This is a genomic window from Pseudonocardia sp. WMMC193 (assembly GCF_021728735.1).
Taxonomy (GTDB): Bacteria; Actinomycetota; Actinomycetes; order Mycobacteriales; family Pseudonocardiaceae; genus Pseudonocardia; species Pseudonocardia oroxyli.
The window spans coordinates 337976-1252531 of the sequence record NZ_JAKKDO010000003.1 but is presented as its reverse complement, the minus strand read 5'-3'; the positions used below and the strand labels follow the sequence as shown (position 1 = coordinate 1252531).

Sequence of the window (914556 nt, the reverse complement as noted above, 5' to 3'; positions counted from 1 at the left end):
GAAGCGTGGACCCGTGGTAGACCCCGATCATCGCGTCGAGCTCGCCGGGCAGGTCGTCGAGCCGCTCCCGGAAGTACCGCAGGTCTCCCCCGACGCAGAACGCCGAGCCCTCCGCGGCGAGCAACACGGCCCGGGCCGTGTGCTCCGTGACCGCCTTCTCGACGAGACCGACGGCCTCGTCCAGCGCCTCGACCATCGCGCGGTCGATCGCGTTGCCCGCGTCGGGCCGGGAAAGCCGCAGGTGCGCAACACCCTCGTCGACGCGCAGCGCCACCCGGTCCGCGCGCACGCCTCAGCCCACCGGGTTGGCGCCGGGGACCGCGCCGTCCAGGTCGACGATCTCGGCCCAGCGGTCCCCCACCTCGGCGATCGTCGGCACGTCCGCGAAGGTCACGCCCTTGGTCTGGAACTGCCGGACCCGATGCACCTGGCCACCCCCGGCGACGAGGACGCTGCCGGTCTCCGTGCACTCGTCGCTCAGCAGGTGGCCGACGACCGGTGCGACGTGCGCGGGGTCCAGCTTGGCGAGCACCTCCGGCGGCGCGATGTCCTCGGTCATCCGTGTGGCCGCCATGGGGGCGATGGCGTTGGCCAGCACGTTGGCCTTGCGTCCCTCGATGGCCAGGGTGTTGATCAGCCCGATCAACCCGCCCTTGGCCGCGCCGTAGTTCGCCTGCCCGAAGTTGCCGTAGATGCCCGACGTCGAGGTCGCGACCACGACCCGGCCGTGCCCCTGCTCGCGGAAGTGCGGCCACGCGGCGTGCACGACGTAGAAGCCTCCGTAGAGGTGGACCTGGGCGACGGCGTCCCAGTCCGCCGCCGACATCTTGTGGAAGGCCCTGTCCCGCAGGATCCCCGCGTTGGAGACGACGCCGTCGATGCGGCCGAAGGTGTCCACCGCCGTGGCGACGATCGACCGTCCGCCCTCCTCGGAGGCGACGCTGTCGTAGTTCGCGACCGCCTCGCCACCCGCCGCCTCGATCTCGGCCACGACGGCGTCCGCCGCGGCCGACCCGCCGCCGCTGCCGTCCCGTGCCCCACCCAGGTCGTTCACCACGACCTTGGCGCCACCCGCGGCCAGCACCGTGGCGTACTGCCGACCCAGGCCGTTTCCGGCCCCGGTCACCACGATCATGCGCCCTTCGACTCCAGCCATGCCTGCGACAACTCCTCTTCGACTGTCGGATCTGCGGACTCGGTGGTCAGGCGTACAGCCGCCCGACGCTCTCGATGACGCACGCGGGGCGCTCGGCCCCCTCGATCTCGATCACCGAGCTCACCGTGCTCTCCACGAAGCCCTCGCCCTCGCGGATGTCGGCCAGGGTGGCCGTGATCCGGACCCGGGAGCCGACCGGGACGGGGGAGGTGAAGCGCACCCTGTTGAGGCCGTAGTTGATGCCCATCCGCACGTTCTCCACGGTGTAGAGCGAGTTCAGCAGGACGGGCAGCAACGAGAGCGTGAGGAACCCGTGCGCGATCGTGCGCCCGAAGGGGCCGTCGGCGGCGCGCTCGGGGTCGACGTGGATCCACTGGTGGTCCCCGGTCGCCTCGGCGAAGCGGTCGATGCGCGTCTGGTCGACCTCGACCCACTCCGACGGACCGAAGGACTCGCCCTTCGCCTGGGCGAACTCCTCGATGGATCCGAACGTCCTCATCAGCACACCTCACCGGCCACGTTTTTAACCTGTGTTAACAGATTGGAGGAGGACACCACGGAGGTTCTGAGGCTGTCAAGTCGACCCCCGCTGCGCGACGCGCCCGGACTGCTTACCTATTCTCCATTAGAAAAGAAGGGCGGTAGTCACCGTGGAGACCTCAGCGGGGACAGAGACCGAGGCGGTCGCGCTCGCGCGCAGGCTGTACGCCGCGCTGGCCGCAGGCGACACCGACCTGCTCGGCGACCTGCTGGCTCCGGACTTCACCGGCCGACTGGCGGAAGGCATGCCGGCCGGGGTCGGCGGCACGCACGAGGGGCCGCAGCAGATGTGGCGGGACGGCTGGGGCGGCATCGGTCGCGCCTTCGCCGCCCGCGCCGAGCCGGACCGGTTCCTCGCCGTGGACGGCGGGCGACTGCTCGTGACGGGACGCTACCGCGGAGCGGGCCGCCGGGGCGGCGGCCCGCTCGACGCCGAGTTCGCCCACCTGATCACGGTCGTCGACGGACGCATCACCGCCCTCGACCAGTACACCGACACCGCGCTGTGGCGAGACGCGCAGCCGCCCTACCGCACGCTCCGGGTCGGGGTGTCCGACGGCGTCGCGCGGATCCAGCTCGACCGGCCCGCGCAGCACAACGCGCTGAACGACGTCATGGGCGACGACCTCCGCCGGGCGACCGCGTTGCTGGCGAGCGACCCGGCCGTCCGCGCCGTGCTCCTGAGCGGGGCGGGCGGCACGTTCAGCGCGGGCGGAGACATCGGCCTGTTCCACGAGACACCGGACGACGCGCTGCCCGCCCGGCTCGGCGGGATGGTCGACGCGCTGGCCGCCGCCGTCGAGACCCTCGCGGGGCTCGACGCCCCGGTGGTCGCCGCGGTGCAGGGCGCCGCCGCCGGAGCGGGCCTCGCGCTGGTCTGCGTGGCCGACCTGGTGGTCGCCGCGGAGGACGCGGTCTTCACCATCGGGTACGGCGGGATCGGGCTGACCGCAGACGGCGGGCTGTCGTGGACGCTGCCCCGGCTCGTCGGCGCCCGCCGGGCCCGGGAGCTCTTCCTCACCGGCCGCAGACTCACCGCGGCCGAGGCGCAGGACTGGGGTCTGGTCACCCGGGTCGTCCCCGCGGACGAGGTGCCCGCCGAGGCCGAGCGGCTCGCCGCCCGCGTGGCGGCCGGGCCGACCTCGGCGTTCGGCGCGGTCCGCAGGCTCCTGCGGGACAGCTACGACACGCCGTTGCACGCCCAGCTGCGGGCCGAGCAGGAGGCGGTGGTCGCCGCGGGCGGCTCCGCCGACCTGCGCGAGGGCGTGACGGCGTTCCTCGAGCGGCGCCGCCCCGCATTCATCGGCCGCTGACCCGGCCCCTCGTCGAAGGAGACCCCGATGACCACCTCCGCCATCGTCGCCGACACCGAGGAGCGCGCCGCCCTGCGGGACGCCGTCGCGACCCTCGTCGCCAAGTACGGGCACGAGTACTTCATGCGCAAGGCCGCCGCGCACGAGGAGCCCACGGAGCTCTGGTCCGACCTGGGTGCCGCGGGCTTCCTCGGCGTCCACCTGTCCGAGGAGTACGGCGGCGGGGGCGGCGGGCTCACCGACATGGCCGTCGTCGTCGAGGAGGCCTCGGCGCAGGGCTGCCCCCTGCTGATGATGGTCATCTCCCCCGCGATCTGCGGCTCGATCATCGACCGGCACGGCAGCCACGAGCTCAAGAGCCGGTGGCTGCCCGGGATCGCCGACGGCTCGCTGAAGATGGCGTTCGCGATCACCGAGCCGGATGCGGGTTCCAACAGCCACGAGATCACCACGACCGCTCACCCCGACGGCGACGGCTGGCGGCTGACCGGGACGAAGTACTGGACCTCCGGGATCGACGAGGCGGACGCCGTGCTCGTCGTGACCCGGGCCCCGCAGCCGGGGCCGAGCGGGCGGCACCCGCTGTCGCTGTTCGTCGTGCCGACGGACACGCCGGGCCTGAGCTGGCAGCCGATCCCCGCCGCGCTCCAACAGCCCGAACACCAGTTCACCGTGTTCTTCGACGAGGCCCGAGTGGGTCGGGAAGCCCTCATCGGCGAGGAGGGCAACGGCCTGCGCCAGGTCTTCGCGGGCCTGAACCCGGAGCGGATCACCGCGGCCTGCATCAGCAACGGGATCGCCCGCTACGCGCTGGACAAGGCCGCGCAGTACGCCCGGGACCGCCAGGTCTGGAAGGTGCCGATCGGCTCGCACCAGGGCATCGCGCACCCGCTGGCCGAGTGCTACGTCGGCACCCAGCTCTCCCGTCTGATGGCCTACCGGGCGGCCGAGCTGTTCGACGCGGGCGCCGACGCGGCGGAGGCCTCCAACATCGCCAAGTTCGCGGCCGCGGACTCCTCGCTGCGCACCCTGGACCAGGCCATGCAGACCCACGGCGGCAACGGGATGGCCCTGGAGTACGGCCTGGCCGACCTCTGGTTCGTGGCCAGGATGCTCAAGACGGCGCCGCTGAGCCGCGAGATGATCCTCAACTTCGTCGCCCAGCGCAGCCTCGGGCTGCCCGCCTCGTACTGATCGTGGCGAGTCCCGGTCGGGCCGGGCTCGGGGCCGACGCCGCCGAGCCCGGACCGCGGCGGCGCCCCGCGTCGGGGGGCAAGTCCGCCAGGACCCGACAGCGCATCCTGGACGCCACGGCGACCGTCCTCGCGGAGCGGGGGTACGCGGGGACGCGGCTGAGCGACGTGGCGGCGCTCGCCGAGCTGCGCGCGCCCGCGGTGTACTACTACTTCGACTCCCGCGAGCAGCTCGTCGAGGAGGTGGTCACCACGGGGATGGTGCGCAACCTCGACCACGTGCGCACCGCGCTCGCGGGCATGCCCGCCGAGGCCTCCGGACTCGAGCGGATCGCCCGCGCGGTGGAGGCGCACCTGCAGGCCGTGCTGCGGCTCTCCGACTACACGCGGGCGGCGATCCGGTCGTCCTCGCAGCTGCCGCCCGCGATGCGCGAGCGGCACCTGCGCGCGCAACAACGCTACGTCGACGTGTGGCGGGACCTGCTGGGAGCGGCTCGCGAGTCCGGGGAGATCGCGTCCGACCTCGACGTCGGCGCAGCCCGGATGCTGCTCCTGGGGGCCCTCAACTGGTCGACCGAGTGGTGGAACCCGAGACAGGGCTCGTTGCGCGCGATCGTGCGCACCGCGCAGCACGTGATCTGCGCCGGGCTGGCGGGACCCGGCGCGGGCGGGCCGTCCGCGGACCTCCCGGCGCTGCTGCCGCCGGTCCCCGCCGAGCCTGCGGACCCGGGCACCCGCGAGCGCATCCTCGACGCCGCGGCGGTGGTCCTGAACCGCCGGGGCTACGCGGGTACCCGGCTCGCCGACATCGGTGCGGTCGCGGGCCTGCAGGCGCCCGCGATCTACTACTACTTCGGGTCCCGGGACGACGTGATCGAGGAGGTCGTCCAGGTCGGGCTCCGCCGCACCATGGCCCACGTCACCGGTTCGCTGGACGCGCTGGGCGCGGGCGCCCCTCCCGCCGCCCGGATCGCCACCGCGGTCCGTGCCCACCTGGAGATCGTCGTGCGGGACTCGGGGTACGCGGCCGCCGCCATCCGGAACGCCGGGCAGCTTCCGCCGGACATCCGCCGCGTCCAGCTGCTGGACCAGCACCGCTACGCGGCGGTGTGGCGCGCGCTGCTCGAGTCGGCGTCGGCGGCGGGCGTGCTCGCCGACGGGATCGACACCCGCGCGGCCCGGATGCTCGTCATCGGCGCGTTGAACGGGGCGCCGGACTGGTGGCGTGCGGGTCGCGGCTCGCTGTCGGACACCGTGGAGACCGCGCAACGCCTCGTGTGCCGCGGCCTGCTCTCCGGCAGTGCCACACGGTCGGCCGCACCCTGAGCCTCCTCGCGGTACCCCTGGGGGGCTCATCCCAGCCTGCGAGCTCGCACGTGGCTACCGGCGAGCAGCACGGCGGACAGAGCAACGGCGATCGCCGCTTGGATGGCCTGAAGCGGCCAGAAGTTCGAGCCGGGCTGGTACTGCAGCTCGACGGTGACGATGCCGGTGCGCTCCAGGCAGGCGGCGTAGTCCTCGCTCGGCTCGCAGTCCACCCCGACGGTGCGCAGCGGGACCTCCGCGCCCGCCGCGTCGCGGAACACGAAGGCGCCGGGCATCCCGTCGACGTCCACGACACCACCACCGGCGTACTCCTGGACCGGGACCGCGAGCACCGCCGGTGGGAGCAGGTCGTAACGGGTGTACAGCAGGGCCGCGCCGACCACGACCCAGCCGATCACCGTCACCACGACGACCGCGAGGCTGCTGCGCAGCAGCGTCCCCGCGAGCACGGCGATGGCGAACGACACGAGGGCCGAGGCGAAAGGCCAGATCCCCTGGAGGTCGTAGACGAGCGGCTCCACGCGACTCTGCTGATGGAGCACGGCGAAGGGCGCGAGCGCCCACGCCGCCGCCAGGGTCACGACCACCACCCCGGCCATGGCCGCGACAACGGTCGCGGCCACGTTCGCGGTCCACCAGCGTGCCCGGGTGGTCGACTGGGTCAGGGCGAACACGACGGTGCGCTCCTCGGTCTCGCGCGCGAACAGGGTCGCGGAGACGACCAGCCCGATCAACGGCGCAACGGCCCACGTCCAGAACCGCAGCAACCCACCCGGCCAGCGCCACGCGTTGCGCAGGTCGGTGACCGCAAGCCCGGACACGCAGTCCGGGCCCGGGTCGACGAGGCAGCCGCTCACACCGAGCCCGGCCGCCTGCGCCGTCAGAACCAGCCGCGCGACGACGAGCGCGACCACGGTGACCACGACCAACCCCGCGGCGACGGCGAGGGCGCTGCGCTGTCGCCGCCACACCAGCCAGGTCACGACGTGACCCGCTCTGCGGACGGTTGCAGGTAGGCGATGACCAGATCGTCCAGGCTCGGTGGATCCCCTCCGTCCGCCGATCCCTCGACCACCGTCACCGCGTGACGTCCGCTCGTGGTGCGGTTCACGATGCGTCCCGCCGGGGCCTCCGCGGCGGGCCCGGAGAGCACGCGATGGCGCGCGCGCAGGTCCTCGATCGCGCCGTCGAGCACCACCCCGCCATCGCGCAGGACGACGAGATGGTCACACGAGTCCTCGATGTCGGCGACGACGTGAGACGACAGCAGCACCGTCATCCCGCTGTCGGCGACCGCGGCCAGGACCGTGCCCATCACCTCACGGCGAGCCACGGGATCGAGCTCGGCCAGCGGCTCGTCGAGCAGCAGCAGGCGAGGGCGGCGGCCCAGGGCCAACGCGATCGCCACCCGGGCCCGCTGGCCCGCGGACAGCTCCGCGATCCGCCTGGACACATCGACACCCGCGGCGGTGATCAGCGCGGCGGCATGGGCCCCGTCCCACCGACCACCGGGGTTGAGCGCCGCCGCCGCCCGCAGCATCTCACCGACCCGGAAGCGCCGGTAGAGCGGTTTGTCCTGGGCGACGAAGCTCGTCCCCGGGGGCATGCCGACCTCGGACGGGTCCGCACCGAGCACCTCGATCCGCCCGGCCGTCGGCCGCGCGAGACCGACCGCCATCCGCAACAGCGTCGTCTTGCCCGCACCGTTGGGACCCACGAGCGCGGCCACCCGGCCCTGCGGCAACGCGAACGAACACCCCCGCAACGCCTCATGACGGCCGAACCGCTTCCCCACCCCGGCGACACGCAGCACCGCCCCGTCGTCCCGGTCATCCATCCGTTCGTCCCCCCTCGTAAGTGCGGTCGATCGCCTCGGCGACCAGCGCCTTCACGTCCTCGACCCCCAACCCCGCCGCTGCCGCCTCCGCCATCCACTCCCGCAACCGCTCACGCAACGCCCGGTCCACCGGGGAATCCGGGCGCGCCAGGGTCCGCAGCACGAACGTCCCCGCCCCCGGTCGCGCCTCGACCAGCCCTTCGCGTTCCAGCTCCCGGTACGCCTTCAGCACCGTGTTCGGATTGATGGCGGTCGCCTCCACCACGGCCTTGGCCGTCGGAAGCCGATCACCGGTCTCGAGCGCCCCGGTACGCAGCGCCTGCCGCACCTGCGCGACCAACTGCAGATACGTCGGCACCCCCGACCGCCGCTCGACCCGGAACTCCACGACCACCCCAAACAACTAAGATGTTAGTGGAATAGTGCATCACCGAGCGGGGCCGGTCAAACCCGGGAGGTGAGTCACCGCAGCGGATACGCTGATGACCTGCAGTTCGCAGCTGGATCGGAGCCCGCCGCCGCAACCCGTCGCGCATCCCCGCAGCCTGGTGCGGGATCTACGGCTACAAGCCCACCTCCGGACCCGGCACTACCCGGCGCCCCGGCTCGCGACCCCGCCCTCCTGCGCGCCTGGGCCGACGCGGCGCTCGACCCGCTCCCGGCCGCGAGTCCCCTCAGGACGGCGGCCTGGTCGACCGACCTCGGCTACGCCACACCCCGGCTCGACGACGAGGTCGTCGCCATCGCCCACGCCCGGGCCCGACAGCTCCCCGTCGCCCTGCACACCACGACGAGCCCACAGCTGCGCGACCCGCAGGTCGCGTGGTCGACCGCGCGCAACCCGGGCGCCTCGGCGGCCGAGCTCGCCGCGGCGGAGGGGAGCACGAGGTGGAATCGGGCCGAGCTCGCCGACCTGTTCGCCGAGGTCGACCTTCTCCTCACCCCCACCACCCCCGGTCGCCCACACGGACACCGCGGCCCGGGTGAGCACCTGGGCGTCGCGCTGACCTGGGCGTTCAACCTCATCGGTCACCCCGCCGCCTCCATCCCGGCCGAGTTCACCCGCGACGGCGCACCCGTCGGGCTGCAGCTGATCGCCCGACCACACGCCGACACCGCCCTACCGGAGTTCCTCGCCCGCCACTGTCCACCTGCACGAACTGCACGAATTCGGTCGACGCTCCTGAGGAGATCCGGTAGATCCGGACTCGTGCAGGCATTCCACTTCGTCCGCCAGTCGGATGGGCTCGTCTACCGGTTCGAGCGAGAGGCTGCCGACGTGAACGGTCGACCTTCGTACCGGCGGACAGACGGCGTTGCAACTTGCCGATGGCTCGAGGGGGAAGGGTGGTGTGTCGTCGACAACGAGGGCCGTCCGAACGGATGGCCGGTTGACAGTCCGTCGGACTCCGACACCCCTCCAGCGAGGTCTTGGCGTAGCGCGAAGGCCTGCCGCAGCCATCTCTACGAGTTGCATCCTCTGCAGGATGGGGAGTGAGTGAAGGGGTCGGCGTATCCCCCACCGCCCGGCCGGCTCGATGAGCCTGCGGGGTTCGACACTCGTGGCCGCGAGACCGGATCCAGCGAAGTCGGGGCGCACCAGAAGAAGGAGCGACTGATCGGTGACAGTCGATCCTCACTGAGCCCGCTGGTCACGACGCATCCTCGGCCGGGCGGCGGAGGTGTGGGCCGTTCGGTTGCGCGCGAGGAGATCGGATTCATGCCAGCCGCGTTCGTCACGAACTCGACCGAGTGTGCTGCCGAGTCTCAGGCGGGGGCGGCGACGGGTCCGGGCACAGGGAACCCGCCGAAGGTCTCCTCGTAGGCGTGGGCTGCACGCAGGACCGTCGCGTCGTCGAACCGGCGGCCGACCAGCATCATCCCGACCGGGAGACCCCCGGACAGTCCTGCCGGCACCGAGCAGGCAGGGTGGCCGGTGGAGTTGAAGGGTGAGGTGTTGGCGAGCATCCCCAGCGCGGAGCCCAGCCGCGTGGACAGGTCCGCCGAGCGGTCGGGTCGCACGCCGGCGCGGAAGGGCAGGGTCGGCATGACCAGCACGTCGACCTCCTGCAGCGCGGCATCGTAGGCTGCGGTGAGGGTCGGCAGGAGGTTCTGCGTCATCGCGTAGTACTTCCCGTGGCCGACGTCGAGGCCATACCGGCCGGCGAGGATCAGCAGGCCGAGGGTGAAGCCCATACGGCTGCCGTCGTCTCTCCAGCGCTGCCCGTAGTGCGCCATGAGGTCGGGGTCGTAGCGTCCCTTCCAGTTGAGTCCGTAGCCCGACAAGTCGATCATCTGCGACGCAGCGCCTTCGGTGGACGCGACGTTCCACAGGGCCGCTCCGTGCCGGTGCCACGGGATCGAGACCTCGCTGACGACCATCCCGGCGTCGGAGAGCGCGGCGATCGCGGAGCGGACAGTCTCGTCGGTCTCCGGTTCGGACTCGGGATGTCCGAAGCCTTCGGCCACCACGCCGACTCGCAGTCCCTTTCCACCCTGATCGAGGGCGGCGAGATAGTCGACGGTCTCGATGGAGGAGGGCTGGCGGGGGTCCTTGCCGTCGGTGCCCGCCAGGACCGACAGCATCAGCGCGGCGTCGCTGACCGTGCGCGTGATGGGACCGAGGTGATCGATCGTGGTCTCGATCGGGAACGCCCCGGTGTACGGGACCAGCCCCCAGGTCGGCTTATGTCCGACGAGCCCACAGTTGCTTGCCGGAATGCGCACCGAGCCGCCCTGGTCACCGCCGACAGCGAGGTCCACCACCCCGCCGGCCACCAGGGCCGCGCTGCCGCTGGACGAACCGCCCGCACTCCGCTCAGGCGCCCACGGGTTCTCCACGTCGCCGGTGCTGGCGGTGATGGAGGCCCCCGAGTAACAGAGGTCCTCGCACACGGCCTTGCCCGCGATCGTGGCCCCGGCATCGAGCAGTCGGCGCACGACGGTCGCGTCCTCGCTCGGAATGTAGCCCTCGATGGTGGCCGAGCCGTTGGTCATCGGCACACCGGCGACCGCGGTGTTGTCCTTGATCGCCACCGTTCGCCCGGCGAGTGGGCCGGTCGCACTCTCGGTGATGGAAGTGGTGACGTACCAGGCGTTGTACGGATTCTCCGCCGCGTCGGGACGCGTCCACGCCCGCTCCGGTGCGGTGGGACGCTCAGCCTCGTACAGCTCCTCGATCACGTCCCAGGACCCGAGGAGCAACTCGACGATCGGGGCGTACGCCTCGATGTCGGACGACGAGTGCGCCAAGCCGTACTGGCCTGCAATCGCTGCCAGAGCATCATGATCTGGAACAGGGATGGACATCTGGGGACTCCCGGCGGGCAGGGCCGAGCACGATGAGCGACGGCCGGTGTGGCGGCCACGATAAGGAGGCCCACTTGTTCGCGTCAACAAGTCATGACATGTTGACTCTATTCGTCACCTGACGATCCGGACTGCGGCGCTGGGGAGATGAAGTCCGTGTTGGTGCAGACGAATCCCGCTGCGGACCCCGGTCCGCAGCGCCCAGCCGGTCCAGCGTGTACCCCACCTGACCTTACCCCCGGTTTCCGGCCCAGCCCCCTGCCGCTCTCCCGAGGAGGAACCTGATCACCATGGTGCTGAGCGTGAGGTTCGACGACGGGCCGGCGGCCGGCCGGGAGAAGCGCTACCCCCGGCTCGACGTCGCGTTGCCCAGCCTCGCCTGGACCGGGGAGGACGGCCGGGTCCAGGCCGTCTACCGCCGCGCTGCGGACGGTCCCGACCTCGAGGGGTTCTGGCACTACCAGCGTCTCGACGTCTCAGGGCTCCACGTTGCGCATGCCGACCAAGGCGGTGGCACACAGGCGTTCGGTGTGGCCGTCGCGGGCGAGGATGTCGGCCGCGGCGACCGTGCTGCCGCGCCCCGCCTTCAGCACCCGCCCGCGGGCGACGACCGTGTCGCCGCGCGCCGGCCCGAGTAGCTTGACCGTGTAGTCCTGGGTGAGGGTCACCCACCCGACCGGCAACGGCGTGCCCGCCGCGGAACCGCCGGCGAAGTCGGCCAGGGCACCGATCACGCTCCCGGCGACGACGCCGTCGTGCTGGAGGTGCTCGGGCCGCACCGCGAGGTGGATCTCGGCCGTACCCGGTGCGAGGTGGCCGAAGGTGACGCCGAGATGGGCGGCGGCGGGCATGGTCAGGACCGCGGCTTGGACGGCGGCGGCGAAGTCGGGGTTCGGTGCGTCGATCATGGTCCGGTCTCCCAGGGTTCGAATCCGTCTCCGGCGTGGATCGCGGCCGCGGCGGCGCGGCGGACCTTGCCGCTGCTGGTCTTCGGTACCCGCCCCGGCAAGGTCACGACGAGGTCGGCGGACAGGCCGTGCTCGCGGGCCAGTGCCGCGCGCACGGCACCGGTGACCTCGCGCGGGTCACCGGTGCGGCGGTGGTCGCGCCGTACCTCCTGCACCACGACGAGCCGGTCGTCGACGGTGAATGCGGCCCCTGCTCCGGGCTGTAGCGCCGGGTGAGCCGCGGCGACGGTGTGCTCCAGGTCGGACGGGTGGTGGTTCCGTCCGCGGATGATCGCGACGTCCTTGATCCTTCCGACCACGTACAGCTCGCCGTCGACGAAGGCACCGAGGTCTCCGGTCCGAAGGAACCCGTCCTGAAGGTGCGGCGGCCGCCCCCAGTAGCGCCGGGCGACGGCGGGCCCGGCCACCGCGATCTCGCCGACCCCGCCCTCTGGGCGGGGCGCGCCGGTCTCGGGGTCGACGATCTTGACGGTCTCCCGCGGCAGCACCGCTCCCGATCCCACGAGCTCCTTCGCGCCGGGTGTCAGGAGGTTGCGCGCGAGGTCGGCGGGGTCCACCGCCACGGTGCGGGGTCCGCGCATCCGACCGGTGCCGGTGACGATCAGGGTCGCCTCCGCGAGCCCGTAGCAGGGGTGCATCGCCGCGGCGTCGAAGCCGTGCGGCGCGAAGGTCTCGGCGAAGGCGCGGACGGTCTCCGGGCGCACCGGTTCGGCGCCGTTGAAGGCGACCTTCCAGCAGCTCAGGTCCATCGTGGGGACGGGGCCGCGGGCAGCGGCCGCCACGCAGGCGTCGAAGGCGAAGTTCGGGCCGCCGCTGGTGTGGGCACGGTGGCGCGAGACGAGCTCGAGCCACAGCAGCGGCCTGCGAACGAAGGCCATGGGCGACATCATGATTCCTCTGGCGCCGACCCAGATCGGTTGCAGCAGGTTGCCGATCAGTCCCTGGTCGTGGAAGAAGGGTGCCCAGCCGACGACCGTGGACTCCTCGTCGTGGCCGAAGGCGGCGGCGATCATCTCCTCGTTCGCCGCGAGGTTGGCGTGCGTGACCATCACACCCTTGGGGTCCCCCGTCGAGCCCGAGGTGTACTGCAGGAAGGCGAGGTCCCTCGGGCGGGGCGATCCGGTGCCGGCCCCGAGCCGGTCGACGTCGAGACGGGGCAGGTCCGCGACGTCCGGTCCCGTGGACAGCCCGAGGACGACGGCGGGGGCACAGTCCGCGATCACCGCGGCGGTCGCGTCCTGCACCCGTCCGCGACGCGGCGGACTCACCGGGACCGCGACGACTCCGGCGTAGAGGCAGCCGAGGAACGCGATCGCGAACTCGGCACACTGCGGGAACACCAGCAGCGCCCGCTCCCCCGCTGGGCAGGGCAGGGCCGCCGCGACACCGAGGGCGAGAGCGTGCAGCTCGGCGTAGGTGAGGGTCCGAGTCGGCTCGCCACGTTCGTCGACGAAGACGTAGGCGGTCCGGTGCGGGGTCTCGTGGGCGCGGCGGGCGAGGATCTCGGGGAGGGTCATCCGAGGGCCTTCCCGATGAGGTCCGCGATCTCGACGCGGCGTGGCTGGTGGAAGAGGTGTTCGCCCTCGAACAGGTGCAGTGCGAACTCGCGGGTGACCGCGGCCCACGCCTCGACCTCGTCGAGCGCGACGAGGGGGTCTTGGGCGCCGTGGAAGGCGGTGACCGGGCAGGGCAGTCGCTCAGCGCTTCCGGCGTACTCCTCGGACAGGGTGAGGTCGGCGCGGGTGAGCGTGAGCGCATAGCGGAGGAACCGCGGCGGCCCGATGACGGCGCTGCCCAGCGCCTCGGCGAACTCGTCGTCGGGCAGGCGGTGGACGCCGCTGTGCCGGCCCCGGAGGTGCGGTGCGCGGCGGCCGGAGACGAACAGGTGCACAGGGGGCCGCCCGTCCGCGGTCAGCGCCCTGGCCAGCTCGTAGGCGATGACCGCACCCATGCTGTGCCCGTACAGCGCCACCGGCGGCAGCGCGGCGACCTCCGGGTACAGCAGGTCGACGGCGTCGGCGACCCGGGACAGCGGGGGTTCGGTGACACGGTCCTCCCGCCCCGGGAGCTGCGCGCGCAGCACCCCGATCGGCGGGTCGAACAGCCGCGGCCAGCGGGCGAAGGACGCCGCCCCTGCCCCGGCGTGCGGGAGGCAGACCAGCGGAAGGTCACCCGGCTCCCCCTTCAGCCGGGTCATCGCGCACTCACCACGGCCGTGAGCCGCAGGGCAACGGGGGCTCGGACGATCAGGCTCTCGGTCTGCCACCGCACCTCCCCGACGGGCGCGAGACGCGCCGCGACCACCTCGTCGAGGACGGCACGCGCCTGCATCTCGGCCAGCGCTCCGCCGAGGCAGCCGTGCATGCCGAACCCGAAGCCCAGGTGCGGGCCGGGGTCGCGCGTGGGATCGAAGACGTCCGGTTCGGGGAAGACCGCGGGGTCACGGTTGGCGCCGGCGAGGCACAGCAGGACGTGGTCGCCCGCGGCGATCGGCGCACCGCCGATCTCGACGTCCCGGGTGGAGATCCGCTTGGTCATCTGGAGTGGGGCGTCGAAGCGCAGCGTCTCGCGGACGGCCGCCGGCACCAGCGAGGGCGCGACCCCGTGCGCGTGCAGCACGGCGTTCGCGATCAGGGCCGCGCTCGTCTCGGTGCCCGCGACGAAGCACATGACCCCGAGGAGGGCGATCTCCTCCTCCGTGAGCCGGTCGCCACCGGAGGTCTGCACGAGCGTGAGCTCGCGCAGCAGCCCCGGCGCCCGGACCTCGGACAGGGCTGCGGCGAACACCTCCACGACCGCGGCGACCCGGGCGACGTCGTCGCCCCGCAGGGACCCGGGCTCGAGCAGCCGCCGCACCTCGTGCGTCCAGCCCGCCACGCGCGGGTGCAGCTCGGCGGGAAGGCCCAGCCACTCGCACAGCACCAGGACCGGCAGCGGGCCCGCGACCTCGGCGACCAGGTCCTGTGGGCCGGCGCCGATGAGCGAGCGGGCCAGGCGCCGGACCAGGGGTTCCAGCTCGGCGACCGCGGCAGGGGTGAACGCGCGGTTGACCAGGGCGCGCAGGCGGGCGTGGGCGGGGTTGTCGGTGAAGACCAGCGACGCCCGGCCCAGGCGCAGGATCCGGTCCGTCGCCCCGGCGTGCCGAGCGACCAGATCGGGGATGAGCTCGGCGCTGAAACTCCTGTCCCGCAGCACCGCCACGACGTCGGCGTGCCGGGTCAGCACCCACATGCCCAGGCTGCGCACCGGTGGCTCGGCGCGCAAGGCCGCGTACACCGGGTACGGGTTCTGCCGGAACGCGGGCGCGTACGGGTTGAACCTCATCCGCCCCACCGAGATCCGTACGGGCGCAGCGTGATCCGGTACAGCGCCAGCTTGCCCATCCGGAACCCGAGCGAGGACAGGGTGAGGTAGCGCTCGTACCGGCGCACCACGTCGTCGCCCACCAGCTCGCGTGCCTGCGCCCGGGCCGACTTCAGGCGGCGAGCCCACTGCCCGCAGGTCCACGCGTAGTCGAGCCTGCCGTTGGACAGTGCGGTGATCTCCAGGACGCCCTCGGCGGCGGCAGCGATCTCGGCGAGGGTCGGCAGCTCGGCGTCGGGGAAGATCTCCTGTTGCATGAACCTGCTGGCCTCGGTGGGGTCCATGTCCGCGTAGGCGATCGTCTGCAGTGACAGGGCTCCGCCGGAGAGCCAGTCCCGGCAGCGGCCGAAGAACTCCCGGTAGATCGCCACCTTGTCCGCACCCGGCGCCGCGAAGTGCTCGAAGGCCCCGACGGAGATGATCCCGTCGTAGGACTCCGTCGGCGAGTGGTCCCGCCAGTCCTGGACCCTCGCGTCGAGCCCGCGGTCGCAGGCGTACGCGGCCTGTTGCTCGGAGAGCGTCAGCCCGACGGCGGGGACGCCCGCGCGCGCGAGGATCGCCCCCCATCCGCAGCCGACGTCGAGGAGCCGGGTCCGGGCCCCGGCCGCCGCGAGGTGGTGCGCTAGCTTGCGTTCCTGGGCCGCCTCGAGCGAGTCCCGCCCCCAGGCGCAGGAGTAGCTCAGGGTGGGGTCGAGCCAGAGCCGGTAGAACTCGTTGCCGACGTCGTAGTGCCGGCGGATCGCCTCGACCGACGTCATCGCAGCCGCTCGTGCACGTAGCCGGCCACGGCGGCGACCGTCGGGTTCTCGAAAAGCTCCTCAGGCTCGATGTCGACGCCGTAGCGCTCCTCGACCTCGATGAGCAGCGACACCGCCAATGCGGAGTCGACGCCGAGGCGGTCGAAGTCCGCCTCCGGGTCGACCTCGGCGACGGGCAGGTCCAGCAGGTCGGCGAGGTAGCCGCGGCACCACTCGGTGATGGTGGGGACGGTCACGGCGCTGGTCACGAGGTGCTCCTGATCCGCCGGGACTCCCGGCGCTCGTCGGACGGGACCTTGAGGTCCCAGGCCCAGCCGATCCGGTGGAGGGCGGTGATCAGCCAGAACCCGGGGTCGAGGCGGTACCAGTCGAGCCCGAAGCTGGGCGACTCGGGAAAGGCGTGGTGGTTGTTGTGCCAGGACTCGCCCAGGCTGACGAGCGCGAAGATCCCGCCGTTGCGGCTGTTCTCGCGGGACTCGTAGGGCTTGGTGCCGTAGAGGTGGAGGAAGGAGTTGATCGCCCAGACGATGTGCTCCAGCACGAAGATCCGCACGAGCCCGCCCCAGAGCAGCCCCGACACCGCGCCCTGCCAGGACAGGTCGACCAGCCCGCCGATCACCGTCGGGACGGCGAGGCCGAGCAGGACCCACCAGTAGTAGCCGCGGGCGACCTTCACCACTGCCTTGTTCCTGATCAGGTCCGGCGCGTAGTGCACGACGTTGGGGTACTCGTGGCGGCGCATCCACAGGAAGTGCGAGTGGACCAGGCCCGCCAGGACGCTCTCGGAGAGGTTGGGCGAGTGCGGGTCGCCCTCCCGGTCGGAGTACTCGTGGTGGCGCCGGTGCAGCGCCACCCACGAGATCACCGGGCCCTGCCCCGCCATCGAGCCGAGGACGGCGAGCACGGCCTGCACCGCGGGCGTCGTCTTGAAGGTGCGGTGGGTGAAGAGCCGGTGGTAACCGACGGTCACGCCCAGCCCAGTCAGCAGCCAGCCGCCGAACAGCAACGCCCCCTCGGTCCAGCCGAACGGATGCACCCAGAGGAACGCCGCCGCGGCGGCGGTGCCGGCGATCGGGGCGATGTCGAAGAGCAGGAAGTGCCTGCGCTGGAGCTTGTGGATGTAGGGGCTGGAGATCGTCTTGCGCCGGGGCTCCGGTCGCTCGATCACGGCGTCGGTCATGCGGGCACTCCTCCTGTCGCGCGGTCCTTCATGCGGTCCAGCAGACCGGTGTCGTGGCGGCCGGCGCGGAAGTCCGGCTCGGCGAGGACGCCGCGCAGGAAGGGCGCGGTGGTCGCGATCCGGGGGCCTTCGATCCGGGTCTCGGCCAGGGCCCGGTCCATACGACGCAGCGCGGTGTCCCGGTCGGCGCCCCAGGTGATCACCTTGGCCAGCAGCGAGTCGTACTCCGGCGGGATACGGCGGCCCGCCGCGACGTGTGTGTCCACCCGCACGAACGGACCGCCGGGCAGCTCGACGGCGTCGAGCAGTCCGGGCGTCGGGGCGAAGTCCTTCGCCGGGTCCTCGGCGTTGATCCGACATTCGACGGCGACCCCGTCGAACCGGATCTCGTGCTGTGCGAACCGCAGCGGCTCCCCCATCGCGACGCGCAGTTGCTCGGCGACCAGGTCGATGCCGGTGACCGCCTCGGTCACCGGGTGCTCGACCTGCAGCCGGCAGTTGACCTCCATGAAGTAGTGGGCGCCGTCGGCGTCGACGAGGAACTCGACGGTCCCCGCCCCCTCGTAGCCCACCGCCAGCACCGCCCGGACCGCCGCCTGCCCGATCGCGTGCTGGGCCTCGGCGGACAGGCCCGGCGCCGGCGTCTCCTCCACGAGTTTTTGGTGGCGGCGCTGCACCGAGCAGTCCCGTGCGCCGAGGTGCACCCCGTCGCCGTGCGCGTCGCACAGCACCTGGATCTCCACGTGCCGGGCGGAGTCGAGGTAGCGCTCCACGTAGACGCGGCCGTCGCCGAACACGGCGGCCGCCCCGGCCCGGGTCCGCCGGTAGGCGTCCACGAAGGAGCCCGCCTCACGCACGACGGCCATCCCCCGGCCGCCGCCACCGGCGACGGCCTTGATGATCACCGGGTAGCCGATCTCGTCCGCGAGCGCCTTGGCCGCGGCGGGGTCGTCGATCGAGTCGGTGCTGCCGGGCAGCAGCGGCAGGCCCGCTTCGACCATCGCCGCACGAGCCGAGGCCTTGTCGCCCAGGCGCTCCATCACCGACGGCGGCGGACCGACGAAGGTGATGCCCTCGGTGGCGCAGACCTCGGCGAAGTCCGGGTTCTCGGACAGGAAGCCGTAGCCGGGGTGGATCGCGTCCGCCCCCGTCATCCGAGCGGCCTCGATCACGGCCGGTATGTGGTTGTAGCTGCGGCGCGCGGGCCCCGGACCGATCCGGACGGCCTCGTCCGCCTCTCGGACCACGGCGGAGCCCTCGTCGGCCGTGGAGTAGACCGCGACCGTGCGCAGCCCCATCTCCCGACACGTGCGCAGCACCCGAAGGGCGATCTCGCCGCGGTTGGCGATCAGAACGGTGTGCACGCCACTCACTCCTCGGCGAGGGCGAACAGCGGTGCGCCGAACTCGACGGCGGTCGCGTCGGCGCACAGCACCTCGACGACCCGCCCGCCGCGGTCCGCCTCGACCGGGATCATCAGCTTCATCGCCTCGACGATCCCGACCTGCTGACCGGGGCTGACCAGGTCACCGGTGTCTACGAAGGGCGCGGCCCCCGGCTCGGAGGACCGGTAGAACACCCCGACGGTCGGCGCGGTCAGGGTGTGCTGGACGGTCACGGTCGCCGCCGGAGCAGCAGGACCAGCGGTGGCGGGACCCGCCCCGCCGCTGCCGTCGAACGGCGCCTGTCCAGCGCCCCGAACGGCACCGTGGGGACGGGGCCCGTCCCCACGGTCCCGTTCGGGCATCAGGGTCGGCAGCAGGTCCCATTCGAGGGTCACGCCGTCGACGCCCAGCTTGATCCGCGCGGGCGGACGCGGGTCGGCGGCCATGGCGGTCGCGGTGCGGTGCAGGCTCGCGAGGACGGCCTCCAGCCCGCTCGGGGCCGCGGGTTCAGGCGTGGACACATTCATGCGATGTCTCCGATCGGGGCGGGCGCACCGAAGGCGCGGAAGCGCTGGTGTCGGCGAGCGAGGCGGCTCGCGTTGTCCATCCGCGAGAGCCCCACCAGGCTCCCGACCAGCGCGGATCCGAGATTCTCGGCGGCGGCCAGGTGGTCGCCGTGCGCGGCCTCCGGCACCACACCGTCGACGACACCGAGGCCGAGCAGCGAGCGGGCGTCGACCTGCAGCGCCTCCGCCGCACGCGGGGCGGAGCCCGCGTCCTTCCAGAGGATCGAGGCGCAACCCTCCGGGGTGATCACCGAGTAGACGGCGTTCCCGCACATCAGTACCTCGTCCGCCAGGGCGAGGGCGAGGGCGCCACCGCTGCCGCCCTCGCCCGTCACCACCGCGACCACCGGTACCGGGAGGCCGGACAGCAGTCGCAGGTTCTCGGCGATGGCCACGGCCTGGCCCTGTTCCTCGGCGGCGACGCCGGGGAAGGCGCCGGAGGTGTCGACCAGGCTGACCACCGGCAGGCCCAGCTTCCCGGCCAGTCGCATCGCCCGCGCCGCCTTGCGGTAACCGGCGGGGGTGGGCATGCCGTAGTTGCGCCGGGGCAGCTCGGCCGGGGTCCGCCCCTTCTGCGTGCCGACCAGCACGACCGGCATCCCGGCGAGTCGCCCCAGGCCGCAGATCATCGCGCTGCAGTCCGCCGCCATCCGGTCGCCGTGCAGCTCGGTGAAGTCCTGCAGGAGCAGGTGGGCGTAGTCCAGCGTGGTCGGCCGACCGAACCGGCGGGCCGCACGGACCGCCTCCCACGGATGCCGCTCGGGCAGCTGCCCCGCGTCCCTGACCAGGACGTCGACCGGCTCTCCCACCAGTGCCGGGTCCTCCGCCACGGAGAGCAGCCGGGCCAGGGCGCCGCGCAGCTCGCCCCGTGGCGCGATCAGGTCGATGATCCCGTGCTCGAGGAGGTACTCGGCGGTCTGGAAGCCTGCGGGCAGGGTCTCGCCGATGGTCTGGGCGATGACCCGCGGGCCTGCAAAGCCGAGCCGGGCGCCCGGCTCGGCCACGATCACGTCGCACAGGGTGGCGAAGCTGGCGGCGACGCCGCCGTAGGTCGGGTCGGTGATCAGCGAGATCGTGAGCACTCCAGCGTCGTCGAGCCTGCGCAGCGCCTGGCTCGTCTTGGCCATCTGCATCAGAGCGAGGATGCCCTCCTGCATCCGAGCCCCACCCGAGGCGCTGACCAGCAGCAACGGCGTCCGCGTCCGCTCCGCCGTCTCGGCGGCGAGCGTGATGGCCTCACCGACGGCCGCGCCGAGAGATCCCCCGAGGAACCGGAAGTCCATCGCCGCCACGACGACGGCGTGGCCGCCGATCCGGCCCCGCGCGCAGAGGACGGCCTCGTCGAGGCCGGTCGCGCGGCGAGCGTCCCGGAGGCGGTCGGGGTAGGGCTTGGAGTCGACGAAGCCGAGGACATCGGTATCGGGAACCGCGGTCGGCAGCACGTCCCAGCCGAGGTCGAGCAGCTGCGCGAGACGCTCGGGCGCGGTGAGCGGGTGGTGATGGCCGCACTCGGGGCACACGGAGTCGCTGCGGCGCAGGCGCTTCGCATAGACCATGGCGTCGCAGGCCCGGCAGAGTACCCAGGCCAGATCTCGGTCGGGACGGGGTTCCCGCGGGATGGGGACGGGCGCGGGCAGGGTCTCGGTCATCGCAGGATCTCCGGTCGGTGGGCGGCGCACCCGGCGGGCAGGGTCACGCCCGCCTGGCGCAGGGCGGTGACGCGGCTGTGGAACGCCGCACCCCGCATGAGGTTCTCGGCGAGCCCGCTCACCGTGCGGGCGCCGACGGGTTCGAGCGGTGTGCCGGCGAGCCAGCTGTTGCAGGCGCCCATCGCGGCGCCGCACCAGATCTGGAAGTCGGCGGTGCGGTCGGCGACCCCGGCCGCCGCCCAGTTCGACGACAGGCCGAGGTACCAGCGGAACACCAACGCCATGCGGCGCTTGGGGTTCTCGGCGGCGCGGGTGATCTGGTCGGGGTCGCGGCGGCTGAAGTAGTCGACCGTGTCGGCCCACACGTCGTCGAGGGGGCGGCGGAAGACGGTGCGCTCCAGCGATTCCCGCTCGGCAGCGGGGATGTCGTCGAGCCCGTCGTGGCGCCGGTACAGATCGTAGAGACGACGTGCGCGAGCGGGGAACATCGTGCCGCGGCGCAGCACCTGGACGTCGACCCCGAGCTCGAACATGTCGCTCGACGGCGCCATCTCGCAGTCGGTCACCGAGGCCTGCCCGAGCAGCTCCTTGGCCTGCGGGGACTGCCCGGACTCGACGCAGGCCTGGTTGATCGAGCCGGTGACCACGTAGTCCGCGCCCTGTGCGAACGCTGCGGAGACGGCATCGGGGCTGCCGATACCGCCCCCGGCGCCGATGCGGACGGGGCGGTCCCCGCGCAGGCGCAGGAGTTCCCCGAGCAGGACCGGCAGCGGGCGGCGGTCGGTGTGGCCGCCCGAGTCCGCCTCGGCGGTGATGTCGTCCGCCATCGGGACCGTCCGCGCGAGCTCCTTCTGCTCGGCACTGATCCGGCCCTCCTCCACCAACCTGCGCAGGATCGGCTCCGGGGCGGGGGCGAGGAACAGCTCCGCGACCTCGGTGCGGGAGACCTTGGCGATCACGTGGTGCGCGATTCCGTTGCGGGACAGACCGAGTGCGCGATATCGGACGATCTCGGGCGTCAGCTCCATGAAGGCAGACGCCTCAACCGTCGTCACGCCGTGCTTCAGGCAGAGGTCCACCGTGGACCGCTCCATGGCGAGCTCGCTGGGGCTGTGGATCAGGTTGCAGGCGAAGGACCGCCCGGCGGCGTCTCGGGTGATCGCGGCGAGGCCGGCGTCGACCTTCTCCGCGACCAGCCCGGCCGCGCCGAAGCTGGCGAGCACTCCTGCTCGGGCCAGCGCCGTCACCAACTCGGCGGAGGCGATCCCGTGCGCCATGGCGCCGGCGTGGTAGGCGAGCCGGACGCCGTGGGTGCGGCGGAAGGACGCGGCGCCGAGCCGGGCCGGGGGCAGCGGGCCGGTCGAGGCGAGCACCTGCCCGCTGGGTGCGTGAGCCACGGCGACGCCGCGCTCGTCCCGAATCACGTAGACGGGGCGTTCGAGGTCGGCGAGGACCCGGTAGATCGCGTCGGGCGTGCGCGCGAGCCCACTCCCCAGGGCGTCGAGGTCTCGTTCGGTCAGGGTCGTGGTCACCATGCCGGCGCCCCCTTCTCCCGCGCCTCGGCGGCGACGTCGGTCAGCTCGTAGATGCGCAGGCCGGGCTTCCAGACGGAGGCGTCGCCGACGACGCGCACCCGGCCCGGACGCCGCTCGACCCGCTTGACGTGCACCTCGAGGGTCATCTCGCCGTCGTGGGCGAGGATCTGGCCGCGGTAGCGCCAGGCCAGCTCCACACCTGCGGGGACGACGAACTCGGGCTCGGTCAGCTCGGCCGTCGCGCCCGAGTCGAGGAGCCACTCCTGCAGCGCCTGGATCACCGCCTCCACGCCGAGCGAGCCGGGCATGACCGGGTCGAGGTGGAAGTGCCGGGCGAAGAACCAGTCGGAGGACTCGACGACCCGCCGGCCCCGGATGTACCCGGCGCCGTGGAGCCCGCCGCCGTCGACGACCTCCAGGTTCCGCACCAGGTCCAGCTCACCGGTGGCGCCGGTCCGTCCGCCCTCGACGCTCCTGGTCTGCTGCGGGTGCTGCTCCAGCCAGGTCGGGACGAAGGTGCCGTTGTCGAGGCCGGTCTGGTTGGCCAGGGCGGTGGCGTTGAAGAAGCCGAACAGCGAGGTTCCGGAGTAGAAGGGCTGCGTCGTCGCGCGGTCCTCGCCGTCGAGCCACAGCTGGTAGGAGAAGCTCTGCAGCACCGCGCCGGACAGGACGGTGGTGGCGAGCAGCTCGGAGCGCTGGACGATCGTGCGCCCGCGGAGGTCCACCTCGCGGTGGAGCGTGGCGCTGCCGTCGAGGTTGCGGAGGCTGTAGTCCTCGGTGGGGTCGGTCAGGGTGGCACCGAGGTGGTAGCCCAACAGGAGCGCCGACTGCAGCGAGGTCTCCATCAGGATGACGTTCGAGACGGTGGGGCTGGGGGCGGCGCCGTAGTACCAGGCGTCGGCGGCGGAGTCGTACTCCGTCTCCCCGGTTCCGGTCGTGAGATCCCCACGGGTGCCGTTGACCTCCATGACGCGTCCGACCAGCCGGAGCCCACCGGCGGGCGGACGGGTGGCGCGGACCTCGGCGTAGCGGGCGAACTCCGGGCCGAGGGCCATCTGGAGGTCGCCGACCGACGCGGTGGCCAGGGCCAGCTCGTCGACCACCGCGAGCCTGCCGGTCACGCCTCGGCGCACCGGGAGCGCGGGCGGGTTGCCGCCGCGGCGGGTGCCGAGCGGGGTGCCCGGCTCCTCACAGACCGCGACGGTGAGGCCGTCGACGGTTCCGGCCGCGCACTCCAGGTCGAGTCGTACCCAGGGTCGAGGCAGGAGATCGGCGGCCGTGACCTCGGCGAGGACCTCGACGTCGCCGGCGGGGAGGGCACGGAAGACGACGCTCGGCCCACCTCGCGTGTCGGTGGGAGCGGCATCGAGTCCGGCGACGAAGCGGGCCGCGGGGACGACGGTGGCCAGGCCGAGCCAGCCTGCGATCACCTCGCCGACCTGGGTTGCGAGGGCACGCAGCTCCTCGGCGTCGGCGGGGGCGGGCGCGGTGCCGCGCAGGACGGCGACGCCGACGGGGCCGCCGGGACGAAGCTCGGTAACGCTCCGCAGCGGGCCGGTGCTCAGGGTGGGGCCGGGCTCGCCGCGCTCGTGGCGCGGACCGAACACTCCGGCCAGATCGCCGCGCCGGAGCCTGTCCAGAGCGGTGCCGTCCAGGCTCTCGACGAGCGCCGGCGCCAGGGGTTCGAGTCCGCCCTCGGGGCGGTACCCGGCCGCGCTCAGGGCGAGCCGGTTCGGGGCGGGGAGCAGGGCGGGCCGTCCCGTCTCGGCCGCACCCACCGCCTGATCCGTACTGGGGGCGGACGGAGGTCGATACCCGACCGGTCCGCTTCCCGTATGTGGATCACGACCTTCGCGGAGGGCACTCAGCGCCGCCCCCTGCCATGCGGCCTGAGCCTCGATCGCCGAGCGATGGGCGGCCACGAGGCCTGCCCGCAGCTCGTCGACCAGCTCCGCTGCGACGGCCGCCCCAGAGGAATGATCCACATCTTGGGAGGGAGCGGGTCGCTTCTCGACGGTGCCGCTCCCCGGTCGTGGATCACGGTCGCCGGTCGGGGCGAGTGCGGCCCGTGCCGCTCCGACGTCCGGGACGGGGGTGAGCGCGTCGAAGGGTTCGCCCTCGAAGGTGATCTCGTCGAGCGACATCTCAGGCCTCCTCGTTCCACGACCGGACGGCCTCGGCGAACTTGGCGGCCATGTCCGGCGTGCTCACCACACCGATGTCCGCCCACCGCTGCAGAACCCGCCCGTCGGGGTCGGTGACCGTGGCGTTCACGGTCGCGCCGCCGCTCGTGGGGCGGAGGTCGTGGGCAGTGACCCGGAAGGGGGTGTCCGCCGGGATCGGGGAGTAGAGATCGACTACTCCGACGGACAGCGGCAGGCACCCGGCCCGCAACGACCAGACCCCGAGGACCGACGCGACCTGCAGCACCACGTCCCCGAGGACCGGGCTGTGCAGCTCGGCGGCCCACCCGCCACCGGCGAGCGGGGTGTCGGTCAGCCGGCACTCGGCGACCAGGCGGGTCTCGGAACGTTCGATGACCCTGCGCAGACCCTGCAGGAGCGGGCCGTGGAAGAGGTCGGCGTCGCGGTAGACCTGCAGGCCGTCGTCGCCGGTGGCCGGCTCCCAGGTCTCGGCGGCGGGCGCGACGCCGGGTCCGGCGGCGAGGAGCAGCGTGGCGCCGAAGTGCGGCTGGTCGGAGGCGATCCGTGCGTGGACGGTCAGCAGACCGCCCTGGACGGTGCCGCGGTCCAGTGCCAGCTCGAGCTCGCCCGGCTCGGTGCCGTCGAGCACGATCCCGCGGTGCACCCCGACGTCCCGCAGCCCGACGACCCGCAGGTCGCGATGCGTCCGCTCGGCCGTGCGCATCATCCAGCCGATGGCGGCGGAGAGCGGCAGCACGGGGGCGGCACCGATCCGGTGGTCGGCGACGACGGGGTCCTGCGTCAGCGGGTGGGTGTCGCGGCGGACCCTGACCTCCCGGACCGTCTCCGGCGCGACGGGCGCGAGCGCGCCACCGGGTGCGACCAGCACGGACCGCTCCCCGTTGCCGATCTCCTCGACGAACGCGGCGGCGCCGACGGCCGGGTCGATCAGCGCCACCCCGCGGGCCGCGAACAGCTCCTTGAGCTCCGGTGTGACCATTCCGCCGTCCCACGCTCCCCAGTGGATAGCGGTGCCGTCGAGCGTGGCTGCGGCGCGGTCGAGCGCCTCGTTGGCCGCGGCGTAGTCCGCCTGGCCGGGGTTGCCGAGGACCCCGGCGACCGATCCGAAGACCACGACCCGGGGCGAGGTCTGCACGGCGTCGAGCACCGTACGCAGCCCGGCGATCTTCGGCCCGACCACCCGGTCGACGGCCTCGGCCGTCTTGTCCGGCAGGGCCGCGTCGGCCAGGGCGCCCGCGCCGTGGACCAGCGTGGTGACCCGTCCCGCGTCGTCGCCGAGCGCGGACCGGACCCCGTCGACGTCCGTGACGTCGGCGCTCAGGTACCGCACCCGGGCGCCTGCCGCGCGGACGGCGTCCAGGGTCGCGCGGATCTCCCGGCGGGCCTTCAGGGTGGCGACCTCGCGCTCGACCTCCTTCGGGCCGAAGCCGCCCGTGCCGTTGCGCAGGTCGGTGATCAGGGCGGCCTTGAGCCCGTCGTCGGGGACTCCGACCGCCCACTCGGGCTCGGTCTCGTCGACACCGGTGGTCCGGCCCAGCAGCAGGAACTCCGCCGGCACACGCTCGGCGAGGGCGATCACGCAGGCGGCGGTCACCCCGCGACCGCCGCCGGTGACCAGCACGACGTCGTCAAAGGTCAGTCCCGGCGCGCCGGGCGTCTCACCGGCGAGGCCCCGGTCGGTCCGGACGGTGGTCCAGCGGGCGCGGTCGATGTCGACGCCGACCTCCGCCACGAGGTCGGGATCGTGCAGCTCGGCCAGCACGACGTCCGCGAGCGCGGTGTCGTCCAGCCCGGGCGCGACGTCGACGGCGCGGGCGAACACGCTGGGCGCTTCTCGGGCGAGGGTCTTGGCGAGCCCGGTGAGCCCGCCCTGCAGCGCGAGGTTCAGCTCGGCGGTGCCGCGGTGACCGAGCCCGCCGTCGATCCGGGTGATGGTCACGAACGCGGCGCGCGAGGTCTCCGCGGTGCGGCGCAGCGCCTCGACGGTCGCGCCCGCGGTCAGCGCCCCGCCGGTGAGCAGCTGCTCTGCCGGGACGTGCGGACCTGCCAGGAGAAGGACCGCGTCGAGCTGCTCGGGCTGCTCGGTGGTCAGGGTCCAGCCGCGTCCACGCAGGGCGTCGACCAGGGCCGCGGGCGCGGTCGTGCCGTGCTCGACGAGCCACGCCACCGGCTGCTCCGCGTACGGGCTGATCGAACGGTCGACCGGCGGCAGCGGGGCGAGCTCGATGGTGAATCGGCGGGGGCGGACGTCGGCGGAGCCGGGGCGTGCGATGTCGACCGTCTCCTCGGCCCGCTCGGGCTCGACGGCGGCGACCGGCTCGGCCGCGCCACCCCCTCCGGCGAGCACTCCGACGATGTCGTCCACCGAGCGCAACTCGGCGAGCTGCTCCGGGCCGACAGCGGTGACACCGGGCACGCGTTCGGCGAGCGCGCCGAGGATCTGAACCCGCTTGATCGAGTCGATCCCCAGGTCGGTCTCCAGGTCCATGCCCGGCTCGACCATCTCCACCGGGTAGCCGGTCTTCTCGGAGACGACGGCGAGCAGCGCCGCCCGGACCGCATCCGGGTCCACACCGGACAGGGCCGGCGCGACCGGAGTGGCCGGTGCGGCGGCGAGGACGCCGACGATGTCGTCGACCGACCGCAGCTCGGCGAGCTGCTCGGGCCCGACGGGCGGGAGCCCCGGGATGCGCTCGGCGACGGCGCCCAGGATCTGCACCCGCTTGATCGAGTCGATCCCCAGATCGGCCTCCAGGTCCATGCCCGGCTCGACCATCTCCACCGGGTAGCCGGTCTTCTCCGACACGACCGCCAGCAACGCGGCCCGCACGGACCCCGTATCGACGCCGGCGGGTGCGGACACGTTCCCCGACGCAGAACCCGCAGAGGTCGGCGCCGCCGCGAGGACGGCGACGATGTCGTTCACGCTGCGCAGCTCCGCGAGCTGCTCCGGCCCGACCGGAGGGAGTCCGGGGATGCGCTCGGCGACGGCGCCGAGGATCTGCACCCGCTTGATCGAGTCGATCCCCAGATCGGCCTCCAGGTCCATGCCCGGCTCCACCATGTCCACCGGATAGCCGGTCTTCTCCGACACGACCGCCAGCAACGCCGAGCGCACGGCATCGGGGGCCGGGCCGGTCGCCGTCGGTGCCGCGACGGCCGAGGGTGACGATCCGTCGGACTCGGTGGCTCCCCGGATGGAGGCGCCACGGTCCGCTGGGCTGGTGACGGATCCGCCACCCACCGGGCCCGTCGTGGACCCGCCGGGCGGGGTGCCGGTCGGCGCGAGGGTCGGGCCGCCGTTCCGGGCGGGGATGCCGGTCAGGGTGCCGCCGTGGGCGAGGGCGGACGGGCGTGGGAGGAAGGCAGGCGCATCGGCGAGCATCGCAGCGCCCCGGCTTGCGCCGTCCCCGCCGGTCGAAAGGCCGCCCACGAGGCCGGACATCCGGGAGAGCACCTCGTTGGCGTGGGTGTGGCCGCGGCTGATCGCGAGTGCGGAGTCGGCGACGGCCCGGACGCCGGCGTGGACCTGCGGGTCGAGCTGTCCGCCCTGCGCTCGCAGGACGTCCACCAGGCCCTCGGTGATCCGAAGCTGGCTGTCGAGGTAGCGGGAATGCAGGTCGACGTGCTCGGCGAGCGCGTCGCTCGTCGGTACGGTCACGGCGGGTCCTTCCGCGGGCGGGAGGGGTGCGGACGCACCGGAGAGGGCGACCGCCGCGGCGGCGTCGGTCGGCGCGGCGGCGCCGCCGGCGGGCTCCACACCTGGCACGCCGGCGGGCGGCTCGGCGGAGGGGACGGGCGCAGGGGCAGGGGCGATCCTGTACCCGCTGGTCAGGGCTTCACGATAGGCCTCGGTGCGGGACTCGGGGCGGTGGGTCATGCCGGTGAGCGGGATGGTCATGCCCTTCGGCTCGACCTCCGCGAAAGGCTCGGCGAGGTAGCGGTCGAGGCCGGTGAGCGAGGCGCCCAGGACCACGAGCTGGACCGCGGCGCCCAGCAGCGAGACCGCGGAGTCCCCGGACGGTCCGGCGTCCGTGGCGATCGCGACCGCGCGCTCCCCCAGCGTCCGCTCGACCAGCCCGGTCAGGACCTTCTTGGGTCCGAACTCGACGAACACCGTGGCTCCCGCCTCGGCGAGCTGCTCCAACCCGGCTACGAACTCGACGGGCTTGCGCAGTTGCTCGGCGAGCACCGTCCGGTTGTCGTCCACGTCGGAGCCGTAGGAGGCGCCGGTCGAGTTCGCGACGAGCAGGCCCGACGGAGCGGAGATCTCGACGGTGGAGACGGCGGTGCGGAAGGCCTCGACCGCGTGGTCGACGTGCGAGGTGTGGAAGGCGGCCGCGACCGGCAGCCGCGTCGCCGAGATCCCGCGGGCGGAGAACGCCTCCACGGCGGCCGACACGGCGGCGCCCGACCCGCCGATCACCACCTGCGCGGGAGCGTTGTGGTTGCACACCACTGCGCCGTCGAGCCCGGCGAGCACCTCCTCCACGGCCTCGCGGGAGGCCGAGACCGCGGCCATCGTGCCCGGGTCGTAGTCCGGGTCGGTGGGCGGTGCCATCGCCCGACCGCGGGCCCGGGACAGGGCGTGGAAGTCGGTGTCGGACAACGACCCGGCGGCCCACAAGGCGGTCAGCTCGCCGTAGCTGTGTCCGAGGAAGCCGAGGGGCGCGAGCCCGAAGGAGCGCAGGACGTCGTACTGCCCGGCGGCCAGCGCACCGATCGCGGGCTGCGCGTACTCGGTGCGGCGCAGCGCCTCCTCGCGCTCCGCGGCCACGTCCACGAAGGACGGCGGCGGGAACACGGCGGCGGCGAGGGTGTCCGCCCCCGCGTCGGCGAACCCGGCGTTGGCGGCGTCGAACGCGGCCCCGACCGGCGGGAGGTCGATCGCGGCCCGACGGCCCATGTCGACGTACTGGCTGCCCTGTCCGGCGAACAGCGCGGCGATCCGGACGGCCGGCAGCGCGGCCGACCGGAACCACACCCCGCGCGGGTGCGACCGGACGTCGCCGGTTCCGGACTCCACGAGCGATCGGGCCTCGCCGAGCAGGACGTCGAAGTCCTCCTCGGACCGGGACACGAACCCGACCCGGGCGTGCCCGGCGGGGATCTCCCCGCTCTCGGACGCCGGCCCGTCGAGTGCCGCGAGCAGGTCGGCGGGAGTCGCGGCGTGCCACACGTGGGCCCGCGGCCCGCGGTGCGCGGTGGGCGGGCGCTCCGCCGATGCCTCGCGGAGCACCACGTGGAAGTTGGTGCCGCCGAAGCCCATCGCCGACGCCGCGGCCCGGCGGACCGGGCGACGCGGGTCCCGGATCCAGGGCCGGGTCTCGGTGCTCGGGTAGAGCGCGCTGTCGGCCAGGGCGCTGTTCGGCGTCGAGATGTTGATGGTCGGAGGCAGCACCTTGTGCCGCAACGACAGGGCCAGCTTCATCAGCGACGCGGTGCCCGCGGCGCCCTTGGTGTGCCCGATCTGCGACTTCACGCTGCCGATCGCGGCGTAGCCCTTCTCGCCGGAGGCCTCGCTGAGGACGGCGCCCAACGCGGTGAGCTCGGTCCGGTCACCCACCGCGGTGCCGGTGGCGTGTCCCTCGAACAGCTCGACCGACGCCGGGGAGACACCCGCGTCGGTGTAGGCGCGGCGCAGGGCCAGCTCCTGGCCCGACGCGCGCGGCGCGTAGATGCTGCCGAACCGACCGTCGGAGGAGGACCCGACGCCCTCGACGACCGCGTAGACCCGGTCGCCGTCGCGCTCGGCGTCCGCGAGTCGCTTGAGCGCGATCAGTCCGATGCCCTCTCCGACCAATGTGCCGTCGGCGGTGTCGTCGAACGGTTTGATCGTCCCGCTCTTCGACAGCGCCTGGGTGCGCGAGAAGCACATGTAGCCGAAGACCGTGTTCTCGGTGTCGCAGCCGCCGGTGATCATGAGGTCGGCACGGCCCTCGGCCAGCTCGGCGCACGCCATGCGGAGCGCGGACAGCGAGGACGCGCACGCGGCGTCGACCGCGCAGTTCATGCCGCCCAGGTCGAAGCGGTTCGCGATGCGGCCTGCGGTGACGTTGCCCAGGAGGCCGGGGAAGGTGTTCTCCTCCCACGGCGGGAAGGCCAGCAGGTACTTCTGCGCGATCGCCTCGGCGTCCGCGTCGGACAGCCCGCAGCTGCGCACGACCTCCTTGAGTACCGGCGTCTCCAGCCGAGCGGCCATCGGGTGGGTCAGGGGCATCGGGCCGGTGACGCCGAGCGTCACGCCGGTACGGGCGGGGTCGTACCACGACGAGTTCCCCTCGTCGGTGATCGCGCCTGCGTCCCGCAGGAGGTCACGGGCCACCACGAGCGAGAGCAACTGGACGGTGGTGGTCACCTCGAGCTGGTTGGGCGGGAGCCCGAACTCCCCCGGCGAGAACCGCGTCTCGGGCACGAACCCGCCGCGGGTGCAGTAGGTCGTGTCCGGGTGCGACGGATCGGTCGACGGCGTCGGGTCGAAGTAGTCCTCCGGGCGCCAGTGGGTCTCGGGGACCTCGGAGGTGCAGTCGACGGCGTCGAGGATGTTCTGCCAGTAGTCGCGGTAGTTCCGGGCCATCGGGAACAGCCCGGCCATGCCGATGATCGCAATGGGTTCGTCCGCCGTGCGGCGGCCGATTCGAGCTGGGGAGTCGGACACGAGTCCTCTTTTCAGCGTCAGTTCGCACCCGATTCGGCACACCGGATCGGGAAAGCCTGAGAAATCGTCAGGAAAGCAGCGTGGCGATCTCGTCCGCGATGGTGCGGTGGCCGAGGGCGGAGGGATGGATGCCGTCCGGGTACCACATGTCCGGGTCCGCGCAGAGCGGCGCGGTGGACAGGGCGTAGCGGACGACGCCGCGCTCGGCGCAGAGCGCGGCCAGGAAGTCGTTGGCCTCGGCGAAGCGGGCGCGCAGCGCGTCCCGGTGCTCGGGCGGGAGGCCGGGGAGCTTGCCGGGGATGTCCGGGTAGTCGTGGGTGAAGACGCGGCGCCCGGGCGCGGCGACGGCGTCGAAGATCGTCGTCAGGTTGCGCCGGAACCCGTCGTGGTCGTAGGCGCGGACCAGGTCGTTGCCGCCGACCGCGACCCCGAGTTCGTCGGTGTCGACGTCCGCGATCTTGGCGAGCTGCCGCTCGACGACGTCCGTGGTGGTGGCGCCGTACTCGCCCAGGTTGAGCACGTCGGAGAGGCCCAGTCGGTGCGCCACCCGGGGCACCCAGCCGGTGAAGCCGCCGTTGCCGTCGGGGTCGCCGCGGCCCTCGGCGAAGCTGTCACCGATCACGACCAGGTCGTACCTCATGCGACGGCGCCCATGATCCGGCCGACGTTGGCGGGGGCGAAGAACTCCTCGCCGCTGATCCCGCCGCCGACCATCGAGAGGAACTGGCGGGTCGCGGGCTCGTTGCCCGAGACCGCGCGGAACAGGGCCTGCAGTTCCGGCGAGAGGTCGAGGTCGGAGATCTGGGTGGTGAAGGCGTAGGCGCCCTTCGTCGTCGCGTCGCGCTCCGCGACGTACTCGGCGAGCACGTCGCCCATCGGACGGCCGTCGAACCCCTCGGCGATCTTTCCGGCGAGCAGCTCGGCATGGGTGAAGGCGTCGGAGATGCCCTTCCCGGTGAACGGGTCCTTGTGGTATCCGGCGTCACCGACCAGGGCCCAGCCGGGACCTGCGGACTCGCGGTAGAAGTTGTCGGGGTAGCGGATGCCGATCATCCGCTCGACCTGCTCGCCACCGGCGACCTGCTCGGCGAGGTCCGGCACCACCTGCTCGAGGACCTCGGTGAAGTTCTTGTCGACGTCGCGGCGGAACTCGGCGTACCGGTCGCGGGTGCGCATCACGGCGACCAGCGTCCGGCCGTCGTTGGTCGGCCAGAGTCCGACCTGCTGGCGGCCCAGCCCGATTCGGCTGTGGAAGCCGGTGTCCGGGATGCCCGTCCAGTAGCTGTAGTAGATGAAGCACGCAGGCTCGACGACGTCGTAGCTGCCGGCGCCGACGGCCTCGGCGACCCGGGACCGTGCCCCGTCCGCCCCGACCACGATCCGGGCGCGCTCCTCGACCAGGTCGCCGTCGGCGGTCTGCAGACGGACGCCGCGCACCACGCCGTCCTCGACGATCAGGTCCCGCACCGTGACGCCCAGCCGAACCTCCGCGCCGGCCGCCTCGGCGGCGCGCAGCAGCACCGGGTCGAGTGCAGTGCGCCGTGGCGCCAGGGTCGCGGTGATGCCGTCGATGGGGTCGGCGAACCCGGAGATGACGGCGTCGTCGTAGGAGATCGTCATGCGGGTGATCGGGGTGACGCCGGTGGCGAGGACCTCGTCGAGCAGGCCCCAGGACTGCAGCCGGGCCAGGCCGTACTGCTGCAGGTAGTGGGTCGACACGGTGTCGGCGGGCAGGGCGGTGCGGTCGACGACCAGCACGCGGTACCCGCGGCGGGCCAGCAGCATCGCGACGGGCGACCCGGCGCAGCGGGCGCCGACCACGATCGCGTCGTAGGGCTCGTTCATCTCACTCCCCGAGGTGACGGCCGATCCTGGAACGGTCCGGGTTGGGTCCGTCGCCGTCGACGGGGCAGGAACGGCACAGGCACGAACAGACTCTGTACGGGAAATGTGTCTACGGGCGCGCAGAATGGAAGTCAACGAGCCCTCTCGCACGATGGCGCCGCACTATCGAGTCATGCACCACCCCGATCACGCTGCGATTTCGCCGTGTCGCCCCCGCACGTTCGTCGCCATTCAGGACAGTATTGTTCACCTGCCGTCCACACGTTCCGGCGGTAATGGACGGCATGACTGCCACCACCAATCCGCTGACCGCCGTCGTAGCCGAGCTCGCCGCGGCGGGCGGACCGATCGACCTCGAGCGGCTCCGCGCGACGGTCGACACGATGGTCCCCTTCTGCAACCACGTCGGCGTCCGGGTGACCGAACTCGCGCCCGACCACGGGCAGGCCGAGCTGCCCGCGCGCCCCGAGCTGGAGAACCACTTCGGCACGGTCCACGCGGGTGCGCTGTTCCTGGCCGCCGAGGTGGCGGGCGCCGCGGCCTTCGCGGGCGCGATGGCGCCGCGGATCACCCGCCTGCAGGGCTTCGTGCTGCGCTCCTCGAAGATCGCGTTCCTCAAGCCCGCCACGGGGCACGTCCGCGCCCGCGCCACTCTCGATCGACAGGCGGTCGACGCCGTCCTGGCCGGCGGGGGCGGCCGGTTCGAGCTGGCGGGCCTGGCCCTCCTGCACGACGACGCCGACGTCCTCCTCGGCCGCGTCGAGCTCGACTACGTCGCCTGGCTGGGCTCAGCCTGACCCCTCATCCCAGGACCTTCTTCAAGAGAGCGGCGAGGGTCGCCCGCTCCGCGGCAGTCAGATGCTCGAACGGAACGTCACCCGCCGCGGTGACCACCGGGTAGGCCCGCGAGAGCAGCCCCCGCCCCTTGTCCGTCAGCCGTAGGACGGCCGCCTTCCCCGGGCCACCGTCGTCCCGCGAAATCAGCCCGGAGGCAACGAGCCCGCGCAGCGACTCGCTCATGCTCTGCGGGGTGACCAGCACCCGCCTGGCGAGCTCGCCCTGACTCATGTCCGGTTCTCGAGCGAGCAGCGCAAGGGTGCTGAACTGGCGCGGGTTGATCCCGTGCTCGCGCAGAGCCGCCTGCCAGGGCCGGGCGACATGGTCGGCGGCCCGGACCATCAGGTATCCCAGCTGCCCGTCGGGATCGAGGGGTACGAACGAATCCGGCATCACTGCCATGGTGACACCATCAGGACCCTGATGCTACTATCAGGTCCCTGATGGTGTCCGCGCGAGGAGCCGATCGTGTCGCCTGTCCTGCAACGTCGACTCACGGGCGCCGCGGTCGTCGGCCTTGCCTGGTGGTTCTTCGGCAATCTCTACGAGGCCGTTGTGCTCTCACCGAACTGGGCTATCGACACCGCGGACCGCATGCAGGACTTCTACGATTTCACAGTCCGGACCGGTCCCACCCTCTACTTCGTTCCGATCACCCAGCTCGCCGTCGCGCTGCTCTGGGTGCTCGTGGTCCTCAACCGAGTGCCACAGGCACGCGGCGCATACCTTCTGGCAGGCCTTCTCGCCCTTCTGGCTACGGCGGTGAACGTGGTGATCGTGGCGACCGTCGTTCCCGAGCTGTTCGGCGATCCGACCGCCGTCGCACCGGATCGACTCGCCGACCTCGCACTGCGGTGGAACGTGCTGAACGTGGTCCGGCTACTGCTCACCGGCGCAGCGGCGTTCGTCGCGCACAAGGCGTACCGGTGCGTCGACCGGGCCGGCGTGCCGACCGGTCAGCTGTAGATCCGGGCTATGTCCTCGGCGTAGCGCTCGGCGATCACGGCGCGGCGGAGCTTCAGGCTCGGGGTCAGTGTTCCGTCGGCGATGCTCAGCGCTCCCTCGACGACCGTCCACCGTCGGATCGACTCCGCCCGGCTGACCAGGGAGTTCGCGTCGTCGATCGCCGCCTGGACGTCCGCCTCGCCATCGGTGAAGACCAGCGCTGTGACGTGGGAGCGGCCCTCCCCCACCACGACCGCGTGGGCGATGCCGGGGTGCAGCCGGATGCGGTCCTCGAGGGGCTCCGGCGCGACGTTCTTGCCGCCGCTGGTCACGATGATCTCCTTGCGGCGGCCGGTGATCGCCAGGTAGCCGTCCTCGTCGAGCTCGCCGAGGTCGCCCGTGGCGAGCCAGTCCGCACCGGCCGGCTCCGGCCAGTACCCCGGCGACACGTTCTCGCCGCGGACCAGGATCTCGCCGTCGTCGGCGATCCGGACCGCGCAGCCCGGCAACGCGCGCCCGACCCGACCCGCCCTGACCGCGCCCGGAGCGCTCATCGTGACCACGGTCGTCGACTCGGTCAGCCCGTACGCCCCGAGCACCACGACGCCCAATGCCTCGGTGAAGGCCGCCGTCGTCGGGTCCAGCGAGGCACCGCCGCAGATCACGTGGGCGAGTCTGCCCCCGAGCGCTGCCCGCATCGCGTCCGCCGCCGGTCCGTTCCAGGACGATGCGGCGGCGACGGCGGCGGCCTCCTGCTCCGGGGTCAGGACCGCGCGCGCCCCCTTCCGCAGCTTCTCCAGCGCGTACGGCACCAGGACCAGGAACGACGGGCGGAACCGCGACAGCTCGGCGGTCAGCTCGCTCGCCGAGACCAGCAGCCCGGTCCGCACGCCCGCCCACAGACACCCGAGCGCGCTGACCCGCCCGAAGACGTGGGAGAGCGGCAGGAACAGCAGGGTCGAGGCGTCCGCGGCGGCGAAGAGCTCGGGTAGGAACGACACGACGTTCCCGGCCGCGGCGAACAGGTTGCGATGGGTGAGCACGCAGCCCTTGGGCAGGCCGGTGGTGCCGCTGGTGTAGACGATCGTGGCGATGTCGTCCGGGGCGATCGGGGTCTGCTCCACCGGGGCCGCGGTCCGGACGGCGGCGAAGGGCTCACCGCCGGACAGCGCAACCTGCGCGGGAGTTTCGGCGAAGACCCGCACAGCCCCGGAGTCGGCCAGCACGTGCTCGACCTGCGTCCGGGACGCCGTCGGATAGATCGGGACCGTGATCGCCCCCACGAGCAGGATCGCCAGGTCGAGGACGACCCACTCCGGGGTGTTGCCGCCGAACACGGCGATCCGGTCGCCGGGCCGGACACCGTCGGCGACCAGCCCGCCCGCCAGGCCCCGGACACGGTCGGCGAGGGCACGGCCGGAGATGTCGACCCACCCGTCGCCCGACGGGGCGGCGAGCACGGGACGGGAGCCGCAGGCGTCGAGCCTGGCGAGGATCTCGGCGGCGACCCCGCCGCGCTCGGGCAGGGTGACGAGGGACGGGACGAGAGCGGCGGTCACGAGGGGCCTCCCACAGGTGCGGAGGCCTGGGCGTCAGCCCCTGCTGGCCGGCGCCGCTGCCGGGCGGGTGTCGACGCGCAGGCCAGGTTCGGCGATGCGGATCGGCCCGGCGAAGGCGGCGGCCGCGTCGTCGCGGCGCTCCGCCAGCCAGGCGGGGTCGGAGCTGACGAAATGGGTGAGCACGAGCTCACCGACGCCGCCGTCGGCGGCGGCCCGGCCTGCGTCGGCGCCGGAGAGGTGGCCGTGCGGACCGGTGTCGGTGACGGCCAGGGTCGCTTCGGCGAGCAGCAGGTCGACACCCTCGGCGAGCGGGCGCAGGCCGGGAGTCATCCCGGTGTCGCCGGTGTAGGCCAGCGAGGACGACGGGGTGTCGACGCGGACGCCGCAGTTGGCGGCCACGTGCCGCAGCGGGTGCAGTGAGAGGCGGGCGTCGCCGATCTCGACCTCGTCCCCGGCGGCGTACTCGACGACCTCGAAGGCCAGGTCGAACACCCGGTCCAGCAGCGGCATCGTGGTCACCGGGAAGAGCGAGGCGAGCCGATCCAGCACCGCGCGCCCGCCCTGGGGCACGTACAGCGGGAGCCGGGGTCCGCCCAGGTCGAGGTGCTGCGCGGCGGTCACGGGATCACCGGCGCGCTCCCCGATCACGGCCTGCAGCCGCTTGTAGAGCAGCGCCTTGCCGAGGGGCAACAGGTCGTAGCAGTGATCGGAGTGCAGGTGGCTGATCACCACGGCGTCGAGCGCCGAGTCCGCGGCGGAGAGCACGGTTGCGATCCCCGGTCCACAGTCGAGCAACAGGCGCGTCCGCTCCCGCGTCTCGACCAGGTAACCCGAGCTGGCCTGTCCCTCGGCCGGCATCCCCGACCGGCATCCGAGCACCGTCAGCTGCACGGGCACCTCCCCACGTTCGACGTTCGTCGCCACGGTGGCCGACGACGGCGAGGCCGGGCAAGGAGCGAACGTCAACCGTGCGATGCGCGAGGCCTATCGGGCCAGGTGAACGTGAACGGCCCGGCCGCCTCCAGCGCGCTCAGCAGCGCGTCGACCAACGGCGTCCGGTCCTCGGACCGCCAGACGACGTGCAACGCGAGGGTCGGCGCCGGAGCGGTCAGCGGCACCGCGACGATCCCCTGCGCGGGCGCCCGCGCGGCTCGGGACGCCGACGCGAACCCGATCACCTGTCGGGCCGAGACGAGCACGCCGGTCGCCACCGGGTCGTCCACCTCGGCCGTGATGGTGAGCTTGATCCCCGCGCGGTCGGCAGCCCCCATGATCGCGTCGTGCATCGCAGGACTCTGCTCTCGGCGGAAGAGCAGGCACGGTTGGCGGTCCAGCATCCGCATCGGCATCGCCTCGCGTCCGGCCCACGGGTGTCGCTCCCCCACGATGGCGACGATCGGGACCGTCATCAGCTCGGTCGACGACAGGTGTGGGCTGACCGGCCTGCCGTAGACGAAGGCGACGTCGAGCTCCCCGGAGAGCACTCCCTCCATCTGTGGCCCGGTCCGGCGCTCCCAGAGCTGGGTCTGCACGCGGGGGTGCTCGGTATTCAGCGCGGCGAGGGTCGCGGGGAGCACGTCCTGCCCTGCCGGGAAGTTGAAGCCGATGTTCAGCGTGCCCGCGCGGCCGGAGGCGACGGCGTGCGCCGCCGCGATGGCCCGGTCGACCTGGTCGAGCAGTTTGCGGGCCTCCTCCCGGAACGCCTCCCCGGCCGGGGTCAGCCGCACCTCGTGCGAGCTGCGGCGGACCAGCTCCACGCCGACGTCGCGTTCCAGGCGCTGGAGCTGCTGCGACAGGGACGGCTGGGCGAGGTGCAGACGCTGAGCCGCGCGGCCGAAGTGCAGCTCCTCGGCGATCGCCAGGAAGGAACGCAGATACCGGAACTCCATGTGTGACCCCCTCCCCGACGGGTGCGTGGCGACGGTAGGCCGCGCGAACCGTCACCAGACGACGCGGAGACGAACGTTGCGTGACGGCGCGCATCACGATCGGGTGTCCGTGCAGCTCAGACGGCCTACAGCGCACCCAGCCGAACCGATCACATGATTGCCGTCGGCATTCGCCGGCCACGCAGGCCCACCCCCGACCTAGCGTCTGCGGACGTGCTGTGTGAGATCTCCTCCCGCCGGACGGTCGCCGAGGACGTCGTGGAGCTCGAGCTGTCCGGCCCGCCCGTGAGCTGGACCCCCGGCTCCCACATCGACCTGCACCTCGCCCCCGGGCTCGTCCGCCAGTACTCGCTGGTCGGCCCCGGCGACGGAGAGGGAGGGCGTCTACAGATCGCCGTACTCCGCGAGCCCGCGGGCCGCGGCGGCTCCGCCTTCGTCCACGACCGGCTCCGGGTCGGTGACCGGGTCGAGGTCGGCGGCCCGCGCAACCACTTCCCTCTGGTCCCCGCACGGCGGTACCACTTCGTGGCCGGCGGCATCGGGATCACACCGATCCTGCCGATGATCGCCGCCGCCCACGCCGCCGGCGCCGACTGGCGGCTGCTCTACGGCGGCCGGTCCCGCAGCTCGATGGCCTACCTCGACCGGCTCGACGATCCGCGGGTGACCGTGCAGGCGGGCGGACTGCTCGAACTGCGCGCCGGCGTGGACCCGGAGGCGGAGGTGTACGGCTGCGGCCCCGCCCCGATGCTCGATGCGCTGGTCGCGGCCTTCCCCCGCGCGCACGTCGAGCGCTTCACCCCCGTCGAGGTCGACCTGCCCGAACGCCCTTTCGAGGCCGTCCTGCAGCGCACCGGGATCACCGTGCAGGTCCCGGCGGGCCGCAGCCTGCTCGCCGCCGTCGAGGCCGCCGGCGTAGAGGTACTGCAGTCGTGCCGGGAGGGCACGTGCGGCACCTGCGAGGCGGCCGTGCTCGAGGGCGAGCCCGAACACCGCGACTCCGTGCTCGACGAGGTCGACCGCGAGGCGGGTGGCGTCATGATGATCTGCGTGTCGCGCGCTCGCGGCGACCGGCTCGTGCTCGACCTCTGATCGCTCCACAGGCGAGTCCGATCGTCCCAGATCAGACGGCGTGCGCGCGCCTGCCCGGTGGTGACGCGACGGGCGGTCGTTCACCTCGGGGCCATCCCGCGCTGCTGACATCCGCGCCAGCCACTACCGAAGGAGTACCGCGGTGAGCCGCATCCAGATCGAGGGTCTGACCCGCCGCTTCGGGGACGTCACGGCCGTCGACGGCATCTCGCTCGACGTGGCCGACGGCGAGTTCCTCGTCCTGCTCGGTCCGTCCGGCTGCGGGAAGTCGACCCTGCTGCGCATGGTCGCCGGGCTGACCCCGCCGACGGGCGGCCGGATCCTGCTCGACGGCCGCGACATCACCTCGGCCGCGCCCCGCGAGCGGGACCTCGCGATGGTCTTCCAGAGCTATGCGCTCTACCCCCACCTGACGGTCGCGAAGAACATCGGCTTCCCGCTGCGGACCCGACGTCGTCGCGACCCTCGGATCGATGCGGACGCCAAGGTGGCCGAGGTCGCCTCGGTGCTCGGGCTGGAGGACCTGCTCGACCGCCGTCCGAAGGCGCTCTCCGGCGGGCAGCGCCAGCGCGTCGCTCTCGGCCGCGCCCTCGTCCGCGACCCCGGCGCCTTCCTGCTCGACGAGCCGCTGTCCAATCTGGACGCCACCCTGCGCACCGCCACCCGCGCCGAGCTGACCGACCTGCACCGCAGGCTGCGCTCCACGTTCGTCTACGTCACCCACGACCAGGTCGAGGCGATGACGATGGCGACCCGCATCGCCGTGCTCAACGGCGGACGGCTCGAGCAGGTCGGGACACCCGAGGAGGTCTACGACGCCCCCGCGTCCACCTTCGTCGCCGGGTTCATCGGCTCCCCCGCCATCGGTCTCCTGCCCGCCCGACTCTCGAGTGTGGACGGTGCGCTGCGCGCGGTCGGCGACGGCGTCGAGGTGCCCCTGGGTGCGGGCGAGGACCACGGCCGGGACGTCCTCGTCGGCGTCCGGCCCGAGCACCTGCGACTCGGTGCAGGCGACGTGCAGTTCCGCGGCACGGTCCGGCACGTCGAGAACCTCGGCGGCGAGGAGGTCGCCCACTTGGACGTGGGTGCCGGGCGGATCGCGCTGCGCGGGCCGCGCCCGCTCGACCTGGCCGTCGGCGATCCCGTGGCGCTCACCTGCGACCCCGCCCGCGTCCACCTGTTCTCCGCCACCGGCGGCCGCCGTCTCGTGCGGACCCCCTCCCGCGACACTGTCGCGGCCTGACACTCCTAGGAGTCGACGTGCGTTCCCTCCGTCTCGCCACCGCGGTCGCCGCGGCCGCTCTGCTCGCAGGCTGTGGGGTGGGCGGATCCGCCGACCCCGCGGCGGGCACCGCCGAGCGTGCTCCCGAACTGGCCCCCGACCAGCAGGTCTCGATCACCTTCGAGTCCTACAACTTCGGCCAGGCCGGTCCCTGGACCGACACCTTCAACGGGCTGCTCGAGCGGTTCCGCGCCGAGCACCCGAACATCACGGTGACCGCGCAGAAGCCGCAGGGCACGAGCCCGAACCCGGCTGCCGACACCATCTCCAGCGTGCAGACCCAGGCCGCGACCGGCAACGCCCCGGACGTGGTCCAGATCGGATTCTCCGACATGGGATTCCTGGTGGACCAACTCGGCGCCAAGTCGCTCGACGACCTCGTCGGCGCCGACGCCGTGCAGCAGAACTTCGGCGGCACGCACCCCTTCGCCCCGGCGACGACGACGCTCGGGCAGCTGGACGGCAAGACCTACGGCGTGCCGTTCGTACTGTCCACCCCGGTGCTCTACTACAACGCCTCGCTGTTCACCGCGGCCGGCCTGGACCCGGCGAAGGCCCCCACCACCTGGGCCGAGGTCGCCGACGCCGCCACGCGGATCAAAGCCGCCACCGGGAAGGAGGGCGCCTACGCGGACTGCGTGACCACGACCGCGAAGGACTGGTGTCTGCAGAGCATCGTCAGGTCCAATGGCGGGCGGGTGCTCTCCGAGGACCGGACCACGCTCGAGTACGCAGGTCCGCAGTCGGTGCAGGCGGTCTCCACGCTCGCCGACATGGTCCGCTCCGGCGCCAGCCCGAAGTTCAGCCAGCAGCAGGCCGTCGAGGCCTTCGCCCGCGGTGACCTGGGCATGATTCTGGAGTCGTCGTCCCTGCAGGGCACGTTCGGCAAGGGCGCCAAGGGGGCGGGCTGGGAGCTGCGCGGGGCCGCCGCACCGTCGTTCGGCACGTCGCCGGCCGTCCCGACCAACTCCGGCGCCGCGCTCTACATCCTGTCGAACGACCCGGCGAAGCAGCGCGCGTCGTGGGAGCTGATCACGTTCCTCACCAGCGACGAGGCCTACACCCAGATCGCGAAGAACATCGGCTACCTGCCGCTGCGCACCGGGCTGATGGACTCCACGCTCAAGGACTGGGCCGCCGCCAACCCGACGACCGGGATCAACGTCGAGCAGCTGAACCGGATGGAGCCGTGGGTCTCGTTCCCCGGCAGCGACTACCTGCAGATCCGGGACGGAATGATCGACGCCGTCGAGCAGGTCGTGCTGCAGGGGGCGGACCCGCAGGCCACTCTCTCCGCCGCCCAGGAGCGCGGCCAAGCCCTGCTGGAGGCCCGATGACGTGGCTCGCCGTCGTCTCCGACACGCATCTGACCGCCGACCCGACGTCGACGTCGACACTGCGCACGGCACTCGCCCGGATCGAGGCCGGGACGCGACCGGACGCGCTGATCCTGCCCGGTGACCTCGCCGCCGACGGCGAGCCCGGGGCCTACGCCCGGCTCGGCGAGCTGCTCGACCAGGTCTCGATGCCCACCGTTCCGGTGATGGGGAACCACGACGAGCTCGGCGCTTTCACCGCCGCCTTCGGCAACCCGGACCGCGTCGTCCGGGCCGCGGGCACGCGGATCATCGCGCTGGACAGCACCATCGCGGGCCACCACCACGGGCGGGTCGAGGCGGCGCAGCTGGACTGGCTCGCGGCCGAGCTCGCGGAGCCGGCGCCGGAGGGCACGGTGCTGGTCCTTCACCATCCGCCGCTGCCCTCGCCGGTCCCGTCGGTGGATCTGCTGCGGCTACGCGAGCCCGAGAAGCTCGCCGAGGTCCTGGCGGGCTCGGACGTCCGCATGATCGTGTGCGGGCACGCCCACCACGCCGGAGCCGGGGTGCTCGGCGGCGTCCCGGTGTGGGTGGCACCCGCGCTGATCTACCAGGTCGACGCCTTCCCACCTACCGGGCGGCTGCGCGGTGTCTCGGGCGCGTCGATCAGCCGGATCGACCTGTTCACCGACGCCGCCGTCGCCACCGCGGTACCTCTCGACGGCGGCCCGGTCTACGACGTCGACGCGGCCGAGCGGATCGCGTGGATGAGCGAGCGGATCCCGCGGTGACGCTGCTCACCGATCGACCCGCGGAGTCGTTCGTCGAGGTCGCCGCACCGGAACGGGCCGGCGTGCCCGTTCCGGTGCGGGTCCGGTGGACGACCCGGATCGCCCGCGCGGCCCCGCCCTACCTGTTCCTGCTGCCCGGCCTGGCGCTGCTCGTCGTCTGGGTCTACCGACCGCTGGTCACGACCGTGCAGCTGTCGTTCTTCTCCTGGAACCTGCTGCCGACGAGCCCGGCCGAGTTCGTCGGGTTCGCCAACTACGAGCGCCTCTTCGCCCTGCCGGACTTCCCGGCGGCGCTGGGACGCACCGCGGTCCTGATCCTGGGGCTGCTGCCGTTCACACTCGTCGTGCCGACGGTCGTCGGCCTGCTGGCGCGGCGGGTGCACGGCCGGGCCGCCACGGTCTACCAGGCGCTGGTCTTCGCGCCGATGCTCGTGGCGCCGGTCGCGGGCGCGGCGGTGTGGCAGTGGATGCTCGACCCGCGGGGCGGGCTGGTCAACCGACTGCTCGGCACGTCCACCAACTGGCTGCAGGAGCCGGGCTGGGCGCCAGTGGTGATCATCGTCGTCACCGGCTGGCACGTGCTCGGCTTCGCGACGCTCGTCGTGGCGGCCGGGCTCGCCGGCATCGACTCGGAGTACTCCGCGGCGGCCTCGCTCGACGGCGCCACCCGCTGGCAGACCACCCGCTGGATCACCCTGCCGCTGCTGTCCCCGACACTGGCGTTCCTGCTGCTCATGACCCTGCTGCTGGCCGCGCAATGGAGCTTCCCGCTGGTCAACACGCTCACGAACGGCGGACCGTCCGGCGCGACCACGAACGTCTACTACCTGTTGTGGGACTACGCCTTCGGCTCGTTCGACGCCGGACTGGGCGCGGCCGCAGGAATGATCTTCTTCCTGGGCTTCGGACTCCTCGCGCTCGGGCTGGTCCGCCTCACGGAACGGTTGTCCTTCCATGACTCTTGAAGCCGTCGAAGGCCCGGTACACACGCCGTCCGACGGAGCGGCGGCCCCCCGCGCCCGAGGACTGATCGGTCACCTCGTCCTCGGCCTGCTCGGCCTCGCATGCGTCGTGCCGGTCTACTGGCTGTACGCGACCTCGCTGCGCGCGCCCGAGGACGTCTACTCACTCAACCCGTTCCCCTGGCCGCTGTCCGGCGCGTCCTACGTCGAGGCCTGGGGCGCGGTGGACATGCCGCGGCTCCTGCTCAACACCTTCGTCATGGCGGCGATGATCGCGCTCGGGCAGCTGCTCACCGGTCTGCTGGCCGGATACGCCTTCGCGGCCTGGCGGTTCCGGTTCCAGAACGCGCTCTACCTGGTATTCGTCGCGACCTGGCTCGTGCCCTTCCAGGTCACGATGCTGCCGAACTACGTGCTGCTCAACCAGCTCGGCACGCTCAACACCGTGGCCGGAGTGATCATCCCGAACCTGTGCTCGGCACTCGCGGTGATCATGCTCCGCTCGCACGTCCGCTCGGTCCCGTTCGAGCTCCTGGAAGCCGCCCGGATGGACGGCCGCAACGCCTGGTCGACGCTCTGGACGGTCGTCGTGCCCAACCTCGGCCCCGCCCTCGCCGCCCTCGGCGTGCTGCTGTTCGTCAACGCCTGGAACGAGTACTTCTGGCCCGCCCTGGTGATGCAGCGCACGAACGCCGTCCTGCAGCTGGGCCTGCGCAGTTTCATGGGCACCGAGGGCAACGACTGGGGCCCGTTGATGGCGACCGCAGGTCTGGCGTGTCTGCCGGTGCTGGTGCTCTATCTGGTGTTGCAGCGGAGAATCGTGGACGGATTCGTGAGATCCGGCCTCAAATAGCGCATCATGGATCCACAACTGTCGATTCGGAATTCCCGAACGACAGTGAACGCTTTCCAACCTGCCTGAGGGCGGCTGTCAGGTGGTCGGGCAGGGCGAGAGCGGGGCATCTCATCTGATATCGGCCGATCACCTCTTACCATCGTGACTTCTCCGAAGCGACGAGAGGGACGGTGGACGTGCACCACAATGCGCTGCAGACCGTGGTGGTCGGCCTGCGACGACGCCTCCTGGCCGACGGTCTCGACCACCACGCCGAGCTGCTCGACACGCTCGCCCCGCCCGATCCCGGCCGGCCTGGGCTCGCCCTCCCCGTGCTGTCCCACCTGGACAGGGCCGCCACCCTGGCCGCCAGGGGCGCGGCCCACGACCTCGCCGGCGCCGCTCGCCTGCTCGGGTCCAGCGCGGCGTGGACGCAGACAGCCTCCTACGTCAATGACCCGCCGAACCCGACGTTCCTCGACGGGTACGCCCACGCCACCCTCGCCGGCCGGCCCGACGACACCGGCCCCGGGCCGGACGGCGCCGTCGCACTCGGGCTCGTCCTGCTCGGCCCCCACGTCCACTACCCGCCCCACCACCACCCGGCCGATGAGGTCTACCTCCCCCTCACTGACGCGACCTGGCTCGACGACGACGGCGGTTACACCACCCGGCCTGCCGGGACACTCCTGCACCACCGTCCGTGGCAGCCCCACGGCATGCACACAGGCGACGCCCCGCTGCTAGCCGTCTATCTCTGGACCGGTGACGTCAGCAGTCCCTCGCAGTTCTGCTGACGCGCCGAGGACCCCGAGACCGGCAGGCGGCGCACGCTCTCCCGCAACCAGCGCGACGTGAACTCCGCGCACGCCCGTCGGCGCGGGCCGGGCGAGCGCGCCAACGCCGTACTGAAGGCCCGGCGCGTCCTACGCAAGATCCGCTGCTGCCCACGACGAACGACCGATCTGGTCAAGACCGTGCTGGTCCTCAGCCTCCCCGGCTGAAGCCGAGGGGACTGTCCGACAAACGGTGTAACTGGTCCGACACGCCGAGCTGTGCTCGGGGGAAGGATCAACGATGACCGAGACGATCGAGCCTGTGCCGGATCGGATTGATCAGCAACAGCTCGCTCAGCAGCTGGTGGAGGCGGCCCGTGCCGAGGGCGTGGAGCTCGTCGGCCCGGGCGGGCTACTCACCGGCCTGACGAAGACGGTGCTCGAGACCGCCCTGGAGGCGGAGATGACCGAGCACCTGGGCTATGACCGCCACGACCCCGCCGGGCGGGAGAACCCCAACTCCCGCAACGGGACGCGGGTCAAGACGGTGCTCACCGAGATCGGCCCGGTGCAGATCGAGGTGCCCCGCGACCGGGACGCGAGCTTCGACCCGGTGATCGTCCGCAAGCGCCAACGCCGCCTGGACGGCATCGATGAGATCGTGCTGTCGCTGACCGCCCGCGGCCTGACCACCGGTGAGGTCGCGGCGCATTTCGACGAGGTCTACGGGGCGAAGGTCTCCAAGGACACCATCTCAAGGATCACCGACAAGGTCCTCGACGAGATGACCGAGTGGGCCCAGCGCCCGCTCGACGCGGTCTACCCGGTGCTGTTCATCGATGCCATCCACATCAAGGTCCGCGACGGCCAGGTCACCAACCGGCCCTTCTACGTCGTCATCGGCGTGACCGTCGACGGACACCGCGACATCCTCGGGATCTGGGCCGGCGAGGGCGGAGAGGGCGCGAAGTACTGGCTCCACGTCCTGACCGAGATCAAGAACCGCGGCGTCACCGACGCCTGCATCGTGGTCTGCGACGGCCTGAAGGGCCTCCCGGAGTCGATCACCACCGTCTGGCCGCAAGCGCTGGTTCAGGCCTGTGTGCTGCACCTGATCCGCAACACCTTCCGCTATGCCTCCCGCAAGTACTGGGAGCAGATGGCGAAGGACCTGCGTCCGGTCTACACCGCGGCCACCGAGGCGGCCGCCCAAGCCCGGTTCGACGAGTTCGCCGCGACCTGGGGCGGGCAGTACCCGGCGGTCCTCGTGCTCTGGCGCTCGGCGTGGTCGGAGTTCGTGCCGTTCCTCGACTACGACGTCGAGATCCGCAAGGTCATCTGCTCGACCAACGCCATCGAGTCGATCAATGCCCGCTACCGCCGTGCAGTCAAGGCTCGCGGCCACTTCCCGACCGAGCAGGCCGCGCTCAAGTGCCTCTACCTGGTCACCCGATCACTTGACCCCACCGGGAAGGGCCGGGCCCGGTGGGCGATGCGCTGGAAACCAGCCCTGAACGCCTTCGCGATCACCTTCGCCGGCCGTATCGTTCCCAGCAACGGAAGCTAGCCATCACAACCGGTTACACCGTTCATCTGACACTCCCAAGCCGAGTGGAAAGGACTCGGTGGTGGCTCCACGATGCCTCAGGTGAGGGTGAGGGGGAGTTCGCGCAGGCCCCGGATGAGCAGGTTCGGGCGATAGACGAGGTCGCCCGCCTGGTCGATCGTCCGCACTCGCTGCGCCAGCTGCTCGAAGAGGATGTCGCCCTCCAGCCTCGCCAGGGCTGCGCCCATGCAGTAGTGGATGCCCAGCGCGAATCCGAGGTGTCGGGGGGTGGCGGCGGAGCTCGCGTAGCGGGTCACGTCGAACGCGTCGGGGTCCTCGAAGGCCCGCGGGTCACGGTTCGCCGAGCCGACGAGCACGCACACGTTGTGCCCTTCGGCGAAGGTCCTGTCCCCCACGACGAGATCCTGCTTGGCCGTGCGGGTGGTCATGTGGACGGGCGAGTCGTAGCGGAGCACCTCGTCGACCGCCGGTCCGGACAACTCGGGGTTGGCGCGGACCAGCGCCAGCTGCTCGGGGTTGCGGAGAAACGCCAGCAGCCCGTTGCCGACCATGTTCACCGTGGTCTCGTGGCCCGCGATCAACATCGTCACGCAGGTCGCCAGCATCTCGTCCTCGGTGAGGACGTCGCCCGAGTCGTACACCTGTGTCAGGCCGCTGACCAGGTCGTTCTTCGGCTCCCTGCGACGGAGTGCAATCAGCTCGCGGAAGTGCTGCAGGATGTCGCGCGAGGCCTGGTCCCGGTTCGTGCACTCCTCGGGCGAGAGCACGAAGTCCGGGTCGAATCCGCGGGCCAGGTGCGGCCCGACGCGGTGGACGAGCTCGGTGTCCTCGACGCCCAGGAGCTCGCAGATCACGATCAACGGCAGCGGGTAGGCGATCGCCTCGATGGCCTCGACCGTCCCCTTCTCGAGTGCCGCGTCGAGCAGCTCCCCCACCAGTGCGGTGATCCGCGGCCGCAGGTCCGTCACGCTCTTCGGGGTGAAGGCCTTGCTCACCAGGCGGCGCAGGCGGGTGTGGTCCGGCGGGTCCATCCACAGGAACGACGTCGGCAGGTCGACCTTGGCCGCGTCCGGGTGGAACAGCTCGGCCTCGTCCCGGTGGCTCCACAGCGTCTCGGACAGGATCTGGGTGCACTCGGCGTGGCGGGTCACGAACTCCACGCCGAATCCGCTGTCGAGGAAGGGCGTGGCCTCGCGGACGAGGGCGTAGCGGGAGTAGGGATCGGGGCGGTGCTGCAGCGCGAAAGCGTCGAACACGGGTGGGGACAGTTCGGTGGTCATCACCCGAGAACACTCGCCCGAGATGACCTGGAAATGAACCGGCCGTGGCCGATGGGCGCCGATCGCCGTTTCTGATGGCGCGATTCCGGACGCTTTCCACGGATTGACCGGACCGGTGCGAATTGGTGGTCTGGGAGCCATGAGCGCCGCCACCACCCACCGCACCGAGCTGACCGTGCGGGGCTACGAGATCGACGCCCTCGGCCACGTCCGACACACCGTCTACCTCGACTACGCCGAGCACGCCCGGTGGGAGTGCCTGCGGGCGGCCGGGCTGTCGGCGCAGACGCTGCTCACCCACGGCGTCATGCCGATCATGCTCGAGACCACGATCTCCTACCGCCGCGAGCTGCGCTACGACGACCGGTTCACCGTCGGCTGCGAGTTCGAGTGGGGCACCGGCAAGACCGCCCGGATCACCCAGCCTCTCACCCGGCTCGACGACGGGGATGCCGCCGCCGAGGTCCGCAGCGTCTCCGGGCTGCTCGACCTCGCCGCCCGCAAGCTCGTCGCCGACCCAATCGAGCGTCTGCGCACCCTCGCCACCGACCCGTCCGCCCTGGGGCTGTAGATGCGCTCCGTGGTGATCGGGGGCGGGTTCGCCGGGCTGCTCGCCGCGCGCGTGCTCGCAGAGCGGGGGCCGGTGGTGATCGTCGAGCGCGACCCCGGCACCGGAGTCCGCCGCGGGGTCCCGCAGGGCCGTCACCTGCACGGACTGCTGGACCGGGGTCGGCAAATCGTCGAGCAGCTGCACCCCGGCTTCACCGACGACCTCGTGGCGGCTGGGGCCTCGACCGCGGAGCCGCTGGTGCGGACCCGCTGGTTCCTCCACGGACGCAGGCTGCACCCCACGGCGACCGGAATGCGCTCGGTCCTGGCCACCCGCCCGCTGATCGAGGACGTGCTGCGCTCCCGCACGCTCGTCGAGACGGTGGCAGGCTCGGCCGCCGGTCTCAAGCTCGATGCAGGTCGAGTGCGCGCGGTGCGGACGGCCGACGGCAGCGAGCTGGCTGCCGACCTGGTCGTGGACGCGTCCGGGATGGCCTCCCGGCTGCCCGTGTGGCTGGCCGAGTCGGGTCTGCGGTCGCCGCGGGAGGACCGCGTCGACGTGGACCTGGGCTACGCCACCCGCACCTATCGTCGCCGTCCCGACGATCTGGGTGGCGACCTGAACGCCCTGGTCTCGACGATCCCGCGCTCTCGCGGGGGCGGCGCGATGGCCGTCGAGGGCGACCGCTGGCTGGTCACCCTCGCCGGGTTGCTCGGTGACCATCCTCCGCTGGACGACGCCGGCTTCCGCGCCTTCGCCGCGACCCTCCCGGCCGGCCCGATCGGCGACCTCGTGGCGCGCGCCGAGCCCCTCGACGACCCGGTCCCCCACCGCTTCCGCGGCTCCCGGCACCGCCGCTACGACCTGCAGTCCTGCCTGCCGGAGGGGCTGGTGGTCGTCGGGGATGCGGTCTGCAGCCTCAACCCGCTCTATGCGCAGGGCATGACGCTCGCCGCTGCGCAGGTCGCCGCCCTGCAGTCCTGGGACGGATCGCAGACGCGATCGCTCAACCGCACCATCGGCAGGCTCTGCCGCGCGGCATGGGACATCGCGACGCGCGCCGACCTCGCCCTGCCGGAGGTCGAGGGCTCCCGGCCGCTGCCCGCCCGGATCCTCGACGCGTATGTGGGCCGGGTCCAGCGTGTCGCGCACCATGACCCGGTGGTCTCACGTGCCCTGATCCGGGTCGCGAACCTCGCCGACCCCTCGTCGTCCCTGCTCACGCCGGAGGTGCTGGTGCGGGTGCTGCGCCCTGGCACGGGCCGCCCGGTGGACCAGGACACCCGGATCGAGGTCTCGGTATGAGTGGGCGCCCCCGGTGAGCGCGCGTCCGACCGTCCCGCGGGCCGCGCCGCGAAGCGAGCCGACACTGCACGAGCGACTCGACGCCGTCGCACGCGATCGTGCCGACCAGGTCGTGTGCTTCCACTCCGAGCAGGCGACGCTGTCCTACGCGGAGCTGGTCGAGACGTCGGCTCGGATGGCGGCGGGCCTCGCGCGGCATGGAGCCGGACCCGGAGACGCGATCGGGATCCTCGCCCCGAACGGGCCCGAGTTCCTGCAGACCGTGTTCGCCGCCTCCAGGCTCGGTGCCGCCGTCTGCCCGCTGCCGCTACCCGCAGGCCTGCGCGATCTCGCCGAGTACGGCGGCCGCACCGCGGGGATCGTCACCGCGGCGGGCGTGCGCCACCTGGTCCTGTCGACCCGGCTGCGACGCGTACTGGGCGCGCGGGCCACCGAGTGGAACGCGACGGTCCTCGACTCGACGGAGCTGACGGCCGCCCGGCCCCTCCCGACCCGCCAGGTCGATCCCGACACCCCCGCCGTCCTTCAGTTCACCTCCGGCAGCACCTCGGCGCCGAAGGGAGTCGTGCTCACCCACACCAACGTCCTGGCCTGCGCGGAGTCGATCATCGAAGCGATCGGCCTCGGTCCCCGGGACGCCCACGCGTCCTGGCTGCCGCTGTTCCACGACATGGGGTTGTTCGGCACGCTCACTGGCCTGTTCGTCGGGATCCCGGTCCACCTCTGGAACCCGACGGCCTTCGTCAAAGACCCCGGACGCTGGCTCGCCGAGTTCGCGGCGACCCGCTCGACGATCTCGACCATGCCGAACTTCGCGTTCGACGCACTCGTGCAGACCGCGGAGCAGGATCTCGACCTGAGTGCCTGGCGGGTCTGCTTCAACGGAGCGGAGATCATCCGCCCGGAGTCGGTCTCCGCGTTCACCGCACGGTTCGGCCGCGCCGGATTCCGCGCCGAGGCCATGACGCCCGGCTACGGGATGGCCGAGGCCACGCTCGTCGCGACGCTGCCGCCAGTCGGCCGCGCCCCCGTCGTCGACTCGGTCGACAGGGACGCCCTGGCCCAGGGGCGGCGCGAGCCCGGTGACAAGGAGATCGTGGGACTGGGCCGGGCGGTGCCGGGGATGGAGCTGCGGATCGCCGACGGTCCGGTCGGGGAGATCCAGCTCCGCGGCCCGGCCGTGACCAGCGGATACCTGACCGGAGCGCAACCCTTCACCGGCGACGGCTGGCTGCGCACCGGCGACCTCGGCTACCTCCGCGACGGGGAGCTGTTCTTCGCCGGGCGCGCCAAGGAGCTGATCACCGTCAACGGGGTGAACACCTACCCGGCGGACGTCGAGGCCGAGGCCGCCGCCGTCCCCGGAGTCCGACGTGGGCGGTGCGTCGCACTGGCCCGCCTCGACCCGCACGAGCACATCGCGGTCGTCGCCGAGACGGCCCTGCCCGAGGCGGAGCACGAGCGGCTCCGCCACGCCATCGCCGCGCGGGTCCGCCGCGCGCTCGGCCTGTCAGCGCTGACGGTCCACCTCACCGCACCCGACACCCTGCCCCGCACCACCAGTGGCAAGCTGCGCCGGCTGGCGACGGCCGCGCTCATCGAGAGGTAGCCATGACCGTCATCCCGGGGATGGACGCGATGCACTCGCTCGACGTCTTCCGCCACTACGACCGCAGCCACTGGAAGCTCGACCAGCTCGACCTCAGCGGCATCGACCGCAGCCTGGTCAGGCCCGAGCACGTCACCCTGGTGAAGAGCGCCGTCATGGGCGAGTCCAACGTGATCGCCGCCGTGCACGGCTTCCTCAACGAGTTCGCCGACGACTACGACTTCTCCGCCTTCGCGGTCATCTGGGGCTACCAGGAGGTGCAGCACCACTACGCGTTCACCTCGTGGCTGCAGGCCGTGGGGGAGGACGTGGACGCCCGCGCCGTCGCTGCCATGCGCGCGCCCTACGAACCGGGGTCGACACCGTCGGCCACCCTGGCGACCAACATCATCTCCGAGCTGACGGTCAACCACGTCTACCGGGCCGTCTCGCACTGGGTGCAGGAGCCGGTGCTCGCCGACCTCCTGCTGCGCGCGAGCCGGGACGAGGCCGGGCACGCCCGCGAGTTCCGACACTTCGCGGCGCAGCGCCTCGAGCAGCATCCCGAGGAGCTGGCCAGCGTGCTGGAGACGCTGTACTTCTACACCTCCGACAACACGATCAAGCACCCCGTGAGCGTCTTCAAGTCCGGCCTGGACGCCCTCGACGGCCACGAGACCATCGACACCGGCTTCCAGCTGTTCCTCGACCAGCTCGCGGGCACCGGCGAGCTCGACGAGCTGCAGAACAAGATCCGCAGGACGTTCGGCTCGCTCACCGACCGCGACCTCTCCAGCAACGGGAAGGTCCGCAGGGCTCTCGCCGAGGCACTCGGATGACCCTCGCCCTGCCCTGGACGGACCACGACTGTTTCGGGTGCGCGCCGGGCAACCCGCACGGCCTCGGGCTCGTGTTCGCGCGCGAGGGCGCCGGTCTGACCACCGACTTCGACCTCGGTCACCACTACGAGTCCTATCCCGGCGTGGTGCACGGCGGGATCGTCGCGCTGATCTGCGACGAGACGATGGGTAACCTGATCATGCTCGACGGCGGCCCGCTCGCCGTCACGACCAGCATGCGGATGCGCTACGTCGGCACCGTCCACGTCGGGCTCCCCCACCGCGTCACCGCCCACCTCATCACCGTGGGGCCGGACCTCGTGAAAGCGACCGCCGACGTCTCCGACGCCCGCGGCGACCTCGTCGCGAGCGCCACCGCCACCTACCACAGGAGCACGCCATGACCGCCTCGCTCGACTCCCTGACCGAGACCGTCCGCGCCATCGTCGGCGAGGTGCTGTCCGTGCCGGCCGCCGACCTGCCCACCGACACCGACCTGCGCGAGGTCGAGGGCGCAGACTCCATCAAGGTGCTGCGGCTGATCGCCCGCATCGAGCGCGAGTACGACGTCGAGCTGGAGGACGAGGACGTGTTCGGCGTCAGCAGCATCGCCGAGATCGCCGACGTGGTCCGGAAAGCCCTGGAGACGCGGTGAGCGTCACCAACCAGCACTACGACCTCGACCCGCGGATCTTCGGGCTGTTCCTCGACTCCTCGCGCAAGTACAGCTCCGGCTGGTACGAGACCTTCGACGAACCACTGGACCTCGCCCAGCGGCAGAAGTGCGCGCTGGTCGCGGACCTCGTCCACGCCGGACCGGGCTCCCGTGTGCTCGACCTCGGCTCCGGTTGGGGCGCGCTCGCGCTGTACCTGGCCCGCGAACGCGGCTGCGACGTGACCGGGATCAGCCCGGCGCCGCGACAGCGCGAGTACGTCGAGTCGCAGGCCGGCGATCTCCCCGTCCGGATCGTGACCAGCCCGTTCGAGACGGCCGACGGACTCCCGACCGGGCTCGACGCCGTCACCGCGCTCGGGTCCGTGGTGCACATGCCCGACCTGCCCGCCGTGTTCGCCAAGGCCCGCAGTCTGCTGCGGCGCGACGGCCGGATGTACGTCTCCGAGTCCTGCTTCCGCAACCAGGCGATCCGCGACCGGTTCGACCGCGTCGACGGCACCGACTTCGTCCGGGAGACGATCTTCGGCAACGGCGAGCTCCGCCCCCTGTCCGAGCTGGTCGCCGCCGCGGAGGACGCCGGGTTCTCGATCGAGACCAGCCTGGACCTGACTCGGCACTACCACCGCACCATCGCTCAGTGGATCGAGAACGTGCAGCTCAACGCCGCGGAGTTGAACCGGATCCAGCCGGGCATCGCCGAGCGACTCGAGCACTACCTCGACGTCTCCAACGCCGGCTGGGGCTACACCACCAAGCACTACGCGCTCGTCCTGCGGAACTCCCGATGACGCGGCAGCTGCTCACCGCAGCCCAGCTCAGCCCGGCCGTCGACACCTACCTGGCAGCGACCCCACCGGAGCGCCGGTGGGACGCCGAACACTCCTTCGCCTGGGCCGCGGCGGACGCCGACCGGCTCACCGACGGGCAGCGCTCGGCCGTGCAGTTCGTGACGGTGATCGAAGACCACCTCCCCGGCTACTTCGACGTGTACCACCGACACTTCCCGGTCGACGACACCGTCGACCCGGAGGTGTTCGCGCACAACCGCGAGCTGTACCACTTCACCGTGCGCTGGGCGTCCGAAGAAGACACCCACGCCCGCGCGCTCACCCGCTACCAGACTGCGGCGGGCCTCGGGGATCCCGGCCCGGCGATACTGCCGCGCTTCGAGCTGCCCTACGAGCACCCCGTCCAGTTCTTCGCCTACGCCCTGGTGCAGGAGAAGGCCACCCAGATCTACTACCAGCAGCTCCGGGCCGTGGTCGACGACCCGGTACTGCGGGACGTGCTGACCAGACTGTCCCGGGACGAGGCGCGGCACTTCACGTTCATGGCGGACGTGGTCACCCGGTACCTGCAACACCACGGGGACGCCGTGGTCGAGCCGATCCGGGACGTGGTCGCCGGCTTCCGGATGCCCTTGGCCGGCACGATGCGCGGCTACTGGCGGTGGGCGCTCAAGATCGCCGACACCGCCCGCTACGACCACACCGACGCCTACGACAGCCTCATCAAGGTGCTCGACCGCGCCGTGTCCACCCGCAGCGACCGCCTCGACGGGGACTGTTTCAAGATCGGTGTTTTCGGCCCGACACGCCGGGCTGGGTTCCGGCGGGATGGGCACTGTGAGTGATGACATCGGATCTTGTGAGTCCACGCAAGGTTGAGTCCAAGCCGCCGAGGGAGCTCTCCCCGGAGCAGGCCGCTGCGGCGGCGATGGTGGCCGAGGCGAAGGCCCGCGGGCTGGCGTTGACCGGCCCGGATGGCTTGCTGAAGCTGTTCACGAAGAATGTGCTGGAAACCGCGTTGAACGAGGAGATGACCGAGCACCTCGGGCACGCCAAGAATCAAGCGGTCCCGGAACGGGATTCCACGAACGTGCGGAACGGGTCACGGTCGAAGACGGTGCTCTCGGACGCGGCCGGCGAAGTCGAGATCGACGTGCCGCGGGATCGGGAGAGCACCTTCGAGCCCCAGATCGTGAAGAAGCGCCAACGGCGCCTCACTGATGTGGATGAGATCGTGCTCTCGCTGTACGCGAAGGGGATGACCACCGGGGAGATCTCCGCGCATTTCGCCGACATCTACGGGGCGTCGGTGTCGAAAGAGACGATCTCACGGATCACCGACAAAGTCGTCGCCGAGATGAACGACTGGGCCGGCCGCCCGCTCGACGCGGTGTACGCGGCAGTGTTCATCGACGCCATCCACGTGAAGGTCCGGGACGGGCAGGTCGCCAACCGGCCGGTCTACGCCGCCATCGGGGTCACCGTGGACGGCTGCAAAGACGTGCTGGGTCTGTGGATGGGCGTGGGCGGCGAGGGCGCGAAGTTCTGGATGAGTGTGCTCGTGGACCTGAAGAACCGCGGTGTGCGCGACGTGCTGTTCCTGGTCTGCGACGGCCTCAAAGGCCTCCCGGAGGTCGTGGCGAACGTGTGGCCGCAGACCATCGTCCAGACATGTGTCGTGCACCTGGTCCGGAACACTTTCCGTCTGGTCGGCCGCCAGGACTGGGATGCGGTCAAACGGGACATCAAACTGATCTATGCGGCACCCGGCCCGAACGCCGCGCTCGTCGCCCTGGATGAACTCGAGAAGAAATGGGGTCGGAAGTACGGGGCGATGATCCGGCTCTGGCGCAACGCCTGGGAGGAGTTCATTCCGTTCCTGGACTACGACGTCGAGATCCGGAAGGTGATCTGCTCGACGAACGCGATCGAATCGCTCAACGCCCGCTACCGGCGGGCCGTCCGAGCACGAGGCCACTTTCCGACAGAGCAGGCCGCGATGAAGTGCCTGTATCTTGTGACCCGCAGCCTGGACCCGACCGGGACAGGCCGTGCCCGATGGACGATGCGCTGGAAGCCTGTGATCAACGCCTTCGCCATCACGTTCGGTGACCGCTGGCCGGGAGCCGAGACCTACTGAACACGACGCCGGAAACACCGATCACGAGACAGACCCCCTCGACGAACTCGTCGCCTTCGTCGCCGCCGCGAGGACCGTCGCCTAGGTGTGATGTCCGGGGAGGGGGCCTGCCCAGGGTCTGGTTGACCCGTGTCGGGTAGGTGTTCAGGCCGCGTGAGCGGCCGAGGCGAGTATCTCGAACTCGACTGGGGTGAGCCTGCCGAGGCTGTCCTGGCGTCTTCGGCGGTGGTAGGTGCGCTCGATCCAGGTCACCATCGCGAGCCGGAGCTCCGCCCTGGTCGACCAGCGGCGCCGATTGAGCACGTTCTTCTGCAGCAGGCTGAAGAAGGACTCCATGGCGGCGTTGTCCGCGCACGTTCCGACCCGTCCCATCGACCCGCGTAGCTGCGGTTCCCCCATGATCGGGGAGGCATCAGCTATAAGGGGTAGCGATGCCAGAGGTACGGAAGCGATACGACCGGGAGTTCCGTGACGGGGCGGTCCGGATCGTCGAGGAGACGGGCAAGCCGATCGCCCAGGTCGCCCGCGACCTGGGGGTCAACGAGGGCACATTGGGCAACTGGGTGGCCCGCGCCCGCGAGGCCCGCGAGGACACCGAGGGCCTGTCCCGCGGCGACATCGAGGAGCTCAAGCGGCTGCGCGCGGAGAACGCCGAGCTGCGGATGGAGCGTGATGTCCTCAAGCGATCCGTGGTCCTGTGGGTCAAGGAGGCGACGAAGTGAGCGTGGCACGTTTCATCGCCGACCAGAGGACCTCCTACCGGGTGCCGCACACGGTCTGTTGCGCTCTGCTCGGGGTGTCGATCTCCTGGCTGTACAAGTGGCTCGGCCGGGCCAACGGCTCGAACGGTGGCACGACCGCGACCGAGCGGCGCCGGACCCAACTGGACGCCGCTGTCGCGGCGGCGTTCGACGATGCCCAGCGGTTGCACGGCTCGCCCCGGTTGCACGCCGATCTGCGCGAGGCCGGGTGGCGGGTGTCGGAGAAGACCGTGGCGGACTCGATGCGCCGCCAGGGCCTGGTCGCCCGCCGCATCCGTCGCCGTAACGGGCTGACCCGCCAGGACAAGGCGGCGCCGAAGTTCCCCGACCTGCTGCGCCGGGACTTCACCGCGGCCGAGCCGAACCGCAGATGGGTCGGGGACATGACCGAGATCCCCACCGCGGCCGGGAAGTTGTATCTGGCCACCGTGATCGACCTGTACTCGCGGCGGCTGCTCGGCGCGGCCACCGGACTGCACCCGAACGCCGAGCTGGCCTGTGAGGCGATCCGGATGGCGGTGGCGGCCCGGGGCGGCGCGGAGCAGATCCGAGGGGTGATCTTTCACACCGACCGCGGGTCGACCTACACCGCGGCCGCGTTCACGACGCTGTGCCGGCGGCTGGAGATCCGCCAGTCCATGGGCCGGGTCGGGTCGTGCTTCGACAACGCCGCAGCGGAGGCGTTCTTCTCCAGTCTGGAGTGGGAAGTACTGTCCCGCAACATCTTCGACACCACCAGCAGGGCGCGTGCAGTGGTCATCGACTGGTGCTACGGCTTCTACAACCACCGGCGACGACACAGCGCCGCAGCCGGGCTCTCACCGATCAACTACGAGAACACCGCCATCACCCGAGACGCGGCATAGGGAACCCTCCACGATTTCGGGGGAACCACATAGCTGCGCCTCGCGGAGAACGCGCTGGTAGGCATGCGATCGGAACTGGGCGGGTTCAACCGGTCGATGCAACACCGGGCTGCGGGAGCGAGCGTAGTTGCTCTTCGAAGACCTCGGCAGGGGTCTTCCATCCGAGGACCTTGCGGGGTCGGTTGTTCAGTGCGTGAGCGACGGCCTCGAGTTCCTCGGCGGACCAGCGCGATAGGTCGGTTCCTTTGGGGAAGTATTGGCGCAGTAGGCCGTTGGTGTTCTCGTTCGTCGGGCGTTGCCATGGTGAGTGGGGGTCGGCGAAGAAGACCCGCGTCCCGGTCTCGACTGCGAACAGCGCGTGCCCCGAGAGCTCCTTGCCGCGATCCCAGGTCAGCGTCTTGCGTAGCTGTTCGGGCAGCTTCGTCATCGACGCGGTCAGCGCGGCGTTCATCGCGACGGCCCCGTAGCCGCCCAGCGACGGCCCGTTCTTGACATACGGCTTCTCGCCCCAGCCTTGCTCCCGCGGCAGGTGCACCAACAGCGTCGAGCGGCTACTGCGCTCGACGAGCGTGCCGATCGCCGACCTCCCGGTGCCGATGATCAGGTCGCCCTCCCAGTGCCCGGGAACGGCGCGATCCTCGGCTTCAGCGGGACGCTCGCGCAGGACGACATCGGCGGTCACGTGACCCTGCGCCTTGTTCCGGGATCGCGCCCGCGGCTCCCGCAGCGCACGCCCTGTCCGCAGGCACGCGACCAGCTCACGCTTGAGCGCACCGCGGCCCTCGATGAACAGCGATTGGTAGATCGCCTCGTGGCTGATGCGCATGGACTCATCATCGGGGAAGTCCACCTTCAGGCGCTGCGCGATCTGTTCGGGGCTCCACGCCAGCGACCATCTACGGTCTGCCCGGTGCGGCTTGTTGAGCCCCTTCCAGACCGGCGGTGTCGGACCCGCGACGATCGTGCCGTCAGGTCTACGGACGTTGCCCGCGAGCCGGTCTTGGACGTACTCGCGCAGCCGCGGGTTCTCGACCAGCTTCGCGGTCTTCGGGCGTTTCGCAGCCTGCTGGGCCTTCCACTGCGCCACCCCGGCGCGGTACTCCACCTTCCCGCTACGGGTGGCGGCGTTGCGGCGTAGTTCGCGTGAGACCGTCCCGGGGTCCCGCCCGATCGCCCTGCCGATCTCACGGACTCCCTTGCCCTTGGCGCGCAAGATCGCGATCTCCTCGCGTTCGTCGAAACTCAGGCAGCGACCCGACGGCTCGGTCAGCAAGATCGGCGGCATGCCGCCAGCGTGGCGAAACCAGCGGGCACCGACCGGCCACGACACGCCGACAGCCAACGACGCCTCCACCGTCGTGACACCCGTGGCGATCAGCCGCCAGAACTGTCGCTGCACCACCCGCGACGGCTCTGGCCGCCCAGGGGAACGCATCGGCGGCCGCAGCGCCCGATCAGCACGCCACTGCCGGCGAAGCCCCTCGGGCATATCGCCGGTCCTCCTGCTCCAGTCCTTCGTCGCCATCCCTGGACTCCTCCGTGATCAGGGTGTTGCGACGACCGTTTGAATCCGCCCTGGCTGCCGCGGTCGGAGTGCACGATCGCCGTCGTCTCGGGATCACGGACGGCGAGGGCGTTGCGCAGTGCCTCGACGGCCAGCTGTGAGGTCATGCGGGCGTCGATGGAGTAGCCCACGATCCGCTTCGAGCAGGCGTCCTTGACCGCGCAGAGGTAGAGCTTGCCCTCGGCGGTGGGGTGCTCGGTGATGTCGGTGAACCACAACAGGTTCGGCCGTTCTGCGGTGAACTCGCGGCTCACGAGGTCGTCGTGCACCGGCGGGCCCGGACGACGGCAGGAGCCGCGTCGGCGGGCGTGGACCGACCAGAGCTTCTGCATCGTGCACAACCGGTTCACGCGGTTACGCGACGCCGTCCACCCGGCGTTGGTGAGCTCGTCGGTGATGAAGCGGTAGCCGAACTCGGGGTCGTCGTGGTGCACGTCGACGGCGGCGTTGATCACGTGCGCGTCGTCGTAGTCGCGGTCGGAGACGGGCTTGGCGCGCCATTTGTAGAAGGCCTGCTTGGAGAAGCCCAGCACCCGGCAGGTCACCGCGACGGGGATCTTGTCGGCGGCGAGGTCGAGGACCAGCGGGTACATCATTTTGGGAGCACGTCGCGGGCGAAGTAGGCGGTGGCGCGGCGCAGGATCTCGTTCTCCTGCTCAAGCTGCTTGGCCCTCCTCCGCAGCTCCCGGTTCTCCGCCTCCAGATCACTCTCGCTCGCCGGCTTGGCCGGCATGCCGGAGGAGTCCGAGCTGATGCCGTCCTCGCGGTCGGCGATCTTGAGCCAGCGTGACAGGCAGGACTCCGAGATCCCGAAGTTCCGCGCGACCGAGGCGATGGACTGGTCGCCCTGGCGGGCGACAGCGATCACGTCGCGGCGGAACTCCTTCGGGAACGGCTTGGGCACGATGTCGATCCTTCCAGCGAGGAGCACGTCCTCACAGCCAGGAGTCAACCGAACCCTGGGCAGTCCCCGACCCACCCTCGTCCCGCCAGGCCGCTCCTGCTCGAGCGAGCGCTCGCAATGGACGACGCGACTGGGGCATCCTCGTCTGGCTCCGACCAGACCTTCGTCTACTCCGGGCTCAAGACCTCGGACCACTCCCAGCCCTAGTCCCCCAACGCCGTCACCCAGCGATACGAGGGCATGGCCGAACGAGCAGGAATCGACACCCACATCCACGCCCTGCGCCACTGCTCCGCCACCGAACTGCTGACCGCAGGCGTCGAAGGTCTCCGCAGCATGGGTCGCGGCCTCCGACCGCATGCACCACAACGGCGCGTGCACTCGACGACGAACCGAGCAGCCGCTACACCACGATGTTCGGGGCTCAGATCGCCCGAGCTGCACACCTCGCTCTGCGAGGGGACGATTTCAGCCGTCCTTTCACCCTCGGTAGGAGCGGACGATGGCGCGCAGGCCCAGGACCGAGGCGACCATGAGCAGCAGATAACCGAGCAGGCCGTTGAGGGCGAGGCCCGGTCCGACCTCGGGGCCGGTCGGAGCGGCCAGCAGCAGCGCCGCCATGAGCCCGGTCGCCGCGGCGAGCGCGCTGGTCACGAGTTGGCCGACAGCGGCGGTCGCCGGACGGGCGAGGTGGCCGGTCCGGGGGTCCACCCGGACGGTGAGGGTGCCGGCCTCCAGGGCACCGACGATCCGGTCGACGCGGCGCGGGAGTCGGCGCAGGGTCGGCAGCAGCAGGAGGGCCTCGGTGGTCAGCCGTCGTCGGAGGTCGTCGGGATCGACACCGGCGGTCAGCTGGTTCGTGGCGTACCTGCGGGCCTCGGTGACGAGGTCGAACCCCGGGTCGAGCGCGGTGAGGGTGCCGTCGAGGGTGCCGATCGACCGGAACACGGCCGCCAGCTCGGGCGGGGCGGACATTCCGTTGTCGGCGAGGATCCGGACGAGATCGACGAACACGGCGGGGTCGGTTCCGCCTCCGGCGGCGGTGAACCGGGCGAGGAACCGGCCCAGGTCACGGTCTAGACGGCGCTCGTCCAGGGTTTCGGGGGCCTCGGCGATCTCCAGCAGGACGTCCCGCACGTCGGAGGCGGCGCCGCCGTCGACGGCGACGAGCAGCCGGACCAGGGACGCTCGGAGCCCGGCGTCGAGCACGCCGACCGAGCCGAGGTCGAGCCAGACCAACTGGCCGGTTCCGTCGGGGGTGTCGGTGTAGAGGATGTTGCCCGGGTGCGGGTCGGCGTGGAAGCGCCCGCCGACCGTGATCTGGGTGAGCAGCGCCTCCAGCAACGTGTGCGCGAACCCGGGACGCAACTCCGGCGGCGCCTCGGTGACCGGTAGGCCGTGGATCCGTTCGAGGACCAGCATGCGCGCCGTGCTGTAGGGGCCGTACACCGCGGGCGTGCGGACCTGTGCGGTCGGTCCCGGGTCGAGCGCGGCGAGGTTGCGGCGCTCGATCCGGAAGTCCAGCTCCTCGCGCAGGGACGCCGCGAAGCCCTCGACCAGAGCGACGACGCCGAGCCGTGCCGCCCACGACGCACGCCGCTCCAAGCGGCGGGCGAGCCGCGCCAGGATCTCCATGTCGTCGGTGACGACAGGCCCGATCCCCGGCCGCTGCACCTTGAGGACGACGTCGCCGCCGTCGAGCAGCGTCGCCGCGTGCACCTGGGCGATGGACGCCGTCGCGAGTGGCTCGGGATCGATGTGGGAGAACACGGTCGCGGGGCCGGCACCCAGCTCGGCCCGGATCACGGCCTCCACCGCGCTCCACGGCACCGGGCGCGCGCGTGACTGGAGATGGGTGAGCTCCTCGATGAATTCGGGCGGGAGCAGGTCCGGCCGGGTAGCGAGGATCTGACCTAGCTTCACGAAGGACACCCCCGCGTCCTCCAGTGCTGCACGGACAGACCGGGCCAGCCGGGTCCGGCCCTCCGCGGTGGCGAGGTCGGGACGCTGGCGGGTGAACACGTACGCGGCCAGGCCACGCCGAAGCAGGATCCGAGTGATCGCCGCGAAGCGCGCGGCCCGGGAGCGACGGGCAGGGAGGCTGCGGACCAGCGCGATCGGCCCCGGCAGTGAACCGCTGGGCACCAGCACCTCGGCCAACACCAGCAGCACCATGGCCAGCAACGTCGCCAGCATGCTGCCGAGGAGCATGAACCACAGCACTGGGAACGGCGCGGGGGTCGCGATGGCCGCGGCCGGGGTGATCGCCTCCATGATCGGCAGGGCGGTCCCGAATGCGACGGCGCCCGCCGCGAGGCGACGCGACATCGAGAAGTCGAGCTGCAGGGGGCGGCTCACGACGATGCTGAGCAGCAGCGTCCCGAGTACGGCGGTGATCGCGCTTCCCAACCAGTGCACGCCCGAAGCATCCACGGAGGAGGGTCGCCGGGGATCCGGGACACCCCGGGGATCACCCGGACACGTGATCCCGGGGAGACGGCCGGGTGCGGCCGGCGAACGTCCTGGGCGAGAACGGGGTCGCTCTCGAACCCGGCCACCTGATCATGACGGGCGCGCTGCACGCGGCTGTCCCGATGACCCCGGGCGACGTGTTCCGGGCCGAGTTCGACCGCCTCGGCGCGGCGACCGTGAGGGTGGGCGCATGACCGTGAACGCGAGCGAACTGGCTGCCCGACTGAGCAAGGCCGCCGCCGACCGCAACGCTGCCGGGCCTCGCCGTCACCCTGAACCAGTTGCGCGAGCCTGAGTCTCTCCATGGCGCTACCCCGGCCCGCGTGCAAACGCCGGAACCGGCGGGCACATCGAGACCCCTCCGCGCGCTGATGGATCACAGGACGGCTGGCGCCGCTCGCGCCAGCCCCGTGCATCGCGGCGCTCGCGGGTCACGACTCGGGCCAGGTGACACGCAGCAGGTCGACCCGCTGGAGATCCTCGACGATGAGGAACACGACCTGTGCGGGTAGCTCTGGAGGCCCGAACACCAGGGTCCGCATGGAGCCGTCGGGCTTGGCGTCGTTGTATGGCTCGGAGTTCCACGGGACGAGCTCGAGCACGTCCAGCAGGTACAGGAAGTGCGGGATGAGGGCGGCGGGCAATGCGGCGACTTGGTCGTGGACCTCGTCGTCGACGTCGATCCGGTACATCAGATCTGCGGAGACCGCCCCTGCCCGTGCTGCTGCCGCGCGGTGAGCATGGTGCGCAGGTCGTCCCCGCTGAACGTGCCTACTTCTTCGCCACTCTGGATGCGGTCGACCTTCTTCAGCATTCGGCGGTGTGCGGCCGGGTCGGCCTGGGTCATCGTCGCGATCCGACGCCAGCGCTCGAGCACCCGATACACCTCGCCGAGGTCGAGGGACTCGGCCGAGCGCGACATCGCGGCGCGCCACTCGCGGTCGAACTGCCCGACCTCCTCCGCCAGCAGGTGTTGACGGATCTCCCGGGGCGCACCGGCCGGCGCCGGCGTCTCGTGGACGGGTCCGTGGACGGGCTGGGCACTCACATCGACCACGGTAGCGGCTCCAGGCCCGATTCGGGCCGGTCATGCACGCGGGCGCGGCCGCAGCTCAGCTACCCGGTTCATCGCCACGATGGAGCGCCCTGTTCTCGCAGGGCACCGGCACAAATGCGCCATGATCGCCGCATGAGTGGCCGCCGAGCCCACGCCCACGGTGTCTGTCGAGATCACCGCGCGATCGTGGGCGCTCACGACTCGCTGATGGACAACGCCGGGAGCAGCGCCCGTCAGAGCGGTGTCCACGACGGCACCTCCGCTGAGACATCGACAATCCGTCAGGCCGGCTGGGATCAGGTCCCGTGGATCAACGGTCAGTGGCCGCCGATGGACCAAGTCCTGACGATCCGACTGTCCGGGGCGAGGTGGCGCTTCGCCCTGTGGCACGTCACCGAGTGGCTCGAGAAGTACGCGGACGAGGACGAGCTGGAGACAGGCGTCCTGCAGCTCACCTCGCCGCACGGCGACGTGATGGCCACCTGAGCACTCGAATGGGGAGCGTCGACCGGCGGGTGCAGGCTGGCAAGGTCAGCTGGCTGGCCCGTTGGCGCGACCCGGACGGACACCAGCGCAAGAAGTCCTTCGCCCGTCGGGTCGACGCTGGCCGCTTCCTCGCAACGATCAGCGCGGACGTCGTTCGGCGTTTCCGCAGGTCAGAGGTTTGGGGCGGACGAGCAGGCCTGTAAGCCGGGTTCTGTTCCCGGGTGTCTCGCGACACCCGTTCGGCGACCATCCATCTAGGCCTGCCGTCACCGGCAGGCTCGAGCGGCCTACCCGCAGGCTCGGACGGGCCGTCCTCGAACACCTGCGCAGTGCTCCCTGGGGAGCACCTTTTGGCCTTGCTCCGGGTGGGGTTTACCGAGCCACCCCGGTCACCCGGGGTGCTGGTGGTCTCTTACACCACCGTTTCACCCTTACCGCCCGGCCCGGAGGCCGGGTGGCGGTCTGTTCTCTGTGGCACTGTCCCGCGGGTCACCCCGGGTTGCCGTTAGCGAACCACCCTGCCCTGCGGAGCCCGGACTTTCCTCGGCTCCCCGCCGCCGCGAACGACGAGGGGGAGACGCGGCCGCCCGGCCTGCTCGTCCGCGTCGGCGACTCTACCGGTCGAGGCGGACTCCGCGGCCGCGGGCTCGCGCGGTTAGGGTTTCGCCGTGCATGCGACGCCGGGTCAGCTCGTCTTCCTCGTGGTGGCGGGGCTGGTGGCGGGGGCGGTGAACGCCGTGGCGGGCGGCGGGTCCCTGCTGGTCTTCCCCGCGCTGTTGGCCGTGGGGCTGAACCCGCTCGCCGCGAACGTCACCAACTCGGTGGCGCAGTGGCCGGGGTACGCCGGGATCGTGCTGGGCAACCGCCGGGAGCTGCAGGGGCAGCGGCGGCGCATCGTGTCGACGAGCATCGCGGCGGCGCTCGGGTCGGTGGTCGGATGCGTCCTGCTCCTGACCCTGCCGGCGAGCGTGTTCGACGCCGTCGTCCCCGTCCTGGTGATCGCGGCGAGCGTGCTGATGGCACTCGGCCCGCGGATCAAGCGGTGGATCGGGGCGCCCGGCGACGGCGCCGCGGAGCCGCGCGACCGGATCTGGCTGCTCCCGGTGATGTTCCTGGCCGGGATCTACGGCGGCTACTTCGGCGGGGCGTTGGGCGTCATCCTGATCTCCACGCTCTCCCTGCTCACGCACGACCGCCTGGTCCGGCTCAACGCGCTCAAGGGCGTGCTCTCGCTGGTCGCCGCGACCGTCACCGTGGTGATCTTCAGCCTGGGGGCGCCGGTCGACTGGACCGCCGTGGCGGTGGTGGCCCCCACGACCTTGATCGGCGGGTATGTCGGGGCCCGCGTCGCGCGTCGGCTGCCGGAGACGGTGCTGCGCTGGTGCGTGGTGGCGCTCGGGCTGGCCGTGGGCGTGTACCTGCTGGTCACATGACCGTCCTGGCCGTCGCGCTGCTCGCGGTCGTCCTCGTCGTCGCCGTGCTCCGACCGGTGCCGGAGGCGGTGGTCGCCGTCCCGGCCGCCGCGCTGACCGTGCTGCTCGGCGTGCTGCCCTGGGACGCGGCCCGGGCCGAGGTCGCCGAACTCGGCCCGACCGTCGGGTTCCTCGCCGCGATCCTGCTGCTGGGCAGGCTCGCGGAGGCCGAGGGGGTGTTCGCCTGGCTCGGCGCCCGGCTCGCGCACACCTCGCACGGACGGGCGCGGCGGCTGTTCACCCTGGTCTTCCTCGCCGCCACGGGCGTGACGACGGTGCTCAGCCTGGACGCGACCGTCGTCCTGCTGACCCCCGTCGTGCTGGCGACCACCGCCCGGCTGCGCGTCCCGAACCGCCCGCACGCCTACGCCTGCGTGCACCTGTCGAACGCGGGTTCGCTGCTCCTGCCGGTCTCGAACCTCACCAACCTGCTGGTGTTCGAGGCCTCCGGGCTCACGTTCGTCGGGTTCGCGGCGCTCATGGCGCTGCCCTGGCTGGTCACGCTGGCGATCGAGTACGGCGTGCTGCGGTGGTTCTTCCGCCGCGACCTGCCGGACGCCGAGACCCCCACCCCGCCGGACCTGCCGACCCCGCGGTTCGCGCTGGTCGTGCTCGGGCTGACCCTCGCCGGGTTCGGGGTGTCGGGGTACCTGGGCGTCGAACCGGTGTGGATCGCGAGCGCGGGCGCCCTGGTCCTCGCGGTCCGGGCTCTGGTCCGCCGCGAGACGACCGTGCGCGGGCTCGTGGCCGGGACGTCCCCGTTGTTCTGCCTGTTCGTCCTCGCCCTGGGCGTGGTGGTGGCCGGGGTCAGCGCCCACGGCCTCTCCGACGCCCTCGCCGGGCTCCTCCCGACGACGACGGGTCTGGTCGAGCTGCTGACGGTGGCCGGGCTCGCCGCGGTCCTGGCGAACCTGGTCAACAACCTGCCCGCGACCCTCGTCCTGCTCGCCGCGCTGGGGCCCGCGCCCGCCCCGGCGCTGGTCCTGGCCCTGCTGCTCGGGGTGAACATCGGGCCGAACCTGACCTACGTGGGGTCGCTGGCCACCCTGCTGTGGCGCCGGATCCTCCCGACGCCCCCGCGCCTGGCCACCTTCACCGTGCTCGGCCTGCTGACCGTGCCGGCCTGCCTGGCCGCCTCGACCGTGGCGCTGTGGCTGGTCACCTGAGCCGCGGGGAGTCCGGGCCGCCCAGGTGCGAGGTGTCGTTGACCAGCCGGACGGTGGCGTTGCCGTCGGCGAAGAAGTCCGCCACCGAGAGCGACGCCAGGTCCAGGTGCAGCCGGTAGAGGATCGACTCGCCGACGCCCAGCGCGGTCTGCAGGATCAGCTTGATCGGCGTGACGTGGCTGACCAGCAGCACCGTCCGCCCGCCGAACTCCGCGACGATCTCGGTGAGGGCCGCGTCCACCCGGGCACCCGCGGTCTCGAAGCTCTCGCCCCCGGGCGGCGCCACGTCCGCGCTGCCCAGCCACCGCCCGAAGAGCTCCGGATCGCGCTCGCGGGCCTCGAGGAACGTCAGCCCCTCCCAGGAGCCGAAGTCCGTCTCGATCAGGCCCGCCCGCACCTCGACCGGCACGTCGATCGCCTTGGACACGGCCTCGGCGGTCTGCCGGGCGCGCAGCAGCGGCGAGCAGAGGATCGCGTCGATGCCGCCGCGGGCCGCCATCCGCTCGGCGGCGGCGTCCGCCTGGGCGAGCCCGAGATCGGTCAGCGCGGGATCACCCAGCCCCGAGTAGCGCTTCTCCACCGAGAGTGGGGTCTGGCCGTGGCGCAGCAGCAACAGCCTGCTGACGGCACCGCGCTGGCCGCTCCACGCCGCCGAGCCGGAGGGCGCACTCACAATCCCGACTCCCCCGTGCGGACCAGGATGGCGCCGCACTCCTCGCAGTGCACCACGTCCTCCGGAGCCGCGGCCTTCAGCCTGCCGAGGAAGGTCCGGTCCAGCTCCAGCCGACAGGCCCCGCAGCGCCGCTCCCGCAGCAGCCCGGCCCCGACCTTGCCCTGCGCGTGCCGGGCCTCGTACTCGGCGAGCAGGTCCGCGGGCAGGTCCGGCAGGATCGCGGCCCGGTCCCGGGTCCGGCCCGCCTCGGCGGCGTCGAGATCGGCGAGCGCGGTGTCCCGCCGCACGGTGACGGCGGCCAGCGCCTCCTCGGACTCCGCCAGCACCCGGCGGGCGTGGTCGAGGTTGCCGCCCAACGCCTCCCGCTGCTCCATGACCTCGAGCTGCTCGTCCTCCAGGGTGGACTGGCGGCGGGCGAGGGTCTCCAGCTCGTGCTGCAGGTCCTGCGCCTGCTTGGCCCCGATGCCGCCCGCGAGCAGGGTCTTGTCCCGGTCGGTCCGGGCCCGGACGCCGTCGATGTCCCGTTCCAGCCGCGTGATGTCCCGGTCCAGGTCCCCGGCCGCCGTCTCGGCCTCGACCAGGGCGTCCTTGGCCGCCCGGACGGCACCCTCGGCCGCGGTCAGCTCGGCGTGCTCGGGCAGCGCCCGACGGCGGTGGGCGAGCCGGGTCAGCTCGGCGTCGACCCCGGCCAGGTCGAGCAGCCGCTTCTGCGCGGCGGGTGCGGCCTTCACGCGTTCCTCCCGAGGGTCCAGGGATCGGTCCGGATCGTCGAGACCCGCGTGTCGACGCTACCCCCCAGCTCCTTGTCGATCACCGCCGCCGCCTGCGCGCACCACGGCCACTCCGACGCCCAGTGCGCCACGTCCACCAGTGCGGGGCCGCCCGCGAGCAGGTGCTCCGACGCGGGATGGTGGCGCAGGTCCGCGGTCACGTAGGCGTCCACACCGGCCGCGACCGCCGCGGACAGCGCCGAGTCCCCCGCGCCGCCGCACACCGCCACCCGCTCGACGACCCGGTCCGGGTCCCCCGCCGCCCGCACCCCCCACGCCGTCTCCGGCAGCGCCGCGGCCACCCGGGAGGTGAAGGCGGACAACGGTTCCGGCGCGATCGTGCCGACCCGCCCGAGACCCCGGCGGCTCGGCAGCTCGGCCAGCTCCAGGACGTCGAACGCCGGTTCCTCGTAGGGGTGGCTCGCGCGCAGCGCCTCGACGACGGCCCGCCTGCGGTGGCGCGGCAACACCATCTCCAAGCGCGTCTCGGCGACCCGCTCCAGCCGCCCCACCTCGCCGATCGCCGGGTTCGCCCCGGCGTGCGGGAGGAACTGGCCGGTCCCGGCGGTGGCGAAGGAGCAGTGCGAGTAGTCGCCGATCTCACCCGCGCCCGCCGCCGAGAGCGCCTCGTGGACCGCCCGGATCGCCGCACCGGTGGGCACGAACGCGACGATCTTGTCGAGCGGGTCGGCGGGCTTGGGCTGCAGCGGGCCCGTCACGGTGAGCCCGAGCGCCTCGGCGAGGGCGTCGTTGACGCCCGGGTCGGCCGAGTCGGCGTTGGTGTGGGCGGTGTAGAGCCCGACGCCGTTGCGGATCAGCCGGTGCAGCAGCGCCCCCTTGGGGGTGTCGGCCCCGACGCCGTGCACGCCGCGCAACAGCAGCGGATGGTGGGTGACCAGGAGCTGGGCCCCGGTCCCGATCGCCTCGTCGACGGTCTCGGGCACCGCGTCGACGGCGAACAGGACCGACGAGACCGGCTCGGCGGGGTCGCCACAGACCAGGCCGACCGCGTCCCAGCCCTCGGCGAGGGCGGGCGGGTAGGCGGCCTCCAGGACGGCGGTGATCTCCGCCAACGTGGTCATGCTGCTACACCTACCAGCACCGCCCGCAGTGCCTCGACCAGGACCGCCACCCGCGCGGGTTCGCGGACCGCCACCCGGACGTACTCGGGTCCCAGGCCCGGGAAGGTGTCCCCCCGCCGGACCGCGATCCCTCTGTCCCGCAAGCGCTCCCGGGTGCCGACCGGGACGCGCAGGAGCAGGTAGGGCGCCACCCCGGGCAGCACCTCGACGCCGGGCAGCGCGGCGAGCGCCGCGGCCTGGTGCGCGCGGTGGGCCGCCAGCGTGCCCGCCAGCGCGGCCGCCTCGGCGACGGCGGTGGGCTCGGAGCAGGCGATCACCGCCTCCAGCGCGAGCGTGCCGACCGGCCACTGTGGGCGCGGCGCGGCGAGCCGGGCGAGCAGATCGGGGGCGCCGAGGGCGTAGCCCGCGCGCAGCCCCGCGAGCGCCCAGGTCTTGGTGAGCGACCGGAACACGAGGAAGCCCGGCTCGCCCGCCATCGACCCCGGCTCCCCCGGGATCGCGTCCAGGAACGCCTCGTCCACCAGGACGGTCCGACCGGGGCGGCGGAGCGCGCGCAGGTTCGCGTGGAGCACCCCGGTGGGGTTCGTCGGGTTCCCGACGACGACGAGGTCGGCCTCCTCCGGCACGGCCGCCGGGTCCAGCCGATGGTCACCGGTGGTGAGCACGTGCACGACCGGCACCCCCGCCGTCCGCAGGGCGGCCTCCGGCTCGGTGAACCCGGGGTGCACGATCGCCGCGAGCCGCGGACGCAGGGCCGGGAGCAGCGCGAACCCCTCGGCGCTGCCCGCCAGGACCAGCACCTCGGCGGGGTCGCGGCCGTGCCGCGCGGCCACGGCCTCGCGGGCACGGCGGTCGTGGTCGGCGGAGGGGTAGCGGGCGAGGTCGTCGAGCGCGGCGGCCAGCCGGTCCCGCAGCCACCGCGGCGGGGCCGCGCCCTGGACGTTCACCGCGAAGTCGACCAGCCCCGATGACGCTTCGACGTCACCATGGTGACGGAGCGTATCGACGGGTGAATCGGACTCCGTGGGATGAGTCTCCTTCGGTCCATCCGTCACACCCGTCATACCCCGGCACCTTACGGTTGCGGGGTGCATGTCAGTTTCGTCTGAACCGACATTCACGCTAGCATCTTTCGCGTGGACCACAAGGGCGGCCTCTACCTCCGCATCTCACAGGACCGCGTCGGAGCCGGGCTCGGCGTCGAGCGCCAAGAGCAGGACGGCCGCCAGCTCGCCGAACGACTCGGCATCCCGATCGTCGACGTCTACGTCGACAACGACACCTCGGCCTACAGCGGCAAGACCCGACCCGAGTACGAGCGCCTCATCGCCGACATCGAGTCCGGCTACGTCACCGCCGTCCTGGCCTGGCACGCCGACCGCCTCCACCGCTCCCCCGTCGAGCTCGAGCGCTACATCGCCGTCTGCGAGCAACACGACGTCCCGACCCACACCGTCCGGGCCGGGGTGCTCGACCTGTCCACAGCGGCAGGCAGGATGACCGCGCGGATCACAGGCGCCGTCGCGCGCCACGAGAGCGAGCAGAAGGGCGAGCGGGTGGCGCGACAGAAGCAGCAGGCACAGGCGGCCGGGAAGTGGCTCGGCGGTCGACGACCGTTCGGCTTCCAGGCAGACGGGGTGACCCCGCACCCCGAGGAAGCCGCGGCCATCGTCGACGCCACCCGGCGGGCGCTGGCCGGCGAGACCATGCGCTCGATCTTCACCGAGTGGAACTCCCTCGGGAGGACCACGACGACCGGACGGCCGTGGACCGGGTCGCAGCTGCGACAGATGCTGCTCCGCCCCCGCAACGCCGGGCTCGTCGGCAACCTGGAGCGGATCGTCGGGGAAGCCGAGTGGGCCCCGCTGGTCGACCGCGAGGCATGGGAGGCACTACGCGCTCTGCTGACCGACAGCGCCCGGGTCACGCACTCGGGGAACACCTCGCGGAAGCTGATCGGGTCGTTCCTGTACCGCTGCGACTGCGGCGAGGTCGTCATGTCCGGCGGTCAGCGCTCGGACGGCGGCGGCCGGTACGCCTGCCGAACCATGCACATGCGGCGGGCCGCCGCGCCGATCGACGACCTCGTCCTCCGGGTCGTGGCCGCGAAGCTGGACGCCGAGGGCATCGAGCTGATGCCCGCCTCGGTGGACCTCGCCCCCCTGCAACAGCGTCGGGACACCCTGCGGGTCCGCTCCGAGGAGATCGCAGCCATGTTCGCCGACCCGTCGTCGGGGATGACCGGGGACCAGTTCCGCACCGCCAACGCCCGCGTGCAGCACGACCTCCGGGAGGCGGAGGCCGCGCTCGGGCGGGCATCGTCCGGGTCGGCTCTGGCGGGCATCGCCGACGTGCCGAAGCCTGGCGAGGCGTTTCTGCGTGCGGGGATCGACCGTCAGCGACTCGTCATCGACACCTTGCTGACGGTCGTCATCCGCCGGGTGGCCTCGGGTCGCCGAGCGGACGGAAGTTACTTCGACCCCGAAAGCGTGGAGTTTCGCTGGAGGTAGTAGTCCCACTAGGCCATTCGAGTGCTACGGTCTCTAGCGGATGGCAATGACGCCCCCGTAGACAGCCAGAATCCGATCTCCTGGTATCCCCCGGATCAACTCGATCGACAGGCCGCGGCGAGCACCACAGAAGCGCCGCGGATCTAGTCGGTACGCCGGACGGACCTTGAGATACGGGCTGCCGGAGCCGGACACTCGCATGGGCCGTGCACGTCTACGAGACCCGCCCCCGTGGCTACGCCGGCCGAGGGCAGAACCCGAGCTCCTGGAGTTCTGCCATGCCAGACCCTGTCCTGAGCGCGCGCAGTCGGTTCAACGCGATCCGCCAGCACCGTGGCGACGCCGACCCCGCAACCCTCGACGCTCGCCGCGATCTCGTCGCCGCACGCCTCGCTGCGTTCGTCGAGCAGGTGGTCGCCGACTCACCGCCCCTCCGCCCCGATCAGGTCCAGCGGATCTCGGCGCTCCTCGCCCCTTCTCGGACGGAGGCGGCAGCAGGATGAGCCAGACATGCGACAGCCCCGGAGAGGCGAACTCCGGGGCCGTCGGAAGTAAGTCCAGCTGGGCCGCGGGACGCAACGAGGATAGCGCGACGGTCCGGCTCGACGAAGCCACCGACCGCGAGACGTACATCGAGAACCTCGTCGCCGCCGAGCTGGACCTCGGGAACGGCTTCGTCGCATCGATCGAAGTCCACCCCACCACGGGAAGCTGGTGGCCCTGGCTGGTCCTGGTCTCCGGCGGGCACACCTGCCGCCTCGAGCACGGGTGCTACTGCCGCGACTGCGCGCCCCACGAGCAACGCGGCCGGCTACCACGCAACATTCTCGATCGGTTCCGGCGATGCACCGCGCAGGCGACCAGCACCGGCGAGCGGTGCCGCAACCGGGTTCACCCGTCTCGGGATCGCTGCGTCTGGCACGCGACATGAGGAGCAGGCGGTGACGGCGACCGAGGCGGCGGGGCAGCCGCCACACGACCTGCACGCCGAGGCGAACCTGCTCGGCTCGATGCTGCTCGGCGACCACCACGCGCAGACCGCACTGACCCTGGTCACCCCCGATCGGCTCTACGACGATCGGCACCGCGCGGTGTTCGACGCGATCGCCTGCGCGGTCGACGAGCTCGGATCCGCCGATCCGGTCGCGGTCGCCACCGAGCTCGACCGACGGACGGAGCTCCGCCTGCCGTCCGGGATCAACAACTGGGCCACGTACCTCGGCCAGCTCATCGACAGCGTGGCCAGCGTGCCCCGGGTCGAGGTCTACGCGGAGCAGGTGACCGAGGTCGCCCACCGCCGGCGGCTGCTGCAGCTCGGCCAGCTCACCCAGCAGCTCGCCGTGCAGAGCCTCGACGACCCGGCGGACCTGCTGGCCCGGATCCGGGTAGAGCTGGCCGACATCGAGGACCGCGTCGGCCGCGCCGGGCTCACCCCGGACGAGCGACGTCAGGCGAAGCTGGTCGAGGCAGCGCTGGAGCGCAAGCGCGCCGATCTCGCGGCGGCCGAGCAGCTCGCCGCTGAGGCCCAGGCCGAGACGACGAACTCGTGGGCCCCGGTCGACCTCGGCCCGTACCTACGCGGCGAGGTCGAGCGCGCGGAGCCGTCTCTCGGGCTCTCCCGGACCGACGGGATCCGGCTGCTCTACCCCGGCAAGGAACACGCCGTCGTGGGCGAGATGGAGGCCGGGAAGTCGTGGCTCTGCCTCGCGTCCGTCGCAGCCGAGCTGATGGCCGGTGAGCACGTCGTCTACATCCACTTCGAGGAGGGCGACCCAGGCGACAGCATCGAGCGGCTGCGACTGCTCGGCGTCCCTACGGATCTGATCCTGACGCGCTTCCGGTTCGTCGGGCCCGAGCGGATGGTCAGTCGCGACGCGCTCGATGCCCTGCTCTCCCCCGCCCCGTCCCTGGTCGTGCTGGACGGGGTGAACGAGGGCATGGCGCTTCACAGCCTCGCGATCCGCGACGAGGACGGCGCGGCGGCGTTCCGGCGGCTGCTCGTGAAGCCCTGCACCCGCGTCGGCGCCGCGGTGCTCTCCGCGGACCACGTCGTGAAGGATCCCGAGCGGCGCGGCCGGTACGGGCTCGGCTCCGTGCACAAGGGCAACGGTCTGTCCGGGGCGCTGATCATGATGGAGAACGCGGAGCCGTTCGGCCGGAGCCAGCGCGGACGATCCCGCGTGTTCATCACGAAGGACCGCCCCGGCAGCCTCCGGCAGCACGGGCGCCCGGACAAGCAGGTGCAGGGCAAGACGTACATGGGTGAGCTGGTCGTCGACGACAGCCAGACCTATGGCCCCGACCTGACCCTGCGGTTCTTCGCTCCGCCCCCGGACGAGCCCGTGACCGACGGGAAGACCGACGGGCAGCTGTCGCTCTTGCACGAGCTGATCCTCGGGGTGTTCGAGCAGGCCGACGGGAAGGCCTTCGACTCGCAGCGGTCGCTGCTCGGCGCGGTTCGCACGACGGGCGGAAAGCACCGCCGCCAGGGCCTCACGGACGCGCTCGACGACCTCGTGGCGCGCGGCTTGATCGCGACCAGGCCGGGCCGCGGACCGGCCACCGGATACGTCCTCGTCGAGGCCGATCCGAATGTGTCCCAAGATCACGACGGGACGCATTCGGGACACACTCCGGGACACATTCCGGACGGGGCAGCTCGGTGACCGGCGGGACGCACTTCGGGACACATTGTCTGACCGGGCCCACCCAGTGCCTGACCTGCGCATACCTCCCCTGCGGGCTACTCGCCCGCCCCTATGTGTCCCATGCGTCCCGGTGTGTCCGGGACTCACGGGTCGAGCCAATGCGTCCCGCCGCGCTCCCCTCTATGGGAGCGGGGGCGGGACGCACTCGACGGCACATCAGGAAGAAGGAGCCCCGCATGAGACCTGTCGACCTCGCACCCAAGATCCACCCGCTCGCTGCCGCGGTGGCCGAGCTGCTCGGCCCGGAGCTGAACGGCGCCGCGTGCGCCGGCCTCGCCCCAGCGTTCGACAGCGACATCGACGGCGAGAGTCAGGCCGACCGCGCCGCCCGTCTCGTAGAAGCGCGCCGTATCTGCCGAACCTGCGCCGTCCGGCCGACCTGCGACCAGGCAGCGACCGAGGGGCCGATGAACACCTCCGGTGTCTGGGGCGGACGCGTGTGGATCGCCACCGGCCGAGCCAAGTCGAGGCTCAGCCTCGAAGACCAGCGCACGCGCGAAGGAGAAGCAGCATGACCACCCTCCAGCAGCCCGCCGAGCTTGACCTCACGACGCCCGCGCCCACCGGGAAGCCGCCGAAGCCCGCACCGACGGTGCAGCAGCGGCTCGCCGCGATCGGCGTCGCCCGCCTCCCGCACGGCATCCGCGGCGACCGACAGCTCCAGGCCCTCGTCGAGTGGGCGGAGAGCTGGAGCCTCACCCTCGACCCAGCTGGTGCCTGCACACACTGGCTCCTCAACCACGGCCGCTGCTCCTTCGGCTGCAACCAGCCCGACCACACCCGCCCCCTCTGGGCCCAGCGCGTCACCGCCTGGACCCACCACGGGCAGCCTGTCCTGCTCGTCGCCCGCCCCGACCGGCTCACCGGCCCGAGCATCAGCCAACTCGCCTCCGCCGCGCGCACCGCCGACATCGAAGTCGCCGGGATCGGGTGGGGCGGAGTCGCCGAGGTGTTCGTCCAGATCTGGCGACCCGGCGCCGAGGTCGAGATCCGCGGGCACCTCGGCAGGACGGAGGGCACCGCATGAGCACCCCGCGCAAGGAACCCGCACAGCCCGACATCCACGCCACCCTCGGCCTGGTCGCCCACCTCAACCGCGGCGACCTGGTCGCCGCACTCGCCGTCCTCGAGGATCCCGACGTCGACGCCGAGCTCGTCGCCATCGTCCTCGCCATCGCGCTCATCGGCGGACTACGCGCCACCGGCGTCGACCCCGCCGAGTGGGTCCTCGGCAGCCAGCTCCAGCACCCAGGCTGGACAGGAGAGGGCCCGGCATGACTACCACCCTCGACCGTCGAGGCCGATCCCCGTACAAGCGCAGGCGCGCCGCGCTGTGGGCCGCGCACACCGACGGCGACACCTGCCCCCGCTGCCTCGGCCCCATGTACCGAGCCCAAGGGCTGCAGGCAGACCACGTCGAGACCATGGCCATGGTCGACCCCAAGGCCCTACCCGACAGCCTCAGCCACATGGTGTGCAACACCAGGCACGGGCAGGCCGTGGGCGCCGCCACCCGCAAGCTCGACGAGCGGTTCCCCGATCCCGAACAGCGCGAGGTCGAGAAGCTCCGCATCGTCGCCGAGGTCACCGCCCGAGTGCACGCCGAGCTTCGAGCCCATCGAGCACCGCGCACCACCCGAACCTCAAGGACCTGGTGACACAGCGTGAACAGAAACCGCAGGTCAACGCAGCAGCGACCCGGAAACTCTCAACGAGTCGACCTCCGACCGGGGGTCCAGGGCCGGGGTGGAGCCCGCTCTCTCTCGCGCTCTCGTTTTCGCGAATCGAAATCTGCGTCTCGCGCGCGTAGGAGGTCACGGTGAGTAGCGACCCAGGGCAGGTCCTGGAGGCTGTTCTGGCCGAGCTGGAGGCCATGCCGGAGCGGGTTCAGGCCTCGCCGGAGGCGGTGATGGCGCGTCTGCTGGCCCAGGAGGTCGACGGCGGCGGCTGGAAGCACGCCGGGAGCCTTCGGGTGGCGCTGGTGAACGCCCGGAAGCGCGACGCTGAGGTGCGGGCGCAGATCCGGGCTGAGGAGCGGGCCCGGAACCTGGCTGCGCAGTGGATCGGGTCCGAGTGAGGGCCCCAGGTAGCCGGCGGCTGCCGGTGTTCGCGCTGCTGGACGTCGTGGGTCTGTGCCTGGTGTGTCTGGGCCTCGGGATCGGGGTCGGAGCGCTGGTGTCGGTCGCGGTCGGGATCGCGACCGGGATGGTCGTCGGCGGGGCGGCGTGCCTGGTGATGGCGCGGGCGGTGGAGCAGTGAACGGGAACGAGGTCTGGCCAGTGGTTGGTCGGCGGGATGGGGAGATCATGGGTACGAAGCAGGGCCGGTGCGGTGTGTACGCCGCGGCGGGCACCTCCGAGTTGTGGTTGATGGACGAGGTCGGCGCGTACGGCGTGACGGCGAAGCAGTTCCTCGCCGATCTGAAGCTCGCCGGGTCCGGTCCGCTGGACGTTCACGTCAGCTCGCCGGGCGGGGATGTCTGGGACGGCCTCGCGATGTTCGAGGCGCTGCGGTCGCACGTCGGGAAGGTCACGGTGTACGTCGACTCGCTCGCCGCGTCGATCGCCTCGGTGATCGCGATGGCCGCCGACGAGGTGGTGATGGCGCCGGGCGCGATGATGATGATCCACGAGGCTGCGACGGCGACGTGGGGCGACGAACGGGACCATCTCGCATCGGCTGCGCTCCTGGGGCAGATCTCGACCCTGCTGTCGGAGATCTACGCGGCCCGCGCCGGCGGTAGGCCGTCGCAGTGGCGGGCGACGATGCGTGAGGAGACCTGGTACTCCGCCTCGGAGGCAGTCGCTGCGGGGTTGGCGGACCGGGTCGCGGAGCCGCCGACGCTGAGGGCGCCACTGGCCCGCCTGGAGCGGTCTGTGGGTGCGGCCGCGGCGCGGCCGCACCGGAACATGTCCGCCTCGATGAGGGAGGCGTTCCGGGCGAACGGGTCGGCTGTGCGGGGAGTGGTCCTGGCCCGCGCTGGCGGTGCGGCCCGACGCCCTGCGAACCGTCGAGCGACGCCGTCCGCGGACTGGCTGCTGAAGGTCGCGGCCGCGGTGCAGCGGGCGGCGCGGTGACCGATCGACGGGACCTGCCGGCGGTGCCGGAACAGGTCTTCCGGGTGTCCGACGGCTCCTCGGCCGTCGTGTCGCCGGAGGAGGTAGCCGTCTTGGCCGCGAAGCGCGGTCTGACGGTGCAGGAGTACCAGATGTGGCTGCGGCGGCGCACCGAGGCGCTGACCGCGGCCAACCAGATGGGGCTGGCGGTCGGCGACATCGCCGAGCTGCTGGTGAAGACCGAGATGACCGATGGAGAGGCTGAGGGATCGTGACGATCACAGACAAGATCAAGCAGGCGGTGGCGGAGCTCGCGGGCCTGCGAGCGGCCCGGCCGGACCTGGACCTGCCCGACGAGGTGCTCGAGGCGGCGTCGCGGTTCGCCGGGAACCGGCAGATCGAGGAGCGCACCCGGGAGCTGCGCGCAGCACAGGAGAAGGTGCGAGCGCTGGAGGCGGCGAAGGTCGACGCGGACGCGGCGGTCACCGCTCACGAGCAGGCCTACAAGGCTCACCGCGGGTCGGTGACGGCGTCGGCGAAGGCACTCGGGGCGTCCCGCGATGCGGTGGCGGCGAAGCTGTCGACGGCGATCGTGGCGTTGCAGGAGCTGCACACGGCGGCGACCGATCACCGGGCGCTGACAGAGGAGACCGCGGCGACGCTGCGCGCGGCCGGGCTGATCTGCCGGTACGAGGACGAGTACTCGACCGTGGACTTCGAGGACGCGGGGGCGGAGCCGCGCGGCTCGGCACTGGTGTTGGGCGGCAAGTGGTGGAAGCCGATCGACCCGGCCGCGGTGATCGACGTCGCCCTGTACGGGGTGTGGCGGGGTGTGGCGGGCGAGTTCGAGGCGGTGACGAGCCGGCCCCGGCGGCGAGCTCGTGAGGTCCTCGACTACGGCGGTGAGCTGCTGGCCGCGGTGAAGCTGCCGGAGCCGTTCGTGCGGCAGCTCAGCGCCGAGCAGAAGGCGTACACCGAGTCGCAGCGGGCGTTCCGCGAGCTGCTCCGCGGGCCGGGGCCGTCGAAGGCCCAGCTCGAGGAGCACCGGCGGGAGCAGGAGCTGGAGGCCGCGCGGCGGGCGAGCCAGCACCGGATGGCGGAGCGCCAGTACGCGCACCGGCGCTACCTGCTGGTGAGGGAGAAGGGCGAGGAGTACGTCCGCGGTCTCGAGGAGCAGCACTTCAACGGGGAGCCGCTCGGCCACGACGCCCAGTGGTGGGCGAAGCAGCAGATCAACGAGGAGCAGGCCGAGCGAATCGCCGCCGGCCAGGCTCTCTGAGGAGGACGACATGCCGAGCAAGACCGAGCGAATGCGGATCGATGACCTGCGAGAGGTGGTGCGGATGAACCGCGCCGGCACCTCGAGCGTGATGATCGCGAAAGCGCTCAACGACATGGGGATCAACGTGCCGCGCGCCGCGCACTGGCGCGACGGAGGCCCGCCGCCGCTCCCTGGCGCACAGCAGGTCGCCTACAACATGCCCACGGACCACGGGAGGTGGAACGCGCAGACGGTTGACGCGGTCGTGGCCTCGACGGAGGTCGCTGCGGCGATCGCGGGGATCGCGAACCCTTCGACGATGTGGTCGACGGCGCAGGCGACGTCTGGGCTGACCGATCCCTTCGAGCTGGCGAAGGTCAGGACCACAACCCTGACGATCGCCTGACCCCTTGATCGGCGCGGCCCGCGCCCGCACCCGCCTCGGTGGGCGCGGGGCGCGCCACCCCCGGCCGTCGCTTCCCGGCGGCCGTCCGACCAGCGAGAGGCAGCACAGTGGCCAACGGCTCGAACGAAGTGGAAATCCTCGTCAAGGCGACGGACCAGACGGCGAAAGGGTTCGGCGACACCAAGAAGGGCGCGAACGAGCTCAAGGGCGAGATCTCGAAGCTCGAAGCCGAGCTCCGCGCAATCGGCAAGATCCGCAGCAAGGCGGAGATCGACGCCGACACCAAGGTGGCGGAGACGAAGATCGCGGCGACGGAGGCGCGCCTCGAGGAGCTCCGCGCGAAGCCGACGAGCCCGAAGATCGAGGCGGACATCGCCGTCGCCGAGCGGAACCTCGGCCGCTTGCAGACGCAGCTGGAGGGCCTGCGCGGTGAGGCGGCCGCGCAGATCAACGCGAAGGCAGACACCGCCGCGGCGGAGTCCAGGCTCGCTGGGCTGAAGGCGCAGGCCCGGGAGCTCGACGGGATGAGCCCGGAGATCAAGCCGGAGGTCGACACCAGCGACGTCCAGTCCGGCATGTCGAAGATCGGCGAGATGGTGAAGGCCCCGGCGCTCGCCGCCGGCGCGGTCGGGGGCGCGACCCTCGGCGTCGGCTTCGCGAACAGCCTGGACTTCGGGGCGGCAGACGCGAAGATGCGCGCAAGCCTCAACCTGTCGAAGGAGGAGGCGGCGAAGGCCGGTGCGGCCGCGTCGATCGTGTTCGCCAGGGGCTACACCGACAACATGTCCGAGGTCACCGACGCGATCGGCGCGATCGGCACCTCCATGGTCGACCTCGGCACGATCTCCCAGCCCGAGCTGGAGGCGCTCGCCAGGAAGGCGCTGAAGCTCGCCGACGTGTTCGACGTCGACGTCACCGAGGCCACGCGCGCCGCCGGACGGCTCATGAAGTCCGGTCTCGCAGCGGACGCCGACGAGGCCTTCGACCTGATCACCGCCGGGATGTCGCAGGTCGGGGACGCCTCCGGCGACATGCTCGACACGATGAACGAGTACTCCCCGTTCCTGCAGCGGCTGGGCATCGACGGTGAGTCCGCGTTCGGGTCGCTCGCCGCGGCGCAGAAGCTCGGGATCCGCGACACCGACGCGTGGGGCGACGCGATCAAGGAGTTCTCGCTCCGGGCGATCGACACCGCGGACTCGACGACGGACGCCTACAAGTCGCTGCGGCTCGACGCCGACAAGACTCGCGACGCCATCGCCAAGGGCGGCCCGGAGGCCGAGAAGGCGATGTCGCAGGTAGTGCAGGCCCTGATGAAGGTCCAGGACCCGGTCGAGCGCAACCGGATCGGCGTCGAGCTGTTCGGCACCCAGTGGGAGGACACGGCGCGGGACATCCTGCCCGCGCTGGACCCGCTGGCGAACAAGATGGGCGACGTCGAGGGCGCCACCGACCGCATGGTCGACCAGGCCACCACGGCGAAGGACAAGGTTCAGGGCCTGAAGAACAGCTTCGACGAGTGGACCGCGTCCCTCGTCGAGACCGACGGCCCACTCGGAGACGTCGCCACCGGCCTCATGGCGTTCGGCCCGCAGGCCCTCGACGTCGTCGGGGACCTGGCCCCCATGCTCGCCGCCCTGAAGATGTCCGGCATCGCCGACGCCATCAAGTCCGGGCCGGTCAAGGCCGTCGACGAGATCGGCGACGCCGCCGACCGGAGCGCGACGAAGGTCGGGAAGGGCGGCAAGGGCGGGCTCGTCGGGGCGCTCGGCTCAATCGCCGCCTTCACCGCCGCGGGGGCCCTCGCCGCGAACGGCGTCAACGAGATGAACAAGGCCTTCGCCGACGACGAAGGGCTCACCGGCTGGGCCTCCGCGCTGGACTTCGGCACCCAGAACCTCAACGACCTGCTCAGCGGGGACTTCGACGGCTTCGCCAACCGGCTCGAAGGTGCCTGGGCCCAGGTGGAACGGGCGATGTCCGGGAAGAACCTGTTCGAGTTCGACGTGAACCTCGGCCCGGCGCAGGAGCAGGTCTCCGGCTTCATGGACTCGCTGCGGGGGCAGGTCGGGACGGTCGAGATCAACGGCCGCACCGACGACGCCGTCCAAGCCCTCGCCGACATCACGCAGAAGATCAAGCAGGGCGGCGGCGAGGTCACGATCAACGGCCAGACCATGGACGCGGAGAAGGCCCTCGACCTCGTCGTGAAGCAGATCAACGCCTCGGGCGGCATGGTCTCGGTCAACGGGAACATGGTCCCGGCCGGCGACGCGCTGAAGATGTTCCTCGGCGACGTGCAGCGCACCGTCGCTGCCCTGGTCATCGACGGGAACACCGACCCGGCGTCGGGGAAGGTGACCGCCGTCCTGGACTACGCCAACGGCTCGACCGGAACCGTGACCTTGGAGGGCGACCCGTACCTGGCCAACGGCAAGGTCGAGCAGATCGTGCAGTTCGCGAACGGCTCACAGGGCACCGTCATCATCGAGGGCAACCCGGACCCGGCGACGGGGAAGGTGCAGGCCACGGTCCGGTACGCCGACGGTTCGACGGGCCGGATCCTCGTCGACGCCCGCACCGGGCAGGCCGAGGAGGCAATCAACCACGCCGCCCGGAACCGGACGGCGACGATCACCGTGAACTGGGCGGGGCTCGACCGCAACATCGACCCCCGCTACGGCGGCGGCCGCATCACCGGCGCCGCGACCGGCGGCATCCGGAGCGGCCCGACCCTCGTCGGTGAGCGCGGCCCGGAGCTCGTCCGCGCCTACGCGGACGGCGGGATCTTCAGCGGCCGCACCGGGTGGGTCGGGGAGAACGGGCCCGAGCTGGTCAACCTGCCCGCCGGGTCGACCGTCTACCCGACAGGCCAGTCACAGCAGATGGCCGCGGCTGGCGGCGGCGGGGGCGCGATGCGGATCGACGTCCACTTCACCGGCAACACCGACAGCGCCATGTCCACCGCGATCATGCACCTCATCCGCACTGGCCAGATCCAGATCAAGGGAGTGAACATCTGATGCGCGACCTCACCCCCGACGGCCTCTCTCAGGCCCTCGCCCTCGTCGAGTTCCACCTCGACGGCGACACCGCATCCGCGGACCAGCTGCTCCAGCACGTCCACCCGGGCGACATCATCCGGGCGCTCGTCGAGCTCGTCGACGCCGCGATCGGCAACCACGACGGCGACACCCGGCAGTGGATCGCCGGGTTCCGGCAGCAGTGGACTGCCGGGCAGGTGGTGCTGCGCGAGGGGATGACGGTGGACGAGTTCCTCGAGGCGCTGCGGCGGCTTCAGCACGGGGACTGACCGACCTCGGCGTCAACCTCACCGCCCCGGCGCTTGGTCACCAGCCGGAGCGGATGGAAGGTCGGGGAGGCGTCCATCCTCTGATCGGGGCGCCGCTGGCACCCGGCCTGCGCCGACACCCGCACCGCCCCGGCCGCCGTGTGGCGGCCGGGGCGGTGCCGCGTCAGTCGACGATCCGGAAGGGCGCCATGCTGCTCAACGCGCCGTTGGCCTCGGTGGCGAACGCGTAGTTCCCCGCGGGCAACGTCTGATCGACGAAGTTGAACGCGGCGAAGAACCGGAAGCCGCCGAGTGGGCCGAGCTCCGGGGACACCGCGACATCCTTTGCGTCTCCAAGGATCGTCACGAACTGGTCGCCCTCGCCCTCGGCCGCCAGCTCGAACGCGGTCAGCTTCACCCTGTCCATCCCCTTGCCGCCGTCGTGGACCGCGCCGACGGAGATCCGAATCTCGGGCGTCGTCCCGAGGTCGTCGGGCGCGAGGTCGACGACGACCGCGACCGCGAAAGTCAGTAGCCCGCCACGGACTCCAAGCTGTAGCTCGGCGGGGCCGGCCATCTCGAGGTCGAGCAGTCCACCGGAGACGGCAGCTCGTCGGCAGACGATGGTGGTAGTCGTGATCACGATGTCTCACGCTCCGCGAGAGCGTCGTCGCCCAGCAGCAGCACGCGTTCGGCCGAGCGGTACGACCACGCTGCTCCACTGTCGAGTTCCCGCTTGTGCGAGACGCACAGCGCCAACTCGATGCGCCGCCCGCTGTACTCGATCGCCCCGACGTCACCGACCGCAGAGCCGCAGCGCAGGACTCGGCACTCGATGTGCTTGAGCGCGTCCTCCACCTCCTCAAGATCCATGACGAGGTGAGCGGGCGGGTCGAGGACCCGCGTGCCGCCGCGGCTCATCACCACGTATCCGTCGTCGGCGATCAGCCGCCACCCCGTGATCCGCTGATTGGTAGGAAGCGTGACGTCGTAGGGCAGCAGCGTCCAGCCCTTCGCCGTCGCCTGTTCTCGGAGCAGCTGCTCGCGGTTGCTCATCGATCCCCCCATCCCGGCCCGCACCGCGCGGGCGAATGACAGAAGTGTGAGACCAGACCACCACGCTTCTCCCCGAATCTGAGAGGTCGGCCACCACGGTGGCGGTGACCGGCGAAGACGCCGAGACCAACCACCGACACAGGCGCCGCCGTGCGACTATTCGGCCTACTCACATTCTCAGGTTTCGAGACGAGCGGAACGTGAACGCCGTCGAGCGGCCATCGTCCGCCGTACGCTGCCCCCGCCGGGCGCGAAGCGTCGCCCGCAGGCCTCGCTGAGCAAGCGGCGCCGCTCGGCCCCGGACGCGACTTGTCTCGCCGCCGGGGCCGAGCTCCGTCTCACACCGCGCGGAGCTGCGTCCGGTCGACGAACGCGGCCGCGGCCTCCAGCGCCGCCGCCAGGTCCCGCGCGTTCCCCGCGGTGAGCTCGTTCAGGTCGACGACGCCCACCATCGCCACCCCGGCGGGGAGCCGCTCGATCCGGCCGTCGGACTCCACCACCTCGAGCTGCGACACGATCACGTGCACGGTCCTGTTGCGCGGGCCGCAGGCGAGCAGCGGCACGACCTGGACGAGGTGCTCGTGCCCGCGCATCAGGTCACCCTCGAAGAGCGAGTCCCAGTCGTGGCCGGGCCGGTCGTCGCACCACGGCGGGCACGACGGCCGGTCGACGTCGAGATTGCTCACCCGGCGACCGCCACGACCGCCGCGACCGCGCACCGCGCCGGCCCGTCGGCGGCCACGGCCGCGGTCGCGCCGCCGCCGGCCCGCGCGTCGGCCACGAGGCCGAGCACCGCGACCGCCGCCGCGGTGAACGCGCCCACCGCGAGCGCGCCGAGCACCGACCGGACCCGCGCCGTGCTCACTGCGTGCCCCCGCGGCCGAGTCGCCGCTGGGTGAGCTCCTCGACGTGGCGGGCCGCCTCCGCCGGGGACACCGCGGTGTAGCGGGCCGTGGTGACCACCGAGGCGTGCCCCATGAGCTTCGCCTGCCGGAACAGGTCCGGATCCAGCTCGTGATAGTCGGTGCCCCAGCGGTGCCGCAGCTGGTGCGCGGTCGCCGGGATCCGCAGCTCGGCCAGGAACCCGTTCACCTTCGTCGACACCCGGCCCGGGGTGTGCGGGCCACCGTCGGACGGGCGCGGGAACACCGGCCCGGCCCCGGCCCGGTCGACGAACGGCGCGAGGACCCGCATGAGGTGCTTGCCCGCGGGGACCGTGCGCTTCTTCCCGCCCTTGCCCTCGATGTGCAGCAGCGCGCCACCCCCGGGAATGGGCTCGACGTCGGTGCCGCGGAACCACGCGATCTCGCAGCAGCGGAACCCGCAGCAGCCCATCAACCCGAGCCAGGCGTACATGACCGGGTCCGAGACCGCGCACGCCAGCGCGAGGTCGAACTGGTCCGAGGCGATCGGCCGAGGCGTCGCCTCCGGCACCCTCGGTCGGTCGAGGATGACCGTGGGATCGTCGAGCCGCAGCCGAGGCCGAGCCTTCGTGGACATCCACCGGAACAGAACCTTGATCGCCGACACGTACGACGACAACGTCTCCGGCTTCCCGTCGAGCCGCTCGGCCCACGCGAGGACGTCCTCCTCGGTCGCGGAGGTGAACGGGGCGCCGAGCTCGCGGGAGATCTTCGTGAGCTGCGCGTGGCGGACTCGTCGGGTCTCCGGGCGCCAGCCCCGCACGTTCGGGGACCCGAAGTAGCGTGCAATGACCTCCTGGTCGCCGAGCTCGGCGCGCAGCGCGGTCGCGCCCGTCGTGGGTGCGGTGCTGCCCGTGATCGTGGCGGCGAGCTGCCCGAGCGCCTGGAGCTGCTCGACGGTGATCTGCCCGGCGGCGACGGCCGCGGTGAGCGCGGCGAGCGGATCCGCCGGCGCGGGAGGGGCGGGCGGGACGGAGCGGAGCGGGCGGGTCATCGGGGGTCCTCCGGCTGCTGCTGGTGCGGGTCGATGCGTGGCTGCTCGCCGCCTGGCGGTGGGGCGTGTCGGTGCAGGCCGGCGCGACGGCCGCGCAGGACCACCCCGGACTGCACGGCGCGCCGGAGCCGGCGGCGGCACCGCCACTCCGCGATGCCGAGCCCGATCAGGCTCGGCCCGACCAGCAGCACCACGCAGGCGACGGCGTGGAGGACCGTGCCGGGCTCGACGACCGCCCGCAGGGTCGGCAGCAGCAGGAACACAGCCAGGTGCTCGACGGGGGTCACGGTGCGACCTCCCCGGCGAGGACGTCGTCGAGCCGGTCCCGCACCGCAGCGGCCTGCTCGAGCGAGCACGCCACGGTGAGCTCACCGAGGCGGACCAGCACGCTGGTGCCCTTCCGGTCGACCTCGACCGGGGCGTCGTGGGCGATGGACACGGCGACGTGGGTGCTCACGAGGCACCACCGGAGAACTCGACGGGCGGCACGGCGGGCGCCGCCGGTCGAGCGGGTTCGGCCTGCGGCTGGTCGGACTCCGACTCGCCCGCGGCGGGCGGCTCGACGGGGACCAGGACGTCGTCGACGAGCGCGTGCAGCTCGATCAGGATCCCGACGAGCTGCCGGGACATCGCCATCGTCAGGCGGGTGTCACCGATCGCGATCCGCGGGGCCCGACGGCGCGCGGTGATCGTGCGGCCCTCCTCGCGGACGACGTCCTCGACGAACAGGTACACCTCGACGGGCCGCGGCACGGGCGGCGTGCGGTCGATCGCGACCCGGCCGCCCTTCCGGCGGTGCTCAAGGTTGCCGTACGGAGTGCTGCAGGTTCGGTTCGCCCAGGACGGGCGGGGCCATTCGGCCACGGTGATGGGACGATCTCGCACGGGTCAGCCTCCTGGGGCTGATCAAGGGCCTGGCCGGTGGGTGAGATCACCGAGCCGGGCCCGACTGATTTCGGGCAGATCGGCCAGACTGGGCGGCGTGAGCCGACAACGAATGGGGCCACACGTGGCTTTCGTCTGTACCGGGAACATCTGCCGCTCCCCCATGGCCGAGAAGGTGTTCCGCGCCGCGCTCGACGAGGCGGGGCTCGGAGACGCCGTCACGGTGACCAGCGCGGGCACCGGCGGCTGGCACGCGGGCGAGCCGATGGACCCGCGGGCCGCCGACGAGCTCGCCGCGCAGGGCTACGACACCGCGCACACCGCGCGCCAGGTCGACTCGCACGTGCTGTCGGCGGACGTGCTCGTCGCGCTGGACGCGGGGCACCGCCGGGCGCTGCGGGACTCCGTGCCCGAGCCCGGACGCGTCGTCCTGCTGCGGTCCTTCGACCCCGCCGCCTCGGACGACGCCGAGGTCCCCGATCCCTACTACGGCGGCCCCGACGGGTTCGGCGAGGTGCTGCGGATGATCGAGGCCGCCACCCCCGGCCTGCTGGAGCGGGTCCGCAAGGAACTGTGAGCCCGCTCGGGTTCGACCCCGCGGCGGCGCCGCCCGGGGTGAGCCGAGCGGTGCTGCCCGACGGGCGCCCCGTCGTCGTGAAGCGGGACGTCGGCGCCGCGGCGGAGGCGGCGGGCCTGCGGTGGCTGCGGGTCCCCGGCGGGCCCGCGGTGCCCGAGGTGCTCGCCGCGGAGGCGGACTGGCTGGTCGAGGCCGAGGTCCCCGCGGGCGCCCCGACGCGGGCGGCGGCCGAGGAGTTCGGACGCCGGCTGGCCGCCCTGCACGCCGCGGGCGCCCCGGCGTTCGGGTCGCCGCCGCCGGGTGGCCCCGTGGACGCCCGCATCGGCGGCACCGCGATGCGCAACGAGCCCGGCCCGACCTGGCCCACCTGGTTCGTCGAGCACCGGATCCGCCCGTACCTGCACGCCGTGCCCGACCCGGGGCCCGTCGAGGACGTGTGCGCCCGGATCGAGGAGCTCGCAGGCCCGCCCGAACCCCCGGCCCGGCTGCACGGCGACCTCTGGTCGGGCAACGTCCTGTGGTCCCCGTCGGGGGTGTGGCTGATCGACCCGGCGGCGCACGGCGGGCACCGCGAGACCGACCTGGCGATGCTCGCCCTGTTCGGCCTGCCGCACCTGGACACCGTGCTCGCCGCCTACGACGAGGTGGCACCGCTCGCCGACGGCCGGGCCGCCCGCGTCCCGCTGCACCAGCTCTTCCCGCTCCTGGTCCACGCCGTGCTCTTCGGCGGCGGCTACGCCCACCAGGCCGTCGAGGCCGCCCGCCAGGCCCTGCGCGCCCGCTGAGGCCCTGCTCAGGGCTCGTGAGCGGCGATGGTCGCCAGGGCGACCATCGCCGCGCACGGGTCTCTCAGGCGGCGGGGGCCTCCTTGAGCTCGGCGAGCGAGTCGTTGACGGCCTCGGCCAACACGTCGACGTCCGGCAGGGCGTCCCGGTCCGCGTCGAGGCCGTAGCAGACGGTGCCGTCGTAGCTGGTCACGCCGATCGCGACGGCCTGGCCGTGGGCCAGCGGGACCACCGGGTACATGTCCCGCATCCGCGCCCCCATCGCATAGAGCGGGCGCGGCGGGCCGGGCACGTGCGTGACGACGACGTTGAACAGGCGCGACGACAGCCTCGACGACAGCCGGGCCCCCATCTCGTGCATGACGGGGGTGGCCAGGGACGCCAGGCCGACCACCGCGGTCGTGCCCGCCGAGCGGCCGAACCGCTTGCGCGCCTCCATCTGCCGCGCGATCGACTGCAGCCTGCGGACCGGGTCCGGGTCCCCCACCGGCAGCTCGACGAACACCGCGGAGATCCGGTTGCCGCCGTCGGACCCGGGGCCGCGGCCGCGCACGCTGACCGGCACCATCGCGCGCACCACGGAGTCCGGGAAGATCGGCTCGCCGCGGGCGATCAGCCAGCGCCGCAACGCACCCGCCACCACGGCGAGCACCACGTCGTTCACCGTGCCGCCGCCCGCCCCGTGCCTGCGCCGGATCATCCGGTGCTCGAACAGCGAGGTCCGCGCCATGCCGAACCGGCGCTGGGTGCCGATCGGGGCGTTGAGCGCCCAGACCGAGCGGCCGTGGTTGGCGGTGCGCACCGCGTCCGCGACGCCGCCCAGGGTCCGGCGCACCGCGGAGGCGACCTCCCGGACGTCTCGCGCGGAGCGGGTCAGCGCGTCGACCGCGGACCGCGGCCGCAGCATGTTCTCCAGCACGGCCTGCGTGGCCAGCTCCAGCCCGGACGGCGACGGCCGCGGCGACCACCCGGGCTCCCCGCCCGCCTCCGCGGGCCGCGGCCGCGCCGCGGTGTCGAGCAGCAGGCTGCCGACGGCCATCGAGCCGATGCCGTCGACCATCGCGTGGTGGATCTTGGTCAGGATGGCGACCCGGTACTCCTCGAAGCCCTCGATCACGTAGATCTCCCACAGCGGGCGGGACCGGTCGAGCTGGCGGGACAGCAGCCGCCCCACCAGCTCGCGCAGGTCCGCGTCCGTGCCAGGCGCGGGCAGCGCCGAGCGCCGCACGTGGAAGCTCAGGTCGAAGTCCGGGTCGTCCACCCACACCGGCAGGCCGAGCCGCCCCGGCACCTCCCGGACCTTCTGGCGGTACCGGGGCACGAGGTCGAGCCGGGAGTCGATCAGGTCGACGAACGCGTCGACGTCGAAGAAGCCGTCCTCCGGTTCGAAGGTCATGACCGCGCCCAGGGTCATGGCGGTCGTGCGTTCCTCCATGAAGAGGAACGACGCGTCGAGCGGGCTCAGACGGTCGGGCCTGCGGTCGGGCACAGCGCCTTCTCTACCAGAGCCGCGGCTACCAGACCCCTTCGGCGCGCCACCCGCGCAGCGGCATGCCGGAGCGGCCGTGGTCGCCGAGCTTCACCCCGAGCATCTGGTGGAGCTGGATGTTGTCCAGGTCGAAGCCCAGCCGGCACGCCGCCATGTACAGCCGCCACACCCGGGCGCGCCCGATGCCCACCTCGGCCACCGCCTCGTCCCAGTGCTCCTCGAGGTTGGCGCCCCAGTCCCGCAGCGTCATCGCGTAGTGCTCGCGCAGGTTCTCCTCGTGGCGGATCTCGAAGCCCGCGTCGTTCATCTCGGTCATCAGCAGGCCCGGCGACTCGAGCTGCCCGTCCGGGAAGACGTACCGGTCGATGAACGGGTCGACGCGGCGCAGGTGGCTCACGGTCCGCGGCTGGGTGATGCAGTGGTTGAGCAGCCTGCCCTCGGGCCGCAGCTTGCCGTACAGGAACCCGAAGTAGGACGACAGCTGCCGTTTGCCGATGTGCTCGGTGAGCCCGATGGAGCTGACGGCGTCGAAGCCGGACTCCGCGACGTCCCGGTAGTCCGAGTGCCGGACCTCGGCGAACTCCTCCAGCCCCTCGCGCCGGATCGCCTCCTGCGCCCACTCGGCCTGGTTGCGCGACAGCGTGACGCCCAGCGCCTTCACTCCCATCCGGGCGGCGTGGCGGACCATGCCGCCCCACCCGCACCCGACGTCCAGCAGGCGCATCCCCGGCTCCAGCGCGAGCTTGCGCGCGACCAGGTCGTACTTGGTCTCCTGCGCCTCCTCGAGCGTGGCACCCGGGTGCGGGTACGCCGCGCAGGTGTAGGTCATCGACGGCCCGAGCACCCACTCGTAGAAGGTGTTGGACACGTCGTAGTGGTGCGAGATGGCCTGGCTGTCCCGGAACTTCGAGTGCAGCCGCCCGCGCGGGCGCGCCTCCAGCTCCGGCGGCGCGGGCCGGTACTTCAGCCAGATCGGGCCCACGGTCCGCAGCAGCCTGCCGAAGTCCAGCGTCGACACCCCGTGCAGCGTGATGTCCGACAGGGACGACAGCGCCGTGTAGAGGTCTCCCTCCACATCGATCTCACCCGTCACGTACGCGCGCGCCAGGCCCAGCGTGCCGGGCGCCGAGGCGAGCCGGGCCAGCGCCCGCGGGGACTCGATGCGCAGCGCGATCTCGGCGTCGTCCGGACCGGACTTGCTGCCGTCGTAGGCGACCAGCCGGATCGGCGCGTCCCGCCCGATGACGTGTCCGAAGACCTCAGCGACCCTCATGCTCCCCCTCCGACCTTCCTGAACAGGTCCGGTACCCGCCCCTGCGGGTCGTACCGCTCCTTCACGGGGCGGTACGCCGCACCGTTGTACCGCTCCCAGAACTCCGCCTCGCCGTAGTGGACGGTGGAGTAGAGGCTCTTGTGGCCGTCCAGCCGGGCGACCAGGTCCTCGACGAACCGGTTGTGCTGCCACTTGTCCCCGGTGACGGGGACGGACGACCAGAACCCGACGTTGACGTACGGAGTGTGCGGCTTCATCGGGTAGAGCGGCCAGGTCCGGTCGCCGCGCAGCTGCAGCGGGCAGAGCCAGACCGGCGCGATGCCGACGTGGGCGTGGAACTCGGCCAGGAACTCCGGCAGCCGCGGGGTGGGGATCTCGACGTCCTGGATCACCATCTCCTCCTCGGGGTGCCCGAGGCGGCGGCGCACGGCGTTCGACGCCTGGTAGCGCTGGTCGAGCGCGACCAGCCTGCGGTAGACGTCCGACCGGCGGTAGCGCCGGGGCCAGAGCCTGCGGACCGCCGGGTTCTGCACCCCGAAGGCGCGCGAGCACCAGAACCAGTCGGTGTCCCAGCGCCACAGGTAGTCGTGGGTGGTGAGGTGGTCGACCGGGCGGGTCTGCAGCGAGCGGTAGAACACCTCCATGCCCGTGTAGTCGCTGACCCGGGCGCCGGGCGTCGGCTCGTCGACGAACTCGCCGACCGTGACGTAGTGCTCGGTCGGGGAGAACACGGTGCCGTCGAGGAAGTCGATGTCCGTGGCCGCCAGCTCGCCCAGCGCGGCGGTGGCCTCCTCCGCGGTGCCGAAGCGGTGGTGGCGCAGCCGCACGTACCGGGAGACCGGCTGCAGCTCGATCCGGATCCGCAGCGCGTAGCCGAGGGTGCCGTAGGAGTTGGCGAAGGCGGCGTAGAGGTCCGCGTGCGCGCCGGTGGGGGCCGCGGTGACCAGCTCGCCGGAGGGGACCAGCACGTCCATCTCGAGCACCGACTCGTGCGGCAGGCCGTGCCGGAAGCTGGTCGACTCGATGCCCAGGCCGGTGACCGCGCCGCCGAGGGTGATCGTCTTGAGCTGCGGGACGACCAGCGGCATGAGCCCGTGCGGCAGGGTCGCGGCGACGAGGTCCTCGTAGGTGCACATCCCCTGCACGTCCGCGGTGCGGGCCGCCGCGTCGACCTCGATCACCCCGGTCAGTCCGGAGGTGTCCAGGTGGACGGTGTCGCCCGCGGTGCCTGCCCCGAAGCGGAAGAGGTTCGACGTGCGTTTGCCGAGCCGCACCGGGGTGCCGGGAGGGACCGCCCGGTAGGCCCGCACCAGGCCCGCCACGACGGCGTCGTGCTCCCGCCGTGCGGCGGACAGGGGCCCCCGGGTGTCCACGGTGCTGCTCACGCCGCAACGCTAACTCCGCGAAGCCCCGTTCGTCAGGATGTGAGCGATGGTCGAATGTCACTCACCTGCGCGACGAAACCCGACTAACCACGCCTACGGGACGCGACGAGCTTCGGGATCGCCGGGATCCCGACGAGCGGCTGGTAGGCCTCGGCCGCCGCGGTGAGGCCCCGGTACTCCTCGTCGGACAGGCGCAGGTCCGCCGCGGCCACATTGCTCTCCAGCTGGGCCACACTGGACGCCCCCGGGATCGCGACGACGTGGGGCTGGTGCACCACCCACGCGAGCGCGACCTGGGCGGGGGTCGCGTCGTGGCCGGACGCGACGTCTCGCAGGGTGTCCAGCAGCGGCTTCGCGGCGTCCAGGTTCTCAGGCAGGAACATCGCGTTGGCGGCGCGCACCCCGTTGGCCGGGCGGTGGTCGGCGTCGTAGCGGCCGGAGAGCAGCCCCTGCGCCAGCGGGCTGTACGCGATCACGACGTGTCCGGTGCGCTGCGCCCAGGGCAGCATCTCGGCCAGCGGGCCGCGGTGTACCAGGTTGAGCTGCACCTGGTTGGACAGCACCGGCGCGCCGAAGCGCACCTCCGCCGACCGCCAGCGCTTCAGCGGGTAGTTCGACACCCCGACCTGGTCGACGACGCCGACGTCCCGCAGCGCCCGCATGCCGCGCATGGTCGTGGCGTCGGAGACCACCGGGTTGGGCTGGTGCACCTGGTAGAGGTCGAGCGTGCGCACCCCGAGCCGCTGCGCGCTGGCCACCCCGCGCTGCTGCACGACCGCGGCGGTGGGCAGCACGGGGAAGATCTTCGTGGCGACCACGACGTCCTCGGTGCCGCCGGAGTCCGCCAGCGCCCGGCCCAGGATCCGCTCCGAGCGCCCGAACCCGTAGACCTCCGCGGTGTCGAACACCGTGACCCCGAGCTCGCGGGCGCGGGTGACGATCCGCCGGGCCTCCGCGGCGAAGTCCTCGCCGTAGCCCCACTCCCGCGACCCGAACTGCCAGGTGCCCAGCCCGATCACCGAGTAGGGCTTGACCGTGTCGATCCCCTCGACGTGACGCATGCCGCTCATTGTGGCCCGTACGCGTCGGGTCCCGCCCGGGACGTCAGGTCCGGCCCAGGAAGTCGTCGAGGATCGGCCAGGTGGTGGTGCGGGCCCGCCGTCCGGTCAGGACGCCGAGGTGCCCGCCCGGCGCGGTCTCGAACCGGACCTGCGGGGCTCCGGTGAGCAGCGGGACCACGCCGCGGACCGCGCCGAGCGGGGCGATGACGTCGTCCAGGCCCGCCACGACCAGGACGGGCACCCGGACGTCCGCCAGGTCCACCGTGCGCCCGCCGATCTCCAGCCTGCCGGTGGCCAGGTCGTTGGCGCGCAGCAGCAGGTGGAAGAGCTGGCCGAAGGCGCGCCCGGGATAGCCGTGCATGTGGTTCATCAGGTAGTCGACGGCCTCCATGTGCGCGAGGGTGTCCTTGTCCCCCAGCCTGCTCAGCACCGCCAGCGGCTTCGTGACCAGCCGGTCCACCGCCGTCAGGTGGAAGATGCCGCTGACCACCGGGGCGGGGAGGCTGCCCACCGCGCGGTAGATCGCCGAGACCGCCCGCCCGCCCGCGACCTGCGCCAGCGGCCGCAGCGGCGCCACCAGCGGCACCGCCGCGATGTCGACCGGACTGGCGATGGCGCTGACCGAGCGCACCGGCAGCGGTTCCCCGAGCCGCTCGGCCGCGGCGAGCGCGAGCAGGCAGAACAGCCCGCCCAGCGACCATCCGACCAGGTGCACCGGCTCCCCGATCCGGCGGGTCACCTGCGGGACCACCTCGTCCACCCAGTGCTCCACACCGAGGGCGCGGTGACCGAAGGACAGGGGCCCGTAGTCGACGAGGTACACCGGGCGGCCCCGGTCGAGGAGGTGCTCGACGAGCGAGCCGCCGCGGCGCAGGTCGTAGGCGAAGTCCGGGGCGCCCAGCGGCGGGACCAGCAGCACCGGCGGGCCGGACTGCGGCGCCGTCGGGTCGTAGCGGTGCAGGACCCAGCCCCGTGCGGACCCCGTGTGCTCGGTCTCCGCCGCGACCTCGCGCCGGTGACACCGCCGCAGGTCGGCCACCCCACCTGCGACGACCTTGTCCCAGATGTTCGCCCCGACGCCCATCGGCGGAGCGTACGGGCCGGCGACGGCCCGCGTGGTTACCCGCGGGTATGGGAGGCTGCGTGTCATGCAGCGCGACATCTTCGACGCCGAACACGACGCGTTCCGGGACCTCGTCCGGACCTTCCTCGCCAAGGAGGTCCTCCCCCACCACGCCGAGTGGGAGAAGCAGGGCCAGGTCGACCGCGAGGTCTGGCGCACCGCGGGCCGGGCGGGCCTGCTGGGCACCGATGTGCCCGAGCAGTTCGGCGGCGGGGGCACGCCGGACTTCCGGTACAACGCCGTCGCGCTCGAGGAGATCACCGCGGCCGGTGCGAGCGGGCTCGGCTTCCCGCTGCACAACGACGTCGTCGCGCCCTACCTGCTGCGCCTGTGCACGGACGAGCAGAAGCAGCGCTGGCTGCCCGGGTTCTGCTCCGGCGACCTCATCACCGCGATCGCGATGACGGAGCCGGGCACGGGCTCGGACCTGCAGGGCATCGCGACCCACGCGCGCCGGGACGGCGACGACTGGATCCTCAACGGCGCCAAGACGTTCATCACCAACGGGATCCTCGCCGACCTCGTGATCGTCGTCGCGAAGACCGACCCGGACGCGGGCGCGCGCGGCTTCTCCCTGCTCGTGGTGGAGCGCGGCATGCCCGGCTTCGAGCGCGGCCGCAGGCTGGAGAAGGTCGGGATGAAGGCCCAGGACACCGCCGAGCTCTCGTTCACCGACGTGCGGGTGCCCGCGGCCAACGTCCTCGGCGAGGTGGGCCAGGGCTTCATCTACCTGATGCAGAACCTGGCCCAGGAGCGGCTGTCCATCGCGCTCGGCGCCACCGCGGGCGCGGCGGCCGCCCTGGCGATGACGCTGGAGTACACGAAGGAGCGCAAGGCCTTCGGCAAGCCGGTCGCCCACTTCCAGAACACCCGGTTCGAGCTGGCCGAGATGGACACCGAGGTGGACGTCACACGCGCGTACGTCGACCGCTGCCTGGCCCGGCACGTCGAGTCCGAGCTGCCGGTCGCGGACGCCGCGAAGGCCAAGTGGTGGGCCACTGACGTGCAGCGACGGGTCGTGGACCGCTGCGTGCAGCTGCACGGCGGGTACGGCTACATGCTCGAGTACCCGATCGCCAAGGCTTTCGTGGACTCCCGGGTGCAGTCGATCTACGGCGGCACCAACGAGATCATGAAGGAGATCATCGGCCGGACCCTCATCGGCTGACCGAAGAGTCCGGAACGGGGCCCGCCCACGACCGGCCCGAGATGAACAGGTAGAAAACCCGTCATGGCCTTCCGGTTGACGCCACAGGAACGCGGCTTCTACCCGCTGTTCACCCGCGCCGCGGAGAACATCGTGGTCGCAGCCGACGAGCTCGCCGCGATGGTCGACGCCGTCCCCGCGGACCGCCCCGCCATCGCCAAACGGGTGAAGGAGGCGGAGAACGCGGGCGACGACGTGACGCACGAGATCATGGTCAAGCTCAACTCGGTCTTCGTCACCCCGTTCGACCGCGAGGACATCTACCGGCTCGCCTCCTCCCTCGACGACGTCGTGGACGCCATCGAGGAGGCGGCGGACCGGATCGTGCTCTACCGGCTGGACCGGCTGCCCGCGGGCATCACCATGCAGGTGGACGTGCTGCGCCGAGCGGCGCTGGCCACCGCGGAGGCCATGCCCCGGCTGGAGAAGATGTCCGCGCTGCAGGACTACTGGATCCACGTGAACTCGCTCGAGGACGAGGCGGACGAGGCGTACCACGCCGTGCTCGCCGGGCTGCTGTCCCCGGCCGAGGCCCCGACCGACACCGCGGCCCTCCTGGAGATCATCAAGCTCAAGGAGGTCGTGGACACGCTGGAAGAGGCGGCGGACGCCTTCGAGACCGTGGCGAACACGGTCGAGAGCATCGCCGTGAAGGAAGCCTAGTGCTGCTCACGACCATCGTCGTCGTCATCGCGGTGGCCCTGGTATTCGACTACACCAACGGCTTCCACGACGCCGCGAACGCCATCGCGACCTCCGTCGCCACGCGCGCGCTCTCCCCGCGGGTGGCCTTGGCCATGGCGGCGGTGATGAACCTCGTCGGCGCCTTCCTCGGGACCGAGGTGGCCTCGACCGTCGGCAGCGGGATCATCGAGGCGCCCCAGGGCATGGAGGGGCTGTCGGTGGTGCTGGCCGCGCTGCTGGGCGCCATCGTGTGGAACCTGGTGACCTGGTGGTTCGGGCTGCCCAGCTCGTCCTCGCACGCGCTGATCGGCGGGCTGGTGGGCGCGGCCACGGCCTCCGCGGGCACCGTCAAGTGGAGCGGGGTGCTGGAGAAGGTCCTGGTCCCGATGGTGCTGTCCCCGGTCGTCGGGTTCGTGCTCGCCGGACTGGTGATGATCGCGCTGCTGTGGATCTTCCGGCGGGGCAACCCGGCCCGGCTGACCCGCGGGTTCCGCGTGGCGCAGACCGTGTCGGCCGCCGCGATGGCGCTCGGCCACGGCCTGCAGGACGCCCAGAAGACGATGGGCGTCATCGTCCTCGCGCTGATCGTCGGGGGCTACCACCAGGGCACCGACATCCCCTGGTGGGTCGTGCTGATCTCCGCAGGCGCGCTGTCCCTGGGCACCTACGCGGGCGGCTGGCGCATCATGCGGACCCTCGGGCGGCGGATCATCGACCTCGACCCGCCGCGCGGGTTCGCCGCCGAGCTCACGGCGTCCGCCGTGCTCTACACGACCGCGTTCGTGTTCGCGGCGCCCATCTCGACCACGCAGACCATCACGTCGTCCATCCTCGGGGTGGGCGCCACGAAGCGGCTGTCCGCGGTCCGGTGGAACGTCGCGGGCAACATCGCGGTGGCCTGGGTGGTCACCCTGCCCGCCGCCGCGCTGTCCGCGGCGCTGGCGTTCTGGGCGATCCACCCCCTGCTCACCTGAGCGAGGCCCGCACCAGCGCCCGCTGCTCCTCGACGTCGAAGTCCGGCGGCGGGAACACCGGCGCCATGTCCTCCAGGGTCTCGGCCAGGATCGCCGCGACGGCCCAGTTCCGGTACCACTTGCGGTCGCTGGGGATGACGTACCAGGGCGCGGCGTCGGCGTCGCAGCGCTCCAGTGCGGCCTCGTAGGCCTCCTGGTAGGCGGGCCACTTCGCCCGGGTGTCGAGGTCGCCGGGGTTGTACTTCCAGCGCTTGGTGGGATCGTCCAGCCGGGCGAGCAGCCGCTCGGCCTGCTCCTGCGGCGAGATGTGCAGCATGCACTTGACGACGGTCACGCCCCGACCGGTGAGCTCCTGTTCGAACGCGGTGATCTGCGCGTACCGGGCCTGCCAGACCTCCTCCGGCACGAGCGAGTCGACCCGCGCCACGAGCACGTCCTCGTAGTGGGAGCGGTCGAAGACGCCGATCCGGCCGGGCACCGGCACCTGCTTGCGGATGCGCCAGAGGAAGTCGTGCGCGAGCTCCTCGGCGGTGGGGCGCTTGAACGAGGCGATCTGCACCCCCTGCGGGTTCACCAGCCCCACCGCGTGGTGGATCACCCCGCCCTTGCCGGAGGTGTCCATGCCCTGCAGGACGAGCAGCACGGCGCGGGTCCCGCCGCCGGTGCCCTCGGCGTAGAGCGCCTCCTGCAGCGTGTCCAGCCGGACGCCGAGGTCGGCCATCTCGTCCGCGGCCGCCGCCTTGCGCGTCGGACCGACGGGGGTGCCTCGGGGATCGATCTCCTCGAGGTCGACGGGGCCCTTCGGCACCCGCAGGGTCTCGCGCACGCTCGCCATGGCGAGACCCTAGTGCCCCGTGCCCGGCGGGGTCAGAAGCGCGTGCGCTCGTCCGGGTCGGCGCCGAAGGCGAGGTCGCGCCGGTCGAGGGTGTGCACGACGACCTCCCGCAGCGACTCCAGCACCCGCAGGGACGAGGCGTCCGCGAGCCCGTAGAACACCGACGGGCCTTCGCGGCGCACGGTGACGAGATCCGCGTGGCGCAGGACCGCGAGGTGCGAGGACAGCGTCGACGCCACCTGCCCGGTGCGCGAGCGCAGGTCGGCGACTGACCGCTCCCCGTCGGCCAGCAGCTGGAGGATCCAGATGCGGTCGGGGTGGGCGAGTGCCTTCGCGACGTCCGCGAGCACCTGTCTCGAGTGCCCGGACGACTCGGAGCCGAGATCAGGGACCGATCCAGCCTGTGGGCGCACGCGCGTCACCTCGAATGTGAGACCGGTCGCGGTCGAGTGGGGTGTTCCCGATCACATCCGGTTTCCGTATCAACGAATTCGGTAGGTCCGCCTCCGCTTTCTCGACGGCAGTCCCATTCATCCCCCCTGGCCCGCCGAGTCTATAACGAGGGCGCGTTGCGGATTCAACCGGTCACGCTGTGGCACATCGGCTCGGGACTTCTCGAAACGGCGAACGTCTGATTTACCGCCACCGTCTCGGGCAATGGGATTGCCGACATCCACCGCGCGCGAGCGCATTATTCAGGCGCGCGACGCGCGCGCCGTCCCGATCGGGACCACCATCGGAGTACCCGCGACGGGATCCGGAACCACCTTCGCCTCGAGCCCGAACACCTCGCGCAGCAGCGGCTCGGTGAGCACGTCCGCCGGCGCGCCCTGGGCCATGATCCGGCCGTCCTTCATGGCGACGAGCCGGCCGGCGTAGCGGGCGGCGAGGTTGAGGTCGTGCAGCACCATGACGACCGTGCGGCCGCGCTCGCTGTGCAGACGGTCCACCAGCTCCAACACCTCGACCTGGTGGGACAGGTCCAGGAACGTGGTGGGCTCGTCGAGCAGCAGGAGCTCGGTGCCCTGGGCGAGCGCCATCGAGATCCAGGCGCGCTGGCGCTGGCCGCCGGAGAGCTCGTCGAGCGGGCGCTCGGCGAGGTCCGCGATGCCGGTCCAGGCCAACGCCTCCGCCACGGCGGCCTCGTCGTCCCCGGACCACTGCCGGTACCAGGCCTGGTGCGGGTGCCTGCCCCGCGCCACGAGGTCGCCCACGGTGAGCCCCTCCGGCGCGGTGGGCGCCTGCGGGAGCAGCCCCAGGACGGTGGCGACCTCCTTGGTGGGGGTCCGGTCGATCCGCCGCCCGTCGAGCAGGACGTGACCCGCCGTCGGGGCCAGGAGCCGACCCAACGCCCGGAGCAGGGTGGACTTGCCGCAGCCGTTCGGCCCGATCACGGCGGTGACGGTGCCGTGCAGGATCTCGAGGTCCAGGTCCTCGACGATCGTCCGGGCGCCGTAGCCGAGCCGGACACCCTCGGCGGCGAGCCGGACCCGGGCCGCCGGGGCCTCGTCCGTCGCGGGCGCGTCCAGGTCGATCGGGGCGTCGATCGGAGCGTCGAGCGGAGCCTCGATCGCAGCGTCGGGGCGCGTGGTCATGCGCGGGCCTCCCGGCCTTGTCTGATGAGCAGGTAGAGCAGATAGGGGGCGCCGAGCACGGCCGTGACGACCCCGACCGGGAGCTCGACGGACCCGAACGCGGTGCGCGCGATGATGTCCGAGATGACCGTGAGCGCGGCCCCGACCAGCAGCGACGCGCCGATCGGCGGTCGGGACGAGCCGACGAGCCGCTGGGCGATCTGGGGCGCCACGAGCGCCACGAAGGCGATCGGCCCCGCCCCTGCGGTGGCCACGGCGGCGAGCCCGACGGCGACCAGCAGCAACAGGCTCCGCGCGGTGTTGACCCGCACACCGAGGCCCTTGGCCGTGTCGTCTCCGTACTGCAGGGCGCCCATGACGAACGCCAGCACCAGCGCGGCGGGCACCAGGACCAGCAGCGCGATCCCGACCGGGACCACGTGCTCCCACCCCCGGGCGTTCAGGCTGCCGTTCAGCCACACCTGCGCCCGCGCGGCCTCGTAGACCTGGGCGATGATGAGCAGCCAGTTCACCAGCGCGGCCAGCATCGCGTTGACGCCGATGCCGACCAACACCAGCCGGAAGCCCTGGATGCCCTTGCGCCACGCCAGCGTGTAGATCAGGACGGCGGTCACGAGGCCGCCGACCAGGGCCGCGATCGGCAGCCCCACGGCGGCGAGCCCGCCGACCAGGCCGGAGCCGCCGAGCACGATCAGGGTGACCGCCGCGGCCGAGGCGCCCCACGTGATCCCGATGATGTCCGGGCTGGCCAGCGGGTTGCGGGCGATCGACTGCATGATCGCACCGGACACGGCCAGCGCCCCGCCCACGAGCGCACCGGTCAGCGACCGCGGCAGCCGCAGCTCCAGGACGATGAACTGCTGCCCGGCGTCCCCGCCGCCGACGAGAACGGCCAGCACCTCGGGGATGGAGATGGGGAACTCGCCGCGGCCGATGTTCACCGCCAGCGCCAGCACCAGGACGACCGCGGCCACGACCAGGACGGTGACGTTCCGGGGGCGCCAGACCCCCGAGAACGGGCCGCGCCGCAGCGGGGTGCGGCCGGGGACGAGCGTGCTCGTCATCAGATCGCCATCATCCTGCGGCGGCGGACCAGGGCGATGAAGAACGGCGCCCCGATCAGCGCGAGCACGATGCCGACCTGCAGCTCGCCGGGGCGGGCGACGAGCCTGCCCACGATGTCCGCCATCAGCAGCAGCACCGCGCCCATCAGCCCGGAGGCGGGCAGCAACCAGCGGTAGTCCGGCCCGGTGAAGGCCCGCACCACGTGCGGCACGACGAGTCCGACGAACCCGATCGGCCCGCACGCGGCCGTGGCGCCCCCCGCCAGCAGGGTGATCGCCACGACGCCCAGGAACCGGGTGCGGCGCACGGACTGCCCGAGCGAGCGGGCGACGTCCTCCCCCAGCGACAGCGCGTTGAGCGCGGGGGCGCTCGCCAGCCCGATCAGCGCGCCCAGGACCAGGAACGGCGCGACCTGCCCGGCGATGGAGGCGTCCCGGCCCGCGAGCGAGCCGACGTTCCAGAAGCGGTAGGCGTCCAGGGTGTCGGTGTCGATCAGGATGATCGCCGAGACCAGGCCGCTGAGCAGGAAGGTCAGGGCGGCGCCCGCCAACGCGAGCGTCACCGGGGTGGGGCTGCCGCGCCCACTCGCCGCACCGAGCGCGAACACCGCCGCGCTGGCGACCATCGCGCCCGCGAACGCGAACCAGACGTAGCCGAACAGCGTGGTCACGCCGAACACGTAGATCCCGACGACCACGAAGAACGCCGCGCCCATGTTCACCCCGAGCAGGCCCGGATCGGCCAGCGGGTTGCGCGTGTGGCCCTGGATCAGCGCGCCCGCGAGACCGAGGGCGGCGCCGACGGCGACGCCGAGGATCGTGCGCGGGATCCGCAGCGAGCGGATGACGATGTCGTCCTCGGTGCCGGTGGGCGCCCAGAGCGCGCTCCACACGTGCGCGAACGGGATGACCTTGGTGCCGAGCGCGATGCTCGCGAACACCACCAGCACCAGGAGCGCGACCAGCAGGCCCAGCCCGGTCAGCCGCCGGGTGCGCAGCGACCGGCGGGGCCGGGCCCGGCCGGTCGCTGCGCTCCCGGCCCCCGGAACCTGCGTCGTTCCCGCCGCCACGTGTCACCCCGTCCGTACATGAGGGGACCCTGCCCTCCGGTGTGGTCCCCCTCGGTCGAAGTGAGGCTAGCCTCAGCACCGGCGGGCCGAAACCCCCGATGGATCACAGGACGTGCTGGGATGTGCGGGTGCGCAGCCTGCTACCCCCCGGATCCGACCCCGACCTCACGCAGACCTATGCCTACCCGGCGGATCTGAGCCGGCCCTGGGTCCGGGTCAACTTCGTGTCCAGTCTCGACGGCGCGGTCTCGGTCGACGGCGTCTCCTCCGGTCTCGGCTCCCCCGCGGACAAGGCCGTGTTCGGCGTCCTGCGCAGGCTCGCCGACGTGATCCTCGTCGGGTCCGGCACGGCGCGCGCCGAGCGCTACCGCGGCGCCCGCACGCCGACGATCGGGCGGGACACTCCCCCGCCGATCGCCGTCGTCACGGGGTCGGCGTCCCTGGAGACCGACCTCGGGCTGTTCACCGACACCGCCGTCCCCACGATCGTGCTCACCACCGCCGAGGCCCCGGCGGACCGGCGCGCCGCCCTGCGGGAGGCGGGCGGGGACGTCGTCGAGCTGCCGGACCTGCGGGTCCCCACCCTCCTCGGCGAGCTCGACCGCCGCGGGCTGCGCCGCGTGCTCTGCGAGGGCGGACCCGGCCTGCACGGCGACCTGGTCGCCGCCGGGGCCGTGGACGAGCTGTGCCTCACCCTCTCCCCGCTGCTGGCGGCGGGCGAGGCGGGCCGGATCGCCCGGTCCGCCGCGGGGGTCGAGCCCGAGGACATGACCCTCCACTCCGTACTGGAGGAGGACTCGACCCTGCTCCTGCGCTATCACATCCGCCATTCGAGTGAACATCTGTGAGGGCGGACGGGGAACCCACGTCAGAAGATGTGGAAGCGCACCACAGCACGGGAGGAATACCCATGACCACCAGCACCCCCGCCACCACCGCGCCCTCGACGGCGAACCCGGCAGGCACCGCGGGCAGCCCGAGCCGCCTCGCCGAGGACACCTCGCAGGGCAAGACCACCATCGCGGCCTCCGTGGTCCAGAAGATCGCCGGCATCGCCGCGCGGGAGATCTCCGGCGTCCACTCCATGGGCGGCGGGCTGTCTCGCACCTTCGGCGCCCTGCGCGAGCGCATCCCCGGCGGCGGCACCGGCGCCTCGAACATCGCGGGTGTGCAGGTCGAGGTCGGCGAGAAGCAGGCCGCGATCGACCTGGACATCGTCGTGGAGTACGGCGCGTCCATCGTGGAGCTCGCGCGCGCCGTGCGACGCAACGTGATCACCGCGGTCGAGCGGATGACCGGCCTCGAGGTCATCGAGGTCAACATCGCCGTGAACGACATCCACCTGCCCGACGAGGACGACGACTCGGCGCCCACGCCGGTCCCGGCCACCCCGGCGACCTCGCGCGTCGAGTGACCACGTCCGCCGCCGAGACCGACGCGCTCGCGCGGGCGGTCGCCGACGCCGTGACCGCGGATCCCGCGGTCGCGCGGCTCGACGGCGGTGTCTACGGCGCGGTGCTGACCTACCTGCCCGGCGAGAAGCTGGTCGGGGTGCGGGTCGCGGACCGCGTCGAGGTCGCCGTCGTGCTCCACCTCGGCCCGCCGATCCCGGCGGTCGTCGAGCGGCTGCGGGCCCGCGTGGCCCGCATCGTCGGCGACCGTCCGGTGGACCTGACCGTGTCCGACGTCGTCCCCGCGCAGGTCGGCCTGCTGTGACACCGGAGGAGCGGGCGTTCGTCAAGGCCCACCACCCCGACCGGGGCGGTGATCCCGAGGCCTTCGTCGCCGGGTTGGCGGCGTTGCGCGCGCGGGCCGAGCCCGCGGACGCGCCGCCGCCGGACCCCCGGTTCGACCGGCCCGTCGAGTTCGTCGCCACTCCTCCCCTCCCCGTCCGGATCGTCATCGCGGCGATCCGGACGGCCCGTCGCCGGGCCCGGTCCCGGCTCTCCGAAGACCAGGAAGACCAGGAGCACTCATGAACGCCACCCAGACCGGCCTGCTGGCCGGGCTCCTACTCGGCCTCGCCGCCGCCTTCGGCGGTTTCGTCGCCTTCATCATCGTGCTGGTCCTGGGCGCGCTCGGGCTCGCCGTCGGCCGGTTCCTCGACGGCGAGCTGGACCTGTCCGGCGTGCTCGGCCGGGCCCGGGACAAGTGACCGTGTCCACCGTGCCCGCCCCCGGGTCCCGGGCGCCCGCGGCGGTCGCGCTGCCCGCCGGGGCCCCGGACGCCGACGAGCGCGGCGGACTCGACATCGACCCCGTCGTGCTCCGCAAGATCGTCGAGTACGTGACCGACCGGACCCCGGGCACGCTGCACCGCGAGCGCCGGGTCGCCGGCCTCGAGGTCGGCGACGCCGGGCCCCGCGCGCGGGTGAGCGCCGTCGGCGACTCCGTGGACGTCCGCCTCGAGCTCACCTGCGTCTACCCGACCCCGGTGCGCACCACGGTCCACACCGTGCGCGAACGGATCACCGCCGAGCTGGCCCGGCTCACCGGGCACCACGTCCGTTCGGTCGCCGTGACCGTCTCCGGGTTGCGCCCGCCCGCGGGCCCCCGCGCACCCAAGATCCAGTAAGGAGGCCGCCGTGCGCGTGCTGCTCCGCACCCTCGCCCCGCTGCTGGGGCTCGCCCTGGCGGCGGTCGGGGTGCTGCTCGTGATCGAGGTCGTGGCGGCCTGGGTCCGCCCCGGCTCGACCACCGGGATCGTCGTGCCCTGGCAGGCCTGGCAGGCGACCCTGCGCGACACCACCTGGTCCGACGGCCCGGTGCTCGTCGTCTCCGTGTGCGTCGGCGTGATCGGGCTGCTCCTGCTGCTCGTGGCGCTGCTCGCCCGCCGCCACGACGTCCCGCTGACCTCGCCGACCCCCGCCATGACCGTGTCGACCTCCCCGCGGGTGCTCGCCCGGCTGGTCGGCCGGACCGTCCGGGCGTCCGACGACGTCGCCGCCGCCACCGTGTCCGCCTCCGCCCGCCGGGTGGTCGTGCGGGCCGAGGGATGGCCGGAGGACGAGGGCTCGCTCAAGGAGACCGTCCGGGCCCGGACGGACGCGCTGCTCGACGACCTGCCGCTCGCCCGGCGACCCTCGGTCGCCGTCACCACCCGCAGCCGGAAGGAGCCGCGATGACCACGGTGGACATGCCGAAGGGGGTCGTGCGCCGCTCCCGCCGCGCCGTCGCCCGGTCGGCGGGCGGGGACCGCACCCGCCTGGCGCTGCTCGGGCTGGTCCTGCTGCTCGCGGGCACCGGCGCGGCGCTGCTGGGCTGGGGGGTGTTCGGCCGCGGCCGGGCGGGCAGGCCGCTGCTCGACCCGATGATCGTGGACGCGCTGCGCGCCCAGCCGCTGCTCTGGCGGTGGGTGGCGATCGCCGCCGGGGTGCTGCTGCTGGTCGTCGGGCTGTGGTGGGCGGTGCGCTCGCTGCGCCCCGAACGCCGCCCCGACCTGCTCCTGGAGTCCGACGCCGAGACCAGGCTGCTGGTCACCGCCGGGGCCGCCGCGGACGCCGTGGCCGAACGGGCCGCCGGGCTCCGCGGGGTCTCGCGCACCCGGGGCCGGATGGTCGGCAAGCCCGGGAGCCCCGCGCTGCGGCTCACCGTCTGGCTGGACGACGAGGCGGACGTCGCCGAGATCTGCAGGCGGCTCGACGCGGAGATCGTCACCGAGGCCCGGGACGCGCTCGGGATCGCCCACCTCCCCGTCGCCGTCCGCCTGGAGCTGGACACCGCGAAGTCCACGCCGCGGGTGGCGTGAGCAGGTCGACACGCTCCGCGGCCCGATCCCGCCCTAGGCTCCTCCCATGACGCTCTCCGGCAAGAAGGCCCTGGTCACCGGCGCGGCGAGCGGGATCGGGGCCGCCATGGCCCACCGGCTGGCCGCGGACGGCGCGCACGTCTACGCCGTCGACCTGGTGGCGGTGCCCGCCGCGGAGGGGATCGAGCCGCTGGTCTGCGACCTCACCGACCTGGACGCGGTCGACGCGCTGCCCGCCGACGTGGACGTGCTGGTCAACAACGCGGGCCGCCAGCACGTCTCACCGATCGAGGACTTCGACCCGGCCCTGTTCCACGCGATCCTGACGATCATGCTCGAGGCCCCGTTCCGGCTGGTCCGGCGGGTGCTGCCGCACATGTACGCGCAGGGCTGGGGGCGGGTGGTCAACGTGTCCAGCGCGCACGGGCTGCGCGCCTCGCCGTTCAAGTCGGCCTACGTGGCGGCCAAGCACGGCCTCGAAGGGCTGTCGAAGGTCACGGCGCTGGAGGGCGCGCCGCACGGGGTGACCAGCAACTGCGTCAACCCGGCGTACGTGCGGACCCCGCTCGTGGAGAAGCAGATCGCCGACCAGGCCCGGGCCCACGGCATCCCCGAGGACCAGGTCGTCGAGCAGATCATGCTCACCCCGGTGGCGGTGAAGCGGCTGATCGACCCGGCCGAGGTCGCCGAGTTCGCGAGCGTGCTCTGGGGCCCCGCCTCGGCGTCGATCACAGGGGTGTCGCTGGTGCAGGACGGCGGCTGGACGGCGCACTGACACCCGGTTCACGGCGGGTCGGTCAGACTGGTGGGGTGGGGGCTCGTGTGCGGTGGCTGGTGCTCGCGCTGGTCGGCGCCCTCGTCCTCGCAGGCTGTGCCCTCGGACCCTCGCAGCGCCCGCCCGTCGCCGTCCGCGGCGAGCGGACCGGCGGCCCGCCGACCAGCGCAGAGGCTCCGCCCGCCGACCCGAACGCGCTCCCGACACCCGAGCCGCTCGACACGCTGATCGACTACTCGGACTGCACCGCGGACACCCTGGAGGCGGTCGCGGCGGCGGGCTACCCGGTCCCCGCCGGGCGCGCGCTCTCCGCGAGCTGCGGGCAGCTCGAGGTCGACACCGACCCCCAGCGGCGCGGCGCCGACACCACCCGGGTCGGGGTGCTGCGCGTCTCGCGGGCGGACGCGCCGCGCAACCGGCCCGCGCTCGTCGTGGTCGGGGACAGCGCGGCGGGCGGGTCCGCCCGGCTCGCCGCCCGAATGGCCACGCTCGTGTCCGATCCCGTGCTCGCCACCTACCAGCTCGTCGGGATCGACCGCCGCGGCACCGGTGGTGACCTGCTGGACTGCGCCCCGCCCGACGCGCGGGCCGCCCTCACCGACGTGCCCCCGGTCCCGGGGGACGCCGGGCTGGCGGGACTGCTGGAGGACGCCCGCGCGGTCGTGCAGGACTGCTACCTGTTGCTGGACAGCGACATCGGCTCCTACCGGACCGCCGCCACGGCCGCGGACCTGGAGATCCTGCGCACGCAGCTGCGGACCGCGCACCTGAACGTGCTGGGCCTCGGCGACGGGGCCACCGCCGCGGCGGCCTGGGCCTTCGCCCACCCCCGGTCCGTCGGACGGCTGGTGCTCGACTCCCCCGTCGACCTCGCCACGCCCGAACCGGACCGGACCGAGGCGCGCACCGCCGCCACCGAGGCGGCCTTCGACGCCTTCGCCGCGGCCTGCGTCGCACGGGGGAACTGCCCGCTGGGGCCGGACCCGCGGGCCGCGGTGGCCGGCGTCGTCGGCGGGCTCGGACAGCAACCGCTCGCCTCCGCCGACGGTGACCGGCTCACCGCGGGCGGCACGCTCGCCGCGCTGCGCGCCGGGTTGCCCGACCCGGCGCGGTGGCCCGCGCTGGCCGCCGGGCTGGCCGCCGCGGGCGCCGGGGACCCGTCCGGGCTCTTCGCCTTCCTCGCCCCGGTGCTCGGGGACGGCGGCACGTTCGACGCCGCGCTCGCCACCGCCTGCAACGACTCCACCCAGCGGCTCGCCCCGCCCCAGGTCGCGCAGCTCGCCGACCGGTGGGGCACCCGGTACCCGCTGTTCGGGGTGGCGGCGGCCCAGGGGCTGCTGGCGTGCGGCCCGTGGCCGACCGCGCCGGGCGCGCCCGAGGTCGGCACCCTGCCGCCCGAGGCCGCCCCGGTCCTGGTGCTGGGCACCGCGGCCGACGCCCGGGCCCCCCTCGCCGGCTCCCAACACGTCGCGCAGTCGTTGGGCCGCAGCGCCTTCGTCGGATGGCAGGGGGCCGGCCAGGGCGCCTACCCGCGCAACGCCTGCGTGACCGCCCTGGTCGAACAGACCCTGCTGGCGGGCGTCCTCCCCCGCGACGGCACGGTCTGCCCCGCCTGACTCCCGCATTGTGGAGCCACAACTGTCGTTTCCGGGGCCGGAAACGACAGTTGTGGCTCCACAATGTCGTGGGTGGCGAGGGATGTCAGGCGGTGTCGGGGCCGATGAAGCCCTTCGCGATCATCCAGTCCCTCGCGACGGTGGCGGCGTCCTCGCCGTCGACGTCCACCTTCTTGCCGAGCTCGATCATCTCGTCGTTCGTCAGGGCCTGGGCGATGGGCGCCATGACGTCCGCGATCTGCGGGTGCTGCTGCAGGAACTCGGTCCGCAGGACGGGGCTGATGTTGTACTGCGGGAAGAACTTCTTGTCGTCCTCCAGCACCCGCAGGTTCAGGCCCGCGATCCGGCCGTCCGTCGTGAAGATCTCACCGAAGTTGCACGTGCCGTTGGCGATGCCCGCGTAGATCGCGCCGGTGCCGAAGGTCTTGACCTCCGCCGGGCGGAACCCGTACGCCGCCTGCACCCCGGGCAGCCCGTCCTGGCGGCTGGCGAACTCGGTCTCCACACAGAACACGCCCTCGGCCGGGTTCTGCTGCAGGAAGGCCGTCATGTCCGACGTCGTGACCAGGTCGTGCTGCTGCGCATAGGCCTCGGTCACGCCGAAGGCGTAGGTGTTGTTGAGCTCCGAGTACGGCAGCCAGGTGATGCCGTTCTGCGCGGCGTCCTCGTCCCGGACCGCCTCGTACTGGGCCTTCTCGTCCGGGATCGGGTCCGTGTGCCCCAGGTAGTTGATCCACCCGGTGCCGGAGTACTCCCAGGTCAGGTCGATGTCCCCGGTGCGAAGCGCCAGCCGGGAGTTGGACGAGCCCTGGATGTTGGTGAGGTCCACCGGGGTGGCCCCCGCCGCGGCCAGCGCCAGCTCCGACATGTACCCGACGAGGATCTGCTCGGTGAAGTCCTTGGACCCGACGACGACGGTGACGCCCTCGAGCTCCGGGACGGGCTTGATCGACCCCGGGGTCACGGTGAACGGGACCGCGGTGTTCTGGGACAGCCCGCAGCCGGCCAGGATCGAGGTCAGCGCGACCAGCAGGACGACGAGCCGCCTCACTGCTCCGCCCCCTTCGGCGCCAGCCAGAGCTCGGCCATGCCGCCCAACCAGTCCACGAGCAGCGCCAACCCGATCGCGAGCACCGCGCCGACGTACATCACCGAGTTCAGCTGCAGCTTGTACCCGGTGTCGATCAGCTCGCCCAGCCCGCCGCCGTTGACGAAGAACGCCAGGGTGGCCGTGCCGACCGCCAGCACCAACGCCGTGCGCAGGCCCGCCAGGATCAGCGGCACCGCCAGCGGCAGCTCGACCCGGAGCAGCACGCCCGAGGCGGACATGCCGATGCCGCGGCCCGCGTCGATCAGCGACCGGTCCACCTGCTGGATGCCGACCATCGTGTTCCGCAGCACCGGCAGCAGCGTGTAGAAGATCAGCGGGATCGCGACGGCCCACAGCCCCTCGATGCCCGACCACAGGAAGAACAGCACGATCACGCCGAGCGCGGGCGCGGCCTGGCCGATGTTCGCGACGGCCAGGAACACCGGGCTCAGCCACTTCAGCGCGGGCCGGGTCAGCGCGACACCCAACGGCACCGCGATGACCACCACCAGCACGCTCACCACCAGCGTGATCAGGATGTGCTGGCCGGTGAGTTCCAGGATGGTCGGCAGGTTCAGCGTCTCGCGCTCGTTGGCGTTCAGGTCGCTGCTCAGCGCCCAGATCACCACCGCCGCCACCAGCACCACGACGGCGACGGGCTGGATGAACAGCCGCAGCCGGTCCGAGCGGGAGGCGACGCTCGCACGCGGCGGGACGGACCGGGTCTCGCTGACCCCGGCGAGGCCTTCGGCGACGGCGGTCACGATGTCGCCTCCGCGGGACCGAGTACGTCGGCGGTCATGATGTCGCCTCCGCGGGACCGAGTACGTCGGCGGTCACTCGCTCACCCCGTGTTCCTCGCGGTTGGTGGCGATCACGCTGGTCACGGTGTCGATGTCGATCGTGCCCAGCAGCTCGCCGCGCTGCCCGGTGACGACCGCGCGGCCGCCCTCGGTGAGGATCGCCTCCAGGGCGTCCTGCAGGGTGGAGGCGGGCGAGACCGAGTCGCCGACCGGCTTCCCGACCGTCGAGAGGTCGTGGCGGCCCGCCAGCTCGCGGACGTGCACCCAGCGCTGGGGTCGCCTGCGGGCGTCGAGCACGAGGGCGTAGGTCCGGCCGGTCTGCGCCAGCTTCTCGGCGACGGCCGCGGGGCGCTCGTGGTCGCCGACGGCCAGCACCGCGTCCGTGTCGTAGGCGACGTCCCGCACCCGGGTCAGCGTCAGCTGCTTCAGCGACGCACCCGCGCCCACGAAGCCCGCCACGGTGTCGTTGGCCGGGTTGGCGAGGATGGCCTCGGGCGTGTCGTACTGCTGGATCGAGGACCGGTCGCCCAGCACGGCGATCTTGTCCCCGAGCTTGACGGCCTCGTCGAAGTCGTGGGTGACGAACACGATCGTCTTGCCCAGGTCCGCCTGCAGCCGCAGCAGCTCGTCCTGCAGGTTGCCGCGGGTGATCGGGTCGACGGCGCCGAACGGCTCGTCCATGAGCAGCACCGGGGGGTCCGCGGCGAGCGCGCGGGCCACCCCGACGCGCTGCTGCTGGCCGCCGGAGAGCTGGCGGGGCAGCCGTTGGGCGAACGTGCCCGGGTCCAGACCGACCAGGTCCATCATCTCCTCGACGCGGTTCTGGATCCGCTGCTTGTCCCACTTGAGCAGGCCCGGCACGACGGCGATGTTCTGCGCCACCGTGTAGTGCGGGAACAGCCCGGCCTGCTGGATGGCGTAGCCGATGCCGCGGCGGAGCTCGTCGGCGTCGAGCTTGAGCGCGTCCTCGCCGCCGATGGTGATCACGCCCGAGGTGGGCTCCACCATGCGGTTGATCATGCGCATCGTGGTGGTCTTGCCGCAGCCGGACGGGCCGACGAACACGACGATCTTCCCGGCCGGGATCGTCATCGTGAACTCCTCGACCGCGGGGGCCTTGGTGTTCGGGTACCGCTTGGTGACCTTCTCCAGGCGGATCTCCGCGCCGGAGACGCCCTGTGCGAGCGGCTGGTCGAGAGTCTCAGTCACGGATCCCCCTGGGAGTGGTGAAGCGGGCGATGAGCACGAAGATCCCGTCCAGGATCAGGGCCAGGACGACGACGCCGAGCGTCCCGGCGAGCGCCTGGTTCAGCGAGTTCGCCGATCCGGCGCGGGTCAGTCCGGAGAACACCTCCGACCCCAGGCCGAAGCCCTTCGCGTAGGCCGCGATGACCGCGATGCCCATCAGCATCTGGGCCGAGACGCGCATGCCGGTCAGGATCGCGGGCCAGGCCAGCCGCAGCTCGACGCGGGTGAGGACACCGACCCGGCTCATCCCGACACCCTTCGCGGCATCGGACACGGCGGGGTCGACGCCGGCCAGGCCGACGATCGTGTTGCGCACGATCGGGAGCAGCCCGTACAGCGTCAACGCGATGACGCTCGGCGTGACACCGAGTCCCACGATCGGGATCAGCAGACCGAGCAGCGCGAACGACGGGATCGTCAGGATCGTGCTGGACAGGGCCGTGGCGATCGCGGAGCCCGCGGAGCTGCGGTAGACCAGGACGCCCACCACCACACCGATGATCGCGGCGAGGACCACGCACTGCACGACCCCGCTGACGTGCAGCCAGGCCTGCAGCGACAGCCGGTCCCACCGCTCGGCGACGTACTGCCAGAGGCTCACTCGCCACCTCCTCTCGTCACCGTGCGCAGCCGCGGATCGGCCGGGCGAGTGGGTGAACCCTACGGGCATCATCCGTGCCGCGCTGGGTATGGGAGCGCCGGACGGGTCTGTCCGACACGGCCGTTCGCGTTCGGGCGAGGGGCTGTTCGGGCCCTCCTCCCTCATCCTGATGAAAGCCCTCCCCACCCCGACACACCGGCGGCGGGCGGCGCGACAGACCCCGTGGAAGTCACGTCCAGACCCGTCGGGGGTTCTCGCTCATGCTCGCTCTGCTGTCGGCCCGGTTCACGTCCCGGATGCCGAGGTCCGCTCCGGTCGCCGGGGTCTCCGGGGACGGCGCGGCGTCGTGTCGCTGCGGCCACGACCTGGGCCACCACGACCACTGGCGGTCCGGCACCGACTGCGTCGCCTGCGGCTGCGGCCGCTACCGCTCCGCCCGGCGCGGCGCCCGTCAGTCCTTCTGACGCGCCCGGCTGGGCTGGACCCGCATCGGCTCGCCGGGCATCTTCGGATACTCCGGCGGGTAGGGCATCTCCCCCAGCCCGTCCGCCTCGTACCACTCCAGGGCGAGCTCGCAGCCGCCGCGCTCGCGCCCCATGTCGGCGTGCGGGTCGCCGCGCTCGGCCAGCAGGCCGGGGACCGTGCGCAGGGTGAAGTCGTCCGGCTCGGCGTCCGGCAGGTCGTCCCAGCTCAGCGGCATCGACACGGTGGCGCGCGGCAGCCCCCGCACCGACCAGGCGCTCGCGATCGTGCGGTCCCGGGCGGCCTGGTTGAAGTCGAGGAACACCCGTTCGCCGCGTTCCTCCTTCCACCACGCGACGGTCGCCTTCTCCGGGATCCGGTCGGCGACCCGGCGGGCGAGGGTGATCACGGCGCGGCGGACCTCGATGAAGTCCCACTCCGGGCGGATCGGCGCGAAGACGTGCAGGCCGCGCCCGCCGGAGGTCTTGGGCCAGCCGGTCAGTCCCGCCTCGTGCAGCACCTCGCGCAGGACGGCGGCGACCTCCACCGCGTCCGCGAAGTCGGTGCCGGGCTGCGGGTCGAGGTCGATGCGCAGCTCGTCGGGGTGGTCGGTGTCGGGACGCCGCACGGGCCACGGGTGGAAGTCCAGCGTGCCCATGTTCGCGGCCCAGGCGATCGAGGCGGGCTCGGTGGGGCAGAACGTGTCCGCCGTCCGGCCGCTGGGGAAGGTGACCCTGGCGGTCTCGATGTAGTCGGGCGCCCCCTTGGGCAGGCGCTTGGCGAAGAACGGCTCGCCGTCCACACCGTCCGGGTAGCGCTTCAGGTTCGTGGGCCGGTCCCGCAGCACCGCCAGCATCGGCTCCGCGACCGCCACGTAGTACTCCATGACCTCGCGCTTGGTGATCCCGAGGTCCGGGAAGACCACCTTGTCCGCGCTGGTCAGACGCACCTCGCGGCCGCCGACGTCGAGCAGGATGACCGACTTCGCCGCCATGGTCGCGAAACCTACTACCCTGCTGCTCATGGCGGAGAGCTGGACACGTCGCTTCGACGACGATCTCGCCGGTCTGGACCCCACGGACCCGGAGGCGCGCGCCTTCGCCGAGCACCTCGACCGGATGCAGCGCGACCGCCCGTCCTACACCGTGGAGGGCTACCTCGACGGGGTGCGGGACTTCGCCGAGTCGACCAACCGGGCGCAGGGCGCCCGGTACTGGGCGGCGGTCGCGGTGGTGGTGTTGCTGCTGGTCGGCGTGGTGTGGGTGGTCGCGAACGCGCTGGTGAGCATGCTCGGGGCATGGGTGTAGGGCGCCGCGCGTTGCACCCCACGGCAACCGTTGCCGGGAAGGGTTAGCGTGAACGCATGACTTCTGGAGTGGAGCCCGCCGCCAAGATCGTCAAGACGGACGAGGAGTGGCGCGCGCAGCTGTCTCCGGCGGAGTACCAGGTCCTGCGGCAGGCGGGGACCGAGCGGCCGTTCGTCGGGGAGTACACCGACACCACGACGGTCGGGGTCTACCACTGCCGCGCGTGTGGAGCCGAGCTGTTCCGGAGCGAGACGAAGTTCGCGTCGCACTGCGGCTGGCCGTCGTTCTACGCGCCGGAGAACGCCGCGGTGATCGAGAAGGTGGACACCTCGCTCGGGATGCGCCGGGTCGAGGTGCTGTGCGCGAACTGCCACAGCCACCTGGGCCACGTCTTCGAGGGTGAGGGCTACCCCACCCCCACCGACCTGCGCTACTGCATCAACTCGATCTCGATGACGCTGGAGCCCGCCGAGTAGGCCGCGGTCGGCGGCTACGGGAGGGTGGTCACCAGCGCACCGACCTCGACGCGGGGGCCGGTGTAGAAGGGGATCTCCTCGCGGACGTGCAGGCGGGCCTCGGTCCCGCGCAGGTGCCGCATGAGGTCGACGATGCGGTGCAGCTCGTCCGCCTCGAACGCGAGGATCCACTCGTAGTCGCCGAGCGCGAAGGCGGGGACGGTGTTGGCCCGGACGTCCGGGAAGTCCCGGGCCTCCCTGCCGTGGTCGGCGAGCATCTTCCGACGCTCGTCGTCCGGCAGGAGGTACCACTCGTAGCTGCGGACGAAGGGGTACACGCAGACGTAGCGCTTGGGGTCCTCGCCCGCCAGGAACGCCGGGATGTGGCTCTTGTTGAACTCGGCCGGGCGGTGCAGCGCGACCTGGCTCCAGACGGGCACCGAGGCGCGGCCGAGGGAGGTCTCGCGACGCAGGTCGGCGTACGCGGCCTGCAGGGCCTCCAGGTTGTCCGCGTGCCACCACACCATGTAGTCCGCGTCCGCCCGCACGCCCGCGAGGTCGTACACCCCGCGCACCACGACGCCCTTGCCCTGCAACGCCTCGACGAACTCGGTGGCCTGCGTCGCCGCGGCGGCGCGGTCCTCCCCGAGCCGGCCGGGTTCCACCCGGAAGACCGACCACATGGTGTAGCGGATCGTCGCGTTGAGCTCGGCGTAGTCCAGGCGGGCCATGGGTGACATGCTGCCACGCCCACCCGCCCTCCGACCCCACACCCGCCGGTCACGCCCCTCACACCGCGACTCCGCCGGGGCGCGGCCGGACCGTCAGGCCGAGAGGGTGCCGGCGATCCGCTCGGCCGCGGCGCGGGCGGTGGCGACGCACGCGGCGACGCCGACCCCGTGCAGTGCCGCACCCACGACCTCGAGCCCGGGCTGTCGGGCGGCCTCGATCGCCGCGACCCGCTCGTCGTGCCCCACGGCGTACTGCGGCAGCCCGCCACCCCACCGCTGCACGTGCGTCGCGACCGGGTGGGCGGTGAGGCCGTGCAGGGTGGCGAGGTCGCGGCGGGCCCGGGCGACCAGCTCGTCGTCCGGCACGCGGAGGGTCGTGGCCTCGCCGAACCGACCCATCGAGACGCGCAGCCGGAGGAGGCCGTCCGGGGAGACGTGCGCCCACTTGCGCGACGAGTGCGTGGCGGCCTTGATCGCCAGGGGCTCGTCCGCCGCGACCAGCACGCCCGAGGTCTCCGGCCCCTCGATCCCGTCGTAGGCGAGCGCGACCACGGCGGAGGACGCCAGCTCGATCTCGCCCAGCGGCCGGGCGGCGGGTGTCCCGGCCAGCAGGCGTGCCGCCGCGGGGGCGGGGACCGCGAGGACCACGGCGTCGACGTCGAGATGCTCGGGCGACGTGGTCGGACCGAGGGTCACCCGCCAGCCGCCCGGGGTCCGGGCCAGCTCACGCACCGTGGTGCCGAGCCGGAGCTCGGGCTTCGCCGCCTCCACGAGGGCGTCGAGCAGGGTGCCGTAGCCGCCGGTCAGCGCACCGAACACCGGACCCGCCTGCGGCCCCGCCACCCGCGGGCCACCGGACTCCGGGGCTCGCTCCGGAGAACTCGCGGGGCCGTTGTGAGGGACTCGCGGGGCCGGAGCGGGGGACTCGCGGGGTGGGGCGGGCGTCACGGCGGTGGTGGCCGCGTCGGTCAGGGAGGGGGCGCCCCGGTCCAGGGCCTTCGCCAGCTGCGGGATGGTGGCGCGCAGGCCCAGGGAGTCGACGCGGCCCGCGTAGACGCCGCCCAGCAGGGGCTCCACCAGGCGCTCGGCGACCTCGTCGCCGAGGCGGTCCCGCAGCACGGCGCCGAGGCTCGCGTCCTGCCCGGGACGCCAGGTCAGCGGGCGGGTCCGCTCGGCCGCCACCTCCGCCCGGGCGGCGGGTGAGAGGACCGCGGAGAGGTCGGAGGTCGCCGTCGGGACCCCCATCAGGGTGCCGGTGGGCATCCCGACCGTGCGCCCGCCCGCGCGGATGGTCGGCGAGGCACCCGTGGGGTGCACGACGCGGTCGGTCAGGCCCAGCTCGGCGACCAGCGCCGGGACCTCCGGCCTGCGGGCGAGGAAGGCCTCGGCCCCGACGTCGAACGGCACGCCCGCCAGGTCGACGGTGTGCAGCACGCCGCCGACGCGGTCCCGCTGCTCCAGCACGACGATCTCGGCCGCGGACCCCAGCAGGGTGCGCAGCCGCTGCGCCGCCGCCAGGCCCGAGACCCCGGCGCCGACGATCGCGATCCGACCCGTCATCCGCGGGCCCCGACGTGCGGGTTCAGAGCGAGTGCACCAGGTCGACCGTGCGGGTGATCATGTCCGGGTCGGTGCCCGGCAGCACCCCGTGTCCGAGGTTGAACACGTGGGACGGCGCCCGCCTGCCCTCGGCCACGATCCGGCGGGTCTCCTCGGCGACCGAGTCGACGTCCGCGAACAGCACGGCCGGATCCAGGTTGCCCTGGACCGGGAGGCCGCCCGCGCGCTGCGACCCGACGTCCAGCGGGGTGCGCCAGTCGACCCCGATGACGTCCGCCCCCGCCTCGGCCATGGCCCCGAGCAGCGACCCGGTCCCCACGCCGAAGTGGAAGCGCGGCACGTCCCGGATCCGGTCCAGGACCGACGCCGAGTGCGGCAGCACGAACCGCCGGTAGTCCCGCTCCGACAGCGCGCCCGCCCAGGAGTCGAACAGCTGGACCGCGTCCACACCCGCCGCGACCTGCGCCTCGAGGAAGGTCGCCGTCAGCTGGGCGAGGTGGGCCATCAGGGCGTGCCAGACCTCGGGCGCGGAGTACATGAGCGCCTTCGTGCGCTCGTGGTTGCGCGAGGGCCCGCCCTCCACCAGGTACGAGGCGAGGGTGAACGGGGCCCCGGCGAACCCGATCAGCGGGGTCTCCCCCAGCTCGCGCAGCAGCAGGGCCACGGCGTCCGTCACCGGCGCGACCTGGGCGGCGGCGAGCATCGGCAGGTTCTCGACGTCCGCGGCCGTGCGCACCGGGGACGCCACGACGGGCCCCGTGCCGGGCACGATGTCCACGCCGATCCCCGCCGCGTACAGGGGCACCACGATGTCCGAGAACAGGATCGCGGCGTCCACCCCGTGCCGCCGGACGGGCTGCAGGGTGATCTCGCAGGTCATCTCGGGGTCGAGGCAGGCCTGCATCATCGAGGTGTCCGCGCGCAGCGCGCGGTACTCCGGCAGCGACCGGCCCGCCTGGCGCATGAACCACACCGGCAGGCGCTCCGGGCGCTCACCACGGGCCGCGGCCAGGAACGGCGAGGCCGACAACGTCCGACGCGGGGAGGTCACCGAGGTGTTCATCGCCGCTCATCGTCCCACACCACCGGTGACGACCCGATCGGAGAGCGGCGCGCCTGCCACCGGCGCCGACGCCGCCCACCTACAGTCCCCGCTCGTGCCCGATCCGACCGCCTCCCCTCCGGCCGCGTTCGTCCGCGCGGTCGCCTCGCTGGACGGCCTGCGTCCCCGCCGAGAGCTGGTGGTCCGACCGCTCAAGGCGCCGCCGAAGATGGCGCCGTTCGGCTGGGCGTGCACGGTCGAGGCGGACATCGTCCACCGCGGCGACGGCACCGACGACCTCGACGAGCCCGACACCTCGGGCCGGCTGATCCTGTTGCACGACCCCGCGGGCCAGGACGCCTGGGAGGGCACCTTCCGGCTCGTCTGCTTCGTGCAGGCGCGGCTCGAGCGCGAACAGCTGGGGGACGAGATGCTCCCCGTGATCGCGTGGTCCTGGCTGACCGAGGCGCTCGCCGAGCTCGGCGCGGGCCACCGCGCCCTGGGCGGCACCGTGACCCAGACGTCGTCGGTCCGGTTCGGCGACATCGCGGGCCCGAACCGGGACGACGACGTCGAGCTGCGGGCCTCCTGGACCCCCACCGCACGGGACGGGGACCTTGCCGCGCACGGCGAGGCCTTCCACCGGCTGGTCGCCACGGCGGCCGGGCTGCCGCCGGTCGGGGTACGGACGCTTGCGGAGCGAAGTTGTTGAGCGCCGAACGGTCGCAGAGAGTTGACGACCCGAACGCGCTGGTCACGAGCCGGATACGCAGCGTGGATCACCCGGTTGGGCGCATCATCTTCGACAACGCTGTAACTTTCACCCGGAGAAGTTCGATCGGATACACGACGTTAGACCGCTTGGGGGGCTACAGTTCCTCCACGACACCTCCTCGGGCGGTCGGGGACACACTCTCCGTCCGTCACCGGGGTCCCGGTGTTGGTCGGGGGGCAACGACCGACTCCAGGGAGGTAGTGACGTGGCCGTAGTAGGCCAGGGCACACCCTTGCGCGGCACTCCCGGTGCCGTGCTCCAACCCGCGATGGTTCCTCATCCGCGGGAAGAGCAGTTCTCCGTGTTGGTCGTCGACGACCACCCGCTCCTGCGGGAGGCGATCGCCGCGCGCCTGCGCTCGATGGGCGCCGGCACGGTCCACGAGGCGGCCTCGGTCGCCGAGGCCAGGGCGCGTGCACAGGCCAACGGCCCGTGCGACCTCGCGATCCTCGACCTCGGCCTGCCGGACGGCAGCGGGCTGGACCTCGTCACGGAGCTGCGCCAGCTCGGCTGGAACCGCCTCGTGGTCCTCGCCAGCTCCGACGACCCGTACGCGGTCCGGTCGGCCTTCCAGGCGGGCGCCCAGGCGTACCTCCTGAAGTCCGCCTCCCCCGCCGTGGTGACCGACGGTGTCAAGCGGGTGCTCGACGGTGGCGTCTACGCCGACCCGACGGTCGCCCCGCTGCTCGCCACCGGCACCCGGGTGCCGGGCACCGACAACACCCCGCGGGAGCTCTCGGCCCGCGAGGTCGAGGTGCTGCAGCTCGTGGCGGACGGGCAGTCGAACAAGGAGATCGGCGAGGCGCTGAACCTCTCCGCGCTCACGGTGAAGAGTCACCTGTCCCGGATCGGGCGCAAGCTCGGCACCGGCGACCGGGCGCAGATGGTCGCGCTCGCCATGCGAGCGGGAGTCATCCGCTAGGTGACGCCACAGCACGACCAGGGGGGCGGGCCGGCTCCGCACGAGAACGACGCGGAGACCGGTCCCTCCGCCGTGCCCCTGCTCCGGCCCGCCGACGGGATCCCCGACGTCGTGCGGGACGCATCGGCGCTGGCCAGGACGGCGCAGGCGATCGAGGCGGGCTCCGGTCCGATCGCCGTGGACGCCGAGCGCGCCTCCGGATTCCGCTACTCCCAGCGGGCCTACCTGGTGCAGCTGCGCCGGGCGGGCTCCGGGTCGGCGCTCGTCGACCCGATCCCGCTGGGCGGCGACCTCACCGCGCTCGCGCCCGCCATGGACGGGCCCGAGTGGGTGCTGCACGCCGCCTCCCAGGACCTCCCCTGCCTGGCCGAGGCCGGGCTGCGGCCCGCCGCGCTGTTCGACACCGAGCTCGCGGGCCGGCTCGCCGGGCTCCCCCGCGTCGGGCTCGGGCCGCTGACCGAACGCATGCTCGGGCTCGCCCTCGAGAAGGGCCACGGCGCAGCCGACTGGTCCCGGCGGCCGCTGCCCGAGGACTGGCTGAACTACGCGGCGCTCGACGTCGAGGTGCTCGTCGAGCTGCGTGACGTCCTGGCCGACCTGCTCCGCGAGCAGGGCAAGCTGGACTGGGCGTACGAGGAGTTCGAGGCCGTGCGCACCGCCGGACCGCCGCCGCCGCGCACCGATCCGTGGCGGCGGACGTCCGGGATCCACAAGGTCCGCAAGCCCCGCGCACTCGCCGCCGTGCGATCGCTGTGGGAGGCGCGGGACACGCTCGCTGCGGAACGGGACGTCGCGCCCGGACGGGTGCTGCCGGACTCCGCGATCATCGAGGCCGCGGTCGCCAACCCGCCGGACGCCCGGGCGCTGTCGCAGCTCCCGGTGTTCCGGGGCCGGGCGCAGCGGCGGCTGGAGTCGTACTGGTTCGGAGCCCTGCGCGCCGCACAGGCCCTGCCGGACGCGGAGCTACCGCGCTCCTCGGCGCCCACCGACGGCCCGCCGCCGGTCTCGCGCTGGGGCGACCGCGATCCCGCCGCCGCGGCCCGGCTGGCCGCCGCGCGCACCGGGCTGGCCGAGCTCTCCGAACACTGGTCGATCCCGGTCGAGAACCTGCTCCAGCCCGACCTGATGCGCAGGCTGTGCTGGTCCCCGCCCGAGGACGGGGACGTACCCGCCTTCCTGCGCGCCGGTGGGGCGCGGAACTGGCAGGTGGAGCTGACGGCGCCGGTTCTGGAGAAAGCGCTGGCGGCGCGGCCGAGCTGAGGCTGGGCCCGTGGCTTGGGCCGTGACGCTTGGGCGTCCCAAGCGTCGCTGAGCGGTGCTTGGGCGTCCCAAGCGTCACCACACGCCCCAGCCCACCGACGCTTGGGCGTCCCAAGCGTCACTCAGCGGCGCTTGGGCGTCCCAAGCGTCACCACACGCCCCAGCCGCCCGCGCCTCACCCCACCCGCTCCCGCTTCGCGGCTCGTGCGGTGCGGCGCAGCGTGGTCATGCCCTGCCGGACCTTGCGCAGCGGTTCGAACTGCGTCGCCCGGTGCAGCTGGAAGCGCCAGGCCTCGGGGTGGTCACCCCGGCGGTCGAGCAGCGTGTAGGCGAAGCGGACGGGGTCCTGCTCGTCCAGGTGGCGCCCGACGTCTTCGAACCAGTGCATGTTCCGCAGCGCCTGCGCCTGCACCCGGCCCACTTCGGCGCGCCGCAGGGCGTCGTAGGCGGCGAGCCCGCCCGCGAGGTCGTCGGGGAACAGGCGCAGCGACTCGGCCAGCCGCACCGCGTCCTGCACGGCGAGGACGGTCCCGGACCCGATGCCGAAGTGCGTGGTGTGCGCGGCGTCCCCCGCCAGCACGACGTTCCCCGAGACCCACGAGCGGGTCCGCAGGTGGCGGAACCGCAGCCACGGCTCGGCCGTGCCCGTGCTCCCCACCGCGCCGGGCGGCCGGAGCAGCGCCGCCCCGCCCAGCGGCCCGGCGAAGATCTCCTCCAGGCGCCGGAGGTCGGCGTCGACGTCCGAGCCCAGGCCGAGGCCCTCGAACACCTCCGGGGAGCATTCGACGATGCACGTGCTCGTGCCGCCGGTGGACGGGTAGGCGTAGAACCAGATCCAGCCCGACCCCGTCGCCCAGGTGACGCGCTCGAAGGCGAACGTGAACCGGGGCAGGTAGCGCTCGGTGCCGAGCCAGATGTAGCGGTTGCGGCCCGTCTCGATGGCGATGTCGAAGCCGTGCCGATGGTCGACTCCGGCTCCGTACGCCGCCCGGACCCGGCTCCCGGCCCCGTCCGCGGCGAGGACGAGGTCCGCCTCCTCGCCGACGCCCTCCGGCTCGACCGGGGTGTCCCAGACGACCTTCACGCCGGCGTCCTCCGCGCGGCGCACCAGGATGTCCAGCAGCGCGGCGCGCCCCATCGAGAAGCCGTACTTGCCGCCGATGTGCACGGGCGCCCGCCCGCCGATCCGGACGACCTGGTCGCGCCAGAGGATCGCGGCGGCCCGGACGGCCCGGCCGCCGTCCGGGTCGAGCCGGTGCAGGTCGTCGAGCAGGTCCTCGCCGAACGTGATGCCCCAGCCGTGGGTCGCCCCGGGCGCGTGCCGTTCCCGGACCTCGACCTCCAGGGTCGGGTCGTCCCGCTTGAGCAGCATGGCCGCGGCCAGTCCGGCGGGGCCGCCGCCGATGCAGAGAACCTTGCGCATCCTCACACCCTCTCGAAACGACCGAGTGAGCGTAATGACACGGGTGACAGTCACCGCCGCCGGGCCGCCCGAGCCTCCCGCCGGACCCGCGTCATGCCCTGCCGGACCCGACGCAGCGAGGGGACCTGGGTGGCCAGGTGCACCTGGTAGCGCCAGGACTCCGAGTGGTCGCCGCGCCTGTCCAGCAGCTCGTAGCCGAACCGGACGGGGTCCGCGCCCTCCACGCGGTCGGGCAGCTCCTCGAACCAGGCCATGCTGCGCGCGGCGTCGACCTGGATGCGGTCGACCTCCAGGCTGCGGACGGCGTCGTACGCGGCGAGGGCGCCCGCCGGGTCGTCGTGGAACAACGCGCGGGCCTCGTTGAACCGGATCGCGTCCTGGATCGCGAGGGTGGTGCCGGAGCCGATGGCGAAGTGCGTGGTGTGGGCGGCGTCGCCCGCCAGCGCGACGTTCCCGTCGACCCACGACGCGGTGCGGACGTGCCGGAAGCTCTGCCACGTCGTGGTGCCCGGGGGCGTGCGCAGCGGGCGTCCGCCGAGGTGGCGGGCGAAGATCCGGCCGAGGATGTCGAGGAAGTCCGAGCTGTCCCTGCCCTCCCCGCCGTCCAGGCCCAGCCCCGTCCACACCTCTGGCGTGCACTCGACGATGCAGGTGCTGGTCCCGCCGCTGGACGGGTAGCCGTGGAACCAGATCCAGCCGGCGTCCGTCCGCTCGAACGCGAAGGTGAACGCGTCGAAGGTGTGGTCGGTGCCGAGCCACGCGTAGCGGTTGCGGCCGGGGGTGATCCGCGTGTCGAAGCCTCCCGCGGCCCGCATCCGGCTGCCCGCCCCGTCCGCCGCGACCACGACGTCGGCCTCGTCGCGGACGCTCGCCGGGTCGGCGTCCACCCCCCAGCGGATGCGGACGCCGACCTCCTCGGCCCGCGCGGCCAGCAGCTCCAGCAGCCGGGTGCGGCCCATGCTGAAGCCGTACCGCCCGCCCAGGTGCACCGGCTCGGCCACGCCGACCCGCACCTCCTGCCGCGCCCACACGGTCGCCGCCTCGCGCAGCCGCCTGCCGCCCTCGGGATCGTGGCGGTGCAGGTCGTCGAGCAGGTTCTCGCCGAACACCACGCCCCAGCCGTGGGTGTCGGCGGGCGCGCTGCGCTCCAGCACCTCCACCTCGGTGCTCGGATCACTCAGCCTGGCCAGGATGCCCGTGTACAGACCCGCGGGCCCTCCGCCCACGCACAGCACCTTCACGACCCCGCTCCTCCGCCTCGGCTCACCCCGTCGACTACCCGTTCGTCCGGGAGTTATGTCCGGTTCGGCAAACTCCCGATATCGATCGGATGACCTGCGGGCGGCGACCGTCCGACGTCCGCCCGACGTCCGGGGCGCCCTGCGGACCCCCCGAGGGCTGGGCTAGCGTCGGCCCGGTCGGATGGCGGACCAGAACGCAGGGGGCAGGGTGTTCGCACGCACGATCGCCGTGGTCGGAACCGGGTACGTCGGACTCACCACGGGGGCGTGCCTCGCCTCCCTGGGGCACCGCGTGGTCTGCGCGGACATCGACGAGCAGAAGGTCGCCGCCCTGTCCCGCGGCGAGATCTCCATCCGCGAGCCGGGGTTGGCGGAGCTGGTCGGCGAGGGGCTCGCGGCCGGGCGGCTGTCGTTCGTCGTGGGTGCGGGACAGGCGCTCAAGGAGCTCGAGACCGAGGGCAAGCCGGTCGAGGTGCTGTTCCTGTGCGTCCCGACGCCGATGGGCGTGGGCGGGGTGGCGGACCTGTCGGCCGTCGAGGCGGTGGTCGAGGAGGTGCGGGACGCCATGCCCGCGGGCTGCGTGGTGGTCAACAAGTCCACCGTGCCCGTCGGGACCGCGGACCGGACCGCCGAGCTGCTCGCCCGGCCGGACGTGCAGGTCGCGAGCAACCCGGAGTTCCTCCGCGAGGGCTCCGCCGTGCACGACTTCCTGAACCCGGACCGGATCGTCGTCGGCTCGAACTCCTCTCCGGACGCCGCGGAGCGGGTCGCGGCCCTCTACGCCCGCCTCGGGGCACCGACCGTGCTCACCGACGCCGCCAGCGCCGAGATGATCAAGTACGCGGCGAACTGCTTCCTCGCCATGAAGCTCTCCTACGTCAACGCCCTCGCCGAGCTCTGCGAGCGGGTGGACGCGGACGTCGCGGACGTCACCGAGGGCATGGGCTACGACCGGCGCATCGGCCAGGCGTTCCTGTCCCCCGGCCCCGGCTGGGGCGGCTCCTGCCTGCCCAAGGACACCCATGCGCTGTTGCAGGTCGCGGACTCGGCGGACTTCGAGTTCCGCCTGGTCCGGGCCAGCATCGACACCAACACCCGGCAGTTCCGGCGGATGGTGGACAAGGTCCGCCTGGCCGTCACCGGCAGCCGCAACGGCTCGCTGTCGCGGGTGCGCCTGGCGTTGTTCGGCCTGACGTTCAAGGCCGGGACGGACGACCTGCGGGACTCCCCCGCGCTCGGGGTGGCCGCGCTGCTGCGGCAGGCGGGCGCCGAGCTGGTCGGCTACGACCCGGGGCTCGTGGACTCCCCCGCCGTCGCGGGGCTGGACCCGCGGCTGGTCACCCTCGCCGACGACCCCTACCAGGCCGCCGAGGGCGCCCAGGCCGTCGTCGTGCTCACCGAGTGGCCCGAGTTCCGGTCCCTGGACTGGTCGCGGGTCGCGGCCGCCGCCGACGGGGCCACGGTCGTCGACACCCGCAACCTGCTCGACCCCGCCGTGGTCCGGCGCGCGGGGCTGACCTGGACCGGTGTCGGGCGGCCGACGATCGAGGCCGCCACCACGTGACCGAACCGCCCCGTCCGACCTCCGGGGCGCCGACCCGGGGGCGGACCGGACCGGGACACGCCCTGGCCGCGCTGCGCCGGGAGCTGTCCGTCCCGCTGTTCCGCAACACCTACGCGTTGATGCTGAACACGGTCGTCAACTCCGGGTTCGGGCTGCTCTACTGGGTCGTCGCCGCACGCACGTACCCGGAGACCGAGGTGGGCCGCGGCAACGCGCTGACCTCGCTGATGCTGCTGGTCTCGATCCTCACCCAGCTCAACGTCGGGCAGGCACTCGTCCGGTTCCTGCCGCGCGCGGGGTCCGGGTCGGCCCGGCTGATCGGCTCGGCCTACGGGCTCTCCGCGGGCGTGGGGGTGCTGGGCGCGGCCGGGGTCGCGGTGTACTGCCACCTCCTGCGACCGGAGGGCGACCCGCTGCACATGTCCGCGGCCTTCGGGGCGTGGTTCGTGCTCTCGACGGTGCTGTGGTCGCTGTTCACGGTGCAGGACTCCGTGCTCACCGGGCTGCGCGAGTCGATCTGGATCCCGCTGGAGAACGGGCTCTACGGCGTGGTCAAGCTCGTGGTGCTCGTCGTCGTGGCCCAGACGTCGATCTCGGACGGGGTGTTCACCTCGTGGACGCTGCCGGTGGTCGGCCTGATCGTCCCCGTCGCCCTACTCGTCTTCCGACGGCTGCTCCCCCGCCACGTCGCCGCCACCCGCGCCGTCGAGGAGCCCCTCGACCGGCGCGCCATCGTGCGGTACATGGGCGGGGACTACGCGGGCCAGGTCTTCAGCCAGGCGGGCTCGTCGTTCCTGCCCGTGCTGGTGGTCGCGTTGCTCGGGTCGGCGAGCGGGGCGTACTTCCTGCCCGCGCAGACCGTCTTCGTGGCCATCAACATGCTCACGCTGAGCATCACCTCCTCGCTCGTCGCCGAGGCGGCGCGGGACCCGGACCGAGCGCACCTGCACGCGCGGGCGGTGGTGCGCAGGCTCACGCTGACCGTACTGCCCGCCGCCGTGGCGATGGCGGTGGCGGCACCGTGGGTCCTGCACCTCTACGGCGCGCAGTACGCCGCGAACGCCACGCTGCTGCTGCAGCTGTTCATGGCGTCGGTCCTGCCGCGCGTGGTGGTCGCCCTGTTCATGACGCTCAACCGGCTGCGCAACCGCACCTGGGTGCTCGCCGTGCTGCAGGGGGTGCAGGCCGCCGCGCTGATCGGCGGGGTCGTGGCGCTGCACGGCCCGCTCGGGCTGGACGCGGTGGGCTGGGTGACGCTCGGGGTGGAGCTGCTCCTCGCCCTCGCCGTGCTGCCCGCGGTCATCCGCTGGCTGCGGGGCACACCCCGGTGAGGCTCACCGCACGAAACGCTCCGGAACCGGGGCGCCGGTCCGCCACATCTCGCCCAGCGCGAGATCGAACTCGCGGGGCTGCAGCCGGACCAGTCCACCACCCGGGTTGTGCGTGATCTCGCCGAAGTGGATCTTTCCGTCCACGTTGTACAGATCGATTCGGACGAACGCGAATTCGCTGCTCAATGCGCGGGCGACGTCGAGCATCTCGGCATAGTTCGCGGGCTGCTCGGGCAACCGCTCGGCGAAGGCGAAACGACCGCTCACCGCAAATTCACGCCATTCGGGCGTGAGCATCGTGGAGGTGTGGCCGGTGAAGCGGTCCTGGTCGACGACGACCATCCCCGGCTCGCCGTGGAACATGAAGAACTTGTAGTCGGTGGGGGCCGTGCCCGCCTCGCCGATGAACTGCTCGACCACCGCCCGGCGCGGGAGCCCGCGGTAGGGGGACTCGCGCCAGCCGTGGGTGTAGAAGTCCGTCCGCAGCCATCGCCGGACGGTCTCGCGGATCGCCGCCCGGTCCGCCCGCGTGGGGTCCGGGAGCAGGATCGTCATGTCGCAGCCGTGCGTCCCCTTGATCACACACGGCCCGGGCAACGCGTCGAAGTCCAGGTCAGCGGCGTCCGTGAGCAGGGCGAACAGCGGGATGAGGTACTTCTCCCCCGCCTTCTCCGCCACGTAGGAGCGCACCTCGTACTTGTCCGACGTCCGGTGCACGAGCTCGCTCTGTTCCTCGAGGTTCTTCGCGGCGAGCAGCTGCGACCACGTCCGGGGGCGGCGCAGCGTGGTCAGCTCACCCTGGAAGATCGCATGCTTGGCGAGGGCGAACTGCCGGTCGGGGAGGAAACGGAGCCTCCGCGCCAGGAGCACCCGGGCGTCGATCGTCATCTGCCGACGATAGCGGGGCGCCCGATCCGCGCCGCCGGCGGCCGAACCGTGCCGCGGGGTTACGATGATTCACGATCAATTCACCCACAAAAGCGATTCGGCCGGATTTGCGCGAGTCCGGCGGGCGGCTCCCGGAAGGCATTGCTAGGGTCGTGGAGTGGCCAGGGAATCCGCCGTCGTGTCCGTCGTGACGCCGGCGTACAACGTTGCAGCGTGGATCGGCGAGGCGGTCGACTCCGTCCGCGCGCAGACGGAGGGCCGTTTCGAGTACGTCGTGGTGGACGACGGCTCGACCGACGACACCGCCGAGATCGTCCGGGCCCGCGCGGCGCTGGACCCGCGGATCCGCCTGATCCGCTCGCAGAACGCGGGCTCGGGCGCCGCGCGCAACCTCGGGATCACCGACACCACCGCCCCGTTCGTCGCCTTCCTCGACGGTGACGACCGCTGGCACCCGGACTTCCTGCGGCGCCTGCTGCACGTGTTCGACACCGGGCCCGCGCAGGTCGGCGCCGCGTTCTGCCACACCCGCGTGATGCTGGAGAGCGGCCGCGTCGTCGGCCCCCGGTGGCAGCCCGCGGGCGCCTGCGACATGGACCGGTTCCTCGCCGAGAACAACCCCACGCACAACGGCAGCTCGCTGGTGATCCGGCGCAGCTGCTTCGACGAGGTGGGCGGCTTCGACACGACCATCACCAGCGCCGTCGACCTCGAGATGTGGCTGCGGATCGGCGCCTGGTCCTCGACCCCGCTGTTCTGGGGGGTGCGGCGCTATCTCGTCGACATGCGGCTCATGCGCACCGGCAGCATCAGCTCGAACCGGAGTGCCCGCTACGAGTCGCTGGACAAGCTGCTCACCGAGTACGCCCCGATGATGACCCGGCTGCCCGCGGGCCTCGCCTACGTGCAGCCCGCGGTGTTCGCCTACCGGGACGGGCACGACGAGATCGCCGACCGCTGGGCGGGCACGGCCCTGACCGCGGGGCGGGCCCGGCTGGCGGGCTCCCGCTGGGGCCAGGCCCTCCTGACCTGGCACCGCGCCGGTCCGGAGACCCGCGCCCGGCTCCGGGCGGCGCGGGACACCACGCGCTCCGGGGTCTACAACGGGCTGGCCAAGGTCCTCTCCGTCGCCTGACCAGCGCATTATGGAACCATAATGCGCCCATAACGGCGTTATCAACGCATTAGGGTTCCATAGTGCAGAGGGGTAGGCGGACCTCCACGGTCAGGCCGCCGCCCGGGACCGGGCTCGCGCGCACCTCGCCCTGGTGGGCGTGCACGATCGCGCGCACGATGCTCAGGCCGAGGCCCGAGCCCTGCGCGGTCGCGGTGCGGGCGACGGGGCCGCGGCGGAAGGGCTCGAAGAGCTGCTCCACCTGGACCGGGTCGATCTCCGCGCCCGACGACGACACCCGCAGCTCCCCCGGGGCCGTCGAGACCTCGATCCAGCCGCCGTCCACGTTGTGCCGCACGGCGTTCTCCAGCAGGTTGCCCGCGATCCGCTCCACCAGCACCGGGTCGCCCGACACCGGGGCGGGGCCGCCGGTGACCCGCACGCGCAGCCCCCGCCCGGCGGCCTCGGCGGCGGTGGTCCGGACGGCGTGTGCGGCGGCGTCCCGCAGGTCGACGCGGGTCGCGGCGAGCTCGCCGAGGCTCTCGGTGCGCGCGAGCAGCAGCAGGCCCCCGACCAGGTCGTCGGCGCGCCGGGTCGCGTCCCGGACCACCACACCCATGCGCCGCAGCTCCTCGACGTCCGCGGTCGGGTCGGCCAGGGTCACGTCGACCTCGGTGCGCAGCACCGCCAACGGGGTGCGCAGCTCGTGGCTGGCGTTGGCCACGAACCGGCGCTGCTGGGCGAAGGCACCTTCGAGGCGGTCGAGCATCCCGTCGAACACCGAGGCCAGCTCGGCCAGCTCGCCGCGCGCCCCACGCAGGTCCAGGCGCTGGTCGAGCGACTCGGCCGACAGCCTGCGCGCGGTCGCGGTCACCGAGTGCAGGGGCGCCAGTACCCGCCCCACCAACACCCACGACACCAGGCCCGCGGCCAGCACCACGAGCGGGAACGCGAGCGCGCCCGCCCGCAGCAGCTCCGCCCGGGCCGCGTCGCGGACCGCCGCCGTGACCTGGGAGGCAGGCACCCGGACCTCCCCGACCTGCACCATCGTGCCCGGCGGCAACCCGGGCACCGCGCCCGCGACCCCGCCGACCAGCAGCCATCCCAGCCACAGCAACAGGGCACTGACCAGGGCGACCAGCGCGGTCCCCAGCAGGGTCAGCTGCCACCGCAGCGAGAGCCGGCGCACTAGCCCGCCGCAGGCACCCGGTACCCCGCCCCGACGACGGTCTCGATCACCCCGGGCTCGCCGAGCTTCTTGCGCAGGGTCATCACCGTGACCCGCACGGTCGTGGTGAAGGGGTCCGCGTTCTCGTCCCAGACCCGTTCGAGCAGCTCCTCGCTGGACACGACGGCCCCGCCCGCGCCCAGCAGGACCTCGAGCACGCCGAACTCCTTGCGGGTCAGCTCCACGGGCGCGTCCGCCCGCGACACGGTCCGCCGCGAGGGGTCCAGCGACACGTCCCCGGCCCGCAGCAGCGGCGGCAGCGCCGGTGCGGCGCGCCTGCCCAGGGCCCGGACCCGGGCGACCAGCTCCGGGAAGTCGAAGGGCTTGGCCAGGTAGTCGTCCGCGCCCTGGGAGAGCCCGTCGACCTTGTCCTCGAGGGTGCCGCTGGCGGTGAGCATGATGATCCGGGTCGGGGCGTCCGAGGCCACGATCTCGGCGCACAGCGCGTCCCCGGTCATGCCGGGCAGGTCCCGGTCGAGCACCACCACGTCGTACCGGGTGATCGAGGACTTCTCGTGGCCCGAGAGCCCGTCGAGCGCGACGTCGACGGCCATGCCCTCGCGCCGCAGCCCGCGCGCGACCGCCTCGGCCAGCGCCTGCTCGTCCTCGACGACCAGGACCCTCACGTGGTGACCTGCTCCGATGCCACGGTGGTGAGCCGCGCGGTCCACTCGGTCACCCGGCGCGCCACGTCCTGCGCGGTGAGCCCGACGGCGGCCAGCACGTCCGACCGCGACCCGTGCTCGAGGAACTCCTGCGGCAGCGCGACGTCTCGCTGCGGCACGTCCACCTCCGCCGCCCGCAGCGTGTCGGCCAGCGCCGACCCGAAGCCGCCGTGGCGCCCGGAGTCCGCCACGGTGACGACCAGCTGGTGCCGCCGGGCCAGGTCGACCAGCGCCGAGGGCACCGGGAGCACCCACCGCGGGTCCACCACGGTGACCGCGACGCCCTGCTGCGCCAGCCGGGCGGCCGCCTCCAGGCCGAGCTCGCCGAAGGCGCCCACGCACACCAGCAGCACCGTCGCGTTGCGGTCCTCGCGCAGGAGATCCACCCCCTGGACGCGGCGCACCGCGGGCACCGACTCGATCACCGGCCCCTTGGGGAAGCGCAGCGCGGTCGGTCCGTCGTCCACGGCGACGGCCTCGGCGAGCTCCTCGCGCAGGGTGGCGGCGTCCCGCGGCGCGGCGACCCGGATGCCGGGCACGATGCCGAGCACCGACAGGTCCCACATGCCGTTGTGCGAGGGCCCGTCGTTGCCGGTGACGCCGGCCCGGTCGAGGACGACCGTGACGGCCTCGCGGTGCAGCGCCACGTCCATCAGCAGCTGGTCGAAGGCCCGGTTGAGGAACGTCGAGTAGACCGCGACGACCGGGTGCATGCCGCCGCGGGCGAGCCCGGCCGCCGAGGCGAAGGCGTGCTGCTCGGCGATCCCGACGTCGACACAGCGCTCGGGGAACTCGGCCTGGAACTTCGCGAGCCCGGTCGGCCCGAGCATGGCGGCGGTGATCGCCACGACGTCCGGCCGCTCGGCCCCGATCCGCACGAGCTCGTCGGCGAACACGCTGGTCCAGCCGGTGGTCTTGGGGCCGGTGGGCAGCCCGGTGGCCGGGTCGAAGGCCGAGGGGCTGTGCATCTGCTCGGCCTCGTCGTTCTCCGCCGGGGCGTAGCCGTTCCCCTTGCGCGTGACGGCGTGCACCACGACCGGGCCGCCGAAGTGGCGGGCGCGGCGCAGCGCGGACTCCATCGCCGCGACGTCGTGCCCGTCGACCGGCCCGAAGTACTTGAGCCCCAGGTCGGCGAACAGCTCCTGTGGGCTGATCGCGTCCTTGATCCCGGCCTTCAGCGCGTGCAGCCCCGCGTACACCGCGGGCCCGACGACCGGCGTGCCGCGCAGCGTGGACTTCCCGGCCTCCAGCAGCCGCTCGTAGCCGGGCTGCAGCCGCAGCGTGGCCAGCCGGTCCGCGAGCCCGCCGATGGTGGGGGCGTAGCTGCGGCCGTTGTCGTTCACCACGATCACCACGTTGCGGTCCTTGGCCGCCGCGATGTTGTTCAGCGCCTCCCAGGCCATGCCGCCGGTGAGCGCACCGTCGCCGATCACGGCCACGACGTGGCACTGCCGCCCGGTCAGCGAGTAGGCCCGCGCGATCCCGTCCGCCCAGCTCAGCGAGGACGACGCGTGCGACGACTCGACGTGGTCGTGCACCGACTCCGACCGCGACGGGTACCCCGACAGCCCGCCGGTCTTCTTGAGGTTCTCCCAGCCGGACTGCCTGCCCGTCAGCAGCTTGTGCACGTAGGCCTGGTGCCCGGTGTCCCAGATCACGGTGTCCCGCGGCGAGTCGAACACGCGGTGCAGGGCGATCGTCAGCTCGATGACGCCCAGGTTGGGTCCGAGGTGTCCCCCGGTGCGGGACACCGACCGCACGAGGAACTCGCGGATCTCCGTGGCCAGGGCGGCCAGCGCGTCGGGGCCGAGGCGTTTGAGGTCCGCGGGTCCCCGGACCGACGACAAGATGTTGACCGGCTGCACGTCCCTCACTGTACGAGTGCGGGACCCGCTCGGCGTTCAGGACACCGGGACGTCACGTCGCCGACACGACTAGAGCAGGTCGGCGACGTGCCCGATCTCGTTCACCGTGCGGGGCTTGCGCACCCCGTCGCGGCGGGCGACGACCCGGGTCACGCCCGCGTAGTCCAGCGGGAACGGCAGCGGCCGGGTGATGCCGAGCAGGTGGCCGAGGAAGACGTTGACGACCCCGGCGTGCGCGAACACCACGGCGGTGCCCCGCCCGGGGTGGGCCGCGACGATCTCGTCGAGCGCGGCGAGGACCCGCGCGGTGAACGCGGGGACGTCGACGTGCTCGGGCAGGTGCCCCTCGACCATCCGCTGCCACTCCTGCGGGTTCTCCCGGGCGAGCTCGTGGACGGGCAGGTAGCGGGGCTGGTCGGCGTCGAACTCGCGCAGGTCGTGGCGCTGCACGATCTCCAGGCCCCGCGCCGACGCCAGCGGCGCGGCCGTCTGGACCGCCCGCGTCATGGTGCTGGCGTAGATCGCGTCGACGGGCTCCCCGGCCAGCGCGTGCACCACCCGCTCGGCCTGCCGGTGGCCCAGCTGGGTCAGCGCGGGATCGGCCTTCTCCCCGTCGCCGTCGGTGACCCGTTCCGGCAGGCCGTGCCGGACGAGCACGAGCCTCACGCGGAGGGGACGTGCTCGCCGTGACCCGCCTCACGCAGCCGCGCGCGCAGCCGCTCGGCGATCTCGTCCTGCTCCGTCGGGTCGATCTCCTTCGCCGCGTTGGCGAAGTCGAACGCGGCCATGTCCCAGGCCGGGTACACGTGCAGGTGCAGGTGCGGCACCTCGAAACCCGCGATCATGAAGGCGACCCGCGGCGGGGACCAGACGGCCTGCACCGCCTTCGCGATGTCGTGCGACACCGCTGTGAGGTGCGCCAACAGGTCCGGGGCGGCGTCGACCCAGTGGTCGACCTCCTCCCGCGGGACGACCAGGGTGTGGCCGGGGCCGAGGGGGTTGATCGAGAGGAACCCGACGCAGCGCTCGTCCGACCAGACGAACCGGGCCGGGATCTCGCCGTCGATGATCTTCGTGAACAGGGTGCTCATCACTGCGGAACAGTACTGACCGAGCACGCACGACGGGCGCGGGCGCCCTAAGGTGCAACGGGTTCGGACCGAGGAAATGGGGAATCAGCATGCGGCCGTGGCCGGGCAGCGCCTACCCGCTGGGCGCCAGCTACGACGGGGCGGGCACCAACTTCGCCCTCTTCTCCGAGGCGGCGGAGAAGGTGGAGCTGTGCCTGTTCGGCCCGAAGGGCAAGGAGACCCGCTACGCCCTGACCGAGGTCGACGGGTTCGTGTGGCATTGCTACCTCCCGGGGGTCGAGCCGGGCCAGCGCTACGGCTACCGGGTGCACGGGCCCTACGACCCGGCGACCGGGCAGCGGTGCAACCCGAACAAGCTCCTCGTCGACCCCTACGCGAAGGCCGTCGACGGGCCGGTGAAGTGGGACGAGGCGGTCTTCGGCTACAACTTCGGCGACCCGCTCTCGCGCAACGACCGCGACTCGGCGCCGTTCGTGCCCAAGTCCGTGGTGGTCAACCCCTACTTCGACTGGGGCTCCGACCGCCCGCCGAAGATCCCGTACCACGAGTCCGTGATCTACGAGGCGCACGTCCGCGGCCTCACGATCGCGCACCCGGACATCCCCGAGGAGCTGCGCGGCACCTACGCGGGGCTCGCGCACCCGGTGATGATCGAGCACCTGCAGCGGCTCGGGATCACCGCGGTGGAGCTCATGCCGGTGCACGAGTTCCTCAACGACCACCACCTGCAGGAGAAGGGCCTGTCGAACTACTGGGGCTACAACACCCTGGCGTTCCTCGCCCCACACCACGGGTACACGATGCGCGGGTCGCGCCCGGGCTCGCAGGTCCACGAGTTCAAGGCGATGGTCCGGGACCTGCACGAGGCGGGCATCGAGGTGATCCTCGACGTCGTCTACAACCACACCGCCGAGGGCTCCGACATGGGCCCCACGCTGTCCATGCGCGGCATCGACAACCACGCCTACTACCGGCTCGTCGAGGACGACCCGCGCTACTACATGGACTACACGGGCACCGGGAACTCGCTCAACGTCCGCAACCCGCACACCCTGCAGCTGATCATGGACTCGCTGCGCTACTGGGTGACCGAGATGCACGTCGACGGGTTCCGGTTCGACCTCGCCTCCACCCTGGCCCGGGAGTTCTACGACGTCGACCGGCTGTCGGTGTTCTTCGACCTCGTGCAGCAGGACCCGGTGATCTCGCAGGTCAAGCTCATCGCGGAGCCGTGGGACGTCGGTCCCGGCGGCTACCAGGTCGGGAACTTCCCGCCCCTGTGGACGGAGTGGAACGGCAAGTACCGGGACACCGTGCGGGACTTCTGGCGCGGCGAGCCCGGCACGCTCGGTGAGTTCGCCTCTCGGCTGACCGGGTCCAGCGACCTCTACCAGGAGGACGGACGCAGGCCGTACGCGTCGATCAACTTCTTCACCGCGCACGACGGGTTCACCCTCGCCGACCTGGTGTCCTACAACGAGAAGCACAACGACGCCAACGGCGAGGGCGGCAACGACGGCGAGAGCCACAACCGCTCCTGGAACTGCGGCGTCGAGGGCCCCACGGACGACGCGGCGGTGCTGGAGCTGCGGGCCCGCCAGCAGCGCAACTTCATCACCACCCTGATGCTCAGCCAGGGCGTGCCGATGCTGCTGCACGGCGACGAGCTGGGGCGCACCCAGCGCGGCAACAACAACGTCTACTGCCAGGACAACGACCTGGCCTGGATGGACTGGTCGCTGCTCGGCAAGAACGCCGGGCTGGTCGGGTTCACCGGCGGCGTCGCCGCGCTGCGGCACGCCCACCCGGTCTTCCGCCGCCGCCGCTTCTTCCAGGGCAGACCGATCGCGCCCCGCCGCCGGGACTCCCTGGCCGACATCGCCTGGTTCCAGCCGGACGGCCGGGAGATGACCGAGGGCGACTGGGACTCCGGCTTCGGCAAGTGCGTGGTCGCGTTCCTCAACGGGGACGGCATCTCCGAGCAGGACCCCCGCGGCGAGCGGGTCCGGGACGACTCCTTCCTGATGGCGTTCAACGCCCACTGGGAGGACATCGAGGTGACCCTGCCGCCGCTGGAGTACGGCAAGGAGTGGGCGATCGTGGTCGACACCGCCGCGGGCGAGGTCACCACCCTCGCCCCGGCGCCCGGGGTGGCCGCGGCCGACCCGCAGATCGTCGCGGGCGGCGGGACCCACACCGTGCCCGCCCGGTCGCTCCTCGTCCTGCAGCGGACCGCGTGATGGTCACCTACCGGCTGCAGTTCTCGAAGGACCAGACCTTCCAGACGGGCGCCGAACTCGTCCCCTACCTGGAGCAGCTCGGCATCGCCACGCTGTACTCCTCCCCCCTGCTGGAGTCCGGCGCGGGCTCCAACCACGGGTACGACGTCGTCAACCCCGGCTGGATCTCCGTCGAGCGCGGCGGGATCGAGGGGCTGGACCACCTGCTGCGCACCCTGCGCGAGGCGGGCATGACGATGCTGATCGACATCGTGCCCAACCACGTGGGTGTCGAGGTCCCGAAGGCCAACCCCTGGTGGTGGGACGTCCTGACCCACGGGCGGGCGTCTCGCTGGGCGGGGCACTTCGACATCGACTGGGCCGCGGGTCCGATCCTGCTCCCGATCCTCGACGCCGACGAGGCGGGCGCGCTCGCGCAGCTCACCGTCCAGGACGGCGAGCTCCGGTACTACGAGCACGCGTTCCCGCTGGCCCCGGGCACGGGGTCCGGGACCCCGCAGGAGGTCCACGAGCGGCAGCACTACCGGCTCGTCTCGTGGAAGCGCGGGGCCGCCGAGCTGACCTACCGGCGGTTCTTCGACGTCTCCACGCTCGCCGCCGTCCGCGTCGAGATCCCCGAGGTGTTCGAGGACGCGCACCGCGAGGTGCTGCGGTGGGTGCGGGCGCACCCGGAGATCGTCGGGCTGCGGGTGGACCACCCGGACGGCCTGTCCGATCCCGGCGCGTACGTGCGGCGGCTGCGGGCGGCGCTGGGCCCGGACAAGTGGCTGCTCGTCGAGAAGATCACGCACCTCGGCGAGGAGCTGCCCGCCTCGTGGCCGGTGGACGGGACGTCCGGCTACGAGGCCCTGGCGGACGTCCAGGGCGTGTTCGTCGACCCGGACGGGGCCGGGCTGCTCACCCAGTTCGCCGCCGAGCACACCGGGGTGAGGCAGTCGATCCGGGAGGCCGAGTACGACGGGCGCCGGGAGGTGGCCGACACCATCCTGGCCGCGGAGGTCCGGCGGATCGCCGCGCTCGTCCCCGGCGAGTCCCCCGACACCGTGCGGGACGCGGTGGCGGAGTTCCTCTGCGGCTTCCCCGTCTACCGCTCCTACCTGCCCGAGGGCCGGGACTCGCTCGACACGGCGCTCTCCGTCGCCCGCACCCGCAGGCCGGATCTGAAGGTCGAGCTGGACACGATCTACTCCGCGATGCTCGCGGAGCCGCACGGCGAGCTGGCCACCCGCGTGCAGCAGACCTCCGGCATGGTCATGGCCAAGGGCGTGGAGGACACGGCCTTCTACCGCTGGAACCGGTTCGTCGCGCTGAACGAGGTCGGCGGGGACCCGGGCCGCTTCGGCCTGTCCCCCGCCGGGTTCCACGCGGCGCTCGCGGCGCGCGAGGCGGGGTCGCCGCGCACGATGACGACGCTGTCGACCCACGACACGAAGCGGTCCGAGGACGTCCGGGCGCGGCTGGCCGTGCTCGCCGAGATCCCCGGCGAGTGGACCGCGCGGCTGCGGGACTGGTCCGCGCGGTACCCGCTGCCGGACCGCTCGCTGGAGCTGCTGGCCTGGCAGTGCCTGGTCGGCGCGTGGCCGATCTCGGCGGAGCGGCTCGCGAGCTACCTGGGCAAGGCCTCGAAGGAGGCCAAGCTCGTCACCTCGCACGTCGACGCCGTGCCCGAGGTGGACGAGGCGATCGCCGCGTGGCCGGCGCAGGTCCTCGGGGACGCCGCGCTGGTGGCGGAGATCCAGGCCTTCGTCGAGCGCATCGCGGGCCCCGGCTGGTCGAACTCGCTGGGGCAGAAGCTCCTGCAGCTCGCGGGCCCCGGGATCCCGGACGTCTACCAGGGCACCGAGGTGTTCGAGTACTCCCTGGTCGACCCGGACAACCGACGGCCGGTGGACTTCGCCGCCCGGCGGGCGCTGCTCGCCCGGCTCGACGAGGGCTGGCTGCCGGAGATCGACTCCGAGGGAGCAGCGAAGCTGCTGGTCACGGCCACCGCGGCCCGCCTGCGTCGGTTCCGGCCCGAGCTGTTCCAGCACTACCGCGCGGTCCCGGCGGACGGTGTCGCGGCCGAGCACGCCGTGGCGTTCGCCCGCACGGACCGGCTCGTCGCCGTCGCCACACGGCTCCCCGTGGGCCTCGCGGCGAAGGGCGGCTGGGGCGACACGGTCCTGCCGCTGCCCGGCGGCGCGGACGACTGGCACGACATGATCACCGACACGCCGGTCGACGGGGCGACCCCCGCCCTGGGCACGCTCCTGTCGCGCTACCCGGTGGCGCTCCTCGTCCGCCCCGCCTGACCCCGCCCGACCCCCGGCGAACGGCGCGTTCGCTCATCCCCGGTGAGCGAGCGCGCCGTTCGCCGCGTCACGGCCTCGCTCAGCCGACCTCGCCGGGTGACCGACCGGTGACCCGGCGGAAGGCCTCGGCGAAGGCGCCGGGTTTGCGGTAGCCCACGGCGCGCGCCGTCACGGCGACCGGGGTGCCGTCCGCGAGCAGGGTCAACGCGGCCCGGATGCGGCACCGTGTGCGCCACTGCGCGAAGGTCATGCCCGTCTCGGCCTGGAACAACCGGGTCAGCGTGCGGACGCTCGTGGCGGCGTGGTCGGCCCACGCGGCGAGGTCGCGATCGTCCGCAGGGTTCCGGGCGAGGACGTCGGTGATGTCGCGCAACCGGGGATCGGTCGGGACCGGGAGGGTGAAGGTGGTGCTCGGCACGGGTTCGAGGAGCTCGACGAGCAGTGCCTCGGCCCGGGCCCGCGCGCGGCCCGGGTCGGCGTTGAGGTGCAGGATCAGCTCCCGCACCAGGGGGGTGGCCAGCACGCCCGTCGGTTCGCTCCACGGCGTCTCCCCGGTCAGGGCCACGCCGTGCCCGAGCCCACCGCGGACGACGGCGACGGCGTGGGGCACCCCGGCCGGCATCCACAGCGCGTGGGTGGGCGGCACGAGCCAGTCGCGGTCCGCGGTGTGGTGGGTGACCGTCGCGGTCTCCGACCAGCTCAGGAGGTGGAAGTCGTGCTGGTGGAGGTCGACGGAGAACCCGCGGTCGAAGTCCGTCCGCAGGGTCGCGATCACCGTTCCCGACATCGGCTCCCCCGGTCTGGCCATCTCACGGCCATGATTGGCCACCGACCGCCGAACAGACACCCTACCGTCGGCGGCATGCAGCTGATGACCACCGTCGAGGAGCTCGAGGCCCGCATCGGCACCCCGCCGCGGCCGGTGCTCCTCAAGTCGACCGCGGTGCTCGACGACGGGTGCCGCGCGATCTTCGCCGCCGCGCCCGTCGTGGCCGTCGGTACCCGGAGTGGCACGGTGCTCGTGGGCGGGGAGCCCGGCGTCGCCCACGCCGAATCCGACACCCGGCTGTCCCTGCCCCTGCCCCTGCCCGAGCCGCCGGCGCCCGGGACGGGGGTGTCGATGCTGTTCCTGCTCCCCGGCCGCGGCGAGACCTTCCGGTGCAACGGGATCGCCGGTGCGGTCCGCGGCGGGCGGCTCCCGATCGAGGTCACCGAGGCCTACGTCCACTGCGCCCGCTGCGTGCTGCGCGCGAAGCTCTGGACGACGCCCTCGGCGCCGCCCGATCCGGCCCTCACGGCGGTCCCCGAGTCGGGGCCGCTGTCCGCGCCGGGTGTCGCCGGTGTCCTCGCGGCCTCACCGTTCGCCGTGGTGACCTCGCGAGACGCCGACGGGAACGCCGACACCAGCCCCCGGGGTGACGGCCCGGGTGTGCTCCGCATGCTCGACGGGCACACCGTCGCGTTCGCCGAGCGGCGGGGCAACAAACGGGCGGACACCCTGCACAACCTGATGAGCTGCCCGGACGTCTCGCTGCTCGCCGTGGTCCCGGGTCGGGGCGAGGTCGTGCGGCTGCGCGGCACGGCCCGGGTCCGCGTCGATCCCGGCCTGCTCGCCTCGATGGCGTTGCGGGACCAGGCGCCCGCGGCCGCGGTCGTCGTCCGCGTCGAGGACGCCGAGCTCGCGCCGAGTCGGGCCGTCGAGGCGCTCTGGGCGCCCTCGCCCGCCCCACTGCCGGACCTGAACGCGATCGCCGCCGCCCACGTCGCCGCCCGGGGCGGACGCACCACCAAGGCCCTGGCGCGCGGCGTGGCGGGCGCCGCGAGCGGGCTCACTCGCCGGGCCCTGGACGCGAGCTACCGCTCCGCGCTGCGGAAGGAGGGCTACGACTAGGCACGCGCCGCTTACCGCGTCACGGCCTCCCGGAAGGCCCGGCGGCACTCGGCGTAGACCTCGAGCAGGTCTGCGGGGGCGCCGGACTCGACGGTCCGGACCCACTCCTCCAGCGTGAGCCGCACCATGGCGGCGAACGCCTCCAGCGCCGCGCGCGCCCGCAGCGGCGTCCGGCCCGTGCTCGCGACGAGCGTGGCGACGCGGCGGTCGGTCCGTTCCGCGTCGAGGCGCAGGCTGGTCGCCAGGACCGTCGGCTCGTGCAGGACCAGGCGCCGCACCCGGAGGAAGCGGGCGCCGCTCGACGGGTCCCGGTCCAGCCTGGCCAGGGTGTCCCCCCAGTACCGCTCGAGCGCGGCGTAGGCGTCGTCGCCGTCGGTCAGTGCGCCGAGGACGGCCAGCAGGTCGTCCTCCAGCTCGCCGTCGCCGAGCATCACGGCCTGCTCCTTGGTGGCACAGAACCGGAAGAACGTGCGGGTCGAGATGCCCGCGGCGCGCGCGATGTCCTCCGCCGTCGTGGCGGCGACCCCCTGCCGTTCGAACAGGTCGAGCGCCGCCGCGGAGATCTCGGCCTCGGTCTGGCGACGACGTCGTTCGCGCAGGCTCGGCGGCGCGTGCTCCGTGCTCATGGCGGGAGTCTAACGCTCTGTGCCAAGATGGCATTCACTGCCAAATCAGCGCAGAGTGTCAATCGAGGAGGACCGTGTCGTGAGCACGCTCGAATCGTCCGTGCCGCCCCCGCCGCCCCCGCCGCCCACGCCGTCCGTCCGAACCGGACCGGTGATCGCGCTCCTGGTCGCCTCGGCGTTCGTGGTGATCCTCAACGAGACGATCATGGGCGTGGCGCTGCCCGCCCTGATGGTGGACCTGGACATCACCGCGAGCAGCGCCCAGTGGCTCACCACCGGGTTCATGCTGACCATGGCCGTCGTCATCCCGACGACCGGGCTGCTGTTGCAGCGGTTCAGCGTGCGCACGGTCTTCTTCCTCGCGATGGGCCTGTTCACGGCGGGCACGGCGATCGCCGCCGCGGCCCCCGGCTTCGAGCTGCTCCTGGTCGGGCGGATCGTGCAGGCCTCGGGCACCGCGGTGATGCTGCCGCTGCTGTTCACCACGGTGATGACGGTCGTCGAGCCCGAGCGGCGCGGCCGGATGACCGGCGTCATCACCATCGTGATCGCGGTGGCCCCCGCCATCGGCCCCACGATCTCCGGCCTGGTGCTGGCCTCGCTGCACTGGCGCTGGATGTTCCTGGTGGTCCTGCCGATCGCCCTGCTGTCGATGGCGCTGGGCGCCCTGTGGGTCCGCAACGTCACCGAGACCCGCCCCGTGCAGGTGGACGTCCTGTCGATCGTCCTGTCGGCGCTCGGCTTCGGCGCACTCGTCTACGGCCTGGCCGGGATCGGCGAGGCCGCCGAGGGACACGCACCCGTCCCGCTGTGGATCCCGCTGACCGTCGGCACGGTCTCGCTGGTCGCGTTCGTGCTGCGCCAGATCGCCCTGCGCGAGACGCCGCGCGTCCTGCTCGACCTGCGCGCCTTCCGCAGCCCGGCGTTCTCGCTGGCCGTCGCGATGGTCGTGGTCAGCTTCACCGCGCTGTTCGGCACCCTGATCCTGCTGCCGATCTACCTGCAGTCCGTGCTCGGCCTCTCCACGCTCGACGCCGGCCTGGCCCTGCTGCCGGGCGGCGCCCTGATGGGTGTGCTCGCACCGATCGTCGGCGGACTGTTCGACCGCTTCGGCCCGCGACCGCTCGTCCTGCCGGGCGCGATCGTCGCGAGCGCGGCGCTCTGGTGGATGACCACGCTGGACGCCACCAGCCCGGTCGGCCTGGTCATCGCGATGCACCTGACGCTCACCGCCGGACTGGGGTTCCTGCTCACCCCGCTGATGACCTCGGCCTTGGGCTCGCTGCCGGTGCACCTGTACTCGCACGGCAGCGCGATCGTCACCACGCTGCAGCAGGTCGCGGGAGCCGCGGGCACCGCCCTGTTCGTCACGCTGATGTCGGTCGGGACCGCCGGTGCGGCGAGCACGGGTGCCGACGGCGTCTCGGCCCTCGCGACGGGCGTGCACACCGCCTTCCTCGTCGGCGCCGCGATCTCCGTGGTCGCGATCCTGCTCGCGATGTTCGTCCGGCGCGCACCGGAGGGCTCGCGCACACCCACACCCACGCCGCACTGATCTTCACATCGCATCGCGCAACACGGTGCGCATGACGCTGCTCACGGTCGGAACCTCTCGGTAACCCGAGACGTTTGACAGAGCGGATATCTCGACGATCGAACCAAAGATCATCGAGTCCGCCCCCCGCGATCCGGGGAACGACGAAGGAGCACAGTGAACGGTGGCGCGGACGGACGCGTGGACGGAGCGCTCGCAGAACGACTGAGGGACCTGGTGGCCGCCTCGGACGCCTACCGGCAGACGGCGGCCCGCCTGCTGCGGCTCGGGGTCCCGGAGACCACGATCCTGGTGACCCTGCTGCACGACGGGCCGCAGCGCCCGACGGCGTTGGCCCGCCGGGTCGGCGTCACCCCGGCGACGGTGACGGCCCAGCTGGACCGGCTCGAGCTGGCGGGCCACGTGGTCCGCCAGGCCAACCCGCGGGACCGGCGCAGCGTCCTCGTGGCGCTCACCCCGCAGGGGCGCGCGCTCGTCGGGAGGCTGTCCGCGGTGTTCGCCCGGGACGTCGCCACAGGGTCCGCGGGCTACGACCCGGCGACCGGCGCGGCGGTGGACCGCATTCTCGGCGGCGTGGCGCGACAATTGCAGGACCGCGCCCGGGACGAGCACGGCATGGGTCACGACCTGGGACTCAGCCCCGCGAAGTAGTTCGGGAAACGTAATACTTCGGCTGCGGGAAATCTGTGAGGAAATACGGCTGAACGGCCGATTACGAAGGCCCGCAGGCTTTCTACAGTCGAGGCCGCAACGCGCAAGGACCGGGTATCCCCCCACCCTCCGGTACCTCGTTGCCGGGACCACCGGCCGACTCCGTGCCCCCCGACCGGCCGGTGGTCCCGACCCTCGCGCATCCGGACCCGCCCCGTGACGTGACGTGACCGCCCCGGGCGGGCGTGTCGGCGTCGGATTCGGCAGGATTCCCCCGTGGCTGAGTACGCGGTGTGGGCGCCGGAGAAGGACACGGTCCGGGTCGTGGTCGACGGGGACACGTACCCGATGCGGCGCGCGGCGGGCGGGTGGTGGCACGCGGACGTCCAGGACAACGGCCCCGGGTCGGCCTACGCGTTCCTCGTCGGCGACGATCCCACCCCGCTCCCGGACCCCCGCTCCCTGTGGCAGCCCGGCGGTGTCCATGCCGCCTCGCGGCGCTACGACCAGGCCGCCTTCTGGTGGACCGACCAGGCCTGGACGGGCCGGACGCTCGCCGGGAGCGTGCTCTACGAGTGCCACATCGGCACCTTCACCGACGAGGGCACGTTCGACTCGGCGATCGAGAAGCTGGACCACCTCGTCGCGCTCGGGATCGACATGGTCGAGCTGCTGCCGCTCAACGCCGTCGACGGGCCCCGGAACTGGGGGTACGACGGCGTCGGCTGGTACGCGGTCACGGAGAACTACGGCGGCCCGGACGGGTTCAAGCGGTTCGTCGACGCCGCGCACGCGCGCGGGCTCGGGGTGGTCCTCGACGTCGTCTACAACCACCTCGGCCCCTCGGGCGCCTACCTCGACCGGTTCGGCCCCTACTTCGCGGGCTCCAACATCTGGGGCCCGTCGCTGAACCTCGACGGCCCGTGGTCGGACGAGGTGCGCCGGTTCGCCATCGACAACGCCCTGATGTGGCTGCGGGACTTCCACGTCGACGGGCTGCGGATCGACGCCGTCCACGCGCTGCGGGACACCCGCGCCGTGCACGTCCTCGAACAGCTCGCCACCGAGGTGACCGCGCTGGAGGCGCACGTCGGGCGCCCGCTGTCGCTGATCGCGGAGTCGGACCTCAACGACCCGCGCATGATCACCTCGCGGGACGGCGGCGGCTACGGCATGACCGGCCAGTGGGCGGACGACATCCACCACAGCCTCCACACCGTGCTGACCGGTGAGTCCCAGGGCTACTACAGCGACTTCGCCGAGGCCGATCTCGCCGGGCTCGCCCACGTCCTGACCAGGGGCTTCCTCCACGAGGGCACCTGGTCGAGCTTCCGGAAGCGGACGCACGGCGCGCCCGTCGACACCGTGCGCATCCCCGGGCACCGCTTCGTCACCTACCTGCAGAACCACGACCAGATCGGCAACCGCGCCACCGGCGACCGGCTCACGCAGGTGGTCTCCCCCGGCATCCTGGCCTGCGGCGCGGCGATCCTGTTCACCTCCCCGTTCACCCCGATGCTGTTCATGGGTGAGGAGTGGGGCGCCCGCACGCCGTGGCAGTTCTTCTCGTACTTCCCCGACCCCGGCCTGCGCGAGGCCGTGCGCACGGGTCGGACCAGCGAGTTCGCCGAACACGGCTGGGGGGACGTCGAGGTTCCCGACCCCAACGCCGAGTCCACCTTCCTCGACTCGAAGCTGGACTGGACCGAGCAGGAGCAGGAGCCCCACTCGACCCTGCTCGCGATGTACAAGGAGCTCATCGCGCTGCGCAAGGCGTGGCCGGAGCTCTCCGACCCGTGGCTCGACGAGGTCGCGGTCGACGTCCACCCCGAGGCGCGCACCCTGGTGATCCACCGCGGGCGGCTGCGGGTCCTGGTCAACCTCGGCTCCGAGGAGGTGGCCCTGGACCTGGCGGCCACCGTCACCCGGATCCTGCTGGCCAGCGAGCCCACGAGCTCCGAGGGCGCGGAGATCACCCTGCCCGGCGAGTCCTTCGCCATCGCGGTCCTGGAGGAGTAGGACCCGACACACGAACGGCGCGTTCGCTCACCAGATGTGAGCGAACGCGCCGTTCGTTGCGAGTGGGCCCCGCTCGTGCGACCCCCGTTCGGGGTGTCGACGTCCGGTGATCACCGGACGGTCATCTGGGCTTGTCAGAGTCCGGACGGCCGCGGATCCGCGGCCGTCCCCGGTCTCTCTCTGCGAGGTCAGCCCTGTTGACGACGCTCGGTGCGCCCCCCGAGGCCCCACCACCGGTCGCCCGGCGCCGGCGCCGCTTCGGCGGCCGTGAGCGGCGGGACGCCCTGGTCTTCCTCGCCCTGGCGCTCCCGAACCTGGCGCTGATCGGGCTGTTCACCTACTGGCCGCTCGTCGCCAACCTCCAGTACTCGACGCTCGACTGGACCCTCGGCTCCCCGACGGCCCGGTCGGTGGGACTGGACAACTACGTCCGGTTCTTCACCTCGCCCGGGTCCTGGGAGATCCTGCGCACCACCCTGGTGTTCACCGTCGTCACGGTGGGCGGGTCGATGCTGCTCGGCCTGCTGATCGCCCTCGCGTTGGACCGGCGGGTCCGCGGGGCGGGGCCGGCCAGGGCCGCGGTGTTCGCGCCGTACGTGCTCTCCGGGGTGGGCGTCGGGCTGGTGTGGCTGTTCATCTTCGACCCGACGATCGGCGTGCTGGGCGCCGTGGTGCGCGCCCTCGGCGGGAGCTCGCCGGACTGGTTCAACGACCCCACGCTCAGCCTGGTGATGCTCTGCATCGTCTCCATCTGGAAGAACATGGGCTACGCGGCGGTGATCTACCTCGCGGGCCTGCAGACCGTCCCCCGGGACCTCCTGGAGGCCGCCGCGCTCGACGGCGCGGGCCCGTGGTGCACGTTCCGCAGCGTCGTGCTGCCGCTGCTCTCCCCCACGACGTTCTTCCTGTTCATCACGAGCGTGCTGAACACCCTGCAGGCGTTCGACCTCATCCGGATCATGACCCCGCTCGGCCGGGGCACCACGACCCTGATCTACGAGGCCTACCTGCAGGCCTTCGGCGGCTACAACCGGGCGGGATACTCCGCGGCCGTCTCGACCGTCCTGTTCGTGCTGCTGGTGCTGTTCACGGTCCTGCAGCTGCGGTTCCTCGAGCGGAAGGTGCACTACCGGTGAGACGCGCCGGCGCCGCGTACGTCCCGATCGTGCTCGCCACGCTCGTCGTGGTCTTCCCGCTGCTCTGGATGCTGCTGACCTCGATCAAACCGGACTCCGAGATCATCACCCAGGCGCCCGCGCTGCTGCCGGCGAGCCCGACGCTGGAGCACTACCGCGAGGCCGCCGAGCGGGTGCCGTTCGGCAGGCTGTTCGTGAACTCCGCGATCGTCACCGCGATCGGCGCCGGGCTGAAGGTGCTGCTCGCCATCGCCACCGCCTACGCGCTGGTGTTCGTGCGCGTCCCCGGCCGGAACGTCGTGTTCGTGCTGCTCCTGGTCACGCTCATGGTGCCGCCGCAGGTCTCGCTGCTGCCCAACTACCTCCTGGTCAACCAGTGGGGCGGTACGGACACCTACTGGGGCATCATCCTGCCCGGCCTCGGCACGGCGTTCGGCACGTTCCTGCTGCGCCAGCACTTCCGCACGTTGCCCGCGAGCATCCTCGAGGCCGCCGAGATCGACGGCGCAGGCCACTGGCGGCGGCTCGTGCGGATCGTGGTGCCGATCTCGGCGCCGACCATCGCGACCGTCGCACTCGTGAACATCGTCTACGAGTGGAACGACTACCTCTGGCCGCTGGTCATCGTCTCGAACCCGGACCGGATGACGCTCCCGGTCGGTCTCACCCTGCTCGCCAACGTGGACAACAGGGCCGCCGCCTACGGCCAGCTCATGGCCGGCTCCGTCGCGGTCGTCGTCCCCGTGCTCCTCGTCTTCGTCGCACTGCAGCGGCACATCATCGCCGGCCTGACCCAGGGCGCGGTCAAGGACTGAAAGGGAACACCCATGAACCCACTCGACCGACGCGGCTTCCTGGCGATCGCGTCCGCCGCGGGAGTGGCCGCCGCGCTCGCCGCCTGCGCCGGGCCCGCCACCAGCGGCGGCGGGAGCGCCGCAGTGGAGGCCGTGGACTACACCGGGGTGACGCCGGCACCGGAGATCACGTGGTGGTCGTCGAACCCGGGCGGCTCCGAGCCCGTCTCGAAGGAGATCATCGAGGCGTTCCACCGGTCGCAGAGCGCGATCCGGGTCAACCTCGTGACCGCGGGCGCGAACTACGAGGAGATCGCCCAGCGCTTCCAGACCGCGCAGGCGGGCGGCGCGGCGAACCTGCCGGACGTCGTCCTGCTGTCGGACGTGTGGTGGTTCCGCTACTACATGCAGCGGTCCATCGTGGACCTCACGCCACTGACCGAGGCGCTGGACTGGGACCTCTCCGACTACCGCCAGGGCCTCCTCGACGACTACCGCTACGAGGGCGGCCTCTGGGCGATCCCGTGGGCGCGCTCGACCCCGCTCTTCTACTACAACAAGGCCCACTGGTCCGCCGCGGGCCTGCCCGACCGGGCGCCCGAGTCCTGGGCCGAGTTCGCCGAGTGGGGCCCGCGGCTGCAGTCCGCGGGCACGGGCGTGCAGAAGGCCTTCCAGAACCCGGCGCTGGCGGACTACGCGGGCTGGACCTTCCAGAACAACCTCTGGGGCGAGGGCGGCGGCTGGAGCCGGGACTGGGACATCACCACCGACGCGCCGGGCACGATCACCGCGCTGCAGTACCTGCAGGACGCGGTCTACACCGGCGGCTGGGCGGGCGTCGCGGGCACCGACGGCATCACCGACCTGGGCGCAGGCGCGGTCAGCTCCACCCTCGGCTCGACGGGCAGCCTGGTCACCCTGCTGAAGTCCGCGACGTTCGAGGTCGGGGCGGGCTTCCTGCCCCGGGGCCCGGTGGCCGGGCCGGTCTGCCCGACCGGTGGGGCCGGCGTCGGCATCCCGGCGGCCATCACCCCCGAGCGGCAGCTCGCGGCCGCCACCTTCATCCGGTTCCTGACGACACCGGAGAACACCGTCCGGATGTCCGAGGCCACCGGCTACATGCCCGTGCGGACCTCGGCGGACATCTCCTCGCTGGTCGCCACCGCGCCGCAGCGCCGGATCGCGATCGACCAGCTCGCAGTCACCCGGGTGCAGGACCGGGCCCGGGTGTTCCTGCCGGGTGCCGACCAGGAGATCGCCAAGGCCGCCGCGAACATCCTGACCCGGCGCGCGGACGTCGCGGCGGAGATGGCGACCCTGAAGACCACGCTGCAGGGCATCTACACCGACGACGTGCGGCCGAACATCTGATGGCCGCGGTCACCTTCGCCGGAGCCACCCGGGTCTACCCCGGTGCCGACCGGCCCGCGGTCGACGCGCTCGACCTGGAGGTCGGCGACGGCGAGTTCCTCGTGCTCGTCGGGCCGTCGGGCTGCGGGAAGTCGACGTCGCTGCGGATGCTGGCCGGGCTCGAGGACGTCGACGGGGGCCGCATCCGGATCGGCGACCGGGACGTCACCGACGTGCGGCCGAAGGACCGGGACATCGCCATGGTGTTCCAGAACTACGCGCTCTACCCGCACATGACGGTCGCCGAGAACATGGGCTTCGCCCTCACCATCGCGAAGCGCTCCAAGGCCGAGATCGCCACGCGCATCGCCGAGGCCGCGCGGATCCTGGACCTCACCGAGTACCTGGACCGGAAGCCGCGCGCCCTGTCCGGCGGACAGCGCCAGCGGGTCGCGATGGGCCGCGCGATCGTGCGCGAGCCCAGCGTCTTCTGCATGGACGAGCCGCTGTCCAACCTCGACGCGAAGCTGCGGGTCTCGACCCGCACGCAGATCGCCTCGCTGCAGCGGCGGCTCGCGGTGACCACGGTGTACGTCACCCACGACCAGGTCGAGGCGATGACCATGGGCGACCGGGTGGCGGTGCTCGACAAGGGCGTGCTGCAGCAGGTGGCCGCCCCGCGCGAGCTCTACGACCGACCCGCCAACGCCTTCGTGGCCGGCTTCATCGGCAGCCCCGCGATGAACCTCGCCGAGCTGCCGGTGGTGGACGGCTCGGTGGCCTTCGGCGCGCCCAGGACGATCCCCGGGATCCCGGCGCCGGGGCCGTCGGTGCTGGTGGGGGTCCGCCCGGAGGACCTGCGGGCGGTCCCCGCCGGCACGGGGCTGGCGGTGCGGGTGGAGGTCGTCGAGGAGCTGGGCTCCGACGCGTACCTCTACGGCACCGCCGAGGGCCGCACGATCGTGGCCAGGACCGACCCGCGCGACCCGCCCGCCCGCGGCGACGTGGTGCACCTGGCACCCGACCTCGACCGGGTGCACCTGTTCGATCCCGAGACCGGTGCGCGCCTCTGAACCGTGAGTGGCGATGGTCGCCATGGCGACCATCGCCACTCACGGGGGCTCAGATCAGGCCGAGGCCCTTGACCGCCTCGCGCTCCTCGACCAGCTCGGCGACGGAGGCGTCGATCTTCTCGCGGGAGAAGGCGTCGATCTCCAGGCCCTGGACGATCTCGTACTTGCCGTCCTTGGTGGTGACCGGGAAGGAGGAGATGATCCCCTCGGCCACGCCGTAGCTGCCGTCCGACGGGACGGCCATCGAGGTCCAGTCGCCCTCGGCGGTGCCGTTGACCCAGGTGTACACGTGGTCGATGGCGGCCGAGGCGGCCGACGCGGCGCTCGACGCGCCCCGCGCCTCGATGATCGCGGCGCCGCGCTTGGCGACGGTCGGGATGAAGGTGTCCTTCAGCCAGGACTCCTCGACCTGCTCGGCGGCGATCTTGCCGCCGACCTCGGCGTGGAAGAGGTCGGGGTACTGGGTGGCGGAGTGGTTGCCCCAGATCGTGAGCTTCTTGATCTCCGACACCGGCACGCCCAGCTTCTGCGACAGCTGCGCGAGGGCGCGGTTGTGGTCGAGGCGGGTCATCGCGGTGAAGCGCTCGGCCGGGACGTCCGGCGCGGCGGACTGGGCGATCAGGGCGTTGGTGTTGGCCGGGTTGCCGACGACGAGGACCTTGACGTCGTCCGCGGCGCCCGCGTTGATCGCCTTGCCCTGCGGGGCGAAGATCCCGCCGTTGGCCTCGAGCAGGTCGCCGCGCTCCATGCCCTTGGTGCGCGGGCGCGCGCCGACGAGCAGGGCGACGTTGACGCCGTCGAAGGCCTTGGTCGCGTCGTCGAAGATCTCGACGCCCGCGAGCAGCGGGAACGCCCCGTCGCTCAGCTCCATCGCGGTGCCCTCGGCCGCCTTGACGGCCTGGGGGATCTCCAGCAGGTTCAGCTTCACCGGGGTGTCGGACCCCAGGAGCTGCCCGGAGGCGATCCGGAAGAGCAACGCGTAACCGATCTGGCCAGCGGCTCCGGTGACAGTGACGGTGACAGGAGTGGACACGCCGTGAGGCTAGTCCCCGCGCCCCGACCTCGTTCGCTGAGGTGGCGGAGGTCTCGCGCCGTAGGGTCCGGGGTCGTGAGTACTCCGTCGGCCGCGCGGGCGATCGCACCCGATCTCGCCCGCGGGGCGATGCTGCTGCTCATCGCGCTCGCGAACGTGCACCTGTTCCTGCTCGGGCCCGCCGGGGTACGCGGGTACCCGGCCGGGCTCGCGGGGGTGGACGGGGTCGTCGCGTTCCTGCAGATGGTCCTGGTCGACGGGCGGGCCTATCCGCTGTTCGCGCTGCTCGTCGGGTACGGGGCGACCCAGTCCGCCCGGCGGTGGGAGCCCGCGGCCGCGGTGTCGCTGCTCCGGCGCCGCGGCGGCTGGATGATCGCGATCGGGGCGGTCCACGGGGTCCTGCTGTTCCCGGGGGACATCGTCGCGGCGTACGGGCTGCTCCTGGTCGCACTGGCCGGGGTCGTGGTGCGCGGGACCGACGTCACGCTCGGGACGATCGCGGTGCTCGGCTGCGTGTTCACCGCCCTGACCAGCGCGTTCTCCGGGTTCTCGACGGGTGTGGCGGTCCTGCCGAGCATCGCGGCGCCGGACGTGGGCAGCGCGCTCGTCCTGCACCTCGGGGAGTGGTCGGTGGGCACGGTGAACTCCGCGCTCGTCACCGCGGGGATGGTCGCGCTCGGCGCGCTGCTGGGGCGGCGGCGACTGCTCGAGGAGCCCGAACGGCACCGCCGGGTGCTGGGGTGGGCCGCGGTCCTCGGGCTCGCCGTGGCGGTGGCCGCCGGGGTTCCATTGGCGCTCGTGGCGGCGGGCTGGTGGGCCCCGGCCGGCGTGGCGACGCTGCTCGCGGGGGTGCTGCACGGGCTGGGCGGGCTCGCGGGCGGGCTCGGGTACGCGGCGGTGTTCGCGCTGGTCGCGACCCGATGGGCACCCCGCCCGCTGCTCGCGGCCGGGCGTCGGTCGCTGTCCTGCTACCTCGGGCAGTCCGTGGTGTGGGTGGCGCTCCTGCCTGCATGGACGCTCGGGTTCGGGGCGGACCTGAGCGTGGCGCAGGCGGCGCTGCTCGCCGTCGGGGTCTGGGGGGCGGGGCTCGCGGTGGGCATCGCCCTGGACCGAGTGGACCGCCGCGGGCCTGCGGAGGTCCTGCTCCGCCGGCTGACGTACGGGCCCGCCCCGATACGCTGAGCGACGTGGAGAAAGAGGCACCCGCCGTCGCGATCCCGTACTACCGCGCGCTGTTCGGCGCGCTCGGCTGGGGCGTCGTCGCGTTCGCGCTGCAGGTCGTCATCGCCCCCGGCGACTCGACCTTCCTCCTGCTCCACACCGGGTGGATCCTGATCTGCTGTGTCCTCGCCGCGTGGCCGACCTGGAAGGCGGCCCAGCGGCGCGGGTGGCCGGAGCTGTGGAAGCTGTTCCTGCTGGCCGCGCCCGCGTTCTGGGTGCTGCGGCTGCTCACCCTCGTGCTGCAGCGACTGCTGTTCGGCTAGGCCGTTCTAGACCCGGCGGCGTGAGCTGATCACGCCGGTGTCGAAGCCCGCGAGGTGCAGGCCGCCCGCGAACCGGGCGTGCTCGACCTTCAGGCACTTGTCCATCACGACGGTGATCCCCGCGGCCTCCGCGCGGGCGGCCAGCTGCTCGTCCCAGAGGCCGAACTGGAGCCACCAGGTCTTGACGCCCTCGAGCGCCAGGACCTCGTCGAGCACGCCGGGCAGGTCCTGCGGACGCCGGAAGGTGTCGACGAGGTCCGGCACGCCGGGCAGGTCGGCGAGGCTCGGGTAGACCGGCCTGCCGAGGATCTCGGTCGCGTTCGGGTTCACGAACCACAGCTCGTAGTCACTCGCGTCGAGCAGGTAGGTCGCCACGAAGTTCGACGCCCGCGCGGCGTTCGGCGAGGCGCCGACCATCGCGACCGTGCGGGTCTCGTCGAGGATCCGCTTCCGCTCGACGGCGGTCGGGTTCTGCCAGCTCACCGGGTTGCTCCCTGTGCCGATCCGAGGGCCTGGTCGAGGTCCCAGAGGATGTCGTCGACGTCCTCCAGGCCCACGCTGATCCGAATCAAGTCCTCCGGGACCCCCGCGTGTTCCAGCTGGGCCGGGGTGAGCTGTTGGTGGGTCGTCGACGCCGGGTGCAGGACGAGCGTGCGCGCGTCCCCGACGTTCGCGAGGTGGCTGCACAGCTGCACCGACTCGATGAACCGCGCGCCCGCCGCCCGGCCGCCCCGCACCCCGAACGCGAACACCGCCCCGGGCCCCTCCGGGAGGTACCGCCGGGCCCGGTCGTGGTGCGGGTGGTCCGGCAGACCCGCGTAGCGGACGTAGGACACCCGCGGGTCCGCGGCCAGCCACTCCGCCACCCGCTGCGCGTTCGCGACGTGCGCGGCCATCCGGAACGGCAGCGTCTCCACGCCCTGGAGCAGCAGGAACGCCGAGTGCGGCGACAGGGTGGGCCCGACGTCGCGCAGTTGCTCGGCGCGCAGCTTGGTGAGGAACCCGAACTCGCCGAAGTTCCCCCACCAGGTCAGCCCGCCATACGAGGGCACCGGCTCGGTCATCGTGGGGAAGCGCCCGTTGCCCCAGTCGAACCGTCCCGACTCGACGATCACGCCGCCGAGCGTGGTCCCGTGCCCGCCGAGGAACTTCGTCGCGGAGTGGATCACGATGTCCGCGCCGTGCTCGATCGGGCGGCACAGGTAGGGCGTGGCCAGCGTGGCGTCGACGACCAGCGGGACGCCTGCGGCGTGCGCGACCTCCGCCAGCCCCGCCAGGTCGGCCACCTCGCCGCCCGGGTTGGACACGACCTCGGTGAACACGAACCGCGTCCGGTCGGTGATCGCCTTCGCGTAGTCCTCGGGGTCGGTCCCCGGCACGAACGTGGTGTCCACCCCGAACCGGCGCAGCGTCACGTCGAGCTGGGTGACCGTGCCGCCGTACAGCGCGGCCGACGCGACGCCGTGGTCCCCCGCCCCGGTCAGCGCGGCGAAGGTGAGGAACTCGGCGGACTGGCCCGACGCCGTCGCCACCGCGCCCAGCCCGCCGTCCAGGCTGGCGATCCGCTCCTCGAGCACCGCGACCGTCGGGTTGCCGATCCGGCTGTAGATCAGCCCGTACTTCTGCAGGGCGAACAGCGTCGCGGCGTCCTGGGTGTCCTCGAAGACGAAGCTCGTGGACTGGTAGATCGGGGTGGCACGGGCACCGTGGGCCGCGTCGGGAACCGCCCCGGCGTGCACCGCGCGCGTCCGGAAGCCCCAGGATCGATCACCCATGGCACCACCTTAGGCGTGGTCCTCCTCGCCGAGGCGGTGGACGCGGATCAGGTTCGTGGAGCCCACGGTCGAGGGCGGCGAGCCCGCGACGATCACCACGAGGTCGCCGGGCTGGAAGCGGCCGATGGACAGCATGGCGTGGTCGACCTGGCGCACCATGGCGTCGGTGGAGTCCACGGCCTCGACCAGGAAGGTCTCGACGCCCCAGGTCATCGCGAGCTGGTTGCGCACCTCGACGGCCGGGGTGAAGGCCAGCAGCGGCAGCCGGGTGTGCAGGCGGGCGAGCCTGCGGACCGTGTCGCCGGACTGCGAGAACGCGACCAGGGCCCGGGCCGAGAGGCGCTCCCCGATGTCCCGCGCCGCGTAGGAGAGCACACCGCGCTTGGTCCGCGGGACGTGGTTGAGCGGGGGCACGGTCGTCGGGCCCGCCTCGACGGCCTCGACGATCGAGGCCATCGTGCGGACCGTCTTGATCGGGTACTTGCCCACGCCGGTCTCGCCGGAGAGCATCACCGCGTCCGACCCGTCGAGCACGGCGTTCGCGACGTCGGAGACCTCGGCGCGGGTGGGCCGCGAGTTGGTGATCATGGAGTCGAGCATCTGCGTGGCCACGATGACCGGCTTCGCGTTCTCCCGGGCGATCTGGATCGCCCGCTTCTGCACCAGCGGCACGTTCTCCAGCGGCAGCTCGACGCCGAGGTCGCCGCGAGCGACCATCACCCCGTCGAAGGCCAGCACGATCGCCTCGAGGTTGTCGACGGCCTCGGGCTTCTCCAACTTGGCGACGACCGGGAGCTTGACCCCGACCTTCTCCATGATCCGGTGCACGCCGTCGATGTCCGCCGGGCTGCGCACGAAGCTCAGCGCGATCACGTCCACGCCCAGCGTGAGCGCGAACTCCAGGTCCGCGATGTCCTTCTCGCTCAGCGCGGGCACCGACACGTTCATGCCGGGCAGCGAGATGCCCTTGTTGTTGCTGACCGGACCGCCCTCGGTGACCTTGCAGACCACGTCGGAGCCGTCGACGTCGATGACGCGCAGGCCGACCTTGCCGTCGTCGACGAGGAGCCGGTCACCGGCGCGGGCGTCCTGCGCCAGGCCCTTGTAGGTGGTGGAGACCCGGTCGTGGGTGCCGGCACAGTCGTCGACCGTGATCCGGACCTCCTCACCCGTGTGCCACTCGGTGGGGCCGTCCGCGAACGTGCCGAGGCGGATCTTGGGGCCCTGGAGGTCGGCGAGGATGCCGACCGCGCGGCCCTCGGCCGCGGCGGCGTCCCGGACCATCTGGAACACGCGCTTGTGGTCATCACGCGTGCCGTGGCTGAAGTTGAGCCGCGCGACGTCCATGCCGGCCACGACCAGCTCCCGGATACGGTCGGGCGTCGCGGTGGCCGGGCCGATGGTGCAGACGATCTTGGTGCGACGAGTCACGGCGACAAGCGTAGCGCGCTCTCTGTAACGATCAGGTAGGAGGAAGGCGAACAGTGGGACGTCTGTCGTTCGCCCTCGCGGTGCTGGTCAGTCTGGTGGTGCTGTTCCTTCCGGCATCCGGGGTACCGACGGCCGCACCGGGCGTGGACAAGCTGGTCCATCTGGGGGTGTTCGCCCTGTTGGGTGCCACCGGACGGTGGGCGCGGATCCCGCCCCTGCCCCTGGTCCTCGGCCTGAGCGGGTACGCCGTGCTCTCGGAGGTCCTCCAGGACGTGCTGCCCATCGGGCGAGACGCCGAGATCCTCGACGTCGTCGCCGACTGCGTCGGCGTGTCGGTGGGTGTGGCGGTGCACGCGCTGGTGACCCGGCGGCGGTGACTCAGCGCCCGTGATTCAGCGGCGGGGCTGCTCGCTCGGGCCCACGTGGTCGGCGAGCCACTCCGCCAGGGGCGTGCCCGCGCGCCAGACGGTGCGGACGCGGGTGAGGCAGGTGCGCTCGTGCAGCGCGTCGTCCGGGGCCCAGCGGCGCGAGACCATCAGGCCCTTGCGGCGGAGGAGGTCCAGCCGCGGGTGGTCGGGGTCGGTCCCCTTGGGGCGGGTCTTGAGCTGCTCGCCCCCGACCGTCAGGCCCGCCTCCTCCGCGGCGGCGAGGATCTTCTCCAGCGCGGTGCCGCGGCGGGCGTCGTCGACCGCGGTGCGGAAGCGGGCGAGCTGGTCGGGCGCCATCCCGTAGTACCCGGCCGCGGCCAGCAGGCCCTCCGGCCCGACCTGGACGTAGTACGGGTGCGCGTAGCCGCCGCAATGGGTCTTGTAGGGCGTCTTGTCCTTCGAGAAGCGCACGTCCCGGTACGGGCGGAAGATCTTGCCCGCGCCGAACTCGACCTCGAGCTCGGCGAGCAGCGCCTGCATCGGACCCTTCACGTGCTCCTCGTAGAGCTCGCGCTGGTCGGTCCAGTAGGCCTTGCTGTTGTCGGCGAGCAGGCCGTCGTAGAACTCGACGGCGCCGTCGCCGAAACCGGCGAAGGTCACGGGGACCGGTCCGTGTCGGCCGTCTCCCCCACCGTCTCGTCGACCGGTGTGTCGGTCGGCTCGGCCGCCCCCGGCCGCTCCACGCCCGCCATGGCGAACGCCTCGTCGGGGATCGTCTCGCGCGGCCCCCGACGCAGGACGAAGTACACGACCGCCAGCGCGAACACGACGACGGACACGACGACGTTGATCCGGATGTCGCCGAACACCCGCGTCGCCGGGTCGGTGCGCATGATCTCGATGAAGAACCGGCCGAGCGTGTAGCCGGCCACGTACAGCGCGAAGACGCGCCCGCGGCCGAGCCGGAAGCGCCGGTCCGCCCACACGATCACGGCCGCGACCAGCAGGTTCCAGAGCAGCTCGTACAAGAACGTGGGGTGCACGATCGCGATCGGGTTCGCCGTGTCGATCGCGACGCCCCCGAGCGGGTCCGACGCCCCCGTGGCCGGGTCCACCCGCTCGTAGATCTCCAGGCCCCACGGCAGCGTGGTCGGGCCGCCGTAGAGCTCCTGGTTGAAGTAGTTGCCCAGCCGCCCGATCGCCTGCGCGACGATGATCCCGGGCGCGACGGCGTCGGCGAAGAACGGCAGCGGGATCCTGCGCCTGCGGCACCCGATCCACGCGCCGACCGCACCGAGGGCGATGGCGCCCCAGATGCCGAGGCCGCCCTCCCAGATCTTGAGCGCCGCGACGGGGTCCCCGCCGGGGCCGAAGTAGGTGCGCCAGTCCGTGGCGAGGTGGTAGAGCCTGCCGCCCACCAGGCCGAACGGCACCGCCCACACCGCGACGTCCACCACGGTGCCCGCGGGCCCGCCGCGCGCCACGAACCGCTTCTCGCCCCACCAGATCGCCACGACGATCCCGGCGATGATGCAGAGCGCGTACGCCCGCAGCGGGATCGGCCCGAGGTGCCAGACCCCCCGGTCGGGGCTCGGAAGGTACGCGAGCACGCTGGTCGTCAGCACGAGGCCCACCGTAGCGCGGGGTGGTGGGGTCCCGGTCGGACGACCCCACCCTCGCTGCCCCTTTGCAGTGTCAGCGGATCCGCACGGCGGCGGCGGTGCTGCGGATCCGCAGGCACTGCAAAGCACCCGCCCGCACCACCGCTCCGGCCGGCCCGTGCGCATCCGCCGACACTGCAAAGCACCCGCCCGCACCACCGCTCCGACCGGCCCGTGCGGATCCGCCGACACTGCAACCGCAGGTGCGCATCCGCCGACACTGCACAGGCGTGCGAGAGGATCAGGCCGGCTGGGCCCGACCCACGCTCGCCACGCCCGTCGCCAGCTCCCGCGCCAGCGCGCGCACCGCGTCCGCGCCGCCCTGCTCGGCCGCGGTCACGAAGGCCGAGCCCACGATCACCGCGTCCGCGAAGGCCGCGATCTCCGCCGCCTGCTCCCCGTTGCGCACCCCGAGCCCGACGCCGATCGGCAGCGCGGTGTGCGGGCGGGTGCGGCCCACGATCTCCCCGGCGGCGGAGTTCACGGAGTCCCGCGCGCCCGTCACCCCCATCACCGAGGTGGCGTAGACGAAGCCGCTCGAGGCCGCCGTGGTCGACGCGATCCGCTCCTCGGTGGAGCTCGGCGCGACCAGGAAGGTGCGCGAGAGCCCGTGCTTCTCGGACGCGACGAGCCACTCGTCGGCCTCGTCCGGGATGAGGTCGGGGGTGATCATGCCCAGTCCCCCGGCGGCCGCGAGGTCCGCGGCGAACCGCTCCACGCCGTACCGCAGCACCGGGTTGAAGTACGTCATGACCACGCAGTTCCCACCCGCCGTGGTCACCCGCTCGACGGTGGTGAACACGTCCCGCAGCCGGAACCCGTTGGCCAGCGCCGTGTCGGCGGCGGCCTGGATGGTCGGCCCGTCCATCACCGGGTCCGAGTACGGCACGCCGATCTCGAGCAGGTCGCAGCCGCCCTCGCTCATCGCGGTGAGCAGCTCCACCCCCCCGTCCACGGTCGGGTAGCCGGCGGGCAGGTACCCCACCAGCGCGGCGCGCCCCTCGGCCCGGCACGCGGCGAACACGTCGGCGACACTCACGCCTGGATCCCCTCGGTCTCGCTCCCGGCGTCCGCGAACGACCCGGCAGGCTCCTGCACGACGCCCTCGGCGATCGCCGTCCCGTCCGCCGACTCGGCGGACTCGTCCGAGCCGATCATGCCGAACCACTTCGCGGCGGTGTCGACGTCCTTGTCCCCGCGACCGGACAGGTTGACGAGGATGACCGCGTCCGGCCCGAGCTCCTGACCCAGCCGCAGCGCGCCGGCCACGGCGTGCGCGGACTCGATCGCCGGGATGATCCCCTCGGTGCGGCAGAGCAGCGCGAACGCCTCCATCGCCTCGGCGTCGGTGACCGGCTGGTACTCGGCCCGTCCGATGTCCTTGAGCAGCGCGTGCTCGGGCCCGACGCCCGGGTAGTCCAGCCCCGCGGAGATCGAGTACGACTCGGCGGTCTGCCCGTCCTCGTCCTGCAGGAGGTAGCTCATCGCGCCGTGCAACGCACCCGGCGCCCCCTCGGACAGGGTGGCGCCGTGCCTGCCGGTCTCGACGCCGTCACCACCCGGCTCGAAGCCCACGAGCCGGACGCCGGGGTCGTCGAGGAAGGCGTGGAAGATGCCGATCGCGTTCGACCCGCCGCCGACGCAGGCGGCCACGGCGGTGGGCAGCCTGCCGCACCGCTCGAGCATCTGGGCGCGCGCCTCCAGGCCGATGATGCGGTGGAAGTCCCGCACCATCTGCGGGAACGGGTGCGGCCCGGCGACCGTGCCGAGCACGTAGTGCGTCTCGGAGACGTTCGTGACCCAGTCCCGCAACGCCTCGTTGATGGCGTCCTTGAGCGTGCGCGAGCCGGTCTTGACCGGGACCACGGTGGCGCCCAGCAGCCGCATGCGGGCCACGTTCAGCGCCTGCCTGCGGGTGTCGACCTCGCCCATGTAGACGACGCACTCCAGGTCCAGCAGCGCGCACGCGGTGGCCGTCGCGACGCCGTGCTGGCCGGCACCCGTCTCGGCGATGACCCGCTTCTTGCCCATGCGCTTGGTGAGCAGTGCCTGGCCCAGCACATTGTTGATCTTGTGCGAGCCGGTGTGGTTGAGGTCCTCGCGCTTGAGCAGGATCCGCGCCCCGCCCGCGTACTGCGAGAGCTTCGGCACGTCCGTCAGCGGCGAGGGCCTGCCGACGTAGTCCCGCTGCAGCCGGTCCAGCTCGGTGAGGAACTCCGGGTCGTGGCGGGCCTTCTCGTAGGCCGCCTCCAGCTCGTCGAGGGCTGCGACCAGCGCCTCGGGCACCCACCGACCCCCGTACCGGCCGAAATGGCCGCGCTCGTCGGGTTCATGTCCCGAGGGGGTCTCGATGCCCGCAGATGCCTGAACAGTCACCGCACCATTCTGGAACACGACGGATGGAAGCCCGCAGCCACCAGGGCCCGCACCGCCGCGCCGGGGTCCCCGCTGGTCACCAGACCCTCGCCGACCAGCACCGCGTCCGCTCCCCAGCCCGCGTAGGTCAGCAGGTCGCCGGGGCCGCGGACGCCGGACTCGGCGACCCGCAGGACGTCGTTGGGCAGGCCGGGGGCCATCCGCCCGAACACGCCGCGGTCCACCTCGAGGGTGTGCAGGTTGCGCGCGTTGACCCCGATGAGCTTCGCGCCCGCCTCCAGCGCGCGGTCCGCCTCCTCCTCGGTGTGCACCTCGACCAGCGCGGTCATCCCGAGGGACTCCACCCGGTCGAGCAGCGACTCCAGGACGGGCTGCTCCAGCGCCGCCACGATCAGCAGGACGAGGTCGGCGCCGTACGCGCGGGCCTCGTGCACCTGGTAGGGCGTGACGATGAAGTCCTTGCGCAGCACGCAGACGTCCACGGCGGCGCGGACGGCGGCCAGGTCGTCCAGCGAGCCACCGAAGCGGCGCTGCTCGGTCAGCACGGAGATCACTCGCGCACCGTTGTCCGCGTAGGCCTTCGCGAGCACGGCGGGATCCGGGATGGTCGCCAACGCGCCCTTCGACGGGCTGCGCCGCTTTACCTCCGCGATCACCCCGACGCCCGGCTCCTTCATGGCGGCCATGACGTCCTTGGGCGGGGCCGCCGCGGCGGCGCGACGCTTGATCTCCGCGAAGTCGACCGCGGCCTCACGGACCGCGAGATCCTCGCGCACACCGTCCACGATGGAGTCGAGCACACTCACCGGTCGGCTCCCCTCCGAGTCCGTGCCTGTCGGGCGTTGCTGAGGCACTCTAATCAGCCCGGTCCGAGCGGGAGAACGCACCCTCGGTGGTCGGGTCCACGCCGGAGTCCAGCTCGTCCCACGCGGTGCGTTCGGGATCGACCGGGCGACTCGTCCCCGGGGCGTCGTACCGGGCCCCCATTCGCGGCAACCTCTTGTCCGCCAGGAGGAGCAGTACCCCGCCGGCGACGACGAGGAGGCCCCCCGCGACCGCGAGCAGGGGTGCCGCGGTGGTCGCCACGGTGGCCCCGGGCGCCGCGGCGGCACCACCCGCGGCGCTGCCGACGAGCCGGGGGATCTCGTCCGCGCTCGGCGGGTCCACCCACGCCGACACGGCGAGCACCACCCCGCCCACGCCCGCCGCGGCGACGATCACCCCGAGGACCCGGCGCGCGATGCCGGACAGCGCGATCGCCGCCGCCACGCCGGCCACCGCGACCACGGCGAGCCCGACGAGCACCGGCGCGACCTGCGCCCCGGTCACGGCCAACGGGACGTCCCCCACCGCGCCGTGCCCGGTGACCTGCACCGTGGTGGACGCCCAGTCCAGCCTCGTGGAGCCCCACAACCCGCCCGCGCCGAGCAGCAGCGCGAGCGCGACCAGCCCGAACAGCCTGCCCCGGGTCACGGTGTCGGCGAGGTCGCGTCGGCGGGCCGGCGGAGGGTCACGGCGGTGGCCACCGCGGACAGCACCGCGCGGGCCTTGTTCAGGCACTCGTCGTCCTCGGCCTGCGGATCGCTGTCGGCGACGATCCCGCCGCCCGCCTGCACGTACGCCCGCCCCTCGCGGACCAGCGCGGTCCGGATGGCGATGGCGGTGTCGGCGTTGCCCGCGAAGTCCAGGTACCCGACGATCCCGCCGTAGAGGCCGCGACGGGTGGGCTCCAGCTCGTCGATCACCTGCATGGCGCGCACCTTGGGGGCACCGGACAGGGTCCCCGCCGGGAAGCAGGACAGCACCGCGTCGACGGCGTTGCAGTCGGCGCGCAGCCTCCCGGTCACGGTCGACACCAGATGCATCACGTGGCTGTAGCGCTCGACGGAGAAGAAGTTCCGCACCTTCACCGTGCCCGGCTCGCAGACCCGTCCGAGGTCGTTGCGCCCCAGGTCCACGAGCATCACGTGCTCGGAGCGCTCCTTCTCGTCGTGGCGCAGGTCCTTCTCGAGGAGCTCGTCCTCCTCCTCGGTCGCGCCGCGCCAGCGGGTGCCCGCGATGGGATGTGTGGTCGCTTGCCCGTCGACCACCGTGACCAGCGCCTCGGGGCTCGACCCGACGATGGTGAAGGGTGCCCCGCCGGACGCGTCGGACAGGCTGAGCAGGTACATGTACGGGCTCGGGTTGGTGGTCCGGAGCACGCGGTAGACGTCGAGCGGGTCGGCCGGGCAGTCCATCTCGAACCGCTGGGACACCACGATCTGGAAGGCCTCGCCCGCCCGGATCTGCTCCTTGGCGACCTCGACGGCGGCGAAGTGCTCGGCCTGGGTCCGCTTGCGCACGAAGTCGGGCGCGGCCGAGCTGAACACCGCGACCGTGGACGGCGCGGGCGCCGCCAGCTCGGCGGTCATGCGGTCCAGCCGGGCGACGGCGTCGTCGTAGGCCTCGTCGACCCGCTCGTCGGTGGCGTCCCAGTTGATCGCGTTGGCGATCAGCGTGATCGTGCCCTCGTGGTGGTCCACGGCGGCCAGGTCCGTGGCCAGCAGCAGGACGAGCTCGGGCAGCGCCAGGTCGTCCACCGGCGGGTTCTCGGCCGAGCCGATCCGCTCGATCCGCCGGACGACGTCGTACCCCAGGTAGCCGACCAGCCCGCCGGTGAGCGGCGGCATGCCGGGCAGCTGCTCGCTGCGCAGCTCCTCGACGATCTCGCGGACGGCGTCGAGCACGTCTCCGTCGGTGGGCAGGTGCTCGGGCACCTCGCCCGTCCAGTGGATCTCCCCGTCGACCGTGGTGAGGCTCGCGGCCGAGCGCGCCCCCACGAACGACCACCGCGACCAGGAGCGCCCGTTCTCCGCCGACTCGAAGAGGAAGGTGCCGGAGCGGCCCCCCGCGAGCTTGCGGTACACCCCGACCGGGGTCTCGTCGTCGGCGAGCAGCCGGCGCGTCACCGGGATGACCCGGTGGTTCGCGGCGAGGGCACGGAACTCGTCGCGGGTCGGGGAGACCGCTCCCAGTGCGGACTGCGCAGGCGCGGTGCTGGTCATGCGCCCCATTCTCGCGCGCCCCGCGCCGCGGGAGAAGATGGGGCCGTGACCACTCGCCGGCGGGGCAGGCGCACGTCGGGCGAGGACACCCGGGCGGCGCTGCTGGAGGCCGCCCGCCTCGAGTTCAACGAGAAGGGCTACGACGGCGCGACGGTCCGGCGCATCGCCGAACGCGCGGGCGTGGACGCCGCCATGGTCAACCACTGGTTCGGCGGCAAGGGCGCGCTGTTCACGGCGTCCCTGGAGGTCCCCGTCGACCCGTCGGCACTGATCGCGGCGGTCGTGGCGGGTGGTCCCGACGGCGTGGGCGAGCGGCTGGTCGCCACGTTCCTGCGGGTCTGGGACCTGGCCTCGGGCGGACCGCTGATCACCTTGCTGCGCAGCGTCGCCTCGCACCCGGCCGCGGCGCGGATGATGCGGGAGTTCGTGGCCTCGACGATCCTCGGGCCCGTGGTGCGGGCCGTCTCGCCGGACCGGCACGACGAGCGGATGGCGCTCGTCGCGGCGCAGATGATCGGGATCGGACTGGTCCGGTACGTCGTCGAGCTCGAGCCGCTGGCGACCGGCGGGCACGGGCCGATCGTCGCCGCCGTCGGGCCGACGGTGCAGGGGTACCTGACCGGCCCCCTGGGCGGGCCTGTGGACGACCCGGGCAGTCCGCCGGGAAGTGTCGGCAGACCGGGCTAGCGTCGCTCGCGAGGTCGATCCGTGGGAGGTGGCGCATGGAGCACGTGCTGGTCGAGGGCCTGGTCCTGGACACGATCGAGGAGGTCGTGGGTCCCGTGCGCGCCGCGGCGGGGCGCACGGTCGCGGGCACCGTCCTGGAGGCGGTGTGGGACGAGGCGGAGTTCACCGTGCACGGGCGCGTGCGCGATCGCGCGGGCACCTGGCGGGTCACCGTGTACCTGATGCGTCGGCCCGGTGGTGGCGCGGCGTACGACTTCGGGCCTGCGACTGCTACACGGCGCCGAACTGCCTGCACGCCGCCGCGCTGGCCTACCACGTGGCGGGCGGGCCCGAGCGGGCCTCCCCGCCGTCGTGGGAGCGGGACCTGCACGCCCTCGTCGGCTCGGGGGACCCCGCCGAGGGCGTCCCGCTGGCGCTCGAGCTCGGGGTGGGCCCACCGCCGCCGGGCAGGCGGGCGGAGCGGCAGCTGCTCGCGCGGCTGCGGCGGCCGGGGCGTTCCGGGTGGGTCGCGGGCGGGCTGACCTGGACGAGACTGGACAGCGCCGCCCACCTCGGGTGGGACCACCGCGTCGACCAGGTGCGGCTGCTGCAGGAGCTCTCCGCGCTCGCCCGGGTGGCCGCCCGCGGCGGTGCCTCGTACTACGCGGTGCAGGACAAGACGATCGATCTCGCGGTCGTCGGGCCGCGACTGTGGACCCTGCTCGACGAGGCGGAGGCCGTGGGGATCCCGCTGCTGCAGTCCCGGAAGGCACTCGGCCGGGTGGACGCCCACCGGGAGGGCGCCCTGGAGCTCGATGCGACCGCGCAGGGGGCGGGCCTGTCGCTGCGGCCGGTCCTGCGCGGCGTCGAGGACGCGGTGCCGGTGCTGTTCCTGGGCCGGGAGGGGCACGGGGTCGTGTGCACCGACCCGGTGTCCGCGCGGTCGGCCGCGCCCGCGGACTGGCCGGTGCAGCTCGTCCGGCTGGCCCGGCCCGCACCGTCGACCCTGCGGGGCCTGGTCCTGCAGCGGCGCACGCTGGAGGTCCCGGCCGCGGACCGGGAGCGGTTCACGGCGGAGTTCTACCCGCGGCTGCGCGCGATCGCCGAGGTCGGCTCGTCGGACGGCGCGTTCGTGCCGCCCGCGATCTCCGGGCCCACCCTGGTGGTCCGCGCCGACTACGGCGCCGCGCACGCGCTCGCGGTGGACTGGGAGTGGGCGTACACGATCGACGGTGCCGAGGTCCGCACCCCGCTCGGCGCCCGCCCCGAGCACGGCTTCCGGGACGCGGCGGCCGAGGCGGCGGCGCTGGCGGCGCTCGCCGACCGGGACCTGGTGCCCCGCGCGGAGCACCGCGCCGGGCTCGACACCATGCGGTTCACCACCGAGACCCTCCCGCTGCTGGAGGGGCTCGACGGGCTGGTGGTCGAGCGCAGCGGGGAGGCCGTCGGGTACCGGGAGGCCGGGGACTCGCTGCGGATCGCGGTCGGCACCGCGGACCGGCCCGGGGAGACCGACTGGTTCGACCTCGGCGTCACGATCACCGTCGAGGGCCGCGAGGTGCCCTTCGAGTCGGTGTTCTCGGCGCTGTCGGTGGGCCAGACCCACCTCCTGCTGCCGGACGGTGCGTACTTCGCCCTGGACAAGCCCGAGCTCGCCGCGCTCCGCGCGCTGATCGAGGAGGCGCGCTCGCTGCAGGACCGCCCCGGGCCGCTGCGGATCAGCCGCTTCCACGCCGGTCTGTGGGCCGAGTTCGCCGCGCTCGGGGTGGTCGAGCAGCAGTCGGCGGCGTGGCAGCGCCAGGTGGGCGGGCTGCTGGCCGCGGGCGGTGTGCAGCCGGTCCCGCCGCCCGCGGGCCTGCGCGCGGAGCTGCGGCCCTACCAGCGGGAGGGGTTCGCCTGGCTGGCCTTCCTGTGGCGCCACGGGCTCGGCGGGATCCTGGCGGACGACATGGGGCTGGGGAAGACGCTCCAGTCGCTCGCGGTGGTCTGCCACGCGCGCGAAGCGGAGCCGCACGCGCCGCCGTTCCTCATCGTGGCGCCGAGCAGCGTGGTGCCGAACTGGGCCGCCGAGGCCGCGCGGTTCGCCCCCGGGCTGCACGTCGTCGCGGTGACCGACACCCTTCGGGGCCGGTCGCTGGAGGAGGTGGTGCACGGCGCGGACCTGGTGGTCACCTCGGCCACCCTGTTCCGGCTCGACACCGAGGCCTACGCCGGGCGCGAGTGGTCCGGTCTGCTGCTCGACGAGGCGCAGTTCGCCAAGAACCACCAGTCCAAGGTGTACCAGTGCGCCCGCCGGACCCCGGCCCGGTTCCGGCTGGCGATCACCGGGACGCCGATGGAGAACACCCTGATGGAGCTCTGGTCGCTGCTCTCGATCACCGCTCCGGGGCTGTTCCCGAGCCCCACCCGCTTCCGCGAGGACTGGGTCCGGCCCATCGAGCGGTCCGCCGCCCCGCCGGACGGGCCGAGCGGTGCCGAGCTGCTCGCCCGGCTCCGCCGCCGGGTCCGCCCGCTGATGCTGCGCCGCACCAAGGAGCTGGTGGCCGCGGAGCTGCCGGAGAAGTCCGAGCAGACGGTGTGGGTGGACCTGGACCCGGCCCACCGCAGGCTCTACCAGCGGCACCTGCAGCGGGAGCGGCAGAAGGTGCTGGGTCTGGTCGCCGACGTGGACCGGCACCGGTTCACGATCCTGCGCTCGCTCACCCTGCTGCGCAGGCTCAGCCTGCACCCCGGCCTGGTCGACCCGGAGCACGAGTCCGCCGGGGCGGCGAAGCTCGAGGTGCTCGTCGAGGAGCTGCGCGAGGTGGTCGCGGGCGGCCACCGGGCGCTGGTGTTCAGCCAGTTCACCGGGTTCCTCGCGCACGTCCGGGATCGGCTCGAGCGGGCCGGCATCGGGTACGCGTACCTGGACGGGAGCACCCGCGACCGGGGACGGGTGGTGCGCGGGTTCACCGAGGGCACCGACCCGGTGTTCCTGATCAGCCTCAAGGCGGGCGGCACGGGGCTCAACCTCACCGAGGCGGACTACTGCTTCCTGCTCGACCCGTGGTGGAACCCCGCCGTCGAGGCCCAGGCGATCGACCGGGCCCACCGCATCGGGCAGACCCGGCCGGTGATCGTGCGCAGGCTCATCGCCCGGGACACCATCGAGGAGAAGGTCCGAGCCCTGGCCGAGCGCAAGGCGGGGCTGTTCCGCGGGGTGATGGACGAGGGCGCCCTGTTCGGGTCGGCGCTGAGCGCGGAGGACATCAGGGGGTTGCTGGAGTAGCCGGGCGCCGCAGGACGAGTGGCCGGGGTGCGGGGGCCCGCGCATCATGGGGGTGTGGTGGTGCGAGAGCAGGTCGCGGCGTTGCGGGCCCGGCTGGGCGCGGACGTCTTCCAGAAGGTGGCCGGGGACGAGGGGCCCTCGCGGCGGGAGCGGATCCATGACGCTCCGGGGCCGCGCTGGTTCGCCGAGGACCGGCCGATCCGGCGGGTGCACGGGGACGCGTCGATGTTCGTCGGCGGGCTCCGCGCGCTGCTGCTGCAGTCGCTGCACCCGCTGGCCATGGCCGGGGTGGCGGGCCACTCCGGGTACCGCGGGGACCCGTGGGGGCGGCTCGCGCGCACCAGCTACTTCCTGGCGTCCACCACGTTCGGGCCGGACGCCGAGGCCCGCGAGACGATCGAGCGGATCAAGTCCGTCCACGCCGTCGTCCGGGGCACCGCGCCGGACGGGCGGCCCTACTCCGCGGGTGACCCGCACCTGCTGGAGTGGGTGCACGTCGCGGAGATCGACAGCTTCCTGCGCGCGCACCAGCGGTACGGCTCACGGCCGCTGGACCAGGCGGAGCGGGACGGGTACGTCGCCGACACCGCCCGCGTGGCCCGGGAGCTCGGCGTGCTCGACCCACCGGAGACCGAGGCCGCGCTCGCGGAGCGCCTGGAGCGGTTCCGCCCGGAGCTGGAGGGCACGGCGGAGGCCCGGTCCGCGGCGCGGTTCCTGCTGCTCCACCCGCCGCTCGCCCTCGCCGCCCGCGCCCCGTACGCCCTGCTCGCGGCGGCCGCGGTGGGGCTGCTGCCGAGGTGGGCGAGACTCCCCCTGCGCCTGCCCTACCTCCCGCTGGCCGAGGCCACGGTCGTCCGCGGCGCGGGCACCGCGATCACCGCGGGCATCCGCTGGGTCATGTCCCCCTGAAGCGCATTATGGAACCTTACTGCGAAATTGAAGCGCTTCATTTCGCAGTAAGGTTCCATAATGCAGGTCAGAAGAGGGAGTCCGCGTCGAAGCAGGTGCGATCGCCGGTGTGGCAGGCGGCGCCCTCCTGGTCGACCAGGACCAGCAGGGTGTCCCCGTCGCAGTCGAGCCGCACGTCGTGGACGTACTGGGTGTGCCCGGACGTCTCGCCCTTGACCCAGTAGTCCTCGCGGCTGCGCGACCAGTACGTGCCCTTGCGGGTGGTCAGCGTGCGGTGGAGCGCCTCGTCGTCCATCCAGGCGACCATCAGGACGTCCTTGGTCTCCGCGTCCTGCACCACGGCACAGACCAGCCCGTCGGCGTTCCGCTTGAGCATGGCCGCGATCGCCGGGTCCAACGCCGAGCTCTCGACCCGGTTCACCTGACCTCCACGTGGTCCGCGCGCAGCACGTCCTTGACCTCACCGATCCGCAGCTGTCCGAAGTGGAACACGCTCGCCGCGAGCACCGCGTCCGCCCCCGCGCGGATCGCGGGTGGGAAGTGCTCGAGCGCCCCCGCCCCGCCCGACGCGATCACCGGCACGTCCACGACCCGGCGCACCTTCTCGATCAGCTCGAGGTCGAAGCCCGCGCGGGTGCCGTCGGCGTCCATCGAGTTGAGCAGGATCTCCCCCACGCCCAGCTCCTGGCCCCGCGCCGCCCACTCCACGGCGTCGATCCCGGTGCCCGTGCGACCGCCGTGGGTGGTGACCTCGAAGGTCGACGGAGTCGGCGCGCCGTCCTTCACCCGGCGCGCGTCCACGGACAGCACGATGCACTGCGAGCCGAACCGGCGCGCCATCTCGCCCAGCAGCTCCGGCCGGGCGATGGCCGCGGTGTTGACGGAGACCTTGTCGGCGCCGGCGCGCAGCATCCGGTCGACGTCCTCCGGGGTGCGGATGCCGCCGCCGACGGTCAGCGGGATGAAGACCTGCTCGGCCGTGCGGCGCACCACGTCGATCATGGTCGCCCGCTCCCCCGACGACGCCGTGACGTCCAGGAACGTGAGCTCGTCCGCGCCCTCGGCGTCGTAGACGGCGGCCATCTCGACCGGGTCGCCCGCGTCTCGCAGCTCCTGGAAGTTGACGCCCTTCACGACCCGGCCTGCGTCGACGTCCAGGCAGGGGATCACGCGGACCGCGACGCCCACTAGCGCACCGCCGCGAGCGCCTCGGGCAGGGTGAACCGGCCCGCGTAGAGCGCCTTGCCGACGATCGAGCCCTCGATCACGCCGGTCTCGGCGAGTGCGGTGAGGTCCTCGAGCTCGGAGATCCCGCCGGACGCGATGACCGGCGCCGGGGTCTTCGCCGCGACCTGCGTGAGCAGCTCGACGTTCGGGCCGGTCAGCGTGCCGTCCCGGGAGACGTCGGTGACGATGTAGCGGCTGACCCCGTCGCGGTCCATGCGCGCCAGGGTCTCCCAGAGGTCGCCCCCGTCCTGGGTCCAGCCGCGGGCGGCGAGCCGGTGCTCGCCGCCGGAGATCTTCACGTCCAGCCCGACGGCGATCTTCTCGCCGTGCTCGGCGCACACCTTGGCACACCAGGCGGGGTCCTCCAGCGCGGCGGTGCCGAGGTTCACCCGGGCGCAGCCGGTGGACAGGGCGCGGGCCAGCGACTCGTCGTCCCGGATGCCGCCGGAGAGCTCGACCTTCACGTCCAGCTCGCCGATGACGTCCGCGAGGAGGGCGGCGTTGGAGCCCTTGCCGAACGCGGCGTCGAGGTCGACGAGATGGATCCACTCCGCGCCGTCGCGCTGCCACTGGAGCGCGGCGTCCCGCGGCGCTCCGTACGAGGTCTCGGTACCGGCCTCGCCCTGGACCAGGCGCACGGCCTGACCGTCGGCGACGTCCACAGCGGGAAGCAGCGTGAAACTCACCGGTCGAGCCTACCTGCGCGGCCTCTACGATCCGCGCGTGCCCAGCTCCCGCACCCGCGCGCGTGACGCCGACCGCGACGCCCTGTGCCGCGCCCTCGACAAGGCCTTCGAGGAGGGCCAGCTCGACGGCACCGAGCACCGCGACCGGACGGCGGCCGCGCTGCGGGCCCGCACCCTCGGAGAGCTGCGCGAGCTGGTCGACGACCTGCAGCTCACCGATCCCCCGAGGCTCAGCGAGCCCGCACCGCCCCGTCCCCCGCGCGCACGGGCGCGCTGGGTGGGCCTGGCCGTGACCCTCGTCGTGCTCGGTGCCGGGTTCGGGATCGGGCGGGCCACCGCACCGTCCGGCCCGGTCGCGACGGACGAGCGGGTGGCGGCCCAGGGCGGCCCGGTCGCGGCCGTCGCGCCGCGGGTGGTGCAGCTGGAGGGTCTGCACACCCCGCAGGGCTGGGCCCGGTTCGTGTCGGACGTCCGGGAGCAGATCGGCACCACCGTCGTCTCCGACGCGGTCGTCTACCCCGGGTACGCGGTGCTGACCACCCCCGTCGCCGGCAACCCGGCGCGCGGGCAGCGGTGGCACTACCAGGGTGGGCTCGACGGGCCGGACGAGCCCGAGTCCCGGAAGGCGGACCAGCCGCTGATCGACCTGGCCGCCTTCAGCCCGGAGATCCTGATGCCGCTCATCGCCGGGGCGCCCGAGACGCTGCGGGTCGCCGAAGCCGACACGGTGTACGTGAACCTGGAGGCGGAGGAGAACGGTCCGGTGGCCCGGATCTACGCGAACAACCGGTTCAGCGAGTCCGGGTACCTCGAAGCCCGCCCGGACGGCACGCTCGTCTCGGTGCGACCGCACGAGGCGAGCTGACCGCAGGTCACTCGGAGGGCGGATCCTGCGGCTCGGCGGCGCGGGCCCGGGCCTTCGCCACGAGGTAGCCCACGATCGCCACGGCGACGACCACCGCGAGCAACACCCAGCCCCACCAGGGCAGGTCGGCGAGGGCGGCGACGAGGATCGCGGCGAGCGCGGTGCCCACGGCCGCGCCCGCGGTGCTCGCGGTGGAGGCGCGCTTGCGGCTGCTCGCCCGCTTCCGCGTCCGCGGCTTCGCGGCCGGCTTCTTCCGCGCCGCGGGCTTGCGCTTCGCGGCGGGCTTGCGGGCCGCGGGCTGGATCGGGTCGGTCACCCGACGACGTCCCGCAGCCAGTTCTGCAGCAGCTGCGCCCCGGCGTCCCCGGACTTCTCGGGGTGGAACTGCGTGGCCGACAACGCCCCGTTCTCGACGCCCGCGACGAAGTCCTCGCCGTGGTGCGCCCAGGTGACCAGCGGCGGCCGGATCGCGTGGGACTCCTCGAGCTCCCAGCGCCGCACGCCGAAGGAGTGCACGAAGTAGAAGCGGGTGTCCGCGTCCAGCCCGGCGAACAGGGTGCTGCCCGACGGGGCGCGCACGGTGTTCCAGCCCATGTGCGGCAACACGTCCGCCTTGATCCGCTCGACCGTGCCGGGCCACTCGCCGCAGCCGTCCGCCTCGACGCCGAACTCGACGCCGCGCTCGAACAGCACCTGCATCCCGACGCAGATCCCGAGCACCGGACGCCCCCCGGCCAGCCTGCGGCCGATGATCTGCGGTCCGCGGACGGCGTTCAGCCCCTCCATGCAGTGCGCGAACGCACCGACACCGGGGACGACCAGCCCGTCCGCCTCGCACGCCGCATCGAAGTCCGAGGTGACGGTGACGTCCGCCCCCACCCGGCGCAGCGCGCGCTCGGCCGAGCGGAGGTTCCCCGACCCGTAGTCCAACACGACGATCCGCGACACACCCCCAGCCTAAACCAGCCCGCCCCACCGATTCCGAACCACGACCCACACGCGAACGGCGCGCCCGCTCACACCTGGTGAGCCGACGCGCCGTTCGCGGGGAGGGGGTGGGTCAGAGTGCGCCCTTGGTGCTCGGGATGCCGGTGATGCGGGTGTCCGGTTCGGTGGCGGCGCGCAGGGCGCGGGCGATCGCCTTGAACTCGGCCTCGGTGATGTGGTGCGGGTCCCGACCGTCGAGGACCCGGACGTGCAGCGCGAGGTGGCCGTGGAAGGCCAGGGACTCGAAGACGTGCCGGTTCAGCACCGTCGGGTAGTGCCCGCCGACGACGAACCCCTGCATCACCTCGGGTTCCCCGGTGTGCACCGTGTACGGGCGGCCCGAGACGTCCACCACGGCCTGGGCCAGTGCCTCGTCCATCGGGATCCAGGCATCGCCGAAGCGGCGGATGCCCTTCTTGTCCCCCAGCGCCTGGCGCAGCGCCTGGCCCAGCACGATCGCGGTGTCCTCGACGGTGTGGTGCGCGTCGAGGTGGACGTCACCCTCGGCCTGCACGGTGAGGTCGAAGGCGCCGTGCTTGCCGAACGCGTCCAGCATGTGGTCGAAGAACGGGACGCCGGTGGACACCGACACCTGCCCGGTGCCGTCCAGGTCGATCTCGACCAGGACCTTGGACTCCTTGGTGACGCGCTCGACGCGCCCGACCCTGCTCATGCCAGTTCTCCTTGTGCGACGACCGCCGCGGCGGCGGCCAGGAACGCGTCGTTCTCCTCGGGCGTGCCGATCGTGACCCGCAGGAAGCCGGGGATCCCGACGTCCCGGATCAGCACCCCCTGCTCCAGGTAGGCGCGCCAGGCCCGCGGCGCGTCGGCGAAGCGGCCGTACAGCACGAAGTTCGCATCGCTCGTGACGCAGGTGTGGCCCTGTGCCTGCAGCGCGGGCACGACCCGGTCCCGTTCCGCGGCCAGGAGGGCGACCGAGCCGAGGGTGGCCTCGGCGTGGCGCAGCGCGGCGCGCGCGGCGGCCTGGGTGAGGACCGACAGGTGGTAGGGCAGCCGGACGAGCTGCAGCGCGTCCACCACCGCGGGCGCCGCCGCCAGGTAGCCGAGCCGCCCGCCCGCGAAAGCGAACGCCTTGCTCATCGTGCGCGACACGATCAGCTTGTGCCCGTGCGTGGCCAGCAACGTGGTCGCGGACGGGTGCGCGGAGAACTCGGCGTACGCCTCGTCCACCACGACGATCCCCGGCGCCGCCTCGATCAGCAGCGCCAGGTCCGCGGGCTCGATCGACTGGCCGGTGGGGTTGTTGGGGCTGGTCAGGAACGTGACGTCCGGCGCGCGCTCCTTGAGCACGAGCTGCGCCGCCTCGACGTCGATCGAGAAGTCCGCCCGGCGCGGCATCTCCAGCCAGTCCGTCTGCGTGCCCGAGCTGATGATCGGGTGCATGGAGTAGCTCGGCACGAAGCCCAGCGCGGTGCGCCCCGGACCGCCGAAGGCCTGCAGCACCTGCTGCAGGATCTCGTTCGACCCGTTCGCCGCCCACAGGTTCGCCACCCCGAGGGGCACCCCGGTCTGGCGCGTCAGGTACTCCGCCAGGTCGGTGCGCAGCGCCACCGCGTCCCGGTCCGGGTAGCGGTGCAGCTCCCGCGCGGCCTCCTCGCACGCCGCCGCGACGTCCGCGACCAGCTCCGGAGGCGGCGGGTACGGGTTCTCGTTGGTGTTCAGCCGGACCGGCACGTCCAGCTGCGGGGCGCCGTAGGGCGACTTGCCCCGCAACGACTCCCGCAGCGGGAGGTCCTCGAGTCGCACGTTCACCGCCTCGCTCCCGCCCACCCGAACCTCGCCGTGACCGCCTGGCCGTGCGCGGGCAGGTCCTCCGCCGTGGCGAGGGTGACCACCTGGTCCGCCACCTCGCGCAGCGCCTCCTCGGTGTACTCCACGACGTGCACACCCCGCAGGAACGTGCTGGTGGAGAGCCCGCCGGAGTGCCGGGCGCAGCCGCCGGTGGGCAGCACGTGGTTCGACCCGGCGCAGTAGTCGCCGAGCGAGACCGGGGCGTACGGACCGATGAAGATCGCCCCGGCGTTGCGCACCCGGGCCCCGACCGCGCGCGCGTCCGCCGTCTGGATCTCCAGGTGCTCGGCGGCGTAGGCGTCCACCACCGCGACGCCCTCGACCACGTCCCGCACCAGGATCGTGGCCGACTGCGGCCCGGACAGCGCGGTGCGCACCCGCTCGGTGTGCTTCGTCGCCGCGACCTGGCGCTCCAGCTCGGCGTCCACCGCGTCCGCCAGCGCATCCGAGTCCGTGACCAGCACCGACGCCGCGTTCGGATCGTGCTCGGCCTGCGAGATGAGGTCCGCGGCGACGTGCACCGGGTCCGCCCCGCCGTCCGCCAGCACGGCGATCTCGGTGGTGCCCGCCTCGGCGTCGATCCCGATCAGGCCGCGCAGCATGCGCTTGGCCGCGGTGAGGTAGATGTTGCCGGGACCGGTGACCATGTCGACCGGCTCGAGCTCGCCACCCTCGACATCCGTGCCGCCGTAGGCCAGCAGCGCGACGCACTGGGCGCCGCCGACCGCCCACACCTCGTCCACCCCGAGCAGCGCGGCCGCCGCGAGGATCGTGGGGTGCGGGAGGCCCCCGAACTCGGCCTGCGGCGGGGAGGCGACGACGAGCGACTCGACCCCCGCGGCCTGCGCGGGCACCACGTTCATGATCACTGACGACGGGTACACGGCCAGGCCGCCGGGGGCGTAGAGCCCGACCCGGCGCACGGGCACGAACCGCTCGGTGACCGTGCCCCCCGGCACCACCTGCGTGACGACGTCCGCCCGGCGCTGCTCCTCGTGGACCTTCCGCGCCCGGGCGATCGAGGTCTCCAACGCCCGGCGGACCGCCGGGTCGAGCTCCGCGAGCGCCTTCTCCAGCTCGACGGCGGGCACCCGCACCGTGGCCGGGCGGACCTTGTCGAACCGCTCGGTCGCCTCCAGCGCCGCCTCGACGCCCCGGTCCCGGACCGCATGGACGATCGGCCGCACGGCCTCCAGCGCCGCGTCGACGTCCACCTCCGCGCGCGGCAGCATGCCGCGCAGGACGGCGGGGCGCGGCAGGGGTTCGGAGCGCAGGTCGAGTCGCCTCAGGATCCGGCTGGACATGGCCCTCAGACTACGTGCCGCCCCGACCCCGACCGCACCGTGGCGGCCCCGACGGCCCGAGTTGTCCACAGGTGCGCCCGGGCCGGACCGCACCGCTGCCCGCCTGAGACGATCGCCCCGTGCTCCCGATCGACGCCGCGCAGCGGCGGGCCCGGCTCACGGCGCGGCACCGGCTGAGCCCCGCGGCGCGGACCGACGACCTGTCCGCGCTGGTCGACGACCTGGTGTGCCTGCACTCGACCGACCCCGTCAGCGTCTACCTCAGCGCCGCGGCCCGCATGGCCACCCCTGCCCTGGACCCGGTCGACCGGGCGCTCTACGAGGACCGCACCCTGCTGCGCCACCACGCCATGCGCCGCACGCTCTGGGTGTTCGGGCCCACCCACGCACGGCTGGCGCACCATGCGGCGACGGTGGACGTCGCGGCCGTGCAGCACCGGAACCTGGCCGCCCAGCTCGCCGCGGGCGGCTATCCCGCGGACACCTACGCGCGGGCGCGCGGCGAGATCCACGACCTGCTGGCGGCCGAGGGGCCGCTGCCCGCCCGGGAGGTGGGCCTGCGGCTGCCCCACCTCACCACCCCGGTGCCGATCGGGCCCGGCGAGTCCCCCCTGCACAGCCGGGTGCTGCTCGTCATGGGGTTCGACGGCGAGGTCCTGCGGGCGCGCCCGACCGGCACCTGGATCAACGGGCAGTACCGGTGGGCCGCAGCGGACTCCTGGATCGCGGGCGGTGTGGGCGAGCCGCTGCCCAAGCGCACCGCGGCGGCCGGGCTCGCGCGGGCCTACCTGCGCGCGTTCGGGCCCGCCACCCGGGACGACCTGAGGTGGTGGGCGGGCTGGACGGTGGCGACCACGACCGCCGCGCTCACCGACGTGGACGCCGTCGAGACCACCGCCGGGTACGTGCTCCCCGACGACACCGAACCCGTTGCGCCGCAGCCCTCCGTCGCCCTGCTCCCCGGCCTCGACCCCACGACGATGGGCTGGAGGCGGCGCGACCACTACCTCGCCGACGAGCTCGTCCCCCACCTCTTCGACCGCAACGGCAACGGCGGCCCGACGATCTGGGTGGACGGGGCCGTCGTCGGCGGGTGGGCCCAGCGCCGGGACGGGACGATCGCCACCCGGCTGCTGACCGACGTCGGATCCGAAGCGGCACACGAGGTCGAGTCCGCCGCCGGACGGCTTGAGGCCCTGCTCGGCGACGTCCGGTTCACCGTCCGCTTCCCCGCCCCGATGCAGAAGGAGCTCCTGGCATGAGTGACTGGTTCCTGGCCGCCGAGGACGCGGCGGAGGGCATCGCCGCGGGCGAGTTCGACGACCTCCCGCACCTCTCGATCCCCTTGCGCCGCACCGAGCTGGCCGCGCTGTACGCCGCGCTGACCGACACCGAGCCGGACGACCCGAGGGCCCCCGCCGGGCTCCTCGCCGTCGAGGCGGACGCCGGCGTGATCGTCACCCGGGTGCCCGCGGAGGCACTCGAGGTCCTGGCGGAGATGACGCCCCGCACCGCACCGCCGATCATGGCCCGCTGGTCGGCGGCCATCGGCCACGGCGAACCGGACGCCCTGGGCGAGCAGCTCTCCGAGCTCGCCGCCTTCGCCCGCGACGCCGCGGTGTCGGGACGCCCCGTCCTCCAGCTCGCGCCCTACTGAGGCCTCGTGACGAGAGGAACCCCACCGCGGTCGATCCTGCTCCGCAGGGGGCCGAGGCTCACCTCGGCGCTCACCTCGGCGCTCACCTCGGCGCAGTCACCTGGGCGGCGAACGCGGCCGCCCGCTCCCGCAGACCCGCGCGCCGCTCCTCCACCGACAGGCCCGGCGCCGGGCGCAGCGCCGCCGTGGCCTTCTGGACCGTGATGTGCCGCGCGCAGCCCAGGTCGCTGCAGACGTAGGTGCCGACGCTGTCCCCGCCGCGCCCGCGGGGCGCGCTGAACAGCGAGGTGCCGCCGGGGCCGTGGGTGGTGCGGCACAAGGCGCACATCGCCGTGGCCCCCACCGGGTTGGCCGCCGCCCGCAGGGCGATCCCGACCGGCTCCTCGTCCCCGGGGACGAGGAGCACGGCCTTGTCCGGGGCCTTCGCGTCCCGCCACCCGACGACGTCCGCGAGCGTGTCGAGGTCCAGGGCCCGGATCTCCGCGGGCAGGACCATCCGGGTCGCCTCACCCTTGGTGCAGTTGGCCATGGCCGCACGGATCCGCTTGTCGGTGCTCACGGGTGTCCACCGTACGACGACGGCGCCACCGGTTTAGAGATCGAGCCCGAGGTCCAGGGCCGTGACCGAATGGGTCAGGGCCCCCACCGAGAGGAAGTCCACGCCCGTCTCCGCGTACTCCCGCGCGTTCGCCAGGACGAGCCCGCCGCTGGACTCCAGCAGCGTGGCCGCGGATCCCCTGCGCCGCACCGCCTCCGCGGTCTGCGCCGGGGTGAGGTTGTCCAGCAGGACGAGCTCGGCGCCCAGCGCGAGCACCTCGTCGAGCTGCTCCAGGGAGTCCACCTCGACCTCGCAGGGCAGCTCCGGCGCGTGCCGGCGCGCGGCCTCCAGGGCGGCGCCGACCGAGCCCGCGGCCGCGACGTGGTTGTCCTTGATCAGGATGGCGTCCCCGAGGCCGAGCCGGTGGTTCACCCCGCCCCCGCAGCGCACCGCGTACTTCTCGAGCAGCCGCAGCCCGGGCAGGGTCTTGCGGGTGTCCCGGATGCGCGCCCGCGTGCCCGCCACCGCGTCCACCCACTGCGCGGTCGCGGTCGCGACGCCGGACAGGTGACACAGCAGGTTCAGCGCCGTGCGCTCGGCGGTGAGCAGCGCCCGCACCGGCGCCTCGACGACGAGCGCCGGCTCCCCCGGGACCAGCCGCGACCCGTCGGACAGCTCACTGACCAGCGTGTACTCCGGCACCACGAGATCCAGGACGGCCCGGGCCACCGGGATCCCCGCGAGCACCCCTGCCGCGCGCGGGGTGAAGGACCCCACGGCGACGGCGTCCGCGGGCACGGTCGCCGCCGTCGTCGCGTCGGGGCCGTAGCGCAGGTCCTCGTCGAGCGCGGTCCGCACCACGCGGGCCAGGTCCTCGGGGTCCGGCACGCCGATCTCGGTCGCGCCGCCCACCCCGGCGGCGAGCGCGGTCATGCCGCCACCGCCTCGGTCGCCACGACGGGGCGACCCGCCGCGTCCAATCTGATCTCCAGGGAGGCTCGCTGGTAGACGTCGTCCCGAGCGGGGAAGTCGGTGCGCACGTGGCAGCCCCGGCTCTCCCGGCGCGTGCCGGCCGCCGCGAGGACCGCCTGCGCGAGCAGGGTCAGCGCCGCGTCCTCCACGCCCGTCCGGTCGAGCGGGGTGGCGAGCAGCGTGGCCCGCTCCACCACGTCCGACGCCGTGGCCAGGCCCCCCGCGTCCCGCCCGATGGCGGCGAACGCGCTCATCGCGCGCTGCACCACCCCCCGGTCCGCGACCCCCACCGCGGGCGCGGCCCCGACGAGCGCGCCACCCCGCGGCAGGTCCCGGTCCGCCAGCACCGCACGGACCACCCGCTCGCCGACGACCAGGCCCTCCAGCAGCGAGTTCGACGCCAGCCGGTTCGCCCCGTGCAGCCCGGTCCGAGCCACCTCGCCCGCCGCGTACAGCCCGCGGACCGCGGTCCGGCCGTCGACACCGGCGACCACGCCGCCGCAGGCGTAGTGCGCCGCGGGGGTGACCGGGATCGGCTCCCGCAGCGGGTCGACGCCCGCCTCGAGGCAGGACGCGTACACCGTCGGGAAGCGGCTCGCGAAGCCGCTCAGCTCGGTGGCGTCGAGGTACATGCAGTCCGCACCGGTCTCGGCCATCCGCCGGGTGATGGCGGCGGCCACGACGTCCCGCGGGGCCAGGTCGGCCAGCGGGTGCTGCCCCACCATGAACCGGGTGCCGGTCCGGTCGCGCAGGACCGCACCCTCCCCGCGGACCGCCTCGGTGACCAGCGGGCGGCGACCGACGGCCGGGCCCGTGTAGAGCACGGTCGGGTGGAACTGCACGAACTCCAGGTCGGCGGCGGCCGCACCGGCCCGCAGCGCCAGCGCCACCCCGTCCCCGGTGCTGGTCGCGGGGTTGGTCGTGCTGGCGTAGAGCTGTCCGTACCCACCGGTGGCGAGCAGGACGGCGGGCGCGCGGAGCAGGCCGGGCCTGCCCGCGTCGTCGAGCACGTGCAGGCCGGCGACCGCGCCCGAGGTGTCCTTGGCGGCGTCGACGGCGACGTGCCCGGTGAGGATGGTCGGGCCGCCCCGCTCGCGGCGGGCCGCCGCGACGAGCGCCCGCTCGATCTCGGCGCCGGTCGCGTCCCCGCCCGCGTGGACCACGCGGAAGGCCGAGTGTCCGCCCTCCCGGGTGCGGTCCAGCTGTGCACCGCGGGCGTCGAACCGGGCGCCGCGCGCCCGCAGGCGTTGCACCGCAGCGGGTCCGGCGCTGACGATCTCCCGGACGGCGGCCTCGTCGTTCAGCCCGCCGCCCGCGGCCAGGGTGTCGGCGACGTGCGCCTCCACGGTGTCGCCCGCGATGTCACCGAGCACCACCGCGACGCCGCCCTGCGCCCAGCGGGTGCTGCCCTCGGACACCGCGTCCTTAGTCACGACGACCACGCGCAGCCCGGCCTCGGCGGCGTCGAGCGCGGCGGTGAGCCCCGCGACACCGCTGCCGACCACGACGAGGTCGGCCGACGCCTCCCAGGTGCTCACTCCCCACCCCCGGGCTGCCCGATCGCGATCATCCGCTCGACGGCGGCCCGGCCGCGCGCGGCCAGCTCCGGGTCCACGTGCACCTCGTCGGTGCCGTGGCGGACGCTGCGCAGCAACGCCTCCGGCGTGATCATCTTCATGTAGCCGCAGCTCGCCCGGTCGTTGACCGCCTGGAAGTCGATCTCCGGCGCGGCCCGGCGGAGCTGGTGCAGCATGCCGACCTCGGTCGCCACCAGAACCTGCTTCGCCTTCGTGGCACGCGCGGCGTCGATCATGCCGCCGGTCGAGAGGATCTTGACCTTGTCCGCCGCGACGGCGCCCGAGCCCGCCAGGTAGAGCGCGGAGGTCGCGCAGCCGCACTCCGGGTGCACGAACAGGTCCGCGTCGGGGTGGGTCTCGGCCTGCCGGGTCAGCTCGGCGCCGTTGATCCCGGCGTGGACGTGGCACTCCCCCGCCCACACGTGCATGTTCTTCCGGTCCAGCGTCCGGCGGACGTGCGCGCCGAGGAACTGATCCGGCAGGAACAGCACCTCCCGGTCCTCCGGGATGGACGCCACGACCTCGACCGCGTTCGACGAGGTGCAGCAGATGTCCGTCTCGGCCTTGACCGCGGCGGTGGTGTTGACGTAGCTGACCACGACGGCGTCCGGGTGCTCGGCCTTCCACTCCCGCAGCTGCTCGACGGTGATCGAGTCGGCCAGCGAGCAGCCGGCGCGGGCGTCCGGGATCAGCACCGTCTTCTCGGGCGAGAGGATCTTGGCGGTCTCGGCCATGAAGTGGACGCCGCAGAACACGATGGTGTCCGCCTCGACCTCGGCGGCGATCCGGGACAGGGCGAGCGAGTCCCCCACGAAGTCCGCGACGTCCTGGATCGCCGGGAGCTGGTAGTTGTGCGCCAGCAGCACGGCACCGCGCTTCTTCGCCAGCGCGCGCACCTCGTCGGCCCATCCGGGGAACGGCACGTCCGCGCCGCTCCCTGCCCCCTGCTGCACGTCCGCCGTCACCGTCATGATGGCTCGTCCTCTGTCCGGGTGTTTTCGCCTGTTGGTCGAAAACAGGGGGATCGTAGCACCGGCACGGCCACCACGACACCGTTCACGTGACCTGGAACTCACCTGTTCGTAACCTCGAGGCCGCGTCGGGGACCGTCGGCACCCGCACCCCTACGATGCGGCCCATGCCCGCCGCCACAGGTCACGAGGTGCTCGCGGCCGTGCTGCAGGTCCGGGCGGACGAGCTGCAGGTGCTGCTCTGGCAGCGCGGCATGGACCCCGACCGCGGCCGCTGGGCGCTGCCCGGCGGGGCGTTGGGCGCCGACGAGGACGTCGAGGAGTCGGTCCGCCGTCAGCTGGCCGAGAAGGTCGACGTCCGCGGTGTCACCCACGTCGAGCAGCTCGGCGTGTTCAGTGCGCCGCACCGGGTCCCGGGTGTGCGGCTGGTCGCGACCGCGTTCCTCGGCCTCGTCCCGTCCGACGTCGATCCCGCCGTGCCCCCGGACACCGCCTGGCATCCCGTCGACCGGCTCCCCGCGACCGCGTTCGACCACGCGGAGATCGTCGACGACGCCCGGGAACGCCTGCGCGCCAAGCTCTCCTACACCAACCTCGGGTTCGCGCTCGCGCCCCGCGAGTTCACCGTCTCGGCGCTGCGCGACCTCTACGTGGCCGCGCTCGGGCACCCGGTGTCGGCCACCAACCTGCAGCGCGTGCTGACCCGCCGCGGCGTCCTGGCCGCCACCGGGGAGACGGCCGCGCCCGGTCCGGCGGGCGGCCGACCGGCGGCGGTGTTCCGGTTCACCGAGCGCGCCCTGCGCGTCACGGACGCGTCGGCGGTGCTGCGCCCCCCGGGCGTGCGGGATTCGGCAGGCGAGTAGCGGCGGCGGGCCGTACGGTGACCGCGTGACCGCGCCGAGCAGAGAGACTCTCCCGCTCTTCCCGCTCGGGACGGTGCTCATGCCCGGCGCGCCGCTGCCCCTGCACATCTTCGAACCGCGCTACCGGCAGCTCACGGTCGACCTCGTGACGGGTGCGGTGCCGAACAAGGAGTTCGGCGTCGTCGCCGTCCGGGAGGGGTTCGACACCGACCGCCACGGCATCGACGCGCTGGCCACCGTCGGGTGCTCGGCCCGACTGCTCGACGTCCGCAGGCTCCCCGACGGCCGCTACGACGTGGTCACCGAGGGACGCCGCCGCTTCCGCCTGCTCGACCTCGACGACGGCAGCCGCGCCTACCTCTGCGGCACGGTCGAATGGCTGCCGGACACGGCCGAGGCGTCGGAGTCCGACGACCTCACCCGGATGCTGATGGCCTCCGCGCGGCGGGCGCACAAGGCCTACTGCACGGACGCCTGGAAGTCCGAGGACTGGGTGGAGCCGCGGGCGGTCGGCCCCGCCGAGCTGCCCCACGTCCTCGCCGCCGACTGCCTGCTCCCGCTCACCGACCGCCAGGCGATGCTGGAGGAGCTGGACCCATTGGAGCGCCTGCGCCTGGTGCGCCGCCTGCTCGCCCGCGAGCGCGGCCTGCTCCGGGACCTGCGCGCGATCCCGGCCCCGACGACGACCTTCGCCACCGACTCCAGCCCCAACTGACCGACCCGCGGGTCGGTCAGTGCCAGCCGAAGCGGGTGCGCAGCTCGTGGGCGACCCGGTCGAAGCGGCGCTGGTCGAGGACGGCGCCCTCGCGGCGGATGTCGTGCTCGCCGACCTCCAGGACCCGGTCCAGCCGGATGAAGGACTCGCGCCCCTCCCGGTCCCACTCCCCCGACCCGATGGCCACCCAGTCCGGGTCGCCGTCCCGCTTGTGCTGGGAGGACAGCATGAGCCCCAACAGGTCGCCGCCGCCGCGCCCCACCACCAGCAGGGGGCGGTCCTTGCCCTGGGACGGGTCCTCCTCGAACGGCACCCACGTCCAGACGATCTCGCCGGGGTCCGCGGCACCGTCGAGCTCGGGGGCGTAGACGATCTCCCGCGAGCGGTCCGCGGTGGGCGCGGTCCGCACCCCGCCGTGGTTCGCGGGCGCGGGCCGCGCGGGCTGGTCGTCGGACTGCGCGAGCAGCTTCATCCCGACGTCGACGGCCTGTGACAGCAGCTTTCCCCAGTCCATGCGGGCCAGCATCGCAGAAGGCCCGGCCACCCCACCGGGCGACCGGGCCGTCACGAGAGCTGCCTCACGAGCGCAGTGTCACGAGCGCAGTGTCACGAGCGCGGCGTCAGGCCTGCTCGGCCTGCTCCTGCTGCTTCGCCACCTCGGCGCGCACCTGGTCCATGTCCACGTCCCGCACCTGGCCGATCAGGTCCTCGAGCGCGGCGGCGGGCAGCGCGCCCGGCTGGGCGTAGAGGACCACGCCCTCCCGCACGGCCATCAGGGTCGGGATCGAGGAGATCCCGAACGCCTGCGCCAGCTGCTGCTGCGCCTCGGTGTCGACCTTGCCGAACGTGATGTCCTCGTGCTTCTCCGCCGCGGCGTCGAACACGGGGGCGAACTGGCGACACGGGCCGCACCACGACGCCCAGAAGTCCACCAGGACGGTCCCGCCGCTCCCGACCACCTCGTTGAAGTTCTCCGTCGTCAGTTCCACCGTTGCGCTGTTCGAGTCGGCCATGTGGGAGTCAACCCGGCCCGGCTCCGAGATGTTCCGTCACCGCAGCGCGGCCGGGAGCTGCGCGAACGCACGCTCGTGGGAGTGGAAGACCCGGGTCCGAGCGTCGTACACGAGCACGCCCGCCGACTTGATGTCGTAGAACAGACCCATCAGCTCGGCCCGCACGCCCATGTCCCGCAGGCGGTCCAGCTGCAGCGCGACGTTCACCATGGCCAGGCTGTCCGCCTGCCCGAAGCCGTCCCGTTGGGCCGCACGGCCCGCCGGGTGGCCCTCCACCCACGCCTGCGCGACGGGTTCGCCGTTGCGCAGCCAGTCGTCCAGCGCGCCCCGGGGTCGGTCCCCGCCGAGCACCGCGTTCATCGCGCCGCAGCCGGAGTGCCCGCAGACCGCGATCAGCGGCACCCGCAGCACCTCCTCGGCGTACTGGACCGCGGCGAGCGTGGACGTGCCGGACACGAAGTTGCCGACGTTCTGCACCGTGAACAGGTCCCCCGGCCCGCTCTGGGTGATCATGCTGGGCAGCACCCGGGAGTCCGCGCAGGTCAACAGCAGCCCGGACGGGTTCTGGCCCGCGGCGAGGCCCTCCATCGTGGGGCGGACCCGCTCGGCGGTGTTCTGCTGGTAGGCCAGCAGACCCGCCCGCATCCGCGCGCCGCCCGCGAGGTTCTCGGCGCGCCACTGCGACCACGTGGCGAACCGGCCGTGCGGTGCGTCCTGGCGCGCCTTGGCCTGCTCCGGCTCGACGACCTCGACGAACCCGCCCGTGGCGCGGTGGCGCCGGGACCAGCCCTGGATGTGGTCGAACGCCGTGTGGTCCAGGTAGTCGACGACGAGGTCGACCCGCACCGGCTCCCCCTCCGGCACCGCCTGCAGCACCCGCGACAGCGCGGGCACGGACAGGAAGCTCAGCGTGCCCTCGACGACGACCCGCCGAGGCGTGGTGCGGTCCGGCTCCTCGACCCGCACCCGGGCCCGTGCGGCCCGCCAGATCATCAGGACCGCGGCGAGGACCAGCCCGAGCGCGACCCCCTCGAGCAGGTTGAGGAAGACCACGCCGAGGGTGGTGACGACGTAGAGCGCCAGCTCGCCGTGGCTGCGGGCGGTGCGGATGTCCGCGGGCTTGACCAGCGCCAACCCGACCACGACGAGCAGCCCGGACAACCCGGCCAGCGGGATCATCTCGATGACGGAGATCAGCACGATGCCGAACAGGGCGATCCAGCAGCCGTGCAGGATCGTGGAGAGGCGGGTCTTGGCCCCCGCCCGGACGTTGGCCGAGCTGCGGACGATCACGCCGGTGATCGGCAGGCCGCCGAGCAGGCCGGACACGGCGTTGCCCGCGCCCTGGCCCATCAGCTCGCGGTCGGCGTCCGTGCGGACGCCGTCGCCGTCCCGCTCCTGGGCCATCCGGTCGGTCGCGACGGCCGAGAGCAGGCTCTCGACGCTCGCGACCAGCGCCACCGTGAGCATCCCGCCGAGGACGCCCACCCAGAGGCCGGACTCGGGCAGGACCGGCAGCGCGATCGACTCGATCAGGTTGCCGGGCAGGTCGACCCGCGTGACGTCCGGCCACAGCAGCGCCAGGGCGGTGGCGGCACCGACCGCGACGAGCGCACCCGGGACCGCCTTCTGCGGTCCGGGGATCCGCGGCCAGGCCAGCATGATCGCGATGGCCACCAGGCCGACGACGAACGCGTGCCCGTGCAGGTTCGCGACCTGCTGCGGGAACTGCAGGATGTTGTCGAGGGCGGCGGTCTGCGACTCGCCACCCAACACGATGTGCATCTGGGCCAGCGCGATCGTGATGCCGATGCCCGCGAGCATGCCGTGGGTGATGGCGGGCGGGATGGCCTGGGTGAACCGGCTCAGCCGGGTCAGCCCGAACAGGACCTGCAACAGGCCCGCGCCGACCGTGATGAGGCAGGTGACCTGCCAGCCGAACTGGTCCACCAGCCCGGCGACGATCACGGTCAGGCCGGCGGCGGGGCCGCTGACCTGCAGGGGTGAGCCGCCGAGGATGCCGGCGACCACGCCGCCGACGACGGCGGCGATGAGCCCGGCCATGATCGGGGCGTTCGAGGCGAGGGCGATGCCGAGGGAGAGCGGCACCGCGACCAGGAACACCACCAGCGAGGCGCCGAGGTCGGCGCGCAGGTGGCGTGGGTCGAGTCGGCGGGGCGGGCTCGAGGTCGTATCCGGCACGGGTGTCCTCCGGTCAGGTTCTGGCTGGGGGGCGACGCACGTGCGGCTATGCGGCCGTGCGGAGTAGCTGACCCCCAGCAAACCGGACGGGCGCGTGCCCGGTTCCCGCGCGCTCGTCCCGATACGTCCGGTTCTGCTGAATCGATCACTCTGGGTGCATCCGCGACATCGGACGCGTCCGTCGTCACGCGGACGAACCCCTGCGTTCGGGTGAACCGGGTGCGACGGGTGCCCGGCGTGTCGACCCACCCCGGGCGATCGTTGCCTCAATCGAGTGGATCATGGTGGTCGGGACCACACGGCCCACGATCGGGTGATCCGCGTGTGAACGCCCTGTTACAGCGGCCGAGGACGGGCGCGTGCGGCCGCGGTGACTATCCTGGCCCGACCATGACGGCGGAACTCTCGGGAGTCGGTGGCTTCGACCCGGACGGGGCGGGTGGCGTGCACCCTGCGCTCTCCCGCCGGCGCGGGCTCGGGCAGACCAGCGCCCGGTCGCTGCTGCTCACCCTGCTCGGCGAGTTCGTCCTCCCGCGCGCCGAGCCCGTCTGGACCCAGGTGCTCATCGACGTCCTCGCCGGGCTGGGCGTGGAGCCCAAGTCCGCGCGCCAGGCGTTGGCCCGCACCGCCGCCGAGGGGCTCGTGACCTCGGACCGGGCGGGGCGCCGGGTCCGCTGGCGACTCACCGACGCCGGGAGCAGGCTGCTCTCCGACGGCGCCGCACGCATCTACGGCTTCGGCGGGCCCGCCCGGGAGTGGGACGGCCGGTGGCTGGTGCTGCTGGTGTCGGTGCCCGAGACCCGACGCAGGCTGCGGCACCGGCTGCGCACGCGGCTGGCCTGGGCCGGGCTCGGCTCCCCCGCCCCCGGCGTCTGGCTCAGCCCGGACCCGGGCAAGGAGGCCCAGGTCGCGGACGTCGTCGCCGATCTCGACCTCGATGCCGTGACCAGCTCCTTCATCGGCCCGTTCGGCACCATCGGGGAGCAGGCCGAGGTGGTGCGCCAGGCCTGGGACCTCGACGGGGTGGAGCACGAGTACGAGGAGTTCCTCGCGGAGTTCGCGGACGCCGACCCGCGCACCCCCGCGGACGTCCTGTCCCACCAGGTCCTGCTGGTGCACGCGTGGCGCCGCTTCCCGTTCCTCGATCCGGAGCTGCCGCGGGAGCTGCTTCCCGAGCACTGGGCGGGCACCCGCGCCGCCGCCCGCTTCACCGAGCTGCACGCCCGCTGGGCGGGGCCTGCGGGCGCCCACTGGACGAGCCTGGTGGCCCGCTCGGAGTGAGTGCCCCGCCGGCACCGTCAGAACTCCCGCAGCGTCTCGCGCAGGGTCCCGCCGCCGTACTCGGTCCGCGTCAGCCCCCGTCGCTGCAGGGCCGGGACGAGGCCCTCGGTGATCTCGTCGACGAAGCGCCGGGTGATGCTGCCGGTGATGAGGAAGCCGTCGCCGCCGACCTCCGCCATGACCTCGCCCATCTGCGCGGCCACCGAGTCCGGTGAGCCGACGAACCGGACGTTCTTCATCGACCAGCCCAGGGCCGCCTCCCGGGGCGTCCGGCCCGCCCGCATGAAGTCCGCCAACGTCGAACGGTGCCCGTTCGTGGTGAGCTCGCCGAACTCCTCGTCGAGGCCCCAGCTCGACAGGTCGTTCTCGGTGAGCGCGGAGATGTGGCCCAGGCTGGACTCGATGCGGGCGTCGATCCCGGCGAGCATGCGCCGTCGCTTGGCCTCGGCGAGCGCGTCGGTCTCGGCCAGGACCGGCTGCGTGATGAACATGATCGTGAGCTCGTCGGGGTCCCGCCCGTAGGCGGCCGTGCGCGCCCGGATGTCGTCGCGGAAGGCCTTCATCGCCGCCACCGAGTGCGTCTCCGCCGACAGCAGCGTGTCGGCGTAGCGGGCGGCGAAGTCCCGGCCCGCGGGCGAGCCGCCCGCCTGGCAGAGCACCGGGTGCCGCTGCGGCGAGGCGAGCATGTTCATCGGGCCGCGGGAGCGGTGGAACCGGCCCTCGAAGTCGATCCGGTGCACCTTGGTGTGGTCGACGTAGGTCCCCGTCTCCGGGTCCATGACCAGCGCGTCGGGCTCCCAGGAGTCCCACAGCCCGCGCGCGAGCTCGACGAACTCCGCCGCGGTCTCGTAGCGCAGGTCGTGCTCGGGGAGCTCGTCCATGCCGTGGTTCTGCGCCGCCCGGTCCTCGCTGGAGGTGACCATGTTCCAGCCGATCCGCCCGTGCGAGAGGTGGTCGAGGGTCTGGAACCGGCGCGCGAGCAGCCAGGGCGGGGTGAAGGTCGTGGAGCAGGTGGCGATGATCCCGATGTGGGACGTGGCGTCGGTGAGGACGGGCGCGAGCATCAGCGGGTCGTGCTTGGGCGCGTAGAGGCCGTACTTGAGGTCCACCCGCGAGGAGCCCTCGTAGGCGTCGGACACCATCAGGGAGTCCTCGAGCATGACGTAGTCGAAGCACGCGCGCTCCAGCGACCGCGCGAACTCGACGTGGGCGTCCCCGGTCGGCCAGTCGGCCCCCTCGGTGCTCGACCACGGAGTGGCCCAGGGCGGGTTGGAGAAGTTGCAGAACCAGCCGAGATGGAACATGGCGGCGCCCTTTCAGAAGGCCAGGAGGTTGTCCCGCAGGTGCGGGGCGGAGTAGTGGTCGCGGACGTGGCCCCGGCGCTGGAGCTCGGGGACGAGGCCGTCGCAGATCTCGGTGACGTAGCGCCGGGTCAGCTGGCCGGAGCCGCTGTAGATCAGGTAGCCGTCGCCCCCGACCTCGGCCATGACCTCGGCCATCTGCGCGGCGACGGCCTCCGGTGTGCCGACGAGCTCGAGGGACTCGGTCTGGTCGGCCACGGCCGCCTCGCGCAGGGTCTTGCCGCGGGAGCGGTCGAGGAAGGTCTGCAGGATGCTGCGGCTGCCGTGGGTGTGCTCCACCGCGATCTCGGGCAGCGGCTCGTCGAGCGGGAACCGGGAGAAGTCGATCTCCCCGCCGGACATCAGCAACAGCCGCTTCGCCAGCCGCTCGGACTCCAGCCCGTAGAGCCGGTCCCGCCTGGCCAGCGCCTCCTCGTGGGTCTCGGCCACGATCGGCGAGACGATGAAGAACACCTTGAGCGTCGACGGGTCGCGGCCCGCCTCGGTCGCCAGCCGGGTCAGGTCCGCCCGGTAGGCCTTCATCGCCTCGACGCCCTTGGGGATCGCGACGACCGCGTCGGCGTGGCGGGCCGCGAACGCGCGCCCGACCGGCGAGCCGCCCGCCTGCAGCATCACCGGCCTGCCCTGGGGGCCGGGCAGCGTGTTGAGCGGCCCGCGGCTGGCGAAGTACGCGCCCTGGAAGTCGACGCGGTGCACCTTGGTGTGGTCGATGTAGGTGTCCGTGTCGTGGTCGACGAGCAGCGCGTCGGGCTCCCAGGAGTCCCACAGCTGCTCGACGAGCGAGGCGAACTCCTCGGCGACGGCGTAGCGCTCGTCGTGCGGGGGCAGGTCGTCCATGCCGAAGTTCTGCGCCGCGGCCGACCCGGCCGAGGTGACGATGTTCCAGCCGGCCCGCCCGTTCGTCAGATGGTCCAGCGTGGACATCGTCCGGGCCAGCAGGTAGGGCGGGTAGAAGGACGTCGAGCAGGTCGCGACCACCCCGAGGCCCCGGGTGACGTGGGCCAGCAGCGGGACCAACGGCACGGGGTCGTGCTTGGGCGCGCGGACCAGCTGCCGCAGCTCCGCCTCGAACGTGCCGCCGAAGGTGTCCGAGAGCGCGGTGGAGTCCTCCAGCATCACGAAGTCGAACCCGGCCCGGTCGAGCTGGCGGGCCATGTCGAGGTAGAAGTCGCCGTTCGCCCAGCTGCGACCGGCGTTCCCGGCCCACGGCTTGTTCCAGGCGGGCGGCATGTAGTTGGTGAACCAGCCGAGATGGAACATCAGGCCTCCTCCGGGAGGGGAGCCCGCCCGCGCAGGGCGGAGACGCCCACCGCGACCAGGGACAGCACGGCGAGCGCCCCGACGGCCACCGGGAAGGCGGTCGCGAAGGCCGCGAGCTCGTCCGCCGTGAAGCCGCCGGTGGCTCCCGCCAGCGCGTCCGCCCGGGCCGCGTGCGGCAGCCAGGCCGTGACGAGCACCAGCGCCGCCGCCGAGCCCAGCAGCGCGGCCGAGTTGTCGATCATGACGCGGAAGCCGTTGGCCATGCCCCGCTCCCACGGCCGGACCCCGATGTTGATCACCGATGCGTTGGTGGTCTGGAAGAGGCCGTTGCCCAGCCCGACGACGAACAGCGCCCCCGCGACCGGCAGCCCGGAGCCGCCGAGGGCGAACACCAGCGCCAGCAGCGCCGCGCCGGTCACCGCGAGGGCCGCGCCCGCGGTGGCCAGCACTCGGGCCTCCGTGGTCGCCGCCCACCGCCCGGCGAACGGCCCGACGAGGATGTTCCCGCAGGCCTGCGCGGTGATGCACAGCCCGGCGGCCAGCGCGGTGAGCCCGTGCAGGCTCTGCAGGTACAGCGACACCAGCAGCGGCCCGGCGGCCAGGCCGAGGTTGAGCAGCGCGGTGGCCGCGTAGGCGCTGCCCCGGAACCGGACGAGCACCAGCCGCAGGTCGAGGATGGGGTTCGACACCCGGCGCTCGACGAGCACGAAGAGCACCAGGCCGAGCACGGCCGCGAGGAGCGGCACCAGGAAGGCCGCGGTCCCCACGCCGTCGCCCACCCGGTTGACCGCCAGCACGATGCCGCCGACGGCGAGGACGGACAGCACGGTCCCCCAGGGATCCGCCCGGATCCGGCCCCGGGTGATCGGCCGGGTGCGGCGCAGCGCGACCGCCGCCCAGACCGTGCCCAGCAGCGCCAGCGGCGCGGACAGCGCGAACACCCCGCGCCACCCGAACGACTCGGTGAGCAGCCCGCCGAGCAGCGGCCCCAGCGCCACCGCCGTGGACATGATCGTGATGTTCCAGCCGATGCCCCGCGACACGTGCCCGGCCGGGAACGCGTCCACGAGCAGCGCCGTGGTGTTGGTGATCACCGCCGCGGCGCCGACGCCCTGCAGCCCGCGGAGCACCACGACCCACTCCGGGGAGCCTGCGAGGCAGATCGCCAGGGTGGAGCCGGTGACCAGCGCCAGCCCGCTGACGTACACGGTGCGTCTGCCCAGCACGTCGGACAGCCGGCCCAGCGGCAGCATGAGCACCGCCGTGACCAGCTGGTAGGCCAGGACGAACCAGTTCGCCTGGGCGGGCCCGGCGCCGAGGTCCCCGACCATGTCCGGCAGCGCCACGGGCACCATGCTGACGCTGGAGAAGGTCACCCACATCCCGAGCCCGGTGACCGAGAGGACCCGCCAGGCGTACCGGAGCTCGGCGGCCGGGGTCTCCGCGAGCACCATCAGGACTCGAGGAGGTTCTCGCGCAGCGTCGACCCGGAGTACCCGTCCCGGGTCAGCCCGCGGCGGCGCAGGGCCGCACCCAGGCCGTCGGCGATCTCGCTGACGTAGCGGCGGTGCAGCGAGCCGGAGATGAGGAACCCGTCCCCGCCCACCTCCTGCATGATCTCGTCCATCCGCCCGGCGACGGTGTCCGGCGTGCCGACGAGGTCGACCGTCCTGCGGGTGTCCGAGTTGACGAACTCCCGCAGCGTCTTGCCCGCCGCGAGCTTCTTGAACAGGGCGAGCGAGCTCTGCGTGGCGTTGGTCTCGATGTCCGGGAACGGCGCGTCGAGGTCGTACTTCGCGAAGTCCTCCCCCGTCGCGTAGGACAGCGACGCGAGGTTGTGCTCGGTCGCCGCGGACACCGCGAGACGCGCCCGCTCGGCCCGGTCCCGCGCCTCGGCGTCCGTCTCGCCGAGCACCGGGGTGACGATGAAGAGGACCTTGCACTCCTTCGGGTCCCGGCCCGCGGCGATCATGTGCTCGGAGACCTCGTCGCGGTAGGCCTTCATGTCCTCGACGCCGTTGACCTGCGCGATGATCGTGTCCGCGTTCCGCGCACCGAACGCCCGCCCGGCCCGGGAACCGCCCGCCTGACACAGCGCGGGGCGACCCTGCGGCGGCCGGGTCGTGTTCAGCGGGCCGCGGCTGCGGTAGAACTCGCCCGCGAAGTCGACCGGCCGGACCTTCGCCCCGTCGGCGAACACGCCGCGGTCCTCGTCGAGCACCACCGCGTCGGAGTCCCAGGTGTCCCAGAGCCTGCGGCACAGCTCGATCCACTCGTCCGCCATGCGGTAGCGCTCGTCGTGGTCGAAGAGGGTGTCGTGGCCGAAGTTCTGCGCGGTGCGGACGTTGTGGCTGGTCACGAGGTTGAGCCCGAACCGGCCGTCGGTGAGGTGGTCGATCGTCGCCGCGGTCCGGGCCGCCATGAAGGGCGGATGGAAGGAGGTGGTGACGGTCGCGAAGAAGCCGATGTGCCGCGTGTGCTCGGCGAGCATCGGGATCAGCGGGAGCGGGTCCTGCTTCGGCACCGACCGGGCCGCGGCGAGCCACCAGTCGTGGCTGCCGCCGTAGGAGTCCGGGACGAACGAGCCGTCCTCGAACATCAGGTAGTCGAAGCCCGCCCGCTCCAGGGAGCGCGCCGCGTCGATGTAGAGCTGCGGCTTGTTCCACTCGCGGCCGCCGTCGCCGGACCACATCTGGTTCCAGGACTGCACCTGGAAGGACAGGAACCATCCGAGGTGCAGCATCAGAAGGCCAGGAGGTTGTCGCGGAGCAGCCGGTGCTCGAAGTGGTCCCGGATGAGGCCGCGGCGGCGCAGGGCCGGCGAGAGCCCGTCGGTCACCTCGGCGACGTAGCGGCGGTGCATCGGCGTGCCGACGATGAGGAACCCGTCCCCGCCGACCTCGGCCATGATCTCGTCCATCTGCGCCGCCACGGTGGCCGGCGTGCCGCAGAGGTGGACGGCGTCCGTGGCGCTGTGGGCGAGGATCCGCTCGCGCAGCGTCTGGGTCCCGTCGCCCTTGAAGTTCGCGAAGCTGCTGCGGTGCCCGTTCGAGACCAGGTCGTCCGGCAGCGGCTCGTCGAGCGGGAACTGCGAGAGGTCGATGCTCGCCAGGTGCGAGCGCCCGGCGAGCAGACCCTCGATGTTGTCCTTCTTGGCCCGGTCGCGGCGGGCCAGCTTCTCCTCGGCCTCCGCGTCGGTCTCGCCGAAGACCGGGGAGACCAGGTACATCACCTTGATCGTGTCCGGGTCCCGGCCGTGCTCGACGGCCCGGCGGCGGATGTCCTCGCGGTAGGCCTTCATCTTCTCGACGCCGGGCGGGTTGGCGATGATCGCCTCGACGTACTTCGCCGCCAGGTCCTTGCCCGCCTCGGACCCGCCCGCCTGCAGGAACACCGGCCGTCCCTGCGGCGAGGGGGTGGTGTTGAGCGGTCCGCGGGAGGAGTAGAACTTGCCCTCGAAGTCCACCGTGTGGACCTTGGTGTGGTCGGCGTAGACCCCCCGCTCGACGTCCGCGAGGACCGCGTCCGGCTCCCAGGAGTCCCAGAGCCTGCAGGCCAGCTCGACGAACTCGTCCGCCATCTCGTAGCGCAGGTCGTGCTCGGGCATGTCGAAGCCGAAGTTCTTGGCGGCGGAGGTGCTCGAGCCGGTGACGATGTTCCAGCCGATCCGACCCCGCGACACGTGGTCCAGGGTGGACATCATCCGGGCCACCGTGAACGGGTGGTAGAAGGTCGTGGTCAGGGTCGCCACGATGCCGACCTTCTGGGTGAACTGGGACAGGATCCCGGCCAGCACGGCCGGGTCCTGCTTCGGCGCGGCGCTCGCCGTGCGCAGGTAGTACTCGCTGGACCCCTGGTAGGCGTTCGGGATCTGGACCGAGTCCTCCATCATGAGGAAGTCGAACCCGCCGCGCTCGATCGAGCGGGCCAGGTCGACGTACTGGTCCGGCATCATCCAGTCGGTGGCGCCGGTCCCGGCCCACTCGGAGTTCCAGGCCTGGACGCCGAACCCGTTGCCCAGGAACCAGCCGAGGTGGAACATCTTCGCGCTCATCTCACGAACTCCTAGAACTCACGCAGGTGATCGCGCAGGTGCGCCCCCGCGTACTCGGTGCGGACCAGGCCACGGCGCTGCAGCTCGGGGACCAGGCCGTCGGTGATCGCGTGGACGTAGCGGCGGTTGGTCGGCCCCATGACCAGGAAGCCGTCCCCACCGGTGAACTCCATCGCCTCCGCCAGGGTGTCCGCCGCGGTCGCCGGGCTCCCGACGACCTCGATCGCCTCGGTCCGGTAGGCGGTGAACGCCTCCCGCAGGGTCCGGCCGTTCGCGAACCTCCGGAACGTGGCCAGCGTGCTCTGGTGGCCGTTGGTGCTCGCGTCCTCCGGCAGCGGCTCGTCCAGGTCGAACCGGGAGAAGTCGATCTCCATGGTGGCCGACCAGTTGACCATCTGCGCCTTGATCTTCGCGTCGACGTCCGCGTTCATCATCGCTTGCAGCTCGCGTGCCTCCTCGTCGGTGTCGGCGAGGATCGGCGAGATGATGAACAGGACCTTGATGTCGTCTGGGTCCCGGCCCGCCTGCTCCGCCAGCTCCCGGATGTCGTCGCGGTAGCGCTTCATGTCCGGCAGGCCCTTGGGCAGGGACAGCAGCACGTCCGCGTGCGCCGCCGCGAACGCCTTGCCCGCGGGCGAACCGCCCGCCTGGCAGATGACCGGGCGGCCCTGCGGCGGGCGCATCAGGTTCAGCGGCCCGCGGCTGCGGTGCCAGCGGCCCTCGAAGTGGATCGGGTGGACCTTCGTGTGGTCGACGTAGGTGCCGGTCTCCTCATCCATGACGAGGGCGTCCGGTTCCCACGAGTCCCACAGCCGCGTGACGAGGTCGACGTACTCCGCGGCCCGCTCGTAGCGCTCGTCGTGCGGCGGCAGGGCGTCCATGCCGAAGTTCTGCGCCGCCCGGTTCTCGCTGGAGGTCACGCAGTTCCAGCCGAACCGCCCGCCGGAGAGGTGGTCGATCGTCGCCGACGTGCGGGCCAGCAGCCAGGGCGGCACGAACGTCGAGGACATCGTGGCGATCACACCGATCCGGCTGGTCTCGCTGAGCAGCATCGACGCCAGCAGCGCCGGGTCGCCCTTGGGGGCGTACCCGCCCTGGGCTAGCGAGGCCTCCGCGGTGCCCGCGTAGGTGTCGGACACCATCAGCGAGTCCTCGAGCATCAGGAAGTCGAACCGCGCCCGCTCGAGTGCCTGCAGGAAGTCGACGTGCGAGTCGCCCGTCATCCAGTCCCGCTCCTCCGGACCGCTCCACGTCGAGCGCCAGTCGTGCGGGGTGAAGCTCTTGAACCACGCCAGGTGGAACATCAGAACTCCAGCAGGTTGTCGCGGAAGTGCTCGTGCCCGTACCCGGTGCGCATCAGCCCGCGCCGCTGCAGCGCGGGCACCAGGCCGTCCGCGATCTCCCCGATGTAGCGGCGGTTGTGCGGCTGGTTCCAGATGAGGAACCCGTCGCCGCCGACCTCCTGCATGACCTCGTCCATCTGCGCGGCGACCTCGTCCGGCGTGCCGAGCAGCTCGACGGACTCGGTGCGGTAGGCCACGCACGCCTCGCGCAACGTGCGCCCGTTCGCCCACTTGCGGAAGTTCGCGAGCGTGCTCTGGTGGCCGTTGGTCTGCACGTCGTCGGGCAGCGGCTGGTCGAGGTCGAACTGCGAGAAGTCGATCTCCATGCTGCCCGACCAGCCGATCAGCTGGCCCTCGGGGTGGGCCCGCACCGCGGCGTCCTTGCGGGCCGCCCGGTCCAGCGCGTGCTGGTGGGTCTCCCCCAGCGTCGGGCACACGACGAACATGACCTTCACCGAGTCCGGGTCGCGACCCTCGGCGGCGGCCCGGGCCCGGATGTCGGCGCGGTACTCCTTCATCGCCTCGACGCCCTTCGGCAGCGCCATCACCAGGTCCGCGTAGCGGGAGGCGAACTGCCGCCCCGCGGGGCTGCCCCCGGCCTGGGTGAGGACCGGGCGGCCCTGCGGCGGACGCAGCGTGTTGAGCGGTCCGCGGGACTTGTAGTACTTGCCCACGAAGTCGATCGGGCGGACCTTCGTGTGGTCGACGTAGACCCCGCGCTCGCGGTCCATCACCAGCGCGTCGGCGTCCCAGGAGTCCCACAGCTGCGTGACCAGGTCGACGAACTCGTCGGCGCGGGCGTAGCGCTCGTCGTGCGGGGGGAGGGTGTCCATGCCGAAGTTCTTCGCCGCCAGGTCCTCCGACGACGTCACGATGTTCCAGCCGATCCGGCCGCGGGACATGTGGTCCAGCGTCGCCATGGACCGCGCCAGCATCCAGGGCGGGTAGAAGGACGTCGAGGCGGTGATCGAGATGCCGATCCGCTCGGTCGCCCTGGCCAGGATCGGAGCCAGCGCCATCGGGTCGCCCTTGGGCGCCCACCCGCCCCGCTTCAGGGTGGCCTCCGCGCTGCCCCCGTAGATGTCGGACACCATCGAGGAGTCCTCGAAGAGGATGAGGTCGAAGCAGGCCCGCTCCAGGGTGCGGACCTTGTCGACGTAGAAGGAGCCGTCCATCCACCGGGCGGCGTCGGTGCCGTCCCACCCGGTCTGCCAGGTCGTCGGGATGAAGCTGCCGAACCACCCGAGGTGGAACATGTCGGCGGTCATTCGAGGTCCTCTCAGCCCGCGGTCAGCACGGAGTAGTCGATGCGCCGGTCGGTGCGCTGGGCGTAGCCCTTGACGTCGGCGCGCATGCTGTAGGGCGACATGACGCGGGCCAGGAAGAGGGTGCCGCCGTCGCGCAGCATCATCGCCTCGGCCTCGCTCCACAGCGGACCGGAGACCGGCCCGATGGCGTCCTCGCCCGCGAGTCCCTGCTTCAGCACGGACGCGAAGGCGTCGTAGGTCGGGCCGGACCAGAACGAGGTGTTGGCGCCGCCGCCGGGCTGGGTCACCAGCTGCAGCTGGTAGGGCGGGGACATGGTGACCGCGGACCCGGTCGCCATCGAGGCCTGGAGCTTGCCCGCCAGGCCGTCGGAGCTCATCTGCGCGGCGGGCACCTCGTTGATCGTGACCTCGAAGCCCGCCTCCTTCGCCGCGGCGGCGAACAGCACGGCCGAGTCCTGCACCGAGGGCGTCGCGTTGCTGACCGTCAGGGTGAAGGGCACCGGCGCGGTCACCCCGGCCGCGGCGAGCAGCTCCTTGGCCTTGGCCGGGTCGAAGGTGTAGTCCGGCAGCTGCGAACCGTCGTAGTACGGGGCCTTGTCGTCGAGCAGGTGCCGGTAGCTGTAGGCGCGGCCGCGGTAGACCTCGTCGACGATCTGGTCGTAGGGGATCGCGTAGGCCAGCGCCTGGCGGACCTCCTGCTTGTCGAAGGGCGCCTTCGTGGTGTTCATCGTCAGCGACTGGTACAGGTTCGAGGTCGCCTTGGGGGTGAACACGTCGGGGTTCGACGCCAGGTCCGCCTGGTCCGCCGGACGGAGGTCCAGCGCGATGTCGGCGTCACCGTTCGCCACCATGTTGGCGCGGGTCGCCGCGTCGGGGACGACCCGACGGATGATCGTCTGGATCGGCAGGGGCCCGAACACGTAGTTCGGGTTCGCCACCATCACGATCTCCTGGTTCGGCGTGACGCTCTGCAGCATGTACGGCCCGAATCCGACGTTGCCGTTGAGCATGTCGGACACGCCCCACTGGACCGCGTACGGGTCCTCGGGGGTGGCATGCCGGCGCAGGTAGGTGCTGTCGTAGATCGAGCCGATGTTCTCGGCGAGGTTGCCCAGCAGGGTGAACCCGTAGCCGGGCTGGTCGATCGTGAAGGTCACGGTGTACCGGTCGACGGCCTGCAGCTGCCTGCCCAGGTCGGTGAGCATCGGCGCGTAGTACCCGGGCATGCCGCCGCCCTTGGTCGCGAACTTGCGCTGGAAGGACCAGAGCACGTCCTCGGAGGTCAGCTCGTTGCCCTGCTGGCTGAGCAGGCCGTGGCGCAGGTGGAAGGTGAAGACCTTGCCGTCGGGACTGACGTCGTAGCTCTCGGCCAGGAGCGGCTCGAAGGTGTAGAGGTCCTGGACCTTCACGTTCGCGCCCTGCTCGTCGATGTAGGGCTTGCGGATGAGCTGGGCGTGGAGGCTGTTGGTCACCTCCTGGTTGTCCTGGCCGTTGGTGAAGCCGAAGTCGCGGACCACGTTGGACGCCTGGTCGGCGGTCACCACGACGACCGTGTCGCGGGGTCCCGCGTCGGACGCCGCCCCGCCGGTGTCGGCGCACGCCGAGACCAGCAGGCCGAGCGTGAGGACGGAGACGACCGCGCGGACCAGCGCGGACGTGCGGCGGCGGGCGCCGGGCGGAGTGGGCATGGCGGTTCCCTCGGAGTGTGTCGGAAGGCTGGGAGGACGGGGACGGGTCGGGGGTGTCACGTGGTGCGGAGGACGGCGAAGCGGCGGGTGAGGACGGAGGCCGTGGCGACGGTGACGCACAGCGCGACGGCGGGGAACGCGGCGGACCACCACTTGCCGACGGCGGCGTCCCCCGCACCGCGGGCGATCATGGATCCCCACTCGGGGGTGGGCGGGGGCAGCCCGACGCCGAGGAAGCCGAGTGCGGCGGTGAGCACGATGCTGATCCCGAGGATCACCGAGGCGTTCAGCAGGGCGGGCCGCACGGAGTTCGGCAGCACGTGCCGCACGATCACCCGCAGCTCGTGCTGCCCGGCCTGCCGGGCGGCGTCGAGGTAGGCGTCCCCGCGGACCCGGAGCACCTCGCTGCGCGTCAGCCTCGCCTGGATCGGCATCAGGATGACGGCCAGCGCGATGATCATCGTCAGCGCGTTCGTCCCGAAGAACGACACCACCACCAGGCCGATGATCACCACCGGCACGGCTTCGAGCAGGTCGAGGAACCGCGAGCCCGCGCGGGCCAGCACGCCGACCGGGCCCCGGCGGGCCTCGTTCATCCCGACCGCCAGCCCGACGGCGATCCCGAACGCCGTCGCCAGCACCGCGGACGTCACCGCGATGAGCACGTCGATCCGGGTGCCGGCGACCGTCCGGGAGAACACGTCCATGCCGGTCGCGTCGGTGCCGCCCCAGTGCGCGGCGGACGGCGGCTGCGAGGGCGGCCCGACGATGCCCGTGGGGTCGTACGGAGCCAGCCAGGGGCCGAACACCGCCGTCAGCAGGATCAGCCCGAGCACGGCGACCGCGGTCCACCCGCCGGCGCCGGTCCCCCGGCGCGGGCCCCGTCGCGGGGCCTGCGGGGTCGGCGGGGACGGTGGGGTCTGCGGGGGCGCGGTGGTGGTCGCAGTCATGATCCACTCCCCTGGGCTCCGGGCCTGCGGCGCGCATCGAGCAGCATGGTGGTGAGGTCCACCAGCAGGTAGACGATCATCGAGATGGCGGCGACGAGCACCAGCGTGCCCTGCAGCGCGGTGAGGTCGAGGCCGTCGACGGCGTCGACGGCGTAGCTGCCGAGCCCGCCGAGGCCGAACAGCTGCTCGAGGATGACGGCCCCGCCGAGCAGCGTGCCGAAGATCGTGCCGAACACCGCGATGGTGGGCGGCAGGGCCCGGCGGTAGATGCTCGCCAGCACCATCCGGCGGGGTGCCCCGGTCGCGACCCGGAACAGCGTCGAGCGGTCCTCGGCGGAGGGGCCGAGCGCGCCGAGCAGCTGCTTGAGCAGCAGCGGGGCGAGCGACACCACGAGCACCGCGATCGGCAGCAGGTAGTGCGACAGGATCGAGGACGTCACCTCGAACCGGCCCGAGAGCGCGGAGTCCAGCAGCGGGAACCGGGTGATCGGGTCGGGTTCGCGCAGGCCGGGTCGGGTGCGCCCGTTCGGGGCGGGCACGAGCCGCAGCGTGGCGTAGAACAGGAAGATCCCGATGACGCCGACCACGAAGTCCGGCAGCGCGCCCGCGGCCTGCGAGTAGCCGGACACGATCCGGGCGCCGAGACCGCCGGGGCGCAGCACCACGACCACCGACAGCAGCAGGCTCACGAGCACCAGCGCCACGAAGGCCAGCACCGCCAGCTCCACGGTGCCGGGCAACCGGGCCATGATCTCCGTGAAGACCGGCCGGCCGGTCGTGATCGAGGAGCCCAGGTCCAGCCGCAGCAGGTCGGCGAGATAGGCGCCCAGCTGCGACCAGATGCTCCCGTCGAGCCCGAGCTGCTCGCGCACGGCCAGGTAGGTCTCCGGCGTCGCGTCGGGGCCCGCGATCTGGCGGGCGGGATCCCCCGGGATCAGTCGGACCAGGAAGAACGCGAGCAGCGCGAACACGAGCATGTGGATCGGCAGCACCGCCACCCGCAGCATCCACCACCGGTTGCGGCGGAGCACGGCGCCGACACCGACGCGGTCGGTGCGCGCGTCGAGGTCCGGGACGGTCGCGGCCGCGGTCACGACGCCACCGACCCGATCCGGGCGCTCCCACGCGCCGCGCCCACCAGGAACCGGGTGTACTCGTGCTCGGGACGCTCCACGACGTCGTCGGTCGGGCCGCGCTCGACGATCCGACCGCCTTGCATCACGATGAGCTCGTCGACCAGGAACGCCGTGGCCGGGATCCCGTGCGAGACGAAGAACAGGCCCGCCCCGGTCTCGGTGACGTAGTCCTTGAGCAGGTTGAGCACGGATCCCTGGACGGAGACGTCCAGCGCCGAGACCACCTCGTCGCACAGCAGGACCCGCGGCCGGACGACCAGGGCCCGGGCGATCGCGAACCGCTGCCGCTGGCCGCCGGAGACCTCGTGCGGGCGCCGGTCCGCCAGCGCCGGGTCGACGCGCAGCGTCTCGAGCACCTCGTCGACCCGTTCGTCCGCGGCGGGGACGTCCAGGCCGCAGAGGATCTGCGCGGGCGTGCGCACCGCGTCCCGCAGGGTGCGCAACGGGTCGAACGACGAGCTGACGTCCTGGCTGATCATCTGGACGGCGCGCCGGAAGTCGTGCCGCCCGGTCCGCGACCGCAGGTGGGAGGACAGCGCGATGCCGTTGTAGTGCAGGCCACCGCCGTCCGCGGTCTCCAGCCCCGCGAGCATCCGGGCGAGCGTCGACTTGCCCGAGCCCGACTCGCCGATCACCCCGACCGACCGCCCGGACCCGATGGTGACGTCCACCGACGCGACCGCGCGGTGGCGGGTGCGGTCCACCGTGAACGTCTTCTCGATCCCCTCCCCGACGATCTGCACCAGGCCGCGCTCCCCCACCGGCTCCACCGGGGTCGCGCGCCCGAGCAGGCGCATCCGTGGGCCGGTCATGCCACGCTCGTCCCGGCCAGGGCCGCGTCCGCCGCGCGCAGGGCGTCGAGGGTGGGCAGCCGGTCGAGGTGGCGGGCCTCGAGATCGGGGACGCACCGCAGCAGGCCGTGGGTGTAGGGATGGCGCGCGGTCTCGGCCAGCGACCGCGACCGGCCCTCGTCCACGATCTCGCCGCGGTACATCACGAGCATCCGGTCGGAGAACTCCTGGCAGAGCCCGATGTCGTGGGACACGACCAGCAGGGACGTGCCGGACGCCGCGGTCAGGTCGCGCAGCAGTTCCATGACCGTGCGGGACAGGGACGCGTCGAGCGCGCTGGTCGGCTCGTCCGCGATGAGCAGCCGGGGCGCACCGGCGAGGGCGAGGGCGAGCATCGCCCGCTGCCGCATGCCGCCGGAGAGCTCGTAGGGCCTGCTGCGCAGGACGCGGCGGGTGTCGGTCAGGCCGACCCGCACCAGCCAGTCACGGGCGGCCCCCACGGCCTCCGCCCGACCACACCGCCGCGCGGACCGGATCACCGTGACGAGCTGGCTGCCGACCGTCCACACCGGGTCCAGGGAGGTCATCGCGTCCTGGAAGACGACCGTCATGCCCGGGGTGCGGCGCGGCACCCCGGCGCGGACGGTGCGGTCGAGATCCGCGCCGTCGAACCGCAGCGCGTCCGCCTCCACGACGGCGCCGCCGCCGAGGAACCCCGCGACGGCCATGGCCAGCGACGTCTTGCCCGACCCGGACTCGCCGACCAGGGCGACCTGCTCCCCCGCGGCGATGCTCACCGAGGCGCCCCGGACCGCCGCGGCGTGGGAGCCGTAGCGGACCGAGAGGCCGCGGACCTCGAGGAGGGCGGCCGCGGGTTCGCGGGCCGGTGCCGGATGTTCTGTCACGCTGCTCGTCCTTCGCGCCGGGGGCAGGGCGGGGGGTGTGGCCGCGCCCCGTCGTCATTGCGTGGGCGGGTGCCGAAAAGGTTGCGGATTCGACGTCACCGGCCAACGCTTTTGCCGTTACCGCTGGATTGCGCCGAACCGCATTCAGATGTCGTCGCAGGTCACGGGCTCAGAACGGGTCTGGGAAGGCACCGGCGGGCCGATAAACGCCAGGTGGGACACATCACATCGGAAATCGGGAAAGGATGCGGCTAACCTTCCCCCGGGCGGTAGTCCCTGATTCCCGTGGCGCGGCGGGGCCGCGTCCGCGCCCACCGGCCTCGCTCCCCGATCGGTTCGAGGAGTGCGCGTGACCCACCCGACCGCCCCACCGCGCGGCGACGACCAGGAGTCCCGACGGGCCTACCGGGTCGCGCGGCGCCGGCCCCAGCCCGCGGACAGCTCACCGCGCCGGATCTACGAGCTGCTGCGGGCGAGCATCCGCGACGGTTCCATCGGCGCGGGCGAGCAGCTGGACGAGCACAGCCTGGTCAAGACCTACAACGCCAGCCGCAACTCGGTGCGCAAGGCCCTCCGGTCCCTCGCCGAGGAGGGCCTGCTGGACCGCGGCAGGCGGGTGGGCACCAGCCTGTCCCGCACCATCGTGCCCATCGCCCCGACCGACGTCGGGCCGCGGGTGTACCGCGGCACCACCCGCGAGGGCAGGCTGGCCGTCGAGACACTCGAGTGCACCCGGGTCGTCGCCGGGCACGCGGTCGGCCGCAGGCTGCGGATCGACCCCGGCGCCGAGGTCGTCCGGCTCGACCAGCTCGCCCGGTTCGACGGCGAGCCGCTGTACCTGCGCACCGCCTACCTCGTCACCGACCGCTCCGCCGCGGAGCAGCTCGCCCTGCTCGCGCAGATCCACGAGGACTACCCGCCGATGCCGGTGGTCTTCCACCGCGTGTTCGGGCGCGCCTACGGCGCCAGCATCTACGCGGTCGAGGCGATCGCGCTGGAGGAGCGCATCGCGGACATGCTCGACGAGGCCCCCGGCACCCCCACCCTGCTGCGCGAGCTCACCACGACGGACGTCGAGGGCAGGCCCTTCGAGCTGAGCTTCACCTACTTCCGCACGGGCCGGGCCGCACTGTCCGGCATCGGCACGTTCACCGAGTCCGGCTACGGGGTGCTCTGACCCGCGGGGACCCCGGTCAGCCCGGTCAGCCCAGGCAGCCGGGGCCCAGGAGGGCCTTCAGGTCGCCCATCAGGGCCGAGGTGTTGGTGACCTTCAGCGAGTCGTCCAGGCGCAGCAGGGTGGTCTTGGTGCCGTAGAGCAGCTTCAGGTGCACCTCGGAGGTGCCCGGGTGGTGGGTGAGCACCTCCTTGAGCTGCGCGACCCGCTCCGGGGTGACCATCTCGGTGCGCATGCTCACCCGGATCGGCAGGCCCGCCTCGCCTGCGGCCTGCAACTCGGGCACCGCGAGGTCGTTCGCGATCAGGGACACCCGGTCGTCACGCTTGTTGACCCGGGCCTTGACCAGCACGATCGCGTCCTCCGCCACGTCCACGCCCACCACCTGGTAGGCCCGCGGGAAGAACAGCACCTCGATACCGCCTGCGAGGTCCTCGATCTGGGCGCTGGCCCAGGGCTCGCCGTTCTTGTTCACCCGCCGGTTGACGTTGGTGAGGATCCCGCCGACCGTGACCTGCGCGCCCTCGCCGACGGTGCCTTCGAGGATGGCCGGGATCGGGGTGTCCGACTTGGCGGCCAGCGCCTGCTCCATGCCGTCGAGCGGGTGGCCGGAGACGTAGAGGCCCAGCATCTCCCGCTCCACGGCGAGCTTGTGCTTGGTGTCCCACTCGTCCTCGGGCACCTTGACGTCGAAGATGCCGCCGAGCCCGGAGTCCTCGTCGCTCGTGGCGTCCAGCGAGCCGAACAGGTCGAACTGGCCCATCGACGCGGCCTTCTTGCTGCTCATGATCGCGTCGATCGCGTCCGCGTGGACGAGCAGCAGACCCTTGCGCGAGTGGCCGAGCGAGTCGAAGGCACCGGCCTTGATCAGCGACTCGATGACCTTCTTGTTGCAGACGACGGCGTCCACCTTGCGCAGGAAGTCCGAGAAGTCGGTGAAGTCCCCCTTCTCCTTGCGCGCGGCGACGATGGCGTCGACGACGTTGAACCCGACGTTGCGGATCGCGCCCAGGCCGAACCGGATGTCGTCCCCGACGGGGGCGAAGTTGCGGACCGACTCGTTGACGTCCGGCGCCAGGACCTTGATCCCGAGCCTGCGGCACTCGCCGAGATAGACGGCGGCCTTGTCCTTGTCGTCCCGCACGGAGGTGAGCACGGCGGCCATGTACTCGGCCGGGTAGTTCGCCTTGAGGTAGGCGGTCCAGTACGACACCACGCCGTACGCGGCGGAGTGGGCGCGGTTGAAGGCGTAGTCGGAGAAGGGGAGCAGGATGTCCCAGAGCGTCTTGACCGCGGCCTCGGAGTAGCCGTTGTCCTTCATGCCCTGGGCGAAGCCGGCGTACTCCTTGTCCAGGATCTCCTTCTTCTTCTTGCCCATCGCGCGGCGGAGCAGGTCCGCCTTGCCGAGCGAGTAGCCGGCCAGCTTCTGGGCGATCGCCATGACCTGTTCCTGGTAGACGATCAGGCCGTACGTCTCGCCCAGGATGTCCTTGAGGGGCTCCGCCAGCTCCGGGTGGATCGGCGTGACCTCTTGCCTGCCGTTCTTGCGGTCCGCGTAGTCGTTGTGCGCGTTCGCGCCCATCGGACCGGGCCGGTACAGCGCGCCGACGGCCGAGATGTCGTCGAACTCGGTGGGGGCCATGCGGCGCAGCAGGTCCCGCATCGGCCCGCCGTCGAGCTGGAACACCCCGAGCGTGTCGCCGCGGGCGAGCAGGTCGTAGGTGTTCTGGTCGTCCAGCTCCACCTCCTCGATGACGAGCTTCGGCTTGCCGTTGAGCTCGATGTTCTCGAGCGCGTCGTCGATGATCGTGAGGTTGCGCAGGCCCAGGAAGTCCATCTTCAGCAGCCCGAGCGTCTCGCAGACGCCCATGTCGAACTGCGTGATGATCGCGCCGTCCGACTCGCGGCGCTGGATCGGGATGACGTCGATCAGCGGCTTGCTCGACATGATCACGCCGGCGGCGTGCACGCCCCACTGCCGCTTCAGCCCCTCCAGGCCGCGGCCGGTGTCGATGATCTCGCGGACCTGCGCGTCCGACTCGTAGAGGGCCCGGACCTCGGTGGCCTCGGCGTACCGCTTGTGCGACGGGTCGAAGATCCCGGACAGCGGGATGTCCTTGCCCATGACGGCCGGGGGCATGGCCTTGGTGATCCGGTCCGCCACCGAGTAGCCGGGCTGGCCGAACAGCACGCGCGCCGAGTCCTTGATCGCGGCCTTGGCCTTGATCGTGGAGTAGGTGATGATCTGCGCGATCCGGTCCTCGCCGTACTTCTCCGTGGTGTAGCGGATCATCTCGCCACGCCGACGCTCGTCGAAGTCCATGTCGATGTCCGGCATGGAGATGCGCTCGGGGTTGAGGAACCGCTCGAAGATCAGCTTGTGCCGGATGGGGTCCAGGTCGGTGATCTCCAGCGCGTACGCGATGAGCGAGCCCGCCGCCGAGCCGCGGCCGGGGCCGCACCGGATGCCGACGGACTTGGCGTGCTGGATGAGGTCCGCGGTGACCAGGAAGTACCCGGGGAAGCCCATCTGGATGATCACGCCGAGCTCGTACTCCGCCTGGCGGCGGTACTTCTCGGTGACGCCGCCCGGGAAGCGCTTGCGCAGCCCCCGCTCGACCTCCTTGATCAGCCAGGACTCCTCGGTCTCCCCCTCGGGGACCGGGGCGCGCGGCATGAGCTCCTGGTGGGCGAAGCTCACGTCCACCCGCTCGGCCACCAGCAGCGTGTTGTCGCAGGCCTCGGGGTGGATCGGGTCCCACTGGGCGCGCATCTCGGCGGCGGACTTGAGGTAGAAGTCCTGCGCGTCGAACTTGAAGCGGTTCGGGTCCGCGAGGGTCTTCCCGGTCTGCACGCACAGCAGCACCTCGTGCGGCTTCGTGTCGTCCGGGTAGGTGTAGTGCAGGTCGTTCGTGGCGAGGCCGGGCAGGTCCAGCTTCTTCTTCAGCGCGAAGAGGTCCTCCTGGACCCGCTTCTCGATGTCGATGCCGTGGTCCATCAGCTCGCAGAAGAAGTTGTCCTTGCCGAAGATGTCCCGGTAGTCGCTCGCGGCCTGGCAGGCGGCGTCGAAGTCGTCCTGCTGGAGCAGGCGCGCCACCTCGCCCGACGGGCAGCCGGTGGTCGCGATGATCCCCTTGCCGTACTTCTCCAGCAGCTCGCGGTCCATACGCGGCTTGTAGTAGTAGCCCTCGAGGCTGGCGAGGCTGGAGAGGCGGAAGAGGTTGTGCATCCCCTCGTTGTTCTCCGCCAGCAGCGTCATGTGCGTGTACATCAGGTCGGGGTTGTCGCTCGCCGCCCCGTTCGCGCCGATGGCGACGCGCTTGCGCTCGTGCCTGCTGCCGGGCGCGAGGTAGGCCTCCATGCCGATGATCGGCTTGACGCCCGCCGCGTTGGCCTTCTTCCAGAACTCGTAGGCCCCGTAGACGTTCCCGTGGTCCGTCATCGCCAGCGCGGGCATCCCCATCCGCGCGGCTTCGGAGAACAGGTCGTCGAGGCGCGCCGCACCGTCGAGCATCGAGAACTCGGTGTGCGTGTGGAGGTGGACGAAGGAATCCTTGGAGTTCCCGCTGGTCGGGGCCATGAGGCTGGTGGACTCCCTTCACGCGCCGAGGCGCGGTGGCGGCGGTGGTACGACCCCGGCGCACGGTCCCGGCGACCGCTCCGCACGAGCCGGGACGGTGCCGACGTCTCCGAGCCCGTCGGGGGCCGGGGGTGCGGTCAGACTAGCCCCGGCCCCCGACGGTTCCGCGCGCGGTCGGACGGCGTTCGGCGAACCCCCAGCTCACCGGCGCGCCCGCGTGTCGCGGGGTCCGGGTGTCGCGCGATCCCGGGCGTGTCGCGCCTGCGGCGCTCGTGCGCGGTAAGTGGTGCCAGAGCACCACTTACCGCGCACGGGCGCCGAAGGCGCGGATCGCGGTCCGAACGTGGGCGACCCGGGTGTAGAGGTCCTCGAAGGCGTCCAGGGTGGCGTCGAGGGTGTGGCCCGCCACGATCTCGCGGCTCGCGGCGCCCATCCGGCGGCGGGTCCCGGCATCGGCGAGGAGCGCGGCGAGACGGACGGCGAGGGCCTCGACGTCCCCGGGGGCGAAGAGCCAGCCGTTGCGGCCGGGCCGGACGAGGTGCGGCAGCGCCATCGCGTCGGCCGCGACGACCGGCTTGCCCGCCGCCATCGCCTCGAGCGTCACCAGGCTCTGCAGCTCCGCGATCCCCGGCATGCAGAAGACCGCGCAGCGCCGGTAGGCCGCGACGAGGTCCGCCTCGCTGACGAAGCCGTGCCAGACGACCCGGTCGGCGATGCCGAGCTCGGCGGCGAGCCGGTGCCAGGCCGCCCGTTCGGTGCCGTCCCCGACCACCTCGAGCCGGGCCCCGGGCACCCGCGCGACGGCCCGCAGCAGCTCGTCGACCCGCTTCTCCTGGTCCAGCCGCCCGACGAACAGCACCGTGTCCGGGCGCTCGTCCCCGCCCGCGTACCGGGCCGCGTCGATCCCGCACGAGACCGCGCTCGCCGCCAGCCCGGTCGCGCCCGTCAGCAGCGCGACGGCGCGCGGGGTCGGGGCGGTGACCGCGTCGGCCCGGCCGAAGACGGCCCGGACGTCCCGCCAGGCCCACCGGGCCGCCGCGGACCGCAGGAACCCCGGGACCCGGGCGTGCGCGAACAGGTTCTCGGGCATGAAGTGGTTGGTCGCGACCAGCGGGGTCGCCGAGGCGGCCGCGGCCGCCGCCAGCCCGCGCCCGACGACGAAGTGCGCCTGCACGTGCACGACGTCCGGTCGGACCCGGCGCAGGATCTCCGCCGTCGCGGGGCCCGCCTCCCAGGGCAGGCAGACCCGGAAGCTCTCGTGCCACGGGTAGCGGTGCGAGCGGACGCGGTGCACCGCCACGTCACCGAACCGTCCGACGCCCGCGGCGCCGGTCGGCGAGGGCGCGGCGACGTGCACCTCGTGGCCGCGCCCGGCGAGTCCGGCGGCGAGCCGCTCGGCGAAGCGGGCGGCGCCGTTGACGTCGGGCGCGAACGTGTCCGCGCCCAGCAGAACCTTCACAGCAGGATCCTCACGTCAGAACCTCTTCTCTCGGGGCCGGACGCGTGGTCGCGTCCGGGTGGAACCGGGCGAGCAGGGCGACACCCGCGGCCGCGGCGGCGCCCGCGGCCACCAGCAGGCCGACGCCGGCGGCGCCCAGCTCGGCGGCCTCGCCGAGGACCAGAGCGCCGAACCCGACGGCGACCACCGGGTCGACGACGGTCAGCACCGCCACCACGACCGCGGGCTGCCCCGCCGCCATCGCCTGTTGGACCAGCCAGCCGCCGACCGCGAGCGCGACGGCGATCCCCGCCGCCGCGCCCAGCACCGATGCCGGGGTCGCCGCACCGGCGGCGACCTGCACGGACACGTCGCGGAGCACCGCGGAGACGACCCCGAACGCGATCGCCCCGCCCGCGGCGCAGGCCAGGCAGCGCAGCCGCCCGGTCGCGCGCGCGGCGGCCGAGGCGAGCACCAGGACCGCGACCGCCGCGCCCGCCGCGGCGAGGACCATCGATCCGGAGGGATCGCCGGGGGCGGCCGCCGCCGTCGTCCGGACGACGAGGGCGACGCCGGCGGCGCACAGCCCGATCCCACCCGCGACCCGCCATCCCGGCCACCGACCGCGCAGCGCGATCCCCACGGCGATCGGGACGGCGAGCACCCCGACCGGCTGCACCACGCTGACCGGGGCGAGCACCAGGGCCAGGGCGTGCAGCCCGGCGCCCGCCGCGGCCAGCCCGGCACCCGCCAACCAGCGGGGGCGGCTCAGCAGGGCGCGCAGGCCTGCGAGATCGAGCCGGGGCGCGGTCATCGCCCCGTGCTGCAGGACCGCCGCACCGGCGAAGCAGGCGGCCCCGACGACCGCGAGGACCAGCGCGAGCACGGTCATGTCCGCAGCCCGCGGGCGGTCACGACGAGGAGGGCGATCACCACGCCGTACAGAACCCGCTCCACCCCACCCAACAGGGGGAATGCGGGTGAACCCAGGACGACGATCGGGAGATGAGCAAGGAGGAACCCGGCCGCGAGCACCCCGGCGAGCACGGCGAGCACCCGGACCGCGCGGCGCGCGGACTCCCGGACGGCGGGCCCGCGGGCGAGCAGCAGGGCCGCGACCGGCAGCGCGGCGAACACCCACGCGCCCGCGTAGCGGTGCACGGCGGCGACGACGTCCGGCGGCGCGTCCGGCAGGTTCGTCGGGAAGATCCCGGCGAGCGCCATCGCGACGGCCCAGCTGCCGAGCAGCGCGACGGCGGACCGCCCCGCACCGCCGCGGTGGGCGGCGACGGCGAGGACCGCGCCCGCGACCGCCATGGCCCCCGCCGCGACCCCCAGCACGAGCTGCCCGCCGGGCAGCGCGACGTAGTCGGAGACGGTGTGGCGCACCGGGTCCACCGCACCGGAGAGCGCGGCGACGTGCAGGACCACCACGCCCCACACCGCGATGCCCGCCGCCGCGGTGACCAGGGCGCCGGTCGACGGCGCCGCCCGCATGCCCGCACCGGGTGCCACCGCCGCACCCGGTCCGCCCTGTTCGGGGTCCGCCTCGGCGACCCCGTCCCCCCGTGTGTCCATGCCCTCACGCTGGCAGCGCGCGCAGTCCGCCGGAATCCGGCGATCCCCCCACGCGGGGCGGGGGTGACCCCGAGCCCCCTCAGGGACGCCCCTGACCCGCCCCCGGAGCGGGGCGCCGGAGCAGGGTCAGACGGGGCCGTCGTCCGGGAGGGGGTCGGCGCTCTCGGTCTGCTCCGGGAGCAGCGGGGCGAGGGCCAGCTCGGGTGCGGTCACGCCCGTCGGCGCCGCCTCGACCGCCCGCACGCCGGGGGTGGCGGCGAGCCGGTCCAGCGCGGCCCGCTCCCCCTCCACGACCAGCGCGATCACGCACGCGCAGGGCTGTGCGTACCCTTGCGCCTCCGCCCGCGCGACGGCGGCGGGGCGGCCGGTGAGCCGGGCGGCGTCCGCCTCGGCGGCGTACCCGGCGCGCTGTCGGGCGGTGTCGAGCGCGGCGGCGAGCGGGGCCCCGGCCGGGATCGGCTCGAACCGCAGGGCGGTCTGCACGCGGGGGATCGGCAGCCGCAACACCGCCTGCTGGACCGGGAGCGGGCCCGCGAGCGTCGCCGCGTCCGTGGTGGTCAGCGCCGCGTCCAGCTGGACCAGCGCGAGCGCGGGGGCACCCGGGGCGGGCAGGGTCTGCGCCGCGCGGGCCAGGTAGTCCGCCACCCGCTCCCCCGACTCCGGTCCGAGCCGCACCTGCCCGGTCGCGACCGGCGGCGCCGCGGTCGGCGCGGACAGTGCGGACAGTGCGCGCACCCCCGCGACCACCAGCAACATCAGCACCAGGACGACCGCGCCCCACCCGAGCACCCGCCGCCCACGCGGCCCGAACAGACCGTCGGGCGCCCGGTCCTCGCGGTCCTCCTGGTCCTGCTGGTCCTGCCTGGTCACCGGACCCTCAGTCGCGCAGCTTCTCGAGCGCGGACTCCAGGTCGGCCGGGTACTCACTGGTGAACTCCACCCGGCGTCCGTCGGCGGGGTGGTCGAAGCCGAGGGTGCGGGCGTGCAGCCACTGCCGGGTCAGGCCGAGCCGCTTCGCGAGCGTGGGGTCCGCGCCGTAGGTCACGTCCCCGACGCAGGGGTGGCGCAGCGCGGAGAAGTGCACCCGGATCTGGTGGGTGCGGCCGGTCTCCAGGTGCACGTCGAGCAGGGAGGCCGCGCGGAAGGCCTCCAGGGTGTCGTAGTGCGTGACCGAGGGCTTGCCGCCCTGGACGACCGCGAACCGGTAGTCGTGCTTCGGGTGCCGGTCGATGGGGGCGTCGATGGTGCCGCTCGACGGGTCCGGGTGGCCCTGCACGATCGCGTGGTACCGCTTCTCGACGGTCCGCTCCTTGAACGCCCGCTTGAGCACGGTGTAGGCGTGCTCGGACTTGGCGACGACCATCACCCCGGTCGTCCCGACGTCCAGCCGGTGCACGATCCCCTGCCGCTCGGCCGCGCCGGAGGTGGACACCCGCACCCCGAGCGCGGCGAGCCCCCCGATCACCGTGGGGCCCGTCCACCCGGGCGAGGGGTGCGCGGCGACGCCCACCGGCTTGTCCACCACCACGATGTCGTCGTCCTCGTGCAGGATCGTCATCCCGCCGACCAGCTCGGGGGCGGCGGTGATCTCCACCGGCCCCTCGGGGTCCGGCAGGGCGACCTCCAGCCACGTCCCGGCGACGAGCCGGTCGGACTTGCCCGCGGCCCGGCCGTCGACCTCGATGCGGCCGTCCTCGGCGAGCGTCGCGACGACCGTGCGGGACAGCCCGAGCAGCCGGGAGATCCCGGCGTCGACGCGCATGCCGTCCAGCCCGTCCGGGACGGGGAGCTGCCGCAGGTCACTCACCGGTCGTCGCCTCCTTCACCGCGCGCGTGCCGTCGAGCTCGCGGCCGAGCAGCGCGAGCAGGACCAGCAGGATCCCACCGCAGACCACGGCCGAGTCGGCCAGGTTGAACACGGGGAAGAACGAGCCGTCCGTCTCCACGATGGACACCATGTCCACGACGTGGCCCTGCAGCACCCCGGGGGCGCGGAAGATCCGGTCCGCGAGGTTGCCGACGGCGCCGCCGAGGATGAGCCCGAGCGCGATGGCCCAGCCGACCGAGCGCAGCTTGCGCGAGATCCGGATGATCACGATCACCACGGCGAGCGCGATCAGCGAGATGATCCACGTGTAGCCCGTCGCCATGGAGAAGGCGGCGCCGGGGTTGCGGACCAGCACCAGGTTCACCAGGCCGCCGAACAGCCGCACCGGTGGCCGGTCCTCCAGCTGGGCGACGGCGATCGTCTTGGTCAGCAGGTCGAGCCCCAGGATCACCGGCGCGAGCACCGCGGTGATCCAGACGGTGCGGGCGGGCTGGGAGGCGGTCACCCCACGATTATGCGGGGGCGCCGGGGGTCTCCCGCCCGGGGTCCGCCTCGCGCCACCGGACGAGCGCGCCGCCGCGGTCCACGGCCCGCAGCCGCTCCTCGGTCCGGTCCCGGACCTCGGCGGTCGCGACGACCAGCAGCTGGTCGTTCTCCCGGATCCGGGTCTGGCCGTGCGGGGTGAAGGCCTTCTCGTCCCGCACGACGAGGCTGACCGTGGCGCCCGCGGGCAGCCGCAGCTCCCGCAGGTACACCCCGCGCAGCCGCGAGCCCTCCGGGACCCGCACCTGGAGCAGGTCGGCGCCGAGCTCGTCGAGCGGGGCGGCGTCCACCTCGACCTCGCGGGCCTCGACCGACCGCACCACCCGGAGCCTGCGGGCGACCCAGGGCAGCGTGGTGCCCTGCAGGAGGGTGAGGATCACGACGAGCACGAACACCACGTCCACCAGGTGCTGGGCCCCCGGCGCGCCCTCGACCAGCGCGATCAGCGCCAGCACGATCGGCACCGCCCCGCGCAGCCCGGCCCACGACAGGAAGGCCTGTTCGCGCCACGGGACGCGGAACGGCAGCGCGGCGGCCATCACCGACAGCGGCCGGGCCAGCACCAACAGCACGCCGGCGGAGATCAGGGCGGGGACGACGGCGTCGAGCAGCCGGGCGGGGCTGGCGTAGAGGCCGAGCAGCACGAACAGCCCGATCTGGGCGAGCCACCCGGTGCCCTCGGCGAACGACAGCACACCGCCGCGGTGGGGCAGCTTGGCGTTGCCCAGCACCAGTGCGCAGACGTAGGTGGCGAGCAGGCCGGAGGCGTGCGCGAGCTGCCCGCCCGCGAACGCGAGCACCGCGACCCCCATGGCGGCGAGCGGGTACAGGCCGGTCGACGGCAGCGCGGCCCGGCGCAGCGCCCACGCGCCCGCCACGCCGAGGGCGAACCCGATCGCCGCGCCCGCGAGCAGCTCGTAGAGCACGAGGACCGGGGTCACCCAGGTCAGCGGGTCGGTCGAGGCGAGCAGGAGGACGGCGAGCACGACCGGGGCGTCGTTCATGCCGGACTCGAGCTCCAGCGCCCCGGCGAGCCGCGGCGACACCCCCACCCCGCGCAGCACGGAGAACACCGCCGCGGCGTCCGTGGACGACAGGATCGCGCCCCACAGGAACGCGATCCGCCAGTCCAGGCCCAGCAGGAAGTGCAGCGCCGTGCCCGCCACCAGGATGCTGACGACCACCGCGATCGTCGACAGCCCGATGCCGATGCCGAGCGAGGGCCGGACCGCCTGCCAGCGGGTGGTGATCCCGCCCTCGATCAGAATGAGGACGAGCGCGGCGAGACCGAGGTTCTCGGTCAGGGCCGCGTCGGAGAAGTGGACGCCGAGCACGGCCTCGCCGAGCAGGATCCCGATGCCGAGGTAGAGCAGCAGCGAGGGCAGGCCGAGCCGCACGGACACGCGCACGGCGAGCACGCCGACCAGCAGCACAGCGGCGACGATGCCGAGCAGGACCTCCAGACTCATCGCCTCACCACCCTGTGAGCAGGGTATCGGCGAACGATCAGGCGGCCGACGGCACGGTCTGTCTGCGGTGTCCGAAGCGCCCGAACAGCCAGATGACCGGGAGCGTGCACAGCAGCGACAGGCCGATGAACAGGGGCCGTTCGAGCCACCAGACCAGGTCGGGGACCTCGCGCTCGGCCAGCTCGCCGTTCACCCCGTAGAGCAGGGCGCGGCCGATGGCCATCCCGGTGGTGTGGAAGAGGAACACCGGCATGGCGAAGCGGTTGACGATCTCGACCACCCGGCGCAACCGCGGCCGCTCCAGACGCTCCTGCAGCCACGGCCGGGCCAGCTCCGCGACGCCGACCTGGAAGGCCAGCAGCGCCACGATGCACAGCGTGGGCGGCGCCATGTTGGACGTCGGCTCCCCCGGCACGCCGACCATCGACCCCGGATAGAGGCCGGAGAACACCAGCCCGACCAGGCCGAACAGCCCCGCCCAGGTCAGCGCGGCGGCGGCCTGGCGAGGCGCGTCGACCAGGGCCTGGTGGAAGAAGCCGCTCATGAACGCCAGGCCCCAGACCAGCACCAGGTTCACGTAGCCGACCTCGTCGAAGCCGTAGCGGAACCGCAGGATGTCCACGACCACGACGAGCCCGATGACCACCACCAGCGCCACCGCGCCGAACCGGGTGATCAGCCGCAGCCACACCGGGATCAGCGCGATGAGCAGCAGGTACACCCCGATGAACCACAGCGGCGAGACCACCAGCAGCACGGTGCGCCAGAGCCATCGCACGTCGAACACCAGGGAGACCACGAGCCCGAGCGCGAGCCACGCCGTCAGCAGGACCAGGGCGGGGACCGAGAGCTTGCGCAGGTTGCGCCACACGAAGTGGCCCAGGTGCTCGCCGCGGGCGCGGGCCCGCTGCCACGCCAGCAGGTGGACGTACCCGCCGACGTAGAAGAACAGCGGCAGCACCTGGAACAGCCAGGTCAGCACCCACAGCCCGGAGGTGAACCCGATCGGGTTGGTCGCCGTCGGGCCGTCGGGACCCCACACCAGGATGGTGAAGGCCCAGTGCCACAGCACGACCACGACGATCGAGAACGCGCGCAGGAAGTCCACGAACGCGTCCCGGGGCGCGCTGGTGGTGGGTCTCTCGTCGTCCACGTCTCCCCCTTCGCGCAGGATGGTGACATGACGACCGCGACGCCGACGATCATGCGGCGGCGTGTCCCCACCTTGGCCCTGACCGTGGTGCTGCTGGTCGCGGTCAACGTGCTCACCGGCGTGGTCTGGCCGGAGTGGGCGGTGCCGGCCAAGGTGCTCACGGCCGCGCTGCTCCTGCTGCTGGCCCGCTGGTGCGGGCTGGGCTGGGCGGATGTCGGGCTCGGCAGGCGGGGGGTGGGCCGCGGGCTGCGGGTGGGGGCGGTCGCCGTGGCGATCGTGGTGGTGGTCTACGGGCTCGGGCTGCTGATCCCGGCCACCCGGACGGCGTTCGAGGACAGCCGGGCGGCGGGCGGGGTGGCGGCGCTGCTCTACGCCGCGCTGATCCGGATCCCGCTGGGCACCGTGCTGATCGAGGAGATCGCCTTCCGCGGGGTGCTGCCCGCGCTGGTCGGCGGCAGCTGGTGGCGGGGGACGCTGTGGTCCTCGGCGCTGTTCGGGCTGTGGCACATCGTGCCGTCCCTGGGCCTGAGCAGCGCCAACGCGGCCGTCGGCGCCACCCTCGGCGGATGGGGGGACGTCGGCCGGGCCGCGTTGGCGGTGCTGGCCACCTTCGGCGCGGGGATCCTGCTCTGCTGGTGGCGGCGCTGGGGCGGGCACCTGGTGTCCCCCGTGCTCGCGCACCTGGCCACCAACTCGCTGGGCGTGGTGGCGGCGTGGTGGGTCGTCGGCTGACCGAGAGGAACGTCAGGGCGATTCGGGCGGGGTCGGAATCGCCCTGAGGTTCGTCTCGGGGGCAGGGGCGCCAGGTGAGGGTGGTCCGGCAACGCCGCAGGCGGCGGCGTGGGCGCCGGGAGCGGTGGTGGCGGAGTGGGAAGACGCGGCCTACGCCAGGAGGCGGTAGAGCGCGTCCCAGTCCCGGGCGATCCGGATGGCACTGTAGACGCTGCCGTAGTTGACGTTGCCGGGGCTCTCCACCACCCGTCCGGCGCGGACCGCGGGGAGATCGCGCCACACCGGGAGCTCGACCATCGAGGCGAGCGTCGGTTCGCTCGAGAGGTTCTGCAGGTAGATGCCGTCGGCGTCGGCGAACTGTCCGACCAGCTCCAGCGGCACCTCCTCGTGCGCGGCGTAGTCGCGCTCGGAGCCGAACAACACACCCCCGAGGTCGGCGAGGACCTGCTGCTGCATCCGGCCGCGGGTGTTCACCACGAACGTCCCCTTCGAGGGGACCCACTGGACGACCAGCACCCGACGGGCCGCCAACGCCGCCGCGTGTCGCGCCCGGACCTCCGCTGCGACCCGGTCGAACTCGGCGATGGCCGCGTCCGCCCGCGGGCCGGCGTCGAGCCAGGCGGCCACCCTCTGGAGGTCGGTGCGCCACGGGCTCTCGAACGAGGTGGGCAGCACCGGCGCGATCCGCTGCAGCCGCGCGGTCGGCCAGTACTCACCGTCGTCCTCGCCCGAGCAGACGATCAGATCGGGACGGAGGGCGTAGACCTGCTCGTCGTCGACCGGGCCGGACAACACCGGCAGGTCCGCGGGCGCGGGCACCCAGGGGGCCGGGGCCCGGAGCGTGGTGGCCGAGACCGGGAGGCCCAGCGCGACCGCGGTCTCCAGATCGACCCGCGAGTCCACGGCCAGCACCGACCGCGGTGTCGTCGGGATGTCGTAGCCGCCCAGCGGCGTCACCACGCTGCGGCTCCCGCCCGTCGAGGTCGGGGCGGCGGGTTCGCGTCCGCACGCGCCCAGCAACCCGGCGGCACCGATCACCCCGAGCAGCTGGCGGCGGGTCGCGTTCTCGACGACGAGGGGTTCGAGCAGGCAGGACGGCATCGACATCTCCCGGGCGTGCGGCAACAGCAACACCGGGAAGCTTAGCCTTACCAAAGTCGACCGGAGAGTGACGTTCGCGCGGTCGAGATCAGGGGCGCCAGGTGAGGGTGGCGGCCGTCCTGGTGCGCGGCGGGAGGGTGGCCAGCAGGTCGGCGACCTCGGCCTCCCGCTCGGGGGGCAGGCACAGGCGCCGGGTGACCCAGGCCGGGTCGTGCGGGGGTCGGCGCTCCCGCTCCCACCGCACGACGTCCGGGACCACCCCCGCCTCGCGCAGCACGGCCACGGCGTCGTCGACCGTGGCGGGCTCCGGGCGGCGCAGGTCGTGCAGCCGCAGCCAGAGCGGGTCCAGCCAGGCCATCGGGTGCTCCGCGAGCATCTCGACGACCACGCCGCGTTCCGCCGCGTCCGTCAGCGCGGTGACGAACGGGACGAGGTCCACGACGTTGTGCAGGACGTGGTGGGACACCACGACGTCCGCGGTGCCGGCCTCGCCCGCGACGTCCGGCCAGCGGCCCACGACGGTCCGGGACGGGAGGCCGCGCACGTCCGCGGCCGCCTCGAACACGTCGAGCATGTCCTGTTGGCTGTCCACGCCGGTGGCCGCGGTCATGGGCCCGACCAGGGCGAACGCGGCGTCCCCGCCGCCGCACCCGACGTCGAGGACCGTGCCCGCGGGTTCGAGGAGGGCCAGGCCCGCGGTGCGGGACGGCGTGTCGGCGGGCACGTCCGGCGGGGCGAAGTCCGCGGGATCGTGCCCCCAGGGACTCCGTGGCGCGGACGCCAGGATCTCGGCCGGGATCCCCCGACCGGACTGCAGCTCACTCCACCGCGCAGCAGCACTCCCCACGGTGGATCAGCCTAGCGACCCGGGATCGTGCCCCCTCGTGCGCGGCGATCGTCGCCCTGGCGACCATCGCCGCGCACGGATCACCTGGCGACGGTCACCGTGATATCGGTGCTCGTGCCGTCGGGGGAGGTCACCGAGCCTGCGGTGCCCGCGTTCTCGGCGTACACCACCGACGTCGCGAGGACCTCGGAGGCCACGAACCGCTCGTGGGTGCGGAGCGCGGCCAGCACCGGCTCCGCCGACCAGAGGGTCAGCGTGATCCGGTCCGAGACCTCCAGGCCCGCGTCCCGACGGGCCTGCTGCACCACGCGCACGACGTCACGGGCGGTGCCCTCCGCCGCGAGCTCCGGGGTGACCTCGGTGTCCAGCACGACCAGGCCGGAGTTGCCGGGCAGGGCGGTGGTGGACTGCGGGTCCGCCGCCTGCAGGCGCTCGGAGAACTCACCCTCGACCAGGGTGACCCCGCCCGCCGTCACGGTGCCGTCCGGGTTGACCCGCCAGTCCCCCGCCTTGACGGCCTTGATCGCGGTCTGGGTCTGCTTGCCCAGCCGCGGGCCGCAGGCGCGCGCGTTGACGGTCAGCTCGAACTCGCCGTAGGTCGAGACGTCCGTGGTCAGCACGACCTCCTTGACGTTCACCTCGTCCCGCAGCACGTCGACGAACGGGGCGAGGGTCTCGGCGTCCGCGGCGGCGACGGTCATCGACGCCAGCGGCAGCCGGACGCGCAGCTTGCGCGCCTTCCGCAGGGACAGGCCCGCGCTGGCCACCTGGCGCACCCGGTCCATCGCCGCGACGAGCGCGTCGTCGTGCGGGAGCTCGCCGCTCGCGGGCCAGTCGGTCAGGTGCACCGAGCGGCCGCCGGTCAGCCCGCCCCACAGCTGCTCCATGGTCAGGGGCAGCAGCGGCGCGGCGACCCGCGCGGTCACCTCCAGCACCGTGTGCAGGGTGTCGATCGCCTCCTGGTCGCCCGCCCAGAACCGGTCCCGGGACCGCCGGACGTACCAGTTGGTGAGCACCTCGGCGTGGTCGCGGAGCAGCTCGCAGGCGCCCGCGATGTCGTAGGCGTCCATCGCCGCGGTCGCCGCGTCCACCAGCGCCGCCGTCTTGGCCAGCACGTACCGGTCCAGGACGTTCGTGCTGCGCGTGGACACCGTCCCGGTCGTCCCCGCCGCGCCTGCGTAGAGCGAGAGGAAGTACCAGGTGTTCCACAGCGGCAGGATCGCCTGCCGGACGCCCTCCCGGATGCCCTGCTCGGTGACCACCAGGTTGCCGCCGCGCAGGATGGGGCTCTGCATGAGGAACCAGCGCATCGCGTCGGAGCCGTCCCGGTCGAAGACCTCGTTGACGTCCGGGTAGTTGCGCAGGGACTTCGACATCTTCTGCCCGTCGTCCCCGAGGACGATCCCGTGCGCCACGCAGTTCTCGAACGCGGGCCGGTCGAACAGCGCCGTGGCCAGCACGTGCAGCGTGTAGAACCAGCCGCGGGTCTGCCCGTTGTACTCGACGATGAAGTCGCCCGGGTAGTGGTGCTCGAACCAGTCCCGGTTCTCGAACGGGTAGTGGACCTGCGCGAACGGCATGGAGCCGGACTCGAACCAGCAGTCCAGCACCTCCGGCACCCGGCGCATGGTCGAGCGCCCGGTCGGGTCGTCCGGGTTGGGGCGGGTCAGCTCGTCGATGAACGGGCGGTGCAGGTTGTCCGGGCGCACGCCGAAGTCCCGCTCCAGCTCGTCCAGCGAGCCGTAGACGTCCGTGCGCGGGTAGCTCGGGTCGTCGCTCTGCCAGACGGGGATCGGGCTGCCCCAGAAGCGGTTGCGGGAGATGTTCCAGTCCCGGGCACCCTCGAGCCACTTCCCGAACTGGCCGTCCCGGATGTAGGCCGGGCTCCAGTTGATCTCCTGGTTGAGCTCGACCATCCGGTCCCGGAACGCCGTGACCTGCACGAACCACGAGTCGACGGCACGCTGGATCAGCGGGTTGCCGCAGCGCCAGCAGTGCGGGTACGGGTGGTCGTAGGTCTCGTGGCGCAGCAGCTTCCCGGCGGCCTTGAGGTCGCGGATGATCTGCGGGTTGGCGTCGAACACGTGTAGGCCGGTGTACGGCGGCACCTCGGTGGTGAACTCGCCGCGGGCGTCCACGGGCACGACGACCTCGATGCCCGCCGCGTCCGTGACGACCTTGTCCTCCTCACCGAAGGCGGGCGCGATGTGCACGACGCCGGTGCCGTCCTCGGTGGTGACGTAGTCCGCGGCGAGGACCTGGTGGGCGTTCTCCCGGCCGACGAAGAAGTCGAACGGCGGCTCGTACCGGGTGCCGACCAGCTCGGCGCCGGTGTAGGTGCGCAGGACCTCCGGCTCCTCCCCCAGCTCGCGGGCGTACGCGCCCACGCGGGCGCTCGCCAGCAGGTACTTCTCACCCTCGACGCGCAGCACCGAGTACTCGACCTCGGGGTTGACGGCCGCGGCGAGGTTCGACGGCAGGGTCCACGGGGTGGTCGTCCAGACCAGGGCGAGGGTGTCGTCCAGCTCCGGGTCCGCCGAGCGCAGCCGCAGCCCGACGGTGACGGCGGGATCCTGCCGGTCCCGGTAGACGTCGTCCATCTTGGTCTCGGAGGCGGCGAGCGGGGTCTCGCAGCGCCAGCAGTACCAGAGCACGCGGAAGCCCTGGTACACCCAGCCCTTGTCCCACAACGACTTGAAGGCCCACATGACGCTCTCCATGTAGGACAGGTCGAGGGTCTTGTAGTCGTTGTCGAAGTCCACCCAGCGGGCCTGGCGGGTGACGTAGTCCCGCCACTCGCCGGTGTAGCGCAGCACGGACTGGCGGCACGCGTCGTTGAACGCGGCCACGCCCATGGCCTCGATCTCGGACTTGTGCGTGATGCCCAGCTGGCGCTCGGCCTCGTACTCGGCGGGCAGGCCGTGGGTGTCCCAGCCGAACCGGCGCTCGACGTGCTTGCCGCGCATGGTCTGGTAGCGCGGGACGACGTCCTTGACGTACCCGGTCAGCAGGTGCCCGTAGTGGGGCAGGCCGTTGGCGAAGGGCGGGCCGTCGTAGAAGACGAACTCGCCTGCGCCGTTCTCCCCGGCCGGACGGTTCTCGACCGAGGCGCGGAACGTGTCGTCCGCCTCCCAGAACTTGAGCGTCTCGCGCTCGAGCTGGGGGAACGACGGGTGTGCGGGGACCTGCGGATAGCTCATGTCGTCTCCTCGTGCCGGCTGTGCTCGTGCCTGCACGGGGACGACTCGGTGGAGCTGAGCCGCGGTACCACCCCGCTTGCCCTCTCGGGCCTCTCATTCTGCGGCGCTGACGGGCCGCACCCGTCCGGTTCTACTCCCCGATCGCTCGGGTTTCTTCCGGAGGCTCCCCGGTGATGGCCGGATCGGTGCCTGTGCTGAGAAGGGTAGCGCGGTGGGACGAGCGGTTATTCCGCAGGCCGGCTCAGCGGGCGGCGGTCTGGTGGCGGCCCGCCATCGTGCGGTCCGGCGTGCACCAGCCGCACGGGGTGAAGCCCAGCTCCACGGCCTCCTTGGCGGGCAGCGGGATCACCGGGCGCCCAGGCAGCGAGCGGCAGCCCGCCAGGTGGTAGCGGGGCTGCTCGTCGACGACGACGACCTCGTCCGTCAGCTCCGCGACGATCGAGGCGGTCGCGGCGTCTCGCGGCTCCTCCGGCGGCTCGCCCTGCGGCCCGACACCCGACGCGAAGAGACCCTCGCCCGCGGGGGCGTGGTGGGCGGCCGCGCCGCCCTGGTCCGGCGGCGGCCCGTCCGGAGCCTCGTGCGCACCGTGCGGTGCCGACCCCGCGGTCGCCGCGGCCCCGGTGGCACCAGCGGCCGCGGTGGCACCGGTGGCACCCGCGGCGGCGGTCGAGACGGTGGGGGCGTCGACCGGCGCCGCGGCGGCGGCACCGGAGGACGGGGGCTCCGCGGACCCGGTGGGGGCCGCGGAGGCGGTCTCGCCGGTGTCGCCACCGGCGGGACCCCCGGCCGGGCCGGCTGCCGCCGAGCCGCCTGCCCGGCCGGGTCCCTGCTCCTCCCGAGGGCCGGCGGCGCCGTCCTCGGAGTCCTGCGCGGAGTTCTGCGTGGGGTTCGGCGCGGAGTCTCGGGTGCCTTCGGCGGGCTCGCCGGATTCCGCCGCATCCGTCACGCTGGGTGACGAATCTCCGCTCGATCGAGTGGTTCCCTCCGCAGCGCCGGGCGGTCGCTCGGCTGAGCCGGGCGGTCCCACCAGGGGCATCACGGAGGTCGCCTCAGCATCCGACGACACCCCGGACACCGCCGCGACATCCCGTGCGCCGTCCTCGCCGGATCCCGTCACGCCACCGGGTGTGCCCTGGGACACGCCCGACGGCGGGATCGCGGGCAGGACCTCGGTGACGGGCTCGATGTCCGCCATGCCCCGGTAGCCCGCGGGCGGGCCCACGGGGGCCTGGGGCGGTGCGGGCACGTGCTCGGGCTGCGCACCCGCCTTGACCGCCGACCGGCGTTGCATCCAGTCGACGAGCAGGGCGACCGCGGCCGCCACCGAGACCGCCACCGAGATCCAGGCCCACAGGACGCTGCCCGAGAGCAACGCGACGACCAGGAGCCCGAAGGCGATCAGGACCAGTACGAGAACCAGCAGCAGCACGATTCACCCCGCGTTCGGCGTGCGGTCGCCCCACGCCCCGAGCGGTGTCGGGGCGGGGACGACGGGACGGTCGGCCTCAGCTTCCGGCGTCGGCCCGCTGGCCGTAGCCGGTGGCCGCGTAGCCGCCGCCGTTGCTGTTGGCGGTACGGGCGGCGTCCGACGGCGCGGCCGAGGCCCGACCCTCCAGGTCGCGCAGCTGCGACTCCAGGTAGGTCTTGAGCCGGGTCCGGTACTCGCGCTCGAAGGTGCGGAGCTCGTCGATCTTCTTCTCCAACACCGACTTGTCGCGGGTGATGGTGCCGATGATCTCGGTCTGCTTCCGCTCTGCCTCGCTGACCAGCGAGGACGCCTTGTCGCGGCTCTGCCGCTCCAGGGTCTCCGCGCGGGTGCGGGCGTCGTTGAGCATCGTCTCGGCGCGGGCCCTGGCGTCGTTCACCAGACCGTCCGACTTGGTGCGGGCCTCGCTGAGCAGCTGCTCGGACTTGCTCCGGGCGTCCGCCAGCATGGAGTCGGCCTCGTTCTTGGCCTCGGCCGTGAGCCGGTCGGCCATCTCCTGGGCCAGGCCCAGGACCTTGGCCGCCTGGACGTGGTGGTCACCACCGCCCATGTCGGCCTCCGGGCCGCCCATGGCGCCCATGGGGCGCTGCGGGGGCTCGGGCCTGCTCTGCGGCGGGGGCTCGACGGGACGGATCTGCTGCGTGGGCGGCGGACCCTGCTGGGCGGGCGGCTGGGGACGGTTGCGCGCGTCCTCCAGCTCGGCCTGGCTCGAGTCCAGGCGCTGCTCCAGCTGGCCCACCTGCTCGCGCAGGTCCTCGTTCTCCTCGATCAGCCGGGCCAACTCGGCCTCGACCAGGTCGAGGAACGCGTCGACCTCGTCCTCGTTGTACCCCCGCTTACCGATCGGGGGCTTGCTGAACGCGACGTTGTGGACGTCGGCGGGTGTCAGCGGCATCGGATCACCTCATGCACTCCTCGGCGGCAAACCGGCGGGCGAGTGACTGGGGCTCACCCCACCGCCGGTCTGGCAATGCTCATCAGTATGAACACCACCAGCAGTAGAACCATAATCGAGAGGTCCAGTCCTACGCCGCCGATACGGACGACGGGGATCACTCTCCGCAACAACTTCACGGGCGGATCGGTCACGCTGAACACCACTTCGAGTGCCGCCGCGGGGCGCCCGGCGGGCACCCACTCCCGTGCGAACGAGTGCACGAGCTCCACGACGATGCGCGAGACGAGCAGGAGCCAGAAGAAGAACAGGATGTAGTAGAGGACGAACTGCAGGGCGATCGGCACGCGCTCATCCTGCCACTAGGCGGGCTCAGTCCCGCTGGAACAGACCCCGCTCGGCGAGCCGGCGCGCGTCGTCCGCGGAGACCTCGACGTTCGCGGGCGTCAGGAGGAAGACCCGGGAGGTCACCTTGTCGATCGAACCGCGCAGCGCGAACGCCAGACCTGCGGCGAAGTCGACCAGGCGGCGCGCGGCGGCCTCGTCGAGATCGGTCAGGTTGATGATCACGGGGACCCCGTCCCGGTAGCGCTCGCCGATGGTCCGCGCCTCGGTGAAGCTGCTCGGCTGCAGGGTCGTGATCGTGGCGAGCGCGGCCGCGCCGCGGTCGCGCTGCTCGGGCAGGCTCGCCGGTGCCGCCGCCGGTGCCGGGGCCGCCGCGGGCGGGTCCGGGACGGGCCGCACGACGGGCTCGTCGCGGTCCACCGCGAGCGCCCCGTGGGTGGTGGGGGCCGAGCCCCCGAGACCGCCCTGCAGGCCCGCGGAGACCCGCACGGGCTCCCGCAACGGGCGCGACGGGCGGACGGATTCGCGCGCCGACCGGCCCGACCAGGTGTGGTCCTCCGCCGCCGGGACCCGGCTCGGACGGGGCTCGTCGTACTGCGCGTAGTCGTCCCGAGCGTCGAAGCGGTCGTCCGGATCCGACCAACGGTCGGCCCCGCGCGCCGTACGCCGGGGGTCGGCGTAGGTGTCCGGCTCGTCGACGTAGTCCATCTCCTCGGCGGGCACCATGCCGAAGTAGGCCTTGAGCCGGTACATCGCGCTCATCTGAAGTCCCCGTTCCCGCGTGGTGCCTGCGATCACCGGGAGGTTAACCGTCGGTCCCCCACAAGGGCCGTTCCGACACGCGCGACCGTCGAACCGTGACGGATCGCCACCTCCAGGTCGCCGCTCATCCCGGCCGACAGGACCGTCGCTCCGGGGTGCGCGGCGCGCAGCCGACTACCCGCGGCGGCGATCGCGGCAAACGACTCCTCGTCGTCCGCACCCAGAGGTGCCACGCTGAGCAACCCTTCGAGAACGAGCCCGCGCGCCTGCGTGACCTGCGCCGCGAGGTCCAGTAGCCCCGCGTCGTCGACGCCCCCGCGGGCCGGGTCACCGTCCACGCTGTACTGGATCAGCACGGGCAGCGGGGTGCCGCGCTCGGCCGCCGCCTTGTCCAGCGCGGCGGCGAGCCGGGCCGAGTCGACCGTCTCGACGCGTGTCACCCACGGGGCCACCACTCGCACCTTGTTCCGCTGCAGCCCGCCGATGAAGTGCCACCGCAGATCCAGGTCGGGGCGCCGCTCCCGGATCTCCGCCACCTTCAGCGCGGCCTCCTGCGCCCGGTTCTCACCGAAGTCCCGCAGGCCGAGCTCGGCGAGCGCGATCACGTCCGCCGCCGGGATGGTCTTGGTGACGGCGAGCAGCTCGACCTCCTCCGGCGCCCGCCCCGCGGCGGTGCAGGCGGCGGCGATCCGCTCCCGCACCGCGTGGAGGCGCTCCTCCAGCTCGGCCCGACGTACCGGGGACACCTCGACGTTCATGCCGGGAACCTTAGGAGGCCCTCCGGGGGCCCGACGGGGACGGCCTGTGAGGCGGGCCACCCTTCCCCTCGCCGCCGTGCGGCTCTTGACTGGTCGGAGCCGAGCGAAGGAGCACGCGCGTGTCCGAGGTCGTGGACGACCGTCCACCGGAGCTGATGGAGACGTTGGGCCTTCAGCGGGTGGTCTCGATCGGCGGTGGTCGCGCCGCCCTCGAGTTCCTCGCGGGCATGCACATGTGCCACTCGGGCGGTGTCGTCCAGGGCGGATTCGTCACCGGGTGGATCGACGCGGCGATGGCTCACGCCGTCACGGGGCTCTACGCCGATCGCGGCGACCACGACGTCTCACCGATCTCGCTCGAGCTCAAGATCAGCTTCTTCGCCCCGGCCCGGCCCGGGCCGGTCACCGCGGAGGCGTGGCTCGAGCTGAACGGAAGGTCCACCTGCTTCGCCGAGGGCAGGCTCCTCGACGCGACCGGCCAGGTCCTCGCGAAGGGCAGCTCCACCATCCGCCTGCTCTCCCGGGCCCGGATCGAGGCGGCGTCCCAGGCGGTGGCGGCGGCGCGCGGCTGAGACCGCGCAGCTGAGACCGCGCGGGCTCAGCCCGCGTCGAGCCAGGTGACGCCGGCGTGCCTGCCGGTGCGCTGGTCGCGGCGGTGGCTGAACAGCGCGCGGTCCTCGAGGGTGCAGCGCGGATCCATGCCGACCTTGGTCACGCCCAGGTCGTGGAGCTGGCGGACGAGCCCGGCGCGCACGTCGACCGAGGGGGTGCCCTGCCGGGTCCGCGCCGCGCTGCCCGGCAGCCGCGCCTCCACCTCGGCGCGCATCGCCGCGGGGACCTCGTAGCAGAGCCCGCAGACGGCCGGGCCGAGCAGCACCTCGACGTCCGGGATCCGCGCGCCGAGCGCGACCATCGCCTCGACGGTCGCGGGCACCACCCCGGCCGCCGCCCCCACCCGTCCGGCGTGCGCGGCGCCCACCACCCCCGCGACGGGGTCGCCGAGCAGCACCGGGGTGCAGTCCGCGGCCAGCACGACGAGCCCGATCCCCGGCTCGGCGGTGACCGCGGCGTCGGTGTCCGGGACGTCCGGGGCGGAGCGCGGGGGCGGTGCGGTGACGGTCTCCACGCGGGTGCCGTGCACCTGGTCGAGGAAGACGGCGCCGCGCAGGCCGAGCTCCCTGATGAGCCGGTAGCGGTTGGCGTCGACGTTCGCCGGCGAGTCCCCCACCCGGCGGGAGAGGTTGAACGAGTCGAACGGGGCGGACGAGCGCCCGCCCGCCCGCGTCGTCATGACCCGTCGGACCCGCACCGCCGTCTGCACGGGTTCGAGCCTATCCGGGCACGTGTCGTGCGCTCACCGCTGTCCGCGCCGCGCCGGCCGCACACGACTCGTGATCATGCAGCGCTGAGCGCACGAAACGTGCCCAGCACGCCGGCCCGACACGCCACGAGCCGCGACCCCGGGCGGGATCGCGGCTCGTCGGAGACGGACGGCTCAGCGGCGCATGAAGGGCGGGACGTCCACGTCGTCCTCACTGGGGGCCGCGGGGGCCTGCGCGGCGGCGGGCTCCGGTGCGGCGGCGGGGGTGCTGATCTCGGTCATCGCCGGGTTCTCCCGCTCCGGCGCGCGCGGCGCGGGCGGGCTGTACGGCGCGACCGGGGGCAGCGTGCCGTTCTGGTTCGCGCCGCTGCCGAACCCGCTCGCGGGCTGGGCCGACGGCGGGGTCGGGGCCACCGGGGGCGGCGCGGCGGCCGCGGCCGGAGCCTGCTCCTGCGCCGACGGCGACCGGAACGCCGCGGGCTCCAGCTTCTTGTGCGTGGGCTGCCCGCCCTCGAACCCGGCCGCGATCACCGTGATCCGCACCTCGTCGCCGAGCGAGTCGTCGATCACCGTGCCGAAGATGATGTTGGCCTCGGGGTGCGCGGCCTCCTGCACCAGGGACGCGGCCTCGTTGATCTCGAACAGGCCGAGGTCCGAGCCGCCCGCGATCGACAGCAGCACGCCCTGCGCGCCGTCCATCGACGCCTCGAGCAGCGGCGAGTTGATCGCCGAGCCCGCGGCCTGCACGGCCCGGCCCTCCCCCCGCGCCGAGCCGATCCCCATCAGGGCCGAGCCCGCGCCGGACATCACCGACTTGACGTCCGCGAAGTCCAGGTTGATCAGGCCGGGGGTGGTGATCAGGTTCGTGATGCCCTGCACACCGGAGAGGAGCACCTCGTCCGCCGAGCGGAAGGCGTCCATCAGGCTCACGCCCACGTCGCCCAGCTGCAGCAGCCGGTCGTTCGGGATGACGATCAGGGTGTCGCACTCGTTGCGCAGCTGCGTGATGCCGTCCTCCGCCTGGCCGGCGCGACGCCTGCCCTCGAAGGTGAACGGGCGGGTCACGACGCCGATCGTCAGCGCGCCGAGCTTGCGCGCGATCGAGGCGACCACGGGGGCGCCGCCGGTGCCCGTGCCGCCGCCCTCCCCGGCCGTCACGAAGACCATGTCGGCCCCCTTGAGGACCTCCTCGATCTCCTCGCGGTGGTCCTCGGCGGCCTTGCGGCCCACCTCCGGGTTGGCGCCCGCGCCGAGGCCACGGGTCAGCTCGCGGCCGATGTCCAGCTTCACGTCCGCGTCGGACATGAGCAGGGCCTGCGCGTCGGTGTTCACCGCGATGAACTCGACGCCCTTCAGGCCCACCTCGATCATCCGGTTGACGGCGTTCACGCCGCCGCCTCCGATGCCGACCACCTTGATCACGGCGAGGTAGTTGTGCGGGGGCGTCATGCGCGGCACCTCTCGATTTGGATCGGGTCTCCGGTCAGCTCCGTCCAGCAGGGTCTGTCCGGGCCGTTCGCCCAGGGACGCTAGGTGCGCGGAGGGGAGCGGTCCAGCAGGCGCGCCGCGCGTCGGCAACACCTCGATGGGGTGGACCGCGGTTCTCGTGACCAGTCCGTGACCTGCTGCTCATGCGTCTTGACGGCCAGTGACGAGTTGAGCCGGACGGAGCAGTCGATCTCTCAGCGGGTGACGGTCGGCAGATCCGGGCTGGAGACGTCGAACACGGTGCCGTCCTGGGTCAGCAGCGCCACCAGCACCGCGACCTTGTCCGCGGCCCGGTCGGGGGTGCCGAACCGGACCTGCCGCTCCCCCAGACCCAGCCGCACGGTCGGCTCGACGGCCGGGCTGTCGACGTCCACCGTCCGCACCTGCGCGCGCAGGTCGGCCGGGAGGGCGGCCAGCACGGCCAGGGCGGCGCGGGTGGCCGGGTCGTCCGGCCCGACGGCGCCGAAACCCAGCATGGGCAGTGCGGGCAGGACCTCGGGTGCCTGCTGGTAGGCGACGCCCGCCGCGTCGACCAGCGTGATGCCCTCCGGGGTGCGGGCGAGCGCCACCGCGCTGCGCTCGGTGACCTCGATCGCCACGGTGTGCGGCCAGCCGCGGCTGACCTGGACCGACCCGATCCCCGGCAGCTGCGCGACGCGCTGGGCGATCGCCCGCGTGTCGACCGTCGCCAGCGGCACCCCGGTCTCGACGGCCGCGGCGTCGACGATCTGCTCCCGGGGCACGACGAGGGCGCCGGTCACCTCGACCTGCTCCACCTCCGCGATCCCGGTGTAGACCAGCGCCGCCCAGAACCCGCCGCCCAGCGCGGCGAGCACGGCCAGGACCAGCACGGCCAGCGCGATCCGCCGGCGGATCTTGAAACGGAGGTCGTTGCGGCGGGCGGGCGGGCGCGCCGCGGCAGCGGGCGCCGCCCGCCGGGCACGGGCGCCCGGGCGGGCCTCGTCGGCGCCGCCGGAGTCCCCGCGGCCGCGCTGCGCGGGGAGCAGCTTGTCGCGCTGCTCCGCCCGCTCCGCCCGGATCCGCTTCGCCCGCTCCGCCGCGGCCGGTCGCGTCCCGACCCGGTCCGCGACCCGCTCGCCCTTCCCGCCCGCGTCGGTCCCCTCGCCGCGCGCGGCCGTCTGGGGGTCGCGCAGGCGCCTGCCCCGACCGTCCGTGGTCGGGGTGCGAGGGGTGCGCCGGGCCATCAGTGCGGGCCCGGCGCGGCGGGACGGGCAGCGGTCATGCGGGTGCCCGGTCCAGCTCGAGGAGGATCTCGGGGCCCAGCACCGTCACGTCACCCGCGCCCATGGTCAGCACGAGGTCGCCGGGGCGGGCCAGTCCGGCGAGCACACCGGGGACGTCCGCCCAGGTCGGGACGAAGTGCACCTGGTCGGCGGGCAGCGGCACCGCGTCGGCGACCAGGCGCCCCGACACACCGGGCTCGGGGTCCTCGCGGGCGCCGTAGACGTCGAGCACCACGACCTCGTCGGCCAGTCCCAGGGCCGTGCCGAACTCGGCCGCGAACGTCCGGGTACGGGAGTACAGGTGCGGCTGGAACGCGACGATCACCCGCCCCGGCTGCACCTCGCGGGCGGCGCGCAGGGTGGCGGCGACCTCCGTGGGATGGTGGGCGTAGTCGTCGTAGACGGCCACGCCGTTCGCCCGGCCCTTGAACTCGAACCGGCGCCGGACGCCGTCGAAGGCGGCCAGGCCCGTGAGCAGGTCCTCCACCGGTGCGCCGAGCTCGACCCCGGCGAGCAGCGCGCCGAGGGCGTTGAGCGCCATGTGCTCGCCCGGGACGGAGAGCCGCAGCGCGATCTCGACGCCCCCGTGGCGGGCGAGCAGCCGGGAGCCGGTGCCGTCGGGGCGGAACTCCAGCAGCCGGGCGTCCGCCCCGCCGCGGCCGTAGCGGCGCACCGGGATGCCGCGGGTCTCCGCCACGGCCGCGAGCGCCTCCGCTCCCGGATCGTCCGCGCAGGTCACGAGGGTGCCGCCGGGGGCGATCCGGCCCAGGAACTCCTCGAACACGGCGCGGTAGGAGGCCTCGTCGCCGTGGTGGTCCAGGTGGTCCGGCTCGACGTTCGTCACGACCGCGACGTTCGGGGCGAAGGCGGTGAACGAGCCGTCGGACTCGTCCGCCTCGACCACGAAGACGTCCCCGCCGCCGTGGTGCGCGCCCGCGCCGGTGACCGTGAGGTCCCCGCCGATCGCGAACGACGGATCGACGCCGCAGTGCTGCAGGGCGACGGTGAGCATGGAGGTGGTGGAGGTCTTGCCGTGCGTCCCGGCGATCGCGGCGACCCGGTAGCCCTGGGTCAGCGCGGCGAGCGCCTGGGCGCGGTGCACCACCGCGAGACCCCGCGCGCGGGCGGCGGCGAGCTCCGGGTTGGTCTCCCGGATCGCCGTCGACACCACGACGGTCGGCTCGCCGACGACGTGCTCCGCCGCGTGCCCCACCGCGATCTCCGCGCCGAGCGCGCGCAGCGCGAGCACCGTGCGGGAGTCCTTGGCGTCCGACCCGGAGACGCGCACGCCGCGGGCCAGCAGGATCCGCGCGATCCCGCTCATCCCCGCCCCACCGATGCCGATGAGGTGGACGTGCGACCCGAGCACCGGGGCACTCACTTCCGGATCACCCCGAACACGACCTCGGCGAGCCGCTCGTCGGCGTCCGCGTGGCCCGAGGCGCGGGCGGCCCGGCCCATGGCGGCGAGCCGCTCGGGGTCCTTCAGCAGCGGGACCAGCTCGGCCAGCACGACGTCCCCGGTCAGCGCGGCGTCGGCGACGAGCAGGCCGCCGCCCGCGTCGACGACCGGGCGGGCGTTGAGTGCCTGCTCGCCGTTGCCGATCGGCAGCGGCACGTACAGCGCGGGCAGCCCGACGGCCGAGACCTCGGCGACCGTCATCGCCCCGGCCCGGCAGAGCACGGCGTCCGCGGCGGCGTAGGCCAGGTGCATGTCGTCGATGTAGGGCAGGCCGACATAGCCCGACGCGCCGGGCGCCTCGGCAGCGCCCGGCGCACCGGAGCCCGCCGGGGTGTTCCCCGGGCCGTGGGCGTGCAGGACCCCGATGCCCTCGTGGACCAGGCCCGGGAGGGCCGCGGCGAGGGCGGTGTTGAGCGAGCGGGCGCCCTGCGAGCCGCCGAACACCAGCAGCACCGGGCCGTCCGCGGGCAGGCCGAAGCGGGCCCGCGCCTCCGCCCGCAGCGCGCCGCGGTCGAGCGTGGTCACGCTGTGCCGCAACGGGATCCCGAGGATCTGTGCGTGCGCGAGCCCCGATCCCGGCACGGCGGCCACGACCCGGGCCGCGAACCGGGCGCCCACCTTGTTGGCCAGCCCCGCGCGGGCGTTCGCCTCGTGCACCACGACCGGGACCCGTCTGCGGGCGCCGAGGTAGGCGGGCAGGGCGACGTAGCCGCCGAACCCGACGACGACGTCCGCGTCGACCTTCGTCAGCACCTCGCGCACCCGCGCGACGGCGCCGCGCACCCTGCCGGGCAGCCGCAGCAGGTCGGCGGAGGGCTTGCGCGGCAGCGGGACCGGCGGGATCAGCTCGAGCGGGTAGCCGCGGGCCGGGATGAGCCGCTGGTCGAGGCCCTTCTCCGTGCCCAGGGCGGTGACGCGGGCGTCGGGCCGGAGCCGCATGACGGCGTCGGCGAACGCCAGGGCGGGCTCGATGTGCCCGGCCGTGCCGCCGCCTGCGATCACCACGGACGGGCCTGCGCCCATCCGCGGGAGGTACTGGGTGCCGTACTGACTCATGGTCCTTGTCTCTGTCGAGCGCTGTCTCTATCGGCGCACGGTGCGCTGGGTGGGGGTGTGGGCGGGCGCCCGGTACGGCTCGGGGAGCGGCAGTCGCAGGATCGTCGCGATCCGGCCCTGGCCGTTCGCCCGCAGTGCGGCGACCGCCTCCGGCTCGTGCCGGGCGGCGTTGGTCAGGATGCCGAACAGGAACATGGTCACCACCATCGAGGTGCCGCCGGAGGAGATCAGCGGCAGCTGCAGTCCGGTGACCGGCAGCAGTCCCACGACGTACCCGATGTTGATGGCCGCCTGGATGACGAGCGTGGCGGTGGTCGTGGCGGCGACCAGCCGCAGCCACGGGTCGGAGCTGCGGCGGGCGATGCGCAGGCCGGTGTAGGCCAGGGTGGCGAACAGCGCCAGGACGGCGAAGGCGCCGATCATGCCGAGCTCCTCGCCGATGATGGCGAAGATGAAGTCGTTGTGGGCGTTGGGCAGGTAGTCCCACTTCGCGCGGCCCTGGCCGAGCCCGACGCCGAACAGGCCGCCGTCGGCGAGCGAGTACAGCGCCTGCGTGGCCTGGTAGGCGGGGCCGAGCGGGTCCGTGGCCTCCGGCGACAGGAACGCCGTGATGCGGCTGACCCGGTAGCCCGCGGTGAGGCCCAGCACGACCGCGCCCGCCGCGGCCCCGACCCCGATCGTGGCCAGCAGCTTCATCGGCGCGCCGCCGAAGTACAGCAGCACGATCATGACGATGCCGACCGACACCGCCATGCCCATGTCCGGCTCGAGCACGAGCAGGGCGAGGACCAGCAGGGTGACCGGGACCAGCGGGTTCAGCGCGTGCTTCCAGCGGTGCATCACCTTGCGCCGGGCGACGAGCACGTGCGCGCCCCACAGCGTGAGCGCCACCTTCACCGCCTCGGAGGGCTGCACCGAGAACGAGCCGATCGCGAACCAGGCCCGCGACCCGTTGCGCGCGACGCCCAGCCCCGGGATGAGGACCGCGACCAGCGCGAGCACGCCGAGCAGCAGCAGCCACGGCGCGACCGCCCGCATCCGCGCGGGCCGCACCCGCAGCCCGATCCAGAACAGCACCAGCCCGCCCGCGCAGAAGGCGAGCTGCCGGACGAAGACCGAGTAGCTCGACCCGCCCGCGGAGAAGGACTCCACCGAGCTGGCCGAGAGCACCATGACCAGGCCGAACAGCGTCAGCAGACCCCAGACGCCGAGGATCAGGTGCAGGCTGGTGAGCGGGCGGCGCAGCCACGCCTCGAGCGCCTTGGCCCCGCGGCCGACGGCGACGCGGGCCGGTCCGAACCGGCCGTCCGGCTCCGGGGGCGCGCTGCGCCGGGCGGAGCTGCGGCCCGGGCTGCGCGTCGCCATCAGCCCAGCTCCCGCACCGCGGCGGCGAAGGCCGCGCCGCGCGCCGCGTAGTCGGTGAACTGGTCCATCGACGCCGCGGCGGGAGCGAGGAGTACGACATCACCCGGTCGGGCGAGTGCGCGGGCACGGCGGACGGCGGAGACCATGACCTCATCGTCGCGCTCGGTCACCTCGACGGCGGGGATCTCCGGGGCGTGTCGCGCCAGTGCGTCGACGATCTCCGCCCGGTCGGTGCCGATCACCACGGCGGCGCGCAGCCGACCGGCGTGCGCGGCGACGAGCTCCTCGACCCGGGCGCCCTTGAACAGCCCGCCGACGATCCACACGATCGTCCCGGCGGGCTGCGCGGCCAGCGCCGCGTCCGCGGCGTGCGGGTTCGTGGCCTTGGAGTCGTCGACGTAGCGGACCCCGGCGTGCGTCCCCACCGGCGCCGAGCGGTGCGGCCCCGGCCGGTAGGCGCGCAGCCCGGCGGCGACGGCCTCCGGCGACACCCCGTGGGCCCGCGCCAGCGCCGCGGCCCCCAGTGCGTCGGTCAGCCCGGGCGGTCCCCCGGGCCGCACGTCCGCCACCGCGGCCAGCGGGGTGCAGTGTCCGACTCGCGTGTCAGACGTCGGGAAGGCGCGGTCGACGAGGTGGGAATCCCGGATGCCGAGTTGGTGCTCGCCGGGCGCGGCCAGGGTGATGCCCACCTTCCGGGGGGCCGTCGACTCCGCCAACAGCCGCGCCGCGATCGCGTCGTCGACGCCCGCCACCGCGACCTCACCGACGAGGGCCCGCGCCTTGGCCTGGGCGTAGGGCTCCAGGCCGCCGTGCCAGTCCAGGTGGTCCTCGGCGACGTTCAGCACCAGGCCCGCGGCCGGGACGACCGAGGGCGACCAGTGCAGCTGGAAGCTGGACAGCTCCACCGCGAGCACGGCGTGCCCGGCCGCGACCGCGCTCACCACCGGGTAGCCGATGTTGCCGCAGGCCACGGCGTCCAGACCGGCGGCGCGCAGGATCGACTCCAGCATGCCGGTGGTGGTGGTCTTGCCGTTCGTGCCGGTGACCACCAGCCACGCGGGCGGGGTCGCGCGGAGCGCGCCGAGCCGCCAGGCGAGCTCGGGCTCGCCGATCATCTCGATCCCCCGCGCCGCCGCCTCGGCGACGAGCGGGTGGTCGGGCGGGCGCCCGGGCCCGGTGACGACGAGGTCGACCCCCGCCGGCAGGCCCGCCGCGGGCTCGGCGCCCGCGGGCAGGGCGGGCAGGGCCCGGTCGTCGGAGACCAGGACCCGGGCCCCGTGGGCGAGGAGCACCTCGGCGGCGGCGAGCCCGGAGATCCCGGCGCCCGCCACCAGGACGGTGCGGCCCCGCATCATCCACCCGCCGAGGCGGCGAGCCATTCGGAGTAGAAGATGCCCAGCCCCAGCGCCGCGCACATCGCCGCGAGCAGCCAGAACCGGATGATGACGGTGGTCTCCGCCCAGCCCGCCAGCTCGAAGTGGTGGTGGAACGGGGCCATCCGGAACAGCCGGCGGCGGGTGGTGCGGAAGACCAGGATCTGCAGCGCGACCGACAGCGTCTCCACCACGAACACGCCGCCGATGACCAGCAACAGCAGCTCGGTCTTGGTGACGATCGAGAGCCCGGCGAGCAGGCCGCCGAGGGCCAGCGAGCCGGTGTCGCCCATGAAGATCCGGGCGGGTGCCGCGTTCCACCAGAGGAAGCCGATGCAGGCGCCCATGGCGGCGGAGGCGACGATCGCGACGTCGAGCGGGTCCCGGACCTCGTAGCAGCCGGCGGCCGCGCTGATGGAGCACGCGTTGCGGAACTGCCAGAACCCGATGATCACGTAGCTGGCCAGGACCATCGCCGAGGTGCCCGCGGCCAGGCCGTCGAGCCCGTCGGTGAGGTTCACGCCGTTCGACCAGGCCGCGATGATCAGGTTGCAGAGCAGCACGAACCCGATCGCGCCGAACCCGAGCACCGTGATGTCCCGGATGAAGGACAGGTACTCCGAGGCCGGGGTGAGGTTGCGTTCGTTGGCGAACCGCAGCGCGAGGATGCCGAAGACGGTGGCGGTGAGCACCTGCCCGACGATCTTCGAGGTCTTGTTCAGCCCCAGGTTGCGCTTGCGGCGCAGCTTGAGGAAGTCGTCGATGAACCCGACGAGGCCGAGCGCGGTCGTCAGGAACAGCACGAGCAGCGCCGACGCGGACATCGGCTCGCCGGTGAGCAGGTGCGCGACCAGGTAGCCGACCCAGATGGAGATCAGGATGGCGACGCCACCCATGGTCGGGGTGCCGCGCTTGGTCTGGTGGGACTTGGGGCCGTCCGCGCGGATCTCCTGGCCGAAGCCCTGGCGCGCGAAGAACCGGATCAGGTACGGGGTGAGCAGGATGGACAGCGCGAGCGCCACCCCGCCCGCGACGAAGATGCCTCTCACGGGCTGACCAGCTCCTGCAGCAACGCGTCGGCCACGCGGTCCAGGCCCGCCGAGCGGGAGGCCTTCACCAGCACGACGTCTCCGGGCGCGAGCTCGGCGCGCAGGAGCGCGAGGGCCGCGTCCCGGTCGGCGACCACGCGCGGGCCGGTGTCCGACTCGCGGGTGTAGTGGTCGGTGCCCACGGCCACGAAGCGATCGATGCCCAGGTCTCCCACGGTGTCGGCGATCTGCCGGTGTGCGGCCTCGGTGGTGTCGCCGAGCTCGGCCATGGGGCCGAGGACCGCCCACGTGCGGCGGCCCCGGCCGATCGACGCGAGGGCCTGCAGCGCGGCGGTCATGGACTCGGGGTTGGCGTTGTAGGCGTCGTTGACGACGGTGACGCCGTCCGCCCGCTCGGTGACCTCCATGCGCCAGCGCGAGGCCGGGGTCGCCGCCGACAGCGCCTCGGCGATCTGCGCCGGGGTGCCGCCCAGCTCGAGGGCCACGGCCGCGGCGGCGAGCGCGTTGCCGACGTGGTGCGCGCCCACCAGCTGCAGCGACACCGGGGCCGAGCCGGCCGGGGTGACCAGCGTGAACGAGGCGCGGCCCGCGCCCAACGAGACGTCCGCGGCGCGCACGTCCGCGTCCGCCCCCACACCGACGCCGACCACTCGGGCCTTCGTGCGGGAGGCCATCGCGGCCACCCGGGGGTCGTCGGTGTTCAGGACCGCCACGCCGTCCGCGGGCAGGGCCTCGACCAGCTCGCCCTTCGCCTGGGCGATCGCCTCCGGCGAGCCGAACTCGCCGACGTGCGCGGACCCGACGTTCAGCACCACCCCGATGCGGGGCGGCGCGATCCGGCAGAGGCGAGCGATGTGCCCGCGGCCGCGGGCCGACAGCTCCAGCACCAGGTGCCTCGTCGACTCCCCCGCCTGCAGCGCGGTCCAGGGGTGGCCGAGCTCGTTGTTGAAGGAGCCGGGCGGCGCCACGGTCTCCCCCAGCGGCCGCAGGACGGCCGCGACGAGGTCCTTCGTGGACGTCTTGCCCGAGCTGCCGGTGATCCCGACGACGTGCAGGTCCGGCAGGGTCGTCACCGAGTGCCGGGCGAGCCTGCCGAGCGCGGTGAGCACCGCCGCACCCGCGCCGTCCGGGTCCGCGGCGCCCAGGTCGGTGCCCGCATAGGACTCCCCCGGCGGCGCGATCACCGACGGCGCGTCCACCGGACGGCCCGCCAGCACCCCGGACGCCCCGGCGGCCACCGCCGCCGCCGCGAACCCGTGCCCGTCCGCCCGCTCCCCCGGCAGCGCCAGGAACAGCGCGCCGGGCCCGACCTTCCGGGAGTCGAACTCCACGGAGGAGACGAGCTCGTCGCCCGTCGCCCGGTGGAGCTCGCCCCCGGTCACGGCGGCGACCTCGGCCAGCCGCATCTCGATCACGTGTCCTGCCCTTCGGTGTCTCCTGAGGCGATGGCCCGGACGAGCTCCTCGACGTCGTCGAAGTGGTGCTTGACGCCGTGGACCTCCTGCCCGGTCTCGTGTCCCTTACCGGCAACGACCAGCACGTCGCCGGGATTCGCCAGGGCGACGGCCGCCACGATCGCGGCCCGCCGGTCCCCGATCTCGCGCACGTCCGCCCCGGTGCCGGTCGTGCCGGCCAGCATCGCGGCCCGGATCTCGGCGGGGTCCTCGGTGCGCGGGTTGTCGTCCGTGACCACCAGGACGTCCGAGCGGGCGGCCGCGGCGGCGCCCATCAGCGGCCGCTTGCCGGTGTCCCGGTCGCCCCCACAGCCCAGGACGGTGATCAGCCGGCCGCCGGGGTTCTGCGCGCGCAGCGCGTCGAGCAGCGCGGCGACCGCGGCGGGCTTGTGCGCGTAGTCGACCACGGCGAGGTAGGGCTGGCCCACCTCGACGCGCTGCATCCGCCCGGGGACGTGCAGCCGCGCGAACGCGGGCGCGGCGACCTCCGGGGCCACCCCGACGGCGTCGAGCACCGCCAGCGCCACGAGCGCGTTGGCCACGTTGAACGCGCCGGGCAGCGCCAGGTGCACCGGGAGCCCGCGGACGGTGAAGCGCTGCGACCCGTCCGCCTCGGTCCGCACGTCCGACGCCGTCCAGTCCGCGGGACCGGTCGTCGAGACCGTGGTGAAGTCCCCCAGGCCTGCGAGGCGGGCGCCCCACTCGTCATCGACGCAGACGACGCCGCGGGCCGCGCACAGCTCCGGGTCGAGGAACAGGCGGGCCTTGGCCTCGAAGTAGTCCTCCATCGTCGGATGGAAGTCCAGGTGGTCCTGCGAGAGGTTGGTGAAGGCGCCCACCGCGAAGCGGGTGCCCGCCACACGGCCCAGGGCCAGCGCGTGGGACGACACCTCCATCGCGACGTCGGTGACCCCGCGCTCGCGCATCACGGCGAACAGCGCCTGCAGGTCCGGCGCCTCGGGCGTGGTGAAGGCGCTCGGCAGGCTCTCGTGCCCGATCCGGGTCTGCACCGTGCCCAGCAGCCCGGTCGACCGGTCCGCCGCCCGCAGCCCGGCCTCGACGAGGTGGGCCACCGTCGTCTTGCCGCTGGTGCCGGTCACCCCGAGCACGCGCAGGTCGACGGTCGGGTCGCCGTAGACCCGCGCGGACAGGGCGCCGAGCACGGTGCGCGGGTGCGGGTGGACCAGCACGCCGACACCCGCGGCGCGGATCTGCGGGCGGGTGAGGCCCGCCGGGTCGGTGAGGACCGCGACCGCGCCTGCCGCCAGGGCCGCGGCGGCGAAGTCCGCGCCGTGCACCCTGGCGCCCGGCAGCGCCACGAACAGGTCCCCGGGCCGCACGTCCGACGTGCGGTGGGTGATGCCGGTGATCTCGACGTCCGGCGACCCGGGCAGCGGCTCCGCGTCCACGGGCGCGCCGAGGGCGCTCAGCCGCACCGCGGGGAGTCCCGTGGGGCGCGTCGAGCCGGTGGCGGGGGGAGCGACAGGCGGCACGCACGGGAGGCTACCGAGACCGCCCCGCGCCGCTGCTCGCAGGTTCAGGGCACGACCAGGGTCTGCACGGGGGCGGGCTCGCCGACCGGGACCCGCTCCTGCTGGGCCAGGTAGGAGGCGATGTCGTGGAACAGCGGGGCCGCGCTCGTGCCGCCGCCGGGGGCGTCGAGCATGATCGCGACGACGAAGTTCGGGTTCTGCGCGGGCAGCATCCCGGCGAAGGTGATCCAGTACGTCGAGGAGGCGTAGCACCCGCAGCTCGGGTCCACCTGCTGCGCCGTGCCGGTCTTGCCGGCGACCTGGTAGCCGGGCACCTGCGCCGCGTAGCCGGTGCCGGAGTTGCCCCCGGGCGCCTTCTGCGTGACGGCGGTGAGCATCGTCCGCAGCTGCTGCGCGGTCTGCGGGGACACCACCTGCACGGGATCGGGCCGCGGCTCCTCCGTGCGGGAGCCGTCCGGGCCGATCGTCGCGGCGACGATGCGCGGCGGGATGCGGACGCCGTCGTTCGCCACGGCCTGGTACATCCCGGCCATCTGCAGCACGGTCATCGACAGGCCCTGCCCGATGGGCAGGTTGCCGAAGGTCGAGCCGGACCAGGACTCCCGGGCGGGGACCGAGCCCGCGCTCTCCCCCGGCAGCCCGACGTTCGTGCGCTGGCCGATCCCGAACCGCGCCAGCATGTCCGAGAAGCGGTCCGCCCCGAGCTGCTCGGCGGTCATGATCGTGCCGACGTTGGAGGACTTCGCCAGCACGCCGGTCAGCGTGTAGTGGTCGAGGCCGTGGTTCCAGGCGTCGTGGACCGTGCGGTCCGCGACCTTGATGCTGCCGGGGACGTCCAGGACGTCGTCCGGCTTGGCGATGCCGTACTCCAGGGCACCCGCCATCGTGACGATCTTGTTGACGGAGCCGGGCTCGAACGGGCTGGACACCGCGGCGTTGCCGAGGGTGGCCGGATCGGCGGTGCCCAGGCTCCGCGGGTCGAACGTGGTGCCGTTCGCCATCGCGCGGACCTCGCCGGTCTTCGCGTCCAGCACCACTGCGGACCCGCCGCGGGCGCCGGTCTTCGCCACGTAGTCCTGCAGCTTCTGCTGCACCACGTACTGCAGGTCCGAGTCGAGCGTCAGCTCCACGTCGGAGCCCGGCACGGCCGCCTCCTGGGCCCGGGTGCTGCCCGGGATCACCGTGTCGCTGCCCTCCGCGGTGTCCACGATCTGGAAGCCGTCGGTGCCGGCGAGGACGCCGTCGTCGGACGATTCGAGCCCGACCCGGCCGACCAGCTTCTGGTTGTCGGCACTCCAGCTCGCCGCGCCGATGACGTTGGCGGCCAGGTTCCCGGCGGGGTACTGGCGCGCCTCGCGCTTCTCCTCGGCGATCTCGGGGAACCGCTCGCGCAGCGCCCGGGCGACGTCCGGGTCCGCGGACGTGGTCAGCACGACGTACCCGCGGTCCGCGTCGAGGAGGCCCCGCAGGGCGTTCGGGTCCCCGCCGGTCGCCTCGGCGACGGCCTGGGCCATGTCCGCCTTGTACGCGGGCGCCTGGTCCTTCTTGATCGACGAGATCAGCCGCGGGTTCGTGACGAGCGCGCGGGCCTCGGTCGAGAAGGCCAGCCGGTTGCCGTTCCGGTCGGTGATCGCGCCGCGCTCGGCGGCGATCGTGATCCGGGTGGTGCGCTGCTTCTCCGCGCTCGCGGTGAGGTCGCCCGCGCGCACGGTCTGGATCAGCACGAGCTGCATCGCGCTGGCGAGCAACAGCAGGATCAGCACGAGCCTGCCGATCCGGAACCGGCGCAGGGGCATGCCCGCGCTCGAGGCGGGCCTGCGCGGCGGGGTGCGGCGCGGCGGGCCTGCCGGTTTCCGTCCGTTCTGTGGCCGTCCCTGCATCCGGGGACGCGCGCGCGGTGGCAGCAGGGCCATCAGGCGCCGCCCGGCTGCTGCGGGTTCTGCACCGCCTGCTCCTGGGCCTGCTGGGAGGCGGCCTCGGCGTTCTGGGCGTCCTGGGCGTCCTGGGCGGCCTGAGCGTCCTGGGCCGCCTGCGCAGCCGGGTCGGGCTGGGCCTGCGCCGGGTCCGGCTGGGCGGCCGGGGGCGGGTCGGCCTGCGCCGCGCCCGCGTCCACCGCCGTCTGCGAGGGGCCCGCGTCCGGCGCGGGCATCGGGTTCGCCGCGGGCACCGGCGCGTGCCCGACGGCGGCGCGGGGCTCGCCGACGACCGTCACGCCGCCGTCGGGGGCCACGACCAGCCGTGCCGGGTCCTGCACCGGGACCATCCCGAGGTCCGCCGCGCGCTGGGCCAGCGCGGGGGTGGACTCCATCGCCGCGACCTCGCGGTGCAGCCGCTCGGACTGCTCGGTGAGGGTGCGGGCGTCGGTGCGGGCCTGCTGCAGGGCGTAGGAGTCGGCGGCGGCCGCCGTCGAGAGCCAGAGGGTGAGGACCAGGCCCGTCGCGAACAGCCCCATGATGAGCAGCACGAACTGGGCGCGGCCGGTGCCGACCTGGGTGGCCTTCTTCGGCACCGCCCGCTTCGGCGCGGCGCGGCGGACCCGCTCGTCCCGCCGTGCGTAGGCCCTCTGGGCACCCTTCTGCGATCCCTTGCGCGGCGCCGGGATCGTGACGGCCCCGCGCTGGGCGGGGATGCGCCGGGCGGGTGCCTCGGTGCCCTTCCAGTCGACCGAGACCCGGGGGCGCGGCCGGGTGGGCGTCTTCACGGGTGCACTCACGGTGCGGCCTCCCGGATGCGTTCGGCGGCCCGGCACCGCACGGAGGCGGCACGCGGGTTGTCCTCGATCTCGTCTGGTGTCGCGGGCTCGGAGCCGCGGGTGAGCAACCGCAGCTCCGGGCCGTGGCCGGGCAGCTCCACCGGGAGCCCGACCGGGGTGCGGGAGGCCGCGCCCGCGGCGAGCTCCCGCTTGACCATGCGGTCCTCGAGCGAGTGGTAGGACAGGACGACGATCCGCCCGCCCACCGACAGCGACCCGAGCGCGGCGGGCAGCGCCCGACGCAGGGCCTCCAACTCGCCGTTGACCTCGATCCGCAGCGCCTGGAACGTCCGCTTCGCGGGGTGTCCCCCGGTCCGCCGGGACGCCGCGGGCACGGCGGCGTAGAGCAGCTCCACCAACTCGGCGCTGCGGGTGAACGGCCGGGTCTCCCGCCGCTTCACGATCTGCGACACGATCCGCGCGGCGAACCGCTCCTCGCCGTACTCGCGCAGGATCCGGACGAGGTCGCCGGGTGCGGAGGTGTTGAGGACGTCCGCCGCGGTCGGGCCCCGGGTGGGGTCCATCCGCATGTCGAGGTCCGCGTCCCGGGAGTAGGAGAAGCCGCGCTCGTCCGCGTCCAGCTGCAGCGAGGAGACGCCGAGGTCGAACAGCACCCCGTCGGCCCGCGGCAGCCCGAGGCCGTCCAGCACGTCCGCGATCTCGTCGTAGACCGCGTGCACGAGGTGCGTGCGGTCGGCGAATGCGGTGAGCCGCCTGCCCGCCATCTCCAGGGCCTGCGGGTCCCGGTCGAGCCCGACCAGGGTCAGCTGCGGGTGCGCGGCCAGCAGCGCCGCGGAGTGGCCACCGAGCCCCAGGGTGGCGTCCACGACGACCGCGGGCCGGTTCTCCAGCGCCGGGGCCAGCAGCTCCAGCGTCCGGTTCAGCAGGACCGGGACGTGCCGGTGGGATGCGTTCGCGTCGTCCACCAGCTCACCTCCCGCCCCACGAGTCGTGCTCCCCTGCGTGCCCGCACACGCAGCGGTCATGCCTGCGGCCCGGGACGCACGCGTCCCAGGCCGCGGTGGCACCCTCCCGGCTCCCCAGCCCGGCGGGTGTGTGTCGCCGCCCCCACCCGGCCGCCGCGGCCCCCACTCCGCCCGACGGACCTGGCACCGGGGAAGGTGCGCCAGGGCCGTCGGGCCGGGGTGGGAGACGCGACGACCGGGTCGAGGCGGCGACGGATCGTGCCTCTCTCCGGTGTCAGATGAGACCGGGCAGAACCTCCTCCTGCGCCTTCGCGTAGTCGTCCTCGTGCTGCTCCTGGTAGGCCTGCCAGGCCTGTGCGTCCCAGATCTCGACGCGCGTGAACGCGCCGATCACCACACAGTCCTTGGCGAGCCCCGCATACCGGCGCAGCTCGGGGGTGATCGCGATCCGACCTTGGCCGTCGGGGTTCTGCTCGTCGGTTCCCGAGAAGAGGTTCCGCTGGAAGGCGCGAGCCGACTCGCTGGTCAGCGGTGCCGCGGCGACCTTGGTGGCCATCTCGGTGAAGGCCTCGCGGGTGAACACGTAGAGGCAGTGGTCCTGCCCTTTCGTGACCATGCACCCGCCCCGCAGCTCGTCTCGGAACTTCGCCGGCAGCGTGAGCCGACCCTTGTCGTCCAGCCGAGGCGTGTAGGTGCCGAGGAACACCCACATCACCTCATCTCGGAGCCCCGTCTCGCTCCAACACGGGCCACAGTACCCCACTTCCCCCCACACGCAAGGCGAAGCGCGCCCACTTTGGAGGTACACGGAGACGTTTCAGCAGGTCGGATGACGTGGGGGGTGGTGGGGGGATTTCCGGCTCCCGATCCGGGCTCGCGGCGGGGGCTCCGGAGAAAGCCCAGGTCGGCGGATCGCATCCGACGGCGTGGGGCGAGGTGGGGAGCCTCGGGGGGCGAAGTGGGGAACGGGGGTGGGGAGGTGTGGGGGTGGCTGTGGGGGGCGGTGGCGGGGGCCGGTGGTGCGGGGCGCCCGCGGGGCCGCTCGGCGGCCGTACACCCGGTCGGGGGACGCGCCTCGCGGGGTTTTGACACACTGGGGGGCACCGTCGTCTCGCAGCACCCGGTACCGCAGACCGCTCGAAGACTCTGGAGCAGGCTTGACCACGACCAGCCGTCCCGGCGCCCCCGCGGGTTCCGACCTGCCCGAGCCGCCGCCGCTCGGGGCCGTCGCGGACCTCACCGGTCGGATCGCCCAGAACGTCCAGCGGATCATCGTCGGCAAGCCGGAGGTCGTCCGGCTGGCGCTGGTGACCCTGCTCGCGGAGGGCCACCTCCTGGTGGAGGACGTGCCCGGCGTCGGGAAGACGTCCCTGGCCAAGGCCCTCGCCCGCTCGCTCGACGCGTCGGTCAGCCGGGTCCAGTTCACCCCCGACCTGCTGCCCGGCGACATCACCGGGATGAGCGTCTACAACCGGCAGACGAACGAGTTCGAGTTCCGGCCCGGGCCCGTCTTCGCGAACGTCGTGATCGCGGACGAGATCAACCGCGCCTCGCCCAAGACCCAGTCCGCGCTGCTGGAGTGCATGGCCGAGCACCAGGTCACCGTGGACGGCGGGACCTACCAGCTCGCGAGCCCGTTCATGGTCGTCGCCACCCAGAACCCGGTGGAGATGGACGGCACCTATCCCCTGCCCGAGGCGCAGCGGGACCGCTTCACCGCGCGGATCTCCGTCGGCTACCCGGACCCGGCCGCCGAGCTCGCCATGATCGACGAGCACGCCGGCGCCGACCCCCTGGAGCAGCTGCGCCCCGTCGCGGACGCCCGGATGGTGCGCAGCGTGATCGAGGCCGTCCGCCGGGTGCGGGTCGGCCCCGAGGTGCGGCAGTACTGCGTCGACCTGATCGGCGCCACGCGCAGGCAGCCGGAGATCCGGCTCGGCGCCTCGCCGCGCGCCACCCTGCACCTGGTGCGGGCCGCGCGGGCGCAGGCCGCCCTGGCCGGTCGGGGGTACGTCGTCCCGGACGACGTGCAGGCCATCGCCGTCCCGGTCGTCGCGCACCGCCTGTCGCTGGCGCCCGGCGAGGGACGGACCACGGCGGCGGACGTCGTGCGGGGGCTGCTGTCCCGCATCCCGGTCCGCGCGCCCGCCCGCGCGTGAAGCGCATCGGGCTGACCGTCCGCGGACGCAGCCTCCTCGCAGGCGGGATCGCGACGGCCGTGTGCGCCCTCGTGCTCGACGAGCGGGACCTGCTGCGGATCGGGCTGTTCGTCTGCCTGCTGCCCGTGGTCTCGCTGCTGCTGGCGATCCGCACCCGGCGGGCGGTGCAGGTCACCCGCACCCTGGCGCCGGAGCGGGTGTCCGCGGGCGGGTCCGCCCAGGTCGCCCTGGACCTGAGCGGCGGGCCGGTGTTCGGCGCGCTGCGGCTGGCCGACACCGTGCCGGACGCCGCCGGTCCCGTCCCCGCCACTCCCCCGCGCTTCACCGTGCACCGGATCGGCTCCCGCGGCGCGCGGGTCACCTACCCGCTGGTCCCGCCGTTACGCGGGGCCCACCGCATCGGGCCGCTGGCCGGGCGCGCGGTCGGCGCGCTCGGGCTCGCCGAGTTCACCCGCGAGATGATCCCGGCGGACCGGCTGCTGGTCGTGCCGCAGGTCGTGCCGCTGCGCGGGGCACCGCGCGCGCTGGGCAATGGCGAGGGCATCCCGGGCGCGGCGGCGCAGCAGGGCCAGGGCAGCCCGGACGTCATGGTCCGCACCTACCGGCAGGGCGACGAGCTGCGCCGGGTGCACTGGCGCAGCACCGCGCGGCACGACGAGCTGATGGTCCGGCTCGAGGAGCGGCCGTGGCACGCCGGCGTCTCGCTGCTGCTCGACCGCCGCGACCACGCCCACCGCGGGCACGGCACCGGCGCCAGCCTGGAGTACGCCGTCACGCTCGTCGCCAGCATCGCCGCGCACCTGATCCGGCGCGGCGAACCCCTGGAGATCGTGACGGAGGACGGCGTGCCGCTCGCCGACCCGGCCTCGTCCGCGGGCGGAGCCGGCCTCGACCCGCTGCTCGACGCCCTCGCCGTCCTGCGCCCGGTCGCCCGCCCCGACCTGTCCGGTCCGCCCACGGCCCCGGGCCGAGACGTCGTCGCGGTCCTCGGCGCCCTGACCCCGGAGGACGCGGGCGCCCTCGCCGCCCGCCACCCCGGCGGCGGCTACGCGATCCTGCTCGACACCCCGACCTGGGCGGGCGCGCCTGCCTCCGAGCCGGCCGCCGCCGAGGTCCTGCGCCGTGCGGGCTGGCACGTCACGGTCGCGACGGCGCGGACCACCCCCGCCGAGGCCTGGTCCGCCCTCGTCGCGGGCGCTCCGGTGGGGGCGCGATGAGCCGGCCGCTCGGACACGAGCCCTCAGCGCCTGCTGACCACGGCCGGTGGAGATCATCAGGCGCTCAGGGTCGGAGTGCCCGGCGGATTCCGCCCTCAGCCCCTGGTGATCTTGCGAGCTGGAGATCAACAGGCGCTCAGGGCATCCCGCGCCGCCAACCCTCACCCCCTGTTGATCACGGGGCGCGGCGATGAGCACGTCCACGATGCAGCGGCCCGCGCCCCCGCAGCCCGCTGGTGCGCCGCGGATCCGGTGGGTCTCGGCGCTGGCGGGCGGGGTCGCCGTGCTGCTCGCGGGGTCCTGCATGGTCGCGGTCGTACAGGGAGGGCAGTGGATCGCGGACGCGGCGATCGCGGTGGCGGTCGTCGTCTCGCTCGGGATCGCGCTGCAGCGTCTGCCGGGTGCCCTGGTGGCGTTCGCGCAGCTCGCGGGGCTACTGGTCGCGTTGTCCGCGCTGTTCGGCGAGGGGCTGCTGCCCGGGCCGGGCACGTTCGCGGCCTTCGGCGACCATCTCCGCGAGGCGGGCGGCCAGATCGACTCCGGCATCGCGCCCGTCGTCCCGACGCCCGGGATGCTGTTCCTGATCACCGCCGCCTTCGGTGTGCTGGCGGTGGCGGTGCACGCGATCTCGGTGTCCGCGGACGCGCCCGCGGCAGGCGGGGTCCCGCTGCTCTGCGTCGTCGCCGTGCCCGCCGCGTTGTCCGCCGAGCTGCTGCCCTGGTGGACCGTCGCGCTGGCCGCGGCGGGGTACGGGCTGCTGCTCGTCGCCAGGGACGGGGCGTTCCGGCGCGGGTCCGCGCTGGTCACCGGGGGTGTCGTCGTGGTCGCGGTGGCGGCGGTGCTGGGCCTGGCGCTCGGCGGCGCGGCCACCCTCGTCGGCACCGAGGGCCGCTTCGCGACGGGCGGGAGCGGCGGGAGCGGCGGCGGGGCGATCGGGCTCAACCCCTTCACCTCGCTGCGGGGGCAGCTCACCCAGAACGACCCCGTCGAGCTGTTCCGGACGACCGGGCTGCCGCGCCCGACCTACCTGCGCGCCCTGACCCTGTCCACCTACGACCCGGCGCGGGGCTGGTCGGCGGCGACCCCGCGGCCGGGCGTCCCGCTCGCGGGCCCGCTGACCCCGGACGCGCCCGCGGGCGACCCGCTGCAGGTCACGGTCGAGAACGTCGGGTTCCGCGACTACTGGCTGCCGGTGTACGGGCAGCCGGACTCGGTGAGCGGCGTCGAGGCCGAGCGGTGGGCCTACGACCAGTCCAGCGGCATCGCCTACAGCCAGCGTCCCCGCGAGGAGTCGACCTGGCAGCAGACCGGGGTGCTGCCGACGCCGACGGCGGACCAGCTGCGCCGGGCGTCCGGCGCGGTACGGGTCGATCCCGTCTACCGCGACACGACCGGCGTCGACCCGCGGGTCGCGCAGATCGCGGCGGACGCCACGCGCGGCGCCGGGACGGACTTCGACAAGGCGGTCGCGCTGGTCGAGTACTTCACGGGTCCGCAGTCGGCCTTCCGCTACAGCCTGGAGACCGCGCCCGGCAACGGCGACGACGCGCTCGTCGAGTTCCTGACCGTCGGGCGGGCGGGCTACTGCGAGCAGTACGCCTCCGCCATGGCGGTCATGCTGCGGACCCAAGGGGTGCCGGCCCGGGTGGCCGTCGGGTTCACCGCGGGCACCGAGGGAGACGGCTACCGGTCGGTCTCCACCCGGGACGCCCACGCGTGGGTCGAGGCCTGGTTCCCCGGCTACGGCTGGACGACCTTCGACCCGACCCCGCTGACCGACGGCCGCACCGTGGTGCCGCCGTACGTGCAGGAGGCGGTCGGCGGCGAGGGTCCCGGCGAGGCGGCGCCGCCCGTCCCGGCCGACGAGGTCCCCTCCCAGGAGGTGCCCCCGGCGCCCGAGGCACCGCAGGTCGAGGCCCCCCAGGACGTCCCGCAGCCCACCCCGGTCGCCGAGGACGGCGGGTTCCCCGTGGCGGTCCCCCTGCTCGTGGTGCTGGTCGCCGCCCTGCTCGCGGCGCCGTTCGTGGTGCGCCGGACCCTGCGGGGCAGGCGGGTCGGCGCGGCGGCCGCGGGCGGCCCCGGCGCGGGTCGGGCCGCCTGGGACGAGCTGCTCGCGACCTCGCAGGACCACGGCGGCGCCCCCGAGCCCGGGGACACCGTGCGCAGCGGGGCCCGCGACCTGGTGCGCCGCCACGATCTCGACGAGCGCACGCAGGACTCGCTGCGCGAGGTCGTCCGCCTGGTGGAGGCCGAGTGGTACGGCGAGGAGCCACCGGCCCGCGGGGCGTTGACCCGCCCGCTCGACGACGTGCTGGGCGCGGTCGCCCGCTCGGGCCGCCGCTCCTGGACGGCGCGGCTGCTGCCCCGCTCGCTGGTCGCGGCACTGCACCGGAGCCGTACCCCGGTGGCGTGAGAGCCCGGAGAAAGGAGCGAGCCGCGGCACTGGGCCGCGGCTCGTCACGTTCTCCCGGTCAGGTCACTCCTGCTCGAAGCGGCGACGGAAGCGTTCCTCCATGCGCCCGGTGAACCGGTTGCGGTCCGGCTCGGCCTGCTTCTCACCCGACGGGTCGCCGCCCTTGCCCGCACCGCGGGCACTGATGGCCAACATGGTCCCGGCGAGCATGGCGAGGAAACCCACCACGCTCACGACGGGTAGGGCGCCCACGAGATCGCGCAGCGGCGCCACGGCCACTCCGACGACCAGCAGCACCAGACCCACCGCGAACAGCGCGATGCCCTGGAGCCGCCGACGGCGGCTCGGTCTGCGCAGCTTGGAGCCACGCACGGTAGAGGCGAACTTGGGGTCCTCGGCGTAGAGAGCACGCTCGATCTGTTCGAGCAGGCGCTGCTCGTGCTCGGAGAGGGGCATGACGTCCTCCGGCACAACGGGTCACGGGTGCCCCGCCACCCGGGTGCTGGGGCGGTGGGACGAGCGCCCAGGAAGGGCCTCTGAGGGAGAGGATACGAGGTGGAGGCCCGCCTCACTACCCGGAGGTCACATCCCGGACGAACGGATCTCCGAACGGCCGCCGCGAAACGGTCGAAAGGTGACCGATGTCACTCCGCCCTCAGTCTGCGACGACCCGGGCGAGCACGTGCAGGCGCGCCGCGACCTCCCGCAGCGCCGGGACGCCCGCGGTCAGCTCCTCCAGCTCGGCGACGCTGCGGACGGCCGCGGGGCCGCCCTCGCGGACCGTGTGGGGCAGCCAGGCCTCCAGCACGCCGTCCCCCTGCACGAGCTCGACGCGGAGCCTGCCGGTGTCCTCGAGCAACGCGCGCAGGGCGGTGCCGTCGAGTCGGCGGCGCAGCACGTCCCCCGGGCCGTGGCGGCCGTCGGGGTCGGTGAGCACCGCGCGGGCCTCGTCGAGCCTGCCCGCGAGGACGTGCCACAGCACGGCGGCGTGCCTGCTGGTGGTGAGCACCGAGACCGCGGCGCCGGGCGCGGCGACGGCGGCCAGGGCGGCGGTCGCGCGCGCCGGGTCGTCGACCAGCTCGAGCAGCCCGTGCCCGAGCACGAGGTCCGCACCCGCCTCGCCGACCACCTCGAGGAGCTGGTCCGCATCGCCCTGGACCGGCGTGACGAGCGCGTCGACCCCCGCCTCGCGGGCGCGGCGCTCGAGCGCGGCGAGGGCGTTGGGGCTCACGTCGACGACCGTCACCGCGCACCCGGCCACCGCCAGCGGCACGGCCCAGGACCCGCTGCCCCCGCCCGCGTCCACCACCCGGGGTGGGACGCCGGGGCGCGCGGCCCTGGCGCGGGCGACCTCCGCGTCGAGGACGCGGCGGACCGCGGCCCCACTGACCGTCCCGAGGGTCTCCCCCGCCGCCGCACTCACACCGCGAGCGTAGGGGACCGGGCCGGCGGGGCGAGACGGTAGGTTGATCGCCGTGCAGGTCGTCGCCGTGTTGAGTCTGAAGGGCGGGGTCGGGAAGACCACCGTCGCGCTCGGTCTCGCCGGCGCCGCGCTGGCGCACGGCATCCCGACGCTGCTGGTCGACCTGGACCCGCAGGCCAACGCCACGATCGCGCTGGACGTGGAACCCACCACCGGCACCATCGCGGACGTGCTGGACGAGCCGAGCCGCTCGGCGCTGCGCCGGGCGATCGCCCCGAGCGCGTGGGGCGAGGGCCTCGACGTGCTGGTCGGCGCCGAGCAGAACGAGCGGCACAACCATCCCGACCCGACCACGAAGCAGCTCGAGCGGCTGCGCCGGGCGCTGTCCAGACTGGACGACCCGGAGCTGGGGTCGAGCCTGGGCCGCACCGAGAAGACCCCCGGCGACCCCTACCAGCTGGTGATCATCGACTGCCCGCCCTCGCTGGGTCAGCTGACCCGTGGCGCGCTGGCGGCCGCGGACCGCGCCCTGCTGGTCACCGACCCCACGATGTTCGCCGTGTCGGGGGTACAGCGCGCCTTCGACGCCGTGCAGGCCGAGCGGGAGCGGGGCAACGAGGCGCTGCAGCCGCTCGGCGTGCTGGTGAACCGGGTCCGCCCGCGCAACGCCGAGCACGACTACCGCATCGCCGAGCTCCGTGAGCTGTTCGGCCCGCTGGTGTTCTCCGGCGTGCTGCCCGACCGCTCGGCGGTGCAGCAGGCCCAGGGCGCCTGCCTGCCGATCCAGCGCTGGGACACCCCCGGCGCCCGCGAGGTGTCGGCGGTGTTCACCGCGCTGCTCGGTCGACTGCTCCGGTCCCGCTCGCGGATCTAGTACCCCGTACGAGGCTCTCGCGTCCCGGCGCCGCGTCGTTCAGCGGCCCGCCCGGGGTGGGGCGGACGCGCGGGGCAGGAAGGCGGGCTGCGAGGTGGGGTCGGGCTCGGCGTAGTAGCGGTGGAACACCCGGGTGGTGCTGCCCGACATCGGGGGCACGATCCAGCTCCAGTCCGCGGGACAGGTGCGGCCCGCCCGCTCCTCCCGGGCCACGTGGAGGAGGAAGCGCTCCGACTCGCCGTGATGGTCCGCCAGGCTCACCCCCGCCTCGTCGAAGGAGTGGTGGACGGCGCGGACGAGCTCCACCAGCGCCCGGTCCTTCCACAGCGTGCGGTCCGAGGACGTGTCCAGCCCCAGGCCGCGGGCGACGACGGGCAGCTGGTCGTAGCGGTCGACGTCGGCGAGGTTGCGGGCGCCGATCTCGGTCCCCATGTAGTAGCCGTTGAAGGGCGCCGCCGGGTAGTGGACGCCCCCGATCACCAGGGTCATGTCGCTGATCGCGGGCACGGCGTGCCAACGCAGGCCGAGATCGCCGAACCAGGCGTGCTCCGGGTGGTGCAACGGCACCTCGAGCACGGCGTCGGACGGCAGCGGGTGCACGACCCGTTCGCCCTGTCCGTCCGTCACCACCAGGGGCAGCACGTCGAAGCGCCCCCGCTCGGCCGGTGGCACCCAGCCGAGACCGATGGCCTCGTCGGTCATCGCGACACCGCGCGGATCCCCCCACACGCTCCCGTCGGGGCGGCGGTGGCCCGCGTAGCGGATCAGCTGCTCGTTGTGGATGCGGGGGCCGCGACGGTCCGGACCGTCGGGCGCGAAGACGGTGATGGTCGAGCGGATCCGGCCACCGCGCGTGCAGTGGCGCAGGTGGGCGACGCACTCCTCGGCGATCTCGCGCGCCCCGGTGACCGTCCTGCGGTCCCGGACGTGCAGCCCGTTCCAGTACAGCCGCCCGATGCAGCGGGCCGAGTTCCGCCACGCCACCCGGGCGCCGAAGCCGAGCTCGTCGCTCGTGTGGCGGTAGGTGCCGGTGGCGTCGATCTCGGCGAGCACCTGGTCGACCCGGGCGTGCAGGCCGTGTCCCGCTCGGGTCTCCGCATGGAACTGTTCGAGGAACTCGCGGGCCGCCGCGGGGTCGACGCCCGCAGCGGGCTCGCGGCGCGGGGGCGGGACGGTGCGCGGCGCGGCGGGGCGCGCGCATCGTCCGGCCGGGGTGAGGTGAGCGGCCGTGGTCACAGCTGTCCTTCCGGCTGTCGTGCAGGGGCGGGCGGGAGACCGCCCCGGGGGGCGGGCTCCGCCGTCGTGTCGCCCTCGAGCGGGCGTACCCGGCAGGGTCGAGGCGATCGCTCGGGTCAGGCGCCGGAGAGGCGCCGCGCGCGTCGCGGGACCCGCTGGTCGTGGCGGGGCGCCGGGCGGGGGGTCGGGATCGCCGCGAGCGCCTGCGGGTGCGGCCGTTCGGCCGCGATGGCGGCCCGCGCGCCCCGGATCATGTGGCCGGTGACCCACTGGCACAGGGAGATCCAGCTCGAGCTGAGGCGGCTGCTGTAGTCCCAGCCCGCCACCTCGCGCACGGCCCGGGTCAGCGCGTGCGCGATGTACAGGTAGTGGTCGGGCTCGACGGCGTAGCGCTCGTAGTGGTCCTGGCCCAACCGGTACAGCACGATCTCGAGCTCGGCCGTGTCCATGCGCACGAGCCGCGCGATCGCGTCGAGCAGGGTGTCGGTCATCTTCTGCATCTGGTCCGACATGTCGTCGGCGAACATCGCCCGCGTCGCGGGGGCCATCTCGAACAGGTACCGGTAGAAGACCTCCGCCAACCGCACCGGGCGATCGGCCACGGCGTGCAGCGATCCTTCGACCGCCGCCATCACCTCGCGGCTCGGCGTCGATTCGAGCCAGGGGCCGAACCGGTCCGCCCGCGAGGTCGCGGCGTGCCGCCGCTGTTCTGAGTTCTCGGTCATTGAGGGGTTCCTTCTCTCGACGCGCGGCTGTGCGCTCGGCTTTCGGCGGGCGGTGCCGACCGGTGGGCTCCGGCCCGACCCGGTCACGAGTCGCGATCCGCGCGGACGTGGGAGCGGGCCAGGTCGACGGCGACGCCCAGGTCGTCGACCACGTGGGCACCGTCGACGGTCTCCAGCGTGCCGGTCCGGCCGAGCAGCCCGCGGTGTTCCGGGCGCAGCCCCTTGAACAGCACGGTCGTCCCCAGCGCGTCCAGCGCCAGGACCAGCTCGCGCAGCGCCCGACCGCCCGAGGCGTCCACCATGGACAGCCCGGACATCCGCAGCACCACCACCTGCGGCCGGTCCGCGACACACCGGCGCAGCACACCGTCGCAGATCCGTTCCGCGGCGCCGAAGAAGAGGGCGCCCTCCAGGCGGAACACCGCGATCTCGCCGTCCTCGGGTCGCTCCGGGCCCGGGACGGCCTCGCGGTGGGCGCCGCTGTCGCGCGCGAGGCGGCGCAGCGCCAGGAAGGCCGCCACGACGAGCCCGATCTCGATCGCCTGCACGAGATCCAGCACGACCGTGAGCAGCGCGGTCACCCCGAAGGACAGCGCCGCCGAGGGGCCCGAGCGCAGCACCGCCCGCACGGTCGGCAGCGACACCATCCGCACGCTCGTCACCAGCAGCACGCCCGCCAACGCGGCCGAGGGGATGCGCGACACGGGACCGGTCGCGAGGTAGACGACGCCCAGGATCACCGCGGCGTGCACCACGGCCGCCAGCCGGGTGCGGGCCCCGGACCGGACGTTCACCGCCGTCCTGGCGATCGCCCCGGTCGCGGGCATGCCGCCGAACAGACCGCCCGCCACCGAGGCCAGCCCCTGGCCGACCAGCTCCCGGTCCGGGTCGTAGGCCCCGCGGGCGCCGGCCATCGAGGCCGCAACCCGGGCGGAGAGCAGGGACTCGACCGCGGCGAGCGCGGCCACCGCCAGCGCCGCGCCCAGCAGCGGGGACAGCGCGGCCGGGTCGAGCGTGGGCAGCGTCGGGGACGGCAGTCCCTGGGGCAGCACGCCGATGCGACGCAGCGGAGCATGCGCCACCTCGGCGACCACGGTGACGACCACGACCGCGACCAGGGAGCCGGGCAGGCCGGGACGCAGGCGCGGGGCACCGACCATGATCACGGCGACGACCGCCACGGTGCCCACCGACCAGAGCAGCGGCGCGAGGTCCGGCCCGGAGAACGCCCGACCGAGGGCCGTCCACGCCGTCGGGAGGACGCCGTGACCGGGCTCGGCGGCCAGTCCCAGCGCCGCCGGGACCTGCTGGAGGCCGATCACGCAGGCGATCCCGACGGTGAACCCCTCCACCACCGGCCACGGCAGGTTCGACACCAACCCGCCGAGCCGCAGCACCCCGGCGAGGATCACGAACAGCCCGGCCAGGGCGGAGACCACGGCCACCGCGCCCACGCCGTGCGCCGCGACGATCGGGGCCAGCACCACCGCCATCGCCCCGGTCGGACCGGAGACCTGCAGGCCGGACCCGCCGAAGACGGCGGCGACGACGCCCGCCACGACCGCCGTGACCATCCCGGCCGCGGGTCCCACCCCGGCGCTCTCCCCGAAGGCGAGGGCCAGCGGGAGCGCCACCACACCGACCGTCACACCGGCGACGAGGTCGGCGCGCACGGTGCGCGGCCGCAGGTCGTAGTCGCCGCGCCGCGGCAGCAGGGCGCGCAGTCTCCGGCCCGCGACCGCCCAGGGTCGACCGGGCCACCGACCGCGCCGGGTGCCGGTCGGGGCGTCAGGCACCGCCGAGACCCTGCCGGACCGCTCGGCGCACGATCTCCGCGGTGCGCTGATCGTGCAGGGCCGCCGACCAGTCCCGCCCCACACCCGCGGTCAGGACGGCGTCCACGACGTCACGCAGCAGCCGCGCGGGCGGCTCGCCGCGCAGCGAGGTGCGCGCGTCGGCGAGCCCGGCGAGGAGGGCCGGGGCGAGGGCGACGTCCGGATCGAACCGGTCCGCCTCGATGACCGAGCCGACGGCGCAGTCCTGGTCGACCCCGGCGGCCCGCACGCGACCGACGAGGTCGATGACGACGTCGACGTCACGGACCGCGGTCCGGAGCGGGAGCCACCGGTCGTCCTCGACGTTCCACAGGGACAGGTCCGCGACGCCGCAGGCCAGCAGCAGGGGCACGAGCGCGCCGGCGCCCCGGGCGCCGACGACCAGGGTGCGGGAGAAGCGCGGGTCGCGCTGCACGCTCCGGAGGTGCATCAGCGCACCCAGGCACAGCCCGACCGCGCGGGCCGCCCCGCGGGTGACCACCGGCCCGGGCAGCACGGTCGCCAGCGAGCGGGCGGCCACGTCCGCCTCGGCGCCCTCGGCCGCCACGTAGGCGAGGATCCCCTCGCGCTCCACCACTGAGGCGGACAGGCCGGCTCCGTCGCCCAACTCGGCCGCGGGGAGCAACAGGGTCGAGCCTGCCGTCCCGATGCCCAGGTCCGGCGGCGAACCCCCGTCGTGATCGGTCAGGACCACGAGGCTCAGGTCCTCGCATCGACTCACCGGTACCCCCCTCAACCGGTTTAGTATATGCAAATAATTGCAATCCCGGGGGGCGGGGGTGGCGCGCCCCACGCCGGCAGCGGGCCGAGGTTCCGCGTCAGTCCTCGGTCGCGCGCACTCTGTCGGCGACCGGCGGGCGGCCACGCAGGTCGTCGAGGAGCTCGACCTGCCCGGCCAGCACACCGGTCAGGATCGACCGGGCCACGTCCAGCAGCTGCTCGACCTGCGGATGGGCGAGCGAGTAGACGACGGTGGACCCCTCACGGTTGGCCCGCACCAGACCCGACCGCCGCAGGACCGCCAGCTGCTGCGACAGACTGGCCGGCTCGGTGTCGATCACCTTGAGCATCTCGGCCACCGCGTGGTCGCGCAGGCTCAGCAGCTCCAGGACCCGGATGCGCACCGGGTGCCCCAGGGTCTTGAAGAACTCGGCCTTGACCCGGTAGAGCGGCGCGACCGTGACCCGGGGGACGTCCGCCCCCGCACGAGGCGCACCGACTTCCGTCTCCGACACCGGGTCGATCTCCGCCATCGTCTCCGTACGTCCTGGTCGCTGGTCGGGCGGAGGCTATCAGGACCGTCCGCCGTGGCCGGCGTCTCAGCCGGCGGTGATGCCTTCGGGGCCGATCAGTGGTTCATTGCCCGGATGAGCACTGAGCTGGGCCCCGAGGGGGGCAACGAGGAGCTGCTGCGCCGCTACGAGGCGGGCGGTGGCCATCTCGCCGCGGCGAACGCCGAGGGACTCGCGGTCCCCCCGTCCCTGAAGATCGCCATCGTGACCTGCATGGACTCGCGCATCGACGTGTTCGCGCTGTTCGGCATGGCGCTGGGCGAGGCGCACGTGCTGCGCAACGCGGGCGGCGTGGTCACCGACGACGTCATCCGCTCGCTGACGATCAGCCAGCGCAAGCTGCACACCAGGGACGTCCTGCTCGTGCAGCACAGCGGCTGCGGGCTCGCCACCTTCACCGACGAGGAGTTCTCCGAGGAGCTGGCGGAGGAGACCGGGATCCGGCCGCCCTGGCGGACGCACGCCTTCCACGACCCGGTGGTCAGCGTCCGCCGCGGGATCCGACAGCTGCGCCACGACCCGTTCCTGCACCCCGACACCCGGGTGCGGGGTTTCGTCCTGGACATCGAGACCTTCAACCTCGACGAGGTCGAGAGCCCCGACTGACGGGCGCGAGACGGGCGGGGCGGGGCGGGCGCTACCGGTCGATCAGCAGCTCCCGCACGATGCCGACGAACTGCTCGGCCTGGCGCAGCAGATCGTCCGCCTCGCGCCGGCCGACCAGCCGCGAGATGCCGGCCTCGGCCGCCGCCCGGGTGTCCGAGCAGGCCGCGAAGAACGCCGCCCACTCCCCCAGCTCGGGCGCCACCTCGGCCAGCACCTGCCACACGCTGCGCGGCCTGCCGCGCCGCTGCTGCGGCACGGCGCGCACCGCCAGCACCGCCGCACCGGCGCGCAGGGCGGCCAGGTACGCGGCGGGGTAGCGGAGCAGCGGCTCCGGGGACCGCTGTCCGTCCGCCAGGCACTCCGCGGCCTGCCGCAACAGGGCCAGGGCCGCCTTCGACACCGGGGCGCCGGGCGCCCGTTCCATCGTGACCGTCATCGCTGCTCCTCCATCCCACTCGTCTCGCTCGTCTCGTTCACTCCGGGTCCGGGACCCGGACCAGGTCCCACACCCCGGGGCCCGCGCGCATCCGCAGCACGAACTCCCGCGCGGGCTCCTGGGGCGACTCCGCCGACCGCGCCTCGACCCGCCAGCACCGCATCCGGTCGCCGCCCACCGGCATCGGCGACGGGAACGGCCACGGGGACTCCTCGATCCACCGCTCCCGGACGTCCGTGACCAGGAACCGCGAGCCGCGACGCGCGGGTCTGCGCTCGAACTCCACCGGCTCGCCCGCCAGCCAGCGGACCGAGACCGCCGCCGGCTCCCGCGGCCCGAACAGCCGAGCGAACGTACTCATGGGACGACCCCCTCGAGCCGGCCACGCCGGCTGGGATCCGGTGGGGCCGACAGGATCTGGGCACCGGACCCCGCCCGTGCGGGCGGGCGGGGACCGGTACGGACACCGCAGACCGACCCGGGGCTGGAGTGCTTCCCCCACTCCGTCCCCGGGGCCGACCTGGATCGAACATCTGTTCGACCCGTCCAGTACAGCGCGTTCGAACGCCGCCGTCAAGCCGAGGTGTCATGCACGGGGGTCTACCAGCGGGCACCGACAGAACGAGCCGCCCGCGCGCCCCGTCCCCGACCGCGCACCGACGAAACGGCGGTCCCGACCGCGCCCGGCCCGCTTCCGTGGTGAGATGGCGCGATGACCGCCGCACCCGCCCGTCCGCGCCTGGTGCCGCTGTCGTCGGTCGACCTGGCGGACCACCTCGCCGAGGCCCTGGACGTCTACGTGTCCGCGATGGGCTACCCCCCGGGCACCGCACGCCAGCGCCGCACCCTGTGGATGGAGCACTCGCGCAGGCCGGGCTGGCGCTGCACCGGCTGGCTCGACCCCGGCGGGCACGTGATCGGCATCGCCTACGGCTACTCGGGCGGGCCGGGCCAGTGGTGGTTCGAGGAGGTCCGGCGCGGGCTCGCCGCGCGCGGCATGTCCCGCGACCCCGGCCAGCCGGACTGGCTGCGGGACTACTTCGAGCTCACCGAGCTCCACGTGCGGCCGGACGCGCAGGGCTCCCGCCTCGGCGAGGGCATGCTGCGGGCACTGCTCGACGGCGTCCGCCACGAGCGCGTGCTGCTCTCCACCCCCGAGCACGCCCCCCGCCCACCCGGCCGTGCCTGGCGGCTCTACCGGCGCCTCGGCTTCGAGGACGTGCTGCGCGAGCACCGCTTCACCGGCGACGGCCGCCCCTTCGCGGTCCTCGGCCGCACCCTGCCCCTGGACCCGCCGCCGGCCCGGAGCTGACCCGGACGGGGCGAAGGACGCCGACACAGCACCCACGTCCCCGACCCGCCCGCCCCCGCCTGGCACGATGAGCCCGTGCCTCGCTCGCCCTACCGCCGTGCCGTCGCGATCCTGCTGCTGATGGTCACGGCCGTCGTGGTGCTCGGCGGGTGCGCCCGGGTGCAGGCCGCGCTCGCCGTGCAGCCCGACGACACCGTGGCCGGGGAGATCGTGGTCGCCCTGCCCGGCGACAAGGGCCCCGAGCTGACGATCCCGCCGTCCCTCGACGTGGACGTCTCGCAGTACGCGCAGGACGGCTACACCGGCTCGGTCCTGCGCTTCAGCGGCTTGAGCTTCGCCCAGGTCTCCGAGCTCACCGGGGTCGTCGCCGGGGCGGGCGACCGGACGCACATCACCCTGCGCCGGGCGGGCGACCGGATCGTGCTCGAGGGCGCCGCCGACCTGACCACCGTGCCGGTCGACCGGGCGGACTTCCAGCTGAAGGTCAGCTTCCCCGGCGAGGTCCTGGACACCAACGGGGACTCCGAGGCGGGCACCGTGAGCTGGACGTTCACCCCCGGCGAGGTCGGGGACGTCAACGCCGTGGTGGCCTACGCCGACCCGCAGGCCCCGTCGGTCGCCGCCTGGACCGTGGGGCTGGCCGTGGTGGTGGCGCTGGCCGTGGTCGGCGTGGTGGTGCTGGCCCGCCGGACCCGGAACCCGCCGGTCAGGCGCTGACCGCGGTCCGCCCGAGACCCAGGCGCCCCACCAGGTCGGCCGTGGCCGGGGACCGGTTCATCGTGTAGAAGTGCAGCCCTCGCACGCCCTCGGCGAGCAGGGTCTGGCACAGCTCGGTGGTCAGGTCGAGCCCGGCGGCACGGAACCCGGCGGGGTCGTCCGCGTAGGGCGCCATCCGCTCGGCCAGCCCCGCGGGCAGCGGGGCGCCGGAGAGCTCGGGTCCCTTCGCCATGGTCTTGGCCGACAGCAGCGGCATGATCCCGGGGATCAGCGGCGCGTCGCACCCCGCGGCCGCGAGCCGGTCCCGCAGCCGCAGGAAGCCCGTCGGCTCCCAGAACAGCTGGCTGATCGCGAAGTCGGCGCCTGCCCTGATCTTGGCCAGCAGCCGGGCGAGGTCCGCGTCGAGGTCCGCCGAGCGCGGGTGCCCGTACGGGAACGCGGCCACGCCCACGCAGAACGACCCCGACTCGCGCACCAGCCGGACGAGCTCGTCGGCGTAGGTCAGGCCCTCGGGGTGCGGGGCCCACTCCCCCAGCGGGTCGCCGGGCGGGTCGCCCCGGACCGCCAGGACGTTGCTGATCCCCGCGGCGGCGTAGGAGCCGATCACGTGCCGCAGCTCGGCGCGCGAGTGCGAGACGGCCGTGAGGTGCGCCATCGGCACCAGCGTGGTGTCCGACGCGATCCGGGCCGTGGTGCGGATCGTCCGGTCGCGACTGGAGCCGCCCGCCCCGTAGGTGACCGACACGAACGCCGGGTCGAGGGGCTCGAGCCTGCGGATCGCCCGCCACAGCTCGGCCTCCCCCCGGGCGTCCTTGGGCGGGAAGAACTCGACCGAGAAGACGGGACCCGTGGAGTCTCGGGCGCCGATCCGATCGATCACGGAGGTGCGCGGCTGCGCGGTTCGCGTGGTCACACGGAAAGAGTAGCGCCGAGCCGCATCCGGATCCCGCCGATAGGCTCGCGGTGTGGTTCATCCCCCGACGCACGTCCTGCCGGAGACCGAGCCGGAGGGTTCCGTCGAGCTGCGCGAGAGTGTCGAGCGCGAGCTCGCCCGCTACCTCGCCCACCGCCGGGAGGACGCTGCGGCGATCGGCCCGGTGTTCGCCGACGCCGTCGACGCGCTGACCCGTTTCGTGCTCGGCGGGGGCAAGCGGCTGCGGCCCACCTTCGCCTGGTGGGGCTGGCGCGGCGCGGGTGGTGACCCCGAGGGCCCCGATGCGGACGGGGTGTTGCGCGCCCTCTCCGCCCTGGAGCTGATCCAGGCCTCGGCCCTGGTGCACGACGACCTGATCGACGCCTCCGCCACCCGGCGCGGCAAGCCGACCGTGCACGTCGAGTTCGCGGGCAGGCACGCGGACGGCGGCTGGTGCGGCCCGCCCGCCCGGTTCGGCGCCGCCGCCGCCATCCTGCTCGGCGACCTGGCCCTGACCTGGGCGGACGACCTGTACCGCGAGTCCGGTCTGCCCGCCGAGGTGCTCGACCGCGGCCACGAGGCCTGGCGCGGCATGCGCACCGACGTGCTCGGCGGCCAGTTCCTCGACGTGCACACCCAGGCAACCGGGGACTCCTCCCCCGCCGCCGCGTTGCGCATCGACCGGTTCAAGACGGCCGCCTACACCGTCGAGCGGCCGCTGCAGCTCGGTGCCCTGCTGGCGGGCGCGGACGAGTCGATCGTCGCGGCCTACCGCCGCTTCGGGGCGGACATCGGCGTGGCGTTCCAGCTGCGGGACGACCTGCTCGGCGTCTACGGCGACCCCACCGTCACCGGCAAGCCCGCGGGGGACGACCTGCGCGAGGGCAAGCGGACCCTGCTCGTCGCGCTGGCGTTGGAGAAGGCGGGACCGGCCGCGACCGAGATCAGGGACGCGCTCGGGGACCCGGACCTGTCCGCCGAGCGGGTCGAGCGGCTGCGGGAGCTGTTCCTGCAGCTCGGCGCCGTGCAGGCCGTCGAGCAGCGGATCGCCGCGCTGACCGGGGCCGCGCTCGACGCGCTGACCACCGCCGAGATCGCCGAGCCCGCCGCCACGACCCTGCAGGAGCTCGCCGTCCGCGCCACCCGCCGCCACCGGTGAGGACGGTCGCGGGACCGACCGACCACGTCGTCGTGGTGGGCGCGGGCCTGGCCGGGCTGACCGCGGCACTGCACCTGCTCGGCGCGGGCCGCCGGGTGACGATCGTCGAACGCGGCACCGACCCCGGCGGCCGGATGGGGCGCCTCGACCTGCCCGGCGGCTACCGGATGGACACCGGCCCCACCGTGCTGACCATGCCGGAGCTGCTCGACGAGGCGTTCCGGGCGGTCGGTGACTCCCTCGCGGCGCGCCTGGACCTGGTCCGGCTCGACCCGGCGTACCGGGCGGCCTTCGCGGACGGCTCCACGATCGACGTCCACGCCGACGCGGACGCGATGGAGGCGGAGGTCCGGAAGGTCTGCGGCCCCGAGGCCGCGGGCGGCTACCGCGACCTGCGCCGGTGGCTGACCGAGCTCTACCGCACCGAGATCGACACGTTCATCGGCGCGAACCTGGACTCGCCGCTGTCACTGCTCGGGCCCGACCTGCTGCGGCTGGCCCGGCTCGGCGGGTTCGGCAGGCTCGGCCCGCGGATCGACCGGTTCCTGCCCGACGAGCGGCTCCGGCGGATCTTCTCGTTCCAGGCGCTGTACGCGGGCGTCTCGCCCGCGAAGGCCCTCGGCGCGTACGGCGTGATCGCCTACATGGACACCATCGCGGGGGTGTACTTCCCGCGCGGCGGCATGCGCGCGGTGCCGGACGCGCTCGCCGCGGCGGCCGTCGACGCGGGCGCCGAGTTCCTGCGCGGCCGCCGCGTCACCGGCCTGACCTGGTCGAACGGTCGTGTCGACGGGGTCCGGCACGCGGCGGCCGACCCGGGCGGCTCCGACGACGGCCCCGCGACCGAGGTCCAGCCCTGCGACGCGGTCGTCCTCACCACCGACCTCCCCGAGGCCTACCGGCTCCTCGGCGGCGCACCCCGGCGGCCGGTGCCGCTGCGGTGGGCACCGAGCGCGGTCGTCGCGCACCTGGCCGTGCGGGGTCCGGTGCGGTTCGAGGGGGCGGACCTCGCGCACCACACGATCTCGTTCGGGGCGGCGTGGGAGCGGACCTTCGCCGAGATCATCGACGGCGGCAGGCTGATGAGCGACCCGTCGCTGCTGCTCACCCGGCCGACGGCGACCGACCCGTCGCTCGCCCCGCCCGGCCGCGACCTGCTGTTCCTGCTCGCCCCCTGCCCCAACCTCGACACCGGGCCGCTCGACTGGCCGCGGCTGGGCCCGGCCTATCTCGACGAGCTGCTCGGCACGCTCGCCGCCCGCGGGATCGACGTCGAGCCCGAGGCGGTGGAGCTGGTCACGCCCGCGGACTGGGCGGCGCAGGGGCTGGCCGCGGGCACCCCCTTCTCGGCGGCGCACACGTTCGCCCAGACGGGCCCGTTCCGGCCGCGCAACCTGCCCCGCAGACGGGCGAACGTCGTGCTCGCGGGCTGCGGGACCACACCGGGGGTCGGGATCCCGCCCGTCGTGCTGTCCGGACGGCTGGCGGCACAGCGCGTCACCGGATCGTGACCGGTCGGGGCTGCGGGCGAGGCCGTCGGCCCCCCGTGGCACCATGACCGGCGAGATGACCGCGCAGCCCACCCGCCCGGCAGCAGGGTCGGAGACGACCCTCCCGGAGCCCGCAGACGCCCCTGTCCTCTCCGCCCCGGCGGATCCGGCGACGGCAGGGCGACCCGGCCTGCGCGCCCGGCTCGGCAACCCGCCTCCCGGCCCGTTGTGGCTGGGCTTCGGGGCGAGCGTCCTGCTGCTGGTCGGCGGCACGGGCGGCGGCGGCACGCTCATCCACGACCCGATCCTCACGAACTCCGCGCTGGGGTTCTGGCGGTACGGGCACGGCCGGGAGCTGGCCACCGCGCTGATGTACCTGGGCGTCGTGCTCATGGCGTGGGCCTGGGTGAAGCTGGGCCGCGAGGTGCTGGCCCGGCGGGTCGGCGGGCGGGCGGTGCTCAGCACGGCCGTGCTGTGGATGCTGCCGATGCTCGTGTCGCCGCCGCTGTTCACCCGGGACCCGTACAGCTACCTGGCCCAGGGCGCGCTGCCGCTGTTCGGGTTCGACCCGTACGCGGTCGGCCCCGAGGCCATGCCGGGTGTGTTCACCGACAACGTGCACTACTTCTGGCAGGACACCCCGGCGCCGTACGGCCCGCTGTTCATCCTGGTCGCCAAGGCGTGGGCGTGGGTCACCATCCAGCTGGGCTCCAACATGATCGTCGGGATCATCGGGACCCGCCTGATCATGTGCATCGGGCTGGCCCTGCTGATCTGGACCATGCCGGAGCTCACCCGCAGGCTGGGCGGGCGGCCGTCCGTCGCGCTGTGGGTCGTGATCGCCAACCCGGTCATGGTCATCCACCTGGTCGGCGGCGCGCACAACGACCTGCTGCTCGTCGGGCTGCTGTCGGTCGGCTGCCTCGCCGCGCTGAACCGCAGGCACGTCCTGGCGATCGCGCTGGTCACGCTGGCGATGGCGACCAAGGCCTCCGCCGGTGTCGCGCTGCCGTTCATCGTGCTGATCTGGGTCGGGCACCTCGAGGGGCCGTGGTTCAGACGGCTGGTGCGCGCCGGCGCGGCGGGTGTCGCCGTGTTCCTCGCGGTCTTCACCGCCTGCTCGCTGGCCGCCCAGGTCGGGCTGGGCTGGCTGCCGGCGCTGAGCGCGCCGTCGATGATCGTCAACTGGCTGTCGATCCCCACCGGGCTCGCGCAGCTCCTGCACACCGCGCTGGCCGGCGTGGTCACGTCCTCGCCCCAGCCCTACATCAACGTGCTGCGGGTGATCGGCGGGATCGTGATGGTCGCGATCATCGCGTGGAACTGGTGGAAGGCCCGCGAGGGCGGTCCGGACGCGGTGCGCCGCGCCGGGATCGCGCTGCTCGCCGTCGCGCTGCTGTCCCCCGCCACGCTGCCCTGGTACCTGAGCTGGGGCCTGGCGATCCTGGCGATGGTCCCGTGGAGCGCCCGCGGCCTGCAGTGGCTGGTCTTCGGCTCGCTGTTCCTGATGGTCGCCTACTACCCGAGCGGCGAGACGGCCCTCTACAACTGGCCGTTCCTGATCGTCTGCGCCCTGCTCGCGGCGCTGGCCGCGCGCTCGCTGCTGCGGCCGGACCCGCTCGGCCTCAGCCGCACCGCCCGGCGGAAACCGGTCCCGGCACGTGCCGCCTGAGCTCGTCGCGGCCGGGATCACCGATCCCGCGCTGCAGCGTGCCTACCGGGCCTGTCGCGATCTCAACGCCGCCCACGGGCGCACGTACTTCCTCGCCACCCGGCTGCTCACCCCCGACCGCAGACCCGCGATCCACGCGTTGTACGGGTTCGCGCGGTACGCGGACGACATCGTGGACACCCTCGGCGCCCTCGATCCGGCCGAGGGGCTCGACGAGCTGGGGCTCGCGCTGGTGGCGGCGTTCGAGGGCGGCCCGTCGGAGGTCCCGGTGATCACCGCGGTCGCCGACACCGTGTCCCGCTACGGGATCGACCGGCGGCTGTTCGCGCCGTTCCTCACCTCGATGCGGCAGGACACCCACGTCACCTCCTACGCCACGATGGCTGAGCTCGACGAGTACATGTTCGGCTCGGCCGCGGTGATCGGGCTGCAGGTGCTGCCGGTGCTGGGCACGGTCTCGCCGGACGCCGCGGAGGCCGCCGAGCCCGCCGCCGCGCTCGGCCGGGCGTTCCAGCTCACCAACTTCCTGCGGGACGTCGGCGAGGACCTCGACCGCGGCCGGGTCTACCTGCCGCAGGACGAGCTGGGCGCCTTCGGCGTGGACCGGGACCTGCTGGTGTGGTGCCGCACCCGCCGCAGGGTCGATCCCCGCGTCCGCCGGGCGCTGGCCCACCTCGTGGCGCGCACCCGGGCGATCTACCGCCGGGCGGCGCCCGGGATCCCGATGCTGGCCCCCGAGTCCCGGGACTGCGTGCGGACCGCCTTCACCCTCTACGGCGGCATCCTCGACGAGATCGTCGCCGCGGACTACGACGTCCTGTACCGCCGGGTGCGCGTCGGGAGCGGGCGCCGCGCGGCGGTCGCCCTCCCCGGCCTGGCCCGCGCCGTCGCCGCTCGGCGCCTTCGGCGCTCGTGAGCGGTAAGTGGTGCTGCAGCACCACTTACCACGCACGGGCGCCGGAGGCGCAGATCAGAAGGCCATGGCCTGGGCGCGGCGCTTGATCTCGCGGTGGCGGCCCGCGCGGATGGCTGCGATCGGGGTTCCGGGCAGGCTCTCGTCCTCGGTGAACAGCCAGCGCAGGATGTCCTCGTCCGGGTAGCCGCCGTCTCGCAGCAGCGAGATCGTGCCGGGCAGGCCCTTCACCACGGCGTTCCCGTCCAGGAAGTCGGCGGGGATGCAGGTGGTGTCGTTGCGCCGCAGGCCCAGCAGCTGACCGTCCTTGATCAGCTGGTGGACCCGGGTTCGGGGGATCGACAGGATGACGGCGACCTCGGTCGCGGGCAGGACGGCCACGTCGTCGGACAGGGCGGGCACCTCACTCACGTGCGTCACGATGCCACAGACGGGCACGAGCGGGGAGCCGCCGGGCGGGCGGTACCGTCGAAGGGTGAACGCCCCCGCCGACTTCGCCGCGCTGCTGGACGCGCGCTACCGGGTGGGACCGGTCCTCGCACGTGGGGGGATGTCCACCGTGCACCGCGGGATGGACACCCGGCTCGACCGCCCCGTCGCGATCAAGATCATGGACCCGCGGATGGCGGCGGACCCCACGTTCCGGGCCCGCTTCGAGCGCGAGGCGCGCTCCGCGGCGCGGATCGACCACCCGAACGTCGTCGACGTGCACGACCAGGGCCGGGTCCGGGACACCCTGTTCCTCGTCATGGAGCTGGTCGAGGGCGGCACGCTGCGGGAGGTGCTGCGCCACCGCGGCGCGCTCGGGGTGCCGGTGGCCTTCGCGGTGATGGAGCCGGTGTTGGCCGGGCTCGCGCAGGCGCACGCGCTGGGCATGGTCCACCGGGACGTCAAGCCGGAGAACGTGCTGCTCGGCGCCGACGGTGCCGTCAAGGTCGCCGACTTCGGGCTGGTCACAGCGGCGGCGGAGGCCGGCGTGTCGCACGCCGGGATGATCCTCGGGACCATGGCGTACCTCTCCCCCGAGCAGGTCGCCACCGGCCAGGCGGACGCCCGCAGCGACGTCTACGCGGCGGGCATCCTGTTCTCCGAGCTGCTCACCGGCGCCCCGCCCTACACCGGGGACAACGCGCTGTCCGTGGCCTACCGCCACGTGAACGACGACGTGCCCGCCCCCTCCCGGATCGCGGGCGACGTGCCGCCCGAGCTCGACGACCTGATCCTGCGCGCCACCTCCCGCGACCCCGCCCGGCGCCCCGCGGACGCCGCCGCCTTCCGCGCCGAGCTCGTCCGGCTGCGCGCGGAGCTCGGCGTGCCGCGCGTCGCCGTCCCGCTGCCGCCCGCGCAGCCGGTCGAGGAGCAGGAGACCGAACCCGCCGTCCTGCCCGCTGCCGGCCCACGGGGCACCCGCGCGTTGACCCGCGGTGAGCTGCCGGAGGAGGAGACCGCGCGGCTCGCGCCGGTCGTCGACGACCGCCCGGACCGCACCCGTGGGCGGCACGGCACCGCCGCGGCCGCCCGCCCGGAGGCGCTACCCGACCATCGGATCGCCCGCCGCCGCAGCCGCCGGACCTTCGCGATCTGGATCGCGGTGGTGCTGGTGCTGGGCCTGCTGGTGGGCGGGGCGGCCTGGTGGCTCGGTTCGGGCCGCTGGACGGCGGTGCCGTCGGTGGTGGGCCTGGACCGGGCCGCCGCCGAGCGCCTGCTCGCGGACGCCGACCTGGCCGCCACGGTCACCGAGGAGCTGCACGACGACGTCGCGGCGGACGTCGTGGCGGGCACCGACCCCGTCGCGCAGGCCCGGCTGCTGCGCGGCGCCGCCGTGACCCTGCGGGTCTCGACGGGCAGACCGGTCGTGCCCGCGATCGGCCCGGGCACGTCCGTCGCGGACGCGGAACAGGCCGTCCGGGCCGCCCACCTCACCCCCGCGACGGGCGGCGGGGAGTTCAGCGACACCGTGCCGTCCGGCGCCGTGGTGCGCACCGACCCGGCCGCGGGGACCGCGCTGCCGGTGAACGGCACCGTCACGCTGGTGCTGAGCAAGGGTCAGGCCCCGCCGCCGCAGGTGCGCATCCCGTTCCTGATCGGCGAGGGCCGCGACCAGGCGGTGCGGGAGCTGCGCGGCCTCGGCCTGGACGTCCGGGTCGTGGAGGGCCTGCCCTTCACCCGCGACAACGCCCGGGTGGTCGGCGTGGACCCGAGCTCGGGCGACACGGTGGAACGCGGCACCACGGTCACCCTGACCGTCCTGTAACCTCCCCGCCCCCCGCCCGCGTTATGGAACCTTGATGCGCGATTGAAGCGCTTACCTGCGCATCAAGGTTCCATAATGCGGTGGTGGCAGTGCGGGGTCAGTGGCGAAGCATCTCCGCGACCAGGAAGGCCAGTTCCAGGCTCTGCTGGGTGTTGAGCCTGGGGTCGCAGGCGGTCTCGTAGCGGCCCGCGAGGTCGGTGTCGCTGATCTCCTGCGCGCCGCCCAGGCACTCGGTGACGTCCTCGCCGGTCACCTCGACGTGGATGCCGCCCGGGTGGGTGCCCAGCGCGCCGTGGACCTCGAAGAAGCCCTGCACCTCGTCGACGATCCGGTCGAAGTGGCGGGTCTTGTAGCCCGTCGTCGACTCGTGGGTGTTGCCGTGCATGGGGTCGCACTGCCAGATCACCTTGTGCCCGGAGGCGGTGACCTTCTCGACGATCGGCGGCAGCGCGTCCCGGATCCTGCCGTTGCCCATGCGGGAGATGAGCGTGAGCCGGCCCGGCTCGTTGCGCGGGTCCAGGCGCTCGACGTACTCGACGGCCTGCTCGGGCGTCGTCGTCGGGCCGATCTTGAGGCCGATCGGGTTGGCGAGCAGCTCGGCGAAGGCGATGTGCGCGCCGTCGAGCTGGCGGGTGCGCTCCCCGATCCACAGGAAGTGCGCGGAGAGGTCGTACAACGCGCCGGAGCGGTCCAGGTCCAGCCGCAGCATGGCCCGCTCGTAGTCCATGAGCAGGGCCTCGTGCGAGGCGTAGAACTCGACCTCGCGCAGGTTGTGGTCGGTGACCCCGCAGGCGTCCATGAACCGCACGGCCCGGTCGATCTCCGCGGCGACGGTCTCGTACCGCTCCCCCGCCGCGGACGTCCGCACGAAGTCCTTGTTCCAGTCGTGGACCATCGTGAGGTCGGCCATGCCGGTGGCGGTCAGCGCGCGGACCAGGTTCATCGCGGCGGAGGCGTTCGCGTAGGCCCGGATCATCCGGGACGGGTCCGGGATCCGGGACGCCTCGTTGGGCGCCAACCCGTTCACGATGTCCCCGCGGTAGGACGGCAGGCCGAGCGCGTCGACGTTCGAGCTGCGCGGCTTGGCGTACTGGCCGGCGATCCGGCCGACCTTCACCACCGGCAGCGACGCGCCGTAGGTCAGAACGACGGCCATCTGCAGCAGCGTGCGGATGGTGGCGCGGATGTGCGGCTCGGTGTTGTCGACGAACGTCTCCGCGCAGTCCCCGCCCTGCAGCAGGAACGCCTCACCGTTCGCGACCTCGGCCAGCCGGGTCTTCAGCCGGTCCACCTCGGGGGGCAGCACGACCGGCGGCACGGACTCGAGGACGGTGCGGGTGTGGGCGACCGCGGCCGGGTCTGGCCACTCCGGCTGCTGGGCGGCGGGGCGGGACAGGGCGTCGTCCAAGCGGGCCCGCAGGTCCGCGGACAGCGGGGGCAGCTCGGGCAGGACGTCCACCGGGGCGTCGACGGACCAGTTCACGAGGACCAAGGGTATTCGACCCGGCCGCGGCGCCCGACTGGCGGTCGGTCGCGTCCGACGCGCGTGTCCCGAGCGGGGGACTCGCGGGCTACGAGGTGGGGACGGCGGTCTCGATGACCTGCCAGCGGCGCAGGTTGAGGCGGGCGTCGGCGAGGGCGTCGTGCGCGTCGGACGAGGGGGGCGGGAGCGGGGGCTTGCCCGCGTCCTCCCAGCGCTGCCGCAGCTCGCGGGTGAAGCGCGGCAGGGCGCGGGGCAGCGCGGGCATGGCGCCCCACAGCTGGCACAGCGCCACGTGGTCGTACGCCGCGATCCACGCCCAGAGCTCGACCTCGCCGGGCGCGCCGGTCAGGAACTCCAGCAGGTCCCGTTTGATCGCCTCGCGCGAGCGCCAGGCCGGGTCCGCGGGCGAGGGCAGCTTGGGCAGTACGTTCGCCCGCACCCAGCGCCCCGCGCGCGCGGGGTCGAACTCGGTGGACACCGCGTAGAACTCGCGCCCGTCCTCGCCGACCACACCGATGGAGACCAGCTCGATCGTCGTGCCGTCCTCGATGAACTCGGTGTCGTAGAAGAAGCGCATGCCCACCCTTTCTCAGCACGCGACTCTACGTCGAGGGGCCGGGTGACCGCGCGTCGGGCGAAACGTTCGGGGGCCGGCGAGCGAACCAGTGGGCGACGCCCACTCCCGCGAGGATCTCCCATGCCCCGCCGCGCCCTGCTGCTCTCCCTCCTCCTCACGGTCCTGCTGGCCGCGTGCTCCGCGCCCGGGGAGACCCCGGTCACCACCGTCACGCTGCGGTTGTGGGACGACCAGGTCGCCAAGGCCTACGGCACCTCCTTCGCCGAGTTCGAGCGGCAGAACCCGGACATCCGGGTGGACCTGGACGTCGTCCCCTACGCCGACTACTTCGTCAGCCTCCCGGCGCAGCTCGAGCGCGGCCAGGGCGACGACATCTTCTGGCTCAACTCCGCCTACCTGGGCACCCTCGCGGACTCGGGCGCGCTGCTCGACATCGAGCGGGTCCTGCCGGGCCGGGCGGAGCGGTGGGTGCCCGCGGCGGTCGACCAGTACACCCGAGACGGCGGGCTGTGGGGCGTCCCGGCGCTGACCGACGGCCGGATCGTCACCTATTACAACACGGCCCTGCTGGCCCAGGCGGGCGTCGACCCCACGACCCTGACCTGGAGCCCCGACCCGGCGAAGGACACCCTGCTCCCGGCGCTGCGCCGGCTGACGGTCGACACGGCCGGGCGGCGCGCGGACGAGCCCGGGTTCGACCCGACGAACGTGGCGACCTACGGGTTCAACGCCGGCCGGGACCTGCAGGCGGTCTACTACGAGTTCATCGGCTCCAACGGCGGGCGGTTCCAGGCCGCGGACGGCACGTTCGCGTTCGCGGAGCCCCGGTCCGTCGAGGCCTTCCAGTACCTGGTGGACCTGATCAACGTCCACCACGTCGCGCCGCCCGCGGACGACACCAACGACAACGCCGACTACGCGCGGGACGCCTTCCTCGCCGGTCGGCTCGCGATCTTCCAGTCCGGCACCTACAACCTGCGCAACGTCGCGGACGGCGCCACCTTCGACTGGGCCATCGCGCCGATGGTCGCCGGGCCCGCGGGCCGGGTGTCGGTGGTGAACAGCGTGGTCGCGGCCGGCAACGCGAAGACCCCGCACCCCGAGGCCGTCGCCCGGGTGCTGGACTGGATCGGCTCCGAGCCCGGCGCGGACCCGGTCGGCGGCCGTGGCGCCGCGCTGCCCGCGGTCACCGGGTCGCAGCAGAAGTTCTTCGACTACTGGCGCGAACGCGGCGTGGAGACCGGGTACTTCGGCGCCCTCGGCGGCACGGCCACGATCGACCCGCCCACGGGCCCGCGCTTCGGCACCGGCTCCCGGGTGTTCTCCCCCATCCTGGGCGAGATCTTCGCGGGACGGCTGCCGGTGGCCGAGGGGCTGCAGCAGGCCCAGGACTCCGCGAACGCCGCGATCCGCGCCGGTTGAGGGGGCGCGGGCTGACGCTGGGCACTTGCTGACGCTGGGCACTTGCTGACGCTGGGCACTTGCTGACGCTTGGGCGGCTGCTGACGCTTGGGACGCCCAAGCACCACTCACCGACGCTTGGGCGTCCCAAGCGTCACCCGGGCCCGTCACCCAACGACGCTTGGGCGTCCCAAGCACCACCCAGCGACGCTTGGGCGTCCCAAGCATCACCCGGCCCCCTCACCCAACGATGCTTGGGCGTCCCAAGCACCACCCAGCGACGCTTGGGCGTCCCAAGCATCACCCGGCCCGCTCACCCAACGACGCTTGGGCGGCCCAAGCACCACCCAGCGACGCTTGGGCGTCCCAAGCGTCACCGGGCCAAGCGTCACCGTCCCAAGCGTCACCGGGCGGGCGGCACCGGGCCGAGCGTCACCGGGCGAGCGCCACCTACGCGGCCTTGCGCGCCTGCTCCGCCCGCTCCTTGACGCTCGCGGCGTACAGGTCGACGTAGGTCTGCCCCGACAGCTCCATCAGCGAGTACATGATCTCGTCGGTCATGGAGCGCTCGATGAACCGGTCCCCCGCCATGCCCTCGTAGCGCGAGAAGTCCAGCGGCTCACCGATCTTCACGTGCACGTGCCCGGGGCGCCACAGCGTGGAGCCGATGGGGTTGACCTTGTCCGTGCCGATCATGGCGACCGGGATGACCGGGACGTTCGCCTCCAGGGCCATCCGGGCCACCCCCGTCTTGCCCTTGTAGAGCCGCCCGTCGGGGCTGCGGGTGCCCTCCGGGTAGATCCCGAGGAGCTTGCCCTCCTTCAGCAGCCGGACGGCCGTGTCCATCGCCGCCTGCGCCGCGTTGCCCCCGGACCGGTCGATCGGCACCTGTCCGACGCCGGAGAAGAACTGCTTCTTGAGGAACCCCTTGAACCCGGGCTCGGTGAAGTACTCGCTCTTCGCCAGGAAGGTCACGCGCCGCTTGAGCTGCAGCGGCAGCAGGAACGAGTCGGCGACGGCCAGGTGGTTGCTGGCGAGAATGGCACCCCCGTGCTCGGGAACGTGCTCGATGCCCTCGATGGAGGGGCGGCAGTACATCCGGAGCAACGGGCCGATCAGGACGAACTTCGACCACCAGTACAGCACCCGTCGGGCCTCCTCACCGCGTGGGACGCCAGCCTACGGAGCCGCTCCGGGGCACGACAACAAGGGCCGACCGTGTCAGGATGGCGGTCTACGCGAGCCCCGGCGAGGAAAGGTGCGCGTGCATGGGCGACGAGCAGGATCGAGACGACCGCGCCGTCGGCTCGTTCGACGACATCGTCGCCTCCTGGAAGGCGGACGGCACCGTCCCCGAGTGGCCGGACGACCCGCCGGCGGTTCCCGCGGCGACCGAGACGATCGAGCCGCCCGCCCCGGCGGTCCGGCCCGCGCCGCCGGTCCGGCCGGGTCCGGCGGTGGACCCGCTGTCGGACCGGGACGACCACTACATCCCGCCGGAGCCCCCGCCGCTGCCGAAGCTGGGTGTCGCCGCGGCCGTCGGGTTGGTGCTGGTGGCGCTGGGGATCATCCTGATCGCCGCGCCGCAGTGGATCGGCATGTCGGGCGTGTACGGCCTGCCGCTGGGCCTGGTCGCGATCGCGGGCGGCCTGACCTGGCTGCTGATGCGTCTGTGGCAGCCGACCGCCGAGGACCCGCGGGACGACGAGGGGACCGTCTGAGCGCTACGCCCGGCTGGTGAGGTGTTCGCGAGCCAGCTCGGCGGCCCCGACCACCGCGGCGCCGGGGCCGAGCTGGGCCGGGCGGATGCGGGCCAGCGGACGGTCGCCCGCGCCGGTGAGGATCGTCGAGTAGTGCTCGCGGGCCTCGTCCAGGAACAGGGGCGCCGAGCCCGCCACCCCGCCGCCGATGACGACCAGCTGGGGGTCGAAGACGTCGGCGATCAGCGAGAGCCCCTCGCCGAGCCACCGACCCAGCTCCGCCACCGCGCGGCGGGCCAGCGGGTCGCCCTCCCACGCGGCGCCCGCGACCCGCTGCCCGGTGATCCGGCCGGGGTCCCGCGCGGCCTCGCGGTGCAGCACCGACGGCCCCTGGTCGGGGTCCCCGAGCAGCTCCAGCGCCGTCGTGGCCAGCGCGGTGCCGCTGCAGTACCGCTCCCAGCAGCCGCGCTTGCCGCAGGCGCAGGGCCGCCCGTCCGGCACCACGCGCAGGTGCCCGAACTCGGGGGCCACGCCGTACGCGCCGCGGTACAGCGCGCCGTCGAGCAGCAGCGCGCCGCCGATCCCGGTGCCGATCGCCACGAACACCACGGTCGACGCGCCCGCGGCGGCCCCGTAGCGGCGCTCGGCGAGGGCGGCCGCGTTCGCGTCGTGCTCGACGACCGTCGGCAGGGCCGTGCGCTCGGCCATCCGGGCCGCGACGGGCGCGTCCCGCCAGGGCAGGTGCGGCGCGAACCGGACGAGCCCGCGGTCGGCGTCGATGAACCCGGCCACCGCGAGCCCGACCGCGGAGACCTCGTGTCGTGCGGCCAGCTCGGCGACGCAGCCGCCGATGGCCGCCTCGAGCGCGTCGGCGCTCTGCGGGGTGGCCGCGGCCGCGCTGTCGATGATCTCGCCGTGGGCGTCCACGACGCCGGCGCGGATGTTGGTCCCGCCGACGTCCACCCCGACCGTGAGCACGTCAGACCCGGGTGACGGGGATCCGCTGGACCCGCCTTCGGCCTGCTCCGTGCGTGCCGCCATCGCCGTTCGTCCCCTCCCGTGCCGGACCCTCCGGGTACCCGTCCAGCACCGTCCGCAATGCCCCGAGCACTCCCGCCGCGTGGTGCGCGAGGGTCACCGCCAGCTCGGGGCGCTCGCCGCGCAGCAGCGCCAGCACCGCGCACACGGGGCAGTTCGCGCAGCTCGCCGGGGTCGCGTCCGCATCGAGCAAGGGGTCGAGCAGCGGGGTGATCCGCTCCAGCAGCGTGTCCGCCAACGCGCGGAACTCCCCGGCGAGGGTGTCCGAGTGCGGACAGCGCCCGGCACGCTCGCTCACCGGCTCATCCAGACGGCCGGGTCGGGGACGAAGGTCACCACGAGATCCTCCCCCTGCAGGCGCGCGGCCGTGACCTCGCACCGCCGCAGGACGGCGGGCAGGCTGATCCGCCGCCGCGTGCCCCCCACCGTGACGACGAGCTCGTCCCCCACCCGGGTCAGGTCCAGCGGCCCGCTCGCGGCGCCGGGCAGCCGCAGCGCGAGCTCGAACTCCGAGTCCGGGTCCGTGCCGTCGCCCCGGGTCCGCTCCACCCGCAGCGCGGGCGGCGCGTCCGGCCCGACGGCCACGGGATCGGCCGACCCGTACAGCGACTCGGCGAGCGCCGCGAGGGCCTCCACGCCCACGGGCTCGGCCGCGGTGTACGGCACGGTCTGCGCGGGTCCCGACGAGCCCGTGAGCTCGGCGAGCACGGTCTGCTGCTCGGTCCAGCGCTCGCGCAGCCAGCGCGCGGTCGGCCCGCGCAGGGACGGCGGCGGGGCCGGGACCATCCGGTTCACCACCAGGCCGTCGACCCGCAGGTCGTGCAGGGCGAGCGCGGTGACCGTCCGCGCGGTCTCGGCGGCGACCACCCGCTCGGGGGTCAGCACGAGCCGGATCGAGGTGTGCTCCCGGTCGCCGAGCATCGCGCGCAGGCCCTCGAGCTGCGCGGCGAGCCCGTCGAGCGCGTCCACCGTGCGCTCCCAGCCCTCGCGGTCCGCGCCCGCGAGCCCCGCCAGCACGCGGCGGTGCTTGGGGAAGAGGCGGTCCAGGTAGCCCGAGAGCGCCTCGGGCAGCCCGAGCAGCCGCAGGGTCTCCGCCGTGGGGCCGCAGTCGACCACGACGACGTCCCACAGCCCGGACGCCGCGAGCCGGTGCACCTCGGCCAGCGCCAGCAGGTCCTCGACGCCGGGCAGCACGGTCAGCTCGTCCGCGACCAGGTCGTCCACGCCGATGCCGGCGAGCAGCGTCCGCAGGTGGTCCTGCAGGTCGGCCCACGCCCCGTCGAGCAGCACGCGGGTGTCGACGTGGCCCGCGAACAGCCCGTGCTCCAGCTCGCGCGGGTCGGCGTCCAGCGCGGTGTCCAGCGCGTCGCCGAGGGAGTGGGCGGGGTCGGTGGAGACCACGAGCGTCTTGCGGCCGGACCGGGCCAGGCGCACGGCGGTGGCCGCCGCGAGCGTCGTCTTCCCGACGCCCCCCTTGCCGGTGAACAGCACGACCCGCACGGGGCCGAGGGTATCGGCCGCCGGGAACGCGCCTCGAACCGGAGCGATCAGCGACCCTCGACCCGGCGCTTGAGGCCCTTCAGCGCCGTATCGATGATCACCTTCTCGGCCTTGCGCCGCAGCATGCCGATCATCGGGATGTTCAGGTCGACGGCCAGGCTGTAGGTCACGGTGGTGCCCGCGCCCGTGGACTCGAGGGTGTACGAGCCGGTCTGCGCCTTCTGCATCTGGCCCTTGACCAGCACCCACGACACCGACCGGCCGTCTCCCGCCCAGTCGTAGTCCAGGGTGTAGGTGTCCTTGATCGGGCCCGCGTCCATGGAGAAGCGGACCTGGTCGGCGCGGTCGCCGTCCTTCGCGAGGATCTCCACGGTCTTGACCTGGTCGGCCCACTCGGGATACGCCTCGAAGTCCGCGATGACCGCCATCACCGTGTCCGGGTCGGCGTCGATGGTGATCGAGGAGGTCGTCGCGTCGGCCATGACGCGCACGTTACCGCTCACCAGCGCAGGACGTACGCCTGACCGGTCCGCCGGAAGTGTCCGACGTTCACGCACTCCGTGGCCCCCACCCGCGCCCGCTGCGCGAGCGGCTGGTGGACGTGTCCGAACAGCGCCGTCCGCGGCCGCTCGCGGGCGATCAGGGCGCGCAGGCCCAGCCCGGGCAGCTCGCGGCGCCCGGTCACGCGGTCGTAGTGCAGCAGCGGCACCTCCGGCGGCGCGTGCGTGCAGAGCACGTCGATGTCGGTGATCGCGTCCACGGCGGCGCGATACTCCTGCGCGGGCAGCAGATGCGGGCGCCACGGGCCGCCCGGCGGGCGCGGCGGGAACCCGTCGGGCAGCGGGACGCCGCCGACGAATCCGACGCGCAGGCCGCCGATCTCGACCACCTTCCCGTCCGGCACGGTGACCCGCGGGACACTCGGCCACCGGTCGGGCACGTCGACGTTGCCGGGGATGGCGTAGGTGTTCTCGGGCAGGACGGCGAAGAGCCGCGCGTACTGCTCGTCCACCGCTTCGGCGATCACCGCGGCCGGGTCCGGTATCGCCGCCCACGCCCGCTCGGCGAAGGCGCGCAGCTCGCCCGGCCCACCGGAGCGCCGGACCCGGCCGAACTCCCGGCTGACGTCCGCGCCGAGCACCCGACCGAGGATCCCGGCGGTGGGGTCGGCGTAGTCCACGAAGTCGATCAGGTCGCCGAGGACGAACACCGCGTCCGCGCCCTCGACCGCGCGGGCCAGCCCCTCGACGTTGCCGTGGACGTCGGACACGACATGGACCCGCATGGACTCACATTAAGGGGCCTCGCCGGGCGCGCGACCGCGCTCCAGATGTGACTTGAGGGCGAAGGCGATGCGCTTGGCGTGCCGCTGGCGGCGCCGAACCTCCGCGACCGCCCGGCGCCCGCGCAGCGGCGCCGGCCCGTCGGGCCCCAGCGGGTCGGCGCGGAGGAAGTAGTGGACGCAGGTGCCGTCGAGCATCGGCTCCAGCCACACCTCCATGCTCCCCGTCAGGGCACCGCCCACGGTCCAGCGCATCCCCTCGAGGCCGCGGTCGGCGAGGACCTCGCAGGTCAGGTCCGGCCAGAACCGCGCCCAGGCGGCCGGGTCGGCGAAGATCGGCGCGACGCGCGCGGGCGGCACGGCCAGGAACGTCTCGTCCACCACATCGACGCTCGGCATCGCGGCCTCCCACGGGACGTATCAGTCGTTTCCGGACGAACGGGACCTCGCTCGCACCGATCCGACGCGGTATCTTTCCTCACCGGTAACCTGCCAACGCCGGCCAGGAGGTCAGCATCGTGCGTGAGTACAGCGTCCCCGCCACCGTCGTGATCGGAGCGGAGGAGAATCTCCTCGACGCGGTGTTCGCGCACGAGGCGGAGAACCCGGGCGACACGCTGCTGAAGGTGCAGCGCACGCCGGGTGAGTGGACCCCCGTCACCGTCGCCGAGTTCACCGCGCAGGTGGTCTCGGTGGCGAAGGGGCTGATCGCGGCCGGGGTCGGGCCGGGCGACCGCGTCGCGCTGCTCTCGCGCACGCGCTACGAGTGGACGCTCCTCGACTACGCGATCCTCGCCGTGGGCGGGGTGACCGTGCCGATCTACGAGACCTCGTCGGCGTCGCAGATCGCGTGGATCCTGGAGAACTCCGGGGCCGTCGGGATCGTCGTGGAGACCGCGGCGCACGCCGCCCTCGTCGAGGGCGCGGGCTTCGTGAAGATCATCGAGGACGGCGCGGTGGCCGGCCTCGTCGAGGAGGGCGCGGGCGTCGACGAGGCGCAGGTGCACGCGCGCCGTCGGGCTGTGCGCGCGGACGACCTCGCCACGCTCATCTACACCTCCGGCACCACCGGGCGGCCCAAGGGCTGCGAGCTGACCCACCGCAACCTGCTGACCGAGATCGCGGCCACCCGCGAGGTGCTGCACCAGCTGCTCTCGGCGGACGGCTCGGTGCTGTTGTTCCTGCCCCTCGCGCACGTGTTCGGCAAGGTCATCCAGTGCGGGGCGATCGCCTCCCGCACGGTCATCGGGCACACCCCGGACACGAAGAACCTGGTCGCGGACCTGGGCACCTTCCGGCCGACGTTCCTGCTCGCCGCCCCGCGGGTGTTCGAGAAGGTCTACAACTCGGCCCGCCAGAAGGCGCACGACGGCGGCAAGGGCGGCATCTTCGACGCCGCCGCGGACACGGCCATCGCCTGGTCGCGGGCGCAGGACACCGGCGGGGCCGGGCTCGCGCTCAAGCTCAAGCACGCGCTGTTCGACAAGCTCGTCTACGGCAAGCTGCGCGCGGTCACCGGCGACCACGTCGTCGCGGCCGTCTCCGGCTCGGCGCCGCTGGGTGACCGGCTGGGCCACTTCTTCCGCGGCGTCGGCATCCCGATCCTGGAGGGCTACGGGCTCACCGAGACCACCGCGGGCATCACCGTGAACGCGATGGGCGCGCAGCGGATCGGGTCCGTCGGGCGTCCGGTGCCCGGGCACTCCGTCCGGATCGCGGACGACGGGGAGATCATGCTGGCCGGGGACATCGTGTTCCGCGGGTACTGGCGCAACCCCGAGGCCACGGCGGCGGCGCTGGAGGACGGCTGGTTCCACAGCGGGGACATCGGCGAGCTGGACGACGCGGGCTTCCTGTCCATCACCGGGCGCAAGAAGGAGATCCTGGTGACGGCGGGCGGCAAGAACGTCGCACCCGCGGTGCTCGAGGACCGGCTGCGGGCGAACGCGCTGGTGGGGCAGTGCATGGTCGTCGGCGACGGCCAGCCGTTCATCGCCGCGCTGATCACCATCGACCCGGAGGCCCTGCCGGGCTGGCGGGAGCGCAACGGCAAGACCACCGACGGCGACCCGTCGTCCGCCGCCGACCTGGTCGACGACCCGGAGCTGCGCGGGGAGATCGCCGCGGCGGTCGAGGAGGCCAACCAGGCCGTCTCGCGGGCGGAGCAGATCCGCAAGTTCCGCATCCTCCCGGTGGACTTCACCGAGGCGGGCGGGGAGATCACCCCGACGTTGAAGGTCAAGCGGAACGTGGTGAGCGAGAAGTACGCCGACGAGGTCGCGGCCCTCTACGCGGACACCAAGCAACCCGCCTAACCCATGCATTATGGAACCATAACTGCTCAATTCGCCCGCGAAACGGCCGTTATGGTTCCATAATGCGCTCAGGTGAGGAGGGCACGGAGGCGGTTCACCTGGGTGGGCCAGGTCCAGGACTCCTGCATCCAGGTGCGGCCCGCGTCGCCCATCTTCCGTGCGCGGTCCGGGTCGGTGAGCAGGTCCGCCAGGGCGTCGACGAGCGCGCCGACGTCCCGCCCGTTCACGACGTGCCCGGTCTCCCCCGGCCGCACGGTCTCCGGCGCGCCGCCGCTGTCCCCCGCGACCACGGGCACGCCGCAGGCCTGGGCCTCCAGCAGCACGATGCCGAGCCCCTCGACGTCGAGCCCCCCGCCGCGCGTGCGGCAGGGCAGGGCGAACGCGTCCCCCACCGCCTGGTGGGCCGCCAGCTCCGCGGCCGGCACCGCACCGGTGAACACCACCCCGTCGACCCCCCGGGCCAGCCTCCGCAGCCGGGCGCGGTCCGGCCCGTCCCCGACGATCAGCAGCCGGGCCCCGGGGACCCGCGCGCGGAGCGGGCCGAGGGCCCTGATCAGCACGTCCTGCCCCTTCCGCGCGACCAGCCGGGACAGACAGGTGACGACGGGCGCCTCCCCCAGCCCGTACCGCGCGCGCAGCTCCGCGCGGGCCTGCGGGTCGGGTCGGAACACCGTCGGGTCGATCGCGGGCGGCACGTGCTCCAGGGCGGCGAGCGGACCGAAGGCGGAGGCGAAGCGGCCCCGCGTGTAGCGGGAGACCACGGTGACCGCGTCGGCGTCGTCGCCGATCCGGCGCAGCGCCCGGCGTCCGACCGGCACCATCGACCAGCCCACCTCGTGCCCGTGGGTGCTCGCCACCACCCGCTCGACGCCTACCTTCCGCAGGGACGGCCCGAGCAGCGCCAGCGGCGCGGCCGCACCGAACCAGACGGTGGTGGCGCCGTGCTCGCGGACCAGCGCCGCCGCCGTGCGGGCCACCGTCGGGACCGGGAGCATCAGGGACGTCGGGTGGCGGTGGACGGGGTAGCGCAGCGTCGCGTCGAACGCCGCGGCGCCCTCCCAGGCGGGGGCGTAGACGGCGAGCTCGCCGGGCGGGAGCCGGTCGGCGAGGGCCTGCAGGTAGTTCTGGATCCCCCCGCGCCGCGGCGGGAAGTCGTTCGTGACGAGGAGGGTGCGGGCCACCGCGCGACCGTACCGGCGGCCGGTCAGCCCACGCGGCGGGCGCCGCTGAACACGCTCCGGTTGACCTTCTGGTACTTGACGACGTCCCCGCTCTGCGGCGCGTTGATCATCTTCCCGCCGCCGGCGTAGATGCCGACATGGCTGACGGGCGAGTAGTAGAAGACCAGGTCACCGGGCTGCAGCTCGTCCCACGAGACCGACCGGCCCACGCCCGCCTGCGCGCTCGACGACCGCGGCAGGGTGATCCCGGCCTGCCGATAAGCCCAGGAGGTGAGCCCCGAGCAGTCGAAGCGGTTCGGCCCGCTCGCACCCCACGAGTAGGGCTTGCCCAGCTTGGTGGCCGCCGCGCGCAGGGCCTCGGCGCCCACCCCGGTGCCCCAGTCCGCGTCCGGGGCGTCCTCCTCGGGGCCGTTCAGCTCGCGGAGCTCGCGCGGGCTCAGCCGCCGCAGCAGGTCCTCGGCCTCGTCGATCCGGGTGTCGGCCTCGGCCTTGCGGGCGGCGATGTCGTCCGCGGCGCGGTGGGCCGCGTCCGCCGCGGTCTGGGCCTGCGTGGTCGCCTCGTCCGCCTGCGCCTGGGTCTGGGCGGCGTGCTCCACCTTGTCGTGCAGCTCCCGCAGCACGACGAGCCGGTCCGCGGACAGGGTCTCCAACGCGGACATCTGGTCGAGGTAGGCCTGGGGGTCCGTGCTGGTCAGCAGCGCGGAGAACTGGTCGAGGCGGCCGTCGTCGGCGAAGGCGAGAGTGATGTCCTCCAGCGAGCGCCGGTAGGTCTCCTCGTCCGCGCGGGCGCGGTCGGCCTCGGCGCGCAGCGGGTCGACGGCCGCGCGCAGCCGGTCCGCCTCCTCCTGCTTGGCGGTGAAGTCGTCCGTGGCGGCGTGCCACTGCTCGGTGAGCGCCTCGGCGTCGTGCTGGACGGCGCGCAGCCGGTCCCGCGCCTCGTCCGCGGTGCGCGGCGGCGGGGGCTCGGCGGGCGGGTCCGCCGGGACCCCGGCGACCTCCGGCGCCACCGTTCCGGGTGGCACGGGCGCGTCCGGCGCCACGGGAGCGGGGTCCGCCGTGGGGAACGGGGGCAGCGGGACGCCGGGCAGGACGGGGCCGGGCTGGGCGGGATCGCCGGGCTGGGCGAGCGCCACTCCCCCGCTGAGCACGAGGCCCGCGGCGAGCAGCACCGGCAGGATCGCGGTGCGGACGGCACGCCTGCGCGCGGCGGGCCGAGGGGTGCACGCAGGCCGGTGCGCACCGGCCGGTGCCTGCCTCGTCGACGGGTCTCGGGGTACCACGCCGGCTCGACTCCCTCCTCGGCCCGCCGCGACCGGACGGGGAGATCCGGGCCGGTGCCGGGGACGGGCACCGACGGCGAGAACCTGCGCGACCGCCCTGGGGAGACGGCCTGTGACGCGAGGTCGAGGGAGAGATTACGAACGTGTCATTCACCCGTCCAGCACTCGCCCGGACGGGGCCGGGACGAACGGTCTCCCCCACACGACGTCGCCGAGGGTGACGCGATCGCCCGTTTCGCTACCCAGCGTTGCGCCTTTCGGTCTCGGCGCCCCCGTTGTCGGTGACCGGGGCGCTCCGGGTGGGCACGACCCGCAACCGCGGGATCAGTCCCTGGTCCGCCAACACGTCCAACGCGCGCCGTTCGGCGGCGGCGAGCTGTACCTGCGGCGCGCCCGACGGCACGTCGACCGCACCGGAGACGGCCCCGGCACCACCCGCCCCCGGCACCTCCGGGACGCCCAACAGGACGCCGATCACGCACTCCCCGCAGGCCGCCCCGCGGACCTCGCAGCTGTCGCAGTCGACGATCATGGTCGCACTCCTCGCGATCGGAAAACTCGGCTGAGCTGATCTGCGGCGCACGCTACGACGACCCACCGACAATTCCGGGCCACCCGCGATCGGGGGCGGCGGCGCTCAGGCGCGGAGGCGGCCGAGCAGCACCGAGGAGGGCACGGAGTGCGCCCCGCGGCGGCGGACGGACTCGGCGACCGCCTTGTCCGACGAGGCGACGAGCAGCGGCCTGCCCTGCGGCTCCGCGGCGACGAGATCGCGGATCACGTCGTCCGCGATCACCCCCGCGTCGCTGAACAGCACCCGCACCCCGCGGGCGCCGCGGGGTCGGGCGGCGATGACGGCGGCCCCGTCGAACACCACGGTGACCTCGACGCCGGTGCGTGCCGCGAGCGCCCCGAGCTGCGTGACCAGCCGGGTCCGCTGGTCGGCCAGCGGGAGCTCGGGGTAGCCGGTCTTGCTGACGTTGTACCCGTCGACGATCAGGTGGGCCGCGGGCAGCGCGAGCACCGCGTCCAGCGCGGACGGGTTCACCACGGCCTCGCCGCGCACGCCGCCGGACCCGGCCACGACGTCCGCCGGTCGCGGGCCCCCGCCGCCGAGCGACAGCTCGCGGCGCAGCCCGGACACGGCGCCGCCCAGGGTCTCCAGCAGCAGCGCGAGCCGGACCTCGTCGCCCTGCCGGGCCTCCTTGGCCGCCTGCCGGGCGGACGCGACCTCCGCGGCGGCCCGCCGGGCGGCGGCCCGCTCGGCCTCGGCCCGCTCGCGTTCGCGGTCCCGCTCGGCCAACGCGGCCTCCAGCCGCGCGTCCGCCCCGGCGCGCAGCCGGGCCACCTCGGCCTCGAGCGCGGCCATCCCGTCCCGGGCGAAGCGCAGCTCGGTGCCCTGCTCGGAGACCTTGCGCCGCAGCCGTCCGAACTCGTGCTCGCGCTCGGCCGCGGCGCCGCGCGCCTGGTCGCGGGCCTCGGCGAGCTCGGCCCGCAGCCGTTCGACCTCGATCTGCAGCTTGTCCGCCCTGGCCAGGGCCTCGTCCCGCTCGGCGCGGGCCTCGCTCGCGTCTCCCCGCCGGGCCACGGACGCGACGGCGGCGCGGGCCTCGGGCGCGCCGGTCAGCACCGCGGCGGCGGCCGCGGTGATCGGCTCGTCCGGCCCCGCGGCCAGCTCACCGGGCCGGTGCTCCTCCCACCACGCGACGACGGCGGTCCGGAAGGCCCCGTCCTCGCGCAGCTCACGGACCAGGGCGGTCCCCCCGAGCCGGGCGCGCTTGGCGGGGGCGAACCGGGCGAACGGTCGCAGCGACGTCGGCACCTCCGGCGTCGGCATCTCCCCGACGGCGGTGGCCGCGACCTCGGCGAGCCGGTGGCGCACCGGGTCCGGCAGCAGGTTCCAGTCGACCCCGGGGGACGACGACGCGTCCGGCGTCGGGGCGTCCTGCGGGTACATCGGACAAGGTTATCCCCGATCGGGCCGGGCAGCCACGCATTCGCCCGGTCGCGACACGCTCGAACGGACGTGCGAGGAATCGTCGGTGGCTCGAACTAGTGTTCGGCCCGTGATCGCTCCCCAGCTCTCGTTCGACGAGCTCGGCACTCCCCTGCGCGAGGTCACGTTCGTGGTGGTGGACCTGGAGACCACCGGCGGCTCCCACGAGCGGGACGGCATCACCGAGGTCGGAGCGGTGAAGGTGCGCGGCGGCGAGCGGCTCGGCGAGCTGGGCACGCTCGTGGACCCGGGGCGGGGCGTCCCGCCGAACGTGGTCGCGCTCACCGGCATCACCACCGCGATGGTCTCCCGGGCACCCCGCCTGGAGTCGGTGCTGCCGTCGGTCCTGGAGTTCCTGTCCGGCGCGGTGTTCGTGGCGCACAACGCCCCGTTCGACGCCGGCTTCCTCCGCTCGGCCTGCGAGCGCCACGGCATGGTCTGGCCGCGCCCGCCCGTGCTCTGCACCGCGCGGCTGGCCAGGGCGGCGCTGACCAGGGACGAGCTGCGCAGCGTGTCCCTGGGGTCGCTGTCGCGGTACTTCGGCACCCGCACCCAGCCGAACCACCGGGCGCTGTCGGACGCGCGGGCCACCGTCGAGGTCCTCCACCACCTGCTCGAACGCATCGGCAACCTGGGGGTGCAGAGTCTCGAGGAGCTGCTGGCCCTCACCCGGGAGGCGTCCGCGCACCGGCCGACCCAGCGGCAGCGCCAGCAGCGCCATCTCGCCGAGTCGGTGCCCTCCGCGCCGGGGGTCTACCTCTTCCGCGGCCGCCGGGAGGAGGTGTTGTACGTCGGGACCAGCGGCGACCTGCGCCGGCGGGTACGCAACTACTTCACCGCGGGCGAGAAGCGGCGGCGCATCCGGGACATGGTCGCGCTCGCCGAGCGGGTGGACACGGTCGTGTGCGCCCACGCGCTGGAGGCGGGGGTGCGCGAGCTGCGGCTGCTCGCGGCGCACAAGCCCAAGTACAACCGGCGCTCCCGCAATCCCGGCCGGGCCTGGTGGGTCGCGGCGACGGAGGAGGCCTTCCCCCGCCTGTCCGTCGTCGCCGCTCCGAAGGAGGGGGCGCTGGGCCCCTTCCCCTCGCAGAAGGCGGCGACGGCGGCGGTGGACACCCTGCTGGACGCCGTGCCGCTGCGCCGGTGCACGCAGCGGATCCCGGCCCGGTCGCCGTCCGGCACCCCGTGCATGGTGTTCGAGCTGGGGCGGTGCGGGGCGCCCTGTGCGGGGTTCCAGAGCCGGGAGGAGTACGCGCCGCTCGTCGGGCGGTGGCGGGACCTGGTGGCCGGTCGGCGGGACCACGAGCTGTCGTCGCTGGTGTCGGCGGTCGACGAGCTGGCCGCGCGGGAGCGGTTCGAGGAGGCCGCCGGGGACCGGGACCGGCTCGTCGGGCTGATCGGCGCCCTCGAGCGGCGGCAGACCCTCGCCGAGCTCGCCGCCCAACCCGAGGTGGTCGGCGCCCGGCCGGACGGGCGTGGGGGCTGGGAGCTCGCCGTGATCCGGTACGGGCGGCTCGCCGCGGCGGACGTCGCGCGCCGCGGGGTGCGGCCGATGCCGGTGGTGGAGGCGATGCGGGCCTCCGCCCAGACCGTCCTGCCCGGCGACGGGCCGCTGGCCGGGGCGCCGCCGGAGGAGGTGCGGCTGCTCTACCGCTGGTTGACCACGGGTGGGACCCGGCTCGTGTACTGCGACCCCTGGGCGGAACCGGCCTTCGGCGCCGCCCGCTGGGCAGGCTGGGCGGCCCGGGCGCGGGAGGGCACCGCGGCGGGCCGGGCGGCGGTCGAGGCCTTGGTGCGGTGACTCGCGGGGGCCGGCATGCAATAGCCTCGCCTCACGCGCTGCCGCCCGCCGCCGTGGAAGAAGGAGAGCCCGTGATCACCGCGATCGTCCTGGTGCACACCGACGCCGACCGCATCCCCGAGACCGCGCAGGAGATCGCGGACCTCGACGGGGTCGCGGAGGTCTACTCCTGCGCCGGGGACGTCGACCTGATCGCGATCGTGAAGGTCAAGGAGCACGAGCAGCTCGCGGACGTGATCGCCGGGAAGCTGTCCAAGGTCGAGGGCGTACAGCACACGGACACCCACATCGCCTTCCGCTCCTACTCCAGCGCGGACACCGAGGCGGCCTTCGCCGTCGGCGACTGAGCCTGCTCCGCACGTCAGGCCCCCGACCGGCGGTCGGGGGCCTGACGCGCACCTCACCACTGCGGCGGCTCGGCGGCCGGTCAGCCGGCCGGTGTCGCCTCTGACCTGCCACCGGTGCTCGACGTGCCGGTCGCCGCCGGTTCCGCGGGCGCGGTGTCCGAGGCGGGGGTCGATCCGCTCGGTGAGTCCCCGGCGGGCTCGGCCGCGGCGGGCTGGGTCGCGGCGGGTGCGTCGTTCGCCGTCGCCGTGTCGGCCGGTGCTGTGGCGGCCGGTGCTGTGGCGGACGGTGCGGTGGCGGACGGTGCCGTGGCGGACGGTGCGGTCGCGTCGGGGGCGGTCGTGACGGACGGCGCGGTGGTGTCGTCGCCCGCGCTCGCCCCACCGGGGCCCGCGGTGGCACCCGGGGTGGAGGCCCCGCCGGGTCCGGCGCTCGCGTCGCCTGCGATCGCCTGCGGCTCGAGGGTGTACATGCGGACCCAGTCGATCTCGTAGCTGGCCTCGCGCATGCCGCCGCCGTAGAAGTTGTCGAACTGGATGGTCAGCTTCCCGGACGGCATGCCCTGGATGTTCGACCGGCCACCGGGGCCCGCCCCGTCCTTGAGGGTGTACCACTCCTTGCCGTCGATGTAGCCGCGCACGTGGTCGGGCGTCCACTCGAAGGCGATGTTGTGCCACTCGGACAGCGGCGCACCACAGTCGTCCTCGGCGAGGAACTCCTGCTGCACCGGCATGTTCGGGTGCGGGTAGTGGATGAAGGCGTTGGCGCAGTCCTCGCCGGGGGCCTGGTTCTCGAGGAAGTCGTACTCCCCGTCGTTGGGCCAGCTGTCCGAGGACGGCCAGACGATCAGCAGCGGGTGGTACTCGTTGCCGGAGTCGCCGTCGTTGAAGGAGCGGACGCGCGCCTCCCAGCGGCCGTACTGCTGGTCGAGCTTCGAGGCGAGCCACCCGGTGTCGCCGTTGGGCAGGCCCTTCTGGATCAGCTTCTCGCCGTCGACCGTGCTGTTGGCGCCGCAGCGCTTCCCGTTGCCGTCGTGGCCCGACCAGCAGCCGTCGATGTTCACCCACTTCGACGGGTCGGGCTGTCCGGTGTAGTTGAACTCGTCGGACTGCGGGAGCGGCGCACCCCAGCCGTGGATCTCCGCCGCGGTGTCCGGCTCGGGCGCCGGAGCGGGGGGCGCTGCCGGAGCGGCGGGGGCAGCAGCGGAGCCGGCGGCGTCGGTCGGCTCCTGGGCGGGCTGCTCGGCGGCGGCAGGCTCGGCGGCCGCGGGCTCGGCAGCAGCCGGCTCGGCGGCGGCGGGCTCGGCGGCGGCGGGCTCGGCGGCGGCGGGCTCGGCTGCGGCGGGCTCGGCTGCGGCGGGCTCGGTTGCGGGCTGCTCGGCGGCGGCGGGCTCGGCCGCGTCGGTCGTCTCCTGGGCCAGCAGGCCGGTCGCCGGGGCGGTGACGCCGGTGGTCGGCTGCGACCCGACCCCGGACGCGAGAGCGACGCCGGGCCCGAGCAGGGCCAGCGCGCCCACCGCCGCGACGACGGTCAGGTGCTTACGGGCTCGATGCTTCATCGGTCAGTCGCCTTTCGCATGCACCACCCCGTCGCCCTGGTGGGTGACGAGACCCGGTCGAACCGCGACCCTCCGCGAGCGGGGAGTCACTGCCCAGCCGGACCAGTGGTGTCAGTGAGGTAGGTGGTGCTGACGTGAATGATGGTGCTGATGTCCGCTTTCCGTCACCAGCTACAGCCCGAAGCCGCCCGATCGCGTGACGTGGTCACCGATCGAGCGTCACCCTGTGCAGTGACCGGGCCGGACAGGTCGCGCACGTGTCACCACTCGTCCGAGCAGGCACTCTCACGAGAAGTCACCGCGATCTCACCATCGGTGACCACCCCCGCCCGCGCGCCGGCATGATCGCGATTTCCGTGCCGACACCGTCGCCCCACCACCCTGAGCGCACACAACCGGCGATCACGCAGCACTGAGCGCACGAAACGTGCACCCCCCGCCGCAGGACCCCCGCACACGACGAAGCCCGCCGCACCGGTCGGTGCGACGGGCTTCGTCGACGGAGAGGGGTGGCTAGCTCTTCAACCCCGTGGACACCGACGCCCACCGCGCCAGCAGCGCCTCCGCGGCGCCGGAGTCGATCGCCTCGGTCGCGCGGGTGAGGCCCGCCCCCAGCGCGCCCACCAGGTCCACGACCGGGCCGTCGAAGGCCGCGATGGCGCCGGCGGCGTTGAGCAGCACGGCATCCCGCACCGGCCCGGCCTTGCCGGCGAACAGGTCGCGGGCCACCTGGGCGTTGTGTGCGGCGTCCCCGCCCCGCAGGTCCTCGCGGGTGCCGAGCGGGATCCCGACCGACGCCGGGTCGAACGTCGACGACCTGACCGCGCCCCCGCCCGCGACCCAGACGGTGCTGGTGGTGGTCGTGGTGAGCTCGTCCAGCCCGTCGTCCCCGCGGACGACCAGCGCGGACGCCCCGCGCCCGGCCAGCACCTCGGCGAGCACCGGGGCGAGCCGCGGGTCCGCGCAGCCCACGAGCCCCGCGGAGGGCTGGGCGGGGTTGGTGAGCGGGCCGAGGATGTTCATCGCCGTGGGCACCCCGAGCTCGCGGCGCACCGGCCCGGCGTAGCGCATCGACGGGTGGAAGACGGGGGCGAAGCAGAAGGCGATCCCCGCCTCCGCCACGCACGAGACCACGGCGGCGGGCGGCAGGTCGATCGCCACCCCGAGGGCTTCGAGCACGTCCGCCGCGCCCGACGCCGAGGACGCCGCGCGGTTCCCGTGCTTGACCACCGGCACCCCGGCCGCGGCGACCACGACGGCGGCCATGGTGGAGATGTTGACCGTGTTGGCCTGGTCCCCGCCGGTGCCGACGACGTCCACGGAGCGGGCGGCGACGGTGATCCGGTGGGCGTGGTCGAGCATCGCCGCGGCCAGCCCGGTGATCTCCGACGCCGTCTCTCCCTTGGCGCGCAGCGCGACGAGGAAGCCCGCCAGCTGCGCGGGCGTCGCGTCCCCGGAGAGCACCTGGTCCATCACCCAGGCCGACTCGTCCGCGCCCAGGTCGGTCCCGCCGATGAGCCTGCCGAGCACCCCCGGCCAGGTCGTCCCCGCCATCAGCGGGTGGCGAGCGCCGAACGCAGCACGTCCGCCACCGTCTCCGCCGCGGTGATCGGGTCGAGCGGGTGGACCAGCACCGCCTCCGCCTTCGACCAGGTGGCGAGCCACTGGTCGTCCGCCCGCCGGACGGCGACCACGATCGGGGGACAGTCGGTGATCTCGTCCTTGAGCTGCCGGGCGAGCCCGAGCCCGCCGGTCGGCTGCGCCTCGCCGTCGAGGATCGCGAGATCGACCTCGCCCGCGTCGCACGCCGCGAGGACCTCCGCGACACCGCCGACCTCCTGGTAGCGGATGCGCCCGACGTCCGGGGCCGGACGGCGCCCGACGGCGTTGATCAGGGCCTCCCTCACCTCCGGGCGGTGGCTGAAGACCAGCACGTTCTGGGTCGGTGCGTCGCTCACCCGCCGGATACTAGCCGGGAACCCGGACCGCTCCGCGCACGTTCATCGCAAAAGAACCCGGGTTGACCGACACGCTGTAGAAGATGTGGGTCATAATGCCCGCGTGACGACAGCGGCTCCCAACATCAGCGCGCGGATCCACTCGCTGAACCGACCGAACCTGGTCTCCATCGGCACCATCGTCTGGCTCTCCAGCGAGCTGATGTTCTTCGCCGGCCTGTTCGCGATCTACTTCACCGCGCGCGCCCAGAACGTCGGCGAGTGGCCCCCGCCGCCGACCCACCTCGACGTCCCGTACGCGCTGGTGGTGACGATCGTCCTCGTGGCGTCGTCGTTCACGTGCCAGTTCGGCGTGTTCGCGGCGGAGCGGGGCGACGTGTTCGGCCTGCGGCGCTGGTACCTGCTGACCCTGGCCATGGGCACGTTCTTCGTGATCGGCCAGGTCAACGAGTACCACACCCTGGTCACCGAGCACGCCACCACGATCTCGTCGAGCGCCTACGGCACCGTCTTCTACATGGCGACGGGCTTCCACGGCCTGCACGTGACGGGCGGCCTGGTCGCGTTCGTGTACCTGCTCATCCGCACGAAGCTCTCCAAGTTCACCCCGGCGCAGGCCACCGCCGCGATCGTCGTGTCGTACTACTGGCACTTCGTCGACGTCGTGTGGATCGGCCTGTTCGCCGTCATCTACTTCATCCGGTAGCGGGGCCCCCGCGCCACCTGCACCAGCCCCGAACCGACAGCACGACCACCGTGAGGGTGAGACGCCGACGATGACCACCGAGACCACCACACGTACCCCACGAAAGAGGTGGGGTCACGGCAAGCTGAAGCGGCGGCTCGCCGCCGCGGCCGCGTTGAGCGTCGCGCTCGTGGCCACCGGCGGCCTCGCCCTGTTCGTGAGCGAGCAGACCGACAACAACGTGGCGACCGCCCAGACCGACCAGGCGCTCGTCGCCAAGGGCGAGGAGCTCTACAACGCGGCCTGCATCACCTGCCACGGCTCGAACCTGCAGGGTGTCGAGTCGCGCGGTCCGAGCCTGATCGGCGTCGGCGACGCGGCGGTCTACTTCCAGGTCTCCTCCGGCCGCATGCCCGCGGCCCGGCAGGAGGCGCAGATCATGCGCAAGCCCCCGCTCCCCCAGTTCGACCCGGACACCGAGGTCGGCCGCGAGAACCTCGACGCGCTGGGCGCCTTCGTCCAGGCGAACGGCGGCGGTCCCGAGACCCCCGCGCAGACCGGTGCCGCCCTGCGCGGCGGCGACCCGGCCCGCGGCGGTCAGCTGTTCCGGCTCAACTGCGCCAGCTGCCACAACTTCACCGGCGTCGGCGGCGCGCTGTCCTCCGGCAAGTACGCCCCGGCGCTCGCCGAGCCGACCGAGGAGCAGATCTACACGGCGATGCTCACCGGCCCGCAGAACATGCCGAAGTTCGGTGACCGGCAGCTCACGCCGGAGGAGAAGCGGGACATCATCGCCTACGTCAAGTCGGTGACGAACGGCAACAACCAGGTCGGCGGTCTTGACCTGGGCGGCGTCGGCCCGACGACGGAGGGCGTGGTCGTCTTCATCGTCGGCCTCGCCTCGATCATCGGATTCGCGATGTGGTTGGGAGCGAAGAATTGAGCGCCACCGACACCCCGGGAGCGGCGCAGCCCACGCCTGAGGAGCTCGAGCGCATGTCGCCGGAGGAGCTCGAGCGGCTCGCCGGCACCCTCGACGGCGTCGAGGTCGTGCACAACGCGCCCCGGTTCCCGGTCAAGGGCACCCGCGCCGAGAAGCGCGCCGAGCGCTCCGTCGCCACCTGGTTCATCCTCTCCGCGCTGTCCGCGCTGGGCTTCATCGTCGCGTTCATCGCGTGGCCGCACGAGTACGTCGCCCCCGGTCAGGACGGCTACGGCTGGTACCACCTCTACACCCCGGTCGTCGGGTTCCTGTTCGGGTTCGCGGTGCTGGCGCTGGGTATCGGCGTCATCTCCTACGTGCGGAAGTTCTTCCCCGAGGAGGTGTCGGTCCAGCAGCGCCACGACGGCCGCTCCCCCGAGGTCGACCGCAAGACGATCCTGGCGCAGCTCGCGGGCGCGGGCCGCTCCACCGACATCGCGCGGCGCAAGCTGATCACCCGCTCCGCCGGGGCGGCCGCGGGCATCTTCGGCGTCGGGATCGGCATCGCCGCCCTCGGCCCGCTGATCCGCAACCCGTGGAAGGGCGGCGACGAGGCGGCCCTGTGGGTCACCCCGTGGCGCGGCGAGAACGGCGAGACCGTCTACCTGCGCCGGGACACCGGCATCCTCGGCGAGATCTCCCGGGTCCGCCCCGAGGACATGGAGCCGGGCTCCATGGAGACCGTGTTCCCGTACATCGAGTCCCAGCGCGGTGACGACGAGGCCCTGCTGCACGCGCAGCGCGCCTCCGACGCGCCCGTCATGCTCATCCGGCTCCGGCCGGACACCCCCACCGTGAAGCGGCAGGGGCAGGAGAACTTCAACTACGGCGACTTCTACGCCTTCTCGAAGGTGTGCACCCACCTGGGCTGCCCGACGTCGCTGTACCAGGCACAGGACAACCGGATCCTGTGCCCGTGCCACCAGTCGCAGTTCCTGGCGACCGAGTACGCGCGGCCCGTCTTCGGTCCCGCGACGCGCGCACTCCCCCAGTTGCCCATTACCGTGGACAGCGAGGGTTACTTCGTGGCACGGAGCGACTTCATCGAGGCTGTCGGACCGGCATTCTGGGAGCGGAGGCCATGAGCGCCATCACCACACCCACCACGACCTCGGCGAGCAGACTCGCGGGGGCGCTGGACGAGGCCGACCAGCGGTACCACCCGGCGGCCGGGCTGCGGAAGCAGTTCAACAAGGTCTTCCCGACCCACTGGTCCTTCATGCTGGGCGAGGTCGCCCTCTACAGCTTCATCATCCTGCTGCTGTCGGGCATCTACCTCGCGCTGTTCTTCGACCCGTCGATGGTCGAGGTCGTCTACAACGGGCCGTTCGACAACATGCGCGGCATCCACATGTCGCGGGCCTACGAGAGCGCGCTCGAGATCTCCCTGGAGGTCCGGGGCGGGCTGTTCGTCCGGCAGGTCCACCACTGGGCCGCGCTGCTGTTCGTCGCCTCGATGATCGCCCACATGTTCCGGGTGTTCTTCACCGGCGCGTTCCGCAAGCCGCGCGAGGCGAACTGGATCATCGGGCTCGTCCTGATCCTGCTGGGCATGCTCGAGGGCTTCACCGGCTACTCGCTGCCGGACGACCTGCTCTCCGGCGTCGGCCTGCGCATCGCCTCGGGCTTCATCATGTCGATCCCGGTGATCGGCACCTGGGCGCACTGGCTGCTCTTCGGCGGCGAGTTCCCGGGCACGGAGATCATCCCGCGGCTCTACATCGTCCACGTCCTGATCTTCCCGGGCATCCTGCTCGCGCTGATCGGCGTGCACCTGGGCCTGGTCTGGTACCAGAAGCACACCCAGTTCCCCGGCCCGGGCCGCAAGGAGACCAACGTCGTCGGCGTCCGGATCCTCCCGGTCTTCGCGGCGAAGGGCGGCGCGTTCTTCGCCGTCGTCACCGGCGTCATCGGCATCATGGCGGGCATCTTCCAGATCAACCCGATCTGGAACCTCGGCCCCTACGACGCCTCGCACATCTCGGCCGGGTCCCAGCCGGACTGGTACATGCTCTTCTCCGAGGGCATGGCGCGCATCTTCCCGCCGTGGGAGATCTACCTGTTCGGGAGGTACACGATCCCGGCGGCCTTCTGGGCCACGGTGGCGTTCCTCCCGGTGCTGTTCGTGGTGGCGGGCATCTACCCCGCCGTCGAGCGGCGGATGACGGGGGACAACGCCCTGCACAACCTGCTGCAGCGCCCCCGGGACGTCCCGGTCCGCACCGCGCTCGGCGCGATGGGCATCTCGTTCTACGTCTGGCTCGTCCTCTGCGGCGTCAACGACTGGATCGCCTACTTCTTCCACATCTCGCTCAACGCGACGACGTGGGCGGGCCGCATCGGCCTGCTGGTGGTCCCGCCGATCGTCTACTGGGTGACCTACCGGCTCTGTGTGGGCCTGCAGCGCGGCGACCGCGCGGTGCTGGAGCACGGCATCGAGACCGGCATCATCCGGCGCCTGCCGCACGGTGAGTTCATCGAGATCCACCAGCCCCTCGCGGGCGTCGACAGCCACGGGCACGCGATCCCGCTGGACTACCAGGGCGCCCCGGTGCCCAAGCGGATGAACCAGCTGGGCTCGGCGGGCGACCCGGTCGCGGGCTCGCTGCTCTCCCCGGACCCGGTCGACGAGACCGCGGCCCTGGAGCAGGCGCGCGCCGACCTGCACCACCAGGAGCTGGAGGCCAGCGAGGAGCGGGCCCGCGCCGCGGAGCAGCTGGAGCTGGCGGGTCGTCCGGACGCCGGGCGGCCGAAGGACCAGACGGACTGAGCTCATCTCGAGAAGGCCCCCTGACCGCATGGTCAGGGGGCCTTTTCCGTGCTCCGGGTCCCGCCCGGTGTCGTGTGGATCACCTCCGTGGTAGTGTCCTCGACGTGCGAATCGCCGCGAGCCTTCTTCTCGCCGCGCGCCTCGGGCTCGTAGTAGCCCGGCGCGTCGGCTGACCCAGGCCGCCGTCGCGCTCTGCGGGCTCTCGCCCCGCTCCCCCAAGTCGAGGACCCTGCCAGACCTGGCTCGCGTTCCCGTACGTCTCCCGAACGCACCCCGGAGCACTCCCATGAGCATCACGATCGACCGCCCCGCCTTCACCGGTTCTCGGATCCTGCGCAAGCACACGATCATCACCACGCACGGCATGGACGGCGTCCTGCTCGTCGCCGCGGAGCTGCGCGCGTGCGGTCCGCTGGTCAAGGAGATGGCCGTGGACGTCCGCGAGGGCGTCGGGTGCAGCGCGCTCACCTGCTCGGTCAGCATGACGGCGGACGAGGCCGAGGCCTTCCAGACCCGCCTGCGCGCCATCCCGACCGTCGAGTCCGTCGACCCCTACTGACCACCCGTGCGCGGCGATGGTCGCTCTGGCGACCATCGCCGCTCACGACCGCCGCTCACGACACGCGGGACCGGCCCCGGGCCGCGGCCAGCATGTCCTGCAGGTCGGCGACCTTGACCCGCTCCGCGTCCCTGGCTCCCCCGCGGCGGACCTCCTCGGCGTCGAGGCGTTCCCAGTCGGTCCACGTCACGGGTTCGACGCCGTAGGCCTCCAGCACCGCGACCACCGAGTCGGGGTCCGGGTGCGGCGGGGTGGGCAGGGTGTGCAGGTCGTCCAGCAGGCTCGCGACGGTCTCGACGGCGTCCCCCTTGTTGGTCCCGATCACCCCGGTCGGGCCGCGCTTGATCCATCCCGTGACGTAGGTGCCCGGCTCGACCCGGCCCGCCGTGTTCGGGACGATCCCGCCGTCGTACGGCAGGCCCGGGATGGGCTCGCCGAGGTAGCCGATCGCGCGCACGACCAGGCCGGCGTCGAGCGTCTCCTCGGCCCCGCCGCCGGTGGGCTCGACGACCATCCCCGTGACCCGGCCCTCCCCCAGCAGCCGCACCGGCGTGCGGTGGAAGTGCAGGTGGATGCGTCGCGGCCGGGCGGGCCCCGGGTCGGCGGCCCACTCGGCCAGCATCGCCAGGTTCTGCTTCTGCCGCCGCTCGGCGGGCTCCTCCGCGGGCTCGGTGTAGCCGTGCACGAGGACCTGCACGCCCGCGAGCTCCCCGATCTGGCGCAGCTCGGCGGGCGTGAACTTCACGTGCTCGGGCCCGCGCCGGACCACCACGTGCACGTCCTCGACCCCGCTGCCCCGCAGCGCGTCCAGCACCCGGTCCGGCACGTCCGTCGCCGCCATCTCGACGTGGCCGCGGGCGAGCACCCGCGCGACGTCCAGCGCCACGTTCCCCGCCCCCACCACCACGACGCCCGTGTGGTCCAACACCGGGTCGAGGTCGACGTGGTCCGGGTGTCCGCAGTACCAGCTCACGAACGCGCCGGAGCCGTAGCTGCCCGGGAGCTCCTCACCGGGGATCCCCAGGGCCCGGTCCACCGAGCTGCCGGAGGCGTGGATCACCGCGTGGTAGTGCTCCTTGAGGACGTCCAGCGGGACGCCGCCCTCCCCCACCCGCACGTTGCCCAGGAACCGGACCCGCGAGCCGTCGGAGAAGGGCCGCTGCAGCACCCGGATGACGGACTTCATCTTCACGTGGTCGGGGGCGACCCCGTAGCGGACCAGGCCGTACGGGGCGGGGAGCCGGTCGATCACGTCGACGTCCACGGGGGACTCGGAGGCGAGCAGGGCGGCGGCCGCATAGAGCCCGGACGGGCCCGCGCCGATCACCGCGATTCGGGTCTGGGGGACGGCGCCCCCCGAAGCGGGCGGGGTGGGTGAGGCCGGCATCGTCGCGCTCCTCGATGTGGTGGTGACCCGAGTATCACCCCGATGCCGTGGCGGAGCGCACGATGGCGGCGATCTTTCCGTCCGGCAGCACCAGCTCCGTGCGGTCGGTACGGAACCGCCGCCCGACCCGTTCCGGGACGATCCGGCAGGTCAGCGTGCCCGCGAGGGGCACGGGGCGCAGGTACTCGACGGCCGTGTCCAGCATCCGGCCCGTCGATCCGGTGATCCGCTGCGCGGCGAGTCGCCCGACGGCGAGCACGAGCCCGCCGTGCATGGTCCCCCGCAGGTTGCCCAGCCACGGGCCGAGCGGGAGCGTCAGGGTGTCATCCGTGAGGGGCGCGGTGGCCAGGGTGCGGACGAGCCGGGAGACGTCCAGCTGCGGCCCGTCCACCGTCCCGGGGCGGCGGCCGGGGGTGCGCGGGGTGAACGGCTCGATCACCATCGTGGCGATCCCGTGGGCGACCGTGCGTCCGGTGTCGTCGGTGACCAGCGCCCGCGCGGCGCCTGCGCGGTCGTCCGCGGTCGGGGTGCCCAGCACCTCCGCGACGATCTCCAGGCTGCGGGCGCCCGGCGCGGGGTCCGCGATCGCGTCCAGGCGCAGGTCCAGCGTGGGCCCCGACGTCTGGGTGGGTGTCGCGGAGTGCACGGCGATGCCGATCGCCGTGTCCGTGGCGACCGCGAGGGTGACCAGGTGCGGGGTCCCGACCCGCAGCGGCGCCGTCAGCCGCAGGCGCTCGGGCTGCGGGTCGCGGCGGTCGGCCATCGCCGCGACCCGCACTCCCAGGCCGCCCTCGACCGGTGCGGAGGCGAATCGGCGGCTGACCGCCTCGGGCCCCGGGAAGTGCTCCTCGACGGGCGGGGCGGCGATCGGGCTCGCGTCCATTCGGACATCGTGCCTACTGAGCGACCGTTCAGGTAGTGGGGGTGGATCACACCCCGCCGTCACACCCGCTGGAACGACCGCCGGTAGTCCGCGGGCGGCACGCCCACGACCTGCTTGAAGTGGTGGCGCAGCAGCGTCGCCGAGCCGAACCCGCACCGGCTCGCGACGGCGTCCACGGACAGGTCCGTGTCCTCCAGGAGCCTGCGCGCGTGCAGCACCCGCTGCCGGGTCAGCCAGCGCAGCGGGCTGGTGCCGGTCTCCGCGGCGAACCGCCGGGCGAAGGTGCGTTCGGACATCGCCGCCCGCTTGGCGAGGTCGGCGACCGAGTGCTCGACGTCGAGGTTCGCCAGCAGCCAGTCCAGCACCGGGCCGAGGGAGTCCGCGGAGCACTCCGGCACCGGGCGGTCGATGAACTGGCGCTGGCCGCCCTCGCGCTGCGGCGGCACCACCATGCGGCGCGCGATCCCGTTGACCACGGCGCTGCCGAGCTCGCGGCGCACGAGGTGCAGACATGCGTCGATCCCGGCGGCGGTGCCCGCGCTGGTGATCAGGTTGCCCTCGTCGACGAACAGGACGTCCTGGTCCACCTCGACGTCCGGGTGGCGGGCCCGCAGCTCGTCCGCGCTGTGCCAGTGGGTCGCCACCCGGCGCCCGCTCAGCAGCCCGGCGGCGGCCAGCACGAACACCCCCGAGCAGACGCTCAGCATGGTCGCGCCCGCCGCCTCGGCCTGCCGGAGCGCCTGCAGCGCCTCCTCCGGGTACTCCCGCAGGCCGGTGGCCGGGACGGCGACCAGGTCGGCCCCGGCGAGCCCGTCGAGCCCGTGCTCGGGGATCACCTGCACGCCGCCGGAGGTGCTCACCGGCTTGCCCGCCTCGACGCCGCAGACCCGGTAGTCCAGCACGGGCAGCCCGTCGTCGGAGCGGTCGAGCCCGAAGACCTCGCAGAGCACGCCGAACTCGAACACGGCGAGCCGGTCCAGGACGAGGACGGCGACACTGCGGAGCATGACGGCAGTATATTTACGACCTGTGGCGTTCTGGCCACTTCTGGCAAGAACTGGCAGAGCGCACACTTCCTGCCATGACTTCCACCGTGCTCACCGTCATCGCCGTCATCGCCCTGCTGGCCTGGATCGTCGCCTGGACGCCGGTCCGGCGCCGCCGCGCCCTGCACCCGGTCATCGGCTCCGCGATCCCCTTCCACGGCTACCGCGACGCGGACCGGGCCCGCCTGGTCGCCGAGCTCAGGGCCCTCCCGGACGCCCCGGCCGACGTGGAGGCGAGGCTGCGGATCTAGGCCCCCCGGGCCCCGCGGAGGTCCTGCTGGATGCCGAGCGCGCACGCGCGCAGGTGCAGCAGGGCCTCGTCGCGGAGCCAGGCCCGGGTGCCGCGGCTGGTGTGGGTGCTGACGTTCGCGGCCGCGATGACCCGGCCCGTGTTGTCCCGGATCGGCACCGCGATCGACCGCAGGCCCTCCTCCAGCTCCTGGTCCACCAGGCAGTAGCCCGCCGCGCGGACGTCTCCGAGCACGTCCCGCAACGCGGCCGGGTCCGCGATCGTGCGCTCGGTGAGCCTGCGCGGGTCACCGAGGCGCTGGTCCAGCTCGGCGGGGGACAACGCGGCGAGCAGGACCCGGCCCATCGACGTCGCGTAGGCCGGGAAGCGGGTCCCGATCGTGATGGACACGGTCATGATCCGGCTGGTCGCGACGCGCGCGACGTACACGACGTCCGAGCCGTCGAGCACCGCGACCGAGGCCGACTCGTGGACGAGCTGCACCAGCTCCTCCAGGTGCGGCTCGGCGACCTCGGGCAGCGACAGCGCCGACAGGTACGAGTAGCCCAGCTCCAGCACCCGCGGGGTCAGGGTGAACAGCCGCCCGTCGGTCCGGACGTAGCCGAGCTCGGCGAGGGTGAGCAGGAACCGGCGGGCGGCGGCGCGGGTCAGCCCGGTCGCCCTGGCGACGTCCGACAGCGTCTGGGCGGGCCGGTCGCCGTTGAACGCCTTGATCACCGCCAGGCCGCGGGCCAGCGACTGCACGTGCTCCTGCCGCGGCACGACCTCGGTGAGGCGCTCCGCCGCGTTCGGCCCGTCCGCGCTCATCGCGACTCCAGGACCCGGTCGACCAGTGTGCCCGCGTGGCCGGTGTCCGGCCCGGTCAGCTTCTCCCGCATGGCGTCGGGATGGACCTCGAGCCCGGTCAGGGAGGTCCGCAGCCGGGCCGCGGCGCCGCCGGTCGTCCCGAGCAGCTCGGTCAGGGTCCCCCATTCGGCGTGCCAGGGGCCCGCGCCGCGCTGGAGCTCGTGGTCCATGGCGGCGAGCAGCGTCGCGACCAGGCCGGGCGCCCGCCGCGCGGACGCCCGCGCGGTCACCGCCGCGATCGGGTTGCGTTTGTGCGGCATCGAGGACGAGTCCCCCGGCGCCCCCTCCGAGACCTCCGCCAGCTCGGTCTGCGCCAGCAGCACGACGTCCGTCGCGACCCTGCCGCAGGCCCCCGCGGCCACGCCCAGGGCCCCGGCGAGCGCACCGATCCGGGTCCGCTCGGTGTGCCACGGGACCTGCTGCCGGGGCAGGTCGAGCAGGTCGGCGAGGGTGTCGGCGACGGCCGGGTCGGAGCCGGCGAGCGTGCCGGCCGCGCCGCCGAACTGCACCGGCAGCGCGTCGACCCGGGCGGCGAGATCGCGCACGGCGGCGTCGAGTCCGACCGCCCAGCCCGCCGCGACCAGGCCGAACGTCGTCGGCAGGGCGGCCTGCAGGAGGGTGCGCGCCATCATCGGGGTGTCCCGGTGGGTCGCGGCGAGCGCGGCGGCGGCGTCCGCGGCCCCCCGGAGGTCGGCCAGCAGCGGCTCGGCCGCGCGGCGCACCAGCAGCACGACCGCCGTGTCCATGACGTCCTGGCTGGTCGCGCCCGGGTGCACCGCGGACGCCGCGTCCCCCACCGCGGCCCGCATGAGCCGGACCAGCGGGATCACCGGGTTGCCGCCCTCGACCGACGCGGCGGCGAGCTCGGCGGGGTCCACGGCGAAGGCGGTGTCCGCGATACGCTTCGCGTGCTCGACCGGCACGAACCCGTGCTCGGCCGCGGCGCGGGACAGGGCCCGCTCGACGTCGAGCAGGGCGCGGACCCACTCGTCGTCGGTCAGCCGCGCCGCCACGGCACCCGCTCCGTACAGCGGTGTGAGCAGCCCCGCGTTCGTCATGCGGACAACCGTACGTCATGCGTCCACCTCGTCGGGGATGATGGCGGGGTGACTCGCACCGTCCTCCTCGACCTCGACGGCACCCTCGTCGACTCCGCCCCCGGCATCCTCGGCACCCTGCGCACGGCCTTCGACCAGGTCGGCGTGCCGTGGGACGACACCGTCATCGGCAGGCACCTGCTCGGACCCCCGCTCTACGAGTCCCTGCCGCCGATCGTCGGGGCCGAGGCCGCGGCCGCGGTGCTGGCCCGCTACCGCCCGCTCTACCAGGAGAGCGGGCTGCTCAAGTCCACGCCGTACCCCGGCATCGAGCCGCTGCTGCGGGCCCTGGTCGCCGCGGACGTGCGGCTCGGGCTCGCGACGAGCAAGAACGAGCCCGCGGCCCGCGAGATCATCGCCAACCAGGGCTGGACCGAGCTGTTCACCGCGATCACCGGGGACACCGTGGACGCCCGGCGGCCGTCCAAGGCGGCCGTGGTCGAGGAGGCGCTGCGCAGGCTGGGCTCCCCCGCGCCCGCGGACTGCGTGATGGTCGGCGACCGGCTGCACGACGTCGTCGGCTCGGCCGCGCACGGCGTCTCCTGCCTGGGTGCGGGCTGGGGCTACGCCGAGCCGGGCGAGCTCGCCGCGGCGGGTGCGGCCGCGATCTACGCGACGGCCGACGAGCTCCGCGCCGCGCTCCTGGGCTAGCGCCTGTTCGCGATACGAACACTTGTGCGACATGCGAACCTGCCGTACCGTGCCGGGCATGGACAAGGTGGTGGCCTCGGCGTCGGAGGCGGTGGCCGACATCGGTGACGGGTCGTCGCTGGCGGTCGGCGGGTTCGGCATGTCCGGCGTGCCGACCGTGCTGATCGCGGCCCTGCTCGAGCAGGGCGCGACGGACCTGGAGACGATCAGCAACAACCTGGGGATCGACGGGTTCGGCCTCGGCACCCTGCTCGCGGCGGGCCGCATCCGCCGCACGATCGGCTCCTACGTCGGCAACAACAAGGAGTTCGCCCGCCAGTACCTCGCGGGCGAGCTGGAGCTGGAGCTGACCCCGCAGGGCACGCTGGCCGAGCGGCTGCGGGCGGGCGGCGCGGGGATCCCGGCGTTCTTCACCCCCGCCGGGGTCGGCACGCTCGTCGCGGACGGCGGGCTGCCCTGGCGCTACGCGCCGGACGGCTCGGTCGCGGTGCGCTCGCCGGAGAAGGAGGTCCGCGAGTTCGACGGCACGCGCTACGTGCTCGAACGCGCCCTCACCCCGGACTTCGCGCTGGTCCACGCCTGGAAGGGCGACCGGCACGGCAACCTCGTCTACCGGCGCAGCTCACGCAACTTCAACCCGGACTGCGCCGCCGCGGGCCGGATCACGATCGCGCAGGTCGAGCACCTCGTCGAGCCCGGCGAGATCGACCCGGACGCGGTGCACACCCACGGCATCCACGTCCAGCGTGTGGTCCACGTGCCGGACGTCGAGAAGCAGGTCGAGTTCAGGACGGTGCGGAAGTGAGTCTCACCAGGGACCAGCTCGCGAAGCGGGTGGCGGACGAGCTGTGGGACGGCGCGTACGTCAACCTCGGCATCGGCATGCCCACCCTGGTCCCGGACCACGTGCCCGCGGACCGGACCGTGGTGCTGCACAGCGAGAACGGCATCCTCGGCGTCGGCCCCTACCCCACCGACGACGAGGTGGACGCCGACCTGATCAACGCCGGCAAGGAGACCGTCACAGTTCTGCCCGGCGCGGGCTTCTTCGGCTCCTCGGACAGCTTCGGCATGATCCGCGGCGGGCACGTGGACGTCGCCGTACTGGGTGCGATGCAGGTCAGCGCCACGGGTGACCTCGCGAACTGGGCCATCCCGGGCAAGATGATCAAGGGCATGGGCGGCGCGATGGATCTCGTCCACGGCGCCCGGCGGGTCATCGTGATGATGGACCACGTCTCCAAGGACGGCTCCCCCAAGATCCTGCAGGAGTGCACCCTCCCCCTGACCGGGGTGGCCTGCGTGAACCGGATCATCACCGACCTCGCGGTGATCGACGTGACCCCCGAGGGCCTCCAGCTCGTCGAGACCTTCGGCGTGAGCGAGGACGAGGTCCGCGAGAAGACCGCCGCCCCCCTGCGCTGAACCCCGGCGCACAGGGGTAGCCCGATGCCATGAGCGTCTCCTTCGCCGCCGTCGTGCTCGGTTCGCCGAACCCGCCCGCGCTCGCCGCCTTCTACCGCGACCTCCTTGGCTGGGACACCGTCGAGGAGTCCGCGGAGTGGGTGCGGCTGCGCGATCCGGCCCGTGAGCGACCGGGCCTGAGCGTCCAGCTCGAACCCCCGCAGGTGCCGCCCGCCTGGCCCGCCCGCGCGGGCGCGCCGCAGATGCAGCTGCACCTGGACCTGCTCAGCGAGGACCTCGACGCGGACGTGGCACGGGCAGTTGCGCTGGGCGCGACGCTGGAGACCGAGCAACCCCAGGCGGACGTCCGGGTGCTGCGCGATCCCGACGGCCATCCGTTCTGCCTCTTCCTCCCCGGCGCCTGACCACCCGTGAGCGGCGATGGTCGCTGTAGCGACTATCGCCGCTCACGGGGGGTCGGCTCGGGCGCGGGCTGTCTCGCCAGGAGGACGGCGGGCACGAGGGCGACGGCGGCCAGACCCGCGAGGAGCCAGAACACCGCGGTGAAGGCCGCGGCGGTTCCCGCGGGCAACAGGGTCGCGAGCACCGTCGCCACGAGCGCGCCGCCGACCGCCCCTCCCACCCGTTGCAGGGCGTTGAGCTGCGTGGTGGCGTCCGGGAGGCTCTCGGGACGCACCGCCGCGTACGCCGCGACGGTCGGGGGGATGGCGGCGAAGCCGATGGCCACGCCGCGCAGCACCAGCAGGACCTGCAGCAGCACGGGCCCCGGGGTCCACAGCGCGAACGGGATCGCGGTGAGCATCAGCCCCACGCAGCCTGCGACCGCGACCCGGCCGCCACCCACGCGGTCGGTGAGCCGCCCGGCCAGGGGTGTGGAGGCCGCCGTCGCGAGGCCGTAGGAGAGCAGGGACAGCCCGGTGCCGACCGGGCCCGTGCCGCGCGCGAGCTGCAGGAGCAGCGGGAACACCAGCACCGTGCCGAAGAGTGAGGCGCCGGTCAGAGTGCTGCAGAGGGTCGCGAGGGCGTACCGGCGCTCGGCGAACAGCCGCAGGTCGGTGAGCGGAGACGGGCGGCGCCGGGTCCGGACCACGAACAGCACCAGCAGGACCGCGCCTGCCACCATCGGCAGCGGGGCGCGCACCGTCAGGCCGTAGACCAGCACGGACAGGCCGATCCCGGCGAGGAGGAGCCCCGGGACGTCGAGCGGGCCGGGGCGGGCGGGCGTGCCGCGCGGCAGCACGCGCAGGCCCGCCACCACCCCCACGGCGCCCAGTGGCACGTTGATCAGGAACAGCCACGGCCAGGACGCGACCTCGAGCAGCACACCCCCGACGACCGGCCCCAGCGCGGGCCCGAGGCTGACCACCGCACCCAGCAGCGCCATCACCCGGCCCAGCCGCTCCGGCCCGACGGCCTGCCCCAGCAACGCCTGCCCGCTCGGCACCAGGAACCCGGCGGCCACCCCCTGTAGCGCCCGCGCCGCGACCAGCAGCCCGAGGGTCGGCGCGGCCGCACACAGGACCGAGGCGAGGGTGAACCCGGCCAGCGCGACCAGCCACAGCCGCCCCGTCCCGACCCGTCTGCCCAGCCAGCCGCACGCGGGCAGGGCCACGGCGAGGGCCAGCAGGTAGGAGTGGGCGATCCACTGCGCCGCGGCGAGGTCCACGCCCAGGTCGCGGGCCATCGTCTCCAGTCCGACGGCGACCACCGTCGCGTCGAGCATGGACAGCAGCGCGCCCAGCACCACGACCGCGGCGATCCGCCGCACCGCCGGGGTCACGTCGGCACCCGCAACCCGCGCAGCGCACCGGCCCACGCCACCACCTCGTCGACCATCCGCCCGAGGGCCTCCTCCTGGTACGGCGCGGGATGCAGGGTTCCGACGTCCGTCGGTCCGGAGAGCGCGAAGTCCGTCATGAGGGTGAGGCACACCTGCGTCCGGACGTGCGCGATCTTCACCTCGGACAGCACCGGCCGCAGCGCCTCGATCCCCCGCACCCCGGCCTGCACCCCGTACCCGACCAGCCCGGCCGCCTTGTCGTTCCACTCGGCGAACAGGTAGTCGATCGCGTTCTTCAGCGCGGCGGGGAACGAGTGGTTGTACTCCGGGACCACGAAGACGAACGCGTCGCACCGGTCGACGGCCGCGGCCCACGCCCGGGTGTGCGGGTTCGCGTACGCGCCGTGGATGGCCGGGTCGGGCTCGTCGAGCATCGGGAGGCTCCACTCCGCCAGGTCCAGCAGCTCCGGGGCGAGCCCGCGCGACTCGATCCCCCGTCGCACCCAGTCCGCCACCACGCCGCCCCGACGGTTCGGGCGGGTGCTCCCGACGACGATCCCGATCCTGATCTCACTGCTCATGGCGGGTAAAGTACAACGTGCATTGTAAAGTGACAACGGTCGTTGTACCTGGAAGGATCCACGCGTGCCCCGGCTCCCCGACAAGCGGCGCGCGATCCTGCGCGGTGCGTTGACCGTGTTCGCCCGCGAGGGCTACACCCGCGCGAGCATCGACCAGATCGCGCGCGAGGCCGGGGTGTCCACGCGGACGATCTACAACCACGTCGCCGACAAGGCCGCGCTGTTCGGCGCCGTGATCGACGAGAGCGCGACCCGGGTCGCCGAGAGCCAGATCGAGGCCATGGAGAAGCACCTGGGCGGGGAGGTGGCGGACCTGCGGGAGGCACTCGTCGGGTTCGCGCAGGAGCACGCCGCGCCGGGTGACCGCGAGCATTTCGCGCTGGTCCGGCAGATCGCCGCCGAGGTGGGGCACATCCCCGCCGAGGCCGTGGAGTCCTGGCAGGACACCGGCCCCCGGCGGGTGCAGCAGGCCCTGGAGGCCCACCTCGCCCGGTTCATGGCCGAGGGCAGGCTGCGCGCGGCAAACCCCTCCCGGGCCGCCCGGCACCTCGTCCTGCTCTCGGCGGGCGAGGTGACCAGCCGCTCTTTCCACGGCGCACTCCCGCTCCCGGCCGCGGAGGTCGAGCAGATCGCCCGGGACGGCGTGGACGTGTTCCTGCGCGCCTACGCCCCGCCCCCTGACCCGGCGAACGGTGCGCTCGCTCACGAGGAGTGAACCGACGCGCCGCTCGCTCCCCCACCCCCCACCACACCGACGGCGCGTTCGCTCACCAGGAATGAGCGAACGCCCCGTTGGCCGGTCAGGGCGGCGGGGACAGGGGGTGGCGCTTCTCGAGCCAGGTCGCGATCTCGGCGGCGGCCAGCTCGTTGCCGGTGGGCTCGCCCGGGGCGAGGGCGGCGCCGAAGTGCAGGCCGCGGACCTTCGCCGTGGTCAGGTCGCCGCCGGGGATCGGCGCCGTGCCGAGCGCGGCGATCATGCGGGCCGAGTCCGCGGGGAAGGCGGCCTGGTCCCCGGTGAGCTCCAGGAACAGCGTCGGGACCGTGACGCCCGGGGCGCACCGCACGAAGTCCGCGTTGCTCGACAGGCCGGACCAGGTGGAGAGCCAGGCCTCCGGGGTGGCGAGCCTGCCGAAGCCGACCTGGCCGTAGTCGATCAGGTCCGGGCGGGTGCCGAACAGCGAGCCGTACGGCCGCTCGCTCGGGTCCAGCGAGAGGTCGACGTTGCGCGGGTCGGCGTCCGTGCGGAACACCGTCATGATCGTGGGGGCGAGGGCGCGGCGCCGGTCCACGGCGGCGCCGGTGACCTTGTGCGCCTTCCGCGCCGCCGCGGTCGCGGCGAGGGACTCGCGGGCGAACGCGTCGAGCCGCTCGACCCGGGCGCGTTGCGCCGCGCGGTACTCGGCCAGGAACTCCGCGCTGTACGAGGAGCTCGCGGGCGGCTCGGCGAACCCGTTGGCGGGGTTCCACGGGTCCAGTTCCGGGATCACCGACATCGGGTCCGCCTCGTCCGCGACCGAGGGGTCGATGCAGGCCAGCAGCAGCCTGCCCTGGCCGGGGTGCGGGGCGAGGAAGATCGCGCCGTCCGCGACGGGCAGCTCGGCGCCCGCGAGGTCGACGGGGCGCCCGCCGGGGGTCGTGCCGATCCGGTCGGTCGACGCCGCCTGTTCCAGGTAGTAGGCGAACAGGGTGCCGCCGCCGGAGTGCCCGAGCACCACGACGTCCTCGAACCGCTCGCGCAGGAACACCTGGCCTGCCCCGACGTCGAGCAGGGCCTGTTCGTGCACCAGGTTCAGGTCGTTGTTCGGCGAGCGCGAGCCCTGGGTCCACACCGCCGCCCCGGCCTGCAGCAACAGCGGCACGAGCGCGTGGTGTGTGACGTCCTGGCGCGGGTGCATCAGGCAGACCACGGTCCGGGCGCCGGGCACGGTGGCCAGCACGCCGCGGACCGTCGCCCCGTCGGCCGTGGTGAGCTCGTGGACGCTGGTGACGGTCGCGCCGGGTCGCTCGCCCGCGGCCAGGTAGCGCCCCTGCCCCAGCCTCATGCGGGCTCCACGCGCAGCGCGTCCTTGTCGTGCTGGGTGATCACGTCTCCCGGCGCGACGCCCGCGACGCAGGAGTACCAGACCGCGTGCCGGCACCCGGTCGCCCGCCGGTCGACGACGAGGGGCCCGTCCGCCCGGATCTCGAAGTACGGACCGATCTTGTCCACGACCACGGTGGGGTCCTCGGCGGCGATCTTCGCGACGGCGGTGTTCTCCGGGACGTCGAGCACGTAGAGCGTGCTCATCGAACCACCGTCTCCCAGCCCGCTGTGCCTGCCCGCCCCGCCGGCTCCGCAGGCTGCCATCCCCCGGCCCGGTCGACGATCAGCTCGGCCTTGCGGGCCAGCAGCTTGCCGAAGGTCGGCTCCGGCCGGTCCAGCACGTCGAGCAGGGCATCGATGGTGAGGTTCGCGTCCAGGTCCTCCTGCGGCGTGACCGGCCGCATGGCCCGGGTGATCTCGAAGAAGTAGCCGTTCGGGTCGTGGGTGTAGATCGACTCGATCGTCTCGTGCTGGATCTGCATCTCGACGGGCCAGTCGCTCGCGTCCAGCCGGCGGCGGTACTCCAGCAGGTCCTCCTCGTTCTCCACGTGGATCGCGAGGTGCCGGGAGCGGACGAAGTACTCGGGGACGTCCGCGGCGAACTTCGCGTAGGCGTCCCCCTTGTCCCCGCGGGTCGGGTTCTCCGTGCCGAAGTAGTAGAAGAACGCGATCCGGTCGTCGTTGCCGATGTCGAAGAAGAAGTGGATGAAGTCCGGGTGGTTCTCGGGACCCCAGCCCGCCGCGCAGATCGAGTGCACCACCGGGAAGCCGAGGACGTCCCGGTAGAAGCGCACCGTGGCCGCGGGGTCGAAGGTCGGGAAGGCGACGTGGTCCACGCCCCTCACCCGGTGCTCCAGCCCGCCTGTCGACTCTGTCATGACACCGACGTTACGCCGGTGTCGACGAATGAGTCAACAGTTTGACGAGTGAGTTCAGAGATCGAGGATGCGCTCGAGATGGTCCAGGTCCTGGCGCAGCAGCTTCAACGCCGCGGCGGGCCCCTCGGCCTCCGGCGTCTGGTGGTCGGGGCGGACCAGCGCGGCGACGGCCATGTCCGCCAGCTGCGCCGTGACCCCCTCGGCCGTGTCGCGGCCGCCGGGGTGGAACCACCAGGCGACCCAGTTGCACATGCCGAGCACGCCGAGGGCGGCGACCCGCGCGTCGACGGGCCGGAACCGCCCGGCCCGGACACCCTGGTCGATCACGCCGGCGATCGCCTTCAGCACGGCGCGCCTGCTGTCGTCGTACGCCGCGGTCAGCTCCGCGGGGAGCTCCGCCTCGGAGCGGATCAGCAGCCGGAACCGCTCGGGCTGGGTCACCCGCCGCCCGACGATCACCTCGACGATCCCGCGCAGCCGCCGGACGGGGTCCTCGTCCAGCTCGAACAGCGCGACGATCTCGTCCAGCGGGCCGTTCGTGACCTCGGTGACCAGCTTGGCGAGCAGCTCGTCCTTGCTCTTGACGTAGTAGTAGAGCGCGGGCCGGGTGATGCCCAGCGCGTCCGCGATGTCCTGCAGGCTGGTGCCCGCGAACCCGCGTTCGGCGAACAGCCGGGTGGCGTGCTCGTACAGCTCGTTCTCGACGAGCTCGCGCCGAGCGGTCCCCCTGCGTCCCGGTTCGCTCATGCGGGGATCGTAGGAGGTGGAGCCTGCGGAACCGACCCGCGGGCGCCGGTTCCGGACAGGAGCCGTCCCGCGCCGGGAAGCACCGGGTTCAGGCCGAGCCCGCGCAGCAGCGAGTAGGCACCGGCCGTGGCCGCGGAGAGCACGGGCAGCCCGAACTCCTCCTCCGCGGGCGCGACCAGGTCCAGCGAGGGCATCTGGACGCAGGCGGAGATGACCAGCGCGTCGACCGCCGGGTCGAGGCCGCGGGCGGCCTCCAGCACTCGCGTGCCGGGGATGCAGCCGACCTCGGCGTTGTCCCCCACCTCCAGCGCGGCCCAGTCGACGACGTCGAACCCCTCCGCCCCGAGGTAGGCCACCACCTGCTCGGCGAGCGGCCGCAGGTACGGGGTGACGAGCGCGATCCGCCGCGCGCCCAGCGCACGCAGCCCCTCCACGAGGGCCCCGGCGCTCGACCGGACCACCCCGGGGTACTGCTCCGCCACCGCCTTCTCGACCCGCTGGTGCTCCCCCGGGCCCTGCGCCATCAGCGCCACGAGGCAGGCGTAGAGCAGGGCGTCCACGCCGGCGTCCGCCAGCTCGTCGACGCAGCGCTCGCGCTGGCCGTTCATCGCCGCCAGCTCCTCCGGTGTCACCGAGTGCATCCGCATCCGGCTGGAGTGGAAGGAGAAGGCCTCGGGGTGCCGCGCGAGCAGCGCCGGGATCTCCGTCTCGACGGTCACGTTCGAGCTGGGGACGACGAGTCCGATCCGCTTCACGTCGCTACCTTCCGTGCGATGTCGGCCGCCAGGGCCTTCTTGTCGGTCTTGCCCACGAGCGTCCGCGGGATCTCGGGCAGGTGCTCGATCCGCTCGGGCCACTTGAACTTCGCGACGTCGAGCGCGGCGAAGTGCCGCCGCACCTCGTCCAGGGTCAGCTCGGCGCCGTCGACCACCACGTAGGCGCAGGTCCGCTCGCCCAGCCGCGGGTCCGGCATCGCGACGACGGCCACGGCGGTCACGCGCGGGTGGCGCAACAGGAGCAGCTCCACCTCCTCGGCGTTGATCTTCTCGCCGCCGCGGTTGATGAGGTCCTTGATGCGGCCCTCGATGGAGACGAACCGCTCGCCGTCGATCTCGCGCCAGGCGGCCAGGTCGCCGGTGCGGTAGAAGCCGTCGCCGGTGAAGGCGCGGGCGTTGTGCTCCGGGGCGTCGTAGTAGCCGGGCAGCGTGTACGGGCCGCGACAGCACAGCTCCCCGACGCCGTCGGCGGGCTCCTCCGAGCCGGGTTCGAGGATCCGCACCTCGTCCCACCGGGACAACGGGGTCCCCACGGTCTCCAGCCGCGCCGCGCGCGGGGCGCCGGGGCGGGTCGTGAGGAACAGTCCCTCCCCCATCCCGAACAGCTGTCCGGACCAGATCCCGCGGGCCTCCAGGGCGTCGAAGAGCCGGGGCGGGACCTTGGCTCCGGAGAGGATCACCTGGGTCAGCGTCTTCGCGGCGGCGTCGAACTCCGGGTGGTCCAGGGCGCGGTAGTGCCCGTGCCCGAGCAGGACGTGCGTGGCGGCCTCGCGCGCCAGCAGCGGCAGCGACTCGTCGAGGTCGGGGGTGCCCAGGACCAGGCACGCGCCGACGCTGTGCGGCGCGTGCACGGCGCACACGACCCCGGCGTTGTGGATGATCGGGATCAGGTGCGCCACCCGGGTGTCGGCGGTCCAGCCCCAGGACCGCGCGTACTCGGCGGCGTTGTACCAGTACTCGGCGTGCCGCCGCGGGATCACCTTCGGGACGCCCGTGGTGCCGCCGGAGAGCTGGTAGACCGCGACGGCCCCCGGGTCGGCCTCGGGCAGCGGCCCGGGGTCCGCCTCGGGCAGCTCGCCGAGGACCAGCAGCCTGCCGACCGCCTGCTCGCGGGCGAACGCGACGAGGTCGAACGTCAGCCCGGGCTCGACGAGGTGCGCCACCGCCCCGACCCGACGGCTGATCTCGCCGATCTCGTGCCCGCGGTGCGCGGCGAGCGTCGCGACGGGGACCAGCCCCGCTTTGAGCACCGCGTACCAGGCGACCACCGCCTCCAGCCGGTTCGTGACCTGGAACAACACCGGCCCGCCCGGCTCCAGCCCCAGCGCGAGCAGCCCGGCCGCGACCCGGTCGGACCGCGCGTCGAGCTCGGCGTAGGTCAGCCGCCCGTCGAGGGCGACGACGGCCTCCCGGTCCGGGTGGCGCGCCGCGACCGCGCGGAACTCGGCCGGGATGGAGCGGCTGCCCCACACCGCGCGGTAGCGCGCGACGGCGTCCGCGGGGTACTCGACGAGTGGGTTCACGCGATCACCACCAGGTCACACCGACCGCTGAGCAGCCCGGCCGCCAGATCCTCCCGCAGCGCGCCGGGTCCCTCCACCGCGGTGAGCACCCCGCGTTCGAGCCGGATGCGTTCGGCCAGGTCGAGCCGGGTCAGCAGGGCGGGCCGGTCGGACGGGCCGGTGAGCAGCACGTCCCCCGTCACCGCGGCGACCACCGCGTCCCCCTCGGCCGACCACGGGTCGGCCAGGTCGGACGCGAGCGGGGGCAGCGCCGGCACGTCGGTCCGACTCGCGAACACCCGCCCCCGGTGCTCCCCCGGCTGCGCGAGCACCCGGTCCACGATCCCGGGCTCGGGCTCGGATGCGTCCGGGACGGGCGAGGCCGCCGCGTACTGCGCGAACGCCGCCTCCACCACGTCCGGGGCGGTCTGGGCGAAGCGGTCCAGCGGGACGTTCCCCGCCCTCGACATGTAGGACACCATGAGCCGCGCCGCGGGGAGCCCGAGCCGGCCCGGGAAGGACTCCCACCACAGCTGCGAGCGCCGGGCGAGCTCCTGCAACCGCTCGACGGCGGGGCGGCGGACCGCCTCGTACCTCTCGAACGCCTCCGCCACGGAGTACGCCTCCTGCAGCTCCGCGACCAGCGCGATCGCGTCCTCCATCGCCAGCTTGGTGCCGGAGCCGACGGAGAAGTGCGCCGTGTGCGCGGCGTCGCCGAGCAGCACGGTGTTCCCGTCCGACCACCGCCCGCAGGAGACGGTGCGAAAGCGCAGCCAGCGCGTGCGGTTGCCGAGGAGCGGGTGCCCCCGCAGCTGCGCGGCGAAGGCCTGCTCCAGGAAACGGAGCGAGACCTCGTCGGACCCGCCCTCGGCCACCTCGGCCCGGTCGAAGCCCGCGCGCCGCCAGGTCTGCTCGTCGGTCTCGATGAGGAAGGTGGACCGGCCACCGGAGTACGGGTAGGCGTGCGTGACGAACGTGCCGAACTCCGTGGCGACCGGGGCGAACACCGCGTCCGGCAGGGGGAACTCCGTGCCGCACCACAGGTACAGGCCCTTGCCGACCTCCACCGACTCGGCGAAGTCCCCGAGGGCGCGCGTCGCGCTGGACACGCCGTCCGCGGCGATCACCACGTCCGCGTCGAGCTCGCCCGCGGACCGGCGGCTCCCGAAGTCAAGCACGACCCCGGCCTTCTCCGCGTGCCGCTGCAGGATGGCGAGCAGCTCGGTGCGGGCCACGCCGATCAGGCGGTCGTTGCGCACCCGCACGACCTCCCCGCCCACGTCGAGCGTCATGTCGTGCCGCAGGCCCGCCGCGACCAGGTCCCGCAGGGTGTCCGGGTCCGCGGCCGCCAGCTTGCGCTGGGTGCCCGCGGCCAACCCGACCCCGAACCCGAACGTGGTGTCCGGGTCCCCCTGCTCGTGGACGCGGACCTCGCAGGCGGGGTACGCGAGCTTCAGCAACCGGGCGGCGTAGAGCCCACCCGGTCCTCCGCCCAGCACCGCGACGCGTCGTGGCTGCATCGCCAACCTCCCTTTACGGTTACGTCGACTATTCGACGTCACGGCAACCCAGGAAGTCAAGCTAGACATTCAGCGATACTGTCGAATAGTCTACTGAACCGTCAGCCACCCACCGCGAAGGAGCGTGTGAGACATGGCCTATGTCATCGGAGTGGACGTGGGCGGCACGTTCACCGATGCCGTGCTGGACGACGGAACGGGCGACGCGGCCGGGACGGTGCTCGCCGCGAAGTCCCCGTCGACGCCCCCGGACTACTCCCGGGGTGTGCTCGACGTGCTGGGCCTGCTGGCCGAGCAGCTCGGTCGTCCGCTGCCGGAGATGCTCGCGGACACCCACCACATCGCGCACGGCACCACCTCCTCGCTCAACGCGCTGGTCATGGGGAACGTGCCCCCGGTCGGGTTCCTCACCACCAAGGGGCACCGGGACTCGATCTTCATCATGAACGTCGAGGGCCGGTACCTGGGCCGGTCCCCGCACGAGCTGCAGCACGTCCTCGGGCAGACCAAGGACCACGCGCTGCTGCCGAAGCGGCACGCGCTCGAGGTCACCGAGCGGATCGACCGGGACGGCACCGTCGTCGTCGGGCTGGACGAGCAGGAGGCCCGTGCCGCGATCCGCTCCCTGGTCGCGGACGGGGTCAGCGCCATCGCCGTGTCGCTGCTGTGGTCCTTCCGCAACCCGGTGCACGAGCGCCGGCTCCGCGAGCTGATCGCCGAGGAGGCCCCCGACCTGTTCGTGGCGCTGTCGTCCGAGGTCAGCCCCCGGATCCGGGAGTTCGCCCGCAACGCCACCACGATCATGTCCACCCAGATCGGGCCCGGTCTGCGGGACTACCTGGGCACCCTGGAGAGCGCGCTGCGCGAGAAGGGACTGACCGGGCCGCTGCTCGTCATGCAGTCCAACGGCGGCGCCGTCGCGGCGAAGGAGGCCCCCGCGGCCGCGATCAGCACGGTCGGGTCGGTCCTGACCGGCGGCGTCGTCGGGTCCGTGGCGCTGGGCCGCCAGCTCGGCCACCGCAACATCATCTCCACCGACGTCGGCGGCACGACGTTCCTGGCGGGCCTGGTCGTCGACGGCGAGCCGGTCCGGGACACCACCACGGTGATCAACCACCACCCGATCAACGTCCCGACCCTGCGGGTGGACGCGATCGGCTCCGGCGGCGGCGCCATCGCCTGGCTCGACGCGGGCGGCAACCTCCGCATCGGCCCGCGCAGCGCCCAGGCCGTGCCCGGCCCCGCCTGCTACGGGGCGGGCGGCACCGAGCCGACCAACACCGACGCGAACCTGGTGCTGGGCATCCTGCCGGAGAAGGGTCTGCTCGGCGGGCGCAAGCCGCTGTCGCTGGAGCTCGCGCGCCAGGCCATCGACACGCAGATCGCGAAGCCGCTGGGGCTGTCGGTCGAGGAGGCCGCCGCCGCGATCTACACGGTGCAGAACGCCCAGACCGGTGACCTGCTGCGCAAGACCGTCGTGGAGTCCGGCCACGATCCGCGCAACTTCGTGCTCTACGCCTTCGGCGGCGCGGGCCCCGCGCACTGCGCCGGGTACGCCGCGGAGGTCGGGTGCGAGACCGTGGTGGTCCCGCTCGGGCCCGTGGCCAGCGCGTTCTCCGCGTTCGGGCTCGCGTCCAGCGACATCGTGCTGGCCGCCGAGCTCTCCGACCCGACGGTCGTCCCCTTCGACCCGCAGCGGGCCGAGCGCAACTTCGCGGAGCTGGAGCAGCAGGTCCGCGCGGGGCTGGAGCGCCAGGGCCTCGCCTTCGAGAAGGTCGAGCTGCACCGCGAGATCGACATGCGGTACTCGATGCAGCTCGCCGAGGTCACCGCGCCCGTCGCGGGCGGCCCGCTGGGCATGCCGGAGATCGAGGAGGCGGCCGCCGCCTTCGAGAAGCGCTACGCCGAGCTGTACGGCAAGGACGCCGGGTTCCGCGAGGCCGGCATCCAGGCCATCACCTTCCGGGTCCGGGCCGTCGGCGTGCTGCCCTTCAGCCCCGAGCTCCCCGAGGTGCCGGCCGCCACCGGGGAGGCGACCCCGTTCACCACCCGCCCGGTCTGCCTGGACGCCGCCACCGGCTTCGTCGACACCCCGGTCTACGACTACCGCGAGCTGCGGGCGGGCCACGTGCTGGCGGGGCCCGCGATCGTCGAGGTGCCGACCACCACCGTCGTCGTCCCCGGCGGGACCACGGGCACCGTCGACCACCTGGGCAACCTCACGATCAGGAGGACCGCATGACCATGCCGATCCCCGGCTCGGAGGCCTTCTCCAGCCGTCCCGTCGACCCCGACGAGCTGGCCCGGAGCCTGCCGTCGAGCCTCGAGGTCCACACCGTCACCCAGGAGCAGATCGACGCGCTGGACCCGCTCACCTACGAGGTGATCCGGCACCGGCTCTGGTCGGTCACCGACGAGATGGGCGAGGCGCTCAAGCGCATGTCCGGCTCGCCGATCGTCACCGACGCGAACGACTTCGACTTCGCCATCTCCGACGAGCTGGGCCAGGAGGTGCAGGTCGGCCTCTACAACACCATGCTCGTCGGCGCCGTGGACCTGGCCATCTACTGGACGCTGCGCAACCGGGCGGAGAACCCCGGCATCGAGGCCGGCGACATGTTCCTCACCAACGACCCGTGGGTCGGCGGGGGGCTGCACCAGAACGACGTCATGGTCTACCAGCCCGTCTTCCACGAGGGGAGGCTGTTCGCCTGGACCAGTGCCATCGCGCACCAGCCGGACCTCGGCGGGGTGGGGCTGGGCTCCTTCTCCCCCGCCGCGCAGGACGTCTTCTCCGAGTCCCTGCCCACCCCGCCGGTGAAGGTCGTGCGCGGCGGGCGGCTGCAGCGAGACGTCGCCGACCTGTGGGTGCGTCGCTCCCGGGTCCCGATGCTCATCGGGCTGGACCTGCGCGCCAAGATCGGCGCGAACAACGTCGGCGGGGAGCGCCTGCACGCGCTCATCGACCAGTACGGCGCGGACACGGTCAAGGCCGTGATGAAGCGGATGATGTCGGACGCCGAACACCGCCTGCGCGGCAAGCTCGTGGGCATCCCCGACGGCAGCTGGACCGCCACCGGCTACCAGGACCAGTCCCACGAGGGCGACCGCGGCCTGCACAAGATCACCGTCACCACCACGAAGACCGGGGACCACCTGACCTTCGACTTCACCGGCACCGACCCGCAGGCCGGCGTCATCAACTGCACGTACGCGGGCATGCGCGGCGGGGTCATGCTGGCGCTGCTGCCGATCCTGGCCAACGACATCCCCTGGTCGGCGGGCGGGCTCATGCGCTGCTTCGACCTGGTGACCGAGGAGGGGACGCTCAACAACGCGACCTTCCCCGCCGCCGTCGGGCGTGGGCCGATCGGCCCGGCCTGGCTGACCGGCAGCCTCATCGCGGAGTGTCTGTCCCAGATGCTCGACCGCGACCTGGAGCTGGGCCGCAACGTCCAGGCCACCTGCTGCGGCACCTGGGACACCGCCGTCATCGCCGGGCTGGACGAGCGCGGCGAGCAGCCCGCCCCCTTCCTGTCGATCATGATGGAGCCGATGGCGGGCGGCTACGGGGCCCGCCCGCACGCGGACGGCATGGACACCGGCGGGCTGTTCTGCATCCCGATGGGCCGGGTGCCGGACGTCGAGATGACCGAGTTCCTCTACCCGCTGCTCACCCTGTGGCGGCGCGAGGAGCCGGACTCCGGCGGGCCCGGCCGACAGCGCGGCGGGCTCGGCGCGTCCATCGCGTTCACCCCGCACGGCACGTCGATCCCGATGGGCCTGGTCCTCGCGAGTGCGGGCAAGGCGGTGGCGCAGAACGCGGGCCTGTCCGGCGGGCACCCGGGCAACTCGGGGCTCGACGTCGTCGCGCGGCAGAGCCGGGTCGCCGAGATCCTCGCGTCGGGGAGGCTGCCGTCCTCACTCGCCGAGGTCTCGGACACCCTGGAACCCGGTCAGAACTACGCGTCCAGCTACCTGGCGCCCGGCGAGGTCTTCTCCATGACCTGGCAGGGCGGCGGCGGCTACGGCGACCCGCTCGCCCGCGACCCCGAGGCCGTGGCCAGGGACGTCCGCGAGGAGAAGATCACCCGCGGTGCCGCGACGGACGTCTACGGCGTGGTGCTCGGCGAGGCCGGGGTCGACCCCGGGGCCACGGCGGCGGCCCGTGCGGAGGCCAAGGCGGCCAGGCGGGACCGCTCGCGGGTGACCGGCGAGACCCGCGGCAAGGCGGACGGCGGCACCCGCCGCATCGACGACAACCTCGTCGAGGCGAACGGCGCCATCGCCTGCGCCCACTGCCGGGAGGTGCTCGGCGACTCCGCCGAGCCCGGGGCACTGGCCCTCGGCGTGTACGACGGCCCACCCACGGACGCGGGCCCGCAGATCACCGCGACCGCGGCGGACTACGTGGACGCGGACGTGGTGTTCCGCCAGTACAGCTGCCCGAGCTGCTGGACCGCCCTGTCCTCCGCGGTCGTCCCGGCCGACCACCCGGACCTCGGTACCACCCTCGGCCGCCTCACCGTCACCCCCTGATCCCGTGAGCGGCGATAGTCGCTCTAGCGACTATCGCCGCTCACGTGAGGTGGAGGCCCTTCGCCCTGCCGGGGTCGTCGGGGCCCCAGAGCGTGGTGGTGGTCTCGCGCCGCACCAGCGGGATCACCTCCTCGGCGAAGCGCTGCAGCACCTCCTGCTGGCGCTCGTAGGGGAGGTTGGGGTTGATCGAGACGGACTGCACGTCGTGCCGGTAGGACTTGTGGTAGTCGACGATCTTCTCCGCCACCCGCTCCGGGGTGCCGACGAGGGCGGGGCCGTGGGCGACGGCCTCCTCGATCGTCGTGAAGGACATCGTCTTGCCCTTGCGGGTGTCCCCGGCGTGCGCGGCGGCGAGCTTGGCGGCCATGAACTCGTAGAGGGGCCGGTACTCCGCGACCGCCTCCTCGTCGGTGTCCGCCAGGAACAGCCCGCCCGAGCCGGAGCCGACGTAGCCCGGCTCGTGCCCGTGCACCGCGCACTGCTCCCGGTACCGGTCGATCAGCACCAGGTAGTTCTCCCGGGGCTGCAGGGCGTTCGCGGTGAAGAGGGGGTCGCCCCACTTCGCGGCGAGGTCCACCGCGGTCGTCGAGGTGGCCGAGCCGTGCCAGATGCGGAAGGGGCCGTCGAAGGGCCGCGGGTGGGTGACCACGCCGTCGAGGTCCGGGCGGTGCGTGCCGGTCCAGGACACGGGCCCGTCCCGCAGCAGCAGGCGGAGGAGCTCGTAGTTCTCGGTGAGGTACTCGTACTGCCTGGCCAGCTCCAGGCCGAACATCGGGAAGTGCTTGTCCTCGTTGCCCTTCCCGATCACGATCTCGAGCCTGCCGCCGGACAGCTGGTCGATGGTCGCGTAGTCCTCCGCGACGCGCACCGGGTCCAGCAGCGACAACACGGTGACGCCCGTGCTGAGCAGGATCCGGGAGGTGGCCTGGGCGAGCGCGCCGAGCAGCACCGTCGGGGCGGACGACACGAACTCGCCCGCGTGCCGCTCCCCCACCGCGTACGAGTCGAACCCGAGCGCCTCCGCCCGCACCGCGGTCTCGACGACCCGGGTGAGCCGCTCGTGCACCGAGATCAGCTCGCCGGTGACCGGGTGCGGGCCGTGCGGCACGATGTCGAGCACCTGGAACCTCATGACGCTCCCGTCCGGGCGCCGGCGATCGCCGCCAGCAGCTCCCTGGTGTAGTCGTGGTGCGGGTCGGTGAACAGCTCCTCGGTGGGGCGCAGCTCCAGCAGCCTGCCCTGCCGCATCACCCCGACCCGGTGCGCGATGCGCCGGACCACGGCGAGGTCGTGCGAGATGAACAGGTACGCGAGCCCCTGCTCGGTCTGCAACTCCTCCAGCAGCTCCAGGACCTGGGCCTGCACCGAGACGTCCAGCGCCGAGACCGGCTCGTCGCACACGACGAGATCCGGGGAGAGGGCCAGTGCGCGGGCGATCGCGATCCGCTGCCGCTGCCCCCCGGACAGCTCGACGGGCCGCCGCGCCAGCATCGCCTCGGGCAGCGCCACCCGCCCGACGAGCTCCGCGGCGCGCTGCCGCTGCGTGGCGCGCGTGCCGATCCCGAAGGCGCGCAACGGCTCGGTGACCACCTCCTCGACGGTGAACCGCGGGTCGAGGGAGGCGTAGGGGTTCTGGTAGATCAGCTGGGCCCGCCTGCGCAGCTCCCGCCAGGCGGCGCCGCGGACCCGGGTGATGTCGGTGCCGTCGAAGCGGACCTCGCCCGCGGTCGGGTCGTCCAGCCGCAGCACCAGCCGCGCCGTCGTCGACTTGCCGGAGCCGGACTCGCCGACCAGGCCGAGCGTCTCGCCGCGCGCGATGGTGAAGGAGACGTCGTCGACCGCGCGCAGGGTCGCCTTGCGGCCGAGGCGGAACTCCCGGGTCAGGCCCCGCACCTCGACCAGCGGCTTCTCCGCAGGCACGGGCGGGCGGGCCCGGGCGACGGTCAGTCCGGGCGCCGCGGCGAGCAGCGTGCGCGTGTAGGGCTGCTGCGGGTCCGCGAGCACCTGCGCCGTCGGACCGGACTCCACGATCCGCCCGCCGGACATGACGACGAGCCGGTCCGCCCGGTCCGCCGCCACCCCCAGGTCGTGGGTCACCAACAGCAGCGCGGTGCCGGCGTCTCGCAGGGTGTCCAGGTGGTCGAGGATGCGCCGCTGGACCGTGGCGTCCAACGCGCTCGTCGGCTCGTCGGCGATGATCAGCGACGGGTTCGCCGCCGTGGCGATCGCGATGAGCACCCGCTGCCGCATCCCGCCGGACAGCTCGTGCGGGTACTGCCGGGCCCGCAGCTCCGGCTCCGGCAGCCCGGCCCTGGCCAGCAGGGCCACGGCCTCGATCCGGGCGGTGCGCCGGTCCGCCAGCCCGTGCACCCGCAGCGTCTCCGCGACCTGGGGCCCGATGCGTTGCACGGGGTTCAGCGACACCGTCGGGTCCTGCGGGACGAGCCCGATCCGGCGCCCGCGCACCGCGCGGAAGGCCTTCGCCGACAGCCCGGTCAGCTCCTCGCCGCCCAGCGCGATCCGCCCGCCCTCGACGGCGCCGTTGTCCGGGAGCAGCCCGATCACGGCCTGGGCCAGGGTGGACTTGCCCGACCCGGACTCCCCCACGATCGCGACCGTCTCGCCCGCGTCGACGGTCAGCGACACCCCGCGCACGGCGGGGATGTGCCCGCCCGCGATGCGGTAGCCGACGTCCAGGTCCTCGATCTCCAGCAGGGTCATCGCTTCCACTCCCCGTCCAGCGCCCGGGAGATCCGGTTCACCGACAGCACGGTCGCGGCGATCGTGAGGCCGGGCAGGGCGCACAGCCACCACGACGTCGCCAGGTAGTTGCGGCCCTCGCTGATCAGCGAGCCCCACTCGGGGGCGGGCGGCGGGGCGCCGTAGCCGAGGAAGGACAGCGAGGAGATCGCGAGGATGGCCAGCCCGAACTCCAGGACGGCGAGGACCAGCACCGGGCCCGCGGCGTTCGGCAGCACGTGGCGCCACAGCGACACGTACCACCGGGTCCCGACGGACCGGGCGGCCTCGACGTAGGTGGAGCGGCGGATGCGCATCGTCTCGGCCCGCATGACCCGGGCGAAGTTCGCCACGCTCGCGATGCCGACGGCGATCGCCACCTTCACCGTGCCGTAGCCCAGCGCGGTGATCAGGGCCAGCGACAGCAGGATCGCCGGGATCGACAGCAGCACGTCGACGACGCGCATCAGGGCCTCGTCGACCCAGCGGCCGACGAAGCCCGCGAGCAGGCCGATCAACCCGCCCGCCACCAGCGCCACCGCCACGGCGATCACGGTGGCCTGCAACGACAGCGAGGCGCCGTGCACGACCCGGGTGTAGACGTCCCGGCCCAGGTAGTCGGTGCCGAACAGGTGCGCCGCGCCGGGCGCCTGCAGCTTGTCCGCCACCACGCCGAGGTTCGGGTCGCCGGGCGCGAGCACGCTCGGCGCGAACGCCGCGATCAGCACGAGCAGCACCATCAACACCGACGCGACCAGCCCCGGCCTGCGCAGCAGGAACCGGCCCAGCCGCGCCCGCCGCTCCCGCGGCGTGCTCGCGCGGGCGAGAACGACGGAGGAGGACCCCTCCTCCCTCAGCAACAGCTCGGTCATGATGTCGCCTCCGCGGGAGGGAGCACGTCGGCGGTCATGCCGGCACCCCCGTCGCGATCCTCGGGTCGAGGACCGGGTAGATCAGGTCGACGAGCAGGTTCACGCCGACGAACACGAGCGACGCGAAGATCACGATCCCCTGCACGAGCGGGATGTCCTGCACCCCGACCGCCTGCACCGTGAGCCTGCCCAGGCCGGGTCGGGTGAACACCGTCTCGACGACGACGGTGCCCGCGAGCAGGTTGCCCGCCACGTACCCGAGCACCGTCAGCGCCGGGATGGCCGCGTTGCGCAGGGCGTGCCGCAGGTGGACGTCCCGCTCCCCGACGCCCTTGGCGCGGGCCGTGCCGACATAGGGCTCGGCCAGCGCGGTGTCCATGCTCTTCGCCAGCACCTGCGCGATGAGCGCGCCCATCGGCAGCCCGAGGGTGATCGCGGGGAGCACGAGCGCCGCCGGGCCGTTCGCCCCGGTGGAGGGCAGCCAGTGCAGCCCGAAGGAGAACACCTGGACCAGCATGAGCCCGACCCAGAACACCGGCAGCGACACCGCCAGCGACGGCAGCGCCATGAGCACCTGCCGCAGCCAGCGCAGCCGGGTCGAGGTGGCGGCGAGCGCGAGCCCGCCGCCGACCAGCACCGCGAACAGCAGACCGGCCAGCGCGACCTGCAGCGTCGACGGCAGCGCGTCGAGGATGGCCCCGCGCACGTCCTGGCCGGTCTGGATGGACGTCCCCAGGTCGCCCCGCACCGCCTCGGCGAGCCGGTGCCCGTACTGGACGATCAGCGGCTGGTCGAGGCCGTAGCGGACCTTGAGCGCCTCGATCGCCTCCGGGGTGAGGGGCTCACCGTCCAGGCCCCCGCTCGCCATGGTGGTGATCGGGTCGCCGGGCAGCAGGTACAGGACGATGAAGGTCACCGTGTACGCGGCCCAGAGGACCGCGACGGCGGTGGCGACGCGCCGGACCAGGTATCCGATCATGCGCTGCTGGACTTCCAGGCGTCGTGCAGCTGGATGCGCGAGGAGGCGTCGAACGTGATGCCGTGGACCTGCGCGCCCACCCCGAGCACGGTCGTCAGCTCGACGACCGGCACGAAGACGCCCTCGGCCAGGATCTCCTGCTGCGCCTGCGCGACGAGCGCGGTGCGCTTGGCGGGGTCCGGCTCGGCGGCCTGGGCGGTCAGCAGGCCCTGCAGCGGGCTGTCCGGCAGCCGGAACAGGTTGGCGCCCGCGGTCGAGAACTGGCCGCGCAGGATGTCCGGGTCGGCCCGGGTGATGTTGTACCAGAGCGCCGAGAAGTCGCCCGCCGTCTGGATCTGGGCGGCGTTCGCGATCGGCACCTCCTGGATCTGCAGGTCGATGCCCACGTTCTTGGCCTGCTGCTGCAGCAGCTCGAGGGCGGGCTTGTTGGTGGCGGCCACCGGCGAGTAGGTCACCGGGATGGTCAGCTTCTGGCCGTCCTTGACCCGGATGCCGTCGGGACCCGCGACCCAGCCCGCGGCGTCGAGGACGGCGGCGGACTTCGCCGCGTCGAAGGTCAGCCCCTGGTCGGCGTAGGACGGCGTGGTGGAGGCCAGCACGCTGGTCGCGGCCTTGGTCTGCGACGGGAAGACGCCGCCGACGATCTCGTCCCGGTTCACGGCGGTGAGCAGCGCCTGCCGCACGGCCGGGTCGCTCACGATCGGCTTCTGCTGGTTGAACGCGAGCCCGAACACGACGCCGGGGTTGGACCGCGCCTGCAGCTGCGCGCCCGCGCCGGTCAGCGGCGCCTCGTCCTGCTGGCCGATGCTGCCGATGGCGTCGACCTCACCCGACTGCAGGGCCCCGGTGCGCACACCGGACTCCGGCACGATCCGGAACTCCACGGTGTCCAGCAGCGCCTCACCCGGCTGCGTGAACAGCGACGACCCCCACGCGTAGCCCGGGCGCTTCGCCAGCACGATCGAGGCGTTCTTGGTGTAGCTCTGCAGCGTGAACGGGCCGGACCCGATCACGCCCGCGCAGCGGTCGTCATCGGACTTCGCCACGGTGGCCGGGGACAGGATGCCGAGGCTGTGGGTCGACGTCGCCTGCAGGAACTGCACGTTCGGCTGCTGGAACGACACCGTGAACCGCGTCGGCGACTCCACCGTCGTGCCCGCGTAGCCCGCGAGGTACCCCTTCGGCAGCGTGCCGCGCGCGCCGATCTGCGGAATCCGGTCGAAGTTCGCCTTGACCGCGTTCGCGTCCAGCGGGGTGCCGTCGGAGAAGGTCACACCCTCGCGCAGGGTGAAGGTGTAGCTCTTCGCGTCCGGCGAGGTCTCCCACGAGGTGGCCAGCCAGGGCTTGAGCTCCCCCGTCTGCGGGTCCTGGTCGGTCAGCGAGTCGACGAGCTGGCGGACCGAGTAGATCGTGTCGTTGCTCCCGACCTGCTGGGGGTCGACGCAGCCCGCGTCGCTGCCGACGGCGAAGCGCAGCGTGCCGCCCGGCTGCGGGGGCCCGGCGTCACCGCCTGCCGCGGCGCCGCCCCCACCGCCGCACGCGGACAGGGCCAGGACGGCGGCGAGGAGGCCGGGCAACAGCAACCGGCGGGGTCTGGCGGTCATGTCGGGATTCCTTCGGGAGTACGGGGTGGTACGGGATGAGGTCAGGAGGCCGCGCTCGGCGCGGCGGGTTCGCCGAGACCGGTCGGGAGGGGCAGGCCGAGGTGCTCGCGCAGCGTCGACCCGGTGTAGGCGGACCGCAGGACACCGCGCTCGCGCAGCAGCGGGACGACCCGGTCGACGACCTCGTCCAGCCCCGCCGGGCTGACGTGGGAGCCGAGGATGAACCCGTCGACCGCGCGTTCCTGCACGTAGCGGTCGATCTCGGCGGCGACCGTGGAGGGCGTGCCGACGAACACCGCGCGGTCGAACACGTGCGTGACGACCTCCCGCAGCGACCAGCCGTGCGTGCGGCCCAGCTCCCGCCAGGCCGCGGCGGTGGCGTGCGCGTCCCGGGTGAGCGGGGCGCGTCCGCGGATCCACTTCGGCGCCTCGGGGGTGGGCTCCAGGTCGGGCACCGGCCCGTCGGGGTCCACCCCCGACAGGTCCCGGTTCCACACCATCTCCGCCAGCACGACCGCGGTGAACGGGTCCACCTGCCTGCTGCGGACGTCCCGGTGCCGGTCCCGGGCCTCGGCCTCGGTGTCCCCGAGGATCACCGACGCCGAGGGCAGGATCTTGACCTGCTCCGGGTCCCGCCCGAGTCGGGCCACCCGTGCCTTGACGTCGGTGTAGAAGGCTCGGGCCTCCGCGAACGTCGAGTAGCGGGAGAAGATCGCGTCCGAGCGGGCGGCCGCGAAGTCCCGGCCCGCGGGCGACTCCCCCGCCTGCAGCACCACGGGATGGCCCTGGGGGCTGCGGGGCGTGGTGAACCGGCCCGCGATGTCGAACTGGGTGCCGCGGACCGCGAAGTCCCCCACGTGCGCGTCCCGCAGGAAGCGCCCGCTCGCCTTGTCCGCCACGACGGCGTCGGACCCCCACGAGTCCCACAGCGCCCGGACGGCGTCGAGGATCTCCCCCGCCCGCTCGTAGCGCTGGGCGTGGGACAGGAAGCCGCCGCGCCGGAAGTTCTCGCCGGTGTCGGCGTCCGAGCTGGTCACGACGTTCCACGCGGCGCGGCCGCCGGACAGGATGTCCAGCGTCGCGAACCGGCGGGCCAGCTCGTAGGGCTCGTTGAAGGTCGCGTTGATCGTGCCCGCGAGGCCGACGTGCTCGGTCACGGCGGCCAGCGACGCCAGCACGGTGAACGTGTCCGGCCTGCCGACGACGTCCTGGTCGAACACCGCGTCGCCGCGGGTGCGCAGGCGCAGCCCCTCGGCCAGGAACAGCAGGTCGAACGTGCCGCGCTCGGCGGTGCGGGCCCAGTGCTCGTAGGAGGCGAAGTCGATGTGGCTGCCCGAGGCCGGGTCGCTCCACACGGTGTCGTGGTTGACGCCCGGGAAGTAGGCCCCGAGGATCACCTGCCGCCGGGTGCTCATGCCGCGTACCTGCTCTCGGTGCGGTCCAGCCCGAAGCGCTCGCGCAGCGTCCCGGGTTCGTACGCGGTGCGGAACAGCCCGCGCCGCTGCAGCTCCGGCACCAGCCGGTCGACGATCACGTCGAGGTCGGTGGGCAGCACGGCGGGGCGCAGCCGGAAACCGTCCAGCCCCTGCTCGGCCCAGGACTCCAGGAGGTCCGCGAGGGCGGTCGGGGTGCCGGCGAGCACCGCCGCGTCCGACCGCAGCGGGCTGACCGCCTCCAGCCGCCTGCGCCGCTCGTGCGCGGTCGCCGCGTCCGCGTCGAGGATCACGACCAGGTCGGCGAGGACCTTCAGCGGTGCGCCGGGCCTGCCGACCGCGCGCTGTGCGGCACGCACCTCGCCGAGGATCGCCGGGATCTCGGACACCCCGTGCGGCGTCGTGAACACGACGTCCGCGGCGCGGGCCGCGAGCTCGTAGGCCGCTCGGGCGTGGGCGAGCGCCACGACCAGCGGCTGGCCCTGGGGCGGTCGCGGCACGATGCCCGGGCCCCGGACCGCGAAGAACCGGCCGGTGAAGTCGATCGGGTGGACCTTCGAACGGTCGAGGAACCGCCCGGTCGCGGCGTCCCGGATCTCCGCACCGTCCTCCCAGCTGTCCCAGAGCCGCCGGACGACCTCGACGGCGTCCGCCGCCTCCTCGAACAGGTCGGCGACCGCGGCGGCGGTCTCCGGGGTGTTCAGCGACTCGCGGCGGATCTCCGGCAGCACCCGGCGGCCGAAGTGGGCCGCCTCGTCGGCACGGGTGGAGGTCTGCACCCGCCAGCCGGCGCGCCCGTGGCTGTCGTGGTCGAGCGTGGAGATCGCCGAGGCGATGTGGAACGGCTCGGTGTGCGTCGTGGTGACGGTCGGGACCAGGCCCACGTGGCGGGTCAGCGGAGCGACGAACGCGGCGACGAGCTGGGCGTCCAACCGGCCGCGCACCTGGTCGGTGCGGCGGTCGGCGACGGCGAGGTGGTCCCCGGACTGCAGGCCGAACGCGTCCTCGATCGTGAGCAGGTCGAGCAGGCCGCGCTCGGCGGCGCGGGCGAGCGCGGCCCAGTAGCGGGCGGTGAACAGCTGGTCGGGGCGGGCGCTCGGCTCACGCCAGGCGGCGGGGTGCCAGCCTGCGCCGTCGAGGGCGACGGCGAGGTGGAGGGGGGCCATGGGCGGACTTCTCCTGTGCGGATCGGGCAGGGGGCAGGGGTCAGCCCCGACAGCCCGCGCTGGCCGTGCGCAGGAGATCGACGTGGCGGCGGCGCACACCGACGAACATGGTTCCTCCATCGCACCCGGCGGTAGCACCCGCACCCGTCGGACGGGGGGTTGCTGCGGCGTCGTCGATCCGGGTCTCTCGGCCGCTCTGGATGGTCCTGATGCACTCTACGTACGGTGCGGCCGTTCGCGCCAACCATCCGGGTGACTGTGACCCACGACGCCCGATCGCAGCCCCGACCTGTACGGACAGGTCCGACCTCCGATCTCAGCAGCTGGTCGCCGGAACGCCGAGTGGGGCCGCACCGGACACGGTGCGGCCCCACTCGACACGGGACTGCTCAGGCCCCGGCGAACTCCTTCACGATCGCCTCGCAGAAGGCGTCCAGGTCATCCGGGTCGCGGCTGCTGACCAGACCGCGGTCCACCACGACCTGCTCGTCGACGACGGTGCCGCCCGCATTGCGGATGTCCGTGCGCAGGCTCGGGAAGGACGTCAGCGTCCGCCCCTTCACCAGGTCCGCCTCGACCAGCGTCCACGGGCCGTGACAGATCACCCCGACGGGCTTGTTCGCGGCGAACGCGCCCTTGACCAGGTTCAGCACGTCCGCGTCCGTCCGCAGGCGGTCGGCGTTCACCGTGCCGCCCGGCAGGATGACCGCGTCGAAGTCGGCCGCGGAGACCTCCGCGGCCACCCGGTCCACCGGGTACGTCGCGCTCGGCGCGATGTCGGAGTTCATCGACTGGATCGCGCCCCCCGCAGGCGACACGATCTCGGCGGTGGCGCCCGCGTCGACCACCGCCTGGCGCGGCGCGGTCAGCTCGACCTCCTCGACGCCATCGGTCGCCACGATCGCGATGCGCTTGCCGTCCAGTACACCCATGCTCAGCTCCTTTCCGTACCTGCACCGGCTACCCGGGGCCACGGGGGCCGACACCACCCGACTCGCGCGCCGCGCCGGTCGAATGTACGTTCGAGCCATGACCGACCGAGTGGACACCACCGCCGAGAAGGACCCCGCCGACTGGACGACCGGCGACGAGCCGATCACCGGCCCGCAGCGCTCCTACCTGGAGACCCTGTCGCAGCAGGCGGGCCGGGAGGCCCCGGAGGACCTCGACTCCCTCACCAAGGCCGAGGCCTCGACGCGCATCGACGACCTGCAGGAGGCCGCGGGCCGCGGGTGAGCGGCACCGGCGCACGCGCGCGGTGACCCGCGTGCGTGCGTCTGCACCGTCTCGGCCGGTCCGGCCGGCAGACTCCCCCGCGTGCACCCGCTTCCCGAGCCGCAGGCCGTCACCGCCCCGTTGAGCAGCGCCGCGTTGATCCTGGTCGGCACCGTGCCACAGGACGAGGCGGCCCACGCGACCGTCCGCGAGTTCTGCGCCGACCTCGCGGGCCTGGTCCGCGCGGTCGGGTTCCGCGAGCCGTCCGCCGCGCTGACCTGCGTACTCGGGTTCGGCGCCGAGGTCTGGCCGCGGCTGTTCGCCGCGCCGGCGCCCGCGGGCCTGCACCCCTTCGTCCCGCTGCACGGCGTGCACGACGCGCCCGCCACCCCCGGGGACGTGCTGTTCCACATCCGCGCCGAGCGCTCGGACCTGTGTTTCGCGCTGGCCACGCAGATCCTGGCGGCGCTGGGTCCGGCACTGCGCCCGGAGTGGGAGGTCCAGGGCTTCCGCTTCTTCGACAACCGCGACCTGCTCGGTTTCGTCGACGGCACCGAGAACCCGACCGGGCCCGCGGTGCCCGCGGCCGCGCTGGTCGCCGAGGGCGAGCACGCGGGCGGGAGCTACGCGATCGTGCAGAAGTACCTGCACGACCTGGACGCGTGGAACGGGCTGGACACCGCCGCCCAGGAGCGGATCATCGGGCGGCGCAAGCTCGACAACACCGAGATCGCCGAGGCGGAGCTGCCCTCGTCGGCGCACCGGCTGCTCACCACCGTCACCGACGACGACGGCGAGGAGCTGCAGATCGTCCGGGACAACATGCCGTTCGGCAGCCCGGCGGCGGGCGAGTTCGGCACCCTGTTCCTGGGCTACGCGGCCGACCCGGCGGTCACCGAGACCATGCTGCGCAACATGTTCCTCGGCGACCCGCCGGGCGACTACGACCGCATCCTCGACTTCTCCCGCGCCGTCACCGGCGGCCTGTTCTTCGCCCCCGCCGCCTCGGCCCTCGAGGATCTCGCCGAGTCCGCCCCGGCGCCCGCCCCCGCCGCGGCCCCGGAGGCGCAGGCGCCGAGCGGCCTCGCGATCGGCTCGCTGCGGTCGCCCCGGACGGGCTGACCGGTCGCGGTCAGTGCACGAGCACGATCCTCCCGCGGGCGTGGCCGGTCTCGCTCAGCGCGTGGGCGGAGGCCACCTCGGTGAACGGGAAGGCGTGCGCCACGGGGATCCGCAGGGGCCCCCGGTCCGCCAGCTCGGCGGCCGCCGCGAGGCCGTGCACCGCCTCCGGGTCGGGCGGGCTCCCGGGGAGCCCGGACGTCGTGTGGGACAGGTGCACGCCGAGGTCGGCGGCGCCGAGGTCGGCGATCGTGACGACCCGGGCCGGATCGCCCGCGATCTCGACGAGCGCGGGGAGTGCGCCGCCCGCACAGTCCAGCACCGCGTCGACCCCGGAGGGCGCCAGCGCCCGGACCCGCTCGACCAGCCCCGGCCCGTAGGTCGTCGGCTCCACGCCGAGTGACCGCAGGAACGCGTGGTTGCCGGGGCTCGCGGTCCCGATCACCCGGGCGCCCCGCGCCGCGGCCAGCTGCACGGCGACCGATCCGGTGCCGCCCGCCGCCCCGTTCACCAGCACGGTCCGTCCCGGGCGGACGTCGAGCCGGTCCCACACCCGGTACCCCGTCTCGACCGGGCCCGCCGCGCCACCGGCCTCCTCCCAGGTCCACGCCGCCGGCTTCGGGGCCCACGCGGCGAGCACCGCGACGTCGGCGTTGGCGCCGCGCGTGTCGGTCGCCGCCGCGCCGAACACCTCGTCCCCGACCGAGACGTCGGAGACGCCGGCGCCCACCTCGTCGACCACGCCCGCGGCGTCGAACCCGGTCCGGAACGGGAACGGCGCCGACAGCGCGGCCCGCAACGCGCCCGACCGGATCCGCACCTCCCCGGCCGACACGCTCGACGTCCGCGTGACGATGCGGATCTCCCCCGGACCGGCGTGCGGCTCGGGCACCTCGTCGATCCGCAGGACGGAGGCCGGCCCGTACTCGTGGAACTGCACTGCTCTCATGCCGGCACGGTAGGGACGCCCGGGCCCGCGCCCTGGCAAAGTGAGTGAGGTGGGCCCCGAAGTGAGGCAGCGGTGACGAGCAGGCGCGCGGACGCCGACGCCAACCGCGAGCGCATCCTGGTCGCCGCCCGGCTGGCCTTCACCGAAGGCGGACCCTCCGCTCCCGTGCGCACCGTGGCCCGCCGCGCCGGGGTCGGGGCCGCGACGGTCTACCGCCACTTCCCGACCAAGCAGGCCCTGCTCGACGCGGCCTTTGCCCGCGAACGTGCCCTGTGCTCGACGATCGTCGACGACGCCCTCGCCGCGGACGATCCCTGGCAGGGCCTCGCCCGCGCGATCGAGCGGCTGCTCGTCGCGACCACCGAGAACCCCCGCGTGGTCGCGGAGCTCACCCGGGCCGGGGCGTTCACCGACGACCGGGCCCGCTCGGTCCGCGGGATGGCCGAGCTGCTCCGGCGGGCCAAGGCGGGCGGGATGCTGCGGGAGGAGATCGTGCTCGAGGACGTACTGCTCGCCCTGCAGGCGGGCCGGGGCATCCAGGCCACCACGCCGGCCGGGCGGGAGGCCGCGACCCGCAGGCTCGCGGCCCTCATCGTCCAGTCCTTCCGTGCGGCACCGGACGCGACCCCGCTCCCGCCCGCCGCGCGCCTGCGGGCCTGACCACCCGCTCGTCTACTATCGTGGAGACCCGTCATCCATCGTTAAAGGACGTGGTGCGATGCCCGCGATCGCCGACCTCGGGGGGACGGACGGGTGGGGCCCGGTGCACCCGCCCACCCCGGACGAGCCGGTCTTCCCCGAGACCTGGGAGGGTCGCGCCTTCGCCCTCGCCGTCCTGGGCATGGGCCGGATCTCCGGCCGCAACCTCGACGCCTTCCGGTACGCGCTGGACCGCCTCGACCACCATGCCTACTTCGCGGAGGGCTACTACGGGCGCTGGCTGAACGCCGTCGAGCTGATGCTGGTCGAGAGCGGCATCATCGCCGCGGACGCGGTGGACGCCCGCGCCCACACCCTCGAAGGCGCGCAGGTCGAGGAGCCGCCCGCACCGGAGCCCACCAAGCCCGACTACGCCGCCACCGGCCCCGGCTCGCTGCGCGAGGTCGACACGCCGCCGCGGTTCGGCGTCGGCGACCGGGTGCGCGTCGGCGAGGTCCCGCCCGCGCCGACCAAGCTGCCGCGGTACGTGAGCGGGCACGTCGGCGTCGTCGAGGTCGTGCAGCCCGGCCACCTGCTGCCGGACACCCACGCGCTCTTCCAGGGCGAGAACCCGCAGCACGTCTACACCGTCCGCTTCGACTCCCGGGAGCTCTACGGCGCCGACGCCGAGCCGTTCGCCGTGACCGTCGACCTCTTCGACCGCTACCTGGAGAAGGCATGACCCGGCCGCCCGTCGCCCTGCGCACCGCCGCGCTCGAACAGCTCCTCACCGAGCGCGGACTCGTGGACCCCGCGGTGATGGACCGCTTCATCGCCACCTACGAGAGGGCGGTGGGTCCGCTCAACGGGGCCAAGGTCGTCGCCAGGGCGTGGACCGACCCGGCCTACCGCGAGCGGCTGCTCGCCGACGGCACCGCGGCGATCGCGGAGCTCGGCTTCTCCGGGCCGCAGGGCGAGCACATCGTGGTCGTCGAGAACACCCCGACGCGGCACAACGTCGTCGTCTGCACGCTGTGCTCCTGCTACCCGTGGCCGGTCCTCGGACTGCCGCCGTCCTGGTACAAGGACCCGGCCTACCGCGCCCGCGTGGTCCGGGAGCCCCGCCGGGTGCTGCGCGAGATGGGCCTCGACCTGCCCGAGGACGTCCAGATCACCGTCCGCGACTCCAGCGCGGAGGTCCGGTGGCTGGTCCTGCCGGAGCGCCCGGCCGGCACCGAGTCGCTGTCCGAGGAGGACCTGGTCGGACTGGTCACGCGGGACGCGATGGTGGGCGTGGCGAAGGTGGCGCCGTGATCCTCCCGGTCGACGGCCCGGCCGCGCCCCCGCGCAGCAACGGCGAGCTGGTCTTCGCCGAGCCCTGGGAGAGCCGCGCCTTCGGCATGGCCGTCACCCTGCAGGACGCGGGCGCGTTCACCTGGGAGGCCTTCCAGGCGGCCCTGGTCGCGCGGATCGCGGCGAGCACCGGCGAGTGGAGCTACTACCGCGAGTGGCTGGCCGCGCTGGAGGACGTGCTCGCCGACACGGTCACCCCCGAGGAGATCGACACCCGCGCCGAGATCCTCGCCCACCGCCACGACCACTGACCCGACCACTGACCCGACCACGACCGTGAGCGGCGATCGTCGCTGGAGCGACTATCGCCGCTCACGGGTTCCGACCAGGGGCGGGTTGAGCGCCGCGAACGCCTCCTGCCGCTCGTAGGGGAAGTGCGGGTAGGGCGCCGGGCGGTGGCTGGCGCGGTCGAGCAGCGCGAGGTGCTCGGGCTCCAGGGTCCAGCCCACCGCGCCCAGGTTCTGCTCGAGCTGGACGACGTCCCGGGCCCCGATGATCACCGAGCCGACCGTCGGCCGGGTGGTCAGCCAGTTCAGCGCGATCTGCGGGACGGACCGGCCGGTCTCGGCGGCGACCTGGTCCAGCGCGTCGACCACAGCGAAGAGCAGGTCGTCCGCCACCGGCGGGCCCGCCGCGGCGGTCGCGTGCAACCGGCTCCCGGGCGGGATCGGCGCGTCGCGGCGGATCCGGCCGGTCAGCCGTCCCCACCCCAGCGGGCTCCACACCATCGCCCCGACGCCCTCGGCGGCACCGAGCGGCATCAGGTCCCACTCGTAGTCCCGCCCGACGAGCGAGTAGTAGACCTGATGCGAGACGTACCGCGGCCACCCGTGCCGGTCCGCCAGGTCGAGCGAGCGCTGCAGCGCCCAGCCGGGGAAGTTCGAGACGCCGACGTAGCGGACCTTCCCGGCCCGGACGAGGTCGTCCAGGGTGGACAGGACCTCCTCGGCCGGGGTGGCCGCGTCGAGGGCGTGGAGGTGGAACAGGTCGATGTGGTCGGTGTCGAGCCTGGTCAGCGCCTTGTCGACGGCGGTGAGCAGGGCGCTGCGCGAGGTTCCGCCCGCCAGCCCCGCCTTCGTGGAGATCAGCACCTCGTCCCGGCGACCCTTCACCGCGGCGCCCAGGACCTCCTCGGAGGCGCCGTCGGAGTAGACGTCCGCGGTGTCGAACAAGGTGACGCCCGCCGCGACGCAGCGGGCCACGATCTCCCGCGCCTGCGCGACGTCCGTGCTGCCCCACGCACCGAACAGCTCGCCGCGCCCACCGAACGTGCCGGCGCCGAAGCCGAGTGCGGGCACCCGCAGGCCGCTGCGACCGAGACTCCTTAACGGTTCCATGGTTCCGTTATAGCAAACGGGACCACTGTTCCGTTAGTCTGCGGGCATGACGATGGCCAGACCGGGCGGACGGACGGCGCGGGTGCGCGCGGCGGTGGTCCGCGCGGTCGGGGACGCGCTGGTGGAGCACGGGCTCGCAGGCGTGGACCTGGCGGACGTCGCGCGGCGGGCCGGCGTGGGCAAGACGACGGTGTACCGGCGCTGGGGCACCGTGGCCGCGGCCGTCGCCGAGCTGGTCGACGACATGGTGGAGACCTCGGCGCCGCGGGCCGCGACCGGCGACCTGGAGTCCGACCTGCGGGCGAACGCCGAGCTGGTGCGCTCCACCCTCGCCGACCCCCGGCAGGGCCGGTTGCTGACGGCGTTGATCGGCGCGGCCCGCGCGGACGAGCGGACGGCGGCGGCGCTGCGCCGGTTCTACGACGCGCGGGTGCGCGAGTGGGAGCCGTGCGTGGCCGAGGCGGTCTCCCGCGGTGAGCTGCCCGCGGGCACGGACCCGGCCGAGGTGGTCCGGGCGGTCTCGGCGCCGCTGTACTACCGGCTCCTGACGCACGGCGAGCTGCCGACCGAGGCCGCCCGCGACCGCGCCGTGGCCGCGGCCCTCGCCGCGGCCCGGGCGGGCGTGTACGCGGTCTGAGGACTACCGGCTGGGCACCGGCAGCGCGGCGAGGATGTCCTGGACCCGCTCCTTGGCATCTCCGAAGAGCATCTGGGTGTTCTCCCGGAAGAACAGCGGGTTCTGCACCCCGGCGTACCCGGTGGCCATGGACCGCTTGAACACGATCACGTCCTTGGCCTCCCACACCTTCAGCACCGGCATGCCGGCGATGGGCGAGCCCGGGTCCTCCGACGCGGCCGGGTTGACCGTGTCGTTCGCCCCGATGACCAACACGACGTCCGTCTCGGCGAGGTCGTCGTTGATCTCGTCCATCTCCAGGACGATGTCGTAGGGCACCTGCGCCTCGGCGAGCAGCACGTTCATGTGCCCCGGGAGCCGGCCGGCGACCGGGTGGACCCCGAACCGCACCTCGACGCCTGCGTCCCGGAGCTTGCGGGTCAGCTCGGCGACCGGGTACTGGGCCTGGGCCACCGCCATGCCGTAGCCGGGGGTGATCACCACGCTGGAGGCGTTCGCCAGCAGCTCGGCGACCCCGTCGGCCGCGACCTCGCGGTGCTCGCCCTCCACCGCCGCGGCCGTCGAGGACGTGGCGCCGAACCCGCCCGCGATCACCGAGAGGAACGACCGGTTCATCGCCTTGCACATGATGTAGGACAGGTACGCACCGGACGAGCCGACGAGCGCCCCGGTGATGATCAGCAGGTCGTTGCCCAGCAGGAAGCCGGACGCCGCCGCCGCCCACCCCGAGTACGAGTTGAGCATCGACACCACGACCGGCATGTCCCCGCCGCCGATCGACGCCACCAGGTGCAGGCCCAGCAGCAACGCCACCACGGTGAGCACGGCCAGGATCCAGAGCGCGGGAGTGATCACGAACCACACCGTGAGCGCGGCGAACACGACCAGGGCGCCCAGGTTCAGGGCGTTCTTGCCCGGCAGCATCAGCGGCGCGGACGCGATCTTCGCCGACAGCTTCAGGTAGGCGATGATCGACCCGGTGAAGGTCACCGCGCCGATGAACACCCCGATGGCGACCTCACCGTGGTGGATGCCCAGCAGCGAGCCCGCCAGCTGCAGGTGCCCGGATTCCACCTCCAGGTAGCCGTTCCAGCCCACGAGCACCGCGGCGAGCCCGACGAAGGAGTGCATCAGCGCGATCAGCTCGGGCATACCCGTCATCTCGACGACGCGGGCCCGCCAGAGCCCGATGGCCGCGCCGATGACCAGGGCGACCAGCAGCAGCGCGATGCCCAACGCGGACGCGCTGCTCAGCGCGACGATCGCGGTGGCCACGAGGGCGATGGTCATGCCGGCGATGCCGAACAGCACCCCGGAGCGGGAGGTCTCGTGCCGCGACAGCCCGGCCAGGGAGATCACGAACAGCAGGGCGGCGATCAGGTACGCCGCAGTGGTCCACGTCTGCATGTCCTCAGCTCCTCGTGAACATCTGCAGCATGCGGCGGGTCACCGCGAAGCCACCGACGATGTTGATCGACGCCAGCAGCGTCGCGACGGCGGCCAGGGCGATGACCAGCCCGTTCCCGCCCGTGCCGAGCTGCAGGATCGCGCCGACGACGATGATCCCGGAGATCGCGTTCGTCACCGACATCAGCGGCGTGTGCAGCGCGTGGTGCACGTTGCCGATGACGTAGAAGCCGATCACGATCGCCAGCACGAACACCGTGAGGTGCCCGGCGAGCTCCGGGGGCGCGAACGCCGTGACCAGGAACAACGCCACCGCGCCGAGCACGCCGGGCAGGGCCCGCGCCAGCGGCGAGCGCTCCTTCTCCGGTTCCTTCTCCACCGGCGCCGCAGCAGGCTGCGCGGCCGGGGCCGCGCTCACCGAGACCGGGGGCGGCGGCCACAACGTCTCCCCCGCGTGCGCCACCGTGATCCCCCGGACGACCGTGTCGTCCAGGTCCAGGACCAGGTGCCCGTCCTTGCCCGGGGTCATCAGCTTGAGCAGGTTCAGCACGTTCGTGCCGTAGAGCTGCGAGGCCTGCGCGGGCAGCCGCGCGGCCAGGTCCGTGTAGCCGATGATCGTCACGCCGTGCTCGGTCGTGACGACCTCACCGGCCACCGAACCCTCGACGTTGCCGCCCTGCGCCGCCGCCATGTCCACGATCACCGAACCCGGCCGCATCGACGCCACGTCCGCCGCCGTGATCAGCTTCGGCGCGGGGCGCCCCGGGATCAGCGCCGTGGTGATGATGATGTCGCACTCCGCGGCCTGCTCGGAGTAGATCTCGGCGGCCCGCTTGTCGTAGGCCTCGCTCGTCGCCTTCGCGTAGCCGTCGGTGGAGGCCTCCTGCTCCACCTCCACCGGCAGGTACTCACCGCCGAGCGACTTGACCTGGTCCGCGACCTCGGCCCGGGGGTCCGTGGCCCGCACCACCGCGCCCAGCGAGTTCGCCGCGGCGATCGCCGCGAGCCCCGCGACGCCGGCGCCCGCCACCAGCACCTTCGCCGGGGGCACCTTCCCCGCCGCGGTGACCTGCCCGGTGAAGAACCGACCGAACGCGTGCGCCGCCTCGATCACCGCCCGGTAGCCGGCGATGTTCGCCATCGACGACAGCACGTCCATCGACTGCGCCCGCGAGATCCGCGGCACCGCGTCCATCGACAGCGCCGTCACCCCGGCCGCCGTGAGCGCCGCCGTGCGCTCCTCCTCGAACCGCGGCGCCAGCATCGCGATCAGCGTGGCCCCCGAGCGCAGCTGCGGGATCTCGTCCGGCTGCGGCGCGTTCACCATCAGCACCACGTCCGCGTCCCACACCGGGCCCGCAGCGACCTCCGCGCCCGCCTCGGCGTACGCCGCGTCCTCGAAACCCGCGTGCGCGCCCGCGCCGGACTCCACCGCCACGGCGTAGCCCAGCCCGATCACCTTCGCCGTGGTCTCCGGCGACAGGGCGACCCGGGTCTCCCCCTTCGTCGACTCCGCGACCACGCCGACCCGCAGGGCCGGACCGGAGGTCTCCTCTGTGTCGCTCATGCACTCTCCTCGGGATACGGCACCGTCGTCGATCGTGGAGGGCGGTCAGCGGGGCTCGCCGATCGGTGGAACGACGGCCGCTCGCCGACATGGCGACGGGTGGCCGCCGGGCGTGATTGACAAAGTTAACGCACGGCCCGGACCGTTCCGTGACGATCCCATCACACCCGAGGGGGTGCCGGCGGGTCGGGCCGGCCGTCCGGTCGGGCTCCGACCTGCCCTTGCGGCACCGGGGCCCCGTACCAGAGGTGGAGGCGGCTCTCGTTCGGCCCCCGACGAGGCCGGGACGGCTCAGCCCAGGCGGCGGTGGTTGGCGCGGACCCGGCGATGGACCGGGGTGAGGATGCTCGTCGCCGCCCCCGCCGCGGCGAACGGCAGCGCGGCGGTCGTCTGGGCGGCCGCGACGACCTTCTCCCCCACCATGCGCCCCAGCTCGCGGCGGGTGCGGGGGGTGGGCGGCCAGCCGCCGCGGACCACCCGCACGGTCCGCCGGGCGATCACCTGCGGCGCCCACCAGGCGATCTCGCCTGCCATCACGAACGGTCGCGCCAGGCTCTTCACACCCGCAGCCTACGGACCCCCACCACCCCGTGAGTGGCGATGGTCGCCAGAGCGACCATCGCCACTCACGGGGTCTGAGCAGGGGGGACGGGGGGCTAGGCGTCGAAGTCGACCGTGACCTGCGCGGAGACCGGCAGGGTCTGGCAGGTGAGGACGTAGCCCTTCGCGACCTCGTCCTCCTCCAGGGCGAAGTTGCGGCGCATGGTGACCTCGCCGGAGACGACCTTGGCCCGGCAGGTGCCGCAGACCCCGCCCTTGCAGGCGAACGGCAGATCGCCGCGGACCTTCTGCGCGGCGTCGAGCACGGACTCGTCCCGGGGCAGGACGAGCTCGGTGGTCCGGCCGTTCAGCACGACCGTGACCTGCGCGCCGTCCACGACCTCCGCGGTGGGGCGGCGCAGCTCGGGCGGCGGCTCGTCGACGTAGAACAGCTCGCGGTGCACCCGGGCCCGGTCGACGCCCAGCTCGCCGAGCACGGCGACGGCGGCGTCGGTCATGCCGAGCGGGCCGCACAGCCACCAGTGGTCCACGCCCTCGACGTCGACCAGCGCGCCGAGCAGGGTCCGCAGGCGGTCGGCGTCCAGCCTGCCGTTGAAGACGTCCGCCTCGGTGGGCTCGCGGGACAGGACGTTGAGCAGGTGCAGGCGCGGGCCGTGGGCGTTCTTGAGGTCGGCGATCTCCTCGGTGAACATCACGGTGTCGGTACGGCGGTTGCCGTAGATCAGCGTGACCCGGGTGTCCGGGTGCGCCGCCAGCAGGGACGCCGCGATGGACAGCACCGGCGTGATGCCCGAGCCCGCGGCGATCAGCCCGTGGTGCGTGCCCGCAGCGAGCTCGGGGGTGAAGGAGCCCGCGGGCGGGCCGACCTCGACCTCGTCCCCCACCGCGAGCCGGTCGACGAGCCACTCGGAGAACAGCCCGCCGTCCACCCGGCGCACGCCGACCCGCGGCGCCGCACCGACCGGGGCGCAGATCGAGTACGAGCGCCGCTCACCGTCACGTTGCAGCGTCAGGAACTGCCCGGGCCGGAAGTCGTAGAGCGGGCGCAGGTCCTCCGGGACGTCGAAGGTCACGGCCACGGCGTCCTCACACAGCCGCTCGACCTCCCCCACCCGCAGAGCGTGCATCAGATCTCCTTCATGTGTTCGAAGGGCTCGCGGCAGGCCGGGCAGCGGCGCAGCGCCGTGCAGGCCGTGGGCCCGAAGCGGGAGAGCTCCTCGGTCACCGGCTCCCCGCACCGCGGGCACCGCACGCGCGGGGCCGTCAGCAGCAGCGGGACCGGGCCGCGCGGGGCGGTCCCGGGGGGTGCGATCCCGGCCTCGGCGAGCTTGCGCCTGCCGGCCTCGCTGATCCAGTCCGTGCTCCAGGCGGGCGAGAGCACCGTGCGCACCTCGACCGGGCCGTACCCGGCCAGCGCCGCGCGGATGTCGTCCCGCATCACCTCGAGCGCCGGGCAGCCGGAGTAGGTCGGCGTGATCGTGACGACGACGCCGTCCGCGGTCTCCTCGACCGACCGGATGACGCCCAGGTCGTCCAGGGTGAGCATCGGCATCTCGGGGTCGACGACCTGCGCGAGCGCCTCCCTCACCATGTCGCCCCCTCGAACCGGCGGGCCAGGCTCTGCAGCTCGTCGACGACCGGGCCCAGCTTCTCGGTGTGCAGTCCCTGCCGACCGCCCCGCCCGCCGACCGTGCCCATCGGCCGGGTCGTCGGCCGCTGCAGGGTCGCCCGGGTGAGCACCTGGTCGAGGACCTCCTCGACCTCCGCCCGGGTCTCGGCCGGGTCGACGGCGACGCCCGGGCCGACCAGCCTGCGCTCCTCGTCCGAGGTGCGGAACAGCTCCTCGAGGAAGGCCCAGGCCCCGTCCAGCCCCGCCTGCATGCGCCGGTGGGACTCCGCGGTGCCGTCGCCGAGGCGCAGGGTCCACCGCACCGCGTAGTCGCGGTGGTAGGCCACCTCCTTGACGCCCTTGGCCGCGACCGCCGCGATCACCGGGTCCGCGCTGGACACGAGCCGGTGGAGCAGGGCCAGCCGCCAGGTGGAGAACAGCAGCAGGTGGGCGATGCAGCGGCCGAAGTCCAGGTCGTCCGGCTGCTCGACCAGCGCGACGTTGCGGAACTCGGACTCCACCCGGAAGTAGGCCAGCCGGTCCTCGGCAGGCGTCGAGCCTGCGGAACCGCCCTCGTTTCCGACACCGGTCAGGTGCCCGGCCCGGGACAGCAGTACCCGGGCCTGGCCGAGCAGGTCCAGCGCGATGTTGGCGAGCGCGACCTCCTCCTCCAGCTCCGGCGCGTTCGCCACCCACTCGGAGAGGCGGTGCTGGTAGATCAGGGCGTCGTCGCCGAGCATGAGGCAGTACGCGGCCAGGTCGGCCGGGTCGACGCCCGCGGGGACCGGCGCGGAGATCTCCGCCGCCACGTCGTCGGTGAAGCCGGTGCCGAAGGCCCAGCGCGGATCGTCCTGCGCGGTGGTCTCGGACAGCGACTGGTAGGCGTTCGTCGGGTCGCTCACAGGTGCGGCACCTCCTCCGGGATCGCGTAGAAGGTCGGGTGGCGGTAGACCTTGTCCCCGCTCGGCGCGAAGAAGGGGTCCTTCTCGCTCGGGCTCGACGCCGTGATGGCCTCGGCCTTGACCACCCAGATCGAGACGCCCTCGTTGCGGCGGGTGTAGAGGTCGCGCGCGTTGTGCAGCGCCATCTCGTCGTCCGCGGCGTGCAGCGACCCGACGTGCACGTGGTTCAGCCCGCGCTTGCCCCGCACGAACACCTCATAGAGGGGCCAGGACTTCCGCTCGCTCATGAGTGCTTCTCCGCATAGGCCTGGGCCGCCTCGCGCACCCAGGCGCCGTTCTCGTGGGCGCGGCGCCGGTGGGCGAGCCGCTGGCTGTTGGCCGGGCCGGACCCGGCGATGACGGCCGTGAACTCCGACCAGTCCGGCTCCCCGAAGTCGTGCGCCTGCCGCTCGGGGTTCCAACGCAGGTCCGGGTCCGGCAGCGTGACGCCGAGCGCCTCCGCCTGCGGCACGGACATGTCCACGAACCGCTGCCGCAGCTCGTCGTTGGTGTGCCGCTTGATGTTCCACGCCATCGACTGCTGCGTGTTCGGCGAGTCGCCGTCCGCGGGGCCGAACATCATCAGCGACGGCCACCACCAGCGGTCGACCGACTCCTGCACCATGGCCTTCTGCTCCGGCGTGCCGTTCACCATCGCCAGCAGCAGCTCGTAGCCCTGCCGCTGGTGGAAGGACTCCTCCTTGCAGATCCGCACCATCGCCCGGGCGTAGGGCCCGTAGGAGCAGCGGCAGAGCGGGACCTGGTTGCAGATCGCCGCACCGTCGACCAGCCAGCCGATGACGCCGACGTCCGCGTAGGACAGCGTGGGGTAGTTGAAGATCGACGAGTACTTCTGTGTGGCGCTGATGAGCTTCTCGGTCAGCTCCTCGCGGTCCACGCCGAGGGTCTCGGCCGCCGCGTACAGGTACATCCCGTGCCCGGCCTCGTCCTGCACCTTGGCCAGCAGGATCGCCTTGCGCCGCAACGACGGCGCCCGGGTGATCCAGTTCCCCTCCGGCTGCATCCCGATGATCTCGGAGTGCGCGTGCTGGGCGATCTGGCGGATCAGCGTCCTGCGGTAGTCGTCCGGCATCCAGTCCCGCGGCTCGATGCGCTGGTCGGCATCGATCGTGGCCTGGAACACCGCCTCGAGGTCGGGTTCACGGACGTCGTGGTGGGTCGCGCTCATCGGGCCCCTCCCGGTTCGGTACTGCCGGAACCGAATGTTCGTTCGTCTGATGATGCCTCACGTTTCAAGGTCATGCAAGCGGGTCTGGCCGTCGTGACCGTCGGCTGCTAGCCTCGCCTGCAACCGAACGATCGTTCGCCGACGCAGACACCGATCGAGGGGCCGCATGAGCACCACCACGCTGCGGAGCTACGTCTCCGGCGCCTGGCACACCGCACCGGACTCCCCGGGGCATCCCGCCCGCCCGCTGTACGACGCGACCACCGGCGAGGAGATCGCCCGCATCTCCTCCGCGGGCGTCGACTTCGCCGCCGCGCTGGCCCACGGCCGCGAGGTCGGCGGCCCGGCGCTGCGCGCGCTCACGTTCCACCAGCGCGCCGCGCTGCTGAAGGCCCTCGCCGGGCACCTGCGCGAGCACCGCGAGGAGCTGTACGCGGTCTCGGCGCGGACCGGCGCCACCCTGGCCGACTCGAAGTTCGACGTCGACGGCGGCATCGGCGTCCTGCTCGCCTACGCGAGCAAGGCCAAGCGGGAGCTGCCGAACGACACCGTCTACGTCGAGGGCGCCGTGGAGCCGCTGAGCCGCGGCGGCACCTTCGTCGGCCAGCACCTGTGCGTGCCGCTGCACGGGGTCGCGGTGCAGGTCAACGCGTTCAACTTCCCCGTCTGGGGCCCGCTGGAGAAGTTCGCGCCCGCCTTCCTGGCCGGCGTGCCCTCGCTGGTCAAGCCGGCGAGCCCCACCGCCTTCCTCACGGCGAAGCTGGTCGAGCTGATCATCGACTCCGGGCTGCTGCCGGAGGGCACGCTGCAGTTCGTGGCGGGGTCGCTCGGGGACACCTTCGACCACCTGACCGGCCAGGACCTGGTGTCCTTCACCGGCTCGGCCGCCACGGCGCAGACCCTGCGAGCGCACCCGGCGATCGTGCGGAACTCCGTGCGCTTCTCCGCCGAGGCCGACTCGCTCAACTTCTCCGTCCTGGGGCCGGACGGGGACCTCGACCTGTTCGTGCGGGGCCTGGTCGCCGAGATGACCGTGAAGGCCGGGCAGAAGTGCACCGCGATCCGCCGCGCGTTCGTCCCCGCGGACCGGGTGGACGAGGTCGTCGCGGCGACGACCGCCGCGCTGGCGCAGGTCGACGGCATGGGCGCGCTGGCGAGCCTGGACCAGCGCGAGGAGGTGCGGCGCAGCATCAAGGCGCTCACCGCGGCGGGCCGGATCGTCTTCGGCGACCCCGACGCCGACGGACCCGGCGCCCACCTCGGCCCGATCCTGCTGGTCGGGGACCCGGAACGCGCCGAGCCGCACGAGGTCGAGGCCTTCGGGCCGGTCTCGACGATCCTGCCGTACGAGGGCACCGCCCAGCTGATCGACTACGCCGCCCGCGGGCAGGGCTCGCTCGCAGGCTCGATCGTCAGCGAGGACCCGGCGTTCGTGCGCGAGGTCGTGCTCGGCACCGCGCCCTTCCACGGCAGGCTCCTCGTGCTCAACCGCGCGGACGCGACGGAGTCCACCGGCCACGGCTCCCCCCTGCCCCAGCTCGTCCACGGCGGCCCCGGCCGCGCGGGCGGCGGCGAGGAGCTGGGCGGCATCCGCGGCGTGCTGCACCACATGCAGCGCACGGCGATCCAGGCCGACCCGGACTCGCTCACCGCGATCACCGGCCGCTGGGTCGCGGGCGCCGCGCGCGTCCAGTCGGACGTGCACCCCTTCCGCAAGCACCTCGAGGAGCTGCGGCCGGGCGACACGCTGGTCGCCGGGCCGCGCCGGGTCACCCAGGAGGACGTGGAGCACTTCGCCGAGTTCACCGGGGACACCTTCTACGCCCACATGGACGCCGCGGCCGCCGCGGCGAACCCGCTGTTCGGCGAGCGCGTCGCCCACGGGTACCTGATCGTCTCGCTCGCGGCGGGCCTGTTCGTCGACCCGGACCCCGGTCCCGTGCTGGCCAACTTCGGCGTGGACGACCTGCGGTTCCTCACCCCGGTGAAGTTCGGCGACGAGCTCACGGTCACCCTCACCTGCAAGCAGCTGACCCCGCGGGACTCCGCCGGGTACGGCGAGGTGCGCTGGGACGCGGACGTCACGCGCCAGGACGGCGAGTCCGTCGCGCGGTACGACGTGCTGACCCTGGTGGCGAAGCAGTGACCCGCCTCGGCCAGGCCCCGCCGCCCGACCTGCTCGACGACGCGGAGCGGATGTCCACCGACGAGCTGCGGGCCCTGCAGCTCGAACGTCTGCAGTGGACGCTCGCGCACGCCTACGAGAACGTGCCGCACTACCGCAAGGCGTTCGACGAGGCGGGCGTCCACCCGGCGGACTGCCGGTCGCTGTCGGACATCGCGAAGTTCCCCACCACGAGCAAGGCCGACCTGCGGGAGAACTACCCCTTCGGCATGTTCGCGGTGCCGCAGTCCGAGGTCCGGCGCATCCACGCCTCCTCCGGGACCACCGGTCGCCCCACGGTCGTCGGCTACACCGCCCGGGACATCGACACCTGGGCGGGCCTGATCGCCCGCTCGATCCGCGCCGCGGGCGGGCGGCCCGGGCACAAGGTGCACAACGCCTACGGCTACGGCCTGTTCACCGGCGGCCTCGGCGCCCACTACGGCATCGAGCGCCTGGGGGCCACGGCCATCCCCGTGTCCGGCGGGATGACCCCGCGCCAGGTCCAGCTGATCACGGACTTCCTGCCGGACGTCATCATGCTGACCCCCAGCTACATGCTCACCCTGCTCGACGAGTTCGAGCGCCAGGGCCTCGACCCCCGCGCGACCTCGCTGCGGGTCGGGATCTTCGGCGCGGAGCCGTGGACCGAGCAGATGCGCGCCGAGATCGAGGAGCGCATGGACATCCACGCCGTGGACATCTACGGCCTGTCCGAGGTCATGGGCCCCGGGGTGGCGCAGGAGTGCGTGGAGACCAAGGACGGGCTGCACATCTGGGAGGACCACTTCCTGCCCGAGGTGATCGACCCGCTGGACGGGACGGTGCTCGCGGACGGCGAGGAGGGCGAGCTCGTGTTCACCTCGCTGACCAAGCAGGCCCTGCCGATCATCCGCTACCGCACCCGCGACCTGACCCGGCTGCTGCCCGGCACCGCGCGGCCCGCGATGCGGCGCATGCAGAAGATCACCGGCCGCAGCGACGACATGATCATCCTGCGCGGGGTGAACCTCTTCCCGACCCAGATCGAGGAGATCGTGCTGCGCACCGCGGGGTTCGCCCCGCACTTCCAGCTCGAGCTCACCACCGAGGGGCGGATGGATGCGCTCACCGTGCGGGTCGAGGCGCGGGCGGACACCCCGGCGCCGCGCCGGGCGGCCGCCGCGGCCGAGCTGGTCACGGCGGTCAAGGACACCGTCGGGGTGACGGTGACCTGCGAGGTCGTGGACCCGGACTCGCTGGAGCGCTCGGTCGGGAAGCTGCAGCGGCTCAAGGACCACCGCACCCCGCGCTGAGCACCGGCGGCGGGCGGCGGCGGCGGCGGGCGGCGGCGCGGTAGCGTGGCGCGATGCCCGCCGCCGAGCCCGACTGCCGGACGATGGCCCGCGCGGAGCGGGCGGCCCTCGCGGAGTTCCTGGGCACCCTGTCGCCCGCGGACTGGGACGCGCCGACCCTGTGTGCGGGGTGGGCGGTCCGAGACGTCGTGGCGCACCTGGTCAGCTACGAGGACCTGAGTCCGCTCGCGCTGGTGCGCAGGTTGGCCAGGGGTGGGGCCACGGCGAACGAGATCGGCATCGCCGCCCTGCGCCACCGCGCCCCGGACGAGCTGCTCGAGCTGGTGCGCAACCGGCTCGACCCCCGGGGGCTCACGGCCGCCTTCGGTGGTCGCATCGCGCTGACCGACGGCCTGATCCACCACCAGGACATCCGGCGATCGTTCGGCAGGCCCCGCGAGATCCCGGCGGACCGGCTGCGGGTCGTCCTGGACTTCGCGCGGACCGCGCCCCCGATCGGGGCCCGACAGCGGATCAAGGGCCTGACCCTGCGGGCCACCGACCTGGACTGGAGCACCGGCCGCGGGCCGCTCGTCGAAGGCCCCGCGGAGCCGCTGCTGATGGCGCTCGCCGGTCGCGCCGGCGCCGTCGCGGAGCTCGGCGGGGACGGGGCCGCGATCCTCGCGGGCCGGACCGGCTGAGTCCGGGGACGGGCCGCCGGGACCGACGCCGCTACCGGGCCCGGCCGGAGCGCTCGGCCTGCGCGCGCGCCTCGGCGCGCTGGGACTCGGCCCGGGTGCTGCGCTCGCGGCGCAGCCACTCCGGCTGCTCCTCCTTCAGGGCCGCGATCTGCGCGGTGGTCAGCGGCTCGGTGATCTCGGCGCGGGCCAGCCCGGAGATGGACACGCCCAACCGGTCCGCGACCACCTGCCGGGGGTGCGGACCGTCGCGCCGCAGCTCACGCAGCCACTGCGGCGGATCGGCCTGCAGGGCGTCCAGCTCGTCCCGCGAGACCACCCCGTCCCGGAACTCGGCGGGGGTCGCGTCGAGGAGGACGCCGAGCTTCTTCGCCGCCGTCGCGGCCTTCATGGTCTGGGTCGCCCTCTGCCGCGTCATGGGCCCAGGGTATCGAGGCTCTACCCTGGCCCGGTGACCGAGCCGACCCCCGCCGCGACGTTCCGGCTCGGCTACGTCCCCGGCGTCACCCCCGGGAAGTGGGCGCGGATCTGGGCGGAGCGCAGGCCCCGGGTCCCGCTGGAGCTGGTCGCGGGCAGCACGGACGAGGCGGTGGAGCTGGTCCGTGCCGGCACGATCGACGCGGCGCTGGTCCGGCTCCCCATCGACCGGGCCGGGCTGCACGCGATCCCGCTGTACACCGAGACCACCGTGGCCGTCGTGCCGAAGGACCACCTGCTCACCGCGGCCGAGGAGGCCGTGCTCGCCGACCTGGCGGACGAGACCCTGCTCCACCCGCAGGACGACACCCTGGACTGGCCGGGCGGCCGTCCGGGCCGGGCGGCGGCCTACACCCCGCCGACGACGGCCGAGGCCGTCGAGCTGGTCGCCGCGGGCATGGGTGTGCTGGCGCTGCCCCAGTCCCTCGCCCGCCTGCACCACCGCCGCGACCTGACCTACCGGCCGCTGACCGACGCCCCCGGGTCGAGCGTGGTCCTGACCTGGCCGGACGCCGAGAACACCGAGCTGATGGAGGAGTTCATCGGGATCGTGCGCGGCCGCACCGCGCACAGCTCCCGCACGCCGCGGCAGGCTCCCGCCGCCGAGCGCCCCCGCCCGGCGGGGGCCGCCCCCCGGCGCCGCGCCCGCCGCCGCTGACCCGGGGTCAGGCGCCCGCCACCCGGGCGGGCGTCCCGAGGTCGACGGCGTCGAGGACCGACCGTCCGGCGTCGTCCAGCTCGACGTCCGCGGCCGCGCAGGCGAGCCGCAGGTGCTTCTCCGACGTCGCGCCGACGACGACGGTCGTCACGGCCTGCCGGTCGAGCAGCCACGCGATCGCCGCCTGGGCCGCGGGCAGCCCGACGGACGCCGCGGCGGCCTCGAAGCGCCCCGCGGCCTCGACCTCGGCGGCGGAGAACCCGCTCCCGCCCCACCGGGCGTGCCCGGCCCAGCGCCGTTCGGCCGCCGCGCGGCCGGCGAGCAACCCCATGCCCAGCGGGCTGTACGCCGCAAGCCCCATCCCGGCCCGGTGCAGCACGGGGACGAGATCGCGCTCGACCGCGCGGTCCGCGAGGTGGTAGCGCGGCTGATGGACGACCGGCGGGTGCGCCCCGAGGGCCGCCGCCGTGGCCAGCACCTCGGCCGTCTGCTCGCCGGTGTAGTTGGAGAGGCCCCAGGCCCCGATGTCGCCGCGGTCGACGAGGTCGCTGAACACCGACACCGTCTCCTCCAGCGGCGTCCGCGGGTCCGGCAGGTGGGCGTAGTAGAGGTCGATCCGCTCGCGCCCCAGCCGCGCGCGGCTGACCGCCGACTGCTCCTCGACGTGCGCCCGGGTCAGCAGGCCCCGCCACTCGCTCGTCGGGCGGCCCTCCCCCACCGGCTCGCCGACCTTGGTCGCCACCACGACCTCGTCCCCGGCTCCGCGCAGCGCGCGACCCAGCAGCTCCTCCGAGGAGGCCCGGTCCTGCCTGCGCGTGACCCCGGGCCAGTCGTAGCCCGGCTGGTTCCCGTAGGAGTTCGCGGTGTCGAAGCAGGTCACACCCAGGTCGCGCGCGGCCCCGACGAGGGCGGCCACGTCGTCCTCGCGCGGCGAGAGCCCGAAGGTGGCCGTCCCGAGCGCGATGCGGGACACCTCGATCCCCGACGCGCCCACGGTGGCGTACTGCACGGGTGGTCCTCCTCTGCTCCGCGGCCGGTCGTCGTCACCAGGCTCGACCCTCCGGCGGCGCCCGCCCAGCCCCGTGGTCTGCCCAGCGAACCGGCGCGGCGGAACTTGGCCGGGCGTTCTCCTCAGCGGACCGGCGCAGGCCGTCGGGGGCGGGTGGCGTCTCTACGCTCGCACCACGAGCCCCCAGGAGGAGCAGCGCATGAGTTCGCGAGCGGCGTTCGTCACCAGCGACGGCCTGACCGAGGAGTCGGCGGGCCGGACGGTGGTGGTCGACGGCACGCCGATGCACTACCACGACATCGGCGAGGGTGAGCCGATCCTGTTCCTGCACAGCTACGGTCCGGGATCGAACGCCTGGATCACCTGGCACAAGGTCGTGCCGTACTTCGCCGCGCGGTACCGCTGCATCCTGATGGACCTGGTGAACTACGGCGGGAGCGGGCCGCGCGTCTTCCGTGAGCAGATCCACGGGCTGCACGCCCGGCAGGCGAAGGGGCTGCTCGACGCGATCGGCATCGACCGCGTGGACGTCGTGGGCAACTCCCAGGGCGGCCAGACGGCGTTCGCCTTCGCCTACACCTATCCCGAGCGGACCAAGAAGCTCGTGTGGGGCGCGGGCCACGTCGGGACCAACCGCGGCTACCGCAACGAGTACCTGATGGCGATCGAGCCCGAGGAGGGCCTGCGCGCCACCCTCGAGGTGATCGAGGACCCGAGCGAGCGGAACTTCGAGCGCTACCTCAAGGTGCACATCGACGACCCGGCCCTGGTCACCCCGGAGCTCGTCGCGTACGTCCGGGACACCTACCTGTCCCGCCCCGACATCCTGGCGGCGTCCGCGGAGAGCTACTCCACACCCCACGACCACGCCCCCGAGATGGCCGAGCTCGAGGCCGAGACCCTGATCGTCTGGGGTCGCAACGACCGGATGTGCACGTTCGAGATCGGGATCAACGCCCTCAACCTGACGCGCCACTCGCGGCTGGTGGTGCTGCGCGACACCGGGCACTGGGTCCCGTTCGAGAAGCCCGCCGAGTACGCGGCGCACGTGCTGTCGTTCCTCGACGGCTACCCGAAGCAGCCGAGCTGATCTCCCCTTCCCCGCAGAGCACGAGGAGTCCGATGACCGCATCGACCACGACCACCGGTGCCGAGGAGCTCGGCGCCCCGCCCGGGCGGCTCGTCCCCGCAGGCGACCACCAGCTGTTCGTCTCCGAGGTCGGCGAGGGCGGGCGCCCCACCGTCTTCCTGCACGGCGGCGGCCCCGGCTGCACCTCCTGGACCGACTTCGGGGTGGCGATCCCCTACTTCGACGACCGCCGGTGCGTGCTGGTGGACATGCTCAACTACGGGTACTCGAGCGCCGTGGAGTACCCGCCCGCGAAGTGGGCGTTCCACGCGAAGCACGTGGCCGCCGCGCTGGAGAACCTCGGGATCGAGAACGCGGACTTCGTCTGCAACTCCCAGGGCGGCTCGGTGGCTCTGGTGCTGGCGGCCGAGTACTCCCACCTGGTGCGCAAGGTGGTGCTCAGCGGCAGCGAGCCGATGCACCGCGGACGCGGCGGGCGCACCCCCGAGCTCGCCGCCCTGACCGCGCAGCTGGTCGCGGGCTTCACCACCGGGGAGGGCCCGACCCGGGAGAAGATCCGCGAGATCATGGTGAAGCTCGAGTACTGGGACCCGGCCGCGGTGAACGAGACGACGCTGGACCTGCGCTGGCACTACCTGCAGCAGCCCGGCCCGGCCTCGACCTGGGGCCGTGGCATCCACGCGGGTGACCCCGAGGACCTGGAGCCGCTGCTCGCCGAGGTCAAGCGCCGCGTGCTGGTGCTGTGGGGCCGGTACGACGTCTTCGCCACCCCGGCCTACGCGCTGTCCATCGCCGACGCCGTCCCCTACGGCGACGTGTTCCTCATGGACCAGGGCGGCCACCACATGGAGGAGGAGCGCCCGCAGGACTTCGCCGCCATCGTGAAGACCTGGCTCGACCTCCCGGCCGACACGAACCAGTAGCCGCACCGGTAGCCGGACCACCGCGACGACCCCGGCGCCCGCCGGCACCGCTCCCCGGTGCCGGCGGGCGCCGGGGTCGGTCTCATCGGGAGGGCAGCGCCGCCACGTCGGGGTGGTCGCCGCCGGGTCCGGTGAAGAACTCGGCGTTGATCGTGCGGAACCGCTGCAGTGCGGGCGGCAGGGCGTCGGCGAGGTGGATCGCGCCCTGCGGGCAGACGGGCTCGCAGGCGCCGCAGTCGATGCACAGGTCCGGGTCGATGTAGAGCATCCGTTCGCCGGGCCGGATGCACTCGACGGGGCACTGGTCCACGCACGTCCGGTCCATGACGTCCACGCAGGCGTCGGTGATGACGTAGGGCATCGGTCGTCTCCCGTTCAGTCGGTGGTGGTGGCGAGCTCGAGGAGCTCGCGCAGCTCGGTGATCTTGGTGCGGGCCCGGCCGCCGCGGGTGCCGAGCGCGATCTCGGCCCGGTCGATGGCGGTCCACCCCGCCCAGCCGACCGGCCTGCGGAGGCGGTCCGCCCGATCGGCGAGCCCGGCGACGAGCCGCTCGCGCAGGCCGGGCTCCGGGGCGTCGAGCCGCCCCGCCGCCGCATCGGCGAGGAGGGTGCGGACCGTCTGCAGCGCGCAGGCCTTGTTCGCGCCGATCACGCCGCTGGGCCCGCGCTTGAGCCATCCGGTGACGTACAGCCCGCGGTCGGCGCGCCCGCCCTCGTGCGGGACCAGCCCGCGGTCGGCGTCGAACGGAAGGCCGGGCAGCGCCTCGGCGTGGTAGCCGACGGCGCGCACGACCGCCTGCACGCCCAGTTCCGCCTGCGCGCCGTCGGGCCCCGCCAGGCGCAGGCCGGTGACCCGGTCCGCGCCCAGCACGGCGACGGGGCGGCGGTGGACGTGCAGGCGCAGCCGCCCGGTCCGTCCCGGCGCGGCCCAGGTGCGGAACACCGCGTTGCGGGCCTCGGTGACGCGGTCGGGCGAGGGCTCGGCGGGCAGCGCGGTCGGGTCCACGACCGGTTCGACCCCCGGGAGGCGGTCGAGTTCGAGCAGTTCGGGGAGGGAGAACCGGACGTCGGACAGGCCCCGGCGGGCCACGACGTGCACCCGCTCGACGGGGCGCTCGTCCAGGGCCGCCCGGACCGCGTCGGGCACATCGGTGTCCGCCAGGCCCGCGCCCCCCTTGAGCAGCACGCGGGCGATGTCGAGGGCGACGTTGCCCGCCCCGATCACGGCGACCTCGCGGGCCGCGACGCCGAACGGGTTCCCGGCCTCCGGGTGGCCGTTGTACCAGGACACGAGGTCGCCCGCGGCGTAGCTGCCGGGCAGGTCCTCGCCGGGGACGCCCAACCGGCGGGCGTGCGGGGCACCGGTGGCGACCACCACGGCGTCGTACGCCCGGCGCAGGTCGACCGGCGAGACGTCGCGGCCGACGGTGACGTTGCCCAGGAACCGCGCGCGGGGGTCGTCGAACACCGCGCCGAGGGTCCCGGTGACCGCGCGGACGCGGTGGTGGTCCGGGGCCACCCCGTAGCGGACGAGTCCGAACGGGGTGGGCAGCCGCTCGATGACGTCCACGGCCACGGCCGGGTCGCGCAGCGCCTCCTTGGCGGCGAACAGCCCGGACGGGCCCGAGCCCACGACGGCCAGGTGCATCGGATCGGCCTCCCACTCCTCGACGGACGATTGCGCAGGCAACGGTGCCGGAACGGGGCGCGGCGAGCACACCTGCAAATGCGGAGGATTCCAAGGAAAGGCGAGTGGACCTGCGGAAACATTGGCGAAACTTTGTTGTAACGCATTCTGGAATCGCGCGCCGAGAACCTGCGTTTGCAGGTGCCTCGGGCGGGCCGGGCGGCTTTAGCGTCGGCGCCACCGTTCGGGCACCGAGCCGGCTAGGAGATGCGCCGACATGACCACCACACCTGTCGCACTGCCCGTCGAGGACGTCACGGCGACCCGGGTCGTGCGGGCCGCCTGCGCCCACGACTGTCCGGACACCTGCGCGATCCTCGTGACCGTCGAGGGCGACACCGTCACCGGCGTGCGGGGCGACCCCGACCACCCGTTCACCCGCGGCGGGCTCTGCGCGAAGGTCAACGACTACGAGAAGCGCGCCTACCACCCCGACCGCGTGCTGTACCCGCTGCGGCGCACCGGCCCCAAGGGCTCCGGCGAGTTCACGCGCATCAGCTGGGACGAGGCCGTGGCCGAGATCTCGGCCCGCTTCACCTCGATCGTCGAGGAGTACGGCGGCGAGGCGATCATGCCCACGAGCTACCTGGGCAACCAGGGCATCCTCAACGGGCTGAACGTGATGGACCCGTTCATGCACCGCCTCGGCGCCTCGATCACCGAGCGCACCTTCTGCACCTCCACCCGCGGTGCCGCGTACCTGCGCACCGTCGGCCCCGCCGTCACGGACCCCGAGGGGATCGTGCACGCGAGGTACATCGTGGTGTGGGGCCACAACATGCTGACGTCGAACCTGCACCTGTGGCCGTTCGTGGCCCAGGCGCGCAAGGCCGGGGCCAAGCTGGTCGTCATCGACCCGTACCGCAGCCGGACCGCGAAGGTCGCCGACTGGCACATCCGGATCAAGCCCGGCACCGACGGCGCGCTGGCGCTCGGGATGATGAACGTGATCATCTCCGAGGGCCTGCAGGACCAGGACTACATCGACGCCCACACCACCGGGTTCGCGGAGCTGGCGGCCAAGGCGGCGACGTTCTCGCCCGAGCGCGTGGAGGCCGTCACCGGCATCCCCGCCGAGGACGTGCGCACCCTCGCGCGGGAGTTCGCCACCAGCCGGCCCGCCGCGCTGCGCGTGGGCACCGCCGTGGAGAACCACCCCCAGGGCGGCCAGGCCTTCCGGGCGATCTTCAGCCTGCCCGCGCTCGTCGGGGCGTGGCGCCACCCGGGCGGCGGCACCCACGACCTCACGCTGTTCTCGTTCCCGGTGAACTTCGACCGGCTCTCCCGCACGGACCTGATCAAGCCCGGCACCCGCACGATCAACGCGCTGCAGCTCGGCCGCGCGCTGACCGGCGAGCTGGAGCTGGACCCGCCGATCATGGGCCTGATGGTCTGCAACGCCAACCCGGTGATCACCGTGCCGGAGCAGAACAAGACCCTCGCCGGCCTGCAACGCGAGGACCTGTTCACCGTGGTCAGCGACCACTTCCTCACCGACACCGCGCGCTACGCGGACATCGTGCTGCCCGCCACCACGATCCTCGAGCACTTCGACGTGATGTTCTCGTGGGGCCACCTCTACATCTCGGCGAACAACCCGGCCATCGAGCCGCTCGGCGAGGCGGTGTCGAACGTCGAGATGTTCCGCAGGCTGGCCGCGGGCATGGGCTTCGACGACGACCCCTGGTTCTCGATGACGGACCAGGAGCTCGCCGAGCAGTGTCTCGACTGGGACGCACCCGCGATGACCGGCATCACCCTCGAGGGCCTGAAGAAGTCGGGCTGGGCGCGGCTGGCGCTGCCCGGCCCGGACGAGGCCCCGTTCGCCGAGGGCGGCTTCGCCACGCCGTCGACCAAGGTCGAGTTCGCCGTCCCCGGGGACACCGACGACGTGGTGCCGGTGTTCCGCCAGGGCTACACCGAGCGGCAGGGCGACACCCCCAGCCCCGCGGTCCCGGACTTCGTGCCGGAGGAGGTCGACCCGCGGTACCCGCTGAAGATGATCACCCCGCGCGGGCACAGCTTCATCAGCTCGCAGTACGCCAACATGGACCGGCAGCTCACCGCCGAGCAGGGCCAGCACGTGACCCTGCACCCGGAGGAGGCGGAGCGCCGCGGCCTGGTCGAGGGCGGGACCGCCGAGGTGTTCAACGAGCTCGGCTGCTTCCGCGCGACCGTGCGGGTGGACGACAGCGTCCTGCCCGGTGTGGCCGTCGCCCCGTACGGCTTCTGGCGGAACGGCGGCTCCAGCCCGGCCGCGCTGATCTCCGGCGACCTCAACGACCTGGGCCGCGGCCCGCGCTACTCGGCGGCGTCCGTCGACGTCCGCTCCGCCTGACACCGCTCGACCCCTCGAGGACAAGACCGTGACCGCGAACCTGACCACCCACCACCCCTCGACCGTGGCGGCCGAGGAGTACGAGCCCTTCCTGGTCGGCGACGAGGCCATCGGCGAGGTGCACTGGATCCGCAACGGCGGCGCCGACGACACCACCCTCGCCGTCGGCCTGTGGCGCTGCGAGCCCCGCACGTTCCCGTACCCGTTCGCCGCGGACGAGACCATCCACGTGCTCGGCGGGGTGCTCGACATCGAGCTCGCCGACGGCACCCTGGTGACGCTGAAGGCGGGCGACATCGCCTCGTTCGTCAAGGGCACCGAGTCGACCTGGACCGTGCGCGAGCCGTTCCAGAAGCTGTTCGTGGTCAGCGGCGCGTGACCGCCGCCCGCACCGACCCCTGCACCGGACCCGCCCCGCTCGACGCCGCCGAGGCCGTCCGCCGGTGGTTCGCCGCCTGGCGTCCGCGCGGCGGCGGGGGTGAGCGGCTCCCGCTGCTCGCCGCCGACGGGCGGGTCCTGGCCGGGCCGGTGCGGGCACGGGTCGCGAACCCCGCGCACGACCTCGCCGCGATGGACGGCATCGCCGTGACCTGCGCCGACACCCCGACGGGATGGCTGGCACCGGGCGCGTTCGACGTCGTCGACACCGGCGACCCGATCCCGCCCGGCCGAGACGCCGTCGTCCCCCGCGAGCTCCTGGACCGCGGCCCGGGCGACCTGGTCGGGCTGGTCGGGCTGGTCGGGCTGTCCGAGCCGCCGACACCGGGCAGGCACGTCCGCCGGGCCGGGGAGGACGTGGCGGCGGGCGAGCTGCTGCTCCCGGCGGGGCACCGGCTGCGGCCGGTGGACCTGGCCGTGCTGGCGTCCGCGGGCCACGCGACCGTCGAGGTGACCCGCGCGCCGCGCGTCGTGGTGATCCCGACCGGCGACGAGATCCGCGAGGCGGGCACCCGCCCGCGGCGCGGGGAGATCGTCGACAGCAACTCGGTCCTGATCGCGGCCACGCTGGCCCGCCGCGGCGCCGTCGTGGAGCGCACGGCCATCGTGCCCGACGTCCCGGAGCGGTTGGCCGCCGTGGTGCGCGCGGCGGCGGACCGGGCGGACCTCGTACTGGTCATCGCCGGGTCCAGCGCGGGCCGGGACGACCACACCGCCGCCGTGGTCCGGGCGGTGGGCGCGGTCTGTGTCCACCACCTGCCGCTGCGACCCGGGCACCCCGTGCTGCTGGGCACCGCGGGGACGGAAGCCCCGGTGCCGCTGGTCGGGGTGCCCGGCTACCCGGTGGCCGCGGCCCGGATCACCCGGGACTTCGCCGAGGCGGCACTGGACCGCGTCGAGGGCACGGCGCGGCGGCCCGGCCCCACCGTCACCGCCGTCCTCACCCGCGCGGTCGCGTCCGCGGCCCACACCGACGAGGAGGTCCTGGTGTCGGTGCACGACGGGGCCGCGAGCCCCCTCCCGCGGGGGGCGGGCGCGCTGACCTCGCTGATGCGGGCGTCGGGAGTGGTGCGGTCCCCCCTCGGTGGGGAAGGCTGGGCCGCAGGGGACGAGGTCGTCGTGGAGACGCGGCCCGGGGCCCCACTGACGGGCGGGAGGCACCGCTGAGATGTGCTACACGGTGAAGTCGATCGACGACGTCCGCCGGCTCGTCGCGGCGGCGCGCGGGCTGGCGGGCCTGGTCGACCTGGACGCACTGGTGTCGCGGGCGTGCAGGCAGCTGCGCGGGCTGGTGGGCGAGGACGTCGCCGTGATCTCCGTGTGCGAGCACCCGGACCTGCTCACCGTGTGCTCCGCGGAGGGGCTCGCGGTGCCGCGGACCATCCCGGACAGCCGCCGCGGCGAGGGCCTCGGCTGGCTGGCCGTGCGGCTCGACGACACCCCGGCCGTGGTGCTCGACGCGGACGGTCCCGTGCGGCTGGAGGACACCCCGGCGGCCGAGCTCGACCAGGCGCTACTCGCCGCGGTCGGGGACGACCCGCTGCTCCGCGTCGCCGCCCGGGCGGGGGTCCGCCGGACGATGGCGTGCCCGATCGAGTTCGGCGGCGCCACCCTGGGCTGCCTGTTCGTGGCCCGTACCGCCGACACGCCGTTCGACACCCGGGTGCCCGAGCTGCTCTGGGAGTTCGCCGCCTCGCTGGCACCGTTGATGGTCACGGCGATCACGGCGGCCCGCGCGGGCGAGATCGCGGTGCAGGAGGAACGGGCCCGCATCGCCCAGCACCTGCACGACACCGCCGGGCAGATGCTGTTCACGATCAGCCTCACGGCCCAGGACCTGCGCGAACGTGCGGCGTCGGGGGCGCTGGACCCGGCCGGGGTGGCCGCGGGCACCGAGCGGATCGAGTTCGAGGCCGCCCAGGCCTCGGCGGTGCTGCGCCAGGCCATGCACACCCTGCTGCCTCCCGGGGAGGCGCTGCCGGTGACGCTGCGGCGAGACGTCGCGTCCTTCTCGCGGCGCTCGGGGATCGCGGCCGAGGCGATCGTCCTCGGCGCGCCCGTGGAGACCAGTGACCTCGTCGACGACACCATCGTCGCCGTGGTCCGCGAGGGCCTCCACAACGTGGAGCGCCACGCCCGGGCCTCCACCGTCTCGGTCACGCTCACCTACCGCCCGCTCGACGTCGCCGTCCTGATCCAGGACGACGGCCGCGGCCTGAGCCGGGTCCCGGCGATCACCCCGCTCCCGGGCAAGGCCCGCGGCCTGGGCATCCCCGGGCTGCACCAGCGGGTGCGCGCCGCGGGCGGGGAGCTCAGCCTGCGGGCGGGCGAGGACGGGGGCACCGGCCTGCTGGTCAGCCTGCCCCTGGGGAACGCGGCGTGACCGCCCGCGTGCTGATCGTGGACGACCATCCGCTGGTCGCGACCGGGATCCGCACCGTCCTCTCCCACGACCCGTTCTTCGAGGTCGTGGGCGAGAGCCATTCCGGGCGCGCGGCGCTCGAGGCCGCGGCCCGACTCGAACCCGACGTGGTCCTGCTCGACGTCCGGCTGGGCGACCTCGACGGCGCCCAGGTCGCCTTCGGGCTGCTGGAGGCGCAGCCCGGCCTCAAGGTCGTGATGCTCACCGCGTTCGACGACCCCGGGGTCCTGCAGAGCTGCCTGGCCATGGGGGTCGGCGGGATCCTGCTGAAGGGCTCGCTGGACCTCGACCTGGCCCGTGCCCTGCACGAGGTGGTCCGTGGCGGCATCGTCGTCGACGACTCCGTGGCCGCCGCGCTCGAACGCGCGGGCTCCCTGCTCGACGCGGGCGGCGTGGCCCCGGTCGGCATCCGCCCGCGGGAGGTCGAGGTGCTGCGCCTGATGGCGATGGGCATGACCACCCGGGACGTCGCCGCCGAGCTGCACCTGTCCGTCAACACCGTCCGGTCCTACACCCAGGCCCTCATGGAGAAGCTCGGGGCGCACACCCGCGTCCAGGCGATCGTGCAGGCCAGGCGGCTCCAGCTCATCTGATCCCTTCCGGTCCCGGGTGCCGACCGCTCCCGGTCACCCCGTCGGCGCCCGCATGGTGTCGGCGGCCTCGGAGTCCAGGATGCGGGTCGAGGCCAGCGCCCCGAGGAAGGCGAACACCGCGGTGGCCAGGTAGGCCAGCCGGAAGCCGCTGTCCGCGGGCGTCGTCATGAGGATCGTCGCGGCGGCGACGCCGATCGCGGTGGCGACCTGGCGGTTGACGTTGAGGATGGTGGACGCCGATCCCATGTGCTCGGGGCCGACCTGGGCGAACATCGACGCCTGGAGGGCGACCATCGCGCCGCCGTTGGTCAGCCCGGCCAGGAACATCAGGGCGCACAGCACCCACAGCGGGGTCGCGCCCCCGAAGACGGCCAGGCACAGACAGATCGCGCCCAGCAGCCCGAGACCCACGACGGACATCAGCCGCGGACCGATGACGTGGTAGCGCCTGCCCACCGTCTGGGACGACAGGACCACGCCCACGGGGACCAGCGCCATCACCAGCCCGGCCTGCAGCGGGGAGGACCCGGCCCGTTCCTGCAGGAAGATCGGCGTGATGAACAGGATCCCGCCGAGGAAGGTGGCCGTCTGGAACGCGGTGGCGATGTTGGTCTGCCGGAACAGCCGCGCGCCGAGCAGCCGCAGGTCCAGCAGCGGCGCGCGGCTGCGCAGCTGCACCGCCACCGCCGCGGCCAGGGCCGCGGGGCCGAGCACGGCGAGCACCAGCACGGCGGGGGACGCCCAGCCCCACACCGGCCCCTGGGTCAGGGTCAGCAGGACGGCCGCGAGCCCGATCCCGGCGAGGAGGTAGCCGCCCAGCTCGAAGCGGCCCGGGCGGCCCGGCGGGTCCCGCGGCAGACCGAGGGCGATCACCGCCATGGTGGCCAGGCCGACGGGGAGGTTGACCAGGAACGCCCACCGCCACGACAGGTGCTCCACCAGGAACCCGCCCAGCGGCGGGGCGAGGGCGGGCCCGACCGCGATGGGCAGCAGCAGCGTCCGGACGAGCCGGGCGCGCTGTTCGGGCGGGTAGAGGCGGTACAGCATCGAGGTGGCGACGGTCATGACCAGCCCGCCCGCCGCGCCCTGGACCGCACGCAGGCCGATGAGCTGCGGCAGGTCCTGCGCGATCCCGCACAGCCCGCTCGCCAGGGTGAAGGCCCCCAGGGACGCCTGGAACACCTTCCGGTCGCCGAAGCGGGTGGCGAGCCACCCCGACGCCGGCATGGCGACCGCCAGGGCCAGCAGGTAGGCCAGCACGGTCCACTGCACGGCGGAGAGCGGACTGTCCAGCTCGGTCGTCAGCGTCGGCAGCATGATGTTGACGACGTGGGTGTCCAGCGCCGCCATGAGCAGGCTGGCCACGTAGGCGACGGCGACCGCCGCCCGGGCGGAGAGCCGGCGTCGGCGGAGGGCGTCGAGCGTCCTGGTGATCGCCACCCCCGTAGGTTTCGGACCTCCACGGGGAGGGGTCAACGTGCCCGGTTCGCTCACCGGAACCGACGAACCGGGCGGCACCGGTGCACAGGACGAAACGTGCGGACCCCAGCGGGTCACACCGACGACATCTGAACGGGTGAGACTCGTCCCGGAGGTGATCACGGGCTGTGACTCCCCCCATCGCACGGCCCGACGCCATGATCTCGATCGCCCAGGCGCGCGCCCTGACCGAACCGCAGCCCGCGCCCGCACCGGACGAGGCCGCGAGCCCCGGCGCGGAGACCGTGGTCGACAAGATCCGCAAGGTCGTCGAGACGATCGCCGTGCACGGTCCGCTGGGCCTCACGGCCCTCGCCCGCGAGGCCGGGGTGTCCAAGACGACGGTGCACCGGCTGTCCGGCGAGCTGCTCGCCTGGGGTGTGATCGACCGGATCGAGGGCAAGTTCGTCATCGGCAGGCGGATGGCCGAGCTGGGCCAGCTGGTGACGCCCCGCGAGTCGCTCCGCGAGGTCGGTCACCCCTTCGCCGTCGAGCTGTTCGCCCAGTTCCGGCTGCCGGTCACCGTCTCCGTCCGCCAGGGGCTCGACGTCCGGTGCGTCGCCAAGATCTCGGGCACGGTCGACGAGGCGACGGGGTGGATGGGCGTCGGCACCCGCGCGCCGCTGCACTGCACGGCGGCAGGCAAGGCCATCCTCGCGTTCAGCCCGCCGGAGCTGTTCCGCGCCGTCGTGGCGCGTCCCCTGCGAGGGGTCACACCGTTCAGCACGGTCGCGCCCACCAAGCTCGCGCTGCAGCTGCGTGACGTCCGCCGGACCGGCTACGCGGTGGTGCGGCGGGAGGTCCACGTGGGGGCGAGCTCGATCGGGGTGCCCGTGATCGACCGCCACGGCGCGGTCGTCGGCGCGTTCGCGATGCCCCTGCCCAGCCGTCCCGAGCAGGCCGTCGAGCTCCAGCGCACCATCAAGCAGCAGGCGGCGCGGCTGGCCGCCCAGCTACCCTGAGCGACCGCCGCGCGGAAACATCACCGACACGCTGTTTCCAGCACGCAAACCCTCACCTCGGAGGTCCGGCCACCGGACCGCGACCGGCGAACGGTCGGGGCGAACCGACTCAGGATGTCCCCCTGGGACGGGTCTTCCACTCGGGAGACGCGCCCGGCCGCCGAACGAGAGGGGACACGAGATGACCGACAGCACGGCGCCGTTCATCCGGCTCACCGGGATCTCCAAGTCCTTCCCCGGCGTGCGCGCCCTCGACGACGTCTCGCTCGACATCCGGGCGGGCGAGGTGCACTCGCTGACCGGGGAGAACGGGTCGGGGAAGTCGACGCTGGCCAAGATCGTGAACGGGACCCACCAGCCGGACGCGGGCACGGTCGAGATCGACGGCGTGCCCACCGTGATCACGAAGCCGTCCACGGCGCTCGCGCTGGGCATCGTGTCGATCAGCCAGGAGCTGACCCTGGCGCCCACGTTGTCGGTGGCGGAGAACATCTTCATCGGCCGCATGCCGCGGACCCGCTGGGGCACGGTCGACTGGGACCGGTGCGTGCGGGAGGCCCAGGCGATCCTCGACGACCTCCGGGTGCACGTGAACCCGCGCACGGCGGTCCGCGATCTGAGCCTCGAGCTGCAGCAGGAGATCGAGATCGCGCGGGCGATCTCCACCAACGCCCGGCTGCTCATCCTCGACGAGGCCACGAGCTCGCTGTCCGAGGCCGCGACCGACCGGCTCCTGGAGATCGTCGAGGAGCAGCGGGACCGCGGCGTCGGGGTGCTCATGATCTCGCACCGCATGCCCGAGCTGTACCGCTCCTGCTCGGTGGCGTCGGTGCTGCGGGACGGCAGGCTGATGGGCACCGTCCCGCTGCCGGAGACCCCGGAGGACGCCCTGGTGCGCCTGATGGTCGGCCGCGACCTCGACGACTACTTCGGCACCCGGGACGTCACCCCGGACGCCGTCGCGCTCAAGGTCACCGACCTGCACACCCTGGACGGTGCGCTGCTCCCCACCTCGTTCGAGGTGCGCCGCGGGGAGATCCTGGGTGTCGCGGGCCTCGTGGGCTCGGGCAAGGCCGAGCTCGGAATGGCCCTGGGTGGCGCGATCCCCTCCGCGGGCACCATCGAGGTCGGGGGCCGGGAGGCCGCCATCACCAACCCGCGGCAGGCCGTGGACAGCGGGATCGGCTACGTCCCCGACGACCGCAAGGGCCAGGCGATCCTGCCCAACCGCAGCGTGGCCGAGAACTTCGCGCTCGCGTGGCGGGGCACGCTCTCGCGCCTCGGCGTGCTGCGGGTCCGGGACGAGGCCGCGCTCGTGCGGGACGGGATGCGGCGCTACGGCGTGGTCGCCGCCAACGAGAACGTCCGCATCTCCACCCTGTCCGGCGGCAACCAGCAGAAGGTGGTCCTGGGCCGCACCTTCGCCAGGGGGTGCACGGTCTTCGTCCTGAGCGAGCCGACCCGCGGCATCGACGTCGGCTCGAAGAGCCAGGTGTACGCGCTGCTGCAGGAACAGGTCACCGCGGGCGCCGCGGTCGTCCTGATCTCCTCGGAGCTCCCCGAGATCCTCGGCCTCGCCGACCGCGTCCTCGTCTTCCACCGGGGCGGCGTCCACGCCGAGTTCGACGCCGAGGGTCTCGACGAGGAGACCGTCGCCGCCGTCGCCGTGTCCGGCCGCCCGCAGACCGCCGCCGCCTGACCCCAGCCGCTCTCGAGAAGGATCGTCATGACTCTCCTGGACTCCGATCCCACCCTCTCCGCGGAGACCCCTCCGGCGGACGCCGCCCCCGCCCGGCGCAGGCCGCGCCTGTCGCTCGGCCGCTTCACCGGGGTCGTCGTCGCGCTGCTGGCGGTCTGCGTGTACCTCGCGCTGACCCAGCCGGTGTTCCTGAGCTGGGGCAACATCACCAACATCGTCGCGTCGAACAGCGTGATCCTGCTGCTGGCGCTGGGCGCCACCTTCGTGATCATCGGCGGCGGCTTCGACCTGTCCTCCGCGTCGGCGCTGAGCGCCACCGGAATGGTGCTCGGCCTCGCCCTGCAGGCCGGGATGCCGGCCTGGGTCGCCATCGCCTCGCCGATCCTCGCGGGGCTGGTGATCGGCCTGGTGCAGGGCGTCCTGATCAGCTACGTGAAGATCTCCATGATCGTCGTCACGCTCGGGTTCATGTCGATCCTGGCCAGCTTCGCGCTGATCGTGAACAAGGGCGCGACCATCAGCGTCTACGGCGCCCCCGGTTTCGACCCGGTCTACCAGTTCGTCAACGGCACCGTCGGGCCGGTCCCGGTGCTCATGATCTTCGACGCCGTCGTGCTCCTGGCCGCGGCGTTCGTGCTGCGCTACACCGCCTTCGGCCGCTCGCTGTTCGCCATGGGCTCCAACCCCGAGGCCGCGCGGCTCAACGGCATCAACACCGCGATGATGGTGCTGTTCGTGTTCCTCATCGCCGGTCTCGCCGCCGGGCTCGCCGGGCTGGTGTCCGTGGGCAGGCTCACCGGCGCCGCGGCGGCGTCGGACCCCACCCTGCTGATGACGGCGATCGCCGCCGTCCTGATCGGCGGCACCGCGTTCACCGGCGGCGAGGGCGGCGTGCTCGGCACGATGATCGGCGTCCTGTTCCTCGGCGTGATCCAGAACGGCATGACGCTGAGCGAGATCCCGGCGTTCTGGCAGGGCACCGTGAACGGCGCCATCCTCATCCTCGCCGTCGGGATCGGGGTCCTGCGCGACCGCGGGATCCGGCTGCGCCGCAGAGCCATCACGACCAAGGTCGGCTGACCCGAGCCGACCCCGCGGTCCCCCGACCGCACGACCCGACCGCGACACCCCGCTCCCCCACCGACCCGTCCCGACCGACCCCGAGATCTGGAGAGAGTCCCGTGAAGCGAACCCTTGCCGCAGCGGCCGCCGCCGGCGCCGCCCTGGTGCTGGCACTGACGGCCTGTAGCAGCCCGTCGACCGCGCCCGCCGCCCCGTCCGGCGGCTCGTCCGCGGCCTCGGGAGACGGCAGCTTCAAGGCAGGAACCAAGTTCGGCTACGCGGCGCCGGTCGCCGCCCAGCCGGGCCAGCAGCAGTTCGACACCGGTGCCAAGGCGGCGTCGGCGTCGGTCGGCTGGGACTACACCATGTACGACTCGAACATCAACCCCAGCACCCAGATCTCGAACATCACCACGATGATCCAGCGCCAGATGAACGTCATCGGCTCCTGGACGCTCGACCCGGGTGCCACGGTCGGGATCTACAAGCAGGCCCAGAACGCGGGCATCCCGATCATCGGGGTGAACTCCGAGGGCGACGGGATCTCGGCGACCCTCTGGCAGGAGTCCTCGACGTGCGCGCCCGGCGGGCCCATGGCGCAGTCCGCCGCGCTCTACGCCAAGGCCCACCCCGGCGGCCAGGTCATCACCGTGGGCCTCGACGGCGTCCCGTCGATCGACGCCGTGGTCAAGTGCTTCACCGACGCGGCCTCCGCGGCCGGGCTCACGGTGGTCAGCCACGTCTCGAACACCACCGACCAGGCGGCGGGCGCGCAGAAGCTCGTGGCCGACCTGCTCACCCGCTACCCGGACGTCAGCGGCGTGTGGGCCTACAACGACGCCTCGGCGCTCGGCGCCTCGGCCGCCGTCATCGCGGCGGGCAAGACCGTCTACGACCTGAGCAACGACGGGGTGGTCGTGACCGGCTCCAACGGTGACGCCGACGCCGTGCAGGCGGTCCGGGAAGGCCGCCTGACCGGCACCTGGGACCCGAACAACCCCGAGGCGGGCTGGCTGTTCGTCAAGCTGGCCAACGAGGTCCTCAACAACGCGGCGCCGAAGAACACGGTGCTGAAGTCGACCTTCGTCACCAAGGACACGATCGGCCAGTACGTGCCCCCGGCCGACCGGAAGATCAGTTTCGACACGCTCGACTACACCACGTCGAACTGAGCCCTCCCCACCATCCGGACGCCCCCCGGTGCCGAGGCACCGGGGGGCGTCCGGGTGTCGCAGAGCAGGAGATCCCGTGACAGACGGCACGATCCGGGCCGTACCCGGCCCGCCGTCCGCCGCACCCCCGCCCCGCAGGCGCCGCCTGCTGGTCGGGATCCTGGGCCTGATGGCCGGGACGGCGCCGCTGTCGATCGACATGTACATCCCCGGCCTGCCCGCGATGACGCAGGATTTCGGGGTCGGCGACGTCCCCGTCCAGCTCACCCTCACCGCGTTCCTGTCGGGTCTCGGGGTCGGTCAGCTGCTGATCGGACCGCTCAGCGACGCGCGCGGCAGGCGGACACCGCTCCTGGCCGGCACCGTCGGGTACATCGCGTGCTCGCTGCTGTGCGCGGTGGCGCCGTCGGTCGGCGTGCTGATCGCGGCCCGCTTCTTCCAGGGTCTGCTCGGCGCCGCGGCCGTGGTGCTGTCGCGGGCGGTGCTCGCGGACCGGTTCTCGCAGCAGGAGGTCCCGCGCTACTTCAGCTACCTGGCCATGGTGTCCGGGGTGGCGCCGGTGCTCGCTCCCCTCGTGGGCGGGGCGATCGTCGGGTCGGCCGGGTGGCGGAGCGTCTTCGCGGTGCTCGCGGGCGTCGGCGCGGTGCTCTTCGTCGGCATCCTCGTGTTCGTCCCGGAGTCGCTGCCTCCCGAGCGCCGGACGCCCGGAGGGATCCGGCGCAGCCTGGGGGCGATGGGGCGGCTGGCCGTGCGGCCCTCGTTCGTGCGCTACCTCGCCGCGGGCACCTTCACCGCGTGCGCCCTGTTCGCCTTCATCTCGGGTGCGACGTTCGTGTTCCAGGAGGTCTACGGCCTGTCCCCCACCGGCTACGGCGTCATGTTCGGCACCAGCTGCCTCGGCATGGTCGGCGCCGGGTTGGTCTTCGGTGTGCTCGCCCGCCGGTTCCGGGTCGACACCCTGCTCCGCGTGGGCGTGCTGGTCGCGCTCGGCGGCACCCTCCTGCTCCTCGCGTGCAGGCTGTCCGGGGTGGACGGCCTCGCCGTCGCGTGGGTCTCCTTCGCCGTCTTCATGATCGGCATGGGGACCGTGACCCCGGCGGTCGTCACGTCGCTGCAGCGCGAGGGCGCGGACACCGCCGGGGCCGCCTCGGCCCTGTACGGCGGCGCCCAGTTCGGGATCGCCGCGCTCGCCACCCCGATCGTCGGGCTGCTCGGGTCCGGGGTCGGCGCGCTGGCCGGGGTGTGCACCGCGGCGATGGCGCTCGCGGCGCTGAGCCTGCCCGCCCGCCGGCGCTCCTAGATCCCGTTGCGGCGCAGGAAGAGCTCGACCTGGTCGGCGAACTCGACGGGCCGCTCGACCGGGGGCCAGTGCCCGCAGCGGTTCAGCGCCACCAGGTCGGCCTGCGGCACGTAGCTGCTGATCATCAGGCCCTGCTCGAACGGCACCATGCGGTCGGACCGCCCGTGGATCACCAGCATCGGGACCGTGATCTCCGACAGCAGCGCCATGTTGCTGTGCGCCACGCTGACCGACGCCGCGCCCGCCCGCAGGTGCTCGGGGTGCTGCTTGCGGAAGGCCGTCGTGTCGGCCACCAGCTCGTCGGTCACCCGGGCGGGGTCGTGGAACAGCGTGCGCAGGAACCGCCGCAGGGCGCCCTCGTCGTCGGGCGCCGCCGCGAGGTCGGCGGCGGCCACCCCCGACTCCGACGGGAACGGCGCGAGCAGGTAGGGGTCGCCGCCCGTCGAGGCGTGGCAGGCCCCGACGACCAGGCCGGTGACGCGTTCGGGCGCGGCGAGCGCGAGGACGATCCCGGTGGTCGCCCCCATCGACGTCCCGACGACCGGTGCCGCGGCGATCCCCTCCGCGTCCATCGCCGCCGCCACCGCGCGGGCGGCGGGATCGTGCGCGGGCTCGTGGAAGGTCAGCGGACCGGTCCGCCCGAAGTTGGGCAGGTCCACCGCGATGCACCGGCGGCCCGCGCCCAGCCGCTCCAGGACGCCGGCGTAGGTCAGCCACGCGGTGGTGCCGGGCTGCGGCCCCCACGCCGCGACCAGGACCAGCGGCGGGCCCTCGCCGAGGGCGACGTAGTGCACCGGCCCGTCCGGGCCCGTGGTGGACCGGGCGAACTGCGGCGGGGCGTCGAGCAGACCCACGTGGCACCTCCGGGGAGATCGGCGAGCGCGACCCTCCCCCGGCGCGGGAGCCGCGGTCAACGACGGTGATCCGCTCCCCGGACCGGGTCCGGCCACCGGACCGGGACGGTGGGGCGCGGCGGCGCCCGTCCGTAGCGTGAGCGCATGACGAGCACGATCTTCCGGGCCGCCGTCCGCACGAGTCCGGGGGCGCGGTCGTGACGCCCCGGTCGGTGGTCATCGCCGGGGCGAACCTGGCGGGCGGGACCGTCGCCCGGTCACTGCGCTCGCGCGGGTTCACGGGCCGCATCACCCTGGTGGGCGCCGAGGAGACCCCGCCGTACGAGCGCCCGGCGCTGTCCAAGCAGGTGCTCAGCGGCGCGCAGGACCCCGCCGAGCTGGTCCTCCCGATCGACTGGGCGGGCATCGACGTGGACCTGCGCCTCGGTGAGCGGGTCGAGGAGATCGTGCCTGCCGAGTCGGCCGTCGCGCTGTCGACCGGCGCGCGCCCCGGGGCGGACGCCGTCGTCCTCTGCACCGGCGGGCGCGGCAGGCGGCTGGGTGTCGAGGGCGAGGACCTCGCCGGCATCCACGAGGTCCGCACCGTCGAGGACGCGCTGGCGCTGCGCGGCGAGCTCGTCGCGGGCGCCCGGGTCGTCGTGGTGGGCGCCGGGTTCATCGGCGCCGAGGTCGCCGCCACCGCGCTCGGCCTGGGCTGCGAGGTCACGGTGCTGGAACACGCACCGGTCCCCCTGGCCCGGTCCCTCGGCCCGGTCTGGGGGCCGTTCGTGCTCGAGGAGCACGTCCGGCGCGGCGCCCGCGTGCGCCTCGGCACCGGCGTGCACCGCTTCCTGGGCCGCGACCGGGTGCGCGAGGTGGAGATCGGCGGCGGCGACCGGATCCCGGCGGACGTCGTGGTGGTGGGCGTCGGCATCGAGCCCGCCACCGAGCTCGCCGCGGCGGCGGGCCTCGCCGTGGCCGGGGGCGTCCACGTCGACGAGCGGGCCGCCACGGGCAACCCCGCCGTCTTCGCGGTGGGCGACGTGACGCTGCAGCCGGGGTGGCGGGGCCAGGGCATGGTCCGGCTCGAGTCGTTCCAGAACGCGCAGGAGCAGGCGGACGTCGCGGCGGCGGCGATCCTGGGCCAGGAGGTCCCGGCGCGGGACGTGCCCTGGTTCTGGTCCGACCAGTTCGAGCACACCATCCAGATCGCCGGGACGCTCGACGCGAGCGCCGACGTCGTCCTCCGTGGCGACCGGGCGGGCTGGGACTTCAGCGCGTTCCACGTGCGGGACGGTGTGGTCCGCGGGGTGTTCGCGATCGACCGGGGGCAAGAGGTGCGGGCCGCGATGCGGCTCATCGCGGCCGGCACCGTCGTCGACCCGGCGGCCCTGGCGGACCCGGCCACGGACCTGCGCAGGCTAGCCCGGCCGCGCGCCGCCTGACACCCGCCGGACACGAGAACGCCGGCGGTCGGGCTCAGCCCGACCGCCGGCGTTCTGCGGTGCTGCTACTCGTTCATTCCGGCGGTGCCCTCGTACGTCGCCTTCTGCGGGTCGAGGGGGATGTCGGCCCAGGAGTCGGCGTTCATGAACTCCTCCCAGCGCCGGTAGAAGTGCCGGTGGTTGTTCTCGGACACGAACTTGTCCGACAGCGCCCCGGGGAACACGTCGTCGGTGTGGGTGTGCCCGATGCCGAGGTTGACCCGCTGCCCCAGCTCCCGGTAGGTCCCCGAGAGACCGGACTCCGAGACCTGCCGCCAGTTGTCGACGTCGTCCGCCTCGAAGTGCCCGGTGACGCCGTTGCGGGCGGTGTGCACGCGCAGGACCTCCCGCTGCTGCTCCGGGGTGTCGGCGTTGCTGGCCAGCGCGAAGTGCCAGAACTCGGTCTTGAGCGGGCCGCGCGGGATCGCCAGCCGGAAGCCCAGGACCGTGTTGGGGAACAGGCTGTGCGTGCCCAGCACGACGGACTTGGCCCGGAACTCGCCGAGCCGCTCGACCGCCTCGGCGGTGTCGTCCTCGGCGGTGGCCGTCGGGATCGACTTCGACTGGCCGGCCAGGCTGTCCTCGGGCATCTTGAAGTACTGGACCTGGTGGCCGTTCACGAACGCCGCCCGGCCCTTCATCTGGAACAGCCGGTCGTGGGTGAACCGCGGCTCGCCCAGTACCCGGAACATGGCGTTCGCGGCCGAGGCGTGCGACACCGGCACGTGGTACCAGTCGGAGCAGTTGTCGACGGCGGTCTTCCAGTTGATCGGCTGGATCCACTTGTGCGGGCCCACCGCGTAGGTGCCCTTGCCGCTGCGGTTGAACTCCATGTCGAGGTACCAGCGGGCGTCGCCCAGGTAGTCCTCGAGGCTGGGGGCGTCCTCGGCCCAGGTGGCGAACACGAGCCCGGCGTAGGTGGCGACCCGCGCCCGCTTGAGGCCGAGCTTCGAGCGGTCGAGCTCGCCGTAGTAGACCTCCTGCTCGCCCGGCACGTACTCCAGCTCGCCGTCGAGGCCGTAGGTCCAGGCGTGGTAGCTGCAGACGAAGCTGTTGCAGTTGCCGTCGTCCGCCCGGACCAGCCGCGCCCCGCGGTGGCGGCACATGTTCAGCAGGACGTTGACCGAACCGTCGCTGCCCCGGGACAGGATGACCGGGTCCTCGCCCATGTAGGTGTGGAAGAAGTCGCCGGGGTTCGGGATCAGGCTGTCGTGACCGATCAGCAGCCAGGCCCGGCCGAAGATGTGCGTCATCTCCCGGCGGTAGATCTCCTGGTCGGTGTAGATCGACGGGTCGAGCCACCCCGTCTCGGGATCGAGGATCTCGTACTTCGTTCCTGCCACCGCAGTCACCTCTCGCAAGTTCGGGTAGTCCGGTGTGCTCAGTTCTCGTGAGGGCGGTCGCGGACGAGGATCTCGCCGTCGCTGACCCGCACCGGGTAGGTCGTCATCGGGACCGTCGCCGGCATGGTGAGTGCCTTGCCGGTCCGCAGGTCGAACAGCGCCCCGTGCAGGACGCACTCGACCGCGGTGCCCTCGACGAAGCCCTCCGAGAGGGAGGACTTGCCGTGGGAGCAGACGTCGTCGAGGGCGAAGTAGTCGCCCCCGGCCAGGAACAGCGCCCGAGCCGGGCAGCCGGGGCTCGTGACGAGCACGGCGTCGCCCTCGGCCAGGTCACCGACCCGCCCCGCCGTGGTCCACCGCTCGTCGTCCTGGTCGCTCATCGCTTCGTGCTCCTAGAAGAAGATCGCCATGTTCTTGTCGAGGACGACGTTGACGTCCAGCACGATCGTGCGGCGCGAGATCTTCCACGAGCCGTCGACGGGGTGCAGGACGTCCTCGCGGTACCCGGAGTACAGCGCGGTGTCGTACTCGGCGTGCGAGCGGTGGCAGAGGAACGCGGTCTTGGCGTGGACCGTGCCGTCCTCCTCGACGCGCTGGACCACGAGGTTGCCGACCAGGTGGCGGGTCCGGGACGGCGGCTCCTCGGCCCAGGCCATACCGCTGTCCATGCGCTGGATGCGGACCAGCATCATCTTGCGGTCCTCGTCGAAGAACGGCAGGTCGGTGCCGTAGGGCGGGATCTCGCGGTCCGCCTCGCGGCTCGGCACGTTCTTGCGGCGCGGCATGAAGTAGAGGAGGTCCTCGGTGAACATGTCCAGCCACTCGTGGAGCTTGCGCTCGTCGAGCAGCCACGCCTCGGCGATGTAGAACGCGTTCAGCTCCGTCCACAGCTCCTGGGCCGACTTCGCGCTCGCAGTCGGGGCGAACACCTCGGACTGGGTGTCACGGTCGATCACTGTCACAACAACCACGCGGACCTTTCGCCGGGGAACGCGGTGCGCATCTCGGAGAGCCCGACGATAAGGACGTGCGACGCGGTGGGACGAGGTGCGCGGACCGCTCATCGGAACAGCCCCCGACAGCCACACGTGGCGGTGACCTGCGTGTCATACCGCCGACATCTCGGCCCTCGCTCAGCCCGTGGGTGTGCCCGGGGTCCGGACGAGGACGTCCCGGGTGAGGTCGGCGATGCGCGCGTAGCCGTTGAGGCCCATGGTCAGGTCCGCCTCGGCGAGCAGGCACGAGAGGACGAACTCGACCCCGGCCCGGCCGCCGATCGCGGCCCCGTAACCGTAGGGGCGGCCGATGCCCACGGCGGTGGCACCCAGCGCCAGCGCCTTGACGATGTCCGGTCCGGAGCGGACGCCGGAGTCGAAGATCACCGGCAGTCCGTCGGCGGCGTCGACGACCGCGGGCAGCAGGTCGAGCGCGGGGGCGGTGGCGGCCTGGCGTCCGCCGTGGTTGGAGCAGTAGATGCCGTCGACGCCGCCGTCGCGGGCCCGCCGCACGTCGTCGGGATGACAGATGCCCTTGAGCAGCAGCGGGAGATCGGTGAGCCCGCGCAGCCAGGCGAGGTCGTCCCAGGTCAGACCGGGGTTTCCGAAGATCGACGCCCAGAGCAGGGTCGCGGCGCCGGGATCCTCCTCGGGCGGGGCGGCCAGCCGCGACCGGAAGACCGGGTCGCTGAAGTAGTTGGCCAGGCAGTGGCCGCGCAGCTGGGGGAAGGTCGCGTGCTGCAGGTCCCGGGGCCGGTAGCCCAGGGTCCAGGTGTCGAGGGTGACCACGATGCCGCGGAAGCCCGCGGCCTCGGCCCGGCGCACGAGACTCTCCGCGAGGTCGCGGTCGTTCGGCGTGTAGAGCTGGAAGAAGCCGGGGGTGTCGCCGAGCCGGGCCGCGACCTCCTCCAGCGGGTCCTGCATGAGGGTCGAGGCCACCATCGGCACACCGGAGTTCGCCGAGGCGGCGGCGGTCGCGAGGTCGCCGTGCCCGTCCTCGGTCATCACGCCGACGACACCGATCGGCGACAGGAGCAGCGGGGTGGGGAGCCGGTGGCCGAACAGCTCGACCGACAGGTCGCGCTCGGCCGCGCCGGCGAGCATCCGCGGCACGATCCCCCACCGCTCGAAGGCCGCGACGTTGCCGCGCTGGGTGTGCTCGTCCCCCGCCCCGCCCGCGACGTAGTCGAACAGCCGGTGTTCCAGCCGCTCCCGCGCCGCCGCCTCCAGGCCGGCGAAGGTCACCGGGAACGGCGGCGGGTCACCTCCGAGGCCCGCGAGGTAGATCCCGAGGTTGAAGTCGGCGTACTCGGCCATGTCGGCGTCTCGCTCTCGCGGTCGGTGTGGCCGGGCGGTCAGGCGATGTAGCTGATCCCGAACGCGTCGATCTTGCGGTAGAGCGAGGAGCGGGCGATGCCCAGCATGGCCGCGGCCTTGTAGCGGTTCCCGTTGGACTCGTAGAGCGCCTGGATGATCGCGTCGCACTGCGCCGACTCCAACATGGACATCCGGCGCGCCCCGCCCTGGAAGCACAGCGGTGGCAGGTCCATCGGCTGCACCTCCCCCATGGTCTTGCGGGCGACCACGTACCGCATCACGTCCTCGAGCTCGCTGATGTTCCCCGGCCACGCGTAGCCCTCCAGCACCCGGATGACCTGCAGGCTCAGCCGCAGCGAACAGCGACCGGCGACCCGGCGCAGCACCGTCAGCGCCAGCTCGGAGATCTCGTCGGCGCGGTAGCGCAGCGCGGGGATCCGGGTCACCTCGTGGAAGTGGCGCAGCAGCAGCCCGTAGGGACTGGTCGCATCCACCGCGGGGCTGTCGACGCAGCCGACCACCAGCGGTGGCGTGTCCAGCGCGACCAGCGGCCGCAGCGCCTCGTCGAGCTGCCGGGCGCCGACCGGGGAGAGCGTGGTCATCCCGGACAGCACCAGCAGCTGCGGGCGGCCGTCCCCGGTGGGGGCGAGGCCGCGCACGGGGTCGACGCCGTAGCGGCCGGTGAACGACGAACAGTCCACCGACACGACCCGACCCGTCGGGTACGCGGCCCGGAACTGTGCCGTGACCAGCGTCCGCTTGCCCACCCCGGGCTCCCCGATGAGGAGGTGGTTGCGGCCGTGGTGGATGCTCGCCACCACCTCCTGGCGGGCCCGCAGGTACGGGGACAGCAGCTCGCGGTTGGCCCGGACCTTCGCGTCGGCGTGGGTGCGGGCCGGGCCGGCGGCCTTGGTGTAGTCGCGGCGGGCCAGCGGGGCGACGTGCGAACCCTGCCGCCGCACGGCCTCCGGCGTCTCGGCGACCTCCCCGTGCCGGGTCGGGCCGCCGCCCAGTACACAGCCGACGACCTCCCCGTCCAGGTGGATCGGCTGCAGCGTGACCTCGGCGCACTCCCCGGACGGCAGCTCGATGTGCCGCTGCCCGAACTGGCCGAGCACCAGGGCCGACAGGACGAGGTCGCTCACCACCCGTTGGTCGGCCGGGGAGTTCCGGCGGAAGGAGGGGCTGGACACCAGCAGGTCGCCGTCCGTCGCCAGCACCCACTGGTCCGCGGCACGCACCCGCTCCAGCGCCTCCAGCACGGCGCGGGTGCGGCGGTGCGGCTGCGCCGCCATCCGCTCGGCGATCCGGTCCGCGAGCACCCTGGCCAGCGGGAGCTGCAGCGCGGAGCGCTCCGACGCCGGACCGACCAGCCACACCGCGCCGCAGACCTCCCCCCGGTGCGGGTCGGTGACCACGGCGGCGGCGCCGGCGAGGGCCGCGAGGCGCCAGTGGTAGTGCTCGGCACCGCCGACGGCGACGTCCGCCCGCTCGTGCAGCGCGACCGTGGCCGCGGTGGTGCCCACCTGCCGCTCGGCGTAGCCGTAACCGGGCACCACGAGCAGGCCGTCGAGCACGGCGGCGAGCCCGGGGCCGTCGTCCCGGCGGCAGCGGACGATGCTGCCGGCGTCCAGCAGGACCAGCGAACACCCGCTTCCCGGGTTCGCCGTCACGAACTCGTCGAACACGTCGTCCGCCGCCGAGACGACCGGCGGGACCTCCTGGGTGTGGCCGAGGAAGCGGGCCCCGATCCGCGCGGCGTCGACGGCGGCCTCGCGCGACCGGATCCAGGACGCCAGCACCTCCGGGCGCAGGGCCCCACGGGCGAGGACCTCCCGAGCCCCGACGTCCCGGCCTGCGGTGTCGAACGCCCACCGAGCCGCTTCGATCTCGACCGCCGACGATCCCATCCGGGCAGCTTATGGACCCCGGGCCGATCCTGGGTAGGCCCTGCCCCCGGCTCACGGCGCGGTGCGGCGGGGTGTCCCGACACCGGGACACTTCGGGCGGAGCGACGCGGGGGCGGCGCCAGGATGGTCCGATTCTGGGACAGTCGGCGCCTCGCCGAACCACCAGGGTTGACGGTGCAGGACCCAGTAAGTCACGGAACGCGAGCGTTCCTCAGCGCGGAGGCACACGATGAAGGCACTTGTCTACCACGGTCCGGGCGAGAAGGCGTGGGAGGAAGTCCCGGACGCCACGATCCAGGACCCGACCGACGTGGTCGTCCGCGTCGACACCACGACGATCTGTGGCACCGACCTGCACATCCTGCAGGGCGACGTGCCCGCGGTGACCGACGGCCGGATCCTCGGCCACGAGGCCGTCGGCACGGTGACCGCCGTGGGCGACGCCGTGAAGGGCTTCGCGGTGGGCGACCGCGTCCTGGTGCCGGCGATCACCAAGTGCGGCCGCTGCGAGTACTGCCAGCGCGGCATCCCGTCGCACTGTCAGACCGTCGGGGGCATCGGCTGGATCTTCGGGCACCTCATCGACGGCACGCAGGCCGAGCTCGTCCGGGTGCCCTACGCCGACACCTCGCTGTACGCGGTACCCGAGTCGGTCAGCAACGAGCAGGCGATCTTCCTCGCCGACTCGCTGCCCACCGGGTACGAGGTCGGCGTCCTCGCGGGCCGGGTCCGCCCGGGCGACACGGTCGCCGTCGTCGGCGCGGGTGCGGTCGGCCTGTCCGCGATCCTCACCACGGGCCTGTGGGGCGCCTCCAAGGTCATCGCCGTCGACTCGAACAAGTTCCGGCTGGAGAAGGCGCTGGAGTTCGGGGCCACCGACGCCGTCGAGGTGGGCCCGGGGACCGTCGCCGACGTCATCGCGCTGACCGACGGTCTCGGCGTCGACGTCTCCATCGAGGCCGTCGGCTACCCGGAGACCCTGCTCACCGCGGCGTCCCTGGTCCGCCCGGGCGGCACGATCGCGAACGTCGGGGTGCACGGCACCGCCGTCGAGCTGCCGATGCAGGACATGTGGATCCAGAACGTCACCCTGACGATGGGGCTCGTGGACACCGTGTCCATCCCGACGCTGCTCAAGATGGTCGGCAGCGGGCGCATCCCCGCCGAGAAGATGGGCACCCACTCGTTCACCTTCGACCAGATCGACGAGGCCTACGACGTGTTCAAGAACGCGGCGGCCAACTCCGCGCTCAAGGTCGTCATCTCGCCCTCCTGACACCCGACCCCGCGGGGCGGTCCGGCACGGCCGGACCGCCCCGCGGCGGCCTTCTCGGCCTCGGGTGACGGTCCTCCGGGTGGGTTCCCGGTGCACGGGGGGTGATCTCCGGCACCGCCCCCCGGCCACCCGGTCGGCCCACGCGGATCACTCGATGGGCCTGCTTCCGGGGGTCAGGTGCATGTCCGACGGCGTTGTGGTGGATCCCTTCGACGGGCCGCCCCGATCCCGGGGACCGAGGCCTGAGAACACGGAGGGAGCTTCATCGTGATCACCGAGAAGATGACCGCCGAGCTGATCGGTCGTCAGGCGTACGACACCCGCGGTGAGAAGATCGGCAAGATCGGGCAGGTCTACGTCGACGATCGCAACGGCACCCCGACCTGGGCGACGGTGCACACCGGCCTGTTCGGGACGAAGGAGAGCTTCGTGCCCCTGCAGGGCGCGGACGTCAAGGGCGGCGACGTCGCGCTGCCGGTGGCGAAGGAGCAGGTCAAGGACGCCCCGCACGTCGGGGAGGCGAACGAGCACCTCGACGCCCGCGAGGAGCAGGCCCTGCTGCGGCACTACAACGTGGGTGCGGACGGGGAGACCCACGCCGCCTCCCACGGCACGGCCGACCGTGGCGACCGGCGCACGGACGACCGGGACGCGGCCGTGACCCGGTCCGAGGAGCGACTGCGGGTCGGGACCGAGACCGAGGAGACCGGTCGGGTCCGACTGCGCAAGTACGTGGTCACCGAGGAGCAGAAGGTCACCGTGCCGGTCTCGCATGAGGAGGTCCGCCTCGAACGCGAGCCGATCCGCGACGGCGAGCGCGCGACGGGTGCGGCGATCGGCGAGCAGGAGCAGGAGGTCACCCTGCACGCCGAGCGCCCGGTGGTGGACAAGACGACCGAGGCGGTGGAGCGGGTGCGCCTGGGCACCGACACGGTCACCGAGGACGAGACGGTCTCCGACACCGTCCGCAAGGAGCGCGTCGAGATCGACGACCCGCAGAACCAGGTTCGCAAGCACTGACGCACCGCGGTCACCAGGGCGCGGACCGGGACTCCCGGTCCGCGCCCTGACCGCGTCTCGGGCGGCGACCCCGGGGCGCACGGTGGGGTGCCGTCCCCGTCGAGCAGCCCAGTGGCCCGGACTCGTGGCTCACACCCGCTCCCGGTCGGCGAAGGCGGGCAGCACCTGCTCGGCCATCAGCTCCATCTGCGCGACGACGGCCTCGACGGGCTGGCCCCAGGCGATCAGGCAGGCGAGATGGTCCACGCCCATGGCCTCCATCTCCTTGAAGCGTCCGATCATCTTCTCCGGTGTGGCGAGAACGGGGTCGGAGTACTGCTCCCACAGGGCCTGCCTGGAAGGCGTCTCCTCCGCCGGGATGACGCGTCCCGACTTCACGAAATCGACCTTCTCGCCCGTGCCGCGCGCCTTGAGGCGCTCCTCGCGGGTGCCCTTGGCCCCGGTCTGGGTGAGGGCGAGGTAGTGGTTGTACTCGTTCACCATGTCGTCGAAGTACTCCAGCGCGTCCGCCTCGGTGCGCCCCAGCCAGGTGTGCCGGTAGACCATGACCTCACCGCGCGGCGCGCCGCTCTCGGCGGCGGCGGTGTTGTAGGCCTCGAGGAGCGCCTCGAGGTCCCCGTGCGGCTCGAAGTTGCCCCAGTTCGGCGCGGTGAGCAGGTTCATCCCGTCCGCTGCGACCTTCCGCACGCCGTCGACGCTCTGCGAGCCGACCCACAGGTCGGGGCCGGGCTGCGAGGCCGGTTTCGGCACGATCGTGGTCCGCGGGAACGAGAAGTAGCGCCCGTCGTAGGTCACGTCGTCCTCGACCCACACCCGACGGATGATCTCCAGGGCCTCCTCGTAGACCTCCCGCGCCGCGGCCGGGTCCACCCCGATCCGGTCCAGCTGGTACCGGCCCCCGCCGCGGGCCACCCCGATGCCCACCCGGCCCGGCGCCAGATGGTCCAGCATCGCCATCTCCGACGCGATCAACAGCGGGTTGTAGCTCGGCAGCACCACCACGCCGGGCAGGATCCGCAGCCGCTCCGTCCGGGCCGCCGCGAGCGCGGCGAAGGCCAGCGCACTGGGGTTCGCCACGTAGTTCTGGAACACGTTCTCGTTGATCGCGACGCCCTCGAAGCCCAGCCGCTCGGCCGTGTCGACGATCGTCAGCATGTCCTGGAGGAGCTCACCCCAGGGCCGCTCCATGTCCGCGTGAAAGAAGGGCGTGGTCACCCAGAACTTCAAAGCCATGTCGTCACTCCTTGTAGGCGAGAGACTAGAAACGATTCTTGCGTTATCCCGGTTCTGCACCGCGGGGCGCTACCGTCGCCGTCAGAACAGGTGGTTCTTCCCGCCGAAGACCTCGCTGACCGAGTCGTCGGTGAAGATCCGCCGGATGGAGTCGGCGAGCAACGGGGCACAGGACACGACGTCGACCGTCGAGGGCGCGCCCGGCCGCAGCGGGATCGTGTCGGTCACCACGATCCGCTCGAAGGGCGACGCGGCCAGGTTCTCGTAGGCCCGGCCACTGAACACCGGATGGGTGGCGGCGGCGAACACCCGTCGCGCACCCGCCCGGGCCACCGCCTCGCCCGCCGCACGCAGCGTGCCCGCCGTGTCGATGATGTCGTCGACGATGATCGCCGTCCTCCCGCGCACGTCCCCGATCACCTGGTTGATCTCCGCGACCTGCTGGGCCGGACGCTCCTTGTCCAGGATCGCGAGCCCCGCACCCATCCGGGTGGCGAACTGCTTGTTCAGCTTCACCCGCCCCGCGTCCGGAGCGACGACCACCAGATCGTCGTCCAGACTCGCGAAATGGTCGGCGAGCATCATCAACGCGGTCATGTGATCCACCGGGATGCCGAAGAACCCCTGCAACTGACCCGCGTGCAGGTCCATGGTCAACACCCGGTCCACCCCGACCGCCTCCAGCGTCCGGGCGACCATCCGCGCCGAGATCGGCTCACGCGGAGCGGACTTCTTGTCCTGCCGCGAATAGCCGTACCAGGGCGTCACCGCGATCACCCGGTGAGCACTCGCCCCCACAGCGGCATCGACCATCACCAGCAGCTCGAGCAGAGCGTCGTTGGCGTTGACCCCGGCAGCGGGGTTGGCACACATCGACTGGACGAGGAACACGTCCGCGCCGCGGATCGACTCCTCGAACCGGCAGTACATCTCGTCGTTGGAGAAGGTCTTCAGCGTCACCGGCCCGAGGTCGACCCCGAGCTGCCCGGCGATCCCCTCGGCCAGCGCCGGGTTCGCCCGGCCCGAGAACAACATCAGCCGCTTGTCGTAGCCCTGCTGCAGCGACGCGGTCATGAGTCCACCCTTCATCGGGGACCGGACCGTCCGCCCGATCCCATCACCAGGTCGACGGTCACCGCGCCGACCACGAGCACTCGAGACGTCACGTCATCCCTCGGGGCCACCTGCGGCCCACGCCAGGATCGACGTCCACAGACCGGCGTAGTGCTCCCACTCCACGAACTCCGGCGGCGCCCAGTGCGGGGCGAGGTCCGAGGTGAAGGCGACCGAGCGCCCCTGCCCGTAGTGACCCACCACCAGGAGCGGATCGTCGCCGCTGCGGGCCACGACCTCCGCCCCCTCCTTGGGGAGGGTCCGGTTGTAGCCCAGCAGCATCGGCCACTCGGCGGGGGTGCCGCCGAGCACGGGGTGGGCCGGGTCGCACACGTCGACCTTCAGCCCGTCCGAGATCTCCACCCGGTCGTCGGTGGGCATCAGATCGACCGGCAGCACGTCGGCGAGGGGACTCATGCCGTAGCGCGCCTTGCCGTCGATGCCGGTGAACGACAGGTAGCCGCCGATCATCACCAGTCCCCCGCCACGGCCCACGTACTCCCTGACCAGGGCGAGTCTGTTCGGCGACGGCTCCGACCGGAGGAACGTCTCGTCCGGCAGCAGGAACGAGTTCGAGCCGATGTCGGAGAGGACGACGACGTCGAACGCGTCGAGCGCCTCCGCCGACTTCGGGAAGGACGAGGAGATCTCATGCCCGCGCACGTACGTCAGCTCGTGGCCCGCCGCGCGCACGCAGTCCAGGAAGACACCGGCCCCCTCCTCGTACTCGGTGGAGTGGAACTGGTCGAAGCCCTTCATGTGGATCGTGTGCTTGATCCAGGACTCCCCGGCGACCAAGACGCGCAACGGGGCGGAACTCGGGTTCTCGGGCACATGCCCTCCTCTCGGCTCGGACTGACTATAAACGATTCTGGTCACCGCTCGGCGGGTCGCTCCTCACAAGCTCACCTCCGAGAACACGAGCAGCCGCGACTCGGTGTAGTCCTCCATGGCGGCGCGCACACCTTCGCGTCCGATGCCGGACTCCTTGACTCCGCCGTAGGGCATCTGTTCGGCCCGGAAGGTGGGGATGTCGCCGATGATGACACCGCCGACCTCCAGTTCCCGATGGGCGCGAAACGCCGTCCGGACGTCGTGGGTGAAGACCCCCGCCTGCAGCCCGAAGCGGGAGTCGTCGAGTGCCCGCAGGCCCTCGTCGATCCCGTCCACGGCGGCCACGGTCAGCACGGGGCCGAAGGCCTCGTCCCGACAGAGGCGCGCCTCGGCCGGGGCGTCGACGAGCACGGTGGGCTGGACCAGCGACCCGCTGACCCGCCCGCCGGTGAGCACCCTGGCGCCGCCGGCGACGGCCTCGGCGATCCAGTCCCCGACCCGCGCCGCCGCGGCTCGGTCGATCAGCGGCCCGACGGTCGTCTCCTCGGCCCAGGGATCACCGACGACGAGCCGCTCGACCTCCTCGACCAGCATCGGCACGAACGCGTCGTACAGCGCGCGGTCGACGAGCACGCGCTGCACGGAGATGCAGGACTGGCCCCCTTGGGCGTTCGCGCCGGTGGCGATCCGGCGCGCCGCCCGCCGGAGATCGGCTCCCGAGCTCCAGTCCGGGCAGATCAGGACACCGGCGTTGCCACCGAGCTCGAGGGTGACGTGCTTGCGGGGCACGGCGTCGCGGATGGCCCAGCCGACCGGGCCGGACCCGGTGAACGACACCACGGGCAGCCGTGGGTCGGCGACGAGGTCGGGGGCGACGGCGTCCTCCACGGTGAGCACGGAGAACGCGCCCGGGGGAAGATCGCAGCCCGCGAGGACCTCGCCCAGCAGCAGGGCGCTGAGCGGTGTCTTCGGCGCGGGCTTGAGCACGATGGGTGCCCCCACCGCCAGGGCGGGCGCCACCTTGTGCGCGGCCAGGTTCACCGGGAAGTTGAACGGGGTGATGCCCAGGATCGGGCCCCGGGCGAACCGGCGATGCAGGGCCAGCCGGCCGTCTCCGGCAGGCTCGCTGTCGAGACGCTGGAGCTCACCGGACCACCGCAGTGCCTCCTCCGCCGCCCACCGGAAGGTCAGCGAGGCCCGGTGCACCTCGGCTCGCGACCAGGTGATCGGCTTGCCGCTCTCGCGGGTGATCGTGGCGGCCACCTCGTCCCGGCGCTCGAGCAGCGCCGTCGACACCTGCCGCAGCGCCTCGGCGCGGCGATGGGCGGGCACCGCACGCAGATCGCCCGCCGCCTGATGGGCCAGGTGCAGCGCCTGCTCCACATGCTCGGGATCGGCGAGGGCGACCTCGGCCACGACGTCGTCGGTCCACGGGTCCCGCACCGGATGCCTCGCGGAACCGGACACCGCCCGTCCGGCGATCCAGGACCCGGCCCGCGGCGCCGTCGTCGTACTAGGCACCGTACTAGGCACCGAGGCCCGCCGGCCTGGCCTCGAAGACCATGGTCTTGTTCTCGAGGTAGGGCAGCAGGCCCGCGACGCCGCCCTCGCGGCCGACGCCCGACTGCTTGAACCCGCCGAAGCCGATGCCGAAGTCCGCCCGGTTGTCGTTGTGTCCGACGGTCCCGGAACGGAGCCGCCTGCCCACCGCGAGCGCGCGGTCGAGGTCGGGGGTGAACACCGAGGCGTTGAGCCCGTACGGCGAGTCGTTCGCGATGCGGACCGCGTCCTGCTCGTCTCGCGCCGGGATCACGGTCAGCACCGGGCCGAAGATCTCCTCCTGGGCGATCCGCCACGAGTTCTCCACGTTCGCCAGGACCGTGGGCTCGACGTACCAGCCCCGGTTCAGGCCCGGGGGCCTGCCGCCGCCGCTCGCGAGCGTGGCGCCCTCGCTGATCCCGAGGCCGATGTAGCCCTCGACGCGCGCTCGCTGCCTGGCGGTCGCGAGCGGCCCCATCTGCACGGACGGATCGAAGGGATCACCCACCCTGACTTGGGAGAACGCTGCCGCGAGGCCCTCCACCATCTCGTCGTGCCGGTGCCGGGGGACGATGATCCGGGTCAGCGAGCCGCAGATCTGCCCGGTGAGGAAGCACTCCGCGCCCGCCAGGACCCGAGCCGCGTCGGCGACGTCCGCGTCGTCCAGCACGACCGCCGCGGACTTGCCCCCGAGCTCGAGCGTGTAGCGCCCGATCCGCTCGGCCATGATCCCCGCGATGGCCTTCCCCGCGGCCGTCGACCCGGTGAAGGTGATCTTGTCGACCCGCGGGTCCCGGACGAGGCGCTCGGAGACCTCGCGGTCGGCGGTCAGCACGTTCAACACCCCGGCGGGCAACCCCACCTGCTCGGCGATCTCGGCCATCACCAGCGCCGCACCTGGCGCCTCCGGGGAGGCCTTGAGCACCACGGTGCACCCGGCCAGCAGAGCCGGGGCGAGTTTGAAGGCGATCAGCGACATCGGCACGTTCCACGGGACGATCGCCCCCACCACGCCCACCGGCTCCCGCACGATGGCTCCGAACCCGGCGCCGCCCGAGGGGGTGGCGGGCTCCTCGAAGGCGAAGGTGTCGGCGAGGTCGGCGTAGTAGGAGTAGGCGCCGGTGACCTCACTCGTCAGCACCGCCCGCGCGGCACCGACGACGATCCCCGACTCCCGCGTCCAGAGCTGCGCCACGTCCTCGGCGCGCTCGGCGATCGCGGCACCGATGGCCCGCAGGTATTCGGCACGCCTGCCGGGGGTCATCCGCGGCCACGGGCCGTCGTCGAACGCCGTCCGTGCGGCGCCGACCGCGGCGGAGACGTCGGCCTCGCGCGCCTCGGCGACACTGAAGTAGACCTCCTCGGTGCCGGAGTCGACGACGTCGATCACGTCCGCGGAGGACGGGGCGACCCACCGGCCGCCGATGTAGAACTCGGCCACCCGCTCGAGGGGCACGCCGGCGGTCTGCACGGTCATGGTCAGACGTCCTGTCGGGCGGAGAACGACACCGTGCGGAGGGTCTCGCCGGTGCGGTGGAAGGTGACCTCGGCCTTGCCCTCGAGGACCACGACGATCTCGTCGGCGGTGACCCCGTCGTACTCGCCGACCTCGGCGCCCCAGACGTCCACCGCGGTGTCCGCGGTGATCCCGTCCAGGTAGCGGGCACCCGTGCGGAACTCGGGGGTCTTCGGTGCCCAGTCGAGCTCCGCCGCGAAGGCGTTCCCCAGAAGCTGGCTCACAACACTCCTCATCGATGGCCCGCCGCGGTGAACAGGCGGCGGGGATTGGCGGTCGACAGGCCCGCGGCGACCAGCGCGGCGACCGCGGCCGCGGTCTGGTGTGGGGCCGGGCACCGGCCCTCGCCCGCGTCGAACTCCAGCCAGACGTCCTGCGGGCCGGCCGGCGCCCCGCGGGGGGACGGGGCGCCGGGCCGGGGTCAGGCGGAGACGGCCATCTCCGAGGAGACGGTGCGCAACGGCCCGACATGGTCGATGTAGTAGGACTCCGGCACCTCCTTCTCGCTGTTCGCGATCAACTCGGTGAAGTCCCACTTGCGCAACAGCTTCCCGTCCCGGAACACCGGCTGCAGCACGTTCTCCGACTCCGGGATCGACCCCTTCGGCACCGTGGTGTACACGCCGTCCTCGTGCTTGAGCGCCAACCTGCCCCGCTTCGACGCCTTGAACGCCGCACCCGTCGGCGACTTGGCGATCTCACGCCACTGCCCGTCCACACACACCGCCGACGCCTTCTGACCGAAGTTCATGGTGTCCCGGTTCCAGTGCTGCAACAGACCACCACCCATACCGAACACCGCGTTCTCCGCGGAGAACCCACGCCGCTCCAACTCCATGTACACCTGCGGCAGCGAGTGGAAGTTCACCCCGTCGCCCTGCACCACCCGGATGAACGGAGGCAACACCTTGAACCCCTTCGAGTTCACCGTGTACCCGAAGATGTCCATCAACCAGCCGGTGGTGTCCGCGGTGACCTGCACGATGTCCCCCGAGTCGGGGCGCACACCGACCAGACCCGGGAAGTTCTGCACCATCTCCTTGAGCTCGCCACCGATGATGTTCTTGACACAGTTCTCGTGGTCGTAGGTGTCGGTGAGCACGAGCGCGCAGCCCTCGGGGGCGTAGGTCTCGAGCATGTTCCGGATCGCACCCACCTCGTCGTCCCGCCCCCACGCACAGAAACCCGCGTGCTCGGCGTTCGGCCCGGAGTTCGACACCTTCCCCGCGTTGTAGTACCGCTTCGCGGCGAGGATGCCCGGCACGGTGTCGGACTGGTCGAAGTTCACCAGGTGCGCGAGGCCGCCGAGCGCCGCGGACTGCTGCGAGCTCACCCCACGGGCGCCGTAGTCGTGCAACATGAACCGCAACCCCGCCGACGAGTCCGCGGTACGGTCCAACGCCTCCTTGATCACCATCTTCGACAGCCAGCTGACCGTGCCGATCGTGCTCGGATACCACACCGCCCGCAGCAGCGCGGTCTCGAAGAAGCTGGTCGCCCAGAAGTACTTCGGGTCGGTGTTGATCACCTGCACCAACACGTTGCGGGCAGGCAACACCGTCCCCTCCGGCACCGCCTCGATCTCCACCGGCAGATACCCGCCGTGATCGTTCAAGATCCCCAACCAGTTCTCCCGGTTGAAGTGCATACCCTGCTCACGGACCACGAACTCGGCCTCGTCGATGTCCTCCAGCGTGATCGGCTTCATCAGCTTCTCCCGCAGATACACCTGCAGCCCCACGAACATGGTGACCGGGAACAGACCACCACGAGACTCGATGTAGCTCGACACGTACTCCGTACCCTTCGGGTACAGCGGATAGTGGCAGTGCTTGTAGTTGTCCGTGTCGATGATCAGGTTGTCGAGATACCCCATCGGTCCACCTTCACTTGAGTCGTTTCTAGTTCGGGGCGGCGGAGGGATCTCCGGCCGGGCTGACGCCGTTCGGCCGCGGACGCTCCTCTGATCGCCACCTCCAGTTCGCGTCGAAGCGTGGCCCATCTCCGCCTCGAAGACTAGAGATCCACGCGGGAGTGAACACGATCGTAACGTTTCTAGTCGCTTCATGACAGTGCCGAGCAGGGGCGATGTCATCGACGGCCCAGCTCCACCGCAGACCGAGGGGCCACACCCGATCGATGCCGTTCGAGCTGTTGCGGCGCACCGACTCCCGAGGATACGGCGCCGTGCGGATGAGACCGCCAGGCCGCACGGACGGGACGGAAGGCAGAAATGTAGAAACGCTTCTAGTCAGCCCGGGCGACATCCCTTCACGCGGACCTCCCGGCCACCGAGCGCGAGGCGACCGCCCACCTCGGCAGCGAGCGGCCTCGGCCGACATCGGGCGTCCGTGTCACCGCAGGCGGGCCGGATGCCGTCGACGACCACGCTGCCCGGAACCGCCGAAGGGCCCGATCGAGCTGCGAGTCGGCGGCGGCCGCGGGCCGAGGCTCTCGTGAGGCAGGTGGCGGCGGTGTCGGGCGAGGGCGGCGTCGAACCCCCCGGCGCCTAACGAGCGGGGTGCAGGGTCAGCGCGGTGCAGCGCACTCCCCCGCCCCCCTTCGCCAGCTGTGCGGTCGGGAGCTCGACGACCGTCAGCCCGCGGGCGCGCAGCAGCGCGGCGACCCGTGGCGCCCGGTCCGTCATGGTGACGGTCCTCCCGTCGCTGATGAGATTCAGCGCGAACCGGCGCGCGTCGCTCTCGGCGACCTCGACCAGCTCCAGGCCCAGGGCGCGGATCAGGGACCGGCTGTCGGGCTCGAAGGCCTCTGGGCACCAGAGGAGCAGGTCGGGTGACACCACGCCCAGCGCGAGGTCCAGGTCGTACCAGAGCGGGCCCGCCGTCCGGAGGCTCACGACCTCGTACCCGAGCCGGTCGGCGAGGAAGGGGTGCATCCGCGCATCGGTGCGGTGTCCCGAGCCCGCCAGCAGCAGCGGTCCGCACGGCAGCGCGTCACCCTGGCCGCTGAAGTCGTACGGCGCGTCGACCACGGTGTAGCCGCGGGCCTCGAACCACGCCCGGTGGTGCGGGGTCTCGGGTCTGCGCGGCCCCGGGAGCCGCGCCAGCACGACCTGCCCGCCGCACGCCAGCCCGGCGTTGGCGGTGAAGACCATGTCCGGGCAGTCCGGCGCCGACGGCAGCCGCTCGACCCTGCGCCCCGCGGCACGGTGGGCGCGGACGATCCCGGCGTGCTCGGCGCGGGCCGCGCACGGATCGGGCTGGTCGCGGGTGGACATGTAGGGGTTGATCTCGAAGTCGACCCGGAAGTGCTCGGCGTCGGAGACGAGCAGGTGCCCGTTGAGGGCGGGCTCGGTGCGGGACCGGGCGGCCGTCACGACGCGTCCTCGCACCAGGAGCCGTCGGCCTGCCTGCGGAACAGCGGGATCGTCCCGAGGGCGTGCACCAGGTCGGCGCGCGGTCCGAGCCGCGCCCGCCAGCCGGTGCCCTCGGCCAGCAGCGCCCCGACCCCGACGACGTCCGCGCCGGCCCGGTCGAGCAGGGTCAGAGCTGCGGCGAGCGACCCGCCGGTGGACACCACGTCGTCGACCAGCAGGGCGCGCCGCCCCGCGAGCGCCGCGACCCGGCGGCGGTCGAGCAGCAGCCGCTGCCGCGCGGCGGTGGTGATCGACTCCGCCTCGACCGCGAGCGCGTCCCGGAGGTGGATCTTCGGGGTCTTCTGCAGGATCACGTAGTCGTCCAGACCCAGGGCTCGGCTGGTCTCGATCGCCACCGGGATGCCGAGGGTCGCCGGGCCGACGACGACGTCCGGCGCGAGGCCGCGCACCCGGTCGGCGAGCTCGCGGCAGGCCCCCGCGATGAGCTCGACGCCGTGGTCGATCGTCATGAACAGGGCCACCGCGAGGTCGGGCGCCACCTCGACGACGGGCAGCCGGACGGGGAGCGGCCCGATCCGCGCCTCGAACTCCGCGGGGAGGGTGGGATGGCGCATGTGAGAGACGGTAGCCGGCCGAGACGGATCGCGTGTTTCCACGCGGTAAGACGTTGTCTTGTAACATCCTTCGCGTTGAGTTGTGATTTCTTCACACATAGTGTCCCGGAGATGAACACCCTGACCCGGCGCTCCTTCCTCGGTGCGGCGGCCACCATGGCCGCGGCGGCGGCCTGCTCGGGCCCGAGTGCGCCGGCAGGCGGCGGCTCGCTCGGCGCGCTGGTGTACCAGCTCGGTTGGATCCGCAACGTGCAGTTCGCGGGCGAGTACATGGCGGACCGGGGCGGACACTTCGCGGCCGCCGGCTTCGACGGCGTCGACCTGGTCCCCGGCGGACCGAACGTCTCGCCGAACACCGTGGTCGTGTCGGGGCGGGCGCTGCTCACCCTGTCCGGGTGCGACGTCACCGGGCCCGCGATCCTGCAGGGCGCCCCGTTGGTCGCCCTCGGCGCGGTGCGCCAGACGAACCCGCTGTGCATCATGAGCCTGTCGTCCGCCCCGATCCGAGAACCCGCCGACCTGATCGGCCGCCGGATCGGCCTGCAGGCCACCAACGAGACCACCTGGCGGGCGTTCCTGCAGGTCAACGACATCGACCCGGCCCAGGTCCCCACGGTGCCCGCCCAGTTCGACCCCCAGCCGCTGGCGGCGGGGGAGGTCGACGGCTGGTTCTCCTTCTACGCGAACGAACCGAACTCGCTGCGGGTCCGCGGCTACGACGTGACCACCATGCTGCTGGCCGACCACGGGTTCCCGCTGGTCTCGGACATCATCGTGGCCCGTCGGGACTCCCTCACCACGAACCGGGCGGCCGTGGCGGCTGCCATCCGCGCCGAGATCCAGGGCTGGCAGGACGCGCTGCGGGACCGCGAGGCCGCGACCACCCTGACGGTCGACGACTACGGCCGCGATCTGGGCCTCGACCGCACCGAACAACGCCGGGCGCTGGACGACCACGCGACCCTGATCGTCACGGAGGACACGCGGGCGAACGGACTCTTCACCATCAGCGAGGAGCTCCGGGACCGGTCGATCGAGTCCCTGCACCGCGGGGGGATCGCCATCTCCGCCGACCAGCTCTTCGACATGTCCGTGCTCGACGAGGTCTACGCCGCCGATCCCGGTCTGCGGACCGCCGGATGACGCTGCGCGCGGCGGGTCCGCTGCTCGCGGGCCTCGCGCTGGTCGCGGCCTGGGAGGTGCTCGCCCGGGTGGTCGGGAGTGCGGCGCTGCCGCCGCCGTCCGCGGTGGTCGGCGCGGTCGTCGCCGACGGGCCCGCCTTCTACCTGCGCAACCTGGAGCCGACGGCGCGCGCGGCCGCCGAGGGGTGGGGCTGGGGCACCGTGCTCGCCCTCACCTCGGGCGCGCTCGTCGCGGTGGTGCCGCGCGCGGGCGGCACCGTCCTGCGGTTCGCGCTGGTGACCTACTGCCTGCCGCTGGTGGCGGTCGGACCGCTGCTCGCGGCGACCGTCGGCGGCCGCACGCCGCAGGTCGTCCTGGCCGCGCTGGCCGTCTTCTTCCCCACCGTCGTCGGGCTGGAGAGCGGCCTGCGGGCGACCACTGCACCGGTGGTGCGCACGGCGCGGGCCTTCGGCGCGGGAGAGGTCCGACTCCTGCGCCACGTCCGCTGGCGGGCGGCCCTGCCGGACCTGCTGGCGGGGGTGCGGGTCGCGGCACCGTCGGCGGTGCTCGGCGCCGTCATCGGCGAGTACCTGGGGGCCGAGAGCGGACTCGGGGTGGCCCTGGTCGCCGCACAGCAGAGCCTCGCCGTCGAGCGGACCTGGGCGCTGGGCGTGGTCGCGGCCGCCGCGGCCGGGACGGCCTACGCGGCGGTCGGGCTCCTGGGCCGCGTCCTGGTGCCGTGGGCGCCGCACCGGGAGGCCGGGGTGCCGGGGCTGCCGGGCCGAGACCGGGGACCGCTCGCCGCGCTCGTCGCCGGGCTGGGTTCGGTCCTCGCCCTGGCGGTGCTGTGGGAGCTGCTGCTCCTCGGTCTGCGGCTGGACCCCTTCCTGGCCCGCGGGCCGGTCGACGTCCTGCGCTACCTGGTCACGGACCCGGCGGGCACGCGGTCCGCCCTGATCGTCGCGACCGGCACGACGCTCTGGCACGCCCTGCTGGGGCTGGTCGTCGGCGCGGCCGCGGCGATCGCAGCCGCGGTGGTGTTCGTGCTGGTCCCGGCCGCGGGGCGGGTCCTCCTCCCGCCCGCGCTGGCGCTGCGGTCGGTGCCCCTGGTGGCGATGACCCCACTCCTCGCGCTCGTGCTCGGGCGCGGCCCGGTGGCCGTCGCGGCCGTGACGGCGATCGTCACGTTCTTCCCGGTGCTGACGGGCCTGGTCGTGGCGATGCGCGGCACCCCGGCGACGATGGTCGACGTCGGGCGTGCGTTCGGCGGGTCCCCCGCGGCCGTGCTGGCCCGGGTCCGGTTCGTGCACGCCCTGCCCGCGCTGTTCGCCGCGCTGCGGATGGCCGCACCGCTCGCCCTGACCGGGGCCCTGCTGGCGGAGTGGCTGGTCACCGGCGACGGCCTGGGCCATCTCATGCTGCTGACGCTCACCTCGTTCGACCTCGGGCTGTTGTGGTCGGCGGTGGTCGTGGTGACCGTCTGCTCGCTCGCCCTCTACGCCGTGACCGCCACCGTCGAGCGCCGGGTGGCACGCCGTCTCGGGGCCGCGCCGCCGGCTCCGCCCCGGCGGTCCCGGACGCGACGGACCGAGCCCGGACGGGAGCCGGGCGGGTCCGGCATCCGCCTCGACGGGGTCGGGCTGCGCTACCCGGACGGACTCGTCGCTCTCGACGGCGTCGACCTGGACCTGCCCAGCGGCTGCGTGACGGCGCTGCTCGGCCCCTCCGGCTGCGGCAAGTCCACGCTGCTCGCGCTGCTCGCGGGGCTGGAGGAGCCCGGGACCGGCACGCTGCGGGTCGAGGGCCGACCACCCGGAGACCTCCGCAGGGCGCACCGGATCGGGGTGGCGCTGCAGGACCCGGCGCTGCTGCCGTGGCGCACGGTCGCGGGCAACATCCGGCTCCCCCTCCAGCTCGCCGGGGCGGCCCGCGCCGACGACAGGGTCGCCGACCTCGTCGAGCGGGTCGGCCTGGCGGGGTTCGCCCGCGCCACGCCGGCCCAGCTCTCCGGCGGCATGCGCCAGCGAGTGGCGCTGGCCCGCGCACTGGTCGCGACGCCCGACCTCCTGCTGCTCGACGAGCCGTTCGGCGCCCTGGACGACATCACCCGCCAGCGGATGAACGCCGAGCTGCGCACGGTGGTCGCGGCGTCAGGCGTCACGACGGTGCTGGTCACACACTCGGTCACGGAGGCGGCCTTCCTCGCCGACCGGGTCGTCGTGCTCTCGCCGCGGCCGGGCCGGGTGGTCGCCGTGCTGGACACCGACCTGCCCGCGGACCGCGATCTCACCCTGTTGCGCAGCCCCGAGTTCCACGCCCTCACCGACCGGATCGCCGCGCACGTCGACGGCCTGGCGACGGCGGCCCCGGCGTGACGGCGCCGACGCTCGTCGTCGAGAACGGTGTCCTGGTCACCCTGGACGGCGGCCGGGTGCAGACGGGCTGGCTCGGGATCGCCGGGGACCGCATCGTCGCCCTCGCCGAGGGGCCCGCGCCCGCCACGCCCGGCGCCCGGCGGATCGACGCCCGGGGCGGGTACGTCCGGCCGGGGTTCGTGAGCGCCCACCAGCACTCGATGGACGCCCTGCTGCCGGGGTCCGCCGCCCGGGCCCGGGCGTTCCCCGACTGGCTCTTCGGCGTCTACTACGCCGAGGTGCTCGCCCACACCCCCGAGCGGGCCGCCGCGGCGGCCCGGCGGACCGCGGCGGGCCTGCTCCGTGCGGGGGTCACGACGGTCGTGGACTGCTGGGGGGTGGGCGACGCGGGCTCGGCGCGCAGCCGCGAGTGCCTCGCCGCCACCGTGGAGGTGGCCCGGGCGTCCGGGCTCCGCTGGGTCCTGGCCCCGATGACGGCGGACCGGCTCCCCCACGCCTGGGCAGCGGACCTGGCCCGGGTCGCCGCCGCCGATCCCCGCTTCCGCCCCGACGGCCTGACGACCTCCACCGACACCGCCCTCGAGTTCACCGCCCACGCCCTCGACGCCGCCGGTCACGGCGTCACGGTGTGGCCGTGCGCCGAGCTGCCGGAGATGGCCTCGGACGAGCTCCTGCGGGGGCTGGCGGCCCTGGCCGCGCGCTCGGACGGATGGGTCACCACCCATCTGAGCGCCTCCCCCGAGGGAGCCCGGGGTGCCGTCGACCGCATCCTGGCCGCGCTCCCGTCCGGACGCGTGCTGGGTGCCCACCTCACCCACGCCGAGCCCGCCGAGCTCGCCCGGCTCGCCCGAGCGGGCGCGGGCGCGGCGCACTGCCCGAGCTCGACGATGCTGGGCGGCGGGGCACCGAGCGCGCTCGGCCGGATCCGGGAGGCGGGCCTGCCGGTCGGGCTCGGCCTGGACAACGGCTCGGTGAACGGCACCGCCGACATGGTCCTGGAGATGCGGCACGCCCTGATGTTCGACCGCGTGGCGGGCACCACCGATCGGCGGGCCTGCGCCGAGACGGCGCTGGACATGGCGACCCGCGAGGGTGCGGTCGCGATCGGGCGCCCGGACCTCGGTGTGCTCCGCGTCGGCGCCACGGCGGACCTCGTCGTCGTCGACACCTCGGGCGAGCACTGGTGGCCGCGGGCCGATCCCGCGGCGGCCATGGTCTTCCAGGAACGCCCGGGCGACGTGACGGACGTCGTCGTCGGTGGCCGTGTCCTGGTGTCCGCCCGGGAGCCGGTCCCGGCACAGTGAAGGGAGTCCCATGACCAGGTTCCGCTCCGTCTTCCCCGGTGTGCGCACGCCGCTGATCGCCATGGCCCACGTCCCGGCCCTGCCCGGGACCCCGCTCTACGACGCCCGGGCAGGCCTGCGCGGCGTCGTCGACGCCCTGCGGGCGGACGTCGAGGTGCTGGTGGAGGCGGGCTTCGACGCGGTGCTCTTCTGCAACGAGAACGACCGCCCCTACGAGCTGGATCCCGGCCCGGAGTCGGCCGCGCTGATGGCCCGGGTCGTGACCGAGTGCCGGCCGGAGTCGATCCCGTTCGGCGTCGACTTCCTCTGGGACGCCCGGACCGCGCTCGCCGCGGCGGTGGCGACGGAGGCCGCGTTCATGCGCGAGGTCGTGACCGGGGTGTGGGAGTCCGACATGGGCCTGTGGACCACCGACGCCGCCCAGACGCTGCGGGAGCGCCGCAGGCTCGGCGCCGACGAGCTGGCGGTGCTGATGAACGTGACCCCGGAGTTCGCCTCGCCGATCGGGCGGCGCGGCCCCGCGGAGGTCGCCGCCAGCGTCGCGGTCTCCAGCCTGCCGGACGCGATCCTGGTGTCCGGTCCCCGCGCGGGCGCGGCGCCGGACACCCGGGTGCTGCGCGAGGTCCGGGACGCGGTCCCGACCGAGGTGCCGGTGCTGCTCAACACGGGCGCGCGGGCGGAGTCCATCGCCGAGATGCTGGAGATCGTGGACGGCTGCATCGTCGGGTCCTCGCTCAAGGTGGACCGCCACACGTGGAACCGCGTCGACCCGCGCCGGGCCGCGGAGTTCGTCGCCGCGGTGCGCGAGCGCCGGGCCGCCTGAGGCCGGCGTCGGGGGCGTGTCGTCCGGCTCCGGGGCTCAGGACCGCGCGAGGCGGTGCGAGATCGGGGCGAGGACCTCGCCGAGCGCACGCCAGGTCCGGTAGGCCTCGGCCAGCCGCGCGGCGGAGGCCGGATCGGGCAGGACGGGGGCCTCCGGTCGCACGTACAGCGGCATCTCCGCCCAGCCCGGCACCAGACCGACCCCGACCGCGGCGGCCTGCGCCGCGCCGAGCGCGCCGCCGGGATGCCCGCTCAGGGCCACGACCGGCCGGTCCAGCACGTCGGCGTGGATCTGTTTCCACAGCGCCGAGCCCGCGCCGCCGTTCGTCACCACGGGCGTCTCGGCCAGCGCGATCCCGCACTCGGTGAGGATCTCGACGTGGTGGCGGAAGCCGAACGCCACGGCCTCGAGCACCGCGCGGTAGAGGCTCGCCCGGTCGTGTGCGAGGTCCAGGCCCACGAACGCACCGCGCAGGTCCGTGTCGTGCCACGGTGACTTCTCGCCGAGGAAGTAGGGCAGGCAGAGGACCTCGCCCGGCCTTCTGGCCGCCGCCTCCGCGCCGAGCGCCGCCAGGTCGTCGACGCCGGTCAGCGCGGCGAGCCAGCGGACGAGGCTGCCGCTGGTGGCCATGCAGCCGTTCGGCAGCCAGAGTCCCGGGACCGGGTGGGCGTCGAGATAGAGCCTCCGGTCGACGAGCGGGAAGTCCGACACCGCCAGGATGTCCCCGCCACCCCCGAGCTTGACCGTCCAGTCCCCCGGTCGGCGCAGCCCGCTCGCCACCGCCGACAGCACGTGGTCCGCCCCGCCGACCACGATCGGGGTGCCCGCCCGCAGGCCGGTCTCGGTCGCGGCGGACGCGGACACCGCGCCGACCACCCGACCCGGTTCGGCGACCGGGGGCAGCAGAGCCGGATCGACGTCCGCCGCGGCCAGCACCGGCGCGCACGGGGTGCCGTCGAGCTCGAACAGGCCGCTCTCCAGCGCCCAGTTCCGCTCGAGGTGCGGCTCGGCGCCGAGCCTGCGCGCGACCCAGTCGTAGGACCCCGCCAGGGTGGCCGTCCCCGCGCGCACCTGCGGGAGGTGCCGGGCCAGCCAGCGCAGGGTCGGCGCCACCGACTGCTGCGACAGCGGGGACCCGGTGCGCGCGACGAGGTCGGTCCCGGCCAGCTCCGCCGCCAGCTCGCGGATCTCGACCGAGGCCCGGGCGTCGTTCTGCAGCATCGCGCGGGTCAGCGGTTCCCCGGCGCGGTCCACGGGGAGCACGGCGGGCACCATGCCGGTCACCGCCACGCCGGCGACCGCCCCGGCGTCGACCCCGGCCGCAGCCAGCAGCGCCGCAGGCAACAGGCACACGTTCGCCCACCAGTCCGCGGCCTCGACCTCGGCGTGCCCGATCCGCGGCGAGTGCAGCTCGACGGGCAGCCGCCGCTCCGCGACGACACCCCGGTCGAGGTCCAGCAGCACACCCTTGGTCGACGTCGTCCCGATGTCCAGGCCGAGCAGGAGGGCGCCGCTCACCCGGCCGCCCCCCGGGCGTCCACCGTCACGACCTGCGTCCCCCGGTCCCGCAGCGCCCGCAGGACCGGGTGCCCCGGCTCGGCGTCGGTCACCAGCACGTGCACCGCGCCGACCGGGGCGACGGCGGCGAAGAACACCCGGCCCAGCTTCGTCCGGTCGACGGCGACGACGACCCGACGGGACACCCGGACCGCGGCGGCCTTCACGCGGGCCTCCTCGAGGCTGTAGTCGGTGAGCCCACGGTCGAGGTCGAGCCCGGCGACGCCGAGGACCGCCATCTCACAGTGCAGTCCCTCGAAGGACGCCACGGCCTCCGGGCCGATGACGGAGAGCTCCTCCGGCCGCACGGAACCCGCGGTCAGCACGACACGCGCCCCGCGGTCCGCCAGGTGCGTGGCCACGAGCACGCTGGGGGTGATGACGGTCAGGTCCGGCCGGAGACCGGACATCCGGCGCGCCACCTCGAGCACCGTGGTCCCCGAGTCGAGGACCAACCCGCCCGAGGCGGGCAACAGCTCGGCCACCGCCGCGGCGATGGCCGCCTTCGCGGGCGCCTCCACCGCGGCGCGGCGGGAGAACCGCGGCTCCGACGACCGGCCGGTGACGTCGATGGCCCCGTGTCGCACCCGGCGGGCGACGCCCTCCGCCTCCAGCTGGTCGATGTCGCGGCGGACGGTCATCTCGGAGACGCCGAACTCCCGCGCGAGGGCGTCGAAACGGACCTCGCCGTCCCGCGCGAGCAGGAGGCGGATGCGGGCCCGCCGGTCGGCCACCGGCGCGGTCACGAGACACCCGGACCGGTCGGGACACCGGCCGCGACGAGGACCTCGACCCCCGCTGCCCGGACCGGCTCCAGGAAGGGGCTGTCCGGCTCGGCGTCGGTGACCAGCACGTCCACCGCGGTCAGCGGGACGACCGTGAACAGCTCGGTCCGACCGAGCGTGGTCCGGTCCGCGAGGACGACGCGCCTGCGCGCCGACCGGACCGCCGCGACGGACACCCGGGCGTCTCCTTCCGAGCTGCTGGTGAGCACCGCGCTGCCGACCCCGCCGATGCCGTCCGCGGCCAGGAACGCGATGTCGCAGTTCACCCCGGCGTACCCGGCCTCGGCCCGGTCGCCGACCAGGCCCAACCGCCCCGGCTCGACGAGCCCGCCGGTCGCGAGGACGTGCGGGCCCGCCGTCGCGGCGAGGACGGTCATCACCGCCAGGCCGGAGGTGACGACGGTGAGGTCGGCCCGCCCGGTCAGCACCCGCGCGAGCTCGACGACCGCGGCCCCGGCCCCCAGGGCGACCGCCTCCCCCTCGCCCACGAGCGTGGCCCCCAGGGCCGCGATCGCCGTGCGGGCCGGGTGGAGGTCTCGGTCCCCGGTGGCGAAGAGCCTGTCGACCCCGCCCTGCTCCGGGTTCACGATCACTCCGCCGTGCACGCGGCGCAGCAGCCCGTCGGTCTCGAGGACGTGGGCGTCTCGGCGCACCGTCATCTCGGAGACCGCCAGCTGCTCCGCGAGCTCGGTGAAGCCGAGCTCCCCCGCCGCGCGGACCCGCCGCAACAGCTCCGCACGACGGGTCGCGGTCCGGCTCATCGCGGGCACCTCGGCGGCAGGTCCGTCGTCACGATGTCATCAGATCACATGTGACACCTGGCTCCACAGTGCCCCGCCGCCCTGCTCGGCGGCACGCCGGTGACAGGGCGCGACCTGGCCCTGCCTCTGTGGTCACGAACGAGCGATAAGTCTGTGAACACGACTTTGCCGATCGCTCTCGGTATTGCGAGATCGTGAACAAGTCACAGTTGAGCGTTATTGATTCACAATCAGCGCTATCGTCGGCCGCTGTCACCGAGCTCCCCGGGAGGCCACCATCTCGTCCCCGCTGACGCTGTCCGATCCCCGGGTCCGGGCCGTGGTCGTCTCCCTCGGCGCCGCGCTGCTCGGCCTGCTGGTCGGCGCGCTGCTGATCCGGATCGGCGGCGCCGATCCGCTGACCGCGGCCGCGACCGTGCTCGACGCCGGCTTCTCCTGTCGCCCGGACCGCTGCGACCTGCTCAACACCCTCGCCCTGCTGCCGCCGCTCGGGCTCTGCGCGCTCGCGGGGGTGGTGGTGCTGCGCAGCGGGATGTTCAGCATCGGCCAGGAGGGGCAGTACGCGGTCGGCGGGCTCGCGGCGGGCTGGGTCGGCTACGCCGTCCCGCTCCCGGGGGTGACGCACCTGCTCGGCGCGATCCTCGCCGCCGTGCTGGCCGGCGCGCTCTGGGCGCTGGTCCCCGCCCTGCTCAAGGTGCGGTTCGGGGTCAACGAGCTGATCTGCTCGATCGTCTTCAACAACATCGCGATCCTGCTCGTCTCGTACATGATCAGCTTCCCGATGCGTGCCGACCGCTCCTCCCAGCCCTTCACCCCGCGGATCGAGCGGTCGGCCCAGCTGCCGGTGTTCGACACCGCCTCGAAGGTCGGGGTCGCCGTTCTCGTGGTCCTGGCGGCCACGGTCGCGGTCTGGTTCCTGCTCTTCCGCACGACCTGGGGCTACGAGCAGCGCATGACCGGGGAGGCACCCGCCTTCGGCCTGCACTCCGGGATGGCGGCAGGCCGGGCCGCGGTGCGCGCCATGCTGCTGAGCGGCGGGATCGCCGGCCTGGCCGGAGCGGTCCAGGTGCTGGGCGTCAACTACCGGGTGGTCGACGGGTTCGCCGACGGCACCGGCTTCAACGGCCTCACCGCCGCCCTGCTCGGCGGGCTCTCGCCGGTGGGAGCGCTGGTGGCGGCGTTCGCCTTCGCCGGGATCTCCACCGGCGCGGTGAACGGGCTCCAGGTGCAGCTCGGCATCCCCAGCGAGCTCGGCGGGACCGTCTTCGCGGTGATGATCGTCCTCGTCGCGCTGCGCCCCCCGGTGCTGCGGCGCTGGCAGGAGCACCGCAGGCGGACGAAGGCCGATCCCGCGCCCCCGACCCGGCAGGCGGCGGACGCCGAGCCGGTCGCCGCCCACGACCCGACGGGGCGCTGACCCGTGGACGGCTTCTTCACGGTGGACCTCGTGGCCAGCGCGGTGCGGCTGAGCACCCCGATCCTGCTGGCCGCCGTCGCGTCGGCGCTGTGCAACCGCGTCGGGCTGCTCAACCTGGCCGTCGAGGGCACGATGCTGACCGGCTGCTTCGCCGGGCTGCTGGTGGCGGCGACGAGTGGCAGCGGCCCGGTCGGCGTCGTCGCGGCCGCGCTGGTCGGGGCCGTGCTGGGCGCGGCGCTCTCCGCGCTCGACCGGGTCGGCGGAGACCTCGTGGTGTTCGCGATCGGGTTCAACCTGCTCGCCCTGCAGGCGACCGTGTTCCTGACCAGGGCGTTCCTCGGGGACGCCGGCGGCTGGCGGCCCGATGTCAGCCCGCTGCCCCCGGTGCGGATCCCGGTGGTCGCGGACATCCCCGTCCTCGGCGGGCTGCTCTCCGGGTACAACGGCCTGGTCTATCTGTCGTGGGCGGCGGTGCTCGGCTACGCCGTGCTCTTCCGGACCCGGCCCGGCAGGCACCTGCTCGCGACCGGGGAGTCCCCCGCCGCCGCGGCGGGCGCAGGCATCCCGGTCCACCGGGTGCAGCTCGTGACGCTGTGCGTGGCAGGAGCCCTGTGCGGGATCGCCGGGGCGTTCCTCTCGGTCGGCAACCTGGGACTGTTCACCCGCAACATGACCGACGGGCGCGGGTGGATCGCCGTGACCGCCGCGTTGTTGGCGCTCAACAGCGCACGCGGCCTGCTCCCCGCGGCCTTCCTGTTCGGGGTCGCCGACGCGGTGTCCGTCCGGCTGCAGACCTCCACCTCCGTCCCGCCCAACCTCGTGCAGTTCCTCCCCCACGTCGCCGCGCTGGTGGCGCTGGTGGCGGTCGGGCTGCACGCCGGGCGGCGCGACCGGATCCGGGCGCTGCTCCAGCGCAGCCGCAACCGCGCGGCCCCGGGTCCCACGACTCCCACCCCCACCACCACCACCGGAGGACGCGATGCCCCGCACGACACCGTCAGCGAACCGTAGGAGGGGCGTCGCCCTGACCGGCTCGCTCGCCGCCGCACTCGTGCTGCTCGCCGGGTGCGGGTCCCCGTCGGGCGGCGGCGGGTCCGAGCAGGCCGACCCGGACGCCTTCTCGGTCTCGCTGATCACACCGGGAGCCCAGGGCGACGGTTCCTACATCGACGCCGCCGTCCGCGGGCTCACCGCCGCGGAGCAGACGATGGGGATCACGGGCCAGGTCATCGAGGCCGAGGCGACCTCCCGGCAGGAGTCCGCGCTGCGCAGCGCCGTCACCGCGCACCCCGATCTCGTCCTCGCGCTCGGGCTGGACCCGGACTCGCTGCGCGCGGTCGCCGACGACAACCCCGACCAGCGGTTCGGCGCGCCCAGCGACGTCAACATGGACCAGCTGCCGGCCAACGTCGCGGCCTACACGGTGAACGTGCACGAGGGCAGCTTCCTCGCGGGTGTCGTCGCAGGCAGCCTGACGCGGACCCGGACGGTCGGCGCGGTGCTGGGCATCGACGCCCCCGGGCTCAACCAGTTCTTCTACGGCTACAAGCAGGGTGTGCTCGCCGCCTGCCCCGGCTGCACGGTGGTCAACTCCTATCTGGGCGGGCGGTTCTCCGATCCGGCCCTGGGCAAGGAGGCCGCGCTCGACCAGATCCAGCGCGGTGCCGACATCGTCTACGGCGTCGCCGGCCTGTCCGGCACCGGCGTGATCCAGGCGGCCCAGGAGACCGGCACCTTCGCGATCGGCGTCGACGGCAACCAGGACGACGACGCGCCCGGCACCGTGATCACCTCGGTGCTCAAGCGGGTCGACCGGACGACCGAGCTGCTGATCGAGGCCGCGAAGAACGGCACGTTCCGGTCCGGGTTCACCGCGGTCGGGCTCGCGCAGGACGCGACCGGCCTGTCCTGGGACGACGGCTCGACCACGTTCGCCCGGACCGGCCCCGCGGACCTGACGGCGAAGCTCCCGCAGGTCCAGGCCACCGTCGCCGACTACAAGAAGCGCATCCTCGACGGCTCGGTCGCGGTGTGCGACGCCCTCGGGGCACCGACCGCGCCGCAGTGCGGACCGCTCGGGGTGGCGGCGTGACGGGCGTGCCGCTGCTGCGGGTGGAGGGGTTGACCAAGTACTTCGCCTCCAGCGGTGTGCTGGCGGTGGACGACGTGTCCCTCGACCTGCGGGCCGGGGAGGTGCTGGCGCTGGTCGGCGAGAACGGCACGGGCAAGACCACCCTCACCAGCATGGTGTTCGGCCTGCACCGGCCGGACTCCGGGCGCGTGCTCGTGGCGGGCCGCGAGGCGGCGATCCGCACCCCCCAGGACGCCATCGCGCTCGGCATCGGCATGGTCCAGCAGCACTTCGCGCTGGTGCCCTCGTTCACCGTGGCCGAGAACGTGCTGCTCGGGCGCGAGCCGCGCAGGCGGGGCCTGGTCGACCGCCGGGCCGCCGACCGGGAGGTCGCGCGGCTGGCCGCCGAGCTCGGCATGCCGGTCGACCCCCGGCGGCGGGTCGGCGGCCTGCCGATCGGGCTGCAGCAGCGGGTGGAGATCCTGCGGACCCTCGCCGCCGACGCGCGGGTCGTGATCCTGGACGAGCCGACGGCGATGCTCACCCCCGCCGAGGCCCGCGATCTCGCCGCGGTGATCCGGCGGCTCGCCGCCACCGGACGCGCCGTCCTGTTCATCAGCCACAAGCTGCCGGAGGTCTTCGCGGTGGCCGACCGGATCGCGGTGATGCGCCGCGGCCGGCTGGTCGGCACCGTGGACCGCGACGGAGCGGACCGCACCACGATCACCCGGATGATGATCGGCCGGGAGATCGCGCCGGTCCCGGCGCGCCACGACGAGCGCGCGGGCGCCGTCGTGCTCGAGCTGCGGGGTGTCGGGTGCCGTCCCGGCGCGTCCGGGGACGGCGGGCTCCACGGGGTCGACCTGACCGTGCGGGCCGGCGAGATCGTCGGCGTCGCGGGGGTGAGCGGCAACGGCCAGAACGACCTCGTCCACGCCGTCACCGGCATCCGCGCGGTCGACGAGGGCGTCGTCGAGGTCGGCGGCACCCGGCTCGCCGACGCCTCGGTCCGCGCGGCGCGGCGGGCGGGCGTGGCGCACATCCCCGAGGACCGGATGACCGCCGGGCTCAACCGGGGCGCCGACCTGGCCGAGAACGTGATCTCCACGGCCTTCCGGCGGCCGCCGCTGTCCCGGCACGGGATCCTGCGCAGGAAGGCCGTCGACCGGGCCGCCCGAGACGTCGTCACCCGCTTCGACGTGCGCGGGGTGCCACCCCGCGGTCCCGTCGCCACGCTGTCCGGCGGCAACCTGCAGAAGATCGTCATCGGCCGCGAGCTCTCCGGGGACCCCGCCCTCCTCGTGGCGAACCAACCGACCCGCGGGCTGGACGTGGGGAGCATCGAGTTCGTGCACCGGGCGTTGCGCGCCGAGCGCGACCGCGGCCTGGCCACGCTGCTCGTCTCGACGGAGCTCGACGAGGTCCTCGACCTCGCCGACCGGGTGGCCGTCCTCTACGGCGGACGGTTGCTCGGCCCGTATCCGCGGGCCGAGGTGGACCGCGAGCGGGTCGGCGGGCTGATGGCGGGCTCCGAGGCCGGGGGGCGACGGTGAGGACGACCCTGGTCGCCGACCACGTCCTGCTGCCCGACCGGGTGCTGAGCCCCGGGGTGGTCCGGCTCGACGACGGCACGATCACCGGCGTCGACCCCGTCGGGGCGGCGGGGCCGCCGGGTGGGCCCGAGACCGTCCGGCTGGACGGCCGAATCCTGATGCCGGGGCTGGTCAACGCCCACACCCACACCCCGATGTCGCTGATGAAGGGGGTGGCCCAGGGCTGGTCGCTGCTGACCAGACAGGGGTGGCTGGCCAGCATCCGGTCCCTGGAGGCCGGTCTGCTGCCGACCGCGCTGCCCGCCGCCGTGGCCGTGTCCTGCGCCGAGATGATCGCCTCGGGCACCACGACGTTCGCCGACCAGTACCTGTTCGCCGAGGAGATCGTGCCGACCGTCGTCCGCAGCGGCCTGCGCGCCGCCGTGGCGTACGGGATCGTCGAGCTCGGGGACGATGCGGCGAGGGCGCGCGAGCTGCAGGCCTGCGCCGACTTCCTGGCCTCCACCGCGGACGCGGGACCGCTGGTCCGCGGCTGGGTCGGTCCGCACGCCTTCTTCGTCGACAACACCGAGGAGGCGATCCTGGCCGAGATGGCGCTCGCCGACGCGCACGACACCGGGCTGCACGCGCACTTCGCCACCAGCGGGGAGGAGGACGCGTGGTGCCTCGAGCACCACGGCACGACGGCGCTGCGCCGGATGGCCCAGCTCGGCCTGCTCGAACGACGGATGCTGCTCGCCCACGGCTGCACGGTGCTGCCGGAGGACCTCCCGCTCCTCGCCGGCACCGACGTCGCGCTGGTCCTCGCGCCGAACGTGTGCATGGCCAGCGGCGCCGCCCCACCCCCGGCCCGACGGGCACTCGAACACGGGGTGACGGTCGCGTTGGGCACCGACAACGTCTGCAACAACGGGAGCTACGACATGTTCGCGGAGATGCGGGCCATGGGGCGCCTGGCCTCGTTCGTCAGCCGGGTCCCGGACGCGCTGCCGGCGCGGACCCTGCTCGAGATGGCGACGGTCGCCGGGCACCGCGCCCTCGGGAACGGCAGCGGGGCGGGCACCCTGGCCGAGGGCGCGCCCGCCGACCTCGTCACGGTCTCGACCGCGGCCCTGCACCGCGGCCCGGTCCGCATGCAGTCCCTGGAGTCCGCGCTGGTGTACGGCGGTGGTGGGCACGCGGTGGTCGACTCGATGGTCGACGGCCGCTGGCTGATGCGCGACCGCACCCTGCTGTCCCTGGATCCCGCGGGCGCGTACGAGGCTCGGGACGCGGACGCCGAGACGCTGCTGGCCGCCGCCCAGATGCGGGCCGGGAAGGCCTGAGGTGAGCGGTTCCAGCGCATTGACGCTCACCGCCACGGAGCGGGCGGAGCTCCTCCGGCTGACGGAGGGCTCCTCCTCGACGGCACTGCGCGCACGGATCGTCCTGCTCAGCGCCGAGGGCCTCTCGGTGACCGCGGTCGCCGAGCGTCTGGGGACCAGCAGACCCACCGTCGCGACGTGGCGCACCAGGTACCTCGCCGCGGGGCTGCGCGGGCTCCGCGACTCGTCTCGGCCCGGGCGGCCGCGGATCGTCGACTCCGGCGCCGTGGTGCGGACGACGCTGCTGGAGCCCCCCGCGGTCGGCAGGCGGTGGACCTGCCGCGGGGTGGCCTCCCGGCTCGGCATCAGCGGTGCCACCGTGGCGCGGACCTGGCAGGAGTACGGGATCGTCCCGCTGCGTTCCGGGGCCTTCGGCCTCGCCGTCCTGCCCGCGCTGGAGGCGCGGTCGCTGACGGTGCTCGGTCGGTGCTCGGGCCCGGCGGGCGAGGCCGTCGCCCTGTCCGTGGGAGCCCCGTCCGTGGGAGCCCCGTCCGTGGGAGCCCTGTCCGTGGGAGCGGGCGGCACCTGCCCGCGACCTGTCGAGACCGACTCGGTGCACGATCTCCTCCTCCGTGTCCTGGACCCGACGGCACGCACCGGCCGCCCCGGTCGGGCGGTCGTGCACGTGGTCGCGGACACGCGTGGGCAGGCCGAGCTCCGTCGCTCGCCCGCCACGCGGGCCCGGTGGTCGGGTCGGCCCGACGTGCGCGTGCACCGGCCCGCGCACGGAGTCGGCTGGGAGCGCCTGCGAGCGGTTCTGCTCCTCGTCGGAACCGCCGCACCGACAAGGGATTTCTGCGACACAGAACTGATCGCATAGCGTCGCATAAATCCTTTCCCACGGGCCGAATAACACCATTGAGATTGTTGACCTGAGCGCCTCGGGATCGTTAGCGTTGAGGCCCGGACAGGGCAGCCACAACAGGGAGTCGGCGATGGATCTGCGATTCAGGGAACGATGCATTGCGACAGATTCCCCGTTCCGCGTCGGGTTCGCCCGGACCGAGGAGGAACTGCGGGACGTCGACCTGCTCTGGCGGGCGGTCTACGGCACCGAGTGCGGCTGGCTGGCCGCGGACGCACCGGCCCTCATCGACGACCGCTACCACCCGCACTCGACCTACCTGCTCGCCCGGGTGGCCGGTGAGCCGGTGGGCACCATGCGGGTGGTGGCGGACTCGCCGGAGCGGCTGCCGGTCGAGCAGTTCGTCGGGATCGAGAAGCTGCGCGGGGACGGCGACCGCAGGCTCGTCGAGGTCCAGCGGCTCATGGTGCTCCCGCAGTTCCGCAGGCGGCGCTATCCGGAGATGCCGTTCGGAGTGCTCGCCGCGCTGGTCAAGGGCTGCCTGCACCACTGCATCCAGCAGGGGGCGAGCCACATCGTCGCGGACCTGTTCCTGAACACCCCCACCACACCGATGCGCACCCTGCTCTCGATGGGTTTCACCGAGACCGGACTCGAGTTCGTCGACACCGAGCTGAACGAACCCGACCGCTCGGTCGCGCTGCTGCTGCAGGTCGGCGAGCTGTTCTCGCGGTCCTTCCGGTCCGACGCCCCGTTCTACCGCTACCTGATGAGCTACGACGAGGTCGTCGACGTCTACGCCGCCTGACCCGCTTCGACCCCTACCGAAAACGAGATGGTCCCATGCCTGACGCACATCTTCTCGAGTATGACGTCATTGTGATCGGCGGAGGTCCGGGAGGCGCGATGTCGGCGACCCTCCTGGCTGATTTCGGAAAATCCGTCCTCACCCTCGAAGCCGCCGCATTCCCGCGTTATCACATCGGCGAGTCATTGCTTTCCGGAACCGCGGACCTGCTCCAGCGGATCGGCGTGCTGGACCGGCTCGAGAACGAGGGTTACATCAAGAAGCACGGCGTCGAGTGGGTCTGGGGCGAGAACCGCGAGCCGTGGACGGTGTACTTCAAGGACGCGCTCGCGATGCCGTACGACTACGGCTACCAGGTGGAGCGCGGCCCCTTCGACAAGATGCTGCTCGACAACGCGGCCGAGCACGGGGTGGACGTCCGCGAGCAGCACAAGGTCGTGGACTTCGCCCTCGACGGCCAGGGCGGCACGGTGGACTTCCGGGGCCCGGACGGCGTCGTGACCCGGGCCCGCGCCCGCTGGATCGTCGACGCCTCGGGCCAGGGCGGCACGGTGACCAGGCGACTGCACGAGCAGCAGTGGGACCCCTACCTGAAGAACCTGGCGGTGTGGACGTACTGGAAGGACGCCGAGCGCCCGCCCGGCCTCGACGCCGGGAACACCTTCCTCCCCACCTTCGACGACGGCTGGTGGTGGTTCATCCCGCTCCGCGATGGGATCACCAGCGTGGGGATGGTCGTCGACTCCGGGGTGCTGGCCCGCCACCGCGAGGAGGGCATGGAGGCCTACTACGCCCAGTGCCTCGCGAAGACCCCCGAGCTGGCCGCTCGGCTCGCGGGCGCCGAACGCGCCGACGACATCCACGTGGCCCGGGACTGGTCCTACATCTACGACCGGTTCAGCGGGGACGGCTACATCGCGGTCGGCGACGCCGCCTGCTTCATCGACCCGCTGTTCTCCACCGGCGTCCATCTCGCGATGCTCAGCGGTTTCCTCGCGGCGGTGACGGTCAACACCGCGCTCGACAAGCCCGAGATGCCCCGCGCGGAGGTCCTCGGGTTCTACGAGCAGGCCTACCGCAAGGAGTTCGGCCGGCTGCGTGCGCAGGTCTACTTCCTCTACGGCGGCCACGGCGGGAGCAAGGAGTCCTACTTCTGGCACGCCCGCAGCCAGTTCGACGTGCCGGACATCGACCCGGAGAAGGCCTTCGTCTCGCTCATCGCGGGAGCGTTCGCCCACCGGTCCTGGTACAGCCGCTACCTCGAGCAGCTCGACGTCCCCGACCAGCTGCGCAGCACCATCGAGAACATCTTCGACGGCAAGTCCACGGGCATCGGCGTCGATCCCGCCCAGCCGGTGCGCCGGTCCGAGGACGTCACGATCTCGTCGGACCTCGCCGTCGACGGGGCGCACCTGCGCGCGGCACAGGCGATCGCGGGGCCGTCGGGCGTGACCGTCCCCTACAGCGCCGCGCTCGAGTCGCTGCTGGGCCTCGCCGACGGCACGACCAGCAGCCTCGACCTCGTCGAGCGGCTCGTCGCCGACGGCGGCCAGGACCGCGAGCAGGCCCAGAGCCTGGTCCACGAGGCGGTCAGCTACGGCCTGCTGGTGCCGGTCTCATGAGCACCGGCACCGAGACCGGCACCGAGACCGGACCGATGGTGGGGCTCCTGCCGGACGCGGACCTCCCCGACGGCCTCGCCCCGCTCTTCGAGGCGGTCCGCGCCGAGTACGGGTTCGTCCCGAACATCCTGCGCGCCCTCGCCCACTGTCCGGAGCTGACCGCCGCCTTCGTCCCGCTGTGGGCCGAGGTCTACCGCTCGCCGACGATCGGTCCCCGGCTGCGGGCCCTGGCCGCGTTGGGGACGGCGACGACCCAGGAGTGCACCTACTGCATCGCCCACATGAGCGCCTCGGCCCGGCGCGCGGGCATCGCCGAGGTGCAGATCGGGGCGATCGGGGACGCGATCGCGGTCGCCGAGGTCTTCGACGACGGCGAGGCACTCGTCCTGGAGGTGGCCGACGCGCTGACCCGCGATCCCGACGGCGTCACCGACGAGCTGCGACAGCGGCTGCGGGCTCGGTTCTCCGAGGCCGAGATCGTCAACATCGTGCTGGCCGTCGGCATGTACAACCTCACGAGCCGGTTCCTCAAGGCCCTCGAGATCGGGGTCGAGGACGTGTTCGGCTCCAGCCCGCCCACCCCGCAGTCCAGCGCCCAGGAGAACGCCCGATGACTCTCGACACCACCCCGGCCCCGGACTCGTCGATCACCCTCAAACAGGAGATCATCGACACCTACGGACGGGACGCCTGGGACCTGATCCTCACCGTCTACGTCAACTTCTACTACTCCGAGCTGGAGATCATCGATCTCTGCGCCCGCTGGCTGCCGCGTCGACACAGCCTGCAGGAGAAGAACTTCCTCATCAAGCACGCGGCGGACGAGGTCGTGCACGCCCGGTTGTTCCGGGAGGGCGTGGAGATCCTCGGCCAGCCGTGGCACGGCTTCGACCACGAGCCGTACCGCATCGACGACATCGGCGAGCGGTTCGCGAAGCTGTTCTACAGCGACGACGAGGTCGAGGTCCTGGTCGGGCTCAACCTCTACGCCGAGGGGGTGCTCGCGATGGAGGAGCTCTACCAGCTCGGCCGCAGCGGATCGCGCTACTTCCACCAGTTCGACCGGATCGAACGCGAGGAACGGCGCCACGTCGCCTTCGGCATCACCGTCGCCCAACGGGTCCTCGACGAGAACCCGGAGGCACGCAAGCGCGCCGTCGAGCACTGCAAGTGGTACCGCGAGCACCTCGAGGGCTACCTGGAGGGCCGGCTGAAGCAGTCGATCGGCTGGGCCATCGACGCCGGGTTCGTCTCGGCCGACTACATCGACCGCACCCGCCTGCGGTTCGACGACGTGATGGGCAAGATCGGAATCCTGGAGAGCTGAGACATGACCACCGGCAGCTACGAGAAGGCGCTGGCCGAGACCTCGGACGTGCTGAGGTCCGACGTCGTCGAGCATCCCTTCATCGACCTGATCCTGCGCGGCGAGCTGACGGAGGGGGTGTACGCGGCGTACCTGCGCGAGACCTACCACCTCGTCCAGCAGACCCCGTACTTCCTCTCCGCCGCCGCCTCCCGCGCCACCGAGGGGTGGCTGCAGGACTGGTTCCTCAACCTCGCGATCGAGGAGCGCCACCACGACCGGCTGTGCGTGCAGGACCTGCGCAGGCTGGGCTACGACACCGACACCTACCTCTCCGGGCTGCCCGGGCTCGGGACCTGGACCATGGTCGGCCAGAACCACTGGCTGGTGTCGATGAAGGATCCGGCGGCGCTGATCGGGTTCGCGGCGGCGACGGAGGGGCTCGGCGCCTCGCTCGGGCCCAAGGTCACCGAGGCGATGGTCGGCTACCCGTTCGCGCGGACCGCGCTGAACTTCCTCAAGGTGCACTCCGAGGAGGACCAGGAGCACATCGAGCTGGTCCGCAAGGCCTTCGACCGGGCGGCGACGACCCCGGAGCGCTACCAGCTGATGGTCACGGCCTGGTCGTACACGCTGCGCGCCTACGGCCAGCTGTTCACCGACGCCATGACCACGGCCTAGCCGTGACCACCGACACGGACGTCACCCCCGATCCGGGCGCCGCCCCGCCCGCCGCCGCGCCCGAGCCGGCGTGCCCCCTCGCCGAGATCGTCGACGGGATGGCGGACCGGACGGGGTCCCGGCTGTTCTTCCACGGTCCGTCCGGACCGGAGGAGGCCACCTTCGCGCGGTGCCGGGCCGACGCCGGGGTGCTCGCCGAGGCGCTGCGCGGCGCGGGTGTCGGTCCGGGGAGCCGGGTCGCGGTCCACGGCGCCACCGGCATCGAGTGGGTGCTCGCCGACCTGGCCTGCACGATCGCGGGGGCGCTGTCCGTCGCGCTGTACTCGACCGCGCCCGTGCCGCGCGCCGTGGCGGCCGCGGTCGAGAGCCGGTGCGTGCTGGCGCTCACCGACCGCGCGGAGGCGGTCCCGGCGTTCCAGGAGGCGGGCCTGACGGTGCTGTTCCTCGGCCCGGTGGGGTCCGGAGACGGCGCGGGCGTGGCCTCGGTCGGCGACCTCGTGGCCGCGGGGGCGGACGAGGGGTTCCGCCCCGCCCACCGCCGGACCGGGCCGTTCACCGTCGTCTCGACGAGTGGCACGCTGTCGGAGCCCAAGCTGTTCGCGGTGCACGCCGACCCGCTGCTGTTCACGATGGACCGGTTCGCCGAGATCTACGGCATCGACGGCCGGGACCGGCTCCTGCTCTACCTGCCGCTGTCCCACCTGCCCCAGCGGATGATGCTCTACTGGGGCCTGCGGACGGGTCTGGACTTCGTGCTGTCGGACCCCGCACGGTTCGTCGCGGACACCGCGCGGTACGACCCCACGCTCCACGTGACCGTCCCCCGGGTGCTCGAGCACCTCCACGGCCGAGCCGCCGCGGCGGGTGCCCCGGCGCCCGCCGCCGCGGTGGCGGCGATGCTCGGGAGCTCGGTGCGCTCGGTGTTCGTCGGGAGCGCCCCGACCCCGCCCGCGCTCATGGCCGAGCTGCTCGACGCCGGGATCCCGCTCTACGAGGTCTACGGGACCACCGAGCTGGGCATGATCGGGCTCAACACCCCCGAGGCCCGCAAGCCGGGCACGGTCGGACGGCCGATCCCCTGGGGCCGGGTCCGGCTCGACGTCACGACGCGGGAGATCCTCGTCAGGACCCCCACCCCGTTCCTCTACGGTCGCCTCGTCGACGGCCGGGTCGAACGGCGGTCGTGGGACCCCCAGCGCTACGAGCCCACCGCCGACGCCGGTTCGTTCGACGCGCAGGGCCATCTCACCGTGCTCGGCCGGACCCGGGACTTCGTCGCGCTCGGCAGCGGCGAGAAGGTGTTCGTCCGGCCGATCGAGGAGGCCGTCGCCGCCGCCACCGGCGCGGGGCTCTGTCAGGTCGGGCTGCGCCCGGACGGACGGCTGGGCGCCCTGCTCTTCTTCGAGCACCCGGACCCCGCGCGGCCGCCGCTCGGGGAGGTCCTCACCACCGTCAACGGCGCGGTGCCGGGCTGGGAGCGGATCCGCAGCTACGCCGTCGTCGACCGCATGCCGACGGTGGAGGAGGGCTGTCTGACCGAGACGACCAAACCCCGCAGGCACGCGATCGACGAGATCCACGGACGGGGCGCCACCTGGGTCGCCGTCCGATGACGAGAGGAGCAGGGATGGCCGACAGGTCCACGGTGGACACCATCGCGGTCCCCGGCGGCGGGGTCCGCTGCCGGACCGTGGGTGCGGGGCCGCCGCTGGTGCTGCTCACCACCTTGTCCGGCAGCTGGATGCGCCAGGTCCCGGCGCTGCGCGAGCACTTCACCGTGATCACCTACGACATGCGCGGCTTCGGCGACTCCCCGTCGACCACGGGCTTCCCGGACAACGCGGCACACGCGGACGACCTGGCCCGGGTCCTCGACGCCCTGGGCGTGCCCGCCGCGACGGTGGTGGGCCTCTCGCACGGCGGGCTGGTCGCACAGCACTTCGCGGCGAAGCACGCCGAGCGCCTCACCGGTCTCGGGCTGGTCGCCACGTTCGGCGCGTCCCACGGCCCCACGCGGCTGCTGCTCGGCATGCTCAACGGATTCCTCGAGCGGGACGACGTCGGCGGCTTCTGGGAGGTGCTGAAGGCGTTCCTGTTCTCCGAGGCGGGCGCCGAGACCCTGCGCCGCCGCGAGCGGGCCCTGCGGCGGGCGATGTTCGACCAGTACGACGCCGCGAGCCTGCGCAGCATCTACGGCGGCGCGCTCGAGCACGACGGGACGACGCTGCTCGCCGGCCTGACGGCCGTGCCGACGCTCGTCGTCGGCGGCCGGGAGGACATCCTCTTCCCGCCGGTGCTCACCGAGCGGCTCGCCGACCTCGTGCCGGGGTCCCGCCGCGAGCTGCTGGCCGCCGCGCACCTGCCTCCGGTCGAGGCTCCCGAGGCGTTCAACACCCTGCTCGTCGAGGCCTTCGGGGGGCGCTCGTGACCGCCGCCGACCAGGCCCGCGAGCGGCTGGTGGAACTCGACGGGGCCACCGTGGCCGTCACCGAGTCGGGCCCGCCGGGCGGACGGCCGGTCGTCCTCGTCCACGGCTTCCTCACCGACTCGACGACCTGGCGGCACGTGGTCCCCGGCCTGGCCGAGCGGTACCGGACCGTGCTCGTCGACCTGCCGGCCTGTGGGGGCTCACCCGTGCCCCGCAGGACCGGATGGACCGCGGACGCCGCCGCCGACCTGCTCGTCGGGCTGCTGGACGCGCTGGAGCTGCGGGACCCGGTGCTGGTGGGCAGCCAGATGGGCGGCTCGCTGACGGCCTGGGCGGCGGCGCGCCATCCCGACCGGCTCGCGGGGATGGTCGTGATGGCGGCCGGGGCCCTCGGCGAGGGCGCGTCCAACCTGGGGCTCTTCCGCGCCCTCGGCGCGCCGCTGCTCGGGCCGCTGCTGGCCCGGGTGTTCCCGTACGGGCCGTTCGCCGAGCGGTGGGCGGCGACGCACGGGCCCGGTTTCGTCCCGGAGCCGACGGCCGTGGCCCGCTACCACCGGCAGCTGCGCAAGCGGGGGGCGCCGATGGCGCGGTTCGGCCTCGGCGTGCGGCTGAGCTACGGCGAGGACTTCGACGCGCTGGCCGGCCCGCTGCGGGGCGCGACGCTGCCGACGACGCTGGTCTTCGGCGCCGCCGACCGGTTGGTCCCGCCCTCGACGGGCCGCCGCTTCGCCGAGCTGCTCCCCGACGCCCGGCTCGTCGAGCTCCCCGGGTGCGGGGACTTCCCCCAGGAGGAACGCCCGGAGGCGGTCCTCGAGGCGGTCCACGCGCTGCTCGAGCGGCTGTGAGGGCTCAGGCGGCCCGCCGGGCGCGCACGACGTCGATCATCTGTGCCACCCCGGGGCGCCACGGCCTGCGGGCGGGCCCGGTGAGCACCAGCTCGCGGCGCAGGTGTTGGGCCACCGGCACCAGCACGAGGCCCGCCCCCTCCATCCCGGCGGCGAGGCCCGGCACGAGCGAGACCCCGATCCCCGCCCGCACCATCGAGAACAGCGTGCTCAGCTGGCGGACGCGGTGGGTGGGGGTGAACGCGCAGCCCGCCTGCCGGTACAGCTCGCGGATCTGCCGCTCGCACCCCCCGGTGGACAGCAGCAGCGGGTCGTCCGCCAGGTCCGCCACGTCCACGGACCGCTCCCCCGCCAGGGGGTGGTCGGTGCGCAGCACGACCTGGAACCCGTCGGCCGCGACCGGCAGCGCCTCGGCGGGCCCGGTGCCGGGGTCCACCACGATCGCGAGGTCCGCCGTGCCGTCCTCCAGCCAGCCGACGACCTCGTCGTCCTCGCCCTCCAGCAGCACGACGCGCAGGTCCGGGTACTCGGCGGACCATCCCGCGAGCAGGTCGGGAAGCACGGCGTGGCACGCGGTCGGCGGCGCGGCGAGGGTGACCGCGCCGGACGGGTTCTCCGCGGGATCCCGGAGCAGGTCCTCCGCCGCGGCCGCCGCCGCGACCGCGATCCTGGCGTGCTCGACCAGTCTGCGGCCGAGCAGCGTCGGGCTGATCGGGACGCCGCGCGCGACGACCGGGCGGCCCGCCGCCCGCTCGAGGGCGGCGATGGCGTGCGAGACGGCCGACTGGCTGACGCCGAGCCGCGCCGCCGCCGCACCGAATCCCCCCGCGTCGACGACGGCGACGAGGGCACGCAGCTGGGGAAGGGCGACGGTCATGAGCAATCCTCATGGCAGGCTGATCATCACTTGTTGGACTCATGCCTACCCGATCGCGAGACTTCACGCCAGACCTCTCGCGGACCGGAAGGGACGACGCGCGCATGAGCACCACGGACCGGACGACGGACCAGGCCGACGGGACCCGGGCGGTGACCCGGTGGCTACCCGGCTTCATCCTGCTCTCGGCGATCTGGGGATCCAGCTTCGCGCTGATCAAGCTGGCCGTGGACGACGGCGTCGCGCCGATCTGGGTGGCGCTGTGGCGGTGCCTGTTCGGCGCGCTGGCGCTGCTGGCGGTGTGCGCCGTACGCCGCGAGCCCCTGCCCCGGTCCCGGTCGACGTGGGGACACGCGGCGGTGGTGGCGGCCCTGCTGAACGCGGCGCCGTTCGCGCTCTTCGCGGTGGGCGAGCAGCACGTCAGCTCGCTCCTCGCCGGAGTGATCAACGCGACCACCCCGCTGATGACGCTCGTCTTCGTCCTGGTCCTGGTGCGGGGCGAGCGGATGACGCTGCGCCGGGTGCAGGGGCTCCTGCTCGGCTTCGTCGGGGTGCTCTGCCTGCTGGCGGTCTGGCGGGGGCTGGCGGGCGGCACGCTCACCGGCACGCTGGCCTGTCTCGCGGCGACGGCCTGCTACGGCGCCGGGTTCGCCTACACCCGCCGGTTCTTCTCCGGCCGCACCGAGTCGGCGGCCGCGCTCTCCGCCGCGCAGATCGGGGCGGCGACGGTGGAGCTGGCGCTCGTCGCGGCCGTCACGGGCACGGCGCCGACGCTGCCCGGGCCCGTCGCCTCGACCGGGCTGGTCGTCCTCGGAGCGCTCGGGACGGGGTACGCCTTCCTGCTCAACCTGCAGGTCATCCGGGCCGCCGGACCGACGGTCGCCTCGACCGTCACCTACGTGACCCCGATCTGGTCCACGGTCATCGGGGTGGTGCTCCTCGGCGAGCCGTTCGGCTGGAACACCCTGCTGGGCGGGGTCCTCATCGTGCTGGGCATCCTCGTCACCCGCTCCACGCCCCGACCCCGCTGACCCGGGGGGCCGCGTCGTGACGGCGACGGAGACCGCGGTCCGGACCCTGCTCGCCGTCGGGATCGTGCTGCTGGCCTGCAACGTCGTCGGCTGGCTCGTCGGGCGGATCGGCCAGCCCCGGGTGGTCGGCGAGCTGCTCGCCGGGATCGCGCTGGGCCCGAGCGTCCTCGGCCTCGCGCTGCCGGAGGTCGTCGCCCACCTCTTCCCCGAGCCGGTGATCGGAGCGCTGCGCGTCGTCGCCCAGCTCGGCCTGGTCCTGTTCCTGCTGCTCGTCGGCATGGAGACCACCCCCGGGGACGACCGGCTCGAGGCGACCCGGGTGGGCGGCGTCGCGACCGCGTCCGTCGTGGTCCCGCTGGTCCTCGCCGCGGCACTGGCCCTCGGGCTGTACCCGGCCTACGGCGAGGGCTCGCCGATGGTCGCGTTCGTGCTGTTCGTGGGGGCCGCGGTCTCCGTGACCGCGCTGCCCGTGCTGGCCCGACTGCTGCGGGAGACCGGCCTGACGGGCACCCGGGTCGGGGCCACGGCCCTCGTCGCGGCCGCGGCGAACGACGTCGTGGCCTGGGTGCTCGTGGCCGTGGCCGCGACCGTCGTCGAGGCGGACGGCGTGGGGCCGTTCCTGCGGACGGCGGGCGGCGCCGCCGTGCTCGTGCTGGTGTTGCTGGCGGGGGTCCGGCCGCTGCTGGCGCGGTGGGGTGCGCCCCCGTTGTGGGTCCCGGTGGTCGTCGCCCTCCTCTCGGCGTGGGCGGCCGAGCAGGTGGGGATCCATGCCATCTTCGGGGCCTTCCTCGCCGGTCTGGCGATGCCGCGGTCGGAGTCGTGGCGAGACCACGTGCGCTCCCGGCTCGATCCGACCGTCACGGCCGTGCTGCTCCCCGTGTTCTTCGTGGTGGTCGGGCTCTCGACCCGCGTCGACACGCTGACCCCGCTCGACGCGCTCGTGTTCGCGGCCGTGCTGGTCGTGGCCGTCGTCGGCAAGGTGGGCGGGGTCGGGGTGACCGCGCGCCTGTTCGGGGACGGGTGGCGGGACGCCGCGACGCTCGGGGTGTTGATGAACGCGCGGGGAGTCACCGAGATCGTGGTGCTGACCGTCGGGCTGGACCTCGGGCTGATCGGCCCGACGATGTTCACCGTCCTCGTGCTCGTCGCCGTCGTGACGACGTTCATGACCGCGCCGCTGCTCCGGACGATCCGCGGCCCCCGTCGTCGGACGGCGCCGCAGGCCCCGGCCAGAGCGCGGCCACGATCGACGCGGCCGGGCTGACCCCGTGGACGAGCCCGACGCCCTGGCCCGCGTAGTGCGCGAGCGCCTCGACGTCGCCGCGGACCCCGGCCGTGGGGATCACGTCGTCGTAGCGCCGGACCGGGCGTCCGTCGCCGTCGACGGCGACGACCTCCGGGGGCAGGTCGCTGCGGAGAGTGCTGCTGGTCCGCAGCGCGCGGTGCGGCGCGTCGGGCCAGCCACCGGTGAACACCTCGCCGAACACCGTGTCCGACGGGCCCGCGGCGGCGAGCCGCGCGCGGTAGTCCGGATGGACGTCCGCCTCGCGGGCCGCCAGGAACCGCGTCCCGACCCAGGCCGCGTCCGCACCGAGCGCCGTCACCGCGGCCACCCCGCGGGCGTCGGCGATCCCCCCGGCGGCGAGGACCGGGACGTCCACGGCGTCGACCACCGCGGGCACCAGGGCGAGCGTCGAGACCTCCCCCAGGACGTGCCCGCCCGCCTCCCAGCCCTGCGCCACGACGGCGTCGACCCCGTCCGCGACCGCCCGGACGGCGTCCTCGACCGCCCCGACCATGTGCACGTGCACCATCCCGGTGCCGCGCAGCGCCGCGGAGACCCCGGCGGCGGCTCCCCAGGACGTCGACAGCACGGGGACCGCCTCGGCCACGCAGATCCGCACGTGGTCGGCGGGCGCCTGGGACAGCACCAGGTTGACCCCGAACGGCCGGGCGGACAGCTCACGCACCCGCTCGATCGCCCTCGTCAGCCGCTCGGCGGACAACCACGACCCCGCCAGCACGCCGAGGCCGCCCGCCTCGCCCACCGCCGCCACCAGCTCCGGCGTGCAGGCACTGCCGATCGGGGCCTGCACGATCGGCGCCGCCAGGCCCAGACGCTGCACGAACGACGGGCGGCTCATCGCCGTGATCGTCCCCGACGGGCGTGGACCACGTCCAGCCGCTGCCCCAGGAGGACCCGATGACGCGCACCGCCCCCGACCACGCCGATCTGGCCCGCCGGCTGACCGCGCTGCGGCGCGCCCTGCACGCCGCTCCCGAGACCGGGCTGCAGCTCCCGCGGACGCAGGAGGCGGTGCTCACGGCACTGCGCGACCTCGATCTGGAGATCCACACCGGACGTCGGGCGACCTCGGTCACGGCGGTGCTGCGCGGTGCCCGGCCCGGTCCACCCGTGCTGCTGCGGGCAGACATGGACGCGCTCCCGATGCGGGAGGCCGTCGATCTCCCCTACGCCTCCTCGAACGGCGCGATGCACTCGTGCGGGCACGACCTGCACACCGCCGCGCTGGTGGGCGCCGCTCATCTGCTGGCCGCCCGCCGTGGCACGCTGGCCGGCGACGTCGTTCTGATGTTCCAGCCCGGGGAGGAGAGCCTCGACGGGGCCCGGCTCATGATCTCCGAAGGGGTCCTCGAGGTCTGCGGACGGCGACCGGTCGCCGCCTACGGGCTCCACGTGGTGTCCGATCTCCCCCACGGCGTCGTCGTCACCCGGCCCGGTCCGCTCATGGCCGCGTGCGGCCTGCTCGAGGTCACCGTGCGCGGTCGCGGCGGGCACGCCTCGCGCCCCCACGACACCCTCGATCCGGTGCCCGTCCTCGCCCAGACCGTGACCGCGCTGCACACCTACGTCGACCGCCGCTTCGCCGCGGCGGACCCCGTGGTCCTCTCCGTCGGCGAGCTCCACGCCGGATCGGCGTCGAACGTCGTCCCGGACACCGGGGTGCTCCGCGCCGCCGTGCGCACCTTCTCCGCGGCCACCGGCGACGCGGTCGCGGCGGAGCTGCCCCGGCTCGTCACCGGGATCGCCGAGGCGAACGGGCTCACCGCGGAGGTCGCCTTCACCGCCGAGGTGCCGCTGACGGTGAACGACCCCACGGAGGCCGCACACCTGCACGACACGGCCGTCGCCCTGTTCGGCCCCGCCCGAGTCCTCGGCGCCGCGGCACCGGTCGCCGCATCCGAGGACTTCGCCCACGTGCTGGCCGAAGTCCCCGGTGCCTACGGCTTCCTCGGTGCCGCGGCCCCCGGCGCGGACGTCACCGACCTCCCGGTCAACCACTCCGCCCACGCGACCTTCGACGACGGGGTCCTCCTCGACCACGCCCGACTGCTCGCCGAGCTGGCCACGCGCCGCCTCGCCCGATCCGCGCCCGAGGCTCGTGCCGGTCGGAGGACACCGTCGCCGCCTCCTCCACCCGCCCGATCGCCGAGTTCTTCGGGAAGTGGCTCGCCGCGGGCGTGACGCTCGAGCCGACAGTCGGACCGACTGCGACCGTCAGAGATCAGACGGCGCGCCACCGAGCCCGCACCGGCAGGTCGACCTATGGTTGTCGACGCGGCCCGACGGGCGCCGAGCCTCACCCTCGATGACGTCCCCACCCGCACGCCGATGACGCGTGCCTTCGTGGGGGTTTCGAGTGGCTCTGGTTCGTGGCCGCGCCGCGCCGTTGCTGTCCAAGGCGGACCAGTTGCACGAGATGCTCAAGGTCCAGGCGAGGCTGCAGTACCAGTCCGGCACCGGGGACGGTGAGGTCCGGTCCTGGCGACACAGCCTGCCGGTGCTCCTGCAGGACCTGCACGACGCGGGACTCGACCACGTCGAGGTCCTCGTCGAGCACAAGCTCCCGTTCAGCCCGAAGCGAGCCGACGTCGTCGTCTGCGGAGTGCACCCGAAGACCAGGCGACCGTCCTACGTCGTCGTGGAGCTCAAGCAGTGGACGACGGCCGTCGCAGGCCCGGACGGCATGGTCACGCTCCCCCAGTACGGCCAGCCCGTCCTCCATCCGATCGACCAGGTCCGCTCCTACTGCCAGTACCTCGTCGACTACGTCCCGTACCTGGAACAAGGCGACAACCAACTCCACGGGATCGCCTACCTCCACAATGCCGCCGCCAAGAACTGGACTCTGGACGACCACGCGCCCGATGCGTACGGCCGCCTCTACACCGGTGAGCAACGCGCGGCGTTGATCAGCGAGCTGAAGCGTCTGCTCAGCACCGACCCCTCGACGGCGGAGGCGTGCCGTCAGGCAGCAGACGACTTCCTCGATGCGCGGACCGAGCCGACGAAGCCGTTGCTGGAGGTTGCGGCGAAGGAGGTCAAGGAGCGCGAGCAGTTCGTCCTGCTCGACGAGCAGCAGGTCGCCTACAACGTCGTCGAGAACGCCGTCGCCCGGGCCGACAAGCACAACACGAAGACTGCCGTGATCGTCCTGGGCGGGCCGGGGTCCGGCAAGAGCGTCCTTGCGCTCAGTCTGCTCGGAGACCTTGCTCGCAAGGGCCGGCGCGTCATGCATGCCACCGGATCCGCCTCCTTCACCAACACCTTGCGCAAGATCGTGGTCGGCTCGCGCAGCAAGCGGGCCGAGACCCTGTTCCTCTTCTTCAACAGCTTCATCGGCGAGGAGCCCAACTCGCTCGACGTGCTGATCTGCGACGAGGCGCACCGGATCCGTGAGACCAGCGTGAACCGGTTCACCAAGGCGGCGACTCGGGCGAAGGCGAGGCGCCAGGTCCACGAGCTTCTCGACATCGCACGCACGCCGGTCTTCCTCCTCGACCAGCACCAGGTCGTGCGCCCCGGTGAAATGGGCACCGAGGCCGAGATCCGCGAAGCCGCCGAACAACTGGGCTGCCGCGTCGACGTCGTCACGCTCGACGGCCAGTTCCGCTGCGGCGGGTCCGAGCTCTACGACCAGTGGGTCGCCCGGCTCCTCGGTCTCGACCCGCGCCCACCCATCCCCTGGTCGGAGCTGGTCGGGGAGAGCGACGACACGTACACCGTGGCCGCGCTCCCGACGCCGGCGGCGCTGGAGTCCTGGCTGACCGCGCACGCGTCGAAGTCCGGCGGAACCGCCCGTATCGCGGCAGGCTACTGCTGGCGCTGGAGCGACCCGACGGTGGTCGACGGCACCAAGGTCCTCGTCGACGACGTCGTCATCGGCGGTTGGCGGCGTCCGTGGAACGCGAAGCCGGAGAAACCCGTCCCCGGTGCACCCGCCTCACACTTCTGGGCGAGCGACACTCGCGGCTTCGGGCAGGTCGGCTGCATCTACACAGCTCAGGGGTTCGAGTACGACTGGTCGGGCGTCCTCTTCGGAGACGACTTCGTCCGCCGTGACGGCGCGTGGGTCGCCCGCCGCGACCGCTCCTTCGACGGGCAGGTCAAGAAGGCCACCGAGGAGGAGTTCCCCGCCCTCATCCGCAACACCTACAAGGTGCTGCTCACCAGAGGGATGAAGGCCACCGCCACGTACTCCACGGACCCCGAGACCCAGGAGTTCCTGGTGCGACTGTGCGCGTGAATCGGGGGGAGTCGTCGTGCCCGCTCGTCGCGCCCCTCGGTCATCGACGCCAGAACTCCGAGCGGAAGGGTGGTGAAGGAGCCCGGAGAGGCGGGCCGGGCATGGAGGGGCCGATCAACGTACGGGTCGCGCAGGTGGACCGCACGGCTGCGCTGGCGCGTTCCGCCGACGGGGCTTCATCCGGAGGCCCTCGTTCGCAAGATCGTCTTGTCGTGCAAGGGACCTTCTGCAGAGGGTGCTCCGGCCCAAGAGCACCGACGACCCGGCCGCTCGCAGCGCACGATCGACAGGTCAGTCCCCGGCGCAGCCGACGCCGTCTCCGTCACGGTCGAGACCGGGTCGATAGCCGGGGTCGCCTCTCCGGATCGGGGCGGCGCCCGCCGCTCTCACGGCATCGCAGTTCTTGTAGTAGACCGATGCGGGCGGGGCCGGGTCGGTGGTGCGGTGACTGTCGCGGTTCGGGTCCGGGTCGGGCTGGGGATTCGGGCGGGGCTTCGGAGTGCCGGCCGGCCTGCTGGTCGTCGTCGGAGCCGGCGTGCGCGTTGTCGGGGTCGGTGTGGGGCTGGGGGTCCAGCGGACTGAGGTGGTCGAGGTCGTCGTCGGGGTGCCGAGGACGGACTGAATGGCCGCCGGGGTCTCGTCCTCTCCCCCGCCGCTACAGGCGCGGATCAAGCCGCCGAGCAGAAGGACCAGCAGGATCAGGCAGCCGCAGCCGGCCGGGTTCTGCTTCTTCGCGGCCATCACCGGACGCTCGCGAGCGACGAGCGAAGGACAGCGAGCGGGGATGAACGAACGACGAGCACGTCAGTGTGCCTTTCCGAGCAGACCATGTGGGGAGCCGGGGAGCTGAAAGGCAGGTCGCGACGCGTGCTCGTTGCGTTACGCGCTGTCCACAGTCGCGCGAAAGCGTCCGAGCAGTTCACCTGCCGATCTAGGGCACTGGCGGACGCGACTGCAGGTCACGATCGTGCGGTGACTGCTCCTGACCGTCCCGGCCGCGGCGCGGATCCTCCCCGCGCTGATCCCACCAACGCTGAAGGGCCCCTGACCAGCTGGTCAGGGGCCCTTCAGCGAGTGGGCGATACTGGGATCGAACCAGTGACCTCTTCGGTGTGAACGAAGCGCTCTCCCCCTGAGCTAATCGCCCGCCGCGTTGGGAGAACCCTACATCACCCGAAGAACGGGCTCTGCAACCAGGTCCACTCTTCGAGGCCGACCCAGCCCGCGACCAGGGAGAAGGCGTTGAGGAGCCACAGGGTGGCGAGGACGATCAGGCCGGTCGCGGCGAGGACGAGCAGCTGCACCGCCCAGTGCTGGCGCTTGAGCCAGTCGGTCCAGGCGTCGTACTTGCCCTTCGCGTAGCGCAGCAGGCGCTTCGCCCACTCGAACTCCGAGCCGAGGATCGCGAGGCCCACGAAGACGATCGCCCAGCCCGGGCCGGGGTACGGGATCGCGATGATCCCGGCGATGAGGACGAGGGTGCCGAGCGTCCCGATCGCGATCCGCCAGGCCTTGCGGGCGGTGGGCCGTTCCTCGATACGCTCACGGAACGCGACGATCCGGGCCTTCAGGCCCGGCCGCTGGTCCAGTTCCTCAGTGCTCAGATCTCCGCCCGCCCACTCGCCACGACATCGGACGGAGCGGCCGGGGCGGCCCGACCGGGTTCGAGCGAGATCGCGAACTGCGCGAACCCGGCACCGTCCGGCGACGACCCTACCGAGTGCACGGTGGAGTCGCCATCACGCACGTCGAACGTGCCGAGCGGCGCGGGGGTTCCCTCGGCGGGCAGACCCCAGAGCACGTAGACGTGGTCGCTCGGGTTCGACGGCAGCGCGACCGGCAGGACCATCTGCTGCCCGGCGGGCGTCGCGAGGACGGCGGCCACCGCGGGCCGGCCCTGCCCGGGCGACAGGAAGGCGTGGGCCGTGCCCGGCGTGGCCATCTGCTGCACCATCGAGACGAGTGCCTGGGCCCGGGCGGTCTCGGCGTCCCGCTGCGCGGCGAGCTGCGCACTGTAGACGCTCAGCCCCGCGATCGCGCCGAGCGCCACCAGCGTCGCCGCGGCCACCGCGACGATCCGGCCACGCAGCCCCCGACGGGGTCGGTGCCGGCCTCGCCCACTCCCCCGTCCGGGTCCGGACCCCGCCGTGCGGCGCGGCGTCGGCCCGGGTCCGGACACCGGGACAGAGGTCACGGGCGGTTCGGCGAACAGCAGCGCCTCGGTGGGCTCGTCGCCGACCTGGGGCGTGCGCGCGGCCTCCTCGAGGATCCGGCTCCGCAGTCCGGCGGGCGGCTCCTCGGGCTCGACGCCCGCACCCAGCGCGGCGAGGGTCTCCTGCGTCTCGGCGACGACGGCGCGACAGGTCGGGCAGGTGGGCAGGTGCGCGGCCACCCGGTGCTCCTCGTCCGGTTCGAGGACGTGCAGGGCCCAGGCCACGGCGTCGTCGGACTTCGGGCAGTCGCTCATCCCGCAGCCCCCTCGTACCCCGTGGTCGACCCGAGCACCGCGCGCAGGCGGGCCAGACCGGTGAACATGCGCGACTTGACCGTGCCCAGCGGGACGCCGGTCAGGGCCGCCACCTCACGCTGGGTGTAGCCGCCGAAGTAGGCGAGCGCCAGCGCCTGGCGCTGCTCGGCGGGCAGCCGGTGCAGCGCCACCCGGACCTGTCCCGCGACGACCGCGCCCAGCGCCTGGGAGTCCGCACCCGCCTCGGCGGGCAGAGGGAGGTCGTCCCCCGCGTCGGAGGAGACCGTGCGACGACGGATGGTGCTCTCCTTGCGGACGGTGTCGACCGCCTTGTGGTGGACGACCGTGAGCAGCCAGGTGGCGAAGGCACCGCGGGCGGGGTCGAACCGGGTGGGGTCACGCCAGAAGGAGAGGAAGGCCTCCTGCACCACGTCCTCGGCCAGCTGCTCGTCGATGCAGATCCGGCGGGCCAGCGACCAGGCGGCGCGGCCGTGCCGGTCGTAGAGGGCGCCGAGCGCGCCGTCGTCCCCGGCCCGCACCCGCGCGGCCAGGCCGGCATCGACCTCGCGGGCCGACGCCCGGGCGTCGGCCTCCTCGGCCCTGTCGACGGCGTCCGCCACCAGTAGGTCCCTCACACTCTGTCTTCGGTCATCGTGCAACGATCGGTTCGACGCTTCCGGTGCCTGATATGTGGATCACAACCATCTGGGCGATCACCCGTCCTTGCAGGTGGGGCCACTCCCGGAGGAGTGGCCCGTCCACCCGTCCGGGTTAACGCCGCAAACCCGGCGGGCGGATAACGTCCCCCGACCCGTCACATCTTGGCGACACGCTCGTTTTTCCGCACGACGGACCACGCGGCGCGAGAAAGAGGAGCAAGGATGCGCGACCAGCCCATGATCATTCGTGAAGGGGCCTTGTTCGAGCTCGTCACCCCCGATGCACCCCCGGTGCCGGTGCGGGTGGAGCTCTCCTACTCGAGCCGGGACCCGTACGCGGTGCAGGCCTCGTTCCGGACGGGGCAGAGCAGCCCGGTCGACTGGGTGTTCGCCCGCGACCTGCTCGCGGACGGCCTGCTCGCGCCCGCCGGCACCGGCGACGTCCGGGTGAAGCCGATCCTCGGCCCCGAGGAGCGCATCGAGGTCGAACTGGCCTCGCCCTCCGGACACGCGGTGTTCACCACCGCCGCCCGTCCGCTGGCCGAGTTCCTCGACCGGACCTTCGAGCTCGTGCCCGCCACGAGCGAGTACTCCTGGCTCGACTTCGACGCCGCGCTGGACCAGCTCCTGGCCCCCAACTCGAGCGACGGCGCGCGCGACTGAGACCTGCGCCCGTCGGGCCGCAGCGCTCCCTGCGGCCCGTCACTGCAGGTCAGCCCCGTTGACGGGGGGTGGTTTCAGACCCCCCGCGGGGCTAGGATAATGTTCTTCACGTCGGAGCGAGCAGCCCCGACAGGCTCCGGGAAACCGGATGCATGCGGACGTAGCGCAGCTGGTAGCGCATCACCTTGCCAAGGTGAGGGTCGCGGGTTCGAATCCCGTCGTCCGCTCGGAGGAAACCTCGTATTCACTGCCTGGGCCTCCAGGCCGGACCCCCAGTTCGGCCGAGAGTCTGGCGGAGTGGCCGAGTGGTTTAGGCAAGGGCCTGCAAAGCCCTGTACGCGGGTTCGATTCCCGCCTCCGCCTCGGGCGATTAGCTCAGTGGGAGAGCGCTTCCTTGACACGGAAGAGGTCACTGGTTCAATCCCAGTATCGCCCACCACCCGTATGAAGGCCCCCTGGTTCGCCAGGGGGCCTTCGGCGTTCGTAGGGCGAGTTCGGCTCGCCCCTGGTGTGACCCACTCGGCACCTGATGGGCTGGCCCCGTGGACGACGGGTTCGCGGTCGAGGTCGGTGCCGGGTCGCTGCGCGGCGAGGGGACGACGCTCCCCCACCGGTGGACGTCGGGCGGGGTGGCCGTGCGCGCCGACTTCACCGGCGCCCACCTGCTCCACCCGGCGGCGGCGGGCTGTGTGCTCAACGACCTCTATCGCGAGGCTGGGCCCCTCGGGATCACCCTCGACGGTGTCCGGGTCACCGGCCCAAGCGTCACTCAGCGGCGCTTGGGCGTCCCAAGCGTCAGGGAGGCGGCCCCGGTGCCAAGCGGGCGTGATGCTTGGGCGGCCCAAGCGTCACTCAGCGGCGCTTGGGCGTCCCAAGCGTCACGAGGGCGCGCCCAAGCGTCACAACGCGGTCAGTCGACGAGCCGGGCCACCGTGGCGGCCAGGCGGAGGGAGCCGATCGCGGTGGGGTGGAAGGCGTACCCGTCCGACAGGCCCTGCAGGTCCGGGCTCATCCCGTCCGTCCCCGTGCTGCACAGCGGGCGCAGGTCGGGCTGGGCGACGGCGAAGCCGTACTTCTCCGCACCCGTCCGGAGCACGGCGTTGAGCTGGTCGTTGCGGTCGGTCAGCAGGTCGATCTTGTCCTGGGTGAGCCCGACGGCGTAGGCGGGGCCGCGGGCGTCGGGGCAGGCCGGGTCGGTCTCGCTCGGGAAGGCCCCGTAGGAGGTCATGACCACGACCTGCGGACGACTCGGGAGCTCGGCGAGGTCCTGCAGCAGCGCCGCGTACTCCCGGTCGAAGGCCCCCATCCGGTAGTCGAACTCGCCGCGGGTCAGGTTGTCGTCGCAGGTCTCGACGCCGTAGCAGTAGGTGATCAGGTCGGACCAGCCCACGTCGTTCGGCCCGATGGCGACGACGACGTAGCGCAGGTCCGGCATCTGCTTGAGCAGGGCGACCTGCGGCGGGACCTGGGTCTCGCCGCGCTGCTGCGGGCCGCGCAGGCCTTGGGCGATCGTCGCGCTGGGGCAGGCGAGGTTCCGGACGCCGCCGGGCACCATCGTGGCCAGCTCCCCGGCGAGCGAGTCCGCCGAGCGCTGGCACACGACGTCGTCCCCCTCCGGGTTCGCCACCGGCGGCCCGCCGACGCGCGCGGCGCGGGAGTCCCCGATCACCGCGCCCGCGAACCCGGTCACGGTGGGCCCGACCGGCGCGGGCGTGACGCGGGAGGCCCCGACGAGGTCCGACAGCGATCCGACCTGGGCGAGCCCGCGCATGGTCCCGGTGTAGGCGAGCGCCCCGCAGGCGCCCCAGGCCAGGACCGACACGGTGACCGACACCAGCGCCATCCGCCCGATGGTGCCCGAGCACCGGTGCCAGACGTCCGCGACGGTCACCTCCCCGCCGCGCGCGCGGCGCAGGATCCCGAGCATCCGGGCACAGCCGACCAGCGCGGCGATCGCCAGCCCCGTGCCGACGGCCCCGACCGCGCCGAGCAGGTACCAGTTCACGAACCCGGTCCGCAGCTGCTCGACGGCCTGGGCCGTGGCCTGGGCGGAGACCTCCGGGTCGAAGACCTTGGCGGCGTCGTCGTTGCGCTGGACGGGACCGAGGGACAGCTGGGGGCGCAGCGGGCCCCACACCTGGATGCGCGGGATGTCGAGCTGGGTGTTGCCGATCTGGACGAGCCCGGCGGGGCCCTCCAGGGACAGGTCGGGCGTGCGCGCCCCGACGGAGATGTGCTGACCGAGGATCCGCAGGTCCTGGGCCGGGGTGAGGGCGATGGTGAGCGGGATGCCGACGGTCAGGCAGAGCAGCACCATGAGCACGGTCGGCCAGGAGCGCAGCTCCCGACCCAGCGCGCGCATCGGGCGCGGCCGCTCGACCGCGCGCTCGCGGGTGACCACCATCGACGGGCTCCCCTTCGCCGTACCGGTTCGCTCGTGTCGTGTACCGATCAAGATGATGCGGGCTCGTCGGGCGCCGGGGCATCCGGCGAACAGGGGATCCGAGGTGGCCTCACCCACCCGTCCGCCCCCTTGACGCCGGTCGCGCCGGTTGGTCGGCCGCCGGCCGGGTAGTCGCGCGGGCGACCGGGGAACACCCCGCTATCGAGAATGGTTATCATAAGCGACAGCAATCGACTGGAGGCCACCATGCGACCGGACATCCACCCCGCCTACGGACCCGTCGTGTACCAGGACCGGTCCACGGGAGACGCGTTCCTCACCCGCTCCACGGCGACGTCGTCGGAGACGATCGAGTGGTCGGACGGACAGACCTACCCGCTGCTGCGGGTCGACATGACCAGCTACTCGCACCCCTTCTGGACGGGTGCGGCCCGGGTCCTCGACTCCGCGGGCCAGGTCGAGAAGTTCCGCCGCCGCTACGGAACGCGCTGACCGACACGCCGCACGCGCCCGCTCGGGTCACCCGAGCGGGCGCGTCGTGCGTTCAGGGCCGACTCGATCAGGGCCGGATACCGAAGTCCTCGGCGGGCACGGGCAGGATCTGTCGGGGCAGCACCTCGGTCGGCACGCCGAAGCGGTCCTGGCGCGGCTTCCACTCCCGCGGATAGCCCAGCGAGGCCTCGACGAACCGGACCCCGTCCTCGTAGGTGACCCGCGGGATGTGCAGGTGCCCGTAGACGACCGCCTGCGCGCGGTAGCGGACGTGCCAGTCCGCGCTGGCCGTCGTCCCGCACCACAGCACGAACTCCGGGTACCGCAGCACGTCCGTGGGCAGCCGGGTCAGCGGCCAGTGGTTCACCAGGACCGTGGGGCCGTCGACGGCGTCGAGCCGGGCCCGGGAGTACGCGACCCGCGCCGCCCCCCAGGCCGCACGGCTCGGGTAGGGGTCCGGGTACAGCAGGTGCTCGTCGGTGCAGACCACCCCGGCCCGGTACGCCGCCGCCAACCCCTCCTCGGGCGTCGAGGTGCCGCGGGGCAGGAACGAGTAGTCGTAGAGCAGGAACAGCGGGGCGATGGTCACCCCGCCGAACACCGGATACTCGTCCTCCGGGGTGAGCACGCCGAGCGCCCGGCACTCCTCGACCAGCCGCCGGTACCGGTGCTCGCCGCGCAGGCTCACCGGGTCCTTGGTCCGGGTCCACAGCTCGTGGTTGCCGGGCACCCAGATGACGCGCGCGAACCGGGCGGCGAGGTCGCGGAGCACGGCGACGACGTCCTCGACCTGCTCGGCGACGTCTCCCGCCACGATCAGCCAGTCCCCCGGCTCCCCGGCGAGGGCCTCCGCGACGGCGCGGTTGTCGGGATGACGCACGTGGAGATCGCTGACGGCGAGCAGGCGGGGCACGCACCCGTCTACCAAATCGTGGTGGCGCGCGCGAACTTACCGGCGGTAACCTCGCGGGCATGGCGGGTTCCAGGGGTGTGCGCCGGGTGGTCCGATGGGGGCTGCGCCACGGCGTGATGCGACAGATGGTCCGGCGGCAGGCCCGCTCCGGTGAGCTCGGCGGCCGATTGCTGACCGACCCCGCGGTGATCGCCGAGCCGTACCCGTTCTACGAGGAGCTGCGCGAGCGCGGCCGGATCGTGGACACCGGGCTCGCGCTCGCGACCGTGGACCACGCGGTCGCGTCCGAGATGCTCCGCAGCCCGGACTTCGGCACCGGCGGCCGCATGCCCGAGAACCTGCCCGGCTTCGCGCGGACGGCCCTGCGGTTCGGCGGGGACTGGGCCCTCGGGCCCGCCCAGCCGCCGTCGATGCTGGCCAGCGACCCGCCGGACCACACCCGCTACCGCAAGCTCGTGACCAGGGCGTTCTCCGCCAAGAAGGTCGCGGCGCTGCGCACCCGCACCGAGGGCATCGCCGAGGAGCTGCTCGACGGGATGGCACGCGCCGACGGGCCGAGCGACATCGCGGCGGACTTCGCCGCCCTGCTGCCCGCCACGGTGATCGCCGAGATGCTGGGCGCCCCGCTCGACATGCGCGACCAGTTCCTCGCCTGGGGCGAGGGGGCGGCCCTGAGCCTCGACGTGGGGCTGTCCTACCGGGAGTTCCGGCGCTCCGAGCGCGACATCGACGCCCTGCACGCCTGGATGCTGGGGCACTTCGAGCGCATCCGCCGCGAGCTCGGCGAGGACATCCTGTCGTCGCTGGTCGCCGCGCACGGCGAGGAGGCGCTGAGCGAGGACGAGCTGTCCTCGATCGCGATGCTGCTGCTCGCCGCAGGTTTCGAGACCACCGTGAACCTGATCTCGAACGGCGCCGCGCTGCTCCTCGAGCACCCGGACCAGGCCGAGCTGCTGCGGGCCGAGCCGCAGCACTGGGGCACCGCGATCGACGAGATGCTGCGCTACGAGTCGCCGGTGCAGCGCACCGGCCGGGTCGCCTACCGGGACGCGGAGCTCGACGGCGTCCCGGTGAAGCGCGGCCAGTTCGTGATCGCGCACCTGGGCGGGGCCAACCGGGACCCGAACGTGTTCGCCGACCCGCTGCGCTTCGACGTCACGCGGGCGGACGCGCACAAGCACCTCGCCTTCTCCCAGGGCATCCACTTCTGCATCGGTGCCGCCCTCGCGCGAATGGAGGGCGAGGTGGCGCTGCGCGCCCTCGTCGAGCGGTTCCCGGACATGCGGGCCGCGGGCACCCCCGTCCGCCGCCGGACGAAGCTGCTCCGCGGGTACGCGACCGTGCCGGTGACCCTGGACCGGGCGAGCGTCCCGGCGTGAACCCGCGGTTCCTGCTGCTGACGACGTTCCGGAGGGACGGCACCCCCGTCCGGACCCCGGTGTGGTGCGCGCCGACGGCGGACGGGCGGATCGGCGTGTGGACCGCCACGGACACGGGCAAGGTCAAGCGCGTGCGGCGCTCCAGCGCGGTCGAGGTCGCCGAGTGCGACCGGCGGGGGACGCCGCTCGGCCCCGCCGTGGCCGGCTCGGCCGAGATCCTCGACGCCGAGGGCACCCGCGCCGTCCGGGCGGCCGTCATGCGCAAGTACGGCCTCCTCGGCCGCATCCTCGTGACGACCAGCCGGGTGTTCCGCGGGGACCGGGGCACCACCGGCTTGGCGGTCGCGCTCACCCCCTGAGCGGCGTCCGCCGCCCCGAAGGGTCGGGCGGGTCCACCCGACCGGACCTCGCGCAGCGCGCCGTCGCGAGTTCCGCTGGGCCGAACGGCCGCCGCGGCACCCATCACGACCAGGGGTCCTGCTCCGAACAGGCGCTCCTCGGCACGCCCCCGAAACATTGTGATGATCTTCTCCGAACCCCTCGCTGAACGCCACGAGGGTCGGGGGGACACATGGGCTGGTTCGGTGCTGCGCGCGACCGGTGGAGCAACCGGTTCGGGGACCGATGGGGACGGCTGGTCCGGTGGCTGGCGCCCCCGCCCGAGCCGGGGCCCGCGCCGGGTCGGGCCGATCTCGGTCGGCCCGGTGAGAAGGAGCGCAAGCAGTGGGTCCGCCGGTGGTTCCGCCCGAGTCCCCCGGCCGGGGTGTGGCTGTCCGCGGCGCGTCAGATGCGCTGGGGCGGCTTCCTCGCGCTGCTGGCCCTGTGCCTGCTGGTCGCGGCGCCGTGGGGCTTCGCCGCGCTGGTGGGGATCGTCGCGGTGACGCTGTTCACGACGGGGTTCGTGACCTGGCGGACCTGGCACTTCGCGTTCGCCCACGCCGAGGAGAGACCGACCCACCACCACCTCGACCGCACCCTCGACGCCGACCTCGGTCGGATCGCCCAGCAGGCGATGCAACGGTTCCGCGTGACCCCGGACGACCTGCTGCCGGGTCCGACCGGACGCCGCGAGCCGGTCGTGGTCTGCGGGCCCGCGACCTCGGCGCGGCACCGTCCGGACGACACGACCGCCCGCGTCCTGCGGTTCACGAGGTACGTGGTGGCCGTGGTGTGCGCGACACCGGACCGGCTGCAGATCCTGACCGGCACGCTGACGCTGGAGAGCGGTGGGCTGGGCGAGGTCGACACGCACGACGTGCCGTGGCGCCACGTCGCTGCGCTGCGCTGCGCGACGCGCGCCGCCAAGGAGCTCTCGGCGCACGAGGTCCCCGGCTTCCCGTCCCCGAAGAAGTCCGCGCTGGTCAGCCGCGAGCTCGAGATCAGCGCGACCGACGGCGCCCACCTGGTGCTCAGCGAGGAGACCACCCAGCCCCGTCCCGTCGAGCTGCGCAGGCCCGTGCCCCTGCTCGACGTCGAGGCCTGGCTGTCCGGTCTCGTCGCCACTGCGCCGGACCGCACCGGCCCCCGGACCGACCCGGAGCCTGCCGGACCGCGGCGCATGGCGTCCTGACCCGGTCGCCTTCGGCGTGTCGCGCGCCTTGAGTCCCCCGGTCGGGTACTACTTCGCTGACCGGAGGGGCGGGTGGGGCGCATGAGGCGCAGCGGTGTCTTGACGCGGTCGGCGCCCGCGGACCCCCGGACCGCCGAGGGCCTGTTCCGCGGGGCCGCGGCGGACCGGGTGCCCGCCCTGCTGGCGGCGTTGGTGCTCGGGCTGATCGCACCACTCGGCACGCACGTCGCCGAGCCCGCCCCGGAACCCGCGCCGCCGCCGCCGGTCGTCGCGCAGGCCCCGCTGCGGGTGGTGACCCCCGTCGTGCTCACCGACCTGCCCTCGACCGGACCCGACGACCGCCGCATCGCCCTGACCTTCGACGACGGCCCGGACCCCACCTGGACCCCGCAGATCCTGGACCTGCTGATCGCCCACGGCGCCAGGGCCACGTTCTGCATGGTCGGCGAGCAGATGGCGAAGCATCCCGAGATCGTCGAGCGGGTGGTCAACGCGGGCATGGGGGTCTGTGCGCACAGCCGCACACACGACGAGGAGCTGCCGGACAAGGACCCGCAGACCATCGCGGCGGAGATCGGGGACGTCGCCACGCGGGTCCCGGCGGGCACCGTCGTGACCACGTTCCGCGCGCCGGGCGGGAACTGGAAGCCGAACGTCCTGGACGCGGCGGTGGCGCAGCACCTGCAGCCGCTCGGGTGGGCCGTCGACCCCCGGGACTGGAAGAAGCCCGGCGCCGAGGCCGTCGTCGCGGCCGTCGAGAAGCAGATCCACCCCGGCGCGGTGATCCTGCTGCACGACGGCGGCGGGTCCCGCGCGCAGACCGTCGAGGCGCTGCGGACCCTGCTCCCCCGGCTCGCCGCCCAGGGGTACACGACCGCGCTCCCCTGATCCGGGCGCGAGTCCCTGGACGCCGTCCGCACGCACTGCCACCCTCGGCGACATGCCCAGGAACGACGCGCCGATCGCCGCCAACCCGATCTTCGGGTCCGAGCCGATCACGGTGCCGCGCAACGAGCTCTCCGCCGACGGCCTCGACCCGGACGTCGCGTACCAGATCGTGCACGACGAGCTCATGCTCGACGGCAACGCGCGGCTCAACCTCGCCACCTTCGTCACCACGTGGGGCGAGCCGCACGTCAGGAGGCTGATGGCGGACTCGCTCGACAAGAACATGATCGACAAGGACGAGTACCCGCGGACCGCCGAGCTCGAGCAGCGCTGCGTGAACATGCTGGCCGACCTCTGGCACGCGCCCGAGGCCGTCGGGTGCTCGACGACCGGGTCGTCCGAGGCCTGCATGCTCGCCGGTCTGGCGCTGAAGCGGCGCTGGCAGCACCGGCGCCGCGCGGACGGGCTCTCGACGGAGCGGCCGAACATCGTCATGGGCGTCAACGTGCAGATCTGCTGGGAGAAGTTCGCGAACTACTGGGACGTCGAGGCGCGGTTGGTCCCGATGTCCGGGGAGCGGCTGCACCTGGGCGCCGCCGAGGCCGTCGCGCTGTGCGACGAGAACACCATCGGCGTGGTCGCCGTGCTCGGGTCCACGTTCGACGGCAGCTACGAGCCCGTCGCGGAGATCTGCGCGGCCCTCGACCGACTGCAGGCGGAGCGGGGCCTCGACATCCCCGTCCACGTCGACGGCGCGTCCGGCGCGATGATCGCCCCGTTCTGCGACCCCGACCTCGTGTGGGACTTCCAGCTCCCCCGGGTCGCGTCGATCAACACCTCCGGGCACAAGTACGGGCTGGTCTTCCCGGGCGTCGGGTGGGCGCTGTGGCGGGACCGGGCCGCGCTCCCCGAGGACCTGGTGTTCCGGGTGAACTACCTCGGCGGCGACATGCCGACCTTCGCGCTCAACTTCTCCCGCCCCGGCGGGCAGGTGATCGCGCAGTACTACCAGTTCCTGCGGCTGGGGCGGGCCGGGTACACCCGGGTGCAGCAGGTCTGTCGGGAGGTCGCGACCTCGCTGTCCGCGGGGATCGCCGCGCTCGGATGCTTCGACCTGCTCACCGACGGGTCCCAGCTGCCGGTGTTCGCGTTCGTGGTCAAGCCGGGCGAGTCCTTCTCGGCCTTCGACGTCTCCGCCGCCCTGCGCGAGGCGGGCTGGCTGGTCCCCGCCTACACCTTCCCCAAGGACCGCGAGGACATCGCCGCCCTGCGGATCGTGGTCCGCAACGGCTTCAGCCACGACCTCGCGGGCCTGCTGCTCGACGACCTGACCCGGGCCCTGGACCGGCTCCGGAAGCAGACCGCACCGGTCCGCGGGAGCGAGGCGGCGGGTTTCGCACACGGCACTTGACAGCTCAAGATAGGAAAGGCTAACTTGAGCGAGTCGCTTCGTGGTGGGAGCGGCGCGTCAGTTCGGGAGAGAACGGCGGTCCCCCTGCATGGGGACCGCCGTTCTCGCGTTCGGCGACGAGCTCAGGCGAGCAGCGACACCGCCGCGCGGGCCTGGGCCTCCAGGCCGACCAGCCGGGTGCGGGCGACCTCGGGGCTCTCGGCGCCCTCGCCCATGTGCCCGGCGGCGTAGCGCGTGTAGACCCCCGCGCCGATGCAGGCCGAGCGCCAGCGCGCGAACGCCTCCCAGTAGGAGGACTCCGCGGCGATCCGGTCGCCCCGCCCGGACCGCTCGACGTACCGGGCCAGGACCTCGTCCCGCTCCGGCCAGCCGGGCAGCGTGGTCGGGCCCGAGGTGATCTCGGGGACCGCGTCCCCGGGGCGTCCCCACGAGGCCAGCAGGTAGCCGAGGTCGGCGAGCGGCTCGCCGAGCGTCGCGAGCTCCCAGTCGAAGATCGCCCCGATGGACCCGTCCGGGCCGAAGCTGAGGTTGCCGGGCCGGTAGTCGCCGTGCGCGATCGTGGTCTCCTCGACCGCCGGCATGCCCTCGACCAGCAGCCGGTGCCCCTCGTCGATCAGCGCGAGGTCCTCGACCGCGGAGTCGTGTGCCTGCCGGTGCCAGCGGCGCAGCTGCCGCTCGAGGTAGCTGCCGGGGCGCCGCAGCTCCCCGAGCCCGACGGCGTCCGGCTCGACGGCGTGCAGGGCGGCCAGCACGTCGGCGCAGGCCAGACCGGCCGCCCGGCGGATCTCCTCGGGCATGGCCGCGCCCGCCTCGACGTCCCCGGGCACGACGCCCTCGACGAACCCCATGAGGAAGAAGTCCGCGCCGAGCACGTCGTGGTCGGCGCAGTACGCGACCGCGGGCGCGACGGGGACGGGGGTGTCGGCCAGGGCCGCGATGAACCGCCACTCGCGGCTCATGTCGTGCGCCGTGGCCAGCACGCCACCGGTCGGCGGCCTGCGCAGCGCCCAGTCGGTCCCCGCGGCATCGGTGATCCGGTAGGTGAGGTTGGAGTGGCCGCCGGAGATCCGCCGCACCTGCACCGGGGTGGGGATCGACGGCACCGCCGCCCGCAGCCACTCGGCGAGGGCCACGGCGGGCACCGGGTCGGTCGAGACGCTCATCCCCCATACCTACACGAACGATCGCTCAGTGGACGAGGGCCTTCAGCAGCCGGTCCGGTTCCAGCGCCGGGTCGAGCGTCAGGCCGCTGTGCACCGGGCCGGGCCGGACGACGGTGCTGCGCGGGGCCGTCAACCTGCGGAAACGGCGTCCCAGATCCTCTCCCACGCCCGGGCCGGAGGCGGCGAGGGCGCCCTCGGTCCGCCGGTCCGCCCGCGCCGCGTCCGGGACCGCGCACACGGCGACGACGGTCTCCAGCAGGTCGGTGATCGCGTCCGCGTCCGCGTGCGGATCGAGCGCCGCGAGCCGGGCGCGGTCCAGGTGCACGGCACCGCCGAGGAAGTCTCTCGCCCGGCAGTAGACGAGCACGCCGGCGTTGATCGTCTCGCCGCGCTCGGGCCGCGGCACGACCTGGAGCACCGCGTACTCGTAGAGGACGCGGCTCATCGCCGGGCCTTCGGCAGGCGCGCGGCGAGCCAGGCGGGTGCGCGGCCCTCGCGGGTGATCGGGCGGGGACGACCGGCGGCGGCCGTCTCCCGCACGCCGGGCAGCCACGCGTCCCGGGCGGCGACGCGGGCCACGAGCGTCTCGACGTAGCGCTCGCGGGCGTCCGGCGGCTCGCCGTCGAGCCATGCGTCCGGCACCTGCGCCACCGCCGCCCGCACGGCGTCCGCGGTGACGAGCGGTGCGAGCGCGGCGTCCGCGGCGTCGAGGTCCGGGTGCGCGCCGAGGAGGACGTGGTCGGCGGCGTCGAACGGGCGGCGCGCCCAGGTCTCGGGGTCGGTCCAGGCATGGTGGAAGGTGAGGGTGGCGCCGTGGTCGATCAGGTAGGGCGTGCGGTGCCAGAGCAGCATGTTGCTGTTGCGCCAGGAGCGGTCGACGTTGCCGACGAGCGCGTCGAACCACAGCACCCGGCCCGCGAACTCCGGCCCCGGGTCGAAGGCCAGTGGGTCGAAGTCGAGCGCGCCCGGCAGGAAGTCCAGCCCGAGGTTGAGCCCCGGCGAACGGCGCAGCAGCTCCTGGACCTCCTGGTCCGGCTCGGCCAGGCCCAGGTCGGGGTCGAGCTCCACGGTGACGAGCTCGGGGACCGCGAACCCGAGCGTGCGGGCCAGCTCGCCGACGACGATCTCGGCGACCAGCACCTTCCGGCCCTGGCCCGCGCCGTGGAACTTCACCACGTAGGTGCCGAGGTCGTCCGCCTCCATCAGGCCGGGGAGCGACCCGCCCTCGCGCAGCGGCGCGACGTAGCGGGTCGCGGTGACATGGCGCAGCACCCCGTCATGGTCCCCCGCGGGCGGGCCACACGGCGGGTCGGGGTCGCGGTGCACGAAGGACCCGGCCCCGCCGCGGTCGCGGACGGCGGGCCCGGGGCCTGCGCGAGAGGTGGTCGACCCGCAGCGATCAGCGGTTCTCGGTGTCGCGCACCGAGCCGAACGACCCGGTGTGCGGGTCGGCGTAGCCCGCGTAGGTCGGACGGGCCTGCTCCTGGCCGGGCTCGGTCCACACGGGAGCGTCCTCGCGCGCCGCCCGCGGGGTGGCGTTGGCGTAGGCGCTCGGCACGCGGGTCGGACGCTCGGCGGCGGGCTCGTCCCAGATCGACGAGGGCCGCTGCTGCTCCTGCGCGAAGCGCGGGGAGGGCGTGGGGCGGTCCTGCCAGGCGGCCTGCGGGGCCCACTGCGGCTCGTCGTCCCAGCGCGGACGCGGCGCCTGCTGCCCACCGGTGCCGCCGACCGTCGAGACCGCGGACCGGAACGCCTGCGGCGCGGGGGCGATCGGCACGCCGGCGGGGTCCGAGCTCACGTCGACCGCCTCCGGGGCGGCGGGCTTCTTGATCCGGTCGAAGACGAGGTGGTCGACGCTGAGCCTGCCCGCGCCGTTCGCCGCGATCGCCACGCAGACCGCGGCGATCAGCCCGACCAGCTCCCACCCGTTGTCCCGGACGAAGACGCCGTGCTCGCCGTGCACGAACAGGACGGCGCCGAGCATCACGAAGGTCATTCCGGCGGAGGCGTAGGGCACGAACAGCCCGATCGCCAGCAGGATCGAGCCGACCAGCTCGACGACCAGCGTGAACGCGGTCGCCGCGATGGCCAGCGGGATCCCGAAGTTCTCGAACTGGCCCGACGTGGAGGTGAAGCCCTTCACGCCGAAGGTGTCCCACACGTGGGCGAGCATCACGAAGGCGACGGTGAGGCGCGCCGCGAGGATCAGGACGTCGCGCACGGGCTCGGGGAGCGAACGATGGAACACAGTCGTTCTCCTGACTATGGGTCGTCGGCGTACCGCGTTGAGTGACGAAGCTAGACCGGAGAGCTGCCGTAGCTAGGCCGATCAGAGGTTTCTGCGGTGGTCCGACACTCGCACGCGATGAGCTGCAGAACCGAACCACTCATCTGTGTAACGAAACCCCGGTCGTGTGGTTACGCACCGTTCGTCTCACGTGACTCCCCGCTGGTCGGCTGTGACCCGCCACCCAACCGAGTGGGTGACTACGCCGGCAGGATCTCCCTCCACTGCTTCGTGGCGGCCCGGCCCGGCGCGATCCAGGCGAGCCCGGCCAGGTTGCCGACGTGCGAGACGCCCTGGAAGGCCGCGGCGACGCCCAGCACCGACAGCCCCACCTCCAGCGCGGACGGGTTCGGGGACGGCATGCCGTTCGGCTTCACGAAGGTGATCTTGAACTTCTCCCCCGCCACCCGGGCGACGAACCCGCCGCCGAACCAGTACCAGGGATAGGACACGTCGGTGACCTGCGGCAGCGGGGCGTCGAAGTAGGTCGTCTCACCGTCGGTGAAGGCGATGCGGCCCTCCGCGGTCACGAGGTAGCCGGGGCGGTTGCGGAGCCCGCCGATGATCCAGGCGGGGCTGGCGAGGACGGGTGCGGTGGTGGTCATGCCTCCAGCACACCGCGCGGCCGGGCGCGGAAACACCAGACCGCCACCACTTCGGACCTTCGTAGTACCCACACCTGCGGCAGAATGCGCGCGTGGACATCACCGCGACCCCCGAGTGGACCGCCCTCACCGCACATCACGCCGCCGTCGGCGAGCGGCACCTGCGCAGCCTCTTCGCCGACGAGCCCGGCCGGGCCGAGGCGATGACCGCCGAGGGCGCGGACCTCGTCCTGGACTACTCCAAGCACCGGATCACCGCCGAGACGCTCCCGCTGCTCGTCGCGCTGGCCGAGGCTGCGGGCCTGGGCGAGAAGATCACCGACATGTTCTCGGGGCGCCACATCAACACCTCCGAGGACCGGGCGGTCCTGCACACCGCGCTGCGGCTGCCCGAGAACGACGCTGCCGCGGCGCTCGTCGTCGACGGGCAGGACGTCGTCGCCGACGTGCACGAGGTGCTGACCCGGATGGGCGAGTTCACCGACCGCGTCCGGTCCGGCGCGTGGACCGGCGCCACGGGCGAGCGGATCCGCACCGTCGTCAACATCGGCATCGGCGGCTCCGACCTCGGCCCGGTGATGGCCTACGAGGCGCTCAAGGACTACTCCGACCGCGGCATCGAGTGCCGCTTCGTGTCCAACATCGACCCGACGGACCTCAGCGAGGCCGTCCGGGACCTCGACCCGGCCACGACGTTGTTCATCGTCTCCTCGAAGACCTTCACCACCCTCGAGACGCTGACCAACGCCCGCAACGCCCGCAGCTGGCTGGTCGAGGGCCTGGGCGACGAGGGGGCCGTCGCGAAGCACTTCGTCGCGGTGTCGACGAACGCGGAGAAGGTCACCGAGTTCGGCATCGACCGGGCCAACATGTTCGGCTTCTGGGACTGGGTCGGCGGCCGCTACTCGGTCGACTCCGCCATCGGCCTGTCGCTGATGATCGCCGTGGGCAAGGAGGGCTTCGGCGAGTTCCTCGCCGGCATGCACGCGATCGACGAGCACTTCCGGACCACGCCGTTCGCCCGGAACCTGCCGGTGATCTCCGGCCTGCTCAACGTCTGGTACGCCAACTTCTTCGGCGTCGAGACCCACGCGGTGCTGCCCTACTCCCAGTACCTGCACCGGCTGCCCGCCTACCTGCAGCAGCTGACCATGGAGTCCAACGGCAAGTCGGTGCGCGGCGACGGCACCCCGGTCACCACGGTCACCGGCGAGATCTTCTGGGGCGAGCCGGGCACCAACGGCCAGCACGCCTTCTACCAGCTGCTGCACCAGGGCACCCGGCTCGTGCCCGCGGACTTCATCGGGTTCGCCGAGCCGAACCACGACCTGCCCGGCGAGGGCGGCGCGGACTGCCAGGACCTGTTCATGTCCAACCTGTTCGCCCAGACCGCCGCGCTGGCGTTCGGCAAGACGGCCGAGGAGATCGCGGCCGAGGGCACGCCCGCGGACGTCGTGCCGCACAAGGTCATGCCGGGCAACCGCCCCACCTCCACGATCCTGGCCCGCAAGCTCACCCCGTCGGTGCTCGGGCAGCTCATCGCGTTCTACGAGCACCAGACGTTCGTGGAGGGCGTGATCTGGGGCATCGACAGCTTCGACCAGTGGGGAGTGGAGCTGGGCAAGGTCATGGCGAAGCAGTTCGGGCCCGCCCTCTACGAGAAGGACGCCGACCTGTCCGCCCTCGACCCGTCCACCGCCGCCCTGATCCGCCGGTACCGGGCCTGGCGCGGCCGCTGAGCGGCGTTCGCCGCGCGGACCCGGGTCCGTCCGGGCAGGCTGGACGGGTGCGTAGGCCCCTCCTGCTGGTCAACCTCGTCGCCGGCGTCCTCGTGGTGCTCGCCGCGGTCCTCACGTGGGCGGCGTTCACCGGGGTCGGGCCCGCGGCCCGGGACACGGCGGCGCTGAACGTCGCCGTGGACGACCGGACGCCGCTGCTCACCAGCGCGGCCGTGGTGTTCACGAACATCGGCAGCACCGCGGCGATGGCGCTGGTGGCCCTGGTGGTCGGAGTCCTGCTGTGGGTCCGGGGCCACCGGCTCGACGGTGCGTGGCTCGTCGCCACGATGGTCACGGCCGGCGCGGTGTTCACGCTGGTCAAGCGGCTGCTCGACCGGCCGCGCCCGCCCGAGTCGGTGCGGCTGGTCGAGGTGGGGAACACCTCGCTGCCGAGCGGGCACGCCACGATGTCCGCCGTCGTCGTCGGGGCGCTCGTGGTGTTGGCCTGGCCGCACCTGCACGGCCTGTGGACCTGGCTGGTGCCCGGTGCGGCGGTGCTCTGGATCGGCGGGATCGGCGCGACCCGGATCTACCTGGGCGTGCACTGGTTCTCCGACGTCGTCGCCGGCTGGGCGACGGGGCTGGCCTGGCTGGCCGTGTGCACCGGCGTCCTGCTCCGGGCGCGGACGCGGACCGCTACGCCTGTTCCTTAGCGCACCACCAGGTGCTGCGACCGCCGACCGTGCCGTGCACCATCTCGGCACCGCAGCGGGGGCAGTGCCCGCCCGGGCGGCGGTGCTCGATCACCTCGCCGGTGTGGACGCCGCCGTGGGCGATGGCGTCCTGCAGGGCCTTCTCGAGGTGGCGGTACAGCCGGTCGAGGTCCTTCGGCGCCAGCTCGTCCGCGGGCACCGCCGGGTTGATCTTCGCCCGCCACAGGGTCTCGTCGGCCAGCAGGTTCCCGACGCCCGCGAGGACCGACTGGTCGAGCAGCCGCGCCTTGACGGCGGTGCGGGACCGGGCGATGCGGATGCGGAAGTCCTGCCCGGTGATGTCCTCGGCGTCCGGGCCCAGGCCGTCGAGGTCGGGATCGAGGCGGATCCGCCCGAGCCTGCGCTTGTCGAACAGGCGGAACCGCCCGCCGTCGGCGAAGACGATCGTGAACCGGTCCCACTCCGCCTTGCGCGGCTGCCGGTCCGGCCGCTCCGGCCCGCCGCCGATGCGCTCCCCCGCGTCGTTCGTGACGATCACCCGCCCGCCCATCCCCAGGTGCACCCCCAGGGTGTGCTCGGTGTCGGTCTCGCACCACATCGTCTTGCCGCGGCGGTGCACGGCGGTGAGCTTCCCGCCGACCAGCGCCCGCGCGATCTGCCCGGGCGGGTGGGGTCGGCAGACGAACTCGTCGTGGTCGTCGACGCTGCGGATGACGCGGTCGACGGCGCCCTCGAGGACCTGCCGCGCGAGCTCCACCTCGGGTAGTTCCGGCACGCCCACCAGTCTGGAACAGGCGCGCGGGTTCCGCGCGTTGATCCGGGCGTGATGCGGGTACGGGCTCCTGAGCTGCGCGGACGTCGCTGGCTGAACACCGGCGGGATCGAGCCGGACCTGCGCGGCAAGATCGTCCTGTTGGATTTCTGGACGTTCTGCTGAGTTGGTCGGGGTTAAAGTACCCCCGTGTCCAGCAACCAGCAACCACGGGTCCGCGCGGCGATCTACGTGCGAGTCTCACAAGACCGCTTCGGGAACCGCGCGTCCGTGGAGCAGCAGCTCAACGACTGTCGCAGGTTCGCGGAGGAACGCGACTTCAATGTCCTGCATGAGTTGTGCGACAACGACATCTCCGCGTACACCGGGAAGCGACGTCCCGCGTACGAAGAACTGCTTGAGCGGATCCGGAAGGGTGAGCTTGACGCGGTCGTCGTCTGGGAGCAGTCGCGTCTCACCCGGCAGCCGTACGAGCTTGAGGGGTACATCCTCGCTTGCGAACCGCACAGCGTCTCCACGTTCATGGTCACCGCGGGGGTACTGGACCTGACGACCGACCAGGGACGCATGGTCGCCCGGATGACGGGTGCGGTGAACCGCTACGAGGTGGATCAGCTCCGCGGTCGTGTGAAGCGCGGTCTCAAGTCGCGAGCGGACAAGGGTCTCCCGGGTGGAGGGCGCAGACCGTTCGGGTTCCTCGCCGACAAGGTCACTCATGACCCCCTGGAAGCCGCCGCTCTGCTTGACGCGACACGCCGAATAGTCGCGGGTGACTCCGTCCACGGGATCGCTCGTGAGTGGAGGTCCGCGGGTCTGCTCACCGTGACCGGAAAGCCGTGGAACACGGGTCAGCTCCGCGCTCTTCTGCGTCGTCCGCGTAACGCTGGTCTCACGCAGCACCGGGGACAGGTGAGCGGTAAAGCGTCGTGGGAGCCCATCGTCCCGGTGGCGCTCTGGACCGCGTGCGTCGGAGTGCTCAACGACCCGTCGCGCCGCAGCTCCCCCGGCAACCAACCTGCCTACCTGGGAACGTTCATCTACAGGTGCGGTGCACTGATTGACGGTGAGGAATGTCAGACGCTCATGAAGTCGTGGCGCTCGGGTCGCGCCGGCACGAAGATTTACCGGTGCACAACTCCCGACCGCACCGTCAACCATGTGACCGCTCCCATCGCGGAGGTTGACGAGTTTGTCGCTGACTACTTGGTGAACGGGATCAACGACAGGGGGTTCACGGTCCCGACGGAGATGGTCGCTGTCCCGACCCCGCTGAGCGGTGACACGCTGAAAGACCTCAATGAGCGTCAGTCATTCTTGACGATGCAGTTCTCCACCGCTCAGATCCCTCAGGAGGACTACGTTGCTGCTCTCGCTGCGATCAACATGCAGCGGGAAGCGCTCAAGGAAGCGGTATCTCTCCCGCTGATCCAGGAACCGGAGGGGATGACGAACCCCGCTGAGGAACGAGCGAAGTGGGACGGTCTCTCACTCGCTCGTCGTCGCGCTCTGGTCAGCGAGCTTGCGGACGTCACGATCCTCCCTGTGGGGTCCGGCGTGCGTGCTCCCATCAGCTCACGTGTCCGCGTAGACCTCAAGCTCGCGCAGTGGGTCATGGACGCTGACGAAGCGAACGCCGCTCCCCCGACAGAGGTTCCCGACGGTTACGAGGGTTCTCTTCTCGATCTGCTCTGAGCGGCGAGAGCCACCTTGTCGAAAATCTCGCAGAAAAGTGAAGTAGCTGCGCTTCACGAGCGTGTCTCGCTCGTTCATGTCTAGTGAAGGCGGTTGATGCTGCCCAAAATCAGGTCCCAGAATCTTCGAAGAAAAGCGCCTGAATCGGAAATGTATCGACCCCTCAAAGCGTTATATCTAGTAAGACGTACGAGTCTGCCTGTAATACAGGTTATTACACCCCATCCCGCGTACGAGCGCAGCTCCGCAGGTTGGTTATGAACACGAGCGCGCTGAAAGTTGGAACCATGGCACGCACCATCGTGACCTCATCCTTTCCTGACCCTGGTCTACTTCGTGTAGTCGATCAGATTTGCCGCGAGCAACGAATCAATCGTAGCGAGTTCTTCCGCGCGGCTCTCGAACAAGCGACCGGATACGAGTCGCAGCACGTCCCCTACACGCGCGAAGAGCGCAACTGAACTCCTGACCGCAGAGACGTAGTCACCTCTGAGGTCAGGTTGAGAGGCTCCCACCGATTCCCTTCCTCCGGTGGTTGAGACTTCCAGCAGGCAGTACCCCGGACATTGGAACTGGTCTCCGGGGTGCTGCCTGTTTCTGTCAGGTGACTCCCTCAGAAAGCTAAGCAACCTATGAACGACCTACCCCACGTACCCGCAACGCTGGTCAATGATCAGCTCGTCGCTCGCTGTCCCGATTGTGGGAAGCGGGTGTACCACTCTCCGGGGTACGGACCGCGTTCGAATCACTGTCCCGGTCGGGACATCTCGCGTGGTCGCGGGGTGCCGACGGAACACGTGTGGTGTCCGACGGGTTCATACGTGCTCGTTCCTGCATAAGACTTGTGATCGGTCGCTCCGGTCACACGCAACACCCGGCACCCACTCGTCCTCTGACCGCGAGTGGGTTCGAGCCGGTCGCCTGTCACCAAGCAGGCGACCGGCTCCCGGTCTCTTGGTAGGTCAGAAAGTAAGTACAACTGAATAGTAAGGTCAGAATATTGCTTATCGACATCTCCGCGGACGCATACGCGAACTCCTATGAGGACTACTACAATAGCGGGTTCGAAGCGATCCCGCTTCACCGGTGGAACTCGAAGAATGACGAGGGTGACCCAACCGGAAAGGATCCGATTCTTAGCGGTCGCCACGGATTCAACCACACTCCGCTGACTCTTGACGAGCTGCGTGAGTGGGTAAAGCGACCGAGAAACATCGGGTGGGTGCTCCCGGAAGACATCATCGCTCTCGACTTCGACGCGTATGACGGAAAGAATCCGGAGCAGGTGCTAGCCGACCTCGAAGCTGAGCTAGGTCCGCTTCCGCAGACCGCGTACCAGAGCAACCGGGGACCCCGCAGTTTCAGTCGACACCGGTTCTTCGAGGTTCCGGAGGACAGCGGCGCATTCAACCGGTCTCCTGGTAAGAACTCCGGGATCGACATGGTGTCTGCGAGCCTTCGTTACGTGACCGCGGCACCGTCGCGGCACCCGGACCACACTGACGAAGTCCCTCGGATCTATCAGTTCTACTCACCCGCAGGTGACGTAATTCCCGTCTCGCAGGTTCGTCGCCACATCGCACCGCTTCCCGCTGCATGGGTGCAGTGGTTCCAGGAGAGGAACGCCGGGAGGTCACCAGACAAGCGCGCGGACCTGACTACCGAAGAGTCGTCGGTTGCGCTCACTCAGTTCTCCACGTCGGGGGAGCCCTGCAAGGCAGTCCGCGCGGTAGTTGACGACGTCGGAGACGACATCGGTCACGACGTCGCGGGGGCGCTCGCTATGCGTGCGCTCCGTCTCGGGGAACAGGGTCACGCGGGTGTCGCTCATGCGCTCACCGTCATCCGGAATGTGTACGAGACCAGCCGCGGACACAAGCGCGACACGGATGAAGACTTCGACCGGCTCGTCAACTATGCGGTACCGAAGATCGTCGGGAAGCCGACGGAGGGAGACCGCAACGGCTGCAACGGTTCCGGAGGTTGCGGGGTGCGCAAGCCGCCCGCACCGACGGCGCTCGGGTGGTCCGACGCGGAGGTAGCCGACCGGCTCGCAGACATGCTCCGCGGTCGCTTCTGCTTCACCCCTGCACTCGGGTGGATGTCGTACGACTCCACTCGGTGGGTCGAGGTCAGCGACGACCACATTGCGGAGGCTCTGAGGTGCCTTGTGCTTGAGAAGTGCGAGGAACTCTCCAAGACCACCCGCGACGACCCTGACGCGGAGCGGGAGCTTGACGGGTGGTTCAGCCTCAAGACCCGCCGGCGTCGGGAGACCGTGATCAAGGATGTCCGCGCTGCTCTCCTGGTCGACACGGAGCGGTTCGACGCTGACCCCGACGTACTCAACACACCTGACGGTCTTGTGGACCTGCGTACCGGGTCGGTGGAGCCACACTCCCCCCATCACTGGATCACGAAGGTGACGCTTGGGAGCTACGTGCCCGGGATGAGTGCTGTCATGTGGGACACGCTGCTCACCGCGGTAGACCCCGCGGAGCGCACCTACCTGCGGAACAGGTTCGGTCAGGCAGCCACCGGCTACCAACCCACCGACGACGCACTACTGATCCTGTGTGGGAGCGGATCCAACGGGAAGTCTCAGATCATCACCGGGGTAATGAACGCGCTCGGAGACTACGCTTGCGCTGTCGAACACTCGGTGTTCTCGGGTGACCGTGGTAGCGGTAGCTCCGACATCGCGGAGCTTCGTGGAGCGCGTCTCGCGGTCGCCGAGGAACTCGCTGAGGGTCGCTCGCTCAACAGTACGTCGCTCAAGCGGATGCTCGGAACCGGTCGCATCAAGGCAGCAAAGAAGTACCGCGACGCTATCGAGTTCAACCCGACCCACAGTCTTGTGACAACCAGCAACTATATGCCAGTGGTTGCGGAGACCGATGACGGTACGTGGCGCCGGCTACAAATGGTGTGGTTCCCCTATCAGTATGTCACCTCCGATCGGGAACTCCGAATCGGAGAGCGACGAGGTGACTCCGGTATCAAGCGCAAGGTTGAGCGACTGAGTACCGCTAACGCCGACGCGATCGTCACGTGGTTGGTGGAAGGAGCGCTTGCGTGGTACGCGGATCCTGACGGGTCGATCGCACCGACCGAGCAGGTTGCTGCAAAGAACGAGGAGTGGCGTCAAACTTCCGACAAGATCATGGGGTTCTGGAAGAGCGGCGTGGTCGAACTGCACGAGGGATCTGTGATCGCGACGGAAGACCTGCACGCCGCGTTTAACGACTGGATGCGAGAGCAGGGACACGCACCGTGGGTCCAGAACTCGTTTCTACAGCGGTTCTCCGCGCACTACCTGTCGCGGGGTGTCGAGAAGCGTCGGGTGCGACTGACGGAAGTCACTCGTTCCTCTCGCAGGTTCAGCAAGCCTTCTGGAGATCAGGTGAGCGGGTTCGTCGGGATGCGTTTCACCGCTGACTCTTTGGCAGCTTGATCAACCAATTCTCTCATACCGCTACATATCCGCAGGTAGCTAGTGGCGTGCAGGGTGTGCAGGGTGAAACCAAAACCTCCTCCGCGAGAGTGACATAGGAAAGTTTAGGTAGACCCTGCACACCCTGCACACCATCCACGGAACTACAAATCTTCCACCCCGCTGCGAGTGAGACCGTAGCGGGGTGGTGGTCTCACAACTAAATAGAGGTACTAAATGAGCAACACTTTCCAACTCGGTGGTGACGTCTTCGAAGTGCGAAGCGACGTCACTCACGAGACCGGTTCTGAGTTCACGCGACTCATGCAATCCGGTCACGTAGTCGACGCGCTCTCCCTGGTGGTGGTAGGTCGCGCGGATGCGAAGCGGGTCGCTGAGCTGATCGCAGCTCTTCCGTCCCCACTGCACATCGACCGCGCGCTTCTGAGCATCTCGTACCAGGCGTTCGAGAACTCGGGAGGTGACCGCTGATGGCAGCAGGCGGGGCAGTGGAGATCGAGGTTGTTCCCGATCTCGCGAAGTTCCCCGGTCGGCTACAAAGCGGGCTCCAAGCAACCACGGGTATCGCGTCTGCTGCGGGTCGCGCGATCGGACTTGCGATCACCGCGGGTACCGTCGCAGCAGCAGCCGGCTTCACTCAGATCATCAAGCTCGGAAACGAGTACCAGGGGAAGCTGAATGAGCTTCAAGCGGTATCCGGAGCGACCGGTTCCAAGATGGCGGAAGTCGGTACCCGTGCTAAGGAACTCGGTTCCGACCTCACCCTGAGCGGTGTCTCCGCTGCTGACGCTGCGGGTGCGATGCTGGAACTCGCTAAGGGCGGCTTGACTGTTGATCAAGCTATGCAAGCTGCGAAGGGCACCCTGCAACTCGCGGGTGCTGCGCAACTTGACGGCGCTCGTGCTGCTGAGATTCAAGCTCAGACTCTCAACCAATTCGCGCTCTCCGCGGATCAAGCGGGTCGGGTAGCTGACACGCTTGCCAACACGGCGAATGCTGCTTCCGGTGGCGTAGAAGACATCGCTCTTGCGATGAAGTACGTGGGACCCGTTGCGGCTTCCATGTCGGTATCTCTTGAGGACACCGCGACCGCGGTTGGTCTCCTCGCGAATAACGGGATCATGGCTGACACCGCGGGAACATCCCTCCGCGGGATGCTGGTCTCTCTTGCCGCACCGAGCAAGCAAGCTAAGGGTGCGATCGATGAACTAGGTATCACTGCGTTCGACTCTCAGGGGAAGTTCGTAGGGCGGGTTCAACCGGTCGATGCAACACCGGGCTGCGGGAGCGAGCGTAGTTGCTCTTCGAAGACCTCGGCAGGGGTCTTCCATCCGAGGACCTTGCGGGGTCGGTTGTTCAGTGCGTGAGCGACGGCCTCGAGTTCCTCGGCGGACCAGCGCGATAGGTCGGTTCCTTTGGGGAAGTATTGGCGCAGTAGGCCGTTGGTGTTCTCGTTCGTCGGGCGTTGCCATGGTGAGTGGGGGTCGGCGAAGAAGACCCGCGTCCCGGTCTCGACTGCGAACAGCGCGTGCCCCGAGAGCTCCTTGCCGCGATCCCAGGTCAGCGTCTTGCGTAGCTGTTCGGGCAGCTTCGTCATCGACGCGGTCAGCGCGGCGTTCATCGCGACGGCCCCGTAGCCGCCCAGCGACGGCCCGTTCTTGACATACGGCTTCTCGCCCCAGCCTTGCTCCCGCGGCAGGTGCACCAACAGCGTCGAGCGGCTACTGCGCTCGACGAGCGTGCCGATCGCCGACCTCCCGGTGCCGATGATCAGGTCGCCCTCCCAGTGCCCGGGAACGGCGCGATCCTCGGCTTCAGCGGGACGCTCGCGCAGGACGACATCGGCGGTCACGTGACCCTGCGCCTTGTTCCGGGATCGCGCCCGCGGCTCCCGCAGCGCACGCCCTGTCCGCAGGCACGCGACCAGCTCACGCTTGAGCGCACCGCGGCCCTCGATGAACAGCGATTGGTAGATCGCCTCGTGGCTGATGCGCATGGACTCATCATCGGGGAAGTCCACCTTCAGGCGCTGCGCGATCTGTTCGGGGCTCCACGCCAGCGACCATCTACGGTCTGCCCGGTGCGGCTTGTTGAGCCCCTTCCAGACCGGCGGTGTCGGACCCGCGACGATCGTGCCGTCAGGTCTACGGACGTTGCCCGCGAGCCGGTCTTGGACGTACTCGCGCAGCCGCGGGTTCTCGACCAGCTTCGCGGTCTTCGGGCGTTTCGCAGCCTGCTGGGCCTTCCACTGCGCCACCCCGGCGCGGTACTCCACCTTCCCGCTACGGGTGGCGGCGTTGCGGCGTAGTTCGCGTGAGACCGTCCCGGGGTCCCGCCCGATCGCCCTGCCGATCTCACGGACTCCCTTGCCCTTGGCGCGCAAGATCGCGATCTCCTCGCGTTCGTCGAAACTCAGGCAGCGACCCGACGGCTCGGTCAGCAAGATCGGCGGCATGCCGCCAGCGTGGCGAAACCAGCGGGCACCGACCGGCCACGACACGCCGACAGCCAACGACGCCTCCACCGTCGTGACACCCGTGGCGATCAGCCGCCAGAACTGTCGCTGCACCACCCGCGACGGCTCTGGCCGCCCAGGGGAACGCATCGGCGGCCGCAGCGCCCGATCAGCACGCCACTGCCGGCGAAGCCCCTCGGGCATATCGCCGGTCCTCCTGCTCCAGTCCTTCGTCGCCATCCCTGGACTCCTCCGTGATCAGGGTGTTGCGACGACCGTTTGAATCCGCCTAGGGTTCCGCTCGGTCATTGAGCAGCTCACCGCTGCTCAGGGTCGGATGACTGAGGAACAGTTCGCTTCCGCTGCTGCGACTGCGTTCGGACGCGAGCCACTTGCAGCAATCACCGCGCTCGCTCGTGAGGGAGCACCTGCGTTCGACGCGATGCGGGAAGCGGTCGGTCGTCAAGGTGGAGCCGCTGAGGTGGCTGCGGCGAAGATGCAGGGTCTCGGTGGAGCGATGGAATCGTTCCGCTCGAACCTTGAGACCGTTGCAATCTCGATCTACGAAGTCGTGGATGGACCGCTAGAGCAGCTCGTTCGTGCAGCTACCGAAGGTCTCGACGTCGCGAACGACCTGATCGCGGGTAAGGGACTCCCCGGTGGCGGAGGTGCTCTCGGTGCTGCGATCGAGAACGTAGAGAAGATCATCAACAACCTGCGGGTTGCTGCCCAACCTGCCGCTGACGGTGTGCGCAAGCTGATCGACTCCTTCCGTGAGGGGAACGGCGCGACCAGCGCTGCGGGTGCAGCTCTGACGGTGTTCACCGGTGCTCTTGAGCTCGCAAGCCGGCTGCTCGGACCGATCGGTTCCGTGGTCGGTGGGATCCTGTCGGTGTTCAGTGCGCTTCCGGGACCTGTTCAGGCAGCAGCGCTCGCGTTCCTAGGGTTCAAGGCAGCAGGTAGCTACCTGGACAACCTGCGCGCGAAGACGACACCCGTCGTGGGCGACATGCGTCAGGTCGCAAGCGCTGCGCAGGTGATGAACGAGCACTTCGCTCGAACCGGGAACTCCATGCGCATCGCGACCGACTCGCTGACTGCGGGTGGTGCCGCTGCACGTGCAGCGGGTACCGGTCTCGATGGAGCTGCAACCTCTAGCTCGCGACTGATCCGCACCATTGACGCGCTCAAGCCGGACGCTCTGATCCGGTTCAACCAGGAAGCGCGGGTGCAGCAGCAGCTCGCTCAAGCGTCCGGCGAGTCCGTGTCTCGTCTCGGCGCGTACTACGCAGTTGCTCAGCAGCGCGCTCAAGGGTTCACCGACGCTGTACGCACCCAACGTGACGCTGCTGCGGGAGCAGGTACGAGCATCTCCACGCTTGGTGCTTCCATGCAGGTGCTCGGTGACCGTTCCGCCACCATCGGACGTGCGACCGACGCGTTCACCAACATGCGTGATCGCGTGATCGCAGTGGGGTCCGCTGCTGACGGGACTCATGGGAAGTTCACCGCGCTCGCGGGAGGTATCGCGGGTGTCGGCGCTGCGGGTGGCTCGCTGGTAGCAACCGGCATCCGCGGTCTCATCAATGCACTCGGTGGACCATGGGGAATTGTCATCGGTGCGGCATCGGTGGCGATGGCGCTCTTCGGTCAGCGGCAACAGGAAGCTGCTCAGCGTGCTCAGGAACTCGCTGCTCGTCAGGAAGCTCTCAAGGGCACCCTCGAACAGACGACCGGTGCGATCACCGATGCGACGCGTCAGGACATCGCTGCAGAAGCGGTGCAGTCCGGTCGCGCGAAGACTGTCGGTGCGCTCGGTGTCTCCACGAAGCTGTACGTGGACGCGCTCACTGGTCAGTCGTCTGCAACGCAGCTCGTGACCGAAGCGGTCAACCGCGGGAACACCTCGCTGCTTGAGCAGGACAGTTCGGTTCAGGCTCTCGTCCGCTCCCTCGGCAAGTACGGGATCACCCTGGAAGACGTGAACGCTGCGTCCCTCGGGAACGAGGGTGCGACGAACAAGGTCCGCGCTGCGATGCAGGAGTACACCGCTGCTGGTGGTGAGAGCGTCAGCGTGCTCGGGTCCCAGTTCAACAAGGCGAAGGAACTCGCGAGTGCGAACCGCGAGGTGCTCGCTTCCCTGGTCGCGACGAACGAGATGCTCAACAAGTCGAAGGAAGAGCTGCTCGCTACTCAGCAAGCAGCGGACGTCTTCGCAGCATCCCTCAAGTTGATCACCGACGGTGGTGTGTTCGAGGGTCTCGCGAAGGGTGGTCCGCTACTGGATGCAGCTCGCGACCAGCTCGACAAGATGGGAGCGTCTGCGCAGCGGAGCGCGTTCGAGATCGGTAAGAACTCCGAACGTCTCGGTGGCATCGACGGAGCAGTTGCTAAGGGTGTCGGCGCTATGCAGAACATGCGCGATCAGTTCATCCAGAACGCAACCGCAGCAGGTCTCACCGCTGAGAAGGCGCGTGAGCTTGCGGACTCCGCGGGTCTCATCCCTGCGGTGACTGAGTTCCAGATTCGCACCAACGCGAACGAAGCGACTACGCAGCTCTTCCAGGTGAACGAGATGGTGAAGGGCATCCCCCCGGGGAAGACCGTCACCGTCAACGCACTCACGCAGGAAGCTCGCACGCAGCTCGAAGCGATGGGGTTCACGGTCAAGACCCTCCCCAACGGTCAGATCGAGATCACCGCGAACACCGAAGCGGCGAAGACCGAGCTGCAAAGCACGATCACCTTTGCTCAGACTGCGTCCGCGACGATGAAGTTCGACGCTGACACGATCCCCGTTGACGGGAAGATCAAGGGAACGATCGACTTCGGTAACGGAAGCTCCGCGAAGATGACGCTCAACGCTGAGGATGGACCTGCGAACGGGACTATCAAGGGTGTTGTCGACTACGGGAACGGGCAGAAGGCGACCATTACCCTCAACGGTAACCGCGTCAACGCTGACGGAACCATCAACGCTGTAGTCGACTACGGTAACGGTCGCGTCGCAGTGATCAAGGTTGACGCGAATGCTGCGGCTGCTAACGCTGCAATCGACAACGCTGCTCGTCGTCGTATCGCGTATATCGACGTTGTGACTCGTGGTGGTGGATCTGCGCCGGTTGGTAACGGTGTTCGCATCAACCACGACGGTGGAATCCTGCGACCGATGCACAACGGTGGAGTCCTGAACTTCGCTCGCGGTGGTCTCGCAGCTCGCAAGCTGACTCCGATGCGGAGCGGGTTTGCAGAGTTCGTGAAGCCGAATACGTGGCGCGTTGTCGGTGATCGTATGAAGGATGACGAAGCGTACATCCCGATCAACAGTTCCGTGCGTTCCCGACGCATCTTTGAGGAGACTGCTCGACGCATGGGTTACAACGTGGCACGCGCATTCCACGATGGTGGGATCGCGCGGCGGGTCAGTCGAGCAACCAACACTCAGCGGGTGGTCGCAAGCATCGACATTGGTGCAATGGCTCAAGAGGTCGCGCGACTGATCACGAAGAACCCACGAGACATTAACGTCCACATGGTTGCGAACAACCCGGTTGCTGAGACAGGTGCGGAAACCATCACGCGAAACATGCGCACGCTCGGTGCGATGGGCGCCTTCGGGTGAACTAATGCGACCCGTTGCTGATCCCCGTGCGACTGGATTCGTGGAAGACCCGCAAGCGTTTGCGACGTGCTGCGAACGCTTGCGGGTTCTCCGAAACGAAGTTCGTGCAAGCAGCGATCCTGTCCGCGCTCGACAACGTGGAAGAGAGGAACAGTGATGAACCGACGTCCGACACGTCGTAAGCGCGGCAAGCGGAAGACGCACCCGCGCAACCCTGGTGGTGCTAATGCCACGACGTAATAAGAACGGTGGTCCACGAGGATCCCGCAAGATGATCAGTAAGAAGTTGAAGAGCGAATTGAAGCGAAAGGGGACCCGGTGATGCCGGCTACTATCAGCGAGAAGATCAATGCAGCGAAGACGAACCTGCACGCGTACAACAAGCGTCGCGAGCTGATCCGGTCTCGAATGGACGAGCTTGAGAAGCTTCGACTTCCGGAGAAGCCAATCAATGTCGATGACATGCTTGAGGAACTTCCGAACATTACCGAGCTGGTCGCGGCACGTGTCAACAATGAACGAGTCGATACGCTGCTATCCACCCTGCACCATGCTCTGTCGCACTCTGACGGTGATCGTCACGACGCTCAAGCTGCCGATGCTGAGAACATCCTTGAGGTTCTCCGGAGTGAGGTCGCCGGTCTGTTCGATCGAATCTCCACGATCAATCTGCGCGGAGCTACCGACGCGCAGAGTGCGATTGATATCGGAGCGGTGAAGGAGTGGGGTGGCTTCTCAAACTGCGTGAGTGCGCTGGGGACCATCGTCTCTGAGTATGTAAGTATCGCCACCGAGCATCACTCCACGTGGGTAACCGAAAATGATCGTCCGACACGGAAGGTTCTCATGGTTTCCTCGGAAATCTTGAAGCACCTCCTGCCGCAGGTAGGTCACCAGCTCCCGAGTCAGGTCCCATATGACATCGGGAAGGACGACAACCCGGTCGTCAATGCTCGATACGTGCTGTGGCTCCGCGGTCTCAGCGAGGACCGCACGGAGGTTCTCCGATCGCTTCCTCACCCGAGTCTTCTCGGACAACAGACGTACGTTCCTCGGGTAAAGACACCAATGACTATCGACGCTGGATTCAAGGGGTTCAAGTGAGCACAGTTGAACACGGGTACGACCTGTACCGAGCACGCAAGATGAACGACGAGGATGCAAAGAAGCGGGTCGAAGATCACGAGCGAGCACAGACGCAAGCGGTCGCTAATGCGTGCTACTGCACCGACTGCAACGGAACTCGTCAGCACATCGCGGGGTGGTCCCAGTGAGCGACCACAAGCGAGCTGAGCTGACCGGGAACGAGGATCTTGACAGCGTCATCAAGCGGTACGACCTGAGTGAGCGAGAGGTTGACACTCTGCTTGCAGGTCGCCCGAAGACGCGACTTGCTCTTGAGGGGATGGCGGAAGGTGTCTCCCGCGCACGTCGTGAGGTGTACAACCCGACGGTCTGCGTTCCGCAGGAAGAGCTGCTCCCACCGTGGTTGACGGTAAAGCGGTGACCCCGCTCGTCACCCCTGACGACGTCTCTGTGCGACTCGCAGCGGCGTACGAGGGTGCTGAGCTACAGCAGGTCCAGTCGCTCTGTGACGACGTCTCTGCGCTCATCCGGTCGCGTCGTCCACAGGTTGATGAGTGGCTCGCGACGGGTCGGCTCGACTCCGCGACGGTGGTCGCTGTCGGGGTGCAGGTGGTCGCTCGCGCTCTCACGTCGATCACGACCGGAGGAGTGGGGATCCGCAGCGAGCAGCACCCTGAGTACTCGTACGAACTCACGTCTTCTACCGCATCCGGTTTGAACCTCTCGAACCGTGAACTCGCGATGCTCACCCCAACCGACGAGCGGAATCGTCCGTTCTCGATTCTAGTTAAGGAATGACTAATGTCTGATCTGTATAAGCAAGGTTCTCGTGAACTTAACCGCGAGCGCGCACTTGCAGACTTCGAGCGGTTCCTTGATCTGCTCTCCGATGACCCGCGTGTGCAAAAGCTTCAAGAACTGTTTGATAGCGAATGATACTCGGTGTCGTAGTCGCGTACATCTGCGCTCCGTTCCTTGGGGTGCTCGCAGGTCACGCAGCAGCGGGTTACCGGTACCGGGAGCTGATCGAGACGGGTGGCTTGATTGATGAATGACCTCTTGCGGGAACACAATGACAACGTGGCGTTCCGTGCGTACCTGTCTTCCCGCGGACTTCACAACCCTGCTTTGGATGACGAGATCCGCAGGTTGGGGGTCGAACTCTATGGAGACGATTACGGGGACCCTGTCACCGGGGACCAGATTGATCGGGGTTCGCTCTGACCCCGTGACGGTCTAACGGGTAGCGCGCTACGGGTGACGGGTGACGACGTCGCATCCGTCACCCGTAGTCGCAGGTCAGTCGCTCGCGCATGGGAAGCAATGGAGCTGAGCGCTCGTGTAACAAGATCATTCGAGACCTCCCGCTCTCCACACGAGATGCGAGCTGCTCAAGCTCCACGAGCGCGGATATCGGGTAGAGCGAGCTGGCTGCTCACCGATACCCGAAGTCACGGGTGCGCGACGCACCACAGTCTTCGGGGTAGCGGGATGCGGAGCAGCGGGGTGACGGGAGAAGCGGGTGAGGGTGCGACACCCACACGCGCAGCTCGTCGCTCAGCTCCACCGAGCGTCAGCATCGTGAGCACCGCGCATCCAGCGTGCGCAGGTTGGATGCGAGGTGAGCAGCGAGCTGCACGCGTGAACGTCACGCTGACACTCAGCTCGTGTGCTGCTGCTGGTCGTTGGTCGAGCAAGTGAGTCGCACTCACGCAGTCGACAGACAAGAGTCAAAGAACTTCCATTCAGTTTCGTGATTACTCATCCCACTTGCAAGACAGTTGATGTGATGAGTAGTTGCGATGGTAAATGGAAATCAGAATGTGAATCACATTGCGAGTCGGTGACGGAGCGACCGGGTGCCGGGGGATCCCCTCCCCCATGGTCAACTTCTCCACGCCGCGGGCAAGACGATTTTTTTGTGCGACGAGCTGTGAATATCGAAACTGAGCGCGCATATAGCTGTTATTCAGGATAGGAACTTAGATGCCCCCACGAATTCGTAACAACACGCATGTAGCTGGTCGGGGTGCGGTGGAGGATTCCATCACGCACGATCCGACGGTTGCGACACCTCCGTTCCCGCTTGCTGACCCGAAGCCGGCGGAACTCTCGTACTGGGACGAACTGTGGGACAAGCACCCGCTGAACGCGTGGTGGATCGAGCGTGGAGTCGTCCGCGAGCTTGCTCTGTTCGTCCGCATCACGATCCTCGCGGAGTCGAAGCCTTCCGCTCCGCTGCTCGCTCAGGTGCGTGGTGCCCGTAGTGACCTGGGACTGTCCGCGGTCGGAGCGAAGAACCTGGGACTCAAGTACAGCATCGGTGACGGTGACGAAGCTGGGGAGTGGTGGGAGTGAGTGAGCGGGGTTACTGCTCGCTCGGTGTCTTCGGTTGTCTCCCTTACGGCTCCGGGTGGCGGGAGACTGCTCAGTCAGGAGATGACTGGACCCCCGCGGAGAAGCGCTTCATCCGCCACATGATCGAGCACGAGGATGACGGTTCGATGCTCCCGGATCTGTTCGATGAGTAAGATCGACGGGTGCAGCTCCCCATCCCTGCTCCGGTTCCCCCTGTCAGCGGAACCGGTCGCGCATTCGCAGACAGTTGGTCCGCGTGGATCGACTTCGGTTCGCTTCCTGACCTGCTCGCGGCACTTGCGGGTACCGGTGCGCTCGTAGCTGCGATCTTCGCGGTGAGATACGCGAAGCGTTCCTTTGAGCAGCAAGCTAAGCAGATAGCAGCTCTCGAACGAGAAAAGCGGGCGGAGCAAGCGTCTAAGGTCGTTGCCTACCTGGAACGGGTTCCGCTGAACGAGGTTGATGAGGGTAATCCGCAACGTCGACTTGCGTGGTCTCTCCATGTGCTTAACAGATCGGATCTTCCGATCTACATGGTGGACGCGTGGATCGAGCAGCCGGGGGGGCTCTCTGGAGAAATGCAGTTCCGACCCGTTCTGCCACCCGGGGATCATGTTCTCCTGCCATACGTCTCGACATCGGGACTCGCGCTCGCATCAATGGCATTTAACGATACAGCTGAGTCCAGTTGGCTCCGCGGTACTCGCGGGTCGTTGATTGAATTCCCGGACATGGGATATCTTCGCGCTTTAACAGAGCTGATTCCATTCGAGGGCTTCAAAGATGTCAACATTAACAAGCTGAGTGTTCGCATTCAGGTCAGAGAAGCGCTCGACGCGAAGCGCATGAGTGAGCAGACCGCTGACCCGACTCCCGCTGACCCGTCACCGAGCGACTAGCGGTTCTGTCGGTGGATGCCGCTAGCGTCGTCTCCCATGAACACAGACGCCTCTGAGTTCGTCCCTGCGTGGCTCTACACCTCCAACGGTGCGGAGCACGTCACCGACCTCCCCATCCCCGCTACGGACTACCTGAGCGAGCGCGAAGCGGTCGTGATCGGTGTCGGTAGTTGGGACCTCACCGACGAGCAGCGTGCATACGGAGCAGGGAAGTTCGACTCGACGTTCCCCGGTGTCACGTCGCTCGCGACCCACCAAGCGCGGGGTTACTGATCATGAGTGACACCGAAGCTCCGACCCGCATGTGGCTCGTGACGTTCACCAACGGTGCGACTCAGGAGATCCCCGCGGTCAGCTCTCACGAAGGTGAGAGTGAGGTGTTCTTCGTCGGAGGTCCACCCACGTATGAGTCATGTTCGTTCCTCCGTCACGAGGTTGCGAGCGTCGAGCAACTAACCTGAACAACGAAACCCCCCGAACTCGGTACCAGCGAGTTCGGGGGGTTTCTTGTGTCTCCGGTCAGATGTCGCTCAGCAGGCACGCAGCTTCGTGCGCGAGCGCTGCACGCTCGTACGCTGCGTCCTCCTCATCTGCCCACACTGCGGACCAGTTGGGGGTGTCCTGCCACTCCGGAATGTGGGTGAAGTAGTCCTCCGCGAGCTGGATGCGCTCACCGCACACGCGGCAGTCCCCGACGTAGCGGGGAAGCTCAGTGTCGATCATGGTTCCGTTCACAGGTAGATCCTTCCGGTTGCACAGGTGATGAGAAGCTCGGGTGAGACGTGAAGCGCGTCCATCCGGTCGTCGGGGTCGCTGGTCGCTCCGTTAGCGAGCAGGCAGCTCCATACCCGCGAGTCCGCGGGAACCACGGTGACGAGCTGGTGGGTCGCAGCCACGACGACGACCGTGACGAGCGCTGCGAGCAGCAACCCGACGAGCGTGACGAGCACTGCGATCGTGGGGAACGTGCGGGGTTTCCGGTGCACGATCAAGCCGCCTTAGCGACGTGGTACGCGTGGAACTCTGCGCGCCAGTGGTTGCGGAGCTTGCGCTTCCCCACGTAGCGGATCCCGAGTCGGCAGCCGACCTCCGGGTTCACAAGAGCGAGCTGCTGACGGAGAGACGCGTGGAACGCGCTGACGCGGTGCAAGCCGTCTGAGTTGCTGATCACGAGCACCGGGATCGGTTCGTCGGTGAAGTCGGAGCGGGTGAAGCTGATCTCCACCACGCGTCCCTCAAGGTCCGGGTGAACCTGAGGTTGGTAGTCGACAGTCACGGGGGTACTCCAAAGTTGCTTCTGCTGCGTGAACTGTCTGCACGTGCTCGACGAGCTGCGCCCCCTGGAGGAGGAGTTCGCGGACGTCCTCGTCGTGGTCGGCGTGCACTCCCCGAAGTTCGCGCACGAGGGCGATCCGGCGGCGGTCGAGGCGGCCGTCGAGCGCTACGGGGTGCGCCATCCCGTGCTCGACGACCCGGACCTGCGGATGTGGGACGCCTACGCCGCCCGCGCCTGGCCGACCCTCGCGGTGATCGACCCGGAGGGCTATGTGGTGGCGCAGATGGCGGGCGAGGGGCACGCGCACGGGCTGGCGGTGCTGGTGCGGGAGCTCGTCGAGAAGTTCGGGGACACGCTGCGGCGGGGCGAGTCGCCGTACGTCGCTCCCCCGGAGCCGACGTCGGCGCTGCGCTTCCCGGGGAAGGTGATCGCGCACGGCGAAGGCTTCCTGGTGTCCGACACCGCGCACCACCAGATCGTCGAGCTGGACGGGTCGTTCGCCGAGGTGCGCCGGTTCGGCGCGGGACGGGGCGAGCCGTTCGCCGAGCCGCAGGGGCTGGCGGCGCTGCCGGCGGAGGTGGCGGCCGAGGTCGGGTACGACGTCGTCGTCGCCGACTCGGTGAACCACGCGCTGCAGGGCCTCCGGCTCGCGGACGGCCGGGTCACCCGGGTCGCCGGGACCGGGGAGCAGCTGCGGGAGCGGCCGCAGCCCGGTGGGTCCTCCCCGGCCTCCTCGACGCCCCTGTCGACGCCGTGGGACGTCGTGTGGTGGGCGGACCGGATCGCCGTCGCGATGGCGGGCACGCACCAGATCTGGGCCTTCGCGCCGCGCACCGGCGAGGTCGAGGTGCTGGCCGGGACCACCAACGAGGGGCTGCGGGACGGGCCGGTGTCCGAGGCGTTCTTCGCGCAGCCGTCCGGGCTGGCGGTCTCCCGCGACCCGGACGACCGCGGCGACGACACGCTCTGGATCGCGGACGCGGAGACCTCGGCGGTCCGGTCGGTGCGGCTGTCCGCGGTCCCGCAGGTCTCGACGGCGGTGGGGCTCGGGCTGTTCGACTTCGGCTTCCGGGACGGCCCCGCCGCGGAGGCGCTGCTGCAGCACCCGCTCGGGGTGGCGGTGCTGCCGGACGGCTCGGTCGCCGTGGCGGACACCTACAACGGGGCGATCCGCCGGATCGCCGCCGGGCAGGTCACGACGCTGGCCCAGGGGCTGGCGGAGCCGAGCGACGTGCTCGTCGACGGGGACACCCTGGTCGTCGTGGAGTCGGCGGCACATCGGCTGGTGCGGCTGCCGATCCCGGCGGGCGCCCGGGTCGACGCGGGCGCCCACACCGTCCGCCGCCCGGTGACCGACCTCGGTACGCGGGTGGCGCTGCGGATCGACTTCACCCCGCCGACGGGCCAGCACCTCGACACCCGTTTCGGCGACCCGACCGTGCTCACGGTCGCGGCGTCTCCGGAGTCCTTGCTGGTCAGCGGCGGTGGGACGAGTGCGGGCCTGACCCGCACGCTGGAGCTGGCGCCGGGCGAGGGCGTGCTGTCGGTCAGTGTGGCCGCGGCCGCGTGCGATCTCGGCGACGCGGTCTTCGCGGCCTGCCACCGGTACCAGCAGGACTGGGGCGTCCCGGTCCGCGTCGGCCAGGGCTCCGACGATCTCGTCCTGGACCTGCGCGCGGTGGAGTGACGGTCGTTCGACGGGGGTTCCTGACGACCTGACCGCGAGTGTGACGGGAGCGTGCGCGGCGGAGCGCTCCCGTCACACTCGGAAGGATCACTCACCGCCAGTGTCACGGGAGCGCACCTCACCGAGCGCTCCCGTCACACTCGCAGTCCGCGGATCACTCGAGTTCGGCGACCGACCACGTGCCGTCGGGGGCGGGGGCCGCGATCTGGAACTCGCCCTCCGGCAGCGTGCGGACGTGGCTGGCGAGCTGCGCCGCGGTGAGCGTCTGCGCCTCGACGACGGTGCGCACGCGCGGGTCGGCGCCGTCGACCGAGACGGTGACGCTGTCGTCGACCGGGACGGTGGTGGGGAGGAGGACCAGTTGGGCGCCGCCCTCGTCCAGCAGTGCGGCGGTGCCGGGGGCCGGGGCAACCGGGGTGCCGAGCAGGTCGAGGCGGGCCGCGACCAGCGGGATCGTGCCGGTCGGGAGGGTCAGCGTTCCGACGACCGCATCGACGACCGGGTCCGCGCCCGGGGCACCCGGGACCGGTGGGGTCCCGGTGGCCGGGCCCTGCGCTGCTCCCGGAGACGCGGCGGCGACCGCGGGCTCCTGCAGGGAGCGCGGTGCCGGGGCCTCGGAGGCGACCGGAGGTGCGGCAGCGGTCTGCGGCACGGGCGAGTCGGCGACCGGCGATGCTGCCGGCGCAGCAGCGACCTGGGGCACGGGCGAGTCGACGCCCTGCGGCGCCGTGGCCGCGGCGGCGACCTCCGGCGCGGGCGACGAGGCGGCAGCCTCCGGCGCGGCCAGCGCGGCGGCGACCCGCGGCGCAGACGGTGCAGGGGCTGCCTGCGGTGCGGACTGGTGGCGCGCTGCGGGGATCGTCCAGGTCAGCGCGGGCTGCCCGGCCGTGGGTGTCGCCGGGGTGGACGGCGAGCGCTCGACCGCCCCGCCCTCGGCAGCGAGGGAGGCGGCGGCGATCGAGGCGGCGGTGGCGCTCTCCGCGGGCAGTGCGTCGCTCGGCTGGATCCGTGCGGCGGGCACGGCGGCGCGGGGCGCGTCGAAGCTGCGCGGCCAACCCTCCGCGGTCCGGGGCTCGGGCAGGTACTCCAGCAGACCCGTGCGGCGCTCACCGGTGGCAGCGGGCCGGGTCGCGCCCAGGTACTCGTCCCCGCGCCAGCGGTAGTGCGACACCTGGACCGGCTGGTCGTAGTTCGGGGCGTTGACCATCTTCCCGTCCCCCAGGTAGATCCCGACGTGGTAGACCGCCGACGGGCTGCCGTAGAAGACCAGGTCGCCGGGCTGCAGGGGGGCGTCGGCGGGGACGTGCGGGCCCGCCACGTACTGGGTGTGCGCCGTGCGGGGCAGCGCGATACCCGCCGCGGCGTACGCGAACGCGGTGAGGCCGGAGCAGTCGAAGCCGGTGTCCCCGGCGCCGGGGCCGTTGCCGCCCCACTGGTACGGGACGCCGAGCTGCCCCAGTGCGGCGTCGATCGCGGTCTGGGCCCGGCCGTCCGGAAGCTGGTCGGTGAACTCGGCGGGCGCCGGGGCGACGGGGCCGCCCCCTCCGCCCGCTCCCCCACCGAGGTTCTCGACGGCCGGGCCCCCCGTGTTCGCGGTGGCCCGGACGGCCGGGTCGCGCAGGGCCGACGGGATCGCGCCGACCGTGGCCACGAGCAGCACCGCGAGCAGGATCCACAGCCCCGTCATCCGCCGGCGGCGCCGCGGCAGCGGCCGGTACCGGACCGGAAGGGGTCGACGGCCCCACGGATCGGGGGTCGGCTCCTGCACGCCGGGCTGAGACTCCCGGACGGCGGCACGCGCGGCGGCACGGTCGGCACGGTCGGCACGGTCAGCACGCCGCAGCTCCGGCTCGCGCACCGTCGCGCGGGCGAGCATCGCCGTGGCGAGCCGGGCGCCCGCGAGGCCGGCCGAGGCGACCCGGGCCGCCTCGATCCGCGCACCGCCGACGGCACCCCGCGCCCCGCCCTCGTCCCCCGCCCGACGAGGCCCGGGGATCACGACCGGGTCCGCGGCACGGCGCGGCGCCGGGATCCGCTCCACCCACCGCGCGCGGCGGGCCGCCCACTCCTCCGCCTCGACGCTCGTCCAACGGTGCGAGGTCCGCTGGTCCGGCACGGCGACCCGAGTGGACGCACGCGCCGCCCGATGGCGCCCCTTCACGGAACGTGAACCCGAACGCTCACGCAGTGCCATCGCGCGTTCCCCCGAACGGTCGTGTCGACTGATCGAGAGGAACTCTGCTGGACACGCCCCGCAGTCGTCATCACACGGACGGGCACCATCGGCCCCGGTCCGCCCGTCCGGGTGACGAATGCGGAGCGGCCCGCACACGACGGTGCGGGCCGCTCACGCGAGACGGGTCAGACCGCGACCGGCTCCGGCGCGGGCGCGGCGACCGAGTCGGCCGCGCTGCGCAGCGCCACCTGCCGGATCACGACGGCCGCGACGATCGCGACCAGCGCCACCACGCTCGCCCACAGGAACGCCGAGCCGACACCGCTCGCCACCGCGGCCTGGAAGGCCTCGCGGATCGGGGCGGGCAGCTGGGCCAGCATCGCCGGCGTGAGCTGACCGCCCGCCACCTGCCCGCCCGCGGCCGCACCGAGCTGGTCGGCCAGCGACGACTCGAGGCGCGTGGCGTAGAGCGTGCCCAGGAGTGAGACGCCCAGCGAGCCGCCGATCGTCCGGAACAGGGTGGCCGCGCCGCTGGCCGCGCCCATGTCCTTCATCTCGACCGAGTTCTGCACGACGAGCATGGTGGTCTGCATCAGGAAGCCCATCCCGACGCCGAGCACGACCATGAACAGCGAACTGGTCAGCGTGCTGGTGCCCACTCCCATCGTGGAGAGCAGGAACAGCCCGCCCGCCATCACGAACGAGCCGATGATCAACAGCCATCGGTAGTGCCCGGTCCGGGTGACGAACTGGCCGCCCGCCAGCGACGTGACCAGCATGCCCGCCATCAGCGGCAGGAGCAGCAGGCCCGAGTCGGTCGCCGAGGCGCCCTGCACGATCTGCTGGTACTGCGGCAGGAAGGTGACCGCGCCGAACATCGCGAAGCCCGCGAGGAAGGTGAGCACGACCGCTGCGGTGAAGTTCCGCGACGAGAAGAGCCCGAGCGGCAGGATCGGCTCGGCGACCGTGCGCTCGGCGAGCACGAAGAGCACGGTCGCGACGACGGCCAGCACCCCCAGGCCCACGATCTGCCACGAGCCCCAGGCGTACTCGGTGCCGCCCCAGCTGGTGAGCAGGGTCAGCGACGAGATGGCCACGGCCAGCAGCCCCGCGCCGCGCCAGTCGATCCGCGCCTCTCGCCTGCGCACCGGGAGCTTCATCGTGAACCAGATGACGACGAGCGCGAGGACGCCCAGCGGGATGTTGATGTAGAAGGCCCAGCGCCAGCTGAAGTTGTCGGTGAGGAACCCGCCGAGCAGCGGGCCGCCGACGAACGCGATCGGCATGACCGCGGCCATCAGTCCCTGGTAGCGGCCCCGGTCGCGCGGGGGCACCAGGTCCCCGATGATCGCCATCGCGCCGACCATCAGGCCGCCCGCGCCGATGCCCTGCAGCGCGCGGAACCCGATCAGCTCGCCCATGTTCTGCGCGAGCCCCGAGGTGGCCGACCCGATCAGGAACACCACGATCGACGCCATGAACACGCCCTTGCGGCCCCACAGGTCACCGAGCTTGGCCCAGATCGGGGTGGCGACGGCCGTGGCGAGCGCGTACGCGGTGACCACCCAGGACAGGTGGGCCAGCCCGCCGAGCTCGCCCACGATCGTCGGCATCGCGGTGCCGACGATCATGTTGTCCAGCATGGCGAGCAGCATGGCCAGCATCAGCCCGGCCATCACGGTGTAGATCTCGCGCGGGGTGCGTGGTTGTGCGAAGGCGGGCTCCGGCATCCGGTGCCGCCCGACGGCCTGTGTCATGTGATCCGTCCTCGTCTTCCGTCCGTACTAGCCGGGCGGCTGGTAAGTTACTTGCCGACAGGCTAGCACAGCTCGCTAGCCGGTCGGCAAGTAAGCCGGCTCACCGTGAGAGGATGGCGATCATGTCGGTGGCGGACGAGCGGCGGACGGACACGCGATCCCAGATCCGGGGGGTCGCGCTGGAGCTGTTCGCGGAGCAGGGCTACGACAAGACGTCGCTGCGCGAGATCGCCGAGCGGCTGGGCATCACCAAGGCCGCCGTCTACTACCACTTCAAGACGAAGGAGGAGATCCTCACCAGCCTCTTCGACGAGGTGGGAGCGGGGATCGACGGCATCGTCGAGTGGGCGCGGGCCCAGCCCGCCGGGCGCGCGACGCACCGGGAGGCGCTGCGGCGCTACCAGCAGCTCTACGCGGGCGAGTCCGCCGCGCAGCTGATCCGGTTCGTCCAGGAGGGCCAGGCCACCTTCAAGGACCTCGCGGTGGGCGCGGACATGAAGAAGCGGTTCGGCGCCCTCATCGAGGTGCTCACCCCGAAGGACGGCTCGACCGAGGACCAGCTCCGCTTCCGGCTCTCGCTGATCGCGATCCACCTCGGCGCCTTCCACACCGACGGGATCGACGGATCGGACGACGAGCGGGGCGCCGCCGCGCTCGCCATCGCCCAGGACCTGATCCGCTAGCGGGCGCCCCGCAGCAGCCGACCGGGCAGCGCACCGGTCTCCACGCCGTCGGTGTAGGTCTCCTGACCTGCAACGACGGTGTGCAGGTAACCGTCGGCCCGTTGGAGCAGGCGGCGGCCGCCCGCGGGCAGGTCGGCGTGCATCTCCGGCTTGCGCAGCGTCAGGTTCGCCAGGTCGATGACGGTGAGATCGGCGCGGTAGCCCGGGGCGAGCACGCCGCGGTCGGTGAGTCCCACGGCGCGCGCGGTGTCCCGGGCCTGCTGCGCCACGATGTACTCGAGCGGGATCCGCGCACCGTCGCGGTCCCGCGTCCAGTGCGTGAGCAGGGTCGTCGGGAAGCTGCCGTCACAGATCGTGCCGACGTGCGCGCCACCGTCCGACAGGCCCGGGACGGTCTGGTCGTGGACGAGCATCTCGTGCACGTCGTCGAGGTCGCCGTGCACGTAGTTCGCGCCGACCAGGTAGATCATGCCCTCGCCCGCGACGATGTCGTAGGCGAGCTCCACCGGGGTACGACCGGCGCGCGCGGCCCGGTTCACCAGCGAGTCCTCGGTCGGGGGCTCGTAGTTCGGCGGGTCCGTGAGCTCGTACATGAGGTGGAACGCCGCGATCGCGCCGCCACCGAGCCGGGAGCGGTTCCTCTGGCCGGTGTGCGCGGCGAGGATCGCCTCCCGCACGTGCGGCTCCCGCATCCGCGCCGCCTGCTCGGGCGGGGTGAGGCCGCCGAGCTTCTGCCACTCCGGGTTCTCCATGAACGGGTTGAGCGTGTTCTCCAACCCCATGATCAGCCCGACGGGACGGGCCGCCACCTGCGCCCGGATCTCCAGCCCGTCCGCCCGCGCCTGCTCCATCATCCGCAGGATGGCCTTGTGCCGCTGCGGGTCCTGGACGAACTGCAGCAGCGAGAAGGACAGCGGGCGCCCCGACACCGCCACCATCCTCCGCAGCAGCTCGAACTCCTGCTCGGGCTCGGGGAAGTCGCTGACCAGCTGCAACACCCCGGTACCGGTCTCGCCGACCGCCCGCGCGATCGCGACGAGCTCGTCCGCGCCGAGCCCGTAGGACGGGATGAGCTCGCCGCCGGTGCTCTTGTGGTTCAGGGTCCGAGACGTCGAGAAGCCCAGCGCACCCGCCCGGACGGCCTCGGCGGCGAGCTTCGCCATCATCGCGACCTCGTCGGCGGTGGCCTCCTCGTGCGCGGCGGCGCGCTCCCCCATCGCGTGCACCCGCAGCGCGGCGTGCGGGACCTGGACGGCGAGGTCGACGTCGTACGACCGGGCCGCGAGCACGTCGAGGTACTCGGGGAAGGTCAGCCAGGACCACGGCAGACCCTCGTGCAGGGCGATCCCGGGGATGTCCTCGACCCCCTCCATCAGGTCGATCAGCCGGTCCCGGTGTTCCGGCAGGGCGGGCGCGAACCCGACCCCGCAGTTCCCCGCCACCACCGTGGTGACCCCGTGCCACGACGACGGCTGCAACCGGCTCTCCCAGGTCGCCTGCCCGTCGTAGTGGGTGTGGATGTCGACGAACCCGGGCGCCACCACGGCCCCGTCGGCCGCGATCTCCCGCGCGCCGGTGCCCGCGACGCGCCCGACCTCCACGATCCGGTCCCCGGACACGGCGACGTCCGCGGTCCGCGGGGCCCCTCCGTTTCCGTCGACCACCGTGCCACCCCGGACCACGAGGTCGTACTCGGCTGTACCCACGATGCTGCCCACCCCTGACGTCGCTGTCGGTCCCTCCTCTCTAGCCCACCGGGCACCCCGGCGGAAGTCATGCAGCTGCTTCAGCACCGGTCGGAGCAACGGGTGTGGACAACCGGGAGCGGGTTCGCCGGAACTGTCGGGGGTCGCCGGCACGGTGTCGACATGACCGAGACGACAGGTATCCACACCGCGGCGACGCGAGAGTTCACCCTCACCCCGCGCGGCCCGTTCTCCCTGCTGGAGGCGGGCACGTTCGGCCGCGCCGCCGAGCCCGCGGGCGACTGGCCCGGCGGCGGGGACTTCGACCCGGGCGAGGGCGTGCTGCGCCTCGCCTTCTGCCGAGACGACCTGCGCGGGCAGGCCGGCGTGGCGCTCCGCTGGGCGGACGACGGGCCGGGGGCAGGCTCCTGGCCGGGGCGGGCGCTGCGCGGGACCGTCAGCGGGTTGGATCCGGGAGAGGCCGTCGAGCCGGTGCGCGCGCAGGTCGCCCGGATGCTCTCGCTGGACGGCGACGGGGAGGCCTTCGCCGAGGTCGGCGAGCGGGACCCGCTGGTCGGGCGGCTGCAGGCGGCGGCGCCCGGCTTGCGGCCCGTCCTGTTCGCCTCTCCCTACGAGGCCGCGGCGTGGTGCGTGATCACCCAGCGCTGGGGGCGCGGGCAGGCGCTGCGGGCCCGGGACCGGATCGCCCGCGAGCTCGGGCGGCGGGTCAGGGTGGCGGGGGTCGAGATGGCCGCGCTGCCCACCCCGGCGCAGGTGCTGGCCGCCGAGTCGGTGCCGGGCCTGAACGAGACCAAGCAGGAGCGGCTGCGTGCCGTGGCCCGAGCCGCCCAGGACGGGGTGTTCGACCCGGTGGCGATCCGGGAGGGCGACCCGGCCGAGGTGCGGGCCCGGCTCCGCGAGGTGCGGGGACTGGGGCCGTTCGCCGCGGCTCTGGTCCATCTGCGCGCGGCGGGCGCCCAGGACGCCCTGGTCGACGACGAACCGAGACTGGCCGCGCTGGTCGGGGCGGGGTACGGCCTCGGCGGCCCGGCGTCGGCGGCAGACCTCACCCGGATCGCCGAGGCCTGGCGCCCCTTCCGCACCTGGACCGCGGTGCTGTTCCGCGCCGCGGGCCGCCGCCTCCCGGAGCTCGCGGCCGCGCCCGCACCCCCGCCGCGGGTCCCCCGGCCGCGTCGCGCACCGACGCCCGCGCCCGAACCCCTGGCCCTGATCAGCTGACCGGCGAGGGTCACGTGAGTGCACCGCGGGCCGCGCTCGCGTGACCCTCGCCGCCCGAGCGGCACGGGAACGCGCCCGGTGACGGCCGGCGCTCCTCACCAGCGCGAGGACGCGAGCGCGGCGCACGTCTGGCGAGCGTGACAGGAGAGCGAACGCGACGACGCTCAGGTGACGCCCGGCGGCCGCCCGCGACCCCACCGTCACCGGAGCGCGATCGCGAGAGCGCTCTCGTCACACTCGGGTGGGAGACGCGGGATCGTGGCGGTGCGGGATCGTGGCGGTGCGGGATCGTGGCGGTGCGGGATCGTGGCGGTGCGGGATCGTGGCGGTGCGGGGGTGGGTGGGCCAGGGTGGGGGCATGGACGAGAGCACCTGGCGCACGGTCGACGAGTACCTGGAGCAGTCGCTGCTGCCCGCGGACGATGCGCTCGGGCGCGCCCTGGCGCACAACCGGGAGGCGGGGCTGCCCGCGATCGACGTGTCCCCCACCCAGGGGCGGTTCCTGCAGCTCCTGGCCCGGATCGCCGGGGCCCGCCGGATCCTCGAGATCGGCACGCTCGGCGGCTACTCCACGATCGAGCTGGCCCGGGCGCTGCCCGCGGACGGCGAGCTCGTCACGTGCGAGTTCGACCCCCGCCACGCCGAGGTCGCCCGGGCGAACCTGGCCGCGGCGGGCGTGGCGGACCTCGTCGAGGTGCGGGTCGGCCCCGCCCTGGAGACCCTGCCCTCCCTGGAGGGGCCGTTCGACCTGGTGTTCATCGACGCGGACAAGCAGAACAACGCGGCGTACGTCGAGCACGCGATCCGGCTGGGGCGGCCGGGCACGGTGATCGTGGTGGACAACGTGATCCGCGGGGGGCAGGTGGCGACCGCGGGCGGGGACGACCGGGTCGAGGGCACCCGGCGGATGTTCGAGGCGCTGCACGCGGACACCCGGGTGGACGCCACCGCGCTGCAGACCGTGGGCGCGAAGGGCTACGACGGGTTCGTGCTCGCCGTCGTGCGCTGATCCGGACCCGCTGAGCTACCGTCCGGTAGGGACGACACGAGAGGAGGGCGCGACGTGGACGTCGACGACCTGCAGGCGATCCTGGGCTCGGTGCGGGAGTTCGTCCGCACCGAGGTGGTGCCGCTGGAGGGCCGCATCGAGGAGGAGGACGCGATCCCGGAGGGGATCGTCGCCCAGTGCAAGGAGATGGGGCTCTACGGCTTCACCATCCCCGAGCAGTACGGCGGCCTGGGGCTGAACTCCGTCGAGGAGGTGCAGCTGGCCATGGAGCTCGGCTGGACCACCCCGGCGCTGCGGTCGCTGTTCGGCACGAACAACGGGATCGCCGGGCACGTCCTCATGGAGGGCGGCACCGAGGAGCAGAAGAAGGCCTGGCTGCCGCGGCTGGCGTCCGGCGAGGTCACGGCCAGTTTCGGGCTGACCGAGGCGGACGCGGGCTCGGATCCGTCGGCCCTGGCCACCCGGGCGACCCGCGACGGCGACCAGTGGGTCCTCGACGGGTCCAAGCGCTACATCACCAACTCCCCCGTCGCCGACGTGATCATGGTCTTCGCACGTACCAACCCCGAGGCCCGGGGCAACCGCGGCATCTCTGCCTTCCTGGTGCCCAAGGACACACCCGGGCTGTCGGTCGGCCCCAAGGACGCGAAGATGGGTCAGGCGGGCGCCTGGACCGCGGACGTCCACCTGGACGGCGTGCGGGTGCCGCACGAGAACCTGGTCGGCGGCGACGAGGGTGTCGACACCGGCTTCCAGATCGCGGCGAAGTGTCTCGCCCACGGTCGGCTGCACATCGCGGCGGTCTGCACCGGCATGGCCGCGCGGCTCGTCCACGAGACCACCGAGTTCGCGAAGACCCGGGAGCAGGGCGGCGCCCCGATCGCCCGCTTCCAGCTCATCCAGGGTCTCGTCGCGGACTCGGTGACCGACCACCTGGCCGGGCGCGCGCTGGTCATGGAGACCGCGCGGGCGTTCGACGCGGGCACGGACCGGATCGCAGGTCCCTCGGCCGCGAAGTACTTCTGCTCCGAGATGGTGGGCCGGGTCGCGGACCGGGCCGTGCAGGTGCACGGCGGCGCCGGGTACATGCGCGGTGTCGCCGTGGAGCGGTTCTTCCGGGACGCGCGGCTCTTCCGGATCTACGAGGGCACCAGCCAGATCCAGCAGGTGATCATCGCCCGGGACGCACTGGGTCCCGCCGCACGTGGCTGACCTGCGGGTCCGGGTCGCGGGCCCGCAGGACTGGCCCGCGATCTGGCCCATCTGGCACCGCGTCGTCGCGAGCGGTGACACCTACACGTGGGCGCCGGACACCCCGGAGGCGCAGGCCCGTGCGCTCTGGATGCCGCCCGCGCCCGCGGTGACGCTCGTGGCGGAGGTCGACGAGGCGGTCGTCGGCACGGCGCTGCTCAAGCCCGTGCAGCCGGGGCTCGGCGACCACGTGGCCAACGCCGGGTTCATGGTGGACCCGGACCGTGCGGGCGGCGGCATCGGCCGGGGGCTCGCGGAGGCCACGCTCGTCGAGGCGCGGCGGCGCGGCTACCGCGCCATGCAGTTCAACGCCGTGGTCGAGGCGAACACCCGGGCGGTCGGCCTCTGGCGCTCGCTGGGCTTCGAGATCGTCGGCACCATCCCCGAGGCCTTCCGCCACCCGACGAAAGGCCTGGTCGGCCTGCACATCATGCACCGCGCCCTGTAACCACGCGCATCATGGAGCCATCACCGTCGTTCTCGACGCTCGAAACGACGGTGATGGCTCCATGATGCGTGAGCTCTCGTGCGACGGGTCAGTGCGTGGCGGGCCGGATGTGGTACTCGAACACCAGGCCGCCGATGGCGAGCAGCAGCAGCACGCCCGCGATGATCATGAGCCAGACGAAGAAGAACGCCAGCGCCACACCCATCAGCGCCGCCGAGAAGGCCACGCCGATCGGCCAGTAGGAGCCGGGCGAGAAGAACCCGACCTCGCCCGCGCCGTCGGACACCTCGGCGTCCGGGTTGTCCTCGGGGCGCTCCTCGAGCCGCCGCGAGACGAACCGGAAGTACGTGCCGATGATCAGCGACAGACCACCCGTGAGGAACAGCGCGGCGATGCCGACGGCCTCATGGGTCAGGATCGTGTAGACGATCGCGGCGACGAAGAAGAACGCCGTGCAGATCTCGAAGATCCGGGACTCGACCTTCATTGCTCTCCCTCAGCTCCCGGACGCCTGCGGCAGCGGCGCGTACTGCTGGCCGCGGCCGGTGAACGGCGTGGTCGTGATCGCCTCCGGCGCGCACCACTGCCCACAGTTCAGCGAGGACAGCGCCTCCTGCGCGGTGTACAGCTCGCCCGTCGCCGGGTTGTTCTGCTTGCGGAGGTCGATGTAGCGCTCGTAGAGGCCCGGGTTCAGCGCCCTGACCTCGAAGTTCATCGAGGCGTGGTAGGTGCCGCAGAGCTCGGCGCACCGTCCGACGAAGGCGCCCTCCTGCTCGATGCGGTCGATGACGAACACGTTGTCGGTGTCGTTCTTCTCCGGCATCGGGAACACGTCCCGCTTGAAGAGGAACTCCGGCACGTAGAACGAGTGGATCACGTCGTTCGAGGCGATGGTGAACTGGATGGACGTGTCCGTGGGCAGAACCAGCAGCGGGATGGTCTGCGCCGTGCCGATGGTCTCGACGGGCTTGCCGTCCGCCGCGACCTCGTCCGGGTAGGTGAACGCCCAGTTCCACTGGAAGCCGGTGACGTCGACCGCCATGTCGGCCGGGACGTCCTTGTCGACGTAGTTCTGCACCGAGACGGTGAAGCCGAAGAGCACCGCGACGATGATCGTCGGGATCACGGTGAAGACGATCTCGACCGGCAGGTTGTACTGCGTCTGCCGCGGGATCGACCCGTCGTCCCCCTTCTTCTTGCGGTGGAAGACCACCGCCCAGAACATGGCGCCCCACGTGACCACGCCCACGACGAGGGCGGCGATGGCCGACCACGTCCAGAGGTGCCGCATCTGGGTGGCCTCGGGCGTGACGCCCACGGGCCAGCCGAAGCGGATGACCTCCTCCACCGAGCAGCCCGCCAGGAGCGGCATGGCCAGCACTCCGAGTCCGGCGAGCTTCGCCGCCCGAACCCATCCGGTACGGCGTGAACGTCGCCGCACGCTGGTGCGCTCCGATCGGCCCACTGGCCCGCCGCCTTCCCCTCGTCCTGCGTGGTGGTGTGCCACGCCGTTCGCGTCCCTACGTGCGCTGAGCTGCGAAGACCGCAGCTCCGGCCGATGATCCGCACGTTCGGGACGGGGCGGACCTTCGACCACGTGTAGAGACTAGCCGAGCAGATCGGATCGGCGCGCCCCCGGGTGTCGCGTGACCCGACCGTGACCCGTCCGGGGGGCGGCGGGGCGGGCTGGGCATACTGACTCGCTGTGTGCGGACTGCTGGGACTGCTGACCTCTGACGGAGATGCGCCCTCCCGGGTCGAGGCGATCGCCGGGGCGCTGCGGTGCCAACGACACCGGGGCCCGGACGAGAGTGGGACCTGGCACGACGACGACGTCGTGCTCGGCTTCAACCGCCTGTCGATCATCGACGTGGCGGGGTCCCACCAGCCGCTGCACTGGCCGCCGTCGGGCCCGGACGCGGGGCGGTACACCATCGCCTTCAACGGCGAGGTCTACAACTACCTCGAGCTGCGGGCCGAGCTGGCCGAGCTGGGCGCGGAGTTCGCGACCGAGGGCGACACCGAGGCGATCGTCGCGGCCTTCCACCACTGGGGCCCCGAGGCCGTCACGCGGCTGCGCGGCATGTTCGCGTTCGCGATCTGGGACTCCGCGCAGCGGGAGCTGTTCGTCGCGCGGGACCCGTTCGGCATCAAGCCGCTCTTCCTGTCGACGGGGCCGACCGGGGTCGCGTTCGCCAGCGAGAAGAAGAGCCTGCTGGAGCTGGCCCCGGAGCTGGGCATCGGCAGCTCGGACGAGCTGGACCCGGCCGCCCTGCAGCACTACCTGATCCTGCAGTACGTCCCGGAGCCGGAGACGCTGCACCGCGCGATCGGGCGCGTCGAGTCCGGGACGTACGCCACGGTGCGCCCGGGCGGGCAGCCCGTCGCCACCCGGTACTTCCACCCGAAGTTCGTCTCGATCCCCTCGCACACCCCGGCGAGCCCGCAGGCCGAGTCGATCGTGCACGGCGAGATCACCGAGGTGATCCGGGACTCCGTGGCCAAGCACATGCGCGCGGACGTGACGGTTGGCGCGTTCCTCTCCGGCGGCATCGACTCCACCGCGATCGCGGCGCTGGCCAAGGAGCACAACCCGGACCTGATCACCTTCACCACCGGGTTCGAGCGCGAGGGCTACTCGGAGGTCGACGTCGCCGCCGAGTCCGCCGCGGCGATCGGCGTCAAGCACGTGGTCCGCACCGTGAAGCCGGACGAGATGATGGAGGCCCTGCCGCTCATCGTCTGGTACCTCGACGACCCGGTGGCCGACCCCGCGCTCGTCCCGCTGTGGTTCATCGCCCGCGAGGCCCGCCAGCACGTCAAGGTCGTGCTGTCCGGCGAGGGGGCCGACGAGCTGTTCGGCGGCTACACGATCTACCGGGAGCCGACGTCGTTGGCCCCGTTCGAGAAGGTGCCCGGCGCCCTGCGCCCCCTCCTGGGGCGCGCGAGCAGGCGGCTGCCCGAGGGGATGCGCGGCAAGGACCTGCTGCGCCGCGGCTCGCTGGAGCTCGAGGAGCGCTACTACGGCAACGCCCGGATCTTCCGGGACGACCAGCTGCACTCGATCCTGCGCCAGTACGACCCGCGCGTGTCCCACACCGACGTCACCGCGCGGTACTACGCGGAGTCCGAGAAGTGGGACCCGGTCGCGCGGATGCAGCACGTGGACCTGTTCACCTGGCTGCGCGGCGACATCCTGGTCAAGGCCGACAAGATGACCATGGCCAACTCGCTCGAGCTGCGGGTGCCGTTCCTGGACCCGGAGGTCTTCCGGATCGCCTCGTCCCTGCCGATGTCGCAGAAGATCACCGGCGGCTCGAACGGGACCACGAAGTACGCGCTGCGCGGGGCGCTGGCCTCGATCGTCCCGGCCCACGTGCTGAACCGGCGCAAGCTGGGCTTCCCGGTGCCGATCCGGCACTGGCTGCGGGACGAGATGTACTCCTGGGCGCGGGACGTCATCCGGGACTCCGGCGCGGGGCACCTGGTGGACCTGCCCGCCGTCCAGCAGATGCTCGACGCGCACCGCGAGGGCCCGGTGGACCACTCGCGCCGGATCTGGACGCTCCTGGTGTTCCTGATCTGGTACGGCATCTTCGTGGAGCGCCGCATCGAGGTGGACGTCCCGGAGCCGCACTACCCCATCCAGATCTAGCCCAGGCCGATCCCGACGAACGGCGCTCTCGCTCCCACCTGGTGAGCGAGAGCGCCGTTCGGGTGTGCGGGGCGGGGGCTCAGAGGGCGGCGGTGATCTCCGCGGCCGCGTCGGGGCCGTAGGCGGCCTCCAGGCGGGTGAGGGCCTGCGCGCGGTCCCAGCGCCACTCCTGCGGGCCGTCGGTCTCCAGGACGTGCACCGCCACCAGGGAGCCGAGCTGGGCGGCCCGCTCCAGGGACAGGCCCTGGGCGGTCCCGGCGAGGAAGCCCGCGCGGAACGCGTCCCCGACGCCGGTGGGGTCGACCTTCGCCGTCTCGGGCACGACGCCGACCTCGAGGGCGGTCCCGTCCCGGCCGACGATCTGCACGCCCTTCTCACCCAGCGTGGTGATCCGGATCTCGACCTCGGCGGCGACGTCCTCGGCGGTCCAGCCGGTCTTCTTGAGCAGGAGCTCCCACTCGTAGTCGTTGGTGAGCAGGTACCGCGCACCCGAGACGAGCCGCTTGATCTCCGGGCCCTCCATGCGGGCGAGCTGCTGCGAGGGATCGGCGGCGAACGGGATGCCGCGGGTGCGGCACTCGTCGGTGTGCCGCAGCATCGCCTCGGGGTCGTTGGCGCCGATCAGCACCAGGTCCAGCGGGCCGACGCGGTCGGCGACGGGCTGCAGCTCGATCTCCCGGGCCCGGGACATGGCACCCGCGTAGAACGACGCGATCTGGCGCATGTCGTCGTCCGTGGTGCAGACGAAGCGCGCGGTGTGGACGTCCGGGAACACGTGCACGCCGGAGGTGTCGACGCCGTGGCGGTCCAGCCACGAGCGGTAGTCGGCGAAGTCCGCGCCCACGGCGCCGACGAGCACGGGCGACTGCCCCAGCACGCCGAGGGCGTAGGCGATGTTGCCTGCGACCCCGCCGCGCTTGATCGTCAGCTCGTCGACCAGGAAGGACAGCGAGATGCGGTCGAGCTGGTCGACCACGAGCTGGTCGGCGAACCTCCCCGGGAAGTGCATGAGGTGGTCGGTCGCGATGGATCCGGTGACGGCGATGCGCACGTGAGGTGACCTTACGGCAGCGCCGAGGATCGTTGCGCAGGCTGCTCCCGGACATGACGAAGCCCCCGTGCTCAGCACGGGGGCGACGTGGGCGAAGACTCAGTTGAAACTGTCGCCGCAGGCGCAGGAACCGCCCGCGTTCGGGTTGTCGATCGTGAAGCCCTGCTTCTCGATGGTGTCGACGAAGTCGATCACCGCACCCTGCAGGTACGGCGCGCTCATCCGGTCGACGCCCACCTTGAGACCGCTGAAGTCGCGGAACAGGTCCCCGTCCAGCGAGCGGTCGTCGAAGAAGAGCTGGTAGCGCAGGCCCGCGCAGCCTCCCGGCTGCACCGCGATCCGCAGGTGCATGTCGTCGCGGCCCTCCTGCTCGAGCAGGGACCGCGCCTTGAGCGCCGCGGTGTCGGTCAGCTCGACGCCGTGGGTCTCGGTGGTCGACCCGGCCTCGACGGTGTTCTCGACGGTCATGAACTCCTCCAACAACGCTCGCGGTCGAACTGTTCCCAGTGTAGGCCCTCGCGGGACATCACGTTTGCGGTGATCCGGATCACGCCCCCCATCGGCGGGCGACGTGCTCGGCCAGGGCGGCGAGGGTGCCGGCGGGGTCCGCCATCGACGCCTCCACCCCGCCCGCGTGCTCGGCGACCGCGTACGCGGCGTCCACCCCGGCCGCGGCGGCCTCCCGCCTCCCGACGGCGACCTGCCCGGCCACCACCACGCACGGTACGCCGCGTTCCGCCGCCGCCGACGCGACGGCCGTGATGAGCTTCCCGCGCAGCGACTGCCAGTCGAAGCTGCCCTCACCGGTGATCGCGACCCCGCCCCCGGCGGCGACGGCGTCGAGCGCCGGGTCCAGGCCCAGCAGGGCCCGCACGAGCCCCGCCCCGGACTCCACGCGCGCCCCGAGCGCCAGCAGCGCGGCGCCGAGCCCGCCCGCGGCCCCCGCGGCGGGCTCGTCCCGGACCTCTCGGGGCAGCAGGTCCGCCCAGTGCGCCAGCGCGGCGTCCAGGGCCTCGACGGTCGCGGCGTCCGCCCCCTTCTGCGGCCCGAACACCGCCGCGGCGCCGTGCGGGCCGAGCAGGGGGTTGTCGACGTCCGAGGCGGCGACCAGCCGCAGCCCGGCGAGCGGCGACCCGGGGGGCTCGGCCAGGCGCGCCGCGCGGCCCAGGGCCCGGCCGCCCGGCGGCAGCGGCGCGCCCTCGGCGTCCAGCGGGCCGAGGCCGAGGGCGGCGTACATCCCCGCGCCGCCGTCCGTCGTCGCGGAGCCGCCGAGCCCGATCACGGCCTCCGTGCACCCCGCCTCGACCGCCCGCAGGAGCAGCTCGCCGACGCCGTAGGTCGTCACCGAGCCTGCGACCTCGGGGGTCCGCTGCGCTCGCGGCACGTGGTGCAGGCCGCAGGCGGCGGCGGACTCGACGTACGCGGTCTGCCCCACCTGCAGCCACGGCGCGGTCACGGGCTCGCCGAACGGGCCGGTGACCTGCGGTTCGTGCAGGGTCCCGCCCAGGCCCGCGTGCAGCACGTCGACGAACCCGGTGCCGCCGTCGGCCAGCGGGACCAGGTCCACCACGGCGTCCGGCACCGCGCGCCGCCACCCCTCCGCGATCGCCGCGGCGGCGGCCGGGGCGCTGAGTGTTCCGCCGAAGGAGTCCGGAGCGACGACCACGCGCACACCGCGCACCGTATCGCCCGTACCCTGTCGAGCTGTGAGGTTCCTGCGCCGTGGCGATGACGAGGCCGCGAAGACCCAGCCCGAGACGGTCGACACTGCCGTTGCGCAGAAGCCCAAGGATCCCCGCTGGACGGAGGGCAAGGGCCGGCCCACGCCGAAGCGCCGGGACGCCCAGGGCGTCAAGCGCGGTCCCGTGGCCCCGCCGCCGACCACGCAACGCGAGGCGTCGAAGCGGGCCCGGGCCAACCGGCCGTCGAAGGACGCCCGCCGCGCCGCCGCGCTGGAGCGCCGCAAGCGGATGGACGCGGGCGACGAGCGCGTGCTCCTCCCCCGCGACCGCGGGCCGGTCAAGGCCTACATCCGAGACGTCGTGGACTCGCGGCCGCACATCATGGGCCTGTTCATGCCGCTCGCGGTGATCGTGCTGATCTCGGTGCTGTTGCCGATCCCGTCGGTGCAGCAGTACCTGAGCCTGTTCTCGCTGGTCGCGCTGGCGGTCATGGTGACCGAGGGCGTGCTGTTGGGGATGCGGACCACGAAGCAGGCGCGCGCGAAGTTCCCGAACGAGAAGATCAGCGGGCTCGGCACCGGGTGGTACGCGTTCACCCGGGCCTCGCAGCTGCGCAGGCTGCGGGTGCCCAAGCCCAGGGTGCAGCGCGGCGCCACGATCTCCTGACCACCCTTCCGGTGCGGACCCTCGTCCTCGGCGGGACCCGGTCCGGCAAGTCAGCGCACGCCGAGGCGCTGCTGCCGGCGGACGCCCCCGTCCGCTACCTCGCCACGGCCCGCCGCTACCCGGACGACGCGGACTGGGACGCCCGCATCGCCCGCCACGTCGCCCGCAGACCCCCGTCCTGGACGACCGTCGAGTCCCCGGACCTGCCGGTCGAGCTCGCCCGTCCCGGTCCGGTGCTGGTCGACGACCTCGCCACCTGGGTCACCGGCCTGCTCGACGACGCCGGCGCCTGGTCCGACCCCGCGGCCACGATCGACGTGTCCCCCCTGGTGGAGGCGGTGCGCAGGTTCGCCGGGGACCGGCTCGTCCTGGTCTCCGCCGAGGTGGGGCTCGGGGTGGTGCCCCCCACCCGCGCCGGTCGGGTGTTCCGGGACGAGCTCGGTGCGCTCAACGCGGCGCTCGCCCAGGTGTGCGACGAGGTGGTGCTGCTCGTGGCGGGGCTGCCGCTGTGGTTGAAGCGGGCGTGACCCCGGTCGGTGGGCCACCGACCGGGTCCCGACGGGTGGACGGTAGGAAGGTGCCGTGAGCGAGAGCCCGGAGTCCCCCACCCCGACCGAGCCTGCGCCGTTCCCCCCGGTCCCCGCGCCCGATCTCGAGGCGCGCCACCAGGCCGTCGCGCGGTTGGACGGGCTGGCGATCCCGGCGGGCAGCCTCGGCGTGCTCGCCGACCTGGGACTCTGGCTGACCTCGCTGCAGGGCCGGTGCCCGCCGCGCCCGCCCGCCCGCGCCCGGGTGGTGGTCGTGGCCGCCGACCACGGGATCGCCGCGGCCGGCGTCTCGGCCTACGCCGCGGACGTCACGGCGCTGCAGGTCGCCGCCACCCTCGAGCAGTCCGCGCCGGTCGCCGTCACCGCGACGGTCGCCGGGGCGTCGGTGCGGGTGATCGACGCGGGCCTCGACCGGGACGCCGTGCTGCCGGGGCAGGACCGCTACCGGGTGCGGCGCGGCAGTGGCCGCATCGACCGCGAGGACGCGCTGAGCGACACCGAGGTCGCCGAGGGCATCCGGATCGGCCGCGCGCTCGCGGACGAGGAGGTCGACTCCGGGGCCGACCTGCTGGTCCCCGCCTCGCTCGGGGTCGGGGCCACCACGGCGGCGTCGACGCTGGTCGCGGCCGTCACCGGGGCCGAACCGGTCGCCGTCGTGGGCCGCGGGTCCGGGATCGGGGACGACGCCTGGATGCGCAAGGCCGCCGCCATCCGGGACGCGCTGCGCCGCGCGAAACCGCACGTCCGCGACCCGCGTGCCCTGCTGCGCACGATCGGTGGGGCGGACCTCGCCGTGCTGACCGGGTTCCTGGTGCAGGCCGCGCTGCGCCGGACCCCCGTGCTGCTCGACGGCCTGGTGGTCGGCGCGGCGGGCCTGCTCGCCGACGACCTGGCCCCCGGCGCCCACCAGTGGTGGCTCGCGGCCCAGCAGTCCCCCGAGCCCGCGATGACGCTGGTGCTGCAGCACCTGCAGCTCGTCCCGGTGCTGGACCTGCAGATCCGCCAGGGCGACGGGACCGGCGCGGTCGCCGTCCTCCCGCTCGTCCAGGCCGCCGCGCGCCTGCTCGGCGAGACGGCGAGCGCCGAGTCCAGCGGCATCGTCCCGGTCCGCGCCGTGACCGGATGAGCCCGCGCCGCGAGTCCCCCGTATCGGCGAGTCGTCCGCTCCGTGCGCGAGTCCTCCCGGGCGCGCGGTGAGTAGCGCCCCATGAGATCGCTCGCGCTGGCACTGAGCTGGTTGACCGTGTTGCCGGTGCGGACCGGGGCGCCGTCGGACGGGGAGGCCGCCGGGGCGCTGCGGTGGGCGCCGGTCGTGGGCGGCGCGCTCGGCGCCTGCGCGGGGCTGCTGGTGTGGGGGCTCGGCGCGGCGGGGGTCCCCGCGCCGGCCGCCGGTCTGCTCGCGGTCGGGTTCCTCGCGCTGGCCACCCGCGGCATGCACGTCGACGGCCTTGCCGACACCGCGGACGGGCTCGGCTCCTACGGGCCGCCGGAACGGGCGCTCGCCGTGATGAAGGACGGCGGAGCGGGGCCGTTCGCCGTGGTCACGCTGCTGGTCGTGCTCGGGGTGCAGGCGGCGGGGCTCGCCTCGGTGGGCGGGGGGCGGGTCGTCGCCGCCGGGGCGCTCGCGTGCGCCGTCGGCCGGGTCGGGTTCAGCTGGGTCGCGCGCCGCGGTGTGCCTGCCGCCCGGCCGGGCGGGCTGGGCGCGTCGGTCGCCGGGTCGCAGCCGCGCTGGGTCCCGTTGGTGTGGTGGGCGGTGCTCGCCGCGGCCGGCTACGCGTTCGCGGGCTGGCGGGGACCTGCCGCGGTGCTGCTGTCGGCGCTGGTGACGATCGGGCTGTCCGCCCACACGGCCCGCCGGTTCGGCGGGATGAGCGGGGACGTCCTCGGCGCGGCCGCCGAGCTGGGCACCGCGGCCACACTGTTGGTGCTGGTCACGGCGCCCTGACCACGGAGTCGGCGCTCAGCACAGGTCGCGCGCGCGAGCGCGGGACTCGCGGGGCCGGAGCGGCGGACTCGCGGGGTCAGAGCGTGGTCATCCAGCCGTGGGTGTCGTGGCCCTTGCCGCGCTGGATGTCGGTGAGGATGCCGCGCAGGCGGGTGGTGACCGCGCCGGACTCGCCGTTCCCCACCGCGACGGTGCGGACCTCGTCCCCCGCCTGGTACTTGACGTTGCCGATCGGGGTGATCACCGCGGCGGTGCCGCAGGCGAAGACCTCGGTGATCGTGCCGTCCGCGCAGCCGGTGATCCACTCGTCCGCCGAGATCCGGCGCTCGACGACGTCGCAGCCGATCTCCTTGCCCAGCACCAGCAGCGAGTGCCGGGTGACGCCCTCGAGGATCGACCCCGACAGCTCGGGGGTGACCAGCTCGCCGGAGGCGAAGACGAAGAACATGTTCATGCCCCCCATCTCCTCGATCCACTTCTTCTCGGCGGCGTCGAGGTAGGCGACTTGGGCGCAGCCGTGCGCGGCGGCCTGGGCCTGCGGGAGCAGCGAGGCGGCGTAGTTGCCGCCGCACTTCGCGGTGCCCGTGCCGCCGACCGCCGCGCGGGTGAAGTCCGTACACAGCCAGACGTCGACCGGCTTGACCCCACCCGGGAAGTAGGCCCCGGCGGGCGAGGCGATCAGCAGGAACAGGTACTCGTCGGCGGGCTTGACGCCCAGCCCCACCTCGGTGGCGATCATGAAGGGCCGCAGGTAGAGGGACTCCTCACCGCCCGCGGGCGGCACCCAGGCGCGGTCGGCCGTGATCAGCTCGTCGATGGCCTGGAGGAACACCTCGTCCGGCAGCTCGGGCATGCCGAGCCGCACGGCGGACTGCCGGAAGCGGGCGGCGTTCGCCTCGGGCCGGAACGACGCGATCGTGCCGTCCGGCTGGGTGTAGGCCTTGAGGCCCTCGAAGATCTCCTGCCCGTAGTGCAGCACCATCGTGGCCGGGTCCAGCGCGATCGGGCCGTACGGCTCGACCTTCGCGTCCTGCCAGCCCTCCGCCCGGGTCCACCGGATGGAGACCATGTGGTCGGTGAAGAACTTCCCGAAGCCGGGGGCGGCGAGGATTTCGGCGCGCCGCGACTCGGACACCGGGTTCGGGTGAGGGAGGTGGGTGAACTGCAGCACGCTCATACGTGAACGGTAACCCGTCGGCGGGGGCCCCGACTATCGGACGTGCGAGGGCACGAACGGGGGCTTCACGACGACCACCTCGAGCCCCCGCCCGCGGACGTCCACCGAGAGCACGTCGTCCACCCTGACCTGCGCATCCGTGTCGATGAGGGCGAGCGCGATCCCCGTCTTCAGCGACGGGGAGAACGTGCCCGAGGTCGTGACGCCCACGGCCTCCCCGTCCCGCAGCACGGTCATCCCGGCGCGGGGGACGCCGCGCCCGGTCGCCCGCAGGCCGCGCAGCCGCCTGGCCGGGCCGGCCTCCTTCTCCGCGAGCAGCGCCGCGCGGCCCCAGAACGCGGGCTTGGACCAGCCCACCGCCCACGACGACCCCGCCTGCACCGGCGTGATGTCGGGCGAGAGGTCCTGCCCGTGCAGCGGGTAGCCCATCTCGGTGCGCAGCGTGTCCCGCGCCCCCAGCCCGCAGGGCACGCCGCCCAGCGACGCGGCGCCCGCCAGCAGCCCGTCCCAGATCCCCGCCGCCTGCTCCCACGGCACGAGCAGCTCGTAGCCGTGCTCACCGGTGTAGCCGGTGCGGCACACGCGCACCGAACCGGCCTCGGTGAAGGCCATGTAGTCGAGGTCCGCGATCCCGCCGAAGCCGGCGAACATGGTCGCGAAGAGCTCGGCCGAGCGCGGGCCCTGCACGGCGAGCACCGCGAGGTCCCGGTGGCGGTCGGTGATCGTGATCCCGGCGGGGGCGGCGGCCCGCAGGAGCGCCAGCACCTCCGCCGAGTTGGCCGCGTTCGGCACGAGGAGCACGGAGTCGGGGCCGTCGAGGTAGGCGATCAGGTCGTCCACCACGCCCCCGGACTCGGTGCAGCACAACGTGTACTGCGCCTGCCCGGGCCCGATCCTCGCCAGGTCCGCGGTGAGGCAGGAGTTCACGAACTCGGCCGCGCCCGGCCCGCTTACCTGCAGCTTCCCGAGGTGGCTGACGTCGAACACCCCGACGGCCGCGCGCACCGCGGTGTGCTCGGCGACCGTGCCGCCCGGGTACGAGATCGGCATCGACCAGCCGCCGAACGGGCCCATGGTCGCGCCCAGGGCGAGGTGCCGGTCGTCGAGGGGGCCGGAGATCAGATCCACGACCCGAGACCCTATGCCGCCTGCCGCCCCGGGGGCTCCTCGGTGTCCGCCGGTGGGCGGCGGCGGGCCCGCAGCGCCGTGAGCTCGGTCAGCCCCCAGCCGACGACGAGCACGCCGAGCGTGATCAGGACCGAGGTCACCGGCAGCAGGGCGGCCAGCCCCAGACACAGCACCAGCCCGACGACCGGGACCCACCCCGGGTACCGACGTCCGGGGGTCCGCAGCGTCGCGGCGTGCACCAGGGCGTAGTGGATCAGCATGGCGCAGGCGGACAGCGCGATGGAGGCGACCGGCCCCGCGAGCACGGCGACCAGGGCGGCCAGCGCCGCGCCGAGGACGTCCGAGCGCCAGGGCGCGCCCGAGCCGCACACCTTGGCGAAGGCGCGGGGCAGGTCGTCGCGGCGCGCCATCTGCGACGCCGTGCGGCTGACCCCGATCAGCACCGCGAGCAGGGTGGACCCGGCGGCGACGGCCGCCCCGATCCGGACCAGGACGCCCAGCGCGGGCGCCTGCCCGGTGTCGACGAGCGCGACCAGCGGCGCGTGCTCGGTCCCCAGGCGGTCCGCCCCGAGGCCGACGAGCAGGGCGCCCGCCACCGCGAGGTAGACCAGCGTGCACACGCCGAGCGCGATGGGGATGGCGCGGCGCAGCGTCCGCGCGGGGTTGCGGACCTCCTCGCGGTGGGTGGTCACGTTCGCGAACCCGACGAACGCGAAGAACACCAGCCCCGCCGCGGACAGCACGCCGAGCACGCCCTGCGAGGGCTGCACGACCGGCACCGCGACCCCGCGGGCGGCCTCCCCCGCGGTCGCCGAGGCGGACGCCGACTCCGCTCCCCCGGGCCCCAGCAACCCGACGACGACCACGACCAGCAGCACCGCGACCGTCCCGCCCGCGAGCAGCCAGCAGGCCCGCGCGGTCGTCCGGACGCCCGCGATGTTCAGCCCCGCCGCGATGACGATCACGATGATCGCGGTGACGAACCGCCCGGTGCCCAGGACGTAGGCCCCGAACACCCCCGCCGCGGCGGCCGCGGACGCGATGCCGCCGGTGAGCAGCGCCACCCCCGCGAGCCTGCCCGCCGCGGGGTGCAGCCGCTCCCGGGCCGCGAGGTACCCGGCGGTATAGCCGGCGGAGAAGGTCTCGCCCTGGTCGCGACGGGCGAGCACCAACTCCGCCGTGGACAGCACGCAGGTGGTCGCCACGACCGCCGCCAGCAGGACCGACAGCGGCAGCCAGCCGCCCGCGGCCGCGCCCGCGGGGGCGAACACGATGAACACCCCGGAGCCGAGCATGGCGACCAGCCCGAGGACGACGACGTCGGCGATGCCGAGCCGCCGCCCCCAGGTCGGTCTCACCTCGCGCGCCACGGACACCACCATGACATCCGACCCGCGGCGAATCGGCCCCGCGACGGTGTCATTAGCATTTCGAAGAGGTCTCGCCGCGCCTGCGGTGTGACCCGCGTCGCAACCCAGTCCGATCGCAGGGAGCCGAAGAGTTGACCACCACGGCCGAGACCCAGACCCGCCTCGCAGTACTGGACGGGGCCGTCACCGCGGCGGAGGCCGACGTGCTGGTCGTCGGGCTGCTCGCGACGGAGGAGGACCCGGTCCTCGCGGCGGGCGCCGAGGAGGTGGACGCCGCGTTCTCCGGTGAGCTCGCCGCGCTGCTCGCGCTGGGCGGGGCGACCGGGAAGCTCGAGGAGGTCGTGCGGCTCCCCGGCCGCGGCGCCGTCGCCGCGCCCGTCGTGGTGGGCGTGGGTCTGGGCAAGGAGCCGACGTCCGACGACGTCCGGCGCGCCGCGGGCGCGGTCGCCCGCGCGCTCGGCGGCACGGCCCGGATCGTCTCCACGCTCGGCGCGGTCGACCCGGCCGCCGCCGCGGAGGGCACCCTGCTGGGCGCCTACCGCTTCACCGCGTTCAAGGGCGACCCGACGGCCGGGAAGGGCCCGATCGGCGTCGTCGAGTTCGCGCCGGGGGACGCGGACGTGATCGCGCACGCGACCACCGTCGCGGAGGCCGTGCTCGCCGCGCGCGACCTCATCAACACCCCGCCGAACGCGCTCTACCCCGAGACCTTCGCCGCGCGCGCCCGCGAGCTGGGCGAGGCCGCCGGGCTCGAGGTCGAGGTGCTCGACGACGACGCCCTGCTCGCCGGCGGCTACGGCGGGATCATGGGCGTGGGCCAGGGGTCCTCCCGCAAGCCCCGCCTGGTGCGGCTGCGCTGGTCCGGCGGGTCGGCCCCGGTCAAGAAGGTCGCGCTCGTCGGCAAGGGCATCACGTTCGACACCGGCGGCATCTCGATCAAGCCCGCCGCCGGCATGGACCACATGACCTCGGACATGTCCGGCGCCGCCGCGGTGATCGCGACGACGGTGGCGGCCGCGCGGCTGCAGCTGCCGGTCGCCGTCACCGCCACGGTCCCGATGGCCGAGAACATGCCCTCGGACACCGCCTACCGCCCCGGCGACGTGCTCACCATGTACGGCGGGAAGACCGTCGAGGTGCTCAACACCGACGCCGAGGGCAGGCTCATCCTGGCCGACGCCATGGTCCGGGCCGCCGAGGACGAGCCGGACTACCTCGTCGAGACCTCCACGCTGACGGGCGCGCAGATGGTCGCGCTCGGCACCCGCACCGCCGGGATCATGGGGTCCGAGGAGTTCCGGGACCGCGTCGCCGCGCTCGGCCGGGCCGTCGGCGAGGACGCCTGGGCCATGCCGCTCCCACCGCACCTGCGCCCCGAGCTGGACTCCCGGATCGCCGACCTGGCCAACGTCACCGGCAACCGCTTCGGCGGCATGCTCGCGGCCGGGATCTTCCTGCGCGAGTTCGTGGCCAAGGACCTGCCGTGGGCGCACGTCGACATCGCGGGCCCGTCGTTCAACACCGGCGGGGCCTGGGGCTACACCCCGAAGGGCGGCACCGGGGTCCCGGTGCGCACCCTGGTCGCGCTGCTCGAGGACGTCGCGGCGAACGGCTGACCCGTGAGCGGCGATGGTCGCTCTAGCGACCATCGCCGCTCACGAGGGGTCGGGCGGCGGGGTGGCGGTCTCCCTACCCGCCGGTAGGGTGCGGCGGGTGATCCGTCGTCGTGTCGCGCACCGCGTCTCCGCAGGCTCCCGTTCGGCCGTCGTCACCGGTGGGGGCGGTGGGATCGGGGCCGCGGTCGCGCGCGAGCTCGCGGAGCGCGGGTACCGCGTCCTGGTGACCGACGTCGACGGCGCGGCCGCCGAGAAGGTGGCCGCCGCGGTCGGCGGCGAGTCGATGCCCCACGACGTCACCGACCCCGAGGCCACCCGTGCCGTCGCCGAGCACGCGCGCACGCTCGCGCCGCTCGGCGCGTGGGTCGCGAACGCCGGGCTGGGCACCGGCGGGCCGCTCGTCGACCTGAGCGACGCGCAGGCCAGGGCGCTGGTCGAGGTCAACGTGCTCGGGGTGGTGTGGAGCTGCCGGGCGGCGGTCGAGGCGTTCCGTGCCCAGGGGCAGGGCGGCGAGCTCGCGGTCACCGCCTCGCTCTCCGGGCTCGGGCCGGTCCCGAACCTCTCGCTCTACGCCGCCACGAAGGCCGCGGTGCTCTCCCTCGCCCAGGCCCTGGCCGAGGAGCACCGGGCCGACCGGATCCGGGTGCACGCGATCAACCCCGACGGCGTCGCCACCCCGCTGCTCTCGGAGATGGACGCGCGCGCCCAGGCCACGGTGCGCTCGGGCGTGCTGCTCACCCCCGACCGCGTCGCGGCCGAGCTGCTCGACATGTTCGGCACGAGCCGGATCGTGAAGACCGTGCCGACCTGGCGGGCGGTGCTGGCGCGGGCCAACACCCTGGCGCCGAGTGTCACCCTGCGGGCCTTCCCGGTCCTGCAGAAGATGGGCGCCCGCAAGCTCACGACGCGGGTCTGACCAGTCCGGACTCGTAGGCCAGCACCACCGCCTGGGCCCGGTCGCGCAGGCCGAGCTTGGTGAACGTGCGGCTCACGTGGCTCTTCACGGTCTGCTCGGCGAGCACCAGCCTGCTCGCGATCTCCGCGTTGGAGAACCCGGCCGCGACCAGGCGCAACACCTCGGTCTCGCGGTCGGTCAGCGCGGCCAGGCGCGCAGGCCGGGCGTCGGTCAGCGCGGCCGGGCGGGCGGAGACGAAGTGGCCGATCAGGCGTCGGGTCACCTCGGGCGCGAGCAGCGCCTCCCCCGCCGCGACGACCCGCACCGCGTGCAGCAGCTCCGCCGCGGGCGCGTGCTTGAGGAGGAACCCGCCCGCCCCGGCGCGCAGCGCGTCGTAGACGTGATCGTCGAGGTCGAAGGTGGTGAGCATGAGGACCTTCGTGGGGTGACCGGCCAGCTCCCGGGTCGCCGCGATGCCGTCGAGCACCGGCATCCGCACGTCCATCAGCACCACGTCCGGCGTGTGCTCCCCGACGGCGGCGATCGCCTCGCGCCCGTTCTCCGCCGTCCCGACGACCTCGATGTCCTCCTGCGCGTTCAGCAGCGCGGCGAAGCCCTCGCGGACCATCGCCTGGTCGTCGACCACCACCACCCTGATCACCGCGGCAGCTCCGCCCTGAGCCGGAACCCGTCCGCGGTGGGGCCCGCGTCGAGCGTGCCGCCGTGGACCTCGGCCCGCTCGCGCATCGACGGGATGCCCGTACCGCCGCCCGGCGTGCCCGGCCCGGTCCCGCGGCCGTTGACGATCTCGACGACCAGCCCGTCGGTGATCGCGACGTGCACGGGGGCGCCCGGCGCGTGCTGGCGCGCGTTGGCCAGCCCCTGCGCGACGATCCGGAAGGCCGTCAGGCCCACCGGCGCAGGCACCTCGGCCTCGACGATCTCCCAGGTCAGCTCCACCCCCGCCGACCTCGCCTCGACCAACAGCGGCTCGATGTCCGCGAGGCCCGGCTGCGGGGTCCGCTCCGTCTCCCCGGTCCGCAGCACCCCCAGCAGGCCCTGCATCTCCCGAAGCGCCTCCCGCGCGGCCGTCGCGACCTCCGCGAGCTCCGCACGGGCGGGAGCCGGCAGCCGGCCGAGCCGGTAGGGCGCCGTCTCGCAGCGGACGGCGATCATGGACATGTGGTGCGCGACGACGTCGTGCATCTCGCGCGCGATCCGCGCCCGCTCGGCCAGCGCTCCCCGCTCGGCCTGGGCCGCGGCGAGCTCCCGCCGCTCCACCTCCAGCGCCCGCCGGGTGTCCCACCGCGCCCCGAGCGCCGCGCCCGCCCCGAGCGGGAAGGCGAGGACGGAGAGCGTGAGCCCGAGCTCGCTCAGCGGCACGTCCGCCGGGGTCGCCACCACCAGCACGACGACGGCGAGCCCGGACACCACCGCCACCCCGAGCGTGGTCCGGCCGGGCGCGCCCCAGGCCCCGAGCAGCAGCAACGGCGTCCAGAGCAGCCATCCCCAGACCTCCAGCCCCGGAGCCGGGGCGGGCGGTGGCGGCAGCAGGAAGGCCAGCACGACCACCCAGGCGGTCCCGATCCGCCAGGCGTCGAGCGGGCGGCGCGGGGCGAGCGCGAGGGCCCCCGCCAACGGCAGCAGGGCGAGGAACGCGAGGCCACCGGTCATGCGCTCGTTCAGCACGGCCCCGGAGACCGCGATCGCGACGATCACGCCGTAGAGGCCGGTCAGGACGGGCACCGGACGCAGCAGACGGGAGTGGGGGCGGCTCCAGCGGGCGTCCTCGCCGCGGGTGGGCCACACGGCCGCCCGGATCGAGTCGCCGAGCAGGCGCACGGCCCGCTCCCCCACCGTCGTCACCCCGGCGAGCCTAGGCGTGTCCCGGGCGGGCGCGCCTCACCCGCGGGTGCCCTCTCCGGCCCGGTACCCGGGTAGGGGGTCGGCCCGCCGTCGGGGACGGCCGTACCGGCGCGAAGACGGCTCCGCAGCGTGACGATCGACGGGCCCGGGATTCCTAGCGTTCCGACCATGGATCTCTCCGGGCTCGGAATCGCGTCGTTGCTGCTCAGCCTGCTGGTCATCGCCGTGCGGCCGCTGCCCGCCCCCACTCTCGGACCGGTCGGCCTCGATCCGGTCTGCGCCGCCTCCCTGATCACAAAGGTGACGGACGGTGACGAACGGGTCCGCGTGCTCGGCTGTGATCCGGCGGGCCGGGGACGCGCCGTCGTGGCGATCGGGGACGTCGCGGCGGCGGCGAACGTCGTGGTCCTCGTGCCGGGGTCGGACATCGACCTGCACACCCTCGACGGGTCACCGAGACGGCCGATGACCTGGGCGCGGAGCCTGGCCGCGAGCGTGGGCCGGGACACCGTCGTCGTGCTCTGGGTGGGGTACGAGACCCCGCAGGGGCTGGGCTACGACGCCGCCGCCGGTCGCCTCGCCCGCGCCGCCGCGCCCGCCCTGGTCGCCGAGGTCGCGGCGCTGCGGGCCGGAGGCGCCCGGCACGTGACGGTGGTCGGGCACAGCTACGGGAGCGTCGTCGTGGGGATCGCGGCGCCCGCGCTCGACGCCGACGACCTCGTCCTCCTCGCCTCCCCCGGGGTCCGCGCGGAGTCGGTCGAGGCCCTGCGCACCCGCGCGCGGGTGTGGGTCGCGCGCGCGGGACAGGACTGGATCCGGTTCGTGCCGCACGTGCGCCTCGGGGACCTGGGGCACGGCGCGGACCCCGCGGCACCGGGCTTCGGCGCCCGTCCGTTGCCCGTCGACGGCGTGCGGGCGCACGACGGCTACCTCCTCCCCGGTTCCCCCACGCTCGCCGCGATCGCGGGGATCGCGCGGGGCGAGGCCACCCGGCCGTGAGCGCCGTGCTCCACCACCCCGCCCACCGGGGCGGCGCCCGCGGTCCACGTCCCCGTGGTGCGGGCGCCGGCCGCGCCGGTGCGCGCACCGTTCCGACGATCCTGACGGCCGGACCCGGTGTCGGGGCGGCGGTGCTGTGCCTGGTGACGCCCTGGCCCCTCACCCCGCCCGCCTGGCTCGCGGCCCTCGCGGCGCTGCTCTGTGGGCTCACGGTCACCGCGGCGGTGGGGACCGCGCAGCGGGTGGTCGCGATGCTGCGGGGCGGTCCCGGCGTGGGCCTGGCCGCGATCCTCGCCGCAGTCCTGGTCCTCGAACCGGCTCTGATCGCCGTTCCCGCGGCCGGAAGCGGATCCGCGGCCAGTGCAGGCTCTGCCAGCGCATCCGCGGCCAGTGCACCCGTCGTCCGCACTGCCAGCGCATCCGCGCCGGGCACACGCACTACCAGCGCATCCGCGGCCAGTGCACGCTCTGCCAGCGCATCCGCACCGGGCACACGCGCTACCAGCGCATCCGCGGCCACTGCATGCTCTGCCAACGCATCCGCGGCCAGTGCAGGCTCTGCCAGCACATCCGCACCGGGCGCCCGCACTGCCACCGCATCCGCCCCGACCACCACGCCACTCGGGGTGGAGGGGCGGCGGTTCCTGGACCTGCCCGCCACCACCCCCACGGCACCGGTCCGCGTCTATGTCGACGTGGCGGCGGCCGCGGACGACGCGGGGCGGGCGGCCGCGGCGGTCGACGCTCTCCGGCGCGCGGGCGGGCCGGCGCGCGGCACGGTCCTGGTGATCGTGCCCACCGGCTCGGGCTGGGTGGACCCCGCCGCCGTGCGGGCGTACGAGAACCGGCTCGGCGGGGACGTCGCGACGGTCGTGGTGCAGTACGCGGACCGTCCGAGCTGGCTGGAGTACCTGCTCGGCGGTCACGCGGCGGAACGCTCCGCGGCGGCGACGCTCACCGCTGTCCGTGCGGCGCTCCCACCGGACGGCCCTCGACTGGTGCTGCTCGGCGAGAGCCTCGGCGCGGCCGCGGCGCTGCCGGTGGCCCGGCTCGCCGACGAGTGCGTGCTCGCGGGCAGACCCGGATCGGCCGACGACCCGCAGGACGCCTGCACCGAGCTCGCCAACCCCGACGATCCCGTCGTCGCGTGGTCACCGGGCCTGCTGCTCACCGATCCCGTCCGGTTCTGGCAGGTCAGCGCCGCGTTGTTGATCGCGCAGGACGTGCCGCCGGGGCACGGGCACCGCTACCGGTTCTGATCATCAGCGCCCCTCCGCGGCACGCCTGCGCAGGACCTTCTGCCGTGCGTCGTGGTCGCGCATGCGCTGGGGGTAGCCGACGAGCTGGACGTCGTACACCGGCATCCGCATCGACTTCGCCAGCTTGCGGGCGGCGTCCGGGCTGCCGATCCGCCGCCGCGTCCACTCGCCGTCCTTGGCGACGAGCAGCAGGGTGGTCTCCGTGACCGCCGTGCGCGGCTCGACGAACCCCTCCACCCCCTCGCGCACACTCGCCCAGGACCGCAGGTGCTCGACGTCACCCGAGTCCGCGCGGCGTCGCACACCGGCCCGCTTTCGGCTGAACAGGCCCATCTCGCCCTCCCGGTCCCCGGTTCTCGCCACCTCCAACGCGTGAGGTGTCTGATTTTCTCCCGACCTGGGCCGCCGCGAACCGAGCCCGGGTGTAAAGATGGGCGCCGACTCGCACGACCGAGCGGGTGAGACGGAGGGGACCGACGTGCCGCAACAGGCTGCCGATCTGGTCATCCTGGGTGGTGGTTCCGGCGGCTACGCGTGTGCCCTGCGGGCCGCGGAGCTGGGGATGTCGGTCGTCCTGGTCGAGAAGGACAAGCTCGGCGGCACCTGTCTGCACCGGGGCTGCATCCCGACCAAGGCGCTGCTGCACGCCGCCGAGGTCGCCGACCACGCCCGCGACGGCGCGAACGTCGGCGTGCTCTCGCAGCTGATCGGCATCGACATGGCCGGGGTGCACTCCTACAAGGACGGCGTCGTCTCCCGCCTCTACAAGGGCCTGCAGGGGCTCGTGAAGTCCCGCAAGATCGAGCTGGTCGCGGGCGCGGGCACCTTCCACGCCCCGGACGCCGTCGAGGTGGACGGCACCGTCTACACCGGCCGCAACGTCGTGCTCGCCACCGGCTCCTACGCCAAGACCCTGCCCGATCTGGAGATCGGCGGCCGGATCGTCACCTCCGACCAGGCCCTGACCTGGGACAGCGTGCCGCAGAAGGTCGTCATCCTCGGCGGCGGCGTGATCGGCGTGGAGTTCGCCAGCGTGTACCGGTCCTTCGGGGCCGAGGTCACCGTCGTCGAGGCGCTGCCGCGCCTGGTCGCAGGCGAGGACGAGTTCGCCTCCAAGCTCCTCGAACGCGCCTTCCGCCGCCGCAAGATCACCGCCAAGACCGGGGTGCGGTTCACCGGCGCCAAGCAGGCGAACGACTCCGTCGCGGTCTCGCTGGAGTCCGGCGAGGAACTCGAGGCCGACCTGCTGCTCGTCGCGGTCGGGCGCGGCCCCAACACCACCGGCCACGGCTACGAGCAGGCCGGGCTCGCCATGGACCGCGGGTTCGTCACGACCGACGAGCGGCTGCGCACCAACCTGCCCGGCGTGTACGCGGTCGGGGACATCGTGCCCGGGCTGCAGCTGGCCCACCGCGGCTTCCAGCAGGGGATCTTCGTCGCCGAGGACATCGCCGGGCTCGAACCGGCGGTGATCGACGAGGCCGGGATCCCCCGGGTCACCTACTGCGATCCCGAGGTCGCCTCCGTCGGCCTCACCGAGGCCCAGGCCCGGGAGCGGCACGGCGAGATCGAGACCCTCACCTACGACCTGGGCGGCAACGGCAAGTCCCAGATCCTGCAGACCTCCGGCGCGATCAAGCTCGTCCGCGCCAAGGACGGCCCGGTCGTCGGGATCCACATGGTCGGCGCGCGCGTCGGCGAACTGATCGGCGAGGCCCAGCTCGTCTACAACTGGGAAGCCGAGCCCGGCGACGTCGCCCCGCTCGTCCACGCCCACCCCACCCAGAACGAGGCGCTCGGCGAAGCGCACCTCGCCCTGGCGGGCAAACCCCTCCATACCCACGGCTGAGACCCGGCCGAACGGCACGTCGAAAGAGGATCCGAGCAGACATGGCCTTCTCCGTCCAGATGCCCGCCCTCGGTGAGAGCGTCACCGAAGGCACCGTCACCCGCTGGCTCAAGGCCGAGGGTGACACCGTCGAGGTCGACGAGCCGTTGCTCGAGGTCTCCACCGACAAGGTCGACACCGAGATCCCCTCGCCCGTCGCGGGCACCCTGCAGAAGATCGTCGCGGGCGAGGACGAGACCGTCGAGGTCGGCGGCGAGCTCGCCGTGATCGGGGACGGCGGCGCGGACGAGGGCTCCGCGACCCCCGAGCCCGAGGCCACCCCGGAACCCGAGGCGCAGGCCGAGCCGGAGCCCGAGCCGGAGCCGGAGCCCGCTCCGAAGGCCGAGGCGGCGCCGAAGAAGTCCGGCGGCGCCGGCACCCCGGTGACCATGCCCGAGCTGGGCGAGTCGGTCACCGAGGGCACCGTCACCCGCTGGCTCAAGCAGGTCGGCGACTCGGTCGCGGTCGACGAGCCGCTGCTCGAGGTCTCCACCGACAAGGTCGACACCGAGATCCCCTCGCCCGTCGCGGGCACCGTGCTCGAGCTGAGCGTGGCCGAGGACGACACCGTCGAGGTCGGCGGGCAGCTCGCCGTCATCGGGGACGCCGACGCCGCCCCGGCCGAGTCCGCGCCGGAGCCCGAGCCCGCTCCGAAGCCGGAGGCCAAGCCCGAGCCGAAGCCCGAGCCCACGCCCGAGCCCAAGGCCGAGTCGAAGCCTGCGGAGAGCGCACCCCCGGTCGACGCGACCCGCGAGGAGTCCCCCGCCGACGGTGGCGGCTCGACCCCGCCGTACGTCACGCCGCTGGTGCGCAAGCTCGCCCAGGAGCACGGCGTCGACCTCGACTCGCTGAAGGGCTCCGGCGTCGGCGGCCGGATCCGCAAGCAGGACGTCCTGGCCGCCGCCGAGGCCGCCAAGGCGCCGGCGCCCGCCGCGTCCGCCCCGGCCGCGCAGCCCGCCGCGGCGAGCAGCGCGCCGTCGGCACCGTCTGCGCCCACCACGGTCCCGCAGCGCTCCGCGGACGGCCCGCAGCCGGGCACCACGGTGAAGATGCCGCGCCTGCGGCAGGTCATCGCCCAGCGGATGACGGACTCGCTGCGGATCTCGGCGCAGCTGACCACCGTGCAGGAGGTGGACGTCACCCGCATCGCCAAGCTGCGCGCACGGGCGAAGGACGACTTCCTGGCCCGCGAAGGCGTCAAGCTCACCTACCTGCCCTTCTTCGCGAAGGCCACCGTCGAGGCGCTGAAGGCCTTCCCGGCCGTCAACTCCTCGATCTCCGAGGACGGCAAGCAGGTCGAGTACCACGGCAACGTGCACCTCGCGATCGCCGTCGACACCCCGCGCGGGCTGCTCGTCCCGGTCATCAAGAACGCCGAGGACCTGTCGCTGGCCGGGCTGGCCCGCAAGATCGCGGACGTCGCGGCGCGCACCCGCGCCAACAAGATCGGCCCGGACGAGCTGTCCGGCGGCACCTTCACGATCACGAACATCGGGTCCGCGGGCGCGCTGTTCGACACCCCGATCATCAACCAGCCGCAGGTCGCGATCCTGGGCACCGGGGCGATCGCCAAGGAGCCGAAGGTCGTGGCGGGGCCCGACGGTGAGGACGTCATCGCCGTCCGCTCGGTCTGCTACCTGCCGCTGACCTACGACCACCGCATCGTCGACGGCGCCGACGCGGGCCGCTTCGTCTCCGCGATCAAGGCGCGCCTCGAGGAGGGCGCCTTCGAGGCCGAGCTCGGTCTCTAGCCACGCACACCCACGGCGCCGCCGATCCTCCGGGGTCGGCGGCGCCGTGCTGTCTCCCCGCTCCGGCAGGTGCCGCTCGGGCCGGGTGCCGCTCGGGCCGGGTGCCGCTCGGGCCGGGTGACGCTCGGCCCGGGTGACGCTCGGGCCGGGTGACGCTCGGGCCGGGTGACGCTTGGGACGCCCAAGCACCACCCAGCGACGCTCGGGACGCCCAAGCACCACCGGGCCCTGACGCTTGGGACGCCCAAGCACCGCTCAGCGACGCTTGGGCGTCCCAAGCGTCACTCGGCCCGAGCGCCACCGCCCGAGCGCCACCGCCCCCGCGCCACCGCCACGCGCCACCCGGCCCACCCGTCACCCGGCCGGGACCCGGAGTCGCGGGCCGGCGCGGGGTTCGGGAGGATCAACGCCGTGCGCGTCGTCGTCGCCGGTTCGTCCGGCCTGATCGGAACCGCCCTCGTCGCCGGCCTGCGGGAGTCGGGCCACGAGGTGCTGCGGCTCGTCCGCCGCACTCCCTCGGCCCCGGACGAACGCGGGTGGGACCCGCCGTCCGGCCGGATCGACGACGGGGCGCTCGACGGCGCGGACGTCGCCGTGAACCTCGGCGGGGTCGGGATCGCCGACCGGCCGTGGAGCGGCGCGCGCAGACAGGCCATCCGCGACAGCCGGATCGTGCCCACCGAGGTGCTGGCCCAGGGCGTCGCCCAGGCCGGGGTGCCTGCGCTGGTCAGCGCGTCGGCCGTGGGCTTCTACGGCGACACCGGGCCGCAGGAGGTCGAGGAGGGCGCCCCGTCCGGCGAGGGCTTCCTCGCCGGGGTCTGCCGGGACTGGGAGGCGGCGACCGCGCCCGCCGCCGAGGCCGGCGCCCGGGTGGTGACGATCCGGACGGGCCTGGTCCTGTCGCCGTCCGGCGGGCTGCTCGCGCTGATGCGCCCGGTGTGGAAGTCCTTCCTGGGCGCGCGGATCGGCAGCGGCGAGCAGTACATGCCGTGGGTCTCGCTGGACGACGAGGTCGCGGGCCTGCGTTTCGCCGTCGAGACGCCGGCGCTGAGCGGCCCGGTGAACATGACCGGCCCCACCCCGGTGACGAATGCGGCGTTCACCCAGACGCTCGCCCAGGCCGTCGGGCGCCCCGCGCCGATGGTGATCCCCGGCGTGGTGGTGTCGACCCTGCTCGGCGACATGGGCCGCGAGCTGCTGCTGTTCAGTCAGCGAGCGGTGCCGCGCGCGCTGCTCGACGCCGGTTTCACCTTCCGCCACCCCACCCTTGCTGACGCACTGTCCGCAGCCGTGCACTGAGAGCGACACCTCGCTCACTCGATCGGGCTGATACGCCGAATGGTGGCGCGTGTCACCGCCGTCAGGAGCACGCTGAGCGACGGGAACGGACCGACGCCCCCGAGGCCGGACCCGCTTCCTGTCCGTTCGGCCCTCAGAGGTGTCTCGTGCCGTCCCTGCGCAGTGGCGCTGTCCTCGTCCTAACGGCGGTCCTGGCCGCCACCGTCCTGACCGCCGGTCCGGCCCTCGCCGCACCGGGAGCGGTCTCCGTCGCCGACGCCGACCTCAGACCGTGTGCCGCACCGACCTCGGTCCCGCTCTGCTCGGTCACCTCGGGCGGCGGAACCGCCGCGGTGGTCGACAGCGCCACCGCCGAGTCCGGCGACGGCTACCTCCGGTTGTCGACTCCCGGCGCCGGCGACAAGGCCTACATCCGCGAGGTGCCGGGGCTGCCGCTCGGGCGGCTCGGCGACCTCGCCTACTCCACGTCCGTCGAGAAGGCGGTCGAGGGGAGGCCGAACCTCGCGCCGTCGTTCAACCTCGAGGTCACGTCCTCGAAGACCAGCCCGAAGGACGGCCTCCCGATGGGGTTCACCTCGCTGGTGTGGGAACCGATCTACCAACCCGCGACGGTCACGCCCGGGACGTGGCAGACCTGGACCCCGTCCACGCAGAAGGGCTGGTGGGCCTCCAAGGACGTGACGGCCACGGGCACCGAGAACCGGTTCGGCTTCACCACCTACACCGCGACGTTCGCCGACGTCGTCGCCGCGCTCGGGGCCGACGCGACCGTCTACTACGTCGAGATCAACCAGGGTTCCGGGGCCGGCGGGCTGCAGTCGGGGGTCGACCTCTTCCGCTATGGGGGCAAGACCTACGACTTCGAGAACCCCGCCACCGCCTCGGCGATCACCGCGAGCGCGGGGAACAACCAGTCGGCGGCGGCCGGGCAGCCCTTCCCCACCGCCCTGGCCGCGACGGTGACGGGGCGCAGCCGCCCCGTCCCCGGCACCCCGGTCGTCTTCCGGGTGACCGCGGGCAGCGCGAGCTTCCCGGGAGGCTCCCCGACCGCGTCGGCGACCACAGGCGCGACCGGCGTCGCGACCGCACCGACGCTCACCGCGGGCCCCACCCCCGGCCCGGTCACGATCACCGCGACGGCGGGGTCGGGCGCGGCGACCGAGGCCGTCGTCAGCACCACGTTCTCGGCGACGGTCACCGCGCCGCCACCCGCGGCGGTCACCGACCTCGCCGTGGCGGTGTCCGCGCCGTCCACGGGGCGCCCGGGGAACTCGTTCGTCGCGACGGTCAGGGTGACCAACAAGGGCGGCGCACCCGTGGCGAAGGCGTCGACGGTCGTCACGCTCACGGGCGGCCTGCTGGTGGTCTCGGCACCCGACGCGGTCAAGCCCGCCGTCGGGACGAGCGTGACGATCCTCGACGGCCCGCTCGCTCCCGGAGCCACGGCCGTCCACCGGGTGACGATGGTCGGTACCAGGGCGGGAACGGCCGGGCTGCAGGCGGTCACCTCGGCCGCGGGCCCGGACGCGACCCCGGCGGACAACACCGCCACGGCCTCGGTGCGGCTCGGCTGAGACGTGCGCCGCGGCCGTGCCCGTAGGGGCGCGGCCGCGGCGTAGGCTCGCCTGATGGGCCTCCGAGAACAACGCGGCCGGACCTGTCGCCGCTCCCCCAACCCGGTCCGCGTGGACCTGCTGGGCACGGTCGACTACCTCACCGCCTGGGACCTGCAGCGCGCCAACGCCGAGGCCCGGCGGGACGGCACCGGCCCGGACGTGCTGATGCTGCTGGAGCACCCGTCGGTCTACACCGCGGGCAAGCGCACCCGGCCCGAGGACCGGCCGACCGACGGCTCCCCGGTGATCGACGTCGACCGCGGCGGACGGATCACCTGGCACGGGCCCGGCCAGCTCGTCGGGTACCCGATCGTGCAGCTGAGCGACCCGATCGACGTCGTCGACTACGTGCGGCGCCTCGAAGAGGCCATGATCGCGGTCTGCCACGGCCTGGGGGTCACGGCCGCGGGGCGGATCGACGGACGCTCGGGCGTCTGGCTGCCCGCGGACGACACCCGGCAGGAGCGCAAGATCTCCGCGATCGGCGTGCGCGTGCAGGGCGGGGTCACGCTGCACGGTTTCTCGCTGAACTGCGATCCCGACCTGGACGAGTTCGGCCGGATCGTCCCGTGCGGGATCTCCGACGCCGGCGTCACGTCGCTGTCGGCGGAGCTGGGGCGCCCGGTGTCGGTCGACTCCGTGCTCGCCGACGCCACCGACGCGGTCCTGCGCGCGCTCGACGGGGCGCTGCCGGTGAGCGAGCACGTGGTGCCGCGGCGCGCCGCCACCGCCCCGGGTCTCGACCTGCAGCTACACCCCTCCCTGCACTAGGGGGTGTCTGAGGGATCTCCGCCGAGCCCGCGGGCCGGCCGGAGATCCATCAGACCCCTAGCGCCGCGGCGATGTCGTCGAGGTGCTGGAGATCGGAGAGGTCCAGCACCTGCAGGTAGACGCGCGTGATCCCGGTGCGCTCCGCCCACGTGCCGAGCTTGTCGCGGACCTGCTCCGGGCTGCCCGCGAGTCCGTTCGCGACGAGCTCGGCGGGCTCGCGACCGATGGCGGCCGCCCGGCGGGCCAGGGTGGCGTCGTCGCCGACGCAGACGACCTGGGCGACCGACCGCACGATCTCCCGCGGGTCCCGGCCGCGCGCGGCGCAGGCCTCGTCGACCCGCTCGAACTGGGCGGACACGGCGTCGAGGTCCGAGAAGGCGACGTTGAACTCGGTGGCGAACCGGGCCGCGAGCCGCGGGGTCCGGGTGGGCCCGTGCCCGCCGACGATCACGGGGACCCGCGGCTGGACGGGCTTCGGCAGCGCGGGTGAGCCGGTGACCGTGTAGTGGTCGCCCGAGTACTCGTAGGTCCCCGGCGCGGCCCACAGCCCGGTGATGATCTCGAGCTGCTCCTCGAGCCGGTCGAACCGCTCCCCCAGCCGCGGGAACGGGATGCCGTAGGCGGCGTGCTCGGCCTCGAACCAGCCCGCGCCGAGCCCCAGCTCGACCCGGCCGCCCGACATCTGGTCGACCTGCGCGACGGAGATCGCGAGCGGGCCGGGCAGGCGGAAGGTGGCCGAGGAGACGAGGGTGCCCAGCCGGATCCGGGAGGTCTCGCGGGCGAGCCCGGCGAGGGTCAGCCAGGCGTCGGTGGGGCCGGGCAGGCCGTCGACGGATCCCATCGCCAGGTAGTGGTCGGAGCGGAAGAAGGCGTCGAAGCCTGCCGCCTCGGTCGCCCGGGCGACACGGAGGAGGTCGGCGTAGGAGGCGCCCTGCTGCGGTTCGGTGAAGATCCGGAGGTCCACGCCGGACGACGCTATCGTCCGCGGGCATGAGCCGCTGGACCGCCGCCGACGTCCCCGACCTGACCGGCCGGACCGTGCTGGTCACGGGCGCCACGAGCGGCCTGGGCCGCGCGACCGCGGAGATCCTCGCCGCGCGGGGCGCCCGGGTCCTGGCGACCGGGCGCGACGTGTCCCGCCTGCCCGCGGGCGTCGAGCCGGTCGAGCTGGACCTGGCCGACCAGGCCTCGGTGCGGGCGGCGGCCGCGGCGATCCGGGGCCCGATCGACGTCCTGGTCAACAACGCCGGGGTGATGGGTACTCCGCCGACGTACACGGTCGACGGGTTCGAGCTGCAGATCGCCACGAACCACCTGGGCCCGGCGGTCCTGACCTGGCTGCTGTTGCCGCAGGTGACGCGGGTCGTGACCGTGTCGTCGCTGGCCCACCGGGGCGGCGGCCTCGACCCGGACGACCTGCACTTCCGCCGCAGGCCCTACCGGGCGTCGGTCGCCTACGCGCAGTCCAAGCTGGCGAACCTGCTGTTCACGGCGGAGCTCGCCCGGCGCGGGGTGTTCGCGGTCGCGGCGCACCCCGGGCTGACCGACACCGCGCTGCTCGCGAACTCGCTGCGCCGCCGGGGGCTGGGCGGGCTCGCGGGCCCGGTCAACGCGGTGCTCTGCCAGCGCGTCGAGCGGGGAGTGCTGCCCCAGCTGTACGCGGCCGTCGGGCCGGTCGCGCCCGGCGACTACGTCGGCCCGCGCGGGCTCGGCGAGACCCGCGGGTACCCGGGCCCGGCCCGGCGCAGCGCGGCCGCGCAGGACCCCGCACTCGCCCGCAGGCTGTGGGACGCGACGGTGGCGGAGACGGGCGTCACGCCGGACATCCGGCCGGGGGTCGGCGAGGACACCGAAGCGTAGGCTGGCCGCCGTGACGATCGCTCCCGACGGCCGCAAGCTCCTTCGCCTCGAGGTCCGCAACGCCGAGACCCCGATCGAGCGCAAGCCCGAGTGGATCCGCACGAAGGCGCGCACGGGTCCGCAGTACACCGAGCTCAAGGGCCTGGTGCGCTCCGGGGGGCTGCACACCGTCTGTGAGGAGGCGGGCTGCCCCAACATCTACGAGTGCTGGGAGGACCGCGAGGCGACCTTCCTCATCGGCGGCGAGCAGTGCACCCGCCGGTGCGACTTCTGCCAGATCGACACCGGCAAGCCCGCCGACCTCGACCGGGACGAGCCGCGCCGGGTCGCCGAGTCGGTGGCCCAGATGGGGCTGCGGTACTCCACCGTCACCGGGGTGGCCCGGGACGACCTGGCCGACGGCGGGGCCTGGCTCTACGCCGAGACCGTCCGGCAGATCCACGCGATGAACCCGGGCACGGGCGTCGAGCTGCTGATCCCGGACTTCAACTCGATCGACGCCCAGCTCGACGAGGTGTTCGGCGCGCGCCCCGAGGTGCTCGCGCACAACCTGGAGACCGTGCCGCGGATCTTCAAGCGGATCCGCCCGGCGTTCCGCTACGAGCGCTCGCTCGAGGTGATCACCAAGGCCCGTGCGGCCGGACTGGTCACCAAGTCCAACCTGATCCTGGGCATGGGCGAGACGCCGGACGAGGTCACCGAGGCGCTGGCCGACCTGCACGACGCGGGCTGCGAGATCATCACGATCACCCAGTACCTGCGGCCCTCCAAGCGCCACCACCCGGTGGAGCGCTGGGTCCGGCCCGAGGAGTTCGTGACGCACTCCGAGACCGCCGAGCAGATGGGCTTCGCCGGGGTGATGGCCGGTCCCCTGGTGCGCTCGTCGTACCGGGCCGGGCGGCTCTACGCCCAGACCGTGGCGCACCGCGGGGAGGAGCTGCCCGCGTCGCTGCAGCACCTCGCGGCGGAGGCGCCGGCCGCGCAGGAGGCGCGGTCGCTCCTCGCGCGCTCGTAGGCCGTATCCTGGCCCGCATGGCCGGCAAGCCCGACAAGGAAGAGAAGCAGCGCCTCAAGGCGGAGAAGCGAGCGGCGTCCAAGCAGCGCCGCTCGCAGATCTGGCAGGCGTTCCAGATGCAGCGCAAGCAGGACAAGCTCCTGCTGCCGCTGATGATCGGGTCCGTCGTGGGCGCGGCCGTCGTCGCGTTCCTGATCGGCCTGATCTTCGGCATGTCCTGGATCTTCCTGCCGTTCGGCATCGCGATCGGCGCGCTCCTCGCGGTCTCGCTCTTCGGGCGCCGCGTGCAGCGCAGCGTGTACTCGCAGGCGGACGGGCAGCCCGGTGCCGCGGGCTGGGCCCTGGACCAGCTGCGCGGGCAGTGGCGGGTCACCCAGGGCGTCGCCGGCAACACCCACCTCGACGCGGTGCACCGGGTCGTCGGGCGGCCCGGCGTGATCTTCGTGGCCGAGGGTGCGCCGCACCGGGTCAAGGCGCTGCTGGCGCAGGAGAAGAAGCGCACCGCGCGGGTCGTCGGCCAGACCCCGATCTACGACGTCATCGTGGGCCACGAGGAGGGCCAGGTCCCCCTCAGGAGCCTGCAGCGGCACATGATGAAGCTGCCGCGCAACATCAGCGCCAACGAGATGGACAGTCTCGACGCCCGCCTGGCCGCACTGGGCAACCGCGCCGCCGCACTCCCCAAGGGCCCCATGCCGCAAGGCGCCAAGCTGCGGAGTGTGCAGCGCACCGTGCGCCGCCGCTGAGCTTGTGCCGGGCGCTGCGGGGAGCTGACGCGTGCTGGGATACGGAGCTGACGCTTGGGCGTCCCAAGCGTCGCTGAGCGGTGCTTGGGCGTCCCACGCGTCAGCGGCCGACGCTCGGGCGTCCCAAGCGTCACCGGCCGGTGCTTGGGCGTCCCAAGCGTCACTCAGCGGTGCTTGGGCGTCCCACGCGTCAAAAGCGGCCGACGAAGTTATCCACAGGCCCGTCGATCCGCGTCCACGGCGGCCGGCGTCGGGTCATGATGCGCCGGTGCACCTGACCTCGTCGGACCGCGACCGCCTGCGCGGACTCTTCCCGGACGCTGTCGCCACGCGTTCGGAGTTGCTCGCCCTCGGGCTGTCCGCGTCGGCGATCACACGCAGCTGCCGCGCGGGCGGCCCGTGGCGCTCCCCCCTGCGCGGGATCGTGGTGCTGGCCGACACCGAGCCCACTCCCCGACAACGGGCCCGGGTGGCGCTGGCGCACGCCGGCGCGGCAGCGGTGCTCACCGGTGGTGCAGCTCTCCGGATCCACGGACTGCGCCATCCAGTCGCCGACGAGTCGCAGACGGTGGTGCTCGTGCCCCACAAGCAGCACGTCACGGGGCGCGGTTTCGTCCAGGTGGTCCGGACCCGACGCATGCCGCCGCTCGTCCACCGCGACGGGCTCCGGCTCGCGCCTCCCGCGCGGGCGGTCGTCGACGCGACCGCCCTGCATCGAGAGTCGGACGCCGTCCGGGGCCTCTTCGCGGCGGCGGTCCATCAGCGCCTGTGCACCCCGGACCAGCTCGCGGAGGAGGTCGCGTCGCGCCAACGGCCGTACACCGCACTCGCCCGCGAGGTCACAGCCGAGATCGCCGAGGGTATCCGGTCGGCCGCCGAGGCGTGGGCCAAGCGCGTCATCGAGCGCAGCGGGCTGCCCGCACCTTTGTGGAACGTGGCGCTGGAGAGCGCGAACGGGCGCCCGATCGGCGTGGTCGACGCATGGTGGGAGGACGTCGGGCTGGCGTGGGAGATCGACTCGCGGGCCTGGCACATGAGCCCCGAGGAGCACGACCGCGACACCCGGAAGCAGTCCGCGTTGGCCGCCGAGGGGATCCCGGTCGTGCGCACCCGGCCGTACCGCCTCCGCCAGGAGCCGGAGGCCGTGCTGGCCGAGCTCGCGTCCGCCCACCGCAACGCCGCTCGTCACACCCGCACCCCCGTCCGAGCGACGCTCTGGCGTCCACCCGCACGCCAAGCCTGACGCTCCGGAGCCGCGTCGCCCCGACGCTCAGCTCGCTCGGGCTGCTGCGCCCCCTCTTGACGCTCGGGACGCCCAAGCACCGCTGACCGACGCTTGGGACGCCCAAGCATCACCAGCCCGGCCCCACCGCCTGACGCCTGGGACGCCCAAGCACCGCTCAGCGACGCTTGGGACGCCCAAGCGTCAGCGGGCCGGGCCGGGCCGGGCCGGGCTGGGCGCGCGGCAGCGGGCCGGGGGCGGGCGTCGGCGGGCCCGGGCCGCCCGCCTCAGGCGCGGGAGCGGGAGCGGATGACGATCGTGGCGCTCGCGCGGTCGTGCCAGCCTCGGCCGTCCTCGTCCCGGATCAGGGGCGGGATGACCAGGCCCAGCAGGATGGTGCGGGCCACGGCGCGGAAGCCCACGACCGCGGCCATGTCCACCCGCGCCACCCGGATGCCCACCGCGACCATCCCCGGCGTCATGCCGAACAGCGCCGTCGGCAGGGCGGTGAGGACGGCCCACACGAGCCAGACCCACCAGCCGATGGCCGAGCCGCCCAGGGCGTCGAGCCCCAGGAAGCCGAGGGTCAGGGCGTAGGCGAGCAGCCAGTCCAGCGTGACGCCGGCGAGCCGCCTGCCGAACCCGGCGACCGCACCGATCCCGGACTCGGGCAGACCGAACCGCGCCCCCGGGTGTGACGTCCCGGATCCCGAGGGTGAACCCGGCGCTGAGGAGTCGAGGGATCCGGCCATGGCGTCTAGCCTAGTTGTCCCATGTGAGAGAGGTCGCGACATGGGCCAGTTAACGCCTGTGAAACCTACGAGATATGAGCGGGCAACACGGCCCCCCTAGCGTCGCGACCACTCCCCAGGAGCCGATCGAAGGAGCGACCCCAGCGTGTTCAGCAACTCCGAAGAGGTACTCAAGTACATCTCGGACGAGAAGGTCGAGTACGTCGACATCAGGTTCTGCGACCTGCCCGGCGTGATGCAGCACCTGACCGTCCCCGCCTCGACCGCAGGCGACCTGCTGGAGAACGGTGCCGCGTTCGACGGTTCGTCCGTCCGCGGCTTCCAGGCGATCAACGAGTCGGACATGGCCCTGCTGCCGGACTCCACCACCGCGCGCGTGGACCCGTTCCGCAAGCACAAGACGCTGAACATCAACTTCTTCGTGCACGACCCGATCACGGGTGAGCCGTACTCCCGTGACCCGCGGAACGTCGCCCGCAAGGCGGAGCAGTTCCTCGCGGCGTCGGGCATCGCGGACACCGCCTACATGGCGCCCGAGGCGGAGTTCTACATCTTCGACTCGATCCGCTTCGGCTCGAACCCGCACGAGACCTACCACCACATCGACTCCTCCGAGGGCTGGTGGAACACCGGCCGCGAGGAGGAGGGCGGCAACCTCGGCTACAAGGTCAACTACAAGGGCGGCTACTTCCCCGTCCCGCCGGTGGACCACTACGCCGACCTGCGCGCCGACATCGTCACCGCGATGATCGAGTCCGGCTTCACCGTGGAGCGCGAGCACCACGAGGTCGGCACCGCGGGCCAGGCCGAGATCAACTACAAGTTCGACACCCTGCTCTCGGGTGCGGACGACCTGATGCTGTTCAAGTACATCGTCAAGAACGTGGCGTGGCAGCAGGGCAAGACCGCGACCTTCATGCCGAAGCCGCTCTTCGGCGACAACGGCTCGGGCATGCACGTGCACCAGTCGCTGTGGAAGGACGGTCAGCCGCTCTTCCACGACGAGTCCGGCTACGGCGGCCTCTCGGACACCGCGCGCTACTACATCGGCGGCCTGCTGCACCACGCGCCGTCGCTGCTGGCGTTCACCAACCCGACGGTGAACTCCTACCACCGCCTGGTCCCGGGCTTCGAGGCGCCGGTCAACCTGGTCTACTCGGCCCGCAACCGCTCGGCCTGCATCCGGATCCCGCTCTCGGGCGACTCCCCCAAGGCCAAGCGCATCGAGTTCCGTTGCCCCGACTCGTCCGGCAACCCGTACCTCGCCTTCTCGGCGATGCTGATGGCGGGCCTCGACGGCATCAAGAACAAGATCGAGCCGCCGGCCCCGGTCGACAAGGACCTCTACGAGCTGCCGCCCGAGGAGCTCAAGGACATCGCGCAGGTCCCGGCCTCGCTCGGCGCCGTCATCGACAAGCTCGAGGAGGACCACGACTACCTCCTCGAGGGCGGCGTGTTCACCCCGGACCTGATCGAGACCTGGATCAACTACAAGCGGGAGAACGAGATCGACCCGCTGCGGCTGCGCCCGCACCCGTACGAGTTCGCCCTGTACTACGACGTCTGATCCGCATCGACGCGGCCCGGCCTGCCTCGAACGCGGCCGGGTCGCGGCGGATCCGACGCCGACCTGGTGACGGCCCGTCCTCCCCTTCCGCGGGGTGGGCGGGCCGTCCCGCGTTCCGGGCCGCGGGGCCGCGGGTGACGCTTGGGCGCCCCAAGCGTCGCTGAGTGGCACTTGGGCGGCCCAAGCGTCACTCGGTCGCCGCGTCGCCGACGCTTGGGCGCCCCAAGCGTCGCTGAGCGGCACTTGGGCGTCCCAAGCGTCACTCCGCCCGCCTCACTGACGCTTGGGCGACCCAAGCGTCGCTCCATGGTGCTTGGGCGGCCCAAGCGTCACTCAGAGGGTCTCGGGCAGGGTTTCGGGTCGGGGTCGGGTGAGCGCCACGCCCAGCAGGATCAGCGCCCCGCCCGCCAGCTGGATCACCGCGGGGACCTCGCCCAGCAGCAGCCAGCCCGCGAGCGCGGAGACCACGACCTCGAGCAGCGCGACGAGCGAGCCGCGCGCCGCCCCGATCCGGCGGATCGCGAAGATGCCGGTCAGGTAGGCCAGCACGGTCGAGACCAGCACGAGCAGCGCCGCGGTCACGACCCAGCCGAGGTTCGTCCCCGCGAGCACGACCTCCGACGGTGTGGTCAGCACGATCGGCAGCAGCCCGACCGCCCCGAGCACGGCGACGACGACCGTCCCCACCGCCATGCCGACTCCCGCCAGCACGAGCGGCGGCGTCTGTGCTCCGGCGCGGTCGGCGAGCAGGAAGTAGCTCGCCTGGCACACCGAGGCGGCGAGCCCCCACGCGAGGCCGGCGGGGGCGATCGCGGTGCCGGACCAGATCTGCACGACGAGCAGCAGCCCGAGGATGGCGATGCCCGCGCCGAGCAGGGTCCGTCGCGACGGCGGCTGCCGCCGCACCACCCACACCCACGCGATGACCAGCACCGGGCCGAGGTACTCCAGCAGCAGCGCGATGCTGACCGGCATGTACCGCACCGCGTTGAAGAACGCGACCTGCACACCCGCCATCGCGAGCAGGCCGTAGAGCAGCAGGGCGGGCGCGTCGTGCCGCACCGCCGCCACGACCCCCGGCCGCAGCACGGCGAGCAGGAGCAGCACGACGACCGCCGACCCGCCGATCCGCACGAGCGCGGTGCCCGCGGACGACCAGCCCGCGTCGATCAGCGCCTTGGCGAACGGCCCGGACAGCCCGAACGACAGCGCCGAGACCACGGCGAACGCGAGCCCGACAGAGGCCGCCCGCCCCGTCGTGTCGGTGCTCACCGCCCTGTCGCGGGCGACGCGGCGGTCGTCACTGCTCCGCGCCCGTGACGGCGACCAGGCCCGCGGCCTCGATCCCCGCGACGGCGGCGGCCTCGTCGTTCAGCGACAGGTCCCCGGTGACGCCGACGGCGCCGAGCAGGGTGCCCTCGGCGTCCCGCACGAACACCCCGCCGGGCACGGACAGGATCTTCCCGCCCGCCAGGTTCGCGACGGAGGTGAAGAACTCGGGCGAGTCCGCGGCGCGCGCGGCGATGGCCCGGTTGGTCATGCCGAGGGCCAGCACGCCGCTGGCCTTGGCGGTGGCGAGGTCCGGGCGCAGGAAGCCGGAGCCGTCCTGGCGGGCGAGGGCGACGACCGCGCCGCCCGGGTCGAGGACGGCGACGGTCAGCGGGTTGAAGCCCTGCGCGGTGCCGTGCGCGAGCGCGGCGTCGACGATCGTGCGGGCCTGGTCGAGCGAGATGGTCACCCGCCCACCCTCTCAGACGGGTGCGGCCGCCGTGACCTCCGCGTCGTGCCGGGTCGAGGTCTCCCCACCCGCCGCCCAGGCCGCGACCGGTTCTCGCCCCGGGCCGTGGACGACGACGAGGTACTCCCCCGCCGCGGGCAGCGCGACGGCGTAGCGGCCCTGCCCGTCGGTCCGGGTCCCGCCGAGCTGGGTGCCGGACGCGTCGAACACCACGACGGACGCGCCACCCACCGGTGCGCCGTCGCCGCGGACCACGCCGTGCACCCCCGGCCCCGGCGCCACCTCGGGCGGCGGCTCGGGCAGCGGCTCGGGCAGCGGCTCGGACGGCGAGTCGGGCACGGCCTCCGGAGCGGGACTCGGGCGCTCGTCGTGGACGACTCGCGGGCCCGGAACGGCGGACTCGCGGGGCAGGGCGTCCGACTCGCGGGGCAGGGCGTCCGACTCGTGGGGCAGGGCGTCCGACTCGCGGGTCGGGGCGTCCGACTCGGGGGTCGGAGTGTCGGACTCGCGGGGGTGTCGGGTGAGGCGGGCGCGGAGGCGTTCGACCAGGACGTAGAGCACCGGGACCAGGACGAGGGTGAGCAGCGTCGAGCTGACCAGCCCGCCGATCACGACGACCGCCAGCGGTTGGGAGATGAACACGCCGCCGCCCGTGAGGCCCAACGACATCGGCAGCAGGGCCATGATCGTGGCCACGGCGGTCATGATGATCGGGCGCACGCGGTGGGCGGCGCCCTCGAGCACGGCGTCGATCAGCGGGCGGCCCGCCCGGCGGTGCTGGTTGACCAGGTCGATCAGCACGATCGCGTTCGTCACCACGATGCCGACGAGCATGAGCATGCCGATCAGCGCGGGCACCCCCAGCGGGGTCCCGGTGAGCAGCAGCAGCCCGATCGCGCCCGTCGCGGCGAAGGGCACCGAGACCAGCAGGATCAGCGGCTGCACGAGACTGCGGAAGGTCACCACCATCACCAGGTAGACGACCGCGATGGCGGCGAGCAGGGCCAGCCCGAGCTGGGCGAACGCGTCGTCCTGCTGGGTGGAGACCCCGCCGATCTCCGCCGTCGCCCCCGCGGGCAGGGCGAGCCCGTCGAGCGTGGTGCGCAGGGACGCGGTGGCGGCGCCGACGTCCTCGCTCTCGGGGCGGGCGGTGATCGTGGCCGAGCGGGCTCCGTCGGTGTGCGAGACGGTGGGCGCGGTGGTGGTCTCGGTGACGGTGGCGACGTCCGCCAGCACGCCCCGGCCGACGGGCAGCGCGCGCAGGGCGGGCACGTCCGCGGGCGCCTCCCCGGTCCGGACGACGACGGTCTGCTCCACGCCGTCGATCGTCAGCTTGCCGATGGTCGTCCCCCGCAGCGCGGCGGCGACCGTCTGCCCGACCTGCGCCTCGGTCAGCCCGGCCCGGGCGGCGGCCTCCCGGTCGACCTGGACGTCGACGGTGGGCTGGGCGGCGGCGAGGTCGTTGCGGACGTCCGAGACCCCGTCGATCCCGGCCACGGCCTGTTCGACCTGCGCCGCGGCCGCGGCGAGCACCTGTGGGTCCTGGGCGCGGACGGCGACCTGGAGGTCGTTCGAGCCGAGTCCGCCCTGGCCCGCCCCGACGGTCAGCTCGCCCACCCCGGTGAGCCCGGTGAAGCGGTTGCGCAGGTCCTCCTGCACGGCGGTGGCGTCCGACCCGTCGGCGAGGGTGATCGAGAAGCGGGTGGCGGTGGAGCGCACCGGGCCGAACCCGCCGCCGCTGCCGCCGACGGTGACCTGGTAGCTCTGCACGCCGGGGGTGCTCCGCACGACGTCCTCGACGGTGCGCGCCGCCGCGTCCGCCTGCGGGAGCGCGGTGCCGGGCGGCATCTCCTGGCTGACCGAGACGGTGTCGCCGCCCGCGTCGCCGAGGAAGTTCGTGGTCAGACGGGGGACCAGGGCGAGCGTGCCGGCCAGGATCAGGACCGCGACCAGCAGCGACACGACCGGCCGCCGGACCGCGCCGCGGACGAGCGGGACGTACGCCCGCTGCAGTGCGGTGGACTCCTTCTCGGGCCGCCGCGAGCCCCGCAGCACCACCGACGCCAGCACCGGCACCACGGTGAGCGACACCAGCAGCGAGGCCAACAGGGCCGCCGTGACGGTCACGGCGAAGGGTCGGAACAGCTGCCCCACCTGCCCGCCGACCAACCCGATGGGGGCGAACACGGCGACCGTGGTGATCGTCGAGGCGGTGATCGCGCCTGCCACCTCGCGCACGGCGCCGACGACCACACCCGGCGTGGGCCGCCCCGTACCGACGTGCCGCGTGATGTTCTCGATCACGACGATCGAGTCGTCCACCACCCGCCCGACGGCCACCGTCAGCGCGCCGAGCGTGAGGATGTTGAGGGTGTAGCCGCCCAGGTCGAGCACGATCATCGCGATCAGCACGGAGAGCGGGATCGACACCGCGGTGACGAGCGTGGCGCGCACGCTGAGCAGGAACACCAGGATCACGATCACCGCGAAGGCCAGCCCGAGCAGGCCCTCGACGGTGAGGTCGTGCACGGACTGCTCGATGAACGGCGCCTGGTCGAACACCACCGTGACCTGCGCGTTCTGCGCGGAGCCGCCGAGGGCGTCGGCGATCTGGGCCAGCGTGTCGCGGACCTCGGCGGAGACGGCCACGGTGTTGGCGTCCGGCGTCTTGACGACCCCGATGCCGATGCTGGGCTCGCCGTTGGTGCGGGTGTAGCCGGTGGCGGGGGCGGGCTGGGAGGTGACCGTCGCGATGTCGCCGAGCCGGACGGGCGCGGTGAGCGGGGCGGTCGGGGCGGAGGCGGCTGCGCCCCCGGCCGCGCCGCCCGCGCCGGCCGCTCCCGCTGCTCCGGCGCCGGCGGGTGCGGCGGCGGCCCCACCCACGTAGAGGTCGGCGACCTGCTCGACCGAGGTGATCGGCGTCCCCACCTCGACGGTCAGCGGGTTGCTGTCCGGGCTCAGCTGCCCCGCGGGCACCCGCACGCCGTTGGCCTGCAGCACCGACGCGATCGACGCCACCGAGACGCCGCGGGCCGCCGCGGCGGCCGGGTCGACGTCGATCACGATCTGCTCGTCCGCCAGCCCGGACAGGGTCACCGACGACACGCCGTCGAGCCCCTGCAGGAGGGGCTGGACGTCCGAGCGGAGGATCTCGGCGATCCGGTCGGCGCCGAGGTTCGAGGACACCGCGAGCTGCACGACCGGGATCGAATCGATGCCGCCGGTGACCACCTGCGGGGTGACGTCCGCGGGCAGCGAGATCCCCTGCACCGCGCGCTGGACCTGCGCGGTGAGCGCGTCGAGATCGGTGCCGTACTCGAGCTGCAGGGTGACCACGCTCGACCCGGTGGTGCTGGTCGAGCTCGTGCCGGTGACCCCGGCGAGCGACCCGACCGCCTGCTCGACGGGCGTGGTCACCTGCTGCTCGACGACGTCCGGTGAGGCGCCCGGGTAGGGCGTCACCACCGTGGCGACCGGGGAGTCGAGGGACGGGAAGAGCTCTTGGCGCAGCGACGTGGTGCTCAGGACGCCGAAGGCGACGAGCAGGACGGTCACGAGCCCGACGAGGGCACGGTTGCGCAGGCTGAGGCGGGCGAGCCAGGTCACGCGGGGATGTAAACCGCTCGCCCGCCCCGGAGGGAAATCTCCGGCTGAGGGAAGGCTGTGGGTCAGGCCGCGGGAGTGAGCGCGAACACGGGGATGTCGCGGATGCCTTCGGTCTTCTTGGCGTAGTCGCCGAAGCCGGGTGCCGCAGCGACGATCCGCTCGTAGGCGGCATCGCGGTCGGGGCCGGTGAGCTCCTCGGCGCGCACGGTGAGCGGTGTCACGCCACCCGAGGCCTTGCCGAGCTCGACGTCGATCTCGGGGTGCGCCTTGAGGTTGTGGTACCAGGCCGGGTGGCTCGGCGCGCCCGCCGCCGACGCGACGATCAGGTAGGTGTCGCCTTCGGTGAAGTACATCAGCGGCGTGGTCCGCACGGTGCCGGACTTGGCACCCTTGTGGTGCACCAGGATCATGTCGGCGCCCTCGAAGGGCGGGCCGACCTTGCCGTCGTTCTCCTTGAACTCGCGGATGACTCGACTGTTGAAGTCCTCGGGCACTGCGCTCTCTCCCTGCTAGACGAACACGATCCAGGCCGCGGCCACGAGAGCCGCGGTGCCGATCAAACCGAACAGTCCGGTCCAGAGGCCACCCGGGACCCCGGTGATCGCGGCGAGCTGGTCGGCGTCCGAGGTCCGGGTGCGGCGCCTGCGCCGGGAGCGGGCCAGCTCGCGCACCGCCCGCAGCCCGCCGAACAGCAGGAACCAGCACAGCGCGGCGGCGAACCCGGCCTGCCACTCGGCGGGTGCCCACCACGCGACCGCGCCGAACACACCCCCGGTGACCAGCACGGCGAAGGCCCCGAACAGGTTGCGGACGTAGACGAGCGTGGCCACGAGCAGCGCGACGCCGAGCCACAGCAGCACGTCCGGGTGGCCCGCGGCGACCAGCGCCGCACCCCCGAGCCCGAGCAGCGGCGGGAAGACGTACCCGGCCAGGAACATCAGCACGACGCCCGGGCCGCGGCCCGCGCCCGTCGAATGGGTGACCCCGGAGGTGTCCGCGTGCAGCCGGATGCCGGTCAGCCCGCGCCCGACCAGCACCGCGACGACGGCGTGCCCGCCCTCGTGCGCGATCGTCACGACCGTGCGGGTCAGCCGCCAGGTGAGGCCCCACAGCACCACGACCAACGCGGCGCCCGCCGCGGCCAGCTCGGCGGGACGTTCGGTCAGCAGGGCCTCGACCACGCACCCGAGTCTGTCAGCCCACGAACTCCGCGGTGAGCGCGAGGGCCTCGTCGATCCCCCCGTCGACGCCGCGGCACAGGTACATCAGCTCCACGAACGCGTCGGTGAACCCGGCCTCCGCCGCCGACCCGAGCGCGTCCCGGATCAGCTCCACGGACATGCCGGCGACCGCGTTGACCCGCAGGAACGCCGGCGGCCTTCCGAGGGAGTCCCAGAGCCCCACGAGCCCGTCGAGCGGCTGCCCCGGCACCATCGCGGGCAGCCAGCCCGCGCCCCGCGCCGCGATGCGGGCGAACGACCGCGGCGCCCAGCCGCCGAGATAGACGCCGATGCCGTGCGGCTTCAGGTCGACGTGGGCGGGGGCGATCTCGGTGTGCTTCCCGACGAAGGAGACCGGGTCGCCGGTGGTCCACACGTCGAGGACGTCGAGGAACTCGTCGAGCCGGGCGCCGCGCTCGGCCATCGGGCTGCCGACGGCCTCGGCCTCCTCCGGCGACCAGCCCAGACCCAGCCCGAGCACCAGCCGTCCACCGCTGACCCGGTCGAGGGACAGCGCGGTGCGGGCGAGGATCGCGGGCGGGTACCAGGGGGCGTTGAGCGTGCTCGTGCCGAGCCGCGCCGTGGTCGTCGCCGCCGCGGCCGCCGCGAGCAGGACCACGGGGTCCAGGCTGCGCCGGAACTCCGCGGGCACGTGGTCGAGGCCGGGGTAGTTCACCCGCGGCTCCACCGCGGCGAGCAGCCGGTCGCCCGTCCACAGGCTGGCGGCGCCGAGCGCCTCCGCCTCGCGCGCGAACCGCGCGATCTCCCCCACCTCCTCTGCCTGGTCACCGAACTGCGGAAGAGTGACACCGATTCGCACTTGACCCTCCAGTCGCTGGAACCCGGAAGGTACCTATCCGTGCTTGAGGAAAGCTTGGTGACGATCGGCAGGCTCGCCCGCCGCAGCGGAGTGCCCGTCCGGACCATCCGGTTCTGGTCGGACTCCGGGGTGCTGCCGGAGAGCGACCGGTCGCTGTCGGGCTACCGCATGTACGACGCGTCCGCCGTCGCCCGGCTCGATCTCGTGCGCACCCTGCGCGAGCTCGGGATGGGGCTCGACGACGTCCGCGCGGTCCTCGCCGAGAAGACGGACCTCGCGGAGGTGGCCGCCGCCCATGTGGCGGCCATCGACGACCGGATCCGCTCGCTGCGGGTGCAGCGTGCCGTGTGCACGCTGCTGGCCCGCGGTGGGCACACGACCGAGGAGCTGAGACTGATGAACGACCTCACCCGACTGTCCGCCGAGGACCGCCAGCGCATGATCGACGAGTTCGTCGCGGAGGCCTTCGCCGGCATCGACGACGACGCCCCCGGCGCCGGGATCGCGCGCGCCATGCGCGCGCTGCCACCGGAGCTGCCCGACGAACCCACGACCGCCCAGGTGGAGGCCTGGGTGGAGCTGGCCGACCTCGTCGCCGACCCCGCCTTCAAGGCGCGGGTGCGGGAGATGGCCGTCGCCGGGGCGAACCGCACCGAGCGCGAGGAGACGCTCGACCCGCAGGCGGTGATCGCGCACGCGGGCCCGGCCCAGGCGGCGGGCCTCGACCCCGCGGGCGCCGAGGGGCAGCAGGTGGCGGCCCGGATCGTCGGGGAGCTGCCCGTCGCGGAGGCGCACGAGATGGCCGACATGATCCGGACCTTCACCGACGTCCGGGTGGAGCGGTACTGGACGCTGCTGTGCATCCTCCAGGACCGCGAGCCCTTCCCGCTGGGAGCACCGGCGTTCGAGTGGCTCGCCGAGGCGCTGGCCGCGCGGTCCTGATGCGGGTGGTGATGCGTGGGCGGTGACGCTTGGGCGGTGACGCTTGGGCGCCCCAAGCGTCACTCAGCGATGCTTGGGCGTCCCAAGCGTCAACGGGCGCGGCGGAGCGGTGACGCTTGGGCGCCCCAAGCGTCACTCAGCGGCGCTTGGGCGTCCCAAGCATCAGCCGGCGGGGCGGAGCGGTGACGCTTGGGCGCCCCAAGCGTCGCTCAGCGGCGCTTGGGCGTCCCAAGCGTCAGGGGGCGGCGGGCGGCTGTTCGAGTCGGGATCAGCAGAAGGTCACCACGTTGCGGTCCAGCGGCATCTGGTCGCGGTGTTCGGTGGTGTCGTTCGACGCCTGGTACGGCAGCACCGGGGTCGGCTGCTCGGCCAGGACGTCGTCCCAGATCCGCTCGGTGACCTGCCCGTCGAGACGCAGGCAGTCGAACGCGAAGGGCGTGCTGTCCGTGGGGAAGAACGTCGGCTCGGTGTTCAGCTGGAAGTGCAGGTGGGGCGCCGTCGAGTTGCCGGAGCTGCCGATGTGGCCCAGCACGTCGCCCTGCTTCACCTGCTGCCCCGTCTGCACGGCGACCGAGCCCTGCTTGAAGTGCGCGTACAACGCGTACCGACCGGGCGCGATCATGAGCGTGACGTGGTTGCCCACGGTCTCGACGATGGGCGGGACCGGCGGCGGCGCGGGCAGCGAGGTGGTGTCGGCGAAGCCGTCGGTGGCGTCGACGACCACCCCGTCGGCGACGGCGATCGCGGGCTGGTCGTAGGCGAGGAAGTTCGTGATCTGCGAGGGGTCGTCCACCCAGGCGCGGTGCTGGTCGTCGAGCAGGTACCAGTCGATGGCGTAGCGCTGCGGCACGAGGATCCGGCCGTCGATCGGCGCGAGGCCGCGGCGGTGGTGGGTGTTGTCGACGCAGCATCCGTCGCTGGCGTACCAGGGCCCGCCCCGCAGCGGCGGGCCGAGCACGGGCGCGGGCGCGGTGCTCACCGGCACCGTGCCGGTGTCGACCTCGACGGCCGGGCCGCCCCCGATCGAGGCCGTGACCCGGTGGGCCAGCGAGTCGGGGGCGGCCCCGTCGAACAGGACGTCGAGCCAGACCACGCCGACGCCGGACGCGGGGATCGGCGTCACGGGCGCGGCCGGGTCGCCGTTGGCCGGGTCCGCGGACTGCTCGGCGAGCAGGGTGCTCTGCGCGGCCAGCCGCGGGCCGGTCAGTGAGTCGACGACCCGGCCGCCTGCCAGGACGTCGACCTTCTCGACGGTCACCGGGGCGGGCGTCGCGTTGGTGAGCAGCAGCTCGTAGGTGACGTGGGTCTTGCCGTCGGTGCCCACGACGGGGGCGGGCGTGGTCACGGTGCCGCCCGCGAGCGGGGTGAAGCGGGTGGTGGGCGCGATCCCACCCTTCGGCACCTGGGGCGGCCGCAGCGCGGGCTCGACGGGCGCGGCCGCGCACCCCGCGGTGGCGGTCAGCACGAGGGCGGCGATGAGCCCGAAACGACGAACGGACATCCGAACTCCCAGGTCAATCCCGACCCGCGAACAGACTACTGACGCCGGGCGAGCGGAGGAAGGGCTACGCGCGCTCCTGCGTCAGCGCGAGCCCCACCCCCATGCCGACCAGCACCACTCCCCCGGTCCCGCCGAGCAGCCGCAGCCGCCGCGGGCTCGTCGCGAACCAGTCCCGCGCCGCGCCCGCGGCGAGGCCCCAGGCCGAGTCCAGCACCGCCGCCGTCGCGCAGAAGACCAGGCCGAGGACCAGCAACGCCACCCCCGGGTGCGCGACCTCCGGCCCCACGAACTGCGGCAGCACGGCCGCGAAGAACACCAGCGCCTTCGGGTTGGTCAGTCCCACGACGACCCCCTGCCCGAAGGCCCGCCGGTCCGTCGCCCGCTCGGGCCGGTGCAGGGCCGCGACCAGGTCCCCGCGGTGCCGGAAGGTCTGCACACCCAGGTACACCAGGTAGGCCGCGCCCGCGAACTTGACCGCGGTGAACACCACGGCCGAGGCCGCCGCGACCGCCCCGAGCCCCGCGGCGACCACGCCGACCAGGATCGTCACCCCGACCGTGTTCCCCGCGACGCTCGCCAGGGCGGCGCGCCTGCCGTGCGCCAGCGCCCGGCCCACGATGAACAGCACGCTCGGGCCGGGGATGAGCACGAGCACGATCGACGCGGCGAGGAACGTGAGGACCACGTCGAGGGAGGGCACGGCCGGACGTTAACGCCGTGTCCGCATCCTCACCACGCCATTTCGGCGCGCACGGATCATCGCTACGCTCGCGTCCCGTGTTCGGCATGATCCGGCCCTGCCGGCACACCCTCACCCCGGCGCTGCGCAGCGAGTGGATGGGGCACCTCTGCGGCCTCTGCTACGCCCTGCGGGACGATCACGGCCAGGCCGCCCGCCTCGCCACCAACTACGACGGCCTGGTGATCTCCGTCCTGCTCGACGCGCAGGCCCCCCGCTCCCGCCACGCCCGGCGCACCGCGGGCCCGTGCCCGCTGCGCGGCATGCGACGGCAGTCCGTGGCGACCGGCGAGGGCGCGCGGCTGGCGGCGACCGTCTCGTTGATCCTCGCGTCCGCGCAGCTGAGCGACCACGCCACCGACGGCGACTACGGCTCCCGCCTGGTCACCGCGGCGGCCCGCCGGGTGGCCGGGACCTGGGCGCGCCGGGCCTCGGGCACGGCCGCCGACCTGGGGCTCGACGCCGGCGTCCTGCTCGACGCCGTCGCCCGCCAGCCTGCGCTGGAGCACCCGGGGTCCGCGCTCCTGGCGGTCACCGAACCGACCGAGACCGCCACCGCCACCGCGTTCGCCCACACCGCGACCCTCGCCGGGCGACCCGAGAACGCCGCGGCGCTCGCCGAGGTCGGCGGCCTGTTCGGCCGCCTCGCCCACCTGCTGGACGCCGTGGAGGACCTCCGCGAGGACGCCGCCACCGGCGCCTGGAACCCCCTGGCCGCGACCGGCACCGACCTCGCCGCCGCCCGCACGCTCGCCGACGACGCCGCGCTCGGGATCCGCCTCGCCCTCGACGAGGTCACCTGGACCCACCGGCGGCTGGCGCATCGGCTCCTGGTCCACGAGCTGGACCGCGCGATCGGCCACGCGTTCGCCCACGCCTCGGCCGACGAGGGGGACACGAAGAAGGACGAGGGTCCCCGGCGCGGCCCGACGCGCGGCCTCGTCCCCGGCTGTGCCGCCGCGGCGGGCCTGTTCTGCACCTGCCAGATGTGCTGCGCCGACACCTTCCCGCACCCGTGGACCGGCGAGCCCGTCGAGGGCTGGTGCCGCAACGAGACCTGCGACGGCTGCTGCGACTGCACCGACGTGAGCTGCGACTGCTGCGACTGTTGCAGCAGCTGCGACTGCTGCGACTGCTGACCGCCCCCCGCGGCTACTCGGTCCAGCCGTAGAAGACGCGTTCGACGACGGCGCGGGCGCGTCGGGTGGTGCGGCGGTAGTCGTCGAGGAACTGGCCGGGGTCGCCGTCGGCGGGGTAGCCGAGCGCCGTCGCGATCGAGGCGAGCTCCCGGCCGCTGCGCGGGAGCTGGTCGCCCGGCTTGCCCTTGACCAGCATGATCGCGTTGCGGGCGCGGGTCGCGGCCTCCCAGCCCGCGCGCAGCTCGGCGGCGTCGTCCGCCGAGATCAGGCCCGCCCCGGCGGCCTCGCGCAGGCCGTCGAGGGTGGAGGTGGTGCGCAGCTCCGGGACGTCGCCCGCGTGCTGCAGCTGCAGCAGCTGCACCGTCCACTCGACGTCCGCCAGGCCGCCGTGCCCGAGCTTGGTGTGGGTCGAGCGGTCGGCGCCGCGCGGGAGCCGCTCCTCGTCCACCCGGGCCTTGATCCGCCGGATCTCGGTGACCGCCTCGGCCTCCAGGCCCTCGGCCGGGTACCGGATCGGGTCGATGAGCTCGACGAACGCCCGCCCCAGCTCCACGTCGCCCGCGACCGGCTTGGCGCGCAGCAGCGCCTGGGCCTCCCACACCTCCGACCAGCGCGCGTAGTAGGCGCGGTAGGACTCCAGCGTGCGCACCAACGGGCCGGAGCGGCCCTCGGGGCGCAGGTCGGCGTCGACGATCAGGGCGGGGTCCGGGCTCGGTGCGCCGAGCCGGGTCCGCACCCCCTCCACGACGGCCGTCGCGAACTTCACCGCCGCGGCGTCGGACACGTCCGGCGCCGCGGGGGCGCAGACGAACAGCACGTCCGCGTCGGAGGAGTAGCCGAGCTCCGCCCCGCCGAGGCGCCCCATCCCGATCACGGCGATCCGCGCCAGGACCGGCCCGTCCCCCGCGACGGCCTTGGTCGTGGCGGCCAGCGTGGCGCGCAGCACCGCGATCCACACCGTGGACAGCGCCTCGCACACCTCGGCGACGGTCAGCGTGCCGAGCAGGTCCGCACACGCCACCCGCAGCAGCTCGTGCCTGCGCATCGAGCGCGCGCTCGCCACCGCGGACGTCAGGTCCGGCTGGCGGGCCACGGCCGCCAGCAACCACTGCCCGACGGCGGCGGGGTCGCGGGTCAGCTCGTCCGGTTGGCCCGGCGTCGGGGTGGCCAGCACCCGGAGGATCTCCGGCGCCCGCACCAGCAGGTCCGGGACCAGCGCGGACGTGCCGAGCAGGTACATCAGCCGCTCGGCGACCTGGCCCTCGTCGCGCAGCAGCCGCAGGTACCAGGGGGTGGTCGCGAGCGCCTCGGAGACCTGCCGGTAGGCGAGCAGCCCGCGGTCGGGATCGGGGGTGGTGGCGAGCGCGTCGAGCAGGACGGGCAGCAGGGTCTGCTGGATCGACGCCGCGCGCGACACCCCGCCGGTCAGGGCCCGCAGGTGCCCGAGGGCACCCTCCGGCGACGCCCAGCCCAGCGCCTTGAGCCGGGCCGCGGCGGCCTTCTCGGAGAGCCGGTTGTCGTCCGCGGACAGCCGCGAGACCGAGGTGAGCAGCGGCCGGTAGAAGAGCTTCTCGTGCAGCCGGCGCACCCGGCGGACGTTGCGCTGCCACTCGTTCGTCAGCACACCGACGACGTCGTTGCGGCCGTCCGGGCGCATCCGCGCCGCCCGGGCGAGCCAGCGCAGCGCGTCCGTGTCGGTCCGGGCGGGCAGCAGGTGGGTGCGGCGCATCTTCTGCAGCTGCAGCCGGTGTTCGAGCAGCCGCAGGAAGCGGTAGGAGGCGGCGAGGTTGGCGCCGTCGTCGCGGCCGACGTACCCGCCCTCGCTGAGCGCCGCGAGCGCCTCCAGGGTCGACGGCGACCGCAGGGTCGGGTCGGTGCGGCCGTGGACGAGCTGCAGCAGCTGCACGGCGAACTCGACGTCCCGCAGGCCGCCGCGCCCGAGCTTGAGCTCGCGGTCGGCGTGGTCGGGACGGACGTGCTCCTCGACGCGGCGGCGCATGGCCTGCACGTCGGTCACGAAGTCGTCCCGGCCCGCGGCGCTCCACACCATCGGCGCGACGGCCTCGGCGTAGGCCCGGCCGAGTGCGGCGTCCCCGGCGATCGGCCGCGCCTTGAGCAGCGCCTGGAACTCCCAGGTCTTGGCCCAGCGCTTGTAGTAGTTCACGTGCCCGTCGAGGGTGCGGACCAGCGCGCCCTGCCTGCCCTCGGGGCGCAGGTTCGCGTCGACCTCGAAGCAGGCCTCGCCCGCGATCCGCATCACCCGGCTCGCCAGCTTGGTGGCGACCTGCAGGTCGCCCTCGCCGACGAAGATCACGTCGACGTCCGAGACGTAGTTCAGCTCGCGGCCCCCGCACTTGCCCATCCCGATCACGGCGAGGCGGGTGTCCTCGGGCGGGTCGGTCTCCTCGACGGCCACCGCGAGCGCGGCCGTCAGCGCCGCGGCCGCGAGGTCGGCCAGCTGGGCCGCGACCTCGTCGACCTCCATCACGGGCAGCGCGGGCTCGCCGACGGCGGCGAGGTCCGCCGCGGCGAGCCCGAGCAGCTCGTCCCGGTAGGCCGTCCGCAGCGCGGTGACGGCCGCGGTGCCGGTGGCCTGGGCGCGCGGCCGTTCGGCGGCCGGGTCCGCGCCCACGGCCCGCAGCAGGTTCGCGGTGCGCCGCGCGCAGTCCGGCGGCGGGTCGAACCGGTCCGCGGTGTCGGCGAGCAGCGGCCACCGGTCGGGGTGGGCGATCAGGTGGTCACCGAGCGCCGTCGACGCCCCGAGCAGGGCGAACAGCCGCCCGCGCAGCCCGACGTCGGTGTGCAGCTCGGCCTCGATCCGCTTCCAGTCGGCCGCCGCGTGCGCGAGCCGCTCGACCTGACGCAGCGCGAGGTCCGGGTCGGGGGCCCTGGCCAGCGCCCACATGATCTCCTCGGCGCCCTGGACCGGCCGGTCGCCGTCCCACCAGCCGAGGTCTCGCAGGGTGCCCTCGGCCCAGGGCTCGGTCAGGCCCAGCCTGGCCAGGGAGGTGCGAGTGCGGTCCGCCACGGCGAACGATCCTATTGCGACGGGGTTACGGATACGAGTCCGGGTGATCGAGTGGGAAGGCCAGCCACGACAGCATCCCGGCGAGCTCGCGGTAGGCGGCCAGACGCGCCTCGTCGGTGCCCGCCTCCTCGGCGCGCCGGACCGGCTCGCGCAGCCGCTCGACCATGGCGGGCCCCAGCTCGAGCAACCCGCCGGAGCCGGTCGTCGCGAACCGGGCGAGGACGTAGCGGGCGAGCCCGCCGACGGGGATGCCGGTGTGCGCGGAGAGGCCCCGCAGGGTGTGCAGGGGGTCGAGCCGGTTGTAGTCGGCGACCTCGGCCTTGAACGTGGCGTCCGGGTCGTCGTCGGGCCAGGGCCCGGCCCAGGGGGTCAGGGTCAGCTCGTCACTCATGTGTCTCCTGTCCGGAGTGTCCGTATCCTGACGGGGTGGACGAGCTTCTCGAGGCCCTGCTGATGAGCCCGGGCGCCCTGGCGGTCCTGGGCGGCGTGCTGCTCGTCCTGGTGATCGTGGTGGGGTTCGTGCTGCGGAGCATGTGGAAGCGCGCACGGACGTTCGCGGGCACCCACCAGCACCGCCTCGACCGCGCGCGCACCGAGATCGCCGCGCTGCGGCTGCCGGAGGGGCCCCGGCGCCGGGCCGTGGAGCTGCGCAGGCGGCTCGCCGAGTCGGTCGCCGCGACCGACCGCCAGCTCGGTTCGGCCCCGTCCGCGCTGGTGGGGGCGACGGTCGCCGAGCAGCACCGGGAGCTGCGGCGGCTGGCCGCGGACCTCGACGCCCACCTGCGCACCCTGCAGGACGAACCGGCGGCGGACCGGGTGGAGGCGGCCCTGCCCGAGGCGCGGGTCTGGACCGAGCAGCTCTGCGAGATCGCCGCCGAGCTGCGGGCCGCGGTCCGCGAGGCCACCCGGGCCACCACGGGCGAGGACGTCCGGGCCCTCGGCACGAACGCGGCCGACGGCGCCGCCGCCCTCCGCGCCGGCATCGACTTCCTGCAGTCCCAGGTCCGCCACCAGCGCTGACCCGGCGCCGACGCACCTCGTGCGTGGTAAGTGGTGCCAGAGCACCACTTACCACGCACGGCTAGAGGACGGGGAGGTACGTCGCCAGCTCGTACGGGGTGACGTTCTTGCGGTACGCGTCCCACTCCGCCCGCTTGTTGCGGAGGAAGAAGTCGAAGACGTGCTCGCCGAGGATCTCGGCGACGAGCTCGCTGTGCTCCATGGCGGCCAGGGCCTCGGTGAGGTTCTGGGGCAGGGCCTCGTAGCCCAGGGCGCGGCGCTCGGTGTCGGTCAGCGACCAGACGTCGTCCTCGGTGGAGGCGGGCAGCTCGTAGCCCTTCTGCACCCCCTGCAGGCCGGCCCCGAGGATCACCGCGAAGGCGAGGTAGGGGTTGCAGGCGGAGTCCAGCGTGCGGATCTCCACCCGCCGGGTCGACGACTTGCCGGGCGAGTACATCGGCACCCGGACCAGCGCGGAGCGGTTCGCGTGGCCCCACGACACCGCCGTCGGCGCCTCGCCGCCGGTGATCAGCCGCTTGTAGGAGTTGACCCACTGGTTCGTCACGGCGCTCATCTCGCGCGCGTGCCGCAGCACCCCGGCGACGAAGGCCTTGCCGGTCTCGGAGAGCTCGTAGGGGTCGTCCGGGTCGTGGAAGGCGTTGCGGTCGCCCTCGAAGAGCGAGAAGTGGGTGTGCATCGCCGACCCGGGGTGGTCGGTGAAGGGCTTGGGCATGAAGCTCGCCCGCACGCCCTGGGTCAGCGCCACCTCCTTCACCACGTACCGGAAGGTCATGATGTTGTCGGCCATGGTGAGCGCGTCGGCGTAGCGCAGGTCGATCTCCTGCTGGCCGGGGCCGCCCTCGTGGTGGCTGAACTCCACCGAGATGCCCATCGACTCGAGCGTCTCGATGGCGTTGCGCCGGAAGTGCGGGGCGACGTCGTGGCTCGCCTGGTCGAAGTAGCCCCCGGAGTCCGCGGGCACGGGCGCGGTGCCGTCGGCGGGCAGTCCGCGGAGCAGGTAGAACTCGATCTCGGGATGGACGTAGCAGGTGAAGCCCGCCTCGCCCGCCTTGGAGAGCGCGCGGCGCAGCACGTGGCGCGGGTCCGCCCAGCTCGGCGAGCCGTCCGGCATCGCGATGTCGCAGAACATGCGCGCCGAGTAGTGCTCGCCGCCGGACTCCCAGGGCAGCACCTGGAACGTCGACGGATCCGGCCGCGCGACCATGTCCGACTCGTACACCCGGGCGAAGCCCTCGATGGCCGACCCGTCGAACCCGATCCCCTCCGCGAAGGCTCCTTCGAGCTCGGCGGGGGCCACCGCCACCGACTTGAGATAGCCGAGCACGTCGGTGAACCAGAGCCGCACGAAGCGGATGTCTCGTTCCTCGAGCGTGCGCAGCACGAATTCCTGCTGGCGGTCCATGGCGGCCAGGCTAGGAATCGCGTGTTACGTGAATGTTTCGTCCCTGATCAGACCGGGTCCTTTTCGGGTGAGTCTCACAGTCGGCACTCCGTTCCGTCCCCCGGAAGGGTGCCGTCGACGAGGTAGGCGGTCAACGCGGAGTCGACGCAGGCGTTCCCCTGCAGCCCGGCGGTGTGCTGGTTGCCGTCCACCTTCAGCAGCCGTCCCCCCAGGTCGGCGGCCAGGTCGACGCCCGCCTGGTACGGGGTGGCCGGGTCCCCGGTCACCGACACGACGACGACGGGCGGCAGCCCCGGGACGTCCGGCCTGCCCGGCTCGGTGGTCGGCGGGACCGGCCAGAACGCGCAGACGTCCCGGGCGGCGACCGGCCCGCGCCCGGTCGTCGTGAACGGAGCGGCCTTCTCGACGCCGTCGGCCAGCGCCGCCGGGTCCGTCACCCGGGTGTTGTCCATGCAGGAGATCGCCTGGAACGCCTCGAGCGAGTTGTCGTAGTGCCCGCCGGAGCGCTTGTAGTAGAGGTCGGCCAGGGTGAGCAGCAGCGAGCCGTCACCCGCGGCGAGCTGCGAGATGCCCAGCGACAGCACCGTCCACAGCTGGCGCACGTACATCGCCTGCTGCACCCCGGTGACGGCGTCGGTGAACGAGAGCCTGCGGGTCGGGTCGCCGGTCTTCACGGGGTCGTCGAGGAGCGGGCGGGCGAGCGCGAGCCACGTCTCGGTGGTGCGGGCGGGATCGGTGCCCAGCGGACAGTTCGGCTGCGTCGTGCACCAGGTGGCGTAGGCGTCGAAGGCCTGCTGGAAGCCCGCGCTCTGGTCGATGTTCGACTCGACGGTGTCCTGGGTGGGGTCGACGGCGCCGTCGAGCACCATGGCGCGCACCCGGTCCGGGAAGGCCTCCGCGTACTGGGTGCCGATCGAGGTGCCGTAGGAGTAGCCGTAGTAGGTCAGCTTCTCGTCGCCCAGCGCGGCCCGCAGGATGTCCAGGTCCCGGACGACGTCCCGGGTCCCCAGGTTGGCCAGCACGTCCGCGCCGACGCGCGCGGTGCAACGGTCCGCGTACTCCTTGTTGTGCGCCTCCAACGCTGCCACCCCGGCCGGCGACGGGTCGGCGAAGACCTGGGCGCGGTACTCGTCCTGCTCGGCGTCGGTGAGGCAGTCGATCGCCGGCGAGCTCACGCCGACCCCGCGCGGGTCGAAGCCCACGAAGTCGAAGCGCTGCAACAGGTCCGGCGCGGACTGGACGAGGCTGGGCACCAGCGAGGTGCCCGAGACGCCGGGGCCGCCCGGGTTGACCAGCATCGAGCCGATCCGCTGGCCGGTCGCCTTCGCGCGCAGGACGGCGAGCTCGGCGGTCCGGCCGTCCGGGTTCGCGTAGTCGAGCGGGACGGTGAGCTTCGCGCACTCCAGGGACGGGTCCCGGTAGGCGTTCGCCACGTCCGGGCTCGCCGCGAAGCCGTCGCAGCTCCCCCAGCTCAGCTGCTGGGAGGTGAAGCGCTGCAGGGGATCCGGGGCCGGTGACGGCGGATCCGGGGTCGCGGGGGTGGCGGAGCACCCGGCCGCGACGGCGACGACCGCCGCGAGGGCGGTCAGCGTCCGGAGGGTGGCCGTGAACGGGGAGCGACGGCGCGGGAGCACCGAGTCAGCATGACAGTGGTGCGGGGGTCGGCGTCGCGCGGGCGAGTGCGGATCCGCGGCATCTCGCACATGTGAGGTGCGTCGCCGGTTCGTGCGCTGCGTGTAACCCGGATGTCACGCTGATCGCGCACACCCCAGACGACCCGGGGACCTGCTCGTCAGGCCTCGAGGGAGGACGGACAGCGATGTCTGAGCTGATTTCCGCGCACGCCTCTTCCGCCGCGCAGGAGGTCGAGGCGCCCTACCGCGCCGCCGCCCCGCGCAAGCGCACCCGCATCCACCACCTCGCCGAGATGAAGCAGCGCGGCGAGCGCTGGGCGATGCTGACCGCCTACGACGTCTACTCGGCCGAGATCTTCGACGAGGCCGGCATCCCGGTCCTGCTCGTCGGCGACTCCGCGGGCAACAACGTCTTCGGCTTCGACAACACCATCCCGGTCACCGTCGACCACCTCGTCCCGCTGACCCGCGCGGTGGTGCAGGGCGCGCCGCACGCGCTCGTGGTCGCGGACCTGCCGTTCGGCTCCTACCACGTGTCGGTCGAGCAGGCCGTCGGCACGGGGATCCGGTTCCTGAAGGAGGCGGGGGCGCACGCGGTCAAGCTGGAGGGCGGCGCGCGGTTCGCCCCGCACGTCGAGGCGCTGAGCGGCTCGGGCATCCCGGTGATGGCGCACCTGGGCTTCACGCCGCAGGCCGAGCACGCGCTGGGCGGGTTCCGCATCCAGGGTCGCGGCTCGTCCGCCGAGCAGAAGCTGGTCGAGGACGCCCTGGCGCTGCAGGAGGCGGGCGCCTTCGCGGTCGTCCTGGAGATGGTGCCGGGCGAGGTCGCGAAGCGGGTCACCGCCGAGCTCACCATCCCGACGGTCGGCATCGGCGCGGGCCCGGACTGCGACGCCCAGGTCCTCGTGTGGTCGGACATGGCGGGCATGAACCGCGGCCGCATCCCGCGCTTCGTGAAGCAGTACGCCCGGGTCGGGGACGCGCTGTTGGAGGCGGCCAAGGCCTACGCGGCGGACGTCAAGGGCGGGACCTATCCCGACGAGGCCCACACCTACCACTGACCTCCGCCGGAGGACCCCCGCGCAGGGGTCAGTGCAGGACGCGGGACCGTTCCAGCATCGCCACGGCGGGACAGTCGCGCCGTTCCCACCGACCGCGCAGCCCGCTGAGCCGGGCCAGGTCGGCGGGCCGCCCCGCCAGCGCCCGCTCCGCGGCCGCCAGCAGCTCGCCGGCCCGGGCGTGGGTGTCCGGGTCGGCGAGCCCGGAGACGGCGACGTGGCGGTGGGCCGCGGCGTCCGGCACCAGGGCCCGCCCGGGCAGGGTGTCGTCCAGGACGAGGCCGGTGAGCAGGCTGAGCAGCTCGCCGTAGAGGGCCGGGTCGGGGCAGGCGTCGCAGGCCTTGAACTCGATCCGGCCGACCTCTGCCGCCAGCCGCGCGGGCTGGGTGAGCGACGGGTCGGTGGCGCGCAGGTGGGGCGATCCGGGCGCCAGGAACACCATCGCCGCGGGCCGCGCGCCGGTCCGCACCGCCGTCCGGGCGGACAGACCGCCCCACGCCACACCGTCCCGGAAGGGCGAGGAGAACGAGAAGGGGACGATCCAGGGCGAGTAGTGGGTCAGCTTCGCGCCCGCGTCGACCAGGTCCGGACCGTCCAGCCCGGCGACGGACAGGTTGAGGTCGGGCCCGTGCGTGACCATGTGCAGGTGCGCGGTCCGTTCCTCCGGGGAGCCGATCCGGTGGGCGCGCTCCCACGCGTTGTACGGCGGCGTGATCGGGTAGCTCGAGCGGACCGGGTTGAACCCCGTCACCCACGGCTGCAGCCCGCGGGTGCGGGCGAGCTCCTCCAGGGCCGCGACGTCCGCGGTGAGCGCCGCGACGGCCTCCTCCACGGTGTCGTGGATGCGGGTGCGCACCTCGATCCCCTTGGGGTCGCAGCGCAGCAGCGCGCCCGCCTCGTCGAAGCGCTCGAACCCTTCGACGTACCACCGCTTGCGCTTGATCCCCTGGTCCCCGATCCGCAGGTCGGGGTAGTCGGCGGGATCCTCGGGCAGCGCGTCGACGATGCCCTGCAGCAGGTCGAACGGGGTGTTGGTGAAGTCCGCGAACGAGCCGTCGGGGTGCCGGAACGCCAGCTCGTGCTCGATCCCGTACCGCAGTCGCGTCACCCGTGTCCTCCTGTCCCGTGCGCCGCCGGAGGACACTACTCGGGCCGGCGTGACACTAAGGAGAGGCGAACCTCACCGTTCCGGTCGTCGGGTCGGCCTCCTCCAGCCGCACGGTCGCGACCTCCGCCGGGCGCAGGGTGCCGCTGCACCGCGCGATGACCGGCGGGTCCGGCAGGAACACCTCACCCGGGTCCGCACGCAGCACGACGACCGAGAACTCCCGCCCCACCCGGTCGGCCAGGACGGCGGCCTCGGTGCGGTCGATGCAGGCCCGCGACACGGCGTTCGCCACCCGGTCCGACGCGCTCATCAGCTCCGGGAGCACGGGCAGGGCCTCCGCGAGCCACGCGGGGATCTCCTCCCCCGCCGCCACCGCGAGACACACCTCGGCGCCGAACCGGTCCACCAACCGCCGCAACGGCGCCGTGACGTGGGCGTACGGTGCGCCGATGCCGCCGTGCCCCGGGTCCGCGGGCGGTGCGACGCCGGGGCCGAACGACTCGTAGGCGGCGCCGCGCAGCAGCGTGGTGGCCGCCCGGCGCAGCGCGAGCATGCGCGGCTCCTGGTCGGCGTGGGTGAGGCCGGCGAGGACCCGCGCCGGGGTCGCGCCCGCGGGCCACTCGACGCCGAGCGCGAGCGCCGTGCGGCGCAGCTCCGCGACCGCCTCCGCCTCGGGGGCGGGCAGCGTGCGCAGGATCCCGACGCCGGCGTCGAGCATCATCCGCGCCGCGCTCATGCCGGTGAGCAGGGAGATCTCGGCGTTCCAGTCCTCGACCACGGTCCGGTGCCGGATCCGGACGGTCCAGCCGCCCGCCCCGTCCGGCACGACCTCCTGTTCCGGCAGCTCCAGCTCCACCGCCCCGCGCGCGACGGCGAGCTCCCGGCGCAGCGGGCCGAGCTCGGGCAGCGGGGCGATGGCCGGGTGGACCCGGCCCGCGTCGACGTCCGCCTGGACGCCCGCGTAGTCCAGCCGCGCGACCGACCGGACGAGCGCCCGTCGGACGTCGACGGAGACGGTCTCGCCCTGCGCGTCGAGCTCGAGGCGCCACAGCACCGCCGGGCGCGGGCCGTCCGGGAGCAGGCTGGCGGCCGCCTCGGAGAGCACCGGCGGGTGCAGGGGGACCGCGCCGTCCGGGAGGTAGACGGTCTGGCCCCGGCGGCGGACCTCGGCGTCGAGCGCGCCCCCGGGCGCGACCACGGCGCCGAGGTCGGCGATCGCGTAGTGCACGGTGAAGCCGCGCGCGGAGCGGGTGATGCCGACCGCCTGGTCGAGGTCCTTGGAGCCGGGCGGGTCGATGGTCACGAGCGGGACGTCGGTGGCGTCGAACCGCTCCCCCGCCGCCGCCCCGGCCGCCGCCCGCTCGGCCTCGGCCAGCACCTCCGGGGGGAAGCCGTCCGGCAGCGCGAACTCGGTGCGGATCGCCGTGAGATCGGGAAGCACTGCTGGACAGTAGCGGCCGGAGCTGACTTACTGCCCGGGTGAACAGTGGTGCCCTGCGGATCGGCGCTGCCGTCGCGATCGTGCTCGTGCTGGTGATCGGGGTGTTCGCGGCCGTGCGCGGGATGGCCGTGCGGTCCGCGGCCCCCGTGGTCACGCCCGCACCCGCGCCCCCGGTGGCCTGGGCGCCGGTCGACCGGCCCGGTCCCGCGCTCACCGTCCCCGCGGCGGAGCTCGACGCGAGCGTGGCCTGCACGCGTGCCACCCGCGCGAGCAGGGACACCGCGCTGCTGCTGTCCGGGACGGGCGCCGACCCCGCCACCTCGTTCGACTGGGGGGTGCGGCCGCTGCTCACCGCGGAGGGCTTCCGCTCCTGCTACTCCACCGCGCCCGACCGCAACACCGGAGACGTCGCCGTCCGCGCCGAGTACGTCGCCCACGCGATCCGGACCATCGCGGCGGACACCGAACGCAAGGTCGCGGTCGTCGCGTTCGGCGAGGGCGGGATCGCGGCGCGGTGGGCCCTGCGGTTCTGGCCGGACCTGCGCGACCAGGTGTCGGACGTCGTGCTGCTCGGGACCCCCAACGGCGGCCTGCCGCTCTGTTCGGCGGGCTGCTCGGCGGCGGACTGGCAGCTGGCCGCGGGCTCGCCGTTCTTCCAGGCGTTGGACTCCGGCGCCGCGACCTTCCCGGGGATCGACTACTCCGTGATCACCTCGGACCTGGACACCACGGTCCCGCCCGCCGCGGCCGCGCTGCCCGGCGTGGTGTCGACGACCGTGCAGCAGGTCTGCCCGGGCCGCGAGGTCGAGCACCTGTCCCTCGGGCTGTCCGACGCCGTCTCCCTCGCCCTGGCGGTCGACGCGCTGCGCAACCCGGGGCCCGTGGACCCGACCCGCATCCCGCCCGCCACCTGCGGGGACGCCCGGCCGGTGGAGATCCAGCCCGGCCCGCAGGAGCGGGGCACCGCAGCGGTGCTCGCGGCCCAGAACGTCACGGGCGCGCCGGTCAACGGCGAGCCGCCGCTGCCCTGCTACACCCGCGCGGACCCGTGCTGAAACAGGGTCGTCACACCCTCCTCTGGACATCCGCGGCCCACGGGATCACCCTGGTACGCGAGCGTGTCACCGAGTATCGGGAGGCGTCATGAGGTTGGGCAGGAAGCTGGCGGAGGGCGTGGCCGTCGACCGCGAGGCCGAACGGCTGGCCGAGACGAGAGAGCCGTCCGAGCGGGCCGTGGACCGGACCCCGGTCGTCACGGCCGCCGCGGTCGCCGAGATCGAGAACGTCCCGGCCGAGCAGCCGGTCCGAGCCTAGGCCGACCGGGGATGGGCGGTCCGTTCGCCCGGGGCCCGCGCGAACACTCCGACGAGCCCCTGCCGGGGTTCAAGCTCGCCTACCCGATGCTCGCGGCCGACGGCCGCGCGTGCGGGTTCAGCGGGGTGACCCTCGGCAGGGCGCACGTCTACCGCGCGGTGGACGACGCGCTGTGCGCCCACGGCTCACGGCACGCCTGCCCCTCACGCTGGTGCGACTGCGGGTTCTACTGTTTCCACGACATCGCCGCGGCGCGGGACCTGGCCTGCGAGCCGGACCACCGCAACGCCGTGCTCCTCGAGATCGCCGCGTCGGGCCGCTACCGCCGCTACGAGCGCGGCCTGCGCTACGCCCGGCAGCGGGTCACCGCGGTCCGGATCGGGCGGTGCGAGTGCGGCCGTGCGGCCGGCCAGCTCGCCGACTCCGGCGCGGGCACCGTGGGCTGGCGCAAGCTGCTCCCGGTCTGTGCCCGCTGCGGGGCGGGCCGACCCACGCTGGACCCGGCCCGGTTCGGCGAGCTGGCCCAGGTGAGCCGGGTGCTGCTCGACGGCCCCCCGGTCGAGGCGCCCGCCGCGACACCGCCCGCCGAGGACCCGGGCACCGTGGCCCTGCTCTCCGCGGAGATCGCCGTCCTCCACGCGCGCCTGGACGAGGCCCTGACCCGGCTCGACGCGCTGGAGTCCCGACAGAACGGACGCTAGCGCCCCGTACGGGGCACTACAGCCAGGCCGGGAGGTCGGGCGGCGTGGTGCGCTCGCCCTCGACCGTGTGGGCCCGCAGGGCGCGGGAGCGGCCGCGGCCGGAGACCCAGGCGGCCAGGTCGGCCACCGGCCCCTCGACCGTGACCCGGCCGTCGGCGAGCGTCCAGCCCTTCTCCGGGTCGTCCGAGGCGACCAGCCGTGCCCCGGGCACGCCGTCGCGGTCCGCCAGCATGCCGACGACGTCCCCGACGAGCTCGCACAGCATCGGCCGCGGGAAGTCCTCGAAGGACGCGCCCACGTCGAGGTCCACCGAATGGATCCACATCTCGCGAGCGCGCATCCAGGCGATCTCCGTGGCCGGGACCTCGAGCCCCTGGGAGTTGCGGACCGAGGCGGTCCAGGCCTCCTTGGGCATCGCCTTGACGACCTGGGCCAGCCGGTCCGAGGTCGCCACCACGTCCTCGCGGATCGCCGCGGGTTCACGCTGCGCGCCCGCCTCGATGTCCGCGGCCCGCGCCTCGCGGGAGGCGTAGGCGGGGGTCTCCACGCCGGTGCGGGCCCACTGCAGCAGGTTCATCAGCCCGTCGGCGTTGCGCGCGACGTGGGTCAGCACGTGCGCGCGGGTCCATCCCGGCAGGGCGGACGGCTTGCCGAACGCCTCGTCGCCCATCCGGTCCATGAGCCCGCGCAGGTGCGCCGCGCCGTCCCCGGCCCAGTCCAGGGACAGCTTGAGGGTGCGCGTCACTTCGCCGACCGGCACACGTTGCGGCACTCCCCGATCCCCTCGACGGCGACGACGATCTCCGCGCCGTCGGTGAGATAGCGCGGGGGCTTGCGGGCGTGCCCGACACCGCCGGGCGTGCCGGTCGCGATCACGTCGCCCGGGTTCAGGGTGACGATCACCGACAGGTACTTCACGAGCTCGATCGCGCCGAACACGAGCTGGTCGGTGCTGGAGGACTGCATGACCTCGCCGTCGAGCGTGCTGGAGATCGCCCAGCCGCCCGCAGGCAACTCGTCCGGGGTGACCAGCACCGGCCCCAGCGGGGTGGAGTGCTCGAACGTCTTGCCCTGCAGGAACTGCTTGGTGCGGTTCTGGTAGTCCCGCACGCTCACGTCGTTCAGCACGGTGTACCCGGCGATCGCCGCCTCCGCCGCGGCGTCGTCCGCGTGGCGCACCGGCTGCCCGATCACGATGGTCAGCTCGGCCTCGTAGTCCACCTGCTCGGAGACCGTCGGCAGCTCGATCTCGTCGTAGGCGCCGATGAGCGCCGGGGCGTACTTCGCGAACACCGTCGGGTAGGCGGGCAGCTCGTTGCCCATCTCCAGGACGTGGTCGCGGTAGTTCAGGCCGACACAGATGATCTTCTCCGGGCTGGGCACCAGCGGCGCGTAGTCCAGGCCCGCCACGGCGTGCGACGGGCCCGCCGCCGCCTCGGCGTGGGCCCGCCAGTCCGGGCGGGCGAGCAGCGCCCGCAGGTCCGCCTCGCCGGTCTCGGTCGCGGTCGTCTCGTCCACCCGGACGGCTCGGGTGCCCGCCGCCGTCCGAATCGTCGCCAACCTCATCGGGCGCACCCCGTGGTGGTTTCTCGCGTCACGCGACGAGTCTGCGGCACCGGCTGCGGGATTTCAGCCTCGGGGGTCAGAGTGAGGCGTAAAGCGCTCTCTCGAAGTCGGCGTAGAGCGCCATCGCCTCGGGCGTGGCGAACGGCAGGAAGTTGCTGTAGATCGACGCGCAGACCCCCGTCGTGGGATCGACCCAGAAGTGGGTGTTGCACAGACCCGCCCAGGAACCCGACCAGGCCCGGCGCCGCCCCGGCTCGTCCTCGGGGTTCAGCAGCAGCCCGAGCCCCCACTTCATCCCGGGCGGGACCTCGAACGTGCACGCCGACGCCGGGTCGGCCGTCGGGATGACCGCCGGGAAGTCCAGGTCCCCGATCTGGTTGGTGAAGGCCTCGGCCACCGTGGACTCGCGCAGGATCCGCTGCCCGTCGAGCTCCCCGCCGCGCAGCAGCGCCCGTTCGAAGCGGATGTAGTCCCGCGGCGTGGAGTACAGGCCGTGCCCGCCCGCGTAGTACTCCGGGTCCCGGCTGAGCTCGACGTCCGTGGCGACCCACCCGTCGTCCCCCTTCACGTGGATCGGGACCGCCGCGGCGAGCGCCTCGGAGGTGGGCGCGAACGTGGTCCGGTCCATGCCCAGCGGGCCGGTGATGCCCTCTTTCACCGCGACGTCCAGGGTGTCCCCGCTCGCCGCCTCGACGACCTTGCCCAGCCAGTCGGTGTTGATGCCGTAGACGTACTGCGACCCCGGCTCCGCCACCATCGGCGCGGTGAAGATCACCTCCGAGCCGGAGAGCACGTTCGGCGTGCCGGTGGCGGTCTCCCAGGCCAGGACGTCCGCGTTCCAGAACCAGTAGCCGAGCCCGGTCGTGTGCGTGACGAGCTGGCGGACCGTCGCCCGGGTCGCGGGCGGCTTCAGGATGGGCTCGTCGCCGTCGAACCCGGTCAGGACCTGGACGTCCCGGAAGGACGGGCAGTAGTCGTCCACGGGGGCGTCGAGGTTCAGCCTGCCCTGCTCGACCTGCTGCAACGCCGCCGTGGTCGCGACCATCTTGGTCATCGACATGATCCGGAACGTGGTGTCGGTCGAGACGCCGCCCGCCGACCCCTCGTACACGGTCCCGTCCCGGTCGGCGGCGATGGCGGCCACGTGCGGCACCACCCCCGCCTCGACGGCCTCCTGCAGCACCCGGTCGATGGCGTCCATGCCCGACTCCCCTCGCGTGACCTGCGTCATACTCTGGTCCCGCGAGGGGGTGAGCGCACCCTCCGAAAGGCGAGGACGCCGCGTCAGATCGCGCCGCTCTCGTCCTCGACGTCCCCGCCGCGGACGGGGAGCCGGGTCAGCAGCGCCGCGACCGGCGCGGGCGGCTCGCGCCACGGGTCGGTCGCCCCGGCCTGCACCGCCCGCCAGATCCGCTCCGGCGTGCAGGGCAGGTCGATGTGCCGGACGCCGAAGGGCGCCAGGGCGTCGATGATCGCGTTCTGCACGGCCGGGGTGGAGCCGATGGTCGCGGACTCCCCGATCCCCTTGGCGCCCAGCACGTTCATGTGGGTGGGCGTCTCGGTCGTCACGGCGTCGAACGAGAACAGGTCCGCCGCGGTGGGGATGTGGTAGTCCGCGAGCGTGGCCGTGGTGGGGTTGCCGTCCGCGTCGAACAGCACCTCCTCGAACAGCGCCTGCGCGATGCCCTGCGCCAGCCCGCCGTGCTGCTGCCCCTCGACGAGCAGCGGGTTCAGCACCCGCCCGCAGTCGTCGACGGCGAGGTGGGTGCGCGGGGTGACCCGCCCGGTCTCGGTGTCGACCTCGACCACCGACAGGTGCGCGCCGAACGGGAAGGTCGGGCCCGCCTGCTTCTCGTCGGCGCCCGCGACGATCTCGCCCTCGGCCAGCACCTGCGCCCAGCTCACGGTCGAGGTGGGCACGCCCGTCACGCCGAACACGCCCTCGGTCAGCTCGACGTCCGCGGGGTCGGCCTCCAGCAGCGCCGCGGCCCGCCGCAGGGCCTGCTCCCGGACGTCGTCCGCGGCGACCCGCACCGCGGACCCGCCCATCTGCAGGGACCGCGAGCCGCCGGTGCCGCCGCCGCGGGGCACGCTCGCGGTGTCCGACTGCTCGTAGCGGATGCGGTCCATCGGAATGCCGAGGCGGTCGGACACGAGCATCGCGAACGCCGTCGCGTGGCCCTGCCCGTGCGCGGACGTGCCCGCCTGGACCGTGGCCGTCCCGTCCGGATGCACCCGGACCGAGCCGTACTCGCTCCCCCCGCCGCCCGCGGTGATCTCCACGTAGACGGCGAGCCCGATCCCGAGCTGCACCGGGTCCTTCGCCTCGCGCCTGCTCGCCTGTTCCTCGCGGAGCTTCTCGTAGTCGCCGAGCCGCAGCGCCTCGCGCAGCGGCAGGTCGTAGTCGCCGACGTCGTAGTGCGCACCGACCGGCGTGACCAGCGGGAACGCCGCGGGGTCGAGCAGGTTGCGGCGGCGCAGCTCGATCGGGTCCAGGCCCAGCTCGGCCGCCGCGATGTCGACCAGCCGCTCCAGGTGGGCCGCGGCCTCGGGCCGCCCGGCCCCGCGGAACGCCCCCATCGGGGTGGTCGTGGTCATCGCCGAGACGGCGTCGTAGCCGACCTTCGGGATGTCGTAGACGCCCGGCGCCATCGTGTAGGTCTGGTGGAGCGCCAGGGCCCCGCCGAAGCCGGAGTAGGCGCCCGCGTCCCCGATCACGCGGCAGCGCAGGCCGGTCATCCGACCGTCCCGGGTCAGGCCCAGCTCGTAGTAGGCGATCTGGCCGCGGCCGTGCGGCATGGACAGCAGGTTCTCGCTGCGCGTCTCGACCCACGCCACCGGCCGACCGAGCGCGCGGGCGGCCGCGACCGTGGCGGTGTGCTCGGCGAGCACCCCGGCCTTGCCGCCGAACCCGCCGCCGACGTGGGGCGCGATCACCCGCACCCGCTCCGGCTCGAGGCCGAACAGGCCGGCCAGCTGGTTCCGGAAGCCGTGCGGCATCTGGGTGGAGACGTGCACGGTGAGCGGGAGGTCCGCGCCGGTCGTCGGGTCGGCCAGGATCGCGTTGCCCTCCATCGGCACCACGGCGAGGCGCTGGTTGACCATCCGCGCCCGGACGACGACCTCGGCGCCCTCCAGCGCCGCCGCGCTGTCCGGCGCGCGGAGCCCGGCCGCGACGTTCGAGCCCAGCTCGGGGAACTGCAGCTCGGCGTCCGGCGCCAGCGCCGCCTCCGGGTCGACGACCGCGGGCAGCGGGTCGTAGTCGACCTCCACCAGCTCGGCGGCGTCGACGGCCTGCGCGCGGGTCCCGGCGACGACCAGGGCCACCGCCTCCCCCACGAAGCGCACCCGGTCGGTGGCCAGCGGCGGGCGCGGGGTGCCCGGGTTGAGCACCACCAGGCCGTGGTGTGGCGGCAGGTCCAGGTCGGCGGCGGTGAAGACGCCGACGACGCCGTCCGCCCCGGCGGCCGCCGCCGTGTCGATCCCCTCGATCAGCGCGTGCGCCACCGGCGAGCGGACGAACACCGCGTGCAGCACGTCCGTGCGCGCCGCAGCCAGGTTGCCGACGTAGGTGGTGGCGCCGGTCAGGAGCTCGGGGTCTTCGACCCTGCGCACCGAGGTTCCCAGGATGGATCCAGGCATGGGAACCACCCTACCCCGGAAACGGTGGGTCCTCCGCTTGTTCCGGCGCCGGAGATCACGCCCGGTCGCCGCCCGCCCGGGGGTAGCGTCCTCCCATGCCCGAGTTCCACCACACCGACGTGCTTCCGCTCGGGGACGACACGACCGAGTACCGCGAGCTCGACCTCCCCGCCGGGAAGGTCGTCGAGGCTGCCGGTCGGACGTTCCTCGAGATCGACCCCACCACGATCACCGGTCTCGTCCGCGAGGCCGTCAAGGACATCCAGCACCACCTGCGGCCCTCCCACCTGGCCCAGCTCCGCGCGATCATCGACGATCCCGAGGCCTCCGGGAACGACCGCTTCGTGGCCACCGACCTGCTGAAGAACGCGTGCGTGTCCGCAGGCGGCGTGCTGCCGATGTGCCAGGACACCGGCACCGCGATCGTCGTCGCCAAGAAGACCGAGACGGTCCTCACCGGCGGGGACGACGAGGAGGCCATCTCCCGCGGCGTCTACGAGGCCTACGACCAGCTCAACCTGCGGTACTCGCAGATGGCCCCGCTGTCGTTCTGGGACGAGCGCAACACCGGCACCAACCTGCCCGCGCAGGTCGAGCTGTACTCGAAGCCGGGCCGGAAGCCCTCCTACGAGTTCCTGGTGATGGCCAAGGGCGGGGGCTCGGCCAACAAGACCTTCCTCTACCAGGAGACGAAGGCGCTGCTGAACCCCAAGAAGCTGGCCGCGTTCCTCGACGAGAAGCTGCGCTCGCTGGGCACCGCCGCGTGCCCGCCGTACCACCTCGCCGTCGTCGTGGGCGGGATGTCGGCGGAGTACACCCTCAAGGTCGCCAAGCTCGCCTCGGCGCGGTACCTCGACACCCTGCCGACGGAGGGCTCGGACTTGGGCCACGCGATCCGGGACCCCGAGCTCGAGCAGCAGATCCTGGAGCTGACCCGCGACTTCGGCATCGGCGCGCAGTTCGGCGGCAAGTACTTCTGCCACGACGTCCGGGTGATCCGGCTGCCGCGCCACGGCGCCTCGCTGCCCGTCGGCATCGCCGTCTCGTGCTCCGCGGACCGCCAGGCCAAGGCCAAGATCACCGCCGACGGCGTGTACCTCGAGCAGCTCGAGTTCGACCCGGCGAAGTACCTGCCCGAGGTCGAGCACGCCGACCTCGAGGAGGCCGGGGACGTCGTGCAGGTCGACCTCACCCGGCCGATGTCGGAGATCCGCGCCCTGCTGTCCTCGCTGTCGGTGAAGACCCGGGTGTCGCTGACCGGGCCGCTGGTCGTGGCCCGCGACATCGCGCACGCGAAGATCGCCGAACGGCTCGACGCGGGCGAGGAGATGCCGCAGTACCTCAAGGACCACCCGGTCTACTACGCCGGGCCCGCCAAGACGCCCGAGGGCTACGCGTCGGGCTCCTTCGGCCCCACCACCGCGGGCCGCATGGACTCCTACGTGAAGCAGTTCCAGGAGGCGGGCGGGTCGCTGGTGATGCTGGCCAAGGGCAACCGGTCCACGCAGGTCACCGACTCGTGCGCCGCGAACGGCGGCTTCTACCTGGGCTCCATCGGCGGCCCCGCGGCCCGGCTCGCGCAGGACTGCATCCGCAAGGTCGACGTGCTGGAGTACCCGGAGCTCGGCATGGAGGCGGTCTGGCGGATCGAGGTCGAGGACTTCCCCGCCTTCGTCGTGGTCGACGACAAGGGCAACGACTTCTTCGCCGAGACCAGCACCCCCACCCTGCAGGTCACCTTCCGCACCTGAGCCCCGCAGCCGGTTCGCATCGTGGAGCCACGACTGCCGTTTCCGACCCCGGATCCGACAGTTGTGGCGCCACGATGCGGTCGGCTCGACGGCGGGCTCAGCGGAGGCGTCTGGGGCCCTGGTCGTCCCGCGTCGGGGGTGGGCCCAGGACCACTCTCGCGCCGGTGACGAAGGCGCCCTCCGGGCTCGCCAGCACCGGGTCCAGGGCCAGCGAGCGCACCTCCGGCAGCTCCTCGGCCATGGCCCCGACCCGCAGGGCCAGGTCCTCCAGGGCGTCGAGCCGGGCGGGTTCGCCGCCGCGGTAGCCGGTGAGCAGCGGTGCCGCCCGCGGCGCGCGGACCAGCGCGGCCGCGTCCTCGCGGGTGAGCGGGACGACCCGGTAGGCGCGGTCGTCGAGCAGCTGGGTGGCCATGCCGGACAGCCCGAAGGACAGCAGTGAGCCGAACGACGGGTCCTCCGCCACCTCCATCACGCACGACGGCCCCTTCGGCGCCATCCGCTGCACGTAGACCTCGGACTTGCCGGTGACCTTCATCAGCTCCGCGTAGGCGCGCAGCACCGCGGCCTCCGAGCCCAGGTCCAGCCGCACCCCCACCAGGTCGGTGCGGTGCCGCCAGCGGTCCCCCACCGCCTTGAGCGCGATCGGGTAGCCGAGCTCCTTCGCCGCCTTCGCCACGGCGATCTCGCCCTCCACGAGGCGGAACTCGACGAGGCTGATCCCGAAGCAGGCCAGCAGCTCCACGGCCTCGGCGTCGGTCAGCGCCCGCTCCCCGGCCGCCGCCCAGTCCCCCACGCCGAGCCGATCGACGACCTCCCGCGCCGCCTCGAGGTCGATGCCCTCGGGCCGCACCAGCTCACCCATCGGCTGCTCGCGCCAGTCCGCGTACCGGGCCACCCGGGACAGCGCCTGCACCGCGCGCTCGGGGCTGGCGTACGACGGCACCGACCCCGGCCCCGGCGTGCCGTCCGGCAGCGGCTGGGCCAGCTCGGCGGGCACGCCCTCGACGGCGAGGAAGACCGCGACCACCGGCTTGTCCGCCTTGGCCGAGGTCTCGCGCAGCACCCGCGCGTACTCCAGGCCCGGGGTCGCGATCGGCGGCACGAACACCACGACCAGCGCGTCCGCCGCGTCCGCGCCGTCCGCGGCGAGCGCGCGCTCCACCGCCACCCCGAACTCCTCCGGCGTGGCCGCCGCGCCGACGTCCACCGGGTCGGCCGCCGCCGTCATGCCCTCGTCGATCAACGCGTCCGTGACCAGGACGTTCAGCGCCGTGGAGTTGCCGACGACCGCGACCCGCCGCCCGCGCGGCAGCGGCTGGTAGGCCAGCAGCAGCGCGGTGTCGAAGAGCTGGGCGATCGTCTCCACGCGGATGACGCCGGACTGCTCGAACAGCGCGCGCACGCTCGCGTCGTCGATCGGGACCGCGGCCTCCCGCAGCCGGGCGGGCGAGGTGTTGCGGCCGGACTTGACCGCGACCACCGGCTTGCTGCGGGCCAGCCGCCGGGCGAGCCTGCCGAACTTGCGCGGGTTGCCGAAGGTCTCCAGGTACAGCAGCACGACGTCCGTGGCCGTGTCCGTCTGCCAGTACTGCAGCAGGTCGTTCGCCGAGACGTCCGCCCGGTTGCCCGCGCTGACGAACGTGGACAGCCCCAGGCCCCGCGACTGCGCGCTGGCCAGGATCGCGGTGCCCAGCGCGCCGGACTGGCAGAAGAAGCCGACCCGGCCGCGGCTCGGCAGGTCCGGGGCGAGGGTGGCGTTGAGCCGCACCCCGTCGTCGAGGTTCGCCACGCCGAGGGCGTTCGGGCCGATGACCCGCATGCCGTGGGCGCGGGCCTCGGTGACCAGCTTGCGCTCGGCGCTGGTGCCGTCCGCGCCCGCGTCCGCGAACCCGGAGCTGACGACCACGAGCGCCTTGACGCCCTTCTCCAGACACGAGTCCATGACCTCGTCGACGCCGGCCGCCGGGATCGCGACGACGGCGAGGTCCACCGGGTCGGGGATGTCCGTCACCGAGGCGTAGGCGCGCACACCGCGCACCGAGCGGGCGTCCGGGTTCACCGGGTAGACCGGCCCGGAGAAGTTGGCGCGCAACAGGTTCGCCAGCACCGCGTGGCCGACCTTGGAGGGGTCGGTGCTCGCCCCGATCACCGCGACGGACGTCGGGTGCAGCACGTTGGTCACGCTGCGCGCCTCGGCGGCCTGCTCGCGCGAGTCCCGCACCGCGAGCGAGCGCTCGGTGGGGTCGATGTCGAACTCCAGGTGCAGCACGCCCTCCGCGAACGCCCGCCGCACCTGGTAGCCCGCCTCGCGGAAGACGCGGACCATCGTGTGGTTCTCGACCAGCACCTCGGCCTCGAACCGGTCGAGGCCCTTCTCCCGCGCCGCCGCGGCGAGGTGCTCCAGCAGGATCGACCCGAGCCCGCGGCCCTGGTGGTCGTCCCGCACCACGAACGCCACCTCGGCGGAGGTGACCGGGGCCTGCGGGTCCTTCGGGTCGGACAGGCCCTCGTACCGGCCGACCGCGATGATCTCGTCGCCGAGCAGCGCCACGAACGCCACGCGCTTGTCGTGGTCCACGGTGACGAACCGCTCCAGGTCGCGCGGGGGGATCCGCGGGTAGGGCCCGAAGTAGCGCAGGTAGCGGGTGCGGTCGGAGAGCTGCTGGTGGAAGGCCAGCAGCGCGTCCGCGTCCGACGGGAGGATCGGGCGCAGGTGCACGATCCGGCCGTCGGAGGCGACGATGTCCGCCTCCCAGTGCCGCGGGTAGGCCGGACTCGCCTGCCCGGCCGGGTCGGTCGGGTCGGCGTCCGCGGCGGCAGTGGTCGCTGTGGCGGTGGTCGCGGCGGGGGTGCTCTCGGTGGTGTCCGGCATGGCTCAGTCCCGGGGGTCGTCAGGGTCGAGGCCGTGGAGGGGGAACAGCGCGCGGCGGGCGTCGACCAGGCCTGCGTCCACCCGGTCCGCCTCGCCGTCCCCCCAGGGGCTGAAGGTCGGGTCCCCGCCGTCGGTCATCGCGACCGGCAGCGGGGCGCGGGTCAGGCCCGTGGTGTGGGCGGTCCAGTCCGCGGGGATCGAGGTCGCCGGGTCGAGGTCGCGGTCCAGCACGGTGGCGAGCAGGTGGGTCCAGGAGCGCGGCACCACCCGGAACAGCGAGTACCCGCCGCCGCCGAGGACCAGCCACTTCCCGCCCGCGACGCGCTCGGCCAGCTCGCGCATCGCCTGGTAGGTGGCGCGGTGCCCGTCGACCGTCAGCTCCAGGTTGGCCAGCGGGTCCTCGGAGTGGGTGTCCGCCCCGCACTCGCTGACCAGGATCTGCGGCTGGAACTCCTCCAGCAGGCTCGGCACCACGGCGTGGAAGGCCCGCAGCCAGCCCTGGTCGCGGGTGCCCGGGGGGAGCGGCACGTTCACCGAGTACCCCTCCCCCGGGCCCTTGCCCAGCTCGGCGGGCCAGCCCGTGCCCGGCCACAGCGTCAGCGGGTGCTGGTGCAGCGACACCGTCATCACCCGCGGGTCGTCGTAGAAGGCGACCTGGACGCCGTCCCCGTGGTGCACGTCGACGTCCACGTAGGCGATCCGCTCGTAGCCCTGCTCGAGCAGCCACGCGATCGCCACGGCGCAGTCGTTGTAGATGCAGAAGCCCGCCGCGCGCCCCGGCATGGCGTGGTGCAGCCCGCCCGCGAGGTTCACCGCGCGGTCCGCTCGGCCCTCGGCGATCTCGCGCGCCGCGAGCAGCGAGCCCCCGCAGATGAGCGACGCGGCCTCGTGCATCCCGAAGAAGATCGGGTTGTCGTCCGTGCCGAGCCCGTGCCCGACGTCGAACGGCATCTCCGGCGCGGACCGCACCGCCGTGAGCAGCCCCGGCTCGTGCACCCGCAGCAGGTCCTCCTCGGTCGCGGGCTCGGGTTCGAGCAGCTCCACCCCGTCGAGCACGCCCAGCTCGCGGGCCAGCCGCATGGTGAGGTCCAGGCGCACGGGGTTCAGCGGGTGGTCGTCCGAGAGCTGGTAACGGAGGAACTCCGGTGTCCAGACCACCGAGGTGCGCGCACTCATGCTGCGGACCGTAGGCGAAGTGCGCCCCGGGGGCCACGGACGAGGCCGCACGGGCGCACGTCCCGGGTCCGCCCACCTCCGCGAGCCACCGTCCGACGCGCTGGTCGGCACCGCCACCCGAACCGCCGTGCACCGTCTATCCTGGGCGCCAGGCTGATGCCCGCGGGGGCCGACGGGCCCTCGGGCGTGCTCGGCCCGGCACGGGACGCACGCCGGCCCACCCGAGCGGCACCACCCACCACGCGGTGACCCCACGGCGACCGCCGTCGGGGCCGGCGCCACTCCTGTCCACCCGAGTCCACCGAGTCGATCACCGCGGGCCCCGCCCGCGCCGTGGTCGCCGACACCCACGACCACGCGATCCACGACCACGCGCGGCCCCGCCCGGCCGCCGCGGCGGCGACCCGCACGAGCCCGCCGCTAGACTGGTCTACCGAACGAAGGGGCCGGCCGTGAACGATCTCATCGACACCACCGAGATGTACCTCCGGACCATCTACGAGCTGGAGGAGGAGGGTGTCGTCCCGCTTCGCGCGCGGATCGCCGAACGCCTCGGCCAGAGCGGTCCGACCGTGAGCCAGACCGTCGCGCGCATGGAGCGCGACGGGCTCGTCGTCGTCGCGGGCGACCGGCACCTGGAGCTGACCGACGACGGACGCGCCCGCGCGGTCGCGGTGATGCGCAAGCACCGGCTGGCCGAGCGCCTGCTGATCGACGTGATCGGGCTCGAGTGGGAGCTGGTGCACGCCGAGGCCTGCCGCTGGGAGCACGTGATGAGCGACGCCGTGGAGCGCAAGCTCGTCGCGCTGCTCGACGACCCGCAGGTCTCCCCCTACGGCAACCCGATCCCGGGCCTGGACGAGCTGCGCGAGAGCGTGGACGGCACCCCGCGCCCGGTGACCGCCCCGCCGACGCTCGAGGTCGGGCTGCAGCGGCTCGACGAGTTCGCCCGCCGCGGCGGCGGCCGCGTCGAGGTGCGGCGGATCGCCGAGCACGTCCAGGTGGACGCGGACCTGATGGGCGAGCTCAAGCTGGCCGGCATCGTGCCCGGTCGAGACGTCGAGGTCGGCGGGATCCCCCGCTTCGGGGACGCCGTGCCGGTCACCGCGGACGGCGAGACCTCCGCCGTGGCCCCGCTGATCGCCCACGCGGTCCTCGTCCGCGCGGCCTGAGCCCGGCCGCCCGCGCCGCTCCGAGTCCCTCCCCGGGCCCCTCGCCGGGCCCCTCTCCGGGCCCCTCACCGAGTTCCTCTCGGCACCCGCCGCCCCGCGCGCACCGTGCGGGAGCCGTCGTGAGACGGTTCCCGCACCGAGAGCCACGGACAAGAGGAGACCCTCGTGAAGCTGCTCGTCACCGGCGGCGCAGGCTATGTCGGCAGCGTCAACGCGGCGCACCTGGTCGAGGCGGGGCACGAGGTCGTCGTGCTCGACGACCTCTCGACCGGCCACGCGGACGCGGTGCCCGAGGGCGCCCGGTTCGTCGAGGGCGAGCTGTCCGAGGCGGCGGGCCCGCTGCTGGCCGAGGGCTTCGACGGAGTCCTCCACTTCGCGGCGAAGTCCCTGGTCGGTGAGTCGGTGGCGAAGCCGGAGCTCTACTGGGACGGCAACGTGGTGGCCACCTTCCGGCTGCTCGAGGCCATCCGGGAGCACGGCACCCCGCGGTTGGTCTTCTCCTCGACCGCCGCCACCTACGGCGAGCCGGAGCGGACCCCGATCCGGGAGGACGCGCCGACGCGGCCGACCAACCCCTACGGCGCCAGCAAGCTCGCCATCGACACGATGATCACCTCCTACGCGCACGCCCACGGCCTCGCCGCGGTCAGCCTGCGCTACTTCAACGTCGCGGGTGCGCACGGCCGCTTCGGCGAGCGCCACGCCGTGGAGACCCACCTGATCCCGATCGTGCTGCAGGTCGCGAGCGGCTCCCGCGAGTCCGTCGCGATGTACGGCGACGACTGGCCCACCCCCGACGGCACCTGCGTGCGCGACTACATCCACGTGGACGACCTGGCCGAGGCGCACCAGCTGGCGCTGCAGAAGGCGCAGCCCGGCACCCACGCGATCTACAACCTCGGCAGCGGCACGGGCTACTCGGTGCTGCAGGTCGTGCAGGCCTGCCGGGCCGTGACGGGTCACCCCATCCCCGCGACCACCGCGCCGCGCCGCGCCGGCGACCCCGCCGTGCTGATCGCCTCCAGCGAGGCCGCGGCGAGCGACCTGGGCTGGAAGCCCGTGCGGACGCTCGAGGACATGGTCGGGGACGCCTGGCGCTTCACCCGGGACCGCGCGGGGGCCTGAGCGCAGCGGGCTCACAGCTCGCCCGCCAACCACGCCCGCACCCGGTCGGGACCCCACCCGGCGGCCATGACGGCCCGCAGGTCGCGGGCCAGCCGATGGTTCGGCCGGACCCGCTCCGCCCGTTCCAGGGCGATGTCGGCGAGTGCCCCGGCGCCCCGCGCCAGCGCGCACACGGCGAGCAGCACGGCCGGATCGGCGGCCGCGGGCCCGCGGCAGGTGCGCGCGAGCGCGGCCCAGAGCTGCTCGGCCGCCGGGGCGTCCGGGCCCGTGCAGACGCTCAGGCACCGGTCCCGGAACGCCGCACGCCGGAACGCCGAGGTCATGATCCGGACCAGCTGCGCGTCGACCACCAGCCGGTTCGCCGACGCGGCGTCCAGCGCGGCCCGCAGCGCGTGCTCCGGCTCGGCGGGCCACCGCGGTGCGCCGCGGACCCCGGCCCGGTCCTCGGCACCCCCGACGGGCTCCCGGGCGGGCTCGGCGGAGGCGACGAGGTGTTCGAGCTCCTCCCGGGAGCGGTAGACCACGGTGCCCTGGGCCACCGCCGTGGCCGCCAGCTCGGTCCCCGCCGGGTCCGGCAGCCGCCCCGCGCAGCCGCAGCCCTGCAGGGGGTAGCAGCACCACGGCGCTCCCGGCTCGAGCTCGGCGACCCACGCGACGGTGGGCACGGCGACCCCGGCGTCCGCCAGGGCGAGCACCGCCTCCGCCGCCACGTCCACCCGCGGCGGCGACCCCTCGGCGACCAGCGCCGGGGCCGGTCCGCCCCCGACCACGACCACCGCGGCCGCCGCGGGCCGTTCGCGGGCGACGGCCACCGCCGCGCTCGCGCACACCGACGCCCGCAGCGCGTCCTCACCGGGCGGCGGGAGATCGACGCGCAACGTCAGCCCGACGCGCCTGCCCGTGGCCCCACCCAACGCGACCACGACCAACGAGTCCCGCGGGCGGAACCCGAGGAGCACGGGCAGACCGGCGAGCAGACCGGCGGTCCCGACGCTCACGACCGCGTCGGGTTCGGGGGCGGGCCCGGCGTCGGGCACGGACGGTGGGGTGGGTGCCGAGGGGGTGGGTCCTGAGGGGGTGGGTACTGAAGGGGTGGGTACTGAAGGGGTGGGTACTGAAGGGGTGGGTACTGAAGGGGTGGGTACTGAAGGGGTGGGTACTGAAGGGGTGGGTACTGAGGAGGTCATGGCGCCACCGTGCGCGAGACCGCGGACCGTCTCCAGACCGGTGCGGGCGGGCTGTGGACAACCCGTCGAAACGGTGTCACGGAACCCGGGGTGTGGAGGAACCGCGGGCGGGCGCCGCGGAGGCGGTCGTCTGGTCGTCGCGGAGATGTAACGTCGTCTGCTTGCCCCCGTCCCCGGAGCCGGGGAGGCTTCCCGAGAGGCGCGGGACGGACGGAGGGACGGTCGGTGTACGACTACGACCTGCTGGTGATCGGCTCGGGCCCCGGCGGCCAGAAGGCCGCCATCGCCGCGGCCAAGCTCGGGAAGCGGGTGGCGATCGCCGAGCGCCGCGACATGATGGGCGGCGTCTGCGTCAACACCGGGACGATCCCGTCGAAGACCCTGCGCGAGGCCGTCCTATACCTGACGGGCTTCGCACAGCGCGAGATGTACGGCGCGAGCTACCGGGTCAAGTCGGAGATCACCATCGCGGACCTGCTGGCACGCACCCAGCACGTCGTCGGGCGCGAGGTGGAGATCATCCGCAACCAGCTGCTGCGCAACCACGTCGACATCCTGGGCGGCACCGCCCACTTCGACGACCCGCACACCGTCACCGTGCAGGGCACGGACCGCGGGGACCACGCCACCGTCACCGCCGACAAGATCGTCATCGCCACCGGGACCCGGCCCGCGCGCCCGCCGGAGGTCGAGTTCGACGACGTCGAGTACCACGTGGTGGATTCGGACGCGGTGCTGCAGCTGCACCGCATCCCCACCTCGATGGTCGTCGTCGGCGCCGGGGTGATCGGCATCGAGTACGCCAGCATGTTCGCCGCGCTCGGGACCAAGGTCACCGTCGTCGAGCGGCGCGGGAACCTGCTGGAGTTCTGCGATCCCGAGGTCGTGGAGTCGCTGAAGTTCCACCTGCGCGACCAGGGCCTGTCCTTCCGCTTCGGCGAGGAGGTGAGCCGCGTGGAGAACACCGCGCGGGGCACGATCACCACGCTGGCCAGTGGGAAGAAGATCCCCGCGGACATGGTGATGTACTCCGCCGGGCGCCAGGGCGTGACCGACGAGCTCGCCCTCGACAAGGCGAACCTGAGCGCGGACGCGCGCGGGCGGATCTCGGTGGACCAGCACTACCGCACCGAGGTCGAGCACATCTACGCGGTCGGCGACGTGATCGGCTTCCCGGCGCTGGCGGCGACGAGCATGGACCAGGGGCGGCTGGCCGCCTACCACGCGTTCGGCGAGCCGGCCCGGGAGCTGCACGGGCTGCAGCCGATCGGCATCTACACGGTCCCGGAGATCAGCTACGTCGGGAAGACCGAGGCGGAGCTGACCAAGGAGGCCGTTCCGTACGAGGTGGGCATGTCCCGCTACCGCGAGCTGGCCCGCGGCGCGATCGTCGGCGACTCCTACGGGATGCTGAAGCTGCTGGTGAGCACCGAGGACCGCACCCTGCTCGGGGTGCACGTGTTCGGCACCAACGCCACGGACCTCGTGCACATCGGGCAGGCGATCATGGGGTGCGGCGGGACCGTCGACTACCTGGTCGACGCGGTGCTGAACTACCCGACCCTCTCGGAGGCCTACAAGGTCGCCGCCCTGGACGTCACCAACAAGATCCGCGCGCTGGAGTCCTACCGCTAGGGCGGCTAGGTGTAGCCGATCCCGTGCTCGTCGAGCCAGGGCTTCGGGTTGATCTTCGTGCCGCCCGGCGTGGTGACCTCGATGTGCAGGTGCGGGCCGGTGGACTGGCCGCGGTTGCCGACCTCGGCGATCTGCTCGCCCTTGGCCACCTGCTGACCGACGCTCACGAACGACCGGTTGATGTGGCCGTAGGTGGTGATCGTGCCGTCCGCGTGCTGCACTCGGACCCAGAGGCCGAAGCCGCTGGCCGGGCCGGAGCTGATCACGGTGCCCGCGAGCGGCACGTGGATCGGGGTGCCGATCGGCGCCGCGATGTCCAGCCCCATGTGCGAGGCCCCGCCGCGCAGGCCGAACCCGCTGCTCACGCGGCCGACGAGCATCTGGATGCCCCCGGCGGCGGAGGCCGAGGCGCCGACCCTCGCCAGCTCGTCGGCCTGGCGCTTCGCCTCGGCCTCGGCGGCCTGCCGGGCGGCCTCCGCCTCCTCCGCGGCCTTGCGGGCGGCGTCCGCGGCGGCCTGGTGCAGGTCGGCGGCCTTCACGACGTCCGCGACCACGTCCGCGCCGGTGACGGTGCCCGGGGCGCCGACGGCGGGCGGGGCGGCGACCGGGGCCAGCGGGATCCGCACGGCACGGCCGCCGAGCTCGGCGACCTCGGCGATCCCCGGGCCGGTCACCGGGGGCTCGGCGAGCGCGGTCGGGTCCGGGGCGGTGGTGAAGGTGGCGGCCAGCTCGGTGACGCCGGCCTGGAGGGCGTTGGCGCCCGCCTCGAAGTCCGGCAGCGCGCCGGTGTAGGCGGCCTGCCCGGCGGCGGCGACCACGCCGCCCGCGGCGACGACGGCGGCCATGCGCCACTGGAGGGACCGGTCGGTGAGCGCACCGGTCGCGAGAGCGGTGAGGGGGAACGCCGTCCGCAGTCCGCCGCCCCCCGCCGGCGCCGCGAGTGCGGCGGCCGGCGGGGATCCGGCGATCGTGCGACGGCTCCGGGGGGAGCGATGCCGTGCCACGATCAACCTTTCCGTGGATCGGGCGAGGCCGGACGTTCCGGTCGGGGGTCCGGAGCCGGGCCGGTCGGGGGAGTCGACCCGGCTGTCCTCTTCGTGACCTCGTCGTGATCCGAGGAGGACGCTAGCCGGTCCACCGGGCGTCGACCCCACGCCGTTGCGTCCGGCGAGACGGGAGGATCGAGCGGCGCGGCGAACGGCTGGGAAGCCCGAGGCCCGGCGTGTCGGCGCAGGCACGCCGCATTCGGGCCTGCCGTTCGGCGCAGCGATCGGCATCGCCGCCCGCTCGGCGCGCCTCTGAGCAGCGGAGACGTCGCTCTGCGTATCCACGATGTGGCGCGGGCCACGAGGGCGGCGCGGCGCGGACGCGACGAACGGTGTTCTGCGACGCGCGCCACAAGATCGGGAACGCGGGATCCGTGCGTCGTCAAGCGCCCCCGGGCGCGCCCGCTACCGGGTCACCGCGGCGAGGATCTCGGGCAGCGCCGCGTCCGCGAGCGCCCGCAGCTCGGCGTCCGTGCGGTCCTGGATCGGGTGCGGGACGAACACGGCGGGCACCGCGCGGTAGCCCAGCGCCGACGCCTGCGCGGCCGCGGCCACGACGAACTCCGTGGACGCGAGGAAGGCCGCGATGACGCCCCGGCCCTCGAGGGCGGCGAAGTCGTGCACACTGCACGACGTGCACGAGCCTCAATCGGCGAGGGCCTCGATGACGACGTCGCACTCGGTGGTGATCTCCCGCCGCAGGTCCGGCGGCATCGGCTTGGTGAACGTCGGTTTGGCGTAGCGCCGCACCGTGATCCCCCGCTCGGCCAGCAGCTCCGCCACCCGGTCGAGGAAGACGTCGCCGCGCGCCTTGGAGATGTCGAGCAGCCCCACCCGCAGCCCGTCCAGCGAGGCGGGCCGGTCCAGGGCGGTGCGGCTGTCCGCCGTCGACTCGTCCGTCGGGTCCAGGATCTCTAGCGCCACGGGTCGACCTCCCTCGTCACGGGCGCGCTGCCACCGGGGCCGCCCGCCCACCCCCCGATGACGGCCGAGAACATCCCGGCGCCGCCACCGGCGTACATGATCATGTAGCCACCCGGCCGGAACTTGGGCAGCGGTCGGTCCGCTCCCCCGCCGGGCATCCCCTCGTCGATCCCGCCCGCCCCGCGGGCGATCTCCGCGCGGTCCAGCAGCAACCGCGCGTCGAGCTCGCGGTGCAGCCGGGCCCGGTCCCAGCCCGCCTCCCGGAAGGTCCGGCCGTGCTCCGGGCTGAGCACCAGCGAGGCGTCGAACCCGCCCGCCAGCTTCCAGTGGCAGACCGACCGCAGGGCCTGCGCGAGCGAGCCGGCGAGGGACTCCGGCGTGCGCGAGATCTGGTCGGCGACCCCGCGTGGCCCGTCGGCGGCGAACACGGTGACCGCCGACCGCCCCGGGGCGACGCCGCGGCTCTGGGCCAGCGGTTCGAAGGGCGAGCCGTCCTCGTCCTCGGCGAAGCAGAACCCGACCTTGCCCGGGTGTCCGAGCGCGGCGCGGTCCACCTCCTGCGGCCGGCCCCCGCCGACGTTGCGGATCACCAGCTGCAGCGCGCGCCCGATCGTCGCGTTGGCGCGGTTGCCCTGGCCCAGCGCGTTGCCCGCCCAGTTCATCCCGATCTCCGCGCGGACCGGGCCGTTCACGCAGACGGCGGGACCGGCGCCCCACGTCGTGGCGAGCAGGCCGTGCGCGTTGAACTCGTCGGTGCACGCGGCCTCGACCGCGGCCAGCACGACCGGCAGGTACTCCGGCCTGCACCCGGCGAGCACGGCGTTGATCGCCACCTTCTCCACCGTGACCTCGACGAGGTTCGGCGGCACCACCGCCACGATCTCGTCCGGACGCCGGGAGGTCCCGTCGAGCATTCGCAGCACCCGGACCGGGGTGGGCGGCACGACCGGCAGCCCGTCGGAGAACCCGCGGTCGTAGAGGGCCTCCAGCTCGTCCTCGAGCTCGGCGATCTGCAGCCGCCGCGACCGCAGCGACCCCTCCTTGGCCCGGACGAGCAGCGCGTCGGCCATGTCCGGGTCCAGGGTCCGCGAGCCGCAGCCGGGGCGGTGTTCGGGCAGCTCCGCGCCGAGCTCCGGGACCCCGGTGAAGTCCTGCCACTGCTCCCGCAGCCAGCCGACGATCCGTCCGGTCTCGCGCCCGTCCTCGAACCGGACGAGCGTCGGGACGGTCTCGACCTCGAGCGCGAGGCTGACGTCCAACGCCGTGTCGTCCCGCCGGTCGGCCACGGCCGGGAAGTCGGGGTCGTCCTGGGTGAACACCGCGACCTGCGGCAACGCGGCCAACACCGGTTCCACCAGCCGGCAGGTGGGGCAGTCCGCCTTCACCACGGCGACGAACCCGTCGGTGGGAAGTGCGCGGGTCGGCGTCGACACCTCTCGCACGGTAGCCGGGCGGACGGCCGTCGGGTAGCTCCCGCCGCTCACTCGGCGGTTGTGGCCGGGGCCGTCCGATGGCCTACTGGATCGGTGCGCGCTCTCCGCCGGACGGTCGTCCCGCTCGTGCTCGCCCTCGCGGCCGCGCTCGCGGTCGTCCCGGAGGCGGCCGCGGCCGCACCGACCGACTACGTGGCGCTCGGTGACTCCTACGCCGCGGGGGTCGGCGCGGGCACGGGCCCGTGCGGGCGCACCGACGCCTCCTACCCGGCCCGGTACGCCGCGCGGGAGGGCGTCCGGTCCTTCACGTTCGTCGCCTGCAGCGGCGCCACCACCGCGGGCGTCCTGGCGGACCAGGTCCGGGCGGTGTCCCGGGAGACCGACCTCGTGACGATCACGGTGGGCGGCAACGACAGCGGGTTCGGGCCGGTGCTCGCCCGCTGCGCGACGGCACCCACGGACGCGGACTGCGACCAGGCCGTCCGGGCCGGCGAGCGGATCGCCCGGTACGTGGTGCCGTCGACGGTCGCCGGCGTGGTCTGGGCCGCGCGGGCGCAGGCCCCGAAGGCGCGGGTCGTGGTGCTCGGCTACCCGCACCTGTTCGGCGCGGGGACCTCGTGCCCGCTCACCCAGGCCCGCCGCGACCGGATCGACGCGGGTGCGGACGTCCTGAACGCCCAGCTCGCGGAGAGCGTGCAGCGGTGGGGCGCGGAGTTCGTGGACGTCCGCCCGGCCTTCGCGGGCCACGGCCTCTGCTCGGCGGACCCGTGGATCGTCGGCCCCGGCTCCCCCGGCGCCTTCCACCCGACGGCCACGGGGTACGCCCGCGGCTACCTGCCCGCGCTCGCGCGGTCCTGACCGTCCCCGGCACCCAGCAGTCCCTGCGGGCCGCGGAGCCGGACGGGCCGCAACGCCACCCCCAGCGGCACGAGCACGGCGGCCGCCACCACCGCGCCCACCAGCACGGTCAGCGCGCCGACCACCCACAGCCCCGAGTCGTCCGTCGCCGCGGCCGTGAGCCCCCACGCGGCGGTGAAGGCCACGGGCATCAGGGTCCCGACCAGCCAGGCGGGCAGCCACCGCGGCGCGAGGATCGCCAGCGCCGCGGCGGTGACCGCGGTGCCCGCGACCTGCCACGGGGCGAACCGCTCGAACCCGGGCGCGAGTGCCGCCCACCCCGACCACAGCAGCCAGGTCGCGGCGGTGAGCAGCACGAGGGCCACGGCCCCGACCAGCCGTCGGGGGCCGCGCAGCAGAGCTGCGGTCACGGGCGGTACTCCGGTCATGACGCCCAGCTTCCCCGCGATCCCACCCGCCCGCCTCCGTAGGATCACGGACGGGTGTCAGACGACGCGGGGGCGCCCCGCGGCCACGCCCGCGAGGAGCTGGCCCACCAGCGCCGCGACCAGGACGGTCAGCGAGAGGGTCCAGGAGCCCGTGGCGTCGTGCAGGAGACCGACGAGCATCGGCCCGGTGGAGGCGATCAGGTAGCCGAAGCCCTGGGCCATCGCGGACAGCCCGGCGGCGGTCTCGGGGCCCACGGCGCGCAGCGCGATCGCCGTCATGGCCAGCCCGAACGCGGTGAACCCCGAGCCCAGCAGCAGCGCCCAGAGCCACGGCAGGGTGGCGGGCGCCAGCATGAGCCCGACCGCGCCGACGATCGGGGGCACCGCGATGAGGGCGTTCCACCCCGACTGGCTGCGCCTGCGCGCCGCGAGCGCGGGCACGAGCAGGCTGAACGGGACCGCGACGAGCGAGGCCAGGCTGAGCATCACCCCGGCGGCCCCCTTGGACAGGCCCGCGTCCTGGTAGATCTCCGGCAGCCAGCCCATCACGACGTAGGCGAGGAAGGACTGCAGGCCCATGAACGCGGTCACCGACCACGCCACGCGGCTGCGCAGCAACCGCCGCCAGGGCACGGGCGGAGCCTCCTGCGTACCCGCGGGGGCGGTCCGGTGACGGGCGCCGACCGCCCACACCACGAGTGCCACCAGGGCCAGGCCCGACCACAGCACGAGCGCCTGGCGCCAACCGCCCGCGGGTCCCTCGAGCACCGGGGTCACGGCCGAGCCGAGGGCACCGCTGCCCTGCAGCGCCGCGGTGTAGAGCCCGGTCATCAACCCGACCCGCCCGGCGAACGACTCCTTGACCACGACCGGGACCAGCACGTTCGCCAACGCGATCCCGGCGCACGCGACGAACGTGCCGCCGAGCATCACGGCCGGACCACCCCAGACCCGCACCGCCAGCCCGAGCGCCAGCGCCACCAACGCGAACCCGATGGCCCGCGCCAGGCCGATCCGCCGCGCCACGGCGGGCGCGGCGAGCCCCGCGAAGGCGAAGCAGAGCGTCGGTGCGGTGGTCAGCAGGCTGGTCCAGGCGGCCGAGGCCCCGAGTCCGCCGCGGACGTCCCCGAGCAGCGAGGACGCGCTGGTCACCGCCGCCCGCAGGTTCAGCGCGGCCAGCACCACGCCGACCGCGAGGAGCACAGTCCCGCGCAACGGTCCGATCCGGGCGAGCCGACCCTCGGCGGCCGCCTCCCCCGCGAGCTCCGGGAACACCTTGCCTTCGGACACGCCGGAGCTGCCCGCCTCACCCACTGCCATACCCACTAGTCTGTCAGACATCCGATGTTCGGACGAAAGGATCCGCTATGCCTCTCGCCACCACCCGGCGCACCGGGCTCGTGGACCAGGCGATCGCGCAGCTGCGCGCGGTCGTGGGCACGGACTGGCCGGTCGGCACCCGGATCCCGCCGGAACCCGAGCTGGCGGCGACCCTCGGCGTCGGCCGGAACACCGTGCGCGAGGCCGTCCGGGCGCTCGCGCACGCGGGCATCCTCGAGGTCCGCCAGGGCGACGGCACCTACGTGCGCGCGACCAGCGAGATCTCCGGGGCGCTGCGCAGGCTCGCGGGCACCGAGCTGCGCGAGGTCCTCGAGGTGCGGCGCATGATCGAGTCCGAGGGCGCCCGGCTCGCCGCCCGCCATCGCACGGCCGCGGACCTGGCCGCCCTCGAGGCCGCGATGGCCGAGTGCGTGCAGGCCGAGGGGCAGGTGGCGTTCGTCGACGCGGACCTGCGGTTCCACCAGCTCGTGCTCACCGCCGCGCACAACGCCGTGCTCGCCGAGCTCTACCGCGGGCTGACCGAGGTGGTGCACGCCAGCGTCGCGGCGGTGGCCGCCGCCCATCCGTTCACCTGCCACACGGGCCTGCTCGCGGCGATCCGGGCGGGCGACGGCGAGGCCGCGGCGGCCGAGGCCCGGGACTTCCTGGACGCGGCACTGGACGGCGGAGACGACCAGGCCTTCAGCCCTCAGACGGTGAGGACGATCTTCCCGGTCGTGCCGCCCGCCTCCCCGTAGCGGTGGGCGTCGGCGGCCTGCGCGAGCGGGAAGGTGCGGTCGACGAGGATCCGCAGCAGCCCCCGCGCGTGCAGGTCGAGCAGCTCGGACAGCCCGCCGCCGCCCGCGGCGCGGACGTAGGCACCGGACGCCCGCACGCCGCGCGCCTCGGCGGCCTCCAGAGCGGCCGCGGCGTGGATCGTGGGCAGGCAGATCAGCAGCCCGCCGGGGGCGACGAGATCGAGCGAACGCACGGTCGTCTCGCCGCCGACGAGGTCGTACACCAGGTCGACGGGCTCGAGGACCTTCTCGAAGGCCTCGCTGCGGTAGTCCACCACCTCGTCGCAGCCCAGCTCGCGCAGCAGCGGCAGCTTGGGTCCCGACGCCGTGCCGATCACGTGTGCGCCCCGCGCCTTCGCGATCTGCACCGCCAGGTGGCCCACTCCCCCGGCCGCGGCGTGCACGAGCACCCGCTGTCCCTCCCGCAGCCCGCCGACGTCGATCAGCGACTGCCAGGCCGTCATGCCCGCGAGCGGCAGCGCGGCCGCCTCGACCACGGACAGGCCCTCGGGCCGGGCCCGCAGCTGCGCCTCGGGGACGCACACGTACTCGGCGTAGGCCCCCTCCGGCGACGGGAACTCGGCCATGCCGAGCACGGGCTCCCCGACGGCGAGGACACCGCCCGGGGTGTCCACCACGCCCGCCACGTCCCACCCCACGGTGAAGGGCCTGCCCTCGAACGACGCGTAGGGCCCCAGCCCCGACCGTGTCTTCCAGTCGATCGGGTTGACCCCGGCCGCCTCCACCCGGACCCGGACCTCGTCCGGCCCCGGCTCGGGGAGGGGCACCTCTCGCAGCTGGAGGACCTCCGGCCCGCCGGCCTCGGTGCAGACGATCGCGCGCATGCCCGCACCCTACGTGGGGTCGTGGGCCGGACACCGGCTCAGAGCCAGGCGCGGTCGACCTCCAGGCCCATCAGCGCCTTGGCCCCGCCCTGCCACTGGGCCCGGCCGAAGGCCCGGTGCTGGGCGGCCGCGTGCAGGTCCCGCCAGCAGCGGCCGATCTCGTCGCCCGCGTAGAGCGCGCGAGCGCCCCCGAGCGCGAAGGCCTCGTCGACCGCGGCGAGCGAGGCCTGCATGGCGGTGTTCACGGCCAGGGTGAACCGGCCGAGCTCGACGTCGGCGGGTCGGCTCCCCGCCTGCGCCCGCGCCCAGAGTCCCCCCATCTCGTCGACCACGTACGCCCGGGCGGACCGGACGGCGGCCTCGGCGAGCCCGAGCCGGATCTGGACGTCCTGTTCCTCGGCGAGCGGGCCGGGACCGGAGCGCACCTTGGTGCGGGCCAGCTCGGCCGCGAGATCCAGCGCGTGCCGGGCGATGCCCAGCGGCAGGCCGACCATCAGCATCTTGATCAGGCTGAAGAACGGCACCCGGTAGAGCGCCGAGTCGACCACAGGCGGCTCGTGGAAGGGCATGACCGTATGGCCCTCGGGAACCAACAGACCGTCGACCACGACGTCGTGGCTCCCCGAGCCGCGCAGCCCGAGCGCCCCCTCCCAGGTCGAGACGATGGCCGCGTCCGAGGCGGGGAAGACCGCCCAGCGCCAGTCCGGGCGGCCGTCGACCATCCGCGGGCCGGGGCCGTCGAGAGCCATGAGACCCGCCGAGTAGAGCCGCGCGTGCGGGCAACCGGAGTTGAAGGTCCACCGGCCGGACAGGCGCAGGCCGCCGGGCTCGACGACCCCGCGCCCCTCCGGGGCGAACGCCCCGGTCATCGCCTGGTCGGCGTGCCCGCCCAGCAGGTCCGCCGCGAGACCCTGGTCCATCCAGGCGAGGAACATCCCGGAGTTGCCGATCATGGTCGTCCAGCCCGCCGAGCCGTCCGCACGGGCCACGGTCTCGATCACCTCGAACACCGTGGGCGGCGGGAGTTCCAGCCCGCCGAGCCCGCGCGGGGTCATCAGGCGGAAGAGGCCCGCGCCCGCCACCGCGGCGGTCACCTCGGGCGGGAGGGTCGCGCGGCGTTCGGCCTCGTCGGCACGCTCGCGCAGCATCGGGGCGAGGGCGGCGGCCGCCGCCACGGGCTCGGTCGGGGTCGGTGCGCTCATGGGACACCTCCACTCCGGTGGGCTGTGGAGCAGAGCCGCCTGGGCCGTCCCCTGATACGCCCGTCAGGCTCCGGCGAGCTCGCCGTCGACCACCGTGGGCCGCCCCTGGGACTCCCAGTTCAGGAACCGCTCGGTCTCGACCAGCAGGGCGCCGCCGAGCCACAGGGCCACGACGCCGTCGTCGAGCAGGCCGAAGACGGAGAACAGGGCCTCGGGGACGAGGTCCACGGGTGAGAGCAGATAGGCGACCGCGAGCACGAGCAGGCCGATGCGACCCTTGGTGAGGATCGAGTAGCGGCCGGTCAGCGCCCCACCGAGCATGCGCGGCAGGGCGCGGGCGCGGTCCGCCAGGCTCGGGGTGCCGGGCTTGGCCCCCTGCCAGAGCACGCGCGCCAAGGCGAGGAATGCCGCCCGCTGCCGGAGTCCGCGCGGGCTCTGAGACGTCCCAGTGGTGGTCACGTCCGGTTCAACGCGAGATGCCGGAATCCCGTTCCCTCGTGCGAGGCCCGTCACCGGAGAGCTTCGACCACACGACGACGCCGCCGAACACCACGGCGCCCACGACCAGGGCCCAGGCCACGAACTCGAAGACCGCGCCGACCAGGGAGAACGCCAGGATCACGAGCAGCACCGCCGCCACCAGCCGCAGCACACGACCTCCCCGGTCCCGATCCGTCGGACGCGCCCATCTTCTCATGAATCGGGCGAAACAGACCACCAGGACACGTGTGGGTGATCTCAGGGTTGCATCGCCGATAGATAGCGATATATCGTGATGGCACGAGCTACCGACCGAGGAGGCTCACGACGGAAGCGAGACCCACATGTCTGCCGACAACCCCACCTGGAACACCCCCTTCGGCCGCTTCGGCGGCTTCGGACCCGACTCCTTCGGGCCCGGCTTCGGTCCGCGCGGTCCGCGCGGGCGCGGTCGCCGCGGCGGCCCACACCGACGGCCACCCTTCGGCCCCTTCGCCGAGGGTTCACCGGACGTCGAGGTGAACGTGAACATCGACGCCGAGGACGCGGCCGACCGCCTACGTCGTCGGCGCGGCGGCCCGCGGTTCGGCCCCGGCTTCGGCCCGGGCGGCCCGTTCGGGCCCGGCTTCGGACCCGGCGGCTTCGGGCCCCGCGGCTTCGGCCCGGGCCGACGCGGCCCCGGCGGGCGCGGGCGGCGCGGCCGCGGCGACGTCCGACTGGCCGTCCTCGCCCTGGTCTCCGAGCAGCCGCGACACGGCTACGAGATCATCCAGGAGATCGCCGAGCGCTCCGGCGGGCGCTGGAAGCCGAGCCCCGGTTCGGTCTACCCCACGCTGTCACAGCTCGAGGACGAGGGCCTGGTCCGCGTCGAGCAGACCGACGGCAGGCGCGTCGTCCACCTCACCGAGGCGGGCACCGCGTACGTCGAGGAGAACCGCGAGGAGATCGACAAGGTCTGGACCGCGTTCGACGGCGAGGAGGAGGACGGCCCCGACGCCGTCCTCTGGCAGCAGCTCGCGCAGCTGCACGCCGCCGCTGCGCAGGTGACCGCCACGGGCACCCCCGAGCAGATCACCACGGCGACCGCGGCACTGACCGAGGCCCGCAAGACCATCTACCGCCTGCTCGCCGAGTAGACGAACGCCGAGGAGACGAACGGCGCGTTCGCTCACACCTAGTGAGCGAACGCGCCGCTCGCGCAACGCGTGCCGGGGAGCGTGCACCGCGACCCCGAGGAGCGAACGGCGCGTTGGCTCACACCTAGTGAGCGAACGCGCCGTTCACCGCTGTCAGCAGTCGCGCAGCTCCGGGGACTGGTTGAGGAGCTGGCCGCGGATGCCGATGAACTCCCGGTAGATCTCCGAGTCCACCTGTGCCGGGGAGAAGGCGGCGACGCGGTGGCAGTTCTGGAAGGCCAGCGTCACGCCGAAGTGCCGCTCGAGGGCGCCGCGGATGCTGGTGCTGGCCAGCGCCCGGAGCAGCTGCCCGCGCTCCTGCTCGCTCGGCGGCGGGACCTCGTGCTCGCCGAACGCCTTGTCGCCCGTGTTGTCTGCCGCGGCCGCCGAGACGACCTCCCACGCGTAGGGCAGCGAGTCGCGGACCACGGCCAGGAACTGCTCGTCGGTCACCTCGCGGCGCTCGGCGGCCTCGAGGACGGCGGTGGGGACGTCGAGAGACATTCTTCAGACCTTTCAGGCGGGGACGAACGTGGGGTGGACCTGGGCGGCGAGGTCGACTCCGGTCGCCTTGTCGCCCCAGGACTTCGCGTTGCGCAGGTGGAACTCGACGGTGCCGCGGTGATAGGCGGCCCAGTCGCGGGTGCGGCCGTCCAGATCGGCAAGGATCCGCGCCAGCACGGTGCGGTTGGCGGGCTCCAGGTCCTCGACGGGCTGGACGGCGCCGCGCTCGGCGGCCCGCACCCACGCGGACTGACCCAGGCAGCCGATCAGCGCGTCGCCCACCTCGTCTCGCAGGTAGGCGACGTCGGAGTCGTCGGTGACCTTGTTGCCCAGCACCCGCAGCGCGACGCCGTGCTCCGCGGCGTAGTCGGCGTACTGGCGGAACACCCCCACCCCGCGCCGGGTCGGCTCGCAGACCAGGACGGTGAGGTCGAACCGGGTGAACAGGCCGGAGGCGAAGGCGTCCGCCCCCGCGGTCATGTCGACCGCGACGTACTCCCCCGGGCCGTCGAGCAGGTGGTTGAGGTACAGCTCCACCGCGCCGGTCTTGGAGTGGTAGCAGGAGACCCCGATGTCGGCCTCGTCGAACGCGCCGGTGACGAGGTAGCGCACCCCGCCCGCGACGGCCGAGTAGCGCTGCAGCAGCTCGCCGGACGGGTCGAGGGACAGCATCCGCGATCCCGGCCCCGGCGGCGTCGTCTTGATCATGGTGTCCGCGGACGGCAGCAGCGGGTTCTCCCCGCGCACGTGGTCCTTGAGCCAGGTCAGGTCCCCGCCCAGGGCCCGCGGCGGCGGCGCGGCGGGGTCGGCGCCCAGCGCGACGCCGAGATGCTGGTTGATGTCCGCGTCGACGGCCAGCACCGGCCGCCCGAGGCCCGCTGTGTACCTGCTGAACAGGGCCGCCGTCGTGGTCTTGCCACTACCGCCCTTGCCGACGAACGCGATCCGCACCGCACCGCCCCTTCTCTCAGTTGGAGAGGATAACGGTAACGATGTTCACTAAAGGGTGATCACCCCGGGTCCTCCGACGGCGAACGGCGCGTTCGCTCACGAGGAGAGCGAACGCGCCGTTCACCGGGGAGCAGGCGGCGGTGTGGGGTCAGGACGCGGTGTGCTGCGCGATCAGCGGGACCGCGTGGTCGATCGCGTACTTCGTGCCCAGGGTGGAGCCCGAGGAGAAGGCGTTGGCCAGCACCGGGTCGTCGATGATCAGCAGGTGACCGGCCTGGGCGACCGGGAGCTGGTTGAGCACCGGGTCGGCCTTCAGGGCGCTCGCGTCACCGCCGATCGGGAAGATCACCGTGGTGTCCGCGGAGAGCTGCTCGATGTTCTCCCGCGCGACCTGCACGTAGAAGCTGGACCCGTCCGACAACGCCTGGATCTCCGGCTTGTTCACGAACCCGAGCGACTTCATGAAGTCGACCCGGGAGTCGCCGTCGACGTAGGCGCCGTAGGAGTCGCTGAAGAACGAGCCGACGCCCACGGTCTTGCCCGCGAAGTTCGGGTGCGCGGTCCGGGCCGCCGAGAACGCCGCGTCCGTCTCGGCGATGAGGGCGTCCCCCTGCTCCTTCCTGCCCAGCGCGGCGGAGACCTGCTGCATCTGCTGCTGCCAGGTCGTCCCGTACTGGATGGTGGTGCCCGCGGGCGCCGAGACCGTCGGGGCGATCTTGCTCAGCTCGTCGAACTTCTCCTTCGAGTTGTCCGAGCGGGTGTTCAGGATCAGGTCGGGGTTCAGCGCCGAGATCTGCTCGTAGTTCAGCTCGAGCGTCGGCAGGATCGTCGGCGACGTGGTGGACAGCGACTCCGCCCACGGTCCGACCCCCTTGCCGCCGAAGGCCAGCCAGTCGCTGACGGCGATCGGCTGCACGCCCAGGGCCAGCGCGGCCTCGGCGTCCGACCAGCCGAGCGCGACCACGCGCTGCGGGTTCGCGGGGACCTCGACCGCACCGAACAGGGTGTCGACCGAGGTGGACGCGGCGGCGCCGCTCGGCGGTGTCGACGAGTCCTGGACCTGGCCGCACGCGGCCACGGTCAGGCCGACGGCCGCGGCGACGGCCGCCAGCGCCAGCCGACGCAAGGGGTTGTTCACGACGTGCTCACTCCGGTTTCGTGGTGTGGTGCCGCCCGATCGGCACGATGAGGGGGGTGTCGGAGACGGGGTCGATCAGGACGTCGCACCGCATCCCGAAGACCGAGGACACGACCTCGGCGGTCACGATCTCCTTCGGGCTGCCCTCGGCGACGATGTCGCCCGCCTTCATGCAGACCAGGTGGTCGGCGTAGCGGCAGGCGAGGTTGAGGTCGTGCAGCACGATCGCGATGGTCGTGCCGGAGCGGCGGTTGAGGTCGGTCAGCAGGTCCAGCAGCTCCACCTGGTTGGCCAGGTCCAGGAACGTGGTGGGCTCGTCGAGCAGCAGCAGGTCCGTGCGCTGCGCGAGGACCATGGCGATCCACACCCGCTGCCGCTGCCCGCCGGACAGGCTCCCCACCGCCCGGGTGGCCAGCTCCGCGGTGTGGGTGACGGCCAACGCCTGGGCGACGGCCTCGTCGTCCTCGGCGTTCCACTTCCGGAACCAGCCCTGGTGCGGGTAGCGGCCGCGGCCGACGAGGTCGGCCACCGTGATGCCGTCCGGCGCGACGGGGTGCTGGGGCAGGACCCCCAGGATCGTCGCGACCTCCCGGTTCGGGATCGTCGAGATGTCCTCGCCGTCGAGCAGCACCCGGCCGCCGCTGGGGTCGAGCAGCCGGGCCAGGCCGCGCAGCGTCGTGGACTTGCCGCAGCCGTTCGGCCCGATGATCATCGTGACCTTGTCGGGCGGCAGCTCCAGGTCGATGCCGTGGACGATCTCCTGCTTGTCGTAGGAGAGCCGCAGCCCCTCCGCGGCGAGGGTGTGCCGGGTCGGGGTGTGTCCGTCGGACGACTCGAGCGCGGCGAGCGCCTCCACGGCGTCGGTCGCCTCCACAGCGTCGGTCATGGTCTCCTGCGCTCTCGACGAGGTCATCCGCCCTGGCCCCCGGAGTTGGTGCGGGCGAGCTGCCACAACAGGTAGGGCGCGCCGACGGCGCCGGTCAGCACGCCGACCGGCAGGTTCGGCAGGAACGGCGTGTGCTGGGCGAGGAAGTCGGCGACCAGCACGATCAGCGCCCCGACCAGCGCCGACGGCAGCAGCGCGGGGCCGCCGTCCCGCGCCAGCCCGCGGCCGATGGGCCCGGCCAGCAGGGCCACGAACGCGATCGGGCCGGTGGCCGCAGTGGCCACGCCCGCCAGCGCGACCGCGGCGACGATCAGGCCCAGCCGGACCCCGTCGACCGGGACGCCCAGGCCGCGGGCGGTGTCGTCACCCAGGCCGAGGACGCCCAGCACCCGGCCGAGGACCATGGTGACCGGGACGAGCACGACGAGCGAGACCAGCAGCGGCACGACCTGGTTCCAGTTGCGCCCCGACAGGCTGCCGGAGATCCAGATCAGGGCGTCCTGGGCGTTGGTGACCTGCGCGCTCGTCATGAAGTAGCTGACGACGGACAGCAGCAGCGCCGAGAGCCCGATGCCGACCAGGATCAGCCGGTAGCCGGACACGCCGTTGCGCCAGGCGATCGCGTACATCAGGGCCGCGGTGCCCAGCGCGCCCGCGAGGGCGAACCCGGAGATCGCGAGGCCGGTCAGCCCGAGCCCGACGATGCCCAGCACGGCGGCCGCGCTCGCGCCGGTGGAGATGCCGATGACGTCCGGGCTGGCGAGCGGGTTGCGCAGCAGGTTCTGGAAGACGGCGCCGGAGAGTCCGAACGCGATCCCGACCAGGGTGGCGGCGAGCGCCCGCGGCAGCCGCAGCTCCAGGACGACGTAGTTCGTGTTCCGGCTGCCCTGCCCCGCCAGGGTGGACAGGACGTCCGGCAGCGAGATGACCGCGGCACCCACCATCAGCGACAGCGCGAACACCACGAGGACGCCGACACCCAGGCCGCCCGCCACCGAGATCCGCCGGACCCGGCCCCGCGCGCGGGTCTGCGCGAGTGTCCCCACGTCGAAGGCCGCGGCGTCCGCCACGGTGCTCACAGCTGAGCCACCTTGCGGCCCCGGACCAGCGCGATGAAGATCGGCGCGCCGATGGCGGCGGTCAGGATGCCGACCTGCACCTCGCCGGGGCGGGCGATGATCCGCCCGATCACGTCGGCGCCGAGCACCAGGACGGGCGCCAGCAGCAGCGAGTACGGCAGCAGCCTGCGGTTGTCCGGGCCGGTGATCATCCGGGCGACCTGGGGCACGGCGAGCCCCACGAACGCGATCGGGCCGACGGCCGCGGTGGCCGCGCCGCAGAGCAGCACCACCGCCACGCCGGAGACCACCCGGGCGCGGGCGACGTTCTGGCCCAGCGCCTTGGCCAGGTCGTCCCCCAGGGTCAGGGTGTTGAGCAGCCCGCCGGAGCACAACGCGATCAGGATGCCCACGCTCAGGAACGGCAGCACCGCCACCACGACGTCCCACTGGCGGCCCGCGAGCGAGCCGACCTGCCAGAAGCGGAACTGCTCGAAGGCGTCCGTGCTGGTCAGCAGCACGCCGGTGGTCAGCGACACGAACGCGGCGTTGGCCGCGGCCCCGGCCAGCGCGAGCTTGATCGGCGTGGCGCCCTCGCGGCCCAGCGCCGAGACGCCGTAGACCAGGACCGACGCGACGGCGGCGCCGAGGAAGCCGAACCAGACGTAGCCGGTGAGCGCGGTCAGCGAGAAGAAGTTGATCCCGACGACGATGAACAGCGCGGCGCCCGCGTTGACCCCGAGGATGCCGGGATCGGCCAGCGGGTTGCGCGCCAGCGCCTGCATGATGCAGCCCGCGAGGCCGAGGGCGGCCCCGGCCAGCAGCCCGATCACCGTGCGCGGGACCCGCTCGACGCGCACGAACAGGTGGTCGTTGTTCGTGGGGTCGAAGCGCAGGAAGGCGTCGAGCACCGTGGAGATCGGGATCTCCTTGGCGCCCACCATCACGCTCGCCACGGCCACCACGACCAGGACGACGGCGGCGACGACCAGGCCGAGCATCCGGACCGGGGCCGGCGTGCGGGCCGGCCGCGCCCCCGCCGGGGGGTCCAGAAGTCCGGTCATCGTCTCCCTGTTCCGAAGTGAGGCGGGGCTAACCTAAGCCACGGATCGGTGAACGGGCAATGATCGAGACGAACCCGAGATCGCGCAGACGGGGATGGTGTGGGCGCGCCGAGTGGTTGCAGGGGAGGATGAGCGCCACACGGGCGTGTCCGAGGAGGTAGGAACAGGTGCTGGATCCGGCTGAGCTGTACCGCGTCGAGGAGGGCGTGTCCGCCGACCCCGACGGGTCGGTGCTGCTGGTGGTGCTCGACGGCTTCGTCGACGCCGGCAACGCCGGTCGGCTCGCGGTCGAGGCGCTGCGCGAGGGCCGGGACGCCCGCACGCTCGTCTCCTTCGACACCGACCAGCTCGTCGACTACCGGTCCCGGCGGCCCCCGCTGACCTTCGACACCGACCACTGGGCGGCCTACGAGCCCCCCGTGCTCGACGTCGTGGCCCTGACCGACTCCGCCGAGTCGCAGTTCCTGCTGCTCGCGGGCCCGGAGCCGGACACGCAGTGGGAGCGGTTCATCGCGGCGGTCGGCCAGCTCGTCGAGCGGCTGAACGTGCGGCTGGTGGTCACGTTGCAGGGCATCCCGATGGCGGTGCCGCACACCCGGCCGATCGGCGTGACCGCGCACGCCACCCGCAAGGAGCTGATCGAGGGCCACGAGCCGTGGTTCGCCGAGGCGCAGGTCCCGGGCAGCGCCTCGGGGCTGCTGGAGTACCGGCTGGGTGAGGCGGGCAAGGACGTCGTCGGGTTCGCGGTGCACGTGCCGCACTACCTGGCGCGCGCCGAGTACCCGCACGCCGCGCGCACGCTGCTGGACCACACCGCCGTCGCGACCGGGTTGTACCTGCCGACCGAGGGCCTCACCACGGCCGCGGAGCGCACGGACGCCGAGATCGCCGAGCAGGTGGCCGGGTCGGCGGAGGTCGCCGAGGTCGTCCGGGCGTTGGAGAAGCAGTACGACTCCGTCGCGGCCGGGCGGGCCGCGGGCGGGCTCGGCTCCGGCGACCTGCCCAGCGCGGACGAGCTGGCGGCCGAGGTGGAGCGGTTCCTCGCCGACCAGGAGGACGACAAGAACGGCGGCCCCGGGTTCGGGGAGGAACGCTAAGCCGGACCACAGCACGTCCTCAGGAACGCGGCGGACCCTGGACGTCGGGCGCGGGGACGGTCGGAACCCCTCACCGGTCGGCTCCGCGCCCACACCACCGGGGAGGCGCCATGACCACCGAGCAGCTCGAGCGTCCCGTCGAGCGGACCCTGCCGGGCGGCCCGCCCGTCGCGAGACGGGGTCTCGCGGGTTCGGCGTCGGTCCGGGGGCTGCGCCGGTTCGCCGCGGACGCCACCGCGGTGGGCGGGCCGGGCGTGGCGGCGGTCGCCGACGGGATCGGGGACTCCCCCGCCGCGGCGCGCGCCGCCCGGATCGCCGCGGACACCGCGGCCGCGGTCGCCGGGCGAGCGGGTTCCCTGGACGCGGTCCTCGCCGCCCGGGACGCGGTGCGCGCCGACCCGGAGGCGGCGGACTCGGTCCTGGTGGTCACCGCGGGCACCCCGGACGGCGGCTGGACCGTCTCCTGGGTCGGCGACTGCCGCGCCTACCTCGTCCGGGCGCGCGAGACGGTGCTGCTCACCCACGACCACACCGTCGCCCAGGCCTTCCACGACGCGGGGCTGCCGGTGAACCCGTCCTGGGAGCACCTGGTCACCACCACGGTGGCCCGCGCGGACGCCGAGACGACCGGCCACGTCCCCGGCCCCGCCGCGGGCACGCTGGTCCTGGTCAGCGACGGCGTCCACCGCAGCCTCGCGCCCGAGACGATCGGCTACCTGGTCCGGCGGGCCGCCACCCCCGCGGCGGCGGCGCGCGACCTGGTCGACAGCGCCCTGCTCGGGGGCAGCACGGACAACTGCACCGCGACGGTCCTCGCCACCCCCTGACCCCTCACAGGAGGTCGAGCGCGGCGGCGACCACGGAGTCCGCGTCGATGCCGTGGTGGCGGTACACGGCGTCCAGGTCGCCGGACTGGCCGAACCGGGTCACCCCGAGGTGCCGCGCGCGGACCGAGTTGATCCCGGCCAGGAACGCCAGCGTGTGCGGGTGCCCGTCGAGCAGAGTGACCAGCGGCGCGGCGCGGCGCTCGGGGAACACGGCGTCCAGGATCCAGGTGTCGGCGCTGCCGTGACCCGCCCGCGCCTGGACGGCGTCGAACAGCAGTCCGGGCGAGGTCACCACCACGACGTCGACCGGGGTGCCCAGCGACTCGAGCCGCTCGGCCGCGGCCAGCGCCTCGGGGACCATGGCGCCCATCACGGCGATGGTCGCCTTGGGGGCCTCGCTCGTGTGCAGCGGGTACGCGCCCGCCACGACCTGCCTGCGGCGCCGCTCCCGCGCGGCCGGGTCGGTCGGGACGGCGGCCAGGGACTGGTCGACCGGCCGGGTCGAGAGCCGCAGGTAGGCCGACGTGCCGTCCGGCCTGCCGAGCCGGGCCAGCGAGGCCAGCAGGGTCCACTCGACGTCGATCGCGAAGGCGGGCTCGTAGGTGGTGCAGCCCGGCTGCTCCAGACCGACCGAGGGGGTGGTGATCGACTGGTGCGCCCCGCCCTCGGGCGCCAGCGACACCCCGGACGGCGTGCCGACCAGGATCGACTGCCCGCCCGCGTAGATCCCGAACGACCACGGCTCCAGCGCGCGCTCGACGAACGGGTCGTAGAGCACCCCGATCGGCAGCAGCGGCTGTCCCCAGCGGCTCCAGGTGGCGCCGAGCTCACCGAGCGCGCCGACGAGGTTGCCCTCGGCGATGCCCAGCTCGATGTGCTGGCCGGTGGGCTTCTCCCGCCAGTGCAGGATCGTCTCCGGGTCGTCGTCGAACCAGTCGCGGCGCTCGGCCGGGGACCAGACGCCCACCTTGTTGACCCAGCCGCCGAGGTTCGTGCTCGACGAGACGTCCGGGCAGAGGGTGACCACCCGCCGGGCGGCCTCGGGGGCCTCCCGGGTCAGGTCGAGCAGGGCGCGCCCCAGCGCGGCCTGCGTGGTGGCCCTACCCGACGGCGTGCGGCCGATGTCGGTGGGCAGCGCGGGCGGCGTGGTCGCCTGCACGGGGTCGCGGTGCAGTCGCGCGGCGGTCTCGGCGCACCACCGTCCGGCCGCGGTGTCCGGCTCGAACCGCCGCCACGGGTCCTCGACCGCCATGCCCGAGCGCTGCGCGAGCTCGCCGAACTGGTCGGCGGACAGCAGCGACGAGTGGTTCTGCGGGTGCCCCTCGCTGGCCAGCCCGAACCCCTTGACGGTGTAGGCGAAGATCACCGTGGGGCGGGTGTCGTCGATCTCGGCGAAGGCCTGCCCGACCGCGGTGAGGTCGTGCCCGCCGAGGTTGCGGACCGCCGCGCGCAGCGTGTCGTCGTCCAGGGTGGCGACGAGCGCGGCCAGGGCCGGGGTGTCCGGCAGCCGCTCCCGCTGCTGGTCAGGGGTGCAGCGCAGCAGCCGCTGGTACTCGGGGTTGGGCATGTCGTCGATGCGGCGGCGCAGGTCGGCGCCGCCGGGGCGGGTGAACAGCTCCTCGAGCAGTGCGCCGTACTTCACGGTGAGCACCTGCCACCCCGCCGCGGCGAACATGCCCTGCAGCCGCGGCGCGCCGATGTTGGGCACCACCCGGTCCAGGCTCTGCCGGTTCAGGTCGACGATCCACACGACCTCGCCGAGCTCGGCGACCATGGGGTCCAGGATGGCCTCCCAGACCGCGCCCTCGTCGAGCTCCGCGTCTCCGACCAGCGAGTACTGCCGCCCGACGCCCGCCTGCTCGCCCAGGGTCGCCACGTACCGGCGGGCCACCGCACCCCAGATCGGGGCGGTGGCGCCGATGCCCACCGAGCCCGTCGAGTAGTCGACGGGGTCCGGGTCCTTCGAGCGCGACGGGTAGGACTGCAGGCCGCCGAAGGCCCGCAGGGTCGTCAGGTAGGACTCGTCCAGCTCGCCCAGCAGGTAGTTGATGGCGTGCAGCACCGGCGAGGCGTGCGGCTTGACCGAGACCCGGTCGCCGGGGCGCAGGTGCTCGAACCACAGCGCCGTCATCAGGGTGGTCATCGACGCGCTGGACGCCTGGTGCCCACCCACCTTCAGCCCCGTCGGGTTGGGGCGGACCCGGTTCGCGTGGTCGATGATCGCCGTCGAAAGCCAGCGCACCCGCTGCTCGATCTCCCCCAGCACCGTGAGGCGGTCCGTCTCGGCGGGGGCGGTCATCGCGTACTCCTTCGTCGCTGGGCAGATATGCCGTCTAGGGCACCATCAGATCCAGCCCTGCACAAGTCAGGACCGCTAGGGCGTGCAGAATGCACGGAGAACCCGATCCCCGACCGAGGAGCGCGAGCAGGATGACCGTGGACGACGTCGACGCCCGGCTGCTGCGGGCGCTGGTCGCGAACCCGCGGGGCACGACCCTGGCGCTCGCGCAGGCGGCCGGGCTGTCCCGCAACACCGTCGCGGCCCGGCTCGCGCGCCTGGAGGAACGCGGGGTGCTGCGCAGCGAGGAACGCCGGATCGACCCGGCCGCCCTGGGCTACCCGTTGTCCGCCTTCGTGACCGTCGTCGTGGTGCAGCGGCTGCTGGACCGGGTGGCGGACGCCCTCGCCGCCGTGCCGGAGGTGATCGAGGTGCTCGGCATCTCCGGCCAGGGCGACCTGCAGGTGCAGGTCGTGGCCCGGGACGCGGACGACCTCTACCGGATCGCGGGCCTGCTGCTGGCGATCGACGGCGTGGAGCGCACCACCACCAGCCTGGTCATGCGGCGGCTGGTCGAGCATCGCGTCACCCCACTACTCTGACCGGGTGGCGTCGGGGGCGCCGGTGTCAGTGATCGACCCGCTCGTTGCTCCTGTCTCGGAGTCCCCTTCGCCCCCCGGAGTGCTGATGTCCGCGCTGATCGTCGTGCTCGTCATCGTCGTCGTCCTCATCCTGCTCGCCGTACTGCTGATCGGCATGTACAACCGGCTCGTCACCTCGCGCAACGCGGTCGACAACGCCTGGGCGCAGATCGACGTCCAGCTGCGCCGCAGGCACGAGCTGATCCCCAACCTGGTGGAGACGGTGAAGGGGTACGCCGCCCACGAGCGGCAGACCCTCGACGCCGTGACCGCCGCCCGCTCCGCCGCCGTCTCCGCGACCGGCCCGGCCGCCCAGGCCGCCGCCGAGAACCGGCTCACCGGGGCGCTGCGCAGCCTGTTCGCGGTCGCCGAGGCCTACCCGCAGCTGCAGGCCGGGCGGAACTTCGCCGACCTGCAGGCCGAGCTCTCCGACACCGAGAACCGGATCGCCTACGCGCGGCAGTACTACAACGACGCCGTGCTCGGCTACAACAACGCCGTCCAGACGGTGCCGACCGCCCTCGTCGCGGGGGTCACCGGGTTCCGGGTCCGCGAGTACTTCACCGCCCCCGACGAGGAGCGCGGTCCGGTCGCGGTGCGGTTCTCGTGACGGTCCTGACCCTCGTCGGGGCCGCGGTCGCCGTCGGCGCGTGGTTCCTGCTGCTCGGCGCGGTCCTCGCCGCCGCGCGCGGACCCGCGGTCCGGCCGGGCCCGGCGACCGCGGCGCTCGGACCGGAGTCCCCCGCCGTCGTCGACCTGCTGACCGGTGGCTGGGTGCTGTCGGACGAGGCGGCCTCGGCGACGCTGCTCGACCTCGCCGCCCGGCGGGTGGTCACGATCGAGGAGATCGGGCCCGAGCTGGCCCTGGTCCGGCTCGGCCGCCGGGACCCGGCGCGGGACGAGCCGGACCTCGCGCCCTACGAGCAGTTGGTCCTCGACCACGTCCGCACCCTCGCCACCGCGGACGGCGTGGTCGCCACCGGGGCGCTCGCGGAGGGGGCCCGCAGTCTCGGGTCCTGGTGGCGGGCCTTCGGGAAGGCGGTGATCGCCGAGGCGCGCGCGGCGGGTCTGTCCCGGCCGCGGTGGAGCCGCGCGCAGCGCATGCTGCTGCTCGGCGCGAGCGCGGTCCCCATGGCGGCGGTGGGGTTCGCCGCCGCGGCCGCCCGCTCCGGGTCCGACGGCCCGCTCGGCCCGTTCGCCGGCGGGGCGGTGCTCACGTTCGCCCTGCTGTCCGCCCTGGTCACGCGGCTCGACCGGGAGTGCGGCACCGACGCGGGCGGGGCGGCCGCCTCCCGCTGGCTCGGCGTGCGCGAGCACCTCGCTGGCGCCCGGTTCGCGGAGGCGCCCGCCGCCGCGGTGACGATCTGGGGTCGACCGCTCGCCTACGCGGCGGCACTCGGGGTCGCGGGGCGGGCCGTCGCGGGGCTGCCGGTCGCCATCCCGGCGGACGACTCCCGCGCCTGGTCCGACCGGGGCGGGATGTGGCACGTGGTCCGGGTCGCCTACCGCGGGCCCGGCCCGTGGGGACGGTTCTTCTGGGGTCGCGCGCCGCTGCACCTGCTCGGCAGGCTCGCGATCGCGGCGATCCCGTCCTGGGGTGTCGCGTTCCTCATCGGGATCCTGCTCCGCGCGTTCCTGGACGTCCCGGTGCCGCCCGAGCTGGTGGGGCTGCTCGGCGCGCTGCTGGTCGTCGGTGTGCCGCTGGTGGGGCTGCTGCTCGACGTGGGCGGACGCGGGGTGGTCGAGGGGCAGGTCGTACGGCTGCGGCGCCGGGTCCGCTCGCAGAACGAGAACCGCACGACCTACGACCACTACGTCGCACTCGACGACGGCCGCTCCCGCTCCGTCCGCGCCTTCGGCACCACCGCCGAGCGCTGGGCGCTGCTGACGGAGGGCGACGAGATCCGGGCGACCGTGTCCCGCCGTGTCGGCTGGGTCCACGGGGCCGAGATCCTCACCCCGTCCCGCTACCGCACCGGCGCCCCGCGCACGCCCTGACCGCCCCACTCCGGTCGAGCACCGCGTCACCCCACCCCTGTGAGTGGCGATGGTCGCCATGGCGACCATCGCCACTCACGAGGGGTCGTAGGCTCCGATCATGGCGCTGCTCCCCTCCACGGAACGTGTCCTGCTCGCCCGGACGGCGCGGGCCCAGCGGGACGGGCGGTGTCCCTCGGTCGTGGCCGGGGTGGTCCGCGACGGCGGGCTCGCCTGGTCCGCCGGGCGCGGGGCGGTCGAGGACCCCGCCGACGACGTCCAGTACCGGCTCGGGTCGATCTCCAAGACCGTCTGCGCGATCACCGTGCTGCGGCTGCGGGACGAGGGGCTCCTCGACCTCTCCGACACCCTGGAGCAGCACCTGCCGGGCACGTCCGTCGGCGACCGGACGCTGACCCAGCTGTTGTCCCACACCGGCGGCGTCACCAGCGAGAGCCCGGGCGAGTGGTGGGAGCGGACCCCCGGCGCCGAGCTCCCGCTGTCCGCGGCGGACCGTGTCCTGCCCGCCGGGCGGCGCTTCCACTACTCCAACCTGGGCTTCGGGCTGCTCGGTGAGCTGGTCGGGCGGGTCCGCGGCCGCACCTGGGACGAGGTCGCCCGGGACGAGGTGCTGCACCCCCTGGGGATGCACCGCACCACCCCGCGGCCGAGCGGCCGCGCCGCGCAGGGCTACGCGGTGCACCCCTGGTCCGACGAGCTGCTGGTCGAGCCCGAGCACCACGCGGGCGCCATGGCCGCCGCGGGACAGCTGTGGGCCACCGCGGCCGACCTCGGCAGGCTCGGCGCCTTCCTGCTCGGCGACGGCGGGGGCGTGCTCGACCCGGCGACGATCGAGGAGATGACCGTTCCGGCCGGTGTGGACGTCTCCGGTCCGAACTGGACGTCGTACGGGCTGGGGGTGCAGGTCCAGCGGGTCGACGGGCACACGCTCGTCGGGCACGGCGGCTCGATGCCGGGCTTCCTGGCCGGGCTGTGGGCCGACCGCGAGGACGGCATCGCCGCGCTCGCCCTGGCCAACGTCACGTCCGGGCTCGACGGCGGCCTGCCCGCCGGGCTGCTCGCCGACCTGCGGACCCACGAACCGACCGTCGTCACGCCGTGGCGGCCCGCCCCGTCCCCGGTCCCGGTCGAGCTGCTCGGCCCCTGGTTCTGGGGTCCGTCGCCCTACGTCCTGCGCGCCGTCCCCGGCGGCCTCCTGCACCTCGGGGGGCTCGGGCGGCCGGGCCGCAGCTCGCGCTTTCGCCCCGGGCCCGACGGCACCTGGATCGGCCTCGAGGGCTACTTCGCGGGCGAGACGCTGCGCTTCGAGGGAGACTCGCTGAACCTGGCGACGTTCGTGTTCACCCGCACGCCCTACGACCCGCAGGCACCCGTCCCCGGCGACGTCGATCCGCGCGGGTGGCACGCGCCGTGACGTTCACGTAACGATCCCGGCCCCGCTCATCCGGCTGGCGGAGTCCATTCACGCTGGTACGCACTCTGCGCAACCTATCGCGCACCGCGAAACGGAATCGGGCGCAGCGGTTGACGTGCGCCCTCTCCGGGCTGATGGTGACGGCTCACGTTCCGCTTCGAGACCTGTGAGGGGGACCCCGCGTCACGCGGGAGGCCACGGATGACACTGAAGGAACCCACCACCGGCGGCTCCGGGACCGACCCCGAGGAACCGCCCGCCCCCGAGGCCGTCACCGAGGGTGCGGGCGCCGCGGACCGGCGGCAGTCGACCGACAAGGTCGTGTTCGGCGTGGCCGCGGCGCTCGTCGTCGCGTTCATCGTCTGGGGCATCGTCGGCACCGAGAGCCTGTCCGCGGTCGCGAGCGCGGTCCTGGGCGGCATCATGTCCGCGGGCGGCTGGTTCTTCATCCTGACCGCCTCCGCCTTCGTCGTGTTCGCGATCTACCTGGCCGCGAGCCGCTACGGCAAGATCCCGCTCGGGCGAGACGACGAGGCCCCGGAGTTCCGGACGTCCTCCTGGGTCGCGATGATGTTCTCCGCGGGCATGGGCATCGGCCTGATGTTCTACGGCGTCGCCGAGCCGCTCGCCTTCTTCACCTCCCCGCCGCCGGGCTCCGGCGCCGTCGCGGGCAGCCCGCAGGCGCTCGACGCGGCGATGGCGACCACGCTGTTCCACTGGACACTGCACCCGTGGTCGATCTACGCCGTCGTCGGGTTGGCGATCGCGTACGGCACCTTCCGCAAGGGCCGCAGCCAGCTGATCTCCGCGGCGTTCGCGCCGCTGCTCGGTACCCGCCGCACACAGGGCGGGCTCGGCAAGGCGATCGACATCTTCGCCATCTTCGCCACCCTGTTCGGCTCCGCGGCCTCGCTCGGCCTGGGCGCGCTGCAGATCGGCGGCGGGCTCGAGGCGGGCGGCTGGATGGACAACCCGGGCACCGGGCTGCTCGTCGCGATCATCGTGGTGCTGACCATCTGCTTCATCGCCTCGGCGGTGTCCGGCGTGGCCAAGGGCATCCAGCTGCTGAGCAACGTCAACATGGTGCTCGCGGCCGTCCTCGCGTTCTTCGTGTTCGTCGTCGGCCCGACCGTGCTGATCCTCAACCTGCTGCCCGGCGCCGTCGGCCACTACCTCGCCGACCTGGCGTCGATGGCCGCCCGCACCGGCGCCGACGGCCCCGAGACGGCCGAGTGGCTGCAGAGCTGGACGGTCTTCTACTGGGCCTGGTGGATCTCCTGGACGCCGTTCGTCGGCATGTTCATCGCGCGCATCTCGCGCGGCCGGACGATCAAGCAGTTCATCACCGGCGTCATCCTGATCCCGAGCATCGTCTCGCTCATCTGGTTCGCCATCTTCGGCGGCGCGGCGATCTCCGCGCAGCAGGAGGGCAACGACCTGGCGTCGGCGAGCACCGAGGGACAGCTCTTCGGGCTGCTGCAGTCCTACCCGCTGGGCAGCATCCTCGCCGTGATCGCGATGCTGCTGGTGGCGATCTTCTTCGTCTCCGGTGCCGACGCGGCCTCGGTGGTGATGGGCACGATCTCGCAGAAGGGCTCCATCGAGCCCAGCCGCGGCATCGTGATCTTCTGGGGCGCGGTGATGGGCGCCATCGCGGCGGTGATGCTGCTCGTCGGCGGGTCGGACGCGCTGTCCGGCATCCAGAACATCACGATCATCATGGCGCTGCCGTTCGTGATCGTGATGGTGCTGCTGTGCGTGTCGCTCTACAAGGACCTGCGCAGCGACCCGCTCATCCGCAAGGAGGACCGGGCGCAGGAGGCCGTCGAGCAGGCCGTGGACTACGGGCTCAAGGAGCACGACGGCGAGTTCATCCTCAACGTCAAGCCGCTCGTCCAGGCGGACGACACGGCGAAGGGCACCGTCCTGCCGGGCGAGCCCAAGCAGTGACCTGACCGACCGAGCCGACCTACCGCATCACCTCCACACGCGGGCGCCCACCCCCCTCGAGGGTGGGCGCCCGCGGTGCTGAGAAAGTGGTCCGCGATGCGTCTCGTGTTCGCCCCCGGTGACGACCAGGGATACGCCGGAGCCCGGGACCGGCTGGTGGATGCGTTCCTCGTCTGGGCGCGCCGCAGGCGGGTCTCCGCCGACGTCTTCCTGGTCGCCGCCGCCCTCGACTACAAGTACGCGCTGGACCGCAGGCTCGGCCGCTGGACCCGCGCGCACATCGCCGACGCCCTCGGCATGTGGTTCCCCCGCCACGTCACGGTGCTCGACGCCGACGAGGTCCCCGAGGCGTTCCACGCCCTGATCGACTTCCTCGCCGACCACGACGGGCTGGACCCGCGCTCGTCCTCGCGCGCGGAGCTGCACGCGCAGGTCCGCGACTCGACCCCCGCCCTGCTCGACGGCATCGCCGACGAGCGCAACTACGACCTCGGCAAGTTCTGGGGCGTGCAGCTGCGCCGCCACGGCGTCGACCCGGCCGACCCGCGCGGTGTGCAGCGGTTCCTGGACCGCGCCCGCTCGGGCGAGGTGGACATCGACCGCGCGGCCCTCGCCGAGATCACCCGCCGCGAGGAGCAGGCCCCGCGCAGGCAGACCCCCGCCCCCGAGCTCCCCCCGGTCCTGCTGCCCACCGCCGCGGAGATGGTCGAGGCCGCGCGGTCGAGCGTCGCGCTGGAGCAGCTGCGGGCGCTCACCCGCTGGGTGCGGGCCGGGCGCAGGCTGACCCGGGACGGGCGGCTGCACCTGGCCGACGCGCTGGCCCTCGCCGACGTCCTCGGGCTGGACCAGCTCTACCGGGACTCCGCCCGCACCGCGACCGACCTGCCCGAGACCTCGCTGATGCTGCACTGGGCCAAGGCCGCCCGGCTGGTGCGCCCGGTGCAGGGCAGGCTGCTGCCGGTCAAGAGCGCCGCGAAGGACCTCCATCGGCCGATCGAGCTGTGGCGGCGGGTGTTCGGCTCGGTCGGGCGGATCGGCGACCACCTCGGGGGCACGGACGTGTTCGGCGCCCCGTCGCTGTTCGGCATGTCCCTGGCCGACGCGTTCCCGATCCTCTGGCTCGAGCTCTACGCCGCGGGCGGCGGGCCGATCCCCGTCGAGCTGTTCCACCGGCTCGTCCGCGAGGCCGTGAACGACTCGTGCGGCTGCGTGGTCGACGACCTCGCGGGGGACGCCGAGGGACGGCTCTGGCGCCGGGACGTCACCGCCCTGCTCGACGCGCTGGAGCTGCTCGGCGCCGTCGAGCTCGGCGAGCTGCTCGACGCCGACGAGCTCGACGGGCTCGTCGAGCTGGCCGGGCGCGAGGACCCGGACCCGACGGTGGTCTCGCTGACCCCGATGGGGCTCTGGGCGGTGCACGAGACCCTGATCGACCAGGGCCTGCACGCACCGCTGCCCGGTGAGCTGGCGGACGAGGACATCGAGTACGTCTGCGTGCGGATGGCGGACGTGCGCTCGGCCGTCGCCGAGGCCGAGCTCGACGCCTGGGTCGCCGCCCGCAGCATGTCGGCCGCCGCGGACGAGCTCTCCCGCTTCCTCGCCCGGACCGACGACCCGGTGCACCGCGACCTCGCCCTGCACGCCCTGGCCCGCACCGGCGCGACCGGCCTCGCCGCGGCCAAGCGCCTGCGCAGGGGGGACGACGGGACCGCCTCCGACCAGCCGCGGGTCGAGACCGACGACGAGCTGCGGCTCGGCTGACTCGCGGGAGGTCAGGTGAGGGTCGGGAGGTGCCGTCGCGAGTGCCGGGCGATGATCGCGGTGCCCCCGGCGGCGACGACCACCAGCGCCGCCAGCAGGACCGGGTAGCTCGCCACCCCCGAGAGCAGGGCGAGGACGCTCGGGAGCAGGAACCCGACGTAGGCCAGGGCGTAGTAGACCCCGGTCAGCGCGGCGATCCGGCTCGGCGCCACCCACCGCTGCAGCTCCAGCAGGCCCGAGACCACCGCGATCCCGTAGGCCGCGCCGAGCAGCACCGCCGCCCCCAGCGCCACGACGGGTGAGCGCACCAGCGCCGCGACCGCGCTCGCCGCGAGCCCGCCGGACATCAGGACCATGCCGACGAGGACGCCGCGCGCGCTCGTCGGGCGGTCGAGGCGCTTGGCCAGGGGCTGCACCAGCGCGCCCGCCCCGAGGGTGCAGACGGTGAGCAGCGTCGAGTAGGCGAGCCCCCACGACCCCAGCCGCTCCCCCACCAGCTGCGGCAGGATCGCGTACGCCACCCCCGCCGACCCGAAGATCCACGGCGCCATCGGCAGGACGACGCGGCGGAACCGCGGGTGCCGGACCTCGGTGAACCGCGGGCCGGGCTCGGCGAACCCGCGCGTCTCCGGCAGCCGGAACAGCGGGACCAGCGCGCCGAGCGCCAGCACCGCGTGCACCAGGTACGGCAGGTGCCAGGGCCACGGCCCCCACTGCGCGAGCACCCCGGCCACGCCCGCGCCGAGCCCGAACCCCACGGTCAGCCACAGCGCGCCGCGGCGGGTCCCGGTGGCCGCCGAGTCGCCGGCCCGCACGGACAGCTCGGTCACCCACGTCGACCCGACGGCCATCGCGACCGCCACCGCCAGGCCCGTGACGAACCGGCCCGCGGCGATCGCCGGGACCCCGCCGACGGCCAGCAGCAGGCTCGCGACCAGCGACGCGACGGTGCCGGCGACCATCACCGGCTTGCGCCCGTAGCGCTGCGACAGCGCCCCCGCGCACAGCAGCCCCGGCACCAGCCCGACGACGTAGGCGCCGAGCAACGCGTCGACCGTCAGCACCGACCAGCCCGCCTCGCGGTACATGACCAGCAGCGGGGTGAACTGGTTGCCGCCCCAACCGCAGGCGAACACCGCGAACGCGGCCGCCACCCACCCCCCTCGTGCGCGGCGATCGTCGCCATGGCGACCATCGCCGCTCACAGGGGGCGCCGGTGGGTGCGGTCGAGGTGTCCGTGCAGCGCGACCGCGAAGGCCGCCGCGTCCCCGCTCTCGACGACGTCGATCAGCGCCGCGTGCTCGGCGACGATCTCGGGCAGCCGCGCGGGGACCGGGCCCAGCGCGTGCACGCTCATCCGGCGCTGCCGGTCGGCGAGGGTCGCGTAGAAGCGCAGGGTGAGCGCGTTGCGCCCGGCCTCGACCAGGGTCCGGTGGAAGGCCTCGTCCGCTTCGGCGAACGCGGCCAGGTCGCCGCGCTCGGCGTGCCCGCGCTGCACCTCCAGCGCCGCCCGCAGCCGCTCGACGGCCGCGGGCACCAGGTCCGGGCGCCGCAGCAGCCTGCGCACGGCGGCGGACTCGATCGCCTCGCGGGCGTCGAGCACGTCCTCGGCCTCGCCCGGCGGCACGGGCACGACGACCGCGCCCCGCTTGGGGATCAGCGTCAGCAGGTCCTCGGCCTGCAGCCGCAGGAAGGCCTCCCGCACCGGGGTGCGGCTCACGCCGAGCCGCTCGGCGATGTCCCCCTCGCTCAGCAGGTGACCGCCGGGCAGCTCGCCGGAGAGGACGAGCTCCTTGGTCAGGACGTAGGCGCGTTCGGCCGCGGGCTGGGACACGCTCACAGCGTATCCCAGCTTGTGCCCAACTTGTATCTAAGGCTAGATCGGAGCCGCATCCCCGTAGCGGACCACCGGGGTCGTGCCGGTCAGCTCGTCACAGAGATCGGACAGCCTGCTGTCGAGGCGCTGCTGCACGCGCTCCAGCCCGTCGAGCTCGATCATGATCTCCACGGACGAGCGGGGCCCGTCGATGCCCGAGAGCACCCGGCGCAGCTCGGTGCGCAGTTCGGCGATGCGCTCCCGGCACTCCTCGACGGCGCTGCGATGTGCGGCGACGCGGGCGCGCTGGGGCGCGTCGAGCGACTCCGGGATGGAGTCGAGGCGGTCCTGCAGGCGGTGCGGGTTCACGGGCCGGCCTCCCGGTGGTGGTGGTCGCGATCACAGCAGGACGTGGAGCACTGTGATCGTCACCACACCACCCTAGCAGGCCGAGCGGCGCTGCTGCGGGATCGAGGAGAGCGCACGCAGCGCGTCGAGCTCGCGCTGCCGCTCGCGGACCAGGTCCGTGGTCAGGTGGTAGTGCCCGCGGCGGGAGCGCTTGCACACGTAGGCGCGCTGCGCGCGGGCACCGAGCTCCTCGAGCTCGCGGGCCGCGGCCTCGGCGGAGTCGCGGTCCGGGTAGATGACCTTGCCGTCGGCGCCGACACCCTGCCTGCGCGGCGCGGTGCCCGCGATCTCCTTGCGACTGGGCTTGCAGAACACCGGGCGCCCGGTCCCCATGAGCCGGGCGTAGCGCAGCAGCACCTTCGCACGGTCGTGGTCGCGCACCTGCCCGATGGGCTCGAGGTCCTCCCTCGACTCCGGGGAGACCCGCGGACGGGGGGCCAGCCTGCGCACGTGGGCGAGATCCGACGGGGAGGGCACGCGCCGCTCCTGGTGGGGAATGTCGTGCCGGCAGGAGGGCCGACCGGTCCCGCGCTCGTCCATCTCACCCTCCGACCTTCGGATCACGCTGTCGTCTGCTGGATCGTGCGGACCATCCTGCCCCGTTACGACCGTGGAGCGGTGTCCCACGATCGTGTCGTTTCCGCGGACGCTTCACCCTCCGTGACCGCCGTTCGGGACACCCAGCCACGCTCCGTACCCGGATCGGTGCACAACGCTGCCGACCTCGCTCCCGGCATCTTATGATGCACGTCACTTCGGGGGGTGGTCATGGCGTACTCGCATGAGTGGACCGGTTCCTTCGCGCGGTCGGCGCTCGCGCCCGCCGTGTTCGTCGTCGGACCGGGGTGTCGACAGGCGGTGCGGGAGTGGGTCGGCACGCAGCCCGGCCCGACGGCCACGGCCCGCGAACCGCACGGCCCCGTCCTGACGGCCTGGGCGGTGCTCGACGGCGGTGTGCTGGCCGTGGCGTCCCGGCAGCCGGCCGACGGCGCCCTCGACGCCGGACTCTACGTCGTCGGCTACGGCGCGTTCCGCCTGCTCACGGCCGAGCTCGGGATGGCGGCGCCCGCCCGGCCGCTCCCCGGCGAGCCGCTCTACGACCTCGACGACCTGCGCGCCGCGCACCGGGCCCGACCGCCCGGCTGCCCCGACGCCCGGGAACAGGCCGAGCTGCTCGCGACCTGCGGCGACCCCGGCACGCTGCGCCGGGTGGCCACGGTCCTCACCACCCTGACGACGGCGGCGACCACGGTCCGGAGCCGTACCCTGGCGGGGTGAGCGCCGCGGCCGAGCAGCCCGAACGGGGAGCGCGGCGCTGGGTGCTCCACGTCGACCTGGACCAGTTCCTCGCGGCCGTGGAGGTGCGCCGCCGCCCGGAGCTCGCGGGCCTGCCGGTGGTCGTCGGCGGCAACGGCGACCCGTCGTCACGCACCGTGGTCGCCACGGCGTCCTACGAGGCCCGCGCGTTCGGCGTCCGGTCGGGGATGCCGATGCGCCTGGCCGCCCGCCGCTGCCCGGACGCGGTGTTCCTGCCCGCGGACAACCCGGCCTACGAGGCCGCGTCGGCGGAGGTCATGGCCGTCCTGCGGGAGTGCGGCAGGGACGACGGCGGCGACGGTGTCGTGGTCGAGGTGATCGGCTGGGACGAGGCCTTCCTGCAGTGGGACGGGTCGGACCCCGAGCGGCTGGCGGACGAGGTCCGGGCGGCGGTGCACGCGCGGACGCACCTGTCCTGCGCCGTCGGGATCGGGGACAACACGCTGCGCGCGAAGATGGCGACGGGTCTGGCGAAGCCCGGCGGGGTGCACCGGATCACCGCGCACAACTGGTTCGCGACCTTCGGCGACTCCCCCACCGGCGCCCTGCACGGCATCGGCCCCAAGACCGAGCGCAAGCTCGCGGAGCTGGGCATCCACACCGTCACGCAGCTGGCCGAGTCCTCGCCGACCGCCGTGGGTGAGCGGCTCGGGCCGCGGATGGGCCCGTACTACGTCTCGCTCGGGCGCGGGATGGGCCGCACCGAGATGGAGGGCGCGGCGTACGTCCCGCGCTCGCGCAGCCGGGAGACCACCTACGACACCGACATCGAGGACTGGGCCCGGATCCGCACCGAGGTCGCCGCGCTGGCCGCCCGGGTGGCCACCGACGTCGCCGAGGAGGGCCGCGCGGTCGCCCGGGTCGGGGTGAAGGTGCGCTACCGGCCCTTCCTGACCACCACCCGCAGCCGGACCCTCGACTCCCCCACGCGCGACCCGGCCGTCCTGGAGGCGGCGGCGCTCGAGGTGGTCGAGCGGTTCCGCCGCGACCGGCCGGTCCGGCTGCTCGGGGTCAAGGCGGAGTTCACATAGGGCGTGTCTCCCACTCCGCCACCACCGCTCCCGGCGCCCACGCCGCCGCCGACGGCGTTGCCGGACCACCCGAATACGCCCGGTATGAGGCCGGCCCGGCTGCCTTGCCGGCGACGACGTGGATCACCGGGCCCGGCGGCGCCGGAGTGGGAGACACGCCCTCGCCGATTTGCTTGTTTGTCGTCAGCAAACTTATTCTGGGGGTCCCCTTTGCAGAGCAGGTGATGGCTCCCCGTGTCCGAGGCCGTGCGCGACGCTCCCGCCACCGAGGACCTGACGCCGCACCCCCGGCGGCATGCCGTGTTCGTCGTCGTCGGTGTCGCGCTGTTGATGTTCTCCCTGGACCAGACCTCGGTCGCCACCGCGCTCACGACGCTCGGCGCGGACCTCGACGCCGACCTGGCCTGGACCGGCTGGACGGTCACGGCGTGCGCGGTCGGCCAGGTCCTCGCGCTCCCGCTCGGCGGGCGGCTGGGCGACCAGTTCGGCAAGCGGAAGGTCTTCCTCGTCGCGGTCGCCGCGTTCGCCCTGCTCTCGGCGCTGAGCGCGACCTCGACGACGATCGCCCAACTGATCGTCTGCCGGTTCGCCCAAGGCGTCGCGGGCGGCGTGATGCTGCCCGCCACCAGCGGCCTCGTCGCCTTCCACTACGGCCGCGAGCGGGACCGCGCGCTGGCCCTGTTCACCAGCGTCTTCCCGATGGGCTCGATCGCCGGACCGGTGCTCGGCGGCCTCATCCTGACGACGTGGTCGTGGCACGGGATCTTCCTGGTCAACGTCCCGATCGGGATCCTGCTCGTGGTCGCGGGGGCACTGCTGATCGGCGAACCACCGCGCAGGCGCCCCGAGAAGGTCGACGCGGGCGGCATCGCCCTGCTGCTGGGCACGCTCGTCTCCGGGATGGTCGCGATCACGCTCGTCGGGTCGACGACCGGCGGGGGTCTCGCCCCGGTGCTCGTCGCCGTGTGCGGGGTGCTGGCCCTGGTGGGCGGCTGGGCGTTCCTGCGCCACGCCCGCGTGCACCCGGACCCGGTGATCCCGCTGCGGCTGCTCCGCGGCGGCGGCCTGGGGATCATGAACAGCACGAACGTCCTGTTCGGCGCGGCCCTGGTGGGGTTCGGCGCGCTGCTGCCGGTCTACGCGCAGACCCGCTACGCGCTGCTCCCACTGGCGGCCGGGGTGCTGCTCACGGCCCGCGCGGTCGGGACCATCGCGTCGTCGGGGATCGCGGTGGCGCTGCTGCGCAGGCTCGGGCACCGACCGCTGGTGCTCACCGGGTTCGGGCTGATCATCACCGGTCTGCTGGTGGTCGCCGTCCCGCCTGCGGGGACCTCGCCCGCGGTCTGGCTCACGGTCGGCGCCGTGCTGTGCGGCCTCGGGATGGGCCTGGCGGGCCCGGCCGCGAACAACGCCGGCATGCACCTGGTCTCCGACGAGGTCACGGCCGTCAGCGGGCTGCGGATCATGTTCCGCCAGATGGGCGGGATCGCCTCGGTCTCGGTGATCACCGCGGTGCTCTCCGCCAGCGCCGAGCCGGGCCGGGCGGGGGGCGTCGCGTTCGCGGTGCTGGCGGGCCTGCTCGCCGTCGCCGCCGTCGGGATGTCCCGGATCCCCAACCACCGCGGCCGATGGTGACACCTACGCTCTCCCCCGTGGAGACCTGGACCGCCGCCGAGTGCGCCGAGGCCTGGGGCGTGCGGCCCGGGACCTGGGCCGGGTACGTCTCGCGCGGCCAGGCACCCGCCCCGCTGCCGGACACCGACCCCAAGCGGTGGTCCGCGGCCGAGGTGCGGGAGTTCCCCCGGCCCGGGGTGGGCCGCTCGCGCGCGGGCGCACGCCCCGAGGCCAAGTCGCTGCTGGCCGAGATGGAGGCCGTCGCGGAGCGGATGGAGGAGCTGCGCGCCGAACAGCGCAGGCTGCTCGTGGCCGGGCGCGACGAAGGACTGGAGATCAGCCCGATGGCGAAGGCGCTGGGCATCTCCCGCCAGACCGCCTACTCGTGGCTGAGGTAGCCCGCGAGCCCGACGGCGGGCGGCGGGCGCTGCGGCTGCTGCGGCTGGCCGTCGCGACGTCGAGCCTGGACCGGTTCGCGATCTCGCCCCTGCTCGTCGCCATCGGCCTGGAGCTCGGGGCGTCGCTGGCCGAGGTCGCGGTCGTCGCGTCCGGCTACTTCGTGGCGTACGGCCTGCTGCAGCCGGTGTGGGGCATGCTCGGCGACCGGATCGGGCTGGTCCGGGTCATGCGGATCGCGCTGCTGATCGCCGGGGTGGCCGGGCTGGCCTCGGCGTTCGCGCCGTCCGTGACCGCGCTCGCGGTCCTGCGGACGATCACCGGCGGCTGCTTCGGTGCCGTGAACCCCGCCGGGCTGGTCTACATCGGCGACACCTGGCCGGGCGGGGTCCGCCAGCGGGCACTGGTGCAGCTCGCGGCCGCGACCTCGACCGGCATCGCGGTGGCGACGGCCGGCGCGGGCCTGCTCGGCGACCTCACGGGGTGGCGGGTGGTCCTCGGCGCCACGGCGGTGATCGCCGTGGTCCTCGGCGTCGTGCTGCGGACGCTGCCCGAGCCCGTCCGCGACCGGCCGTCGGGGCCGCTGCAGGCGCTCGCGACCGTCGTCCGGAGCGGGTGGGCGTGGGTCGTGCTCGCGTTGGCGTTCGCCGAGGGCGCGGTGGTGGTCGGGGTGCTGACGTTCGTCGCGCCCGCCGTCCAGTCGCTCGGGTACGGCGCCACCGTCGCCGGGTTCGCCGCGGCGGGCTACGGCGTGGGCGTGATGCTGACCGCGGGCGCCGTGCGGCCCCTGGTCGGGCGCCTGCCCGCGGCCGCGCTCGCCGGCATCGGCGGGGCCTCGTCGGTGGCGGCGTGGGCCGTTCTCGCGGTCGCGCTCACCCTCCCGACGGCGGTCGTCGGAGGTCTGCTGCTCGGGGCGGGCTGGGCGTTCCTGCACTCCACCCTGCAGAACTGGGCCACCTCGGTGGTGCCGCAGGCCCGCGCCGCGATGATCGCCCTGTTCGCCGCGAGCCTGTTCCTGGGCAGCGCGGCCGGCACCGCGCTCGCCAGCGGGGCGGCGGACGCGGGGGACTTCGCCGCGGTCTTCCGGGTCGCGGTGCTGGTCACCGCGGTCCTGGCCGTCGCGGCTCCCCTCGCGCTCCGCGCCCGTGCGCGGTAAGTGGTGCTCTAGCACCACTTACCGCGCACGAGCGCCGGAGGCGCTACGCGACCCGGACGAGCTCGCGGAAGGTGCTGGCGTGGAAGACCAGCGGCTCGTCCGCGGGCAGCGCCCGGGCCGCGTGCACGCGCAGCAGCACGATCTGGTGGTCACCGGCGGGCAGCAGGTCCTCGACCGAGCAGTCCAGCTGGGCGGGCGAGCCCTCGACGAACACGGCGCCGTCGGCCGTGGTGGCCAGGTCCAGCCCGGCGAACCGGTCGCCGGTCTTGGAGGCCAGCTGCCGGCAGGCGACCGAGTGCGCCGACCCCAGCACGCTGACCCCGAGCCGGGGAAGGTCGGCGAGCTTCGGCCAGGTCGAGGACGTGTTCTGGATGCAGAAGGACACCAGCGGCGGGTCCATCGACACCGAGGTGAAGCTGCTCGCGGCGAGCCCCACCGGCCCGTCGGGCCCCTGGGCGCAGACGGCGACGACCCCGCTGGGGAAGCAGCCGTAGAGGGTGCGGAGGGCGGCGGTGTCGAGGATCGGGTCGGCGGGCCACGTCATGGCAGGTTCCTCTCGGGCACGGGGACGGGCACGGTCAGCAGGGGGACCGAGGTCGCGTCGGCGAGCGCACGCAGCCCGGCGGGTCCGAGCGGCTCCCCCGCCGCGTCGAGGACGTCCGCGAGCACGGCGACCGGGGGCAGCCCGGCGCGGGCGCAGAGCCGCACGGCCGCCTCGGCCACCGCACCCGCGGGCGTCGGACGGACCTCCGTGCCCGCCAGCTCGACGAGGACGTGCCCGGGCACGACCAGGTCGTCGGGGCCGGTCGCCGGGTCGGCCAGCATCCGCAGGGTCCGCGCGCGGGAGGCGGCGCTGATCCCGGTGCCGGTGCCGACGCCGTCCACGGACGCGGTCTGCAGGTTGCCGCGCCGTGCGCGGTCGACGCCGGACATCGGCGGCAGGCGCAGGGCGTCCGCCCGCTCCGGCTCGACGACGGCGCGCAGCAGGCCGGTGCTGTGCCGCACCGCCCACGCGACCCCCTCGGTGGTGGCGGTCGCCGCGGCGAGCAGCACGCAGGCGGACCCCGCGGAGCCGACCATCGGAACACCGCCCTTGGCCGGGCCGAGGACCAGGATCGGGCGGCCGTCGAACAGCGCCTCCACGATCGGCGAGGACGCCGCGCGGTCGGCCCGCAGCGCCGCGGTCACGCCGCACCGACCGTGGTCCGGGCGCCGGCGACGGCGCGGAGCGCGGGACCCCACAGCCCGGCCCAGTCGGCGAGCTGCGACTCCAGCTCGCCCGACTCGATCGCGGACTCGAGGACGTAGACGCCCCGGGTGGGGCAGGAGGCGCCGATCTCGACGAGCACCGGCCGCAGCTGCTCCTCGACCGCGAGGCTGTGCAGCGGGGCCGCGCCGACCATCAGCGGCACCGTGGCCAGCGCGCGCAGCTCGTCCCGCCCGAACTGGTCCAGGAAGGACTTCAGCAGGCCGGTGTAGGACGCCTTGTAGACCGGGGTGGCCACCACGAGCAGGTCGGCGTCGAGCACGGTGGCCTTGGCGGCGGCCACCGCGGGGTCGCCCCAGCTGAACAGGCCGCCCGCCAGCTCGGCGACCTCCACCGTCGACACCGCCGCCGCCGGCGCGACCGCCGCGGCCACGGCGTGGCCCGCGGCCGCCGTCCGGGAGCCGACCTTCGGGTTCCCGACGACGACCGTGACCCTCTCCACCGGTCCGGTCGATCCTTCGCACTCGCTCATGGCACCCATGGTCACCCCGGGGCCGCGTGTGTGGAGTGACTGCGGTGTCACGAGTTCTTTGCGCTACCCGAGACCGACGGTCGCCCGGCGTCCGCGCAGCTCAACGCGTCGGGGCCGGACGATCACGCCGTCAACCGCCGGTCCGCGCGGGCCCGGGTCAGCGCCCCTTCCACACCGGGGGGCGCTTCTCGGCGAAGGCGGTGGCCCCCTCCTTGGCGTCCTCGGATGCGAAGACCGGGCCGGTGATGGCCGCCTGGTGGGCCCACATGTTCTCCAGGGACCAGTCGACGGTCTGCTGCGCGACCGCCTTGGTCGCGGCGACGGCGAGCGGGCCGTTGGCGGCGATCGTCTCGGCGAGCGCGAGCGCGCCCTCGAGGGCGCCGCCCTCCTCGGTGACCCGGTTGACCAACCCGATCTGCGCGGCCCGCTCGGCCTGCAGCGGGTCGCCGGTGAGCAGCAGCTCCAGGGCGATGGCGGGCGGGATCCGCCGGGGCAGGTGGACCGCGGCCCCGGCCGCGGCGACGAGCGACCGCTTGACCTCGGGCACGCCGAACCTCGCGGTCGTGGCCGCCACCACGAGGTCGCACGCCAGCAGCAGCTCGAAGCCGCCCGCCAGCGCCCATCCTTCGACCGCGCCGATGAGCGGCTTGCGCGGCGGGGTCTGTGTGATCCCGCAGAGCCCGCGCCCCTCGATCGCCGGGCTCTCGCCGCGCAGGAAGCCCTTGAGGTCCATGCCCGCGGAGAACACGCCGCCGGCGCCGGTGAGGATGCCGACCCTCAGCTCGTCGGACGCGTCGAGCTCGTCGACGGCCGCGGCGATCCCCTGCGCCACACCGAGGTTGAGGGCGTTCTTCGCCTCCGGGCGGTTGATGGTGATGACCTGCACCGCACCTCGGCGCTCGACGAGGACCTCGTCCGACACGTTGCCTCCCACGCTGGATCCCGAGTCGATCTGAACGAACGTTCTGCTCCGAGTCGACCACGACTGCGGCCTGGGTCACAACCGTTCGTCCCGCCCAGGGCCGGACGAGTGGCGCGCGCCACCCTTCCGGCGTCCGACACGCCACCGCCCGTCCCTCGTCCGTGGGGATTCGACTCCGGACGGTGGACATTCCTTGCCCCAGAGTGACCGACCGGGCGATCATTCGTGGGCACGGTCCGGGCACGAGGCGTGACGGAGCGTCAGGTTGTTCGGCGAGAGTAGGGAGAGTGGCATGTCGGGTGAGCAGGATCCGCACAGTGACTACGGCTACGACCTGGCCCACGAGCTGACCATCGCCCTGCGGCTGCCGCAGCGGCGGACGCGGACCACGGTCTCCGTGCCCGCCCAGGTCCTGCGCCGCGAAATGGACCTCGACGTCGAGACGCCGGAGGGCGCGGGCGCCTGACGCCGCTGAGAGTCCCTCAGCGCGGGAACGTGGCATGACGTAATGCGGCCGGGGCCGCGGGCGACGGCCCGGGTGGCCCCGGCCGTCGCGTCGACGGCCACGTCGGGGGCCGCGGCACTGTGAGGGCCCCCTTGTCCGAGACGTCCGAGACGCGCGAGGCGACAGCGCCACCCGCACCACCGGCGCCCGCCACCCCGCCGCCGGTGCACGGCGAGAAGCTCGACCGGGCCGTGCTGGCCACCGCCGGGGTGGTCGTGCTGGGCGCGCTCATGTCCATCCTGGACGTGACCGTCGTCAACGTCGCGATCAACACCCTGGCCCGGGACTTCGACACGTCGCTGACCACGATCCAGTGGGTCGCCACGGGCTACACCCTCGCGCTCGCGACGGTCATCCCGCTCACCGCGTGGGGCGCCGAACGGTTCGGCACCACGCGGCTCTACATGATCTCGATCGCGCTGTTCGTGCTCGGCTCGGCGCTCGCGGGCACCGCGTGGGACGCCGCGTCGCTGATCGGCTTCCGGGTGCTGCAGGGCCTCGGCGGCGGCATGATCATGCCGCTGGGCATGACGATCCTGACCCGCGCCGCGGGCCCCCACCGGGTCGGCCGCCTGATGGCCGTCATCGGCATCCCGATGCTGCTGGGCCCCGTGCTCGGCCCGGTGCTCGGCGGCTGGCTGGTCGACGACTACTCGTGGCGCTGGATCTTCTTCATCAACCTGCCGATCGGCCTGCTCGCGCTCGTGCTCGCGGCGCGGATCCTGCCGCGCGACACCCCGGGCGGCCGGGCCCGGCTGGACCGCGTCGGACTGCTGCTGCTCTCCCCCGGGCTCGCCCTGCTGATCTACGGCCTCGCCGAGTCCGGTGCGAACGGGGGCTTCGGGCACGTCCAGGTGATCCTGCCCGCGGTCGTGGGCGCGCTGCTCGTCGCGGGCTTCGTGTGGCACGCGCTGCGCACCCCCCATCCGCTCGTGGACCTGCGCCTCTACCGCAACCGGGTCTTCGCCGCCTCCAGCGGCACGCTCATGCTCGTGGTGATCGCGGTCTTCGGCGGCATGCTGCTGATGCCGCTCTACCTGCAGCTCGTGCGCGGCGAGTCGCCCCTGGACACCGGACTGCTGATCGCCCCGCAGGGCCTCGGCGCCATGCTCGCCATGCCGATCGCGGGCCGGCTCGCCGACCGCACCGGCATCGGCCGCTTCGTGCCGATCGGGCTCGCGCTCGTGGCGGGCTCCTACACCTGGCTGTCCGTCCAGCTGGCCGCGGACACCCCGTACTGGCACCTGTCGATCGCGCTGTTCGTCACGGGCGTCGGCATGGGCTTCACGATGATGCCGACCATGACCGGCGCGCTGCAGACCATGCCGCGGGCGTCGATCGCCGGGGCCAGCACGGCGCTGAACATCACCCAGCAGGTCGCCGCGTCGTTCGGCACCGCCGTGCTGTCGGTGGTCCTCGCGACGACCATGACCGGCAGGCTCGGCGGCGCCGCCGCGGGCGGCAGCATCGGCGACCTGGCGGCGTTGCCGCAGGACGTGTTCGCCCGGATCCAGCCCGCGCTCGCGGAGTCCTTCGGCCACACCTTCCGCATCGCCGCGATCTTCGTGGCGCTCGCCTTCGTCGTCGCGCTGGTCCTGCTGCCCAAGCGCCGCCCGGCCGCCCCGGTCGAGTAGCGGCTGCGCCGCTCGTGCGCGGTAAGTGGTGCTCTGGCACCACTTACCGCGCACGGGCGCCGAAGGCGCAGGTCAGGGTGTGCGCCAGAAGGCCGCGAGCTGGGCGGCGGCGCCCGCCAGACCCAGACCCGCCGCGACGGCCGCGCGCTGCCCACCGGTGAGGCGGCGGTCCAGGCCCGTGGCGTGGTCCACGCTGAAGCGGCCGGGGCCGATCGCGGCCAGTGCCACCGCCGCGGTGGCCAGGTTCGTGACGTACTCCCAGCCCTCGGCGGTGATGAAGAACCCGTTGGGGACGTGCACCGAGCGGGCCGCCACCCCCATCGTCCCGACGACAGCGGCCGCGGCCAGTGGCGTCCCCGCCCCGGCCAGGAGCAACGCCCCGGACCCGATCTCGACGACGGCGCTCGCCTGCGCCTGGAGCCTCGGCTGCCGGAACCCGATGGACCCGAACCAGCCCGCGGTGCCCTCCAGGGAGCGCCCGTGCTTCACCCCGTGCGCGATCATCGTCCCGCCCACCGCCGAGCGCAGCAGCAGACTCGCGATCTCGCGCCCCACCCGGTTGCGTCGCCGTCCCATGGAAGCCGTCCCCTCGTCGTCGCTCAGGTTCCGCACCCTACGCACGCAGCGAAATGTCCGGACGGCGTCGACCCGTTCCCAGCAGGCAGAACGATTGCTGTGACCGGGTCCGCAATCCCAACTCCTGAGGTTGGGTATCAGGACGATCGGCGCTACCGTCGGCCTCATGACCGGCGTCCTGCTCACCACCCGGGGTCACATCGACCTCGGGCGCGTGGCGTCGGCACTCTGTCCGCGCTGACCGCCCTCGTCGGACCAGGCCGCGCAGCACGCGGCGCTCCACCAGGGTGCCCGGTGCGTGAGACAGGCTCCCGGGTGCCCGCTCGCCCCTAGGGACACCCATGACCACGACGCCCGAGCGGGCCCGTGTGCAACCACCGTCCGAGCACCCCGAGCGCGGCCCCGTCGAGACGGTGACGTTGCGCGCCGAGGCCGACGCCCGCCCCTCCCGCATCCCGCGCTGGGCCCTGAAGACCCTGTCGCCGATCGTGCTGATCGCGCTGTGGCAGGTGCTCTCCAGCGTCGGGATCCTGGAGGACGACACGCTCGCCTCGCCGCTGACGATCGCGCAGACCGCCGCCGACATGTGGTCGGACGGCACCCTGCAGAGCGCCGTGCTGACCTCGGTGTTCCGGGTGGTCGTCGGACTCGCCATCGGGTTGGTCGCCGCCCTCGTCCTCGCCACCCTCGCCGGGCTGTTCCGCGTGGGCGAGGACGTCATCGACGCCCCGATGCAGATGCTGCGCACGGTGCCGGTCATCGGCCTGATCCCGCTGCTCATCATCTGGTTCGGCATCGACGAGCAGCCGAAGATCATCCTGGTCGCGCTGGCCGCCACGTTCCCGCTCTACATGAACCTCTACGGCGGCATCCGCAACGTCGACTCCTCGCTGATCGAGGCCGCCCGCACGCTCGGCCTCGGCTGGTTCGGCCAGGTGCGGCACGTGATCCTGCCCAGCGCGATGCCCCAGGCGCTGATCGGGCTGCGCTACGCCCTGGGCACCGCCTGGCTGGCGCTGGTCTTCGGCGAGACGATCAACGCCACCTCGGGCATCGGCTACGAGATGAACAAGGCCCGCGAGTTCTTCGCGACCGACATCATCGTCGTCTGCCTCGCGCTCTACGCGATCCTCGGCCTGGTCGCGGACATGATCGTGCGTGCACTCGAGAGGGGGCTGCTGTCGTGGCGACCGGCGTTCAGCGGGAAGTGAAGGCGGTCGAGGTCCGCGGCCTCACCCGACGGTTCGGCGACCGGGCGGTGATCCAGGACCTGGACCTGGACATCGCGCCGGGCCAGTTCGTGGCGCTGCTGGGCGCCTCGGGCTGCGGCAAGTCCACCCTGCTGCGGATCCTGGCGGACCTGGACAAGGACGTGTCCGGCGAGGTCACGGTGGCCCGCAGGCGCGCCGTCGGGTTCCAGGCCCCGCGGCTGATGCCGTGGAAGCGGGTGTGGCGCAACGTCGTCCTCGGCCTGCCCGGCAGGCCGGACCGCGAGCGCGCCGTCGCCGCGTTGACCGAGGTGGGCCTCGCGCACCGGGTCGACGTCTGGCCGAAGGTCCTCTCCGGCGGCGAGGCGCAGCGCGCCGCGCTGGCCCGCGCGCTGGTCCGGGAGCCGGACCTGCTGCTGCTCGACGAGCCGTTCTCCGCGCTCGACGCGCTGACCCGGATCACCGCCCGCGGGCTGGTCGACGAGGTGTGGCAGCGGCACGGCTGCGCGGTCCTGCTCGTCACCCACGACGTCGAGGAAGCGCTGGCGCTCGCCGACCGCGTCCTGGTCATGCAGGACGGGAAGATCGGCTACGACTCCCCCGTGGAGATCGACCGCCCGCGAGACGTCACCGATCCCGAGTTCCAGCGCCTGCGCGCCGAGCTGCTCGCGCGCCTCGGCGTGCACTAGGAGGAGACCACGATGGTCGAGTTCATCGGCATGATCGGGACCCAGGAGGTCTCCGAGATCCACCCCGCGTCGGGGCCGATCGTGGACCGGGACACGGTGCGCCGCTTCGTGTCCGCCCACGAGGAGGGCGGCTTCGACAAGGTCCTGGTGGGCCACTCGTCGTCCACCCCGGACGGCCTGCAGGTCGCCGCCTTCGCCGCCGCGCACTCCGAGCGGCTGGGCTTCCTGGTCGCGCACCGCCCCGGCTTCACCGAGCCCACCCTGGCCGCGCGCCAGTACGCCACGCTGGACCACTTCTCCGGCGGCGGCCGGGTCGCCATGCACGTCATCTCCGGCGGGTCGGACACCGACCAGCGCCGCGACGGGGACTGGCTGGACAAGGACCAGCGCTACGCGCGCACCGACTCCTACCTGCAGGTCGTCCAGAAGGCCTGGTACTCCCCGGAGGCCTTCGACTTCGCCGACGAGCACTACCGGGTGGCCGGTGTGCAGCAGGAGATCCGCCCGCTGAGCCCGCACATCCCGATCTTCTTCGGCGGGTCCTCCGAGGCCGCGTTCCGGGTCGGCGGCAAGCACGCGGACGTCTTCGCGCTCTGGGGCGAGCCGCTCGCCGAGACCGCCGAGCAGATCGCGCGGGTGCACGAGGCGGCACGGGCGGCGGGCCGCACCGAGCTGCCGCGGATCTCGGTGTCCTTCCGGCCCATCCTCGGCGCCACCGAGGAGCAGGCCTGGGCGCGCGCCCACGCGATCCGGGACGCGATCGTGGCGGCGAAGGGCGGGCACGGCTCGTTCACCGGCACCCGGATGCGCCAGGCGGGTGCGCCGGCGAACGTCGGCTCCCAGCGGCTGCTCGCCGCCGCCGAGAAGGGCGAGCTGCACGACCGCTGCCTCTGGACCGCCACGGCGGCGGCGTCGGGGGCGGCGGGCAACTCCACGGCGCTCGTCGGCACCCCCGAGACCGTGGCGCAGGCGCTGCTGGACTACGTCGACATCGGCGTGACCACGCTGCTGCTGCGCGGCTACGACCCGATCTCCGACGCGACCGACTACGGCCGCGAGCTGCTCCCGCTCGTCCGGGCCGAGGTGGCCCGCCGCACCCCCCGGCCGGTGGTGTCCGCGTGACCGCGACCGTTCCGCGGCGGGGGCAGGCCCCCGCCGTCTTCACCCCCACCGCCGCGGTCCGCGGCACCGTCGTGGTGCTGGTCGGCCGCGGCGAGCACCCCGGGATCTACACCCGCTTCGGCACCCGGCTGGCCTTCGACGGGTACACCGTCGTCGTCCCGCCCGCCGAGGCGTCGGACGCCGAGATCGGGGACGCCCTGGCCGCGGGCGAGGGCGCGCGCGTCCTGCTCGGCTCGGACGCGGGAGCGCTGCGGGCCTGGTCCGTCGCGGCCACCACCCGGCCGGACGCGCTGGTGCTCGCCGGCGTGCCGCTGGGCGAGGGAGACGTCCCCGGCGACCACGACGCCGAGATCGCCGCCCGCACCGCGTGCCCGATCCACCGCCAGGTCCTCGACGCCGACCCGGACTTCCGCTGGGGCGCGCTGACCGGCGCGCTCCCCGAGCCGCCGCAGACGCTGCCGGACGTGCCGACCCTGGTGCTGCACGGCGAGGCCGACCCGATCGCCCCGGTGGCGGCGGTCACCGCACGGTTCGCGGACGTCGCCGTGGTCCGGGACGGCGTGCACGACGTGCTCAACGACCAGTTCCACCGGATCGTCGCCGCGCGCCTGGTGACCTTCCTCGAGGGCGTCGCCAAGGGCGCCGGGTTCGTCGAGCCCGCCGCGCGGGAGACGACCAAGGCCCGCAAGGCGGCACCGCTGCACGTCTCGGCGCGGCTGGACTACGCCCTGCGCGCGATCGCCGAGCTGATCGACGCGGACACCCCCATCCGGTGCGAGAACGTGGCGCGCAGCCGCGAGATCCCGCTGAACTCGCTGGTCAACATCATGATCCAGCTGCGGAAGGCCGGTCTGGTGACCAGCCGCCGCGGCTGCGAGGGCGGCTACCTGCTCGCCCGGGACGCAGCGAGCATCACCCTGGCCGACGTCGTCCGGGCCACCGAGGGCGCGATCGCCACCGTGCCCGACGGGGTGCTCTGGGCCGGGCTGGAGCAGTCCGTGCGCCAGTATCTCGAGGAGCGGTCCGTGCTGGAGCTGAGGAGCTGACCATGAGTGACGCCTTCCACCCCGACTTCACCGCGGCCCAGGCGCAGCTGCCCGACCGCGCCCGAGTGCACCTGATCAAGAACGCGGACCTGTCCGGCGACACCACGCAGACCACCGGCATGACCCGGCGCGAGGCCGTCAGCGGCAAGACCGTCGGCTCGGAGAAGCTCTGGACCGGCGAGACGCACGTCGCGCCCGCCACCAACTCCGGCGACCACCACCACGGCGAGGCCGAGACCTCGATCTACATCGTCAGCGGCCACCCGCGGTTCGTCTTCCACGACGGCACCGGCGAGGTGGCCCTGCAGACGGAGCCCGGCGACTACATCTTCGTGCCGCCCTTCGTCCCGCACCGCGAGGAGAACCCGGACCCGGAGCACCCGGCCGTCGTCGTGATCTCCCGCAGCACCCAGGAGGGGATCGTCGTGAACCTCCCCGCCCTGTACCCCCTCGACAGTCCTCTCGACAGTACGGAAGAGAACCCTTCGTGAAGCGCCTGCTCACCGCACTCCTGGCCACCGCCGCGCTGGGCCTGACCGCCTGCGGCGGCTCGAACGCCCAGTCCGACGGCCCGGTCGACCTCGCCACCGTCACCCTCAAGGTCGGTGACCAGGCCGGCATCCAGCAGGCGCTGGTCGAGGCCTCCGGGGCGCTCCAGGGCGCCCCCTACACGGTCGAGTGGGCCCAGTTCCCCGCGGCCGCCCCGGTGTTGGAGGCGTTGCGCGGCAAGGCCGTCGACCTCGGCGTGGCCGGTGACGCCCCCACCCTGACCGCGCTCTCCTCCACCGACGACATCAAGATCGTCGCGGCGAGCCGGGTGCCCCAGCAGTACGGCCTGTCGGTCATCGTGCCGAAGGACTCCCCCATCCGGTCGGTGGCGGACCTCAAGGGCAAGACCGTCTCGCCCACCACCCAGGGCTCCGTCGGGCACTATCTGCTGCTGCAGGCGCTCAAGGAGGTCGGGCTCACCGCGGACGACGTCACCGTCTCCTTCCTGCAGCCGGTCGACGCCGCCGCGGCCATGTCCTCGGGCTCGATCGACGCCTGGTCCACCTGGGACCCCTACACCGCGGTCGCCGAGCAGGAGCAGGGCGCGCGGGTCATCCGGGCGGCGCAGGGCCTGGCGCCCGGCCTGACGTTCCTCGACGCCAACACCGAGGCGCTGGAGGACGCCGGCAAGAAGCAGGCCATGCAGGACTTCATCGCGCGCTACGGCCAGGCGGTGCAGTGGGCGCAGGAGCACCCGGCCGAGACCGCCGCGATCTACACCCGGCTCACCCAGCGGCCCGCCGCCGTCGCGGACCTGATGTCGGAGCGGGCCAACCGCAACCTGGTGCCGATCGACGCCGCGCTCGTCGGCGAGATCCAGGCGGTGGCGGACAACTACGAGTCCTTCGGCGTCCTGCGCAAGAAGGTCGAGGTGTCCGAGGCGGTGCAGGACCTGTCCCCCGCGGCCGTCACCTCCTGACGCACCCGCCGCGGGAGATCCTTCCGAGCGTGACGGGAGCGCACGTGCGAGAGCGCTCCCGTCACAGTCGCCGGCAGTGATCCTTCCGAACGTCACGGGAGTGCACTCACCACAGCGCTCGCGTGACGCTCGTGGTCAGGGGTGGGTGGGTTCCGGGGTGTCGGTCAGGGAACCGCAGCGCAGGACGGCGCAGGCCGCGGCGGCGACCAGGGCCGCGCAGGCGATCCAGGCCGTTGCCCACCCCCGCGTGTCGACGACCGCGCCGAACACCGGGGCGCTGACCAGCGCGCCGACGAAGTAGCCGGTCATCGTCACGCCCGCCGCGCGGGCGGCCGCCGCCGGGGCCGCGGCGACCACGAGGGCGTGCAGCAGGCCCACCGCGAGCAGGTGCGCCACCGTGGCCAGGGTGAGCCCCAGCACCCCGACGACCGGCCCCGCCGCGCCGATCGCCACGGATCCGGCCAGGAGCAGGGAGCCGAGCGCGGCGACCGCGCAGGCGATCGCCGCGCGGGAGCCGAGGATGCGGGCGCTCCCGCCGCGGGAGCGTGCGGCCATGACCAGCACTCCCACCACGCCCGCGACCGAGACGAGCGCGGCCAGCAGCCCCGCCGTCGGGACCGGCACGGCGAGCCCGTCGCCGAGGAACGACACCGACCACACCATCACCGGTTGCGAGCCCGTGATCAGCAGGAACGCGGCCACCGGGAACCAGCCGAACCCCACCGGCAGCCCGGATCGGCCCGGGCCCACCGCGCGGCGGACACCGGGCGGGCTCGCACCGGGCAGGACCCGCCAGGCCGCCGCGGCCACCAGCACCACCGGCACCGCGAGCAGGCCGAGGAGCAGCCGCCATCCCGTGACGGCCGCGACCGGCCCCGCACCCAGCGAGGCGACCACGACGAGCGCCGGGATGCCCGCGGTGCGCACGGCCATCACCCGGGTCCGCGCGGCGGCGGGCACGGCGGCGGCCACGGCGAGGGTGGTGCCGGTGTTGGTCAGCGCATACCCGGCACCGCAGACGACGGCGACCACGGCCAGGGCCGCGTACTCCCCCACCGCCGCGGCGACGAGCAAGCCGCAGGCGAGCACCGACAGGTCCGCGACGACGGCCGCCCGCGCCCCGATCCGCTCGGTGAGCCGCCCCGCCGCGACCGAGCCGAGACCCGTCGCGCCGAAGAACAGCCCGACCAGCACGCCGACCGCGGTGCGGCCGACGCCGGACCCGGCGAGCACCGGCGCCAGCAGGCCGAACAGGAAGCCGGGCACGCTGCCGAACCCCAGCGCGAGCCCACCGACGATCCCGACCCGCAGCCCGCTCAGGCGTGCCTCGCCCAGTGCAGCACCCGCCGCTCGACGGCGGCGTACCCGGCGTTGAGCACGTTGCCCAGCACCCCGAGCACGATCACCGCGGCGAACATGGCCGGGATGTTGAAGCTCTGCTGCTGGTAGGTGAGGTAGAAGCCCAGCCCGTTCTGCCCGCCGACGAGCTCGGACACGACCATCATGATCAGCGCGATGGGCAGCGCGACGCGCAGCCCGGCGGAGATCATCGGCAGCGCCGAGGGCAGGACCACCCGGCGGGCCACCGCGAAGCGCGAGAGACCGAACATCCGCGCCGTCTCCACGCGTTCGGGGCGGACCGATCGCGCCCCCGCCGCGGCGTTGACCAGCACCGGGAACACCACCCCGAACACGATCACGGAGATCCGCATGGAGTCGCCGAGCCCGAGCACGAACACCGCGACCGGCAGGACGGCCACGGCGGGCAGGGCCCGCAGGAACTCCAGGGTGGGCCGGAGGTAGTCGTCGAGGGTGCGCGACATCCCGATCGCCAGCCCGAGCACGATCCCCAGCACCGCCGCGAGCAGGAAGCCGCCGAGGAACCGCGCGAGGCTGGGCAGGACGTCGTGCACGACGACGCCCGGGAACCAGGTCGTGGCGAACACCTCGAGCGTGCGCGACAGCGGCGGGAGGTAGACGTTCCCGGCCAGCCGCCCGGCGACCTCCCAGGCCGCCAGCAGGACGACGGGCAGCACCGCGGGCAGCCACCGCGGCGGCCTGCGGGTCGAGAGTGCGCCGGTCACGAGTCCCCCCGTCGGTTCCAGAAGAGCAGCCTGCGCTCCAGCGCCTGGACGCCCAGCGCGAGGAGGTAGCCGAGCGCGCCGACCACGAGCACACCGGCGTACATCTCCGGGGTGCGGATGGCGGCCTGCATGAACGAGATGAAGTAGCCGACCCCGCCCGCCGCGGTGAGCAGCTCGACGGTGATCGTCAGGACCAGCGCGATCGCGGAGGCCACCCGGATCCCGGTGAGGATGTTCGGCAGCGCGAGGGGCAACACCACCCGGCGCAGCACCTCGGTCCGCGACAGGCCGAACGTGCGGGCGCTGTCGAGGGCGACCGGGTCGGCGTCTCGCACCCCGTAGTAGGTGTTGAACAGCACCGGCCAGAGCGAGGCGTAGAAGGCCGCCAGGATCGTGGTCGTGGGGCCGACGCCGAACAGCAGGATGGCGAAGGGCACCAGCGCCACCGACGGCAGCGGCCGGAGGAACTCGATCACCCAGCGCACCGACGCGTACAGCCACTCCGAGCTGCCCAGCAGCAGCCCGAGCAGCACGCCCACCACCGTGGCGAGCGCGAGCCCGGCCAGGGCCGTGCCCAGCGTGCCGAGCAGGGCGACGACGAGCGCGCCGTCCGCGACCTGCGCGGCGAACGCCACCGCGATCTCCGTGGGCCGCGGGAAGTACCGGGAGCCGATGAGGGTGGTGACCAGCTGCAACGCCACCACCAGCCCGGCGACGAAGACCAGCCCGCGCCACCCGCCCCGCCGCCCGGACCGGGTGGCCCGGGCGGCGGGGCGCGCGGGGGCGTCCGCGAGGGCGGTCACGACGCGGCCGGGGCCGGGGTGATCAGGTCGGCGGCGTTCAGGTCGGCGGGGATCGTGCCGAACCGGCGCTGCAGGTCGAGCTGGCTCTGGATCGACTCCGGGGTGAGCTCGGTGCCGTAGTAGGACAGCGCCGACCGCGCGACGACGGCGGGGTCCTGCCCGGTCGCCTCGGCCAGCACGGCGCGGCGCGCGTCGGCGTTGGCGGGGTCGTTCGACCAGGTGCTCACCTCGGCCATGGCCTCGCGGATCGCGGTCACGGCCTCCGGGTTCTGCGCGGCGAACTGCTGGGTGCCGAACCAGACGGTGTAGACGAACGGCTTGCCCTCGTTGACGAAGTCGTAGGGGCTGGCCAGCCGCCGCCCGCCGTTGGCCTCGAGGTCCTCCATGTAGGGCGGCTGGAGCACGCCGCTCTGGACCTGCCCGGTCTCCAGGGCCTGCCCGATGTTGGGGAACGCGAGGTTCACGAAGGTCACCGCGCCGCGGTCCACGCCGGCGGCCTCCAGCATGGCCATGGTGGACAGGTGCGGCAGGGTGTTGAGCGCGTTCACCGCCAGCGTGGTGCCCGCCAGCTGGGGCACCTCGGTGATCGGGCTCCCCGCGGGCGTCATCAGGAACGAGCCGGGGTTGTCCGCCCGGTACTCGATGCCGGGGGCGATCATGGTGAACGGCAGGCCCTGGCTGATCCCGCCTGCCACCGCGGTGGGGGCGCTGCAGGCGAGGTCGGCCTGCCCGGAGGTCACCGCGGCGGCCAGCTCCGGCACCCCGGCGACGACGTCGAGGGTCACGTCGATGCCGTGCGCGGCGAAGATGCCCTGGTCCACCCCGATGAAGCTCTGGGCGCAGGAGTCGGTGGCGACGGTGGCGAGGGTCAGGGTGATCCGGCCGTCCTCACCGGTGACGGTCTGGGCGCCGCCGCCGCACGCGGCGAGGGTCAGGGCGGCGGCGGTGCAGGCGGCGACGGTGGCGACCAGTCTGCGCATGCGGTGGGATGCGGTCATCTCGGGTCCTGTCGGGGGGAGGGTGGGGACGGGTCAGGAGTCGGCGCGCTGCTTGTTGAGCCCGACGCGCTCGTGGATCAGCGCGCGGGCCTCGAGGAAGGCCTGCTCGCCGCGGGTGCGGATCTGGTGGCGGGGGCGGGGCAGGTCGATCGGGAGCTCCTCCACCACCCGGCACGGCGGCGGGCCGAGCACCTCGACGCGGTCGGCCAGGTAGACGGCCTCGTCGATGTCGTGGGTGACGAGCAGCATCGTGATGCCCTCGTCGGCGTAGCGCTGCTGGATGGTCAGCAGCAGGTCCTCCAGGTTCTCCTTGGTCAGCGCGTCGACCGAGGCGAACGGCTCGTCCAGGAGCAGGATCCGCGGGCGGAAGGCCAGCGCCCTGGCGATCGCCACGCGCTGCTGCATGCCACCGGAGAGCTGGTAGGGGTGGTAGGCCTCGAACCCGGCGAGCCCGACGGCGGTGATCGCCTCGGCGATCCGGGCCTCCTTGTCCGCGGCGGAGAGGTCCGAGCGGCGCTTGAGCGGGAACCCGACGTTGCCGGCGACGGTGAGCCACGGGAACAGCGAGCGGGTGTAGTCCTGGAACACCAGGGCCATCTCCGGCGGCGGGCCGGTGACCGCGGTGCCGTCGAGCAGGACCGTGCCCTCGGTCGGGTCCAGGAGCCCGCAGATCATCCGCAGCAGCGTGGACTTGCCGCAGCCGGACGGCCCGACGATGGCGACGAACTCCCCGCTGCGGACCTCGAAGGAGAGGTCGCGGGAGACGAACGGGCCGTCGGCGCGGTACTGCTTGGCGAGGCCGTCGATGCGCAGCAGCGGGGTCGGGTCCGGGTCGGCGGCCGGGTCGGTGCCGGGATGCTCGGCCGTGCTCGGCAGAGTCGTCATGAGGGTCCTTCGCGGGTGGGGGTGGGCGCGGTCAGGCGGTCGCGACGCGGCGCAGCCGCTCGAGCACGAAGCCGCGGTCGTGGGTGGACAGGAAGTAGCCGGGCGACTGGGGGAACACGGGGTGCAGGAACGCCCCGAGCACGGCCCGGCCCGCGTCCCCGCGGCCCAGCGGGTCTGCCACCAGCACCGTCGTGGTCGCCTCCTGCACCACGAGCGGGGCCCAGGAGTCGAGCCCCTCGAGCACGTCCGCGAGCCTGCCGAGCAGCGCGCGGCGCCCGGCGTCGTAGCCCAGGGCCGCTTCCGGCACCTCGTCCTCGGCGAAGGCCAGGAAGTTGCTCCAGTTGCCGGGGTCCTGGGCGGCCGCGGCGTCCGGGTACACGATCTCACCGTGCTTCGCGGTGAACACGACGTCCAGGCGCTGCGCGCCGGTCAGCCGTCCGCCCACGGTGTCCGCGAACTCGGTCGGCGCGGAGACCAGGTCCAGGACGGTGATGTCCGCGGCCCGGCCGACGGCCAGCGAGCCGTGCCGGTCGGCGGCGCGCAGCCGCTCGGCCGCATTCGTGGTGACCATCGGCAGGATCTCGCGCAGCGACATCCCCATCGCGAGGAACATCCCCATCACGTTGACCAGCGAGTACGTCGGGCCGGTCACGTTGGCCTGCTGGAGGTCCGACGAGAGGGTGGTCGGGAGGAAGCCCAGCTCCATGCTGCGCCTCGCGATCCGGAAGTCGAAGTTGAACGCGCCCATGCCGACGTCGAACCCGACGCCGCGCTCGATCGCCGCGGCGATGGACGGGTAGAGCTCGGTCTCGGAGCGGAACAGCGAGTTCGGGTTGGGTGAGTAGCAGTGCGTCACCGTGTCGCACGGGTCGAGCAGATCGATGATGGCGTCCATGTCGAGCGGGAGCGGCTGGCGCTCCTGGATGTCGCCGACGTGGATGTAGAGCGGCAGTCCGAGGCTGCGGGCGAGGCCCTTCGCCAGGGTCATCGGGCCGATCTCGCCGGTGGGCCCGAAGGCGGGCACCTTCATCCCGGCGATGGTGTCGCGGTGGCGGTCCACGAGCTCGAACATGTCCGTGACCGGGATGACCGGCACGATCGAGCGGATGTCCTTCTGCTGCTCCTCGCCGATCAGGCTGACCGCGATGCCGCTCGGGCCCATGTACATCCAGGAGTACAGGTCGGTGCGCAACCGGCCGGCGAGCTGGGCGCTCATGTCCGGGAAGGACCAGGCGCCCGCGCCGCCCGCATCGCACAGGGTGGTCACGCCGCTGCGCACCCCCACGGTGTCGGAGTCCGAGAACCCGATCCCGCCGAACGCGTGCATGTGGATGTCGATCAGGCCGGGGACGACGTGGCGACCCCGCACGTCGTGCACCTCGACGCCCGGCTCGACCGGCAGGTCCGGGCCGACGGCGGCGATCCGGCCGTCCCGCACCGCGACGTCCGCGACCTCGTCCCGCCCGGAGGCGGGGTCGAGGACGTGCCCACCGCGGAGCAGCAGGTGGCGGCCGGTGGCGCCGTCGGCGCTCACGCTTCCCAGTGTCATGGGGTGCTCCTCCTCAGGAGGCGATCTCGGCGGGGACGCCGTCGACGTGCCAGCGGCCGTCGACCAACGCCGCGGGCCGGGTCTCGGTGCTGAACCTGCAGTTCATGCCGCGGCCGGAGCGGGTGTCGAACAGGAAGCCGTGCAGCGGGCACTTGAGGGCCCGGCCCGCCACAGACCCCCGCGCCATGTCCGCGTCCTGGTGCGGGCACCAGCGGTCCACGGCGGCGGCGTGCTCCACGACGATGACCCAGTCCCGCCCCGCCGCCGTCACGGGGACGAGCGGGCCGGTGACGGGGTCGAAGATCGGGGTCACGGTGCGCGTCGGTTCGGTCATCACGGCTCCTTTCTTACGCTGTATCGTACGTTGTACGACCGGGTCTTCGGGGTCGTTCGTGTTACGCCTGTGTGCAGGTCAGATGGCGTGCGCGGCCCGGTGCGCGAGGCCGGCGGCCGCATCGACCTTCCAGGCGTTGCCGGGCAGCGGGTGGGCGCGGCGGGCGAGCTCGGCGTCGACCGCGGCGGCCACCTCGGCGGGCTCGGGGGCCCGGCCGCGCAGGGCGTCCTCGGCCGCCCGCATCCGCAGCGGGGTCGGGGCCATCGCGCCGAGCACGATCCGCACGTCGGTCCAGGCGCCGTCGGGCCCCTTCTCGACCGCGAGCGCGGCGGAGGCCGCGGCGAAGTCGCCGGTGTAGAGCGCGAGCTTGGTGAAGCTCGTGGTCCGCTCCCCGGGCGGGAGGTGCACGGCGACGACCGGTTCGCCCTGGCCGAGCACGGTCTCGCCGGGCCCGGAGTAGAACTCGGCCATCGGGATCCGCCGCCGGTCGGTCTCCACCTCGGCGTCGAGCGCCAGCAGGACGGTGCCGAGATCGGACGGGGTGACGGCCTGGCAGCGGTGCCCGTCGACGACGGCGTGCTGGAACCGGTGGTCACCCTGCACCGCGTAGCAGGGGCTCAGCACCCCGTTGCGCTTGTAGCAGTCGAAGCCGTTGCGGAAGAACCAGCAGCGCTTGGCCTGCACCAGGTTCCCGGCGACCGTCGCGGCCTCGCGGATCTGCGGGGACGCGATGGTCTCCACCGCCTGCGCGAGCGCCGCGGGCAGGTCCGGGTGTGCGGCCAGCTCGGCCAAGGTGGTGGCCGCGCCGATGCGGGTCCCGGTCTCCCCCGTCGTGATCCCGCGCAGCGAGGTCACCGCGGCCACGCTGACCAGCACGGGGGCGGGCCGGACCTCGGCGCGGCGCTCGATCGGCGCCTCCGTGGCCCCGCCGAGCACGGCCGAGCCCTTGTCGCGCAACAGGACCAGCGCCTCGTCGAGCGTCTCCGGCGCGTGGACCAGCGGCGCCGCGGGCACGACGGCACGTCTGCGGGCCCGGTACGCCGGGCCGAGGCGGGTACCCCAGTGGTGCAGCACGTGGTGCAGGCCCAGCGGGTAGGCCGCCCGGATCGCCGCGACCCACCACCGGCTCGGCCTGCGCAGGATCCCGAACGAGCGCGGGGCGTGCAGCGCGGTCAGCACCTTGTCCGGGGTGATCGGCAGCTCCCGGATCCGGACGCCGATCGCGTCCGCCACGGCGTTCGCCACGGCCGCGCCCGGCGGGATGATCGACATCTCGCCGACGGCCTTGGCGCCGTAGGGCCCGCGGGCCTCGTCGGGGTTGTCGACGACGACCGGACGGATCGACGGGAGGTCGGCGTTGCGCGGCATCGCGTAGTGCAGATACCCGGCGTTGACGACCCGGCCGCCCTCACGGATCAGCTCCTCCCCCAGCGCCGCGCCGAGGCCCATCGCCGCACCCCCGACGATCTGGCCCTCCACCAGCGTCGGGTTGACCGGTCGGCCCACGTCGTGCGCCGCGACGTAGTCCACGACGGTGACCTCACCGGTCAGCCGGTCCACCGTGACGCGGGCGCCGTGGGCGGCGTAGGCGTAGGTCGGCGAGAGGTTCGCGGTGCTCTTCGCCGGGTTCAGCGGCTCGGTGCCGACCACCCGGTACGAGGTCTCGTGCGAGAGCACGTCCTCGCCCTCCCGCGGCCCGGGCACCGGGTCCGGGCGGGCGTCGTCCGCCAGTGCCACCAGGTCGCCCAGGTCGACGGCCCCCTCCTCGGACACCGCTCGTCCGCCGGTGAGGGTCACCGCCTCGGTGCCGAGCTTCGCCGCCGCGAGGTCCCGCAGCCGGCCGGCCAGCTCGCGGGCGGCCTGCCCGACCGAGGACCCGGTCATGTGGGTGCCGCGGGAGGACCAGGCGCCCAGCTCGAACGGGGTGTGCTCGCCGTCCATGCTGGTCACCGAGACCCGGTCGAGGGGAAGCCCCAGCTCCTGCGCCGCGATCTGGGCGAGGATGGTGTTCTGGCCCGTCCCGGCGTCCGCACCGCCGTGTCGGACCCGGACGTGGCCGTCCGCGTAGAGGTCGAGCGCGGCGTCGCTGCGGTCGGCGTGCTCGTAGGCGTAGGCGCCGGAGCCGTGGCTGCCGCCCGCGACCCCCTTGCCGTGCGCGATCCCGTCCCGCTCCGGCGGACGCGGCGCCGCCCAGTCCAGCCCCTCCCGCACCGCGACCAGACAGTCGCCGAGCCGGGTGGTGCCCACCTCGTAGCCGCACAGCGTGGTGGCGTCCTCGGGGGCGAGGTTGCGCAGCCGCAGCTCGAGCGGGTCCACGCCGAGCTCGGCCGCGATCTCGTCGACCTGCGACTCCATGGCCAGCGAGACCTGCGGGGTGCCGTAGCCGCGGAACTGGCCGCCGGGCTGGGTGGCCGTGTCGACCAGGCGCGCGTCGAAGCGCACCCCGTCCGGCCGGTACATCGAGCCGAGGGTGATCACCCCGACCCGCATGACCGAGGTGCCCATGTGGTTGTACGCGCCGTTGTCCACGGCCACGTCCGCGTCGAGCGCCCGCAGGACGCCGTCCGCGTCCGCGGCGGTGGTCAGGGTGGTCTCGAAACGGTGCCGGGGCTTGTTGGCGCCGAACTCCTCGGCGCGGGTCAGCTCCACGAGCACGGGCCGGGAGGCCTTGCGCGCCAACGCCGCCGCCAGCACCTCGTGCTCCGACGCCTTGGACTTGGACCCGAACCCGCCGCCCACGGCGACCTCGCGGCAGACGACCTGGTCGTGGCGCAGCCCGAGCAGGTGCGAGACCTCCTTGGCGATGAACCACGGCGCCTGGGTGGAGGTCCAGAGCTCCACGATCTCGCGGTCCGGGTCCCAGGCAGCGAGCGTGGTGTTGGGCTCCATGCAGGCGTGGCTCACGCTGGGGTGCACGAACCGGCCCGCGACGCGCACCGACGCCGCGGCGCGACCGGCCGCCGCGTCCCCCCACTCGATCCGCAGGTGCTGTGCGACGTTCGGCTCGGCGGTCGTGCGCTCGTGCAGGCGCACGGCGCCCGCCCGACGGGAGGCGCCGATGGTCAGCGGCGCCCGGCGGACCCGGTAGCGCACCCGGATCGCCCGCAGCCCGGCGCGGGCCAGCTCGGGGGTGTCCGCGGCGACCGCGGCGACCTCCTGCCCGACGTGCCGCACGACGCCCGCCGCGAGCGGGGGCCGATCGGACAGCGGGGCGCCGCGGTGCAGGTAGGTGATGCCGGGCGCGAAGTCCGCCGCGGTGATCACGGCGCGGACGCCGGGCATCCGCTCCGCCCGGGAGACGTCGATCCGGCGGATCTCGGCGTACGGGTGCGGCGAGCGCAGGATCGCCCCGTGCAGCGGCGCGCGGCCTGCCAGCGTCTCGGCGACGACGTGGTCGGCGGTGTAGGCGACCCGGCCGACGCTGCGGTCGTCCCAGTCCAGCGGGCGGACCCGGGCTCCGATCCACTCACCCACGTCGGGCCTCGGCGATCCGGCAGACCGACTCGGTGATGGCCTGGTAGCCGGTGCAGCGGCAGAGGTTGCCGGACAGGGCGTGCGCCACCCGTTCGCGCCTGCCCGCGGCGGGCCGGTCGGCCTCGTCCCGCAGCAGGGAACAGGCGTGCACGACCTGGCCGGGGGTGCAGAAACCGCACTGGAAGGCGCCGGTGTCGGCGAACTCGGCGCGCAGGTCCGCGGTCTCCGCCGCCAGCCCCTCGCTGGTCCACACGGGCTCACGGACGAGCACCGCGGGCGTCGCGCAGGCCATCCGGGGGCGGCCGCCGACGAGCACGGTGCAGGCGCCGCACTCACCCCGGCCGCACGCCACCTTGGTGGCGGTCAGCCCGAGCCGCTCCCGCAGCACGGTGGACAGGGGGGTCAGTCCGGACGCCTCGACGTCGATCTCCTCGCCGTTGACGACGAGCCGGTGGAGCTGGGTCACGAAGGCCTCCTCACCGGTCGTACGCTGTACGACCGCGGCGGCGCGCGGCAAGCGAACGTGACGCGGCACCATGTCGTGTAACACACTGTTCACGCTGCTCAGACGGTGTGCGCACGACCGTGCGCAGGGAGTCGGAGCGGGGTCAGAGCGACCGGACCACCGAGGCGACGAACGCCTCCAGGCCGAACTCGAACTGCGCGTCCGAGGGCAGGGCGACCAGCTCGTCGGACAGCTCGACGAGCCGGGGGAAACGGTCCAGCGGCAGGGCGGAGTAGACGTGCGAGCGCTGGCGGCGCTGCTCGTCCGCGTCCGATCCCTCGCCGCTGTGCCCCCACGGCCGGGGCACCTGGTAGCTCGCGAACCCGATCGCGTAGGTGATCAGGAAGCCGTAGCAGCGCACCGCGACCGGTCCGGGGATGCCCGCGTCCACGAGCCGCTGCAGCGGCCCCTCCATGGCGCCCGCGAGCGCGGTGCGGCTGTCGGTGATCCGCGTCGCGAGCAGCCGGACGACCGTGGGGTGGTCCCGCATCATCCGCAGGAAGCCGTGGCCGACCTCGCGGATCGCCTGGGCCGGGTCGGTGGCGGGCCCGGCGGGCAGCGACATCCGGCCGAGCACCCGGTCGGCCATCCCGTCGAGGATCTCGTCCCGGCTGCGGAAGTAGCTGTAGAGGGTCATCGCGCCGACGCCCAGCTCGGCCGCCAGCCGCCGGACCGTCAGCTTGTCGAGGTCACCGTCCGCATCGGACAGCCGCAGCGCGGCCTCGATGATCAGGTCGGGGGTCAGCGTCGCGCCGCGGCCCCGACCGGACTCCCTGCCCATGCCACCCCTCCCGGTCCGTCCGGGTGACCTTACGGTCCGCTCAGCCACGCCGACGACCCGCCAGCGCGACGACGGTGTGGATCAGGTGGCGGGCCAGCCGCTCGGCCTCCCGGACGTCCACGACGTTCATCCCGGCCGGGAAGTCCAGCGGGATCGGGGCGTCCGGCCCGATGCGGTCCATCCCGATGCGCGCCGTCGGGATGCCGCGGTTGCGCAGGATGTTCGCGTCCGTGGCCCCGGAGTTGGCGACGATCGGGACGTGCGGGCGGCCCTCGGCCTCCTCCCAGGCGGCCACGGCCGCCCGGACGACCGGCGCGTCGGTCGGGGTGGCGGTGCCGGGGACGGACAGCACCATGTCCCAGTCCAGCTCGATCTCCGGGTAGGCCGCACGGATCCGGTCCATCTCCGCGCCGAACTCGCGGCGGACCTCTGCGGGGGTCTGCCGCGGGGAGGTCCGCAGGTCGACGGTGAACCGGCACAGGGCCGAGGTGGCCGACGCCAGCCGCGGCCACCCGCCCTCGACCGAGGCGACGATCCCCTGCGGCGCGACCAGCCCGTCGGTGTGCGCGGCGGCGTACTGCGGGAACCAGGCCTCCAGCTCCTGGATCACGGTGGCGGCGTGCAGGATCGGGTTGCGGTAGGGCATCCGGTGCCGGGAGCCGACGTAGGAGAACGTGCCGCCGACCCGCACCTCGAACCAGCAGAGCCCGACCTCCTCCCAGGCGACGGCCCAGCCGGGCTTGGCGATCACCGCGTGGTCGGCCCACACGCCCTGTTCCAGCAGGAACGAACAGCCCGAACCCTGGCCCGTGTTGCGGCGGGTCAGGCCGCGGGCGAGCCTGCCGTTGGTCGGCATGCCCCCGGCCCCGAGCCCGACGGTCACGTCCCCGGCCAGCGGGGTCCCGACCAGTGCCTCCGCGGCCGCGACGACCGCCGCCGCGTGGCCCTTGGGGTTGCTCGCGCCCAGCCCGAGCACGTGGTCGCCGTGGACCTCGGCGCGCGGGCGCATGTCCGGGCGCAGCGCGGGCCCGATCCACGGCACGTCCTCGGCCTCGTCGCCGACGGTGAACGTGTCGATGGGGGCGTAGAGCAGCACGTCCTCCCCGCCGCCGGTGCCGCGCAGGACGCCGATCGCGTTGCCCTGGCGGTCGTCGATCGGCTGGTAGCGACCCTCGAGTCCGGCCGCGCCCAGGGTGGTGGCGAGCCACCGGGCCAGCTCGGCCTCCTCGCCGGTGGGGCTCGGGATGTCGACCATGCCGACGACGAGCTCGGTGAGCCGGGCGCGGGACAACCGGGCGCGGGCCGCCGCGACCCAGTCGCGCTGTTCGGCGTCGAGGACGGGGGCGGGCTCGAGGGCGGTCACGGCGCAGACCGCACGGTGGGAGCGGGCACGGTGGGAGCGGGCACGGTGGGAGCGGGCACGGTGGGAGCGGGCACGGTGGGAGCGGGCACGGTGGGAGCGGGCACGGTCAGCACGGTCGTCGCCCGGCCCGCCTTGACGAGCAGCCCGGCGCCGTGGCGGCGGGCGACGGCGCGGTCGAGGGCGACCAGCCCGCCCAGGGCGGTGAGGCAGGCGAGCACGCAGGCGAGCGGGCGGTTCATGCGGCGCTCCGGTGGGGGACGGGGAGGAACGCGTCGACCAGCGCGGCGACGGCCTCCGGACGTTCGGACTGGGGGTGGTGCGCGGTGCGGGCGAGGACGGTGAGGTCGCCGTGTGGCAGGGCGGCGGCCAGCGCCGCGCCGTAGTCGGGGCCCGCGAAGGGATCGTGTGCACCCCAGACCGCGAGCACGGGGGCGGTGACCTCCCCGAGGACGTCTCCGAGGTCCTCGTCGGCGCCGCGGGCGGCGGGGTCGGTGGCCACCGCGAGCGCGACGTCGGTCGTGGCGGCCCGCAGCCGCGCGGCCACGAGCTCCGCCGAGGGTCGCCCGGTGTGCCACTCGGCACCCTCCATCAGCGCACGCATGGTGGTCGGGCCGGGGTCGGCGTACAGGGCGTCGCGCAGCCGGGGGCCGAGGCCGGGGTCCGCGGCGGTGCCCGGGAACGCGGCGGGGGTGCTCCCGACCAGCACGATCCGCCCGACGTGCGGCGGCCGCCGCGCGGCGAGCGCCAGGGCGACGGCACCGCCGAGGGACTGGGCCAGCACGTCCACCCCGTGCAGGCCCAGCCGATCGAGCAGAGCGCCCAGCGCCGCGGCGGGCCCCGAGAACCGGCCCGGGGGGAGCTCCGGGCCGGTTCCCGCGGGTGCGGGCAGCGGGGCGCCCCCGTAGCGGGGCAGGTCGACCAGCAGCCACGGCCGGTCCGGGCGCAGCGCCAGCACCGCGGCGAAGTCCGCCGCCGCGTGACAGCCCGGCCCGCCGCCGTGCAGCACGACGGTGGGCGGGCGGTCCCGCGGGCCGAGCCGGGTGACGTGGAGCCCGTCCACCACCCTGCCGACCACCCCGCCGACCATCCCGCCCATCAGTGGCCCACGCGCTTCTCGGTCGGCTGCACCACGACGCCCGCCTGCTCGACGTGGCGCCGCCACGCGGTCAGCGAGAGGTCGGGGCGATACAGCCGCTCGGGCGGTGCGTCCATCACGTCGACCATCCACGCGTCCTGCGCGGTGAACTGGCCGTGGAAGAGCCAGCGGATCGCGGCGAGGTACTTCGCCTTGAACGCGAGCGCCTTGCGCCCGGTCTCGAAACGCACCATCAGCTGCACGTACCGGACGTGGTCGGCGTCCACCGGGACGTACCACTCGTAGTGGATGAACTGCGGGTAGGCGACACGGAGCAGGCCGGGGAGCCGGATGGACACGAACCCGGGCAGGTCCAGCGCGGCGATCACCGGGTTGGCGTCGCCGTTCTTGCCCGGGCGGTCCGGCAGCGGCATCCGCTTCCACCACCGCTTGTTGCTGAACGTGCCGACCCCCGGGAACTCCGCGTCCCAGTGCACCTCGTCCTGGACGCGGATGAGCCAGCCGTCCCGCTCCTCGATCCGGGTCAGGTTCCAGGTCGGCATGACCTTGAACAGCCGCCAGAGCGCGGTGTTGTGCAGGTACTTGGCGTGGCCCTCGTCGAAGCCGTTCTCGGCGGCGAAGCGCCAGTTGCCGTCCCGGATCTCGTTGCGCCCGCCCAGGACCAGCGCGTTCTCGGTCAGCTCGCGGGGCAGGTCCCGCTCGACCGGGTGCGGGTCGCCGTCCCCGATCCACACGAAGACCAGACCGAGCCGGATCTCGACGGGGTAGGTCGCGACCGCGAGGCGCCCGCAGATCGGCGAGTCCGGCCCGTCGGTGATCACCGCCTTGAGCTCGCCGTCCGCCAAGCCGTAGGTCCAGCCGTGGTACGGGCAGGAGATCGTGCCGGGGAACTGCCTGCGCCCCAGCGACAACGGGACGCCGCGGTGCGGGCAGCGGTCGTGCAGCCCCCGGATCGCCCCGGTGGTGTCGTCCCGGACCAGGACGATCTTCTCCCCCGCGACGGTCACCGCGAGCGGCGCGCGGCCGACCTGGTGGACGAACACGGTGGGGTACCAGTAGTTCCGGAAGCCCAGCTCGGCGGCCTCGTAGGTGGCCCAGGACCCCCAGTCCGCGCCGTCCTGCACGGGCGGACCGGGCGGGAGCGCGGCCGGCACGGACGCCGCGGCACGGCCGCGGCGGCGGGGGGCGCGCCGCGGCGCCTCCTCGGTGGTGGAGTCGATCAGTTCGGTCACGGTCGGGCCTCTCAGATGTCCAGCACGAGCTCGGGTGTGCGGGCGCGCGAGACGCACGGCAGGACCCGGTCGGTCACGTCGGGATCGAGCAGGACGTCGCGGTGCTCGGGGAGCCCGGCGAGGACGCGGCTCTCGCAGCTGCCGCACAGCCCGTCCCGGCAGGCGTTGGGCAGGGCGACGCCCGCGGCCTCGAGCACGTCGAGGGCGCTCTCCCCCGCGGGCACGGTGACCCGCACACCGCTGCGGCGCGCGACGAGGTCGAACGGCACGTCGTCCGCGAGGGCGGCCGGGTCCCGCGGGGCGGCGGTGAACCGCTCGAGGTGCAGGGTGCCCGGGGGCCAGTCGGCGCAGGTCACCTCCATCGCGGCGAGCAGCGGGGCGGGGCCGCAGCAGTACACGGCCACCCCCGGTCGCGGCTCGCCGAGCACGGCGGCGAGGTCGAACCGGTTCTGCCGCACGACGACCCGCGGGTCACCGCCCAACCGGTCCAGGAACGCCGGTGAGCGTCCACAGTAGAACAGTTGCCAGTCCGAGGTGACCGCCTCGATCATGGGCAGCAGCGGGGTGATCCCGATGCCGCCCGCCACGAACACGTACTCCGCGGCCTCGACGAGGGGGAAGTGGTTGCGCGGACCGCCGACCTCGACGACCTCCCCGGGACGCAGCACGGCGTGCACGTACTCGGACCCGCCGCGGGAGGCGGGCTCGCGCAGGACCGCGATCCGGTAGCCGCGCCGGTCGGCGGGGTCCCCGCACAGCGAGTACTGCCGCACGTGGTCCGGCAGCCCGAGGTCGATGTGCGCGCCGGGTGTCCAGGCGGGCAGCAGCCTGCGCGCGGGGTCGGCGAGCAGCACCGAGAGCACCCGCTCGGACTCTCGCCGCAGCTCGACCACCTCGAGCTCGAGCACGCCCTCGCCCGGCAGTCCGGGCGCCGGCTCGAGAGTGCGGACATCGGTCGACGTCACGGACACCTCCTGTAGTCGTACTAAGTACGGTACAGGTCAGAAGGACGGTGCGGAAGGTGGCGCAGACCGCATCGCGGCAGGTCAGAGCCACAATTGTGACGGCGGTGTTACGAGCGCGGCCTCAGCGACCGGGCGTGACGGCGCCGCTGAACCAGAGCCAGAGCCCGCCGCCGACCAGGGCGAGCACCACCGACACCGCGACGCCCAGCGTGGACAGCACGGTCATGGCGGCGAGCATCCCGACCACACCGAGCACCAGGAGTGCGAGGGAGAACCGCCGGGGGGCGGCGGAGCGGACCCGCCCCGTCGTCAGCAGGCGGCAGAACGCCGGGTCCTGGAGCCACAGCGCGGTCTCGATCGCGCGCAGCTGGGCGCGCTCCCGACTGTTCAGCATCGGTGTCCCCCTGATCGGCGATAACGGCACGATCACACACCGGAAACACGACGTTTACAAGAGGTCGTCGACCGCCCACTGGCCCAGCAACGCACGCAGGGCCGTGACCAGCGCCAACGGCTCGTCCAGCATGGGGTGGTGGCCGGTCGCGGGCAGGTCGATGAGGGGCACCCGGTGCCCGAGCAGCGCATCGATCTCCCCGGCCATGGTCGGCGGGATGAGCCCGAACTCCGAGCGCAGGAAACCCGCGCGGCACTTGAGCTCGGGCAGCAGCTGCCGCAGCAGCACCCGCTCGGCGAACATCGTGGGGTCGAACTTCCAGGTCCAGCCCTGCGGCGTCTCGCGGACCGACTGCTCGGCGATGTGCCTGCGCACGTACGGGAGCATGGTCTCCTGCGCGGGGGTCGTCCGGAACCGGCCGACGATCGTCTCCCGGTCCGGGTAGTAGCGCGCCTCGCGCTGGGTGCGGCGCAGCCGCTCCTCCTCCGGGGGCTGCTCGTTGAGCGGCGAGTCGATGATGACGATCCCGTCGACCTCGGCGCCGTGGTGCGCCCCGACGGTGGTGGTGACCCAGCCGCCCATGCTGTGCCCCACCACCAGCGGCGCACCCGCGATGCCGCCCGCCCGGGCCGCGGCGAGCACCTCGCGGGCCCACTGCTCCAGGTCGTAGGCCGGGCGGTGGTCGCTGTCCCCGTGCCCGGACAGGTCGAGCGCCACGACCCGGTGCGTCGCGGAGAAGAACGGCGCCACGTGGTCCCACCATCCGGACTGCGCGGCCCCGCCGTGCACCAGCACGAGCCCGCGGTCGGCGGGGTCGCCCCAGGCGCGGTAGTGCACGCGGGCACCCTCGACCTCGACGTCGGCGTGCGTGGGGCGCTGCGCCACGGCCTCGGCGAACCAGCGTGGAGTCTCGGTCACCGACCGATGGTCCCACGTCGCGGCGCGTGCCCGGACGTGACGACGGTCGTCACGGCGCGTCGTGGAAGATGATCCCCAGCACGTGCCTGCGGCCCGAGCGGACCGCGCTCACCCCGTGCCGCAGCTGCCGCCGGTGCACCCCGCGCGCCCCCCGCACCGGCCGGTACCGGACCGGGAACACCAGGGCGTCCCCCTGCCCGGGCCGCTCGACGATCGCCCGCGACTGCTGCCGGGGCACCTGCTCGGTGAAGACGCTCTCGCCGCCGGTGAAGTCGACGTCGGGTCGGTCGAGCAGCACGGACACCTGCAGCGGGAAAGTGCGGTCCCCGTAGACGTCCTGGTGCAGGCGGTTGTGCCCGCCCGGGCCGTAGCGCAGCAGGAGCGGGGTCGGGCGGGTCTGCCCCGCCTGCGCGCACCACGCCCGCAGCTCGGCGAGGGTCTCCGGGTGGCCGGGCTCCCCCAGCCGGGCCGCCCAGTCGTTCGCGACGCGGGCCAGCGGCGGGTAGAGCTCCTCGCGGAGCTTCTGCACGAGGTCGGGCAGCGGGTCGGCGAAGTACCGGTACGAGCCCTCGCCGAACGCGTGCCGAGCCATGACGACGGTGCTGCGGAACCGGTCGTCGTCGTCGAACAGCGCCGCGGTCTCGGCGCACTCGCCGGGGGTCAGCAGCGCGGGGATCCGGGCGATCCCCTCGGTGTCCAGCGTCCGCAGGTCCATGGTCACCAGGGTGGTCCGCGCGACCGGCCCGGTCCGGCGGGAATCAGACGTCGAGCCGGTAGCCCATGCCCGCCTCGGTGCGCAGGAAGCGGGGGTGTGTGGGGTCGGGTTCGAGCTTGCGGCGCAGCTGGGCCAGGTAGACCCGCAGGTAGTGGCGGTTGTCCTCGTACTGCGGGCCCCAGACCCGGCGCAGCAGCTCCCGCTGCCCGACCAGCTTGCCGCGGTGCTCGGCCAGCATCTCGAGGATGCCCCACTCGGTGGGGGTCAGGTGGACCGTCTCGGACCCGCGGCGGACGCGTTTGGCCTGCAGGTCCACGGTCAGGTCGCCGAGGGTCAGCACCGGCTCGGCGGCCGCTGCGGCAGCCCCCCTGCGCACGGCCGCGCGCAGCCGGGCCAGCAGCTCGTCCATGCCGAAGGGCTTGGTCACGTAGTCGTCGGCGCCCGCGTCGAGGGCCGCGACCTTCTCCCCGGAGTCCGTCCGGGCGGACAGCACGAGGATCGGGACGGGACTCCAGCCGCGGATCCCCGCGATGACGTCCGCGCCGTCGAGGTCCGGCAGCCCCAGATCGAGCACCACGACGTCCGGGTGGCGGTCCGCCGCCGCCCGCAACGCGCTCGCGCCGTCCGCCGCCGACACCACGTCGTAGCCCTGCGCGGTGAGGTTGATCCGCAACGCCCGCGCGATGGCCGGGTCGTCGTCGACGACGAGCACCCGGGTCATGCCCCCATCCTGGCACCCGGCCCCGCGCCGCCGACCGTTTGGGGTTGTCCACAACGCCGAGGTCCGGGGAGGAGTGACACACGCGCGCGACCTCGGGAGTCTCCCCGCACCTACCCTGGAGGTGCGCGGCGATGGTCGACTTCGGACTCTGGTACGACTTCCGCAACCCCGATCCGGAGCGGCCCTTCGGCGCGTTCTACCGCGAGGCGCTCGACCAGATCTCGTGGGCCGAGCAGCAGGGCATCGGGTCGGTGTGGCTGACCGAGCACCACTTCGTTCCCGACGGCTACAGCCCCTCCCCCTTCGTTCTGGCCGCCGCCATCGGTGAACGCACGAGCAGGCTGCGGATCGGGACGAACCTGATCGTCTCGCCGCTGCACAACCCGGTGCGCCTCGCCGAGGACGCCGCCACGCTCAGCCTGCTGACCGACGGCCGGTTCGCCCTCGGCGTCGGGCAGGGGTACTGGGAGCGGGAGTTCGCGGCGTTCGGGCAGCGGGTGCGGAACCGACCGAGCCTGCTGGAGGAGGGCGTCGAGGTCATCCGCCGCGCCTGGGCGGGGAACGCGGACGGGTTCCGCGGCAAGCGCTACGAGCTGCCCGAGGGCCTCGCCGTGACCCCGCGGCCGGAGAAGACCCCGCCGCTGCTGGTCGGCGCGATGGCCGAGCCCGCGATCGAGCGCGCCGCCCGGATCGCCGACGGGTTCCTCTCCACCCAGAACGCCCACCAGCAGGCCTACCTCGACGCGTGCGCCGCCCGGGGCACGACCGCGGCGATCTACGCGGGCCAGTGGGCGATCATCGCCGAGGACCCCGAGCGGACGTGGGCGCGGATCGGGCCGCACGCGCTCTACCAGCTCAACGAGTACATCGGCTGGGGCGCCTTCGGGCCGCCGGACGCGGTGCCGCGGTTCACCGACCCGCAGCAGATCGTCGACGCGGGCGCGTACCAGCTGATGGACGCGGCCCAGGCCGTCGAGACCTACGCCGAGCTGCTGCGACAGCGCCCCGAGATCCGGGACGTGCACTTCTGGGCGCAGCTGCCCGGCGAGTCGGTCGAGTCCGGGTCCGCCCGGATCGAGTACCTGGCCACCAAGGTCATCCCCCAAGTCCGCGAAAGGCTCTGAGATGGCATTCCTCGCACGGGACGGCAAGAGCGTCTACTACGAGCACCACCGCGGCCCGAACCGGCCGGTCGTGCTGGTGCACGGGTGGGGTGCCACCAGCGAGTGCTGGGACACCACGCTGACCGCGCTGCTGACCGCGGGCCACGAGGTGGTGCTGATCGACCACCGCGCGTGTGGGCGGTCGGACCGGGACTTCGACGACGTGTCGGTGGCCGCCATCGCGTCGGACGTCGTGGCCCTGGTGCGCGAGCTCGGCCTGGACCGGCCGGTGCTCGACGGCTGGTCGTTCGGCGGCGCGGTCGTGGTCGCCGCCGCGGCCGAGCTGGGCGACGCCGTGTCGGGCGTGGTGCTGACCGGCGGCGCCACGCCCCGCTACAGCGCCACCGACGACTGGCCGCACGGCGGACGACCCGAGGACACCGAGGCCGTCATCGCCGGGCTGGCCGCGGACCGCGCGGCCACCTTCCGCGCCATCACCGCCGCGGTCGCCGCGAAGCCGCTGTCCGACGACCTGAACGAGGCCATCTGGCTCCAGTTCATGCAGACCGGCGCCAAGGCGGCGTTCGGCCTGCGCGACCTCGTCGACGTGGAGCAGCGCGAGCTCCTCGCGAGCCTCGCCGTGCCGATCCTGTCGCTGCACGGCACGGACGACGCGTTCGTGCCGATCTCCGGGGCCCGCGCGGGCATCGAGCTGGCCCGCGACGGCAGGCTGGTCGAGTTCCCGGGCTGCGGACACGCGCCGTTCCTGGAGGACCCGGCGACCTACCAGACGGAGCTACTGCGCTTTCTGGACCAGGCGTAGCGCCAGGTCCTGGTACCGGGCGACCAGGGTGTCCAGGTCCAGCCTGCCGCCCGGCTCGTACCACTCGTTGGGCCCGTTGAGCATGTCCAGCAGCGCGAGGGAGACCAGCCGCGGGTCGGGGCAGTCGAACTCCCCGGCCGCGGTCCCCGCCGCCAGGAAGTCCCCGATCTCGTGCTGGTAGCGCCGCCGGTAGACCTGCACCTCGTCGAGCCTGGCCGGGGTGAGCGCGCGCAGCTCGCGCCCCGCCACCCACCACGCGTCCCGGTGGGCACCGATGTGGCGCACGTGCCCCTCGACCAGCCGCGCCAGCCGTTCCCGGTGCGTCCCCGGCCCGTCCAGCAGCGGCAGCTGCTCCACGACCATGTCGCGGTCCACCAGGTAGATGGACTCGAGGAGCAGCTCCTCCTTGCCCGCGAAGTGGTGGTAGAGCGACGCCGCCTGGATGTTCGCCGCCTCGGCGATCGCCCGCATCCCCACGCCGTGGTAGCCGCGTTCCCGGAAGAGCCGGGTCGCGACGGCCACCAGCTCGGCCCGCCGCGACCCGGGCGGTGCGGGGGCGCGCGCTGTCTCGGTCACGGGTGTCAGCATCCTCCCCGCACCAGCTCGTCGACCTGCAGGGCCAGCTGCGCGGCCAACAGGGCGTCGAAGCGGCGCAGGTCCAGCCCGCCGACGTGCTCGATGCGGCCGAGCCGGTAGCGGATGGTGTTCTCGTGCACCCCGAGCGCCTTCGCCGTGGCCCGGACCTGGGCGCCGCAGTGCAGGTAGTGCCGCAGTGTCGCGGTGAGCTCTCCGCCGGTCTCGGCGTCGTTGCGCCGCAGCGGGCCCAGCAGCGACTCCGCGAAGCGCACCGCCACCGAGGTGCGCTCCCCGTTCACGACCAGCCGCAACGTCCGGAAGTCCGCCGCGTCGACCACGCCCGAGCGCCCGCCGAACCCGGCGACGATCGCCTCGGCGTCCCGGGCCTCGCCGTGCGCGGCCGGGTAGTCGGCGACCCGCCTGCACACCGCGGACACGATCGCGCGCGGGACACCGCTGAGCGCGGCGACCCGGTCGAGCAGACCGCCGAGCGTCGTGCGCACCCGCCCCTCGGCACCGGCTGCCACCCCGACGAGCAGGATCACCGCGTCCGGCTCGGCGATCGCCAGCACCGGGCCGAGCGGGCCTCCGACCAGCGCGGCCACCGCCGCCCGCTGCTCGCGCGCCTCCCGGTCCTTCGCGACCGGGAGCCGGACCAGCACGTGCGGGCGGTCCACCGCGATCCCCACGTGCGCCGCCATCCGCGCCAGGTCCTCCGGGGCACGCGATCCACGGACCAGCTCGCCGAGCACGTCGTCGCGCGCCTGGACCACGGCTTCGGCCCGCCGGGACTCCGACAGCGTCTGCAGGGCGAGGACGCCGGCCGCCCACTCGGCGAGCTGCGCGTCCGCCTGCCCGAGCCGCCGTCCGGTCTCGACGACGTCGAGGAAACCGCAGACCTCGCCCTCCCCGACGAGTGCCGCGACCACGTGCCTGCGCATCAGTCCCTGGTCCGGCGCCGGGGGCAGCACCATCGAGGCCCGGTTCGGGCCGAGCCCGTCGAGCGCGGTGCGGACGTGCGCGGTGCCGGGCAGCACGCCCCGGCCCGCGACCGGACGCAGCGCCGCGTCGAGCCAGGCGACCTCGGTGCCGAGCAGCTCCGCGAGCAGCTCCACCAGCCGACGCCCCTCCGCGCCTGCCGCCACCTCGGCCGCGAGCCTGCGCTGCAGCGTCCGGCAGCGACCGAGCTCGGCCAGCTCACGGCGCTGCCGGGCCCCGCGCAGCGCCTCGCGCTCGCGGGCGAGGATCGACTCGGCGAGCGCGGCGTAGGGGGCGGCGGCGCCCGCGTCGTCGTCTCGCCTGCCCTCCGACGGGGTCTCGGCCCGTTCGATCTCGAGCACGCCCGCGACCTCGCCCTCGACGAGGAGCGGCACGGCGGCGCTGGTGTGGCCGCCGCGCTCCCCCGCGCTGGCGACCGGGGCGAGCCCACCGTCGGGCCGCCGGACGTGGACCGCGCACCGCACCGGTCCCAGCTCGGCGCGCACCGCCCGCAGGACCAGCGCCAGCCCGTCCGCGACGTCCTGGACGGGGGTGGTTGTAGGACTCGCCATGGGGCTCCCTCGACATCGTTGTCGGTGGTTCAGCGCTGCGACTACCGTCACAATCTGCCCCCTAACAGTCGTTAGGGCAAGAGCCACGCGGAAGGACGCCCACATGGATGTCGGTGTGCTGCTGGTGTTCCAGAACTGGCACGAGAACCTGTCCGACGGCGAGATGTTCCAGCAGGAGGCCGAGCTCGGCGTCCTGGCCGAGGAGTACGGCTTCGACTCCGTCTGGGCCGCCGAGCACCACTTCGACGACTACTCGATGTGCCCGGACAACCTGCAGCTGATGAGCTACCTGGCCGGGCGGACCAGCACGATCAAGCTGGGCACGGGGGCGGTGATCCTGCCGTGGAACAGCCCGCTGCGAGTGGTCGAGAAGGCGATCATGCTGGACCACCTGTCGAACGGCAGGCTGCTGCTGGGCATGGGCCGCGGCCTGGCGAAGATGGAGTACGAGCAGTTCGGCGTGGACATGAACGAGTCCCGCCAGCGGTTCGACGAGGCCGCGCCGATGATCGTCGCGGGCCTGCAGAACGGCTACGTCGAGGGCGACGGCCCCTTCTACCCCCAGCCCCGCGCGACCGTCCGGCCCGGGTTGAACGCAGGCCACGACTGGACCGGCCGGATCTACGGCGTCGCGATGTCGCCGGACTCGGTGCCGGCGGTGGCGAAGGTCGGCGCCCGGATGATGACCTTCATGCAGTACCCGGCCGAGATCCACGCGGAGTCGATCAACCGGTACCGCGACATCTACCGCGAGACCCACGGCACCGAGCCGCTCCCGGTCCACACGCAGGACTTCGTCTACTGCCACGAGGACGCCGAGGAGGCGGACAAGACCGCCCGCGAGTACCTCTCGCGCTACTTCCTGTCCGTGGTCAAGCACTACGACTTCGCCGGGGAGCACTGGCGGGACACCAAGGGCTACGAGGCCTACCAGTCCGGCGCGGACATGATCCGCGAGGCGGGCATGGAGGCCGCGGCCGCGGGTTACGCCGACACCCAGGTGTTCGGCACACCCGAGCAGTGCATCGAGAAGTACCGGCACCGGCTCGAGGTGCTCGGCCCGCACCACCCCTCGATCGCGCCGTCCTTCGCGGGTCTGCCGTTCGACAAGGTGCGCGCCTCGCTGAAGCTGTTCGGCGAGAAGGTCGTCCCCGAGCTGCACAAGATGGGCGTGCAGACCCCGGCCGGCGTCTGATCTCCCACCCACCCGCCCGGTGAACGGCGCGTTCGCTCACACCTAGTGAGCGAACGCGCCGTTCGCGTTGAATGGGGGTGTCGGGGCAGGGTGGTGGAGCGGATGCCGCAGAGTGCCGCGCCTGCTGGAGCGGGTCCCGCGCATGCTGGAGCGGGTCCCGCGCATGCTGGAGCGAACGGCGCGTTCGCTCACACCTAGTGAGCGAACGCGCCGTTCGCCGGGGTCGGGGCGGGGAGGGACTCGCGCAGCGCGCGCTTGTCCAGCTTGCCCACACTCGTCCGCGGCAGGGTGTCCACGATCTCGATGCGCTCCGGGAGCCACCACGCCGGGACCCGCTCGGCGAGCCTGCCCCGCAGCACCTCCGGGGAGTCCTGCGACACCACCAGGGCCAGCGGGCGCTCCTGCCAGCGGGGGTGCGGGATCGCGATGACCGCGGCGTCCTCCACCGCGGGATCGGCGAGCAGGGCCTGCTCGAGGGCGAGCGAGCTGATCCACTCCCCGCCGCTCTTGATCAGGTCCTTGGCCCGGTCGACCACCCGCATCCAGCCGTCGGGGTCGATCACGGCGATGTCGCCGGTCAGTAGCCAGCCGTCGTCGAACCGCTCGGGGGCCTCGCCGAGGTAGTAGCCGGTGGCCACCCAGGGACCCTTGATCTGCAGCTCCCCCGCCGCCTCACCGTCCCAGGGCAGCTCGGCCCCGGCGTCGTCGACGATGCGCCACTGCAGCCCGGGCAGCAACCGCCCCTGCATCCGGGTCCGGCGCCGACGCTCCTCCGGGTCCGCGATCGGCTGCGGCGGGCGCGTGAACGTGGCCATCGGGGACAGCTCGGTCATCCCCCAGCCCTGGTACACGGGGACGCCGAGGCCCTCCTCCAGGTCCCTGATCAGCGCCGACGACGGTGTGGACCCGCCCAGCACGAGCGCCCGCAGGCTGCTCAGGTCCCCACCCTCGGCGCGCACGTGGCGCACCAGGTCGACGGCGACCGTCGGGACCATGCCCGTGTAGGTCACCCGCTCCCGCTCGATGATCCGGGCGATGTCGGCGGGCGTCGGGTGCGGGCCGGGCAGCACCTGCGCCGACCCCGCCATGGTGGCGGCGAACGGCACCCCCCAGGCGTTGGCGTGGAACATCGGGACCACGTGCAGGACGGTGTCCGCGGCCGAGATCGCGTGCCCGTCCGCCAGACAGGCGGCGAAGGTGTGCAGGTAGAGGCCGCGGTGGCTGTACCCGACCCCCTTGGGACGGCCGGTGGTGCCGGAGGTGTAGCAGAGCACCGCCAGGTCGTCCTCGCCCACGCCCGGCTCGCCGTCGAAGGGCTCGGCGGCGCTCAGCAACCGCTCGTACTCCTCGCCGGAGTCGATCACGCCCAGGGCCGGGTCGACGCCGTCGAGCAGGTGCCGCAGGTCCGCGTCGACCACGATCAGGCGGTCGTCCGCGTGCCCGGCGATGTAGGCGATCTCCTCGGCGGAGAGCCGGAGGTTGAGCGTGTGCAGCACGGCGCCGACCGCCGGGACCGCCGCGTACATCTCGAGATGCCGGTGGTGGTTCCAGGCGAGGCTGGCGACCCGGTCGCCGGGCCGCACCCCGAGCCGGCGCAGGGCGCCCGCGAGCCGGTCGACGCGGGCGGCGTAGGCCGCGTAGTCGTAGCGGAGGACCTCCTCGCCGTGGGCGTAGCAGACGATCTCCCGGTGGGGATGGTGCCGCCGCGCCCGCCGGACGAAGTCGGAGAGGAGCAGGTCCGTCATGGCCCCAGCCTCGCCGGCTCCGGTCGGGTTGTCACGACCGGAGCCGCGGGACCCTTGTGGAGAGTCTCAAGGTCTCCCCACCGGCCGGCTCAGCGGCCCAGCAGGGACCTGATCACCGCGATGATCTCCGCGGGGGCCTCCTCCGGCATGAAGTGACCGGCGTCGAGGGTCACGTGCTCGAGGTCCGTCGCCCAGCGCCGCCACAGCGCGGCCCCGTCGAACCCGAGCCGGTCACCCCAGCTCTGCTGCACCGCGGTGACCGGCATCCGCAGCGTGCGGCCCCGGTCGCGGTCCGCCCGGTCGTGGCGCAGGTCGACGCCCGCCGACGCCCGGTAGTCCGCGACGATCGACGGCACCGCCTCCCGGCTCGCCCGGAGGTACTCGGCCCGCACGTCGGCCGGTATCGCCCCCGGGTGCCGCACCCAGGCGTCCAGGAAGTGCCCGAAGAACTCGTCGGCGCTGCGGGTGATCATCTGCTCGGGCAGTCCGGGCGGCTGGGCCATCAGGTAGAGGTGCCAGGCGACGGCGGCGTCGGCGCCGTGCAGGATGTCCCACATGTCGAGGGTGGGCAGCACGTCGAGGGTGGCGAGGTGCGTGACGGTCTCCGGGTGGTCGAGCGCGCCGCGGACCGCGACGAGCGCCCCGCGGTCGTGCCCGACGAGCGCGAACCGGTCGACGCCGAGGTGACCCGCGACGGCCACGACGTCCGCGGCCATGGCCCGCTTGCCGTACGTCTCCTCCCCCGTGACCCGGGGTTTGTCACTCCCGCCGTACCCGCGCAGGTCCGGACAGATCACGTGGTGGTCGCCGGCCAGGTCGGCGGCCACGTGCCGCCACATGAGGTGGGTCTGGGGGAAGCCGTGCAGGAGCACGACGGGCGTCCCGTGGCCCCCGTGGGCCACGTTCAGGTGCACGCCGTCGGCGGCCGGGACCCGTTCGGTGGTGAATCCGTTCATGCCCGCGAGCGTCGCGGACACCGGTCAGCGACCGGTCAGCGTTGATCCGCGTCGAGGTCCTCGGCCCGGTGACGGTGCGGGACGAGCACGGCCCGCGGCCGGTGAAGGGGCCGCGCCACCGGGAGCTCCTGGCCCGGCTCGTCGCCGCCCGCGGCCGGGTCGTGCCGCTCCCCGTCCTGATCGACGACCTCTGGCCGGTGGCCCCGGCGGGCGCCCGCAGCGCGGTGCGCACGTTCGTCTCCGCGCTGCGCGCCGCGATGGACCCCGCGCACGCCCTGCTCGTGACCGAGGGGCCGGGGTACGCGCTGCGCGGGGTCGCCGTGGACGCCTGGGAGCTCGAACGGCTCCCGCCGGAGGCGGCGCTGGCGCTGTGGCGCGGCCCCGCCTTCGCCGACTTCCCCGACGCGGAGTGGGCACGCGCCGAGCGTGGCAGGCTGACGGCGCTGCGCCTGTCGGCCGTGGAGGCCCTCGCCCAGCAGCGGGTCGACGGCGGCCGCGCCGACGAGGCCGTGCCGGACCTCGAGGCGCACGTGGCGGAGCACCCGTGGCGGGAGGAGGGGTGGCGGCTGCTCGCCCTGGCGCACTACCGGGCGGACCGGCCCGGCGACGCACTCGCCGTCCTCCGCCGCGCCCGCACCCTGCTCGCCGACGAACTCGGCAATGACCCGGGCCCCCGGCTCGCGGAGCTGGAGACGGCGATCCTGCAGCGGGCGCCCCGCCTGGACTCCACCCCCGATCGGCTGTTCGCCCGGGCCGCGGCCGCCTGGTCCGGCAGCGCCGCGGCCACGCTGGAGTCCACGGTCACGCTGCTGCGCGGGATCGCGCTGTCGGGGGCGGGCCCGGTCGACGCGGCGCGCCAGCGCCCGGCCGTCATCGCCGCCGCCGAGGAGCTCGGGGACCCCGTGCTGACCGCCCGCGTGATCGGGGCCTACGACCTGCCCGGCTCCTGGGCCCGCTCCGACGATCCGGCAGGCGCCGCCGCCGTCGTCGGCGCCGCCGAGCGGACGCTGCGCGCGCTCCCCGACGACGAACCCTCGCTGCGCGCCCGCCTCCTCGCGACGATCGCGCTGGAGTCCCGGGGGCTCCCCGGCGCCCGCGGCGGCGCCGCCGCGCGGGAGGCGGAGCGGCTCGCCCGCGAGGTCGGCGATCCGGCGCTGCGCGCCTTCGCCCTGGCGGGGCGCTGGATGCAGACCTTCCACCGGTGCGGGCTCGCCGCGGAGCGCGACGCCCTCGGCCGCGAGCTCCTGGACCTCCCCGCCGCCTCGCCGAACTTCGCGGTCCTCGGGCACCTCGTGCGCCTGCAGGCACTGTCCGCGCTCGGCGACCTCGGGGCCGCCGCCGTCCACGCGCGGGCCGCGGACGACCTCGGCGCCCGACACGACCGCCCGTCGGTCGCGGTGCTCACCCGCTGGTTCGCCGCGATGCGGGCGGCCCACGACGGCGCGCCCGACGCCGCCGACCGCTACCGCGCCGCCGCGGCGGAGCTGCGGGACCGCGGGATGCCCGGCGTGGAACACGGCCTGCTCGACCTGGCCCTGACCTGCCTCGCCGTGCAGCGCGGCGAACCGGTGCCGGAGCCCGTCGAGCCGGGCCCCTACGCGCCGTGGATCGGGGCGCTCCGCGGGGGGCCCACCACGCTCCCCGATCCTCCGCCGGACCAGCTCCAGGAGGCCTTGTGGGTGCTCGCGGGCCGGGCCGGGCTCACCGCGGGGGACGACGCGCTCGTCGCGCGGGCGGCCGCGGCACTCGCCCCGGCCGAGCACGAGATCGCGGGTGCGGGCAGCGGCATGATCACGGTGGGCGCAGTGGCCGAGACCCTCCGTGACCTGCGGGCCTACGATTGCCGAAGCAGATAGGCGAGGCTACCCTTTGCGCGCCGCCGCGGATCGTGCGCGGTCGACGAAAGGACCCCCATGCGTCTCCCCCGCCTCGGCGCGGCCGTCCTCCTGAGCGCCGTGGTCGCGCTCGCCGGCTGCTCGAGCCCGTCCCAGGAGCCCTCGGCCGCACCGAGCGCCGCTCCCGACGGCGCGTTCCCCGTCACCATCGCGCACCAGTACGGCAGCGCGACCGTCCCGGCGAAGCCCCAGCGGATCGTGACCGTCGGCTTCAACGAGGCTGACTTCGTGCTCGCGCTCGGGGAGCAGCCGGTCGGCGAGCGCCAGGTCCTCGGCGACTTCGACGCCGACGGCCGCAGCTGGGCGCAGGCCGCGCTCGGCGGCACACAGCCGGAGAAGGTCGGCAGCAGCGAGCTGGACTTCGAGCGGATCGCGGCCCTGCGCCCCGACCTCATCCTCGGCGTGTACTCGTTCATGACGCAGGCGGACTACGACCGCCTCAGCCGGATCGCCCCCACGGTGGCGGCGCCGACCGCGGACGGCGCCACCTGGCAGCAGCAGATGGAGATCACCGGACGGGCGCTCGGGAAGCAGGCCGAGGCCACGCGGATCGTCGCGGACACCGAGCAGCGGTTCACCGACGCGATCGCCGCGAACCCCTCCTTCCAGGGCAAGTCGATCTCCGTCGTGCTGTGGGGCCTCGACTCGGGCACCTACGCCCTCGAGCCCACCGACCTGCGGACGCGGTTCTGGACCGACTTCGGGTTCACCCCCACCGCGGTGACGGGCTCGGTCGGCCCGGAGTCCTACGGCTCGCTCGAGGCGGACGTCGTGGTGCTGATGGGCGCGACCCCCGAGGACATGGCGGCCGAGCCGACCTTCGGGTCGCTGCCCGCCGCCCAGCAGAACCGGGTGATCTACACCGGCGGCTTCGGCACCGAGATCAACGGCGCCATCGGCATGAGCAGCCCGCTCTCCCTCCCGGTGGCGATCGACCTGGCCACACCGCGCCTCGCCGCGGCCACCGACGGCGACCCGGCGAACTCCACCGCCTGACACCTGCGGTCTGTAACGCCTCGCCCGTCTCCGGCGCTGAGGGCGTGACGGGTCGGACGTACCGCCCCCCGGCGTCCGGCCCGTCATCGACCGGAGGTGGTGGAGTGTCCGTCGTGGTGTGCCCGCCACACCTGGATCTCGACGCGGCGCTGGCGGCGGCCAGGGCAGGCGACGAGGAGGCGTTCGTCGCGCTCTACCGCGACCTGCAGCCGAGGCTGATCCGGTACGCGACCGCGCTCGTGGGTGCGGACGCGGAGGACGTGACCGGGGAGACCTGGCTGCACGTCGCCCGCGACCTGCGCCGATTCACCGGTGACCTGGACGGCTTCCGCGGCTGGGCCACCACGATCTGCCGGAACCGGGCGATGGACTCCGCCCGGGCCCGCAGCAGGCGCCCCGTGGCCACGGTCGAGCTCGCGGAGGTCGCCGAGCTCGCCGTCGTCGCGGACGACGCGCGCACCGACGGGACCGCGTTCGAGCGGCTCGGGACCCGCCGGGCCCTGGAACTGATCCTGGCCCTGCCGCGGACCGAGGCCGAGGCCGTGCTGCTGCGCGCGGTGGTCGGGCTCGACGGCCCCACCGCGGCCCGGGTCCTCGGCAAGCGGCCCGGCGCGGTGCGCGTCGCCGCGCACCGCGGGCTGCGGAGGCTGGCCGACCAGCTCGACCCCGCCGTGGTCCCGACGGCCCGGGAGGCCCACGATGGGTGAGCGACGCGACCGCACCCGGCTGACCGACGCCGAGGCCGACCGCCTCCTCGACGGCGGCGGACGGCGCCACGACCTGCGGCGGCTGCTCGACGCGGCCGGCGCCCCCGGGTCCGCGCGGGAGCTGCGGGGCGAGTCCGCGGCCCGCAGCGCGTTCGCGGCCGCGGTCGCGACGCCGCCCCCGGCGGCACGCCGCCCCCGGCTCGTCGCCGTACGCACCGTGCTGGCGACGCTCGCCGTCGCCGGCACGGCGTCCGGAGGGGTGGCGTTGGCCGCGCAGAACTCCACCCCCGCACCCGCCGCGCCGACCCGCACGCTCACCCCCGGGCCCGGACCCGGTTCCGCGCAGCCCGGCGCCGTGGCGGGCAACGCCGCCGACGCCGCCGCCGACGCCGCCGCGTCCGAGATCGCGGGGGCCCCGGCGAACGAGGCGGGGGCCGAGCCGCCGCCGCACGCGGTCACCGGGGCCGACATCGCCGCCGGCGTCGTCGGCGTCGTCGGTGGCTGCGGGCCCGCCGCGTGCGGGCCGCCCGCCGGCCCGCACCCCGACTCCCCCGGAGCCCCCGGAATCCCCGGAACCGTGGCGCCGGCCCCGGCCGCCGGACCTCCCGGCCAGTCCCGGCGCGCCGAGACCCCCGCGGGCCCCAAGAAGGAGAAGGCGAAGGGCGAGCACAAGAACCAGGGCGTGGGATGACCGGTCCGTACCGGCTCCCGGACGGGTGGCGGCTCGCCGTGGTGGAGCACGGGGCGGGCGTCACGGTCCTCGAGGTCGAGGGCGAGATCGACACCGTCACCGCCGCACCCCTCGACGCCGCGTTGCAGGCACTCGTCCGCGCGGGCGAGACCGTCGTCGTCGATCTGTCGCGGGTGCGGTTCCTGGGCTCGCACGGTCTGGCCGCCCTCCTCGAGGGCGCCGAGCAGGCCCGACGGCGCGGCGGCAGGCTCGTCGTCGTGCCCGGCCCGGACAACCGCGCGGTCCTGCGTCCGCTCACCCTGACCGGGCTGGACCGCACGATCGAGATCGCGCCCGGCTCGGCGCAGGAGGCGCGCACCGCGGCGGAGCGGGTCCGGCGGCGCAGCGGGCGGGAGGTCCGCGTCGACGCCGACGGCGACACCACCGTGCTCGGCCGCAGGCAGGGCCTGGAGCGGGCCGTGGGGAACCTGCTCGAGAACGCCGTCAAGTTCGACCCGGACGGCGCGGCGCCGGTCGAGGTGCGCGTCGGGGCGGGCGGGGTGACGGTGTCCGACCGCGGCCCCGGCATCGCCGCCGAGGACGTCGTGCGGGTCTTCGACCGCTTCTACCGGGCCGACTCCGCCCGCGGCCTGCCCGGCTCCGGCCTGGGCCTGTCCATCGTCCGGGACGTCGCGCAGGCCCACGGCGGCACCGTCTTCGCCCGGCCGCGAGCGGGTGGCGGCGCGGAGGTGGGGTTCACCGTCGACGACGCCCGGCTGCGCGGACCCTCACACCGCCGCTGAACGCAGGTGAGCGGGCCTTTGCGCTCGTGTCACACGGGGCCACCCCGGGGTAATCCGGTCTGCCTACCGTTCGGGCCGTCCACGACCCGAGCCGAAGGGCAGCACGTGACTGCGACCGCAGAAGGAACCACCACCACGGAGGCGCAGATCGCCGACCGTGGTCTCGTGCAGGGCCGGTGGATCGGCCACTGGGAGCCGGAGGACGCCGGGTTCTGGGAGCGGACCGGCAAGAAGATCGCCAACCGCAACCTGTGGGCGTCGATCTTCGTCGAGCACGTCGGGTTCGCGATCTGGACGCTGTGGTCGGTCTTCGTGCTGTTCATGGGCCCGGAGTACGGCGTCGACGCGGCGGGCAAGTTCTTCATCGGCGCGACCGGCACGCTGGTCGGCGCGATCCTGCGGGTGCCCTACACGTTCGCGGTGGCCTGGCTGGGCGGCCGCAACTGGACCGTCATCTCCGGTCTGCTGCTCCTCATCCCGACGGTCGCGGCGGCCTTCGTGCTCGAGCCCGGTACCCCGTACTGGGTGTTCGTGCTGATGGCGGCCCTGGGCGGCTTCGGCGGCGGCAACTTCGCCTCGTCGATGGCGAACATCAACGCCTTCTTCCCGGAGGGGAAGAAGGGCGCCGCGCTCGGGCTGAACGCCGGGGGCGGCAACCTGGGCGTCGCCCTGATCCAGCTGATCGGGCTCCTCGTCATCGCGACCGCCGGGGCGGGCTCGCCGCGGCTACTGCTCGCCGTCTACATCCCGCTGATCGTCATCTGCTCGGTCTGCGCGGCGCTCTACATGGACAACATCACGAGCGTCGGCAACGACAAGGGCGCCTTCTCGCTGGCGATGAAGGAGAAGGACACCGGCATCATGTCCTTCCTCTACATCGGCACGTTCGGCTCGTTCATCGGCTACTCGTTCGCGTTCGGCCTGGTGCTGCAGACCCAGTTCGGGCGCACCCCGCTGCAGGCCGCGGCGGTCACCTTCATCGGCCCGCTGATCGGCTCGTTCATCCGCCCGGTCGGCGGCTGGCTGGCCGACCGGTACGGCGGGGCGCGGGTCAGCGCGCTGACCTACCTCGCGATGGCCGTCTCCGCCCTGATCTGCATCCTGGCCTCGGGCTCGAACTCGCTGGCCCTGTTCACCGCGGGCTTCATCCTGCTGTTCCTGTTCTCCGGCCTGGGCAACGGCTCGACCTACAAGATGATCCCGGCGATCTTCCGGCGGCAGGCCCTGGAGCGGGTCGGCCGGGGCGCGGACCGGGCCGCCGCGCTGCTGCACGCCCGCCGGATCTCCAGCGCCGCGGTCGGGCTGATCGGCGCGGTCGGCGCGCTCGGCGGGCTGGCGATCAACCTGGCCTTCCGCCAGTCCTTCGCCGCCACGAAGAGCGGCGTCCCGGCCTTCTGGGCCTTCCTGGCCTTCTACGTGGTCTGCGCGGTCGTCACCTATCTCGTCTACATGCGCCGCCCGGCCACGGTCCGGGTCGGCGAGGACGAGACCGCCCCCGCCCGCATCTGATCACCCGCACACGCTCCACGGAGGTACCCCGAGTGACGAAGCACCTCGTCGTGATCGGCAACGGGATGGTCGGTCACCGGCTCGTCTCCGCGCTGCAGGACCGGACGACCGACTGGCACATCACGGTGCTGGGCGAGGAGAGTCGGCACGCCTACGACCGGGTCGCGCTGTCGTCCTACGTCGACGGCGCGTCCGAGGAGGAGCTGCGGCTCCCGGAGCTGTCGGGTCTCGACCTGCGGCTCGGCGACCCGGCCGTCTCGATCGACCGGGACGCCCGCCGGGTCGTCACCGCGTCGGGCGCCGAGCTGGACTACGACGCCCTGGTCCTCGCCACCGGCTCGGTGCCGTTCGTCCCGCCGGTCCCCGGCCGGGACCTGCCGGGCTGCTTCGTCTACCGCACGCTGGACGACCTGGACGCGATCTCGGCGGCCGCCGCGGCCGCCGTCGCGCGGCCGGGTCCGGGGCGGCGCTCCGCGGTCGTCGTCGGCGGCGGTCTGCTCGGTCTGGAGGCCGCCCGCGCGATGCGGCTGCTCGGCCTGTCCCCGCAGGTCGTGGAGATCGCGCCGCGGCTGATGCCGGTGCAGGTGGACGAGGGCGGCGGCGCGCTGCTGAAGAACCTGGTGACCGCCCAGGACATCGCGGTGCGGACGGGAGTGGCCGTCTCGGCGATCCGCGCCGAGTCCGACCGCCTGGTCGCCACCCTGTCGGACGAGGTGGAGCTCGACGCGGACGTCGTCGTCTTCTCCGCCGGGATCCGGCCCGCCGACACGCTCGCCCGCGAGGCGGGCCTGCGTCTCGGCGAGCGCGGCGGTGTCTGGGTGGACGCGACCTGCCGCACGTCGGACCCCGCGATCTGGGCGATCGGCGAGGTCGCGGCGCTCGAGGGCCGCACGTACGGGCTGGTCGCGCCCGGCTACGCGATGGCCGAGGTGGTCGCGGACCGGCTGCTCGGCGGCGAGGCCGCGATGACCGCGGACGAGCTGGACATGTCCACCAAGCTCAAGCTGCTGGGCGTCGAGGTGGCCAGCTTCGGGGACGCGCACGCCGCGTCCCCGGGCGCGCTCGAGGTCGTGGTCAACGACCCGGTGGCGGGCACCTACTCCAAGCTCGTGGTGTCCGACGACGCCCGCACCCTGCTCGGCGGCGTGCTGGTCGGGGACGCCTCGAAGTACTCCACGCTCCGCCCGATGGTGGGCCTGGCGCTGCCCGCGGACCCGGTCGCGATGATCGCGCCCGGCGGCGTCGAGCTCGGCGCGGACGCGCTGCCGGACTCCGCGCAGATCTGCTCCTGCAACGCGGTGACCAAGGGCGTGCTGCGCACCGCGATCCAGGACGGCGCGTGCACGGTCGCGGACCTGAAGTCCACCACCTTGGCGGGCACCAGCTGCGGGTCCTGCGTGCCGCTGCTGAAGAAGATGCTGGTCACCGAGGGTGTCGAGGTCTCGAAGGCGATCTGCGAGCACTTCGCGTTCTCGCGCGCCGAGCTGTTCCAGATCATCGCCTCGACGGGCCTGCGGACCTTCACCGAGGTCGTCGAGCGGCACGGGACCGGGCGCGGCTGCGATCTCTGCAAGCCCGCCGTCGCGTCGATCCTGGCCTCGCTCGGCGGCGGCCACATCCACGACGGCGAGCAGGCCGCCCTGCAGGACACCAACGACCACTTCCTCGCGAACATGCAGCGCAACGGCACCTACTCGGTGGTGCCGCGCATCGCGGGCGGCGAGATCACGCCGGAGGGCCTGATCGTGATCGGCGAGGTCGCGCGGGACTTCGGGCTCTACACCAAGATCACCGGCGGGCAGCGGATCGACATGTTCGGCGCGCGCGTCGAGCAGCTGCCCGCGATCTGGAAGCGGCTGGTGGACGCCGGTTTCGAGTCCGGGCACGCCTACGGCAAGTCGCTGCGCACGGTGAAGTCCTGCGTCGGGTCGAGCTGGTGCCGGTACGGGGTGCAGGACTCGGTCGGCATGGCCGTGCTGCTGGAGCTGCGCTACCGCGGCCTGCGGAGCCCGCACAAGATCAAGTCAGGCGTCTCCGGCTGCGCGCGGGAGTGCGCGGAGGCCCGGTCGAAGGACTTCGGGATCATCGCCACCGAGAAGGGCTGGAACCTCTACGTCGGTGGCAACGGCGGCGCCACCCCCCGGCACGCCCAGCTCCTCGTCCAGGACGTGGACCAGGAGACCCTCATCCGCACGATCGACCGCTACCTCATGTTCTACATCCGCACCGCGGACCGGCTGCAGCGCACCGCGCCCTGGCTGGAGGAGCTCGAGGGCGGGCTGGACCACCTGCGCGCGGTGCTGGTGGAGGACTCGCTCGGGATCGGCGCCGAGCTCGACGCGGCCATGGCCGCGCACGTCGAGAACTACGCCGACGAGTGGCGCGGGGTGCTGGAGGACCCGCAGAAGCTGGAGCGCTTCGTGTCCTTCGTCAACGCGCCGGAGACGCCGGATCCCACGATCTCGTTCGTCACCGAGCGCGGCATGCCCGTCCCGACGCCCCGCGCGGGCGATCCCGTCCTGATCGGCATCCCGGGGGTGCGCGCATGACCACCACGTCGGAGCAGGTCCAGCCACGGCAGGCGCGCGAGGACGGGGACTGGCGCACCGTCTGCCCGCTGGCGCGGCTGCAGCCCGAGCGCGGCGTCGCCGCCCTGTTCGGGGAGGTCCAGGTCGCCGTCTTCCGGCTGCACGACGACCGGCTCTTCGCCCTCGGCAACGTCGACCCGCGGACCGGCGCCGCGGTGCTCTCGCGCGGGATCGTGGGCGACCGCGGCGGCGTGCCGACGGTCGCGTCGCCGCTGTACAAGGAGTCCTTCAGCCTGCTCGACGGCCGGTGTCTGGACGTCGAGGGCCGCTCGGTGCCGACCTATCCGGTCCGCATCCACGGCGGCGACGTTCAGGTCGGGCTGGCCTAGTGACGCCCCTCGCGTTCGCGTTGCCCCCGACGATGCCGGAGAATGTCCCGATGAGCGCCCCCACCACCGCAGCGGCGCCCGTTCCCCCGCTGGCCGGTTTCACCGTCGGCGTGACCGCCGCCCGTCGTGCCGAGGAGCTGGGCACGATGCTGGAACGACGCGGCGCGTGCGTGCAGCACGGGCCCTCCATCCGGATCGTCCCGCTCGCGGACGACGCGGACCTCGAACAACGCACCCGGGACCTGATCGCCCGGCCCCCGGACATCACCGTCGCGACGACGGGGATCGGCTTCCGCGGCTGGATCGAGGCCGCGGACGGCTGGGGCGTGGGCGAGGCGCTGCTCGACGCCCTCGGCCGCAGCCAGGTCCTCGCCCGCGGCCCCAAGGCCCGCGGCCAGATCCGGGCCTCGGGGCTGACCGAGGTGTGGTCGCCCGCCTCGGAGTCCTCGGCCGAGGTGCTGGACCACCTGCTCGAGGAGGGCGTCGATGGGCGTCGGATCGCGGTGCAGCTGCACGGCGAGCCGCTGCCGGACGTCGTCGAGGCCCTGGAGCTCGCTGGGGCCGAGGTCGTCCAGGTCCCGGTGTACCGCTGGGTGCAGCCGGAGAACCTCACCCCGATGGACCGGCTCACCGACACCGTGCTGGCCGGCGGCATCGACGTGCTGACCTTCACCTCCGCCCCGGCCGCGGCCTCGCTGCTCGCCCGGGCGGCCGAGCGCGGGCTGCGGGACGACCTGATCACCGCGTTGCGGATGAAGGTCCTCGTCGTGTGCGTCGGGCCGGTCACGGCGGCGCCGCTGGAGGCCGTCGACATCCCCACGGTGCAGCCCCCGCGCTCGCGCCTCGGGGCGATGGTGCGCACGCTGGAGTCGGAGGCGCCCTCGCTGGCGCGCAGACTGCCCATCGCCGGGCACACCCTGGAGCTGCGCGGACACGCCGTGCTGGTCGACGGGGAGCTGAAGGCCCTCCCGCCCACCGGCATGGCGCTGCTGCGGGTCCTCGCCCGGCGCCCCGGTCGCGTGGTGTCCCGTGCCGACCTGCTGGCGGTGCTGCCGGGCGGCGGGGACGACGAGCACGCGGTGGAGACGGCCATGGCCCGCCTGCGCTCCGGGCTCGGCGGCGCCAAGCTCATCCAGACCGTGGTGAAGCGGGGCTACCGGCTGGCCCTGGACCCGACCCTGCCGACCGTGGGCCCCTCCCCGATCGGCGGCCACTGCGTGTCCGGGGAGGACCGGTGACCCCGCCGCTGCTCCTGGTCGCCCACGGCTCGCGGTCGGACGCGGCGGACGCGGTGGTCCAGGAGATCGCCGCCGCCGCCCGGGCCCGGCTGCGGGCGGAGGTGCGGGTCGCCTACGTCGACGTCCGGCGGCCCTCGGTGCTCGACGCGGTCGAGGGGCTGGCCGAGGCGGTCGTCCTGCCCGCATTCCTGGCCTCGGGGTACCACGTGCGCACCGACCTGCCCGCGCAGCTGGCGATGGCCGGGGTGGATCCGGCCCGGTTCGTGCTGACCCCGGCCCTGGGCCCGGACCCGCTGCTCGTCCGGGCCGCCCTCGCCCGGTCGGCCGAGGCCGGGCACCGGATCGGCGACACCGTGGTGCTCGCGGCGGCGGGGTCCTCGGACCCGGCGGCGCTCGACGAGGTCCGCACGGCGGGCCGGATGCTGTCCGAGGCCCTCGGCCGCCCGGTCCGCGTCGGCTTCGCCGCCACGGCCACGCCGCGGATCGAGCCGCTGGTCGAGAGCCTGCGCGCCTCGGGCGTGCGACGGGTCTCGGTGGTCTCCTGGCTGCTCGCCCCCGGCGTCTTCCACCACCGCCTGCTCGCTGCGGGCGCAGACGTCGTCGGTGCCCCGCTCGGCGCCCACCCGGCGGTGGTCGACGCCGTGGTCGCGCGCTACCGGGCGGGCGTGGGCGCGGTCCGCACCGCCGCCTGATCCGGCCCGCTCTCCCCCGGCTACGGTGCGCGGGTGACCGAGGCCCGGACGCGCACCGAACACCGCGGCACCCGGACGGACCTCGCGGTCGTCGGGGCCGTCGTGGTGCTGGTCGCCGCGGCCGTGGTGGTCGGCCGGATGCTCGTCGCCTCGGGCGTCGAGCTGTTCCTGGGGTGGCCGCCGCTGCTCGCGCAGTGGCTCCCCCACGTCGGGCCGGGCACGCCCGCGGCCATCGTCGTGGCGGGCGCGGTCGCCGCGTGGGGGCCCGGACTCGCCGCGCGGCTGCGCTGGGCCCCGCTGCTGTGGACGGGCTGGGCCGCGGCGTTCGCGTGGACGCTGTCGCTCGCGCTGGTCGACGGCTGGCAGCGCGGCGTCGTCGAGCGTCTGACCAGCGGCGAGGAGTACCTCTCCGACGTGCCGCGGGTCGCCGAGCTGGGCGGGATCGGGCCCATGCTGCGGGTCTTCTCCGACCACATCCTCACCACCGCCGTCGACCCCGCGCAGACGTGGTTCTGGACCACCCACGTCGGCGGGCACCCCGCCGGCGCGTTCCTGCTGTTCACCGTGCTGGACCGGATCGGGCTGGGCTCCGGCGGCGCCGCGGGGCTCGTCGTGATGGCCGTGGGCTCGTCCGCGGCCGTGGCCGTCGCGGTGACGTTGCGCGCGCTCGGCCACGAGGACCTCGCCCGCCGGGTCCTGCCCTTCTCCGTGCTGTTCCCGGGCGCGGTGTGGGTCGGGGTCTCGGCGGACGGGCTGTTCGCCGGCTGGCTGGCGTGGGGCGTGGCCCTGCTCGCCCTCGCCGCCACGCGGCGCAGCACCCCGGCCGCGGTCGGCAGCGGGCTGCTGCTGGGCTACACCGTCTACCTGTCCTACGGCCTGGTCCTGGGCGGGCTGCTCCCGTTGGCCGTGCTGGTGGCGACGCGGCGGTGGCGGGTCCTCGTCCCGACGGTCGCGGGTGTGCTCGTCGTGGTGGCCGCGTTCACCGCGGCCGGGTTCTGGTGGTTCGCGGGCTTCGCCGACCTGCGGGTGATCTACGCGGCGAGTGCGGCCGCGACCCGGCCGTACTCCTACTTCGTGTGGGCGAACCTCGCGGCGCTCGCCTTCGCGCTGGGCCCGGCGGGGGTGGCGGCGCTACGCCGCACGCCGGCGCTGCCGCGGGCAGCGTTGCTGCTGGTCGGGGCCGCGGTGGCCGCGATCGCGCTGGCCGACCTGTCCGGGATGTCGAAGGCCGAGGTCGAGCGGATCTGGCTGCCGTTCGCGGTGTGGGCGACGGTGGCCTGCGGCGCGCTGCCGCACCCGCGCCGGTGGCTGGTGGCGCAGGCCGTGCTCGCCCTGGCCGTCAACCACCTGCTGCTGACCGTCTGGTGACGCGCACGATCCAGACCAGCGCGGACACCCCGGCCATCGCCGCGCAGAGCCAGAGCCAGCGCGCCAGGAACGGCCCCTGGTCCAGGCCCGTCGCGCCGCGGACCACCGGTTCGCCCTGCCGGATGATGCCGGGCAGGAACACCAGGAACGTCAGGGCGGCGCCCAGCACCGGGAGTCGGACGTGGTTGACCAGCGGCACCCGGGTCGGCGGCAGCAGGGTCAGGGCCTGGTCGGCGGCGGCGTAGAGCGGGAACAGCACGAGGTCGTGCAGCAGCAGCGCCCCGGCGAACCAGATCAGCATGCCGAGGATCGACGGGTGCAGCGTGGGGTCGCGCAGGATGATCGTCGTGGCGTAGGCACCGAGGGCGAGGCAGGCGACGATCCCGACCGCCTTGACGCCCCTCACGGCGCGAACCCGATCGCGGCGACCCACTTGGTGCAGTGCACCCCGGGCAGCGCCGGGACGATCACCCGCGCCGGGAAGCCGTGGTCGCGGGACAGGTCGGCCCCGTTGACCTGCAGGGCGAGCAGCGAGTCCGGGTGCAGGACCTGGTCGCGGGTCAGGGCCGCCCGCGCGAACGGCCCCTCCTCCACCGAGGCGACGGCCGCCCCCGACGGCTGCTCCACCCCGGCGATCGCCGCGAGGTCGCGCAGCCGCACCCCGGTCCAGCGCTGCCGGGTCGACCATCCCTCCACGCAGGCGATCGGCAGGTCGGCGGTGTGCTGGGGCAGGGCCGCGAGCTCGGCACGGCTCAGTCGCACCGCGCCCAGGTCCAGCCGCCAGTCCGCGCCCACGGCGTCGTCGGCGATGCCGCTGGCCGCGAACGTCCGGTTGACCGGGAAGTCGTCTGGCCCGGTCCGGCCGCGCGGCAGCAGCAGCGCGGTCGGGCGCAGGGCGTCGACGGTCTGGCCGACCGTCAGGCCGGCGAGCAGGACCACCCCGCCGCCGACCACGGCCAGCGCTCCGCGGCGGCTCATCGTGGGCGGATCGGGATCGGGGGCGACCAGCTCGTGCGGCGGCTCGGACCGGGTCTCGGCGAGCGGGGTGCGCAGCTCCGCCCGCAGCGAGCGGGAGCGCAGGCTGCGCACCATCGTCGGCAGCTTCAGGGCCACGTGCAGCACGAACCCGGCGATGAAGACCCAGGCCCCGACGTAGTGGGCGGCGTAGAAGCTGAACCCGAACACGTAGTCGTACTGGATGTTGAGCAGCCCGGTCACGATCTCGAACAGGATCCCGCCGACCAGCATGACCAGGCTCAGCCGCTCCAGTGCCTTGAGCGGGTCCCGGGGCAGCGCCGTGAACAGCCTCGGGATCACCGACCACAGCTTCGCCAGCACCACCGGGACCAGCACGATGCCCAACCCGACGTGCAGGCCCTGGGTGAGCCGGAACAGCCACGCGGGCCGGGTGGGCCAGTCGAAGGTCGGCAGGTGCAGGAACCCGACGTCCGGCGGGATCGGCTGCGCGCCGTAGGCCACCCAGTCCAGCAGCCCGGTCACGATCACCACCGGCAGCGCGCAGAGCAGCACCAGCCCGAACACCGAGGTCAGCCACGGCCCGCGGATCGGGCTGCGCCAGCGAATCCGAATGCTCACGGTTGCCGACCGTAGGCGCGGATCCCGGCGGTCCGGCCGAGCGGTAAGGATCTCGTGAGCCGGCCTTACCGAACGATGACGGATGCACCCCGGCGCCCGCCGCAGGGCTAGCGTGAGCCGGGTGTGCGCACACGTCCTGGTGGTCGACGACGACGAGACCGTCCGCGACGTCGTCGGCCGCTATCTCGGCGCGGCGGGTCACGAGGTCGCGCTGGTCGGCGACGGGCCCGCGGCCCTGCGGGCGGCGCGGGAGTCGCCGCCGGACGTCGTGGTCCTCGACCTCATGCTCCCCGGCCTCGGCGGGCTGGAGGTCTGCCGGGTGCTGCGCGCCGAGGGTGACCTGCCGATCGTCATGCTGACCGCGCTCGGCGAGGAGGACGACCGGCTGCTGGGCCTGGAGCTGGGCGCGGACGACTACGTGACCAAGCCCTTCAGCCCGCGCGAGCTCGTGCTGCGCATCGGCTCGATCCTGCGGCGCACCGGCACCCCCGCCGCGTCCCCGGTGCTCACCGACGGGGCGCTGCGGGTCGATCCGGCGGGCCGGGAGGCCACGCTCGACGGCGTCGCCCTCGCGCTCACCACCCGGGAGTTCGACCTGCTCGCGTTCCTGCTGGCCCATCCCGGGCAGGCGTTCACCCGCGAGGAGCTGCTGTCGCAGGTGTGGGGCTGGGAGTTCGGGGACCGCTCCACGGTGACGGTCCACGTCCGCAGGCTGCGCGAGAAGGTCGAGGCGGACCCGACGGCGCCGCGCCGCATCGCGACCATCTGGGGCACCGGCTACCGCTACGACCGGGAGGGCTGAGCCGTGCCGGCCGAGCTGCTGCGCGCCGCTCCGCTGGCGCTGCTGTTCGCGCTCCCGGTCGCCGTGGTGGGCGGGGTGGTGCTGCACCTGATGCGGCGCCGCTCGATGACCGCCGCCATGGTCGCCCTGGCGCTGGTCCCGTTGGCCGCCGCACTCGGCGGGGTCGTCGGGGTGAGCGGCCTGATGTACACCCCGCAGCTGGTCGGGACGATCGCGGTGTGCGCGGTGGTCGGGGTGGCGACCGTGCCGGTGGCGTGGTGGCTCGGCAGCCGGTTCGCCCACGAGGCGCTCTGGCAGCGCGAGGCGGACGCGGCCGAGCTGGCGGCCGTGCGCCACGCCGAGGCGGCCCGCCGCGAGCTCGTCGCCTGGATGAGCCACGACCTGCGCACCCCGCTCGCGGGGATCCGCGGGATGACCGACGCGCTCGCCGACGGCATCGTCACCGGCCCGGCGGCGGCCGCGTACCTCGCCCGCATCCGCCGCGAGGCCGACCGGATGGCGGACATGGTCGAGGACCTCTTCCAGCTCTCCCGCGCGACGTCCGCCGGTCTGCACCTGACGCTCAGCCCGCTGGCGTTGGGCGAGGTGGTGTCGGACGCCGTCGCCGCCGAGTCCGCGGCCGCCGCGGCGGCGCAGGTGGTGATCGCGGCCGAGGACCCGCAGGCCTGGCCGGTCGTGTCCGGCAGCGACTCCGAGCTGACCCGGGCCGTGCGCAACCTGCTGACCAACGCCGTGCGGCACACCCCCGCGGGCGGGCGGGTCGAGCTGGCCGCGGGCGTCCGCGACGGGCGGGCCTGGCTGCGGATCCAGGACGGCTGCGGGGGCATCCCCGAGGCCGACCTGGACCGGGTGTTCACCGTGGGGTTCCGCGGCGAGCAGGCGCGCACTCCGGGCCAGGGCCCCGGCGCGGGTCTCGGGCTGGCGATCGCGCGGGCGTTCGTCGAGGCCCACGGCGGTGCGCTCACCGTGCGCAACCACGGTCCGGGCTGCGTCTTCGAGATCGAGCTGCCCCACCTCGCCCCGGCCCGGCGGGTCGCCCAGGCCTGAGCCGCGTCCCGAGTCCGAGTCGGGAGGCTAGGGACGGACCTCCGACGGGGTGCAGCCGTAGTGGCGGCGGAAGGCGCGGGTGAACGTGTCGAGGTCGGTGAAACCGCTGCGGTGGGCGGCCCGGCCGACCGGCTCGCCCGCTTCCAGCAGGGCGCGCGCCCGGGCGAGGCGCTTGCGCCGGACGAGGGTGGCAGGCGGCTCACCCGCGGCGGAGAACACGGTGTGCACCGTGCGCACCGACACGTGGTACTCCGTGGCGATCCGCTCGACGGACAGGTCCGGGTCGGTCAGGTGCTCGTCGACGAACGTCCGCATGGCACGCTCCAGCGCATCGCGTTCGATCCGTGCGGTCGCCGGACGGCCCGTGGGCAGCAGCGCCCCGCGCAGCAGGGTGAGCGCCGCCTCCGACAGGAGCGCCTCCTCGGCGGCGGAGCGGGGTGCCCCCTCCGCCGAGCCGACCGCGGCCATCAGGTTCGACAACGCCGTCAGGCTGCCGGACGGGGGCAGCGGGGTCGCGGTCAGGTCGGCGAAGGCGTTCCCCATCCGGCCGACGGCCCCTCGGGGCACCTGCAGCACCAGCTCGCTCATCCGGCCGGGGAAACGCAGGACGTAGGGGGTCGAGGCGTCGTAGGCGACCGCCGCCCCGGCCCGCATCTCGGCGACCCGGCCGCGCTGCTCGACGCTGCCCCGCCCGGACCGGTGCACCGACAGCAGCAGGTCCTCGCGCGGCTCCCGGGCGATCAGGCCGGACCGGCGCGCGACCACCGAGCCGGTGCTCGCGACCCGGGTGATCGAGACACCGGAGGCGAGCGCGGTCTGCTCCAGCGAGGCCCCGAACCGGCTCGCCCCGCCGTGCACCGTCAGCGGGACGAACGCCCGGCTGCACGCCTGCGCCCACTCCTCGACGGATCGCACGGTGACGACGGACATGGCAGGAGCCTAGGGACTGCGTGTGACCGCCGCCACGACGACCGCGTGTCGCGCCGGTTACCCGCACCGCGTCCCGTGTTTCCGGCGCAGGAATCGTCGGTGCGCAGCGCGCGGACGTGCACGGATCGTCGGGCGTCGTGCAGGAACGGCCGGGGTGATCCGCGCCGCCGCCGCTAGCGTCGGGGCGGTCCGAACGGTCCCGAGAGGCAGGACAGATCGATGAGCGACTACACCCACACGTTCCGCGCGGCGGCGGTACAGGCCGAGCCCGTCTGGAACGACGCCGAGGGCGGCGTGGAGAAGACGATCGCGCTGATGACCGAGGCGGCCCGCGGTGGCGCGGACATCGTCGCCTTCCCCGAGGTGTGGATCCCCGGCTACCCCTGGTTCCTGTGGCTCGACTCGGTCGCCTGGCAGTCGCAGTTCGTGGTCCCGTACCTGCAGAACTCCCTCGACCCGTCCGGCCCGCTCCACGCCCGGATCGAGAAGGCCGCCCGCGACCTCGGCATCGCCGTCTCACTCGGGTTCAGCGAGCGGGACCGCGGATCGGCCTACATCGCCCAGTCCTTCATCGGCCGCGACGGCGTGACCCGCACCGTGCGGCGCAAGCTCAAGCCGACCCACGTCGAGCGCACCCTGTTCGGTGAGGGCGACGGCTCCGACATCCAGGTGATCGACACCGACTTCGGCCGGACCGGAGCGCTGCACTGCTGGGAGCACCTGCAGCCACTCGCCAAGTACGCGATGTTCTCCCAGGGCGAGCAGCTGCACGTGGCGGCCTGGCCGAGCTTCTCGATCTTCGAGGGGGCGGTGCACGCGCTCGGCCCGGAGGTCAACGTCGGTGCCGCCCGGCAGTACGCCGTGGAGGGGCAGGTCTTCGTCCTGTCGCCGACCGCGCTCGTCGGCGAGGCCGGGCAGGCCCTGTTCGCCGACTCCGACCTGAAGAAGCAGTTCCTCGCCCTCGGCGGCGGCCACGCCCGCATCTTCGGCCCGGACGGCCGCAGCCTCGCCGAACCGATCCCGCCGACCGATGAGGGCCTGGTGTTCGCCGACATCGACTACGCGGCGATCCTCGCCGCGAAGAACGCCGCGGACCCGGTCGGCCACTACTCCCGGCCGGACGTCTTCCGGCTCTACTTCGACGGCTCCCGCAAGGCCAAGGTCGTCGACCGGCCCCTCTCGCCCCCGGCGAGCGCCGAGAGCGAGCTCGCCGAGCTCGTCGACGGCTGACCCGCCACCCCCCACCACGCGACCCGCCCGACGACGAGGAGCCCTCCATGACCGACGCCCCGACCGACGCCCCGACCGACCCCGCCCCGGCCACCACCGGGACCCGACCCTCCCTCTACGAACGCCTCGGCGGCTACGACGCGATCTCCGTCTTCGCCGCCGAGGCGCTCAAGAAGGCGATGGGCCACCCCGACATCGGCCACATCTGGGCGCACATGTCGGAGTCGACGTTCCACAAGGAGCACCGCAACTTCGTCGACTTCCTGTCCCGGCACTGGGGCGGCGACGTCCACTACCGGGGCCGGGACATGATCACCGTCCACCGCGGGATGGGCCTGACCGACGTCCACTGGGCAGCCATGGTCGACTGCCTCGAGCAGTGCTACGAGCAGTTCGGACTGCCCCAGGAGCTGCGCGACGAGGTGTCGGTGTCCTTCGAGGGGTTCAAGCCCGTCGTGGTCGGCAGTCCCTCCTTCCGGGACGTCGTGAACGCCCACTCGGAGATGGACGTCACGAAGGGTATGGAGAGCGTCGGCGTGACCTGGCCGCGGCCCGGCGCGACGCGGGACGTCCCCGGGGAGGGACGGCCCCCGGCCTGAGCCCGCTCACCGGCGCCGCAGCTCGACGAACCCGCGCTCCCCCGGCGGGGAGTCGGCGACCACCCGCAGCCCCGCCCCGGGCGCACGGCGGCGCAGCGCCGCCGCCCCCACACAGGCCCACGGGACCTCGGTCCCGCAGGTCCGGGCGGTGCCGCACCACCATTCGTCGGGGTCGGGGCCGGTCTCCACGAGCACCGTCCCCCCGCCGCGCAGCAGCCGCGCAGCCCGGGCGAGCAGGCGCAGCGGGTCGCCGCCGATCCCGATGTTCCCGTCGGCCAGCAGGACGTGGGACCAGCCGCCCTCCCCCGGCAGGCGCGCGAAGACGTCCCGGTGCACCACCGGGACGCCGCGGCGACGACACAGGCCGAGCGCGACCGACGAGCTGTCCACCCCGAGCGCGGACACTCCCCGGCCGACCAGGGCGGCGACCATCCGGCCCGGACCGCAGCCGAGATCGACGGTCGGGCCGGTGCAGCGGTCGAGCAGCCAGTCGTCCTCGGGGCCTGCACCCGCCCGCCACCGGGCCGGGTCCCAGGTGAGGACCACGCCGTCGTCGCGGACCAGCCGGGTGCCCAGGCCCGTCAGGACGGCGTCGAAGGGGGCCGTGACGGGGGCGCCCGCGGTCACGACCGGGCCCGGCGGAATCCCGGGACCCGGTCGACGGCCGCGGCGAACCGCGATCCGGGCACGGTCGCCGCCACGGCGAGCGCGTCCTCGGCGGTGTCGACGTCGGTCAGCTCGGGCAACAGCGCGACCCGCAGCCCGGCCGCCCGCAAGGCCGCCAGGGTGTTCTCCCCGGTGTCGGCCCGCGACATCGGCACGGCGGCCACCGGGCCCGCCGATCCGGGGTCCCGCAGGCCCAGGGCCCACCATCCGCCGTCGGGAGCCAGGCCGAGCACCGCGTCGACGTCGGCGAGCGCGGCGAGCGCCGCGGCGAGCGTCGACGGATGCACCTGCGGGGTGTCCATGCCGATCTGCAGCGTCGGCTCCCCCGGGTGGTGGGCGGCGGCGTCCGCGTGCGCGGCGACGATGCGCGCGCCGAGCCCGGTGCCGCGTTGGGTCGTCCGCCCGGTCCGGCCCAGCGCGGCGCGGAGCTCCCCGACCCGCGCGGTGTCCGCGTCGAGCGACCCGGCGAGGGCGACGAGGGTGCGGGAGCCCGGGACCGCGGCCGTGGCGTCGAGGGTGTCGAGCAGTGCGGCGGCGGCCACGTCGGCCGCTTGGGCGGGGGTGGCGGGCGGGCAGAGCCGGGTCTTCACCCGGCCCGGCACCGGCGCCTTGGCCAGCACGATCAGCGTGCCCGTCATCGCAGCAGCCCCGCCATGTCCCGCACCGCCCGCGCCGTGCCGGTGACCGAGCCGGACACCTTCGACCGGCCCCCGCCGCGCCGGGAGTACCGCACCGGCCGCTCCTCGATCCGCCATCCCGCGGCACCGGCGCGCAGCAGCAGCTCGAGCGGGTAGCCGAAGGCGCGGTCGGCGATCCCCAACCCGAGCAGCGCCTCCCGGCGGGCGACCCGGATCGGGGCGATGTCGTGCACCGGGACGCCGCGGCGGCGCAGCTCGGCGGCGATCAGCGCGTTGCCCGCCCGGGCGTGCCAGGGCCAGCTGCCGGGTTCGGGCACCCGCCTGCCCACGGCGAGGTCGGCGCGCCCGGTGGCCACGGCGTCGGCCAGCGCGGGGAGCAGGTCCGCGTCGAGCGAGCCGTCGCCGTCGAGGAACGCCACGAGCGGCTCGCGCGCATGCTCCAGTCCGGTGTGGACCGCCGCGCCGTAGCCGCGGCGGGGTTCGACCACGACCCGGGCACCGTGCGCCGCGGCGACGGCGGCGGTGTCGTCGGTGGAGCCGTTGTCGACGACCAGGACGGGCCACCCCGCGGGCAGCGCCGCCAGGACCCCGGGCAGCGCCTCGGCCTCGTCGAGGCACGGGAGGATGATCTCGGCACGGTGCACACCCTGATCTTCGGTGCCGGCGGGCCGGCCGGATCGGTCCCCGGTGCTTACCGATCGGTGACGTCAGGTCGCGACGGGTGCGCGCAGCGGGTCGGTGGCGAAGGCCCGCACCCCGTCGGCGAAGGACACCCGGGCCCGGAAACCCAGCTGTTCGCGGGCCCGCGCCGGGTCGGCCACGACGTGCCGGACGTCCCCGGCCCGGGCCCCGCCGACGATCTCCGGCTCGGGGCCGTCCATCGCCCGGGCCAGCTCGACGGCCAGGTCCCCGACGGTGTGCGGCTCGCCCGAACACACGTTCGCCGCCGCGAAGCCCTCGACCGGGGTGGTCAACGCGGCGAGGTTCGCCGCCGCGACGTCCGTGACGTGCACGAAGTCCCGCCGCTGCCGCCCGTCCTCCATGACCCGCGGCGCCTCGCCGCGCTCCAGCGCGGACCGGAAGATCGAGGCCACCCCCGCGTAGGGGGTGCCGAACGGCATCCGCGGGCCGTAGACGTTGTGGTAGCGCAGCGACCACACCGATCCCCCGGTCTGGCGCGCCCAGGCGCTCGCCAGGTGCTCCTGGGCCAGCTTGGTGGCCGCGTAGGTGCTGCGCGGGTCCAGCGGGGCGTCCTCGGGCACCAGGCCGGGGACCAGCTCGCGGCCGCACCGCGGGCAGCGCGGCTCGAAGATCCCCGCCTCGATGTCCGCGACCGCCCGCGGACCGGGCCGGACGACGCCGTGCTCGGCGCAGTCGTAGCGGCCCTCGCCGTAGACGACCATCGAGCCGGCCAGGACGAGGCGGTCGACCCCGGCCCGGTACATCTCCGCCAGCAGGACGGCGGTGCCGACGTCGTTCTGCCGGGCGTAGTCCGGCGCGTCGAACGGGTCGACGCCGTGCCCGACCATCGCGGCCTGGTGGCACACCGCGTCCACCCCGGCCAACAGCGGCGCGAGCACCTCGGGATCGCCGACCGACCCGCGGACGAACCCGTCCGCGACCCACTCCGGCGCCTGCGCGCCGTGGGCCTGGGGCAACAGGGCGTCGAGCACCACGGGCTCGTGGCCCTGCGCGACCAGGAGATCCGCGACGTGCGACCCGATGAACCCGGCACCCCCGGTGACCAGCACGCGCATCCGCGCACGGTAGCAACCCGGGAGGTGCCCGGTCCGGGCGGCGGATCAGGTGGTGCCCACCGGCAGCGAGTCGAGCAGCGTGCGCGTGTACTCCTCCCGCGGTGCGTCGAAGATCTGCGCCACCGTGCCCTGCTCGACGACCCGGCCGTGCCGCAGGACCGAGACCGTGTGCGCGAGCTGGCGCACCAGCGACAGGTCGTGGGACACGAACAGGTAGGTCAGCCCGAGGTCGGCCTGCAGCCGCAGCAGGGTCTCGACGATGTCCGCCTGCACACTGACGTCGAGTGCGGAGGTGGGCTCGTCGAGCACGATGACGTCCGGGCGCAGCACCAGCGCACGGGCGATCGCCACCCGCTGGCGCTGCCCGCCGGACAGCGCGGAGGGCTTGCGGGAGCGCAGCTCCTCGCTCAGCCCCACCGACCGCAGCGTCTCCCGGACGAGCGCGCGGCGCTCGTCCGGGGTGCCGACCTCGTACCGGTCCAGCGGTTCGCGGACCAGGCGCTCGACCTTCCACGTGGGGTCCAGCGAGGTGAACGGGTTCTGGTACACGAGCTGCAGGTGCCGCCGGACGTCCCGCAGCGAGGCGTGCGAGCGCCCGTTCACCTCCGTGTCCGCGACGACGATCCGCCCCTCGTCCGGCTGCTCCAGGCCGAGCAGCAGGCGGACCGCCGTGGTCTTGCCCGAACCCGACTCGCCGACGAGGGCGTGCGTGGTGCCCGCCGGCACGGAGAACGAGACGCCGTCGACCGCCTTCAGCGACCCGAAGGACTTGCTCACCTCCGCGACCTCGATCTTGGGTGCCCCGGCGGGGCTTCGGCCATCGGGCGCGGCCGAGCGGCCCAGGTCGCGCAGCTCCGCGTACCGGTCCGGGTTGAGCGCCGGGACGTCCGCGTGCAGCCGCCGGGCGTACTCCGAGCTGGGCCGGGCGAAGACCTCGGTGGTGCTCCCGGCCTCCTCGACGACCCCGTCCCGCAGCACGATCAGCTTCTCGGCCCGCTCGGCCGCGACGGCCAGGTCGTGGGTGATCAGCAGCAGGCTGATGCCCAGGTCCGCGCGCAGCCGGGCGAGCAGGTCCAGGATCCGCTTCTGGATGGTGACGTCCAGGGCGGACGTCGGCTCGTCCGCCACCAGCAGGGCCGGGCGCGGCAGCACCGCGAGCCCGATCGTGACCCGCTGCAGCATGCCGCCGGAGAGCTGGTGGGGGTAGGAGTCGAACACCCGCTGCGGGTCGCTGAGCCCGACCTGCGCGAAGGTGTCCAGGACGGCCTCGCGCCGGTCCTCCTTCGCCAGTCCGTCGACCAGCTCGGCCGCCTCGCGGGCCTGGGAGCCGATGGTGCGCACCGGGTTCAGCGCGCCCGCCGGGTCCTGGGGCACGAACCCGAGGGTCCGCCCCCGCAGGGGCCGGAACCGCCGTTCGGACAGCCCGAGGATCTCGCGGCCTGCGAGCTCCACCCGCCCGGTCGCCCGCCCCGCCGAGGGCAGCAGCCGGAGCAGGGCCCGGGCGATCGTCGACTTGCCGGAGCCGGACTCGCCGATCAGGGCCAGGCTCTCCCCCGACCCCACCGCGAGGTCGACGCCGCGCACGACCTCCTGGCCGCCGTAGGCGACGCGCAGGCCTTCGACCTGCAGCAACGGCGTGCGCACAGCGGGACGGTCCAGGGTCACGCTCACTCGGTCTTGCGTAGCCATCGGCTGATCCTGTTCACGGAGAGGACGGTGACGATCGTGACGACTGCGGGCGCCCAGACGAGCCAGGGCGCCAGCGGGTACTCCCGACCCGCCGAGATCAACAGACCCCAGTCCGACGCGGGCGGCGGGTCCCCGTAGCCGAGGAACGCCAGCGAGGCGATGACCAGGATGGACAGCCCGAACTGCAGGACGGCGAGCTGCAGCACCGACCGGGAGGCGTTCGGCAGCACGTGCCGGAGCAACACGTGCCGGCGCGAGCCGCCGAGTAGCAGGGAGGCCTCGACGAACACCGCGCTGCGCGCCTTGATCACCTCCGACCGCAGCACGCGGGCGAACACGGCGACCGCCGAGACGCCCGTCGCGATGGCCGCATTGATCGTCTGGAACCCCAGCGCGCTGACGATGACGACGGCCAGCAGGAAGCTCGGGATGGCCAGCAGCACGTCGACGAGCCGGGCGAGGACGGTGTCGACGAGACCGCCGAGGAAGCCGGAGAGCAGCCCGATCAGCCCGCCGACGACGAGCCCGATGACGACGGCCACCAGGGCGCTGGACACCGACGAGGCGGTGCCGTGGACGACCCGGGCGAACACGTCCCGGCCGAGGTGGTCGGTGCCGAACCAGTGCGCACCGCTCGGCGCCTGGAACAGGTCCGCGGGCACCCCGTCCACCGGGTTCTGGGAGGTGAACACCCCCGGGGCCACGGACCAGCCCACCACGAGCGCGACGACGAGGAACGCCACCACCACGGTGGGCGGGACCCTCCACTCGCGGCGGCTGCGCGCGACCACGGTCGGGCGGGCGACGGACGTGAGCGTCATGCCGGCACCCCCGCCTCGGGCTTGGCCTGCACCCGACCGACCAGGGACACCCGCGGGTCGAGCAGCGGGTAGACCAGGTCCGCGAGCAGGTTCACCGCGACGAACACGACGGCGGCCAGCGTCACCACGGCCTGCAGGACCGGCAGGTCCTGGCTCGCCACCGACCGCTCGACGAGCGAGCCGATCCCGGTGCGGCCGAAGACCGCCTCGGTGATCACCGCCCCGCCCAGCACCTCGCCGATCATGAGCGCGAGCACCGTCACCACCGGCAGCGACGACGGCTTGAGCAGGTGCCGCAGCAGCAGCCTGCCCTGGCCCAGCCCCCGCGAGCGGGCCACGCTCGCGTACTCCTGGTCCGCCTCGCGGTCGAGGTTGGCGATGAGCACCTCGGCGATCTGGGCGGACACCCAGATGCCCAGCGTCAGCGCCGCGAAGAAGGTCGCCGCCGTGCCCTCGGTGTCGATCGCCCGGAACCAGCCCAGGGAGAAGGAGAAGAGCTGGATGAGCAGCAGCCCGATGAGGAACGTCGGGATGGAGAGCGACAGCGACGGCACCGACCGCAGCCAGGTGCTGAACGGCTTCGGCAGGTAGCGCACGCCGAAGGCGATCGCGAAGGCCAGCACCATGGCGACGGTCAGCGCCCCCGCCGCCAGCAGCAGGGTGGACGGCAGCACCTCGGCGATCATGTCCGCCACCGGGCGGTTGGACCGCAGCGAGACGCCGAGGTCCCCGGTCAGGAAGCGGGACAACGACTCCCACAGCTGGACGGGTATCGGCCGGTCCAGGCCGTAGTAGGAGACGATGCGGGCGATCTCCTCCTCGGTGAAGCCGTTCTGCGGGTTGCGCAGGGTGGTGGTGACCGGGTCCCCCGGCAGCACGCTGATCACCACGAAGGTGAACACGTACGCCAGGAGGACCACGACCACCGCCTGCCCGGCCCGCCGCAGGGCGAACCCGCCGTAGCCCGTCACGACGGGTCGCCGATCCAGGCCGTGTAGTAGTTCGCGTAGGCGATGCCGTTGTAGGTCACCCCGTGCACCCGCGGGGACTGCAGGTAGAGCCGCTGCACGATCTGGGTGAGCGGCACGAAGTAGCCCTGGTCGAGCACGTAGCCCTGCAGCTCGTCGAGCTGGGTGTTGCGGGCGGCGGGATCGCTCGCCCCGGCGATGCCGGTGGCCAGGGACGTCAGCTTCGGGTCGCTCTGGCCGACGCCGAACCAGTTCTCGCCCTTGTTGGCGTCGGTGAGCACGCCGCCGACCGTGCCCGCGTCGATGAAGCTGCGGGTGATCTCGTAGGCGGGGACGGTCTCGCTGCCGACCTTGACCCGCTGGCCGTAGGTGACGACGTCGTAGGCCTGGATGTCGACCTGGAAACCGAGGCCGCGCAGCTGCTGCGCCACGAGCTCGTCCACGGCCTTGCTGGTCGCCAGGTACGGGTTCGGGTACAGGGTGATCTTGAGCGGGGTGCCGTTCTTGGTCCGGACGCCGTCCGGGCCGGGGACCCAGCCCGCCTCGTCGAGCAGCGCCGTGGACTTCGCCTTGTCGAACGCGAAGTTCGCGGAGTGGTCGGTGGCGCCGGGCACGTTGGACTGGATGAACGAGGTCGCGGCCAGCCAGTCCGGGGTGTAGACGGTGTCGAGGATCTGCTGCCGGTCGATGCCGTGCTGCAGCGCCTGCCGCACCCGCACGTCGTCGAACGGGGCGACCTTGGTGTTCACGGCGAACCCGTTCACGAACCCGAGGTAGCGGGGCGCGGCCACGGTGTAGCCCGCCGCCTTGAAGGTCTCGAGCTCCTTGGGCGAGGGGTTGTAGGCGACGTCCGCCTGGTTGGACTGGACCGAGGACGTGCGGACCTGCTGCTCACCGACGAGCTTGTAGGTGATCGAGTCGATGCGCGCCGGACCCTGGTGGCTCAGCGCGGGCGGGGCCCAGTTGTAGTCCGCCCGCTTGCGCAGCACGACGCTGTCGTCGTCCTTCCAGGACTCGACGACGTACGGGCCGCTGCCGATGTCGTTGGACAGGTCCGCCTGCTGCTCCGCGGGCAGCGCGAGGGTCTTCGGCGAGATCAGGATGGAGCCGTGGTAGCCGAGCGTCGGGATGAAGCCGAGCGTCGGCGAGGTGAAGGTGACCTTCACCGTGGCCGGGTCGACCGCCTGGGCGCCGGCGTAGGTCTTCGGGAACAGGCCGATCGGGTTGATGCCGCGGCTCGCGTCGCCCTTGGACCACATGTCGAGGTTGGCGACGACGGCGGCCGCGTCGAGCGGGCTGCCGTCCGAGAACGTGACCCCGGGCTTGAGGTGCAGCGTGAACTCGGTGGCGTCGGCGTTCTGGTGCCAGCTCTCCGCGATCCACGGGGAGGTCTGGCCGTTCTCGTCGACGTAGACGAGCTTGTCGGTGACGTGCCCCCAGATGTGGCCCTGGAAGCTGGAGATCGCGCTGTTGTTGGGGATCCAGGTGTCGCCGAGCGAGTCGATGAGGAAGGTGAGGTCGCCGCCCTCCTTCGGTGTGCCGTCACCGCTGCCGCCGGCACCGGCGCCGCCGCCCGCACAGGCGGACGCGACGAGCACGGTGACGAGAATGCCGATCGCGGCCTGCCACGCCCGGCGGGCGTGGGTACGGGTGGGTCTCATGTCGGTGTCTCTTCTCTGGACGGGTGTGGAGTGGGGTTCAGGGGTTCAGCAGGAGGCGACGACCGGCCGCGAGCAGCGCGGTGTCCTCCTGCGGGGGGTGCACGCGGACGCACAGGACGTCCCGCAGGTGCCGTTCGAAGGGCAGGTTGCGGGTCAGCCCCGGGTTGCCGAGCGCGCCGACGGCGGTCTGCACCGCCGCGATCGCGGACCGGGCGATCTGGATCTTGAGCAGCGACAGCTGCTCGGGAGCGTGCGTCGTGGCGGCGGCCAGCAGGGCTTCGGCCTGCGCGACCTGCGCGTCGATCTCCCCGGCCACGGACTGGATCCGCTCGGTCTCGGCGATGGGGCGACCGAGCGCGGCCGGGACCCGCTCGCGGGCGTAGCGGACGAAGGCCGCACGGGCCGCCCTGGCCACGCCGACGTAGAGCGCGGGGTGGCCGAAGCTCGCGGGCCCGGCCACGGCGGCGGGGTCGCGGTAGACGCCGTCCGCACCGCGTGGGATCTCCACGAACGCCTCGGCCGGGGTGTCGGTGTAGACCACGTCGTGGGTGTTGGAGGCGCGCAGGCCCAGGTGGTCCCACGTGTCGATCCAGCTGATGCCCGGCGCGTCGCCGCGGACGAGGAAGTGGCCCACCCGGTCGTCGTCGGTCACCGCCCACACCACGTGGTAGGCGAGCGCGGTGCCGCCGGTGGCGTAGGCCTTGTGCCCGTTGAGCACCCAGCCCTGCGGCCCGCGGGTCGCCCGGGTCTTCGGCAGGCCGCCGCGCGCCGGGGCGCCGAGCTCGGGCTCCGCGCGGATCGCGTTGACCAGTCCCGGTCCGTCGTGGCGCAGCAGCTCCGCGTAGACCTCGTCCGGCCAGTGTCCGGCGGCGGCCTGGCCGAGGTGTGTGTTGAGGGTGTTCGCGACCAGCAGCGCGACGGAGGGGTCGCCCTCGCCGAGGGCGAGCAGGATCCGCACGGCGGCGTCGGGGCCCAGCCCGGGCCCGCCGTAGCGCTGCGCGACGGTGGCGGTGAGCAGCCCGGCCCGGTGGACGGCCTCGATGCCCGCCAAGGGGACCGCGCCGGAGCGGTCGTACTCCTCGGCGGTGGCCGCGAGCGCGGCGGTGACCGCGGCGAGACCGGCATCGGTCAGGTCGGGCACGGGCAGGGCGAGCGTCGCCGTCATCGGACGCCGGCCAGCGCGTCGGCGTCGAAGCCCGGGGCCAGCGCGCCGGGGTGCTCGGCCTGCAGGGTGCCGCGCTGCCCGGTCGCCGCCCGGTGCGCCAGCTCCTGCCGGACCAGCGGCAGGACGTGGCGCCCGTAGTCCCGGGCGTCGGCGAGGGTGTCGTAGCCGCGGATGGACACCAGGTCCGCGCCGACGTCGATGTAGTCGACGATCGCCGCCGCGACGGTCTCCGGGGTGCCGACCAGTGCCGTCGACGCGCCGCCCGCGTTGGTGACGGCGGCGGTGCGCGTCCACAGCGCGCGGTCGTAGACCTCGGAGCGGGAGGCGAACTCGAGCGCGCGCTGGGACCCGCGGTTCTGCGGGGTGCCCTTGCCCAGGAGCGCCTGCCGCCCGAAGCTCTGCGCCTCGAACGTCGCGCCGATCCGCGCCGCGTAGTCGTAGGCCTTGCGCCAGGCCAGCTCGTCGGTCCGGTCGATGATCGGCCGGAAGGTCACCCAGATGCGCTGCCGCGGACGGTTCGCCGCGTCCGCGATGGCGTGCACCCGCTCGATCTCGGCGCGCAGGTCGGCCAGCGGCTCGCCCCAGAAGCTGAAGATGTCCGCCTGCCGCCCACCGACTCCGAATGCCTCGTCGGACTGGCCGCCGATGGAGATCGGGATGGTGTCGCCGTAGGGTCGGAAGCCGGGACCGAACCCGTCGAACCGGAAGAACTCGCCCGCGTGGTCGAAGGGCCGGGTCTCCGTCCAGGACCGGCGCAGGATGTCGATGAACTCGCTGGTGCGGGCGTAGCGGCGGGCCTTGGGCAGGTAGTCGCCGTGCCGGGCCTGCTCGGCGTCGTTGCCGCCGCTGATCAGGTGGACCACGGCGCGGCCCTCGGTCAGCTGGTCGAGCGTCGCCAGCTGCTGGGCGACCACCTGCGGGAGGGCGGTGTTCGGCCGGACCGCGACGATCGGCCGGAGCCGCTCGGTCAGCTGACCGACGGCGGAGGCGACCACGAACGAGTCCGCGCTCGACGATCCGTACGGGAGCAGCGTGTAGTCGTACCCCGCGTCCTCCAATGTCCGGACGTATCGACGGAAATACGCGAGATCGATCCCGCGGGTCGGGATCGGGTCCAGCTCGGTCGACGGGTTGAGGTGCGAGAGCGAGATGAACTCGACCTGGCGGGCGGCGGTGGGCGGGATCGGTGTGGCGGTCACGGGGTCCTCCTGGAGGGCACGGGTGGGCACGGGTGGGCACGGCGCGCGGTGGCGCGCGGGCGCGGTGGGCGGGACGAGGCGCGGCGGGTGGAGCGGGATCAGGCCGGACAGCGGCAGGTCACCGCCGGAGCGGTCACGGAGCGGGTCACAGCGCCTTCCCCGGGTTGAGCAGGCCGTGCGGGTCGAGGGCAGCCTTGAGCTCGCGCTGCAGGTCGTGGGCGGTGTCGCCCAGCTCGGCGCGCAGCCAGCGACGCTTGAGCAGGCCGACGCCGTGCTCGCCGGTCAGGGTGCCGCCGAGGTCCAGCGCGGTCTGGAAGACCTCGCCCGCCGTCGCCCAGACGCGGTCGTCCAGGTCGCCGTCGACGACGAGGATCGGGTGCAGGTTCCCGTCCCCGGCGTGGGCCATCGTCGCGATCCGCAGCCCGCTGCGCCGGGAGATCTCGGTGATCGCCGCGACCGCCTCGGGCAGCCGGGAGCGGGGCACGGCGACGTCCTCGACGAGGACCCGGCCCAGCTTCTCCAACGCGGGCAGCGCGCCGCGGCGGGTGGCGAGCAACGCCTCCGCCTCGGCCTCGTCCGCAGCGAGGTCCACCCGCACCGCGAAGGGCTCGACGACGGCGCGGACCGCCTCGATCTCGGCGTCCGCCCCGAACCCGTCGGTCTGGACCAGCAGGAACGCTCCACTGTCCGCACCGTCGGCGCCGAGCGCCTCCAGGCAGGCCGCGTCGAGCAGTTCCGCGACGGCGGGCTGCAGCCGGGCCGCCGTGAGGGCGGCCGTGGCGGCCGCCGCGGCCCCGAAGTCGGTGAACCACGCGGCCAGGGTCGCGGTCCGGACCGGGATCGGACGCAGCCGCACGGTGGCGCCGACGATCACCCCGAGGGTGCCCTCGGAGCCGACGAACAGCCCGGTGAGGTCGTAGCCCGCGACCCCCTTCACCGTGCGCCGGCCGGTCCGGATCCGGCGGCCGTCCGCCAGCACCACGTCCAGGCCGAGCACCGAGTCCCGGGTGACGCCGTACTTGGCGCAGCGCAGACCGCCCGCGTTGGTGGCGATGTTGCCGCCGATCGTGGAGATCGCCGCGCTCGCCGGATCCGGCGCGTAGCGCAGGCCGTGGGCCGCCGCGGCGGCATCGAGGTCGACGGTGATCACGCCCGGCTCCACCACGGCGAGCTCGTCGGCCGCCGAGAGCTCGGTGATCCGGTTCAGCCGGGTGAGGTCCAGGACGATGCTGCCCTCCCCCGCCACGGCACCGCCGGACAGGCCGCTGCCCGCCCCCCGCACCACGACCGGGGTGCGGGTCGCCTGGGCGTGGGCGAGCACGGCCACGACGTCCTCGACGGACTCGGCGTGCACCACCGCGTCCGGGGCGCTGCCGGGGTCGAACCCGGAGCGGTCCAGTCGGTGCGCGGCACGGACCACCGGGTCGGTGGTCCAGCCGCGCACGGCGTCGAGGGGCAGAGTGCTGGTCATCGCGTCGCTTTCCGCGGTCGGCCTTCCCGGGAGAGACCGGGGCGGCGGCCCGCACGGGGCGGGCCGGCTTCGGACGCGCCGGGTGGCGCGCGAGGTCGGGTCGGAGGCCGGCGCAGGCTGCGCCGGGTCAGCAGGAGCGACAGCCCGCCGAGTTGACGATGCCGTGGTAGATCACCCGGCGCTGCGTCAGGACCGTGCCCGGGCACGCCCGTCCCCCGGAGGGGGCAGTGGCTGTCCGGCGCGGCATACGAACAGTGAAACCCACGCCGCGCGCCCGGTCCAGCGACGAATCGACATCGTTACCGATCGCGATACGTGATCGATGGGCCGTCGACGGGGTGACCGGCGCCTGCGCCGCGCGCCGGTCCGGTGCCGTGAGCGCCGCGGAGACGACGCTCACGGCGGCCGTCATCGCCCGGAGTCCGGCTCCGGCCCCGTCGCCACCGGGCGGGCGGGGTCGTTGGACCACGCCGACCAGGAGCCCGGGAAGAGCGCCGCGGACACCCCGACGCTCGCCAGCGCGGCGACCTGGTGCGCCGCCGTCACCCCGGATCCGCAGTAGACGCCGATCTCGCCCTCGCCGAAGGCCGCGAACCGCGCCCGCAGGTCGCGGCGGAAGCGACCGTCCGGGTCGAGGTTGTCGCCGGTGGGGGCGCTGCGCGCCCCGGGGATGTGCCCGGCCCGCGGGTCGACCGGCTCGACCTCGCCGCGGTAGCGCTCCCCGGCCCGGGCGTCGAGCAGCAGCCCGGTGCGGGCGAGCTCGGCCGCCTCGTCGGCGTCGAGGACCGGCAGGTGCCCGCCGTCGAGGACGACGTCCCCCGGCTCGGGCACGACCTCGCCCGTCTCCAGCGGGCCCTGCGCCGCCGTCCATGCGGCCAGGCCGCCGTCGAGCAGCCGGACGTCCGGGTGGCCCGCCCAGCGCAGCAGCCACCACGCCCGCGCGGCGGCCAGACCGCCCGAGGCGTCGTAGGCGACGACCGGGCGGTCCGCGCGCACCCCCCAGCGCCGCGCGGCGGCCTGCAGGTCGGCGACCTCCGGCAACGGGTGCCTGCCGTCGGTCGGCTCGCCGTGCCCGGCCAGCTCGGTGTCCAGGTCGACGTACACCGCGCCCGGGAGATGGCCCTCCGCGTGGTGCGCCCGCCCGTGCGGGTCCCCGAGCGCCCACCGCACGTCCAGCAGGACGGGCGGGTTCGGACCGTCCAGCTCCGCGGCGAGCCCCGCGGCGTCCACCAGGACGTCCAGGTCCGGGAGCACGGCGCGCAGGTCCGCGTCGTCCAGGGAGCCCACCTCGGTCCCCGCGCCCACCGCGCGCTGCAACCGGGCCTGGACCGCCGCGTTGCGGGGGGCCTCGGCGCCGTGCAGGCGGGCGAGCAGGGCGATCTCGCCGTTGAGGAAGTCCGTCTCCGGCGGCGCGCCGCGGCGCAGGCTCTGCCACGTGGACCGCCCGGTCGGCGGGCGGCCGGGGATCGGCTGGGTGCCGAAGCGGCCGAGGTCCAGCGCGGTCTCGCCCACGAGGTTCGCGGCGTCCACCCCCGCGCGGGCGTAGACGGCCCGCAGCTCGTCCCGCAGCGCGGCGACGGCCCGCTCGCGCAGCGGGCTCGGCGGGTACAGGGCGTCGAGCGCGTTGCCGATGATCCCGGGCAGCTTGCCCGCCTTCCAGCGGGTGATGTCCGGGACGGCCTCGGCGAGGTGGCGCGCCTTCTCCAGGTCCGCCACGATCGCCGCGGCCCGGGCATCGGTGCCCGCCGGGTAGCGACCCAGCCACACCACCCCGGCCGCGGGAGCGCCCGGGGCCTCGATCTCACCGGCCGTGACGTAGGCCGACGGCGACCACGCGACGGCGCCGTAGACCGTGGCGAACCGGCGCAGCGCCACCCGCTCGGCCTCCAGGCCGTTCTGCAGGGTGACGACGGGCAGGACCTCGGCCGCGGTGCGGTCCCCGACCGGCCGCCACGCCCAGTCGGCGAGGGCGGCCTCGGCGTCCTGCGCCTTGGTGGCCAGGACGAGGACGTCCTCGGGGCCCAGCTCGACCTCGTCGGCGGCCGCCGCGGGCACCGCGACGCGCTGCTCGCCGTCCGGGCGCAGGTAGCGCAGCCCCTCGCGCAGCGCGGCGAGGTGCGCCCCGCGGGCGACGAGGACGGTCGAGAGCCCGGCGAGGTGCAGCTCGGCCGCCAGGGTGGCCCCGACCGCCCCGGCACCGATCACGACGTATCGACTCACGTGAGGTCCTGCGGGAGCGCGATCGGGCCCGCGCCGAGGCGCAGGCGCTCGAGGAACAGCACCGTGGTGGCGGCGGCGGTCCGGTGGGTCTGGTCGTTCAGCGCGTCGTGCACCCCGCCCGCGATGGCGACCAGCTCCGCCTCGGGAGCCTGCGCGTACCAGCGCCGGGCCTCCGCGAGCGGGGACAGCGCGTCCGCGTCACCGTGCAGGCCCAGGACCGGGACGGTGACGGCGGCCGCGCGGGCTGCGGCGAGCCACTCGGCGGGCACCGCGGTCCCGAGGGCGCCGTGGCGCACCGCGTCGTCCGCCGCGAGCCTGCCCCGGTGGGTCGGGCAGGAGGTCCGCAGGGCGAGCTCGTCGTCCCAGCCCGCGTCCGACCGGGCCTCGGCGACGGGCAGGCCCGCCAGCACGACGCCTGCGATCCCCTGCGTGCCCTCGGCCGCCAGCAGCGCGGCGAACAGCGCGCCGGTGTCCGAGCCCACCAGGACCCGCGGCGGCGGACCCGCCTCGCCCGCCTCGGTGGAGGGCGTGCTGTCCAGCAGCGCCCGGACCTGCGCCCGGGCCCGGCCCTCGTCGACCGTGGGGTCGGAGACCGCCCACACGCGGTAGCCGTCCGCCGCGATGCGACGGCCGAAGCGCTCGTAGACACCGGCGTGCTCACCGCGGCCGGGCACGACGACGACCGTGCCCCGCGGCGCGATGCCCTCGGGCTCGGACCACGACGCGACGACGGGAACTGCACCCGCGATGGTCATGCGGGATCACCTCGTTATCTCGGGAGGAGGATATCTCAGGGGACGCCACCCCCGCCGCGGGCGGGGAGGTGACGGACGCCCGGGCACCGCGGAGCGGCTGGTCGGGCGTGGCGACCGCGGCGCGGTCCGGGGAGGCGGGCCGGGACGGTCCCGCCGGGGAGGACGTCTTACGCGCGGACGCCCACGCGACAGGCTGCGGAGTGGACGACCCCGTGGTCGATCACGCGGCGCTGGGTCAGGCCGTCACCGCGCGACGGGACCCGGGCACGGCTCGGGCGGCGCAACGGACGGGTCACCGGAGCAGTAGACCCCGCAGGCGGGCCCGCCGTCCAACGCCGATTGGTCATCACTATCGATCGCCCGGGGTGATCGGTCCCGGCCGCGGGCCCGCCACCGGAGCCCGTCCGACGACGATCGCTTATCGGTTCCGATCTGCTTTCGTGGTTGGACGAAGCCGTGACCAGTGGGCTTTACTCTCCGTGTGTCGAACCCGCTGCCCCGTCAGGCGATGGTGTCGCCTGCGCCGCGGGTGGCCCCGGCCGCGCACGCCCCGAGCGCCCCGTCGACCTCGTCGACCTTCAGCAGGCGTCGCGTCATCGACCACGGCACCGTGAACTCCGCGAGCTGTCGCTCCTTCTGATCCGCAGGCCATAGCCCGCGCGCACGTCTGCGCCGGGCCGGCTGCGCGCCCGCGTGCCCTCCCCGCCCCCGCGTCCCCGGGACCCGGGCCGCGCCCGCACGCCGTCCGGGTCCCGGGCACCGCTGCCGCGTGACCGCTCCACCGCCGTGCCCGTACCCGTGCCCGAGCCGTGCCCGAGCGCGGTCGACCTCGCGCGCCCACCCGCCGGGTCCCCGTCCCCCTCCCCCGCAGAAGGGTCCACAGTGTCCGTCTCCGAGCTCACCCAGGAGCGCGCCGGTCCGCCGCCGCGCCGCCCACACCTGCCCCGACCGCCCGTCAGCCTCCGGTACGTCGGCGGGCGCCTGCTGACCGGGCTGATCGCGGTGTGGGGCGCGGTCACGCTGGTGTTCTTCGCCCTCTACGCGACCGGCAACCCGGCGATCCTGCTGGTCCCGCCGGACGCCCCGCCGGACGAGATCGCCCGGCTGACCCGCCTCATGGGCTTCGACCGCCCGTTGCCGGAGCAGTACGGCACGTTCCTGCACAGCGTGCTGACCGGGTCGTTCCCCGACTCGATCCGCTACGGCGAGGACCCGCTGCCGATCGCGCTGGAGAAGATCCCGGCCAGCCTGGCCCTCGGGGTGAGCGGCCTCGTCATCGGCACCCTGCTGGGCGGGGTGGTCGGGTACGTGTCGGCGACCTCCCCCTCGACCTTCCTGAGCCGGGTCCCGCTGGGGGTCGCGGTCGGTCTGGAGTCCATCCCGACCTTCTTCGTCGGCATCGTGCTGGTGATCGTGTTCGCGGTGCAGCTGGGCTGGTTCCCGGTCACGAGCACCGGCGACGCGGCGAGCCTGGTCCTGCCCGCGTTCACCCTCGCCTTCGCGTTCGTGCCCACCGTCGCCCGCGTCTTCCGCACCGCGCTGCTCGACGTGCTCCAGGCCGAACACCTGCGCACCGCCCGGGCGAAGGGTCTGCCGCGGCACACGCTGGTCTGGCGCCACGTCGTGGCCAACTCCCTCGGCACCACGCTGAACGTGGTCGGGATCCAGGCGGGTGTGCTGCTCGGCGGGGCGGTGGTCACCGAGTCGGTGTTCGGCTGGCCCGGCCTCGGACAGCTCTCCATCAACGCGGTGCAGAACCGCGACTACCCGCTGGTGATCGTCTGCGTGCTGGTGATCGCCGTCGGGTTCGTCCTGATCAACCTGGTCGTCGACGTCCTGGCGGCCATCGTGGAACCGAGGTTGCGGTCGTGACCCTCCTGCAGACCGACGACGCCGACGCGGTCGGGGCGGCCGAGCCGGACCGGCCCGGCCGCCCGCGCCGCACCATCGGGATCGGCGGGTGGGTCGGTGCCGCGCTCCTGGCGGTCGTGGTGCTCACTGCGCTCGCCGGCCCCCTGACCTCGGGCGACCCGCTGGCCCAGGACTTCGAGGCCATCCTGCGCCCGCCGTCTGCGGCGCACCTGTTCGGCACCGACGAGCTCGGCCGGGACGTGCTGGTGCGGGTGGTGTTCGGCGGCCGGACGGCGCTGGCGATCACCCTGGTGTCCGCGGTGGTCGCCTCCGCACTCGGCCTGTCGCTCGCGCTGCTCGGTGCCCTCTACGGCGGCTGGGTCGACGCGCTGGCCGGCAGGCTCGCGGACGTCCAGCTGGCGGTGCCGTCGATCGTGCTCGCCATCGTGGTGCTGTCGTTCGTGGGGAACTCGTTCGTCCCGATCGTCGCCGTCCTGGTGCTGGGCTCGTGGGTGCTGACCTTCCGGGTGATCCGCGGGCACGCCCGGGCCGTCGTGCGCGCGCAGTACGTGGAGGCGGCGCGGGTCGCGGGCGCGGGCCGGTTCGGCGTGGCCCGCCGCCACCTGGTGCCGAGCGTGCTGCCCCTGCTCGCGGTCGCCTTCACCATCAACGCCTCGTCCGCGCTGCTCCTCGAGTCGAGCCTGGGCTACCTGGGCCTCGGGGTGCAGCCGCCCGAGCCGGACTGGGGGCAGATGGTCGCGAGCGGGCAGGCCCAGATCTTCACGGCGCCGTGGATCGCGTTGTTCCCCGGCCTGGCGGTGGTCGTGACGGCCGTGGGGCTGCAGCTGCTGGGCGACGGGCTGGCCGAACGGTTCGTCGGCGGCCCCGCCGTCAAGAGAGGACTCGCGCAGTGACCGCACAGACCGTCCGACCACTGGTGACGACCCGGCCGACGCCCACGGGCGACCCGGTCCTGCGGGTGCGCGACCTCGCCGTCGGGCTCGACGAGCCGGACGCCCGGGAACCGATCGTCGCGGGCGTCTCGTTCGAGGTGCGCGCGGGCCGGTCCGTCGGGCTGGTCGGCGAGTCCGGCTCCGGCAAGACCCTGACCGCGTTGGCCGTGGCGGGGCTGCTCCCGTCGGCGGTCCGGGTGGACGACGGCCGGATCGAGGTCGCCGGACGGGACCTCACCGGGCTCGACCCGCGGGCGGCTCGGTCGCACCTGTCCGCGACCGTCGGCGTGGTCTTCCAGAACCCCACCGCCTCGCTCAACCCCCGCATGCGGATCGCGGCCCAGCTCCGCGAGGCGCTGCCCGCCGGGACCTCCCGCCGGGAGGCCCGCGCGCGGGTCGCCGAACTCGTGCGCGCGGTCGGGATCCCGGACGTCCACAAGACGCTCGGCGCGTTCCCGCACGAGCTCTCGGGTGGGCTCAACCAACGCGTCGTCATCGCGATGGCGCTCGCCCGCGAGCCCGCGGTGCTGATCGCCGACGAGCCGACCACCGCGCTCGACGTGTCGGTGCAGGCCCAGGTGCTCGACCTGGTCGACGAGCTGCGCGAGCGGCTGCACCTCGGCGTGCTGCTGGTCAGCCACGACATCGGGGTGATCGCCGACCGCACCGACGACGTGCACGTGATGTCCGCGGGCCGGATCGTCGAGTCCGGACCCACCGGCGAGGTCCTGCGCGACCCGGCGCACGAGTACACCCGCACCCTGCTGGCGGCCACCCCGAGCAGGCTGGAGCCGGTGCGGGTCGCCCCCCGGGAGGACCCGACGCCGGTCCCCCAGCTGCGGGTCGAGGGACTGCGGCGGGCGTTCACGGTGCGGGGCAGCACGGGTCGGGCCCGGCACGTCGCGCTCGACGGGGTCGACCTCACCGTGACCCGGGGCCAGGCGATCGGGCTGGTGGGCGAGTCCGGCTCCGGCAAGACGACGCTCGCCCGCATCGTCGTGGGCCTCGAACGCCCGGACTCCGGTGTCGTGTCCTACCAGGGCACGCCGCTGACCGGTCACGACCGGGCGCAGCGACGACGCTGGCGGCAGGAGGTCCAGTACATCTTCCAGGACCCCTACAGCTCGCTGGACCCGCGGCTGACCGTGGCCCAGACGCTGCGGGAGCCGCTCGAGATCGCCCGCCGCGACCTGTCGCGGCGCGCGGTCGCGGCCCGTGTCGACTCGCTGCTGGACGAGGTCGAGCTGCCGCGCGGCTTCCGGGACCGGCACCCCGCGGAGCTGTCCGGCGGGCAGCGGCAGCGGGTCGGCATCGCCCGCGCGCTCGCCACCGAGCCGTCGTTGATCATCGCGGACGAGCCCGTCTCGGCCCTGGACCTGTCCGTGCAGGCCCGGATCCTCCAGCTGCTCGGGCGGCTGCGCCGCGAGCGGAACCTGACCTACCTGTTCATCTCCCACGATCTCGCCGTCGTCCGCTACCTCTGCGAGGACCTCGTCGTCCTGCGCGAGGGCCGGATCGTCGAGCAGGGCCCCACCGCCGAGGTCCTGGCCAGACCCACCAGCCCCTACACCCGGGCCCTCGTCGAGGCGATCCCCGGGCGCTCACACCACACAGACAGGGACGCACCGTGACACACAGACCCTCCGCCCGACGCGGGCCGGTACGACTGCTGACCGCGGCGGTGGCCGCCGTCCTGCTCGCGGTCCTCGCCGCCTGCGGCGGAGCCGCGGCGGGCGGCGGCGAGACCCCGCAGGTGGGTGACGTCCTCCGGCTGGGGCTCTCCCGCCAGATCACCGGCGTCAACCCGCACAAGGGGGGCTCGCCGGACTCGTCGGGCTCGATCGTCGGCTCGATCTACGAGTCGCTGACCCAGATCGGGCCGGACCTGACCGTGCAGCCCTCGCTGGCGACCGCGTGGACCAGCACCGACCCGCTGCACTGGCGGTTCACCATCCGGACGGACTCGACGTTCTCCGACGGCTCGCCGCTGACCGCGGACGACGTGGTCTGGAACTTCCAGCAGCTGCTCGACCCGGACTACAAGGGCACCGCGGGCGCCCCGCTGCGGAAGTACCTGACGTCGGTGACGAAGGTCGACGACAGCACCCTCGCCTTCACCCTGTCCCAGCCCGCCCTGGACCTCCCGGGGCGCCTGTGGTCCATCTACATCGCGCAGCCCGCCTTCGCCCAGTCCCACAACCTGGACAACGAGGCGCTGGGCAGCGGGCCGTACAAGCTGGACACGCTGGACCAGGAGAACGGCGCCACGCTGTCGCTCAACCCGCACTACGCCGGGCCGAAGCCGCAGTTCGCGCAGGTCCGGTACACGGTGCTCGCCTCGGAGGCCCAGCGCGTCGCCGCACTGCGGGCGGGCGAGCAGGACCTCATCCTCAACCTCGACCCGCTGGACCTGGCCCAGTTCCGGGACTCCGACACCTACGACACGGTGCTCGGCGTGGGCAACCAGCCGCTCACCCTGGCGATCAACGAGCGCAAGACCGGCACCCCGCTGGCCGACCCGCGGGTGCGCCAGGCGCTCAACTACGCCACCGACAAGGACACGATCATCAAGAGCCTGCTGCAGGGCGCGGTGACCCCGCTGCCGGGCCAGGTGATCTACGACCCGTTCCAGCAGCCCGACCCGGCGGTCTCCGCCTACCCGTACGACCCCGAGAAGGCCAGGCAGCTGCTCGCGGAGGCCGGGCACGCGGACGGGCTCACGCTGACCGTGCTGCTCTCCTCGGGCACCTACGTCTCGCAGGACGCCGCCACGCAGGCGATCGCCGCGCAGTGGGCGAAGGTGGGCGTGACGCTGAAGATCGAGCAGCAGCCCTTCCCCGCCTGGCTGCAGAGCCAGTACGGGCCGGACGACCAGGCCGCGGACTTCTACTACATCATGTGGGGCGGGGCCTTCCGCGGCGACGTGACCGGCAACTTCGGTCCCTTCCGCAGCGACCACATCCAGAGCCACCTCGACGCTCCGGAGTTCGACGCGCTGACCACGCGCGCCCAGAACGCCACGACCGAGGCCGAGAAGACCGACCTGGTGAACCAGGCCGTGCAGAACGCCCACGACGAGGCGCACGCGATCTTCCTCTACCCGTCGCCGTTCACCGGCGTGGTGTCCAAGGGTCTGCAGTGGACGCCCAAGCCGAACCGCTACCTGTACGCCCAGGGCGTCGGAAGGGTCCAGCCATGACGGATCGACAGCTGTTCCTCGGGGGCTACATCCTGTTCCCGAGCGGGCACTACGCAGGCGCCTGGCGCCACCCGTACTCGTCGCGGGACTGGCTGGGGCGGGACTTCCTGCACCAGACCGCCCGCACGCTCGAGGCCGCGAAGTTCGACCTCGCCTTCATCCCGGAGACGATCAGCCACAACGAGGGCTTCACCCGGCACGGGCACTCGAACTCGATCAAGCACGACCCGGCGCAGGTCGCGGGCCAGATCGCCGCGGTCACCACCCGTCTCGGGGTGGGCGTGACCCTGTCGACCAGCTTCAACGAGCCCTACAACCTGGCCCGCACGCTGCTCAGCCTCGACCACCTCTCGGGCGGTCGGGTCGCGTGGAACGTCATCCAGTCGCACGGCCCGGCGAACTACCTGAACTTCCCGCACGCCGAGGAGCTCACCGGCTCCGCGCTCTACGACCGGGGGGACGAGTTCGTCGAGGCGGTCCTGGCGCTGTGGCGGTCCTGGAGGCCCGACGCCCTGGTCCAGGACCAGGAGTCCGGCGTCTTCGCCGACCCGTCGAGGATCACCGTCCCGGACTACAAGGGCCGCTACGTCGCGGTGCGCGGGCCGCTGAACCTGCCGCCCAGCCCGCAGCAGCACCCCGTGATCATCCAGGCGGGCGACTCGCCGCGCGGCCGGGAGTTCGGCGCCCGGTGGGGAGACGTGATCTTCGCGATCGAGCGCACCCAGGCCGACCTGCAGATCAAGAAGGACGACCTGAAGGCCAAGGCGCGGGCGGCCGGGCGGGATCCCGAGCGGATCCGGCTGTTCGCCGCGGTGCAGCCGATCGTCGGCGAGACCCGCGAGATCGCCGAGGCCCGGCGGGACTTCCTGCGGACCCGGATCACCCCCGAGTCCGGGACGACCTTCCTGAGCCACTTCGCCCGCATCGACCTCACCGGCGTCGATCTGCAGGCCCGCTACGTCGACGTGCTGGCGGAGCGGGCGACCGACGGCCAGACCGAGTCCCGCGCGATCTCCCAGCTCGACGACCTGCTGGGCGCGAGCCGGGACCGGGTCACGATCGCGGAGGCGGGCATCGCGTTCTCGACCAGCGAGCTCACCCCGCAGGTCGTCGGGACCGGCGAGCAGGTCGCCGAGCAGCTCGCGGAGATCTTCGGCTCGGGCGCGGCGGACGGGTTCCTGATCACCCCCACGCACTTCCCGGGGTCCTTCGAGGACTTCGGCCGGGCCGTGGTGCCGCACCTGCAGCGGCTCGGGGTGTTCCGGACCGAGTACGAGGGCACCACGCTCCGTGCGAACCTGGGGCTCTCATGACGAGCACCGAGACCGAGCTGCGGCTCACCAGCGGGTGGGGCGGGTCGCTGGCCACCACCTTCACCCCCGGGACCGGGGACACCGCGGTCCTGCTGTTGCACGGGTTCCTCTCCGACCGGCGGGCCGGCGGTCGCTTCGACCGGCTCGCGGCGGAGTACGCAGCACTCGGCCACGCCGTCCTGCGGCTGGACCTGAGCGGGTTCGGCGAGTCCGACGGGGAGGTGGTCGACGCCGACCACCTGCTCGCGGACGCCCACGCCGGGCTGGACCACCTCGACTCGCTCGGCTACACCCGCCAGGTGGTGCACGGGCAGAGTCTCGGCTCGGCGATCGCGTTGCGGGTCGCCCCGCGGCGGCCCCGGGTCCACACGCTCGTCCTCACCGGGGCACTGACGGGTGCGGGCACCGGCGACACGCCCTACCCGTTCCTCGACGACGCGCAACTCGCCGCCTGGTACCGGGACGAGGACGTCCCGCTGGCGGTCGACTCGCCGACCCGCACGCACGTCGTCGTCAACCGGCGCCGGCCGAAGCTCGGCGCCGACGGCACCCAGGCGGAGCTGCTGGGTGCGGTGTCGGTGCCCGTCCTGGTGATCCACGGGGACACCGGCGCACAGGAGCAGGCGCTCGCCGCGACCACCCTGGCGGGCGAGCACCTCCTGCCCCCGGGCTCCCGCGTCCTCGTGGTCCCCGGCGCGACCCACACCTTCTACGAGAGCCAGGACGCGGTGGCCGCCGCGGCCGTGGAGTGGGTGCGCAGGCACGTCCCCGCGGACTGACCGGGCGGGCCCGGCCCCCACGTGGGGCCGGGCCCGCTCACCCCACCGGCGGTGCGAAGGCCCGGACCTCCCGGACCGGGGCGTCCCAGCGCTCGAGCGCGACGGTCGTGTGCTGGCCGGTGCAGCCCTGTGCCAGCGGGGAGGTGCCCCGGTCGCGGGTCAGGACGTTCGGGTTGCCGTGCACGCAGAACGGCACGTCGGCGCCCGGGTCGAGGGGGTCGAACCAGGCGCCGGTCGGCAGCTGCACGACACCGGCCCGGACCCCGTCGGTCACCTCGGCGGCCGCCAGACAGGCGCCGCGGTCGTTCGACAGCCGGACGAGGTCGCCGGTCGCGATGCCGCGGGGGCCCGCGTCCGCGGGGTGGAGGCGCGCCACCTCCCGGCCACGCACCTTGTGGGCGCGGGAGTGGGCGCCGAAGTCCAGCTGCGAGTGCAGCCGGGTCGCGGGCTGGTTGGCCACCAGCCACAGCGGGTGGCGCTCGTCGGGCGCCTCGGTGGGCGGGAGCCAGGTCGGGTCGCCGGGTGCGTCGGGGTAGCCGAACGCGTCGATGGTGGCCGACCACAGCTCGATCCGGCCCGACGGAGTGGGCAGCGGGTGGGCGTCGGGATCGGCGCGGAAGGCCCCGATCACCCCGCCGGTGTCCGGCGTCTGCGGCAGCGCCCACTCACCGGCCGCCCAGAACTCCGCGAACGGCGGGCCGTCGAGCGCGGCCCGCGTCGGCTCGTAGAGCCACTCCAGCCAGCCGCGCGCGTCCCGCCCCTCGGTGAACGCCTCGCCGACGCCCAGCCGCGCCGCGAGGTCGCTGAAGATCGTGTAGTCGTCCCGCGCCTCGCCGGGCGGGTCGACGAGCCGGTGCATCGCCGTCAGCACCGGGTCGAAGGGGGCGGCCCCGAGGTCCTCGCGCTCGATCGTCCACGTCGTGGGCAGCACGACGTCCGCGTGGCGGGCCGTCGCCGTCCACGCGGGCTCGTGCACGACGAACGTGTCCAGGCGGGCGAAGGCGCGGCGCAGCCTGCCGAGGTCCTGGTGGTGGTGGAACGGGTTGCCGCCCGCCCAGTAGGCGAGCCGGACCTGCGGGTAGTGGCGCTGCTCGCCGTTGAACGGGTACGGCTCGCCGGGGTGCAGCAGCATGTCCGCGATCCGTGCGACCGGGATGGCCTCGTCGCACCCGTTGTGCCCCTGCGGGACCGCGGCGACGGGGACCGACACCCGGCTGCGGCCGTAGTGCCCGATCGAGCCCAGGCCGTAGCAGAACCCGCCGCCGGGCAGCCCGATCTGGCCGAGCGCCGCGGCCAGCGCGAGGCCCGCCCACACCGGCTGCTCCCCGAACTCGGCGCGCTGCAGCGACTGCGCCACGGTGACCAGCGTGCGTCCCGCGGCGGCCCGGCGGGCCAGCTGCCGGATCTCCGCGGCGGGCACCCCGGTGATCTCGGCGGCCCATTCGGCGTCCCGACCCCGCAGGTGGGCCGCCAGCGTGTCCCAGCCGACGCAGTAGCGGTCGAGGAACCCCCGGTCGTGCAGGTCCTCCTGCACCAGGGTGTGCAGCAGCCCGAACATCAGGGCGGTGTCCGAACCGGGCGGGACCGACAGCCAGCGGGACCCCTCGGGCAGGTCCGACCGGAGCGGCCCGACGTTCACCAGGAGGGCGCCGCGCGCGGCGGCCGCGGCCAGGGCACCCCGCTCCACGTGCGCGCTGATCCCGCCGCCGACCGCGCTGTTCTTGAGGTTCATCCCGCCGAAGGCGAGCACGGTGTCGGTGTGGGCGGCGACCTGGTCCCAGGTCACGGTGCCCTTCGACACCTGCTCGGACGGGCCCAGGACGTGCGCGAGCACGGTCTGGGCCGCGGCCCCGCTGTAGTCCCCCACCGACCGGACGTACCCGCCCACGGCGTGGTTGAGGAAGCGGTGGACCTGGCTCTGGGCGTGGTGGAACCGCCCGGCGCTGGCCCAGCCGTAGCTGCCGCCGTACACCTGCTCCGGCCGGTACCGGCCCAGCTCCGCGGCCAGCCGGTCCAGCACGGCGTCCCACTCGACCTCGACGTAGGAGTCCCGGCCCCGCCGGTCGTCCGGCCCGGCGCCGTCCTCCCACCAGCCGCGGCGCACGGCCGGGCGCCGCACCCGTGCCGGGTGGTCCACGGCGGAGGGCACGTTGTCCAGCAGCGCCGACGGGTCGGGGTCACCCGCCCGCGGCACCACCCGCAGCCCGTCCGCGGTGAGCGTGCCCCGGAACGCGCCCCAGTGGGTGCTGTGGGTCCGGCTCACGCCGGGGACCAGCCGAGCGCCGGGGCGACGTGCCGGGCCAGGTCGGTGATCAGCCGGGTGTTGGCGGGCAGCGCGAACGCCGGGGGCAGGAACAGCACGATCTCGTCCGCGGCGGCCAGGCCGGGGTCGGTCGCCACGGCCGCGGCGACCCGGTCGGGGTCGCCGTGGTGGACGGGGCTGATCACCACGCCGCCGCGCGGGGCCGCGCCGATCACCGGGGTGAGCGCACCCTCCGGACGCGACGCCGCCATCCCCTCCGTCCGCCGCTGGAGGTCGTAGGCGGCGTAGGTCTCGCGCAGCTCCGGCGTCGTCCCCGGCAGGATCGAGGCCGCGACCGCGACGGGCGGGGGCTCGCTGTCGTGGGTGGCCCGCCAGGTGGTGCGGTAGGCCTCGATGATCCGGGCCTGGTACTCGGGGAAGGTCTCCCCCGGCTCCAGGTCGTGCAGCACGGTGCCGGTGATCAGGCCGAGCCCGAGCCGGGCGGCGTCGACCGCGGAGTCCAGGCTCGCCGCACCCCGCCGCAGCCGGGACCGCAGACCCGGGCTGTGCGGGGTCACGCGCACCTCGGTGCCGATCGGGGCGCCCTGCCCCTCGCCGTCGACGGTGTGCAGGGCCTCCCCGGCCACGGCCGCGACGAAGCGGGCCAGCCGGCGTCGGGCCTCGGTGCGCGGGTCGTCGGCGACGGGTCCGAACACCGGGTCCCACAGCGCCGTCGAGCCGGTGGCCAGCGCCAGGTCGAGGCGCCCGTCGACGAGCAGGTCGGTGGTGCCCGCCGCCTCCGCCAGCAGGATCGGGTCCTGGTAGCGCATCGGGAGCACCGCGGACCCGAGCCGGATCCGGGAGGTGTGCTGGCCCACCGCGGCGAAGAACGGCAGCGGCGAGGACAGGTAGTGGTCGAAGTGCCGCTGGTAGGCCCAGCCCGCCTGGTAGCCGAGCTCCTCCGCCGCGCGGTACAGCGCGATGCCGTCCCGCAGGCCCGCCGCCGGGCCCGCGGAGTCCGTCCAGGACACGCGGGTGTTGAACCCGAGTGTGCGGGTGCGGATCGAGGTGGTCATGTGGCCTCCAGTAGGTGTGCTGCGCGCTCGCGCAGGACGACGTCGTCGGGTGGGGCGTGGTGCAGGCCGGTCCGCAGGTCGCGGTACAGCCGCTGCCAGACGTGGTCGCGCCAGACCGACGCCGTGCCGATGAGCCTGCCGACGTGGTCGACGACCCCGGTGGCGCTGCGGTGGGCCAGGACCTTCGCCGCCGCGGCCTCGCCGCGACCCAGCGTGCCCGCCCCGGCGCGGGCGACGGCGGAGTCCACGACCGCCCGGCAGGTCTGGAACGCCAGCACCGCCTCCCCGCCGTCGACGACGTGGCGCAGCTCCGGCTCGCCGGTCAGCGACGGCACGCCCGCGCCGCCCTCGACCAGGTCCAGGGCGTGCGCCGCGACGCCTGCGGAGATCGCCGCGAGCAGGATCGGCCACCAGACGACCTTGCGTCCGCCCGCCCCCTCGGGCCCGAGGTCGCGGTCGGCCCCCACCCGGACGTCGGTCAGGACGAGGTCGTGCCCCACCGAGCCGCGCAGGCCGAGGGTGTCCCAGCTCGGGACGACCTCGACGCCCGGCGCGTCGAACGGCACCAGGAAGGTCCGGCGGTCGCCGTCCACGCCGTCGACGGTGAGGGTGACCCGGGCCGCGGTCAGGGCGAGGCTGCCGGTGACGTAGGTCTTGCGCCCGTCGAGGACCCAGCCGTCGGGAGTCCGCGACGCCCTCCCGGCGAGCGGGGTGCCGCGGTGCGGGGCGTTGCTGCGCGCCTCGCTGACCAGGCCGCCGACGAACCCGCCGCGGGTGACCAGCTCCGCGGCGAGCGCGCGCAGCACCGGGGTCTCGGTCGCGAAGAGGTCGACGGTGTGCAGGTGGTGCATGGCCAGGACCAGGGCCACCGCGGCGTCGACGGCCGCGACCCGGCGGACGGCGTCCGCGACCGCACGCAGGTCCGCGCCGTGGCCGCCGAGGGCGGTCGGCACCGTCAGCGCGGTCAACCCCGAGCGCCGGACGACGTCGAAGCCCTTCTCCGGGAAGTCGGTGCCCGCCGGGTCGTGGCCGAGCACCGCGGTCAGGTCGGCCACGGCGGCCGCGACGAGGTCCGGCCGGGGTGGGAGGGAAGGTCGGTGCACGGTCAGGAGGAGCCGACGGCGACGGGGCGGCGGCGGGCCAGCTCCTGGCGCACGAGCGGGAGGACGTAGCGGCCGTAGTCGATCGCGTCGTGGAGGTTGTCGTAGCCGCGGATCGAGACGAGCTCCGCGCCGAGGTCGATGTAGTCGAGGATCGCCGCGGCGACCGTCTCCGGCGTGCCGACCAGCGCGGTCGACGCACCCTTGGCGTTCGTCGCCGTGGCCGTGGGCGTCCACAGGGCGCGGTCGTGCACCTCGCCGCGGGCGGCGATGTCCAGCAGGCGTTGGGAGCCGACGTTCTGCGGCCTGCCCGCGCCGGGCTTCGGGTAGTGGGAGCCGTGGGTGCGCTCGGGGGCGGCGTGGGACCGCTGCAGTGCCGCGAGGATGCCGTGCGCCTTCTCCCAGGCGAGCTCCTCGGTGGCCGCGATGATCGGTCGGAACGTCACCCAGATCCGCGGGCGGTCGGTCCGGCCCGCGAGGCGCGCCTGCGTGTAGACCGCGTCGATCTGCTCGCGGGTGTCGGCCAGCGGTTCGCCCCACAGCCCGAAGATGTCGCCGAGCCTGCCGCCGACCCGGTAGGCCTCCGGGGAGGATCCGCCGACCGAGACCGGGATCGTGCCGTGCACCGGCCGGATGTCGCCCGCGGTGAAGTCCTCGAACGCGTAGTGCTCCCCGGCGTGGTCGAAGGGAGCCGGTTCGGTCCAGGCCCGGCGCAGGATGCCGATGTACTCCTCGGACCGGGCGTAGCGGGCGACCTTGTCGAGCCGGTCGCCCTCACGGGCCTGCTCGGCGGGCTGGCCGCCGGAGATGATGTGCACCCCGGCCCGGCCCCCCGACAGCTGGTCGAGCGTGGCGAGCTTGCGCGCCGCGACGGTGGGGTGGACGGTGTTGGGCCGCAACGCGATCAGCGGCTTGATCCGCTCGGTCAGCTGGGTGATCGCACCGGCCACGGTGAACGGGTCGAACGAGGTCGAGCTGTAGGCGAGCAGGGTGTGGTCGAACCCCGCGTCCTCCAGCGCGCGGACGTAGCGGCGCAGGTAGGCCGGGTCCACCCCGGACCCGGCACCGGGGTCCAGCTCGGTGGCGGCGTTGGCGAAGGTGGCACTGATGAACTCGACGGACACGGTTCTCCCGGTGACGCGCGCGGACGGACGACCCGTCCGGGCGTGGTCCGGCGGTGGTCGCGGGGCGACCACGGCGGGAGCGGAGCCGGACGAGCGGGGGCTAGCTGTTCCCGCGACAACCGGCGGAGTGGACGGTGCCGTGGTCGATGATGCGGCGCTGGGTCAGCGCGCTGCCGACGGACCGTCCGCCCGGGACGGCGGGCACGCACCGGCGCGACGCGCGCAGGCCACCCACCGTCGTTTCGGACACCCCCGAAGTATCACCGGGGCGTCGGGGAGCGTCCAACGAAGAATCCGCATCACAATCGATCAGGATCCGCGATCGGCCGGTGCTACCGTCGCGGCATGCCCGGTCCCACCGCCGTCCTCGACATCGTCGCGTTGCGCAGCTTCGTGGCGGTGGCGGACTGCGGCGGCTTCCATCGCGCGGCCGAGCACCTGGTGGTCTCGCAGTCGGCGGTGAGCCAGCACGTCCGGCGGCTGGAGAAGACGATCGGCAGGCCGCTCGTCGAGCGCGTGGGCCGCAACAGCCGGTTCACCCCCGAGGGCGAGGCCCTGGTGGGCCAGGCGCGGCGCATCCTCGCCGCGCACGACGACGCGCTGCGCCACATCGGCGTCGGCGACGACCGCGAGTCGATCGTCCTCGGCACCACCGAACACGCCGCGGACGAGCTCCTGGGCCTGGTGACCGGCGCCCTCAGCTCGGTGTTCCCCGACTCCGCCGTGCGGTTCCGGCTCGACCGCAGCAGCAGGCTCAACGACGCGATCGAGCGCGGCACGCTGGATCTCGCCATGTACATCGGGGACATCCAGGGTGCGGACAGCGTCTCCGTCGGAGCGCTGCCCCTGACCTGGTACGCCGCCCCCGGCTGGCGGCGCCCGCCCCCGAGCGCGCCGATCCCGCTCGTGGTGATCGACAGTCCGTGCACGATCCGCAGGCGCGCGCTGGAGACCTTGAGCCGCAACGGGTTCAAGACGAACGTCGTCGGCGAGGCCGCCTACCTCGCGGGCGTGCTGAACGCGGCGCGCGCCGGCCTCGGCGTCGTGCTCGTGGCGGGCACGGGAGGAGCCCCCGAGGGCCTGGAACGCCGGGACGACCTCCCGCCCGTACCGCCGGAGCGGCTGCACCTGCGGACCCGCGAGGCCGCCGACCCGCGCCTGCTCGACATCGCCGCCGAGGCCCTGCGGACGGTGCTGGTCAGCGCCTGACCGGCCGGGGCCCGCGGGTCAGGACAGCCGGGCGATCTCCGCGCGGGCGGCGAGCACGAGCTCCTCGTTGGTGTTCGCGTGCCCCGCGAGACCCCATCCGCCCGGCACGGCCTCGGTGAGCAGCACCCAGGTCCGCGCGGCGAGCCCGGGATCACCGGCGGCCGCGGCCACGATGTCGGTGAGCTCGCGGACCACCGCGAGCTGCTTGTCGCGGTCCAGCGCGCCGGCGTTGGTCAGCACCTGCACCCGCACGTGCGCGCCGTCGCCCGCGACGTTCCGCAGCGAGTCCGGGGGCAGCTCGTGGACGAAGGCCGCGGTGTTCTCCCGGAACATCGGGATCACCGGGACCTCCTCGATCCGCATCACCGCGGACGCGAGGTCCACGGCCAGGGCCGCCCGGTCGGGGAAGGTGCCCTCCACCGCGTAGACGTCGATCATCGGCATGGCGTACCTCCGGAGTCGTGACGTGAGTCCGACCAGCACAGCAGGCGAGGCGCCTGCGCGGATCACGTGAACGGGTGAGGAGCGGCCCGGGAACGGGCCCGCGGCCTCACCCGAGGACGTGAGGGACCCGCGACCGAGGGGGTACGGTCCGCGGCGAGGGTGATCGAGGAGGCGGCCGGTGCTCAGGGGACGGGCGAACGAGCTGTCCGCCGCGCTCGGTGCCCTCCGCCGCGTCGCGCGGACGGGGCGGGGCCACGTCCTCGCGATCGTGGGCGAGCCGGGGATCGGCAAGTCGGCCCTGCTCCGGGAGATCGTCGAGCAGGCCCGGCGGGCCGGCTACCTCGTCGGGGTGGGCAAGGCCGAGGAGATCGGCCGCATCGCGGCGGGCGCACCGCTGCTGACCGCCCTGCGCTCGGGGCCCCACCCCCTCCTCGACGCCGACGCGTTCGCCGAGCTCGGCACCCTCTACGCCGACCGTCCACTGTGGCTCGTCGACCGGGTCGCGGCCATGCTCGACGACCTCGCGTCCACCGCCCCCGTCCTCGTCGCGGTCGACGACCTCCAGTGGGCGGACGAGCTCACCCGCTTCGCCCTGCACGTGCTGCCGGGGCGGCTCGCGGGTACGCCTGTGGTGTGGCTGACGGCGGGCAGGCCGGTGGACGAGCCCGGGCAGGCCGGGCAACGGATCGACCTCGGTCCGCTGCACGCGGACGACCTGGAGCAGCTGGCCGCGGACCGGCTCGGCACCGCTCCCACCGCACGGACCGCGCTGCTCCTGCGCACCGTCGGGGGCAACCCGTTCTGGGCCGCCCGGCTGGTGGAGGCCGTCGCCCGAGACGGCGACGGCGAGCTGCCCGCCGACCTGATCCTCGGCGTCCACCGCCGCCTCCCGGTCGACGACCCGGACCTGCGCGAGCTGCTCCGGACCTGCGCCGTCTGGGGCCGTCCACTCCCGGCCGCGGACGCCGCCGACCTGCTCGACCGGCCCGCGACCGAGGTCCTCGCGGCCGCCGACCGGGGCGTGGCGCAGGGGCTGCTGCAGCGGACGGGCGCCGTGGTGTCCTTCCGTCACGACCTGATCCGCGAGGCCGTCTACGCCGATCTCACCCGCGCCGAGCTCGCCGCCCGGCACCGCGCGTGCGGTCAGCACCTCCTGGCCACGGGCGCCTCGGCGCTGGACGCCGCGCCGCACTTCACCGGGTCCGCTCCCGGGGACGTCGACGCGATCCGGGTGCTCCGCGCGGCCGCCGCCGAGGCGGCGGACACCCTGCCCGCAGGCGCCGCCGAGCTGGCCCGCCGGGCCCTCGACCTGGTACCGCCGGGACCGGACCGGGTCGCCGCGACCGAGGAGTGCGCCGCGCTCCTGCTCAGGGTCCACCACGGGGCCGCCGCGATCGACGTCGTCGACGCCGCGCAGCCCGACGCGGTCACGCCCGACGACCGCGCCCGGCTCCAGGTCCAGGCCGTCCTGGCGCTGTCCGGCATGGACCGCCACGCCGAGATCGCCCCCGGCTCGATCCCCTCCTCGCCGAGCCCGGGCTCTCCCCGGACCGGCGCACCACGGTGGCGGCGGCGCGGACACTCGCGCTGATCCAGCTCGGGACCACACAGGAGGCCGGTGCGGCCGCGGACGCCGCGCTCGCCGAGGCCCGGACCGCAGGCGATCCGACGGCCGAGGGGCTCGCCCTGCGCACCCTCGTCGCCGTGGCCTGGCAGGACGGTCGACACGAGCTCGCCCACCGGCGGACCCGGGAGCTGCGCGCGGTCACCGGGGCCGACCACCTCGCGGACGAGATCCGCTGCCTGCAGCTGCTGGACCGCTTCGACGACGCCGCCCGCCTGCTCGACGCCGTGCCGGACGGCGCCCCCGCGGACGTCGACGCCCGCACCCCCGACCTCGTCCACGCCCAGATGTGGCAGGAGGTCAACCTGGGCCGGCTCGACGAGGCCGAGGCGCAGGCCCGCACCCTGCTGCGGCTCGCCGACGAGCTCGGGCAGCACAGCGGGACCGTCGACGCGCGGTCGGTGCTCGCCTTCGTCGCCCTGATCCGCGGCGACCCGGCCGAGGCCCGGCACCGGCTGCACCCCGACGGCCCGCACGCGCCCCGACTGCACGACACGGCCCGGCGGCTGATGGACGGCTGGATCTCGCTGCTGGTCGGCGACGCGGCCGCCGCGGCCGAGCTCTTCGCCCCGCTCGTCGCGAGCGCCGCGCGCAGCCGGGAGTACTGGCCCTGGTTCCCCCTCTGGACCCGACCCCAGGTCCAGGCAGGCCTCGCCGCGGGACACCCCGCGCTGGTCACCGGTGCGGTCGAGCTGGCCCGCGCCGGCGCCGACCGCAACCCCGGCGTGCCCGCCTTCGCCGGGCTCGCCCTGCTGACCCGCGGCCTCGCCGACGCCGACCCCCGCACGCTCGACGAGGCGGTCGACGTCCTCCGCGGCTGCCCCCGCCCGCTGCTCCTCGCCTCCGCCCTCGCCGACTCGGGCGTCCTCCATCTCGCCGCGGGCGCGGACCAGACCGCCACCGCCCGCCTCGAGGAGGCCCGCCGCCGCTACGCGGAGCTCGGCGCGACCCTGCCGGTCGCCGCGATCGACCGGACCCTCGCCGACGCGGGCATCCGACCGCTCCCCCCGCCCGGCCGGTCCCCCCGCCCCACGAGCGGCTGGACCTCGCTCACCGACACCGAACGCCTCGTCGCCACCCTCGTCGGCGACGGCCACACCAACCGGACCGCCGCCACCGCGCTCGGCATCTCCCCCAACACCGTCGGCACGCACCTGCGGGCCGTGTTCGCCAAGCTGGACGTGCACAGCCGGGTGCAGCTGGCGAACCTGCTGAACAGGCACTGAGACAGTCTCGTCCGAGATATTCTAGTGCTAGAGTACTGGCATGACGGTGACCTCGGCCGAGCTGACGGTGCTGGGCCTGGTGGTCGAGCACCCCCGCCACGGCTACGACCTGGAGCAGGTGATCGAGCAGCGCGGCATCCGGCAGTGGACGGACATCGGTTTCTCCTCGATCTACTACGTCCTCACCAAGCTGGAGAAGCGGGGACTCGTCGAGGCGGCGAAGGCTCCCGAGGGCCGGTCCGGGCCGACGGCCCGGCGGGTGTTCCAGGCCACGGCGGCGGGCCGGCAGATCGCGGCCGCGGCGGTCGCCTCGTTCCTCGCCGATCCCCACCCGGTCTCGCACCCGATCCTGGTCGGCCTGGCCAACCTGCCGCTGGTCTCCGAGCAGGCCTACACCGAGGCACTGCACAGCAGACTGCGCAGGCTCGACACCAGGATCGCCGCGGTCCGGGAGGCCGAGCGGGCGCAGGCTCCCCTCCCGCGCCCCGCGCGTGAGGTCTTCTCCTACTCCCTCCGCCTCCTCGAGGCGGAGCGGTCGTGGCTCGCCGAGCGGGTCCCGGTGTCCGATGCCTGACCAGGTCGAGCCGACCCCCGCCACGATCGTCGCGGGAGTCTCCGCGACCGACGGCGTGCACTGCGAGACCACGGCCCTGGGCGTGCTCCTGCGCCACGGCGGACTCGACCTGTCCGAACCGATGCTCTTCGGCCTGGGGTCCGGGCTGTCCTTCGTCTACTGGGACTCGGCGCGGCAGCCGCTGCCCTTCCTCGGCGGGCGGGTGAAGCCCTTCGCGCTCACCCGGAACCTGACCCGACGGCTGGGGATCGGGCTGCGCGTCGCGGAGACCACGTCGGCGCGGAAGGCCTGGGACCAGGTCCGCTCCTCGATCGACGACGGGGTCCCCGTGGGACTGCAGCTCGACAGCCACGACCTGGAGTACTTCGGATCCCGCGTGCACTTCGCCGGTCACGTCGTCGCCCTCTACGGCTACGACGCCGCACGGGCCCACCTGGTCGACACCGCGCAGCAGGGCGGGGCCGTGTCCACGAGCCTGGAGAGCCTGGCGCGGGCGCGCGCCGCACGCGGGCCGATGTCCGCCCGCCACCGGTCCTTCACCGTGGAGGTGCCGCCGGACGTCGACCGCGGGCGCCTCGCCTCCACGATCGTCCCCGCCCTCACCGCGTGCGCCGAGGACTTCCTCGCGCCGCCGATCGCCAACCTCGGCGGCCGCGGGATCCGCACGGCCGCCCGGCGCGTGCCGTCGTGGTTCGACCGGGTCGACGACCCCGGCCGCGACCTCCCCGCCATCGCCACCATGATGGAACGCGCGGGCACCGGAGGTGCCCTGTTCCGCACCCTGTACCGGGACTTCCTCACCGAGTGCCGAGGCCTGCTCGACGGCCGGCCGGGTGCGGAGCTCGTGGACCGGGCGCGGGACCACTTCGCCGAGGCCGCGCGGCACTGGACGAGCGTCGCCGGACTCGTCGAGGAGGCGGGGACGACGGGCAGCCCGGCTCCGCTCGCCGCCGCGAGCCGCCTGCTCGAGGACATCGCGACGATCGAGACCTCCGCGATGACGACACTGCGCTCCCTGACCGACAGCCCCGCGCGCTGAGGCGCCGACCGGGTTCAGCCGGCGCCCGGGGCGGCCGTCCGCGCCGCGTCGATCTCCGCCATGTGCCGCTCGGCCCACTCCCGCAGCGCCGCGAGCGGCACCTCCAGCGAGTCCCCGAGCGGGGTGAGCCGGTAGAACACCCGGGGCGGGACGGTGTGCTCGACCCGCCGCGCGACGAGCCCGTCGGCCACGAGGTTCTGCAGGGTCGTGGACAGCATCTTCTGCGAGACGCCGGGGATCCGTCCGCGCAGCTCGGAGAACCGCAGCTCCCCCGACGCGGCCAGGACCTTGACCACCATCGACGTCCACTTGGTCCCGATGCGGTCGAGCAGCTTCCGGGTCGGGCAGGCCGGGTCGAAGAGGTCGCCCCGCCGACCGCCGGTGGTCACCTCCGCCTCACCACCTGAGGTCGAGGTGCCGTCTTCCGCGCGGTCCGCCATCCGCCTAGCGTCCCACCGGTCACCATTCGTGACCAGGGGAGGCACAGTGACTCGGGGAGGCAGAGTGACTCGGGGAGGCGGAGTGACCGAGGAGGTCCGGGTCCGCGTGAACGGGATCGAGCTGAACGTGGCGACGGCCGGGGCCGGGCCGACCGTCGTGCTCCTGCACGGCTTCCCGCACACCTGGCGGGTGTGGTCGGAGATCATCGGCCCGCTCTCCCGCGACCACCGCGTCCTCGCCCCGGACCTGCGCGGCTTCGGGGACAGCACCGCGACCGGCGACGACCTCGACGCCGGGACCCTCGCGACGGACGTCGAGGGGTTGCTGGGCGGCGACCCCGCCACCGTGGTGGCGCTCGACGCGGGCGTCCCGGTCGCGTTCCTGCTCGCCCTGCGCCGCCCCCACCTCGTGCGCAGGCTCGTGCTGGTCGAGGGCACGCTCGGTACCCTCCCCGGCGCCGAGGACTTCCTCGCGGGCGGCCCGCCGTGGTGGTTCGGCTTCCACGCCGTCCCCGGCCTCGCCGAGACCGTGGTGGCCGGGAACGAGGCCGAGTACGTCGGGTGGTTCTACGACCAGGGGACGCGCGGCCGAGGTGTCCGCCCCGACGTGCGCGCGGCCATCGGGCGCTCCTACGCCCGACCCGGCGCGCTGGGCCGGGCACTGGGGTTCTACCGAGCCCTGCCGCGCACCGGGTCCCAGCTCGCCGAGGCGGCGGCCCGGACGCGGCTGACGGTGCCGACCACCGCGATCGGCGCCGCTCCGGTCGGCCGAGCCCTGGAACGGCAGCTCCACCCCCTGTGCGACGAGCTCACCGGCCGGCTCGTCCCCGACTGCGGCCACATCGTGCCGCTCGACCGCCCCGCCGCCCTGCTCGACGCCCTGCACCTCACCTGAGCACGGCGCGCCCCGCGGATCCCTCGACCGGATCCGACGCGAGCCCGGCCAGCCACGTGGCGAAGTCCGTCGCACCGATCACCGCCTCCCCGGCCGGCACCAGGGCCGACTTCTCCAGCACGGCACCGAAGTAGGGCGTGTCGTCACCGGCCACCACCGTGCGGGGATCACCCTGGGCGGCGAGCACGGGGCGCACGAAGTCGGCGAAGGAGCCCCGCTGTGGTCCGGCCACGTCGACGCGACCGTTCCGTGGCTCCGCCACCACGGTCTCCGCCAGGATCGCCGAGACGTCCGCGGCCGCGACCGGCTGGAGGTCCGCCGTCGGCAGCCGCACCACCCCGTCCACCGTCGATCCCGCGGCGATCGGCCCCAGGAACTCGAAGAACTGCGTCGCCCGGACCACGGAGTACGGCAGCCCGCCCGCGCGGACGAGCGCCTCCTGTGCGGCCTTGGCCCGCAGGTACCCGCTGTCCGGCACACCGTCGGTGCCCACGATCGACAGCACGACGTGGTGCCGGATCCCGGCCTGCCGGCCCGCGGCCAGGAGCTGCTCGGTCGAGCGGGTGAAGAACTCCAGGACCGGCCCGGCCTCGAACGACGGCGAGTTCGTGACGTCGACCAGCACCGACGCCCCCGCGAGCACCTCCGCGAGCCCGGCCCCGGTGACCGTGTCCACACCGGTCGACGGCGACGCCGGCACCGCCTCGTGACCCCGGGCCCGCAACGACTCCACCAGCGCCGACCCGATCAAGCCCGTCCCACCGGCGACGACGATCCGCATGACCACTCCTCAACTCGGACAACTTGTGTCCGAGAATGTACTCGGACACCGGGTGTCCGAGTCAAGTAGCATCGGGTCGTGAAGCTGTCCGGTGGAGTCGAGTGGGCCCTGCACTGCTGCGTCGTCCTGAGCGCCGCCACCGAACCCACCCCGGCCACGAAGCTCGCCGAGTTCCACGACGTCTCCCCCAGCTACCTCGCCAAACACCTGCAGAGCCTGTCCGGCGCCGGACTGATCCACTCCACCCAGGGCAAGTCCGGCGGTTACCTCCTGACCCGGCCCGCCGCCGAGATCACCGTGCTCCAGATCGTCGAGGCGATCGACGGCACCACACCGGCCTTCCGCTGCACCGAGGTGCGACAGCGCGGCCCCCTCGCCGCCGCCCCCGAGAACTGCACGGTGCCGTGCGGGATCGCCCGCGTCATGGCGGACGCCGACCGCGCCTGGCGCGAGTCCCTGAACGCGGTCACCGTCGCCGACCTGGCGGACGACGTGAACTCCACCGTCGGCCCCACCACCCTGACCAGGGTCGACCGCTGGCTACGGACGGGCGCTCCGTAGCGGGTGTCCACCCGGGGTCCGGCCGAAGGTCCGCCGGAACACGTCGATGAACGCACTCGCCGACGACCAGCCGCAGCGGTGGGCGACGGTGGTGACGGGGACGTGCTCGGCCAGCAGGACGAGAGCGGCCTGCAGGCGGAGCCGGGTGCGCCACTGCGGGAACGTCATCCCCAGGTCGGCGGCGAACAGCCGGGACAGCGTGCGGGAGCTCGCACCCACCGTGCGTCCGAGCTCGGCCAGGGTGCGCCGGTCGGAGGGATCGTCGTAGAGGATCTCGCACACCGAGGCCAGCAGCGGCGATGTGGGAGCCGGGAGGTGCAGCGGTTCCTCGGTCGAGGCGCGGAGCTGGTCGAGCAGCACGGCACGGAGTCGCCGGCGTTCGGGGCTGTCGTCCTCGGGCGTGCGCGTGTAGCCGATGATCAGCTCGCGCAGGAGCGGCCCCACCGCCAGGACCGTCGGTTCCAGCAGGCCCAGGGGGTTCTCGGCGGGCATGCCGACCAGGTGCAGCTCGAGCTCGCCGTGGGCCCGGTGGGAGTGCACATGACCCGCCGGCACCCAGATGGCCCGGTCGCTCGGGGTGACCCACGTGCCGGCCAGGGTCGAGATCACGAGCACCCCGCGCGCCGCGTAGATCAGCTGGTGGTCGTCGTGGCGATGGGCGTCGATCATGTCGCCCGGCGCGAGGCGTTCGACCCGGGTCGGCGCCACCGACTGATGGCGGGCTTCTGACATCGTCTGGCAGCTTATCGGAAGCGGGCCACCAGGTCGGCCGCTCATCCTGAGCGCGTGGAACGCACGACCTCGATCACCCTGCTGGCCGTGGGCCATGCCTGCGTGGACGTCTACCAGGGCGCGGTCGCGGCGCTCGTGCCGCTCTTCATCGCCGAGCGGTCCTACTCCTACGCGGCGGCCGCCGGCATCGTGCTGGCGGCCTCACTGCTCTCCTCGGTGGCCCAACCCGCCTTCGGGGCGCTGACCGACCGCTGGGCGATGCCCTGGCTGATCCCCGCCGCCACCGTCCTCGGCGGACTCGGCATCGGGCTGAGCGGCCTCACCGGCTCCTACGGTCTCACCCTGCTGTTCGTGGCGATCTCCGGGATCGGCGTCGCCGCCTACCACCCGGAGTCCGCCAGGATCGCGCGGCTCGCGAGCGCCGGCAGCCACCGCGCGATGGGATGGTTCGCCCTGGGCGGCAACGTCGGGTTCGCCACCGCCCCGCTGCTCATCGCGGGGGTCACCCTCGCAGGCGGGCTCGCGACGACTCCGCTGCTGGTCGTCCCCGCCCTCGCAGGCGCCGTGCTGTGTCTCCCGGTCCTGCGGGCGCTCGCGGGTCGCCACGCGGCCGCGCGGACCGAGGCCACCGCGGCGCGGATCCCGAACGACTGGCCCTCGTTCGTCACCCTGTCCTTCGCCGTGGTGGCCCGCTCGATCGTCTTCGTGGGGCTGAGCACCTTCATCGCCCTCTACGTCCGGGAGCGCACCGGCGGCGGCGCGCTGACCGGCACCGCCGCGTTGTTCGTGCTCTATCTCGGCGGGGCGGTGGGCTCGGTCGTCGGCGGCATGCTCGTCGGTCGCTGGGACCGGGTCACCGTCGCGCGGGCCTCGTACCTCCTGAGCATCGCCGCGGTGGCCGGTGTGGTGTTCGTGCCCGGCCCGACGGTCTTCCTGTTCGTCGCGCTGACCTCGATGGGCCTCTACGTCCCCTTCTCCCTGCAGGTCACCCTCGGCCAGGACTACCTGCCCTCCCGGGTCGGCACGGCCAGTGGGATCACTCTCGGTCTGACCGTCAGCGTCGGCGGTGTCGCCAGCCCGATCGTGGGGTGGCTCGCCGACCGGACGACCCTGCAGATCGCGCTCGTCCCGCTGATCCTCATGCCGGTGCTCAGCTGGCTGCTGTTCCTGCGCCTGCCCGAGCCCGCCACGCCCCGCCACCTCGCCGTCCCGTCCGAGGACCGGGGTCGGCCCGTCGGGTAGCGCCGCGACCGGTCCCGACACCCGCGTCGCCGTCGAGCAGACGGGCTCGACGGCGACGCGGTTCGCTCCGAGGGGAGCAGGGCGCTACTCCGCCTCGGTGGCCTTCTCCCCGCGCAGGACCGCGGCGGCGTCACGGACGGCGTCGACGATGAACTGGTATCCGGTGCAGCGGCAGATGTTGCCGGAGATGCCCTCGCGGATCTCCTCGTCGCTGGGGTCGGGGTTGTCCGCCAGCAGTTCCTGCACCGTCAGCAGGATCCCGGGCGTGCAGAAGCCGCACTGCAGCCCGTGGTGCTTCCAGAAGGCCTCCTGCAGCGGGTGGAGCTCGGCGCCGTCGGCCATGCCCTCGACGGTGGTGATGTCGGCCCCCTGCGCCTGGACGGCGAGGGTGCAGCAGGAACGGGCCGTGCGGCCGTCGAGCAGGACGGTGCACGCCCCGCAGACGCCGTGCTCGCAGCCCAGGTGCACGCCGGTGGCGCCGCAGTCCCGGCGCAGGAAGTCCGACAGGGTGCGGCGCGGGTCGACGTGCCGGTCGACCTGCTTGCCGTTGACGGTCATCGACACGCTGGTGCCGGTTCGGGTCGGGGTGCTCATGCGGCTGCGCTCCTCTCGGCGTGGGCGAACAGACGGTGGAGGCACCGTCGGGTGAGTACCGCGGCGAGGTGGCGTCGGTACTCGGCGGGGGCGTGGATGTCCGCCGCGGGGTCCGTGGCCTCGGCGACCGCGGCGGCCGCGGCGGCGATCACGTCCGGGGTCGGCGCCTGGCCGGTGAGCAGGCGTTCGGCGGCGTCGGCGCGCAGCGGGGTGTTCGCGGCACCCGCCACGCTCAGGCGCACCTCGGCGATCTCGCCGGACGGGTCCAGCCGCGCGGCGCCGAGGACCGCGACCAGCGCGAAGTCGCCGTGTCGGCGGGCGAACTCCTCCACGGCGACGACGGTCCCGGCCGGCTGCCTGGGTATCCGGATCGCGGTGAGGATCTCGTCGGGTTCGAGGGCGCTGAACAGGAAGCCCTGGAAGAAGTCCGCCGCCGCGATCGTGCGGCGGCCGCCGGGGCCGGTCGCGATGATCTCCGCGTCCAGCGCCCGCAGCACCGAGGGCGCCTCGGCCGCGGGGTCGGCGTGGGCGACGCTGCCGCCGAGGGTTCCCCGGTTGCGGATCGTGACGTGCCCGACGTGGCGCAGCGCCGCGGGGAGCAGCGGCAGCGCCGTGGCCACCAGGGGCGAGGTCTCCACGGCGCGGCTGCGGGTCATCGCCCCGATCTCGACGTGGTCGCCCTCGTCGCGGATGTAGTCCAGCTCGCGCAGCCCGCCCAGGTCGACCAGCGTGGTCGGCTGGGCCAGCCGCATGGCGAGGAGCGGGACGAGGCTCTGTCCCCCGGCGAGGACCTTGGCGTCGCCGTCCTCGGCGACGAGGGTCTCCACCGCCTGGTCCAGGGTGGAGGCGCGGACGTGGCCGAAGGGTGCGGGCTTCATGACGGGTCCTTCGGCGTGGCGGTGGTCAAGGCGTCGAGCAGCCGCGGCGGGGTGACCGGGAGGCGGGTCAGCCGCAGGTCGAGTTCGGGGAGCGCGTCCTCGACGGCAGCGGTGATGGCGGAGGCCGCGCCGATGGTCCCGGCCTCGCCCATGCCCTTGAAGCCGCCGGGGATGTGGTCCGCCGTCGTGGTCATGTGCAACGTCTCGAAGGTCGGGATCTCCGAGGCCGTCGGGATCAGGTAGTCCATGAACGTCGTGGTCAGCGGCTGGCCCTCGGGGCTGTAGACGATCTCCTCGAACAGCGCCCCGCCGATGCCCTGCGTGGCGCCGCCGTGGATCTGCCCGTCGACGATCATCGGGTTGATCACGGTGCCGCAGTCGTGGACCAGGAGGTAGTCCAGCAGCTCGACCCGGCCGGTCTCCCGGTCCACCTCGGCGAGCACCGCGGTGGTGCCGTAGGAGAAGGCCACGTTGTCCGGGTCGAGGACGTCCCGTTCCTCGAGGGTCGGGTCCTCGCCGTCGGGCAGCTTCCCGTCGAGGCGGCGGTACGCCGCGTCCCCGATCTGTCGCATCGTCACCGACGGGCCGCCCGGGGCGCCCTTGACGGCGACCACGCCGTCGGTGATCTCCAGGTCCTCGGCATCGGCCTCCAGCATGTGGGCGGCGATGCGCAGCACCTTGTCCCGCAACCGGCTGCTCGCACGCAGCAGCGCTCCGCCGCCGAGGGCGGCGCCGCGGCTGGCGCCCGTGCCGTACCCGGTGAACGGGTTGGTCTCGGTGTCCCCGTGCAGCACCTTGACGGTGTCCAGCGGGACGCCGAGGGTCTGGGCGGCGACCTGCGCGAGGGCGGTCTCGATGCCCTGGCCCATGGCGGAGAGCCCGGTCCGGACGGTCACGCCGCCCGCGGAGTCGATCCGCACGACCTCCTCGTCGAAGGAGGAGTGCTGCAGCCCCGCCTGGTTCATGATCTTGCTGGGGCCGAGCGCGCTGATCTCGATGTGGAACGAGTAGCCGATGCCGAGCGAGCGCCCCTCCTCCGCGGCGGCGTCCCGACGCTTGGCCCACCCGCGGTCGGCGACGGCCTGCTCCGCCATGTCGAGGCACTCGGCGTAGTTGCCACTGTCGTAGAAGAACACCTGGCTCGGGTAGGGGAACTTGTCGGGGGCGATCAGGTTGCGGCGGCGGACCTCGTTGGCGGGCATCCCGAGCTCGTGGGCGAGCTTGTCGATGATGCGCTCGTGGGCGAAGTTGGCCTTCGGCTGGCCCCAGCCTCGGTAGGAGCCGTAGGGCGAGCGGTTGGTGACCACGCCGACGACGGTGGCCTCGACGTTGGGGATGTCGTAGGGGCCCGCCATCAGCGCCATGGACAGCCAGCAGGGGCCGATGCCGACGGTCGCGAGCTGGCCGCCGAGCACGGCCCACACGGTGCCGCGCATCCCGATGATGGTGCCGTCCGACTTCGCCGCGACGGACACCTCGATGCGCTGCTCACGGGAGTGGGCGTTGGCGACGAAGCTCTCCAGACGGTCCTCGATGACCTTCACCGGCCGTCCGGTGCGCTTGGACAGCAGCGCGGCCAGCACCTCTTCGCCGTAGAAGTCGAACTTGTTGCCGAAGCCGCCGCCCACGTGCGGGGTACGCACCCGGATGTGGTCGACCGGCAGGCCCAGCACCTCGCCGAGCAGGTCGCGGGTCAGGTTCGGGGACTGCGTGGACATCCAGCCCTCGAGCTGGTCGGTGAACGGGTCCCAGGACATGACGGCCCCGCGCGTCTCCAGCGGGGTACCCATCTGCCTGCCGTAGGTCAGGGTCTCGGTGACGACGACGTCCGCCTCGGCGAACGCCGCCGCGGCGTCCCCCTTCGGGATCGTCTGACGACAGCTGACGTTGTCCGGCCAGTCCTCGTAGAGCAGCGGAGCGCCCTCGGCGAGCGCGTCGTCGAGGGTGACGACCGGCTCCAGGACCTCGTACTCCACGTCGATCAGCCCGAGGGCGTCCTCGGCGACGTAGCGGTCGACCGCGGCCACCACCGCCACCGCCTGGCCCACGTAGCGGACCTTGTCGACGGCGAGTGCGTACTGGTCGGTCATGCGCTGGTCGGGGATCATCCGCCAGACCACCGGCTGCGGGGTCGCGCAGGCGGCGCGCACGTCCTCACCGGTGAGCACCGCGAAGACCCCCGGCAGCTCCAGCGCCGCGCGGACGTCGATGCCGAGGATCCGGGCGTGCGGGTGCGGGCTGCGCAGGACCGCCGCCTCCAGCATGCCGGGCAGCACCACGTCGTCGACGAACTGGGCCCGGCCGGTCAGCAGGCGCGGATCCTCCTTGCGGCGCACCCGGGCGCCGATCAATCCTGGGGGTACCTGGTGCTGAGTCACGATCCGCCCTTCAGTGGTGGGGGGCGATCCGGGTCGGCGAGCGCTCGCCCGCCGAGCCCGGACGCCGCAGATGGCGCGATGCGAGTCAGCGTCGAGGCTGATCAACGCGGTGTCCATTGACGGAACGGCACAAGCCGGCGGCCGGAGTTCGTCGCACCGCCAATTGCCCCCGGGGTTCCCCCGAGCAGAGACTCGTCCCGATCGACGACCCGCGATGCCCCGTCCCCGAGCGTCATCGCCTTCCGGAGGAATCCCCATGAGCGTGACCGCCCCCGTCGGCGTCTTCGTCGCCACGTCGACGCCCCCCGAACGCATCCCGGTCCTCGCCGCCGCCGCCGAGCGGCTCGGATACGGCGAGGTCTGGGTCGCGGAGGACTACTTCTGCTACGGCGGGTTCACCGGTGCCGCCCTCGCCCTCGGCGCGACGGAACGGGTGCAGGTCGGCCTCGGCATCGTCGCCTCGGTCGCCCGGCACCCGGCGGTGACCGCGATGGAGATCGCGACCCTGGCCCGGGCCCATCCCGGCCGGTTCCTGCCCGGCATCGGCCACGGCGTCCCCTTCTGGACCGACCAGATGGGGTTGACCGCCAAGTCGCCCCTCTCCGCGCTCACCGAATGTGTGACCGGTGTTCAGCGTCTGCTCGCCGGTGAGACGCTCGACGAGCAGGGCAAGCAGTTCAGCTTCCACTCGGTCACGGCGACCCATCCGGTCGAGGACCCGGTCCCGATCCTGACCGGGGTCCTGGGCCCGAAGTCCCTGCAGCTGTCCGGGCGGATCGCCGACGGCACGGTGATGAGCGTGCTGGCGGGGACGACCTATCTCGAGAAGGCCCTCGGACACATCCGGTCCGGCATGGCCGAGTCCGGGCGGACCGAGCACCTCGTGCCGACCTTCGCCCTGTTCAGCATCGCGAAGGACGGCGCGCAGGCCCGCAAGGCCGTGCGGCCCGCTCTGGCCGGGTACCTCGCCGCCGTCGGTCCGCACAATCCGCTGACCGGTGCGTGCGGGTACAACGACCAGCTCGCCGAGCTGCTCCGGGAACCGGACACGCTGGCCGAGAACCTGCCCGACGAGTGGATCGACACCCTCGCCGTCGCGGGTGACCCCGACGAGGTCACCGCCCGCGTCGCGGCCCTGCGCGCCGCGGGGGCCACCAGCGTCGTGCTCTCGCCCGTCAACGCCGACACCGCACTCGACGAACTCGAGCTCGCGGCCTCGACCGTGCTGCCCCAGCTCTCCTGAGGCCGCGGATGAACCTCACCTTCGGCTACAAGGCCTCCGCCGAGCAGTTCGGCCCCCGGGACCTCGTCGAGTACGCGGTGCGCGCCGAGCAGGTCGGGCTGGACAGCGTCTGGGTGTCCGACCACTTCCTGCCGTGGCGGCACCGAGGCGGGCACGCCCCGTCCGCGCTCACCTGGATGGCCGCGGTCGGCGAACGGACCCGCCGCGTGCGCATCGGCACCTCGGTGACCACGCCGACCTTCCGCTACAACCCCGCGGTGATGGCGCAGACCTTCGCCACCATGGCGCTGCTCTACGACAACCGCGTCATCCTCGGCGTGGGTACCGGCGAGGCCCTCAACGAGGTCGCCGTGTCCGGCCGGGAGTGGCCGGAGTTCAAGGAGCGCTTCGCCCGCCTGCGCGAGTCGATCACCCTGATGCGGCTGCTGTGGGCCGAGTCCCACGTCGACTTCGCAGGCGACTACTACACGCTGGTCAACGCCTCGATCTACGACCGGCCCGACGAGCCGGTGCCCGTCTACGTCGCGGCAGGCGGCCCGATGGTGGCCCGGTACGCGGGCCGGCTCGGCGACGGGATGATCTGCACGTCCGGCAAGGGCATGGAGCTCTACACGGACACGCTCATGCCCGCGGTCACCGAGGGCGCGCAGAAGGCGGGCCGCGACCCGGACGCCGTCGCGCGCACCATCGAGGTCAAGCTCTCCTACGACCGCGACCCGGCCGCCGCGCTGGAGAACACCCGGTTCTGGGCACCGCTGTCGCTGAGCGCCGAGCAGAAGCACACCGTCGACTCCGCCGAGGAGATGGAACGCCTCGCCGACGAGCTGCCCCTCGAGGAGATCGCCCGGCGGTGGATCGTGGCCAGCGACCCCGCCGAGGCCGTGGCCCAGATCAAGCCCTACCTCGACGCCGGGCTGGACCACCTGGTGTTCCACGGCCCCGGCCACGACCAGGAACGCTTCCTGACCCAGCTGTCCGAGGACGTCCTTCCCGCCCTGCGCGCCCACGCCGCGCAGTCCTGACCCCGACCCCGACACCCGAGGAGACGAGATGAGCGGCACCGTCAACAACCCCGACGACATCAAGGAGATCCTGGCCGTCCACCACTCCTGGCTGGACTCCAACAACGATCTCGTCGAGTCCAAGATGTACCCGAACTTCGCCAACCCCGGGTACCTGCAGTTCAACCTGAACGGCCACCAGTACGACAGCGTCGACGAGAAGGTGAAGCTCTGGGAGGGCCTGCACCAGATCGGCTTCAACCTGTCCGACATGAAGATCGTCGAGGAGCCCAAGGTCCACGCCGAGGGCGACCTGGCCTACCTGACCACCTACTGGAGCGCCCAGGTCTCCGGCGACAAGGGCACCGGCGTGCTCGAGCCCGACCCCGAGCCGTTGGTCTTCCGTGTCACCGAGGTGTACCGCCGCGACGACGGCAAGGGCAACCCGGTCTGGAAGATCTGGCACTTCCACGCCTCCCCCATCGCCTCCCCCGACGCCCCCAGGTTCCCCCAGGACGCCTGAGCGCCCCGCCCCACCACCGAGCACGACGCCAGTCGGGAGAACCACCGCGATGTCGCACGCCCCACGCCACTCGACGCCGGGAAAGGCCGGCGAGCTGTCCTACCTGGCCTGGCCCGGGCCCGCGGACACCACGCCGATCCTCTACCTGCACCCGGTGAACACCGCCGCCGCGGTGTGGTCCGCCGTCGCCGCCGCGCTCCACGGCACGAGGCCGGGCGTCGCGGTGGACTACCGGGCGCACGGACGGTCCGAGGCGGGCGGGCCGTACCTGCCCGCCGACTACGCCGCGGACGCGCTGGCGGTGCTCGACGCCGCCGGGTTCGACCGCGCCCACCTGGTGTGCGGCTCGATCGGCGGCGCGGTGGCGACGGAGTTCGCGGTGGCCGCCCCGGACCGGGTGGCCGGTGTCGTCGCGTTCGGCGCGACCCTGCGCGTCGGCTGGGACGACGCCACCCTCGACGACACCGAGCGCGATCTGCGCGCGCTCGGTGTCCGGGAGTGGTTCGTCCGCCACGGCGCCGGGATCCTGGGTCCGGCGTCGCGGCCGGAGGCCGCTGCCGAGCTCGTGGAGCTGGCCTCCGGTGGGCGCGACGGTGACCGGGACCTCGACACGGTCGTGGACGTGCTGCGCACGACCTTCGGGCTCGCGGACGCCCGTCCGGCCGGGGCCGTTCTCGCGGCCCGCTCCACCCGCCCACCCGCCCGGGTGTTCGTCGGCACCCACGACCCGACCTGCCCGCCCGCGATGGCCCACGCCTTGGCCGAGGTCCTCGGGGGCGACGTGCACACGATGGACGGCATCGGCCATCTCCCGATGCTCGAGGCACCCGCGGCCACGGCGGAGGCGATCCGACGGTTCCACGACGAGGTGGAGGGGAGCCGAGGGTGACGTACTCCATCGTCGCCCGCGACGAGGCGACCGGACAGCTCGGCGTCGCCTGCGAATCGCACTTCTTCGCGCCCGGCGCCGGGGTCACCTGGGCCCGACCGGGTGTCGGCGCCATCGCCACCCAGGCGTTCATCGACGGCCGGTACGGCGGCGACGGCATGGACATGCTCGCCGCCGGCGCGACGGCCGCCGAGGTCCTGGACCGTCTGCGGGTCGACGACCCGCATCCCGAGGTGCGCCAGGTGGGAATGGTCGGTCGCAGCGGCGACGCCGCGACGTGGACCGGGGGCGCGTGCATCGCCCGGGCCGGCAGCCTCGTGGACGGCCCCGTCGCGGTCCAGGGCAACATGCTGACCGACGGCACCGTGCTCCCGGCCATGATCGAGGCGTACCGCCGCAGCGACGGTGACCTCGCCGAACGCCTGATGGCCGCCATGGAGGCCGCCGAGGCCGCGGGTGGGGACATCCGCGGCAGCCAGGGCGCCGCGCTGCTGGTCGTCGACGGCGCCCGCGTCTCCGATCCCTGGAACCACAAGCCCGTCGACCTCCGGGTCGAGGACCATCCCGACCCCATCGCCGAGCTGCGCAGGCTCCTCGGCTACCGCCGCGCCTTCGACGCCGTCTCCGGGACGATGTTCGCCCCCGGCCTGATGGTCGGGGCGTACGCCGAACCCCACCCCGGCGACCGGGACCGCGCCCTCGCCGCGCTGGAGGACGCCGCCCAGGTCATGGAGGGCAACCCGGAAGCCCGGTTCTGGCGCGGTGTCCTGCTCGCCCGTTCCGGAGACCTGACCGCGGCGCGCGACCAGCTCGCCGACGCGGTGCGGAGCAACCCGAGGCTCCGCGAGTTCCTGGACCGGCTCGCGGACGCCGGGTTCCTGGACCCGCACGACCTGGAGAAGCTGCGATGACCCCCACCTCCCTCGTCCGCGACATCCGCTCGGCCGTCGACGTCGACGCGGTCGTCACCCTGACCCGTGACCTCGTGCGGATCCGCTCCGAGAACCCGCCCGGTCGCGAGACGGAGGTCGTGGCGTACCTGCAGGGCCTGTTCGGCGAGATGGGGCTCGGCACCGGCCGCGTCGTCGAACCGGCACCGGGTCGGCAGAGCCTCCTGGTCGGCACCGAGCAGGCGACCCCGAGTGGCAAGCCGGTGCTGCTGGTCAACGGGCACCTCGACACCGTCCCGGTCCGGCCCGACGCCTGGCACCACGACCCGTTCGGCGGCGAGGTCCACGACGGACGCCTCTACGGACGCGGCTCCGCCGACATGAAGGGTGGGGTCGCCGCCGCGATCACCGCCCTGCAGGTGTGTCGGACGCTGCGGCTCGACCTGCCCTGCGAGGTCGCCTTCCATCTCGTGGCGGACGAGGAGCTCGGCGGCAGGCAGGGCACGGCGGCCCTGCTGCGGGCCGGCCTGATCAGGGCGGACGCCTGCCTCGACCCCGAACCCACCGGGCTCGACCTGTGCCTGGCCGAACGCGGCCTGATGTTCGCGCGCGTCACCACCCGGGGGATCCCCGCCCACGGCAGCGAGCCCTCGAAGGGGCGCAGCGCCATCATCACCGCGGCGGCGATCGCGCAGGTCCTGCACGACAACGAGTTCCCGCAGACACCCCACCCACTGCTGGGCACGACCACCTGCAACGTCGGGGTCATCCGCGGCGGCAGCGGCCCCAACGTCGTCCCCGAGGAGTGCGAGCTCCAGATCGACCGCCGGGTCCTGCCCGGCGACACCGAGCGCAGCGTCGTCCAGGGCATCGTCGACCGGATCGCCTCGCTCGGCCTCTCGCCCGGCGAGGACTACGACCTGGAGGTCGACACCTTCTGCGAACCGTCCGAGATCGACGCGGGCCATCCGTTCGTCGACACCGTCGCCGCCTCCTTCCAGGCGATGACGGGCCGGCGGCCGGGGACCACCGGGCTGCCCTTCACCACCGACGCGCGCTTCATGCGCAACCAGCTCGGCATCCCCGCGGTGGTGTTCGGCCCCGGCGAACTGCACGTGGCGCACACCGTCGACGAGTACGTCGACGTGGACTCGCTCGTCACCGCCGTCGCGGTCTACGCTCATCTCTTCGCCGGGTTTACCGGGACGCAACGTCTCGGGGACGAGCGGGAGAGGTCTTCCCTGGACAATGGTGTCGATGGGGCGCGCAGCATGATCTGAGCCCCGGAGGGAGAAGCGTATGACAGCGCCCTCACGAGGTACCGCGCTCACGCTCGACACGTTGCTCGGCCTCGTCGGCGGTGATTTCGTCGATGTCGTCCACGCACCCGCAGGGCTGGACATCCCCGTGGTGGCGGTCCTCATCCACGACACGTCCACCACGGCACAGGCGAACGCGGGCGACCTGGTCCTCGCGATCGGGGTCGCCGTGGACGATCCGGACGTCGAGCCGCTGATGAAGTTCCTCGGCCGGGACATCACCCTGGCCTTCAAGGTGCGAGACGACGCCGAGCGCGACCGGCTGCGCGAGTCCGCCATCGCCTGCGACGCCACCGTGCTCGCGATCTCTCCCGACCTGTCCTGGGACCAGCTCCACGTCCTCGCGCGCCGGTCGATCTCCTCGACGACCGCCGGCGTCGCAGACGAGCGCGGCGTCCCGTTCGGGGACCTGTTCGCGCTGGCCAATGCGGCCGCCGCCTCCCTGGAGGGGCCGGTGATCATCGATGACGAGCGCATGGAGGTCATCGCCTTCTCCAGCCTCGGCGACCCGATCGACGAGATCCGCCAACAGTCCATCCTGCAGCGCCGCCCCCCGAAGGACTTCATCGCCTGGTGCGAGACCACCGGGGTACTCCCCCGGGTGCGGCAGAGCCTGCGGCCGGTGAAGGTCGTCCCACCGGACGGCGCCACCCGCCTGGTCACCGCGATCCGCGGCGGCACCGACATCCTCGGCTACATCTGGGTGGCCGAGACCACCCACGAGCTGGACCAGCACTCCGAGGACCTGCTCGCGGAGATCGCCCGCGTCGCCGCGCTGCAGCTCCTGCGCTCGCGGATCAGCGAGGACCTCGACCGGCGGCTGCGCAGCGATCTCCTGCGCGGCGCGCTCTCCGGGCGCGGCGACCCCGGCGCCGTCGCCTCGCGGCTCGGCATCGAGGGTCGCCCCTTCCGTCTGGTCTCGTTCGCGCACGAGGCCCCCGACGCTCGGCGGGGCGAGAGCCACGTCGCGCTCCGCCCACTGGAGGACCTCGTCGCGCTCCGGGTCGAGGCCTCGCACCGGCGCGGCGCGGTGACCTCCTGCAACGACCGCATCTACGCCCTGTTCCCCGCGCTCGACGACCGTCCACCGGGGGAGGTCGCCGCCCTCTCCCGCGAGATCATCGGCCAGGCCGACCGGCAGCTCCACATCGGCCTGCGCGCCGCCGTGAGCAGTGAGGTCTCGGACGTCGCCCTGGTCAGCAGTGCCCGCCGGGACATCGACCGGCTGCTGAACCTCCCGCTGCTCGACGAGCAGCGGCGCGTCGTCTGCTTCGACGACTCCGTCGCCGACGCCATCCTGTCCGAGCTCACCGAGCTCGTGGTCGACCGGCCGCGCCTGCTGCAGGGCGGCGTGGCGGGCATGGTCGTCAGCGACCGGGACCGCGGCACCGAGTACCTGCCCAGCCTGCGCGCGTTCTTCGATGCGGGTGGGGACCTGACCGCCGCGTCCCGCACGCTGTACGTCCACCGCAACACCCTCAAGTACCGGCTCACCCGGATCCGGGACGCCTTCGGCGTCGACGTCGAGGTGCCCGCCCAGCGCCTGGTCGCCGAACTGCAGGTCGCCGTGTTCACCGCACACCCGGAGCTCCAGGCGGGGCTGGAGGCGACGGACCTCGGCGCGGACTGAGCCGGACCCGCCCGGACGGGCCGGCCCCGCCCCGGCGGTCACAGGACGCGGTGAGGCTCGTCGGGCGGGACACGGGAGGGCGGCGGGGACCGGCAGGAGACCCGACCGTGGTCAGCTCGGGAGCGCCAGCAACCGCTCCGCGTTGAGGTGGGCGATCTTCTCCGTGGCGAGCGGCGGCAGGTCCGCCTCGCGGAGGAAGGCCTGCGCGCCGTCGTTGCCCAGCATCGGGTAGTCGACGCTGAACATGATCCGGTCCACACCGACCGTGTCGACGCAGAACCGGAGCTGGGCCTGGTTGAACATCCCACTCGGGGTGATGTGGACGTTCTCCCGGAAGTAGGCCCCGACCGGACGGTCGAGGCGGGTCATCCGCTGCGGCAGGGCCTCCTCGATCCGCTCCAGGTAGAAGGGCACCATCTCGCCCCAGTGGCCGAGGATGACCTGCAGGTCCGGATACCGGTCGAACACCCCGGCGAGGACGAGGTGGAGGAAGTGGGTCCCCGTCTCGACGTGCCAGCCCCAGGCGCTGGTCTGCAGCCGGGCCGTGACGAGCGGGTCGAGGCCACCCTCGTAGTTCGACCGTGAGGTCTCGACCGGCGGGACGCCCGGGTGCAGGTAGACCGGCACCCGCAGCTCCGCCGACCGGCGCAGGACCGCGTCGAACCGGGGCTCGTCGAGGAACGCGCCCCCCGTCCGGCCGTTGATCATGGATCCGACGAAGCCGAGCTCACCGACCGCGCGGTCGAGCTCGTCGACCGCGGCCTCCGGCAGTGCCGTCGGCAGCGCGGCGAAGGCGGCGAACCGGTCCGGATGTGCCGCGACGGCCGCCGCGGCGCGGTCGTTCACCTTCCGGACGAGCTGCACGGCGACGTCGGCGGGCAGCTGCTGGGTGGAGAGGGTCGACAGGACCTGCATCGAGATCCCGTGGGCGTCCATGTCGGCGATCCGCCCCTCCCCCAGGTCGAGGAGCACGTCGGGCGCCGGGGTGTAGCTGTATCCCCGACCGGCCGCGTACGCCGCGGCGGAGCCGGGGCTGAGCCGCTCGGCCTCGGCTCTGCTCGCCGACGCGACGTCGAGATCCAGGAAATGCTCCTCGAGCGCGATGATCCGCATGTCCACTCCGTCCGGCTCCCCCATGGTCATCGAGACGAGCCTACGAACCCTCCGGGGCATCGGCACCTCTCCGGACGAGGGACGCGCACGTCACGGGGCGACCAGGCCAGCGGCCAGGTCCTTGAGGGCGGACGACGAGTCCGCCAGGAGGGCAGGCGCCACCACGGCCGCCTTCTCGACCAGTGCTCGGCCCTGGACGAAGTCCTTGACCGAATTGACACAGTCCAGCGCGACGACCCGCCCGTTCCGGAGCGAGATCACGGAGAACGCGCGCTGCGCCGGGTCGCCCCGGACCACTGTCGTGTCGGAACCCGCCGACAGCCCTATCGTCTGCAGCTTCAGGTCGTACTGGGTCGACCAGAACCACGGCGTCGCCGTGTACGCCTCGGGTCTTCCGCAGATCGACTTCGCGGCGACCACCGCCATGTCGTTCGCATTCTGGACGGACTCCAGTCGGACGACCGCCCCGTCGGCGAAATCGTTCGCATGGGCCGCGCAGTCGCCGATCGCGTAGACGTCCGGCAACGTCGTCCGGCACACCGCGTCGACGTCGACACCGACCCCACCGGCGGCACCGGCCTCGAGCAGCGGCCCGACACAGGGCACGATGCCGACACCGACGACGACGAGGTCGCAGTCCAGGACGGACCCGTCGGCGAGCCGGACCCCGGTGACGGTGTCCCCGCCCAGGATGCGGTCGACCACCACCCCCGTGCGCAGGTCGACGCCCCGCCCGCGGTGCTCCGCCGCGTAGAAGGCGGACAGCTCCTCCCCCGCGACGCGCGCCAGGACGCGGGGCAGGGCCTCGAGGAGGGTCACCGAGAGGCCGAGCGTGGTGAGTACCGCCGCGGCCTCCAGCCCGATGTAGCCGCCCCCGACGATGACCGCCCGCCGGGCTCCGGCCTCGATCGCCGCCCTCAGTCCGTCGGCGTCGGCGCGGTGGCGCACCGTGTGTACCCCCGGAAGCTCCGCTCCCTCGCAGGTCAGGCGGCGGGCGTCACCGCCGGCGGCCCAGATCAGCGTCCCGAAGCCGGTCCGGGCACCGTCGTCGAGCGTCACCGTCTTCGCGCCCGCGTCGACCGCGACGACCGTCCGGCCGAGGCGGAGGTCGACGTCCTTCTCCGCCCAGACCTCGCGCGGACGAAGGTGCAACCGCTCGAACGCCTTGTCCCCGGCGAGGTACTCCTTGCTCAGCGGCGGGCGTTCGTAGGGCGGGTCCGGCTCGCGCCCGACGATCGTGACCGTTCCGGAGTACCCCTGCTGCCGCAGCGACAGGGCGGCGTGGGCGCCGGCCTGGCCACCGCCGACGATCAGGACGTCCGAATGGCCCGGCCCCGCCTCAGGTGTGGGCACTCAGTCCTCCTCGGCGATTCGCACCCGCAGGCCCGAGACCGTCGCCGACAGCAGGATCTGGCACGACAGGCGCGAGGTCTCCTCCCGGTGCTCGGTGCAGTCGAGCAGGTCGTCCTCGTCGTCGGTCGGCGGCGGCAGGTCGGCGGCGGACCCGGCGTCGACGTACACGTGGCAGGTCGCGCACGAGCAGCATCCGCCGCACAGCGCGTCCAGCTCGTCGATGCCGGAGTCGCGGATGGCCTCCATGAGGCTGATCCCCTCGCGCCCCTCGAGGAGGCGGACGTCCCCGGCGCGGGTGGTCACGGTGATCTCGACGCTCATCGGTCAGTCCCGGTCCTTCCTCGCCGCGGCGTTGCGACCGGCGATGTGTCCGAAGACGAGCGCGGGCCCCACGGTCCCGCCCCCGCCGGGGTACGCCATCCCGGTGAACCCGGCGCTGACGTTGCCTGCGGCGTAGAGACCGCCGATGGGTTCGCCTCGGACGTCGAGCACCTCCGCCCGGGCGTTGATCTTGGCTCCGCCCTTGGTCCCCAGGACACCCGAGTAGACGCGGCAGGCGTAGAACGGTGCGTCCTCGATCGGACCGAGGGTCTGCAGCGCGCCCTGGCGGGAACGGTCCGCGAAGGCCAGGTCGTAGCTGCTGGTGCCGCGGCCGAAGTCGGGGTCCGACCCGTTCGCGACGTGCCGGTTGAACCGCTCGACCGTCGCCTCCAGACCATCCGGGTCGACGCCGATCCGCTCGGCGAGCTCGCGGAGCGTCGCTCCCGTCTCCAGCCAGTCGGGGACGGGCCGGCCGGGCAGCCACGGGCCGAAGAAGTACTGCTTCAGGTACCCGGCGTCGACGACGATCCAGGCGGGCAGGTTGGGATGGTCGAACGCCATCTCGTCGAAGTTGTGCATGGCCCGCCCGACGTCGCTGTAGTTGTGCGCCTCGTTGACGAAGCGCCTCCCCGCCCGGTTGACCATGATCGACCGGGGGTTGGCCCGTTCCCCACCGGTCAGCCGATGGAGCTGGCGCCCGTCGTACTCCTCACCGGGGATGCGCAGGGCCGGCATCCAGTAGGCCTCCTTGGTGTTGGCGATGGCCGCCCGGGCCTCCATCGCCATGAGGAGGCCGTCCCCCTCGTTGAACGGCGGGCTCAGCGGCGCCTCGACCGGGCCCGCGACGTGGTCCTTCACCAGCTGCTCGTTCCACTCGAACCCGCCGCTGGCGAGGATCACCGCGCGGCGGGCCGTGACGGTCCGCGTCTCGCCGCCGTCCTCGTACTCGAGCCCGACGACCGTGCCGCCCTCGAGCACGAGGCGCCGGGCCCGCGCGCCGCGACGGAACTCGACGCCCTTGTCCACGGCCCCCTTGATCAGGCCCGCCATGAGCGCCTCGCCGGTCCCGACCAGTCCCTTGGCGACCCGATCGCCGACGACCTGCAGGTCGAGCGCGTCGAAGCCGTCCTGCACGTCCTGCCAGCACACGGGGATCGGGATGCACGGCGTCGACCGCAGGTGGGGTCGCAGGTCGCCGAGCTCGCCCGCCGGGAAGAGCGCGGGCTCCACCGACCGGCCGACGGTGCCCCCGGGTTTCTCGGGGTGGTAGTCGGGGAGGCTGATCGCGCTGAAGGACAACGGGGTCTCGGCCTCCAGGAACCGCAGGACCTGCGGCGCCTCGTCGACGTAGAGCTCCGCCAGCTCCATGTCCATCCCGCCCAGGGACAGGCCTCGCAGGTAGGTGAGCGCCTGCTCCCGGGAGTCGCTCGACCCGATCTCGTGCATGTGGTGGTTGTCCGGGATCCACGGCACCCCGGCCGAGACGGCGGTGGTGCCGCCCAGCTTGTCGCTGCGCTCCAGCACCACCGCGCTCGCGCCGTGGTGTCGCGCGCTCAGGGCCGCCGCGACCCCGGCCCCGCCGGAGCCGACCACCACGACGTCGAAGGACTCGTCCGCACCCGACATGGTCACGACTCCGGGGTGAAGGTCACGCGGCAGGACTCGGGGGCGATCAGGGTGCCCAGCTCGACGTGGTAGTCGGGGCCGGGCTCGACGAGCGCGACGTCCGGCAGCCTGTGCAGCAGCCGCCGGAACGCGATCGTCATCTCGAGGCGGGCGAGCGGTGCCCCGAGACAGAGGTGGCGCCCGAAGCCGAAACCGAGGTGGGTGGTGAAGGCGCGGTCCGGGTCGAACTCCTCGGGCCGGTCGAAGACCTCGGGGTCCCGGTTCGCGGCACCCCAGCACAGCCGGACGGTCTCGTCGGCCGGGATGGTGGCCTCGCCGACCTCGACCGACGCCGTCGTCGTGCGGTGGAACGCCTGGAACGGCGAGAACAGGCGCACGGACTCCTCGATGGCCGCGGTCATCACCGCGTCGTCGGTGAGCATCCGGGCCCGCAGGTCGGGGTCGGGCAACGTGTGGAGCAGGAGCGTGCCGAGGGCGGAGGTGGTCGTCTCGTGGCCCGCCACGAAGAAGCCGGTCATGAAGGTCGCCAGCTCGCCGTCCGTCAGCGGCCGTCCCTCGAACTCCGCCTGGGCGATCCGCGTCAGGTAGTCCTCGCGCGGTCGCTCCCGCCGCTCGGTGATCTCCTGGAGCACGGTCATGCCGATCTGCTGCATGACGGCGCCCTGGGTCGCCACGTCGGACCGGGTGAACCGGTCCGCGAGCTCGTGGATGCGCTCGACCGACACCCCGGTCATCCCGATGGTCTCGCAGATGCCCAGCACCGGCAGCGGCCTGGTGAACTCCTGCACCAGGTCGCACTCCCCCCGCCCGGCGAACCGGTCGATCAGGCCGTCCGCGAGTGCCTTCAGGCGCGGTGTCACCCGGGTGAGCGTGGCGGGCGTGATCGCCTCCATGTAGAGGCGCCGCCAGAAGCCCTGCTCGGGCGGGTCCATCTCGATCGACGGCAGCCTCCCGGTGGAGACGTCCGCCGGCAGCCGGACGCCCTTGAGCCCGGAGGAGAACCTCTTGTAGTCGAGCGCGGCTGCGCGGACGTCCTGGTAGCGCGACAGCCAGTAGAACCCGCCCTGTGCCTCGCTGTGGGTCACCGGGCAGGACCGGAGTTCGCCGTAGAGCGCGTACATCTCGTCGAGGTCCCGCATCGCGAGCGGATCCTCGGCGCGGCCCGCCGGCGTCGTGACGTCGTTGTCGGGTAGCTGGGTCATCGTCAGTCCTCTGGGGTGGTGTCGCTACGTCGAGGGGTTGAGCAGCGTGTCGAGGGCCTCCTCGAGGGCGGCGTACGGATCGGCGGGCGCCGTCGGGAAGCGGCACGCGATGTAGCGGTCGGGGCGGACGAGCAGCGCGCCGTCCTCCTCGATCTCGCTCAGCGCGGCCCAGGAGCGTGCCGGGTCGCCGAAGTCACCCCCCGCGGCGATGCGGAAGGCCTCGAGCGGGACCCCCGACCGGGCCGAGAGCCGCCCGGCGGCCTCGCACCAGTCCGCGCCCTTCGCCCCGGTGAGCAGGACGAACGTGCCGATGCCGCCGATGTCGTGGGTGGAGACCCGCTTGCCGTGGTCGTTCAGCCATGCGTGGGGCAGCCGGTGACCGGGCCGTGTCGTCTGGGTGTGGGCGACACCCATCGGGTCGCGGGGCGGCGCCTCGGTCCCGTCGGGGAGGACGACGCCCTCCTCGTAGTGGAAGCCGATCTCGCGGTCGTGCGGGTCCAGCTCCATGCGTCCGGTGGCGAACACCTCGTGGCCCACCGCCCGGCGGGTCCGCCCCATCGGGCTGTCCTCGAGGTATCTCTGCAGCACCACCCGGCGCTCCTCCGGCGTCCGGGCGTGGGTCATCCCCATGCCGGCCTCGAAGGCGAACTGGTTCTGGAACGCGAAGAGGGCGTACTCGATGTTCTCCTGGATCACCGGCCTGCGCTCGGACCCGTACGTGTCCAGGATGGACGGATCCGCCCACCCCTTGAACACGGCGGCGAGCTTCCACGCCAGGTTGTCCGCATCCTGGATCGCCGACTGCAGGCCGAGCCCGGAGGTGGGGGGCTGGCGGTGCGCCGCGTCGCCGATGAAGAAGACGTCGCCGATGCGGCTCCGGTCGATGTGGACCGACTCGATGTGCCAGGGGCTGACCCCGAGGATCTCCGCGTCGAGGTCGGGAAGGTTGAGCAACGCCCGCAACCGGGCCAGCGCACGCTCGGGGGTGAGGTTCTGGGCGTCCGGGTCGTCCGGCGGGATCATCAGGTGGATCGTCCACGTCTCGGAGTGCCGGTCCCAGTTCTTCGGGCCCGCCTTGACCAGGCACCCACCGGCCCACGACCCGAACCGCGGGCCCACGAACCAGTGGACCATCACGTCGTCCTCGACGTGGGCGGAGAGGTCCGCCCGGAAGTACATGCTGGTCATCGTGGCGAGGCCGGTCTGGCCGACCATGGTGGCGCCGACCATCGGCCCGACGGCCCGACCGCCGTCGGCGGCGATGACGTAGCGGGCGCGGACCGTGTGCACCTGCTCGGTCTCACGCTCGCGGACCTCCGCGAGCGCCCCGTCACCGTCCTGGGTCAGCGAGACCAGCTCGAACCCGAAGCGGACCGCGCCCGGGTTGCGCTCCTCGGCGTTGCGCTGCAGCAGGGGTTCGAGCAGGTACTGCCCCAGACCCGCGGACAGCTCGGGGCTGTCCTTCTCGAAGACGTCGCGGTAGATCCCCTCACCGTTGACGTCGATGCTGAAGAGGTGCCTGCGGTCGAGCTCGTCGTCGCCGCCGAGCGAGGTCAGCCACGAGGCGCGGATCCGGCACTCCGCGGGTGCGCCGATCGCCTGGATCTGCTCGGCGATCCCGTGGCGACGGAAGATCTCCATCGTGCGCTGGTTGTGCGCGCCCGCCTTCGGCATGTGGGAGGTGGTGGGGCGCCGTTCGACCAGCAACGAGTCGACGCCGAGGTCGGACAGGAAGATCGAGGACGAGAGGCCGCTCCCCCCGCCTCCGACGATGAGGACCGAGACTTCCTTGGGCAGCATGGTGTGATGCGTCCTTTCCGGTGGGGGCGCGCGATCGGCGCGGTGGGGTCGGTGGAGAGCGCCGGTCGGCGGAGCCGGCGGGCGCCCGTCATGATCTCGGCGAGGTCGTCGGGGGCGAGGAACGACGCCGGCGACGTCGTCGAGGTGCTCGGCGCACGCGACTACTCCTCGGTATCGGGATCACCGGTGACCCGCAGCGATATGGTTGTGCTCTATCGTTCGAGTTGTCAGCACAGATTCGAATGTCTTGGTCCGCCCTGGACCGGGGGGGCGAGTGGTGAGGTCCAGTACAGGGCGACAGCGCCTCCCCGGGCTCGGTCTGCGGGTACAGATTTCGGTCGACGCGTTGCACTGTCGTTCCGATCTGCCGGACCACCGCTCCACTACGATCCCCTCGCCACCGACCGACGGAGGTCTGAGCCGAGATGAACGTCGCACCGCCCGCACGCCGTCCCGTTCTCGGCCGGGAATGGCTACTGACGCTGCGCCCCCGCTCGACGGAGGGCCCGATCGCAGCACTCAGCTCACCCGCCGCCGTCGAGGAGGCCGTCGTGCTGCTCGGCGAGGGGCCCGTGCGGTGGGCCGTGGAGGTGGGTCACGAGGTGGCTGCCACGATCGTCCGGGAGATCCCGGTCTTCGGTGAGGGCGTCGGCCCCCTCCACACGCTTCGGAGAGGAACCGAGTCCTCGACCCTGCGGTCCATGGTGCTCCTCTCCTGCCCGTCCGCGGGAGTCGACGCGATCACCGAGGAGGCCCTGGAAGCCGATCGCGAGTTCGTCCGTCGCGGGATCACGCTGGACAAGGTGATGCGCGGGATACGGCTGGGGCATGCGGGCATGGCCCAGGCGTTCCTCTCCGCTTGTGAGCGGCTCGCGCCCGCGGACCGGCTGGCCGACGAGATGAAGGCGGTCTCGGAGGAGCTCTTCCACTTCATCGACGGCTTCTCCGACTCGATGGTCATCGAGTTCCTCGCCGAACGCGACCGGTGGGTCACCAGCGCCGCGGCCGCCCGAGCCGAGACCGTCCGGAAGGTCCTGAACGGCGAGGGGGACGCCCGTGCGGCATCCGCCGCGCTCGGCTACGACCTCGATCGGACCCACCTGGCCGTGATCGCCTGGCCGGGCCCCGGCGAGGACGCCTCGGAGCTCGAGCGGGACGCGCTCGCGGAACTGCACCGGGCCGGAGCGACGGCGACGCTGGCCGTTCCCGTCGGCGGATCGGCGGTCTGGGCGTGGGGGACGCTCGTGCGCGGCTCGGTTCCCCCCGAACCCCGTACCGGGGTCCCCCGGACCCACCTCGCGCGTGGGCTCCCGGCCCACGGCGTCGAGGGCTTCCGGCGCACCCACCTCCAGGCGCGCCGAGCCGAACGGCTCGCCCGGCTCGCGGGCGAGCGAGCCGCACAGACGACCGACTACGACGCGGTCAGTGTGGTCAGCCTCCTGGCGGAGGACCTCGCGAGCGCGCGGGAGTTCACCGTGCGCGAGCTCGGCGCGCTCGCCGCACGCACCGACCAGGCCCGGACCCTGCGTCGGACCGTGCTGAACTACCTGGACGAGGAACGCAGCATCACGACCGTGGCGGGGATGATGCACGTCGCCCGCGGCACCGTCGCCTACCGGGTGCGGCGCGCCGAGGAGCTGCTCGGCAGAGAGGTCGGAGAACGACGCTTCGCCCTCCACGCGGCACTGCTCCTCGCCGAGTCCCTCGGCGAGGTCGTGTTGGCCGAGGACCCGGCCTGAGGAGTCGTGCGACCCCTCCGGGGATCACGGCGACGCACGGGCATCACCGCCGGTACGTGGCCGGATCGACTCGATGAGCATGCGCACCAGTTGATCCGCATCGACCTGCCGGCTGTCCTTGGTGAGATGTCCGGTGTGCTCCATGCCGGCGATGCCGTGCGCGCTCGACATGAGCAGCGCGGCGTAGCGGGGGGCGCTCGGGCGGCCGACCACGTCGGCGACGACGGGATCGCCTACGGGCCTGCCGAACACGTCGGGCCCCGTCGCAGCGGAGCGGGGCCCGACGTGCCTGCCTCTCGGGCGTCAGTAGGTGATCAGCGGCTTGATCACACCGTCGCGCTTGTCCCGCATGACCGCGAAGGCCTCCTCCGCGTCGGCGATCCCGAAGCGGTGGGTGGTCATCGGGGTGGGGTCGACCTTGCCGGTCGCCAGCAGCCGCATGAGCCGCTCCATCCGGTCCCGGCCGCCCGGGCAGAGGTCGGAGGTGATCTGCTTGCCCGCCATGCCCAGCCCGAACGCGTCGAGCGGGATCGTCAGCGTCGGCCCGCCCTCGCCGTGGTAGCCGAGGTTGGAGATCGTGCCGCCCGCCCGCGTGGAGCGCAGGCATCCCTCGAACGTCGCCTGCGAACCGAGGGCCTCGATCGCGGAGTCGACGCCACCGCCGGTGATCTCGACGATCTGCTCCGCGGCGTCCCCACCCGAGGGATCGACGACGATGTCGGCGCCGAACTGCTTGGCCAGCGCCGCCCGGTCGGAGCGCCCCTCCACGGCGATGATCAGCCCGGCACCGAGGAGCTTGGCCCCCATCGTGGCCGAGAGCCCGACGGCGCCCTGGGCGAAGACGGCGACGGTGCCGCCGAGCGGGATGTGGGCGTTCTCCGCGCCGACGAAGCCGGTGGAGAGCATGTCACAGGCGTAGACGGCGACCTCGTCGGCGAGCCCCTCGGGGATCGGGGCGAGGTTGTAGTCGGCGTCGTTGACGTGGAAGTACTCGGCGAGGTTGCCGTCCTTCTGCGCCGTGTAGCGGTAGCCGCCGAGGGGACCACCGCACTGAGAGGTGAACCCGCGTTGACAGTAGTCGCAGGTGCCGTCGGGAGTGACGGCGTTGACGGCGACCCGGTCGCCGACCCGCACCGTCGTGACACCGTCGCCGACCTCGTGCACGACGCCGACGCTCTCGTGGCCGAGCAGGCGCCCGTCGGGGACCGGCAGGACGCCGGCGACGGTGTGGACGTCTGAGGTGCAGATCAGGGACGCCGTGGTGCGGACGACCGCCTCGCCGGGACCGGCGGTCGGCAGATCACGCTCGACGAGACCGACCTCGCCGCCACCGAGGAATGCGAGGCCCCGCATCGATGTGGTCATGGAGTTCCTTCCGTTCGGGGAGTGACGGTCCGGGGGCCGTCAGGCAGGGCCGGCGAGCAGCTCGCCGAGGTGCTGGTCGATCTGCGGCATGTAGGTGGGGGCCACCGCGAAGAGGCCGAGGTGACCGAGGACGTCGTCGATCACCCGCAGCTCGGAGTTCTTGATCTTCTCCTGCTCGGCACGGCAGTCGCGGACCGGGAAGAACATGTCCTCGCTGATCGGCAGGACGAAGGTCCGCGCCGTGATGCGTCCGAGCGCCGCGTCGAGGTCGCCGCCGGTGTGCCGCGCGACGTCGCCGCGCTGCCACTTCCAGGCCATGCAGAGCAGGTCGTTCGGGTCCATCGCGGTGAAGTAGGGCTCCAGGAACCCCGCCAGGAAGGCCTCCTTGGACTCGAACTCCAGCGCCCGCCAGACCTCCAGCTTCCAGAACTCGGTGGAGAAGCCCAGCACGGCCCAGATGCCGGCGTGCCGGGTGAGCCCGGCGACGACGTCGGCGTTCGACGAGTACTCGCCGTCGGCGAATCCGGGATCGGAGGTGATGGCCTCGACCAGCGCCTTCGTGAACAGGAAGTCGTGCGGGGTGTTCTGCGCGGTGCCTGCGATCGCGGCGGCCCGCTTGACCTTGTCCGGGAAGCGCACGGCCCACTCGTAGGTCTGCTGGGCGCCCATCGAACCACCGACGACGGCGTGCAGGGTCTCGATGCCGAAGTGTTCGCGCAGCAGCCGCTCCTGAGCCACCACGTCGTCGCCGATGCGGACGTGCGGGAACCGCGGCCCGGCGATCTCGGCGTTCGGGCCGTCGGCGTTGTGCGGCGAGGTGGAGAGGCCGGACCCGATCTGGTCGACCACCACGATGAAGTAGGTGTCCGGGTCGAGCGCGTGCTCGCTGCCGATGTAGGCGTCGCGCCAGATCTGGTGGGTGCCGGAGTACCAGGTCGTCACGAGGACGGCGTTGTCCCTGGCCTCGTTGAGCGTGCCGAAGGTGGCGACGGCCAGCTGGAGGTCGGGGATCGAGCCGCCCTCCTCCAGGTCCAGGCGGCCGACCGAGATCAGGTCGTACTCGCCGTGGAACTCGTGGGAGTAGTACGGGTTGTCGGGCACGGTTGCTCCTCGTCGTCGACGGAGTCGGGTGGTGTGGCGTCGGGGTGGGTGTGGTCGGTGGGCGTGGTCAGCGGGCGGTGTAGCCGCCGTCGATGACCAGCTCGCTGCCGGTGACCCAGCGGGCCTCGTCGGAGGCGAGGTAGACCACGCCCCAGGCGATGTCGTCGGGGGTGCCGGTGCCGCCGAGCGGGTGGAGGGCGTCGAGCGCGGTGCGCGCGTCGCCGCGGTCCATCCCGGCCTCGTCGACGTAGCGGTGGACCATCTCGGTGAAGATGAACCCCGGGTGGATGCTGTTGACCCTGATCTTCTCCGGCGCGTAGGTCAGGGCGTCGTTCTTGCTCATCAGCCGGACGGCGCCCTTGGAGGCGTGGTACGGCGGGATGTCGCCCCCGCCGACCAAGCCGTAGATCGAGGAGATGTTCACGATCGACCCGGCGCCGGAGCGGCGGAGGTGCGGGATCGCGTGCTTCGTGCACAGGAAGACGGCCGTGCAGTTGACGGCCATCACCCGCTCCCACTCCGCCAGCGGGAGCTGGTCCGTGGGCAGGTTCGTGCCCTCGACGCCCGCGTTGTTGACCAGGACGTCGAGCCCCCCGAGCGCCTCGGCGGCCCGGCCGAGCGCGGCCGACACCTCCTCCTCGGAGGTGACGTCGCAGGTCAGGAACTCGACCCTGCCGCCGCTCGCGGCGATCTTCTCCGCGACCTCGCGGCCCTTCGGGTCACGGTCGAGGATCGCGACCCCGGCGCCCTCCTGGGACAGCCGGGTGGCGATGGCGGCGCCGAGCCCGTTGGCTCCTCCGGTGACGACGGCGCCCTTGCCGTTCAGTCGGGACATGGGTGATACCTCCTGGCGAGCCTGGTTCCCGGGCGTCCGTGCGCAGCCCGTGTGACGGAGGCGACTCTCCTGGGTGTCTCACCACTGTGACGTGTCCGTTAATGGGACACCTCACGCGGTTGACTTCGGCGGCACCATGGGAGGGGGAACACGAGGAGGTGCCTCCAGATGGCCGAGCCGTCCGATCGACGACTGCTGCTGGCCTCCGCGCGTGCGGACCTGCTCGACGGCGCGGCGGGTCCGGACTGCCCGGGGGTCCCGCACCACGTGGCGGCGTCGTGGCGGCGCAGTGTCTCGAACGGAGTGCCGCCTGCCGGCGTCGAGAGCCAGTACTTCACCGATCTCGAGTTCGAGTCCCGGCTGGTCCGCTGCGCACAGCCGGTCATCGACCAGCTCGTCGAGCAGATCGCGGACGTCCCGATGTGCGTCGCCCTGACCGACAACCGGGCCCGGATCCTGGCCCGCCGCGACAGCAACCAGTGGATCGGGCGCATCCTCGATCGCGTCTACTTCGCGAAGGGCTTCGGCTACGCCGAGGGCACCGTCGGGACGAACGGCGTCGGGACGGTGCTGGAGTTCGGCGAGTCGGTGCACATCGTCGGCGCCGAGCACTTCGTGGACAACCTGCAGTCCTTCGCCTGCGCCGGCGCGCCCGTGCACGACCCCTTCACCGGCCGCATCGAGGGTGTGCTGGACATCAGCTGTCTCAGCGACCACTCCACGCCGCTCATGCACTCGCTGGTGCGCTCCGCCGCGCACCGCATCGAGCACAACCTCGTGTTGGACCGCAACCAGGCCCAGCAGGCCCTGTTCGACGTGTACACCCGGGTCGACTCGCGTACCCGGGACGCGGTGCTGGCCGTCGGCCCGCAGGTCGTCATCGCCAACAACGCCATGCAGACCCTGCTCGGCTCCGGTGACCAGGAGGCCCTGCACGACCACATCCGGTTCGCGGCGCGGGCCCACTCCAGGGTCGACGACCGGATCGGCCTCCCGTCCGGTGTCCGGATCCGCCTGCGCGGCTCCACGGTGGCGCTCGGCGACGACGTCGCCGGCATGATCGGGGTCGTCACCCTGCTCCCCGACGACGACGGTGCGGGCGGATCGCGAGGACCGGCCGCGCTCGCGACCGGGACGGCGTCGGGACGGCGGGGCCCGGTCGAGAGCAGGTCACCCGGGGTCCGTGCCGCGGAGGCGACCGTCGACGCGGCGGTGCGCGGGGCGGAACCCGTCCTCGTCCTGGGCGAGTCCGGGAGTGGCCGGTTCACGCTGCTGGCCGAGGCCGCGCACCGCAGGCGTCCGGGCGTCCGGGTCGAGCGGATCCCGGCCTCTCAGGTCGACGACGATCCGGACGCCGTCGCCCGCAGGCTGACCGCGCCGTCCGAGACCCTGTGGGTCCTCTGCGACGTCGACCGGATCGCCCCGGCCGCCGCGGAGGCGCTGCACGCCGCCCTCGGCGCGCACGTCGTGGCGCCCGGGCTGCTCGGAGCCACGATCTGCGACACGGGCGAGGGGCCCCACCGGTCCCTGCTGCGCGCCTTCCGGCACTCGGCGACGCTGCCGCCCCTGCGGCACCGCACCGCCGACCTGCCCGCGCTCGCCCGGGCCATCCTCGAGGACCTGGCACCGCAGCGCCAGCTGCACCTGTCCCCGGAGGCCTCCCGGGTCCTCGGCCGCTACCGGTGGCCGGGCAACATGCGCGAGCTGCACGAGGTGCTCGGCACCGCGGCGGATCGCAGGCCGGTCGGCGTGATCGAGGCCGAGGACCTCCCCGCCTACTGCCAGAGCACGCCGCGCGGCACGCTGCGCCAGGTGGACCAGGCCGAGCGGGACGTCATCGTCCAGGCACTGCGCCAGGCCCACGGCAACCGCCGAGCGGCCGCCAAGGAGCTCGGCCTCGCCCGCTCGACCCTGTACCGCAAGATCCGGCAGTACGGAATCACCGACTGACCGGCGGAATGTGTCCGGTGTTGGGACACCCCGCAGCGGTGGGACACCGCCCACGATGGTCGCGATCGTGAAGCAGGTCACGATCGCGCACGCCGCACACGGAAGAGGCGAGAAGACGATGACGTCCGCGACCCAGACCACAGATCCGACCGACGGCCCCTCGGCCGACCTCGAACTCGACGCCGTGGTACTCGGCGCCGGGGTGGCCGGGCTCTACCAACTCCACCAGCTGCGCGAGCAGGGCCTGCGCGTGCGGGCCTACGAGGCCGCCGGCGACGTCGGCGGCACCTGGTACTGGAACCGCTACCCCGGTGCCCGGTTCGACTCCGAGGCCTACATCTACCAGTACCTGTTCTCCGAGGAGCTGTACAAGGGCTGGAGCTGGAGCGAGAAGTTCCCCGGCCAGCCCGAGATCGAGCGCTGGCTGCACTACGTCACCGACACGCTGGACCTGCGTGCGGACATCCAGTTCTCCACCCGGGTCGTGAGCGCCCACTACGACGAGGACCGCGGCCGCTGGACCGTCCGCACGGACCGCGGCGAGACGATCGACACGCAGTTCTTCGTGACCTGCGCCGGGATGCTCTCCGCCCCGATGGACGCCGTGTTCGAGGGCCAGGACACGTTCGACGGACCGATCTTCCACACCTCCCGTTGGCCGCGCGAGGAGATCGACCTGGCGGGCAAGCGGGTCGGCGTGATCGGCATCGGTGCCACCGGCATCCAGGTCATCCAGACCATCGCCGACGAGGTCGGCCACCTCACCGTGTTCGCGCGCACCCCGCAGTACGTGCTGCCGATGAAGAACCCGAAGTACGGCGAGACCGAGCAGGACTGGTACAAGAGCCGCTTCGCCGAGCTCAAGGCCACGATTCCGCACACCTTCACCGGATTCGAGTACGACTTCGAGCACGTCTGGGCCGACTGCACTCCCGAGCAGCGCCGGGAGATCCTCGAGGAGATCTACCAGGACGGCTCGCTCAAGCTCTGGCTCGCGGGCTTCGGCGAGATGTTCTTCGTCGAGGAGATCAGCGAGGCCGTCTCGGAGTTCGTGCGGGACAAGATGCGGGCGCGGCTCAAGGACCAGCACCTCATCGACGTGCTCGTCCCGACCGACTACGGCTTCGGCACCCACCGCGTGCCGCTGGAGACGAACTACCTCGAGGTCTACCACCGCGAGAACGTCGATCTCGTCGGCGTGAAGGACAACCCGATCGCCCGGATCCGCCCGGAGGGGATCGAGCTCGCCGACGGATCGGTGCACGAGCTCGACGTGATCATCATGGCGACGGGCTTCGACGCCGGGACCGGCGCACTGACGCGCATCGACATCCGCGGCCGCGGCGGGCGCTCGCTCGCCGAGGACTGGGGCCGGGACATCCGCACCACGATGGGGCTGATGGTGCACGGCTATCCGAACATGCTGACCACGGCCGTTCCGCTGGCGCCCTCGGCCGCGCTGTGCAACATGACCACCTGCCTGCAGCAGCAGACCGAGTGGATCAGCGACACCATCGAGACCCTCCGCAGCCGGGGCGAGACCGTCATCGAACCCACCGCGGAGGGCGAGGAGGCCTGGGTCGCCCACCACGAGGAGACCGCCTCCGCCACCCTGGTCCCGAAGACGAACTCCTGGTACCTCGGATCGAACGTCCCCGGCAAGCCCCGGCGGATGTTGTCCTACATCGGTGGGGTGGGCACCTACCGGCAGAAGTGCGAGGAGGAGGCCGCGGCCGGCTACCCGAAGTTCCAGACCCGCTGACGGCCTCCGGCTCTCCGCCGAGCCCAGCTCGGCGGAGAGCCGCCCCCCTCGGTGCGGGGCGCGGGGGACGCCGGCTAGAAGGGGTACTGCGGGAGATCGCCTCGCACGGTGACCCACTGGACGTCCGTGAACGCGTCCAGGTTCGCCTCGGCGCCACCGTGCCGGGAGCCGGTGCCGGACTCCCCCACGCCGCCGAAGGGGACCAGCGCCTCGTCGTTGACGGTCTGGTCGTTGATGTGGACCAGGCCGGACGGGATCCGCTCCGCGAGCGCCAAGCCCTTCATGACATCGCGCGTGAGGATGCCCAGCGACAGGCCGTACTCCGTTCCGTTCGCGAGCCGGACCGCCTCGTCCAGGCTGGAGAACGAGTCTGCCGTCTTCGTCACTTGATCGATGCCCAGCTCGACCCCGAAGCACTCGAGGATCGCGAAGGCCTTGCTCAAGACGGTGCGCCCTGCCGCTGCTGGACTGACGCTGCACCTCCTCGTGCTGCTCCCGCCGTTGATCCGGGCGATCATAGTACTGACACGCGCCGACTCGAGCGGCCCGTGGACAGCCGGAGCCGCCCCGATCCGTGGCCCGCCGGAGCATCGGCCGCCGCCTCCCGCTCAGCCGGCCCCGAAGTACGCGGCGACGACGTCCGGGTGTGCGGCGACGTCCCGGGTGGGGCCTTCGGCGAGGACCTTGCCGAAGTCCAGAGCCACCATCCGGTCCGCGGTGCTCAGCACCATCTCGACGTCGTGCTCGATCAGGACGGGTGTGCAGGTCCCGCTCCGCCGGAGCAGGCGCAGGACGGCCGCCATCTCGGCGGTCTCGGCGTCGTTCAGCCCGGCCGCGGGTTCGTCCAGGAGCAGGATCCGCGGGCGGGTGGCGAGCGCTCGGGCCAGCTCGACCTTCTTGCGGGTGCCGTAGGACAGCGTCGCGACCGTCGCCCCCGCCACGTCGCCGAGGCCGAGGAACTCCAGTGTGTCCAGCGCGATCCGCGCGTGCGCGCGCTGTTCCCTCGCCGCCCGGCCCACCCACAGCATGCAGGCTACGGCGCCGGCGCGGTGCAGGTGATGGCGCCCGACCAGGACGTTCTCGAGCACGGTGAGGTGGTCGATGAGCTGGAGGTTCTGGAAGGTGCGGGCGATGCCGAGCTGGACGAGCCGGTGCGCGGGTGTCCGGAACAGGTCGACCTCTCCCCCGGCCGTGTGCAGCCGGGCCGTTCCGGACTGGGATCGGTAGTTGCGGGTGAGGACGTTGAACAGCGAGGTCTTGCCCGCGCCGTTCGGCCCGATGACGGCGAGCACCTCGTCCTGCCGCACCGTGAAGCCGACGGAGTCGAGCACGGTCAGGCCGCCGAACCGCAGGGTGACGTCCTGGACCGTCAGCAGCGGAGCACCGCTGTCCGGCGGCCGGACGACGCCGATCGCGGTCGTCATCTCGTCCATGGCAGCTCCGGGTAGCGGTCGTCGTCCAGTGGGTCGCCGGGCAGGCGGGGGTGGGTCTCCGCGCCGGCGAGTGAGGTGGTGAGGCCGTGGGCGAGCAGGTCGGCGGCGGTTCCCGTCCTGACGATCCGGCCCCGCTCCATGACCGCGCCGCGATGCGCGACCGACAGCGCCATGCGCACGTTCTGCTCGACCAGCAGGAGGGTCGTGCCCTGCTCGACGAGCTCGGCGAGCAGGTCCCGGACCTCGGCGACCGCGGCGGGTGAGAGTCCGAGGCTGGGCTCGTCGAGGATCAGCAGGCGCGGTGAGCTCATGATGGCGCGGGCGATCGCGACGATCTGCTGCTGCCCGCCGGACAGCAGTCCGGCCTGGGTCTTCAGGGTGCGGGGCAGGAGCGGGAAGCGGTCGCACAGCGCCGCGAGCCGGGTCCTGCGCTCCGCCGCCGACCGGACGGTGGCCGCCCCCAGGAGGAGGTTCTCCTCGACCGTCAGGTCCCGGAACAGTCGCCTGCCCTCGAGGACCTGCGCCATCCCTCGCCGGACGAGGTCACCGGTGTCCGCGGTGCCCTCGACGCCGTCGAAGCGCACGGATCCCGACGTGAGCATCCCGCCTTGTTCCCGCAGCAGACCGGTGACGGTGCGCAGCAGCGTGGTCTTCCCGCTGCCGTTGGCGCCGAGCAGCGCCACCGCCTGGCCTGCGCACACCTCCAGGTCCACCCCGCGCAGCACCGGCAGGCCGCCGGCGTAGCCGACGTGGGCCTGCTCGACTGCGAGGAGCACGGGACCGCGGGCAGCGGCCCCGTGCTCCGGCGGCCGTGTCGGCTCGGTGGACGGCTCGGTGGAGGGCTCGGTGCTCGGCTCGGTCATCGACGCTGCAGGAAGCCGGCGACCAGGTCCGAGGTGGTGTAGCGCTCCACCGGTGTCAGGAACCCCGGGGCCGCGGGGTCGATCCGCACGATCGAGGCCTGGTCGTAGGGCACCCCGGGTTCGGCGGAGGCGGGGTCGAAGCGGAACCCGCCCGGGCCCAGGCCGTCGGCCTGCACGTCGAGGTGCGACAGGGCGTCCAGGACGGATCCGCGGGTCAGCCCGGACGGGGACCTGTCGGCGACGAGCAGGGCCTGGTGCATGAGGTAGGCGGCCTGCCACCCGAGCAGGCTCGACGGGTCGTCGGCGAGGGCGGGCGACACCGCGCGCAGCGTGTCGTAGGCGACGGTCGTCGCCGGGCCGCCGCCTGCGACGAGCGGCTGTCCGGTGGTGATGGTGAAGTCGCGCAGGTAGGCGTCCCGGATGGGCAGCCCGAGCACCGCGGGGGCGAAGGTCGGCTGGATGCCGAGCCAGTCCCACGTCGCGCCCGCCGCCTGCGCGGCGCCGAAGAAGGTGAAGGTGGCCCCCACCGTGGTGGCCATGACGACCACGTCCGGCCGGGCGGCGGTGATCGCGGCGAGCTGGCCGCTGAAGGACTGGTCGCCCACGGCGTAGGACTGCGCGCTGACGATCTCGAACCCGCGCTGCGCGGCCGCGTACTCCAGCGCGGCCTTGACGCCCTCCCCGTACACGTCGCCCTGGTAGAGGAGGGCGACGCGGGGGTTCGGGTGGTCCTTCAGGTACCAGCTGATGCCGGTCAACGCCTGGCTCTCGTAGGTGGAGGCGTTGTAGAAGACGTTCGGCTTGCTGTCGGTGAGGCTGCCGTTGTTGGCGATCAGGGACATGCAGTCGTCGACCAGCCTGCCCGCGACGGCGTTGTTGGCCGCCGACCCGAAGCCCAGGGGCAGCGCCAGCACCGTGGGCTCCAGCTCCTGGTAGCGCTGCAGGGCCGCCGGGGGCGCGTAGCCGTGGTCGGCGACCTTCACCTCGATCCGACGTCCGCCCACCCCGCCCTCGGTGGCGTTGACGTGGTCGAAGTAGGCCTGCACCCCCTTGCTCCAGGGCACCCCGCCCGCCGAGACCGGTCCGCTGAGGTCGGTCAGCACCCCGAGGGCGATCGAGTCCCGGGTCACCCCGGGGCTCTCCGCGCAGGCGCCGCCCTGAGCGTTCGGGCCGGGTCCCGGAGCGGGCTGGGACACGCACCCGGCGAGGGCGAGGCACAGGCAGGCGGCGGCCACCGTCAACGGTCGCAGAGATCTCTTCATCGAGCGCTCCTGGTGTGGTGGAGGGGAAGGACGGACCGGATGCGGGGCGCCCCCCGCCGCGCCAGACCCGCGAGCCCACCGGGCTCGACGACCATGACGACGGCGAGGGCCACCCCGAACAGAACGGCACTGAACTGCTCGGCGGTGATTCCGTCGGTGCTGCCCGCCGGGGCGATGAACGGCAGCCAGTGGTGCAGGGCGAGCACGAGCTCGGGCAGTCCCACGAGCACCAGGGCGGCGAGGAGGACGCCGTACACCGAACCGAGACCGCCGAGGACGACGACCGCCAGGAGCTCGATGGACAGCTCCACATTGAACTGCTCGTAGGTGACGAACCCGCTGTAGCCGGCGAAGAGGCCGCCGCCCACCGCCGCCAGCGCCGAGGAGTAGAGGAACGCGGTGCTGCGCAGCCGGGCCGGGTTGATGCCGAAGCTGCGCGCGGCGACCGGTGAGGTCGCCAAGGTGTTCAGGGCCCGCCCGATGCGCGATCGCAGCAGGTTGGACGTCGCGACGACGACGAGGACGAGCACCAGTGAGCAGACCAGGAGGTAGCCGACCTCACCGGAGACCGTCGCCCCGCCGACGACGACGTCGCGGTCGACCCGGATGCCACCGACGATCGGGGCGGCGACGGTCCGACCGGCCGTGCCGCCGGTCCAGCCCGGCAGGATGCGGAAGACGTGCTGGGCGAGCAGGGTCAGACCGATGGTGAGGATGGCCATGAACACCCCGGTCAGGCGCCCCGCGATGGGCGCCGTCACCAGCCCGAGGACCATCCCGGCGGCGGCCGCCGCCACCAGGGCGACCGGAAGCTCCACGACGGGCAGCAGCGCGGCGCAGACGAACGCCCCGAGCCCGAAGAACGCCGCGACCCCCAGGTTGACGATGCGGGTGGTGCCTGCCAGCACCGACAGCCCGATCGCGGCGATCGCGTAGCAGACGACGAGGATCGCGGAACGCAGCTGCGTCGGCGAGCCCAGGAGTGCGGTCAGGGCGATCACGGCGACCAGCCCGAGCACACCGGGCCAGATCCGCCGGGACGGCGCGGATCGGACGCCGCGCGGGACCTCGGCGACCGTCGCCTGCGCCGTCCCGGTCCGCTCCGGAGTGGAGGTCATATCCGCGCCACCTCCGCCCGACCGAAGAGTCCCTGCGGGCGCACCAGCAGGACGACGAACATCACGACGAAGGGGAAGACCAGCTGGAAGTTCCCCCCGAGTGCGGCGGGCTGGTAGGCGGCGGTGAGCACCTCGGCGTACCCCACCACCAGCCCGCCCACGACGGCTCCGCGCAGCGAGCCCAGGCCTCCGATGACGACCGCGGGCAGCGCCCGCAGCGCCCAGGTGTGGTTGGCGAGGTCCAGGGTGCGGGGGAAGGTGCCGACCAGGATCCCGGCGACCGCGGCGAGCACCGCCGCGATCACCCAGACCGAGGCCAGGTTGCGGGTGGTCGAGATGCCCTGGGCGCGGGCGGCCTCGCGGTCGGCGGCGCAGGCGCGCATGGTCAGACCCCACCGGGTACCGAGCACCGCGGCGCCCAGCCCGCCGAGCAGCACCACACTGATCCCGACGATCCAGACGTCGGAGACCGCGACCGCGACCCCCGCCGGATGGACCGACGACTCCCACCCCGACCCGACCTCGGCGGAGTTGAGCGCCCAGGTGTCGTTGGCGCTGAGCAGCGACCGGATCGCCAGGTCGAGCCCGACGGTGGCGATGATCAGCGCGTCTGGTCGGGCGGCGATGAGGGGCCGGGCGACGGCCCGCTGGACCGCCCAGGCCACGGCGGCCACCACGAGGACGGCCACCGCGGTCGCGGCGAAGAAGGGCAGTCCGGTCGTGCGGGGACCGAGCTGGAAGGCGCCGTAGCCGCCCAGGAGCAGGAAGGCGCCGAACATCAGCGGCACCGTGTGCGAGGCCTTGAACACCAGCGTGTAGGCGGCGGCGAGCAGGGCGTAGACGCAGCCGGTCGCCGCGCCCCCGACCAGGATGCCGGTCAGCGCGCCCATCGCGACCGTCCGGACCTCATGCCGCCACCACCGGGTTGACGAGCCTGCCGATCCCGGTGATCTCGACCTCGACGAGGTCCCCGTCGGCGAGGAAGACCGGCGGGTCCCGGAAGAGGCCGACGCCGCCCGGGGTGCCGGTGACGATGACGTCCCCGGGGGCGAGCACGGTGAACGTGGTGATGTAGGCGATCAGCTCCGGGATGCCGAAGATCAGCTGGCTGATCGAGGCCTCCTGGCGCAGCTCCCCGTTGACCCGGGTCCGCAACGTGGCGGCGGAGATGTCGTCGACCTCGTCGGCCGTGACCAGCCAGGGACCGAAGCCCCCGGTGGCCCGGAAGTTCTTGCCGGGGAGGAACTGGCTGGTGTGGCGCTGCCAGTCGCGGACGCTGAGGTCGTCGTAGCAGGAATAGCCTGCCACCACCTGCGCGGCCTCGGCCTCGGGCACGTGGTCCGCCCGCGCACCGATCACGACCGCGAGCTCGCCCTCGTAGTCGAACCGGCTCGTCTCCGCCGGGCGGACGGCGGGCTGGTCGTGCCCGATCTGCGTGTCGGGGAAGCGCGAGAACAGGGTGGGGTGGGCGTTGTCCGGACGCCGGGTCTCGTCCAGGTGCGACCGGTAGTTGACCCCGACACAGATGATCTTCGCGGGATCGGGGACGGGCGGCAGCAACGTGACCGACGCGACCGGTAGGTCCGCGGCGCGGCCCTCGGTCGCCGCCGCCAGCTCCCGGAGCGCACCCGCCGCCAGGACCTCGCGCACGGACCGGAACCGCCCGCCCGTCGCGCCGCACCCGTCGACCACGCCTTCGGTCGCGCCGTCGGTCACGATCCGGCCGAACCGCGGCTCGTCCGAGCCCTCCGACATGTAGGACACCAACCGCACGTGAGCTCCTCCCGAATCCTCGACCACGGGCGGGAACCGGAGGCAGGGCTGCCGGCCACTCCGCCGTGGGCGGCCCTACGGTACAAGAGTCGACTCTTTTGACAAGACTCATTTCTCGGCTTGACGATTCGACTCCCGAGTGGCTTCATAGGGCGGCCCGGCCATCGTCGGATCGGGCGGAGGAGGGGATCGCGTGTCGATGACGCCGCCGGACCGAGAGGTCGACGTCCTGGTCGTCGGTGCCGGCCCGACGGGCCTGACCCTCGCCGCACTGCTCGCCGCGGACGGCACCCGGGTCCACGTCGTCGAGGCGGCTGCGGACACCGTGGACGAGCCCCGCGCGATCGCCTTGGCGGACGAGTCGCTGCGCACCGCCCACCGGCTCGGGCTCGTCGACGCCCTGCGACCGGATCTCGTGTGGGTGTCCGGTTCGCGCTACTACGGCGCGCGCGGTCAGCTGCTGGTCCGCACCCAGCCCGCCGCGATGCGTCAGGGCTTCCCGGTCAAGACGCTCTTCGACCAGCCCGGCTACGTCCGCGTCCACCGCCGGGCGGTCGAGGACGCCCCGGCGGCGTCGCTCGAGTTCGGCTGCGCCGCCATCGCCCTGGCCCAGGACGCGGACGGCGTGGACGTGACCCTCGAGAGCCCGTCGGGAGTCCGGACCCTGCGCGCCCGGTACGTCGTCGGGTGCGACGGCGGCAAGAGCCTGGTGCGCACGTCCCTCGGCGTCCGGATGACCGGGTCGAGCCAGAAGCACCCCTGGATCGTCCTCGACGTCGTCGACGACCCCCGCGACCACGGCGACACCGAGTTCCACTGCGATCCGCGCCGCCCGCACGTCGTCGTCCCCGGCAGCGGCGGTCGCTGCCGGTACGAGTTCATGCTCCTGCCGGGAGAGCGCGCCGAGGAGGTGCTGCAGCCGGATTTCGTCGCCGCCCTGTTGGCGCCCTTCCGCACGGTGCGGCCCGACCAGGTGCGGCGCGCGGCGGTGTACGTCGCCCACCAGCTCGTCGCCGAGCGCTGGCGGGTCGGGCGCCTCTTCCTCGCGGGCGACGCGGCGCACCTCATGCCGCCGTTCGCCGGTCAGGGCCTCAACACCGGCATCCGGGACGTCCGCAACCTGAGCTGGAAGCTCTCCGCCGTGCTGGCGGGTCGGGCCACGGACGGGCTGCTGGACAGCTACGAGACCGAACGACGGCCGCACGCGTCCGCGATGGTGCGGTTCTCGTACCGACTCGGCGCGCTCGTGATGACCAGTCGCCCCCGCAGAGCCGCGGCGCGAGACCTCGTGCTGCGCGCGCTGCGACTGGTCCCGCCGGTGCACCGCCACGTCACCGAGCTGCGGTTCGTGCCCCGCCCGGACGTGTCCCGGGGCGTCGCCGTGCCCGCGGTCGGGCCCGCCGAGGGCTCCTTCGTCGGCGCGCCCCTGCCGCAGGGCCCGGTCATCGACGAGGCGGGCGCCATCGGCCTGCTCGACGACGCCCTGGGCACCGGCTGGGCGCTGGTCGTCCTGACCGACACCCAGTCGGCCGCGATCCCCGACCCCGGGCACCGGCTCGCCGAGCGCGTCGGGGCCGGGATCGTGGTCGTGCTGCCGCGCGGGCGGATCCCGCGCAGGCGGCCCGGCGTCACCGTCGTGGCGGAGCAACACCCCGCCCTGCACCTCGACCCCACTCCCGGCGCGACGGCCCGGTACCTGCTCGTGCGCCCGGACCGCTACGTCGCCGCCGACTTCGCCGCCGCCGACGCCGCGGCGGTCGCCGACGCCCTCGCCCGCTACTACCCCGCGCCGACGAGCCGTGCGCTCGACGATCGGCCGGTGGTCGTGTGAGGGCTGTGGTGAAGACACTCCGGCAAGATCGTCCTTGCCGCGGAAGGAGCACCGACATGACCGTGACCAGCGGGCCGGACCGGGTCACCGCGGACGTCCGAGCCGGCATCGAGGAGCTCGTCGCCGAGCACGCCTGGATCCTCGACCACGGCGATCCCCGGGACCTCCCCCGGCTCTACACTGCCGACGGAGAGCTGCTCGGGCTCGGCGACCCCCTCGTCGGGCAGGCCGCACTGCAAGGCTGGGCCGACCGGCGAGCCACCCTCACCGAACGGACCTCGCGCCACGTGCACACCAACCTCCGGCTGCGCACCGGCGCGGACGGCACCGTCCGCGGCACCCTGATGACGCTGCTCTACCGCCACGACGGCGCGGGCACGGGCCCGAGCTGGCCCCTGCTCGTGCTCGACTACACCGACGTCTACGCCCGGGAGGGCGACCGGTGGCTGTTCGCGTCCCGCTCGATCGAGCGGGTGTTCACCGACCCGGACCGCGAGGCGGCCCGATGACCGCGGACCACGCCCCCGGGGCCGGGCCCCTGTCCGGGCGGCCGAAGGCCTACCGGTTCGACCAGATGCCGCTCGAGCTGCTCAAGCCCGGGCTGTCCCGCACGGGCATCCGCAGCGACGGCTCGCTGGTCACGGTGAACTGGTTCGAGCCCGGGTTCCGCAGCTCCGGGCAGCATTCGCACCCGTTCGACCAGCTCAGCTTCGTGCTCAGCGGGACGCTGGAGTTCTTCGTCGGGGAGGACGTCTACGTCCTCGAGGCGCCCGCGGTCCTGCACATCCCCGGCGACGTTCCGCACGGAGCCCAACCGGTCGGCGACGAGCGCGTCCTCAACATCGACGTCTTCGCGCCCGTCCGAGACGACTTCCGCGCGCTCACCGCCTACCAGGACGCCGAGCGCGCCGACCGGACACCGTCTCTGCAGCCCCGCCAGGAAAGGGAGTAGCACCGTGCGCCAGGACCTCCAACTGGGATACCTCGTGCTCGAGGTCTCCGACCTCGACACCTGGGCCGAGTTCGCGGCGACGACGCTGGGCATGGCGGTCGACGGCGCCCCCTCGGAGGGCGTGCTGCGGGTGCGGATGGACGAGCTCCAGCAACGCTTCCTCGTCCGACGCGGGCCCGCGGACGACGTCGTCGCCGTCGGCTTGACCGCGCTCAACAGCCACGCGCTGCAGGACGTCCTCGACCGGCTCGCGGCCGCGGGCGTGCCCGTGCAGGAGTGCGACGACGAGGAGGCCCGAGACCGCCGGGTCAAGCGGCTGCACCGCTTCACCGCGCCCGGCGGGGTCACCGTCGAGCTCGCGAGCGCGCCGTACCACTCCCGGGACCCCCTGGACGCACACCTGGTGCCCGGCGGGTTCCTCACCGGCGCACAGGGCCTGGGGCACGCGGTCTTCATGATCGACGACCTGCCGGAGGCGCTGGCGTTCTGGACGGAGGTCCTGCCCTTCCGCGTCTCCGACACCTCGGGCCAGGAGACCCCCCACGGCGTCTCCCACGCCGCCTTCCTGCACTGCAACCGGCGACACCACAGCATCGCGCTCGTGCAGCGCGGTGCCCGCTCCACCTACCCCAAGAAGCTGCTGCACTTCATGGTCCAGGCCAACTCGCTCGACGCCGTCGGCATGGCGTTCGACCGCGCGCTCGACGCAGGCCTGACGATCAACCGGAGCCTCGGCCGCCACCCCAACGACCGGATGTTCTCCTTCTACGCGACCACCCCGAGCGGCTTCGACTACGAGTTCGGCTGGGGCGCGGTCGAAGTCGGCGAGGACTGGGCCGAGGACCACTACGACCACATCAGCGCGTGGGGCCACCGCCCGCTGACCCGGCCGTCCCGATGATGCCCTCGCCGGTGTCCACGCCGCGCCCGCACACACGAGGTGCTTCCTGACGATGGCCCGTCGAGGAGATGCCGAGACCCTCGGCCTGGACGTCTACCAACGCCTGCGCCGAGCCGTGCTCGACGGGAAGCTGCCCCCCGGCCACCGCCTCAAGCCCGCAGAGCTGGGCCGGGAGTTCGACGTCAGCGTGGGGGTCATGCGCGAGGCGCTGACCCGGTTGGCCGAGCAACGCCTGGTCACCAGCTCGCACAACCAGGGCTTCCGGGTCACGTCCCTGTCCCGCCGGGAGCTCGCCGACCTCACCGAGCTGCGCGTGGTCAACGAGGGACTGGCCCTGCGCCTGGCGATCGAGCGCGGCGATCTGGCGTGGGAGTCCGACGTGCTCGCCGCCCTGCACCGTCTCACCCGCACCCCGCGCCGCGCACCCGACAACCCCGATCTGATGACCGACGACTGGTCCACGGCCCACCGGGCCTTCCACCGCACGCTCCTCGCGGGCGGCGGGTTCCCCCTGCTCACCGACTTCTGCGAGCAGCTCTCCGACACGATGGAGCTCTACCGGCGCTGGAGCGCACCGGCCTCGGGCGGCAAGCGGAACGTCGACGAGGAACACCGGCGCATCGCCGACGCAGCCCTCGCCCGGAACGTGCCGGAGGCACTCGAGGCGCTGCGCACGCACTACGAGACGACGACGGCCATCGTCCTGGCCAGCGGGTTGACCCCCGACCCGGGCGCCGCCGCGGAGACCGACACCCACGAACGCTGAGCACCGACGAGGACATCGATGACCACGCTGCCAGGACTGTCCGACGACGAGCTGGACCACCACGACCCCGCGTTCGTCGCCGACCCGTGGCCCACCTACCAGCACCTGCGCCGCGATCGGCCGGTCAGCCACAGCAGCCGCTACGGAGGCTTCTGGCTGCTCACCCGCTACGACGACGTGGTCGCCGCCGCCGCCGACTGGTCGAGGTTCACCTCCGCCATCCCCGGCACCCTGCTCATCCCGTCGGGCATGCAGCGGTCGTTCCCGTTCCTCCCGCTCGAGTACGACCCGCCCGACCACACCGTCTACCGGCAGCTCGTCGCCCCCGTGTTCTCCCCACGCCGCGTCAACGCCCTGACCGGCGAGATCCGCAGCCTGGCCGAGAGGCTGCTCGACCCCCTGCTGGCCGCCGGCGGCGGAGATCTCGCCACCGCCTTCGCCGCGCCGCTGACCAGCGGCGCGCTGGCCCTGTTCATCGGCCTCCCGGACGAGGACAAGTCGCTGTGGGTCGACCTGGTGCGCCGCTCGTTCGAAGGCAGCGTGCGCGACCACGAGGACGCCGCCCGCGCGGGCGCCGAGTTCCGCGACTACATCGACGGGCTGATCGCCGCCCGACGGGAGAACCGTTCCGACGACCTCATCAGCCTCCTGCTGGACAGCGAGGTCGAGGGCCGCACCCTCACCGAGGACCAGATCCGCGGCTTCACCATGCTGGTGCTCGTCGCCGGACACGAAACCACGGCCGCCGCCCTCTCCTACGCCCTCTGGCACCTCGCCCGGCACCCCGCCGACCTCGACCGCCTCCGGGAGGATCGCGCGGTGATCCCGTCGGCCGTGGAGGAGTTCCTGCGGCTCTCCTCCCCCGTCAGCATCTTCGCGCGCAACGCGGCCTCGGACACGGAGTTCCAGGGGTGCCCGATGTCCGCAGGCGAGGTCGTCGGCCTGTCCTTCTCCTCGGCGAACCGGGACGAGACCCACTTCGACGCCCCGGAGACCTGCAGGCTCGACCGCCGCCCCAACCGGCACCTGGCCTTCGGCTCCGGCATCCACTTCTGCCTCGGCGCCCAGATGGCGCGTCGAGAGCTGTCGGTCGCCCTCGAGGTCGTGGTGGACAGCGGCACGTCACTCACCCTGGACGGCGAGGTGTGCCGGAAGGGGCGCGGGGACGCCCTGGCCCTGGCCACCCTGCCGATCCGCTTCCGGTGAGTCGTCTGCCGGGCGGCCGACCCGCCGCCATCACGAGCCCCACCGGATGGCGATGTCACCTGACGTCGGCACCGGGGTGACAGTCCTGGTCGGCTCCAGCGGCGGAGGTGCTCGTCGTGCTGTGCCGTTGTGAGGGAGTGGCCCGATCTTGACGGTTGTTGTCCTCCCAGCCACTAGAGTTCGCGGACGACGATCGTCGATGCTGGGTCGTTGGACGCGCGAGAGCGTGCGTCGGCTCGGGTCGGGTCGCGGGCAAGCGTGCGGGAAGGAGCGTGCTCTCCATGTCGACGAGCGCCCCGGTCGATGGGTTCACCCTGAGCTTCGACCGTCTGGGATCGGTTGGTCGGCCGCCCGTGGTCCTGCTTCATGGCTGGCCTGGGGACCGGACGGACATGGCGGCCGTCGCCGAGAGGCTCGGGGACGAGTTCGACGTCGTCGTGCCGGACCTGCGCGGTTTCGGCGCCTCGGACAAGCACCTCCGCGACCCCGGCGACTACTACAGCATGGTGGCCCAGGCCCGCAGTGTCACCGGACTGATCGAAGAGCTGGGCCTCTCCCCAGTCGTGCTGGGCGGTTACGACATCGGCAGCAGGGTCGGTCAGCAGCTCGCGAAGGACAGGCCCGACCTGCTCAGCGCCATGGTCATCACGCCACCGGCTCCAGGCGTCGGGTCACGGATTCTCGGCGAAGGTCCGATTCGCGAGTTCTGGTATCAGTCATTCCATCATCTCGACCTGGCCGAGAAGCTCCTCGACGGGAAACCGGACGCTGTGCGGGACTACCTGGAGTACTTCTGGACCCACTGGTCCGGCCCCGACTTCACCCTGGACGCCGCCCGGCTCGAGCACCTGACGTCGGTGTATGGCGCCGCCGGCGCGTTCGTTGCGTCGATCGGGTACTACCGGGCGGCCGGAAACGTCGTGGCGCGCTACCTGGGCGAGACGGTCCCCGACGAGAAGATCATGGTCCCCACGACGTTCCTCTGGCCCGAGCACGACCCCCTGTTCCTGGGCGCCTGGTCCGACCGTGTCGGAGAGTTCTTCGCGCAGGTCACCGTCCAGCCCGTGGCGGGGGTCGGCCACTTCGTCCCGGTCGAGGCGCCCGACACGTTCGCCGGCGCGATCGTGCACGCAAGCAGGTGAGCCCCCGAGGGGCAGGTGGTCGGAGCCGCCGGAGACCGCGAAACACGGCAGGGTCCCGGCGCAGGTACCGCCGATCCGTCGCCGTGATCCTGAGACAGCCGTCCGCCCCGGCGCCGCGGCATGGCGACGGGGCGGACGAGGGGCGGACGAGGGCGCATCACCGAACGGCTCGACCGCACCACCCAGGACCTGATGGCCGGAGCCGACACCGTCAACGGCTTCATGACGCTGCTCGACGACCCCCAAGAGCTCTACCGCCAGGCCCCTGACAACGTCCGTTGCCGGCTCGACAGCGCCTTCGTCGAACGCTTCCACCTCGAAGACCAAGGCGTCGTCGGCGACGAACCCACGACCTGACGGGTCCCCCGTGACACCGCCAGCCGTGATCGCCGAGAGTCTCCGGTGCTGGTCAGCGCGGCTTTCACTGGTCAACCGTGGTCAGCCCGCCAACCCGTGATCGGGCGTAAGCGTGCCTCAAACCGTTCCCCAGCGGGCACCCTGCACGTCCGTCAGCGCTTCCTGGTCAACGCTACAGCGATGATGATGATGACCCCTTGGATGATGATCTGTTGGCTCACGTCCAGCCCGGCCAGGATGAGGCCGTTGTTGATCAGACCGACGAAGAGCGCCCCGACGACGGACCCGAGGACCCGACCTGTTCCGCCGAAGAGGCTGGTGCCACCGAGGACCACGGCGGCGATGACCGAGAGTTCGTCCCCGGTCCCCCATTGGAAGCGGCCGGACTGGAGCCGGCCCGCGTAGAGCATGCCCGCGATCGCGGCCACGACCGAGGAGATGACGAGGACGGCGAACGTGATCCGCTGGACCCGGACCCCGCTGAAGGTCGCGGCGACGGGATTGCCGCCGGTCGCGAGGATCTGTCTCCCGAAGGCCGTCTTGTTCATGACGACGACGCCGATCGCCACGACGACGACCGCCCACAGCAGCAAGGACGGGATGGGGCCGAAGTCCCCGGAGCCGAAGATCATGGTGAAGGTGCGGTCCAGGATGGGGATGGGCTGGAAGCCGGAGATCCACTGGGCCACACCGCCCGCGATGCCGAGCATCGCGAGGGTGACCAGGAAGGACGGGATGCGGGCGTAGGCGACCAGCCCGCCGTTGATCACGCCGACCAGCAGTCCGACCCCGACCCCGGCGAGGACGCCGACGAGGAGGTTTCCGGTGGCGGACAGGGTCATCGCGGTGACCACGCTGGAGAGGCCGGCCACCGACCCGACGGACAGGTCGATCTGCGCGGCGGCGATCACCAGCGTGCCCGCCACCGCCATCACGGCGATGACGGCCGTCTGTCGCACGATGTTGAGCAGATTGGAGCCGGTGAGGAAGCCGTCGGCGCCCAGGGTCACGGCGAAGAGGAGGAACACCACCACGAACCCGATGTAGATGGCGTGGTCGCGCCAGTCGAGTCGAGGGGTGCGCCGCGGCTGCGGGGCGTCGGTCGGAGCCGCCGTCTCGTGCTGCAGGGTCATGGTCAGCCTCCTTGGATGGCGAGCTGGAGCGACTCCTCGTCGGGGATGTCGCTGCGTGCCAGGTCGGCGGTGACACACCCGGACCGCAGGACCAGGACCCGGTCCGCGACGGCCAGCAGCTCCTCGAGCTCCGAGGAGATCAGCACGACGCCGGTTCCCGCGTCGGCCAGCTCCCTGACCAGGTGCATGATGTCGGTCTTCGTCGCGATGTCGACGCCCGCGGTCGGCTCGTCGAGGATCAGGACCCGGGGGATCAGCCCGGTCTCCCGCAACGCCAGCCACTTCGCGAGGGCCACCTTCTGCTGGTTGCCGCCCGAGAGCCGACTGACGGGGATTCGACCGGTCGCGCCGCGGATCTGCAGCCGCGCGACCAGGTCGTCGCAGAGCGCCCGTCCCCGCTCGTCGTCGACGAGCGGGCCGCTGCCGAGCCTGCGCAGGCTCGGCAGCAGCATGTTCTGGCCGATGGTGTGCTCCAGGACGAGACCCTGCTGCGCCCGGGACTCGGGCAGGAGCATCACCCCGGCCGCGATCGCGTCCCCGGGCGCCCCCGGACGGTAGGAGCGGCCGTCGAGCAACATGGTGCCGCGGTCAGGTCGATCGACCCCGAACAGGCAGTGCGCGAGCTCGGTCCGCCCGCTCCCGATCAAGCCGGCAAGGCCGAGGATCTCGCCGCGGGCGAGGTCGAACGACACGTCCTGCACTCGCGACCCTGCCCGCAGGTCGCGGACGGAGAGCACGGTGGGGGTGTCCGCCGGGACCGGCACCCGGGTGGGCGCCTCGGCGAGCTGCAGGATCTCCCGGCCGACGATGGCCTCGGCGACCCGTTCCGGTGACACCGCCGCCACGTCGTCGCACAGCACGCGGCGCCCGTCCCGGATCACGCTCATCCGGTCCGCGACGCGGGTGATCTCGGCCATCCGGTGGCTGATGTAGATCACCGCGATGTCCTGTGCCGCAAGCCTCTCCACCAGGGCGAACAGGCGCTCGACCTCGCTGTAGGGCAGGCTGGCGGTGGGCTCGTCGAGGACCAGGATGCGCGCTCGATGGCTCAGTGCCTTCGCGATCTCGACGAGTTGGCGGTAACCCACCGGGAGGTCCCCGACAACAGCTCGGGGATCCAGCTCCACCCCCATCCGGTCGAGCACCTCGGCGGACTCCCGGCGCATCCGGCGGTCGTCGAGCAGCCCGCGGGTCCGGTGCTCCCGGCCGAGGTGCATGTTCTGGGCGACGGTCAGCGACGGCACCAGGCTGAGCTCCTGGAAAACCATGCCGACGCCACAGGCGGTGGCGTCCGTAGGCGACCGGAGGTCGACGGCCACGCCGTCGACCTCGACGGCGCCCGCATCCGGGCGGTGCACCCCGCGAAGGATCTTCATCAGGGTCGACTTGCCCGCGCCGTTGCCACCGAGCAGGGCGTGCACCTCGCCGCGGTGGACCTCGAGGTCCACCCCTTTGAGCACCTCGATGTCACCGAAGGACTTGCGGATGCCGGACATCCGCACCGCGGCCGTCACCCGGACTCCAGCGCCGTCTGGAGATCAGCGGGCGCAGGCGTCTCGTAGACGGCCTGCCAGCTGTCGAGCAGGTTCGCCCGGTCCACCGGCAGGGCGGGCAGAGCGACGAAGGCCGGCGCGTGCTTGCCCAGCAGTCCGTAGGCGGCGAGCCGGGCTTCGACCACACCTTGCTGGTGGGGCTGCGCGGCGGCGATCCCCTTCACGTAGGCGTTCTGCGCCATGTCGATCGCCACGTTGTCGCCCAGGTCGACCGTCGTCACCGCGAGCGGGCGCCCCGTCGAGCGGGCGGCGTCGATGGCGCCCTCGCAGGGCGCGTCGAACCAGCACCACACCCCGCCGAGGTCGGGGTGCTTGGTCAGCCACGCGTTGACACTCGAGCTGCCCTCGCCCTTCCAGTCCGGGCCGAGCAGCCCCTTGTCCTCGACGACGCTGATCCCGGGGTAGTCCTTCGCGAGGGTGTCGGTGAAGCCCTGGGCACGCAGCACGTTGGTCGGGGCCTGTGCGGCGTGCCGGATCACGCCGACGGAGCCGTTGCCGCACAGTGCCTTCGCCATCTGGTGAGCGTCGATCACCCCGGCGCCGTAGTTGTCCGTGGCCACCACCGACACGTAATCGCCTCCCGGGGTGAACCCGCTGGCGGGGTTCTCCATGAAGACGAGCTTGACGCCCGCGTCCGCGGCCTTACGGAACGCCGGAGCGAGGGCAGTGGCGTCCAGGGACGGGATCGACAGCATCACGGTCGGACGCGCGGCCAGCGCGGTCTCGACGTCGGAGAACTGCTTCGCCGGATCGGCCTGCGCGTCGGTCTTGGCCACCACCCGGATCCCGAGCCGGTCGAGCTCGGAGGTGATGCCCGCGACCTGGGCGTTGCTCCAGCTGTCGCCGGAGAAGTGCATGACGATGGCGGCCGTGGCGGCCATCCCCCGCACTCGAGCGACCTCGTCCTCGGTCAGGGTGATGCTCGTGTGGTCCGGCGAGGTCTCGCCGTTCGGACCCTTGGCGAGCACCCCGCCCGCGCTGTAGGCGGTGATCGCCTGGTCGTAGGGCGCCGTGTCGCATGCGGGACCCGCGGCCGCGGGCCCGCCGCCTTGCGAGCAGGCGGTCAGGCCCGCGGCGAGCACCGCGCTCAGGAGAGCGGGGAGGGCTCGGCGGAGGGACCGGTTCATGGCATACCTCGTTCATCGTCGAAGGGAGGTGCCCGGTGTGATCCGCCGGGCGGCGGTGTTCAGGCGGGGAGGGTGACGGCCTTGAGTTGGGTCAGGGCGAAGAGGCCCTCGGGTCCGCCCTCGCGGCCGAACCCGGACTGCTTCATGCCGCCGAACGGGGCGGCGAGACACGGGAACGTGGCGTTGATGACGAACACGCCGGAGCGCACCCGACGTGCCACGTCGAGCCCGGCCTCGTGGTCGGTGGTGAAGATCGACCCGGATAGGCCGTACCGGGAGTCGTTGGCCAGTGCGACGGCGTCGTCCAGGCTGTCGAACGGGATGACGCAGAACACGGGGCCGAAGATCTCGTTCTGCGCCACCTCCATGTCGTTGGTGACGTCGGTCAGCAGGGTCGGCTCCAGGAACCAGCCCTCCTGGTCGACGGGTCGGTTCCCGCCGTGGGCGAGGGTGGCGCCAGCGGCGACCGCACGTTGGACGTAGCCCTCGGCCCGCTCGAGGAAACGTTCGGCGGCGAGCGGCCCCCAGGTCGTGTCGGGGTCGGCAGGGTCACCGGTCCGCAGCCCGCGAAGGCCTGCCACGAGCCCGGCCACGACCTCGTCGTGGATCTCCCGGGCCACCAGCAGTCGGGTCATCGCCACACAGATCTGACCGCTGTAGAGGGCCATCGAGTCGACGAGCGCGGGCACGACGACGTCCAGGTCCGCGTCCGCCGCCACGATCGCTGCGGACTTGCCTCCGAGCTCCAGGACGACGTTCGCGACGCGGTCGGCGCAGGAGTGCATCACGGCGGTGCCGACCTCGGTGCCGCCGGTGAAGTGCACCGCGGCGACGTCGGGGTGGCCGACGAGGTACTGGCTGACGTCGGCGTCGCCCGCCAGGATGCTCAGCACCCCGGGCGGGAAGTCGGCCTCGGCCGCGGCGTCGGCGAAGACGTAGCCGAGCAGTCGGTTCTCCGGCGGCAGCTTGATGATCATCGTGTTTCCCGCGAGCAGAGCGGGGATGATGGCCAGGGCGAACTGCATGTGCGGGCCGTTGAAGGCCACGATCCCGACGGTCGGGCCGATGCCCTCGTGTCGGACCTCGACCGCACCCATCCAGGTGTCACGGGTCTCGACCCACGGAGCGGTCAGGGCGTCGTCGAGCGCCTTGTTCCACAGCTCGGAGGCTGACGAGGTGAGGTCCTGGCCGTTGCGTAGCGGCATTCCGGCCTCGAGGGCCCAGAGCCGGTTGATGTCGTCGATCCGTTTGTCGAGACCGGCACCGAACCGGGCGACCGCTCGGTGCCGCTCGGTGATCGGGAGCGCGTTCCAGGCGTCGAACGCGGCGGCGGCGCCGGCGACGGCGGCCTCCGCGTCGGCGATCGTCGGCCGGGGCAGGGTGCGGATCACCCGGGTGGTGAACGGGGAGCGCACGTCGGCACGCTCGTCGGACCGCGGGGCCGTCCAGCGGCTCCCGACGAACAGCTCGTCGGCGTGGGGGACGTCCATGATGGGTGTGCCTTCCTGGTGTGCGGTGTCAGCGCTGGGCGAAGCCGGCGTCGATCGGCAGGCAGACACCGGTGACGTATCGGCCCTCGTCGGAGGAGAGCCAGACGATCGCGTTGGAGATGTCGACCGGTTCGACGTGTTCGATCGGCAGGGCGTTGGCCATGTTGGCCGCCCAGCTCGGGTTGGCCTCGATGAAGCCACGGATGTGGTCGTTGTTGATGAACGGTGTGTTCACCCCGGTCGGGTGCAGGGTGTTGACCCGGATCATGTGCGGGGCCAACTCGTTGGCCAGGGTCCGCATCAGCCCGACGACGGCGTGCTTCGCAGCGCTGTAGTGCCCGAGGTTGACCATGCCCTTGGTGCCTGCACTGGAACTGGTGATCACGATCGATCCCCCGTTGCCGGCTGCGATCATCGCGGGGGCGGCGGCCCGCACCGTGGTGAACACCCCGGTGAGGTTGACCCCGATCATCTCAGTCCACTGCGCGTCGGTGATCGACCAGGTGTTCTCGACGAAACCGGTGATCGCGGCATTGGCACACACCACGTCCAGCCGGCCGAACTCGGCCACGGCCTCGGCGACGAGCTCCCCCACGGCGGCGCCGTCTCGCACGTCCGCCTCCCGGACGAGGATCCGCCGGTCCAACTGCTCGACGAGTCGAACGGTCTCCTTGAGCTCCTCGGGAGTCCCCATCGGGTACTCGACGGTGTCGAGGGTGCGACACACGTCGAATGCCACGATGTTCGCGCCCTCCTCGGCGAGCCGGACGGCATGCGAGCGGCCCTGGCCCCGGGCGGCGCCGGAGACGAGGGCGACCTTGCCCTCGAGACGTCCTGTCATGACGGGGTCCTTTCGGGGACGGGGTGCAGGGGCACGGCGAGGTCACGGCGATGGGTCTCGTGCGCGAGCAGGGCCGCGACCGTGGTGAGCACGGCGGAGGCGAGCACGTAGACCGCGACGGCGGTGCCGGTGCCGAAGGCCGCCAGGAGCGCGGTGGCGATGAACGGGGCGATGGAGCCGCCGACCAGGGTCGGCAGCTGGGCACTGAGCGACATGCCGGAGTAGCGCACGTCGGTGTCAAACTGCTCGGCGAAGAACGCCGCCTGCGGCCCGTAGAGGGCCGAGTGGAAGACCAGCCCCACCACCATCGCCGTCGCGATGAGTGCCGGGCTGCCGGTGTCCAGCAGCGGGAAGAAGGCGAAGGCCCAGGCGCCGGTGCCGACGGCGCCGAGCACCAGCACCGGTCTGCGGCCGACGCGGTCGGACACCGCACCGAATGCCGGCGTCGCGACCAGCTGCACCAGGTTGGCCACGACCAGGGCACCGAGCACGACCGCGGAGCTGCCGCCGGTGTGCTCCACGACGTAGACGATCACGAATGCCGTGACGACGTAGTAGGCGATGTTCTCGGTCAGTCGCACCGCGCAACAGGTCAGGACCTGGCGGGGGAAGCGACGTAGCGCCTCGACCGCAGGTGCTTTCGTCGGCCGAGCCTCGTGGAACAGCGGCGCGTCGGAGACTCTGCGTCGCACCCAGAACCCGACGATGAGCAGGACAGCGGACAGCAGGAACGGTATGCGCCAGCCCCAGGAGAGGAACTGCGCCTCGTCCAGGACCGCCGCGAGCACGGCCAGGATCGCAGTGGCCAGCAGGTTCCCCAGCGGGATACCGGCTTCGGCGACACCGGTCCAGAAGCCACGGCGGCGCCCGTCGACACGTTCGGCGACCAGCAGCATCGCCCCGCCCCACTCACCGCCCAGGGCGAAACCCTGGATCAGCCGAAGCGTGCAGAGCAGGACCGCGGCCCAGACGCCGAGGACGGTGTAGGTGGGGAGCAGGCCGATCGCGAACGTCGCGACGCCCATCAGCACGAGGCTCACGATCAGCAACGGTTTGCGCCCGATCCGGTCACCGAAGTGCCCGAACACGATGCCGCCGAGCGGTCGGGCGAAGAAGCCGAGGGCGTAGCTCAGGAAGGCCAGCATGGTGCCGACGAGCGGGTCGTCACTGGGGAAGAAGAGTTTGTTGAAAACCAGTGCCGCGGCGGACCCGTAGAGCAGGAAGTCGTAGGCCTCCAGCGTCATGCCCGCGGCGCTCGCGGTGACGATGCGGCCCAGCCCGCGACCGGCGGGCGCCGGGGCGCTGATGGCTCTACCTTCCTTTCGCACGGTGGTTCCCGGCAGGGAGCGCTTTCGGCGCTTGTCCCTTGAGGACTGGCATGAGACGGCGCCCCTGCCGGGCCCCGGCGAAGGTCTGATGTCCAGGAGGGTGTGGTCCCGCGAGGACTGGTTCATCAGCACGACGCAGCGCCTTCCCGGTCCGCCGAGCACAGCGAGCAGAATGTGATCGGCGGAAGGAGAGAAGCGGGTGCTGGGAATCGGCATCGACTGGGCTGAGGAGTTTCATGACGTCGCCCTCGGCACGGTGGAGAAAGGCGTGGTCGAGCAGTTCCGGATCGCGCACGGACCGGACGGTGTCGCTGCTCTGGTCGAGCGTGCGTTGCGCCTGGAGCCCGACCCGGCCGAGGTCCGGGTGGTCATCGAGACCCGCCACGGGCTGCTCGTCGAAGCCCTGCTCGACGCCGGGTTCACCGTGTTGCCGGTCAACCCGGACCTGGTGGCCCGCCGCCGCGGCCCGGCGCGGAAGAAGGACGACGCCGAGGACGCGAGGATCTGCTGTCTGCTGGCGCTCGACCGCCACGCCGTGCTCAAGACGCTGGTCCCGCACGGGCCGATCGCAGGCGAGCTGCGCGCAATCGGCCGCGACGACGAACGCGCCGCCCGTGACCAACGCCGCCTGCTCAACCGGCTCCGAGCCGACCTGCAGACCACCTACCCCGCCGCGCTGATCATTGCCGGGAAGGACCTCGGTGCTCCGACGGTGCTGCGACTGCTGGAGCGCTGGCCGACCCAGGACGAGCTCGCCGCTGCGACCCGCGACGAGCTCGAGGCGTTCGCCCGCGCCGGCCGGCACGGTTGGCCCGGCCGCTTCGCCGACCGGGTCACCGCCGCTCTGACCGTGCCGTCGCTGCCCACGCGGGACTACCTCGTGCGCGCCAAGGCCGCCGGGATCCGGCTGGCCGCGGTCCAGCTCCTCGCCCTGCACGAGGCCCGCCGCGGCTGGGAACAGCGCATGGGTGAGCTGCTCCTGGGAGGGCGGCGAACCCGGCGTGATCACACCGTGGAGGAGCCCGACCCGGGGAAGGCCTTCCCGGGCGGGGACATCTACCTGAGCTTCCCCGGCCTGGGAGACAGACTCGCAGCTCGGGTCGCCGGTGAGATCGGTGAGCACCTCGGGCAGTTCGACTCTCCGAACGGTCTGCAGTGCTATGCCGGTCGAGCCCCGGTCACCCGACGCTCGGGAAAAAGCGACTTCGTCGTCGCGAGACGCCTGGCGCACAACAGATACCTCGGTGACGCCGTGCACCAATGGGCGTTCTGCAGCCTTACTCGAAGCGGCTGGGCGCGGGAGTTCTACGACGGGAAGATCGCTGCCGGAAAGAGTCACCACAACGCGCTGCGGGCCCTGGGGAACCGCTGGCTGGAGATCCTCTGGCACTGCCTGACCCGAGGTGTCCTCTACGACGAGGCCGTCCACGTCGCCAACCGCAACCGAGCCCTCGGCCGAGCCGCCTGACCCGAAGGTTGACAGAGGGTGTCTCATGCGAGGTCCACGGGGAGGCCGGTGTCGGCGGACCGCAGCGCCGCCTCCAGTACCGCCGAGACGGACCGGACCTCACGAGCTGAGGCGAGTGGCTCGCGTTTGTCCAGGACGGCCTCGGCGAACTCCCGGAACTGGGCCCGGAAGGCGCTGTCACCCTCGATGTAAGGGGTGACCGGTTCCTCCAGCAGGCACGTACCGTCCTGGTGGAGCGTGCGGTCGTCGGTGAGCCGCAAGGTCGCGTCGGGGCCGGTGATCCAGCGGTCGTTGACCGGTACTCGCGCGTTGACCGAGAGGTAGCCGGTACCGAGGCTGCCGTCGGCGTAGTCGATCACGAGCACAGCCTCGTCCTCGCCTTCCCAGTGGTCGCGCAGTCGTCGGGTGCGGGCGTAGACGCGCACGGGTTGGGCACCGATCAGCCAGGTCATCGTGTCCACGACGTGCGGCCCGTTCAGCCCGATCGCCAGACCGCCGGTGTCCGCGGCCGAACGCCACCAACTCGCCGCCGCCCCTTCGGCGAACACCCCCAGGTGGTGCACCACGGTCACGGGGCCGCCGAGCCCGGTCATCCGTTGCTTGGCGAGCTGCGCGCCACGGAAGAAACGCCGGCACTGCGCGACCATCAGGGTCCGGTCATGGCGGTCCGCGGCGTCGATCATGAGGTCGGCGTCGGCCGCCGTCGTGGCGAGAGGCTTCTCGACGAGCACGTGCTTGCCCGCGGCGAGGAGCTCGGTGGCGAGCGGCGCGTGCAGGTGGTTCGGCACGGTGAGGACCACGGCATCGATGTCCTGGGCCTCGGTGATCGCCCGGACGTCGTCTTCGGTCCGCTCGGCGCCGAACCGGGCGGCGAGGGCCTGCGTGCGGTCGTGCTCCGCCGGCAGCCCGGAGACGGCAACGAGTCGGGCGACGTCCGAGGCGGCGTTGATCGCGTCCAGGTGGGCGACGGCGATGCGGCCGGGTCCGACCACGGCCACGCGCAGCGCGGTCATGACCGGGCCTTCTCGACGGCGTGGGTCATCGGTTTCTCCTCGAGTAGCTGGAGGACCCGGCTCGCAGCCAGGTCGGCGAAGGCGGGATCGTTCAGGTGCAGGTCGTGGTCCTCGACGCACACGCTCGAGCCGCCCAACCGGGCCCGCACCGCGTCGACGAGCGCGATGCGGGCCACGGGGTCCTCGAAGGCGGCGCCGGGCGCGTCGAGAGCCGAGACTCCACGCAACGGGATGAGGAGGACGGTCGGCCCGGTGGCACTCGCAAGCGCGGCACCGAGTGCGGCGCCGATCCGCTCGGCCTCCTCGGGCGAGACCCGCATCAGGGTGTTCTGCGGGTTGTGCCGGTACAGGAGGCGGCCGGCGTACTGGGCCGGAACAGTCTCCGGCGAGCCGAAGTTGACCATGTCGGTGGCACCCAAGGACACGACCTGCGGCACGTCGACCGAGGTCAGCCGGTCCGGGCCCGCCGAGAGGATGCCGCCTGCGATCTCGTCAGCCCACTCCGTCGTCGTGAGGTCGAGCACGGCGTCGACGCGACCCTCCGCGACGAGCCGGGCCATCGTCCGGCCTCCGGCGCCGGTGGCGTGGAAGACCAGGACCTCGCAGCCCGCCCGTTCGAGCTGCTCCAGGGCCCGAGTCACGCACGGGGTGGTGACGCCGAACATCGACGCCGCGACGACGGGGCGATCCTCGGCGACCGGGGTGGGTCTCGCCAGGCCGTCGACCATGCCGGACAACGCGTCCGCTGCCAGGGCGTAGGTCCGGGCGCTGATCCGGTTGACGCCCGCGACATCGACGACGGACGGAACCAACACGATGTCGCTGGTGCCGAGGTAGCCGGCGGTGTCTCCCGCCGCGACCGTGGTCAGCACGACCTTCGGCACGCCGAAGGGCAGCTCGCGCAGGGCCGCGCAGCCGATCGTGGTGCCCGCGCCGCCCCCGATCGCCATGAAGCCGTCGACCCGGCCGGACAGGTCGAGGACCACAGCGGTGGCACCGGCGGCCATCATCGCCACAGCGTGGCCGCGGTCGGCCCGCGCGCGCAGGGTGACGATGTCGGTGCCCGCGGCGCGCGCCACCGCGTCGCGGGTGACGTCCGGGACGACGCCCGGTTCGCCGAGCACCCCGACGTCGACCAGCAACACCCGATGCCCCGCGGCGTGCAGGCGGTCCCGCAGGTAGGCGGCGTCGGCCGCCTTGGTGTCCAGGGCGGTGAGCAGTGCGACAGTGGACATGAGCTCACACCTCCAGCTTCAGACGGTCAGAATGCCGCCGTTGACGTCCACCGTGGCGCCGGTGACGAACCGCGACAGGTCGGAGAGCAGGAACAGCACCGCCCCCACCACGTCCTGCTCGTGCACGTTGCGCCCCAGCGGCGTCTGCTTGGCGAGCTCGACGAGGTCCTGTTCCCGGTGCAGCTCGGTGAGCAGGTCGTTCATCCGGTCCCCGACGATCCCGCCGGGGCACAGCGAGTTCGCCCGGATCCCGGTCGGGCCGAACTCCTTCGCGACGTGCCGGATCAGCCCCAGCACCCCTGCTTTGGCCGCGGAGTAGTGACAGCCCAGGAACGGGCTCGAGGTGCGGCCGGCCAGCGACGAGATCGCCACGATCGCGCCGCCGCCTGCGCGTTGCAGCTGGGGCACGACGGCCTGCACCGTCAGGAACGCGCCTTTGAGGTTGGAGTCGAGGATGAGGTCCCACTCGTCGGCGTCGACCTCCAGGGTCGGGCGCTGCGCGCGGTAGGCCCCCGCGCAGTAGACGAGCCCGGTGAGGGCGCCGAACTGCTCAGCCACCTGTGCTGCCGTGTCCTGCATGTCCGACCGCACGGTGCAGTCGCCCGACAGACCCAGGAAGCGGTCGCCGTACTCCGAGAAGTCCTTCTCGACCTCCGCGACACGTCCGGGGTCGAGGTCCACGACCGCGACCCGCGCGCCGAGACGCAGCAGGTTCGATGCGACCAGCCTGCCGGTGCCGCGGGCGCCACCCGCGACGAGCGTGACCGACCCGGCGAGGTCCTCCCCCACCGCGGCCCAGTCGAAGGTGTCCGACAGGTCCGTCATGCGACTCCTCCGACCGGGATGTTCTTGAACTCCGCAGTGGTGTCGGTCAGCGCGACCTCCACCGGCAGCCGCTCCATACTGGAGGCTCCGACGAACCCGACGGCGTTCGTCCGCGCGATGACGTAGGCCGCGTCCTCCGGTTCGGCGATCGGGCCGCCGTGGCAGAGCACGACGACCTCCGGGTTCTCCCGCAGCGCCGCGTCGCCGATCGCCTGTACCCGACCGACGGAGTCCTCGAGGCTGAAGGCGCCGTCGGTGTCCATGCCGTTGCTGCCACCGACCGTCAGGCCCATGTGTGCGATCACCGCGTCGGCCCCGACCGCGGCCATCGCCTTGGCCTCCTCCGGCGTGAACACGTAGACGATCGTGAAGAGGCCCAGCTCGTGGGCCGTCTGGATCATCTCGACCTCGCGTTCGAAGCCCATCCCGGACGCCTCGAGCTCCTGGCGGATCCGCCCGTCGAACAGCCCGACGGTCGGGAAGTTGTTGACCCCGGAGAACCCGGCGTCCCGGAGCGCGGTGAGCAGGGTGTCCATCCGGCGGGTGGGGTCGGTTCCGTTGACGCCCGCGATGACGGGGGTGTCCCGCACGACGGGAAGCACCTCGCGCTCGCCCATCTCCATGACGATCTGGTTCGCATCCCCCAGAGCCAGCAGGCCGCACATCGAGCTGTGCCCGGCCATCCGGAAACGGCCGGAGTTGTAGATGATGATCAGGTCGGCGCCGCCGCGCTCGATGAACTTGGCCGAGATGCCCGTCCCCGCACCGGCGCCGACGATCGCCCGGCCCGCTGCCACCTGGCCACGCAGCCGGTCGACCACCGCCGCCCTGTCGAATCCTGTCATCGCCCTCTTCCGTTCCGCCGGGAGTGACCGGCACCACGCTCTTTATGTCGATGAGCAACGTAAAGACGGCGACGATCGCTGTCAATAGGCTGTACGGCGATATCGAGTCGACGTATAGTGCGTGTGTGAACCGATCCGTGACGAGCGCCGGGCGCCTCACGCTCGCGGCGCCGCCCCGTGTCGCTCGCACGGGCGAAGTCCTCGACCTGGTGCGGCGCGGCGTGGCCACCACCACGACCGAGCTGGCCACGACGATGGGGGTCGCCCGGTCCACGGTCACCGAACGCCTCGACTTGCTGATGCGACACGATCTGGTGGTCGCCGACGGGGAGACCTCGTCCGGGCGCGGGCGCCCGGCGAGCAGGCTGGCGTTCAACGGAGGAGCCGGGGTCACTCTCGCCGCCCAGGTCGGCATGAGCGGCACCCTCACCGCCGTGACCGATCTCGCCGGCGAGGTGTTGTGGATCGACCAGGTCCATCTCGACGTGGCCGAGGGCCCGGACGCCGTCAGCGCCATGCTCGCCGACCGGTTCACCACGGGCCTGGACGCCGTCGGCGGCCGACGCCGAGTGCACGGAGTCGGCATCGGACTCCCGGGCGACATCGAGATCGCCGCCCGCAACGGGGGCGGCGGAGTGCCGTGGGACGGCGATGCGATCACGGCACGCCTGGCCGGGCGGTTCGACTGTCCGGTGTTCACCGACAGAGACGTCAACTATCTCGCCGTCGGCGAGCACCGCACGTCCTGGCCCCAGTCGACGACATTGCTCTGCCTCAAGGTCGGCACTGTGGTGGCCGCAGGTCTGGTGATCAACGGCGAGGTCGTGCGCGGTGCGGGTGGCCTCTTCGGCGAGATCGGGCACTCGAAGATCGCAGGCGCCACCGGTCCCTGCGCGTGTGGGAGCCGCGGCTGCCTCAACACGGTCGCAGGCGGCGCAGTCCTGGCCTCCGCGCTACGAGCGAAAGGCCACGACGCCCACACCGCCCGAGACGTCACCGCGCTCGCCAGCCGTGGCGTGGTGGACGCCCTCGAAGCCGTGCGGGACGCGGGCGTCCAGATCGGCGAGGTCGTCGCATCCGCGATCAATCTCCTGAACCCGGACGTCGTCACAGTGTGGGGCTACCTCGTCGACGCGGGCGAGCAGTTCCTCGCTGGAATGCACGAGGCGATCTACAAGAACGCCCTCCCCACCTCCGCACGGGCCCTGACGCTCGAACAGTCCCGCCTCGGCGACGATGCCGGCATCCGTGGCGCCGCCCTCACCGTGATCGAGCACGCGCTGAGCCCGGAGCGGATCGACGCCTACTTCGGCGAACTGACCGGGGCATGACACTGCGGATCTGCGCGCAGCCACTGACCCCGACATCAGTCTCTTTTGATCTTCCAGCAACGTGAACCGTCCAGAGAACCCTTCCTGAGCTGCCGCAATACTGAAGTCCGTGGGGCAGGTCGGGCTCGAACCGACGGCCTGACGGGTCCCCCGTGGCACCGCCCGCCATGATCGCGGAGAGTCTACCCTGCTGGTCAGAGCTGCTTTTGCTGATCAGCCGTGGTCAACCCGCGGACCGGCGATCGGACGTAAGTGTGCCCCAAAACGTGCCCCGCCGGGCCGACAGACGGCTGCTTCTCCACCGTCGAGCGGCGGACCGTGCCGAACGATATCGGGACGTCCACGATCGCGGTCGCGAGCGGCGGGCAGCCTGGCACCGGCGCCGTCCTGCTGCGCGCCCCTCAGACGTACGTCGCGAAGGCGTTGGCAAGGCTGCGGACCGCTCGATACTGCAGGTGCTTGACGGTGGCGGGTCGGCGGTCGAGCCGTGCGGCGGTCTCGTCGACGGTGAGGCCGTCGTAGAACCGCAGCACGAGGCAGGCCCGCTGGTCGGGGGTGAGCCGAGCGAGGAAGATCCTCAGGACGGCGGTCTCCTCGCTGCCGAGACAGATCTCCTCCGGCGAGCGGCCGGGGTCGGGCCGCTCGATCTCCTGGTCGTGGAGAACCTTCCGGCGCGAGCGGGCCGAGGAGTAGAAGGTGCGGACGAGGTTGCGGGCGATGGTGTGCAGCCAGCCCCCGACTTCGCCTCGTGCCGGGTCGAACGCGTGGAACGACCGCAGCGCCCGCAGGAACGTCTCGCTGGTCAGGTCCTCGGCGGTGGCATGGTCGGACACTTGCCGCGAGATATACCGGAACACCGCGTCGCGATGGCGGCGGTAGAGCACCTCGACGGCGTGCTGGTCACTGTGCCGTTGCCGGGCAGGCGCCGGTGGCGGTTGTTCGTCGACCATGTCGATGGTGGCATCGGCTTTCCGCTCGGGGCCGGAGGGAGGGTTGAGGCGTCAGGACCGTCGGAGGTGACGGAGTGCGCGGTGCGCCGCGTGGGCGCCGCCCATCCCGTGGGCGCCGGGACCGGGCGGGGTGGCGGCCGAGCACAGGAAATGTCTGGGGAGACCCGTGTCGTAGGGCTGAAGGGTGGTGCGGGGTCCGAAGACGAGTTGGCGCAGGTCCTTGGCGCCGGTGAGGATGTTGCCGTCGACGAAATTCGGGTTGTCGGCCGCGAACCGGGCGGGCGATGTGCTGGTGGTGGCGACGATGCGGTCCCGGAACCCGGGCGCGAACCGCTCGATCTGGGCGGTGATGGCCTCGGTGGCGTCACCGGTCCAGCCGCGGGGGACGTGGGCGTAGGCCCAGAGCGGGTGGATGTCGCCCGCGGAGCGGCTGGGGTCGGCGAGGTACTGCTGCCCGACGAGCACAAAGGGGCGCTGCGGCATGCGCCCGGCGTGAACCTCGCGCTCGATCGAGGCGACCTCGGCCGCGTTGCCCGCGACGTGGACGGTGCCGGCCCGGCGCGCCTCGGGGGCGGTCCAGGGCACGCCGCCCTCGACGGCGAAGTCGACCTTGAACGCGGCCGGGCCGAACCGGAACCTGCGGTTGGGCCCGCACCACCTGTGAGGTGACCTCGTCGAGCCAGGCCGTGCTGCGGCGCAGCAGGCGGGCCAGCACCTCGACCCGCACCTCACCCGGGACCTGCTCACCGGACTGGAAGACGAGATCGGTGAAGCGGGCGTGCCCCACTCGGTAGGCCCGGATGAGCGCCGACAACGGCACCCCGTTGCGGGCCAGCGCCCGGGCGTAGGCCAGCGCGGAGTCGGGCGCGTCGACCGAACCGGCGTCCACGTCCCGGATCAGCGAGTTCACCCCGCCCACGACGTTCTCCGACACGCTCGCCTCGAGCAGCCGCACGATCGCGGCGTCGTGGTCGAGCTCGGGGATCCGCGTGCGCATCTCGCCGATGAGAGCGGCGATGAACGTCTCGCGGTTCTCCAGCAGACGTTCGACGATCGCGACGGCAGGGCCATCACTCATCGCGACAGCCTAGCGAGCCGCCGTCCCGGGGTCGTGGAGCGAGGGCCTCGCCGAGTCCGGCGGACACCGGCCGGTCGGCGACTGGCACGACCCGGCCCTCACGCCCGCCGCAGCACCGGCCGCACGATCAGCTCGGCCTCCGCGATGTCGCGGCTGATGGCGAGTGCCGTGGTCCGCACCGCCGCGTCGAGCCGACTGAGGTTGATCCGTCCGGCGAGCCCGGACATGGACAGCGCACCGACGACCGTGCCGTCACCGTCGAGCAGCGGCGACGCCACTCCGGTCACGGTCGGGAAGGACTCCTGGCGATCGAACGCGGTCCCGGTGCGGCGGATCCGGTCCAGTTCGCGGCGGAGCTCGGTGGGGTCGACGATGGTCTGCGGGGTGAGGGCGGGCAGCGGGCCCGCCAGCACATCGTCCAGGAGCGCGGCGGGGGCGTGCGCCAACATCGCCTTGCCCGAGCAGCTGGCGTGCGCGGGCCAGCGTCCGCCGGTCCGCTGCGGCAGCCGGGGCGCCATGCGGCCGCGGAGGATCTCCACGTAGACGACGTCGCGGTCCTGCAGGACCGCCAGCCCGACGTTGTGCCCGGTGGCCTCGTGCAGCACCGCCATGTGCGGCCGTGCCGCCGTGTGCAGGGTGCGGCTCGACGGTGCGAGCTGACCGAGCTCGAAGAGCAGCAGGCCGGGGCGGTAGTCGGTGCCGACCCGTTCGAGCAGTCCGACGCGCGCCATCTCGTTGAGCAGCCGGTGCACCGTCGCCTTGGGCAGGCCCGTGCGCCGAGCGAGCGCGGAGACCCCGAGGGAACGCGCGCCGCCGCGGAACTCCTTGAGGACGGCGACGGCCCGACCGACGCCGCTGATCTCACCCTCGTCTCGATGAGCGGGACACACACGCCCAGTCTCGGACCGCTGCCCGCCCCGCGTCCACCCTGCCGTCCCGATGATCGGAACGGGCGGGACCGTTCGGATGACCCGAACACGGGCATTGAGCCCGCCGCCGCCGGGGTCCAGCATTCCGCCACGCTCGTCCCGTACTCCTGCGGCCAGTATCGAGGTGGATACCGTGCTCGGACCCGAACAGCACCACGGCGGCGGCGCCCTGTCCCCGGCGCCATCGGAACCCGTCGAGACCGGCCCACCGGTCGACGGAGCGGCAGTCGTCCGCAAGGTCGCGCGGCACTTCCTGCCGCTCATCGGGGTCTGCTACATCGTGCTCTACCTGGACCGGCTCAACATCGGCGTCGCCGCCCTGACCATGAACGACGAGCTGGGGATCTCGGCCACCGCATTCGGCTTCGCCGCCGGCGTCTACTTCTGGAGCTACACGATCTGCGAGCCGCCCAGCAACTGGGTGCTCTCCAAGGTCGGTGCCCGCAAGTGGATCTCCCGGATCATGCTCACCTGGGGCCTGGTCACCATCGGCACGGCGTTCGTCCAGGGCGCGACCAGCCTCGCGGTCATGCGGATCCTGCTGGGCGTCGCCGAGGCGGGCTTCTCCCCCGGGATGCTGTACTTCGTCTCCCGGTGGTTCCCGCACGCCCGCCGCGGCATGGCGATGTCGTGGATCGTCACGTTCATCTGCCTGTCCGGTCTCGGCACCCCGATCATGACCCACCTGCTCGCCCTGGACGGCCTCCTGGGTCTCTCCGGCTGGCGCTGGATCTTCATCCTCACCGGGGTCCCGGCCGTCCTGATGGCCGGCGCCTGTTTCCTCCGGCTGCGCGACACCCCGTCGGAGGCAGGCTTCCTCACCCCACCCGAACGGGCCTGGCTGAGCCGGACCCTGGAGAACCAGGACCGCGAGACCGTCGGGCACGAGAAGCACTCCTTCCGGCGTGGTCTCGCCGAGCCCCGGGTGCTGCTGCTGGTGGCGGTGTTCCTCTGCGTGACCTTCAGCCTCAACGGCTACCAGCTGTGGATCGCGCAGATGCTGAAGAGCTTCGGCATGACGACGACGGCCGTGGGCTGGGTCGCCGCGCTCCCGCCACTGCTCGCGATCGGCCCCATGGTGTGGTGGATGCGGCACTCGGACCGGACCGGCGAGCGAGGCTGGCACTTCTTCGCCGCGGCGGTCACCGCCGCGGTCGGGTTCCTCCTCGCCGCGCTGTCGATCAGCGTGCCGCCGCTCGCCGTCGCCGGGTTCTGCATCGCCGGGATCGGCCTCTACACGGCCATGGCCGTGTTCATCACCATCCCCGCCAGCTTCCTCACCGGCGCGGCGCTCGCCGCCGGGTTCGGCGTGATCAACGGGATGGGCAACCTCGGTGGCTACTTCGGCCCGCAGGTCGCCGGGCTGATCAAGGACGCGACCGGCGGCTTCGGTCTGGCGATCGCCGCGTTCGGGGCCGCGATGGCGATCGCCGCGCTGCTCATCCTCGGGCTCAAGCGGGCCACCCGGCGCGCGGTCGGAGCCTCGGCGTGAACGCCGTGTGGGGCCCGATCCGCCAGAACGGCTACGTCGTCGCGGACCTCGACGCCGCCCTGGCGCACTGGACGACCGTGCTCGGTGTGGGCCCCTTCTTCCGGATCGCCCGGCAGCCGCTGCAGGGCTTCCGCTACCGCGGCGAACCCAGCGACGCCGCGATCTCCGTGGCACTCGCCCAGAGTGGCGGCATCCAGATCGAGCTGATCCAGCCTCTCGACGACCATCCCTCCGCTTTCCGCGACTTCCGCCGGGCGGGTCGGGAGGGCCTGCAGCACGTGGCGTTCTGGCCCGCCGACTTCGACGCCGCGCTGCGCGTCGCGACCGAGCGCGGGATGACCGTGTCCCAGGAGGGCTGCAGCGGCAGCGGCCGCTCCGACGAGCGGTTCGTCTACCTGCACGAACAGGCCCACCCCGGCACGATGGTCGAGCTGTCGGAGACGGCCGGGGCCAAGGGGGCGCTCTTCGCCGCGGTCGCGGCCGCCGCGCAGGGCTGGACCGGAGCGGACCCGGTACGGGACATGGCGACGCTCCTGGAGCGAGCCCGATGACCGCCCGGACGACGCCGCCCGTGCGGACCGCGCTCGTGACCGGTGCCGCCTCCGGGATCGGGCTGGCCACCACCACCCGGCTGCTCGCCGACGGCTGGACGGTCGTCGCCGCGGACCGGGACGACCGGGCGTTGGACCGGCTGCCCGACGACGCCCGGCTGCACCCGATGGCGCTCGAGGTCACCGACGAGGCCGCGGTCGACGCCGCCGGTCTGCGCGCCGACCGGATCGCCGACGGCCTCGACGCCGTCGTGACGTGCGCGGGAATCGTCCGCAACGACGCGGCGACCGCCGCGGCCGTCACCGACCTGCGCGAGACCTTCGACGTGAACGTGGTGGGCACGTTCCTGGTGTGCCGGGCCGCCGCACGCCTGATGCTGGCCCGGGACCGAGGCGGATCGCTGGTCACGGTCTCCTCGGTCTCGGGTCTGCGCGGCGGGCAGCACCGCGCCGCCTACGCCGGGTCCAAGGCCGCCGTGGTCGCGCTGACCTCGGTCCTCGCGCTCGAGCTGGGGGCGGCCGGGATCCGGGTGAACTGCGTGGCTCCGGGCGCCACCGACACCCCGCTCGTCGCCGCGGCCCAGCCGCCGCAGGTCCGCCGTGCCGTGCTGGACGCCATACCGCTCGGCCGCTACGGCAGTCCCGCCGAGATCGCGGCGGTGATCGCCTTCCTGGCGGGACCCGAGGCGAGCTTCGTGACCGGACAGACGTGGGTGGTCGACGGCGGCCAGACCGCGGGCCCGGGCTGGCGGGTTCCCGCAGCGACCGCCGGGCTCGAGGAGGCGACATGGACCCGCTCGTGATCGTGGTGAACCCGAACGAGAACACGCCGCGCGACCCCAACCCCCACGTGCCGTTCACCGCGGACGAGATCGCGGCCGACGTCGAGGCCTGCGCCACGGCGGGCGCGAGCGTGGTGCACTTCCACGCCCGGACCGCCGACGGCGCCCCCGACCACTCGCCTGCGGCGTACACGGCGACCGCCGCGGCGATCCGGGCGCGGTGTGAGGTGCTGCTCGCTCCCGCGCTCGCCCGTGGGACCGCCGGCGAGCGCGTGCCGGACGCGGGCTCCGACTTCCTGGTGATCGACGCCGGGTCGGCGGCCATGGACCGCTACGACCCGAGCACCGCGTCGTTCGAGTCCGGCGACCGCGTCCTCGTCACCCCGACGGCGACGGTGACGGCCCTGCTGGCGGCCTCGGCCGGGTCTGGCCTCGTCCCCTGGCTGGCCAGCTTCACCGTCGGGTGGAGCCGCACGATCGACGCGCACCTCGCGGCGTGGCCGGGCCCGGCGGTCGTGCAGCTGGTGCTCGGGGGGCCCGAGTTCCTCCCCGCGCATCCCGCCACCCGGGCAGGGCTCGACGCCCATCTGGCGTTCCTGCCCGAACGTGCCCGTGCGTGGGTCGTGTCCGCCCATCGGGCCGACGTGCTCACGCTCGCACCGGAGGTGATCCGCCGGGGCGGGCACCTGGCGGTGGGGGTGGGCGACCACCCCCACCGGTCCCGAGGCCTGCCGACCAACGCCGAGCTCGTCCGCGAGCTCGCGGACCTGGCCCGTCGGCTGGGCCGCGAGGTCGCCGATCCCGTCGCGGCCCGCCGGATCCTCGGCGCGCCGGCACTCACCGCATCCTGAGAGGACTCCGATGTTGCTCGTCGACGACCACGCGGGCGAGGTCCGCTGCGTGGCCAGCCGGCACGGCCTCCGCATCGCCGTGACCGACTCCGTCTCCTTCCTCACCCCCGACCTCGCCGGGCACCTCGTGGTCACCGGGTCGCACGGCGGCACCAGCGCGGGCGAGTACGCCCGCCGGTGCGGGGTCGCCGCCGTGGCCTGCAACGACGCGGGGATCGGGAAAGACCGGGCCGGCGTCGCCGGTCTCCTCGCCCTGGACGACGCAGGCGTCCTCGGTGTGGCCGTGAGCCATGACAGCGCCCGGATCGGAGACGGCACCGACACCTGGGAGAACGGCCTGATCAGCGTCGCCAACGCCTCGGCGATCGCCGCGGGGGTCGTTCTCGGCAACCCGCTGCGCCGCGAGTTCCTCGCGCTCGTCGAGCGCCTGTCGGGCGGGCTCGCCGCATGCTGAGGCAGACCGTCGAGGACCGGACCGGGGGCCGGGTCCAGCTCCTCGACAGCATGTCCCAGGCCGAGCGGGACGACGCGGGCGAGGTCCTCGTCGCCGCGTCCAACGGCGGCACCGAGTCCGGCCGGATAGCGGTCCTGGCCCGCTGCGCCGCCGTCTTCTTCAACGACGCAGGCGTGGGCAAGGACGAGGCCGGGGTCGCCGGGTTGGCGCTGCTCGACGCGGCGGGCATCCCCGGCGGCGCCGTGGGACATCTGACCGCCCGGATCAGCGACGGCCGCGACACCTGGGAGAACGGCGTACTCACCCACGTCAATCGGACGGCGGAGGCGGCGGGCCTCACCGTCGGCGACACCGTGCAGGACGCCGTGGCCCGACTACGCGAGGAAGGACCTCGATGACCGCACTGCTCAACGACCCGGACGACGCCGTCGCCGACGCGCTGGAGGGGCTGCGCCTGCAACCGGGGCTCACCGTGATCCCCGACCCGGCCCACGTCGTGCGTACTCCGCTCGTCGACAAGGTGGCCGTGGTCTCCGGCGGAGGATCCGGCCACGAGCCTCTGCACACGGGGTTCGTCGGCCCCGGGATGCTCGATGCCGCCGTGCCCGGGGCCGTGTTCGCCAGCCCCACCGCGCTCCAGGTGCGCGACGCCGTGCGAGCCGTGGACCGCGGACGCGGGGTGCTGTTGGTGGTGAAGAACTACACCGGGGACCGGCTGAACTTCGGCATCGGGGCCGAGCTCGCCTCCGACGAGGGCATCGCGGTGCGCTCCGTGCTCGTGGCCGACGACCTGGCCACCGAGGACTCGGGGCCCGGCAGGCGGGGCACGGCGGCGGTGCTGGCCGTCGAGAAGATCGCGGGGGCGGCGGCCGAGGCGGGCGCGGACCTCGACGAGGTGGCGGCCGTCGCCGAGCGGGTCGCCGAGCGCGCCCGGTCGCTGGCGCTGTGCTTCCGGGCCTGCACGCCGCCCGGGCGGAGCGAGCCCACGTTCGCCCTCGGCCCGGGCGAGATCGAGTTCGGCGTCGGCATCCACGGCGAACGCGGGATCGAGGTCCGCAAGGCCGAGCCCGCGCGCGAGCTCGTGGGTCTGCTCGCGGACCCGGTCGTCGCCGCGCTCGGCCTGCGGAAGGGCGACCGCGTGATCGCGATCGTCAACGGGTTGGGCGCCACGCACGGTCTCGAGCTGGCGATCGCGGCCCGCGAGCTCGCCGCCCGGCTCGACTCCCTCGGCGTCGAGCTCAGCCGTTCCCTGGTCGGTTCCTACGTGACCGCGCTCGACATGGCCGGTCTCTCCGTGACCCTCGTGCGCGCCGACGACGAGCTGCTCCGGCTCTGGGACGCGCCCATCCACACCTCCGCACTGAGCTGGTGAACCCGATGACACTCGACACCCTCCTGGCCCGGACCTGGGTCCGCCACTTCGAGACCGCGGTGCTCGACCACGCCGCCGCGCTCGGCGACGCCGACCGGCGGGCCGGGGACGGCGACTTCGGCGACAACATGCGCGCCGCGCTGCGCCGCGCCCGCCGGACACTGGACACCACCGCGCCCGCCGGCGCAGGCGATGTCGTGCTGGCCCTCGCCGAGGGGTACCTGGGCACCGGTGGCACCAGCGGACCGCTCTTCGGGATGTGGTTCCGCGAGCTGGCCCGCGCCCTCGACCCGGCCGACCCGGTCGGGAGCCTGAGCCGCGGGCTGAGCGCCGGGGCCGGAGTGGTGCAACGGCTCGGCGGGGCCGAGGTGGGTGACAAGACCATGGTCGACGCACTCGCGCCGGCCGCCGCCGCCCTGTCCGGCCGCACAGGACTCACACTGGCCGAAGCGCTCGAGGCGGCCGCGTCCGCCGCCGAACGCGGCGCCGACTCCACCGGCGGGCTCCGCGCCCGTCGCGGCCGGGCCAGCTACGTGGGCGACAACGCCGTCGGAGTCGACGACCCGGGGGCGCGCACGGTGGCGATGTTCCTGCGCGCCGGAGCGACCGCGGCGGACTCCCGGTGAGCCGCCGCCCCGTGATCGTCACCATCGCGCCGACCGGGGGGTTCCTCACCCCCGACCGGCACCCGCACGTCCCGGTGACCCCGGAGGCGATCGCGGCGGACGTCGCCCGCTGCGCCGAGGCCGGGGCGAGCATGGCCGCGCTCCACGCCCGGACCGCCGACGGCGCGGCGACCTGCGACCCCGAGGTCTACCGCGCGACCAACGCGCTGGTCCGAGGCCGCTGCGACGTCGTCGTCAACAACTCGACGGGGGGCGGGGTCACCGGTGCCATGCGCCGGGAGACCGAGGCCGGCCCGGTCGTGGACGAGGAGATGCGGCTGTCCGCCCTGGCCTCCGGCGCCGACACGTTCACACTGGACACCATCACGTCCTATGTCGATGGCCCGGACGGCGAGGTGCTAATGGGAACCTCACGACGACTCGCCCGGGCCCTCGCCGAGGGCATCGCGAAGGCGGGTGCCACGCCGGAGTGGGAGGTCTTCAACCACGCGAACCTCCTCGTGGACCTGCCCGCGCTCGCCGATCTCGACTCGGCCCCCCACGTGGTCAACCTGGTGCTGAACCAGCACCAGCTGTTCCAGAACGCGCTGCCCTACTCCCCCGCCGTGCTGCGCGGGCTCATCGCGGCCCTCCCCCCGGGCGCGGTGTTCGCCACCACCGTGTGCGGACCGGATCCCACTCCGGCCCTGGCCGACACCCTCCTGCTGGGCGGGCACGTCCGCGTCGGGATCGAGGACAGCCCGTTCGCCACGGACGGACGCCCGCGGACCAACCTGGAGCAGGTGCACGACGCGGTCGAGCTGGTGCGCGCCCACGGGTGCGAGCCCGCCACCCCGGAGCAGGCCCGCGAGCTGCTGGGGATCGGCTCATGACCCGGCTGCGCTCACAGGACTGGTTCGGCGGGACCGGGGTCAACGGCTTCATCGGCCGGTCCTGGCTGCGCAACCAGGGCTTCACCGACGCGGACTTCGACGGTCGACCGGTGATCGGGATCTGCTCGACCTGGTCGGAGCTCACACCGTGCAACGGGCACTTCCGCGAGCTCGCCGAGCACGTCAAGCTCGGGGTGCGCGAGGCGGGCGGGGTGCCGGTGGAGTTCCCGGTGATGTCGCTGGGCGAGACCATCCTGCGGCCGACGTCGATGCTGTTCCGCAACCTGGTGAGCATGGAGGTGGAGGAGTCGGTGCGGGCCAACCCGCTCGACGGGGTCGTCCTGCTCTGCGGCTGCGACAAGACAACCCCGGCCCTTCTCATGGGTGCGACCAGCGTGGACCTGCCCACGATCGTGCTCTCCGGAGGGCCGATGCTCACCGGACGCTTCCGCGGGGCGCCGATCGGCTCGGGGACCGCCGTCTTCGCGATGGCCGAACAGGTGCGGGCGGGCACCCTGACCGAGGCCGAGTTCCGGCAGGCCGAGTCCTGCATGTCCCGGTCGGCCGGGCACTGCAACACCATGGGGACCGCCTCGACCATGGCCTGTCTCACCGAGGCGCTCGGCATGGCGCTGCCGGGCAACGCCGCGCTCCCGGCGGTCGACTCCCGCCGCCGCGTCCTCGCCCGCGAGACCGGGGCGCGCGCCGTCGGGCTGGTCCGTGAGGACCTGCGTCCCTCCGCCGTCCTGACCCGCGCGGCCTTCGCCAACGCGGTCCGGCTCAACGCCGCCATCGGGGGCTCCACGAACACGGTCGTGCACCTGCTGGCACTGGCCGGACGCGCGGAGGTGCCGCTGACCCTCGACGACATCGACGCGTTCGGGCGGGACATACCGCTGCTGGTCGACCTGCAGCCGTCGGGCCGAGGGCTCATGGAGGACTTCTTCGCCGCGGGCGGGGCGCCCGCGGTCCTCCGCGAGCTGGCGCCGCTGCTGGACCCGAGCGCGCGCACCGTCACCGGTCGCTCGATCGTCGAGAACAACCGGGACGCCCCGCCGCCCGACGGCGAGACCGTGCGCACGCTCGCCCACCCGCTGGCCCGCGGGGCGGGCACCGCGGTGCTGCGCGGCAACCTCGCCCCGGACGGCGCGGTGATCAAGCCGTCGGCGGCGAGCCCCGGGTTGCTGGTGCACCGCGGGCGGGCGGCGGTGTTCCACGGCATGGACGACTTCCGGGCCCGGATCGACGATCCGGATCTCGCCCTCGACGAGGACTCCGTGCTCGTCCTCACCGGCGTCGGCCCCCGCGGATACCCCGGCATGCCCGAGGTCGGGAACCTGCCCCTGCCCCGCTACCTGCTCGAACGCGGCGTCACGGACCTGGTCCGCATCTCCGACGCCCGGATGAGTGGCACGGCGTTCGGCACCGTCGTACTCCACGTGGCGCCGGAGTCCGCCGCGGGCGGGCCGCTCGCGCTGGTGCAGGACGGGGACGTCGTCCTGCTCGACGTCCCCGCCCGCCGCCTGCACCTCGACGTCACCGACGAGGAGCTGGCCCGCCGCCGCGCAACCTGGAAGGCCCCCGATCCGGTGTCCGAGGGCGGCTGGCAACGGCTCTACGTAGACCACGTGGAGCAGGCCGACCGGGGCGCCGACCTGGACTTCCTGCGCGGCAGGCGCGGGGCGCTCGTCAGCGGGGACAACCATTGAGCCGCACCGCGATCGTGACCGGGGCCGGGTCCGGGATCGGCCGGGTCGTGGCCCGCGCCCTGCTCGACGACGGATGGCGGGTCGCGCTGGCAGGACGGCGACCCGAGGCCTTGGCGGAGACCGCGCAGGAGCGGCGCGGCGCACTCGTCGTGCCGGCCGACGTCACCGACGAGACGCAGGTCGACGCCCTGTTCGCGGCGGTCCGCCGCGCCTGGGGCCGGCTGGACCTGCTGGTCAACAACGCCGGGGACTTCGGCCCGTCGGGCAGCCCGGACGAGATCGACCCGACCGCCTGGCGCCGGACCGTGGAGGTGAACCTCACCGGCGCGTTCCTCTGCGCCCGCGCCGCCTTCGCGGCGATGCGGGCCCAGACCCCGCACGGTGGGCGGATCATCAACAACGGCTCCGTCTCCGCACACGCACCCCGGCCCGGCAGCATCGCCTACACTGCGACGAAGCACGCCATCACCGGCCTGACCAGGTCGCTCTCCCTCGACGGCCGACCCCACGGGATCGCCTGCGGCCAACTCGATGTCGGCAACGCCGCGACCGCGATGACCGGCACCCTCGCCACGGGAGCCCGCCAGGCCGACGGCACCGTGCGGCCCGAACCGACCTTCGACACCCGCCACGTCGCCGACGCCGTCCGGTTCATGGCGGGCCTGCCACTGGACGCCAACACGCAGTTCCTCACCCTCACCGCCACCACGATGCCGTTCGTCGGCCGAGGATGAACCCCATGTCACTGTCCCTGGGCACGCTCACCGTCGACCGGGTCGTCGAGCTCGAACACTGGCCCTTCGCCCCCGAGGAGCTCTTCCCCGGGCTCGACCCCTGCGGCCGCCTCGACCTTCAGATCGCCACCTACCTGGTGCGTACCTCCGACGTGACCGTGCTGGTCGACGCGGGGAACGGCAACGACAAGCACCGTCCGGTCCTCGCCGCGCACGCCGACTTCCGCACCGACTACCTCGACCGGCTCACCGCGCTGGTGCCGCCGGAGTCGGTCGACGTCGTGGTGTGCACCCACCTGCATCCCGACCACTGCGGCGGCCTCACCCGGCTCGTCGACGGCGAGTGGGTGCCCGTGTTCCCCCGCGCCCGACACCTCCTCGCCGCCGCCGACCTCGACTGGCTGGCCGGGCTCGCCGCGGGCCCGGCCGACGGGGTGCTCGCCGACCTCGCACGGACCTACGCCGACAGCGTGGCCCCCGTCGTCGACGCGGGGCTGGTCTCCGCGGTCGAGGCGCCCCACGAGGTGGTCCCGGGGATCACTCTGCGCCCCCTGCCCGGCCACACCGCCGGGCACCTCGTCGTGGACCTCGACGGAGCGGCGGTGATCAGCGGCGACGCGATCCACCACCCGCTGCAGTTCGACGACCTCGACCTCAGCCAGGCGGGCGACGCCGATCCCGTGCTCGCCGCCCGCAGCCGACACCAGCTGTGCACACGGCTGGCGGACGACGGCGGACTGCTCCTGCCGGCCCACTTCTCGCCCGGTCGTCTCACCCGCAGCGGCGACCGCCTCCACTACGTCCCCACCGAACTCTGAGGCGGCACCGGACAACGCACCACCGTCACACTGCTACCCCGGCTCAGCCGCTGTGGTGCCCGCCGCGGCCGCGTGCTGGAGGCGGTCGGCGAGGACCTCGCAGAGTTGCCGCGTGGTGGCGTCGTCGAGTTCGTGGGTGATCGCGCCCTCCAGCGCGAAGGTCGCCGCAGCGATCTCGGCACGACGCCGTTCCGCAGGTACGGGATGCGGGAGGCGCCGCTCGAAGAGGTCCTCGAAGGTCTGGTGGAACCCGGCGTGCCAGGCACGGACGGCGTCGGAGACGGCGACCCGGTTGTGCACCGTCGCGACGAGATGCCGCACCGGTCGCAGTATGCGGACCAGCCACAGGAACTGCTCCGCGAGTGGGTGCTCGGCGAGCGCCGCGTGCTCGTCCAGCAGCGCGTTCAGGTACCGGTCGGCGACCGCGACGAGCACCTCGTCCTTGTCGCGGAAGTACCAGTACAGCGTGTTCGCCGTGACGCCGGCGCGCTCGGCGAGCCGAGTCATCGACGTGGCCTCGTACCCGTCGGCGACGAACAGCTCGGCGGCGGCGACCAGCAGCTCCTCGCGCCGCTCCTCCTTCGGGACCGGACGGCGGTTACGCGGCACGCAGCCCATCTTGACGGCCATCCAAGAGGGCTGCAACATTTTCTTGATTATCAATCAAGAAAGGCTGCGGACATGACCGCCGACCCCGTGCCCGGACGCCGCGAGCTGCACTTCTGCTCCGGCACCGACCGCTGTCACGCCTGGCTCTACCTCCCGACCACACCCCCCGAGGCTGAACCTCCGCCGGTCATCGTCATGGCCCACGGTCTCGGTGCAGTGAAAGCGCTCCAACTGGCCGCGTTCGCGGAGCGGTTCCAGGCCGCCGGGTACGCCTGCCTGGTCTTCGACTACCGCCACTTCGGCGACAGCGAGGGCCAACCACGGGAGCTGCTCAGCATCCGGCGTCAGCGCGATGACTGGCACGCGGCCATCGCGTTCGCACGCTCGATCCCCGAGGTCGACGGGGACCGGGTCATCCTGTGGGGCACTTCCTTCGCGGGCGGCCACGCCATCGTCACCGCCGCCGAAGACACCAGGGTCGTCGCCGCGATCGCCCAGTGCCCATTCGTCGACGGCCTGGCCTCGGCGCGGCAGATCTCGCTGCGCGCACTCGCGCGGCTGGGCGTGGCGGCGATCAAGGACCAGGTCGCACGCGCACTCGGGCGCCCACCGGTCCGCGTCAAGGTGGCGGCCCGCCCCGGTCAGGTCGGGCTCATGGACGCCGCCGACGTCCACGACGGCTTCCTCACGCTCCTCGCGGCCTCCGGTTTCACCGAGGAGGAGGTCCACAACGAGGTCCCCGCCCGGGTCGCGCTGGAGATCCCCCTCCAGTTCCCCGGCAGACGGACCCGACAGGTCCGCTGCCCGATCCTGTTCTGCGTCTGCGACCACGACTCGGTGGCGCCGGCCGAGGCCACCCTGCGGGACGCCGCTAGAGCCCCCCGCGGCGAGATCACGCGCTACCCCGTCGGACACTTCGACATCTACGCCGGCGAGTACTTCGAGCATGTGCTCGCCGACCAGCTCTCCTTCCTCGACTCGCACGTCCCGAACCCGACGACCACCTGAGACCAGCGCGGTGCTCAGCACCATCTCCACGTCGCGCCCGATCAGGACCGACGTGCAGGTCCCTCTGCCCCGACCTGCGGCCGACTCGGCAGTCCGGTGCCGGCCGGCACGACCATAGGCTCGTCCAGGGCAGGCCCGGCGCGAGGGGCCCCGTCGACGCCCACGCTCGACGACGCACTGGGCTCGATGCGCCGGCGAGGGCCCGAAGGAACGTCCGTCCGGGCGTCCGCGACGACGACGCAGTCGGACCGAAGCAGAGAGGCGGCACCGTGTCGCACCTTCACCCGGTCGAACCCAGGCCCCCAAACGCCACGCCGAGGCACCACGACGGCCCGCACGTGCGCTGACGCTTGAGCAGTCTCGTCTCGGCGACGTTGCGGGCATCGGCGGCGCTCATCGAGCACGCGCTGAGCCCGGAGCGGATCGACACCAATTTCGGCGAACTGACCGCGGCATGACCCTGTGGGTCTGGGCCGCTACAGCCATCAAGTGATCCCGACGCCAGTCTCTTTTGATCTTCCACCACCGTGAACCGTCCAGGAAACCCCTCCCTGAGCTGCCGCAATACTGAAGTCCGTGGGGCAGGTCGGGCTCGAACCGACGGCCTGACGGATTATGAGTCCGCTGCTCTGACCAACTGAGCTACTGCCCCCTGCTCGCAGATTAGCGGGGCGGGGTTCGGGGGCCTTCCCTGGGAGGACACTGAGAGTCTGCCCGGTTCGTCCGTTCGGCCGGTACGGTTCATGTCGTTGAACGTTGAATCGAGTCGGCGGGAGAGAGATGAAGCTGCGGCAGCACTGGAAGGCCTACGTGATCGGGATCGTCGCGCTGGTGGTGGTGCTGGCGGTCGGGGGGCCGTTCGTCTACAGCCGGTGGATCGCGCCGGAGGCCGCGGCGCCGCTGGCGGTGGGGTCGTCACAGGTCGCGGCGCCGACGGGTGAGCTGGCGAGCGCTTACACCGTGGGCGCGGGGTCGGAGGCCGGCTACCGGGTCGGGGAGCTGCTGGGCGGGCAGCGGGTCGACGCGGTCGGGCGCACGCCGGACGTGAGCGGGACGGTCTCGCTGTCCGGCACCGCGGTCACGGCGGGCGAGGTCACGGTGCAGATGAGCACCGTGACCAGCGACCAGGGGCGTCGGGACGGCCAGTTCACCGGGAACATCATGGAGACGGCGAGGTACCCGACGTCGACGTTCACCCTCACCGGCCCGATCGACCTGGGCGCGGACTTCGCGAACGGCGGGCAGGCCACGGTGACCGCCGCGGGCACGCTCACGGTCAAGGACGTCACCCGCGAGGTGAGCTTCCCGCTGACCGCCGTGCGGGACGGCGCCGGCATCGACGTCTCCGGGTCGATCCCGGTGACGTTCACCGACTTCGGGATCGAGCCGCCGAGCATCGGCGACTTCGTCCGCGTCGACCCGACCGGTCAGGTGGAGTTCCTGCTGGCGCTGGCGCCTAGGAGCTGAGCACCTTCCGCAGCCCGGCGATGCCGGCGGCGTAGACGCCGTCGGCGAAGGTCTGGGTGAGCTCGGCGTGGCGCGCCACGTCCGCGTCGTACTCGCACCACCACTCGACGAACGACTGGTCGGTGTCGGTGACGGGCGCGACCCGGATCGTCGAGACGTAGCGGGCCACGTCGAACGGGTTGGCGCCGGTGAAGGCGTAGGTGAGGGTGCGGTCGGCGTCGTCGAGGTGGATCAGCTTCTCGTCGAAGGGGTCCCCGCCGTCGGCGAGGACCAGCCGCCGCACGGCGCCGACCTGCCCGTCCGCCCCCTCCACGAGCTCGCTGTGCCCGATCGCGGTCAGCCAGCCGGGCAGACCGTTGTAGTCCCGCACCACCGCCCAGACCTTGTCGGCGGGCGCGGCGACGACCCCACTGGCGTACGGACGCGGCATGGTCACTCCTTCGTGACGGTGTACTCGACGGCCCCGCTCGGCGCGATCAGGGCGTGGACGATTCCTACCCCAGCAGCGACGACCACGTCGACCGGCACCCTCGCCGGACGGTCAGTCCTCGCGGAAGCGGTACTCGCCGCCGTGCCCCGCGACCTCGTGGAGGTCGTAGTGGTGGACGATCTTGGGGCCGCCGTGCAGGTGGACGTGGCGGACCACGGCGGGGGGCTCCTGGCCCGCCGGGCGGGTGCGGACCCGACCGTCGAGCGGACCGCCGACGAACCAGTAGGTGTCGGGGCCGTCGGGGGCGTCCGTGGCCGGTGGGGCCTGCGTGGCGACCCAGTCCGCCCAGTCCTCCTCGGTGGCTCCGGTCATCCGGCCACCGTACGGACACGGAGCGTGGTCCGCACCGTCGCCGATCTCACCGTGACACGAGCGCCGTGACACGAGCGCCGTGACACGAGAGCCGTGACACGAGAGCCGTGACACGAGAGCCGTGACACGAGCCGGCCCGCCGCCCCGGTTCGGGAACGGCGGGCCGGTCGGGATTCCGGGTGTGCTCAGGTCAGGGCGCGACGACCTTGGCCGCGCGCTTGCGGGCGTCCCGGACGATGCCCTCGACGGCGGTCTCGGCGTCCGACGCGCGGGACGCGACGTCGCCACCGAACTTCGCGGCCTGCTCGGAGGCCTGCGCGGCCAGCGCGGACAGCTGGTCCACGTAACCCGGTGCCCGCTTGCGCGCCTTCTTCGCGGCCTTGCGGGCGGACTTCTCCCACTCCGCGCGCTTGCGGTCGGCGGCCTTCTCGAAGGCGGCCCGCTTGCGCGCGGCGCCCTCGGCCCACTCCTCGCCCTTCTTGTCGGCGAGCTTCTCCCACTCCTTGCCGCGCTTGTCGAGCTCCTTCTGCCATGCGGCCGACCGCTTGTCGACCTCCTTCTGGAGCGCGGCACCGCGCTTCTCGGCCTTCTTCGCGGCCTTGGCGGCCCGCTTCGACAGGTCCTCCCCCACCGTCGCGGCCTGCTCCGACGCGGCGGCGCCCCAGGTGGCGGCCTTGTCGGAGGCCACCGCGCCGAACGCGGTCGCGGCCGCGCCGAGCTCGGCCGCCCGGTCCGAGGCGACGGAGCCGAGCTCGGCGGCCTTGGCCTTCACGACCGGCGCCTTCGCGGCGAGGGTGTCCCCGAGCGCGGACGCCCGGTCGGCGAGCTGCGAGCCCGTCGACGCGCTCGACCCGCCGAGCCCGGAGACCAGGCCGGACACCGAGTCCGTGGCGTGCGACACGGAGTCCGACAGCGCCCCGGCCTGCGCCGAGATCGCCGCGGACGCCGCCTCGGCGGCCTTGCGGGAGCGCCAGGCCACCGACGGCTTCCCGTGGGTGTCCGCCGCCGCGATCATCAGCCCGCCCAGCAGCGCCGTGTTCTTCAGGAAGTGGATCTGCTGGGCCTGCTTGGCCGCAGGGTCGGTCTCCTCCCAGAACCGGTGGCCGGCGAGGGTGGTGGGGATGAGGCTCGCGGCGAGCGCGCCGGAGGACAGGCGCGGGAACTTGCCCAGGGCCAGCAGGGTCCCCGCGGCGACCTTCACCGCACCGTCGATCTTGACCAGGGTCTCGTTGTCCGGCCGCTTCTCCAGCGGCGACGCCTCGACGGCCTTGTCGATCGCCGGAGCGGCGTAGTCGAGCACGGGCTTGGCGGCTTCGGCATGCGCAGCGGGGTTGCGCAGCGAGTTGATTCCGCCGTAGATGAACAGGCCGGCCAGCATGGGCCGGGCCACGCGACGCAACAGAGGCATGGCGCGGCTTTCCCCGGAGCCCCCGCCGGCAAACACGAGCCGGCAGGATTCGCCCTGTGGCGAGACACGCGATCGGGCTGGACATCGGTGGGACCAAGGTGGCGGGCGCCGTCGTGGCCGACGACGGCACGGTGGTCGCCGAGCTGACCGAGCCGACCCCCGAGACGTCGGACTCCGCGACCATGTCCGCGCTGCTGCTCCGGATGACCGAGACCCTGCGGACGAAGAAACCCGAGGTCGAGGCCATCGGCGTCGGCGCGGCGGGCACCGTGGAGTGGCCGAGCGGGCGGATCCTCTGGGCCCCCAACAACTCCTACCGCGACTGGGACATCCGCTCCGAGCTGGAGTCCGCGACCGGGCTCCCGGCCGTGGTCGACAACGACGCCAACGTCGCGGGTCTCGCCGAGGCGCTGCTCGGCGACACGCTCTACCGGGAGATGGTGCTGATCACGGTCGGCACCGGCGTCGGCAGCGGGATCGTGCTGGGCGGGCAGATCTACCGCGGCCCGCGCGGCTTCGCCGCGGAGCTGGGGCACATCGTCGTCGACCCGGCCGGGCCGCGCTGCGGCTGCGGGAAGCGCGGCTGCCTCGAGGCGGTGGCGAGCGGCAGCGCCCTGACCAGGACCGGCCGGGAGGCCGCCGCCGCGGACCCGGACGGCGTCATCGCCTCCCTCGCCCGCGAGCGCGGCGTCCCGGTGAACGGGCAGATCGTCACGGAGGCCGCCCAGGCGGGCGACCCGACGGCGGTCGCGCTGTTCCAGACCCTGGCCCGCTGGCTCGGGATCGGCATCGCCACCGTCACCACGATCTTCGAGCTCGACGCCGTCGTGATCGGCGGGGGCGTCGTCGAGACCGGGGACCTGCTGCTCACCCCCGCGCGCGAGGCCGCCGCCGAGTTCGCCTACGCCCCGCAGGTCCGGCCGCTCCCGCCGGTGCTGCCCAGCACGTTCGGCAGTGACGCCGGGAAGATCGGCGCCGCGCTGTTGGCCCTGTCGTGACCCGCCCGGGGACCGCCCCGCTCGTGCTGGGGCCGGTCCTGCGGCACGTCGGCGAGACCACCGCCACGGTCTGGGTCCAGACGGGCGCCGCGGCGACCGTCGAGATCCTCGGCGCCACGACCCGCACGTTCGAGGTCGCCGGTCACCACTACGCCGTCGTCCCGGTCACCGGGCTGGAGCCGGACTCCCGGATCCCGTACGAGGTGCGGGTGGACGGCGCGGTCGTGTGGCCGGTGCCGCACAGCCCGTTCCCCGCCTCCGTGATCCCGACGCGGGGACCGCGGACCGCGGGCCGGGCGCGCGTGGTGTTCGGGTCCTGCCGCTACGTCAAGCTCGCCGACCCGAAGTCCGCCGCGGCCTACGGCATCGACGCGCTCGACGCCTACGCCGCCCGGATGGCGGGCCTGCCCCCGGAGGAGTGGCCGACCGCGCTGCTCCTGCTGGGCGATCAGGTCTACGCCGACGAGCTCACCCCACAGACCCGCAGGCGCATCGCGGGCCGCCGGGAGCGGCCGGAGAGCTGGCCGGACGACGAGATCGTGGGCTACGACGAGTACGTCGGCCTCTACCGGGACTCCTGGGTCGATCCCGAGATCCGTTGGATCCTGTCCACCGTCCCCACCGCGATGATCTTCGACGACCACGACGTGCGGGACGACTGGAACACCTCCGCCGCCTGGCGCGAGGAGATCGACCGGACCCCCTGGTGGCGGGACCGGATCCGCTCCGCGCTGGGCTCCTACTGGGTCTACCAGCACCTGGGCAACCTCCCCCCGGACGAGCTGGCGGCCGACCCCGACTGGCAGCGGGTCCGCGCCGCCGACGGCGACGTGTGGCCGCTGCTGGTGGAGCTCGCCGACCGCGCGGACGCCGAGGTGGACGGGGCGAAGGGCGTGCGGTTCAGCTTCCGCTGGGACATGGGCCGCACCCGACTGGTCATGATCGACTCACGCAACGGCCGGATCCTCGACGAGGGCAGGCACCTGATGCTGGGTGACTCCGAGTTCGCGTGGGTGGAGGAGCAGGTCGGCGCGCCCGGAGACGTCGACCACCTGCTGCTCGGGACGTCCGTGCCGTGGCTGCTGGCCCCCGCCCTCGGCGACGTCGAGACGATCAACGAGGTGGCGGCGGCCCGGCCCGGTCTGCGAGGCCGCGTCGGCGAGTGGATCCGGCAGCAGGCGGACATGGAGCACTGGCCCGCCTTCCGCGAGTCCTTCGACCGGCTGGGGGCGCTGGTGTCTCGGGCTGCGACATCCGGCCCCGCCACCGTGTCGGTACTGTCCGGTGATGTGCACCACAGCTACGCGGCCCGCGTCGACCTGCCGGGTGCGGCCGTCCACCAGCTGGTGTGCTCGCCCGTCCACAACCAGGTGCCCGCCGCGATCCGGGTCGCGTTCCGGCTCGCGTGGTCGCGCGCGGCGACCGCGGCCACCCGGGCGTGGGTGCGGCACGACGGAGTCCCGGAGCCCGCGATGAGCTGGACCAAGCTCGGCGGGCCGCTGTTCGGCAACCTCATCGCCACCCTCGACGTCGCCGACCGGCGCGCCGAGGTCGTGTTCGAGAAGCCCCGCTCGGCGTCCACCCTCGCCGCGCAGGCCCGATACCCCCTGGAGGCGCTGTGAGCGCGATGGGCCACACCCTGAGCGAGGACGCGACGGACGACTCCGGCGCCCTCGCCGGCCAGACGGTCGTGCTGCGGCCCACCGAGGAACGGCACGTGGACGAGTTCCTCGCGATCCTCACCGAGCCGGAGGTGGCGCGGTGGTGGCCGGGCTACGACCGGGAGCGGGTGGCCCGCGAGCTGATCGGCGCGCAGTGCTTCGCCATCGAGGCGTTCCGCGAGACCGTCGGGCTGATCTGCTTCGACGAGGAGGACGACCCGGAGTACCGGCACGCGGGGATCGACGTCGCGCTGGCCCCGAGCGCGCACGGGCGCGGGCTCGGCGCCGACGCCGTGCGGACCCTGGCCCGGCACCTGATCGTCGACCGCGGCCACCACCGCATCGCCATCGACCCCGCCGCGGACAACGTCAAGGCCATCCGCAGCTACGAGCGCGTCGGGTTCCGGCGGGTCGGGGTGCTGCGCCGCTACGAACGCGGCCCCGACGGCACCTGGCACGACGGCCTCCTGATGGACCTGCTCGCCGAGGAGCTCGGCTAGTGTCCCGACACTAGAACGGCGTGGCGGCCAGGAAGTCGTCCACCACCGTCCGGTCGCCGAACACCTCCAGCCGCTCCAGCGGCACCCGCCGCACGAGCGCGAGGAACAGCAGGGCCGCCGGGCCGCGCACGGCCGCGGCGGCCTTGCCGTGCCCGGGCTCCCAGACCAGTCCCCCGCCGTCGGGCCGGATCGTCCACTCCCCCACGCCGTCGTCGGTGTCGGTGGCGTGCAGGTGCAGGTCCGCGGACATCGACGCGCCCACACCGCCGCGCTCGACCAGCAGGTCCAGCCACTCGGACAGCCCGTCGACCGCGAGCTCGGGGGCCAGGTCGATCTCCCGGCCCACCGCGAGCTGCAGGTCCGCGCGGTGCACCGTCTCCTCGTGGAGGCGGCGCCGGATCCACCACTCGGCGGGCTTCGGGCCGGTGAAGGTCCACACCGGGGCGTCCGGGCCCACGGCGTCGACCGCCGCGGGCACCGCCGCGGCGCTCTCCCGCAGCCAGGCGACCGTGCCGTCGAGGTCCGCAGGCGGCTTGCCGCCCGGGACCTCGCGGGGGTCGAGGGCCTCGGTGGCGCGGTTCTCCACCATGGTCGCGGCCCAGCGGTGCCCGCGTCCGAGGTGGCGCAGCAGCTTGACCACGTCCCATCCCGGGCACGTGGGGATCGGCGTGGCGTGGTCGACCTCGCCGACCAGTGCGGCGAAGCGAGCGTTCTCGGCGATGAGAGCCTCCCGGTACATGGTCGTCACGCTAGAGGCTGGTCTCGGGTTGAAGCACATCCGCAGGGGGTAAAGCCGACTCATGGCGGCCGAGCACCCGGAGTGGACCCGACGTGGACCCGGACGGTTCCTGCTGTGGTGGCCGTTCCTGTCGTTCGTGCTGATGGCGGTCCTGCCGGACGCCGGCATCGTCCCGATCGTCGCCTCCGGGGCCGGGCTGGCCCTGCTGGGGCTCGTGGCGAGGGTGGCGGCCCGGGTGCTGCATCGACGCATCCTGCTGCACCGGGCGGCCGGCAGGCCCGCGGCACTCCCCGAGGGCGGCGGCGGACCGGTGGTCCCGGGCACCGTCGTCGAGGTCGATCCGTCGCCCCGGGCCGCGTGACGCCCTTTCGGGTGGACCCGACGCGAACCCGCGGCGCCCCGGCCCGGCGCGGCCTTCCCGATGACACGCTTCCGACCGGCGCATCCGGGCGACGTCTCGGCGCGCTCCCGGCGCCTTCCGGCGTGCCGGGGCCGTCCGCACGGGGGAGGATCGCGGGCATGGGGGGAATTGTCGGGAACCGGTGCGCGCTCCGGCGGGCGCAGAGGTGGGCACCGTGAGCGCCGCGGCGGTCCAGCCGCCCGCGCGGCACGCCGCGCCCGCGCAGTCCGAACCGGACGCGGTGGAGGCCGTCGAGGAGCCGATCGGCAGGCACGCGGCCGCGCCGGTGCCCGTGCCGGACGGACCACCGCCGATCGCCGCGGGGGGCGAGATCGCGCCGGGGTACACCGTGGTCCAGCACCTGCGGCGCGGCGAGGACTACGACACCTACGACGCGTGGAGCCACATCCACCACTGCCACACCGTGGTCAAGGTGCTGCGCCCGGACCTCGTCGGGGACCCGCGCACCAAGCGCGGCCTGCTGCGCGAGGCGAAGCTGCTGCGCTCGCTGCGCCATCCCTACATCGTCCGGCTGCTGGACCTGGTCGACGAGCGCGGGCCCGCCCCCGTCCTCGTCCTCGAGTCGCTGCCCGGCGGCACCCTGTCCGACGCCATCGAGGGCTACGGCCGCTTCCCCGAGACCGCGCTGGCCCACCTCGGCCAGCAGCTCGGCTCGGCCCTGCGCTACCTGCACGAACGCGGCCGGGTGCACTGCGACGTCAAGCCTAGCAACATCGTGATCAGTGCCGGGGTCACCCGGGTCATCGACCTCGCCCTGGCCCGCGCGCCCGGGCCGGCGCCCGCCGAGGTGGGCAGCGCCCGCTACATGGCCCCCGAGCAGGTGGTCGGCGGGTCGGTCACCCCGGCGACGGACGTCTGGGCGGTCGGGGTGGTCCTGCACGAGGCGGCGGCGGGCGTGCGGCCCTTCCCCGACGGGGTGGAGGACCGCGAGGCCACGGGCTCGCACAGCCTGTCCCGCACCGACACCACGCACCCGCGCGCCGACCTCGGGCGGGTCTACCCGCAGCTGCTCAAGCCCGCCCCGCGCCTGCGCTCGCGCCGCAGGCTCCCGGTCCGCGTCGCGAGCGTGCTGGACGGCTGCCTGCTCGTCGACCCGTCGTCGCGTCCGAGCCTGGCGGAGGTCCACGCCGCCCTCGACACCCTCCTGTGAGTGGCGATGGTCGCCAGGGCGACCATCGCCACTCACGAGTTCCGCGTACGTCACAGCGGGACCGCTTGCACCGGAGATACTAGGACGTCAAACTAAATGACGTCCGACGGTGTGCAGGAGGATCCATGGCCAGTGCTGACGCGAGCGAGCTGTACGTCCCGAAGAACCCCATCCGGTTCGTGACCGCCGCGAGCCTGTTCGACGGACACGACGCGGCCATCAACATCATGCGGCGCATCCTGCAGCGGCAGGGCGCCGAGGTGATCCACCTGGGGCACAACCGCTCGGTCGACGAGGTCGTCACCGCGGCCATCCAGGAGGACGCGCAGGGCATCGCGCTGTCCTCCTACCAGGGTGGGCACGTCGAGTACTTCTCCTACCTGGTCGAGCTGCTGCGCGAGCGCGGCGCGGGCCACATCAAGGTCTACGGCGGCGGGGGCGGCGTGATCGTGCAGGAGGAGATCGACCTCCTGCACAGCCGCGGCGTCGCGCACATCTTCTCCCCCGAGGAGGGCCAGCACCTGGGCCTGCCCGGGATGATCAACACGATGATCCGGGAGACGGACGTCGACCTCGCGGCCGAGCCCCCGGCGTCCTACGACGGGCTGTTCACCGGTGAGACCGCCACCCTCGCCCGCGCGATCACCCTGGCCGAGGCCGGTCGCCTGCCCGCGGACGTCCTCGCGCGCGCCCCGGAGCGCACCGTCCCCGTGCTCGGCATCACCGGCACCGGCGGCTCGGGCAAGTCCTCGCTGACCGACGAGCTGGTCCGCCGCTTCCGCCTCGACCAGGAGGACAAGCTCCGGATCGCCGTCCTGGCCGTGGACCCGACCCGCCGCAAGGGCGGCGGCGCCCTGCTGGGCGACCGGATCCGGATGAACTCGCTCAAGGGCGACCAGGTCTACTTCCGCTCGCTGGCCACCCGCGGCAACGACGGCGTGATCCCCGAGAACCTGGGCGACGTCATCGCCGTGCTCAAGGCCGCCGCGTTCGACCTGGTCGTCGTGGAGACCCCGGGCATCGGGCAGGGCGACGCCGGCATCGTCCCGTTCGTCGACCGCTCGCTGTACGTGATGACGCCGGAGTTCGGCGCCGCGTCCCAGCTCGAGAAGATCGACATGCTGGACTTCGCGGACGTCGTGGCGATCAACAAGTTCGAGCGCCGCGGCGCCGAGGACGCCCGCCGGGACGTCGGTCGCCAGCTGGTCCGCAACCGCGAGGAGTTCGGCGCGAGCTGGGAGGACATGCCGGTCTTCGGCACCTCCGCCGCCACCTTCAACGACGACGGCGTGACCGCCCTCTACCAGGAGCTCGGCACCCTGCTCGCCGAGAACGGCCTGGTCCTGCACGACGGGCGGCTGCCGAAGGTCGACACGAAGACCTCGCACACCCACGCTGCGGTCATCCCCCCGGAGCGGGTGCGCTACCTCGCGGAGATCGCCGAGACGGTCCGCGGGTACCACGCGCAGACCGAGGCCGAGGCCACCAAGGCCCGGGTGCGCCAGCACCTGCGCACGGCACAGGAGATCGTCGGGTCCAGCGTCGACGAGGCGCTGCACAAGGCGGAGCAGGACCTCTCCGGCGAGGCCGCGGAGCTGGTCGACACCTGGCCGCAGGTCGTCGAGGACTACTCCGGGGACGAGCTCGTCGTGAAGGTCCGCGACAAGGAGCTGCGGACCACGCTGACCCGGGAGACGCTGTCCGGCAACAAGATCCCCCGCGTGTCGCTGCCCAAGTACACCGAGGACGCCGAGCTGCTGCGCTTCCTGCGCAAGGAGAACCTGCCCGGGAGGTTCCCCTTCACCGCCGGTGTGTTCCCGTTCAAGCGGGAGGGCGAGGACCCGGCGCGGATGTTCGCCGGTGAGGGCGACCCGTTCCGCACGAACCGACGCTTCAAGTACCTGTCCGCGGACTCCGAGGCCAAGCGGCTCTCGACGGCGTTCGACTCGGTGACCCTGTACGGGCACGACCCGGCGACCCGTCCCGACATCTACGGCAAGGTCGGCACGTCCGGGGTCTCGATCGCGACGCTGGACGACATGAAGGAGCTCTACGCGGGCTTCGACCTCTGCTCCCCCAGCACGTCGGTGTCCATGACGATCAACGGCCCGGCGCCGACGATCCTGGCGTTCTTCCTGAACACCGCCGTGGACCAGCAGGTCGCGCGCTTCGTCGACGAGGAGGGCCGCGAGCCGGACGCGGCGGAGCGCGAGGAGCTCACCGCGTTCGCCTACGCGAACGTCCGCGGCACGGTGCAGGCGGACATCCTGAAGGAGGACCAGGGGCAGAACACCTGCATCTTCTCCACCGAGTTCTCGCTCCGGATGATGGCGGACATCCAGGAGTGGTTCATCCGGCACAAGGTGCGGAACTTCTACTCCGTCTCGATCTCGGGCTACCACATCGCCGAGGCCGGGGCGAACCCCATCAGCCAGCTGGCCTTCACGCTGTCCAACGGGTTCACGTTCGTCGAGAGCTACCTCGCGCGGGGCATGGCGATCGACGACTTCGCCCCCAACCTGTCCTTCTTCTTCTCCAACGGCATGGACGCCGAGTACACGGTCATCGGCCGGGTGGCCCGGCGGATCTGGGCCGTGGCGATGCGGGAGAAGTACGGCGCGAACGAGCGGTCCCAGAAGCTGAAGTACCACGTGCAGACCTCCGGCCGGTCGCTGCACGCGCAGGAGATGAACTTCAACGACATCCGGACCACGCTGCAGGCCCTCTGCGCGCTCTACGACAACGCGAACTCGTTGCACACCAACGCCTACGACGAGGCGATCACCACTCCCACCGAGTCGTCGGTGCGCCGCGCGATGGCCATCCAGATGATCATCAACAAGGAGTGGGGCCTGTCGATGAACGAGAACCCCCTCCAGGGCTCGTTCGTCGTCGACGAGCTGACCGACCTCGTCGAGGAGGCCGTGCTGGCCGAGTTCGACCGGATCTCCGAGCGCGGCGGCGTGCTCGGCGCGATGGAGACCGGCTACCAGCGCGGCAAGATCCAGGACGAGTCGATGCTCTACGAGCACCGCAAGCACACCGGCGAGCTGCCGATCATCGGCGTCAACACCTTCCGCAAGGAGGGTGAGGAGGAGCCGCTGGAGATCGAGCTGGCCCGCGGCACGGAGGCGGAGAAGCAGTCCCAGCTGGAGCGCCTGGCGGACTTCCAGTCCCGCCACAAGGCCGAGGCCGAGCAGGCGCTGCGCAGGCTGCAGGACGTCGCCACCGGGGACGGGAACGTCTTCGACGAGCTCGTGAAGGCCGCGCGCGTCTGCTCCCTGGGCCAGCTCACCGACGCCTTCTTCGAGGTCGGTGGCCAGTACCGCCGCAACATGTAGGACCCGCGCCTGGTCAGCGCGCCCCCACCCGTGAGCGGCGATGGTCGCTCTGGCGACTATCGCCGCTCACGGGTGGCGAGGCGGAGGGCGAGAGCCAGCGCGCCCAGCAGGAGGACCGTCACGTACCCGACCACCCCGGCCCAGCCGAGGTGGTCGTACGCCATCCCGCCGACCGTGCCGCCGACGCTGCTGCCCGCGTAGTAGCCGAACAGGTAGAGCGAGGACGCCACCGCCGGGGACCCGCCCTCCAGCAGGGACGAGCGCCGCCCCACCCAGCTGCTGGCGAGGGAGTGCCCGGCGAAGAAGCCCACGGTGAGCACCACCAGGCCGGCGAGCACGGCGGGCAGCCACGCGGGGGCCGTCGTCCAGGCCCCGACCACGGCCACCGCGATGCCCGCCCACAGCACCCGCGGTCTGCCGAACCGGTCCCCCAGCCGACCCGCCGCCGTCGAGGCGTAGGAGCCCGCCAGGTAGCCGAGGAAGATCAGCGCGACGAGCGTGGCGGGCAGCCCGAAGGGCGCCGCGAGCAGCCGGAAGCCGAGGTAGTTGTAGACCGTCACGAACGCGGCCATCAGCAGGAACCCGATGCCGAACAGGCACTGCAGCCCCGGGTCCCGCAGGTGGAGCCGCAGGTCGGGGCGGCGCGCGGGCACGGCGGGCGCCACCGACGGCGGCAGCAGCAGACGGAAGGCGACGGTGCACGCCAGCGACACCAGCCCCACCACCAGCAGGGCGACCCGCCAGCCGGCCAGGTCCGCCACCGCCGTCGCGATCAGCCGCCCGGACAGCCCGCCGATCGTGTTGCCCGCGATCAGCAGGCCCATCGCCCCGCCCAGGTGCCGCGGCGCGACCTCCCGGCTGACGTGCGACATCGCCAGGGCGGGCAGGGCCGCCAGCGCGATCCCCTGCAATGCCCGGACCGCCACCAGCACGCCGAAGGTCGGGGCGAGCGGCGCGACGAGGCCCAGGACCGCCGAGGCGGTCAGCGCCGCCGTCATGACCCGCGCCCGGCCCCAGGACTCGGCGACGGCCGACAGCGGGACGACGGCCAGCGCGAGCGTCAGCGTGGTCGCCGACAGCGCCAGGCTCGAGGTCCCCGACGACACCCCGAACTCCGTGGCGAACGTGGGCAACAGGCCCTGCACGGCGTAGACCAGCACGAACGTGGCCAGGCCGGTGCACCACATGGCCAGGCCGAGCCGTCGGAAGCCGGTGGTGCCGCGCTCGTGCAGCAGGATCGTGGTGGAAGTCGTTGTCATCGCTCACCGACCGTACGAGCCCGACCAGCATGCGTCCAATGCATGTTCAGAGGTGTCATCATGCAGAAATGGATGACGAGCGGGTGATGGCGGCCCTGGTCCCGCGGTTGCGGTGGTTCGTGGCGGTGGGCCGGGCCGAACACGTCACGCAGGCGGCGGACGAGCTCGGGGTGCCGCAGTCGACGCTCTCCCGCGGCATCGCCCGGCTGGAGGCCGAGATCGGCACCCCGCTGTTCGCCCGCTCGGGGCGGGCCGTGCGGCTCACCCGGGAGGGCCGCGGCCTGCTGCGCCACGCCGAACGCGCCCTCGCCGAGCTGGCCACCGGCGCCCGCGAGCTGGCCGGGGAGGTCGACGGGGTGACCGGTCGGGTCACGCTCGCCTTCCTGCCCACCCTCGGGACGGAGGTGGTGCCCCGGTTGATCGGCGAGTTCCGCGCCACCGCGCCCGGGATCCGGTTCGAGCTGCGGCAGGCCCCGCACCACACGCTGCTGGACTGGGTCCGGGAGGACGCGGCCGACCTCGCCCTGACCTCACCCCTGCCCGCGGAGACCGGGCTCGCGGCGGACCCGCTGGGCGAGGAGGAGCTGCGCCTCGCCGTCCCGGCGGACCATCCGCTCGCCGCGCGGCCCGGGGTGGCGCTGCGGGAGATCGCGGGCGAGCGGCTCATCGGGTTCCTGCCGGGCAACGGCCTGCGCGCGGCGGTCGACCGGTGGTGTCGCGAGTCCGGGTTCACCCCGCGGCCCGCCTTCGAGTCGGCGGACTCGGCGACGGTCCGCGGGTTCGTCGGGGCGGGGCTGGGGGTGGCGTTGGTGCCGGTGTCCCACCACGGACCACCCCCGGGCGTCGTCGAGCTGCGGGTGACGGCGCCGCGCACGGTCCGGACCATCGGGCTGGTGCGCTCTCGCGAGCGGGAGCCGAGCACCCCCGCCCGGACGTTCGCCGACTTCGTCCGCGACCGTGGCCTACCGTGGAGCCCATGGTGATCTCCGCGACCGACGACGAGGGCACCGCGCTCCGGATCCCCCGCGCCGACCGGATCGTGTCCCTGGTCCCGTCGCTGACCGAGGCGATCGGGGCCACCGACCGCACGCGCCTCGTGGCCGCCACGGACTGGTGCACCCACCCCGCCGACCTCGACGTCCCGCGCATCCGGGGCACGAAGAACCCGGACGTCGACGCGATCGTCGCCCTGGCACCGGACGTCGTGCTGGCCAACCAGGAGGAGAACAAGCCCGAGCACATCGCCGCGCTGCGGGAGGCGGGGCTCGCGGTGTACGTCACGGACATCCGCACGGTCGACGGCGGGCTGGACTCGTTGGGCCGCATGCTCGCGGCCTGCGGCTTCGACGCGGTCCCGTGGCTGGAGGAGGCCCGCAGGCGGTGGGATCTGCCCGAGCCCACCCGGCGGCTCCGCGCGGTCGTCCCCATCTGGCGCAAGCCGTGGATGGCCTGCGGCTCGGACACGTTCACCGGCGCCGTCCTCGCCCGCCTCGGCGTCGACAACGTCCTCGCCGACTCCCCCGAGCGCTACCCGCGGTTCACTCCCGACGACCTGCCCCCGCACGATCTCGTGATCCTCCCGGACGAGCCGTACACCTTCACCGCCGAGGACGGCCCGGAGTCCTTCGCCGCGCCGTCCGTGCTGGTCAGCGGGCGCCTACTGACCTGGTACGGGCCCTCGCTCGTCGAGGCGGCCACCGTTCTCCCGCGTGCGCTGCGTCTCTCCACCGCCCAGGGGTGACCGGGACCCGGTAGGAACCAGACGTGACGGTTTCCCGGAGGCCGCGCCGCGTCGCCATCGCCTGCCAGGGCGGGGGCAGCCACACGGCGTTCACCGCAGGCGTGCTCGGCGGCCTGCTCGAGGCCGAGGAGCTGCGCCGCTACGAGGTCGTCGGGCTGTCCGGGACCTCCGGTGGCGCCATCTGCGCCCTGCTGGCCTGGCAGGCCCTCACCGAGGGCGACCGGGCGGGCGTGGGCAGGCGCCTGGAGCGGTTCTGGCGGGACAACGCCGCGCGCGGGCTCGTCGACCGGATGGCGAACGCGGCCCTGGTGTCGGCGGGCGTCCTGCAGAACCTCGACCTCTTCCCCGGAATCAGCCCGTACCTGGTCCCGAAGGCCCTCGGCGGCGCCGACGTGTTCCGCGCGCTGGTCTCCCGACACGTCGACTTCGAGGCGATCAGCACCGACCGGGAGGGCGCGTTCCCGCTGCTCGTGCTCGGCGCCGTCGACGTCCTGTCCGGGCGCTTCCGCGCCTTCCACAGCCGCCGGGACCGGATCGGCGTGGACAGCGTGCTCGCCTCCGCGGCGATCCCGCAGCTCTTCCGGGCGGTGCGCACCGGCGGCGGCACCTACTGGGACGGGCTGTTCTCGCAGAACCCGCCGGTGCGCGACCTGCTCGAGGTCGAGCCGGACGAGATCTGGGTCATCCAGATCAACCCGACGGCCATCGAGCACGAGCCGCGCACCATCGTCCAGATCGCCGACCGCCGCAACGAGCTGGCGGGCAACCTGTCCCTCTACCAGGAGCTGGCCTTCATCGAGCAGACCGACCGCCTGCTCGACGAGGGCAGGCTCCGCCCCGGAGGCCCGTTCCGGCACGTCGTGGTGCGGGTGCTGGAGCTGCCGCGCCGGGTGCTGCCCCGGCGGCTCGGGCCCGCGTCGAAGATGAACCGGGACGACCGGTTCCTGCGTAGGCTGATCGCGGAGGGCCGGGCGCAGGCGGACCGGTTCATCGGGGCGCTGGAGTTCGAGCGGGCCTTCGCCGCGCGGGACGCCACCGCCATCCTCGCCCTCGCCGCGCCGGGCGCGACGCTGCTCGCCGAGCCGCCGTTCCCACCCTTCGACGGGCGGGAGCGGGACCCGGCGAAGCTGCACGCCTTCGTGTCCGACCTGCTGACCCGCGACCTGCGCATCGACAGCTCCCGCAAGCAGATCGCCCAGGACCGGGTCACCTGGACCCTGCGGCTGAGCGGCGAGGGCCGGGCGGAGGAGTGCGTGGCCCAGGCGGACTTCCAGGGCCGCCGGATCACCCACCTCCGCCTCGCCCGCGCCTAGTGTCCGCTCAGGCGCGGAGGAGGTCGGCGCACTTCTCGCCCACCATCATCGTGGTGATGTTGGGGTTGATGGCCGGGAGGAACGGCAGCACCGAGGCGTCCGCGACCCGCAGCCCCTCGACCCCCCGGACCCGCAGCTGCGGGTCCAGCGGCGCCAGCGGGTCGGTCGCGGGCCCCATCCGCACCGTGCAGGCCGGGTGGTAGACGGTGTTGTGGGTCTTGACGATGTAGTCCTCGAGCTCGTCGTCGGTCACGGCGTCCGGGCCGGGGGCCAGCTCGGCGGCGATCCACTCCTTGAGCGCGGGCTGCTCGGCGATCCGGCGGGCGAGCCGGATCCCCTCGGTCATCACGCGCATGTCGTGGCCCTCGGAGTCGGTGAAGTACCGCGGGTCGACCCGGGCGCGGTCCCGGAAGTCCCGGCTGCGCAGGCGGACCGTGCCGCGGGACCGCCCGCGCGTGACGTTCGGGGTGAGGCAGAAGCCGTTGTCCGTGGTGGGGTAGCCCCAGCGGACCGTGTTGAGGTCGAACGGCACCGAGCCGTAGTGCATCATCAGGTCCGGCCGGTCCAGGCCGGGCTCGGTGCGGTGGAACAGCCCGATCTCCCACCACTGGGTGGAGCGGGTGACCATGGGGCGGGCGGCGTCCCACATGACCAGGCCCTCGACGTGGTCGTCGAGGTTGGCGCCGACGCCGGGCGCGTCGACCAGGACGTCGATCCCGAAGTCCCGCAGGTGTTCCGCCGGTCCGATGCCGGAGAGCATGAGCAGTTTCGGGGTGTCGATGGAGCCCGCGGAGAGGACGACCTCGCGGCGGGCGGTCACCGTCTCGCGGCCCGGCCCGATGCCGCGCTGGAACTCGACGCCGGTGGCCCGGGTCCCGTCGAACAGCACGCGCGAGGCCCAGCAGTCCGTGTGGATCTCGAGGTTGGGCCGCGAACCCAGCACGGGGTGCAGGTAGCTGACCGACGCCGACGATCGCGTGCCGTCCGGGAGGGCGTTGATCTGGAAGAACCCGGCGCCCTCGGTGATCGTGACGCCCTCGTTGAACCGCACCGTCGGCAGCCCGACGCCGGCGCAGGCCTCCAGCACGGCCACCCCGCAGGGGTCCTCCGGCGGGATCTGGCGCAGGTTCACGGGTCCGCTGCGGCCGTGCCCCTCCCACGGGCCGTCGTTGGTCTCCAGGCGCCGGATCAGCGGCCAGCACTCGTCCGCCGACCAGCCCTCGCAGCCCAGGGACGCCCACTCGTCGAGGTCCTCGCGCGGGGTCCAGAAGGCGATGCAGGAGTTGTGCGAGGAACAGCCGCCCAGCACCTTGGCGCGGGCGTGGCGGAGGAACGAGTTGCCGTGCTGCTGCGGTTCGACGAGGTAGTCCCAGTCGTACCCGCTGTCCAGCAGGAACATCCAGTCCTCCAGCCGGAGGATCGCGGGATCGTCCACATCGGACGGGCCGGCCTCCAGCAGGCAGACCCGCACCGACGGGTCCTCCGACAGCCGGGCGGCGAGCGCGCAGCCCGCCGACCCCCCGCCGACGACGACGTAGTCGAACTCCCGGGTCGTACCCTCGCTCACGGAGCCTCCTGCTCGATCTGCTTCGCCACGTGCTCGGGCAGCGTGCCCAGCCGGTGCCGCCCGCGCAGCCGGAACCACAGCAGCCCGATGCCCATCACCAGCCCGATGAAGATGAAGGCGATCCAGCTGATCCAGCCCTCGCCGTAGACGTCCGCGCGCGGCCAGGCGAGGTTGATCGCCATCGCGGCGCCCCACAGCACCGCGATGATGTTCACGGGCAGCCCGAGGCGCCCCAGCGAGAAGTAGCCGCCCTCCCCGCCGGACCACTCACCGCGCAGCCGCTTGATCAGCAGCGGCACCGTGACCAGCAGGTACGCGATGTAGATCATGATGATCGCCACCGACGTCACGGCCGTGAAGATCTCCGGCACCCCGACGCTGATCAGCAGGATGACGACCGCGGCGACCCCGATCAGCACGGCGGGCACCACCGGCGTCTTGCGCTTCGGGTCGACCCGGGCGAGCCGTGCGCCGCCGGGCAGCGCGTTGTCCCGCGCCATGGCGAACATCAGCCGGATCCCGGCGGTGTGCACGGCCAGCGCGCAGACGGTCACCGCGATGACCACGCAGATCAGGAACAGCGTGCCGATCGGCCCGCCGAGCACGGTGAGGATGACCAGCTGCAGCCCGCCGCTGGACTCCCCCAGCGCCGGGTCGGCGAGGTTCGGCATGGCCAGGATGGCGAAGAGCAGGATGAGCCCGCCGATGACGAAGCTGGCGATCACCGCGCGCAGGATCGCCGAGGGCGCCGTCCGCCGCGGGTCCACCGTCTCCTCCCCCAGCGACGACGCCGTGTCGAAGCCGTACATCACGTACGCGCTGGCCAGGGCGGCGATCAGGAACATGCCGAAGTACCCGCCCGGGGCGCCCTCGCCGATGCCACCGGTGTCGAACAGCACCGACGGCGGGTTGACGATGTTGACGCCCAGCGCGATCACGATCAGCACCGCGGCGATCAGCTCGATGAACACCCCGGCGGAGTTGATCCGGGTCATCAGCTTCACGCCGAAGGCGTTGACCAGCGTGGTGAACAGGATCAGGACAGCACCCCAGATCACCGCGTTGAGCTGGTAGTCGTTCTCCCCGGTGCCGTCCCCGACGAACTGGAAGCCGGACCAGATCTGCGGCAGCGTGAGCTGGTAGCCCAGCACCACCGCGGTCACGGTGACCACGGACGCCGTGAACATCATCCAGCCCGCCAGCCAGGACGTCGTCGGGCCCGCGAGGCGTTTCGACCAGTTGTAGACCGATCCGGCGACCGGGTAGCGGCCCGCCAGCTCGGCGAAGCACAGCGCGACCATGAGCTGCCCGACGAACACCACCGGCCACGACCACCAGTAGACGGGGCCACCGAAGGCGAAGCCGAAGTAAAAGAGCTGGAACGTGCCCGTCAGGATCGAGATGTAGCTGATCCCGGCGGCGAAGCTGGCGAACTTTCCGATGCTCCGGTCCAGCGACTGGCTGTAGCCGAACTCGGAGAGACCGTCGTCGGTGCTGCCCTGCGACATTCCTACCCCCTGAACCACCCCTGTGGCGTCGGCGCCGTGTTCTGCCAGACGTGCTTGATCTCCTGGTACTCGTGCAGTCCCGTGGGCCCGAGCTCGCGCCCGTTCCCCGAGCGCTTCATCCCGCCCCACTCGGCCCCGGGCACGTACGGGTGGTAGTCGTTGATCCACACCGTGCCGTGGCGCAGGCCCGCGGCGACCCGCTGCGCCCGCCCCATGTCCTGGGTGAACACCGCACCCGCCAGGCCGTACTCGGTGTCGTTGCCCAGCTCCAGGGCCTCCTCCTCGGTGGTGAACCGCTCCACCGTGAGGATCGGGCCGAAGGTCTCCTCGCGGATCACCCGCATGTCCCGCCGGACGTCGGTGATCACGGTCGGCAGGTAGAAGAAGCCCTTCTGCAGCGCCGGGTCGGTGGGCCGGGCACCGCCGACGACGACCGTGGCGCCCTGCTCGCGGGCGCTCGCGACGAACGCCTCGATCTTCGCGCGGTGGGCCTCGGAGACCAGCGGGCCGACCTCGACGCCCTGCTCCAGGCCGTTCCCCAGCCGGATCCGGGAGGCCCGCGCGGCGATCTCGTCCACCAGCCGGTCCGCCAGCGGCTCCTCGACGATGAGCCGCGCGCCCGCCGAGCAGACCTGGCCGGAGTGCAGGAACACGGCGAGCATCGCGTAGTCCACGGCCAGCTCGAAGTCCGTGTCCGCGAAGATGATGTTCGGGTTCTTGCCGCCCAGCTCCACCGCGGTGCGCTTCACCGTCTCGGCGCTCGCGCGGATGATCGCCCGCCCGGTGGCCAGGCCGCCGGTGAAGCTGACCATGTCGACGTCCGGGTGCGCCGTGAGCGGCGCGCCGACCGACGGCCCGTCCCCGAGCACGATGTTGACCACGCCCGCGGGCACCCCCGCCTCCGCGCACAGCGTGACCAGGTGCAGCGAGGTGAGCGGGGTGACCTCGGACGGCTTGATCACCATCGTGTTGCCCGCGGCCAGCGCGGGCGCGACCTTCCAGGACAGCTGCAGCAGCGGGTAGTTCCACGGCGTGACGAGCGCGCACACCCCCACCGGCTCGTGCACGACCCGGCTGATCACGGCGGGCTGCCCGGTCTCCACCAGGCGTCCGGCGTCCTTGTCGGCCAGGTCGGCGTAGAAGCGGAAGACGGCGGTGACGTCGTCGACGTCGATCCGACTCTCGGTCAGCGTCTTGCCGGTGTCGAGGGTCTCGGTGTGCGCGATCTCCTCCTTGTCGCGCACCAGCAGGTCCGCGATCCGGCGCAGCAACGCTCCGCGCTCGGGCGCCTCGACCGCCCGCCAGGGCCCGGTGAACGCCCGCCGGGCCGCCGCGACCGCCCGGTCCACGTCCGCCTCGCCCGCCTGGTCCACGGTGCGCACCACCGAGGCGTCGAACGGGTTCACCACCTGCGCGGACCCTCCGGAGCCGGAGGTCCACACACCGTCGATGAACAGATCGGGCACGCGGTGAGAGTCCTCCTGATCTCCGTGCCCGGTCAAGCGGATCCCCGTTACCGCTGCGTATAGTTTCGCCATGAGCAACACGGAGCGCGCGCGGGACGGGGGCGTGCAGTCCGTGGACCGCGCCATCACGGTGCTCGAGATCCTGGCGCGCCGCGGCGAGGCGGGGGTCAGCGAGGTCGCGGGCGAGCTCGACGTGCACAAGTCCACCGCCTTCCGGCTGCTCGGCGCCCTCGAGGAACGCGGGCTGGTGGAGCAGGCGACCGACCGCGGGAAGTACCGGCTGGGCTTCGGGCTGGTGCCCCTCGCCGGTGCGGTGTCCGGCAGGCTGGACGTGACGCGGATGGGTCGGGACGCGTGCGAGCGGCTGGCCCTGGAGTTCGGCGAGACCGTGAACATCGCCGTCCTGCAGCAGCAGTACGCGGTGAACGTCCACCAGGCCCGCGGGCCTGCGACGGTGCTGTCCTACAACTGGATCGGCCGGATCACCCCGCTGCACTGCACCTCCAGCGGCAAGGCCCTGATCGCCTGGCTCGATCCCGCCGACCTCGGCCCCCTGCTCAAGGACCTGGAGCTGGAGCGCTTCACCGACAGCACGCTGACCAGCCGGGACGCGCTCGAGGTCGACCTCGAGCAGGTGCGCGCGCGGGGGTACGCGACGGTGCTGGAGGAGTACGAGATCGGCCTCAACGCCGTCGCCGCCCCCATCCGCGACCAGACGGGCGGGGTCGTGGGCGCGCTGTCCCTCGCCGGGCCCTCCTACCGCCTCCCGCCCGCCCGCATCGACGACCTGGCCCCGACCGTCGTCGGCGCCGCCGCGGAGGTCTCGCGCCGGATGGGTTGGTTGGAGTGAAGCGGGCATCCACCCCGTAGGCTCCGTTTCGTGACGAATCCGGAGCTTCGATGAGTGGGCTGTTCGCACTCCTCGACGACGTGGCCGCGCTCGTGCGGCTCACCGCCGCCTCGCTGGACGACATCGCGGGCGCGGCCGGGCGGGCCGGGGCGAAGGCGGCGGGCGTGGTGGTCGACGACGCCGCCGTGACCCCCCGCTACGTCCAGGGCCTCAAGCCCCAGCGCGAGCTGAGCATCATCCGCCGGATCGCCGTCGGGTCGCTGCGCAACAAGCTCCTGTTCATCGTGCCCGCGGCGCTGCTGCTGAGCTGGCTCGCGCCGTGGCTGCTCACGCCGATCCTGATGTGCGGCGGGCTCTACCTCTGCTACGAGGGCGCGGAGAAGATCTGGGAGAAGCTCTCCGGGCACGCCCCGGCGCCGGAGGAGACGAACGCCGAGGCCGCGGCGGACCCGGTCGCCCACGAGAAGAAGGTCGTCTCCGGCGCCGTGCGGACCGACTTCATCCTCTCGGCCGAGATCATGGTCATCGCGCTCAACGAGGTCGCGACCGAGGCCTTCCTCGCGCGGGCGATCATCCTGGTCGCGGTGGCCATCGGGATCACCGCGCTGGTGTACGGCGTCGTCGCGCTGATCGTGAAGATGGACGACCTCGGGCTCCTGCTGGCCGACCGCGAGTCGGCCGCGGTGAGCGCGCTGGGCCGCGGGCTGGTGCGCGCCATGCCGATCGTGCTCGCCGTGCTGTCGGTCGTCGGCGTGGTGGCGATGCTGTGGGTGGGTGGGCACATCCTGCTCGTCGGCGTCGACGAGCTGGGCTTCCACCCGCCCTACGCGCTGGTCCACCACGTCGAGCTGCTGGTGCACGAGGCCACCGGCCCGCTCGGCGGTGTCCTCGGCTGGCTCACCAACACCGCCCTCTCCGCCGTCGTCGGCGCGGTGGTGGGCGCGATCGTCGTCGCCGTGCTGCACCTGCTCCCCCGCAAGCGCGCCCACCACTGACCCCGAGATGAACCTGAGGGCGATGCAGACCGTGATCGAACAGCCCTGAGGTTCATCTCGGCTGGGAGAGCCGGGCCTGCACCCAGTGGTGGAACTCGGCGATGTGGTGCTCGCTCGGGACGAGGTTGCCGCCGTTCGCATACACCCGGCTGCTCATGGCGGGCTGGGTGCGCTCGCAGGCCGCGAAGTCCTGGCTGTTGACCCGGTGGAACAGCTCGACGGAGCGGTCGACGTCCGCGCCGGACTCCACCACCTCGGGCAGGAACAGCCAGTCGCACTCCACCAGCGTGCGGTCCGCGGCCACCGGGGTCATCCGGTGGACGATCACGTGGTCCGGCACGAGGTTCACGAACACGCCGGGGCGGATCGTGATGGCGAAGTACTTGCGGTCCTGCGCGTCGTCGAGGGTCGGGATGCGGGCGTGGCCCGCGGACCCGTCGACCGTGAAGCCCTCCACCGCGGCGCCGAACTCGGCGCCGTGGCCCACGTAGTACTGGGCGGCGTAGCCGTCCGCGAACTCCGGGAGCACCTCGGTGAGCTCCGGGTGGATCGTGGCGCAGTGGTAGCACTCCATGAAGTTCTCGACGATCAGCTTCCAGTTCGACCTCACGTCGTAGCTGATCCGCCGGGCGAGCCGCAGGTTCTCGACGCCGTAGTGGTCGATGGACTCCACGTCGCCGAGCCGGGTGACCACGGCGCCGATCACCTCGTCCTCGAACGACGGCGGCTCGGGCGCCACGCACACCCAGACGTAGCCGAGCCACTCCCGCACCGCGACGGCGGCGAGGCCGTTGACGACGCGGTCGACGTCCGGCATCTCGGTGAGGTTCGGGGCGGCGATGAGCTTGCCCGTGAGGTCGTAGGTCCAGGCGTGGTAGGGGCACTGGAGCTTGTTCCGCACCTGCCCCGCGGGCTCCACGCACAGCTGCGCGCCGCGGTGTCGGCAGACGTTGAAGAAGGCCCGGATCGCCCGGTCCCGCCCCTTCACGACGACGACGGACTCCCGTCCCACCTGCACGGTGCGGTAGGCGCCGGGTGCGTCGAGGTCCGCGGCGAGGGCGACGCACACCCACCCCGCCTCGACGATCCGCTCCTGCTCCGCCGCGAAGATCGCGGGATCGGTGTACCAGTGGCCCGCCAGCGTCGGGACGAGGCTGGCGACGGGCCGTTCGAGCGCGGCGGTGTTCATGGTCGACTCCGCAAGCTCCGTCTCTGTCATGGGCGCAGCCGCTTCCCCTCGGGATCGAACACGGGCTCGGAGACGACGACGGCGGGCAGGTGCTCCCCGACGTACTGCACGGTCAGCGCGGTGCCCGGCTCGGCCAGGGCGGTCGGCACCCAGGCGTAGGCGAGGAACGCGCCGATCGACGGGGCGTACGCCGCACTGGTCACGTGGCCGACGCACGCCTCGCCCGCGAACACCGGCTCGCCCCCCAGCACCGCGTGGGCGGGGTCGAGCTGGAGCGGGACGAGCCGCCGCCGCGGGTCCGCGAGCGTGGCCGCGGCACCGGGGTACTCCCCCGGCTTCACCGCGAAGGCCAACCCGGCCTCGACGGCGGTGTCCTCGCTGGTCATGTCCGCGCCGGAGGCCCGGTACCCCTTCTCCAGGCGCAGGCTGGTGAACGCGTGGCGGCCCGCGGCGACCATGCCGTGCTCGGCACCGGCGGCCCACAGCGCGTCCCACAGCGCGAGGCCCTGGTCGGCGGAGGTGTAGAGCTCCCAGCCCAGCTCCCCGACGTAGGACACCCGCAGGGCCAGCACCGGGATCGCGCCGACGTGGATCGTGCGGGCGCGGAAGTAGCCGAACGTGAGGTCGTCGGTCGAGACGGCGGACAGGACGTCGAGCGCGCGGGGGCCCCACAGGCCGACGCCGCAGGTCCCGGCCGTGACGTCGCGGACCGACACCCCGGCCGGGGCGAGCCTGCGCAGCCGGTCGACGTCCACCTCGCCGTTCGCACCGACCTGGAACAGCTCCGCGCCGAGCCGGGTCACGGTGAGGTCCGACAGCACCCCGCCGGCGGCGGTCAGCATCAGGGTGTAGACCACCCTGCCCACCGCGACGTCCACCGTGTTGCTGGTCAGGCCGTCGAGGAAGGCGCAGGCACCGGGTCCGGAGACCTCGACGCGGGTCAGTGGGGTCATGTCGTAGAGCGCCACCGACTCGCGGGTGGCGAGGGCCTCCCCGACCGCGATCGGCGACCAGTGCTTCGCGGCCCACGCGTCCCGCTCGGGTGCCGGCGCGGCGGCGTTGGAGGCGAACCACAGCGGCCGTTCCCAGCCGCCGATCTCGGTGAACACCGCGCCGAGCTCCACGTGGCGGGGGTGGAACGGCGAGGTGCGCATCGGGCGCGGGGCCGCGGGCGGGTCCAGCGGGTGGAGGATGTCGTAGACCTCCGCGAAGTTCCGCGAGGCCCGCTGCTCCACGTAGGCTGGCGAGCGTTGGGCCTCGGTGAACCGGTTGAGGTCGCAGCCGTGCACGTCGAGCGACGGGTGGCCGTCCACCATCCACTCGGCCAGCGCCCGCGCGACGCCGCAGGAGTGCGTGACCCACACGGCCTCGGCGACCCAGTACCCGGACAGCGTGGGGTGCTCGCCGAGCAGCGGCATGCCGTCCGCGGTGAAGGAGAAGACGCCGTTGAACCCGTGTTCGATCTCGACGCCCTCCAGGGCCGGGAGCAGCGCCCGGGCGTCGGCGTAGGCCGGGGCCCAGTCCTCGGAGGTGAAGTCGAGCGACGACGGCATGTCGGTGTGCGTCGGCAGGTTCGCCGGGTCGACCGGGATCGGCCGGTGCGCGTAGGAGCCGATGCCCAGCCGCGCGCCGAACTCGCGGAAGTACAGGTCCTTGTCCTGGTGGCGCAGGATCGGCGCGGCCGCCTCGCGCGTGCCGAGGTCCGCCAGCCCCGGCACCGGCGCGGTGCGGGCGAACTGGTGCGCCATGGGCAGCAACGGCGTGGGCAGGCCGACCAGCGCGCCCGTCAGCGGGCCCCAGAACCCGGTGCACTGCACCACGAAGTCCGCCGGGAAGGTGTCGGTCTCGGTGCGGACCGCGGTGACCCGCCCGCCCGCCTGCACGATCTCGACGACCCGCTGCTCCCCGAGGAACCGGGCTCCGCGTGCCGTCGCGCGCCGGGCCTGGGCCTCCACCGCGCGCGGCGCCTTGGCCAGGCCGTCGGTCGGGATGTGCAGGCCCGCGAGGACCGCGTCCTGCTCGACGAGCGGGTGCAGCCGGGCACACTCCTGCGGCCCCACGACCTGCGCGGGGACACCGATCGAGGCGAGGTGTCCCTGGCGACGGTGCAGCTCGTCGACCCGCTCGGGCAGGGTCGCGACCTCCAGCCCGCCGACCTGGTTGAAGCACCACAGGCCGTCGACGTCCAACCCGGAGAGCTTCTCGACCGTGTACCGGGCGAACCGGCCCATGGTGCGGTTCGGGTTGGCCTGGAACACCAGGCCGGGGGCGTGTGAGGAGGACCCGCCCGGCAGGGCCAGGGCCCCGCGGTCGAGGACCGTCACGTCCGTCCAGCCCCGCTCGGTCAGCTCGTCCGCGACGGCCGCCCCGACCACACCGGAGCCGATCACGACCACGCGTGGGGAGCTCATGAGGCGGTCGCGCGGCGCGCCGAGAGGGGCAGGTGCGGGACGGCCTCGGACAGCTGCAGGTACACCTGCCCGTCGGAGACCACCACGGTGTGCGTGCGGACCGGGTAGGTCGCGATCATCCCGTCCGCCTCGCCGGTGCGCAGGTCGAAGATCGCCGCGTGGAGCGGGCACTCGACCGCGCAGTCCTCGACGAAGCCCTCGGCGAGCGAGGCGTCCGCGTGGGTGCAGGTGTCGTCGACGGCGAACAGCTCGCCGTCCTCGGTGTGGAACAACGCCACCGGCGGGCTGCCGGCGAGGTCGCTGAGCTGCAGGGATCCGCCTCGAGGGAGGTCGGTGAGCTGGCAGGCGTAGATCATGGTGCCGCGTCCTCGTGATGCCGGTGTGACAGACGGGGTGTCAGTGCGTAGTGCGAAACGCTCAGCACGACACGCAACACGGTGAGGCCCACAGGGGGAGGCTGTCAAGAGGTTCCGCGCGCCCGAAACCCATCTGTCCGGTTCGGAAAAGCAGAGGTAATACGGCGCTGGTCCGATCGGCTCAGCGCAGCCCCGAGCGCGGCCGGTCCCGAGGACGACGAAGGCCCCGCGGCGGATGCCACGGGGCCTTCGGAGGGGACCGGTTCAGCGCGAGCTCGCCCGGCGGCCGCGGTTCCAGCCGCCGAGGACGCCCAGGGCTCCGAGGAGCCCGGAGCTGAACTTGCCGAGGGCGCGTCCGATGTTCTTCACGTGCGTATCTCCTGCGCTGTCCGAGAGGGGCTGGCCCGACCACGTTCTCAAACGGGTGACGGGTCCGCACGCGGGGGCCCGTCCCGGCACGCCGAGCGGAGGACGGCGCTGGTGGGGCGCCGACTCCCGGGTGTGTCGCCCGCAGCGCCGCCGCTGGTCACGGGAGCGGGCCCCACCGAAGGTGCTGCGACGAGCGCGTGGCGTGCGTCGGCGGACGGCTCCGCGGCGCCCTCGGGATGGAATGCTGACGGGGTCCGAGCACTCCCGAGTCAGGAGCACCGCAGTGACCGTCACCGTCGTCGTCGGCAACCCCAAGGCCGGAGGCCGCACCACCGCCGCGGGCACCGCCCTCGCCGAGCAGCTCACCGGGGCCGCCCCCGACCACGTGATCGAGCTGGCCGAGCTGGGCCCCGGCCTGCTGGGGTGGGGCGACGAGGCGGTCGGCGCCGCGAAGAAGACCGTCCAGGCGTCCTCGCTGGTGGTGTTCGCCAGCCCCACGTACAAGGCCACCTACACCGGCCTGCTCAAGCTGTTCCTCGACCAGTTCGAGGGCGGGACCGGGCTGAAGGACGTCGTGGCCGTCCCACTGATGCTGGGCGGCGGGCCGACGCACTTCCTCGCCCCGGACCTCACGCTCAAGCCCGTGCTCTCCGAGATCGGCGGCACGTGCGCGCTGCCCGGCCTCTACCTCGTCGACTCGGCGTGGGACGGCCCGGAGTTGGCGGCCTACGTCGAGCGGTGGAAGCCCGTCGCGGACGCGCTGACCGCACTGCGGTGAGCGAGACCGCGGACCCCGCCCTGGGTGCCCTGCGCGCGCTCGGCGAGCAGCTCGACCGCACCATGGCCGAGCTGACACAGGCCCGCGCGCGCGTGGCGGAGCTGGAGCGGCTGCGCGCCGGGGGCACGAGCTGGCACGCCATCGTCGAACGCGAGGACCGGCCGCTGATCGTCGAGGCCCTCACCCGCGCGCTCGACGACCTCGGCGCCGTCGGCGGGCGGTTCCGGCGGGAGGAGGCACGCGCCCTGCAGCGCGAGCAGGTCTCGATCACCCGGATCGGGAAGCTGTTCGGGGTGAGCCGCCAGCGGGTCTCCGCGATCCTGTCCGACTCCCGCTGAGCGCCGCCGCGAGCGGGGGCCCGAACGCCCGGCGGATCTCCACCGTGCTCAGCGCGGTGGCGGAGGGGAGCCGGTACAGGTAGCGAGCGGTGACCAGCCCGCCGATGACCGCGGCCGCGGCCACCGCGCGTTCGGTCGCGCGCGGGCCGCCGAGGAATTCAGCGAACCGGGCGACCACCTCGCGCTCCATGAACTCGCCGAACACGCGCAGGACGTCCTCGTCCGCCAGCGCGGCGAGCTCCAGGGCGACCAGGGGACCGCGCAGCGCCGGGTCCTCCCACAGGTCGACGACGGCGGACAGCACCCGGTCGACCAGCCCCGCCGGATCCCCCGCGAGCGCCTCGGCCAGCTCGCCGGACGGGTTGCGGCGCAACGCCATCGCCGCGCCGAAGAGTCCGTGCTTCGACCCGAAGTGGTAGCTCACCGCCGCGGCGTCCACGCCCACGTCGGCCGCGACCGCGCGCAGCGTCGTGGCCTGGTAGCCGTCCCGGAGGAACCGGGTCCGGGCCACCTCCAGGATGCGGGACCGGGCCGAGGCACCGCCCCTCGGCCGCCCACGCGTCTTATTCATCGCCATTGAATATGAGCGGCCGCAGGCCCACGGTCAACCCATGCACCTGACCATCCTCGGCGCGACCGGCGGCACCGGCCGCATCCTCGTCGACCAGGCCCTCGCTGCGGGACACAAGGTCACCGCGGCGGTCCGCAGGCCCGAGGCGGTGACGCCGCGGGACGGGCTGGACGTCGTGGCCTGCGACGTCCGGGACCCGGCCGCGGTGGAGGCCGCCGTCGCCGGGCGCGACGCGGTGCTGTCCGCGCTCGGCGGCCGGTTCACCCCCGACCCCGTGGACGTCTACTCCGTCGGGGTCGGGAACGCCGTCGCCGCGATGCGCCGACACGGTGTGCGGCGGATCGTCGTGGTCAGCTCCACCGCGATCCAGCCGGACGGCCACCCCGGCGGCGGGTTCGTGTTCGACCGCCTGGTGGAGCCCGTCGTGGCCCGGGTGCTCGCCCGGACCCTCTACGCCGACGTCCGGCGGATGGAGGCGCTGCTCCGGGCGAGCGACCTGGACTGGACGATCGCCCGCGCCTCCGGCCTGTTCGACGTGCCCGCGCCGACGCCCTACACCCTGACCGAGGAGCGCTCGGTCAGCCTCTACACCGCCCGCGCCGACCTGGCCGCGGCCCTGCTGGAGGCGGCCGCAGGCGACCGCTTCGTCCGGCGGGTGATGGCCGTGAGCACGGTGTCGGAGAAGCCGAACATCCTCGGGCTGATCTGGCGGGAGGGGATCAACCGTCGGTGACCTGCACCCCGTGGGCGGCGAGGAACAGCGCGCCCACCGAGACCAGCTGGTCGGGCCCGATCCGGGTGCCGGCGAGGGCGAGCGGGCCGCGGATCGACTCCAACGTCGAGCCGTGCAGGTCGGTGCCCGCGAGCCGGGCGTCGTCCAGCACGGCGTCGGTGAGGTCGCAGCGACGCAGCGCGCAGTCCTTCGCCGTGAACCGGTACAGGTCCGCCCCGCGCAGCACCGTGTCCTCGACGTGCAGGAACGTGCCCTTGGCCATTCGCAGCCGGACGAGGTCGGCGCGCGAGCCCTCGATGCGGACGTCCGTGAGGCCCGCCCCGTTCAGCTCGGCGCCGGTGAACCGGCAGTCGGTGAAGGTGACCCGGGTGAACACCGCGTCGTCCAGCACCGCGCCGGAGAGGTCGCAGTGCACGAACTCGGTGTCCCGGCAGTGCAGGCCGGACAGGGTGCGCCCGGACAGGGTCACCCCGCGCAGCCGGCACTCGTGCAGCCGCAGGTCCGCGACGTGCTCGGGGAACTCCGTGTCCGGCCCCGCCTCCACCCCGTCCCAGACCGCCCCGTGCTCGGGCGCCGGAGCGGGGTCGAAGCGGGGCGGGAGGTCGGGGCGGTCGGGAGCGGTCTTGGTCGTACGCGGCTTGCGGGGCACCCCGGCACGGTAGTGCCCACCCCGGCCCGTGAGTGGCGATGGTCGCCAGAGCGACCATCGCCACTCACGGGTTCGGTCAGAGGATGAAGAGCATCTCCTGGTAGGTGGGCAGCGGCCACAGGTCGTCCGCCACCAGGCCCTCGAGGGCGTCCGCCGCGGCGCGGACCGCGGCCATGGCGGGCAGCAGCTTCTCCCCCGCGTGCTCGGCCTCCGCGACGGTGCTCTCGGCGCTGTCGTCCGCGAGCTCGGCCTTCAGCGTGGCCAACGCGGACCGCAGCGCGGCGACCTGCTCGGTCACCTCGGTCAGGGCGCCGAGGTCGGGGTCGATCCCGGCGGCCTTGAGCGTGGCGGCGTTCTGCGCCAGCTCCGTCTGGTAGCGGACGGCGGCGGGCAGGATCTGGGTGGTGCCCATCTCCGCCGTGAGCTTGGCCTCCACGCTGACGGTCATCGCGTACTGCTCGAGCGCGATCTCGTAGCGCGAGTGCATCTCGCGCTCGTTGAACACCCCGTACTTCTCGAACAGGGCCATCGCCTCGGGGGTGATGAGCTGCGGGAGCGCGTCCAGCGTGGTGCGCAGGTTCGGCAGGCCGCGCTCGGCCGCCTCCAGCTGCCACTTCTCGGAGTAGCCGTCCCCGTTGAAGATCACCGCGCCGTGGTCGGTGATGATCTGCTTGAGCAGGGCCTGGACGGCGGCGTCGAAGTCGCCCTCGGCCTGCTCCAGCACCGTGGCGCAGTAGTCCAGCGACTCGGCCATGATCGTGTTGATCGTGACGATCGGCGCCGCGACGGTCTGCTGGCTGCCCGGCGCGCGGAACTCGAAGCGGTTGCCGGTGAAGGCGAACGGGCTCGTCCGGTTGCGGTCGCCGGGGTCGGTGGGCAGCACCGGCAGGGTGTCGACGCCGATCTGCATGGCGCCCTTGCCCTTCGACGAGGTGGCCTCACCCTCCGCGATCTGCTCGAAGACGTCCGCGAGCTGGTCGCCGAGGAAGATCGAGATGATCGCGGGCGGGGCCTCGTTGGCGCCGAGCCGGTGGTCGTTGGTGGCGCTCGCGACCGAGGCCCGCAGCAGCCCGCCGTACTGGTGCACCGCCCGGATGACCGCGGCGCAGAACACGAGGAACTGGGCGTTCTGGTGCGGGGTGTCGCCGGGCACGAGCAGCGAGCCGAGCTCGGAGTTGCCGAGCGACCAGTTGACGTGCTTGCCCGACCCGTTGACGCCCGCGAACGGCTTCTCGTGGAAGAGGATCTCCAGGCCGTGCTTGCGCGCGAGGGTCTTGAACGTGGTCATCAGCAGCTGCTGGTGGTCGCTCGCGACGTTGCCGCGCTCGAACATCGGCGCGACCTCGAACTGGCCGGGCGCGACCTCGTTGTGCCGGGTCTTGGCCGGGATGCCGAGCTTGAACAGCTCCCGCTCCGTGTCCATCATGAAGCCGAGCACGCGCTCGGGGATGGCGCCGAAGTAGTGGTCGTCGAACTCCTGGCCCTTGGGCGGCGGGGCGCCGAAGAGGGTGCGGCCCGCGTTCAGCAGGTCCGGCCGGGCCACGGCGAAGTGCCGGTCGACCAGGAAGTACTCCTGCTCCGGCCCGCAGAAGCTGACCACGTGCTCGGGGTCCACGTGCCCGAAGAGCGTCAGGATCCGCTCGGCCTGGCGCCCCATGGCCTGCTGGCTGCGCAGCAGCGGGGTCTTGTGGTCCAGCGCCTCACCGGTCATCGACACGAAGACCGTGGGGATGCACAGGGTGTTGCCGTTCGGGTTCTCCAGCACGTACGCGGGGCTGGTCACGTCCCAGCCCGTGTAGCCGCGGGCCTCGAAGGTGTTGCGCAGCCCGCCGTTCGGGAAGCTCGACGCGTCCGGCTCGCCCTGGATCAGCGTCTTGCCCGCGAACTCGGCGAGCGCCATGCCGTCTGTGGTCGGCTCCAGGAAGCTGTCGTGCTTCTCGGCCGTGAGGTTGGTGAGCGGGTAGAAGACGTGCGCGTAGTGCGTGGCGCCCTTCTCCAGCGCCCAGTCCTTCATCGCCGAGGCGACCGCGTCCGCGACGACCGGGTCCAGCTTGGCACCCTTCTCGATCGTCGCCGTGACCGACTTGAACACGGACTTCGGCAGCCGCTTCTGCATCACCGACCGGCTGAACACGTTCTCGCCGAAGATCTCCCCCGGGGCCTCTCCCGCCACGAAGCTGACGGCGGGCGGCACATAGGCCTCGACGGCCGAGATCGCCTGCAGGCGCGCGGCATTTCCACTCATGGGGCGGTCCTCTGCTTCGGGGCTCTGGTCTCGCGCCTGAGCCTGCGGAGCCGAACACCCGAACGGGTTGCCGACACATGACGTTCACGTCTCCTAACAGGACGGAGCGTGACGTCGGCGGGTCGTCCGGGGAACCCTCCCCCGGCGCATCGTCAGTTCTGACGACTCCGCCGGTGGTGCAGCACCATCGCCGGGCGGACGAGCAGGGCGAGGGCCGCGAGGGGCAGGAAGACCGCGGGCGGCGCGCCGAGCGTGACGGCGACGATCGTGGCGACCGCCAGCAGGACCATCAGGGCGGCGCCGACGGCGACCAGCCGGACGTTCAGGGGGCGGGGGACCACGCGGGTCCGCCTCGGCACCACGAGGCAGGCCAGCGTCTGGGTGCGGAACTCCCGAGCGACCGGTCCTGCGTTAGCCATGTCTAATGGTGACCCGCGGCGAGGCTACGAGACAAGCGGAATCTCAGTGTGAGACGGGGATCTCCCCGGCTATCCGAGCACCCGCTCGCGATGCGGGTTGTGGAACAGACCGCCCGGATCGAGGCGCTGCTGCAGCGCCCTGAACTCGTCGAGACACGGGTGCACGGTGCGCAGGTCGGCGGCCGTGCGGGTGTGCACCTTGCCCCAGTGCGGCCGCCCGTCGAGCCCGGTCATCACCTGCTCGACGGCCGCGAAGTAGGCCTCGTACGGCTGCCCCGCGTGCACGTGGACGGCCAGGTAGGCGGACTCCCGCCCGTACGCCATCGACAGCGGCACGTCGTCCGCGGCGGTGAGCCGGACCTCGACCGGCACCGTGACTGCCCGCGCGTACCGCTCGGCCGCCGACCGCAGCCCGGCGAACGCCGCGCCCAGTGCGGAGAGCGGCACGGCGTACTCCATCTCCACGAACCGCACCCGCCGCGGCGAGCAGAACACGCGGTACGAACGGTCGGTGTACTCCCCCGCAGGCATCAGCCGCGACGACACCCGGTTCAGCCGGGGCACGAGCGCGGGCACGCGGTCACCGAGCGCGCACACGAGCGCGAACCCGCCGTTCCCCAGCACCTCGTCCCGCATCAAGGATCCATAACGCCGTTTTCGCGCCCCGATATCGACATTGTGGCTCCATGATGCGGTGCGGGTGTGGGACTTCAGGACCGCGTGCTCGGTGTGTGGGAACCAGTAGAACTCGGCGTGGTCGGCATCGAGCGTCGCCAGCTCCAGGGCCTGCTCCAGCGGGACGAGCCGCTCCCGGGCGCGCAGCGCGAAGGCGGGGACGGTCTCCAGGGTCACGCTCGTCACGACCCCCAGCGCGCCCAGCCCGATCCGGCCGAGCCGCAGCAGGTCCCCGTCCGCCCGCACCACGGAGCCGTCCGCCAGGACGATCTCGAACCCGCGGACCTGCGCGGCGATCCCCCGGTACCCCGCACCGGTGCCGTGGGTGCCGGTGGCGAGGGCGCCGGAGACCGTCTGGGCGTCGATGTCACCGAGGTTGGGCAGGGCGCGCCCGTGCTCCCAGAGCAGGTCGTTCAGCGTGCGCAGGGTCATGCCCGCGGGCACGTGCGCCAGGTCGCCCTCGACGACGATCCCGGGGCCCGACGGCGGCCGCACGGCCACGCCGTCCGGCACGCCGATCCCGCTGAACGAGTGCCCGGAGCCGAGCGCGCTCACCCGGTGCCCCTCGTCGGCGGCCCGGACCACGGCCGCCGCGACCTCCGCGGCGGACCGGGCGAGCACCGTGCGCACCGGGGTGGTGCGCTGGTTGCCCGCCCAGTTGGACCAGCTCACTGCACCGTGCCCGCCAGCAGCGGCTCGAAGGGCACGTCCGGGAACTTGCGGATCACCACGTCCATCCGCCACTTGTTGCTGAACACCGCCAGCTTCAGGCCGTCGCTGCGGGTCAGCACCTCGCACTCGGACTGGCTCGACAGCGCGGCCTCGCCTGCCTCGTTCGTCACCCGGGCGATCTGGTAGGGCAGGCCCTCCAGGCGGATCGGCGCGTTGAACTCCGACTCCATCCGGGCCGCCACCACGTCGAACTGCAGGGGGCCGACGGCGGCCAGCACCGGAGCCTGGTCCCCCCGACGGTCCGAGCGCAGCACCTGGATGACGCCCTCGCCGTCGAGCTGCTCGATGCCGCGCCGGAACTGCTTGGTCTTGCCCGCGTCGGCGCAGCGCGCGACGGAGAAGTGCTCCGGGGCGAAGCTGGGGATCGCCGGGTACTCCACCGGCCGCGCGGCGTAGAGGGTGTCCCCCGGCCGCAGCGCGTTGGCGTTCACCAGGCCCACGATGTCGCCGGGGAAGGCCTCCTCGACGGTGGTGCGCTGGTTGCCGAAGACCGACTGCGCGTACTTGGTGGCGAACGGCTTGCCGGTGGCGGCGTGGGTGAGCACCATGCCGCGCTCGAAGCGCCCGGAGTTGATGCGCAGGAAGGCCATCCGGTCGCGGTGCGCCCTGTCCATGCCCGCCTGCACCTTGAAGATCAGGCCGGACAGCGGGGCGTCGAGCTCGCGCGGGCGGCCCTCCGCGTCCTCCCGCTCACCGGGCGGCGGGGCGAGCGCGACCAGCGCGTCCAGCAGCCGGGCGACGCCGATGTTGGACAGCGCGGCCCCGAACAGCACCGGGGTGGCGCTGCCCGCGAGGAAGTCCTTCTCGTCGAAGGTCGCGCCGATCTCCTCGAGCAGCGCGATCTCGTCCTGCGCGGTCTGCCAGAACTCCGGCTCGTCCGCGGCGGCGACCTCGGCGGGGACGACCTCGGCCGTGGCCCGGGTGGCGCCGCCCGCGGCCCGGGTGAACTTCGTGTACTCGCCGGTCTCGACCTCGATCAGGCCCTTCAGCGCGCCGGCGATGCCGAGCGGCCAGGTCAGCGGCATCGGACGCAGCCCGATGGTCTGCTCCACCTCGTCGAGCAGCTCCAGGGCCTCGCGGCCCGGGCGGTCCCACTTGTTCACGAACGTGATCACGGGGATCTTGCGCGAGCGGCAGACGTCGAACAGCTTGAGGGTCTGCGGCTCGAGGCCCTTCGCGGCGTCGAGCAGCATCACGGCGGCGTCCACCGCGGCGAGCACGCGGTAGGTGTCCTCGGAGAAGTCCCCGTGACCGGGGGTGTCCAGCAGGTTGATCACGGCGCCGCCGTACTCGAACTGCAGCACCGCGGACGACACGGAGATGCCGCGCTGGCGCTCCATCTCCATCCAGTCGGACGTGACGCCCTTGCGGCCCGACTTCCCGTGCACCGCACCGGCCGAGTCGATCACCTCGGCGTGCAGCGCGAGCGCCTCGGTGAGGGTCGACTTGCCCGCGTCGGGATGGGAGATGACGGCGAACGACCGCCTGCGCCCGGCCTCCGCCAGGACCCGTGCCCCATCGGGGTTGCCACCCTGTTCCACCACGTCGTCCAGGGTAACGGGGCCGGGACGACGCCCGGCGGGGGGCGATGCGGGCGCCGTCCCGGTGCGGGCGCCGCCGGAACCCCGCCCCGACGGTCGACCGGACCGTGCACGGACCCGAACGCTAGGCACGGTTTCGGCACCCCGATCCGGCCGGACGACCGCACCCGGGCCGGGCGGATCCGGGACGCACCCGGGACCAAGGACCCTGGCGCCCGCGACGTGCAGGAAGAGGACCCGTTCGGCCGAACGCGGACGACGTCCGCGCGTGCTTATTCTTCACGCCGTCGCCGGACCGCCGATCGACGGCCCTCCCACGATGTCTGCGACCACCCGAAACCACGAGCCGGACGCGTCCGGGTCCCGCGAGGGGCCGGGCGGTGCCTGGGGAGCGCACCGCCCGGTCCCGCCCACGTCGGACCGCCCGCTCACCCCGCGGGCGCCGGTGTCGCCTGCTCGACCGCCGGTGGGGTCTGGTCCATGGTGTCGAAGCGCGAGAACAGGAACCGCACCTCCGGCCGCGGCGAGACGCCGTCCGTCGCGGGCGTGAGCTGGGCGTGCACGACGCCCGCGGCGTCGAGCTCGTCGAGGCGGGCCAGCAGCCGGGCGAGCGCCACCTGGGCGCCGTGCGGCTCCCCGTCGCACTGGGCGAGGGTGCGGTGCAGGGGCCCCGAGCGCCAACCGCCCCGGTCCCCGGCACCCGTCTCGACGGGCACCACGACGTCCACCAGCCACCGCTCCGGACCGGAGCTGCGCGGGACGGGGTGGACGGTGATCTCGTCGACCCGGTCGGCACGGACCAGGTCACCGTCACGCAGTTGCAGCCAGACCTTGGCGAGGGACATGAGGAGCTCCTTTCTCCGGGTCGGATATCTGCAGTGTGCGCCGCAGGTTCACTGGCGGCAACAGGCAACGAGTGACGATCGCCGACCGAAATTTTCTCCGTCGAGACTTGCATGAATCTCCAGTGCGGGCTATAACTTCTGACGTCCCCTCCGGAAGGCAGCACCACGGAAGGAGAGATCACGATGCTGCTGAACTACGAGCCGTTCGCCGACGCCGTCCGGCTGTTGGACAAGGTGGCGGGACAGACCGGCATGCCCACCGGGATGCCGATGGACATCCAGCGCCTCGACGACCACTTCGTCGCGACCTTCGACCTCCCCGGCGTCGACCCGGGCTCCATCGACGTCACCGTCGAGGGCAACGCGCTGACCGTGCGCGCCGAGCGCAGCACCCCGCACGAGGGCGGGGACTGGCTGACCCGCGAACGACCGCGGGGCTCGTTCAGCAGGCGCCTCATGCTGGGGCGCGACCTCGACGGCGACCGACTCACCGCGACCTACCGGGACGGCGTCCTCGCGATCACCATCCCGGTCGCCGCCCGGGCCAAGCCGCGCAAGATCGAGATCAGCCACGCCGGCGACCGGACCGCCCTGCAGACGGGGCCCGCGGACACCTCCCCCGACGACTCGAGCGCGCAGCCGGAACGGCCCGGGCTGGCCGCGGCCGGCCCCTGAGCCTTCCGGCGCACCGGCCGACCGGCCGCGACCGGCGCCGGAAGGTCGACGACCCCCAGTTTCCACGACCCCGCGGGAGGACGATGACGACAGACGATGACCACAGCGGAGACCGATAACCCTTGACCGACGACCTCAGCAGGCTGGACGACGAGGACTACCCGGCCGTCTCCATGGGACAGGCCGCGGAGCTCCTCGACGTCCAGCCTGCCTTCCTGCGCAGCCTCGACACGTCCGGGGTCGTGCAGCCCCATCGCACCGGCGGCGGACACCGCCGCTACTCCCGACGCCAGCTCCGGGTCGCCGCGCGGCTGCGCAGGCTGCTCGACGCCGGACACACCCTCGTCTCGGCACAGGCGATCATGGACCTCGAACACCGCCTGGACGACACCGACCAGGCCCGCCGGCGCGCGGACGACGCCCGCGACCACGCCGTCGCCGAGCTGGACACCGCCCGCGCGGACCTCCGCACCCGCACCGACGAACTCGCCGCCGCCCGCGCCCGGATCGACGAGCTCAACGACCGCATCCGCGACCTGGACGACGCCTCCGATGTGGTCCGTGGCACCGGCCGCGGAGCAGGACTTCTCGACGGCCCCGATATTGCCTAGTGGGCATAGTTGCCCATTAGGCAAGTTCTGCGTACGGTCGTCCGCATGGCTACCGAGGACGAGGTCCGCGTCGGCTTGCGGGAACGCAAGAAGCAGGCGACCCGTATCGCCCTCAGCTGGGCCGCCATCCGCCTCTGCGTGGAGCGGGGCGTGGACGATGTGCGTGTCGAGGACATCGCCGCCGAAGCGAACGTGTCGCTGCGGACCTTTCGCAACTACTTCTCCAACAAGGCCGAGGCGATAGCCGCCAGGCACCTCGACCGCGCGTTGCAGATCAGCGACGAACTGCGCGTGCGGCCCGCCGGTGAGTCGCTGTGGGAAGCGATCACCGAAGCGGTCCTGGCCCGGTTCGCGCTGGGGCAGGAGGACGAGGGCGATCAACCACCCGGGCGGCGGTGGGCCGACGGTGTCCGGCTCATGCTCACCGAACCGACTCTGCAGGGCGAGTACCTGAAGGCCACCGTGGCGGCACAGGCCGAACTGGCCGCGGCGATCGCCGAACGCACCGGAACCGATGTCGAGACCGACGTGTACCCGCACCTCGTCGCCGCAGCAGTCGGTGGAGCGATCACCGTCGCCTCCGACCACTGGATCCGCGCGAACCCGCCCGTCTCGATGGCGACGCTACTGCGTGACGCGTTCGCACAGCTCGCGGCCGGGCTCCCGGCACCGGGCACACCGTAGGAATTCCACGAGGTTCGAGGCCCGCCGCGAGGATGGGATCGACCGGTCACGCCCTTCCCCGGGCACAGGAGGACGTTCGAATGACCACGGATGCCGTTGTCGATGTCGTGATCGCCGGTGCGGGACCGAACGGACTCATGGTGGCCTGCGAGTTGAGCCTGGCCGGGGTCCGGCCGATCGTGCTGGACCGCCTGCCGACGATCAGCACCGAGCCGAGAGCCAACGGGCTGGTCGGCCAGGTGGTGCGGATGCTCGATCGGCGGGGCCTGCACGAGCGTCTCAGCGGCGGTTCGGAGCCACCGGAGCCGAGCGGCGCCTACGTGTTCGGCGCGCTCCCCCTCGACCTGAGCCTGCTGGTGGACAACCCGATCCACCTGTTGCCCGTGCCGCAACGACACCTCACGCAGGTCCTCGAGGAACGCGCCGTGGAGCTGGGAGTGGAGATCCGGCGAGGACACGAACTCGTCGGCCTGGCGCAGGACGACGACGCCGTCACCGTCACCGTCGCCGGGCCGGACGAGGACTATTCGCTTCGGGCCCGCTACCTCGTCGGAGCGGACGGTGGTCACAGTGTGACGCGCACGCTCTCCGGCATCGGCTTCCCCGGCGTCACCACGGACCGAGTGACGTCCCGGACCGCGAACGCCACCCTGCCCGCGGAGTGGATCGATCCGGCTACCGGCGCGCTGAGTGTTCCCGGGTACGGCACCGTTGCACCCTTCCAGCACCACCGCACCGAACGCGGCTTGTTCGTGTTCGCGCACTTCCCGGGCCGGGAACCGATGGTCAGCACCATGGAGTGGGACGAATCGGCGATCGGCGACGAGGAAGCGATGACCGTCGACGAGATGGCGGCCGGCATCAGCCGCGTGCTGGGCGTCGCCGTACCGCTCGGGCCGCCGGCCGGTGCCGGACCCCACCTGCTGCGCCGGGGCACGAGCGGCAACACCCGGCTGGCCGAACGGTTCTCCGACCGCCGCGTGCTGCTCGTCGGCGACGCGGCCCACGTGCACTCCGCGATGGGCGGACCAGGGCTGAACCTCGGCCTGCAGGACGCGGTCAACCTCGGCTGGAAGCTCGCCACCGTGCTACGGGGCCGGGCAGCGCCGGAGCTGTTGGACAGCTACGAGTCGGAACGGCTGCCCGTCGCTCGCCGGGTCGTCATGCACACCCTGGCGCAGTCCGCGCTGATCGCGCCCGGCAGTGAGGTCACAGCGTTGCGCGAACTGTTCGCCGAACTGCTCGGCGACCGGAACACCGTCCAGCACATCGCCGATCTCCTGGCCGGAGCCGACGTCCGCTACCCCATGCCCGCCGCAGGCACCCATCCGCTCGTCGGCCGGTGGGCACCGGACATGGTCCTGCGCACCCGGGCCGGGACGGTCCGGCTGGCGGAGCTGACCCGCACCGCGCGGCCGCTGCTGCTGGACACGACCCCGGACGGGTCGCCCGCCGCGGCGTTGTCCGGGTGGCGCGACCGGGTGGACGTCGTCACGGGACGGCCGGGTTCCGGTGTCGCGGCCCCTGCGCTGTTGCTGCGCCCGGACTGCTACGTGGCCTGGGCGTCGGCGTCCGCGCGCCCGAGCGACGCCGAGCTGGCTGGACTTCGGTCGGCGACGCAACACTGGTTCGGTGCCGTCGACCGCTGACCGCGCCTCCGACGGCTCCAGCGCATCCGCGACCCGGGCTGAGCCGGGCGGACCCCGCGGCGACGGTCGGCGGACCGCCGGGTCTGCTCACCGCCCGCTCGGGCGGGCCGAGGCGGGCAGGCGCGGGGTGTCGGCGACGAGGGCGCGGGTGTGGGGATGCCGGGCCGCGGTGAGCAGGTCGTGGGCGCGCGCCTCCTCGACGATGCGCCCCTCGTGCAGGACGAGGATGCGCGCGCACACGGTCGCGACGACGACGATGTCGTGCGAGACGAACAGGTACGCGGTCCCCGTGTCGGCCTGGACCTCGCCGAGAAGCCGCAGGATGCGGGACTGGGCGGGGAGGTCGAGCGCGGAGAGCGGTTCGTCGAGCAGTATCAGCCGAGGGTCCGGGGCGAGCGCGCGGGCCAGGCAGACCCGCTGGCACTGCCCGGTGCTCAGCTCGTGGGGGTAGCGCTCGGCCAGGACCGCGGGCAGGTGGACGCGGTCGAGCAGCTCGGCGACCCGCGCGCGGCGCCCTGCGGCGCCGAGCTCGCGGCACCAGGTCACCAGCGGCTCGGCGATGCTGCGCCCGACCGTCCACCGGGGGTTCAGGACGGCCCGAGGGTCCTGGAACACCGTCTGGACGCCCCGGTGTCGACCACGCCCGAGCGGGGCGCCCTCCCAGGTGACGGTGCCAGCCGACGGGCGTTCGAGCCCCGCCAGGCACCGGGTGAGCGTGGACTTGCCCGCTCCGGACGTCCCGACCAGCCCGACGGTCTCCCCGGCGGCGACGGCCAGGTCGACGCCGTCGAGCACGGTCCGGCCCCGATAGGCCTTGCCGAGACCGGCCGCGGTCAGCAGCACCTCAGCCATGGACGACCTCGCCCGGCACCCGGGGTACCGCGGCGATCAGCTCGCGGGTGTACTCCGCACGGGGCGAGCCGAAGATCTCCGCCGTCGGTGCCTGCTCGACGATCCGACCCTCGCGCAGCACGACGACGCGGTCGGCGAGCCCCGCGACCAGCCGCAGGTCGTGCGAGACGAAGAGCAGGCCGACGCCGAGCTCGCTGCGCAGGCCCGCCAGCTCGGTGAGCACCCCGGCCTGGGTGCTCACGTCCAGGGCCGTGGTCGGTTCGTCGGCGACGATCACCCGTGGCCGGTTCACCAGTGCCATCGCGATCACGACGCGTTGCCGCATCCCGCCGGAGAGCTGGTGGGGGTAGAGCCCCCCGGTGGTCGCGGGAAGCCCGACGGCCTCCAGCACCTCCGCGGCCCGGCGCCGGGCCTCCGGAACGGACATGCCGTGTGCGGTGCCGCACTCGACGACCTGGGTGTCGATGCGCAGCAACGGGTTGAGCGCGTTCATCGGGTCCTGCGAGACCAGCGCGACGTGCCGGCCGCGAATCGGCCGCCAGTCCTGCCAGGACAGGGCGGCGACGGGCTCGCCGAGCAGGGTGATCTCACCGCCCGCGAGGCGCAGGGGTGGCCGGACGAGGCCGAGCAGGGCCGCGGCGAGGGTGCTCTTGCCCGAGCCGCTCTCCCCGACCAGGCCGACGCACTCGCCCGGGTCGATGCGCAGTGACACGGCGTCGAGGATCGTCGTGTCCCCGACCACGACTCGCAGGTCCTCGACGAGGACCAGCGGAGCCCCGACGGCGTCGGGTCCCGCCGCCATCCGCGCGACCCGCGCCCGCCTGGCGGGTCCGCCGTGGCGATCGCGCCACCGCGGCGGTGCCGGCAGCGAGGTCTCGCGCGGGTCGAGTGTGTCCCGCAGCGAGTCGCCCACGTGGTTGACCGCCAGCACCACCACGAAGATCGCGAGACCCGGGGCGAGGAACGTCCAGGGGGCGTCCTCCAGGGAGGAGCGCGACTCGTTCAGCATGGCCCCCCACTCGGGAACGGGCGGTGCGATTCCGAGCCCCAGGAAGGAGAGGGCGGCCACCCCGAGCACGATCTCGCCGAAGTCGACGAGGGCGAGAACCAGGATGGGTCCGGAGACGGCGCCGAGGACGTGGGTGCGCAGGATCCGCAGCGGCGGTGTGCCCGCCGCGCGCGCGGCGACGACGTATCCCTCCTGCCGGACCTGGAGCACCAGCCCGCGCACGATCCGGGCGTAGCCGGGCCACGACACGACGGACAGGGCCAGGACCAGTCCGCCGAGGCCTGCGCCCACGAAGGCGGCGATCGCGATGGCCAGCACGAGGCGCGGGAAGGCCAGCAGCACGTCGACCACCCGCGTGAGCAGGACGTCGAGCACGCCGCCGACCAGCGCGGACACCGCCCCCACCACGGTGCCGACGACGACCACCACCGCGACGGCGAGGGAGGCCGCCGTCAGGGAGGCCCGACCCCCGTACATCAGGCGGGTCAGCACGTCGCGGCCGAAGGTGTCGGTGCCGAGCAGGTGTTCGGGGCCGGGCGGGGACAACGCGGCCCCGTAGTCGACCGCGGTCGGGTCCTGGCTGCTCAGCAGCGGTGCGGCCAGCGCCGCGACGACGGCCAGCACCACCACCGCGACCGCGGGCAGCAGCAGCCGGTCGCGGCGGGGCAGGCTCGCCAGCCGGTCCCGAACCCGGGTCACGACGCCACCCGCAAGCGCGGGTCCACCCACGGTGCCGCCAGGTCGACGAGCAGGTTGACCAGCACGAAGAGCACCGCCATGGCGAGGACGAACGCCTGGATCACCGGGTAGTCGCGCCCGGCCACGGCGTCCACGATGTAGCGCCCGATGCCCGGCCACGAGAACACGGTCTCCACCACGGCGGCGCCGCCCAGCACCCCGCCCACGATGAGGCCGGTGGCGGTGAGCAGCGGGAGCACCGCGTTGCGCAGCGCGTGTCGCAGCACGATGGCCCGCATCGGGAGCCCCTTCGCCTCGGCGGTCGCCACGTACGGCTGGGCAAGCGCGTCGAGCATCGCGGACCGCAGCAGTCGGGAGGCGCCGGCGGCCAGCCCCAGTCCGAGGGTCACCGCGGGCAGCACGAGGTGGCCCGGGCCGCCCCGGCCCAGCGTCGGGAACCAGGCCAGCCGCACCGAGAACGCGTACATCAGCAGCAGCGCGAGGAAGAAGCTCGGCATCGACACCCCGAGCAGCGACACCACCCGCAGTGCCCGGTCCGGGCCGCGGCCGTGGTGGACCGCGCCGAGGACCCCCGTCGGCACCACGATCAGGGCCATGACCAGCAGGGCGGCCCCCGCCAGCTCGAGCGTGGCGGGGAGGCGCACGAGCAGCTCGCCGAGGATCGGGGTACCGCTGCGGAACGAGGTGCCGAGGTTGCCCCGGACCAGGTCCCCGAGCCAGCTGAGGTACTGGGCCGGGTAGGGGCGGTCCAGGCCGAGGTCGGCGCGCAGCGCGGCGATGTCCTCGTCGACCCGGCTCAGGTCCGCGCCCGGCTCGGCCATCGACAGCAGGATCGCGTGCGTCGGGTCGCCGGGGATCAGCCGCAGCAGGCTGAACAGCACGATCGTGACGCCCAGGAGGACCGGGACGGTGACCAGCAGCCTCGTCCCGGCGTACCGCAGGACTCTCACGCGCCCGCGACCCACATGCCCGGCAGGATCCACTTCGACCGGTTGGGGTCCACCCCGCGCACGGCGGACGTGTAGGCCGTGGCCCACTGGGTGGAGTTGAACAGGTACAGGATCGCGTGGTCGTCGTAGACCAGCTGCTGCACCTGCCTGGCGAGGTCCTGCTGGCGGGCCGGGTCGAACTCGCCCGCCAGCTCGTCGAGGAGCCGGTCGACCTGAGGGTTGGAGTAGCGCCCGTAGTTGGTGACGACGTCGCTGCGGTAGTAGGAGCGCAGCTGGCCCGCGAGGTCACCGGTGGCGGTGCCGCACGAGCAGTAGGTCGCCATCTCGAAGTTCCCGTCGAGCATGAGCTGGTTCGACGCCGTGGTCTCGACGGGGGCGAGCTCGATCGCGACCCCGATCTCCTTCCACTGGCTCTGGAGGGCGATGGCGAGCGGCTGGAAGATCGGGTAGGTCAGCATCCGGAACTGCAGCCGCTGTCCGTCCTTCGTGCGGATCCCGTCGGCGCCGCGGGTCCAGCCCGCACCGTCGAGCAGCGCGTCGGCGCCCTCGACGTCCGGGGTCGTCGGAGTGCCCTGGCCGAGGGCGTAGGGCAGTCCGGCCGGGAAGTGCCCGGTCGCCGGGACGGCGTAGCCGCGGTTCAGGCCGGAGATCAACGCGCCCCGGTCCACGGAGACGTCGAGGGCACGCCGCACGACGGGGTCGGCCAGCGCCGGAACCTTGGCGATGTTCATCCAGATGTTGCGCGTCGTGGGCGCCTGTGCGAGGACCGTGAAGTCCTCCGGGTCCCGCTCGTACTGCTGGCGCTGCTCGACCTCGACGTTGTACTCGCCGTCCGCGTCGCCCGAGCGCAGGGCCAGCAGTCGGGCCTGGGCGTCGCTGCCCAGCCGGGCCTCGATCCGTTGCAGGTGCGGCCCGTCCGGCTGGATCCGGTAGTCGGGGTTCCACTCCGCGGTCAGCGACTCGCCGGGCACGAACGCCGTCGGGATGAAGTAGCCGGTCAGATCGGGGGCGGTGTTGGCGCCCTCACCCGCGGCGTCGTCCGCGGCGGCGTTGTCGATGCCCAGCGACGTGGTCAGCCGGAACGCGAAGCCGGGGTCCGGCTTCGGAGTGTGGATCCGCAGGGTCAGCGGGCCGGTGACCTCGAACGTCAGGCCCTTGAGGGTCGAGGTCACTCGCTTGTTCAGCCGCTGGTGGCGTTCCAACGACGCCTTCACCGCCGCCGCGTCGAGCGGGGTACCGCTCCAGAACCGCACCCCCTCCTGCAGCTGCAGCTCCCACACCGTCGGCTCGACCGCGGTCCAGCTCGTCGCGAGCGCCGGGGCGAGGGTCCCGTCGTCGTTGAGCGCGATCAGCGGTTCGGCCAGCCCGTTCTCCAGGATCCGCTGCGCGTCGATGCTGGTGGGGTCCAACGAGCGCGGCATGTTGACCGTCACCACCCGGAGCACCTGCTCCGGCGCCGCCGCGTCGCCCGTCCTCGTGGCCCCGGCGCACCCGCTCGCCAGGAGCACCACCGCCGCCACGAGCCCCGCCGGCACTCGACTACGCAGAGTCATATGACCACCCGTTCAACTGAGAGGATTTGAACCTAGGTGGGGGTCGGGTGGTCGACAAGAGTGATCTGCCTCCCAGGCCGACCCTCACGCCACCCCCGACCGCGCCCGGGCCCGCTTCGGCCGCAACAGCCACCACTCGGCGACGAGCAGGTTCACGATCCAGCTCGACCACACCGACGCCGCCCCCGCGGCCAGGACGGTCGCGTCGTCGAGCGGGCTGGCCAGGGCGAACAGCCCGAGATAGACCCCGATCCAGACCCGGTTGACCACGATCGAGAAGGTCAGCGCGACGCTGCGGATCATCCACCGCCGATGGTCGGCGAACCGGCGCTCCCGCGCGGCCCGCCATCCCGCCCACGCGGTGCCCAGCCAGAGCAGCGCGAGGATCGTGTTGCCCGCGGCCGAGGCGAGCCCGGTCGTACTGACCGGGCTCACCCCCAGCACCACGATCCCGCCGGGGAACACCCCGCCGAACAGGTAGACCCGACCGACCCACCGGTGCGCGGTCGGATGAGTGCGGCGCAGCCACGGCCAGATCTGCAGGACCGCGGTGACCAGCGCGATCGTGCCGAAGCCGATGTGCGCCACCAGCAGCGGATAGTGCAGCGGGTAGTCCGGTCGCGGCGTGATCCGAGACCGTGCGGGATCGAGCCCGAGGTAGGGCGGGAGCGAGAAGGCCAGGAAGACGAGGACGACCACGGCGAACACGCCGAGACCGATCCGGACCCGCCGGGGGTCGCGGCGGACGGGACTGCTGTCGGTGCGCATGTGCGTAAGCCTTACGCATTCTGCGTAAGCTTGTCTACTCTATGGTCTGCCACACTGTCCGCGTGCCCACCCCCGAAGACCCTCGTTGGGCGCCGGCCGCCCCGGCGGGCCGGCGCGGGCTGAGCCGGGCCGCGATCGTCGAGACCGCCGTGCGCCTGGCCGACACCGAGGGGCTCGAGGCCGTGTCCATGCCCCGCCTGGCCCGCGAGCTGGGTGCCGCGCCGATGTCGCTCTACCGGCACGTGCCGCACAAGGACGCCCTGGTCGACCTGATGCTCGACGAGGCGATCGGGGCACCGCCGGACCTCGTCGGGGCCTCCGTGCCGGACGGGCTGGCCGCATGGGCCCGGGCCAACCGCGCGGTCTTCCAGGCCCACCCCTGGACACTCCCGCTGGTCACCGGTCCGCGGCGGATGGGCCCCGCCGAATGCACGTGGGCCGAGACGGCGTTGGCCCTGATCGTCGGCTCGGGCGCGACCCTGCCCACCGCCCTGCGGATCCTGCACCTCGTGAACGGCTACGTCCGGGGCGCGGCGACCCCCACGGCCGACCGCGCCCCGGCCGTCGCGGACATCGAGGCCTCCGGACGCGACCTCCCGCTGCTCACCCGGGTCCTGAGCAGACCGCCGTGGGACGACGGCGAGGACCTCTTCGAGTTCGGCCTCGCCCGGGTGCTCGACGGCGTCACCGCGGCACTGCGGGGCGACCGGGAGGGTGCTGACGAGGTCCGGCCGCGGTAGGCCGGAGCGTTCGGCGCACACCGCCCACCGGCGGCCCTGCCCGTCGACGCGGCTCCTGGTCGCCTCCCGTCACGGAGTGGTCGTCTCGAACCCCGCCCGTCCCTTCCAGGTCCCCAGGACCGGTTCCACGTCCGCCCCCAGCACGTCCTCGAGCACCGAGGCGTAGACGTCCCGGAAGTCCACCGTGTACTTCAGGTCGCCGTCGTCGAGGTCCTCGAGCGAGGGCTGTTCCCCCAGGAACCCCGAGCGCACCCGCTCCCCCAGGACGAACACCGGCGCCGCGGTCCCGTGGTCGGTCCCCTGCCCCGCGTTCGCCCGGACCCGCCTCCCGAACTCCGAGTAGACGACGGTGACCACCCGGCGCGACACCCCCGCGAGCGCGTCGACGAACCCGCCCAGGGCCGCGTCGAGCTCGCCGAGCAACCGCTCCTGCGTGCCGCGCTCGTCGGCATGGGTGTCGAAACCCCCCAGCGACGCCGAGTAGACCCGCGGCGGCGCACCCGCGCGCACCAGCGCGGCGACCGCGCCGAGCTGAGCGGCGAGGGTGTTCGGCGTCCCCGGGGTCAGCGCCCCGTTCACCGCCTGCGCCACGGTGAACAGCTCCGTCACCGACTCCGCCGCCCGCGCCTGCAACGGCGAGTCACCCCCGTCCGCCACACCCAGCCCCCGATAGGCGTCGGCCAGCGACTTCTGCGGCAGGGCGAGCCCCTCCGGGCGGATCGTGGCCCCCGCGGTCCGCTCCCCGGCCAGGAACGGCGGGAGCGTGGGCTCGAGACTGACCGCCCGCAACGGGTCGGCACCGTGCTCGGTGTGGGCGTGGTCGAGCCACCGCCCGAGCCAGCCGGTCCGCACGGACGTGTCCGGAGACGCCGTCTGCCAGATCGCCATCGACCGGAAGTGCGAGTGGTCCGGCCGCGGGTACCCGACCCCGCGCACCACCGTCAGCCGCTGCTGCTCCCACAAGCCGTGCAGCCGCCGCAGACCCGGATTCAGCCCGAGACCCTCACCGAGGGCGAGGACCTGCTCGGGGGCGTACGCCAGCTCCGGCCTGCCGTCCTGATACGCCCGGTCCTCCGCCGGGATCAGGGTGTTCAACCCGTCGTTGCCCCCGTAGAGGGTGACCAGCACCAGCACCGAGTCCCCCGACGGCGGCGCGGACAACAACCGGTCGACACCCACCGCCGTCCCGCCCGCCGCGAGCGCCGCCGCCGCGGTCACCCCGCTGAACTGCAGGAACCGCCTGCGCGTCAGATCCCTCATCGGCTCACCACATACTCGGGCGAGGTCGCCGCCACCGCCAACAACTGCCGCGGGTCCGATCGGACGTGATCGAGAGCCGCCCTCGTCCGCGGCGACCACGCAGCGACGCCGAGCATCGCGCCCGCCTCCTCGATCGTGCGCGGCGGCTCACCGACGTTCCTCGCCACGACCTGAGCCAGACTCAACCGCGCCAACGCCGCCCCCGTGGTGAGCCACGCCTGCCCCGCAGGCCACCCCCCGACACTGGGCGGCTGGAACGGCACCTGCCCCAACCGTCCCAACGCGTCCTGCACCCCGGCCCAGTCCTTGTCCGCCAGCTCGGCCGGGCGCACCCCGACCGCCCGCATCAGCCCCACCGCCCACTCGACCGGCTGCTTCACCAGCTGCGAGCCGGGATCGGCGAACAACGGCTCGGCGACCACCGCCCCCAGCAGCGCCCGGACGTCCCGTCCGGCCCCGAAGGCCGCCACCAGCCGCTCCACCACGTCCGGCGGCGGCGGGGTGTCCGAGACGAACCGCGCCCACACCCGCGCCACCACGAACCGAGCGGACTCCGGCCGAGCCACCAACATCGCGACCAGCGAGTGCGCGTCCGAAACCGGAGCACCCAACACGGTCTTCGGGCCGGCGTCGAACCGCTTCGGGTCCACCACCGCGCGCATCCGGTCCCTGTCCACCGTCCACCCGGTCAGCGCCCGAGCCGCCTCCTTGACGTCCGGCTCGGTGTAGTTGCCCACGCCCAGCACGAACAGCTCCATCAGCTCGCGCCCCAGGTTCTCGTTCGGCGCGCCCGCACGGTTCTGGTTGCCGTTCAACCACACCACCATCGCCGGATCGACCACCATGGCCTGCGCCAACGGCTCGAAACCACCCAGCCCCAGCGCCCGCAACGTCTGGTTCTGGGCCACCATCAGCCCCGCGCTGCGCACCATCCCGGCTCCGGTGGCGAAATGCCCGTGCCAGAACCACGTCACCTTCTCCACCAACGGAGTGGGGCTCGACACCATCCGATCCACCCACCAGCGCACCGCCAGCGAGTTCTGCGCCGACAACGCCTTCTCCGCCGCGGCCTTCACCGCCGGGTCCTTCGCATCCACCGCCGGCGGCGCACCCAGATCCGGCGGCTCCACCCCACCAGGCTGCTGGGCCAACAACGCCGCACCCACCGCGTCAGGGTCGTCGGGGGCGTCGGGGGCGTCCGACGGCACCGCACCGAACGCGAGACGCTCCACCAACCGGCGAACACGCTCGGGCTCCGGAATCGGGCTCACGAGTCGATGGTCACCCGCGCCTGTGAAATCCGCGTACGTGTCGGGGGAATTTCCCGCCGCGCCGTCGGCACGGCTACGGGTGGTTGCGGCGGCTCGGTGCCGGTGCCGGCGGAGGTGAGCGGTGCCTTCAGCCGAGGAGGTCCAGGAACTCCGCGGCGCTCAGGCCGGCCTGTCGCAGGATCGAGCCGAGGGTGCCGCGGGCGAGCGAGCGGTGCAGGGGCACGATCGCCACTCGGCCGTCCGGATGTCGGAGCTTCGCGTGACTCCCCTTGGTCGAGCGGTGCTCGAAGCCCGCGGACTCCAGCACTTGGACGACCTGCGTGCCGGAGACTTGGGGAAGAGCCGGGCTCACGCCGGGATGCGGATCTCGATCGGGGTCACGAGCGGGTGCTCGAAGCTGGCGGGCACCTCGTCGTCCTCGAAGTACAGCTCCAGGGCCTCGCGGAGGTTCGCCAGCGCCTCGTCGACCGTCTCGCCCTGGCTGGCGACCTCGATCTCCAGGCAACGGGCGACGTACCACTCGCCGTCCTTCGCCACGGCGGCGGTCAAGGTGCGAGCAGTGTCCATGGGCCGAGTGTACGGCTCTACGGGGGCGAGATCGGCCCTCGCTGGAAAGCGGTCCGCGCCCTGTCAGCTTGCCGATCAACACCAAGCTTGTGGACTCGCAGCAGCACAACTTCGACGCCATCGAGGACCTCGACAAGCTCAAGGGCAATCCCGAGTGCAACGACCAGCTCCAGCCGGGCTTCGAGGCCGACATGACCTGGGTTTACCTTGTGCCGCAGGCCGCCACGGTCATCGGCTGGGGCTTCCAGGACACCACCGACTTCTCGGGCACGCTCGGCTTCACCACCGTGCGCTTCGACGCCTGAGTCGAGTGGTCTCGCCCCTTCCTCGTCGTCCGGGCCGCCTCCTAGATCGCGTCGGCCGGGTCGCCCCTGGAACTGCTCGGCGGTGGCCCCAGCGCTCGCCCTGCCACACGCACCTGCTGTCCAGAATCCGGGCCAGTTCGATCAGGCCGCAGAACAGGCACTCGATCACGTCCGCAAGGGCGCGCATACCGGTAGGGAAGGGGGTTCCGGTCTGTAACGGCTACCGGGTTCCTGCAATCGGCCGGGCCATGTGCCGCTGACCTGGGAAGAAGCTCCTCCGACTGGACTCGAACCAGTAACCCTGCGATTAACAGTCGCATGCTCTGCCAATTGAGCTACGGAGGACCGCTCGGCCGGTGGCGGTGCCCCGCTCAACCGGCGAGAGGAACAGTACAACACCGCCGCGGACCCCTTTCGGGGCCCCCTCCCCGCCCGCGCGCGGCGCCCGTGGGGGTGGCTGCGGCAGGATGGGCGAGACGTCGAACCGGAGGGCCGCCATGCTCAAGTTCCTGCTGGGTGCCGCGATCGGCTACGTGCTGGGCACGAAGGCCGGCCACGAGCGTTACGAGCAGTTGCACCGCACCTACCAGCGGGTGGCCGACCATCCCGCGGTGCAGGGCGCGGCCGGCGTGGTGCGGGCGCGCGTGGAGGAGGTCCTCAGCGGCCCGCGCCAGGAGCGCTGAGAGCCCCGCGACCCCCGCGCGGCGCGGGGATCTTCCTGCGCCGTGTCGCGGTCGACGACGAGGTCGCCGACTGGGCCCGCTACCCGTTCAGCCTCCCGGTCGTCGCCGCCCTGCGCGGACGCCGGCTGGAGTTCGCGCCCGGGGTGACGTTCCTGGTGGGCGAGAACGGGTCCGGGAAGTCCACGCTGATCGAGGCGCTCGCCGTCGCGGCCGGGCTGAACCCCGAGGGCGGCTCGCGCCACTTCCGGTTCACGACCCGCTCGACCGAGTCGGAGCTGGGCGGGGCGTTGACCGTCTCGCGCGCCCCCGGCAGGGAGCGGTCGAGCTTCTTCCTGCGCGCCGAGACCTTCTACAACGTCGCCTCGGAGATCGAGGCCCGCGAACTGGAGCTGGCGCCGTACGGCGGGGTCTCCCTCCACGAGCGCTCCCACGGCCAGTCGTTCCTCGACCTGCTCACCCACCGCTTCCGCCCGAACGGCCTCTACCTGCTCGACGAGCCGGAGGCCGCGTTGTCGCCGCGGGGCCAGCTGGCCGCGCTCACCCGCATCGACCAGCTCACCCGGGGCGGCTCGCAGTTCCTGATCGCCACGCACAGCCCGATCCTCCCGGCGCTGCCCGGCGCCCGGATCCTGCAGATCGACGCCGACGGCGGACTGCACACCGTCGCCTACGACGACTGCCTGCCGGTCCGGGCCACCCGCGAGTTCCTCGCCGATCCGGCAGCGACCCTGCGCCACCTCCTCTGACGGCGCCCGTCGACCCACCCGGCGTGCCGGACGTCGATCAGATCGTGTCGGCGAGCGCCTGGTCGAGGAGCGCCACCCCGCGGTCGATCTCGGCCTCGCTCGCGGTCAGCGGCGGGGCGATGCGGAAGGTGCCGCCCATCCCCGGCAGCTGGACGATGTTCATGTGCAGGCCCAGCTCCGCGCAGCGGCGGGTGACGGCGGCCCCGAGCGCGTCCGCGTCCGCCCAGGCCCCGGACGGGACCAGCTCGAGTCCGACGAGCAGGCCGCGGCCGCGGACGTCCCCGATCACCGGGTGCCGGGCGGCGAGCTCGTCGAGACCCGCCCGCAGCCGGGCGCCGAGCTCGCGGGCGCGCAGGTCCAGGCGGTCGCGGACGAGCACGTCGAGGACGGTGAGGCCGACGGCGGCGACCAGCGGGTCGTTGCCGTGGGTGGTGAGGAACAGGAAACCGCGCTCGTGGGCACGCTCCTCGACGTCCGCGCTGGTCAGCACGGCGGACAGCGGGAGCCCCGCGCCCAGGGTCTTGGACAGGGTCAGGATGTCCGGGACCACGCCGTCGCGCTCGAAGGCGTACCAGTCCCCCGTGCGGCACAGGCCCGTCTGCGCCTCGTCGAGGATCAGCAGCATGCCGCGCTCGTGGCACTTGTCCCGCAGCGCGGCGAGATACCCGGGCGGCAGGTCCACGACGCCGCCGGAGCTCAGGATCGGCTCGACGAGGCACGCCGCGAGACCGCCGACGGACTGGGCGTCGATCAGGTCGAAGCCGAGGTCGAGCTGGCGGCGCCAGTCCAGGTTCCCGTCGGCGTCGGTCAGCGGCGGGCGGAAGGCGTCCGGCACCGGCAGCGCGAAGTTGCCCGGCGCACCCGGCCCGTAGCCGACGCGTCCCGCGCTGTAGGTCGCGCCCGCCGCACCGCCGGTCATCCCGTGCCAGGAACGGGCGAAGGACACCACCTCGTGCCCACCCGTGACGAGCTTGGCCATCCGCAGCGCGGCCTCGTTCGCCTCGGCGCCCGTGGACAGGAACATCGCCTTGTCCAGGGGCGCGGGCACGGTCTCGGTGAGCCTGCGGGCCAGGTCGAGGACCGGGCGGCTCAGCATGCCGCTGTAGAGGTGGTCGAGCGTGCCGACCTGCTCCCGCACCGTCGCGACGATCTCCGGGTGGGAGTGGCCGAGGATCGCGCTCATCTGGCCGGAGGTGAAGTCCAGCAGCTCACGCCCGTCCTCGGTCACCACGATGCTGCCCGCGGCGCGCGCGATGACGTCCGGGCTGAACTGCCCGCGGCCGGAGAAGTGGACCAGGTGATCGGTGAGGTCGCCCATGTCCCCCGACAGTAGGCTCAGACCCGCTCGGCCCGGAAGGTCCGCCGGTAGGCGGTGGGCGAGACCCCCAGCTCGGTCTGCAGGTGCAGCCGCAGGGACGCGGCGGTGCCGAACCCCGCGCGCTCGGCGACGTCGTCCACGGGGAGGTCGGTCTCCTCCAGCAGGGCCCGCGCCCGCTCGATGCGCTGGCGGGAGAGCCAGCGCCCCGGCGACGTGCCCATCTCGTCGCGGAAGCGGCGGGTGAAGGTGCGGGTGCTGGTCGACTCCCGGGCCGCGAGCTCGCGCAGCGACACGGGGCGGTGCAGGTTGGCCAGGGCCCACTCCCGCGCCCGGCCGGTCGAGGAGACGGCGGGCTCGGGCACCGGACGTCGGATGAACTGGGCCTGGCCGCCGTCGCGATGGGGCGGGACGACGGTGCCGCGGGCCACCTCGTTGGCCACGGCGGCGCCGTGGTCGGAGCGGACCATGTGCAGGCAGAGATCGATGCCGGACGCCACGCCCGCGGACGTCAGGATCCCGCCGTCCTCGGTGTAGAGGACGTCCGGATCGAGCAGGACCTGCGGGAACAGCGCGCGGAAGCGGTCCGCGGAGCGCCAGTGGGTGGTGGCGCGGCGCCCGTCCAGCAGGCCGGCGGCGGCGAGGGTGAAGGCGCCGGTGCAGACCGAGGCGATGCGGACCCCGGGTCGGATGCGCGCCAACGCCGCGGCGATCTCCGGGGTCATCGGGCGCGCTTCGTCGTCCGGCTTCGAGGCGGGGACCACGACCGTGTCCGCGGTCTCCAGCAGCTCGGGGCCGTGCTCGACGTTGATCGAGAAGTCCGCGTCGGTGCGGACCGGTCCTGGGGTGACGGTGCAGGTCAGCACCTCGTAGAGGCCGGGTCCCGCCTGCCCGAAGATGCGGTGGACGATGCCGATCTCCATGGGCAGGGCGCCGTCGCGGACGAAGACGGCCACGCGGTGGGTCATGGCCCGATGTTCGCACATGCTGTCCGTCAGGCCATTGTCCGGCGTGGACGGGGTGCGCAGGATCGACGACATGGACGTTCTCTGGGTCGTCGCCCCGCCGGATCCGCAGTCGCTGACCGCCACCCTCGCCGCCCGTGGGGTCGCCGCGCTGCGGTCGTCCGGACACGCCGTGGAGGTGTCGGACCTGCCTGCCATGGGATGGGACCCGGTGGTCACGGCCGCCGACTACGGCGTCTCCGACCGGCTGTTCGTGTCGGAGGCGGCGGGTGCGGCGTACGCGGCGGGGACACTGCCCGCCGACGTGCGGGCGGAACAGGACAAGATCCGCCGGGCCGAGCTGCTGGTGCTGCACTTCCCGCTGTGGTGGTTCGGGATGCCCGCGATCCTCAAGGGCTGGGTCGACCGGGTGTTCGTGAGCGGCTTCGGGTACGGCGTGCGCGGGCCGGACGGGCGGACCCGCCGCTACGGCGACGGGATCCTGGCCGGGAAGCGGGCCCTCGTCGTGACCTCCGCGGGCGGGCCCGCCGCCGCGTTCGGGCCCCGCGGGGTGAACGGGGAGCTGGAGGAGGTGCTCTTCCCGATCCTGCACGGCACGCTCTTCTACGCCGGGGCCACGGTGCTCGCGCCGCACCTCGTGCCCGGTGCCGACCGGTACTCCGCCGCGGACGCGGACGCCGCCGGTGACGCGTTGGTCGCGCGGCTGGCCGGCGTGGCGTCGGATCCGCCGATCCCCTACCGCTCCGAACGGGAGGACTACGCGGCGCTGGAGCTGCACCCGCACGTCGCACCGGGCGAGACGGGCCTGCGGGCGCACCGGGCGGCGGACGCGAGAGCCCTCAGCGCCTGCTGATCATGCCGCGTGGTGGTCACCAGGCGCTCCGGGCCGAGTCGGCGTGATCATCCGACCGTCAGCGCCTGGTGATCACGCGTGAGCGGATCACCAGCGCTCCGGGCTGCCGGCTCATCGGGGCAGGCGGGCCACTCCGAAGATCCGCCGGAAGGGGAACCAGGTGCTGCCGTCCGCGCTCGGCGGGTAGGCCGCCCGCAGCTGCGGGGCCAGCTCGGCGGTGAAGTCCGCGTAGTCCTCGGCCGACAACGCGTCCCGGACCGGGCGCAGGGTGGTGCTGCCGAGCCAGTGCAGCACGGGGTCCTCGCCGGTGAGCCGCTGCAGGTAGGTGGTCTCCCAGACGTCCACCTCGGCGGCGAGGTCGGGAGCGGACATCAGCTCGGCGTACTCGGCGGGCGCGGCGACGTCCGGCTCGCCGCGCACCGTGACGCCGCGCTGCGCGGCGAGCGCCCGGGTGAGCGCGTGCGAGGGCGCGGCACCGTTGCCGGGCACCTGGAAGGCGAAGGTCGCGCCGGGCGGCAGCGCGGCGAGCCACCGCGGGATGAGCTCCCGGTGGGTGGGCACCCACTGCAGCACCGCGTTCGTCACGACGACGTCGGTGTCCGGCGCGGGCGTCCAGTCCTCGACGGCCCGACGCTCGGCGGGGACGCCGTTCGCGCGGGCGGCGGCCACCATCTCGGCCGACGAGTCGATCGCGTCGATGATCGCCTCGGGCCAGCGGGCGGCCAGCGTGGCCGTCATGTTCCCGGGCCCGCAGCCCAGGTCGACGACCCGGCGCGGGCCCTCGGCCCGGATCCGGGCGACGAGGTCCCGGAAGGGCCGGGCACGGAGGTCGTCGAAGTCCAGGTAGAGCGCCGGGTCCCAGGTGGTGGTCACACGTCCTCCCAGCTCAGCGGTCGTGAGCGGGGATGGTCGCCAGAGCCCTCATCGCCGCTCACAGGGGGTGGTCGGGTCGGATCTGGCGGACGGTGCCGTCCCGCCCGGCGATGCGTCGCTCGAGCATCCAGGCCTCGCGACCGTCCGCCATGCGGGCACGTTCCCGGGACACGATCGACTGCGTGACGCGGTCGTGCACCGCCTTGGGCACCTTGCCGGGCTCGCCGAGCACGTAGCGGCGGGGCGGGCCGTCGTGCAGGAGGAAGGCCCGGCCGAGGTCCTCCTCCGTCGCGACGACGAAGATCATCGCGCCGTCCGTCCAGCTGGCCTTGGACACCAGGTGCCAGCCCACGCGCTCGTCCGCCCCCGGGAACCACACCCCCCGGTTGGTGACGACGAGGTGCCCCCCGGACCGGACGTCCGCGGTGGCGACGACGTGCTCCTCGGGATCGAGCTCGCCCTCGAACCCCTCCGGGAGCGCCTCCCGCCAGAAGGCCCACCTCATCGGTGCGCCCCGCTCGCCTGCTCCCGCAGCGCGATCTTGTACTGCTCCAGGGGCACCAGGTCGCCGAACAGCTCGTGGTACAGCTCGGGGTCCTCGGTGGGGTTGGTGCGCTGCAGCCGCGACTTGACCTCGGCGATCTGCGCCTCGACCAGCGCGAGCTTCACCCCGGCCAGCACCGAGGCGACGTAGCGGACCTCGTCCCCGAGCTTGCGGGGCAGCTCGAGCGGCTCGACCGCCAGCTCCGAGAGCAGCTTGCGCTCCTCCGGCGTGCACTCCGCGCCGACGGCCTCGACCCACGCGCCACCCTCTCCTCCGTCGATGCCCGCGCACACCCCGCCCGCCTTGGTGATCGCGATGTGCAGGGACGCGAACGCCGGGTGGGTGAAGACCTGCTCGGGCAGCTCGTCGTACGCCTCGCCCGCGATCGCGGGGATCTGCAGGGCGGCCTTGAGCGCCTCGCGCTGCAGGTGCAGGCGGGGATCGTCCCGACGGGGGGCGGCGGGGGCGGCCCGGCGCCGACGCGGCGCCCCTCCCCCGGCCTCCTCGCGCACGCGGCGCACGACCATGGCGATGTCGTCCCAGCCGACCCAGCCCGCCAGCCGGCGCGCGTAGTCGTCCCGCAGGTCCTCGCGCTTGATCTTCGCAACGTCCGGCACGATGTCCTGCAGCGCCTTGATCCGGCCCTCCGGGGTGTCCAGGTCGAAGGCCTTGAGCTTGGTCCGGATCGCGAACTCGATGATCGGCTCGCGGCGCGCCACCAGGTCCCGCACGGCGGTGTCGCCGTGGGCCTGGCGCAGCTCGCAGGGGTCCTGCCCGTCCGGTGCGATACAGACGAAGGTCTGCGCGACGAAGGCCTGGTCCCCCTCGAAGGCCTTCATCGCGGCGGCCTGCCCGGCCGCGTCCCCGTCGAAGGTGAAGATGACCTCGCCCCGGTCGAACGAGTCGTCCCCCATGAGCCTGCGCAGCACGCTCACGTGCTCGGTGCCGAAGGCCGTGCCACAGGACGCGACGGCGGTGGGCACGCCCGCCAGGTGCATCGCCATCACGTCGGTGTAGCCCTCGACCACCACGACCTGGCGACGCTTGGCGATCTCGCGCTTGGCCAGGTCCAGGCCGAACAGCACGCTGGACTTCTTGTAGACCGGCGTGTCGGAGGTGTTGAGGTACTTGGCCTCGATGCGGTCGTCGTCGAACAGCCTGCGGGCCCCGAACCCGACGACGTCTCCCCCGAGGTCCCGGATCGGCCAGAGCAGCCTGCGGTGGAAGCGGTCGATGTGCCCGCGCTGACCGGGCTTGGACAGACCCGCCTTCTCCAGCTCGTCGAGCGAGAAGCCCTGGGCCAGCAGGTGCTTGGTGAGCGTGTCCCAGCCCGAGGGCGCGTAGCCGTTGCCGAACTGCTCGGCCGCGGCGGAGGAGAACCCGCGCTGGGTGAGGAACTGCATGGCCTGCGCGGCCTCGGGGGTGCGCAGCTGCGCGGCGTAGAACTCCGCAGCCTTCTTGTTCGCCTCGAGGAGCCGGGAACGGGTGCCGCGGTCCTTCTGAACGCTCGCCCCGCCGCCCTCGTAGACCAGCTGGACGCCGCACTTGTCCGCGAGCCGCTCGACGGCCTCGACGAACCCGACGTGCTCGATCTTCATCACGAAGTCGATCGCGCCGCCGCCCTCGCCGCAGCCGAAGCAGTGGAACATGCCCCGCCCGGGACGGACGTTGAACGACGGCGTCTTCTCGTCGTGGAAGGGACACAGGCCCTTCAGCGAGCCGGCGCCCGCAGGCCGGAGGGCGACGTAGTCGCCGATCACGTCCTCGATCCGGGTGCGGTCACGGACCTCCGCGATGTCGCTGTCCCGGATCCGCCCCGCCATGGGGGCGAGTCTAGGCCGTCAGCTCAGGTGGGTGGCGGCCCGCTGGCCGGGGAGGGCGATCGCGACGGCGGTGCGCTGCACGGGGAGCACGATCTGCGCCTCGCGCACAGCCACCGTGCCGCGCGCCGCACCCTGAGCGGGGAGCGCGACCTGCGGCTCCGCGGTCTCGGTGCGCGGCAGCGAGCCCTGCGCGTCGGTCGGCAGGTCCCGCTTGCGCGGGGCGGGCAGCTCGGTCAGCCACGGGGCGACGGCGAGCGCGAGGAGCAGCACGATCCCGGCGCTGACACCGGCGACGGTCACCACGTCCGAGAGGATGTTCATGCCTCACGAATCTCCTCCGCGGACCTGAGCGTTACATCGGACGGGGGTAAGAAGTTCTCCGTCATTCGGACGAGTGACAAGGTGACCCGCTGTGGCGACGGACTTCGAGGAACACCGCCCCCATCTGCTGCGGGTCGGCTACCGGATCACCGGCAGCCTGGCCGACGCCGAGGACGCGGTCCAGGAGGCCTGGTTCCGGTGGTCGCGGGCCTCGGACGTGCGGGAGCCCCGAGCCTGGCTGACGACGGTGGTGGCCCGGATCTGCCTGGACCGGCTGACGTCCGCGACCGCGCGCCGGGAGACCTACGTGGGGCCGTGGCTGCCCGAGCCGCTGGTGACCGCGCCGGACGACGAGGGGCCGCTCGCCGCCGTCGTCCGCGGTGAGGACGTGCGCCTCGCCGCGGTGCTGCTGCTGGACCGGTTGACCCCCGCCCAGCGAGTGGCGTTCGTGCTGCACGAGGCGCTGGGCACGCGGTACGCCGAGATCGGCGAGGTGCTGGGCTGCTCGGCGGACGCGGCGCGACAGCACGCCGCCGCGGCCCGGCGCTCGCTCGCCTCGGCTCCCGTGCCCGCCCGGGCCCCGGCCGCGACCGAGCAGCGGGTGCTGGCCGAGTTCGGTGCGGCGCTGGCCCGGGGCGACTGGCAGGCGGTGGTGAGCCTCCTGCACCCGGACATCACGTTCACCAGCGACGGTGGCGGCCGGGTCGCGACGGCCCTGCGCCCCCTGGTGGGAGCGGACAAGGTCGGCCGTTTCCTCGCCGGGCTGTTCGCGAAGTACTCCTTCGAGATGAGCGGCTGGACGACCGTGCTGGTCAACGGCGAGCCCGGCCTCGCGACGCCGGCCGCGGACGGGGTCGCCGCGTCGGTGACCGCCTTCACCGTGGACGCGGACGGCCGGATCACGGCCGCGCGGCAGGTGATGAACCCGGACAAGCTCCACCCCTGGTGGTGACGGCGTGTCAGCGTGGTGACACGTGGCGCAGCGGGTTGGATCGTCCGGTGCGCGTTCTCGTCCCCCTCCTGCTCTCCCTGTTCCTGCTGTCCGGCTGCGGCTCCCTGGCCGACCGGTACCTCGCGCTGCCCGAGGCGCAGCCGGTCGGCTCCGCCGCCGACGCCCTCGCCACGCTGCCGGTCAAGGGGCGCGCGCCCAAGACGGGCTACGACCGCGACGAGTTCGGCCAGCGCTGGGCGGACGTCGACCGCAACGGCTGCGACCAGCGCAACGACGTCCTCGCCCGGGACATGACCGACGAGACCTTCAAGCCGGGCACACGGGACTGCGTGGTGCTGACGGGCCTGCTCGCGGACCCCTACACCGGGAAGAACCTGCTGTTCACCCGCGGCGCCGACACGAGCTCGGCGGTGCAGATCGACCACGTCGTCGCGTTGTCGGACGCCTGGCAGAAGGGCGCCCAGCAGCTCGACCCGGACGCCCGGGAGCGGCTGGGCAACGACCCGCTCAACCTGCTCGCCGTCGACGGGCCGACCAACAACGGCAAGGGCGACGGGGACGCTGCCACCTGGCTGCCGCCGAACCGTGACTACCGGTGCGCGTACGTCGCCCGGCAGGTCGCGGTGAAGGCCAAGTACGCGCTCTGGGTCACCCAGGCCGAGCACGACGCCGTCGCCCGCGTGTTGGCAGGCTGCCCGGGCGAGCCGCTCCCGGTGGACGCGGACGGGATCCCCGGGGTTCACTCGACCGGGGCGTAAGACCCGGCCGCCGGGGGGCGATGAGTCGGGTGGGGAACGAGGTCCGGGGGGACACGATGACCGAGCACGAGGGACCGCCTGCGGCGGGAGCGCCGCGACACCGGGCCGCGCCGTCCGCCCGGGCGCCGCGGCCGGGCCACACCGCGGGCGATCCGTGGGTGCCAGGTCCCCGGCACGCCGCACCGGTCCCACCGATCCCCGGCCCGCGCCCACCCGTCGAGCGGGGGCCCGCGCAGGTCGGCGGGCCGACGGGTCACCCGACGCCGGTCGTCGGACCGCGACACGCGCTCCGGCCCCCGCCGCCGTACCTCCCGCCGATGCCGGACGCGCCGCGTACCCGGGTGCCCGCCTGGGTGCTGCCCGCCACGCTGTGCGCGGTGATCGTGCTGTCCGGGGCGGGGATCGTCGGGGTGGGCGCGGCGGCGCTCTCGGCGGCCCGGCCGGACGCCCGCTCCGACCCGACGGCCGCCAGCACCGGGGACCGGGTCTTCCTCGGCACGCTCGCCGCGCGCCCGTCGTTCGACGCGATCCCCGAGGACGTCCTGATCGACCTGGGCCACGGCGTCTGCGCGGCCCTGGCGGACGGGTCGTCCCGGAGCGAACTGGTGTCGGACGCGGTCTCCGCCGGCTTCACCACCCGGGACGCCCGGCTGCTCGTCGAGGCCGCGACCGCGGCGTACTGCCCCACCGAATGACACCGCCCCACCCGATGCTGCCGGACTAGCGGACGGCGCAGGCGGCGTCGAAGCCCTGGTCCACGATGCCGAGGGCGTGGTTGGCCCGCGCCCGCTGGTTCTCGACCGCGATCACCTGCGTCAGCTCCAGCAGCCCGGCCCGGCCGAACTCCGCCTCCAGCTCCGCGACCTGCGCGTCGGTCACGGTGGTGGGGGTGGCCGTCATCGCGTCCGCGTAGCGGATGGCGAGGCGCTCGGCGGCGGTGTAGGTCGGGTCGGTCGCGAAGTCGGCGATGCGTCGCAGCCGCTCGACGTCGAGGCCCTCCAGCCGCTGCAGCATGGTGCCGAAGTCCACGCACCACGCGCAGCCGACGACGGTCGCCGTCCGGTAGACGGCGATCTCCCGCACCCGGGCGGGCAGGCGCGTCGCCGCCTTCTCCAGCGCCAGCTCGGCGACCAGCCCCGACCAGAACAGCCCGCGGTGGTGTCGGGCGATCGCGACGGGTTCGGGCACCAGCCCGAACCGCTTGCGCGCCAGGCGGTACACGAACCGGCCGAGCACACCGGCCTCGCTCTCGGGGACGGCGGGGATCCGGGCCATGGCTCCTCCTCGGACGCACGGGACGTTCCGGCGCCCACTCGGTGACGCTCGGGGAGCGCCGCTCACCCGGGAGACGACGCGGCGGCCGGAAACGTGAGGTGATCCGCGCCTCCGGCGCTCGTGCGCGGTAAGTGGTGCTCTGGCACCACTTACCGCGCACGGGCCGCGAAGCGGCGGTGCCAGGCGACGGCGCCGGCGTCCGTCAGCACCGAGATCTGGTCGACGACGACGCGCAGGCGGGCGCGGTCGTCCGGGGCGGCGGCCCACTCCCCCGCCCGCACCGGGTCCAGGGTGCCGGGGGCACCCGCCAGGAGGGCCTCGGCGAGCTCGGTGAGCAGGTCGCGCTGCCGGGTCTGCATGGCGCGGCGCTCCGGGTCCTGCATGACGTAGCGCAGCGCGACCGCCTTGAGCAGCGCGACCTCGGCGGCGGAGTCCGCGGGCACGATCAGGTCGGCGGTGTAGCGGCGTACGGAGACGGAGCGTGCGGAGTCGACCATCGGGACGGGGCCGCCGCCGACGGCGTGCAGCGTGGCGTCGGTGGCCGCCCGGACGAACCGGCCCACCAGCTCGCTGGTCAGCCGCTTCAGCGCGACGTGGGCCTGGACCGGCGCCGAGGCCGTCTCGAAACCCATGACCGCCTCGACGACCGGCAGCTTGGCGAGCACCTCCGCCGCGGTCTCGCACGCCGCGGGATCGGCGCCGAAGTGGGTGCCCGCGAGCTGGGCGAGCATCGCCCGCTCCTCCGGGGAGCCCAGGGCGGCGAGGTCGATCCGGCCGGAGAGGATCCCGTCCTCGACGTCGTGCACGGAGTAGGCGACGTCGTCCGACCAGTCCATGACCTGCGCCTCGAGGCAGCGGTGCTCGGCGGGCGCCCCCTCCCGGACCCAGGCGAACACCTCCGCGTCCTCGGCGTAGGCGCCGAACTTGCGGGTGTCCCCGCGGCGCAGCCAGGGGTACTTGCAGCTCGCGTCGAGGGTGGCGCGGGTGAGGTTGAGGCCCCCGTCGGTCTCCTTGGGCTCGAGCCGGGTGAGGATCCGCAGCGTCTGCGCGTTGCCCTCGAATCCGCCGCAGGCCGCGCCGATCTCGTCCAGCGCGCGTTCGCCGTTGTGCCCGAAGGGCGGGTGCCCGATGTCGTGGGCCAGCCCCGCGGTGTCGACGACGTCCGGATCGCAGCCCAGCTCCTCGGCGATGCCCCGGCCGATCTGCGCGACCTCCAGGGAGTGGGTCAGCCGGGTGCGCGGGATGCCGGTGATGTCCGCGGCCTCCCCCGGCCCCACGACCTGCGTCTTCCCGGCCAGCCTGCGCAGCGCGGCCGAGTGCAGCACGCGGGCGCGGTCGCGCGAGAACGCGCTGCGCCGCCCGATCCCGGATCCCTTCGGCGGCTCGGGCCGCAGCCGTTCCCGGTCGTGGTCCGAGTAGCTCATCCCAGTCCGGTGTCCGTGGTCTCCGCCGAGGCGTGGGTCACCCGGTAGTACAGCAGCGCGGCGGTCTCGCGGAGGATGTACTTCGCCTGCGTCTCCCGCGTCTGGACGACCGGGCCGCTGCGGGTCGGCGACGTCCATGCCTCCAGCCCCGAGTCCCGGGCCATGGTGCGGGCCCGCAGCGAGTGCCACGGGTCGCTGACGATCAGCGCGGTCTCCCACCCGTCCCGCTGCGCCCGGGCGGCCACGGCCTGCAGGCTGCCGAGCGTGTCCCGGCCCTCGGCGACCGTGGTGATCGCGCTCGCGGGGACGCCCTGCCGGACCAGGTAGCGGGTGCCGGCCTCGGCCTCGGTGTACTCGTCCCCCACCCGGGAGCCGCCGACCGTGACGACGCGCGGGGCCAGACCCTCCTTGTACAGCTGCGCGGCGTGCTCGAGGCGCCAGGCGAAGATCGGGCTGGGCTGCCCGTCGTACTGCGCGGCACCCAGGACGATCACCGCGTCGACCGGGCGGTCCCCGTCCACCCGCGCGGTCTGCCACACCCGGAACAGCGTGCCGCCCAGGATGATCGCCCCGACCAGGAGCGTGCCCACGACGGCGCGGGCGACCCACCCCAGCCCGGTGCGCGCGCGGCGGCGGGGCTCCCGGCGGAGCGGTTCGGTCGGCGGCTCGGGCGGGCGCCGCGTGGGGACGCTCACCCGCCGATCCGCCCGCCGGACGCGGCCAGTGCGGCGGGGGCGCGCCCGGACCGGGCCGCGAGGACCTCGGCGACGATGGACACCGCCGTCTCCGCCGGGGTGCGGGCCCCCAGGTCGAGCCCGACGGGCCCGTGGATCGCGGCGAGCTCGTCCTCGGTGACGCCGGCGGCCAGCAGCCGCTCGCGGCGGGCGGCCTGGGTGCGGCGGGAGCCGAGCGCGCCGAGGAACCCGCGGCCGTGCCGCAGCCCGGCCAGCAGCATCGCGTCGAACCGGGGGGCGTGGTCGAGCAGCACGACGACGTCCGCATCCGTGAACGCCTCCACCGCCGCGACCGCCTCGTCGAGCTCGGTGACGGTGCGGCCGGTCCAGCCCAGCAGCGCCCCCTGCGCGAGCAGCGCCTCGCCGATCGCGCCCGAGCCCACGACCAGGACCGACGGCACCGGGACCCACAGGTCGACCAGCACGTCCGCGACGGTCTCGGTGTGGGTGGCGCCGCGCCGCAGCCATCCGCGGGCGGCCTCGACGGCCTCCTCGGCCACCGGGTCCCCGACCTGCTCCTGCAGGTCCGGGCCGGTCAGCACGGCGGTGGCCGACCCGTCGACGGTGCTCAGCAGCGCGGCCGGGCGGGCCTGCTCCAGCGCCGCGCCCAGGACCTCGGCGAGTGCCGCGGGCAGCGGGTGCCCGAGCAGGGTGGCACCGCCCGCGCAGGCGAGCCCGGCGCTCAGCGCGTCCGGCTCCGCGACGTGGGCCTTGCGGGTCTCGGGGGTCTGCGCCGCGGCGGCCGCGAGCGGCAGCGCGGCCGGGTCCAGGGCGCCCCGGTAGAGCAGCCCCGCGGTCTCACCCCCCGCGGCGGCGACCAGCTGGCCGGACTCGACGGTGCCGAACCCGTGCCGGTCCAGCACCCGCACGACCCCGACGGAGCCGACCCCCTCGCGGACCCACCGCCGCAGCGCGGCGCCCAGCTCACGACGCGGATCGGTGCTCATGGCGTCAGGGTAGCCACGCCCACCGACAGGTGCGCGGACCGCGGACCCGCGAGCCCGCCGCGTCGCCCGGCGGGCACCGGCACACGCCCGGCGGCGCGCCTCCCGTATCCTCGACCGCGGTCGATCGGGCCCCCTGCCGGGTGAACCGTCCCGCCTCGAGGGACCGGTGACCGACATCAGGATGCGTTTCGGGAACGGATTCGGCATCATCGCCGTTGAGCCGTTCGAGAAACGGACCTTCTTCACATACCCGGAGCCATGGACCCCTCCTGTAGTACCGGCACCGTCCCGCACGGACGGACCCCATGCTGATGACAGTTCTCGGCATCCTCCTCGGCCTGCTGGTCGTCGTCGCGATCACCGCGCTGACCGGCTTCTTCGTCGCCCAGGAGTTCGCGTACATGGCGGTGGACCGCTCGCGGCTCAAAGCCCGGGCGGCACAGGGTGACAAGGGCGCGGAACGCGCCCTGACGGTCACCAACCGCACCTCCTTCATGCTCTCGGGCGCCCAGCTCGGCATCACCGTGACCGGTCTCCTGGTCGGTTACGTCGCCGAGCCGCTGATCGGCGCGGGCGTCGGCGAGCTGCTCGGCGGCGCGGGCTGGGCGGTCGCCCTCGGCACGGTGCTCGCGCTGCTGATCTCCACCGGCGTGCAGATGGTGTTCGGCGAGCTGTTCCCGAAGAACCTCGCCATCGCCCGGCCCGAGCCCGTCGCCCGCAGGCTGGCCGTGCCCACCAACCTCTACCTGGCCGTGTTCGGCTGGTTGGTCACGGTGTTCGACGCCGCGTCCAACCTGCTGCTCAAGCTGCTGCGGATCGAGCCGGTGCACGACGTCGAGCACGCGGCGACCCCGCGCGACCTCGAGGCGATCATCGACGAGTCCCGGGACAGCGGCGACCTGCGCTCCGACCTGTCGATCATGCTCGACCGGGTGCTGGACTTCTCCGACCGCCCGGTGCGCGCGGCGATGATCCCGCGGCCGCGGGTCACCTCGGTCAAGTCCGACCTGCTCATCCCCGAGCTGGCGGACGCCATGGCCGCGGGCCACTCCCGCTACCCGGTGCTCGACGAGTCGGGCGAGGAGGTCGTGGGCGTGATCTGCCTGCGGGACCTGCTGGCCCTCACCGGCGACACGTCGACCACCCCGGTCTCGGCGGTGATGCGGCGGGCCGTGGTCGTCCCGGCGTCGCTGCCGCTGCCCGCCGTCGTCCAGGCGCTGCGCGAGGCGGACGACGAGTTCGCCGCCGTCGTCGACGAGTACGGCGGCCTGGCGGGCGTCGTCACGCTGGAGGACATCGCCGAGGAGCTCGTCGGCGAGATCACCGACGAGCACGACCCGGCGCTCACCGACCAGCCGCTCGACGTGGCGGACGGGTGGCGCGTGCCCGGCACCATGCACGTCGACGAGGTCGGCAGGCTGCTGGACGCCGACCTCCCGGAGGGCGAGTACGAGACCATCAGCGGCCTGGTGATCGCCGAGCTGCAGCGGCTGCCCGAGCCCGGCGACACCGTGCGGGTGGTCCTGCCCCGGCACGCCGGCGCGGAGGACGACGAGCCCGACCGGGCCGTCGACATCGAGGTGCTGGCCGTGGAGCGGCGGGTGCCGGAGCAGGTGCGGATCCGCCCGGCGGTCCTGGAGGAGCAGTCGTGAGCTGGGTGGAGATCGTCGTCTCGATCGCGTTGATCGCGGCGTCCGCGTTCTTCGTCGCCATCGAGTTCGCCCTGGTCGCGGCGCGGCGGTACCGGCTGGAGGAGATGGCGGACACGTCCGCCTCGGCCAGGGCGGCGCTGCGCAGCGCGAAGGACATCTCGCTGCTGTTGGCCGGGTCGCAGCTCGGCATCACGCTCTGCGTGCTGGCGCTCGGTGCGATCACCAAGCCCGCCGTGGACTACGCGCTGGAGCCGGTCCTGCTGGGCTGGGGCATCCCCGCCGCGGCCGCCGGGGTGGCGTCCTTCGTGCTGTCCCTGGTGTTCGTCACGTTCCTGCACCTCGTCGTCGGGGAGATGGCCCCGAAGTCCTGGGCGATCGCGCACCCCGAGCAGTCCGCCACGCTGCTGGCACTGCCCATGCGCGCGTTCATGTTCGTGACCCGGCCGCTGCTGGTGACGCTCAACGGCATGGCGAACTGGTGTCTGCACCGCGTGGGCGTGGAGCCGGTCGACGAGATGGCGGGCGGCCGCAACCCGGACGACCTGCGCCAGCTGGTCGACCACTCCGCGCGGGCAGGTGCGCTCGACGAGGAGCGGCGCGCCCAGCTCGTCACGGCGCTGGAGCTGGACCGGGCGCCGATCTCGTCGCTGGTGCACGGCGACCCCGCCGGGGTGCAGTGCACCGACACCGTCGAGACCGTGCGGGAGGTGTCCCGCCGATCGGGCCACCTGCGGCTGGTGGTGTGGAACGGCGCCGAGGTCGTCGGGTTCGTGCACGTCCGGGACACCCTGGGCAGGCCCGAGACCACGACCGCGCGCGACCTGCTGCGGGAGGTGCTCTCGTTCGACGCGGAGACCCCCGTCTTCGCGGCACTCGGCACGATGCGCGAGAAGCGCGGCCAGCTCGCGCTGGTCACCTCGGGGGGCACCCTCCTGGGCCTGGTCACGATGCAGGACGTCGTGGACCGGCTGCTGCCCGCCTGAAATTCGCCTCGGTGCCCTGACCGCCACGGACGGCGGTCAGGGCGCCGGCGACCTAGCAGCCCAGCAGGCGGGTCGCCAGGTAGCTCTCCACCTCGGCCAGCGGGATGCGCTCCTGGCTCATGCTGTCCCGCTCGCGGATGGTCACCGCGTCGTCGGTCAGGGTGTCGAAGTCGACGGTGATGCAGAAGGGCGTGCCGATCTCGTCCTGGCGGCGGTAGCGGCGGCCGATGGCGCCCGCGTCGTCGAACTCGATGTTCCAGTGCTTGCGCAGCGCCGCTGCGAGCTCGCGCGCCTTGGGCGAGAGGTCGGCGTTGCGGGACAACGGGAGCACGGCCGCCTTGACCGGGGCGAGGCGCCGGTCGAGCCGCAGCACGACGCGCTTGTCGGTGCCGCCCTTGGCGTTCGGCGCCTCCTCCTCGTGGTAGGCCTCGATGAGGAAGGCCATCATCGAGCGCCCCACACCGGCGGCGGGCTCGATCACGTAGGGGCGGTAGCGCTCCTTGGTGTTCTGGTCGTAGAAGGACAGGTCGACGCCCGAGTGGTTGGAGTGCGTCGTCAGGTCGAAGTCCGTGCGGTTGGCGATGCCCTCGAGCTCGCCCCACTCCTGGCCGGTGAACTGGAAGCGGTACTCGATGTCCACGGTCCGCTTCGAGTAGTGGGAGAGCTTCTCCTTGGGGTGCTCGTAGTGCCGCAGGTTCTCGGCCGAGATGCCCAGGTCGGTGTACCAGCGCGTGCGCTCGTCGATCCAGTACTGGTGCAGCTCCTCGTCGGTGCCCGGCTCGACGAAGTACTCCATCTCCATCTGCTCGAACTCGCGCGTGCGGAAGATGAAGTTGCCCGGCGTGATCTCGTTGCGGAAGCTCTTGCCCATCTGGCCGATGCCGAAGGGCGGCTTCTTGCGCGCGGTGGTCTGCACGTTCAGGAAGTTCACGAAGATGCCCTGCGCCGTCTCCGGGCGCAGGTAGGCGAGACCCTCCTCGGTCTTCACCGGGCCGAGGTGGGTCTCGAGCATCATGTTGAAGTCCTGCGGGGCGGTGTACTGGCCGCGGGTGCCGCAGTTCGGGCAGGGCACGTCCGACAGGTCGTCCTCGGTCGCCGCCTTGCCCGTGCGCTCGACGTACTCCTCCGCCAGCTGGTCCGCGCGGAACCGCTTGTGACAGGACAGGCACTCGACCAGCGGGTCGTTGAACACCCCGACGTGGCCGGAGGCGACCCACACCTGGCGCGGCAGGATGACCGACGAGTCCAGCCCGACGACGTCCTCCCGGCCGGTGACCATGGTCTTCCACCACTGCCGCTTGATGTTCTCCTTGAGCTCCACGCCCAGGGGCCCGTAGTCCCACGCCGAGCGGGTACCGCCGTAGATCTCCCCCGACGCGAAGACGAATCCGCGGCGCTTGGCCAGCGCGACGATGGTCTCGATCTTGGCAGAGGTCGGCTTGCTTGCCACGGGGGTACTCCTGGGAAACGGGTGATCCCCGCCGGATGCGGGGCGGCGCATAAGAGGGTATCGAGCGGGGGCCGGCGGGTTCCGACCGGTGCTACATGAAAACCACTATCATGGGCGCATGACCGCGACCCGCGAGCACGCCGGGGTCCTGTGCCCCGTCGCCGAGCCCACCCCGCCGCTGCCCCCGCGCACGCTGACCGCGGCCGGGGACCTGCTGCGGGCGCTCGCCGCCCCCGTCCGGATCGCGATCGTGATGCAGCTGCGGGACTCCCCGCGCTGCGTCCACGACCTGGTCGACGCCCTGGGCGTCACCCAGCCCCTGATCAGCCAGCACCTGCGCGTCCTGAAGTCCGCGGGGGTGGTGGAGGGCGAGCGCAGGGGCCGCGAGGTGATGTACTCCCTCGTGGACGACCATCTCGCCCACATCGTCGTCGACGCGGTGGAGCACGTGCAGGAGGACGCATGACCAAGGCGGTCCGGGCGACGAAACAGCGCGCCGCCGTCTCCGAGCTGCTGGACCGGCTGCCGGACTTCCGCTCGGCCCAGGAGATCCACGAGGAGCTGCGCCGCCGCGGCGAGGGCATCGGCCTGACGACGGTCTACCGCACCCTGCAGAACCTGGCCGACGGCGGCGAGGTGGACGTGCTGCGCAGCGCAGGCGGCGAGGCGGTCTACCGGCGCTGCGAGTCCGCGGAGCACCACCACCACCTGGTGTGCAGGCGGTGCGGGGCCGCGGAGGAGATCGACGCGCCCGCCGTGGAGCAGTGGGCCGGGGAGATGGCGGAGCGGCACGGGTTCACCGAGATCACGCACACGGTCGAGATCTTCGGCGTGTGCCGGGCCTGCTCCGCGGGCTGACCCTCGCCAGCGGAACGCTCGCCTGCTGACGCGCGCCGGCTGACGCTTGGGACGCCCAAGCACCACTCAGCGACGCCTGGGCGTCCCAAGCGTCACTCCCTCACGCGCTCACCCGACGCTTGGGCGTCCCAAGCACCACTCAGCGACGCTTGGGCGTCCCAAGCGTCACCCGGCGCACCCCCGGCACCCCCGGCGCCCCGCGCACCCCCACCCTCAGCGCGGCGAGCTCGGCGGCATCCGGATCGCGCCGTCGAGCCGGATGGTCTCGCCGTTCATGTAGTCGTTGGTGAGCACCTCGACCGCCATGCTCGCGTACTCCTCCGCCCTCCCGAGCCGGTTCGGGTAGACCACGCTCTGCCCCAGCCCCGCCTTGCGCGCCTCGGCCTCGGGGCCGCTGCCGTAGATCGGGGTGTCGATCAGGCCGGGGGCGATGGTGTTGACCCGGATCCCGTGGCGGGCGAGGTCGCGGGCCAGCGGGAGGGTCAGGCCCACGATGCCGCCCTTGGAGGCCGAGTACGGGGTCTGGCCGATCTGCCCGTCGAACGCCGCGGCGGACGCCGTGTTGAGGATCGCGCCGCGCGAGGTCCCGTCGGCGAGCGGGTCGGTCTTGGCCATCGCCGAGGCCGCGAGCCGCGTGCAGTTGTACGTGCCGGTCAGGTTCACGCGGATCACGAACTCGAACGTCTCCAACGGGATGGGCTCGAGGTCGCGCCCGATCACCCGGCCGGCCTTGCCGAGGCCCGCGCTGTTGACCAGGATCCGCAGCGGTCCGAGCTCCGACGCCGCCTCGACGGCCTCCTTGACCTGCACCTCGTCGGCGACGTCCGCCTTCGCGAACACCCCGCCGACCTCGGCGGCGACCTTCTCGCCCCGCGCGGTGTTCAGGTCCAGCACCACGACCTTCGCGCCGCGCTGCGCCAGCAGCCGCGCCGTGGCCTCGCCCAGCCCCGACGCCCCGCCGGTGACGATCGCCGACGCACCCGTGATGTCCATGAACGCTCCTTCCGCAGCAACGGTGATGCATCTGCATTGTGTCTCAGATCGAGATTCACGGGCTCTGTGACCGACGTTACTGTCGCGCCATGTCCGACGAGCAGCAGGTCTCCGCCGTACGCAGACTGGACACCCCCGAGTCGGGCGAGCTCGCGCAGCTCTCGGCGGTGTTCGAGGACCTCCAGTACGTGCTCCGGTGCTGTGAGAACCTGGTCAACGCCTTGGCGGTGCCGCGCCCCGACCCGGTGCTGGTCGAGGCGTTGTGGACCGGCGCGGTCGTCGGCTACGTGCGCTGCTTCTCCGGCCGCACGAAGATCCTCACCGACGCCGACGTCGAGGGCCTCGAGCTCGAGGACGAGGTCAAGGCCTTCCACAAGAACTTCTCGACCCTGCGGGACCACTACGCGTCCCGGCACGTGAACCCGCGCGAGGCGTTCACCATCGGGATCGCGCAGGCCAACGACGGGCACCCGACGGGCGTCGCGATCGTCTCGACCCCGCGCCCGGGTGTGGACGACACCACGGTGCGCGTGCTCGGCCGGATCTCCTACGCCCTGTCCGGGCTGGTCGACGGCCGGATGCAGGAGTCCCAGGCGCGGGTCCTGGAGGCGGCGCGCTCGATGACCCCGGCACAGCTCGCCGAGCTGCCGATCGTGCACCTGTCCGAGGAGCCGGTGGGACACTAGGACCTGTCCTAGAAGCCCTTCTTCTCCAGCACGCAGGAGATCAGGGCGGCGGCGTCGGGGTCGTCGCCCGCGTGTTCGGGCAGCTGCAGCGCCACGAGCACGTTGATCAGCATGCCCTGCGCGAGGAAGTCCCGGGTCTCCTCCACCGTGGCCCCGGTGAGTTCGCGGATCTGGCGCACGACCCGCAGGAACGACGCGCGCACGGCGGGCCCGAGGTCGGGGTCGGCGCCGAGGCTGAACCCGTGCTGCATCACCCGCAGCAGGTCCTGATCCTTGATCAGCTGCACGTAGGCCTGGGCCAGCTCGTGCGCGGTCTGGTCGCCCCCCGCGCGCGCCACCTCGGCGAACGCCTCGCCGAGCCGCGCCATCACGCGCTCGTGGGCGGCGAGGAACAGCGCCTGCTTGGTGCCGAACATCCGCACGACGTACGGCTGGGACACCCCCGCCCGCCGCGCCACCTGGTCGGTGGTCGTCCCCGTGTAGCCGCCCTCGGCGAAGGCGGCGACCGCGGCGTCGAGCACCTGGTCGCGACGGTCTTCGGCGGACATCCTGGGCGGCACGTTGCCAAGTTATCAGTCGATGCCTTACGGTCGCTAGTAATCAGTCGATGCCTTCTTCGGAGCAGCCCATGCGTCCCCGTCCCGTCTGGCTCGTCGTGCTCGCCACGGCGCTGCCCATGTTCATGGCGACCCTCGACAACCTCGTGGTCACCGGCGCGCTGCCGGTGATCCGCACCGAGCTCGGCGGCTCGCTGGAGACCCTCCAGTGGGTCGTGAACGCCTACACCCTCGCCTTCGCCACGCTCCTGCTCACCGCGTCCGGCCTCGGCGACCGGATCGGCAGGCGGCGGGTCTTCGTGGGCGGGATCGTGCTGTTCACGGCCGCGTCCGCCGCGGCGGCCCTGTCGACCGACGCGACCACGCTCATCCTCGCCCGCGCGGTCCAGGGCGTCGGCGCGGCGGCGGTCATGCCGCTGTCGCTGACGCTGCTGGCCGCAGCGGTCCCGCCCGCCCGGCGCGCCCTCGCGATCGGGATCTGGGGCGGGGTGTCCGGCCTCGGGGTCGCGGTCGGGCCGCTGGTCGGCGGCGCGGTGGTCGACGGGCTGGCCTGGCAGTGGATCTTCTGGCTGAACGTGCCGTTCGGGGTGCTGGCGGTGCCGCTGGCGCTCGTCGTGCTGCGCGAGTCGCGCGGCCCGGACCGCAGGCTCGACCCGCTCGGTCTGCTGCTGTCCGCCGTCGGGGTGCTCGCCGTGGTCTACACCGTGGTCCGGGCCGACGCCGAGGGCTGGGGTTCGGCCCGCACGATCGGCGGCCTGGTCCTCGGCGCGGCCCTCCTGGTCGGGTTCACGGCGTGGCAGCGGCGGGCGGCGGCGCCCCTGCTCCCGTTGCGGCTGTTCCGGTCCCGCGGCTTCTCGGCGGCCAACGCGACCGCCGTCGGGTTCTCGTTCGGGATGTTCGGCGCCGTGTTCCTGCTCGCCCAGTTCCTGCAGGTGGTGCAGGGTCTCTCGCCGTTCGAGGCGGGCCTGCGGACCATGCCGTGGACCCTGGCGCCGATGGTCGTGGCGCCGATCGCGGGGATCCTCACCGCACGGGTCGGACCCCGTCCGCTGGTCGCCACCGGCATGGTGCTGCAGGCGGGCGCGCTCGCCTGGCTCGCCGCGGTCACCTCCGTCGACGTGTCCTACGGGACCCTCGTGCCGCCGTTCCTGCTGGCCGGGGTCGGCATGGGCCTGACCTTCGCGCCGATCGCCACCGCGGTGATCACCGGTGTGCCGGACGCCGACCACGGCAAGGCCTCCGGCGCCAACTCCACGCTCCGCGAGCTCGGCGTGGCGCTCGGCGTCGCGGTGCTGACCGCGGTGTTCACGGCGAACGGCAGCTACGCGGGCGGCCAGGCGTTCGTCGACGGCCTGGTGCCCGCGGTGTGGATCGCCGCCGGTGTGGTGGCGGTGGGGGCCGTCGCGGCCCTCTTCCTTCCGGGACGGCGCCCCACTCCCGTCGCCGTCGAGCCTCCGGTCGTGCCCGTCCCCGCCTGACGAACCCGTGAGTGGCGATAGTCGCCAGAGCGACTATCGCCACTCACGGGACCAGTTCGGCCCGCATGCTCGACGCGCTGCTCACCACCAGCATCAGCAGGGTGCCCATCGGCCCCTCCTCCAGGCCGACGGCGGGGAAGGCGTAGCGCAGGGTCACGTCCCACCCGCGCTCCCCCTTGATCACCCGCGGGGTGCCGAACAGGCCCTCCCCCACCCCGAGCGCGACCCGGGCGGGGATGTCCTCGTCGGTCAGGTCCCAGGCGACCACGCAGGTCAGGTTGAGGACCGGCAGGCCCTCCTCCAGCTCCGTCCCCTGCACGACGCAGAGCACGCCGCCGTGGGCGAAGGTCAGCGCGCCGTCCGCGTCCACCTCGACGTCGTGGTAGCGCTCCAGCGCCTTGCGCGCGATCTCGAGACTCATGCCTTGTCCACTGCTCCCCCGAACCGGCGGTCCCGCCTGGCGTAGATCTCGATCGCCTCCCAGATGTGCCTGCGGTCGAAGTCCGGGAACAGCGTGTCCAGGAAGACCATCTCGGCGTAGGCGCTCTGCCACAACAGGAAGTTCGACGTCCGCTGCTCGCCGGAGGACCGGACGAACAGGTCGACGTCCGGCATGTCCGGCTCGTCGAGGTACTTCGCGATGGTGCGCTCGTCGATCTTCTCCGGCTTGATCCGGCCCTCCTGGACCAGCCGGGCGATCTGCTGCACGGCGTCGGCGATCTCCGCCCGCCCGCCGTAGTTCACGCACATGGTCAGGGTGAGGACGTCGTTGTGCCGGGTCTTCTCCTCGGCGACCTCGAGCTCCTTGATCACCGAGCGCCACAGCCGCGGCCGCCGCCCCGCCCACCGGACCCGCACGCCCATGGCGTGCATCTCGTCCACCCGGCGCCGGATCACGTCCCGGTTGAAGCCCATCAGGAACCGCACCTCGTCCGGGCTGCGCTTCCAGTTCTCGGTGGAGAAGGCGTAGGCGGACAGCCACTTCACGCCGATGTCGATGCACCCGCGGGCCACGTCCATCAGAGACGCCTCGCCGCGGCGGTGCCCCTCGATCCGGGGCAGCCCGCGCGCGTTGGCCCAGCGGCCGTTGCCGTCCATGACGAGCGCGACGTGGCGGGGGACCAGCTCCGCCGGGATCACCGGCGGCCGGGCTCCCGACGGGTGCGGCGCGGGACTCTCGAAAGGCACGGTCCGGGAGCCTACGTGCCTGGACGAGCGCGCCCTTACGGAGTAGTCACTGCTTCATGTGGTTCACCGAGACCATCGTCGACACGGGCAGGCTGCCGCTGTTCTCGTTCCTGTGCGCCTTCCTCGTCGCGTTCCTGTTCATCCGGTTCTCGGTGCGGATGATCCGCGCGCAGGTGCGGTGGTGGCCGGGCAACGTCACCCCGGGCGGGCTGCACATCCACCACATGGTGTTCGGCCTGGTCATGATGCTGATCGCCGGTTTCGTGCTGATCGCGCTGGCCTCGTTCGACACGCCGGTGCCGAACATCCTGTGCGCCGTGCTGTTCGGGATCGGCACCGCGCTGGTGCTCGACGAGTGGGCCCTGCTCCTGCACCTGTCCGACGTGTACTGGACGCAGGAGGGCCGTTCCTCGATCGACGCCGTGTTCGTCGCCTTCACGATCACGTCGTTCTTCCTGCTGGGCATCCATCCGCTGGGGTTCCAGGGCGACTTCGACGGGCTCTCCCAGGCGGACGCGGTCGAGGTCGTGCTGGTCGTGGCGTTCTTCGTCCTGCAGCTGCTGCTGGCGGTGGTCACGCTGGCGAAGGGAAAGGTGTGGAGCGGGCTCGTCGGGCTGTTCTTCGGGCCGTTGCTGCTGGTCACGGCGGTGCGACTGGGTCGCCCGCACTCGCCGTGGGCGCGGTGGCGCTACGCCACCCGTCCGAAGAAGCTGGCCAAGGCGGTCTACCGCGAGAAGACCTACCGCAAGCCGGTGATCCGGGCGAAGATCGCCGTCCAGGAGGCCATCGCAGGCCATTTCGACCCCGACACCGTGAACGCGGCGACCGCGGCCGCCCAGGCCGCCCACGAGGCCGCGACCGACCGCGCCGCGGAGGCGGCCCGAGCGCACGCCGCCGCCTGAACCCGACCCCCGCCACGCATCATGGAGCCACGACCGTCGTGTCGGGGCCCCGATCCGACGGTTGTGGCTCCCTGGTGCGGGTCACCCGGCAACTCGCGGGAGGTTCCAGCCCTGCCAGACGGCGAGCATGCGGACCAGGAAGCAGACCACGAAGCCCGCCGCGAGGACCAGGGCGCGGCGGCGGCCGTAGCGCAGGCCCACCGCGACGACGGCGGCGCCCGCGAGCGCGGCCACGGCGTAGACGTCCGACCGCAGGATCAGGGGCACCCGGCCCAGCATGACGTCTCGGATCACCCCGCCACCCGTCCCCGACACCGCGCCCAGCAGCGCCGCGAGCAGCGGCGACATCCCGTGGTCCACCGCCTTCGCCGCCCCGACGACCGCGAACAGCGCGAGCGCGGCCGCGTCGAGCGGGAGTAGCACCTCCGGCGGGATCGCCCGGACCAGCCGGTAGACCAGGACCACCACGAGCCCGCCGCCGAAGGCCGCGACGGGGTACGCGAGGTCGCTGAACACCGCGGGCGGGGTGGCCCCGAGCAGGACGTCCCGGACGATGCCGCCGCCCACCGCCGTCACGAAGGCGATGACGAGCACCCCGAACACGTCCAGTCCCGCAGCCGCCGCGGTGGCCCCACCCTGCAGCGCGAACAGCGCGGTGCCTGCGAGGTCGAGGGGACGGATCAGGCGGGCGCCGGCGGGCACGGCTGGACCTCCGCGGTCAGTCCCAGGGGCTTCGAGATCGACCGGAAGCCGGGGGGTGGCGGGCAGAAGTCGGCGAGGGGCAGCGTGTACTCGACGTGCAGGACGGGCTTGCCCTGCGCGACGAACGGGTCGAGGGCCGCGCACTCGCCGTGCTGCGCGCACTGCTCGTTCACCGCGAAGTCGAACCGGTCCACCAGCTCCGGCACCTGGTCGAGATCGTTCTTCAGGCCGACCGTGAGCCCCCGCTCGTGCGCGAGGTCGGCGAGCATCCGGTTGAAGGCGAGCTGGTCGGCCGCGGTCAGGGCGAAGCCGGAGTCGTTGGCGTAGCCGTCGACGTTGTCCGGCTCGACGCCGTCGAAGCCCTTCTCCCGGCACAGGTCGAACCGGGCGGCGAGGAAGGGGCGCAGGGCCTCCGGCCGCGAGACGTCCAGCCAGCGCTCGCCCGGCCAGTCGTCGAGCGGGGCGCCCTGCAGGTCCGCCGGGATCGCGGCGAAGTCCGGCCGCCAGTCCTCGCTCGCGCCCGCGTTCAGGTAGCAGATCACCGTGCTGCCCTTGGCCTTCAGCTCGGCCACCGTCGCGGCGGGGGTGTCGAACAGGTCGACGTCGAAGGTGCCCGCGGGCACCGACGTGTCGACGGGGCCCTGCAGCTGGTACTGCCAGGTCCCACCGGCGGGCGGGGGCACCGCCGTCCCGGTCGCGGGTGGGGGCGCTGCGGTCCCGGTCGCGCAGGCCGCGAGCACGCCGATGGCCGCCACCATGCCGGCGAGCGCGACCCGCCGCCTCCTCACCGGGGCGATCCTCACGGCCGGCTGACGCGCTCCACCAGCGGGAGCGAGCGCAGCTGCCGCTCCATGTGCCACTGCAGGTGCGCGGCGACCAGGCCGGAGGTGTCGCGGCGGGTGGGGGCGTCCGCGGCGTCCGCGACCGGCCAGTCGCCGTGGAGCAGCGCGTCGAGCAGGGCGAAGGTCTCCGGGCCGGGGAGGACCGAGCCCGGGGGACGGCAGACGTCACAGACCGCGCCGCCGCCCTGCACGCTGAACGCGCGGTGCGGGCCGGGCGCCGCGCACTTGGCACACTCCGTGATCGACGGGGCCCACCCGGCGTGGCTCATCGCCCGCAGCAGGAAGGCGTCCAGGATCAGCGAGGCATCCCGCTCGCGGCCCGCCAACGCCCGCACGGCCCCGACGAGCAGCAGGTAGACCCGCAACGAGTCGCCGTGTCCCTCCTCGGACACCAGCCGGTCCGCGGTCTCCAGGATGGCGCACCCCGCCGTGTACCGGGCGTAGTCGGAGACGACGCCGGAGCCGAAGGCGTCGAGCGTCTGGCACTGGGTGATCACGTCGAGGCTGCGCCCGGTGTAGCACTGGACGTCGACGTGGTTGAACGGCTCGAGCCGTGCCCCCCACCGTGAGCGGGTGCGCCGCACGCCCTTCGCCACCGCGCGGATCTTGCCGCAGCGCCGGGTCAGCAACGTCACGATGCGGTCCGCCTCGCCCAGCTTCTGCACGCGCAGCACCACGCCGGTGTCGCGGTACAGGGTGCTCACCCGATGAGCCTACGACCTGCGGGCCCCGCGGACACCGCGACACCCGGACGGTCGCGTCACGACCCCACGACGCACGCCCCGGCACCCGGACGGCGGCGAGCCGTTCGGCCCTGATCCGATCCGGTGTGGACGGCTAGCGTCCTGCGATCATGAGTCGAATCGCGATCGCCTGCCAGGGGGGCGGCAGCCACACGGCCTTCACCGCCGGTGTGCTCGCCCGCCTGTTGCGTGCCCCCGAGCTGGCGGGACACGAGATCGTCGGCCTGTCGGGGACCTCCGGTGGCGCCATCTGCGCGCTGCTGGCCTGGGAGGGGCTGCGCGCCAAGGACCGCGAGCGGGCCGCGCAGCTGCTCGAGGCGTTCTGGCGGGACAACTCCGCCCGCAACCCGCTCACCCGGCTGCAGAACGTCGGCATGGTCGGCGCCGGTGCGCTGCAGGGCCTCGGGCTCCTGCCCGCGGGGACGCCCTACGCCCTCCCCCGGTTCCTCAGCGGCGTCGACCAGTTCACCTCCCTGCTGAGCAGGCACGTCGACTTCGCCGGGATCACCGCCGATCCCGACGCCCCGATGCTGCTGCTCGGCGCGGTGGACGTGCTCACCGGCGAGTTCCGCGCCTTCGACAGCCGCACGGACCGGATCACCGCCGAGTGTGTGCTCGCCTCGGCGGCGATCCCCACCCTGTTCCGCGCCGTGCGGACCCACGGCGGGACCTACTGGGACGGCCTGTTCTCGCAGAACCCACCCGTCCACGACCTGCTCGCCACGGCGCCGGACGAGCTCTGGGTCGTCCAGATCAACGCCCCCGCCGTCGACCGCGAGCCCCGCACCCCGGTCGAGATCGCCGACCGGCGCAACGGGCTGGCAGGCAACCTCTCGCTGCACCAGGAGCTCGGGTTCATCGAGACCGTCGACCGGATGCTCGCGGCGGGCGACCTGCGGGCGGACCGGGGGTACAAGCACGTCACGGTGCGGGTGATCGAGATGCCCGGCTCGTGGCGGTCGCGGGTGCTGGGATCGGCGTCGAAGCTCAACCGGGACGTGCGGTTCCTCGACGGCCTGCAACGCCGCGGCCGCGACCAGGCCGACCGGTTCCTCGGCGCGCTCGCGTTCGAGCGCGCGGTGCGCGGCGGTGACGCCGAGGCGCTGCGCGCCGCGACCACCGAAGACGCCGTGCTCCACTCGGACCACCCGTTCCGGCCACGCGCCGGGGTTCCGCTGCGCGCACATCTGAGTACGGTTCTCGCAGGTGGGGCGCAGATCGACCCCACCCGCAAGCACGTCGCCGGTGATCGTGCGATGTGGACACTGCGGCTGCGCGACGGCCTCGGGCGCGCCGAGGCCGACTTCATCGACGGGCGCGTGTCCGAGCTGCGGCTCGGACCCGTGCGCTGATCAGGCATCGAACGAGGAGACCCATGACCGAGACGTCCGCGACACCGCCCGCCGACACCCCGCCCGGGGACTCGCCGATCGCGAGCGAGCTGAAGGACATGGCGAAGACGGCCTGGTGGCTGGTGCTGCTGCGCGCCGTGCTGCTGGTGATCTGGGGCGTCCTGGTGCTCGCGGCACCCGGCATCGCCCTGCAGGCGCTGATCATCGTCTTCGGTGTCTACGCGATCATGGACGGCGTCACGGCCGTCTACCTGGGGATCAAGGCCCGCGGGACCGAGCCCTCCTGGGGCTGGATCGTGGCGCAGGGCGTGATCTCGGTGCTGGCGGGCATCATCGCGCTCGTCTGGCCCGCGGCCACCGCGCTGTCGCTGCTGTTCGTGGTGGCGTTCTGGGCGATCGTGCTGGGCGTCAGCACCATCGCCGAGGGCATCCGGTCCCGCCGCACGGACGACCGCTGGGGCTGGACCCTCGCCAAGGGCGCCCTCGACGTGATCTTCGGCATCCTGCTGCTGGTCTGGCCGGCGTCCGGCATCCTCGCGCTGCTCTGGCTGGTCGGGATCTTCGCGCTCGCGGGCGGGATCGTGCTGGCCGTGCTCGCCTTCCGGGTCCGGTCGCTGGCCACGTCCGCCTGATGGAGGCGGACGCCCCCCTCGCGAGCCCCGAGCGACACGAGTCGGGTCCCGAGAGCGCCGCTCGGGCCGCGGAGGGCGGGTTGCCGCGGGCGCTCGTGGTGCTGCTGGCCGCGGCGTCGGTGGTCATCGTCGTGGCCGGGATCGCGGGCGTCTCGTGGCTGGTCGGACCGCTCTTCCTGGCCCTGGTCATCGTGATCACCGTGCACCCGGTGCACGGCAGGCTGGTGCGGCTCGGGTTGCCCGGCTGGGCCGCCTCCGGGGTGGTGCTGCTGTGCGTCTACGGCGTGCTGCTGGTGCTCGCCGGGACGATCGTGGTGTCGGCCGCCCGGCTCGCGACCGTCCTGCCCGGGTACGCCGCCGAGGCGAACGGGCTGCTCAGCGGTGTGCTCGGCCGGCTCGCGGAGTTCGGCGTGGGGCCCGAGCAGCTGCGCGCGCTCGCCGCATCCCTGGACACCTCGCGGCTGGTCGGGCTGGTCAGCGGGCTGCTCCTCGGCCTGACGGGGCTGCTCGGCAACCTCGTCTTCCTGCTGTCGCTGCTGCTGTTCCTGTCCTTCGAGGCCGCCGGGGTCGACCGCAGGCGGGCCCTGCTGGCCGAGGACCACGCCGAGGCCGCCGCCGCCCTGGCCCTGTTCGCGAGCGGCACCCGCCGCTACATGGCCGTCAACACGGTGTTCGGCCTGCTCGTCGGAGCCGTCGACGCGGTCGCGCTCGCCCTGCTCGGGGTGCCGCTCGCGGTGCTCTGGGGGCTGCTGGCCTTCATCACCAACTACATCCCGTACGTCGGGTTCTGGGTCGGGCTGGTGCCGCCGATGGTCCTCGCGCTGCTGGTCGGCGGGTGGCCGCTGACGGTGACCGTGGTCGCGATCTACCTGGTGGTCAACTTCGTGCTGACCTCGCTGATCCAGCCGCGCTTCATCGGCGACGCCGTGGGCCTGAGCGTGACGGTCGTGCTCGTCGGCCTGGTGTTCTGGGGGTGGCTGCTGGGCCCGATCGGCGCCGTCCTCGCCACCCCGCTGACCCTGCTGGCCAAGGTCCTGCTCGTCGACGTCGACCCCCGGGCCCACTGGGCGAACGCGCTGATCGGGAGCAGCCCCCGGCCTAGAACCCCAGCTTCCGCAGCTGTCGAGGATCCCGTTGCCAGTCCTTCGCCACCGTGACGTGCAGGTCGAGGTAGACCTTCACGCCCAGGAGCGCCTCGATCTGGCGACGGGCGTCCGTACCGACCTGGCGCAGCCGCTCGCCGCCGCGGCCGATCACGATGCCCTTCTGGCTCTGCCGCTCCACGAAGATCGTGGCGTGGACGTCCAGCATCGGATCGTCCGCCGGACGGTCCTCGCGCTCGATCATCTCCTGGACGGTGACCGCGATGGAGTGCGGCAGCTCGTCCCGCACGCCCTCGAGGGCCGCCTCGCGGACCAGCTCGGCGACCAGCGTCTCCTCCGGCTCGTCGGTCAGCTCGCCGTCCGGGTAGAGCGGCGGGCCCTCCGGCAGCTTGTCGACGAGCAGGTCCGCGAGCAGCCCGACCTGGTCGCCGGACTTCGCCGAGCACGGCACGATGTCCGCGAACTCCATCAGCTCGGACATCTGGGTGAGCCGCTCGGCGATCTGCTCCGGGCGTGCCTTGTCCGTCTTCGTGACGATCCCGAGCACGGGAGTGCGCCCCGCGACGGACTTCAGCTCCCCCGCGATGAACTCGTCCCCGCGGCCCACGGGCTGGTCCGCCGGCACGCAGAACCCCACGACGTCCACCTCCGCCCAGGTCTCGCGGACCACGTCGTTCAGCCGGGAGCCCAGCAGGGTGCGCGGCTTGTGCAGGCCGGGGGTGTCCACGACGATCAGCTGGGCGTCCGGCCGGTGCACGATCCCGCGGATCGCGTGCCGCGTGGTCTGCGGGCGCGACGAGGTGATCGCGATCTTCTGGCCGATCAGCGCGTTGGTCAGGGTGGACTTGCCGGCGTTCGGCCTGCCGACGAAGCAGGCGAACCCGGAACGGAAGTCGTCCGGCCAGGTGTTCACAGGGGCCCCAGGGTCTCGCCGGTGAGCTTCTGAAGGATCTCGCGCCCGATCGGGAAGGCGGCCGTGGCCGCGGGCGAGGGCGCGTTGAGCACGTGCAGGATGCGGCCCTGCTGCCGGAACAGGAAGTCGTCCACCAGCGTGCCGTCCGGGGTGACCGCCTGGGCCCGCACGCCCGCGCCCGCAGGCACGAGGTGGTGCGCCCGGACCTCGGGCAGCATCCGCTGGATCTGGGTCACCATCGCGGACTTCGACAGCGAGCGGCGCACCTCGCCGAGCCCGTAGCGCCAGTGCGTGCGCGCCACGTGGACCATGCCCGGGTACAGCAGGCTCCCGAGGAGCTCCTTCGGCTTGACCGTGGTCCAGTCGTAGCCCTCGCGGGCCAGCGCGAGCACCGCGTTCGGTCCGGCGTGCACATGCCCGTCGACCCCCCGCGTGGCGTGTACGCCGAGGAACGGGAAGGCCGGGTCCGGCACGGGGTAGATCAGGCCCTTGACCAGCTCCGCGGCCTCCTCGGTGAAGCCCGAGTACTCGCCGCGGAAGGGGATGATCCGGACCCCGGGATCGACACCCGAGGCGCGGGCCAGCTCGTCGCTGCGCAGGCCGCCGCAGACGACCGCCTGCGCGCCCAGCAGGTCGCCGGAGTCCGTGCGGACGACCACGTCCGAGTCCCGCGGCGCGAGCCCGGTGACGGTGCGGCCGAGGTGGATCTCGCCACCCTCCTTGACCAGCAGCTCGCCGATCTTCTCGGCGACGGCGCGGTAGTCGCAGATCCCGGTCGACGGCACCCACAGCGCGTCGAGGCCGCGGACGTGCGGCTCCCGCTCCCGCATGCCCGCCGCATCGAGCCGGTGGGTCTCGACGCCGTTCGCCCGGCCCCGGCGTTCCAGCTCCGCGAGCCGGGGGCGCTCCTCCTGCTCGGTGGCCACGACGAGCTTGCCCGACACCCGGTGCGGCAGGTCGTGCTCGCGGCAGAACGCGACGGTCTCCGCGCAGCCCGCCACGGCCAGGCGCGCCTTGTAGCCGCCCGGGGCGTAGTAGAGCCCGGAGTGGATCACGTTCGAGTTGCGGCCGGTCTGGTGGTCCGCCAGCCGCGGCTCCCGCTCGACCACGGCGACCGTGCGGCCGCTGCGGACGACCGCGTGCGCGGTGGCCAGGCCGACGATCCCGCCGCCGACCACCACGACGTCGTACGTCGGGGTGCTCATCAGGCGGGCACCAGGACCGAGACGACCTCGCCCTTCGCGTTCGCGACGATCACCGGCGCGCTCGCGGTGAGGTCCCGGACCGCGGCCACGGAGGCCTCGTCCGGCTCGCCGTCGAGGACCACCGCGGCGGCCTCGATGCCCTCCGCGCCGCTGGAGACCGCGGCGGCGACGGCGGCCTGCAGGGCCGTGAGCCGCAGCGACGGCAGGTCCACGGTGGCCGCGGCGTAGGTGCGCCCGTCCGTGTCCCGCACCGCGGCGCCCTCGGCCGCGCCCGTGCGGGCGCGCGAGGACCGCGCCAACGTCACGATCTTGGCGTCCTCGGCGCCGAGGGGCGGGGTCTCACTGCCGGACATCGGTCTCCTCCTGTGCGGCGGGCACGGGCTCGCGCTCCGCCTGGTGCTCGTTCTCGTCCTCGGGTTCGGGCCGCGTGAGGGGGGTGACCAGCACCGACGTGATGCGCACGCGCCCGCGGGCGTCCTTGCCGCCCTCGCCCTTCAGGTGCAGCAGCCCCTCGACCTCGGTCTCCGCCCCGGGCAGCGGGACCTTGCCGAGCCGCTGGGCGAGCAGGCCGCCGATGGTGTCGACGTCCGCCTCCTCGATCGCCTCGCGGAGCTCCTCCTCGCGCTCGGTGCCGGTGAACTCCCCCGCGAACAGCTCCTGCAGGTCCTCGACGGGCAGCCGGGCCGCGAGCCGCAGGGTGCCACCGTCGAGCCGCTGGACCTCGGGCACCTCGGCGGTGTCGTACTCGTCCGAGATGTCCCCGACGATCTCCTCGAGGATGTCCTCGATCGTGACCAGGCCCGCGGTGCCGCCGTACTCGTCCACCACGATCGCCATGTGGTTGCGGGTGCGCTGCATGTCGCTGAGCAGCTCGTCGATCCGCTTGGAGTCCGGAACGAACACCGGCGGGCGCACCACCTCGACCAGCGTGGCCGACGGCCGGTCCCAGGTGACCCCGACCAGGTCCTTGAGGTAGGCGATCCCGACGATGTCGTCGATGTCCTCCCCCAGCACCGGGATGCGCGAGTAGCCGCTCTTCAGCGCCAGCCGCACGACCTTCTGGACGGGGGTGTCCCGCTCGGCCCACACCACGTCCGGCCGGGGCTGCATGACGTCCCGGACGATGGTGTCCCCCAGCTCGAACACCGAGTGGATCATCTTGCGCTCGCCCTCGTCCACGACGCCCGCCGTGCCCGCCATGTCGACGAGCTCGCGCAGCTCGACCTCGGACGAGAACGGGCCCTCGCGGAAGCCGCGGCCCGGGGTGATCGCGTTGCCGACCAGGATCAGCAGGGAGGTGATCGGGCCGAGCAGCGTGGCGATCACCCGGATCGGCGCCGCCACGGCCATGCCCAGGGCGTAGGGGTGCTGGCGGCCCAGGGTGCGCGGCCCGACCCCGATCAGCACGTAGCTGACCACCACCATGATCGCGGCGGCGAGCAGCACCCCGAGCCAGGGCGGGTCGATCCAGCTCGCGAGGGCGATCGTGAGCAGCACCGTGGCCACGGTCTCGCCCATGAGCCGGAGCAGGATGAGCAGGTTCAGGTAGCGCGCCCGGTCCTCCACGACCCGGGCCAGGGCGCGCGCGCCCGGGCGCCCGGCCCGCACCAGGTCCGCGACCCGCGCGCTGGACACCGAGGTGAACGCGGCGTCCGCCGCGGCGCAGACGCCTGCGACCGGGATCAGCACGATCGCGATGACGAGCAGCCCGACGGCGTTCATTCCTCGGCGTCCAACCCCACGGTCCCGAGGAGCTTCGCGTCGCTGCGGCGCTGGGCCTCCCGCGCCGCGCTCTCGGCGCGCTCGGTCCGCCAGTCGTGCAGCAGCCGGTTCTGCAGCGCGAACATCTCGCGCTCCTCCTCCGGCTCGTGGTGGTCGTAGCCCAGCAGGTGCAGGCAGCCGTGCACGGTGAGCAGGTGCAGCTCGTCGTCCATCGTGTGGCCCGCCTTGACCGCCTGGTCCTTGGCGAACGCGGGACACAGCACGATGTCCCCGAGCAGCGCGGGCCCGATGTCGGGCGCGTCCGGACGGCGGGTGTCCTCGGCCAGGTCGTCCATCGGGAAGGCCATGACGTCCGTGGGGCCGGGCTCGTCCATCCACCGTTCGTGCAGCTCGGACATGGCGTCCAGGGTCACGGCGGTGATCGCGAGCTCGACGGCGGGGCTGACCCGCATCCTGTCCAGCGCATAGCGCGCGACGGACACGATCAGTGACTCGTCGACGGCGACGCCGGACTCGTTGACGACCTCGATGCTCACGCTTTCCCCTCGGATGTCGGTGGCGTCGAGGGTAGTCGTCAGCCTTCCGGGAGCAGTGCGCGGACCGCCTCCGCGTCCCGAGTTGTCCACAGGTCGGGCGGCAGCCCCGCCGATTCGCGGACCGCCTGCTTGACGCGCGCCACGGCGGGCGGCGCCACGCTCAGCTCCCGCACCCCCAACCCGACGAGCAGGCCGACGGCCCGCGGGTCCGCCGCCAGCTCCCCGCACACCGCGGTCGGCACGCCGGTGTCGCAGACCTCCCGGACCAGCCGCAGGACCGCCGGGTGCAGGGCGTCGCCGAGCGGGGCCAGCCGCGGGTTCCCGCGCTCCGCGGCGAGGGTGTACTGGGTCAGGTCGTTGGTGCCGATGCTGAAGAAGTCCACGCCCGCGGCGAACCGGGCCGCCGTGAGCGCCGCGGCGGGGACCTCGACCATGATCCCGACCTGCAGCGCGGCGGGCCCCTCCCGCTCCTGGGCGCGGGCGAGCGCGGCACGGGCGGCGTCGAGCTCGGCGGGCACGGTGACCATCGGGAACAGCACGCTGACGGGATGGTCGCGCGCCACCCGGACGATCGCGCGCAGCTGGTCGTCGAGCAGGTCGGGCCGCGCCAGGGCGAGCCGCAGGCCGCGGACGCCGAGGAACGGGTTGGCCTCCGGCGGCTGCGGCAGGTACGGCAGGGGCTTGTCGCCCCCGACGTCGAGCGTGCGCAGCACCACCCGGCGCCCGCCCATGGCGCGCGCCACGGCCCGGTAGGCGGCCTCCTGCTCGTCGACCGACGGGGCACGGCCCCGGTCGAGGAACAGGAACTCGGTGCGGACCAGGCCCGCGAGGTCGGCGCCCGGGGCGGGGTCGGGAGCTCCCTGCTCGGAAGCCGGCTCCGCCCCGAGGTTGACGCCGACGAGCACGCGGGTGCCGTCCGGCGTGACGGCCGGTTCGTGCCGACGGTCCTCCGCGGCCCGCTCCCGGGCACGCGCCCGGGCCCGTCGCGCCCGGAAGCGGTCCGGGTCCGGCGGGTCGACCTGCAGCTCGCCGGTGTCGCCGTCGACGGCGACGAGGGTGCCGTCGGGGGTGTCGAGGACCTCCTCCCCCGCCCCGAGCACCGCGGGGATCCCCCGCGCGCGCAGGATGATCACGGCGTGCGCGGTGGGGCTCCCGCCGGCCAGGACCACGCCGGCGGCCGAGAGGGTGGCGGCCTCGGCGGGGGTCAGGTCGGCCGCGAGGAGCACCCGGGCCTCGGAATCGGGCGGGCCGTCGGGGTCGCGGCCGGAGTCGGCGACCAGGGCGCGCAGGACCTCGTCCCCCACGGCCCGGACGTCCGCGGCGCGGGCGCGGAGGTACTCGCCCGGCAGGGCGGCGAGCTGCGCCGCGGCGTCCCGGGCGGCCGACGCCCACGCCGCGGCAGCGCTGCGACCTGCGTCGATGCCGGCGTCCGCGACCTCGACGAGGGCCGGGTCGTCGAGCATCAGCAGGTGCGCGTCGAAGATCGCCGCCTCCGCGCCGGGCGTGGCGTCGCGGACCGCGGTGATCGAGGCCCTGGCCGCCGCGACCGCCGCGGCGAGCCGGGCGCGCTCGACGGCCGGGGTGCCCGCGGGCTCGGCGGGCACCGCGAGCGCGGTGGGCCGGAGCACGCGGGCCGGGCCGAGCGCGATCCCCGGCGACCCGGCCACCGGACCGTGATCCACGAGCGGGGAGGGCGGCGGTCGCTCGGCGACCGCATCGCTTCCCACGGGTGGATCATCGGCGTCCGCACGGGCGGCGGAGCCCCCCTCGCCGAACCCCCCGGCCGCGAGGTCGAGCAGCGCCGCCACCGCGTCACCGGCCTGCGGACCCGTCGCCCGCACCTCGATCTCGTCCCCCGACGCCGCGCCGAGCGCGGCCACCCCGGTGAGTCCCGCCGCCGAGACCGGCCCGCGCCCGGTGGTGAGGTCGACGAGCTCGACGCGGGCGTCGAACCCGGCGACCGCGCGGACGAGCAGCGCGGCGGGCCGGGCGTGCAGGCCGTGCGGCGGGGTCACCGTGAACCGCTCCACCCGATCCGGCCGGGACGCCGCGGGGCGACTCGGCGCCACCGGCTCCTCGCCGAGCTGGGCGCGCTTGGCGGCGGTGCCCTGGCCGGCCTCGGCGGCGACGGTCGCACGATCGGCACCGCCCGCCGCCGCGACCGCGGCCGCGACCAGGCCCTCGACGAGGGGCGCCGGGCAGAGCAGCACCGAGTCCGGGTCGTCGTGGAACTCCAGCGCCAGCTCGGCGGAGAGCACGGCACTGCCCAGGTCCATCAGCACGACGACGCCCGCCCCGCCGTCCGCCCTGCTCAGCGCCTCGGCGATGGCGGTGGCGTCGGTGCCGAGGGTGTGCTCGGCGAGGCCCGCGGCCACCTCGATGCGGACCTCGTCCCCCGGCACCATCTCCCGGGCCAGCTCCGCCGCCGCCTCGCCCAGCGCCCGGCTGTGCGAGACGACGACCAGCCCGACCGTGTCCGACACCGATCAGGCCAGGGTGCGCGCTGCCGCCGCGACCAGCAGCGCGGTGGAGGTGGCGCCGGGATCCTGGTGGCCCACGCTGCGTTCGCCCAGGTAGCTGGCGCGCCCCTTCCGCGCGAGCATCGGGACGGTGGCGTCCCGGCCGGCGTCGGCGGCCCGCGAGGCGGCGGTCAGGGCGTCCGCCAGGGACGCGCCGCTCGACAGGGCGGCGTCCAGGGCGTCGAGGGCCGGGGACAGGGCGTCGAACATCGTCTTGTCGCCCGCCTCCGGCCTGCCGCGGGCGACCACGCCCTCCAGGCCTGCCCGCAGCGCCTTCGCGAGCGCCTGCGGGTCGAGCTCGGAGACCTCCCCGGCGCTGGTGCCGAACCGCAGGAAGAGCGTGCCGTAGAGCGGGCCGCTCGCCCCGCCGACCGTGCTGACCAGCGTCATCCCGACCTTCTTGAACAACGCGCCGACCGAGTCGAACGACTGGGCGTCGAGCGCCGCGACCACCGCCGCCATGCCGCGCGCCATGTTGGCGCCGTGGTCGGCGTCCCCGATCGCGGAGTCCAGCGCGGTGAGCGCGTCCTTCTGCTCCTCGACCGACGCCGCGAAGGCCCGGAGCCAGGAGACGAGCGAGTCGAGCGACGTCATGCGCCCCACCGGAGGCCGGGGGTGCGCACCGGGGCGTCCCAGAGGGCCAGCAGGTCGTCGTCCGCACGGAGCAGGGTCACCGAGCAGCCTGCCATGTCCAGGGACGTGATGTAGGGCCCCACCAGCGACCGCGCGACCCGCACGCCCGCCTTCTCCAGCAGCGCCGCGACCTCCCCGTACATCAGGTACAGCTCCAGCAGGGGCGACGCGCCCATCCCGTTGACGAAGCAGATCACCGGCTCGGACGTGAAGTCGAGGTCCGAGAGCACCGGCTCGACCAGCATCTCCGCGATCTCGCGGGCGGGCGCCAGCGGGACCCGACGCCGCCCGGGCTCGCCGTGGATGCCGATCCCGATCTCCATCTCGTCCTCGGGGAGGTCGAAGGTCGGCTGCCCCGCCGCCGGCACGGTGCACGAGGTCAGCGCCATGCCCATGCTGCGGCCGCGGTCGTTCACCTTCCGGGCCAGGTCCGCCACCTCGGCCAACGGGCGCCCCTGCTCCGCGGCCGCGCCGACGATCTTCTCCAGCAGCACCGTGGTGCCGACGCCCCGCCTGCCCGCGGTGTAGAGGGAGTCCTGGACGGCGACGTCGTCGTCCACGACGACCGTCGCCACCTCGGTCTCGACCAGCTCGGCGGCCATCTCGAAGTTCATGACGTCACCGGTGTAGTTCTTCACGATGTGCAGGACGCCCGCGCCGCCGTCCACCCCCTGGGTCGCCGCGACCATCTGGTCGGGGACCGGTGAGGTGAACACCTCGCCCGCGCACGCCGCGTCCAGCATCCCGGGACCGACGAAGCCGCCGTGCATCGGCTCGTGCCCCGACCCGCCACCGGAGACCAGCCCGACCTTGCCGCGGACCGGCGCGTCGCCGCGGAAGACGATCCGGTTCTCGTGGTCCACCCGCAGCTCCGGGTGCGCGAGGGCCATCCCGCGCAGCGCCTCGGCGACGACGGAATCCGGATCGTTGATGAGCTTCTTCATGGGCCCTCCCCATCGGCACTGAGGGTCGGCTCCGCAGGCTCCGCCTTCGAAGACCATTCGGCGATGCCGAACGCTAGTATGACCCGACTCACACCACAAGGAGTACGCCGTGATCCAGTCCGTCGACCGTGCGCTGCGCGTGCTGGCGGTCCTGCAGGGTGCGCGGCGGCGCAGCCTCGGCGAGATCGCGGCGGCCATGGGCCTCGCCCCGTCGACGGTGCACGGCATCGTCCGGACGCTGCTCGCGCACGGCATGGTCGTGCAGGAACGCGACACCGGCCTCTACCGCCTGGGCCCCGCGACGCTCAAGCTCGGCAACGTCTACCTGGACAACCTCGAGCTGCGGGCGCACGCGCAGCCGTGGATCGCCGACCTCGCGGCGCAGACGGGGTGCGGCGTGCGGGTGGCCGTCCCGCTCGGCGGAGACGTCGTGGTGGTCGCCGCCGCGCCGACCCCCGACGAGGTGGGGATCGTGGTCCCGGCGCACGCCTGCGCGCTGGGCAAGGTCCTGTTGGCGTACGGGATGTGCGCCGTGACGGACCCGCGTCCGATGACCGGCGAGACCCAGCTCCGCCCGCGGGACCTGGGCTCGGTGCGCCGGACCGGTCTCGCGAACGAGGTCGAGGAGGCCGTGCTCGGCGAGTGCGGCGCGGCCTCACCCGTGGCGACCGCCGACGAGGTGTGCGGGGCGGTCGGGCTGGTCGTGCCCGCGGGCGCGTGGCCCCCGGCCCCCGCCACGCTCGACGCGCTGCGCCGCGCCGCCCGAGGGATCAGCCGCGAGCTGGGCGCGAGCAGCTGGCCGCCCCGGTTCGCCGAGGAGTCCGCGACGGCCTGAACTCCGGCGGTGCCGCTCAGCGCTGTGAGCGGCGGGCCGCGCGGTTCTGGGGCGGGCCCGTGCGGGGTGCGCTGCGCAGCTGCGGGCGGTTCTGCTGGTCCGCGTCGAACCGGGCGTAGGCGTCCACGATCTCGCCGACCAGGCGGTGGCGCACCACGTCCTGGCTGGTCAGCTCGGGGAACGCCACGTCGTCGACGCCGAACAGGATCTCCTGGACGACCTTGAGGCCGGAGCGGGTGTTGCCCGGCAGGTCGACCTGCGTGACGTCACCCGTCACGACGATCTTCGAGCCGAACCCGAGCCGGGTCAGGAACATCTTCATCTGCTCGGGCGTGGTGTTCTGCGCCTCGTCCAGGATGATGAACGCGTCGTTCAGCGTGCGGCCGCGCATGTAGGCGAGCGGCGCGACCTCGATCGTGCCCGCCGCGATCAGCTTCGGGATGGACTCGGGGTCGATCATGTCGTGCAGCGCGTCGTACAGCGGGCGCAGGTACGGGTCGATCTTCTCGTAGAGCGTGCCCGGCAGGTACCCGAGCCGCTCCCCCGCCTCGACCGCGGGCCGGGTCAGGATGATCCGGTTGACCTGCTTGGCCTGCAACGCCTGCACGGCCTTCGCCATGGCGAGGTACGTCTTGCCCGTACCGGCGGGACCGATGCCGAAGACGATGGTGTGCGCGTCGATCGCGTCGACGTACCGCTTCTGGTTCAGCGTCTTCGGGCGGATCGTCTTCCCGCGCCGGGACACGATGTCCAGCGACAGCACCTCGGCGGGGGTCTCCCCCTGCAGCGCGGCGACCGCCGGGTCCGCCTCGCCGAGCATCTCGACGGTGCGGCGCACGGTGTCCGCGCCGACCTGCTGCCCCCGCGAGGCGAGGGTGATCAGCTCGGCGAAGACCCGCTCCGCGAACGCGACGTCCGCCGGGTCGCCGGTGAGGGTGAGCTCGTTGCCGCGCACGTGCACGTCCGCGGACAGGAGCTCCTCGGCGGTGCGCAGCGACTCGTCACGCGAGCCGAGCAGCGCGAGCAGCGCGGTGTCCGGGACTGCCATGCGGGACTGGACGGGGTCCGGCTGGGTCACGTGCTCTGGTCGCCTGCTTCCTGTCGTTCGCGAACCGAGGGGGCTCTGCGGTGATTCCGACCGGATGCTACCGCCGCCCACCGACAGAAGACACGCGAGTAACCGCCTCCGCGCCGACGAGGAACGCGCCGCGGCGACCGGGGGGATGGCCACCGCGACGCGGCCGCGGGCGAACCCGGCGGCGTCCCCGAGCGGAGCCCGGGGATCCCGTGCTCACCAGGGGGGTGGGTGAGCCGGTGCTGACCCTAGCTCAGATGTTTGCGCAGTCACGAAGGCGGTGCTGCGTGGGCCCGGTCACACCACCGTGCGGACAGGGCTCCGATCGCGCCGAGGGCCACCGCCGCCGCGGTCGAGGCCCGCAGCACCTCCGGACCCAGCCGGACAGCCTTCGCACCCGCCGCGACCAGCAGGTCCAGCTCGTCGTCCGACACCCCGCCCTCGGGACCCACGACCAGCAGCACGTCCCCGGAGACCGGCAGGTCCGTGGCCGCCAGCACGTCCGTGGCGGACTCGTGCAGCACCAGGATCGGACCGTCGTGCCGGGCGAGTCGCCGGGTGTCGACCGGCTCGCCCACCTCGGGCACCCACGGCCGCCGCGCCTGCTTGGCGGCCTCGCGGACGGTCGCCCGCCACCGGGCGAGCGCCTTGTCGCCGCGCGGGCCCTGCTCCCACTTCGCGACGCAGCGGGCCGCCCGCCACGGCAGGATCGCGTCGACCCCCGCCTCGGTGGCGGTCTCCACGGCGAGCTCGCCGCGGTCGCCCTTGACCAGCGCCTGGGCCAGCGTGATCCGCAGCGGCGGCGCGGGATGGTGTTCGCGGGAGAGCACCGCGAACTCCACGGTGTCCCTGCCGACGGCCACCGCCTCGGCCCGGGCCAGCGCGCCCCGGCCGTCGGACAGCCGGACGGTCTCGCCCACCCGGATCCGCTTGACCGCGGCCGCGTGCCTGCCCTCCGGCCCGTCGAGGAGGACCCGCTCGCCCAGCTCGTCGACCAGGAACAACGCCTCGGTCACAGCGCCTCGGTCACGGGGTCGCGGAACCGTTCGCCTGCTCGGTCATCGGCCTCACTGCCGGAACAGCCGACCGAACAGCCCGTGCCCGTTCTTCTGGGCCAGGTCCGGCTGCTCCTCGCCGCGCAGCTTCGCGAGCTGGCGCAGCAGGTCGGTCTGCTCCTTGTCGAGCTTCGTCGGCACCGTGACCTCGACGTGCACGACGAGGTCGCCCTGGCCGTCGATCCGGCCGGTCGAGCGCAGCCGCGGCATCCCCTTGGCGCGCAGCGTGCGCAGCGTGCCGCTCTGGGTGCCCGGCTCGATGTGCAGGTCCTCGGTGGTCCCGTCGAGCATCGGCAGCGGCAGGGTCGCGCCGAGGGCCGCCGCGGTCATCGGCAGCGGGAGCCGGACGTGCAGGTCCGCACCCTCCCGCTGGAAGACCTCGTGCGGGATCTCCTCGACCTCGACGTAGAGGTCTCCGGCCGGGCCGCCGCCCGAACCGACCTCGCCCTGCCCGGCCAGCCGGACGCGCATGCCGTCCGCCACGCCCGCCGGGATCCGGACGCCGACGCTGCGCCGCGCGCGCACCCGCCCGTCGCCTGCGCACTGCCGGCACGGGTCCGGGATGATCTCGCCGAGCCCGCGGCACTCGGGGCAGGGCCGCGAGGTGACGACCTGGCCCAGGAACGAGCGCTGCACGCTCTGCACCTCGCCGCGGCCCCCACACGTCGGGCAGCCCTGCGGGGAGGTCCCCGGGGCGCAGCCGTTCCCGCCGCACTGGTCGCACAGCACCGCCGTGTCCACGGTCAGCTCGCGCTGCACCCCCGTGGCGCACTCCTCGAGCGTGAGCTGCATCCGGATGAGCGCATCCGCCCCGGGCTGCACGCGGCTGCGCGGACCGCGCCCGCGGCCGCCGCCCGCACCGCCGAAGAAGGCGTCCATGATGTCGCCGAACCCGAAGGCGGAGAACGGGTCACCCGCTCCGCCACCGCCGCCGCGGCCGTTGTCCAACGGGTCGCCGCCCAGATCGACGATCCGGCGCTTCTCCGGGTCGGTCAGCACCTCGTACGCCGTGCTGATCTCGGCGAAGCGCTCCTGCGCCGCCGGATCGGGGTTGACGTCCGGGTGCAGCTCCCGGGCGAGCCGACGGTAGGCCCGCTTCAGTTCGGCGGCGTCCGCGCCCTGCTCGACGCCCAAGATGCCGTAGTAGTCGCGTGCCACCTGCTGGTTCCCCATGAATCCTTCTGCTCGTGTGCCCACCTAGCGTCCCGCCAGGATCTCACCGACGTATCGGGCGACGGCGTGCACCGCCGCCATGGTGCCCGGGTAGTCCATCCGCGTCGGCCCGACGACACCCATCCCGCCGACGACCGTGCCCGGCCCGTAGCCGATCGACACGACCGACGCGGTGTGCAGGTCCGCGGACTCGTTCTCCTCGCCGATCCGCACCGTGACCAGCCCCGGCTCGCGCGCGGCGGCCAACAGCTTGAGGACCACGACCTGCTCCTCCAGCGCCTCCAGCACCTGCCGCAGCGACCCCGGGAAGTCCGCCGTGCTGCGCGTGAGGTTGGCCGTGCCGCCCAGGACCAGGCGCTCCTCGGGATGCTCGACGAGCGTCTCGATCAGCACCGTGGACAGGGTCAGCACGACGTCCCGCAGCTCCGCGGGCGCGGAGTTCGGGAGCTCCGCCACCCGGGCCGAGGCCTCGGCCAGCCGCTGCCCCACCAACGCGCCGTTGATCATGCTGCGCAGCCGTGCGGCGTCCTCGTCGGTCACCACCTGGCCGAGGTCCACCATCCGCTGGTCCACCCGGCCGGAGTCGGTGATCAGCACCAGCATCAGCCGCGCGGGCGTGAGCTGGACGACCTCCAGGTGCCGGACCGTGGAACGGGTCAGCGTGGGGTACTGCACGACGGCGACCTGCCGGGTCAGCTGCGCGAGCAGCCGGACACTGCGGCGCAGCACGTCGTCCAGGTCGGTGGCGCCTTCGAGGAAGCTCTGCACGGCCTGACGCTCGGCCTTGCTCAGCGGCTTGACCTGCGCGACCCGGTCCACGAAGAGCCGGTAGCCCTTGTCCGTGGGGATCCGGCCCGCGCTGGTGTGCGGCTGGGCGATCAGCCCCTCCTCCTCCAGCGCGGCCATGTCGTTGCGGACCGTCGCGGAGGAGACGCCGAGGTTGTGCCGATCCACGATCGCCTTGGAGCCCACCGGCTCCTGGGTCGAGACGTAGTCGGCCACGATGGCCTGCAGGACCGCGAAGCGGCGTTCGTCGGCATTCATCGCGGCTCCTCCCGGTCGTCGGGTTTCCAGTCTAGGTGCTCGGGTCGGGAGCGCGCTTGTGACTCTTGCGTCGAGTCGGCTCAAGGTTGGGACGGAGCTTGCGCAGTCGACCGCGCGCCCGGTGAGGTGGGCCGGTGCTGCTGCGCCAGGAGACGCTCGACGGGATCGCCGCAGGCCGGATCACCTGTGCCTTCCGGCGGTGGGAGCGCCCCCGGGTGGTGCCGGGGACGCGGATGCGGACCCGCATCGGCGTCGTCGAGGTGACGGGGGTGTCGCGGGTGGGGGTGTCCGCGCTCCGGGCGGCCGACGCGGCCGCGGCGGGCCAGACGCTGAAGGACCTGCGCGCGATGCTCGCCCGCGGGACGGGCCCGGTGTGGCGGATCGAGCTGGTCGCGGCGGGCGAGGACCCGCGGGTCGCCCTGCGCGCACGACCGCTGACCCCCGACGAGCGGGACTCGGTCGCCGCGCGGCTGGCGCGGATGGACCGGGTGACCCCGTGGACCGCGGCGACGCTGGCCCTCATCGACGCCAGACCCGGCGTCCGCGCGCCCGACCTGGCCGCCGAGCTGGGCCGGGAGACCCTGCCGTTCAAGCGGGACGTGCGGAAGCTGAAGGAGCTGGGCCTGACCGAGTCGCTGGAGGTCGGGTACCGGCTGTCGCCGCGCGGCGAGTCCTACCTGCGGGGAGGTGCCTGAGCGCGCGCCCTTTGCAGTGTCAGCGGATCCGCACGCTTGCCTTCGCACTGCCAGCGGATACGCACCCCTTCTCTTGCACTGCCAGCGGATCTGCACGCTTGCCTTTGCACCCAGCCGATACGCAACGGCCGCGGTTGCCGTGCCGGCCGGTACGCACGCCCGCCCTCCCGGCGAACCGCCGTTCCACCTCCCACCCGCCCTCCCGCCGCGTCGCACACCCGCTCTCCGGCACACCGGCGTTTCACCTCCCGCCCGCCAGGCTGGGCCGCGAGATGGGCGACTCCCGGGTGACACGGCGGTGGGTGCTGGTGGGTGCCGGGACGGCGGTACTGCTCGGGGCGGCCGCGGTGACCCTGCCCGCGACGGCCTCCGCGGACCCGGAGGACCTCCGCACGCGCATCCTGGCCGGGCTCCCCCCGCACGTCGGGTACGCGGAGAGCACCGGGCGGCTCGGGTTGCCGGAGATCGCCGCGTTGGAGCAGGTCACGGCACTGTTCACGAGCGTGACGCGGCTGCGCACCCGCTACGCCGGGCCGGAGGCCTGGCGGGTCGACGAGCTGACCCCGGCCGGCGAACGCGACACCTACCGGCTGGGCGGGCGCGAGTACGTCTGGGACTTCGGGGCGAACCAGCTCACCGTCGTCTCCGGGGAGACGCCCGTCCGGTTGCCGCGCGCCGCGGACCTCGTGCCCTCCGAGCTGGCCCGCAGGCTCACAAGCCTGACCCGCGCCGACCCCGTCTCCGCGCTTCCCGCGCGTCGGGTCGCGGGGTTCGACGCCGCGGGCCTCCGGATCACCCCTGCCGACCCGGACACCACCGTCGGCCGCATCGACGTGTGGTGCGACCCCGCGTCGGCCCTGCCCCTGCGGGTGGAGGTCGCCGCGCGCGGCGCGGACCAGGCCCTGCTGTTCACCGAGTTCCGGGAGGTCTCCCTGAGCACGCCCGAGATCACCGTCCCCACGGCACCGCCGGGCGCGGGCGAGGTGACCGCCGAGGCCGCGGACCTCGCCGGTGCGCTCCGCCAGCTCGACGCCGCCCCGCCCCCGCCGCGGCTCGCGGGCCGCGACCTCGTCCCGCTCGCGGAGGGCCTGCCCGGCGTCGGCGTCTACGGCGCAGGAGTGTCGGGGTTCGTGCTGGTCCCGGCCTCGCGCGGGATCGCGGAGCGGGTGATCGACGGGGCGCCCGCCGCGGGCGGGACGGTGGTCGACGTGCCGGTCGGGCGGGCCGCGATCCTCACCACGCCGTTGCTGTCGGTCGCCGCGCGCGGCGGGATCCGGCGGGGCGGGGTGCTGGTGGCGGGCACCGTCGCGCCCGCGGTGCTGGACCAGGCGCTGCGCGAGCTCCCGGGGCGGCGACCGTGATCCTGGCCACCCGGGACCTCACCAAGCGGTTCGGCCGGGTCGTGGCCGTGTCCGGGGTGTCCCTGGAGGTCCCGCGCGGCGTCCGGTTCGGGCTGTTGGGGCCCAACGGGTCCGGCAAGACCACGCTGGTGCGGATGCTGCTCGGGCTGGTGCACGCGACATCGGGCCACATCGAGGTGCTGGGCGAGCCCATGCCGAAGCGGGCGGCGACGGTCCTCCCGCGGGTCGGCGCGCTGGTGGAGGGCCCGGCCGCCTGGGGGCACCTCTCGGGCCGCGCCAACCTCCGCCTGCTCGACGCGGCCGGGAGGGGCCGGGCCGGACGTCGCCGGGCCGACCGGGTCGACGAGGCCCTGGACCGGGTGGGGCTCGGCGGCGTGGACCGCCGCCCGGTCCGCGCCTACTCGCTCGGCATGCGCCAGCGCCTCGGCATCGCCGCGGCCATCCTGCGCGAGCCCGAGCTGCTGCTCCTCGACGAACCCACCAACGGCCTCGACCCCCGGGGCATCCAGGAGATGCGCGCCCTGCTCACCGACCTCAACGCCGCGGGCACCACGGTCGTCCTGTCCTCGCACCTGCTGACCGAGGTGGAGGCGCTGTGCACGGAGGTCGGCGTCATGGACCGCGGGCGGCTCGCCCTGACCTCCTCGCTCGACGCGCTCCGCGCCCCGACCGGCCGGATCCTCGTCCGGACACCCGACCCGGCGGGCGTCGTCGGTGTGCTCGACGGGCAGGTCGTCGGCCGCGCGGGTGAGCTCGTCACCGTGCGGGGGACGGACCCGGTGGCGGTCAATGCGCAGCTGGTCGCGCGCGGGGTGCCGGTCAGCGGGCTGGTGCTGGAGCAGCGCAGCCTCGAGCAGGTGGTGCTGGAGATCACCGGCGCGGGCAGCGACCGGGTGGACCGGGCCCGCTCGGAGGGGCCGCGATGATCCTCGTCGAGCTGCGGTTGATGCTGCGCAAGCGGCGGGTGTGGCTGTGCTGGCTGCTGCTGTGCGCGCTGCCGACGCTGGTCGCGGTCCTGCTCGCGACCACCCGGCTGGCGCCACCCCCGGGCCGCGGCGGCGCGTTCCTGTCCGCCGTGGTGAGCAACGGGCAGATCTTCCCGGCGGCGGCGTTGGCGCTGGTCGTGCCGGTGTTCCTGCCGATCACGGTCGCCATCGTGGCCGGCGACACCGTCGCGGGCGAATCCTCGGCGGGGACCCTGCGCTACCTGCTGGTGCGCCCCGTCGGGCGGCTGCGCCTGCTGGTCGCGAAGCTCGTGTCGGTTGCGGTGTTCGTGCTGCTCGCGGTGCTGTTCGTGACGGTCGTGTCCTATGTCGTCGGCGTCGTGGCCTTCGGCTTCGGGCCCGACGCGTCGCTGGGCGGGGGCGGCGCGATCCCGTCGCTGTCCGGGGTAGCGCTGAGCCCGGCGGACGTCGTGTTCCGGACCGCCACCACCGTCGGCTACCTGGCGCTGTGCATGCTCGCCCTGGGCGCCGTCGGGCTGCTGTTCTCCACCCTCACCGACTCCCCGCTGGCGGCCGCGCTGGGAGTGTTGGCGCTGGTCGTGGCGAGTGCCGCGGTGCAGCCGCTGGACGCCGCCGCGGCGATCGAGCCCTTCCTGCCGACCGCCCACTGGCTGGCCTGGATCGACCTCTTCCGCGACCCGATCGTCTGGGCGGACGTCCGCGAGGGCGCGCTCGTGCAGCTGGGGTACGTCGTCGTCGCGTTCGGCGCTGCCTGGGCCAACTTCTCCACCAAGGACGTCACGACGTGACGCAGCCGGCCCCGCTCAGGTCGGTGGGGGCCGGGTCGAGGCCGCGCAGGACCAGGCCCGCGACCGTGGGGTCCGTCGGCAGCTGGGAGTGGGTCACGCGCGCGCCTGGGCAGACCTGCTGGACCTCGACGTTCGTCGCCCCCGCGAACACCGCGGTCTCCGGCGGGGTGGACGTCTCGTCGTCCGCGGTGTAGATCGACAGCCAGGGCAGGTCCGCCCCCACGCCCGCGATCTCGCGCAGCTCCGCCGAGCCGGGCGCGAGCTGGCGGCAGGCCTGCGGGCACGCGTCGGGCGCCTGGGTCACGGCCTGCGCGGCGAGGGTGGTGCCGCCCAGCGGGGAGCCCAGGGTGACGACGCGGCGGGCCTTCGCCGCGCCGTCGTCCCTCGCCACCCACAGCCCGGCGACGACGCCCCCGGCGCTGTACCCGACGACGTCGACCGACGGTGCGCCCGCCGCGATCGCCGCGTCCGCGGCGTCGTCGAGCACCCGGACCTGGGCGCCGAGGTCCCCGGTGCCGTCGCCGACGAGGGTGAGCACCTCGGCGGTGCGCCCGGTGGCCTCGATCCGGGCCGCGAGCCGCAGCAACCCGTCGCGGCCGCCGCCGTAGCCGGGCACCAGGAGCACGGTGCCGGGCCGGTCCGGCGCGGGCCGCGAGTCCGGGTCGACGGCCGGGCCGCTCGGGAGCAGCCGCACCCCGAGGACGACGGCCGCGAGCACCACGAGCCCGGCGAGGACCGCCGCCAGCACCCGCCGCCGCGGACTCATCGGTCCCCCCGAGATCGGGTGCGGCGCAGCCCGCTCACGCGGGGGCGGTCTCGCTCGCGAGGAGCAGGTCCTGGACCACCCGGTCGGCCAGCAGGCGACCGCGGCGGGTGAGGATCGCGCGGCCCCTGCGCAGCTCCAGCAGGCCCGCGGCGGCGGCGCGGCCGGCCTCGGCGCGGGCGGGCGCGTCGAGCAGGTCCAGGTCGAGACCCTCGGCCAGGCGCAGCCGGAGCATCACGCGCTCGGTGTGCTGCTCGGTGGGGGTGAGCACCTCGTGGTCGGCCTCGGGGTCGCCGGACTCGGCCAGGGCGGCGGCGTACCGGGCGGGGTGCTTGACGTTCCACCAGCGGCGCCCGGCCAGGTGGGAGTGGGCGCCGGGACCGACGCCCCACCAGTCCCCGTCGAGCCAGTAGCCGAGGTTGTGCCGACACCGGGCCTCGGCCGAACTCGCCCAGTTCGAGACCTCGTACCACCGCAGGCCCGCCGCGGAGAGCAGGTCGTCGATGAGCTCGTAGCGCTCGGCGGCGACGTCGTCGTCCGGGGCGGGGAGCTCACCGCGCGCGACCTTGCGCGCCATGGCCGTGCCGTCCTCCACGATCAGCGAGTACGCCGACACGTGGTCCACGCCCGCGGACAGCACCGCCTCGACCGACCCGCGCAGGTCCGCCGTGGTCTCCCCGGGTGTGGCGTAGATCAGGTCGAGGTTGACGTGCGCGATCCCGGCGGCGCGGGCCTCGCGCGCGGCGTCGACGGCGCGGCCGGGTGTGTGCCGGCGGTCGAGGATCCGGAGCACGTGCGGGGCCGCCGACTGCATGCCCAGCGACACGCGGGTGTACCCGGCCTCGACGAGCCCGGCGAAGAACTCCGGCGAGGTCGACTCCGGGTTGGACTCGGTGGTGACCTCGGCGCCCGGCGCGAGGCCGAACTCGGACCGGATCGTGGCGAGCACCGCGCCGAGGCGTTCGGCGCCGATCAGCGACGGTGTGCCGCCGCCGACGAACACGGTGTCGACGGGGCGGTCGCCCACGGTGGCGCGGGCGCGGGCGAGCTCGCGGCGGACCGCCTCCAGCCACGTGTCCGGCGAGGACCCGGATCCCTGCAGCTCGGAGGCGGTGTAGGTGTTGAAGTCGCAGTAGCCGCACCGGGACGCGCAGAACGGCACGTGCACGTAGATCCCGAACGGTGGCCGACTCACCCCACCAGGCTACGGAACCGCGGCCGCCCGCAGCGGGCCGGTCAGCGGCCGAGCGCCCCCGCGCGGGCGCGCGCCTGCGCGGCCAGGTCCAGGGCCTCCTGACGGCGGCGGTCCGCCTCGGCCCGGACCTGCGCCACCTCACGACGGACCTCGGCCCGGATCTGCGGCCCGAGCGCGCGCGGATCGACCACGGCCGGGTCCTGCAGGGGTGCAGGCGGCTCGGTCGGGACGGCCGGTACGGCCGCCGGGGCCTGCGCGGCGGGCGGCGCCGCCTGCGGTGGTGCGGGCGGGTCGGCGGCGGGCTCGGAGGGAGTGGGCTCGGAGGGGGCGGGCCCGGACGGGGCGGGCTCGGACGGGGCGGGCTCGGACGGGGCGGGCTCGGACGGGGCCGATGCGCGTGAGGCCGCGGGCTGGGCAGGCTGGTCAGCGAGCGGGTCGGCGGCCGGGCCGACACCCCCGGACCCGGTCGCCGCGGCAGCGCTCGCGGCGTGCGACGCGACCAGTCCCGGACCGTGCCCTGCCGAACCGCCGGAGAGCTCGGAGTCGCCTTCCGGCGCCGGGGCAGGCGGGACGGGGGCGGGCGTGATCGTCGGCACGGGGATCACCGGCGACGCCGTCGGCTCGGCGGGCAGCGCCACCGCAGCAGACCGCTCGGTGCGCTCGTGCGCCACGATCGCCCATCCCGCCGCCCCGCCGATCCCGAGGATCCCCACGAGCGCGAGCACGGTCAGCAGCCCGCGCCGCGCGGTCCCGCGCTCGCCGGTGGCCTGCAGCAGCGCGGCGACGGGCGTGCGTCCGCCTCCCGGTGTGTGCCGCGCCATGCCGCTCCGTCCGCTCCTGCGTTCCCCCTGTCGGGCAGACCCTGACACAGCGATCGGACCAGCGCACGCCGCTCTTCGGGGGGTCTGCCCAGGACCGCTCGCCGTGTCCGGGTGTGAATCCACTCCCAGCATGCGGGCACGGGGTGGTGGGTCGTCCGGACAGCGTGGCACCCTGAACGGCATGTCTGCGCTCACCCTGCGCCTCGTGGCCCGGCGCCATGTGGACCTGCACCGGGTGAACAGCGCCCTCTGTCGGCGGTAGCAGTCCCCCACCGCCCCTCGTCGTCACCCGGCGCGGGCCGACTCCCGAACGTCGCGCCACCGTGCCTCGAGAGCCCTCAGGAGCTCCCCCCACCATGTCTACGGAGACACCTGCCGCGACACCTGCCGCGCAGCCGAAGCGCAAGCGCGGCGAAGGTCAGTGGAAGCTCGGCCACCGCGAGCCGCTGACCCCGAACGAGCGCACGAAGCGAGACGACGACGGGCTGAACGTCCGCGCACGCATCGAGAACATCTACGCCAAGCGCGGCTTCGACTCGATCGACCCGGGCGACCTGCGCGGGCGGTTCCGCTGGTGGGGGCTCTACACCCAGCGCAGGCCCGGGATCGACGGCGGCCGCACGGCCACCCTCGAGCCCGAGGAGCTCGACGACCGCTACTTCATGCTCCGCGTCCGCAGCGACGGCGGGGCGCTCACCACCGAGCAGCTGCGCGTGCTGGGTGAGATCTCCCAGCAGTACGCGCGGAACACCGCGGACATCACCGACCGGCAGAACATCCAGTACCACTGGATCGAGGTCGAGAGCATGCCGACGATCTGGCAGCGCCTGGAGGGCGTCGGGCTGCTGACGACCGAGGCGTGCGGCGACACCCCGCGCGTCATCCTCGGCTCCCCCGTGGCCGGCATCTCGGCGAGCCACCCCATCGACCCCGAGCCCGCGATCCGCACCATCCTGGACCGCTACATCGGGTCGAAGGAGTTCTCGAACCTGCCCCGCAAGTTCAAGACGGCGATCTCGTGGGAGCAGGACGTCGCGCACGAGATCAACGACATCTCGTTCGTCGGCGTCGAGCACCCGGAGCACGGCCCCGGCTTCGACCTGTGGGTCGGCGGCGGCCTCTCCACCAACCCCAAGATCGCGACCCGGCTGGGCGCGTGGGTCCCGCTCGACGAGATCCCCGACGTGTGGGCGGGTGTCTGCGGGCTGTTCCGGGACTACGGCTACCGCAGGCTGCGCCACCGCGCCCGCATCAAGTTCCTGATCGCCGACTGGGGTGCGGAGAAGTTCCGTCAGGTGCTGCAGGACGAGTACCTGGGCCGGGAGCTGATCGACGGGCCCGCCCCCGTCACGCCCGATCGGCCCATCGACCACGTCGGCGTCCACAAGCAGAAGGACGGGCTGAACTACGTCGGCCTCGCGCCCGCGTCCGGCCGGGTGTCCGGTGACATCCTCGTCGCGCTGGCCAAGGCCGCCGAGTCCGCCGGGTCGCGCCGGGTGCGGCTGACCGCCCAGCAGAAGGTCGTCGTGCTCGACGTGCCCGACACGGCCGTCGAGGCCCTCGTCGCCGAGGCGGACGGGCTGGGCCTGCAGGCGAACCCGTCGCCGTGGCGGCGCGCGACCATGGCGTGCACCGGGATCGAGTTCTGCAAGCTCGCCATCGTCGAGACCAAGGAGCGGGCGATCCGGCTGGTCGCGGACCTGGAGGAGCGGCTCGCGGACATCCAGGGCGACATCGACACCCCGGTGTCGATCCACCTCAACGGCTGCCCCAACTCCTGCGCGCGCACCCAGGTCGCGGACATCGGGCTCAAGGGCATGATCGTCCAGGACGCCGAGAAGAAGTCCGTCGAGGGCTTCCAGGTGCACCTGGGCGGCGGCCTCGGGCTCGACGCCGGGTTCGGCCGCAAGCTGCGCGGCCTCAAGGTCACCAGCGCGGAGCTCGGCGAGTACGTCGAGCGCGTGGTGCGCCACTACATCGCCCAGCGCGAGCCGGGCGAGCGGTTCGCCCAGTGGGTGCTGCGCGCGGAGGAGGCGGACCTCAAGTGAGCTCGCGGGTCGTCCCCTACCACTGCCCGTACTGCGGCGAGGAAGATCTCTCCCCCGCCGAGCGTTCGGAGAAGGTGCCCGGTGCCGCCTGGTGGTGCGCCTCCTGCCTGCGCACCTTCGTGGTGACGTTCGTGGGCATCGGGGTACCGGAGGGAGCATCGTGAGCCTGCGTGAGCTGGCCGTACAGGGCGCCGACGAGCTGGGCCCGAACGCGACGGCCGAGGAGGTCCTCGCCTGGGCGTCGGCGACCTTCGAGAAGCTGATCGTCGCCTCGAACATGCAGGACGCCGTCCTGGTGGACCTGGCCGCCCGGGCCCGCCCCGGCGTCGAGATCCTGTTCCTGGAGACCGGCTACCACTTCGCCGAGACGATCGGGACGCGGGACGCCGTCGAGCAGGTCTACGACGTGACCCTGGTCAACGCCCTGCCCGCGCAGACCGTGGCGGAGCAGGACGCGAGCGAGGGCAAGGACCTCTTCGCCCGCGACCCCAACCGCTGCTGCGCGCTGCGCAAGGTCGCCCCGCTGACCGACACCCTCGCGAAGTACGACGCCTGGGTCACCGGTGTCCGTCGCGTCGAGGCGCCCACCCGGGCGAACACCCCGCTCGTCACCTACGACGAGAAGTTCGACCTGGTGAAGATCAACCCGATCGCCGCCTGGAGCGACGACGAGATGGCGCAGTACATCGCCGACCACCAGATCCTGGTGAACCCGCTGGTGGACGCCGGGTACCCCAGCATCGGCTGCGCCCCCTGCACCGCCAAGCCCCTCCCCGGGGCGGACCCGCGCAGCGGCCGCTGGGCGGGCACCTCGAAGATCGAATGCGGGCTGCACCCCTCATGACCGTCGCCCTGGACGCGCTCGACGCGCTCGAATCCGAGTCCATCCACATCTTCCGCGAGGTCGCGGGCGAGTTCGACCGCCCGGTGATCCTCTTCTCCGGCGGCAAGGACTCCACGCTGCTGGTGCACCTCGCCGTCAAGGCGTTCGCGCCCGCCCCGGTGCCGTTCCCGCTGCTGCACGTCGACACCGGGCACAACTTCGACGAGGTCATCGACTTCCGGGACACGATCGTCGAGCGCCTGGGCCTGCGGCTCGAGGTCGCGAAGGTCCAGGACTACATCGACGACGGCAGGCTGGTCGAGCGGGCGGACGGCACCCGCAACCCGCTGCAGACCCAGCCCCTGCTCGACGCGATCGTCGAGAACCGGTTCGACGCCGTGTTCGGCGGCGGGCGCCGGGACGAGGAGCGGGCGCGCGCCAAGGAGCGGATCATGTCGCTCCGGGACGCGTTCGGCCGCTGGGACCCGCGCAAACAGCGCCCCGAGCTGTGGAACCTCTACAACGGCAGGCACGCCGCGGGCGAGCACGTCCGGGTGTTCCCGATCTCCAACTGGACCGAGCTGGACGTCTGGCGCTACATCCAGCGCGAGCAGATCGAGCTGCCGTCGATCTACTACGCGCACCGTCGCGAGGTCTACCAGCGGGACGGCATGTGGCTGGCCGAGGGCCCGTGGGGCGGGCCGCGGCCGACCGAGACGGTGGAGAACCTCTCGGTCCGCTACCGGACGGTCGGCGACGGGTCCTGCACCGGCGCCGTCGAGAGCACGGCCACCACGCTGGACGAGATCATCGCCGAGGTCACCGCCTCGCGGCTCACCGAGCGCGGCGCCACCCGCGCGGACGACCGCCTGTCCGAGGCCGCCATGGAAGACCGCAAGCGCGAGGGGTACTTCTAGAGATGAGCAAGGACCTTCTCCGGTTCGCGACGGCAGGCTCGGTCGACGACGGCAAGTCCACCCTGGTCGGGCGGCTGCTCTACGACACCAAGTCCGTGCTGGCCGACCAGATCGAGGCGGTGCAGCGCGCGTCGGTCGACAAGGGGCTGTCGACCCCGGACCTGTCGCTGCTGGTGGACGGCCTGCGCGCCGAGCGCGAGCAGGGCATCACGATCGACGTCGCCTACCGGTACTTCAGCACCCCGACCCGCGAGTTCGTGCTCGCGGACACCCCCGGGCACGTCCAGTACACCCGCAACACGGTGACCGGCGCGTCCACCGCCGAGCTCGCCGTGCTGCTGGTCGACGCCCGCCACGGGATCGTCGAGCAGACCCGGCGGCACGCGACCGTGCTCGCGCTGCTGCGGGTGCCGCGCGTCGTCCTCGCGATCAACAAGATCGACCTCGTCGGGTACGACGAGGAGACGCTCCAGACCATCGCGAAGGAGTTCGCCGCGCTGGCCCGCTCGCTGGGCTTCGCCGACGACGCCGTGCAGACGATCCCGGTCTCCGCGCTCGTCGGGGACAACGTCGTCGACCGCTCCGCGCACACCCCCTGGTACGAGGGGCCGACGCTGCTCGAGCACCTCGAGTCCGTCCCCGTCGTCGGGCCCGAGGTGGCCAAGCCCTTCCGCATGCCGGTGCAGTACGTGATCCGCCCGCGTCGTGCCGATGCGCGCTCCGCTGACGCTCCGCGCTGGGGGGAGCTGCACGACTACCGCGGCTACGCGGGCCAGGTCGCCGCCGGCGTGGTGCGCCCGGGAGACGCCGTCACGGTGCTCCCCGAGGGCCGCGCCACCACGGTGACCCACGTGGACACCGCGGACGGGCCGCTGGACTCCGCGGGGGCGGGCCGGTCGGTGACGATCCGGCTGGCGGACGACATCGACATCTCGCGCGGCGACATGCTCGTCGCCACCGGGAGCGAGCCGACCGTCACCACCGAGATCGCCGCCACGCTGTGCTGGCTGGGCGACCGGCCGCTGCGACCCGGCGCCCGGCTGCTGCTCAAGCACGGCACCCGCACCACCCCGGTGATGGTGGGTGCGCCGGAGGCGCGGCTCGACACCGAGACGCTCACCGAGGTGCCCGCCGAGACGTTGGAGCTCAACGACATCGGCCGGGTCACCGTCCGCACCGCGGACGCCCTCCCGGTCGACGAGTACGCGGACGTCCGGGCGACCGGCAGCTTCCTGCTGATCGACCCGCCGAGCGGCAACACCGTGGCCGCGGGCCTCGTCGGCACCCCGCTGGCGCTGTCCTGACCATGCGGCCCCCGCCGGACTCGCGTGTCCCCCGTTCCGTACACCCGGGTCCCCCGGTCCGGACACGCGAGTCCGACGTCGCGCCCGTCCTCGTCCCCGTCGCGCACGGGAGTCGGGACCCGCGCTCCGCGACGACCGTGTGGGCGCTCGTGGACGAGGTGCGGGGGCGGGCGCCGGGGCTGGACGTGCGGCCTGCGTTCCTGGACTTCGACCACCCCTCGGTGACCGACGTGCTCGCCGGCCTGGACCGGCCCGCCGTCGTGGTGCCGCTGCTGCTGGGCTCGGCCTACCACGCCCGCGTCGACATCCCGGGGATCGTCGCCGGGTTCCCGCACGTGCGGGTCGCGGACGTGCTCGGGCCGGACCCGCGGCTGCTCGCGGTGGCGACGGACCGGCTCGCCGCCCTCGGGGTCGCCCCCGGGGACCCGGGTCTGGGGATCGTGCTCGCGGGGACCGGATCGAGCCACCCCGCGGCCAACGCCGTCGTGCACCGGTTGGCCGCCCGGCTGGGCGGCGTCGCGGCGTTCGCGACGGCCGAGCCGCGGGTCCCCGAGGCGATCGCGAGCCTGCGGGCGCGCGGGGCCGAGCGGGTCGTCGTCGCGTCCTGGTTCCTCGCCGCCGGGCGCCTGCTGGACCGGGTCCACGCCCAGGCGGGGGACGACGTGCCGGTCGCGGATCCGCTGGGCCCGGACCCGCGGATCGCGGAGCTGGTGCTGGAGCGGTTCGCCGCGCACGCCCTCCGGACGGCCGCCTGAGCCGGTCCGAGCGGGGCTACGCGGCCGCGGTGGCGGTCTGCGCCACCGCCCGCAGCACGGCGCGGGCCACGGCGTCGTTGTAGCGCAGGCTCTGGGCGTTCATCCCGGGGCGGGTGAAGGCCCCCGCGGCCTTGACCGTGGTGTGCGGACCCACCGCGAACCGGCGCTCGTGGGGCACGCCCGCGGCGTCCAGCACCGCGCCGTCGCGCGGCCGGACCTCCAGCAGCCCGGTGCGCCGCAGCTCGGTGCCGTCCGCGGCGACCAGCACCTGCTCGCGCGCGCCACCCGCCGCGAGCAGGCCCGCCAGCAGCGGGTCCGCGGTGCGGTCGAGGCTGGGATCGGCCAGGCGGGCGTCGATCAGGACGGTCGAGCGCACCTCGTCCGGGACGGCCGCGCTGGTGGCGCGGAACCCGGCGTCGTCGATCGTGACCTCCATGCCGGGGCCGAGGAAGCGCAGGTACCCGGCCTCGGACAGGGCCAGGATCTGCTCCACGCGGAACCCGGGCGGGCCGGAGGCGACCGAGTTGAAGAAGCTCTGCCACCGCGGCACGTCCCGGGTCACCGACTCCGGCGCGACCTCCGGCTGCACGCGCATGAGCTCGCCGTAGACGCTGAGCATGGCGGTGAACGCGCCCAGGTGCGGGGTGTGCCGCTCGTCCCGGTGCTGTCGGAGGTCCTCGGCGATGCGCGCGCGGACCTTCGGCTGCAGCGCCGCGAGCGACTCCGCTTCGAGGCCCGCGAACGGCGAGTTCAACGCGGCGAAGTCGATGCGGTCCACCGGGTCCGGCACCGCGGCGGCGAGGAACTCCGCCATCTCGGTGCTGCCCCACGTCAGCTCGGTGAAACGGGCGAGGAACTCCGCCCAGGACACCGTGACCAGCTCGGGGTGGCCGTTGACCAGCTCGTGGTACCAGCCGAAGGCGATCTCCTTGGCCATCAGCGGGAACAGGTCGCGGGCGACGTCCAGCGGGCGGGGCAGCGCGTCGGTGACCGCCGGGGTCAGGAAGTGCGGCGTCGGCGGGCGGCCCGCACGCAGCCCGTACTCGGGCTTGGCGTGGTAGGGCGCCCCGCGCGGCGACCCCGCGACCAGCACCGGCTCCCGCCCGGACGGCACGTACCGGCCGTTCTCGAAGCGCCCGCCGCGGCCCTCGAACAGCAGCACCACGAGGTCGACGAAGGCGAGGCCCAGACCCCGCGCGAGCACCGTCTCCCCCGGCTCGACGATCGACAGGTCCGTGTCCGTGGTCTGCTCCGGCGGGATGTAGCGCAGCCCGCGCTCGCGCGCCTGCGCCAGCAGCGCCCGCTCGGCCGGAGCCGGGGTGGCGTCCAGGTGGCCCGAGGCGAGCACCACGGCGTCGACGGTCAGCGGGGGCTCCCCGTCGAGGGTGACCACCTGCCGGTCCCCCCGGTCGGTGAGCCCGGTCGCGGCGACGGGGTGCACGTGCACCGTGACCTGGGGCGGGAGCCCCGCGACGACGTCTCGCAGCACCCCGGTCAGGTACCGGCTCTGCAGTCGCCTGCTCGGGAAGGTCGCCGGCGTGACGGCGCGCAGCTCGGCCACCATGTCCGCGGGCCAGCCGGTGACGTCCGGCCCCGCCTGCGCCCAGTCCCAGAACGACGGGCCGGGCACGATCGGCCCGTCACAGACCACCGAGTCGTCCGTCCACATGGTGACGTCCGCGGCCATGGAGTTCATCGCGAGCAGCGGCGACTGCGCGTCCCGCCAGATCCGCCCGGCACCCGCCGGGTGCGGGTCGACCAGGTGGACCTCGAGCGTGCCGGTCAGCAGCTCGGGCGCGCTGGCCGAGATCCGCTCCAGGATCCCGACCCCGCGCGGGCCGGCGCCGATGATCGCGATGGTTGCCACAGGACGTCCTCTCTCCGAAGGGCTGACGGGAGACGGACGGGGACTAGAGCGCGGCGGCGGTACGGCACAGGTCGACGTGGCGGCGCAGCGCCGGCCAGGTCGAGCGTGCCTTGTCCATCCTCTGACGGTAGCGCCGTGACCCCCTCGACGCATTCCCTTGCGGCCGCGGTCACCTCGTGCTCGTCGGGACGCCGGAGACGGTCGCCGCCGCAGCCCGACCCACCCCACCCGTGCGCGGCGATAGTCGCTCCGGCGACTATCGCCGCTCACGAGGTCAGAGCTCGGCCGCCGCCGGGACGACCTCGCGGCCGAGCACCCGCAGGGGCTCGATCTCGTGGACGTTCGCGATCATGCCGTGCACGTGCTGCACACCCAGCTTGGCCAGGCCCTTCAGGTCCTCGACGATGCCGGACGGGTTGGTCGCGTCGAAGCGGTACATGACCGTCTTCTCGATCTCGGCGTAGTCGCGGCCGACCTCGTCGCAACGCTGCTTGAGCACGTCGAGCTTGTGCGACAGCTCCGGGCCCGCGAACAGGTTGCAGGCCTGCGCGTACTGCGCGACGAGGCGCAGCGTCTTCTGCTCGCCGCCGCCCCCGATCAGGATCGGCGGGTGCGGGCGGGACAGCGCCTGCGGCGAGTTCATGGTGCGGTCGAGCGAGTAGTGCGTGCCGCGGTAGGGGCCCTCGTCCTCGCCCCACATCTGCAGGCAGATCTGCAGCGTCTCCTCCAGCCGCTCGAAGCGCTCCTTCGTCGGCGGGAAGAACAGGCCGAGGCCCGTGGACTCCTCCTCGTTCCACGCCGCGCCGATGCCGAGCATCGCCCGGCCCTTCGACAGGACGTCGAGCGTCGTGACGATCTTCGCCAGGAGCCCGGGGTCGCGGTAGGTCACCGCGGTGACCCAGGCCAGCAGCTGGACGCGCTCGGTGCGGGCGGCCAGGTAGCCCAGCGCCGTGTACGCCTCGAGCATGTCGTTCTCGATCGGCCCGACCGGCCCGATCTGGAACACGTGGTCCATCACGCTGACCCGCGCGAAGCCCTCCTCCTCGGCCGCGACCGCGATCCGGGTGAGGTCGTCGGCCAGGCCCGCGGGCCCGCTGGGATAGGTGAAGTCTGCGATGTGGACTCCGAGTTTCACCGTCTGCTCCTCGTAATCGGAATGTCCTCCGTTTACGACCGTACTCCTCCCCCGCGGTCGCGGCCCGACCGCCGCTCACCCACTCCGGTCGAGGTCGTGCGTGGCGAGTGGTGCTCTGGCACCACTCGCCACGCACGGGCGCGTCAGCGCAGGGCGGCCCGCACGGCGTCCGCGGCCTGGTCGACGATCTCGCGCGCCCTGTCGACGACCCCGCCCATCTGGAGGAAGCCGTGGATCATGCCGTCGACGGGCAGCAGGGTCGCGTCGACCCCCGCCCGCCGCAGCCTCCCCGCGTACGCGGCGCCCTGGTCACGCAGCGGGTCGAACTCCGCGGTGATCACCAACGCGGGCGGCAGGCCGGAGAGGTCCTCGGTCAGCGCGGGCGAGACGCGCGGGTCGAGACCCTCGTCGGGCGAGCTGAGGTAGCAGCCCAGGAACCACTCGATCCACGCCCGGGACAGCAGCGGGCCGAGGGCGTTCTCGGTCATCGAGGGGCTGTCGTCGAAGCGGTCCACGGCCGGGTAGACGAGCAGCTGGAACCGCAGCACGGGACCGCCGCGCTGCTTCGCCAGCTGGGCCACGACCGCCGACAGGTTGCCCCCCGCCGAGTCCCCGCCCACGGCGAGCCTGGTCGGGTCGCCGCCGTAGTCGCCGATCTTCTCGGCGACCCAGGTCAGGGCCGCGAAGGAGTCGTCGACCGCGGCCGGGAAGCGGTGCTCGGGCGCCAGCCGGTAGTCGACGGCGACCACCAGCGCCCCGGACCGGGCGGCGATCGACCGGCACAGCCCGTCGTGGCTGTCCAGGTCGCCGATGACCCAGCCGCCGCCGTGGTAGTAGACGAGGACCGGCAGCGGCCCCTGCGTGTCGGAGCCCGGCGGCGTGTAGATCCGGACCGGGACGTCCCCGGCGGAGACGTCCTGCACCGTCGGCAGCTCGACGGGCGGGCCCGCCAACGCGGCGAACTCGGCGATCATGGCCCGGTTCTCGGCGACCGTCATCGACTCGGGCGCCTTGGCGCCCTGTTCCGCCAGCTGCGCGAGCAGGGCCTGGATCTGGGGGTCGAGGGGCATGAGCGGGGTCCTCTCAGGAACGGGAGCACGTGCTCGACCCGATCGAACCGGGCACCCGCCCCCACCGGCCTCGTCGCCGGCGACACACCCAGTCTGGCGACCGCAGGCGCCGCCGTGTACCCCCGATCTGCGGCATGCTCGGGGCATGGCACGACGCTTCGAGTACAAGGTGGTCCAGCTCCGCGAGGGGCTCATCGGCGGCAAGCTGTCCGACTCCAAGCTGGAGAAGATCCTCAACAGCGAGGCGGAAGACGGCTGGCAGCTCAAGGCGATCACGAGCGCGGACGTCAAGGGACGGGTCGGGCCGGGTGGGGTCGACGGGCTGCTGGTGACGTTCGAACGGCCCGTCGGGTAGTCCGGTGGCCACCGTCGAGGACGTCCACGAGCTCGCCCGGGCCATGCCGCACGTGATCTGGGACGAGCGCGTCTACCAGGTGGGTGGGAAGTCGTTCGTGTTCTTCCGGACCCCTCGGCCGGACGCCCTGGACCCGGAGACCGGCGAGCGGCTCACCGACGTGATCGTGTTCTGGGTGGCGGGCGAGGAGGACAAGCTCGCCCTGCTCGCCCAGGAGCCGTTCTTCACCACCACGCACTTCGACGGGCACCCGTCGGTCCTGGTCCGCGCCTCCCGGCTGGGCGAGCTCGGCCGGGAGGAGCTGGCCGAGGTGGTGCAGGACGCCTGGCTCGCGCGCGCGTCACCCGCCCGCGCCCGGAGGTGGCTGGCGGAGCAGGGCCTGGGCGATCAGCTCGAGTAGCACCGCCGGGTCGTTCGTGCTGCCGAGGGCGCCGTGGGCCACCGCCTCGTCGTCGTGGGCCGGGTCGGCCGAACCCGAGTAGACGACGAAGGGCGTCCGGACCCCGTCGGCCCGGAGCCGGTCGAGCAGGTCGTAGCCCGCCGTGGGCGACTCCGGGCGCGCCATGTCGGAGACGATCACGTCGAACGGCGCGGACCGCAGGACCGCGCTCAGCGCGGCGTCCGTGGAGACGGCCTGCTCGACGACCATGCCGAGCCGGGTCAGCGCGGCGCACTCGAACCGGTTGCCGCTGGGCCGGTCGTCCACCCACAGCACCCGCGGCGGGGTGGGCCGGGCGGCGAGGGCGTCCGCGTCCGCGTCGACCCGGGAGCGCGCGGCCTCGGGGGCCAGCGGGGTCGCCTTGTCCTGCGCGGCGCTCTGCAGCGCGGTCGCGGCGGCCGCCCGGGCGGCCGTGCTGATCTGCACGCCGCCCGCCTTCACCGACACGGTCCCGCTCGTCAGCAGCGTCCCGAGCGGCGTGCGGAACGTCCACAGCACGAAGGCGACGACGGCGGGCCAGACCAGCGCGCCGAGTCCCTGCACGACGACCGAGGCGATCTCCACACGGCCTGGCTCGCCGGGCGCCCGGTCCGGGTTACGCTCCGGCGCGTGACCGAGCTCGTGCACCGCGACACCGCCGACGGCGTCGCGACCCTCACCCTCGACTCCCCCGCCAACCGCAACGCGCTCTCCGCGCAGCTGCGCCGCGAGCTGATCGACCATCTCGACGCGGCGATCGCCGACCCCGCGGCCCGGGTGATCGTGCTGACGCACACCGGCTCCGTGTTCTGCGCGGGCATGGACCTCAAGGAGAGCCGCGGGGCGAGCGCCGAGCAGCAGGGCATCACCGAGGTCCCCCGGATCCTGGAGACGATCTGGACCTCGCCGACCCCCGTCGTCGCGAAGCTGCACGGTCCGGCCCGCGCGGGCGGGGTGGGGATCGTGGCGGCCTGCGACATCGCCGTCGCCGCCGAGAGCGCCACCTTCGCGTTCACGGAGGTCCGGATCGGGGTGGTCCCCGCGGTGATCTCGGTGACCGTCCTGCCCCGGCTCAGTCCCCGTGCGGCACAGGAGCTCTTCCTCACCGGCGAGACGTTCGACGCCGCCCGCGCGGTGGAGATCGGGCTGCTGACCCGCGCGGCCGCGGACGTCGACGCCGAGGTGGCGCGCTACCTGGACATGCTGCGGCTGGGCGCGCCCTCGGCCCTCGCCGGGGCGAAGCAGCTGCTGACCCGGGAGCGGCCCGGGTCGATGTCCGAGGATTTCGCGCAGATGAACGCCCTGTCCGCGCGCTACTTCGCGGGCGCGGAGGGCCAGGAGGGCATCCGCTCGTTCGCCGAGAAGCGCAAGCCCTCCTGGGCGACCTAAGCTGGGTGGGTGCAGGCGCAGCTCGACCGGGTTCTCGACGTGCTGGCCGGGCGCCCGCTCGTCGCGTTGACCGGGGCCGGGCTCTCCACCGACTCCGGCATCCCCGACTACCGCGGCCCCGGCTCGCCGCTGCGCCGCCCGATGACCTACGGCGAGTTCGTGTCCGGGCCCGTGGCCCAGCGCCGCTACTGGGCGCGCAGCCACATCGGCTGGGCCCGCATGCGCCGGGCCACCCCGAACCCCGGACACCGCGCGCTGGCGGTGCTGCAGGAGCGCGGCACGCTGCGCGGCCTGATCACCCAGAACGTCGACGGCCTCCACGAGGACGCGGGCAGCCGGGACGTGATCGACCTGCACGGCCGCATCTCCGACGTGATCTGCCTGTCCTGCAAGGAGATCACCTCGAGGGCGGTGCTGCAGGAGCGGTTCGAGGAGGCCAATCCCGGGTTCGCGGCGTCGGTCGGCCCGGAGATCGAGACGGCCCCCGACGGCGACGTGCTCCTCGAGCGCACCGAGCACTTCCGCCTGGTCCCCTGCCTGCGCTGCGGCGGCGCCCTGAAGCCGGACGTCGTGTTCTTCGGCGAGAACGTGCCGCGCGAGCGGGTGGAGCGGTCCTACGCCCTGGTCGACGGGCTGGTCGGCGGCGGGGCGCTGCTGGTGGCGGGCTCGTCCCTGACGGTCATGTCCGGCCTGCGCTTCGTCAAGCACGCCGCCAAGCACGGGGTGCCGGTGGTGATCGTCAACCGCGGCGAGACCCGCGGCGACCCGCACGCCGTGCTGCGCGTCCACGCCGGCACCTCCGAGGTCCTGTCCGCCCTCGCGGGCGCGGACGGCGCCGCCGTGGACGCCACCCGGATCCCGGAGTGGCGCGACCTCGCCCCCTGACCGTCAGCCGACCAGGAGAAAGGCGACGAACGCGGCGAGGGCGCCGAGGGTGTGGAGCACCGCCTTCGAGACGGCGGCCCGGTTGGTCGCGTGCTGGTCCCGGACGTGGTCGGCGCGCTCGACGTTCGTGATCGTCAGTGGCCGGCCGGGGCGGACCGCGAGACGCACGCCGTCCGCGTCGCCGCGGGCCTCGCCGAACACCGTGACCCGCTGCCCCGGTTCGACCCGCCACTCGGTGTGCCGGTACCCGACCGTGCGGGAGCCGATCGTGACCGGGCCGATCCGCAGGCCCTCGTCCGGGTCGGGCCGCTCCTCACGGATCTCCGCGACGGGAACCTCGACGGTCGCGTCGACGGGATCGACGGTCAGCTCGGCGCCGTCCGCCCGCAGCGTGAAGGGCACCTGCCCGCGCCGGTTCCCCTCCACCTCCTCGGCGATGCCCTTGTCGGTCCGGTACCGGCGCACCGTCTCCACCCGGTACCAGACGGACGCGGCCCCTCCGATCGGCGACTCGCGGGTCCGGTCGGCGACGACCGTGCCGGTCACCGCGACGACCTGGTGGAACAGGTGTGGCCCCACCTCCCGTCGCGCGGCCTCGGCCATCGCCACCACCTCGGCCACCTCGACCGGCGCCGCCTCGAGCCCGCGCAGCCACCGCGTCCGGCTCTCCCCGACGAGCCTGATCTGCCCGTAGGCGAGGTGTCCCAGCACTCCGGTGAGGATCAACAGGATGGTCGAGATCACCCGGGAAGGGTACGAACCGGACAGGTCGGACGGCTCCGTACGACTACCGATCCCGGCGGAAGGCCTCGACGACGAGCCCCGCGACCCGGTCCGCCAGGCCCGCGACCAGCCAACACGCCGGCAGCAGCACCACGATCGCGAGCGCGACCTGGACGGGGAACGCGAGCTGGGTCAGCCACAGCTCGAACGCGTCCCACAGGTCCGCGACCACTCTCGTCACGCGTCACACGGTAGTCGCGGCCCGCGCGCGTTAGGTTCGGACCCATGTTCGCCGTGTACGCCGCAGAGCCCAACGCCGACGCTCCGCTCGACTCGCTGACCGTCGGCGAACGCCCCGACCCCGAGGTGCCGGAGGGCTGGGTCAAGGTCAAGGTGACCGCCGCCAGCCTCAACATGCACGACCTCTGGACGCTGCGCGGGGTCGGCATCAAGCCCGAGCAGTTCCCCATGATCCTCGGCTGCGACGGGGCCGGGACCCTCGAGGACGGCACCGAGGTCGTCCTGCACTCGATCATCGGGGACCCGACCTGGAGCGGGGACGAGACGCTCGACCCGAAGCGCACCCTGCTCACCGAGAAGCACCAGGGCGCGATGGCCGACTTCATCGTCGTCCCCGCGCGCAACGCGGTGCCCAAGCCCGAGGGCATCACCCCGAGCCAGGCCGCGGTCATGGGCACGGCGTGGCTCACCGCCTACCGGATGCTGTTCACCAAGTCCGGGCTGCAGCCGGGACAGACGATGCTCGTGCAGGGGGCCTCCGGCGGGGTGTCCACGGCACTGGTCCAGCTCGGTCGGGCGGCCGGGATGACGGTCTGGGTGACCGGACGCACGGAGGAGAAGCGCAATCTCGCCGAGAAGCTCGGCGCGCACGCGGTGTTCGAATCGGGGGCGCGGCTCCCGGGCAAGGTCGACGCCGTGTTCGAGTCCGTCGGCGAGGCCACCTGGAAGCACTCCATGCGGGCCCTGCGCCCCGGCGGCGTGATCGTCTGCTGCGGGTCCACCAGCGGCCCCAACCCCGGGGCTGACCTGCAGAGGTTGTTCTTCCTTCAACTGTCGGTCATCGGCTCCACGATGGGCACCCGACAGGAGCTGGCGGACCTGCTCAGCTTCGTCGCGAACGCCGGGATCACCCCCGAGATCGGGCTCGAGCTGCCGCTCGAACAGGCGGAGGAGGGCTTCCGCGCGATGCTCGACGGCGATACAGCGGGCAAGATCGTGTTCACTCACTGACACGAGTAACGTTGCTGTGGGTCCGATTTCCTCGCAGGTTGAGGCATTCGGGCGCGCGAGCAAGTACAGTCGGTCATCGTGTCTGAGCCATACAGTCCCTCGGCGCCGGGGTTGCGCGGGTCCACCGCCATGATCCCGGCGCCGCGCGTACCCGGTCTCGTGGCGCTCCTCGACCGGGTCGAGCGGGCCGTGGCGGCGGCCCTCGTCCCCGCGACCTCCGCCCAGGGCGTCAGCCGGGACGGCTGGCGGGTCCTGCTGATGCTGGCCCGCGGCGGCGGGCGCAGCATGGGTGAGATCGCCTCCCACACCGCGCTCCCCGCGCCCACCGCCACCCGCGTCGTCGACCGCCTGGTGGTCGACGGGCTGGCCTACCGGCAGAACGACCCGGTGGACCGAAGACGGGTGCTGGTGCATCTCGCCGCAGGCGGCCGCGACGTGGTCGAGCGGGTGTGCGGGAGCATCGAACGCCGGGTGGGCACCGCACTCGGCGCCGTCCGGACCCCCGAACGCGTGCAGCTCGCCCGACTCCTCGACGACCTCGCCACTCCCCGCGAGGACGACCTCTGAGCCTCCCCAGCCCCCCGAGCCCGACCTACTTCTTCGCCTTGTCCGCCGACGACTCGGTCGACAGCGCCGCCACGAAGGCCTCCTGCGGCACGTCGACCCGACCGATCGTCTTCATCCGTTTCTTGCCCTCCTTCTGCTTCTCCAGCAGCTTGCGCTTGCGGCTGATGTCGCCGCCGTAGCACTTCGCGAGGACGTCCTTGCGGATGGCGCGGATGGTCTCGCGCGCGATGATGCGCGACCCGACGGCGGCCTGGATCGGCACCTCGAACTGCTGGCGCGGGATGAGCTCGCGCAGCTTGGAGGCCATCGACGTGCCGTAGCCGTAGGCCGAGTCCTTGTGCACGATGGCCGAGAACGCGTCCACCGGCTCGCCCTGCAGCAGGATGTCCACCTTGACCAGGTCGGAGACCTGCTCGCCCGCCTCCTCGTAGTCGAGGCTGGCGTAGCCGCGGGTGCGGGACTTCAGCGCGTCGAAGAAGTCGAAGATGATCTCGGCGAGCGGCATCGTGTACCGCAGCTCGACGCGGGACTCCGACAGGTAGTCCATGCCGCCGAGCTGGCCGCGGCGGGCCTGGCAGAGCTCCATGATCGTGCCCACGAACTCCGACGGCGCCAGGATCGTGACCTTGACGATCGGCTCGCGGATCTCGCTCACCTTGCCCTCGGGCCAGTCCGACGGGTTCGTCACGGTGATCTCCGTGCCGTCGTCCGTCGTGACCTGGTACACCACGTTCGGCGCGGTGGAGATGAGGTCCAGGTCGAACTCGCGCTCGAGCCGCTCCCGGGTGATCTCCAGGTGCAGCAGGCCGAGGAAGCCGCAGCGGAACCCGAAGCCCAGCGCCGCCGAGGTCTCCGGCTCGTAGGTCAGCGCGGCGTCGTTGAGCTGCAGCTTGTCCAGCGCCTCGCGCAGGTCGGGGTACTGCGAGCCGTCCACCGGGTAGAGGCCGGAGTAGACCATCGGGCGGGGCTCGCGGTAGCCGGTGAGCGGCTCGGTGGCGCCGCGTCGCTGGGAGGTCACGGTGTCGCCGACCTTGGACTGCCGGACGTCCTTCACCCCGGTGATCAGGTAGCCCACCTCGCCGACCCCGAGGCCCTCGGTGGGCTTGGGCTCGGGCGAGACGATGCCGACCTCGAGGAGCTCGTGGGTGGCGCCGGTGGACATCATCTTGATCCGCTCGCGCGGCACGATCCGCCCGTCCACGACCCGGATGTAGGTGACGACGCCGCGGTAGGTGTCGTACACGGAGTCGAAGATCATGGCGCGGGCCGGCGCGTCCGCGTCCCCCTGGGGGGCGGGGATCTGCTTCACGGCCTCGTCCAGCAGCGCCTCGACGCCCATCCCGGTCTTCGCGCTGACCCGCAGCACGTCGTCGGCCTCGCAGCCGACGATGTGCGCGATCTCCGCGGCGTAGCGGTCCGGGTCCGCGGCCGGGAGGTCGATCTTGTTGAGGACCGGGATGATCGTCAGGTCCTTCTCGAGCGCCAGGTACAGGTTGGCCAGCGTCTGCGCCTCGATGCCCTGCGCCGCGTCCACCAGCAGGATCGCCCCCTCGCACGCCTCGAGCGCGCGGGAGACCTCGTAGGTGAAGTCGACGTGGCCGGGGGTGTCGATGAGGTGGAGGACGTACTCCTCGTCGCCCACCTTCCACGGCAGCCGGACGTTCTGCGCCTTGATCGTGATGCCGCGCTCGCGCTCGATGTCCATGCGGTCCAGGTACTGCGCCCGCATGGCGCGCTCCTCGACCACGCCCGTGATCTGCAGCATGCGGTCCGCCAGCGTCGACTTGCCGTGGTCGATGTGGGCGATGATGCAGAAGTTCCGGATGCGCTCCGGCGGGGTGAACGTGCGGTCGGCGTACGTCGTCACTCAGGATCCATTCCGGTACGGGGCTCGTGCCCAATCGTCCCACGTGGGGTGTGGTGGCCGTGCAGGCCGGGGCAGGTGTGAGCGGGGCCACCGGTGGGTACACGTCCCCATGAGCACCAGCACCGGCACTGGCTCGGACAAGCGACCCACCGGTCCCGGGCCGGACCCGCACGCCGACCCGGCCACCGTGGAGGTCCCGCGCGACCAGGAGACCGAGAACATCCCCGCGCTGTCCTCCTCGCCGGGCGCGCGGGAGTGGGTCGGGCGGCCGGTCCATGGGCGCACCGGCGGCACGTTCGGGCGGCTCACGGACGTCGTCACCGGGCCGGACGGCACGGCGTGGGGCGTCGTGCGGCCGCGGATGGGCGGCGCGCGGGCGATCCCGCTCGACGGCGCCGTCCCCGACGACGCCGGCGTGACCGTCCCGATCGACCGGCGGACCCTGCGCGCCGCGCCCGCGGGCGCCGACCCGGGTCCCGAGCTCGCCCACCACTACGCCTCCCGCGGGGCGCTCACCGCGGCGCACGAGTACCAGCACGAGCGCTTCGGCGGGCTCAAGATCGGCTCCGCGTTCTTCGGCTGGCTGGTGGCGGTGGGGCTGACCGTGCTGCTCGCCGCCGTGGCCGCGCTGGTCGTGCGGCTGGCGGGGGTCTCCCCCGACCTCACCGCCACGGCCGGTCAGGACCCGCGGCTGCTCGGGCTGACGGGCGGGATCGTCGCGGTGGTCGTGATGCTGCTGGCCTACGTCGCGGGCGGGTACGTCGCCGGGCGGCTCGCCCGGTTCGACGGCGCGCGCAACGGCTTCGCGGTCTGGGCCATGGGGCTGGTCGTCACCGCCGCCGTCACCATCGCCACGGCCGCCACCGGCAGCACCGACTCGATCTTCGCGGCGCTGCGGGTGCCGGGGATCGCGGTGTCGGTCGGCGACTGGCCCAACCTCGTGGCCCTGGTGGTCGTCGCGGCGGTCGCCCTGCTCGGCGCGCTCGTGGGCGGCAAGGCGGGCGAGCGCTACCACCGGCGGGTGGACCGGGCCGCCGAGCAGGCCCTCTGACCGAGATGAACGTCAGCCACGTCCCGGGGCCCCCGGGACGTGGCTGAGGTTCATCTCGTCGGGTCGGTGCCGTCCCACTCGTCGAGCGGGGCGCAGTGCCATCGCCAGTCGGCCAGTCGGGGTCGGCCGCCCAGGGGCGCACGGCCGTTGGCCCAGCGCAGCGTCGGCCAGGAACGCTCGTCGTGCGGCGCCCACGGGAACAGCCGCCGGACGACGTGGCCCGCCAGGCGGGCGTCGGGTTCGAAGGCGAGGCCGAGGCCGCGGGCGGCGTCGTCGGTGTGGACCAGCAGGCTCTCCCCCACGTGCGCGACCACCTGGGCCACGGTCATGTCCAGGTCGCCCGCCCGCACCGACCAGTCCCGGCCGACCGCACCCCGCAACAGCCCGGTGCAGGCGGCGGCCGCGGCACGCACGTCGTCGCTGTGCATCCGGACAGCGTAGCCGGCGGGAGGAAATCGCGTCGCCGATGAGTTGAGGGTGCGGATAGCGTCTACTCGTACATGCGAGATCCGCGTGAACGACCCCTGTTTGGAGTCCCTGCATGACCGCGCCCGACGCACCCCCCGCCTCCGCGGAGTCCACCCGCTCCGCCTCGACGGTGATCTGGCTGCTGGTCGGCTCGGCCTTCGTCATGATCCTCAACGAGACGATCATGAGTGTCGCCCTGCCCGTGCTGGTGACGGACCTGGACGTCACCGTCGGCACCGCGCAGTGGCTGACCAGCGGGTTCCTGTTGACCATGTCGGTGGTCATCCCGATCACCGGCTACCTGCTGCAGCGGCTCACCCCGCGCACCGTCTACCTCATGGCGATGTCGCTGTTCAGCGCGGGCACGCTCATCTCGGCGCTCGCCCCCGGCTTCGGCGTGCTGCTCGTCGGCCGGATCGTGCAGGCGCTCGGCACCGCCGTGATGATCCCGCTGCTGATGACGTCGGTGATCCGGCTGGTCCCCGCCGAGCAGCGCGGCGCGAAGATGGGCGTGATCACCCTGGTCATCGCCGTGGCCCCCGCCATCGGCCCGACCATCTCCGGGATCATCCTGTCGACCCTGAGCTGGCGCTGGATGTTCCTGATCGTGCTGCCGATCGCGCTGATCGCCCTGGCGGCGGGCGCCGTCTTCCTCCGGCTCGACGGCGAGACCCGGTCGATCCCGCTGGACTGGCTGTCCGTGGTGCTCTCGGCGCTCGCCTTCGGGGGGATCGTCTTCGGGCTCTCGACGATCGGCGAGTCCGCCCGCGGCGAGGCCCACGTGCCGCCGTGGCTGCCCATCGTGGTCGGTGTGCTCGCGATGGCGCTGTTCGTGATGCGCCAGCTCGCGCTGCAGCGCACCGGGAACCCGCTGCTCGACCTGCGTCCGTTCACCCACCGCACGTTCGCGGTGGCGCTCGCGCTGACCGTGCTCGGCATGATGGCGCTGTTCGGCGTGCTGATCCTGCTGCCGCTGGTCATGCAGGACGTCATGGGGGTGTCGGCGTTCGTCACCGGCCTCGCGGTGCTGCCCGGCGGCCTGGTGATGGGCCTGCTCGGCCCGTTCGTCGGGCGGCTCTACGACCGGGTCGGCGCCCGACCGCTGGTGCTGCCGGGCGTCGTCGTGCTGGCGCTGGCGCTGTGGGGCTTCGCGCTCGTCGTGGGCGAGTCCACACCGGTGCCGCTCCTGATCGGCCTGCACATCCTGCTGGTCACCGGCCTGTCGTTCATGATCACGCCGCTGATGACGGACGCCCTCGGCAGCCTGCCCAGCGAGATCGACTCGCACGGCAGCGCCATCCTGGCCACGTTGCAGCAGGTCGCGGGCGCGGCGGGCACTGCGCTGTTCGTGACGTTGATGGTGGTCTTCGCCTCCACCCCGAACGTCGCCGCGGACGCCACGGGTGCCCACGCCGCGTTCCTCTGCGCGGCGATCATCGGCACCGCCGCCATCCCGGTGGCGCTGCTGCTCGGCGGCAAGAAGCCCGCGGCGCACTGACCCGACCGCACTGTGGAGCCACCACTGTCGTCTCCGGGCCGCGAGACGACCGTGGTGGCTCCACAATGCCCGGTGGTCAGGCCAGGCGCGTCATGTCCACCGTGACGTCCAGGGTCTCGGCGCTGCCGCCCGAGTAGATGCCCTTCAGGGGGCTGACGTCGGCGTAGTCGCGGCCCACCGCGACCCAGACGTGGCGCGCGCCGATGGGGATCCCGTTGGTCGGGTCGAAGCCCCACCAGCCGCCGGTGCGGGCCTCGATCCAGGCGTGGGACTGGCCGGAGACGGTGGCACCGACCTTGACGTCCTTCTTCGGCAGCAGGTACCCGGAGACGTACCGGGCGGGGATCCCCATCTCGCGCAACAGGACCAGGGTGAGGTGCGCGTAGTCCTGGCACACGCCCTTGCCCGCCTCCCAGGCCTGGATGGCGCTGGTGTGGACCCCGGTCGTCCCCGGCTGGTAGGTCATCGCCTCGCGGACCCACTCGCAGGCGGCCAGGACGGCGTCCGCGGGCTCCTTGCCCTTCTTGAGGGACTTCGCGATCTTCGACAGCTCCGGGTCGCGGCTGACGTAGTCGGTGAACTCCAGCATCTCGGTGTAGCGGTCCCGCACAGGTTCGGACGCCAGCTCGTCCCAGTCGGCCTCCCGGACCGGCTCCGAGTCGTCCCCGGTCTCGACCACCGAGATGCCCGTGACCAGCAGCTCCGTGTGCGGGGCGTGCAGGTCGAACGCCGTGACCTGGGTGCCCCAGTAGTCCTCGTAGCGGTAGCTGCGGGTGGCGGGCACCGTCTCGACGCGGCTGACGATCACGTTCTGGTGCTGGTCGCTGCGCGGGGTCAGCCGCACCTCGTTGTAGGTCTCGTGCACCGGGGAGCTGTACTTGTAGCCGGTCTCGTGGACGACCCTGATCCGCCAGCCCATGTCAGCCCACCTCCGGCGCGGTCCACGCCACCCAGGGCGCGGCGTGGAAGAACTGCAGCGACACGGCCTCGCCGACCTCCCGGATGCATTCCTGCAGGCCCTCGAGCTGGGCGGGCAGGTCGTCGAGCAGCTCCTCCGGGCGGAGGAACTCCAGCTCGCTGCGCGCCCGCCCGAGCAGCCGCAGCGCCTCGGCCTTGGCGCCCACCCGGACCGTCGGGCGGTTGTCGAGCTGCTGCAGGCACAGCTCGGCCTCGCGCAGGGCGTGGAACACCGAGCGCGGGAACAGCCGGTCCATCAGCATGAACTGCGCGACCCGCACCGCGTCGACGGCGCCGCGGTAGGTGCGCAGGTAGGTGTCCTGCGCACCGGCGGAGCGCAGCACGGACAGCCAGCCGGGCGAGCTCATCCGGTCCGACACCCGGCTCATCAGCAGCCGGACGATCATGTCGACCCGCTCCACCGACCGGCCGAGCAGGTAGAAGCGCCACGAGTCGTCCCGGCTCATCGTGGAGGCGGCGAGCCCGGAGAACATGGCCGCCCGGTCCTCGATGTAGCTGAAGAACGCCGCCGGGCCCACCCAGCGGGCGTAGCGCTGCCGCTCGGGCAGCGCGTTCCAGGTGGCGTTGAGGCACTCGAACATCTCGCTGGAGACGACCTCGCGGGCGCCGCGGGCGTTCTCCCGCGCGCTCGAGATCGAGGAGACGATCGAGCCGGGGGTCTCGGCGGAGTAGCCGAGCAGCTCGGTGAGCGAGAACGCGTCGAGCGGCTCGGAGGTGCCGGGGTCGACCCCCATCACGGCGAGCAGCCTGCGCGCCGCCAGGTCGACGTCGATCGTGGCGTCCTCGAGCAGCTGGTGCACCGAGACGTCCAGGATCCGGGCCGTGTCGTCCGCCCGCTCGACGTACCGGCCGATCCAGTAGAGGGACTCGGCGTTGCGGGCGAGCACTAGTCGTCCCTCCCCTGCTGCTGTTGCTGCTGTTGCTGTTGCTGCTGGTCGAGGGTGAGCTCGCGCCCCTGCTCGGCGGCCGGGCCGCTGGCCGGCGCCTTCGAGGCGATGCCGCGCTCCCCCAGCTCCCGCTCGGACTCACTCGCCCGGCTCGCGGCCAGCACCCAGGTGTCCTTCGAGCCGCCGCCCTGGCTGGAGTTCACCACGAGCGAGCCCTTCGGCAGGGCCACCCGGGTCAGCCCGCCGGGCAGGACGAAGACGTCCTCGCCGTCGTTCACGGCGAAGGGCCGCAGGTCGACGTGCCGCGGCACCAGCCGGTCGTCCACCTTGGTCGGGACGGTCGACAGCTGCACGACGGGCTGGGCGATCCACCCCCGCGGATCGTCCCGGATGGCTTTGCGGGCCTCCTTGAGCTGCTTGGCGTCGGCGTCCGGGCCGAACAGGATGCCGTAGCCGCCGGAGCCCTCGACCGGCTTGAGCACCAGCTCGTCGAGGTGGTCGAGGACGTGGCCGCGCTCCTCGTCGAGCCAGCACCGGAACGTGGAGACGTTCGGGATGACCGGCTTCTCGTCGAGGTAGTACTTGATCATCTGCGGGACGTAGGTGTAGACGAGCTTGTCGTCCCCCACGCCGTTGCCCACCGCGTTGGCGATCACGACGTTCCCGGCGCGCGCCGCGTTCATGATCCCGGCGACCCCGAGCACGCTGGTCGGCTTGAACTGCAGCGGGTCGAGGAAGTCGTCGTCGATGCGGCGGTACACGACGTCGACGCGCTGCTCGCCCTCCGTCGTCCGCATGTAGACGAGGTTGTCGCGGCAGAACAGGTCCCGGCCCTCGACGAGCTCGACGCCCATCTGGCGGGCCAGCAGGGAGTGCTCGAAGTACGCGGAGTTGTAGACGCCGGGGGTCAGCACGACCACGGTCGGGTCGGCGACGTTCGGGGCCGCCGCGGCCCGCAGCGCGTGCAGCAGGTGGGTGGAGTAGTCGCCGACCGCGCGGACCCGCTGGCGGGTGAACAGGTCGGGGAAGACCCGGGCCATCGTCCGCCGGTTCTCCATGACGTAGGACACGCCCGACGGGTTGCGGAGGTTGTCCTCCAGCACCCGGAACGTGCCCTCCTGGTCCCGGACGAGGTCGATGCCCGCCACGTGGATGCGCACCCCGTTCGGCGGGTTGAGCAGGTGGGCGGCGCGCTTGAAGTGCTCGCAGCTGGTGATCAGCCTGCGCGGGAGGACGCCGTCCCGCACGATCTGCGCGTCGTTGTAGACGTCCGCCAGGAAGGCCTCGAGCGCCTTCACCCGCTGCACGATGCCGCGCTGCAGCCGACTCCACTCGCTCGCGCTGATCACCCGCGGGACGATGTCCAGCGGGATCGGCCGCTCCTTGCCGGACAGGCTGAACGTGATCCCCTGGTCCAGGTAGGCGCGGTCGAGCGCGTCCGACCGCGCGGCGAGGTCCGCCGCGGCCGTGGGCGCGATCGCGTCGTGCAGCCTGCGGTAGGGGGCCCGGACGGTGCCGTCGGCGTTGAACATCTCGTCGAACGCGTCCGGGTGGGGGCGGTCCGGCTCGAGGTACCCGTCGAAGAGCGCCGTGTGGGCCGCGCCGTTCGTCTCGGGGTCGGGGTCCCGTGCGGGTCTACGGTCCACTGCTCGGCTCACGGAGGTCATCTTGACCGTTCGTCGCAGCGTGAGCCAGACAGACACGTGCAACGTCCGGGTAAACGGGTCCGCCTGCGGGGGCCCGCGGCCCGGTCTGTAGCATGGATCGTCGAGTGCTCGGCGTGCTCGCTCGCATCGGTCCAGAACCGCTCGCGGATCGCCGGAGCCGGCACAGACGACGAGAACCCGAAAAGACTGAGGAACAACCAGCGTGGCGAACATCAAGTCCCAGATCAAGCGCGTCAAGACCAACGAGAAGGCCCGGCAGCGCAACAAGTCGGTCAAGTCCTCGGTCAAGACCGCGATCCGCAAGTTCCGCGAGGCTGCGGAGGCCGGCGACACCGAGAAGGCCGTGCAGCTGCAGAAGAACGCCGCCAAGGCCCTCGACAAGGCCGCCAGCAAGGGCGTCATCCACAAGAACCAGGCCGCGAACCGCAAGTCGGCGATCGCCAAGCGCGCCGCCGAGCTGTCCGCCTGAGACCACCCGCGCCCCACGGGGCGTGGTTCGCGCTCCCTCCTGTGAGCGACTGACGACGGCGCTGCCCTTTCCCGTGGGGCAGCGCCGTCGTCGTGTCGGCAGCCCGATCCGCCGGACCCGGTCCGACGGCGAACGGCGCGTTCGCTCGCTAGGTATGGGCGAACGCGCTGTTCGCCGGGGGTCAGCCGGTGCCGCGGGCGTCGACGACGGCGAGGACGGCGCGTTCCAGGGCGTAGCCCGGGTCCGCGGCCGCGCCCTTCACGTCCGCGTTCACCTGCGCGGTCGCGGCGATGGCGACGGCCAGGCCCGCCGGTCGCCAGGAACGCACCTGCCCCTGGGCCTTGCGGATCTTCCACGGCGGCATGCCCAGGCTCTGGGCCATGCGGTTGGGGTCGCCGCGACCGGCCGAGCCGACCTTCGCCAGCGTGCGCACCGCGTCCGCCAGGGCGTCCGCGACCAGCACCGGCGCCACCCCGAGCACCAGGGCCCAGCGCAACGCCTCCAACGCCCCCGCCCGGTCCCCCGCGACGGCCTTGTCCGCCACCGCGAAGCCGGAGGACTCGGCCCGCCCCCGGTGGTAGCGGCGGACCGCGTCGCCGTCGACCCGGCCGCCGCTGTCCGACACCAGCTGCCCGGTGGCCGCGGCGAGTTCCCGCAGGTCCGAGCCGACCGCCTCGAGCAGCACCGACACCGCGTCCGCGGTGATCGACCCGCCCGCGCGGCGTGCCTCCGCGCGCACGAACTCGGCCCGCTCCTCGGCCCGGGTGAGCTTGTCGCACCGGGTGACCACGGCCTTGAGCGCGCGCAGGTCGTCCGCCAGCTGCTTGCCGCGCGCCCCGCCGGCGTGCACCGCGACCAGCACGATCCCCTCCTCGGGGGCCCGCCCGTAGGCGAGGATCGCGGCGGCGAGCTCCTTCGCGGCCTCGTGCGCCCCCTGGATCACCACGACCCGCGACTCGGCGAACAGCGACGGGCTCAGGTGCCCGACCAGCTCCCCGGCCGTGACCTCGGACGGCCGCAGCCGCCGGACGTCCGTCTCGGGGTCGGCCGCGCGCGCGGACCGGATGATCTCGGAGACGGCCCGCTCGACCAGTAGCTCCTCCTCGCCCACGACGAGCTGCAGCGGGGCGGGTGGCTTCGTGGCGGGCACGGCGGACCTCCGGCGGACGGGGACCCGCCAGGGGCGGGCCGCGGACCCGACCATCGTCCCGCACGGCACCGACGATCCGCGCGCAGCCCGAGCCTGCCGCGTGAGCCGGCTCTCGGATGTGAGGTTCACCTGGCCGAGGGGCGCGCGGGTGACGTAACCTGGCCGACATCCGGATCTCCGGACGTCCGCACCCGCCGGGTCGATCCCGCGGGCGGGGCACAACTGCACATGGCTCATCCAGAGGGGCAGAGGGAACGGCCCGTTGAAGCCCCGGCAACCGGCGTCGAACGACGATCCGCGCTGCACACGTTCGGAGTGTGCGCACGTCGACGGACCAGGTGCCAATTCCGGCCCGCGCGAGCGGGACAGATGAGGAGATCTGATGACTCTCACTGCTGACACGCCTACGGGCACCTCCTACGACCTGGGCTCGGCCCGCGCGCTGTCCTGTCGCGAGTGCGGGCACGAGGCTCCGCTGGCCGCCGAGTTCGCCTGTAGCGAGTGTTTCGGACCGCTCGAGATCGCCTACGACTTCCCGACGGTCACCCGCGCCTCCATCGAGGCGGGCCCCAAGTCGATCTGGCGCTACCAGGACCTGCTCCCCGTTCCGAAGAACGTGCGCGAGCACCCGAACACCGAGCCCGGCCTGACCCGGCTCATCGAGGCGGACCGGCTGGCCGCCGAGCTCGGCGTCCGCAAGCTGTGGATCAAGGACGACACCGGGAACCCCACCCACTCCTTCAAGGACCGGGTCGTGGCCGTAGCCCTCGCCGCCGCCCGCGAGCTGGGCTTCTCCGTGCTGTGCTGTCCCTCCACCGGCAACCTGGCGAACGCCGTGGCCGCCGCCGCGGCCCGCGCCGGGTGGGACTCCGTGGTGCTGATCCCGTCCAACCTGGAGCAGGCCAAGATCACCACCACCGCCGTCTACGGCGGCACGCTGCTCGCCGTCGACGGCAACTACGACGACGTGAACCGGCTCGCCACGGAGCTGGCCGCCGAGCACGAGGACTGGGCGTTCGTGAACGTCAACGTCCGGCCGTACTACGCCGAGGGCTCCAAGACCCTGGGCTACGAGGTCGCCGAGCAGCTCGGCTGGCGGCTCCCCGACCAGATCGTCATCCCCGTCGCCTCCGGCTCGCAGCTGACCAAGGTGGACAAGGGCTTCGGCGAGTTCGTCAAGCTCGGCCTGGTCGACGACAAGCCCTACCGGATCTTCGGCGCGCAGGCGGCGGGCTGTTCCCCGGTCGCGACCGCGTTCGAGGCGGGACACGACGTCATCCAGCCCGTCAAGCCGGACACCATCGCCCGCTCGCTGGCGATCGGCAACCCCGCCGACGGCCCGTACGTCCTCGACTCGGTGCGCCGCACCGGCGGTGCCGTCGGCCACGTGACCGACGACGAGGTCCGCGACGGCATCCGGCTGCTCGCCCGCACCGAGGGCGTGTTCGCCGAGACCGCGGGCGGCGTGACCGTGGCGACCGCCAAGAAGCTGATCGACGAGGGCAGGATCGACCGGGACGCCGAGACCGTCCTGCTGATCACCGGCGACGGGCTCAAGACGCTGGACGCGGTGTCCGGCCAGGTGGGCCCGACCGCCACCGTGCCCTCCACGAGCAAGGCCGTGCGCGAGGCGCTCGAGAACCGCTGAGCCACGCCGCCGACGGGCCCCGGGACGCGTTCCCGGGGCCCGTTCGCGTTCGCGGACGGGGCGGGTGCCGCGCGGCGCGGGCAGCGGGTCGCCCCGCTCGACGAGCCCGTCGTCCGCGGTGACCGCCACGTCGCCGCCGAGGTCCGTACGGCGCACCGCGACCCCGGCTCCGGCCAGCAGGTCCATCAGGCCCGGGTTCGGGTGGCGGTAGGAGTTGCCCGCCCCCACGCTGACCAGCACCGCACGCGGTGCGACGGCGCCCAGGAACTCGCGGCTGGTGTAGCGGGAGCCGTGGTGCGGCATCTTGAGCACGTCCGCACGCAGGTCCGCGCCGCTCGCCACGAGCTCCGCCTGCGCCTCCAGCTCGATGTCACCGGTGAACAGGATGCGCCCGGCGGGCGTGGTCGCCCGCACCACGACCGAGGTGTTGTTGACCGCCGTGCCGTCCTCCTCGTCGATGTCCTCGCGCCCGCCCGCGGCGAGCACCTCCAGGGTGAGCGCCCGCCACTCCAGCCGACGTCCGACGGTCAGCTCCACGAGACCGGCCCCCGCCTCCCGGGCCCGGGCCGCGATCCGACGGACCGCCGACTCCGGCTCGTGGGACGCGCCCAGCGCGATCGCCGAGACCGACCGGCCGCGCAGGGCCCCGGCGAGGCCGCCGACGTGGTCGGCGTGCAGGTGACTCAGCGCCACCAACGCGAGCGACTCGACCCCCAGCCTGCGCAGGCACGCGTCGACGGGACCGTCCTCGGGGCCGACGTCGATCAGCACCGCGCGGCCGGGCTCGCCCGTGGCGAGGACGAGGGCGTCTCCCTGGCCCACGTCGCACGCGACGGCCACCCAGCCGGGCGGCGGCCAGCCCGGCCGCAGGACCCGGGTGGGCAGCAGCACGAGCGCCAGCCCGAGCAGGACCGCCAGCACCACCAGCCGCGACCTGCGGAACCGGAACGCGACCACCAGGCCCAGCAGGGCCGCGGTGAGCAGCAGCGCCCCGAGCATCCCGGCGGGCCAGGGCACCACCCCGCCGGGCACCGCGGCGGCCCGGTCCGCCACCAGGACCAGCCATCCGACGGCGGGGCCGGACAGCCACGCGCACAGCTCCGCGAGGACGGGCGACACCGGCGAGACCACCGCGGCGAGCACCCCGAGCACCGTCGCAACCGGCACGGCCGGGACGACCAGCAGGTTCGCCGGGACCGTGAGCAGGCTGACCTGGCCGCTCAGCCCGGCGATGAGCGGTGCGGTGGCCAGGCAGGCCGCCGCGGGCACCACCAGCATCTCCGCGGCGGCCTGCGGCACCCCGCGCCGCTGCAGCGCCGCGGCCCATCCCGGCGCGACGAGCACCAGCGCGCCCGTGGCCAGCACGGACAGCGCGAAACCCGCGTCCACCGCCAGCGCGGGATCGCGCAGCAGCAGGACCAGGACGGCCGCGGCGAGCGCGGGCACGGCGCTGCGGCCGCGGCCCAGCCCCAGGGCGAGCAGCACGATCAGGCCCATCACCGCCGCGCGGACCACGCTCGGGCTCGGCCGCGCCAGCACGACGAACCCGACCACGGCCACGGCGGCCGCCGCCGCGGCGACGCGGGGATCGGCCCGCAGCAGCCGCAGCAGGCCGAGGACGGCCCCGCCGACGATCACGAGGTTGGCCCCGGACACCGCGGTCAGGTGCGTGAGGCCCGCGGCCCGGAAGTCCTCCTCGACCTCCACGGTCTGGTGTCGGGTGTCCCCCACGGCGAGCCCGGGCAGCAGCCCGGCGGAGGACTCCGGGAGCACCCGGGCCGCCTCCCGCAGGCCGCTGCGCAGCCCGCCCGCCGCCGCCTGCCACCAGGGCTCCTCGTCGATCGTCGTCGGCGCGCCGCGGACCCGGAGGACGGCGATGGTGAGGTCCGACCGCTGCGCCGGGGCGAGCAGGCCCTGCGCGACCGCCTCCTGCCCGGGGAGCAGACCCTGCCAGCCCTCGGCGGGGGCGAGCAGCAGCACGCGCCCACCCGTGCGCCACTCCCCCGCGCCGGACACCGCGGCGACCAGGTCCGCGGGCACGAGGACCCGCGCCTCGCCGGGGATCGGGCTGCGCAGCAGCCGGGGATCGTCGGTGAGGACCACCCTCAGGGTGGCGCTCGCGCCGCGCTCGGCCGCCGCGCGCAGCGGATGGTCCTGCACCTGCCAGACCGCGACGACGGCGGGCACCCCCACCGCGAGTGCGCAGCCCGCTGCCGCGAGCACCGCCGCACGGACGCGCGGGGGCAGCCGCCGCCCCCGCACCGCCAGGAGGGCCACCGCGGCCACCGCGCAGGCGATCACGCCGGCGCCCGGCCCGCCCAGGAGCGCGGCCGACACCGCGGCCCACGCGGCCAGCGCGGCCGGCACCAGGCGGAGATCGGGCCGGGCGCGCGGATCGTCCGCGGGAGCGCCACGCCCCCGTGCCCCGACGCCCCCGCCGGGCCGGCCCGCGCCGGATCGCCCGCTCACACCGTCACCAGGTCCTTGAGCTTCCCGAAGCGGCCTTCTCCGATCCCGTCGACCTCGCGCAGCTGGTCGACGCGGGCGAAGCGGCCGTGGGCGGCGCGCCAGTCCAGGATGCGTTGGGCCGTGACCGGGCCGACGCCGGGCAGCGCGTCGAGCTGCTCGAGGGTCGCGCGGTTCAGATCGACCTTGCCACCCACCCCCGCGGCACCCGCCGCCCCCGTAGCCGAGGGCCCGGTCGAGCCGGCGTCCTCCGGTGCCGGGGCGACGCCGACCGCGACCTGTTCCCCGTCCGCCAACCGGCGGGCCAGGTTGAGGGTGCTGAGATCGGTGCCCGGGAGCGCGCCGCCCGCCGCCTCCACCGCGTCCGCGACCCGGGAGCCGTCCGGGAGCCGGAGCAGGCCGGGACGGGCCACCTTGCCGGACACGCTCACGACGAGCTCGGCAGGCACAGCGGCCTCGGGCGCCGTGCTGGGCGTGGGATCCGCCAACGACACCGCGGGCAGCGCGGGCATGGGCTCGGGCTGGGGCCGGCCGCTCCACACCCCGACGGCGGCGACCACCGCGGCGGCGGCCGCGACGAGGACCAGGGCCGCCGCGCCGAGCCGCCCGGGATCGAGCCGGGCGCCCCGCCATCCCGCGGGCACCCACCGCTGCGCCACCCGGCCCGCCCAGCTCGGCCGCCCACCGGGAACGTGCGCCGAACCCCCCGACCCGCCGCCGCCCGGCGGGGGCTCACCCCACTCCGACCCGTCCGAGCCGTGCCGCCCAGCCCCGCCCCACCCCACCCGGTCTCGCCGGGGCTCGCCCCACCCCGCCTCGAACCGCCCGGGGTCGTCCGCCCCCGGCTCATCCGGCCCGGCCGCGTCCGGTCCAGCGGCACCCGGGCCCGCAGCACCTGCTCCACGGACATTCCAGTCGGGCGTCCCCAGCACCCGCGGCGCGGCCTCCCCCACCCGGCGCGCGAGATCGGCCCGCGGATCGGTGGGGTGCGCGGCGAGGACCGCATCGAGCCGGAGCGGGAGGGTGTCCTGTTCCGCGCCGAACGCCGTCGGGTTCGCGAAGGCGGGCCGCAACGACGCGGGCAGGGGCGCGCGCGGGACCGGCGCCGCGGTGGCGACCCGACCCACGGGAGTGCCCAGCAGCGCGGACAGACGCGCCGCCGAGTCGTCACGAGGAGGTCTGCGGGCCACGCCTCGACGCTAGGCCGACGACGGACCGGATCCCGGAGTCGGCGGAGATCTGTGGATGCGCGGGGCGGGGTGGGGACAACTGCGGGCCCGGGAGCGCCGCCGCCCCGACGGTGTCGGTCCCGTCAGGCAGACTGGGGCGGGGCCGACCGCGGCACCACCACGACCCCCAACGCCCCGTTCCCCACGTGCGCCCCGATCACCGCGCTGATCTCGGACACCACCGGCTCGGGCGACCCCGGCAGCCGCTCCCGGAGGCGCGCAGCGAGATCCGCGGCGCGGTCGGGCACCCCGAGGTGGTGGACGGCGAGGTCCGCACACTCCCCGGCGGCCTCGACGGCGTGCTCCACCAGGCGCTGCGTCGCGCGGGCGGCGGTCCGCACCTTCTCCAGCACGGTGATCCGCCCGTCCACGAGGTGCAGCAACGGCTTCACCGCAAGGACCGTGCCCAGCAGCGCGGCCGCCGCGCCGATCCGGCCGCCGCGGCGCAGCCGGTCCAGCTCGTCGACGCTGAAGATCACCCGGCAGCGGGCGGCGACCGCGGCCGCCGCCTCCTCCACGAGCGCGGCGGGCGCCCCGGCGAGCGCGGCACGCGAAGCGGCCAGCACCGCGAACCCCAGCCCCATGCCCATCGCGCGGGAGTCGACGACCCGGACCCGCCCGGCGTCGACCTCCTGCGCGGCGAGCCGGGCCGCGTCCCAGGTCCCGGACAGCTCGCGGGACAGGTGCACCGACACCACCTCGGACGCCCCCGAGTCCAGGAGCGAGCGGTACAGCTCGGCGAACGCCTCCGGGGTCGGGCGCGAGGTCTGCACGTGCAGCCTGCGGTCGGCGATGGCCGCGCTCAGCTCGCCGGGGCCGATGTCGACGCCGTCGCGCACCACGCGGCTGCCCAGCCGCACCTCCAGCGGGACGACGTGGACGCGGTCGGCGAGGGCGGCGGGCAGATCGGCCGTGGAGTCGGTGACCACGGCGACGGTCGACATGTCGGGCAACCTACGTGCCCGACCGGAGATCGTCGAGAAGCTCGGCGAGCGTCTCACCGACGCGGCGGTGGGCGGCCCAGCCCCAGTGCATCCCGTCGGGGTTGCCGTGGCCGCCGAGGACGTGCGCGGCGACCAGCGCGCCGACGTCCAGCACCCGGACCCCGTGGGCCGCGGCCCACTCCCGGGTCGCCCGCTCGGCGGCGGCGCGGCCACGGTGATGCCCGCCGTAGATCGCGGCCCGATGGACCGAGGGCAGCAGGGCGACCACCGGGACGTCGGGGCGCAGCGCCGCGAACCCCGCCCGACACCGCTCCAGGTACGCGACGGTGAGCCGGGCGGGCAGGGCGGGCGGCGCGTACCGGGACAGCCGCGGCTGGGCGCGCAGGTACCCGGCGCGGACGGTGTGCCGCACCGACTCCGGCCGCAGGACCGGGATCAGCTCGCGCACCGCCGTCGGGAGCGGGGAGGGCAGCGAGTCCATCCCGCCCAGGCCCAGGACCAGGGCCGACGCCCGCGGGACCGCCGCCCACACGCGCGGGTCGGAGATCATCGCCTGCCAGGCGTGCCGGGCGGTCCAGCCGATGCCCGCGACGAGCTCGACGTCGACGCCCAGGGCGCGGCCGGCGACGTTCGGCCAGACGTCCGGGTGGTCGGCGGGCTCGGCCCGCTCGGGGCCGTGGAAGGCGAGGGAGTCGGCGAGGACGAGCAGCTCAGGTGACACCGATGTTGTACCCGGACAGCCGCCAGCGCGGGTGGTCCGCGCGCCGCGCCACGACCGCCCACTTGCAGTTGCCCATCCCGCCGATGATCGGCCAGACGCTCTCCGGCAGGTCCAGCAGGCCCGACACCAGCCCGCCGATCATCCCGCCGTGCGCCACGAGCAGCACGGACTGCTCGCCGGGCTCGCCCGCCAGGTCCGCGTCGATCTCCGCGACGACCGGCAGCGACCGCTCGACCACGGCCACGCGGGACTCCCCGCCGGGCGGGGTCCAGCGCGGGTCGCCGCGCCAGTCCGTGATCTGGCCGGGGTAGTCGATCTCGACCTCGGCGACGCTGCGCCCCTGCCACTCCCCGAGGTGCGTCTCGCGCAGCCGCGGGTCCAGCTTGACGGGCAGTCCGATCGCCTCGGCCACCGTGTTCGCCGTGTCGACGGCCCGGGTGAGGTCCGAGGACACGATGCGGTCGAACGGCATGGTGGCCAGGACCGGGGCGGCCCGGACCGCCTGCGCGCGACCCTCCTCGGTCAGCTGCGAGTCGATGTGCCCCTGCATCCGCCCGGCGACGTTGTAGTCCGTCTGACCGTGCCGGAGCAGGACGACCCGGCGCAGTGTCACGGAGTCAGCTCCGGGAAGTCGATGGTCGGGCAGTCCTTCCAGAGCCGGTCGAGGCCGTAGAACCCACGCTCCTCGGTGTGCTGCACATGCACCACGACGTCCGTGTAGTCCAGCAGGACCCAGCGGCCCTCGCGGGTGCCCTCCCGTCGGGTGGGCTTCACGCCGTGCTCGCGCAGCTTCTCCTCGACCCCGTCGACGATCGCCTGGACCTGGCGTTCGTTGGGCGCCGAGGCCACCACGAAGCAGTCGGTGATCACGAGCTGCCCCGAGACGTCCAGCACCACGATGTCCTGTGCCAGCTTGTCGGCCGCGGCCGCCACCGCGACCCGGGCGATCTCGATCGCCTCCGCCGTTGCCGTCACTCGGGCACTTCCTTTCACCGGTTCGTCGCCGCACAGTGTGTCAGGTCCGATGAGATCCCGGCTCGGGACCGGTCGGCAGGTCATGAACGACGGGGCCGACAGGCACGACAGGGACGACGGCGCGTTGGCGGGGCGGGTCGCGCTGATCACCGGGGGTGCCCGGGGGCAGGGCAGGGCGCATGCGGTGCGGCTCGCCCGGGCGGGCGCGGACATCGTGGTCTGTGACGTCGCCGCGCCGGTGGAGACCGTGCGCTACGCCGCCGCGGCGCCGGGCGACCTGGCGGAGACCGTGCGCCAGGTGGAGGCGCTGGACCGGCGGTGCGTGGCGGTGCGGGCCGACGTGCGCGACCTCGGCGCCGTCGAGGACGTCGTGGCGCGCGGGATCGCCCAGCTCGGGCGGCTCGACGTGGTGGTCGCCAACGCGGGCATCGCCACCGGCTCCCCGCTGGCGGACATGAGCCCGCAGGTGTGGCGGACCATGCTGGACGTCAACCTGACCGGGGTCTTCCACACCTTCCGGGCCGTGCTCCCCCACCTCGTCGCGCAGGGCTCCGGACGCCTGGTGGCCACCTCGTCGATCGTGGCGACGACCGGGGCGCGGAACTCCGCCCACTACGCCGCGGCCAAGGCGGGCGTCGCCGCCCTGGTCAAGTCCCTGGCCTTCGAGGTGGCCGACCACGGGATCGTCGTGCACGCCGTGATGCCCGCGGGGGTGGGCACGCCGATGACCCTGCACGACGAGGTCTACCGGATGGTCCGCCCGGACCTGGCCGAGCCGACCCGCGCCGACGCCGAGGCGGTGTTCGCCGCAGGCCGACCCCGCCCCGGCCTGCTCACCCCGAGCGAGGTGGCCGACGCCGTGTTCGCCCTGGTCACCGACCGGGTCCGGCTGAGGTCGGGCGAAGCGCTCGTCCTGTCGAACGGGATGGACTAGGGCTGGTAGAGCCTGCGCTTGGTGATGTACTGCACCACCCCGTCGGGCACGAGGTACCAGACCGGGCGGCCCGCGGCGACGCGCTCGCGGCAGTCCGTCGAGGAGATCGCCATGGCGGGGACCTCGACGAGGGTGACCGAGCCCTTGGGCAGGTGACCGTCGACGAGTTCGTACCCCGGCCGCGTGACGCCGATGAAGTGCGCCAGCTTGAACATCTCCTCGACCTTGTGCCAGGACAGGATCTGGGACAGGGCGTCCGCGCCGGTGATGAAGTAGAACTCGGCGTCCGGCAGCCGGGAGTGCAGGTCGGTGAGGGTGTCGGCGGTGTAGGTGGGCCCGCTGCGGTCGATGTCCACCCGGCTCGTGGAGAACCGCGGGTTCGACGCGGTGGCCACCACCGTCATCAGGTACCGGTCCTCGGCGGGGCTGACGTCCTTGCCGGACTTCTGCCAGGGGTCCCCGGTCGGGACGAAGATCACCTCGTCCAGTGCGAAGCGGTCCGCCACCTCGCTCGCGGCCACGAGGTGGCCGTGGTGGATGGGATCGAAGGTCCCGCCCATCACGCCGATCTTGCGCTGCATCCGCGCAGAATAGTGCCCCCGCAGGTAACACCGTCGTCACGACGAGGCCGTAGCGTCCATTGAACCAACTGGTTCAGATGGAGGTCACCATGTCCTACGGTTCCGCCGCCGTCGTCCCGCGCCGCGTGACGTCGCCCGAGGAGGCCCGCGAGGTCGTCGACGCCGAAGGGGCCGCCCTGGTCACGGGCATCGACTCCGAGGACGCCGCCATGGACTTCGGCCGCGCGATGCTCGGGGACGAGCTGGTCCGGATCGGCCGCCAGATCGAGGCGACCCGTGCCCGCTCGGAGGTCGAGGGCGCGAAGGTCGAGCGCCAGCCCGCCGACGCCCGCGGTCGCAAGCGCATGCTCAGCAGCGACACCACCGTGCCGATGCCGCCGCACAACGACGGGTTCGCCTTCGGCGACGAGGCCCCGGACCGCCTGTTCCTGCTCCAGGCCCGACCCGCGGCGGACGGCGGCGACAACTTCCTGATCGACGGTCTCGCCCTGATGGACCTGCTGCCCGCACCGGTGGCCGAGTTCCTCCGCACGGTCCCGATCGACCACTCCGAACCGGGTTTCCCGCAGTCCGCGTTCTCGCCGGTGCTCCGCACGACGCCGGCGGGCCGCCCGCAGGTGCGCCACCACCCCTACCTCGCCCCCGTCCTGGGCCCGGACGAGGCCGAGCAGTGGCCGCACGTGCGCGCCTGGCTGGACGCCGTGATCGAGGCCCGGGACACCGGCACCCGCTTCCGGATGGAGTCGGGCGAGATGGCCGTGGTCGACAACTACCGGATGTTCCACGGCAGGCACGGCTACTCCGACCCGGCCCGGCTGCTCTACTCGATCTGGGGCTGGACCCGGTCGGCGGTGGCGGTGCCGCACCGGGTGCTGGACATCCTCACCCCGACCGACCCGGCGGCTCAGCTCGCGGGCTGAGCGACCCGGGCGCAGCGTTCGGCGAACGTCGCGGCGGCCGCCGAATGGGTGGCGGCGACCCCCTCGGCGTCCCCGGTGCTGAGCAGGTCGAACTGCAGGCCGCGCCACAACGCCACGATCTCGCGGCCCAGCCGCGCGGCCTCCGGGTCGGGCACCCCCTCGGCCCGGAGCTGCGCAGCCAGCAGGTTGACCCAGTCGTGCCCGACCCGGGCCAGGAACCCGTCGAAGCGGCCCGGCTGGTGCAGGGCCACCCCGTAGACCTCGAAGAACAGGCGATGGAAGGGGTGGTTCTCGGCCGCCGCGATGCCCGCCCAGCAGCGCTCCAGGCGCTCTTGCAGCGGACCCGGGTCGTCCAGCCCCCGCATGGCCGCCGCGAACAGCGGGAACCGCGCGGACGCCGCCATCAGGGACTGCTCGACGAGCTGCTCCTTGGAGCCGAAGTAGTACAGCAGCATCCGGTTGTTGGTCCCGATGGCCGCGCCGAGCCTGCGCAGGGTCAGCTCGGCGATCCCGTGTTCGAGCACGTAGTCGGCGACCAGCCCGAGCAGCCGATCGCGCTCGACACCCGTTCCCATGGCCCACACGGTACTCACGGCCCGGGCGGTTACCCGAGGGCGCCGCGCCGGCAACACCCCCGCAACGACCACTCCCTACCGTGGAGTGAACCGACTGATTCACCACGCACACGTCAGGGAGCCCGATGTCGCAACCTGCGATCGCTCTGCAGTCCGTCGTCAAGGAGTTCCCGTTGCGTCGCGGAACCGCGGTGCGCGCGTTGGACCGGTTCGACCTGCAGATCGCCGACGGCGAGTTCGTGGCCGTTCTCGGCCCCTCCGGATGCGGCAAGTCGACGGTCCTGCGGCTGGTCGCGGGACTGGACACCCCGTCCGAGGGGACCGTGACGATCGAGGGCGCCAGGCCCGCCGACCTGGTCCGCGGGCACCGCCTCGGCGTGGCGTTCCAGGAGCACGCGCTGCTGCCGTGGGCGAGCGCGCGGGCGAACGTGGAGCTGCCGTGGAAGGTGGCGGGCCGCCCCGTCGACACCGCGCGGGTCGACGAGCTGCTCGAGCTCGTCGGGCTGACCGGGTTCGCCGACGCGCGACCGCGCCAGCTCTCCGGCGGGATGCGCCAGCGGGTCGCGATCGCCAGAGCACTCGCGCTCACCCCGGACGTCCTGCTGCTGGACGAGCCGTTCGGGGCCCTCGACGCGGTGACCCGGCGCCGGATGAACCTCGAGCTGGCGCGGATCTGGGCCGAGGAGCGGATCACGACCCTGCTGGTCACCCATGACGTCGACGAGGCCGTGCTGCTCGCCGACCGGGTCGTCGTGATGACCGGGCGCCCGGGTCGGGTGCGGCACACCGAATCGATCGACTTCCCACGCCCCCGCCGCACGGAGGTCACCCGGGATCCGGCCTTCCACGAGATCGTCGACCGGCTCACCCGGCTGCTCGACGAGTCGGACGAGCCGGGTCACTCGGACGCGGCCGCATGAGCACCCTGCTCGCCCGACCGTCCCGCCGGACCGTGCTGCCCGCGGTCGCGGGGATCGTCCTGCTGGTCGTCGCCGCGGACGCGATCGGCAGGCTGGGGCTCGCCGGGGCCGCGTGGCCCACCGTGACGGACGTCGTGGACTACCTCGCGAGCCCGACCGCGCAGACCCTGCTCGGCCGCGCCCTGGCGGCGACCGGCACGGCCGCGGCGATCGGCTTCGTCGTGGGCGGGCTCGGCGCCCTGGCGCTCGCGCTGCTCGGCGCCCTGCTGCCCGCCGCGGGCCCCGGCCTGGACCGGCTGGCCGCCGTCGTCCACGCGGTGCCGCTGATCGCGCTGGCCCCGCTGCTGGTCACCACGGTCGGCCGGGAGGGGACGTCCACGGTGATCGCCGCCCTGGCCGCCGGGTTCGCCGTGTTCGTCGCGGCGACCTCCGCGCTGGCCTCGACGGCGCGGGCGGGCCGGGACGTCTTCGCGGTGCTCGGCGCCTCCCGGCTGAGCACGGTCCTGCGGCTGCAGCTGCCCGCGGGCCTGCCGACGATCGTCGACGGGCTGACCCTGGCCGCGCCCGCCGCCGTGCTGGGCGCGGTGATCGGCGAGTGGTTCGGCGCCCGGCGCGGGCTCGGGGTGCTGCTGGTCAGCGCGATGCAGAACGTCCAGATCCCGCTGCTGTGGTCGGCCGCGCTCAGCGCGGCGGTCCTGTCCCTCGCCGCCTACGTCCTGCTCGTCGCGCTGCGCGGGTGGGTCACCCGGAGGTTCACGTGACCCTCGCCGAGGAGTCCGAGCGGATCGTGCGCGCCCGGGCGGCCGCGCCCGTCCGCAGGCCCGCGCCCCGGACCGGCGGGGTCGTGCGCCGCCTGGTGTCGCGGTACTGGACGATCGCCGCCCTGCTGGTCGGCTGGCAGCTGTGGGCGTCGCTCAACGGCTACAACCGGATCGTGGTGCCGCAGCCGGGCGAGGTGGTGGCGGACGTCGTCGGGAACCCGGGCGCCTACCTGCCCGATCTGCTCGCCACCCTCGGCATGTCCGCGGCCGGGCTGCTCACCGGGATGACGGCGGGGGTGGCCCTGGCGGTCGCGGTGTGGACCTCGCCGCTGGTCTCCGGGATGACGACGCCGATCGCGCTGATCATGCGGTCCGTGCCGGTCGTGGCGATGATCCCGGTGCTCGCCAGGGTGTTCGGCTACGGATGGCAGACCGTCCTGGTCATCACGACGATCGTGTCCTTCTTCCCGGCCTTCGTGTTCGTCGCCGCCCGGCTGCGGGACGCGCCCCGCTCGACGTCGGACGTCTTCGCCGTGCTCGGCGCCTCCCGGATCACCGTGCTGCGCAGACTGCTGCTGCCGCACGCGGTGCCCGGGCTGCTGGTCGCGTTCCGGCTGACCGCCCCGTCCGCGGTGCTGGCCGCCATGCTCGCCGAGTACCTCATGGGCGGCCGCGGGCTCGGCGTGCTGTTCGCCCAGTCGGTGAGCTTCTACCAGCCCGAGCGGGCGTGGGGCACCGCGCTCGTCGCGACGGTGGTGTCGGTGGCCTGCTTCGTCGGGGCCCGCGCCGTCGAACGCCGCGGCCTCGCCCGGATGACCTGACCTCCCCCACCAGACAGGAGCTCCCTCATGGTCGACCTCATCGACCCGTCCCCCTGGTCGCGCCGCCGACTGCTGCGCACCGCCGGACTCGCCGGTCTCGGCCTCGCCCTCGGACCCTCGGTGCTCGCCGCCTGCGGCGGGGGCGACACCGCGGGCGGTGGGGGGACGACCCCGGTCCGGGTCGCCCTCGGCTGGATCACCAACGTCGAGTTCGCCGGGTTCTGGATCGCCCAGGACCGCGGGTACTACGCCGACGAGGGACTCGAGATCGACTTCCTGCCCGGCGGCCCGAACGCCCCGCAGCCCACCGCCACCCTGGCCGCAGGCGGGGCCGACATCGCGGTCCCGGTGGCGATGCAGGCGTTCCTGTCCGCGGTGAACGAGGGCAACGACTTCGTGACCTACGGCGCCATGTTCCAGAGCGCCCCGTCCGCGGTGCTGTCGCTGGCCGCGCGGCCGGTCCGGTCGGCGGCCGACCTGGTCGGGGCCCGCGTCCTCGGCCAGCAGGGCGTCCAGCCCTACATCGAGGCCGCGATGCGGCTGGCGGGCGTCCCGCTCGACTACACCTTCATCCCGGCCGGGTTCGAGCCGAGCCCGCTGCTGGAGGGCCAGGGGGACGTCTACACCTGTTTCGCTACCAACCAGCCGATCTACCTGGAGCAGCAGGGCCTGGTCGCGGACCGGGACTTCTTCGTCACGACCTACGAGTCGATGGGGCTGCCGCAGTACGCCGGGATGCTCTGCAGCCAACGCTCCTGGCTGGACGCCAACCGGGACACCGTGGTGCGGTTCATGCGGGCCACCGTCCGCGGCTGGCAGGACAACGCCGCCGACCCGACCGTCGCGGCGAAGCTCGCCGTCACCGACTTCGGTGCCGACCTGGGCCTGAACCTCGACCAGCAGATCCGGGAGAACCAGCTGCAGATCGACTTCACCACCAGCGACCTCACCCGGTCCTCCGGGCTGATGCGCATCGACCCGGCGCGGGTGGCCGGGCCGATCTACACGGCGTTCCAGGCCGCGGGGGTCACGCCGCTGCCGGACGCAGGCCGGATCGTCGACACGTCCGTGCTCGACGACGTCTTCGCGGGAGGATCCACGGTATGAGCGCCGACCCTGCTGATCTGGCCGCGCTGCCGAAAGCGCACCTGCACGTCCATCTGGAGGGGGCGATGCGTCCCGCCACCCTCGCGGAGCTGGCCGCGACCGCCGGGGTCGACGTGCCGCCGATCCGCGGCTACCGCGGCTTCACCGAGTTCGGCGACCGCTACAAGGCGGCGTCCGCCCTGATCGACACTCCTCAGCAGCTGCGACGGCTGGTGACCGAGGTGGTCGAGGACGCGGCCGCCGACGGGGCCGCCTGGATCGAACCGCACTTCTACCCGCCGCGCTACGCGGGCCTGCCCGGCTTCGGCTCCGCCGAGGAGGCGCTGGAGCTGGTGATCGACGCCGGGCGCGTCGCGGCGGACCGGCTGGGCATCGGCTGCGGCATCATGGTCTCGGCGCTGCGGGAGTTCGATCCCGCCGAGGCCGTCGAGCTGGCGAAGCTGGCCGCGCGCTACGCCGACGCGGGGGTGGTCTCGTTCGGCCTGGCGGCGGACGAGTCCCTGTTCCCGCCCGAGCCGTTCGCCGAGGCGTTCGCCCTCGCGCGGGACGCCGGGTTGATCAGCGCCCCGCACGCGGGCGAGCTCGCCGGGCCCGCCTCGGTGCACGGCGCGATCGACGCGCTCGGCGCCCGGCGGATCTGCCACGGCGTGCGCGCCGTCGAGGACCCGGCCCTGGTGGAGCGGCTGGTCACCGAGGAGATCGTGCTGGACGTGTGCCCCACCTCCAACGTGATGCTCGACGTGGTGCCCGACCTCGACGCCCACCCCCTCGCCCGGCTGCTCGACGCCGGGGTGCGCTGCACGCTCAACGGCGACGACCCGCTGCTGTTCGGCCCCGGCGTGCTGGGCGAGTACGAGCTCGCGCGCACCGCGCTGGGCCTGTCGGACGCGCAGCTGGCGGGCATGGCCCGGACCTCGATCGAGGCGTCCGGCGCCCCGGCCGAGATCCGGGAACCCGCGCTGGCGGCCGTCGCGGCGTGGGGTCAATAGAGGTGGCGGAACTGGACGCTGATCCGGGCCGCGGCGGTGCGCACCTTCGGCACGCCGTGCTGCCAGGTGCGCTGGCAGGTCCCGCCCATGACCAGCAGGTCACCGGGGCCGGGTAGGAACCCGACGGACGCGCCGCCGCCGTGCGGGCGCAGCCGGAAGGGCCGCACCCCGCCGAGCGAGACCAGGGCGACGACCGCGGTGTCCCGCTCCCGGGCCACCCGGTCGCCGTGGTAGGCCACGCTGTCCGCGCCGTCCCGGTAGAGGTTCGCCCCGACCTGGGTGAACTCCACCCCGTACCGGGCGGACAGCAGGGCCGTGGCCTCCGCGAGCACCGGCTCCGGGGCCTGGCTCCAGCGGTGGGTCAGCCGGGGTTCGGGCAGCGTGCGGTCGTACATCCGCACCTCGCGCCGCCCCCAGGGGGTGTCGCGCAGGAGCCGGTCGAACAGCTCGTCCGCGCCCTGGAGCCAACCGGGCGCGATGTCGACCCAGGCTCCGGCGCCGAGCTCGTGGCGGACCAGGCCGCCGAACTCCCGGTCCACGGTGACGGCGGGGCCGTCGAGCAGCGAGGGCTGCCACGCCAGATCCATGGGACCGACCCTACGCGCACCAGTCGAACATCAGTTCGATATTTCACACTCTGGGATGCGTTTCCCGGATCCTGGTACGGCGCAGTACCGTGCCGTCATGCCTCCCTCCTCGCGCCGCTGGGCGGTGCTGGCAGTCGGCGTACTCGCCCAGACCGGCGCGTGCGCCTTCGTGTACGGCATTCCGTTCCTGGTACCGACCCTGCGGGACACCCTCGGCCTGTCGCTCGCCGGGGTCGGCGTCTACGTCGCGGCCCCGACGACCGGACTGCTGCTCACCCTGATCGCCTGGGGCGCCGCCGCGGACCGGTTCGGGGAGCGCCGCGTGATGGGGACCGGACTGCTGCTCACCGCGGCGGCGGTCGGCGCGGTCGCGACCGGGCCGACCGCCCCCGCCGCGGTGCTCACCCTGCTGGTGGTCGGGGGTGCGGCCGCCGCCTCGGTGTTCGCGGCGAACGGGCGCATGATCATGGGATGGTTCCCGCGCTCCGAGCGGGGGCTCGCGATGGGCATCCGGCAGACCGCGCAGCCCTTGGGCGTCGCGGTCGCCGGGCTGGTGCTGCCGGGGCTCGCCACCCGGGTGGGGCCGTTCGCGGCGCTGATCGTGCCGGCGGCGGTGTGCCTGCTGGCCGCCGTGCTCGTCGGAGTGGTGGTCCGGGACCCGGCGCGCCCGCCGCAGGACGCCGCCCACCCCGTCGGCACGCCCTACCGCTCGCCCGTGCTGTGGCGGGTCCACGCCGCGAGCGCGCTGCTCGTGGTGCCGCAGTTCGCCATCGCCGCGTTCGGGACCGAGTACCTCGTGCGCCAGCAGGGCTGGGGCGTGGCCGCGGCCGGGGCGTTCATGGCGGTGGTGCAGATCGCGGGGGCGTTGGGGCGCATCGCCACCGGTGTGTGGTCGGACCGCGCCCGGTCGCGGCTGCGGCCGATGCGACAGCTCGCCGTGGGTGCCACCCTGGTGCTGTTGGTGCTCGCCCTCGGGGACGCCGTCGCGCCCTGGCTGGCCGTGGTCGCGCTGGCGGTCGGCGGCGTGGTCACGGTGGCGGACAACGGGTTGGCGTTCACCGCCGTCGCCGAGATCGCGGGCTCGGCCTGGTCCGGCAAGGCGCTCGGGATCCAGAACACGGGGCAGAACGTCGTGTCGTCGCTGACCCCGGTCGTGCTCGGCGGACTGATCGGCGCGACGGGGTACGCCGCCGGGTTCGCGCTGGCGGCGGTGGCGCCGCTGCTCGCCGTCGGGATCACGCCGGTGCGGGACGAGACTCCGCCGACCTGGTGAGCGCGCGGGCGAGGAACCGCAGCTCGGTGGCCATGTCGACGCGCTGCGGGGCGTGCCGGTCGACGGAGTGCCGGTAGCTGACGGCCGAGGCCAGGAGCAGGGCCGCGCTGTCCACCTCGCCCGTGGCGCCCGCGTCGAGCAGGACGCCGCGGATCTCGCCGACGATCCGGTCGAACCGCTCGTGCAGGGCGTCCCGGACGGCCGGGTGGGTGTCGGCTTCGCGCCAGAGCAGGTGGGACAGGACGGCGGAGGAGTCCAGCAGGTCGTCGAGCGCGGCGACGAGGCGGCACAGGCTCTGCTCCACGTCGCCCGCCACCACCACGGCCGCCCGGTCCACCCGCTCCGCGGGAAGCCGCTCGACCAGGGCGGACAGCAGGTCCACCTTGCGGGCGAAGTAGTAGTGCACCAGCCCCTTGGGCACCTCGGCCCGGGCGGCGATGCGCGAGGTGGGCGTGGCGTCGAACCCCTTGGCGGCGAAGAGCTCCTCCGCGGCGTCGAGGATCCGGTCCCGGGCGTCGGTCATCGCGCTCCCTGGAATGACGGAAGGATCCCGCCCCCGGTGTCACCGGAGGCGGGATCCTTCACTCGGTCGCTGCGTCTCAGTGGGCAGTCACGCCGCGGTGCGCGGCGGTGGCCGCGGGCAGCGCGGTGGCGGCGACGATCACCGCGAGCGCACCCCCGACCCAGCTCGTCCACGACGCGCCCGTCAAGTCGCTGTAGCCCATCACCCACGGGGCGATGAAAAGCAGCACGCCGAGCACGCCGTGCCCGTACTCACTGGCCACCGAGCCCGGCTGCGCGAGCGACCAGAGCCCGGTCAGCGCGAGCACCACACCGAGCACGACGAGCGTCCACGCCGCCGCCGCACTGACGGTCACCACGATGGGCGACAGCGCCACCAGGACACCGATCACCAGAGCGACCCAGTCCTGCCACCGCGTCCACGCCTTCATCGCGATCACTTCCCTCCAGAGGTTCTTCCCTGATGACTCCGGTCTACGCCTGACTGGCCGCCCGGTCAAGAATCGTCGCAAGTTCGTGACAAGTGAGACCCAAGCGGGGTGTCGCACGCTTGCGACACCGACCACGAAGGAGCCCACCATGTCCTGCCCCACGACGACGCCGAACCTGCTGGGGCTGCGCGTGCTGCACCGGACGATGCGCACCGACCTGCACCGGCTGACCGCCCTGGTGGAGCGGCTCGCGGACCTGCGGGCCGCGATCGGGACCAAGCGCGCCAAGGCGCTCGACGCCTGGATCCGGGGGCTGTGCGCGGAGATCCACCACCATCACCTGGCCGAGGACGAGATCGCCTGGCCGGTCATCGAGCGGCACGCGGGTGCGGCGGCCGACCTGACCGGGCTCTCCGACGACCACGCCGCCCTGGGCCCCCTGCTCGCAGACGTCCGGGAGGCGTCGACGGCGCTGGTCCGCGGCCCGTCCGCGGAGCTGCCCGCGCAGGCGGGCGCGCTGGCGGGGCGGCTCGCGCGGCTGCGCGACACCCTCGACGAACACATCGCGGACGAGGAGCGGGAGATCTTCCCGATCATCGAGCGGTACGTGCCCGCCGCCGAGTGGGACGCGGTGACCAGGGGCGTCCAGCGGAGGGCGGGCGGACCCGGGGCCGCGTTCCAGGTCCCGCGGATCCTCGACGTCGCCACCCCGGAGGAGTTCGCCGCCCTCCGCGCGGAGGCGGGCCCGCTCCTGCCGATCATGGCCGCGGCCCTGCGCCCGGGCCACCGCCGCCGCGAACGCCTGGTCTTCGGCTGACCTGCGGCGCTCGTGCGTGGTAAGTGGTGCTCTGGCACCACTTACCACGCACGGGCGCCGGAGGCGCAGGTCAGCGGCGGGAGCGGGTGGCGGCCTCGGCGAGGATCGGCAGGTAGTCGTCGAGCACCCAGGGGATGGACAGGACCGAGGGGCTCGAGCTCGCCGCCACCCGGTCCGCCCCGACGATCGGCGCGTAGCCGCCCGCCCGCACCGCGGGCATGGTCGCGACGGCGGGCTCGGCCCGGAACGCGGCGTCGAGGTCCGGGGAGCCGAAGAAGCCGACGAGCAGGTCGGACTGCACGCGCGGGAGCAGCTCACCGCTCACCGTGTAGTAGACCGCGTCCCCGGCGGGCGCGTTCTCCTCGACGAACGGGGCCGACCGCAGGCCCATGTCCTCCAGCAGCCGCACCCGGACGTCGGTGGGCCGGAAGACACCCAGCTGCCCGGAGTCCATCCCGCCCGTGTAGACGAACGTGGCGCCCGCGAGCTGCGGGTACTCCCGGGTCGCGGCCGCGAGCCGGGCCTGGGTGGCGACGACGAGCTGCTCGGCCTCCGCCGTCCTCCCCAGGGCGCGGCCCGCGATCCGGGTCTGGTCCTGCCAGCTCGTGGCGTACGCCGCGTCCGGGTAGGCGACGACGGGTGCGATGCGGGACAGGGTGTCGTACTGGGCCCGGTCCAGCCCCGAGTAGGTGGCGAGGATGAGGTCCGGGGCCGCGGCGGCGGTCTCCTCGAACGCGACGGGCTCCAGCGCGCGGCCCGCGATCCGCGGCATCTCCTTGCCGCGCAACGCGTCCCGCACCCAGGGCAACACGCCGTCGGCGTCCCCGCCGTACTCGAAGAACGGCATCACGACCGGGACCACGCCCAGCGCGATCGCCACGTCCTGGTTCGCCGCGCTCACCGTCGCGACGCGCTGCGGCGGCGACTGAATCGTCGTGGACCCGAAGGCGTGCGGGATCGTCACCGGGTAGCCGGCGCCACCGGGCCCGCCCCCGGTCGTCGACCCGCCCGAGCAGGCCGCGAGGGCGAGCGCCGACGCGGCCAACGCGCCGGTGCCGAGGAACGAGCGGCGGGACAGGACGGACACGAGCGACTCCCCGATCGACGACGAAGCAAGGAGACCCTAACTCGGACATCTCCCCCACCGGCCCACCCGGGTCCCCGCCCCGGCCATACTGGGGAGGTGTTCGGACGCGGCCGGGAACGTGGCAGAGAGCGCAAGGCCGTGCAGGAGGCGCTGGACCTGCTGGAGCAGCGTGCCCTGTTCGCCGAGAAGGTCGACTGGAGCACCGTGCGGGGCGAGGTGACCGCCGTCGCCGAGGACCCCGAGCAGCTGGAGCTGAAGCTGTTCCACCTGGTCCGGGAGGTGGGCGGGCCGCACAGCGGGGTCCGTCGGCCGCGGCGCGCGCCGGGTGACCCGGAACTCCCGTCGGTCGAGATGCAGGGCGAGGCCGCGGTCGTCACGCTGCCCGCCTGTCACGAGCGGGACGCCGGGGTCTACCTCGAGGCGGGCCGGGCGGCGCTGGCCGAGGTCGAACCGGAGCGGTGGATCGTGGACCTGCGCGGCGTCGGCTCCGGCTCGATGTGGCCGCTCCTCGCGGTCGCCGCGCCGCTGCTGCGCGGGGACGGGGAGATCGGCGCGTTCGTCGACCGGGCGGGCGGGTCGCAGCCGTGGACGCTGGCCGAGGGCGTGCTCGCCCGCGGTCGGACCCCGGTGCTCCCGGTGGATCCCGTCCGGCGGCAGGGCGCGGTGTCGGTGCTGACCGACGGGTACACGGCGAGCGCGGGCGAGGCCGTCGCCGTCGCGTTCCGGGGGCTGCCGGACGTCCGCTCCTACGGCGCGCCCACGCTGGGTTTCAGCACCGGGACCGAGACCGCGCTCCTGCCGGACGGCCTGGTCCTCACCGTCGCCACCAGCCGCTTCGCCGACCGCACCGGCGAGGTCTACGGCGGCCGGATCGCCCCGGACGTGCAGACCGACGACCCGCTGAGCATGGCGCTCTGGGACCTCTGACCCCGCATTATGGAGCCATAACGGCCGTTTCGGGGCCTCAGAACGGCATTATGGTTCCATAGTGGCTGTTTTGCGGGCCTGGAACGACATTATGGTTCCACAATGCCGGGGCTGTCAGACGGGGAGGAGCGCCTCCACCACGTCCGCGAGCTGGCCCGCGGTGCGGCACTCGTGCATGGGGATGACGTCGGCGTAGCGCGTGGCGGCCGAGTCCCCTGTGCCCCATTGGCGTCTCGGCTCGGGGTTGAGCCAGTGCGCGTGCCGGGCCACGCCGATCATCCGGCGCAGGGCGGTGAGGTTCGGGTCGCGGTAGTTCGTCCGCGCGTCGCCCAGGATCAGCAGCGAGGTCTTCGACGTGATCGCCTCGCCCCAGTGCTCGGCGAAGCTGCCCAGGGCGTGGCCGTAGTCGCTGTGCCCGTCGAAGGCCGTGAGGTCGGCCTCGCGCAGCACCCGCTGCATGACGCCGGAGAGCTCGGCCCCCGGCTCGAACAGGTGCGTGACCTCGTCCGTCTTCTCCACGAACGCGAACACGCGCACCTTGGAGAACTGCTCGCGCAGCGCCTGGACCAGCAGCAACGTGAAGTGCGAGAACCCCGCGACCGAGCCCGAGACGTCACACAGGATGACCAGCTCGGGGCGCCCCGGGCGGCGGGTCCGGTAGGCGGGCTTCATCGGCACGCCGCCGGTGGACATGCTGCGCCGCAACGTGCGCCGCATGTCGAGCTGCCCGCGCTTGGCATGCTTGCGGCGCACCGCGAGCCGGGCGGCGAGCCTGCGCGCCAACGGGTGCACGGTCCGGCGCAGCTGGGCGAGCTGTTCGGCGTAGGCGGACAGGAACTCCACCTGTTCGGCCTGCTTCGGGACGGCGGTCTTGGCCACCTGGTCCCGCCCGCGCTGCTCGGCGGTCCGGCGGCGGACCTCGTCCTGCACCAGCTGCCGGAACCGGGCGATCCGGTCCCGGATCTCGCGGCGGCGGACCTCGTCGGTGAACGCGTCGTCCTCCGGCTGCGACAGCGCCGCCATGATCTGCGCGAGCAGCGTCTCCGGCGACATCAGCCGCAGCGCCTGGTACGCCGACCAGCTCGGCTGCGTGTTCATGCCCTGCACGCCGGTGCCGGTGGCCCCCGACGTGCCCAACGCGTCGACGGCGGCGCGGGCGAGCTCGCGCAGCCGCTCCTCGTCCCCGTCCCGGAGCAGGTCGGCCAGCAGGTCGCGGAGCCGGTCGACGTCGACCGGGCCGCCCTCGCCGTCCCGCGGGACCTCGATCGAGCCGGTCGCCGCGCCGAGCGCGGGGGGGAAGTACAGGTCGAAGAGCGTGTCGAAGACCTGACGCTGGCCGGACCGGCGCAGCAGCGCGGCGGCGAGCCCCTCGCGGAACTCGGTGCGGCGCAGCAGGTCCAGGGCGGTGATCACCTCGGCGGCGTCCACGGTCTCCCCCGGGCCCACCGCGACCCCGTGGGTCCGCAGGGCCCCGACGAACGCGACCAGGTGGCCGGGGATGCCGTGTTCGGGCGCCTCGACGGTCATCAGTTCAGCCTCAGCTCCGCGGTCGCCTTGGTCTGGTCCGAGTGGTGCTTGAGCACGACGCCGAGGGTGGTGCGCACGGCCTCGTCGTCGAGGGTGTCCATGCCCAGGGCCAGCAGGGTCCGGCCCCAGTCGATGGTCTCCGCGACCGAGGGGACCTTGCGCAGCTCCATGGCCCGCAGCACGCGCACGGTGCGCACGAGGGAGTCGACGAGGGACTCCGGCAGCTCCGGGACGCGGGTGAGCACGATCCGGCGCTCGAGGTCCGGGTCCGGGAAGTCCAGGTGCAGGAACAGGCAGCGCCGCTTGAGGGCCTCGGACAGCTCGCGCGTGGAGTTGGAGGTGAGCAGCGCGAAGGGCCTGCGGGTCGCGGTCACCGTGCCCATCTCCGGGATGGAGACCTGGTAGTCCGACAGGACCTCCAGCAGCAGGCCCTCGACCTCGACGTCCGCCTTGTCCATCTCGTCGATCAGCAGGACGGTCGGGTCCTCCCGGCGGATGGCCGTGAGCAGCGGGCGCGGGAGCAGGAACTCCTCGGAGAACACGTCGTCCCGCGTGGCGTCCCAGTCCTCGTTCCCCTGGCCCGCGGTGATGCGCAGCAACTGCTTGGCGTGGTTCCACTCGTACAGCGCGCGGGCCTCGTCGATGCCCTCGTAGCACTGCAGCCGGACCAGCCCGGACTCGGTCGAGGCGGCGACCGCCTTCGCGAGCTCGGTCTTCCCGACGCCCGCGGGGCCCTCCACGAGCAGCGGCTTGCCGAGCCGGTCGGCGAGGTACACGGTCGTCGCCACGGCCGTCGAGGCCAGGTAGCCGACGCTCGCCAGGCGCTCGGTGACCTCGTCGACGGACCCGAACAGCGGTGACTGGGTGGCCTTCACCGTCTCATCGTGCCTGGTGCACCCCGACTTCGCCCAGCGGATCCGATCGAGCGTTCAGTAATGGGCGTCACACCTTGACGCAACCAGTCGATTGCCATACTTTGAGTCGCAACCCTACAGTTGCTACTCGGAGGAGGTCCGATGGGTTTCCCGGACCGCATCGCCCGCACCGTCGACGTCGCCCGCCCGCCCGAGCGGGTCTGGACCGCGCTGACCACGCCCGAGGGGCTCGCGGCCTGGTTCGGCCGGCAGGCCCGGATCGACCTGCGTCCCGGCGGGGCGGGCAGCCTGAGCTGGGAGGAGCACACCACCGACTTCCGGATCGAGCGGATCGAGGAGCCGCACGTGTTCGGCTTCACCTGGCGCATTTACGGGCTGCCGGCGGCCGATCCCCGCCGCACGTACGTCGAGTTCACCCTCGAGCCGACCGGCACGGGGACCCGGCTGACCGTCGTCGAGACCGGGTTCGCGCAGCTCTCCCCCGCCGAGTACGAGGTCTCCTACAGCGGGAACGTCACGGGGTGGGCGGCCGAGCTGGACGAGCTGGTCGCCTACCTCGATGGTGTCTGAACCACGGGGCGAGCCCGACGAGAAGGTCGCGGAGCGGGTCTTCACCGCGCTCGCCGACCCCACCCGGCGGCAGCTGCTCGCCGAGCTCGCCGCGGGCGGGCCCGCCACCGCCACCGACCTCGCCGGTCGGCTGCCCATCAGCAGGCAGGCGATCGCCAAGCATCTCGGCCTGCTCACCGAGGCGGGCCTGCTCACCGCCGAACCCGGCGAACGCCGTCGGGTCCGGTACCGCGTGCGGTCCGCACCGATGCGGATCGCCCAGCGCTTCCTCGCGGCCCTCTCCCGGGACTGGGACGACCGCCTCGACGCGCTGACGAGGCACCTGGAGGAGTCATGATCGTCTCGACCCGGGAGTGGGAGACCGCTCGGCAGGAGCTGCTGGTGCGGGAGAAGGAGGTCATGCGCGCGCACGACGCGCTGGCCGCCGCCCGGCGCCGCATGCCCTGGCACGCCGTGGGCGACTACACCTTCGACGGACCGGAGGGACGGGTGTCGCTGGCGGACCTGTTCGCGGGGCGCTCGCAGCTCGTGCTCTACCGCGCGTTCTACGAGGAGGGGGTCTTCGGCTGGCCGGAGCGACCCTGCCGCGGCTGCTCGATGATCGCCGACCACATCGGGCACCTCGCGCACGTGCACGCCCGGGACACCACCGTCGTCTTCGCCTCGCGCGCCCCGCAGGCCGACATCGCGGCCATGAAGGCGCGCATGGGCTGGACGGTCCCCTGGTACACGATCACGGACTCCTTCGACCGGGACCACGGGGTGGACGAGTGGCACGGCACCAACGTCTTCGTGCGCGGCCCCGAGGGGGTGTTCCGCAGCTACTTCGTCCAGAACCGCGGCGACGAGTCGCTGGGCACCACCTGGAGCATCCTCGACCTGACCCCGACCGGGCGTCGGGAGGAGTGGGAGGACTCCCCCGCCGGGACGCCGCAGGGCAAGCCGTACGAGTGGTGGGACTGGCACGACGGCTACGTCGACGCGGCGCCGCCACCGGAGTGGCTGGAGAAGGTCGAGGGCGGGATCGCGGCGTTCCGGGGCTGTTCCTGTGGACGACCCGGGGGTTCCGGGACGGGCTGAGGCGGGACCGTCGGTGCCTGCGTGCACCATGGCGGGCATGACGGACCTACGGGAACGCGCCGAGGAGCTCCTGCAGACCCTGGCGGGCGAGGGCGCGCGGCTGCGCGAGGACCAGTGGACGGCCATCCACGCCCTCGTCGCCGAGCGCCGCCGCGCCCTGGTGGTGCAGCGCACCGGGTGGGGCAAGTCCGCGGTGTACTTCCTGGCCACGGCCCTGCTGCGCGAGCAGGGCGCGGGCCCCACGGTCATCGTGTCGCCGCTGCTGGCGCTGATGCGCAACCAGATCGACGCGGCGACCCGGGCCGGGATCGTGGCCGTCACGGTCAACTCCGCGAACCTCGACGAGTGGGAGCAGACCTACGCCGACATCGCGGCGGGCGAGGTGGACGTGCTGCTCGTCAGCCCGGAGCGGCTGAACAACCCGGACTTCCGGGACCGGGTGCTCCCGTCGCTCACGGCGTCCGCGGGCATGCTCGTGGTGGACGAGGCGCACTGCGTCTCGGACTGGGGGCACGACTTCCGGCCGGACTACCGGCGGCTGCGGAACCTGATCGCGGAGCTGCCCGTGGGCATCCCCGTGCTGGCGACCACGGCCACGGCGAACGACCGGGTCGTCACCGACGTGACCGAGCAGCTGGGTCTGCAGTCCGGGCAGCCCCTGGTGCTGCGCGGCTCGCTGGACCGGTCGTCGCTGCGGCTCGCCGTGGTCGACATCAAGTCCCCGGCCGAGCGGCTGGGCTGGCTGGCCTCGCGGCTCGACGCGCTGCCCGGCGCCGGGATCGTCTACACGCTCACCGTGCAGGCCGCCGAGGAGGTGGCGGAGTTCCTGCGCTCGCGCGGGTTCGCCGTGCGGGCCTACACGGGCAAGACCGAGGCGGAGGAGCGGCTCGACGCGGAGGGCGACCTGCTCGCGAACCGGGTGAAGGCCCTGGTGGCCACCTCGGCGCTGGGGATGGGGTTCGACAAGCCGGACCTCGGTTTCGTGGTCCACCTCGGGGCGCCGTCCTCGCCGGTGGCCTACTACCAGCAGATCGGGCGTGCGGGCCGTGCGCTCGACCGGGCCGAGGTGATCCTGCTGCCGGGCCAGGAGGACCGGGAGATCTGGGCGTACTTCGCCTCCCTCGCGTTCCCCCCGGAGCCGCTGGTGCGCCAGACCCTCGCGGCCCTGTCCGACCACCCGATCTCCACGGCGTCCCTGGAGACGCGGGTGGACCTCTCGCGGACCCGGCTGGAGATGCTGCTCAAGGTCCTGGACTCCGACGGCGCGGCCAAGCGGGTCAAGGGCGGCTGGATCGGCACGGGCGCCGAGTGGGTCTACGACGCGGAGCGCCACCAGCGCATCGCCGCGGCCCGCAAGGCGGAGCAGCAGGCGATGCTGGACTACCAGTCGACCACCGAGTGCAGGCTGGTCTTCCTGCGCCGCCAGCTCGACGATCAGGACTCCACCCCCTGCGGGCGGTGCGACGTCTGCTCGGGCGCCGTCTGGTCCGCGGACGTGTCGGCGGAGGTCGCGGCCGCGGCGGCGGAGCAGCTGCAGGAGCCGGGGGTGGAGATCGCGCCGCGGAAGATGTGGCCCAGCGGGATGAAGGAGCTCGGGGTGCCGCTGTCGGGCCGGCTCAAGGCGGGCGAGCTCGCGGAGCCCGGCCGGGCGGTCGGGCGGCTGTCGGACATCGGGTGGGGCACGCGGCTGCGCGAGCTGCTCGCGGGTCCCGACCAGCCCGTCCCCGCCGACCTGCTGGACGCGGTGGTGCGCGTGCTGAAGGGGTGGAACTGGGCGGAGCGGCCGGTCGGGGTCGTCGGGATCGGATCGCGCACCCGCCCCGGGCAGCTCGAGCACCTGGCCCGGCGGATCGCGGAGATCGGCAGGCTGCCGCTGCTCGGCACGATCGAGCCGGTGGGCGAGCGGCCCGCGCGGGCGGAGAACTCGGCCCAGCGCCTGGCCGCGGTGTGGCCCGCGCTCGGCCCGGCGCCCGCCGTCGAGGGCCCGATCCTGCTGGTGGACGACGTCGTGGACTCGGGCTGGACGATGACCGTCGCCGCCCGCGCCCTCCGCGAGGCGGGGGCGAGCGCCGTGCTCCCCCTCGCACTGGCCCAGACCGGCTGAGTGTCACGGGACCGCGGTCGCGACTGCGCTCCCGTCACGCTCGCCACGATCGGCGCCGGGCGAGGGGCCGTATACCGGGCGTGGGTCGCGACGTCGGGTACGGGGGGTGAGCGAGCGAATCACATCCGTGTACTACTTTCGCGCCGTTCCCCCCGTCGGACCGCGGCCCCGACCGCGGAGAGGAGAGACCCCGTGAGCCTCGAGACGATCCTGACCGACCCGGCCCGCCGCCCCGCCGTCGTCGCCGACCTGAACGAGCTGGTCGGGCAGGAGGTGAAGGACAAGGGCGGGATGTCCGGCGCCGCGGTCAAGCTCGGCTACCAGACCGTGTCCAAGATCCGCCCGGGTGTGGTTCCCGCCGCCGTCGACCGGATGCTGCCGCAGTTCGCGGGCGCGCTGCAGCCCTTCTACGCCGACTACCAGTCCGCGCCCGGCGCGGGCTTCGGCGCCTACCTGGTCTCGCGCGAGAGCGAGGCGGCGGACGCGCTGCTGGCCGTCACGGACCGGCGGGCCGAGGGCTCGTCGTCGGAGGCGCTGAAGAAGGCGTACGCGAAGCTGCGCCCGAACGCGCAGAAGAACGTCGCCGAGGCGCTCCCCCGCCTCGGCAGCCTGATCGAGAAGCACGCGGGCTGAGCCGGATCTCCGGAGCGTCGACGACGCCGCTCCGGAGCCCTGTCAGGCGGGGTCCGCCAGGAGCTCGGCGACCAGGCGCTCGCTGAGCCCGGCCGGGGCGCCCCGCCAGCCCTGGTCGGCGTAGGCCACCAGCGTGGCGGCGAGCAGGTCGCCGACCGGGCCGGGATGGCGGTCCACCGCGACCGCCGCGGCCCGCCGCACCCGGACGAGATGCTCGGACGCCACCGAGTCCGAGGCCGCCGGCTCGGAGCAGCCGGGCCGCAGGGCGCGCACGAAACCCGAGGTCCAGCCCTGCGCGGGCGGCTCCACGAGGGTCTCGGGGACGAGGCTCATGCCCGGGGGTCGGCACGTCCCGCACGGTCGTTAACCTGGCGCTCGTGCCGAGTGACCGATTCCTCAAGGCCATGAACGCGGTGCACCGGGCCGTGGTGCGGGTGAGCGGCGGTCGCGTCGGCTACTCGGCGGGCGCGATGCCCGTCCTGGAGCTCACCACGATCGGCCGCCGGTCCGGCGAGCCCCGCTCGGTCCTGCTGACCGCGCCCGTCGCCGAGGGCGACACCTTCGTGGTGGTCGCCTCCCGCGGCGGCGACGACCGGCACCCCGCCTGGTTCCTGAACCTCCAGGCCGACCCGACGGTCCAGGTCTCGGTGCAGGGCGCGCCCCCGCGCCCGATGCGGGCCGAGGTCGTCGGGCCGGGCGAGCGGCCCGCGCTCTGGTCGGAGATCGCGGGCCGCTACCGGAACTACGCGGGCTATCAGAAGCGCACGGAGCGGGAGATCCCGCTGGTCAGGCTCACTCCTGCGTGATCGCCGCGGCGGCCGGGCCGAGCGGCGGCACCCACTCGCGGATCTCGACGTTCGCGATCACGCCCGCCTCGGCGTACGGGTCGGCGTCGAGGAGCTTCTGCACGGCGGACTTGTCCGCGGCCCGGAAGATCAGCAGCCCGCCCGCGGGCTCGCTCGGCGACCAGGCACCGGCGACCACCAGCTCGGGGAGCGCGGCGAGGTAGTCGCGGTGCTTCGGGCGGGCCTGCATCCGCGTGTCGGTGTCGTCGGTGTAGGTGTAGATCACGGCGAAAGTGCTCACCGCCGCACACTAGGCCGCACGGTCGTGCGTGGTAAGTGGTGCCAGAGCACCACTTACCGCGCACGGGTGATGATGAGCCGGGTGTGCTCCTTCTCCACGACCACACCGGGCCCGGGGAGGTCCGCGCCGCTGGGGACGGCGAGGATCCGCAGGTCCGACGCGTGCGGGCGACCGGCGGCCACCCAGCCGTCGAGACAGCCGACGAGACGGCGGGCGACGGCCGCGCCGCCGGGCCCGAACCCGCGGACACCCGGCGGGTCGACGACGAGCGCGGCGCACCCGCCCGGCCCGGTGAGGGCGACGGTCGAGCGGCCCGGGCCGGTGGGCACGAACCAGGATCCCGGCGGGGCGTCGGCCCGGTCGGTGAGCAGCCGCACGGTGCCCGGCGCGGTCAGCATCAGCCACAGGCCGACGCCGTCCCAGACGTCCGCGCCGGTCAGCGGCTCGCCGATGGGCAGGAGGTCGCCGGGTTCGGTGAGGTGCCGGGCGAGCAGGCCGAGGTCCGGGGCCGCGCCCTCGGCGACCTGTGCGCTCCAGCCGGGCCCGATCTCCTCGGTCGCCGCGGGGCCCGCGCCGAGGCCGCGGAGCCGGATGAACGCGCAGCCGACCACGGAGTCGCTGCGCAGCACGCCGTCGGGCCCGAGGTCGAAGGCCACGGACAGCTGGCTGCCGCGGACGGTCAGCGGGAGCAGCAACCGGCCTCCGGGGGCGAGCTGCGCGACCCACTCGGGGCGGACGTCCCAGCTCCCCACGGTGAGCACGATCCGGTCGTAGGGGGCCGCGTCCGGCACGCCGAGGGCGCCGTCGCCGACCCGCAGGTCCACCTCCGCGATCCCGGCGAGATGGTCGGCGGCGGACGCCACGAGCTCCTCGTCGATGTCGATCGAGGTCACCCGGGCGCCGAGGTGGGCGAGCAGGGCGGCGTTGTAGCCCGTGCCGGTCCCGATCTCCAGGACCCGCTGCCCGGGCCGCACGTCCAGCTGGTCGAGCATGATCGCCACCATCGTGGGCTGGGAGGCCGAGCTGGTCGCGGCGCCGTCGACGATGCGGGTGGGCACAGCATCGTCGGCGTAGGCGACGGCGACCGGGTGGTCCGGCAGGAAGCGGTGCCGCGGGACCGCGGCGAAGGCGGCCAGGACGGCGTCCCCGCAGCCGGTGGCGCGCAGGGCCTCGACCAGCCCCGCCCGCGCCCGCACCGGATCCGTCATCCCGGCGAGTGTGTCACCGCCTCCCCAGTGCCCGCGACGCCGAGTCCGCGGCCCGCCGCAGCAGGCCGAGGTGCTCGTCGCGCTCGGACTCGGGCAGGTGGACGGTGAGTCCGCTGATGCTCAGCGCCGCCACCGTGGCCCCGGTGTGGTCCCGGATCCCGACGCCGAGGGCGCTCACCCCGAGCTCGACGTCGTCCTGGCTGGTCGCGTACCCGACCTGCCGGATCCGTTCGAGCTCGTCTCGCAGCTGCTCGGCCGGGACCCGGGTCGGCGAGGAGCGGCGCTGCAGCGGACCCGCGAGGTAGGCCTCGACCTGCTCGTAGGGCATCGCGGCGAGCAGCAGCCGCGGCCCCGCGCCGAGGTGCAACGGCAGGGTCCCGCCGACGCGCAGGGTGTGGGTGGAGGCGTACCGCCCGTCCAGCCGCTCGATGCAGACCGCCTCGTCCCCGCGCGGCACGAGCAGGAACACGGTCTCGCCGGTCGCGCGGTAGAGCTCCTGCATCGCGGGCAGGGCGCGCTCGCGCACCCCCATCCGCCGCGCCATCGCGCTGCCGATCCGGAACGCGCCGATACCCAGCCGGTAGGTGCCCGGCGCGGGCCGCTCGACGAACTCGCCCGCCGCCAGGGTGGTGAGGATGCGGTGGCAGGTGCTCTTGTTCAGCTCGAGCCGGGCCGCGATGTCGCCGAGGCTCAGCTCCTCGGCCTCCGCCAGGAGGTCCAGCACCGCCATCGCCTTGACCAGCACGCGGACGGGCTCGGGCCCTGCCTTCTCGGTCATGTCGCCCCTCCCGGACCCGGTCACGCTACCGAGGCGCCCGCGCCGAGCAGCCGCAGCGTCGACGGCAGGTCGACGATCCCGGCGTCGGAGCCGAGCCCCTGGGCGACCAGGGACGCCGCCGCCGTGCCGAGCCGCGCCGCGTCCGCGAGGGTCCCGCCGCGGCCGAGCCCCACCAGGTAGCCGGCGGTGAAGGCGTCCCCGCAGCCGGTGGTGTCGACGACCGGGACCGGGCGGGCGGGCAGCGCCTCGGCGCCCGCCGCCGAGACGACGAGGGCGCCGTCGCCGCCCCGGGTCACCACGACGGTGCCGACACCGCGCTCCCGCAGCACCGCGGCGGCCTCCCCCAGGTCCGAATCCGGGTCCGTCCGCCCGGTCAGGCCGCGCAGCTGGTCGTCGTTGGGCAGGAGGTGGTCGACCAGCGGCCACAGCGGGCCGAGCCGGTCGAGCAGCGCGGGGCGGGCGGTGCTGAGCAGGTCGACCGAGACGACCGTGCCGTGCGCGCGGGCGTGGCGGAGCAGGTCGGGCAGCACGTCGACGGCGAAGTCCCCCAGCACGTCCGGTCCACCGACGTGCAGGACGTCCGCCCCCGCGACGAGGTCCGGGTCGACGTCCCCGGCCACCAGCAGCGGCATCGCCCCGGGCGCGTGCAGCGCGGGCCTGCTGCCGTCCGGGCGGATGGGCAGCATCGTGGTCGGGGTGGCGGCCGGCTTCACCACCAGGCCGGAGGTGTCGACGCCGTGGTCCTCCAGCAGCGCGCGCAGCATCCGGCCGCTCGCGTCCGCGCCGACCGGTCCCACGCTGACCACGTCGGCGCCGAGCTTGGCCAGGTCGACCGCGGTCCCGCCCGCGGTGCCCGCCGCGGTGATCCGGATCTCGTCGAGCACCCGGCGGCCCTGCCCGGCGGGGATGTCGACGACCGGCCTGCCCAGCACGTCGAGGATGTGGGCCCCGAGGCAGACGACCCTCACGACCCCTCCATCCGCCGCACCACCGCGGCCAGCTCGTCGGCGCCGAGCACCCGGGGCGTGCCCAGGCGCGCCGCCTCGGCCCACATCGCGCACAGCCACTCGACGAGCTCGGCGCGGTCGTAGGCCTCCTCCGGGGTGGCGCCGTAGGCGACGGCGCCGTGGTTCTGCATCAGCGCGGCGCTGCGGCCCTCCAGCGCGGCCTGGACGGACGCGGCGAGTTCGAGGGTCCCGTAGGTGGCGTACCGCGCCACCCGGGGCGCCCCGCCGAGCTTCACCACGTAGTAGTGCACGGCGGGCAGCTCGTCGCACACGGTCGACACCGCCGCGCTGTGGAGCCCGTGGTGGTGGACCACCGCACCGGCGTCCGTGGTCGCGTACACCGCGAGGTGCAGCGGGGCCTCCGACGACGGCGGGTGCGGGCTGCCCAGGTCGGTGCCGTCGAGCCCGAGGACGGCCACGTCGTCCGGGGTGATGTCGGCGTAGGGCATGCCGGACGGGGACACGGCGACCAGCTCCCCGCTGCGCACGCTGACGTTGCCCGCCGTGCCCACGACGAGCCGGTCGGCGGCGAGCTTGCGCCCGAGGTCGACGACGGCCTGCTTGGCGGCGGCGAGGCTCATGCGGGCACCGGGTCGTCCAGGGACTGCGTCGCGGCGGCCCCGGGGGTGTCGGCGACGACCACCCCCGCCTCCGCGGCCCAGCCGACCTCGACCCGGTCCCCGGCCTGCACGGCGGTGGTGCCGGTGTCGCGGACCTGGCCGGTGCCGCCGGCGTCGAAGGCGACCAGGACGCGTCGGAACGCCCCCTGGTAGACGACGTCGGTGACCGTCGCGGACAGCGTGTTCTCCCCCTCCGCGCCGAGGTGCATCCGCTCCGGGCGCACCACCAGCGCGCACGCCCCGTCCGGCCCGGCGGCGCGCAGCTGCGCGGACCCGGTGTCCAGCAGCCCGCCGCGCAGGGTCCCGCTGAAGACCGTCGAGTCGCCGAGGAAGGTGGCGACGAACCGGCTCACCGGCGTCTCGTACAGCTCGGCCGGGGTGCCGACCTGCTCGATCCGCCCCTCCCGGAACACCGCGATGCGGTCGGACAGGGCGAGCGCCTCCTCCTGGTCGTGGGTCACGAACACGAACGTGATGCCCAGCTCGGAGTGCAGCCGGGCGATCTCCAGCTGCAGGGACTCGCGCAGCTTCTTGTCCAGCGCGCCGAGCGGCTCGTCGAGCAGCATGGCCCGCGGCGCGAAGACGAACGCGCGGGCGAGCGCGACGCGCTGTTGCTGGCCGCCGGACAGCTGGCTGGGCAGCCGGTCGCCGTGCGCGCCGAGGTGCACGAGCTCGAGCGCCTCCCGGACCCGCCGGGCGGCCTCGGGCTTGGCGACCTTGCGCTGCCGCAGCGGGAACGCGACGTTCTCGGCCGCGGTCATGTGCGGGAACAGCGCGTAGCTCTGGAACACCATGCCGAGGTCTCGCCGGTGGGGCGGCAGGCGCGCGATGTCGGTGTCGTCGAGCAGGATGCGCCCGGAGCTGACCGCCTCGAAGCCCGCGATCATGTTCAGCGTCGTGGTCTTGCCCGAGCCGCTGGGGCCGAGCAGCGTCATGAACTCGCCGGGCCGCACGTGCAGGTCCACGGCGTCGACGGCGGGCGCCGGGGCGCCCTTGAAGACCTTGGTCAGCGCCTCGGCGCGGATGCTCGCGCCGGTGGGGGTCTCAGGCATGGCGGCGGTTCCTCCGGGTGACGCTGGCGAGCCCGAGCAGGGCGGTGGACACGACGAGCACGACGGTGGAGGCCGCCGCGATGGTGGGGTCGACCTCGTTGGTCACCGAGGTGAACATCCGCACGGGCAGCGTCTGCAGGTTCGGGGACTGGAGGAACATCGAGACCACCACCTCGTCGAACGAGGTGACGAAGGCGAACAGGGCACCGGCGAGCACGCCCGGGCGGATGATCGGCAGGGTCACCGAGCGGAAGGTGGCCCACGCCGACGCGCCGAGGCTCGCCGCCGCCCGCTCCAGGGTCCGGTCGAACCCGCTCAGCGCAGCGGTGACGTTCACGGTGACGAAGGGCAGGGCGAGCACGGTGTGCGCCACCACGAACCCCGTCGGCGTGCCGATCAGGCCCCAGCCCAGGAACGCCGCGTACATCGCCACGGCCACCACGATGCCCGGCACGATCAACGGCGCCAGGAACAGCCCGTCGACGACACCCTTGGCCCGGAACCGGCTGCGGGCCAGCGCGAACGCGGCCATGGTGCCCAGGACGGTCGCCACCACGGTGACGATCACGGCGAGCTGCAGCGAGACCAGCAGCGCGGTCAGCCAGCTCTGTTCGGTGAAGAACGTGACGTAGTGCTGCACGCCCCAGCTGCGGGGCGGGAAGGCGAAGCTGTCCTCGCCGGAGAAGCTCAGCGGCACCACGATCAGCGTGGGCACCACCAGCCAGGCCCCGACGAGGACGCCGAGGACCGCCAGGGTGCGGCGCAGGACGGGCGAGCCGGTCACACCAGACCCCCCGCCACGCCGGCACCCGCGGACGACCGGGTGCCCCGGGTCCGGGTCAGCAGTGCGACCCCGCCGAGCAGGACGAGCGTGACCACCAGCAGGGCGACGGCCAGCGCGCCCGCGGCGCCGAAGTTCACCAGCTGGTTGACCTGCACCGAGATGAACTGCGCGAGCATCGACTGCTGCGGGGAGCCCACCAGCGAGGGCGTGACGTAGAAGCCGAGGGACAGCACCATGACCAGCGTGGCCCCGGCGGCGACGCCCGGGAAGGACAGCGGCAGGTAGACCTGCCGGAACGCGGCGACGGGCCGGGCGCCGAGGCTCAGTGCGGCGTCCACCAGCTTGCGGTCGATGCCGCGCATGGTGGTGTAGACGGGCAGCACCACGAACGGCAGCATCACCTGCGCCATCGCGACGGTGACCCCCGCCGTCGTGCCGAGCATCCGCAGCGGCCCGATCCCGATCGCGCCGAGCACCGTGTTGACCAGGCCGTTGTCCTGCAGCAGGACCACCCAGGCGAAGGTGCGGGCCATCAGCGACGTCCAGAACGGGATCAGCACCACGGCCAGCAGGACCGCCCGCCAGCGCCCGGAGACGATCGTCATCAGGTAGGCGTAGGGGTAGGCGACGAGCAGGCAGACGACCGTCACGATCGCCGCCATGCCCAGCGTGCGGAGCACGACGGTCAGCGAGACCTCGTCGGTGAGGATGGCGGTGTAGTTCCCGAGCCCCGGCTCGGGCGTGGTCACCGACAGCCAGAGCAGCCGCAGCGCGGGCACCACGAAGAACACCACCAGCACGACGACGGCGGGCACCGCGAGCAGCAGCGTCGCCCGGGCGAGCAGTCCGCGGCCACGACCCGGTGGCCTCGCGGACCCGGGCTCCGTGGGAGCGCGGGACGCCCTCCGCGGCGGGGTGCTGACGGCCATGACCGTCCCCTTCCGTCCTCGCTATTCGACACGCATTTCACGAAGCGAAATCACACGGTGGCGCCGATGGCCCGCCGCTGTCAACCCTCGACGAACAGGTGTAACACCCTGGAAATCGGACACGCGGCCGGTCGACCCAGGGCTTGACGGCACGGGAAACGAGTGTTCATGCTTTCTGCGATACGAAGTGCGTTTCATATTCTGAAATCCTCCTCCCCTGAAGGTGGTCCCTGTGCGATTCCCGAGAGGTCTTCTGCACGCCGTCGCCCTGGCCGGTCTGGTGGGCTTCGGCGCCACCGCGTGCTTCGGCCCCGTCGGCGAGTCCGCGGGCGGTGGCGCCCAGTCGGTCGTGTTCGCCAACACCGGCGGCGCGCTCGCCGAGATCTTCAAGGCCAACGCCTACGCCGACCTGGCCGCCGAGGGCGTCACGGTCGCCGAGGAGTCCCCGAACAACGAGGCCAAGCTGACCGCCATGGTCCAGGCGGGCAACCCGACGTGGGATGTCTTCTACTCCACGCCGTACACAGCGATGGGCAAGTGCGACGTGCTCTTCGAGAAGATCGACTACAGCCGGATCCAGACCGCGGGGCTCGAGCAGAGCCAGCTGTCCGAGTGCGGCGTCCCGATGATCAACTCGTCCTTCCTGCTGGTCTACAACAAGGACCGCTACGGCGCGAACCCCCCGACGAGCTGGGCGGACTTCTACGACACCACGCGGTTCCCCGGCAATCGCGGGATCATGAACTACGCCAAGGACGCCGGCATGGAGACCGCCCTGCTGGCCGACGGCGTGCCCGGCGACCGGCTCTACCCGCTCGACTACGACCGCGCCTTCGCCACGCTCGACGGCATCCGCTCCTCGCTGCGCTTCTTCGACACCGGTGCCCAGCAGACCCAGGCCCTGCAGTCCGGCGAGGTCGACATGATGCTCGCCTGGCCCGGCCGCGCGTACGACGCGCTCAAGAGCGGCGCCCCGCTCGCGGTGGTGTGGAACCAGCCGCTGAAGTACTACGACGTGGTCGCGATCGTGAAGGGCGCCCCGCACCAGGAGCAGGCCTACCAGCTGATCAACAGCCTGATCGCGCAGAAGAACCAGGAGGCCATCGCGAACCGGCTGCCCTACGAGCCCGCCAACACCCAGGCCGCGAAGAGCTCCGACCCGCAGATCGCCGAGTTCGTCGACGGACCCCAGTCGCAGGGCACCACCGTCGTGCGCGACAACGCCTGGTGGGCGGCGAACCTCGACGAGGCCACCCAGCGCTGGACGGGCTGGGTCAACCGGTGAGGCTGGTCGGGTACGGCGACCGGCTGTCCGTCGCGGCGGGCGGCGAGGTCGCCTTCCGGATCTCCGCGGAGCACCCGCAGGTGCGTCCGGAGATCGTCCGGCTCAGGCGGGGCGGCGGGCCGCGACACGGCTCCGCCCTGGTCGAGGAGCCCGTCGCGGCGGACCTGCCGGACACCGTGCCCGGCCGCGTCCAGCACACCACCTCGGGCTCGTTCGTCGAGACCGACCCGGTCCCCGCGCGGGCGCGGGTGGGCCTGGCCCTGTGGTTCCGCCCGACCCTGCTCGCGGACGAGCGGCCGCTGCTCGCGGTCGGTCCGCTGGTGCTCGCGGTGTCCGCGGCGGGGCTGGTCCTGCGCCACGGCGACACCGTGCTCGCCGCACTCGCCGCGCCCGTCGTCGAGCGGCAGTGGGCGTTCGCGGCGGCGGTGGTGTCGGGGTCCGGCACCCGGCTCACCCTGCACCGCCCCGGGGCACCCGTGGTCGAGGCGCTCGCCGAGACCGGGCCGGTGCCGGTCGGCGGCCCGCTGCGCGTCGGCTCGGCGGGCCCCTCCGGGCCCGGCCTCGGCCGGACGTTCAACGGCGGCGTGGCCCGCCCCGTCGTGGGGGACGCCTGGTCGGCTGAGGTCACCGCGGCGCTCGCGGGCGGGGCAGACGCCGTCGCCCTCCTCGACCCCGCCACGACCTGTGCACTGGACCTGGGCGCGGATCCCGGGGGCACGCGCGTGCCGGACCGCGGCGGCCTGACGACCGGCGGCACGGTCCACCACCTGCCCACGCGCGGTGTGCCGGGGCCGTTCTGGACTGGCGCGGAGCGGGACTTCCGCGCCTCCCCCGCCGAGTTCGACGCCCTGCACCTGCACGACGACGACCTCGCCGACGCCGGCTGGGACACCGACCTGACCTGGGCGGTCCCGGCCGCGCTGCCGAGCGGGGTGTACGCCCTCAAGATCACCGCGGGGGCGGACGTCGACCGGATCCCGGTGGTCGTCACCCCCGGAGCGCACCCGGCGCACACCGCCCCGGTGCTGGTCGTGCTGCCGACCTGGACCTACCTCGCCTACGCGAACTGGCGCACCTACGCCGAGTACGAGACCGAGCGGCTGACCCTCTACGGCGAGGACCGCGGCATCGACGAGCGGGACCGGTGGCTCGCGGCGCACCCCGAGCTCGGCCGCTCCCTCTACGACGTGCACTCGGACGGCTCCGGGGTCTGCTACTCGACCCGGCTGCGCCCGATCGTCAACATCCGGCCGGACTACTACACCCCGACCACCCGCGGGTTCCGCCACTTCGCGCAGGACCTGCTGTTGCTGGACTGGCTGGACGGGCGCGGGGAGGACTACGCCGTCGTCACGGACGACGAGGTCGAACAGCAGGGCCTCGCGCTCCTGTCCCGCCACCGGGTCGTGCTCACCGGCGGGCATCCCGAGTACTGCTCGGCCGGGATGTTGGACTCCTACCTGGCGTACACGCGGACCGGCGGGCGCCTGATGTACCTGGGCGGCAACGGGTTCTACCAGGTCACGGCCCGGCACCCGGGGGTGCCGGACGCGCTGGAGATCCGCCGCGGGCACGCCGGGGTGGCCACCTGGGTCTCCGATCCCGGCGAGGAGCACCTCTCCGCGACCGGGGAGCCCGGCGGGCTCTGGCGGATGCGCGGCCGCGCGCCGAACGTGCTGGCGGGCGTGGGGTTCACCGCGCAGGGGTTCGACAAGGGCTCGGGCTACCGGCGCAACGCGGCGAGCGCCGACCCCGCGGTGTCCTGGGTGTTCGACGGGGTGAAGGCCGGTGTCGGCGAGGTGTTCGGCGACGAGGGCCCCGGGCTCGGCGGCGCCGCGGGCGACGAGCTGGACCGCGCCGACGTCACCCTCGGCACCCCGGCGGACGCCGTCGTCCTCGCCTCCTCGGTCGGCCACTCGGAGAAGATCGCCCTGGTCCCCGAGGAGGTCGACCACGGCTACGCCGCTCCCCCGCCCGGGCTGCACCCGAAGATCCGGGCCGACGTCGTGCTGCTGCACCGCCCCGGCGGCGGCGCGGTGTTCTCCGTCGGGTCCATCGCCTGGTCCACGGCGATGAGCCACGCCGGCGGCGACAACGACACCGCCCGGGTCACCGGGAACGTCCTCGACCGCTTCAAGGAGTCCTGAGTGCCCACCACCCGCGAGCTCGCCGAGAAGGCGCGCTTCGTCCGCACCGAGACGGTCCGGCTCACCCGGATCGCCGGGGCGGGCCACTACAGCGCGGTGTTCTCCTGCGCGGAGATCCTCGCCGCCCTCTACTACGCCGAGCTGCGGCTCGACCCGGCCCGGCCGGACTGGCCGGACCGGGACCGGTTCGTGATGAGCAAGGGCCACGCGGCGATCGGCCTCTACCCGGTGCTCGCCGACCTGGGCTACTTCGACCCCGCCGAGCTGGACTCCTACACCCGGCTCGGCAGCCCGTTCGGCGACCACCCGGACATGAAGCGGATCGCCGGCGTCGACTTCTCGTCGGGGTCGCTGGGCCACGGCCTGTCCGTCGGCGTCGGGATGGCGCTCGCGGGCAGGCTCGCCGGGCGCGACCACCGCACCTGGGTGCTGCTCGGCGACGGCGAGCTGGCCGAGGGCCAGATCTGGGAGGCGGCGATGTCCGCGAGCCACTACGGCCTCGGGGACCTCGTCGCGGTCGTCGACGCGAACCAGCTGGGCATCGACGGGTTCGTCGCGGACGTCATGGGCGCCGAGCCGATCGACGCCCGGTTCGCCGCGTTCGGCTGGGGCGTCCAGCGGGTCGACGGGCACGACCTCCCGGCGCTGCTCGCCGCGTTCGCCGCGCTGCCCGCCCGCGGCGGAACGGTCCCGCAGGTGATCGTCGCGGACACGGTGAAGGGGAAGGGCGTGGCCCGGATGGAGCTGAGCCCGGACTGGCACGTCGGCAACCTCGCCGGCGCCGACTACGACGACGTCCTCACGGAGCTGGCCCGATGACCGAGACCCAGGCCCCGGCGGAGTTCTTCGGCTTCAAGGACTCCCGCTCGGTCGACGGCACCGACACCCGCGCGGTCCCCGCCTTCGTCTTCGGCGAGGAGCTGGCCGACCTCGCCGAGCAGGACGACCGGATCGTCGTGCTCACCGCCGACCTCGGCCGGTCCAACCGGGCCACCGACTTCGGGGCGCGCCATCCCGAGCGGTTCGTGAACGTCGGGATCGCCGAGAAGAACATGATCACGACGGCGGCGGGGATGGCCGCGAGCGGGTTCGTGCCGTTCGCGGCGACGTTCGGCTCCTTCGCGGCGCTGCTGTGCGCCGAGCAGATCCGCACCGACTGCGCCTACCCGAACCTCCCGGTGCGGGTGCTCGGGCACCACTCCGGCATGTCGATGGGCTTCTACGGCACCAGCCACCACAGCCTCGAAGACCTCGGCATGATGCGCTGCATCGCCGACCTCACGGTCGTGTGCGCCACGGACGCGAACCACCTCCGGGCCCTGCTGCGGCTCTCGCTCGACCATCCCGGCGCGATGTACCTGCGGCTGGGCCGCGGGCGCGACCCGCAGGTCTACGACGTGGTGCCGGACCTGGCGCTCGGCCGGGCGGAGACCCTGCGGGACGGCTCGGACCTCACGATCGTCGCGACGGGTTCCGAGGTCCACCCGGCCCTGCGGGCCGCCGAGGAGCTCGCCCGCGACGGGATCACCACCCGCGTGCTCGACATGTGGACGGTCTCGCCGCTGGACCGCGAGGCCGTCGTCGACGCCGCCCGCGCCACCGGCGCCGTGCTGACCGTCGAGGAGGCCAACGTGACCGGCGGCCTGGGGTCCGCGGTCGCGGAGTGCCTGCTCGACGCGGGCCTCGCCCCCCGCTTCCGCCGCCACGGCGTCCCCGACGAGCACGTGCCCGTCGGACCGCCCGCCGCGCTCTACGCCCACTACCGGCTCGACGGCCCCGGAATCGCCGCCGTCGCCCGCGAGCTGCTCACGAAAGGCACGCCATGACCATCGCTGACACGACTCTCGGCGCCCGGGAACAGGCCCTGCGCGGCCGCGCGGACAAGGTGATCCCCGGTGGGATGTACGGGCACATGGCGGTCCGGGCGTTCAGCAGCGCGCACCCGCAGTTCATCGTCTCCGGTGCGGGTGCCCGGGTCAAGGACGCGGACGGCCGCGAGTACCTCGACCTCATGTGCGGCTGGGGGCCGGTCGTGCTCGGCCACCGGCACCCCGCGGTCACCGCCGCGATCGTCGACCAGCTCCAGCGCGGCGACTGCCTGGACGGGACCGCCCCCGTCGCCGTCGAGTACGCGGAGCTGCTGGTGGACACGATCCCGGCCGCCGACTGGGCGCTGTTCTGCAAGAACGGCACGGACGCCACGACCACCTGCGTCACGACCGCGCGGGCGGCCACCGGCAAGCGGAAGGTGCTGGTCGCCCACGGCGCCTACCACGGCGCGGTGCCGGGGTTCGCGCTGCGCGGGGCCGGGGTCACCGAGGCCGACCAGGCCCACCTCGTGCACTACGAGTACAACGACCTGGCCTCCGCCGAGGCGGCCGCCGCCGAGGCCGGGGACGATCTCGCGGCGATCCTGGTGTGCCCCATGCGCCACGACATCAAGCGGGACCAGGAGCTCGTCGTCCCGGCCTTCGCCCGCGGGCTGCGGGCGCTGGCGGACCGGACCGGTGCGGTGCTGATCCTCGACGACGTCCGGTGCGGGTTCCGGCTGGACATCGGCGGCAGCTGGGAGCCGCTCGGCGTGCGCCCCGACCTGGCGGCCTGGTCGAAGGCGATCGCCAACGGGCAGCCGCTGGGCGCCGTCACCGGGACCGACGCCCTGCGCGACGCCGTCCGGTCGATCTACGTGACCGGCTCGTTCTGGACCGGCGCGGTGCCCCTCGCCGCCGGTCTCGCCACCCTGACCGAGCTGCGCACGGGCGAGGCGCTGCCGCGGATGGCGCGGTCGGGGACCCGGCTGCGCGAGGGTCTGGCCGCGCAGGCCGCCGCCCACGGGTTCGAGATCGCGCAGACCGGCCCGGTGCAGATGCCGATGCTGTCCTTCGCCGGGGACACCGACTTCCGGCAGGTCACGGCCTGGGCGGAGGCCTGCGTCGAGCGCGGGGTGTACCTGCACCCCTGGCACAACTGGTTCCTCTCCGCCGCCCACACCGACGCCGAGATCGACGCGGTCCTGGAGCGGACGGACGAGGCGTTCGCCGCGCTGCGTTAGACGATCACGAGGTCGTCGGCGTGGACGATCTCGCGGCGGTAGGCCCGCGGGAGGTCCTCCGAGCGCTTGCCGATGATGCCCGGGAGCTCGGCGGCGTCGTAGTTCACGACGCCCCGGGCGACCACGGCACCGCCGGGGCCGAGGAGGTCCACGACGTCTCCGGAGACGAAGTCGCCCTGCACGCCGTGCACGCCCGGGGCGAGCAGCGACCGGTGCCGGTCGACGACGGCGGCCACCGCGCCCGCGTCGAGGTCCAGGCTCCCCCGGACGTCCGCCGCGTGCTTCATCCAGAACCGGCGCGCGGACATCCGCCTGCCCGACGGCCGGAACGCCGTGCCGACCTTGGGCCCGTTCGGGTCGAGCGCGTCCGCGACGTCCTCGGCGGCGGCCAGCAGCACCGGGATGCCGGACGCGGTCGCCATCGCCGCGGCGGTGATCTTCGTGGCCATCCCGCCGGTGCCGAGGCTGCCCTGGCCGGGCTTCGCGACCGTGACCGCGGCCAGGTCCTCCGGCGCCGCCACCTCGGGGACCAGCGTCGACCCCGGCCGGCGGGGATCGCCGTCGTACAGCCCGTCGACGTCGCTGAGCAGCACCAGCGCGTCGGCGCCGACGATGTGCGCCACCAGCGCGGCGAGCCGGTCGTTGTCCCCGACCCGGATCTCGTCGGTGGCCACGGTGTCGTTCTCGTTGACCACGGGCAGGACGTCCAGGCCGAGCAGCCGCTCCAGGGTGCGTTGCGCGTTCTTGTAGTGCGAGCGGCGGATCATGTCGTCCGCGGTGAGCAGGACCTGCCCGATCCGCTGGTCGTGGCGCAGGAAGCTGGCCGAGTAGGCGTGCGCCAACAGCAGCTGCCCGACGCTCGCCGCCGCCTGCTGGGTCGCCAGGTCCCGCGGCCGCCGGGCCAGCCCCAGCGGTGCCAACCCGGCCGCGATCGCGCCCGAGGACACCAGCACCACCTGCGAGCCCGACGTCCGGCGCGCGGCCAGCGCGTCCACCAGCCGGTGCAGCCGGGCCAGGTCGAGCCCCCCGGCCAACGAGCTCAACGACGACGACCCCACCTTGACGACGACCCGCCGCGCCCCCGCGATCGCCGCCCGCGTCTCACTCACCGCGCCTCACCCACTGCGACCGTACGACTCGCGTGTCCAGGACGAGTCCCCCACTTCACCCACGCGAGTCCGACGGTCATCGGGCGCGGTCCTCGTCGGCCCAGACCTCCAGCTCGTCATCGCTGAGCTCGAAGTCCTCGTCGGTCTCGGCGTCGTTCGTCCACTGCGCCTCGTGCGCGTAGTTGGCGCCCTCGGCGAGCTCGGCATCGGAGAGGTGCTTGCGGCGGGCGAGCTTGGCGAGCTTGCGGTCCGCGGCGCTGACCCGGGCGGTCTGGTTCTCCACCCGCGCGTCGGTGCCCCGACCGGACATCACCCGGGCGATGCCCGCCGGCGTGCTGGGCTGCCAGTCGAAGGTGATGTCCCCGATCGTCACCGGGCAGCCGGGCTGGGCGCCCGCCTCGGCCAGGCCCTCCTCCACCCCGAGCCGGGCGAGCCGGTCGGCCAGATAGCCGACGGCCTCGTCGTTGTCGAAGTTCGTCTGCCGGATCCAGCGCTCGGGCCGCGAGCCCTTGACCAGGAACCCGCCCTCGAGCAGGGGGTCCGGCTCGATGGTGAAGCCCTGGTCGTCCACGGCGGTGGGGCGCAGCACGATCCGCGTGGGCTCGAGGATCGGCTGGGCGGCGCGGTAGGCCGCCACCTGCTCGGCCATCGCGAACGACAGCTCCCGCAGCCCCCGGCGGGACGCGGTGGAGATCGGGTAGATCGGCCAGCCGAAGCGCTCGGTGAGGTCCGCGGTGACGATCTCGACGAGGTCCGCGGCGTCCGGCACGTCGATCTTGTTCAGCGCGATGAGCCGCGGCCGGTCGGCGAGTTCGCCGCCGAGCGCGGGGACGTAGCGGGCGAGCTCCTCCTCGAGGGCCTCGACGTCCGCGACGGGGTCCCGGCCGGGCTCGAACGTCGCGCAGTCCACGACGTGGACCAGCACGGAGCAGCGCTCGATGTGCCGCAGGAAGTCCAGCCCCAGGCCCTTGCCCTGCGACGCGCCCGGGATCAGGCCGGGGACGTCCGCGACGGTGAAGATCTCGTCCCCGGCGGTGACCACGCCGAGCTGCGGGACGAGCGTGGTGAACGGGTAGTCGGCGATCTTGGGGCGGGCCTCGGAGAGGGCCGCGACCAGGCTCGACTTGCCCGCGCTCGGGAACCCGACCAGCCCGACGTCCGCCAGCGAGCGGAGCTCCAGGGTCAGGTCCCGATGCTCCCCGGGCTCGCCGAGCAGCGCGAAACCGGGCGCCTTGCGCGCGGACGAGGCCAGCGCGGCGTTGCCGAGCCCGCCGCGGCCGCCCTCGGCGGCGACGAACCGGGTGCCCGGCCCCACCAGGTCGGCGATGATCTCGCCACGCTGGTCGAAGACGACGGTGCCGTCCGGCACGCGCAGCTCCAGGTCCTCGGCGTTCGCGCCGGCCCGGAACCCGCCCTGCCCCTGCTTGCCGTTCTTCGCGTCCGCGTGCGGGCGGTGGTGGAAGTCGAGCAGGGTGTGCACGCCCGGATCCACCACCAGCACGACGGAACCGCCGCGACCGCCGTTGCCGCCGTCCGGCCCGCCGAGCGGCTTGAACTTCTCCCGGTGGACCGACGCGCAACCATTGCCGCCCGCCCCCGCGGTGGCGTGCACGACGACCCGGTCGACGAACCGCGACATGTCCCTACTCCTTCACACACGAAACGGCGGACCCCGGAACCCGGGGCCCGCCGTGTCGTGAAACCGAGTGGTCGGGCCTCAGGCCTCGACCGGAACCACGTTGACGACCTTGCGGCCGCGTCGGTGGCCGAACTCGACAGCACCCTCGACCAGGGCGAACAGCGTGTCGTCGCCACCGCGACCCACGCCCTCACCCGGGTGGAACTTGGTGCCGCGCTGGCGGATCAGGATCTCGCCCGCGTTGACGGTCTGGCCGCCGAACCGCTTGACGCCCAGCCGCTGCGCGTTCGAGTCGCGCCCGTTACGGGAGCTGGACGCACCCTTCTTGTGAGCCATGGCGCAGGTCTCCTTACGCGCTGATGCCGGTGACCTGGACCTTCGTCAGCGGCTGACGGTGGCCCTGACGCTTGTGGTACCCGGTCTTGTTCTTGAACTTGTGGATGCGGATCTTCGGGCCCTTGGTGTGCTCGACGACCGTGGCGGTCACCGAGGCCTTGGCCAGCGCATCTGCATCCGTGGTCAGCTTGTCGCCGTCCACGAGCAGCACGGCGGGGAGGCTGATCTCGGCGCCGGGCTCACCGTCGATCTTCTCGACGGTGACCACGTCGTCCACAGCCACCTTGTACTGCTTACCGCCGGTCTTGACGATCGCGTACATCGTTGACGCACGACTCCTGAAACTCTCGGGGGACTCATGGGCGCGCTCCAGAGCACGCACGCCGAGGCATGAGCCACGGCTCCTTGACTCCCAGGGTACGGAAGGGGGATTCAGCGGGTCAAACCGGGTCCCCGGTCTGGTCCCCGCCCTGATCGGAGGCCTGTTCCGGCGCTCCGACGGTCACGGTGACGGCGGCGCCGTCACCCTCGGCGGGCGGGCCCGCGGGCCGGGACGCGGCCCGCCGCGACCGGCGCGGACGGCTCACGACGACGGTGTCCACCGTCGTGTCCGACTGCTCCGGCACCGCCGGCACCAGCGGCTCGGCGGGCTCCACCGCGGGGGCGGTGAGCACGACCGGCTCGGCCGCCGCGCTCGGCGCACCCGCCGACCGGGTCACCCGGCCGCGGCGCCTGCGCGGGGCGGGCGCCTCCTCCGGGGTCTCGACCGGCTCCGCCGGGGTCTCGACGGGGGCCGCCGAGTCCTCTGCGGTGTCCTCCGCGGTGTCCGTGGCCGTGGCCTCGGCGGTGTCCGCCGCGACCCGGTCCGCGGCCACCGGCGGGGTGCCGTTCGCGGGCAGACCCGTGGCGGGCTCGCCCGTCACGGCGGCCTGCCCGGCCTGCTCGGTCTGCTCGGTCTGCTCCTCGACCGCCTCGGGGGCGATCTGCGGGGCGACCGCGTCCGCGACGACCTCGGTCGCCACGTCTTCTGCCACCCCTTCGGTCGCCACGGCCTCGACCGCCACAGCCTCGGCGGGTGCCTCGGCAGCGGTGTCGGCAGCGGTGTCGGCAGCGGTGTCGGCAGCGGTGTCGGCCGTGGTGGCCTCCGGCGCGGCCGCAGCGGTCCCGCCCTGCGGCGCGACCGCCTCCGCCACGACGCTCTCGGCGGCCTCCGTCGTCACGACCACCGGCTCGGCCGACCCGGTGCCCCCGGCGGGGCGCTCGACCCGCCGCCTGCCCCGGCGGCGGGCGGGGCGGCCGGTGTCCGGCTCGTCCATCCCCACGGGGGCCTCGGGCGCGTCCGTGACCGGAGCGGGATCGGCGACCGCGGTGTGGCCCGCCGCCGCGGCGACCATGGCCAGGGCCGCGGCCGCGGAGGCCCGCTCGTCGGTCTCGGTCTCGGTCTCGACGGCGGACTTGTCGTCCCGGCCCCGCCGGTTGCGCCGACGTCCGCCGTTGTCCGCCTGGCCGCCGGCCTGCCCGTTGCCCTGGTGCCCGTTGCCGGAACCGTTCTGGCCGTGGTCGTGCTTCGGCTCGACCCCGTCGACGTTCACGATGACGCCGCGGCCGCGGCAGTGCTCACACGTCGTGGAGAAGTGCTCGAGCAGCCCGCCGCCGACCCGCTTGCGGGTCATCTGGACCAGGCCGAGCGAGGTCACCTCGGCGACCTGGTGGCGGGTGCGGTCCCGGGCCAGGCACTCGGTGAGCCTGCGCAGCACCAGGTCCCGGTTCGCCTCGAGCACCATGTCGATGAAGTCGACGACGATGATCCCGCCGATGTCCCGCAGCCGGAGCTGGCGGACGACCTCCTCGGCCGCCTCCAGGTTGTTGCGGGTGACGGTCTCCTCGAGGTTCCCGCCGGAGCCGGTGAACTTGCCGGTGTTGACGTCGATGACCGTCATGGCCTCGGTGCGGTCGATCACCAGGGTGCCGCCCGAGGGCAGCCACACCTTGCGGTCCAGCGCCTTGAGCAGCTGCTCGTCGATCCGGTACTCGGCGAAGACGTCCTTCGGGCCGACGTGGCGGTGCATCCGCTCGGCGAGCTCGGGGGCCACGTGCGAGACGTAGTCCGACACCGTCTCCCACGCGGAGTCCCCGGACACCACGAGCGAGGCGAAGTCCTCGTTGAACTGGTCCCGGACGACCTTGACCAGCAGGTCCGGCTCCTCGTAGAGCAGCGTCGGCGCCTTGGGGGCCTTCGGACCGGTCTTCGCGGCCTTCTCCTTGACGACCTCCCACTGCGCCTGCAGCCGTCGGACGTCCCGCTCCAGGGCCTCGTGCGAGACCCCCTCGGAGGCGGTGCGGATGATCACCCCGGCGTCGCTGGGGACGATCTCCTTGAGCATGTCCTTGAGCCGCTTGCGCTCGACGTCCGGCAGCTTGCGGGAGATCCCCGCCGCGCCCCCGCTCGGCACGTAGACCAGGAAGCGGCCCGCGAGGCTGATCTGGGTGGTCAGCCGGGCGCCCTTGTGCCCGACCGGGTCCTTCGTGACCTGGACGAGCACGCTGTCGCCACTGCTCAGGGCCTGCTCGATGCGGCGCGCCTTGCCGTTGAGACCGGCGGCGTCCCAGTCGACCTCGCCCGCGTAGAGCACGGCGTTGCGGCCGCGGCCGATGTCGACGAACGCGGCCTCCATGCTCGGCAGCACGTTCTGCACGCGGCCGAGGTAGATGTTGCCGACCATCGACTCGCTCTGCCCGGAGCCGCCCGCGATGAAGTGCTCCACGAGCACGCCGTCCTCGAGGACGCCGATCTCGTTGCGCTTGCCGGTCTGGCGGATGACCATCGTCCGCTCGACGGACTCCCGGCGCGCCAGGAACTCCGACTCGCTCAGGATCGGCGGGCGGCGGCGGCCCGCGTCCCGGCCGTCCCGGCGGCGCTGGCGCTTGGCCTCCAGGCGGGTGGAGCCGCGGACGGACTGGACGCCGTCGTCGCCGGTGTCCCGCTCGCGGGGGGTGCGCACCCGCGTGACGGTGTTCGGCGGGTCGTCGTCGCTCCCGTCAGCGCTGGAGTCGCCGGCGTCTCCCGAGCCCTTGCGGCGCCGCCGCCGACGACGACGGCGCGAGCCGCCCTCGTCCGCGGAGTCCTGCTCCTCGTCGGAGTCGTCGGAGTCGTCCGACTCGTCGGCGTCGCTCGAGTCGTCGGCGCCACCGGCCTCGGCCGACTCGGTGTCCTCGCCGCCCTCGGCACCGTCCTCGCCGTTCTCCCCGCGGCCGCGGCCGCGACCACGGCGGCCCCGGCGACGGCGGCGGCGACCGCCCGCCTCGTCGTCCTCGTCGTCGTCGGAGTCCGTGGCGTCGGCGGCGTCGGCGGTCTCCGTGGCCTCGGTGTCCGCCGTGTCGTCGGGCTGCTCGGTCTCGTCCTGGGCCGTGGCGCGCCCACGACGGCGGCGGCGGGGCCGCTCGGTCTCCTCCGCGGGCTCGTCGGCGGTGCCGGTCGACTCCGCGGCGGCGGTGTCCTCGGCCTGGTCGTCGGCGCGGCCCCGGCGGCGGGTCCGGGTGGGCTCGGCCGGCTTGAACAGAGGCGCGGGCGGGGCGAACAGCGGCGAGAGGCCGGTGTCGGCGGGCGCGGCGGGCGCGGTGGCGGAACCGGTGGCGGAACCGGTGGTGGGCTCGGCCAGGGCGGACTCCGTGCCGGTGCCGGTCGGGGTGCCGGTGGTGGTGAGCTCGGCCTGCTCGTCCGGGGCGCCGGCCTTGCGGGTGGCCTTGCGGCGGGTGCGCTTGGCCGGGGCGGGGGCCGGGGCGTCCGTGAGGGTCGCGTCCGTGACGGTCGTGTCCGCGGCGGTCGTGTCCGCGGCGGTCGGGGCCTCCGTGCCGTCCGCGCTGCTCGGGGCAGCGGCCGTGATGGGTGCCGGGGCGGACTCGGCCTGCTCGGCGGGCGCGCCCGCCTTCCGCGTCGCCTTGCGGCGGGTGCGCCGGGCCGGGGCCTCGGCCTGCTCCTGCGCGGGCTCGCCTGCGTCCGACTCGGCGGCCCCGGTCTCCGGGGTCTCCGCGGTCTCGGCAGGCGCGGGGGCGGCGGCCTTGCGGCGGCGGGTGCGCGCGGGCGCGGGAGCCGGCGCTGCGGCCGCCTCCGCCTGGGACGGGACCGGGGACGCCGGGTCCTCCCCCGCCTCGGCGGCCGTGCCGGGCGCCGTCTCCGCAGCCGTGCCCGCAGCCGTGCCCGCAGCCGTGCCGGGGGCCCCGAGCAGGCTCGTGACGACCTGCTCCGCGGTCTTGCGGTCGACGCCGGACTGGGCGCTGCCCACCGGGCTGCCGAGCTCCGCCAGGGCCGCGAGGACCTCCTTGCTGGTCCGGCCGATCAGCTTGGCGAGCGCGTGCACGCGCAGCTTCTCGGGCAGATCCGACACGGAGAACAGCCCGCCGGTCTCACCGGCGGGCGCATCGTTGACTGACATTCAACTCCTTCGCCCCCGGGCGCCCCGGGGAGGGGCGGCCGCGCAGGGGCCTGACTACGTCTCTCCCGTTCCACGGTGCGGAGCGGGCAATCCTGGTGCGCTGTGTGGCTCGGCGACGCGCTCTGCGAGGGTCCGCAGGCCCCGCTCCGCGGCGGTCAGGCCCGGGTGGTGACCCGGTCGGATCCGAGCGGATCGGTGAGGCGACCCGAGTCGTCGAGCAGGCCCTGGGCCAGCCGGGTCGATTTCGCGGGCACCGGCGGCTTCAGCCCTGCGACAACGTCGAGCGCGCCCAACACGTCGTCGGGTCGAACAGCGGGTGTCGTCTGCCGTACGACCGCCGTCAGTATCGCACAGACTGCGGCACCACCGGTCTCCTCCGGTGTGACACCGCCCGGCGAGTCCTCCCCCGCCTCGGCCCACGCCACCGCCGCCCGGACGTCGATCTGCCGCTTCCCCGAGGGCATGATGCGGTCCACGACCAGGGAGTCCTTCGCCATGAGCCCCTCGACGGCCGCCCTCAGATCGGCGCCCGAGACGCCCGGCAGCGCGATCCGCCACAGGCTCGCGTCCACCCGGTCGGCGAGCGCGGGCGGCGCGGCGACGACCGCGTCGAGGATGTCGAGACCGTCGGGGAGCACCGCGTCCAGCGCCGTTCGGACGACGTCCGGCTCCATCTCCCGGGTGAGCCCGATCTCGAAGTACTCGGCCTCGCTCGCGGTGCCCGTGGGCGCGGCGCCGATCCACGAGATCCTCGGGTGTGGGGAGAACCCGTGCGAGTGCGAGACGGGCACCCCGGAGCGCCGCACCGCCCGCTCGACGCTGCGCGCCACGTCCCGGTGGGAGAGGAACCGCAGCCGGCCCCGCTTGGCGAACCGCACCCGGATGCGCTGCACCGTCGGTGGAGCGGGGTTCGCAGCCTCGCCGGGGCGCACACGTGCCATGCCTCCAGCGTAGAACCCGTACCCGACACCCCGAACGAGGCGGGCTACTCCGGCTCGAGGACCAGCAGCGTCTCGCCCGCGGGTCGGAAGCCCGCGCGGCGGTAGAAGGCGGTGCTGCGGGCGGTCGGGGCGAGGACCAGCCGCCGGAAGCGGCGTTCCCTGGCGTGCGCCACGACCGCCTCCAGCAGCGCCTGCGGCACCCCGCGGTCGGCGAAGGCGGCCAGCACGAACGCGTTCCCGACCTGCCCGATGCTCGCGGCGCGCGTCCCCGGCCGGGGCATCGGGACGATCTCGACGACGTTGATCGACCCGATCGGCGTCCAGCCGGCCCGTTCGCTGCCGATCTCGGCCAGCCAGAAGGTGCGCCGTGGCTGCTCGGTGCGCGCCCACTGGGCGAAGGCGGCCTCGAAGGCCGGGTCGTCCACCGGGCGCCCCGCCCGCTCCTCGGTCCAGGCGCGGCGGAGCCTGCCGAGTGCCTCGACGTCCCGCTCGTCGGCGACCCGGACGGTGATCTCGCGCGATCCCGCCGAGGAAGCGGAGTCAGGCAAGCTCCCGCCCGACCGGGTTGACGACGGTGAGCGGGATCAGCGTCGTGCCGCTCGGGCCGACCTCGATATCCGTGCCCGTCGAGGGGCACACGCCGCAGTCGAAGCAGGGGGTCCAGCGGCAGTCGTCCTGCTCCTGCTCGGCCAGGGCGTCCTGCCAGTCCTGCCACAGCCAGTCGCGCTCGAGACCGGAGTCGAGGTGGTCCCAGGGCAGGATCTCGTCCTCGCCGCGCTCCCGCGTGGTGAACCACTCCAGCGAAACGCCCTGCGGCTCCAGGACCTCGGCGGCGGCGGTGACCCAGCGGTCGTAGGAGAAGTGCTCGGACCAGCCGTCGAGCCTGCCGCCGTCTCGCCAGACCCGCTCGATCACGCCGCCGACGCGCCGGTCGCCCCGGGCGAGCAGGCCTTCGATCAGCGAGGGCCGGCCGTCGTGGTAGCGCATGCCGATGTTCTTGCCGAGCTTGCGGTTGCTGTTCACGGCCTCGCGCAGCTTGCGCAGCCGGGCGTCGACGACGTCCGGGTGGGCCTGGGCGGCCCACTGGAACGGCGTGTGGGGCTTGGGGACGAACCCGCCGATGGAGATCGTGCAGCGGACGTCGTTGCGCCCGGAGGCGGCCCGGCCCGCCTGGATCACCCGGTGCGCCATGCCCGCGATCTCCAGGACGTCCTCGTCCTCCTCGGTGGGCAGCCCGCACATGAAGTACAGCTTGACCTGCCGCCAGCCCTGGGCGAACGCCTCGGAGACGGTGCGGATCAGGTCCTCCTCCGACACCATCTTGTTGATC

883 protein-coding genes, 6 tRNA genes, 1 other RNA gene, 6 pseudogenes and 1 riboswitch (2 of these 897 only partly in view) are annotated in these 914556 nt (G+C 73.3%); of the genes and pseudogenes, 401 read left to right on the top strand and 495 right to left on the bottom strand.

Annotated elements, in window-relative coordinates:
* The 3 genes in view from L3X23_RS07395 to L3X23_RS07385 are tightly spaced (at most 46 nt apart) and all read right to left on the bottom strand, a layout consistent with a single transcriptional unit that may run on beyond the window.
* Window positions 1–289, bottom strand: partial view of an enoyl-CoA hydratase/isomerase family protein gene (locus L3X23_RS07395; RefSeq protein WP_237191354.1) — the start only. 512 nt of this gene lie to the left of the window's left edge; 289 of the gene's 801 nt are visible here — the first part of the coding sequence; its start codon is at window positions 287–289; its stop codon lies off the left edge, out of view.
* Between the two features lie 3 nt (window positions 290–292).
* A complete protein-coding gene (locus L3X23_RS07390; RefSeq protein ID WP_237191353.1) occupies window positions 293–1156 on the bottom strand; it encodes an SDR family NAD(P)-dependent oxidoreductase in 864 nt (287 codons plus the stop codon).
* Between the two features lie 46 nt (window positions 1157–1202).
* Window positions 1203–1655, bottom strand: a complete 453-nt coding sequence (locus L3X23_RS07385; protein WP_237191352.1) for a MaoC family dehydratase — start codon at window positions 1653–1655, stop codon at window positions 1203–1205.
* 151 nt (window positions 1656–1806) lie between these two features.
* Between L3X23_RS07385 and L3X23_RS07380 the strand changes: the two genes are divergently transcribed.
* From L3X23_RS07380 to L3X23_RS07370, 3 genes are read left to right on the top strand one after another with little or no spacing between them, the layout of a single operon-like run.
* Window positions 1807–3009: an enoyl-CoA hydratase-related protein gene (locus L3X23_RS07380; RefSeq protein WP_237191351.1), complete on the top strand. Its 1203-nt coding sequence runs from the start codon at window positions 1807–1809 to the stop codon at window positions 3007–3009.
* Between the two features lie 27 nt (window positions 3010–3036).
* Window positions 3037–4203 (top strand): acyl-CoA dehydrogenase family protein, encoded by a 1167-nt coding sequence (locus L3X23_RS07375; RefSeq protein ID WP_237191350.1) that lies wholly within the window; start codon window positions 3037–3039, stop codon window positions 4201–4203.
* A 2-nt stretch (window positions 4204–4205) separates the two neighbouring features.
* Window positions 4206–5528 carry a TetR/AcrR family transcriptional regulator gene (locus tag L3X23_RS07370; RefSeq protein ID WP_237191349.1) on the top strand — a complete coding sequence of 441 codons (1323 nt, stop codon included), beginning with the start codon at window positions 4206–4208 and terminating at the stop codon, window positions 5526–5528.
* A gap of 26 nt (window positions 5529–5554) precedes the next feature.
* Here the strand turns inward: L3X23_RS07370 and L3X23_RS07365 are convergent, their stop codons facing one another.
* From L3X23_RS07365 to L3X23_RS07355, 3 genes are read right to left on the bottom strand one after another with little or no spacing between them, the layout of a single operon-like run.
* Window positions 5555–6511, bottom strand: coding sequence for an ABC transporter permease subunit (locus tag L3X23_RS07365; RefSeq protein ID WP_237191348.1), 957 nt, complete (start codon window positions 6509–6511; stop codon window positions 5555–5557).
* Complete coding sequence (locus tag L3X23_RS07360; RefSeq protein ID WP_237191347.1) at window positions 6508–7365, bottom strand: ATP-binding cassette domain-containing protein; 858 nt, start codon at window positions 7363–7365, stop codon at window positions 6508–6510. Before L3X23_RS07360 ends, L3X23_RS07365 begins: the two co-directional genes overlap by 4 nt.
* Window positions 7358–7759 (bottom strand): GntR family transcriptional regulator, encoded by a 402-nt coding sequence (locus tag L3X23_RS07355; RefSeq protein ID WP_237191346.1) that lies wholly within the window; start codon window positions 7757–7759, stop codon window positions 7358–7360. The genes L3X23_RS07360 and L3X23_RS07355 overlap by 8 nt, the downstream gene beginning before the upstream one ends.
* 63 nt (window positions 7760–7822) lie before the next feature.
* Here L3X23_RS07355 and L3X23_RS07350 point away from each other — a divergent pair, with 63 nt between their 5' ends.
* Window positions 7823–8863: an amidase family protein gene (locus tag L3X23_RS07350; RefSeq protein WP_237191344.1), complete on the top strand. Its 1041-nt coding sequence runs from the start codon at window positions 7823–7825 to the stop codon at window positions 8861–8863.
* A 269-nt stretch (window positions 8864–9132) separates the two neighbouring features.
* Here the strand turns inward: L3X23_RS07350 and L3X23_RS07345 are convergent, their stop codons facing one another.
* The 16 genes from L3X23_RS07345 to L3X23_RS07270 all read right to left on the bottom strand — a co-directional run bounded on the left by L3X23_RS07345 (window position 9133) and on the right by L3X23_RS07270 (window position 32746).
* On the bottom strand, window positions 9133–10674 hold the full coding sequence (locus L3X23_RS07345; RefSeq protein WP_237191343.1) for an amidase: 1542 nt from the start codon (window positions 10672–10674) through the stop codon (window positions 9133–9135).
* A 476-nt stretch (window positions 10675–11150) separates the two neighbouring features.
* On the bottom strand, window positions 11151–11582 hold the full coding sequence (locus tag L3X23_RS07340) for a PaaI family thioesterase (protein WP_237191342.1): 432 nt from the start codon (window positions 11580–11582) through the stop codon (window positions 11151–11153).
* Window positions 11579–13159 carry a fatty acyl-AMP ligase gene (locus L3X23_RS07335; protein WP_237191341.1) on the bottom strand — a complete coding sequence of 527 codons (1581 nt, stop codon included), beginning with the start codon at window positions 13157–13159 and terminating at the stop codon, window positions 11579–11581. Before L3X23_RS07335 ends, L3X23_RS07340 begins: the two co-directional genes overlap by 4 nt.
* A complete protein-coding gene (locus tag L3X23_RS07330) occupies window positions 13156–13839 on the bottom strand; it encodes a thioesterase II family protein (RefSeq protein WP_237191340.1) in 684 nt (227 codons plus the stop codon). Before L3X23_RS07330 ends, L3X23_RS07335 begins: the two co-directional genes overlap by 4 nt.
* Window positions 13836–14966: a cytochrome P450 gene (locus tag L3X23_RS07325; RefSeq protein WP_237191339.1), complete on the bottom strand. Its 1131-nt coding sequence runs from the start codon at window positions 14964–14966 to the stop codon at window positions 13836–13838. Before L3X23_RS07325 ends, L3X23_RS07330 begins: the two co-directional genes overlap by 4 nt.
* A complete protein-coding gene (locus L3X23_RS07320) occupies window positions 14963–15763 on the bottom strand; it encodes a cyclopropane-fatty-acyl-phospholipid synthase family protein (RefSeq protein WP_237191338.1) in 801 nt (266 codons plus the stop codon). The genes L3X23_RS07325 and L3X23_RS07320 overlap by 4 nt, the downstream gene beginning before the upstream one ends.
* A complete protein-coding gene (locus tag L3X23_RS07315) occupies window positions 15760–16011 on the bottom strand; it encodes an acyl carrier protein (protein ID WP_237191337.1) in 252 nt (83 codons plus the stop codon). Before L3X23_RS07315 ends, L3X23_RS07320 begins: the two co-directional genes overlap by 4 nt.
* Window positions 16008–16943: an acyl-CoA desaturase gene (locus L3X23_RS07310; RefSeq protein WP_237191336.1), complete on the bottom strand. Its 936-nt coding sequence runs from the start codon at window positions 16941–16943 to the stop codon at window positions 16008–16010. The genes L3X23_RS07315 and L3X23_RS07310 overlap by 4 nt, the downstream gene beginning before the upstream one ends.
* A complete protein-coding gene (locus L3X23_RS07305; RefSeq protein ID WP_237191335.1) occupies window positions 16940–18307 on the bottom strand; it encodes an acetyl/propionyl/methylcrotonyl-CoA carboxylase subunit alpha in 1368 nt (455 codons plus the stop codon). Before L3X23_RS07305 ends, L3X23_RS07310 begins: the two co-directional genes overlap by 4 nt.
* Window positions 18308–18312: 5 nt before the next feature.
* Window positions 18313–18849 (bottom strand): biotin/lipoyl-containing protein, encoded by a 537-nt coding sequence (locus tag L3X23_RS07300; protein WP_237191334.1) that lies wholly within the window; start codon window positions 18847–18849, stop codon window positions 18313–18315.
* Between the two features lie 2 nt (window positions 18850–18851).
* Window positions 18852–20543, bottom strand: a complete 1692-nt coding sequence (gene accD, locus L3X23_RS07295; RefSeq protein WP_255733911.1) for an acetyl-CoA carboxylase, carboxyltransferase subunit beta — start codon at window positions 20541–20543, stop codon at window positions 18852–18854.
* A complete protein-coding gene (locus tag L3X23_RS07290) occupies window positions 20540–22078 on the bottom strand; it encodes a PfaD family polyunsaturated fatty acid/polyketide biosynthesis protein (RefSeq protein ID WP_237191333.1) in 1539 nt (512 codons plus the stop codon). The genes accD and L3X23_RS07290 overlap by 4 nt, the downstream gene beginning before the upstream one ends.
* On the bottom strand, window positions 22072–23856 hold the full coding sequence (locus L3X23_RS36035) for a beta-ketoacyl synthase (protein WP_237191332.1): 1785 nt from the start codon (window positions 23854–23856) through the stop codon (window positions 22072–22074). The genes L3X23_RS07290 and L3X23_RS36035 overlap by 7 nt, the downstream gene beginning before the upstream one ends.
* Before the next feature lie 367 nt (window positions 23857–24223).
* Window positions 24224–30901, bottom strand: coding sequence for a type I polyketide synthase (locus tag L3X23_RS07280; RefSeq protein ID WP_237191331.1), 6678 nt, complete (start codon window positions 30899–30901; stop codon window positions 24224–24226).
* A 67-nt stretch (window positions 30902–30968) separates the two neighbouring features.
* Window positions 30969–31541, bottom strand: a complete 573-nt coding sequence (locus L3X23_RS07275; protein ID WP_237191330.1) for an SGNH/GDSL hydrolase family protein — start codon at window positions 31539–31541, stop codon at window positions 30969–30971.
* Window positions 31538–32746: an NAD(P)/FAD-dependent oxidoreductase gene (locus L3X23_RS07270; RefSeq protein WP_237191329.1), complete on the bottom strand. Its 1209-nt coding sequence runs from the start codon at window positions 32744–32746 to the stop codon at window positions 31538–31540. Before L3X23_RS07270 ends, L3X23_RS07275 begins: the two co-directional genes overlap by 4 nt.
* 284 nt (window positions 32747–33030) lie before the next feature.
* Here L3X23_RS07270 and L3X23_RS07265 point away from each other — a divergent pair, with 284 nt between their 5' ends.
* Window positions 33031–33543 carry a DUF4442 domain-containing protein gene (locus L3X23_RS07265; protein ID WP_237191328.1) on the top strand — a complete coding sequence of 171 codons (513 nt, stop codon included), beginning with the start codon at window positions 33031–33033 and terminating at the stop codon, window positions 33541–33543.
* A gap of 4 nt (window positions 33544–33547) precedes the next feature.
* Here the strand turns inward: L3X23_RS07265 and L3X23_RS07260 are convergent, their stop codons facing one another.
* Window positions 33548–33976: a MarR family winged helix-turn-helix transcriptional regulator gene (locus L3X23_RS07260; RefSeq protein ID WP_237191327.1), complete on the bottom strand. Its 429-nt coding sequence runs from the start codon at window positions 33974–33976 to the stop codon at window positions 33548–33550.
* A 75-nt stretch (window positions 33977–34051) separates the two neighbouring features.
* Between L3X23_RS07260 and L3X23_RS07255 the strand changes: the two genes are divergently transcribed.
* A complete protein-coding gene (locus L3X23_RS07255) occupies window positions 34052–34549 on the top strand; it encodes a hypothetical protein (RefSeq protein ID WP_237191326.1) in 498 nt (165 codons plus the stop codon).
* Here L3X23_RS07255 and L3X23_RS07250 read toward each other — a convergent pair.
* From L3X23_RS07250 to L3X23_RS07240, 3 genes are all read right to left on the bottom strand, one after another.
* A complete protein-coding gene (locus L3X23_RS07250) occupies window positions 34540–36087 on the bottom strand; it encodes a long-chain fatty acid--CoA ligase (protein WP_237191325.1) in 1548 nt (515 codons plus the stop codon). The genes L3X23_RS07255 and L3X23_RS07250 overlap by 10 nt on opposite strands.
* Before the next feature lie 33 nt (window positions 36088–36120).
* Entirely contained in the window at window positions 36121–36984 is an 864-nt protein-coding gene (locus L3X23_RS07245) for an MBL fold metallo-hydrolase (protein ID WP_237191324.1), read from the bottom strand.
* 65 nt (window positions 36985–37049) lie between these two features.
* Window positions 37050–37976: a LysR family transcriptional regulator gene (locus L3X23_RS07240; protein ID WP_237191323.1), complete on the bottom strand. Its 927-nt coding sequence runs from the start codon at window positions 37974–37976 to the stop codon at window positions 37050–37052.
* A gap of 213 nt (window positions 37977–38189) precedes the next feature.
* Between L3X23_RS07240 and L3X23_RS07235 the strand changes: the two genes are divergently transcribed.
* From L3X23_RS07235 to L3X23_RS07195, 9 genes and pseudogenes are all read left to right on the top strand, one after another.
* Complete coding sequence (locus L3X23_RS07235) at window positions 38190–39068, top strand: PDR/VanB family oxidoreductase (protein ID WP_237191322.1); 879 nt, start codon at window positions 38190–38192, stop codon at window positions 39066–39068.
* A gap of 142 nt (window positions 39069–39210) precedes the next feature.
* A complete protein-coding gene (locus L3X23_RS07230) occupies window positions 39211–40311 on the top strand; it encodes an ABC transporter ATP-binding protein (protein ID WP_237191321.1) in 1101 nt (366 codons plus the stop codon).
* Window positions 40312–40328: 17 nt separating this feature from the next.
* Window positions 40329–41687, top strand: coding sequence for an ABC transporter substrate-binding protein (locus tag L3X23_RS07225; RefSeq protein WP_237191320.1), 1359 nt, complete (start codon window positions 40329–40331; stop codon window positions 41685–41687).
* Complete coding sequence (locus L3X23_RS07220; RefSeq protein ID WP_237191319.1) at window positions 41684–42457, top strand: metallophosphoesterase; 774 nt, start codon at window positions 41684–41686, stop codon at window positions 42455–42457. Before L3X23_RS07225 ends, L3X23_RS07220 begins: the two co-directional genes overlap by 4 nt.
* Window positions 42454–43422 carry a carbohydrate ABC transporter permease gene (locus L3X23_RS07215; protein WP_237191318.1) on the top strand — a complete coding sequence of 323 codons (969 nt, stop codon included), beginning with the start codon at window positions 42454–42456 and terminating at the stop codon, window positions 43420–43422. The genes L3X23_RS07220 and L3X23_RS07215 overlap by 4 nt, the downstream gene beginning before the upstream one ends.
* Window positions 43412–44272 carry a carbohydrate ABC transporter permease gene (locus L3X23_RS07210; RefSeq protein ID WP_237191317.1) on the top strand — a complete coding sequence of 287 codons (861 nt, stop codon included), beginning with the start codon at window positions 43412–43414 and terminating at the stop codon, window positions 44270–44272. Before L3X23_RS07215 ends, L3X23_RS07210 begins: the two co-directional genes overlap by 11 nt.
* 173 nt (window positions 44273–44445) lie before the next feature.
* Window positions 44446–45051, top strand: a complete 606-nt coding sequence (locus L3X23_RS07205) for a dimethylsulfonioproprionate lyase family protein (protein WP_237191316.1) — start codon at window positions 44446–44448, stop codon at window positions 45049–45051.
* Between the two features lie 12 nt (window positions 45052–45063).
* Window positions 45064–45258: pseudogene (locus tag L3X23_RS07200) on the top strand (IS5/IS1182 family transposase); the annotation flags it as partial.
* Window positions 45259–45331: 73 nt separating this feature from the next.
* Window positions 45332–46597 carry an IS256 family transposase gene (locus L3X23_RS07195; protein ID WP_237191315.1) on the top strand — a complete coding sequence of 422 codons (1266 nt, stop codon included), beginning with the start codon at window positions 45332–45334 and terminating at the stop codon, window positions 46595–46597.
* Between the two features lie 77 nt (window positions 46598–46674).
* On the opposite strand, the gene L3X23_RS07190 is transcribed toward L3X23_RS07195, so the two are convergent.
* A complete protein-coding gene (locus tag L3X23_RS07190) occupies window positions 46675–47877 on the bottom strand; it encodes a cytochrome P450 (protein ID WP_237191314.1) in 1203 nt (400 codons plus the stop codon).
* A gap of 139 nt (window positions 47878–48016) precedes the next feature.
* On the opposite strand from L3X23_RS07190, the gene L3X23_RS07185 reads away from it, so the two are divergent.
* The 9 genes from L3X23_RS07185 to L3X23_RS07145 are packed head-to-tail and all read left to right on the top strand — an operon-like array spanning window position 48017 to window position 55763.
* Window positions 48017–48448 (top strand): thioesterase family protein, encoded by a 432-nt coding sequence (locus L3X23_RS07185; protein WP_237191313.1) that lies wholly within the window; start codon window positions 48017–48019, stop codon window positions 48446–48448.
* Window positions 48449–49732 carry an NAD(P)/FAD-dependent oxidoreductase gene (locus tag L3X23_RS07180; RefSeq protein WP_237191312.1) on the top strand — a complete coding sequence of 428 codons (1284 nt, stop codon included), beginning with the start codon at window positions 48449–48451 and terminating at the stop codon, window positions 49730–49732.
* Window positions 49733–49745: 13 nt separating this feature from the next.
* Window positions 49746–51341: an AMP-binding protein gene (locus L3X23_RS07175; protein ID WP_237191311.1), complete on the top strand. Its 1596-nt coding sequence runs from the start codon at window positions 49746–49748 to the stop codon at window positions 51339–51341.
* A gap of 2 nt (window positions 51342–51343) precedes the next feature.
* Complete coding sequence (locus L3X23_RS07170; protein WP_237191310.1) at window positions 51344–52159, top strand: ferritin-like domain-containing protein; 816 nt, start codon at window positions 51344–51346, stop codon at window positions 52157–52159.
* The gene (locus L3X23_RS07165; protein WP_237191309.1) at window positions 52156–52563 is read left to right on the top strand and encodes a PaaI family thioesterase; all 408 of its coding nucleotides are present in this window, start codon (window positions 52156–52158) and stop codon (window positions 52561–52563) included. Before L3X23_RS07170 ends, L3X23_RS07165 begins: the two co-directional genes overlap by 4 nt.
* Window positions 52560–52814, top strand: coding sequence for an acyl carrier protein (locus tag L3X23_RS07160; protein ID WP_237191308.1), 255 nt, complete (start codon window positions 52560–52562; stop codon window positions 52812–52814). Before L3X23_RS07165 ends, L3X23_RS07160 begins: the two co-directional genes overlap by 4 nt.
* Window positions 52811–53623, top strand: coding sequence for a cyclopropane-fatty-acyl-phospholipid synthase family protein (locus tag L3X23_RS07155; protein WP_237191307.1), 813 nt, complete (start codon window positions 52811–52813; stop codon window positions 53621–53623). The genes L3X23_RS07160 and L3X23_RS07155 overlap by 4 nt, the downstream gene beginning before the upstream one ends.
* Window positions 53620–54468 (top strand): acyl-ACP desaturase, encoded by an 849-nt coding sequence (locus L3X23_RS07150; RefSeq protein WP_237191306.1) that lies wholly within the window; start codon window positions 53620–53622, stop codon window positions 54466–54468. Before L3X23_RS07155 ends, L3X23_RS07150 begins: the two co-directional genes overlap by 4 nt.
* Before the next feature lie 14 nt (window positions 54469–54482).
* Entirely contained in the window at window positions 54483–55763 is a 1281-nt protein-coding gene (locus L3X23_RS07145; RefSeq protein ID WP_308116851.1) for an IS256 family transposase, read from the top strand.
* A 144-nt stretch (window positions 55764–55907) separates the two neighbouring features.
* Here the strand turns inward: L3X23_RS07145 and L3X23_RS07140 are convergent.
* Window positions 55908–56147 (bottom strand): annotated as a pseudogene (locus tag L3X23_RS07140) (integrase core domain-containing protein); the annotation flags it as partial.
* A gap of 47 nt (window positions 56148–56194) precedes the next feature.
* On the opposite strand from L3X23_RS07140, the gene L3X23_RS07135 reads away from it, so the two are divergent.
* Both L3X23_RS07135 and L3X23_RS07130 read left to right on the top strand, forming a co-directional pair.
* Complete coding sequence (locus L3X23_RS07135) at window positions 56195–56485, top strand: transposase (RefSeq protein WP_237190473.1); 291 nt, start codon at window positions 56195–56197, stop codon at window positions 56483–56485.
* Window positions 56482–57390, top strand: coding sequence for an IS3 family transposase (locus L3X23_RS07130; protein WP_237190472.1), 909 nt, complete (start codon window positions 56482–56484; stop codon window positions 57388–57390). The genes L3X23_RS07135 and L3X23_RS07130 overlap by 4 nt, the downstream gene beginning before the upstream one ends.
* 85 nt (window positions 57391–57475) lie before the next feature.
* Here the strand turns inward: L3X23_RS07130 and L3X23_RS07125 are convergent, their stop codons facing one another.
* The 3 genes and pseudogenes from L3X23_RS07125 to L3X23_RS07115 form a co-directional block, all read right to left on the bottom strand.
* Entirely contained in the window at window positions 57476–58879 is a 1404-nt protein-coding gene (locus tag L3X23_RS07125) for an IS30 family transposase (RefSeq protein ID WP_237190097.1), read from the bottom strand.
* Between the two features lie 8 nt (window positions 58880–58887).
* Window positions 58888–59858 (bottom strand): annotated as a pseudogene (locus L3X23_RS07120) (IS3 family transposase); the annotation flags it as partial.
* A 480-nt stretch (window positions 59859–60338) separates the two neighbouring features.
* Complete coding sequence (locus L3X23_RS07115) at window positions 60339–62276, bottom strand: AarF/ABC1/UbiB kinase family protein (RefSeq protein ID WP_237191305.1); 1938 nt, start codon at window positions 62274–62276, stop codon at window positions 60339–60341.
* Window positions 62277–62362: 86 nt separating this feature from the next.
* Between L3X23_RS07115 and L3X23_RS07110 the strand changes: the two genes are divergently transcribed.
* Window positions 62363–62524, top strand: a complete 162-nt coding sequence (locus L3X23_RS07110; protein WP_237191304.1) for a hypothetical protein — start codon at window positions 62363–62365, stop codon at window positions 62522–62524.
* Window positions 62525–62761: 237 nt separating this feature from the next.
* Here the strand turns inward: L3X23_RS07110 and L3X23_RS07105 are convergent, their stop codons facing one another.
* Together L3X23_RS07105 and L3X23_RS07100 are read right to left on the bottom strand one after the other, a co-directional pair.
* A complete protein-coding gene (locus L3X23_RS07105; protein ID WP_237191303.1) occupies window positions 62762–63022 on the bottom strand; it encodes a hypothetical protein in 261 nt (86 codons plus the stop codon).
* Window positions 63022–63378 carry a DUF6247 family protein gene (locus L3X23_RS07100; protein ID WP_237191302.1) on the bottom strand — a complete coding sequence of 119 codons (357 nt, stop codon included), beginning with the start codon at window positions 63376–63378 and terminating at the stop codon, window positions 63022–63024. Before L3X23_RS07100 ends, L3X23_RS07105 begins: the two co-directional genes overlap by 1 nt.
* A gap of 339 nt (window positions 63379–63717) precedes the next feature.
* Here L3X23_RS07100 and L3X23_RS07095 point away from each other — a divergent pair, with 339 nt between their 5' ends.
* Complete coding sequence (locus L3X23_RS07095) at window positions 63718–63873, top strand: hypothetical protein (RefSeq protein ID WP_237191301.1); 156 nt, start codon at window positions 63718–63720, stop codon at window positions 63871–63873.
* 184 nt (window positions 63874–64057) lie between these two features.
* Here the strand turns inward: L3X23_RS07095 and rnpB are convergent.
* Window positions 64058–64472: RNase P RNA component class A (gene rnpB, locus L3X23_RS07090), an RNA gene on the bottom strand.
* 69 nt (window positions 64473–64541) lie between these two features.
* On the opposite strand from rnpB, the gene L3X23_RS07085 reads away from it, so the two are divergent.
* A complete protein-coding gene (locus tag L3X23_RS07085) occupies window positions 64542–65306 on the top strand; it encodes a sulfite exporter TauE/SafE family protein (protein WP_237191300.1) in 765 nt (254 codons plus the stop codon).
* Entirely contained in the window at window positions 65303–66511 is a 1209-nt protein-coding gene (locus L3X23_RS07080) for an SLC13 family permease (RefSeq protein WP_237191299.1), read from the top strand. The genes L3X23_RS07085 and L3X23_RS07080 overlap by 4 nt, the downstream gene beginning before the upstream one ends.
* Here the strand turns inward: L3X23_RS07080 and L3X23_RS07075 are convergent.
* The 4 genes from L3X23_RS07075 to cobC are packed head-to-tail and all read right to left on the bottom strand — an operon-like array spanning window position 66504 to window position 70100.
* Window positions 66504–67184, bottom strand: coding sequence for a histidine phosphatase family protein (locus tag L3X23_RS07075; RefSeq protein WP_308116877.1), 681 nt, complete (start codon window positions 67182–67184; stop codon window positions 66504–66506). The two genes, L3X23_RS07080 and L3X23_RS07075, sit on opposite strands and share 8 nt — an antisense overlap.
* Complete coding sequence (locus L3X23_RS07070; RefSeq protein ID WP_218129677.1) at window positions 67181–67915, bottom strand: zinc ribbon domain-containing protein; 735 nt, start codon at window positions 67913–67915, stop codon at window positions 67181–67183. The genes L3X23_RS07075 and L3X23_RS07070 overlap by 4 nt, the downstream gene beginning before the upstream one ends.
* Window positions 67912–69036, bottom strand: coding sequence for a Nif3-like dinuclear metal center hexameric protein (locus tag L3X23_RS07065; RefSeq protein ID WP_237191298.1), 1125 nt, complete (start codon window positions 69034–69036; stop codon window positions 67912–67914). The genes L3X23_RS07070 and L3X23_RS07065 overlap by 4 nt, the downstream gene beginning before the upstream one ends.
* Window positions 69033–70100: an Rv2231c family pyridoxal phosphate-dependent protein CobC gene (gene cobC / locus L3X23_RS07060; RefSeq protein WP_237191297.1), complete on the bottom strand. Its 1068-nt coding sequence runs from the start codon at window positions 70098–70100 to the stop codon at window positions 69033–69035. The genes L3X23_RS07065 and cobC overlap by 4 nt, the downstream gene beginning before the upstream one ends.
* A gap of 72 nt (window positions 70101–70172) precedes the next feature.
* On the opposite strand from cobC, the gene L3X23_RS07055 reads away from it, so the two are divergent.
* From L3X23_RS07055 to L3X23_RS06985, 15 genes are all read left to right on the top strand, one after another.
* Complete coding sequence (locus L3X23_RS07055) at window positions 70173–71546, top strand: recombinase family protein (protein ID WP_237191296.1); 1374 nt, start codon at window positions 70173–70175, stop codon at window positions 71544–71546.
* A 499-nt stretch (window positions 71547–72045) separates the two neighbouring features.
* Entirely contained in the window at window positions 72046–72477 is a 432-nt protein-coding gene (locus L3X23_RS07050; RefSeq protein ID WP_237191295.1) for a hypothetical protein, read from the top strand.
* A 10-nt stretch (window positions 72478–72487) separates the two neighbouring features.
* Window positions 72488–74212, top strand: a complete 1725-nt coding sequence (locus L3X23_RS07045; RefSeq protein WP_237191294.1) for a DnaB-like helicase N-terminal domain-containing protein — start codon at window positions 72488–72490, stop codon at window positions 74210–74212.
* Between the two features lie 218 nt (window positions 74213–74430).
* On the top strand, window positions 74431–74769 hold the full coding sequence (locus L3X23_RS07040) for a WhiB family transcriptional regulator (RefSeq protein ID WP_237191293.1): 339 nt from the start codon (window positions 74431–74433) through the stop codon (window positions 74767–74769).
* Window positions 74766–75281: a hypothetical protein gene (locus tag L3X23_RS07035; protein ID WP_237191292.1), complete on the top strand. Its 516-nt coding sequence runs from the start codon at window positions 74766–74768 to the stop codon at window positions 75279–75281. Before L3X23_RS07040 ends, L3X23_RS07035 begins: the two co-directional genes overlap by 4 nt.
* Window positions 75278–75532: a hypothetical protein gene (locus L3X23_RS07030; protein ID WP_237191291.1), complete on the top strand. Its 255-nt coding sequence runs from the start codon at window positions 75278–75280 to the stop codon at window positions 75530–75532. The genes L3X23_RS07035 and L3X23_RS07030 overlap by 4 nt, the downstream gene beginning before the upstream one ends.
* On the top strand, window positions 75529–75912 hold the full coding sequence (locus L3X23_RS07025) for a hypothetical protein (protein ID WP_237191290.1): 384 nt from the start codon (window positions 75529–75531) through the stop codon (window positions 75910–75912). The genes L3X23_RS07030 and L3X23_RS07025 overlap by 4 nt, the downstream gene beginning before the upstream one ends.
* Window positions 75913–76073: 161 nt before the next feature.
* Complete coding sequence (locus L3X23_RS07020) at window positions 76074–76331, top strand: hypothetical protein (RefSeq protein WP_237191289.1); 258 nt, start codon at window positions 76074–76076, stop codon at window positions 76329–76331.
* Window positions 76328–76513, top strand: coding sequence for a hypothetical protein (locus L3X23_RS07015; RefSeq protein ID WP_237191288.1), 186 nt, complete (start codon window positions 76328–76330; stop codon window positions 76511–76513). The genes L3X23_RS07020 and L3X23_RS07015 overlap by 4 nt, the downstream gene beginning before the upstream one ends.
* A gap of 47 nt (window positions 76514–76560) precedes the next feature.
* Window positions 76561–77331: a head maturation protease, ClpP-related gene (locus tag L3X23_RS07010; RefSeq protein ID WP_237191287.1), complete on the top strand. Its 771-nt coding sequence runs from the start codon at window positions 76561–76563 to the stop codon at window positions 77329–77331.
* Entirely contained in the window at window positions 77328–77585 is a 258-nt protein-coding gene (locus L3X23_RS07005; protein WP_237191286.1) for a hypothetical protein, read from the top strand. The genes L3X23_RS07010 and L3X23_RS07005 overlap by 4 nt, the downstream gene beginning before the upstream one ends.
* Window positions 77582–78589, top strand: coding sequence for a hypothetical protein (locus tag L3X23_RS07000; protein ID WP_237191285.1), 1008 nt, complete (start codon window positions 77582–77584; stop codon window positions 78587–78589). The genes L3X23_RS07005 and L3X23_RS07000 overlap by 4 nt, the downstream gene beginning before the upstream one ends.
* Before the next feature lie 10 nt (window positions 78590–78599).
* Window positions 78600–78977, top strand: a complete 378-nt coding sequence (locus L3X23_RS06995) for a hypothetical protein (protein WP_237191284.1) — start codon at window positions 78600–78602, stop codon at window positions 78975–78977.
* A 128-nt stretch (window positions 78978–79105) separates the two neighbouring features.
* Window positions 79106–82000 carry a phage tail tape measure protein gene (locus L3X23_RS06990; RefSeq protein ID WP_237191283.1) on the top strand — a complete coding sequence of 965 codons (2895 nt, stop codon included), beginning with the start codon at window positions 79106–79108 and terminating at the stop codon, window positions 81998–82000.
* Window positions 82000–82290, top strand: coding sequence for a hypothetical protein (locus L3X23_RS06985; protein ID WP_237191282.1), 291 nt, complete (start codon window positions 82000–82002; stop codon window positions 82288–82290). Before L3X23_RS06990 ends, L3X23_RS06985 begins: the two co-directional genes overlap by 1 nt.
* A 163-nt stretch (window positions 82291–82453) precedes the next feature.
* On the opposite strand, the gene L3X23_RS06980 is transcribed toward L3X23_RS06985, so the two are convergent.
* From L3X23_RS06980 to L3X23_RS06945, 8 genes are all read right to left on the bottom strand, one after another.
* Window positions 82454–82912, bottom strand: a complete 459-nt coding sequence (locus tag L3X23_RS06980; RefSeq protein ID WP_237191281.1) for a hypothetical protein — start codon at window positions 82910–82912, stop codon at window positions 82454–82456.
* A complete protein-coding gene (locus tag L3X23_RS06975) occupies window positions 82909–83325 on the bottom strand; it encodes a hypothetical protein (RefSeq protein WP_237191280.1) in 417 nt (138 codons plus the stop codon). The genes L3X23_RS06980 and L3X23_RS06975 overlap by 4 nt, the downstream gene beginning before the upstream one ends.
* 338 nt (window positions 83326–83663) lie before the next feature.
* Window positions 83664–84011, bottom strand: a complete 348-nt coding sequence (locus tag L3X23_RS06970) for a hypothetical protein (protein ID WP_237191279.1) — start codon at window positions 84009–84011, stop codon at window positions 83664–83666.
* Window positions 84008–84190 (bottom strand): hypothetical protein, encoded by a 183-nt coding sequence (locus L3X23_RS06965; protein WP_237191278.1) that lies wholly within the window; start codon window positions 84188–84190, stop codon window positions 84008–84010. Before L3X23_RS06965 ends, L3X23_RS06970 begins: the two co-directional genes overlap by 4 nt.
* Window positions 84187–85242, bottom strand: a complete 1056-nt coding sequence (locus L3X23_RS06960) for a tyrosine-type recombinase/integrase (RefSeq protein ID WP_237191277.1) — start codon at window positions 85240–85242, stop codon at window positions 84187–84189. The genes L3X23_RS06965 and L3X23_RS06960 overlap by 4 nt, the downstream gene beginning before the upstream one ends.
* Window positions 85239–85529: a hypothetical protein gene (locus L3X23_RS06955; RefSeq protein ID WP_237191276.1), complete on the bottom strand. Its 291-nt coding sequence runs from the start codon at window positions 85527–85529 to the stop codon at window positions 85239–85241. The genes L3X23_RS06960 and L3X23_RS06955 overlap by 4 nt, the downstream gene beginning before the upstream one ends.
* Window positions 85526–85699 (bottom strand): hypothetical protein, encoded by a 174-nt coding sequence (locus L3X23_RS06950; protein WP_237191275.1) that lies wholly within the window; start codon window positions 85697–85699, stop codon window positions 85526–85528. Before L3X23_RS06950 ends, L3X23_RS06955 begins: the two co-directional genes overlap by 4 nt.
* The gene (locus L3X23_RS06945) at window positions 85696–86127 is read right to left on the bottom strand and encodes a hypothetical protein (protein WP_237191274.1); all 432 of its coding nucleotides are present in this window, start codon (window positions 86125–86127) and stop codon (window positions 85696–85698) included. The genes L3X23_RS06950 and L3X23_RS06945 overlap by 4 nt, the downstream gene beginning before the upstream one ends.
* Before the next feature lie 112 nt (window positions 86128–86239).
* On the opposite strand from L3X23_RS06945, the gene L3X23_RS06940 reads away from it, so the two are divergent.
* Together L3X23_RS06940 and L3X23_RS06935 are read left to right on the top strand one after the other, a co-directional pair.
* Window positions 86240–86704, top strand: coding sequence for a low molecular weight protein-tyrosine-phosphatase (locus tag L3X23_RS06940; protein WP_237197947.1), 465 nt, complete (start codon window positions 86240–86242; stop codon window positions 86702–86704).
* The gene (locus tag L3X23_RS06935; RefSeq protein WP_237191273.1) at window positions 86701–87489 is read left to right on the top strand and encodes a fructosamine kinase family protein; all 789 of its coding nucleotides are present in this window, start codon (window positions 86701–86703) and stop codon (window positions 87487–87489) included. Before L3X23_RS06940 ends, L3X23_RS06935 begins: the two co-directional genes overlap by 4 nt.
* Before the next feature lie 64 nt (window positions 87490–87553).
* Here the strand turns inward: L3X23_RS06935 and L3X23_RS06930 are convergent, their stop codons facing one another.
* The 5 genes from L3X23_RS06930 to L3X23_RS06910 form a co-directional block, all read right to left on the bottom strand.
* On the bottom strand, window positions 87554–88978 hold the full coding sequence (locus L3X23_RS06930) for a wax ester/triacylglycerol synthase family O-acyltransferase (RefSeq protein ID WP_237191272.1): 1425 nt from the start codon (window positions 88976–88978) through the stop codon (window positions 87554–87556).
* Window positions 88979–89003: 25 nt separating this feature from the next.
* A complete protein-coding gene (locus tag L3X23_RS06925; RefSeq protein ID WP_237191271.1) occupies window positions 89004–90251 on the bottom strand; it encodes a class I SAM-dependent methyltransferase in 1248 nt (415 codons plus the stop codon).
* Entirely contained in the window at window positions 90248–91636 is a 1389-nt protein-coding gene (locus L3X23_RS06920) for an FAD-binding oxidoreductase (protein WP_308116876.1), read from the bottom strand. The genes L3X23_RS06925 and L3X23_RS06920 overlap by 4 nt, the downstream gene beginning before the upstream one ends.
* 83 nt (window positions 91637–91719) lie before the next feature.
* A complete protein-coding gene (locus L3X23_RS06915; RefSeq protein ID WP_093076089.1) occupies window positions 91720–92697 on the bottom strand; it encodes an aldo/keto reductase in 978 nt (325 codons plus the stop codon).
* 43 nt (window positions 92698–92740) lie between these two features.
* Entirely contained in the window at window positions 92741–93781 is a 1041-nt protein-coding gene (locus L3X23_RS06910; protein WP_237191270.1) for an alpha/beta fold hydrolase, read from the bottom strand.
* A 64-nt stretch (window positions 93782–93845) separates the two neighbouring features.
* Here L3X23_RS06910 and L3X23_RS06905 point away from each other — a divergent pair, with 64 nt between their 5' ends.
* From L3X23_RS06905 to L3X23_RS06895, 3 genes are all read left to right on the top strand, one after another.
* Complete coding sequence (locus tag L3X23_RS06905; protein ID WP_237191269.1) at window positions 93846–94988, top strand: acyl-CoA dehydrogenase family protein; 1143 nt, start codon at window positions 93846–93848, stop codon at window positions 94986–94988.
* Between the two features lie 63 nt (window positions 94989–95051).
* A complete protein-coding gene (locus L3X23_RS06900; protein ID WP_237191268.1) occupies window positions 95052–95690 on the top strand; it encodes a DUF47 domain-containing protein in 639 nt (212 codons plus the stop codon).
* Window positions 95690–96685, top strand: coding sequence for an inorganic phosphate transporter (locus L3X23_RS06895; RefSeq protein ID WP_093075343.1), 996 nt, complete (start codon window positions 95690–95692; stop codon window positions 96683–96685). Before L3X23_RS06900 ends, L3X23_RS06895 begins: the two co-directional genes overlap by 1 nt.
* On the opposite strand, the gene L3X23_RS06890 is transcribed toward L3X23_RS06895, so the two are convergent.
* The 5 genes from L3X23_RS06890 to L3X23_RS06870 all read right to left on the bottom strand — a co-directional run bounded on the left by L3X23_RS06890 (window position 96678) and on the right by L3X23_RS06870 (window position 101249).
* Window positions 96678–97520, bottom strand: a complete 843-nt coding sequence (locus L3X23_RS06890) for a polyphosphate kinase 2 family protein (RefSeq protein ID WP_237191267.1) — start codon at window positions 97518–97520, stop codon at window positions 96678–96680. The genes L3X23_RS06895 and L3X23_RS06890 overlap by 8 nt on opposite strands.
* Before the next feature lie 32 nt (window positions 97521–97552).
* Window positions 97553–97933 (bottom strand): helix-turn-helix transcriptional regulator, encoded by a 381-nt coding sequence (locus L3X23_RS06885; RefSeq protein ID WP_237191266.1) that lies wholly within the window; start codon window positions 97931–97933, stop codon window positions 97553–97555.
* A 282-nt stretch (window positions 97934–98215) separates the two neighbouring features.
* A complete protein-coding gene (locus L3X23_RS06880; RefSeq protein WP_237191265.1) occupies window positions 98216–99115 on the bottom strand; it encodes an ABC transporter ATP-binding protein in 900 nt (299 codons plus the stop codon).
* Window positions 99112–100179, bottom strand: coding sequence for an iron chelate uptake ABC transporter family permease subunit (locus L3X23_RS06875; RefSeq protein WP_237191264.1), 1068 nt, complete (start codon window positions 100177–100179; stop codon window positions 99112–99114). Before L3X23_RS06875 ends, L3X23_RS06880 begins: the two co-directional genes overlap by 4 nt.
* Window positions 100179–101249 carry an iron ABC transporter permease gene (locus tag L3X23_RS06870; protein ID WP_237191263.1) on the bottom strand — a complete coding sequence of 357 codons (1071 nt, stop codon included), beginning with the start codon at window positions 101247–101249 and terminating at the stop codon, window positions 100179–100181. The genes L3X23_RS06875 and L3X23_RS06870 overlap by 1 nt, the downstream gene beginning before the upstream one ends.
* Window positions 101250–101377: 128 nt before the next feature.
* Here L3X23_RS06870 and L3X23_RS06865 point away from each other — a divergent pair, with 128 nt between their 5' ends.
* The 10 genes from L3X23_RS06865 to L3X23_RS06820 all read left to right on the top strand — a co-directional run bounded on the left by L3X23_RS06865 (window position 101378) and on the right by L3X23_RS06820 (window position 107387).
* Window positions 101378–102097 carry a pyrimidine reductase family protein gene (locus tag L3X23_RS06865; RefSeq protein ID WP_237191262.1) on the top strand — a complete coding sequence of 240 codons (720 nt, stop codon included), beginning with the start codon at window positions 101378–101380 and terminating at the stop codon, window positions 102095–102097.
* Between the two features lie 62 nt (window positions 102098–102159).
* Window positions 102160–102663: an Asp23/Gls24 family envelope stress response protein gene (locus tag L3X23_RS06860; RefSeq protein ID WP_237191261.1), complete on the top strand. Its 504-nt coding sequence runs from the start codon at window positions 102160–102162 to the stop codon at window positions 102661–102663.
* On the top strand, window positions 102660–102965 hold the full coding sequence (locus L3X23_RS06855) for a hypothetical protein (RefSeq protein ID WP_093075379.1): 306 nt from the start codon (window positions 102660–102662) through the stop codon (window positions 102963–102965). The genes L3X23_RS06860 and L3X23_RS06855 overlap by 4 nt, the downstream gene beginning before the upstream one ends.
* Complete coding sequence (locus L3X23_RS06850) at window positions 102962–103228, top strand: hypothetical protein (protein WP_237191260.1); 267 nt, start codon at window positions 102962–102964, stop codon at window positions 103226–103228. Before L3X23_RS06855 ends, L3X23_RS06850 begins: the two co-directional genes overlap by 4 nt.
* Entirely contained in the window at window positions 103225–103404 is a 180-nt protein-coding gene (locus tag L3X23_RS06845; RefSeq protein WP_237191259.1) for a hypothetical protein, read from the top strand. The genes L3X23_RS06850 and L3X23_RS06845 overlap by 4 nt, the downstream gene beginning before the upstream one ends.
* An 11-nt stretch (window positions 103405–103415) precedes the next feature.
* The gene (locus L3X23_RS06840) at window positions 103416–103823 is read left to right on the top strand and encodes an Asp23/Gls24 family envelope stress response protein (protein WP_093076092.1); all 408 of its coding nucleotides are present in this window, start codon (window positions 103416–103418) and stop codon (window positions 103821–103823) included.
* A 10-nt stretch (window positions 103824–103833) separates the two neighbouring features.
* Window positions 103834–104373 (top strand): DUF6286 domain-containing protein, encoded by a 540-nt coding sequence (locus tag L3X23_RS06835; protein WP_237191258.1) that lies wholly within the window; start codon window positions 103834–103836, stop codon window positions 104371–104373.
* Complete coding sequence (locus L3X23_RS06830; RefSeq protein ID WP_237191257.1) at window positions 104370–104996, top strand: alkaline shock response membrane anchor protein AmaP; 627 nt, start codon at window positions 104370–104372, stop codon at window positions 104994–104996. The genes L3X23_RS06835 and L3X23_RS06830 overlap by 4 nt, the downstream gene beginning before the upstream one ends.
* 46 nt (window positions 104997–105042) lie before the next feature.
* Entirely contained in the window at window positions 105043–105771 is a 729-nt protein-coding gene (locus L3X23_RS06825; RefSeq protein WP_093075393.1) for a 3-hydroxybutyrate dehydrogenase, read from the top strand.
* A gap of 35 nt (window positions 105772–105806) precedes the next feature.
* On the top strand, window positions 105807–107387 hold the full coding sequence (locus tag L3X23_RS06820; RefSeq protein ID WP_237191256.1) for an alpha/beta hydrolase: 1581 nt from the start codon (window positions 105807–105809) through the stop codon (window positions 107385–107387).
* An 85-nt stretch (window positions 107388–107472) separates the two neighbouring features.
* Here L3X23_RS06820 and L3X23_RS06815 read toward each other — a convergent pair whose 3' ends face one another.
* From L3X23_RS06815 to L3X23_RS06800, 4 genes are all read right to left on the bottom strand, one after another.
* Complete coding sequence (locus L3X23_RS06815) at window positions 107473–108438, bottom strand: glycine betaine ABC transporter substrate-binding protein (protein WP_237191255.1); 966 nt, start codon at window positions 108436–108438, stop codon at window positions 107473–107475.
* Window positions 108435–109241, bottom strand: a complete 807-nt coding sequence (locus tag L3X23_RS06810) for an ABC transporter permease (RefSeq protein ID WP_374204823.1) — start codon at window positions 109239–109241, stop codon at window positions 108435–108437. Before L3X23_RS06810 ends, L3X23_RS06815 begins: the two co-directional genes overlap by 4 nt.
* Window positions 109242–109313: 72 nt before the next feature.
* Complete coding sequence (locus tag L3X23_RS06805) at window positions 109314–110489, bottom strand: ABC transporter ATP-binding protein (RefSeq protein ID WP_237191254.1); 1176 nt, start codon at window positions 110487–110489, stop codon at window positions 109314–109316.
* The gene (locus L3X23_RS06800; RefSeq protein WP_237191253.1) at window positions 110482–111129 is read right to left on the bottom strand and encodes an ABC transporter permease; all 648 of its coding nucleotides are present in this window, start codon (window positions 111127–111129) and stop codon (window positions 110482–110484) included. Before L3X23_RS06800 ends, L3X23_RS06805 begins: the two co-directional genes overlap by 8 nt.
* Before the next feature lie 260 nt (window positions 111130–111389).
* On the opposite strand from L3X23_RS06800, the gene L3X23_RS06795 reads away from it, so the two are divergent.
* Window positions 111390–111593: a hypothetical protein gene (locus L3X23_RS06795; protein WP_237191252.1), complete on the top strand. Its 204-nt coding sequence runs from the start codon at window positions 111390–111392 to the stop codon at window positions 111591–111593.
* Here L3X23_RS06795 and ligD read toward each other — a convergent pair.
* Window positions 111581–112585, bottom strand: coding sequence for a non-homologous end-joining DNA ligase (gene ligD / locus L3X23_RS06790; RefSeq protein WP_237191251.1), 1005 nt, complete (start codon window positions 112583–112585; stop codon window positions 111581–111583). The two genes, L3X23_RS06795 and ligD, sit on opposite strands and share 13 nt — an antisense overlap.
* Window positions 112586–112613: 28 nt before the next feature.
* Between ligD and L3X23_RS06785 the strand changes: the two genes are divergently transcribed.
* Both L3X23_RS06785 and msrB read left to right on the top strand, forming a co-directional pair.
* Window positions 112614–112898 (top strand): hypothetical protein, encoded by a 285-nt coding sequence (locus tag L3X23_RS06785; RefSeq protein WP_237197944.1) that lies wholly within the window; start codon window positions 112614–112616, stop codon window positions 112896–112898.
* 56 nt (window positions 112899–112954) lie between these two features.
* Complete coding sequence (gene msrB, locus L3X23_RS06780; protein ID WP_093075421.1) at window positions 112955–113374, top strand: peptide-methionine (R)-S-oxide reductase MsrB; 420 nt, start codon at window positions 112955–112957, stop codon at window positions 113372–113374.
* A 14-nt stretch (window positions 113375–113388) separates the two neighbouring features.
* On the opposite strand, the gene hemQ is transcribed toward msrB, so the two are convergent.
* The 3 genes from hemQ to hemE all read right to left on the bottom strand — a co-directional run bounded on the left by hemQ (window position 113389) and on the right by hemE (window position 116707).
* Complete coding sequence (hemQ, locus tag L3X23_RS06775) at window positions 113389–114084, bottom strand: hydrogen peroxide-dependent heme synthase (protein WP_237191250.1); 696 nt, start codon at window positions 114082–114084, stop codon at window positions 113389–113391.
* A gap of 93 nt (window positions 114085–114177) precedes the next feature.
* The gene (gene hemG / locus L3X23_RS06770; protein ID WP_237191249.1) at window positions 114178–115644 is read right to left on the bottom strand and encodes a protoporphyrinogen oxidase; all 1467 of its coding nucleotides are present in this window, start codon (window positions 115642–115644) and stop codon (window positions 114178–114180) included.
* A gap of 22 nt (window positions 115645–115666) precedes the next feature.
* A complete protein-coding gene (hemE, locus tag L3X23_RS06765; RefSeq protein WP_237191248.1) occupies window positions 115667–116707 on the bottom strand; it encodes a uroporphyrinogen decarboxylase in 1041 nt (346 codons plus the stop codon).
* Window positions 116708–116801: 94 nt separating this feature from the next.
* Here hemE and L3X23_RS06760 point away from each other — a divergent pair, with 94 nt between their 5' ends.
* The 3 genes from L3X23_RS06760 to L3X23_RS06750 all read left to right on the top strand — a co-directional run bounded on the left by L3X23_RS06760 (window position 116802) and on the right by L3X23_RS06750 (window position 119643).
* Window positions 116802–117398, top strand: a complete 597-nt coding sequence (locus tag L3X23_RS06760) for a DUF3000 domain-containing protein (RefSeq protein ID WP_237191247.1) — start codon at window positions 116802–116804, stop codon at window positions 117396–117398.
* A 331-nt stretch (window positions 117399–117729) separates the two neighbouring features.
* Entirely contained in the window at window positions 117730–118383 is a 654-nt protein-coding gene (locus L3X23_RS06755) for a response regulator transcription factor (protein WP_237191246.1), read from the top strand.
* A 72-nt stretch (window positions 118384–118455) separates the two neighbouring features.
* Window positions 118456–119643 (top strand): ribonuclease D, encoded by a 1188-nt coding sequence (locus L3X23_RS06750; RefSeq protein WP_237197943.1) that lies wholly within the window; start codon window positions 118456–118458, stop codon window positions 119641–119643.
* 175 nt (window positions 119644–119818) lie between these two features.
* Here L3X23_RS06750 and L3X23_RS06745 read toward each other — a convergent pair whose 3' ends face one another.
* Complete coding sequence (locus L3X23_RS06745; RefSeq protein WP_237191245.1) at window positions 119819–121066, bottom strand: FAD-dependent monooxygenase; 1248 nt, start codon at window positions 121064–121066, stop codon at window positions 119819–119821.
* A 50-nt stretch (window positions 121067–121116) separates the two neighbouring features.
* Entirely contained in the window at window positions 121117–122307 is a 1191-nt protein-coding gene (locus L3X23_RS06740) for an FAD-dependent monooxygenase (protein WP_237191244.1), read from the bottom strand.
* A 208-nt stretch (window positions 122308–122515) separates the two neighbouring features.
* On the opposite strand from L3X23_RS06740, the gene L3X23_RS06735 reads away from it, so the two are divergent.
* Window positions 122516–123871: a UDP-glucose/GDP-mannose dehydrogenase family protein gene (locus L3X23_RS06735; protein ID WP_237191243.1), complete on the top strand. Its 1356-nt coding sequence runs from the start codon at window positions 122516–122518 to the stop codon at window positions 123869–123871.
* Entirely contained in the window at window positions 123868–125202 is a 1335-nt protein-coding gene (locus L3X23_RS06730) for a lipopolysaccharide biosynthesis protein (protein ID WP_237191242.1), read from the top strand. Before L3X23_RS06735 ends, L3X23_RS06730 begins: the two co-directional genes overlap by 4 nt.
* Before the next feature lie 3 nt (window positions 125203–125205).
* On the opposite strand, the gene L3X23_RS06725 is transcribed toward L3X23_RS06730, so the two are convergent.
* Window positions 125206–126090: an ATP-grasp fold amidoligase family protein gene (locus L3X23_RS06725; protein ID WP_237191241.1), complete on the bottom strand. Its 885-nt coding sequence runs from the start codon at window positions 126088–126090 to the stop codon at window positions 125206–125208.
* 157 nt (window positions 126091–126247) lie between these two features.
* Between L3X23_RS06725 and L3X23_RS06720 the strand changes: the two genes are divergently transcribed.
* On the top strand, window positions 126248–127225 hold the full coding sequence (locus L3X23_RS06720) for a glycosyltransferase family A protein (protein WP_237191240.1): 978 nt from the start codon (window positions 126248–126250) through the stop codon (window positions 127223–127225).
* Between the two features lie 49 nt (window positions 127226–127274).
* On the opposite strand, the gene L3X23_RS06715 is transcribed toward L3X23_RS06720, so the two are convergent.
* The 5 genes from L3X23_RS06715 to L3X23_RS06695 all read right to left on the bottom strand — a co-directional run bounded on the left by L3X23_RS06715 (window position 127275) and on the right by L3X23_RS06695 (window position 132053).
* Window positions 127275–128393, bottom strand: a complete 1119-nt coding sequence (locus L3X23_RS06715; protein WP_237191239.1) for a HAMP domain-containing sensor histidine kinase — start codon at window positions 128391–128393, stop codon at window positions 127275–127277.
* Entirely contained in the window at window positions 128393–129058 is a 666-nt protein-coding gene (locus tag L3X23_RS06710) for a response regulator transcription factor (protein WP_093075467.1), read from the bottom strand. The genes L3X23_RS06715 and L3X23_RS06710 overlap by 1 nt, the downstream gene beginning before the upstream one ends.
* Window positions 129055–130962 (bottom strand): 1-deoxy-D-xylulose-5-phosphate synthase, encoded by a 1908-nt coding sequence (gene dxs, locus L3X23_RS06705; protein ID WP_093075472.1) that lies wholly within the window; start codon window positions 130960–130962, stop codon window positions 129055–129057. The genes L3X23_RS06710 and dxs overlap by 4 nt, the downstream gene beginning before the upstream one ends.
* Before the next feature lie 69 nt (window positions 130963–131031).
* The gene (locus tag L3X23_RS06700) at window positions 131032–131628 is read right to left on the bottom strand and encodes a histidine phosphatase family protein (protein ID WP_237191238.1); all 597 of its coding nucleotides are present in this window, start codon (window positions 131626–131628) and stop codon (window positions 131032–131034) included.
* Window positions 131625–132053 (bottom strand): HIT family protein, encoded by a 429-nt coding sequence (locus L3X23_RS06695; protein WP_237191237.1) that lies wholly within the window; start codon window positions 132051–132053, stop codon window positions 131625–131627. The genes L3X23_RS06700 and L3X23_RS06695 overlap by 4 nt, the downstream gene beginning before the upstream one ends.
* An 89-nt stretch (window positions 132054–132142) precedes the next feature.
* Here L3X23_RS06695 and glgX point away from each other — a divergent pair, with 89 nt between their 5' ends.
* Together glgX and treY are read left to right on the top strand one after the other, a co-directional pair.
* The gene (gene glgX / locus L3X23_RS06690; protein WP_237191236.1) at window positions 132143–134293 is read left to right on the top strand and encodes a glycogen debranching protein GlgX; all 2151 of its coding nucleotides are present in this window, start codon (window positions 132143–132145) and stop codon (window positions 134291–134293) included.
* Complete coding sequence (gene treY, locus L3X23_RS06685) at window positions 134293–136584, top strand: malto-oligosyltrehalose synthase (RefSeq protein WP_237191235.1); 2292 nt, start codon at window positions 134293–134295, stop codon at window positions 136582–136584. The genes glgX and treY overlap by 1 nt, the downstream gene beginning before the upstream one ends.
* Before the next feature lie 79 nt (window positions 136585–136663).
* Here the strand turns inward: treY and L3X23_RS06680 are convergent, their stop codons facing one another.
* Entirely contained in the window at window positions 136664–137371 is a 708-nt protein-coding gene (locus L3X23_RS06680; protein ID WP_237191234.1) for an AraC family transcriptional regulator, read from the bottom strand.
* A 75-nt stretch (window positions 137372–137446) separates the two neighbouring features.
* Between L3X23_RS06680 and L3X23_RS06675 the strand changes: the two genes are divergently transcribed.
* A complete protein-coding gene (locus L3X23_RS06675) occupies window positions 137447–138475 on the top strand; it encodes a pyridoxamine 5'-phosphate oxidase family protein (RefSeq protein ID WP_237191233.1) in 1029 nt (342 codons plus the stop codon).
* A gap of 11 nt (window positions 138476–138486) precedes the next feature.
* Here L3X23_RS06675 and L3X23_RS06670 read toward each other — a convergent pair whose 3' ends face one another.
* A complete protein-coding gene (locus L3X23_RS06670) occupies window positions 138487–139101 on the bottom strand; it encodes a TetR/AcrR family transcriptional regulator (protein WP_237191232.1) in 615 nt (204 codons plus the stop codon).
* A gap of 79 nt (window positions 139102–139180) precedes the next feature.
* On the opposite strand from L3X23_RS06670, the gene L3X23_RS06665 reads away from it, so the two are divergent.
* The 7 genes from L3X23_RS06665 (at window position 139181) to L3X23_RS06635 (ending at window position 147679) form a co-directional block, all read left to right on the top strand.
* Window positions 139181–140656: an MDR family MFS transporter gene (locus L3X23_RS06665; protein WP_237191231.1), complete on the top strand. Its 1476-nt coding sequence runs from the start codon at window positions 139181–139183 to the stop codon at window positions 140654–140656.
* Window positions 140657–140836: 180 nt separating this feature from the next.
* A complete protein-coding gene (locus tag L3X23_RS06660; protein WP_237191230.1) occupies window positions 140837–141307 on the top strand; it encodes a MarR family winged helix-turn-helix transcriptional regulator in 471 nt (156 codons plus the stop codon).
* Between the two features lie 276 nt (window positions 141308–141583).
* On the top strand, window positions 141584–143326 hold the full coding sequence (gene treZ / locus L3X23_RS06655; protein WP_237191229.1) for a malto-oligosyltrehalose trehalohydrolase: 1743 nt from the start codon (window positions 141584–141586) through the stop codon (window positions 143324–143326).
* Window positions 143327–143523: 197 nt separating this feature from the next.
* Window positions 143524–144462, top strand: a complete 939-nt coding sequence (locus tag L3X23_RS06650) for a carbohydrate ABC transporter permease (RefSeq protein WP_237191228.1) — start codon at window positions 143524–143526, stop codon at window positions 144460–144462.
* Window positions 144459–145277 (top strand): carbohydrate ABC transporter permease, encoded by an 819-nt coding sequence (locus L3X23_RS06645; RefSeq protein WP_237191227.1) that lies wholly within the window; start codon window positions 144459–144461, stop codon window positions 145275–145277. Before L3X23_RS06650 ends, L3X23_RS06645 begins: the two co-directional genes overlap by 4 nt.
* Before the next feature lie 12 nt (window positions 145278–145289).
* The gene (locus L3X23_RS06640; RefSeq protein WP_237191226.1) at window positions 145290–146627 is read left to right on the top strand and encodes an ABC transporter substrate-binding protein; all 1338 of its coding nucleotides are present in this window, start codon (window positions 145290–145292) and stop codon (window positions 146625–146627) included.
* Window positions 146627–147679, top strand: coding sequence for an ABC transporter ATP-binding protein (locus L3X23_RS06635; RefSeq protein ID WP_237191225.1), 1053 nt, complete (start codon window positions 146627–146629; stop codon window positions 147677–147679). The genes L3X23_RS06640 and L3X23_RS06635 overlap by 1 nt, the downstream gene beginning before the upstream one ends.
* A gap of 49 nt (window positions 147680–147728) precedes the next feature.
* Here L3X23_RS06635 and L3X23_RS06630 read toward each other — a convergent pair whose 3' ends face one another.
* Complete coding sequence (locus tag L3X23_RS06630) at window positions 147729–148712, bottom strand: malate dehydrogenase (protein WP_237191224.1); 984 nt, start codon at window positions 148710–148712, stop codon at window positions 147729–147731.
* A gap of 75 nt (window positions 148713–148787) precedes the next feature.
* On the opposite strand from L3X23_RS06630, the gene L3X23_RS36030 reads away from it, so the two are divergent.
* Together L3X23_RS36030 and L3X23_RS06620 are read left to right on the top strand one after the other, a co-directional pair.
* Window positions 148788–149894 carry a DUF418 domain-containing protein gene (locus L3X23_RS36030; protein WP_237191223.1) on the top strand — a complete coding sequence of 369 codons (1107 nt, stop codon included), beginning with the start codon at window positions 148788–148790 and terminating at the stop codon, window positions 149892–149894.
* A 5-nt stretch (window positions 149895–149899) separates the two neighbouring features.
* Complete coding sequence (locus L3X23_RS06620; protein WP_237191222.1) at window positions 149900–150196, top strand: hypothetical protein; 297 nt, start codon at window positions 149900–149902, stop codon at window positions 150194–150196.
* Window positions 150197–150202: 6 nt separating this feature from the next.
* On the opposite strand, the gene L3X23_RS06615 is transcribed toward L3X23_RS06620, so the two are convergent.
* The 3 genes from L3X23_RS06615 to pyk are packed head-to-tail and all read right to left on the bottom strand — an operon-like array spanning window position 150203 to window position 153402.
* A complete protein-coding gene (locus tag L3X23_RS06615) occupies window positions 150203–150679 on the bottom strand; it encodes a CoA-binding protein (protein ID WP_237191221.1) in 477 nt (158 codons plus the stop codon).
* Entirely contained in the window at window positions 150676–151971 is a 1296-nt protein-coding gene (locus L3X23_RS06610) for an O-acetylhomoserine aminocarboxypropyltransferase/cysteine synthase family protein (protein ID WP_237191220.1), read from the bottom strand. Before L3X23_RS06610 ends, L3X23_RS06615 begins: the two co-directional genes overlap by 4 nt.
* A 9-nt stretch (window positions 151972–151980) precedes the next feature.
* Window positions 151981–153402: a pyruvate kinase gene (gene pyk / locus L3X23_RS06605; RefSeq protein ID WP_237191219.1), complete on the bottom strand. Its 1422-nt coding sequence runs from the start codon at window positions 153400–153402 to the stop codon at window positions 151981–151983.
* Between the two features lie 53 nt (window positions 153403–153455).
* Here pyk and L3X23_RS06600 point away from each other — a divergent pair, with 53 nt between their 5' ends.
* On the top strand, window positions 153456–153779 hold the full coding sequence (locus tag L3X23_RS06600; RefSeq protein WP_237191218.1) for a VanZ family protein: 324 nt from the start codon (window positions 153456–153458) through the stop codon (window positions 153777–153779).
* 15 nt (window positions 153780–153794) lie between these two features.
* On the opposite strand, the gene L3X23_RS06595 is transcribed toward L3X23_RS06600, so the two are convergent.
* The 7 genes from L3X23_RS06595 to L3X23_RS06565 form a co-directional block, all read right to left on the bottom strand.
* Complete coding sequence (locus tag L3X23_RS06595; protein WP_237191217.1) at window positions 153795–154430, bottom strand: DUF2461 domain-containing protein; 636 nt, start codon at window positions 154428–154430, stop codon at window positions 153795–153797.
* Window positions 154427–155395 carry a prolipoprotein diacylglyceryl transferase gene (lgt, locus tag L3X23_RS06590; RefSeq protein WP_374204822.1) on the bottom strand — a complete coding sequence of 323 codons (969 nt, stop codon included), beginning with the start codon at window positions 155393–155395 and terminating at the stop codon, window positions 154427–154429. Before lgt ends, L3X23_RS06595 begins: the two co-directional genes overlap by 4 nt.
* A 277-nt stretch (window positions 155396–155672) precedes the next feature.
* Window positions 155673–156470, bottom strand: a complete 798-nt coding sequence (gene trpA / locus L3X23_RS06585; RefSeq protein WP_237191215.1) for a tryptophan synthase subunit alpha — start codon at window positions 156468–156470, stop codon at window positions 155673–155675.
* On the bottom strand, window positions 156467–157807 hold the full coding sequence (trpB, locus tag L3X23_RS06580; protein WP_237191214.1) for a tryptophan synthase subunit beta: 1341 nt from the start codon (window positions 157805–157807) through the stop codon (window positions 156467–156469). The genes trpA and trpB overlap by 4 nt, the downstream gene beginning before the upstream one ends.
* Entirely contained in the window at window positions 157804–158613 is an 810-nt protein-coding gene (gene trpC / locus L3X23_RS06575) for an indole-3-glycerol phosphate synthase TrpC (RefSeq protein ID WP_093075522.1), read from the bottom strand. The genes trpB and trpC overlap by 4 nt, the downstream gene beginning before the upstream one ends.
* A gap of 49 nt (window positions 158614–158662) precedes the next feature.
* Complete coding sequence (locus L3X23_RS06570; protein ID WP_237191213.1) at window positions 158663–159280, bottom strand: Trp biosynthesis-associated membrane protein; 618 nt, start codon at window positions 159278–159280, stop codon at window positions 158663–158665.
* Window positions 159277–160851 (bottom strand): anthranilate synthase component I, encoded by a 1575-nt coding sequence (locus L3X23_RS06565; RefSeq protein ID WP_237191212.1) that lies wholly within the window; start codon window positions 160849–160851, stop codon window positions 159277–159279. The genes L3X23_RS06570 and L3X23_RS06565 overlap by 4 nt, the downstream gene beginning before the upstream one ends.
* Window positions 160852–160896: 45 nt before the next feature.
* Here L3X23_RS06565 and L3X23_RS06560 point away from each other — a divergent pair, with 45 nt between their 5' ends.
* From L3X23_RS06560 to L3X23_RS06550, 3 genes are all read left to right on the top strand, one after another.
* Window positions 160897–161538, top strand: a complete 642-nt coding sequence (locus L3X23_RS06560) for a TetR family transcriptional regulator (protein ID WP_237191211.1) — start codon at window positions 160897–160899, stop codon at window positions 161536–161538.
* Window positions 161539–161854: 316 nt separating this feature from the next.
* A complete protein-coding gene (locus L3X23_RS06555; RefSeq protein ID WP_237191210.1) occupies window positions 161855–164785 on the top strand; it encodes a DEAD/DEAH box helicase in 2931 nt (976 codons plus the stop codon).
* Window positions 164786–164839: 54 nt separating this feature from the next.
* Complete coding sequence (locus tag L3X23_RS06550; protein ID WP_237191209.1) at window positions 164840–165694, top strand: oxygenase MpaB family protein; 855 nt, start codon at window positions 164840–164842, stop codon at window positions 165692–165694.
* 67 nt (window positions 165695–165761) lie between these two features.
* On the opposite strand, the gene hisI is transcribed toward L3X23_RS06550, so the two are convergent.
* The 3 genes from hisI to priA are packed head-to-tail and all read right to left on the bottom strand — an operon-like array spanning window position 165762 to window position 167607.
* Window positions 165762–166115 (bottom strand): phosphoribosyl-AMP cyclohydrolase, encoded by a 354-nt coding sequence (hisI, locus tag L3X23_RS06545; protein ID WP_093075540.1) that lies wholly within the window; start codon window positions 166113–166115, stop codon window positions 165762–165764.
* The gene (gene hisF / locus L3X23_RS06540) at window positions 166112–166882 is read right to left on the bottom strand and encodes an imidazole glycerol phosphate synthase subunit HisF (RefSeq protein ID WP_237191208.1); all 771 of its coding nucleotides are present in this window, start codon (window positions 166880–166882) and stop codon (window positions 166112–166114) included. The genes hisI and hisF overlap by 4 nt, the downstream gene beginning before the upstream one ends.
* Entirely contained in the window at window positions 166882–167607 is a 726-nt protein-coding gene (gene priA / locus L3X23_RS06535) for a bifunctional 1-(5-phosphoribosyl)-5-((5-phosphoribosylamino)methylideneamino)imidazole-4-carboxamide isomerase/phosphoribosylanthranilate isomerase PriA (RefSeq protein WP_237191207.1), read from the bottom strand. The genes hisF and priA overlap by 1 nt, the downstream gene beginning before the upstream one ends.
* Window positions 167608–167644: 37 nt before the next feature.
* Here priA and L3X23_RS06530 point away from each other — a divergent pair, with 37 nt between their 5' ends.
* The gene (locus L3X23_RS06530) at window positions 167645–168472 is read left to right on the top strand and encodes a DUF1707 domain-containing protein (RefSeq protein WP_237191206.1); all 828 of its coding nucleotides are present in this window, start codon (window positions 167645–167647) and stop codon (window positions 168470–168472) included.
* 7 nt (window positions 168473–168479) lie between these two features.
* On the opposite strand, the gene L3X23_RS06525 is transcribed toward L3X23_RS06530, so the two are convergent.
* From L3X23_RS06525 to hisD, 5 genes are all read right to left on the bottom strand, one after another.
* Window positions 168480–168788, bottom strand: coding sequence for a hypothetical protein (locus tag L3X23_RS06525; protein WP_237191205.1), 309 nt, complete (start codon window positions 168786–168788; stop codon window positions 168480–168482).
* Window positions 168785–169420: an imidazole glycerol phosphate synthase subunit HisH gene (hisH, locus tag L3X23_RS06520; RefSeq protein WP_237191204.1), complete on the bottom strand. Its 636-nt coding sequence runs from the start codon at window positions 169418–169420 to the stop codon at window positions 168785–168787. The genes L3X23_RS06525 and hisH overlap by 4 nt, the downstream gene beginning before the upstream one ends.
* Window positions 169421–169532: 112 nt before the next feature.
* Window positions 169533–170132: an imidazoleglycerol-phosphate dehydratase HisB gene (hisB, locus tag L3X23_RS06515; protein WP_237191203.1), complete on the bottom strand. Its 600-nt coding sequence runs from the start codon at window positions 170130–170132 to the stop codon at window positions 169533–169535.
* A complete protein-coding gene (locus tag L3X23_RS06510; protein ID WP_374204821.1) occupies window positions 170129–171232 on the bottom strand; it encodes a histidinol-phosphate transaminase in 1104 nt (367 codons plus the stop codon). Before L3X23_RS06510 ends, hisB begins: the two co-directional genes overlap by 4 nt.
* Window positions 171229–172563: a histidinol dehydrogenase gene (gene hisD, locus L3X23_RS06505; RefSeq protein WP_237197941.1), complete on the bottom strand. Its 1335-nt coding sequence runs from the start codon at window positions 172561–172563 to the stop codon at window positions 171229–171231. The genes L3X23_RS06510 and hisD overlap by 4 nt, the downstream gene beginning before the upstream one ends.
* Before the next feature lie 131 nt (window positions 172564–172694).
* Between hisD and L3X23_RS06500 the strand changes: the two genes are divergently transcribed.
* Complete coding sequence (locus L3X23_RS06500; protein WP_237191201.1) at window positions 172695–173837, top strand: winged helix DNA-binding domain-containing protein; 1143 nt, start codon at window positions 172695–172697, stop codon at window positions 173835–173837.
* A complete protein-coding gene (locus tag L3X23_RS06495) occupies window positions 173834–174232 on the top strand; it encodes a hypothetical protein (protein WP_237191200.1) in 399 nt (132 codons plus the stop codon). Before L3X23_RS06500 ends, L3X23_RS06495 begins: the two co-directional genes overlap by 4 nt.
* 82 nt (window positions 174233–174314) lie before the next feature.
* Here the strand turns inward: L3X23_RS06495 and L3X23_RS06490 are convergent, their stop codons facing one another.
* Genes L3X23_RS06490 through nadA form a run of 4 tightly spaced genes read right to left on the bottom strand, consistent with a single transcriptional unit; the run spans window position 174315 to window position 178290 of the window.
* Window positions 174315–174791 carry an FBP domain-containing protein gene (locus tag L3X23_RS06490; protein WP_237191199.1) on the bottom strand — a complete coding sequence of 159 codons (477 nt, stop codon included), beginning with the start codon at window positions 174789–174791 and terminating at the stop codon, window positions 174315–174317.
* Between the two features lie 33 nt (window positions 174792–174824).
* Window positions 174825–175703 carry a carboxylating nicotinate-nucleotide diphosphorylase gene (nadC, locus tag L3X23_RS06485; protein ID WP_237191198.1) on the bottom strand — a complete coding sequence of 293 codons (879 nt, stop codon included), beginning with the start codon at window positions 175701–175703 and terminating at the stop codon, window positions 174825–174827.
* Entirely contained in the window at window positions 175700–177280 is a 1581-nt protein-coding gene (locus L3X23_RS06480) for an L-aspartate oxidase (RefSeq protein ID WP_237191197.1), read from the bottom strand. The genes nadC and L3X23_RS06480 overlap by 4 nt, the downstream gene beginning before the upstream one ends.
* Window positions 177277–178290: a quinolinate synthase NadA gene (gene nadA, locus L3X23_RS06475; protein ID WP_237191196.1), complete on the bottom strand. Its 1014-nt coding sequence runs from the start codon at window positions 178288–178290 to the stop codon at window positions 177277–177279. The genes L3X23_RS06480 and nadA overlap by 4 nt, the downstream gene beginning before the upstream one ends.
* A 167-nt stretch (window positions 178291–178457) precedes the next feature.
* Here nadA and L3X23_RS06470 point away from each other — a divergent pair, with 167 nt between their 5' ends.
* Together L3X23_RS06470 and L3X23_RS06465 are read left to right on the top strand one after the other, a co-directional pair.
* The gene (locus tag L3X23_RS06470) at window positions 178458–179153 is read left to right on the top strand and encodes an NUDIX domain-containing protein (protein ID WP_237191195.1); all 696 of its coding nucleotides are present in this window, start codon (window positions 178458–178460) and stop codon (window positions 179151–179153) included.
* Between the two features lie 25 nt (window positions 179154–179178).
* Entirely contained in the window at window positions 179179–179868 is a 690-nt protein-coding gene (locus tag L3X23_RS06465) for an LON peptidase substrate-binding domain-containing protein (RefSeq protein WP_308116874.1), read from the top strand.
* A 16-nt stretch (window positions 179869–179884) separates the two neighbouring features.
* Here the strand turns inward: L3X23_RS06465 and L3X23_RS06460 are convergent, their stop codons facing one another.
* The 3 genes from L3X23_RS06460 to L3X23_RS06450 all read right to left on the bottom strand — a co-directional run bounded on the left by L3X23_RS06460 (window position 179885) and on the right by L3X23_RS06450 (window position 183083).
* Complete coding sequence (locus L3X23_RS06460) at window positions 179885–180382, bottom strand: type II toxin-antitoxin system PemK/MazF family toxin (RefSeq protein WP_237191194.1); 498 nt, start codon at window positions 180380–180382, stop codon at window positions 179885–179887.
* Window positions 180383–180488: 106 nt separating this feature from the next.
* A complete protein-coding gene (gene trxA, locus L3X23_RS06455) occupies window positions 180489–180881 on the bottom strand; it encodes a thioredoxin (RefSeq protein ID WP_093075579.1) in 393 nt (130 codons plus the stop codon).
* A 36-nt stretch (window positions 180882–180917) separates the two neighbouring features.
* A complete protein-coding gene (locus L3X23_RS06450; protein ID WP_237191193.1) occupies window positions 180918–183083 on the bottom strand; it encodes a bifunctional SulP family inorganic anion transporter/carbonic anhydrase in 2166 nt (721 codons plus the stop codon).
* 390 nt (window positions 183084–183473) lie between these two features.
* Here L3X23_RS06450 and L3X23_RS06445 point away from each other — a divergent pair, with 390 nt between their 5' ends.
* The gene (locus L3X23_RS06445; protein ID WP_237191192.1) at window positions 183474–184364 is read left to right on the top strand and encodes a PaaX family transcriptional regulator C-terminal domain-containing protein; all 891 of its coding nucleotides are present in this window, start codon (window positions 183474–183476) and stop codon (window positions 184362–184364) included.
* 17 nt (window positions 184365–184381) lie between these two features.
* Here L3X23_RS06445 and L3X23_RS06440 read toward each other — a convergent pair whose 3' ends face one another.
* From L3X23_RS06440 to L3X23_RS06385, 12 genes are read right to left on the bottom strand one after another with little or no spacing between them, the layout of a single operon-like run.
* Window positions 184382–185668, bottom strand: coding sequence for an NtaA/DmoA family FMN-dependent monooxygenase (locus tag L3X23_RS06440; protein ID WP_237191191.1), 1287 nt, complete (start codon window positions 185666–185668; stop codon window positions 184382–184384).
* Window positions 185669–185680: 12 nt separating this feature from the next.
* The gene (locus tag L3X23_RS06435) at window positions 185681–186985 is read right to left on the bottom strand and encodes an NtaA/DmoA family FMN-dependent monooxygenase (RefSeq protein WP_237191190.1); all 1305 of its coding nucleotides are present in this window, start codon (window positions 186983–186985) and stop codon (window positions 185681–185683) included.
* Window positions 186985–188439, bottom strand: a complete 1455-nt coding sequence (locus L3X23_RS06430; protein ID WP_237191189.1) for an MFS transporter — start codon at window positions 188437–188439, stop codon at window positions 186985–186987. Before L3X23_RS06430 ends, L3X23_RS06435 begins: the two co-directional genes overlap by 1 nt.
* A complete protein-coding gene (locus L3X23_RS06425) occupies window positions 188439–189728 on the bottom strand; it encodes an NtaA/DmoA family FMN-dependent monooxygenase (protein WP_237191188.1) in 1290 nt (429 codons plus the stop codon). The genes L3X23_RS06430 and L3X23_RS06425 overlap by 1 nt, the downstream gene beginning before the upstream one ends.
* Entirely contained in the window at window positions 189728–191038 is a 1311-nt protein-coding gene (locus L3X23_RS06420; protein WP_237191187.1) for an NtaA/DmoA family FMN-dependent monooxygenase, read from the bottom strand. The genes L3X23_RS06425 and L3X23_RS06420 overlap by 1 nt, the downstream gene beginning before the upstream one ends.
* A gap of 11 nt (window positions 191039–191049) precedes the next feature.
* Window positions 191050–192342: an NtaA/DmoA family FMN-dependent monooxygenase gene (locus tag L3X23_RS06415; protein ID WP_237191186.1), complete on the bottom strand. Its 1293-nt coding sequence runs from the start codon at window positions 192340–192342 to the stop codon at window positions 191050–191052.
* The gene (locus L3X23_RS06410) at window positions 192342–193649 is read right to left on the bottom strand and encodes an NtaA/DmoA family FMN-dependent monooxygenase (RefSeq protein ID WP_237191185.1); all 1308 of its coding nucleotides are present in this window, start codon (window positions 193647–193649) and stop codon (window positions 192342–192344) included. Before L3X23_RS06410 ends, L3X23_RS06415 begins: the two co-directional genes overlap by 1 nt.
* An 11-nt stretch (window positions 193650–193660) precedes the next feature.
* Window positions 193661–195337 carry an ABC transporter substrate-binding protein gene (locus L3X23_RS06405; RefSeq protein ID WP_237191184.1) on the bottom strand — a complete coding sequence of 559 codons (1677 nt, stop codon included), beginning with the start codon at window positions 195335–195337 and terminating at the stop codon, window positions 193661–193663.
* Between the two features lie 56 nt (window positions 195338–195393).
* A complete protein-coding gene (locus L3X23_RS06400; protein ID WP_237191183.1) occupies window positions 195394–196287 on the bottom strand; it encodes an ABC transporter permease in 894 nt (297 codons plus the stop codon).
* The gene (locus L3X23_RS06395; protein ID WP_237191182.1) at window positions 196284–197381 is read right to left on the bottom strand and encodes an ABC transporter permease; all 1098 of its coding nucleotides are present in this window, start codon (window positions 197379–197381) and stop codon (window positions 196284–196286) included. Before L3X23_RS06395 ends, L3X23_RS06400 begins: the two co-directional genes overlap by 4 nt.
* Window positions 197378–198235 carry an ABC transporter ATP-binding protein gene (locus L3X23_RS06390; protein WP_237191181.1) on the bottom strand — a complete coding sequence of 286 codons (858 nt, stop codon included), beginning with the start codon at window positions 198233–198235 and terminating at the stop codon, window positions 197378–197380. Before L3X23_RS06390 ends, L3X23_RS06395 begins: the two co-directional genes overlap by 4 nt.
* Complete coding sequence (locus L3X23_RS06385; protein ID WP_237191180.1) at window positions 198232–199119, bottom strand: ABC transporter ATP-binding protein; 888 nt, start codon at window positions 199117–199119, stop codon at window positions 198232–198234. The genes L3X23_RS06390 and L3X23_RS06385 overlap by 4 nt, the downstream gene beginning before the upstream one ends.
* 349 nt (window positions 199120–199468) lie before the next feature.
* Here L3X23_RS06385 and L3X23_RS36025 point away from each other — a divergent pair, with 349 nt between their 5' ends.
* Entirely contained in the window at window positions 199469–200296 is an 828-nt protein-coding gene (locus tag L3X23_RS36025) for a GntR family transcriptional regulator (protein ID WP_237191179.1), read from the top strand.
* Between the two features lie 25 nt (window positions 200297–200321).
* On the opposite strand, the gene dnaE is transcribed toward L3X23_RS36025, so the two are convergent.
* The 9 genes from dnaE to L3X23_RS06335 form a co-directional block, all read right to left on the bottom strand.
* Window positions 200322–203873 (bottom strand): DNA polymerase III subunit alpha, encoded by a 3552-nt coding sequence (dnaE, locus tag L3X23_RS06375; RefSeq protein WP_237191178.1) that lies wholly within the window; start codon window positions 203871–203873, stop codon window positions 200322–200324.
* 301 nt (window positions 203874–204174) lie between these two features.
* Entirely contained in the window at window positions 204175–205332 is a 1158-nt protein-coding gene (locus L3X23_RS06370; RefSeq protein ID WP_237191177.1) for a glycosyltransferase, read from the bottom strand.
* A 10-nt stretch (window positions 205333–205342) separates the two neighbouring features.
* Window positions 205343–206203, bottom strand: a complete 861-nt coding sequence (locus L3X23_RS06365; protein WP_237191176.1) for a hypothetical protein — start codon at window positions 206201–206203, stop codon at window positions 205343–205345.
* On the bottom strand, window positions 206200–206889 hold the full coding sequence (locus L3X23_RS06360; RefSeq protein WP_237191175.1) for a DUF998 domain-containing protein: 690 nt from the start codon (window positions 206887–206889) through the stop codon (window positions 206200–206202). Before L3X23_RS06360 ends, L3X23_RS06365 begins: the two co-directional genes overlap by 4 nt.
* Window positions 206890–207015: 126 nt before the next feature.
* Entirely contained in the window at window positions 207016–207759 is a 744-nt protein-coding gene (locus L3X23_RS06355; RefSeq protein WP_237191174.1) for a hypothetical protein, read from the bottom strand.
* Between the two features lie 7 nt (window positions 207760–207766).
* On the bottom strand, window positions 207767–208651 hold the full coding sequence (locus L3X23_RS06350) for an RluA family pseudouridine synthase (RefSeq protein ID WP_093076120.1): 885 nt from the start codon (window positions 208649–208651) through the stop codon (window positions 207767–207769).
* 37 nt (window positions 208652–208688) lie between these two features.
* Window positions 208689–209222 (bottom strand): signal peptidase II, encoded by a 534-nt coding sequence (lspA, locus tag L3X23_RS06345; RefSeq protein WP_237191173.1) that lies wholly within the window; start codon window positions 209220–209222, stop codon window positions 208689–208691.
* A gap of 7 nt (window positions 209223–209229) precedes the next feature.
* Window positions 209230–210729, bottom strand: a complete 1500-nt coding sequence (locus L3X23_RS06340) for a potassium/proton antiporter (protein WP_237191172.1) — start codon at window positions 210727–210729, stop codon at window positions 209230–209232.
* 37 nt (window positions 210730–210766) lie between these two features.
* Window positions 210767–211882, bottom strand: coding sequence for an acyltransferase (locus tag L3X23_RS06335; protein WP_237191171.1), 1116 nt, complete (start codon window positions 211880–211882; stop codon window positions 210767–210769).
* A gap of 27 nt (window positions 211883–211909) precedes the next feature.
* On the opposite strand from L3X23_RS06335, the gene L3X23_RS06330 reads away from it, so the two are divergent.
* Window positions 211910–212614 carry a CPBP family intramembrane glutamic endopeptidase gene (locus L3X23_RS06330; protein WP_237191170.1) on the top strand — a complete coding sequence of 235 codons (705 nt, stop codon included), beginning with the start codon at window positions 211910–211912 and terminating at the stop codon, window positions 212612–212614.
* Between the two features lie 150 nt (window positions 212615–212764).
* On the opposite strand, the gene L3X23_RS06325 is transcribed toward L3X23_RS06330, so the two are convergent.
* From L3X23_RS06325 to L3X23_RS06290, 8 genes are all read right to left on the bottom strand, one after another.
* Window positions 212765–213748, bottom strand: a complete 984-nt coding sequence (locus L3X23_RS06325; protein WP_237191169.1) for an ABC transporter substrate-binding protein — start codon at window positions 213746–213748, stop codon at window positions 212765–212767.
* A gap of 55 nt (window positions 213749–213803) precedes the next feature.
* Window positions 213804–214562 carry a class I SAM-dependent methyltransferase gene (locus tag L3X23_RS06320; RefSeq protein ID WP_237191168.1) on the bottom strand — a complete coding sequence of 253 codons (759 nt, stop codon included), beginning with the start codon at window positions 214560–214562 and terminating at the stop codon, window positions 213804–213806.
* Between the two features lie 80 nt (window positions 214563–214642).
* Window positions 214643–217762 carry an isoleucine--tRNA ligase gene (gene ileS / locus L3X23_RS06315; RefSeq protein WP_237191167.1) on the bottom strand — a complete coding sequence of 1040 codons (3120 nt, stop codon included), beginning with the start codon at window positions 217760–217762 and terminating at the stop codon, window positions 214643–214645.
* Between the two features lie 241 nt (window positions 217763–218003).
* Window positions 218004–219191, bottom strand: coding sequence for a hypothetical protein (locus L3X23_RS06310; protein ID WP_237191166.1), 1188 nt, complete (start codon window positions 219189–219191; stop codon window positions 218004–218006).
* A gap of 76 nt (window positions 219192–219267) precedes the next feature.
* Complete coding sequence (locus L3X23_RS06305; RefSeq protein ID WP_237191165.1) at window positions 219268–220143, bottom strand: DivIVA domain-containing protein; 876 nt, start codon at window positions 220141–220143, stop codon at window positions 219268–219270.
* 53 nt (window positions 220144–220196) lie between these two features.
* Window positions 220197–220490 carry a YggT family protein gene (locus L3X23_RS06300; protein WP_093075615.1) on the bottom strand — a complete coding sequence of 98 codons (294 nt, stop codon included), beginning with the start codon at window positions 220488–220490 and terminating at the stop codon, window positions 220197–220199.
* A 25-nt stretch (window positions 220491–220515) separates the two neighbouring features.
* Complete coding sequence (locus L3X23_RS06295) at window positions 220516–221250, bottom strand: cell division protein SepF (RefSeq protein WP_093075618.1); 735 nt, start codon at window positions 221248–221250, stop codon at window positions 220516–220518.
* Window positions 221251–221282: 32 nt separating this feature from the next.
* The gene (locus L3X23_RS06290) at window positions 221283–222008 is read right to left on the bottom strand and encodes a YggS family pyridoxal phosphate-dependent enzyme (protein WP_237191164.1); all 726 of its coding nucleotides are present in this window, start codon (window positions 222006–222008) and stop codon (window positions 221283–221285) included.
* Between the two features lie 119 nt (window positions 222009–222127).
* Between L3X23_RS06290 and L3X23_RS06285 the strand changes: the two genes are divergently transcribed.
* Window positions 222128–222580, top strand: a complete 453-nt coding sequence (locus tag L3X23_RS06285) for a PaaI family thioesterase (protein WP_237191163.1) — start codon at window positions 222128–222130, stop codon at window positions 222578–222580.
* Window positions 222581–222606: 26 nt separating this feature from the next.
* On the opposite strand, the gene pgeF is transcribed toward L3X23_RS06285, so the two are convergent.
* The 14 genes from pgeF to mraZ form a co-directional block, all read right to left on the bottom strand.
* A complete protein-coding gene (gene pgeF / locus L3X23_RS06280; protein ID WP_237197939.1) occupies window positions 222607–223317 on the bottom strand; it encodes a peptidoglycan editing factor PgeF in 711 nt (236 codons plus the stop codon).
* A gap of 186 nt (window positions 223318–223503) precedes the next feature.
* Entirely contained in the window at window positions 223504–224778 is a 1275-nt protein-coding gene (gene ftsZ, locus L3X23_RS06275) for a cell division protein FtsZ (protein ID WP_093075623.1), read from the bottom strand.
* 233 nt (window positions 224779–225011) lie between these two features.
* Complete coding sequence (locus L3X23_RS06270; RefSeq protein WP_237191162.1) at window positions 225012–226022, bottom strand: cell division protein FtsQ/DivIB; 1011 nt, start codon at window positions 226020–226022, stop codon at window positions 225012–225014.
* A gap of 34 nt (window positions 226023–226056) precedes the next feature.
* Window positions 226057–227385 carry a UDP-N-acetylmuramate--L-alanine ligase gene (murC, locus tag L3X23_RS06265; RefSeq protein ID WP_237197938.1) on the bottom strand — a complete coding sequence of 443 codons (1329 nt, stop codon included), beginning with the start codon at window positions 227383–227385 and terminating at the stop codon, window positions 226057–226059.
* 53 nt (window positions 227386–227438) lie between these two features.
* Window positions 227439–228578, bottom strand: coding sequence for an undecaprenyldiphospho-muramoylpentapeptide beta-N-acetylglucosaminyltransferase (gene murG, locus L3X23_RS06260; protein WP_237191161.1), 1140 nt, complete (start codon window positions 228576–228578; stop codon window positions 227439–227441).
* 27 nt (window positions 228579–228605) lie between these two features.
* Window positions 228606–229943, bottom strand: a complete 1338-nt coding sequence (gene ftsW / locus L3X23_RS06255) for a putative lipid II flippase FtsW (RefSeq protein WP_237191160.1) — start codon at window positions 229941–229943, stop codon at window positions 228606–228608.
* Entirely contained in the window at window positions 229943–231322 is a 1380-nt protein-coding gene (gene murD / locus L3X23_RS06250) for a UDP-N-acetylmuramoyl-L-alanine--D-glutamate ligase (protein ID WP_237191159.1), read from the bottom strand. Before murD ends, ftsW begins: the two co-directional genes overlap by 1 nt.
* Window positions 231295–232365, bottom strand: a complete 1071-nt coding sequence (gene mraY, locus L3X23_RS06245; protein ID WP_093075637.1) for a phospho-N-acetylmuramoyl-pentapeptide-transferase — start codon at window positions 232363–232365, stop codon at window positions 231295–231297. The genes murD and mraY overlap by 28 nt, the downstream gene beginning before the upstream one ends.
* The gene (gene murF / locus L3X23_RS06240; protein WP_237191158.1) at window positions 232362–233780 is read right to left on the bottom strand and encodes a UDP-N-acetylmuramoyl-tripeptide--D-alanyl-D-alanine ligase; all 1419 of its coding nucleotides are present in this window, start codon (window positions 233778–233780) and stop codon (window positions 232362–232364) included. Before murF ends, mraY begins: the two co-directional genes overlap by 4 nt.
* Window positions 233777–235312, bottom strand: a complete 1536-nt coding sequence (locus L3X23_RS06235) for a UDP-N-acetylmuramoyl-L-alanyl-D-glutamate--2,6-diaminopimelate ligase (RefSeq protein WP_374204820.1) — start codon at window positions 235310–235312, stop codon at window positions 233777–233779. Before L3X23_RS06235 ends, murF begins: the two co-directional genes overlap by 4 nt.
* A 44-nt stretch (window positions 235313–235356) precedes the next feature.
* The gene (locus tag L3X23_RS06230) at window positions 235357–237192 is read right to left on the bottom strand and encodes a penicillin-binding protein 2 (RefSeq protein WP_237191157.1); all 1836 of its coding nucleotides are present in this window, start codon (window positions 237190–237192) and stop codon (window positions 235357–235359) included.
* Window positions 237193–237224: 32 nt separating this feature from the next.
* Window positions 237225–238025: a hypothetical protein gene (locus tag L3X23_RS06225; protein WP_237191156.1), complete on the bottom strand. Its 801-nt coding sequence runs from the start codon at window positions 238023–238025 to the stop codon at window positions 237225–237227.
* Window positions 238022–238990 carry a 16S rRNA (cytosine(1402)-N(4))-methyltransferase RsmH gene (gene rsmH / locus L3X23_RS06220; protein ID WP_237191155.1) on the bottom strand — a complete coding sequence of 323 codons (969 nt, stop codon included), beginning with the start codon at window positions 238988–238990 and terminating at the stop codon, window positions 238022–238024. The genes L3X23_RS06225 and rsmH overlap by 4 nt, the downstream gene beginning before the upstream one ends.
* A 274-nt stretch (window positions 238991–239264) precedes the next feature.
* Window positions 239265–239696, bottom strand: coding sequence for a division/cell wall cluster transcriptional repressor MraZ (mraZ, locus tag L3X23_RS06215; RefSeq protein WP_176921139.1), 432 nt, complete (start codon window positions 239694–239696; stop codon window positions 239265–239267).
* A 493-nt stretch (window positions 239697–240189) separates the two neighbouring features.
* Between mraZ and L3X23_RS06210 the strand changes: the two genes are divergently transcribed.
* The 3 genes from L3X23_RS06210 to L3X23_RS06200 all read left to right on the top strand — a co-directional run bounded on the left by L3X23_RS06210 (window position 240190) and on the right by L3X23_RS06200 (window position 244779).
* The gene (locus L3X23_RS06210; protein ID WP_237197936.1) at window positions 240190–241149 is read left to right on the top strand and encodes a MoxR family ATPase; all 960 of its coding nucleotides are present in this window, start codon (window positions 240190–240192) and stop codon (window positions 241147–241149) included.
* Window positions 241146–242366 carry a DUF58 domain-containing protein gene (locus tag L3X23_RS36020; RefSeq protein WP_237191154.1) on the top strand — a complete coding sequence of 407 codons (1221 nt, stop codon included), beginning with the start codon at window positions 241146–241148 and terminating at the stop codon, window positions 242364–242366. The genes L3X23_RS06210 and L3X23_RS36020 overlap by 4 nt, the downstream gene beginning before the upstream one ends.
* 190 nt (window positions 242367–242556) lie before the next feature.
* Window positions 242557–244779, top strand: coding sequence for a DUF3488 and transglutaminase-like domain-containing protein (locus L3X23_RS06200; protein ID WP_237191153.1), 2223 nt, complete (start codon window positions 242557–242559; stop codon window positions 244777–244779).
* A 63-nt stretch (window positions 244780–244842) separates the two neighbouring features.
* Here the strand turns inward: L3X23_RS06200 and L3X23_RS06195 are convergent, their stop codons facing one another.
* On the bottom strand, window positions 244843–245235 hold the full coding sequence (locus L3X23_RS06195) for a DUF3040 domain-containing protein (RefSeq protein ID WP_237191152.1): 393 nt from the start codon (window positions 245233–245235) through the stop codon (window positions 244843–244845).
* A 199-nt stretch (window positions 245236–245434) separates the two neighbouring features.
* Complete coding sequence (locus tag L3X23_RS06190) at window positions 245435–246202, bottom strand: methyltransferase domain-containing protein (RefSeq protein ID WP_237191151.1); 768 nt, start codon at window positions 246200–246202, stop codon at window positions 245435–245437.
* A gap of 52 nt (window positions 246203–246254) precedes the next feature.
* Here L3X23_RS06190 and L3X23_RS06185 point away from each other — a divergent pair, with 52 nt between their 5' ends.
* The gene (locus tag L3X23_RS06185; protein WP_237191150.1) at window positions 246255–247076 is read left to right on the top strand and encodes a ParA family protein; all 822 of its coding nucleotides are present in this window, start codon (window positions 246255–246257) and stop codon (window positions 247074–247076) included.
* 39 nt (window positions 247077–247115) lie between these two features.
* On the opposite strand, the gene L3X23_RS06180 is transcribed toward L3X23_RS06185, so the two are convergent.
* From L3X23_RS06180 to L3X23_RS06160, 5 genes are all read right to left on the bottom strand, one after another.
* Complete coding sequence (locus L3X23_RS06180) at window positions 247116–248312, bottom strand: nitric oxide synthase oxygenase (RefSeq protein WP_237191149.1); 1197 nt, start codon at window positions 248310–248312, stop codon at window positions 247116–247118.
* A 116-nt stretch (window positions 248313–248428) separates the two neighbouring features.
* Window positions 248429–249037 carry a globin domain-containing protein gene (locus L3X23_RS06175; protein WP_237191148.1) on the bottom strand — a complete coding sequence of 203 codons (609 nt, stop codon included), beginning with the start codon at window positions 249035–249037 and terminating at the stop codon, window positions 248429–248431.
* Window positions 249038–249120: 83 nt separating this feature from the next.
* Window positions 249121–250833 (bottom strand): SulP family inorganic anion transporter, encoded by a 1713-nt coding sequence (locus tag L3X23_RS06170; protein WP_237191147.1) that lies wholly within the window; start codon window positions 250831–250833, stop codon window positions 249121–249123.
* Window positions 250826–251593: a hypothetical protein gene (locus tag L3X23_RS06165; protein WP_237191146.1), complete on the bottom strand. Its 768-nt coding sequence runs from the start codon at window positions 251591–251593 to the stop codon at window positions 250826–250828. Before L3X23_RS06165 ends, L3X23_RS06170 begins: the two co-directional genes overlap by 8 nt.
* Window positions 251594–251690: 97 nt before the next feature.
* Entirely contained in the window at window positions 251691–252125 is a 435-nt protein-coding gene (locus L3X23_RS06160; RefSeq protein WP_255733904.1) for a helix-turn-helix transcriptional regulator, read from the bottom strand.
* 114 nt (window positions 252126–252239) lie between these two features.
* On the opposite strand from L3X23_RS06160, the gene L3X23_RS06155 reads away from it, so the two are divergent.
* Window positions 252240–252770, top strand: a complete 531-nt coding sequence (locus tag L3X23_RS06155) for a carbonic anhydrase (RefSeq protein WP_093075679.1) — start codon at window positions 252240–252242, stop codon at window positions 252768–252770.
* Between the two features lie 31 nt (window positions 252771–252801).
* Here the strand turns inward: L3X23_RS06155 and L3X23_RS06150 are convergent, their stop codons facing one another.
* Window positions 252802–253206, bottom strand: a complete 405-nt coding sequence (locus tag L3X23_RS06150; protein WP_093075682.1) for an SAV_6107 family HEPN domain-containing protein — start codon at window positions 253204–253206, stop codon at window positions 252802–252804.
* A gap of 37 nt (window positions 253207–253243) precedes the next feature.
* Window positions 253244–253567, bottom strand: coding sequence for a hypothetical protein (locus tag L3X23_RS06145; RefSeq protein WP_093075684.1), 324 nt, complete (start codon window positions 253565–253567; stop codon window positions 253244–253246).
* A 351-nt stretch (window positions 253568–253918) separates the two neighbouring features.
* On the opposite strand from L3X23_RS06145, the gene L3X23_RS06140 reads away from it, so the two are divergent.
* Window positions 253919–254518: a GNAT family N-acetyltransferase gene (locus L3X23_RS06140; RefSeq protein WP_237191145.1), complete on the top strand. Its 600-nt coding sequence runs from the start codon at window positions 253919–253921 to the stop codon at window positions 254516–254518.
* A 75-nt stretch (window positions 254519–254593) separates the two neighbouring features.
* The gene (locus L3X23_RS06135; protein WP_093075689.1) at window positions 254594–255235 is read left to right on the top strand and encodes a DUF3153 domain-containing protein; all 642 of its coding nucleotides are present in this window, start codon (window positions 254594–254596) and stop codon (window positions 255233–255235) included.
* Here the strand turns inward: L3X23_RS06135 and L3X23_RS06130 are convergent.
* A complete protein-coding gene (locus L3X23_RS06130; protein WP_237191144.1) occupies window positions 255225–256148 on the bottom strand; it encodes a methylenetetrahydrofolate reductase in 924 nt (307 codons plus the stop codon). The genes L3X23_RS06135 and L3X23_RS06130 overlap by 11 nt on opposite strands.
* A 52-nt stretch (window positions 256149–256200) precedes the next feature.
* On the opposite strand from L3X23_RS06130, the gene L3X23_RS06125 reads away from it, so the two are divergent.
* Genes L3X23_RS06125 through L3X23_RS06110 form a run of 4 tightly spaced genes read left to right on the top strand, consistent with a single transcriptional unit; the run spans window position 256201 to window position 261385 of the window.
* Complete coding sequence (locus tag L3X23_RS06125) at window positions 256201–257307, top strand: polyprenyl synthetase family protein (RefSeq protein WP_237191143.1); 1107 nt, start codon at window positions 256201–256203, stop codon at window positions 257305–257307.
* Complete coding sequence (gene crtI, locus L3X23_RS06120) at window positions 257304–258818, top strand: phytoene desaturase family protein (protein WP_237191142.1); 1515 nt, start codon at window positions 257304–257306, stop codon at window positions 258816–258818. The genes L3X23_RS06125 and crtI overlap by 4 nt, the downstream gene beginning before the upstream one ends.
* 43 nt (window positions 258819–258861) lie before the next feature.
* Window positions 258862–260469 carry a polyprenol phosphomannose-dependent alpha 1,6 mannosyltransferase MptB gene (gene mptB, locus L3X23_RS06115; RefSeq protein ID WP_237191141.1) on the top strand — a complete coding sequence of 536 codons (1608 nt, stop codon included), beginning with the start codon at window positions 258862–258864 and terminating at the stop codon, window positions 260467–260469.
* On the top strand, window positions 260459–261385 hold the full coding sequence (locus L3X23_RS06110) for a phytoene/squalene synthase family protein (RefSeq protein WP_237191140.1): 927 nt from the start codon (window positions 260459–260461) through the stop codon (window positions 261383–261385). Before mptB ends, L3X23_RS06110 begins: the two co-directional genes overlap by 11 nt.
* Window positions 261386–261439: 54 nt before the next feature.
* Here L3X23_RS06110 and L3X23_RS06105 read toward each other — a convergent pair whose 3' ends face one another.
* Complete coding sequence (locus L3X23_RS06105; RefSeq protein ID WP_374204819.1) at window positions 261440–261793, bottom strand: Rv2175c family DNA-binding protein; 354 nt, start codon at window positions 261791–261793, stop codon at window positions 261440–261442.
* Window positions 261794–261857: 64 nt separating this feature from the next.
* On the opposite strand from L3X23_RS06105, the gene pknB reads away from it, so the two are divergent.
* The gene (gene pknB / locus L3X23_RS06100; RefSeq protein WP_237191138.1) at window positions 261858–263636 is read left to right on the top strand and encodes a Stk1 family PASTA domain-containing Ser/Thr kinase; all 1779 of its coding nucleotides are present in this window, start codon (window positions 261858–261860) and stop codon (window positions 263634–263636) included.
* 97 nt (window positions 263637–263733) lie between these two features.
* On the opposite strand, the gene L3X23_RS06095 is transcribed toward pknB, so the two are convergent.
* Window positions 263734–265119, bottom strand: coding sequence for a class II 3-deoxy-7-phosphoheptulonate synthase (locus L3X23_RS06095; protein WP_237191137.1), 1386 nt, complete (start codon window positions 265117–265119; stop codon window positions 263734–263736).
* Between the two features lie 88 nt (window positions 265120–265207).
* Entirely contained in the window at window positions 265208–265696 is a 489-nt protein-coding gene (locus L3X23_RS06090) for a polyadenylate-specific 3'-exoribonuclease AS (RefSeq protein WP_093075704.1), read from the bottom strand.
* 120 nt (window positions 265697–265816) lie between these two features.
* On the opposite strand from L3X23_RS06090, the gene L3X23_RS06085 reads away from it, so the two are divergent.
* A complete protein-coding gene (locus L3X23_RS06085) occupies window positions 265817–267118 on the top strand; it encodes a sugar ABC transporter substrate-binding protein (protein WP_237191136.1) in 1302 nt (433 codons plus the stop codon).
* Window positions 267119–267547: 429 nt separating this feature from the next.
* Here L3X23_RS06085 and L3X23_RS06080 read toward each other — a convergent pair whose 3' ends face one another.
* The gene (locus L3X23_RS06080) at window positions 267548–268243 is read right to left on the bottom strand and encodes a 1-acyl-sn-glycerol-3-phosphate acyltransferase (RefSeq protein ID WP_093075709.1); all 696 of its coding nucleotides are present in this window, start codon (window positions 268241–268243) and stop codon (window positions 267548–267550) included.
* A 122-nt stretch (window positions 268244–268365) separates the two neighbouring features.
* On the opposite strand from L3X23_RS06080, the gene L3X23_RS06075 reads away from it, so the two are divergent.
* Window positions 268366–268818 (top strand): hypothetical protein, encoded by a 453-nt coding sequence (locus L3X23_RS06075; RefSeq protein WP_237191135.1) that lies wholly within the window; start codon window positions 268366–268368, stop codon window positions 268816–268818.
* Window positions 268819–268821: 3 nt separating this feature from the next.
* Here the strand turns inward: L3X23_RS06075 and L3X23_RS06070 are convergent, their stop codons facing one another.
* Genes L3X23_RS06070 through L3X23_RS06045 form a run of 6 tightly spaced genes read right to left on the bottom strand, consistent with a single transcriptional unit; the run spans window position 268822 to window position 273016 of the window.
* Window positions 268822–269775 carry an ROK family protein gene (locus tag L3X23_RS06070; RefSeq protein WP_237191134.1) on the bottom strand — a complete coding sequence of 318 codons (954 nt, stop codon included), beginning with the start codon at window positions 269773–269775 and terminating at the stop codon, window positions 268822–268824.
* A 1-nt stretch (window position 269776) separates the two neighbouring features.
* Window positions 269777–270133 (bottom strand): hypothetical protein, encoded by a 357-nt coding sequence (locus tag L3X23_RS06065; RefSeq protein ID WP_093075718.1) that lies wholly within the window; start codon window positions 270131–270133, stop codon window positions 269777–269779.
* Window positions 270130–271335 carry an ArsA family ATPase gene (locus L3X23_RS06060; protein ID WP_237191133.1) on the bottom strand — a complete coding sequence of 402 codons (1206 nt, stop codon included), beginning with the start codon at window positions 271333–271335 and terminating at the stop codon, window positions 270130–270132. Before L3X23_RS06060 ends, L3X23_RS06065 begins: the two co-directional genes overlap by 4 nt.
* A gap of 47 nt (window positions 271336–271382) precedes the next feature.
* Window positions 271383–271817 (bottom strand): SRPBCC family protein, encoded by a 435-nt coding sequence (locus L3X23_RS06055; RefSeq protein ID WP_093075723.1) that lies wholly within the window; start codon window positions 271815–271817, stop codon window positions 271383–271385.
* 17 nt (window positions 271818–271834) lie between these two features.
* A complete protein-coding gene (locus tag L3X23_RS06050; protein WP_237191132.1) occupies window positions 271835–272620 on the bottom strand; it encodes a metallophosphoesterase in 786 nt (261 codons plus the stop codon).
* 9 nt (window positions 272621–272629) lie between these two features.
* Window positions 272630–273016 (bottom strand): polyketide cyclase / dehydrase and lipid transport, encoded by a 387-nt coding sequence (locus tag L3X23_RS06045; protein WP_093075729.1) that lies wholly within the window; start codon window positions 273014–273016, stop codon window positions 272630–272632.
* A 119-nt stretch (window positions 273017–273135) separates the two neighbouring features.
* Here L3X23_RS06045 and L3X23_RS06040 point away from each other — a divergent pair, with 119 nt between their 5' ends.
* Window positions 273136–274932, top strand: coding sequence for a long-chain fatty acid--CoA ligase (locus L3X23_RS06040; RefSeq protein ID WP_237191131.1), 1797 nt, complete (start codon window positions 273136–273138; stop codon window positions 274930–274932).
* 68 nt (window positions 274933–275000) lie between these two features.
* Here the strand turns inward: L3X23_RS06040 and L3X23_RS06035 are convergent, their stop codons facing one another.
* The 4 genes from L3X23_RS06035 to L3X23_RS06020 all read right to left on the bottom strand — a co-directional run bounded on the left by L3X23_RS06035 (window position 275001) and on the right by L3X23_RS06020 (window position 279350).
* Complete coding sequence (locus tag L3X23_RS06035) at window positions 275001–276113, bottom strand: glycosyltransferase family 4 protein (protein WP_237191130.1); 1113 nt, start codon at window positions 276111–276113, stop codon at window positions 275001–275003.
* Window positions 276114–276136: 23 nt separating this feature from the next.
* On the bottom strand, window positions 276137–277393 hold the full coding sequence (locus tag L3X23_RS36015; RefSeq protein ID WP_308116872.1) for an NlpC/P60 family protein: 1257 nt from the start codon (window positions 277391–277393) through the stop codon (window positions 276137–276139).
* 238 nt (window positions 277394–277631) lie between these two features.
* Window positions 277632–277925 (bottom strand): hypothetical protein, encoded by a 294-nt coding sequence (locus tag L3X23_RS06025; RefSeq protein ID WP_237191129.1) that lies wholly within the window; start codon window positions 277923–277925, stop codon window positions 277632–277634.
* A gap of 105 nt (window positions 277926–278030) precedes the next feature.
* Window positions 278031–279350 (bottom strand): NYN domain-containing protein, encoded by a 1320-nt coding sequence (locus L3X23_RS06020; RefSeq protein WP_237191128.1) that lies wholly within the window; start codon window positions 279348–279350, stop codon window positions 278031–278033.
* Window positions 279351–279459: 109 nt separating this feature from the next.
* On the opposite strand from L3X23_RS06020, the gene L3X23_RS06015 reads away from it, so the two are divergent.
* Together L3X23_RS06015 and L3X23_RS06010 are read left to right on the top strand one after the other, a co-directional pair.
* Window positions 279460–281190, top strand: a complete 1731-nt coding sequence (locus L3X23_RS06015; protein WP_237191127.1) for a DEDD exonuclease domain-containing protein — start codon at window positions 279460–279462, stop codon at window positions 281188–281190.
* 71 nt (window positions 281191–281261) lie between these two features.
* Window positions 281262–281537: an Lrp/AsnC family transcriptional regulator gene (locus L3X23_RS06010; RefSeq protein ID WP_093075749.1), complete on the top strand. Its 276-nt coding sequence runs from the start codon at window positions 281262–281264 to the stop codon at window positions 281535–281537.
* 80 nt (window positions 281538–281617) lie between these two features.
* Here L3X23_RS06010 and L3X23_RS06005 read toward each other — a convergent pair whose 3' ends face one another.
* The 3 genes from L3X23_RS06005 to L3X23_RS05995 form a co-directional block, all read right to left on the bottom strand.
* The gene (locus L3X23_RS06005; protein WP_237191126.1) at window positions 281618–283093 is read right to left on the bottom strand and encodes a glycoside hydrolase family 16 protein; all 1476 of its coding nucleotides are present in this window, start codon (window positions 283091–283093) and stop codon (window positions 281618–281620) included.
* 513 nt (window positions 283094–283606) lie between these two features.
* Window positions 283607–284647, bottom strand: a complete 1041-nt coding sequence (trpD, locus tag L3X23_RS06000; RefSeq protein WP_237191125.1) for an anthranilate phosphoribosyltransferase — start codon at window positions 284645–284647, stop codon at window positions 283607–283609.
* The gene (locus L3X23_RS05995) at window positions 284647–285051 is read right to left on the bottom strand and encodes a hypothetical protein (protein ID WP_093075758.1); all 405 of its coding nucleotides are present in this window, start codon (window positions 285049–285051) and stop codon (window positions 284647–284649) included. Before L3X23_RS05995 ends, trpD begins: the two co-directional genes overlap by 1 nt.
* A 136-nt stretch (window positions 285052–285187) precedes the next feature.
* On the opposite strand from L3X23_RS05995, the gene L3X23_RS05990 reads away from it, so the two are divergent.
* From L3X23_RS05990 to L3X23_RS05970, 5 genes are all read left to right on the top strand, one after another.
* Entirely contained in the window at window positions 285188–285757 is a 570-nt protein-coding gene (locus L3X23_RS05990; protein ID WP_218129689.1) for a heme-copper oxidase subunit III, read from the top strand.
* Window positions 285758–285827: 70 nt separating this feature from the next.
* On the top strand, window positions 285828–286679 hold the full coding sequence (locus L3X23_RS05985; protein ID WP_093075763.1) for a c-type cytochrome: 852 nt from the start codon (window positions 285828–285830) through the stop codon (window positions 286677–286679).
* Window positions 286676–287803, top strand: coding sequence for a ubiquinol-cytochrome c reductase iron-sulfur subunit (locus L3X23_RS05980; protein ID WP_255733899.1), 1128 nt, complete (start codon window positions 286676–286678; stop codon window positions 287801–287803). Before L3X23_RS05985 ends, L3X23_RS05980 begins: the two co-directional genes overlap by 4 nt.
* Window positions 287800–289488, top strand: coding sequence for a cytochrome bc complex cytochrome b subunit (locus L3X23_RS05975; protein WP_237191124.1), 1689 nt, complete (start codon window positions 287800–287802; stop codon window positions 289486–289488). The genes L3X23_RS05980 and L3X23_RS05975 overlap by 4 nt, the downstream gene beginning before the upstream one ends.
* A gap of 286 nt (window positions 289489–289774) precedes the next feature.
* Window positions 289775–290047: a hypothetical protein gene (locus L3X23_RS05970; RefSeq protein ID WP_093075772.1), complete on the top strand. Its 273-nt coding sequence runs from the start codon at window positions 289775–289777 to the stop codon at window positions 290045–290047.
* A gap of 55 nt (window positions 290048–290102) precedes the next feature.
* Here L3X23_RS05970 and L3X23_RS05965 read toward each other — a convergent pair whose 3' ends face one another.
* From L3X23_RS05965 to L3X23_RS05955, 3 genes are read right to left on the bottom strand one after another with little or no spacing between them, the layout of a single operon-like run.
* Entirely contained in the window at window positions 290103–291434 is a 1332-nt protein-coding gene (locus tag L3X23_RS05965) for an FAD-dependent oxidoreductase (protein WP_237191123.1), read from the bottom strand.
* Between the two features lie 34 nt (window positions 291435–291468).
* A complete protein-coding gene (locus L3X23_RS05960; protein ID WP_237191122.1) occupies window positions 291469–292317 on the bottom strand; it encodes an acyl-CoA thioesterase domain-containing protein in 849 nt (282 codons plus the stop codon).
* A 59-nt stretch (window positions 292318–292376) separates the two neighbouring features.
* Window positions 292377–293324, bottom strand: a complete 948-nt coding sequence (locus tag L3X23_RS05955; RefSeq protein WP_237191121.1) for a helix-turn-helix domain-containing protein — start codon at window positions 293322–293324, stop codon at window positions 292377–292379.
* A gap of 74 nt (window positions 293325–293398) precedes the next feature.
* On the opposite strand from L3X23_RS05955, the gene L3X23_RS05950 reads away from it, so the two are divergent.
* Window positions 293399–293614: a hypothetical protein gene (locus tag L3X23_RS05950; RefSeq protein ID WP_143029918.1), complete on the top strand. Its 216-nt coding sequence runs from the start codon at window positions 293399–293401 to the stop codon at window positions 293612–293614.
* Here the strand turns inward: L3X23_RS05950 and L3X23_RS05945 are convergent.
* Window positions 293611–294420, bottom strand: a complete 810-nt coding sequence (locus L3X23_RS05945; RefSeq protein WP_093075787.1) for an IclR family transcriptional regulator C-terminal domain-containing protein — start codon at window positions 294418–294420, stop codon at window positions 293611–293613. The two genes, L3X23_RS05950 and L3X23_RS05945, sit on opposite strands and share 4 nt — an antisense overlap.
* Complete coding sequence (locus tag L3X23_RS05940; protein WP_237191120.1) at window positions 294417–295517, bottom strand: lyase family protein; 1101 nt, start codon at window positions 295515–295517, stop codon at window positions 294417–294419. The genes L3X23_RS05945 and L3X23_RS05940 overlap by 4 nt, the downstream gene beginning before the upstream one ends.
* Window positions 295518–295565: 48 nt before the next feature.
* Here L3X23_RS05940 and L3X23_RS05935 point away from each other — a divergent pair, with 48 nt between their 5' ends.
* The 4 genes from L3X23_RS05935 to L3X23_RS05920 are packed head-to-tail and all read left to right on the top strand — an operon-like array spanning window position 295566 to window position 298036.
* Entirely contained in the window at window positions 295566–296207 is a 642-nt protein-coding gene (locus L3X23_RS05935) for an HAD family hydrolase (RefSeq protein WP_237191119.1), read from the top strand.
* A 58-nt stretch (window positions 296208–296265) separates the two neighbouring features.
* Window positions 296266–297012 carry a CoA transferase subunit A gene (locus tag L3X23_RS05930; protein ID WP_237191118.1) on the top strand — a complete coding sequence of 249 codons (747 nt, stop codon included), beginning with the start codon at window positions 296266–296268 and terminating at the stop codon, window positions 297010–297012.
* Entirely contained in the window at window positions 297009–297632 is a 624-nt protein-coding gene (locus L3X23_RS05925) for a CoA transferase subunit B (RefSeq protein WP_237191117.1), read from the top strand. The genes L3X23_RS05930 and L3X23_RS05925 overlap by 4 nt, the downstream gene beginning before the upstream one ends.
* 29 nt (window positions 297633–297661) lie before the next feature.
* On the top strand, window positions 297662–298036 hold the full coding sequence (locus tag L3X23_RS05920; protein WP_237191116.1) for a VOC family protein: 375 nt from the start codon (window positions 297662–297664) through the stop codon (window positions 298034–298036).
* Between the two features lie 32 nt (window positions 298037–298068).
* Here L3X23_RS05920 and L3X23_RS05915 read toward each other — a convergent pair whose 3' ends face one another.
* Together L3X23_RS05915 and L3X23_RS05910 are read right to left on the bottom strand one after the other, a co-directional pair.
* Window positions 298069–299412 (bottom strand): DHA2 family efflux MFS transporter permease subunit, encoded by a 1344-nt coding sequence (locus tag L3X23_RS05915; protein ID WP_237191115.1) that lies wholly within the window; start codon window positions 299410–299412, stop codon window positions 298069–298071.
* Complete coding sequence (locus tag L3X23_RS05910) at window positions 299409–299993, bottom strand: NADPH-dependent FMN reductase (RefSeq protein WP_237191114.1); 585 nt, start codon at window positions 299991–299993, stop codon at window positions 299409–299411. The genes L3X23_RS05915 and L3X23_RS05910 overlap by 4 nt, the downstream gene beginning before the upstream one ends.
* Window positions 299994–300057: 64 nt before the next feature.
* Here L3X23_RS05910 and L3X23_RS05905 point away from each other — a divergent pair, with 64 nt between their 5' ends.
* Complete coding sequence (locus L3X23_RS05905; protein WP_237191113.1) at window positions 300058–300708, top strand: TetR/AcrR family transcriptional regulator; 651 nt, start codon at window positions 300058–300060, stop codon at window positions 300706–300708.
* Window positions 300709–300793: 85 nt separating this feature from the next.
* On the opposite strand, the gene L3X23_RS05900 is transcribed toward L3X23_RS05905, so the two are convergent.
* Genes L3X23_RS05900 through L3X23_RS05870 form a run of 7 tightly spaced genes read right to left on the bottom strand, consistent with a single transcriptional unit; the run spans window position 300794 to window position 307499 of the window.
* Complete coding sequence (locus L3X23_RS05900; RefSeq protein ID WP_237191112.1) at window positions 300794–302035, bottom strand: alpha/beta hydrolase; 1242 nt, start codon at window positions 302033–302035, stop codon at window positions 300794–300796.
* Window positions 302032–302280, bottom strand: coding sequence for a hypothetical protein (locus L3X23_RS05895; RefSeq protein ID WP_237191111.1), 249 nt, complete (start codon window positions 302278–302280; stop codon window positions 302032–302034). Before L3X23_RS05895 ends, L3X23_RS05900 begins: the two co-directional genes overlap by 4 nt.
* The gene (locus L3X23_RS05890; RefSeq protein WP_237191110.1) at window positions 302277–302954 is read right to left on the bottom strand and encodes a VOC family protein; all 678 of its coding nucleotides are present in this window, start codon (window positions 302952–302954) and stop codon (window positions 302277–302279) included. Before L3X23_RS05890 ends, L3X23_RS05895 begins: the two co-directional genes overlap by 4 nt.
* 54 nt (window positions 302955–303008) lie before the next feature.
* Window positions 303009–303701 (bottom strand): TetR/AcrR family transcriptional regulator, encoded by a 693-nt coding sequence (locus tag L3X23_RS05885; protein ID WP_237191109.1) that lies wholly within the window; start codon window positions 303699–303701, stop codon window positions 303009–303011.
* Window positions 303698–304456, bottom strand: a complete 759-nt coding sequence (locus L3X23_RS05880) for a maleate cis-trans isomerase (RefSeq protein WP_237191108.1) — start codon at window positions 304454–304456, stop codon at window positions 303698–303700. The genes L3X23_RS05885 and L3X23_RS05880 overlap by 4 nt, the downstream gene beginning before the upstream one ends.
* Entirely contained in the window at window positions 304453–306000 is a 1548-nt protein-coding gene (locus L3X23_RS05875; RefSeq protein ID WP_237191107.1) for a (2,3-dihydroxybenzoyl)adenylate synthase, read from the bottom strand. The genes L3X23_RS05880 and L3X23_RS05875 overlap by 4 nt, the downstream gene beginning before the upstream one ends.
* On the bottom strand, window positions 305997–307499 hold the full coding sequence (locus tag L3X23_RS05870; protein WP_237191106.1) for an FAD-dependent monooxygenase: 1503 nt from the start codon (window positions 307497–307499) through the stop codon (window positions 305997–305999). Before L3X23_RS05870 ends, L3X23_RS05875 begins: the two co-directional genes overlap by 4 nt.
* A 133-nt stretch (window positions 307500–307632) precedes the next feature.
* Between L3X23_RS05870 and L3X23_RS05865 the strand changes: the two genes are divergently transcribed.
* Window positions 307633–309741, top strand: coding sequence for a hydantoinase/oxoprolinase family protein (locus L3X23_RS05865; RefSeq protein ID WP_237191105.1), 2109 nt, complete (start codon window positions 307633–307635; stop codon window positions 309739–309741).
* On the top strand, window positions 309738–312038 hold the full coding sequence (locus L3X23_RS05860) for a hydantoinase B/oxoprolinase family protein (protein WP_237191104.1): 2301 nt from the start codon (window positions 309738–309740) through the stop codon (window positions 312036–312038). The genes L3X23_RS05865 and L3X23_RS05860 overlap by 4 nt, the downstream gene beginning before the upstream one ends.
* 40 nt (window positions 312039–312078) lie before the next feature.
* Here L3X23_RS05860 and L3X23_RS05855 read toward each other — a convergent pair whose 3' ends face one another.
* The 8 genes from L3X23_RS05855 to L3X23_RS05820 form a co-directional block, all read right to left on the bottom strand.
* Window positions 312079–313170, bottom strand: a complete 1092-nt coding sequence (locus L3X23_RS05855; RefSeq protein ID WP_237191103.1) for an LLM class flavin-dependent oxidoreductase — start codon at window positions 313168–313170, stop codon at window positions 312079–312081.
* A complete protein-coding gene (locus tag L3X23_RS05850) occupies window positions 313167–314759 on the bottom strand; it encodes an ABC transporter ATP-binding protein (protein ID WP_093075843.1) in 1593 nt (530 codons plus the stop codon). Before L3X23_RS05850 ends, L3X23_RS05855 begins: the two co-directional genes overlap by 4 nt.
* The gene (locus L3X23_RS05845) at window positions 314756–315649 is read right to left on the bottom strand and encodes an ABC transporter permease (RefSeq protein ID WP_237191102.1); all 894 of its coding nucleotides are present in this window, start codon (window positions 315647–315649) and stop codon (window positions 314756–314758) included. Before L3X23_RS05845 ends, L3X23_RS05850 begins: the two co-directional genes overlap by 4 nt.
* A 34-nt stretch (window positions 315650–315683) precedes the next feature.
* The gene (locus L3X23_RS05840; RefSeq protein WP_237191101.1) at window positions 315684–316628 is read right to left on the bottom strand and encodes an ABC transporter permease; all 945 of its coding nucleotides are present in this window, start codon (window positions 316626–316628) and stop codon (window positions 315684–315686) included.
* The gene (locus L3X23_RS05835; RefSeq protein ID WP_237191100.1) at window positions 316625–318232 is read right to left on the bottom strand and encodes an ABC transporter substrate-binding protein; all 1608 of its coding nucleotides are present in this window, start codon (window positions 318230–318232) and stop codon (window positions 316625–316627) included. Before L3X23_RS05835 ends, L3X23_RS05840 begins: the two co-directional genes overlap by 4 nt.
* Before the next feature lie 41 nt (window positions 318233–318273).
* Window positions 318274–319647 carry an NtaA/DmoA family FMN-dependent monooxygenase gene (locus L3X23_RS05830; RefSeq protein WP_237191099.1) on the bottom strand — a complete coding sequence of 458 codons (1374 nt, stop codon included), beginning with the start codon at window positions 319645–319647 and terminating at the stop codon, window positions 318274–318276.
* Window positions 319644–320831: an LLM class flavin-dependent oxidoreductase gene (locus L3X23_RS05825; protein ID WP_237191098.1), complete on the bottom strand. Its 1188-nt coding sequence runs from the start codon at window positions 320829–320831 to the stop codon at window positions 319644–319646. The genes L3X23_RS05830 and L3X23_RS05825 overlap by 4 nt, the downstream gene beginning before the upstream one ends.
* Before the next feature lie 389 nt (window positions 320832–321220).
* Window positions 321221–321763, bottom strand: a complete 543-nt coding sequence (locus L3X23_RS05820) for a type 1 glutamine amidotransferase domain-containing protein (protein WP_237191097.1) — start codon at window positions 321761–321763, stop codon at window positions 321221–321223.
* A gap of 97 nt (window positions 321764–321860) precedes the next feature.
* Between L3X23_RS05820 and L3X23_RS05815 the strand changes: the two genes are divergently transcribed.
* Entirely contained in the window at window positions 321861–322067 is a 207-nt protein-coding gene (locus L3X23_RS05815; protein ID WP_093075861.1) for a DUF3072 domain-containing protein, read from the top strand.
* 81 nt (window positions 322068–322148) lie between these two features.
* Window positions 322149–323168, top strand: a complete 1020-nt coding sequence (locus L3X23_RS05810) for a Dyp-type peroxidase (protein ID WP_237191096.1) — start codon at window positions 322149–322151, stop codon at window positions 323166–323168.
* 10 nt (window positions 323169–323178) lie between these two features.
* Here the strand turns inward: L3X23_RS05810 and L3X23_RS05805 are convergent, their stop codons facing one another.
* The gene (locus tag L3X23_RS05805) at window positions 323179–324114 is read right to left on the bottom strand and encodes an NADP-dependent oxidoreductase (RefSeq protein WP_237191095.1); all 936 of its coding nucleotides are present in this window, start codon (window positions 324112–324114) and stop codon (window positions 323179–323181) included.
* A gap of 72 nt (window positions 324115–324186) precedes the next feature.
* On the opposite strand from L3X23_RS05805, the gene L3X23_RS05800 reads away from it, so the two are divergent.
* Genes L3X23_RS05800 through L3X23_RS05785 form a run of 4 tightly spaced genes read left to right on the top strand, consistent with a single transcriptional unit; the run spans window position 324187 to window position 326357 of the window.
* A complete protein-coding gene (locus L3X23_RS05800; protein WP_237191094.1) occupies window positions 324187–324774 on the top strand; it encodes a TetR/AcrR family transcriptional regulator in 588 nt (195 codons plus the stop codon).
* A gap of 58 nt (window positions 324775–324832) precedes the next feature.
* Complete coding sequence (gene nthB, locus L3X23_RS05795; protein ID WP_237191093.1) at window positions 324833–325495, top strand: nitrile hydratase subunit beta; 663 nt, start codon at window positions 324833–324835, stop codon at window positions 325493–325495.
* The gene (gene nthA, locus L3X23_RS05790) at window positions 325492–326067 is read left to right on the top strand and encodes a nitrile hydratase subunit alpha (protein ID WP_237191092.1); all 576 of its coding nucleotides are present in this window, start codon (window positions 325492–325494) and stop codon (window positions 326065–326067) included. Before nthB ends, nthA begins: the two co-directional genes overlap by 4 nt.
* Window positions 326064–326357, top strand: coding sequence for a nitrile hydratase accessory protein (locus L3X23_RS05785; RefSeq protein WP_237191091.1), 294 nt, complete (start codon window positions 326064–326066; stop codon window positions 326355–326357). The genes nthA and L3X23_RS05785 overlap by 4 nt, the downstream gene beginning before the upstream one ends.
* A 51-nt stretch (window positions 326358–326408) precedes the next feature.
* Here the strand turns inward: L3X23_RS05785 and L3X23_RS05780 are convergent, their stop codons facing one another.
* Complete coding sequence (locus L3X23_RS05780; protein ID WP_237191090.1) at window positions 326409–327443, bottom strand: aldo/keto reductase; 1035 nt, start codon at window positions 327441–327443, stop codon at window positions 326409–326411.
* A gap of 46 nt (window positions 327444–327489) precedes the next feature.
* Between L3X23_RS05780 and L3X23_RS05775 the strand changes: the two genes are divergently transcribed.
* Window positions 327490–328080, top strand: a complete 591-nt coding sequence (locus tag L3X23_RS05775) for a TetR/AcrR family transcriptional regulator (protein ID WP_237191089.1) — start codon at window positions 327490–327492, stop codon at window positions 328078–328080.
* 3 nt (window positions 328081–328083) lie between these two features.
* On the opposite strand, the gene pntB is transcribed toward L3X23_RS05775, so the two are convergent.
* The 8 genes from pntB to paaA all read right to left on the bottom strand — a co-directional run bounded on the left by pntB (window position 328084) and on the right by paaA (window position 335354).
* Window positions 328084–329487, bottom strand: a complete 1404-nt coding sequence (gene pntB / locus L3X23_RS05770) for a Re/Si-specific NAD(P)(+) transhydrogenase subunit beta (RefSeq protein ID WP_237191088.1) — start codon at window positions 329485–329487, stop codon at window positions 328084–328086.
* Window positions 329488–329491: 4 nt separating this feature from the next.
* Window positions 329492–331054, bottom strand: coding sequence for a Re/Si-specific NAD(P)(+) transhydrogenase subunit alpha (locus L3X23_RS05765; RefSeq protein ID WP_237191087.1), 1563 nt, complete (start codon window positions 331052–331054; stop codon window positions 329492–329494).
* Window positions 331055–331345: 291 nt separating this feature from the next.
* Window positions 331346–331615 carry a hypothetical protein gene (locus tag L3X23_RS05760; RefSeq protein ID WP_237191086.1) on the bottom strand — a complete coding sequence of 90 codons (270 nt, stop codon included), beginning with the start codon at window positions 331613–331615 and terminating at the stop codon, window positions 331346–331348.
* Window positions 331616–331710: 95 nt separating this feature from the next.
* Window positions 331711–332742, bottom strand: a complete 1032-nt coding sequence (gene paaE, locus L3X23_RS05755) for a 1,2-phenylacetyl-CoA epoxidase subunit PaaE (protein WP_237191085.1) — start codon at window positions 332740–332742, stop codon at window positions 331711–331713.
* The gene (gene paaD / locus L3X23_RS05750; protein WP_237191084.1) at window positions 332742–333206 is read right to left on the bottom strand and encodes a 1,2-phenylacetyl-CoA epoxidase subunit PaaD; all 465 of its coding nucleotides are present in this window, start codon (window positions 333204–333206) and stop codon (window positions 332742–332744) included. The genes paaE and paaD overlap by 1 nt, the downstream gene beginning before the upstream one ends.
* Window positions 333200–334126: a 1,2-phenylacetyl-CoA epoxidase subunit PaaC gene (paaC, locus tag L3X23_RS05745; RefSeq protein WP_237191083.1), complete on the bottom strand. Its 927-nt coding sequence runs from the start codon at window positions 334124–334126 to the stop codon at window positions 333200–333202. The genes paaD and paaC overlap by 7 nt, the downstream gene beginning before the upstream one ends.
* On the bottom strand, window positions 334123–334413 hold the full coding sequence (paaB, locus tag L3X23_RS05740) for a 1,2-phenylacetyl-CoA epoxidase subunit PaaB (protein ID WP_093075905.1): 291 nt from the start codon (window positions 334411–334413) through the stop codon (window positions 334123–334125). Before paaB ends, paaC begins: the two co-directional genes overlap by 4 nt.
* The gene (gene paaA, locus L3X23_RS05735) at window positions 334410–335354 is read right to left on the bottom strand and encodes a 1,2-phenylacetyl-CoA epoxidase subunit PaaA (protein ID WP_237191082.1); all 945 of its coding nucleotides are present in this window, start codon (window positions 335352–335354) and stop codon (window positions 334410–334412) included. The genes paaB and paaA overlap by 4 nt, the downstream gene beginning before the upstream one ends.
* A gap of 166 nt (window positions 335355–335520) precedes the next feature.
* Between paaA and paaZ the strand changes: the two genes are divergently transcribed.
* Genes paaZ through L3X23_RS05720 form a run of 3 tightly spaced genes read left to right on the top strand, consistent with a single transcriptional unit; the run spans window position 335521 to window position 339493 of the window.
* On the top strand, window positions 335521–337500 hold the full coding sequence (gene paaZ, locus L3X23_RS05730) for a phenylacetic acid degradation bifunctional protein PaaZ (protein ID WP_237191081.1): 1980 nt from the start codon (window positions 335521–335523) through the stop codon (window positions 337498–337500).
* A 50-nt stretch (window positions 337501–337550) separates the two neighbouring features.
* The gene (gene paaK / locus L3X23_RS05725; protein WP_237197933.1) at window positions 337551–338813 is read left to right on the top strand and encodes a phenylacetate--CoA ligase PaaK; all 1263 of its coding nucleotides are present in this window, start codon (window positions 337551–337553) and stop codon (window positions 338811–338813) included.
* Between the two features lie 53 nt (window positions 338814–338866).
* Window positions 338867–339493, top strand: coding sequence for a maleylpyruvate isomerase family mycothiol-dependent enzyme (locus tag L3X23_RS05720; RefSeq protein ID WP_237191080.1), 627 nt, complete (start codon window positions 338867–338869; stop codon window positions 339491–339493).
* A gap of 31 nt (window positions 339494–339524) precedes the next feature.
* Here the strand turns inward: L3X23_RS05720 and L3X23_RS05715 are convergent, their stop codons facing one another.
* The gene (locus L3X23_RS05715) at window positions 339525–339908 is read right to left on the bottom strand and encodes a DUF5997 family protein (RefSeq protein WP_237191079.1); all 384 of its coding nucleotides are present in this window, start codon (window positions 339906–339908) and stop codon (window positions 339525–339527) included.
* A gap of 33 nt (window positions 339909–339941) precedes the next feature.
* Between L3X23_RS05715 and L3X23_RS05710 the strand changes: the two genes are divergently transcribed.
* Complete coding sequence (locus L3X23_RS05710) at window positions 339942–340625, top strand: LysR family substrate-binding domain-containing protein (protein ID WP_237191078.1); 684 nt, start codon at window positions 339942–339944, stop codon at window positions 340623–340625.
* Window positions 340626–340632: 7 nt separating this feature from the next.
* Here the strand turns inward: L3X23_RS05710 and L3X23_RS05705 are convergent, their stop codons facing one another.
* Window positions 340633–341634: an aldo/keto reductase gene (locus L3X23_RS05705; protein WP_237191077.1), complete on the bottom strand. Its 1002-nt coding sequence runs from the start codon at window positions 341632–341634 to the stop codon at window positions 340633–340635.
* Between the two features lie 199 nt (window positions 341635–341833).
* Between L3X23_RS05705 and L3X23_RS05700 the strand changes: the two genes are divergently transcribed.
* Window positions 341834–342724 (top strand): alpha/beta fold hydrolase, encoded by an 891-nt coding sequence (locus L3X23_RS05700; protein ID WP_237191076.1) that lies wholly within the window; start codon window positions 341834–341836, stop codon window positions 342722–342724.
* Between the two features lie 32 nt (window positions 342725–342756).
* Window positions 342757–343647, top strand: a complete 891-nt coding sequence (locus L3X23_RS05695; RefSeq protein ID WP_093075929.1) for an alpha/beta fold hydrolase — start codon at window positions 342757–342759, stop codon at window positions 343645–343647.
* 82 nt (window positions 343648–343729) lie between these two features.
* Here the strand turns inward: L3X23_RS05695 and L3X23_RS05690 are convergent, their stop codons facing one another.
* Together L3X23_RS05690 and L3X23_RS05685 are read right to left on the bottom strand one after the other, a co-directional pair.
* On the bottom strand, window positions 343730–344008 hold the full coding sequence (locus L3X23_RS05690) for a ferredoxin family protein (RefSeq protein ID WP_237191075.1): 279 nt from the start codon (window positions 344006–344008) through the stop codon (window positions 343730–343732).
* A gap of 14 nt (window positions 344009–344022) precedes the next feature.
* A complete protein-coding gene (locus tag L3X23_RS05685) occupies window positions 344023–345294 on the bottom strand; it encodes an FAD-dependent oxidoreductase (protein ID WP_237191074.1) in 1272 nt (423 codons plus the stop codon).
* 256 nt (window positions 345295–345550) lie between these two features.
* Between L3X23_RS05685 and L3X23_RS05680 the strand changes: the two genes are divergently transcribed.
* Genes L3X23_RS05680 through L3X23_RS05660 form a run of 5 tightly spaced genes read left to right on the top strand, consistent with a single transcriptional unit; the run spans window position 345551 to window position 351124 of the window.
* Window positions 345551–347671: a molybdopterin-dependent oxidoreductase gene (locus L3X23_RS05680; RefSeq protein WP_237191073.1), complete on the top strand. Its 2121-nt coding sequence runs from the start codon at window positions 345551–345553 to the stop codon at window positions 347669–347671.
* 28 nt (window positions 347672–347699) lie between these two features.
* Window positions 347700–348050 carry a cupin domain-containing protein gene (locus L3X23_RS05675; RefSeq protein WP_237191072.1) on the top strand — a complete coding sequence of 117 codons (351 nt, stop codon included), beginning with the start codon at window positions 347700–347702 and terminating at the stop codon, window positions 348048–348050.
* Window positions 348047–349276 (top strand): molybdopterin-binding protein, encoded by a 1230-nt coding sequence (locus L3X23_RS05670; protein ID WP_237191071.1) that lies wholly within the window; start codon window positions 348047–348049, stop codon window positions 349274–349276. The genes L3X23_RS05675 and L3X23_RS05670 overlap by 4 nt, the downstream gene beginning before the upstream one ends.
* Before the next feature lie 13 nt (window positions 349277–349289).
* On the top strand, window positions 349290–350492 hold the full coding sequence (locus tag L3X23_RS36010; RefSeq protein WP_237191070.1) for a sensor histidine kinase: 1203 nt from the start codon (window positions 349290–349292) through the stop codon (window positions 350490–350492).
* Window positions 350489–351124 carry a response regulator transcription factor gene (locus tag L3X23_RS05660; protein WP_237191069.1) on the top strand — a complete coding sequence of 212 codons (636 nt, stop codon included), beginning with the start codon at window positions 350489–350491 and terminating at the stop codon, window positions 351122–351124. The genes L3X23_RS36010 and L3X23_RS05660 overlap by 4 nt, the downstream gene beginning before the upstream one ends.
* Before the next feature lie 33 nt (window positions 351125–351157).
* On the opposite strand, the gene L3X23_RS05655 is transcribed toward L3X23_RS05660, so the two are convergent.
* Window positions 351158–352564: a DHA2 family efflux MFS transporter permease subunit gene (locus L3X23_RS05655; RefSeq protein WP_237191068.1), complete on the bottom strand. Its 1407-nt coding sequence runs from the start codon at window positions 352562–352564 to the stop codon at window positions 351158–351160.
* A gap of 167 nt (window positions 352565–352731) precedes the next feature.
* Between L3X23_RS05655 and L3X23_RS05650 the strand changes: the two genes are divergently transcribed.
* From L3X23_RS05650 to L3X23_RS05630, 5 genes are all read left to right on the top strand, one after another.
* Window positions 352732–353565: an IclR family transcriptional regulator gene (locus L3X23_RS05650; RefSeq protein ID WP_237191067.1), complete on the top strand. Its 834-nt coding sequence runs from the start codon at window positions 352732–352734 to the stop codon at window positions 353563–353565.
* A 181-nt stretch (window positions 353566–353746) separates the two neighbouring features.
* On the top strand, window positions 353747–355264 hold the full coding sequence (locus L3X23_RS05645) for a sugar ABC transporter ATP-binding protein (RefSeq protein WP_237191066.1): 1518 nt from the start codon (window positions 353747–353749) through the stop codon (window positions 355262–355264).
* A 27-nt stretch (window positions 355265–355291) separates the two neighbouring features.
* Window positions 355292–356344, top strand: coding sequence for an ABC transporter permease (locus tag L3X23_RS05640; protein ID WP_237191065.1), 1053 nt, complete (start codon window positions 355292–355294; stop codon window positions 356342–356344).
* 101 nt (window positions 356345–356445) lie between these two features.
* Window positions 356446–357498, top strand: a complete 1053-nt coding sequence (locus L3X23_RS05635; protein WP_237191064.1) for a sugar ABC transporter substrate-binding protein — start codon at window positions 356446–356448, stop codon at window positions 357496–357498.
* Window positions 357499–357574: 76 nt separating this feature from the next.
* Entirely contained in the window at window positions 357575–358798 is a 1224-nt protein-coding gene (locus tag L3X23_RS05630; protein ID WP_237191063.1) for a multidrug effflux MFS transporter, read from the top strand.
* On the opposite strand, the gene L3X23_RS05625 is transcribed toward L3X23_RS05630, so the two are convergent.
* Window positions 358795–359652: an alpha/beta fold hydrolase gene (locus L3X23_RS05625; RefSeq protein ID WP_237191062.1), complete on the bottom strand. Its 858-nt coding sequence runs from the start codon at window positions 359650–359652 to the stop codon at window positions 358795–358797. The two genes, L3X23_RS05630 and L3X23_RS05625, sit on opposite strands and share 4 nt — an antisense overlap.
* Before the next feature lie 197 nt (window positions 359653–359849).
* Between L3X23_RS05625 and L3X23_RS05620 the strand changes: the two genes are divergently transcribed.
* Complete coding sequence (locus tag L3X23_RS05620) at window positions 359850–361076, top strand: FAD-dependent oxidoreductase (protein ID WP_237191061.1); 1227 nt, start codon at window positions 359850–359852, stop codon at window positions 361074–361076.
* Between the two features lie 65 nt (window positions 361077–361141).
* Here the strand turns inward: L3X23_RS05620 and L3X23_RS05615 are convergent, their stop codons facing one another.
* From L3X23_RS05615 to L3X23_RS05595, 5 genes are all read right to left on the bottom strand, one after another.
* Complete coding sequence (locus L3X23_RS05615) at window positions 361142–362458, bottom strand: SRPBCC family protein (protein ID WP_237191060.1); 1317 nt, start codon at window positions 362456–362458, stop codon at window positions 361142–361144.
* Window positions 362459–362496: 38 nt separating this feature from the next.
* Complete coding sequence (locus L3X23_RS05610; protein ID WP_237191059.1) at window positions 362497–362838, bottom strand: non-heme iron oxygenase ferredoxin subunit; 342 nt, start codon at window positions 362836–362838, stop codon at window positions 362497–362499.
* A gap of 12 nt (window positions 362839–362850) precedes the next feature.
* The gene (locus tag L3X23_RS05605; RefSeq protein WP_237191058.1) at window positions 362851–363414 is read right to left on the bottom strand and encodes a 3-phenylpropionate/cinnamic acid dioxygenase subunit beta; all 564 of its coding nucleotides are present in this window, start codon (window positions 363412–363414) and stop codon (window positions 362851–362853) included.
* A 177-nt stretch (window positions 363415–363591) separates the two neighbouring features.
* On the bottom strand, window positions 363592–364770 hold the full coding sequence (locus L3X23_RS05600; protein ID WP_237191057.1) for an alpha-hydroxy-acid oxidizing protein: 1179 nt from the start codon (window positions 364768–364770) through the stop codon (window positions 363592–363594).
* Between the two features lie 38 nt (window positions 364771–364808).
* The gene (locus tag L3X23_RS05595; RefSeq protein WP_237191056.1) at window positions 364809–366680 is read right to left on the bottom strand and encodes a helix-turn-helix domain-containing protein; all 1872 of its coding nucleotides are present in this window, start codon (window positions 366678–366680) and stop codon (window positions 364809–364811) included.
* Between the two features lie 229 nt (window positions 366681–366909).
* Between L3X23_RS05595 and L3X23_RS05590 the strand changes: the two genes are divergently transcribed.
* Together L3X23_RS05590 and L3X23_RS05585 are read left to right on the top strand one after the other, a co-directional pair.
* Complete coding sequence (locus tag L3X23_RS05590) at window positions 366910–367956, top strand: alcohol dehydrogenase catalytic domain-containing protein (RefSeq protein ID WP_093089791.1); 1047 nt, start codon at window positions 366910–366912, stop codon at window positions 367954–367956.
* A gap of 267 nt (window positions 367957–368223) precedes the next feature.
* The gene (locus L3X23_RS05585) at window positions 368224–368976 is read left to right on the top strand and encodes a DUF2382 domain-containing protein (protein ID WP_374204818.1); all 753 of its coding nucleotides are present in this window, start codon (window positions 368224–368226) and stop codon (window positions 368974–368976) included.
* A gap of 129 nt (window positions 368977–369105) precedes the next feature.
* Here L3X23_RS05585 and L3X23_RS05580 read toward each other — a convergent pair whose 3' ends face one another.
* The 9 genes from L3X23_RS05580 to L3X23_RS05540 form a co-directional block, all read right to left on the bottom strand.
* Window positions 369106–370209, bottom strand: a complete 1104-nt coding sequence (locus tag L3X23_RS05580) for an LLM class flavin-dependent oxidoreductase (RefSeq protein WP_237191055.1) — start codon at window positions 370207–370209, stop codon at window positions 369106–369108.
* Window positions 370210–370290: 81 nt separating this feature from the next.
* A complete protein-coding gene (locus L3X23_RS05575; protein WP_237191054.1) occupies window positions 370291–371283 on the bottom strand; it encodes a ribose-phosphate pyrophosphokinase in 993 nt (330 codons plus the stop codon).
* A 93-nt stretch (window positions 371284–371376) separates the two neighbouring features.
* Complete coding sequence (locus tag L3X23_RS05570; protein WP_237191053.1) at window positions 371377–372156, bottom strand: glutamine amidotransferase; 780 nt, start codon at window positions 372154–372156, stop codon at window positions 371377–371379.
* A 63-nt stretch (window positions 372157–372219) separates the two neighbouring features.
* Window positions 372220–373677 carry an aldehyde dehydrogenase family protein gene (locus L3X23_RS05565; protein WP_237191052.1) on the bottom strand — a complete coding sequence of 486 codons (1458 nt, stop codon included), beginning with the start codon at window positions 373675–373677 and terminating at the stop codon, window positions 372220–372222.
* Window positions 373678–373681: 4 nt separating this feature from the next.
* Complete coding sequence (locus L3X23_RS05560; protein ID WP_237191051.1) at window positions 373682–375172, bottom strand: aldehyde dehydrogenase; 1491 nt, start codon at window positions 375170–375172, stop codon at window positions 373682–373684.
* 2 nt (window positions 375173–375174) lie between these two features.
* Window positions 375175–375435: a hypothetical protein gene (locus L3X23_RS05555; protein ID WP_237191050.1), complete on the bottom strand. Its 261-nt coding sequence runs from the start codon at window positions 375433–375435 to the stop codon at window positions 375175–375177.
* Window positions 375436–375632: 197 nt separating this feature from the next.
* Window positions 375633–377087 carry a nicotinate phosphoribosyltransferase gene (locus tag L3X23_RS05550; RefSeq protein WP_237191049.1) on the bottom strand — a complete coding sequence of 485 codons (1455 nt, stop codon included), beginning with the start codon at window positions 377085–377087 and terminating at the stop codon, window positions 375633–375635.
* Window positions 377088–377720: 633 nt separating this feature from the next.
* A complete protein-coding gene (locus L3X23_RS05545) occupies window positions 377721–378548 on the bottom strand; it encodes a dimethylarginine dimethylaminohydrolase family protein (RefSeq protein ID WP_237191048.1) in 828 nt (275 codons plus the stop codon).
* The gene (locus L3X23_RS05540) at window positions 378545–379162 is read right to left on the bottom strand and encodes a phosphoribosyltransferase family protein (protein WP_237191047.1); all 618 of its coding nucleotides are present in this window, start codon (window positions 379160–379162) and stop codon (window positions 378545–378547) included. The genes L3X23_RS05545 and L3X23_RS05540 overlap by 4 nt, the downstream gene beginning before the upstream one ends.
* A gap of 111 nt (window positions 379163–379273) precedes the next feature.
* Between L3X23_RS05540 and L3X23_RS05535 the strand changes: the two genes are divergently transcribed.
* The 4 genes from L3X23_RS05535 to L3X23_RS05520 are packed head-to-tail and all read left to right on the top strand — an operon-like array spanning window position 379274 to window position 384786.
* Entirely contained in the window at window positions 379274–380305 is a 1032-nt protein-coding gene (locus tag L3X23_RS05535) for an ABC transporter substrate-binding protein (protein WP_237191046.1), read from the top strand.
* A complete protein-coding gene (locus tag L3X23_RS05530) occupies window positions 380302–382659 on the top strand; it encodes an ATP-binding cassette domain-containing protein (RefSeq protein ID WP_237191045.1) in 2358 nt (785 codons plus the stop codon). The genes L3X23_RS05535 and L3X23_RS05530 overlap by 4 nt, the downstream gene beginning before the upstream one ends.
* Complete coding sequence (locus L3X23_RS05525) at window positions 382656–383963, top strand: amidohydrolase family protein (protein WP_237191044.1); 1308 nt, start codon at window positions 382656–382658, stop codon at window positions 383961–383963. Before L3X23_RS05530 ends, L3X23_RS05525 begins: the two co-directional genes overlap by 4 nt.
* A gap of 10 nt (window positions 383964–383973) precedes the next feature.
* Window positions 383974–384786 (top strand): BtpA/SgcQ family protein, encoded by an 813-nt coding sequence (locus L3X23_RS05520; RefSeq protein WP_237191043.1) that lies wholly within the window; start codon window positions 383974–383976, stop codon window positions 384784–384786.
* Between the two features lie 36 nt (window positions 384787–384822).
* On the opposite strand, the gene L3X23_RS05515 is transcribed toward L3X23_RS05520, so the two are convergent.
* From L3X23_RS05515 to L3X23_RS05505, 3 genes are read right to left on the bottom strand one after another with little or no spacing between them, the layout of a single operon-like run.
* On the bottom strand, window positions 384823–386304 hold the full coding sequence (locus L3X23_RS05515; protein WP_237191042.1) for an FGGY family carbohydrate kinase: 1482 nt from the start codon (window positions 386302–386304) through the stop codon (window positions 384823–384825).
* A complete protein-coding gene (locus L3X23_RS05510) occupies window positions 386301–387089 on the bottom strand; it encodes a DeoR/GlpR family DNA-binding transcription regulator (protein WP_237191041.1) in 789 nt (262 codons plus the stop codon). The genes L3X23_RS05515 and L3X23_RS05510 overlap by 4 nt, the downstream gene beginning before the upstream one ends.
* Window positions 387086–387889 (bottom strand): DeoR/GlpR family DNA-binding transcription regulator, encoded by an 804-nt coding sequence (locus L3X23_RS05505; protein ID WP_237191040.1) that lies wholly within the window; start codon window positions 387887–387889, stop codon window positions 387086–387088. Before L3X23_RS05505 ends, L3X23_RS05510 begins: the two co-directional genes overlap by 4 nt.
* Window positions 387890–388208: 319 nt before the next feature.
* On the opposite strand from L3X23_RS05505, the gene L3X23_RS05500 reads away from it, so the two are divergent.
* The 14 genes from L3X23_RS05500 to L3X23_RS05435 all read left to right on the top strand — a co-directional run bounded on the left by L3X23_RS05500 (window position 388209) and on the right by L3X23_RS05435 (window position 402789).
* A complete protein-coding gene (locus tag L3X23_RS05500) occupies window positions 388209–389306 on the top strand; it encodes an ABC transporter permease (RefSeq protein WP_237191039.1) in 1098 nt (365 codons plus the stop codon).
* A 3-nt stretch (window positions 389307–389309) separates the two neighbouring features.
* On the top strand, window positions 389310–390317 hold the full coding sequence (locus L3X23_RS05495) for an ABC transporter permease (RefSeq protein ID WP_237191038.1): 1008 nt from the start codon (window positions 389310–389312) through the stop codon (window positions 390315–390317).
* The gene (locus L3X23_RS05490) at window positions 390286–391398 is read left to right on the top strand and encodes a BMP family ABC transporter substrate-binding protein (RefSeq protein WP_237191037.1); all 1113 of its coding nucleotides are present in this window, start codon (window positions 390286–390288) and stop codon (window positions 391396–391398) included. The genes L3X23_RS05495 and L3X23_RS05490 overlap by 32 nt, the downstream gene beginning before the upstream one ends.
* Complete coding sequence (locus L3X23_RS05485; RefSeq protein WP_237191036.1) at window positions 391395–392930, top strand: ABC transporter ATP-binding protein; 1536 nt, start codon at window positions 391395–391397, stop codon at window positions 392928–392930. Before L3X23_RS05490 ends, L3X23_RS05485 begins: the two co-directional genes overlap by 4 nt.
* A complete protein-coding gene (locus L3X23_RS05480) occupies window positions 392927–394255 on the top strand; it encodes an amidohydrolase family protein (protein ID WP_237191035.1) in 1329 nt (442 codons plus the stop codon). The genes L3X23_RS05485 and L3X23_RS05480 overlap by 4 nt, the downstream gene beginning before the upstream one ends.
* Before the next feature lies 1 nt (window position 394256).
* Window positions 394257–395114, top strand: a complete 858-nt coding sequence (locus L3X23_RS05475) for a helix-turn-helix domain-containing protein (RefSeq protein WP_237191034.1) — start codon at window positions 394257–394259, stop codon at window positions 395112–395114.
* Window positions 395115–395229: 115 nt separating this feature from the next.
* Window positions 395230–395907 (top strand): GNAT family N-acyltransferase, encoded by a 678-nt coding sequence (locus L3X23_RS05470; RefSeq protein WP_237191033.1) that lies wholly within the window; start codon window positions 395230–395232, stop codon window positions 395905–395907.
* Between the two features lie 35 nt (window positions 395908–395942).
* On the top strand, window positions 395943–397529 hold the full coding sequence (locus L3X23_RS05465) for an NAD(P)/FAD-dependent oxidoreductase (protein WP_255733896.1): 1587 nt from the start codon (window positions 395943–395945) through the stop codon (window positions 397527–397529).
* Window positions 397526–398143: a carboxymuconolactone decarboxylase family protein gene (locus tag L3X23_RS05460; protein WP_237191031.1), complete on the top strand. Its 618-nt coding sequence runs from the start codon at window positions 397526–397528 to the stop codon at window positions 398141–398143. Before L3X23_RS05465 ends, L3X23_RS05460 begins: the two co-directional genes overlap by 4 nt.
* On the top strand, window positions 398140–398856 hold the full coding sequence (locus L3X23_RS05455) for a hypothetical protein (RefSeq protein ID WP_237191030.1): 717 nt from the start codon (window positions 398140–398142) through the stop codon (window positions 398854–398856). Before L3X23_RS05460 ends, L3X23_RS05455 begins: the two co-directional genes overlap by 4 nt.
* Window positions 398857–398859: 3 nt before the next feature.
* The gene (locus L3X23_RS05450; protein WP_237191029.1) at window positions 398860–399516 is read left to right on the top strand and encodes an iron-containing redox enzyme family protein; all 657 of its coding nucleotides are present in this window, start codon (window positions 398860–398862) and stop codon (window positions 399514–399516) included.
* 2 nt (window positions 399517–399518) lie between these two features.
* The gene (locus L3X23_RS05445; protein WP_237191028.1) at window positions 399519–401129 is read left to right on the top strand and encodes an AMP-binding protein; all 1611 of its coding nucleotides are present in this window, start codon (window positions 399519–399521) and stop codon (window positions 401127–401129) included.
* 14 nt (window positions 401130–401143) lie between these two features.
* Entirely contained in the window at window positions 401144–401944 is an 801-nt protein-coding gene (locus tag L3X23_RS05440) for an alpha/beta fold hydrolase (RefSeq protein ID WP_237191027.1), read from the top strand.
* Window positions 401941–402789: an alpha/beta fold hydrolase gene (locus tag L3X23_RS05435; protein WP_237191026.1), complete on the top strand. Its 849-nt coding sequence runs from the start codon at window positions 401941–401943 to the stop codon at window positions 402787–402789. The genes L3X23_RS05440 and L3X23_RS05435 overlap by 4 nt, the downstream gene beginning before the upstream one ends.
* Before the next feature lie 4 nt (window positions 402790–402793).
* Here L3X23_RS05435 and L3X23_RS05430 read toward each other — a convergent pair whose 3' ends face one another.
* Window positions 402794–403666 carry a LysR family transcriptional regulator gene (locus tag L3X23_RS05430; protein ID WP_237191025.1) on the bottom strand — a complete coding sequence of 291 codons (873 nt, stop codon included), beginning with the start codon at window positions 403664–403666 and terminating at the stop codon, window positions 402794–402796.
* Between the two features lie 104 nt (window positions 403667–403770).
* Between L3X23_RS05430 and L3X23_RS05425 the strand changes: the two genes are divergently transcribed.
* Together L3X23_RS05425 and L3X23_RS05420 are read left to right on the top strand one after the other, a co-directional pair.
* Window positions 403771–404697 carry a DMT family transporter gene (locus tag L3X23_RS05425; protein ID WP_237191024.1) on the top strand — a complete coding sequence of 309 codons (927 nt, stop codon included), beginning with the start codon at window positions 403771–403773 and terminating at the stop codon, window positions 404695–404697.
* A gap of 16 nt (window positions 404698–404713) precedes the next feature.
* Entirely contained in the window at window positions 404714–405961 is a 1248-nt protein-coding gene (locus L3X23_RS05420) for a cation:proton antiporter (protein WP_237191023.1), read from the top strand.
* Here the strand turns inward: L3X23_RS05420 and L3X23_RS05415 are convergent.
* A complete protein-coding gene (locus L3X23_RS05415) occupies window positions 405861–406841 on the bottom strand; it encodes a nitronate monooxygenase family protein (RefSeq protein WP_237191022.1) in 981 nt (326 codons plus the stop codon). The two genes, L3X23_RS05420 and L3X23_RS05415, sit on opposite strands and share 101 nt — an antisense overlap.
* 59 nt (window positions 406842–406900) lie before the next feature.
* On the opposite strand from L3X23_RS05415, the gene L3X23_RS05410 reads away from it, so the two are divergent.
* Both L3X23_RS05410 and L3X23_RS05405 read left to right on the top strand, forming a co-directional pair.
* Complete coding sequence (locus tag L3X23_RS05410) at window positions 406901–408184, top strand: M20 family metallopeptidase (protein ID WP_237191021.1); 1284 nt, start codon at window positions 406901–406903, stop codon at window positions 408182–408184.
* A 175-nt stretch (window positions 408185–408359) separates the two neighbouring features.
* Entirely contained in the window at window positions 408360–410246 is a 1887-nt protein-coding gene (locus L3X23_RS05405; protein WP_237191020.1) for a DUF2075 domain-containing protein, read from the top strand.
* Between the two features lie 291 nt (window positions 410247–410537).
* On the opposite strand, the gene L3X23_RS05400 is transcribed toward L3X23_RS05405, so the two are convergent.
* The 5 genes from L3X23_RS05400 to L3X23_RS05380 form a co-directional block, all read right to left on the bottom strand.
* Window positions 410538–410987 carry an excalibur calcium-binding domain-containing protein gene (locus L3X23_RS05400; protein ID WP_237191019.1) on the bottom strand — a complete coding sequence of 150 codons (450 nt, stop codon included), beginning with the start codon at window positions 410985–410987 and terminating at the stop codon, window positions 410538–410540.
* A gap of 334 nt (window positions 410988–411321) precedes the next feature.
* Window positions 411322–411393 (bottom strand) — tRNA-Val (locus L3X23_RS05395).
* A 22-nt stretch (window positions 411394–411415) separates the two neighbouring features.
* Complete coding sequence (locus L3X23_RS05390; protein WP_308116980.1) at window positions 411416–411784, bottom strand: TIGR02611 family protein; 369 nt, start codon at window positions 411782–411784, stop codon at window positions 411416–411418.
* A gap of 62 nt (window positions 411785–411846) precedes the next feature.
* Window positions 411847–412713, bottom strand: a complete 867-nt coding sequence (locus L3X23_RS05385; protein ID WP_237191018.1) for an anti-sigma factor domain-containing protein — start codon at window positions 412711–412713, stop codon at window positions 411847–411849.
* A complete protein-coding gene (locus L3X23_RS05380; protein WP_308116871.1) occupies window positions 412710–413348 on the bottom strand; it encodes a sigma-70 family RNA polymerase sigma factor in 639 nt (212 codons plus the stop codon). The genes L3X23_RS05385 and L3X23_RS05380 overlap by 4 nt, the downstream gene beginning before the upstream one ends.
* A gap of 246 nt (window positions 413349–413594) precedes the next feature.
* Between L3X23_RS05380 and L3X23_RS05375 the strand changes: the two genes are divergently transcribed.
* The 4 genes from L3X23_RS05375 to L3X23_RS05360 all read left to right on the top strand — a co-directional run bounded on the left by L3X23_RS05375 (window position 413595) and on the right by L3X23_RS05360 (window position 414474).
* Window positions 413595–414035, top strand: coding sequence for an SsgA family sporulation/cell division regulator (locus L3X23_RS05375; RefSeq protein WP_093089074.1), 441 nt, complete (start codon window positions 413595–413597; stop codon window positions 414033–414035).
* A 154-nt stretch (window positions 414036–414189) separates the two neighbouring features.
* A tRNA-Gly gene (locus L3X23_RS05370) sits at window positions 414190–414262 on the top strand.
* Window positions 414263–414326: 64 nt separating this feature from the next.
* A tRNA-Cys gene (locus tag L3X23_RS05365) sits at window positions 414327–414398 on the top strand.
* A 1-nt stretch (window position 414399) separates the two neighbouring features.
* A tRNA-Val gene (locus L3X23_RS05360) sits at window positions 414400–414474 on the top strand.
* 471 nt (window positions 414475–414945) lie between these two features.
* Here L3X23_RS05360 and L3X23_RS05355 read toward each other — a convergent pair.
* Window positions 414946–416439 (bottom strand): GDSL-type esterase/lipase family protein, encoded by a 1494-nt coding sequence (locus L3X23_RS05355; RefSeq protein WP_237191017.1) that lies wholly within the window; start codon window positions 416437–416439, stop codon window positions 414946–414948.
* A 246-nt stretch (window positions 416440–416685) separates the two neighbouring features.
* Between L3X23_RS05355 and L3X23_RS05350 the strand changes: the two genes are divergently transcribed.
* The gene (locus L3X23_RS05350) at window positions 416686–416931 is read left to right on the top strand and encodes a type B 50S ribosomal protein L31 (protein WP_093089154.1); all 246 of its coding nucleotides are present in this window, start codon (window positions 416686–416688) and stop codon (window positions 416929–416931) included.
* Window positions 416932–416998: 67 nt separating this feature from the next.
* On the opposite strand, the gene L3X23_RS05345 is transcribed toward L3X23_RS05350, so the two are convergent.
* Window positions 416999–417859, bottom strand: a complete 861-nt coding sequence (locus tag L3X23_RS05345) for a metallophosphoesterase (protein WP_255733895.1) — start codon at window positions 417857–417859, stop codon at window positions 416999–417001.
* 44 nt (window positions 417860–417903) lie between these two features.
* On the opposite strand from L3X23_RS05345, the gene L3X23_RS05340 reads away from it, so the two are divergent.
* From L3X23_RS05340 to L3X23_RS05320, 5 genes are all read left to right on the top strand, one after another.
* On the top strand, window positions 417904–419223 hold the full coding sequence (locus L3X23_RS05340; RefSeq protein WP_237191015.1) for a cytochrome P450: 1320 nt from the start codon (window positions 417904–417906) through the stop codon (window positions 419221–419223).
* A complete protein-coding gene (locus L3X23_RS05335) occupies window positions 419220–419582 on the top strand; it encodes a PPOX class F420-dependent oxidoreductase (protein WP_237191014.1) in 363 nt (120 codons plus the stop codon). The genes L3X23_RS05340 and L3X23_RS05335 overlap by 4 nt, the downstream gene beginning before the upstream one ends.
* A 212-nt stretch (window positions 419583–419794) precedes the next feature.
* The gene (locus tag L3X23_RS05330; protein WP_237191013.1) at window positions 419795–420793 is read left to right on the top strand and encodes a hypothetical protein; all 999 of its coding nucleotides are present in this window, start codon (window positions 419795–419797) and stop codon (window positions 420791–420793) included.
* Between the two features lie 81 nt (window positions 420794–420874).
* Window positions 420875–421681 (top strand): polysaccharide deacetylase family protein, encoded by an 807-nt coding sequence (locus tag L3X23_RS05325; protein WP_237191012.1) that lies wholly within the window; start codon window positions 420875–420877, stop codon window positions 421679–421681.
* 52 nt (window positions 421682–421733) lie between these two features.
* Entirely contained in the window at window positions 421734–423092 is a 1359-nt protein-coding gene (locus L3X23_RS05320; protein WP_237191011.1) for a glutamate decarboxylase, read from the top strand.
* 122 nt (window positions 423093–423214) lie between these two features.
* Here the strand turns inward: L3X23_RS05320 and L3X23_RS05315 are convergent, their stop codons facing one another.
* From L3X23_RS05315 to L3X23_RS05295, 5 genes are all read right to left on the bottom strand, one after another.
* Complete coding sequence (locus tag L3X23_RS05315) at window positions 423215–424255, bottom strand: phosphotransferase family protein (protein ID WP_237191010.1); 1041 nt, start codon at window positions 424253–424255, stop codon at window positions 423215–423217.
* A 25-nt stretch (window positions 424256–424280) separates the two neighbouring features.
* Window positions 424281–424700 carry a DUF3037 domain-containing protein gene (locus tag L3X23_RS05310; protein ID WP_093089084.1) on the bottom strand — a complete coding sequence of 140 codons (420 nt, stop codon included), beginning with the start codon at window positions 424698–424700 and terminating at the stop codon, window positions 424281–424283.
* Entirely contained in the window at window positions 424697–425527 is an 831-nt protein-coding gene (locus L3X23_RS05305; protein ID WP_237191009.1) for a HipA family kinase, read from the bottom strand. The genes L3X23_RS05310 and L3X23_RS05305 overlap by 4 nt, the downstream gene beginning before the upstream one ends.
* A 127-nt stretch (window positions 425528–425654) precedes the next feature.
* Window positions 425655–426503: a DoxX family protein gene (locus L3X23_RS05300; RefSeq protein WP_237191008.1), complete on the bottom strand. Its 849-nt coding sequence runs from the start codon at window positions 426501–426503 to the stop codon at window positions 425655–425657.
* Between the two features lie 239 nt (window positions 426504–426742).
* Window positions 426743–427147, bottom strand: a complete 405-nt coding sequence (locus tag L3X23_RS05295; protein WP_237191007.1) for a hypothetical protein — start codon at window positions 427145–427147, stop codon at window positions 426743–426745.
* A gap of 92 nt (window positions 427148–427239) precedes the next feature.
* Between L3X23_RS05295 and pgi the strand changes: the two genes are divergently transcribed.
* Window positions 427240–428886, top strand: coding sequence for a glucose-6-phosphate isomerase (gene pgi, locus L3X23_RS05290; protein ID WP_237191006.1), 1647 nt, complete (start codon window positions 427240–427242; stop codon window positions 428884–428886).
* 47 nt (window positions 428887–428933) lie between these two features.
* On the top strand, window positions 428934–429578 hold the full coding sequence (locus L3X23_RS05285) for a phosphatase PAP2 family protein (RefSeq protein ID WP_237191005.1): 645 nt from the start codon (window positions 428934–428936) through the stop codon (window positions 429576–429578).
* On the opposite strand, the gene L3X23_RS05280 is transcribed toward L3X23_RS05285, so the two are convergent.
* Complete coding sequence (locus L3X23_RS05280) at window positions 429562–430353, bottom strand: Fpg/Nei family DNA glycosylase (protein WP_237191004.1); 792 nt, start codon at window positions 430351–430353, stop codon at window positions 429562–429564. The two genes, L3X23_RS05285 and L3X23_RS05280, sit on opposite strands and share 17 nt — an antisense overlap.
* 186 nt (window positions 430354–430539) lie before the next feature.
* Here L3X23_RS05280 and L3X23_RS36005 point away from each other — a divergent pair, with 186 nt between their 5' ends.
* The 5 genes from L3X23_RS36005 (at window position 430540) to L3X23_RS05255 (ending at window position 436863) form a co-directional block, all read left to right on the top strand.
* Window positions 430540–432042 (top strand): recombinase family protein, encoded by a 1503-nt coding sequence (locus L3X23_RS36005; protein WP_237191003.1) that lies wholly within the window; start codon window positions 430540–430542, stop codon window positions 432040–432042.
* Window positions 432043–432329: 287 nt separating this feature from the next.
* Window positions 432330–432503, top strand: coding sequence for a ribbon-helix-helix protein, CopG family (locus L3X23_RS05270; RefSeq protein ID WP_237191001.1), 174 nt, complete (start codon window positions 432330–432332; stop codon window positions 432501–432503).
* 539 nt (window positions 432504–433042) lie between these two features.
* Window positions 433043–435496: a phage/plasmid primase, P4 family gene (locus L3X23_RS05265; RefSeq protein WP_237191000.1), complete on the top strand. Its 2454-nt coding sequence runs from the start codon at window positions 433043–433045 to the stop codon at window positions 435494–435496.
* Window positions 435497–435712: 216 nt separating this feature from the next.
* Complete coding sequence (locus L3X23_RS05260) at window positions 435713–435967, top strand: hypothetical protein (protein ID WP_237190999.1); 255 nt, start codon at window positions 435713–435715, stop codon at window positions 435965–435967.
* Entirely contained in the window at window positions 435967–436863 is an 897-nt protein-coding gene (locus L3X23_RS05255; RefSeq protein WP_237190998.1) for a phage tail tape measure protein, read from the top strand. The genes L3X23_RS05260 and L3X23_RS05255 overlap by 1 nt, the downstream gene beginning before the upstream one ends.
* Here the strand turns inward: L3X23_RS05255 and L3X23_RS05250 are convergent.
* Window positions 436752–438155, bottom strand: a complete 1404-nt coding sequence (locus tag L3X23_RS05250) for an IS30 family transposase (protein ID WP_237190097.1) — start codon at window positions 438153–438155, stop codon at window positions 436752–436754. The two genes, L3X23_RS05255 and L3X23_RS05250, sit on opposite strands and share 112 nt — an antisense overlap.
* A 133-nt stretch (window positions 438156–438288) precedes the next feature.
* Here L3X23_RS05250 and L3X23_RS05245 point away from each other — a divergent pair, with 133 nt between their 5' ends.
* The 8 genes from L3X23_RS05245 (at window position 438289) to L3X23_RS05215 (ending at window position 446189) form a co-directional block, all read left to right on the top strand.
* Entirely contained in the window at window positions 438289–441573 is a 3285-nt protein-coding gene (locus tag L3X23_RS05245) for a hypothetical protein (RefSeq protein WP_237190997.1), read from the top strand.
* A 321-nt stretch (window positions 441574–441894) separates the two neighbouring features.
* Window positions 441895–442677, top strand: a complete 783-nt coding sequence (locus tag L3X23_RS05240) for a hypothetical protein (RefSeq protein WP_237190996.1) — start codon at window positions 441895–441897, stop codon at window positions 442675–442677.
* Between the two features lie 166 nt (window positions 442678–442843).
* Entirely contained in the window at window positions 442844–443080 is a 237-nt protein-coding gene (locus tag L3X23_RS05235; RefSeq protein ID WP_237190994.1) for a hypothetical protein, read from the top strand.
* On the top strand, window positions 443077–443457 hold the full coding sequence (locus tag L3X23_RS05230; RefSeq protein WP_237190992.1) for a Gp19/Gp15/Gp42 family protein: 381 nt from the start codon (window positions 443077–443079) through the stop codon (window positions 443455–443457). The genes L3X23_RS05235 and L3X23_RS05230 overlap by 4 nt, the downstream gene beginning before the upstream one ends.
* A gap of 3 nt (window positions 443458–443460) precedes the next feature.
* The gene (locus tag L3X23_RS35130) at window positions 443461–443595 is read left to right on the top strand and encodes a hypothetical protein (protein WP_255733894.1); all 135 of its coding nucleotides are present in this window, start codon (window positions 443461–443463) and stop codon (window positions 443593–443595) included.
* Window positions 443596–444693: 1098 nt separating this feature from the next.
* Complete coding sequence (locus L3X23_RS05225; protein ID WP_237190990.1) at window positions 444694–445017, top strand: hypothetical protein; 324 nt, start codon at window positions 444694–444696, stop codon at window positions 445015–445017.
* A gap of 182 nt (window positions 445018–445199) precedes the next feature.
* Entirely contained in the window at window positions 445200–445916 is a 717-nt protein-coding gene (locus L3X23_RS05220) for a hypothetical protein (RefSeq protein WP_237190988.1), read from the top strand.
* A gap of 36 nt (window positions 445917–445952) precedes the next feature.
* The gene (locus L3X23_RS05215) at window positions 445953–446189 is read left to right on the top strand and encodes a hypothetical protein (protein ID WP_237190987.1); all 237 of its coding nucleotides are present in this window, start codon (window positions 445953–445955) and stop codon (window positions 446187–446189) included.
* A 246-nt stretch (window positions 446190–446435) separates the two neighbouring features.
* On the opposite strand, the gene L3X23_RS05210 is transcribed toward L3X23_RS05215, so the two are convergent.
* From L3X23_RS05210 to L3X23_RS05200, 3 genes are read right to left on the bottom strand one after another with little or no spacing between them, the layout of a single operon-like run.
* Window positions 446436–446651 carry a hypothetical protein gene (locus L3X23_RS05210; RefSeq protein ID WP_237190985.1) on the bottom strand — a complete coding sequence of 72 codons (216 nt, stop codon included), beginning with the start codon at window positions 446649–446651 and terminating at the stop codon, window positions 446436–446438.
* A complete protein-coding gene (locus tag L3X23_RS05205) occupies window positions 446648–446866 on the bottom strand; it encodes a hypothetical protein (RefSeq protein ID WP_237190983.1) in 219 nt (72 codons plus the stop codon). Before L3X23_RS05205 ends, L3X23_RS05210 begins: the two co-directional genes overlap by 4 nt.
* A 38-nt stretch (window positions 446867–446904) precedes the next feature.
* Window positions 446905–447192 carry a hypothetical protein gene (locus tag L3X23_RS05200; protein ID WP_237190982.1) on the bottom strand — a complete coding sequence of 96 codons (288 nt, stop codon included), beginning with the start codon at window positions 447190–447192 and terminating at the stop codon, window positions 446905–446907.
* A gap of 28 nt (window positions 447193–447220) precedes the next feature.
* Here L3X23_RS05200 and L3X23_RS05195 point away from each other — a divergent pair, with 28 nt between their 5' ends.
* Window positions 447221–448879 carry an NHL domain-containing thioredoxin family protein gene (locus L3X23_RS05195; protein WP_237190980.1) on the top strand — a complete coding sequence of 553 codons (1659 nt, stop codon included), beginning with the start codon at window positions 447221–447223 and terminating at the stop codon, window positions 448877–448879.
* A 154-nt stretch (window positions 448880–449033) separates the two neighbouring features.
* Here L3X23_RS05195 and L3X23_RS36560 read toward each other — a convergent pair whose 3' ends face one another.
* Together L3X23_RS36560 and L3X23_RS05185 are read right to left on the bottom strand one after the other, a co-directional pair.
* The gene (locus tag L3X23_RS36560; RefSeq protein WP_374204817.1) at window positions 449034–450995 is read right to left on the bottom strand and encodes a C40 family peptidase; all 1962 of its coding nucleotides are present in this window, start codon (window positions 450993–450995) and stop codon (window positions 449034–449036) included.
* Between the two features lie 245 nt (window positions 450996–451240).
* The gene (locus L3X23_RS05185) at window positions 451241–452812 is read right to left on the bottom strand and encodes an MDR family MFS transporter (protein ID WP_237190978.1); all 1572 of its coding nucleotides are present in this window, start codon (window positions 452810–452812) and stop codon (window positions 451241–451243) included.
* A 113-nt stretch (window positions 452813–452925) separates the two neighbouring features.
* On the opposite strand from L3X23_RS05185, the gene L3X23_RS05180 reads away from it, so the two are divergent.
* Entirely contained in the window at window positions 452926–453495 is a 570-nt protein-coding gene (locus tag L3X23_RS05180; protein ID WP_237190976.1) for a TetR/AcrR family transcriptional regulator, read from the top strand.
* Here the strand turns inward: L3X23_RS05180 and L3X23_RS05175 are convergent.
* A complete protein-coding gene (locus L3X23_RS05175; protein WP_237190973.1) occupies window positions 453492–455201 on the bottom strand; it encodes an amidohydrolase family protein in 1710 nt (569 codons plus the stop codon). The genes L3X23_RS05180 and L3X23_RS05175 overlap by 4 nt on opposite strands.
* Window positions 455202–455363: 162 nt before the next feature.
* On the opposite strand from L3X23_RS05175, the gene L3X23_RS05170 reads away from it, so the two are divergent.
* From L3X23_RS05170 to L3X23_RS05155, 4 genes are all read left to right on the top strand, one after another.
* Complete coding sequence (locus tag L3X23_RS05170; protein ID WP_237190971.1) at window positions 455364–456419, top strand: DNA-3-methyladenine glycosylase; 1056 nt, start codon at window positions 455364–455366, stop codon at window positions 456417–456419.
* A gap of 358 nt (window positions 456420–456777) precedes the next feature.
* Window positions 456778–457428, top strand: a complete 651-nt coding sequence (locus tag L3X23_RS05165) for an O-methyltransferase (protein WP_237190969.1) — start codon at window positions 456778–456780, stop codon at window positions 457426–457428.
* Window positions 457429–457482: 54 nt separating this feature from the next.
* The gene (locus L3X23_RS05160) at window positions 457483–458640 is read left to right on the top strand and encodes an acyl-CoA dehydrogenase family protein (RefSeq protein ID WP_237190967.1); all 1158 of its coding nucleotides are present in this window, start codon (window positions 457483–457485) and stop codon (window positions 458638–458640) included.
* Window positions 458633–459127, top strand: a complete 495-nt coding sequence (locus tag L3X23_RS05155; protein WP_237190959.1) for a GNAT family N-acetyltransferase — start codon at window positions 458633–458635, stop codon at window positions 459125–459127. The genes L3X23_RS05160 and L3X23_RS05155 overlap by 8 nt, the downstream gene beginning before the upstream one ends.
* Window positions 459128–459215: 88 nt before the next feature.
* Here L3X23_RS05155 and L3X23_RS05150 read toward each other — a convergent pair whose 3' ends face one another.
* Complete coding sequence (locus L3X23_RS05150) at window positions 459216–459614, bottom strand: cytochrome c oxidase subunit 4 (protein ID WP_093089094.1); 399 nt, start codon at window positions 459612–459614, stop codon at window positions 459216–459218.
* 9 nt (window positions 459615–459623) lie between these two features.
* Window positions 459624–460499 (bottom strand): cytochrome c oxidase subunit II, encoded by an 876-nt coding sequence (locus L3X23_RS05145; protein ID WP_093089159.1) that lies wholly within the window; start codon window positions 460497–460499, stop codon window positions 459624–459626.
* 333 nt (window positions 460500–460832) lie between these two features.
* Between L3X23_RS05145 and asnB the strand changes: the two genes are divergently transcribed.
* The gene (gene asnB, locus L3X23_RS05140) at window positions 460833–462782 is read left to right on the top strand and encodes an asparagine synthase (glutamine-hydrolyzing) (RefSeq protein ID WP_237190957.1); all 1950 of its coding nucleotides are present in this window, start codon (window positions 460833–460835) and stop codon (window positions 462780–462782) included.
* A gap of 79 nt (window positions 462783–462861) precedes the next feature.
* On the opposite strand, the gene L3X23_RS05135 is transcribed toward asnB, so the two are convergent.
* From L3X23_RS05135 to L3X23_RS05125, 3 genes are all read right to left on the bottom strand, one after another.
* Window positions 462862–463791, bottom strand: coding sequence for a carbohydrate kinase family protein (locus tag L3X23_RS05135; protein WP_237197929.1), 930 nt, complete (start codon window positions 463789–463791; stop codon window positions 462862–462864).
* Window positions 463792–463932: 141 nt separating this feature from the next.
* Window positions 463933–464301, bottom strand: coding sequence for an iron-sulfur cluster assembly accessory protein (locus L3X23_RS05130; protein WP_093089096.1), 369 nt, complete (start codon window positions 464299–464301; stop codon window positions 463933–463935).
* A 79-nt stretch (window positions 464302–464380) separates the two neighbouring features.
* Window positions 464381–465505 (bottom strand): glycerate kinase, encoded by a 1125-nt coding sequence (locus tag L3X23_RS05125; protein WP_237190955.1) that lies wholly within the window; start codon window positions 465503–465505, stop codon window positions 464381–464383.
* Between the two features lie 34 nt (window positions 465506–465539).
* Between L3X23_RS05125 and L3X23_RS05120 the strand changes: the two genes are divergently transcribed.
* From L3X23_RS05120 to L3X23_RS05105, 4 genes are all read left to right on the top strand, one after another.
* The gene (locus tag L3X23_RS05120; protein ID WP_237190953.1) at window positions 465540–466181 is read left to right on the top strand and encodes a DUF3043 domain-containing protein; all 642 of its coding nucleotides are present in this window, start codon (window positions 465540–465542) and stop codon (window positions 466179–466181) included.
* Window positions 466182–466192: 11 nt separating this feature from the next.
* Entirely contained in the window at window positions 466193–466708 is a 516-nt protein-coding gene (locus L3X23_RS05115) for a bifunctional adenosylcobinamide kinase/adenosylcobinamide-phosphate guanylyltransferase (RefSeq protein WP_218129998.1), read from the top strand.
* A 55-nt stretch (window positions 466709–466763) separates the two neighbouring features.
* Window positions 466764–467855, top strand: a complete 1092-nt coding sequence (locus tag L3X23_RS05110; RefSeq protein WP_237190951.1) for a nicotinate-nucleotide--dimethylbenzimidazole phosphoribosyltransferase — start codon at window positions 466764–466766, stop codon at window positions 467853–467855.
* A gap of 81 nt (window positions 467856–467936) precedes the next feature.
* The gene (locus L3X23_RS05105; protein WP_237190950.1) at window positions 467937–468674 is read left to right on the top strand and encodes an adenosylcobinamide-GDP ribazoletransferase; all 738 of its coding nucleotides are present in this window, start codon (window positions 467937–467939) and stop codon (window positions 468672–468674) included.
* Window positions 468675–468750: 76 nt separating this feature from the next.
* Here L3X23_RS05105 and L3X23_RS05100 read toward each other — a convergent pair whose 3' ends face one another.
* The 3 genes from L3X23_RS05100 to L3X23_RS05090 are packed head-to-tail and all read right to left on the bottom strand — an operon-like array spanning window position 468751 to window position 472349.
* Window positions 468751–469851: a branched-chain amino acid aminotransferase gene (locus tag L3X23_RS05100; RefSeq protein ID WP_237190948.1), complete on the bottom strand. Its 1101-nt coding sequence runs from the start codon at window positions 469849–469851 to the stop codon at window positions 468751–468753.
* A gap of 33 nt (window positions 469852–469884) precedes the next feature.
* On the bottom strand, window positions 469885–470979 hold the full coding sequence (gene gcvT, locus L3X23_RS05095; RefSeq protein WP_237190947.1) for a glycine cleavage system aminomethyltransferase GcvT: 1095 nt from the start codon (window positions 470977–470979) through the stop codon (window positions 469885–469887).
* 11 nt (window positions 470980–470990) lie between these two features.
* On the bottom strand, window positions 470991–472349 hold the full coding sequence (locus L3X23_RS05090) for an APC family permease (protein ID WP_237190945.1): 1359 nt from the start codon (window positions 472347–472349) through the stop codon (window positions 470991–470993).
* 131 nt (window positions 472350–472480) lie between these two features.
* Between L3X23_RS05090 and L3X23_RS05085 the strand changes: the two genes are divergently transcribed.
* Together L3X23_RS05085 and L3X23_RS05080 are read left to right on the top strand one after the other, a co-directional pair.
* A complete protein-coding gene (locus tag L3X23_RS05085) occupies window positions 472481–473965 on the top strand; it encodes a leucyl aminopeptidase (RefSeq protein ID WP_374204816.1) in 1485 nt (494 codons plus the stop codon).
* Between the two features lie 97 nt (window positions 473966–474062).
* Window positions 474063–474881: an SDR family oxidoreductase gene (locus L3X23_RS05080; RefSeq protein WP_237190944.1), complete on the top strand. Its 819-nt coding sequence runs from the start codon at window positions 474063–474065 to the stop codon at window positions 474879–474881.
* On the opposite strand, the gene L3X23_RS05075 is transcribed toward L3X23_RS05080, so the two are convergent.
* Window positions 474865–475521 (bottom strand): response regulator transcription factor, encoded by a 657-nt coding sequence (locus tag L3X23_RS05075; protein WP_237190941.1) that lies wholly within the window; start codon window positions 475519–475521, stop codon window positions 474865–474867. The two genes, L3X23_RS05080 and L3X23_RS05075, sit on opposite strands and share 17 nt — an antisense overlap.
* Complete coding sequence (locus L3X23_RS05070) at window positions 475518–476726, bottom strand: sensor histidine kinase (protein ID WP_237190939.1); 1209 nt, start codon at window positions 476724–476726, stop codon at window positions 475518–475520. The genes L3X23_RS05075 and L3X23_RS05070 overlap by 4 nt, the downstream gene beginning before the upstream one ends.
* A 168-nt stretch (window positions 476727–476894) precedes the next feature.
* Here L3X23_RS05070 and L3X23_RS05065 point away from each other — a divergent pair, with 168 nt between their 5' ends.
* Together L3X23_RS05065 and L3X23_RS36000 are read left to right on the top strand one after the other, a co-directional pair.
* Window positions 476895–477725: an alpha/beta hydrolase gene (locus tag L3X23_RS05065; RefSeq protein ID WP_237190938.1), complete on the top strand. Its 831-nt coding sequence runs from the start codon at window positions 476895–476897 to the stop codon at window positions 477723–477725.
* A gap of 626 nt (window positions 477726–478351) precedes the next feature.
* Window positions 478352–478984 (top strand): alpha/beta-hydrolase family protein, encoded by a 633-nt coding sequence (locus L3X23_RS36000; protein WP_237190937.1) that lies wholly within the window; start codon window positions 478352–478354, stop codon window positions 478982–478984.
* Between the two features lie 3 nt (window positions 478985–478987).
* Here the strand turns inward: L3X23_RS36000 and L3X23_RS05055 are convergent, their stop codons facing one another.
* The gene (locus L3X23_RS05055) at window positions 478988–479317 is read right to left on the bottom strand and encodes an oxidoreductase (RefSeq protein ID WP_093089163.1); all 330 of its coding nucleotides are present in this window, start codon (window positions 479315–479317) and stop codon (window positions 478988–478990) included.
* 145 nt (window positions 479318–479462) lie between these two features.
* Here L3X23_RS05055 and lpdA point away from each other — a divergent pair, with 145 nt between their 5' ends.
* The 5 genes from lpdA (at window position 479463) to lipB (ending at window position 486309) form a co-directional block, all read left to right on the top strand.
* Window positions 479463–480833, top strand: a complete 1371-nt coding sequence (gene lpdA, locus L3X23_RS05050; protein WP_237190935.1) for a dihydrolipoyl dehydrogenase — start codon at window positions 479463–479465, stop codon at window positions 480831–480833.
* Between the two features lie 41 nt (window positions 480834–480874).
* Window positions 480875–482623: a 2-oxoglutarate dehydrogenase, E2 component, dihydrolipoamide succinyltransferase gene (sucB, locus tag L3X23_RS05045; protein WP_237190933.1), complete on the top strand. Its 1749-nt coding sequence runs from the start codon at window positions 480875–480877 to the stop codon at window positions 482621–482623.
* Window positions 482624–483034: 411 nt separating this feature from the next.
* Complete coding sequence (locus L3X23_RS05040) at window positions 483035–483922, top strand: TIGR01777 family oxidoreductase (protein WP_237190931.1); 888 nt, start codon at window positions 483035–483037, stop codon at window positions 483920–483922.
* Between the two features lie 146 nt (window positions 483923–484068).
* The gene (locus L3X23_RS05035; protein ID WP_237190930.1) at window positions 484069–485496 is read left to right on the top strand and encodes a hypothetical protein; all 1428 of its coding nucleotides are present in this window, start codon (window positions 484069–484071) and stop codon (window positions 485494–485496) included.
* A 54-nt stretch (window positions 485497–485550) separates the two neighbouring features.
* Window positions 485551–486309 carry a lipoyl(octanoyl) transferase LipB gene (gene lipB / locus L3X23_RS05030; protein ID WP_237190927.1) on the top strand — a complete coding sequence of 253 codons (759 nt, stop codon included), beginning with the start codon at window positions 485551–485553 and terminating at the stop codon, window positions 486307–486309.
* 49 nt (window positions 486310–486358) lie between these two features.
* On the opposite strand, the gene L3X23_RS05025 is transcribed toward lipB, so the two are convergent.
* Window positions 486359–487273 carry an LLM class F420-dependent oxidoreductase gene (locus L3X23_RS05025; RefSeq protein WP_093089111.1) on the bottom strand — a complete coding sequence of 305 codons (915 nt, stop codon included), beginning with the start codon at window positions 487271–487273 and terminating at the stop codon, window positions 486359–486361.
* A gap of 26 nt (window positions 487274–487299) precedes the next feature.
* Here L3X23_RS05025 and L3X23_RS05020 point away from each other — a divergent pair, with 26 nt between their 5' ends.
* The 4 genes from L3X23_RS05020 to L3X23_RS05005 all read left to right on the top strand — a co-directional run bounded on the left by L3X23_RS05020 (window position 487300) and on the right by L3X23_RS05005 (window position 491173).
* Window positions 487300–488169 (top strand): SDR family NAD(P)-dependent oxidoreductase, encoded by an 870-nt coding sequence (locus L3X23_RS05020; protein ID WP_237190926.1) that lies wholly within the window; start codon window positions 487300–487302, stop codon window positions 488167–488169.
* Between the two features lie 10 nt (window positions 488170–488179).
* Complete coding sequence (gene lipA, locus L3X23_RS05015) at window positions 488180–489184, top strand: lipoyl synthase (protein WP_237190921.1); 1005 nt, start codon at window positions 488180–488182, stop codon at window positions 489182–489184.
* A gap of 17 nt (window positions 489185–489201) precedes the next feature.
* Entirely contained in the window at window positions 489202–489930 is a 729-nt protein-coding gene (locus L3X23_RS05010; RefSeq protein WP_237190920.1) for a DUF4191 domain-containing protein, read from the top strand.
* A 268-nt stretch (window positions 489931–490198) separates the two neighbouring features.
* Window positions 490199–491173, top strand: a complete 975-nt coding sequence (locus L3X23_RS05005) for a hypothetical protein (RefSeq protein WP_237190919.1) — start codon at window positions 490199–490201, stop codon at window positions 491171–491173.
* A gap of 266 nt (window positions 491174–491439) precedes the next feature.
* On the opposite strand, the gene L3X23_RS05000 is transcribed toward L3X23_RS05005, so the two are convergent.
* A complete protein-coding gene (locus L3X23_RS05000) occupies window positions 491440–491904 on the bottom strand; it encodes an RDD family protein (protein WP_237190918.1) in 465 nt (154 codons plus the stop codon).
* 145 nt (window positions 491905–492049) lie between these two features.
* Here L3X23_RS05000 and glnA (L3X23_RS04995) point away from each other — a divergent pair, with 145 nt between their 5' ends.
* Complete coding sequence (gene glnA, locus L3X23_RS04995) at window positions 492050–493471, top strand: type I glutamate--ammonia ligase (RefSeq protein ID WP_093089117.1); 1422 nt, start codon at window positions 492050–492052, stop codon at window positions 493469–493471.
* A gap of 333 nt (window positions 493472–493804) precedes the next feature.
* Here the strand turns inward: glnA (L3X23_RS04995) and L3X23_RS35995 are convergent, their stop codons facing one another.
* The 6 genes from L3X23_RS35995 to L3X23_RS04965 form a co-directional block, all read right to left on the bottom strand.
* Entirely contained in the window at window positions 493805–494743 is a 939-nt protein-coding gene (locus L3X23_RS35995) for a DMT family transporter (RefSeq protein ID WP_237190917.1), read from the bottom strand.
* Window positions 494744–494771: 28 nt separating this feature from the next.
* The gene (locus tag L3X23_RS04985) at window positions 494772–495209 is read right to left on the bottom strand and encodes a heme-binding protein (RefSeq protein WP_093089119.1); all 438 of its coding nucleotides are present in this window, start codon (window positions 495207–495209) and stop codon (window positions 494772–494774) included.
* A 12-nt stretch (window positions 495210–495221) separates the two neighbouring features.
* The gene (locus L3X23_RS04980) at window positions 495222–498815 is read right to left on the bottom strand and encodes an efflux RND transporter permease subunit (RefSeq protein ID WP_237190916.1); all 3594 of its coding nucleotides are present in this window, start codon (window positions 498813–498815) and stop codon (window positions 495222–495224) included.
* A 62-nt stretch (window positions 498816–498877) separates the two neighbouring features.
* Window positions 498878–499309, bottom strand: a complete 432-nt coding sequence (locus tag L3X23_RS04975) for a nitroreductase family deazaflavin-dependent oxidoreductase (RefSeq protein ID WP_237190915.1) — start codon at window positions 499307–499309, stop codon at window positions 498878–498880.
* A 15-nt stretch (window positions 499310–499324) separates the two neighbouring features.
* Window positions 499325–499996, bottom strand: a complete 672-nt coding sequence (locus L3X23_RS04970; protein WP_237190914.1) for a M50 family metallopeptidase — start codon at window positions 499994–499996, stop codon at window positions 499325–499327.
* Window positions 499997–500009: 13 nt separating this feature from the next.
* The gene (locus tag L3X23_RS04965) at window positions 500010–500855 is read right to left on the bottom strand and encodes an LLM class flavin-dependent oxidoreductase (RefSeq protein WP_237190913.1); all 846 of its coding nucleotides are present in this window, start codon (window positions 500853–500855) and stop codon (window positions 500010–500012) included.
* Between the two features lie 57 nt (window positions 500856–500912).
* On the opposite strand from L3X23_RS04965, the gene L3X23_RS04960 reads away from it, so the two are divergent.
* Window positions 500913–501797 (top strand): MerR family transcriptional regulator, encoded by an 885-nt coding sequence (locus tag L3X23_RS04960; RefSeq protein WP_237190912.1) that lies wholly within the window; start codon window positions 500913–500915, stop codon window positions 501795–501797.
* Window positions 501798–502065: 268 nt separating this feature from the next.
* Here the strand turns inward: L3X23_RS04960 and L3X23_RS04955 are convergent, their stop codons facing one another.
* Window positions 502066–503298: a M23 family metallopeptidase gene (locus L3X23_RS04955; RefSeq protein WP_237190911.1), complete on the bottom strand. Its 1233-nt coding sequence runs from the start codon at window positions 503296–503298 to the stop codon at window positions 502066–502068.
* Window positions 503299–503362: 64 nt separating this feature from the next.
* Window positions 503363–503998: a LysE family translocator gene (locus L3X23_RS04950; protein WP_237190910.1), complete on the bottom strand. Its 636-nt coding sequence runs from the start codon at window positions 503996–503998 to the stop codon at window positions 503363–503365.
* A gap of 77 nt (window positions 503999–504075) precedes the next feature.
* Between L3X23_RS04950 and L3X23_RS04945 the strand changes: the two genes are divergently transcribed.
* Window positions 504076–505176, top strand: a complete 1101-nt coding sequence (locus L3X23_RS04945; protein ID WP_237190909.1) for a DUF5685 family protein — start codon at window positions 504076–504078, stop codon at window positions 505174–505176.
* A 13-nt stretch (window positions 505177–505189) separates the two neighbouring features.
* On the opposite strand, the gene L3X23_RS04940 is transcribed toward L3X23_RS04945, so the two are convergent.
* Together L3X23_RS04940 and L3X23_RS04935 are read right to left on the bottom strand one after the other, a co-directional pair.
* On the bottom strand, window positions 505190–508204 hold the full coding sequence (locus L3X23_RS04940; protein ID WP_237190908.1) for a bifunctional [glutamine synthetase] adenylyltransferase/[glutamine synthetase]-adenylyl-L-tyrosine phosphorylase: 3015 nt from the start codon (window positions 508202–508204) through the stop codon (window positions 505190–505192).
* A gap of 25 nt (window positions 508205–508229) precedes the next feature.
* Window positions 508230–508595: a DUF6027 family protein gene (locus L3X23_RS04935; protein WP_237190907.1), complete on the bottom strand. Its 366-nt coding sequence runs from the start codon at window positions 508593–508595 to the stop codon at window positions 508230–508232.
* 35 nt (window positions 508596–508630) lie between these two features.
* Here L3X23_RS04935 and L3X23_RS04930 point away from each other — a divergent pair, with 35 nt between their 5' ends.
* Window positions 508631–509224, top strand: a complete 594-nt coding sequence (locus L3X23_RS04930) for a hypothetical protein (RefSeq protein WP_237190906.1) — start codon at window positions 508631–508633, stop codon at window positions 509222–509224.
* Between the two features lie 61 nt (window positions 509225–509285).
* On the opposite strand, the gene glnA (L3X23_RS04925) is transcribed toward L3X23_RS04930, so the two are convergent.
* Together glnA (L3X23_RS04925) and L3X23_RS04920 are read right to left on the bottom strand one after the other, a co-directional pair.
* Window positions 509286–510626 (bottom strand): type I glutamate--ammonia ligase, encoded by a 1341-nt coding sequence (glnA, locus tag L3X23_RS04925; protein ID WP_093089130.1) that lies wholly within the window; start codon window positions 510624–510626, stop codon window positions 509286–509288.
* A 74-nt stretch (window positions 510627–510700) separates the two neighbouring features.
* Window positions 510701–512260, bottom strand: a complete 1560-nt coding sequence (locus tag L3X23_RS04920) for an alpha/beta hydrolase (RefSeq protein WP_237190905.1) — start codon at window positions 512258–512260, stop codon at window positions 510701–510703.
* Window positions 512261–512454: 194 nt separating this feature from the next.
* Between L3X23_RS04920 and panB the strand changes: the two genes are divergently transcribed.
* Complete coding sequence (panB, locus tag L3X23_RS04915; RefSeq protein WP_374204979.1) at window positions 512455–513321, top strand: 3-methyl-2-oxobutanoate hydroxymethyltransferase; 867 nt, start codon at window positions 512455–512457, stop codon at window positions 513319–513321.
* Window positions 513322–513349: 28 nt separating this feature from the next.
* Here panB and L3X23_RS04910 read toward each other — a convergent pair whose 3' ends face one another.
* Window positions 513350–514426: a glutamate-cysteine ligase family protein gene (locus L3X23_RS04910; protein WP_237190903.1), complete on the bottom strand. Its 1077-nt coding sequence runs from the start codon at window positions 514424–514426 to the stop codon at window positions 513350–513352.
* A 55-nt stretch (window positions 514427–514481) separates the two neighbouring features.
* Entirely contained in the window at window positions 514482–515867 is a 1386-nt protein-coding gene (locus L3X23_RS04905) for an RNB domain-containing ribonuclease (RefSeq protein WP_237190902.1), read from the bottom strand.
* Between the two features lie 38 nt (window positions 515868–515905).
* Between L3X23_RS04905 and L3X23_RS04900 the strand changes: the two genes are divergently transcribed.
* The 3 genes from L3X23_RS04900 to L3X23_RS04890 all read left to right on the top strand — a co-directional run bounded on the left by L3X23_RS04900 (window position 515906) and on the right by L3X23_RS04890 (window position 517882).
* Window positions 515906–516922 carry a triacylglycerol lipase gene (locus L3X23_RS04900; protein ID WP_237190901.1) on the top strand — a complete coding sequence of 339 codons (1017 nt, stop codon included), beginning with the start codon at window positions 515906–515908 and terminating at the stop codon, window positions 516920–516922.
* An 88-nt stretch (window positions 516923–517010) separates the two neighbouring features.
* A complete protein-coding gene (locus L3X23_RS04895; RefSeq protein ID WP_237190900.1) occupies window positions 517011–517181 on the top strand; it encodes a hypothetical protein in 171 nt (56 codons plus the stop codon).
* Window positions 517182–517192: 11 nt separating this feature from the next.
* Window positions 517193–517882 (top strand): hypothetical protein, encoded by a 690-nt coding sequence (locus L3X23_RS04890; protein WP_237190899.1) that lies wholly within the window; start codon window positions 517193–517195, stop codon window positions 517880–517882.
* Window positions 517883–517898: 16 nt separating this feature from the next.
* On the opposite strand, the gene L3X23_RS04885 is transcribed toward L3X23_RS04890, so the two are convergent.
* The 4 genes from L3X23_RS04885 to L3X23_RS04870 all read right to left on the bottom strand — a co-directional run bounded on the left by L3X23_RS04885 (window position 517899) and on the right by L3X23_RS04870 (window position 523090).
* The gene (locus L3X23_RS04885) at window positions 517899–518627 is read right to left on the bottom strand and encodes a maleylpyruvate isomerase family mycothiol-dependent enzyme (protein ID WP_237190898.1); all 729 of its coding nucleotides are present in this window, start codon (window positions 518625–518627) and stop codon (window positions 517899–517901) included.
* Entirely contained in the window at window positions 518624–519448 is an 825-nt protein-coding gene (locus tag L3X23_RS04880; protein WP_237190897.1) for a fumarylacetoacetate hydrolase family protein, read from the bottom strand. Before L3X23_RS04880 ends, L3X23_RS04885 begins: the two co-directional genes overlap by 4 nt.
* Window positions 519449–519524: 76 nt before the next feature.
* The gene (locus tag L3X23_RS04875) at window positions 519525–520649 is read right to left on the bottom strand and encodes a serine hydrolase (protein WP_237190896.1); all 1125 of its coding nucleotides are present in this window, start codon (window positions 520647–520649) and stop codon (window positions 519525–519527) included.
* 83 nt (window positions 520650–520732) lie between these two features.
* Window positions 520733–523090 (bottom strand): xanthine dehydrogenase family protein molybdopterin-binding subunit, encoded by a 2358-nt coding sequence (locus tag L3X23_RS04870; protein ID WP_237190895.1) that lies wholly within the window; start codon window positions 523088–523090, stop codon window positions 520733–520735.
* Between the two features lie 95 nt (window positions 523091–523185).
* On the opposite strand from L3X23_RS04870, the gene L3X23_RS04865 reads away from it, so the two are divergent.
* Window positions 523186–524841, top strand: a complete 1656-nt coding sequence (locus L3X23_RS04865; RefSeq protein ID WP_093089139.1) for a fumarate hydratase — start codon at window positions 523186–523188, stop codon at window positions 524839–524841.
* A gap of 97 nt (window positions 524842–524938) precedes the next feature.
* Here L3X23_RS04865 and L3X23_RS04860 read toward each other — a convergent pair whose 3' ends face one another.
* Together L3X23_RS04860 and L3X23_RS04855 are read right to left on the bottom strand one after the other, a co-directional pair.
* Complete coding sequence (locus tag L3X23_RS04860; protein ID WP_237190894.1) at window positions 524939–527713, bottom strand: bifunctional GNAT family N-acetyltransferase/acetate--CoA ligase family protein; 2775 nt, start codon at window positions 527711–527713, stop codon at window positions 524939–524941.
* Between the two features lie 3 nt (window positions 527714–527716).
* Complete coding sequence (locus tag L3X23_RS04855) at window positions 527717–528889, bottom strand: acetoin utilization protein AcuC (protein WP_237190893.1); 1173 nt, start codon at window positions 528887–528889, stop codon at window positions 527717–527719.
* Window positions 528890–529341: 452 nt separating this feature from the next.
* Between L3X23_RS04855 and L3X23_RS04850 the strand changes: the two genes are divergently transcribed.
* Window positions 529342–530061, top strand: coding sequence for a metal-dependent transcriptional regulator (locus tag L3X23_RS04850; protein ID WP_237190892.1), 720 nt, complete (start codon window positions 529342–529344; stop codon window positions 530059–530061).
* Window positions 530062–530226: 165 nt separating this feature from the next.
* The gene (gene galE, locus L3X23_RS04845; RefSeq protein ID WP_093089143.1) at window positions 530227–531186 is read left to right on the top strand and encodes a UDP-glucose 4-epimerase GalE; all 960 of its coding nucleotides are present in this window, start codon (window positions 530227–530229) and stop codon (window positions 531184–531186) included.
* Window positions 531187–531197: 11 nt separating this feature from the next.
* On the opposite strand, the gene L3X23_RS04840 is transcribed toward galE, so the two are convergent.
* A complete protein-coding gene (locus L3X23_RS04840) occupies window positions 531198–532223 on the bottom strand; it encodes a DUF4192 domain-containing protein (protein ID WP_237190891.1) in 1026 nt (341 codons plus the stop codon).
* Between the two features lie 375 nt (window positions 532224–532598).
* On the opposite strand from L3X23_RS04840, the gene sthA reads away from it, so the two are divergent.
* On the top strand, window positions 532599–534008 hold the full coding sequence (sthA, locus tag L3X23_RS04835; protein ID WP_093089145.1) for a Si-specific NAD(P)(+) transhydrogenase: 1410 nt from the start codon (window positions 532599–532601) through the stop codon (window positions 534006–534008).
* 5 nt (window positions 534009–534013) lie between these two features.
* Here the strand turns inward: sthA and L3X23_RS04830 are convergent, their stop codons facing one another.
* The 3 genes from L3X23_RS04830 to L3X23_RS04815 all read right to left on the bottom strand — a co-directional run bounded on the left by L3X23_RS04830 (window position 534014) and on the right by L3X23_RS04815 (window position 537411).
* Window positions 534014–534853 (bottom strand): M23 family metallopeptidase, encoded by an 840-nt coding sequence (locus L3X23_RS04830; protein ID WP_237190890.1) that lies wholly within the window; start codon window positions 534851–534853, stop codon window positions 534014–534016.
* Between the two features lie 606 nt (window positions 534854–535459).
* Entirely contained in the window at window positions 535460–535978 is a 519-nt protein-coding gene (locus L3X23_RS35835; RefSeq protein WP_374204815.1) for a UGSC family (seleno)protein, read from the bottom strand.
* Window positions 535969–537411, bottom strand: a complete 1443-nt coding sequence (locus L3X23_RS04815) for a thioredoxin family protein (protein ID WP_237190888.1) — start codon at window positions 537409–537411, stop codon at window positions 535969–535971. Before L3X23_RS04815 ends, L3X23_RS35835 begins: the two co-directional genes overlap by 10 nt.
* Window positions 537412–537504: 93 nt before the next feature.
* On the opposite strand from L3X23_RS04815, the gene L3X23_RS04810 reads away from it, so the two are divergent.
* The gene (locus L3X23_RS04810) at window positions 537505–538269 is read left to right on the top strand and encodes an SGNH/GDSL hydrolase family protein (protein WP_237190887.1); all 765 of its coding nucleotides are present in this window, start codon (window positions 537505–537507) and stop codon (window positions 538267–538269) included.
* Here L3X23_RS04810 and L3X23_RS04805 read toward each other — a convergent pair.
* Window positions 538242–538679, bottom strand: coding sequence for a hypothetical protein (locus L3X23_RS04805; RefSeq protein WP_237190886.1), 438 nt, complete (start codon window positions 538677–538679; stop codon window positions 538242–538244). The two genes, L3X23_RS04810 and L3X23_RS04805, sit on opposite strands and share 28 nt — an antisense overlap.
* A gap of 75 nt (window positions 538680–538754) precedes the next feature.
* On the bottom strand, window positions 538755–540017 hold the full coding sequence (locus L3X23_RS04800) for an MFS transporter (protein WP_093089149.1): 1263 nt from the start codon (window positions 540015–540017) through the stop codon (window positions 538755–538757).
* A gap of 47 nt (window positions 540018–540064) precedes the next feature.
* Between L3X23_RS04800 and L3X23_RS04795 the strand changes: the two genes are divergently transcribed.
* The gene (locus tag L3X23_RS04795) at window positions 540065–540775 is read left to right on the top strand and encodes a FadR/GntR family transcriptional regulator (RefSeq protein WP_237190885.1); all 711 of its coding nucleotides are present in this window, start codon (window positions 540065–540067) and stop codon (window positions 540773–540775) included.
* Here L3X23_RS04795 and L3X23_RS04790 read toward each other — a convergent pair.
* The 4 genes from L3X23_RS04790 to L3X23_RS04775 all read right to left on the bottom strand — a co-directional run bounded on the left by L3X23_RS04790 (window position 540727) and on the right by L3X23_RS04775 (window position 543513).
* On the bottom strand, window positions 540727–541659 hold the full coding sequence (locus L3X23_RS04790; RefSeq protein ID WP_237190884.1) for an NADP-dependent oxidoreductase: 933 nt from the start codon (window positions 541657–541659) through the stop codon (window positions 540727–540729). The genes L3X23_RS04795 and L3X23_RS04790 overlap by 49 nt on opposite strands.
* Before the next feature lie 38 nt (window positions 541660–541697).
* Entirely contained in the window at window positions 541698–542861 is a 1164-nt protein-coding gene (locus L3X23_RS04785) for an acyl-CoA dehydrogenase family protein (protein WP_237190883.1), read from the bottom strand.
* A 63-nt stretch (window positions 542862–542924) separates the two neighbouring features.
* Window positions 542925–543248, bottom strand: coding sequence for a DUF1232 domain-containing protein (locus L3X23_RS04780; protein WP_237190882.1), 324 nt, complete (start codon window positions 543246–543248; stop codon window positions 542925–542927).
* Between the two features lie 79 nt (window positions 543249–543327).
* Window positions 543328–543513 (bottom strand): hypothetical protein, encoded by a 186-nt coding sequence (locus tag L3X23_RS04775; RefSeq protein WP_237190881.1) that lies wholly within the window; start codon window positions 543511–543513, stop codon window positions 543328–543330.
* A gap of 172 nt (window positions 543514–543685) precedes the next feature.
* Here L3X23_RS04775 and L3X23_RS04770 point away from each other — a divergent pair, with 172 nt between their 5' ends.
* Entirely contained in the window at window positions 543686–544477 is a 792-nt protein-coding gene (locus L3X23_RS04770; protein WP_237190880.1) for a PadR family transcriptional regulator, read from the top strand.
* A gap of 153 nt (window positions 544478–544630) precedes the next feature.
* Here L3X23_RS04770 and L3X23_RS04765 read toward each other — a convergent pair whose 3' ends face one another.
* The 6 genes from L3X23_RS04765 to L3X23_RS04740 form a co-directional block, all read right to left on the bottom strand.
* Entirely contained in the window at window positions 544631–545020 is a 390-nt protein-coding gene (locus L3X23_RS04765) for an SCO5389 family protein (protein WP_237190879.1), read from the bottom strand.
* A gap of 12 nt (window positions 545021–545032) precedes the next feature.
* A complete protein-coding gene (locus L3X23_RS04760; protein ID WP_237190878.1) occupies window positions 545033–545971 on the bottom strand; it encodes an ATP-binding protein in 939 nt (312 codons plus the stop codon).
* 148 nt (window positions 545972–546119) lie between these two features.
* Window positions 546120–547109: an iron-siderophore ABC transporter substrate-binding protein gene (locus tag L3X23_RS04755; RefSeq protein ID WP_237190877.1), complete on the bottom strand. Its 990-nt coding sequence runs from the start codon at window positions 547107–547109 to the stop codon at window positions 546120–546122.
* Between the two features lie 7 nt (window positions 547110–547116).
* Window positions 547117–547995 (bottom strand): ABC transporter ATP-binding protein, encoded by an 879-nt coding sequence (locus tag L3X23_RS04750; protein ID WP_237190876.1) that lies wholly within the window; start codon window positions 547993–547995, stop codon window positions 547117–547119.
* A gap of 23 nt (window positions 547996–548018) precedes the next feature.
* A complete protein-coding gene (locus L3X23_RS04745; protein WP_237190875.1) occupies window positions 548019–549074 on the bottom strand; it encodes an iron chelate uptake ABC transporter family permease subunit in 1056 nt (351 codons plus the stop codon).
* Window positions 549071–550117 carry an iron ABC transporter permease gene (locus tag L3X23_RS04740; RefSeq protein WP_237190874.1) on the bottom strand — a complete coding sequence of 349 codons (1047 nt, stop codon included), beginning with the start codon at window positions 550115–550117 and terminating at the stop codon, window positions 549071–549073. Before L3X23_RS04740 ends, L3X23_RS04745 begins: the two co-directional genes overlap by 4 nt.
* Window positions 550118–550284: 167 nt before the next feature.
* Between L3X23_RS04740 and L3X23_RS04735 the strand changes: the two genes are divergently transcribed.
* Window positions 550285–551214: a proteasome assembly chaperone family protein gene (locus L3X23_RS04735; protein WP_237190873.1), complete on the top strand. Its 930-nt coding sequence runs from the start codon at window positions 550285–550287 to the stop codon at window positions 551212–551214.
* Window positions 551215–551324: 110 nt separating this feature from the next.
* Window positions 551325–552041 (top strand): PP2C family serine/threonine-protein phosphatase, encoded by a 717-nt coding sequence (locus tag L3X23_RS04730; RefSeq protein WP_237190872.1) that lies wholly within the window; start codon window positions 551325–551327, stop codon window positions 552039–552041.
* Window positions 552042–552045: 4 nt separating this feature from the next.
* On the opposite strand, the gene L3X23_RS04725 is transcribed toward L3X23_RS04730, so the two are convergent.
* Window positions 552046–554340 carry a pyruvate dehydrogenase gene (locus L3X23_RS04725; protein WP_237190871.1) on the bottom strand — a complete coding sequence of 765 codons (2295 nt, stop codon included), beginning with the start codon at window positions 554338–554340 and terminating at the stop codon, window positions 552046–552048.
* A 131-nt stretch (window positions 554341–554471) separates the two neighbouring features.
* On the opposite strand from L3X23_RS04725, the gene L3X23_RS04720 reads away from it, so the two are divergent.
* The 6 genes from L3X23_RS04720 to L3X23_RS04695 all read left to right on the top strand — a co-directional run bounded on the left by L3X23_RS04720 (window position 554472) and on the right by L3X23_RS04695 (window position 562083).
* Window positions 554472–554921 (top strand): Lrp/AsnC family transcriptional regulator, encoded by a 450-nt coding sequence (locus L3X23_RS04720; protein ID WP_237190870.1) that lies wholly within the window; start codon window positions 554472–554474, stop codon window positions 554919–554921.
* A gap of 154 nt (window positions 554922–555075) precedes the next feature.
* On the top strand, window positions 555076–555570 hold the full coding sequence (locus L3X23_RS04715) for a LemA family protein (RefSeq protein ID WP_374204978.1): 495 nt from the start codon (window positions 555076–555078) through the stop codon (window positions 555568–555570).
* Window positions 555567–556958 carry a DUF2207 domain-containing protein gene (locus L3X23_RS04710; RefSeq protein ID WP_237190868.1) on the top strand — a complete coding sequence of 464 codons (1392 nt, stop codon included), beginning with the start codon at window positions 555567–555569 and terminating at the stop codon, window positions 556956–556958. The genes L3X23_RS04715 and L3X23_RS04710 overlap by 4 nt, the downstream gene beginning before the upstream one ends.
* Window positions 556959–557058: 100 nt before the next feature.
* Window positions 557059–558372 carry a serine hydrolase gene (locus L3X23_RS04705; protein ID WP_237190867.1) on the top strand — a complete coding sequence of 438 codons (1314 nt, stop codon included), beginning with the start codon at window positions 557059–557061 and terminating at the stop codon, window positions 558370–558372.
* A gap of 201 nt (window positions 558373–558573) precedes the next feature.
* The gene (locus tag L3X23_RS04700) at window positions 558574–560322 is read left to right on the top strand and encodes a BCCT family transporter (protein ID WP_093089269.1); all 1749 of its coding nucleotides are present in this window, start codon (window positions 558574–558576) and stop codon (window positions 560320–560322) included.
* A 96-nt stretch (window positions 560323–560418) separates the two neighbouring features.
* Window positions 560419–562083, top strand: a complete 1665-nt coding sequence (locus L3X23_RS04695; RefSeq protein WP_093089268.1) for a hypothetical protein — start codon at window positions 560419–560421, stop codon at window positions 562081–562083.
* 11 nt (window positions 562084–562094) lie between these two features.
* On the opposite strand, the gene L3X23_RS04690 is transcribed toward L3X23_RS04695, so the two are convergent.
* From L3X23_RS04690 to L3X23_RS04675, 4 genes are all read right to left on the bottom strand, one after another.
* Entirely contained in the window at window positions 562095–563237 is a 1143-nt protein-coding gene (locus L3X23_RS04690) for an MFS transporter (protein ID WP_237190866.1), read from the bottom strand.
* Between the two features lie 47 nt (window positions 563238–563284).
* On the bottom strand, window positions 563285–563917 hold the full coding sequence (locus L3X23_RS04685) for a GntR family transcriptional regulator (protein ID WP_308116869.1): 633 nt from the start codon (window positions 563915–563917) through the stop codon (window positions 563285–563287).
* Between the two features lie 42 nt (window positions 563918–563959).
* Window positions 563960–564268: a hypothetical protein gene (locus L3X23_RS04680; protein WP_237190864.1), complete on the bottom strand. Its 309-nt coding sequence runs from the start codon at window positions 564266–564268 to the stop codon at window positions 563960–563962.
* 72 nt (window positions 564269–564340) lie between these two features.
* On the bottom strand, window positions 564341–564784 hold the full coding sequence (locus L3X23_RS04675) for a hypothetical protein (protein WP_143030225.1): 444 nt from the start codon (window positions 564782–564784) through the stop codon (window positions 564341–564343).
* Window positions 564785–565075: 291 nt separating this feature from the next.
* Here L3X23_RS04675 and L3X23_RS04670 point away from each other — a divergent pair, with 291 nt between their 5' ends.
* The 5 genes from L3X23_RS04670 (at window position 565076) to L3X23_RS04650 (ending at window position 569821) form a co-directional block, all read left to right on the top strand.
* A complete protein-coding gene (locus tag L3X23_RS04670) occupies window positions 565076–565585 on the top strand; it encodes a hypothetical protein (RefSeq protein WP_237190863.1) in 510 nt (169 codons plus the stop codon).
* A complete protein-coding gene (locus L3X23_RS04665; protein WP_237190862.1) occupies window positions 565582–566655 on the top strand; it encodes a DNA polymerase IV in 1074 nt (357 codons plus the stop codon). Before L3X23_RS04670 ends, L3X23_RS04665 begins: the two co-directional genes overlap by 4 nt.
* A 234-nt stretch (window positions 566656–566889) precedes the next feature.
* Window positions 566890–568290: an MFS transporter gene (locus tag L3X23_RS04660; RefSeq protein WP_237190861.1), complete on the top strand. Its 1401-nt coding sequence runs from the start codon at window positions 566890–566892 to the stop codon at window positions 568288–568290.
* 17 nt (window positions 568291–568307) lie between these two features.
* Window positions 568308–568667, top strand: coding sequence for a sigma-70 region 4 domain-containing protein (locus tag L3X23_RS04655; protein ID WP_237190860.1), 360 nt, complete (start codon window positions 568308–568310; stop codon window positions 568665–568667).
* Window positions 568655–569821 (top strand): MFS transporter, encoded by a 1167-nt coding sequence (locus L3X23_RS04650; protein ID WP_237190859.1) that lies wholly within the window; start codon window positions 568655–568657, stop codon window positions 569819–569821. Before L3X23_RS04655 ends, L3X23_RS04650 begins: the two co-directional genes overlap by 13 nt.
* Window positions 569822–569864: 43 nt before the next feature.
* On the opposite strand, the gene L3X23_RS04645 is transcribed toward L3X23_RS04650, so the two are convergent.
* The 4 genes from L3X23_RS04645 to L3X23_RS04630 all read right to left on the bottom strand — a co-directional run bounded on the left by L3X23_RS04645 (window position 569865) and on the right by L3X23_RS04630 (window position 572482).
* A complete protein-coding gene (locus L3X23_RS04645) occupies window positions 569865–570365 on the bottom strand; it encodes a flavin reductase family protein (protein WP_093089258.1) in 501 nt (166 codons plus the stop codon).
* Window positions 570362–571009 (bottom strand): 3,4-dihydroxy-2-butanone-4-phosphate synthase, encoded by a 648-nt coding sequence (locus tag L3X23_RS04640; RefSeq protein WP_237190858.1) that lies wholly within the window; start codon window positions 571007–571009, stop codon window positions 570362–570364. Before L3X23_RS04640 ends, L3X23_RS04645 begins: the two co-directional genes overlap by 4 nt.
* Window positions 571006–571530 carry an NAD(P)H-dependent oxidoreductase gene (locus L3X23_RS04635; protein WP_237190857.1) on the bottom strand — a complete coding sequence of 175 codons (525 nt, stop codon included), beginning with the start codon at window positions 571528–571530 and terminating at the stop codon, window positions 571006–571008. The genes L3X23_RS04640 and L3X23_RS04635 overlap by 4 nt, the downstream gene beginning before the upstream one ends.
* Window positions 571531–571717: 187 nt before the next feature.
* The gene (locus tag L3X23_RS04630; RefSeq protein WP_237197927.1) at window positions 571718–572482 is read right to left on the bottom strand and encodes a crotonase/enoyl-CoA hydratase family protein; all 765 of its coding nucleotides are present in this window, start codon (window positions 572480–572482) and stop codon (window positions 571718–571720) included.
* Between the two features lie 292 nt (window positions 572483–572774).
* Here L3X23_RS04630 and L3X23_RS04625 point away from each other — a divergent pair, with 292 nt between their 5' ends.
* Window positions 572775–572948, top strand: coding sequence for a hypothetical protein (locus tag L3X23_RS04625; protein WP_237190856.1), 174 nt, complete (start codon window positions 572775–572777; stop codon window positions 572946–572948).
* A gap of 131 nt (window positions 572949–573079) precedes the next feature.
* Window positions 573080–574621 carry a DHA2 family efflux MFS transporter permease subunit gene (locus tag L3X23_RS04620; RefSeq protein WP_237190855.1) on the top strand — a complete coding sequence of 514 codons (1542 nt, stop codon included), beginning with the start codon at window positions 573080–573082 and terminating at the stop codon, window positions 574619–574621.
* Between the two features lie 72 nt (window positions 574622–574693).
* Here L3X23_RS04620 and L3X23_RS04615 read toward each other — a convergent pair whose 3' ends face one another.
* On the bottom strand, window positions 574694–575197 hold the full coding sequence (locus tag L3X23_RS04615) for a DoxX family protein (protein WP_237190854.1): 504 nt from the start codon (window positions 575195–575197) through the stop codon (window positions 574694–574696).
* A gap of 166 nt (window positions 575198–575363) precedes the next feature.
* Between L3X23_RS04615 and L3X23_RS36555 the strand changes: the two genes are divergently transcribed.
* The 7 genes from L3X23_RS36555 to L3X23_RS04585 all read left to right on the top strand — a co-directional run bounded on the left by L3X23_RS36555 (window position 575364) and on the right by L3X23_RS04585 (window position 580730).
* A complete protein-coding gene (locus tag L3X23_RS36555; protein WP_374204977.1) occupies window positions 575364–575438 on the top strand; it encodes a putative leader peptide in 75 nt (24 codons plus the stop codon).
* Between the two features lie 100 nt (window positions 575439–575538).
* Window positions 575539–576408: an ABC transporter permease gene (locus tag L3X23_RS04610; RefSeq protein ID WP_237190853.1), complete on the top strand. Its 870-nt coding sequence runs from the start codon at window positions 575539–575541 to the stop codon at window positions 576406–576408.
* Complete coding sequence (locus L3X23_RS04605) at window positions 576381–577094, top strand: ABC transporter ATP-binding protein (RefSeq protein WP_237190852.1); 714 nt, start codon at window positions 576381–576383, stop codon at window positions 577092–577094. Before L3X23_RS04610 ends, L3X23_RS04605 begins: the two co-directional genes overlap by 28 nt.
* A 12-nt stretch (window positions 577095–577106) precedes the next feature.
* Window positions 577107–578216, top strand: a complete 1110-nt coding sequence (locus tag L3X23_RS04600; protein WP_237190851.1) for an LLM class flavin-dependent oxidoreductase — start codon at window positions 577107–577109, stop codon at window positions 578214–578216.
* On the top strand, window positions 578213–579262 hold the full coding sequence (locus tag L3X23_RS35990; RefSeq protein ID WP_237190850.1) for an Rrf2 family transcriptional regulator: 1050 nt from the start codon (window positions 578213–578215) through the stop codon (window positions 579260–579262). Before L3X23_RS04600 ends, L3X23_RS35990 begins: the two co-directional genes overlap by 4 nt.
* A 2-nt stretch (window positions 579263–579264) precedes the next feature.
* Window positions 579265–579753, top strand: coding sequence for a cupin domain-containing protein (locus L3X23_RS04590; RefSeq protein WP_237190849.1), 489 nt, complete (start codon window positions 579265–579267; stop codon window positions 579751–579753).
* On the top strand, window positions 579750–580730 hold the full coding sequence (locus L3X23_RS04585; protein ID WP_237190848.1) for an ABC transporter substrate-binding protein: 981 nt from the start codon (window positions 579750–579752) through the stop codon (window positions 580728–580730). The genes L3X23_RS04590 and L3X23_RS04585 overlap by 4 nt, the downstream gene beginning before the upstream one ends.
* Before the next feature lie 135 nt (window positions 580731–580865).
* Here the strand turns inward: L3X23_RS04585 and L3X23_RS04580 are convergent, their stop codons facing one another.
* The 19 genes from L3X23_RS04580 to L3X23_RS04490 form a co-directional block, all read right to left on the bottom strand.
* Window positions 580866–581996: an MFS transporter gene (locus tag L3X23_RS04580; protein ID WP_237190847.1), complete on the bottom strand. Its 1131-nt coding sequence runs from the start codon at window positions 581994–581996 to the stop codon at window positions 580866–580868.
* Window positions 581997–582046: 50 nt separating this feature from the next.
* The gene (locus L3X23_RS04575) at window positions 582047–582814 is read right to left on the bottom strand and encodes an ABC transporter permease (RefSeq protein WP_237190846.1); all 768 of its coding nucleotides are present in this window, start codon (window positions 582812–582814) and stop codon (window positions 582047–582049) included.
* Entirely contained in the window at window positions 582811–583617 is an 807-nt protein-coding gene (locus tag L3X23_RS04570; protein WP_237190845.1) for an ABC transporter permease, read from the bottom strand. The genes L3X23_RS04575 and L3X23_RS04570 overlap by 4 nt, the downstream gene beginning before the upstream one ends.
* Window positions 583614–584615, bottom strand: a complete 1002-nt coding sequence (locus L3X23_RS04565; RefSeq protein WP_237190844.1) for an ABC transporter substrate-binding protein — start codon at window positions 584613–584615, stop codon at window positions 583614–583616. Before L3X23_RS04565 ends, L3X23_RS04570 begins: the two co-directional genes overlap by 4 nt.
* Before the next feature lie 33 nt (window positions 584616–584648).
* Window positions 584649–585500 carry an ABC transporter ATP-binding protein gene (locus L3X23_RS04560; RefSeq protein WP_237190843.1) on the bottom strand — a complete coding sequence of 284 codons (852 nt, stop codon included), beginning with the start codon at window positions 585498–585500 and terminating at the stop codon, window positions 584649–584651.
* A 31-nt stretch (window positions 585501–585531) separates the two neighbouring features.
* Window positions 585532–587049, bottom strand: coding sequence for an amidohydrolase family protein (locus L3X23_RS04555; RefSeq protein WP_237190842.1), 1518 nt, complete (start codon window positions 587047–587049; stop codon window positions 585532–585534).
* 13 nt (window positions 587050–587062) lie between these two features.
* The gene (locus tag L3X23_RS04550; RefSeq protein ID WP_237190841.1) at window positions 587063–587383 is read right to left on the bottom strand and encodes a Rieske 2Fe-2S domain-containing protein; all 321 of its coding nucleotides are present in this window, start codon (window positions 587381–587383) and stop codon (window positions 587063–587065) included.
* Window positions 587384–587461: 78 nt separating this feature from the next.
* Window positions 587462–590857: a molybdopterin cofactor-binding domain-containing protein gene (locus L3X23_RS04545; protein ID WP_237190840.1), complete on the bottom strand. Its 3396-nt coding sequence runs from the start codon at window positions 590855–590857 to the stop codon at window positions 587462–587464.
* The gene (locus tag L3X23_RS04540; protein WP_237190839.1) at window positions 590850–591323 is read right to left on the bottom strand and encodes a (2Fe-2S)-binding protein; all 474 of its coding nucleotides are present in this window, start codon (window positions 591321–591323) and stop codon (window positions 590850–590852) included. Before L3X23_RS04540 ends, L3X23_RS04545 begins: the two co-directional genes overlap by 8 nt.
* A gap of 142 nt (window positions 591324–591465) precedes the next feature.
* The gene (locus tag L3X23_RS04535) at window positions 591466–592143 is read right to left on the bottom strand and encodes a TetR/AcrR family transcriptional regulator (RefSeq protein WP_237190838.1); all 678 of its coding nucleotides are present in this window, start codon (window positions 592141–592143) and stop codon (window positions 591466–591468) included.
* A gap of 40 nt (window positions 592144–592183) precedes the next feature.
* Window positions 592184–593506, bottom strand: a complete 1323-nt coding sequence (locus L3X23_RS04530; RefSeq protein WP_237190837.1) for a hypothetical protein — start codon at window positions 593504–593506, stop codon at window positions 592184–592186.
* Complete coding sequence (locus L3X23_RS04525) at window positions 593503–593745, bottom strand: hypothetical protein (RefSeq protein ID WP_237190836.1); 243 nt, start codon at window positions 593743–593745, stop codon at window positions 593503–593505. Before L3X23_RS04525 ends, L3X23_RS04530 begins: the two co-directional genes overlap by 4 nt.
* On the bottom strand, window positions 593742–594602 hold the full coding sequence (locus tag L3X23_RS04520) for an alpha/beta fold hydrolase (protein WP_237190835.1): 861 nt from the start codon (window positions 594600–594602) through the stop codon (window positions 593742–593744). The genes L3X23_RS04525 and L3X23_RS04520 overlap by 4 nt, the downstream gene beginning before the upstream one ends.
* Window positions 594602–595834, bottom strand: coding sequence for a Rieske 2Fe-2S domain-containing protein (locus L3X23_RS04515; protein WP_237190834.1), 1233 nt, complete (start codon window positions 595832–595834; stop codon window positions 594602–594604). The genes L3X23_RS04520 and L3X23_RS04515 overlap by 1 nt, the downstream gene beginning before the upstream one ends.
* Window positions 595835–595845: 11 nt before the next feature.
* Window positions 595846–596799 (bottom strand): PDR/VanB family oxidoreductase, encoded by a 954-nt coding sequence (locus tag L3X23_RS04510; RefSeq protein ID WP_237190833.1) that lies wholly within the window; start codon window positions 596797–596799, stop codon window positions 595846–595848.
* A 121-nt stretch (window positions 596800–596920) separates the two neighbouring features.
* Window positions 596921–597193 (bottom strand): DUF3040 domain-containing protein, encoded by a 273-nt coding sequence (locus L3X23_RS04505; RefSeq protein ID WP_237190832.1) that lies wholly within the window; start codon window positions 597191–597193, stop codon window positions 596921–596923.
* Between the two features lie 54 nt (window positions 597194–597247).
* Window positions 597248–598111, bottom strand: a complete 864-nt coding sequence (locus L3X23_RS04500) for an alpha/beta fold hydrolase (RefSeq protein WP_237190831.1) — start codon at window positions 598109–598111, stop codon at window positions 597248–597250.
* A 49-nt stretch (window positions 598112–598160) separates the two neighbouring features.
* Window positions 598161–598826: a 2OG-Fe(II) oxygenase gene (locus L3X23_RS04495; RefSeq protein WP_237190830.1), complete on the bottom strand. Its 666-nt coding sequence runs from the start codon at window positions 598824–598826 to the stop codon at window positions 598161–598163.
* A 43-nt stretch (window positions 598827–598869) separates the two neighbouring features.
* Window positions 598870–599547 carry a response regulator gene (locus L3X23_RS04490; protein ID WP_237190829.1) on the bottom strand — a complete coding sequence of 226 codons (678 nt, stop codon included), beginning with the start codon at window positions 599545–599547 and terminating at the stop codon, window positions 598870–598872.
* A gap of 131 nt (window positions 599548–599678) precedes the next feature.
* Here L3X23_RS04490 and L3X23_RS04485 point away from each other — a divergent pair, with 131 nt between their 5' ends.
* Complete coding sequence (locus L3X23_RS04485; protein ID WP_237190828.1) at window positions 599679–600671, top strand: LLM class flavin-dependent oxidoreductase; 993 nt, start codon at window positions 599679–599681, stop codon at window positions 600669–600671.
* Between the two features lies 1 nt (window position 600672).
* Complete coding sequence (locus L3X23_RS04480; protein ID WP_237190827.1) at window positions 600673–601473, top strand: alpha/beta fold hydrolase; 801 nt, start codon at window positions 600673–600675, stop codon at window positions 601471–601473.
* Here L3X23_RS04480 and L3X23_RS04475 read toward each other — a convergent pair.
* Together L3X23_RS04475 and L3X23_RS04470 are read right to left on the bottom strand one after the other, a co-directional pair.
* A complete protein-coding gene (locus L3X23_RS04475) occupies window positions 601447–602049 on the bottom strand; it encodes a TetR/AcrR family transcriptional regulator (RefSeq protein ID WP_237190826.1) in 603 nt (200 codons plus the stop codon). The genes L3X23_RS04480 and L3X23_RS04475 overlap by 27 nt on opposite strands.
* 5 nt (window positions 602050–602054) lie before the next feature.
* A complete protein-coding gene (locus tag L3X23_RS04470; RefSeq protein WP_237190825.1) occupies window positions 602055–603599 on the bottom strand; it encodes a CdaR family transcriptional regulator in 1545 nt (514 codons plus the stop codon).
* A gap of 103 nt (window positions 603600–603702) precedes the next feature.
* Here L3X23_RS04470 and L3X23_RS04465 point away from each other — a divergent pair, with 103 nt between their 5' ends.
* Complete coding sequence (locus tag L3X23_RS04465; RefSeq protein ID WP_237190824.1) at window positions 603703–604794, top strand: LLM class flavin-dependent oxidoreductase; 1092 nt, start codon at window positions 603703–603705, stop codon at window positions 604792–604794.
* Window positions 604795–604988: 194 nt separating this feature from the next.
* On the opposite strand, the gene L3X23_RS04460 is transcribed toward L3X23_RS04465, so the two are convergent.
* Window positions 604989–606539 carry a long-chain-fatty-acid--CoA ligase gene (locus tag L3X23_RS04460; RefSeq protein WP_237190823.1) on the bottom strand — a complete coding sequence of 517 codons (1551 nt, stop codon included), beginning with the start codon at window positions 606537–606539 and terminating at the stop codon, window positions 604989–604991.
* 89 nt (window positions 606540–606628) lie between these two features.
* Window positions 606629–607495: an alpha/beta fold hydrolase gene (locus L3X23_RS04455; protein ID WP_237190822.1), complete on the bottom strand. Its 867-nt coding sequence runs from the start codon at window positions 607493–607495 to the stop codon at window positions 606629–606631.
* Between the two features lie 41 nt (window positions 607496–607536).
* Here L3X23_RS04455 and L3X23_RS04450 point away from each other — a divergent pair, with 41 nt between their 5' ends.
* From L3X23_RS04450 to L3X23_RS04395, 11 genes are all read left to right on the top strand, one after another.
* Window positions 607537–609351: a BTAD domain-containing putative transcriptional regulator gene (locus tag L3X23_RS04450; protein ID WP_237190821.1), complete on the top strand. Its 1815-nt coding sequence runs from the start codon at window positions 607537–607539 to the stop codon at window positions 609349–609351.
* 57 nt (window positions 609352–609408) lie between these two features.
* Entirely contained in the window at window positions 609409–610386 is a 978-nt protein-coding gene (locus L3X23_RS04445) for an iron-siderophore ABC transporter substrate-binding protein (protein ID WP_237190820.1), read from the top strand.
* Window positions 610387–610490: 104 nt separating this feature from the next.
* Entirely contained in the window at window positions 610491–611093 is a 603-nt protein-coding gene (locus tag L3X23_RS04440) for an RNA polymerase sigma factor (protein ID WP_237190819.1), read from the top strand.
* Window positions 611086–611784 carry a hypothetical protein gene (locus L3X23_RS04435; protein WP_237190818.1) on the top strand — a complete coding sequence of 233 codons (699 nt, stop codon included), beginning with the start codon at window positions 611086–611088 and terminating at the stop codon, window positions 611782–611784. The genes L3X23_RS04440 and L3X23_RS04435 overlap by 8 nt, the downstream gene beginning before the upstream one ends.
* Complete coding sequence (locus L3X23_RS36550; protein WP_374204814.1) at window positions 611781–612566, top strand: anti-sigma factor antagonist; 786 nt, start codon at window positions 611781–611783, stop codon at window positions 612564–612566. Before L3X23_RS04435 ends, L3X23_RS36550 begins: the two co-directional genes overlap by 4 nt.
* A 147-nt stretch (window positions 612567–612713) precedes the next feature.
* On the top strand, window positions 612714–614075 hold the full coding sequence (locus tag L3X23_RS04420) for an MFS transporter (protein ID WP_237197926.1): 1362 nt from the start codon (window positions 612714–612716) through the stop codon (window positions 614073–614075).
* 32 nt (window positions 614076–614107) lie between these two features.
* A complete protein-coding gene (gene nirB / locus L3X23_RS04415; RefSeq protein WP_308116868.1) occupies window positions 614108–616624 on the top strand; it encodes a nitrite reductase large subunit NirB in 2517 nt (838 codons plus the stop codon).
* Window positions 616621–616992 carry a nitrite reductase small subunit NirD gene (gene nirD / locus L3X23_RS04410; RefSeq protein ID WP_237190817.1) on the top strand — a complete coding sequence of 124 codons (372 nt, stop codon included), beginning with the start codon at window positions 616621–616623 and terminating at the stop codon, window positions 616990–616992. Before nirB ends, nirD begins: the two co-directional genes overlap by 4 nt.
* 50 nt (window positions 616993–617042) lie before the next feature.
* Entirely contained in the window at window positions 617043–618230 is a 1188-nt protein-coding gene (locus tag L3X23_RS04405; protein ID WP_237190816.1) for a uroporphyrinogen-III synthase, read from the top strand.
* Window positions 618227–618922: a sirohydrochlorin chelatase gene (locus L3X23_RS04400; RefSeq protein ID WP_237190815.1), complete on the top strand. Its 696-nt coding sequence runs from the start codon at window positions 618227–618229 to the stop codon at window positions 618920–618922. The genes L3X23_RS04405 and L3X23_RS04400 overlap by 4 nt, the downstream gene beginning before the upstream one ends.
* Window positions 618923–618955: 33 nt before the next feature.
* A complete protein-coding gene (locus L3X23_RS04395; RefSeq protein ID WP_237190814.1) occupies window positions 618956–620290 on the top strand; it encodes a hypothetical protein in 1335 nt (444 codons plus the stop codon).
* On the opposite strand, the gene L3X23_RS04390 is transcribed toward L3X23_RS04395, so the two are convergent.
* Together L3X23_RS04390 and L3X23_RS04385 are read right to left on the bottom strand one after the other, a co-directional pair.
* Window positions 620262–620696 carry a hypothetical protein gene (locus L3X23_RS04390; RefSeq protein WP_237190813.1) on the bottom strand — a complete coding sequence of 145 codons (435 nt, stop codon included), beginning with the start codon at window positions 620694–620696 and terminating at the stop codon, window positions 620262–620264. The two genes, L3X23_RS04395 and L3X23_RS04390, sit on opposite strands and share 29 nt — an antisense overlap.
* On the bottom strand, window positions 620693–621886 hold the full coding sequence (locus L3X23_RS04385) for a molybdopterin-dependent oxidoreductase (RefSeq protein WP_237190812.1): 1194 nt from the start codon (window positions 621884–621886) through the stop codon (window positions 620693–620695). Before L3X23_RS04385 ends, L3X23_RS04390 begins: the two co-directional genes overlap by 4 nt.
* Window positions 621887–621968: 82 nt before the next feature.
* Between L3X23_RS04385 and L3X23_RS04380 the strand changes: the two genes are divergently transcribed.
* Together L3X23_RS04380 and L3X23_RS04375 are read left to right on the top strand one after the other, a co-directional pair.
* Entirely contained in the window at window positions 621969–622688 is a 720-nt protein-coding gene (locus L3X23_RS04380) for a response regulator transcription factor (RefSeq protein WP_255733884.1), read from the top strand.
* Between the two features lie 3 nt (window positions 622689–622691).
* The gene (locus tag L3X23_RS04375; protein ID WP_237190810.1) at window positions 622692–623735 is read left to right on the top strand and encodes a sensor histidine kinase KdpD; all 1044 of its coding nucleotides are present in this window, start codon (window positions 622692–622694) and stop codon (window positions 623733–623735) included.
* 27 nt (window positions 623736–623762) lie between these two features.
* Here L3X23_RS04375 and L3X23_RS04370 read toward each other — a convergent pair whose 3' ends face one another.
* Window positions 623763–624665 carry a helix-turn-helix domain-containing protein gene (locus L3X23_RS04370; RefSeq protein WP_237190809.1) on the bottom strand — a complete coding sequence of 301 codons (903 nt, stop codon included), beginning with the start codon at window positions 624663–624665 and terminating at the stop codon, window positions 623763–623765.
* Between the two features lie 219 nt (window positions 624666–624884).
* Between L3X23_RS04370 and L3X23_RS04365 the strand changes: the two genes are divergently transcribed.
* Window positions 624885–625895: a carbon-nitrogen hydrolase family protein gene (locus tag L3X23_RS04365; RefSeq protein ID WP_237190808.1), complete on the top strand. Its 1011-nt coding sequence runs from the start codon at window positions 624885–624887 to the stop codon at window positions 625893–625895.
* 47 nt (window positions 625896–625942) lie between these two features.
* Window positions 625943–626494: a group 1 truncated hemoglobin gene (locus L3X23_RS04360; RefSeq protein WP_237190807.1), complete on the top strand. Its 552-nt coding sequence runs from the start codon at window positions 625943–625945 to the stop codon at window positions 626492–626494.
* 6 nt (window positions 626495–626500) lie between these two features.
* Here the strand turns inward: L3X23_RS04360 and L3X23_RS04355 are convergent, their stop codons facing one another.
* From L3X23_RS04355 to L3X23_RS04285, 14 genes are all read right to left on the bottom strand, one after another.
* Window positions 626501–627121: a class I SAM-dependent methyltransferase gene (locus tag L3X23_RS04355; RefSeq protein ID WP_308116867.1), complete on the bottom strand. Its 621-nt coding sequence runs from the start codon at window positions 627119–627121 to the stop codon at window positions 626501–626503.
* Complete coding sequence (locus L3X23_RS04350; RefSeq protein WP_237190806.1) at window positions 627118–627798, bottom strand: DUF2064 domain-containing protein; 681 nt, start codon at window positions 627796–627798, stop codon at window positions 627118–627120. Before L3X23_RS04350 ends, L3X23_RS04355 begins: the two co-directional genes overlap by 4 nt.
* Window positions 627795–628442 (bottom strand): glycosyltransferase family 2 protein, encoded by a 648-nt coding sequence (locus L3X23_RS04345; RefSeq protein WP_237190805.1) that lies wholly within the window; start codon window positions 628440–628442, stop codon window positions 627795–627797. The genes L3X23_RS04350 and L3X23_RS04345 overlap by 4 nt, the downstream gene beginning before the upstream one ends.
* A 63-nt stretch (window positions 628443–628505) precedes the next feature.
* Window positions 628506–629555 (bottom strand): NAD(P)-dependent oxidoreductase, encoded by a 1050-nt coding sequence (locus L3X23_RS04340; RefSeq protein ID WP_237190804.1) that lies wholly within the window; start codon window positions 629553–629555, stop codon window positions 628506–628508.
* Between the two features lie 45 nt (window positions 629556–629600).
* Complete coding sequence (locus L3X23_RS04335) at window positions 629601–631226, bottom strand: ABC transporter ATP-binding protein (RefSeq protein ID WP_237190803.1); 1626 nt, start codon at window positions 631224–631226, stop codon at window positions 629601–629603.
* Window positions 631223–632065: an ABC transporter permease gene (locus tag L3X23_RS04330; RefSeq protein ID WP_237190802.1), complete on the bottom strand. Its 843-nt coding sequence runs from the start codon at window positions 632063–632065 to the stop codon at window positions 631223–631225. Before L3X23_RS04330 ends, L3X23_RS04335 begins: the two co-directional genes overlap by 4 nt.
* On the bottom strand, window positions 632062–633036 hold the full coding sequence (locus L3X23_RS04325; RefSeq protein ID WP_237190801.1) for an ABC transporter permease: 975 nt from the start codon (window positions 633034–633036) through the stop codon (window positions 632062–632064). Before L3X23_RS04325 ends, L3X23_RS04330 begins: the two co-directional genes overlap by 4 nt.
* A complete protein-coding gene (locus L3X23_RS04320) occupies window positions 633033–634694 on the bottom strand; it encodes an ABC transporter substrate-binding protein (RefSeq protein ID WP_237190800.1) in 1662 nt (553 codons plus the stop codon). The genes L3X23_RS04325 and L3X23_RS04320 overlap by 4 nt, the downstream gene beginning before the upstream one ends.
* A gap of 37 nt (window positions 634695–634731) precedes the next feature.
* Window positions 634732–635859, bottom strand: a complete 1128-nt coding sequence (locus L3X23_RS04315; protein WP_237190799.1) for an acyl-CoA dehydrogenase family protein — start codon at window positions 635857–635859, stop codon at window positions 634732–634734.
* The gene (locus L3X23_RS04310; protein WP_237190798.1) at window positions 635856–637058 is read right to left on the bottom strand and encodes an LLM class flavin-dependent oxidoreductase; all 1203 of its coding nucleotides are present in this window, start codon (window positions 637056–637058) and stop codon (window positions 635856–635858) included. Before L3X23_RS04310 ends, L3X23_RS04315 begins: the two co-directional genes overlap by 4 nt.
* 145 nt (window positions 637059–637203) lie before the next feature.
* Window positions 637204–638529 carry an FAD-binding oxidoreductase gene (locus L3X23_RS04305; RefSeq protein WP_237190797.1) on the bottom strand — a complete coding sequence of 442 codons (1326 nt, stop codon included), beginning with the start codon at window positions 638527–638529 and terminating at the stop codon, window positions 637204–637206.
* A gap of 127 nt (window positions 638530–638656) precedes the next feature.
* Window positions 638657–638929: a hypothetical protein gene (locus tag L3X23_RS04300; RefSeq protein WP_237190796.1), complete on the bottom strand. Its 273-nt coding sequence runs from the start codon at window positions 638927–638929 to the stop codon at window positions 638657–638659.
* 8 nt (window positions 638930–638937) lie between these two features.
* Window positions 638938–640749 carry a rhodanese-like domain-containing protein gene (locus tag L3X23_RS35985; protein WP_308116866.1) on the bottom strand — a complete coding sequence of 604 codons (1812 nt, stop codon included), beginning with the start codon at window positions 640747–640749 and terminating at the stop codon, window positions 638938–638940.
* Entirely contained in the window at window positions 640746–641504 is a 759-nt protein-coding gene (locus tag L3X23_RS04285; protein WP_237190795.1) for an alpha/beta hydrolase, read from the bottom strand. Before L3X23_RS04285 ends, L3X23_RS35985 begins: the two co-directional genes overlap by 4 nt.
* A gap of 882 nt (window positions 641505–642386) precedes the next feature.
* Here L3X23_RS04285 and L3X23_RS04280 point away from each other — a divergent pair.
* Genes L3X23_RS04280 through L3X23_RS04255 form a run of 6 tightly spaced genes read left to right on the top strand, consistent with a single transcriptional unit; the run spans window position 642387 to window position 649599 of the window.
* A complete protein-coding gene (locus L3X23_RS04280) occupies window positions 642387–643376 on the top strand; it encodes an ABC transporter permease (RefSeq protein WP_237190794.1) in 990 nt (329 codons plus the stop codon).
* Entirely contained in the window at window positions 643373–644269 is an 897-nt protein-coding gene (locus L3X23_RS04275) for an ABC transporter permease (protein ID WP_237190793.1), read from the top strand. Before L3X23_RS04280 ends, L3X23_RS04275 begins: the two co-directional genes overlap by 4 nt.
* Window positions 644266–645939 (top strand): ABC transporter ATP-binding protein, encoded by a 1674-nt coding sequence (locus tag L3X23_RS04270; RefSeq protein WP_237190792.1) that lies wholly within the window; start codon window positions 644266–644268, stop codon window positions 645937–645939. Before L3X23_RS04275 ends, L3X23_RS04270 begins: the two co-directional genes overlap by 4 nt.
* Window positions 645936–647507, top strand: a complete 1572-nt coding sequence (locus L3X23_RS04265; RefSeq protein ID WP_237190791.1) for an ABC transporter substrate-binding protein — start codon at window positions 645936–645938, stop codon at window positions 647505–647507. Before L3X23_RS04270 ends, L3X23_RS04265 begins: the two co-directional genes overlap by 4 nt.
* Window positions 647504–648820: an NtaA/DmoA family FMN-dependent monooxygenase gene (locus L3X23_RS04260; RefSeq protein ID WP_237190790.1), complete on the top strand. Its 1317-nt coding sequence runs from the start codon at window positions 647504–647506 to the stop codon at window positions 648818–648820. The genes L3X23_RS04265 and L3X23_RS04260 overlap by 4 nt, the downstream gene beginning before the upstream one ends.
* Window positions 648817–649599 carry an alpha/beta hydrolase gene (locus L3X23_RS04255; RefSeq protein ID WP_237190789.1) on the top strand — a complete coding sequence of 261 codons (783 nt, stop codon included), beginning with the start codon at window positions 648817–648819 and terminating at the stop codon, window positions 649597–649599. The genes L3X23_RS04260 and L3X23_RS04255 overlap by 4 nt, the downstream gene beginning before the upstream one ends.
* 37 nt (window positions 649600–649636) lie before the next feature.
* On the opposite strand, the gene L3X23_RS04250 is transcribed toward L3X23_RS04255, so the two are convergent.
* The 5 genes from L3X23_RS04250 to L3X23_RS04230 form a co-directional block, all read right to left on the bottom strand.
* Complete coding sequence (locus L3X23_RS04250; RefSeq protein ID WP_237190788.1) at window positions 649637–651862, bottom strand: molybdopterin-dependent oxidoreductase; 2226 nt, start codon at window positions 651860–651862, stop codon at window positions 649637–649639.
* Window positions 651859–652917, bottom strand: coding sequence for an LLM class flavin-dependent oxidoreductase (locus L3X23_RS04245; protein ID WP_237190787.1), 1059 nt, complete (start codon window positions 652915–652917; stop codon window positions 651859–651861). The genes L3X23_RS04250 and L3X23_RS04245 overlap by 4 nt, the downstream gene beginning before the upstream one ends.
* Window positions 652914–654020: an acyl-CoA dehydrogenase family protein gene (locus L3X23_RS04240; protein WP_237190786.1), complete on the bottom strand. Its 1107-nt coding sequence runs from the start codon at window positions 654018–654020 to the stop codon at window positions 652914–652916. Before L3X23_RS04240 ends, L3X23_RS04245 begins: the two co-directional genes overlap by 4 nt.
* Before the next feature lie 2 nt (window positions 654021–654022).
* Window positions 654023–655141 carry an LLM class flavin-dependent oxidoreductase gene (locus L3X23_RS04235; protein ID WP_237190785.1) on the bottom strand — a complete coding sequence of 373 codons (1119 nt, stop codon included), beginning with the start codon at window positions 655139–655141 and terminating at the stop codon, window positions 654023–654025.
* Window positions 655142–655241: 100 nt separating this feature from the next.
* A complete protein-coding gene (locus L3X23_RS04230) occupies window positions 655242–655391 on the bottom strand; it encodes a hypothetical protein (protein WP_176921538.1) in 150 nt (49 codons plus the stop codon).
* Between the two features lie 95 nt (window positions 655392–655486).
* Between L3X23_RS04230 and L3X23_RS04225 the strand changes: the two genes are divergently transcribed.
* Window positions 655487–656350, top strand: a complete 864-nt coding sequence (locus L3X23_RS04225) for a LysR family transcriptional regulator (protein WP_093089212.1) — start codon at window positions 655487–655489, stop codon at window positions 656348–656350.
* Window positions 656351–656368: 18 nt separating this feature from the next.
* Here L3X23_RS04225 and L3X23_RS04220 read toward each other — a convergent pair whose 3' ends face one another.
* Window positions 656369–656794: a hypothetical protein gene (locus L3X23_RS04220; RefSeq protein ID WP_237190784.1), complete on the bottom strand. Its 426-nt coding sequence runs from the start codon at window positions 656792–656794 to the stop codon at window positions 656369–656371.
* A gap of 178 nt (window positions 656795–656972) precedes the next feature.
* On the opposite strand from L3X23_RS04220, the gene L3X23_RS04215 reads away from it, so the two are divergent.
* From L3X23_RS04215 to L3X23_RS04200, 4 genes are read left to right on the top strand one after another with little or no spacing between them, the layout of a single operon-like run.
* Entirely contained in the window at window positions 656973–658385 is a 1413-nt protein-coding gene (locus L3X23_RS04215) for an AAA family ATPase (RefSeq protein ID WP_237190783.1), read from the top strand.
* Complete coding sequence (locus tag L3X23_RS35980) at window positions 658358–659644, top strand: LuxR C-terminal-related transcriptional regulator (protein WP_237190782.1); 1287 nt, start codon at window positions 658358–658360, stop codon at window positions 659642–659644. Before L3X23_RS04215 ends, L3X23_RS35980 begins: the two co-directional genes overlap by 28 nt.
* Before the next feature lie 40 nt (window positions 659645–659684).
* Window positions 659685–660218 (top strand): PadR family transcriptional regulator, encoded by a 534-nt coding sequence (locus L3X23_RS04205; protein WP_237190781.1) that lies wholly within the window; start codon window positions 659685–659687, stop codon window positions 660216–660218.
* Entirely contained in the window at window positions 660211–661257 is a 1047-nt protein-coding gene (locus L3X23_RS04200; RefSeq protein WP_237190780.1) for a BtrH N-terminal domain-containing protein, read from the top strand. Before L3X23_RS04205 ends, L3X23_RS04200 begins: the two co-directional genes overlap by 8 nt.
* Before the next feature lie 14 nt (window positions 661258–661271).
* Here the strand turns inward: L3X23_RS04200 and L3X23_RS04195 are convergent, their stop codons facing one another.
* A complete protein-coding gene (locus L3X23_RS04195; RefSeq protein WP_237190779.1) occupies window positions 661272–661697 on the bottom strand; it encodes a helix-turn-helix domain-containing protein in 426 nt (141 codons plus the stop codon).
* Window positions 661698–661779: 82 nt separating this feature from the next.
* Here L3X23_RS04195 and L3X23_RS04190 point away from each other — a divergent pair, with 82 nt between their 5' ends.
* Window positions 661780–662592 carry an alpha/beta fold hydrolase gene (locus L3X23_RS04190; RefSeq protein ID WP_237190778.1) on the top strand — a complete coding sequence of 271 codons (813 nt, stop codon included), beginning with the start codon at window positions 661780–661782 and terminating at the stop codon, window positions 662590–662592.
* Here L3X23_RS04190 and L3X23_RS04185 read toward each other — a convergent pair.
* Window positions 662585–663373 carry an SDR family oxidoreductase gene (locus L3X23_RS04185; RefSeq protein ID WP_237190777.1) on the bottom strand — a complete coding sequence of 263 codons (789 nt, stop codon included), beginning with the start codon at window positions 663371–663373 and terminating at the stop codon, window positions 662585–662587. The genes L3X23_RS04190 and L3X23_RS04185 overlap by 8 nt on opposite strands.
* 78 nt (window positions 663374–663451) lie before the next feature.
* Between L3X23_RS04185 and L3X23_RS04180 the strand changes: the two genes are divergently transcribed.
* Window positions 663452–663934: an Rrf2 family transcriptional regulator gene (locus L3X23_RS04180; protein ID WP_237190776.1), complete on the top strand. Its 483-nt coding sequence runs from the start codon at window positions 663452–663454 to the stop codon at window positions 663932–663934.
* Here the strand turns inward: L3X23_RS04180 and L3X23_RS04175 are convergent.
* Entirely contained in the window at window positions 663914–664666 is a 753-nt protein-coding gene (locus L3X23_RS04175) for a helix-turn-helix transcriptional regulator (protein ID WP_237190775.1), read from the bottom strand. The two genes, L3X23_RS04180 and L3X23_RS04175, sit on opposite strands and share 21 nt — an antisense overlap.
* Before the next feature lie 54 nt (window positions 664667–664720).
* Between L3X23_RS04175 and L3X23_RS04170 the strand changes: the two genes are divergently transcribed.
* Window positions 664721–665908 carry an MFS transporter gene (locus L3X23_RS04170; RefSeq protein WP_237190774.1) on the top strand — a complete coding sequence of 396 codons (1188 nt, stop codon included), beginning with the start codon at window positions 664721–664723 and terminating at the stop codon, window positions 665906–665908.
* 84 nt (window positions 665909–665992) lie between these two features.
* On the opposite strand, the gene L3X23_RS04165 is transcribed toward L3X23_RS04170, so the two are convergent.
* From L3X23_RS04165 to L3X23_RS04155, 3 genes are read right to left on the bottom strand one after another with little or no spacing between them, the layout of a single operon-like run.
* A complete protein-coding gene (locus tag L3X23_RS04165; RefSeq protein WP_237190773.1) occupies window positions 665993–666502 on the bottom strand; it encodes a (2Fe-2S)-binding protein in 510 nt (169 codons plus the stop codon).
* Window positions 666499–667380 (bottom strand): xanthine dehydrogenase family protein subunit M, encoded by an 882-nt coding sequence (locus L3X23_RS04160; RefSeq protein ID WP_237190772.1) that lies wholly within the window; start codon window positions 667378–667380, stop codon window positions 666499–666501. The genes L3X23_RS04165 and L3X23_RS04160 overlap by 4 nt, the downstream gene beginning before the upstream one ends.
* Window positions 667377–669716, bottom strand: a complete 2340-nt coding sequence (locus tag L3X23_RS04155) for a xanthine dehydrogenase family protein molybdopterin-binding subunit (RefSeq protein ID WP_237190771.1) — start codon at window positions 669714–669716, stop codon at window positions 667377–667379. Before L3X23_RS04155 ends, L3X23_RS04160 begins: the two co-directional genes overlap by 4 nt.
* A gap of 298 nt (window positions 669717–670014) precedes the next feature.
* On the opposite strand from L3X23_RS04155, the gene L3X23_RS04150 reads away from it, so the two are divergent.
* Genes L3X23_RS04150 through L3X23_RS04120 form a run of 7 tightly spaced genes read left to right on the top strand, consistent with a single transcriptional unit; the run spans window position 670015 to window position 677253 of the window.
* Window positions 670015–671001, top strand: coding sequence for an LLM class flavin-dependent oxidoreductase (locus tag L3X23_RS04150; protein WP_237190770.1), 987 nt, complete (start codon window positions 670015–670017; stop codon window positions 670999–671001).
* Between the two features lie 8 nt (window positions 671002–671009).
* Window positions 671010–672023 carry a glucose-6-phosphate dehydrogenase (coenzyme-F420) gene (gene fgd, locus L3X23_RS04145; RefSeq protein WP_237190769.1) on the top strand — a complete coding sequence of 338 codons (1014 nt, stop codon included), beginning with the start codon at window positions 671010–671012 and terminating at the stop codon, window positions 672021–672023.
* Between the two features lie 28 nt (window positions 672024–672051).
* Complete coding sequence (locus L3X23_RS04140) at window positions 672052–672525, top strand: nuclear transport factor 2 family protein (RefSeq protein WP_237190768.1); 474 nt, start codon at window positions 672052–672054, stop codon at window positions 672523–672525.
* A 49-nt stretch (window positions 672526–672574) separates the two neighbouring features.
* Window positions 672575–673414 carry an alpha/beta fold hydrolase gene (locus L3X23_RS04135; RefSeq protein ID WP_237190767.1) on the top strand — a complete coding sequence of 280 codons (840 nt, stop codon included), beginning with the start codon at window positions 672575–672577 and terminating at the stop codon, window positions 673412–673414.
* Complete coding sequence (locus L3X23_RS35975) at window positions 673411–674325, top strand: DUF1028 domain-containing protein (RefSeq protein WP_237190766.1); 915 nt, start codon at window positions 673411–673413, stop codon at window positions 674323–674325. Before L3X23_RS04135 ends, L3X23_RS35975 begins: the two co-directional genes overlap by 4 nt.
* Entirely contained in the window at window positions 674322–675584 is a 1263-nt protein-coding gene (locus tag L3X23_RS04125; RefSeq protein ID WP_237190765.1) for a M20 family metallopeptidase, read from the top strand. Before L3X23_RS35975 ends, L3X23_RS04125 begins: the two co-directional genes overlap by 4 nt.
* Window positions 675585–675603: 19 nt before the next feature.
* Complete coding sequence (locus L3X23_RS04120; protein ID WP_237190764.1) at window positions 675604–677253, top strand: CdaR family transcriptional regulator; 1650 nt, start codon at window positions 675604–675606, stop codon at window positions 677251–677253.
* A 111-nt stretch (window positions 677254–677364) separates the two neighbouring features.
* Here L3X23_RS04120 and L3X23_RS04115 read toward each other — a convergent pair whose 3' ends face one another.
* Genes L3X23_RS04115 through L3X23_RS04090 form a run of 6 tightly spaced genes read right to left on the bottom strand, consistent with a single transcriptional unit; the run spans window position 677365 to window position 684668 of the window.
* Window positions 677365–678396, bottom strand: coding sequence for an amidohydrolase family protein (locus L3X23_RS04115; protein ID WP_237190763.1), 1032 nt, complete (start codon window positions 678394–678396; stop codon window positions 677365–677367).
* Between the two features lie 60 nt (window positions 678397–678456).
* A complete protein-coding gene (locus tag L3X23_RS04110) occupies window positions 678457–679719 on the bottom strand; it encodes an FAD-dependent oxidoreductase (protein ID WP_237190762.1) in 1263 nt (420 codons plus the stop codon).
* Window positions 679720–680040: a 2Fe-2S iron-sulfur cluster-binding protein gene (locus L3X23_RS04105; RefSeq protein ID WP_237190761.1), complete on the bottom strand. Its 321-nt coding sequence runs from the start codon at window positions 680038–680040 to the stop codon at window positions 679720–679722.
* 3 nt (window positions 680041–680043) lie between these two features.
* Entirely contained in the window at window positions 680044–681666 is a 1623-nt protein-coding gene (locus L3X23_RS04100) for an FAD-dependent oxidoreductase (RefSeq protein WP_237197922.1), read from the bottom strand.
* A gap of 2 nt (window positions 681667–681668) precedes the next feature.
* The gene (locus L3X23_RS04095) at window positions 681669–682868 is read right to left on the bottom strand and encodes a cytochrome P450 (RefSeq protein ID WP_237190760.1); all 1200 of its coding nucleotides are present in this window, start codon (window positions 682866–682868) and stop codon (window positions 681669–681671) included.
* 24 nt (window positions 682869–682892) lie between these two features.
* Window positions 682893–684668 (bottom strand): FAD-dependent monooxygenase, encoded by a 1776-nt coding sequence (locus tag L3X23_RS04090; protein ID WP_237190759.1) that lies wholly within the window; start codon window positions 684666–684668, stop codon window positions 682893–682895.
* Window positions 684669–685093: 425 nt separating this feature from the next.
* Between L3X23_RS04090 and L3X23_RS04085 the strand changes: the two genes are divergently transcribed.
* Window positions 685094–686407: a CdaR family transcriptional regulator gene (locus L3X23_RS04085; protein WP_237190758.1), complete on the top strand. Its 1314-nt coding sequence runs from the start codon at window positions 685094–685096 to the stop codon at window positions 686405–686407.
* A gap of 24 nt (window positions 686408–686431) precedes the next feature.
* On the opposite strand, the gene L3X23_RS04080 is transcribed toward L3X23_RS04085, so the two are convergent.
* The 4 genes from L3X23_RS04080 to L3X23_RS04065 all read right to left on the bottom strand — a co-directional run bounded on the left by L3X23_RS04080 (window position 686432) and on the right by L3X23_RS04065 (window position 689708).
* Complete coding sequence (locus L3X23_RS04080; protein ID WP_237190757.1) at window positions 686432–686659, bottom strand: hypothetical protein; 228 nt, start codon at window positions 686657–686659, stop codon at window positions 686432–686434.
* A 51-nt stretch (window positions 686660–686710) separates the two neighbouring features.
* On the bottom strand, window positions 686711–687772 hold the full coding sequence (locus tag L3X23_RS04075) for a zinc-binding dehydrogenase (RefSeq protein ID WP_237190756.1): 1062 nt from the start codon (window positions 687770–687772) through the stop codon (window positions 686711–686713).
* A gap of 39 nt (window positions 687773–687811) precedes the next feature.
* Window positions 687812–688873, bottom strand: coding sequence for an alpha/beta fold hydrolase (locus tag L3X23_RS04070; protein ID WP_237190755.1), 1062 nt, complete (start codon window positions 688871–688873; stop codon window positions 687812–687814).
* A 67-nt stretch (window positions 688874–688940) separates the two neighbouring features.
* Complete coding sequence (locus tag L3X23_RS04065; protein ID WP_237190754.1) at window positions 688941–689708, bottom strand: SDR family NAD(P)-dependent oxidoreductase; 768 nt, start codon at window positions 689706–689708, stop codon at window positions 688941–688943.
* Between the two features lie 168 nt (window positions 689709–689876).
* On the opposite strand from L3X23_RS04065, the gene L3X23_RS04060 reads away from it, so the two are divergent.
* A complete protein-coding gene (locus tag L3X23_RS04060) occupies window positions 689877–691658 on the top strand; it encodes a sigma-54-dependent Fis family transcriptional regulator (RefSeq protein WP_237190753.1) in 1782 nt (593 codons plus the stop codon).
* A gap of 55 nt (window positions 691659–691713) precedes the next feature.
* Window positions 691714–693420: an NAD(P)/FAD-dependent oxidoreductase gene (locus L3X23_RS04055; protein WP_237190752.1), complete on the top strand. Its 1707-nt coding sequence runs from the start codon at window positions 691714–691716 to the stop codon at window positions 693418–693420.
* A gap of 74 nt (window positions 693421–693494) precedes the next feature.
* Here L3X23_RS04055 and L3X23_RS04050 read toward each other — a convergent pair.
* From L3X23_RS04050 to L3X23_RS04020, 7 genes and pseudogenes are all read right to left on the bottom strand, one after another.
* Window positions 693495–693785, bottom strand: a pseudogene (locus L3X23_RS04050) (aldehyde dehydrogenase family protein); the annotation flags it as partial.
* A 243-nt stretch (window positions 693786–694028) separates the two neighbouring features.
* Complete coding sequence (locus L3X23_RS04045; RefSeq protein ID WP_237190751.1) at window positions 694029–694853, bottom strand: ABC transporter ATP-binding protein; 825 nt, start codon at window positions 694851–694853, stop codon at window positions 694029–694031.
* Entirely contained in the window at window positions 694841–695716 is an 876-nt protein-coding gene (locus L3X23_RS04040; protein ID WP_237190750.1) for an ABC transporter ATP-binding protein, read from the bottom strand. The genes L3X23_RS04045 and L3X23_RS04040 overlap by 13 nt, the downstream gene beginning before the upstream one ends.
* Complete coding sequence (locus L3X23_RS04035; protein ID WP_237190749.1) at window positions 695713–696978, bottom strand: ABC transporter substrate-binding protein; 1266 nt, start codon at window positions 696976–696978, stop codon at window positions 695713–695715. The genes L3X23_RS04040 and L3X23_RS04035 overlap by 4 nt, the downstream gene beginning before the upstream one ends.
* Window positions 696975–698096, bottom strand: a complete 1122-nt coding sequence (locus tag L3X23_RS04030) for a branched-chain amino acid ABC transporter permease (protein WP_237190748.1) — start codon at window positions 698094–698096, stop codon at window positions 696975–696977. Before L3X23_RS04030 ends, L3X23_RS04035 begins: the two co-directional genes overlap by 4 nt.
* On the bottom strand, window positions 698093–698986 hold the full coding sequence (locus tag L3X23_RS04025; RefSeq protein WP_237190747.1) for a branched-chain amino acid ABC transporter permease: 894 nt from the start codon (window positions 698984–698986) through the stop codon (window positions 698093–698095). Before L3X23_RS04025 ends, L3X23_RS04030 begins: the two co-directional genes overlap by 4 nt.
* 16 nt (window positions 698987–699002) lie before the next feature.
* Window positions 699003–699869: a fumarylacetoacetate hydrolase family protein gene (locus L3X23_RS04020; protein ID WP_237190746.1), complete on the bottom strand. Its 867-nt coding sequence runs from the start codon at window positions 699867–699869 to the stop codon at window positions 699003–699005.
* Window positions 699870–700068: 199 nt separating this feature from the next.
* On the opposite strand from L3X23_RS04020, the gene L3X23_RS04015 reads away from it, so the two are divergent.
* The 8 genes from L3X23_RS04015 to L3X23_RS03980 all read left to right on the top strand — a co-directional run bounded on the left by L3X23_RS04015 (window position 700069) and on the right by L3X23_RS03980 (window position 707024).
* The gene (locus tag L3X23_RS04015; RefSeq protein ID WP_237190745.1) at window positions 700069–701700 is read left to right on the top strand and encodes a bifunctional 3-(3-hydroxy-phenyl)propionate/3-hydroxycinnamic acid hydroxylase; all 1632 of its coding nucleotides are present in this window, start codon (window positions 700069–700071) and stop codon (window positions 701698–701700) included.
* Between the two features lie 56 nt (window positions 701701–701756).
* Window positions 701757–702209 (top strand): nuclear transport factor 2 family protein, encoded by a 453-nt coding sequence (locus tag L3X23_RS04010; RefSeq protein WP_237190744.1) that lies wholly within the window; start codon window positions 701757–701759, stop codon window positions 702207–702209.
* Complete coding sequence (locus tag L3X23_RS04005) at window positions 702206–702652, top strand: cupin domain-containing protein (RefSeq protein WP_237190743.1); 447 nt, start codon at window positions 702206–702208, stop codon at window positions 702650–702652. The genes L3X23_RS04010 and L3X23_RS04005 overlap by 4 nt, the downstream gene beginning before the upstream one ends.
* A gap of 4 nt (window positions 702653–702656) precedes the next feature.
* A complete protein-coding gene (locus L3X23_RS04000; RefSeq protein ID WP_237190742.1) occupies window positions 702657–703553 on the top strand; it encodes a VOC family protein in 897 nt (298 codons plus the stop codon).
* Between the two features lie 52 nt (window positions 703554–703605).
* A complete protein-coding gene (locus tag L3X23_RS03995) occupies window positions 703606–704319 on the top strand; it encodes a GntR family transcriptional regulator (RefSeq protein ID WP_237190741.1) in 714 nt (237 codons plus the stop codon).
* 18 nt (window positions 704320–704337) lie between these two features.
* The gene (locus L3X23_RS03990) at window positions 704338–705525 is read left to right on the top strand and encodes a cytochrome P450 (RefSeq protein WP_237190740.1); all 1188 of its coding nucleotides are present in this window, start codon (window positions 704338–704340) and stop codon (window positions 705523–705525) included.
* 281 nt (window positions 705526–705806) lie between these two features.
* Window positions 705807–706667, top strand: a complete 861-nt coding sequence (locus L3X23_RS03985; RefSeq protein ID WP_237190739.1) for an alpha/beta fold hydrolase — start codon at window positions 705807–705809, stop codon at window positions 706665–706667.
* A gap of 120 nt (window positions 706668–706787) precedes the next feature.
* Window positions 706788–707024, top strand: coding sequence for a hypothetical protein (locus tag L3X23_RS03980; RefSeq protein ID WP_237190738.1), 237 nt, complete (start codon window positions 706788–706790; stop codon window positions 707022–707024).
* A gap of 152 nt (window positions 707025–707176) precedes the next feature.
* Here the strand turns inward: L3X23_RS03980 and L3X23_RS03975 are convergent, their stop codons facing one another.
* Genes L3X23_RS03975 through L3X23_RS03950 form a run of 6 tightly spaced genes read right to left on the bottom strand, consistent with a single transcriptional unit; the run spans window position 707177 to window position 714496 of the window.
* Window positions 707177–708157 carry an ABC transporter permease gene (locus tag L3X23_RS03975; protein WP_237190737.1) on the bottom strand — a complete coding sequence of 327 codons (981 nt, stop codon included), beginning with the start codon at window positions 708155–708157 and terminating at the stop codon, window positions 707177–707179.
* 2 nt (window positions 708158–708159) lie between these two features.
* Window positions 708160–709671, bottom strand: coding sequence for a sugar ABC transporter ATP-binding protein (locus tag L3X23_RS03970; RefSeq protein WP_237190736.1), 1512 nt, complete (start codon window positions 709669–709671; stop codon window positions 708160–708162).
* A complete protein-coding gene (locus tag L3X23_RS03965) occupies window positions 709668–710837 on the bottom strand; it encodes a substrate-binding domain-containing protein (protein WP_237190735.1) in 1170 nt (389 codons plus the stop codon). The genes L3X23_RS03970 and L3X23_RS03965 overlap by 4 nt, the downstream gene beginning before the upstream one ends.
* A 59-nt stretch (window positions 710838–710896) precedes the next feature.
* Window positions 710897–712327, bottom strand: coding sequence for an aldehyde dehydrogenase family protein (locus L3X23_RS03960; RefSeq protein ID WP_237190734.1), 1431 nt, complete (start codon window positions 712325–712327; stop codon window positions 710897–710899).
* 28 nt (window positions 712328–712355) lie between these two features.
* Complete coding sequence (locus L3X23_RS03955; RefSeq protein WP_237190733.1) at window positions 712356–713168, bottom strand: mycofactocin-coupled SDR family oxidoreductase; 813 nt, start codon at window positions 713166–713168, stop codon at window positions 712356–712358.
* Entirely contained in the window at window positions 713165–714496 is a 1332-nt protein-coding gene (locus tag L3X23_RS03950; RefSeq protein WP_237190732.1) for an MFS transporter, read from the bottom strand. The genes L3X23_RS03955 and L3X23_RS03950 overlap by 4 nt, the downstream gene beginning before the upstream one ends.
* Before the next feature lie 199 nt (window positions 714497–714695).
* On the opposite strand from L3X23_RS03950, the gene L3X23_RS03945 reads away from it, so the two are divergent.
* Window positions 714696–715964, top strand: a complete 1269-nt coding sequence (locus L3X23_RS03945) for a transposase (protein WP_237190731.1) — start codon at window positions 714696–714698, stop codon at window positions 715962–715964.
* Between the two features lie 23 nt (window positions 715965–715987).
* On the opposite strand, the gene L3X23_RS03940 is transcribed toward L3X23_RS03945, so the two are convergent.
* From L3X23_RS03940 to L3X23_RS03925, 4 genes are read right to left on the bottom strand one after another with little or no spacing between them, the layout of a single operon-like run.
* A complete protein-coding gene (locus tag L3X23_RS03940) occupies window positions 715988–716977 on the bottom strand; it encodes a Gfo/Idh/MocA family protein (protein ID WP_237190730.1) in 990 nt (329 codons plus the stop codon).
* Window positions 716974–718212: a Tm-1-like ATP-binding domain-containing protein gene (locus L3X23_RS03935; protein ID WP_237190729.1), complete on the bottom strand. Its 1239-nt coding sequence runs from the start codon at window positions 718210–718212 to the stop codon at window positions 716974–716976. Before L3X23_RS03935 ends, L3X23_RS03940 begins: the two co-directional genes overlap by 4 nt.
* 18 nt (window positions 718213–718230) lie before the next feature.
* Window positions 718231–719037, bottom strand: a complete 807-nt coding sequence (locus L3X23_RS03930) for an SDR family NAD(P)-dependent oxidoreductase (RefSeq protein ID WP_237190728.1) — start codon at window positions 719035–719037, stop codon at window positions 718231–718233.
* The gene (locus tag L3X23_RS03925) at window positions 719034–719882 is read right to left on the bottom strand and encodes a phosphoenolpyruvate hydrolase family protein (protein ID WP_237190727.1); all 849 of its coding nucleotides are present in this window, start codon (window positions 719880–719882) and stop codon (window positions 719034–719036) included. The genes L3X23_RS03930 and L3X23_RS03925 overlap by 4 nt, the downstream gene beginning before the upstream one ends.
* A 23-nt stretch (window positions 719883–719905) precedes the next feature.
* Here L3X23_RS03925 and L3X23_RS03920 point away from each other — a divergent pair, with 23 nt between their 5' ends.
* Window positions 719906–721213: an ROK family protein gene (locus tag L3X23_RS03920; RefSeq protein ID WP_237190726.1), complete on the top strand. Its 1308-nt coding sequence runs from the start codon at window positions 719906–719908 to the stop codon at window positions 721211–721213.
* Between the two features lie 401 nt (window positions 721214–721614).
* On the opposite strand, the gene L3X23_RS03915 is transcribed toward L3X23_RS03920, so the two are convergent.
* The 3 genes from L3X23_RS03915 to L3X23_RS03905 all read right to left on the bottom strand — a co-directional run bounded on the left by L3X23_RS03915 (window position 721615) and on the right by L3X23_RS03905 (window position 724131).
* Complete coding sequence (locus tag L3X23_RS03915; RefSeq protein ID WP_237190725.1) at window positions 721615–722163, bottom strand: RNA polymerase sigma factor; 549 nt, start codon at window positions 722161–722163, stop codon at window positions 721615–721617.
* A gap of 51 nt (window positions 722164–722214) precedes the next feature.
* Complete coding sequence (locus L3X23_RS03910; protein ID WP_308116865.1) at window positions 722215–722748, bottom strand: hypothetical protein; 534 nt, start codon at window positions 722746–722748, stop codon at window positions 722215–722217.
* 591 nt (window positions 722749–723339) lie between these two features.
* The gene (locus L3X23_RS03905) at window positions 723340–724131 is read right to left on the bottom strand and encodes an IclR family transcriptional regulator (protein WP_237190724.1); all 792 of its coding nucleotides are present in this window, start codon (window positions 724129–724131) and stop codon (window positions 723340–723342) included.
* A gap of 172 nt (window positions 724132–724303) precedes the next feature.
* On the opposite strand from L3X23_RS03905, the gene L3X23_RS03900 reads away from it, so the two are divergent.
* From L3X23_RS03900 to L3X23_RS03845, 12 genes are read left to right on the top strand one after another with little or no spacing between them, the layout of a single operon-like run.
* Window positions 724304–725662: an MFS transporter gene (locus L3X23_RS03900; RefSeq protein WP_237190723.1), complete on the top strand. Its 1359-nt coding sequence runs from the start codon at window positions 724304–724306 to the stop codon at window positions 725660–725662.
* Window positions 725659–726213 (top strand): VOC family protein, encoded by a 555-nt coding sequence (locus L3X23_RS03895; protein WP_237190722.1) that lies wholly within the window; start codon window positions 725659–725661, stop codon window positions 726211–726213. Before L3X23_RS03900 ends, L3X23_RS03895 begins: the two co-directional genes overlap by 4 nt.
* Window positions 726210–727016 carry an SDR family NAD(P)-dependent oxidoreductase gene (locus L3X23_RS03890; RefSeq protein WP_237190721.1) on the top strand — a complete coding sequence of 269 codons (807 nt, stop codon included), beginning with the start codon at window positions 726210–726212 and terminating at the stop codon, window positions 727014–727016. The genes L3X23_RS03895 and L3X23_RS03890 overlap by 4 nt, the downstream gene beginning before the upstream one ends.
* Window positions 727001–727846, top strand: a complete 846-nt coding sequence (locus tag L3X23_RS03885) for a 3-keto-5-aminohexanoate cleavage protein (RefSeq protein WP_237190720.1) — start codon at window positions 727001–727003, stop codon at window positions 727844–727846. The genes L3X23_RS03890 and L3X23_RS03885 overlap by 16 nt, the downstream gene beginning before the upstream one ends.
* A 10-nt stretch (window positions 727847–727856) precedes the next feature.
* A complete protein-coding gene (locus L3X23_RS03880) occupies window positions 727857–728300 on the top strand; it encodes a hypothetical protein (protein WP_237190719.1) in 444 nt (147 codons plus the stop codon).
* Window positions 728294–728698: a hypothetical protein gene (locus L3X23_RS03875; RefSeq protein ID WP_237190718.1), complete on the top strand. Its 405-nt coding sequence runs from the start codon at window positions 728294–728296 to the stop codon at window positions 728696–728698. The genes L3X23_RS03880 and L3X23_RS03875 overlap by 7 nt, the downstream gene beginning before the upstream one ends.
* Window positions 728695–729672, top strand: a complete 978-nt coding sequence (locus L3X23_RS03870; protein WP_237190717.1) for a dihydroxyacetone kinase subunit DhaK — start codon at window positions 728695–728697, stop codon at window positions 729670–729672. The genes L3X23_RS03875 and L3X23_RS03870 overlap by 4 nt, the downstream gene beginning before the upstream one ends.
* A 5-nt stretch (window positions 729673–729677) precedes the next feature.
* Window positions 729678–730298 (top strand): DAK2 domain-containing protein, encoded by a 621-nt coding sequence (locus L3X23_RS03865; protein ID WP_237190716.1) that lies wholly within the window; start codon window positions 729678–729680, stop codon window positions 730296–730298.
* Window positions 730295–731170 (top strand): 3-keto-5-aminohexanoate cleavage protein, encoded by an 876-nt coding sequence (locus tag L3X23_RS03860; protein ID WP_237190715.1) that lies wholly within the window; start codon window positions 730295–730297, stop codon window positions 731168–731170. The genes L3X23_RS03865 and L3X23_RS03860 overlap by 4 nt, the downstream gene beginning before the upstream one ends.
* A complete protein-coding gene (locus L3X23_RS03855) occupies window positions 731167–732879 on the top strand; it encodes an IlvD/Edd family dehydratase (protein ID WP_237190714.1) in 1713 nt (570 codons plus the stop codon). Before L3X23_RS03860 ends, L3X23_RS03855 begins: the two co-directional genes overlap by 4 nt.
* On the top strand, window positions 732876–733613 hold the full coding sequence (locus L3X23_RS03850) for an SDR family oxidoreductase (RefSeq protein WP_237190713.1): 738 nt from the start codon (window positions 732876–732878) through the stop codon (window positions 733611–733613). The genes L3X23_RS03855 and L3X23_RS03850 overlap by 4 nt, the downstream gene beginning before the upstream one ends.
* 5 nt (window positions 733614–733618) lie before the next feature.
* Window positions 733619–734431: an MBL fold metallo-hydrolase gene (locus L3X23_RS03845; protein WP_237190712.1), complete on the top strand. Its 813-nt coding sequence runs from the start codon at window positions 733619–733621 to the stop codon at window positions 734429–734431.
* Between the two features lie 33 nt (window positions 734432–734464).
* Here the strand turns inward: L3X23_RS03845 and L3X23_RS03840 are convergent, their stop codons facing one another.
* Window positions 734465–735079 (bottom strand): TetR/AcrR family transcriptional regulator, encoded by a 615-nt coding sequence (locus tag L3X23_RS03840; RefSeq protein ID WP_237190711.1) that lies wholly within the window; start codon window positions 735077–735079, stop codon window positions 734465–734467.
* A gap of 33 nt (window positions 735080–735112) precedes the next feature.
* Between L3X23_RS03840 and L3X23_RS03835 the strand changes: the two genes are divergently transcribed.
* Window positions 735113–736048 (top strand): alpha/beta hydrolase, encoded by a 936-nt coding sequence (locus tag L3X23_RS03835; protein ID WP_237190710.1) that lies wholly within the window; start codon window positions 735113–735115, stop codon window positions 736046–736048.
* A 577-nt stretch (window positions 736049–736625) separates the two neighbouring features.
* Here L3X23_RS03835 and L3X23_RS03830 read toward each other — a convergent pair.
* A tRNA-Ile gene (locus L3X23_RS03830) sits at window positions 736626–736700 on the bottom strand.
* 128 nt (window positions 736701–736828) lie between these two features.
* On the opposite strand from L3X23_RS03830, the gene L3X23_RS03825 reads away from it, so the two are divergent.
* Window positions 736829–737515, top strand: coding sequence for a YceI family protein (locus tag L3X23_RS03825; RefSeq protein ID WP_237190709.1), 687 nt, complete (start codon window positions 736829–736831; stop codon window positions 737513–737515).
* Here the strand turns inward: L3X23_RS03825 and L3X23_RS03820 are convergent.
* The 3 genes from L3X23_RS03820 to L3X23_RS03810 form a co-directional block, all read right to left on the bottom strand.
* Window positions 737505–737945 (bottom strand): SRPBCC family protein, encoded by a 441-nt coding sequence (locus L3X23_RS03820; RefSeq protein ID WP_237190708.1) that lies wholly within the window; start codon window positions 737943–737945, stop codon window positions 737505–737507. The two genes, L3X23_RS03825 and L3X23_RS03820, sit on opposite strands and share 11 nt — an antisense overlap.
* Window positions 737946–738056: 111 nt before the next feature.
* Window positions 738057–738317, bottom strand: coding sequence for a hypothetical protein (locus L3X23_RS03815; RefSeq protein WP_093089322.1), 261 nt, complete (start codon window positions 738315–738317; stop codon window positions 738057–738059).
* Window positions 738318–738507: 190 nt separating this feature from the next.
* Window positions 738508–739725 (bottom strand): DoxX family protein, encoded by a 1218-nt coding sequence (locus L3X23_RS03810; RefSeq protein ID WP_237190707.1) that lies wholly within the window; start codon window positions 739723–739725, stop codon window positions 738508–738510.
* Window positions 739726–739781: 56 nt separating this feature from the next.
* Between L3X23_RS03810 and L3X23_RS03805 the strand changes: the two genes are divergently transcribed.
* From L3X23_RS03805 to L3X23_RS03795, 3 genes are read left to right on the top strand one after another with little or no spacing between them, the layout of a single operon-like run.
* Window positions 739782–740723 carry an ROK family protein gene (locus tag L3X23_RS03805; RefSeq protein ID WP_237190706.1) on the top strand — a complete coding sequence of 314 codons (942 nt, stop codon included), beginning with the start codon at window positions 739782–739784 and terminating at the stop codon, window positions 740721–740723.
* Window positions 740720–742345: an alkaline phosphatase D family protein gene (locus L3X23_RS03800; RefSeq protein WP_093089325.1), complete on the top strand. Its 1626-nt coding sequence runs from the start codon at window positions 740720–740722 to the stop codon at window positions 742343–742345. The genes L3X23_RS03805 and L3X23_RS03800 overlap by 4 nt, the downstream gene beginning before the upstream one ends.
* Before the next feature lie 5 nt (window positions 742346–742350).
* Window positions 742351–742884 (top strand): GNAT family N-acetyltransferase, encoded by a 534-nt coding sequence (locus L3X23_RS03795; protein ID WP_093089423.1) that lies wholly within the window; start codon window positions 742351–742353, stop codon window positions 742882–742884.
* A 10-nt stretch (window positions 742885–742894) separates the two neighbouring features.
* Here the strand turns inward: L3X23_RS03795 and L3X23_RS03790 are convergent, their stop codons facing one another.
* Window positions 742895–743623: a maleylpyruvate isomerase family mycothiol-dependent enzyme gene (locus L3X23_RS03790; RefSeq protein ID WP_237190705.1), complete on the bottom strand. Its 729-nt coding sequence runs from the start codon at window positions 743621–743623 to the stop codon at window positions 742895–742897.
* A gap of 61 nt (window positions 743624–743684) precedes the next feature.
* Between L3X23_RS03790 and L3X23_RS03785 the strand changes: the two genes are divergently transcribed.
* The 3 genes from L3X23_RS03785 to icmF all read left to right on the top strand — a co-directional run bounded on the left by L3X23_RS03785 (window position 743685) and on the right by icmF (window position 748535).
* Window positions 743685–743984, top strand: a complete 300-nt coding sequence (locus L3X23_RS03785) for a hypothetical protein (protein WP_237190704.1) — start codon at window positions 743685–743687, stop codon at window positions 743982–743984.
* Window positions 743985–744198: 214 nt separating this feature from the next.
* A complete protein-coding gene (locus L3X23_RS03780) occupies window positions 744199–745194 on the top strand; it encodes a serine/threonine-protein kinase (RefSeq protein ID WP_237190703.1) in 996 nt (331 codons plus the stop codon).
* Window positions 745195–745319: 125 nt separating this feature from the next.
* Complete coding sequence (icmF, locus tag L3X23_RS03775) at window positions 745320–748535, top strand: fused isobutyryl-CoA mutase/GTPase IcmF (RefSeq protein WP_237190702.1); 3216 nt, start codon at window positions 745320–745322, stop codon at window positions 748533–748535.
* Window positions 748536–748591: 56 nt separating this feature from the next.
* Here the strand turns inward: icmF and L3X23_RS03770 are convergent, their stop codons facing one another.
* Window positions 748592–749794, bottom strand: a complete 1203-nt coding sequence (locus L3X23_RS03770; RefSeq protein WP_237190701.1) for an MFS transporter — start codon at window positions 749792–749794, stop codon at window positions 748592–748594.
* Window positions 749795–749862: 68 nt separating this feature from the next.
* On the opposite strand from L3X23_RS03770, the gene L3X23_RS03765 reads away from it, so the two are divergent.
* Genes L3X23_RS03765 through L3X23_RS03755 form a run of 3 tightly spaced genes read left to right on the top strand, consistent with a single transcriptional unit; the run spans window position 749863 to window position 752848 of the window.
* Window positions 749863–750777, top strand: a complete 915-nt coding sequence (locus tag L3X23_RS03765; RefSeq protein WP_237190700.1) for a LysR family transcriptional regulator — start codon at window positions 749863–749865, stop codon at window positions 750775–750777.
* The gene (locus tag L3X23_RS03760) at window positions 750771–751535 is read left to right on the top strand and encodes a helical backbone metal receptor (RefSeq protein ID WP_237190699.1); all 765 of its coding nucleotides are present in this window, start codon (window positions 750771–750773) and stop codon (window positions 751533–751535) included. The genes L3X23_RS03765 and L3X23_RS03760 overlap by 7 nt, the downstream gene beginning before the upstream one ends.
* Window positions 751536–751558: 23 nt before the next feature.
* The gene (locus tag L3X23_RS03755) at window positions 751559–752848 is read left to right on the top strand and encodes a patatin-like phospholipase family protein (RefSeq protein WP_237190698.1); all 1290 of its coding nucleotides are present in this window, start codon (window positions 751559–751561) and stop codon (window positions 752846–752848) included.
* A 7-nt stretch (window positions 752849–752855) separates the two neighbouring features.
* Here the strand turns inward: L3X23_RS03755 and L3X23_RS03750 are convergent, their stop codons facing one another.
* The 3 genes from L3X23_RS03750 to L3X23_RS03740 are packed head-to-tail and all read right to left on the bottom strand — an operon-like array spanning window position 752856 to window position 757389.
* On the bottom strand, window positions 752856–754415 hold the full coding sequence (locus L3X23_RS03750; RefSeq protein ID WP_237190697.1) for a GMC family oxidoreductase: 1560 nt from the start codon (window positions 754413–754415) through the stop codon (window positions 752856–752858).
* A complete protein-coding gene (locus tag L3X23_RS03745; RefSeq protein ID WP_237190696.1) occupies window positions 754412–755923 on the bottom strand; it encodes an APC family permease in 1512 nt (503 codons plus the stop codon). Before L3X23_RS03745 ends, L3X23_RS03750 begins: the two co-directional genes overlap by 4 nt.
* Window positions 755924–755925: 2 nt before the next feature.
* Entirely contained in the window at window positions 755926–757389 is a 1464-nt protein-coding gene (locus tag L3X23_RS03740; RefSeq protein ID WP_237190695.1) for an aldehyde dehydrogenase family protein, read from the bottom strand.
* 70 nt (window positions 757390–757459) lie between these two features.
* Between L3X23_RS03740 and L3X23_RS03735 the strand changes: the two genes are divergently transcribed.
* Window positions 757460–758239, top strand: a complete 780-nt coding sequence (locus tag L3X23_RS03735) for an IclR family transcriptional regulator (protein ID WP_237190694.1) — start codon at window positions 757460–757462, stop codon at window positions 758237–758239.
* Between the two features lie 50 nt (window positions 758240–758289).
* The gene (locus tag L3X23_RS03730) at window positions 758290–759234 is read left to right on the top strand and encodes a DUF808 domain-containing protein (RefSeq protein ID WP_237190693.1); all 945 of its coding nucleotides are present in this window, start codon (window positions 758290–758292) and stop codon (window positions 759232–759234) included.
* A 52-nt stretch (window positions 759235–759286) separates the two neighbouring features.
* Here the strand turns inward: L3X23_RS03730 and L3X23_RS03725 are convergent, their stop codons facing one another.
* From L3X23_RS03725 to L3X23_RS03715, 3 genes are read right to left on the bottom strand one after another with little or no spacing between them, the layout of a single operon-like run.
* Window positions 759287–760423 carry an aromatic ring-hydroxylating dioxygenase subunit alpha gene (locus L3X23_RS03725; protein ID WP_237190692.1) on the bottom strand — a complete coding sequence of 379 codons (1137 nt, stop codon included), beginning with the start codon at window positions 760421–760423 and terminating at the stop codon, window positions 759287–759289.
* A gap of 26 nt (window positions 760424–760449) precedes the next feature.
* Window positions 760450–762834 (bottom strand): FAD-dependent oxidoreductase, encoded by a 2385-nt coding sequence (locus L3X23_RS03720; protein WP_237190691.1) that lies wholly within the window; start codon window positions 762832–762834, stop codon window positions 760450–760452.
* Window positions 762831–763190 carry a bifunctional 3-phenylpropionate/cinnamic acid dioxygenase ferredoxin subunit gene (locus L3X23_RS03715; protein WP_237190690.1) on the bottom strand — a complete coding sequence of 120 codons (360 nt, stop codon included), beginning with the start codon at window positions 763188–763190 and terminating at the stop codon, window positions 762831–762833. Before L3X23_RS03715 ends, L3X23_RS03720 begins: the two co-directional genes overlap by 4 nt.
* Window positions 763191–763842: 652 nt before the next feature.
* Between L3X23_RS03715 and L3X23_RS03710 the strand changes: the two genes are divergently transcribed.
* Together L3X23_RS03710 and L3X23_RS03705 are read left to right on the top strand one after the other, a co-directional pair.
* A complete protein-coding gene (locus L3X23_RS03710) occupies window positions 763843–764337 on the top strand; it encodes an NADPH-dependent FMN reductase (protein ID WP_093089338.1) in 495 nt (164 codons plus the stop codon).
* A complete protein-coding gene (locus L3X23_RS03705) occupies window positions 764334–764675 on the top strand; it encodes a hypothetical protein (protein WP_237190689.1) in 342 nt (113 codons plus the stop codon). The genes L3X23_RS03710 and L3X23_RS03705 overlap by 4 nt, the downstream gene beginning before the upstream one ends.
* On the opposite strand, the gene L3X23_RS03700 is transcribed toward L3X23_RS03705, so the two are convergent.
* Window positions 764605–765246 carry a TetR family transcriptional regulator gene (locus tag L3X23_RS03700; protein ID WP_237190688.1) on the bottom strand — a complete coding sequence of 214 codons (642 nt, stop codon included), beginning with the start codon at window positions 765244–765246 and terminating at the stop codon, window positions 764605–764607. The two genes, L3X23_RS03705 and L3X23_RS03700, sit on opposite strands and share 71 nt — an antisense overlap.
* Before the next feature lie 40 nt (window positions 765247–765286).
* Between L3X23_RS03700 and L3X23_RS03695 the strand changes: the two genes are divergently transcribed.
* On the top strand, window positions 765287–765979 hold the full coding sequence (locus L3X23_RS03695; RefSeq protein WP_237190687.1) for an NAD(P)-dependent oxidoreductase: 693 nt from the start codon (window positions 765287–765289) through the stop codon (window positions 765977–765979).
* On the opposite strand, the gene L3X23_RS03690 is transcribed toward L3X23_RS03695, so the two are convergent.
* From L3X23_RS03690 to L3X23_RS03665, 6 genes are all read right to left on the bottom strand, one after another.
* Complete coding sequence (locus L3X23_RS03690; RefSeq protein ID WP_237190686.1) at window positions 765966–766628, bottom strand: pentapeptide repeat-containing protein; 663 nt, start codon at window positions 766626–766628, stop codon at window positions 765966–765968. The two genes, L3X23_RS03695 and L3X23_RS03690, sit on opposite strands and share 14 nt — an antisense overlap.
* 76 nt (window positions 766629–766704) lie before the next feature.
* Window positions 766705–768873, bottom strand: a complete 2169-nt coding sequence (locus L3X23_RS03685) for a glutamine synthetase III (RefSeq protein ID WP_237190685.1) — start codon at window positions 768871–768873, stop codon at window positions 766705–766707.
* Window positions 768874–769025: 152 nt separating this feature from the next.
* Window positions 769026–769292: a hypothetical protein gene (locus L3X23_RS03680; protein WP_143030231.1), complete on the bottom strand. Its 267-nt coding sequence runs from the start codon at window positions 769290–769292 to the stop codon at window positions 769026–769028.
* Between the two features lie 69 nt (window positions 769293–769361).
* A complete protein-coding gene (locus L3X23_RS03675) occupies window positions 769362–770639 on the bottom strand; it encodes a D-arabinono-1,4-lactone oxidase (protein ID WP_237190684.1) in 1278 nt (425 codons plus the stop codon).
* On the bottom strand, window positions 770636–772243 hold the full coding sequence (locus L3X23_RS03670) for a peptide chain release factor 3 (RefSeq protein WP_237190683.1): 1608 nt from the start codon (window positions 772241–772243) through the stop codon (window positions 770636–770638). The genes L3X23_RS03675 and L3X23_RS03670 overlap by 4 nt, the downstream gene beginning before the upstream one ends.
* Window positions 772244–772668: 425 nt before the next feature.
* On the bottom strand, window positions 772669–773085 hold the full coding sequence (locus L3X23_RS03665; RefSeq protein WP_237190682.1) for a hypothetical protein: 417 nt from the start codon (window positions 773083–773085) through the stop codon (window positions 772669–772671).
* Between the two features lie 183 nt (window positions 773086–773268).
* Here L3X23_RS03665 and L3X23_RS03660 point away from each other — a divergent pair, with 183 nt between their 5' ends.
* From L3X23_RS03660 to L3X23_RS03645, 4 genes are all read left to right on the top strand, one after another.
* Window positions 773269–773760: an Hsp20/alpha crystallin family protein gene (locus L3X23_RS03660; protein ID WP_237190681.1), complete on the top strand. Its 492-nt coding sequence runs from the start codon at window positions 773269–773271 to the stop codon at window positions 773758–773760.
* A gap of 122 nt (window positions 773761–773882) precedes the next feature.
* Entirely contained in the window at window positions 773883–774371 is a 489-nt protein-coding gene (locus L3X23_RS35970) for a helix-turn-helix domain-containing protein (RefSeq protein ID WP_308116863.1), read from the top strand.
* Window positions 774372–774416: 45 nt separating this feature from the next.
* Entirely contained in the window at window positions 774417–775055 is a 639-nt protein-coding gene (locus tag L3X23_RS03650; protein WP_237190680.1) for a TetR family transcriptional regulator, read from the top strand.
* 80 nt (window positions 775056–775135) lie between these two features.
* On the top strand, window positions 775136–776704 hold the full coding sequence (locus tag L3X23_RS03645; RefSeq protein WP_237190679.1) for an FAD-dependent monooxygenase: 1569 nt from the start codon (window positions 775136–775138) through the stop codon (window positions 776702–776704).
* An 87-nt stretch (window positions 776705–776791) separates the two neighbouring features.
* On the opposite strand, the gene L3X23_RS03640 is transcribed toward L3X23_RS03645, so the two are convergent.
* From L3X23_RS03640 to L3X23_RS03620, 5 genes are all read right to left on the bottom strand, one after another.
* Window positions 776792–777556 carry an ABC transporter ATP-binding protein gene (locus L3X23_RS03640; protein ID WP_237190678.1) on the bottom strand — a complete coding sequence of 255 codons (765 nt, stop codon included), beginning with the start codon at window positions 777554–777556 and terminating at the stop codon, window positions 776792–776794.
* Window positions 777549–779264, bottom strand: coding sequence for a dipeptide/oligopeptide/nickel ABC transporter permease/ATP-binding protein (locus L3X23_RS03635; protein ID WP_237190677.1), 1716 nt, complete (start codon window positions 779262–779264; stop codon window positions 777549–777551). The genes L3X23_RS03640 and L3X23_RS03635 overlap by 8 nt, the downstream gene beginning before the upstream one ends.
* On the bottom strand, window positions 779261–780214 hold the full coding sequence (gene nikB, locus L3X23_RS03630) for a nickel ABC transporter permease (protein WP_237190676.1): 954 nt from the start codon (window positions 780212–780214) through the stop codon (window positions 779261–779263). The genes L3X23_RS03635 and nikB overlap by 4 nt, the downstream gene beginning before the upstream one ends.
* Window positions 780211–781749 carry an ABC transporter substrate-binding protein gene (locus L3X23_RS03625; protein ID WP_237190675.1) on the bottom strand — a complete coding sequence of 513 codons (1539 nt, stop codon included), beginning with the start codon at window positions 781747–781749 and terminating at the stop codon, window positions 780211–780213. Before L3X23_RS03625 ends, nikB begins: the two co-directional genes overlap by 4 nt.
* Window positions 781750–781851: 102 nt before the next feature.
* A complete protein-coding gene (locus tag L3X23_RS03620) occupies window positions 781852–782535 on the bottom strand; it encodes a DUF2306 domain-containing protein (protein ID WP_237190674.1) in 684 nt (227 codons plus the stop codon).
* A gap of 62 nt (window positions 782536–782597) precedes the next feature.
* On the opposite strand from L3X23_RS03620, the gene L3X23_RS03615 reads away from it, so the two are divergent.
* Window positions 782598–783275, top strand: coding sequence for a TetR/AcrR family transcriptional regulator (locus L3X23_RS03615; protein WP_237190673.1), 678 nt, complete (start codon window positions 782598–782600; stop codon window positions 783273–783275).
* A 69-nt stretch (window positions 783276–783344) separates the two neighbouring features.
* Here L3X23_RS03615 and L3X23_RS03610 read toward each other — a convergent pair whose 3' ends face one another.
* From L3X23_RS03610 to L3X23_RS03595, 4 genes are all read right to left on the bottom strand, one after another.
* Window positions 783345–784535, bottom strand: a complete 1191-nt coding sequence (locus L3X23_RS03610; RefSeq protein WP_237190672.1) for a DUF1501 domain-containing protein — start codon at window positions 784533–784535, stop codon at window positions 783345–783347.
* Window positions 784532–785806, bottom strand: a complete 1275-nt coding sequence (locus tag L3X23_RS03605) for a DUF1800 family protein (RefSeq protein WP_237190671.1) — start codon at window positions 785804–785806, stop codon at window positions 784532–784534. The genes L3X23_RS03610 and L3X23_RS03605 overlap by 4 nt, the downstream gene beginning before the upstream one ends.
* Window positions 785807–785933: 127 nt before the next feature.
* Entirely contained in the window at window positions 785934–786158 is a 225-nt protein-coding gene (locus L3X23_RS03600; RefSeq protein ID WP_308116862.1) for a type II toxin-antitoxin system HicA family toxin, read from the bottom strand.
* A complete protein-coding gene (locus L3X23_RS03595; protein WP_020625202.1) occupies window positions 786155–786373 on the bottom strand; it encodes a type II toxin-antitoxin system HicB family antitoxin in 219 nt (72 codons plus the stop codon). Before L3X23_RS03595 ends, L3X23_RS03600 begins: the two co-directional genes overlap by 4 nt.
* Before the next feature lie 68 nt (window positions 786374–786441).
* Between L3X23_RS03595 and L3X23_RS03590 the strand changes: the two genes are divergently transcribed.
* Window positions 786442–786678, top strand: a complete 237-nt coding sequence (locus tag L3X23_RS03590; RefSeq protein ID WP_237190669.1) for a hypothetical protein — start codon at window positions 786442–786444, stop codon at window positions 786676–786678.
* Between the two features lie 272 nt (window positions 786679–786950).
* On the opposite strand, the gene L3X23_RS03585 is transcribed toward L3X23_RS03590, so the two are convergent.
* Window positions 786951–787023 (bottom strand) — tRNA-Asn (locus L3X23_RS03585).
* A gap of 152 nt (window positions 787024–787175) precedes the next feature.
* On the opposite strand from L3X23_RS03585, the gene L3X23_RS03580 reads away from it, so the two are divergent.
* Together L3X23_RS03580 and L3X23_RS03575 are read left to right on the top strand one after the other, a co-directional pair.
* Window positions 787176–787361 carry a hypothetical protein gene (locus L3X23_RS03580; RefSeq protein ID WP_093089350.1) on the top strand — a complete coding sequence of 62 codons (186 nt, stop codon included), beginning with the start codon at window positions 787176–787178 and terminating at the stop codon, window positions 787359–787361.
* Window positions 787358–788107 carry an AAA family ATPase gene (locus L3X23_RS03575; protein WP_255734165.1) on the top strand — a complete coding sequence of 250 codons (750 nt, stop codon included), beginning with the start codon at window positions 787358–787360 and terminating at the stop codon, window positions 788105–788107. Before L3X23_RS03580 ends, L3X23_RS03575 begins: the two co-directional genes overlap by 4 nt.
* Window positions 788108–788144: 37 nt before the next feature.
* Here the strand turns inward: L3X23_RS03575 and L3X23_RS03570 are convergent, their stop codons facing one another.
* Entirely contained in the window at window positions 788145–789425 is a 1281-nt protein-coding gene (locus L3X23_RS03570) for an aspartate aminotransferase family protein (RefSeq protein WP_237190667.1), read from the bottom strand.
* Between the two features lie 17 nt (window positions 789426–789442).
* Window positions 789443–790390 carry a GlxA family transcriptional regulator gene (locus L3X23_RS03565; protein ID WP_237190666.1) on the bottom strand — a complete coding sequence of 316 codons (948 nt, stop codon included), beginning with the start codon at window positions 790388–790390 and terminating at the stop codon, window positions 789443–789445.
* Window positions 790391–790460: 70 nt separating this feature from the next.
* Between L3X23_RS03565 and L3X23_RS03560 the strand changes: the two genes are divergently transcribed.
* Window positions 790461–791240, top strand: a complete 780-nt coding sequence (locus tag L3X23_RS03560; protein WP_237190665.1) for an NAD(P)H-dependent oxidoreductase — start codon at window positions 790461–790463, stop codon at window positions 791238–791240.
* A gap of 111 nt (window positions 791241–791351) precedes the next feature.
* On the opposite strand, the gene L3X23_RS03555 is transcribed toward L3X23_RS03560, so the two are convergent.
* Genes L3X23_RS03555 through L3X23_RS03540 form a run of 4 tightly spaced genes read right to left on the bottom strand, consistent with a single transcriptional unit; the run spans window position 791352 to window position 794801 of the window.
* On the bottom strand, window positions 791352–792113 hold the full coding sequence (locus L3X23_RS03555) for a trans-aconitate 2-methyltransferase (protein WP_237190664.1): 762 nt from the start codon (window positions 792111–792113) through the stop codon (window positions 791352–791354).
* 58 nt (window positions 792114–792171) lie between these two features.
* A complete protein-coding gene (locus L3X23_RS03550) occupies window positions 792172–792618 on the bottom strand; it encodes a hypothetical protein (protein ID WP_237190663.1) in 447 nt (148 codons plus the stop codon).
* Window positions 792615–794480 carry a DNA primase gene (gene dnaG, locus L3X23_RS03545; protein WP_237190662.1) on the bottom strand — a complete coding sequence of 622 codons (1866 nt, stop codon included), beginning with the start codon at window positions 794478–794480 and terminating at the stop codon, window positions 792615–792617. The genes L3X23_RS03550 and dnaG overlap by 4 nt, the downstream gene beginning before the upstream one ends.
* Window positions 794481–794498: 18 nt before the next feature.
* Window positions 794499–794801, bottom strand: a complete 303-nt coding sequence (locus tag L3X23_RS03540) for a hypothetical protein (protein ID WP_176921556.1) — start codon at window positions 794799–794801, stop codon at window positions 794499–794501.
* A gap of 91 nt (window positions 794802–794892) precedes the next feature.
* Between L3X23_RS03540 and sigJ the strand changes: the two genes are divergently transcribed.
* The 3 genes from sigJ (at window position 794893) to L3X23_RS03525 (ending at window position 797206) form a co-directional block, all read left to right on the top strand.
* On the top strand, window positions 794893–795753 hold the full coding sequence (gene sigJ / locus L3X23_RS03535) for an RNA polymerase sigma factor SigJ (RefSeq protein WP_237190661.1): 861 nt from the start codon (window positions 794893–794895) through the stop codon (window positions 795751–795753).
* Between the two features lie 47 nt (window positions 795754–795800).
* Window positions 795801–796511 (top strand): HNH endonuclease family protein, encoded by a 711-nt coding sequence (locus L3X23_RS03530; protein WP_237190660.1) that lies wholly within the window; start codon window positions 795801–795803, stop codon window positions 796509–796511.
* A 317-nt stretch (window positions 796512–796828) separates the two neighbouring features.
* Window positions 796829–797206 carry a DUF732 domain-containing protein gene (locus L3X23_RS03525; RefSeq protein WP_237190659.1) on the top strand — a complete coding sequence of 126 codons (378 nt, stop codon included), beginning with the start codon at window positions 796829–796831 and terminating at the stop codon, window positions 797204–797206.
* A 25-nt stretch (window positions 797207–797231) separates the two neighbouring features.
* On the opposite strand, the gene L3X23_RS03520 is transcribed toward L3X23_RS03525, so the two are convergent.
* The 4 genes from L3X23_RS03520 to L3X23_RS03505 all read right to left on the bottom strand — a co-directional run bounded on the left by L3X23_RS03520 (window position 797232) and on the right by L3X23_RS03505 (window position 800891).
* Entirely contained in the window at window positions 797232–797786 is a 555-nt protein-coding gene (locus L3X23_RS03520; RefSeq protein WP_237190658.1) for a carboxymuconolactone decarboxylase family protein, read from the bottom strand.
* A 149-nt stretch (window positions 797787–797935) separates the two neighbouring features.
* On the bottom strand, window positions 797936–799210 hold the full coding sequence (locus tag L3X23_RS03515; RefSeq protein ID WP_237190657.1) for a deoxyguanosinetriphosphate triphosphohydrolase: 1275 nt from the start codon (window positions 799208–799210) through the stop codon (window positions 797936–797938).
* On the bottom strand, window positions 799207–799824 hold the full coding sequence (locus tag L3X23_RS03510) for a YdcF family protein (protein WP_093089432.1): 618 nt from the start codon (window positions 799822–799824) through the stop codon (window positions 799207–799209). Before L3X23_RS03510 ends, L3X23_RS03515 begins: the two co-directional genes overlap by 4 nt.
* A 77-nt stretch (window positions 799825–799901) precedes the next feature.
* Window positions 799902–800891 carry an XdhC family protein gene (locus tag L3X23_RS03505; protein ID WP_237190656.1) on the bottom strand — a complete coding sequence of 330 codons (990 nt, stop codon included), beginning with the start codon at window positions 800889–800891 and terminating at the stop codon, window positions 799902–799904.
* A gap of 305 nt (window positions 800892–801196) precedes the next feature.
* On the opposite strand from L3X23_RS03505, the gene L3X23_RS03500 reads away from it, so the two are divergent.
* Both L3X23_RS03500 and L3X23_RS03495 read left to right on the top strand, forming a co-directional pair.
* Window positions 801197–802543 (top strand): hemolysin family protein, encoded by a 1347-nt coding sequence (locus L3X23_RS03500; protein ID WP_237190655.1) that lies wholly within the window; start codon window positions 801197–801199, stop codon window positions 802541–802543.
* Window positions 802540–803526, top strand: a complete 987-nt coding sequence (locus tag L3X23_RS03495; RefSeq protein WP_093089362.1) for a hemolysin family protein — start codon at window positions 802540–802542, stop codon at window positions 803524–803526. The genes L3X23_RS03500 and L3X23_RS03495 overlap by 4 nt, the downstream gene beginning before the upstream one ends.
* A 52-nt stretch (window positions 803527–803578) precedes the next feature.
* Here the strand turns inward: L3X23_RS03495 and L3X23_RS03490 are convergent, their stop codons facing one another.
* Window positions 803579–804976, bottom strand: coding sequence for a glycine--tRNA ligase (locus tag L3X23_RS03490; RefSeq protein WP_093089363.1), 1398 nt, complete (start codon window positions 804974–804976; stop codon window positions 803579–803581).
* A gap of 118 nt (window positions 804977–805094) precedes the next feature.
* On the opposite strand from L3X23_RS03490, the gene L3X23_RS03485 reads away from it, so the two are divergent.
* Window positions 805095–805442: a metalloregulator ArsR/SmtB family transcription factor gene (locus L3X23_RS03485; protein WP_093089364.1), complete on the top strand. Its 348-nt coding sequence runs from the start codon at window positions 805095–805097 to the stop codon at window positions 805440–805442.
* Window positions 805439–805834, top strand: a complete 396-nt coding sequence (locus L3X23_RS03480) for a Fur family transcriptional regulator (protein ID WP_237190654.1) — start codon at window positions 805439–805441, stop codon at window positions 805832–805834. The genes L3X23_RS03485 and L3X23_RS03480 overlap by 4 nt, the downstream gene beginning before the upstream one ends.
* A 213-nt stretch (window positions 805835–806047) precedes the next feature.
* Here the strand turns inward: L3X23_RS03480 and L3X23_RS03475 are convergent, their stop codons facing one another.
* Window positions 806048–806827 carry an SDR family NAD(P)-dependent oxidoreductase gene (locus tag L3X23_RS03475; RefSeq protein WP_237190653.1) on the bottom strand — a complete coding sequence of 260 codons (780 nt, stop codon included), beginning with the start codon at window positions 806825–806827 and terminating at the stop codon, window positions 806048–806050.
* 89 nt (window positions 806828–806916) lie between these two features.
* Here L3X23_RS03475 and L3X23_RS03470 point away from each other — a divergent pair, with 89 nt between their 5' ends.
* On the top strand, window positions 806917–807513 hold the full coding sequence (locus L3X23_RS03470; protein WP_237190652.1) for a hypothetical protein: 597 nt from the start codon (window positions 806917–806919) through the stop codon (window positions 807511–807513).
* A gap of 8 nt (window positions 807514–807521) precedes the next feature.
* Here the strand turns inward: L3X23_RS03470 and L3X23_RS03465 are convergent, their stop codons facing one another.
* Entirely contained in the window at window positions 807522–808061 is a 540-nt protein-coding gene (locus tag L3X23_RS03465; protein WP_237190651.1) for a TetR/AcrR family transcriptional regulator, read from the bottom strand.
* 80 nt (window positions 808062–808141) lie between these two features.
* On the opposite strand from L3X23_RS03465, the gene L3X23_RS03460 reads away from it, so the two are divergent.
* Window positions 808142–809548, top strand: coding sequence for a DHA2 family efflux MFS transporter permease subunit (locus tag L3X23_RS03460; RefSeq protein WP_237190650.1), 1407 nt, complete (start codon window positions 808142–808144; stop codon window positions 809546–809548).
* Between the two features lie 43 nt (window positions 809549–809591).
* Here L3X23_RS03460 and L3X23_RS03455 read toward each other — a convergent pair whose 3' ends face one another.
* The gene (locus tag L3X23_RS03455; RefSeq protein ID WP_237190649.1) at window positions 809592–809969 is read right to left on the bottom strand and encodes a hypothetical protein; all 378 of its coding nucleotides are present in this window, start codon (window positions 809967–809969) and stop codon (window positions 809592–809594) included.
* Window positions 809966–810736, bottom strand: a complete 771-nt coding sequence (locus L3X23_RS03450; RefSeq protein ID WP_093089371.1) for an isoprenyl transferase — start codon at window positions 810734–810736, stop codon at window positions 809966–809968. The genes L3X23_RS03455 and L3X23_RS03450 overlap by 4 nt, the downstream gene beginning before the upstream one ends.
* 56 nt (window positions 810737–810792) lie before the next feature.
* Between L3X23_RS03450 and L3X23_RS03445 the strand changes: the two genes are divergently transcribed.
* Window positions 810793–811638: a hypothetical protein gene (locus tag L3X23_RS03445; protein WP_237190648.1), complete on the top strand. Its 846-nt coding sequence runs from the start codon at window positions 810793–810795 to the stop codon at window positions 811636–811638.
* Between the two features lie 81 nt (window positions 811639–811719).
* Here the strand turns inward: L3X23_RS03445 and L3X23_RS03440 are convergent, their stop codons facing one another.
* The 3 genes from L3X23_RS03440 to recO are packed head-to-tail and all read right to left on the bottom strand — an operon-like array spanning window position 811720 to window position 813886.
* A complete protein-coding gene (locus L3X23_RS03440; RefSeq protein ID WP_237190647.1) occupies window positions 811720–812340 on the bottom strand; it encodes a trimeric intracellular cation channel family protein in 621 nt (206 codons plus the stop codon).
* On the bottom strand, window positions 812319–813128 hold the full coding sequence (locus L3X23_RS03435) for an endo alpha-1,4 polygalactosaminidase (RefSeq protein WP_237190646.1): 810 nt from the start codon (window positions 813126–813128) through the stop codon (window positions 812319–812321). The genes L3X23_RS03440 and L3X23_RS03435 overlap by 22 nt, the downstream gene beginning before the upstream one ends.
* An 11-nt stretch (window positions 813129–813139) precedes the next feature.
* Window positions 813140–813886, bottom strand: coding sequence for a DNA repair protein RecO (recO, locus tag L3X23_RS03430; protein ID WP_093089373.1), 747 nt, complete (start codon window positions 813884–813886; stop codon window positions 813140–813142).
* 149 nt (window positions 813887–814035) lie between these two features.
* Here recO and L3X23_RS03425 point away from each other — a divergent pair, with 149 nt between their 5' ends.
* From L3X23_RS03425 to L3X23_RS03415, 3 genes are read left to right on the top strand one after another with little or no spacing between them, the layout of a single operon-like run.
* On the top strand, window positions 814036–815277 hold the full coding sequence (locus tag L3X23_RS03425; RefSeq protein ID WP_237190645.1) for a patatin-like phospholipase family protein: 1242 nt from the start codon (window positions 814036–814038) through the stop codon (window positions 815275–815277).
* Between the two features lie 23 nt (window positions 815278–815300).
* Window positions 815301–815909: an HdeD family acid-resistance protein gene (locus tag L3X23_RS03420; protein WP_237190644.1), complete on the top strand. Its 609-nt coding sequence runs from the start codon at window positions 815301–815303 to the stop codon at window positions 815907–815909.
* The gene (locus L3X23_RS03415; RefSeq protein ID WP_237190643.1) at window positions 815909–817066 is read left to right on the top strand and encodes an AI-2E family transporter; all 1158 of its coding nucleotides are present in this window, start codon (window positions 815909–815911) and stop codon (window positions 817064–817066) included. Before L3X23_RS03420 ends, L3X23_RS03415 begins: the two co-directional genes overlap by 1 nt.
* Here the strand turns inward: L3X23_RS03415 and era are convergent.
* Genes era through dhaK form a run of 8 tightly spaced genes read right to left on the bottom strand, consistent with a single transcriptional unit; the run spans window position 817008 to window position 825484 of the window.
* Entirely contained in the window at window positions 817008–817925 is a 918-nt protein-coding gene (gene era, locus L3X23_RS03410; protein WP_093089377.1) for a GTPase Era, read from the bottom strand. The two genes, L3X23_RS03415 and era, sit on opposite strands and share 59 nt — an antisense overlap.
* Window positions 817922–819130: an L-2-hydroxyglutarate oxidase gene (lhgO, locus tag L3X23_RS03405; RefSeq protein ID WP_237190642.1), complete on the bottom strand. Its 1209-nt coding sequence runs from the start codon at window positions 819128–819130 to the stop codon at window positions 817922–817924. The genes era and lhgO overlap by 4 nt, the downstream gene beginning before the upstream one ends.
* Window positions 819130–819483 (bottom strand): cytidine deaminase, encoded by a 354-nt coding sequence (locus tag L3X23_RS03400; RefSeq protein ID WP_237190641.1) that lies wholly within the window; start codon window positions 819481–819483, stop codon window positions 819130–819132. The genes lhgO and L3X23_RS03400 overlap by 1 nt, the downstream gene beginning before the upstream one ends.
* The gene (locus L3X23_RS03395; protein ID WP_237190640.1) at window positions 819470–820852 is read right to left on the bottom strand and encodes a hemolysin family protein; all 1383 of its coding nucleotides are present in this window, start codon (window positions 820850–820852) and stop codon (window positions 819470–819472) included. Before L3X23_RS03395 ends, L3X23_RS03400 begins: the two co-directional genes overlap by 14 nt.
* Window positions 820849–821388 (bottom strand): rRNA maturation RNase YbeY, encoded by a 540-nt coding sequence (gene ybeY / locus L3X23_RS03390; RefSeq protein ID WP_093089381.1) that lies wholly within the window; start codon window positions 821386–821388, stop codon window positions 820849–820851. Before ybeY ends, L3X23_RS03395 begins: the two co-directional genes overlap by 4 nt.
* A 38-nt stretch (window positions 821389–821426) precedes the next feature.
* On the bottom strand, window positions 821427–823871 hold the full coding sequence (gene ptsP, locus L3X23_RS03385; protein WP_237190639.1) for a phosphoenolpyruvate--protein phosphotransferase: 2445 nt from the start codon (window positions 823869–823871) through the stop codon (window positions 821427–821429).
* Between the two features lie 3 nt (window positions 823872–823874).
* A complete protein-coding gene (dhaL, locus tag L3X23_RS03380) occupies window positions 823875–824501 on the bottom strand; it encodes a dihydroxyacetone kinase subunit DhaL (RefSeq protein WP_093089382.1) in 627 nt (208 codons plus the stop codon).
* Window positions 824498–825484, bottom strand: coding sequence for a dihydroxyacetone kinase subunit DhaK (gene dhaK / locus L3X23_RS03375; RefSeq protein ID WP_237190638.1), 987 nt, complete (start codon window positions 825482–825484; stop codon window positions 824498–824500). Before dhaK ends, dhaL begins: the two co-directional genes overlap by 4 nt.
* Before the next feature lie 109 nt (window positions 825485–825593).
* On the opposite strand from dhaK, the gene L3X23_RS03370 reads away from it, so the two are divergent.
* On the top strand, window positions 825594–826319 hold the full coding sequence (locus L3X23_RS03370) for an IclR family transcriptional regulator (protein WP_237190637.1): 726 nt from the start codon (window positions 825594–825596) through the stop codon (window positions 826317–826319).
* Between the two features lie 16 nt (window positions 826320–826335).
* Here L3X23_RS03370 and L3X23_RS03365 read toward each other — a convergent pair whose 3' ends face one another.
* The 4 genes from L3X23_RS03365 to hrcA all read right to left on the bottom strand — a co-directional run bounded on the left by L3X23_RS03365 (window position 826336) and on the right by hrcA (window position 830666).
* Window positions 826336–827367, bottom strand: a complete 1032-nt coding sequence (locus L3X23_RS03365) for a PhoH family protein (RefSeq protein ID WP_093089434.1) — start codon at window positions 827365–827367, stop codon at window positions 826336–826338.
* A 296-nt stretch (window positions 827368–827663) separates the two neighbouring features.
* Window positions 827664–828410 (bottom strand): 16S rRNA (uracil(1498)-N(3))-methyltransferase, encoded by a 747-nt coding sequence (locus L3X23_RS03360; RefSeq protein WP_237190636.1) that lies wholly within the window; start codon window positions 828408–828410, stop codon window positions 827664–827666.
* Between the two features lie 51 nt (window positions 828411–828461).
* Complete coding sequence (gene dnaJ, locus L3X23_RS03355) at window positions 828462–829607, bottom strand: molecular chaperone DnaJ (protein ID WP_093089435.1); 1146 nt, start codon at window positions 829605–829607, stop codon at window positions 828462–828464.
* A gap of 39 nt (window positions 829608–829646) precedes the next feature.
* Window positions 829647–830666 (bottom strand): heat-inducible transcriptional repressor HrcA, encoded by a 1020-nt coding sequence (gene hrcA, locus L3X23_RS03350; protein WP_237190635.1) that lies wholly within the window; start codon window positions 830664–830666, stop codon window positions 829647–829649.
* A 134-nt stretch (window positions 830667–830800) separates the two neighbouring features.
* On the opposite strand from hrcA, the gene L3X23_RS03345 reads away from it, so the two are divergent.
* The 4 genes from L3X23_RS03345 to L3X23_RS03330 all read left to right on the top strand — a co-directional run bounded on the left by L3X23_RS03345 (window position 830801) and on the right by L3X23_RS03330 (window position 834475).
* Window positions 830801–831361: a hypothetical protein gene (locus L3X23_RS03345; protein WP_237190634.1), complete on the top strand. Its 561-nt coding sequence runs from the start codon at window positions 830801–830803 to the stop codon at window positions 831359–831361.
* Window positions 831362–831633: 272 nt separating this feature from the next.
* Window positions 831634–832722: a hypothetical protein gene (locus tag L3X23_RS03340; RefSeq protein ID WP_237190633.1), complete on the top strand. Its 1089-nt coding sequence runs from the start codon at window positions 831634–831636 to the stop codon at window positions 832720–832722.
* Window positions 832719–833648, top strand: coding sequence for an ABC transporter ATP-binding protein (locus tag L3X23_RS03335; protein WP_237190632.1), 930 nt, complete (start codon window positions 832719–832721; stop codon window positions 833646–833648). Before L3X23_RS03340 ends, L3X23_RS03335 begins: the two co-directional genes overlap by 4 nt.
* Entirely contained in the window at window positions 833645–834475 is an 831-nt protein-coding gene (locus L3X23_RS03330; protein ID WP_237190631.1) for an ABC transporter permease, read from the top strand. Before L3X23_RS03335 ends, L3X23_RS03330 begins: the two co-directional genes overlap by 4 nt.
* On the opposite strand, the gene L3X23_RS03325 is transcribed toward L3X23_RS03330, so the two are convergent.
* Genes L3X23_RS03325 through L3X23_RS03315 form a run of 3 tightly spaced genes read right to left on the bottom strand, consistent with a single transcriptional unit; the run spans window position 834465 to window position 837254 of the window.
* Window positions 834465–835241: a triacylglycerol lipase gene (locus L3X23_RS03325; protein ID WP_237190630.1), complete on the bottom strand. Its 777-nt coding sequence runs from the start codon at window positions 835239–835241 to the stop codon at window positions 834465–834467. The two genes, L3X23_RS03330 and L3X23_RS03325, sit on opposite strands and share 11 nt — an antisense overlap.
* 34 nt (window positions 835242–835275) lie before the next feature.
* On the bottom strand, window positions 835276–836433 hold the full coding sequence (hemW, locus tag L3X23_RS03320; protein ID WP_237190629.1) for a radical SAM family heme chaperone HemW: 1158 nt from the start codon (window positions 836431–836433) through the stop codon (window positions 835276–835278).
* Between the two features lie 41 nt (window positions 836434–836474).
* A complete protein-coding gene (locus L3X23_RS03315; RefSeq protein WP_237190628.1) occupies window positions 836475–837254 on the bottom strand; it encodes a hypothetical protein in 780 nt (259 codons plus the stop codon).
* Window positions 837255–837610: 356 nt separating this feature from the next.
* Here L3X23_RS03315 and L3X23_RS03310 point away from each other — a divergent pair, with 356 nt between their 5' ends.
* Window positions 837611–839302, top strand: a complete 1692-nt coding sequence (locus L3X23_RS03310) for a nitrite/sulfite reductase (protein WP_237190627.1) — start codon at window positions 837611–837613, stop codon at window positions 839300–839302.
* A gap of 16 nt (window positions 839303–839318) precedes the next feature.
* Here L3X23_RS03310 and L3X23_RS35965 read toward each other — a convergent pair whose 3' ends face one another.
* Window positions 839319–839441 carry a hypothetical protein gene (locus L3X23_RS35965; protein WP_308116861.1) on the bottom strand — a complete coding sequence of 41 codons (123 nt, stop codon included), beginning with the start codon at window positions 839439–839441 and terminating at the stop codon, window positions 839319–839321.
* A 27-nt stretch (window positions 839442–839468) separates the two neighbouring features.
* Between L3X23_RS35965 and L3X23_RS03300 the strand changes: the two genes are divergently transcribed.
* The 4 genes and pseudogenes from L3X23_RS03300 to L3X23_RS03285 all read left to right on the top strand — a co-directional run.
* Window positions 839469–840146: a phosphoadenylyl-sulfate reductase gene (locus L3X23_RS03300; RefSeq protein WP_255734153.1), complete on the top strand. Its 678-nt coding sequence runs from the start codon at window positions 839469–839471 to the stop codon at window positions 840144–840146.
* A complete protein-coding gene (gene cysD, locus L3X23_RS03295; RefSeq protein WP_237190624.1) occupies window positions 840143–841042 on the top strand; it encodes a sulfate adenylyltransferase subunit CysD in 900 nt (299 codons plus the stop codon). The genes L3X23_RS03300 and cysD overlap by 4 nt, the downstream gene beginning before the upstream one ends.
* A 2-nt stretch (window positions 841043–841044) precedes the next feature.
* Window positions 841045–842346, top strand: a complete 1302-nt coding sequence (locus L3X23_RS03290; protein ID WP_237190623.1) for a sulfate adenylyltransferase subunit 1 — start codon at window positions 841045–841047, stop codon at window positions 842344–842346.
* A gap of 83 nt (window positions 842347–842429) precedes the next feature.
* Window positions 842430–843101 (top strand): annotated as a pseudogene (locus tag L3X23_RS03285) (sirohydrochlorin chelatase); the annotation flags it as partial.
* A gap of 16 nt (window positions 843102–843117) precedes the next feature.
* Here L3X23_RS03285 and L3X23_RS03280 read toward each other — a convergent pair.
* From L3X23_RS03280 to L3X23_RS03270, 3 genes are all read right to left on the bottom strand, one after another.
* Window positions 843118–844968 carry an FAD/NAD(P)-binding domain-containing protein gene (locus tag L3X23_RS03280; RefSeq protein ID WP_237190621.1) on the bottom strand — a complete coding sequence of 617 codons (1851 nt, stop codon included), beginning with the start codon at window positions 844966–844968 and terminating at the stop codon, window positions 843118–843120.
* A 274-nt stretch (window positions 844969–845242) separates the two neighbouring features.
* Window positions 845243–846103: an LLM class F420-dependent oxidoreductase gene (locus L3X23_RS03275; protein WP_237190620.1), complete on the bottom strand. Its 861-nt coding sequence runs from the start codon at window positions 846101–846103 to the stop codon at window positions 845243–845245.
* Window positions 846104–846246: 143 nt separating this feature from the next.
* On the bottom strand, window positions 846247–847173 hold the full coding sequence (locus L3X23_RS03270; protein WP_237190619.1) for an alpha/beta hydrolase: 927 nt from the start codon (window positions 847171–847173) through the stop codon (window positions 846247–846249).
* 145 nt (window positions 847174–847318) lie between these two features.
* On the opposite strand from L3X23_RS03270, the gene L3X23_RS03265 reads away from it, so the two are divergent.
* Both L3X23_RS03265 and L3X23_RS03260 read left to right on the top strand, forming a co-directional pair.
* Complete coding sequence (locus L3X23_RS03265) at window positions 847319–847528, top strand: DUF4177 domain-containing protein (RefSeq protein WP_237190618.1); 210 nt, start codon at window positions 847319–847321, stop codon at window positions 847526–847528.
* A gap of 4 nt (window positions 847529–847532) precedes the next feature.
* Window positions 847533–847928 carry an MmcQ/YjbR family DNA-binding protein gene (locus L3X23_RS03260; RefSeq protein ID WP_237190617.1) on the top strand — a complete coding sequence of 132 codons (396 nt, stop codon included), beginning with the start codon at window positions 847533–847535 and terminating at the stop codon, window positions 847926–847928.
* Here L3X23_RS03260 and L3X23_RS03255 read toward each other — a convergent pair.
* Entirely contained in the window at window positions 847869–848531 is a 663-nt protein-coding gene (locus L3X23_RS03255; protein ID WP_237190616.1) for a response regulator, read from the bottom strand. The genes L3X23_RS03260 and L3X23_RS03255 overlap by 60 nt on opposite strands.
* A gap of 45 nt (window positions 848532–848576) precedes the next feature.
* Between L3X23_RS03255 and L3X23_RS03250 the strand changes: the two genes are divergently transcribed.
* Window positions 848577–849335: an enoyl-CoA hydratase family protein gene (locus L3X23_RS03250; RefSeq protein ID WP_237190615.1), complete on the top strand. Its 759-nt coding sequence runs from the start codon at window positions 848577–848579 to the stop codon at window positions 849333–849335.
* 9 nt (window positions 849336–849344) lie between these two features.
* Window positions 849345–850220 carry a Sir2 family NAD-dependent protein deacetylase gene (locus tag L3X23_RS03245; protein ID WP_237190614.1) on the top strand — a complete coding sequence of 292 codons (876 nt, stop codon included), beginning with the start codon at window positions 849345–849347 and terminating at the stop codon, window positions 850218–850220.
* Between the two features lie 3 nt (window positions 850221–850223).
* On the opposite strand, the gene L3X23_RS03240 is transcribed toward L3X23_RS03245, so the two are convergent.
* Window positions 850224–850964 carry an E3 ubiquitin ligase family protein gene (locus L3X23_RS03240; RefSeq protein WP_237190613.1) on the bottom strand — a complete coding sequence of 247 codons (741 nt, stop codon included), beginning with the start codon at window positions 850962–850964 and terminating at the stop codon, window positions 850224–850226.
* Between the two features lie 43 nt (window positions 850965–851007).
* Complete coding sequence (locus L3X23_RS03235) at window positions 851008–851184, bottom strand: hypothetical protein (RefSeq protein ID WP_176921545.1); 177 nt, start codon at window positions 851182–851184, stop codon at window positions 851008–851010.
* A 44-nt stretch (window positions 851185–851228) separates the two neighbouring features.
* On the opposite strand from L3X23_RS03235, the gene L3X23_RS03230 reads away from it, so the two are divergent.
* Complete coding sequence (locus L3X23_RS03230; protein WP_237190612.1) at window positions 851229–852194, top strand: zinc-binding dehydrogenase; 966 nt, start codon at window positions 851229–851231, stop codon at window positions 852192–852194.
* A 78-nt stretch (window positions 852195–852272) separates the two neighbouring features.
* The gene (locus L3X23_RS03225) at window positions 852273–852761 is read left to right on the top strand and encodes a MarR family winged helix-turn-helix transcriptional regulator (protein ID WP_143030232.1); all 489 of its coding nucleotides are present in this window, start codon (window positions 852273–852275) and stop codon (window positions 852759–852761) included.
* 25 nt (window positions 852762–852786) lie between these two features.
* Here L3X23_RS03225 and lepA read toward each other — a convergent pair whose 3' ends face one another.
* Window positions 852787–854628: a translation elongation factor 4 gene (gene lepA, locus L3X23_RS03220; protein WP_237190611.1), complete on the bottom strand. Its 1842-nt coding sequence runs from the start codon at window positions 854626–854628 to the stop codon at window positions 852787–852789.
* A 109-nt stretch (window positions 854629–854737) separates the two neighbouring features.
* Between lepA and L3X23_RS03215 the strand changes: the two genes are divergently transcribed.
* Entirely contained in the window at window positions 854738–855679 is a 942-nt protein-coding gene (locus tag L3X23_RS03215; protein WP_237190610.1) for a hypothetical protein, read from the top strand.
* Between the two features lie 50 nt (window positions 855680–855729).
* On the opposite strand, the gene L3X23_RS03210 is transcribed toward L3X23_RS03215, so the two are convergent.
* Window positions 855730–856107 carry a hypothetical protein gene (locus tag L3X23_RS03210; protein ID WP_237190609.1) on the bottom strand — a complete coding sequence of 126 codons (378 nt, stop codon included), beginning with the start codon at window positions 856105–856107 and terminating at the stop codon, window positions 855730–855732.
* Between the two features lie 113 nt (window positions 856108–856220).
* On the opposite strand from L3X23_RS03210, the gene L3X23_RS03205 reads away from it, so the two are divergent.
* Window positions 856221–857645, top strand: coding sequence for a DHA2 family efflux MFS transporter permease subunit (locus L3X23_RS03205; protein ID WP_237190608.1), 1425 nt, complete (start codon window positions 856221–856223; stop codon window positions 857643–857645).
* Between the two features lie 76 nt (window positions 857646–857721).
* Here the strand turns inward: L3X23_RS03205 and L3X23_RS03200 are convergent, their stop codons facing one another.
* From L3X23_RS03200 to L3X23_RS03190, 3 genes are read right to left on the bottom strand one after another with little or no spacing between them, the layout of a single operon-like run.
* Entirely contained in the window at window positions 857722–858564 is an 843-nt protein-coding gene (locus L3X23_RS03200) for a transglutaminase family protein (RefSeq protein ID WP_093089409.1), read from the bottom strand.
* A 1-nt stretch (window position 858565) separates the two neighbouring features.
* Complete coding sequence (locus L3X23_RS03195; RefSeq protein ID WP_093089410.1) at window positions 858566–859510, bottom strand: alpha-E domain-containing protein; 945 nt, start codon at window positions 859508–859510, stop codon at window positions 858566–858568.
* On the bottom strand, window positions 859510–861177 hold the full coding sequence (locus L3X23_RS03190; protein ID WP_374204975.1) for a circularly permuted type 2 ATP-grasp protein: 1668 nt from the start codon (window positions 861175–861177) through the stop codon (window positions 859510–859512). The genes L3X23_RS03195 and L3X23_RS03190 overlap by 1 nt, the downstream gene beginning before the upstream one ends.
* A 202-nt stretch (window positions 861178–861379) precedes the next feature.
* Between L3X23_RS03190 and rpsT the strand changes: the two genes are divergently transcribed.
* Window positions 861380–861646 (top strand): 30S ribosomal protein S20, encoded by a 267-nt coding sequence (rpsT, locus tag L3X23_RS03185; RefSeq protein ID WP_237190607.1) that lies wholly within the window; start codon window positions 861380–861382, stop codon window positions 861644–861646.
* A gap of 181 nt (window positions 861647–861827) precedes the next feature.
* On the opposite strand, the gene holA is transcribed toward rpsT, so the two are convergent.
* Window positions 861828–862796, bottom strand: coding sequence for a DNA polymerase III subunit delta (holA, locus tag L3X23_RS03180; RefSeq protein WP_374204813.1), 969 nt, complete (start codon window positions 862794–862796; stop codon window positions 861828–861830).
* 230 nt (window positions 862797–863026) lie between these two features.
* Window positions 863027–863172: riboswitch (SAM riboswitch) on the top strand.
* Window positions 863173–863178: 6 nt separating this feature from the next.
* On the opposite strand from holA, the gene thrC reads away from it, so the two are divergent.
* Window positions 863179–864444, top strand: coding sequence for a threonine synthase (gene thrC, locus L3X23_RS03175; protein WP_237190606.1), 1266 nt, complete (start codon window positions 863179–863181; stop codon window positions 864442–864444).
* Window positions 864445–864762: 318 nt separating this feature from the next.
* Here the strand turns inward: thrC and L3X23_RS36545 are convergent.
* The 6 genes and pseudogenes from L3X23_RS36545 to rsfS all read right to left on the bottom strand — a co-directional run.
* Window positions 864763–866151, bottom strand: a pseudogene (locus L3X23_RS36545) (ComEC/Rec2 family competence protein); the annotation flags it as partial.
* 758 nt (window positions 866152–866909) lie between these two features.
* Window positions 866910–868100 (bottom strand): helix-hairpin-helix domain-containing protein, encoded by a 1191-nt coding sequence (locus L3X23_RS35960; RefSeq protein WP_237190605.1) that lies wholly within the window; start codon window positions 868098–868100, stop codon window positions 866910–866912.
* 122 nt (window positions 868101–868222) lie between these two features.
* Window positions 868223–869083, bottom strand: coding sequence for a DegV family protein (locus L3X23_RS03160; protein ID WP_237190604.1), 861 nt, complete (start codon window positions 869081–869083; stop codon window positions 868223–868225).
* 10 nt (window positions 869084–869093) lie between these two features.
* Complete coding sequence (octT, locus tag L3X23_RS03155; RefSeq protein ID WP_237190603.1) at window positions 869094–869804, bottom strand: diglucosylglycerate octanoyltransferase; 711 nt, start codon at window positions 869802–869804, stop codon at window positions 869094–869096.
* Entirely contained in the window at window positions 869794–870417 is a 624-nt protein-coding gene (locus L3X23_RS03150) for a histidine phosphatase family protein (RefSeq protein ID WP_237190602.1), read from the bottom strand. Before L3X23_RS03150 ends, octT begins: the two co-directional genes overlap by 11 nt.
* Window positions 870414–870779: a ribosome silencing factor gene (gene rsfS / locus L3X23_RS03145; RefSeq protein WP_093089418.1), complete on the bottom strand. Its 366-nt coding sequence runs from the start codon at window positions 870777–870779 to the stop codon at window positions 870414–870416. The genes L3X23_RS03150 and rsfS overlap by 4 nt, the downstream gene beginning before the upstream one ends.
* 49 nt (window positions 870780–870828) lie before the next feature.
* Between rsfS and L3X23_RS03140 the strand changes: the two genes are divergently transcribed.
* Window positions 870829–871713 carry a mycofactocin-coupled SDR family oxidoreductase gene (locus L3X23_RS03140; protein WP_237190601.1) on the top strand — a complete coding sequence of 295 codons (885 nt, stop codon included), beginning with the start codon at window positions 870829–870831 and terminating at the stop codon, window positions 871711–871713.
* Here L3X23_RS03140 and nadD read toward each other — a convergent pair.
* Window positions 871710–872294 (bottom strand): nicotinate-nucleotide adenylyltransferase, encoded by a 585-nt coding sequence (gene nadD, locus L3X23_RS03135; protein WP_237190600.1) that lies wholly within the window; start codon window positions 872292–872294, stop codon window positions 871710–871712. The two genes, L3X23_RS03140 and nadD, sit on opposite strands and share 4 nt — an antisense overlap.
* Before the next feature lie 89 nt (window positions 872295–872383).
* On the opposite strand from nadD, the gene L3X23_RS03130 reads away from it, so the two are divergent.
* Window positions 872384–873214 (top strand): TauD/TfdA family dioxygenase, encoded by an 831-nt coding sequence (locus L3X23_RS03130; RefSeq protein ID WP_237190599.1) that lies wholly within the window; start codon window positions 872384–872386, stop codon window positions 873212–873214.
* Here the strand turns inward: L3X23_RS03130 and L3X23_RS03125 are convergent.
* On the bottom strand, window positions 873199–873789 hold the full coding sequence (locus tag L3X23_RS03125) for a TetR/AcrR family transcriptional regulator (protein ID WP_237190598.1): 591 nt from the start codon (window positions 873787–873789) through the stop codon (window positions 873199–873201). The two genes, L3X23_RS03130 and L3X23_RS03125, sit on opposite strands and share 16 nt — an antisense overlap.
* A 125-nt stretch (window positions 873790–873914) precedes the next feature.
* Between L3X23_RS03125 and L3X23_RS03120 the strand changes: the two genes are divergently transcribed.
* From L3X23_RS03120 to add, 5 genes are read left to right on the top strand one after another with little or no spacing between them, the layout of a single operon-like run.
* Window positions 873915–874709 carry an ABC transporter ATP-binding protein gene (locus L3X23_RS03120; RefSeq protein WP_093087422.1) on the top strand — a complete coding sequence of 265 codons (795 nt, stop codon included), beginning with the start codon at window positions 873915–873917 and terminating at the stop codon, window positions 874707–874709.
* Entirely contained in the window at window positions 874706–875470 is a 765-nt protein-coding gene (locus L3X23_RS03115) for an ABC transporter permease (protein ID WP_237190597.1), read from the top strand. The genes L3X23_RS03120 and L3X23_RS03115 overlap by 4 nt, the downstream gene beginning before the upstream one ends.
* A complete protein-coding gene (locus L3X23_RS03110) occupies window positions 875467–876291 on the top strand; it encodes an ABC transporter permease (protein ID WP_237190596.1) in 825 nt (274 codons plus the stop codon). The genes L3X23_RS03115 and L3X23_RS03110 overlap by 4 nt, the downstream gene beginning before the upstream one ends.
* A 27-nt stretch (window positions 876292–876318) precedes the next feature.
* On the top strand, window positions 876319–877398 hold the full coding sequence (locus L3X23_RS03105) for an ABC transporter substrate-binding protein (RefSeq protein WP_237190595.1): 1080 nt from the start codon (window positions 876319–876321) through the stop codon (window positions 877396–877398).
* Entirely contained in the window at window positions 877395–878387 is a 993-nt protein-coding gene (add, locus tag L3X23_RS03100; RefSeq protein ID WP_237190594.1) for an adenosine deaminase, read from the top strand. Before L3X23_RS03105 ends, add begins: the two co-directional genes overlap by 4 nt.
* Here the strand turns inward: add and L3X23_RS03095 are convergent.
* Window positions 878381–878974 carry an alpha-ketoglutarate-dependent dioxygenase AlkB gene (locus L3X23_RS03095; protein WP_237190593.1) on the bottom strand — a complete coding sequence of 198 codons (594 nt, stop codon included), beginning with the start codon at window positions 878972–878974 and terminating at the stop codon, window positions 878381–878383. The two genes, add and L3X23_RS03095, sit on opposite strands and share 7 nt — an antisense overlap.
* A 97-nt stretch (window positions 878975–879071) precedes the next feature.
* Here L3X23_RS03095 and L3X23_RS03090 point away from each other — a divergent pair, with 97 nt between their 5' ends.
* Entirely contained in the window at window positions 879072–880247 is a 1176-nt protein-coding gene (locus L3X23_RS03090; RefSeq protein ID WP_237190592.1) for an MFS transporter, read from the top strand.
* Here the strand turns inward: L3X23_RS03090 and L3X23_RS03085 are convergent.
* Both L3X23_RS03085 and L3X23_RS03080 read right to left on the bottom strand, forming a co-directional pair.
* On the bottom strand, window positions 880210–880770 hold the full coding sequence (locus tag L3X23_RS03085) for a TetR/AcrR family transcriptional regulator (protein ID WP_237190591.1): 561 nt from the start codon (window positions 880768–880770) through the stop codon (window positions 880210–880212). The two genes, L3X23_RS03090 and L3X23_RS03085, sit on opposite strands and share 38 nt — an antisense overlap.
* 76 nt (window positions 880771–880846) lie before the next feature.
* A complete protein-coding gene (locus L3X23_RS03080) occupies window positions 880847–881200 on the bottom strand; it encodes an SPW repeat protein (RefSeq protein WP_237190590.1) in 354 nt (117 codons plus the stop codon).
* Window positions 881201–881348: 148 nt separating this feature from the next.
* Between L3X23_RS03080 and L3X23_RS03075 the strand changes: the two genes are divergently transcribed.
* Window positions 881349–882017 carry a hemerythrin domain-containing protein gene (locus tag L3X23_RS03075; RefSeq protein ID WP_237190589.1) on the top strand — a complete coding sequence of 223 codons (669 nt, stop codon included), beginning with the start codon at window positions 881349–881351 and terminating at the stop codon, window positions 882015–882017.
* Between the two features lie 70 nt (window positions 882018–882087).
* On the opposite strand, the gene L3X23_RS03070 is transcribed toward L3X23_RS03075, so the two are convergent.
* Window positions 882088–883104, bottom strand: a complete 1017-nt coding sequence (locus L3X23_RS03070) for an iron-siderophore ABC transporter substrate-binding protein (RefSeq protein ID WP_237190588.1) — start codon at window positions 883102–883104, stop codon at window positions 882088–882090.
* Window positions 883105–883200: 96 nt separating this feature from the next.
* On the opposite strand from L3X23_RS03070, the gene L3X23_RS03065 reads away from it, so the two are divergent.
* Entirely contained in the window at window positions 883201–884031 is an 831-nt protein-coding gene (locus tag L3X23_RS03065; RefSeq protein ID WP_237190587.1) for a S41 family peptidase, read from the top strand.
* Between the two features lie 114 nt (window positions 884032–884145).
* Here L3X23_RS03065 and L3X23_RS03060 read toward each other — a convergent pair whose 3' ends face one another.
* Window positions 884146–885558, bottom strand: a complete 1413-nt coding sequence (locus L3X23_RS03060) for a VWA domain-containing protein (RefSeq protein ID WP_237190586.1) — start codon at window positions 885556–885558, stop codon at window positions 884146–884148.
* The gene (locus tag L3X23_RS03055; protein WP_237190585.1) at window positions 885558–886433 is read right to left on the bottom strand and encodes a MoxR family ATPase; all 876 of its coding nucleotides are present in this window, start codon (window positions 886431–886433) and stop codon (window positions 885558–885560) included. Before L3X23_RS03055 ends, L3X23_RS03060 begins: the two co-directional genes overlap by 1 nt.
* Before the next feature lie 141 nt (window positions 886434–886574).
* Between L3X23_RS03055 and L3X23_RS03050 the strand changes: the two genes are divergently transcribed.
* The 5 genes from L3X23_RS03050 (at window position 886575) to L3X23_RS03030 (ending at window position 890820) form a co-directional block, all read left to right on the top strand.
* Complete coding sequence (locus L3X23_RS03050) at window positions 886575–887003, top strand: SRPBCC domain-containing protein (protein ID WP_237190584.1); 429 nt, start codon at window positions 886575–886577, stop codon at window positions 887001–887003.
* On the top strand, window positions 886993–887340 hold the full coding sequence (locus L3X23_RS03045) for a metalloregulator ArsR/SmtB family transcription factor (protein WP_237190583.1): 348 nt from the start codon (window positions 886993–886995) through the stop codon (window positions 887338–887340). Before L3X23_RS03050 ends, L3X23_RS03045 begins: the two co-directional genes overlap by 11 nt.
* Complete coding sequence (locus tag L3X23_RS03040) at window positions 887337–888083, top strand: DUF899 domain-containing protein (RefSeq protein WP_237190582.1); 747 nt, start codon at window positions 887337–887339, stop codon at window positions 888081–888083. The genes L3X23_RS03045 and L3X23_RS03040 overlap by 4 nt, the downstream gene beginning before the upstream one ends.
* A gap of 28 nt (window positions 888084–888111) precedes the next feature.
* Window positions 888112–890187, top strand: a complete 2076-nt coding sequence (locus L3X23_RS03035) for a RecQ family ATP-dependent DNA helicase (RefSeq protein WP_237197919.1) — start codon at window positions 888112–888114, stop codon at window positions 890185–890187.
* Between the two features lie 192 nt (window positions 890188–890379).
* Entirely contained in the window at window positions 890380–890820 is a 441-nt protein-coding gene (locus L3X23_RS03030) for a hypothetical protein (RefSeq protein ID WP_237190581.1), read from the top strand.
* Between the two features lie 42 nt (window positions 890821–890862).
* Here L3X23_RS03030 and L3X23_RS03025 read toward each other — a convergent pair whose 3' ends face one another.
* Window positions 890863–891153, bottom strand: a complete 291-nt coding sequence (locus L3X23_RS03025) for a hypothetical protein (RefSeq protein ID WP_237190580.1) — start codon at window positions 891151–891153, stop codon at window positions 890863–890865.
* Between the two features lie 44 nt (window positions 891154–891197).
* Between L3X23_RS03025 and L3X23_RS03020 the strand changes: the two genes are divergently transcribed.
* Window positions 891198–891626 (top strand): nitroreductase/quinone reductase family protein, encoded by a 429-nt coding sequence (locus L3X23_RS03020; protein ID WP_237190579.1) that lies wholly within the window; start codon window positions 891198–891200, stop codon window positions 891624–891626.
* Here L3X23_RS03020 and L3X23_RS03015 read toward each other — a convergent pair.
* Genes L3X23_RS03015 through L3X23_RS02980 form a run of 8 tightly spaced genes read right to left on the bottom strand, consistent with a single transcriptional unit; the run spans window position 891613 to window position 898284 of the window.
* The gene (locus L3X23_RS03015; protein ID WP_237190578.1) at window positions 891613–891906 is read right to left on the bottom strand and encodes a YciI family protein; all 294 of its coding nucleotides are present in this window, start codon (window positions 891904–891906) and stop codon (window positions 891613–891615) included. The two genes, L3X23_RS03020 and L3X23_RS03015, sit on opposite strands and share 14 nt — an antisense overlap.
* Before the next feature lie 53 nt (window positions 891907–891959).
* Entirely contained in the window at window positions 891960–893114 is a 1155-nt protein-coding gene (locus tag L3X23_RS03010; protein ID WP_237190577.1) for a methyltransferase domain-containing protein, read from the bottom strand.
* A gap of 13 nt (window positions 893115–893127) precedes the next feature.
* Window positions 893128–893892 carry an IclR family transcriptional regulator gene (locus L3X23_RS03005; RefSeq protein WP_143030136.1) on the bottom strand — a complete coding sequence of 255 codons (765 nt, stop codon included), beginning with the start codon at window positions 893890–893892 and terminating at the stop codon, window positions 893128–893130.
* 20 nt (window positions 893893–893912) lie between these two features.
* Window positions 893913–894860, bottom strand: coding sequence for a carbohydrate kinase family protein (locus L3X23_RS03000; protein ID WP_237190576.1), 948 nt, complete (start codon window positions 894858–894860; stop codon window positions 893913–893915).
* Entirely contained in the window at window positions 894857–895480 is a 624-nt protein-coding gene (locus L3X23_RS02995) for a class II aldolase/adducin family protein (protein ID WP_237190575.1), read from the bottom strand. Before L3X23_RS02995 ends, L3X23_RS03000 begins: the two co-directional genes overlap by 4 nt.
* Entirely contained in the window at window positions 895477–896571 is a 1095-nt protein-coding gene (locus L3X23_RS02990) for an ABC transporter ATP-binding protein (protein WP_237190574.1), read from the bottom strand. Before L3X23_RS02990 ends, L3X23_RS02995 begins: the two co-directional genes overlap by 4 nt.
* Window positions 896564–897355, bottom strand: a complete 792-nt coding sequence (locus tag L3X23_RS02985; RefSeq protein WP_237190573.1) for an ABC transporter permease — start codon at window positions 897353–897355, stop codon at window positions 896564–896566. The genes L3X23_RS02990 and L3X23_RS02985 overlap by 8 nt, the downstream gene beginning before the upstream one ends.
* A complete protein-coding gene (locus tag L3X23_RS02980) occupies window positions 897352–898284 on the bottom strand; it encodes an ABC transporter permease (protein WP_237190572.1) in 933 nt (310 codons plus the stop codon). Before L3X23_RS02980 ends, L3X23_RS02985 begins: the two co-directional genes overlap by 4 nt.
* A gap of 232 nt (window positions 898285–898516) precedes the next feature.
* On the opposite strand from L3X23_RS02980, the gene L3X23_RS02975 reads away from it, so the two are divergent.
* Genes L3X23_RS02975 through L3X23_RS02955 form a run of 5 tightly spaced genes read left to right on the top strand, consistent with a single transcriptional unit; the run spans window position 898517 to window position 904768 of the window.
* Window positions 898517–899569: an extracellular solute-binding protein gene (locus L3X23_RS02975; protein ID WP_237190571.1), complete on the top strand. Its 1053-nt coding sequence runs from the start codon at window positions 898517–898519 to the stop codon at window positions 899567–899569.
* Window positions 899566–901716, top strand: coding sequence for a N,N-dimethylformamidase beta subunit family domain-containing protein (locus L3X23_RS02970; protein ID WP_237190570.1), 2151 nt, complete (start codon window positions 899566–899568; stop codon window positions 901714–901716). Before L3X23_RS02975 ends, L3X23_RS02970 begins: the two co-directional genes overlap by 4 nt.
* Window positions 901717–902535, top strand: a complete 819-nt coding sequence (locus L3X23_RS02965; protein ID WP_237190569.1) for a transketolase — start codon at window positions 901717–901719, stop codon at window positions 902533–902535.
* Window positions 902532–903542 carry a transketolase family protein gene (locus L3X23_RS02960; protein WP_237190568.1) on the top strand — a complete coding sequence of 337 codons (1011 nt, stop codon included), beginning with the start codon at window positions 902532–902534 and terminating at the stop codon, window positions 903540–903542. The genes L3X23_RS02965 and L3X23_RS02960 overlap by 4 nt, the downstream gene beginning before the upstream one ends.
* A complete protein-coding gene (locus L3X23_RS02955; RefSeq protein WP_237190567.1) occupies window positions 903539–904768 on the top strand; it encodes an aminotransferase class III-fold pyridoxal phosphate-dependent enzyme in 1230 nt (409 codons plus the stop codon). The genes L3X23_RS02960 and L3X23_RS02955 overlap by 4 nt, the downstream gene beginning before the upstream one ends.
* Here L3X23_RS02955 and proB read toward each other — a convergent pair.
* The 8 genes from proB to L3X23_RS02915 all read right to left on the bottom strand — a co-directional run.
* The gene (gene proB / locus L3X23_RS02950; RefSeq protein WP_237190566.1) at window positions 904765–905877 is read right to left on the bottom strand and encodes a glutamate 5-kinase; all 1113 of its coding nucleotides are present in this window, start codon (window positions 905875–905877) and stop codon (window positions 904765–904767) included. The two genes, L3X23_RS02955 and proB, sit on opposite strands and share 4 nt — an antisense overlap.
* Before the next feature lie 76 nt (window positions 905878–905953).
* Complete coding sequence (obgE, locus tag L3X23_RS02945) at window positions 905954–907516, bottom strand: GTPase ObgE (RefSeq protein WP_237190565.1); 1563 nt, start codon at window positions 907514–907516, stop codon at window positions 905954–905956.
* Between the two features lie 78 nt (window positions 907517–907594).
* On the bottom strand, window positions 907595–907852 hold the full coding sequence (gene rpmA, locus L3X23_RS02940) for a 50S ribosomal protein L27 (RefSeq protein ID WP_237190564.1): 258 nt from the start codon (window positions 907850–907852) through the stop codon (window positions 907595–907597).
* A gap of 13 nt (window positions 907853–907865) precedes the next feature.
* A complete protein-coding gene (gene rplU / locus L3X23_RS02935; protein WP_093087499.1) occupies window positions 907866–908174 on the bottom strand; it encodes a 50S ribosomal protein L21 in 309 nt (102 codons plus the stop codon).
* A gap of 118 nt (window positions 908175–908292) precedes the next feature.
* Window positions 908293–912285: a translation initiation factor IF-2 N-terminal domain-containing protein gene (locus L3X23_RS02930; protein ID WP_237190563.1), complete on the bottom strand. Its 3993-nt coding sequence runs from the start codon at window positions 912283–912285 to the stop codon at window positions 908293–908295.
* A 155-nt stretch (window positions 912286–912440) separates the two neighbouring features.
* A complete protein-coding gene (locus L3X23_RS02925) occupies window positions 912441–913226 on the bottom strand; it encodes a TIGR03936 family radical SAM-associated protein (protein ID WP_237190562.1) in 786 nt (261 codons plus the stop codon).
* Between the two features lie 44 nt (window positions 913227–913270).
* The gene (locus L3X23_RS02920; protein ID WP_237190561.1) at window positions 913271–913774 is read right to left on the bottom strand and encodes a GNAT family N-acetyltransferase; all 504 of its coding nucleotides are present in this window, start codon (window positions 913772–913774) and stop codon (window positions 913271–913273) included.
* Window positions 913767–914556: the 3' portion of a TIGR03960 family B12-binding radical SAM protein gene (locus tag L3X23_RS02915; protein WP_237190560.1), read on the bottom strand. It continues 1142 nt past the right edge of the window; only the last 790 of its 1932 coding nucleotides appear in the window; its start codon lies off the right edge, out of view; the stop codon is at window positions 913767–913769. The genes L3X23_RS02920 and L3X23_RS02915 overlap by 8 nt, the downstream gene beginning before the upstream one ends.

Bases quoted from the DNA above. Each gene is read 5' to 3' on its own strand.
- L3X23_RS07385 (WP_237191352.1), bottom strand. From the start codon at position 1,655: ATGAGGACGTTCGGATCCATCGAGGAGTTCGCCCAGGCGAAGGGCGAG.
- sucB (WP_237190933.1), top strand. From the start codon at position 480,875: ATGGCCTTCTCCGTCCAGATGCCCGCCCTCGGTGAGAGCGTCACCGAA.
- L3X23_RS03720 (WP_237190691.1), bottom strand. From the start codon at position 762,834: ATGAGCTCCCCACGCGTGGTCGTGATCGGCTCCGGTGTGGTCGGGGCG.
- L3X23_RS04555 (WP_237190842.1), bottom strand. From the start codon at position 587,049: ATGACACTGGGAAGCGTGAGCGCCGACGGCGCCACCGGCCGCCACCTG.
- L3X23_RS05165 (WP_237190969.1), top strand. From the start codon at position 456,778: ATGGACGAGAGCACCTGGCGCACGGTCGACGAGTACCTGGAGCAGTCG.
- L3X23_RS06425 (WP_237191188.1), bottom strand. From the start codon at position 189,728: ATGCTGCACCTCGGATGGTTCCTGTCCTTCCAGGTGCAGTCCTGGAAC.
- L3X23_RS06915 (WP_093076089.1), bottom strand. From the start codon at position 92,697: ATGCGTCACGTCGAGGGGATCGACACGGTCAAGCCCTACTCGGTGATC.
- L3X23_RS07040 (WP_237191293.1), top strand. From the start codon at position 74,431: ATGAGACCTGTCGACCTCGCACCCAAGATCCACCCGCTCGCTGCCGCG.
- L3X23_RS04770 (WP_237190880.1), top strand. From the start codon at position 543,686: ATGTCTGCCGACAACCCCACCTGGAACACCCCCTTCGGCCGCTTCGGC.
- L3X23_RS07030 (WP_237191291.1), top strand. From the start codon at position 75,278: ATGAGCACCCCGCGCAAGGAACCCGCACAGCCCGACATCCACGCCACC.
- L3X23_RS04800 (WP_093089149.1), bottom strand. From the start codon at position 540,017: ATGGCAGTGGGTGAGGCGGGCAGCTCCGGCGTGTCCGAAGGCAAGGTG.
- L3X23_RS03935 (WP_237190729.1), bottom strand. From the start codon at position 718,212: ATGTCCACTGTCGCACTGCTCACCGCCCTGGACACCAAGGCGGCCGAC.
- L3X23_RS04220 (WP_237190784.1), bottom strand. From the start codon at position 656,794: ATGCCGATGATCGACGTCTACGCGGTGGAGGGCACCTTCCCCGACCGG.
- L3X23_RS06440 (WP_237191191.1), bottom strand. From the start codon at position 185,668: ATGTTCCATCTCGGCTGGTTCTGCAACTTCTCCAACCCGCCCTGGGCC.
- L3X23_RS04895 (WP_237190900.1), top strand. From the start codon at position 517,011: ATGAGGTTGGGCAGGAAGCTGGCGGAGGGCGTGGCCGTCGACCGCGAG.
- L3X23_RS04465 (WP_237190824.1), top strand. From the start codon at position 603,703: ATGGATGTCGGTGTGCTGCTGGTGTTCCAGAACTGGCACGAGAACCTG.
- L3X23_RS05470 (WP_237191033.1), top strand. From the start codon at position 395,230: ATGGATCTGCGATTCAGGGAACGATGCATTGCGACAGATTCCCCGTTC.
- L3X23_RS03315 (WP_237190628.1), bottom strand. From the start codon at position 837,254: ATGGCGCGGCACACACCGGGAGGCGGACGCACGCCCGTCGCCGCGCTG.
- trxA (WP_093075579.1), bottom strand. From the start codon at position 180,881: ATGGCCGACTCGAACAGCGCAACGGTGGAACTGACGACGGAGAACTTC.
- L3X23_RS06430 (WP_237191189.1), bottom strand. From the start codon at position 188,439: ATGGTGCTCGCGGAGACCCCGGCCGCCGAGCTCCGGTACGCCTGGCGG.
- L3X23_RS03990 (WP_237190740.1), top strand. From the start codon at position 704,338: ATGACCACGCTGCCAGGACTGTCCGACGACGAGCTGGACCACCACGAC.
- L3X23_RS07375 (WP_237191350.1), top strand. From the start codon at position 3,037: ATGACCACCTCCGCCATCGTCGCCGACACCGAGGAGCGCGCCGCCCTG.
- L3X23_RS05575 (WP_237191054.1), bottom strand. From the start codon at position 371,283: ATGACCGCGTCGCTGCAGCAGGGCTACGACAAGCGGCTGATGTTGTTC.
- L3X23_RS06995 (WP_237191284.1), top strand. From the start codon at position 78,600: ATGCCGAGCAAGACCGAGCGAATGCGGATCGATGACCTGCGAGAGGTG.
- dhaK (WP_237190638.1), bottom strand. From the start codon at position 825,484: ATGAAGAAGCTCATCAACGATCCGGATTCCGTCGTCGCCGAGGCGCTG.
- L3X23_RS04490 (WP_237190829.1), bottom strand. From the start codon at position 599,547: ATGACCCGGGTGCTCGTCGTCGACGACGACCCGGCCATCGCGCGGGCG.
- hisB (WP_237191203.1), bottom strand. From the start codon at position 170,132: ATGAGCAGGGTCGGGCGCGTCGAGCGCGTCACCAAGGAGTCCAAGGTC.
- L3X23_RS04045 (WP_237190751.1), bottom strand. From the start codon at position 694,853: ATGGACGAGATGACGACCGCGATCGGCGTCGTCCGGCCGCCGGACAGC.
- L3X23_RS04750 (WP_237190876.1), bottom strand. From the start codon at position 547,995: ATGACCGACGCTGTGGAGGCGACCGACGCCGTGGAGGCGCTCGCCGCG.
- L3X23_RS03290 (WP_237190623.1), top strand. From the start codon at position 841,045: ATGAGCAAGGACCTTCTCCGGTTCGCGACGGCAGGCTCGGTCGACGAC.
- L3X23_RS05260 (WP_237190999.1), top strand. From the start codon at position 435,713: ATGAGCAACACTTTCCAACTCGGTGGTGACGTCTTCGAAGTGCGAAGC.
- L3X23_RS06025 (WP_237191129.1), bottom strand. From the start codon at position 277,925: ATGATCGTCGACTGCGACAGCTGCGAGGTCCGCGGGGCGGCCTGCGGG.
- L3X23_RS03975 (WP_237190737.1), bottom strand. From the start codon at position 708,157: ATGACCCTGCAGCACGAGACGGCGGCTCCGACCGACGCCCCGCAGCCG.
- L3X23_RS04165 (WP_237190773.1), bottom strand. From the start codon at position 666,502: ATGAGCACCCCGACCCGAACCGGCACCAGCGTGTCGATGACCGTCAAC.
- L3X23_RS03045 (WP_237190583.1), top strand. From the start codon at position 886,993: ATGGTGTCTGAACCACGGGGCGAGCCCGACGAGAAGGTCGCGGAGCGG.
- L3X23_RS07270 (WP_237191329.1), bottom strand. From the start codon at position 32,746: ATGAACGAGCCCTACGACGCGATCGTGGTCGGCGCCCGCTGCGCCGGG.
- L3X23_RS05415 (WP_237191022.1), bottom strand. From the start codon at position 406,841: ATGAGCCGCCCGTCGTTCGTGCAGCGTCTGGGCCTGGCGGCGCCGATC.
- L3X23_RS04245 (WP_237190787.1), bottom strand. From the start codon at position 652,917: ATGACCACCTCGATCCGCACCCGCACACTCGGGTTCAACACCCGCGTG.
- obgE (WP_237190565.1), bottom strand. From the start codon at position 907,516: ATGTCGCGGTTCGTCGACCGGGTCGTCGTGCACGCCACCGCGGGGGCG.
- L3X23_RS03500 (WP_237190655.1), top strand. From the start codon at position 801,197: ATGCTGATGACAGTTCTCGGCATCCTCCTCGGCCTGCTGGTCGTCGTC.
- L3X23_RS06495 (WP_237191200.1), top strand. From the start codon at position 173,834: ATGAGTGACTGGTTCCTGGCCGCCGAGGACGCGGCGGAGGGCATCGCC.
- paaK (WP_237197933.1), top strand. From the start codon at position 337,551: ATGTCCACCGACGAGCTGCGGGCCCTGCAGCTCGAACGTCTGCAGTGG.
- L3X23_RS03395 (WP_237190640.1), bottom strand. From the start codon at position 820,852: ATGAACGCCGTCGGGCTGCTCGTCATCGCGATCGTGCTGATCCCGGTC.
- L3X23_RS05975 (WP_237191124.1), top strand. From the start codon at position 287,800: ATGAGCGCCATCACCACACCCACCACGACCTCGGCGAGCAGACTCGCG.
- L3X23_RS03130 (WP_237190599.1), top strand. From the start codon at position 872,384: ATGTCCTACGGTTCCGCCGCCGTCGTCCCGCGCCGCGTGACGTCGCCC.
- L3X23_RS02955 (WP_237190567.1), top strand. From the start codon at position 903,539: ATGACCATCGCTGACACGACTCTCGGCGCCCGGGAACAGGCCCTGCGC.
- L3X23_RS03660 (WP_237190681.1), top strand. From the start codon at position 773,269: ATGCTGCTGAACTACGAGCCGTTCGCCGACGCCGTCCGGCTGTTGGAC.
- L3X23_RS03570 (WP_237190667.1), bottom strand. From the start codon at position 789,425: ATGGGCGACCTCACCGATCACCTGGTCCACTTCTCCGGCCGCGGGCAG.
- L3X23_RS03400 (WP_237190641.1), bottom strand. From the start codon at position 819,483: ATGTCCGGCAGTGAGACCCCGCCCCTCGGCGCCGAGGACGCCAAGATC.
- L3X23_RS03480 (WP_237190654.1), top strand. From the start codon at position 805,439: ATGACCAAGGCGGTCCGGGCGACGAAACAGCGCGCCGCCGTCTCCGAG.
- hrcA (WP_237190635.1), bottom strand. From the start codon at position 830,666: ATGAATGCCGACGAACGCCGCTTCGCGGTCCTGCAGGCCATCGTGGCC.
- L3X23_RS04705 (WP_237190867.1), top strand. From the start codon at position 557,059: ATGGCGCTGCTCCCCTCCACGGAACGTGTCCTGCTCGCCCGGACGGCG.
- L3X23_RS05430 (WP_237191025.1), bottom strand. From the start codon at position 403,666: ATGACCGTCGCCCTTCCCCAGCTGCGTGCCCTCGTCGCCGTCGTCGAC.
- L3X23_RS03985 (WP_237190739.1), top strand. From the start codon at position 705,807: ATGTCGACGAGCGCCCCGGTCGATGGGTTCACCCTGAGCTTCGACCGT.
- L3X23_RS03105 (WP_237190595.1), top strand. From the start codon at position 876,319: ATGGTCGACCTCATCGACCCGTCCCCCTGGTCGCGCCGCCGACTGCTG.
- L3X23_RS05900 (WP_237191112.1), bottom strand. From the start codon at position 302,035: ATGAGGCTGGGGCAGGGGCGCTACCTGGCCGCGGGCGAGCGACCCGGC.
- paaA (WP_237191082.1), bottom strand. From the start codon at position 335,354: ATGAGCGCGACCCACCACGACGTCCGTGAACCCGACCTCGAGGCGGTG.
- L3X23_RS03825 (WP_237190709.1), top strand. From the start codon at position 736,829: ATGAAGCTGCGGCAGCACTGGAAGGCCTACGTGATCGGGATCGTCGCG.
- L3X23_RS05940 (WP_237191120.1), bottom strand. From the start codon at position 295,517: ATGACGAACGCGGGGCTGCTCACACCGCTGTACGGAGCGGGTGCCGTG.
- L3X23_RS06410 (WP_237191185.1), bottom strand. From the start codon at position 193,649: ATGACCGCCGACATGTTCCACCTCGGGTGGTTCGGCAGCTTCATCCCG.
- L3X23_RS03640 (WP_237190678.1), bottom strand. From the start codon at position 777,556: ATGGCTGAGGTGCTGCTGACCGCGGCCGGTCTCGGCAAGGCCTATCGG.
- L3X23_RS03995 (WP_237190741.1), top strand. From the start codon at position 703,606: ATGGCCCGTCGAGGAGATGCCGAGACCCTCGGCCTGGACGTCTACCAA.
- L3X23_RS05920 (WP_237191116.1), top strand. From the start codon at position 297,662: ATGAGCGTCTCCTTCGCCGCCGTCGTGCTCGGTTCGCCGAACCCGCCC.
- L3X23_RS07275 (WP_237191330.1), bottom strand. From the start codon at position 31,541: ATGAGGTACGACCTGGTCGTGATCGGTGACAGCTTCGCCGAGGGCCGC.
- L3X23_RS06725 (WP_237191241.1), bottom strand. From the start codon at position 126,090: ATGACGATCGACGCCCGGGTGCTCCTGGCGCGGAGGCTCCGTTTCCTC.
- L3X23_RS03760 (WP_237190699.1), top strand. From the start codon at position 750,771: ATGGTGATCTCCGCGACCGACGACGAGGGCACCGCGCTCCGGATCCCC.
- L3X23_RS05825 (WP_237191098.1), bottom strand. From the start codon at position 320,831: ATGGCCCCCCTCCACCTCGCCGTCGCCCTCGACGGCGCAGGCTGGCAC.
- L3X23_RS07095 (WP_237191301.1), top strand. From the start codon at position 63,718: ATGGACCAAGTCCTGACGATCCGACTGTCCGGGGCGAGGTGGCGCTTC.
- L3X23_RS05295 (WP_237191007.1), bottom strand. From the start codon at position 427,147: ATGACCACCACCGCACCCGTCCTCGCCAGCCCCGCCTGGATCATCGGC.
- L3X23_RS06155 (WP_093075679.1), top strand. From the start codon at position 252,240: ATGAGCACTGAGCTGGGCCCCGAGGGGGGCAACGAGGAGCTGCTGCGC.
- L3X23_RS04855 (WP_237190893.1), bottom strand. From the start codon at position 528,889: ATGAGTGCGCGCACCTCGGTGGTCTGGACACCGGAGTTCCTCCGTTAC.
- L3X23_RS04100 (WP_237197922.1), bottom strand. From the start codon at position 681,666: ATGTCGGGTGCGGACGAGTCCTTCGACGTCGTGGTGGTCGGCTCCGGC.
- fgd (WP_237190769.1), top strand. From the start codon at position 671,010: ATGAACCTCACCTTCGGCTACAAGGCCTCCGCCGAGCAGTTCGGCCCC.
- L3X23_RS03470 (WP_237190652.1), top strand. From the start codon at position 806,917: ATGTCCGACGAGCAGCAGGTCTCCGCCGTACGCAGACTGGACACCCCC.
- L3X23_RS05835 (WP_237191100.1), bottom strand. From the start codon at position 318,232: ATGACCGCCAGACCCCGCCGGTTGCTGTTGCCCGGCCTCCTCGCCGCC.
- L3X23_RS05600 (WP_237191057.1), bottom strand. From the start codon at position 364,770: ATGGCCGAGTACGCCGACTTCAACCTCGGGATCTACCTCGCGGGCCTC.
- L3X23_RS07065 (WP_237191298.1), bottom strand. From the start codon at position 69,036: ATGACCACGTTGGCGGAGATCACCGCCGTCCTGGAGGCCGCCTACCCG.
- L3X23_RS05550 (WP_237191049.1), bottom strand. From the start codon at position 377,087: ATGGGGTATCTCGACAACCTGATCATCGACACGGACAACTACAAGCAC.
- msrB (WP_093075421.1), top strand. From the start codon at position 112,955: ATGACTTCTGGAGTGGAGCCCGCCGCCAAGATCGTCAAGACGGACGAG.
- L3X23_RS04495 (WP_237190830.1), bottom strand. From the start codon at position 598,826: ATGGACCTGCGGACGCTGGACACCGAGGGGATCGCCCGGATCCCCGCG.
- L3X23_RS05845 (WP_237191102.1), bottom strand. From the start codon at position 315,649: ATGACCGAGCTGTTGCTGAGGGAGGAGGGGTCCTCCTCCGTCGTTCTC.
- L3X23_RS05695 (WP_093075929.1), top strand. From the start codon at position 342,757: ATGACCGCATCGACCACGACCACCGGTGCCGAGGAGCTCGGCGCCCCG.
- L3X23_RS04730 (WP_237190872.1), top strand. From the start codon at position 551,325: ATGACCACCGAGCAGCTCGAGCGTCCCGTCGAGCGGACCCTGCCGGGC.
- L3X23_RS04785 (WP_237190883.1), bottom strand. From the start codon at position 542,861: ATGAGCGCACCGACCCCGACCGAGCCCGTGGCGGCGGCCGCCGCCCTC.
- L3X23_RS03840 (WP_237190711.1), bottom strand. From the start codon at position 735,079: ATGTTGCAGCCCTCTTGGATGGCCGTCAAGATGGGCTGCGTGCCGCGT.
- L3X23_RS06085 (WP_237191136.1), top strand. From the start codon at position 265,817: ATGCCCCGCCGCGCCCTGCTGCTCTCCCTCCTCCTCACGGTCCTGCTG.
- L3X23_RS06270 (WP_237191162.1), bottom strand. From the start codon at position 226,022: ATGGCCCGGCGCACCCCTCGCACCCCGACCACGGACGGTCGGGGCAGG.
- thrC (WP_237190606.1), top strand. From the start codon at position 863,179: ATGACTCTCACTGCTGACACGCCTACGGGCACCTCCTACGACCTGGGC.
- hemQ (WP_237191250.1), bottom strand. From the start codon at position 114,084: ATGGCCCGCCTGGACTACGCCGAGCTCAACGCGACGATCCGCTACACC.
- L3X23_RS03425 (WP_237190645.1), top strand. From the start codon at position 814,036: ATGAGTCGAATCGCGATCGCCTGCCAGGGGGGCGGCAGCCACACGGCC.
- accD (WP_255733911.1), bottom strand. From the start codon at position 20,543: ATGACCGAGACCCTGCCCGCGCCCGTCCCCATCCCGCGGGAACCCCGT.
- rpmA (WP_237190564.1), bottom strand. From the start codon at position 907,852: ATGGCTCACAAGAAGGGTGCGTCCAGCTCCCGTAACGGGCGCGACTCG.
- L3X23_RS07240 (WP_237191323.1), bottom strand. From the start codon at position 37,976: ATGGAGTTCCGGTATCTGCGTTCCTTCCTGGCGATCGCCGAGGAGCTG.
- mptB (WP_237191141.1), top strand. From the start codon at position 258,862: ATGACCGGCGAGATGACCGCGCAGCCCACCCGCCCGGCAGCAGGGTCG.
- rplU (WP_093087499.1), bottom strand. From the start codon at position 908,174: ATGTACGCGATCGTCAAGACCGGCGGTAAGCAGTACAAGGTGGCTGTG.
- L3X23_RS05840 (WP_237191101.1), bottom strand. From the start codon at position 316,628: ATGATCGGATACCTGGTCCGGCGCGTCGCCACCGCCGTCGCGGTCCTC.
- L3X23_RS04160 (WP_237190772.1), bottom strand. From the start codon at position 667,380: ATGAAGCCCGCACCCTTCGGCCACGTCCGCGCCTCCACCCTGGACCAG.
- L3X23_RS04830 (WP_237190890.1), bottom strand. From the start codon at position 534,853: ATGGCCGCCGTCGTCGCCGCGGGCGGCGTGGTCGCCGCCGCCGGGCAG.
- L3X23_RS04435 (WP_237190818.1), top strand. From the start codon at position 611,086: ATGGGTGAGCGACGCGACCGCACCCGGCTGACCGACGCCGAGGCCGAC.
- L3X23_RS06860 (WP_237191261.1), top strand. From the start codon at position 102,160: ATGACCACCAGCACCCCCGCCACCACCGCGCCCTCGACGGCGAACCCG.
- L3X23_RS03835 (WP_237190710.1), top strand. From the start codon at position 735,113: ATGACCGCCGACCCCGTGCCCGGACGCCGCGAGCTGCACTTCTGCTCC.
- L3X23_RS04340 (WP_237190804.1), bottom strand. From the start codon at position 629,555: ATGCGCGTGCTGGTCACCGGGGGTGCCGGGTTCATCGGGTCGCACGTC.
- cysD (WP_237190624.1), top strand. From the start codon at position 840,143: ATGACCGTCGCCCTGGACGCGCTCGACGCGCTCGAATCCGAGTCCATC.
- L3X23_RS04790 (WP_237190884.1), bottom strand. From the start codon at position 541,659: ATGCGCGCGATCGTCTGCACCGAGGCCGGCGGGCCGGAGGTCCTCCAG.
- L3X23_RS05530 (WP_237191045.1), top strand. From the start codon at position 380,302: ATGACGCTGCGCGCGGCGGGTCCGCTGCTCGCGGGCCTCGCGCTGGTC.
- L3X23_RS03210 (WP_237190609.1), bottom strand. From the start codon at position 856,107: ATGCACAGCGACGACGTGCGTGCCGCGGCCGCCGCCTGCACCGGGCTG.
- L3X23_RS07335 (WP_237191341.1), bottom strand. From the start codon at position 13,159: ATGACCCTCCCCGAGATCCTCGCCCGCCGCGCCCACGAGACCCCGCAC.
- L3X23_RS04115 (WP_237190763.1), bottom strand. From the start codon at position 678,396: ATGACCATGGGGGAGCCGGACGGAGTGGACATGCGGATCATCGCGCTC.
- L3X23_RS03560 (WP_237190665.1), top strand. From the start codon at position 790,461: ATGGACGTTCTCTGGGTCGTCGCCCCGCCGGATCCGCAGTCGCTGACC.
- L3X23_RS05805 (WP_237191095.1), bottom strand. From the start codon at position 324,114: ATGAGAGCAGTGCAGTTCCACGAGTACGGGCCGGCCTCCGTCCTGCGG.
- L3X23_RS06365 (WP_237191176.1), bottom strand. From the start codon at position 206,203: ATGACCGTGCTCGCGCTGGTCCTCGCGGTCGTCGGGGCCGCCTGCTTC.
- L3X23_RS04150 (WP_237190770.1), top strand. From the start codon at position 670,015: ATGAGCGTGACCGCCCCCGTCGGCGTCTTCGTCGCCACGTCGACGCCC.
- L3X23_RS03745 (WP_237190696.1), bottom strand. From the start codon at position 755,923: ATGTCGCAGGGCAGCACCGACGACGGTCTCTCCGAGTTCGGCTACAGC.
- L3X23_RS05355 (WP_237191017.1), bottom strand. From the start codon at position 416,439: ATGGTGGTCACCCGCGAGCGCGCGGTCGAGCGGCCGCGCCCGATGCGC.
- L3X23_RS03540 (WP_176921556.1), bottom strand. From the start codon at position 794,801: ATGAACATCCTCTCGGACGTGGTGACCGTCGCCGGTGTCAGCGCCGGG.
- L3X23_RS06695 (WP_237191237.1), bottom strand. From the start codon at position 132,053: ATGAGCACCCTGTTCACGAAGATCATCGACGGCGAGATCCCGGCCCGG.
- L3X23_RS03820 (WP_237190708.1), bottom strand. From the start codon at position 737,945: ATGCCGCGTCCGTACGCCAGTGGGGTCGTCGCCGCGCCCGCCGACAAG.
- L3X23_RS06340 (WP_237191172.1), bottom strand. From the start codon at position 210,729: ATGAGTCTGGAGGTCCTGCTCGGCATCGTCGCCGCTGTGCTGCTGGTC.
- L3X23_RS07035 (WP_237191292.1), top strand. From the start codon at position 74,766: ATGACCACCCTCCAGCAGCCCGCCGAGCTTGACCTCACGACGCCCGCG.
- L3X23_RS03965 (WP_237190735.1), bottom strand. From the start codon at position 710,837: ATGAACCGGTCCCTCCGCCGAGCCCTCCCCGCTCTCCTGAGCGCGGTG.
- dhaL (WP_093089382.1), bottom strand. From the start codon at position 824,501: ATGACGTCGCTCGACTCGCTCGTCTCCTGGCTCCGGGCCTTCGCGGCG.
- L3X23_RS04670 (WP_237190863.1), top strand. From the start codon at position 565,076: ATGGCGTACTCGCATGAGTGGACCGGTTCCTTCGCGCGGTCGGCGCTC.
- L3X23_RS04875 (WP_237190896.1), bottom strand. From the start codon at position 520,649: ATGGACGCCATCGACCGGGTGCTGCAGGAGGCCGTCGAGGCGGGGGTG.
- L3X23_RS05180 (WP_237190976.1), top strand. From the start codon at position 452,926: ATGGCGATCATGTCGGTGGCGGACGAGCGGCGGACGGACACGCGATCC.
- L3X23_RS04645 (WP_093089258.1), bottom strand. From the start codon at position 570,365: ATGACGTGGCCCGCCGACCCGATCCTCGACACCGCCGCCCTCCGCACC.
- L3X23_RS06445 (WP_237191192.1), top strand. From the start codon at position 183,474: ATGACGGCGGAACTCTCGGGAGTCGGTGGCTTCGACCCGGACGGGGCG.
- L3X23_RS05970 (WP_093075772.1), top strand. From the start codon at position 289,775: ATGAGCATCACGATCGACCGCCCCGCCTTCACCGGTTCTCGGATCCTG.
- L3X23_RS05690 (WP_237191075.1), bottom strand. From the start codon at position 344,008: ATGCCCTACGTCATCACCGACGCCTGCGTGGACGTCATGGACCGGACG.
- L3X23_RS04075 (WP_237190756.1), bottom strand. From the start codon at position 687,772: ATGACCACATCGATGCGGGGCCTCGCATTCCTCGGTGGCGGCGAGGTC.
- paaD (WP_237191084.1), bottom strand. From the start codon at position 333,206: ATGGTGAGGGAGGCGCTCGCGCAGGTCGTCGACCCCGAGATGCCGATG.
- L3X23_RS04315 (WP_237190799.1), bottom strand. From the start codon at position 635,859: ATGACGGCGACGCTCGCCCTGCCCGTGCCCGACCTGACCGATGCCGGT.
- L3X23_RS05450 (WP_237191029.1), top strand. From the start codon at position 398,860: ATGACCACCGGCAGCTACGAGAAGGCGCTGGCCGAGACCTCGGACGTG.
- L3X23_RS03955 (WP_237190733.1), bottom strand. From the start codon at position 713,168: ATGACAGGACGTCTCGAGGGCAAGGTCGCCCTCGTCTCCGGCGCCGCC.
- ftsZ (WP_093075623.1), bottom strand. From the start codon at position 224,778: ATGACGCCCCCGCACAACTACCTCGCCGTGATCAAGGTGGTCGGCATC.
- L3X23_RS04370 (WP_237190809.1), bottom strand. From the start codon at position 624,665: ATGTCCGTCGTCACCGTGCGATCCGTCGAGGAGTGGGCGCAGGCGTGC.
- L3X23_RS04590 (WP_237190849.1), top strand. From the start codon at position 579,265: ATGAGTGACGCCTTCCACCCCGACTTCACCGCGGCCCAGGCGCAGCTG.
- L3X23_RS05895 (WP_237191111.1), bottom strand. From the start codon at position 302,280: ATGAGCACGCTCTACGTGCTCGACGTCCCGGAGAACACCGCCGTCGCG.
- L3X23_RS05490 (WP_237191037.1), top strand. From the start codon at position 390,286: ATGCCCCGCACGACACCGTCAGCGAACCGTAGGAGGGGCGTCGCCCTG.
- lipB (WP_237190927.1), top strand. From the start codon at position 485,551: ATGGGCCTCCGAGAACAACGCGGCCGGACCTGTCGCCGCTCCCCCAAC.
- L3X23_RS04285 (WP_237190795.1), bottom strand. From the start codon at position 641,504: ATGACCATCGCGGGTGCAGTTCCCGTCGTCGCGTCGTGGTCCGAGCCC.
- L3X23_RS07195 (WP_237191315.1), top strand. From the start codon at position 45,332: ATGACCGAGACGATCGAGCCTGTGCCGGATCGGATTGATCAGCAACAG.
- L3X23_RS05645 (WP_237191066.1), top strand. From the start codon at position 353,747: ATGACCGACAGCACGGCGCCGTTCATCCGGCTCACCGGGATCTCCAAG.
- L3X23_RS04055 (WP_237190752.1), top strand. From the start codon at position 691,714: ATGGTCGCGATCGTGAAGCAGGTCACGATCGCGCACGCCGCACACGGA.
- L3X23_RS06830 (WP_237191257.1), top strand. From the start codon at position 104,370: ATGACCACGGTGGACATGCCGAAGGGGGTCGTGCGCCGCTCCCGCCGC.
- nadD (WP_237190600.1), bottom strand. From the start codon at position 872,294: ATGCAGCGCAAGATCGGCGTGATGGGCGGGACCTTCGATCCCATCCAC.
- L3X23_RS03770 (WP_237190701.1), bottom strand. From the start codon at position 749,794: ATGACAACGACTTCCACCACGATCCTGCTGCACGAGCGCGGCACCACC.
- L3X23_RS06880 (WP_237191265.1), bottom strand. From the start codon at position 99,115: ATGACCACGCGCCCCGACGCTGCGATCGAGGCTCCGCTCGACGCTCCG.
- L3X23_RS03095 (WP_237190593.1), bottom strand. From the start codon at position 878,974: ATGGATCTGGCGTGGCAGCCCTCGCTGCTCGACGGCCCCGCCGTCACC.
- L3X23_RS06745 (WP_237191245.1), bottom strand. From the start codon at position 121,066: ATGCGCAAGGTTCTCTGCATCGGCGGCGGCCCCGCCGGACTGGCCGCG.
- L3X23_RS05150 (WP_093089094.1), bottom strand. From the start codon at position 459,614: ATGAAGGTCGAGTCCCGGATCTTCGAGATCTGCACGGCGTTCTTCTTC.
- L3X23_RS04720 (WP_237190870.1), top strand. From the start codon at position 554,472: ATGACCGTGGACGACGTCGACGCCCGGCTGCTGCGGGCGCTGGTCGCG.
- L3X23_RS06390 (WP_237191181.1), bottom strand. From the start codon at position 198,235: ATGACCGGCCCACGGATGCGCCTGCTCGGGCGCGCGACCCCGGTGGAG.
- L3X23_RS05170 (WP_237190971.1), top strand. From the start codon at position 455,364: ATGACCGAGACGACAGGTATCCACACCGCGGCGACGCGAGAGTTCACC.
- L3X23_RS05315 (WP_237191010.1), bottom strand. From the start codon at position 424,255: ATGAGCGTCTCGACCGACCCGGTGCCCGCCGTGGCCCTCGCCGAGTGG.
- L3X23_RS04135 (WP_237190767.1), top strand. From the start codon at position 672,575: ATGTCGCACGCCCCACGCCACTCGACGCCGGGAAAGGCCGGCGAGCTG.
- L3X23_RS03810 (WP_237190707.1), bottom strand. From the start codon at position 739,725: ATGCCTCTGTTGCGTCGCGTGGCCCGGCCCATGCTGGCCGGCCTGTTC.
- L3X23_RS03340 (WP_237190633.1), top strand. From the start codon at position 831,634: ATGGGCGACTCCCGGGTGACACGGCGGTGGGTGCTGGTGGGTGCCGGG.
- L3X23_RS03125 (WP_237190598.1), bottom strand. From the start codon at position 873,789: ATGGGAACGGGTGTCGAGCGCGATCGGCTGCTCGGGCTGGTCGCCGAC.
- L3X23_RS04040 (WP_237190750.1), bottom strand. From the start codon at position 695,716: ATGACCGAGCCGAGCACCGAGCCCTCCACCGAGCCGTCCACCGAGCCG.
- L3X23_RS06610 (WP_237191220.1), bottom strand. From the start codon at position 151,971: ATGGGTGATCGATCCTGGGGCTTCCGGACGCGCGCGGTGCACGCCGGG.
- pntB (WP_237191088.1), bottom strand. From the start codon at position 329,487: ATGCAGACGTGGACCACTGCGGCGTACCTGATCGCCGCCCTGCTGTTC.
- L3X23_RS04525 (WP_237190836.1), bottom strand. From the start codon at position 593,745: ATGAACCGCCCGCTCGCCTGCGTGCTCGCCTGCCTCACCGCCCTGGGC.
- L3X23_RS03785 (WP_237190704.1), top strand. From the start codon at position 743,685: ATGGCGGCCGAGCACCCGGAGTGGACCCGACGTGGACCCGGACGGTTC.
- L3X23_RS05680 (WP_237191073.1), top strand. From the start codon at position 345,551: ATGACCACCACACCTGTCGCACTGCCCGTCGAGGACGTCACGGCGACC.
- L3X23_RS04700 (WP_093089269.1), top strand. From the start codon at position 558,574: ATGACACTGAAGGAACCCACCACCGGCGGCTCCGGGACCGACCCCGAG.
- L3X23_RS06295 (WP_093075618.1), bottom strand. From the start codon at position 221,250: ATGAGCGCGATGTACCGGCTCAAGGCCTACTTCGGCATGGTGCCCGCC.
- nadC (WP_237191198.1), bottom strand. From the start codon at position 175,703: ATGACCGCGCTCGCCGCCGGGGTGGGCGGCGCGACCGAGATCGGCGTG.
- L3X23_RS03695 (WP_237190687.1), top strand. From the start codon at position 765,287: ATGCACCTGACCATCCTCGGCGCGACCGGCGGCACCGGCCGCATCCTC.
- L3X23_RS03040 (WP_237190582.1), top strand. From the start codon at position 887,337: ATGATCGTCTCGACCCGGGAGTGGGAGACCGCTCGGCAGGAGCTGCTG.
- L3X23_RS03680 (WP_143030231.1), bottom strand. From the start codon at position 769,292: ATGGCTAACGCAGGACCGGTCGCTCGGGAGTTCCGCACCCAGACGCTG.
- L3X23_RS03445 (WP_237190648.1), top strand. From the start codon at position 810,793: ATGTGGTTCACCGAGACCATCGTCGACACGGGCAGGCTGCCGCTGTTC.
- L3X23_RS03140 (WP_237190601.1), top strand. From the start codon at position 870,829: ATGAGATCCCGGCTCGGGACCGGTCGGCAGGTCATGAACGACGGGGCC.
- L3X23_RS02925 (WP_237190562.1), bottom strand. From the start codon at position 913,226: ATGGCACGTGTGCGCCCCGGCGAGGCTGCGAACCCCGCTCCACCGACG.
- L3X23_RS05185 (WP_237190978.1), bottom strand. From the start codon at position 452,812: ATGACACAGGCCGTCGGGCGGCACCGGATGCCGGAGCCCGCCTTCGCA.
- L3X23_RS04795 (WP_237190885.1), top strand. From the start codon at position 540,065: ATGCCTCTCGCCACCACCCGGCGCACCGGGCTCGTGGACCAGGCGATC.
- glnA (WP_093089130.1), bottom strand. From the start codon at position 510,626: ATGGACCGCCAGCAGGAATTCGTGCTGCGCACGCTCGAGGAACGAGAC.
- L3X23_RS04880 (WP_237190897.1), bottom strand. From the start codon at position 519,448: ATGAGGTTGGCGACGATTCGGACGGCGGCGGGCACCCGAGCCGTCCGG.
- L3X23_RS06910 (WP_237191270.1), bottom strand. From the start codon at position 93,781: ATGGGCGTCGGGGCGAACATCTGGGACAAGGTCGTCGCAGGTGGGGTG.
- L3X23_RS07310 (WP_237191336.1), bottom strand. From the start codon at position 16,943: ATGACCGACGCCGTGATCGAGCGACCGGAGCCCCGGCGCAAGACGATC.
- L3X23_RS06975 (WP_237191280.1), bottom strand. From the start codon at position 83,325: ATGAGCAACCGCGAGCAGCTGCTCCGAGAACAGGCGACGGCGAAGGGC.
- L3X23_RS03855 (WP_237190714.1), top strand. From the start codon at position 731,167: ATGACCCGGCTGCGCTCACAGGACTGGTTCGGCGGGACCGGGGTCAAC.
- L3X23_RS04255 (WP_237190789.1), top strand. From the start codon at position 648,817: ATGACGAGCACCGAGACCGAGCTGCGGCTCACCAGCGGGTGGGGCGGG.
- nthA (WP_237191092.1), top strand. From the start codon at position 325,492: ATGACCCGGCCGCCCGTCGCCCTGCGCACCGCCGCGCTCGAACAGCTC.
- L3X23_RS05320 (WP_237191011.1), top strand. From the start codon at position 421,734: ATGCCCAGGAACGACGCGCCGATCGCCGCCAACCCGATCTTCGGGTCC.
- L3X23_RS05385 (WP_237191018.1), bottom strand. From the start codon at position 412,713: ATGAGCGACTGCCCGAAGTCCGACGACGCCGTGGCCTGGGCCCTGCAC.
- L3X23_RS05240 (WP_237190996.1), top strand. From the start codon at position 441,895: ATGCCGGCTACTATCAGCGAGAAGATCAATGCAGCGAAGACGAACCTG.
- L3X23_RS05520 (WP_237191043.1), top strand. From the start codon at position 383,974: ATGACCAGGTTCCGCTCCGTCTTCCCCGGTGTGCGCACGCCGCTGATC.
- L3X23_RS04535 (WP_237190838.1), bottom strand. From the start codon at position 592,143: ATGGGCAGGGAGTCCGGTCGGGGCCGCGGCGCGACGCTGACCCCCGAC.
- L3X23_RS05985 (WP_093075763.1), top strand. From the start codon at position 285,828: ATGACCACCGAGACCACCACACGTACCCCACGAAAGAGGTGGGGTCAC.
- L3X23_RS03980 (WP_237190738.1), top strand. From the start codon at position 706,788: ATGGCGACGGGGCGGACGAGGGGCGGACGAGGGCGCATCACCGAACGG.
- L3X23_RS03580 (WP_093089350.1), top strand. From the start codon at position 787,176: ATGCTCAAGTTCCTGCTGGGTGCCGCGATCGGCTACGTGCTGGGCACG.
- L3X23_RS04305 (WP_237190797.1), bottom strand. From the start codon at position 638,529: ATGACCAGCACTCTGCCCCTCGACGCCGTGCGCGGCTGGACCACCGAC.
- L3X23_RS07010 (WP_237191287.1), top strand. From the start codon at position 76,561: ATGGGTACGAAGCAGGGCCGGTGCGGTGTGTACGCCGCGGCGGGCACC.
- L3X23_RS03665 (WP_237190682.1), bottom strand. From the start codon at position 773,085: ATGTCCCTCGCCAAGGTCTGGCTGCAACTGCGTGACGGTGACCTGGTC.
- L3X23_RS05255 (WP_237190998.1), top strand. From the start codon at position 435,967: ATGGCAGCAGGCGGGGCAGTGGAGATCGAGGTTGTTCCCGATCTCGCG.
- L3X23_RS03330 (WP_237190631.1), top strand. From the start codon at position 833,645: ATGATCCTCGTCGAGCTGCGGTTGATGCTGCGCAAGCGGCGGGTGTGG.
- L3X23_RS06150 (WP_093075682.1), bottom strand. From the start codon at position 253,206: ATGACGGTCACGATGGAACGGGCGCCCGGCGCCCCGGTGTCGAAGGCG.
- L3X23_RS05775 (WP_237191089.1), top strand. From the start codon at position 327,490: ATGACGATGGCCAGACCGGGCGGACGGACGGCGCGGGTGCGCGCGGCG.
- hemE (WP_237191248.1), bottom strand. From the start codon at position 116,707: ATGAACACCTCGGTGACCTCCCCGCGTCGGACGTTGTCGGCCTCGCCG.
- L3X23_RS35130 (WP_255733894.1), top strand. From the start codon at position 443,461: ATGTCTGATCTGTATAAGCAAGGTTCTCGTGAACTTAACCGCGAGCGC.
- L3X23_RS03420 (WP_237190644.1), top strand. From the start codon at position 815,301: ATGACCGAGACGTCCGCGACACCGCCCGCCGACACCCCGCCCGGGGAC.
- L3X23_RS04260 (WP_237190790.1), top strand. From the start codon at position 647,504: ATGACGGATCGACAGCTGTTCCTCGGGGGCTACATCCTGTTCCCGAGC.
- murD (WP_237191159.1), bottom strand. From the start codon at position 231,322: ATGGCTCGCCGCCTCGGCGGGTGGATGATGCGGGGCCGCACCGTCCTG.
- L3X23_RS03415 (WP_237190643.1), top strand. From the start codon at position 815,909: ATGGAGGCGGACGCCCCCCTCGCGAGCCCCGAGCGACACGAGTCGGGT.
- L3X23_RS03505 (WP_237190656.1), bottom strand. From the start codon at position 800,891: ATGAGCACCGATCCGCGTCGTGAGCTGGGCGCCGCGCTGCGGCGGTGG.
- L3X23_RS06875 (WP_237191264.1), bottom strand. From the start codon at position 100,179: ATGACGAGCACGCTCGTCCCCGGCCGCACCCCGCTGCGGCGCGGCCCG.
- L3X23_RS05850 (WP_093075843.1), bottom strand. From the start codon at position 314,759: ATGACCCTGCTGGAGATCGAGGACCTGGACGTCGGCTACCGCATCGCG.
- L3X23_RS07185 (WP_237191313.1), top strand. From the start codon at position 48,017: ATGAGCGCCGCCACCACCCACCGCACCGAGCTGACCGTGCGGGGCTAC.
- L3X23_RS03685 (WP_237190685.1), bottom strand. From the start codon at position 768,873: ATGAGTGGAAATGCCGCGCGCCTGCAGGCGATCTCGGCCGTCGAGGCC.
- L3X23_RS06435 (WP_237191190.1), bottom strand. From the start codon at position 186,985: ATGTTCCATCTCGGCTGGTTCACCAACTACATGCCGCCCGCCTGGAAC.
- L3X23_RS04105 (WP_237190761.1), bottom strand. From the start codon at position 680,040: ATGAGCGTCGAGATCACCGTGACCACCCGCGCCGGGGACGTCCGCCTC.
- L3X23_RS07050 (WP_237191295.1), top strand. From the start codon at position 72,046: ATGAGCCAGACATGCGACAGCCCCGGAGAGGCGAACTCCGGGGCCGTC.
- L3X23_RS05460 (WP_237191031.1), top strand. From the start codon at position 397,526: ATGAGCACCGGCACCGAGACCGGCACCGAGACCGGACCGATGGTGGGG.
- dnaE (WP_237191178.1), bottom strand. From the start codon at position 203,873: ATGGCCCCGACCAGCGGGAACTCCAAGGATTCCTTCGTCCACCTCCAC.
- L3X23_RS04565 (WP_237190844.1), bottom strand. From the start codon at position 584,615: ATGACCGCATCCCACCGCATGCGCAGACTGGTCGCCACCGTCGCCGCC.
- L3X23_RS07340 (WP_237191342.1), bottom strand. From the start codon at position 11,582: ATGATCGACGCACCGAACCCCGACTTCGCCGCCGCCGTCCAAGCCGCG.
- L3X23_RS06635 (WP_237191225.1), top strand. From the start codon at position 146,627: ATGGCCGCGGTCACCTTCGCCGGAGCCACCCGGGTCTACCCCGGTGCC.
- nirD (WP_237190817.1), top strand. From the start codon at position 616,621: ATGACCACCACGTCGGAGCAGGTCCAGCCACGGCAGGCGCGCGAGGAC.
- murG (WP_237191161.1), bottom strand. From the start codon at position 228,578: ATGAGTCAGTACGGCACCCAGTACCTCCCGCGGATGGGCGCAGGCCCG.
- L3X23_RS06020 (WP_237191128.1), bottom strand. From the start codon at position 279,350: ATGTACCCGCAGGACGCCCCGACGCCGGACGCGTCGTCGTCCCCCGGG.
- L3X23_RS06145 (WP_093075684.1), bottom strand. From the start codon at position 253,567: ATGAGTACGTTCGCTCGGCTGTTCGGGCCGCGGGAGCCGGCGGCGGTC.
- L3X23_RS05065 (WP_237190938.1), top strand. From the start codon at position 476,895: ATGGATCTCTCCGGGCTCGGAATCGCGTCGTTGCTGCTCAGCCTGCTG.
- L3X23_RS05560 (WP_237191051.1), bottom strand. From the start codon at position 375,172: ATGACCGTGCAGACCGCCGGCGTGCCCCTCGAGCGGGTGGCCGAGTTC.
- L3X23_RS06405 (WP_237191184.1), bottom strand. From the start codon at position 195,337: ATGCCCACTCCGCCCGGCGCCCGCCGCCGCACGTCCGCGCTGGTCCGC.
- L3X23_RS06195 (WP_237191152.1), bottom strand. From the start codon at position 245,235: ATGCCCCTCTCCGAGCACGAGCAGCGCCTGCTCGAACAGATCGAGCGT.
- L3X23_RS05855 (WP_237191103.1), bottom strand. From the start codon at position 313,170: ATGAGGTTCCAGGTGCTCGACATCGTGCCGCACGGCCCGCACCCGGTC.
- L3X23_RS05700 (WP_237191076.1), top strand. From the start codon at position 341,834: ATGAGTTCGCGAGCGGCGTTCGTCACCAGCGACGGCCTGACCGAGGAG.
- L3X23_RS04615 (WP_237190854.1), bottom strand. From the start codon at position 575,197: ATGGGACGGCGACGCAACCGGGTGGGGCGCGAGATCGCGAGTCTGCTG.
- L3X23_RS03485 (WP_093089364.1), top strand. From the start codon at position 805,095: ATGACCGCGACCCGCGAGCACGCCGGGGTCCTGTGCCCCGTCGCCGAG.
- L3X23_RS07150 (WP_237191306.1), top strand. From the start codon at position 53,620: ATGACGCGGCAGCTGCTCACCGCAGCCCAGCTCAGCCCGGCCGTCGAC.
- L3X23_RS03005 (WP_143030136.1), bottom strand. From the start codon at position 893,892: ATGACCGAGAAGGCAGGGCCCGAGCCCGTCCGCGTGCTGGTCAAGGCG.
- L3X23_RS05870 (WP_237191106.1), bottom strand. From the start codon at position 307,499: ATGCAGCCACGACGCGTCGCGGTGCTGGGCGGAGGACCGGGTGGGCTC.
- L3X23_RS07080 (WP_237191299.1), top strand. From the start codon at position 65,303: ATGACCGTCCTGGCCGTCGCGCTGCTCGCGGTCGTCCTCGTCGTCGCC.
- L3X23_RS03610 (WP_237190672.1), bottom strand. From the start codon at position 784,535: ATGAGGGATCTGACGCGCAGGCGGTTCCTGCAGTTCAGCGGGGTGACC.
- L3X23_RS05815 (WP_093075861.1), top strand. From the start codon at position 321,861: ATGACCGACCGAGTGGACACCACCGCCGAGAAGGACCCCGCCGACTGG.
- L3X23_RS04365 (WP_237190808.1), top strand. From the start codon at position 624,885: ATGAGCGACTACACCCACACGTTCCGCGCGGCGGCGGTACAGGCCGAG.
- L3X23_RS06230 (WP_237191157.1), bottom strand. From the start codon at position 237,192: ATGCAGGGACGGCCACAGAACGGACGGAAACCGGCAGGCCCGCCGCGC.
- L3X23_RS03870 (WP_237190717.1), top strand. From the start codon at position 728,695: ATGACCGCACTGCTCAACGACCCGGACGACGCCGTCGCCGACGCGCTG.
- L3X23_RS06755 (WP_237191246.1), top strand. From the start codon at position 117,730: ATGGTTCCTCATCCGCGGGAAGAGCAGTTCTCCGTGTTGGTCGTCGAC.
- nadA (WP_237191196.1), bottom strand. From the start codon at position 178,290: ATGACGGTGACGGCGGACGTGCAGCAGGGGGCAGGGAGCGGCGCGGAC.
- L3X23_RS07390 (WP_237191353.1), bottom strand. From the start codon at position 1,156: ATGGCTGGAGTCGAAGGGCGCATGATCGTGGTGACCGGGGCCGGAAAC.
- L3X23_RS05830 (WP_237191099.1), bottom strand. From the start codon at position 319,647: ATGAGCACCCGGCGGCAGGTGATCCTCGGGGCCTACTTCCCGGGCGTC.
- L3X23_RS04695 (WP_093089268.1), top strand. From the start codon at position 560,419: ATGCGTCTCGTGTTCGCCCCCGGTGACGACCAGGGATACGCCGGAGCC.
- L3X23_RS07125 (WP_237190097.1), bottom strand. From the start codon at position 58,879: ATGCCCGAGGGGCTTCGCCGGCAGTGGCGTGCTGATCGGGCGCTGCGG.
- L3X23_RS03325 (WP_237190630.1), bottom strand. From the start codon at position 835,241: ATGAGTCCGCGGCGGCGGGTGCTGGCGGCGGTCCTCGCCGGGCTCGTG.
- L3X23_RS07160 (WP_237191308.1), top strand. From the start codon at position 52,560: ATGACCGCCTCGCTCGACTCCCTGACCGAGACCGTCCGCGCCATCGTC.
- L3X23_RS05640 (WP_237191065.1), top strand. From the start codon at position 355,292: ATGACTCTCCTGGACTCCGATCCCACCCTCTCCGCGGAGACCCCTCCG.
- L3X23_RS04120 (WP_237190764.1), top strand. From the start codon at position 675,604: ATGACAGCGCCCTCACGAGGTACCGCGCTCACGCTCGACACGTTGCTC.
- L3X23_RS04560 (WP_237190843.1), bottom strand. From the start codon at position 585,500: ATGACGACTCTGCCGAGCACGGCCGAGCATCCCGGCACCGACCCGGCC.
- L3X23_RS05010 (WP_237190920.1), top strand. From the start codon at position 489,202: ATGGCCGGCAAGCCCGACAAGGAAGAGAAGCAGCGCCTCAAGGCGGAG.
- L3X23_RS06175 (WP_237191148.1), bottom strand. From the start codon at position 249,037: ATGACCGAGAACTCAGAACAGCGGCGGCACGCCGCGACCTCGCGGGCG.
- L3X23_RS03765 (WP_237190700.1), top strand. From the start codon at position 749,863: ATGGATGACGAGCGGGTGATGGCGGCCCTGGTCCCGCGGTTGCGGTGG.
- L3X23_RS03885 (WP_237190720.1), top strand. From the start codon at position 727,001: ATGGACCCGCTCGTGATCGTGGTGAACCCGAACGAGAACACGCCGCGC.
- L3X23_RS03795 (WP_093089423.1), top strand. From the start codon at position 742,351: ATGGGCCACACCCTGAGCGAGGACGCGACGGACGACTCCGGCGCCCTC.
- L3X23_RS07210 (WP_237191317.1), top strand. From the start codon at position 43,412: ATGACTCTTGAAGCCGTCGAAGGCCCGGTACACACGCCGTCCGACGGA.
- L3X23_RS07025 (WP_237191290.1), top strand. From the start codon at position 75,529: ATGACTACCACCCTCGACCGTCGAGGCCGATCCCCGTACAAGCGCAGG.
- L3X23_RS05310 (WP_093089084.1), bottom strand. From the start codon at position 424,700: ATGAGCCGCGTCCTCTACGAGTACGCGGTGCTCCAGGTCGTGCCGCGG.
- L3X23_RS05135 (WP_237197929.1), bottom strand. From the start codon at position 463,791: ATGCACTTCCCGGGGAGGTTCGCCGACCAGCTCGTGGTCGACCAGCTC.
- trpD (WP_237191125.1), bottom strand. From the start codon at position 284,647: ATGGCGGGGACGACCTGGCCGGGGGTGCTCGGCAGGCTCATCGGCGGG.
- L3X23_RS03060 (WP_237190586.1), bottom strand. From the start codon at position 885,558: ATGACCGTCGAGGCGCCCGAACACGGCATCCCCGGCCACCTGGTCGCG.
- L3X23_RS03200 (WP_093089409.1), bottom strand. From the start codon at position 858,564: ATGGGCTGGCGGATCAGGGTCGTCCACGAGACCGGCTACAAGTACAGC.
- L3X23_RS07320 (WP_237191338.1), bottom strand. From the start codon at position 15,763: ATGACGTCGGTCGAGGCGATCCGCCGGCACTACGACGTCGGCAACGAG.
- L3X23_RS03270 (WP_237190619.1), bottom strand. From the start codon at position 847,173: ATGCCCCTCGACCCCCAGATCCAGGCCCTGCTCGCGCAGCTGGCGGAA.
- L3X23_RS04550 (WP_237190841.1), bottom strand. From the start codon at position 587,383: ATGACCGAACCGACGCGCACCGTGACCCCGATCTTCGACCCCGTCACC.
- L3X23_RS05505 (WP_237191040.1), bottom strand. From the start codon at position 387,889: ATGAGCCGGACCGCGACCCGTCGTGCGGAGCTGTTGCGGCGGGTCCGC.
- L3X23_RS05780 (WP_237191090.1), bottom strand. From the start codon at position 327,443: ATGGAACCGTTAAGGAGTCTCGGTCGCAGCGGCCTGCGGGTGCCCGCA.
- L3X23_RS03715 (WP_237190690.1), bottom strand. From the start codon at position 763,190: ATGATCTACGCCTGCCAGCTCACCGACCTCCCTCGAGGCGGATCCCTG.
- L3X23_RS04870 (WP_237190895.1), bottom strand. From the start codon at position 523,090: ATGCCTGGATCCATCCTGGGAACCTCGGTGCGCAGGGTCGAAGACCCC.
- L3X23_RS04610 (WP_237190853.1), top strand. From the start codon at position 575,539: ATGACCACGACGCCCGAGCGGGCCCGTGTGCAACCACCGTCCGAGCAC.
- L3X23_RS03085 (WP_237190591.1), bottom strand. From the start codon at position 880,770: ATGACCGACGCCCGGGACCGGATCCTCGACGCCGCGGAGGAGCTCTTC.
- L3X23_RS05000 (WP_237190918.1), bottom strand. From the start codon at position 491,904: ATGGCCGGATCCCTCGACTCCTCAGCGCCGGGTTCACCCTCGGGATCC.
- glgX (WP_237191236.1), top strand. From the start codon at position 132,143: ATGCGGCCGTGGCCGGGCAGCGCCTACCCGCTGGGCGCCAGCTACGAC.
- L3X23_RS05340 (WP_237191015.1), top strand. From the start codon at position 417,904: ATGGCGGGTTCCAGGGGTGTGCGCCGGGTGGTCCGATGGGGGCTGCGC.
- L3X23_RS06400 (WP_237191183.1), bottom strand. From the start codon at position 196,287: ATGACTGCGACCACCACCGCGCCCCCGCAGACCCCACCGTCCCCGCCG.
- L3X23_RS04030 (WP_237190748.1), bottom strand. From the start codon at position 698,096: ATGACCTCCACTCCGGAGCGGACCGGGACGGCGCAGGCGACGGTCGCC.
- L3X23_RS05960 (WP_237191122.1), bottom strand. From the start codon at position 292,317: ATGGACGCGAGCCCGATCGCCGCCCCGCCCGTCGAGGAGCACTTCCCG.
- L3X23_RS03475 (WP_237190653.1), bottom strand. From the start codon at position 806,827: ATGGACATCACGGGTGCGTCGGCGATCGTCACCGGCGGGGCGTCGGGG.
- L3X23_RS03520 (WP_237190658.1), bottom strand. From the start codon at position 797,786: ATGGCCCGGATCCCCGCCGTCCCCGAGAGCGAGGCCGGTGTGCTCGGC.
- L3X23_RS03880 (WP_237190719.1), top strand. From the start codon at position 727,857: ATGTTGCTCGTCGACGACCACGCGGGCGAGGTCCGCTGCGTGGCCAGC.
- L3X23_RS02930 (WP_237190563.1), bottom strand. From the start codon at position 912,285: ATGTCAGTCAACGATGCGCCCGCCGGTGAGACCGGCGGGCTGTTCTCC.
- ileS (WP_237191167.1), bottom strand. From the start codon at position 217,762: ATGAGCTATCCGCAGGTCCCCGCACACCCGTCGTTCCCCCAGCTCGAG.
- L3X23_RS03035 (WP_237197919.1), top strand. From the start codon at position 888,112: ATGGCGGGCATGACGGACCTACGGGAACGCGCCGAGGAGCTCCTGCAG.
- L3X23_RS06045 (WP_093075729.1), bottom strand. From the start codon at position 273,016: ATGCCGAGCGTCGATGTGGTGGACGAGACGTTCCTGGCCGTGCCGCCC.
- L3X23_RS03890 (WP_237190721.1), top strand. From the start codon at position 726,210: ATGACCGCCCGGACGACGCCGCCCGTGCGGACCGCGCTCGTGACCGGT.
- L3X23_RS06305 (WP_237191165.1), bottom strand. From the start codon at position 220,143: ATGCCGCTGACACCCGCCGACGTCCACAACGTCGCGTTCAGCAAGCCC.
- L3X23_RS04205 (WP_237190781.1), top strand. From the start codon at position 659,685: ATGACGGTGACCTCGGCCGAGCTGACGGTGCTGGGCCTGGTGGTCGAG.
- L3X23_RS07260 (WP_237191327.1), bottom strand. From the start codon at position 33,976: ATGCCGGATTCGTTCGTACCCCTCGATCCCGACGGGCAGCTGGGATAC.
- L3X23_RS03215 (WP_237190610.1), top strand. From the start codon at position 854,738: ATGAGCACCAGCACCGGCACTGGCTCGGACAAGCGACCCACCGGTCCC.
- L3X23_RS06845 (WP_237191259.1), top strand. From the start codon at position 103,225: ATGAACGCCACCCAGACCGGCCTGCTGGCCGGGCTCCTACTCGGCCTC.
- L3X23_RS05595 (WP_237191056.1), bottom strand. From the start codon at position 366,680: ATGGGATCGTCGGCGGTCGAGATCGAAGCGGCTCGGTGGGCGTTCGAC.
- L3X23_RS03960 (WP_237190734.1), bottom strand. From the start codon at position 712,327: ATGGACGTCCCCCACGCCGACGAGCTGTTCGTCGGGAGCCGCTGGACG.
- L3X23_RS04505 (WP_237190832.1), bottom strand. From the start codon at position 597,193: ATGCTGAACAGTCGGGAGCGCGCCCAGCTGCGCGCGATCGAGACCGCG.
- L3X23_RS07290 (WP_237191333.1), bottom strand. From the start codon at position 22,078: ATGGTGACCACGACCCTGACCGAACGAGACCTCGACGCCCTGGGGAGT.
- L3X23_RS04350 (WP_237190806.1), bottom strand. From the start codon at position 627,798: ATGACGGGCACGCTGATCGTGCTGGCCAAGGCGCCGGTGCCGGGCCGG.
- L3X23_RS05455 (WP_237191030.1), top strand. From the start codon at position 398,140: ATGACTCTCGACACCACCCCGGCCCCGGACTCGTCGATCACCCTCAAA.
- L3X23_RS07165 (WP_237191309.1), top strand. From the start codon at position 52,156: ATGACCCTCGCCCTGCCCTGGACGGACCACGACTGTTTCGGGTGCGCG.
- L3X23_RS04125 (WP_237190765.1), top strand. From the start codon at position 674,322: ATGACCCCCACCTCCCTCGTCCGCGACATCCGCTCGGCCGTCGACGTC.
- L3X23_RS05020 (WP_237190926.1), top strand. From the start codon at position 487,300: ATGAGCCGCTGGACCGCCGCCGACGTCCCCGACCTGACCGGCCGGACC.
- L3X23_RS06925 (WP_237191271.1), bottom strand. From the start codon at position 90,251: ATGAGGGTCGCTGAGGTCTTCGGACACGTCATCGGGCGGGACGCGCCG.
- L3X23_RS03515 (WP_237190657.1), bottom strand. From the start codon at position 799,210: ATGAGCTACTCGGACCACGACCGGGAACGGCTGCGGCCCGAGCCGCCG.
- L3X23_RS05400 (WP_237191019.1), bottom strand. From the start codon at position 410,987: ATGGCCGCGAAGAAGCAGAACCCGGCCGGCTGCGGCTGCCTGATCCTG.
- L3X23_RS06825 (WP_093075393.1), top strand. From the start codon at position 105,043: ATGACGCTCTCCGGCAAGAAGGCCCTGGTCACCGGCGCGGCGAGCGGG.
- L3X23_RS06055 (WP_093075723.1), bottom strand. From the start codon at position 271,817: ATGGCCGACGCGACGACCTCCTCGATCACCATCGACGCCGACCCGGAC.
- L3X23_RS04955 (WP_237190911.1), bottom strand. From the start codon at position 503,298: ATGTCCGTTCGTCGTTTCGGGCTCATCGCCGCCCTCGTGCTGACCGCC.
- L3X23_RS04225 (WP_093089212.1), top strand. From the start codon at position 655,487: ATGCCCGGTCCCACCGCCGTCCTCGACATCGTCGCGTTGCGCAGCTTC.
- L3X23_RS02990 (WP_237190574.1), bottom strand. From the start codon at position 896,571: ATGCCTGAGACCCCCACCGGCGCGAGCATCCGCGCCGAGGCGCTGACC.
- L3X23_RS05955 (WP_237191121.1), bottom strand. From the start codon at position 293,324: ATGCTCCGCAGTGTCGCCGTCCTCGTCCTGGACCGGCTCGCCGTGTTC.
- L3X23_RS04025 (WP_237190747.1), bottom strand. From the start codon at position 698,986: ATGGGCGCGCTGACCGGCATCCTGGTCGGGGGCGCGGCGACCGGCTGC.
- L3X23_RS03725 (WP_237190692.1), bottom strand. From the start codon at position 760,423: ATGAACACCGCCGCGCTCGAACGGCCCGTCGCCAGCCTCGTCCCGACG.
- L3X23_RS04470 (WP_237190825.1), bottom strand. From the start codon at position 603,599: ATGGCGAGTCCTACAACCACCCCCGTCCAGGACGTCGCGGACGGGCTG.
- L3X23_RS05245 (WP_237190997.1), top strand. From the start codon at position 438,289: ATGACTGAGGAACAGTTCGCTTCCGCTGCTGCGACTGCGTTCGGACGC.
- L3X23_RS06890 (WP_237191267.1), bottom strand. From the start codon at position 97,520: ATGGCGAGCGTGCGCGAGACCCTGCGGGTGCCGAAGGGCCCCGTCGAC.
- nthB (WP_237191093.1), top strand. From the start codon at position 324,833: ATGCCCGCGATCGCCGACCTCGGGGGGACGGACGGGTGGGGCCCGGTG.
- L3X23_RS04085 (WP_237190758.1), top strand. From the start codon at position 685,094: ATGAACGTCGCACCGCCCGCACGCCGTCCCGTTCTCGGCCGGGAATGG.
- dnaG (WP_237190662.1), bottom strand. From the start codon at position 794,480: ATGGCGGGGCGGATCCGGGACAGCGACATCGCGGAGGTCCGTGACCGC.
- L3X23_RS05860 (WP_237191104.1), top strand. From the start codon at position 309,738: ATGACCATGCCGATCCCCGGCTCGGAGGCCTTCTCCAGCCGTCCCGTC.
- L3X23_RS03310 (WP_237190627.1), top strand. From the start codon at position 837,611: ATGTCTACGGAGACACCTGCCGCGACACCTGCCGCGCAGCCGAAGCGC.
- L3X23_RS04890 (WP_237190899.1), top strand. From the start codon at position 517,193: ATGGGCGGTCCGTTCGCCCGGGGCCCGCGCGAACACTCCGACGAGCCC.
- L3X23_RS04005 (WP_237190743.1), top strand. From the start codon at position 702,206: ATGACCGCGGACCACGCCCCCGGGGCCGGGCCCCTGTCCGGGCGGCCG.
- L3X23_RS06090 (WP_093075704.1), bottom strand. From the start codon at position 265,696: ATGCGCTTCTTCTACGACACCGAGTTCATCGAGGACGGCACGACGATC.
- L3X23_RS06675 (WP_237191233.1), top strand. From the start codon at position 137,447: ATGCAGCTGATGACCACCGTCGAGGAGCTCGAGGCCCGCATCGGCACC.
- L3X23_RS04175 (WP_237190775.1), bottom strand. From the start codon at position 664,666: ATGTCAGAAGCCCGCCATCAGTCGGTGGCGCCGACCCGGGTCGAACGC.
- L3X23_RS03595 (WP_020625202.1), bottom strand. From the start codon at position 786,373: ATGGACACTGCTCGCACCTTGACCGCCGCCGTGGCGAAGGACGGCGAG.
- L3X23_RS06680 (WP_237191234.1), bottom strand. From the start codon at position 137,371: ATGTCGGGAACGGTGATCGCGACCCTGCGGACGGACTTCGACCGCGGG.
- ftsW (WP_237191160.1), bottom strand. From the start codon at position 229,943: ATGGCGACGCGCAGCCCGGGCCGCAGCTCCGCCCGGCGCAGCGCGCCC.
- L3X23_RS05865 (WP_237191105.1), top strand. From the start codon at position 307,633: ATGGCCTATGTCATCGGAGTGGACGTGGGCGGCACGTTCACCGATGCC.
- L3X23_RS07345 (WP_237191343.1), bottom strand. From the start codon at position 10,674: ATGTCCATCCCTGTTCCAGATCATGATGCTCTGGCAGCGATTGCAGGC.
- L3X23_RS04195 (WP_237190779.1), bottom strand. From the start codon at position 661,697: ATGGCGGACCGCGCGGAAGACGGCACCTCGACCTCAGGTGGTGAGGCG.
- L3X23_RS02995 (WP_237190575.1), bottom strand. From the start codon at position 895,480: ATGAGCCTCGCCGCCGCCAAGCAGGCCGTCGTCGACCTCGGGCGCAAG.
- L3X23_RS04625 (WP_237190856.1), top strand. From the start codon at position 572,775: ATGTCGGGTGAGCAGGATCCGCACAGTGACTACGGCTACGACCTGGCC.
- L3X23_RS03205 (WP_237190608.1), top strand. From the start codon at position 856,221: ATGACCGCGCCCGACGCACCCCCCGCCTCCGCGGAGTCCACCCGCTCC.
- L3X23_RS06795 (WP_237191252.1), top strand. From the start codon at position 111,390: ATGCTCGCTCTGCTGTCGGCCCGGTTCACGTCCCGGATGCCGAGGTCC.
- L3X23_RS03730 (WP_237190693.1), top strand. From the start codon at position 758,290: ATGAGTGGGCTGTTCGCACTCCTCGACGACGTGGCCGCGCTCGTGCGG.
- L3X23_RS06960 (WP_237191277.1), bottom strand. From the start codon at position 85,242: ATGACCCGCCCGCTCCGCTCCGTCCCGCCCGCCCCTCCCGCGCCGGCG.
- paaE (WP_237191085.1), bottom strand. From the start codon at position 332,742: ATGCACGCTCTGCGGGTGGGGGAGGTCGAGCGGCTGTGTGAGGACGCC.
- L3X23_RS07190 (WP_237191314.1), bottom strand. From the start codon at position 47,877: ATGACCACCGAACTGTCCCCACCCGTGTTCGACGCTTTCGCGCTGCAG.
- L3X23_RS06075 (WP_237191135.1), top strand. From the start codon at position 268,366: ATGGGCGACGAGCAGGATCGAGACGACCGCGCCGTCGGCTCGTTCGAC.
- L3X23_RS03075 (WP_237190589.1), top strand. From the start codon at position 881,349: ATGTCCTGCCCCACGACGACGCCGAACCTGCTGGGGCTGCGCGTGCTG.
- L3X23_RS05720 (WP_237191080.1), top strand. From the start codon at position 338,867: ATGCCCGCCGCCGAGCCCGACTGCCGGACGATGGCCCGCGCGGAGCGG.
- L3X23_RS05410 (WP_237191021.1), top strand. From the start codon at position 406,901: ATGACGCGCACCGCCCCCGACCACGCCGATCTGGCCCGCCGGCTGACC.
- L3X23_RS05910 (WP_237191114.1), bottom strand. From the start codon at position 299,993: ATGAGCAGTGAGATCAGGATCGGGATCGTCGTCGGGAGCACCCGCCCG.
- ligD (WP_237191251.1), bottom strand. From the start codon at position 112,585: ATGGCGGCGAAGTCGGTCATCCTGCTCGACGTCGGCGGCCGCGAGGTG.
- L3X23_RS03080 (WP_237190590.1), bottom strand. From the start codon at position 881,200: ATGAAGGCGTGGACGCGGTGGCAGGACTGGGTCGCTCTGGTGATCGGT.
- L3X23_RS03115 (WP_237190597.1), top strand. From the start codon at position 874,706: ATGAGCACCCTGCTCGCCCGACCGTCCCGCCGGACCGTGCTGCCCGCG.
- L3X23_RS03915 (WP_237190725.1), bottom strand. From the start codon at position 722,163: ATGGTCGACGAACAACCGCCACCGGCGCCTGCCCGGCAACGGCACAGT.
- L3X23_RS05425 (WP_237191024.1), top strand. From the start codon at position 403,771: ATGAGCACCACGGACCGGACGACGGACCAGGCCGACGGGACCCGGGCG.
- L3X23_RS06290 (WP_237191164.1), bottom strand. From the start codon at position 222,008: ATGAACGTCGAGGTGTCCCCGGTACGTCGGGCCGAGCTGGAGGAGCGC.
- L3X23_RS03160 (WP_237190604.1), bottom strand. From the start codon at position 869,083: ATGTCGACCGTCGCCGTGGTCACCGACTCCACGGCCGATCTGCCCGCC.
- L3X23_RS03190 (WP_374204975.1), bottom strand. From the start codon at position 861,177: ATGACCTCCGTGAGCCGAGCAGTGGACCGTAGACCCGCACGGGACCCC.
- L3X23_RS03230 (WP_237190612.1), top strand. From the start codon at position 851,229: ATGTTCGCCGTGTACGCCGCAGAGCCCAACGCCGACGCTCCGCTCGAC.
- L3X23_RS03815 (WP_093089322.1), bottom strand. From the start codon at position 738,317: ATGACCGGAGCCACCGAGGAGGACTGGGCGGACTGGGTCGCCACGCAG.
- L3X23_RS05685 (WP_237191074.1), bottom strand. From the start codon at position 345,294: ATGCACCTGGCCGTCGTGGGCTCGGGCCCGTCCGGGCTGTTCGCCGCC.
- L3X23_RS04320 (WP_237190800.1), bottom strand. From the start codon at position 634,694: ATGAGACCCACCCGTACCCACGCCCGCCGGGCGTGGCAGGCCGCGATC.
- add (WP_237190594.1), top strand. From the start codon at position 877,395: ATGAGCGCCGACCCTGCTGATCTGGCCGCGCTGCCGAAAGCGCACCTG.
- L3X23_RS03120 (WP_093087422.1), top strand. From the start codon at position 873,915: ATGTCGCAACCTGCGATCGCTCTGCAGTCCGTCGTCAAGGAGTTCCCG.
- paaB (WP_093075905.1), bottom strand. From the start codon at position 334,413: ATGAGCGAGCGGAAGTCCTGGCCCCTCTATGAGGTGTTCGTGCGGGGC.
- L3X23_RS03650 (WP_237190680.1), top strand. From the start codon at position 774,417: ATGGCTACCGAGGACGAGGTCCGCGTCGGCTTGCGGGAACGCAAGAAG.
- L3X23_RS05100 (WP_237190948.1), bottom strand. From the start codon at position 469,851: ATGAGCGTGCTGCAGTTCACCCACCTCCCTCACCCGAACCCGGTGTCC.
- L3X23_RS05330 (WP_237191013.1), top strand. From the start codon at position 419,795: ATGGGCTGGTTCGGTGCTGCGCGCGACCGGTGGAGCAACCGGTTCGGG.
- L3X23_RS04765 (WP_237190879.1), bottom strand. From the start codon at position 545,020: ATGTCTCTCGACGTCCCCACCGCCGTCCTCGAGGCCGCCGAGCGCCGC.
- L3X23_RS03875 (WP_237190718.1), top strand. From the start codon at position 728,294: ATGCTGAGGCAGACCGTCGAGGACCGGACCGGGGGCCGGGTCCAGCTC.
- L3X23_RS05930 (WP_237191118.1), top strand. From the start codon at position 296,266: ATGGACAAGGTGGTGGCCTCGGCGTCGGAGGCGGTGGCCGACATCGGT.
- L3X23_RS06565 (WP_237191212.1), bottom strand. From the start codon at position 160,851: ATGACCAGCACCGCGCCTGCGCAGTCCGCACTGGGAGCGGTCTCCCCG.
- L3X23_RS03090 (WP_237190592.1), top strand. From the start codon at position 879,072: ATGCCTCCCTCCTCGCGCCGCTGGGCGGTGCTGGCAGTCGGCGTACTC.
- L3X23_RS03365 (WP_093089434.1), bottom strand. From the start codon at position 827,367: ATGGCAGTCCCGGACACCGCGCTGCTCGCGCTGCTCGGCTCGCGTGAC.
- L3X23_RS06420 (WP_237191187.1), bottom strand. From the start codon at position 191,038: ATGAGCGCGAAGATGTTCCACCTCGGCTGGTTCCTGGGCAACGGGTTC.
- L3X23_RS05945 (WP_093075787.1), bottom strand. From the start codon at position 294,420: ATGAGCGCGGACGGGCCGAACGCGGCGGAGCGCCTCACCGAGGTCGTG.
- paaZ (WP_237191081.1), top strand. From the start codon at position 335,521: ATGAGCACCACCACGCTGCGGAGCTACGTCTCCGGCGCCTGGCACACC.
- L3X23_RS05055 (WP_093089163.1), bottom strand. From the start codon at position 479,317: ATGGGCCTGTTCAGCCGAAAGCGGGCCGGTGTGCGACGCCGCGCGGAC.
- L3X23_RS05105 (WP_237190950.1), top strand. From the start codon at position 467,937: ATGAGATCGCTCGCGCTGGCACTGAGCTGGTTGACCGTGTTGCCGGTG.
- L3X23_RS04865 (WP_093089139.1), top strand. From the start codon at position 523,186: ATGCCCGAGTTCCACCACACCGACGTGCTTCCGCTCGGGGACGACACG.
- L3X23_RS06640 (WP_237191226.1), top strand. From the start codon at position 145,290: ATGAACCCACTCGACCGACGCGGCTTCCTGGCGATCGCGTCCGCCGCG.
- L3X23_RS07265 (WP_237191328.1), top strand. From the start codon at position 33,031: ATGACTGCCACCACCAATCCGCTGACCGCCGTCGTAGCCGAGCTCGCC.
- L3X23_RS05540 (WP_237191047.1), bottom strand. From the start codon at position 379,162: ATGCGCCATCCCACCCTCCCCGCGGAGTTCGAGGCGCGGATCGGGCCG.
- L3X23_RS05965 (WP_237191123.1), bottom strand. From the start codon at position 291,434: ATGCCGGCCTCACCCACCCCGCCCGCTTCGGGGGGCGCCGTCCCCCAG.
- L3X23_RS06005 (WP_237191126.1), bottom strand. From the start codon at position 283,093: ATGAAGCATCGAGCCCGTAAGCACCTGACCGTCGTCGCGGCGGTGGGC.
- L3X23_RS03865 (WP_237190716.1), top strand. From the start codon at position 729,678: ATGACACTCGACACCCTCCTGGCCCGGACCTGGGTCCGCCACTTCGAG.
- L3X23_RS04010 (WP_237190744.1), top strand. From the start codon at position 701,757: ATGACCGTGACCAGCGGGCCGGACCGGGTCACCGCGGACGTCCGAGCC.
- L3X23_RS03025 (WP_237190580.1), bottom strand. From the start codon at position 891,153: ATGAGCCTCGTCCCCGAGACCCTCGTGGAGCCGCCCGCGCAGGGCTGG.
- L3X23_RS04200 (WP_237190780.1), top strand. From the start codon at position 660,211: ATGCCTGACCAGGTCGAGCCGACCCCCGCCACGATCGTCGCGGGAGTC.
- L3X23_RS03465 (WP_237190651.1), bottom strand. From the start codon at position 808,061: ATGTCCGCCGAAGACCGTCGCGACCAGGTGCTCGACGCCGCGGTCGCC.
- hemG (WP_237191249.1), bottom strand. From the start codon at position 115,644: ATGACGGGTCGGATCGCGATCGTCGGCGCCGGGGTCTCGGGCCTGGCG.
- L3X23_RS04860 (WP_237190894.1), bottom strand. From the start codon at position 527,713: ATGCCGGACACCACCGAGAGCACCCCCGCCGCGACCACCGCCACAGCG.
- L3X23_RS06415 (WP_237191186.1), bottom strand. From the start codon at position 192,342: ATGTTCCACCTGGCGTGGTTCAAGAGCTTCACCCCGCACGACTGGCGC.
- L3X23_RS06050 (WP_237191132.1), bottom strand. From the start codon at position 272,620: ATGCGGGTCCATGTCGTGTCCGACGTCCACGGCAACGTCGAGGGGCTG.
- L3X23_RS03620 (WP_237190674.1), bottom strand. From the start codon at position 782,535: ATGCGCACCGACAGCAGTCCCGTCCGCCGCGACCCCCGGCGGGTCCGG.
- L3X23_RS04015 (WP_237190745.1), top strand. From the start codon at position 700,069: ATGACGCCGCCGGACCGAGAGGTCGACGTCCTGGTCGTCGGTGCCGGC.
- L3X23_RS03265 (WP_237190618.1), top strand. From the start codon at position 847,319: ATGGCACGACGCTTCGAGTACAAGGTGGTCCAGCTCCGCGAGGGGCTC.
- L3X23_RS04600 (WP_237190851.1), top strand. From the start codon at position 577,107: ATGGTCGAGTTCATCGGCATGATCGGGACCCAGGAGGTCTCCGAGATC.
- L3X23_RS04360 (WP_237190807.1), top strand. From the start codon at position 625,943: ATGACCGACGCCCCGACCGACGCCCCGACCGACCCCGCCCCGGCCACC.
- treY (WP_237191235.1), top strand. From the start codon at position 134,293: ATGGTCACCTACCGGCTGCAGTTCTCGAAGGACCAGACCTTCCAGACG.
- L3X23_RS03735 (WP_237190694.1), top strand. From the start codon at position 757,460: ATGAGCAACACGGAGCGCGCGCGGGACGGGGGCGTGCAGTCCGTGGAC.
- L3X23_RS03050 (WP_237190584.1), top strand. From the start codon at position 886,575: ATGGGTTTCCCGGACCGCATCGCCCGCACCGTCGACGTCGCCCGCCCG.
- L3X23_RS04485 (WP_237190828.1), top strand. From the start codon at position 599,679: ATGGTCGACTTCGGACTCTGGTACGACTTCCGCAACCCCGATCCGGAG.
- L3X23_RS03940 (WP_237190730.1), bottom strand. From the start codon at position 716,977: ATGACCGCGCTGCGCGTGGCCGTGGTCGGACCCGGCCGCATCGCCGTC.
- murC (WP_237197938.1), bottom strand. From the start codon at position 227,385: ATGAGCGGGATCGCGCGGATCCTGCTGGCCCGCGGCGTGCGCGTCTCC.
- L3X23_RS06905 (WP_237191269.1), top strand. From the start codon at position 93,846: ATGCAGCGCGACATCTTCGACGCCGAACACGACGCGTTCCGGGACCTC.
- L3X23_RS36550 (WP_374204814.1), top strand. From the start codon at position 611,781: ATGACCGGTCCGTACCGGCTCCCGGACGGGTGGCGGCTCGCCGTGGTG.
- L3X23_RS07135 (WP_237190473.1), top strand. From the start codon at position 56,195: ATGCCAGAGGTACGGAAGCGATACGACCGGGAGTTCCGTGACGGGGCG.
- L3X23_RS03790 (WP_237190705.1), bottom strand. From the start codon at position 743,623: ATGTACCGGGAGGCTCTCATCGCCGAGAACGCTCGCTTCGCCGCACTG.
- L3X23_RS06670 (WP_237191232.1), bottom strand. From the start codon at position 139,101: ATGAGCACGGAGCACGCGCCGCCGAGCCTGCGCGAACGACGTCGTCGC.
- L3X23_RS04935 (WP_237190907.1), bottom strand. From the start codon at position 508,595: ATGAGTGACGAGCTGACCCTGACCCCCTGGGCCGGGCCCTGGCCCGAC.
- L3X23_RS04060 (WP_237190753.1), top strand. From the start codon at position 689,877: ATGGCCGAGCCGTCCGATCGACGACTGCTGCTGGCCTCCGCGCGTGCG.
- L3X23_RS03455 (WP_237190649.1), bottom strand. From the start codon at position 809,969: ATGAGTCTCGAGATCGCGCGCAAGGCGCTGGAGCGCTACCACGACGTC.
- L3X23_RS04455 (WP_237190822.1), bottom strand. From the start codon at position 607,495: ATGAACGGATTCACCACCGAACGGGTCCCGGCCGCCGACGGCGTGCAC.
- L3X23_RS07330 (WP_237191340.1), bottom strand. From the start codon at position 13,839: ATGACCCGGCTGAAGGGGGAGCCGGGTGACCTTCCGCTGGTCTGCCTC.
- L3X23_RS03460 (WP_237190650.1), top strand. From the start codon at position 808,142: ATGCGTCCCCGTCCCGTCTGGCTCGTCGTGCTCGCCACGGCGCTGCCC.
- L3X23_RS05250 (WP_237190097.1), bottom strand. From the start codon at position 438,155: ATGCCCGAGGGGCTTCGCCGGCAGTGGCGTGCTGATCGGGCGCTGCGG.
- L3X23_RS05350 (WP_093089154.1), top strand. From the start codon at position 416,686: ATGCGACCGGACATCCACCCCGCCTACGGACCCGTCGTGTACCAGGAC.
- L3X23_RS07180 (WP_237191312.1), top strand. From the start codon at position 48,449: ATGCGCTCCGTGGTGATCGGGGGCGGGTTCGCCGGGCTGCTCGCCGCG.
- L3X23_RS04330 (WP_237190802.1), bottom strand. From the start codon at position 632,065: ATGACGCTCACGTCCGTCGCCCGCCCGACCGTGGTCGCGCGCAGCCGC.
- L3X23_RS06360 (WP_237191175.1), bottom strand. From the start codon at position 206,889: ATGGACACACGGGGGGACGGGGTCGCCGAGGCGGACCCCGAACAGGGC.
- L3X23_RS03010 (WP_237190577.1), bottom strand. From the start codon at position 893,114: ATGACGGATCCGGTGCGGGCGCGGGCGGGGCTGGTCGAGGCCCTGCGC.
- L3X23_RS03525 (WP_237190659.1), top strand. From the start codon at position 796,829: ATGCCGGACGCGCCGCGTACCCGGGTGCCCGCCTGGGTGCTGCCCGCC.
- L3X23_RS03550 (WP_237190663.1), bottom strand. From the start codon at position 792,618: ATGAGGTGGGCCTTCTGGCGGGAGGCGCTCCCGGAGGGGTTCGAGGGC.
- L3X23_RS05270 (WP_237191001.1), top strand. From the start codon at position 432,330: ATGGCACGCACCATCGTGACCTCATCCTTTCCTGACCCTGGTCTACTT.
- L3X23_RS05215 (WP_237190987.1), top strand. From the start codon at position 445,953: ATGAACACAGACGCCTCTGAGTTCGTCCCTGCGTGGCTCTACACCTCC.
- L3X23_RS06785 (WP_237197944.1), top strand. From the start codon at position 112,614: ATGGCGGAGAGCTGGACACGTCGCTTCGACGACGATCTCGCCGGTCTG.
- L3X23_RS05580 (WP_237191055.1), bottom strand. From the start codon at position 370,209: ATGGCTTTGAAGTTCTGGGTGACCACGCCCTTCTTTCACGCGGACATG.
- L3X23_RS06140 (WP_237191145.1), top strand. From the start codon at position 253,919: ATGACCGCCGCACCCGCCCGTCCGCGCCTGGTGCCGCTGTCGTCGGTC.
- icmF (WP_237190702.1), top strand. From the start codon at position 745,320: ATGGCCAGTGCTGACGCGAGCGAGCTGTACGTCCCGAAGAACCCCATC.
- L3X23_RS07170 (WP_237191310.1), top strand. From the start codon at position 51,344: ATGACCGTCATCCCGGGGATGGACGCGATGCACTCGCTCGACGTCTTC.
- L3X23_RS05820 (WP_237191097.1), bottom strand. From the start codon at position 321,763: ATGGGTGTACTGGACGGCAAGCGCATCGCGATCGTGGCGACCGATGGC.
- L3X23_RS05610 (WP_237191059.1), bottom strand. From the start codon at position 362,838: ATGAGCGACCAGGACGACGAGCGGTGGACCACGGCGGGGCGGGTCGGT.
- cobC (WP_237191297.1), bottom strand. From the start codon at position 70,100: ATGACGGGTGTGACGGATGGACCGAAGGAGACTCATCCCACGGAGTCC.
- L3X23_RS06160 (WP_255733904.1), bottom strand. From the start codon at position 252,125: ATGGCGGAGATCGACCCGGTGTCGGAGACGGAAGTCGGTGCGCCTCGT.
- L3X23_RS05890 (WP_237191110.1), bottom strand. From the start codon at position 302,954: ATGACAGAGTCGACAGGCGGGCTGGAGCACCGGGTGAGGGGCGTGGAC.
- L3X23_RS04095 (WP_237190760.1), bottom strand. From the start codon at position 682,868: ATGACCCAGCTACCCGACAACGACGTCACGACGCCGGCGGGCCGCGCC.
- L3X23_RS04480 (WP_237190827.1), top strand. From the start codon at position 600,673: ATGGCATTCCTCGCACGGGACGGCAAGAGCGTCTACTACGAGCACCAC.
- L3X23_RS04445 (WP_237190820.1), top strand. From the start codon at position 609,409: ATGCGTCTCCCCCGCCTCGGCGCGGCCGTCCTCCTGAGCGCCGTGGTC.
- L3X23_RS05325 (WP_237191012.1), top strand. From the start codon at position 420,875: ATGAGGCGCAGCGGTGTCTTGACGCGGTCGGCGCCCGCGGACCCCCGG.
- L3X23_RS06985 (WP_237191282.1), top strand. From the start codon at position 82,000: ATGCGCGACCTCACCCCCGACGGCCTCTCTCAGGCCCTCGCCCTCGTC.
- L3X23_RS06460 (WP_237191194.1), bottom strand. From the start codon at position 180,382: ATGGACTGGGGAAAGCTGCTGTCACAGGCCGTCGACGTCGGGATGAAG.
- L3X23_RS07220 (WP_237191319.1), top strand. From the start codon at position 41,684: ATGACGTGGCTCGCCGTCGTCTCCGACACGCATCTGACCGCCGACCCG.
- L3X23_RS06940 (WP_237197947.1), top strand. From the start codon at position 86,240: ATGGGGCCACACGTGGCTTTCGTCTGTACCGGGAACATCTGCCGCTCC.
- L3X23_RS05950 (WP_143029918.1), top strand. From the start codon at position 293,399: ATGACTTCCACCGTGCTCACCGTCATCGCCGTCATCGCCCTGCTGGCC.
- L3X23_RS05590 (WP_093089791.1), top strand. From the start codon at position 366,910: ATGAAGGCACTTGTCTACCACGGTCCGGGCGAGAAGGCGTGGGAGGAA.
- L3X23_RS06470 (WP_237191195.1), top strand. From the start codon at position 178,458: ATGCCCGCCGCCACAGGTCACGAGGTGCTCGCGGCCGTGCTGCAGGTC.
- L3X23_RS04460 (WP_237190823.1), bottom strand. From the start codon at position 606,539: ATGACGGACCTGCTCCTCTCCGACTTCGTCCGGCGGGCGCGGCGGCAC.
- L3X23_RS04140 (WP_237190768.1), top strand. From the start codon at position 672,052: ATGAGCGGCACCGTCAACAACCCCGACGACATCAAGGAGATCCTGGCC.
- L3X23_RS02960 (WP_237190568.1), top strand. From the start codon at position 902,532: ATGACCGAGACCCAGGCCCCGGCGGAGTTCTTCGGCTTCAAGGACTCC.
- L3X23_RS07325 (WP_237191339.1), bottom strand. From the start codon at position 14,966: ATGAGGTTCAACCCGTACGCGCCCGCGTTCCGGCAGAACCCGTACCCG.
- L3X23_RS04725 (WP_237190871.1), bottom strand. From the start codon at position 554,340: ATGACCGCCCCCGCCGAGACGGACCGCCTCACGGTGCTGGGGGAGATC.
- L3X23_RS04035 (WP_237190749.1), bottom strand. From the start codon at position 696,978: ATGAAGAGATCTCTGCGACCGTTGACGGTGGCCGCCGCCTGCCTGTGC.
- L3X23_RS05765 (WP_237191087.1), bottom strand. From the start codon at position 331,054: ATGAGCGACACAGAGGAGACCTCCGGTCCGGCCCTGCGGGTCGGCGTG.
- L3X23_RS04740 (WP_237190874.1), bottom strand. From the start codon at position 550,117: ATGACCGGACTTCTGGACCCCCCGGCGGGGGCGCGGCCGGCCCGCACG.
- L3X23_RS05145 (WP_093089159.1), bottom strand. From the start codon at position 460,499: ATGCCGCTCCTGGCGGGCTGCTCGGTGGAGGAGGTCATCCGCTTCGGC.
- L3X23_RS07360 (WP_237191347.1), bottom strand. From the start codon at position 7,365: ATGGATGACCGGGACGACGGGGCGGTGCTGCGTGTCGCCGGGGTGGGG.
- L3X23_RS06350 (WP_093076120.1), bottom strand. From the start codon at position 208,651: ATGCGCGTCGACGCCGGGATCTCCCGGCTGCTCGGGCTGTCCCGCACG.
- L3X23_RS35965 (WP_308116861.1), bottom strand. From the start codon at position 839,441: ATGCCCACGAACGTCACCACGAAGGTGCGCAGGCAGGAGGCGCACCAC.
- L3X23_RS03930 (WP_237190728.1), bottom strand. From the start codon at position 719,037: ATGACGGACCTGTCGGACACCTTCGACTGGGCCGCGGTGGGGGAGGAC.
- L3X23_RS04715 (WP_374204978.1), top strand. From the start codon at position 555,076: ATGTACAACCGGCTCGTCACCTCGCGCAACGCGGTCGACAACGCCTGG.
- L3X23_RS03845 (WP_237190712.1), top strand. From the start codon at position 733,619: ATGTCACTGTCCCTGGGCACGCTCACCGTCGACCGGGTCGTCGAGCTC.
- L3X23_RS05715 (WP_237191079.1), bottom strand. From the start codon at position 339,908: ATGACGCGGCAGAGGGCGACCCAGACCATGAAGGCCGCGACGGCGGCG.
- L3X23_RS04520 (WP_237190835.1), bottom strand. From the start codon at position 594,602: ATGGGCGGGATGGTCGGCGGGGTGGTCGGCAGGGTGGTGGACGGGCTC.
- L3X23_RS05130 (WP_093089096.1), bottom strand. From the start codon at position 464,301: ATGACCGTCGAGAACACCGTCGAGGCCGGGTCGACCACCGAGACCCAC.
- L3X23_RS03645 (WP_237190679.1), top strand. From the start codon at position 775,136: ATGACCACGGATGCCGTTGTCGATGTCGTGATCGCCGGTGCGGGACCG.
- L3X23_RS04405 (WP_237190816.1), top strand. From the start codon at position 617,043: ATGAGCGCCCCCACCACCGCAGCGGCGCCCGTTCCCCCGCTGGCCGGT.
- L3X23_RS02980 (WP_237190572.1), bottom strand. From the start codon at position 898,284: ATGGCCGTCAGCACCCCGCCGCGGAGGGCGTCCCGCGCTCCCACGGAG.
- L3X23_RS06900 (WP_237191268.1), top strand. From the start codon at position 95,052: ATGGCCTTCCGGTTGACGCCACAGGAACGCGGCTTCTACCCGCTGTTC.
- L3X23_RS05885 (WP_237191109.1), bottom strand. From the start codon at position 303,701: ATGAGCGAACCGGGACGCAGGGGGACCGCTCGGCGCGAGCTCGTCGAG.
- L3X23_RS03700 (WP_237190688.1), bottom strand. From the start codon at position 765,246: ATGAATAAGACGCGTGGGCGGCCGAGGGGCGGTGCCTCGGCCCGGTCC.
- L3X23_RS06200 (WP_237191153.1), top strand. From the start codon at position 242,557: ATGAGCACGTCCACGATGCAGCGGCCCGCGCCCCCGCAGCCCGCTGGT.
- lhgO (WP_237190642.1), bottom strand. From the start codon at position 819,130: ATGAGCACCCCGACGTACGACGTCGTGGTGGTCGGCGGCGGGATCGTC.
- L3X23_RS04090 (WP_237190759.1), bottom strand. From the start codon at position 684,668: ATGCTGCCCAAGGAAGTCTCGGTCCTCATCGTCGGAGGCGGGGGGAGC.
- L3X23_RS05535 (WP_237191046.1), top strand. From the start codon at position 379,274: ATGAACACCCTGACCCGGCGCTCCTTCCTCGGTGCGGCGGCCACCATG.
- L3X23_RS04380 (WP_255733884.1), top strand. From the start codon at position 621,969: ATGCACCCCGGCGCCCGCCGCAGGGCTAGCGTGAGCCGGGTGTGCGCA.
- L3X23_RS07105 (WP_237191303.1), bottom strand. From the start codon at position 63,022: ATGTACCGGATCGACGTCGACGACGAGGTCCACGACCAAGTCGCCGCA.
- L3X23_RS05440 (WP_237191027.1), top strand. From the start codon at position 401,144: ATGGCCGACAGGTCCACGGTGGACACCATCGCGGTCCCCGGCGGCGGG.
- L3X23_RS06330 (WP_237191170.1), top strand. From the start codon at position 211,910: ATGACGACCGCGACGCCGACGATCATGCGGCGGCGTGTCCCCACCTTG.
- L3X23_RS05375 (WP_093089074.1), top strand. From the start codon at position 413,595: ATGCGCGACCAGCCCATGATCATTCGTGAAGGGGCCTTGTTCGAGCTC.
- L3X23_RS03925 (WP_237190727.1), bottom strand. From the start codon at position 719,882: ATGACAGGATTCGACAGGGCGGCGGTGGTCGACCGGCTGCGTGGCCAG.
- L3X23_RS05465 (WP_255733896.1), top strand. From the start codon at position 395,943: ATGCCTGACGCACATCTTCTCGAGTATGACGTCATTGTGATCGGCGGA.
- L3X23_RS04065 (WP_237190754.1), bottom strand. From the start codon at position 689,708: ATGTCCCGACTGAACGGCAAGGGCGCCGTCGTCACCGGAGGAGCCAAC.
- L3X23_RS03565 (WP_237190666.1), bottom strand. From the start codon at position 790,390: ATGACCCACCGCGTGGCCGTCTTCGTCCGCGACGGCGCCCTGCCCATG.
- L3X23_RS04185 (WP_237190777.1), bottom strand. From the start codon at position 663,373: ATGCGGATCGTCGTCGCCGGTGGGACGGGCTTGATCGGGTCGGCGCTG.